This is a genomic window from Sorangium sp. So ce295, from assembly GCF_051527405.1.
GTDB classification, from domain to species: Bacteria; Myxococcota_A; Polyangia; order Polyangiales; family Polyangiaceae; genus Sorangium; species Sorangium cellulosum_B.
This window is the reverse complement of sequence record NZ_CP150324.1, coordinates 9,175,789-10,098,534: the sequence shown is the minus strand read 5'-3', so window position 1 is coordinate 10,098,534 and position 922,746 is coordinate 9,175,789. Positions and strand designations below refer to the sequence as shown.

The window sequence follows — 922,746 nt, the reverse complement described above, 5'->3', positions numbered from 1 at the left end:
ACCTCCGCCGTCGCGCTACCCTCGTAGCCGTAAGCGCCGGCGATGCCCGCCACGATGAGAACCCGCCCGTCCAGGAGCGACGTGGCTGTGTGGTTCTGGCGCGCGGCGCTCATGGGAGCCCGCGCCGTCCAGCGATCGGTCGCCGGATCATACGCCTCCGCGGCCGCGAGGTTGGCGTTGTCGGCCCCATAACCGCCTACGACGAGGACCTGGTCGTCATCGAGCAGCGTGGCCGTGTGGCTCTGGCGCGCGGCGCTCATCGGCTCCGTCGCCGACCAGGTGCCCGTGTCGGGGTCGAAGATCTCCGCGCTCGAGAGGTTGGTATAGTCGGCCCCATAACCGCCCGCGACGAGGACCCGCCCGTCGCTCAACCGCGTCGCCGTGTGACCCTGGCGCGCGGTGCTCATCGGCTCTGTCGTCGACCAGGTGCCCGTGTCGGGGTCGAAGATCTCCGCGCTCGAGAGGTTGGTATAGTCGGCCCCATAACCGCCCGTGACGAGGACCCGCCCGTCGCTCAGCAACGTCGCCGTGTGGATCTGGCGCGCCGTGAACATCGGCTCTACCGCTCTCCAGCCGCGCGTGTCGGGGTCGAAGATCTCCGCGCTCGAGAGGCTGACATAGTCGATCCCTTGGCCGCCCGCGACGAGGACCCGCCCATCGTTCAGCCGCGTCGCCGTGTGCGCGCTGCGCGAGCCGCTCATCGCCTCGGCCGCGGTCCAAGTTCCGTCCGCCGGGTCGAAGATCTCCGTGCCCGAGAGGCTGACATGGGCGGTTCCGTAGCCGCCCGCGACGAGGACCCGCCCGTCGCTCAGCAACGTCGCCGTGTGGTCGTAGCGCGCGTCGAGCATCGGTGCTGCTTCCGACCACGGGCTCGCGCCCGCCAGGTCGTAGATCTCTGCGCTCGCCTCGAAGCCCTGGTTGCCGCCCGTCACGAGCACATCGCCGCCCGGGAGAAGCGTCGCGGTATGAGCGCTGCGGCCCGCGGCCATCGCCGGCACGTTCGACCACGAGCCTGCCGCCGGGTCGTAGATCTCCGCGCCAGCCAGGGGCCCGGACTCGGACGACGCGGACCCGCCCGTGACGAGGACCCATCCGCCGTCCAGCAGCGTCGCGGTGTGGCGAATGCGCCCGACGCGCATCGGCGCCGTGAGCGCCCAGCTGTCGCTCGCCGGGTCGTAGAGCTCCGCGCTCGTGAGCTCTCCCTCTTCCTCCTCTTCGCCCTCGCCGTACCGGTCGTTCGCTGGGAGGCCCGTGACGAGGACGCGTCCGTCGTTCAGACGCGTCGCCGCGTGCTCCTGGCGCGCGATGCGCATCGGCGCCGCGGCGGTCCAGATGTTCTCGGCCGGGTCGTAGATCTCCGCGCTGGCCAGCGCGCCCTGCCACTCGTGTCCGCCTGTGACGAGGACCCGCCCGTCGCCGAGCGGCGTCGCCGTGTGCTGGTAACGGCGAACGCTCATCGGCGCCGCGGCGGTCCAGATGTTCTCGGCCGGGTCGTAGATCTCCGCGCTGGCCAGCGCGAGCTCACCGTCGAGGCCGCCCGTGACGAGGACCCGCCCGTCGCCGAGCGGCGTCGCCGTGTGCCCTTCGCGCGGGGCGCTCATCGGTCGTGTCGGCGTCCAGCGGTCCTCCGCCGGGTCGTACAGCTCTGCGCTCATCAACACGCCATCGCTGCCCCGGCCACCCACGACCAATACCTGCCCGCTGGCCAGCAGCAGGGCGGCGTGCTGGCCGCGCGCCTCGCTCATCGGCTGAGCCGGCGCCCAGCTGTCGTCCGCCGGGGCGTACAGCTCCGCGCTCGCGAGATAACCTTCGCCGCCATAGCCGCCCACGACGAGGATCCGCCCGTCGTCGCCGCCCAGCAGCGTGGCCGTATGCCCGGCGTCCCGCCGCGTGGCCATCGCTTCGACGGGGCGCCACAGCGGATCCACGAGCAGCAGCTCCGCCGACGCCTCGACCAGCAGCGCGATCTCCGCCCCGCGCGCCTCGAGGCGCGCCGCGATCGGCCGCCCGCCTTCCGCGAAGGCTCGCGGCGCGGTGACGCGCAGCCGCGGCGTCCCCGCCGCGTCCAGCACCTCGACGGCCTCGCCGCGCTGCCGCAGCGCCGCGCCGTCCACCTCCCAGACCGCCGCAGGCTCACCCGGCGGCACGGCGCCCGGCTCCACCGTGAGCCATTCCTCGATGCCCCCGGCGACCGCCCGCCAGAACGACGCGCCGCCCGCGCGGCCGTAGATCACCGCGCCGTCGACCACCGCCCCCGGGCCGAACGCGCCGGCCTCGCGCACCCGGACCTCGAAGCCGCCAGCGCCCGAGAGCCGCATCCAGCCGCCGCCGTCGCGCGGCAGCTCGGCCTGGAGCCGCGGCCCGCGCCCCGTCAGGCCAGGCGCGCCCAGCGCGAAGCCGTCGCCGGTCGCGCCGGTCGCCACAGGCGCGTCGGGAGCGCCGCTGCCCAGCACCTCGGCGGCCTGCGCCGGGAACCGGCGCTGCACGAGCGCCGCCGCCGCCGCGCCGTCGCCCCCGGCCGCGCAGCTGAGCGCGCCCATCCATCCCACAACGGCCAGCACCAGGACGGCCATGACCAGCACGCGAAGACCCGACCCAGCTCGCATGCCTGCGAATGTCTCACGCGGTCACGCCCGCAACAACAGCGCCGCGACCGCGGCTCACACGAGCGATGTGCAGATCCCGAACCGGGGAGGATAGACCCCGACTCGGCGCTTGCCGCTCCGCGTCTCACGACGAAATCGATGTCTCAGCTCACGCCTCGAGATCGCCCGGTGCGAGCCTCGCCCCGAGCTGTCGTCCCGGGCCGCCCACGGCCCGCGCGAGCGCCTGCTCGCGCAGGTGCCGTCGCTCCTCGGGCAGGCGGGCGTGCAGGCGCGCCTGCACCCCCGCGAGCTCGCTCTCCGGGTACGAGCGCTCAATCAGCGCCACGAGGGAGCGCCCGGCGACGGCGTGGCGCACCTCGTCGCGCAGCAACGACTCGAAGACCCGCCGGATCGACGGCTCCTCGGCCGTGCGGACGTGGGCGCGTAGCGTCCTCACCGACTCTTCCTCGACGAGCACGAGCTCGCGGGCGGCGATCTCGAGCGCCCTGGCGGCTGGAGGATCGTCCGTGCGGGGCATGCGCTGCCCCCCGAGGTCGAGGTGGAGCGACTCCCATCCTCCGAGCCACCCGACGACCTCCGCGCACAGTCGACTGTGGCGGAGCTCGTCCCCGATGATCCGGTGAACGGCGGCGAGCGCCGGGTACGGCGCCTCGGCCTCGACGAGGGCGGCGAGCAGCTCGGTGTAGATCACCACCCCGCGGTACTCGCCCAGGACACGGTGGCTCCAGGCCAGCTGGGCGTGCTCGATGTCCTCCGCGGAGAAGCGCTCGAGATCGGGCCTCACGCCGAGCCCGTCGTCGACGCCGAACGATCCCTGGGCGTCGAGATCGCGAGCGAAGCGGGCGAGGATCGGATCGTCCGTGTCGAGCTCGATCATCTCTTCTCGATCCGGCTGGACACGCTCAGCGTGAAGAACGCGCCCATGTACTTGAAGTGAGGTCTGAGCTGCACCCCGAGCCTGTACCAATCGCCCTCGTGCTCGGTGTCCAGGACGAGCACTTTCACCTTGCGCAGCGGTCTCCGGGCGCGCGACGCCGCGGCCACCACCTCCCGGTCCGCGACGTACTGAGACACCCAGTCGTTCAGCTCTTTCTCGGCTTCTTGCGGCGTCTCGAAGGCGTGCTGGTAAGAACGGTAGATGACCTTGAGATAATGAACGATGCGGGCGAGGACGAAGAGCCAGGGCAGCTGGGTCCCGAGCCTGTAATTCATCTCGGCGGCCCTGCCCTCGTCCGTGTCGCCGAAGGACCGCGGCGCCTGCAGGGAGTTCGCCGAGAAAAAGCATGCCTGCCCGGGAGCGACCGCGAGGAGCGGGATCAATCCGCGCTCCGCGATCTCGGCTTCCTGGGGAAAGGACAGCGCCACCTCGGTGGGTGTCTCGATCGTGCCATGTCCCTCGGGCCGCGGTAGCCCCTCGATCAGCCCGCCGCCGCCGGGACGGATGATGTTGGGGCACCACCGGTAACGCGCGAAGCTGTCGGTGAGCCGGGTCGCGAAGGCGAAGCTCGCGTTGCCCCAGCAGTAGCTCTCGTGATCTTCAATGCTCTCCTCGTAGGCGAAGCTCGCCTCGGCGCGCTCGCCGCGACCGAACGGCGCGCGCAGCAGAAAACGCGGCAGCGCCAGCCCGAGCGCGCGTGAGCACTCCTCCGCGCGCAGCTGCTGCAGCGCCTCGGAGCCCTGGGCTCGGTCCGCAGCCCCGAGCGCGTGGTAGCTCTCCACCCCGAGGAGGAGCGGCGAGGCGCCCGCCACGAAGGGCGCCTGGGCCAGGAGCGCCACCGTCGCGCATCGCTGGAGCAGGGCGACGTCCTCCGGCTCCGGGCCGAACTCGAGGTTCGCGAGGATGGCGCCGTACGGCTCGTGCCCGCGCCCGATCGCGCGCGCATAGACGATGGCGTGGAGCCCGCTCTTGTCGCTCGCACGTGCGGATGCGAAGTCGTCCCGCAGGTCGTCCTTCGAGCAATTGAGCAGCTCGAGCCGGATGTTCTCGTCGAAGCTCGTCCTCTCGACCACGAACCAGAGCCCACGCCAGGCCCGCTCGAGACGCTGAAAGAGCGGGTGGTGGAGGATCTCGTCCACCTGCGCGCCGATGCGTCGATCGATGCCCGCGATCAGCTCGTCGAGCCGCTCTGGGATCAGCTGGACGAGCCGCTCGTCGTCGACCGGTAGGCGAAGCGTCGTGGTCATGGTGAACGAGTAGAGGCGCAGCCGTCGCGAGCCGCAAGAGCGTCCGGCGCCCGGGGCGCGCTAACGCCGGTGTTGGAGAGCGCACGGGCGCGTGGCCCGGAAGGTCCGTGAGGGGCTGCGCGCCGCGCTTATCGCTCGCGCTTCGTGTCCTGGACAAGGCCCAAGTTCGTCCCTGAGTTCATCGCGGAGAGGCCGGAGGTCCTGCGGGCTACAACAGGGGCCCGCAGGACCTCCGGCCCAGGAGCGACGAACCATGCGGCGCGCCTCGGTTGACAGATTCCGGGCGGCGGGGCATCGAGAGCTCGGGGGCGGGCGCCAGGGCGCCCCGCCCCTCCGACGCAGGCACGGGCGGCGTGGCGGTGACCCGAGAACTCGTTCTTCAGCTCGGCGCGGCGGGTCAGGGGCCGCTCTTTCTGCAGATCGCGCGGGCCATCGTCGAGGACATCGAACGGGGCCGCCTGCGCCCCGGCGAGCGGCTGCCCTCCAGCCGCAAGCTCGCCCTCCAGCTCGGCGTCCACCGCAAGACCGTGATCGCCGCGTTCCTCGAGCTCGCGCGCCAAGGTTGGATAACGAGCGCGCCCGCCTCCGGCACCTACGTCTCGAGCGACCTGCCCGCCAAGCTGCCCCCCTTCCGCCGACGAGCCCTCGCCGACCGGGCCGGGTTCGACTTGCCCGGACGCCCCTTGCCGGCCCCGTCCTCGAGCCCGCGCGCCGGCCTGCTGCTGCTCGGCGGGGTGCCCGAGCTCGGCTTCGTGCCGAGGCTGGAGCTGTGCCGCGCCTACCGCCGCGCGCTGCTCGGCGCCGGGGCGCGCGCGCTGATGGACTACGGCGACCCCCGGGGCGAGCCGCGCCTGCGCCGGGCGGTGGTCGAGTCGCTGACCCGGGCGAGGGGGGTGCGGGCGAGCGTCGAGTCGGTCAACATCGTGCGCGGCAGCCAACAGGGCCTCTACCTCGCGGCGCGCGCGCTGCTGGAGCCGGGCGACTGCGTGGCGATCGAGGCGTACAGCCACCCCGCCGCCCGCGGCGCGCTCGAGCTCTCGGGCGTGGAGCTCGTGCCCGTGCCGCTCGACGGCGAGGGGCTCGACGTCGCCGCGCTCGAGGCCCTCTGCGCGGCCAGGCGGGTCAAGGCGGTCTACACGACGCCCCACCACCAGCTACCCACGACCGTCACCTTGACCGCGCCGAGGCGCGTGCGCCTGCTCGAGCTGGCGCGGCGCCGGCGCCTGCTCGTGCTCGAAGACGATTACGACCACGAGTTCCGCTACGAGGGGCGGCCGGTGCTGCCCCTCTCGTCCGCCGACCGCCACGGGGTGGTCGTCTACCTGGGCACCCTGTCGAAGATCCTGGCGCCGGGGCTGCGGCTCGGCTTCGTCGTCTCCACCCCCGACGTCGCCGAGCGGATCGCGGCCTACCGGGCCTTCGTCGACCACCAGGGCGACCACGCGATCGAGCGCGCCGTCGCCGAGCTGCTCGAAGACGGCGAGATCGATCGGCACACGCAGAGGGTCCGGCGCGCCTACCGCGCCCGCCGCGACGCGCTCTGCGAGGCGCTCGCGCGCCACCTGCCCGGGCTCGAGTTCGACCCCCCCAGCGGGGGCATGGCCCTCTGGGCGCGGGCCCCCGGCGTCGACATCGACGCATGGGCCCGGCGCGCGCACGCGGCGGGCGTCTCCTTCCAGCCCGCGAGTCACTTCGCGCTCGGTCGCTGGCCGCTCGACTTCGCCCGCTTCGGCTTCGCCGCGTGCGACGAGGCCCAGCTCGCGGACGCGGCGCGGCGGCTCGCGCAGACCTTGCCGAAGGCCCGGTCGAGGCCCGCGGGGGATCGCCCCTGACGCGCGCCTCGCTCCCCGCGGCGCGCGGGCGACTGGACTACTCGATATCGACGATCTGGCCCCAACGCAGGGTGCCTGCGCGGGCTAGGGTCTGACCGAACAGGAGACCCGAACATGGTCAAAGCTTTCTTCGCCAGCATGACATTCGGCGCGGCATTGCTCGGCTGCGCCCAGACCGAGGCGCCGGACCCGCCCCCCGCGGAGGGAGAATCGGAGAGCCAGGCATCGCTCACGACGTCCACGAAATGGCTGGTGCAGCCGGGAGCGCGTCTGGTCTTGCTCGGCGTCACCAGCGACAATCACGCTCTCTACCAGGAGGGAGAGCTCGTGTATGCGACCGCGCTCAAGCCGGGCGCGACGAGGCAGCGAGTCGCTCAGGTGCCCTCCGGGAACACGGCGTTCGTCTACATCGTCGGCAAGGTCGCGTTCTGCTGGACCAACCCCGACCGGACCTTGCCCGGCTTCGGGGTCAGCCCCCTTGTCGTGTGGAGCGCGGCATCCGGCCCGCACGAGGCGTCCGCCGCCTCGCCCATCGGGACCTTCGCGACCTCGGCGAGCGCCGACGGCCGCTCGGTGCTCTTCCCCACCCATGGCAACGCCGACGGCAGCGTCGGCGACGTCGAGCTCGCCTCGACCGACATGAGCGAGCGCACGACGCTGCTCGGCGCCGTGCCGATGGGCTTCCCCCGGGGGTATTGTCGGCCGTTCGCCGCGTTCGTGGGCCGTCACGGCCGCTCGCACCCGGTCGCGCTGCACTGCGAGGGCGCCACGAGCTCTGCCACCTTGTCGAGCTGGGAGCGGGGCGAGCGGGTCGACCTGCTCAGCGGCGTCGCGACGCCCCCCTTCTTCAGCGCCGACGCCGACGGCGGGTCGTTCTTCACGACGCTGGCGGGCTCGGGGCACCCCGTCGTCGTCTCCGACGACGGCGAGGTGAGCGCGCTCGACGAGGCGCGCTCGAGAATCGGCTTCTTCACCAAAGGCAGCTTCGTCGTGTACACCGCGCAAACGGAGGCCGGCCTCGAGCTGCGCCGCGCCACGCCGGGCGACTGTCCGTCGACCGAGACCCTCGCCGACGAGGTCGGGGGCATTCTCACCGTCCTGGCCGGGTCGAAGGTCATCACCGACGCATGGGCGTCGCCGGACGGCAGCAAGGTGCCCTTCTTCACCCAGCGCGACCCGGCGACCGGTCTGTCCGACGTGGCGCTCGCCGACGCGCGCGACGGTACCCCGCCCCTGTCGGTCGACCCGCAGGCGCGGAACGTGCTCGGCGGCCCGCCCTTCAGCGCCGACTCGAAGCACCTTCTGTTCGCCCGCATCGTCGACCTGACGGCCGGCACCGCCCCCCTCTTCGCCTCGGCCGAGGGCGGCGTGCGGCAATTCAGCGACGACGGGGGCTGGAGCTACCTGCCAGCCGTTCGCGGCCTCGTGTCGTTCAACGACAACACCCGCTTCGACGCGGAAGACTTCGCGAGATCGACGGCCGACCTGAAGGTCGTCGACCTGTCGCGCAAGCGCCTGAAGCCGCGGCTCATCGCGCCGGGAGCGAACCTGACCTATTTCAGCAGCCACGGCGGCCGCCGCCTCGCCTTCACGACGGACCTCCCCGGTACGACGGCTGGCCTCTATTCAGCCGGGGTCGGCGAGTAGGCGTGCAGAATCGGCGAGCCGGGCCCGGCCAGCGCGGGCGCTCGGCATGGCAAATTCGTCGCCCAAGGACGAATTTGCGGTGGCGAACCGGTGCGATCCGCCGTCATCGCCGGCATTTCGGCGGGGCATGGCGACGGATCGCAGCCCCTCGGAAGGTGTGGGCCCAACGCGGGCCCAATGAATAGGCGTTTGCGGGACTGCGCCTGAGCAGCAGCGGCGGCGAGGTCCCGGCGCAGTCCTGCAAACGTCGGGTTGGACCGGGCCGGTTCGCGGCCGGGCGAGGCGGTCGCGGGGTCTATGGGGATCCTGCCCGAGAAGGCAGCAGAGGGCGGGTGCGGCGGGGCTTGCACGCGTGGTGCATCCCGCCGCCACGACGTCGGGCGCAGACGTGCCGAGACAGAGCGCGATGCCGATGGAGGCCCAGCAGCACGCACGCTGCCGACATGGACGGCGCAGAAGGCGGATCGATGCCTGACCGCCACGCGACGGAGGTGGTGTTGTTGCTCCTGCCCAGGCCAGCGATGCTCATGACGTGTCCGGAGGAGCAGCGGAAGAGGCGACGACGCACGACGGCAGCGGGCGGCGAGCCATCGCAGCCTGGCCGCAGCGAGGGCAGATGGACAGGTCGATCCCCGTGAGCGCGGTGAGCAGCGTGCACCAGTCGACCTTGACGACGTGGCGCGCAGAGGGCTCGTGCTCGTGAGAGCTGCCTTCCCGGTGCTCATCTCCCCGGACAGCGCGCTGCCCTGCGTCTCGCGCCGCCAGGATCCTCGTGCGTGCCACCTCGAGCGTGGTGGTGGCGTGACACGCAGCCATCAGGCCGAAGTGTCGGATCTTCACGAAGCGATGAGGCAGCACGTGCAGCAGGAAGCGACGCAGAAACTCCTCTGCGGAGAGCGTCACGGTCTTGTCTCCGCGGGTCCGGAAGCACACGCCGCGCTCATCCATCCACCGCAGCCGGTGATTGGACAGCCCGACACGGTGGGTATAGCGACCGAGGTAAGCAAAGACCTGCTCGGGCCCAGCGAAGGGCGGCTTGGCGTACACCACCCAGGGCTTGCGGTAGAGCGCGCCGAGCAGCGCAGCGAAGGCAGCGGGGTTGGCCAGCGCGGCGGCCCCGCCGGTCAGGTCGAGCTCTCCTTGGTCATAGGCCTGCCGAAGCGCAGCGAGCAACTTGCCACGGAAGAGCTTGCCGAGGACCTGCACAGGGAAGAGGTAGCCGCGCCGCCCCTCGATCCAGCGCGAGCCGTCGAGCGAGAGCCCACCGCCGGTGACGATACAGTGCAGGTGTGGATGGAAGCTGAGGTTGCGGCTCCAGGTGTGCAGCACGGCGGTGACACCGAGGTCGGCGCCGAGCCGTTTGGGATCGCGGCCGAGCGTGAGCAGCGTCTGCGAGCCGCACTGGAAGAGCAGATCGAAGACCGTCTGCGGGTTGACGAGCGCCAGCGGGCGCAGCTCGGCCGGGAGCGTGAAGACGACGTGGAAGTAGTGCGTCGGCAGGATGCGCTGCTGCCGCTCGGCGATCCACCTGGCCTGGCTGAGGCTCTGGCACTTGGGACAGTGGCGGTTGCGGCAGGAGTTGTACGAGGGCTGCTCGTGGCCGCAGCTCGTGCACACGTCGACATGGCCGCCCAGCACCGCGGTCCTGCACGCCGCGATGTCGCGCAGGACCTTGCGCTGGGCGGCGGAGACGGCGTGGGCGCGCAGGTAGGCCTCGCCGTGGGCGCGGACGATATCCGCGACCTCGAGACGAGGCCTACCCGTCGCCGCGGGCCGCGGCGCCAGGCGATGCGTGAGCACGCGACCTCAGCCGAGCTTCTTCTTGGCCTCCTGGGTGCCGAGCACTTCGGCCGGGCTGCGGGTGCGACCGACGTGAGCCTGGCTGACGCGGACGTAGCGGACGGTGGTGCGGATGGAGCGGTGGCCGAGCAGGGCCTGGATGACGCGGATGTCGGTGCCGAGCTCGAGCAGGTGGGTGGCAAAGCTGTGCCGCAGCACGTGCGGGGTGACGCGCTTGTGCAGCTTGCAGCGCCTCGCCGCCTCGCGCAGCGCGTTGCGCACCGCCTCGTGCGAGATGACCGAGCCCTGCTTGCGACCCGGGAACAGCTCCGGTCCAGCCGGTCTCTCCGCCCGCCAGTAGATGCGCAGCGCGGTCAGCACGGGGGCGCTGAGCATCACGTACCGATCACGCCCGAGCTTGCCATTGCGGACGTGGATGAGGTTGCGCTTGCTGTCGACGTCCTCGACCCGCAGCGAGCAGACCTCATCGATCCGCAGACCGGCACCGTACGCCGTCAGTACGATCGTGCGCTGCTTGACCGAGCCGATCGCGTTGAGCAGCGCCTCGACCTCGGTGCCGCTGAGGACCGGCGGCAGCTTCTGGGGCACCTTCGGCCAGGGGATCGCGACGGCGACCTCCGGACGCCCGAGCGTGGTGGCGTAGAGGAACTTGATCGCCGCCACGTACTGGTGCTGCGTCGCCTCCGCGATCTTTCGCTGCTCGGCGAGGTAGAGCAAAAACGCGCGCACCTCGTCGAGACCCATCTGCTGCGGCGGCTTGCGGTGGTAGGCTACGAAGGCCCGTGCGCAGCGGAGGTAATTGTCGCATGTCGACGGCTTGTATCGCCGCAGCTTCAGGTCTTCGGCCATTCGATCGCGGAGCTGTCCCATCGCTGCCCTCCTGGTGGACGCGGCGCCCGGGCAGGGGCGTCGCGAACGGCAGGGTGGGCAGGGAATGCGGTGGCGGGCGGCCAGACCTGCGCTGCGCCGGGCGTTTTTTTTCGCAATGAACACCGGCAAAATCCACGCTGCGGCAGCAATGAGTGCCGTCACAACCGCAGCGAAGACAAGGAGCCGAGCCGCAGCAGGAAATCGCGGCTCGGTATCCGCAATGCTTAACGGAGCAGGGCCCGCAGCATCTTCTTGAGCCTCACGCCGAGCTCCTGCACCTCGTCAGCATCGAGCTCGCTCGCGGCCCCGAGCGCCGCCGCTCCCAGGGTCTCGTGGAGGCCTACGCGGGGCGCGAGGGCGGCGTTTTCATCGCGGTCGCGGTCGTCGTCGCGATCGACCTCAGCAGGGACAGGAGCTGCCGCGAAGCGGCTTGGTCCAACCGGCGAGCCCGGGGTCCGGGGAGCTCGCGCAGGTCGACCCATCGCCTCGCGCCGTCGTGCTCGCAGCGCTCGCCAACGCCCTCAGCTGCGCCCTCGCCCTCGGGGACCACGTTGCGGCTCGGGTCGTTCACGAGGCGATCGGTCGGCTGCTCGGCCTGGCGCCAGCTCCGGAGGAGCGAGCAAGGTCGCGCCAATGGTAGCAGGCGGCATTGACGAGGCGCCCGGATAGGACAGATGCGGAGCTCCGCAGAGGCCGAGCCACGTCAGCGCGGTCCGCTAACGACTTGCGGCTCTGCTGCGCCGCGAAGCGGCGCCGGCAGCAGCAGCAGCGGGTTAGCCAGATCCACGAAGTGCAGTCAACTTGGCGTCGGCCAGCGCTTGAAGGTCGCTCGGCCACGGAATCAGCTCAAAGAGAGAGGATCGCTGGCGCTCCCAGGCCTCCAGCCACCAGGGGCGCACCGCATAGCTCTGAATGCCGCACAACCACAGGTGGGCCAGAAGTCCCAAGAGACCGGTACCCTCGCTGGCATTGCCATCACCGAGCCGCATCACACGAAGCGGCGGAGTCTCTATGCGGCCATCGTGGTTGGGCATCAACAGGTACTTCCCACGCACATACACAAAATCGGGTAGTGGTGAGAGTCCGATCTCAGGCCGATCGCGGAGAACGCTCCAGAAGCATTCGGTAGCAGACTCGAGGCTGGGCCCTTCCCATGCATAGACCCCGACGGCGCGTCGAGAGCCGCCAGCCTCTTGCGACGAAAGCTGACGCACAATATCGGAGAGATGCGATTTCCCCTGAATGACCGTCTTCACCTCGATCGTCGCTGCAACGGCGTCGGCGTCTACCACGACGCAGTCTCCGATCGTCAGCAGCAGGGGTAAGCGCTGCCAGTCATAGACAATGATGTCCTGCTGCCGCGTCACGCTCTCGGGAGAGAGCACGAAGCCGGTCCCGATGCGGAGCTTTGCGGGCAAAAACCGGGATAACACTTGGCCGAGGAAAACTTCGTGGGTACGCCCAACCTCGCCAGCATGACTTACGAATAGGCTAAGCGTTCGGAACTGTGCCGAGAGTTCTGCCGCGTAACGATCCGCAAGGTGCTCAAGGCTGGTGACATCGGGGGGATCGCGAAACCGCATAGGTGCCCTTCTGGCTAACGGCTGGGGCCTCACGCGCGGGGCGTGGAGCCTCGCTTCGCGCGACACTGCACCCCGTCGGGTGCAGGCCGCTGTTCGGCGGCCCGGGTATAATCCATTCTATTGCGCAATTCGGTCGAAGTGTGCCGTCACGGCCGCCTCCTCTGCAAGCAACCGGCGACGGCGCCGGAGAAACTCATCGAAGGGCAGGGAACCCAAGAGAATCATGCTCAGGTCGTGGCCCGTGATTACGAAGAAGGTGGGCTGCTTGCCGACTCGGATCGCCGCCTCCGCCTCCTGCGTGATGCCATTCATGGCAACAAACATCCCGCGGGTAAAGGAAGACTTGCCCTCAATCTTGCCTCGAAATACAAGCAGTTCCTTCTCGCGCAATGGCTTCCGCTCCCACTTCGCTTCCAGCAGGTAAACCTCGTGGTCCAACTCGAAGGATCCATCGATCTGCTCACCGACAAGTTCGAAGGGGCTTCGCGGCGCCAGATTGAACAGGCTAAAAAGGCGATTGAGCAGTCTTTCTAGCTTCAGACCAGCTTCTTGGCGGTCCGGTTGTACAAAAAGCGCATCCAACTCGGCCTTGAGTTGGCTTAGCGCCAGCAAGTGCTGTTCCCGCGCGGAGGGGCGCACAAGAACTGGCTCCGAAGTGGTCGCGGAAGCCTGCCCGACGGCGCAGCCCGAAGCGAGTCTTTCAGCAATACGGCAGCAATCCTGGTACACGCGTTTGCTCTCCTCGTCGCGACTCGGATTGCTGAACTCGCGGTACTCCAGGAGGTCAGCGAGTAGCTTACCGACAACCCTATTGGGTTCGCGATCCCAGAACGCACGAATGCGATTCGCCTTCGAGCCAGAGGCGTAGTTGTAGACCTCGTCGTAGATGTTCTTCCGAACGCTCTGCAGAACGAACTCCTCAAGAGTCCTGTTCGAGAAGTCCAGCACGTAGCCGCCGCCCATCCCGAGCAACTTCTCAAGCTTCGTGTTCTCGATGAAAGTGAGGTCTGCCATTTGGAACCTTTCCCGCATCCGACATGGCGCGCTGCACGGCCAGCGCAGCTACCCGGCGCATTCGTCGGGGCCGCGTGCTGGTTCGACACGACGGCATTCTACGCCACTCACCCGCGACCTCCGCCCGCCGAACGGCTGGCGTTCTGCCGCGTGGACCCGAGCGTAGCGAGGGCCACGTCGGTCAGCAACGCTGAGCTAGGCACCGCCTCGGTCGTCTGCGGAGGGTGATTCCGCTTTTTTCGCAACACGCTCCTATACCTCAGTCATAATGAGCTTCCTCCGGCGAAAGAATTCTTGTAATGCTGCCGAATACTTCACATCGGGAGCTGGATCGAGAATTCCCAGCAGCTGCTTCCCTGAAGCCGAGAGCGCCACGCCATTCACGCGAAGTTGCTCCTCGCGGCTTCGCTCCTCCTCTGGGATCAATACCCACTGACGATCCTGAAAGGTAAATGGGAACCCCACGCCGCCAGCGATCGCTACGCTTGCGCGGTAGTCCATGTAGGAATTGTAATCGTGGATAATCAGGCCGAATTCATGCAGTACGTTCAGGTTGCCGAACGAAAGCCCGTAATCCTGAAGCGAGTTTTGTGCGGCATTCCCGGACAAGGAAACCACGCGCGCATCAATGACTTGACCTTGCATTCGTAGTGAGATGGTGAGCGAAGCCAAGCGCTGAAAGATCGATGCGGCACGCCTGTCAAGCTCACCCATCAACTTCACCGTTCTGATCGAGAACGAGGATGGTTTGCGAATTTCGCCAGCAAGGATTCGCCCGAACAGCTCCCGCATTTCCTTGGTGCTCTTTTGGCATGCTTCCTTCTCGAAAGCGTTTAGCCAGTCGTCATCAATCGGAGGGACTTCATCAGACCCCGCTGTTTTCTGGTCACCGGCGTCCAACTGCTTGAGCTCACGGGCAGCAACCGCAGCAACCTGATCGAGATTGACCTGCTCGCGAATGATCCTTTGCCCGTACTTTTTAACGGCAACGCGAGCGAACTCTGGATCAACTTTCATCTGGGCGGCGATCTGGTTTGCACCGGTCGAGATGATCTTGACGCGAGCCTGAGCCTCCGCCCGCTTTTCCGCCGCTGCGCCTTCAAGATACGCGATCGGTACATCTATCGCCGCGCTGCAGAGCTGCCCGAACGCCTGGAACAAATTCCTGCGAATGGGCGCCGGGATTGAAGCGCCGGTCACCAGGTCCGCAACGACGTCGCCGACTGTGGCTAGGGCACCGCCAGCTGACTCGTCCTCGTTCGCTGACTGTGGTTCGTTCTCATTCGTCATCGGCAAGTCCTCTGGCGCAGTAGCCGCGCGTGCCTAACGTTGCGGTAACCCGCGGCGCGAAGCGCCGTCGGGTTCAGTGCAAAGTCAGGCGTCAACATCGAATGCCTCAGAAATCCGCTTCATCATTGCGTCGAATTCATGCTGAAGATACATGGGTGCAAACCCTGCTGTCGGATGTCGCTTCACCAAGTGCATTTTCATGACGTAGCTCTTGCTGCCAGGATCTGAGTCAAGGTCACGTGTCTGAGTGATGAAGTTAGTTAGCGCCACACCATCATGATGCAGCGCCGACATGAGGTGGTCGAATTCGTCAATCGCCACAAAGTAAACATTCTCCGGTCGAAGCGCTGCCGTGGTCGGGTCATAGCCCTCCTGTGTAATACGCTGCGCCCCAATCGAACTAACGAAGTCGGCGCCAGTTCCGAAGTAGAGCTGCTTGTAGGTGACAACGAGAAGAAACAGCTCTCGCGAACCCAATTGTTTTAGCACTCGGCGGCCGCACTCTTCGCCTTGAATCAATGCTTTAATGATAGATGTCCGAGTCCGGTTGACCACGGTGGTGGCGCTCGGAGTGGTCATGCCTTGAAATCCGATGTCAACGCCTTTGGCATCTATCAGAAGTACGCTGCGATCACGGATCAGGGCGAAATCTGTAACCTTTCCAGAGCCGAAAGTGGACTGTAGCTGCTTCTCGTCGATGAAATCTTCGCACAGGAATTGCAATCCTCCCCGAACGTAAATTTCAAAACGGCGCCCGAAGTGTTTCATGAAGCGCTCGGTGTCGGCAGCGCGGAGGGTGTCGTATATGTGGTCCTCAATTGATTTGAGGAGTATTTGCGGCGAAAAGCAGAGCAAGTCATCCGCTCGACGGAGGAGCGGGAAGGCCAGCATGGGTGAACGCTCCCTGAACTCCTGTGGCTTGTGTAAGGTGACTCCTTGGAGGTATTGCCGGAGCTCTGGAAGCGTACGCGAGTACGAGCTGAGGAAAGCCGATGTCACTTCGGAACTGTGCCGCTTGCGAACACCGTCGAAGTACGAATCGCGAATAGTGGCTCGCGGAGAAGACAAAAATCCAGAAGCTAGCATGAATGAAAGCTCGATCCAATCATCAAGAGTGACGCCCTTCGCTGCGAGAAACATCGTCCCAAGTGGATGTGCAGAGGGGAGGTCTCGAAAGAGCAGTGCCTGGCGTGCAATTCTCGCGAGCGTTATCGGATCCTGAAAGAGAAACTGTTGATAGGCAATGGCACGCATGAAGAGACGAATATTATCGTGCTCCTTCGGTTGATTCGACGCATTGTCGACGCCGTGCATTAGATTCACGAGTTTGTCGACTTCCTGATCGGTGACGCGGCGGAGTATTATAGGACCAAAGGAACCATACAAGATGATCCACTTGAGAAGGAGGAGGAGCAGCCAAGGGGGCTGAGCTCGCCATTCGTCGACGTCTCGCTCTTTTTGCCGATGGATCCTTGAGACAACGTTCGCGAGCAGTTCGGTTCCTGAGTACAGTCGAATAGCGTCATGGACACGCTTTGCAACTTTTGCATAGCGCTTGTCTCGCAGTTGTTGACTCAGCAGCATAACGCTCTCGTGTGCCTAATTATCAGTCGATTGGTCAACCGAAGCCGCCGGACCAGGTCTGTCTAGATCGTCGCCTTCTGTGATCTCCCCCCACGAAAGTCTCACGGATCGGCTCTGCGCCGCAAGGCCCAAGCGCGGTCCAGCGCCATAGGGTAGATCCATCTACCACCGGCGGCAGTCGCCGCCTTTCCCGGGGGCCGGGGGCGCGGCGGACGCGCAGCCGGAGGCGTCGCGCATGGGTGACACGGCGCGAGCCGCCTCATCGAAAGGTTGCCGGACACATACCGGTCCGTTCACAACCTCGGTCCGAAGGGGGCCGTTGAGCGGGCTGCGGACGGCCAGGCCGCCGCGGTTCAGCACGTGCTTCATGGTCGAGAATCTACCCGCCTCTGGTTGCGAAAACTGGTCCACCCCCGGCGGCCGGATGTCGCGTCGCTCGCGCCGCCGGCGCGTTCGGCATCGAACCGGTGGTGAGCGCGCGGGCCGCGACGGGGGGGCGAGGTGCGACGCTCACGGGATGCGTCGCGCGCGGCCGTGCCGGGTCTGCCGTCCGTGGTTCCAGCCTGATCCTCGCGTTGGCGATCGGCAGCATCTGTGCTCGTCGCCATCGTGCCAGGTGGCGAGGCGGAAGAAAACGTAGGCGTCGTGGTCGGAGCGTAACCCTGACTACTTCGTAGCGCGGTGGCTGGAGCAGCGGACGGCGATGGCGTGGCCGCCGCCTGCGCCGCTGCGGGTGCCGCCGCCGCTTGACCGACTTCCCTGGGACATCGCGCAAGATGAGTGCGGGGTCCAAGGTGCGGATTTCATTTGGCTATTCGGCTGAGTCCTGATCGGCGCCGCGCAAGGCCAGGCGAAGGCGCAAGTGATGGATCCTTCATGAGAAACAGGCGGACGCCCCGGGGGACGCCGAAAAGACCCCGATCCGGGGTGTGCGAGGGTTGGCCTGCGCCCCGGAGCAGCGGGGCTCCGGGGCCCGATGGATCTGGAGTTCCACCAGCTCGATGTTGCGCTACGAAGAGCGTCGCAGCAGCAGCCCGGTGCGGGATCGGCGCCTGTTCTCGTCGCTCGCGGAGGTCGGACAGCAGGTGCCGATCGTCGTGGTGAGCCTGGCCTCGTCCGAGCAGCCCCTGGTGATCGACGGCTACAAGCGGGTGCGGCTGCTTCGTCGCTTGGGGCAGGACGCAGTGCGGGCAACGGCGTGGGCTCTGGGCCAGGCGGATGCGCTGTTGCTCAAGCGGATGCTGCGCGTGGGCGACGCGGACAACGCGCTCGAGCTGGGCTGGTTTCTGCGCGAGCTGGGGGAGCGATTCGGCCTCAGCGGGGAGGACCTGAGCAAGCGATTCGGCCGGACGCCGAGCTGGGTGAGCCGGCGTCTATCGCTGGTGGAGGAGCTGCCCGAGTCGGTGCAGGCGCGCGTGCGCGCGGGCACGCTCGGAGCGCACGCGGCCATGAAATGCCTGGTGCCCTTAGCGCGCGCCAACCGGGCTGACGGCGAGCGGCTCGCGGACGCGGTGGCGTCTCTGCTGCTGACGACGCGGCAGGTGGCGATCGTGCACGCCGCGTGGCTCGGCGCGAATGCCGAATTAAGACGGCCACGACCCGCGGGCGATCGCGCGAGCGCTCGGGATCTCGCGCGGCCCGGTCAAGGAGGTGCTCGCGGCGGGCACCGCGGACGTGCCCGAGATCGCGCGCGCCGAGAAGGCCGAGCCGTATCGCGAGCAGCGCCTGGAGCTCGTGCCGCGGTGCAAGCACAACCGCGTCCGCGTGCACGAGGAGCTCGTCGCCGCCGGCGCGAAGCTCTCGACGCGCGGGTGACCGTGCCCGAGCACCGCCCGCCGCGCAGCCAGAAGGTCTTCGCGCGCGACGCGCCGTCCCCCGAGGAGCGCGAGCTTTCGCGCGGCGGCGACGAGGTGATCGCGCTTGTCGCGCTGCTCAAGCGGCACGGCCGGTCGCTGCGCACCCTGCGCAGGCTGGCGATCAGGATGCGTGACTACCCGTGCGAGCTGCTGCTCGCCGCGGTGCGGATCGCGACGCACCACGGGCTCGACGACATAGATCGGCGCGAGAGCCTGGTGCTGCGCCGCGTCGCCCGCGACTTCTTTCCGCTGCCGCCCGAGGCCGAACGAGCTCGGCTCGGCGGCGCTCGAGCCGAGCTCGACGCCTATTCTTTACCCAGAAGCGCGAGGATCTTGTCGCGCAGCTCGCGCTTGACCCGCTGCCGGTTCAGGTCGTCTTCGTAACCGGCTGCGACAGGTGACACCTTGATGACCCCTTTAATCATCATGAGAGCGCCGATGGTTCGCTCGGCCTCATGGTCGTCCGAGTCGCGCCGGAAGTGCACAACCAGGCCTTTGATGCTCATTGCGACCCCGCTCTCCGGGCGAAGTTCTCGATGGTTACCCGAAGCCCCATGATGTCGCGCAGCGCACCGATGGCCTTTGTTCGTCGCTTGTAGAGCGTAGAGAGAGGTAGCCCCGCGTCTTCTGCCACCCGGGCCATCGGGATCCCATCCAGATCGTGTGCCACGAGAACAAAGCGCAGCTGCGGATCGAGCTCGTTCACCGCATCGATGACGTCCGATCTGACGCTGTCAGATTCCATCGCAGAAGCGGCATCTGGTGCTGGATCGGCCACATCGATGAAATCGACTAGCTCCTCCCTTCGGTGCTGCATACGCTCGCGATAGTGCGAGGCAATGTGTACGGTGATCGCGTTCAACCAGCGTTCCGGTCTTCCACGCTTCGGATCGAACGTGGGCCAGCTCTCCCAGGCGTTGAGCCAGACTTGGCCTGCGACGTCGGTACGATGGCACGGTGGGACCCCCAGCCTCCCCAGCCAGCGCAGCACGGCGCGGACCACCGCCGGGCAAAACAGGCGCGCGCACGCGGCGGCGCGCTCGTCTTCATTCGACGGACGATCCATGGCTTCACCGTCCCCCGCGAGCAATCGCCCGTAATCTGATGATGCCGCGTGTCCGCACACATGCGGCACCGGCTCGAGGACTTCCCCGTAGGCGTCCGCGACCAAAGGATGACGTCAGCCGTAGCTGCTCAGTTCCCGGAGCGGTGGCATGGTCGCCAGCAGGCTCCTGATGGCGTGTAGCTGCGAGGCGCGGCGGCGCTCATCCATGGCTCCCTGGTCCCGGAAGTGTCGTGTTCAGCGGAGATCGCTCTGCTTCCTCCCAATCGGCCCCGTTGGGGGAGCTCGCCCCCCCCCCTTCGTCGCGCTGTACCGGGAAGCTCGTCAGCGTGGCTGGTCCTCCCCCGCTTCCGCGGACGGGGAGCGGCGACCTAAGGCACGGCTGTGGAGGCGGTGGGAGCTTCGCGCGCGGGCTCCTGGCCGCAAGCTCGGGAGACGGCACCACAGGCGGAGGAACGTCGAGCGCGCGGGCAGGTATCGTGGGCGGAGTCGGCGGCGCCGAGCTCTCGCGCTTGGTCAAGGCCTCGCCGACCTGGATCACCACAGTCTCCTCGGCGTCCGTCGGGTGGTCGTCGTGCAGCCGCCAGAGGCGCTCCCAGTACCGAGCAGGCGTGCCGGTGAAGGCCTCCAACTGCCGAGCAAGACCGGGTGTCATAGGAAGCTCGCTCCTCAGCAGCCGCTCCACCTCCCGCGGCTCCAACCCGGTGCTCTCGGCCAGCTTTCTCCTCCACGAAGGCATCGTCGCGCAGAACGACTCGAGGACCCTTCCTGGCCACGGGACGGGGCGCGCGCGAGCGTCTGTCAGCCCTGCGAGCGCCGCATCGACGTGACAGTCCAGAAGTCGCCGGTATCGGTCACGCTCCCCCGCTGCCTGCTCCTTCGCATCGGTCAGGGCTGCCTCGTCGTCGTCATGCGCGTGCTCGCGCGCTTCGCGAAGCCCGCGCTCTCGTCCCAGCGCTTCGCGCGCGGTGACCGCGAAGCCGATCGCGACGCACGCGATCATCGCGAGCCCGAGCGGCGACACGAGCCACATCGCACCCAGCATGTCTTCCATGATCTTTCGCCTCCTGGACGTGAGCGTTCTTGTCCGACACAAGGCGGATCTCGGCCTTGCGCCGCGCGAAAGCAGCACCGTTGTCCCCGCCTGCCGAGTTGTTGATGGGTAGCCGACGATTCAGCGAAGCTGTCTGAACAGTTCTTCGCGCTCGGCGGCGAGCCGCCCTCGCGGGAACTGTCGCGCGTGGGCCTCGAGCAGCCGGCGAGCCTCGACGTCGGCCATGACGTCGTTGGCCTCGATGGCCCTCCGCGCCTGGTCGACCAGGCTCCTCTCGACCTCGCTGGCGGTCGCTCGAACGGCGCTCGCCGGAGGCGCGGCCCGGTGACTTGTCGCCTTCGCGTCCGAGGGCGCGGGCGCGCCGATCGCCATCGCTTCGTCGTGCGCGCTTCCGTGTTCCGTGCGCGACGAGATCTCGTGCGCGATCGCCGCGGCGGGCGCCGCTGCGTCCGGCGCCCCGTCTCCGCCGGCGGGACCCGCGGCGCTGTGGGCGCCACCTCGCGCGGGGGGCGCCACGGCGTCCCGCTCCGCGGGCGCGGTGGCAGGGGCGCGGACCGCCGCCGCCCCGGTCCACGATTCCAGGCCGGGCAAGGGCGGCACGGCGGAGACGAGCGCGCCCGTCAGCAGGACGAGCGCGGCCTGAACGAGGATCCTCATGCCGAAACGGCGCAGGGAGGCCACCCACGACGCGCGGCGGCCGAACCCCAACGCGACCGGCACGCACGCGCTGTCGTCCCATCCATGAGAGCGCTGCCGCGCCCGCCGCCGTCCGCCCTGCACCTCGAGTTCCTCGAGCGCCCGCCGGTGTCGCGTCTTCACGGTGTCGAGCGGGATCCCCTGCTCGGCGGCGATCTGGGCGAGCGGGATGTCCTCGAGGTCGTGCTTGATCACGAGATCCCGGTACTTGGGCTCGAGTTGGTCGATCAGCTCCCGGGCGAGCTTTTCCCGCTGCCGTCTCCGGAGCAACTCTTCCGGCGTGAGGCACTCATCTCGGATCTCGCACTGATCGAACGACGTCAGTATCTCGCCGCGGCCACGCGCGTCACGGACGTGATTGCGCGCATGGTTGACGGCGATCGTGACGCGGTACGGCCCCGGGTCGCCGCCAGGTTCGATCCGCTTGTCGGCGTCCAACCCCCGCAGCAGCGCTTCCTGGGCGACGTCCTCGGCGTCTCGCGCCGGGACACCGTGGCGCCTGGCCAGGCGCCGGAAGAGCTCGAAGCCGAGGGAGACGGTCGCTGGCTTGGCCACGGTAAGCAGCACACCTGAGGCGGCCCAAAGGGTTCAGAAAATTGAGTGGAGGAGCAACTTCGGTCGGATAGTGTGCCCATTTGTGGCTGCATGGACCACATCCGGCCGGGCCTGGCGGATGGATGAACGCATTCCGTCATCCGACCGCCAATTCTCGCCAAAACCGCCGAGACGTGGCGGTTTCCTGCCGGTTGACGCCGAGCAGCCGGCGTCAGTACCGTCGCTGGATGCGTTCCACTGCGCATTCGCTCTCGATTCTGCTCATGATTGGGGCTGCAACAGGCTTCCCGAACTCGTCCAGCGCGGACGATATCCATCCGAAGGCGGGACCGAGCGACGGGTCGACGGTGAAAGAGCATGTTCGCCGTGGTCGGAGAGCGCGCAAGGCCGGGCTGTGGACCGAGGCATATGCTGCCTATAAGGCGGCTTTCGAGGCCGCAGACGCGGCGACCAGCACCGAGGTGGAGCGCGCGGAGCTCGCGGGCGAGCTCGGCCTTTGCGAGCTTGCGCTGCACAAGTACCGTGATGCGGCCGAGCACCTGGCCAGGAGCCTCGAACAGCGCGAGGCGTTGCCAGAAGCGCTCCAGCAGCGATTCGAGGCAGGGCAGCGCAACGCAGCGCCGCACGTCGCGCGGCTCGTGCTCGGCGTCGATCCGCCCGACGCCGAGGTGCTCATCGACGGCAAGCGCATCGGCCGGACCGCGCGGACCTACACGCTGTTCTTCGAGCCAGGCCAACACATGGTGCGGGGCCGTGCACCGGGCTGCAAGGACGCGCTTCATTACTTTCGCGCCGTGGCAGGCGCGGAGCACGAGTTCACGATGCCGTTGCTGTGTGCGGCGGCGAGCGGCACCAAGGAGGCGAGCAGCGCCAAGGGGACCGCGACTGCGACGCCGACTCCCGTGCGCGCTTTGCCCGCTCCGCGCGGGCAGGCCCTCAGCCCGTGGGCTTCCTGGCCGGGGACGCTGCGTGTCGTGGGAATCACGCTCGCGACGGGCACCGTATCGACAGGCGCCATCCTCATGATCAGCGCCAGCAAGCTCGACCAGGATATGAGCGCTCGAAGGGACCAGCTCAAGAGCGACCCAAGCGCGAGCTCGTCCATGTGCTGGCAAGCGCCAGCGCGTTCGCCGTGCGGCGAGCTGCGGCGCCTGCGCGATGCGCGCAATCTGTCCGACCGAGTGGGCACGGCCCTCGTCATCACGGGCGGTGTGATCGGCGCGGCCACCGCCGCGTCCTTCTTCACCGACTTCTCCTTCCTGGGCCGCACGCCAGCTCAGGATCGGGTCAATGTATCGCCCGTCGTGACCGGGCACGAGACGGGCGTGAGCATCGAGGGGGTGTGGTGACCATGCCGGGTAGCGAGGGGATGCGGCCACAGGAAGGCCGAAGAGCGTTGGCCGCCGCCGCTGCTGTCGTGGTCTGTGCGTGGGGAGCGAGCAGCACGCTGCTAGCTTGCACTTCGTACCGCGACGATTGCTGGGAAGTGATGGAATGCGCCCCTGCGCCTGAGCCGACTCTCTGTGATGGCGACCCGTCGACGACAATGGCGTTGGACGAGTGCGGCGTATTCGTCAGCCCGTTGTCGGGTGACGACAGGAGCCCTGGCACGAAGGACGCACCGGTGAAGACCCTGCAACACGCGATCGGGATCGCCGCGAGCGGACGAGGCAACGGCGAGGCGGCGACCCGGCGCGTGTATGCGTGCGGCGGGCTGTTCGAGGAGGAGATCACGCTGCCTTCCGGGGTCGACCTCTGGGGCAGCCGCTTCTGTGACGACGACGGTGATTGGTCGTATGAGGGGTCGTTTGGCGGACCGGATCACCCGACAATCATCGCTCCGCCGGGGGGGATCCCGCTGCGGGTCCTCGGGGTGAAGGATGCGGAACTCGCGGGGGACGACGCGGAGTCTGTGATCTTCGGCGTGCGCGTCGAGGCGGCCGATGCGTCCGCGGACGATGGCAAGTCGTCGATCGCGATGATCCTGAGCTCCAGCGCCAGGGCGATCGTGCGGGACAGCAAGATCATCGCGGGCAACGGCAAGGACGGGGAGCCCGGAGAGGACGCGCGCAGCGAACCGGCCAACGGCGGCGTGCGGGGGAACGACGGCGCGGACGCCTGCACCGCGGACTTCGCGAAAGGTGCTCTCCCCGTCGTGACGGTGTGCGACGACGGCATCGAGTCGACGGGCGGACCTGGGGGCTACGGCGACATTGAATCGGGGGGCGATGGCGCGGCGGGGCAGCCGGTGCCCGCGGAGAATCCAGAAGGCAAGGGCCTTGGAGGCACTGGCGCGGGGAGCGAGGGTTGCCATGATGGCGAAGACGGGATGGACGGCCTTGATGGCGGTCGCGCAGCCGGCGCGTTGGGCATAGGCCAGCTCAGCATCGATGGCTGGATCGGCGTCCGGGGTGAGGACGGGAAGAAGGGCGGCGTCGGCCAGGGGGGCGGCGGCGGCGGCGGCAGCAAATCGCGAGGCGAGATGATGGCGTGCCCGGCGGGCCGACCTCAGGCCGGGGCGGCCGGCGGCTCGGGAGGAGGCGGGGGCTGCGGCGGCCAGGGAGGCAAGGGCGGCGGCTATGGCGGGGCGAGCATCGGCATCATGGCGTTGCAGGGCAGCGCGCTGACGCTCGAGCGCACGGAGGTGTTTGCGGGCAACGGCGGCGGCGGTGGGGTTGGCGGGACGGGCCAACCGGGGGGCGTTGGGCATGGGGGCGGTTGGGGTGGAGTCGGCTATAACAACATGTGGGACGGCTGCCGAGGTGGCGGGGGAGGCAATGGCGGCCGCGGAGGCGATGCCGGAGGTGGCCTCGGCGGCCCTTCGTATGGCGTCGCGTCCGTCGGCGCCTACGTGGCCTTCGGTCCGGACGCCCCTGCAACGGCCGGAAGAGGTGGGGATGGGGGTCTCGCCGGCAATGCAGCGCCTGATGACCATGTCGGGAAGGGCCTGCAAGGCGACTCCATGCCTTACCGTCAATTCGAAGTCCCCGATCCCCCACCGCCCCATTGAATGTCCCCCCATGCACGACACGACTTCGAGGGAGAACGATGCGAACCACAAGAGCGATCTATCTGTCCCCCGCGCTGCTCCTCGTCGCGGCCGGCTGCGGCACCGCACCGGGTCCCAACGAGCCGGGCGGAACGGGCTGCGACGGTACCTCGTCGTGTCAGGGTGACGCGCCGCCAGAGTCGTTCTGTCTCGAGCGCCTCGCCGTGGACGTGTGGGAGGATGGCTGCGGGGTGTTCGTGGCCGGCGTTTGGGGCGACGGCGACGACGCGAACCCGGGTACGAAGAAGCGGCCCGTGCGCACGTTGCAGCGCGCCGTGGAGCTCGCGCGTGCCGCACGAGGGCGCGTGTTCGCATGCGCCGACGGCTTCTTCGGGCCCCTCGATCTGCCTTCCGGCGTGGATCTCATCGGCGGCTTCAGCTGCATCGACTGGAAGCGGATGCCCCGCTTCGCGCCCTCGATCCTTCAGATTTCAGCTACCGACGGCATCGCTCTGACCGTCGTACCGGCGAGCGCCGGAGATACGGGAGCCGCGGACGGGGTATCGACGATCGTCGACATGCGGTTCCGGTCGGGCGGCCCGATCGGAGTGCTCGTGCAATCCGGCACGGTCGTGGAGCTCGTCCGGGGCGAGGTTCGCACGTCGTACGGATGGGCAGGTCACGATGGGGAGGAATGGGGCGGGCTCAATCGCGCAGCGGACGGACCGGATGGCCTGTACGGCGGCGATGCGTGCTCGGCAGACACCGTCCCCGGCGGCTCGGCGATGGTGAATCCGTGCGACGGTGGAACCCCGAGCGTTGGCGGCAAGGGAGGCGACGGGCTTCCCGACGGCGCGGAGGACGGGGATGACGGGGAGCCGATGCCAACTCCAGACGCCGCGCACGCTGGCCGGGGAGGAGGCGGGGACGTGCCAGGCGTCCATTGCAACGGTGGAAACAACGGGATTTCCGGCATGTACGGCGCCGTCGGCGCCGCGGGTCAGGGCATCGGGCGTATCACCGAGACAGGCTGGGAGGCCGAGTGGGCAGGCGACGGCGGCAGGGGGATGCCAGGTCAAGGCGGCGGAGGCGGCGGGGGCCGGCGAGGCGAACTCGCGGTGTGTGGCGTGACGACCAAGGGAGGCGCCGGCGGCGGCTCGGGAGGCGCCGGCGGCTGCGGCGGCAGGGGCGGGCGCGGGGGCGAAAACGGGCACCCGACCATCGGCATCGTCGCGCTCCATGCCAAGCTGACGCTGCGCGATAGCGTCGTCACGACCATCGACGCGGGCCCAGGCGGCGACGGCGGGGAGCCCGAAGACGGCGGCAAAGCGGGGCGAGGCGCGTTAGGCGGCGCGGTGGGGGACGGTACGTGGTCCTGTGAGGGTGGCAACGGCGGCCGAGGGGGCGACGGCGGCTACGGCGGCCCCGGGCGCGGCGGCGACTCGATCGGCATCGCCTACCTCGACGAGGACCAGCTCACGCTGGAGGGCGTCACCTACGAGCTCGGTCCGCCAGGCAAGGGCGGCATCAGCTGGGACTGGTCGGGCAAGACGATCACGGGGGAGGATGGCATCAAGGTCGAGACACTGCGCTTTTCTGAATAACTGCATTGAAGCTTACCGCAGCGAGCTATCGGGCTCGATAGAACCGGGCGCGAAGGTCGAAGGTCACGTCGGCGAGCTCGGCCCGCTGTGGAGGGTTCGAGCCCGGTCCGCTGCGCTTCATACTCTGCCAGACCGCTTGGGGTGTCGGTGAGTGTCGAGGTTGAGAGCATCACCGGCCTACCATGCGTCTGAAAAAAGGCAATCGTATAGCCTGGCCTCTCCCAAACGTCGTAGATTGGTCGCCACGTCCGGCACGACCACGTTGCCGATCTCCGGCGGCATGTGCTCGTATCCCCATGTCGCTTCAATCTCTTGGGCGATCCCTGCAGCGTACGGCTGCTCATCGGGTGATAGCTCAAAGGAGATGACCTGCCGCGTGGGTTTATCTTCCATCGAAGGTGGTTCAACAAGCTCGGGCTTGATCAGCTTGATCAGCTTGCCAACCCAGGCGGGTAGGATGTAGGCCGTATCATGGACGAAGATCGTGACGGCACGAGGTGGCGTCGCGCGGAGCGACTTCTGGCTCTCGATCCCCTCGAGATCATCAACGAGGCGCGAGCTGTAGACGGTGTAATAAGGGACCAGGAAGCTTACCCTGAATTCGATTGCATGTCGGTGTCCTCCGGTGACCTTCGGAAGATAGAGAGAACCGGAATAACAGCCGTCGTGGCTTCCCATCGCGAGATGAGCTGAAAAATTGTCGACCTCGTTCTCAGGGAACTGCTCACGCAGGCGCCGCAACATGCCAAGCCACCGTTCGCAATCGGCGCTGGCTCGGCGACGGGCGTCCACCAGCCGTCGATCCTCTTCTGTTTGCACGCGACCAAGATCCTCGTACGGAACTCGCCGAGGGTAGTAGCGATATACGACGTCGAACAACTCCTCGACCCCGTGCTTCATGGCTGTGTGACTCTGGACCCGGCCACGCGCTTGCGGAGGCTGATGTCCATCTCGTCCTTTAACATGGTACAGTAGATTCCTCGCGGAATAGTGGGGTTTGCCCTCATTATTTTACGCGAAGCTTTGGTCGCCACGTCGGCACTGATGCGCGCGGCCTCGCCCGCTGGAATCTGCCCCTGATCTTTGTTTCGCAGCGGCATCCCGAACGTCATCTGTGGACATTCCCAGAACTCCGGATATATCTCGACCCACCGCTTGACCTTCAGACTGACGGTGGCTTTTTGCCAGCCTCCCGATTCGCCTGTTCCGTCGTCGGGGATCGTTGTAACGAAACTGAAGATGGCTGGCGAGAAGCCGTTCACTCCGGCTGGCGGACACTTCGAACTGCAGATGTCGCTACAGAATACGTAAGTCTGGCCGTCTCCGACGGTGTCACCGGGGCCTGAGCATGTGCCATTTGTCGGACTCTCCGAGCTATCTCTCGGGCGCTCTTCTTCCTCTTCGTCTGAGCTATCCGTCTTGTTGCACTGGATCTCTTGCTCTCCGGCGCCTTGCCGTTCTCCCGATGGCGCATCACCGAAGTCACCGGCTGCGCTGGAGCTGAAGACCGGAACGGGTTCCGAACCTGGCCCCGCACCTGCGCCCGAGGTCCATTCCTCGCGAGGGTAGCAGTCTCCCACCGTCCAGTTGCATGCCGCCAACACCCAGATTGCGATAGAGACGATGAGAAACAGGCTCTTTCTTGAGCTCATCTGGAACTCCATCGCATCACGGGGCCGGCAACGACAACGACGGATGTGTAGCCTGGTAGAACAAGACTTCTTCCGTCGATCCAGTCCAGATTGGCGCTCGCCGATATTCCCAGCGGCCCCGCGATGTACGCGCTTGCTTGCGCATGTCCGCCTACCGCCATCCCGGCAACCTGTCCACACAAGGTGCTTCCGCACGCTGGCATGAAGTAGAGCGCAACCGATGGGCCCAAGCCAATGTCGCCATCCCTCCAGCTATATCCAAGGGCAACGGAGGTGTGATTGTAAACGCCGGGTCCGCCTATCTGGATTGGAGGCACGACGCTGCACAGATCATGAACCTTCAACAGGAGGTTCTTTTCAAGGTGCCACGATATCCCAACATGCGGGCCTACCGCGAAGCGCGGCGCAGTGCCAGCCTGGATCCAGCCGAGACTTACACCGGCGCTCAGCTCTGATGCCTCTGCCTGCGTCGAAGCGACACCGAGCACGAGAGCGAACATCGCCGCCGATGCGACCCGTCCGCGTTCCGTTCTCATCGGTTACTTCCCCCTTTGGTACCGCCCGGAGAACCTGGCGATGCAACCAATTCTTCTGATGGCAGGATTGGGCGTCAAATGCAACCTGGAGGAGGATATCCCAATGGACATGGGTCATACCGTCCAGAGCGTGGGCCACTGCGCAGCTGTCCGCGGCGCCAGCGTTCGTCAGGCTGCTGTCACTGGCGGTCTGTCCACGTGGCCGTGAGAGCGCACGGACGGCGTGCGCCTGGGCTGCACGACGTCGCCCGCATGCCAGCGCCACGAGCGAGCGCGACCCGCCGCGACGCCCTGGGCGGGCCGCCGCCGCCGTTGACGGCGCGCCTGTCGGTGATCATCGCGTCCCGCGTCGGGTCGGTGAAGATCGCGGCCACGAGATCGCCGGCGTTCACCGTTCACCTGCCACGTCGCAGGGTCATGGGGCCACCCCGTCGCAGGGTCATGGGGCCAGGGGGAGACACCGTGATCGGTCTCGACCATGCCCGAGACCGCGAAGCGTGTCGAGGTCCCCGGAGCCGGGCGCGCAGCGACCGGCGACGTCTCTCTTTTCGCAGGGTCATGGGGCCACCCAGGCCCCCGGTAGATCCCGGCAGGGTCCGCGACGCTCAGGAGCAGGCAGGTTCGCCCCGCCCCCAGCAACACCAGCGGTCCCATCGACGAGGGTGGGCGAGGCACGCCGCTCGGAGCGAGGGGTCAGAGGCGCGGCCCCAGGCTCGACGTCCTCGCCGGGGCCGCAGCGGTCATCGCCGCCTGCCGCGTGGGTGGGTGGGCGGCTTGCTGCGCGCGGGCACCAGCGCGGCCGTGGTGCTCTCGTCGAGCTTCGGCTTGAGCCGCGGTCTGTACGACTCCCCGTCGATGATGAAGTCGAACGCCGCGTTCTTGAACCGATCGACGGCGCTCTGCGCGAGCAGCACGTCGTCGAACATCGCGAGCCACTCAGCCGTGTCGCGATTGCTCGTGACGATCATCGAAGCGTTGCCTGTGCGTTCGAGGAAGAGCTGGTACACGTCGCGGCTCTCTTCCTTGTTCATCGCCTCGAGCGCGAAGTCGTCGAGGATGAGCAGGTCGACGGTCGTGAGCGCGACCATCTCGGCGTCGCGTGAGTTGTCGAGTCTGCTCTGGCGCAGCCTGCGCAGCATCGCGTCCGCGCGCAAGAAGCGCACGCTGTAGCCGTGCTGGCACGCGAGGTGTCCGAGCGCGTTCGCGAGGTAGGTCTTGCCCACGCCGACAGAGCCGAGGATGACGATGTGCTTGTGCTCTTCGAGGAAGCGTAGGCTCGTGAACCCGCCGAGCAGACGCTTGTCGAAGCTGACCTTCGCGGTCTTGTCCCAGAGCTCCAGGCGCATGGCCGGGTCGAGCCCGGCGTCGCGTACGCGGCTCTCCGTCGCGCTGGCCTCGCGGCGCGCGATCTCGTCGGTGAGCAGCATGAGCAACAGCTCCTCGTGTCCCATCGACTGCTTCTCGGCGACCAGGAGACGCTCGCGCAGCGTCGCCGCGATGCGGCCGAGACGAAGGCGCTTGAGCGCTGTGATGAGCGCAGGGTCGACATCGCTCGAGCTCATCACGAGTCCTCCTTGGTCGCGGCAGCCGCCGGCATGCGCGTCGCGAAGTGCTCCGTGCTGCGCGCGAACCGCGGCGCGGGCAGCGCAACGACCGTGCGCTGCCCCGTGGACGGTGACGCCGGCGTCTTCGCCGTCTCGAGCATGCGCGCCACGCGCTGCACGTCGATGACATCAAACGCGAGCGCGCTCTGGCAGATCGCCTCGACACGCCCATTACCGAACTTCTTGCACAGACGCAGCAGCGCGTAGACCAGCCGCATGCGCGTCCAGGGCAATGGCACCGCGAGCAGTCGCTCAGCGTAGACGCCGACGTGCACTCCGCACGTCTTCGCGCTCGCGATGAGCGAGGCGACGTCGCGCACCGCTGCGACGTCCTTGCCCATGGGGTAGTCGCTCGGATCGGTGGAACGCTTGCCCGGCGCGACGCGCGCGTGCACTTTCACGAGCTCCGTACCGGCGTAGATTCTCACCGACGCGCTGTCGGCGCGGACGCGCACCGTGCTGCCGACGTAGCGGGTGGGCACGCTGTAGAGCGACCGGAGCACCTGCACGTGATGATCGGGGTGCACCTTCGCGTCGGTCCAGTACGGCACGTCGAACGGTGCTGCCGGCGCCGGCTTCATGGCGCTCCTCTCGCGCGCCTCGAACACCTCGCGCGGTACCTCGCGCGTCGTGCCGTGGACGCGCGCGCCGGCAACGTCGCGGCACCACCGCTCAGCCGACACGCGCGCGTCGTCGAGGCTCGTGAACGATTCGCCGTCGAACCAGCTCTCCCGCACGTAGGCGACCTGATTCTCGACACGCGCCTTGTCTCTCGGCGACCGGACACGCGCGGCATCGACGAACAGCCCGCGCGTCTGCGCGTAGTCGAGGAAGGCTGGCACGAGCACGGGGGCAAGCTCGTCGGCGCGCAGCACGATGGCTTTCATGTTGTCCGGGATGATCACGCGCGCCATCGCGTCGAAGAACCGCCACGCGGCATCCAGGCCCGCGCACACCGCCACGGTGGTCTGCTCGAACGACGGCCACACGAACTGGTAGCGGCTGTACACGAGCGTCACCACGAGCACCCACAGATTGCGAGCTCGCTGCGTCGCAGGATCGAACAGCCTGCCCATGAGGCCGAAATCGACCTGCGCGACCTCGCCGGGCTCGGTATCAGCGACACGAACCGTCGGCGTCTTCTTGCGCCACGCGAGCTCCTCCTTGGCGAAGCGCCAGAGCGTGTCGTAGCTCGCCGTGACGCCGTGGTCGCGCTGGAGCAGCGTGTGGATTTTCCGCAGCTTCAGCGGGCGAGATTGAGCGAGCCAGGCCTCGATACGCACGCGATGCGCGTCGATCTGCTTCCTCTCGTCGCTCGCGTCGGGCACCGGGCGCGCCTGCACGCGCTGGGCGATCGCGTGAATCTCCTCGTCCGTCGGCTCGCGGTCGAGTGGCAGTGGCAGCGTCGCTGCGGCCTCGAAGTACCTGCCGACCGTCTTGCGATCGAACCCCGTCTCGCGCGCCACCTGACGCGCGCTTTGCCCCGCCGCACGACGGCGGAGCATTTCCTTGATGTCAACCATGATCAGCTCTCGGTAGGGCATCGGGCTCCTTCCGACGGCGACCCGCGCCGTCATCGGAAGGAGCCCGTCTCAGATCCCGACCGCGGCGTCCCGAGCTGGCCCCATGACCCTGCGAAAAACCTCGGAAGCTGGCCCCATGACCCTGCGAAAAACTGGGTCACGCCCCCGCGCGGGTGGCCCCATCCTCCTGCGATTGGGGTGGCCCCATGACCCTGCGAAAAACGCCGTCAGGTGGCCCCATGACCCTGCGAACTGGCAGTTCACCCACGGCACCTACGCCGATCTGGGCCGCGTTCGCCTCGCCGGCGTAGACGTTGCGCCCGCCGAAAAGTCGAAGGCCCGAGGGCTGACGCCCGAGACGCGGCACCTGATCGGATCCGCGATCCTGGCGCGAGCGCGCCGTGGCGGGGGGCTGGTCAACATGTCCAGACGCGAGGTCGTCGATCACGACGCCGTCCGGCGCTACCTCGACGAGGGGCTGCTCGACGGGTACGGCTCCGACGTGCTCGATCCGGCGCTGGACGGGGAGCTCCTCCAGAACCCGCGCGTCCTTTCGACGCCGCACATCGGCGGGCATGCCGCCGACGTCCAGGAGGAGATCGCTCACGCCGCGCTGGCCGCGATCGTCGTCTGGGCGGCGCGCCCCGCGTGGAGAAATTGTTTAGTCGGTGGATCCGGCGGCGACATCGACCGTCGCCGCGTCGAACTCTTCCCAGAACCGCTTGACGGATGGGTGTCGCTCCGCCGGATCCGGTCTGGTCGCCCGGAGGAGTATGTTTGCCAGCTCGGAAGAGCACCGGAACCCTTCGCGCCAGTCCTCGCCAGCGCGGTCGCTCAGCGCACAGATGGCATAACGCCCGAGTTGAAAGACGTTCGTCCGGCCGTCGATCCACGATCCCTGGATGAACTCTTCAGGGGCCATGAGCCGGGTGGAGCCGTAGTTGCGCTGGACCTTCAGCGTGAAGCCCTCGCCCCGCTCGAACAGCTCGAAATCGTGGATCTTGACCGTTCTGTGGGCGAAATCGTAGATCACATTGCCTTCGTAGAAGTCGACGACGACGTAGCCTGATCCGGCGATGGCGTCGATGGCGCCGAAGATGAGGCGCAGCGCGCGCATCTTCTCGGCCACCGGGAGCGCGTTGAACCGGCCGCGGCTCTGTCTCTCGATGAGCGGCGTCCCCTCTATCTTCTCGAAGACGAGCGCCGTCCCGTCCCGCGCTTCGAGCACATTGTACAGACGGACGATCGCCGGGTGAAGGCCGAGCGAGCAGATCTCCGCGTCTTTGCGGAGCGTCTCGTCGAAGATTTCGCGCTTCGCCCACTTCACGAAGAAAGATCGTCCCCCCAGGTCGACAAAACAGGCGCGTAGCTCGGGGTTGGACGTCTTCACATCGCTCCTCGCAGCGCCCCGGAGCCCGTGAAGGAAGTCCTCGACGTCGAGAGCGGTTCGCCTCGTGTCCACCAAGTCGTTCACGCCGTCCTCGACCCTCGCGCCTTCAATTCGGCCGGAGCCTAGCGCAGGCGCCGGTGTCATCGACGCGTCGGGTCGAAATCCTTTCGCTCCGCCCGGCAGAGCTCGTCGGCGCCTTGGAGGCGAAAGATCTCCTCCACCGAGGCGATCCGGCCCTCCACGGACATGAGATCGGCGCTGGCGCGCAGGGGGCGCAGGTTCTCTCTCACGGCGGAGACCACCGTCCGGATGGACTGATTGGCAAAGATGAAGTTCCAGATCCTTTCGGATATGAGATGATCCAGACGAATCGAAGGTTATGTGATCGGGGCCACGACGAGGGGCGTGTTCGAGTGCCACTGGCGGACGAACGCCAGCACCTCCGAGGCGTCGGGCTGCTTGCTGTGCACCAGGATCACGTCAGCGCCGCTCTCTTCGCGCGGCGAGCAGCGCGGCGAGCAGGAGCCAGGGCACGGACGAGCCGCCCGCGTCAGGACCGGCGCCGCGCGCCAGGGCGCAGCCGTTGCCGTGCGCGCGCGGCGGGGCGCTCCCCTCCGCTGCAGGCGCCGGAGGCGCGCCGCCGGCATCGCCGCCGGAGCCGCCGGCACCGCCGGCGCCGCCGGAGCCATTCGCGGCGGCGTCGCCGCCGTGACCCCCGCCGCCCTGGCCGCCGCCGCCCTGACCCTCGCCACCCGCGCCGCCTCCGGAGCCGCTGGCGGCCTCCGCGAGCAAGCAGCCCCCGGCGATGCACTCGCCGCCTGGACAGGGCGCCCCGTCGAGCTTGTAGCGCCTCTGGCAGGCGCCGGTGGCCGGCGCGCAGACGGCGCGCCGGCAGGTGGAGGTGTCGGGCTGCGGGCACACGAAGGGATCGCCGCCGACGCAGGCGCCGTTCTGGCAGGTATCGGTCTGCGTGCAGGCGTTGCCGTCGTCGCAGGGGCTGCCGTCGGGCTTGCGCGGGTTGTCGCAATCGCAGGCGTCGCCGACTCCATCGCGGTTGACGTCGGCCTGGTCGGGGTTCGCGACGAGGGGGCAGTTGTCCACCGTATCGCCGTCGCCGTCGGCGTCGTCGTCGTCATCGCAGGCGTCGCCGAGGAGATCGCCCGAAGGCAGGCCAGCATCGGTGTTGGCCTGGAGCGTGTTCGGGACCGCAGGGCAGTTGTCCTCGCTGTCGGGGATGCCGTCCTCGTCGGTGTCGAGCGCGCACTCTCCGGCCCTGCACTGCCCGCTGAGGCACTCCTTCGGGAGCGAGCACGGGGCGCCGACGGGCTTCTTCGGGAGGCAGTCGCCGCCGGTCTCCGCGCAGTAGGCCGAGTCGGCGCACTGGGTGTCGAAGGTGCAGCCCGTGAGGCAGGCGCCCGCGACGCAGCGGTACTCGGCGCAAGAACGGGTGTCGCCCTCGGCGCAGACCCCGCGGCCGTCGCAGAGGGGGGCCTCGACGAGCTCGGAGGCGTCCTTGCACGAGGCGGCGCCGCAGGGGGCGCCCTGCGCCTGCAGCTGGCAGGCGCCACGGCCGTCGCAGAGGCCGGTGGTGCCGCAGGAGAGGGCAGGCTCCGCGGCGCAGTCGTCGTCCGGATCGGCGCCGGCCTGGATGGGCCCGCATGCGCCGTCGGGGCCGGCGCCCTTCTTCGCGGCGGAGCACGCCATGCACGCGCCCGCGCAAGGGACGTCGCAGCAGACGCCGTCGACGCAGGAAACGCCGGCGCAGTCCGCGTCGGTGTCGCAAGGGGCGCCGGGGAACGCCGCGGTGTAGAGCTCGGCGCTGGAGATGTAGGTGCCGGGGCCCACGCCGCCTGTGACCAGGACCTTGCCACCGCGCAGCAGGGTCGCCACGTGATGAGATCGCTCGGAGTACATCGTCCCTGCCGGAGACCAGCTGTCCGCAGCCACGTCGTACACCTCGGCGCTCGCGCTGCCATGGCCATTGACAGAGGCATTGCCCGCGACCAGGACCCGCCCGTCCAGGAGCCGCGTCGCCGTGTGGTTCTGGCGCGCGGCGCTCATGGGCGTTCGCGTCGTCCAGCGATCGGTCGCCGGATCGTACACCTCCGCGCTCGCGAGCCCGCTGATCCCCTCCGAATCCGGGGAGCCGCCCGTGACCAGGACCCGCCCATCGTCCAGCAGCGTCGCCGCGTGCGCCCGGCGCATGGCGATCATCGGTGCTGCCGCTGTCCAGCCGCGCTCGCCGGGGCTCCAGAGCTCCGCGCTCGGGGCCTCACCGCGGGGCCCGTAGCCGCCTGTGACCAGGACCCGGCCGTCGGCCAGCAGCGTCGCCGTGTGCCCCTGGCGCGCGGCGATCAGCGCCCCCGCTGCGGTCCAGGTGCCCTCCCGCGGGTCGTAGATCTCCGCGCTCGCGAGGTTGACGTAGTCGGCCCCGACGCCGCCCGTGACCAGGACCCGGCCGTCGTCCAGCAGCGTGGCCGTGTGCCCCTGGCGCGCGACGATCATCGGCGCTGCCGCTGTCCAGCCGCTCGTCATGGGGTCGAAGATCTCCACGGTCGCGAGCGCGCCCTCCGCCCTGCTCGCGTACCCGCCCGCAACCAGGACCCGCCCGTGCGGCAGCAGCGTCGCCGTGTGCGTGTAGCGCGCGTCGCGCATCTCCTTCACCCCGGTCCATGTTCCGTCGGCCGGGTCGTAGATCTCAGCGGTATTGAGGTCGATGCCCTCGGCCCCGTAGCCGCCCGCGACAAGGACCCGCCCGTCGCCCAGCAGCGTCGTCGTGTGCGCGTAGCGCGAGTAGCGCATCGGCGCGGTCTCCGCCCACGGGCTCCTGCCCGGCGGGTCGTAGACCTCGGCGTTCGTCTCGACGCCTTGATTGCCGCCCGTCACGAGCACGCCGCCGTTCGGGAGCAGCGTCGCCGTATGAGAGCTGCGGCCGACGGCCATCGCCGGCGCGTTCGACCAGGAGCCCTCCGCCGGGTCGTAGATCTCCGCGTCCGCCAGGTGGAGGTTCGATGAGTGGATGCCGCCCGCGACGAGGACCCGCCCGCCGTCGAGCAGCGTCGCCGTGTGGCCAAAGCGCCCGAAGCTCATCGGCGCCAGCGGTGTCCAGCCGCCGTTCACCGGGTCGAACAGCTCCGCGCTCGCGAGGAACGTACCGTCGCTCGTCAAGCCGCCCGTGACCAGGACCTGCCCGCCGTCGAGCAGCGTCGCCGTGTGCCCTCGGCGCACGGTGCTCATCGATTGCGCCGGGGTCCAGGTGTTCCTCGCCGGATCGTACACCTCCACGGTCGGGACCTCGCCCGCCGCCCCGATACCTCCGGCGACCAGGACCCGCCCGTTGCCGAGCAGCGTCGCGGTGTGCGCATAACGCGCGGTGCTCATCGGCGCCGTCGCGGTCCAGATGCCCTCGCGCGGGTCGAACAGCTCCGCGCTCCGGAGGAACGTGCCGTTGCTCCAGCCGCCCGTGACGAGGACCCGCCCGTCGTCCAGCCGCGTCGCCGTGGGGCCCTGGCGCGCGCCGTTCATCGACCGCGCCGGCGTCCAGCGGTCCTCCGCCGGGTCGTACAGCTCCGCGCTCGCCACCGTCGTGCCCGAGCCGTCGGAGCCTCCCGCGACGAGGACTTGCCCGCTGTCCAGCAGCAGCGCGGCGTGCTCGAGGCGCGGTGCGCTCATCGGCTGTGCCGGCGCCCAGCTGTCGTCCGCCGGGTCGTACAGCTCAGCGCGCGCGACATAGCCGTCGCCGTCATAGCCGCCCACGACCAGGACCCGCCCGTCGTCGCCGCCCAGCAGCGTGGCCGTATGCCCGGCGTCCCGCCGCGTGGCCATCGCTCCGACGGGGCGCCATAGCGGATCCACGAGCAGCAGCTCCCCCGACGCCTCGACAAGCAGCGCGATCTCCGCCCCGCGCGCCTCGAGGCGCGCCGCGATCGGCCGCCCGCCTTCCGCGAAGGCTCGCGGCGCGGTGACGCGCAGCCGCGGCGTCCCCGCCGCGTCCAGCACCTCGACGGCCTCGCCGCGCTGCCGCAGCGCCGCGCCGTCGACCTCCCAGACGGCGGCGGGCTCACCCGCCGGCACGGCGCCCGGCTCCACCGTGAGCCACTCCTCGATGCCCCCGGCGACCGCCCGCCAGAACGACGCGCCGCCCGCGCGGCCATAGATCACCGCGCCGTCGACCACCGCCCCCGTGCCGGACGCGCCGGCCTCGCGCACCCGCACCTCGAAGCCGCCAGCGCCCGAGAGCCGCATCCAGCCGCCGCCGTCGCGCGGCAGCTCGGCCTGGAGCCGCGGCCCGCGCCCCGAGAGGCCAGGCGCGCCCAGCGCGAAGCCGCCGCCGGTCGCGCCGATCGCCGACGGCGCGCCGGGAGCGCCGCTGCCCAGCACCTCGGCGGCCTGCGCCGGGAACCGGCGCTGTACGAGCGCCGCCGCCGCCGCGCCGTCCTGCCCCGCCGCGCACCCGAGCGCGCCCATCCACCCCACGACGGCCAGCACCAGGACGGCCATGACCAGCACGCGAAGACCCGACGCAGCTCGCATGCCGGCGAATGTCTCACGCGGTCACGTCCGCAACAACAGCGCCGCGAGCGCGGCTCACACGAGCGATGTGCAGATCCCGAGCCGGGGATGATAGACCCCGACTCGGCGCTTGCCGCTCCGCGTCTCGGGCGTCACGAGGACCACCACGCTCTTGTCGAGCGGCGCGTTCGCGCGAATCCGCACGTGCTGGCCGGCGACGACGACGTGCCAGATATTCACCGTCCCGTACCTCGTCACGACGGCTCCCTCGTAGACGTGCGCCGCCGACGGCGCGCCGCGGAGCGCCAGGCGGCACGCGGCATAGCTGCCCAGCAGCTGATACAGGAGCACGACCGGCATGACGGCGTACGAGAAGGCGAGGATCATCGCGACGAAATCGATGTGCCGGAAGAACCAGCAGACACCGACCAGCCCCGCCCAGAAGAGCAGCGAGTACCCCACGCCAGCCAGCTGGTGCCGGACGTGCCGCAAGGCCGCCCAGGGGCGCGGGGGCGGCGCGCGGAGCTCCTCGGGCAACTGGCTCGCGTCGGGCGGCTGCATGTCGTACCGCTCCGACATACCCGGGGCGGCCGCGGAGCTCAATCGGACAGCGCGCGCGCCGCCGCGTCCTCCCGCGCTCTTCCAGGCGCCTGGCCGCTCCCGCTGCGCCTGCGCTCGCCGCCGCAGCCCGCTCCCGCCGGCCTGCCAGCGATCACGGCGCGAAGATCACCGCCCCGCCCGGCGGGACGCTCATCGAGAGCACGCCGGCCGCGGAGACGACCTCGCTCGTGCCGCCGAGCGCGTCCCTGAGCTCGGTGCCGGGCGGGAGGCCGAGCGCCTGAGCGACCTCGACCGAGATGTGCTGCGCCGTCCCCGCGCGCGTCAGCGCCACCACGGCGGACTCCCCCCGGCCGTGCCGACGGCCGAAGACCAGCGTGTCCTCCGTGGCGGTGAGGTTCACGTAGGCGCCGCGGCGGAGCGCGGGGATGCCCCGGCGCGCGGTCCCGAGCGCGCGCACGAAATCGAGCGTCTCCAGCTCGTCCGCCGTGAGATCCTCCTCCGGACGCCACACGCTGCGGTTGTTCGGGTCGGCGCCGCCCCACTCGCCGTACTCGTCGCCGTAATAGAGCAGCGGCGCGCCCGGGAGGCCCAGGAGCCACGCCATCGCGAGGCGCGCCCGCGCGTACACCTCGGGCGACTCGGGCGCTCCCGCGGTGTCCGACCACTGGCGGCCCGGGACCTCCCGGCCGCGAGGCCCCGCCTCGTCGCGGTAGTCGGCGAGCGTCGCGAACCGGGCCGTGTCGTGGCTGCCGATGTACGGCGTCATGATGGCGCCCTCCGGCCACCGCCGCTGCCCGTGCTCGACCCAGTACGCGGCGTGCAGCATGCCCTCCTCGCCCCAGCCGAACGTCCGGTACGAGACCCCGTGATAGAGGACGAAATCGAACTGGCCGTCGAGCCCATGAGGGCCGATGTACCTCGCGATCGTCCCGTAGTTCTCGTCGTTGCACGGGCCTTCGCAGTCGCTCCAGCCCATCGCCGTCTCGCCCATCAGGAAATAACGTGTACCGGCCGGCTCGAACGCCTCCCGCACCTCCGCGGCGAGGTTGCGCGTGGCGATCTCCTCCACGTGCTTCACGGCGTCCACGCGGAGCCCGTCGAGATCGAACGCGTCGAGCCAGTGGATCGCGTCCGCCACGAACGCGGCGTTGGCCTCGGGGACCGTGTGGTCCACGTCGGGGAGGTAGCTCGCGAACATGCAATCGAGCGCGTGCGACGTCCAGTCGCACCCGTCCGTCCCGCAGACGCACCCCGTCCTGAACCACTCCGGGTGAGACGAGACGTACTCGTGATCTTCGTGGACGTGGTTCACCACGAAGTCCTGGAGGACGCGGATCCCATGGCGGTGCGCCTCGGCCACCACCGCCCGGAGCGCCCCGGCGCCGCCGAGCCGCGGATCCACCTCGCGCGCCTTGATGGGCCAGTAACCGTGATATCCGGTGACCTGGTGGACTCCATCGCTCGCCAGGTAGGCGCCGGCGGGGTTCTCCTGGAACGGCGTGAGCCAGATGGCCCGAACGCCCAGCGCGTCGAGCGTGCCGTCCTCGATCGCCTGCCGCAGCCCCTCGAGATCCCCGCCGGCCCAGTCGCCCCGCGGATCGGCGCCCGGCGTGGCGGGCGGGTTCAAGGCGGGATCGCCGTCGCGGTAACGATCGGTGACGACCATGTAGATGAGCGCGTCCTCCCAGGAGAACGGCTCGGCCTCGACCCAGAACACCAGCCGGAGCGGCTCACCGGCGCGGCCGCTCCGGGTCGCCCCGCGGAGGGTGACGCGGTATTTGCCGTCGCCGAGGCCTCCGAGCTGGATCCGCACGTCGCCGCGCGCGCCGACCGAGAGCTCCTGATCCGTGAGCAGGCGCGCCTCGCCGTCCTGGTCCTGCAGGACCGCCTCGAACGCGGCCGCCTCGGGGCCTGCGCCCTCGATGCCGTCCCGGTAGACGAGCCGGGCCTCGAAGGCGCCCTGTCCGGCGGCAGGCCGCGTCGCCTGGCTGGACGCGACCGAGAACGACGGGAGGCGGCAGTCGGGGACCTTGACGGCCGAGTTCTCGACCCCGTCGACGTACTTGCGGCGCCCCTCCGCCGGGTCGAGCACCCACGAGATCTCGCCGCCGGACCGATAGGCGATCTTGTAGCCGTGAAGCCCCGGCGGCAGGTCGACGGTGGCCGTGAGCCGGCCCTGCGTACCGCCCTGCAGCCGCGGGGCAGCGCCGAGATCGAAGCCGTTCCACTCGCCAGGGACGCGGACATCCGTGGCCCCGGGAGGCGCGTTGAACGTGAACGAGGTCGGACAGAGCACGTTCCCGTACTGCGCGCCTCCGCCCGCCCCGCCGGCGCCAGCCCCGCCAGCGCTCGCGGCCTCGCCGCCTGCGCCGGCCGCCTGGCCGCCAGCAGCACCGGCGCCTGCCGTCCCGGCGCCGCTCGTACCCTTCCCCTGGCCCGCGTCGTGCTCGCGATCGCCCCCACAAGCGAGCGGGACGGCAGGGAGCATGATGGCGGAGACAGCGGCGATCATGACGGCAGAACGGCGGCGCGACATGGCCTCGAGCAGTATCCGATCGCGAGAGGCATGTCAGCGCGCGCGTCGCCCTGAATCACCGCAGCCGCTGTGGAGAACAGCGATGCTCCGCCCATGCTGTCGTGTCGCTAACAGGCGCGCGCAGGTTCCGTCGGGGCTCCGCCCCGCATACCCAGGCGTTCGCTTCGCGCGTCGTCGGGCCGAACCGCGTGAGCTCACGCGCTCGGAGCGGCCTGGTCTCGCGACCCGATCAAGGCGTGTACCGATAGAGCTCGATCCAATCGTACGTCGCGCTCGCCCTGCCCGTCTCGGCCGCCACGGCCCCGGCCCAGGCCGCGCTCGACGACGCCCAGATCGTCATGAGCACGTTCTGCGGCAGCACCATGAGGTCGATGCGCTCCGTCCACTCGTGTCGGAGCACGTCGTCGACGGAAAAGCGGGCGCCGGACGGTGTCCATTCGATCTGGTACGTGTGGAAGTCCTCGCTCGGATCGAAGCCGAGGTCCACCTTCTGCGGATACTGAGTCGGACTGACGGATTGCGTCACCGGGGGCCGTACCGGAGCGCCGGTGTACACCATGGCGTTGAACTGCACGTCATTCGGCTTGGCCCCCAGGCACTCGATGTCGAGCTCGTTCCAGTTGTCCGCTGGCCAGGGGGTGTAGATCGTGACCAGGGACGAGACGACCGCCGAGCCTCGGGCCAGCTTGACGCGAGCGCGCACGCGCCCGTACGTGAGCGCGTCGACGGAGCGAACCTCGGCACCCAGGAAGGTCTTGGCGGCTCCGGAGCTGTCGGCGGTGCCCTGGGGAGCCGGCGTGAGCCGGAGCACCAGCTGGCCACGTTCGATGGTCGCGGCGGATCGCGAGAACAGCGCCAGATTCTCGGTCCAGGAATGTGTCATCAGCTGCCAGCGAGTCGCGTCCAGCCGATCGAAATCGTCGCGGAAGAGCAGCGTGAAGGCCTCTTCGGCCGGGGAAGGGCCGCCCGCTGAGCCGCCGTTCCCCGTGGCGCCTGCCGCTGCTGTGCCACCCGCCGTTCCGCCTGCGCCGCCTGCGCCGCCAGCGCCGCCTGCGCCGCCAGCGCCGCCTGCGCCGATCGTGCCTGCTCCGGCGCTGGAAGCGCTATCCGCAGCCCCAGCACCCGCCACGGAGCTACCCGTTCCGGCGCTGGAACCACCACCAGCCCCCGGGCCGGTGCCGTCCCCGCCAGCCCCCGTCGTCGAGCCCGGGGGCTGGCTGGCGTCGTCACAGGCCAGCGCGGTGAATGCGGAGAACAGAAGCGAAGCGACCGTGCAGCGCGTCGAAGACATCATGAGCTTCACGTGGCGCGCCGGGGGCGAGAGCGCTTCGCATTTTTTGCTTTCTGTCCGCGTCCCCGCTGCCTCACACTGACCTGGTCTTGAGCGCTCGGCCCGCGTTGTTCCAGCCCTTTCCGATGCTCGCCGGCCGGCGCGCCCAGGTCTTCCGTCACCAGCCGCAGTACCGTCGGCCCCGACATTTCCACGAGGAGCCGGAGATCAACCTCGTCGCCCGCGGCACGGGCATCATGGGCGTCGGAAAGCGCGTGGTGCCGCTCGTGGCGGGCACGCTGCTCTATTTCGCGCCGGGGCAAGATCACGCGCTCCTCGAGGAGAGCAGCGATTTCGTTCTGTACGTCGCGGCGCTCCGCCCCGAGCTGGGGGCTCGCGTCGCGGGGGCCGCGTCGAAGGTCGCGCTCGACGCTGTGCAGCTCACGCCGGCCGTGCTCGCCGACGAGCTCGCGCTCCTCGGCGCGCTCGACCGAGCGCGCGACATCTCGGTCGTGGAGCATCGCCTCGCGGAGCTCTTCGAGCGGTCGCTGTCGAATGTGCCGCTCCCCCACGTGGTGAGCCGCCGCATCTTCGAGCTCTTGCGGCTCGACCCGAAGCTCCCCGGGGCAGCCCTCGCGGCGCGCCTGCGCACGGGCGAGAGCGGGATCAGCCGGCGTTTTCGCAAGGACGTGGGCGTGAACGTCGTCGAGTACCGTGCGCGGCTCAAGCTGATGCAGTTCATCGCCGAGGTGGATCGCGGCGCGAGCTTCGCGCGCGCGGCGTACGCCGTCGGGTTCGGGAGTTATGCGCAATGCCACCGCGTCTTCACGCGCGCCCTCGGCTGCGCGCCCCAGGGCTATTTCGGCGGCCAGCGCGCGGTGCTGACCGAAATGACCGTGTCGATGCGCGGTAGCGGCTCGCGGCCGAGCCGGCCTGGCGACGGCGCCTCGGGCCCGCGCGCGGCCGAGCCCGCCGGCTGACGCGAATCCGCGCCGGATCGCCCGCAACGCTGGCCATGATGCGGGGGCGGGGAATGGTATACCTTGTCCGGGAGGGGGCGCCTGCTGCCACTGCCGAGGCTGCCTTGCCCATCGCCTGCATGACGAGCCCGTCCCCTCCCTTCCCGTACACGATCTCCGAGACCATTCGCGAGGGCCGCGGTACCGCCGTGTACCGCGCTGTTCGAAACGCCGACGGCCATCCGGTGGTCCTCAAGGTGCTCGACCCGAGGAGCTGCCGGCCGAAGGACCTCGCCCGGCTCAAGAGGGAGTACGAGACGGGCAAGATGCTCGACGTGGCAGCCGTCGTCAGGCCCCTCGCCCTCGAGATGTACGACGGGGCGCTCGCCCTCGTCATGGAAGACTCGGGCGCTGAGCCGCTCGATCGGCTGCTCGGCGCGCCGATGGCGATTGGCAGGTTCCTCGATCTCGCCGTCCGCATCGCGGATGCCGTCTCCGACATCCATCAGCGAAACGTCGTTCACAGAGACCTCAAGCCCGCAAATATCCTCGTCATTCCCGCCACGGGCGAGGTGAAGATCGCCGATCTCGCGCTCGCCTCACGGCTCTCCCGCGAACAGCACGCCCTGGAGCCGGCCCGCGTCATCGAGGGGTCCCTCCCTTACATGTCGCCCGAGCAGACAGGGCGGATGAACCGTGGGGTCGACAGCCGCAGCGATCTGTACTCCCTGGGGGTCACGCTCTATCAGATGCTCACGGGGAAGCTCCCCTTCGACGCCCGCGACCCGCTCGAATGGATCCATTGTCACGTCGCCCGCGCGTTCGCGGCGCCGTCCAAGGTGGTCCCCGACGTGCCGGAGGCGGTCGAGCGCATCGTGATGAAGCTCCTCGCGAAGATGCCCGAGGAGCGCTACCAGACGGCCCGCGGCCTTGGCCATGATCTGAAGCGGTGCTTCGACTCATGGCGCTGCGACGGCAGCGTCGCGCCGTTCCCGCTGGGCGAGCAGGACGCGTCGGGCCGCCTGCGCATCCCGCAGAAGCTCTATGGGCGCGACGAGGCGATCGCGGCGCTGCTGCGCGCCTTCGAGCGCGTGGTCGACACCGGATCTCCACAGCTCGTGCTCCTCTCGGGCTACTCCGGCATCGGCAAATCGACGCTGGTCCACGAGCTGGACAGGGCCGTCGCGGGCGAGCGGGGGTTCTCCGCCTCGGGAAAATTCGATCAGCACAAGCGCGAGATCCCTTACTCCACCATCGTGCAGGCCGTTCAGGAGATCGTGCTCGAGCTCCTCGCCGACAGCGAGCGGATCGCGGCCTGGAAGCAGCGGTTGCTCGAGGTCCTCACGGTCAACGCGCAGCTCATCGTCGACTTGATCCCGCAGCTCGAGCTCGTCATCGGCCCGCAGCCGCCGGCTCCCGAGCTGCCGCCGGTCGAGGCGCAGAACCGGTTCCGCACCGTCTTCCGGCACTTCATCGGGGTGTTCGCCCGGAAGGAGCACCCCCTCGTCCTCTTCCTCGACGATCTCCAGTGGGCGGACTCGGCGAGCCTCGCGCTCTTGCAGGATCTGGTGACCCACCTCGACACGGGCCATCTCCTCGTCATCGGCGCGTACCGCGACAACGAGGTGACCCCCTCGCACCCGCTCATGACGGCGCTGCTCGAGGCGAGGAGGGGGGGCGCGCACGTCCAGGAGCTCGTGCTCGGCCCGCTCTCCCGCGAGCACCTGTCCCTGCTCGTCAGCGATATGCTTCAGTGCCGCCCCGAGGACGCCGCGCCGCTCTCGGCCCTGGTCCACGAGAAGACGGCCGGCAACCCCTTCTTTGCGATCCAGTTTCTCCTCGCCCTCCACGAAGAGCAGCTGATCGAGCTCGACCCGCAGGCGGGCGCCTTCCGGTGGGACATGGCGAAGATCCGCGCCAAAGGCTTCACCGACAACGTGGTCGATCTGATGGTCGACAAGCTCGCGCGGCTCCCCGCTGGCACCCAGGAGGCGCTGAAGCAGCTCGCCTGCCTCGGGAGCGCCGCGGAGGTCGGCGTCTTGACGATAGCGTGCGACCGCTCGGAGGAGGCGCTGCACGCGGAGGTCTGGCAGGCCATCCTCGCGGGGCTCGTCCTCTGCCACGAAGGCTCTTACAAGTTCCTCCACGACCGCGTCCAGGAGGCGGCCTATTCGCTCATCCCGGCGGCGCGGCGGGCCGCTGTGCACCTCGAGATCGGCCGGCGCCTCGTGTCCCGTCTGCCCGGCGGGGCGGTCGAGGAGCGGGCTTTCGACGTCGCGACCCAGCTCAATCACGGCGCCCACCTCATCACCGATCCACGCGAGAGGGAGGCGCTCTGCCGGCTCAACCTCCTCGCAGGGCTCAAGGCGAAGGCCTCGGTCGCCTATGCCTCCGCGCGCAGCTACCTGGCGCAGGCGACGTCCCTCTTGCCGCAGGACGCCTGGAGCGCGCGGTACGAGGACACGTTCAGGCTCCACCTGGAGCTCGCCGAATGCGAGTCCATCACCGGCAATTTCCAGCCGGCCGACGAGCTGTTCGACCTGATCCTCCAGAACGCCCGCTCCAGGCCCGACCGGGCCAGGGCCCACCGGTTGCGCATGCGGCTCTACCAGATCGCCGGGCGGCACCGCGACGCCATGGCGGTGATGATCGAGGCCCTGCGGCTCTACGGGGCGACGCTCCCGGAGGTCGACGAGGAGATCCACGCCGCCGTGGAGGCCGAGATCCGGCAGGTCCCGATCGCCTTGCGCGGCCGTCGCGTCGCCGATCTCGTCGATGCGCCCGTGGCGACCGACGAGGACGTGCGGGCGTTCATCAGCCTGGTCGCCGAGTCGGCGCCCCTCATGTTCTCCGTGCGACCGGCGCTCTGGCCGCTGCTCGCCGCCAAGGGGGTGAACGCGTCCCTGCAGCACGGACACGCCGAGGAGTCCTCTTTCGTTTATAGCATTTACGCCGCGGTCATGGTGTCCCTCCTCGGCGACGTCCCCTGCGCGTTCCAGTTCTCCGAGATGGCGATCAGGCTCAACGAGAAATTCAAGAGCATCACGGCCATGCTGAAGGGGAGGCTGCTCTTCCATCACGCGGGCGTCATCAGCATCTGGCACAGGCACTACGCGACGAGCATCCCGCTCATGGACAAGGCATTCTTCGATTGCCTCGACGTCGGAGACTTCATCTTCGCCGGCTACTTGACGTACAACATGGTGTGGATCGTCCTCGAGAACGGCGATCCGCTCGACCGCGTCATCGAGGTCGCGCGGAGATACACCGCCTTCGCCCGGCAGACCCACAACGACGTTGTCTACAACGTGGTCCGGTTCGAAGAGCAGCTCGCGGCGAGCCTGAAGGGAGCGACGCGGGGGCCCACGAGCTTCGACGGCGGCGACTTCGACGAGGCGAGCTCCCTCGCGATCCTCCAGAAGGCGGGCTTCGGCCTTGGGATCGCGATGTTTCATATCATGAAGCAGATCGCCGCGTTCACGCACGAGCGTCACGCCGAAGCGCTGGAGTCCGCGGCCACCGCCGCGCTGATGCAGGGGCAGGCGGCGTCTCTGGCCATGGAAGCGACGCACCACTTCTACCACGCGCTCACGGTGACTGCCCTCCACGCGGAGGCGCCGGCCGAGCAGCGGCAGCGATTCGCTCAGGCGCTCGAGAGCGCGCTCCAGAAGCTGAGGCGCTGGGCCGACAGCTGCCCCGAGAACTTCCGGAGCCGCTACGCCCTGGTGTCCGCCGAGGTCGCCCGCATCGAGGGCCGGGACCTCGACGCGATGCGCCTCTATGAAGAGGCCATCCGCGCGGCGCGCGAGAGCGGCTTCGTCCACATCGAAGCGCTCGCCTACGAGCTCGCGTCTCGGTTCTATCGAGCGCGGGGGTTCGAGCGCTTCTCCGATACGTACCTGCGCGAGGCCCGCTCGTGTTACGTGCGCTGGGGGGCCGACGGCAAGGTGAAGCAGCTCGAGCAGCGTTATTCGCAGCTCCTCGAGCGGCGGCCGATCGAGCCGACCGCCACCTTCGCGGCCCGCGCGGAGCAGCTCGACGTGCTCGCGGTCGTCAAGGCATCGCAGGCGATCTCGGGCGAGATCCTCCTCGAGAAGCTCCTGCGGACCTTGCTCGAGTTCGTCCTCGAGCAGGGAGGTGCGCAGAAGGGCTGCCTCATCCTGGTGCGGGACGGCGGCCTGACGATCGAGGCGGAGGCCGCGATCGAGGAGCGACAGGGGACCGTGACCAGGGTTCTCCAGTCGTTGCCGGTGTCGTCCTCTCCGCTCCTCCCTGCCTCGCTCCTCCACTACGTGCGGCTCACCAAGGAGCGCGTGCTCCTCGATGACGCCGCCGCGAAGGCGGGCAGGTTCTCGGGGGACGAGTACATCGTCCGGCACAACCCGAGGTCGGTCCTCTGCGTCCCCATCTTGCGGCAGGCCGAGGTGCTCGGTCTGCTGTACCTCGAGAACAACGTCACGACGCACGCGTTCACGCCCGAGCGGCTCCTCGCCCTCGAGCTGCTCGCCACGCAGGCGGCCATCTCGCTCGAGAACGCGCTCTTGCTCGCCAGGGAGCGCGAGGCGCGGGCGGCGGCGGAGGCCGCGGAGCGGCGCACGGCGTTCCTCGCCCACGAGCTGAAGACGCCGGTGACAGGCCTCCATCTGAAGCTCGACGCGCTCGCGCGATCGATCAAGCAGCAGGAGACGGTCTCCTCGTCCTGGCTGTCGTCGTCCCTCACGTCGTTCAAGCGCCAGCTCGGCCGGCTCAACCTGCTGATCGACAGCCTGCTCGACCTCTCGCGCGTCCAGAAGGGGCGGCTCGCCCTGACGCGTGAGCCGGTGGACCTGGCGGCCCTCGTGCGGGACGTCGTCGGGCGGCTGAGCGAGCAGGCCGAGCTGGCTGGGTGTGCGCTCCACGTGCAGGCGGAGCGCGCCGTCGTGGGCCAGTGGGATCGGCTGCGGCTCGAGCAGGTCGTGACGAACCTGCTCACGAACGCCATGAAGTACGGCGCCGGAAAGCCGGTCCGGATCGTCACCGACGGGGACGGGGCCGTCGCTCGCCTGTCGGTCTCCGATCAGGGCATCGGGATCTCCGAGGCCGACCAGCGGCGCGTGTTCGAGGCGTTCGAGCGCGCGACGGGGCTTCATCAAGCGCAGAGCCTCGGGCTCGGGCTGTACCTTGTCCGGGAGATCGTGCGAGCGCACGGAGGGCGCGTGGATCTGCGCAGTCAGCTGGGCTCCGGGACGACGTTCGTCGTCGAGCTGCCCGTCGAGCCGGAGCGGGAGCTCGGCCTCGCGCAGCCGTCGTGAGGAGAGGGGCGCGCGGGCCGCCTTTTGCCAGCTGGGCCTTGCGGCGCGGAGCCGAGGGGATGGAGGAGTACTTTGGCCGAAGGTGGGGTCTCTTGAACCGCCAGGACGCCATGAGACGCCATAGGTAGCTCAGCGCCTTGCGCAGGCGACTGCCCTCGGCCACGTGCGGATTGTCCAGCTGCTATACGGGGGGCAGGTCAGTACTTGCCGGTGACCGCGAGCGAGATCTGGGTGTCGTTGCGGTTGAAGACGTCGGCGTTCATGGCGCCGTCGCCGCGGATCATCGGGGCGTTGTGCTCCAGGCCGATCCTGGCCGATGCGTACTTGATGGGCGAGTAGGTCATCGCCATCGACCACGAATACGCGTTCGCGACGTACCGCTCGTCGCTCGCCTCGGACGCGTAGTCCTCGCGCGATGCGTAGCGGACCGCCCAGTAGCGGGCCAGGCTGAAGCGGACGTCGAGCTTGCCGTACGGCTTGTCCTTGAAGATCGCCTCCTCGAGGAACAGGCCGGGGGCGACGACGAACTTGGTGTTCATCGTCCCCTCGGGTCCGGCGCGCTCGGCGTAGCGGTGGTACCGCCACTGCCCGAGCAAGCTGATCCCTGCGACGAGGTTGTGCAGTGTCGTGTGGACCCGGCCGAGCGACAGGAGCTCCGGTGTGAGAATCATGTCGCGCGCCTGGCTCAACCGCGATGTCGGGAGGTACACCCCGAGCGAGTGCTCGAAGGAGAACCAGGGCTTCCCCTTCGGCAGCACCTCGAGCTTGTGCTCGTACGTGCCACCCAGGGACATGTCCTGGAAGAACAGCCCCGACTCGCCCTCTTCAGCGCTCCACGTCCTCTGCAAGACCTCCAGGGTCAGCCAGCCCGTCAGCCCCTTCACCCTGGGGATATCGACCGCGCCCATCAGGCTATAGACCATGAACCGGTCGTTGGCCGGATCGTCGTCGCTCACCACCGTCTGCCGGTACTGCACCTTCCCGGAGACGTGATACCAGCGCTCGTCCTTCGCCTGGCCCTCCCCGTCCGAGACCTCGTCCTTCTGGGGGTGAGCCGGCGCTAAGCCCATGGTGACCACGACGGGTGTGGTCGTGGCCGCGGTGGGTTTGGCCGCGGGGGGTGCGGCTGTGTCCGCGGCGGGCGCAGTCGTGGCCGCAGCGGATGCGGCCGTGTCCGCGGCGGGCGCGGTCGCGGGGGGGACGGCCGCGTCTGCGGCGGCCGCGCCAGCGGGAACCGGTGCAGCCGGCGGAACCGGTGCAGCCGGCGGAGCCGGTGCAGCCGGCGGAGCCGGTGCAGCCGGCGGAACCGGTGCAGCCGACGGAACCGGTGCAGCCGACGGAGCCGGTGCGGCTGACGGAGCCGGTGCCACCGAGGGCGTTGGGTTCAGCGTCTGGGCCGCCGCCGGAAGCGTCGCCATGAGCGACCCCCCCAGCAGCGCGAACAGGGTGCTTGCTGCTCGCTTCACGTCAGAACCCGGTGAAGTTGTTGTAGTACTCGTAGTAGGCAAGCAGGATCTTCAGGCCATAGTTGTCCAGATCGCCCGGGCGCCCCGCGTTGAGATCCTCGTTGTAGTCCTTCATGAACTGGAAGCTCACCGGGCTCCTGGAGCGGCTCGCCACGAGGTGCCAGCCCTGGTCGGGCAGGAACGCGTAGGAGAACTGCTCGCCGTCGTGAACGAAGAGCTGCGCCGGGTTGTCCGGGCTCGTCGCCTCGGCGAGCGCCTCGGCGCCGTAGACAAGCTCGAACTCCTCCTGGTTCTCGAAGCGCTGGATCGCGATGCGCTCCTTCAGCGACAGGTTGTCGACCAGGTTCGTGTTCGTCGCCGACGCGAAGAGGTTCACCGCGAGGAAGCGGAACCAGGGGAATGTGTCGTAGCTCGCGCCCAGCATGTTGTCGAGCACGCGCTGCGACAGCGCCGCGTTGCGCTCACCGAACGGCGCGTCGTACATCGAGACGTAGGTCGAGACGTTCGGGTTGTAGTTGTAGACGTCCTGGAGATCCATGAAGGCATAAGACGCGTACAGCTTGTCGACAACGATGCCGAGCCGGAGCACGTCGCCGAAGAAGGGATCGAACTCCGTCTGGTAATTGCGCTGGCTCGCCGGCTGGTTGATGATCGCGTCGTAGAACGCCATCGTGAGGTCGATCGCGGACGAGATGTCGTCGTAGAAATCGACCGAGATCGCGTCGTACTCCTCATCGGTCAGCACCTTCCGGCCAGGCGTCACCTGATCCAGGCTCTTCAGCGTCTGCTGCACGCCGCCGCCCGCCCAGTCGAAGATCCCGAGGTACCACATGCGCTGCAGCGAGAAGATGTCGTTGTAGACCGTGCCGGTGTACGCGCTCGTGTCCCAGAACGTGCGGTACGCGCGACGGTTCCTGATGTTGTAGAGCCAGTCGTAACGCTCGATGGAGTTGAGCACGATCTGCGAAGGGGTGATGCCGAGGTCGTGCGCCGTGCAGAGCGGCGAGCGGTAGCGGTGCTCGTCGGTGCAGTAGAGGTAGTCGTGCGCCATCACCTCGTCGCGCTTCTCCTCGGTGCCGTAGATCCACGTGAGCGCGGCGCGGTCGTAGCCGCCCCAGCCGTGCTGCGAGCCCGCCTCCTGGTACGCCTGCACGTAGTCCATGACGGAGGACGAGAGCTCGGTGCCCTCCATGTGCTTCGCGTCCACGCTCCCGTAGAAGTTGTGGCGCAGCCCGAGCGTGTGGCCGAACTCGTGGATCGCGACGTGGGCGACCACGTCCTCGATGACGCGCTCCGTGAACTCGGCGTCCGTCTCCCATGTACCGTCGTCCTTGCAGACGCGCGCGCCGTTCGCGACCGCGCTGATCGCGTCCTGCGCGTTGAAGACGTAGATGTTTTTCCGCGCGAGCAGGTCCTCGCGATCCGCCTCGAGCTCGTCGTGGTTGCGGCGGAACCGGCGCATCTCGTCCGCGAAGTCGTTCTGCGCCTCGATGCCGTCGCGGCCGTAGAGCCCCACGGGGCCGTACGGGTTCTCGTTCATGAGGATCGAGTGCATGGTCTCGTCGAACTGGCGCTCGACCGCCATGCGCTCCTGGAAGTTCGCGATCGGCGTCCGGCTCTGCATATAGACGTACTGGTTCCACTCGGGCCGCACGTAACGGTACTCGGGGAGCATCCGGTGGTAGTCCGCGAGGAACGCGTCACGCCCCCGCGCCGGCGTCGGCAGGAAGAGCTCCGCAGGCTCGTCGTCCGGCCCCGGATCGGGCAGGTCCATCACGCGGCGCATCTCGGTGAAGAGCGCGCTCCGCAGGCGCGCCGACGGCGCCGCTTTCGCGGCGCGCTCGCCCGGCTCGCAGGAGCTCTCGAGATCCGGCTGCTCCGCGCCGCTGTAGGTGAGGAACTCGTCGATGAGGTACCGGTAGTAGTCGAGGCCGACGTTGTAGAGGTTGACGTTCGCCGAGATCGTCTCGCCCGTGCGCGGCTGCGCCGTCGACGGGCCATAGCCGAGCAGACCCCGGGTGCTGTCGATGTCCTGGTGCCACGCCACGAACGAGTACCGGAGATCGCCGAACTCACGCTCGACGCCGCCGTCGTCGTGGTCGCGGAAGTCGACCCGCAGGCGCGCCCCGGACTCCGCGAGCACCTCGTTCGTCTCCTCCTCGATCTCGTCGAACATCGGCTTGAACTTCGGCGGGAAGCCCGGGTGGAAGTAGTAGACAACGGGCTCCTCACGGTTCGGATCGAAGCGCTTGAGCAGGCTCTTCGCGTCGAGCAGGCCCGTCACCGGGTCGCGGTAGAGGCTGAGCTGCTGGAACGCCCCGTACTTCTTGTTGACGGGGTCCTTCTCCGCCACGACCTCGGGTTTGTACTCCGACACCGGCGGCCGCCAGAACGACAGGCGGTACCGGATCGTGACCGTGCCCGTGCCCGTCGCGAGCGAGACGAGGTCGTAGCAGCCGCCCTCGGTGGTGACCGCGTAGTTCGCCTCGAGCACGAAGCTCAGGTAGTCGTCGTCGGGCTCCCACTGGTACGTGTCGTCGACCAGGTTCACGCTCGTCGGACGCGCGCACTCGGTGAGGTAGTCGCCGTAATACCAGGCCATCGCCGTGATCGGGTCCATCGACGCCGTCTCGAAGTCCACCTTGAATTTCTGGCGACGCTGCCAGCGCTCCTCGGTGTTCTCTTCGAGGTAGTTCGTCCGCTCGCCGTCGAGGTTCTCTCGCAGCTTCACGTCGACGTGCTCCCCCTCGAACTCCATCACCACGCGCTCGGCGCGCGTGGACGTGTCGTCGTTCGGGTCCTCCGGGTCGTCCGGCTGGAGCCTGCGCCCGTCGAGGACCTGCAGCTTGTCCTCCGTGAAGCGGAAGTTCACGGCGTAGAGATCGCTCTCCATGCCGGGGAAGGCGTAGTCGCCGAGGACGTTCGGCGAGCTCGCTTCCACCACGGTCACCTTGTAGAGCCACGCGTCGTCGCGGCCCTCGGCCGGCTCGGTGAGCGCCGCCTTCTCGACGTAGATGGACTCGTTGACGAGGCCGTTGCGGACGGGACGATGATCGACGCAGCCCGCCGCGTAGAACCCCGCGAGCATGAGCAAACAAGACTTCACCTTCATGACGCCACCGTTCTCCTTCACAGCCACGTCGCCGCGCTGACAGCGCGCTCGGCCACCACACCCACGGACACACGGTTCTTGAGGGACGCGACGCTGAGCAGGATGTTGCCGTCCTCCGAGTAGTTGAAGACGAGCTCGCAGCCCTGGTACTCCTCCGCGCTCACACCTTGATGCCACGCCTCGACCTTGCGGCGCACGTCGTCGCCGTATGCGACGTCGAGCCCGCTGCACAGCCGCGCCTTCCCCTTGTAGGTCGACTGCTCCACGCGGAGCAGCTGGAGGGCGCCCGACGCGTCCGGGGCCGCGTGGACGAGGAGCTGCGTCTCCTTGCCCGCGAGCCGGATCTCGTGCGCGGGCACGAACTCGGAGCGCTCGCCGCGGATCTGCCGGAGGAAGCCGGCGCGATCGTCCATGTGCTCGCCGGGGACGGTCATCTGCACGGGCTCCACCTCTCCCGCCGCGTTGACCGAAAGGAGAGTGACGTCCAGCGTGCGGAGCCCGCGATCGGCCTCTCCGACCTCGATGGCCCCGGACGACCCGAGCGCGTAGGGGTTCTGTTCGGCGAGCTGCGCCGAGGACATTTGGAAGTGGTAGTAGGGCTGACCGAAGACAGCGTCGCTGACGCTGTGCAACACCCGATCGATCTGGCTCTGACCGCGCTCGACCGTCACCGCGGTGACCGCGCCGAAGTTCAGGCTGTACTGGACGGTGAGCCGGTAGGGTACGTCGCCCTGGAGGAAGTGGCCGAAGCCGATCGACCAGCGCTCGTCGTCCGTGGTGCGAAAGACCTTGAACGCGTCCGGCGCGGCCGCGGCGCCGAAGCTGAACGCGTCGAGCACCGCGTCGACGAACGGCTCGATCAGGAACACGGGGTCCGCGACGCGCGGGTCTACCGCCGCGCGCTCCGCCGGGGACAGGCGGCCATAGATGTCGCGGACCTCCGCGACGACGTCGCCGACCCAGCTCTCGCCCCCCTCGTACGCGAGCGCGCCGATGCGCTGCGGCGTGGTCGAGAGCGACGCCGGGACGGTCACGGCGAAGCTCGAGATGGGGTGCGTGGCCGCGTGCTCCGGATCGACCGCGGCGATGAGCCGCGCCTCGAGGCGGGTCTTGTACTGGGCCGCGAGCGCCTCCGGCACGAACTGCGCCACGGGCGCCTGCAGCGAGCGCGTGAACGTCATCCCGAAGAGGACGTCGGAGTCGACCGGGGCCTCGCCGTTGTGGAAAACGTCGGACTTCGTCGTATCGCGGAGGAAGTCGTAGGTGATGCCGTTGAACTCGACCGAGACCGCGTCGCGCTGCGTATAGACGTCGAGGTTCGCGCGCGAGAGCTCGCGCTCGCTATCGATGCAGCGCGACCGGAACGACTGCCATGTGACGTCGCTGTTCAGGCCAACCACGCACTCGTCGCGCGACGTGCTCGTGTACGCCGGCGCCAGCGCCGCGTCGCCCATGGTGAGCCCGCCCGCGACCTCGAACTGGGCGATGCGCACCGGCTGGAGGTACACGAAGGTGACCTGCCCCTCCGGCGTGAACCGGAGCTGGACGCCCGAGTCCTGGAAGTCGAGGAACGTGTCCTGAGGCACCGACTCGTCCGCGGCGGTGTAGATGACGTCGCACAGCGCCGCCTCGACGCAGTTGAACCCCTCGGGGAGCGGATCCGAGCCGAAGAACTGCTGCCGGATCATCCCGTAAATCTTCGTGATGTTGGCGTCGTTGAGCCACGAGTTCGTGCGCTCGCCCTGCTGGTCTCGCCCCGTGTACTGGTCGAGCTCCTTGACGCCGATCTGGATCCGCTCGCGCGGCTTGACGACGACGTCCTCCGCCTTGTTCCCGATCTTGACCTGACCTTCCATCGAGCCGAGGTACGACTGATACGCCATCATGGCCTCGACGAGCCGCGTCTCCTCGTTGAAGAACACGATGATCTCGTCCGTCGGGCCCCACGTGAAGGCGTTGGAGTAGACGCTGGTCGGGTCGCAGAACTTGCCGTCCTCGGGCAGCCCGACGAGCTCGTCCGCGCGGAGCTGCTTGCCGTCGTCGCCCCAGAGGCGCATGCCGGCGATTCCCACGTCCGGGATGATCGGCTTGCTGACGAGGCCCTCGACGAGCGCCGATGTCTTGGCCTCGTCGCAGAAGCGAGCTCGGCCCTGGCTGTCGCCGCTCGTCTTCGATCCGAAATCCCGCGAGCCCGGCTGTGTCCACGGATCCCCCGACTTTGCGGGGGGATCGGTGTTTATCGGCCGAAACACCTGAGCCGGCCCATCCTCGCAACCCGCGGCCGCGAGCAGGGCAAGAAACATCGAGCACTTGAATGCGCGCATTCCAACCTCCGTGGGCTTACCCACGTCGAACAAACTCGTACCCCTGTATCACAGGCGTCACCCCATGTGGACACGGGAAGTTTGCTCTCCCATCGATTCGCACGGTTCTCGCCGTCGCATCGGTTTCCCCACGGTTTCACGAGGGAAATCGTCAAGTTTGGTAAAGCTGCCATGGTTTAGCAGGAGAGGAATTTTGGCTAGGGCGGACCAGATGCGTTAACATTCTGGCGGGTGGACTCAGGGGCGAGGAGCGGTGTTAATTCCCTGACGGTCCGCCCCGCAGGCTGTGGCGTGAAGGCGGCTCCTTGGATGGATGAGCGCGGCGTGTGCTTCCGGACCCGCGGAGACGAGACCGTGACGCTCTCCGCAGAGGAGTTTCTGCGTCGCTTCCTGCTGCACGTGCTGCCTCATCGCTTCGTGAAGATCCGACACTTCGGCTTGATGGCTGCGTGTCACGCCGCCGCCGCGATCGAGGTGGCACGCACGAAGATTGTGGCGGCGTGAGGCGCAGGGCAGCGAGCTGTCTGGGGAGATGAGCACCGGGACGGCGGCTCTCACAACCCGGGCCCAGCGGCCAAGCCCCGGGCCTGGGGACCTCGCCGTGATCGAGCCGTCGCGTCGGGCTGCGGTGGTCGCCTCGCTCGCCAGCACCCTGAGCCGCGCCGTCGCCCTCGGGGACGAGGTGGCGGCCCGGGTCGTTCTCGAGACGATCGGTCGGCTGCTCGGGCTGCCGGTGGCACCGGAGGGGTGAGCAAGCTCGGGCCGAACGTCGAGCCCGCCGCTCGCATCGGCTCACGATTCCGTGATCCCGGCGCCCGGCTCCGAACATAGCTGCAGCAGACCATGATCGGCGCGACCTCAAACCGCTCGAACCTCGGCGCCGCTACGGGCCTCACCGGGGCGGCCGCGTCTCCCGCGCCGGGCTCACGCTCAATCGGCGCACATGAGCTGATCGATGATCTTGAAGGTATCGATGATCGTGGCGTACGCGGCCTCGGGGTCGTCGGTCGACGTCGACAGCGACATCACGATGACGCGAGAACCGTCGTCGCTCGCGGCGTTCCGGGTCGAGTACCCGAGCGTGCCTCCGGCGTGGCTCCAGTACCCTCCACCGCAGCTGGTCGGGATCCACATGATGCCGAGGCCATAATCGGTGCCGGGCGCGATCGGGTCGAAGTCAGGCGCCGGGACCGTCTCGTGGAGCTCTGCCATCTGCTCCGGCTCGAGCAGCGCTCCTTCGGTCAGCGCCCGCCAGAACTTCGCGAGATCCGCGGTGGTCGTGACGAGGGAGCCGGCGGCGCCGGCCATGGTATGGTTCGCGACCGTGACGTCGATGAGCGGCCCGTCGACCTCGTACTGCTGGTATGCCACGGCGTGCGGGGCAGGCAGATCAGGCTCATCGCCGGGATCGAACGTGTGGTCGAGGCCGAGCGGATCGAGGATGCGCGCCTCGACCTCCTCGCTCCAGGGGTTTCCGGTGGCACGCTCGATGATCATGCCGGCGAGCACGTAGTTCGTGTTGGAGTAGGCCCACTGCATCCCCGGATCGAAGCTCGGCTTGTGGTCCATGGCGAGCGCCACGAGTTCTTCCGCGTCCATGTGGTCGAGCCGATGCTGCATGTACTCTTCGGCGGAGCGCAGCACGGCCAGGGCCGGCTGCGGATCCGGGCCGTCCGGCTCGGCCGGACCGATATAGTTGTAGATACCGCTCGTGTGCTGAAGTAGCTGGCGGATCGTGATCAGCGAGCCGTCATTGCCGTTGCCCGACACGACGCCGGGCAGCCACTGCTCGACCGTGTCGTCCAGCGACAGCGCTCCCTCACCGGCGAGCTGCAGCACGACGACGGCGACGAACGTCTTGGTGTTGCTGCCCATCCGGAAGTAGCTGTCGAAGTCGACCGGCGTCTCGCTGTTGAGCTGCGCCACGCCGCTGCGGGCGCGGAACCGTCGGTCGCCTTCGAGCATTTCCGCATGTGCGGCGACAATGCCGCCCGCTTGAATCCTGTCCACCCCCTCCTGGAGCAGCTCGTCGTACGTCGCGTCGCCCTCCTCGGAAGAGTTGCTCGGGCAACCCGCGACGAGAGATGCCACGCAGAAGAGCGGAATGGAGAGCTTGTTGAGTGCCATGTCCGTGTGTTCCCCATCGGCCTGGTTCCGTTTAACGGTTTTCACGATTTCCTCGATGTCGCCCCGTCGCGCAGGTGGTTGGCGCGCTGCGGGCCGCTACGCGATCCTGCGGGCGCCCGGAGCAGCGCAGCGAGGAGTGGAACCGGTACCTCGACACGTGGCTCGGTGGCGAGGATGGCTCCCTGTACACCTCTGCCACCACGGAAAGTGAGGCCGGCGTTGAACAGAAACAGGCCGAGCGGGAACACACAGGACGGCGCTCGACACCGGCACACTCGTCGACGCCGCCGGCGCCGTGGTCCTTGCCACCGCAGAACTCGCGCCGTTCAGCCTTTGGCCGTTCCGGCGATTGCGAGGTCAACGAAGATGATCACACAGACTGTCGTTCGGGTAGGGCTCCTCCCCGTGGTGCTCGGGCTCACGGCGTTCGCTGCGGGCTGCTCCGGCGGCGATGGCCAGGCCAGCCCTGGCACGAACGGCGATGGAGCCTCGGGCGGCAGCTCGGCGGTCGAATGGGGAAGCTGCCCAAGCGACTTCATCTCCGAGTGCGCCACGGTCGCCCTGCCGCTCGATCCATCGAAGCCTGACGGCGAGACGCTGCCCGTCTTCGTCTCGCGTCACCTCGCGCCGGGCGGCGCGGCGAAGGCGCAGGTCTGGCTCCTGCAAGGCGGCCCCGGCGACTCCGGCAACATGTTCACGGGCTTCATCGAGCAGCTATGGGAGCGCGTGATGCCTGACGTGGACTGGTACGTGCTCGAGCACCGCGGCGTCGGGCTCTCGAGCCGCCTCGAATGCCCGGTCCAGGAGGACCCGAGCTCGGAGGACGGGGCGGAGATCAGCGCGAGCGAGTGGCCCGCCTGCATCCAGGCGTTGAAGGCGCAGCGGGGCGACGATCTCGCGCACTTCACGACGTCAGCCGACGCCGACGATCTCGCGCGCCTCATCGAGCGGACGCGCGAGCACGGCAAGAAGGTGATCCTTTACGGCGCCTCGTACGGGACGGCGCGCGCGCTGCGTTTCTTGCAGAAATACCCCGAGGCGGTCGACGCCGTGATCCTCGACTCGATCGTATCGCCGGGCGCGCAGTACCTGTCCTTGTACGATACGCAGTTCGATCCCGTGATAAAGGACATGTCCGCGATCTGCGCCGCCGATCCGGTCTGCGGGGCGAAGCTCGGGCCCGATCCCTGGGCGAAGCTCGACGCGCTCTTCGGCAAGCTCACGAAGGGGCACTGCTCGGAGCTCGGCGCCGACGTCGCGCTGTTCGCGTCGATCGCCCCGGCCTTCGCGCAGATGCGCAGCCTGCGGACGCACCTCTTCCCGCTCGCTTACCGCATCGACCGCTGCGAGGCGGGCGACGTGCAGGTGGTCGGCCAGTACATGCAGGCGCTGCGCGGATCCTCCTCGCAGGCCGACGGCGGCGAGCCGCGGGAATCGGCCGTCCTGGCGACGCACGTGGCCCTCTCCGAGCTGTGGGAGGAACCGGCCCCGACCTCGGCCGAGCTCCAGGCGCGCTGCGATGCGCAGCACTTCTGCCCGGGGGCAGCGCTGGAGATCGGCCATCTCTACGATGCCTGGCCGCGATATCCGCACGACCAGTTCTGGAACGAATGGCCGCGCTCCTCCGCGCCCATCCTGGCGATGAACGGCCTGCTCGACCCGCAGACGCCCGTCGGCCCGGCGGCGCTGGTGGCCGACAGGCTGACCGCGCCCCACCAGACGTTCGTGGCGGTGCCCTGGAGCCCGCACGTGGTCACGATGGAGTCCCCCGTGAAGACCGCCGATGCGGCGCCCTGCGGCACGCAGATGATGGCGAAGTTCATCGCGGATCCGGAGGCCCCTGTCGACACGACCTGCCTCGACGACCTCGTGCCCGTCACGTGGGACGAGGATCCGGCGGTCGCCGAGATGCTCTTCGGCACGAAGGATATGTGGGAGAACACGGCTTCGCGCGCCCCCGCGCCGAGGAAGGTGGCGCCGGTCGACTGGGCGTCCCTCGCGCGCCTCGCGCGTGAAAGGAGCCTCCGCGTCGAGCGCTGACCCGTACATCCCATGAACGAAAAGAAGCGAGCGCCGGCAGGCGATTGCGCGGCCGGCCTCTTCAAGGCCGGATGGCGAGCCGCGCCGGCGTTTGGCCAGTCGCCGCGGCGGCCATCGCGTCCATCTGCGCGCGCGGCTCGCCGGGCCCGGCGGCGCCCGTCTCGCGGATCGCCTCGAGCCGGCTGAGCGTCCACAGGAGAGCGGCCGCCGCGATGCCGGGGCGGCGAGCGCAGGCGGCTCCTTCGGCGCCGCGCCGTCGCGTCAGACGCCGACCCCGACCGATGATGCCGCGGGCCGCTCGACAGCGGCCGACGCGGCGGCGGAGGGCGGCCCGTCAGGCCCGCGTTGGGCCACGTCGGAGCCGCCCTCGGCGGCGAAACCGACGAAATAGACCTGAATCGTTAAGCTTTGCAGCGCTCGCTCCTCTCCGACCGGGAATTCCTGGCGGGACGATTCCGCGGGGGCGAACCGTCGCAATCCGTCGCTTCCCCGGGGATTTTGGGAGGGCGTGACGACGGATCGCACACCCTCGGGAGGGATGGGCCCAACCCGGGCCCAAGGGCCAAGCCCCGGGCTTGGGGAGCTCGCCGTGACCGAGCCAGCAGGACGGCCTGGTGCAGCTCTCGCGCAAGCGCGCCTTCGCTGACGGGACTGTCGCGGTGGACATGGATCCGCTCTCGCTCCTGTGCCGCCTCGCGGCCAGCGTCCCGCCGCCGCGCTGTCCCACCGTCAAGTACGCGGGCGTGCTCGCCTCGGCGAGTCGCCCACGTTGGCGCGCAAGCGCATCGGACCGCGCCCTGCCATCACGATGCTCGCGGTCCCACCCTTTCGCTCTGCCGCGCTACGCTTCCTCGCGCTGCGATCCGGCTTGATTTGCCTACGCGCAAGCACCACCTGTCCGTCGACTGCGACAAGGTCATCCTGTATTGCAGCGCTGACTTCACCTCGCGGCGCGGCGTCGGCCCCGGCAGCATCTCCCACCACCCCGCGGGCGTTCCACACGGGCCGCACCCGGGCGCGTACGAGGCGAGCCTGGGGAGCCGCGGGACGAGCGAGCTCGCGGTCATGCTCGACACGATCCGCCCGCTCTCGGCCACCGCAGACGCCATCGAGGTGGAGGACCCGGGCTACCAGGACAGCTTCATCGCAAGTCCAGGATCGGGGCCCGGCAGCGCATGACCGCGCGGCGGGGTTCGAGCCGCCGGACGAAGGAGAGCTCACGAAGGGGGCGTACGTGCGGCTCCAGCCGCTGCGCGGCGCGGGCGAGATCGAGGTGGCGCCGCCCTCGTTGCTGCTCGACGTCGAGGGCGAGGAGCTGGCGACGAAGCTCGTCCAGCGCTTCGTGATCGAGCGGAACGGCTCGGTGAGGGAGCGGCTGTGGCGGCTCGCCTACAGCCCCGACGACCCGCTCGACGACGCCGAGGCGCCGGTCGAGCGCGACGTCTGCTGGCTGGGCCACATCCCCGAGACCATCTGGCAGCTCGTGCGCGACAACGTCCTGCGTTGCCTGTAGCCTCGATCCGCTCGCCCCTCCCGTGGCCAGCGCCGGGCTGCGTGGTCGCCGGCGCCTGCTCGCCGAGCGCGCGAGGCCGGAGCGAGGGGCGGCGGGACAGTCCGGGTTACGAAGACGATGGAACACGATGCACGGGAGAACGCGGAGGAGCTGCGGCGTCGCGTCGACGAGCTGACGCGGTCGCTCGCGGAGCACCAGCAGACCGTGGCGCGGCTGGCGGAGACCGAGCAGCGGCTGTCCCGCTTCGTGGACGCCTCGCCGGACGTCATCGCCATCAGCGAGCAGGGGATCCTCGTCGAGGTGAACGCTCGCGTCGAGGATCTCATGGGGTATCAGGCCCACGAGATGATCGGCCGGAGCGCCCTGGATTTCGCGGCGCCCGAGGACCGGCACATCGTGATCGATCACGTCCGCTCCGGGAGCGAGGTGACGTACGAGCACCACATCCTCCGGAAAGACGGCTCCCGGTTCTTCGCGGAGGTCCGCGGCCGGAAGGTCCCCTATCAGGGCCGGTCGGTGAGGGTCTCGATCATCCGGGACATCACCGACCGGAGGCGGGCGGAGGAGGCGACCCGCGTCGCGCTCGTGCAGCGGGAAGCGCTCCTCGCCCAGCAGGCGATGGTGGCGCAGCTCTCGACGCCGCTGCTGCCGATCACCGACGACACGCTGATCCTCCCGCTCATCGGCGCGGTGAGCCCGGAGCGGGCGAGCGCCGTGATCGAGGTCCTCTCGCGCGGCGTCGCCGAGAGGCGCGCGCGGGTCGCCATCCTGGACATCACGGGCGTGCCCGACGTGGACGAGCAGGTCGCCGACGCCTTGCTGCGCGCCACGCGGGCCGTCCGCCTCCTCGGGGCGCGGGCGATCCTCACCGGGATCCGCCCGGAGGTCGCCCAGCACATCGTCCGCGCCGGCATGGATCTGACCGGGATCACGACGTGCGGCACCCTGCAGCAGGGCGTCGCCGACGCCCTGCGTCGGCGCTGACCCGCGCTCAGGCGCCAGCTCCGTCGCAGGCCGAGCCCCCCAGCGCCTCGCATCGAGTCGATACCACCGGAGGTGCTGCTCAACGGCCTCGATCACTTCGAGCGTGTGGGTGTCGAGGCAAGAGGTGGCGTCGGAGCGCCATGGCTCCCGCGCCTGCCGCGGCAACATGGCTCGTTGGCAGTACGAGGACTCATGACGCGATCCTCGTGCTGCGTAATTCCCCTCTGAGCTCCCTCATGAGCTGGGAGGCGAGGTCGCGCTCGGCCGGAGTGAGCCCCAGATACATATACGCCAAGGAGATCTGATCGGGGGAGTAGCAGCGGATATGCGGATTGAAGATGGACGCGAGCTTCATCACCGCCCGCACGACGATGCTCTGAGTCACCACCGCGAGCGGCGGAGGGTTGGGATAGCCCTGACGTGCCACCACCTCCATGGCCTTACGCTGCCGCCCATCAGGGGATCCACCATCGGTCCACACCAAGACCCTCAGATTGGGAATGTTCACGTTCTCACGCACGTGATTGAGATAGATGTTCCACTCAAGATCCGTGGGCGCACACTCGTTGTGCACGACCACGGAGAGACGGTCCTGAGTCTTCCAGGTCAGGTTCTTCCCCATAGGGTCTATCTTCCCAGAAATTCGGGTACTTTGTCGAGCCAGTAGGGTACAGTCGTACGGTAACATGCCTTCCGCTTGGTGCGACGTCGCGGTAATCCCAGGTGTTTCAGGCGTGGAAGACCTGCCTGATCGCACAAGGCCCGTTCTGTCAATGATTTCGTACAGTCGGACTGCACGAGCCAGGAACGGCTCCGGGAATCTTGACGTTGCGGAACGCGTTCCTAAGAAGCTCCTGCCGCAACCTGTCCCTCGACGAGCGTCAGGCCCAGCGCATCCGCCCGTCGGCGGAGATTGGCGATCGATCGTTGCCGGTAGCGCTCTTCGTAGTCGTTCGCGCCCGGGTCGACGTAGGCCGAGCCGTGCCGCAGGGTGTTGTAGAAAAGTACGGCGATCTTGCGGGCCGTGGCCGTTATGGCCTTCGCTTTGCCGATACGCGCGGCGAGTCGCCGGAAGAACGCCCCGAGCCCTGTGCTCGTTCGACTCACCGAGACCGCTGCAAGGCGCAGCATGGCCGCTGCACGATTCGCCGATGGGCGCGTGCGGGAGCTGAGTACCTTGCCGCCCGAAATCTTGGTGCCCGGTGCGAGCGTCAACCACGACGTGAAGTGCTTTACGGTCGGCCAGCGCGTCATGTCGATACCGCACTCCGCCACGATCCGCAGCGCCGAAGACGGGCCGAGGCCGTTGATCTGTGTCAGGTCGACGCCGAGCATCGCATGCAGCAGGGCATGGACGTCGAAACGCGGTTCATTCCTCTGGACCTTGCGTGAGCGTGGACGAGGTGGTGGCGCGGCAGTCTCCTTCTGTGGCAACGCGCGAACGGTTCGCTCGATCTCGGCATCGCAGTCCTGCAATTTGGCTTGGTAGGCGTCGTAGAGCTCGACAGCCTGCCGAAGAGCGAAGACGTGCTCCGGCCGGTAATTGCCCGTCATCGCCTCGCAGATCGTCTCGACCGATGCTTTGCAGCGCACGTCACGGTGAGCCGCCAGCACTTCGGGATCACGCTCCCCACCAATAATCGCCCGCAAGATCTTCAGGCCGGTGACGCCCGTGATATCACTGACCACATGGTGCAACTGCAGGTTCATCTGCATCAGCGCCTTCTGCATGTGCTGCGCGTGCGACGCGGCGTACTCGATCAGCCGTTCACGATGCCGGAGGTAGGCACGAAGCGCGACGATCGCCGCGCCAGGACGGAAGCTCGCTCGCAGCAGGCCATAGCTGTGCAATTGCTGGATCCACTGCGCATCGTTCACGTCCGTCTTGCGACCCGGCACGTTCTTTGCGTCGCGCGCGTTGACGAGCACGACCTCGAGACCGCGCGCCTCCAGGATTTCAAATACCGGAACCCAATAAATTCCTGTCGATTCCATGGCAACGGTGGTGATGCCCAGGCTCACGAGCCAGTCGGCCAACTGGTTCAGGTCGGCGGTGAAGCTCCTGAACGACCGGACGGGCTCCGCGTCGAGGTCTGGTGGAACGGCCACCAGATGGAACCTCGATCCGATGTCGATGCCAGCGGCCCGACGATGGATCGGGGTCAGCGCTGCCGGCGTGCGAGTCCCCTTGGTTTTGTTGCTCGCCATGAGTGCCTCCACAAGTGGGTCGGAAGGTGGGAGTGCACGTCTGAACACTTTCCTAAACGGGATCGCGCGAAGCGTCACCACTGCCAAGTCCATAGCAGTCCCTGGACCATGTTTTTTTACGGGATTGAGGTCGCCAAAAAGTTACCGGCCGCTCCCTTCCGAGCCCGCCGACAGCCTTATGCGTACTTGAGCTTCTCGTCTACAGGTGGGGCGCCGCCCTAGATGGTTTTTTTGGAGATCGATGAGCTTCTCAGCGAGCGCGAGCTTCTCCTCGAGCCGCGCGGAGCGCTTCTCGAGCTCGGCGATGCGCCGGTCCTCGGCGTCCTGCTTCGGCTTGCGGCCGGGCTTGCGCCCCGCGAGAGCCTCGCTGCCGTGGAGGGCGAGCTGCTTGCGCCACGCCGTCAGGAGGGAGCTGTAGATGCCCTCGCGGCGCAGCAGCGCCTCGATGTCGCCGCGCTGGGTGCATGCGGCCGCCTCGCGAACGATGCGCAGCTTCTCCGCCGCCGAGAACTTCCGCCTCTTGCCCGGCTTCGGCACAGTCTCGACGGCGGCGCCACTCGGGCGTGGAGCAGCGCCCTGCGCCGCTGGGGCGGGGGTAGGATCGACGGATCGGAGATGGGAAGGCTTCGGCACGGGTCAGGTCCATTCTCCGCCCTCTCACCACAGATTTCCAGGGGGAGCCTGTCTCACCCGACGTTGGCACAGAGGGCCTCTGGGGAGGGCGTCGCTGTGACGGCGGGGATTGGTCGTACGAGGGCTCATTCGAAGGGCCGGATCACCCGACGATCATCGCGCCGCCGAGGGGGATCCCGCTGCGGATCCTCGGGGAGGAGGGGGCGGCGCTCGCGGGGAACGACGCGACGTCGGTGATCGCCGGCGTGCGCGTCGTGGCGGCGGACGCCTCGGCGCGCGATGGCAAGTCGTCGATCGGGATGGTTCTGAGCACGGGGGCCAGGGCGAGCGTGCGGGAGAGCGTCATTCTCGCGGGCGACGGCAAAGACGGGGAGCCGGGAGAGGACGCGGACACCGAGCGGGCGCCGGACGGCCTGGTGGGGAACGACGGCGTGGACGCCTGCACCACGGACGCCGCCGTGGGCGCCCTTCCGGTGGCCAACATGTGCGACGACGGCATCGAGTCGACGGGCGGATACGGCGGCGACGGCGGGCTTAACGGCGGTGGCGATGGCACGCGAGGACAGCCCGAGCCCGCGGAAAATCCCGAGGGCAAAGGCCTTGGAGGAACCGGGGCCAACAGCATGAGGTGCGAAGACGGGACAGACGGCGCGGAGGGCGCCGACCGTGGTCGCGGCGGCGGCGCGACGGGTGAAGGGTACCTCAACATCGATGGATGGATCGGCGTCCGAGGTGAAGACGGAAAGAAGGGCGGCGCCGGCCAAGGAGGGGGCGGCGGAGGTGGCAGCAAGTCGCGCGGGCCCATGTATTATGCATGTCCGACAAGCCGCCCTCAACGTGGTGCGGCCGGCGGCTCGGGGGGAAGCGGGGGCTGCGGCGGCGACGGCGGCAAGGGTGGCGGCTATGGCGGCGCGAGCATCGCCATCGTCGCACTGGAGGACACCAAGCTGGAACTCGCGGCGACGCTGGTTGTCGCGGGCAACGGCGGCAGGGGCGGGGTGGGCGGAACGGGCCAACTAGGCGGTATGGGTCAACCGGGAGGCCAAGGGGGCTTGGGTTATGGTACTACTGGCATGTGGAAAGCGTGTGACGGCGGCGACGGAGGGACCGGCGGCCGCGGCGGTGATGCCGGTGGTGGGCTCGGCGGCGCTTCCGTCGGCATCGCGTACGTGGTCCCCAATCTGGCCCTCCTGCCCGGCACGACCATCGAGATCGGGAACGCCGGAGAAGGTGGTCCCGCAGGAAACGCCAGCCTAGACGACGAGGTGGGCAAAGGCCGGTTCGGCCCGTTGGGTCCAATCTATCGTTTCGGTGCGGCAAACGAGCTGCCCCGTTGAGTCGCTCACGGTGGCGCGGCCGTCGAGGAGTGCCGATGATGTCAAGTTCCACGATCTTCCAGCTCCTTGTTCTCCCGCTCGTCGCTGCCGGTTGCGGCACCGCGCCAGCGGTGAACACGCCCAGCGAGCCGGTCCCAGAGCCGGTATGCATCGAGCAGCTTGCCGGGGGTCAGGTGATCGATGGCTGCGGTGTGTTCGTCAATGGCCCGTTTTTCGGCGGTGACGACGCGAACCCCGGCACGAAGGACAGGCCAGTTCGTTCGGTGCAGCGCGGGATCGAGCTCGCACGCACCGGGCGCGGTCGCGTGTTCGTAACCAACGACGGCTTTGACGAGTCCGTCACGCTGCCCTCCGGCGTGGATATCTATGGAGGCTTCCAAGTCCTCGGATGGGCACGCCGGCCGGACGACACGACCAAGATCGTTCCCCGCGACGGCAGGCGCATCGTGATGATCGTCGAGCCAGCGGGCGCGGGCGACACCGGGACCGCGGATGGAGTCTCGACGATCGACCACATGACCCTCCTCAGCGGAACCCATGTCGGGGTGCTCGTTCGGTCAGGCGCGGCAGTGGAGTTCGTCCGGAGCGAGCTTCGCGCTTCCCTTGGGTGGCGGGGCAGCGATGGGGAGGAGTGGGAGTACCCGAACCGAGCAGCGACTGGCCCCGACGGCCTATACGGTGGGGACGCGTGCTCTGCCGCCACTGTCGCCGGGGGGTCGATCCACGGCCGAGCAATGTCCTAGCACTTTGGTGGGGACGCTTGCTTCTGGAAAACGTGCGGGCGAGCGTGCGCGAGAGAGAAAAATCGCGGGGTGGAGGCAATGAGCATGGGCGAAAGATCCAGACCGGGGCGATGGAGGACGATCCTTGCGGTCGCTGTGGCCGCCCTGGCGCTCGGCGCGGCAGGGGCCGGGTGCTTGTGGAAGTTCGGGGACGACACATTCGGGAGCTTCTGCGCGGCGGCGGTGGGCGGCGAGGAGCACTGCGTGGGCGAGAATCAGGGGCCGGGCGCCGCATGGGCCCAGGCCGAGAAGGACGGCGCGCTGCCCATTGAGGTGTGGGCCACCTGGCCGAACAACAAGACGCCGGAGGAGATCGTCGCGAGCGAAACCTCGCTCGACATCTGGTTCGGCCACATCGACGAGGCGATCGCGTACGTGCGCGACGACGCGAGGAACGCCGAGTCCTTGCGGGCGACGCTCGCGGGCAAGCTCGCGCGGCTGCTCGACGAGGCGAGAGACCGCCAGAGGGTGCTGCTCGCGGAGGCGCCGGTCGACGCCCCGGGCAACTTCAAGAAAGCAATGATCGATAAGGCCAGCGCCGAGCGGGAGCCGCTCGCCGCCGCGCTCGCGGCCGACAGGCAGGCCATGGCGGCCGTGCAGGCGGTCTTCGACCAGGCCCGGAGCGACGTCGCGCCGCTGCGATCGAAATACGCGGGCGTCGCGGCGCGCTTCGCCGCGTACCGCGCGACCGAGGCGGCGGAGACGGCGACGTACGCAGCGCTCTCGGCGCAGGCGTCTCGGTCGGACATCGACGGCCTCGACGGCGTGGAGCAGGCCGTGCTCGCGACGGCGCGCGAGGCGAGCCGCTCGCCCGGCGAGCTCACCGCGGAGATCCTGGGGTGGTCGGCGACGCTCCACGTCTTCGCGGCCTCGTTCGACGAGGCAATGGCGCCGCACAGGGAGCTGCTCGCGACGCACGGCGCGGTGCTGCCGGACATGACCTCGGGCGCGCTGCGCTCGCTGAATGCGATGCTGGGTTATGTGAAGGGTCGCGTCGCCCGGAGCGACGCGACCGCGGCGGCGCTGCTCGGCGGCATCGCGCTGCGCCGGCAGGCGCTCCGCGTGCTGCAGATGGACGAGGGGGCGCGCGAGGCCGCCGCAGGGGCGCGGACGCGCAAGGCGTCGGACGCCTTCGAGCAGCGTGCGCGCGCGCAGGTCGCGGCGCTGTCGGCGGCGCCGCCGGTGAGCGAGAAGCTCGGGCTGCCGCTCTTGGCCGAGCGGTGCGGGGAGCTCCTGGCGCTGGCGCAGCTGCGACCGCTCTGCGAGGCGGCGGGGTCGTCCTGGCGCGAGGCCGGGTGCGCAGAGCTTCGAGGAAGGTTCAACGCCGCGGAGGCCGAGCTCAGGACGGAGGTGCCGCAGAAGATCGCGGCGGGTCTCGCGGCGCTGCGGGAGAAGGGCATGGCCGCGGCGGAGCTCGACGCGGCTCAGGCGAGGCTCGACGCGGGGGACGTGAAGGGCGCCGCGATCGCGTATGACGCCGCCGTGCGCGGCGCGGAGGGGACATGAGAGGCTGCAAGGACGTTGCGCTGCGCGGCCGGAGCGCCGCAGTGTTCCAGAGGCTCGTCGCGCTGGTCGCGGTGCTGGCGGTGGTGGCGCCCTCGTTCGCGTGGGCCGGCACGCCGTACAGGCTGGACTGGGTTAGCACGGAATCCAGCGCGTCGTGCGAGGCCCCTTTCCTCGCTCACAACGGAGGGACGTACTTCCATGTGAACGACTCGCCGCTCCCCACCTACGAGGTTCCGGACACGCTGGTGACCCATGATGACGGCTCGCAAAGCCACCAGGCGGAGGCGGAGTTCGACTCGGTGCTGCTCCGGTTCGGAGCGAACGACTTCCACTTCGGTGTGCGGAACGCTGGCGGTGACGACTGGTGCACCGACGCGCACGAGCTTGTGAGCCTCGTCTCGGAGCCGCTCGGCCTGAACAAGCCGCTCTTCCATGTGCGGCGCAGCGGGACGGCGTTCTCCGGCGCCACGACCCTCGACCTGAGCCTCGCGGAGGTCAACCCGGCGCTGGCGCGCGACATCGAGATCCTGCTGGCCGAGATCGCCAAGGAGCGCGCGGCGCTCGTGGCGAACGCACGGGCGGTGGGCCTGCTGGCGGAGAAGCTGGACCTGCTCCAGCAGCTCGACACCGAGCTGAAGGACCTGGTCAGCCGGCCGCTGGACGAGATCTCGCGGACCGACCTCGAGGCGATCCTGGACCGGTACGAGGACGCGGTCGCGCCGGAGACGCGCGCGGCGATGGAGCAGCTCGTCGACGACCTGAAGAAGAGCGTCAGCGATCTCGAGGACGAGGTCGCGCGGCTGATGGACGAGTTCGGCGCGCAGGCCGACGAGGTGGCGGACCTGGCGACGGAAGACGCGCGCGCCGAGGGGTGGGATCCGGACGACCCGCAAGCGTACGCGCTCGGGGAGAGCGAGGTGCCGTGGGTCGAGGTGCCGGACATCGCGGAGGTGGACGGCGCGTTCGACGAGGGGCGGGATCCCTATGCGGCGTACGCGGACGCGGTGCTCGCGGCGCTGGAGGCGGACGTGAGCGGCCGGGTGGTGGTCTTCCGGGCGGACTTCGTGGCGAACGTGAGGGCGTGGCGAGCCAACAGCGCGGCGCTCGAGATCGCGTTGCGCGACCGGATGGGCGTGTCGCTGGCGGAGACCAACGCGTTCCTGAAGGCGCAGAACCGGATCACCGGGTTCGTGCGGCAGTTCATGGATGCGTCGGACTGGTTCATCGAGACGCCGATCCCGCCGGATCTGCGGGTGCAGGTGGACACGGTGCTGAAGCCACGGTTCGACGCGCTCGCGGACCAGATGAAGGACAACCTGAACCTGTGGACGGGGGACGGGTTCGATCTGGAGCAGACGCAGCTCTACCAGACGATCAGCGCGTTCGCGGGCGCGATGTCGACGGTCGGCGAGGGCTTCGAGGCGTACGCGGAGGTGATGCAGACGCTGGTGCACGCGACGACGCGCATCGGGGTCGGGTTCGTGCCGGTGGTGGGGCCGGCGCTCGACCTGTGCGAGGCCGTGACGGGCAAGGCGTGGTGCCTGCCGTCGGGGCAGGAGCTGAGCGACGAGGAGCGGATCTTCTCGGGCCTGGGGTTCGGGGTCGCGGCGATCGGGCCGATGTGGCGGGTGATCAAGACCAGCAGCGGGCTGCGGCCGGCCGCGATCCGGGTCGCCGGGGAGATCGCCGAGATCGAGGAGTTCTTCGCCAAGATCGTGAAGACGAACCGCGTCCGGGGGTACAAGACGCTCACCGGGGCGGTCACCAAGCTCAAGGTGGACATCTTCGAGAAGAAGGCGGCCAAGTTCCTGGTGGACGACGGCCGGTCGCTCGTCGGGGTTGGCGATGACGGCGTGCGTCAAGTAGTCGGTATTCCGAAACGTTCAAGCCCCGGTGGCGACGAGGCGCTGGCGCCCGACTTCGTGTCAGTATCCAGGGGGGGCCAGCTCATCATCAGTGAGGCGAAGGGCGGCCAAATCGAGGTCGGAAGGGTCCGCACGCAGCTCTCGAACGCGATGAAGGCGCTGAAGGAGAAGGGGCTGGATGGAGAGGTGGCTCGGGTCGAGCTCATCATGGAGCAGGGGGCGAAGTTCGATGATCAGAATTTTACCGTTCGGGACGGTTACCTGTTCAACTTGATAACGGGCAAGCCAGCGACCCTGGAAGGCTTCAACAAATTCATCATGGTGATCCGGCTATGACCGCATCAGAACCTTGGTTCTATGCATGGTGTAACGAGACAGAACGGCTTGACGCATTCGCCGCGGCACTGTCGGCCCTCGTCATCCCGGGAGCTCGCATCAGCCTGATGATGAGCTCCGAGGAAGGGTGCAAGACGTCCTCTGTGGACGAAGTGCTGGCGATGACCCGCGGCCGCTTCGGAGGATCGAACAACGCTCACGTCCTCTCCGGCGTGATGCTGAGCGATTCCGAGCGCGTCATCGGCTTCGGTCTCAAGTGTTACACCGACGAATGTGAGCTTCGCCATCCTTGGGGCCCGCTCCGCTTGAGTGCGGGCGAACGCACGTGGGATTTTTTCCCCTTTGAGATCCTCGTGGGCAGCTATGGCCCGCGCTTCGTGGAGGCCGAGGCCGCGGTCGCCTACCACATGGTTCAGGGTGACATCGAGGAGCTGCTGCTTCGCCTCTGCGCACCCGATGCGAGCGGGCGTGTGCGGACCGGCGCCTGCACGATCAACCAGGAATGGCGCGCCCCGGTCGAGATGTGCGCGACCTACAATGCGAACGCCGCGGAACTCGCGCGCGACCTCGCCCTCTCCTGGGTGAGCATCCACGACAAGGAGAGCGTCTCGCGCATCGCGGGCATTTCGCTGGAGGCGCTGCACGCGCGGGTCGACGCCACGCCGCACTGCGCGCGCGTGCCCATGAAAGGCGGTAGCGAACTCACGCGTTCGATCTCGCGCGAGACCGTACTGAAGGCGCTCACAACGTCGCCGGCGACGCTGCTCGAAGCGCTCGAGGCGGCCGCGGTGCCTGACGACGCATGGCGTGCTGCCGAGCCCCAGGCGCAGGAGATTATGGATCTGCTCCGCCAGATCGACGAGGCCGCCGAGGGCGAGGGCCCGCCCGCCTGGCGAGCAGACATCACGACGCGCGGCCACGTCCGCTTCCTCGAAGAGCACGCCCCCTTCCACGTGCGTCGCCTGCCGAGCGGCGGCGTCGTTCTGGCCACCCACCCCTACCGCACGCTCTGGCCGCTCTGGGCCGATGCGCTCTTCGTGCTCGGCCTCATGTCCTGACGCAGGTCGTGCACGTTCTCCCTTCTCCGGACTTCGGCCCTTGCCAGACGGCGTACCCCTCCCTGAGCGCGCGGAGCGCGCGATTTGGGAGGGGCGGACCGCGCGCAGGCGCGGAGCGCCGAGCACGGGCCGGGGGTGGGCATCCGCGCTCTCGGAACAGTCCTCTACCCTCGCAAATCGGTCTTCATCGACGAACATCACCGAGGGGTGGGATCCGGACGATCCGCAGGCGTACGCGCTCGGGGAGAGCGAGGTGCCGTGGGTCGAGGTGCCCGACATCGCGGAGGTGGAGGGGGCGTTCGACGAGGGGCGGGATCCCTATGCGGCGTACGCGGACGCGGTGCTCGCGGCGCTGGAGGCGGACGTCAGCGGCCGGGTGGTGGTCCTCCGGGCGGACTTCGTGGCGAACGTGCGGGCGTGGCGGGCCAACAGCGCGGCGCTGGAGATCGCGCTGCGCGACCGGATGGGGGTGTCGCTGGCGGAGACCAACGCGTTCCTGAAGGCGCAGAACCGGATCACGGGGTTCGTGCGGCAGTTCATGGATGCGTCGGACTGGTTCGAGGACTCGCCCGTGCCTGCCGACCTGCGGGCGCAGGTGGACACGGTGCTCAAGCCGAGGTTCGATGCGCTCGCGGACCAGATGAAGGACAGCCTGAACCAGTGGACGGGGGACGGGCTCGACCTGGAGCAGACGCAGCTCTACCAGACGATCAGCGCGTTCGCGGGGGCGATGTCGACGGTCAGCGAGGGCTTCGAGGCGTACGCGGAGGTGATGCAGACGCTGGTGCACGCGACGACGCGCATCGGGGTCGGGTTCGTGCCGGTGGTGGGGCCGACGCTCGACCTGTGCGAGGCCGTAACGGGCAAGGAGTGGTGCCTGCCGGACGGGCGAGAGTTGAGCGATGAGGAGCGGATCTTCTCGGGGCTGGGCTTCGGGCTCGGGGCGGTCGGGCACATCTGGCACGGCGTTGCTGCCGCCGGCGCGCTACCGCCGCGTGGGATCCGGATCGCTGGGGAGATCGCGGCGGTCGATAAGGTCGTTGTCAAGGGATTCGAGGTATGGAGGCTCCGCGGGTTCAAGACGCTGAAAGGGCACGTCACGGAAGCCGGGTTCAACACCTTCGAGAAGGCGGCGATCAGCCACATGACCCGCGAAGGGCGGGCGCTCCTCGGCGTCGGCGACGAGGGCGTGCGCGAGATGCTCAAGATGCCAGCGAGCGTCAAGGCTCCGGACTTCGTGACGGTGTCCCGGGGGCAGAAGCTGATCGTGAGCGAGGTGAAGGGGGGAAATGAAATCAAGGTCAAGGAAATGATCCAGCAGTTGTCGAGCGGGATGGAGGGGCTGCGACAGAGGGGGGTCGTCGGAGATGTCGAACAGGTCGAGCTCATCATGGCGCGCGGTGGCAAGTTCAGCCCGGAAAATACCTACAGCATCAAGGACGGGTACCTCTTCAATGTGAAGAAGGGCAAGAGGGAGCCCCTGAACGGGTTCAACACACCCATCCGGGTGATCCAGCTATGAGCGACTCGGGACCGTGGTTCTTCGCCTGGTGTGATGGTCCACAGAGGCTCGACGCGTTGCTCGCCGCGCTGTCCGCCCTCGTATACCCAGGGACTCGTATCGGCGTGTCGCACGACGCTACTCTCATCCACACGATCTCCATGGATGAGGCCGTCGCGATGATCCGCGCCGAGTTCTCCGAAGGTCCTTCTGGTGGAGCAATCTTTGACGTGATGCTGAGCGGCTCCAAACGTCTCTTCGGTTGCAGCAGCGACTGCTACACGGAAGAGGCCGGCCGCGACATCTCGGCCGGCCCCATCGACATGGCCACGTGCGACCAGCGTAGGTTTCTCTGCTCCTACCTCGAGCTCGCCTGGGGCAGGGGCCCGCGCTCGATCGAGGCCGAGGCCGCGGTCGCGTGGCACCTGCTCCGGGACGACCTCGAGGACCTCCTGCTCCGCCTCTGCGCACCGGACGCGAGCGGTCGCATCCGGACCGGCGCATGCGCGAACGCAGGAGACTGGATCGCACCGGTGCGCATGTGCGCGACGTACAACGCGGACGCCCGAGACATCGCGCGCGATCTCGCCCTCTCGTGGCTACAGCGCCACGACAAGGAGATGGTATCGCGCAACGCGGGCCTGTCGCTGGAAGCGCTCCGCGCGCGGGTCGAAGCCGCGCCGGCCGGGGCGCGCGTCCCGCTCAAGGGCGGAAGCGAGCGCGCGCACGCGCTCTCCCGCGAGACCGTCCTCAAGGCGCTGGCAACGCCGCCCTCCGCCCTGCTGGAGGCGCTCGAGGCCGCGGCGGCGCCCGACGAGGCGTGGCGCGCCGCCGAGCCGCGCGCGCGAGAGATCCTGGCGCTGACGAGCGAGATCGCGGAGACGGGCGAAGGCCCGCCCACGTGGCAGGTGCACACGGACACGCGCGCCCACGTCCGCTTCCTTCGAAAGCACGCGCCTTTTCACGTGCGCCGCCTCGCGGGCGGCGGCGTGGTCCTGGCGACCCACCCGTTCCGCTCGCTCTGGCCACTCTGGGTCGACGCGCTCTTCTCGCTCGGCCTGATGCCCTGACCCAGCAACCTCATGTGGGTGAACCAAGGATGAAACCAGGGCCGTACTTCTTCGCCTGGTGTGACGAGGCAGAGCGGGTCGACGCGTTCGCGGCGGCGCTGCCGGCGCTCGTCATCCCAGGGATGTATATCAGCGTGACGATGGGCTCCGACGTGGATCGCACCGTGAACTTCGTGGACGAGGCGGTCGCGATGATCCGCGCCCACTTCGGACGCACCGATGCCGAAACCTACTTCGCCATGGAGCTCGACGACCAGCGCTCATTCTATGGCCACTATCGCTGCTTCACCGGCAAGAGCGAACGTCTCAAGCCGATGGGCCCCATCCACATGGTCCCTGCAGCAGTGGCGAACATTCTCCCGCTGGATTTGTACCTCGCCCTGGGCAGCGGACCGCGCTCCGTGGATGCGGAAGCCGAGCTCACGTGGCACATCGTTCTGGACGACCTCGAGAACCTGCTGCTCCGCCTCTGCGCGCCCGACGCGAGCAGGCGCATCTCGACCGGCGGCTGCACGAGCGCGTGGACCTGGCTCGCGCCGGTCTCGATGTGCGCGACGTACAACGCGGACGCCCGGAACATCGCGCGCGATCTGGCCCTGTCGTGGGTCAGCCTCCACGACAAAGAAAAGGTCTCGTTGATCGCGGGCATGTCGCTGGAGGCGCTGCATGCGCGTATCGACGCCGCGCCGGCCGGGGCGCGCGTGGTTCCGACGGACAAGAGCGGGCGCTCGATCCCGCTCTCCCGCGAGACCGTCCTCAAGGCGCTGGCCATGCCGGGCTCCGCCCTGATCGAGGCGCTCGTGGCCGCCGCCGATGTGCCCGACGAGGCGTGGCGCGCCGCAGAGCCACGCGCCGAGGAGATCCACAACCTGACGGTGCAGGCCAGGGCGCGCGGCGAGCAGTTCACCCGCGGCAGCGGGTCCCTCACCTGGGTGGAATTGACGGGCGAGCACGTGTACTTCCTGGTGGATCACGCCCGGTTCCACGTCCGGCGCCTCCCGAACGGTGGCATCTTGCTGGCGACCCACCCCTACCGCACGCTCTGGCCGCTCTGGTCGGATGCCCTCTTCGCGCTCGGCCTGATGCCCTAACGATCCCGCCTAGCCGCCGCGGCGTGCCCGCCTCGCTCGAGCGCATCGACCTGGTCGTCGAGATCGCCGGCCGGCGCTTCGCGGAGCGATTCGCCTGCCCCTGCGAGCCGACGCTCTCGTGGGACGGCAAGGACGCCTCCGGGCGCCCCCTCGAAGGCGCGCAGCCGGTGGCGGTGCGGGTCGGCTACGTCTACCGGGGTGGGGCTTCGGAGGCGACGGCGGACCGGCCGAACCCGCTCGCCCGGTGCGCGTGGGTTGCGTTCTGCGCGGTGTGCCTACCTTGGCCCCCCTCGGTGTCACCTCCGCGCGCGTCGCTGAGGGGGCGCGCAGAACTACCAAATCGCGCCCTTCGTTTTCCCCGATTTTCGGCCCCTCAGCGGCGCTTCCAAAAACACTTAACCCCGCGACATCGCTTGATGTTCTTTCCGGGCGCGTACCCCGGTAGTTCGCGGCGAACTACCGGGAGCGCAGAACTACCGTTTCGTGCCCCTTCCGGCGGCGTCGGTCACGGTTGCGAACGAACCCAACACGGATGGAGGTACATCATGACACGAGCGGCTCTCGCCCGTGTATCGGCACCCCTTGCTCTTCGTCAGGCGGACAACGGCACGCGCGTGGTCGAGAGGACATTCCCGGACGTGCCTGCCCGAGGATCGTGCCCCCCGAGGGGGCTTGCCCATTCCCTCACAGCAACGGCGACGCTCGCGATCCCGCTGGACGGCCTCACGCTCACAGCGCCGCAGCCGGAGATGCTCTCGCAGAAGAACGTCGAGTCGGTCACCGGGATCCCGGCACGCGTCTTCCTCGACACGATCCGCGGGCCGGGCTTCCCGCTGCCGGTCACGAGGCTTGGCAAGCTGCGCCTCGTCCAGCGCGAAGCGTTCGTCGCCTACCTCCAGGCGCTGGCCAGTGACCCTCCATCGCGCCGTGATGCAGAGGTGGATGAGCGCACTCGGATTGCCGCGGTGCTGGCCTCTGTCGGCCTTGAATCTGTCCCATGCCCGACCCCCGACCGGGCGAGCGTTCCTCCCGGAGGAACACGCCGTGCTAGGCTGCCGCCGAAGTAGAGCGGGCCCGCTCGGCGGTGGAACGCCGGACGGGCCCTTGATCGACCCCCGTAGCACCGGAGACCGATCCATGACCGACGTACCCCAGCGACGGGCGCGCGCCAAGCGCTCGGCTTCATTCCCCACCACATCCCCCCCCTGCACCGGCGTCGACCGATCGGCGTTCGCGTTCGAGCCGCTCTGGCGGGCGCCCCTCTCCGGCCGCGGAGGCAGCTGTGCCTGTCTCAGACTCGCCGAGTTCGGCGAGCACGACGGATCGCCCGAAGCTGACCGCCCGCGCCTCTGGCAGTGCAGCAGGAGAAAAGCGCGCCAACGGCTCCGGGTCCGTCCGGCTGCGCGGGAAGACGTGGACCGCGCGCCTTAGCGTCGGCGAAGCCGGTCGATCCACGTTCAGCTTGCCGACGTGCCGGACCGAGCAGGAAGCCAACGCGCGCTTGGAGGTGCTGGCCGACCTCGCCGGGCGCCTGCTCGCAGCCGGCCAGATCGTTCTCGGCTTGCCGCTGCTGGAGCGGGCTGCTGCGTGCGAGGGCAGCGCGCTCCGCGACGTCCGGCTTGCCATCGAGCAGCTCTGCAGGGGCGAAGCGCGTGCTCGCGCGTCCGGGGAAACAACCTTCGCTGAGTTCGCCGAGTTGGTTGTTTCTGGAAGGCTCTCCGAGCAATACCCACTGCATGTGAAAGCGCTTCGTCATCCGGAGCAATACCGGCATAAGCTCAATCATGTTCTCGGAGTGCTCGGCCCCGTTCCTCTCGCTCGTTTGACGCTCGATCATGCGGATCGAGCGATCTCCATGCTGCCAGGACATCTTGAGGACTCCTCGCGTCAAGGAGTCGCAAAGGTCATTCATCGGATACTCGCGCTCGCGACCTATCCGGCGCGCATCATCGCCAGCAATCCGCTGCCGCGTGGATGGATCCCCAAGGCGGAGGACAGCAAGGCCAAAGGCTCCCTCTATCCCGATGAGGATAGGCGCCTCATGGCGGCGGTGAATATTCCGCTGTCCTATCGGATCTATTATGGCTTCCTGATTCGCGAGGGAATGCGGGCAGACGAGGCCGGAAGGCTGGAGCCGTCCGACCTCGATCTCGAGCGCGGCGCCGTGGTGCTCGACGAGAACAAGACGGATGACCCTCGCGCCTGGGCACTCTCACCCGACGTCGTGCGCGCGCTTCGGACCTATTTGGCTATATGTCCCCCGAAAGAGCGTGTCTTCATTGGGCCGAGCGGGCCCCTGCCGGGGCGCAGCGGGGCACACAACTTTCGAAATCACCTGCGCCGTGCTGGCATCGATCGACCCGAGTTGTTCGAGACCACGCAGTCACGGCTGAATATACGCTTGCACGACACCCGTGCGATCTTCATCTCGATCAAGCTCGCGAACGGCCGCACGGAGACGTGGATCTCCGATCGGACCGGGCATAAGTCGAGCCGTCAGATCCACCACTACAAGCGCGCGGCGCGCAAGGTCGCAGAGCTCGGCTTGGGGGACTTCGCTCCTCTGGACGAGGCGATCCCCGAGCTGAACGGCAGGGGCGGCCGTTTAGGTGGAAGTGATCCCACGTCCGCGAGTCCGGAGGCGGGCTCGCCGTCGCCGAGCAACGGCGCGTCCCTTGTCCGCGCGCTGCACCACCGAGCGCCGGGCGCGGTCGTTGACCACGCCGGCCAGCCAGCAGCGGGCGCCCCGGTGGCTGCAGGCGGCCCGTTGGGCCCGCGTTGGGCCACACCGGCGAGCGACCCGACCGCGAATCCGACAGAATATATTGAATTATTGATATTTCGTCCGCCCCCGCCCCGTCCTCGCAGAAATCCTGGCGGGATTCCTGGCGCGCGGCCCTAGCGATCGCTCAGCGGCTCCTTGTCGCGCGCGTCCGCGGCGAGGTACTGGCGCAGGTGCCGGCGGAGGGAGACCCGCGTGATCCCGAGCGCGCTCGCCGTGCGGGTCACGTTGCCGTTCTGGGCCGCGTAGACCGCGAGGATGTGGCGGCGCACGGCCTCCCCGAGCGACGCGCTGCCGCGCGCGGGCGGCGACGACCGCGGCGCGCCCGGCGGGCCCGAGCGCGGCGGCGCCGGCGGACGCGCAGCCGCGCCGATCTCCGGCGGCAGGTGCTCCAGATCGAGCGGCGCGCCGTGGGCCCGGAGGAACGCGCGCTCGACGACGCCCCGGAGCTCGCGGACGTTCCCCGGCCAGGGGTACGCCTCGAGCTGCGCGAGCGCGCGCGGGGTGACGCCGGCGCTCGCGAGCCCCGTCGCGCCGCTCTGGCGCTGGAGGAAGTGCTCGACCAGCCTGCGCACGTCGCCGTCGCGCTCGCGCAGCGGGGGGAGCGAGAGCGCGAGCCCACCGACGCGCCGGTGGAGCGCCTCGTGGAACGAGCGCCCGAGGACGCGCGCCGCGAGATCCTGGCTCGTCGCGGCGATGACCCGCACGTCCGCGACCAGCGCCTCCCCGCCGCCGATGCGGCAGAGCGGCTCCCCGTCGAGCACGGCCAGGAGCCGCGGCTGGAGCTCGAGCGGGAGCGCGCCGATCTCGTCGAGGAACAGCGTGCCCCCCCGCGCCAGCTCGAGCAGCCCGGGGCGCGCCGCGGACCGCCCGTCCGCCCCGGCCGCCACGCCGAAGAGCTCCTCCCGGAGGCGCTCGGCCGGCAGCCGCGCCGCGCTCACCGCGACGAAGGGGCCGCCCGCGCGCGGGCTCGCCGCGTGAAGGCGCCGCGCGCAGAGCTCCTTGCCCGTGCCAGGCTCGCCCGTGATGAGCAGCGGCGCGCGCTCGTGCTCCGCCAGCCGGCGCAGCTGCTCCATCGCGCGCGCCCAGCGCTCCGAGGCGCCGATGAGCCGCACCTCGCTGTCGTCCTCGACCCAGACGACGCGCGTCATCCCGCGGCCGGACGAGCAGAGGTGTTCCGTGCGCCGGGAAGGGGCCGCGCTTTCTTCCACATCGCATCTCCTCGATTCGTGGGCAGACGGCGAGCGGCGCGCCTGCCGTTTTCTGGATTACCGAGCTGTCCTCAGCGCAGGCGGCGACCAGGGATGGGCCGCCGTGAGCGAAAACGGGAACGACGGTGGGAACAACGGTGGGAACGACAGATGGACGATGGCGGATGAACGTCGGCCGCGAGGCGGCGACGAACAACGAGGGATGATGGCTGACACATGCCGGGTGATCTCACCCGGTCAGCGACATCGACTCTACCGCGAATCACGGTCTCTTGGAAGGGAGATCCCGACCGGCGGCGGGGGGGGGCGCCGAGAAACTACGTGCTCAAAATTTGTGCGTACGCGCGGACCTGGGTTAGTCGACCCGTGTACCCGAAAGGAGAGACGACGAGATGAGCTCGAAGCGCAAGACCCCGGCCCGCACGAAGACCACCCGGGCCACGAGCCCGGTCGCCTCGGCGCAGCCCGAGAGCGCGGTCTCTGCCCCCGCCGCCGTCGAGACGCCCTCTGCGGCCGTGCAGCGCGCCGCCGAGCGCGCGAGCGCCGGCGCCCCGAAGGCCGCGCCTCCGCGCCCGCGGCTGTCGCGCGAGGAGCGCCACGGCCTGATCGCCAAGCTGGCCTATGGATATGCCGAGAGGGCCGGCTTCCGGAACAACCCCGTTGAAGACTGGCTGAACGCCGAGCGCGAGGTCGACGCGCGGCTCGAGCGCCTCGCCAGCTGAGGTCTCCGCCGCGGCGGCGCGGGCGGCGCGAGGCCGCGTGCCCCTGCGAGCGCGCCCCTGCGAGCCCGACAGGCGCGCTCGCGCGGGCGTGAGCGGCCCCGTCGGCCGGCGAGGGCGGGCCGCGGCCGCGCTCCCGCCGCTCCCGCCGGCCCGGCGGCTGCGCCCGCGGCCTTCGAGGCTCGTAGCCGCGCCGCGAGATGAGTATCCTCGCGCTCCGCGTGGGCGGTGGGCCCACGGTTCGCGATCCACGCGCGCCCCGGCCGCCTGGACCGCGGAGGCCTGCACACCGATACTTGCGCCATGCATTCAGGTCACGTCCTCGCCAACCGCTTCCAGCTGGAACGCCTCGCGGGCTCCGGCGGGATGGGCGCGGTGTGGCGGGCGCTCGACCGGCAGAGCGGCCAGGCGGTCGCGCTCAAGGTGATCTTCAACCAGGGCAGGGAGCACGTCGTGCGCTTCCAGCGCGAGGCGCGCCTGCTCGCCGAGCTCGAGCACCCCGTCGTCGCCCGCTACATCGACCACGGCGTCACGGCGGACGGCCTCTACTACCTCGCGATGGAGTGGCTCGAGGGCGAGGACCTCGGCGCGCGGCTGTCGCGCGGGCCGCTCGGGATCGAGCACAGCCTGCTGCTCGTCGGCCGCGTCGCCGAGGCGCTCGCCGCCGTCCACGCGCGCGGCATCGTGCACCGCGACCTCAAGCCGACCAACGTGTTCCTGCCCGGCGGCGACATCGGGAGCGCGAAGCTCATCGACTTCGGCATCGCGCGCCAGGCCGACGCGACGTACGAGCTCACCCTCACCGGATCGGCGATCGGCACGCCGGCCTACATGGCGCCGGAGCGCGTCCGCGGCGACGTCGACGTCGACGCGCGCGCCGACCTCTACTCGATCGGGTGCCTCCTGTTCGAGTGCCTCACCGGACGGTCGCCGTTCGTCGCCCAGCACCCGCTGTCCGTCCTCGCCAAGGTGCTCTTCGAGGCCGCGCCGCGCCCGAGCACCTTCTGCCCGAACATCCCGCCGTCGCTCGATCTGCTCGTGGCCCGGCTGCTCGCCAAGAACCCCGCGGAGCGCCCCGCGGACGCGGGCGAGGTCGCCGCCGAGCTCCGGATGCTGAGCGTCGTCGAGGGCAACATGTCCACGGGCAACGGCCTGCCGACGCCCGCGCTGACGAAGAGCGAGCGCCGGCTCGTCAGCGTCGTGCTCGCCGCCGAGATGAGCGCCGGCAGGCGCGGCCCGCCGTCGGCCCGCCCGCAGGCGATCGCGGGCCCCGAGCGGGCGAGCGACACGATGCTGTCGGGGCACCACGCGACCGTCGTCTCCGGCAGCAAGGACGCGCTGCCCGAGGGCCTGCTCGCGCCGGCGCCGCCGGCGAGGCCCCGGCCCGCCCCGCCGCCGACCACGCCGTTCCACGAGGTCCGGCAGGCCGCGCAGGCGCACGGCGCGGTCCTGGAGGTGCTCGCCGACGGCTCGGTCGCCGCGGTCGTCGCCGGCGCGGGCTCGCCCACCGATCTCGCCGGCAAGGCGGCCCGCTGCGCGCTCTCGATCCACGCGCTCCTGCCCGGGGCGTGGGTGGCGCTGGCGACGGGCTGGGACGTCATCGCCGGGACGCAGGCGGTGGGGCAGGTCATCGACCGCGCGGGCGCGCTGCTCGACGCGCGGGTCCGCCACGCCGCGGAGGATCCGTCCTCGGGCCGGCCGGTGCTCATCGATCAGATGACGGCCGCGCTGCTCGGCGATCGCTTCGAGATCGCGGCGGGCAGCCAGGGCCCCACGCTGCTCGGCGCGCGCGAGCCGCAGGACGGCGGGCGCAAGGTGCTCGGCAAGCTCACGACGTGCGTGGGACGCGAGCGGGAGCTCAGGGCGCTGGAGGACGTGCTCGACGAGTGCGCGACAGAGGGGGTGGCGCGCGTGGTGCTGGTCACGGCGGGGGCGGGCGTCGGCAAGTCGCGCCTCGCGCACGAGCTGCTCCGGCGGGTCGAGGCGCGCAGCGAGCCGGTCACGGTGTGGCGCGCGCACGGCGATCCGATGTGCGGCGCGGCGCCGCTCGGGCTGCTCGCGCAGACGGTGCGGCGCGCGGCGGGCCTGGTCGACGACGAGCCCGCGGAGGCGCGGCGGGAGAAGCTCGCGGCGCGGGTCGCGCGGCACGTCGGCGAGGCCTCGCGGGAGCGGGTGACGGAGCTGCTCGGCGAGCTGGTCGGGACGCCCTTCCCGGAGAGCCCGGCGCTGCGCGCGGCGCGGCAGGACCGCGCGGTGATGGAGGAGCAGGCGCGGCGCGCGTGGCTCGATTTCCTGCGGGCCGAGTGCGACGCGCGGCCCGTGCTGATCGTGCTGGACGACCTGCACTTCTGCGATCGCGCGACGGTGGAGACGCTCGACGCGGCGCTCCGGTTCCTGCGGCACCAGCCGCTCATGGTGCTGGCGCTGGCGCGCCCCGGGGTGCGCGAGGCGTTCCCGGGCCTGTGGGAGGATCGCGAGGCGACGGAGATGCGGCTCGGGGAGCTGTCGCGCCGCGCGTGCGAGCGGATCGTGCGGGAGGTCCTCGGCGACGCGCCGCCGGAGGCCGAGCTCGCGGCGCTCGTCGACCGGTCGGCGGGGAACGCGTTCTTCCTCGAGGAGCTCGTGCGCGCGACGGCGGACAGGCGGGCGGGGGAGGTGCCGGAGACGGTGCTCGCGATGATGCAGTCGCGGATCGCTGCGCTCGAGCCCGAGGCGCGCCGGGTGCTCCGGGCCGGGGCGGTGATGGGCGAGGTGTTCTGGCGGGGCGGTCTGGAGGCGATGCTCGGCGGGGGCGGGCAGGTGCCGCAGCTCGAGTCGTGGCTCTTGACGCTCGAGAAGCGCGAGCTCCTCGAGCCGCGGCCGGAGTCGATGTTCCGCGGGGAGCCGGAGTTCGCGTTTCGTCACGCGCTCGTGCGGGACGCGGCCTACGAGATGTTGACGGACGCGGATCGGGCGCTCGGCCACTGGCTCGCGGCCGAGTGGCTGGAGCGCGTGGGCGGGGACGATCCGGCGGTGCTCGCGCTCGTCGACTGCCACCTCGGCCGCGCCGTGGACGGGGCGCTCTCGCTCGGGAACGCGGACGGCGCGGCGGGGCACCTGGCGCGCGCGGCGGGGGTCCGCGTGCGCCGCGGCGAGTTCGACGCGGCGATCGCGGCGATGACGCGGGCGTTCGAGCTCTCGGACGTCGCGCGGCGCGACCCCGACGAGCTCGCCCGGTGGGTGGCGATCCTCTCGAAGGCGGTCGGCCACGCGCGCCGCGCGCCGTCGCTGCCGGCGGCGTCGGACCGCATCCTTGGGCGCGTCGATGCGGTCGGCTCGCTGGAGCTCCGGGTGAAGCTGCGCATCGAGCTCGCGCGCGCGCTCGGGGCGACCAACCTGTTCCGGCTGTCGCACGACCTGCTCGACGACGTTGTCGAGATGGCGGTAGGGCGCCGCGAGCTCCTGCAGGAGGCGCTGACGGTCGACGTGGAGGTCTCGTGCCTTCAGGGGCAGCTCGCGCGCGCGCGGCGGGCCGCGCTCGACCTCGCCGCGCTCGGGCCGACGGACGATCCGCGAGCGCTCCAGTCGATCGCGCTGGCGCGGGCGACCTCGGGCGACAGGGCCGGGGCGCTGGAGGCGCTGTCGCGCTGGGAGGCGGCCGCCCCGGGCGATCGGGTCGCGGAGGCGGTGCGGGCGAAGCTGCTCGTGGCGATCGAGCTCTACACGGGGGATTTCCGGGCCGCGGCGGGGGCGTGCGAGCGCGCGATCGCGCTGGACCGGGCGCACGGGCTGCGGTTCGACGGGATTGTGAACCTTCACAACCTGGGCTACGCGTGCGTGCGGCTGGGCGAGCACGAGCGGGCGCGGTCGCTCTTCGCGGAGTCGCTGGAGCGGGCGGACGAGGCGGGGTACGACCGGGTGGCCGCCTCGAACCGGATGTACCTCGCGTACCTGGACGGGGTGGCCGGGGCGGGGGACGCGCGGGAGCGGCTGCAGGCGCTCATCGCGCGGGCGGAGGAGCAGGGCTACTGGCACGACGTGCTGCAGGGCCGCTGGGCGGCGGCGATGCTGCTGAAGAACGCGCGCAATGACGCGCTGGCGCGGCGGGAGTTCGAGGATCTCTTGGAGCTGTCGGTGCGGCTCGGGGATCCGCTGCTGGAGAAGGACGCGCGCGCGTGGCTCGACCGCGTGGACCGGTGAGGGAAGGCGGGGGCGCGGCGGAGCGGTGAGGGGAGGCGTCCCATTGGGTCGCCTACGAGCGAGATCGCAAGGCGTGCGTGCGCGCCGCGAGACCAATCGGCCTCCTCGTGCGGTGCCTCAGCTGCGGTGCTCCGGTTCGCTCGGCTCGTGCGTCAGGGATGCCATTCCCATGTGTACTCCTCGTCGTTGCCGGTGAATCGCTGGAGCGGGTTCCCGGACGGTTTCCCCATGACGACCCACTCGTTGTTGGCATTGTCGAATGCCCAGACGTTCAACTGCTGCAAATTCCAGTTGTCGCCGTTGAAGCCGTTCCCGCCGTGTCTCCAGAATACGGTGACGCTCGCGATGTCATTGCTCTTCGTGCTTCCTGGAAGCTGAATGTACGTAAACGCTCCCCAAGACCAGTCTTTCCAGGTGGGATCTCCGGAGGCCTCCTCGGTCGAAGAGTTGCCGTTCTTGAGATTAACGCGAATCCAGACCCGGCTGTCGTCCCGCTTGTCGTCGCCGCCTGTCCGCATTTGCACGGCGACGACGCCAACCGGCGCATCCGCGGCGATGCCAGCGGCGGACGCCGAACGCGACGCGAGCGTGAGGCCAATGACGAACGCCAGGTTCAAACAGGTCGCCGACTTCATCGATGCTCCGCAGATGTGAGTTGTTTTTTTTTTTCTTTTTTCGAGGTCCGAAACGCGTGTCCGTTGGCGTCAGGACTCCTCGAGCAGGAGCACGCGTTGTGCCCGCCGCTCGCGCCGCCGGCCCGGCGCCGTATCACCGAGCGATGCGCGGGGCGCCGCCGGCTCGACGCGAGAGCCGCGCGCGCAGCCTGCGCGATCGAGCAAGCCATTGCGCGCAACCGTCTGCGAAAGGATCGCGGTCGTGGCGCCTCTCCGCGCCCGCGCTGCCTCAACTCCAAAGATGGACGGATCCCCGGACAGCGGGACCGCCGTCGCGAGGCCGAGGCGATGTGCGATCGGCTGTGGACGCTCCAGGTACGGCGCCGCGCGGACCTGCGGCGAGTGGCGATTGCTTCCACGGAGACGCGTTCGAGGACGTCACTCCGAAGCTCCACAACAAAGGGCGGCCGCCTCAGGCCGGCCGCAGCCTCCACGCCTGGACGAGCCCGGCCGTGAAGCGCGGGAAGCCAGACGTCCAGGTGAAAAGCAGCCAAAATAATTGCGCATGAGCACGCTGCACGCGCGATTTTCTTGTCATGATTCCCCTTAGGAAGGGGATGACCATGGATAGCATTGGCGAAATCCTCAGCAGGAAGGGCCGGAACGTCTACACCATCTCGCCGGATGCAACCGTCTTCGAGGCTGTGCAGTCGATGTGCGTGCGGCGCGTGGGCGCGCTGCTCGTGAGCATCGACGGGTCCCCGAGCGGGATCATCAGCGAGCGGGACGTGATGACGCGGGTGATCCTGGCCCGACGCGATCCGGCGGACACGCCCGTCGCGGAGGTGATGACGTGCGGCGTCGTCTGCGTCGAGCTGAGCACGTCGGCGCGGCAGGCCATGGCGGTCATGACCGAGCGACGCTGCCGTCACCTGCCCGTGGTCCAGGACGGGCGGGTGGTCGGGATGATCTCGATCGGCGACCTCGTCCACTGGGTGAGCCGCGAGCAAGAGGCCGAGATCAAGATGCTGACCGAGTACGTGCAGGGGGTCTACAGCTGAGCGCCCGGCGGGCGGCCACCTCTCCTCCGGGCTGCCTGTTCCATCGTCCCGCCGGATGGCCCCGGACGGAAAAAAAGATACGCTGTCCGCATGCGCCAGCTTGCTTCGTCCCTCGCCGCCCTCTCGCTCCTGCTCTCGTTCACCCCGCCAGCGCTCGCCGAGGAGACCGTCACGGATGCGCAGTGGGCCAAGTCCCACGGCTTCCGTCTCGGCGTGGAGGCGGACGTGCTCACCAGCACCATCGAGGCGAACCTCCCCGACTGGGAAACCGTGAGCAGCGACGGGACGAGCGGCGCGTGGGAGGGGAACTCCTTCGTGGCGTCCTTCGCGGCGGTCGCCCAGATCAGGCTGATCGGGGGGCTCCACCTCGACGCTGAGCTGCCGTTTGCGTACGGGAGCAGCCAGGCGAGCGAGCCAGGCGCGGGGGAGCACGACGCGACGACGGTCGCGCCGGAGCTCGAGGGGTTCTTCTTCGGCAATCCCTCGATAGGACTTCACTACGCCGGGAACATTTCGCCCATGATGATGCTCGTCGGCGGGCTCTCGGCCTCCATCCCCATCACGCAGGATCCGTCCGACGACACGAAGGCGGCCGCGGCGGCGGCGCTGGCCGTGCGGGGGTATTTCGACACGCAGCGGGCGCTCCTGGAGCACGTCCCGCTGCGGGCCCGCGGCGGCATCGAGCTGCGCCCGATCGAGGCGCTCTATGTACGGAGCGATCTCGTGGCGATGTTCGCCATCCCCACGGGCGGCGGAGACACGGAGTTCTTCATCGAGCAGAGCAACGAGGCGGAGCTGCGCAGCGTGGGTGGGTTCGGGGTCGGCGCGCGGCTCCAGGCCGCGTTCCCGCTCACTCAGGCCGACAAGATGCAGCTCGCGGCCGAGCCCTTCGTCGGGGTGGAGCCACCCGCGTCGGGCCTGTACTTCCGCGCCGGGCTGCTCGTGGCGCTGGACGAGCCGCTCGGGTTCGGCCTGGAGCAGGGCAAGCTCGCGACGCTCCGTCTCGCCGTGGGGGCCAGATTCTGAGCTGGCTGCGGCCGCGTGGCGCGAAGGGACAGGGCCTGCGGGAGGGACCTGTGCCGGCGCGGGGGGGTCTGCTAAATATCCCTGTGAATGAAGCGACGGACAGCAGAGCTCAGCGCCGATGATCTGCAAACGCTCGCGCGCTCCCCCGACGAAGGTCTGCGCGTGAAGGCGGCGCTGCACCCGCACACGCCGCTCGCGACGCTGCTCTCCCTCGCCGCCGACAAGGCCATTGGCGTTCGTCGCGCCCTCGCCCGCCGCATGGGCGCTCCTCGCGAGGTCCTCGCGCAGCTCGCGCGTGACCCCACGCGCCCCGTCCGGTGCGCTGTCGCCGCCCATCCAGGCTGTGACGAGCAGCTCCGCCGCCTGCTCTGGACCGACGGCGACGGCAACGTGCGCGCGGTCGCGAGACACGCCGCAGCGATTCCGCATCACTTTGCCAAAGACCTCGCGCGAATCGCACGCAACGAGTCGGTGCCCGCCCCAGTGCTCGCCGAGTTTGCCGAGCTTGGAAGCCAGGCACGCTGTGCCGTCGCCTCGCACCGCGAGTGTCCGCGCGACTGGCTCGAACGCTTCCGTCACGACGCCGACGCAGCCGTGCGGCTCGTCGCCGAGACGCGCATGGGTCTCTCGCTCGACACACTGCGTGCCTTCGCGCAACACCGACTGGCTTCTTATCGCGCCATCGCCGCCGCGTCGCTTCCGTGGGACGACGCGAGGATGCCCCAGCTGCTCGCTGATCGGAATGAACGCGTCTTGCTCACGCTCTTGCGGCGGCCGGACTTCCCCGCCGCGTTCTACACCCAGATCACGGACAATCCGCCGCCCGCCGTGCGTCTGCTGCTCGCAACCCACGAAGCGCTCGACGCCGCGCACCTGCAGGGCCTGCTGCGCGACCCGCTCGCGGATGTTCGCCGGCGTCTGGCGCGGCGCCGCGGGCTGAGCGCCGAGCATTTCGAAGTGCTTGCGAGCGACGACGACACCAGGGTGAAGCTCGAGCTCGTGAAGCGCCCCGAGTGTCCCGGAGCGTGGCTGCGCCAATGGAGCCGTGCCCCGAGCGAAACGTTGCGTCGCGCCGTGTTCGCGCATCCAGGCGTGACGCCGGACATCCTCGCCACAGCGAGCGCCCTGCGCGACAACCACTGCGAGATCGGAAAGCACCCGCTCACACCGCAGCGGATCCTCGTCCAGCTGGCCGACTCCGCCGACCTCTTCGTCCGTGGCGCCGTCGCGCAGAATCCGAGCACGACCGAGCGCATGCTGTCGCAGCTCGCGCGGGACGCCGACTCCTATGTGCGCTTGCTCGTTGGCAGAAACCAGACATGTCCACTGTCCCTGCTGCTCGACCTCGAACACGACCCGGACTTCGTCGTGCGCCGTCACATCGTGTGGCGCGTCGACTGTCCGCTCGATATCCTGGAGCGGCGCGCCACCGACGAGAACGCGCATGTCCGCTACGCCGTCGCGGACCACCCGCGAGCCACAGCCGCCGTGCTGTCGGTGCTGGCGCGTGACGGAGCGATGTTCGTGAGTTCGCGCGCCAAGGAGCGTCTCAGCGGCTCCTGACGACGCGGCTGGAGCGGGGGTGGACGATTCAGAGGGGGCGTCGTCGTGCGCGACGGGAACGTGATCACGGGCGGCGGCGTCACCGCCGGCATCGACTTCGCGCTCACCCTGGTGGCGGAGATCGCCGGCGAGGACGTCGCTCGTTCCATCCAGCTCAGCATCGAGTACGATCCTCAGCCCCCCTTCGACGCCGGCTCCCCCGAGACCGCGCCCGCCGAGGTGGTCACCCGCGTCCGCGATCGCGCCCTGCTCCAGGTTCCCGAGCGCCGCGCCGCGCTGCTGGCCGCGCGCGCCGCGCTCGCCCGACCGGTGTGACTGCGCTCCCGGGAGCCTCCTCCCTCTCCCTCCGAAAGAGGATCGGGGTGCGGCGCTGGTCGTGAGCCCCCGCGATCCCCTTGAGCCCCGCGGCGCTCGCCTCCACGCTCATGCCCACACCGCGCGGCCGCTGAGCGCAGCCGCTTTGCTAGGAGATGATCATGCCCGTCGAACGCCCTGCCCTGAACCCCAGCGATCTCGAGCCCCGCACCGGCTCGACGTACCCCGAGCCGTTTCCCGCGCGCGTCACGCCGCGCGAGAAGCGCGCGCTCGGCGACGCGCTCGGCCTGACGAAGATCGGCGTCAACCTCACCACGCTCTTCCCGGGCAAGGCGTCGGCGCTTCGGCACTACCACTCTCACGAGGACGAGCTCGTCTTCGTGCTGGAGGGCGAGGTGGTGCTGCGCACGGACGACGGCGAGCAGGTGCTCACGGCGGGTCAGTGCGCGGGTTTTCCGGCCGGCGCGCGCGACGGGCATCACCTCGTCAACCGCAGCGCCGCGCCCGCGCGTTACCTCGAGATCAGCAACCGCGATCCCGAAGACAGTGTCGAGTATCCCGACGAGGACCTCGCCTTCCGCAAGGTGGGCGGCGAGTACGCCTTCACGCACAAGGACGGAACACCTTACTGAGTGGATGAGTTGGTGAATGACCGCCGCGAGAGGTGGGCTCGGGTCCACGCGGCGCCGGGACGCAGCGCAGAGCAGAGCAGGTCCGCCGCGCGCCGGCGCGGGTTGTCTAGAACACCAATATCATGTTGAAACCCGGAGAGTTTTCACAGGGAGGCGAGGAGGCGGGGAGGAAGAAGAAAATGAATTTCTCCCTCTTGCCGTCTCTCGCTCCCCGCCTCCCCGTCTCCCTGTGAAATTCCTGCTTTTTCTCGGGGTTTCAAGCCGCTTGTCGCTCTAGATCTCCAGCTGCGGTCCGCCGTCCAGAACCAACAGGTCGAGATCGCGGAGCTGCTCGCGGTCGCCCACGACGTCGATCCGGGCGATCTTCCCCTGCGCGAGGGTGAAGCGGAGCACCCGGAAGAGCCTTCCTTTCGGCGCCACGACGATGCCCACCGTGCCGTCCACGAGGGCGGGGCGGGCGAATTTGGCGCCGCGCGCGGCGGGGATCGCCTGCTTGGCCCACGCGCGCGCCCCGCGGATCTCGCCCCCGGCCGGGGGCTCGACCGTGGCGTCGGAGTGGACCACGACGTCCGGATCGAGGATCGCCACGAGCGCGTCGAAGTCGCCGCCGCGCATGGCCGCGATGAAGGCGTCGACGACCTCGCGCTGGCGGCCGACGTCGGCGTCCGGGGACGGGGGTGCTCCTTGCACGCGGCGGCGGGCGCGGCTCGCGAGCTGCCTCGCCGCGGCCGGGGAGCGGCCCACGATGGCGGCGATCTCCTCGAAGGGCACCGCGAACAGATCGTGCAGCACGAAGGCGAGGCGCTCGGCGGGGGTCAGCGTGTCGAGCACCACGAGCAACGCGAGGCCGACCGAGTCGGCCAGCACCGCCTCGCGCTCGGGGTCGGTCCCGGCCTCGCGGTCCGCGGCGGGGTCGGGCGCGGCCATCGGGTCCTCGCGCCGCGCCTTGCGCGAGCGCAGCATGTCGAGGCACACCCGCGCCACGACCGTCGTCAGCCACCCGCCCAGGTTCTCGACGCCGCTCGTGTCGGCGCGGCTCAGGTGCAGCCAGGACTCCTGCACGGCGTCCTCCGCCTCGCTCAGGGAGCCGAGCATCCGGTACGCCACGGCCTGCAGATGGGCCCGGTGGGCCTCGAACCGCTCCGCCAGCCAACTATTTTCATCCATCGGTCACACTCCCTCGTCGTGCTTCGTCATGGCTGTGACGGACGAACCCTAGCCGATGTGACGACGCGAACGGACGTTCCGCGCGCCGTCACCGTTGGCGAGCACACCCGAACGCCTCGAGAGGAGCACGAACATGCTGAAAGCACGGATGAAGAACCCCGCGATGGTCATCCCCGACGTCATGCAGCCGATCTACGCCCTGGTCGGCGCGGTGAAGAAGAGCGGTGTGCCGGCGCGGACGCTCGAGCTCGTCCACCTGCGGGTGAGCCAGATCAACGGGTGCGGCTTCTGCGTCGACATCGGCGCGCGCGAGATGAAGAAGACGGGCGAGACCGACGAGCGCATGTTCGCCGTGGCGGCGTGGCGCGAGGCGCCCTATTTCACCGACGCGGAGCGCGCCGCGCTGGCGCTCGCCGAGGCCGCGACGAGGCTCAGCGACCGCGCGGATCCGGTGCCCGACGCCGTCTGGGAGGAGGCCGCGCGGCATTACGACGAGCCGGCGCTCGCGGCGCTGACCCTGCACATCGGGCTGGTCAACCTCTTCAATCGGTTCAACGTGACAACGAGGCAGATCGCCGGCTCGATGAAGCTGGATGCGCGCGCGGACAACCGCTGACGGGGAGAAGCCGTGGGATTAGCGTCCTAGGAGCGACCAGAAAGGGCGCTCATGTCCCGGCGCGCGGTGAGCCATGCGGTCCCGGCGGCGGCCAGGAGCGCGGCGGCGCCGAGGAGATAGAGCCGGCGCAGGGCGACCCCCGTCTTGTCGGGATCGAAATCGGGGAGCGAGCTCCGCGAGCCGCGCGGCAAGACCCAGGCGTCGCTCCCGCCGCCGATCGCGCGCATGGCGCGCCCGAGCGTCTTCTCGGGCGCCATCCGGCTCTGAACGTACATGATCCAGCGGCCCAGCGGGGTATGCCCCTTCGGCTTCTGCTCCATCGACGTGATGACGCGGCCGAGCTCGGCGGCCGTCTCGGCCGCGCTCCCCTCGCCCGGCAAACGGGCCCATTCCCCGTGACCCGGCAACACCCACGCGAACCTCAGCCACCCGGCCTCCGCCGCGGCGAGCAGATACCGCACCGAGCGGATCTGGCGCTCCCAGTCCTCCCAGCATTGCAATCGGTGCGCCACGAGCTGACCCAGGAAGCGCGAGTAGCTCAGGTGATCGCCGGTGAACAGGAAGCGGCCTCGATAGAGGAGGCATAACGAGCCCGGCGTGTGCCCGGGCTGCGGCAATAGCATGAACTCGGCCTCTCTGGCCGCCTCTCTCGAGAGCGGCTCCCCCTCGAGCGAGAGCGGGCCGAGCTCGTTCCCGGGCTTGATCTCCACGTCGCCGGTCGAGGGCATGTACGTGGTCTCACGGAGGTTCACGTCCGCGGCGCCGAGGATGCGGCGGCAACCCGGGAAGCGGCTGGCGAACTCGGCGTGGTGGTTCGTATGGTCCTGGTGCGTCAGAAAGAGCCATCGCACGCCGCCGTGCTCCGCGAGCCAGCGGAAGACCTCCTCGCTCGGCTTCGGGGGATCGATCAGCACCCCGCCTCCGTCGCGCTCGATGAAATAGGACAGGGCGCCGAAGTTCTTGACGGATGGCTGTCCGATGACCCAGACATGATCCTCGATGGGCCGCGGAAAGCCGCGCCAGGGTGACCCGAGATCGCCCCGGCGAACCGGCGCCGCGCCCGGCTTGAGCGTGATGGCGCCGAACGGGCACGCCGCGACCGCCGTCCGCGCCGCCATCAGCTCTTCCTTGCTCCGCGGCTGCCGCAGCACACCCGTGAAGGCGCCCTGCTCGTGGGAGTCCGGCAGCACCGAGAGGCGGCGGCCTCCCCGGAGGTCGCTGGCCGGCACCACCTCGCCGAGGAGCTCGGGCGCGAAGTTCCGGCACGTGCCGGCGCCGCAGCACTTGCGTGTAACGAATAGCTCTCCCCACTCCTCAACCTGCATTTCGTCTTGCATCGCGGTACCTCGTGGATGGCAATGGCCTGTAGCGCATCTCTCAGCCGAGCTCGGAGCTCTCCATTTCTTCGCTGCCAGCCGTGGCAACGTCAACGACGAGGGTAGGTTCTCCCGCTGCGCTTGACCAGGTAGCGGCGGGCGAATGGCCTGTTCGACCAGGCTGCACAATGTTCGATTTCGACGCGATGGCGACGTTCGTGGAGGTGGTGCAGCTCGGGAGCTTCAGCGCGGCGGCGAAGGCGCTGCGGCCGCCGCGTTCGACGCTCAGCCAGCGTGTGGCCCGCCTCGAGGCGTCGCTCGGCGTGCGACTCCTCGAGCGCACGATGGCTCGGTCCGGTTTGGTTCGGCGCTCATGGTGCCTGACGAGCTGACGGGTGCGGGGGGACAGCTCGCGAAGGAACCCGCTCGGTCGCCGATCAGCGCGGAGACGACCACTGCCTTGTCGCGCAGCAGAGGTCGCCCGAAAAAATCCCCACAGGGAGGATCGCTGGTCGCATTCCGTCCTGCTCGACACTACGATGAGGCCCCGACAGCAGCGCCCCTGAAGGATGTGAGGGGGGCAATGATGGAGCTGCGGGATTACACGCTGGAAAAGGTAATCTACGACGGCACCGAGACACGGGTATGGCGCGCGGTCCATGTCCCCTCGGGGGCGCGCGTGGCGATCAAGATCCCGGTGGCCGAGGTGGCCAGTCCGCGCGTGATGGGGCGGCTGATCCACGAGCACCAGGTGCTCATGCAGCTCGCAGAGGTGCCCGGGGTGGCGCGCGCACGGGCGCTGGAGCAGCGGGGCGGCTCTGCGGCCCTGGTGCTGGAGGATCCTGGCCTCGGGTCGCTCGATCGCCTGCTCGCCAGGCAGGGGCGCGTGCCGGTCGGGGCAGCGCTGCGGCTCGGCCGGCTCCTGTCACGGGTGCTCGAGGGCGTGCACGCCGCCGGCGTGATGCACAAGGACATCAAGCCGCAAAACGTGCTGGTGGACGAGGCGTGCGAGAGGGTCACGCTGCTCGACTTCGGCATCGCCTCGCTGCTGTCCCAGGAGGCGACCGAGGCGAGCATTCCCGAGGCGCTGGAGGGGACGCTCGTCTATATTTCCCCGGAGCAGACGGGGCGCACGGCGCGCGCGCTCGATACGCGCACGGACCTGTACTCGCTGGGGGTGACGCTCTTCGAGGTCATGTCGGGGCGGCTGCCGTTCACGGAGCGCGATCCGCTCTCGCTTGTGCACGCGCACCTGGCCAAGGACCCGCCTCCGCTCGACGCCGTCGCCCCGGAGGTGCCGAGCGCCGTGGCAGCCATCATTGCGAAGCTCCTGGCCAAGGATCCCGAGCGGCGCTACCAGACGGCCCGCGGCGCGGCGGAGGATCTGGAGGAGGCCCTCCGTCAATGGGACGAGCGGGGCGCGGTGGAGCCGTTCGGCCTGGGAAGAAAGGACTTCTCGCGCAAGCTCCGGTTGCCGCAGGTGCTGGTCGGGCGGGAGCGCGATGTCGAGCGGGTGGGCGAGTCCTTTGCGCGCGCCGCGCAGGGCACGACGGAGCTCCTGCTCGTCGGCGGCCCCTCGGGCATCGGCAAGACGGCGCTGGTGCGCACCGTCTACAGGGATATCGCGCAGGCAGGGCGCGGGCTGCTGATCGCGGGAAAGCACGATCAGCTGGCGCGGTCGACGCCTTATGCGGCGCTGGCGCAGGCGTTCGGGGCGCTGATGCGCCAATGGCTCTCCAGCTCGGAGGCGGTGCTCGAGGCCTGGCAGGAGCGGATCCGGCGCGAGGTCGGGGACAACGCGCGGCTCATCGCGGACGTGGTGCCGGAGCTCGACCTGGTCATGGGCAAGCTGCCGCCGGTGCCGCCGGTGGAGGGCGAGCAGGTGCTCAACCGGCAGAAGCTGACGTGGCTGAACTTCGTGCGAGCCGTCACGGCGCCGAACCCGCCCCTTGTGATGTTCCTGGACGACATGCAATGGGCCGACAGCGCCACGCTGATCATCCTGCAGACATTGCTGACGGACGTGGAGCGCAAATCGCTGCTGGTGATCGCGGCGTACCGCGACAACGAGGCGCCGCCCGAGCACCCGCTGTGGAAGCTCGTGGAGGCGGTGGAGAAGAGCGAGGCGAACGTCTCGCGGATGACGGTGGGCCCGCTGTCGGCAGAGCAGGTGCAAAAGTGGTGCTCGCGGACGCTGGAGAGCGAGCCCGCGCGGGTGGAGCCGCTGGCGCGCGTGCTCTCGCGCAAGACCCGCGGAAACCCCTTCTTCCTGGAGCAGCTGCTGCTCTCCCTGCACCGGCAGAAGCAGGTGGTGAGGGACCCGGAGACCGGGGCGTGGCGGTGGGAGCAATCGTCGCTGGAGAAGGCGGGCGTCACCGACAACGTGGTGGCGCTCCTGACCGGCAAGGTGCGTGAGATGCCCGAGCCGACGCAGCAGCTCCTGGGGCTCGCGGCCTGCGCAGGCCACACCTTCCACCTGCACGACCTGGAGCGGCTCAGCGGGTGGGAGCGCGCCCGCGTGACGGGGGCGTTATGGCCGGCGCTGGACGCCGAGCTCGTGGTGCCTGTCGACGGGGCCTACCGCCCCGCGCAGGCGCTCGGGGTCATCGGCGCGGCGGCGATGGACGCGGCGTACCGGTTCCTGCACGACCGCGTGCAGCAGGCGAGTTACGAGCGGATCTCGCCGGAGCAGCGGGTGCTCGCGCACCTCGAGATCGGCCGCCGGCTGGAGGCGCGCCATCGCGCCGAGGGGGGGACGGTCCAGCAATTCCTGGAGCTCGTGCGGCACCTGAACCTGGGCGCGGCGCGGCTCGAGTCCGTGGAGGAGCGCAAGGAGCTCGCGCGGCTGAACCTGGAGGCCGCGCGCGCCGCGAAGGCGGCGAGCTCGTACCGGTTGATGACCCACCTGCTGGACAGCGCCCAGGCGCTCCTCGGCGAGCGGGCCTGGGAGCAGGAGCGCGCGCTGTCGGTGGAGATCGGGCTCGAGCGCCTGGAGGCCGCCTACCTGCTGCGGGAGTTCGACGACGTCGAGGCGCGGGCGCTCGCCTTGCTGGACAGGCCTCTGCCGGAGGTCGCCTGGCTCTCGGCGCAGGAGATCCGCACGCGCTGCTGCGTCGCCACGGGCCAGTACACGCGGGGAATCGGGCTCGGGATGGCCGCCCTCGCGAAGCAGGGCATCACGTTCCCCGACACGGACGAGGCGTGCCAGATCGCGCTCCTGCGAGAGTCCACAGCGCTGGATCAATGGCTCGATCACGAGCCGGACGGGTTCGAGCGAATGCAGGTCGATCCGTCGCTGGAGCACCGGCTCATCGACGCCCTGATGACGCAGGCGCAGCTCTGCGCGATCTACGGTGGCCGGCCGATGCTGTATTCGCTCGTCATCGCCCGCATCGTGTCCGAGGCGATACGGCGGGACGCGCTCACGCCCGCCGCCACCTTCATGATCTGCAGCTTCGCCAACGCGTGGTCGGTGGCGACGGGCATGTATCGCCGCACCATGCGCTGGCTCACGCCCGGGGTGCGCGCCGCGGAGCGCGTGGGCTCCCCGATGCTCCCCGAGTGCCTCGCGCTCAAGGGGATCTACATGGGCCACTCGAGGCCCATCGATGAGGCGTCCCCCGTCTATGAGCAAGCCATCGCGGCCGGCCTGAAGATCGGGTCGTTTCAAGGCACGAGCTGGGGGCTCCTGTGCGACTTGCTCTATTACCGGCTATGGCGCGGCCTGCCGCTCGGCCAGGTCGATGCGCAGCACAAGGCGCGCTGGGAGCTGGTGCAGCGCGCAGGGGACGCCGTCGGACGACACCACTTCGAGCTGGTCGCGTCCTTCTGCGAGGTCTTGATGTCTCCTGACGGCGCCAGGCGCCTCCTGGAGGAGGAGCCGTTGCCGCGAGGTTCTCGCTCCCTCCTCGCCGACGGGGACAGGTACACCGGAGGGTTCGCTCGTACCCTGGAAGGGTATCTGTTCTGCGCCGTCGGCAAGTGGGAGCGGGCGCTGTCGAGGATGCGGGAGGCGGAGCAGTTCCAGGCGGATCTCCTCGGGATCCCGATGGTGACGGACATCGCGCTCTTTCTCGCGCTCGCAGCAGCGAAATGCTGGCCTGACGCCATGACGAGCGAGGAGCGGGCGCGGCTGCGGCAGCATATCGAGCACAGCCTCGCGCGATTGCGCTACTTCACCGAGGGCTGCGAGGCCAATTTCCTCCACAAGCTGCGCCTCGGCGAGGCGGAGTACGCCCGCGTCCTCGGCAAGCCCGAGGAGGCAGCGGCCAGATACGACGAGGCCATCGAGCTGGCCCGCGAGCACCGCTTCCTGCACATCGAGGCCCTGGCGGCCCAGCTCGCCGCCGAGTCTCGGCTGGAGGCGGGCAAGAGCCATGTCGGGGTGATGTACCTGCGCGAGGCGCGCGACGCCTACGCGCGCTGGGGTGCTGACGCGGTGGTCGCCCATCTGAACGCGAGGTACCCCGCCGTGCTCAAGGCGTCCATGCACGAGTCGGCCTCCGACCGAACGACCGTGACGGCGACCACCACGACAACGGGCGGGTCCACGGGCGCGCATTTCGACGTGAAGACCGCGGTGCGCGCGGCGCAGGCGCTCGCGGGTGAGCTCGACCCGGGGCGCGTGGTGGGCCGGCTGATGGAGCTCACGCTGGAGAACGCGGGGGCGCAGCGCGGCGCCCTGGTGCTCAGCGAAGGGGAGGCGCTCTCGGTCGTGGCTCGTTTATGGGTGGAGGGGACCCGCATCGAGGCGGGCCTGTCGGAGCCTCTCGGGCAGAGCCACGACGTGCCGGTGGCGGTGGTGCAATATGCGGCCCGCACGGGCGAGCCGGTGGTGACGGGCGACGCGAGGTCCGACGCGCGCTTCGCCGGCGACCCGTACCTCGCATTGCACGCGGTGCTCTCGCTGCTGGCGCTGCCCTTGACGCACCGGGGCCACGTGGTGGGCGTGCTCTACCTGGAGCACCGCGACGTGCCGTCGGCGTTCCCTCCGGCGCGCGTGGAGCTCCTGTCGGTGCTCGCCTCGCAGGCGGCGATCGCCGTCGAGAACGCCGTGCTCTACCGGGACCAGGAGGTCAAGATCCAGGAGCGGACGGCGGAGCTGCGGATCGCCAAGGAGGCGGCCGACCGCGCCAATCGCGCCAAGAGCGATTTCCTCTCCAGCATGAGCCATGAGCTGCGCACGCCCCTCAATGGCATCCTGGGGTACGCTCAGTTCCTCATGCGAGCGCCCGAGCTCTCGCCGAAGAGCCGCGAAGGGGTGCAGATCGTGAAGAGATCGGGCGAGCACCTGCTGGCGTTGCTCAACGACCTCCTGGACCTGGCGAAGATCGAGGCCGGCAAGATGGAGCTCGTCCCCCGGAGGTTCGACTTTCCCTCCTTCGTGCACAACGTTGTGGATCTCTGCGGCGTGCGCGCCGAACAGAGGGGCATCGCCTTCACCCACGAGGTGCGGGGTCCGGCGCTCGCCGCCGTGCACGCGGACGAGAAGCGCTTGACGCAGGTGCTCCTGAACCTGCTCGGCAACGCCATCAAGTTCACCGAGCGCGGCGCGGTCACCCTGCTCGTCGACGTTCTGACCGAGGGTCGAGATGGGCAGCGCGACGTGCGCTTCCGGATCGAGGACACGGGCGCCGGCATCGCCCCGCAGCACCTCGCGCGCATCTTCGAGCCCTTCGAGCAGGTGGGAGACCAGCGCGCGAAGAGCGAGGGCACCGGGCTCGGCCTCGCCATCAGCAAGAGGATCATCGAGCAGCTGGGCGGGACCATCCATGTCGAGAGCGAGCTCGGCAAAGGCAGCGCGTTTACCGTGACGCTCACGCTCGCCGAGGCGCTCTCTTCCGCGGCCGCCGACGAGGCCCCGGCGTGGGCCACGATCACCGGGTATCGCGGCGAGCGCCGCACGATCCTCGTCGTGGACGACAACCCCGGCAACCGCGCCCTGTTCTGCGATCTGCTGATCCCCATCGGCTTCGACCTCGTCGAGGCCGACGGCGGCGAATCCGCGCTGCGACTCGCCCTGGAGCACAGGCCGGCGCTGATCCTGATGGACCTGGCCATGCCGGGCCTGGACGGCTATGAGACCACGCGCCGCCTTCGGCGGATGCCCGAGCTCGACGGGGTGGTGATCCTGGCCTCGTCGGCGAACGTCACCGCCGCCGAACAGCCGAAGGGGGCCCACGCCGGCTGGGACGACTTCTTGCCGAAGCCGGTGCATGCCAGCCTGCTCTTCGAGAAGATCGCGCGTTTCCTGCGCGTGGAATGGACGCATGAGCCGGTGAACGCCGCCGCCTCCACGGCGGTGAAGGGGGATGACGCGCTGGTGCCGCCCTCGGCCGAACAGCTCTCGCTGCTGTCGCGGCTTGTGGCGTCGGGCCGTATCCGGAAGGTGCTCGCGGAGGCGGAGCGGATGCAGCAAGATGAGCCGCGACTCGGCCCCTGGCTCGATCAGCTCCAGACGCTGGCGCGGACGTACCAGATGCGGAAGCTGCAGGAGTTCGTCGAGGAGCATGCCTCGGTAGGCCAGGTGGTGGCCGACGGTCAGCGATCATGAGCAGAGCCTCCGCGCCCGGCGCTCGCGAGGCCACGATCCTCATCGTGGACGACATGCCCGCCAACCTGGCCCTGCTCGTGGATCACCTGGAATCCGCGGGTCACCAGGCGCTCGCCGCCGAGGACGCGGAGGCGGCCCTGAAGCGGGCCAGCCTCATGAAACCCGACCTGATCCTGCTGGACGTGGTGATGCCCGGGATCGACGGGTTCGAGACCTGCCGGCGACTGAAGGCGGCCGAGGGCACCCGAGACATCCCGGTCATCTTCATGACGTGCCTCGGAGAAGTGGCGGACAAGCTCGTGGGGTTCGAGGCGGGGGGCGTCGATTACATCACCAAGCCGTTCGAGATTGAAGAGGTGCTTGCGCGGATCAGGACACACCTGAGCTTGCGCGAGGCGCAGAAGGAGCTCGAAGCGAAGAACGCGCAGCTCCTGCGCGCCCACCAGGAGCTCGAACAACGGGTGCGGGAGCGCACGGCCGAGCTGGCGAGCTCGAACGCCGCCCTCGAGGCGGAGAACGCCGAGCGCCGGCGCGCGGAGGTTGCTTTGCGCGAGAGCCAGCACCTGCTTCAGGCCATCATCGACAACTCCACGGCGGTCATCTACGTCAAGGACCTCGAAGGACGCTTTTTGATGGTCAACCGCCGCTACGAAGAGCTGTTCCATGTGACCGCGCGATCGATCGCCGGCAAGACCGACTATGATTTGTTCCCCGCGGAGCGCGCCGACGCATTTCGCGCTTTCGACAAGCGGGTGGCGGCGGTCGGGGGGCCGCTGGAGATGGAAGAGATCGTGCCCCAGGACGATGGGCTCCACACGTACATCTCGATCAAGTGCCCGCTCTTCGATGAGTCGGGCCGGGCGTATGCGGTTTGCGGGATCTCCACGGACATCAGCGATCGAAAGCGGACCGAGGCGGAGCGGGAGATGCTCCTCTCTCGCGAGCAGGCGGCGCGGGCGGAGCTCGAGCGCACCGGGCGGCTGAAGGACGAGTTCCTGGCGCTCTTGAGCCACGAGCTGCGGACGCCGCTCACCGCGATCCTCGGCTGGTCGCAGCTGCTCCGCATGCGCGGCCCGTCGGACGAGATCCTGGGCCGGGCGCTCGGGACGATCGAGCGGAACGCGCGGGCGCAATCCAAGCTCGTCGACGATCTCCTGGACATGTCGCGCATCATCGGCGGGCGGCTGAGCCTCGACGTGGAGGTGGTCGATCTGGTCGAGATGCTCGAAACGCTGCTGGAATCCGCGGAGCCGGCGGCAAAGGCGAAGGGGATCCGCCTGGAGCTCAGCGTCGAGTCGGCCGGGGAACAGGTCATGGGCGACCCGAATCGCCTCCAGCAGATCGTGTGGAATCTGGTCAGCAACGCGATGAAGTTCACGCGGCAAGGCGGGCAGGTGAAGGTATCGCTGCGCCGCGAGGGGACGTACGCGCGCCTCGCGGTGAGCGACACGGGGATCGGCATCGCGCCGGAGTTCTTGCCGTACGTATTCGAGCAATTCCGGCAAGCGGACGCCTCGACCACGCGCGAGTACGGCGGGCTGGGTCTGGGTCTCTCGATCGTGCGGCACCTGGTGGAGCTGCACGGGGGGACGGTGAAGGCGACAAGCGCGGGGAAGGATCAGGGGGCGAGCTTCACGGTGAAGCTGCCGCTCTCGGCCAAGCAGGCCGAGGCGCTGGCCGGAGGAGAGCCGCCGCCGGCGCCGCAGCGCCGGCCGTCATGGCACCGCGCCGGGGAGCTCTTGAGCCTGAAGGGGGTGCGGGTGCTGGTGGTGGACGACGAGCCGGACACGCGAGAGCTGCTCCTCCGGATACTGGCGGAGTGCCAGGCGGAGGTGCGGACAGCGGGCTCGGTCGTGGAGGCGCTGGCGGAGCTGGAGCGGGACCAGCCGACGGTCCTGGTGAGCGACATCGGTATGCCGCACGAGGGCGGGTATGAGCTGATCCAGAAGGTGCGGCAGTTGCCGGAAGAGCGTGGGGGGAGCGTGCCGGCGCTGGCGTTGACCGCGTTTGCGCGCGCCGAGGATCGCGCGCGGGCGCTCACGGCCGGATACCAGATGCACCTGGCCAAGCCGGTGAAGCCACCGGATCTGGTGGCGCACGTGGCGACGTTGGCCGGGCGAATCCATGGCGGGGCGAGGTGAGGATCGACGCCTCCTGCTCGGATCCGTTCGCCGCGCACGCTGGGTCCGGCGCGCTCCGAGATCGACTTCATGCCCGCACATTGTGGACGGGCTGCACCCGGGTTGGAGAGCACGGCGGCGCCGCGGCGGATTTCCCTCGAATGGCCGTGCGGACCGCTTGATGCAGCGCACAGAAGCGCTCTACAAGTAGTCCATGATCGGTATCCCCGGGTACACCCTGACAGGCCTCATCCACGAATCCGCTGCGTCGACCGTATACCGAGGATACCGCAACGAGGACCGGACCCCTGTCGCGGTCAAGCGCCTCAGGAACGAGCGCCCGGCGCCGGCCGAGATCGCGAGGCTTCGCTACGAGTACGCCATCGCCAAGGAGCTCGCGCTGCCCGGCGTGGTTCACGTCCTGGGCATCGTGAAGATCGGGGCGAGCCTGGCGCTCATCATGGAAGACGCCGGGGGCTGCACGCTCCATGAGCTCATCACGGCGCGCTCCCTCACCCTCAAAGACGCGCTCCGGATCGCGATATCCATCGCGAGCACGCTCGAATCCATTCATCGGGGCGGCGCGGTTCACATGGACATCAAGCCGCAGAACATCATCGTCGAACCGTCCACGTGGAACGCCAAGATCATGGACTTCGGCAGCGCCACCCGCCTCTCCCAGGAGGCACAGCGGCCGAGGAGCCCCGCCGCCTTCGAGGGCACCCTGGCGTATATGTCCCCGGAGCAGACCGGGCGGATGAACCGCGTTATCGACCTGCGCACGGACCTCTACTCCCTGGGGGTCACCCTGTACGAGATGGTGACGGGCAAGCTCCCTTTCCCGACGAAGGACCTCCTGGAGCTCGTGCACTGCCACATCGCCAGGCTCCCGCCGCCGCCGGCGCGGGTCTCGCCCGACGTGCCGCGCTCCGTCTCTGACATCATCATGAAGCTCCTGGCGAAGAGCCCCGATGATCGGTACCAGGGCGCCTACGGGCTCCGGATGGATCTCGCCGAGTGCCTCACGCAGCTCGAGGCGGCGTCGGCGATCGAGCCGTTCGAGCTCGGGCGCCACGATTACGTGGACGCGCTCCGGATCCCGCAGAAGGCCTACGGCCGCGAGGCGGAGCTCGCGGTCCTCGAAGGCGCGTGGCGGCGCGTCAGCCAGGGCGCGAGCGAGCTGCTCCTCGTGTCCGGCCACGCCGGTATCGGCAAATCGCTCCTCGTCGGCGAGATCCAGAAATCCATCGCGCAGGGCAAGGGGTACATCGTCGCTGGCAAGTTCGACCAGATCAACCGGACCGTCCCCTATGCGGCCGTGGCGCATGTCTTCCGGGAGCTCGTCCGAGCCCTGTTGACCGAGCCCGCGGAGGCGCTCGCGCTGTGGAAGGAGCGAATCGCGAACGCCGTCGGGCAGAACGGCCAGCACCTCGTCGACCTCATCCCCGAGCTCGAGCTCCTCCTCGGCCCGCAGCCCGGCGTCGAGCCGCTCGGACCGACCGAGGCGCAGGCCCGCTTCCACCTCGCGTTCCGGAAGTTCTGCAGCGCCATCCCCGCCCAGGAGCACCCCCTCGTCGTCTTCCTCGATGACCTGCAATGGGCGGATCCGGCCTCGCTCAAGCTCCTCGAGCAGCTCCTGACCGAGCCGGAGATCAAGCATTTCCTTGTGATCGGCGCGTACCGCCACAACGAGGTCGACGAGAGCCACCTCTTTTCGATCACCCTGGGGGAGCTGCGCAAGGCCGGGGTCGCCGTCGGCGACATCGACCTCAAGCCGCTCGAGTTTCCCGTCGTGACGCGGCTCCTCGCCGACACGCTCTCGTGCGACCCCGAGCGGGTCGAGCCGCTCGCGCGTCATGTGATGAGCAAGACCCACGGCAACCCGTTCTTCATGAACCAGTTCATGAGGGCGCTGCACGCCGAGAAGCTCGTCTCCTTCGATCCGGCCCGGCGCGAATGGACCTGGGACCTGCCGCGCATCCAGCAGATGAAGGTCACCGACAACGTCGTCGACTTCATGGCAGGCAGGCTCCTGGAGCTCGATGGGCGCGCGCAGCGCACCCTCACGCTCGCCGCGTGCATCGGCTATCGCTTCGACCTGAAGACGCTGGCGAGGGTGGCCGGCAGGCCGCGCCGCGAGGTCGCAGGCGAGCTGTCGGCGGCGCTCCGCGAGGGGCTGATCCTCGCCGTCGGCGCGGACTCCAGGTTCTTCGACGCGGCGCTGAGCGGGGCGATGACCGGCGAGGCGGACGAGCCGGAGCTCGCGCTCGACGCCGCCTACCGGTTCTTGCACGACCGGGTCCAGCAAGCGGCCTACCGGCTCCTCGACGAGCCCCGCAAGCAGGAGATCCACCTCCAGATCGGGCGGCTCATGCTCGCGGACAGCGACCCCGGCGGCATGGAGGGTGAGGTCTTCGAGGTCGCGACCCACATGAACCTCGGCATGCCGCGGATCACCGATCCGGGAGAGCGCGTCGCGCTGGCGCGCCTGAACCTCGAGGCGGGCAGGAGGGCGAAGGCCGGCGCGGCGTACGAGGCGGCCGTGGGCTACTTCGAGGCCGGCACGAGCGCGCTCGGCCCGGAGCGCTGGGACGCGCAGCACGATCTCACCTTCGCGCTGACCACCGGGCTCGCGGAGTGCCTCTGCCTGACAGGCCAGTTCGACGCCGGCGAGCGGCTGTTCGACGCGCTCCTCGAGCACGCGAGATCCCCGCTGGACGGCGCGCAGGTCCGCAACCTGCGCATGTCGTTCCACCTGATGCGCGGCGACCTCTCCGAGGTCGTGCGGTGCGGCCTCGAGGCCCTCGCGCTGCTCGGGGTCGACATCCCCGCGGCGGCCGAGGAGCAGCGCGCGCTGCTCGGCCGGGAGCTCGAGGCGATGCAGGCCCACCTCGCGAGCCGCCCGATCTCCGCACTTTTGGGGCTGCCCACCGTCGCCGATCCAGAGAAGCAGACCATCCTCCGTCTCCTCGCCGACATGACGCAGCCCGCCTCCGCGCTCGGGCTGCCGGTGCTCGGTCCGCTCACGCTCATCATGCAGATCAACCTCGCGGTGGAGTGCGGCACCTCGAGCACCACGGCGTACGCGTGCGTGCTCTATGCGGCGCTCCTGATCGACGGCGTCTTCGAGCCGAGGACCACCGACGACCGGTACAAGGAAGCCTACCAGTTCGCCAGGGTCGGTATCGAGCTGAACGAGCGGATCCCCAACCAGCGCATCACGTGCATGCTCCTCCTGACCTTCGCGTGCATTCTCCATTTCTTCGAGCCGCTCCGGGACACGGTGAAGCTCCTGGCCCGCTCCCGGCAGGCCGGCCTCGAGTCGGGAGATCTGGCGTACGCGTCGTACTGCTGCATTCACATGATCTCGGCGAGCCTGAGCCTCGGCGACGATCTCGGCGGGGTGGCCGGCGAGATCGAGCAGGATCTCGCGCTCATGCGGAAGACGAACGAGAAGCTCACGACGCTCATCCTCACGTGCGCAAGGCAGGTCGTCGCGAACCTCACGGGCGGCACCGCCGGGGCGCACACCCTGAGCGACGGCACCTTCGACGAGGCCGCCTTCGCCAGCATGATCTCGGTCCCGGAGCTCACCTATGTGGCCGCCTGGTACCACACGCAAAAGGTCCAGCTGGCCTACCTCCACGGCGACCACGGCGCCGCGCGCGCGCTCATGGCCGCCGCGGAGAAGATGACCGCCGGCTGCGTGAACAACTTCTGGGCGACCGAGCTCGTCTTCTATTCGTGTCTGATCCTCGCCGCCTCGTGCGACGGCGCGCCGGCCTCCGAGAAGGAGCGGCTCGTGGCGGCGCTGTCGGCGCACCGGGAGAAGCTCGCCCGCTGGGCCGAGCTCTGCCCCCGGACCTACGCGCACAAGCATCTCCTCGCCGAGGCGGAGATCGCGCGCATTTCGGGCGGCGACCGGCACGCCGTGGCGCAGCTCTATGACAGGGCGATCGAGGGCGCCGAGGAGGCCGGGTTCACGCGCGACCAGGCGCTGGCGAGCGAGCTCGCCGGGAAGTTCCACCACGCGAACGGCCTCACCCGGAGCGCGCGCGCCCACATGACCGACGCCCACCACGGCTACATGCAGTGGGGAGCGACCGCCAAGGCGGACCGACTGGCGGCCGAGGTGCCGCAGCTCGTGCAGAAGATCGCGCTCACGTCGGCGCCGCCTGGCATGCTGGAGCACGCTCGGGCCGCGGTCCAGACCACCTCGACGACGAGGCTCAGCACCAGCGTGCTCGACGTCGAGGCGGTCATCCGGGCCGCTCAGGCCATCGCCGGCGAGGTCGTCCTCGAGAGCGTGGTCAGCCGGCTGCTCGACATCGCCATCCAGAACGCCGGCGCGAAGAAGGGGGTCCTCGTCCTGGAGCGCGATCATCAGCTGATGATCGAGGCGTCGATCACCGTGGATCCGAACGCTGTGAGGGTCGGCCTGCTGCTCCCCGTCGAGGGCAGCGCCGAGGTCCCGGCCTCGATCGTGCAGTACGTCGCGAGGACGATGCAGCCGGTGGTCCTCGCGGACGCGAGCCATGAGCCTCGCTTCGCCGCGGACGCGTACGTCGCCGCGAACAACCCGAGATCGATCCTCTGCCTGGCGATGGTGCACCAGGGGCGCGCGAACGGCGTTCTTTATCTGGAGAACAACACGGCGACCAACGTGTTCACGCCGGCCCGACTGGAGCTCTCGAAGCTCCTCCTGGCGCAGGCGGCGACCGCGGTGGAGAACGCCGTGCTCTACGCGAACCTGCACAGGCGCACGGAGTCGCTGCGCGTCGCCGAGGAGCAGCTCAGGGTCGAGTTCTCGGCGCGGGAGCGGAGCGAGCACGCCCGCGCCGAGCTCCAGGAGGAGATCATCCGCGTGCAGAGCGCCCGCCTGGCGGAGCTCTCCACGCCCATCATCCCGATCACCGACCGGATCATGGTCATGCCGCTCATCGGGATGATGGACCGGCAGCGGGCGGAGCAGGTGCTCTGCACGGCGCTTCAGGGGGTCGAATCGAGCGGCGCCGAGGTCGTGATCATCGATATCACCGGCGTGAGGACGGTCGACGGCGACGTCGCGAGCACCCTGATGAACGCCGCCGTCGCCCTCCGGCTGCTCGGGGCGCAGGCGGTGATCACGGGCATCCGCCCGGACGTCGCACAGACGCTCATTCGCCTGCAGATCGACCTCGGCGCGGTGGTCACGCAGGGGACGCTCCAGAGCGGCATCGCCTACGCCCTGCAGCGGGTGGGGAGCCGCGGCGCGCCCCTCGGAACGCGCGCGCGGTGAGGGGCGGCCGGGGCGGTCGGGGCGGCGCGTTGCCCCATCCAGGATCGATTTGGCGCCAAACCGGGGCGCTCGTGCAGACTCCCGGGGTTTGGGTGGGCGGGAGACAGAGAAAGAGAGAGTACACAGGGAGGCGGGGAGGCGGGGAGGCGAGAGAGAGTACAGACAAGGGCGGAGGCGAGAGATGGATAGCATCGTTCGAGCTCGCTCGGGGCCGGCTGCCTCCAAGTCGCTCGTTTTGTAGGGGGGCGGGGGACGTCAATTCTGCGCAACTGAGTCTGGCTCCGCGTCGACATGCGGGTATGAACACAGAGTCGGCGATAGGGAGATTGTGGGAGCTATCCGAGCGAGTCATCGGAGCGTGCATCGAGGTGCATCGCCACCTCGGTCCCGGGCTTCTGGAGTCCGCCTACGAACAATGCTTGTGCCATGAACTGTCGCTCACCGGTTTGAGCTTCGCGAGACAAAGGCCGCTGCCGGTGATCTATAAGGGAGTTATGCTCGACTGTGGCTATCGACTCGACGTTGTTGTCGAGGAGAAGCTCGTGCTAGAACTCAAGGCCGTCGATCACCTGCTGCCAGTCCATGAAGCTCAGGTGCTCACATACCTGAAGCTGACGGACCTGGACGTCGGACTACTCGTCAACTTCAACACGCCGGTGCTTCGCCGCGGGATCCGCCGCCTGGTACGCCGCGGCACGGAGGCTGTGCGGCTCGCCCGGTTGCGCATCGAAGACGACCACTCCGGCACCACGAGCCGCCCGGCATCGACCGAACCCGAAGCAGCCGGCGCTGAGACTGCTGATTCGAACGACTGATCTCGGCTCTCGCCTCCCCGCCTCCCCGCCTCCCTGTGAATCTCTCCCTCTCCGGGGGCCGGGGCGTGGCGGACGCACAGCCGGAGGCGGCGCGCGTGGGTGACACGGCGCGGCCGCCTCATCAGGAGGTTGCCGGACACAACCCGGGCCGGGGGCTCGGCAAGATCTCCTGCCGAGCCAGGGACGAACTCAGTCGCCGAGGACCCAGCTCAGTGTGACGGCGGCCCGCTCTCGGGCACGCTCTCCGCGCCGAGCGGCCTGGCCCTCGACCTCCGGAGCGACCGCCCCTCGAGCGGGTCGGCGAGCGGGGGCCTGACCGCGGCCGCGATGCGCTGCTGGATCGCGCGGGCGACGTGCGCGACGTGGGGCGGATCCATCATCGTGAAATGGTTGCCAGGCACCACCTGGAGCGCAAACTCCCCTCGCGCGAGGTCCATCCAGGCATGGACGGCGGCCGCGTCTTCCGGGCTGATCTGCTCCCGCGCGCGCAGGAACAGGACGCTGGCGTCCGTCGGCTGCGGCGCGTAGCTCGAGAGCGCCTGCCACGTGCTCGTGACCTCGGCGCGGAGCCGCGCGTCGTCCTCCATGGCCGCCATGAAGCCGCGGTATCTCTGCGACGCGATCGCCTGGATCTTCGCCATCTCGTGGCCCAGGGCGCTCGCCGGAGAGCGGTCGCTCGCTCCCTGTACGCTGCCCGTGTCCAGCAGCAGCAGCAAAGGCACCTTGCGCCCCTGCGCGAGCAGCTGCTGCGCCATCTCGTACGCGACCACGCCGCCGGCCGAATGCCCGCCCAGGAGGTACGGACCCTCGGGCCTGACGCTCAGGATCTCCTCCACGTACCGGGCCGCGATCGCGGGGACGGACATGGCGCTCATGAAGCTCGGCTCGTTCGGATCCGCCCCGGTGGGTTGAATCCCGTAGACGGGCAGCTCGCCGCCCAGGCGCTGCACCAGGGGCCGATAGAGGTGCACCGTGCCGCCGAGCGGCGGGATCAGGAACAGCGGCGTGGCGTCCGGCGCCCCCGCCTGCAGCGAGACGAGGAGCTGTCCGGCAGCGCGCCTGGCCGTGAGGACCGCGGCGCTCCCGCTCCGCTGCGTCATCGCGGGGCTCAGGGGCGCCGGCGAGCTCGGAGGCAGCGCTTCCCGGACGCGCTCGGTGAGCACCGCGACCGAGGGAGGCCCCGACGGCTCCGGCGGACTCCAGATCTTCGACGGCAGGGATCGCTCCGTGGCCGGGCCCACGGTGCAGGTGGTGTCGAGCATGTGAGCGGTGCGCTCGAACGGGTACGTGGGGAGCGGCACGCGCCTCCGGCGCTCGTCCCGGGAGAACGCGGCCCAGTCCACGTCGACGCCGGCGCACCAGAGCCGGCCCACCGCGACGAGCAACGCCTCGAGGTCGCCGGCGCCCTCGCCCGGGCCCGCCAGGGTGGTCGCGACCCGTCGCTCCGCGTCCGGGTGCCGCGACGCCACGGAGGCCAGGGTGGAGCCGGGCCCGACCTCGAGGAGGGCGCGATCGGCCGACGCGAGCAGCGCGGCGATGCGATGGTCGGGGCCAGCGGAGCTCGTGGCCTCCTCCTCCGCGCGCCCGCGCAGCGCGACCCGCACGACCGCGTCGTCGAGCGAGAGCGTGCCGGCGACGCACGCGGCGGCGACCTCGCCCACGCCATGCCCGAACAGCGTGGCCGGGCGGATCCCCCACGACATCAGGAGCTGCGCCAGGGCGACCTCGGTCGAGAAGAGGGCGGCCGCGGCCACGCTGAAGCGCGGAGAGCCGATCTCCGCGCCCCCGCGGGCGCGCTCCTGCGCCTCGGGGAAGAGCCAGTCGCGGAGATCGACCGACAGCTCGCGGCGGAAGAGCTCGGCGCATTCGTCCAAGCTCTCGCGGTAGGCGCGCTCCTGCAGGTAGAGCTCGCGCCCCATGCCGGCATGCTCCGCGCCCGCGCCGGGGAACAGGAAGACGACCTCCGGAGGCCGCCTGCCGGCGACCTGCGTGAAGACGCGGGCGGGGTCGCGCCGATCGAGGAAGGCCGCGCCCGAGGCCGGATCCGCGCACACCACCGCGCGGCGGTGCGCGAAAGGCACCCTGCCGCGCTGCAGCGTGAACGCGACGTCGGCGAGCGAGCTCTCTGACGCGCGCCGCAGGTGCTCGGCCAGCCGATCGGTGCTCCTCTCGAGCGCGGCGCTCGTCTTCGCCGAGACGACGAGCAGCTGGCAGCGCCTGGACGGGCCGGACGGCGCCGTCTCCGGCGCCTCCTCGAGCACGGCGTGCGCGTTCGTGCCGCCGATGCCGAAGGCGCTCACCGCGGCGCGGCGCGGGGCTCCGCCGCGCTTCCATGCGCGCGGCGCGGAGTTGACGAAGAACGGGCTGCTCGCGAGATCGAGCTCGGGGCTGGGCCGGCGGAAATGGAGCGTCCCGGGGATGAGCTCGTGCTCCAGCGAGAGCGTCGCCTTGATGAGGCCGGTCACCCCGTTCGCCGCGCGGAGGTGGCCGAGGTTGCTCTTCACCGAGCCGAGCGCGCAGAAGCCGACCTGATCGGTCGCCTTCCGGAACACCCGCGCCAGCGCGGCCACCTCGATCGAGTCGCCGAGCCGCGTGCCCGCGCCGTGCGTCTCCACGTACGTGATGCTCTCCGGGCTCACGCCGGCAGCGGCGTGGGCCCGCGCGAGGGTCTCGACCTGCCCCTCCAGGCTCGGCGCCGTGTAACCCACCTTGAGCGCGCCGTCGTTGGTGACGGCGGATCCGCGGATCACGGCGTGGATCGTGTCACCGTCGTCCAGCGCGTCCTTCAGCCGCTTGAGGACGACGAGGCCGACTCCGCTGCTCGCCACGATGCCGCTCGGCTCGGCGTCGAAGGGCCGGCAATGGCCGTCGGGCGAGGTGACCCGGCCTTCCTCGTAGAGGTAGCCGATCCTCTTCGGCGTGAGGATGCCGACGCCTCCCGCGAGGACCATGTCGCTCTCCCGGGTGAGGAGGCTCTGGCAGCCGAGGTGCACGGCGACGAGCGACGTCGAACAGGCCGTCATGACGCTCACCGCGGGCCCCCGGAGCCCCAGCTTGTAGGCCACGCGCGTGGTCAGGGAGTCGGTCACGTTCCCGGTATAGATCCGGTGGTGCTCCGAGTTCGGCGCGGCCGGGAGCGGCCCGACCTGCTCGATCCAGTAGCTCGGCGCGTCGCTCCCGGCGAATACGCCGATCGGCTTCGGGTAGGCGAGCGGGTTGTAGCCGGCGCTCTCCATCGCCTCCCAGGCGCATTCGAGGAAGACGCGCTGCTGCGGGTCCATGAGCACGGCGTCCTGCGCGCTGTAGCCGAAGAACGCCGCGTCGAAGCACATGACGTCCTCGATCACGCCGGCCGCAGGAATGAACCCGGGCGACCGGTAGAGCTCCGACTCCACCCCGAGCGCCTTCAGCTCCTCGATTGAAAGGAAGGAGATCCCCTCGCCCCCGCGCTCGAGCATCGACCACAGCGCGTCGACGCTGCGCGCCTTCGGGAAGCGACCCGCCATTCCGATGATGGCGATGGCGTTCTCGGGGAGCGCCTCCCGCGCGGGCGCTCCGGTCGCGGGGGCCGCGGCGCCGCGCTCGCGTCCGGAGGCCGCGCCCTCTCCCGGGGCGGCCGCCCGAGAGCCCCTCTTCAGACGTGCAGAGAGGCTGCGGATCGTCGGGTACTGGAACAGCTCCATGAGGGGCACGTCCTCGCCGAGCCGCGCCCGGATCCCCGCGCGAACCCGGGCGAGGAGCAGCGAGTGACCGCCGATCTCGAAGAATGGATCGTCGAGGCCGACCTCGTCGATGCCGAGCACCTGGCGCCAGATCTCGGAGACGATCACCTCGATGTTCGAGGCGGGCGCGGGGGGCTCCGCCCGCGGCTCGGGTCTCGCGCGATCGTCGGCCGGAAGGGCCCCGATATCGACCTTCCCGTTCGCGGTGAGCGGCAGCGCGTCGAGCTTCACGAAGGCGGCCGGAACCATGTAATCGGGGAGCTTCGCCGCGGCGAGCTCGCGCAGGCCTTGAGGCATGACGCGCGCCTTCTGCCTCCGGAGAGGGCTGTTCGCGAGCGACCGGGCCGGCGAGGTCTCCCCGGGCCGCGCCTGGACCCAGGCGCGCGGCCGCGGCGCGCCGCCCTTCGAGCGTTCGACCGCGCGTTCGACCGAGCGTTCGAAGAGCACGTCCATGCAGCCTGGGCCCGAGGTCCTCGACGCGGTGATCCGGACCGAGCAGCCGAGGCGCGCGCCGAGCGCCCACAGCGCCTCCGGCTCGACCGCGGCCGCCGCGCTCCGAGCAGCGAGCTCGGCGCGGTCCAGCTCGGCGCCGCCCCCTTCCCGCAGCCGGCTCGCGGCGACCACGTCGGCGTATACGCGCGCGTTCGGGATCCCCGGGACCAGAAGCGCGCCGGAGCCCCCCTCGCGCAGCGCTCGCTCGACGCCCGCGAGGCCCTCCGAGGCAGCCCAGTCCAGGGATCGGCCGATGGCGATGGGCTCGGGCGCCACGCCCACGTGCAGGACCACGTCGTAGCGGAAGCGCGTCATCTCGTCGGCGCCCGAACCCCGCTTGAGCCAGCACTCCACGTGCTCCACGCCCGGGACCTGGCCGGTCAGCGCGTGAAAGAACTCGGGCGCGAGGACGAGCTCTTCCTCGCCGAGGGCCGCCCGCCGCGCCCTGGCAAAGAGCTCGGCCGAGGTCACGCCCGCGGGCGCGCGGTGAAGCTGCACCGAGGTGTGAAACGCCTCGAGCAGGGGAAGGCTCCTGATGTCGCCAAGGAACACGACGCCTCCGGGCGCCGCCGCGCGCACGGCGCCCTCGATCACCGAGCGCAGGTAATCGGCGCTGGGGAAATACTGGACGATCGAGTTCAAGACGATCACGTCGAAGCTGCCCGGCTCGACGCCGCTGAAGTCGTTCGCCTCCCGGCGCTGCAGCGACACATGCGAGAGCGTGCCGCGCGCGAGCTCGGGGCGGAGCAGCGTTATCGCCTTCTCCGAGAAATCGGTCCCCAGGTAGGCGGCGCACTGCGGGGCCAGCTGCAGGAGCAGGAGCCCCGTCCCACAGCCGATCTCCCATGCCCGGCGCGGCTGGAACGAGAGGATCCGCTCGACCGTGTGATCCCGCCATGCGCGCATCGCTCCGGCGTCGATGGGCTCTCCGGTGTAGCTGCTGTTCCAGCCCGTGATGTTGAAGCCCGGATCCACGCCGTCGCCGGCCTTCCCGTAGGTGCCGTCGTACAGCGCCTGCCACGCCGAGACGTGCTCCGCTTGCAGGGCCGGGGCCTGATCCGCGGCGCCGCCGTCGTCGAGGCGAGGGATGACGTAGGCGACGAGCCGCTTGTTGCCCGGCGCGTCTTCCCGCGCCACCACGACGGCCTCTTCCACGGCGGGGTGCTCTCGCAGCACGGCCTCGATCTCGCCGAGCTCGATACGGTAGCCGCGGATCTTCACCTGGTTGTCGACCCGCCCCAGGAACTCGATGTTTCCGTCAGCGAGCCACCGGGCGCGATCGCCGGTGCGGTACATGCGCGCGTCCGGCTCGTCCGTGAACCGGTCGGGGAGGAACCTCGCTTCATTGAGCTCGGGCCGGTTCAGGTACCCGCGGGCGACGCCGGCGCCTCCCAGGTAAAGCTCGCCGGGGACGCCCACCGGGACGAGCTCACCGAGCGGATCGAGGAGGTAAACCCGCATGTTGTCGATGGGGCGGCCGATCGACGGGTCGGGGGTCGCAGCCCCGCTGCTCGGCCGCGCCCTCGACACGACACAGGAGGTCGCGACGACGGTCCCCTCGGTCGGACCGTAGTTGTTCACGACCTCGAAGGGGAGCCCTGCGCCTGGCCAGACGCGGAGCTTGTCTCCTCCGGTGAGCAGGTACCGGAGCGCGACGGAAGCAGGCCAGTCGAGGCGCAGGAGCTCCTCGGCCACCGGCGTCGGCAAGAACGAGACGGTGATCCCTCGCGCGAGGAGCCACGCCTTCAGCTCGTCCGGGGAGCGGCGGAGCGGCTCCCCCGGGATGAACAGGCACGCTCCCGCGCACAGGTACGGCCAGAGCTCCCATACCGACGCATCGAAACCAGGGCTCGCGACGAGGGTCGCGCGATCCGCGGAGGTGACGGCGAAGCGCCGCACGTGCCACGCGACCAGGTTCATGAGGCTCCGGTGCTCCACGAGCACGCCCTTCGGGCGGCCCGTCGAGCCCGACGTGTAGATGGCATAGGCCAGATCCCCGGGGCCCGCGCACGCCGGAGGGGGCGACCCGTCGCGCGCTGCCATCTCCGGCCAGTCGGCGTCGAGGCGGATCACCGCGCCCGCGAACGGCGGGAGGCGATCGGCGAGGCGCTCCTGCGTGAGGAGCACCGGCGCCCCGGAGTCCTCGAGGAGGAACGCCAGCCGCTCTCTCGCGATCTCCGCGTCCACAGGGAGATACGCCGCGCCCGCCTTGAGGACTCCGACGATCCCGACCACCATCTCCAGCGAGCGCTCCGCGCAGATCGCGACCAGGGACTCGGGCGCGACGCCCAGCTCGAGCAGGCGGCGCGCGAGCTGGTTCGCCCGGCGATCGAGCTCCCCGTACGTGAGCGAGCCGCGATCGGACACGACCGCGGCGGCGTGCGGCGCGCGCGCCGCCTGCTCCTCGAACAGATCCAGGACGCAAAGGTCGCGAGGGAAATCGGCGCCGGTGTCGTTCCAATCGACGAGCAGCCGGCGCCGCTCGCGCTCCGGGAGCAGCGGCATCGACGAGACGGAGCGCGCTGGGTCCGAGGTCGCGGCGGCGAGGAGCGTGAAGAGGTGACTCAACAACCGCTCCATCGTCGCCCGCTCGAAGAGGTCGGTGCTGTACTCCAGCATCCCGGCGACGCCGCCGGCGCTCTCCCAGGCATAGAGCGAGACGTCGAAGATCGTCTTCCTCGTGTCCGTGTCGATGGCGCGCGCCTCGATCCCGCCGAGGTGGAGCTCGCGCTCCGCGGGCGGCTGCGGCGCGAACACGATCTGCACGAGAGGGCTGTAGCTCGGGTCGCGCTCCGGCTGGAGCTCCTGGACGAGCCGCTCGAACGGGAGCCCGTCGTGCGCGTAGGCGTCCAGGCACACGTCCCTCACGCGGCGGAGCAGCTCCTCGAACGACGGCCCACCGGAGACGTCGATCCGGATGGGGACCACATTGACGAAGAAGCCGATCGCCGCCTCGAGATCGGCGCGATCCCGGCCCGCGCTCGGCAGGCCGACAAGGAGGTCGTCGCGTTGCGTTGTGCGGTGGAGCAGGACGGCGAACACGGCCAGGAGGACCATGTTCACGGTCACGTTGTTTCGCGCGCCGAGGTCCCGGACCGCCCTTCCGACCTCCGGATCGAGCTGGAACGGCAGGGTCGCGCCGCGGAAGGTCTGGACCGCCGGCCGGACGTGATCGCTCGGCAGCTCGAGCAAGGGCGGCACGTCGAGGAGCCTCTGCTTCCAGCCGGCGAGCAGCTCCGACAGGACCTCTTCGGTCATCTGCTCGCGCTGCCACGAGGCGAAATCGGCGTACTGGAGCGGCGCGTCCGGCAGCGCCGCCGGAGCCCCCCGGCAGAAGGCATCGTAGAGCGCCGCGATCTCACGGTAAGCGACCTCGAGCGACCAGCCGTCGACGGCGATGTGGTGGATGTGCAACCAGAGGACGTGATCCCGAGGCCCGAGCCGGAGCAGCCCTGCGCGGAAGACGGGGCCGCGCTTCAGATCGAAGATCCTCTGGGCTTCCGACGAGAGGTGCTGCTCCGCCTGGGCCTCGCGCTCCTCCCCGGAGAGGTGCTGGAGATCCGCGACCTCGAGCCGGAAGGCGGCGTCCTCGGCGACGATCTGGACGGGCTGGCCGTCGAGCTCCGTGTAGACCGTGCGCAGGATCTCGTGTCTGCGGACGAGCTCACGGAGGCTCCTGTCGAGCGCAGGGACGTGGATGTCTCCGGCGAGGCGGAAGGGACAGAAGCAATTGTAGGCCCTGCTCTCCGGCGCGAGCCGGTGGAGGAACCACATGCGCTCCTGCGCGAACGACAGGGGGATCGATCCCGCTCGGGCGCCTCTCGGAATGGCCTGATCGCCCCGAGCCGCGGCGCGCTCCTCTCCGCTGATCAGCGCCGCGAGCGCGGCGATGGTCGGGTGGGCGAAGAGCTGCTGGAAGGTGACGTCGATCCCGAAGGCGCCGCGCAAGCGGGAAAACAGCCGGAGCGCGTGCAGCGAGTCGCCGCCCAGCGCGAAGAAGCTGTCGTGCACGCCGGCGTGATCGACGCGCAGGAGCTCCTTCCAGAGGTGCGCCAGCTCCTCTTCCAGCTCGGAGCGCGGCCCGAGGAGCGCGCCCCGGAGCTCCGGACGAGCGCCGCTCGGCGCGGGAAGCGCCTTGCGGTCGAGCTTCCCGTTCGGCGTGGTGGGGAACGACGCGAGCAGCACGATCGCGGACGGGACCATGAAACTCGGCAAACGGCTCTCGAGAAAGGCGAGGAGCGCCGGAGCCAGCACGCGCTCGTCGCTCGCCGGGTCGCCCTGGCTCGTCCGGTGAGGGACGGCGTAGGCAACGAGCGTCTTTTCCCCGGGCGCGTCTTCGCGCGGCACAACGATGGCCTCGCGTACCTCGGGGTGCTGGGCCAGCACCGACGCGATCTCGCCCACCTCGACGCGGTGGCCGCGGATCTTCGCCTGGTCGTCGACCCGACCGAGGTACTCGAGGTCTCCCGACGGGAGATAGCTCGCGAGATCACCTGTCCTGTACAGGCGAGCGCCTGGGTCGTCGCTGAACGGGTGCTCGATGAACCGCTCCTGCGTGAGCTCGGGCCGGCGGAGGTAGCCGCGCGCGAGGCCCGCGCCGCCGACGTGAATCTCTCCGGGGACGCCGACCGGGACGAGCGCGCGGTTGCGATCGAGGAGGAGCACCTGCGTATCGGGGACCGCGCGGCCGATCCTGCTCGACCAGGGCCGCTCGAGATCGGACAGGCCGACAGGGCGGTAGGTGACGAACATGGTGGTCTCGGTGGGTCCGTAGAGGTTGAGGATCGCGGGCACCCTGTCGCCGTGGCGCTCCCACCACGGCTTCAGCGCGGTCACGTCGAGGGCCTCACCGCCGCAGATCACGAGCCGGAGCGCGAGTCGCTCTCTGGCCTCCGGCTCGATCGTCTCCTCGGCGTGGACGAGCAGGCGGAACGCCGACGGCGTCTGGGTGAGCACCGTCACCCCCTCCTCGCCGAGGAGCCTGTAGAACAGCTGCGGCGCGTGGATCACCGGCCGCGGCACGACGACGAGGCGACTGCCGTGGAGGAGCGCGCCCCAGATCTCGAAGACGGAAATGTCGAAGGCGAACGAGTGGAACGTCGTCCACACGTCCTGATCGCCGAAGCGGAACCATCCGGCGGTGGTGTCGAACAGGCGAAGGACGTTGGCGTGGCTGACCATCACGCCCTTGGGCTTCCCGGTCGATCCCGAGGTGTAAATGATGTACGCGAGGTTCTCCGGACCCTCGTTCGGCGAGGGCGCCACCTTGTTGTCGGGCTGCCGGTCGATCATGGCCCGATCCGCGTCGAGGCACACCACCCTCGCGCTCCCGCTCCGGAGCCGGGAGGCGAAGCGCTCCTCGGTGAGGATCACGGGGACGCCGGCATCTTCGAGCAGGAAGGCGAGCCGGTCCGCCGGATAAGAGGGATCGAGCGGGACATAGGCGCCCCCGGACTTGAGGACGCCGAGCAGCGCCACGATCATCTCGAGTGATCGTTCCAGGCAGACGCCGATCGGGACCTCGGGCCCCGCGCCGCTCTCCCGGAGGAGGTGGGCTATCTGGTTGCTCCTTCGATCCAGCTCGGCATAGGTGAGACGCTGTCGCTCGAACACCACCGCCACCGCGGACGGGGAGCGCCGGGCGTGCGCCTCGACCCGCTCGTGCATCCGATCGCGCGGCGGCTCGAACACCTCGCCGTGGTTCCACGCGAGCAGCGCGCGGCGCTCCTCCTCGGTCAGGATCGGCAGCTCCGAGACGCGCTGCTCCGGGTCGCCCGCCGCCCCGCGGAGCAGCACCGCCCAGTGCCCGAGGAGCCGCTCGACCGTCGCGCGCTCGAAGAGGTCTCGATTGTAATCGGCGCGCGCGAAGAGGCCTGCGTCCGTCTCCTCGACGCGGACGGCGAGCTCGAAGGCCACCTCGGTCGCCTCGAGCGCCACCTCGGTCAGCGTGAGCAGAGGGCCTCGCTTCGGCTCCAGCATGCTCGACCCGCTGGAGAAGATAACCTGGACGAGCGGCGCGCGGCTTGGATCCCGCGGCAGCGAGAGCTGCTCGACCAGAGAGGTGAAGGAGAGATCCCCGTTCTCGCTCCCCTCCTGCAGGGATCGGCCCACTTGACGCAGGAGCGCGCGGAAGCTCGGGTCCGCGCCCAGCCTGCCCCGTACGGCTACGAGATTACCGAATGCCCCGATGAGTCCTCGGGTCTCCTCGTCTCGTCCGGACAGCGGAACACCGATGAGGACGCCGTCCTGGCCGGTATGGCGGTGGAGCACGGCGTGCATTCCCGCGAGCAGGACGGCGTTCAGCGCCACGTCCTCCTCCCGGGCCAGCGCGCGGAGCTCTCGCACGAGCTCCCGATCGAGCGCGCGCTCCACCGAACCTCCGGCGAAGGTCCGCACCGCGGGCCGCGGCCGATCCGTCCGGATCTCCAGCGCTTCGGGTGCTCCCGAGAGCTCGCGGCGCCAGCGCGCGAGCTGCTGGTCGAGGAGCTCGGCGGTCCTGCGCTCCCGCTGCCGCCGTGCGTGGTCCTGGTAGCTTATCGGCGGCGCCGGCAGCTCGACGCCATGATAGCCGTCGAATAGCTCCGAAAAGAACAGCGCCACGCTCGGTTTGCCGTCCGAGACGAGGGGATGCATGGAGAGGGCGATGAGGTGGCGCCTCGAATGCACCCGGAGGAGGCTCACGCGCCAGAGGGGCCCGCGCTCCAGATCGAGGGGCAGAGCGATCTCCCGGCGGGCCATCGCGAGCGCGGCTCCATCCGAGGCGGGCTGCCCTTCGGCGCCGAGATCCACCTCGAGGAAGGCGATGTCTGCCCGCGGCGAGACGACCTGCACCGGCTGCCCCTCGTGCTCTGCGAAGGATGTCCTCAGGATCGCCTGACGCCCCGTGAGCTTCTCGATGGCATGGACCAGCCTGGGCACATCCAGCTCGCCGTCCAGCCACGCCGCGCCCCCTTCGTTCAAGCCCGGCGCGGCGCCTCGGCCCCGGCCGAGCAGCCAAGCACGTTCTTGCTCCAGAGAGAGCGGGTAATAGGAAATTTCGTTCATAGCAGATGACCTCCTTGTTGCTGATAGGGGTCGGTTGCATCGATGCGCGTGGAGCAACCGCGCGCCGCGTCGAGACGCTCGACGCGCGCACACCTGCGCGCACACCGTGCTTGCTGATCTGTCGTACGCTCCTCAGACATCAGGGCCGGCTGTCACCTGGGCAGGAGAAGCAGGCGCCAAGCTGGGCCAAAGCTTGTAAAAAATGCAGAAAAACGCTAAATCGATGTCGTCCGCGTCGCCAGGGGGCGCGACGCGGACGCTACGCAGTATGAAGTATGGACACCACGACGCCAGTGTGTATTTGGCGGAGGCGGGGGCTGGCGATTGATGGACGTTGTCTGAATTCGGGGATCTCGACCTCGTGCCTGCTCTTGTGGTCCGATAGACAAATCCGGCTTCCACCTCACCCTGAGTTGGTCTCCTTCCCCACCTTCCGAATAGCTTCCAGCGCATCACGTCAGAATCGTGCTCGCGGCAGCCGTCGACACCCTCGGTCCTCCGCTGCACCGTTGCCCTCAGGGAACCGGGGACGGACATGACTGAACGAGGCGCGGGCGACAGGCTGGGCGCAATCCAGTCGACGACGAGCCGCTCGCGCACGTGCGCGTACTACACGACGAATGATTCGCGGTGCGTCGCGTTCGAGCCGACGCTGTATTGCACGTAGAGCTCGCGCTGGTTCGGCGGAGGCTGCAGCCAGCACCATGCATTGCAATGGTACCGGATTCATGGCCGCTCTCGGGAATGGCTCGCCGGCTGCGTCCGCGCGCACGTGCAACTCCAGCCCTGGCAGCAGCTCGACGCGCGACCGACCGCTACCTTACCGTCGGGCTCTCCGGAGCGGTTCTCAGCGGGGGGAACCCCACACGGCGCTTGCTGGTCAGCTTGATGGCCTTACTTACGCGACGGTGAGGCACCGCAGCGAGGCACGGACGAGCGGTGGGTCGGCCAGATGCTTGAGAGCGGCGTTTCGAACCTCGATCGGCTCCTCGGCGGCGGCGTCCCCGAGGGCGACGTCGTCCTCATCATGGGGCCGCCCGGGTCGGGAAAGACGACGCTCTCGTTTCAGATCGCCTTCCGCGCCGCGTCCTGGAACAAGAACGTCGCGTACGTCTCCACGCTCTCGGAGCCTCCCGCCCGGCTCGTCCGGCACCTCCGGTCCTTCTCGTTCTTCGACGAGAGCAGGATCGGAAAGCAACTCTTCCTCTTGCACGTTTATCCGATCATCAAGGAAGGGCTCGACAGGACGCTCGACGCGCTCATCGCGGCGGTGAAGGACCATCGGACGAGCCTCCTCGTCATCGACGGCCTCGACACGATCCGCGACCTCCATGCCGGGACCGCGCAGATCCGGACGTTCATCTACGAGCTCGCCGTGGCGCTCGCGGGGCTCGAATGCACCACGATCATCACCAGCACCGGCAGCGGCCGGCTCGAGCCAGGCGCGGGGATGTCGCCCGAGCTCACGATGAGCGACTGCATCCTCCTCCTGGGCCAGATCAACGTCGGCACCCAGGCCGTGCGCACCGTCCAGGTCCAGAAGGCGCGAGGGCGCTCTCCCATGCTCGGCATCCACACGATGCGGCTCGGTCCCGACGGCGTGAGCATCTTTCCACGTATCGAGGCCCTCACGGCGCCTTCCGACAGCGGCCTCGACCAGGAGCGGCTGCCGCTCGGGCACGTCGAGCTCGACAGGATGCTGGCGGGAGGGCTGCCCCGCGGCAGCGTGACGCTCCTCGCGGGCGCCCCCGGGACGGGCAAGACGCTCGTGGGGTTGCAGTACATCCTCGCGGGGGCCCAGCGAGGTGAAAAGGGCCTCATCGTCGGCTATCGAGAGTCGCCGAGCCTCCTCATCGACAAGGTGCGCGCCTTCGGTATGGATCTGGCGACGCCCATCGAGCAGGGCCTCGTCCGCGTCCTCCATCGCGTCCCGATCGACACCGGCGCGGACGAGCTGCTCTGCGAGATGCTGCGGGAAGTCGATGACTTCGGCCCGAAGCGGCTCGCGCTGGACAGCATCGCCGAGATCGAGCACGCCGTGCCCGACGAGCGGCGCCGGCGCAGCGTCCTCGTCTGCTTCGCGGAGGTGATTCGAGCCCGTGACGTGACGGCGCTCGTCACGCGGGAGATCAGCCAGGTCACCGGCCCGGAGCTCGACTTCTCCGACTCTCCGCTGGCGAGCCTGGGCGAGAACTTGATCCTCCTCCGGTACGTGGAGTTCCGCAGTGAGCTCTACCGCATCCTCTCCATCCTCAAGATGCGCGACACCGCGCACGACCGCACGATCCGGCAGTACGAGATCTCGAACGACGGCCTCCGCGTGCTCGCCGCCATGGAGAGCGGCGAAGGGGTCCTCTCGGGGATCGCCCGCATGCCCTCGGAGCTCCGGGTGAAGCGCTCGGCGCCCTCTTCCATGGGAGGGCCCCTGTGATGAGCCCGAGCTCCGATGCGCTCGAGGTGGCGCGCAGGATCATGCAGCATGAGATCGGGGAGCGCGAGGCTCCCGAGGAGATCGCGCGGGGCGTCGAGGGCTGCTTTCAGCGCCTCCACGAAGCGCTGCGGAACCTCGTCGGCGTGGCGGGGGTCGAGGCGCTCGTCGGGCGCGCGATCCACCTGGCGCGGCCGGAGCACGGCTGGCTCGAGACCGCCGTCGTTCCGGGGAGGTCGAACGTGGTCTTCGAGGGTCTGGCCGGGCGCGTCGAGCGCGAGGGCGCGCCGGCCCTGATCGAGGGCATGACAGCCTTGCTGGCGCACCTCATCGGGCTGCTCTTCACGTTCATCGGCGAGGAGCTCACGCTGCGGATCGTCCAGCGGATCTGGACGGAGGTGCCGCGACTTGGAGAGAGCCGTGGATCCTCCACCACGGGGGGCAAGTAGATGAGCACGACCGGAGATACGCCGTTCACGCGTCTGTTGACCGGGGTCCCGGGCCTCGACGACGTGCTCGGCGGGGGGTTGCCCGAGTACTCGTTCAACCTGATCGCGGGCGAGCCGGGGTCGGGGAAGACGACGCTGGCACATCAGATCATGTTCAGCAGCGCGACGGCCGAGAGAAGAGCCCTCTACTTCACCGTCCTCGGCGAGCCGGCCCTCAAAATGCTGCGCTACCTGCGGCAGATGTCGTTCTTCGACGCCAACAAGGTGGGAGATCCCATTCGCTTCGTGGATCTGAGCCAGGAGGTGCTCCAGCAGGACCTCGGCAAGGTGATCGACAGGATCGTGCAGATCGTGAAGGAGACGGAGCCCGCCATCGTGGTGGTGGACTCCTTCCGCACCGTCGTTCGCGCGCGGGTGCTGCGCGAGGCGGGCGAGATGGAGCTGCAATCGTTCCTGCAGCGCCTCGCGCTTCATCTCACGAGCTGGCAGGCGACGACCTTCCTCGTCGGCGAGTACCTCGAGTCAGAGATGCAGGACAACCCGATCTTCACCGTCGCGGACAGCATCTTCTGGCTCAGCCAGAGCAGGGAGCGGAACTCCATCGTCCGCAAGCTCCAGGTCATGAAGCTCCGCGGCCAGGCGTCCATGCCTGGGCTCCACACCTTCCGGATCGACCGAGATGGCCTCCACGTCTTCCCGCGCGTCCTGAAGAGGATGGCGGAGGTCGAGAGGGTCGACCCGAGCCGCCGCGTCTCGAGCGGCGTCCCCGGGCTGGACGGGCCGATGGGCGGCGGGATCCCCCTCGGGGACACCGTGCTCGTCGCGGGGCCCTCGGGCAGCGGCAAGACGTGCTTCAGCACCCACTTCATCTCGGGCGCGACCCCGGAGGAGCCCGGTGTCCTCGTGGTCTTCGAGGAGCACCCCAAGGACTACCTCGCCCGCGCGGGGGCGATGGGCTTCGACCTCGACGGCCTGGTGAAGGGCGGCGCGCTCAGGATCATCTCGCTCCGGCCCCTCGACCTCTCGGTCGACGAGACGCTCCAGGAGGTGCAGCAGACGGTCATCGAGATGCACGCCAAGCGGCTCGTGATCGACTCGCTCACGGGGTTCGAGGTGGCCCTGGCGCCGGCCTTCCGCGAGGACTTCCGGGAGTCGCTCTATCGCATGATGGGGGCCTTGACGGGCGCGGGCGTGACCATCCTCATGACCGTCGAGGTGACCGAGTCGTTCCACGAGCTGCGCTTCAGCCCCCACGCCGTCTCGTTCTTGACCGAGAACATCTGCATCCTGCGCTACGCCGAGATCAACGGCGCGCTCAAGAAGGTGTTCTCGATCGTCAAGATGCGGAGGAGCTATCACTCGTCCGAGCTGTACGAGTTCGCGATCACGTCGAAGGGGATGGTGATCAAGGAGCCGCTCACGCAGTACCAAGGCATCTTGACCGGGGAGCCGAAGCTGCGCGCGCCGCGCGAGCGCGCGGCGTATCCCGGGCTCACCGAGGAGGAGGACACGCTGCTGAAGCTCCTCCTGGAGGCGAAGGAGGCCACGCAGGGGGAGATCGCCGCCGCGCTCGGCTGGAAGGGCGCGAAGCTCGGCAGTGCGCTCGATCGGCTGGTCAAGCTGAGCTACGCCATCACGGTCGTCGAGGAGGGCAAGACGATCTACCGGCCGCTGGCGCGCGCGCTCGGCCGATAGTAGAGGAGGGGCGAGGCTGGGGAGATGAATCCGCTGCGGAAGGCGAAGAGACCGTCCGAGCGGAGGGCCGTGCTGCCGGGCACCGAGGCCCTCCTGCGCCGCGCCGCGGAATCCTCGCCCCTGCCGACCGCGTTCACGGGGGGGCCGAAGCACGTCGTGCGCTACGCGAACCAGGCGCTCTGCCAGCTCATGCAGAGATCGCCTGAAGAGATGGAGGGCGAGCCGCTCGTCACGCTCCTCCAGGACGCCGGCGCGCTTGCCGAGATCGAGGACCGCGTCCATCGAAGCGGGATCACCGATCTCGCGAGCGATCTCGTCTATGCCGACGCGGGCGGGCGGACGGGCCATTGCCTCGCCGTCGTGTCCCCCGTCCTCGACGGGCGGGCGCGCTCACGGGGCCTCTGCGTGCGCCTCATCGACACGACGGCGCAGGTGACGGCGCGCATCGAGCTGGCCCAGCTGGCCGCCGAGGTGCGACAGGCCAACGAGGCGCTCGTCCTCGCCGGGCTCCGCGAGCAGCAGCTCGCCGAGCGCGCGACGCAGCTCTACCAGGAGGCTCAGACCGCCACGCGCGCCCGAGAGGACCTCCTCGCCACCGTCTCTCACGACCTCAAGGCCCCTCTGAGCGCGATGATCATGAGCATCGAGCTTCTGAGGAGCGCGCCGGAGCCGGACTCCAGTGGAAGGGCGCGCGAGCGACTCGACGTCATCCAGCGATCCGCCGAGGGGATGAGTTGTCTCATCCGGGACCTGCTCGATGCCGCGGCCATCGAGGCCGGACGTCTCTCGGTCGAGCGGCGCCCGGTTCCGCTCGCGCCGCTCGTGGGCGACGCGGTCGACGCCATCCGGCCGCTCGCGGCGGCCAAGCCCCTGCGCCTCACGAGCGAGCTCGCGGCCGACCTCCCCGCCGTCTCCGCCGATCCGGTGCGGCTCCAGCAAGTCCTCTCGAACCTCCTGGGGAACGCCGTCAAGTTCACGCCGGCGCACGGGGAGATCACCGTCCGGGCACGATCCCTCCGCGACGAGGTGATGCTCTCCGTGACGGACACCGGGCTCGGGATCGCACAAGAGGACATCCCGCGGATCTTCGATCGTTTCTGGCAGGCCCGCCCCACCGCCCGCGCGGGCACCGGGCTCGGGCTCTCCATTGCGAAGGAGATCGTCGAGGCTCACGACGGCCGGATCTGGGTCGAGTCCAGCGTCGGGCGGGGCAGCGCGTTCTTCGTCACGCTGCCGGTCGCGGAGATCCCCGCCAGCGGCGGCGGCTGATCCGCGCCCAGGTCCTCCTACGGCATGTGCTCCGCTTATGGCGCGCTGCGTCGCACCCGAATGCGCGCCAGAGCCCCCACGACCTCGCCATCTGACGCTCACGATGGCGCCCGCTCCGCTCGCCGCGCACACCGCATCGCGCAGCGAGCCGGCTTCTTTTACTTACGCGCTGCGCCGCGCTTCGGCGGCGGCTCTGCCACGGCCCGCCGCTCGTGCATCCGGCGGGCCAGGTCGGGGGCGCCTCGGCCCGGAGCCAGGGGCTTGCGCAAATTTCGGTGCCAGGCATTGTGCCGGTGCGACGGGCCCTTGGCACCGGGCGAAACCTTTCCAACAATCCCGACCCGTTCAACCCTCGAGAAAACAGTGGAAACGCAAAATTCTACCATCATCTACACGAAGACGGACGAGGCGCCGGCCTTGGCCACCTATTCGCTCCTCCCGATCGTCGAGGCGTTCACGAAGGCCGCCGGGGTCCGGGTCGAGACGCGTGACATCTCCCTGGCGGGCCGCATCCTCGCCAACTTCCCCGAGCGCCTGACGGACAGCCAGAAGCTAGGCGACCACCTGGCGGAGCTCGGCGAGCTGGCCAAGACGCCGAGCGCCAACATCATCAAGCTACCCAACATCAGCGCCTCCATTCCGCAGCTCGTGGCCGCCATCAAGGAGCTGCAGCAGCAGGGCTATGCCGTGCCGGACTATCCCTCCGATCCGAAGACGGAGGAGGAGAAGGCGGTCAAGGCGCGTTACGCCAAGGTGCTCGGCAGCGCCGTGAACCCCGTCCTGCGCGAGGGCAACAGCGATCGTCGCGCCTCGCCCGCCGTCAAGGACTACGCCAAGAAGCACCCGCACTCGATGGGCGCGTGGAGCCGCGACTCGAAGAGCCACGTCGCTCATATGTCGGGCGGTGACTTCTACGGCAGCGAGAAGTCCGTCGTCGTCGACAAGGCGCAGGAGCTGAAGATCGAGCTCGTGGCCGGCGGCAAGACGACCGTGCTCAAGGCGAGCGTCAAGGTGCAGGCGGGCGAGGTCGTGGACGCCAGCGTGATGAGCGCCAAGGCCCTGCGCGCGTTCTACGCCGAGCAGGTGGCGGACGCGAAGAAGCAGGGAGTGCTGTTCTCCCTGCACCTCAAGGCCACGATGATGAAGGTCAGCGACCCGATCCTCTTCGGGCACGCCGTCAGCGTGTTTTATGCCGAGGCGCTCGAGAAGCACGCGGCCACGCTGGCCAAGGTCGGCTTCGACCCGAACAACGGCATCGGCGACCTGTACACGAAGATCCAGGGCCTGCCGGCCGACGAGAAGGCGGCGATCGAGGCGGACATCAAGGCCGTCTACGAGCAACGCCCGACGCTGGCCATGGTCGACTCCGACCGCGGCGTCACCAACCTGCACGTGCCCTCCGACGTGATCATCGACGCCTCGATGCCGGCGGCCATCCGCTCCAGCGGCAAGATGTACGGCACGGATGGCAAGCTCTACGACGCCAAGTTCACGATCCCCGATCGCTCCTATGCCGGCATCTACCAGGCCACGATCGAGTTCCACAAGCAGCACGGGGCGTTCGACCCGCGCACGATGGGCACCTCGCCGAACGTGGGGCTCATGGCGCAGGCCGCGGAGGAGTACGGCTCACACGACAAGACCTTCAAGATCGCCGAGAGCGGCACGGTGCGCGTCGTCGACGCCTCCGGCAACGCCCTGCTGGAGCAGGAGGTCGAGGCCGGCGACGTCTTCCGCGCTTGCCAGACGAAGGACATCGCGATCAAGGATTGGGTCAAGCTGGCCGTCTCCCGCGCGCGCGCCACGGGCGCCCCGGCGGTGTTCTGGCTCGACGAGAACCGCGCCCACGACAAGAACCTGATCGCCAAGGTCAAGGCAACCCTGTCCGAGCACGACACCAAGGGCCTGGAGCTCCCGATCAAGAGCCCTGTGGAGGCGATCAAGTTCACGCTCGGCCGCATGAAGGAGGGCAAGGACACCATCAGCGTCACCGGCAACGTGCTGCGCGACTACCTGACGGACCTGTTCCCGATCCTGGAGCTGGGCACCAGCGCCAAGATGCTCTCCATCGTGCCGCTGCTGGCCGGCGGCGGCCTGTACGAGACCGGCGCCGGCGGCTCGGCGCCGAAGCACGTCCAGCAGCTGCAGAAAGAGAACTACCTGCGCTGGGACTCGCTCGGTGAGTTCCTGGCGCTGCAGGTCTCGATCGAGGACCTCGCCAACAAGACCAACAACGCCAAGGCCAAGGTGCTCGCCAAGGCGCTGGACACGGCGGTCGGCCTGTTCCTCGAGAACAACAAGAGCCCCGCGCGCAAGGTCGGCGAGATCGACAACCGCGGCAGCCACTTCTACCTCGCGCTCTACTGGGCGCAGTCCCTCGCCAGGCAGACCGAGGACAAGGAGCTGGCGGCCAAGTTCGGCAAGCTCGCCCAGACCCTGACGGACAACGAGTCCAAGATCGACGGCGAGCTGATCGGCGCGCAGGGCAAGCCCGTCGACCTCGGCGGGTACTACCATTTCGACGACAAGAAGACGTTCGCCGCGATGCGGCCGAGCGCCACGCTGAACGCGGCCATCGACGGCTTCTCCTGAGCCGCGCGGGGTCCCCGCCGAGCGCGCGTGTCCACAGGCGACGCGCTCGGCGGTCGCGGCCGTTCAACCACCGTACGACCGAGTCACGCTCCGGGTGAGCGCCTTGACGCCCACCACCCGACGATGACACCCTGTCTGAAATCGTTGGGTGGACTGGAGCAGGGAATGGCCGGACGGGGACGATCGAGCAGCGGAGACAAGCCCAGCGTGAAGGGCGCCCGCATCCCGCTCGAGGCGGCGATCCTCCTCGCGGCCTCGTTCGGTATGCACGTGCTCGGATTCACGGAGAAGGACGGCGGATGACGGCCCGAGTCTCGGTGCGCTGAGGCCTCGAAATACCTCTAGAGCGACAAACGGGTTGAAACCACGATAAAAAGCAAGAATTCACAGGGAGACGGGGAGGCGGGGAGCGAGAGACGGCAAGAGAAAGAACTTCATTCTTTCTTCCTCCCCGCCTCCCCGCCTCCCTGTGAAAATTCTCCGGGTTGCCTCATCGTCGGTGTTCTAGCCTTTATAGCTTCGCGGCGCTCCCCAGCTCAGCCGGCAGCGCCGCGTCGAGCCAGGCCTCGAAGGTGCTCGACAGCGCGCAGGTCGCCGCGCCGCCGCAGAGGTCCGCGCGCTTGGCCGTGAGCTCGCCCTCGAGCGCCTCCCGCGTGGCGCCCAGCGCGCGCGCGCAGACGAGGTTCTTGGCCGTCTGAGCGACGTTCACGCCGCTGCCGGCCGTCACGACGATCGCCGCGGGCTTCTTGCCGCACGCGCGGCCGAGCGCCCCGGTCGCGCTGGCGTCGGTCGCTGAAAACGAGCCGTCCTGCACCGAGTGAAAGTAGAACTTCGGCCCGGTCACCCGCGGCGGGCAGCTCTTCACGCCGCAGTCCGCGCCGAGCCACGCGACGAAGGGACCGTAGCTCCCGATGTCCGGCCGCATGTCGTGATCGAGGTGCTCGATGCCGAGGCCGCCGGAGACGCTCGGGGCCTTCGCATAGGCGGACACCGCTCCGTTCGAGAACGTCCAGATCGGGCTCGGCGCCGCCGGCTTCGCGCCCGCGACAACCGCGTTGAGCTCGTAGGGGACGATGAGCTCGTCGTTGCCGTCGTCGTCGAAGTCATAGACGTTCAACGCGGAGATCGCGAGTCCGCCGGGCGCGACCTCGATCGTTCCGAGCGGCGCCGCGAAGCGCTTGCCTTCGAGGTCGATCCGCACGACCTCGATGTCGAAGGCGAGCGCCCGCGAAGCGCCCTCGCCGGCGCCCGCGAAGCGCGTCAGCGACAGCGCCCAGGAGCCGAGCCCCGCCGGCTGGCAGGCCCCGAACTTCGGCAGGCGCGTCGCCTCGGCCGCCGAGACCTTCTCGGGCCCTTCGAGCTTCTGCGCGCCGGAGATGCGCGCCCGGTTCTGATCGAGGAGCTCCTGGCAGGCGCGCCGGTGCGACACCACGGAGCCGGCCCAGTCGAGCTTCGCGCTCGTCCCGTCGATCTGGAGCTCGTAGCGCGTGTCGGTCCACTCCAGCGTGACGGTCTGCTTGGCCTCGGCCCGGAACGGCGCGACGAGCCGGAGCTCGCCGCGCTCGTCGGCGAGGACCTCGTTCGACGGGCCCGCGTCGGGCGCCTCGCCGGCGTCGTCGGCCGCCACGGGCTCGCTCGGCTTCTCGGCCGCGGCCTCCGCGCCCGGATCGTGGATCACCGCGCGAACAGGGTGCCCGCCGGTCCCGTTCTTCTTCCGGCAAAGCAGCTCGAGCCAGCCGTCGAGGCTCTTCGCCTCGCAACCGAGGCCGACGGCCGCCGCGATCGACTCGCTCCGGCCGTCCTTGAAGGACGCCGGCGCACCAGGAGACGCCGGCGCGGTCGGCGACGGAGCCGGCTCGGCGGGCGCCGCGGTCGCGGCCGCGGGGGCCGACGAGGCCGCCTCCGCGGCGGCCGGCGACGCTGTCTCCGCGGCGGCCGCCGCGGGAGCGCTCGAGCCGGCGCTCGGCCCCGAGCTCGCCGCCGGCAGGCCGGCCTCCTCGGATTTCTGACAGCCAACGAGAATCCCCAGCAGAAAGCAAGCGCTCAAGGTCTTCATGGTCCGGTCCCCTGGATCTAAGCAGCCTGCGTACCAGGTCGGGGGCACGGGCGAAATGCCGCTGCCCGTCGCTGCCGGTCCAAGGAGCGGCCGCGGCGCGTGTCGGGGCCGCCACGGCGTCGTGTTCCGGGCGCGTCGGGCGGACCGAGCTCGATCCTCGCCGGTCAGATCGGATAGGCTGAACGTCCCATTCCATCGCGGCGTCAGGCGCCTGGAGAGAGCAGATGAGCGAGTCCAGCATTCACGGAAGTTGCCTTTGCGGGGCGGTGACATTCGAGGTCGATCCGCCGTTCAAGTTGATGGTCCATTGCCATTGCTCGCGGTGTCGCAAAGGCACGGGCACGGGCCACGCCACGAATCTGGCCGTCGATCCAAGCCAGCTCCGATGGCTGTCAGGGGAAGAGGCCATCACGCGTTATGAGCTGCCCACGGCGAAGCGCTTCGGGAAGTGGTTTTGCAGTCAATGCGGGTGTCCCGTCCCGCGCCTGAGGCGCGACGGCAACATCGTGGTCGTCCCGGCCGGTTCGCTGGATACAGCGCCGCCCATCTCTCCGACGGATCACATCTTCTGGGGATCGAGAGCGCCGTGGGGGTGCGCCAGCGGAGGGCTTCCCACCCACGACGAGCTTCCAGCGTCCTGGTAGGACGACCGGGCATGTCGTCCCCTTGAGCGTCGTGCAGGGTCAGCGGGTCACGCTGCTGTCCGGCCCGGCGCCCTTGGGGGGCTCGTAAGGCTCGGGGCTCTTGCCGACGGTCCTGAGGTTCACGAGCTTGTTGAGCAGGTCGAACCAGAACGGCGCGCCGAGGGAGGCGGCGGCCGCGGTGATGAGGATGCCGGGGGTCAGGAGCCTGTCGAGCACCCCGCGGATCCAGCCGACGATGCCCTGGCCGAGGACCGCAGCGATCGCGCTCCAGAGCTTCGGGACGCTCGTGTGCTCGGGGGCCTTCACGCCCCAGGTGATCTCGATGTCGAGCCCGGCGAGCCGGGAGCGAGCGCCGCTTCCCTCGGCGATCGCGGCCATGATGTCCTCGTTCTGGTTGGTGCCGCCGGCCTGGGGCGCGGCGCGGGGCGGCGACTTCGCGATCTCCTGCGCCGCCGCGATCAGCCGGGCGCGCACCACCGCGTCGCGCGAGAGGGCGCCCGCGAGGCGGATGCTGTCGGCGTTGAACCCGACGCAGAGGACGAGCGCCGTCGCGCTGATGATCAGCTGCGCGCGGCGCTTGTACCGGCCGGCGGCCCGGTCCATGGCGTCATTGAACCAGCGCTCCAGCCGGATGTTGGCCTCGCGCATGTCCTTGACCGTGGAGTCGACGATCGTGGCGAGCGCGCGCCGGAGATCGCTCTTCGGCGGCATGCTCCGGATGATCTGCTTGAGCTCGTCGAGCGGGTCCTCGTCGCGGCTCGGCGCCGCCGCGATCTCGCCCTGCGCCGGCGCGGCGGCGCTCGCCTGCGGCGGAGGGACGCCGTCGCTCGCCTGCTGCAGGGGCGCGGAAGCGGCGTCGCCCGCCAGCACCGGCGCGGCGCCGGTCTGCGAAGGCGTGGCGCCGGCCTGCGGGGGCGGCGCCGCGGCGCGGTCGGGCCAGGGGACGTGCCGCAGGGTGTCGATGAGCGCGGCCACGAACGCGTGCGACGGGATGTAGGACGGCCCTACCCAGCCGTACTTGAGATCCTTGATCAGCGGGTGCTCGCGGAGCTTCGCCGCGAGCGGGCTCGGGAGCGGCCCTGGCATCACCCGGGTGCGCACGAGCTCGACAGCGCGCCGCGCCGCGCGCTTCACGGCCTGCTCCAGCGGGGAGCTCTTGGGGGCGGCTGAGTCGGCGGCGCCGGGCGATTGCTTCACGTGCGCGTCGAGCTCGCTGTCGGCCAGCATGATCTCGATGCTCTGCGCCAGGTTGATCGCGCGCAGCCGGAGCACGCCGGCGAGCGCCTCGTGGATGGCCGAGCAGAGGACGCTGAGCAGGAAGAAGACGCTGACGAGGCCGATCGCGATGTCGAGGGTCGTTCCCATGGGCATCCGGAAGGGCAGGGCGCGCGGCGGCGCGAGGCGCAGGCCGGCGCGCGTCGCGCGCTCCCCCGGCCAGCAGGGACAGGGAGGAAGAGGCGGCCCTGCGAGCGCCCGTTCCCCGCCGCGGCCCGACCAGCAACTCCCCTCCGCGGCCCGATCAGCATACGCCACCCGGCGGCGCGGAGCGAGCGGGAGAGCGCGCTCGCTCCCGCGCGTCATCCCACGCGTCATCCAACGCGTCATCCCACGCTCGATGCCACGGGATCTTGGTCTACCATCACGCCCCCGTGACGAGCTCCACGCTACCCCCCGAGTCGCGGCGCAGCAGCGCGCCGCAGCCGCGCGCCTCCTGGGTCCAGGAGAAGGCCGACCCCGACCGGACGACGCTGCGGCCCAGGCGCGACCGGCTCGTGCACGAGCCGCCGCCGGCGTCGCCGCCCGGGACGCTCGTCATCGAGGAGACGCAGCGGCCGAAGATCTTCGTCATCGACTACGACGCCGAGGTCGTGTCCGAGAAGGAGATCCAGAGCGTCGACGGGTGCATCCCCTACCTCACGGACGACCGGCCCTCCATCACGTGGGTCGATGTCCGGGGGCTCGGGCACAAGGGGACCTTCGAGCGGCTGGGCGAGATCTTCCGTGTCCACCCGCTCGCGCTGGAGGACATGGTCAACGTGCCCCAGCGGCCGAAGGCGGACGTCTACGGCGGCGAGCACGTCCTCATCATCGCGCGGATGGCGCAGGTCAACGAGCGCTGCGTGCTGCGCACCGAGCAGCTGGCCATCCTGGTCGGCAAGAGCTTCGTCCTGACGGTGCAGGAAGAGGCCGACTGGGACGTCATGGAGGCCGTGCGGGAGCGAATCCGCACCGGCCGGGGCTCGATCCGGGAGCGGGGCGCCGATTACCTGGCGTACGCGCTGCTCGACGCGGTGGTCGACGGCTTCTTCCCGGTGCTCGAGCGGCTCGGCGAGCACATCGAGGACCTGGAGGTCGAGGTGATCGACGCGAAGCGCCGGATGTCGAAGCCGATCCACGATCTGAAGCGGGATCTGCTCACGCTGCGTCGCGCCATCTGGCCGCAGCGCGATCTCGTCAACGCGCTGCTCCGCGAGGACAACCCGCTCATCGCAAAGGACACGCGGCTCTACCTGCGCGACACGTACGATCACGCGGTGCAGCTGATGGACATGGTCGAGACCTACCGCGAGCTCAGCTCGGGCCTCATGGATCTCCACCTCTCCGGGATGTCGAACCGGATGAACGAGATCATGAAGGTGCTCACGATCATCTCGACGATCTTCCTCCCGGTCACCGCCATTGCGGGCATCTACGGGATGAACTTCCACCACGAGAGCTCGCCGTACAACATGCCGGAGCTCGACTGGTATTACGGCTATCCGTTCGTATGGTGCCTGATGCTGGCGAGCGTCGTCGGGCTGCTCATGTACTATCGCCGCAAGGGCTGGATCAGGAAGGACCACGACGGCGCCTGAGCGTCAACAAGCGGCGCGAGCGCGGCGCGTCAGCGCTCCTTCGCGGGCGCGTAGAACGCGAGGTTCCCGAGCAGGCGCGGATCGCCGGGGCGGCGCGCGAGGGCCTTGCGCAGCGCCGCCTCGCCGGCGGCGAGCTCCCCGACGTGGAACGCGCTGGTGGCGACGAGGTCGAGCAGCTTGTGCTCGTAGACCTCGGCGTCCACGAAGAGGGTGGCCTGGGCGGGGAAGGGGAGGGCGGCGCCGCGGGAGGCGAAGAGGTAGGTGAGCGGCCAGCACCGCTGTCCGTACCAGTGCCAGGCGACGGCGAAGAGCGGCTCGGCGCGGTGCGGGCTGTGGGCGTGGGCGTCGAGGTAGCGCTGCTGCACCTCGGGCCAGGGGCGCCCGAGCGCGGCGGCGGTGCGCGCCATGCGGAACAGCGATTCGTAGACCTCCTCCTGCCAGCCCCCGCGCGCGGCGCGCCGCCCGTAGGCCTCGAACGCCTCCGCGTGCCGGCCGAGGCACTCCAGCGTCTGCGCGAGGTAGAAGGCGGCGCGGCCGTCGCCGGGGGATCGGGCCAGCGCGGCGGAGAGCAGCTCCAGGTCGCGCTGCCACCTCCGGGTCTGGGCGGCGGCGTCGCGGCGAGAGAGGTCGTGGACGATGTGGGCGTCGGGGACGCGGATCGAGGGGGGCGGCTCGCCTTCCCTGGAGAGCACCTCGTGGGTGGCGCCGACGTAGCGCCACCCGGCCGAGGCGCGGGCGAGCCGGGCGGAGTCGTAGACGGAATCGCCGTAGCGCACGCGGACGTGGTAGGCGCCGTGCCCCGGGCCCGACGCGTCGCGGCGCTCCTCGCAGAAGCGACGGAGCGCGCCGCCGGCGACGAGGCGCTCGTCGCCGCTCAGCATGAGGGTGAACACGGCCGCGTCGCCCGCGAGGTCGAGGGCGCGGCTGCGGGTCGCGCCGAAGTCGACGAAGGGCTCCTCGACGAGATCGCCGGGGACGCCCGCCATGGCGGCGCGCGCGAGGGCCTGTGTGCCGTCGGTGGAGCCGGTGTCGAGGAGGGTGAACCGGTCGACGTGGGGCCTGGCCGAGGCGAGGGTCTCGCGGATGGAGGGGGCCTCGTCCTTGACGATCATGACGAGCGCGAGGAGGGGGAGCGTCACGGGAGCAGTATGCCGCCGGACGCCGGTGGACCGGGGTCATTAAAAATTGAAGAGGAGGCGGCGCGCGCATGCGTGCGCCACCTCGCGCGCGCCGGAGAGCGCGAGAGGTAACGCGCGGCGGCGGAGGCGCGGGCGCGCTCTCTGCGAATTGGCCGCGGCCCTGGCGTTCTGTATACTCTCCTTGTCATCTCAATGAGCATGCGCGGACGCTGGAGTGCTCTCCTGTTCATCGGCGCAGCGGCGCTCCTCGCGCTCGCCGGCAGGGCGGAGCGCGCCTCGCCCGATTCGGGCTCTGCTCCCGGAGGGCATGGACCGCCGGGCCGCCCGCGCTTCGAGAAGGCGCTCGACGTGGAGGTGTTCCAGCGCGGGAACATCCACACGCACACCTCCCTGAGCGATGGGGACAGCGAGCCGCGCGACGTCGTCCGCTGGTACCGCGAGAACGGGTATTCCTTCGTGGCGCTGACAGACCACAACCAGCGCGTCGATCCCGCGATGTTCCAGGACCCCTCATCGACGTCGAATTTCGCCGTGATCCCCGGCGAGGAGGTCACGATGTGGGCCGAGGGGAAGCCCGTGCACGTGAACGCGCTCTGCACGCGGGCGACGATCGGCGGGGGCGCCTTCCTGACCAAGGGGGAGGCGCTGAAGTGGGCGATCGGGCGTGTGCGGGCCGAGGGGGGCGTGGCGCTCATCAACCATCCGAATTTCGACTGGTCGTTGTCCGCCGGCGACCTCCTGGCGGCGCCTGCGGCGGAGCTCCTCGAGATCCACAGCGGGCACCCGTACGTGTACACGGACGGCGACGCCACGCGCCCGTCGCACGAGGCGCTATGGGATGCGGTGCTGACCATGCGCGGCGCCGCGGGAGGGGGGATCGTCGGCGTCGCGGTGGACGATCTGCACCAGCTCACGGCCGGCTCGGGCGCGCCCCCCGCGGGGCCCGGCCGCGGGTTCATCGAGGTGTTCTCGCGGGAGGCGTCGCGCGCCGCGATCTGCAGCGCGCTCGCCCGGGGACGGCTCTACGCGTCGTCCGGGGCGAGGCTGCGGAGGATCGCGCTCGCCGGGGACGCGTTCTCGGTCTGGCCGGTGGCGGCGGGCGCGGTCGTCGAGTTCGTCGGGCGGGGCGGGCGCGTGCTGGAGCGGCAGCAGCCCGCGGAGGGGCGGGCGACGTACCGGCTCCGCGGCGGGGAGCGGTACGTGCGGGCGCGGGTCACGCGGCCGGACGGCAAGCGGGCGTGGACGCCGGCGTACGCGACCGTGGAGTAGGAGTAGGGGCGGCGAGGGCGGGAGCGCGCAGGGCGGAGCCGACGGACGGCCCGGTGAGGCGAGGTGCACCCGCGTCCGTCAGCGGACGAGCTTGGGGACGGCGGCGGATCTGCCGGGGGTTCGGGCACGCGTGAACGGCGCGTGAGGTGGCGCGGCAGCGACGCCAGCAAGAACGCGTCGCTGCCGAGATTGAAAGTGCAATTGATTTGCGTTGTCCTGGGTCGGCAATGCTGGTAGCGGTGCGGCGTTCAGCGGGACGATGGTCGTGTTGGACGGGAGGACAGAATGGCTTGGCTCGGAAGCGGTCGGTCGCGGTGGAGCGCTGGGCTGATCTGCGTCGTTGCCTCAGCATCGGGGGCCAGCAGCTGCGCAACGGACACCAAGGAAACGGTGTCCGTTGCGCAGCAGCAGGCGGTGGTCAGCCTGAATTTGACCTTTCCCGCTGGCGTGAATCGGCTGGATGGCGTGCTCAATGCCTCGGGATCCGTGAGCGTCGGCGATCGAGCTCAGGTGCTCGACAATGCCTCGCAGCCGGGCCTGGTGAGCTGCTCGGGCAGCTCGACGTGTTCCGTAGGCGTAGAGGCGTCCGTCGGCTCGATCATCAGCGTCGGGCCCGTCCGGCTGAGGAGTCGAGCGGTGGCCGGTGACGCCATCTCGGCAACCAGCATCACCAAGGACAGCGATGCCACGATTCGCGGCATCGAGGCGTCTCACGCTACCCTCACCCCGGCGACGAGCTTCTCGTTCACCGTGGATTTCCCCGACTCGGTCGCGGCCCCCATCTCGGTAGAGCCGAACACCAGCGATACCCTCGATCCGGGTCACTACTCGACGGTTACCGTCAAGCGCGCCGCTACCCTGCGCTTGAGCAGCGGCGATTACACGTTCCGCACCCTCGACATTCAGGACGAGGGCATCGTCTACGTCGTGGACGGCGCGAAGCTGGCGGTGCGCGATGAGTTGCTTCTGAAGGGCAACGCGTGGAGCTCTTCAGGACCGCCGCCGGTTCTTCCGGGCATCCCGCCGGTGTGGAACATCGTCTACGCCGGGACGCTCGACGTGGGCATCAATTCGGCGTTTCAGGGATCGCTGATTGCTCCGCGCGCGAAGCTCGTCCTGGCCGCCAAAGATCACACCGGCTGGTTCTATGCGAGAGACATCGACGTGCAGGCGGGGGCGACGGTGCGCGCGCGGCCCGGCACGCAGATCTGCATTCCGTCGCACGGTTGTACCACCATCGAGCAGCCACCGGCCGGCGTGCGCCTCCCCTTGCCGGATCCCTTGCCGACGACCGCGCCGGCGCCTGTGGGCGCGGTGCCGTGGAGCTTCGGCGTGACACCGACCGGCATGGCGGCGTACACGGTCCCTATCGAAGTGCCGCTGGGCCCAGGCGGCATCGCGCCGGCCATCTCCCTGAACTACGCCAGCGTGCAGTCGGTGGGCATCGCCGGAACGGGGTGGTCTCTCTCCGGCTTGTCGGCGATCGCGCGCTGCCCGAAGAGCTCCGGCACGGATGGTTTTGCTGCAGGCATTTCGGACACTCAGAAGGACCGGCTCTGCCTCGACGGCCAGCCGCTGATCGCTCACGAGGGACGGTATCGAACCGAGCTCGAGAGCTTCCGTCGCATCACGCCCATCGGCAGCCCCCAGGCGCCCAGCGGGTTCTTGGTGGAGCAGCGAGACGGAAAGAAGCTCGAATACGGCGGCAGCGGCGCCACGGATTCGCACGATGGCGTCATCCGCGCCTGGATGCTGCGGCGCGTGATGGACCGTAGCGGCAACGCCATGACAATGCGGTATCGAAGAGGCTGTGCCGACGGCGCGTGTTCGGATGCACCTCTGATCCCGGAGCGGATCGACTTCGGCGAGCACGTGAATCCGGATGTGGCCGGAGATCGCAGCGTTCGCTTCAGCTACGAGGATCGCCCGGACGCGCGCCAAGCCTGGCAGCGCGGCGCGCTCCGCACCTTGACGGCGCGGCTGACCCGTATTGCCACCTACGTGGGCGATAGCGAGCAGCGCTCGCACGAGCTGAGCTACGGGCCCGATCCCACGATCAGCAGGCTCGATTCGCTGCGGCAATGCGCGCTCGGGTCGTGCATGCCGGCGACCTCGTTCAATTACGACAGCAGTGAGGGGTTCAACATCGCGCGGCCCGCGGACGAGGTGTCGCCGCCGGAGTGGTTCGGCAATGGTGTCACGAGCGGCGCGCGGGGCCGAACGCTGGTGCTCGACGTCGACGGGGACGGATTCGACGATCTGCTTTATCCGGATATCGACGGCGAGCATCCCGACGGCAATCCTTCGTTCTCCTACTTCGTAGCTCGCTCGGCCGGCGCCGTGGCGGACTTCGTGGGACCGCGCTTCGAAGCGCCGTTCAATACGCAGCTGTCGGCGGACGGGGTCGGCTTGGGGAGCGTGCCCGTCAACTGCCTGTCCGGCGGTAACGTGTTCGATTACAATGGCGACGGTCGAGACGACATCGTCGACGAGTGCCCGCACAGGTCTTTCGGCTTCCGAGTGCAAATCTCCAACGGCAACGGGTTCGACGCCGTGCCGTTGTCCTTGCCGAACGACGGTTACCCCGAAGACCGCGTCTACACCGCCGATCTGACAGGGGATGGCCACGTCGACCTCATTCACTGTGCGTACGAGGAAGGCAGCACGGCTGCCGATCCGCGCTTCCGCTACGATCTCTACCAAAGCCTCGGCCCGGGGCAGGGCTTCGATGCTCCGCGCGATCTCATTCGCTACGGTCCAGGGTGCGAGTACGCGCCGTTGTTCATCGACGTCGATGGCGACGGTGTGGTCAACGTCGTCCAGCGCTCGCGCGATCCGTATCACGACTATCGGCTCGGGCTGCCCGCCGACTGGAACGTCGAGTACCGCGCGCTCTTCATCGACCCCGACGGGCACGCCTGGCGCGACATCGGCCTCGAGGTGCCGGAGATCCCCGTCGATATCGACGGTACGCCGCTGGGCTTGAACGCGGAGGAAGACTATCGACTCGAGGAGTACCTTTCAGACGGTCACCTGGTGCTGTCGCAGTACGCGAACGGATGGCAGTTGAAGAGCCTCGATGTCAACGGCGACGGGCTGGTCGACCTCTTGAATTATCGCGGCGATCTTCCCACGGAACAGCGCATGACGTTGTTCGTCAACACCGGCGACGGCTTCCGCCGCGAAGGCACGATGCTGCCGAGCGACGCGCCCTACATCTCTCGCTTCGCCTTTTATCGCTCGGTCCCCGTCGACCACGATGGCGACGGACGGCACGATCTGCTGGTTCCGACGGGGCTGTCGCGTAACGGCACCAACCTCGTCTGGTATGTGCTGCGGGCCTCGGGGACATCGGCCGCGTTCGAAGTGCAGCCCGCAACCGGGCCAGTCAGCGAGTTCACCCTCTTCGACGGGTCGGCGCCTATCCTGGCGGACGTCGACGGAGATGGTGGCGCGGATCTCGTCATGATGGACGCGCGAGCGCCGCACGGCTTGCAGGTGGCGTACAATCTCTCGTCGCGAGCCAATCTGATGCTCACGGCGCGCGACGGCCTCGGCAAGGGTGTGCACATTCAGTACAGCCCAGAGTCGGCGGAGCAGATCGGCTTCCGGACGTACGGTCAGACGGGCTGCTCGGCGGCGACACGGCAAACGGTGCAGTGCGTGCGCCGGGTGGGCCCCGTCGTCAGCAGCTACTCAGAGACCATCCGCGATCTGCCGCCGGATGCGCCGGGCGGCGGCACGCGCGTCAACATGAGGCACACGTTCGAGTACGCCGGCGCGCGGCGGGGCTTCCATGGCCGCGGCTGGCTGGGCTTCGAGCTCCGGAAGCGAGTGACTTACGATGGCGGCGCGAGGGTCCAGGTCGACGTCTGGCACTACGATAACAGCACGTACTTCGAGGAAGTCCCCGGCTCGGTCGTGGGCCGCGTCTATCCCTTCTCCGGGTTGGAAACGTTACACATTCAGACCTTCCCTCGGCTTCGCGAGCGACAGGTCGCTCGACTGTCCGCGGATTGGCAGCTGGAACTCTCGGACGCCGGGTTGCCGTTCGCTCAGTTGGCGACATCGCGCACGACGGTCTCCGAGTCCCGACCGGTGCCGCTTCAGGGAAGGAGCGTGCTCTCCGAGCTGAACGAATCCTTCCAGACAGATAGCTACGGCAACCGGACGCGTCATCAGTGGACCGTAGACGCTGGGGAAGACCTGGCGGAGACGCGCACCATCGTTCGAACCTTCAACCCCACCGCCGCTCAGCGCGCGTCGTGGCTGATTTCGCTGGTCCGTCGGGTTGAGGCAACCAGCGAGACGGCGGAGTCCGGCGTCACCCGGATCTCGATGTTCGACTATGACGACGCGGGCCGGCTCAGGCAAACCACGCGCGAGCCGGATGACGCTTACTACCGGCTCGTGACGACCGTGGTGGCGCGGCATTCGCGCACAGGTCACGTGCAGGAGGTGCGCGAAACGGCCGCGCAGGGGCAACAACGCACCCGTCGCGTGGTCTACGACGCTCGCGGCCTGTACCCCGTCAGCCATTTCGACGCCGAGGGCTTCGAGAGCCGTGTCCTCCACGATCCCGCAACCGGCAAGCTGCGGCTCGCCGCCGATCCGAACAGCATCGTCACTCGCTGGGGCTACGATGGCTTCGGGCGAGAGGTGACCGCGGAGACACCCAGCGCCACCACCACGACCACCTACGCGAACCTCGGCTTCCTCGACCGTGAGCGCATCGGTGTGGTGCGCCACACAACCGGCGGCGCGCACGTCGAGACCTTCCTCGACGGTTTTTCGCGCCCTGTTCGGCGCATCACCAAGGGGCTCCGTGGCACCGACGTGATCGAGCGCATGACGTACGACTCCTTCGGTCGCCTGCGCCAGCACGATCGCCCGCACGTCAGCGGCGATGCGTCTCAGGGCAGCCTGCTCTACCAGTACGATGACCTAGGCCGTCTTACCTACGAGGAGCGCGGCAGCGGTGGGAAATACCGCTTCGAGTACCTGCCGTTCTCGGATTTGCCCAGCGTCGCGCTCGACGCGCGGGCGCGGCGCGAGGCGGCAGAGGTGGTGCGACTCACGGATCCGGCTCAGCGTGAGAGCTGGGAGGTCATGGGCGTTCGCGGAGCGCCCGCCGCGACGATCGATGCCGCAGGAACCCTGACCCAGTTCTTCTACGGACCCTTTAACGATCCTATCGGGACGCGCGACGGCAAGGGTAACACCACGATCATTCAGCCAGATCGCTATGGGCGAACGGCCATGCGTCGGGACCCGGACAGCGGCGACCACCGCTTCACGTACTTCGCGTTCGGTGAATTGCGCACGCACACGGACGCGAGCGGCGACACGCAGACCTTGAGTTACGACGCGCTCGGCAGGCGCACTCTGGTGGTCGACGGCGACGGCACCCTGAATCGCTGGACCTACGACACGGGCGTCAACGCGGCGCACCGCGTGGCGCGCACGGAGCGCGTGGGCGAGTCTTCCGTCGAGTTCGGTTATGAGCCCCTGTCACATACCAGGAACCGCGGTCTGTTGAGCTCCGTCACGCAGACGGTAGCAGGCGAGTCCCTCTCGTCTCGGGTCGAGTACGACGAGTTTGGGCGGAGCTCCAGGACTCGCTATCCAGCCTCTGCGGGCAGCGAGCTCGTCGTCGGTCATGATTACGACGACCGCGGCAACCTGGTCAGCGTCTTCGACGACGACACCGGCGAGCCGTTCTGGGAGCTGCAGGAGGCGGATCAGGGCTATCGGATCGGCAGCGAGCGCTTCGGGAACGGCGTCGTCACGACGACGCGCTACACCGACGGCCTCGGGCTCGTGCTCAGCATCGAGAGCGCGCGGGGCGGCGAGCCGCTGCAGCGCCTGGAGCACCGCTACACCACGAACGGCAGCCTTCAGGTCCGGCTCGACGGGCTGGATTCGTCTCGCAACGAGTACTACTCGTACGACCCTCTCGATCGGCTGACGCGCGTCTCGCGCGCGATCCCGAGCCCGCTCGATCCCATCGACTTTGCTCCGGGTACAACCCGCTCGGAAATCGACTACGACGAGCTGGGGAACATCACCGCGAAGACCGGAATCGGCGAGTACAGCTACGCCGGCCCGCGGCCGCACGCAGTGACCGGCGCGGGCGACAACCACTACGACTACGACGCGAATGGCCGGCAGGAGTACCGCGCGGGCCCGGACGTGCTCGGGGGCGTGCAGGAGCTGACCTACAATGCGTTCGGCCTGCCCAGCTCGGCGCGCGTCGGTCAGGGAAGCGGCCAGACGCTCGTGGAGTTCGACTACGACGTCACGGGCGCACGCGTCCGCGAGCTCAGTCCGACGCACATGCGAGTCCAGCTCGCGACCCTCTTTCAGCGGGTAACCAGCAACGACGGCGCGACCGAGCACCGGCACCGCATTTGGGGGCCACACCGAGAGGTGGCTGAGGTGGTGGTGCGCGAGGAAGGTGGTGAGGTGTCGCGGAGCACCGTGTACCTGCACGCCAACGCGCTCGGCACGCCCGAAGTGCTGACGGACGAGGGCGGCGAAGTGATCCACCGCCAGGCGACGGACGCCTTCGGAAAAGGTGAGGAGCCGGTGGGGGGCGGCAGCGGCGTTCTCACGAGCTTCACGGGGCATCAACACGACCTCGAGCTCGGCGTCGTCGATATGCGCGGCCGCCTCTACGACGCCAGCGTCGGTCGCTTCTTGACGCCCGACCCAATCATCCAGGCGCCCTTCTACAGCCAGGGCCTGAACGCCTACAGCTACGTATTCAACAGTCCCACGAACTTCATCGACCCGCTGGGCTTGCAGGCGCAGCCTGCGGGCTCTGGAGGTTGCTCGGCGGTGTGGGGCTCCGGCCTCGACGGCAGCGGCCGACCGTATACCGTGACCGCGGAGATCGACGGGTGCTCACCAGCGCCGCAATCTGCACCTGAGAGCGCGCCGACCAAGGCGGCCCCGGCGACCGGTACGGAGGCGGCTATCGCCGGTGCCGCGGGGCTCGGGGTCGGGTTGGGGCTCGGCGTCGGCGCCAGCTACGCGACGGGTGCGTTTGCTTCGCTCGCCTGCGGCCCCGGCGCCCCGCTGTGCGCCGGTGCCGTCACGATCGGTATCACGCTTTCGCTCGCCGGCGCCGCCATCTACAGTCTCTGGAACGGCGGCGCCGAGCAGATCGCGGACTCCGCGAGCCGCCTCGCGAGCGGCGAAGGCACCGTCGACGACTACTTTCTCGGTGGCTCGCTCGTGGGCGGCCTCGCCTCGGGCCCCCTCGCACCCAGATTCAACGCATCAGGCGCGAATCCCGGTCTTCGCCTCCGCCAGCTGTTCACCGGCAGCGCCGCAGTGCGAGGACCCGCGAGCGGCGCTCGCGTCATCTCGCCGCCAGGACCGGGGCAATTGCTCCTCGGCGGGGCCGACAATCCGATGGGCGCGATGGTGCTCGAAGGGCACGGCAGCACGGCGGCCGGATCGTTCACCGTTCCGCAGGGCACGTATCTTCAACTGCCGAACTCGCTGTTCGTGGCTGAGGAGGCGGCTCAGGCGGCGGCCATGCGAGGCACGTATCCAGCCGGGCAGAGTTTCTTCATCGGCCCCGGAGGCAGTGCGCCGAACCTCATTCTTCACCCGCCGACGCCGGGCATGTTCGTAAGGCCGTCTTCGACTATTGTGAAGCGGCCGACGCTACTGCGAGACATCCTGGAACCCAACATGGGCGTGTGCGTATGGGGCGCGTGCAGATGACTGATTCAACGAGGTAGTACACGTAACCGATTTAACGAGGGAGTACAAACGATGATTCATCGACGCGGGATCACGTGCCAGATCACGGCCTATGAGGTTCCGGACCCCCCGTCCGATCCTGATGCGCGGGGACGCAAGTGGCTCGCCATCGCCACGGCCCATGTATACGATCCGAACATTGAACTGCCGGGATTGAAACCGGGACAAGCGGCGCTCGTTGGCGAGACGATGCGTGTCTTCAATGGTCGAGCCGCGGCCGACACCGAAGCGCAGGCGATGGCGGCGGCACTCCAGGCGTTGTTGTTCGAGCTGACTGCGAAGGGCTTCTCGGCGAATCACGACGTGAAGCTCTGGTGAAAAGCTGAATCGAACCCAGGTTGCTGCTGTCCCTCATTTCGCGATCGGTTTCGAGACCAGAGAGGACGGAGAACTTGTAATGGTCGTACTAGGCAAGCAAATGGCACGCCATGGACTGACCCTCCACCCCGACAAGACCCGGCTGCTCGACTTCCACCGGCCGCCGAGCGAGCAGATGGGTGGAAAGGGATCATCGACCTTTGACTTCCTCGGGTTTACGATGTGCTATCGTCGTACGCGACGGGGAAGATGGGAGATGTGGTGCAAGACGAGGAGTGCGCACCTCAGGCAGTCCGTCAAGGCCGTCCACCACTGGTTCCGGCGCCACCGGCACTGGGCGGTGAAGGACCAGCACGCCTCGCTCGTCCGGCGCGTCGTCGTGCATTACAACTACTTCGGGGGTGAACGGCAACGGCCCTAGGCGTGCAGGAGCTGACCTACAATGCGTTCGGCCTGCCCAGTTCGGCGCGGGTCGGTCAGGGAAGCGGCCAGACGCTCGTGGAATTCGACTACGACATCACGGGCGCACGCGTCCGCGAGCTCAGTCCGACGCACATGCGACTCCAGCTCGCGACCCTCTTTCAGCGGGTAACCAGCAACGACGGCGCGACCGAGCACCGGCACCGCATTTGGGGGCCACACCGAGAGGTGGCTGAGGTGGTGGTGCGCGAGGAAGGTGGTGAGGTGTCGCGGAGCACCGTGTACCTGCACGCCAACGCGCTCGGCACGCCCGAAGTGCTGACGGACGAGGGCGGCGAGGTGATCCACCGCCAGGCGACGGACGCCTTCGGAAAAGGTGAGGAGCCGGTGGGGGGCGGCAGCGGCGTTCTCACGAGCTTCACGGGGCATCAACACGACCTCGAGCTCGGCGTCGTCGATATGCGCGGCCGCCTCTACGACGCCAGCGTCGGTCGCTTCTTGACGCCCGACCCAATCATCCAGGCGCCCTTCTACAGCCAGGGCCTGAACGCCTACAGCTACGTATTCAACAGTCCCACGAACTTCATCGACCCGCTGGGCTTGCAGGCGCAGCCTGCGGGCTCTGGAGGTTGCTCGGCGGTGTGGGGCTCCGGCCTCGACGGCAGCGGCCGACCGTATACCGTGACCGCGGAGATCGACGGGTGCTCACCAGCGCCGCAATCTGCACCTGAGAGCGCGCCGACCAAGGCGGCCCCGGCGACCGGTACGGAGGCGGCTATCGCCGGTGCCGCGGGGCTCGGGGTCGGGTTGGGGCTCGGCGTCGGCGCCAGCTACGCGACGGGTGCGTTTGCTTCGCTCGCCTGCGGCCCCGGCGCCCCGCTGTGCGCCGGTGCCGTCACGATCGGTATCACGCTTTCGCTCGCCGGCGCCGCCATCTACAGTCTCTGGAACGGCGGCGCCGAACAGATCGCGGACTCCGCGAGCCGCCTCGCGAGCGGCGAAGGCACCGTCGACGACTACTTTCTCGGTGGCTCGCTCGTGGGCGGCCTCGCCTCGGGCCCCCTCGCACCCAGATTCAACGCATCCGGCGCGAATCCCGGCCTTCGCCTCCGCCAGCTGTTCACCGGCAGCCCTGCAAGGGAGGGAGGCAAGGCGTTCAGCGGCATAGCCTACGAACTGAAGCACATTCCGAAGCATATCGAGGGGACCCCCGCAGCCGCTCGCCTGGTCGCGAAGGATGGCTCGGCACACGTGTTCCACGATATGAGCACCCTAGCCCGGGTAGAGAACGCGATCTTCTCGGAGGGACAGTTTACGGGCGTCGTTAGGGGCACTGAGCGATTTGGTCTAACATTTGAGAACCCCATTGGGACCAGGATCGGAGCGGACGGAAGTCGAATTCCTCTATTCTATGGAGAAGCGACAGTCCGCCCCGGTGGTCTCTATCACATCATGCCCAGAACGGGACCGGCAGCGCCATGAGCACAAATTGGTACGAAGTATGGGCGAATGAAGGGCTGGATGTTCCCTACGTCCTGATTCTAAGGCCAACGGATCGTGGCTTTGAGATTCTGGATCCAGCGCAAGGGAATCGCAGGGTGTTCTCGACAGAGAAATTTGACGAAGCGCGCTACTGGCTTGGCGAGGACGAGTTTGTCTTCGTGGCACGGAAAGAAATCGATGAGCCATGACGATTCCGGTGGCACCCCACCAAGGAGTGGGCGACGATTACGTTCTGTGGAACAACGCCCACTCCGCGACGCTCGCTGACTATGGCCTCGTCGTGATCGTCACTGGGCGCTTTGGTCTGATGTTCGAGACCCCGATCGGACAACGTGTCGCCGCCTATGGGAGCCGCATCCCCCTCTATTACGGCGAGGCGAAAGTCAGTACCGACGGCCTCTATAACGTGATGCCGCGGACAGGACCAGCAAGGACGAGTACGACGCGAATGGCCGGCAGGAGTACCGCGCGGGCCCGGACGTGCTCGGGGGCGTGCAGGATGCCGCCGGCCTCTATCACGTGATGCCGCGGACAGGACCAGCAAGGTGACTATGGAAGCATGGTACGAGGTGTGGGCTGACGAGGGGCACCCTGTTCCCTGTGTGCTTCTTCTTCGACCGACCGAGGGCGGGTACGAGATTCTCGACCCAGGCCAAGGTAATCGTCAGCTCTTCCGAAGCGAGAAATACGAGGATGCACGGTTCTGGCTGCTAGAGGACGAGTTCGTTCTGGTTGGGCGAAAGGAACTCGATGAGCCATAGCTGTGGCTATCGACAAGTGAGCAGACCACCAGGAACCAGCTCCCCGACCTCGAAGCCCTGGCGTGCCAAGGGCCGTCGACCCGCCCGGTGTTGTTGGTGTCGAGCCTCGCCATCGACCGCTGTCCATGCGAAGCGATCGCGAGCCTGTCGCCAAGGCTGTTTCGACCGATGCAATGCACGCAATGTGCGAGCGCCATGGCCGATGCGCTGAAGGCCAAGGGGATCCCCGGCCAGATCCTCAACATCACCACAAATCGCGGTCCAGCCGGCCAAGTCGCGGACCACATGGTGAGCGACCTGGTCGGCCGCGGTGGGACTGCCCTAACCCAGAACGGCTTTCATCAGGCTGTTCGAGTTGGCGACATGGTTTTTGACAACTTCCTGCGTCAGGGCGTTCCCTGTGCTCAGTACGTCGAAGCCCTTGGCGCTCGCTTCGGAGTCACCATCCAAGCGGTTCCGTTCTGATGGGAGAAACAGAAATGACATCCGCTCTTCTAGCTCGTCGATTGAGTGCCATAGCCAGTCACTCAAAGCGGCTCGAGTGTCCGTCGCCGATTCATCTAGGTGCGTTCTTCTACGGCTACCTGCTCATCGTTCCTGGGCTTGCTTGGCTGAACGATACGCTAGATCGGCTGTTCAATGGCCCTGAACAGGCTCGCGCATGGACGCGTTCCTACCTTGCCTTGGGTGACGAGCTCGGAATGGCACGCATTCTCGAAGCCGCTATTGGTTTGCTCAACGATCCGAGCGGTCCTCTCGTCACCGTTGCTCATGGTAAGCCGGATTGGTTCGTGGATGTGGTTCTCGAAGCGCTAGATGCGAGGCGTCCAGCCACTCTCCTCGGCGAGTGCACAATCGAGTGGATGTACAACTTCGGACTCGGTGCGCAGGATGCGACCGAGGATCACTTCCCGGAGGTTGCGCGAGAAAGAGCGGAGCAGCTTGCTCGCTTCGAGACGTGGTTACAGGACTACTACGATTCTCCCGGAGTTCCGTGGCAACGCATTCTTCGTGGCTTCGAGGGTCCGGCCGAAGCTGCGATCTACCGCTTTGGTGAGCTCTGGAATGAGCACCTCAGCGGGTAGAGGCCGCAAAAGTAGAGCTTCCGTCGCGCTCGACGCGAACACCGTGGTCGCGGCCGTTGGGCCGCGCGCTCATTGACCGCGAGCTCGGCGTCGTCGCTTGGGCTTCGAGCATCTCGGAGAACGCGTCGATCCGGCTCGCGCGCTGCACGTGCTGCAGGCCCTGGATGACCTGGAAGACCGTCACGGCCGTCAACGTGTAGCGCCCGTGCTGCGAGAGGTAGTCGCTCGCCCTGGCGAGGACCGTCGCGTTTTTCCCCTTGAAGATCTCGGACCAGATGTCGGTGTCAACGAGGGTTCTCATCGTCGAGCCCCCTCGCCCGACCCCGAGCGCGTGCATCCGCCGTGAGCTTCTCCAGCTGGTCGGCGAGCTCGGGATCGTCGGCGAGCCAGCCGAGAGGCGAGACCTTCGGGCGGGGCAGCGACGCCTCCCGCGGGTCCGCCGACGCGTTCGCGATCTCATGGATCCGCTCCACGAGCCGCAGGCGCTCCGCTACAGGGAAGCTCCGGACTTCTTCGACGAGCTCGTCCACCGTTCGCATGAGAGACCTCCAGGCGTCGGAGGGCAGTGTACCCGGTCGAGGTGAGCCGGGCAGCGAAACTCCGCAGCGGCTCACGCCCCCCCGCGCTTCCCGTCCAGCCGCGCCAGCACCGCCCGCGGCGACATCGTCGCACGGTAGACATAGATCTCCCCGGCCTCGTCGTCGCCCAGCACCTCCTCGCTCACGCGGAGCTGCTTGCCGACCGCGAGCAGGATCCTCGCCGGAAACCCCTTCCGGATCAGCTCGACGCGCCGCCACACCGCGTCTCGGCTCCAGAACCCGAACGCCTCGAGGTACACCTCCTCTCCGGTCTCCGCGTTCAGGAACACCAGGTCAGGGACGCACACCACCTCTCCGGGCAGCGCGAACAGCCGCTCGTTCGGCGACACGGTCCAGGGCGACCCGAGCTTCCTGAACCCCTCGCAGAACGCGTCCAGCTCGGGCGTCGTCTCCGCGAGCTCGCGCCCGTGGTACAGGAGGCCGTCCGCCGGGCCGATCTCGACGGCGAGCGGCTCCTTGTCGCGCCCCCAGCGCAGGTCGGCGCGCAGCCGGAACGAGGCGCACGCGAGCACCGACGGCAGGAACATCGCGAGCCGCAGGCCATACCGCTGCACCGCGTCGAACAGGCTGAACGGGCCGTCGAGCGCGATCGTGTAGCCGGAGACCGGATCGCCCTGGACCACGTGGATGAGCCCGTGAAAGCGCGCCGCCCGGAAGATCCGCCGGTAGCGCTGGGCGCTCTCCCCCTCGATGCGGATCGTCACCTGCGTCGCCCGGAGGAGGATCGACTGCGCCAGCGAAAGGTTGTACCGATCCAGCAAGATCTCGGGCGCGTCCGCGGCCGCGCGCCGGAGGATCTCGGCGCCGCGCAGGTCGGCGTAGAGGCCCGCCTCGATCGCGGCGGGCGTCGTGCCGAGCCGGGCGGCCACCTCGTCGAGCACGGCGGCCCGGTCGAAGCGGGCGCGGACGTCGAGGGCGCGGTGCGCCGCCGCCGCCGCGTGGAACAGCTCGCGCCGGAGCGCCTCGGGATCGACGCCCTCCTGCACCTCGTACTCGCAGCCGTCCTCGAGCACCTTCCTCAGGCCGAGCGAGGCCACGCGATCCCGCGCGGGCACCTCGATGGCGTCGAGCGCGGCCTCGACCTCGTCGCGGCGCTCGCCGACGCGCTGCGAGAGGATGTCGAGGTACGCCCGCGCGACCGGCAGCAGGCGCTCGGCGGCCGCCCCGCGGAGGTACTGCGGCACGACCAGCCCGCCCCGGCGGCGGACGCGGACGAGGTCACTGGTAAGCAATGTGCTCCCGGCGCTCGTCGCTCACCCGCTCGCTCGTCGCGAGCGCCACGATGACGTCGTCGTAGCCCCTGCCGTCGGCGTGCTCGGGGGTGGCGGTAAGCCCGAGGCGGAACCGCGCACCCCGGGCGCGCTCGATGCCCACGACGCGAAGCGTGCCGCCCTGGGAGCTCACGACGATCGGCGCTGTGGGAACCGGCTTGGTCATCGGCACGCTCATTTGCCGCAGGCAGGGCCGCGTGCCAACCGGAGAGTGAAGGGCACGACCGCCGCGCCGAGGTGCGCCATACTCCGGCCCCACGACGGAGAGCGGGCCCAAGACGCCCGACATGACAGACCTCGCGGCCGCCTGTGCGGCGGCCGAGGAAGCCTTTCGGCGGGGCGACCTCGACCGCGCGCGAGCCGCCGCCGACCGCGCTGAGGTCGACGTCGACGACTATGGCGAACGGGGAGTTCGGCTGTCATCGCTGCGGAGGCGGCGCGCCAGATCGAGAATTGCGGGCGTCCGCAGGGTCGGCCGGCGCGCGACGCCGGACCGACGCGTGCAGCGCGCATCGGGCAGGCTTGCGTGCTCGGCCGTGACGCAAGCTGGATGGACGGCCCGCCCGCTCGGCACCTCGCGATCCCGCGATTGGGAAGGCGGCCCACGCTTGCCGAGCACGGCAGCACGGCAGCACGGCAGCACGGCAGTACGCGAGGACGGGAGGACCGGAGGACGGGATGCGTGGGAGCAGAGTCTTCCGGGGTAGGCTTGCTCATACTACATTGCGCAGTCATGCTCAGGGTAAGCGACTCCATCGGTCCGCGCGGATTCCCACCATGAGCTCCTCCGTTTCGTACACGATCACGGAGTCTCTCGCCCACGGAAGCCGAGCCACCCTCTATCGCGCGATCCGGAGCGCCGATGGTCGCTCCGTGGTCCTCAAGGTGCTCGATCCGCAGCGCAGCCGACCGAAGGACCTCGAGCGTCTGCAGAACGAATTCGAGATCGGCAGGTTGCTCGACTCCACGGCTGTCGTCAAACCGCTCGCCCTCGAGACCTACCAGGGCATGCCCGCCCTCGTCCTCGAGGACTTCGACGGCCGGTCCTTGGGCGAGCTGCTCGGCGGGACGCCCATGCCGATGGATCGCTTTCTCCCGCTCGCCATGGCCATCGCGAGGGCGCTCTCGGAGATTCACCGAGCGGGCATCGTCCACAAGGACGTGAAGCCAGAGAACATCCTTGTGAACCCCGCCACCTTCGAGCTCAAGCTCGCCGACTTCGGGCTCGCGTCCCGCCTGCCCCGCGAGCAGCCTCCCCGGCTCATCGAGGGATCGTTGCCCTACCTGTCGCCCGAGCAAACGGGGCGGATGAACCGCGCGATCGACAACCGCTCCGATCTCTACGCGCTGGGCGTCACGTTCTTTCAAATGCTCACCGGAGAGCTCCCCTTCGAGGCGAAGGACCCCGTGGAATGGGTCCATTGCCACGTCGCCCGCGCTCCTCCTTCTCCTTCGGCGCTCGTTCTCGAGGTGCCCGAGCCCATCGCGCGCATCGTCTCGAAGCTGCTCGCCAAGATGCCCGAGGATCGCTACCAGAGCGCCGGCGGCCTCGTGGCCGATCTGGAGCGCTGCCTCACCCAATGGCAGGCCTGCGGACGGGTGGAGCCGTTCCCGCTCGGCCAAGACGATATTTGGGACCGCCTCCAGATCCCGCAGCAGCTGTATGGGCGGGAGCGCAAGACGGCCGCGCTGCTCTCTGCCTTCGACGCCGTGGCGACGACCGGCGCGCCCGCGCTGGTGATGGTGTCCGGTTATTCGGGCGTCGGCAAGAGTGCCCTCGTCAATGCCTTGCAAAAGCCGATCGTCGAAAAGCGGGGCCGCTTCATCGCCGGCAAGTTCGACCAGTACAAGCGCGACATTCCCTACGCCACCCCGGCCCAGGCCTTCCAGGGTCTGGTCCGCCAGATCCTGGGTGAGAGCGACACCAGGATCAGAGAGTGGAGGGACACGCTGCGCGAGGCGCTTGGCCCGACTGGCCAGCTGATGGTCGATCTCATCCCCGAGCTCGAGCTCGTCATCGGGCCCCAGCCGCCGGTGCCGGAGTTGCCGCCGCAGCAGGCGCGGAACCGCTTCCAGTTGGTGTTCCGGCAGCTCATCGGGGTCTTCGCCCAGGCCGCGCATCCACTGGTGCTCTTCCTCGACGACCTGCAATGGCTGGACGCGGGGACGCTGGCCTTGCTCGCCGATGTGGTCACTCACCCGGACGTGCATCACCTGCTTCTGGTCGGGGCCTACCGCGACAACGAGGTCGACTCGAGTCACCCGCTGATGCGCAGCCTGCAGGCAATCCGAAAGGAGGGCGGCATCGTTCACGACGTCGTCCTCACTCCCCTCTCGCAGAACGATGTCGGGAGATTCGTCGCCGACGCGCTTCATGATCAGCCTGAGAGGGTCAGGCCGCTTTCCGAGCTCGTCTTCGAGAAGACCCATGGTAATCCGTTCTTCACCATCCAGTTCCTGACGGCCCTGGCCGAGGAGAAGCTACTCGGCTTCGATCCCGGCACGCGGGCGTTTCGGTGGGATCTGCGGCGCATCCACGCCAAGGGTTATACCGATAACGTCGTGGACCTCCTGGCGGGCAGGATACACCGGCTGACCGCGGCTTGCCGGAAGACCCTGCAGGTCTTGGCGTGCCTGGGGATCCGCGCGGAGACCGAGGTCCTAATGCGCGCGCTGGGGGACACCGAGGAGCCCGCCATGGCCGGCGCCCCGGGCGGCCCGGACGAAGGGCTTCACGCCCCTCTCCGGGAGGCCGAAAGGGCCGGGCTTCTTCTCAGGCAGGGAAACAGCCACGCCTTCGTCCATGACCGCATCCGGGAAGCGGCCTATGCCACGATGGCTCCGCCGGAGCGCGCCGGAGAGCATCTCCGCCTCGGCCGCCTGCTGCTCGCGGGCCGGACCGCCGAGGGGGTCGGGGACGATGTCTTCGAGCTGGTGAACCAGTTCAATCGCGGGCTTAACCTCCTTGCGGACGCCGGGGAACGGGACTTGGTTCGCCGCCTCAATCTCCGGGCGGCGAGCAGGTCCAAGGCCGCCATCGCCTACGCGGCGGCGCGGGAATACCTGGCCCAGGCGAACGCGCTTTTGCCCACGGATCCCTGGACCGAAGACTATGCCGAGGCGTTCGCGATAAGACTGGAGTTGGCCGAATGCGCGTATCTGGTGGGCCGCTTCGAAGAGGCGGACGCGCGGTTCCGGGAAATCCTTGAGAAGGCCAGGACCGACATCGACCGGGCTAGGGTGCTCAGACTGCGGATCCCGCTATACGAGAGCTCAGGTCGGTATGGGGATGCGCTGGAGGCCGGGCTCGCCGCCTTGCGCCTGCTCGGCTTCGCCATTCCCGATGCGGAGGAAGACATCTGCGAGGCCGTGGAGGCGGAGCAGGCGGAGATTCCCGCCCTCTTGAGCGGCCGGCGCATCGCCGACCTGGCCCTGGCTCCGGATGTCTCCGATCCCCGGGTGCGGGCGAGCCTCGACCTGATTGCGGACACCGGGTCGCCGGCGTACCAGGTGAGGCCGGGATTATTCCCTTTGCTTATCTTCCATGGACTCACGCTCTCCCTCAGGCACGGCAACACCGCATCCGCCTGCGCCATCTATAGCGGCTATGCGATTCTGCTGGTGAGCCTCTACCGTGACGTTCCCTCCGCCCTGGCCTTCTCCGAGATGTCCCTGGCGCTGAATGCGCGCTTCCGCGATGCCACTCGGAAGGCGTCCCTGCTAAGCATCCACGGGGGGACGGTCCATTGCTGGGCCCGCCCCCTCGCGGCGTCCAAGAGAATCCTGGAACAGGGCGTCGAGGCGGCGCTCCAGACCGGCAACCATAACTACGCCTTCTTTTGCGCGATGCAGGCGTTCTGGTTCGACGTGGAATCGGCGGAATCCATCGGGGGGGCCCAACAAAACAGCGAGAGGTACCGCGCCCTCGAGGACCGGATCCATAGCGAAATCAACTCCCTGTTTTTTCGCATGTGCGAGCAGTTCCTCCTCTGCCTGCGGGGACTCACCTTCGGTCCGCCGAGCTTCGAGGACGGGACCTTCCAGGAGGAGGCCAGTCTCGCGGCTTTCCGTAAGGCCGACTTCAAGATTGGTCTTTACAGTTATCATGTTTTCAAGCTGGTCGCCGCCTTCACCTTCGGAAAGTTCGCGGAGGCGCTGGCGCATGCCGACAAGGCCGGGGAGCTGCAAGGAAAGCAGCCGCTCATCAACATTCTCAATGTCACCCATTGTTTTTACCACGCCCTCACCTTGACGGCGCTCCATCCGCAGGTCCCGCCCGAGCGGCAGGCCGAATTCGGCCAAAGGCTGGAGGGCCTGCTGGCCCAGCTGAAGTACTGGGCCGACAATTGCCCGGAAAACTTCCGGAATCGCCATGTCCTGGTCCTGGCGGAGAAGTGCCGCATCGAAGGCCGGGACCTCGAGGCCATGGCGTTCTACGAGCAGGCCATTCGCTCGGCCCACGACAACGGCTTCGTGCACCACGAGGCGCTGGCCTACGAGCAGGCCGGCCGGTTCTATGCGGGCCGCGGCCTCGACACGAACGGCGTTACCCATCTCCGCAACGCCCGTGCCTGTTATGCCCGCTGGGGGGCCGACGGCAAGGTCAAACAGCTCGACCAGCAGTATCCTCACCTCTCCGATTCGAGACTCTCCGCGACCACGGCCACTGTCACGATGTGGGCCGAGCAGCTCGACCTCTACGCGGTGACCAAAGCGTCCCAAACCATCTCGGGCGAGATCGTCCTCGACAAGCTCTTGCGGACGCTGCTCACGATCGTCCTCGAGCAGGGCGGGGCAGAGCGCGCTTGCCTCGTCCTACGTCAGGGCGAAACCTTCTCGGTGGAAGCGGAGGCGACCCTCGATGCCAAAGGGGTCGTCACGATCGATCTCGAGCCGGCGCCGTTGGAAGGCTCCCCGCGCATCCCGACGTCCGTCGTCCGCTACGCGCACCGAACCAAGGGGCGCGTCATCCTAGACGAAGGCGACGCGGGCGAGCTCGCCGGTGACGACTACTTCGCGGCGCACCGACCCAAGTCGGTGCTGTGCATGCCCATCCGCCGGCAAGCCGAGGTGGTTGGCCAGCTCTACCTCGAAAACGATCTCCTCGTTGGCGCCTTCACGCCCGATCGGCTCGCGGCCCTGGAGCTCCTCGCCACGCAGGCGGCGATCTCCTTGGAAAACGCCCTGCTGCTCGCCAAGGAGAAGGCCGCGCTCGCAGGGGCCGCGTTCCTCGCAGAAGCGGGAGCGGTGCTCTCCGAGTCGCTGGATTACGAAAAGACGTTTGCTCGTCTCGGGCGCCTCTGCGTGCAAGAACTCTCGGACTGGTGCGTCATCCACATCGTGGAGGACAAAGAAATCCGGCGCTTGGCCGTGGCGCACCGAGATCCCGCGAAGGAGCCCATGCTCCTCGAGGTGCAGCAGCGGTATCCTCCCCGCTGGGATTCGTCCCACCCCGCCATCGTGGCCCTCCGCACGGGCGAAGCTGTGCTCACGCCGGAGATAACCGACGACTTCGTTCGAGCGGTATGCCACGACGAGGAGCACCTGCGGCTCGTTCGCGCGCTCGGCGCGCGGACTGGGCTGTCGGTGCCGCTCGTCGCGCGCGGGCAGAAGCTCGGCGTGCTCAGCCTCGTCTCGGACGCGCCGGGGCGTCGCTACGGGCGCGCCGACCTCGATCTCGCAGTGGAGCTGGGGCGCCGCGCCGCGAACGCCATCGACAACGCCCGGCTCTACCGCGCTTCGCAGGAGGCCGTCCGCGCCCGCATCGAGTTCCTCACGATCGCAACCCACGAGCTCAACACGCCCCTCACCTCGCTCACGCTTGCGGTGCAGTCGCTTCGCAGGGCGGCACCTTTGGGGCGAGTCATCGATCCGCAGGTGCTGGATCGGCGGCTCGAGCTCCTCGAGCGACAGGGGACCCGGCTGACCCGGCTCATCCATGATCTGCTCGACGTCTCGCACCTCGACACGGGGACGCTCGTGCTCGAGCGCGCGGACGTCGACCTCGGCGCCCTCGTCCGCGAGGTGGCCGAGCGCTTCGAGGCCGACCTCGCGGGGGCCCGTTGCTCGGTGTCGATCCAGACCGGCGCGCCGGTGTTTGGCAGGTGGGATCGATCCTGTCTCGACCGGGTCGTGACCAACCTGCTCTCCAATGCCATCAAGTTCGGCACCGGCAAGCCCATCGAGATCGCCGTCGGCGCCGAGCGCGGCATGGCGCAGCTCGCCGTGCGCGATCACGGCATCGGCATCGCCCCCGAACAGCGCGATCGGATCTTCGGCCGCTTCGAGCGCGCGGTGTCGGAGAGGCATTACGGCGGACTGGGCCTGGGCCTGTACATCAGCCGCAGGATCGTCGAGGACCATGGGGGCTCGATCCGATGCGAGAGCCGGCCGGGCGCCGGGGCCACGTTCATCGTCGAGCTTCCTTGCGCCGAGCCAGCGTGATGCAGCGGCTACGAGGAGCTTGACTTTCGGATCGCGTTCGGGACGCCATCGTGCACCTCGTACGCGCAGCCGTCCTCGAGCACCTTGCGCAGGCCGAGCGCGGCCACGCGATCCCGCGCGGGCACCTCCACGGCGTCGAGCGCGGCCGCCACTTCGTCGCGGCGCTCGCCGACGCGCTGCGAGAGGATGTCGAGGTACGCCCGCGCGACCGGCAGCAGGCGCTCGGCGGCCGCCCCGCGGAGGTACTGCGGCACGACCAGCCCGCCCCGGCGGCGGACGCGGACGAGGTCACTGGTAAGCAATGTGCTCCCGGCGCTTGTCGCTCACCCGCTGCTCGCTCGTGCCGAGGGCCACGAGCTCGTAGAGGATCGCCGTCTTGTTCTCGCTCCGGCGCAGGATGCGGCCGAGCCGCTGGACGTGCTCCCGCACCGAGCCGCTGCCCGACAGGACGATCGCCACGTTGGCCTCGGGTACGTTGACCCCCTCGTTCAGCACCTTCGAGGTGACCACCGCCGACAGCGCGCCGCGGTTGAAGGCGTCGAGGATGGCGCTGCGCTCCTTCACCTTGGTCTGGTGGGTGATGGCCGGCAGCAGGAACTGCCGCGAGATCTGGTAGACCGTGGCGTTGTCCTCGGTGAAGACCAGGGTGCGATCGCCGCGGTGGGCGTGGAGCAGCCGGGCGAGGACGTCGATCTTGCCGGGCGCGCACAGCGCGAGGCTGCGCTGGCGGCGGTACGCCTCGAAGGCGCGGCGGCCGGCGTCGGACTGCGAGCTCAGCAGGATGAACTGGCCCCACCCCTCGGGCATGCGGATGCCGTTCGCGCGCAGAAAGCCGATGTACACGGCGCGCGCCGCCTCGTACGCGGCGCGCTCGTCGTCCGAGAGCGGCACCTCGAGCCGGACGACGTCGTAGGCCGCGAGGTACTGCCCGGAGAGCTCGGTGATCTCCCGGCGGAAGACGATCGGGCCGATGAGGTCGTCGTAGCCCCGGCCGTCGGCGCGCTCGGGCGTGGCGGTGAGGCCGAGGCGGAAGGGCGCGAGGCACATCTTCGCGGCGAGCGCGTACGACGGGCTCGGCAGGTGGTGGCACTCGTCGAAGATCACGAGGCCGAACCGGGCGCCGAGCCGGTCCATGTGGGCGTGCGCGGAGTCGTACGTGGTCACCGTCAGGTCGAGGACGTCGTGGTAACCGCCGCCGAGCAGGCCGATCGGGACGCCGAACGCGGCGGAGAGCCCGTCGTACCACTGGTTCAGGAGATCCAGCGTGGGGACGACCACGAGCGCGCTGCGCTGCCGCGCGGCGATCGCGAGCGTCGCGACGAACGTCTTGCCCGCGCCCGTCGGGAGCACGACGACGCCCCGGCTGCGCCGCCCGGCCCAGGCGTCGAGCGCCTCTCGCTGGTAGGGGAACGGGTCGTGCTTGGCGAGCGGCGCGAGCGGGAGCGCCTCGTACTTGCGGGCGGCGTCGGTGAACGGCACGCCGCGAGCGCGGAGCCTCAGGACGAGCTCGGCATAGTCGATCGCCGGCACGCGGTAGACGCGCTCCCGCGCGTCCCAGCGGCAGGACGCGGGCAGGCACGCGGGGTCGAGCGGCGCGCCGCCATCGAGCGCGGGATCGCCGGCGTTGCCGCCGTCGGGCTCGCCCGCGCGCTCGTCTGCGTTCGATGGCAGCGCGCTGCTGTCGAGCGCGGGCGAAGGCGCGAGCGCCGGGCGCGGGGCGAGGCCTTCGATGCGGAGAGTGCCGCCCTGGAAGCTCAGGACGATCGGCGCTGTGCGGACCGGCTCGGTCATCGGCGCGCTCTTTTGCCGCGGTCAGGGCCGCGTGCCAAGCGGAGACGCCCGGCGCTCAGGCCAGCTCGGTCGGCATGACCGAGGCGCCCCGGAGCGGCGCGCGGTAGCGCACCCAGACGAGGGGGGACTCGTTCAGCGTGATCGTGAGGGCGCTGCCGGCGCTCACCGGGAGCTTGCGGCCGAGCTCGCGGTGGATGTAGCGCGCGATGAGCTCGGGCGTCGAGCGCTTGCCCTCGAACGCAGGGTGCTCGTCGAGGTTCCGGTAGTCGATCTCGGCGAGCACGGCGCGCAGGCTATCCCGCAGCGCGCTCGTCTCGACCACCTGGCCGAGGGGCGAGAGCTCCTCGCGCTCCACCTCCACGCTGACCGTGTACGTCGCGCCGTGCAGGCGCTGCGCAGGGCCGAACTGCACGCCCTTGAGGCTGTGGGCCACCATGATGTGATCGCGGACGCCGACGGTGTACATGGCTCCACTATACCCGCCGCGCCGGCGCTGGAGGGAGATCCCAATCGCCTGTCACGGCACGCCGGAGTAAGGTGGGGGCGACCCCCCGTCCGGCCCCCGCCGCGGCGGACGGGTTCGTGCGGGACGCAGTGACCGGTTGACCGTTGCGAGGGAGGATCGCCGATGAACAGCGAAGCGAGCGTGCTGGCCCCAGGGTTCCTCATCGCGTCGCCGCCGCTCGGCGATCCCAACTTCGACCGGACGGTCGTGCTCCTCGCTGTGCACAGCGAGGGCGGGGCGCTGGGGTTCGTGGTGAACAGGCCGGCGCCGATGACGCTGGGGGAGCTCCTGTCGTTCGCGGGTTATGGCAACGACCTGAAGGACCCGGCGCCGGTTTACCTCGGCGGCCCGGTCCAGCCGAGCTCGGGGTGGATCCTGTGCCTCGATCCGGCGCTCGGGGCCGAGGAGACGGGCGTGATCCCGGTGGGCTCCCGGGTGCGGGTCACGTCGTCCCGGAGCGCGTTCGACACCCTCGCGGCCGACGCGGTGCGCGGCACGGCCGCCGCCGACCCGCGGCGCAGGACGGTGCTCCTCGGCTACAGCGGCTGGGGGCCCGGCCAGCTCGAGCGAGAGATCGCCGCGGGCGCGTGGCTGCCCGTGGCCCTCGACGAGGGGATCCTGTTCGACGTGGCGGCGGACCAGCGCTGGGAGCAGGCATATGCGCTGCTCGGCCTGCGCCCGATCGAAGTGATGTCGATGCGCAGCATCGGAGAAGCCTGAGAGCACACGACACGAGAGGAGTCCTATGGAGATCAATATCGGAATCGACGCCAAGAACCGCGAGCTGATCGGCGCGGGGCTGGGACGCGTCCTCGCTGACACGTACACGCTCTATCTGAAGACCCACAACTTCCACTGGAACGTCACGGGGCCCATGTTCCAGACGCTCCACCTCATGTTCGAGCAGCAGTACAACGAGCTGGCGCTCGCCGTGGACCTGGTCGCCGAGCGCATCCGGGCCCTCGGCCTCCCCGCGCCGGGGACCTACAAGCAGTTCGTCGCGCTCTCGACCATCAAGGAGGACGACGGCGTCCCCAAGGCCACGGACATGATCAAGCGCCTCGTCGAGGGCCACGAGACGGTCGCGCGCACCGCGCGTGAGCTCTTCCCCGTGGCCGAGAACGCCAACGATCAGCCCACCTGCGATCTGATCACCCAGCGCCTTCAGGTCCACGAGAAGACCGCCTGGATGCTGCGCAGCTTGCTCGAGTAGCGCCCGCGTCGCGACCGCCGGCCGAGCTGCGGTGAGGGGATCCCTCGACGCAGGCGGCCGGCCGGGAGCGGCTTGACAGCGGTGAACGAAGGGGGTGACGCTGTCGGGTCATGGGTGGAACCTGGGCGAAAGCTGGTTGGGTCGGCGGGGTGGGAGCGCTCGTCGCCGCCGGATGCTCGGACCTCATCGGCGCGGACTGGGAGCGGTACAAGCCCGGCGGCGGCGAGGGCGCGGCGTCCGGGAGCGGCGGCGGCGCGGCGTCCGGGAGCAGCGGTGAGGGTGCGGCGTCCGGGAGCGGCGGTGAGGGCGCGGCGTCCGGGAGCGGCGGTGAGGGTGCGGCGTCCGGGAGCGGCGGTGAGGCGGGGGGATGCGGGCTGAACGGCGACGGCGGTAGCGGCGCGGGCGCAGGGGGCGGCCCCATCTCGTCGATGGTCCCGAGCTGCCTGACCCTGGCGACGCGGTGCGGACCGGACGGGATCAGCTGCTGCGACAGCAGGCTGGTGGACGGCGGCGCGTACACGAGGAGCTATGAAGACGCGACGGGCTCCGCCGAGCAGAGGCGGGCGATCGTGAACGACTTCTGGCTGGATACCTACGAGATCACGGTCGGCCGGTTCCGCGAGTTCGTCGAGGCGGGGAAAGGAACGCGGGAGAGCCCTCCCGAGGCCGGCGCCGGGGAGCACCCGGCGCTTCCTGGCAGCGGGTGGAAGGACAGCTTCGTGCAGTTCCTCCAGCCGGACACGGCGACGCTGATGGCGGAGCTGAGGAAGTGCACCCCTCCCGATCGCGACACGTGCAGCGCTATCGGGGCGCGCTGCTCGACGTGGAGCGACACGGTTGAATCGGACGAGGACGAGCGCCGCCCCATGAACTGCATCACCTGGCATGAGGCGATGGCCTTCTGTGCGTGGGACGGCGGGCGATTGCCGACAGAGGTCGAGTGGAGCTACGCGGCGGCGGGCGGCGACGAGGAGCGAAGCTATCCGTGGGGCGATACGGCCGACGAGGACCGCGCGGTCTTCGGCTGCTACGGGTACACGGAAGAGTCGGGCCGCCCCTGCACGCTCGCCGATCTCCTGCAGGTCGGGTCCAGATCGAGCGGTGACGAGGCGACCTCCGGGGATGCAAAGTGGGGGCAGGCGGACCTGGCAGGGAGCCTGTGGGAGTGGACGCTGGACGGGTACAGCGACGAGTACCCGATCTCATCGCAGCGCTGCGAACTCTGCGACAACTGCGCGAACCTGACCGCCGGCTCCGAGCGCGTCATGCGCGGCGGGTGCTTCGACGACGATATCGAGAACCTCACGACATCCCGTCGCCTCCCTGGCAAACCCGCCGAGCGCTACTACGGCCTTGGCGCCAGGTGCGCGAGGGATCGGTAGTCGCCCGCGCGACGCTCCGGACGCGGCGTCCGCCGCGGGGCGCCGCGTATCGTTCCGCCCGTTCCGCCTCGTTCCGCCCCGTTCCGCCCCGTTCCGCCCCGTTCCGTCCGGCTCAGCGCGCGTTCTTGACGAGGAACCCCTCGCGGTCGATCGCCACCGCGCGCTCCTTCAGCAGGCGGCCGACGGCCCGCTTGAACGCCTTCTTGCTCAGGCCGAAGAGCGCCCGGATCTCCTCCGGGCTCGATCGATCGCCGATCCTCGGCGCGCCCGGGCGCGAGAGCCGCGCGAGGATCTCCTGCGCGTCGCTCTCGACCTCCTCGTGCGCGTGACCGCGGAGCGAGAGATCGATCCTCCCGTCGGGCAGCACGCTCGCCACGCGGAACCGCCCCGCCTGGCCGCGGGAGAGCGCGTGCGGCTCGTCGGCGGGGAGCAGGCCGACGAACCTGCGCTCGACGATGACGAAGAGGCCGATCCCCGGCTCGTTGCGCCACGCCTCACCCTCGACCCACTCGTCGAGATCGAACTCGCCCTGATCCCGCAGCATCTCGCTCACGCGCATCGTCCCCGCGAGGCGCCCGGTCCTGTCCACGAGCAGCCCCACCGGGTGCCGCTCGCCGACCCGCGGGTCGCGGGTCTGCTCCGCGCGGGGGACGAGCAGCTCCTTGGGCAGGCCCCAGTCGACGAAGGCGCCGAAGGGCGCGACGTCGGTGACCGCCAGAAAGGCGACCTCGCCGAGCGTGACCTTCGGCCGGCGCGTGGTGGCGATGGGGCGATCCTCCGAGTCGAGGTACACGAAGACCTCGAGCTCGTCCCCCTCCCTGGCGCCCTCGGGCACCTCGCTGCGCGGCAAGAGGAGCACCGGCGCGTCCGGGCGAAGGTCGTCTGGATCGGCCGAGAGGAAGGCGCCCGGCGGGCCGAACCGCCGCACCGGCAGGGTCACCACGCGCCCGAGGAGATGGTCGTACGGCATCGGCGCGCAGTCTTGCACAGGGCGGGGGCGCGCGGTCGGCCGGTCGCGTCTCTTTTGGCGCGATGACCTCCGATCCCACAAATCAGTTGAAGCTGCCTGAAAGACGACGAATGGTGAGCTGCCGAAGCGCCAGAACGCAAGGAGTTGGAACTCGATTTTGCGTTCGCGGCCGGCGGCCCGCGCTGAGCGAAGTCATCGACGGGTGATGGCGCCGCAGCCGCTCGCGCTGCTCTTTCTGCCCGCCCCCGGCCACGGCCGAGTCAGGCCGTTCGCTCCCCTCCACGCACGAGGCCGATGGCTTGACGAGCCGGTTCCATGACGTTACCGCGTTCCATGACGTTGCCGCTGGGAAGGCCCGCGAGCGGCGCGGGTCGCGCGTCGCGCAGCGGTGAGGCGCGGAGCCCGCCATGGACGACAGCTCCGGATACCGCATGTACGTGTTCCGCGGCGGCCGCCGCGACGTCCCGGGGCGGCGGCTCGTCGACGAGCTCGCGGGCGACCTCCGGGCGATCGCCGGCCCCGGAGGCGCGGAGCGCCCTCGCGACGTCGTGCTCAGCGCCTTAATCCGCGCTGGCGAGCTCGAGTCCCTCCTCGCCGACGCCGGCGCGGAGAGCGCCTCGGCGCTGGCGCAGCTCACCGACGATCTCGCCGCCGCGCTGATCCGCGGTGAGGGCGCGTGCGCGCTCGCGATCGAGGACGGCCAGACATCTGGCCATGGACAGCCAGACGTCTGGCGACGGACAGCCGGCCGTCTGGCCGCGCCCGAGGCCCTCACGGCCGTCGGGGTCCCGGCGATCGTCTCGACGTCGCCGCCCGAGGGGTTCTCGTTCTACGCGCTCCACCCGCTCGATTTCGCCCGGCTGGCCGAGCGGCTCGCGTCCCCGCCGGCGCCGGTCCGGGTCGTCGGTATCCGCAGCATCGGCACGACGCTGAGCGCGGTGACGGCCGCGGCGCTCCGCGGACAGGGGATCCGGGCCGGCCGCACGACCGTGCGCCCCTCAGGTCACCCCTACGACCGCCGCGTCGAGCTCGACGCCGGGCAGATCCGCTGGGTCGAGGACGGCATCGCCGAGGGAGCGCGGTTCTGGGTCGTCGACGAGGGGCCGGGCCTCAGCGGCTCCTCGTTCCTCGCCGCCGGAGACGCCCTGGTCCGCGCGGGCGTCCCGCGCGCCAGCATCGTTTTCCTCGGCTCCCGCGCGCCCGATCCCGACGCGCTCGTCGCGCCGGACGGCGCCCGCCGCTGGCGGTCCTTCCGCTCGGAGCGCGCCGAGGGCGGGGCGCAGCTCCCCGGCGACGCGGGCGAGCCCATCGGCGCCGGGGCGTGGCGCCGCCGCTGCTACGAGGACGAATCGCGCTGGCCGCCCTCCTGGACGTCCATGGAGCGCCTCAAATACCTTTCCCGGGACGAACGCCGGATCCTCAAGTTCGAGGGGATGGGCCGCTACGGGGCGGAGTGTCTGGAGCGGGCACACGGCGTCTTCCGGGCCGGCTTCGGGCCGGAGCCGCGCGACGAGGGCCAGGGATTCTGCTCGTATCCATGGCTCCCTGGCCGCCCGCTCCAGGCAGATGACCTGTCCGCCGCGGAGCTCGAGCGCCTCGCCGACTACTGCGCCTTTCGCGCCTCGGCCTTCCCTGCGCCGGGCCCTGCGGCCGACGAGCTCATTGCGATGGCACGCACCAATTTCTCGCTGGAGATGCGGAGGGAGCTCCCGGGTGAGCTCCACCTGGAGCTCGCGCGTCCGGTGATCGTCGATGGCAGGATGGATCCCCACGAGTGGCGCAGGTCCTCCTCGGGCGAGCTGGTCAAGGTGGACGCCTGCGGGCACGGCGACGATCACTTCCTCCCTGGCCCCACGGACATCGCCTGGGATCTCGCCGGCGCCATCGTCGAGTGGCGGATGCCGCGAGGCGCCCGGCGCGCCTTCCTGGAGCGGTACCGGCGCCGCTCCGGCGACGATCCCGAGCGGCGCCTGCCGGCGTATCTCCTCGCCTACACGCTCCTGCGCCTGGGTCACGCCGCCATGGCCGCGGCGTCGCTCGCGGACGAGGGCGAGGCGCTGCGCCTCTCCGCTGCGCGACACCGCTATCGCGCGGCCCTGATCGAGGACCTCCGCATCACCTCGTGTGGCCGCGGCTCGAGCCGGTGATCCTCGCCGGGCAGCGGTCGAGGTCGCCACGCGCCGAGGCGGGAGCCTGGAACGCGGCGGGCAGAGGAATTCAAGCCTGCCGCACCTGGCGCCGCGCCCAACGGGGCCGGCCTCTGGTACCCTCGGCCGCGCCGCCGACCGACCGGCGGAGACGAACGGAGAAAGAGACACCACCATGGCCATCGTTCTTTACCACCACCCGTTTTCGCGCGCCGCCAACACCGTGTGGATGCTCGAGGAAGTCGGCGTCGAGTACGAGCTCAAGTTCGTCGACATCATGGCCGGCGACCAGAAGAAGGAGGACGTCACGAAGCTCAATCCGATGGGCAAGCTGCCCTTGCTCGTCGACGGCGGCACCGTCGTCACCGAATCCGCGGCGATCGGCCTCTATCTCGCGGATCGTTATGCCCCGGGCCGCCTCGCGCCGAAGCTCGACGACGCGGCGCGCGGCACGTATTTTCGCTGGTCGCTCTTCGCCCCCTCGGTCATCGAGCCCGGCTCGATGGCCAGGGCCGGCAACTGGGAGTTCCGCGCCGGCTCCGCCGGTTGGGGCAACTACGACGACATGATCGCGACCATGGAATCGGCCATCTCTGGCCGTGACTTCGTCCTCGGCAAGGAGTTCTCGATGGCCGACGTCATCTTCGGCGGCACCATCGCGTACATGCTCGACTTCAAGATGCTCGAGCCGCGCCCGAGCTTCACCGGATATGCCGAGCGGGTCAAAGCCCGCCCGGCCTACGCGAAGAGCGAGGCGCGCAACAAGGCCGTGATGGACGAGCGCGGCCTCAAGATGCCTGGCGCTTAGAGCGCCCTGAACGATTGCCAGCCGCTTCCCCCCTGCCGCTGTCCTGCGATAAACTCGCGTATCCGTACACAGAACCCCAGGTTCGCTCACCCGACGAAGCCGCTTGAGAGGTAGCAGTTGTCTGGTGACGAAGAAGTGGGTCGGCTCGTCGCCGCGGGATCGCGAGTCGCTGGGAGAGACCCTGGCCTTGCACGGGTCTGGACGGTGATGCAGGAGTAAAGCGTCGATCTGGGCCTTGCGCTAGTTGAAGGTGATATATGCGTTTTCGGCGACATGGAACAGATGTTACGGATGTGATTATTCACATATCGAGCACCGAAGGGAACTCTTCGGCCAGCATCGAGCTCGCCGATGTTCCACGCTCGGATGGCCTGCCCAAGATAACGAGCAGTGATCCTGATGTGGTCAGCGTCGATGGCATACCTCGCGTACGCGCCGTTGGCAATTTTTCGTTTTACCTCAACGCGCTCGCCACGACATCAGGTGGTGGCGCTGTAACGGTGACCGCGGCGACACGGTCCGGAATCCAGGCGACGCTAAGGGTTGTGGTTGACGTTGCGATAGAGTTGCCGGACCCTGCTACTGAAGCTGGAGCTGTCGCCAGACTGTTGATGTCGGAGGCCCGCGGTCCTTCCCACGCAGACTACCTGGCAGCAGAGACATTGGATAGCATGGGGTGGATGCAACGGGTCCTGGAGAACCGATTGGCGAACGACCCTTCTCAGTTCGGGGCGCGCGGGGCGAGAAGTTTGATCGACATCATTCGCGCCGCCGAGCAGTTTGATGGGTTCTCCGATTATCCCAACTACGATCAGGCGGTTCGTCGTCGGCTGCAGCAGATGGTCAATGTCGCGAACAATGACAATGATCGAATGCAGTCGGATTTTCGGATTTTTATACAGAATGCTATCGATGTGGCTCGGTCGCGGGTCGCCATCCGGGACCCAAGCTCAACAGGCTTGTTCGGGTGGAGAGCCGCAGGGACTGGAAGTCCAGGGCCCAGGTTCGCGAGATTTCGTACGTTGGCCGGAAACACGTTCTTTACGTTGCGTCCATGATTGAAGCCTTGGCCTGATCTGAGCTTCTTGCCTGCGCGCATGGGCGCACTCCGGCTGTGGCCAGCACGGACGAGCAGCACCCTCTCCATGCCCGCGTGGTAGGCGAAGCGAGCGTGATCCTCGAAGGAGACACCGGCACGGTCGCGGATCTTCCAGGCACCCCTGGGCGTCGGGTCGAGGGCCAAGGTGAGCGAACCGACGTCGTCTCGTACGGTTTGCGGCCGCGTGGAGCAGCCGATGAGCGCGAGGACGGCGAACACAGGAGAAACACGCAGTCACGCAGGAAATCTTCAGCGCTGATGCGATCCCGAGCGGAACCGATACCGGGAGACTCGAGCGTCTCTCACCCTGTAAGACTGGAGCCCTCCTGCAACGTCGCCGCACCATCGGGCGCCTCGGAGCGCACGGACGGGCTGATCCGTGACAGGGCGAGCTCGCCCGCGCGGGCAACATGACACGCGGGCAGTACGATTGTGGTCGGGCAGTCCGGCGATGGCCGAGGTCCGGCGCCCACCCCTCTTAACGCGGTGCTCCGAAGGAGCCCTGCCAGCCATGTCCTCCCTCGGGCCCGAAGATGCCCGCGGGCCGGTCGATTGGAATTGACACCGGCAGTGTGAGCGTTCACATTCCAGTCGAGGACCCTCCTTTTGTTTCGGTTTGCTCGGGTCCTCCTGAGTACCGAGCTCTTCGTCGAATCTGAGCCATTCGGTCAATTTTTACACCGATCCTGTTCGCTCGGTCGTCGCGGAAGCGATCGCTGATCGACGGTGATCGGCGTTCTGCCAGGAGCGATCCAACAGAGGACGCGACAACCCTCGCTTGTTCGACGGCTATCGTGAAATTTTGCGTGCTGTCCCCCGGAGATGATTTCGTCGAGAATCCGGCGATGCTTGCGAAGCGACCGGATGGCAAGCTCGGGAACGAGGGAACCTATGGTGCGGCGGGCCGTGCCGAGACGCTCCTCGGGCGCACCGGCGTGATCACATCGGCCCCGTCCGGGAGCTCGTCTGAGCCGGGTGGGAGGCGCTTTGCCAGGGAGGCGGATCCCGTGAGGAACGCTCTGTCACCCGAGGTGAGTGTGGCGAGTCGCCCTTGATACGCTCGAATCGTTTTGTTTCCTTTTCACCTGATTCCGGTACGTAGGAGACCTGTGATGCAATATCAAACATTCAGCCGACTCGCCTTTGGTGTCACCCTTGCGAGTTGGGTCGCGATTTCGTGCGCCCCCGCCGAGTCCGACTCGAACAACGACGGAGGGGGCGGAGCGACGGCGGCCGCTTCCGTTGGTAGCACGAGCGGCAGCGGCGTTGCGACCTCGAGCGGCAGCACGAGCGGCAGCACGAGCAGCAGCAGCGGCGTTGCGACCTCCAGCGGCACCACCGCGGCTGGGACCGGCGGTGACGACAGCGGCGGGAGTGGCGGGGCTGAGCCGACCGGCAGCGGCGGTGCTGGCACGGGTGGCTGGCCCGAAGGAGCCATTCCCATGGGGAACGCACCTGTGAAGAGCGCGGGGTGCGGCAAGGCAACCACGCTGACGAGCAAGGAGTATACGATCTCGAGTTCGGGCCAAAATCGCGTGTACTACGTCGATATGCCCAAGAACTACGACATGAACAAGCCCTACCGGCTGTTCTACACCTCGCATTGGATCGGCAGCCGCTACCAAGACGTCAAGGACCAAAACTTCTACTTTCTCAAGCCGCAGCTGGAGGCCGACGGAGAGCAGGCCATCTTCGTGGCCCCCTCCTCGGACGGTGCAACGTGGCAAGAGAAGGATCACGCGCTGTTCGACGACATCATGGAGCTCATGAATGAAAGCGTCTGCTACGACACGACCCGCGTGTTCGCGACCGGCTTCAGCTTCGGAGGGATGATCACCTATTCGCTGTCGACGAACCATCAAGCGGAGATCCGCGCGGCCGTGGGCATCGCCCCGGCCAACTACAACATCTGGTTGCCTCAGAAGACGCGTAAGCCCATCGCCTGGATGCACACGACGGGCATGAGCGACGGGACGTGCCCCTGGGTGAACAACGAAGGTCAAAAGCGCGGGGCCAAGTTCATCGCCCTCGAAAAGGCCGAGGACAACGGCTGCACGATCCCGAACGACATCCCGACTTCGAACGGCAAGTACAGCTGCTTCGATTTCCAGGATTGCGATCCGGAGCATCCGACGCGGGTGTGCACCTTCGGCGGCGGGCACACGAACATCGACGGCAATCCGAACTGGATTCCCATCGAGTCGTGGAAGTTCTTCAAGCAGTTCTGACCGACGTCCTCGCCGCGGGCGGGACCCTCGCCCGCGCGTAGCGCCGCGCTCGGGGCCTGAGCGGCGCATGGCGCCCTTCCCCCCATGGGTTTCAGGGACTGAACGTCGCGACGAAGATGTCGGAGCCGCCGGCGTGGGGGATGGGGCCGGTCCCGAAGTCGACCGCCGCGCCCGCAGCCCCTGTGAGGGCGATCACGCCGCTCGGCGAGATCGTGATGCCATGTGCGCTGGCGCCGAAGCCGAGGGTCCAGAGCTCGGCGCCGCTCGGGTCGAGCTTGGCGAGCCCGTTTCCGGCGACGACGATGCTACCAGCGGAATCGAGCGCGAGCGCGTCGCCGAAGGGGATCGCGTCGCTGAACACGTGGGCACCCGCGGCGTCCAGCTTGAGGAGCACGGGGCCGGCGGGCAGCACGCCACCGCCGAGATCGACGGTCCCGTCCGTGGTGCCGGCCACGAAGACCTCGTCAGCCGCATTGACGGCCACCGACCAGCCCGCCTTCCACGCGCCGCCAGGGGGGATCGACGGATCCGGCGCGAACGGGCGGCTCCAGAGCGCGGCGCCGGTCGGGTCGAACTTGCTGACCGTGAGATACCCTGCGTCGGCCTGCGGTGCGGTCACGGTCAGCGCGTTGCCCGCGCTGTCGATCGCGAGATCGACGTGGTATTCCAGGGACCTGAAATAGTCCTCCGGGCCGGGAGGGGGCGTGATCCTGTGTTTCCAGAGGACATCGCCGCCAGGGCTCAGCTTTACCAGGTAGGCGCCGTTCGCCCAAAGGTCGGCGTAGACCAGGTAGGTGTTGCCGAGCGCATCGACGGCGATCCGCTCGGGAACGCTGTAGCTCTCGATCGCGTCCGACGTGTAGATGGGCGCTTGACTCCAGATGGCCTTGCCATCGCGGTCGAGCTTGGCCACGAAGGCCACGGTATTGTGGTCCGGCTGGAAGGGGGGGAGGCACTGGTTCAACACCCTGGCGCCGCCACCCGAGTATGTGCCGGCGAGCAGGAGGTCGCCGTTGCCATCGACGGCCACGACGAGCGGGTGGCCGCTCGTCAGGCGCTCGCTCCAGAGCGGCGCGCCCGATGGATCGAGCTTGAGCAGGAAGTGGCGTCCGGGCGGGGAGGTCAGAGGGCCCGCGCCGAAGTCGATGGTTCCTGTGAAGGTGCCGGTGACATAGGTGTTGCCTGCGGCGTCGCTCGCGATGTGCAGGCCCTCGTCGGCGCCGGTGCCGCCGAACCCGCGCGCCCACGACAGCATGGGGCAATGGGGGTCGCCGTCGCAGTTCTCGTCCTCCGGCGTGGAGCAGAGCTCCTCGGCAGGCGTCACCTCGCCCACGCAGGGGCCGAAGCCAAGGCCGCTGGGCCGGCAGGTTTGCGTCCCCGCAGCGCAGGGGCCGACGCCCCTGGTCCCGGCAGGGCCGGAGTAGCACGCGATGACCGAGCCCGGCACGCACGTCTCGGACGGGTCTCCGCCGCCTCCGCCGTCGCTGCCGCCGCTGCCTCCTCCCTCGCCGCTGTCGCCGCTCGCCGGCGGATTGAATGTGGCAACATAGATATCCCGGCCTTCTGTATACGCGATCGGGCCGGTCCCGAAGTCGACAGGGCCACTCACAACGCCGGTGACGGCGACCGCGCCGTTCGGGGAGATGGTCATGTCCGCTACAGAGGCCGCGAAGTCGCGCGTCCAGAGCTCGGCGCCGCTCGGGTCGAGCATCGTGAGCCCACCCCCGCCGAGGAAGATGTTGTCCGCAGGGTCGACCGCGATGTTGCCGGTGTGGCGGGCGGGCTGGGTGAACACTTCCTCGCCGTCCTGATCCAGCTTGATGAGAGCTCCCTCGACCAGCACGAGGATCTCGCCCGCCGAGTCGACCGCCACCTTGCCACGGAAGCCGTAGTCGTCCAATCTCCGGGACCAGAGCAAATCTCCATCCGGAGAGAGCTTTGAGACGTACGTGTAGAGGACAAGGTAGTTGCCATCGATACCTGCTTCATTCACTGTCACCACGTTGCCGGCGCTGTCGAGCGCGAGGTTCATGTGGAAGCTCGGGCTGCCCGGAGTGCTCCGCCTCCAGAGGACATTGCCCATGGCGTCCAGCTTCACCACCGCTGTCGCGTCCTCCAGCCCGATGGCGACGTACGCGTCGTCGAGAGCATCGATGGCCACCTTCGTCGCCCAGGTAGGATGCGAAGGGTAGAAGCGGAATCCATCGCTCCAGATGTGATTGCCGTCGGGGTCGAGCTTGGCCATGAATTGCCCGGAACGATCGGCCGGAGCCGGCAGGGCGCACCCGCCGAAGCCGAGGTCCAGGCCAATGCCAGAGAAGTCGTCCTCGTAGTTGCCGGCGATCAGGACGTTGCCGTTTCCGTCGATGGCCAGGGCATCTCCTGTCTCGCGCAAGGGGGTGCCGAAGCGCTTGCTCCAGAGCGGCGCGCCCGAGGGATCGAGCTTGAGAAGGAAGATGTCGCTGCCACCGGCGCTGGTCAGAGGGCCGGCGCCGAAGTCGACCGTTCCTTTGAAGGCGCCGAGGATGTAGTAATTCCCCATGGCGTCGACGGCCACGGTCGATGTGGGATAGGTGGGCTCGATGCCGAACCCGCGCGCCCAGGCGGCCGGTTGCGGGCAATGGGGGTCGCCGTCGCAGCTCTCGTCCTGCGGCGTGGCGCAGACCTCCGCAGCAGGGGTGATCTCACCCGTGCAGGGCCCGTAGCCGAAGCCGTCAGGACGACAGGTCTGCGTCCCGGCCGTACAGCGCCCGACGCCGTTGGTCCCCTCGGGGCCGGAGTAGCACGCGACGATGGATCCCGGCACGCATGCTGCCGGCGAGCCGCCGCTCCCGGTCGAGGTGCTCTCGTCGCCGCCGCCGTGGCCTGCGGAGCCGCCGCTGCCCGTGGCAGCGGAGCCGCCGCCGCCGTGGCCTGCGGAGCCGCCGCTGCCCGTGGCAGCGGAGCCGCCGCCGTCTCCTGTGGTTGCGGCGCTGTACCCGCCGCCGCCCGCGGCGCCGCCGCTGCTGCTGCTGCCGGGCGCGCTCGGACCGCATTCATTCGTGGGGCCGAAGGCGGCGAGGAGCAGGGCGGCGGAGGCACGCCGGTGAAGCCCGGAAGTCGAACCGATGGACTCGAACGGTCTTGCCATGCCGCCTCCGATGCTCGAGGCAGACGCCGCATTCATGCCGCGACCATCACGGCCGTGACCGGGAGCGCTCACCCCCGCGATGGCCCTCGAACAGCCTGCGCGATCGAGCATCAACCATCGTGAGCGTCAACAGACCATTGGGCCCGGGTTGGGCCCATGCCTCCCGAGGGGGTGCGAGCCATCGTCAATTCTACCACGACGTGCTAAGCGCTCGGAGATGGCTTCGGGAATGGGGTTATTGCGCTGCACACCGCTCGCCTTGGTCATCGCCTGCGCGGGCGAATCCTCGCGCGCGCCCGTCGACGCGGGCACCGACGCGCCGCCCGCGGGCACCGTCACCGCGCCCCCACCGCTCCCGCGTGAGGCCGCCCTCGACGCGCGCTTCGTGAAGATCACCCTGCACCGCGAGTTCTACTGCGAGGGGGCGAGCTTTGCGGACTTCAATCACGACGGGGTGACGGATGTCATCGCGGGCCCGGATTGGTACGAGGGTCCAGGGTATGGCACGAGCCATCCCGTGTGGCCGAGGGAAGCCTTCGATCCGCACGGCTACTCGGATTGCTTTTTCGAGTTCCCCTACGACTTCGACCACGACGGGTTCACCGACGTCCTCGTCGTCGGCTTTCCGGGTGCGCCCGCGGCTTGGTACCAGAACCCGCGCGGCGGCGACGCGCTCTGGGCTCGTCACGACACGCTGCCGTGGCCGATCGACAACGAGTCGCCCCTGTTCGCCGACATCACCGGCGACGGCGTGCCCGAGCTCGTGCACATGTCGGGGGGCGTGCTCGGAACGTCGTCGCCCGGCGTGGACCCGACCGAGCCGTGGGTCTTCCGGGCGCTCACCGAGAATCGGGGGTACGGCGCGTTCACGCACGGCCTCGGCGCAGGCGACGTCAACGGGGACGGCGCAAGCGACTTGGTCGAGGCGAGCGGCTACTTCACGCGGAGCGCAGGGTCGCCCGACGGCTTGCCGTTCACGCGCGTCGAGCAGCCGTTCGGTGCCGGGGGAGCGCAGATGCCGGTGGTCGACGTGGACGGCGACGGGGACGCGGACATAGCGACCACGCTCGCCGCTCACGGCTACGGGCTCTCCTGGTTCGAGCAGGTTCCGAACGCGGCCGGCGCCGCGTTCGTGGAGCACGTCGTCGTTCCGGGGACCCCACCCGATGCCGCGTCGAGCGTGTTCATGCACGAGCCGCACGCGCTCGCTCACGCCGACATCGACGGTGACCGGCTCCAGGACCTCGTGAGCGGCGAGCGCTTCTGGGGTCATGTGCCTGCCGGCATGCCGGACTTCGACGCGCCGGCCCGGCTCTACTGGTTCGAGCAGGCGCGAGCGGCGGAACGCATCGACTTCCAGCCCGCTCTCATCGACGACGATTCGGGGGTAGGCACCCAGCTCACGGTCGCGGACGGCAACGGAGACGGCCGGCCGGACATCGTCATCTCGAACAAGAAGGGCGCTTTCGTCTTCCTGCAACGCTAGAGCGGCGGTCACCCGCTTCGGATACGGGCCCATCTCGACGTTTTCGGTGCTCAGCGCGCTGGAGTGCGCTTCCGCGCCGAAAACGCCGATCTGGACCCGTCTCCTGTGCGGGTGACCGCCGCTCTGCGACGCTCGTACTGTGCGGAGCCTTCCTGCCTGGGATGCCAGCGCTCCTTTCTTGCTCTCGCCGGCGGCCGGTCCACGCCCTTGGCCCCGAGAACCGTGCTGGCATCGACCGTGAGGTCGCTCCTCAGCGGCGCGGCCGAGCACGAGGCGGAAGGCGCGCGCCGGTGGACAGGGAGAGCGGTGCGGCAGTAGGACAAGGTATGGCGAAGCGGAGGGGCGCGGCATGGCTGTGGGCGGGGTGGGCGCTCACGGCGGGCGGGTGCGGGTGGCTGACGGGGCTGGAGCCCAGCTACTACGTGGTGGCGGCGGGCAGCGGCGGGAGCGGAGGAGGCGCAGGCGGCGAGGGAGGCGGCCGGAGCGGGAGCGGTGGAGCTGCCGGGACCGGCGGCGAGGCGAGCGGCGGGAGCGGAGGAGCCACAGGCGCAGGCGGCGAGGCAGGCGGCGCGGGGCCTGGCGGGAGCGGCGGAGATGGCGGGAGCGGCGGAGACGGCGGGAGCGGCGGAGATGGCGGGAGCGGCGGAGACGGCGGGAGCGGCGGAGACGGCGGAGACGGCGGGAGCGGCGGAGACGGCGGGAGCGGCGGGAGCGGCGGAGACGGCGGGAGCGGCGGGAGCGGCGGAGACGTGGCGTGTACGCCCGGGGAGAACGAGTGCGTGGACCAGGCGTGCGTGGAGGGGAAGTGTCGTGGGGAGTGCAGACCGGAGCTGGTGCGGTGTAGGGCGACGGACAACCGGCCGCAGCACTGCGATGAGCGCGGGGAATGGGAGGATGCGGCGCCGTGTGGAGGGGCAGCGCCAGCGTGCGACCGAGGGAAGTGCGTGCCGCGGAGCTGTGTCGGGCTGACGGAGACGTGCGGTCCTGGGCGCAACGAGAGCTGCTGCGCGACGGGCGCGGCGATACCCGGGGGAACGTTCAACCGGAGCAACGGCGCGGCGTATCCGGCGACGGTGAGCGGCTTCTTGCTGGATAGGTACGAGGTGACCGTCGGACGGTTCCGGAAGTTCGTGGATGCATATCCAGGGAGCAAGCCCAGGGCACGAGCAGGAGAGCACCCGAAGATCCCGGGGAGCGGGTGGGACGTGGGGTGGGACAGCCTCCTGCCCGCCGGTGCGGCGGCATTGAAGACCGCTGTGAAGTGCGAGCCGACCTTCAATACATGGACGGATGGCCCCGGCGCGAACGAGCACCTTCCGATGAACTGCCTGGACTGGTACGTCGCGTTCGCGTTCTGCGCGTGGGACGGAGGCCGGCTGCCGACGGAGGCGGAGTGGAACTACGCGGCGGCGGGAGGCGGCGGAGCGGACGGGCAGCGGGTGTATCCGTGGTCGAAGCCGCCGAGCTCGACGACGATCGACAGCACGTACGCGGTGTATGGCTGCGGGCCCGACGGTTCGTGCGCGTTCAGCGATGTTCAGGCGGTCGGGTCGAAGTCGCCGAAGGGGGATGGAAAGTGGGGGCAGGCGGACCTGGGCGGGAGCCTGTGGGAGTGGGTCCTGGATTGGTACGAGAACCCGTACGACCCGTCGTGCGATGATTGTGCAAATTTAACCCCCTCCTCGGACCGGGTGATCCGGGGCGGGAGCTTCTACGTCGATGCGCCGGAGCTGGTCTCCTCCTTCCGCGACGACTTCGAGCCGGCGCGCCGCAGCCGCGGCATCACGGCCCGGTGCGCGAGGACACCGTAGATCCGCGAGCCGCGCGCCCCGGCGCTGCCGCTCGACGTCGCCCGGCGCGGGCGAGGTGCGGCGGGATGCCGCCTCGTTCCACGCCTCGAACGCGGCCGTTCCAGATCGCCGCCTGGCGCCGCTCCGGGTAGCGCAGCATACTCTCGACGTCATTCTTGAGCGTCGCGGGCGGATTTCGTACGCCCGCCTCCGGGCCTGCCGCTCCGGCTGTCCCTTTACCGGCTTCAGCCCGGTGCCCCCATGCGTCTGCTCGGAGACGCCGTCGCCGAGCCTGGCACGCCGCGATCACAGGCCCCGTCACGTTGATTGCTGACGAACGCTGGCGCCTGGCGGAGGCGGACTCCGCCGGCGCGAGCGATCGTCTGAACAGAATCATGATGTAGAGGCAGAATGAAGAAGAGAGAACTTGGTCATCAGCTTGGTCTCGCGGCGTGCGTGGGCGCCGCGCTCGGCCTCTTCGCGGGCTGCGCGATTGAAGGCGCGTCGGACGAGCCGATCGAGGCGCTCGGGTCGCATTCGTCCGCGATCGTCGGCGGCGAGCTCGCCGAGGCGAGCCCCTGGGCCGTCCAGGTCTTCGACGTGCGCGGGAGCACCGGCGACTTCTACCAGTGCACCGGCACCCTCGTCGCGGCGCGCTGGGTGCTCACCGCGCAGCACTGCATCGCGGACGAGGGCGAGACGTCGGCGGTGCGCGTCGGCAGCAACACGTACGGCGCCGGCCAGCGCATCGCGGTCGACGCCGTCGAGGTGCCCTCGGCCGCCGCCGACATCGCGCTGCTCCACCTGACCGCGGACGCCAGTGGACCGTTCGTCCAGCTGGCCGAGTCGACGTCGGTCGCGGTCGGCAGCGACGCGACGGCCTACGGCTGGGGGAGCGAGGGCACGCCGCTGGTGATGGCGCCGTCGCTCAAGAAGGCGACCGTCCACATCGACGGCTGGTACTCCGTCGAGGAGCTCCTGGCGACGGGCGTGACGGGCGCGGGCTGGAGCGGCGACTCCGGCGGCCCGTGGTTCGTCGATGGGCGTCAGGTCGCCGTGTTCTCGGCTTCGAACGGGCAGAACGGCACGAACCTGCACGCGAAGCAGCTCGGCGTCGACGTCGCGCGCCACCGCGCCTGGATCGACGCCACGATCGCCAGCGGCCCCACCGTCCACCCCAGCAACCAGGTGGTGCTCCACGATCTCTCGAACTTCTCCGGCGTCTCGCAGGGCTTCGGGATCGGCCGCTACGACCTCCCGAACCTGACGATCATCGGAGACAACCGCGCGAGCGCCATCAGGGTCCCCGCCGGGCTCCGGGTCACGGCCTTCATGCACGGCAGCTTCGGGGGCGAGGCGCGCGTCTTCACCTCGGACACGGATCTCGTGGCCGCGGGCTTCAACGACACGATCTCGGGCATCGTCGTCTCGAACGCCTCGGACCCGCAGCTCGACGTGGTCACCTTCTACGAGCACGCCAGCTACTCGGGCCAATCGGTCATCTACGGCGTCGGCTCCAGCTACTTTATAAGCACCCCATGGGACCAGAGGGTCAGCTCCGTCCGCGTCCCCTCCGGCTTCCAGCTGACGCTCTACAACGGGCTCTGGCGCTACTCGGCCGAGTGGCGCGTCCTCACGGCAGACGCGAACCTCGCCCCCCTCACCTTCGACAACCAGACCCGGAGCTTCCTTATCGAGCGCCTGTAGGAGCGAGCGAGCGCGCGGAGCGGCCAGCGCTCCTCGCGCCGCGTCGCGAGGCGAGCGCCGAGTCATCCCCACGCCGGCCGCGCGAGGCCAGGACAGCGCGCTCTCGCGAGCCTTGCTCAGGTGGCCCCTTCCAGGCATAGTGCAACGAATCGTTGCATGAGTGACGCCAACCCATGAATACGCCACTGCCGCTACCTGGAGCGGAGCGGACCGACGGATCAGCCGTCCAGATCGGCGCTCTCGTTCCGCTGACTCGGCCCGGCTGGGTCGAGGCAGGCCGGCACTTGCTCGCTGGACTCGCGCTGGCCGTTCGCGAGGTCAATGACGCCGGCGGGATCGTCGGAAGACCCCTCGAGCTGGTGGTCCGAGACACCGCGGCTGATCCACAGAGGGCCGCGGCGGCCGTCGATGATCTGGCTCGCCTGGGCGTGGCTGCCTTGGCGGGGGAGTATCACAGCGTCGTCGCTCGCGCCGCTGCCGGCAGGGCCGACGCCCTCGGCCTGCCGTTCCTCTGCTCGTCGGCGGTCCTCGACGCGCTCACCGAACAGCCAGCGGAATGGGTCGCGCGCCTCGCCCCGGCGCAGTCCCACGGCTGGCGGATCTACGCGGACTTCCTCCTCCGCGCGGGCCACAGGCGCATCGCCGTGGCGGCCGATTCGAGCGTCTACTGGGCGTCTGGGGCCCGCGTTCTGCGGGACTACCTCGCTCCACGCGGCGGCGCCGTCATCGAGCTCGACATGCGCGCGCTCGCCCCCGCGGCCGTGTGCGACGAGCTCGTCGACAATCGCGCGACAGCCCTCCTTCTTCTGGTCGGCTACCCGGAGCCGGCGGTGTCGATCGTCAAGTCTGTCCGCCGCGACAAGCGCCTCGCCGAGATCATGATGGGTGCTCCGGCCGGGCAGCCGGAGTTCGCCGGATGGGCGACGTTGCTGGGCGCCGACGGCGCCGCGATCCCGTTCTTGCGCTACCTGCCCGAGCGCCTCAGCCCGCTCGGCGCCCGGGTCGAGACGGCGCTGCGCGAGCGGCTGACCGAAGCGCCCTCCTTCGTCGCCTTCGAGGGCTACGACACGGTCGCCGTCCTCGCCGATGTGCTGCGCTCTCAGGGCGCGGACCGGGCGCGCACTGCCGGATCCTGGGCGCGCGTCGCCGTCGAAGGCACCCGCGGGCAGATCCGGTTTTCCCGCACGCCAGGCATCAGCGTCTGGCAGTGGGCCTGGCCGCCAGTCCAGGTCGTTGATCGAGATCCGGCGGCCCCCGATCGCTTTCGGATCCTTCACGCCGGCGGAGAGAGCACGTAGGTCCGCGAAGGGCATCCCGAGCCGAGTTACACGCTGGGCCGCCAGGTGCCGTGGAACCCGAATGGCACGCGGTGCGGCAAGCGGGCGACCGCGACGGGGCCAGCGGAAAGGCGCATGGCATCGAACACCAGCAAGTCGCTGCGCTTCGCCTGTTCACGCCAGGCCACGGCGAGCAGCCAGCCGTCGCCCTCGGCCGCGTCCTCCGCGCGCGGCACGAACACCGGCTCGGACACCACGTCGCCGTGCGGCAGCGTGTGAATGCTGCGTTCGCCGGTGTCGAAGTCGAATCGGGCAAGGCTGTTGTAAAGCACGCTCTCCGAGTCGCCTCGTGCGCGCGAGGTCGCATGGCAGGTGGTGAAGCCGTAGCGGTTGCGCCGCCCCGTGTAGCGCTCGTCGATCCGTGGAAACTCCGCCACGAGATCGTCGAGGTAGTCACGCCGGAAGCCGGCGCCTGCATCCGCCAGATCGAAGGTCCAGCGGCACAGGCGAGCGGCCATCGCCTCGGGGTCGCCGGGGCGGCCCTCGGCGTCGGGCAGGCCGGGCGCGGTCTCCGACTGCATGACGTAGGCCACGATGGTGTCGCCGTCGTCCCAGGCGTTCATCCCATGGAACATGTGGCAGGCGTCGGTCTGGAACCAGCGCAGCGTGTCGGCCGCGCTCCCGCGCTTCATCACGCCGACGTGGGTCCGCAAGCCTGCATCCCAGGCCAGCAGCGGCTTGCCGCGCATGGCGCGCTCCACGCTGAGCGTCAGCGGCGTGACGGGAAAGAGCACATGCCCGCGCGTCACCATGAAGTCGTGCACCATGCTGGCATACGGCGCTGTGAACGACTGCAGCTGCGTGACCTCGCAGCGCGTGTCCATCACGCCGTAGAGCATGCTCGGCGAGCAAGGGCCGTCGGGCGAGTACGCGAAGAAGTGCAGCTCGCCGCTCTCGGGGTCGATCTTGGGGTGCGCGGTGCAGCGCGAGGTCACGCGGCCGCCGAAGCTCTGGTGCCCCCTGGAAGCCAGCGTGCCGGGGTCGATCTCGAAGGGCTGATGCGACTCTTCGAGCGCGAACAGCCGATCGCCGTGCCAGAGCATGCTGGTGTTGGCCGTGCCGCCGTTGCGGCCCCGCGCCATCGGGTCGCTCGTGGCGGGGTTTCCGAAGGTGCCGAAGAGCGCGCGCCCTGCTTCGTGCTCGAGCTGCCACTTCGGCGTGCGCGCCCAGCGGTTGCGGTACGACACCTTGCCGGCGCCGATGTGGAACGCATGCACCATGCCGTCGCCGGAGAACCAGTGGTAGTCGTCGTCGCGCGGCGTGTACTGCGGGTTCGGGCCGACACGGTACAGGCTTCCTTCCAGCTCGGGCGGCAGGGTCCCCTCGATCTCGAGCGCCGCGATGTCGTGCTCCTCGCGGAGCGGCGCGTAGTTGCCGGTAAAGAAATGAGGATTCTTCTGCGTTCTTGCGTTCACGTGAGGCCTTCGGGATTCAATTCGTTCAGGAGGTCGATGTGGCGCCGAGCCGTGCGATGGCTCGCCCGACATAGTCGGCCAGCGCCGCGTCGATGCCCGAGCCTGCGCGCAGGGCCGGGTCGTGGCGGAATGCGGCTCGCAGCTTCGCGTCCAGCGCGGCGTCGCCGCCGGCCTTGGCCAGCGACAGCGCCTGCCAGCGCAGCGCGAGAGCGCGCACGGCTGCGCCGTCGGCGGGCGCGTCTGCCGCCATCTGTCGCCGAAGCTCGGCGATGAGCGGCGGCCATGCGTCGGTCTGCGCAACGTAGTGCTGGCGCAGCGTGGCCATGTCGCCGGCGCTGCAGTAGGGCGCGTAGAGCTGAAGACGCGCGAAGGCCATCGCATGCGAGATGTACCGGATGCCGGCGCGGTCCACGCCGGTCAGCGCGTGGAGCGCCGGCTCGTTCCAGTGCATGGAGTAGAGCTTCATCAGCAGGCCTTCGTCGCCGCCGGCTTCTTCGAGCAGCAGCTCGATCCAGCGTCGCGCAAGCGCCTGTGCCTGCGGGCTCTCGGGCGATGCGCCGGCCGCGACCAGCTCGTGCAGCCTCGCCGACAATCCGGCGCGCTCGGGCGCCACAGCGCTGGTGAGACCGTCGCGCTGCGCTTTGAGCGTGCGCTGCTCGTCCTCGCTGAAGTACTTCGAGCCCGCGACCATGCTTTCGAGCGCCACGAGCCAGTCGTCGATGCCGGGCTCTTCGTTGGCCTGCAGTTGACCCTGCACGGCGAGCAGGTGGGTGCGCAGCGCGGACGCTTGCAGGATCTCGCGGTCGAGCTGCGCCACCTGCCGGGCCACTACCTCCGAGAGCCCGCCGGCCGCGTTGTCGAGCAAGTCCTGTATGTCAGCCAGCGACAGATCGAGGCGCTGCAGCGCCTGGATGCGGTACAGCCGGGCGACATCGTTCCGGTCGTACAGGCGATAGCCACCCATGGACCTTCCGGACGGCACCAGCAGGCCAATCTCGTCGTAGTGCCGCAAGGCGCGAACGGTCAGCCCGGTGCGCCGGGCGAGCTCGCCAATCTTCAGCAACATGCCTTTCCTCTCAAGTTGAAGGGATCCTAGACCCTCCCGTTGCGAGAGGGTCAAGCGGGTTTCTCCGGGGTGGGCGCTCGTCGTTGTTCAGGCCACGACCAGACCGGCCAGCAGCGCTGCCTGCCGGCGAAGCGCGCAGCCTCGATGTCCCGGCCCCGGATCGGCGCCGAACGGAGGATGCTCGGGGTGAGGTGGCCCACTCGTCCCCGAACAATCTCTTCTGTGCGCGCTGGTTGACATAGAGAACCTTACATGACCGCCTCCGTCGGCGGGATCGCACCGGCCCAGCACGGACGGACGCGCGGCCGAGGCGCGGGCCATGGGCAGGTTGGCCACGTCGGGATCCAGCCCTGTGGAATCGACCGTTCTCGGGCCACCAAACGTTCCGGCGCGCCGCCGCACGGCGCCGTTGCGCTCCACGAACCCGCTCGGTACCCTCGGGGAAAAATGACGTCCACTGCGCCGCAGGGCTGCTGCGAGGGGAGCCATGTCGACCGTCCGGCTCCCCCTCTGACCAGAGCTTTGCCTCCTGCCGCCGCTCCCTCCGGCCCGATGAACAAACGGCGCGGCGCCCCGTCCCCCCTCCAAGGCATGTCGCACTCAGCGGCGCGCACCGACATGCGAATCAAGCACCACGCCAGGGCCGAACGCCGTGGCCTCGCAGACCGATGAAAGGAGTTGTGACGACATGAAGAGGTTCTTGGCTCTTTTGGCCGCCTTGGGCTGCTCCCTCGCCAGTTCGATCGCGCTCGCGGATCCTCTCCCTGTGACCGGTCAGTGGCGGACGATCGATGAGCAGGGGGTCGAGCAGTCGGTTGTCGAGATTTACGAGAGGGGCGGGAAGATCTTCGGCAAGATCGTGAGCCTGAAGCAGCCGCTCGACGAGAAGGGGAAGCCGAAGATCTGCACCGCCTGTGAGGGTGCCTACAAGAACAAGCCGATTCTGGGGCTCGTCATCATCTGGAACATGGTCCGCGACGACGACGAGTACGATGACGGTACGATCCTGGATCCGAACAACGGCGAGACCTATAGCTGCAAGCTCGAGGCGATCGAGGGCGGCAAGAAGCTCAAGGTGCGCGGCTTCTTGGGCATCTCCCTCCTCGGCAGGACCCAGACCTGGCTGAAGAAGTAAACCTTCTCATCCACCCGTCGTTGGTCGTGTGGGGGCCGCGTGGGGGCCGCGTGGGGGCCGCGCGCGGGCTGCGTGGGGGCGGCGGCCGCCGCGCGACGTGCTACAGCGCGGGCTCACGCCGGCCCTCCGGGGCGATCGCCCTCCGAGCATCGAGATGACGCAGCCCCAGCCCGACAATCCTCTTCACGGTGTCACGCTCCAGATGATCCTCGAGCACCTGGTCGCGCAGCATGGCTGGGAGCAGCTCGGACGCATGATCGACATTCGCTGCTTCAAGTACGATCCCAGCATCAAATCGAGCCTGCACTTCCTGCGACGGACCCCGTGGGCCCGGCAGCAGGTGGAGGCCCTCTACCTGCGGGACAAAGCCAAGCCCAGCCCGTGACCGCCCGCTCGATCGCACGCCGAGCGCCGGGCTCCGGGAGCGGTGCGGTGTCGTGATCACCGCGAGCCGGGCGGCGCGCCCCTGAGGTACCGCGCCTCCTCCAGCGCTGGGGTCAGGCGCCCGGGGCGCGCACGAACTGCTCGTAGACCACGAGCGTGACCGGCTTGTCGTTGGCGACCTTGACGAGGATGCTCTTGACGCGCAGCCATTCGAGGCCGGTCTTGCCGGCGCCCACGCGCGGCACGCCGATCCGCGCGATCCCCGCCCCGGCGGCGTGCGTCACCATCGCGGCGAGCGAGCGCTCGAGCGCGGCGAGCGAGGGCCTCTTCGTCGCGTTCTCCTGGATCGCGAGGCTGTACACGGTGTCGCTGCCCTCGCTCCAGACGAACGCCTCCCCGAGCTGGACCTTCCGCTCGGCGCTCCGCTGCTCGAACGCCGGGAGCAGGCCCGGCCAGCGCTTCTTGAACGTCACGGAGATCCCCGTGTCCATGTTGCCCGCGCAGCTCACGCCGTGCGCGTACGCGTGGAGATCCGGGGTGTTGAGGAGATCGCCCTTGGTGAAGATCGTCGGCACGCGGGCACCCTAGCACTGTCGCGGTCAGTTTCGTGAGATGCCGACGGGCCCGCGAAGGCGAGGTGAGGAGCCGCCTACGCCCCCGCCACCCTCTGTGCCAACGTCGGGTGAGACAGGCTGCCCCTGGAAATCTGTGGTGAGAGGGCGGAGAATGGACCTGACCCGTGCCGAAGCCTTCCCATCTCCGATCCGTCGATCCTACCCCCGCCCCAGCGGCGCAGGGCGCTGCTCCCCGCCCGAGTGGCGTCGCCGTCGAGGCCATGCCGAAGCCGGGCAAGAGGCGGAAGTTCTCGGCGGCGGAGAAGCTGCGCATCGTTCGCGAGGCAGCCGCGTGCACCCAGCGCGGGGACATCGAGGCACTGTTGCGTCGCGAGGGCATCTACAGCTCCCTCCTGACGGCGTGGCGCAAGCAGCTCGCACTCCATGGCAGCGAGGCTCTCGCGGGGCGAAAGCCCGGCCGCAAGCCGAAGCAGGACGCGAAGGATCGGCGCATCGCCGAGCTCGAGAAGCGCTCAGCGCGCCTCGAGGAGAAGCTCGCACTCGCTGAGAAGCTCATTGATCTCCAAAAAAAAGTTTCTGCCATTCTGGGCATCAACCTCACGAACGACGAAGAGCGCTGATGGACGTCATCGAGGAGCTCGATGACCCGCACGTCCCCATCGCCCAGGCGTGTGCGGCACTCGGCGTCAGCCGCGCCACGCTCTACCGGCAGACCCTGCCCGCGAAGCCGCCCGCGCTGACCAGGCCCGCTCCGAGCCCACGCGGGCTCAGCGACACCGAGCGGCAAGCCGTGCTCGACGTGCTGCACAGCGACGAGTTCGTCGACCAGCCACCACCGGAGGTCTACGCGACGCTGCTGTCGCGCGGCGTCTACCTCGCCTCCATCCGCACGATGTACCGCCTGCTCGCGGCGTCCGGCGAGAGCGGCGAGCGCCGCGCGCAGCGTGGGCCGATGAAGCATGCCAAGCCGACGCTCACCGCCACGGCCCCCAACCAGATCTGGACGTGGGATATAACGAAGCTGCGCGGGCCGCTGCCCGGGGTCTTCTACTGCCTGTACGTCGTCCTCGACCTGTTCAGTCGCATGACCGTCGGCTGGCTGCTCGCCGAGCGGGAGAGCGCAGAGCTCGCCGAGCACCTGTTCGCAGAGACCGTCACCCGCCACGGCGTCGAGCCCGGCTCGCTCACGGTGCACGCCGACCGCGGCTCCGCGATGAGGTCGGAGGGGCTTGCTCAGCTCCTCGGCTCGCTCGGCGTTGTTCGTAGCTTCAGCCGGCCTCACGTCAGCGATGACAACGCCTTCTCCGAGTCGCAGTTCAAGACGCTCAAATACCAGCCCGACTATCCGGAACGCTTTGCCTCGTTGGCTCATGCACGAGCGTGGTGCCAGGAGTTCTTCAGCTGGTATAACGACATTCATCAGCATTCTGGCCTTGCGCTCTTCACACCTGCTGATGTATTCTATGGCCGCGTCGAAGATATCGCGGCTCGGCGCCAGGTCGCCCTCGACACGGCCTACGCCGCGCATCCCGAACGCTTCCCGAACGGTCCGCCCGTCGTACGCAGGCCGCCCGCTTCGGTAGCCATCAATCCGCTGTCCGTCGACGCCGCCGCATGCGAGGACGCGGCGCCGCCGCACACGGGCACGACCAGCGCGGCGTCCGAGCCCGTCGCTGCACCCACCGCCGTGCCGCGGCCGCCCCGATCTCGACCGGTTGGGGCCCAGAGCCGGAACGCGCCCCTCAGCGCGATCCCCTCATAGGATTCTCGTCCGGACTGTCTCAAACCCGTTGGCATTCTCCGCCACCTCGAGCGCGCTGTTCCGGCCCACCCGGTACGTCCGCCTCGGCGCCCCCCGTAGGAGCCGGTCGCGCTCGCTCCAGCGCGCGGCCTCTTCCTCCAGCGCGATCCAGCCCGAGCAGTCGACCGATCGTCTCGTGAACGACCCAGGCGGCCTTCAGCGCTTCGCCGCGGAGGTCCTCGCCGCCCCGCATTTTTTGAAGCCCTCCAGGCGGTGCGGCGGGGAGATCTTCTGAAAGGTCTCCCCCGCTGCTGTCGGTCTAGCGGGATCGCGAGCGCCGGCGCCGCACCCCGAGCGCGGCCGCTGCGATCGTGAAGAGCGAAGCGTAAAACGCGCTCCGCGGCGACTCGTCGCCGGTCATGCGGCAGCCGCAACCGCCGTCATCCTCGCTTCCGGCCGCGCCGCCGGTACCGGTCGTGGCGGCCGTGGTCGCGGATGTCGTGTCGCCGCCGGTGCCCGTACCGCCGGTGCCATTGCCGCCAGTGCCATTGCCGCCGGTGCCGCCGGTGCCATCGCCGCCGGTGCCATCGCCGCCGGTGCCGCCGGTGCCACTGCCGCCGGTGCCACTGCCTCCGGTGCCATTGCCGCCGGTGCCACTGCCTCCGGTGCCACTGCCTCCGGTGCCATTGCCGCCGGTGCCATTGCCGCCGGTGCCACTGCCTCCGGTGCCGCCGGCGCCCATGCCGCCGCCGCCACCCATACCACCGCCCATGCCACCCTCGCCGCCCGCGCCCGACGCGTCGCAAGCGTCGCCGATGCCATTGCTATTGGAGTCCGCCTGGTTGGGGTTCGGCACCGTCGGGCAGTTGTCGCAGACGTCGCCGACGCCGTCGGCATCCGCGTCGGACTGCACCATGTTGGCCACGGTCGGGCAGTTGTCGCAGGCGTCGCCGACGCCGTCGGCGTCGGTGTCGGTCTGCGCGGTGTTGGACACCGTGAGGCAGTTATCCATGCTGTTGAGGACCGTGTCGAGGTCGATATCGGCGGCGCTCGGCACGGCGCACGCGGTCCAGGTCGTCGACCAGGGCTCGCTGGTCTCGTCGCGGCCGCTGACGCCATTGCTGCCCATCGTGACCTCGCCGGTCTCCGTGAGGTCCACGCGACACGTGTTGATCGTTGTCGTACTCATCGACAGGGGCGCGTGAAGCGCGGGATTGTCCGCCGTGTCCGGCAGGTACGTCGAGCCGTTGACCGTGACGCCCGTCTTGTTCACCGGGGCCTGGGGCCCCGCCGTTCCATAAAACACGTAATCGACGTCGGTCACGAGGTCCGCCATGCCATCCCAGTGAAACAGAATGACCGGCTCGCTCCCATTGGTGAACCCCCACGCGGTGCCGACCCCGTTCGTGACCGGTACGAGCATGTCAGGGACAGCGGGGCTCGTCGTGGTCGCGGCGCCCGTTGCGATCTCGTACGTGGGATAGATCCCGTATCCGGTGAACGGGCTCGTCACGCCGCAGGAGGTCCTGAAGCACTCGCCGCCGGCGATGGCCACGTACTGGGTCTCACCCGGCTGGATGACAGCGCCGGCGGGGAATCGCACGATGAAGTCGCTGGTGGCGGCGGGTCCCCCGGCGACGGCCACGTTGTAATAAGTGTTGTAATCGGCGAGGTAATAATCGGTCAGGACGATCGGCGTGTTTCCGGGGTTCCGGATCGCGACGGACTCGGCCTGTGTCGGGGAGACGACGACCTCCATCAGCAGGAGCTTCTCCGCCGCGGCGTGCGCCGCCGCTGGAAGCAAGACCATCGTGGAGAAGGAGAGAATCGAGGTGAGGCGCTTCATGTAGCGTACCCTAAATCAAACCCGGAGAGAGTGAAAGGCCCAGGGGGGCGTCAGCCTCGATCATCCCAACGCGTCTCCGAGGCCGGGCGCGCGCGTCACGCGCTCAGCAGCTCGTGGCCGTGTCGCCCCCGTCGGTGATGCACGTGTCGAATCCGAGATCGCCGTTTGCCGTATCGCCACCCTGACCATCCGCCACGTCGATCGTATCGTTGCCGAGGCCGCCGGACATGATGTCCGTACCCTCGTGATCGATCAGCGTGTCGTCTCCTTTCTGACCGTCGAGGTTGTCGTCGCCGGGCCCGCCGTAGATGGTGTCGTTGCCGTTGTCGAACAGGTACAGCAGGCTGCCCAGGAACGTTTCTCCATAGTTCGAGTCGTTCCCCGCTTCTCCATACAGCGTGTCCTGACCGTTGCCGCCGCCCAGCGTATCGTCGCCGTCCCCGCCGTGCAGTACGTCGTCACCGTTGCCGCCATCGAGCACGTCGTTGCCCGAGCCCCCGTACAGGGTGTCGTTGCCGTTGTTGCCTTTGATGGTGTCGTTGCCGCCCAGGCCGCAGATCACGTCATTCGAACTGGTGCCGTTGAGCGTGTCGTTGCCGCTGGTTCCGACGATGGTGCACCCATGCGCATTATTGATGGTCGTCGACTCGCTGTCGGAATCGTCCCCGGGATTCGGATCATTTTCGTTGGCGCTCACCGTGCTGCTCGCGGTGACGGTACCGGTGGCACCAGGCTCCACCGTGATGATGACCGTGGCCTGTCCCGAGGCAGAGAGCGTACCCAGCGCGCAGTCGATGGTGGCACCCGTCACCGTGCACGAGCCCTGGGATGCAACGGCAGCAGTCACGGTACCCGTCGCGCCGGAGAGCGTCGTGCTGGCATCGACGTTCGTCGCATCGGCCGTGCCGACGTTGTCGATGGTGAGCGTGTAGCTGTAGCTGTCCCCGAGCGAGGCGGGATCGGCCGAGTCCGTGAGCGCTGCAGTCAGGTCAGGCTCGGCGGTCGTGCAGGTCGAACCGCTGGGCGCGAGCGTTACGGACGTGGCCTGGGCCTGCACGACGTAGGGGGAACCCACCGACTCAACTCTATAGACTCCGGCAGCGAACACGTATCTTATGGTGGTGCCGGTCGCATAGAAGGAAGAGCCATTGGTGAAGGTACCGCTCTGACGCGACCATTGCGTGGGGGCCGTTCCGTTCCACTGGAACGCCTGGATCGGCTGGTTGCCCTCGTTGAGGGTTCCCGCAGCAAGGGATCTGCCGACGAAACCCGAATCAGTGGAATTCGTCACCGCCATGTCAAGGATCGTGTAAGTGGCCGGATCTGCCCCGCCGCTTCCGTTCAGGGTTCCCGTCGTGACAAACGTCCCCGCCTCGGTAGCGAAGGCCCAGTTCCAGCAGATGTCTGCCCTTGCGCTCGGTGACAATGCCAGAATCACCACGGCAAACATCAGACTGATCCACTTGCCAGCGCCAGCGCCAGCGCGTCTTGCGTTCATTGCGATTCCTCCGATGTTATGATTGCTTCGTGCGCTCTACCACGGAGCGCGCAGCGCGCTTTACCATGAATTGCATGGAGCGCAACGTGTCTGTGATGAAAGAGGCACATCTCGCCAGGCGACTGCTGCCCTCGAGCTTTCCCTGCACCACGATCGGCATCGGCCGAAGGTCGACTACGCGGAAGGGCATGCGCGCCCGTAGCACGGCGGGACGAGCGCGAAGGCAGGTCACTGGATCGTGATGAACACCGCGCTCGGAACACCCCAGTTGCCGGCGGTGTCCTGGCTCTCGACCATCACCAGGTGCTTGCCGCTCGTCCAGCCCGTGGTGTCGATCGTCGCCGTCACGCCCTCCTGCGCCGCGTTGAAGGTGCCGTCCGACGCGCTCAACGCCACGAGGGTCACGCCGCTCGCCCACGAGGGCGCATCGACCGAGTAGCGGGCGCCGGCGATGTTCTGGGTCGGCTCGGTCCCATACCCGTTGCTGTCGTAGCGGGTGTCGTCCGCGGTCGCCGTCAGCGTCACCATCGTGCCTGCGGCCGCGGCGCCCGAGGGAGAGACCGCCACGCTCAGGGAATCGGGCCCGAGCGGCGTCTGGTACGGCTGGCGCGCGGCCTTGAAGGCGTAGAGCAGCGCCGGGTTGTTCGCCGGAAGGACGGTGTTCTGGAAGGTCGTGCACGACTCGAAGAACGCGGTGCCCAGCTCGATCGTGTACGCCGCGATCCCGAGGGTGCCATACGCCCAGTCGTCGGTCGTGCCGCTTGCGTTGTAGAGGCAGTTGCCCGGCTGGCACACCGGGTACCCGTTGAAGTACCCGAACTTGCGCCCGAGCGTCCGGAGCTGGGCGAGGTTGGGCGCCGCGGCCGTGCTCCAGCCCCAGGGGTAGAGCACGAGGTCGGCATAGCTGTGGAGCGATATCATGATGCCCGTGGTGTCGCTCGGAGCCGGATCGGCGTCGAGCGGGCCGCGCTGGTCGGGGAAGATCGAGGCCATGTAGTTCTGGAGCACGGCGGTCTCGGGCTCGGAGACGGCGCTCGGGCCGCGATACACCTGGTCGCACTTGTTGGTGCTGGTCGAGGCGCCGCCGTAGTGCACCGAGCTGTTGCGGTTGAGATCCGTGCCGAACTGGTTCGAGCTCGTGGGCGGGTTCGCGCACCTGCCGCCGTTCGAGTTGTTCTTGTTCTTGCGCTGGTAATAGCCCTGCTCGGCCGTCTTGCGCCCGTCGGGGTTGGCGATGGGCATGACGTGCAGCTCGTAATTGTCGAGGAGCCAGGTGGCGTCGGGATCGGTGCCGTATCCGTTCGCCATCTGCTCGGCGAAGCGCATCACCGTCTCGGCGGTGGTGTACTCGCGCGCGTGGATCGCGCCCATGAGGAAGAATTTGGGCTTCGTCCCGGCGATCGCGCTGTTCGTTAGTTTGAGGACGAGCGTGTCGTATCCAGCGGCGCCGCCTGGCGTCACCTTGTCCCACGAGTCGCCGGCGTCGATCACCGTGGCCAGGGTGGGATACGCGGTGACGAGCGCGTTCATGGAGGCGTACGTCTCCTCGAGGGTCCGGTAGCACGGATAGCCGGGGATGCCGCCGGCGCGCCCGGCCTTCCGCGGCACGATCGTCTCACGGCGCACGACGTCGACGCGGTATCCTTCCGAGAGGAGGTCTTCAACCTGCTGCTCGTCCAGCAAGGCCTCGACCCAGCCGGCCTTGCGGTCGGCGTGCTCGAGGAGGTCGAGCCCCTCTTCGGCCAAGCGGTCGATGTCGGCGTCGTCCTTGTAGTAGACCCGTGCGAAGATCACCTCTTCCGGAGAAGCTGCAGGCGCCGCGGGACCGCTGGGCGAGGTGCCGCCGGGGCCTCCGCCGTCCGAGCCGTCGGAGCAGGAGGCGGCGCCGATGAATGCGAGGAGCGCAAGACCGCCGGCGCCGAGGAGCGCGCGACCGGCACGATGAGAGAGGGGCATGGTTGCATCTCCTTGGAGACTCGTTGGTGGAGCGATGGTGCGCTCCGGCCTCGGCCGGCTCGCGCGGGCACGCTAGGGGCAGCGCGAAGCCCGGGCCATTGGACCTTTGTACGGCTTGACATGTGCCAAGAGACGTGCCCTCGCGGGGCGCGAACGGTCGTGAGAAGGCTTCAGCGCCGGCGCCGCTTCCACAGCGCCACGGCCAGCGCCGCCGCCGGGAGCAGCCGCTGCGCGCCGCCGTCCGGCGACCCGGGCGTCGCGCAGGCGCACCCGCCGCCCTCATCGCGATCTGCCCCGGCGCCGCCGCTCCCTCCCGCCCCGCCGTCGCTCGGAGCGCTGGAGGTCGATCCTCGGCAGTCGACGTCGACGGGCACGCACGACGGATGACACACGCCGTTCGCGGCGCAGTCGTCGACTCCCGTGCAATCGGGATCGAACGGCGCCACGCAGGAGATCACGCACATCCCATCGGCGCTGCAGTGGCTCTCGGCGCAGTCGGGATCGACGAGCTCTGCGTCCATGTTGCAGCTCTCGTCGCAGATCCCATCGGCGCGGCACGGATCGTCACCTTCGAGATCGTCGATCGTCGGCTGGATCCACGCCGTCACGACCGGCCCGTCGGCGCGCGCGTTCACGCCGTCGACGAGGCATGTGTCATCTCCGAACGACGTCACCCCCGCGAGCCGCTCGACGCCTCCGCGCGGCACGAACGAAGGGCCGCCCGAGTCGCCGCTGCACGTGTTCTTGCCCGGCTTGCGGTAATAGAACATGGTCTCGTCGATCGGCCCCGTCTTCGTGTCGATCCCGACCTCCGCCGGCCCCACGGCCGCGATCGGGAACGTCGCCGCGCGCCGGACGTCGACGCCTCCCAGGGTGTCATCGCCGTACCCCACGAAGGTGAAGCTCGGCCCGATCCATTCGGGCGAGTTCGCCAGCGCTTCGCGGAGGATCGGCGCGGGCTGCGAGGGCGCGTCGGCCGCGAGCAGCACGAGCGCGAGGTCGAAGCGCAGCGTCTCGAAGCTCAGCTCCGGGTGCAGGACGGTCTTGACCGTGGGGACGGCGACGGAAGGCGGATCCGCGTCGGGGCGGGTGTCCGGCCCGAAGAACACCTCGGTGATCCCGCCCTGCGGCCCCTGGTTGTTCGCGTAGCAGTGCCCCGCGGTGAGCACGACGCGCTTCGAGATCAGGGTGCCGGTGCAGAACACGCCGAAGTCGTCACCGACGCCGACGACGTAGCTGCGGAGCGTGTCCGGGATCCCACCCACGATCCGCCCCGCGGCGCTCCCGATGAGTGCGGCGTCGGGCGCAGGTTCGGAGCAGGCGGCGAGCAGCGCGCAGCAAGGAAGCGCGAGGGCACACGGGCGCATGGCCGCGGAACATAGCCGGTCTCCGGCTTCACTTCGGCGCGCTCATGTCCACCCGTGAGCTCGGCGCCGAGGTGGGGCGCGAAGGAGGTGCGGAGGTAGTCGATGGGCGAGTGATCGGCGAGGGAGCGCTGGAATGGGCCCCGATGGACGAGCGTGCTCACGAGCGGGGCCTCGTGTAGCGCCTCGGAGAGGAAGGGGAGTTGGTCAACGAACCAGGCCCAAATGGAGATGGGAACGCTCCACAGCATCGTGTACGTCTGCTTCACCTGGCTCTGGCGCTCCTCCCAGCCATGGGGCAGGACCACTTAACAGTTGGACCAAGCCGCTTCGCGGCAGCTCCTGTCCCTGCTGAGGTCGATCGCGACGACGACCGCGACCGCGATGAAAACGCCGCCCTCGCGCCCCGCGTAGGCCTCCACGAGACCCTGGGAGCCATGGACCTGGCGGCGGCGCTCGGGGCCGCGAGCGAGCTCGATGCTGACGAGGTGCAGGAGCTCGGCGTGAGGCTCAAGAAGATGCTGCGGGCCCTGCTCCATTAAGCATTGCGGAGACCGAGCCGCGATTTCCTGCTGCGGCTCGGATCCTTGTCTTCGCTGCGGTTGTCACGGCACTCATTGCTGCCGCAGCGCGGCCTTTGCCAGTATTTATTGCGAAAAAAGAGCCCGGCGCCGCGCAGGACTGGCCGCCCGCCGCCTCATTCCCTGCCCACCCTGCCGGTCGCGACGCCCCTGCCCGGGCGCCGCGTCCACCAGGAGGGCAGCGATGGGACAGCTCCGCGATCGAATGGCCGAAGACCTGAAGCTGCGGCGATACAAGCCGTCGACATGCGACAATTACCTCCGCTGCGCACGGGCCTTCGTAGCCTACCACCGCAAGCCGCCGCAGCAGATGGGTCTCGACGAGGTGCGCGCGTTTTTGCTCTACCTCGCCGAGCAGCGAAAGATCGCGGAGGCGACGCAGCACCAGTACGTGGCGGCGATCAAGTTCCTCTACGCCACCACGCTCGGGCGTCCGGAGGTCGCCGTCGCGATCCCCTGGCCGAAGGTACCCCAGAAGCTGCCGCCGGTCCTCAGCGGCACCGAGGTCGAGGCGCTGCTCAACGCGATCGGCTCGGTCAAGCAGCGCACGATCGTCCTGACGGCGTACGGCGCCGGTCTGCGGATCGATGAGGTCTGCTCGCTGCGGGTCGAGGACGTCGACAGCAAGCGCAACCTCATCCACGTCCGCAATGGCAAGCTCGGGCGTGATCGGTACGTGATGCTCAGCGCCCCCGTGCTGACCGCGCTGCGCATCTACTGGCGGGCGGAGAGACCGGCTGGACCGGAGCTGTTCCCGGGTCGCAAGCCGGGCTCGGTCATCTCGCACGAGGCGGTGCGCAACGCGCTGCGCGAGGCGGCGAGGCGCTGCAAGCTGCACAAGCGCGTCACCCCGCACGTGCTCCGGCACAGCTTCGCCACCCACCTGCTCGAGCTCGGCACCGACATCCGCGTCATCCAGGCCCTGCTCGGCCACCGCTCCATCCGCACCACCGTCCGCTACGTCCGCGTCAGCCAGGCTCACGTCGGTCGCACCCGCAGCCCGGCCGAAGTGCTCGGCACCCAGGAGGCCAAGAAGAAGCTCGGCTGAGGTCGCGTGCACCCGCATCGCCTGGCGCCGCGGCCCGCGGCGACAGGTAGGCCTCGTCTCGAGGTCGCGGATATCGTCCGCGCCCACGGCGAGGCCTACCTGCGCGCCCACGCCGTCTCCACCGCCCAGCGCAAGGTCCTGCGCGACATCGCCGCGTGCAGGACCGCGGTGCTGGGCGGCCATGTCGACGTGTGCACGAGCTGCGGCCACGAGCAGCCCTCGTACAACTCCTGCCGCAACCGCCACTGTCCCAAGTGCCAGAGCCTCAGCCAGGCCAGGTGGATCGCCGAGCGGCAGCAGCGCATCCTGCCGACGCACTACTTCCACGTCGTCTTCACGCTCCCGGCCGAGCTGCGCCCGCTGGCGCTCGTCAACCCGCAGACGGTCTTCGATCTGCTCTTCCAGTGCGGCTCGCAGACCCTGCTCACGCTCGGCCGCGATCCCAGGCGGCTCGGCGCCGACATCGGTGTCACCGCCGTGCTGCACACCTGGAGCCGCAATCTGAGCTTCCATCCGCACCTGCACTGCATCGTCACCGGCGGCGGGCTCTCGCTCGACGGCTCGCGCTGGATCGAGGGGCGGCGCGGCTACCTCTTTCCTGTGCAGGTCCTCGGCAAGCTCTTCCGTGGCAAGTTGCTCGCCGCGCTTCGACAGGCCTATGACGCCGGAGAGCTCGACCTGACCGGCGGGGCCGCCGCGCTGGCCACCCCCGCTGCCTTCGCTGCGCTGCTCGACGCGCTCTACCGCAAGCCCTGGGTGGTCTACGCCAAGCCGCCCTTCGCTGGGCCCGAGCAGGTCTTTGCCTACCTCGGTCGCTATACCCACCGCGTCGGGCTGTCCAATCACCGACTGCGGTCGATGGATGAGCGCGGCGTGTGCTTCCGGACCCGCGGAGACAAGACCGTGACGCTCTCCGCAGAGGAGTTTCTCCGTCGCTTCCTGCTGCACGTGCTGCCTCATCGCTTCGTGAAGATCCGACACTTCGGCTTGATGGCAGCGTGTCACGCCACCACCACGCTCGAGGTGGCACGCACGAGGATCCTGGCGGCGCGAGACGCAGGGCAGCGCGCTGTCGGGGGAGATGAGCACCGGGAAGGCCGCTCGCACGAGCACGAGCCCTCTGCGCGCCACGTCGTCAAGGTCGACTGGTGCACGCTGCTCACCGCGCTCACGGGGATCGACCTGTCCATCTGTCCTCGCTGCGGCCAGGCTGCGATGGCTCGCCGCCCGCTGCCGTCGTGCGTCGTCGCCTCTTCCGCTGCTCCTCCGGACACGTCATGAGCATCGCTGGCCTGGGCAGGAGCAACAACACCACCTCCGTCGCGTGGCGGTCAGGCATCGATCCGCCTTTTGCGCCGTCCATGTCGGTGGCGTGCGTGCTGCTGGGCCTCCGTCGGCACCGCGCTCTGTCTCGGCACGTCTGCGCCCGACGTCGTGGCGGCGGGATGCACCACGCGTGCAAGCCCCGCCGCACCCGCCCTCTGCTGCCTTCTCGGGCAGGATCCCCATAGACCCCGCGACCGCCTCGCCCGGCCGCGAACCGGCCCGGTCCAACCCGACGTTTGCGGGACTGCGCCGGGACCTCGCCGCCGCTGCTGCTCAGGCGCAGTCCCGCAAACGCCTATTCATTGGGTCCGGGTTGGGTCCCTGGCTCCCGAGGGGGTGCGATCCGTCGTCACGCTCTCCCAAAATCCCGGAGGATCCGACAGATCGCAACGGTTCGGCCCCACGGAACAGTCCTGCCAGGGATTGGGGATGCTGGGGACGCGCCGAGCCAGGGCGGGCGCGAAGCCCCGGGATGCCGGTCATTGCCGCGGCGTCCCGGCATCGGATTGAGTGACACTACGTGTGCCGGGAGGTTTACAGGAGAGCATCCGAAATGACACTACGTGACCCTACGCGTTCACAGCGCGGGGTGTTGGCGAATCTGCGCGCCTGATCTGTGAGGTGCTGAGCCTTCCTGCCGAGGACGCCTGCGCTGCTTTCTCGCTTTCGGCGATGGCCGGTCCATGCCGAGGTTCACGGCCGAGCTCGGCTGCGGGTAGGGTCCGCAGGGCGTTGCCCGAGCTGCCGCTCGATGACGTGCTCGCTGGAGAAGGCGTTTCATGCGGACCTGCGGTGCGGCGGGGAGACTTTCTGAGATGCCTCCCCCTGCTGCTGTCGGTCTACCGGGATCGCGAGCGCCGGCGCCGCACCCCGAGCGCGGCCGCCGCGATCGTGAAGAGCGAAGCGTAGGACGCCCCCCGCGGCGAGCCGTCGCCGGTCATGCGGCAGCCGCAGCCGCCGTCATCCTCGCTGCCGCCCGCGCCGCCGGTGCCGGTCGTGGCGGCCGTGGTCGTGGATGTCGTGTCGCCGCCGGTGCCCATACCGCCGGTGCCATTGCCGCCGGCGCCGCCGGTGCCATCGCCGCCGGCGCCGCCGGTGCCATCGCCGCCGGCGCCGCCGACGCCCATGCCGCCGGTGCCATCGCCGCCGGCGCCGCTGACGCCCATGCCGCCGGTGCCATCGCCGCCGGCGCCGCCGGTGCCCATACCACCGCCCATGCCACCCCCGCCGCCCGCGCCGGACGCGGCGGTCGTGCAGGTCGAACCGCTGGGCGCGAGCGTTATGGACGTGGCCTGCACGACGACCACGGACTCCGACGACGAAACCTGATAGAATCCGGGATAGAACAAGTAGCGCCCCTCGGTGCCGGTCACAAAGATGTTCGAGCCATTGGTGTAGGCACCGTTACCACGCGACCATTGTGTGGGTGCCGTTCCGTTCCACTGGAACGCCTGGATCGGCTGATTCTGCTCGTTGAGGGTTCCCGCAGCAAGGGATCTGCCGATGTTGTCCGATAAAGTGGAATTCGTCACCGTCATGTCAAGGATCGTGTAGTTGGCCGGATCTGCCCCGCCGCTTCCGTTCAGGGTTCCCGTCGTGAGAAACGTCCCCGCCTCGGTATCGAAGGCCCAGTTCCAGCAGATGTCTGCCCTTGCGCTCGGTGACAATGCCAGAGTCACCACGGCAAACATCAGACTGATCCACTTGCAAGCGCCAGCGCGTCTTGCGTTCATTGTGATTCCTCCCAGGTTAGGACTGCTGTGTGCGCTCTACCGTGGAGCGCACAACTCGATTTGCTATGAATTGCATGGAGCGCGCAACGCGGCTGTGACGAAGAGGCACGCTCTGAAAGGCAAGCACTGAATTGATGTAAAATTGGCGCATTGCGGTGCCCCGCAGGCTGTGAAGTGAAGACACCCCGCAGCACCGTGGAGGTCGGCCCATCGGCCGCCGAGGGGGCGGGGCGGGGGTATCCGAACGCGATTCGAAAGTCAAGCCTGCGTAGTGGCCGTCCCACCATACATCCATGCTGCACGCGCTGGTCAGTACTACAGTTGCACATGCTCCGGGCCGGACGACTCGTCAATGCGGTTCCGCGCAAACCTGGTGCGAGCTGCAGAGCCCGGGTGCCCACCGTCTCGCCGAGCCCGACGTCGAGCATCCCGAGGCTTAGATGGTTGCGCCAGTTCGCCAGGCAGCAAACTGCAACTGTAGTACTAGCCCTGGTTTTTCCTTAATTCACCGTCATGCCGGAGCCGTCATGGGGCAACGGCGAGCCTCAGCAGACGCCGCCCTGGGCTGTCGCGCAGCTCAGGGGCAGCTGCCGGCGAAGCTCAGGAAGCTCTGTACGCAGGCGTCTGCCTGAGCTTGGCTGGTGAGCGGCATGGTCGTGAGGGTGTTGGCCACCGACACGTATCCGCACTGGTCGGGCTCCGGGCCGAACTGGCCGTTGACAGCGAACCCGACGAAGGGGCCCTCGTGGCCATTGTCCTCACTCTTCAGATAGTAGTAGATGCTGCCGGGGCCCATGGAACCCGAGTAGTTGATGCACTTGACGGGGGGGGCAGGGGGACCCCACCCGGACATGCCATCACACGGGCACGCTGGCGCCGCGGGCTGGCAGGTGCCGCTCTCGCAGGTGAAGCCCGACCCGCATGAGCCGCAGTCGAGCGCCCCGCCGCAGCCATCAGCGATCGAGCCGCAGGTCGCTCCCTGAGCGGCGCAGGTGATGGGGACGCAGACGGGCGTCTCGCAGTTCATCCCCGTCCAGCCGGGCGCGCACGAGCAGGTGTACCCGTTGACCTGATCGTTGCACGTGCCGTGGACGCAGGGGCTCGGCGCGCATTCGTCGATGTTGGTCTCGCAGTTCGTCCCCGTCCAGCCGGGCGCGCACGAGCAGGTGTAACCGCTCTCGGTCGCGGCGCAGGCGCCGCCGTTCTGGCAGGGGGCCGAGGCGCAGGGGTCGGTGCAGGTGCCGTTCTGGCACAGCAGGCCGTCGCAGCACGGGACGTTGGCGTCGCACGGCGCGTTCACGGGGAGGCAGCCCTGGCCGTTGCAGGTCGGGTCGTAGAGCGGCGAGCTCGGGTCGGTGCTGGTGATGTAGTCACCGTCGTGGGCGCTGTGCGCGTTGATGCACGCCTGGTCGCTGATACGAAGGATCGTGTACGGGTTCGTCGCGGAGCCGGTGTGGTGGCAGATCTGGACCTTGCCGCTGGGATTGAAATAGGTGCACTGCTCGGGGGTGAGCGCGTCATGCGCCTCGCCCACGGCCGCCCCGCTCTCATCGCCGTCGGCCGCGGAGGGGCCGGCGCTGGTACAGCCCGCGAGCAGCAGGGTGGAAAGAGCCGGGATCGTCAGAGAGTGGAGAAGTGAACCTGCAAGAGACCGCATGGGTGGTCATCCTTTTTTCAATGTTGTACTTGCGCAGCCTGGAGAAGGGTCGGGTCGGCCTGTGCAAGCTTGAGGCCAGTGTCGAACCGGCGCTTTCGGAGGTGATGTTGACGCAGGCCCCTGCATGGCATTCGGTGTGTGCGCGCCGCCGGTTCCCGTCGCCCACGTCCAGTCGCGTCGCCGCCTGCTGCTGCCTGAATGCCTCACCTGCGGAGATCACGACGCACCGCCGCGCAGCGCAGCGCCCGTGAGCGTGGTGAAGTGGGCGTCGAGCGCTCCGCGGTCGATCACGAGGGTCCGCCCGTGAAACTCCCCGCTGACATCGAGCGAGCAGGATCGCCCTGGTGAAAACAGCGCGGCGCGCCGGCCCGGCACGACGCGGAAGGGCTCGCCCGCGTGGTCGCCGGCGCTCTCCCCGCCGGCCGAGAGCGACAGGATGTATTGCTCCCCGACCGCCGGCACGAAGGCCCGCCCTCCGCCGGGCCAGTCGCCCGCCACGACACCGACTGTGCCGAAGGAGGCGACCACCATCGCACAGCCGAACGATGTGCCGCGCTAGGGCTCGAGGGTCGCCTCCGCGTAAACGCGGCGGAAGGCCTGCCGAGCCTCACCGAGGTCGCCGGTGCACACAAGCTGAGCCCGCGCAATCCCCGCCCCCGGCGCCTGCGCGGCGCGCGAGGGCCCTTCACCCTTAGAACCGCGTACCCTTTGGCCGGGTCAACGTGTCACTGGATCGCCTCGAGCGCGTGCAATCTGTGTTCGGGGCTCACCTTGGCGGGTTCGCCCGTCAGCTCGATCTCCGCCCAGTGCACCTTGCCGGGGAAGCGGTTGTTCCCGCTACCTGCGAAGTCGGGGCACAACGGGCCGCCCGTCTTCTTGCCGACCATCAGGAAGGCGTCCACGTTGAAGATAATGGGATTGGTCTTGAGGATATGGCCCGGCGGCAAATCCTTCGGTGTATGGTTGAGCGGATCCTCACCGACGGCCGGGAACGCGACCAGCGTGAGAGGCTTGAAGTCGTTCTCCCTGGGCCACTTCATGAGGAGCTCCACCCTGCCGCCCTCGCCCGTATCCGTGCCTGTGTAGGTAAACTTCATGCGGACCTCGTACGCTTCGGACAGAGGCAGCAGCAGAGATTCGGCTTGGGCGTAGTACCGTTCGAGCCCAAGGTAGTTGTAGACGTAAGTAAGCCTTCCGTTCTTGACATAGAGGCCAAAGCCGCCGAAATCGTTGCCCCGGGCGAGGATCGCGCCGTTCGGCGCTTCCCCGTGGGGGCCCTCGATCTTTGCCGTGATCATGAACGAGCGGTTGAAGTTGTTGATCACGCACGGGTCGGAGACGAAGCTGCCGTCGACGTACCTCTGCTTCGTGCCGACCGGGGGGGCCGCCTGTTCCAGGCGCTCTGTCTTTTCGTCGTTGAGGGGAAAGACGTTATATCGGGCCGCGGTGATCTCAAAAAGGTTCTTCAGCTGCGCCAGCCTCTCGGGCTCCCTCTGGGCGAGGTTGTTTGCCTGGGTCCAGTCCACCTTATGCGGCGACTTCTCGCCCCATGGGTACGTGTAGTAGAGCTCCCACGTGTCCTTTTCGTAGTCCGGATTGGATTCGAAGTCCCAGGGCTTCGAGTGGAGGGTGACGGCGGTCCAGCCGTTATGGTAGATGCCACGGTTGCCAAACATCTCGAAGTACTGGGTCGTGCGGAACTCGGGCGCATTCTGCTCTCTGAACGTCCGGAGGAAGCTCGTACCCTCGATGGGCATCTGCAGCACCCCGTCGACGCTCAACGGCTCCGGCAATCCGGCCGCCTCGAGGATCGTCGGAAGCACATCGATCACGTAAGTGAATTGGTGTCGCAGCCCCCTGTCGCCCCGGACGATGTGGTCTTTCCCGTCGCCGTCTTTCCCTGGCCAATGGACGATCATGCCGTTGCGCGTGCCGCCGAAGAAGCTGGCGACTTGCTTGGTCCACTTGTACGGCGTGCACATGGCCTGGGCCCAGCCGATGGCATAGTGATTGTACGCTTCCTTGGTACCGAACTTGTCTATGTTGTCCTTGATGATCGTCTTTTGCTCATCGAGCGATTTCTGGATGCCGTTGAAGCCGATCATCTCGTTGAAGGTGCCCATGAAGGTGCCTTCGGCGGAAGCGCCGTTGTCGCCGAGGATGTAAATGATCAGCGTGTTCTCCATGAGGTGGAGGTCCTCGAGCGTCTTGATCACCCTGCCGACCTCCTCGTCGGTCTGCTGGAGGAAGGAGGCGTAGAGCTCCATCTCGCGGCGCAGGGAGTCCCTTATGCCGTCGAACATTTCATCGTCCCACTTTGGGACGTCCTCGTTGACCGCCGCCTCCGCGTCCTCTGGAATGACGCCAAGCGATTTTTGTTTTCTGTAAATCGTTTCGCGCAGCTCGTCCCAGCCCTTGGCGAAGTCCGCGTTGTCCTTGTACTCGTCAAGCCAGGCGTCCGGGATCTGGTGGGGCGCATGGGTCGCGCCGGGAGCGAAATAGATGAAGAATGGCTTGTCCGGCGCCATGGCCTTCTGCTGCTCGATCCACTTGATGGTCTGGTTTGTCAGATCCGTGGTCAGGTGGTAGTCCCCGTCGTGAGGCGTCTCGATGTAGGTCGTTCCATCGTAGAGGGTAGGGTAGAACTGGTTGGTTTCGCCTGCCACGAAGCCATAGAACTTCTCGAAGCCCATGTAGGTGGGCCAGTGGTCGAAGGGCCCCGATGGGCCGGTTTCCCAGACGGGCACCTCGTGGCACTTGCCGAAGTGAGCCGTCGAGTAGCCGTTGTACCTGAGGATCTTGGCGATCGAGGCGGCGGTGTTGGGGATCATCGAGGTGTAGCCAGGCGCGCCGGTATACAGCTCGGTGATGCAGCCCATGCCGACGGAGTGGGGGTTGCGGCCAGTCATCAAGGCGGCGCGCGTCGGGCTGCACAGGGCTGTCGTGTGGAAACGGGTGAATCTGAGTCCGCCTTCGGCGAGCCGCTTGGCTGTCGGGGTACTAATGACCCCCCCGAAGGGCTCCGCGGCGCCGAAGCCCACATCGTCGAGCAGGATGAGGAGCACATTGGGGGCCTTCGAGGGCGGTTTGATCGGCTCGATGGGAGGGAAGTGGGAAGCTGGGTCCTGGGCATTGTACATCACCGGGCCGACATAGGGCCGGTCCGGAATCGGCAGGATTTCGCGCTTGAGAAGGTCTCGATCCAACGGCATGGGTGACTCCTTTCGATGGGAAGTTGCCAAGGAATATATAAGACGTGGAAAGAAGAGGAAATGTACCGGATGAAACTCCGGGAGCGCTCAGGAAAAATAGCCGCCGATTTCAGGAGCGCGATACGTCCGAGACGTCCACCAGAGGCGGCATGTCAGAGCCGGGACCGCGCGCCGCCCTGGCGATGACAGACCGGCCCGCAGTCCGAGTACCCGCCGCAGGTCATCCCACGATTGCGTCGTCAGGGCGCGCTTGCTTTTCTGACAGCGCTGACGTTTCATGCCGTCCGATCCGCGATCGATCCTGGAGGCGAACCCCCCATGCCCCGCGCGACTCACGAGGACGTGCCCCGCCGGTTCGAGATCCACACCCGCGACCACCACACCGCCGTATCCATATGGGAGGGGCTTTACGGGGAAGTTGACCCCGCGCTCCCGCGCGGCTTCGAGTGGCGCGCCCACGCCGTGGACTTCGGCCCCATCCTCTTCGTCCAGGACCATACCAGCGACGCGATCTACCTGGACGCCCAGGTGGACGCGCCGATGCTCGTCATTCCCGTCCGCGGCAGCGGACGCGCGGCGCTGGGACGCGACAGCGCGACCCTGGGACACGGCGGCGGCCCAGCCATCTTCTCGGCTCACGGCCGCTCGAAGGTGAACTACGACAGCGCGATGGAGGTCATCACGGTGCGCTTCGACCGTGGCTATCTCTGCTCCCAGCTCGAGTCGATCACCGGCGAGGTCGTCCGCGAGGACTTCCAGTTCCAGCTCTCGCTGGACTCCCGCGCCGGAAGCGGATCCTACGTCGAGCGACTCTGCCGCTTCATGGCCGCAGAGATCAACGCCGGCACGGACATCGATCACCCCCAGGTGTTCGCCGGGCTGACTGAGTCGCTCTCGCGCGCCCTGCTGATGGGGCAGCCTCACAACCTCGCTCACCTGTTGGAGCGGCCCACGCCGCCGTCGAGCCGGACGGTGCTCCGGCGGGTCGAAGAGTACGTGGACGCGCACGCCGCCGGGCCGATCAGCGCGATCGATGTCGCCGCCGTTGCCGGGACGAGCGCCCGCTCGGTCGAGGCGGCGTTCCGCGCGCACCGCGGGACCTCGCTCGGAACGTTCCTTCGCGATCGGCGCCTGGTCCGCGCGCAGCGGATGCTGCTCGCCGAGCCGCACCTCGCCGTGCTGCACGTCGCGCGCGCCGCCGGCTTCGCCGGGCGCGAGGTCTTCGAGTCGGTGTACGTGCGCGCGTTCGGAGAGCGCCCGGAAGAGACTCGCCGGCGCGGTCTCGTCGCCGCTGGGACGGCGCCCGGCGGGGCCGAGCCGAGCCGGTGCGCGGCGCCTTCCGCCGCCATCAAGCCTGACACCCTCGCGGCGCGGATGGCGCTCCTGTCCGCGCGGGAGCGCGAGGTCTGCGAGGGCGTCGCGCGGGGGCTGCTCAACAAGCAGATCGCGGGGGAGCTCGGGATCTCCGAGCGGACGGTCAAGGAGCACCGGGCGCGCGTGATGGCCAAGCTGGGGGCGAGGTCCGCGGTGGAGCTCGGGATCCTGCTGCAAAAGGCACGTGGATAGCTTCACACCTACGTCTCCTCGGCGCGACGACCCGTGACGCTGCCCAGAGGCTGAAGTCGCCACCGAGCCCGTTCAGCGCCTCGACGGCCGCCGCGCGCAGCTCGCCGAGCGCCTCGCGCGCCTGGCAGAAGACGGCGCTGCCCCCGGGAGCGCGATGCCGCCCTCGATGGCGGCGGGCGAGATGCAGTCGCCTGTCCTCAGTCGCAGGTCGCGCCCTTCTGCTGTGCCCAGCTCAGGATCTCCGCCTGGCAGGCCGAGTTCTCCGGCCGCTCCTCAGGTGGTCGTCCTCCGCCGGCGTGGGGGTACACCCGTTGAGCATGGTGACGGACTGCGCGCCCAGGAGCGTGAAGAGGGACACGAGGACGAGCGGTGTCTTGCGCTTCATCGGCGATACTCCTTTTCCGGTGACGCGCAAGCTAGCGATACGAGGTGGGATCGACCACCCGTACCTTGGTACGGCTTGTGGGACCCGGCGAGATGTGGTTCAATCGCGAAGGCGCGGACTTCGTCGTTTCGTCGCTCGCTGCCCGGGTGAACACCGCGCGGCGCTCATCGACGGGACATGTACACGTCGATCACCGTCCCCCGGCGCGCCGTCCCTGTGGCGTCCGTGAAGGCAAAAGCGCTCCGCTCGCCCTCGCAATTGCCGCGCGCGTCGCAGCGCATGTCGCGGAAGTCGCGGAGATCGATCGACGTCACGCCGAGCGCCTCGAGGGGCGTGATCTCGCTCGGCGCGCTGTTCCGGTCGAGGTTTTTATCCGACCAGACGACCACCCTGGCGAACGCCGGATCCTGCCTGTCGAGGACGCCGCTCTTGTCCGCGTCGAGCTCGCGCAGCGCCTCGAAGCCGTTCTTCGCGAACCCCCCGCTCCCCAGCCGCGTGGCCGAGCCGAACAGCTCGCCTCCATGCTGGATGGCGCCGTCGCCGTCGCGATCGAGCGCGAGCCAGGGCGTCGCCGAGGTGGGCCAATCGCTCGCGTGGCACGCGCCGGTGCCGGTCAGGTCGAAGGCGGCGCCCGCCTCGGCGGTGAACTCCACGGGGCGATTGTCGAAGGAGAGCACGAGAGGCGTGAAACAGTCACATTCAACCGATGTGCCGATGTGCCAGGCTGATTCATAATAGGGGCACTGGAAGTCGTTGGTCCTGAGCCCCCAGACCGCCTTGCCGTCGATGTTCACGCACTTTTCACGGCAAAACCCGGTCAGCGTATTGGGATCATCGTCCGTACATTCCCGCTCCTCGCCGATGGCGCATTCGCCGGGCGCCTCGGGGCCGAAGTCAGCCCAGCAGGAGGTCTCCTCTTCTTTCACTTCATCCTGCGCTTGATCGGTTCCGTCCACCACCTCGGCCATGCATCCCCCCACGAAGGCCGTACACGCCGCCAGCACCCCGACCCCAACCGCTCGCCTTGCCATCTCGATGTTCATGATGGCCAGGATGAGCATGCTTTGTGCCGTCCTGAATGTGATGAAATTCTGATATGTTACGAGCCTGCTGTGGCACTTTGTGCCAGGGGTTCGACCCGTGTGTGCCAGTTGGCCGAAGGCATGCGCCAGGACGACGCCGGCCGCCTGGCGGAGCACGACGGGAGCTCCGGCTCAGCGCTTCCTGGAGCGCGAGAGGCCCTGGGCGATGGAGCCCACGAGGGTGATGCCCGTCCCGTCAAAGCCCGATGCCACCAGGGAGCGGGCCAGCGCGGGCTGGATACCCGTGATCATGGCGGACGCGCCGAGCAGCCGGATGGTGCGTACCATGTCGATGAGGTGCCTGGCGCCGGCGTCGTCGAGCGCCGCGGCGCCGGTCATGTCGAGTATCACGCGGTCGACCCCGCTGCCGGCGATCGCAGGCAGGAGCCGCGCCGCGATCTCCGCGCTCCGCTCTCGGTTCAGCGCCCCGATGATCGGCAGCGCCAGCGCGCGCTCGCCCACGTCCAGGATGGGCGCGGAGAGGGCGAGGATCTCACCGCGCTGCCGCTCGACGAGCGCCAGCGTCGCGTTCAGCTCGTCCAGCAGGCGGCCGCGCTCCTCGGCGGAGCGCTCGGCGCCTATCCGCGCCGTCTCGTCCGTGTGGTGGAACAGGACCCCCAGGACGCCCGTCACGGGATCACGCACCGCTCGGCCCTCGATCGCGTGAAGGCGCTCCCCGTCCACGGTGCGGACGAGCGTCTCTCGCGTCACGATGTCGCCGTCCAGCGCCGCCCTGAGCATCGCGTCCGCCTCGCCGGGCTCACCCAGCCAGGCGCTCCACGTCCCGGTGCGGCCGAACGCCCGCAGCGCCGCCGGGTTCTGCATCAGGAGGTCTCCGCTCGGGTCGACGAACGCGATCATCACGGAGGTGTGGCGCAGCGCCTCGATGCCTCGGACGAGCTCCGGCTCAGGCGCTCCCTCCGTGGGAATCGCCTGGCTCAAGATCGCGAATCGCCCATCGTCGAGCGCGACGCTCGAGGAGTGGAGCGTCACCGTCACCGGCACCCCGCTCGGGTAGAAGGTCCAGCTCTCGCGCACGACGCCCCCCTCGCGCACCTGCGCGGCGAGGGCCAGCATGCGCGTCCGGATCGGCGCCGGCACCTTCGAGAAATCGCGCGCGAACAGCTCGTCGCGATCCTGCGCCCGCCACAGGTCCAGGCCGGCCTCGTTCACCCAGCAGACCCGCGAGCGGTCCACGTCGAGGACCCACACGGGGATGGCCGATAGCTCAAGCCCGGCCAGGCGCTGCGCAAGCTGCATCGGCACCACACTCGCTGATCGCGCTGCGGCGCGCAATAAAAGCCGGTGAGCCGCGTGATGCTCCTCGTAAATTCGGCGTACGTGTTCGTGCGCAAGAGGGGGGCAGACGGCAGTGAGCGGGAGATGCGGTATCAGCGGCGGTGGGCCACGCCCGGGCGACCCCAGGCGGCGCGCGCGCAGCCCAGGCGGACCAGGTACGGCCGTCGTGGCAGGGCGGCCGCGGAGCGGACGCCGGGGCTCGCGGCGGAGCGTCGAGGGCGATGGCCGCGGCTGGCGCCGCTACGGCGATCCCACGTCTCGCGCTCATTTCTTTCCCGACGTTGCTCTACGGAATTTCCGCGATGGTGCGGTGAGGACCGCGGCGATAGGTTCCCCACCTGCGATCCCGGTTCGTCCGCGGCAGCCGCGCGCGGCAGCTGTGTCGAGCTCCATCCCGGTGGCTGACCGGAGAGCGCACGCTCATGCTCAAGCGTCTCATCCTCATCGACGGCCCCTCTTCGAGCAGCGATGGACGCTCGATCCGCGGGACGCCGCTCCTCTCCCCGTCCGACAGGGCGGCGCTCTCCAGGGAGTTCCCTGGCGTGGAGGTGGAGAGCGGCGCGCCCGGCCCGTCCGGGGGGGCGCTCCACGCTGTCGTCGACGCCCGCGCGTGGCGCGCGTCGGCGGTCGACCTGTGGGCGCTCGACACCCACCTGCACGCGCTCGACGCCGGCGGCCTCTTCGACCTGCATATCGAGGGGATCGAGCGAGCGGGCGCCGCGCGCGCCGCCTACGAGGTTCTCACACGGTGCCAGCGCTTCATCCGCAGGAGGAACCTCGCCTCCGCGACGGCGGTCTTCGCCCGGGTCCTCGGGCGGCACCGGGAGCTCCACGATCTCGACAGGCCGCTCGTCCGCGCCGACCACGATCATGCGATCGACGTCTGGCAATGGATGCTCCGCCTCGAGCCGCGCGCCGGCGTCGCCGTCCAGGTGGCGGCGCTCTTCCACGACGTGGAGCGGCTCGTCTCCGAGGCGGACGTCCGGATGGAGCACCGCGCCCCGGACTACCAGGCGTTCAAGGACGAGCACGCGCGTCGCGGGGCCGCCCTGACGCGCGCCGCGCTCGCCGGTGTCGGGCTCGCGCCCGAGGTCCTCGACCGGATCGGCGCCCTTGTGGCGTCGCACGAGCGGCCGGGCGAAGACGCCGAGCTCGCCCTGCTCAACGACGCTGACGCGCTCTCGTTCTTCTCGCTGAACAGCGCCGGGTTCCTCGACTGCTACGGGCCCGAGCACACCCGCGCCAAGGTGGCGTACACGCTCCGCCGACTCCGGCCCGAGGCAAGGGCGCTCTTGCCGCGGATCCGCTGCCGCCCCGAGGTGGAAGCGATGATCCCCGGCGAGCCGGGCAGGCCGCCGGCGCCGGCGCCGGACACGCAGGCATCGAGGAGGTCCGCTCCGCCATGAGGCTCGTCATCTTCGGTCTGACGATCAGCTCGTCCTGGGGCAACGGCCACGCCACGCTGTGGCGCGGCGTCGTCTCCGCCCTCGGGCGGGCCGGGCACCGCGTCACCTTCTTCGAGCGCGACGTCCCGTATTACGCCGCGCACCGGGATCTGACGGCGCTCTCGCACGGCAACACGCTCCGGCTCTACACCTCGTTCGAGGACGTCCTCCCCGAGGCCAGGCGCGCCGTCCGTGAGGCCGACGCGGCGATGGTCACGTCATACTGCCCCGACGGCGGCCCCGCGACCGACGTTGTCCTCGAGTCCGGCGCGCTCAAGGTCTTCTACGATCTCGACACGCCGGTGACGCTGGATCGCATCCAGGCCGGACAGCCGGTCGGCTACATCGGCCCGCGAGGCCTCGTCGATTTCGACTGCGTGCTCAGCTACACGGGCGGAGCGGCGCTCGATCAGCTCCAGGCGAAGCTCGGCGCCCGGCGGGTGTTCCCGCTCTACGGCAGCGCGGACCCGGCTGTGCACCGCCCGGTCCCGCCGCGGGACGGCTTCCGCGGGGATCTCTCGTACCTCGGCACGTACGCCGCCGACCGGCAGGCGGCGCTCTCCCGCCTCTTCCTCGAGGCGGCGAGGAGGCTGCCCGAGAAGCGGTTCGTCATCGGGGGCTCGCTCTACCCCGAGGACTTCCCGTGGGCGCAGAACGTCTATTACCATCGTCACGTGGCCCCGCCGGATCACCCGGCGTTCTATTGCTCCTCGCGGCTGACGCTCAACGTGACGCGGGGGGCGATGGCGGCGATGGGCTACTGCCCTTCCGGGAGGCTCTTCGAGGCCGCCGCCTGCGGGACACCCATCCTGAGCGACGGGTGGGAGGGGCTCGACCGGTTCTTCACGCCGGGGAGCGAGATCCTCGTGGCGGCGACAACGGACGAGGCGGTCGCGGCGCTCTCGCTCCCGGAGGGCGAGCTCGCGGCCATCGCCCGCGCGGCGCGGGAGCGGGTGCTCGCGGAGCACAGCGCCGCGCGCCGCGCGGCGGAGCTCGTGGCCATTCTCGGGTCGGTCTCGGCTCATTGAACGGAGCCGAGGTCGGCTCATCGAACGGAGGGACGGCGCGATGTGGGGAGTGATTCCGGCGGCGGGTCTGGGCAGCAGGATCCAGCCGCTCGCGTTCTCGAAGGAGCTGCTCCCGGTGGGGACGCGCCTGGACGGCGACGTGGAGCGGCCGCGCGCGGTCAGCGAGTACCTCATCGACCGGATGGTGCTCGCCGGCGCGACCCGGCTGTGCATGGTGATCTCGCCGGGCAAGTCGGATATCGTCGAGTACTACGGCGCGAGCGTCGGCCCGGCGCACATCTGTTATGTGGTGCAGCCGGCCGCCGCCGGGCTCTGCGACGCCATCTTCCGGTCGCTCCCCTGGATCGGGCCGGAGGAGGACGTCCTCGTGGGGCTCCCCGACACGGTGTGGTTCCCGGAGCACGGGCTCTGCTCGCTCGGCGGCGGGGGGCTCTCGTTCCTGCTCTTTCCGGTCGAGCATCCAGAGCTCTTCGATGCGGTCGTCACCGACGAGGAGGGCCGGGTGCTCGAGATCCAGGTCAAGCAGCGCAACGCGCGCTCGCGGTGGGTCTGGGGCGCCTTCAGGCTCACGGGGGCGGTGATGCAGGAGCTCCATGACCTCTGGCGCGAGCGCGGGCGGGAGGACCCGTACATCGGGACCCTTGTGAACGAGTACCTCGCCCGCGGCGGCAGCGCGCGCGCCGTGCGGGCCGGAGAGGCCTATGTCGACGTGGGGACGCTGCACGGCTACCACGAGGCCATCCAGCTCCTCAGCCGCGCCGCCGCGTGAAGGGAGGAGCCATGGAGAGGTGCGTCGAGGGAGCGGCGAAGTGGACGCGGGAGCAGATCCAGGAGCGCGTCCGCGGGCTCGGGCCGTGGTTCCACAACCTCGATCTCCGCGGGGTGAAGACGGCGCCCGACCATTTCCTCGGCGATTACCCCGCGTTCAAATGGAGGGGCTTCGCCGACGCCGTCCCGGCGGATCTCACGGGCAAGACGGTCCTCGACATCGGCTGCAACGCCGGCTTCTACTCGCTCGAGATGAAGCGGCGCGGGGCGGCGCGCGTCCTCGGGATCGACAGCGACGACGACTACCTGGCGCAGGCGCGCTTCGCCGCGGAGGTCTCCGGGGCGGACATCGAGTTCCGGAACCTCTCCGTGTACGACGTCGGCAGCCTCGGAGAGCGCTTCGATCTCGTGCTCTTCCTGGGTGTCCTGTACCACCTCCGCCACCCGCTCCTGGCGCTCGATCTGCTCCACGAGCACGTGGTCGGACACACGCTGATCTTCCAGAGCATGCAGCGCGGCAGCGCGGAGGTGGCGCCGCTGGAGGAAGATTTCCCCTTCTCCGAGGAGGAGATCTTCGACGAGGCCGGTTATCCCAGGCTCCATTTCGTGGAGCACAGCTATGCGCACGACCCGACCAACTGGTGGGTGCCCAACCGGGCTTGCGCGGAGGCGATGCTGCGGAGCGCCGGCTTCGAGATCGTGAACCACCCCGAGCCCGAGGTCTACCTCTGCCGCCGGCGCGAGAGGGCCGCCGGTCGTCCGCCTGGCGCCGTCTACCCGGCGAGGCGAGCTTTCGTGAAGGGAGAGCAGGCGTGATCGAGGCGGTGATGCTCTGGAACGAGCCCAACAACAGGTCGCACTGGGATTTCGAGATCGATCCCGAGTGGACGACGTATGGAACCATGGTGAAGCTCGCCGCGGACGCGATCCGGAGCGAGCGCCACTGGCTGCTGCGCGTGCTGGGCGGCATCTCGCCGATCGATCCGGGGTTCATCGCCAACATGGGGCGGCAGGGCGTGCTCGAGCACGTCGACGTGGTCGCGGTGCACGGCTTCCCTCTCGACTGGAATCACTGGCAGATCCACGAGTGGCCCGCCAAGCTCGAGGAGATCCGCGTGGTGACCGACAGGCCGCTCTGGATCACCGAGATCGGCGTCTCCACGTTCGGCGCCGAGGAGGTGCAGGAGTTCGGTCTCCGGCGGAGCGCCGAGCTGCTCCGCGGCAAGGTCGAGCGGATCCACTGGTACAGCCTCTATGATCTGCCGCGCGCGTGGCCGGCGACGACCCGGCACCGGGAGGCCGAGGGCTCGTCGTATTACCGGCATTTCTACATGGGCCTGCTCCGCGAGGACGGGACGCCCAAGCGCGCGCTCCGGCTCTTCCCGGAGTACACCCCTGAATTCGGTCTGTGCCAGTGGTTCCACTTCGAGGACCACCGGCTCGACGACGCGGTGGCGTGGCTGAAGGAGCTCGGGGTGCGCCACCTCCGCACGGGCCTCAGCTGGGCCGACAGCTTCCGTCCCGGCGCGGAGGCCTGGTTCGACCGGCAGATGAAGGCGATCGAGCCGTTCGAGGTGACCCTGACCTACTGCTTCACCCCGGAGCACGCCGGCCTCCGGCCCCACCACACGAGCCCTCCGCAGCGGATCGAGGAGTTCGCCGACTTCTGCGCCCGGATGACGCGGCGCTACGCATGAAACGACGCCGTGCGTAACGTGCGTAACGTGCGTAACGCGCGCAAAGAGGCGAGGGGCGGGTACGCGTCTGCCCGTCAGTCCGCGCTTTGCGCGCCGTCTGGCGCGCCGCGTCGCCGTTTGGTAGTGTGGGGATCGCTGCGTTTTGCGCCAGGACGACCTGGCCGCATGCGCTCCAGGTGGCTCATGTCCCACGTCGCGAGCACGCCGAAGCGAAAGAAGAGACCCGAGGAGCACCGCGGCATCCCGGGGAGGCGACCGGAGCCGCGGGCCGAGCTGCGCCGCGGGCGCGTGGAGGTGCCGTCGTGAACCTCGCCGTGCTCCGCCGTCAGGGCCCCTCCGCCCAGGAGCTCGCGTGGCCGCCGTTCTCGTGGCTCTCGTCGGGCCGGGCGCCGCGCTGTCTCGTCGTGCTCGCCCATCCGGACGACGAGACCATCGGGCTCGGCGCGCGGATCGGCCGGCTCAGCCCGATCGAGGTGGTCCACGTGACCGACGGGGCGCCGCGCGACGAGCGCTTCGTGCCGGCGGGCCTCGCCGGCATCGGGCGCGAGCGCTACGCCGCGCTCCGGCGCGAGGAGGTGACCCGCGCCCTGTCGGCCGGCAACGTGCCCGCGGGGCGGCTCAGGTGCCTCGGCGCGGTCGACCAGGAGGCGATCGAGGAGGCGCCGAGCCTCGCCCGGCGGCTCGTCGAGCTGTTCGCCCGGACGCGGCCCGAGGTGGTGTTCACCCACCCCTACGAGGGCGGCCACCCCGATCACGACGCGGCGGCGCTCATCGTCCACGCGGCGGCGGTGCTCGCCCTCTGGAACGGCGTCACCGCGCCGCTGATCTTCGAGGCGGCGTCGTACCACGCCGCGCGCGGCCGCCTCCTCACCGGCGAGTTCATCGCGCACCCCGGCGTCCCCGAGATCGCGCTCCGGCTCTCGGACATCGAGGCGTCGCGGAAGCGCGCCATGCTGGCCTGCTTCGCCAGCCAGCGGGAGGTGCTCGCCCCGTTCGGCGCGGAGGTCGAGCGCTTCCGGCCGGCGCCCGCGTACGATTTCCGCAGGCCGCCGCACGATGGCCCGCTCCACTACGAGCGCCTCGGCTTCCCGATCGACGGCGCGCGCTGGCGGCGGCTCGCGGCGAAGACGCTCACGCTGCTCGGCCTCGAGCGCGAGCTGTGCCTCTGACGGTCCTGCTCGTCGGTTATCCGCTCGCGCCCGTGGGTCCGGACGCCGTCGGCGGCGCCGAGCAGGTCCTCTCGATGCTCGACGAGGCGCTCTCGCGCGGCGGCCACCGGTCGATCGTTGTCGCCCCGGAGGGCTCCGCGTGCGCGGGGACGCTGGTCGCCACGCCGGCGCCCCCGCCGGGCGCGGTCCTCGACGAGGCGGCCAGGGAGCGGGCCTGGAGCCACCACCGGAGCGCCGTCGCCCGGGCCCTGGACAGGTATCCGATCGACCTCGTCCACCTGCACGGCGTCGATTTCGATCGCTATCTGCCCGAGCCGGGCGTGCCGGTGCTCGCGACCCTCCATCTCCCGCCGAGCTTCTATTCGCCTGCGGTGTTCGGTCTCGAGCGGCCGAGGACGTTCCTCCACTGCGTCTCCGCCACGCAGCGGCGCGCCTGTCCGCCGGGGGCGCGGCTCCTGCCCGAGATCCCGAACGGCGTCCGGCTGGAGCACTACCGGCCGAGGCGGTACAAGCGCGGCTTCGCCCTTGCGCTGGGCCGGATCTGCCCGGAGAAGGGCTATCACGTCGCCGTGGAGGCCTCGGTCCGCGCCGGCGTGCCGCTGCTCCTCGCCGGCCAGGCGTTCGGGTACGAGGAGCACACGCGGTATCTCCAGGAGGTCCTGCTGCCGATGCTGCGCGGGCCCGGGCCTGTGCGGCGCCTCCTTGGCCCGGTGGGCCTCGCCCGGAAGCGCCGCCTGCTCGCGGCGGCGCGGTGCCTGCTCGTCCCCAGCCTCGTGCAGGAGACCAGCTCGCTCGTGGCCCTGGAGGCGCTGGCCTCGGGCACGCCGGTGATCGCGCTGCGCGGCGCCGGCGCGCTGCCGGAGATCGTCGAGCACGGCCGGACGGGGTTCCTTGTGGATGATGCCGCGGAGATGGCCGACGCGATGGCGAGGGTCGACAGGCTCGACCCGGCGGCGTCCCGTCGCGCGGCCGAGGAGCGCTTCTCGGCGGCGGCGACGGCGGCGGCGTACCTCGGGACGTACCGCCGGATCCTGCGCGAAGGGTGAAGCGCCGGGACGCCGTGCCGGAGCATGGGGGGCGGCGCTCTCGGCCCGCGGCCGCGCCGCGGGCATCGTGAAGGCCTCTCAGCGAGCGTTGCAGGCGAAGACGTGCTCGATGGCGTCCACGCACATCTGCTCCGCGACCTCCCGGGTGACCCGAGCCAGCACCCGGAACCGCGTGAGCTCGGTCAGGGTCTGGTAGACGTTGACCTCGGCGATGACCTCTCCGTCGCCCGCGGCCTCGGCGCTGTAGAAGAGGCGGATCAGGTTGTTCGCCTTCGCCGGCACGCCCCGGAGCAGGAGGTGAAACTCGATGCTGGGGGTCTTCTCGCCCACGTCCTGCTCGATCCGGTAAGCGTGGCCTGACGAGGCGAGCTCACGGCCGATGGCTTCAAACGTGGGAACGAAGATGTCGGCCAGGATCCGCCGGAATTCATCGATGAACAGCTGGCGCCGGTCCGGCGTGTGGGAGCCGTTCGTGCTCCGGGCCAGGCGATCGCCGTATTTCTTTTGGATGATCCCCAGGCGGATGCGGGTCGTTTCATCGATGGCCACGTGGGTGTCCCTCAGCGGTCAGAACAGGGCGGGATCGTGGGGCGCTCGCGCGGACGACCGAGTGGACGTCACTTGAGAACCAGAACCTTGATCTGGCTCGGGACAATGGTCGTCGAGTTCGTATTGATCTGGTTCCCAAAGCCGTTGGCGGAGAGCACCGTCGCCGGTTTTCCCTGCCACAACGTGTTGCGAGAGAATCGGAGACGCCTCGCGGGGCCCATGTTGCGGCCGGAGATCACGCCACCAAGAAGCCCAGGGTTGTCGCCGGAGGTGATCGGAATGGTGGTTGTCAGGGTATGAGCGGGCGCGCCCCCGATGCGCACTTTGTACGCCGGGGACGTCCCCATGGGCTTCGCCGCAAAGTTTGGGAATGGGACGGGGATGGTCGTCGGAAGACGGCAGACGTCCGGGATGCCAAAGTCCATTCCGCCGCGCGATGTGATTGCAAACATGTTCGGTCACCCTACCTGGATCTGATCGGCGTCGATCTTCACGACGTGGCACGCGGTGATCTTGGCGTTCTCGCTGTGGATGACGAGGTTGCCCTTGGCCGCGTAGTCGATGCGCTCGGCGCGCACATGGTCAGCCTCTTCCACGATGCGGTAGGAGCGCTTCACCCGCTGCGACAGCCGCTCGAGCGCCGAGTCGAGGCTCCGGCCGATCAGCTTGGCCCGGTCGACCTCCCCGCGGGCCATCTTGCTGAGGAGCGTGAACAGCTCCAGCGCGACGTGCCCCTCCTTGGCCTGGACACGGAAGGTCGACGCGGCCATCGAGAGGTCCTTGCCGGCGGCCACGTGTACACCGTCGGGCGCCGCGATGCCCAGCGAGCCGCGCCGCAGACGAATCTGGAGATCTCCTTCGGAGACGAGGTGTAAGGGTGCGCCTTCCTCGCGCTCCAGAACGGCGAGGATGTAATGCGTGCTGTTCACGGCCGTGAGGAGCACCATGTCGCCGGCGGCGGGCTCCAGCAGGCAGCTCGTCGCGCGCTTCGCGCGGACCTCGCCGCTCTCGGTCTCGACGATGTACGCGGAGCCATCGATGCGGAGCACGGCGCCGTGTTCGCCGTGGGCTTCCCGCTGGGTTTGTCTCGCTCTTGCTGCGCTCTGCATGGTTTCCTCATGAGTGAGGGGTGCGTTGACTGCCGGCAGGCCTCCCAAGGACGTTGGCCTGCCAGTCTTCTGCTTCCTTGAGCTCCTGGTCGTCTCCGTGCGCCAGCGCCTTGCCCGGCGGCCAGATCGTGCCCTTGTCCGTCACACGGTGCAGCCGCGCGCGCGACAGCGTCGCGTCGGAAAAGTCGGCGAACGACACGTCGGCGTGGGAGAAGTCTGCATGGTTCAGGTCTGCCCGGCAGAAGCGGGCACCCGGGCAGCTCGCCCGGTGCCAGACGCTCATCTCGAGCCGCGCGCCCGAGAGGTTCGCGGCGCCCGCGCGCGCGTCGACGAAGAGCGCCTGGCTCAGGTCGGCCTGGGTGAGGCTCGCGTTCATCAGGGTCGCTTCGACGAAGTCGGCCAGCTGGGCGACGGCGCCGTCCAGTCGAGCCCCGGTCAAGTCGGCGCCCTTGAAGCCGCATTGCGTCAGCGTGGCCCCTGAAAAGTCGCAACCCTGCAGGTCGGCGCTGGTAAATTGCGTTCTGCTGAGGTCCATCCGCCGGAAGTCCCTGGGCCCCATCCGCACCTCGATCAGGATCGCCTCCACGAGGGTAGTCCCCGTGAGAATGGCCTGGGACAGGTCCTGACGGAACAAGACAGCCCTGGTCAGGTTGGCCTGAGAGAAGTCCGTGCCCTCGAGCGTGACGCCGAACAGGGTGCCGTCGGTCAGGTTGGCACGGACCAGTCGGGCGTTCTTGAGCTGGGCATGATCGATGGTGGCCGACGAGAGGTCGGCTCCGGTCAGATCGGCCGATTCGAGGTCCACGGCCGAGACGCTCGCTCCAACCAGCGAGGCGTCGGTGAGCACCGCCCCCGCGAGCGTGCAGTCCATGGCCGTGCCAAGGTGAAAATCCAGCCCCTTCAGGTTGGCTCCCGCGAGGTCACAGCGATGAAAGATCGCCTCGCGCACCTTGACGCCGGTCAGATTGGCGTTGGTGAAGAGGACATCTTCGAAGATCCCGCCGGAGAGGTCGAGCCCCGACAGGTCGAAGCCCGACAGGTCCAGCTCCGAAACGACCTCTTCTTGCTCGATCAGCTTGCACAGCGCTTCCCTGTCCATGCTCCCTCTAGAACACCGATCACGTTGAAACCCGGAGAATTTTCACAGGGAGGCGGGGAGGCGGGGAGGAAGAAAAAATGAATTTCTTTCTCTTGCCGTCTCTCGCTCCCCGCCTCCCCGCCTCCCTGTGAAATTTCTGCTTTTTCTCGTGGTTTCAGCCCGCTTGTCGCTCTAGGCCGGTATTACCCTGAGTCGCTTGAGGTTGGCGCCGGCAAAGCTCGTGTCGTCATCTCCAACCATTCGATCGGCGCATGCGCTGAACAGGTTGGCTTTCTCGAAGTTGGCCCCCTGGACGCACGCATTGTTCATGATGCTCTGCCTCAGGTCAGCGGCGTAGAGCGACGCCCTGGTGAGGTTGGCGCGCGTCAGCATGGCTTCGGCGAGGTTCGCGCGATCGAGGTTCGCCTCTGTCAGGTCGGCCTCGTTGAGCAGCGCGCCGCGCAGGTCGGCGTCGGAGAGGTCGCTGCCGGCAAGGTTCGTCCCCATCAGGTTCGCGCCGGCGAGCGTCGCGCCGGAGAAGTCTGCGCCGGCGAAGGACGAGCCCATCACGCTCGTGAGGTCCTTTGCCATCACGTTCCGGAAGACGGCGCCGTCGCCCTGGGCGGCGATGAAGGTGGCGGAGCTCAGGTCGACGCCGGTGAAATCGACCTCGGTCACATTCACATCGTTGAAGGTGCACCCCGAGAGCCGCGCGCCCACGAGGCGCGCTCCTGTGAGATCCACCTGCTGGAACATCGCCTCTTCCGCGACGACGTTCTCCAGGTTGGTGTCGCAGAAATTGGCCTCGGAGAGGTCGGCGCGCGAGAGGTTGGCGCCGGACAGATCCGCTCCCCAGAGATCCGCCTTGACGAGCACGGCCTCGCCAAAATCGACGCCTCCAGTGGCCTTCACGTCCCGCAGGCACGCCGAACCAAAATTGGCTCCGTTGAGCTTGGCCTCCGAGAGATCCGCGGCCTCCAGGTTGGCTCGCGCCAGGACGGCCCCTGTGAGCTTCGCCTTTCGCAGGATGCTCCCGGTGAGAAAGGCCGACTCGAGCATGGCGCCCTCGAGGTCGATCCCCTCCAGGTCGAGGTGAGAGAGGTCGGCGCCCGTCAAGTCGCAGCCCGCGAAGCTCCGCCCCTCCTTGTGCCCGGCTTCCACTTCGCCGCGAAGTCGCAGGGACTCTTCGCTGTCGAGGGGCGCGGACGCCGCCAGGAGATGCGCGAGCCGCGGCCCGTCTTCGCCCAGCGCGGCGAACGACGAAGCCCTGTCGTCCAGATCCTCCGCAGACGCGAAGCCCTCGCCGTCTGCAGGCTCACTGCCCCAGGCCTCGTCCTCGGGCAGGGCCTGGGCAGCCTCGGGCGCCTCGTCGGGGAGGTTGAATGTGTCGTCGAGGTCCTCGTCAGCGGCGGCCTGGGTCGCGTCCTCGAAGGCTTGCCAATCCAGCGACGACACCAGCTCTTCGGTCTTCTCTGGCGTGAACCCCTCGCTCGTCAGCGACCGCCGCACGCGCTCGCGGACCTCCGACATCCTGATCTCGCTCGGACGCTCGGCGGCGTTCTGACGCGCCCTCGCCAACAAGGCACCGACGTCGACCCCGTGCGCCGTCAGCCCGCTGCCGAGCCTGCCCTCGACCAGGCGGACCATGGCCTCTTCGGATGCTTCCGGGTCATCGAGGGACGCGAGGTCGTCGGAGGGCTCTTCCTGGGCGAGGTGCGCCTCTGGATCGATGCCGTGGTCTCGCAGCTGCTTCTTGCCCCATTCCGTGAGCGCTTCCTGCGCGCGAAGCGCTTCGGCCTCCTCGGGGTCGTCTTCCAGGGCGGGCGTCGTCGCCGAGGCTGCAAACGCGAGCGCCTCCGGGTCCGCCTCGTGGTCCACCCCTGTGTCCGCCTGGGACCACGCGGGGCTCTCCTCTTCCTCCGTCTCCGTGCCCTCCGGGAAGTCCGTGGCTAGCTCCGCCTCGTTCTCGTCGGCCGTGGCGACGAGGTACTCGGAGTCGGTCCCCATTTCGGCGAGCTCGGCCTCGGTCGCCTCGACGTCCTGGTCCCCCTCGAGCTCGGCCTCGGCCGCCTCGACGTCGGGGTCCTCCGCTGCTCTCGCTCCGTGGACACCGGCGGTGACGACACCGGCGCCGGCCGCGACTGCAGCCGCGCGCTTGACGGATCGAGCCGGAGTGCCTCCCAGAAACCCCTCTCTCCTGAGCTTCGACGCGAGCCCGGAGAGCGTGTCATCGGGCAGCGGCGGCGCCTCCGGATCCTCGGGCTCGGGCATGAGCATGTCGTCCTGGTCATCCGGGAGATCGTTGCTCTGAAGGTCAAGCCGGGGGATCAGGTAGTCGTGGTAATACGCGGCAGGCCTGGGCGCTCCCATGGCTTCGCAGGCGACCAGCACCGCCATCACGTCGTCTGCGTCGTCCTCGGAGATCTCGATGCCGCCGCGGAAGAGGACGACCCCTCGCTCGCGGTGCGGGAACAGACGCACCGTGTCGAGCTTCATCGCGGGCTCGTGGATCTCCACACCGTCGCTCGTCTTGAGGACGACGAAGCATCGACTTGCAACCCCGGGGAGGGCGCCTTCGATCCGAGGCTTGTCGGGGTGCATGTTCTCGACCACGAAGGTCTCGTCGCCCCGGAAAACCCCGTCGATCTGCTGGTCTTCCGGGGCCATGTTGAACAGCGTCGGGTCCAGATCCCGCGCAAAACCAGGGAAACACTCGTCGCGCCACGTTGCGTCGTAGGTGCCGATCTTGGAGAACCGCTGGGGCCACGTCAGGTCGTAGCCGTCGAGGCCGGCGGGCATCGGGCAGTCGCTGCGCGCGTGGATGAGGTGCTTGGGCGACTCGATGTTGGGGAGCGCCGCGTTTTTGTCGCCGTGGCCTTTGCCCAGCGGGTTCCTGGCGAAATCCTTCCCTCCAAAGGCGTTTCGCCAGGTGACGGGCATCTCGGTGAAGGGCGCCGGATCCGACATGCCGAGCATCCCCCACGTCCGGTCGCCGATGACGTAGAGGCTCTTGTTGATGGGTCCGAGCTGGACGCGGACCGAGCTCGCGGGGCGGGCGACGCGCCCCGGCGGATAGCAGCGGCCCGTGACGAGGAGCTCACCCCGGGTCTTGGGGTTGAACTCGTCGAGCAGGCCGTCCTCGCCGAGCTCCTCCATGGCCATCTTCCAGACCGTGGGCTCATAGAGCAGCCGGGCCGGCCGGTCGTAAGAGAAGCCGACGAAGGTGGTGACCACGAGGTGCGGGGTGCGCTGGTGCATGAAGACCCTGGGCACCACCCCGAGGCGCATGGGCTTGACGATTTTCATCCGACGGACTCCAGGGTGGCGGGCTCGATGGGTCGTTCGGCTCGGCGCTCAGCGCGAGCCTGCTCCGCGAGCAGCAGGTGAATTACTGGATGAGGTGCAGCTGCCCCCTGTGGAAGCCGAGCTGGTATTGAATGCGATACAGCTCGACGCTGTGCTTGAGCCCCTTCGCGTTGACCTCGGCGAACGTCACTTTCTTTATCTCTTTGGGGGCATATTTGTATGCCAGCCCGTTGATCCTCTCGGTCTTGGTCCCCTTGATGATCTCGATGCGCGACCCGATGGTGGTTTTGTAGAGCCCGGTGATGGTGCTTTCGGCGGGGCCATTCACAGTGCTTTGCTTCGGCCCGTGAAGCGTGTGTTTGATTGGGCCAAAGACCTCGGCGGTGGTACCACCCCTGATCGTCTTCTTGACTCCCCCCGCGTGAACCGTCGTCGATCGCCCTGCGTAAAAGTTGCCGGTGGCATGACCGCGGATGTCGGCACGTCGCGTGCCGTTGATATCGACCTCGCTGGTGCCGTTGACCGTCGTCTGGCTCGACACGTGGATCGTCGTCTCTCGCCCGTTGAAGAAAGTGCTCTTGTCGCGGCCCTGGATATTGGTGCTACGCCTCCCGAAGACGCGCAAGCTGCTGTTGCCCCTGATGGTCGCGACGCGATCGCCCACGAGCATGAACGTGTCGTCGCCCCCGATCTTCGTGCTCCGATTCCTCGTGATGGTGGTCTTTCGGTTGCCGCGGAGGATCGTCTTCTCATTGCCGAGGATGGTCGTGTGGCGATAGCCCAGGATCACGTTCTGTGAGTATCCAGCGATGAAGCTCCCGGCGTATCCCCCGACGGCGCTCAGGCTGAAGCCCCCGATCACGCTCTCGGAGATGCCCACGGTGATGGCCGTTCGGTTGCCAGTCACGATGTTCTCGGAGCTGCCTCCGATCCACACATAAGCGTGGCCTTGCGACTTGACCTCGTACGACGCGCCGCCGTTGGGCGCCCCCATCCGGAGGTAGGTGTTGTCATAAGGCGTCGACAGCGTGACCCGCTCCTGCCCGGCCTGGTCTTCGAGCTCGAGCCGGTTCCGCCCGCCCGTCTGGATCACGTTCCGCGTGTTGTTCCCCGACGTGACCGGGCTCGGCGTGAGCGCGTTGGGCGCGACGCCGACGATGGCCGGCCGGTCGGGATCGCCCCCCTCGAAGGCGCACATGACCTCGACGCCGGCGCGCAGCGGGAAGTGGAAGCCCTCGATGCCGCCGCCATGGGGCTGGAGCATCCGGACCCAGGTCGACGCCTTCCCACCGCTCAGGTCGCTCTCGTCGAAGAGGAACTTGATCCGGTAGCGGCCATGGCTGTCGATCTGCGCGTACTCGCTGACCGCCGCGCCCTCGACGAGCGCGATCTCGGTGCCGTAGATGCGCGGCCACTCGGTGACCTGCGGCGCGCGGAACTGCGTCGTCACGGGGATGGCCTTGGCCTCCATGCGGTAGTTCTCGGTCCACGTCGTGAAGTCGCGGAGCTCGGGCATGTCCGGGGCCTGGTTGGACCAGTGCTCGACCTCGATGGCCAGGTACTTCGTGTTGAACGCGGCCCGCGGGTGGTCCTCGATCTCGAAGGTGAACCCAGGGACCACCGTCGCTGCCTTGCCCATCGCCTGGTACACGACGCCGGTCGCGGCGAGGCTCTCGGCCTTGATCCGCGCCAGCCGCGCCCCGTCGCCCGACGAGAAGAACCGCGCGCCGTACACGCTGACCTCGCCGACGCCCTTGGGGCTGACCGACGCCTGCCCGGTGACCGGCACGGCCGGCGTGGCGTAGTTGTAGTCCTTGAGGCGGACCGTGCCGGGCATGGCTTCATGCCGGCAGGTGAAGGCGTGGAAGGTGTCCTTCGCGGTGTTGGCGCCGCCCGGCTGCGGGAAATAACGAATGGGCTTGCCGCCGTGGGGCTGATGGGCCGACTTGTTATCGACCAGCACCAGCGTCTCGCCGCCCTCCCCGTGCTCGAAGTAATAATAGATGCCTTCGCGCTCCATCCACCGGGTGATGAAGGCGTAGTCGGTCTCGCGGTACTGACAGATATGCTCTTCGGCGGCGTAGGAGCCCTGGAGCTGGAGGGCGGAGTCCGTGACGCCGCCCTTTTGAAGGACGGCTTGAATGATCTCCGGGATGGCCTGCACCGTGAAGACACGGCTGTGAAACGACATGGCGAGCAAGGCGAGGCGCGGGACCATGGTGGCCCGGAAGACGGACCGGCCGACGAATTCGTTGATGAGCTCGATGCTGCCGAGGACGCCGCTTCGAAGGAAGGGCTCCCCGCCGTCGCTCCGCTCCAGGGAGATGCTCACCGGCTGCCCCACCGCCGCGGCCATATCAAAGCTCTGGCCGGCGTCGTTCGTCATCACCAGGTAGAGCTCGAAGCGATAGGGCTTCGAGATGCCCTCGATGCCATGAAAAGCTACGAGCTTGGTGGAAGAGGGCAGGGCGCTTGATTGGACGACGAAATTGTCGGGCATGGCGAGCCTCACGGGTGTGAAACGGCGGCAAGCAAAGACGCGCTGACGAGTGTAGACGGAATTTGTGTCGATTGTGTGGCGAGTTACCTGCTTGTCGTTGTCTTTCGATGGCGTTGGGGTGACGGACGCGTTGCACCTGATGTCATCCGCTGGACGACTTCCTGTTTGCGCCGATCATTCCTCGCCGTCGGTCGGCGGTGCTTTGCGCCTGCTCGCCCCCGGGAGCGCCGGACCGCCCGCTCTACGTTCGAATGAGCGGTCGCCCTGCGAGCGTCGTCAGCGAAGAGCGCCAGCGCGACGGCGTCGTAGCCGACGCGGAACGGGATGAGCCACCGCGCTGCCCGCTGTGTGCGCGACACCGACCCTGGCGCCTGCGCCGACAGGTAGTGCCCGAGCAGCGGGGTGGTTTGCACCGTGTGCATTTTTCCAGGCCGACGGCTCATAGAGCAGGCGGGCCGGTCGGTCATAGGAGAAGCTGACGCAGGTGGTGACCAGGAGGTGCGGACTGCGCTGGTTCATGAAGACCCTCGGCACCACCCCGAGGCGCATGGGCTTGACGATTTTCATCCGACGGACTCCAGGGTGGCGGGCTCGATGGGTCGTTCGACTCGGCGCCCAGCGCGAGCCTGCTCCACAAGCAGCAGGTGAATTACTGGATGAGGTGCAGCTGCCCCTTGTGGAAGCCGAGCTGGTATTGAATGCGACACAGCTCGGCCCTGTACTGGAGACCCTTCGCCTGGATCTCCGCCCGCGTCACCTTCTTTACCTCGTTAGGGGCATATTTGTATGCCAGCCCGTTGATCCTCTCCGTCTTGGTTCCCCTGATGATCTCGACTCGCGTCCCAATCGTGGTTTTGTAGAGTCCGTTGATGGTGCTTTCGGCAGTGCCATTGACAGTGCTTTGCTTCGGCCCGTGAAGCGTGAATTTGACTGGGCCAAAGACCTCGGCGGTGTTACCACCCCTGACCGTTTTCCTGCTTCCCCCCGCGTGAACGGTGGTCGTTCGCCCTGCGTAAAAGTTGCTGGTGGCGTGACCGCGGATGTCCGCACGTCGCGTGCCGTTGATATCGACCTCGCTGGTGCCGTTGACCGTCGTCTTGCTCGCCGTGTAGATCGTCGTCTCTCGCCCGTTGAAGAACGTGCTCGTGTCGCGGCCTTGGATACTGGTGTTGCGCCTCCCAAGGACGCGCAAGCCGCTGTTGCCGACGATGTGGGCGCTGCGATCGCCCACGAGCGTGAAGTCGTCGTCGCCCCCGATCTTCGTGCTCCGATTCCTCGTGATGGTGGTCTTTCGGTTGCCGTGGAGGGTCGTCGTCTCATTGCCGCGGATGGTCGTGCGGCGATAGCCGAGGATCACGTTCTGTGAGAATCCGGCGATGAAGTTTCCGGAGTATCCCCCGGTGACACTCAAACGGAAGAGCCCCACCACGTTCTCGGAGGCACCTAGGGTAATCGTCGTTCTGTTAACACCCACCATGCTCTCGGAGGAGCCTGCGACCCACGTGAACGCGTGACCGTCTGTCTTCGACTCCCACGACCAGCCGCCGTTGGGCGCCCCCATCCGGAGGTACGTGTTGTCATAAGGCGTCGACAGCGTGACCCGCTCTTGCCCGGCCTGGTCTTCGAGCTCGAGCCGGTTCCGCCCGCCCGTCTGGATCACGTTCCGCGTGTTGTTTCCCGACGTGACCGGGCTCGGCGTCAGCGCGTTGGGCGCGACGCCGACGATGGCCGGCCGGTCGGGATCGCCCCCCTCGAAGGCGCACATGACCTCGACGCCGGCGCGCAGCGGGAAGTGGAAGCCCTCGATGCCGCCGCCATGGGGCTGGAGCATCCGGACCCAGGTCGACGCCTTCCCCCCGCTCAGGTCGCTCTCGTCGAAGTGGAACTTGATCCGGTAGCGACCATGGCTGTCGATCTGCGCGTACTCGCTGGCCGCCGCGCCGTCGACGATCGCGATCTCGGTGCCGTAGATGCGCGGCCACTCGGTGACCTGCGGCGCGCGGAACTGCGTCGTCACGGGGATGGCCTTGGCCTCCATGCGATAGTTCCCGCTCCAGGGCGCAAGCTCGCGAAGCTCGGGCATGTCCGGGGCCTGGTTGGACCAGTGCTCGACCTCGGTGGCCAGATACTTCGTGTTGAACGAGGCCCGAGGATGGTCCTCGAGCTCGAAGGTAAACCCAGGAATCAGCGTCGTCGCATTGCCCATCACCTCGTAGACAACGCCGGCCGCAGAGAGGCTCTCGGCCTTGATCCGCGCCAGCCGCTCCCCTGCGCCCGACGAGAAGAACCGCGCGCCGTACAGGCTGACCTCACCAAAGCCATTGGGGCTAACCGACGCCTGCCCGGAGATCGGAACGGCCGGCGTGGCGTAGTTGTAGTCCTTGAGGCGGACTGTGCTGGGTATGGCGTCATGCTGGCAGGTGAAGGCGTAGACGGTGTCTTTCGCGGTGTTGGCACCGCCAGGTTGCGGGTAATAGCGAGCGGGCTTGTCGCCAAAGGGCTGATGGGCCGACCTGTCATCGACCAGCACCAGCGTCTCGCCGCTCTCCCCATGCTCGAAGTAATAATAGATGCCTTCGCGCTCCATCCACCGGGCGACGAAGGCATAGTCGCTCTCGCGGTACTGGCAGACATGCTCCTCAACGGCGTAGGAGCCCTGGAGCTGGAGGGCGCAGTCCGTGACGCCGCCCTTCTGAAGGACGGCTTGCATGATCTCCGGGATGGCCTTCGTGGTGAAGACACGGCTGTGAAACGACATGGCAAGCAATGCGAGGCGCGGGACCATGGTGGCCCGGAAGACGCACCGACCGGCGAAGTCGTTGATGAGCTTGATGCTGCCCAGGACGCCACTTCGAAGAAAGGGCTCGCCGCCGTCGCTCCGCTCCAGGGAGATGGTCACCGGCTGGCCCACGGCCGCGGCCAGATCAAAGCTATGGCCGACATCGTTCGTCATCACCAGGTAGAGATCGAAGCGATAGAGCTTCGAGATCCCCTCGGTGCCATGAAAAGCCACGAGCTTGGTGGAAGAGGGCAGGGCGCTTGATTGGATGACAAACATCTCGGACATGGAGCTCCTCACGGGTGAGAAACGACGGCAGGCGCAGACGGACTGAGGACTATATACGAAATTTGTGGGAATGCTGTAGCGCTGCGCCAGGTTGTTGCTGTCTTATGATGGCGGTGAAGTGGCGGGTTTGTTACAAGTAACGCCATCCGCTCGACGACTTCCAGCTCACGCCCATCGTCACGCGCCGCCGGTCGGCGGCCGGCGCCGGCTCGCCTCCGGGACAACGGGGCCGCCGTTCTCCTCGGCGCGCTAGATTCGAATGAGCGGTCGCCCTGCGAGCGCCGTCACGAAGAGCGCCAGCGCGACGGCGCCGTAGGCGACGCCGAACGCGATCACCCATCCCACGGCCCGCCGTGTGCGCGGCCCCGACCCCGACGCCCGCGCCGACAGCCAGTAGCCGACCAGCGGGACGGCTTGCAGCGCGTGCATCCCGAAGAAGTGCGCTATGCGCAGATCGCCTCCTCGCGTGCTCCAGTTGACCGCGGGGAGCCCGGGCCCGCCGTCGGCGACGCCGACGCTGTGCGCGTTGTGCGCGGACATGAAGCCGCCTTCCGCGCAGGCCAGCAGGAACAGGACGAGACCCAGCCGGATGCCCCAGAGGTACGGGGCCGGCAGCGGAGGTCGCGTCGCCCAGAACCTGGTCGCGAGGTACGCCGCGAGCGCCGTGTTCACGAGGATGGCGATGCCCATGAGCGCGAACACCGCCCCGTCGAACAGCGTCGATTGATTGAAATGCGACGCCACGCCCCGCGCCGCCTGCGCGGTGATCGCGACCATCTCGAAGCTCACCATCGCCACCGTGCCCCAGACGACGGCCCGGCGGCCTCTCGGCGGGAGCGCGACGTCGCCGACGAGCCAGTTGATCGTCAGGAGGTAGACGGCGATCGAGGCGGCGAACTTCGCCGGCTTGATCCACGGGTTCACCCCCATCACGAGGCGCGCGTCGAGCGGGGCGACGGCGAGCAGCACGACGAGCAGCGCGACGTGGGCGGCCGCCGCCATGAACAGGACGGGGCTGCGCCGGAGGAGCTCCTCGATCGAGCGAGGGAGCGAGAGCGAGGGGCTCAGCGAGCGCGCGCTCATGTCAGGCCTCCCCGGCGCGGCGCGGCGCCGCGGTCGTGACGACGGCGCGCGGCGATCGAGCGGCGATCGCGCGGACGGCGAGGTAGAGCGAGAACCCCATCGGCCCGAGCATCAGCGTCAGATAGAGCACCGGGGCCATCAGCCACGGCGAGATGTCGCGATCGCGGCTGTCGAGGTACACCCACCGGCCCACGAAGAGATCGAAGGCGAGGAAGTGAACCCAGGCGATCGTGGCGCCCGCGGGCGAGCCGAGCAGCGGGGCGACCGTGGCGAGGCTCGGCTGGTTGACGATCGGGAACACCTCGCGGAGGACCGGGAGGACGAGCGCCGCGTAGAGCAGCGCGGGCGCGACGACCACGAGCGGCGACTCCATGATCCGCCGCGTCCACCGAGAGCGGGGCAGAAAAACCATCAGGAACCAGAACGGCATCACGAGGAGCCCGCTCAGTCCAAAGACCCTATCCATCATACCCTCCACCGGCTGCTGTTTGTAACGATGAAACACTTCGTAACAGTGTTAACTTTGCGGGAAAAAAAGAGAGCGATCAGGGGCGCAGGCCTCGGACCATCATCTTCATGGCGATCTCCAGGGTCCGGTCGACGTCGTCGGCCGTGAAGCGGCCGCGATCGGCCAGGCCGAGGGCGGTGATCCCGTGGACCAGGGCCCAGACCACCTGGCTGTGGCGCTCCACGTCGCCGCGCTGCATCGCGCCGGCGTCCATCGCGGACGCGACCGCGTCTTGCAGCACGTTGAACGAATCGATCATCGGCTGTTGCCGCGCTTTCCGCTGGTCGAAGACGAAGTCGAAGCGCTGCATGAACATCAGCCGGTAGTGCACCGGGTTGTCCATGCCGAAGCGCACGTACGCGGCGCCGAGCGCCACGAGCCGCTCGATCGGGTCCGCCGTGCTCTCGGCGGCCGCGACGAGCGCCCGCTGGAACTCGCTGAAGCCCTCGTGGACGATGGCGAACAGGAGATCGTCCTTGTCCTCGTAATAGCGGTAGATCGTCGTCGCCGAGTAGCCGATGCGCTCGGCCACCTGGCGCATCGAGAACGCCTCGTAGCCCTGCTCCAGAAACAGCTCGCCCGCCGCCGCCAGGATCGCGCCCCGCAGGTTCTCCTTCTGCTGCTCACGGCGCTGCTGGCTCGACGCCTGCAGGCGCTCCGCCTGGGTCGTGCCGCTGGTCTTCGTGGTCTTCGGGCGCGCGCTCGCCATGTCCGTGTCGCCTGGCCTCCGGGCGGCGCAGCCGCCGCCCCCGTCGTCGTTCGTAACAGTGTTACTTTTGATAACGGCGACATGGTCTACCGTCAAGGATCTCTTCATCGAGCGCGTTGCGGTGGTCTCCCGGGCCTCTCGGGTCTGCCGTCACCCCCTGCCAGCCCTCTCGGCCCTCATGCCTCGCGCCTCGCCGGCGCGCGCGGATGTTTGCGCGCGCGCCTGGTCGGAGCAAGCGGCGGGCGGCCCTCGCGGTACACCCCTTGCGGCAGGCGTGATAGGCTCTGTTCATGGTCCAGGCTGCGGCTCGTTCACCCGCACCCGCGTCAGGCCGGCGGATGTCTCTCGTCGAGTGGGCGGCCCTGCCCGAGGATGAGCCGGGCGAGCTCGTGGACGGGTTGCTCGTGGAGGAAGAGGTGTCCGGCTACGTTCACGAGGTCGTGGTCGGCTGGTTGATCCACATGCTCCGCGCCTGGATCACCCCCCGCGGCGGGCTGGTGGGCGGCTCGGACGCGAAATTCGCGGTGAAGCCGCAGCGGGGCCGGAAGCCCGACGTGACCGTCTTTTTCCCCGGGAACCGGAGGCCACCGGCGCAGGGGCTCGTGCGTATCCCGCCCGATATCGCCGTCGAGGTCGTCTCTCCCACGCCGAGCGACGGGCGCCGCGATCGTGTCGAGAAGCTCCGCGAATATGCCGCCTTCGGGGTGCGCTGGTACTGGATCGTCGATCCGCAGCTCCGGAGCATCGAGGTCCTCGAGCTCGGGGCGGATGGGCGCTACGCGCACGCGCTCGACGCGACCGATGGAAGCACCGATGTGCCTGGATGCGAAGGGCTCCGGCTGGATCTCGATGCGTTGTGGGGGGAAGTCGAGCAGCTCGGCGGCGAGGAGGGCGAAGCGCCGGAGGAAGACCAGGAGAGCTCGCCGCGGTAGCCTGCCGGCGGCGCCTCACGGCGCCGCCCTTCGTCAACGCTTCGTCAGCGCGCCTCGCCCGGTGCGGTCAGTTGATGGGCACGAACTCCACACACGCCTCTTCGATCGCCGCGAGGGCGTTCGTGAGGCCGTCCTCGAGGTGCCCTTCGCACAGATCCCAGAAGAACCCACGGCCGTCGGCGGCGAACAGGCTCACGAGCTCCTGCATGTCCCGGGCCGCTTCCGCGTCCCCATAAGCGCCCTCGCACTGCCGCCTCCCGGCGATGCCGAGGAACACCACGTTCTTCGCGTCGCCCTTCGCGGCGACCAGCCGATCGTGGATCTGCTGCGGCGTCTGGCGCGGGACGGGCTGCTCGTCCTCGTCGCTGATCGTCACCACCACGAGCAGGGCGTCGTCGCGGAGGAACCCCGCGTTCTCGGCGGTCGAGAACGGCGGCTCCAGCGCGGCAGCGACGGAGGACGCGGGCTGCTCGTCGTCGCTGTCACCTGAGCACTCGACGTCGTCCCCGTAGAGATCTGCAGCGCACTGGAACTCGCTCGTGAGGGCGGTGCTCGTGCTCTCCATCCACGCCTTGCCGCTCTGGAACGAGCACTCGCCCCCGGCGCCGCGCGTGTGGAAGGTGGCGGGGAGGGGGCAGGCGTCCATCACGGCCGCGCGGAAGTCGCGGATGCTATCGATATCGAGCAACGCCTGCGCGAACGCCGGGAACACGACGTCGCGCATCGTCGCCTTCTCCTCATCCATGCTCGAGGAGTTGTCGAGCGCGAACACGACATCGACGTGCTCGCACCCCGAGGAGCCCGCGCCGTTGCCTCCTCCCCCGCTGGTCCCGCTGCCCTCGCCGATCCCGGAGCCGACCCCCTCGCCGAAGGAACCCCCCTGGCCGCTGGAACCACTCCCCTGTCCGCTGCCCGCGCCCGAGCCCGAGCCGCCCGGCGAACCGTTGGTACCACTCGTTCCCGAGTCCCCGCCGCAGCCCACGAGACCCACCGTCGCCGCGCAGAGCGCCGCGCACCATGCCCTGAGATCCATGCCGCTCTCCTTCGCTCTAAGTTAAGGGCGCAGTGCCCCTGCCCTTCGCCGCACGGCCCTGTGCGGCAATCGGGCGTCAGAGAGCTGACGGTATCATGGGCGCCGCACCGACTCTACGGTCGGCGCGTCGGCGCGGCTCAGCCGTTCGCCGCACGGGGCAACGGTGCGTCTTCGTCCGACACCGGGAGCCCAGGTGCGCGATGGCCCAGCCCGAGCGCGCTCCGGAAACCCTCGATCGTGCGGCGCAGTCCCGTGCGCAACGGCACCTTCGGCTCGAAGCCGAGCACCCGCCGCGCGCGGTCGATCACCGGCTGCCGCTGCCTCGGATCGTCCTCGGGCAGCGGACGGAACACCACCCGACCCCGGCTCCCGGTCAGGTGGAGCACCTCCTCGGCGAGCTCGAGCACCGTGAACTCCTCGGGATTGCCCAGGTTCACCGGGCCCGTCTCGGTCGGGTGCTCCATCAGCCGGACGATCCCGTCGATGAGGTCCTCCACGTAGCAGAAGCTCCGTGTCTGGGAGCCATCGCCGTACACTGTGAGGTCTTCACCCCGGAGCGCCTGCACGATGAAGTTCGACACCACCCGACCGTCATCGGGCGCCATCCGCGGACCGTACGTGTTGAAGATCCGCGCCAGGCGCACCTCGACGCCGCGGCGGTGGAAGTCCATGAGCAGCGACTCGGCGCACCGCTTCCCCTCGTCATAACAGGAGCGGATCCCGATCGGGTTCACCGCGCCCCGGTAGCCTTCCGGCTGCGGGTGGACCTCGGGATCGCCGTAGACCTCGCTGGTCGACGCCTGGAAGACCCGCGCCCCGCAGCCCTCGGCGAGCTTCAGCGCGTGGAGCGCGCCGAGCACGTTGACCAGCGTGGTCCGGACCGGATCGCGCTGGTAATGCGGCGGGCTCGCCGGCGAGGCGAGGTTGTAGATGCGGTCGACCTCCCGCTCGTACGGCTGCATCACGTCGTGCTCCACCAGCCGGAAGCGCCGGTGAGAGAGGAGATGGGCGACGTTGGCCCGGGAGCCCGTCGAGAGATCGTCGAGCGCGACGACCTCGTGGCCCTCCCGGATCAGCCGATCACACAGGTGGGAGCCGACGAATCCGGCGCCCCCGGTCACCAGGATGCGGAGCGCTGCGCTCATGTCTCTCTGACCTCCTCTCCAGGTCGACTGCCCACGTCGACGTCATCGTCCCCGGTCCCCCGGGCGCTCCGGCGCTCCGGCGCGTCCTGCCCGTCGAGCAGCTCCCGGGTGTATCTCTCCAGCGCCTCGGCGCGGTGCGCCGCTGTGTGGCGGGCGAGCACGCGCTCGCGCGCCCGCTGGCCGATCGCGATCCGCTCCCGCTCGGGGAGCTCGCGGATCAGGTGGAGCACCTCCTCCGGGGAGCGGGCGACCAGGATCTCCTTGCCCGGCTCGAACAGCTCGTCGAGGCCCGGCCAGTCGTCGCTGATCACCGGCACGCCGCAGGCCGCGGCCTCGAAGAGGCGCACGCTCGGCGAGTACCCCGCCTCGATCATGTCCCGGCGGGTGACGTTGAGCGTGAAGCGCTGCGCGCCGTAAAAGCCGCGGTGCTCGCCCGGCGGGACGTGATCCGTGCGCTCGACGTTGGTGGGCCAGCCGATGTCCGCCGGGTACTGCGGGCCGGCGACGACGAAGCGGCCTCGCCCCCAGCGGCGCGCCGGCGCGACGAGGAGCCGGTCCAGCGTGGGCTGGCGATCGGCGCTGTACGTGCCGAGGTAGCCGAGATCCCACCGGGGCGGCGCGCGCTCCGGGAAATACTCGTCCGGATCCACCGCGCAGTAGAGCGGCCGCGCCCGCTTCGCCCCGTGGCGGCGCTCGAGCCGCTCGAGCGTCGGGCCGCCGGTGAACGAGAGGTACAGGTCGTACCGCGGGATCAGCGCCGGAGACAGGTACCCGGCGCCGCCCCGCTCGATCTGCTTGAGCGTCACCGGCGTGTCGATGTCGTAGAACGCGGTCTTCCCGCGCGCCGTCTCCGTCACCCAGGCGCCGACCTCGGCGCCGTCGGGCACGTAGGACCCGACGACCACCAGGTCCGCGTCGCGCACCGCGCCCCCGAAGCGCGCGCGGAGATCGTCGAGCCCCCGGTAGAGCTCGGTCCGGCCGTAGGGCGGGCTCGGGAGGTCGCGGTTCTCGGCGTAGAACGAGAGGTCCCGCTCCAGGAACAGCACGCTGTGCCCCCGCTGGGCCAGCCGCTTGAGCAGCCCGCGGTACGTCGTCGCGTGGCCGTTGCCCCACGACGAGGTGATCGACAGGCCCAGGAAGACGAAGGAGATGGGCTTCACGGCGGCGCGATCGCGGTGAGGGTTGCGCCGTCGGGGCGGGTGAGCAGGGCCTCGACCTGCCTCGCGCGCTCGGCGTAGGTGTGCCCCGCGAGCACGCGCTGCTTCGCCGCCCTGCCGATGGCGCGGGCTCGCTCGGGCGTGATCGCCCGGAGGATCTCCGCGACGTCGTCGCCGCTCCTCGCGACAAGCACCTCGCGCCCGGGCTCGAGGAAGAGCTCGATGCCCTCCCACGCGTCCGTGACGAGGCACGCGGCCGCGCCCGCGGCCTCGAAGACGCGGGTCGCCGGGGAGAAGCCGACCGACGCCATGCTGTCGCGGGCCACGTTCAGCACCGCGCGGGCGCTGGCGTTGAAGGCGTTGTGATCCGCCGTGTAGACGTGCCCGACGTAGCGGACGTTCGGGGGCATGACCTTGTCCTGCCAGCCGCTGCCGCCAAGGAGGAACCGGAGCCCGGGGAGCGCGGCCGCGGGCCGCAGGAAGAACTCCTCCACGCGCCGCTCCCGGTCCGGCAGGCGGTTGGCGAGCAGCGCAAAATCGCAATGAAATCGAGGATCTGGCGCGACCTCGAAGTGGGTCTCGGGGTCGAGCGCGTTGTAGATCGGCGCGCAGCGCCGCGCGCCGAGCGCCTCGTAGCCGCGCATCACCGGGTCGCCGCCGCCGTAGGTGAAGACCAGGTTGAAGCGCGGGATCAGCGCGCGGAAGGGATCCGAGGGCGTGGCGCGGACCCGCTCCAGCGTGGCCGGGGCGTCGACGTCCCAGAAGATCGTGGTGAGCCCCGGCCGATCGAGCGCGGCGACCTCGGCCTCGAGCAGCTCGTCGAAGACGCCGACGCCGCTGGCCTTGACTACGACGTCGGCGCTCCGGGCCTGCTCGACGAGGCGCCTGGGCTCCGCGGGGTCGGCGCCGGAGTAGACGACCACGCGGGCCCACGGCGGGTCCTCGATGTCGCGGTGCTTCTGGCGATCGTAGGCGTCCGGCTCGTGGAAGGTGATGCGGTGCCCTCGCGCCGCGAGGGCGCGGAGGATGCCGCGGTAGTAGGTGGCGGCTCCGTTCCAGTAGGCGGAGACGAGGCTCGATCCGAAGAAGGCGATGTCGAGCGATCGGCTCGCGGTCGGGCGTGGGTTGCGTCGGTTCATGACGTGGCTCGCTGGGGTGGGGCGGCGGGCGCGGGGCGATCGACCTCGACGCCGAGCTCGGCGGCGATGGCGAGGAGCTCGTCGACCCGGTGGGCGCACGTGTGGCGCGCGAGGATCGTCGCGCGCCCCCGCTCCGCCAGCTCGGCGGCCAGGGCGGGCTCGGCGAGGAGGGCCGCGAGGCGCCGCTTCATCTCGTCGCCGTCCCGGGCGACGAGGTAGTCGCGGCCGGGCGAGAACAGCCCCTCCGCGTCGCTCCACGGCGAGCAGACGAGCGGGATGGCGCAGGCCATGGCCTCGAACGGCCGGATGGTCGGGATCCCCGGGAGCGAGGCGACGTAGGGCCTCCTCGGGACGTGGACGGTCACCCTGGCCCGCGCGAACGCCTCGGGAGCGCGGTAGTTGGGGAGCCAGCCCCGGTGCTCGATGCCGGCCGCGTCGAGCGCGGCGCGGGCGTGGTCGGGGTAACGCACCCCGTGCACGCGGGCGGAGAGGCCGAGATCGCGCGCCGGGCCGATCAGGAACGCGTCGAGCTCGCGGGTGCGCTCCTCGTCGCCCCAGTTGCCGATCCACACGAGATCGCGCTCGGGCCGGGCCCCGCGGCGCGGGCGGAACACGCGCACGTCCGCGGCCTCGTGCCAGACGAAGGCCCGGCGGGCCCAGCGGCGCTCGAGGTAGAGGTCGCGGATCACCCGGCCGAAGGCGAGGACGCCGTCGTAGTGGGCGAGGTCGTAGCGGGCCATCGCCCCGGGATCCGTGACCGACCGGTGGTGCGTGTCGTGGAAGAGCAGCCGGTACGGCGCGCGCGACGCGCGTGACGCGCGTGCTCGGTGCGCGCCGATGCGGGCGACCAGCCCGGGCTCGCTCCACTCGTGGACGAGGACGAGCGAGGCGCCCTCGAGCGCCTCGTCCAGGTCGAGCGAGGCAAGGTCGTACCGGATCGGATCGACGCGCGGGTAGACCTCCCTCACCTCGCGCAGCGGCGCCTCGCCGTGATCGGCGACGAGGTTCTGGAGGCTCCAGGCGTCCCTCGGCTCGAAGGCGCGGACCTCGTGCCCGCGCTCGGCGAGCTCGGTGACCACGCCGCGGAGGAAGTGCGCGTTCCCGTGGTTCCAGTCGGAGAGCAGGGAGTGGCAGAACAGGGCTATGCGCATGGCGCGTGCTCCCCTCTCCACGGCGAGCGCTCTTCTTCGCCAGGCCCGCGGCCGAGGAGCTCGCCGTAGAGGCGCAGGTAGCCCCGGGCCATCCGCCGCGGCGAGAAGCCGAGGGCGCGGGCGCGGGCGCGCGTGGCCATCTCGCGCCGCGCGCCGGGCGCGTCGATGAGCGTGCGGAGCGCGCGCCGGAGGGCCTCCGTGTCGCCGGGATCCACGTAGAGGGCCGCGTCCCCCCAGACCTCGCGCAGGCTGGGGATGTCGCCCAGGACGAGGGCGCACCCGGAGAGCGCCGCCTCCAGGACCGACAGGCCGAACGGCTCGTAGCGGGCCGGGTGAGCGTAGATCGACGCGCGGCCGAGCGCGGCGGCGACGGCGGAAGGCGAGAGCACGCCGAGGTGCTCGAGCGAGGGGAGGGGTGTCACGCCCGCGCCTCCGTCCGGGCGGACGTCGCTCCCGGCCACCTGGACCGGCCAGGGCAGGTGAGGGGCCACCTCGCCGAGCGCCTCGATGTTCTTGGCCTGGTCCCAGAGCCGCCCGACAGCGAGGACGAGCTCCTCCTTGGGGCGCGGGGCGAACCGCGCGGGGTCGGCGGCGTTGGGGATCACCTCCGCCCGCGCGCCTTCGGGGAGCGGGCCGTGGTGGCGCAGGAGGGCGTCGAGCATCGCCCGGGTCGGGGCCACCACCGCCGACGCGGCGGCGAGCCCCCGGGCCACCTCGCGCCGGTAGCGATCGTACCGCGGCGGCGCCTCCCCGCCGAGGACCGCGGCCCACCAGGAGAGGACGCACGAGTGGGCCACCACGAGCTTCGGGGCGCGGAAGCCGAGCGCGCCGTGCGCGTAGCCGTTCAGGTGGATCAGCGCCGGGCGGACGCGCTCCTCGAGCTCGAGGAGCCAGTCCCCGGCGCGCGCGACGTCGTCCCAGGGATCCTCCATCCACTCGAGCCGGAAGGAGCTCTCGAAGACGGCGAGCCCGGGCACGCGGCCCGCGGCCTCGCGCTGGGGCGCGGAGAGCGGCCCGCCCAGCGTGGCCAGCGACGTCCGGACCCCGCGCGCCGCGAGCGCGCGCGCGAGCTCGATCGCGTAGGAGAAGACGCCGCCCACCGTGTCGGCGGTCATCAGGACGGAGCCGGGGGCGCGCGCGGCGTCAGCCATGGCCGGGGGGCGCGATCTCCAGCGCGGAGAGCGGGAGAGGGCGGCTGTCCTGGAGGTCGCTGAAGCGCTCGAACCGATCGAGGTAGTGCGCGACCGAGCGCTCCCACGCCTCGTCGTCGGGGGCGCCCCAGCGCATCGTGTACTCGGGCGAGCCCGGGTAAGGGAACATCGGCACCGGCTCGTTCGCCCACACGCCGTGCTGCCGGAGCCGCTCCCGGAAGGCGGAGACGTCCGCGGGATCGTCGGTCGCCGACTGGATCAGGTTCGCCTGGACGAAGGGGACGCTCTTCTTGGCGTGGATCAGGAGGTCGCCGAGCTGCTCGGTCGAGAGCTTGCAGCGCTTGGCCAAGAGGCTCCTGCCCTCCCGGGTGATGCTCTCCACCCCTGCCTCGATCGAGACGCACCCCGCTCTCCCGAGCAGGTCGAGCATCTCCGGGCTCCAGTTGTCGACGCGCATCTGGACGCCGAACGACACCGGGCGATCGACGAGCGCCTCGAGCAGCGGGCGATCCGGCAGGAAGATCTCGTCGATGAAATAGACGTAACGAACCCCCTGGGCGACGAGCCCGTCGATCTCGTCGAGGAGCACCTCGAGCGGGCGCTTGCGGTAGCCGTCGCGGAAGTTGTCCTTCGCGCAGAAGGTGCAGTGGTACGGGCACCCTCGCGACGCCTCGACCTCGGCGCCGGGGCCGATCGGCGCGGTGTCGAAGCGGTGGTGGTGGTGGGCGTGGCGCGCCACCGTGGCCTCGTCCCAGCGGAGGGCCGGCAGCCGGGCCATGTCCGACGCGCGCGGGCCGCCCTGCACGCGCGCCTCGTCGCCGTCCAGCCAGGCGATCGCGTCGATCTCGCCCCAGCGCGATCGCGGGCGATCGGCGAGCTCCACCAGCACGTCCTCGCACTCGCCCATCACCACGGCGTCGACGCCGAGCTTGCGCAGGGTGGCGCGGGGGGTGGTGGAGGCGTGGGGGCCCACCGCGAGCCGGAGCCCCGGCAGCCCGTGGAGCGCGCGGAGCGCCTGCTGCGGGACGCGGAGCTCGGGCGGGGCGCAGCGCCAGAAGAGGTAGCTCGGCGCGGTGGTCACCACGATCGCGTCGGCGCGGAGCGCGGCCACCTCGTCGCGGAGGGCGCCGTCGGCGAGGCCCCGGGCCTGGGCGTCGACGACGGTCGCCTCGTGCCCCGCGGCCTCGAGCAGCGCCCTGGCGTAGCCGTATTCGAGGGGCAGGTGAGGCTCGCGGCAGCCGAAATAGATGCTCCCCTCGAAGCTCCAGGCCGGGTTGACGAGCGCGAACCTCACCGGACGCCCCCCGCGCACGGCTCCTTCGCGGGCTGGCCGGCGCCGGCGGCGGCCTTCGCGGCGCCGGTCGCCTCGGTCATCTCCCGCAGCCAGCCGTGCAGCCTGCGCACCCCGTCGCGGACCCGGACGCGCGGCCACCACCCCGTGGCCGCGGAGAGCCGGCGGCAGTCGGAGACGTAGTACCGCTGATCACCCGGCCGCCACCCCTCGAAGCCGATCAGGGGGCGCTTGCCGTCGAGCTCCTCGATGAGGTCGAGCAGCTCGAGCAGGCTGAGGGTGTTCTCCGGGCCCCCGCCGACGTTGAACGCCGACGCCGAGATCTGCCGGATGTCCCTGCGGGCGAGGAGGAGCGCGTCGACGAGGTCGTCGACGAAGAGCACGTCCCGGACCTGCATCCCGTCGCCGTAAAGCGTGATCGGCTCCCGCCGGAGCGCCTGGAGGAGGAAATGCGCGACCCACCCCTGGTCCTCGGTCCCGAACTGGCGAGGACCGTAGATACAGCTCATCCGGAACACCGCCGCGGGGAGCCCGAAGGTGCGGGCATAATCGATGACGTACTGGTCCGCCGCGCCCTTGGAGCAGCCGTAGGGGCTGTGAAAATCGAGCGGGCGGGCCTCGGAGACGCCGGAGGCCCGGAGCTCCGGATCCGCGGGCTCGTAGCGCCGGCCGCTGCACGAGAGCGGGACGTCGGGGAGGCCGCCGTACACCTTGTTGGTGGACGTGAGGAGGAGCGGCGGCGGGGCGCTCTCGGCGCGGAGCGCCTCGAGGACATTGAGCGTCCCGCGGGCGTTGATCTCGAAGTCTTCCACCGGCTGGACGAGGCTCGTCGTCACGGCCACCTGGGCGGCGAAGTGGAAGACGCTGGAGGCGCGCCGGACCGCGGCCGCGACCGCGCGGGCGTCCCTCACGTCGCCGGTGATCAGCGTGACGCGGTCGCCGTGGGTGCGCCTCAACCACTCGACGTTGCGCGCCACCGAGGGGCGGGAGAGGTTGTCGAAGAGGATCACCGTCTCTCCCATCTGGAGCAGGCGGTGGGCCAGGTTGGCCCCGATGAAGCCGGCGCCGCCGGTGATCAGCGCCGGGCGCCCCGGCGCTGCGGTCGCGCCGCCCGGGCCATCCGCCGCGGCGCTCATACCGTCAGCCCCCTGGATTCAAGCTCGGCGCGGGCCTGGGCGACAGCGTCCTTCGCCACCTGCCCCTCGAGCCAGTCGGCGAGATCGCGGAGCCCCTCCTCGAGCGAGACCCGGGGCGCATACCCGATCTTCTGCTGCGCCGCGCCGATGTCGGCGAAGCAGTGCCGGACGTCGCCCAGCCGGGATTTCCCGACGATCTCCGGCTCGATACCGCTCTTCCCCATCACGTCGCGCACGCGCTCGGCGACCTCGCGCACGGTGTACGACCGCCCGCTGCCGATGTTGAGCACCTGGCCCACCGCGCCGTCGGCGCCGAGGGCCCGGACGCAGGCGCGGGCGACGTCGGTGACGCTCACGAGATCGCGCCGCTGCAGCCCGTCCTCGAAGATCACGGGCGGACGGTCGTTGAGGAGCCTCGCGGCGAAGATGGCGAGGACGCCGGTGTACGGGTTGGAGAGGGCCTGACGGCGGCCGTAGACGTTGAAGAAGCGGAGGGCGACGGTCGGGATCTGGTACGCGCGCCCGATCATCAGGCAGAGCCGCTCCTGGTCGTACTTGGAGAGCGCATAGACCGACTCGAGCGACGGGGGTTTGGACTCGGGCGTCGGGATGGGCACGAGCGCCTCGCCGGCCTCGCTCCGGACCTCCCAGTCGCCGCGCTTGAGCTGCTCGAGCGGCCGGCTCGCGCCGGGGACCACCGCGCCGGAGGCCGCCCGGTAGAGCCCCTCGCCATACACGCTCATGCTGGAGGCGACGAGCAGCCTCGAGACCGGCTTCGCGGCGAGCTCCTCGAGGAGCACGGCGGTGCCGAGGTTGTTGATCGAGGTGTACTCCGCGATCTTGTACATGCTCTGTCCGACCCCGACCGCGGACGCGAAGTGGACGACCGCGTCCACGCCGCGGAGCGCCGATTTCACCGCGTCCCGGTCGCGGACATCACCCACGATGAGCTCGACCTCCGGGTCGAGGTACGACGGGCGGCTGCGGTCGGGGCCGTGCACCTGAGGGACCAGGCTGTCGAGCGCCCGGACGCGGACCCCCTGGCGCAGGAGCTCGTCGGCGACGTGAGAGCCGATGAACCCCGCTCCACCGGTGATGAGGACGTGACTCGTCATATCCCTCTGGTTCGAAACAGGGCATGATCGGTGCCCCGGACGCCATCCGAGTATCATGCGACTCACGATCACGCAACACGGTTTGTGAGGTATTCAACAAGGGCCCGCTCCGTGCGATTTTCCGTGCTCCGCTGGCGAATGCTCGAGTCTGGCGAGCCCATAGGGGCTTTCCCGTCTGTCTACCGGGCCAGTCTGTACCGTTCGAGTGCGCGAGATCCGCTGACGTCGGAGCGGTTAGGGTGCATCCGTAGCGATGCTTCTGATCGCTTGCGTGTCGCCAGCGGCATTGCGTTGAGCTCCGGGGGATTCCCAGGCATTCTGCCGGCGTGCGAGCGGCGCCAGCGCGGGAGCGCGCGGGCGGCGCCAGCGCCGCGCGGCCCCGGCCGGGCACAGGCGCTGCTAAGCTTGCCGCCGCCCGCAGGCCTCCCGTACGATCAAGAAGCAAGAAGCAAGAGCAAGAAGGAGAGGAGCGATGATCGTCGTCACCAACCGCATTCCCGTCGCCGAGGGCCACGAGGCCGATTTCGAGGATCGCTTCAAGAACAGGGTCCACCTGGTCGATCAGGCGCCCGGCTTCATCCGGAACGAGGTCCACAGGCCGAAGCCGATGAAGCTGGACCACGCGACCGGCGCGTGGAGCCCGGACCCGGACGCGCAGGGGTTCTACGAGGTGAAGACCTGGTGGCGGTCCATGGACGATTTCATCGCCTGGACGAGGAGCCCCGCGTTCGCGGAGGCGCACCGGAACCGCGCGCCGAAGGAGATGTTCGCGGGCCCGAGCAAGCTCGATATCCACGAGGTGTTCCTCAGCACGGATCTACCGGGGTAGCCTGTGGCCGCCGGTCCTCGCCGGCGGCCGCCTGGAACGACACGCGAACGCCCAGAACCAAGGAGACGCAGCGCATGCGGTTTCGTCCGGATCCCACCTTTTACCCGTCGCCGCGCCTGGCGATGGAGGCGCCGCCCGAGCGGCTGGCCTACGTGACCGCGCTCGACGCGGGCGCCGCGCTGAAGCGCCCGGGTGAGCTGCGCCATGACGCGCTCACGGTCGTCGATCTCGATCCGAGGTCGCCGGCGTATGGCACCCTGGTCTCGGTCAACGAGCTGCCGACCTACGGCGACGAGCTGCACCATTCCGGCTGGAACGCGTGCAGCGCCGCCCTGTGCCCCTACGCGCCGCACCCCCACGTCGAGCGCCGCTTTCTCCTGCTCCCGGCGCTCCGCTCGTCGAACATCTTCGTCTTCGACGTGAAGCCGGACCCGCGCCGCCCCGAGCTCGTCCACACGGTGCGCGCCGAGGAGATCGCGAAGCGGGCCGGCTACTCTCGCCCGCACACGCTGCACTGCGGCCCCGACGGCATCTACGTGAGCGCGCTCGGCGGCCCTGACGGCGACGGGCCCGGGGGCATCTTCGTGCTCGACTGCGAGAGCTTCGATGTGCTCGGTCGATGGGAGATCGATCGCGGGCCGCAGTTCCTCCACTACGACTTCTGGTGGCACCTCGGCCACGACACCCTCCTCACGAGCGAGTGGGGGACGCCGAAGATGATCGAGGACGGCGTGAATCCGGAGCTCCTGCTCGGCAAGAAGTACGGTCACCGCGTTCATGTGTGGGACCTGCGGAAGCGCAAGCACCTCCAGGCGCTGGATCTGGGCGATGAGCACCAGATGGCGCTGGAGCTCCGCCCCGCCCACGACCCGACCAAGGCCTATGGCTTCGTCGGCGTCGTCGTGAGCGTCAAGGACCTCTCCGCCTCGATCTGGCTCTGGCATCGCGACGGCGACCGGTGGGCGATCCGCAAGGTGATCGAGGTGCCGGCCGAGCCCGCGGATCCCGACCTCTTGCCGCCGCTGCTGAAGGGCTTCAAGGCGGTGCCGCCGCTGATCACCGACATCAACCTCTCCCTCGACGACCGGTTCCTCTACGTGTCGTGCTGGGGCACAGGCGAGCTCCGCCAGTACGATGTATCCGACCCGTTCCACCCGAAGCTGGTCGGCTCGGTGCACCTCGGCGGCATCGTGCGCCGGGCGGCGCATCCCCGCTCCGGGCCGCTGCGGGGCGCGCCGCAGATGGTCGAGGTGAGCCGCGACGGCCGGCGCGTCTACTTCACCAACTCGCTTTACGCATCGTGGGACGAGCAGTTCTATCCCGAGGGCGCCTCTGGCTGGATGGCCAAGGTCGATGTGGCGGCGGGCGGGGGCCTCACGGTCGATCCCGAGTTCTTCGTCGATTTCGGCCCGCTGCGCCCTCACCAGGTGCGGCTCGAGGGGGGCGACGCGTCGTCCGACTCGTTCTGCTACCCCTAGCCGGCCATGATGCCCTGGCTCACGCTGGCGCTCCTCGGCGCCTATCACGGCATCAACCCTGGCATGGGCTGGCTGTTCGCGGTCGCCCTGGGCCTGCAGGAGAAGAGCAGCGGCGCGGTGCGGCGGGCGCTCGTCCCGATCGCGCTCGGCCACGCGGCGTCGATCGGCCTCACGGTCGCGCTGCTCGGGATCGGGCTCGCGAGCGTCCCCGCCGCGGCGCTGCGGTGGCTCACGGCGGCCGCGCTCGTCGCGTTCGGCGTGCTCAAGCTGGTGAGGCCGCGCCACCCGAGGTGGGTCGGGATGCGCGTCGGCTTCCTCGACCTGACCTGGTGGTCCTTCCTGATGGCCACCGCGCACGGCGCGGGGCTCATGCTGCTCCCGGTCTTCCTGCTCGGCGCCGAGAGCCCCGCTCCGTGCCACGGCGGCGGGTGCCACAACGCGGCTGGCCTGTCGCTCGCGAGCCCGCTCGGCTACCTCGCCGCCGTCCTCGTCCACACGGCCGCCATGATGGCGGCGGCCGCCGCGGTCGCGCTCGTTGTCTATCACAAGCTCGGCGTCGCCATCCTTCGCACTGCGTGGTTCAACCTCGATCGGGCCTGGGCCGTCGCGCTCATCGGCGCCGGCGTCATCGCGGTGCTGCTCTGACGTCCAAACCGTCGTGACGGGCGGCGGGGCGACGGCCTGGCTCCCGAGCTCGCCCGCGCCCACCTCGACACCCCGAGGGGCGCCGGCGGCCCGCCTGCGCACCTCCGCGCCGCCGCCGCCGATCGGCCTGCCGCTTGAACGCGAGCCGCCTCGTGTACTACGAGGCCGGCCGGGCGTGCTCGTCGGGCCGCGGCCTTCAGCCGCGCTGCGCCGATGTCCCGCGGGATCGCCACCATGTCAGAACATCATCCAGCAGCGTGGGACACCGGCGTCGGGCCGTGGTGTCCCGCGGGCCCTGGGCAGGCGACGAGCGCGCGCCCCGAGCGCCCGCGCGGCGACGTGGCGCCGGAGCGGCCGCGGCCCGCGCCAAGGCGGGCCCTGTACCTCCTTCCCAACCTGATCACGCTGTCCTCGGTCTTCTGCGGCTTCGACGCGATACGGCTCTCGGCCTCCGCGCGGTCCGACGACGACCTCCGGCGCGCCGCGCTCCTCATCCTCGTCGCGATGCTCGCCGACACGCTCGATGGCCGCGTCGCGCGGATGACCCGGACCGAGAGCGCGTTCGGGGTCCAGCTCGACTCGCTGGCCGATCTCGTCTCCTTCGGCGTGGCCCCGGCGCTGCTCGTGTATCAGTGGTCGCTCCACCGCCTCGGCCTCGCCGGCGTGCTCGGCGGGTCCGTGTTCGCCGCGTGCGGCGCGATCCGGCTCGCCCGCTTCAACGTCCTCTCCATGGGCGAGGCGGGCGGCCCGCCGTCGCCCGCGAGGTACATCGTGGGCCTCCCTGTCACGGGCGCGGCGGGGATCCTGATAGCGATCGTCATGACCCGCCGCGGCGCGGGCGGGCAGCTCGGCGGCGCGCCGGCGGTCCTCGCGACGACGCTGCTCGTCTCGATGCTGATGGTGTCGACCCTCCGGTTCCGCTCGTTCAAGGATCTCCGGCCGGGCCCCCGCACGTTGCTGGCCATCGCGCTCGCGCTCGGATCGAGCGCGCTCCTCTCCGTCCGCTGGGGGCCCGCGCTCGTCCTCGCCTGGGGGCTCGGCGTCTATGTCCTGCTCGGCGTCGTCGAGTCGCTCTGGCGGCTCCCGGCGCTGCGGCGCGGCGCTCCGGCTGCGCTCGAGGCGCGCGGTGCGCGCGCCGCGCGCGCCGGGGGAGGCGAGGAGCGGCCGTAGCGCGGCCCGCCGATCACGGCCTCCCCGACTGCCAGTATCCGTTCCCCTGCTGCTTCCACCATTTCACCTCGGCGCTCGGGGACCCCGGCCACGCGCGATAGGTGTAGATCCCGTCGTCCAGGAGGCAGATCGGGTCCTGCTGCTCGTGGCTCAAGCAGACCTTCCCGGGCCCTCTGTCGTACTCGAGATAGTAATCCACCTTTTCGGGGTCCTGCAGCCCATCACTCCAGATATTTTTCGTTCGTGCCTCCCATCTGCCCATCGACACATAGGTGAACGTTCGATGGGTGGTCCCGGTGACCCCTCCGTCCCTGGTGGTCGGCCCGGAATACGCATAGATCATCATCTGCGCATAGGCGGCCGCCGACGTGAGCGACACGACGGCCAGGGTAGCGAGACCGCGGCGTAGCCTGCTCATGGATCACCCCTCCTGCCCTTGAGAGAACGATGCTTGTCTCGAACGATCGGCTGTACGTCAGGCCTCTGTCCGGCCTTGACGCGGTTCACCATCTAGAGCCCTGGCGCTGACCGTCAACCCTGTGTACCGGCCACCGGGCTACACCCCTCGCGCGGCCGCGAGCAGGCTCGTGCTGGCGGCGCACGCGGCGCTTCAGCGCTCGACCTCGATGGGCTGTCGCGGAGATCTGGGGCGAAGGAGCCGGTTGGCCGCTCTGCGGGACCAGCCCGATCGACTCCTCTGCAAATGCTGGTTCAGGGGCGGCCTCGGGTCATGGCGACCCGGGGCCAGCGGGGCAATCCACGCTCGTCCGGGCGGCGCCTCAGAACGCCGAGCCGTTCGCGCGACGGCCCGGAGAGGCGCTCGCGCCAAGGGCGCTGTGCAGGGCGAATTGCGCTCCCGGGGAGGCGTCGGGGCTGCGGTTCATCGAGACGCCGTCCTGCGCCGCGAGCCCGCTCGCGTAGGTGACGGTGTCCACGGTCGCGCTCGAGGCGTTTTTCAGCGTGACCTTGTCTCCGCTGTTGCCGAGGTTCAACGACCCCGTGGACGCGGCGACGGCCCCGCTGCCGCTCGGCACGGCGGAGGCGCCGCCAACCACCACGATGGCCGTCCAGGGCGCGAGCGATGCGCCGGTCGGGAAGGTGTGCCGCGTCGACGTGCCGTCGGAGAGCGTCCAGCCGGCGAGGGCCGCCGCGGCCGTGCCGACATTGACGATCTCCACGAACTCGCCGGCCGTGTTGCTGCCCGGCTCGTTCGCGAGGACCTCGTTGATGATCACGGCGGCGGTGCCCGTGCCCCCGCCGCTGCCGCCGGTCCCGCCGCTGCCGCCGGTCCCGCCGCTGCCGCCGGTCCCGCCGCTGCCGCCGGCTCCGCCGCTGCCGCCGGCTCCGCCGCTGCCGCCGGCTCCGCCGCCGCCGTCGGGGACCAGGAAGTCGCGCACGACGCCCATGTGCTGCATGTTCGGGGCGCCGCTGTCCGACGAGAGCGCGGGGCTGATCTCGGAGAGCGGCGAGTAGACACGCGTGTCTGCCACCAGGCCGTTCGCGAAGCTGCTCCCGCCGATCACGACGGCCGTCTCGTACGCCTCCAGGTCGCCGTCGACGAGCACCCAGTCATAGGGCTTCGTCCTGCCGGCGTTGGTGTTCGCGTTCCCGTTCCGGTCGGCGGGATAGGGCCCGGCCGTGACGACGACGTCCGAGAGGCTCGAGACGCACGCCTCGGTCCGGCTCGCCGTGTTGAAGTCGCCGCCGATGACCAGGTAATCGCCCTGGGCCACGTTCGCCTCGATGAACGAGACGAGGTTCCGCGCCTCCGTATCGCGCGCCCCCGCGCTGGACGTCAGGAGGTGGACGCTGATCGCGAACACGTGGCCGGGGCCGGGGATATCGATGCGCGCCCACGCGAAGTCCCGGTTGCTCACCGACGTGTCGTCCCACTCGCCGGACGCCACGATCGGCCACCGGCTCACGATCCCGTTCGGGATCTGCGCCCCGCTCTCGCGGTAGTAGCTGAACCCGGCCCCGAACGCCGCGTCCACGAAGGAGCGGAGCTCGGAGGTGGTGTTGCCGCCGTAGTTGAACTCTTGCAGCAGGGCGATATCTGGCTTGATTCCCCGCAGGATGCGCTCGCCGTGCCCGGGATCGTAGCTCTGGTAGTTGCCGCTCGTGATGTTGGCGGCCATGAGCCGGACGCGCGTCGACAGCGCGTCGCTGTGCTCGCCGAGGAGCTCCGCCTCCGCGCCCTCGTCCACGTCGAGCGGCAGATCGGCCGCGCACGCGGCCATGGCGAGCGCCGAGGCGAGCAGAGTCAGCCGAACCCATGAGCATCGCTTCAAGAGGGAAGTCGTCGATCGCATAGCGCTGCACCAGGCCTTTCTGGGGATCGTCTCCTGAAGCATCCCCTCGAATTTCCCGGGAAGATTCACAGGGAGTCGGGGAGGCGGGGAGTGAAATACCACCGATCTCCCCGTCTCCCCGCCTCCCTGTTGAATTCTCCTCTGAAAATGCGAGCAAGACGAGGGGGTTTGTCAGGAGCATCTCATTACAGCACGGAACGAGGGCGCGGCGGTGTCGCGTTCGTCCCTGTTCCATGCAGTGATGATGCCGTTCCGGTCACGGACGGACGACACCCGACGTCGGGCGCGCTGGTCGCCTCGGCGGCTCAGCGGCTCGCCATCGCGAACGCGATCCCGCTCTGGAGGGAGCTCTTCACCGCGCAGCGGCCCATGTCCGCGCCGCGCTCGGCGAGGCGCTGGGCGACCTCGGGGCGGATCCCCGTGAGGACCACCCGCGCGCCGAGGAGGCCCGCGACCCGCACCGCGTCGAGCAGCGCCTCCATCGCCGGCGGATCGATCTCGTCCACGCCGGTCAGGTCGATGATGGCGATCCGCGTGCGGCGGTCCGCGATGCCGCGCGACAGCGCCTCGATCATGCGGCGCGCCCGCCCGGCCTCGAGCGGGCCGATGAGCGGCACGACCACCACGTCGTCGCGGATGGGGATGAGGGGCACGGACAGCTTCGCCAGCGCGGCGTCCTGGGCCTTGATCACCTCCTCCTGCAGCCGCGCGCGCTCCTCCTCGGCGCGCTTGCGCTCCGTCAGATCGATGCCGGTCATGATGACGAACCGGACCCTCTCGTCCCTGCCGCGCAGGACGGCGCCCGACCACGCCGTCACCCGGCGGGCGCCGTCTGCAGCGGTCCACGGCACCTCCACCTGCCTCTTCGACTCGCCCGCGCCGAGCTGCTCGAAGAGGCCTTTGAGCTGCGCCGACGCGCGCGGATCGGGCGTGAGATCCCAGAGGAACCGGGCCTCCCGGAGCCCCCGCGCGCTCCCGAGCGCCTGCTCGGCGGCGCTGTTCATGCGGACGATGCGGCCGCGCGCGTCGAGCACCACGATGAGGCCGTCGACGAGATCCATGACGGCCGCCATGAAGTCCCGCTCCCTGCTCAGCATCTCCTGCCCGTGCTTGCGCTCGAAGATGCGGCCGAGCTGCCGCGCGATGCGGCCGATGGTCGCCGTGAACTTCCCGTCGTCCGCGTGCTCGGCGTCGGAGAAGAACTCCAGCACGGCCACGACGTCCGCGCCGACGACCACGGGGAACGCGAACCCCGCCTTCACGCCCAGGTTCCTCGCGAGCCGGGCGCGCGGGAAATTGGCGTCCACCGTGACGTTGCGCACCCACGCCGGCTGCTTCGAGGCGAGCACCCTCCCGGGAAGACCGAGCCCCGCGGTGAACTGTGTCGCTTCCGTGACAGCCTTGAACGTCGCGAACTTTGCTTCATCGTTCAGGTGCCAGAGCGCCGTGGGAAGGAGCAGAGACGGATCGTCCGCGGCCGGCACGTACGCATGCCCGACCGGCCAGCCGAGGTGATTGCAGATGTGCGTGATGGTGCGATGCAGCGCCTCTTCGACGCTCGCAGCCTCGTGGACGTCGACGGTGACCACCCGGAGCAGGTCCACGAGCGACCGCTCATCCGTCAGGACATTGTCGAGCCTCAATCGAGCTCGCGCCGCCAGTTCATCCGAGCGTTTGAGGGGGCAAGTCATGCATGAAGCCGTAACATGCGCCATGTATCGAATCCGTTTCGACGCGGCGTCGTCGTCGGTCCGCTCGTTTCGCTCGTTTGCCATGGACCGGCGCGGCGCGCGCGGTCGCCGGCCGGCGCCGCGGTGACCTCGCCGGGCGGGCGGCGGGCGCGCCGGGGATCCTGGGAGATCACGGCGCTCGCCATCCGAGTCGTCCGAGTCGTCGCTGGACGGTGGTGCGCTCTTCCCCTTAAGGTGTCGGCCGCCGCGGCGAGGCGGCGTGCGCGGGCGCGCGGGGCCGTGAAGAAGGCGACGGCCGCGGCGCCCTCTCCGGCTTCTGCTCCAGTTTCTGATCGCTTCTGACGGACAAGGATGATGATGCTCTCGAACTGTCTTCGCCGGTGTGCGTTCGTTGTGACGTTGCTGGCTGCCGTGCCGGCGCTCGGGGCGCCTCCGCCGGACGGCGCCTCGGCCGAGGCGCAGCAGGCCGCCCGGACCAAGGCGCACGAGGGGCTCAAGCTGTACGGCGCGGACCGCTGGCAGGAGGCGTTCGACGTCTTCCAGGAGGCGGATCGCCTCTTTCATGCGCCGACGCTGGTGCTCTACATGGCGCGGTGCCAGCGCAAGCTCGGCCGCCTGGAGGCCGCGCGCGACCTGTACGAGCAGGTCCTCGGCGAGCCGCTCCCGGAGGATCCGCCGACGGCGTTCCTCGAGGCGCGGAAGGACGCCGAGACCGAGCTCGCGGGTGTGCGCGCCGCGCTGGACGCGGCCGCGGTGAAGGCGCCCCCTCGCGCCGAGCCCGCGGCGCCGGCCGGGGCGGAGGGCGGCGGCTCGCTGGTCCCCGCCGGCGTCGCGTTCGGGCTCGGGGCGGTGGGCATCGGCGTCGGCGCCGTGACCGGCCTCATGTCGCTGTCGCAGGTCTCGGACATCAGGTCGCGCTGTGAGGGCCGGCGCTGCCCGGCCGAGCTGCAAGGCGACGCCGATTCAGCGGCCACGCTGGGCCATGTGTCCACCGTGAGCTTCGTCGTGGGCGCGGCGGCGGCCGCGGCGGGCGTCGTGCTGCTCGTGGTCCGGCCCGGCGGCGGCAGCGCGTCCGAGGCCGCTGGCGCGCCGCCGCGAGCGCCGCGCGGCGTGGTCTGGAGCGCCGGGGTGGGCCTCGGGCGGATCGAGCTCCAGGGGAAGTTCTGATGCGAGCGCTGGCGCCACGCGCGAGGAGGGCGTGGCTCGGGGGAGCGCTCGCGGCCCTGGCGCTCTCCGGCGGCAGCGCGTGCACGAGCCTCTCCGGGGTCGGCGATCTCGAGTTCGGCGCCGGCCAGGGCGGGGGAGGCGCAGGTCAGGGAGGCGTCGGCCAGGGAGGCGCAGGCGGGAGCGGCGCCGGCGGCGGCAGCACAGGCGGGAGCGGCGCAAGCGAGGGAGGCGCTGGCGCCGGTGAGGGGGGCGGTGGCGAGGGCGGCACAGGCGGGGGAGGGGACGGGGGCAGCGGCGGCGGCGCCGGCGAGGGGGGCGCCGGCGTGGGCGGAGCCGGCGGGGGTCAGGCGCCGGATCCTCCGACGGCGGCGGAGCTGCTCGCGCTCACGGCGTCGTGCCGCCCGGCCTCGTCGGGGCTCTTCAGGAACGCGTTTGACGGCAACGCGGAGCCCGGCATCCCTGTCTGCGGGCTGAACGGGGCGTTCTTCTGGCAAGCCGGGATGGGGATCGACTGCGACGGTCTATCCCATGAGTCCTCCGAGTGTCCCTCGTCGACTGCTCACACGGCGCTGGCCGACTCGCAGGGAAACGCGCTCGACTCGGTCCATCTCCCGTTCGTCGTCGCCCCCAACAGCTGGCCCGACGAATGCGACGCGGTGGCGTGGAATCACAAGGATGCCGGTGTCGAGCTGGGGGCCGTGGTGGCGGTCATCCGCGGCGACACGGTCGCTTATGGCATCCTCGGCGATACCGGGGAGTGCGATACGATCGGGATGGGATCGTACGCGATGGCGAAGGCCATAGGCATCGAGCGGCCGGGCGCCGGGGTGGAGAGCGGCGTCACTTACATCGCGTTCGCGGGGCCGCGTGCGGTCGTGGATCCTGTCGAGGACCACGCGAAGGCCGAGGAGCTGGGGATCCAGCTCGCGGCCCAGCTCCTGGCGGCTCCCTGAGCTGGCGGCACGGGAGCGGGAGGATCGCCCCCGGGAGCGAGAGGATCACCCCCGGGAGCGGGAGGATCACCCCCGGGAGCGGGAGGATCACCCCCGGGAGCGGGAGGATCACCCCCGGGAGCGGGAGGATCACCCCTGGGAGCGGGAGGATCACCGCGGGGTGGCGCAGGGCCGCCCCGCGGCGCCTGTCATCGCGACGTCAGTCGCACGTCGCGGTCTGGCAGGTCTCCATCTCCGCGGCGCACGCCTCGCCCACGCACGTGTTGCAGGCCTCGGCGTCCTCGCCGCTGCACGCCTCGATGCAGGCGCCGTTCCCTCCCGTCATCTGGCAGGCGAGCGCCGCCGAGAGCTGGGGCCCGACGCTCTCGCAGCTGTTCACCACGCAGCCGTAGACCGCGGCGTCATCCTGGGCGTTGCCGAGGCACTCGAACGCCTCGGCGCACGTGGTCTTCCCGTCGCCGTACCACGTCGCCGCGATCAGGCCCTCCGCGGTGTCGCAGTTCTCGTAGGCCGGGGAGCGCGGGAAGTACGGCCCGATCAGCATGCACATCTCGTCGCGGCTGGTCAGGCCCTGCGCGATGTTGCGATCCTCGACGTTGTTGAACTCGCAGCGGTAGTCCAGGGACTCTCCCGCCTTGACCTCGAGGAACGGCGAGAACTCCTCGGACGGGACCCCCTCCCACCTGTCGTGGGCATAGAGCTCCCTCATCGTGCCGTCGAGACCGACCTTGTGCGCGACGTAGCCGACGCCGCGGCGGTGCATGTGCGACTGGATCCTCACCACCGAGATGTCGTTCTCGGTGACGCAACGCATGCGCGCCGTGGACTTTCCGTGCGCTGGCACGCTGATGAAGGGGTTGTAATGGAAGAGCATGCCCGCCTCGACCTTCACCTCGTCGTCCGCGATCGTGTAGAGGTTGATGCGCGCGTCGGTCTCGATGGCCTCGGGCGACGCGTTCACGTAATGGGTGTTCATGAGGAGCACCGTGCCCGGCGCGACCTTGAGCGCCACGCCCTCCGGGAGCTCGCCCAGGAAGGAGTTGCCGTCGGGCGACTGGGAGCCGGCGACCACGCCCGTGGCGTCCCAGTCGGCCTGGGGGCCGTCGTTGCAGTCGTGGACCTGGCTCGCGTCCAGGGCGACGCCCCGGCGCGTCTCGGTCGGGATCGACGTGTAGGGCGTCGCGTACAGGAGCACATGGTGGCTCCCGCCGGAGTACCGCACCATCTCCCGGTTGACGTTGAGCCCCTCCGGCGGCGCGACGAAGAGCTGGCAGCGCTCGATCTCCTGCCCCGGCTGGAGCGTGGAGACCATCCGATACTGCACGCCGGCGCCCTCGGCCGGCGGCGCCAGAAGCTCGTCCTCGGAGGGTTGAGGGTTGGTGTCCGAGGAAGAACAGCCGAAGAGCGCGACTGCGCCGAGGAGAGCGATGAGTGAGGTCGTTGTTCGCATGCGTTGATCCCTGCCGTGTGTTGGTATCGCATCTCGCGCGCGCCGTTCGGGTCGCGCGCACATGGCTCCCGGGGGCCCGCGGAGGGGCGCGCACCCGGGGAAATCGATCGACGCCGGCTTGTCCGCGCCGGCATGTCCGCGGCCGACCTCATCCCATCGAGGGCGGAGTCGGACGCATCATGAAGTCATCTCCAGGATCGAGGGCGGCCGCGCTCGCTCGGCCGGTCCAGCGAGCCCCAGCTCGGAGAGCGGTCGAGCAGCGTGTCGATGGCGAGCCGCACCTCGAGGCGAGCCAGCGTCGCCCCGATGCAATAGGGATTGCCGCCGCCGAAAGCAATGTCCTTGTCGGCGCCCTGCCGCCGATCAAACGCGGATGCGCGGGGATCGGTGATCGTACCGCTCCTCATGTCGACACATACGCCCGGCGCCGCGCCAAGCTCCCCACTGTCCTCGCTGCCGCGCAGCAAGGAGTCGACGTCCTCTGCGCCGGAGGACGAGCCCCGCGCCCAGCGCTCGTCCGCGTGCCATGGACCATCGAACGCCTCGGCCGACAGTGCGTACATCCTTTCGCTTCGCTGTGAGTTGTGACCAGGGCGCGCTCGACCGCGGTTGAGTCCGGCGTCGAGCCTCGCTGGATGCCATGCGGACGAGCGCCTGTCGAGCCTCGATCCCGGCCCCGATGGGTCACCCGGAGCGGCGTTGGAGGGCTGTTTTGTAGCTGTTTTCGCGCTGGTGCCGGTCAGATCATGTGTTGAGTGAAGAACTGTAAAGACACTTTGATAAGCGTGATGTCGCGGGCAGGACGCGAGGTAGCGAGGTAGGGGCGCGCGCCGGCGCGCCCGCTCTTCCGGCGGGGCGAGGGCGCTCCGGGCGCCCTCCGCCGCTCGGTCGGCTGCGCCGCTCGGGCCGCTGCGAGCGCACCTCGGCCGCGCTCTCTGGTAGCGTGGGCCCGTGCAGCCTCGCGCCACCGCATGCCGCGTCCTTCCTGCGATCGTCCTCGGGGCGGCCGTCGCCCTCCTCGCCCCGGACTCGGCGCAGGCCGCGGATCCGGCGCCCGCCGTCGCGATCGACCTCGGGGGGGTGCAGCTCGAGCTCGTGCTGGTGAAGGGGGGGCGCTTCCGTCAGGGCTCGCCGCCCGCGGAGGCCGGGCGCGGCGACGACGAGGCGGTCCGGGACGTGACCCTTGGCCGCGACTTCTACCTGGGGAAGTTTCCGGTCACGGTCGGGCAGTTCGGGCGCTTCGCCGCGGAGACCGGCTACCGCACGGAGGCCGAGGTCGGCGCCTCCGGCGGGTTCGGGTTCGACGGCAAGGGCCTCTCGCAGCGCAAGGAGTTCACCTGGAGGACTCCCGGTTTCCCGCAGACCGATCTGCACCCGGTGACGCTGGTGACCTTCAAGGACGCGGACGAGTTCACCCGCTGGCTGACGCAGAAGACCGGCCGCGCCTTCGACCTGCCGACCGAGGCGCAATGGGAGTACGCCGACCGCGCGGGGACCCAGACGCGGTTCTATGCGGGCGACGCCGACAGCGCCGCGGCCGCCATCGGGTGGTTCAAGGGCAACGCGGGGAGCGGGACGAGGCCTGTCGGGCAGAAGCAGCCGAACGCCTTCGGCCTGCACGACATGAGCGGCAATGTCTACGAGTGGTGTCGCGACTGGTACGGGCCCTATGCGCCCGGACCGGCGGCCGATCCCGAGCAGGCGGCGCCCCCGGCCGGCGACAAGCCCCGGCGCGTGCTGCGCGGCGGGTCGTGGCTCAAGGACGCGAAGCACCTGCGCGCCGCGGCGCGGTACCGCAACGACCCCGGTAGCCGCAACGCGGACAACGGCTTCCGCGTGATCGCCGCGCTCTCGGCGAGCGCCCCTGCCGCGGCGCCTTCGCCGACCCCGCCGCCGGCGGCGACCGCGCAGGCGCCGCGCTCGAGCTCCTGGTCGACCGCGGCGACGGTGGGGTTCGTCGGCGGCGGCCTCGTCCTGGCCAGCGCCGTCATCGGCCTCATCGGCCTGCTCGTGCACCGCGCGGTCGGACGCAGGCCCATGGCCGGGGCGCCGCCCGGCGTGACGTTCCGGCCGCAGGGCGACGGCTTCTGGCTGCACGCGCCCCCGCACCTGCACGGGTCGATGCTCCACTACCGCTGCCTCGTGAAGGGCGCGATCCGGCGCGCGTCGGTCCCGATCGAGCCGGGGCCGCGCGGGCAGTTCGTCTACACGGGCGGCGTCCCGTCCGCCGTGGAGGTGGAGCAGATCGGCGCGGCCGCGTGGGCCGCTCCGCGCGCGGCCGGGTGGGCCGCGGCGCCGTCCGCCGCGCCGCGCGCGGCCGCCGCGGGGGCCGCGGGTCGACGCTCGAGGGACCGGATCTCGAGCGCGCCGGACGTGGCCGTCGCCGCGCCGTTCCGCGGCTATCCGTCGGCCTACTGAGCCGCGCCGCTCTCTCTCGCATGCTTCGCATGTTCCGCAGCTCCCGCGTGCGCCGCCCCCTCTGCGCCGTCTTCGCCGAAGCGCCCGCGCACCGCGCCCGCGCCGGCCGCACGCTGCGCGCGCTCCGGCTCGCCGGGCTCGCGCCGGTCGATCTCACGGCGGCGCCGCTCGCGGCCGCGGCGGAGGCGCTCGCGGCGGGGCCGGTGTGGCTCGTGCGCGGGGGCGCCTGGCCTGCGCCCTCCGCGGCGATCGAGCCGGACCCGTTCCCGCCGCCGAGCGACACCGGGCTGCCGCTCTGCGCGCTCGGCGCCGTCCTCGCGCCGATCGACCTCGCCGCGCCCTCCGTGCCCGAGCCGGACGTCACGGCGTGGGCCGAGCTGCTGCGCGCCACGGGCGGCGAGCTGAGCCGCGCCGCGCGCGCCCGCCGCGCTCCGGGGCTGCCCCGCGCGGCGAGCGTGTACCTCGACGGGGCGCTCGCCGCGGGCGTCGCGGCGCGGCTCGGCGCGGGCGAGCCGCTCGACGCCGCGCTCCAGGGCGAGCTCGGGGCGCGGCGGGCGCGCGTGGTGCGGCACGCGCCGCTCGACGTGTGCGACGACGCGGCGCCGCGGGTCGCGCAGGTGGTGACCAGCCTGCAGCAGGGGGGCGCCGAGCGGATCGCGATCGACCTCGCGAGGGAGCTGCCGCGGCGCGGCGTGCGCTCGCTCCTCTGCGCGGTGTACCGGCCGACCCGCGCCACGTTCGCCGCGCCGCCGGGGGCGCTCGATCTGTCCGATGCGCGCGGCGACAGGGAGGCGCGCTTCGACGCGCTCGCCAGGGGGCTCGCCGCGTGGGGCGCGGATCTCGCGCACGCGCACCTGTTCGACGCCGAGGATCTCGCGCGCCTGTCCGCGCGCGGGTACCGCCCGCTCGTCACGGTGCACAACGTGGCCGCAGGCTGGCCGGCAGGGCTCGATCGCCTCGCTCCGGAGGGCGCCACGCTGCTCGTTGCGTGCGCGCGCGCGGTCGAGGCGGAGCTCGCGGAGCGCGCGCTGCCGATCCCGGCGCGCACGGTCTGGAACGGCATCGACCTCGCGCCTGCGGAGGCGGCGCGCCGGGCCGAGGCGGCGGAGGCGCACCGGTCCGGGTCGGGGGAGGCGGTGCGCCGATCCCGGTCGGCGGAGGCTGCGGCCTGGCGGAGGCGCCTCGAGATCGCGCCGGGCGACCTCGTCCTGCTCGCCGTGGCGAACCCGCGGCCGCAGAAGCGGCTGCACCTGCTGCCTGGAATCCTCGAGGCCACGCGGGCCGCGCTGGCGGCGGCCGGCGATCCGCGGGCGGCTCGGCTCGTCATCGCCGGGAGCGCCTCGCCGGGCAGCGAGCAGGCGCTGGCCGCGGAGGCGGAGATCCGGCGCGAGGTCGACCGGCTCGGCCTGCGCGCCGAGGTGCGCTTCGCGGGCGCGGTCGGCGACGTCGCCGGGCTGCTCGCGGCGGCCGACGTCCTCGTGTCGCCGAGCGCCCACGAGGGGCTGAGCCTCGCGCACCTGGAGGCGCTCGCCGCGGGCCTCCCGGTCGTCGCGACCGGCGCCGGCGGCACCGCGGAGATCGCGGCCGAGACGCCGGCGATGGTCCACCTGCCGCTCGACGCCGCGCCCGAGCGGTTCGCCGGGGCGATCGTGGCGGCGGCGCGCGCCGGCGCCGCGGGCGACGCGGGCGACGGGTCGACGAGCGGCCGGGAGGTCGTGGCGCGGCACTTCAGCCTCGCGCGGATGGCCGAGGGGTATGCGCGGCTCTACCCGCGGGCGATCGCGCGGAACCGCGGCGTGCGGCGGGGCGACGGGCTGCTCCTCGTCACGAACAACTTCTCGATGGGCGGGGCCCAGTCGAGCGCGCGCCGGCTGCTGCTCGGCCTCGCGGCGGCCGGCGTGCGCGGCCGGGCGGCCGTGATCGAGGAGCAGCCGGAGTACCCGACGCCGGGGCGGCGCGCGCTCGAGGCCGCGGGCATCCCGGTGCTGGCGGTGCCGCCGCCGGCCGACATCGAGCCTGCAGAGGCGGTGGAGCGCCTGCTGCGCGCGATCGAGGAGGACCCGCCGGAGGCCGTGCTGATGTGGAACGTGATCGCCGAGCACAAGGTGCTCCTGGCCGACGGGCTGCTCGACGTCCCGCTCTTCGACATCAGCCCGGGCGAGATGTACTTCGCCTCGCTGCGCCGGTATTTCGCGTCGCCGCGCCGCGGGCTGCCGTACAGCGCGCCGCGCGACTATGGAGCTCGTCTTGCGGGGGTGATCGTCAAGTACGGGGCCGAGGCGGCGCTCGCCGCCGAGGTGCTCGGGGCGCCGGCGCATGTGGTGCCGAACGGCGTGGCGCTCGGCCCGCGCCCGGTTGCGGCGCCGCGCTCGACGCAGCCCGAGCCGCGCGGGTCCGGCGGCGAGCGCGGGTTGCTCGCGATCGGGACGGCGGCGCGGATCCACCCGCACAAGAAGCTCGACGAGCTCCTCGCCGCGCTGCGCCTCGCGGCGCCGCGCATGCCGCCGTACGTGCTGCGCATCGCGGGCGGCGTGGAGCGCGGCGCCGAGGCGCACGCCGAGGAGCTGCGGCGGATGGCGGCGGGGCTGTCGGTCGAGTGGGTCGGTGAGCTCGCCGACACGCGCGCGTTCCTGCGCGAGCTCGACGTGTTCGCGCTGATCGCCGAGCCCGCCGGGTGTCCGAACGCGTCGCTGGAGGCGATGGCCGAGGGGCTGCCGGTGGTGGCCACGGCGGTCGGCGGCATGTCCGAGCAGGTGGACGACGGCGTGACGGGCCGGCTGGTGGCGCCGGGCGACGCCGAGGCGCTCGCCGCGGCGCTCGTGGAGCTGGGCGCCGATCCGGCGCGGCGGGCGCGCATGGGCGCGGCGGGGTGGGAGCGCGCGCGGGAGCGGTTCTCGCTGGAGAGGATGGTCGCCGATTACGTGGGCGTCTGCCTGGGCGGGCGGGACGTGCGTAGAGACTAGCCAATCCAGCGTTGCCCAGGGACGAAATTGCCGTGGCGAACCGGCGCGATCCGGGCGCGACAGCCCCGCGGGCGTCAGGGGGTGTAGATCTCGACGCTCCCGTCGTAATTGCCCACGTTGAGCACCCTGCCGTCCGCGAGCAGGAGCATCATGCCGCGCAACGTATAGGGCTGGTCCATCGGCCCCGTCGTGGTCCACGTGTTCGATACCGGGCTGTAGACCTGGGTGCTCCGGAGCATGCCGCTGCCGTTTCGCCCCCCCGCGATGAGCACCCTGCCGTCGTTGAGCCGCGCCGCGTCGTGCATGGATCGGGCGATGATCGCAGGACCGGCTGACCAGGAGTTCGACGCCGGATGATAGATCTCGGTGGTCGACAGATAACTCGAGGCATCGCGCCCTCCGACGACCAGCACGTCACCGCTGGCGAGCAGCGTGGCGGTATGTTGTCCGCGAGCGGCGGTCATGTCGCTCGCAGCCGCCCACATGTCGTTCGTCGGATCGTAAATTTCGGCGGTCTTGGTATAGCTATCGTTGCTATTGCGCCGGCCTCCGGTGACCAGCACCTTGCCGTTCTGGAGCAGCGTCGCGGTGTGAGCCTGACGGGGAACGACCATGGGCCCGGCCGTCGACCAGATGTTGGTCGACGGGTTGAAGAGCGCGGTGGGCGTCTGATCGTTGTGATTATTGGGATCTCCCCCGGCGACCAGCACCTTGCCGGTCTGAAGCAACGTCGCGGTGTGGGAGGTCCGGGCGAAATCGAAGCCCGCGGGTCCCACCGACGACCACGTGTTGGTGGCGGGGGTGTAGAGCGCGGCGCTCTCCAGCGCAGAGACGTCCTCAAAGCCCCCCACGACCAGCACCTTGCCGTTCCCGAGCAGCGTCATCGTGTGCCATGTTCGGTCCACTGGCATGTCGGGCGCGGACGTCCAGGTGTTGGTCGTCGGGTTGTACAGCTCGGCAGTGTTCTCGGGGTCCTCGTCGTCATCGTCGTCGTATCCGCCCGTCACGAGCACCCTGCCGTCCTGGAGCCGCACCGCGGCACCGGCGGGGTGGGCCATGGCCATGGGCGCGACGAACTTCCATGTCTCGGCGTCGAGGTCGTAGAGCTCGGCGCTCGCCAGGTACCCGGTCGCGAGGCCGTCGTGCCTGAAGCCGCCCGTGATGAGCACCTTGCTCAAGCCCAGCGGCGTCGCGGTGTGCTGAGTGCGCTTGCTGCCCATTGGCTTGATGGCGATCCAGGTGTTGGTCGCCGGATCGTACATCTGCGCGCTGTCGGTCTCCGTGCTACTCGCGGTGGTTCCGCCCGTGACGAGCACCTTGCCGCTCAGGAATCGAGTCGCCGTGTGGGACATGCGGGGGGTGCTCATCGACGCGACCGGGGTCCAGGTGGGCGGCGTCCCCGGGGTGTAGATCTCGGCGCTCGAGAGCTCGTGAGAGTTCGAGTCGGCGCCGCCCACCATCAGCACCCTGCCGTCCGGAAGCAGCGTCGCCGTGTGCTTGTTGCGGGCAACGCCCATCGATCCCGCCGCCGACCATGTGTTGTTGCTCGGGTCGTAGAGCGCCGCGCTCGTCAGGTACGCGGCATTGCGCCCGCCCGCGACGAGCACCTTGCCGTCGAGGAGCCGCGTCGCCGTGTGTCCGCTGCGGCTCGTGGTCATGGGCGCGGCCGGCGACCAGCCATTGGACCCGGGCGTGTAGAGCTCGGTGCTCGCCAAGTAGGTGGAGCTGTCACTCTGGCCGCCGATCACGAGCACCTTGGCGTCCTCGACCGGCGTCGCGGTGTGCCCGGAGCGCGCCACGGTCAGGCTCCCGGCCGATGACCAGCTGTTCGTGTTCGGGTCATAGAGCTCCGCGCTCGCGAGCGGCACGTTGGAGGCGTTGCTGCCGCCCGCGATGAGCACCCGGCCGTTGCTCAGCCGCGTCGCCGTGTGGTAGCGGCGGGCGGTGGTCAGCGACCCGGCCGACGACCAGCTGTTCGTGTACCGGTCATAGAGCTCCGCGCTCGCAACGACAGCGCCGTTGTAGCCGCCCACGATGAGCACGTCGCCGCTCGCGAGCACCGTCGCGGTATGCCCGCTGCGCGCCGTGCTCATCGCGGGCGCCCACGTCCAGACCGGGTCGATCAGCGCCGGCTCTCCACCCGCGTCGGCCCACAGCTCGATCGTCGCCCCGCGCACCTCGAGGCGCACGGCGATCGGCCGCCCGCCGCGCGCGTACGCCGCCGGCGCCGTCACGCGCAGCCGCGCCGCGCCGGCCTCGTCGACCACCTCGACCGCGTCGCGCTGCTGCCGGAGCGTCGCGCCCTCGACCTGCCACACCGCCGCGGGCGCATCCGCGCGCGCCACGCCCGCGTCGAGCAGCAGCCACTCCTCGTAGCCCGCGTCGATCGCCGACCAGAACGACGTGCCGCCCTTGCGCGGATACGCCACCGCGCGCTCGGCGAGCTCGCCCTCGCCCTCGGCGTCGAGCTCGCGCACGCGCGCCTCGAACCCGCCGGGCAGATGAAACCGGATCTCGCCCTCGCCGCGGGCCGGCAGGGCGGCGTGCAGCCCGCCGCGGCGCAGCAACGCTGCCTCGATGTCGAGCTCGCGGCTCGGATCGCCGAGCGAGGCGAGCGAGAAACCGTCGTTGACCGCGACGAACGCCTCGCTGACCTCGAGGACCTGCGCTGCCTGATCGGGGAACTGCTGCCGCAGCTTGACGCCCGCGGGCGCTTCAACGCCGCAGCCGGCGCCGCAGGCCAGCAGCGCCCCACCGAACAGCCATGTCGACAAGATGAATAGCCACCGTTGAAATGGTGATTGAAAACGCATCGCGGATCTCCTCTTGAACCACCGGCGCCTGGAGACGGCAGGCCCCATGTGCGCGTACGCGCATGCAGAAGGCGTACCTGCCCATGCACGTGGAGAGGCGCGCCGCTCTCTCGCCACCCCGCTCTACGATGCTCGTCGGCGCGGTCGCCTGGCCCGTCGCAGGCTGCTGCCCGCTGCCGTCACGTGGCTGGCGCGCGCCCGCGCGCAGCGCCGCCCCCTCGGGCCGGCGCTGCCGCTCCAGGACGTCCACGTGACATGTCACGCCGCGATCGTGACATGTCACGTGACATGTCACGCTGCCCTGGCGGTCGGTGAAGCATCTCGCTCGCAGGCTGCCGGGTGAACACGGCCCCTTCGAGCCATGGACAAGTCGTTGCGCTCGTTCAGCTCCCGGCCGTGCGGGTGAGCCTGTTCTGGGTCGCGTAGAGCGACAAACGGGTTGAAGCCGCACGCAAACAGCGAGAATTTGAGACGCCAGAAGACGCCAAGAGGCGCCAGAAGACGCCAAGATTTATTCTCTTTTTGGCGTCTTCTGGCGTCTCTTGGCGTCTTGGGCGGCGGCCTCGCTCAGCTCGACCTCGATGACCGCTGTTGACCGGCGTGGCCGCGGGTCATGATCTGGTTCGTTGTGGACGCGGCGCGCAAGGAGCACGAGCCGCCCCGCCGGCGTCACTTCAGGCGCAGGTAGAACTCCGCCACGCCGAGGCGGTTCATCGAGCCGGCCGGACCGGCGGTGATCGCATGTTGACCGGCGACCAGCAGACCGGGCCCGGACAGCGCCTTCATGCCGCCGTCGACCTGCTTTTCCGTGGCCCCGGACGCGGACAGAAGATCGAGGCCGTCGAGTGAACCGCTCAGGTTGGTGTTCAGGCTGTGCTCGGAGAAGGAGGGACAGGGGTACGTCACGCACACGATCCCGCTGCTGTCGACCCGAGAGAAGTGGCCCTTCGGCGCATTGCCCGTCACCCCGAGCCAGATTTCGCTGGCGATGAGGACGTCAGCCGGCCGCGACTGCAGGTCGCCCAGCTGGACCTGCTTCAGGCCGCCGCGGACCAGCGCCTGCCCGGCGCCGAACGCCTCTCTGGCTTTGGCCTCGGTCGAGCGATCGAGCCCGAGCCCGGACAGATCCAGCTCGAACATGTGGCATTCTTCTTGCCAAGTTCCATCGGCGCAGCGGGTCACGCTGGTGTTGACGCGGGCGACGAAATGGCCGCCGCACATCGGCGCGGCACATCTGCGGTAATCAGGACGGGTCGCGATGAAATAGTCCGCCACGGCGACCTCGGCCGCGGCCAGCGCGCCGACATCGTCCTCGACGTCGAGCTCGGCCTGGGCGAGATCTCCGGCGACGCCGCCCTCGCGCGGGGCTTCGCAGGCGAGCGCTGGCGCGGCCAGCACGCCGAGCAGGGAGAGCAGCGAGAGGCGATGATGGGTGAGGTTGAACATGGGTGTTCTCCAGGAGCGGACACAGGTCGACGTGGATGCGAGCGCCTCGGCCGGTCCGCAGGCTCGAGGCGCCTTCATGGGCTTCCACGCGTCGAGGGGGCGAGCTGTCGCGAGCGCGGTACGCCCCTGCCGCCCTGCCACCTGCTCGCCGTGCTTCGCCCGGAGACGATCGCCTCCAACGAATGAATGTAGTGTGCTAGCAGACCTGCCGAGTGAAAAGCTGGTCGGAGCAAGAATTCGACGAGCAACGAAGCGTCGCGAAATCGACCTGAAGTGACGTAGATTGTAGGGGACTGTCCCCCAGGCTCATCGGTGCTTTACGGAGAGCTTGACGAACTATGCTGGTACGGGATCGCGCGGTTCCCGGCCACGGTTCCCGGCCGCGGTTCTGACTCGGATTTTGCCGTTATTGTTGCTCGCGCATCCCGTCCCCCGTGCGCCGTCACCGAGCGCCGCGCGCCGCGGGGAGCATCCGATCTGCGATCGGAATCAGGGTTGGCTGGTCGCATGAGGGTCGGTCGCAGCGAGCTGCGCGCTACCTCGGCTTCTTCGCCACGACGAACGCAACCATCCTCCCGCCACCAACCTCCCGCTCCTCGATCTCGACGAACCCTGCCTCGCGCATCTCGCGGAAGATCGTCTCGCGATCGTAGCTGTGGACGGCCGGCGCCTTCCCGAACCAGCGCATCACCGTGATGATCGCGCCGTAAGGCACCCAGGTGCCGCCGAGGCAGACGTTGGATGAGATGAACGAGCCGCCGGGCTTGAGGAGGTCGAAGATGGTCTTGAGGGTGCGCCGCCGATCGGGGACGAGGTGCAGGATGGAGTAAGCCCAGGCGCTGTCGAAGTGCTCTGGCTCGTACGGGGTAGGTCCGTCCAGCGTGCCCTGGCGAAAGGTGACGTTGGTCGCGCCCTGGGCCTGCTTCTTCTGGTTGGCGATGCGGATCATCTCGCCCGAGACGTCCATCGCGTGGATGTGGCCGGCGCTCGGCGACATCTCCAGGGCGAGCGAGCCGGTGCCGCAGCCGATCTCGAGGACCGTCGAGCCCGGGCGCAGGTGCTCGCGGGTGATGGCCTTCTTGCGCTCGAAGGCGGTGACGTTCGCCACCGGCTTGGCGGCGTACTTCTCGGCGAGGTCGTCCCAGAACTTGGCGTCGGCGGTCGTCATGGTCGACGAATCTACGCACGCGGCGCGCCTGCGCCCGGTGCAAGTTCGTGACGCAGGGGCGCAGTTTCGCGACACCCCTCGGCCTCGCCGCGAAACAGCGCCGCGCGCGCTGTCAGTGCCGCGGTGATGCCCTCGCGCGCGGCCCGCAGGCGCGCGTTGTCCCGGAGGTCGCGGTGGCTGAGGAGCCAGAAATCGGCGAGGTGGCGCAGGTCCGGCTTCGCGAGGCGCTGCAGCCCGGGCTCCGGATCGCCGGCGTACGTGGGTAACATCACGAAGCCGAGGCCCGCGTGGGCGGCCTCCATCATGATCGCCATCGACTCGAACGTGCCCCAGAGGGGAACCTCGGGATAACTCGACGACGCGACGAGCTCCTTGACCATCCTGTTCACGGTGGATCCGAGCCAGCGCGCGTGGGGCGCGCCGCGCTCAGGGTCGAGCCGGGCGGCGTGCGCGGTCGCGACGTAGTTGCAGAGGGTGATGGGGACGAGCCGCCGCCCGATCAGGTGCTCCGGCGGGGACGCGCCGGGCAAGAGCGCGCGCACGGCGACGTCGGCCTCGCGCTTCGACAGATCGAGGTTCTTGGCGTCGGCATCCAGCTCGAGCTCGATGCCGGGATGCTGCTCGCAGAGGCCGGCCAGGGCGCGGAGGAGGATCTTCGCGATGAACGGGTCGGTGCAGGTCACCCGCACGGGCCCCTCGAGCCGCGCGTCTTGCCCGGCGAGGCCGCGCTCCAGCGCGGCCATCTCCCGCTCGACGCGCTCCGCCCCCGAGACCATCTCGTTGCCCGCGTCCGTCAGCTGGTACCCGTCGCGGTGCCGGTCGAACAGCTTCACACAGAGCCGCGCCTCGAGGGCCTCGACCCGCCGCGCCACGGTCGAGTGGCTCACGCCGAGCATCGCGCCCGCCGCGCGGACGGAGCCCGTTCGAGCGAGCGCGAGAAAATGGCGCACGTCATCCCAGTCCACGACGACCGCCAGCATACCCCTCGCGGGCGGGCGCGACAGATGCAGATGCAGACACGAGCCGCCGTGACCGAGGGCGCCGGTGCGCCGCGGGTCGACCTGGCGGCCCAGGCGCGCGTCAGGAGGCCTGCGAGGAAGAGGACCGAACGACCGGGGGCTCGAAGGAGCGGGAGGCGAGCGCGCTCTTCGGCATGAGGAGGACCAGCATGAACGGCCGGTGGCCATCGCGCTCCTCCCCGGTGAAGCGCACAAGGGCGTCACCGCCGCGGGCCCGGAGGTTCGCGCGCACGATGTCGAGCCCGACACCTCGACCGGCTACTTGACCGATCGTCTCCGCGGTCGAGACGCCGGACAGGAAGATCTGGTCGGCCAGGGCTTCATCGGGCAGCCCATGAACGCCCTCCCGCCGACGCAGCTTCTCGAGTGAAAGTCCGCTGCCATCGTCGAAGATCTGCAGCTCGAGCGCGCGCGTTCCGCTCCGCACGCGAACATCGATGCGGCCCTGCGCCGGCTTGCCGGCGAGCTCTCGCACGTCAGGCATCTCGATGCCGTGATAGAGGGAGTTGCGAAAGCACTGAACCAGGATGTTTTTCACGAGTCCCGTCCAGTCGCTGGCCAGCTGCGCCTCGGCCTGCTCCGTGAGCACCGCGGGCGCGGGCTTCCCGAGCTCGGCGGCCAAGCCCGGCAGCATCTCGCGCGTCTCGTCGACCAAGCGCGCCACCGACGTAGGGTCGAGGCGCGCGAGGGCTCCACGCAGTTTGCGCACCAGCTCCTCGGCCGGGTCGGTGGGAGCGGCCGTCGCGACCAGGCCCCGGATGTCGTGAAGGACACCCTCGCTCCGTTCATCCAGCCTCTGGATCACGGCCGTCAGCCGTTGCTGGCAAACCGACTCGTACTCCGCGACCGTTCGCTCGACGGCATCCAGTTGCTGCAGCAGCTCGTGCCTGTCGATCGGCCGCTCTGGCTCCCGGCGCAACGCCTGGCAGGCGTGCTCCGCAGCGTGCAGGCAGTCCACGAGGTGCGTGAAGCCGTGCAGGCGGGCGTTCCCTTTCAGGGTGTGCAGGGTGCGCAAGGCGGCATCACAGAGCTGCTCGGAGCTCTCGACCTGCAGCCCGAGCGCCGCGCGATTCACGGCGAGCAGCTCGCGACAGTCGACGCAGAACGCTCGTGTGGTCTCGACGCCGCGATCGAGCGCCTGCACGATGATGTCGACCTCGCGCTCCTTGTTGCGCGCCGCTTGCCTCAAGCTACGCAGCAAGGTCACGTCGCGAACCGTGACCAGCAGGCGCTCCACCTGGCCCGCTTCCGACTCGATGAAGTTCCAGGAGATCTCCAAGAACTGAGGTTTGCCGCCGGGACCCGTGCGCTCCACGTCACGGATCAGGTGATGGGTGTTCAGCGCCGCCAGCCATTGCTCTTGACCGAAGGCGCAGCTGAGCGCTGCCTCTGCCGCGCTCCGCGCGTCCGGTCGCACGCTGGAGCCATCGAACAGCAGCGCGAGGCAGTCGCGACCGGCCAGCTCGGCGTGGCCGAGGATCTCCGCCAATCGTCGAGAGTATCCCGGTTCGACGCGCCGGTTCCGGTCGATGGTGAAGACGCCCTCGTCCAGATTGTCGAGCATCGAAGCGATCTGACCGTTCTTGAGCGCCAGCTCCTCGGTGCGCTGGGCCACGCGTCGCTCCAGGCTCTCGTAGAGCTGGGCGTTGTAAATCGAGATCGCCGCCTGGCTGGCGATCACCTGCAACGCGGCCAATCGATCGAGCGTGAAAGCATACGCGCTGACGTTGTTCTCCACGTACAGCGCGCCCAGGACGTCGCCCTTGCGCATGATGGGAGCGCACAACACCGAACGTACGCCCCGCCTTCGAACTTGCGGGTCCGCCTGGAAGGCGCCGGCCTTCGACGCGTCGTCCAGCGTGACGGCCTCTCCCGTGCGCAGCACGTAGCTGACGACGGTGGGGCACAAGAAATCGGCTTCCGAGTACTCCACGCGCTGCGAAAGGTTCGTGATCGGGCGCTCGACGTGGGCGCGCGCCTCCACGTAGTACGCGCGATCGGCGTCGTCTCGCAAGACGAGGCAGCCGTGCTCTGCCCCGGCGTTCTCGATCAACGTGGCCATCAATGCGGCGAACAGCCGCTCGGTCTCGACCTCGACGAAGATGCTCTGCGTCGCCTTGAGCAGGGACGCGCTGTCGAAACCCTGGCCGGCCACCATCGCGCCGCGCGGCGTCGCGATGTCTCCTCTGACGGCATCCGCGAGCAAAGCGGGGTGCTCACGCGCCAGCGATTCGAGCTTCGCCGTGGCGCCCCAGTCCGCGTAGAGCCGGTAAGCCGTCTCCAGGCATGCCCTGGCGTGAAGGGGCTCGTCCAGCGATAGCCACATCTGGGCCTGGTGCTCGTGGACGAGCGCCCGCAAGTGGATGAACCCGTCTCCGGCCGTCCTGATCGCGTCGCGGTAGCGGGCGAGCACGACCTCCAGCGGCTGCCCCGTCACGCGCGCGTGCTCGGCGGCCAGGAAGTGAGCCTTGTGAGCGAAGTTCTCCGAGCACAGACGGGACCAGGCCTCGAGCTGCTTCAGGTTCTCCTCGACGACAGCGAGCAGGGCCTCCCGCGCCTCCGGGCCTCCTTCGCGGCACGCCCTCGCCGCCAGCAGCCCTTCCAGGAGCTTGTAATCGGGGAGCGAGAACTGCCCCGACGCGATGATCAAGAACTCCCGGGTGAACTCCATCCACTGACGCGCCGAAGCGAAGTCGCCCAGGATGAAGCTCGTCATCATCTGGGCTTGCCCGTAGGCGTAGCTGTACTGGGTGCTCTTCTCGGCGACCACCACGGCGGTCGCTTCGTTGTCGGCCGCGGCGACGGCCTGCTTCTCCGATTCGCGCGCCGTCAATCGAGCGACGGCTCGCTCGACGACCAGCGCATCGACCAGCTGACCTGCCGCCGAAATGTGCGTCAGGTACCGCCGCAGCTCCGCGACCTGCTCGCGGCAGGCCCGCAGCCGCGCGCCAACCAGGAACGAGCGCTGGGCGCGATCGTTCTTGGCGTAGGCGACGTGCTGCAGGTCGCCGAGCATGAGCCCGCTCTTCTCCCCTCGGTCGTAGACCGCGAACAGATCCCGGTAAGGCGCCTTCCAGTGCGCGAGGAAGCCCACGAACACGAAGCACACGCCCGACTCGACCGGGGTCGGCGAGAAGCGCTTCAAGAGCTCGAAGGCAGCCAGGCCGATGCGATAGGCGGCATCGTAGTCGCCCAGCATCGCGAGGAGGATGATGCCGCAGTCAGCGAAGTTCTTGCACGAGACCGCGTTGACGCCGCGGCATAGCGCCAGGTCGAACATGATGAGCTCCGCCAGGAAGAACAAGGGCGGATAGGTCTGAAACGCGGGAGGGATCACCTGGGCCAGCAGCTCGAGGACCAGGCGCGACTCTGCGTCCTCTGCCGTCGGGAGAGCCGGCAGGCCCTCGATCGTCACGCGCGCCAGGTGCGCTTGCAGCTTGCCGATCCCCGCACCGATGCCCTGGTTGATCTCGTCGGGCGCCTCCGGCAAGCGCACGCCGAACTCGGCCAGCGCCGCGCGCACCTGGGCCACGGCGTCCAGCATTCGCCCGCCGTGCTCGAGGATCCGGGTCTTCAAGACATGAACTCGGCCGCGCGCCAGGCGGTCGGGGGCGACCCTGAACGCCTCCTCGCAGAGCGCTTCGACCTGCGGATCCGCCAGCACGAACGCCGTCTCGGCGCGCGCGAAGATCGCTCGAAAGGCCAGATCCGGCGAACACTCGCTCTCGCAGCTGGCCAGCAGCTCGACGGCGATCTCGGCGTGGGTCCCCGCGATGCTCCACGCGCCGCTCTGGAGCGCCTGGTGACTCGCGGTCAGGTTGAGCTCCACGAGGTCGAGGTGCTCTCCTCGGTCATGGATCACGCGGCGAGCGGCGTTCAGATGATGAAGGACCTCGAAGATTCGACTCGGCGCGCGATCGCCCCGCAGGCGCTCGCGCAGGATCCGTCCGATGCGACCATGAGCTGCCACACGCTCCGCGTCGCTGGCGCGTGAGAGCGCCGCCTGCTGCACGCGCGAGTGTTCGAAGGCGTACGATGCAGGCTCGTGGCTCGGGCCAGGCGCTGACGGATCCTCTCGCGCCTCGACGGAGACCTCGGACAGGAGATGATGGGCCAGCCCCTCCCGAACGAGCTCGAGACAGGCCGCGAGCGGTCTGTCCACGGCCTCCGACAGGGTCTGCAGATCGAAGCGCATGCCGAAGCACGCTGCGGTAGACAGCAGCCTCGCCGCATCGGGACCGAGGTCCTCGAGGCGATCCGCCATCAACGCGCCGACATTGTCGCAAGCGGGGTGCGCCTCCGCGCGCTGCACGTCGGCGGACCATCGGCCGCGCTCGACCTCCAGGCGCAGGATGCCCTGTCGATGCAAGGAGACGAGCAGCTGACCGATGAAGAACGGGTTACCGTCGGTCTTGCGCCTCACGAGCTCCGCGAGCCCGCGGGCCTCGGCGACAGGCGCGCGCAGCGAGCGAGCCACGATCTCCGCGACCGCCTCGGCGGACAGCGGCCCGAGCGGCAATGTCAGCACGACCTTCTTCGCCCGGTGCAACGCCCCCTGCAGGCTCAGGAGCGTCGGTACGTCACTGACGTCACCGCCGCGGAACGCGGCCAGCGCCATCACGTGACTCGAGTCGGGATTCGTCAGAATGGCAGCCAGCACCTCGGCGGAGGCGGCGTCGAGCCACTGAGCGTCGTCGAGCACGAAGGCGAGCGGACGCTCCGGCGTGGCGAAGATACGGATGAAGGAGAGGAAGACATGCTGCAACCGGCGCTGCGCCTCGATGGGGTTCAACGCGACGATGGCCGTGGAGGGACCGGTGACGCAGGAGAGCGCCGGCACCAGCTCGGTCAGCATGCTTGCGTTGTGCCCCAGCGCCGCGGTCACGCGCTGCCGCAGCTCCGTCAGCTCGGCTTGGGAGAGCGACAGCAGGTCCCCTGCCAGGCGTCGTAGCACCTGCGCCAATCCAGACAGCGGCACTGCCTGAGATTGCTCCTCGAACGCCGTCGACAGCAGGCGCGCCGGCGCTCCGGCGTGCTGTCGCAAAAACTCCGCGAGCACGGCGGACTTGCCGATGCCCGCGGCTCCTGGCATGAGCACGAGCAGCCTCTTGCCGGCGCACACGTCGTGGAGGGCGCCTCCCAGCGCCGACAGCTCGGCGTCGCGTCCCTGGAGGTCTCGACTGACCATGAATTGACTGGAAACGTCGTTCACCCCCAGGACGACGGCAGGGAGGGTCTGCGTTCGCCGGAAGCTCTCACAGAGCGTGGTCAGGTCGCTCAGCAGCCCGTGATCGCTCTGGTAGCGCTCGTCAGGGTTCTTCGCGAGCAGCTTGGACACGAGCTGTGCGAGGACTGGCGGCATGTCGGGCGACAGCTCCGTGACGAGCGGAGCGCGCTTGGACACGTGCGCATGAGCCCAGCCGATGGCGTCGCTCGCCGCGAACGGCAGCTGGCCCGTCAGCATCTGGAAGAGCGTGACGCCCAGAGAATAGTAGTCTGCTCGGTGATCAGGGCGACGGTTGAGGCGGCCCGTCCGCTCCGGCGCGACGTGGGCGAGCGAGGGCGCGGATTCGAAAGCGGCGCCGCTCGCCGCGTCCCCGGAGACCGCCAGGAGATCGGCAAACTCGACACGTCGAGTCTCGAGATTGACCAGGAAGCTGCCATGGCTCACGTCTTCATGAAGCAGCCCCTGCTCGTGCAAGCGATGCAGCAAGCGAGACATGCCGAGCGCGAGCTCCAGGCACGTTCCGACCTCCAGACCCTTCGCGGGAATCTCGAGCGGCGCGCCTCCGAAGTCCTCCATGATGAGCGAGAGCTCGCCGTCCACCTCGCGCACGCCGCCGTCGATCGCGAGCGCGCCGATTCGACGCCACATCTGCAGCTCGAGCTCCAGGACCCGGCGCGGCTGGGCGACTTCGTCCCGGAGCGAGTGCAAAAGGACGCTCGCGCCGGACGTCGCGCGGCGCGCGCGCCGCCAGATGCTGCGCGGCAGTACGGCCACGGTCTCCGTGATCTGATAGGCGTCCTCACCGTGGTGCGCTTGACTGTTTCGGTTCATTGATCTGCGTCCCGCTCGCTTTCGTCGACCGACGCTGGTTCTGCCGTGTGCTCGAGAGCGGCGCTCCCCCTGATGGCTGAAGGACACAGTGCTTCGTGACCCCCCTGCCGGGAGCCGCTCCCCCGCTGCGCCCCCGTCGCTTCCCCGCTCTCCTCCTGGCGCCTCCCGAGGGAGAAGGGTCGGCGGCGCGCTCCGGCCTGACGACGAGAACTCGACGAACCAACGCAGGGAGAAGGAAATCCAAAGCCTTCCGAAACGTCAAGCGCCAACTGCGGGACCTTGCCCCGGCCGGCGGCCCGTTCGTCGCTGCGATCTGGCGCACCCTCGTGAGAAAAAGCGACGCTATATCAACGACTTGACCCATGCATCGAAGGACGCCGCCGTCACGCCGCAGCCTGCGGGAGCTCGTGCCTGCCGTGCGCTCGGGCGCGGCGCACCCTGCGCGCTGCTCGCCGCCCGCCGCACCCTCTACCCCGCGCGAGCTCGGCAGCCTCGGCGACGGGCTCAACGCCAGGAGATACGTGCCACGGTGATCGTGAAAGGGGGCCCTCGGGAGCCCCACGAGCTCGCTTTAGAAGTCCCGATAGTCGACCTTCATCTGATCGTAGGGAGCGATCATGCTCTCGATGACATCGCCGTTCGGCGAGAAGATGCGCTCGTGCCACTCGGTCGGCTCCCAGATGAAGGTGCCGAGCCCGCGCTTGTCCGGAATATTGAACATCAGGTCGTTGGCCGCGCGCTTCTCCCACGAGTACTCCGCCACCACGAACTTCAGGTCGGGATAGCGCTTCACGAGATCATCGAAGTTCGCCTTCCACCCCGAGGGCGGCCCCTGGTACTCGGTGTAACAGGACTGGCCGAGCACATCGAACTCGACGCCCTGCCCGAGCACCCCGTCGACCCACCAGCGCGTCGCCGCGTTGTCGTCGCAGCGGTCGAGGTGCAGCATGACGGTGATGGTGTCGTCGGCGTCCTTGACGCCCTGGATCCCGGCCTTCAGGAGCGAGCCCAGCCCCTGGAACGCCTGCCCGGTGACGAAGCCGTCAGGCCACAGCAGCCCCTGCGGGATCTCGTTGCCGATCTGGACCATGTCCGGGCGCGCGCCGGCGGCGCTCAGCTGCTCGATCGCGTCCCGCGTGAACTCGCGCATGGCGCTCGCCAGCGCGTCGCCCTCGAGATCGGTCCAGGCGACGGGCTTGTGTTGATCGTCGGGGTCGGCCCATACGTCGCTGTAGTGAAAGTCGAGCAGGAACCCCATGTTCGCTCGCTTCACGCGCCGCGCCATCTCGATCGTGTGCTCGAGATCGCAGAAGCCCTCGCGCGAGTAGGGGTCGTCGTCGACGGCCGCGTCGGCGTACACCGCGGTGGGGTCGTTGAACAGGCGCAGGCGGATCCAGTTGAACCCGTGCGCCTTCAAGATCTCGAGGATGTCCTTCTGGACGAGCTCACCCGTCCGCGGATCGATGTCGCGGAACACCTTGCCTCCGGCCTCGCGCTCCTGCACCCAGGAGATGTCCGCGCCGAGGATGAAGCCCTGGGGCGCGCCAGGCGTCCCGTCGCCTCCGCTCCCGCCCGTGCCCGCGCCGCCGGCGCTCGCGGAGGTTCCACCCGCGCCGCCGGTGCTCGCGGAGGTTCCACCCGAGCCAGCTCCGCTGCCGCTCGTGCTGCCGCTCGCGCCGCCCGCTCCGCTCCCCGTGGACGCCTCGGCGCCCGTCGATGCGGCCTGACCGGCGCCGCCCCCGCCGGCCGCCCCGGCCCCCGAGCTCTCACCGCACGCGGCGAGCGCCGGAAGCAGCGTCACCACACCCATCCATCCCAGCGCCTGTCGCAGCATCCCTGACCCCGGCGAGGATCCTACCATCGGCCATTCGCGCGATCACGGCGCACGAAGAGGGCGCGTCCACGATCGCGGCGCCGCCGGTAGAAAGATCCGCTGTCGATAGGCGCCAGGGCGCAGAAATGACGAGAGCCCGCCGCGCAGCACGTGCGCGGCGGGCCCTCGGACTGCTCACAGACGATGGTTTACTGCTGCTCCGGCCCCTTGCCCATCCAGTAGCTCTCGGGCGGGCCCAGGAGGCTCTCCTTCACGCCACCGGCGTCCACCACGATCTTCTGGACGATCACGCCCGGATGGACCATCCACACCTTCAGCGTGTGGTCACCCGCCGCGGCGATCGTGTGCTTGGTGCGCATGATGTTGGCGTTGTCCGAGGTGTGCCGCTCCCAGATCTTGTTGCCGTTGCCGTTGAGCTCGACGGCGTGGCTCGTGTTGACCCTCTGGACCTGGCCGTCGTCGAACGACACGGCGTACTGCAGGCCTTCTTTCCAGTTCTGGAAGTTGTTCCTGGGCGACACGTAGACATACACGTTCACCGGGCCGCTGCTCGTCAGGTGCATGTCGTACTCGAGGCGAGGCGACGCGCCGCCGGGCTCCTGGGCCTCGGCCGTCACAGGGAACGGCGTCACGCCCGACCCGGTGCGCCCGATGTCCGGGAGCAGCTTCCACTCGACGTCATCCGTGTTGACCGCGCGGCTGAAGTGATCGGCTTCCATCGAGACATAGCCGTTCGCCTCGATGAAGCGGTTCGGCTTCCACGCGACCTGCCGCGGGTCCTCGACGCGGGCCGTGACCACCACCGAGCTCCCGTCCGAGCCCGTGACCGTGATCGGGACATCGACCGGGAACGTCTGGTTCGTGGGGATCATGACCCAGTCGACCCTCACCGTCGCGCGCACCTCCTTGTCGACGACACCGTGGCTCGGATAGACGTTCAGCCACGGCGGGCACGGCGTGTTCGCGGCCCAGCCGGTGGGGCACTCGACCGGGAGAGCGACGTCGATCGCGTACTCGAGGGGCTCGCTGCCGCGGTTGAACACCTCGATGTACTGCTCGGGCTGCGTCTGATACCGGCTGAACGCGGGCAGCACGGGGGTCACCGTGGTCCCGTCGCCCGCGCCTTCGCCCGTCCAGAAGTTGCTCGATCCGTCGATCGCCACGCCGAGCTCCGCCGCCGCGGGGACATCGATCGAGACGAGCTCAGGCCAGATGAACTCCTGGATGTTGTTGTACTGGTGCTCCGGCTGCTGCCAGGACGGGTTCCCCGGCGCGCCGTAGCCGATGTGCGGCTGCGTCTGGAAGCCTTGCCACTTCCCGTCGGCGAGATCGTGATTGTAGTAGTAGGAGAGCGCCAGATCGTCCTGGAGCCGCGCCTCGGCGACGGCCGCCATGTCGTTCGTGGCCGCGCGCCCCTGCGCCGCGTAGAGCTTGTTCTTGAACCCAGCCAGGCGCAGCGCGTACAGGTTGGCGGTCGCCTTCACCTGGTAGAGCACGAGCTGGAAGTAGGCGTCCTGCGCCTCCTCCGGCAGGAGCCTGGCCGCGAACTCCGCCTGCGACGCCAGCGCCTCCCACTCCTCCGTGACGCTCTCGAGCTCACGGTAGTTCGTGAGGCTGAACGGGCTCGCGCCGTCGTCGTACGTGATGGCGGCCGTGTCGGGATCCGGGACGTCGGTCGTGGGCGCGCTGACCATGAGATCGTAATCGACGGTGATCTTCCGGTTGGTCAGCTCCGGCTTGCGATCCGACTGCAGCAGCGCGTAGCTGTGCAGGATGTCGGCGATGATGTCCGCGTGCTCGGAGCCGAACTGCTGCTCGGTCCACCGCCGCTCCCAGTCGCCGATGCGCTCGACCGGCCAGCGGTCCGGGTTCCACGCGTAGTCGAGGAAGAACTGGAGCGGGAGCTCCTCGTTCTTGAAGTCTCCGACGTTGACGACCCAGAGCCGATCCACGCCGTAGTTGTAGGCGAGGTGGAGCTGCTCCCAGACGTTGGGCAGGAGGATCGTGTCGACCCACTTGTAGTTACGGCCGCCGCCGACGTAATCGAAGTGGTAGTAGAGGCCGAAGCCGCCGGCCCGCTCCTTGCCGAGCTCCGGCAGGCGCTTCATGTTGGACCAGTTGTCGTCGCAATAGACCACCGTGACGTCGTCCGGCACGTCGATGCCGGCGTCCCAGTAGCCCTGGATCTCCTTGTACAGCGTCCAGACCTGGGGGATGGTCGTCACGTCCTTCCCCGTCACGTCGGCGAGGATCTTCCGCTGGGACTCGACGATGTTCTTCATGAGCGGGATGCCGTCCGCCGGGGGCAGGCTGACGTCGCCGGGGCCGCGCATGCCGAGCGTGACGACGCCCTCGATCTTCTCGTCGACCATCCGCTGGATGCCCTTGGTCCAGTGCTTCTTCAGCGCCTCGGAGTTCACCGAGAAGCGCCACTCGCCGGTGCCGCCGTACGGATCGTTCCCTGGCTTGGTGATGGTGCCTGCCGCATCCCTCTGCGCCGCGACCACGTGGCGATTCCACTCCTCGATACCCTGCATCATCGGGGCTTCGTGCGAGGTCCCCATCACGACGCCGTACCGCGTGGCCGTCGCGTGGTTCTCCGGGTCGTCCTCGCCGAACGCGCGGCCCCAGACGGCCGGCCAGATGTAGTTCGCCTTCATGCGGAGCGCGACCTCGAAGATCTTCTCCCAGTAAAGGTGGTTGAGGCCTCCGGGGAAGCCCTCCGCCTTGCCCGGCCCGAACATCTTGGCCGCCCAGTTGCCCGTCGCGGGGTTCTCGTCGTTGATGAAGAACCCGCGGTATTTCACCTTCGGCTCGCCCTGGGTGTGCTGCCCGGGGAGCACGAAGAGCGCCTGCTTCTTCTGGGCCGGGACGTCGTCCCACCAGTACAGGGGCGACACGCCGATCTGCGAGGAGAGGTCGTACGCGCCGAAGATGGTGCCGCGCTGGTCGCTGCCGGCGATGACGAGCGCTCGGTCCACGCCCTCCACCGGCTGCTCGACGATCTGCGTGACGAACGTCTCCCACTTCCCCGTCAGGCCGGAGACGTCGAGCCGCTCGTCCGCCACCAGCTGATCGATGATCGGGCTATTGCCCACCGTCCCGACCAGGACCACTTCCTTCGCCGACGCCGGGATCTCGTTGTTGACGGCCGCGGCAGTGCCGGTCACCCGCTGGATGTCCGCCGCGAGGTCGTCCACGACGCGGTTCACGCCCGCATAATCGCCCTCGCTGACGACCAGCGGAGCGACCTTGCCGCCCACGGCGAGGGGGAAGCGACCCGCTCCACCTTCGGTTGAAACGTACTTCTCCAGGGAGCCCGTCACCGGGTCGACCGGCGACACGGGCGTCTCGCCGGGCGGGCCCTCGGGCCCCGGCTCGCCGGGCGCGCCGGGCGTGCCGGGCGCGCCCGGCTCTCCCGGATCGCCCTTCGCTCCATCCGACCCGCAGGCGGTCAACGAAGCGAGCGACATGGGGAGCAGCAAGCAGAGTAGCGAGGATCCGATTCGACCCTTCCTGATGACCATGCGTGCGTAACTCATAACGGTGTTTCCCTCGTTGATGCGGCTGACCGGCGTCGTCGACGCGCCCGCGCTGGACACGGGCCGTGACCTCCGGCGCTGAGGCCGGGCGCTCCTATGCAATCGTCCAAATCCCTGCGGCGAGCCGCGCGATCGTGATCGCGATCCCGGTGATCACGAGGCCCTTGACGCCCGGACACGGTCCGGCGCGGAAGGCCCCTCGCTGCACGCCGCGTCGCCTGCAGTCGGGCTGGGTTCCGTGGTCGATAGTTGTTGACAGATGAAGCTCGGAGGCAGAGTTCGCCTGCTCTGCACGAGTTGGCTGGGTGTCACCCAGGTTGCACCTCGCTGGTGTGGCCCGGGGGAATTCCCGCAGCACGCCGATCTGATCACGCAATCGCCTCGATTTTTCGGGTCGGCATCCGTTTTCGTGATCGTGGCGCACGGGGGACGCCGCCATGCGTCGAGGTGGCTGTGACCTGGTGCGCGCATTTCCTGGTTTACGGCAGCGGTGATGAGTGACGGTGTTTATGAAGCTCCGCTCGTCGATGGGGAAGAAGCCGTTGTTCTGGTAAACGATGTTTCCCTGAGCATCTGCAACCGTCGAGAGCGACGCCGTAACGACATTCAAAACGCCAAGATGCCGCGTCCGTCACGCTGCCTCGAAGTGGACAAGGATAAGTAAGACTCATTACAAATTAAACCAAGGGAGGGGCACAGGCAAGCTGGCCCGTTCCGCCGCGATACTGCTTCGAGAACAGCGCCATTGCAAGAGGAGGCTTTGGGGGCTCCAACAGGGCTTCGAGGCACGGAGCTGCGTCATTATGTGCCGGGTGGTGGCTCTGATGGCCCGTTTGTGCCATCGTGGGTCAGAGGCAAGCCCTGAAGGCGGCGCGTCAATTTCATGGCGCTTCGGGCGACGTCGTCCCGCCGCTGTCCGCGTGCGGGTGAGAGCTGGAGCCGCGGAGCGCAGCGGCGTCGCCGCGATGCGAGGACGGTGTGGCGCGCCGCTTGCCTTGCGCCATGCCTGGCACAACCTCCACAGGCTCGTTGGGAAAGGGCAATACCATGAGAGCACATCGCGTCATTCAAGGAGCGCTCCTGCTGGCAGCGGCGCAGCTTCCATTCGTCAGCGCTTGCGCTCGCGTCGTCGAGGGCTCGGACGGCGCCGAGGCCGAGGCGGAGCCGGACAGGGGCGACGACGCGGATCCCGGGCCGGACTCGTCCGACACCACGTCGGGCGGCGGCGTGGATGCGCCTGATCCGGCTCTCGATCTGTTCGCTTGCGACTTCGAGCCGAGCTGTCAGCCGGTCACGATGCACGCCTATCCGATCCCGCCAGAGGCGCTCCCGTGCGCGGCCAAGCTGGTGACCGGAGGCGGCAAGGGCGTCCTCCGCTCGATGCTCGCGCCTGGCCCGTACGTCGACGAGACCGAATCGCTGATCTTCGTGCTGGGCGACGGCACCGCGCTGGTGCAGACGCGCGAGAGGCACTGCGGGCGCGAAGGGATGGAGTGCGGGCCGACGGTGGTGTGGGAGGGGCCGTCGCCGCATCAGATCTGCGACCTCGTCGTCTCTCCGGACCTCGAAGCGGCGTGCGAGGAGGACACCGAGGGGTGCGGCTGGTGGCCGTGGGCTGACGTGGCGAACTGCCGGGCCGTCGAGGAGCACTCCTGCGAGGACGTCGCCGCCCTGCTCGCGGCCGGGTGAGCGCGGCGGGGCGCGCCGACTGCGGGCTGCCGCGCTCGCCGGCAGTGACCGGTAGATCGTGCTTCAGAACGGCCAGATCGTCTGTTCCAGCTCGGGCAGCGAGGAGACGCGGGACTCCCAGCCTTCGAGCCTGAGCTGGAACCTGAGGTTGCTGTACCGGTGCAGCAGCGCGAGGGCCATCAGCGTGCGGCTCAGCGCTGGGCCCAGGTCGGCAGGCGGGTATCCGCAGGCGCCCAGAAAGGCGCGCTGGAGGTCCGCGCTGCCGGCCGACAGGAAGAGGCACGGGCCCAGGAGATCGTACTCGGGGGCTCCGAGGCACGCGTCCGCGAAGTCGATCATGCCGGTGATGCTCCACCTCCCGCCCGCTCGGGTCACGAGGAGGTTCTCCGGCGTGTATTCGCCGGTCAGCAGGACCGGGACCACGGACGTCGGCAGGAGAGCGCGGGCAGACTCGAGGTAAGCCGGGATCTGCGAGACAAGGCGCTCGGGCAAGCCCATTCGCCGGTGCCGGCCCTCGCATCCGGCGATCTGGCGCTCCAGGAACGCATCCCAGCCGAGATCGATGCTCTCCAGTCCAGCGGTGGGCAGCGCGTGGGCGGCCCTCATGATCTCGCCGACGCGGGCGAGCGCCTCGGCGCGCTCCGCGCCGCTCATCGCGGGCCAGGCCTCTCCGAGCGTGCGCCCCGGGAGGCGCGAGATCACGAGATAGGGCCAGCCTTCGAGCTCCGCTTGCCAGAGGGGCTCCGGCGTGGCCACGGGGACGTTCCCGTGGAAGCGCCCCAGCGAGAGGCGCTCGGCCTCGAACTGGTGCCGGAGGAAGGGCGGGAACAGCTTGATGATCTGGCCTGCGTCGTTCGAGACGACCACGTTGGTCCCGTGCGCGAAGGCGGAGAGCCCGCCCGACGAGAGCGCGTGGCGCTCGCACACCGCGCGGATCGCCGGGAGAAAGGCCGGGAGGTCGGCGCGGATCCGGTCGAAGCCGCCGGGGCCGTCGAACGATGGGAACAGGGATCGATCGCCGGGGGGCGCGCTGGGGTCGGGCGGCATCGAGGCGGAGGGTACCGCAACCCGCGCGCGCCAGCGTGGCCATCGCGGAGCTGGGGCGCGCGTCGCGTTCTCCTGCCTCCGAACGTTTACGTTTACGTTTACGTGGTCGTGGTCGTGGTCGTCGACGATAGGCCGTGAACGACCACGACCACGACCACGTAAACGTTCACGTTGGTGACCGATGGTGGGTGGCGGAGGGCGGGCGGCCCGCTGACCAATGCCACCCGAGAAGGGAACCGGCGCCGGACGTCGCGCGTAACCCACGCGGAGGCGCGCTGCGCCGCCAAGCCGTGCGCGCCACAGGCGCGGCGCGTTGCATTTCACCGCGAGAAAGGCGTTCTTATGAATCGTCATGCGATGGTTTTCGCTGCGGGTTTCGTCGCGTCCGTGAGCCTTCTCGGCGCCCTGAGCGGGTGCTCGAGCGCGAGCGGCGATCTCGACGACCTCGACCTGGAGCCTGCGGCCTACGCCATGACCAGCGACGTGGCGCTGTGTGATGACAGCTCGGGATCCGCGTGCGTTCCGCGCGACGAGGCCCCAGCTCCCACCGACCTCGGCGGGGTAGTGGCGGAGCCGACCGGGATTTCGCCGGACGACTCCGCACCGTCGGCCGTTCCGCCCGGCGCCGCGTGCCCGCCGGCCCCCAACCTCGGTACGTGGGGCGGCACGCCGCTGGCGACCGCGATGGGCAACATCACGGTGCAGCAATGCACGTATACCCCTGGCTCGTACGTGTGCTCGAATTTCGCGAACGGCTTCTGGTGGCAAGCGCAGCAGAACGGGCTCAATGCAGCGATCTTCAGCTTCGGCTGCACGAACGTCGGACACGCGATCAACGCGATCCAGACCGACTGCACGGGCTGCGCCTCCGACATGCAGCGCTATTGCCTCGTCGAGCCGCAGACCGGCGCGGCCGTCGCGTGCTGGGTGCAGCGGGGCGGCGCGCCGGCCGTGCCGTCGTTCGTCTACGACACGCTCCAGGCTTGCTACCCCTGGTACCGGGCGTGCATCACCGCGGGGAACTCCCGCAATCCTCCGGGCGTGCTCTACGCGACCTCGAACGACTACCGCTACAGCCGCTATTCGCCGCTCGCGAAGCCGGAGTGAGGGCGCGGCAGGGATCGCAAGCGGGCAGGCTCAGCACGTAGGCCGCGTTCTCGGCGCTGGCGGCTCGATCGAGATCGGGGCCCGCGGCGCTGGCCGCTCGGCCGAGGTCAAGTATGCTCCCGGGCCGCCCGTGAGACCCTGGCCGCCGCCATGCCGCTGATCGTCGTCGAGGACCTCCGCAAGGCGTACCGGGTGGCCGAGCGCCGGCCAGGCGCCCTGGGCGCGCTCGCCGGGCTCGTGCGCCCGCGCTACCGCGCCGTCGACGCGCTCGCGGGCGTCTCGTTCTCGCTCGAGCGGGGCGAGCTCGTCGGATACATCGGGCCGAACGGCGCCGGCAAGTCGACGACGGTCAAGATCCTGGCGGGCATCCTCGTGCCGGACTCGGGCCGATGCGAGGTGGCCGGCCGCGTCCCGTGGCGCGAGCGCATCGCGCACGTGGGGCGCCTCGGCGTCGTGTTCGGCCAGCGCACCCAGCTCCTGTGGGATCTGCCGGTGATCGACTCGTTCGAGCTGCTCCGGGACATCTACCGCGTCGGCGCGGCCGAGCACGCCCGCGCGCGCGACGAGCTCGTCGCGATGCTCGATCTCGGGCCGCTGCTCGACACGCCGGTGCGGCAGCTCAGCCTCGGCCAGCGCATGCGGTGCGATCTCGCGGCCGCGCTGCTCCACGCGCCCGACCTGCTCTTCCTCGACGAGCCGACGATTGGCCTCGACGCCGTCTCGAAGCTCGCGGTGCGGCGCTTCGTGCAGCGGCTCAACCGCGAGCGCGGCGTCACGGTGATCCTGACGACGCACGACATGGATGACATCGAGGCCCTCTGCTCGCGGGTCATCCTCATCGCCGGGGGGCGGGTGCTCTCGGACGGCTCGCTCGAGGCGCTGCGCGCGCAGGTCACCGCGGAGCGCTGGCTCATCGTGGACCTGGCCGACCCGGCGGCCGAGATCGACGAGCCGCGCGCCGAGGTGATCCGCCGCGAGGGCGCCCGCGTGACGCTGCGCTTCGACCCCGCCGCGATCTCGACGGCGGAGCTGGTCGGGCGCGTCACGGCCCGCACCCCGGTGCGCGACCTCCTGGTGCAGAACCCGCCCATCGACGAGATCGTGGCGCGGCTCTACGGCGAGGGCGGCGAGGCGGGGGCGCCGCCGTGAGCGCGCCGTTCGAGCGCTTTGCGGCCAACTTCGCCGCCTGTGCCGCCGTGTTTCGGGCGCGCTGCCGCGCGCTCCTGCAGTACCGGGCCGCCGCCGCGGCCGGGTTCGGCACGCAGCTGTTCTGGGGGTTCATCAAGGTCATGGTGCTCGAGGCGTTCTACGGGAACGCCGTCTCGGGCGCGCCGCCGCCGATGGCGCTCGGACAGGCGATCACGTACACGTGGCTCGGACAGGCGTTCTTCCAGCTGCTGCCGTTCTCGACCAACCCCGACCCCGAGGTGCGTGAGCTGATCCGCACCGGCGCGGTGGGCTACGAGCTGGCGCGCCCGCTCGATCTTCACGCGCTCTGGCTCGCCCGCGCGCTCGCCGCGCGCGTCGCGCCGACGCTGCTGCGCGCGGTCCCGATGTTCGCGGTCGCGGTGCCGCTCCTCGGGATGGGGCTGCCGCCGTCGCTGGCCGCCGCGGGCGCGTGGGCGGCGGCGATGGTCGGCGCGACGGCGCTCGTGGGCGCGTTCGCGACGGCGGTGACGTCGACGATGCTGTGGACGACGTCCGGCGACGGCATCGCGCGGATCGTGCCGTCGCTCGTCCTCGTCGCCTCCGGCATGATCGTGCCGCTGCCGCTGTTTCCGGCGTGGATGCTGCCGTGGTTCGACGCGCTGCCGTTCCGGGGCATGGTCGACGCGCCGTTCCGGCTCTACCTCGGGCACCTGCCCGCGGGGGCGCTCCCCGGCGTGCTGCTGCACCAGGCGCTGTGGACCGCCGTGTTCGTGGCGCTCGGCAGGGCGATGGTCGCGCGCGGCCTGCGCCGGCTCGTGGTGCAGGGCGGTTGAGGGGCGAGGCGAGGGCGAGGGCGAGGAACAGACGAGATGTCGCTCGATGCAACGAGGCTTTACCTCCGGCTCGCCGCCGCGTCGCTGCGGGCGCAGATGCAGTATCGCGCGTCGTTCGTGATGTGGTCTGTCGGGCAGTTCATCACGGTGGGCATCGAGCTGCTCGGGGCGTGGGCGCTGTTCGACCGGTTCGGCGCGGTCCGAGGGTGGCGCTTCGCGGAGGTGGCGCTGCTGTTCGGACTCGTCAACGTCTCGTTCGCGCTCGCCGAGTCGTTCGGCCGCGGGTTCGACACCTTCTCCGGGATGGTGAGGTCGGGCGATTTCGATCGGCTCCTCCTGCGCCCGCGCTCCACGGCGTTCCAGGTCGCCACCGGGGAGTTCCAGTTCCTGCGCGCAGGGCGGCTCGCCGTCGGCCTCGTGATGCTCCTGTGGGCCGGTAGCGCGCTGAGCGTGGGGTGGACAGCGGCCAGGCTGGCGCTGCTCGCCGGCGCGATCGTCGGCGGGGCCTGCGTGTTCTACGGGCTCCTCGTGCTCCAGGCCACGCTGTGCTTCTGGACGGTCGAGTCGCTGGAGATCATGAACGCGTTGACCTATGGCGGCACGGAGGCGGCGCAGTACCCGCTGACCCTGTACCGCGACTGGTTCCGGCGCTTCTTCACGTTCGTCGTGCCGCTCGCGTTCGTGAGCTACATCCCCGCGGGCGCGCTGCTCGATCGCCCCACGGTCCCCGCGCTGCCCGAGGCCGCGCGCTGGGCGTCGCCGCTCGTGGGGGTGGCGTTCCTGCTCGTGTCGCTGCGCATCTGGCGGTTCGGGGAGCGGCGGTACCAGTCCACCGGGTCCTGAAGCAGCGGGCGGGAGGCCAGCGCAAAGGGCAAAGGCCGCCGCGCTGTCAGCAGGCGCTGTCAGGTGTCATCGATCGCTGACAGCTGTCGATGGTCGCTGACAGCCGGAGGCGGTACGCGGCGGCGCGCTCCCCAGGAATGCGGGCGCGGCGGGCTCGGCACGCTGGCTGCAAAGCGTTGACGTGTTGACGCGTTGACGTGTTGACGTGTTGACGTGTTGACGCGTTGACGCGTTGAAACGCCAGAGCGCCAAAGCGCCCCGGCGTCCAGACGGCAGCGAAGAACGGGCTTCGCGCGCTGGATATCAACGGAAACCGGCGAGGCGGCACGCGCCGCCGCGTCGACAAGGAGGATGTTCCATGCTCTCTCTCAACAAGACCTTCGGTCACCTCGGAATGGCTCTCTGCAACTCCACCCTCGCGCTCTCGCTCCTCGGCGCCGCCGCGCTGATGCCGGGCTGCGTCGCCGGCACGGACGAGCCGGGCGACGGCGCGGACGCGCTGGGCGACGGCCTGGACGACAGCTCGGGCGAGGCCGAGGACGTCGGTGAGGCCGAGTCGGCGCTGGGGGTGAACGACGTGGGCGTCATCCCGGCAGGCGCGTGCCCCTCCAATTTCGATCAGATCTCGATCTTCATGGACGACGAGGACACGAGCAACGGCAACGATCACGCCGGCTGGATCGGCGCGACGCAGAGCGGCAGCAACACCAGGTTCGTCTTCTGCCGCGTGCCGGGGAGCTTCTTCAAGCCGCTCGACAGCGGGGAGCCGTACGCCGTGCTCAGGCTCGGCAGCGCCTGCCCCGCCGGCTCCGAGGCGTTCTCGCGCACCTTCGACAACGAGGACACGTCGAACAGCAACTCGTCCACGGGGAACATCTTTCCCAACACCTCCACGCAGAGCCCCTCGAAGACCACGCTCGGGTTCTGCCTGTTCCGCGGCAGCGCCGGCGCGATGATCGGCTTCCCGAACCTCGGCTTCAGCTACGGGATCCTGGCGCGTGCACACCTCTCCGACAGCCAGCTGGACGGCTGGATCATGACGGACGACGAGGACACCTCGAACGCGAACGGCATGTCGTTCTCGTGGATGCCGTTCGACTGGGCCAAGACCAGCGACGCCCTCGACATCGTGAGCAACGAGGCCGACTCCAAGACAAGGCTGCGCACGGCCCGCGTGCAGTGAGATCCGCGCCGCGCGGGGAGGGCCGCGCGCGATAGCTTTCGCCGGGCGATCCACGTACTGTCCGGTGCATGAAGCCAGCCAGGGACGAGCCCGAGCCCTGCACGCTCACGAGCGTGGATCGCGATCGCTCGCTCCGCATGCCCTCCCTCCGTGTCCGCGTCACCTCGCCGCAAGGTCACGTGACGGAGACGCTCCTCGATATCAGCCCTGTCATCGTCGGGACCGGCCAGGACTGCACCTTGGTCGTCCCCGACGCCCGGGTCTCGCGCAGGCACTGCGAGCTGCGCCTCACGCCCGAGGGGGTCTCCCTCCGCGATCTGGGCAGCAAGAACGGCACGCTGCTCGGCCAGACGGCCATCCTGGAGGCGCGCCTCGCCCCCCGGGTGGCCGTGCTCATCGGCGACTCGGAGCTCGTCGTCCACCCGGCCGGCGAGCCCAGGCTCGTGCCGTTGTCGCCGACTGGCATGTTCGGCGGCGCCATCGGCCGGAGCTTCGCCATGCGCGCGCTCTTCGCCAAGCTGGAGCGCGCCGCCGCCACCGATCAGACCCTCCTCCTGCTCGGCGAGTCAGGGACCGGCAAGGAGGTGCTGGCCAGGGCCATCCACGAGCACAGCCCGCGCAGGAACGGGCCCTTCGTCGTCTTCGATTGCGGCGCGACGACGGCCAACCTGGTGGAGTCCGAGCTGTTCGGCCACACCCGCGGCGCCTTCACCGGCGCCCAGGCCGCGCACGCCGGCCTGCTCGAGGAGGCGAGCGGCGGCACGCTGTTCATCGACGAGATCGGCGAGCTGCCGCTCGAGCTCCAGCCCAAGCTGCTGCGGGCGCTGGAGGCGCGCCAGGTCCGGCGGCTCGGCGCCAGCGATTTCCGGCCGTTCGACGCGCGCATCGTCGCCGCCACGCACAGGAACCTGCGCGCCCGGGCGGCGGAGGGGCAGTTCCGCGAGGACCTCTATTACCGGCTCGCCGTGGTCGAGGTCCAGGTCCCGGCGCTGCGCGAGCGCAAGGACGACCTCCCCGCCCTGGTGGAGCGCTTCCTCGCCGCGCACAACCCACCTCGCTCCCTCGCCGATCTGCCGCCGAACGCCCTGTCGCTGCTCGCCGCCCACGACTGGCCGGGCAACGTGCGGGAGCTGCGCAACGTGGTGGCGCGCCTGCTCCTGTTCCCGGAGACGGTCGACGAGCTGCTCCGGCCTCTCAAGGAGGGCGCCGCGGCGGCGCCCCCACCTGTCCCCGCGCCCGGGCCCGCGGCCGCGGCGGCGCGCCTGGACCCGCTGCTCGAGATGCCGCTGCTCGAGGCCCGCGAGATGGTGATGGAGCAGTTCGAGCGGAGCTACCTGACCGCCTGGCTGGGCCGCCACAAGGGCAACATCTCGCGCGCGGCCGGCGCCATGGGCGTGTCGAGGCAGCTCGTGCACAAGCTCCTCGACAAGCACGGAATACGGCCGAAAGGGGAGCCCTGATGCCGGCCTCGCGGGCCGCCGCCCGCCGCGCGCCGTGGCTCGCGGCGGGCGTGGCGCTGCTGCTCGCGCTGCCGCCCGGCATGGCGGCCGCCCAGGGCCCGGCGGGGCTCAACGCCACGTTGAACGAGGCGGATGTCGCGCACCTCAGGGCGGAGAGGCTCTTCGAGGAGGAGCGCCTGGCCGAGGCCGTCGGTCTTGCCGAGCGCGACGTCGCCCTGCACGAGAAGGTCGTCGCCTTCTACAAGGGCCGGCTGCCGAAGCAGCACACCCCGGCCACGCCGTCGCCCGAGCTGTTCCTCGGCGCGGCGCTCGATCAGCTCGGGTGGGTCCTGATCGAGCTGGGCCAGCACCGGCGCGCCGAGGAGGTCTTCGCGCGCGCCCACGCCATCTACCGGCGCATCCTCGTCGCCGGCGACGAGGAGCTCGCGGGCCTCTCGATCGCCGGGCGCGCGCGCCTGGCGGCCCTCCGCGGCGACAGCGCCGCCGCCGAGGGGCTGCGGCGCGAGATCGTCGGGTTCGACGCGCTGCTGGGCAGCCCGTTCCCCTGCCTCGCCTACAGCGAGGTCGGCCGCCTGTTCGCGATGAGGGCAGACCACGACGTGGCCGAGGCCATGCTCAGGCTCGCCGCGGAGAGCTATGGGAGCGAGCCCACGGTGCAGGCCGAGCTGCTCCGCAACCTGGCCGATCTGGCCCTGGAGAGGGGCGAGCCCGAGGTCGCCGAGCCGCTGCTCGTCAAGGCGCTCGAGGCCGCCAGCGCCAGCGCGCGCGCCGCGGGCACGCCGAGCCCGCGCCTCGCCCGCGTCCTCGACAGCCTGGGCCGCCTCCACCTGGCGATCGGCAGGCCCGACCGCGCCGTGCAGGCGTTCACGCGGGCGCTTGCGCTCCAGGAGGAGGCGCTCGGCCCCGGGCACCTGGCGGCCGCCGAGTCGCTCGACGGCCTCGCGCTCGGACACATGCAGCGCGGCGAGCCGGCGCGGGCCGCGCCGCTGCTCGATCGCGCGCTCGCCATCCGCGAAGAGGTGCTCGGGCCGGGGCACCCGGCCACCGCCGCGCTGCGCCTGCACCTCGGCGACCTGCGGCGCGCGACCGGCGACGACGGCGCCGCCGCCGCGCTCTACCAGCGGGCACAGGCCGATCTCGAGGAGGCGTCGGGGCCGGATCACCCCGCCGTGGCCGAGGCGCTGCTGCGGCGCGCCGCCCTGGCCCGCGGCGGCGGTCGGCCCGATCCGGGGCTCTCGGAGGCGCTCTCGCAGCGGGCCCTCGCGATCGTCGAGAAGGTCTTCGGCCCCCTGCACCCCAGGGTGGCCGACGCGCTCGACGCGCTCGCCGAGGGCCACCTGCGCGCAGGGAGCACCCCGAGCGCGGCGCAGGCCCTCGCGCGGAGCACGGAGATCCGCGACCGCCGCGCGGCGGCGCTGCTCGCGGACAGCTCCGAGGAGCAGAAGCTCGCCGCCGTGGAGGTGCTGCGCGGGCAGACCGACCTCGTCCTGGCGCTGCCCGCGGCGGCCTCGCCGCAGGGCGGCGCGGCGGTGGACCTGGCGCTCACCACGATCCTGCGGCGCAAGGGCCGCGCCCTCGACGCGCTGGCGGCGGGCCGCGCCGCCCTGCGCGATCGGCGGAGGCCGGAGGACGCGCGGCTGCTCCGCGAGCTCGTGGCGATCCAGGGCGCGATCGTCGACGCCATCGTGCGCGGCCCGGGCGCCGTGCCGGCCGCGGAGCACGACGCCGCGCTCGCCGAGCTGGAGCGCCAGAAGGCCCGGCTCGAGGCGGAGCTGGGCAAGCGCGGCGCGACCCTCCTGCGCGACGACCGGCTGGTGACGCTCGCCGAGGTGAAGGCGGCGATCCCGGAGGACGCGGCGCTCGTCGAGATGATCGTGCGCCGCCCCGTGGGCGAGGCCGCGGAGGCCCCGCGCCTCGCGGCGTACGTGCTGCGCCGGCGCGGCGCCGCTCGCTACGTGGACCTCGGCGAGGCGCGCGCCGCCGCTGGCCTGGTGGACGAGCTGCGGCAGGCGCTGGCGAGCCCGCGCCGCGATCCGGCGCCGGCCGCCCGGGCCCTCGACGAGCGCGTGCTGCGGCCGCTCCGGCCGCTCCTTGGCGACGCGCGCCGGATCCTGATCAGCCCGGACGGCGAGCTCAACCTGGTCCCGTTCGGCGCCTTGCTCGACGAGGGCGGGCGCGCGCTGATCGAGCGCTTCACCTTCACCTACCTGTCGAGCGGGCGCGATCTCGTGCGCTTCCTCCACGATGAGACGCCGCCCGAGCCCGGGCCGGCCGCCGTGCTGATCGGCGCGCCGGACTTCGGCGATCCCGACCGGCAGCGCTCGCGCTACCGCCCGGGGGCAGGCCCCGATTCGGTCGAGCTCGGCGACATCCGCTTCCGCCCGCTGCCCGGCACGGCCGAGGAGATCGCGGCGATCGGCGCGGTGATCCCGGGAGCGAAGGCGCTCACCGGCGCCGCGGCGACCGAGGAAGCCGTGCAGGCCGTGGCGCACCCGCGCATCCTCCACATCGCCACGCACGGCTTCTTCCTGCCGCCCGTCGTCGCGTCGGCCGGGCGGGCCCTCGAGAGCCCGCTGCTGCGCGGCGGCCTGGCGCTGGCGACGGCCAACCAGCCCGTCACGGGGCGAGAGGACGGGATCTTGACCGCGCACGAGCTCGCCGGCCTGGATCTCTATGGGACGCGGCTCGTGGTGCTCTCGGCCTGCGAGACCGGGGTCGGCGCGGCCCGCAGCGGCGATGGAGTGTACGGCCTCCGGCGCGCGGTGCTGATGGCGGGAGCGCAGACCCTGGTGATGAGCCTGTGGAAGATCAGCGATCAGGAGACGCGCGATCTGATGGTGCAGTACCACCGCCGGCTCCAAGGCGGCGGCGGGCGCAGTGAGGCGCTGCGCGAGGCCGCGCTCGCGGTGCGCGCCGCGCCCGGCAACCAGCACCCCTTCTACTGGGCCGGCTTCATCAGCGCCGGAGACTGGTCGAGCCTCGATGGCAAGGACGTCCCGCAGCGGCCGGCGCCGCCCCTGCCAGTCGCGCCCGGCCCGCGCGGCTGCGGCTGCGCCGTCGGCCCGGGATCGGGCGGAAGCGCCGCAGCCCTGGCGCTCGCGGCGCTCCTGCTGGGGTGCGTTCGCCGGCGCAGCCGGCCCGAGGACAGGCGCGCTTGATCTCTTGCACATGAGGACAGAAAAGAAGGAAAACGGTGCGATGCGCAGCAACGTGAGTCGCTCAATTGTAATTTTGCTCACTGTCCTCCTCGCCGCGTGCGGGTCCACCCCGCCGCCCGACGCGCCGAAGTCGCCTGAGGGGGCTGCGGTGCCCGATGTCTCGGCCGCGCCCGACGGGGCGGCGGCGCCCGATGGCTCGGCGCCTGATCGCTCGGCCGCGCCCGCGGCGGGCGGCGTCGCCGAGGAGTGCGTGTGGCCGGCGGGCACCCCCGCCGAGCCGCCGCCGGCTTGCCCGCCCGGCTGCTTCTGGAGCGAGAAGGACAAGGCGTGCAAGCCGGATCGCGGGGTCATCGTGCCCCAGCGCCCGCCGCGCTGACCCGCTGCCCTCTCAGCCCGAGGCGGCAGGCGTCGGACGCTGCTCCAGCCACGCCCGCGCCTCTTCCATCAGCTTCAGCGTGAGCTCGCGCAGCGTCACGTCCGCGGCCTGCGCCTCGGCGAGCGCCCGCGCCACCTCCTCGGGCGGCGCGGCGCCGCGCCGGGCCAGGTGCAGCGCCTCCCAGAGATCGGCGCAGAGCACGCGGTCGCGCTCGCGGTGCTGCTCGGCCACGCGGCGCGCGGCCCGCGCGTCCGCCAGCGCCTCGGCGCTGCGGCCCATGCCGGCGAGCAGCTCGGCGCGCCGGAGCAAGGTCAGCGAGAGCATCGCGTCGCCGCGCTTCTCCTGCAGCCCGACCGCCTCGTCGGCGCAGCGCAGCGCCGCGCCCGCGTCGCCGCAGCGCCGCAGCGCCTCCGCCCTCAGTGACAGCGCCACGCCGCGCAGCGCCGGATCGCCGGCCTCGGTCGCCAGCGCCGCGGAGCGCCCCGCCACCTCCGCCGCCTCGGCCGCGCGGCCGGCGCGCAGCAGGAAGGCCGCCAGGTTCTGCAGGAGCAGCCGGCGCTGCGCCCGCATGCCGTAGCGCTCGGCCCGCGCCGCGAGCCCGTAGAGCCGCTCGATGGCCGCCGCGAGCTGCCCCAGCTCGGCCTCGACCACCGCGAGATCGCCGTCGATCTCGATCTGCCGCCACACCGAGGCGCTGGCCGCCGAGAGCTCGAGCGCGCGCTTCAGATCGGCGTCCGCCAGCTCGAGGTCGCAGCGATCCGCCTCGTAGTCGAGCTCGAACCGCAGCACGCGCGCCGGCAGCTCCAGGCCGGGGCCGCAGCGCACCGCCAGCTCGACCGCCTCCCCGGCGAGCGCCATGGCGCGAGGCCCGCGCGTCACCCCGGCGAGGGCCATCCGCGCCTCGCAGCGCAGCCGCTCGTCGCCGAGCGCGTCGGCGTCGGCCAGGAGCGAGCCGTCGCCGGCGCACGCCTCGTGCAGCCCGCGGGCCACCTCCAGCCGGTAGATGCGCCGCCGCAGGCCCGCGGCGCTCGCCGGAGCGAGGGCGCTCGCGCTCGCCCCCGGCCGCTCCAGCCGCTGCCTCGCGTCCTCGAAGGCGCGCCCTCGCAAGAGGACGCGCACGATGTCGAGCTCGATCGCGGCGCGCTCGCCGGGATCGCCGGCCAGCGCCGCCAGCCGATCGCCGAGCCCGGCGGCTTCCTCGAAGAGCCCGGCCGCGAAGGCCGCATCCATGGCCCGCCGCAGCCAGGCCCGCGCCGGCTCGACGGCGCCGAGCTTCTCGTAGCCGGCGGCCAGGAACGCCGCGTCCGCGGCGGCGCCCGGCCCCGCGGCGATGGCGTCGAGCAGCGCCCGGTGCAGGCGCGGGAACCAGGGGCGCTTGCGCGCCACGCCGAGCACCGCCTGCCGCACCATCTCCTGCCCGAAGCCGATCTCCGGCGGCTCCCCCGACACGGTGAGCATTCCCGCCTCGACCCAGGCGTGCACGGCGCTCTCGAGCAGCTCGTCGCTGGCCACCACGCGGTAGAGGACCTCGAAGCCGAGGCCGCCGCCGTACAGGGCGATCGCGGCCAGGGCGCGCAGCCCCGCGCGCTCGGCGTCGCTGCCCGGCTCGAAGTAGCTCGCGAGGCGGTCCTCGACCAGCTCCGCGACGCCGGGCACCTGCTCGTGGAGCGCCCGCCCGGAGGCCGCCTGCAGCACGCCGTCCTGCCACGTGATGGCGCCCGTCTCGCGCCAGGCCAGGAGCGCGTGCACCGCGAAGAAGGGCACGCCGCCGGAGCCCCGCGCCACCGTCTGCGCGAGCTCCGGGGAGAGCGGCGCGATGGCGTGCGCCAGCCGCTCGGAGTCGGCCTCGTCCAGCCGCTCCAGCGCGAGGTGCTTGATCCCGGGCCGTATCCTGGAGCGCACGGCCCCGAGCAAGGCCCGCAGCTTCGGGGACGGGCTCGGCTCGTTGCGGGCCGCCGTGAGCACGAGCAGCCGCGCGGGATCGCCGCCCGCGGCCTGCTCGGCGAGCAGCGAGAGCAGGCGCAGCGTCGTCGGGTCGGCCCACTGGAGGTCGTCGAGCGCGAGCAGCAGCGGCTCGGCGGCGGCGCGGAGCAGCGCCGCCTCGACCCCCTCGAGCGCGCTGTCCGCGTCGCCGGCGCTGGGCAGCGCGGCCGGCGCGAGCGCGCGATCCACGGCGTCGGAGAGCTGGGCGAGGGCCGCGCGGCCGCCGGGCGGCAGCGTGTCGATGGCGCGGCGCAGCGGCCGCAGCGGGCTCCGCCGCTCGGGCGAGCAGCTCCCGCGCAGCACGCGCTCGGCCGGCAGCCCGGCCGCCTCGATCCCGGCCTGGAGCACGCGCGTGCGGCCGATACCGAGCGGGCCGGTGATCACCACGAAGCGCGCCCCGCCGGCGATCCGATCCGCGGCGCCCGCCAGCGCCGCCAGCGCCGCTTGCCGGGCGATGAGCGGCGGGTGCACCTTGATCTCGGGGGTCTCGGCGCGGGAGACGGTGCGCGCCGGAGGGGCGTTTGCCCGGGAGACCGTCGGCGCTGCGCCTGTGGCGGAGCCGGAGGTTGCGTCGAGCGAGCGATCGGCGAGCGGCGGCGCGGCCAGCGCGCTCGCCATCTCGGGAAGCGCCGCCGCAGGCTCCCCCGAGGGCTGACCGCGCGGCGCGGGCGGCGCCGCCGGCGCTGGGCCGCCGCCGCCCCGCAGCGTGCGGGCGGCGCGCTCGGCGGCCTGCCCCTCGTGCGGCGCGAACGGCGCCAGCGCGGCGGCGAGCGCGGCCACGTCGGCGGGGCGCTCCGCCGGGTCCTGCCGGAGGCAATGCAGCACGGCGGCCTCCAGCGCCGGCGGGGTGCCGGGGCGGGCCGCGGCGAGCGGCGCCGGACCGCGCTGGATGGCCGCGCAGACGTCGAGCAGCGACTCCCCGGGGAAGGGCGGCGCCCCGCTGAGCAGCCGGTAGAGCACGGCGCCCAGCGCCCAGATGTCCGAGCGGGCGTCGGCGGCGCGCGCCGAGCGCATCTGCTCGGGGGCCATGTAGAGGGCGGTGCCCAGCACCGCGAACGTGCTCGTGAGCTGCTCCCCGGCGTCCGCGAGCGTGTGCTTCGCGATCCCGAAATCGATCACCTTCACGCGCTGCGAGCCGTCGGCCCGCCGCGCCAGGAACAGGTTCCCGGGCTTCAGGTCGCGGTGCACGATCCCGCGCGCGTGCGCCTCCGCCAGCCCCTCGCAGGCCTGCAGCACGTACCCCACGGCGACCTCGATCGGAGGCGGCCCCTGCGCCCGCAGCAGCGCGCCGAGATCGCAGCCCTCGAGCAGCTCGAAGACCAGGAATGGATCCCCGGCGTCGAGGAAGCCGAGATCGAAGATGCGGGCGACATGCTCGCCGCGCAGCGCCGCCGCCGCCCGTCCTTCGCGCAGGAAGCGCTCCCGCGCCGCGGCGTCGACCACCGCGTCCCGGCGCAGCAGCTTGAGCGCGACCTGGTTGCCGAGGTGCAGGTGGCGGGCGGCCACCACCACGCCCATCCCGCCCTGGCCGAGCAGGCGCTCGACGCGGTATCTGCCGGCGACGACGTCTCCGAGGCTCACCGGGGCGCTCATGGGCTTCGCGGCGCCCGAGTATAGCGGTGTTCGCTGCGCCGCGGACGCGATATACGCGCCAGACCCTCTCAACCGAAGGATCCCCGCGTGTCGGTCAAGGACCACCTCTCCATCTCGCCCGAGGTCAAGAAAGCGCTGGCTGGCGGCCGGCCGGTGGTCGCGCTGGAGTCGACCATCATCACGCACGGCATGCCGTATCCGCAGAACCTCGAGATGGTGCAGCGCGTGGAGGCGGTAGTCCGCCGGAACGGCGCCGTGCCGGCGACGATCGCCATCATGGACGGCAAGCTCAGGGTGGGGGTGAAGGGGGAAGAGCTCGAGCGGCTGGCCAGGGGGGGCGGCAAGGTGGCCAAGGCCTCGCGGCGCGACGTGGCGGCGCTCCTGGTCCTTGGCGGGCTGGCCGGAACGACCGTGGCGACCACGATGATGGCGGCGGCCTGGGCCGGTATCCAGGTGTTCGCCACGGGAGGCATCGGCGGCGTGCATCGCGGGGCGGAGACGACCTTCGACATCTCCGCCGACCTCGAGGAGCTGAGTCGGACGCAGGTGGCGGTGGTCTGCGCGGGGGCCAAATCGATCCTCGATATCCCCAAGACGCTGGAGACGCTGGAGACCCATGGCGTGCCGGTCCTCGGCTACAAGACAGAGGATTTCCCGGCCTTCTGGGCGCGGCAGAGCGGGCAGAAGGTGGACCACAGGATCGACAGCGCCAAGGAAGCGGCCAGGGTCATCGCTCTGCAGTTCGAGCTCGGCATGGGCGGGGTCCTGGTCGCCAACCCGATCCCCGAGAGCCATGCAATGGACGCCACGGCGATCGAGGCGCGGATCGAGGAGGCGATCCGGTGCGCCGAGGCAGAGGGGGTGAGCCGGAAGGACCTGACGCCGTTCCTCTTGAAGCGCATCTTCGAGCTCACCGAGGGCAAGAGCCTCATCGCGAACATCGCGCTGGTCGAGAACAACGCGGCGGTGGCGGCGGAGATCGCTGTGGCGATGAGCGAGCTCGGGGCCAAGCGCAAGTCGAAGCCGAGGTCGAAGGCCAAGGCATGAGCGCGGCCGGCCGCGTGCTCGTCGTGGGCGACGTGATGACGGACGTGATCGTCCGCCCCGAGGGGCCGCTGGTGCGCGGCTCGGACCGGCGCGCCAAGATCGAGAGCCGCCCCGGAGGCTCGGGGGCCAACCAGGCGGTGTGGCTCGGCTCGATGGGAGCGAAGGTGTCGTTCGTCGCCCGGGTCGGAGCCAGGGACAAGCAGCATTTTGAAGCCTATTTCAAGGGCTTCCATGTCGACCCGATCCTCGCGGCCGACCCGCAGTGTCCGTCGGGCGTGCTGGTCATCCTCGTCGACGCCGACGGGGAGCGGAGCTTCCTTACCGACCGTGGGGCGAACCTCGCGCTCGAGCCTTCGGACATGCCGGCGGGGCTCCTGGACGAGACGCGGCTGGTGCTCCTCTCGGGTTACTCGCTCTTTGCCGAAGGGCCTCGGGGGGCCGTGCTGCGGCTCGCCGAAGAGGCGCGGCGCCGCGGCGTCCCGATCGCCCTCGACGCCGCGTCCGTGGGCTTTCTGCGGGAGGTGGGGGTCGGGAGCTTCCTTGAGTGGACACGAGGGATGTCGACGCTGCTCGCCAACGCCGACGAGGCAGAGGCGCTCTCGGGCACGGGTGACCTCACAGCGCAGATGATCGCGCTGGGCGCCTATTTCGAGCGGGTGATCATCAAGCGTGGCGCGCGGGGCGCGGCGGTGGGCGGACGGCAGGGCGTGCGCCTCGACGAGCCGGCGCCTCGGGTCGAGGTGGTGGACACGACCGGGGCCGGCGATGCGTTCGCGGCCGGGTTCATCACCGCGGAGCTCCAGGGCGCGCGCGAGGCGGAGTGCCTGCGGCGCGGGATCGAGGCGGGATCGAGGGCGGTGAAGCAGCTGGGTGGGCAGCCGGAGTAGACGGCGTGCCGGGCGGCGATCAGCTCGCCCGCGCCTCCGCTGCGGCCGCGGCCTCGTGCGCCGCGGCGAGCTCTGCGTCCTTCGCCGCGATCCGCTCGAACGCCGGGCGGCTGCACACCCGCGCGACGTAGTCCTTCACCTCCGGCAGCTCGGGCACCAGCTTGAACTTCACCATCCAGTCCAGCGCCTTGCCCCAGAGGACGTCGGCCGCCGAGAATCGATCGCCGAGCAGGTACGGCCCCTTCCGGAGCGCCTCTGCCACCACGCCGAACATCGTATCGAAATCTCCGTACGGAGACATCGACGGCGGCGCCGGATCGCGCTTCATCGCCCGATCGACGACGGCCGGCTCGAAGCTCGACCCGTAGTACGCGATCCACCGGAGGTACGGCCCGCGCAGCGGATCCCTGATGGCCGGGGCCAGGCCGGCCTCCGGGAAGAGATCGGCGAGGTGGATGACGATCGCGACCTGCTCGGTGACGAGCGCGCCGTCGTGCAGGATCGCGGGCACCTTCGCGAGCGGGTTCACGGCGAGGTAAGGGGCCTTGCGCTGCTCCCCGGCCTTCATGTTCAGCACGCGGAGCTCGTGGGGCGCGCCCAGCTCCTCGAGCAGGATGCGCGTGGTCGTCGAGCGCGAGTTCGGTGAATGGAACAAGACGAGGTTGCCCCTCGGGGTCGTGGTCGAATCAGCCATGTTGCTGCCTCCGGGGCGGACGTTACTGCCCGGGCCAGGCCCGGTATTGTAAAAGAGCGCCAAGCGCGATCATGAGCCAGAGCATCACCCCCGAGGACCCCACCCGCGGCATCCTGAACCCGGCCGCCGGCCTCCAGCGCTTCGAGCTGCACCGGCACGCGCCCGCGCCGGACCTGGCCAGGCTCGTCGACTGGCACTGGATCGTCCGCTGGTCGCTCACCGCGCCGTTCGAGCAGGAGCTCTTGCCGCACCCCTGCGTCAACCTGGCCATCGAGGCGCCGGGCTCGGCGGTGCACGGCATCGGGACCCGGCGCGAGGTCGTCCGGATCGAGGGCACGGGGCGCGTCGTCGCGACGAAGTTCAAGCCGGGGGGCTTCTTCCCGTTCGCGCCCCTCCCCATGCGCCGGCTGGTCGACAGCGTCGTCCCCCTCGCCGAGATCTTCGGCGGCGCGGCCGGGCCGCTCGAGCGCGCCGCGCTCGACCAGCCGGACGACGCCGTCGCGATCCGCGCGGTGGAGGAGCTCCTGCGCGCGCGCAAGGGCCCGGAGGACGCCGGGCTCGACGAGGCGATGGCGCTCGCCGTCCGCGCGCAGAAAGACCGCGACATCCACCGCGCCGAGGATCTCGCCCGGATCGCGGGCGTCTCGGTGCGCACGCTGCACCGCGCGTTCGAGCGGTACATCGGCGTCGGGCCCAAGTGGATCATCCGGCGGTCACGCGTGCAGGAGGCCGCGGAGCGCGTGGCCACGGGCGCGTCCGTCGCGTGGGCGGCGCTCGCGCAAGAGCTCGGGTATCATGATCAAGCGCACCTGATCCGGGAATTCAAGGCCCAGGTCGGCTTCACACCGGCCGTCTATGCAGAGCGGTGCGCGGCAGCGAGGTCGAAAGGCGGCCCGCCCGGCGTGAAGGGGTGAGCTCCGGGTTTACGGCCATTCACAGCGCGAGAAGGCGCCATGATGCGCGAGGTCTTGGTTCAATTTTCGCGGACTGGAAGAACCCAAAGCGGCTTGCGCCCAAGTTCCTGTGCCGATAGCATCCGCGCGCCGATCGCGCGCCATCGTCGGCGACGTCAGCTTTAGAGGTAATCGAATATGCGTCGATTTCAGAATCGCGTTTTCGTGGTCGCGTCGTTCTCTCTGGGGCTGTTCGCGGCCATGCCGGTGTACGCGGCGTCGGTGCAGGCGGTGAGCCGGACGACGTGGGGAGCGAACGGCGTCCCGAGCTACGTCAACATGAACATCTACGTGCCCGACAAGCTGGCCGAGAATCCGCCCATCGTGGTGGGCTGCCACTCGTGCAGCACGCCGGTGAGCTCGTTCTTCAACAGCATCTCGGGTGTCAAAGCGGGCGCCGACAAGAACGGCTTCATCATCATCCTTCCGGAGGCCACCGGCCGGAACTGCTGGGACGTGGGCACGACGAAATCGCTGACCCACGACGGCGGCGGCGACACGCAGGCCGTCGCTCAGATGGTGAAGTACACGCTCGAGAAGTACAAAGGCGACCCGAAGCGCGTCTACGTGATGGGCGGCTCGTCCGGAGCGATGATGACGCAAGCCATGCTGGCGGTGTACCCGGACATCTTCCGGGCCGGCGCGGCGAGGGCGGGGGTGGCAGCCGGGTGCTGGGCGGACGGCTTCGACGGGGGCCAGCAATGGAGCAACAACTGCGCGGGGGGCAGGACGAGCAAATCGGCGCAGCAATGGGGAGACCAGGTCCGCGGGATGTTTCCTGGGTACACGGGGCATCGCCCGCGCCTCCAGATCTTCCACGGCACGGCGGACGCGACGATCAACTACAAGAACCAGGCCGAGGCGATCAAGGAATGGACGAACGTCCTCGAGCTGAGCGAGACCCCGACCTCGACCGACATGATCACGTCGGGCGGGACCACCTATGATCGCCAGTTCTGGAAGAACGAGTGTGGCCAGACGGTGTTCGAGGCCTGGTCAGGGAGAAACGGCGCGCACTCCATGCCGTACGAGGCCGACGCCATCCTCGCGTTCTTCGGGCTCGACAAGGCCGGTGGCGCCGATCCTGAGACCGACTGTTCCGAGGCTGCCGGAAGCGGCGGCACGGGTGGCGCGGGCGACGGCTCCGGGGGTGATCAGAACGTCGGCGGCGCCGGGCCTGCTGCGGGGAGCGGCGGCGCCTCGGGGGACGGCGGAAGCACCGGTGAGGGCGTGACCGTCGGCTCTGGCGGGCAGCCGGCTGGCGGCGGCGAGGTCACCACGACGGGCGGCAGCGACCCGAGCAGCACGAGCGGCGCGAGCGGCACGAGCGGCACGAGCGGCGCTGCGGACAGCGCCACCACCGGCGCGGGCTCAGATTCTGAAGATGAATCGGGTGAAACGGGCGGGTGCGCCGTCATCGCCGGCGATGCCAAGCCGAAGGGCTCGTACGCAGCGGTCGTCGCCATGGGCCTTGCGCTGTTGACGCTCCGTCGCCGGCAGCGAAACGCCCGGAGCTGACACGTGTGTTGTCGGTGAGCTGAAGCAACCCCTCGGTTTTTTCGAGAGGATTCACAGGGAGTCGGGGAGACGGGGAGCGAAATCCCATCACTCTCCCCGTCTCCCCGCCTCCCTGTTCAATTTTTCTTCTCCCTAAAAACGCCAACAAGGGGTCTCCGCGCTAGAAGGGCACCTCCGGAATGGGCGCGCGGTCGTGCCCCGGCGCGGTCGTCGGCGGGTTCGGCGGCCTCCTGGAAGGAGCGGGGACACCCGTGTGCGGTGTCCTGGGCGTGGCGCTCGACGGTGGCCGTGCTGCCGTGGCGGACGTCGAGGGCGCCGGTGGCGCCGCGGTCTCGCCGGCGGCGTCCGCAGCAGAGCCCGTCGCCTCTGCAAGGGGCGCCGCGGGCGTCACGCTCTCCAGCGGCTCCGAGGAGCGCTCGACCTCTGCCGACGCGCTGGCGGCGACCTCCTCCGACGCAGGCGCGCCGGCCGAGGCGACCTTCGCGCCCGCCTCGCCCCCGGCGCTCGATCCGCCCCGACGGAGCGCGATGGTGACGCTGGCGCCGACGAGCATCGCCATCGCGATGCCGATCGCCTGCCTCGCGCGCTGAGGCCTTTGAAGTCGGGCCTCCTGCGACGTCGATCCGGCGCTGGTCAGGGTGCCGGGGCTCGCCGAGCGGGGCGCGGCCGCTGGCTCGTCGAGCTTGGCGTCGAGCGCTATCGTCCCGCTGAGCCTCGGTCGAGCGGTGCTGGGCACGCCGGAGCAGGGGCATTGCAGATCCGGAATCGATGGCGACGCCATGCCCGCGACACGGCGGAGCTCGCCCATCATCTCTCCGACCGACTGGAAGCGCTCCGCCCGCTCGCGGGCCAGCGCCCGCGCGAAGAAGGCATCGATCTCCGGCGGCAGGTCGGGCGCGATCAGGGACGCGCTGGGCACCTGACCGACCAGGATGTTGGCGATCACCGCGCCGAGCTGGGCCCCCTGAAAGGGCAGCTCGCCGGTGACGCCATAGAAGAGGATGACCCCGAGCGACCAGAGATCGCTGCGCTGGTCGATGTCCTTTTCGCCCCGGACCTGCTCCGGGCTCATGTAGTGGGGCGAGCCGAGCAGCTCCCCGGTGCGGGTCACCTCTTCCGTCAGCGCTGCGCCGGTGTCCTTGACGATGCCGAAGTCGAGGATCTTGACGACCTCGTCCTGCTCTCCCTCCACGCGCACGAGGAACAGGTTGGCAGGCTTGAGATCGCGGTGGACGAGTCCGGCGTCATGCGCTCGACGGATGGCCTTGCCGGCCTGCACGAGGATCAGGGTGGCGTCCACGAGAGAGAGCCGGCCGACGCGCAAGAGGCGCGTGCCCAGGTCCTCGCCCTGAAGCAGCTCCATCACGAGGTACGGAGTGTCGTCGTCGACGCCAAAGTCCTGAACGTAGACGACGTGTGGGCTCTGAAGGCTCGCGGCAATCCTGGCTTCACGCTCGAAGCGGGCGAGGAACGTCGACGACGCAGCATAGGTCGGATCCATGAACTTGACCGCGACGAGAGAGCCCAAGTTGACGTGTCGTGCCACCCACACCGAGCCCATCCCGCCGTGCGAGAGAGGTCGTTCGAGACGATACTTCCCACCTACGACGGAATCCGGAGCGAACTGCATGGTGATGGCTTCCTCCTGATAGCCGAGGGAGGCGAGGGGAGCGTACAGGATAGGAAAGGCGCCGGCCACGACGAGGCGGGAGATGTCAGATGGATTATGCTTCTGTGCGCCACGTTCCGGGCGTCTCGGGCTCGACACGGCCACGAGATGGCTCCCCGGATCGCCGTGGCAGGTCCGGGTCCGACGCGGGCGTCGAGAGCGCCGCCGGTGCGTGACGTTCCTGACAACGGCGGTGTTCGGCGAGGGGGATGCGCTCGGGACGACGGTGAGCGCGGACGCTGCGCGCGCAACGTCGGCGCGCGTTCGTGAGCGGAGCGCCGGGGCCTTGCTTGCGCAGCGCAGCACGCGGGCCTCCGCGGCGGTCCGCCGGAGCCGGCGCCGGCGTCGGCGTCGGCGTCGCAAGAAACCACGACACCCCGACCTCCGAACCCCCGCGCGGCAGCACGAGACCGCCCGCGAGAGCTATTGCGATCCCCTTGCCTCCGTCTAGAATCCACACTGCAATGAACAAATTATTTCGCAATTCAACTATCATCGCAGCTGGTCTCTCCCTCGCTCTCGGCGCGCTGGCCTGTGGAGAAGACGACAGCCCGGCAGACCAGACTGGAACGGGCGGCGGGGCGACCAGCGGGTCGGGCGGCGGGGCGACCACGGCGGGGTCGGGCGGCGGGGCGACCAGCGGGTCGGGCGGCGGGGCGACCAGCGGGTCGGGCGGCGCGTCGACGTCGGCGTCGGCTTCGAGCGGCGGGGTGACGACGGCGTCCGGCGGCGATCCCAATCCCGATCCCGCGAACGCGCGGACCTTCGACCACCGCCACGCGAGCCTGGACGGTATCCCGGCGAGCTGCACCGAGGCGCTCAAGTCGGGGGACTTCGTCTTCCACTACGCCCACCGCTCGCACGGCTTCCAGATCATCGTCGGCGCCGAGAGCATCGAGGCGAAGACCCCTACCTACGCCTTCGAGACGGAGTATTGCGACGTCCCGCAGCAGGAAGGCGCCTTCCTGATGTGGGACGGGATGATCGACACCGACCTCATCCCGGGCGAGCAGTACTGGGCGACCGAGGACGGGATCGACGACGTGCGCACCATCCTCGGAGGGCACCCGGAGATCCGGTACTCGATGTGGGCGTGGTCCTCGGAGATCTCCGAGCAGACCGAGGAGGACGTGCAGCGGTACCTCGACGTGCTCGACGCGCTCGGGCAGGAGTTCCCGGAGGTGACCTTCATCTACATGACGGGGCCCGGTGACGAGGAGTACAACGGCGTGAACCGCGCGGAGCGCAACCAGCAGATCCGCGATTTCTGCCGGGAGCATGGGAAGATCCTCTATGACTTCGAGGACCTCGACGTCCACGCGGACGGCGAGCGGCACACCATCACGGTGGACGGCGTCCAGATCCCGATGCAGCACCCGCGTTACGACGTGGAGACGTCCGGCAACGCGGAATACGAGCACACCCACACGACCCAGGGCGCCTGCGAGAACAAGGCCATGGCGTTCTGGCGCATGATGGCCGAGCTCGAGGGGTGCGCGCAGTAGCCCCCGAGGTCGGCGGGCGCGCGGGCCGGCGCTCGGCCGCGGCGACGCCGCGAGCCGCTGTCTTTCCTGTCGGTTAAGTCCCGGTTTCCGGCGGAAAACTCCGCCGGATCGCGTCGCTCACGTCTTGCGGGCCGCCTTGCGCCCATGCTACTCGGCTGTCGCACGGGCATGCTCCCCCGCGCGCCTCGCGCGCAGGGGCGCCGCCTGGCAGCCGATCGGAGGCGGGCCATGGAAAGCGCGATACCGCTCGGGAAGAAGCAGATCATCGACGGCCAGCTGCGGGTCTACTACTACGGTTACTGGATCAAGGCCTACGAGGCGCCGGCCGACACGCTGCTCGCGAAGAAGCGCCTCATCGAGGCGCTGACGCGGCGCCTGTTCAACCACGTCGAGCACGGCATCAACGTCCCAGGGAAACGGCTGGACGAGGCGCGGCTCGCCTTCGAGTCGGAGACCGATCCGCAGCGGAAGCGCGTCAAGGGCGCCATGCTCGCGGGCGCGATCTTCAATCGAGCGACGGATATCTTCACCAAGCTCGTCGAGATCCAGGAGCTCGGGGTCACGATCGAGCCCGACAATGCCCTGATGCGCGAGTGCGGAGAGCACCTCCTCGAGGCGCTGACGCTCGGGAAGATGGTGCTCCACCGCAGCGGCGAGGAGGGGCTCGACGAGCTCTGGGGCGAGCCCTTCAAGGCGTTCTCGTTCCCGATCGAGGCGTTCTACAACAGCCGGTATGTCAAGATCGCCCAGAGCATGAGGGCGATCGACGGCATTCGCGACGCGATGATCGCCACCTTCGCGGGCTCGCCGATGTTCGGCGGGCTGGACCGCCTGGCCCGCGAGTTCGCGCACGCGGCCAAGATCAAGTGCGAGACGCTGCGCACCGACGACGACATCTTCGAGGTCTGGACGTCGTTCGTCGTGTCGGCGGAGAAGCTCGCCGGCTTCCAGCCGCTGCTCGGCGCCGACGCCTCGCCTCACGAGCGGGAGCAGGCGGCCCGGGGCGTCGAGCTGATCGTCCGTGGCAAGAACGTGATCTCGTACATCACGCGCGCGCGCGTGCCGATGCCCAAGACCACGGGCGAGCTCCTCGAGCGGTACGAGCGCTATCGCGCCACCTACGGCGCCGCGCCCGCGTCCGGGCCCGCGCGCAGCGTCGCCTGAGCGCCCGGGCCGGCCGGAGCGGTGTTGTAGGCGGGCGCCCGACATTTCGCCTGTCTGCTGTCACGGAATGTTTCCGTTGACGCTGGGGCGCGCGTCTCTGTATCACCAGGTGATGAAATACGCTTTGAGCCTTTCGGGAGCGCTCTTTATCGGCCTCTCGTCGCTCCCCGCGAGCGCGCTGGTCACGCAGCCGAACGGCAGCGTCATGCCGCAGGACTCGATGAACAACGAGGTCCAGCTCTACACCCTGTTCGCCAACCGGGAGGAGGCGCTCGATTACCAGGCCGATGGGAACACCGAGCCGTCCACGTTCTCGCCGCTCTGCGGCTTCACGGCGGAGCTGGTGCTCCGGCAGACAGGCTCTCGCCTCGGGGTCGGCTGGTACAACGTCGACCCCGCTGCCACGGCGCCGCCGGCGATCGACGACATCCACGAGATCGTCCCCGCCGGCTCCTCGGTCGGCACCGTCATCACCGCCGCGGATATCCGGAGCAATCCAGCCTATGCGGGCGGGCAGATCGGCTTCGCCCTCATCGGCGCGCAGACCCACTACTCCGAGCAGCGCTGGAATCAGGTGTGCACGGGCTGCTCCACGCCCGGGCCCTGGGTCACCGCCGTCATCTATGCCTCGACGGTGACGCCGAACGCGTTTTACGTCGCGTTCGAGGATGGCGATGTCGGCCCGAAGCCTGGCGACTTCAACAACGATGGCGACTACAACGATTATGTCTACTTCTTCAGCGGCCTCACCTGCACCGGCGGCGGCGAGCCGTGCGACACCGGGCTGCCCGGCGTGTGCGCGCCAGGGGTGACCCAGTGCGCGGCGGATGGGCTCACCTGCCAGGGGCTCGTGCCGTCGTCGCAGGAGACCTGCGACGGGCTCGACAACGATTGCAACGGCACCGCCGACGAAGGCGACCTCTGCCCGCCGGAGCACGTGTGCGACCGGGGCGTGTGCGTGCAGGCGTGCGGCAGGGGCGAGTTCGTGTGCTCCTCGGACAAGGCATGTAATGCCGCGGGGTTCTGTGTCGAGCCGGCCTGCGCCGAGGTCGCCTGCGACGCGGGCCAGGTGTGCGTCGGCGGGCGGTGCCGCGCGCCTTGTGATGGAGTGGAGTGCCCCTCGCCGACGGTGTGCCGGGTCGGGGTGTGCGTCGACCCGTGCAGCACCGTGACGTGCGAGGAGGGCACGGTCTGCGACGGCGGCGTGTGCAAGCCCGAGTGCCCGTGCACGCCGTGCCCGAGCGGGCTCGCGTGCGAGGAGGCGAGCGGGCTTTGCAGAGAGTCGGCCTGCGTTGGCGTCGAGTGCCCGTCTGGCCAGCGCTGCGACGCGGGCACGTGCGTGGACGCGTGCGCTGGGGCGGTGTGCCCGAGCGGGCAGGCCTGCGCCGGCGGCGCCTGCGTGGAGGACACGAGCACGACAGCGGCCAGCGGGACCGGCGGCTCGACGGGCGCGGGCCTGGACTCCGGCGCGGGCGGCGGCCTCACCGATCCGGTCGGCAGCGGCGCCACGGCTGGCAGCAGCAACGGTGCCGGCGGCGGCTCGGGCGGCGGCGGCTCGGGCGGGGCCGCCGCGGGCGGCTCCGGCGCGGACAGCGGGTGCGGCTGCACCGTGGCCGGCGCGCACGGCTCGCTCGGAGCGCCGCTCGCGGCGATCGCGCTGGCGCTGGCCGGCGCGCTCCGCCGGCGGCGGCGCGGGGGCGCCCCCGCGGAGGGCCAGGCGCCTCGGGGATAGGCGGGGCCATGACAGCGCCGTGGCCGCTCCTCTCCGGCGAGCGGTCATGGCATAGTCCGTTCATGAGACGTGAACTCCTTGGCTCCGTGCTGTGCGGACTGCTCCTCGCCGCCTGCGGCGATGATGAAAACGTGTCCCCGATCGGAGCGGGCGGCGCGGGCGGCAGCACGAGCAGCAGCGCTGGCGGCGGTGCGACCGGCGACGGCGGAGGCGGAAGCGGAGGCGCTGCGCCGGTCGCCTGCGGAGGGAGCGCGGGAGCGACCTGCGGCGAGACGGAGCACTGCGCGACGCCCGACACGACGTGCTCGGCAGAGGCGCAGGGCGAATGCACGTCGAGGCCGAGGGTCGGGGAATGTCCGGACGAATGTCAGGGGGTCTGCGGGTGCGATCAGCGCACCTATTGCAATGAGTGCATGGCACACGCGGCCGGGGTGAACGCGTCGAGGGATACGGTTTGCGCAAGCGCAGATTACGTGATCGCCGATCACGACCGTGTCTACGTGCACCACGCCGACCTGCGAGAAGATCGATGTCTGGCGATCTCGATCGCGGCGTTCGCCGACAGCGATCCGCTCTATGCCGGGGTCGAGCTGGAGGACTTCTGGGGCGTGCTGGACGTGGCGCTCACCGATCAGATGGGCGATTGCACCGGGCCGGGCATGCCGCCCGCCGACGAGCGCACGTATGCCGTGACCGGGGCCACCGGGACGATGTCGTGGGAGGCTGAGCCGAACACAGGCATCCCGTGCATCATCGACATGGATATCACCGTCACGCTCGACGGGGAGCCGGGGACCCTGCGCTTCCAGGAGACCGGCGTGGTCGTCGATAACACGTGCCTGTAGCCAGCTGCTTGCCGGCGACCGGATCCGGTCGCGAGGCTGCGCGAGCTGCCTGCCCGTGATCGGGTCCGGTTTCGCGAGGCTGCTCTTTCTCTCGCTGCTTCACCATGCCCCCGGTCGCGCGTGAGCCCGGGGCTTCGTTGTGCGCTCCTCCTCCGCAGCGAGGCGCCTCGCGAGCGCTTCCTGCGCGCCCCGGAGCGCTCGCGTGCGCCGCTTGTACGCCGTGCTGAGGGGCATCGCTCTCGCCTCGGCGATGTCTCTCATGGGGATCTCGTGGAGGTCGCGCTGGACCAGCACCGAACGCAGCTCGAACGGCAGCTCCCGGAGGAGTGATCTCATCAGGCGCTGCCGCTCCGCTGCGAGCAGGAGCTCGATGGCAGTCGCGCTCCCGCCGCCCTCGCTCAGCTCCATGGGATCCATGATGACCTCGTTCCGCCGAGGAGCCTTCGCGTGGTAACGCGCAGCCAGGTTCACCGCGAGGCCATTCAGCCACCGCGCGATCGGGCCGCGCGAGGGGTCATAGCTGCCGAAGCTCATGACCGCCGCCAGGAAGACGTCCTGGCTCAGGTCGTGCCGATCGCGCTCGGGCACACGGAGCCGCGCGAGCCACCGGCGAACGCGCCGAATCGTCTCTGCTTGAAAGAGGCATTGGAACGCATGAGCCCGAGACGGGCTCGCGGCAGGCTTCTCCTCGTTCTTCCGAGGTCCCGGCTGCGCCGTCGTCCGCTGCGCGGCGCGAGGCGCGCCGGATGCGCTCGAACGAGCCGTCCTGTCGTGTCGCGCCGGAGGAGCGGACTCCTCGGAGAAGACGTGTGTTCTGATGGAATGCGTCATCGCCCCTCGCGAGGGCGGCGCCAGAAGCTCCATGACTCGCCTCCAGGTGAAACGTGAATGCTCCGCGCGAACGCTCGTCGGCGCGAGGACACGATCGCTCCTCTGCCGGCGTCGCTCGGCGCGCGACGCCCTTTCAGGAGGCGCTCAATCCCCTGCGACGAAGGCCGCGAACCACGGTGGTCCAGCGCCGCCTCCGTGACGAAGGCGCACGTCGTGTGCGCAGCGATGCCTATGGCGCGGTCATCACCTGAGCCCGGCCAGCTGCGCCTCGCGTTCACCCGCCAGGCGACCGCGCGGGAATCGCCGCCCGTGCTCCTCCAGCAGGCGTCGCGCCTCGACGAGCGACACGGCATCACCGGCCGCCATGGCCGTCCGTGCGCGGGCGATCAGCTCCTGCTCGCGGGAGCTGGTCCTCGGGCGCTGCGCCGCTGGCCAGCCTGTCGGCATGGCGGGGACGGCAGGGGCCGTCACCGCCCCATCCAGCGCCGGAGGGGCCATCGCCGCCCCGCCCAGCGCGCCGCTCGCGCGCGCCGGCTCGGCGGGGTTACGCGCGGTCTTTTCGGTCGCCGGCCCGGTCGTCCTCCTGGAGAGCAGGGGGGCCATGCAGGGGCGGAGAAGCGCGACGGGCTCCGCCGGGCCCACGGCAAGCACACCGAGCGCCGCCGCGCAGGCGACGGCGAAGCCTCGCGCTATCCAGCGCGCGGGACGACCTCGCCGAAAGGAACACCGCTCCAGGAGCCAGGGCGGGAACAGCGCGGCGCGCAGCCGGCGAGCGCCGCGGCGTCGTTGCCTCGCTTCCCAGCGGGCCGCCGCCTCTTCGAACTCCTCCCAGGCCCGGCGCAGCCGACTTCGTGCCGTTTCCAGCGGGATCTCCTGCTCTCGAGCGACGTCGGCGATCGGCCGCTCCAGGAGCTCGCACGCGATGAACACCTCGCGGCGCAGCTCGCCGATCTCCTCGATGAACTGCCGCACCAGCTCCGCCTCCTGGCGAGCGATGGCGTGATCCTCGGGGCTCTCTCGCTCATCGCAGAGCGCCGCCTCGTCGAGGCCCGTGAGCGCCTCCTCGCGCCTGCGCGACGCTCGCCGGTGATCGCGGGCCGTGTTCAGGACGACGCTGTCGCACCACGCGCTCGGGTTCCTGGCCGATCGGGCCTGCTCCCGCCGCTCCCAGAGCCGCACCATCGCGTCTTGCGCGACGTCGTCGCGGTCCCTCTCGGGCACGCCAACGTAGCTGATGAGCGATCTCACGCGGGCGGGTACAGGGCAGGTCGGCGTTGGTCGGTCCACGGTCCAGCAGACGATCCGAGCCCGGCTCGACGGTCAAAAAATCGAAGAAATCGACCGAGTCCTCGCAAGAGGCGCTGCGAGTGGCTCTACGGTGGGCGGGCCCGAAGCGAGGACCAGCGGCTCGGTGAGATTTCCGCCTCCGCCGCCACACCTCCGCCGGCTGCGGATCTCAGCGGGTGTCCAGCAGCCGTCGTGGGTGCGGTGCTCGTTCCGTCCCCGAGGCCCTCCGAACGGAGCCACGCATTGCATCATCATTGCTGAAATTCTCGTGCATCCCGTGGTTGAGGACGATTTCTGACCATCGTGAGCTCACTGGATCACGAGGCGGATATACGAGGCGGCTCGGCGGTCACGGGACCCTGCGCGTTGACATGGGCTTGCATGCAGGAGTATCCAGCGTGGCGTGCGCCATGCGCTCCTCTCCGTCCTGCCGTGCGTCTTTCTCGGCGTCGTCGTGGCGCTGGAGGGCGTGGCGAGCGCGCAGGATCCCCATGGGCTTGCGGGGTCGCATGAGAGGTCGACCGCGGAGGATCTGCTGCGCCGTGCTCGGCAGGCGCGCGATGCCAGGCGATGGGCCGAGGCCGAGGCGGCGTACGAGGCGGCGCTGAAGGCGGCCGACGCGGCGTGGACGACCGACGCGGAGCGCGCCGAGATCGCCGCGGAGCTCGGCCTGTGCGAGCTCGCGCTGGGCAGCTATCGAGACGCGGCAGACCACCTGGCGCAGAGCTTGAGACACCGCGGCGCGCTCCGCAGCCCGCTGGCGGAGCGCGCGGAAGAAGGATTGTTGAAGGCCGAGAGCCGGGTGGTGACGCTCTACCTGGGTGTGAGTCCACCGGACGCCGAGGTCTTCCTGGACGGCAAAGCGCTGGGTCGCCGGGCGCCGACGTACGAGCTGTTCCTGGAGCCGGGGCAGCACACCGTGCGGGCGCGGCTGGATGGCCACAGCGAGGCGGTGGGCGCGTTCGACGGGCAGGCGGGCAAGGCCAGCTCGCTGACCCTGAAGCTGCCTCGCGCGCCGGAGCGCGCCGCGGCGGTGGCGGCCGGCGCCGGTCCGGCGCGGCCGGCAGCGCCGTCGCCACCTCCGGCGGCGCGGCAGGCGCTTCCCCTGACGGAGCTGCGGATCGGGGGCGCGGTGCTGGCGACGGCCGCGCTGGCGGCCGGCACGGTGTTCCTGCTGCGGGCCCATGTGATTGATGACGATGCCGCCGAGCGCGAGGTGGTGCTCCGCCGGCAAGGCTGGACGCCGACGACATGCTGGTGGCCGAACGCGCCCTCGGCGTGCGTGGAGATCCGCGACGACGTTGCGGAGCGGGATCTGTTCGCCACGCTCGGCAACGTGGCGCTGGCGACTGGGGCGGTGTTCGGGATCGCGACGGCGGGCTCCTTCCTTGCAGAGAAGTGGATTTTCGACGAGACGCCGGTCCGCGGGCGCGTGCAGGTGGTACCGAGCACGACGGGAACGCAGGCCGGGTTCGTCCTTCAGGGCATGTGGTGAGCTGCGGAGGGGCGATGGGGATGCGCGGGGGGCGAGGTCGAGGAAGGCTGCGTTCGATCGCGATGATCGCGCTCGGCGGCGCGAGCGCCGCGGGAGGCGCCGGGTGTTATTATGCCGAGGACTGCGCGAGGACGTTCACGTGCCATCCGCTTCCCGGCGAGATGCCGCCCGTCCTGCCGGCGTCGCCGTGTGACGGCGATCCCGCGACGAGCCCGGCGAAGGACGGGTGCGGGGTGTTCGTCGCGCGGCGCGGGGACGACGCGAGCGACGGGACGAGGGAAGCGCCCGTCAGGACGCTGCGGCGCGCGGTGGAGAAGGCGTCGGAGCCCGGGGGGACGCGGCGGGTGTACGCGTGCGCGGAGGACTTCGAGGAGGCGATCACGCTGCCGTCGGGCGTCGCGCTCTGGGGCGGCCGGGACTGCTCCGCGGCGGCGTGGTCCTGGGGCGGCAAGGACCGCTTGACCGAGATCGCGCCAGGGCCGGAGCGGGTGCCGCTCATCGTGGAGGCGCGCGAGGCGAGCACGACGTCGGCGGTGTTCGGCGTGCGGCTCGTGGCGGCGGACGCGACGCGGCCGAGCGGGTCGGCCATCGGGATGATCGTGCGGGAGGGCGCCGCGGTGGACGTGGTGTCGAGCGAGATCCTGGCGGGGAACGGCGCGGATGGGGCGGAGGGGGACGATGGCGCTCCCCCGGACGCACCGTGGCGGGCGCCGGACGGGGCGCCTGGCCATCCGGGCGCGCCCGGGTGCCTGGCGGACTGGACCGAGGGCGCTCCGCCGGCGAGGACCGTGTGCGAGGACGGGACGAGTTCGATCGGCGGCGCGGGCGGCGACGGCGACGTCGCCGCGGGCGGCGACGGTGAGCCAGGCGCACCGGCACCATGGGCTGGCGCGATGCACAACGGTAAGGGGGGAAAGGGCGGGCCAATGGGCTGTACACCCGGCGAGTGGGGCGACAATGGCGGGCCCGGCGCGAACGGGATCGGAGCCGGGAAGGGAGTGGAGGAGCCGCTCAAGTACGGAACCATCAGCGCGCGCGGCTGGCAGGGTTTCTCGGGACAAGACGGCCAGAACGGGAGGATCGGCCAGGGAGGTGGCGGCGGGGGCGGCGTCGGAACGAACGGACAGTGCCGCCCTGTGGATCCGCAAGGCGGACCGTCCGGTGGCTCGGGCGGGGGTGGAGGCTGCGGGGGGCGCGGTGGCCAAGGCGGCGGTTATGGAGGTGGTAGCTTCGGGATCATCGCCTTGCATGCTCACGTCATGGTGGACAAGACCGACATCATCACCGGCGATGGGGGTCGCGGCGGCAACGGAGGGAGGGGGCAAGACGGTGGCCGGGGCGGGGTAGAGGGCCCCCGTGGAGGTATCGTGTCCTCGGCCTACTATGCATGCGAGGGGGGGCCGGGTGGCACCGGAGGCAAAGGCGGCCATGGCGGCGGGGGGCTCGGAGGCGTTTCCGTCACCATCGCGCTCGTGGACAGCAGCGTTCACCTCACGGCGAGCGCCAACTGGACTTGGGGAGCCCCTGGTGCCGGGGGAGTTGGAGGCGATCCGAACGACGACAACGCCAAAGGGGAAAACGGCCAGACGGCCGTCCTCTGGAAGCTCCCCGAGCTGATTGTGCCGCCCCAATGAGGTCGTTTTCACGGGAATGATCAGGGAGAGAGGATCATGAAGATCACAGCCGCTGCATGGATCGTGCTGCTGTCCTCTCCAGCCGCCCTGGGGTGCGGGACGGAGCCGTTCACCCCACCGTGCGCGGAGCGGGGCGCCTGCGATCCGGAGCCTGCGGCCGCGCCCTCGGAGGAGGAGTGTATCGAGGGGCTCGCCGCGCTGCGCGTGCAGGCCGGGTGCGGGGTGTTCGCGAGCCGGTCGTTTGGAGACGACAGTAATCCCGGTACGATGGAGAAACCGGTGAAGACGCTCGCCCTTGCGGTCGCGCTCGCCCCGCGTGCTCGGGGGCGGGTGTTCGCCTGCACCGACTCTTACGCTGAGGGCCTCACGTTGCACTCCGGCATCGATCTGTGGGGCGGGTTCGCTTGCTGGTCGAGATGGAGACACTACACGGAAGGGCCGGCCAACCAGCCGGCGATCCTCTATTCAGGAGACGAGGGGGGGGCCCCGATCACCGTGGTGGCAGCGCAGGACGACGGCGAGGGGGTCACCGACGGCGTATCGACGATCGTGGACATGCAAGTGGACCACCAGCGCAGATTGCAGCCGGATCGCTCCTCCATCGCGATGAGGCTTGAGCCGGGCGCGGTCGTGGAGGTGCTTCGGAGCGTCATCAAGGCGGACAGGGGCGGGGGAGGAAAGCACGGCGAGGATGCGGTCTACGTCGATCCGCAGCCAGCATACGGGGAGATCGGAGCGATCGGCAGGGACGCTTGCTCGGCAGCGACTGTGGCCGGTGCGCCCGCCGTGACGACCGTGTGCGGCGACATGGTGTCGACGGGCGGCAAAGGGGGCGACGGGACCCCGGACCGCGGTGGTGATGCCGAGGATGGCAAGCCGCTGACGGCCTCGAACTCTAGCGACGTAGGCCTGGGCGGCGCGGGCGCAAAGAACGGCGCCCGGTGTGAGGACGGCCGCCGCGGGGCAGACGGCGCGCCGGGCGAGCCCGGCGCAGCCGGCCACGGTGGACGCCTCACCGAGGCCGGATGGGAAGGCGTGCCCGGCCGCCAGGGCGGCACGGGAGTGCCTGGCCAGGGGGGCGGAGGGGGCGGCGGCGCGCCGGGGGGCCGGAGCGCCTGCGGCAACGCGGCGCTGGGCGGCGCCTCGGGAGGCTCGGGCGGCGGCGGCGGTTGCGGCGGCAAGGGCGGCTACGGCGGCGCTGCGGGCGGCGCGAGCATCGCGATCCTCGCCCACGCGGGCAGCAAGCTGACCCTGCGGGAAACGCGCGTCATCACGGGTCCGGGCGGCGGCGGAGGTCGAGGGGGCCGAGGCCAGTTCGGCGGGCAGGGCGTGCAAGGAGGCCCGCCGGGGCTGGATCCGCCCATGGGCGGCGAACACGCCTGCCGAGGAGGCTACGGCGGCTGGGGCGGCATGGGCGGCTACGGCGGCGGGGGCTCCGGCGGGCCCTCGATTGGCATCGCGTATGCCGATGACGAGCAGCTCACCCTGGATCGCGTCACGTTCGAGATCGGCCCGGAGGGTTTGGGCGGCATCGCGGATGTGCTCGACGAGACGCGCGACAAGGCGAACCGAGGCAGCGACGGCTTCGCCGCCGAGATGATGCGCTTCTCGCGGTAGGTTCGGCGCGGGAGCGCCGCGACCGGTTCCCCTGACCGGTCGGGAACAGGGTAGGACGATCGCCTCGCCCCAGGACCAGCCGCTGTGTTGACGGCCGCTCCCATGTCGCCGTCTGCGCCGGGAACTTCCATCGCGCCTCGTCTGCTCTCGTCACGTGCAGCGCCGCCGGCGAGCAGGCCTTATGCGTTGTCGTTGCTTGGTCCTTCCAGCGGCCCCTCGGGCGCGTCCCACCCGCCGGGAGGCTCTTCAATTCCCAGTGCGGCGAGGAGCTCGCGGGCGGCCTTGGAGATGTCGGCGGGGATCTCGGGCCCCGGTTCCCAGGCCGAGAGCAGCCCGCGAAGTCTCCGAGCGGGCGCGGAGAATTTCTGTTGATCGAGCGCCGTTCCGAAGGCGGACAGCAGCTGGTCCGTATGCTCGACCAGATGCTCTCGCGATGGCCACGACGTCGCCTTGGCCCACAGCGAGGGCGAGGCGAGCAGCTCGGCGACGTTCACTGCGCCCGCGAGTGCCTGGGCCAGCTGGGCCGCCTTCTTCGACGCGTCGCCGTAACCCCGCGGCGCGCCCACGGCCTCCGCTTCGGGCGGCGGCGCCGCGTCGTCTGTGTCGCGATCCATCGCCCGGACCTGGTAGCCGTCGTCGTTCTCCCTGCCGCCGGCGGGCACCCTTATGCCGAGCGAGAGACAGAAACGCCGGGCCGCCTCGTACACTGCCTGCGGGACCTCCTCGCCCTCTCTCCAGGTAAGGACCGCCTCCCGGAGCGCTCGCGCTCGCTCGGGGGGCTCATCGAGCGGGAAATACGCGATGTAGTCGTCGGCCGCCAGGAGGACTTCCGCGCGCGTCGGTCGTCTCACGAGGGTCGACAGCCTGCGGGCCGAGGTCATCTCACGCAACAGGTCGAAGGCGTTGTTGAGGGCCTCGCCCTCCTTGTCGTCAGGGTCCGATCTTCGACGGATGGTGCGCGGCTCTCGCGGTTGGGTAGGCTTCACGGTATCGTCTCTCCTGCTCACGGATACGGCACACAGACGGGTCCGAAGTAGACGTTCCTGAGCGCCGAGATGGCGCCGGCACCGACGGCGACGACCTCGGGCGGCGAGGTCCCGGTCTTGACGCAAACAGAGGAGCACCACGCTCGTATCACGATGTTCTGCAGGAGCTCGTTCACGAAGTCCGGGCACGTGGGGCACTTCGCCTTCCCGCAGTCGTTGATGATGCAACGATGACTCACGGCGGGTATGTAGCCCTGCCGGCATCGTGGCAGAGATTCGCAGCCGTAGTCTCCCTCGCATTCGTACTTTGGTATCACCCTGGATGCGAGCATCGACGGGTCGGTGCCCGAGAGCCACACCCGCGAAAGGGGGACGGCGACGATTTGCTCGCACTGCCATTGGCGAAGACGGCGCGCCGGCGCCGACGGTCAGGGCGGACGCCTCACCGAGGCCGGGTGGGAAGGCGTGCCCGCCCGCCGCGTCACGGCGGAGGCTTTCGGCCGCCCGCCGATGGTGCAGGGGCCTCGGTCGCGGCAGCCACGCCGGCCGCGGCGGACACGCCGGCGACGATGCCGCCCCAGTGGCTGCCCTTCCACAGGACCTTGCCGCATCGATCGCACCGCCAGAACTCGTCGTGGCGATCCGCCACCACCGCCGGCACCGCATCTCTGACGCTGTCCTTCGGGGCGGCCGCGAGCGCGCCGCCGCACGCCATGCAGCGGGGGTCCCGCACGGGCAGCCCGAGCTCCCGCAGCACGAAGCCGGCCTGCTCCGTCGGCCGCAGCCCGCGCGGCACGTAGAGCCCGCGCACGGCCGCGGTGCGCAGGGAGCGCCGCTCGAACACGCCGGCGTCGGAGCTCAGCAGCACCCGGCCGGTCTGCTGCGCGAGGCGCACGAGATCGCCGTCGTCGATGCCATGCTCGAACATGGCGTCGTAGCCCGCGCCGCGCAGCCAGCGCGACAGGCCGCCCAGCATCGCATCGCACAGGAAGCTCGGCGCCGCTGCGCCGCCCTGCGCCGGGGCCGCGCTGTCCTGCGCCGCCGCGCCGCCCTGCGCCGGGGCCGCGCCGTCCTGCACCGAGGCCGCGCCGTCCTGCACCGAGGCCGCGCCGCCCTGCGCTGGATCGGCTCCGCCGCCCGCCTCACCCACGAGCATGCCCCATCACCTCAGGATGGCGGAAGGCCAGCGGGCGGCAAGGGGGCCGCCGGCGAAATCCCCACGCGCCCGCCGCGCGCTGCTACCGTCGGCGTAGGGTCAACCGATCGTGGAGGAGTCGATGTCGATGAAGCGTGCATGGTGCTCCTGCGTGGCGGCCGCCCTCGCCGTGCTGGCGAGCGCGCAGCAGGCGTCGGCCTACTGCCGCTCGAACACCTGCAAGAGGTCGGAGCTCTGCCTGCAGGACGACCAGCCGATCGGCGAATGCAAGCCGCTCCGCTGGGCGGGCGATTGCATCGGCTTCAGCATCCAGGAGGACGCGTCCCGCGAGATCTCCTACCAGGAGATCTCCGACGTGCTCGAGGCCGCGTTCGACACGTGGATGCAGGCGCCCTGCGACGGGGGAACGCCGGGGCTCCGCGTCCAGAACCTCGGGCCCGTCGCCTGCGGAGCGGTGGAGCTCAACGCGAGGGACGGCAAGACAAGGATCGTCGATGGCCTCGTGCCGGGCAACGCCAACGTGGTCGTCTTCCGCGATCTGGAGTGGCTCGCGAGCTCGGGGCACAACAGCGAGATGCTCGCGCTCACGACGGTGCAGTTCGACAGGAAGACCGGTAATCTCTGGGGGGCCGACATGGAGATCAACACCGATCTCTACGATTTCACCGTCGGGGACGACTCCGCCGCGCCGAGGGAAGATCTGCTCGCCATCGTCACGCACGAGGCAGGGCATTTCCTGGGCCTCGACCACAGCATGGCCGGCCCCGAGGCGACCATGCACTCGAGGTACGACAGGGCGGATCCGATGAACTTCCGGACGCTGCACGACGACGACATCGCGGGCATCTGCCAGATCTACCCCCCTCGGGATCTCTCCACGTCGACCTGCAACCCCATCCCTCCGCACGGGTTCTCGCCCGAGTGCGCCGACGACCAGATGGTCCGCTGCAGCGCGGCGCCGCCCGCCGCCGGCGGTCCGGGGTGGAGCGCCCCGCTGGCCGCCGTCGCGATCGGCGCGGCGGCCTGGCTCCGCGCCGTCGGGCGCTCCCGCGCCGGCGAGCGCAACCCAGATCGGCGGGGGGGCCGGCAGTGAAGGGTGAATACCGGCCATCACGAGACCGGCTTCCCCTACCGTGGCGTCTATGGCTTCCCGATCCCGAGGACGCTCGCCAGGCTAGGGTAGGCGGCTTCCTTCTTGTCGATGTTCAGATCCTTCCAGGGAATTACCTCCTGCAGGAGACCGTAGTCGAAGGCCCAGAGATACTCCGGGCTCCCGGGCTCGAGCAGGGTGCAGCAGTAGTCGGTCCATGTTCCAAACCCATCCACCACGAGCGCCTCGCTGCAATTGCATGCGATATCGTCCTCCACCACCCTCCAGGGGATGACCTCCTCGAGCCGAAGCCGGCGCGCCGCGGGCTCACCCGCGCGAACGAAGCGGATCCCACGGAGGGTATGCTCGTCGCTCATCGTGAGCTCCAGCTCCAACTCTGGCCACACGGGGAGAGCGTAAAACATCTTCATGGCGTTCGGCGCCTGGCTTCTCGGCGCCGGCTCGACGCGCTGCGGCGCTCCAAGGAACCGACGATACGAGTCGGCATGGCACTCGTCCGCGATGTCTGGGTCTTCATGATCCAGGCGTGCGCGCGCCAGCATCTCCTTGGCCGCATCGAACGCCGCCTCATCGACGCCTAAACGCCGCAGGCCTCCTGCGATACCCTCGTTGTTTCGCATGCGTGACATGAGATAAACCTGAAGCGCGCTGATATAATCCATGACTGCTCGCTCCGAGACTCCACGGCTCATTGGATGTATTCAAGGCGCCCAAGCGACGTGGCCGCTGGTGCGACAAAGAGCACGGGGATCCTCCCGCCGCTCGGTAGCAACACGGATGCCGTGCTCAGATACCCCTTGGAGTGAGCCTCGAATTGTTCCCACTCTCCAAAGTCGCCCAGGTCCAACCTGACGACAAGCGGTCGCCTCTCGTCTGTCATCACGCCCCTTCCTTCTTCGCGTTGATCTGGTCGAGTAGCTCCCGAAGTTTATCCACGGGCATCGGTTTCGCCGGTGCGATTTCAACGTGAGTCTGGTGCTCGCCACGCTGGATAATTCCAGCCCCGGAGGGAGATGCTCGGCCTGGTACGCGCCCCCGGATCTCTCAACCTCCGCCGCGGCTCCAGCACGACATCGAGCGGGCGATCTGATAAGTTCGACGAATGAACCTGCGTCGCGCGATCCCCTACCTCTGTCCGTTGGCCCTGCTCGCCGCGTGCACGGATGAACGGCGCTTTGACGCGGGCACCGGCGGAGGCGCCGGGACCTCCGAGAGCAACGGGAGCACGAGCGCAGCGACCGGGACCAGCGCGGGCAGCGGCGTCACGGGCGGCGGTGGCGGCAGTGGCAGCACTGGCGGCGACGGCAGCGGCGGCAGCGGCGACGAGCCGTCCCGGGAGCCCGAGGAGGTCCCGGTGCTGGAGGACATCACGTTCTACGACGGCTACGCCGAGACCGTCGACGAGCCGATCCCGGACGGCGTGATCCGCCACAACAACTCGCTGGTTGCGACCAGGTTGACCGACGAGCTGCTCGCCAAGATCCAGACCACCCTGAAGGTCCGCGTGGTCGTGGGAGCGCTGTGCGACAACTACGACCGACTCGGCTCGGTCAACCTGGCGCTGGTCCCCAAGGGCGCTCAGACCTACGTCCCCGGCGAGGTCGACCGGATCGAGATCGCACGGTTCATCACGCCGTTCATGGACATGAACAAGCAGCCGAAGACGGTCCCCTACGAATGGGAGGCCAGCAACCTCGTGCCGATCTTGAAGGACCCCGACCTCCTGGCCGAACACGATTTCTGGTTCGAACTGGGAATCTTCGGCGTGCCTTATGCCGCGAACGACGAGGTCCCCGGGTGCGCTGGTCGCAATGACACGCAGCTCGGATCGCTGCTGCTCTACACCGACAGCACGCGGGAGGCCCAGGACTTCAGCGTCCTGCTGCCGCTGGCGATCAGCGAAGAATTCAACAACTACGCCACGGGCGCCAGCGACAAGGTCGGCACGACCCGCAAGACCGTCAGCTTCGAGTTGCCGGCGGATACACAGAATGCACAGCTCGTGTTGATCACGTCGAATCACGGCGCCAACCAGGGCGGCGAGGAGTACATTCGCCGCGACCATTACGTGTACGTCGACGGCGAGCTGGCCTTGCAGTACAAGCCCGGGCGCGCGTCGTGCGAGCCGTTTCGCAAGTACAACACCCAGGGCAACGGCATCTACGGGGCGTCCCCGCGGTCGGACAAAGAGTGGCAGTCGTTCAGCAACTGGTGCCCTGGCGACGTGATCGACACCCGGATCGTCCCGTGGGGCGCCGCGAGCGCCGGCACGCACGAGTTCGTGATCGACGTCCCCGACGCGACCTTCGCCGGCGGGGAGGGCAATATCCCGTTCTCGCTCTACGTGCAGGCGCGTTAGGAGCTCCAAACGCCAGCACCCGACGCGGGAACAGCCCGGGCCGTCACCGCGCTCCCGGCGCCTGAGCGCGGCGGCGACCGTGCCGCCGCGCGCGCAGGAGCGCGCCGCCGGCCGCGGCGAGGCAGCTCAGGAGCGCCCCGGCGCGCCCCCCGCCCGACGCCCCGCAGGAGCAGCCGCCGCCGGCGCTCGGCTCGGCTGCGCCCGCGCCGGCCTCGCTCCCGCCGGCGCTCGCCTCGCTGCCGCCGCCCGCGGCGCCGCCCGGGCCGGCGCCGGCCTCGCACGAGGCCCCGGCGCCGACGAAGCGCGCTGTCGCCCGCCAGAGCCCGGGGCAGGTCCGGCCGGTCGAGCTGTCGCCCCCGCAGGCCTCCGGCGGGCCGCAGAGCCGGTCGAGCGTCATGAGCGGCGAGAACGTCCTGCCCCCGTCCGTGGAAATGCCGGCGGAGAAGCCGTCCACGGGCTCGTCGGCGCAGGCGAAGAGGCCCCGCGCCGTCCAGGTGAGGCAGCGGACGCCGAGCTGCCCGACCTGGGTGAACTCCAGGGTATCCGTCGGCGCGACCCACAGGCCGTCCAGATCGCTGCCGGCCGCGATCTCGGTCCCGTCGGGCGAGAGGGCGAGGCCGAGGAGGCTCGCCGCCTGGAACACCTCGCGCCACGTGGCGCCCCCGTCCCGCGAGACCAGCAGCGCGTCCGCGCCGTCGCCGTCGCGGCGCACGTACACCACGTCAGGGTCTTTCGGGTCCACGGCGCCGAGGTACGGCAGGTTGCGATCGTCGCTGCCAGGGACGTCGAACTCCTCCCAGGTCGCGCCCCGATCGTCCGAGCGCCGCACGATCCCCTCGAATGTGGGGCCGTTGCGCCGCCCGCTCACGTAGATGCGCCGCGGATCGCTGGGCGCGCTGTCCAGGGTCACGCCGAGGAACGTGCTCGGGAAATCGACCCCGGCCTGCGTCCAGGTCCGTCCGTCGTCCTTCGATTCCCAGACCTGCGTCAAGATCGCGTCGCTGGCCATGACGCTGGAGCCGAGCAGGAGGACGCTCGCGGGATCCGCGCGATCGATCGACAGATCGACGATGTTGCGCCCGGCGAGCGCGCCCTCGGCGATGCGCCAGTCGCAGCCGCGGTCGTGCGTCGCGCTGAGCCCGTCGAAGAGCCCGGCGAGGGTCGAGCCGTCGGCGGTGACGACGAGCATCGGGTCCTCGAAGCCGCTGTAGCCGATGGCCGCTTCACAGATCCACGACCAGCGCTCGCCGCCGTCGTGGGTGGTGAGGACGCCGTAGGTCGCGCGGACGACGATGTGCTCGGGATCGGCGGGATCGACGAGGATCTGGCCGGCGGTGGGGTATCGGCCGTTGGCGCGCGCGGGCGTGGCGGCGGAGAGGGCGAGGCCCGCGGCGGCGGCCGCGAGCCCGAGGGCGATACGGTTCATCGAAGCGAGGTGCGCTACTGCCGCCGGAACTGCTGGTTCGTCCCGTTGTTGCACGTGTACTGCGCGAGCCTGGCACCGTCGGCGGTGCTGGCCCCGTAGACGTCCACGCACTTCCCGCTGTTGACCGAGCGCAGCGAGACGACGCCGTTGCCGCGATCGATGAGGTCCCACTTCTGGCTGTTCTTGCTGCTGTTGCAGTCCGCCTGCGTGATGTTCGCCCCGTTGTTCCGGCTGGACCCTTGCACGTCGGCGCACTTTCCGCTGTTCACGTTCTTCACGGTCGCCGTGGTGCCGCTGATGATCTCGACTTGCCACTGCTGATCGCTCGCCCCGGTGCACGGCCGCTGGACGACGGTGGCGCCGCTGTTCAGGCTCGCCCCGTTGACGCTCATGCATTTGCCGGAATGGAGGGCCGCCAGGCTCTGGCCGGTGGTGCCGCCGGTGCCGCCGCCGGGGTCGGTCGTGCCGCCGCCGGGGTCGGTCGTGCCGCCGCCCAGGCCGGAGATCTGGACCTGCGCGCCCGTGGCCGACACGGAGAGGACCTTCAGCGTCGCGTTCGTCCCGAAGAGCTGATGAGAAGCGCCGACGAGGAGCGGCGCGTCCCTGAAGTTCCCGCCAGGGACCATGTCGAGCAGGTGCGCCCGGCCGCTCTCCCGCGACTGCGTGAAGAACGCATGGACGAGCACGCCCTTCGTGGAGAGGTTGCGCGAGTCGACGACGTTCGTCGCCGCCGGCTGGCGGAACTCGATCTGGTACATGATGTCGTTCGGGCCCTTGACGCGGAGGAGCTGGGTCCCGGTGCTCGCCTCGGTCAACGGGGCGAGCGTATACGTCCCGTCGGCGGTGACCGTCTGGGCCTGCGACGACGGGATCCACCCGAGGTTCACCTTGTAGTTGGCGTTATAGTGCTGCTTCATGCCGTCGCCCATCGGGTCGAAAATATCGCCGTACTCGTCGAAGGTGCAGTCGTTGCTCATCGTCACCGTCGCGCCGCCGTTGCGGCACGTCCGCGAGGAGGCGTGCCACAGGCCGAAGTTGTGGCCGAGCTCGTGCACGACGACCTCGGGCCAGAGGCCGGCCATCCAGGTGGCGTTGCCGGGCTGCGCGCCCATGCCGGCGTACCCGCAATCCATGTTCCCCACGATCATGTAGTGCTGGTACGCGCTCAGATTGAAGCCGGCGTTCTTCGCCGCGGTCCTGGCCTCGTTCTGCCATCGGTCGTAGTCGTCGCACTTGCCGAAGGTGATGTTGAACGGGCCGGCGACGTCGTACTCGAGCTGCATCTTGCCGAACGACGAGCCCGCCAGGTGGGTCGCCGCTCCGGCCATCATGTTGCGCACGTCCTGCTCCGTGCCCATCGTCTGGCCGCCGTTGAACTGCACGCGCAGCACCAGGACGCGCTTGGTCCCCGTCGTGACGAGCGCGTTCGTCAGCTCGCCGATGCCCTCCGCCGGCCGCATCGTGTCGACAACGATCATGCCGTCGTCGGCCACGGTGCCGAACACGTCCACCGGGGAGCCGCTCGCCGTGCGCCAGTCGATCGACGGCTCGGCGCCCGGCGCCGCGTCCGTCATCGAGCCCAGGTCGAGACGCACGAACACCCCATCTTCCCGCTCCAGCATGTACCGCGCCTCGCCATTGGCGACGGCGACGGTCAGCGTCCCCGAGGCGGTCGGGGTCGGCCCCGCTTCGTCACCGGCGTCGAGGCTCAGACAGCCGGGCGCGAACGCGCACGCTGCGGTGAGGGCAGCCGCGGTGAGGTGTGACTTGAAGCGCTTCATTGGATCTTCCTTTCCTGGCTCGGTCCGATGCGCCCATCTCCCCCGATGTCGGAGAGCGCCGCACCACCCCCCTCAGGAGCCAGGGCGCGGCGAGACGGAGCGCTGTCAAGGAGAGGCCGCAAGCGCCGCCAGCCTCTCCGCTGCTGATGTAACTTGACGGCCAATCCGCTCGCGGATCCGGGCGACGATCGCTCGCGATCGCCGCGCCGTGCCGCCGTCCACGCACCCTCGCGAGTGTCTTTGCCTTCAGAGCAAATCCGCGGCCACAGTCGTGCTATCGGCTTGACACGGGCAGCGCGCCTCTCTGAGTGAAACAATCACGTGAGGACGGCCCGTGATCCAATCCGATATGATGTTTGCGCGACTGGCGTGGATCGCGAGGGATCCTGAATGGACATGAAAACACCACCCCAGTGAGACCACGTGAGTTGGTGGATGAGCTCTTGTGCTCGACGGATCGAGCGAACTCGGCCGGCATTCTGCGCGATTTGCTGCGAGGGTGGCAATCCGTAGTCGCGGGTGAGCGCGTCAGTTCTCTCGTGAGGGCGCGGGCGGCGATGTGGGTAGATTGGCGTGCTCGCGGCGCGCCCGGCAGGCCGTCGCTCCGTCCGGAGCTCCGCGGGGCGCGGCCTGGTCGCGCGGCGCGGAGGGAGATCGAGGGGACCCGCGGCAGGGCCGGTCAGCGGGGTGGGGACAGGGCCGCTCCGCCCAGGTGGACGGCGGCCCCGCGGCGGATCGCGCCTTCGCGGCGCACGGTCGCGTAGACCCCGGCGACCGCCGGGAACACGACGCCGGGGGCGACGGTCGCGCTCGCGACCGCGTTGTGCCGGGCGAGCGCGCGCAAGAGGCCCGGATCGCGCGGGAGGTCGCCCTGGGCCAGCGTGGGGACGACGCAGCGGGGGCAAGGATCGATGACCTCGAGGCGGACCTCCTGGGCGATCTCCAGCGCGCGGCCTATCCAGCCGTTCTCGACGAAGCGGCGCTCGCCCGCGGCCGTCGCGACGACGAGGTTCGGGCGGAACCTCGGGGCCTCGATGCGCCCCGAGGGGTGGAGATCGCGCAGGTGGTCGAGCGTCGCCGTGGTCAGCACGTGCATGGCGGCCACGTCGAAGAACGTGCCGGCCGGCGCGGCGAGCGCCATCGGCTCCTCGACGATCGTGGCCTGCGCCGCGGAGCCGTCCGCGGGCGACCGATCCGCCTCGCGCGTCGCCGCGTCGGGCGGCCGGCTCACGAGCGCGACGTCGCGGCCGAGGGCGCGCGAGAGCGCCCGATCCACGTCCGGATGCGCGCTGCTGAGCACGGCGCCGTCCGGCAGCGTGATCCACACGGGCGGCAAGGGCGCCGAGGGGCGCGGCGGCGCCGCGAAGGCCGCGCGGCACGCGAGCAGCGCGCCCCATTTGCCGGGGTGCTTGGCGCTCGCGACGTGCCCCGTCTCCCGGTCCAGGACGGCGTAGGCGCGGTCGCCGATCGCGCCGCGGTCCGTGATCTCCGCCTCGTCGATCTCCTCGCCTTGCATCGATTTGACCGGATAGCGCCATATCGACACGACCGTTCCGGTGGGCTGTTCGTCCGGGTGCATGGCGTCTCTTTACTCGTTGCTCGATCTCCGGGCGAGCTCGGCGCCAGGAGAGATCGGCAACCATGCGCATCGGGCTTTACGCGGGGACGATCAGCTCGGCGAGCGGGAGCAAAGCGTAATCGGCAGCCGCGGTAACCCGCATCTCCCCGTCGATCAGGTAGAGGTCGGTCGCTCCGGGTCGATCGTCCAGGATCCCGAGGTCATACACGACGACATCACCGTCGACGCGCAGCGTGCGGATCCCTCCGATCTCCTTCTGGTGTGCTGCCGCCGTGAGCCAGTCCTGACCGAGCTCCGCCTTGCACTTCCTGTGGCCGGTGTGACCGACGACCTGTCGGAGGCCGCGCGGGAGCGAACGCGGCTCGAAGCGCCGCGGCCGCGCCGGATCGAGCTCCCATGCCGGATCGCCACCCGCGCGATCGACGTGTGCAGGTCGATGGTAGAGGAGGCCGCCACCTTCGTTGCCTGCGGCGCCCGCGACGTGGAGAGGCTCGAGCGAAAGCGGCGTGCGCGCGCCGCTCTCCCATTCCGTGCGCCGCGCGTCGACCGCGGCGCGCAGCTGTCGCTCGAGGGCCGCCGCCAGCCGATGCGGGTCGCGCTCGTCCGGCATGCCCAGCATCGCGAGCTCGCGCGTTGTCACGCCCGCGTGGGTCAGCAACACAGCGCGGCCGTCGGGCAGCACGCCTGAGAGCGCGAGATGAAAGCGGCCGCAGAGCAGCAGCTCGATGACGAGCTCGCGCTGGGACTCGCTGAACGACGCGTAATCGCGCGCCGCGAGCCCCGGGGTCGCCACATCGGGGAACTGCGCTGCAAACTCGTCGCGCTGGCGCCGGGCGGCGGCCTCGGCGCCTTCACGCCGCCTGGTCTCCTTGATCGAGCGCCCGAGCGCGCGCGCCGCAGCGAACCGCACGTCGTCGAGGCCGGCGAGCTCCATGACCCGCGCTGCGTCATGGTTGCCGAACAGGAGCCGCACCTGCGCGGGATCGTGGCTGGCCAGCCAGCGCAGCGTGCGGAGCCCCTCCTCGCCCGCGCCCACCGGATCATCGAGGTCATAGTCGAAGTGATCGCCGATCGACACGAGCACGACGTCGTCGGCCAGCCGGCCGTCCGCGCCGAGCAACGCGTGCGACGCGAGCACGGCCATCACCTTGGCCATCGGCGCCTGCGGGTCGCCCATCACGAAGATGCGCCGTGGTGTCACCATTGGCTGAGGCGCGGCCATGGCGCGTCTTATAGCATGTCCTCAGATTCGGGCAAACACTTGTCGATTGTCACGCTGTACGGCCGCCTTCCGCCGCTGATCTTGAGCATCCGGAGCTCGGCCGTCTCGGCCATGACCTGAGTGAGGAGCCGCGCGTGAAGTGCCCGGCGCTCGACCGTCGAGCGCGACGAGGCAGGGGATGAGCCCTCCGAGTCACCTTCTGGTGCCTCGGGGAAAGCAGTAAACTGGGTTCGATTCAGCTGTTGGCCACCGACGCCTCCGGCTTCGCGCGGGAGACCGGGACGTCAATCACAGTCGACCATCGGCTTCTTGTCCATGTTCAGGTTCTTCCAGGGACAAACCTCTTGCAGGAGACCGAAGTCGAAGGCCGAGAAATAGTCCGGGCTACCGGACTCGAGCAGCATGCAGCAGTAGTCAGTCCATGTTTCAAGCCCATTCACGACGATCGCCTCGCTGCAATTGGCTCGAATATCGTCCTCCACCACCCTCCAGGGGATGACCTCCTCGAGCCGGAGCCGGCGCCGTGGAGCTGAATGTGCGAGTCGGCACGGCACTCGCCTGCGGTGCCTTCTTCCATAGAGCGCGCTGACCGGCTTCTTCACCGACCCGACGCGGGACGCGATGAACACCGACAGATTCGGCGGAGCCAGACCTCTTGATCCATTTGCAGAACCTGACTACCCCTGGTCCGAATCATCCCGCAGAAGCTCAAAGAATTCCTTTGCCGAGGCCGGAGGAGGTATCTCCTGCTCAGCCAAGCAATCCTCTGTTCCGGCGAATTCCTTGAGTTGTCGACAGAGCGTTGCGACGACCTCATCGGAGTCATCTTCGCATGAAAGCCCAAGGATCATGGCCCCGTCAGCGGTGGGAGCGACGATAGCGTACCTTACCAGGCCGCCATCAGTGGAGACCCAATAGATGGCATGCCGCTGATCAAGGTTTGATTCAAGGTAGACCATTAGATCGTCTGCGGAGATAAAGCTTCCAGACGGATGCTCGGTCATGTACGGGATCTCATACACGGTCGCCAATTCCCTTCGCTTGGGAAGGAACCGTTCTAAGAACAACCGTGCCTGCGCAGCCGTGCGAACGTTGCTCAGGACATAACAATCGATCATTGGCCCCATGTCGAACCTCACCGAATTCTCCAGTTTTTTAACTGCTGCGAGGATGCCGCCACGCCTGTCTCGAGATCGCCCACGCCCATCTTCTTCCCCCGCGCTTCCTTCGCGATGAAGAGGACTACATCCCGACCGTTCATCTGGTCATAGAAGCCTTTGACCGCCTGCTTTCCCCGCGAGCTCACGCGGTCGAATGTTGCTATCGGGTTCTTCAGGAGCGAATGCGCTGCCTCTCGAAACGCTGCCCGTCCAGCTGTCGAACCGTAACTGAGTCCTGGGAAGACACCCTCTAATAGATGGCGAGATGTGTGATCCACTCTGCCCAGGTTCGACAACGCTATTTTGATGGCGTCGTCAGCAAGACCGATTTGCGGTGCGACATTGTCAATGCCATTCTTCGCGGCCGATGCGGCCATCGCATCCACAGCTTCTTTGCTGCCCTGCTGGAGCCCCTGCCCAGCGGCCTCAGCGATCGAATCGGTGCCGAACCGCGCGCTCAGCTTCTTGATCGCTCCCTTCGCCAGCGCCTTCACAGCGCTGGCCAGGCTGACCACGTCCAGGGCGGCCATGTTTAAGCTGAGTGTGGCGAAGACCGCCTGTTTGCCCTCATTCGACTCCGCATCCGGGTTGGCGCCCCCGTGAATGTCCCACTCGCTACCGCCCTGCGCTGGCTCGCTTCCCCCAAGCGAAAGCTTGTCATCCAGGCCAGCCATCACTTGAGAGGCCGTCTTCTCAGGCTTTTGCTCTCCGCCTCCGGGACCCTTTGTCGCGCCGTCGCCTGGCTTCAATATCGAGATTTCGCCCAAGAGCGCGTCTGTCGTGGCCTTCTTCAATCCAGGTGCGCTCGGATCGTAGACAAAGATCGGAACGCCCGCTTTTCCGGCGGCCGCGCGCAGCTCCGCTGCGCTTCGCGCCGTCGTCGGCCCTTTCTGCCCTGGGATCAGCGCCCACATACTCAGGTTCTCGCTCGGGCGCTCAAATCTCCGGATCTCCAGCAGCGCCTTCTGCGGGCCTCGTGGGTCTCGGTTCGATTCAGCTTTGGCGACCGCCGGTGCGGGCTCCCTTACCTTGGTGCCTCGGCCTAAGGAGAGCGAAGACAGCATTTGTGGGTTCGATTTCGCTTTGCGATTCAGCTTTTTGATGCCTCGGAGGACGAAGGCGGAACGCAGAGATCTATGCCCGTTTCAGCGTTCCCATCGTCGAGATTCTGCTGTTGGCGCGTCTGAGCCGCCGCACGCCCTTCCTCGACGAGGCGCTGGAACTCACCGTCCGCAGTGAGCCCCTTGAAGCGCTCGTCGAAGAGCACGGCGTCGGTCCAGCTGGGCGCGACAGTGAGCGCTTGCCTAAGATCGGCAATAGCCTCAGCGCGCTGGCCTAGCAGAGCGTACACTGCGGCGCGGTTATACCATGGGCTCGCGAAAAGGCATGCCAATATCGAGTGCTCTGGAGGCGCCTGCACGCTGCATCCGATGGCCGCGCTATAAGCGTTGATCGCGTCGTCGTGACGACTGAGGTAGATCAGCACAGTGCCCAGGATTTCCCATGATCGCGGTTCATCCGGGGCGGCGGCAACGAGGCGGTTAGCCGACGCCAGTGCTTCGTCGAGTCGACCCACATCGCGGAGCGCTACGGTGTGCTTGCAGAGAAGATCCACCAGCGTCCAGTCAGCCCTCAGATATCGGTGATCGAGGGCGCGGACGCAGTGATCCACCGTCAGCGTGTCCCTGACATCGAGGAGCGTGAGCGCGCGGTCGAAAGCCTCGACTATTTCACCCGCTGGATCGAGAAGGACGGTGGGAGTCTCCTCGAGCGTCGAGGCTTCGAGCAGAACTGTCCCGAGAAGGAACCACAAGGTGGGCGAGCGTGGCTCGATCGCGACCGAGCGTCGCAGCGCCTCGACGGTGCCCGCATAATCACCCGCGTCCCTGGCAAGCGCGGCGCGCTGGAAGAGAAGCGCTGCTTGCTGGCCCGAGCCTGGAGCGAGCAAGCCCTCGAGCACTTCCGCTGCTTCAACCCGCCAATAGTGGCGATAGAGCGTGGTGAAATTCTCGGTGATCACGAACGGTGCCTCTTCCCCAGCGAGCCCTCCACCCGGTGAGAGCGCAGTACAAAGGTCTTCTACGAGAGAGCGGACCTCCACGGCCTTGTCCTCGTCATGCTTCAGGCGGGTCAGCGTGGTGAGCGCGTTGGCGTACGCCATCCAGGGACCACCTCCCCATCGCCGCGCGAGCTGGCGAAGCGGGCGGAGGCTCTCGATCTCCGTTGTGGTGGACTCGAGAAGTGCGTTCACCGTCCGGTCGAGATCGGCGAGCCTCCTCTCTCTCAGCGCCGATCGCGAGAGGTGCGCGAGCATCAATGGATCGGTTATCCAGGCGTGCTCGCCGGTGTCGGTCTCGATAGACTCGATGTCGTGGAAGTTCACCGCCGCGCGGTACCCAGCTGGAAGCGTCAGGACCTTTCCCAACCAGGGGCGCACGCGGAAAATCTCTGAAACTGTCGTGATGACGACGTCCTCCTCCGGTCCGGCGGGATCGCGCAACGCACCAATGGTCCAGCCGGAATCCTGGGGATCGCTCGGGACCATTCGACGTAGACAGACGCGGAGTGACCTCAGACTACTCTGCTCCATCCTTACCAGGGCACGGAGCGGCGCGCTTGACCGCTTGGCACCGACACGCCTCACGACCGCCTCTTGCTCGTAGAGAATTCGCAGGGCTTGGTCCGCCCCAGGAACAGCATCGCGTGGTGGGCTGCCCTTGAAATCTGGCTCGTGCACGACAATCTCGCCACCCACGTGGCGAAGCGTGAAGGAAATGTCCTCGAGTTCTACGGTCGCTCCATCGTTCAGTTTATTGCCTCCCTCGTGGTACCTGGCCACGACATCGAGAAGCATCTCAGCTTGCAATTCGAGATCGGCGCCACAGCGGACGACCACCTGGGAAGCGCCGATCCTACGGCGGAACTCTCTGGATGCGTATTCTTGCTGGCTCATCTTTGGCTATCACGATCGTTTCGATCTCTGCGCCCACCGCGCTGGCGGGTTTCGGCGCGCCTCGGGATAGGAGGCCGCCCACGACTTCACCAGCCGCCTCATGATCGTTTGCGTTCCCTTTGCCATGCAACAATCTATCTGGCATCGGCGTCTTCACGAGGCGCATGGACATGGTTCGGATTCTTTGCTCGGCGTGGACAACGGACTCCTTCACGGCCGGCTCGCAGTATCACACGAGATGACCACGTCGGAATTGGCTCGGCGACTCCGGCCGATGCCGCCAACGCATGTTCATGATATGATCTGCGGTGCCATCCCAGTTCCGCTTGTAACCCGGATCGTCATGGTGAGGCAGCTTGAACGCTCGAGCGATCTCTGTCAATGCTTCCGCTTCATTCGTCATTCGATCGCCGCGAAGCGCGATGAAATGATACGCTAGGTCGCGCGCGATCTGCCGCAGTGCTGCCTCCACGTCCTCGAGCCGTGCGCCATCGCGGAATGTATGAATGTCCCGCTCAGCGGAACCTTGAAAATCGGTAAGATCCATGAGCGTCGAATTGTCTCTCTACTCTGATATTCATCAATCGCCTGGAAACATCGTTCACGGCAGCCTCGTCCATGCCAGCCACACGCACCCAGGCTGTCTCGCCGGTGATCTGACGGAAGGCGAGCGTCGCTGAAGAAGATTCCGCGCAGATCGTCACGGATTCAGAGAAATCGAGCTCGAGGAGCCCGGCCGAGCGCACCACCGCGCGAACATCCTCTGACAGGTTCGTTTGATCGGTGCTGTTGTACATGACCGCGTGCGGTAGCCAGCGCTGGCGATGCGCCATGTAGGCGTTTTGATAAAGGTGGTTCCTGAAGGATTTTGCCCAGAGCGAGAACTTCTCGCCCTCGCCCCCTTCGAAGACGCGGCCGAGCCCGTCATGCTCGAGATAGACCTGTTCAATGACGGCGCAGCCTACCGCGATGACGATGCAGTCCTCCGGTACTGAGTTCTCTCCAGTCGCCACGCTCTCTCGATAGAATGAGAGGAGACTCGGGACGTCCGTGCTGATGCCCTCCTGGCTGAAGAGGTGACCGTCGTCGTGGCCCATGACGGAAAGAAAATACCTGTAATCGGGAGGCAGCGGATGGCCGGCGGTCTCCTCAAGGGAATCGATCTCGTCTGGCGTTGCGCCACGGATGCGCCGAGCAAATCCGGGGTCGTGCTGCTCGATGTAGGAAATGAGCTTCTCCATCGGCGCGTCTCCTGTGTCCTCATTTCAGCGCGCGGTGCGGCGTGCGCTGGTGGAAAGCCGAGCGAGCTGCGTGACGGCCGTCCGGGGTCTCGTTCGAGCCTGCGGCGACCGGGGCGCCTCGTGCGGAACCGGCAACTTCGTTGCCGCCATGTGCAAGCCGCGGGCACCTACGAGATGCGCCGCCTCAGCTAGGCCGCCCTGGAGCGATCCACGCGGAGCTCGATCCAGGGAGAGGTCTGCTCGGCCAGGGTGCGGTAGGTGAGCGCCGCGGCGCCGACGAAGAAGAGCGCGAGCGCGGCCGGGCCGATGTCGATGCTCCCGCCCGACTCGACGGGGCCGAGCATGCTCGCGTGGAACGCGCGGAACAGGCCGAGGTGAAGCGCCGCGAGCGCCCCGCCGAGCGCGAGCGCCCAGGATCGGTGGAACCGCGCGCGCTGGGCGTGGTGGGCGACGACCGTCTCCGAAGCGACGCAGAGGCTGCCGTGCGCGGGCGCCCGGAGCACCCAGGCCCGCGCGGCGTCGCGGTACCCCTTGCCGGCGGCGCTCGCGTCGATCTCGCGGCGCACCGAGCCCGCGATGTAGATCGTGTCGCCGGGGCGAACCTCGGACACGTAGGCGGGCGCGCCGCCTCGTCTCGTCGGGACGAAGGTGGTGTCGAGGCTCAGCCTGCCGCTCGCCGGCTCGACCCGCACGGTGGCGCCCGAGGCGAGCCGGAGCGAGAACGCGCGCGCCCGCGTCTGCCACGCGCTCGGCGCGGCGCCGGCCTGGCCGCCGCACGGGATCTCGACCGCGATCACCGCGTCTCCCGGCGCGGCGTCCTCCGCGCTCACCTCGCCGCGCAGGAGCGCAAACCCCTCGCGTATCGCGCCGGGGGACGCCGAAGGGCTCCGCGCATACGCGGCGATCTGCGAGCGCCGACGGTGGTGGTGGCAGCGCCCGATCGCGATGGCGACCGCGACACCCAGCACCACCCCGGCGACCCCGTAGACGATGAAAAGGCTCGCGACAAAACCCATCGTGCCAGCGTAGACGTGCGCCGTCGGGGCGTCGAGACAGGGTGTTGGTCTCGGGAGCCCCGCGAGCGCAAGGCGCGCATCTCGCACCATCGCCGCGCTGTGACCCCGCGCCCCGCGCCCCGCGTCGACACTGACAGCGGCGCACAGCGGCGCAGGCATCAATCCGAGCGCCGCCGCACGTCAGGGAGCGCACTGCCACGGGTGAGGCGCGGCGGGCACAGCCGCGCGGCGCATTGCGGTCTGGACGGGCGGATTGCCGCGGCGGGAGGCGATTTCGATATGGAGCAAGCGCCGCTCCAGGGCGGGCGCGAGGCCGCGTCCTGCGTGTCGGGCGCGGGTAGCGCCTCGCGTCAGAAATGGGCGATAGAACTTCAACGCGACGCCGGAAGCGTGTTAAGGAGACGCCGTGTCCGACCAGCTCAGCTCGGATCTCGCCTCGCTGCGGATCCAGCGGGACGTCGATCCCGATCGGCGGAGCCCGCTCCGCACCGCCCTCGTCGCCGCGGTCGTGCTGGCGGCGGTCGCCGGCGCCGCCGCGTTCGCCCTTCCCAGGGCGCAGAGCGCGCTCTTCAAGACCGAGGTCACCACCACGGAGGTCGCGCTGGTCTCGCCGGCGCAGGCGTCGATCTCCGTGACGTCGACCGGGTACGTGGTCCCGCAGGTCGTGTCCAAGGTCGGGGCCAAGTTCCCCGGCCGCATCGCGCGGGTGCACGTCAAGGAAGGCGACGTGGTGAAGCAGGGCGACCTGCTCGTGGAGCTCGACGACGCCGACCAGAAGAGCCTCGTGGCCGCGGCCCAGGCCAAGGTCGCGGCGGCGCGGGCGCGCGCCTCGGCCTCCCGGGCGAGCATCGGCGAGGTCGAGCAGCAGCTCGCGCGGGAGCGGCTGCTCGTCGAGCGCCAGGTGACCGGCCGCGCCTCGATGGATGACCTCACCGCGCGCATGCACTCGCTCACCCAGTCGGCGGCGGCGGCCGACGCCGAGGTCAAGGCCGCTGCGGCCGACGTCGAGAGCCTCCGGGTCACGCTGGCCGACCGGAAGATCGTCGCGCCGATCAGCGGCACGATCATGTCGAAGCCGCCGGAGGTGGGCGAGGTCGTCGGCCTCGAGCTGCCGCACCTCGTCGAGATCGCCGACTTCACGTCGCTCGTCGTCGAGACCGATGTCCCGGAGACGCGCCTCTACCTCGTCGAGCCCGGCAAGCCGTGCGAGGTGGTCCTCGACGCGTATCCCTCGAAGCGGCACCGCTGCACGACGCTCGAGATCGGCAAGCGGGTGAACCGCGCCAAGGCGACCATCCCGGTGAAGGTGAAGTTCGTCGGAGAGCCGAAGGAGGCGCTGCCGGAGATGAGCGCGCGGGTGAGCTTCCTCGCCGAGGCGCTGTCCGAGGAGGCGATGAAGGAGCCGCCGAAGCGGGTCGTCCCGGAGGCCGCGGTGGTCGAGCGGGGCGGCGCCAAGGTGGTGTTCGTGGTCAACGAGGGCCAGGTGAAGATGGTGCCCATCAAGGTGGGCGGCCCCGCGCCCGGCGGGCTGGAGCTGCTCGACGGCCCGGCCCCGGGGGCGCGCCTCGTGGCGAGGCCGTCCGCCGAGCTCGCGGACGGTCAGAAGATCAAAGAGAAGGAAAAGGGGAGCGAATGACCGAGGGGTATCGCGACGGGAAGCCGAAGCCCATTGTCGAGCTGCAGGGGGTCGGCAAGAGCTATTTCCGCGACAAGGAGCCGATCGTGGTGCTCGACAACATCACGCTCGACGTCCCGGAGGGGTCGTACGAGGCGCTGATGGGGCCCTCGGGCTCGGGCAAATCGACGCTGCTGAACCTGATCGCCGGGCTCGATCGCCCGACGCGCGGCACGGCGCGCGTGGCGGGGCAGGACCTCACGCGGATGAGCGACGGCGAGCTGGCGCGCTTCCGCTCCAGGACGATGGGCTTCATCTTCCAGGCCTACAACCTGATGCCGGTGCTCACCGCGGTCGAGAACGTCGAGCTGCCGCTCCTGCTCACGAACCTGTCGTCGTCCGAGCGGCGGAAGCGCGCGCAGACGGCCCTGCGCGTCGTCGGGCTCGAGGAGCGGATGGGCCACTATCCCCGGCAGCTCTCCGGCGGCCAGGAGCAGCGGGTCGCGATCGCGCGGGCGATCGTGAACGACCCGACGATCATCGTGGCGGACGAGCCGACCGGCGATCTCGATCGCAAGAGCGCCGACGAGATCCTGGCCCTCCTGGAGAAGCTCAACAAGGAGTTCAAGAAGACCATCCTGATGGTCACGCACGATCCGCAGGCCGCCGAGCGCGCGACGGTGACGCGCCGGCTCGACAAGGGGAACCTGTCATGAACCTCGTCTCCGTCGCCGCCAGGAACGTCCTTCGCAACAAGTTCAGGACGCTGCTGACCGTGATCGGCGCGGTGGTGGCGGTGCTCGCGTTCGTGCTCCTCCGGACGGTGCTCTCGGCGTGGAACGTCGCCGCCGACCACGCCGCGAAGGACCGGATCGCGACGCGGCACAAGATCTCGTTCATCCTCCCCTTGCCGAAGCGCTACATGGACACGGTCCGCGAGGTCCCCGGCGTGACGGAGGGGTCCTTCATGAGCTGGTTCGGCGCCAAGGACCCGCGCGACGCCAACAATTTCTTCGCCTCGATGGCCGTCGAGTCGAAGACCTTCTTCAAGGTCTACGACGAGATGGTCGTCTCGCCCGAGGACATGGAGCGGTGGCAGGGCGACAGGAAGGGCGCCATCCTGGGCGACGTCCTCGCGACCCGGCTCAAGGTGAAGCCGGGCGACACGGTGACGCTGGAGGGGACGATCTACCCCGGAAACTGGCAGTTCAACGTCTCGGGGATCTACACGGCGACGCGCAAGTCGATCGACAGGTCGCAGTTCATCTTTCACTACGACTACCTGAACGAGTCGCTCCCCGAGCGGCAGCGCGACCAGATCGGCTGGATGGCCGCCCGGATCGACGACCCGTCGCGGAGCGCGGACATCAGCGCGGCGATCGACAAGATCTTCGACGAGAAGGACGTCCAGACGGCGACGATGAGCGAGCGGGCGATGAACCTGTCGTTCATGGCGATGATGTCGGCCGTGCTGACGGCCCTCAACGTCGTGTCCGTCATCATCCTTCTCATCATGATGATGATCCTCGGCAACACGATCGCCATGGGCGTCCGGGAGCGGACGCGGGAGTACGGCGTGCTGCGCGCGCTCGGGTTCGAGCCGAAGCACGTGAGGATCTTCATCATCGGGGAGGCGGCGACCATCGGGCTCCTGGCCGGGTTCCTCGGGCTCGTGGTCTCGTATCCGATCGTCGAGCTCGGGCTGGGCCGGTGGCTGGAGGAGGACATGGGCGCCTGGTTCCCTTATTTCCGGATCGAGCCTTCGACGATGGTCATGGCGGTGCTGCTCTCGATGGGGCTGTCGCTCGTCGCGTCGCTCATCCCGGCGTACAACGCCTCGAAACTCTCGGTCACCGACGCGCTCCGGCGCGTGGCGTGAGCGACCCACGCAGCCTGTCTTCGACACCCTGAAAGCGGGAGAGAGCGCTCATGATCCCCGTCGCTTACAACGTTCGAAATCTGGTGGTGCGCAAGACGACGACCCTCGCGACGGCGTCCGGTCTCGGCCTCGTGGTGTTCGTGTTCGCGTCGGTGCTGATGCTCGCGAACAGCGTGGAGCGCACCCTCGGGCGCACCGCGCGGGACGACGTCGCGATCGTGATGCGGAAGGGCTCCGACGCCGAGATGGTGAGCAGCATCGAGGAGCAGCAGATCGGCGTGATCCTCGCGAGCGCCGAGGTCGCGAAGCGGCAGGACGGCAAGCCGGACGGGGTGGGGGAGGTGATCGCGGTCATCCTCCTCGAGAAGCTCGGCACGGACGGCATCTCCAACGTGCAGGTGCGCGGGGTGCCCGACGACGTGCTCGCGTTCCGCTCGCAGGTGAAGATCATCGAGGGCCGGCCGGCGCAGCCGGGCACGGACGAGGTGATCGTGGGCAAGGCGATCAACGGCCGCTTCAAGGGCCTGTCGATCGGCGAGTCGTTCGAGCTGCGAAAGAACCGGCCGGTGAAGGTCGTGGGGGTGTTCGACGACGGCGGCTCCTCGTTGGAGTCCGAGGTCTGGGCCGACCTGCACACGACGCGCTCGGCGTTCGGCCGCGAGGGGGGCGTCTCCGCTGTGCGGGCGCGGCTCGCCTCGGCCAGCAAGTTCGACGCGTTCGAGGCGTCGATCGAGCAGAACCGGAACCTCGGGCTCGAGGTGATGCGCGAGAGCGTCTATTACGAGAAGCAGTCCGAGGGGACGAGCATGTTCATCAAGGTGATGGGCGTGCTCATCGCGGTGTTCTTCTCGATCGGCGCCATGATCGGCGCGATGATCACGATGCACTCGTCGATCGCCAACCGGCAGCGCGAGATAGGCACGCTGCGGGCGCTCGGCTTCTCGCGGTTCAGCATCCTCGTGTCGTTCCTCATCGAGTCGGTCCTCCTCGCGCTGGCGGGCGGGGCGCTCGGCGTGCTCGCCGCGCTCGGGATGAGGTTCGTGCGCTTCTCGACCGTCAATTTCGCGAGCTGGTCGGAGGTCGTGTTCACGTTCGAGCCGACGCCCGGGATCCTGCTGACGTCGGTGGCGATCGCGGCGGTGATGGGCCTGCTCGGCGGGTTTTTCCCGGCGCTCCGCGCTGCGCGGATCAGCCCGATCCAGGCGATGCGGGGGTGACCCGGGGCGCGGGGGGCTGCGCCTGAGGCATCCCCCGCAGACTCTTCGGAAAGTTCACAGGGAGACGGGGAGGTAATCTTCAAATACTCCCTGTCTCCCCGCCTCCCTGTTCAATTTCCCCAGCTGAAAAGGGCTGCGAAAGGTGCTCCGGCGCGCGCGGCGCTCCCTTGGCCAGGGACGTGCTCTCTCCTCGGCGGGGGGAACAGCATGCCCACGATCACCAAGGCGATTTACGTGAACTTCGCGGCGGGGAGGAACGTGGAGCGGTTGAATCGGCTCTCCTCCCTGGTCCAGCGGACAGAGCTGAACTCCCTGGTGATCGATATCCGGTCGGAGGGTGGCCCGCTCCTCTTCGAGCGGGACGAGGTGACAAGGGTCCAGCTGGGCGCCCTGCGCGAGGCCGGCATCTACCTCATCGCCCGGCTCGTCGCGTTCAAGGGCGGCCCGCGGGGCTGGTACGACCCGGCCTCGCAGCCGCGATGGCACGAGATCGCGGAGATCTCGCTCCGGGCGTACGACGCCGGCTTCGACGAGGTGAACTACGATTATGTGCGTTATGGCGCCGCGCGCGAGCCGCGGTCGCGGACGCCGATCGAGGAGAGGGCGCCGACGATCCGCGCTTTCTTCGAGTTCCTCCGCGTGGAGGTCGGCGATGCCGCGTCTCGCCCGATCTCCGCGGATGTCTTCGGGTTCACGCTGCTCGGGCCGCAGGACGGGATAGGCCAGCGGCTGGAGGACGCCGTGGAGCTCTTCGACTACGTGATGCCGATGCCGTACCCGTCGCACTGGGGCCCTGGCAGCTTCGGGTTCGCGAACCCTGCCCATCACCCCTACGAGACCCTGTACGCCTCGCTCTCGGCCGGCTGGCGCAGGGTGGCAGCGCTTCCCGGGCGCATCGGGCTGCTGCGCAGCTGGATCCAGGCGTTCGATCTGGACAGCTCGCGCCCCATGCAGCGGTACGAGTACACGCCGTGGCACATCCGGGAGCAGATCCGCGCGAACGACGACGCCGGCTGCGCGGGCTACGCGGCGTGGAACCCCCGCAGCCACTACGACGAGAGCGCGTTCGCCGGCGCGCCGCGGGACACGGCGTGAGAGCTCGGCCTCGACCGCGCGGGGCCCGTCGGATGCGGCGCTCCACCTCACCGTTGTCGATCTCGAACCGACCGTCAATGAAGCAGCGGTGGAAGACATTTTCTTGGTTGAGCGCATACTCCACAAGAGCGCCACCGACAATCGTGCTCTCGAGCTGCTTTTCAAACGTGCTATATCGCTCCTCGATCTCGCGCGTAGTCGCAGCGCCGATGGGCGAATCACGCACCTTTGTCTTCGATGGCCGAGCGAGCGGAGCCGTGCCGCCTCCGCCGGTGCTCGTGCCTCAGCATGACGACCCTCGTTTCGGGCAGCGCCAGCGGGGCCTCGGGGACCAAATGTGAACGTTCACAAATCTGATGTCAATTCGAAACGGCCGCCGGCGACCGCCTCCCGTCCCCAGGGCAGACAGGTCTCCTCCCGGAGCGCCGCGCAAAGAGGGGCGGGCATCGGACCGCGGTCACACTGGCGCTGCAGCACCGCCGCCACCGGCGCGCGGCGGCGCGACCTCGGGCTGGCGATGCGGGCACCACGCGCCGCGTCGCGCGCCAGCCGCCGATGCGCTGATCGGCTTCGAGCTCGTCGACCGGGCTGGCGATGATCGCGGCACGGCGCCCGCACCTCTTGCCACGGCGCTGCGGAGGAGCCCGCCACCCTCGTGATCCCTCGGGACCCAAATGTTTACGGACCTGTCGATTGGAATTGACGGCGGTCATGTGAACGTTCACATTCGCGTCGAGGGGTGTCCCTGTTGCTGCGCATTGCTCGGGTCGCCAGGCCTACCGAGGCCTTCGTCGTCTGATCGATTCTTGCACCAGCTCTGCTCGCTCGGTCGTCGCGGAAGCGATCGCTGAACGGTGGGGATGAACATCGGGCCGCGGGGGCTCCACCAGAGAACACGGCATACCGCGCTCGTTCGGCGGCTATCGTGAAAAATCGAGTGCTGTCACCGGCGACGACCGTTTGGCGCGGCGTGGTCTCGCTTTGAATTTCCTGCATACGATGCATTCGAGATCTGAAAGGAGCATCATGAGCAAGAGGATCCTGCAGGTACGGCGCTCGCTCTCGGGGGCCACCGCGTTGGCCGTATCTCTTCTGTTTGGCGTCCTCACTCCAGGGATGGCGTCCGCCGCGGACTCCGTCGAGAAGCTGCAGGAGTTCGAGCTGGACGAGGTGAGCGTCACCGACGCGTACTACCAGAACATCTCTTCGAAAGAGCTCGCGTACATCATGAGCCTCGACCCCAACCGACTTCTGGCGGGCTTCAAGGCGGTGTCGCAAGGAAAGGACCCTGGGAGCTCGTCGGGCCTCAATCTCTACGGCGGGTGGGAGGGTGGCTGGAGCCTCTTGCGCGGGCACACCATAGGACACTACATGTCCGCCATGGCGCGAGCGTACAAACAGCTCAAGAGCTCCGACGCGGAGCAGAGCGCCGCCATCGCGCAGAAGCTCGACTACACGATCGGTCAATTGAAGTCATTTCAAAACGCGAGTCCCAGAGGATACCTGTTCGCGTCGCCGGAGACGCATTTCGACGTCGTCGAGGGGAAGGCCAGCGGCTCCAGCTGGGCTCCGTGGTACACGATGCACAAGATCATCGCAGGCCTCATCGACGTCTACGAGTTCGAAGGAAATGCGACGGCCCTCGAAATCGCGAGCAAGCTGGGGGACTGGGCCTACAACCGCAGCTCGACCTGGAACGCGGACCTTCGAAGGAAGGTCCTGGGCGTCGAGTACGGCGGCATGAACGACTGCCTGTACGATCTGTACAGGCTGACGAACAACCCCAATCACCTCGCGGCAGCCCACATCTTCGACGAGGACTCGCTCTTCACGCCGATTTCTCAAGGCAACAACATCCTGCCAGGCAAGCATGCCAACACGCAAATCCCCAAGTTCATCGGCGCCCTGAACCGCTATCGAACGCTGGGCGAAAAGGAGAACTTTTACTACACCGCGGCAGAGCAGTTCTGGTCCATCGTGTTGAGGGATCATACCTATGTCACTGGTGGGAATAGCCAGCTCGAGCATTTTCACGAGCCCAGGCAGTTGGACGCGCAAAGAGACAATGTGAACAACGAGACGTGCAACGCGTACAACATGCTGAAGCTCTCGAGAGGGCTCTTCAAGGCCACGGGGGACGTCAAGTATGCCGACTACTACGAGCAGACCCATATCAACGAGATCATGTCTGCCGTCAATCCGACGAACGGAATGACGGCGTACTTCAAGCCGATGGGAACAGGGTTCTTCAAGGTGTTCGGCAAGCCGCAGGACACTTTCTGGTGCTGCAACGGAACCGGCATGGAGAACTATACCAAGCTCAATGACAGCTTGTACTTCCATGACGATACGGATCTGTACGTCAACATGTTCCTCGGCTCGACGTTGACCTGGTCCGCGCGGGGGCTGTCGTTGAAACAGACCTCCAATTTTCCTCTCTCCGACAAGGCGGTTTTCGAGATCACCGCTGCCCCGGCCGATGCGGTCACGATCAGATTCAGAAAGCCCTCCTGGGTCGCTCGTTGTCAGCCCGTGACGATCACGGTCAACGGTCAGGCATGCGACGCAACGGAGGCGGACGGCTACCTCACGGTAGGTCGCACCTGGAAGCCCGGAGACAAGGTGGAGCTCACGCTGCCGATGGAGGTGAAGGTCTCGAGGCTCCCCGATAACCCCAATGCGGTGGCGTTCGTCTACGGACCGGTCGTCTTGAGCGCCGGTCTCGGGACGGAGAGGATGCTGTCGGAGCCCCAGTGGGCATCCGAGAAGGCTACCATTCCCGCTGGTGTCGTCATCAAAGACACCATCGGCATCAACAACGGCATCACGATCAACGAGTGGATCGCCGACATCGAGAACAACTTGGTTCAAACCCCGGGTAAGGTGGAATTCACGCTCCGGAACACGGACTCCAACAACACGTTGACGTTCACTCCGCACTACCAGCGATACGCGGATAGGTACGGCATCTACTTCCGTCTCACCGGGACGGCGGGTGGAAACATCCCAGACGCCGGCGAATGCTCGCCCCCTCCTGGGACTGGCACGCTGTGCGATAGCGTCTCGCCTTCGGAGAGCGACGGCTCGGCCGGCAGCGGCTCGGCCGGCAGCGGCTCGGCCGGCAGCGGCTCGGCCGGCAGCGGCTCGGCCGGCAGCGGCTCGGCCGGCAGCGGCTCGGCCGGCAGCGGCTCGACTGGCGGCGGCTCGGCCGGCGGCGCGTCCGAGGGCGGCTCCGGTGGCTCGGGGGGCGCGGATCATGGCACCACGGACCAGGGCAGCTCGGGTTGTTCCTGCAGTCTCGGCCGTGATTCGTCGGAACGCTGGCAACTCGCCGCGCTGTTCGGTCTGGGCCTGGTCGCGTGGCGCCGGGGGAGACGTCGTGAGGCGCCGCAGGGGTCGCGGATCGTTGGTGCGCGATAAGCCTCCACATCTGCCAGCGCCCGAGTGATCTTCGCGTTGAAACCTCTCTCCGGATCCCTCGCAGGACTCCCGGTGGGTCGAACTAGACCCCGTAGACTTGCTCCACGATCGACGCGATCAGCGCCACGGAGAGCGTCACGCCGCGCTGCTGGCGCCACGCGACATGCCCGTCCGGCCGGATCAGGAGCGCGCCGTCCTGCTCGATCTGCGAGAGCGCGTGCACCGCGGCCTGGTGACAGGCAGGAATGTCGGCCGCGCCGAGCCTGAACAGCCGGACGCCGTGGCGCGCCTCGACAGCCTCCAGCGCCTCGATGTCCGCGGGCAGCGCCTCGACGGCCGCGCCGAGCAGCAGGATCGAAGCGCCGTAGTCGATCATGGAGCGGCTGCCGCGCTGTCTCCTGTTGCCATCCAGCCAGAAATGCGGGAATCGCGCGCCCGGCCGCGTCGACGGGAGGTACGACGATACCCGATCGTCGACCTCCGGCGGCCTCGTGCCGTCGCCGAGGAGCGCGCCCTCTTCGTACGTGTAGCCGAGGTCGAGCCCTATCCTGTCGAAATGCGACCTTTGCTGCGCGATGGCCGCGAGGACGCGCTCTCGCACCGAGGGATCGCGATGGTACCGCGAGAGGATGCTCTCGCCGTAGTGCTGGACCTGCCGCTCGGTCCAGGCGCGGAGCGGGGCAGGCAGCGCGCGCATCGTGGAGCTCGCCAGCTTCTCGTTGACCCATTGAGCCTCCTCGACCTCGATCCCGAAGGCCTCCGCGACCTCGCTCATCCTCTCGAAGTTGAGCCGGCTCTCGTCGCAGTTCGTCTCGATGACCGGGCGGCGCTCGGCCTCGTAGCTGTCGAGCAGGCCGGGCGCGGCCCGCCGCTCGATCACCATGGCGAGCTTCCAGGCCAGGTTGTGCGCGTCGCCGATGCCGGAGTTCATGCCGAGCCCGCCCGTGGGCGGGAAGCGATGGGCAGCGTCGCCGACAAGGAAGACGCGCCCGCTGCGGAAGCGCTCCGCCACCTGCGCTGTCATGCGCCAGTGGCTCATCGAGGTGATCTCGATATCGACGTCGTCCCGCCCGAGCGCCGCCTTGATCTTCCTCTGCATCACCTCGGGCGTGTACTCCTCGATCTTCTCGTGCGGCGTCGCCACCGGGAGGTGAAAGACCCAGCGCTTCTCGACGTGGTGGGCGATGAACACGCTGCCCGGCGCCTTCGGGGAGAAGATGAAGTAGAGCTTGCCCCGGGTGCGGACCACGCGGCGCAGATCCGCCTGAAAATAGGCGTTGACGACGTCGAGCAGCTTGTCCGGGCCCTTCATCTCGATCCCGAGGGCCTTGCGGCTCCGGCTCCCGGCGCCGTCGGAGCAGATGACGTACTGGCTCCGGACCGCGAAGGTCTCGCCCGTCGTCCGGTCCGTGATCCGGCTCGTGACGCCGTCCGCATCCTGCTCGAAGGACTCCCACTGATGGTGATGGAGCGCCTGGATCCGCGGCGACGCCGAGACGCGCTCGCGGAGGAGCTTCTCCAGCTCGACCTGCGAGAGGTTGAGGTAAGGCATGGGCGCCTCGAGGTGCTCTCGGTACTTGCGCCCGACGCCGTTGGCGCGCAGATCGATGCAGCCGAACTCCTCGCCGATCGTGCCGCAGAACAGGATCTTGGCTGCGTCCTCCTCCGGCGATGCCTCCGCGGACAGCTCGCCATGACCGAGCCCCAGCTCGTGGAGGATCTCGATCGAGCGCGCCGAGAGCTCGTGGGCCTTGGGGTGATTCTCCAGGCCCGGCCGGCGCTCGATGAGCACACAGTCGACGCCGCGCCTGGCGAGGCACAGCGCGCTCACCATCCCCGAGGGGCCAGCGCCGATGATGAGGACAGGAGCAGAGACGGCGCGATGGCTCATGTGGCAGCCCCTCTCTTGTGACACAGGGAGACGCCGGCGAAGAGCAGGGCTGCGGAGGTGCCCAGGTGCAGCATGTTCGGCGGGAGGAAGCCGAGCAGGACCCGGCCACCGGCGTCGAACTCGGCGCCGGCGGCGCTCGTGAAGACGGCCGCCAGGGTGAATCCGCCGAGTTGGAGGGCGCCCAGAAAGGCGCCTGTCCGGACACGCTCCACGGTGCGCGGCGTTGCCGTCCAGAAGAGGTAGATGGAAGCGAGCGCGCCGAGGGCGCCCGCGCTGATCTGCCAGAGCAGGTGGAACCTCGCGTGTCCGGGCCAGTCAGGGTTCCGGAGGTGATGCGGATCGAGGATGTCGATCAGCCCGGTCAACAGGCCGTAAGCGACGGCCGACAGGATGCAGAGGGCCTTGCCCACGGCCCACGCCGTGGAGGATGGCGCGCGTTCGGAGCTCATGGCAGAGGGATAAAGCACGGGAATCACGTGCACAATGGCCATGAGTGGCCACGGGGTGGCCGGAAATGGTCACGCGTTGCTGCCGCCCGCGCCACTCCCGGTGCTCGCCGATGTTCCGCTTGTTTGAGCTGTGCTCGCGGTGCTGCTGGTGGTGGTGGTGGCGCCCGTGGCGGCCTCATCGTCCGGAGCCGACGTGGACGAGGTGCAGGACCAGAGCAGGCAGCTGAGCAACCCAATCGAAATCAAATTCTTGCGCATCGGTGCGATCCCTCGGACACGGACCATACCCGAGGTGCGCCGGTCAGGGCGTTCCAGCACCGTTTGTTTGGCAAGGTTGCTTGCAAAGTGGTTCGGTGTAGGTGTTCTTTCTCCTTCCGCACGCGGGTGAACCCGGACGGGATCCAGCTTTCTCGTGAATGTCCTGTCGAGCTGGCGCAACATAGCGAGCCGGATGGAGGACGCATGTGCGCGAAGGATGAGTCGCGAGGGCGGTGGCGATCGGTCCGCGGGGCGCGAGGGCTGACAAGGACAGCTGTCCTGCTGGCCATCGCCGTGCCCGCGCTGGCCTGCGACGTCGGTGAGCAGGAGGGCTCCAGCAGCGGAGCGGGATCATCTCCGGCTACCAGCGAGGCGAGCGCAGGGGGAGTGGGCGGAAACGGCGGAGCCTGGGGCACGGGCGGCGGCGGAGCCGGGGGCACGGGCGGCACCGGAGGCACGGGCGGCGGCGGAGCCGGGGGTACGGGCGGCACCGGTGGAGTCGGGGGCACGGGCGGCGCCGGCGGTGCGGGCGGAACGGACGGTGTCGGGGGAACAGGCGGCACTGCCGGCACCGGCGGCGCTGGCGGAACGAACGGTGTCGGGGGCACCGGAGGCGCTGGCGGAACGGACGGTGTCGGGGGCACCGGAGGCGCTGGCGGAACAGGCGGTGTCGGGGGAACAGGCGGCGCCGGCGGCACCGGAGGCGCTGACGGAACAGGAGGCCATGTCTGGAGCAAGCGCTTCGGCGGCGCCCACGCGCAGGTCGCCACGGACGTCGCCATCGATCCGGACGGCGGCATGATCGTCACCGGCCACTTCGCGGGAGCCATGGATCGCAACGGCTGGCGCTCGATGTACAGCGCCGGCGGCGATGATGCCTTCGTGATGAAGCTCGTGCGCGACAGCGAAGATCCCGACTGGGCGTACATCCCCCTCTGGTCCCGGCGGCTCGGCGGCCCCGGCGGACAGCGGGCGCGCGCCGTCACCGTGGACGCCGCCGGGAACGTCGTCGTGGTCGGCGTGTTCCAGGGAACCGTGGATGTCGGCGGCGCCCCGCTCACGAGCGCCGGCGGCGACGATATCTTCGTCGTCAAGCTCGACGCCGGCGGACAGCACGTCTGGAGCCGGCGCTTCGGCGACGCCGCAGATCAGCGCGGCGAGGCGGTCGCGGCGGACAGCGAAGGAAATATCCTCATTACGGGCCGGTTCCAGGGGACTGTGGACCTCGGCAGCGGCCCCCTCGTGAGCGCCGGAGGCGACGACGCGTTCGTCGCCAAGCTCGATCCTGACGGCAATGCCGTCTGGAGCCAGCGGTTCGGCGACGCCGCGGACCAGCGCGGCGAGGCGATCGCGGTGGACAGCGCGGACGACGTCATCGTGGCCGGCGATCTCCAGGGACAGGCGGACCTCGGGGGCGGCCCGCTCGTGAGCGCGGGCGGCGATGACGTGTTCGTGGCCAGGTTCGATGCCCATGGCGAGCACCTCTGGAGCAAGCGCTTTGGCGATGCCCAGGACCAGCATGTCGGGGACCTCGACGCGCGCGAGACGGGCGAGGTGCTGTTGACAGGCGACCTGGAGGGACAGGCGGATTTCGGCGGGGGGCCGCTGGTGAGCGCGGGAGGCCGCGACGTCTTCGTGGCCTGGCTGAGCGTGACCGGGGACCACCTCCACAGCGCGCGCTTCGGAGACGAGGCCGATCAGCGCGGCAAGGCCATCGCTGCTGCGGAGGGGGACGTGACCCTGCTCGCGGGCGAGTTCCAGGGCCAGATCGATCTCGGCGCGGGGCCGCTCGCGAGCGCCGGCGGCGACGACCTCTTCTACGCCGCGCTCGACGGGAGCGGCGCGCCTCTCTGGAGCCGCCGCGCTGGCGACGCCCAGGACCAGCGCGCAGCGGGGCTCGCCTGGAAGGTCACCGGACAAGGTCCGCGGGGGATGCTCGCGGGCCGCTACGACGGCCAGTTCCAGCCAGGCGATCTCATCGAGTGCCGCGACTACAACTTCCCCGGCTGCGCCCCCGGCTGGGATGACGGCTTCGTGGTGGAGTTCGCGCCATCGACCGGCGGCGATGCGCGGCAGTGCCACCTCGGCGAAGGGAGGCAGGACGACGGCGTACAGCACTCCATCCTGGAGGTGGCAGCCGACGGCGATGGCAACGCGGTCTTCCTGGGCGCGCTCGGCGGCGCCGTGGATCTCGGCGGCGGAGAGCTCGCGCCGGGGGGGCCCGCGATCTTCCTGGGAAAGCTCTCTCCGGCCGGCGAGCATCTATGGAGCAGGGCCTTCGACGTGGGCCCGCCGGTCTCGCCAAACCCGATCCGGCGCATGGTCGTGGACAGCGCTGGCAACATCGTCGTCCTCGTGGGCGCCGAGGGAACGCTCGACATCGACCTCGGCGGCGGGCCGGTCGGCCGCGGCATCCCGACGGTCGCCATGGCGAAATACGACCCGTCCGGCGCCCACCTCTGGAGCAAGCGCTTGAGCACCGGCGGCGTCAGGTCGCTCGATGCGCTGGCGGTCGACGGCGCGGGGAACATCTTCCTGTCCGGCAGCTCCGACTCGGGCATCGATTTCGGCGGCGGCCGCGTCCCTCCTACGAACACGGTCGGCTACTATGCGTTCCTCGTGAAGCTCTCTCCGAGCGGCGAGCACCTCTGGAGCAGGGGCTTCGTGGGGACGGACTACATGCGTCCGTGGAGCGCGGCCGCTGACGGGGCCGGCAACGTGATCGTGGTGGGCGCGCTGCGGGGGACCGCCGATTTCGGCGGTGGGCCGCTGTCGAAGGCCACGCGGCGCTCGGACGACGTCTTGATCGCGAAGTACGACGCGCTCGGCAATCACCTGTGGAGCAAGAACTTCGGCGACGACGCGTGGCAGTCCGGCCGGGCCGTCGCGGTGGACGCGGACGACAACCTCTTCGTGATGGGCAAGTTCGGGTCGACCCTGGATCTCGGCGGCGGGCCGCTGTCGAGCTTGCCAGGGGCCAACGAGTCCTTCCTGGCGAAGCTCGATCCGCTCGGCAACCACCTCTGGAGCAAAGGTCTCGGGCTGCACGTGTGGGTATCGAGCATCGCGAGCGACGGGGCGAATTTGCTGCTCGGCGGCAGCTTCTATGGGTCGGGCGACTTCGCCGGGAGCCCCTTCTCCACCGGGAGCGAGAGCGACTACGATGCCTTCACGGCCACGTTGAGCGGCGCGGGCGACCTGCTGTCGGTCGCTCAGCTCCCTGGTCCCGACGTCCAGCGGGGCTTGTCGGTCGCCGCGGACGGCGCGGGTCACGTGTTCGTCGCTGGCAGCACGGTGGGGGAGGTCGACCTCGGCGGGGGAGCGCTCGCCGCGGACGGCACGGAAGACGCTTTCCTCGTGAAGCTGGCGCCGTAGGTCGAACGCACCATTGGCTGCTTCACTCCTCACGTGCACGATGACGAAGCGATGGATGCCCTGCGGGCGGCAATGACGTGCATCCAGCGCGAGACCTCCGGAACTCCCTGTCTCCCCGCCTCACTGTTCAATTTCTCGCAAAATGCCAATAACGTGAGGGATTCGTCAGCTGGCGACCTCATCTCCTGACCTTCTCCCGAGCTGCAGGTGCCTTCGCGGCTCCACCGCTCTTCGCCTTCTCCCGAGCTGCAGGTGCCTTCGCGGCTGCGCCGCTCTTCGTCTTCGCCCGCGCCGCAGGTACCTTTGTAGCTCCACCGCTCTTCGCCTTCACCCGCGCCGCAGGCGCCTTTGCGGAGCCACCTCCCTTCGCCCGCGCCGCCGGCGCCTTCGCGGATCCCGCCTTCCCGAAGCGCACCTCGAACGTGCCGGCGTCCTCCTCCATGAATCGAAGGAGCGCCTCCCCTTCCTCGGCGAGCTGCTCGCGCGCCGCCTTGCCAAGCGCCTCGAACGGCTCGAGCACGAGCGCGGCCGTGGCCTTCTTCCGCTCGATCGTCCATGTGCCGGCCACGAAGCCGTCCACGAGGAACGTCGGCAGGATGCGCAGGTTGGCGGACAGGACGATCCGCGGGCGATGCTCGTCCGCGATGACCCGCGTGCGGTCGTCGTGCGCGAGCAGGAGGTTGTCGTAATCGGGGAGAAACCGGGCCGGCGCGGCGGTGTCCGCGGGCGGCCGCGGCGCGTCGGGCAGGTCGAAGAGCTCCCGGCCTCGCTCGTCGCGGAACACGCAGAGCTGCTCTCGCAAGGCGTGGAGCACCTCCTTGACGCGGGTCAGGCCGGACCACGTCTGCACGTCGGCCGCTGTCGCCGGGCCGAACGACGCGAGGTAACGGAGCACGAGCGCCTGCGGCGCGCCGCCGTCGCGGAGCGGCTTGCCGAGCCAGGACGCCGCCGGGGCGAAGTCCGCTGTTCCCGGGTATCCCCACGGGGTCTCGCCGGGCACCTGGACGACGGGCAGATGCATGCGAACCGCGAGGGCCATGGCCCGCACGTCGCCGTCGGCGTAGAGCTCGGCCAGGTGATCGCGCAGCTCGTCCATGGTCCGCGGCTCCGCGTCGAAGTACGCGCGCGCCTCGGCGACCAGCCGAGCGACGTCGAGGGTGTCCGCGCGCTCGCGGAGGACCGACCGCATCCCGGCGTGGAGCACCGGCGCGATGACCGGGTGCAGATCCAGGTAGTCCCTTGCGCTCACGAGGTGCAGCGTGCCGCGCAGGAACGGCGCCCGGACGACCTCGCGGCGCACGACGAGCTGGACGAGCTGCTCGCGCCGGAACGCCGCGAGCCGGGACCACAGCCCGATGAACGGCGGCCGCGCCAGCTGGGCCTGGAGGGCGATCAGCCGCTCGATCCCGTGGACGGCCGTGGTCTCCTCCCGCGCGAGCAGCATCTGTCGCGCGAGCGTGGCCCGGTTGAGGTCTCTTCGTGTCAGCGTCGGGGCGGGCATGCAGCCCGCGAGCTTACTCGAAACGAGGCTCATCCTCCATGGATGGGCCGCCTGCTGCTCCTCGCCAGAGCCGCAGGCGGCGAGCCTCACGTCTGGATTCAGGCGGCGAGGACGAACGAGAGCAGCGCCGCCTCGTCGCCATTGGATCAGAATCGATAGAGCACGTTGTCCTTGTCGCCAGAGACATAGATCGTCCCTGACGGGCCCACGGCGACGCCGCTCAACGCATAGGTCGGCACCGTCCCTGTGACCGCCTCGAGACCCACCTTGAGGTGCTTTTTCACGACCCAGGTGTCCCCCGTCGACGGGTCGACGCGCAGCAGGCGGCGCTTCCCGACCTCCACGACGAGCAGGGTGCCGTCCAGATCGACGGCCATCCCTTCCGGCTGATCCAGGCCGTCGGCCACCACGAGCGGCGGAGAGAGCGTCACGCCCCCTGCCGCCACCTGGAGGATCTGGCCCGTCGCCCAGTCGGCGGCCCAGAGGTCGCCTCCCGACACCGCGAGGCCCGAGGGCACGGTCATCGGCGCGAGCGTCACGAGGCTGCCGCCGCCCGTCCGGCGGACGACGCGCGCCGCGCCCGGCCCCGCGCCGAGCTCGGCCACCACGATATCGCCCTGGAACCGGACCGCGTTGAGCGGCGAGACGAAGTTGCTGTACGTCTCGAGGACCGTCGCCGTCGCCGGGTCGTAGATCTGGACCACGCTGCTGAACCACGCGGTCAAGATCAAATTCGACCCGTCCGCCGACACCGTGGCAGGCCCATGAAAATCCGATTGGCCGAGGAACGCCCGCTCGACGCCCAGCGGAGCGCCCGTGTCCCCGTCGAACGTCCGCAGCGACGACAGATCGGCCACATAGACCGATTCGCCGCATCCTTCGGTCGTCACGGCCACACCGCCGGGCATGATCATGCCGCCCGGCATGATCGTGTGTGTCTGGCCGTTCGGCTTGATCCGGACGATGAAGCCGTCGCTGGCGCTCGACACGTAGAGATTGCCCTGCGGGTCGAAGGCAAGGTTGTCGAGCCCCGGCGTGAGCTCCGCGATGACCTCCTTCTCGCCCGTCTCGATGTCGATCCGCACCACCTCGCCGTTCTGATCGGCCACATGGAGCCGGCCGAGCGCGTCGAATTTTGCTGCCGCAGGGATGAAAAAGCCGTCCGCGACCGTCTGGAGATCGCACTCCACCTCCGGGTCGACCGCGCCGGTGCAGGAGTCCACATCGATGCTGATCACCCTGCCTTGCGTCCAGATCGGCCCGTACAACCTGCCGTCGGGCCCCCAGTCCATGCCGTTCAGGAAGCCGAGGTTGCTCGCGATGTGGCGCGGCGGAGCCGACAGCTCCGGATCGACCTCGTAGAGCCCGTCACCGAAGAAGTCGAGCGCCACGAAGAGCCGCCCCGTATCGGAGAACGTGATGGGGTTGACCCCCGGCGCGACGAACTGCTCGGTGATCTCGCCCGACGGCGCGTGCCTCACGACATTGCCAGGGATGAGCGAGGTCCAGTAGAGCGAGCCATCCGGGCCGAACGTGAGGTCGTCCGGGCCATCGATCCCGTCCGACGCGTCGAGCCGATCCACGATGGCTCCGCTCTTGCGGTTCACGATGGCGATCTCATTGCCAAGGAAGCTCGCGACGTACAACCGACCATCCGGCCCCACATTGATCCCGTTGGTGCCGTGCAGCGGTGACCCCTCGGCGAGGACCGGCCGCTTCGCATGCGCCGGCGACGAGGCTCCCAGAAGCACCGTGCCAGCGAGCACGAACGCAAAAAGCCTGTGCATAAGCTCTCCCCTTCAGCGCCGCACCTGGACCGGCACACCCAAGGATCACGATGACGTCAGGCGCGAAACCAGCGCGACGGCGCGAACCTCCGGCGGACTTTGTAGTCACGCGGGGTTGTTCTTACGCTAACATAGGCAGGAGCCTTACCCAAGCGTAAAATTCGTGCAATGGATGCGGGCACGCCGGCATCGTTGACATCGTCGGCATCGTCGGCATCGTCCGTTCCTGGGTGGCCATCCCGCGCGGCGCGCGCCGCGTGACACCCGAGCCGGCGTGGTGGTATGCGTCGGAGTCGATGGCTGCCAGCATCTGCCTGCCGGCGTACAACGAAGTCCGCACCATCGAGGCGACCCTCACCGAGCTGTCGCGGCTCGGCCCCGAGGTGGACGAGATCCTCGTCTGTCTCAACGGGTGCACGGACGGCACCGAGCGTGTCGTCGAGGCGTTCCGGGGGCGGGAGCCGCGGCTCGCCGTCATCGAGAGCGAGCTCGGAAAGAACAACGCATGGAACGCCCTCGTGGCCCGGGCGCGCAACCGTCGCCTCGTGTTCACGGACGCGGACGTGCGCCCCGCCGAGGGCTCCATCTCGGCCCTGCTGCGCGCCCTGGAGCGCTCTCCGCACGCCGCCGTCGCCGCGGCCTTCGAGCAGCCGCGCGGGACGCCGCCGCCGCCGCTCGGCACCGTCCTCCGCCTGCTGACGACCAGCCTCGGTCAGGACTACATCTCCGGTCGCCTCTATGCCATCGATCGCGATCGGCTGGGCGCGGTGATGGCCGATCGTGGGCTCCTGGCTGCCGGGGCGCTCCCTCGGCTGCCCGTCGACCTCGTGACCGAGGACTCGTGGCTCACGGCGCTCGTCGCCGGCGACGCGCTGGTCGTGGTCCCCGAGGCGCCCATCCACTTCGAGGTGGACAGCATGGCCGACGTGGTCCGCGCGCTGGCGCGCAATGCCGCCGCGAGAGAGCAGCTCCGCTCGAGCTACCCGGAGCTCTACCGGCGCGACGGCGCCCGCCTGCTCTCGGCCCAGTCGGCGCCAAGGATCCTCCTGGACCGGCTGAGATCGGCGCCGGGGCCTTTCGCGGTCACGCGCGGGCTCGGAGGGATGGCCCTCAGGGCTGCGATCCACCGCGTGCTCGGAGAGCGGATCCGGGCGCAGCGCGATCGCATCCTGGCGGACGTCAGCGCCGGCCGCGGCGGGCGCGTCATGGCCACCTCCGGCCGCCTCCCGTCGAAGGGCGGCTGAGCGCCCGTCCCGGCAGGGCGACTCTGCTCATCGCCGGCGGACAGATCCCCTCAATCCGTTGGCATTCAAGCGGAAAATTGAACAGGGAGACGGGGAGATTGATGGGATTTCAATCCCCTTCTCTTCTCCCCGCCTCCCCGCCTCCCTGTGAACTTTGCCCCCGGAAAATTCGAGGGGACGCGCCAGCACCGCCGGGCGTCAGACGCGCGGGCGGAACCAGTCGATCGTCCGATCGAGGCCCGAGTCGAGATCCACCAGAGGACGCCAGCCGAGCAGCTCGGTGGCCCGGGAGATGTCGGGCCTGCGCCGATGGGGATCGTCGATGAGGGCATCGGTCATCGTCAGCTTCGCGCGCCCGCCGGTCTTGCGGATGATGAGCTCGGCGAGGTCCTGCATCCTCGTCTCGGCCGGATTCCCGAGGTTGACCGGCCCGGTCAGGTCCTTGGCGTTCATCACGCGGACAAGCCCCTCGATGAGGTCGCTGACGAAGCAGAACGAGCGCGTGCGGTGGCCTCCGCCGTACAGCTCCAGCGCCTCGCCGCGCAGCGCCTTCACAACGAAGTTGGCGATGACCCGGCCGTCGTTCCGGTCCATGTTCGGGCCGTAGGTATTGAAAATGCGCACGATGACGGTATCGACGTTGCGGGTCTGGCGGTACTCCCAGAAGTACGTCTCCGCGACCCGCTTGCTCTCGTCGTAACAGGCCCGAGGCCCGATGGGGTTGACGTTCCCCCAGTAGTCCTCGTGCTGAGGGTGGACGAGCGCGTCGCCATAGACCTCGGAGGTGGAGGCCTGCAGGACCCGGGCCCCCAGCTCCTGCGCCAGGCGGAGGACGTTGATCGCGCCGAACACGTTCGTGTTGAGCGTGTGCACCGGATCAGCCCGGTACTTCACGGGCGACGCCGCGCAGGCCATGTTGTAGATCTGGTCGACCTCGAAGCGGAGCGGCTCGCTCACGTCGCAGCGGTGCAGCTCGAACCGCGGGTTCTTCAGCAGCGGCCCGAGGTTCTCGTCACGCCCCGTCACCATGCTGTCGACGCAGATCACGTGGTGCCCGTCGGCCAGGAGCCGCGCGCAGAGGTGCGATCCGAGGAAACCAGCCCCACCCGTGACCAGGATTCGCTTGCTCGCACTCATCGGAAAAATACCTCCTTGACGCGCTGTTCGGTAAAGCTCTGGGCCGTGGCGCCGTGATTGGTCGAAATCTCCTTACCATAGGAAATAGATATTACAAAGACCGGATGACATCTGGAGGCGAGTTCTTTATCATGCAGCGCGTGCACCGCTCACCTCGTTACCTGGGCTCGCTCGTCCGCGCAAAGCTCGCCCGCGAAGCGCGTCCAGTCTGGGTGGATGTGTGTGTTACCAATCGATGTCATCTGAGCTGCGAGTACTGCTACGGCGACTACCACCACCGGCACGACGACATCGGACAGCTCAAGGTCGAGCAGCTGTTCGCGATCGTGGACGAGGCGGCGGCGCTGGGGACGGCGGTCCTGACGCTCACGGGCGGCGAGCCGATGCTGCACAAATCCATCGGCCGCATCATCGAGCGGGCGGTGAGCCGAGGGATCTCGGTGGGAATGGTCACCAGCGGATTCCGGGTCAAGGAGCGTGTGGACGAGCTCGCCAGCCTGAGCTCGATCGTCGTGAGCGTCGACGGTCCGGAGCCGATTAACGATCTGAACCGCGGTCAGGGGACCTTCGCCGTGGCCATGACGGCGCTCGAGGCGTGCCAGGCGCGCGGCATTCCGCGCATCGTGAAGGCGGTGCTGAACCGCCGGAACAAGGACCAGGTGCCCTGGCTCCTCGAGCTGGCGGGCCGCTTCGGCGCGCGGCTCGAGGTCGTCATGACCTACGCCCCGCAGTCCGATCGGCAGCTGCGCATGCACGGCGACAACTCCCTCGACGCGGGCGAGCGGCAGGCCCTGGCGGACGCGCTGCTCGATCACAAGCGCCGGGGGGCGCCGATGGTCTTCCGCGAGCGCGTCTGGGAGAACATGGCGCGCTGGTGGAAACACCACGAGGGGGATCGCGTCACCCGGGAGGAGCGGCGGGAGCGCTTCGAGTACCTGCCGTGCAGCGCGGGCCGGTACTACGCCTTCATCGACGGCGACGGCCGCATGTACCCGTGCAACCAGCGGCTCGCGGACTTCCCCGCCAAGAGCGTGCTCGAGGTCGGCGTCCGGGCCGCGTGGGAGCACCTGCGCGATCACGGCTGCTTCGCCTGCGCGGCGCCGTGGCTCAACCAGCAGCACCTCGTGAGCAGCGAGCAGCTCCTCGCGCGCAGCCTGGGGCGCGAGCTGCTTGCGCGGGTCGCGCGTGCCTGAGCGGACGCTCGCCATCGTCGTGCTCGGCGGCTCGCGCGGGATCGGGCGGGCCATCGTCGCGCGCGCGCTCGCGGAGGGGCACCGGGTGTTCGCCGGCGCGCGGGACGAGCGCGCGCTCCTCGCGTTGCAGCAGGGCGCCGCGCCCGAAAACGCTGGCCGGCTCGGCACGAGCACGGTGGACGTCGGCGACGACGCCTCCCAGCGCGCCTTCTTCGGCGCGGCGCGTGCGTTCCTCGGCGGGCTCGACGTCGTCGTCAACAACGCCGCCCGGGAGGGCTACGGGCGCCTCGACGAGATGGCGCTCGAGGACGTCGAGGCGATCGTCCGCACCAACCTGCTCGGCGTCATCCTCGGATGCCGGCACGCGGCGCAGGCGATGGGGGACGGCGGAGGCCACATCATCAACGTCGGCTCCGAGGTCTCGTTCCGCGCCGTGCCCATGAAGAGCGTCTACTGCGCCACGAAGTTCGCCGTCCGCGGGCTGAGCGACGCGCTCGAGCTCGAGCTCGCGCCCCGCGGGATCCGGGTCTCCCAGGTGCACCCCGGCTGGGTGGACACGGGCCTGCACGAGGACGAGCGGCGGCGCCGGGGCTCGGTGTCCCGGCCGCACGACGGCGGCGTCCCGGTGGAGCGGGTCGCCGAGAGCGTGGCCGCGCTCTGGCGCGCGCCGCGGGCGCAGGGCGGCGCTCCGCTGCGGCTCCGCCTCCGCAGCGTGGTGGGAGAGCTCTTTCCGGCGTGGGCGCGGTGGCGGACGCGCCGGGCGTTCGGGGAGCAGCTGAGAGAGGGCTGAGGCGAGACGGCAGGGCGGGGGAACCGCCGCGACGCCGGACCGGAGACCACCAGGAGGTTTTCTTGACCTGTGCAACGACGTCCTTCCCTCAAGGTGCAACAGCGCCGCCTCCTCCGCTGGATCTGGGCGCCCCCGTCGTCGTCGAGGGCCTCGACGCGGTCGGGGAGGTGCTGCGGCAGGCGCGCGAGCGGGCGCAGGCCGTCGCGATCGCCTCGCGGGACCTCGAGTGGCTCGCGGCGCGCCTCGGCCTGTCCGAGCGGACCGCGGAGGGGCTCCCGGTGGTCCGGTTCGGCTCGGGCGAGCGGGGCGGCCTCGACGCCGCGGCCACCCGGGCCGTCGAGACGCTCGTGGCCCTGTCGGTGCTGCTCGGGGGCGCGCCGCTGTGGCTGACGATCGCGCTGCTGATCCACCTCGAGTCCCCGGGCGGGCCGTTCCACATCGCCCCGCGCGCGGGGCTGCGCGGGAAGCCGTTCCGGTTCTTCAAGTACCGGACGATGCGGACGCAGCGCCGGGACGGCGAGGACAGGGGCGACGCCGCGCGGCTCTCGGTCATCCGCGGCGAGATCCCCGGCTTCGTGCGCGACGACGGGGTCGTCATCCCCAAGGACCCGAGGGATCCGCGCGTCACGCGGCTGGGCGGCGTCCTGCGCTGGCTGTGCCTCGACGAGATCCCCCAGCTCCTCCACGTCCTCACGGGCGACATGGCCCTGGTGGGGCCGAGGCCCTACCCGATGGCGGAGTTCGACGCGCTCAAGCCGTGGCACCGCCTCCGGACCGAAGGCCGGCCCGGGATCACCGGCCTGTGGCAGGTCGTGGCGCGCAACCAGGTGACCTTCGACCAGAGCGTCATCCTCGACATCTACTACCTGACCAACGCCAGCTTCTGGGGCGACCTGAAGATCATGGCGGTCACGCCGCTGCGCATGCTCTTCGGCGTGGGGAGCTACTGACGCCGTGCGCCGGGCGATCGACGACGCCGTGAAAGGGCCGCTCCCCGGCCGCTCAGGAGGCCCCGAGGTGGTCCCTGACGCGAAAGAGGACGATCACCTCGCCGGCCACCAGGCCGAGCGTGACGACGAGCTTCACCGCGGCGGCGCCGGCGGCGCCGTGCGCGGGCACCGCCCACAGGTCGCCGGCCGCGATGAGGAGCACGGTGGCCGTCCAGAGCGCCGCGTACGGGCGCTGCTGGCCCGCGGCGAAGAGCATCGGGCCGATGGCGAGCTCCGGCACCATCCACACGAGCGCCGTGGTCAGGAGCTGCAGCGGCAGCACGGCGCTCGCGTAGTCGGGGCCGAACACGAGCCGGACGAGCGGCCCGCCCATCCACCACACGACGGCGCTCATGAGCGCGCCCGCGGCCATGAGCCCGACGAAGGTGAGCGTGGCGAGGCGCCTGCGGGCGCTCGCGGAGCGGCTGGCGACGAAGGCGGGGAAGACCGCCGCGCGCACGACGCCCGGCAGCATCATGGCGCCGCCGATCATGCGCTGGACCGCGCTCATGTCGCCGACCGCGTGGGGGGTGCTCATCCAGCCCAGCATCAGGAGATCGAGCTGGAAGTAGAGGGGGCTGGCGACCATCACCACCGCGAGCGGCCCGGCCTCACGGAGGAAGCCCTGCGGCAGCGCCGCGCCCTGGCTGGACCACTGCCGGCGCTCGAGGAGCTGGGCGGCGAGGGCCAGGGCCAGCGCGAGGGCGACCAGGTGGCCCGCGACGAGGCCCCACGCCAGGCCGAGCGCGCCGAGCCCCGAGAGCAGCGCGCCCGTCCCCAGCCCGAAGGACGTGACCGCCATGGTGACCGCCACCAGCACCTCGCGCTCCATCCGCTGGTGCCCGCGGAACACCTGGTTGAGCATCTCGACGAACGAGGCCATCAGCCACGCGGCCGTCAGCAGCCACACGAGCGTCCGGCGTGGCGAGGCCGCGCCCGCGACGAGGCCGACCACGAGGCCGACGGCGCCGGCGGCCAGGGTCACGGCGAGCTTGAGGCGCACGAGCGGGCCGATGGGAGCGCCGGGATCGCGGGCCACCTCGCGCGCGATGAACAGGTGCAGGCCGAGGTCCGCGAGCTCGCCGAGCAGGAAGCCCACGGCGAAGGCGTAGCTGTAGTCGCCGAAGCCCGCGGGCCCCAGGAGCCGCGCGGCGACGACGGCGAGGAGCATGCGGACGCCGCGCGAGACGAGATCGCTCGCGGTCTTCAGCGCCATGCTGCCCGAGACGCTTCGCCTCGCCGGCGGCGGGGCGTCCTCGCGGAGCGCCGACGACGTCATGGATGGAGGAGATCCTTCACCGGAGGTCGCCGCGCGCGCATGCCGCTCCCCTATCGCCCCGATCGCGGTGCGGTTCAACTTCCCGTCGGCGATCACGTGGAGCGGCGGGGCGCCGCGCCGCGCGTGAAGGATCCAAGTCAGGAGAGGACCACGTGAAGACCAGCACGGATGGCAACGTTTCGTTGGTGCAGCTCAGGCGAAAGGAGTCGCTGGTCTCGGCGGACATCGAGCCGCCGGAGATCCTGCTCGAGCGGGCCCTCGCCCTGGCGGTGCCGGCCGCGCGCCCGGCCGCCTCGCCGCGGCCCCACGGCCGGACCCGGGAGCTCACGCGCCGGGGCGTGCTGTGGCTCGGGCAGACGTGCAACCTGCGCTGCCACTTCTGCTACTTCCTCGATCGGATCGAGGACAAGGAGCACCCCGAGCACCCGTTCATGTCGCTGGAGAAGGCGCAGGAGATCTGCCGGACCCTCGTCGAGTTCTACGGGAACGACGCGATCGACATCCAGGGCGGCGAGCCGACCATCTGGCGCGACATCCACGCGCTGATCCGGTACTGCGCCGGGATCGGCCTCGCGCCGACGCTCATCACGAACGCGCTGGTGCTCGACAAGCGCGACAAGGCGCAGCAGTTCAAGGACTCCGGCGTCGCCGACTTCCTTGTCAGCGTCCAGGGGCTCGGGAAGGCGCACGACGTGGCCGTGGGCGTGAGCGGCGCGCACGTGCGCCAGATGCGCGCGCTGAACCACCTCATCGCGCTCGACGTGCCGTTCCGCGTGAACTGCGTGATGTCGAAGCTCGCGGTGCCGCAGCTCCCGGCGATCGCGAGGCTCTCGGTGGAGCTGGGGGCGCGCGCCGTCAATTTCCTCGCCTTCAACCCGTTCGCGGATCAGCGCAAGGAGGGCGCCCGCACCGCGGAGAACGTGCCTCGTTATGGCGACCTGCGGGGCCCGCTCGACGAGGCCCTGGACGTGCTCGCGCAGGCCGGCGTGGAGGCGAACGTCCGGTACCTGCCCCACTGCATCGTCCCCGAGCGCCACTGGCCGTCGGTGTACAACTACCAGCAGCTCTCGTACGACCCGCACGAGTGGGATTTCGCGAGCTGGACCTGGACCAACAAGGGCCCGCAGCGGATGCGGGCCGGCGCGGTGTCGCCGCCCGTCCCGCTCGGTGCGCGGCCCCGCCTCGGCCCGCTCCGGCAGCCGCTCCTCCGCCTGGCCGACGCGCTCGACCTCCGGGGCCGGATGCTCCGCGCCGACACGGACCCGCGGATCGGCCCCGTGATGAGGAAGCTGGAAGGGCTGTCCTACCGGCTCTTCCGCCGCCGCGGGGATCGCGACGCGGCCTACCGCCACGACGCCCTGAACCGCGTCGAGCACAACGGCTACCAGAAGGGCGCGGGGTGCCAGCGCTGCGCGCTCCGCGACATCTGCGACGGGTTCCACGGCGACTACGTCGCGATGTTCGGCACCGACGAGGCGCGGCCCGTCCTCGATCGCGCGCCGGTCAGCGATCCTCGCGCGTTCATCAGCGCGCAGGACAAGGTGGAGCCGGCGAGGGGAGAGGCATGACCGTCGCTCCGCCCTCGAGCGCGCCCCGGGTCGACGTCCTCGGCGTCCCCGTCACGCGGCTCTCCTTCGAGCAGCTGCTGCGCCGCCTGGACGAGGCCCTGCAGGCGGAGCGCGAAAGGCCCGACTACTACACCTACGTCAACGCGTACTGCGCCACGCTGGCGGCGCGCGAGTCGCCGTACCGCGCCTCCGTGTCCCGGGCCGACGTCGTGTACGCCGACGGCATCGGGGTGGTCTGGGCGGCGCGCCTGCTGGGCGGGCCGTGCCCGGAGCGCATCAACGTGGGCCCGGTCGAGCTGGGCCGGATCGTCGACCTCTGCGCCGAGCGCGGGGCCTCGGTCTTCCTGCTCGGCGGCGCGCCCGGGATCGCCGACGAGGTCGCGCGCCGCCTGGTCGCGGAGCGCCCGGGGCTCCGGATCGCCGGCGTTCACCACGGGTACTTCGCCCCCGAGGAGGAGGCGGCGGTGGTCCGGCAGATCAACGGGTCGGGCGCCGCGTTGCTCATCGTCGGCCTCGGCCCGCCCAAGCAGGAGCTCTGGGTGAGCGAGCACCTCGCGGCGCTCCAGGTGCGCGCCACCTGGTGTATGGGGGGGCTGCTGGATCAGGTGGCGGGCGCCGTCGCGTACCCGCCCGAGTGGGTGCGCCGGAGCCACGTCCAGTGGCTCTACCGCCTGGCGGTCGAGCCGCGGCGGCTCTGGCGGCGGTACCTGCTCGGCATCCCGGAGTTCATCGGCCGCGTCGTCCACCAGCGCCTTCGTCCGGAGAGACAAGCATGAGCGACCAGCGACCCTTCATCCCCATGGTCTCGCCGCAGGTGGACGAGCCGGACGCGATCGCGGCGCAGATCGCCGACGTCCTGCGCTCGGGGCGGCTCAGCAACGGCGGCCCGCTCACCGAGGGCTTCGAGCGGGCGATCGCGGCGTTCCTCGGCGTCGAGGAGGCCGTGGCCGTCTCGAACGGCGCCGTCGCGATCAGCCTCGCCATCGAGGCCGCGGCGGTGCGGCGGGGCAGGGCGATCCTCCCCGCCTTCACCTTCATCGCGACGCTCAACGCCGCGGTGCACGCGGGCTTCGAGCCGGTCTTCTGCGACATCGACCCGGAGACCTGGACGCTGGATCCGGGGCACCTGCGCCGCCTGCTCGCGGAGCGCGGCGCGACGCTGGTCCTCCCGGTCAACGTGTTCGGCGTCCCGCCCGATCTGGCCGCCATCGCGCGCGAGGCCCGCGGCGCGGGCGCGGCCGTGATCTACGACAACGCGCACGGCATGGGCACCGAGGCGGCGAGCCGGGAGGCCGAGGCGCTCCTCACCGCGACGACCTACTCGCTGCACGCCACCAAGGTCCTCGTGGCCGCGGAGGGCGGCGTCGTCGTCTCTCCGGACCGGGAGGTCAGCGCGGCGATGCGCCGGCTGCGCAACCACGGGCTCGCGCAGCCGCTCTCGGCGTCGGTCCCGGGGATGAACGCCAAGCTGGACGAGCTGCGCGCCGCCCTGGCGCTCTCGTCGCTCCGCCGGCTCCCGGAGGCGCTGGCCCGCAGGCGGACGTACCTCGAGCGGCTGCGCGCGGCCCTGTCCCGGCACCCGCAGGTGTACCGCACCCAGCGCATCCCGCCGGGCGTGAACCCCAACGGGCAGAACCTCGGGGTCGGGCTGATCGACGCCCCGATCGACGACGTCATCGCGGCCTTCGCGCGGCGCGGCGTCGAGGCGCGCCGGTACTTCTACCCGCCGCTGCACGCGCTGGACTGCTTGCCCGCGGGCCTCGCCCTCCCGAACACGGACCGGCTCTGCGCGGGCCAGGTCTGCCTGCCCCTGCACGGCCGGATGAGCGAGGAGACGCTCGAGCGCGTCGAGGCCGCCATCCACGGCGTCGCGGAGGAGCTGGAGGCGCGGCGGCTGTCCGCGCGCTCCTCGAGGCCCGCGCTCCTGGGCGCCACGTAGGGGCGGCTCCAGGGATCCGACGCATGCGCATGGAAGGAGCGTGGGACCGCCTGAGCACCGCGGCCGGCGTGATCGGGCTCGTGGCCTTCGCCGTCGCCGCGTTCACCCCGGTCGCGGCGCCGCTCGATCGCTGGATGGCGTCGGCGCCCGACGCAGGGCAGGCCGACGCGGTGGTCGCCCTCGGCGCGGACGTCGATCCGGACGGGCGGCTCCCGGAGGATTCCCTCCGGCGCGCCGTCGAGGCCGTCGCGCTGCACCGCGAGGGGCGAGCGCCGCTCGTGCTGATGCTCGGCAGCCGCAACGGGCCGGCCAGCGAGGCCGAGTCGCGCGCTCGCCTCGCGCAGGGCCTCGGCGTCCCCGCGTCGGCCCTGCTCACGGAGCCGCGCGGGCTGACGACCGCGGTGGAAGCCGAGCGCAGCGCGGAGCTCCTGCTGCCCAGGGGCGCAAGGAGGATCCTGCTCGTCACCGGCGCGCACCGCATCGCCCGCGCGCGCCGGCTCTTCGAGCGCGCGGGCTTCGAGGTCCTCGCCGCGCCCGTCCAGGAGGGGTCGCCGGCGTCGAGCTTGCCGGGGGAGCGCCTCTCGGCGATCGGCCGGCTGCTCCAGGAGCTCGCGGCGCGCGCTCTCTCGCGGCTCCGCGGGGAGGTGTAGCGGTGCCGGACGCGCTCTACATCCTGGGCGTCGTCGCCGCCACGTCCTGCGTGGTCTACGCGGCGGGGCGCCGCCGGGGGATGCGCGCCGGGCTCCTCCCGCCCGCGCTCCGGCGCGCGATCCGCTGCGTGGGCGTGTGCCTCCTGTTCTGGGGCGGCAACGTCGCCGTCGGGGCGGCGGTGGCCCTGCTCGTGCGCGGCCTGGGGCTCGGGTTCATCTGGCTCTACGTCAACACCGACGTCTCCGTCCTTGTCCTCTCCGCGCTCCAGGCCCTGGCCTTCGAGTCGTGGCGCATCGAGCACGAGCGGGAGCGCGCGGCCAGCGCCTCGCGCGCCGACGATCCCCCCGGATCCCCTGCCGCGCCGGGGCCGGCACATGAGTCCCCGCATCGGGTAAAAGGAGCGAAGCGATGAGCACTGCAGCCGTTGAGGAGCGTCCGGTCTCGAGCCGGTGGAGCGACAGGGCGCTGCGCCAGACGGCCGGTTACTACGGGCTCTTCATCTGCCTGGGCCTCATCACGGCGATCACCGGGCCGACCCTGCCCGACCTGGCGCGGCAGACGGGCTCCAGCGTCGGGGACATGGGCTCGCTGTTCCTCGGCGGGGGGGTTGGTTACACGCTCGGTACGCTCTGGGGAGGCAAGCTGTTCGATCGCGTGCACGGGCACAACCTGCTCGGAGGAGCGCACCTGATCGCCGCGGCGTGCCTCGCTGTCATCCCGGCCGTGCCGTGGTTATGGCTGCTCGTGATCGTGGCGTTCTGCCGGGGTCTCGCGGAGGGGCTTGTCAACACGGGCGCGAACGCGCTGCTCCTCTGGACGCACGGGGAGAAGGTCAGCCCTTACATGAACGGGCTTCACTTCTGCTTCGGGCTGGGCGCGTTCCTGTCGCCGCTCCTTGTCGCGCGCGTCCCGGGCGCCTGGGGCGGTTACCACGCGGCGTACTGGGCCGTGGCCTCCTTCTCGGCGCTCGTCGCCCTGGGCATGCTCTCGATGCGACACTGTCCCGAGCCCAAGGAAAAGGCCGGGAAGGACGCCGCGGCGAAGGGCGCGGATCGCGCGCTGCCCCTCCTTCCGGTGCTCGTCGCGGTGCTGTACCTGTTCGCCTATGTCGGCGGGGAGATCTCGTTCGGGAGCTGGATCTACACCTATGCCCTCACGCTGGGCGTCGTCTCGGCGACCGGGGCCGCGTACCTCACCTCGGGGTTCTGGCTCTCGTTCACGATCGGGAGGCTTCTCTCGATCCCTGTGGCGATCCGCTTCACGCCGCGCCAGGTCATCCCTGTGGGGCTGGGCGGCTGTCTCGTGCTGTCCGCGATGATGCTGGTCCTGCCGCCCACGAGCGCGCTCCTGTGGGGTGTCGCGCTCGGGCTCGGGCTCTTCATGGCGCCGCTCTGGCCCAGCGGCTTCACGCTCACCGGGCAGATCGTGCCCATGACGGCGTTCGTGACCGGGCTCGTGCTGGTCGGCGACAGCCTCGGCGGCATGGTCCTCCCGGCCCTCACAGGCAAGCTGATCGAGGGGGTGGGCCTGGAGCGGCTGGCCTACTCGCTGCCGATGCTCGTGTTCGGCAGCCTCGTTGTCTGTGCCCTTTCTTATCTCGTGCTGCTCGCCCTCGACAACAAGCGAGGAGGGGAGGCGGCGAGCGCCGCGCGCGACGGCGCTTTGCCGTGAGGCGGGGATGGATGTGCGGCTGTGGGGCACACCTGACAAAGAGAAATTGAACAGGGAGACGGGGAGGCGGGGAGATTCAAGGGATTTTAACTCCCCGTCTCCCCGCCTCCCTGTGAATTTCTCCGAAAAAATTCGAGAGGATGCTTGAGGGCGCGCCTCTCCTCATGTCGCCGTCACGGCACCTACGGTGGGCTCAGGGTGTCCGATACCCCTGCGCCGGGTCGCGCAGGGCGCCGCAGATGCCTCCGAGCGCGTCGCCGACCTCCGGGGACCAGCCCAGGCCGCGCAGCCTCGTCGCGTCGAGGGCGGCGTCCATGGCCAGGAAGCCGGCGAGGGGGCCGTGCGCTGCGACGGCTTCCGCGAGGCTCCACGAGCCCACGGGGACCCCGGCGGCGTCGCCTATCGCCGCGAAGAGCGCCGCCATGGGCTCGGGTGACGCCTCGGCGGCATGGAACACGCCCCTTGCGTCCGACTCCAGCAGCATCGCGTAGGCCACCGCCAGATCCCGCACGTGGACGGTGGACCAGCGGTTCTCGCCATCGTCGATGGTACGCGCCACCCCGGCGGCGCGCGCGCCGTGCACCAGGCCCGCCACCGGACCTCCGCCGTCGCCATAGACGATCGGCGGCCGCACGACCAGGCCGCGGACGGCCTTCGCGCCGAGCACGCGCGACTCGGCCGCGACGAGCCACTCGAGCGCTCCGCCGGGGTTGACGCTCTCCTCCTCCGGCACCGGCACCCGCGAGGAGCGCGCGCGCGGCGCCCCGGTCGTCGTGATGAAGACGCCGCCGCTCATGGCCGAGAGCATCGCCGTGACCGCCGCCTCGTCGGTCGCTGGGCGATCCTCTCCTGTCGTCGCCGCGGTGTGCACAACCCCGTCGCCGGCCGCCGCCGTGCGCGCGAGCACGTCGACCTGCGATAAACTGCCCCAGATCGGCTCCGCGCCGGCGGCCCGCACCTTCGCTGCCGACGCGTCGCTGCGCGCGAGCCCGCGCACCCGGTGGCCGCGCGCGACCAGGGCGCGGGCGACCGCAGATCCGATGAAGCCGCTCGCGCCGGTGATGAAAACGTCCATGGTTGCCTCCTCGTGACTCGGTGGCTGAACCATGGCGACGGACCGGGGGACCCTCCATGTGATAGCGTCCAGCGCTCTTTTGTGACCGTCCAATGCCCGATGTCCTGACAGCGCTTCTCCGCCACGTGCGCATCGAGACCAGCCTCTTCGGCCGCGTCGAGCTCGGCGCGCCGTGGGGGGCCCGTATCGGCCCCCGAGAGGTCGTCCTGCTCCACCACCTCCTCGAAGGCGAGATGTGGCTGGAGCTCGGCGGCCGAGAGATCCGCGCCGGCCAGGGCGATCTGCTGCTCTTGCCCCACGGCGTCCCCCACTGCCTGAGGCACCGGCCGGGGGCGGCCGTCGTCGACGAGGAGCGCTGGCTCTCGCCGCCTCGGCCGGGCGCGCAGACGGTGCGGCGCCGGCTGGGCGGCGACGGCGCAAGGACGGTGGTGCTCTGCGCTGCCATGCACGTCGCGGGGGCCGGGCGGTCGCTGCTGCTCCGCGCGCTGCCCTCCGTTGTGCTCCTCGACGGCGGGGCCGGTGAGCCGGTGCCCGGCCTCGGCCGGCTCCTGGACGGCATCCGCGACGAGGTGAGCGGCCGGCGGCCGGGCGCGCCGGTCATGGCCGCTCGCTTCGCGGAGCTGCTCCTCCTGCAGGCCATCCGCGCGGAGCTCGAGCGCCCCGCGCCTCCTGGCTCCTTCCGCGCGGCGCTCGCGGACGAGCGCGTCGCCCGCGCCCTGGACGCGCTCTACAAGGCCCCGGCCCGCGCGTGGACCGTGGCCTCGCTCGCGCGGGAGGCCGGCATGAGCCGCTCGGGCTTCGCCCTGGCCTTTCGCGAGCACGTGGGAGAGGGCCCCCTCCGCCACCTGACGCGCTGGCGCATGGAGCTCGCGAAGGAGACGCTGCGAGAGCGTCCCGGGCTCGCCCTCGCCGAGGTGGCGTCGTCCGTGGGCTACCACGACGAGGCGGCCTTCAACGTCGCGTTTCGCCGGGAGGTCGGGGTCCCGCCGGGGGCGTACCGATCCGGGGACCGCGAGCCGGGATACTGAGCTTCAGAGAGCGGTGCGTCTCTTGGGTCGACCGCGCTATCTGGTGAGACGATGTCCTTGGAGCCACGGCGTTATGGCTCGGCAGCCGTCGAGCGAGCGGATGGATCGGGACGCATACGCGATGAGCTGTGGAGAGACTGAGCAATTCCCTCACTTGCAGCCCTTTTCAGCGGGCAAATTGAAAAAGAAGGGCGGGGGCGATTTGCGGTCGGGCGCATTGTGGTGCTGTTCGCTGCGCAAAGATATTTGCAGGGATGTGGGAAGATCGTTGCACGTTGCAAACGTGTCCTCGCTTTACCGCCTTCCTGTTGAGCTGACAGCACGTCGGGCGCGTTCGTTTCCGATCTGGACAGGGGGGGCCGGTCGGGTAGTGTAGGCTGCCGTGCGTATCGCATCGAGAGCGGACCTGACGCAGGGCCTCGAGGCGACCCAACCCGCTGCGGGAAAAGACTCTCCGCCGGGTGAGGGCGACGAGCGCGGCGAAGGCGACGAGCGCGCACGGCCTACGTGGCGTCCAGGCGCCGTCGTCGCCGGCCGGTACCGGCTCGATCGGCTGCTCGGTGAAGGGGGCATGGGCGTGATCTGGGCCGCGTGCCACACGCTGACTGGCAAGCCGTTCGCGCTCAAGTTCGTGAAGGGCGGGGCCGTGCGCGGCGCGGTGGGCATGCGCCTGCGGCGCGAGGCGAAGCTCGCGAGCAGCGTCCGCCACCCCAACGTCGTCGAGGTTCACGACGTCGAGATCGAGAGCGGGGCGCCCGTGATGGTCATGGAGCTCCTGTCCGGCGAGTCGCTCGCAAGCAGGCTGCGTCGCGAGCCGAGGCTGCCCCTCGGCGAGGTAGCCTCCATCTTCCTGCAGGTCATCTCTGCCGTCGGGACGGCGCACGCGCTGGGCATCGTCCACCGCGACCTGAAGCCGGAGAACATCTTTCTTGTCGACGGATCGAGCGAGCGGGTCAAGGTCCTCGACTTCGGCATCGCGAAGCTGACGGCCACGAGCGGACAGGACGCCCAGACAACGGGCCTCACCGAGAGCGGGACGAGGCTTGGCACGCCCTGCTACATGTCGCCGGAGCAGACGTTCGGAGACCGACAGATCGATCACCGCACCGACAACTGGTCGCTCGGCATCATTCTTTACGAATGCCTCTCGGGCGTGCTCCCGACCCGGGCCGACAACGTCGGCCAGGTGTTCAAGATCATCGTGACAGGCGCGATTGCCCCGCTGGAGAAGGTCGCGCCCGACGTGCCCCGGGAGCTCGCCAGGGTGGTTGGCCGGTTGCTATCGACGGACCGCCAGGCTCGGCTCTCCGACCTGAGCGAGGTCGCTCGCGCGCTCGCGCCGTTCGCGCAGGGCGCGGCGCCGAGCTTCGGCGCGCCGGAGCCGCCCGCATTGAGCCTCTCCGAGCCGCCCAGGGCGCCGGGCGAGGCGGCGGATGGGGATGTGGTGGACCCCCTGGCCGCGACCGAGCGCCTCGGCGCCGCGGCGCGCCGCGATGAACTCCGCTCGACCGGAAGACGCCTCGGCCTGCGGGCGGCGGCCTGGAAGATCGGCCTCGCCATGGCGCTCGCGGCCGTCCTCGCTGGGGCGCTCGCGCTGCGCGGAGGGCCTCGTCCGGTCGCGGCGACCACCGTTCCCGGGCCGCGCTCCATCTCTACGGCGCTCGCCCTGTACAGCGCCGCGCTGAAGGCCGCTCGCGATGCCAACGAGGGCAAGGCGGTGGACGGCCTGCGGCAGGCGATCTCCGTCGATGACTCCTTTGCCGAGGCGCACCTTCGCCTCGCGATCTACGCGCCGGAGCCCGCCGAAGCTCGGGATCACTATCGGCGCGCAGAGGAGCTGAGCGCCGCGCTCGACCCCCGCGATCGAGCGCTCCTTGCGGCCATGGAGCCCGCGCTCGGCCGCGACCCCGCGGATACGGCGCGCTGCGCGGAGCGGCTGACCGCGCTCACGGCGCAGCACCCGTATGATCGCGACGCGGAGCTGTTGGCCCTCCTCGCGCGTTGCGCGCTGCGATCGGACGTCCATACCAGCGTCGCTGCGGCGAGGCGGGTCATCGGGATCGACCCCGAGTACGCGCAGGGATGGGCCACGCTGGCGCAGTCGTTGTGGCAGCTCGGGAGCTTCAACGACTCCGCTGCCGCCATCGACCGGTGCCTCGCGATTTCTCCCACGGCGGCCAGCTGTTACGAGATCCGGAGCGAGCATCACAGCGCGCTCGGACGCTGCGCGGACGTCGAGGAGGACCTGTGGCTCACGCGGCCCACGACCAGCGGAAGGGGCCGGCTGATCTTTCGCAGGCTTGCGTGGTCGAGCCATGCGCAAGGGCGCTCTCTCGACGCGGTCCGCGAGGCGATGCGGCAGAGCCGGGTCTCGCTGCCGCACAAGGAGCGGCGCTTTGCCGCGCTGCTCGACGAGTCGAACCTGAACGCGATCCTGGGCAATTTCTCGCAGGCCGAGGAACAGCTACGGCAGGCGCGCATGTACATCAGCGCGGAGTCCAGGGGGCACGCCGATGTCGTCCGCGCGCTCATCGATGTCTGCCTCGAGACCGATCGCAGGCGCGAGGCAGCGGACATCGCCAAGACGTGTCTTGACAATTATAGCGCCTGCGTCGGCGGCTCGCCGGACCTCTTGCGGGTCATGCTGCATGCCGGCCTCATCGCCAGGGCCGAGTTCCAGGAGAAGGTGGCCGAGCTCCTGTCGCGGCCCCGCGTGCAGGGGGCGGCCGACCCTGCGCGCTCCGCCGTGGTGCAGGCCTACGCGCGGTGGATCGAGCACCCCGAGGAGGCGGCGGAGGCCGTCCCCGTGCTGCCGTTGACCGCGCTGATGAGCAATCAAGTCGGGCAAGAGGTCCAGGCGGATGTCGGCGCGGTCTTTTACCTCGCGGGCATGCCTCTCCATGCGATCCCCACGCTTCGCAAGGCGGTCACGACGTGCGATATGCTGGGCTGGCCCGTAAGGTACGTCCGCTCGTTCTGGTTTCTCGGTCAGGCCCTCGAGCAGATGGGCGAGATCTCCGGCGCGTGCGAGGCTTACGCGAGCGTGATCGAGCGCTGGGGGAACGCCAGCCCGCGCTCGGTGACCGCCGAGCAGACGCGGGCGAGGATGAAGGCGATCGCCTGCGGACCGGTCGAGTGACCGGGCGCCATTGTTCTGAATTTCGGTTCAATGGTGTGCGGAAAATGCAGATTCTCTTCGCTGTGCTGCGCGCCTACACTCGTCCACATGGGCCGAGTGCTCGGCCCGCGCCGCGCCCTGCGGCAAACAGCCTGTTTTACTGGAGGAGAGCTTATGCGTGAGGAGACGAGACGGGCAGCATTGCGTGCAGCAGCGAGGGTCGCGCTGGGAGCGCTGGCCTGTGGCGCCCTGACGGGCTGCAGTGGACGTTACGTCTCTGGCGGGCAGTCGTCTCCGCTGGATCCCGACGAGGAGATCCCGGCAGGGGAGCCGGACGGCCCGGCTTCGGCCGGAGTCGGCCCGGCTTCGGCCGGAGTCGGCGCGACGAGCGGAGTCGGCGCGACGACCGGCGGCGGTGGGGAACCTTCGACGGGGAGTGGGGTCGTTCCGACGCCCGATGAGGGCGGCGCAGGCGGCGCGGGCGGCTCCGGAGGCGCCCCACCCACGCCGACCGGGCTCGCGTGCGCCGAGCAGGTGAGCCTCGACGACACGGAGGCTCGCCCCCGCGCGGAGCTCGACTGCTGCGTCGACTACGGCGTGCAGCGCCTGCCCGCCCCCGGGACGGGGATCTCCGAGGAGCAGCGGGCGGCCCTTGCCGGAGACGCCTCCTTCGTGAACTGCTGCACGGCGCTGATCGTGGGCGTGGACGCAGACGCGATCTCCTACAGAGAGGCCGAGCCCGTCCGGCAGGCCTGCTGTTTCGGCGACGTCGTCGCTCCCGAGGGGGAGCTCTATACGCGGACGTTCTGCACGCCCTGGGGCCCGCCGGTCCCGCCGGCGCTCGACGCCTATGATGCCCGGTCGGAGGTCGCATGAACGCCGCGACGCTCGATCTCCGCGGCGAGGCGCGCGCGCGTGCCTTCGACGTGAGCGGGTATCCCGCGGCGCTGTTCCCGTCGGCGATCGGCACCTGGCACGCGCGGATGGTGAACGAGCACGGGTCGTCGGCCGTGTTCGAGGCGCTCGCAGGCCAGCTCGCCGAGGCGGGCTTCCCGCCGGAGCTCGCCGAGGCGTGCCGGGGCTTCGCCGACGAGGAGCGCCGTCACGGGATCCTCTGCGGCGCCGTGGTGGAGGCCCTCGGCGGGACGGCGACCGCGAGCGTCCCGGAACGCCCGGAGTTCCCCCTGCACCGCGACGCGCCCCCCCGCGCGGCCGCGCTCCGCAACGTGATCCACATCTGCTGCATGAGCGAGACGGTGGCCGTGGCCCTCATCGGCGCGGAGCGGCTGGAGATGCCGCCCGGGCCGCTGCTCGACCTGCTGACGCGCATCTACGCCGACGAGGTCGGGCACGCCCGCTTCGGCTGGCGCCTCCTCGAGCAGGTCGCGCCGGAGCTCTCCTCGGCGGAGCGGCAAGCGGTCGAGCGCTACCTGCCCGTCGCGTTCCGGCACCTCGTGGAGCACGAGCACGCGCACTTGCCGGCCCACGACGCCCCGCCGGACGGGGAGCAGCTCGGGCTGTGCAGCGGCCTGAAAGCCCGGGTGTTGCTCGATGAGACCATCGAGGAGGTCATCCGCCCCGGGCTTCGCCGCTTCTTCGATTGCTGAGCGCAGCCGCAAGAGCATCCGGGGCCAGACCCATGCCCGGAGGGCGACGTGCGCCTACGCGGGCCGCCAGTCGTCCGCGTGGAGCTGAGGGAGGCGGGTGCCCGCGATCCCCGCGGATCACCCGCGCTTCGGCCGCTTGCCCTGGGGCGCGGGCGGAGCCGGCTCCGGGACCGCGACGGGCGCCAGCGTCTGCCGCGCCAGCTCGCGCGCGTAGGCGAGGCGGTCGGCCGGCGAGCCGAGCGCGCTCAGCCCCTCGTAAAGCCCCGCGAAGAACGTCGGAAAGAAGACCGCCGAGAGCGCCGCCACCACCCGGCGCGCCGCCGCCCGCTCCTCGAGCCCGGGCACCGCCGCCCGGACGAGATCGCGCAGGCGCTCCATCACCGGCGCGAAGAGCTTCGGGAAAGGACCGCTGTAGTCGTCCGCGTGAAACGCGTCGTGCAGGAGCGCCCTGCCCACGTTCGGGTACCGCATCCCGCCCTCGAGGTAGTAGCCGAGCAGCCCGCTCAGCGCCTCCAGGGGATCGCCCGGCATCCGGGTGAGGAAGTCCTCGGTGTCCGACAGCATGTTCCCGATCGACCCCTCGAGCGCCGCCGCGACGAGCGCCTCCTTCGACCGGAAATAGTAGTTCACCGCGGCGATGTTGACGCCGGCCGCCGCCGCGAGCTTCCGCACCGTCAGCTGCCCGATGCCGTGCTTCTCGATCTGATCGATCGCAGCGACCACGAGCCGCTGCCGTGGATCGAGATCGTCCGCAGGGGCGAGGGGGTCACGGTCGTTCATACGATTGTTTGAAACATACCTTGACGATGCGTCCGGCAGGCGTCAATTGTTAAAACATATGTTTGAATCACTTGTTTTGCCAGGCGCTGGAGGTGCACCGATGCTCGATCGGCGGAGGTTTCTCACCCGCACGGCGGTCGCGGGGGGCGCGGCGGCGCTCGGGTTCGCGGCGGGCCGCCGCGGGGTCGATCAGGAGGTCGCGTCCGCCCGGTTCCACGGCGACGACACGCTCGGGCGGGGCCAGGCGGCGCCCGTCTGGCACCGGTTCAAGTTCACCGGCCAGCCCGTCATGGATGCGCAGATCGTGTTCTGGCTCGGCCTCGCGTCGATGGGGCTGACCGACGTCGGCGAGGTGCTCGACACCGCGACCCGCATCCTCCCTGGCGACGAGCGCTCGTGGTTCGAGCAGTGGCTGGCCACCGCGAAGCGGGTGCGGGGCTACGGCGAGGAGGCGGAGGCCCGCGGCCACGCGCGCAGCGCCGCGTCGCACTTCCTGCGGGCGGGCGCGTACTACCGGGCCGGGCTGATGCGCTACGCGGATCGCTCCGACCCGCGCCTTGTCGAGGCGACGATCGCGGGGCTCGACCTGCATGACCGGGCGCTCCGCATGCGGGGCTACGACTCCCGGCAGGTCGAACTCCCCTACGAGAACGGCGTGCTCCACGGCCGCGTCCACTACGCGCCCGGGGCGGCGCGCGCGCCCACGATCGTGCTGCAGCAGGGCCTCCACGCGTGGCCCGAGGACACCATGTGGGTCGTCGACGGCGCGCTCGAGCGGGGCTACCACGTCCTCTCGTTCCACGGCCCGGGCCAGGGCGCCTCGCTGCGCCTCCACGGGCACCCCTTCCGGCCCGACTGGGAGGTCCCCGTGGGGCGCGTGCTCGACTTCGCCGAGCGCGACGAGCGGCTCGACGCCGGCAAGTTCGTCCTGATGGGCCTCTCGTTCGGCGGCTACCTCGCGCCGCGGGCCGCCTCGCGCGAGCGCCGCCTGCGCGCCCTCGTCGCCAACCCCGGCGTCGTCAGCTGGCGCGACGCGATGCTGCGCCACTTCGCGTCCATGCCCGGCCTGCTCGAGCTGCACGCGCGCGGCCCCGCGGCCTTCGACCGCGCCATCGACGCCGCCTCGGTTGTGCTGCCCGACGCGCGCTGGTACTTCGATGACGTGACCTGGAAGCACGGCGTCTCGACGCCGCACGAGGTGATCGACGAGCTCCGCAAGTACGACAACGCCGATGGCGTCGCGGGCATCCGCTGCGAGACGCTGATCATGGAGGGCAGCGCCGAGGACGCGTCTCCGGGCGAGTCGGAGCGCCTCTACGGCGCGCTCACGTGCCCGAAGCACATGATGGTGTTCGACGCGGGCACGGCGTCGCAGGTCCACTGCCAGGGCGGCAACCAGCTCCTCGCCCAGGCGCGGCTGTTCGACTGGCTCGACGAGCGGGTGGCGCGATGAGGCCCGCCGATCGCGCCGCCGCGCGCTCCACGGACGAGCGCCCCGGCGGGGGCCCCTCCCGCCGGAGCGCGCGCCCCCCGCGGCTCCTCGCCCTGGCGCCGCTGCTCGCGGTCCTCGCGCCGGGCGCGGCGTGGGCCCAGCTCCCCGATCTCGTGGACCTGAGCGCGCAGTACATGCCGGGCGCGGCGATCGAGGACCCGCGCCCCGTGCGGGCGCAGGTCTCGTCGTACGAGGTCAACGCCAACGCGCCGATCCCCCTCGGGGAGAGGACGTTCCTGATCCCGGGGGCGACGTACCACGTCGAGGCGATCTCGTACGCCGGCGCCCCGCCCGGCTTCGACGAGCTCCGGGCCTTCCACGCCGTCGACGTCCCGGTGCTGTTCGTCCAGCTGCTCCCCGACGACTGGTCGCTCTCGCTGCGCGTCGCGCCGGGGCTCGCGGGCGATTTCGAGGCCTTCGACGCCGGGCTCGTCCGCGTCAGCGCGCTCGGGCTCGTGACCCGCACGCTCTCGGAGAAGCTCGTCCTCGGCGGCGGCGCGCTCGCGTCGTACAGCTTCGGCTCGTTCCTCCCGCTGCCGGCGGCGTACGTCGACTGGACGCCGAGCCCCCTCTTCCGCGTCGAGGCCTTCCTGCCGGGCTTCGCGGCCGTGAAGCTCCTGTTCTCGGATCGCGTCGAGGTCGGCCTGCGCGCGGACCTGGCGGGGAACGCCTACGCCGTGCGCGACCCGCGCGTCACCGGGGCGTGGCCGTGCGCGGCCCAGCCGGCCGACGACCCGGCGACCGAGCAGGACGAGCGGGCGGCGCGGCCCGAGGAGTGCCTCGATCATGTCGCCTACTCGGTCGCGACCGCGGGCGTGACCCTCGGCGTACGCGCCTTCTCGTCGGTGTGGGTGACCGCCCAGGCGGGACACAGCCTGTTCCGTCGCTACGAGCCGATGAACGACGAGGACGAGGGTATCCCCGGAGGCGGGCAGAGCATCCCGAACGTGCTCTTCTTCCGCGCCGGCGTGACATGGCGCATCCCGAAGAGCTGAAGCGCGACTCACCGCCTGGCGCGCCGCGCGAGCGTATAGCCGCACACCGACGGGCGGGTCCCCGCCGGACCGTTGAAGACGGCTCGACGCCGGTGCATCCTCCGCCTTATGCGCCCGGGAGAGGTCATCGACAGCCGCTTCCAGCTCGAGCGCGTCGCGGCCTCCGGTGGGATGGGGACGGTCTACCGCGCCGTCGACCGGGCCACGGGGGCGCAGGTCGCGCTCAAGCTCCTCGGCCAGCCCGACCGGAGCGCCGCGCACCGCTTCGAGCACGAGGCGCGGATCCTCGCCGAGCTCGATCACCCGCGGATCGTCCGGCACGTGGCCCACGGCATCACCCCCGACGGGGTGCCCTACCTGGCCATGGAATGGCTCGAAGGGGAGAGCCTGGCGCAGCGCCTCGCCCGGCAGAAGCTCGATCTCGAGGAGAGCCTCGCCCTGCTCCGCGCGGCCGCCGAGGCGCTCGGGGCGGCGCACGCGCGGGGCATCGTCCACCGCGACGTCAAGCCGAGCAACCTGCTGCTCGTCGGCGGCGAGGTCGTCGGCCTCAAGGTGCTCGATTTCGGCATCGCCCGGATGAAGCGCACCATCGGCGCGCTCACGCAGACCGGCTCGGTGATGGGGACCCCGGGCTACATGGCCCCGGAGCAGGCCACCGGCGAGCGCGACCGCCTCGACGCGCGGGCCGACATCTTCTCGCTCGGCGCCGTGCTCTTCGAGTGCCTCACGGGCAGGCCCGCGTTCCAGGGCCAGCACGTGATGGCCCTCCTCGCGAAGCTCCTCATGGAAGACCCGCCGCGCGTGCGGAACCTCCGGCCCGAGGTGCCGCAGGAGCTCGACGAGTTCGTCGCCCGCATGCTCGCGAAGGACCCGGAGCAGCGGCCGCGCGACGGCTCGGCCGTCATCGACGCGCTCGACGCCCTCGAGCGCGATCCGACGAGCGGCCTGGCCGCGCCCCCCGTCCTGTACGAGGCGATCACGGCGTGCGAGCTCCGGCTGCTCTCGCTGGTGGCCGCGCGGGAGCCGCGCTTCTCGCCCTGCGACAGCGCGGCCAGCACGCTCGTCGCCGCGGCGCCGAGCGACCTCACGAGGAAGCTCTACACGAGCGCGCAGCCGTTCGGGGCCCGCGTGGACGCGCTCGCCGACGGGACGATCGTGCTCTCGATCGCCGGCGTGGGCGACGCCGCCCTGCAGGCCGCGCGCGCGGCGCGGTGCGCCCTGAAGCTCGTCGAGGTCGTGCCGGAGGCCTCCGTCGTGCTCACGACCGGCCGCGCCGAGCACACCGGCAGCCTCCCGGTCGGCCCGGTCATGGACCGCGCGGCCGCGCTCCTCGCGCTCGCGGAGCGCGACGCGCGCCCGGAGCGGAGGCCCGCGCCCGTGTGGATCGACGACGTGACGCGGGCGCTGCTCGACGCGCGGTTCGAGATCGAGCCGGCGCGGCCCGGCACGTTCTTCCTGCTGCATGAGCGCGAGGTCGGCCGGTCGGCGCGGACGCTCCTCGGCAAGCCGAGCCCCTACGTCGGCCGCGACAGGGAGCTCCGGAACCTGCGCGAGCTCCTCGAAGACAGCTTCGGCGGGCCCGAGCCCCGCGCCATCCTGATCACCGGGCCGCCCGGGATCGGCAAATCCCGCCTGCGGTACGAGCTCATCGAGATCCTGCGGGAGCGGCACCCCGAGCTCACCGTCGCGGTCGGCCGAGGCGACTCGCTGAGCGCGGGCTCGCCGTTCTCGCTCCTCGGCTCCGCGCTCCGGGGCGCGGCCGGGATCACCGGCGGCGAGCCCGCCCCGGCGCAGCGGGAGCGGCTCCTCTCGCTGGTCGCCCGCGCCAAGGCGCTGACGCCGGGCGAGAGGACGCGGATCGCCGCGTTCCTCGGCGAGATCGTCGGCACGCCGTTCCCGGGCGAGGCGGATCCGAGGTTCCTCGAGGCGCGGCAGAGCCCGGCCCTGATGGCCGACCAGATCCCGCTCGCTTACCTCGACTTCATGGAGGCGGCGTGCGCGGCGGGGCCGTACCTGCTCGTGCTCGAGGACATCCAGTGGGGCGACGCGGCGTCGCTCAAGCTCATCGCGCGGGCCCTCCGGGAGCTCCACGACCGGCCCTTCGCGGTGCTCTACCTGGCGCGGGTCGAGGTGCGGAAGGTCTTCCCCGTCCTCTGGGAGGGCAGCGAGGTCCACGAGATCACGCTCGGCGCGCTGCCGCGCCGCGCGGCCGAGGAGCTCGTGCGGCAGATGCTCGGCGACGGGCTCCCGCCCTCCGAGGTCGCGCGCCTCGTCGAGCGCGCGAGCGGCAACGCCTTCTACCTGGAGGAGCTCATCCGGGCGGTCGCGGAGGGGCGCGCGGACAGGCTGCCGGAGACGATCCTGGGCATGGTCGAGGCGCGGCTCGAGGCCATCCCCGCGGAGGCGCGGCGGCTGCTGCGGGCGGCGAGCGTCTTCGGCGAGGCGTTCTGGAAGACCGGGGCGCTCGCCCTGCTCGGCGATGCCGGCGGGTCGACGCTCGCGGTGGACTGGCTGCCGTGGATGCTCCAGCGCGAGCTGCTCGAGCGCCGCGAGCAGAGCCGCTTCTCGGACGAGGAGGAGTACGCGTTCCGGCACGCGCTCATCCGCGACGGCTGCTACGCGATGCTGCCGGACCACGATCGCGCGCTCGGGCACCGGCTCGCCGCCGAGTGGCTGCTGCAGGCGGGAGAGCACGACGCCAAGGTGCTGGCCGAGCACTTCGAGCGGGGCGGCGAGCCTCGGCTCGCGGTGGAGTTCTACCTGCACGCGGCGGAGCAGGCGCTCGCCGGGAGCGACCCGGCCGCCGCGCGCGCGCTCGCGGACCGGGGGCTCGCCCTGGGCGCGGAGAGGGACGTCGAGGCGGTGCTCCGCGGGATCCGGGAGGGGGCGTCCCGCGCGCTGGGCGAGGCGGACGAGCGCCCCGCGCGCTCGTGAGCGCTCAGGGAGGCCGCTTGATCTCGGGGGCAGCCCCCTCGAGCGCCGCGACGCGGAACGGATGGAACTCCATCGAGCTTGAGGCTTGACGCAGCTCGCGGACGGGCGCGCAGGGATCGAGCGCGCCGCGGCCGCCTCCCCGCCGGCCACCCGCCCTGGCTCCAGAGAGGCATTCTGCCACAGCCCGCGAACGAGCTTCCCGGGATCGAGGGAGGCGACCGCGCCGAACAACATCCACGGCCGCAGGCCACGGCACGTGCGCGAGGTTGAATGCGAGCAGACCTGCAAGCATCTCAGTCCCCGTAAGGACTTACGTTTCGGTGGGGCTCCTGTCCATGCAGGGAACGACGACGATGAAGGCGACTCACGCGCTGACATCGCCGGAATGACGTGCACGAACGGCGAAATCCTCGAGCGACCTCGATCTCCGGATCGCCGGCGCTCGAGCGTCGAGACCACACCACCCAAGAGAAGAACGCAGGAAGGTGATAGGATGAGAAGGGGACGAAGAGACTTCGCGCAAGGATCGACGGCCATCGCGCTCGCGCTCGCGTTGCCGGCGTGCGGCCAACAGGGGATCGACGGAGGTGACGATGCGGAGACCGGGGTTATCCGTGCCGCCCTCGCGATCCGGGGCGATCGGCACGACGTGACGGCGGTCCACTACAAGGTCGTCGGCGCCAGCAGCACCTGCAGGGACACGGCGATCGCGGAGGCGACCAGCGCCCTCGACATCGACGTGCCCCTCGCCGGCGACGTGCCCTACGACGACCACCTCGTCACGGGCTCCGGGACGCACGCGGCCGCGGAGGGCACGTTCGTGCTGCCTCGCGGCAATTACCGCGTCTGCGCGACGCCGATGCACGACGCTTCGCCGTCGGAAGAGTGCGCTCCTGCCGAGACGGTGGTGGATGTCCCTGGGCAGTGGACGAGGGAAGTCATGCTCGTGTCCCAGTGCCGCGGGGATACCGACGGCCTCCTCGACGCGGTGGTCACTCTGAACTCCCCGCCAAAGATCAAGAGCCTCGACATCGCGCCCAGCAAGTTCATCACCCTGTGCGAGACGGCCACGATCACCGTGGACGCAGACGATCCCGATGGCGACGCGATCTCGGTTACCTGGCAGATCGGCTCGAAGGTGAGCGGGTCCTCCCCGGTCCTCGGCCTTCCTGGGCCCGTCGGCACGTTCTCGACGGACACGCCGGGCGTCTACACCCTTCAGGTCAAGGCCACCGACGTGCACGGCGCGTCGACATGGCTGTACTTTTACATCCACGTATCGGCCGAGCGCTGCGACTGCACCTGCCCCGACGGCTCCATCCAGCTCCCCGACGGGGAATGCGCGACGAGCTACGACATCGATGCGGACCGCCTCATCAACCAGGAGGAGCGCTGCGATGACACGGAAACCCACCGCTACGGGTGCGGCGACTACGGGTTCCAGTGGCACGATCTCGGGCGCGGGCTCTCCTCCGTGCGCCGGGTCGACGTCGCGCTCGAGAGCGGCATCGACTGCTCCTTCGAGGCCGGCGTCCGCGCCGTGTCGCTCAATGGCGCCGCGATTGGCAACTTCGACCCTATCGGATCGTGCACCTGTGACTCGGAGCACGGGCTCGCCTCGTTCCCCGACGTGAACTTCAGCTCGTACGTGCTCGGCGGGGTGAACTCCGTGACTATTTCCGCGCCGAGCTGCGACGGGCTGAGCCGGAGCGCGGAGCTCGGCGGGGCGTTCGCGCGCGTCACGGTCGTCTACAGCTGCGAGCCGAGCCTCTGCGCCGGCGTGACCTGCGCGCCGCCGGACGCGTGCCACGTCGCGGGCGCGTGCGACCCCAGGACGGGGCTCTGCACGAACCCGAACGCGCCCGACGACACGGCGTGCGACGACGGCGACCCGGCCACCGCGGAGTCGATATGCGTCAGCGGCGCGTGCGTCCCCGAGTCCCCCTGCGGCAACGGCAGGGTCGGTCCGGGCGAGGAGTGCGACGATGGCGGCCATGTCAACGGCGACGGCTGCTCGGCGACCTGCCAGATCGAGGGCACGCGCCGGTTCCTCTACACCGTGCGCGAGGAGGACGACATGCTTCGCCGGTTCGACCTGCGGACGCGGAAATTCGAGGACGTCGGTCCGCTCGGCGTGAGCTTCGATATCGGCGAGCTCGCCTGGGAGGCGGCGACCGGCACCCTGTGGATGATCGACGGGCGCGCCAGCAATGGACTCTACACGGTCGATATCGCCACCGGGGCCGCCAGCCTGGTGGGCATCCACGGCGTCGACAAGATGTTCGGGCTCGGCCTCGATCCGAGGACTGGCAACCTGTATGGCAGCGCGCGTGGGAGCCAACCCGGGTTCTACCAGCTGGACAGGGCGACCGGAGCCGCGACCCTCCTCGGGACGCCCCCCAGAAACTACGACGGCATGGCCTACGACACCACCCGCGACCAGCTCGTCGGGTTCGTCGCCGGTTATGGAGCCCTCCTCGCCGTCGACGTCGCGAACGGCGCCGCGTCGTTGCTGGCATATCAGGAGCCCACCAACGCCGGCGGCTTCGCGTACGATCCGATCGCCGACCAGTTCTGGGAGATCGATCAGGACGGGTTCCTGTACACCTACGACCCGACGTATGACTATATGCAGACCATCATCACGTCGCAGCTCGGCGCGCACGATGGGCTGACCCTGGTCATGCCCGCGCCGTGACGTTCGAGCGTCCGAGGGAGACGCATGGGGCCTCCGGGGCCAGCACGCGGCTCTGATGCCGCCGCGGTTCGCCCCGTTCGACCGGCGGGCCCGCGACGCGGCGGAAGCGGCCGGGGTCAGGAGGCGGTCAGTGGAAGCACACCTCGAGCGAGGGGCGGTCGGTGAGAATGCCGTGCTCGCTCGAACGGTAGCTGGTGAGCGCCGTCAGGTCCTCCTCCAGGAGGAAACCGTGGTTCGGGTGCACGCCGTCGACCCACGCCTGGACGAGCGCGGTCAGGTCGACGGTCGCGACGCCGTACGACGCCCCGAGGAACGTCGCCTCGACGGCCGGCTCGAAGCTGTCGGCGAAGCTGCTCCAGGTCACCGTGGACTCCGCCCAGGAGGCGTTGATGCGGTGCACCCGGATCTCGCCCGTGCCGGAGCTGTAGAGCGCGGTGCTGAACGTGGCTGACGCGACGGTGGCCCCGTACGGGATGGAGTCGAGCTCGAAGCGGTACAGCGCGTTCTTCTCCGCGCCGTTGCTCAGGCCCGTGTGGACATAGGAAGAGCTGCCCTCGTTGTAGCTCGGGTACAGCGCCCAGATCGCCGTGTCCGCCACCTGGCCGAAGGTGCCCCGCTGGATCGTCACGCAGGGGTCGCACGCGTCGCCGGCGCCGTCACCGTCGCTGTCGGCCTGGCCGGGGTTCGGGGCGGCCGCGCAGTTGTCGCAGGCGTCTCCGACGCCATCACCGTCGCTGTCGGCCTGGCTGGGGTTCGGCGCGGCCGCGCAGTTGTCGCAGGCGTCGCCCGCACGGTCCCCGTCGCTGTCGGCCTGGCTGAGGTTCGGCGTGGTCGCGCAGTTGTCGCAGGCGTCGCCCCGGCCGTCGCCATCGGCGTCGGCCTGGTCGTAGTTCCGCGTGGCCACGCAGTTGTCCGCTCCGTCGCAAACCCCATCATAGTCGTAGTCGTACCACCCTGGGCCTCTGCATTCGTCGCAGAAATCGCCGTACCCGTCGCCGTCGCTGTCGTCCTGCGTGGGGTTGGGGAGGCCCGGGCAGTTGTCCACCGAGTCGCAGGCCCAGTCGGCGTCGAAGTCGGTGTCCCCGGACGCGTAGCAGAAGTCGCACGCGTCGCCGTGGCCGTTCCAGTCGCTGTCTTCCTGGCCGGGGTTCGACGTGTCCGCGCAGTTGTCGCAGGGGTCGCCCACGCCATCGCCGTCTGCGTCGTGCTGGTCCGGGTTGTAGTAGTAGTCGCAGTTGTCCGCACCTCCGCAGAGCCCGTCATAGTCGTAGTCGTCCCATCCTGAGCAGGGCGCGCAGGCGTCGCCGAGCCCGTCACCGTCGCTGTCTTCCTGGCGGGAGTTCGGCGTGCCCACGCAGTTGTCGCAGGCGTCGCCGAACCCGTCGCCGTCCGCGTCGCTCTGGTCCGGGTTGGCGGTCGCGATGCAGTTGTCCGCCCCATCGCAGACGCCATCACCGTCGCTGTCGGCGTCGCTTTGGCCCGGGTTGACGGTCGCGACGCAGCTGTCCGCCCCATCGCAGAGGCCATCACTGTCGCTGTCGTCCGACCCCGGGCCCACGCAGCGATCGCAGGCATCACCAACCCCGTCGCCGTCGGCGTCGCTCTGGTCCGGATTGTAGGCGTCAAAGCAGTTGTCGCACCCCGTGCCCGCACCCGCCATGACGCCGTCGCCATCTCTGGCCCCGCTCCCCATGAACTGGGCGGTGGACACGTAGCCGTCGCAAATATTCCGGTTGGCGCAGCGCACGCCGGTGCGGGTCGGGTTGGCGTCGAACAGACACGCTGACGCCGCTCCCTCGTCCGACGCGACGTCGACGCGCACGTAGCCCCACGAAACGTACTCATCACCGACCAACGCGACCTGGAAGTCGTTACAGCTCGCGGGGTTGTAGAGCGCGAGCAACGCCGGATCGGTGATGCTCACCCGGAGCGGCGAGGCGTTGCACTCGCAGTCGTTCGAGCTTGGCACGGTGTCGAGCAGCGTGCCGTTCATGTACAGCGCGAAGCCGCTGGCCGCGACGCAATCGGCGTGGGCGATGGTGTACGTGATCGCGGTGGTGGCCGCGTGCGCCGCATCGGGCAGCAGCGCGAAGCCGAACAACAAGCCAAGCGTACGGAACAGCAAAAAGCCAATACTGCATGGAAGGCGCATCGTTCCTCCTCGGTTTCGGGGCGCTCGCACCGGAGCGCACGCGGCAGCGAGCACATCCGCTCTGCCCGGAGACCCGCCGGGCCGCGCTGCGCCCGTCGAGCTGCACGGTCCAGAGCTCGTCGCTTCCCGCCCTAGATGCGACAGCGCTTGCCAAAATTCACCGTCCGGTGAGGATCGCCGCGGCGGGGTCGCTGGAGGCTCGAGCGCCACCGTCATGACGATGGCGGCCTCGACTCCTTCCGCAGCCGCGCGCGGACAGACGACGGTGTCGCCCCGGTCTCGCGCCGAAACGCCTGCACCGTGGCGAACCCGACGGCATGGACGATCTGCTGGTTCGACAGCGTCGTCTCGCGGAGCAGGCGGCGCGCGTGCTGGGTGCGCAGCGTCGCCCGGTACGTCGGTCGCCCACGCTGCTCACCGGCCTCACGCTGTGCTTCATCGGCGGCCGGCGGGCCTCGCCAGGCACAACGATCGAGCGCCGATGGGCCTGTGGTACGCTACGGTCAGGCCCTTGTGTCGAAGCGCAGCGTACAACCGGAGGCCCGCGGCACCCGTGTGATCGAGGTGGCAGGCGGTCCGCGGCTCGTCGTCCCCCGCGGCCGCCTCACGGCCGTGGACGGGCCGAGCGCGGGCCACACGATCGCCGTCGAGGCTGCTCCGGTGGTCGTCGGCGCGGGCGATGACGTCGATTTCACGCTCGCGGATCCTGCGGTGAGCGCGCGCCACCTCGAGATCGCTGCCACGCCCCTCGGCTTCCGCTTGCGCGATCTCGGGAGCACGAACGGGACGTTCGTCGACGGCCGGCGCACCGGCGAAGTCTGGATCGACGAGGCCACGGAGATCCGCGCCGGAGAGACGCGCCTTTCCTTCACCCTCGAGGAGGGGGCGCGGGAGCTCCCGCTCTCGCGTGCCATGAACTTCGGCGCTCTGCTCGGCCACAGCCCGCCGATGCGCGCCGCCTTCGCGATCCTCGAGGGCGCGGCCCGCAGCGACGCGACGGTGCTCGTGCTCGGCGATTCGGGCACGGGCAAGGAGCTCGCCGCGCGCGCCATCCACGAGCGTTCTCCGCGGCGCGATGGGCCGTTCGTGATCCTCGACTGCGGCGCGGCCAGCCCGACGCTGCTGGAGGCGCAGCTCTTCGGCCACGCGCGCGGGGCGTTCACCGGCGCCACCGAGGCCCGTGAGGGCCTCTTCGAGGCGGCGCACGGCGGCACGCTCGTCCTCGACGAGATCGGCGAGCTCCCGCTCGAGCTCCAGCCGAAGCTGCTCCGCGCGCTCGAGGGGCGCACCGTCTGCCGCCTCGGCGAGCCGAGGCCGCGGCACATCGACGTCCGGTACATCGCCTGCACGCACCGGCTCCTCGAGGCCGAGGTCCGCGCCGGGCGCTTCCGGCAAGATCTCTATTTCCGGCTCTCTGTCGTGACGGTCCGCCTCCCGCCGCTCCGAGAGCGAAAGGAAGAGATCCCGCGGCTCGTCAGCCACTTCCTCGGCAAGCTCGCGCCGGGCGCCCCGATCGATCTGCCCAGGTCCATGCTCGAGCTGCTCGCGAGCCACACATGGCCGGGCAACGTGCGCGAGCTGCGCAACGTCGTCGAGCGGTTCCTGACGCTCCCAGGGGTCCCGGCGGCGTCGTTGCTCGGCACCTCGAGCGGGGCTCCGGGCGGCGCCGAGCTCGGCGGCCTGCCGATCCCCGTCGGCGAGCCGTTCCACGAGGCGAAGCGGACATGGACCGAGCGCTTCGAGCAAGCTTACCTCGAGCACCTCCTCGCGCGGGCGCAGGGCAATGTCTCCGAGGCCGCGCGGCTCGCCGGGCTCTCCCGCCAGTCGTGCTATCGGCTGATGCAGAAGCATGGCCTCCGGGTCGAGTGAGCCGGCCGCCGAGGGCGACCTCCATGTCCCCGCCGCCCCCGGCTGGCTCGTCGTGCGCCGCATCGCCGTGGGCGGGATGGCCGAGGTGTTCCTCGTGCGCGGCGAGCGGGCCCCCCGCGCGGTGCTGAAGCGGATGCTGCCTCAGCACCGGGGCGATCCCGAGCTCGTCCGCGCCTTCGTGCACGAGGCAGAGCTCGGGCGCGCGCTCGCGACGCCGGTCCATCCGGCCCTCGTCCGTACGCTGGAGCACGGCGAGGACGCGATGGGCGGATGGATCGTCCTCGAGCACGTCGAAGGGGCAACGCTCGCCGAGATCCTCGCCGCCGCCCGCCGCGCCGGGGAGGCCGTGCCGCTCGGCGTCGCGCTGCATGTCACCGCGACGCTCCTCGACGTGCTCGCGTTCGTGCACGGCGCCACGGACGCCGCGGGCCGTCCGCTCGGGATCGTGCACCGCGACGTCACGCCGGAGAACCTCCTCGTCTCGCGCGATGGGGCCGTCAAGCTCGGCGACTTCGGCATCGCGCGCTCGCGCCTCCGGGACGCGCGCACGCGGACCGGTGTCATCAAGGGCAAGCTCGCGTATCTCGCGCCCGAGCAGGTGACCGGATCGAGCGTGGACGCGCGCGCGGATCTGTATGCCGCTGGGATCCTCCTCTGGGAGCTCGTGACCGGCCGGCCCTGGCTCGACGCAGCCGACGAGCTCTCGCTGCTGCGCGCAGCGGAGGATCCGCCGCGCCGGTCGCCCTCGTCGCTCGGCGGCGACCCGCGCCTCGACCCTGTGCTCGCCCGCGCGCTGGCGCGCTTCCCCGAGGAACGATTCCCAACCGCCGCCGCCTTCCGCGGCGCGCTCGCCCCGCTGCTCGAGACCGAGCTCCGGGGCGACGAGCGGGCCTGGCTGGCCCGCGGCGCGCAGGCCCTTGCCCTGCCCGGACCGGCGCCCTGCGCGCCCGACCCTGCCCCGGCGCCGCCGCCGGAGCCGCCGCGCGCCGCGCCCTCCTCCGAGACGGGGCAGCCCCGCGCCGGGAGCCCGCAGCCCGCCCGCGCGGCGTGGTCCGCCGTCGCCGCGCTCGCCGCGACGCTGCTCGCCGGCGCGCTGGCCGGAGAGCGCATGCTGCGCGCAGGCGGAGCGGCGTCGCGTGCGATCCCGATGCGGGCCGCGCCGGTCGCGACGGCGGCGAGCGGAGGCACGGCCGCCGAGGTTCCGTCCGCGCCCGCGGCTGGGACCGCTCCGGTCGCCACGGCGTCGAGCGGGGGCAGCGTTGCCGGCGTCCCGTCTGCGCCCGCGGCCGGGGAGGTCGCGGCGAAAGCGTCCTTTCCGAGCGCGTCATGGCCCCTCGGCGGCCTCCCGCCGGCCCGAGGGGCAGCCGCGGCAGCCGCCTCCGCGCCTTCCGGCGGCGCCTCCGCGCCGTCTGCCGCCGACGGTGGCTTGCCCGCCCGCGCTGAAGCCGGCGAAGCCCTCGCTGCGCCACCGGCCAGGCTGGAGGGCGCGCCGGTCGACGAGCGCGCGGCCGCGCTGCGCGCTCGGCTCGACGCCGCCCGCGCCTCGCTCGCGAAGCGCGGGATCGAGGCCGCGGACCTCCCGCCCGGCCTGCGCGCCGCCGCGGCGCGCGCCGAGGCTGCCCTCGCCGAGGGGGACGTCGCCGCGGCGGCCTCCGAGGTCGGCACGTTCGTCGCGACCACCGCCGGGCTGCGGCTCGACCAGGAGATCCTGCGCCGAAAGCTCGATCGGGTGGGGGCCCTGCTTCGCGCCGCGCGCGCGCGCGGCGCCGACACGCGCGCCGCCGAGGGCCGCGCCGCGGCGGCGCTGCAGTCGTTCCTCGACAGGCGCTACGAGGCGACGAACGCCGAGCTCGACGCCCTCCTCGCGGAGCTCGCGCGATGAGGGTGCGCCGTCAGCGGCAGAGCCCGCTCGTGGCGTCGCAGCGGTGCTCCGGAGCGCACGGCGAGAAGAGCGCGTCGGCGCGACAGTCGTCGACGCACAGGGCGCGCAGCCGATCGCACACGCGCCCTCCCGGGCACGGCGCGGGGCAGTCTCTGGGGAGGCAGACCCCGCTGACGCACGCGGCGCCCAGGGGACACGCGTAGTCCGGCGCGCACGGGGGCTCGGTCGGATCCGTCGGGGGCGGCTCGCAGGACAGGGAGAAGTCGCCGAGATACCCCTGCGCGCCCGCTTCTGCCGCGACCTGATCGAGCGGCTGCCCTGCCAGATCGCGTACCGCGCTGGCGATGGCGACGCGATACGCGAGCCCGCCGACCCCCACGAGCCTCGGCGTGGCGACGTTTGCGACGAGCCCTGACGGATCCATGGCCACCGAGATCGGCCCTGGATCTGGCGTGATCGCGACGGCGCCCGGCGCGCGCAGGCTCGCCTCGTCGATGGGGCGCGAGAAGGAGATGACGAGCGAAGGCACGGCACATCGGAGCGCGACGCCTCCATCGTCGGGCAAGACGCGCTCGACGCGAGGCGGCCTCACCTCCGGCCGCAGGTTGAAGGGCACCGTCATCCTCGGCGGCGGCGCCGCGAGGCGCGCCCCCATCAGCTCGCCGCGCGCGACGAAGCTGCCCGGCGCCGGGCTCGCCTGCAGGCCGAGCACCCGGATAGTGAGCGAGACGTCGGGTAGACCGCCCTGCTCGATGCGGATGATCGGGAGCCGCTCCCGCTCGATCGAGAGGGTGAATACGAGCTCGAGCGCCGCATCCACGTCGGCGTTCTTCACCTGCACGCCGCCCTGCGACCGCTCCTCGCCCGGGGCGTAGAGGCCCTCCTCGGCGTCGACGACGAGCACGGCCTGCTGGACGTGCGCGAGGAGCTGCTCGGTCGTGTTCACGTTCGGATCGGGCACGAGCATCAGGTCGAGCGCGGGCGGCTCCGCGCACCCTGCCGCGCCGAGCGCGAGCCCGGCGGCGCCGAGCGCGAGCGCGCGCCGGGGGGCGGGAGAGGCTCCCCTCGCGGCGTCCTGCCCAGGCTCGCGCGCCGGAGGATCGCGCCGGCGCCGGCTCATGGCGGGGTGAGCACCACGTCGGGGTCGCCCTCGCCGCTGCTCAGCGCGACGCCGATCCCGGCCGCGGCGCCGGCCGTCGCCGCGGCGGCTACGCCGACCCAGAGCCACGGCTCCTCGTACCAGGCGCGGCGCGGCCCCGGCGGGAGGGGCGCCCAGGGCTTCGCGAGCCGCTCGCCCAGCCGCTCGATCGCGGCGCGGACCCGCGCCGGATCCGCGTCGTGCACGACCTCCTGCATGAGCTGCTCCCTCATCTGTGTCTCCACGTCGACGATCGCGCCGCGCACGAGCACGGTCGCGCCGAGCCCCGCGAGCTCGGTCCGGGCGATCTTCGAGGCGCCGAGCGCGCGGGCCGCCTCCCGCACGCACGCGGCGTCGTCGGCGCAGCCGGGGCTGCGCGACAGCCGCGCCGAGAGCAGCGAGACCCGCGCGCCCCCGCGCCGCGCGAGCGCAGACGCCATCGCGCTGTCGCCGTCGACGCCCTCGACGCTCGCCTCGGTGGCCCATGCGGCGGGCATGAGCGCGACGTGGACGCCGGGCCGCGGCGTGCGGGGCGCCTCGCCGGTCGCCCCGGCGCACCCCGCGACGAGCGCTGGAGCGCCGGCGAGCAGCGCGATCAGCGCGAGCTCACGTCCGGAGGGCACGCCGGGAAAACCCAGCTGCAGGAGTCCCCGTCCGTCGGCGTGCATGCAGGGTAGATGCGGGTTCCGTCCGGGCATGTCCAGTATTCCGCGGGCGGCGGCTCACCACACCCGTCGACGCCGCAGACGCCGCTCACGTCCGGAGGGCACGCCGGGAAAACCCAGACCCAGCCGCAGGAGTCCCCGTCCGTCGGCGTGCATGCAGGGTAGATGCGGGTTCCGTCCGGGCATGTCCAGAATTCCACGGGCGGCGGCTCACCACACGTGTCGACGTCGCAGACGGGCTGCCGGCACTCCCGGACTTCCCAGCCGCAGGTGCCATCCGGGTGAGGGATGCACCGGCCCGTGTTCCCGCCGATCGAGCCGTCGGCGCACTCCCAGGACGGCGTCCCGAGCGCGGGCCCGCACGCGTCGACATCGCACGTGAGGGCGCCGTCCGCGCACCTGACGAACGTGGTGTCCGAGCCCGCGCCGTAGAGCGGAGCGCAGTCGTCGCGCAGGAGACAGGCGGCTTCGTCGAGCCCATCGCACGCGATCCACGATGGGGTTGGGCCTGTCGCGGAGCCGCCGTTGACAGAGGTGCAGTTCACCATCGCAGCGAGCGCGGTGAGCGAGAGGAATGCGGTGGCGAGTCCATTTCTCATGATCGTGTTCTCCTCGTCCTTTCAGGGTTGCCGGTCCCTGTACGCTGTGCGCTTTACGCTTTGCCTTGTAGCAATGGCCATTCCACCCCTTCCCACGCGCATTCCTCGGGCGATCGCGCCGCTGGATCCGGCGCCGATCGTCACGCGCCGTTGACACCTGTCCACCGCCCGTGACAGGGGCCCGGTGCGGCGTGCGCGAACAGGGGCTCCCGGACGGGCCATGTCCACTTCTCCACCATTGACGACAACTGCACTGGTGTCGGGATCGGGCTCGACCTCGGTCAAGTCACGGTCTCGGAGGCGACGCTCTCTCGTTCCAGCACGCTCTCCCAGCGTCCACGCGGCGAGGAGCGGCGTGACGAAGATCAGCGTGAGCAGCGCCCCGCCGGCCCTCCTGGACAAGCCCCGGCGCCCTCCTGCGCAGCGCCGCCGGCCGTCCTGCGCAGCCCATTGACCCTCCTGGACAAGCCCCGGCGCGCTCCTGCGCGGCCCCGGTGGGTCTCCTGCGCAGCCCCGCAGGCCCTCCTGCGCGGCTTGGGCGCTCTCCTGTGCACCCACGTTGGTGTCCTGCATTGCACTTGTCCTCGTCCTGAGCGGCCCTGGCGCCCCTCCTGCGCGCCCACGTTGGTGTCCTTCGTCACCATCGTCTGGCTCCTGCGCAGGCCCGATGGGTCTCCTGTGCAGCCCCGGCGTCGTCTCGCGCGCCACTTGTGGTTGCAGCGCGCTGTTTCCTTCGCTCACCTCTTCCGGGCCCGCTGCCCGCGGCGCCGGGGCTCCCCGCGCCGTAGGGCCGGCCCGCCGCCCCCTCGATTCGATGCGCGGCACACCGCCTCTCCCCGCCCTCCGCCCGAGCGCTTCTTCGCGGCGCGACCGACTCGCGCTCTCCTCTGGCCAATACCTTGTTCGCCGATACCCTCGTCGATCCTCCGGCCCCTCATTCCGAGGGGCGCTGGCCCCGACAAGGAGGCGTATCTTTGCCATGGCGAAGGCGTCCACCACCACGTCGTCCAGGACCTACGAGGCCGCAACGAGGCGCGCGTCGCGCGAGACACGGGGCGCGCCTCGCTCCTCGTCTTCGAGGACGACCCCCGCATCACCTTTCCGCCAGCCGCCCATGCGAGCTCGCATCTTCGCCGTGCGCGCGGCTCGCGACCCCGCACGTGCTCGCAGCTTGCCGCGCCGCCCCCCGCTGATAGCTCGCTGGGCGCAATCAGGAAGCGAGGGGACGTATGAGCGAATACCGAACAATCGCGGCGGCGCCGGTGCTGGTGGCGGCGTTCCGGGATCAGATCTTCGGCGTCGACCCGGCCACCGGGCGCGTGCTCTGGGAGTACAAGCAGGCCGGGGTCGGTTTCTCTTCCACAGCGCTCCTGATCACGCCTGCGGCGATCTACGCGGCGAGCTTCAGCCACGTCGCCTGTCTGCATTACCCGACGGGCGAGCTGCTCTGGGAGGTGAAGGCCGCCACGCAGGGCCGCGCCACGCTCCTCCTGGAGGGAGACCGGCTCTTCGTCGCCAAGCAGGGCGAGGTGGAGTGTTTCTCGCTCACCGGCAAGAGCCTCTGGCACAACCAGTTCAAGAGCAAGGGGATGGGCCCGGTCGCCCTGGGCGTGCCGGACAATGTGGCGCAGCCGGACGACAAGGACTGACGCCCCCCCGGCGCTACGCCGCCCGCGCCTCCCAGTCGATCCGGTACGCGTGCACGCGCGCCTGCGCCGCCGCGCCGAGCCGCAGGAACAGCGGCAGCGCCCGGTCGCGGAACCACTCGGCCACCGGACCGGCGAGCGCCTTGCGGCTGCCGTGCCGCCGCGCCTGGCGGACGATCGCCTCGACGCGCGGTCGGCGCCTGAGACACCGCGCGATCCCCGGCGTCCGTCGAACAACGGCATTGTCCGGGGGCATCGGCCGGGGCATCATCCGCCCCCGGACACCCTCCGGCCGCGTGGACGCCCCCTGCGCTCCATGCGAGCGCGGGGCCGTGCCCGGACGGGGATCTCCGGCCGATCCGCTCATGATCAGGCTCCTCTTCCGCCGCAGGATCGCCGAAGGCTACCGCAGGGAGCTCCTGCGCGTCTGGACCCCGTTCCTGCTCGTCGGCCTCACCGCCCTCGTCGCGACGTACCTGCTGTTCGTAGAGCCCCCGCCTCCCCGCCGGCTGACGATCGCCACCGGCCAGCCCACGGGCCGCTATCACGCCTTCGCCGAGCGGTACCGCGCGTACCTGGCCGGGTTCGACATCGCGCTCGAGATCCGCGAGACCGCGGGCTCGGCCGAGAACGTCGCGCTCCTGCTCGATCCGGCGAGCGGGGTCTCGGTCGCCTTCGTGCAGGGCGGCGCCATGCCGCCCGACGCGCGCGACCGCCTGAGCAGCCTCGCCAGCGTCTACCGCGAGCCGCTCTGGATCTTCCACCGCGGCGACCGGCCCTACGACCGCCTCACGGATCTGGCGGGCAAGCGGCTCTCGATCGGCCCCGAGGGGAGCGGCACGCGCGTGGTCGCGCAGCGGCTGCTCGCGGACAGCGGCGTCACCGCGGCCGGTCAGGCCGCGGCGGGCGCGCCCTTCGAGGGGCTGCCGGACCGGCAGGCGGCCGAGGCGCTCCAGGCCGGCCGCATCGACGCGGCCTTCTTCATCGTCGGCCCCGGCTCCGAGCAGGTGCAGCAGCTGATCCGCGCCGATGGCGTGCGCCTCATGACCCTGCGCCAGCACCAGAGCTACGCGCGCCGCTACCCCTATCTGACGAGCGTCGTGCTCAGCGAGGGGTTGCTCGACCTCGAGCGCAACATCCCGCCCGCGCCGAGCCCGTTGCTCGCCCCGCCGGCCGCGCTGGTCGCCAACGCGACGCTCCACCCCGCGCTGGTCCCGCTCCTGATCGAGGCGGCGCGCGCCGCGCACGAGCCGGGCAACCTCCTCGACGCGCCCGGCGAGTTCCCGTCCGCGCGGTTCGTGGAGGCGCCGCTCCGCCCCGAGGCGCGGCGTTACCTCGAGGAGGGGCCCTTGCTCCTGCAGCGCGTCCTGCCGTTCTGGCCTGCGTCGATGGTGAGCCGGCTGAAGCTCATGCTGCTGCCGCTGGCGACGGTGATCTTCTCCATCTTCAAGATCGCGCAGCCCCTGTACAACTGGCGGATCAGCGCGCGGATCTACCGCCATTACGAGATCTTGCGCCGCGCGCAGCGGGAGCTCGCCGGCCCGCCGGATCCGGCGCGGCGCGCGGAGATGATCGCGACGCTCCGTCAGCTGGAGGAGAAGCTCGCCACCGTATCGGTCCCGCTCGGGGCGATGGCGGCTCTCTACCAGCTTTACCTGCACCTCGGGTACGTGCGCCGGCGCCTCGAGGGCGAACAGCCCTCGCTACCGCCGCCGCCGCCGCCGCCCGTCGCGTGATGTGTGACGCGTCACGCCGGCGTTCCTGCGCGGTGATTCAGCCGTGCGCGGCGCGCGGCTTCGCGCGGACAGCCGACGGTGTCGCCCCGGTCTCTCGCCGAAACGCGCGCTGAAACGCCTGCACCGTGGCGAACCCGACCGCGTGGGCGATCTGCTGGTTCGACAGCGTCGTCTCGCGGAGCAGGCGGCGCGCGTGCTCGGTGCGCAGCGTCGCCCGGTACGCCATGGGCGGCGCGCCCGTGGCCTCGAGGAACCGCCGGGCGAGCGTGGCGCGCGAGACGCCCACCGTTCGCGCCAGGGTGTCGACGTCCCACGCGCGCGCCGGGTCGTGCACGAGCTCGGCGATCGCGCGGGCGACGACGGCGTCCTGCGTGGCGCCGAGCGCGGCGAGCTTCGCGGGCTCGCGGTCGGCGAGCAGCCGCACGAGCTCGATGAGGATGAGCTCGAGCCAGCGACGGCGAGCCAGCCCCGCTCCCGGGCGCGCCTCGCGCAGCTCGCTCCGGAGGCGCGCCAGCGCGCCGGCAAACGAGGGCCGCGCCTCGATGGCCCGCGCGCCGGCGTGGATCACCGTCGGCAGGACCTGCAGCAGGGGGGCGAGCGCGTCGTGCTCGAACCGGAACACGCCGCACAGCGCGCGCGCCGTGGCGGCGCCGCGGCCGAGCACGCGCTCGCCGTCCTCCTCTCGCGCGACCTCGAGCCACCGGTCGAGGAGCACGGGCTTCGCCCTCGCGTCGCCGTGGTCGACGCGGTGCCCCACGTTCGGTCGCACCAGCGCCACGTCGCCCTGGTAGAGCGAGACGGCCTCTCGCCCGGCGCGCAGCACGCAGCTCCCCTCGGTCACGTGGTGGAGCACCAGGATCGGACGCGCCGGAAGCTCGAGCGCCCAGGCCCCCCGTGCAGCGGTCCGGCAGACGAGCTCGGACGAGAGTTTTGCCAGGAAAAATCGGCTCGACAGCGGGTCATCCTGGTACATGGCGCGAGCCTAACGATGATCCATAGCGCTCGCAACGTGAGCGTTTGGGGCCATTCGTTGCGCGCGCCGGCCATCGCGCGCGCGTCCGCCGAGGGCTACATCCAGCCCATGAACGACGCCACCATCGCTCCCTCCGCCTCGTCCCTCCCGTCGCGCCGCCTCGGCGGCGCGGGCATCGCCACGCTGCTCACCGGCCTCACGCTCTGCTTCATCGGCGCGCGCTTCCTGGTCGTCCCCGGCGCCGCGGCTGCGGCCTTCGGCGTGCCGCTCGCTGGCCTCGCCGCGTACGCTGTCGCCAAGGGAGCGCGCGACCTCTCCGTCGGCGCGCTCCTCATCGCCTTCACGCTCCTTGGCGAGCGGCGCGCCGCCGCGCTCGCGCTGCTCCTCGGCTCGGTGATCCCCGTCGTCGACGGAGCCATCGTGCTCGCGTGGCGCGGCGCTCACCCGGGCTACCTCGCGATGCACTGGGGCACCGCCGTGCTCTGCGTCGCGCTCGGCGCGCTGCAGCTCCGCCGCCGTGCGTGACCCTATCAAGTGCTTGAAGGAGTCCTATCGGGGCGATGGTCGATCACAGGGAGCGAGCGCCGAAATGCGGAAGTCGTACAACGCAGCACACGTCTGCATGATCCTCGGAGTGGTCTCCGGGCTGTTCTACCGGGAGTTCACCAAGGTCAATCACTTCCCCGGCGAGACCCAATTGGCCCTCATGCACACCCACCTGCTCGCCCTGGGCACGCTGGGCTTCCTGATCGTCCTCGCCCTCGATAAGCAGTTTCAGCTGTCCGGGGCGACGCTGTTCACGTACTTCTTCTGGTTCTACAACGCGGGGGTCGCGATCACTGTGAGCACGATGGGCGTCCACGGCATCGCGACCGTGCTCGGCTACCACGTGCCGGAGGCCGTGCCGTGGACCGCGGGGGTGGGCCACATCCTGCTCACGGTCGGGCTCATCCTGCTGTTCGTCCTGCTCGGCAAGGGCCTCGCCGAGCCCGTGAAGCCGGGGACGGCGGAGTCGGAGCCCGCGAAAACCTCGGCCTGAACCGTCTCGGCGCGTAGGTAAAAGAAGCGTTCCGGCATGCGCTCATCCGCGATGGCTGCCACGTGACGCTCCCGGACCACGATCGCGCGCTCGGTCACCGGCTCGCCGCCGAGTGGCTCCTGCAGGCGGGAGAGCACGACGCCAAGGTGCTCGCCGAGCACTTCGAGCGGGGCGGCGAGCCGCGGCTCGCGGTGGAGTTCTACCTGCACGCGGCGGAGCAGGCGCTCGCCGGGAGCGACCCGGCCGCCGGTTCACGGGCGCCGGGCCTGCGCGGCGCGGTAGAGGGCGAGGACGCGGGCGCGGCGGCCCTTGTCCATGCGGAAGCCGAGACCGTGCCGCACGATCTCGGGGAGATAGAGCTCATCCTGCTCGACACGGATGACCACGCCGTGGGTCTCGAGAAAGGCGACGTCCGCGCGCGCGAGCTCGAAATCCTCCGCCTGAAAGGGGATTGTTCGCCGCTCCTCGGGCGCCTTGCGAAGACGTTCGAACAGAGGCAAGAGACCGGGGATCTCGACCTCGAGCTCCTTGATCTTCGCTGCCGAGCACTCGACGAGCGCATCGCGGAGCGATCGCGGCGTCAGCTTCGGCTCGTCGGGCACCTTCTCCGCCGCATATCGGACGAGCCGCACGAGATCGCGGGCCTGCAGGCGGCCCTGGAAATCGGACAGGGCGGCGACGACCCAGCGGTCGGTGTGGGCTTCGCGGGATCTCTCGGAGCCCAGGCGGTCGCCCCAGAAGGCCTTGAGTCCCTCGCGCAGCTCGTCGTAGGGCGCGAGCGGGATGCGCTCCGGATCGATGACGTGGAGCCCCGCGCGATCGAGGATCCAGGCGACGAGCCGCAGCGCTTCCGTCGACGTCCAGACGATGGAAAACTTGCCGTGGAGCGCCTCGAACTGGCCGAAATTCTGCGCGATCGCGGCCTGCGCGAGATCGCGGCGCACGAAGGTGACGACGCCGAGGTGGGGCGAGCGCAGGTCGCGCACCCGGAGCGTGAAGCGCTGGAGCAGATCTCGCAGGAGACGTTGCTGGCCTCCGCTGAGGGGGGATTGGGGGCCAGGCTGGAACGAGTCCTCGATCCCGTCGATCGCGAGGCACACGGCCACGCCGCGCTGGGCGAGCGCGGCGGCGACGGCCTCGACGCTCACCCCGGCGGTCTCTGGAAGACCGAGGCGCGCGGCGACGCGCCGGGTCCAGAACTCCGTGTCGTCCGTGTCCCGGGTGAGGGCTCGATCGAGGTCGGTGCGCATCGCGTCCTCGGTGAGCGGTGCCTCCGTGCCCGGAGGGCGCGGGCCGAGGGCTTCCCAGACGAGACGCTCGGCGTCCGCCACCTTCGCGGCGAGATCCGGCTGTTTGTTCACCGGGCTGAGGAGAGGAAAGACGAAGGCCTGATGTTGACCCGGGAGCGGAAGAGCGGGGGCGCTGCTGGAGACCAGCGCGGAGAACTCCCGCCAGTCGCCGGCCAGGACCATCTGACCCCAGGCGAAGGTCTTCCCGGCCCCCTTCGCGCCCAGCACCACGGCGGCGGGAGGCCCATGGGGAACTGGTCGACCAGTGCCGCGAGGGCCGGGGTCACCAGGAGGCTGAGCTTGGCGTTGCCCTCCGCGTACTCGAGCTTCCTGGCTTCCGCTGCGACCGCTTTCAGGCCGCGTGCCGTTGGAGCCGGTGAGGGCGTGTCCGCGGGCGTCGCCCGGGGCGCGAGCAGCGCCGCGAGTCGGGGCGCTGCGCGCTTCCCCAGGTCTGTCCCGGGGAGCAGATCGCGCAGCAGCTGCTCGACGGAATCGAACCGGATGAGCGCCTCCGCGAAGTGGGCCTCATGTACGTTGCCCTGCACCGCTTCCTCCGCGATGTCGTCTGCGGCGTGGGGAATGGAGTCCTGCAGATCACCGGAGAGGCGCGCGATGGCCTCGCTCGTGAAGGAGGGAGGGATCATCGAGAGGACCACCTCGGGGCGCCTTTCCTTCCGCACGCGGCTTCTCATGCGCTCCAGCACGAAGGTGGTACCCCGGATCGACTGCCCGCTGCACGACGTCACCAGGATCGTCTGGACCCGCGGATCCAGCAGGAGAGGGGAGGAGAGCTCGGTGACGCCCGCGCGGAGATCAACGAGGACAACATCGACGCCGAGCGCCTGACCCAGCGCCGCGAGCGCCTCCGCGATGACGTGCGCCCGCCCCGGTCCTCGCACGACCTGCTCGATCGTGACCGGCTGCGCGAAGAGCTGCTCCTTGTCGCGGTGGGACGGAAGGAAATAGAAGGTGGCGCGACCCCCGGAGAGCTCCAGCCCTTCGCTGTTCCGGCGGAGCCGCTCGGTGGCGAGCGGGAGCACGGCGCGCCAGTCGTCCGCGTCGTGCACGAGCGCGAGGAAGTCGAGCAGGCAGAATCGGTCGGGGGGGCCGGGGATCTCGAACGTCAGCCCCGGGGCCTCGAGATCCGCGTCGACCACGAGAACATGGCCCCCTCGCGGGGGCGGCTCGATCAGCGCTCCGAGGGTGGCCAGAAGCGTGGTCGTACGGCCGACGCCGCCCTTGTACGAATAGAACGCCGCGAGCCTCGGAGAGCCCTCGGGGAGCGGATGGATAGGGCCCGGGACTTCCTTGGCGTCGGTCCAGAGGGGGCGGACCACGTGAGGCGACGGCGTCGCGTCTTCGTCTGACTCGTGGATCTCGATGCGGAGCGATCGGGGCGCCTTGAGCGTCGACTCGAGCGCCAGCGTCACGCCGTCGACGGCGATCTTGGGTCCGAACACATCGGCGAGTCGCCTCGCCACGTCCGCGCGGCGTCCGGGCGCGCACGTGACGTTGAGCGCCTCGAGGTCCGCCGAGACTTCGAGCCAGGGCGGAGCCTCCTCGCCTCGCAGGGCGCGCTCCACGTCTCGCCATGTGTACAACGGGGTCATCGGATGTTCTCCTCGAGGTACTTCAGCACCGCTTTTGCCGAGATCAGGAGGCTTCTACGGGAATCCACGGACAGGCGCCGCCCGTAGCGCAGCGCCTCGTGGATCCGGTCCGGGCCCACGTCCTCGTCGGGCTCCACCAACCTGACCGCGTGAAAGCGCGGCGTCTGGCCGACCAGTCGGAGCAGCTCGTCGAGGTGGTGCGTCAGGTCGTCCTTGTCGAGCTTGAGCGTGGTCTTCTTGCCTCTCCTGTCGAGCAGGACCCGCTTGAGGCCGCACTCGATCGCATAGATGACGAGGAGCAGCGACGAGTCGCTCAGCTCGGCGCCGTTGAGTCCGGCGTCCTTGTGGCGCCGGAAGGCTCTCTTGAGCTGCTCGGAGCTGACGTGCGTCTTGGCGCCGCCGGGGTCGGCCCGCTGCATCATCCGGTCGGCGACGAGCGTGCTCGCGTACTCGAAGCACGCTCGCATCTCCTCGCGGGTGATGTTCACGTGATCGCCTGACGTCGTCGTCGACCTTCGCGAGCGCCGCGAGCACGTCCTCCACCGCGTCCCCCGTCCGCTTGAAGACGGGCCGGGTCCCGGCGTGCGGCGCTGGGATGATGTGGTCACTCCAGGGCACGGCCGGCACCGTAGTGCAAGCGCGCGGCGGTTGTCATCGGCGCCCGTGCCGCGGAGCGAGAGCTCGGTTCGCCAGGGTTCACGATGACGCCAGCTGCCCCGGGGAGACCGGATCCGATGGCCTGGAGGCAGCCAGCTGCCCCGGGGAGCTCGGATCCGATGGTCCGGAGGCAGCCAGCACACCCGCCATCCCGCGCGCGCACCCTCACGGCCCCTCGTCGCCGTCGGTCCCCCCGTCGAACCAGCGCTGTAGCGTCCGCCGGTCGACGCCCAGCAGCGCCGCCGCCCGCTGCTTCTTGCCGCCCACGCGCCGCAGGACGATCTGCGCATACTCGCGCTGGAGCTCGTCGAGCGTCATCAGCCGGTCCGCCGCCACCTCCAGGAAATCCGGCGCGCCGCGCCGGGCGCGCACGCCCTCGGGGCGGTCGTCCGGGGAGATCCGACCGCCGTCGCAGAGCGCCGCCACCCGCTCGATCGCGTTCTCCAGCTCGCGGACGTTGCCGGGCCAGTCGTGCGCGAGCAGGCGCTTCGCCGCCGCGCCCGAGAACCCCGCGATCGGCTTGCCCGCGTGCGCGGCCGCGCGGGCCAGGAAGTGCTCGGCCAGCGGCAGGATGTCGTCCGTCCGGTGCCTGAGCGGCGGGATCGCGATCTCGATCACCGCGAGCCGATAGAAGAGGTCCTCGCGAAAGGCGCGCTCGGCGACTCACCCCGAGCTCCCCGCGCGCCACCCGCTCCACGCCCGCCACGATCGCGCCGGCCGGCCGCCCCACCGTCGCCCGGCTCGCGAACGCGGCGATCAGCGCCGTCGCGGCGAGGAGCGCGGCGCCGGCGAGCGCCAGCCCGCGGTTCGAGCTGCGCGCGAACGCGTCCAGGTAGCGGAGCTCCCGGACGACCACGGCGACGACCGACAGCCCGCGCCGCGAGAACGTGACGCGGCCTGCGCGGATCAGGGGCAACGCGGGACCACGTGGTCCGGGCGCGAGTCCTCGAGGCGCACGGTGATGGCCGTGTCATCGATGCTCAGGACCTCGATCGTGCCCTCGGTGAGGGGCGACTCCCTTCCCCCACCGTTGCCCATAGCGTCAACCCACTCGGTGTGGAATGCGATCACGTCGGTCGACGAGAAGTCGTACTTGCCCACCTTCTGCAGCGATGGCGGCAGCCCTATCAGCGTCTGGTTCCGACTCGGGCCACCGAGGCCGCCTACGAACACGGGATCGCTGCATGTCCACGTTCCTTCGTAGACGACGGCGATGAGGAGCGTCTTCGGTTCGAGCACCTCGCCGGGCTCGAGCCAGTTCTGCTTCTGGGCGGGCGTGAGGGTCGTGATCTGCTCGTTGAAGAGCGCGAAGGCGGGTTCCGCCAGCGCGCCCGGGGCGCCGCCCGTGCCCGCCACCGTGGTGCTCTCCGGGGCGCCGCCGGTGCCCCCCACCGTGGTGCTCTCCGGGGCGCCGGAGGTGGTGCTCTCCGGGGCGCCGCCGGTGCTCGTCGCGGTGTCGGGACCACCGCCCTCGCCGGACTCGTCGCCGATCTGGAGATCCGTCGAGCAGCCGCCGACGACCAGCGAAGTCGCCGCAAGCGAAGCGAGAATGAGGAGATTCGCGGCGCGCAACGGACGCGAGGCGCGCGAAGAGAAGCGATTCGACATTGGAGTTCTCCATCGAAGGGACCGCATCGTGCGGTCACTGGGTACGTGGAGAGACCGGCCCATTTTTTTGAGATGGTTCCTCGAGGCCGAGCGACTCGAGCCTGCCGCGGTACGCCGAGCCGGGGAACCGCTCGAGCAGGCTTGCGGCGCGGGCGCGCGCCTCGGCCGCGCGGCCGAGGGCGAGCAGGGCGCGGATGGCAATGAGCTCGCGCTCCTGACCGAGCGCGCCGGCGGGGAAGCGCCGCGCATGGTCGCCCGTGAGCGCGAGGGCCGAGCCTGGGTCGGCGGCGAGCGCGTCCTGCGCGCGCTGGAGCAGGTGGACCTCGGTCTCCGCCTCCTCGGCGGCGCCGGCGGAAGGAGGGCTCGCGCTCGCGGGAGCCCCGCTGCTCGGCGCGCGCAGCGCGCGGATCTCCGCCTCCTCCGCGCGCGGCGCGGCGGCGGTCGCGCCCCGGGGGAGCTCGCCGCGGGGCGCACTCGCGCTCGAGGGCTCACCCGCCGCGCCGCGCGCGGCCTCCGGTCCAGCGTGCCCGGCGTTATCGAGGCCGGGATCCACGGGCGGCGAGCGGGCGGGGGTGGGCGCGGGGACGCTCGGCCCAGCGGCGCTCGCAATGACGCTGGGCGCGGGCTCGCTCGGCGCGGTGACGGCATGGCGCGGCGCGGTGACGGCGTCGCGCCACCACACGCCGCCCACGACGGCGAGCCCGAGGAGCGCGCCGAGGAGCGCGCTGGGGATCACGGAAGGCGCCGCGGCGGCCGCGGCGAGGTGCCCGGGCGTGAGCGGAGGCGAAGGGGTCGGCGGCGCAGCGGCCGGCGGCGCGGCGGTCGGCGGCGAGTTGCCCGGCGGCGAAGGGGCCGGCGGCGAGGCGCCGGAGGGCGGGAGCGGCCCCAGCGGGAGGCGCGCGGCGAGGCGGGCGAGGTCGGAGGGCCCCGGCAGCTCGCGCTGACCCGCGCGCAGGACGGCGCGCACGGCGTCGGTAGTGTCGGAGGAGGCGTCGACGAGGCGCGGCGGATCCTGGGGTTTGCTCAAGGCACTCTCCTCCCGGCCGTGGCGCGCCGCAGGGCGGCCTCGACCACCCGGCGCGCCGCGTAGAGCCGCGCGTACGCCGTCTGAAGCGGGCAGCCCACCGCCTCGGCGACCTCCGTCATCGGCAGCTCCTCCAGCTCGAAGAGCACGAACACCGCGCGCTTGTCGTCGTCGAGCGTCTGCACGCACGCGTCGAGGAGCGCGCGCGCCTCCCGGTCCTCGAGCGCCCCGTGCTGATCCTCGGGCGCTACCTGCTCGGGCAGATCGGCGCGCGTGGACTCGCGGCGCCGGTGGGCGCGCTTGCGGTAATCGGCCGCGACCCGGACGCAGATGCCGTACATCCAGGTCTGGACCGACGATCGGCCCTCGAAGCTCGCGAGGCGCCGGTGGACGATCATGAAGACCTCCTGACAGACGTCCTCCGCGTCGGCGTCGTGGACGCCGAGCCGCCGCAGCGCGCGCCAGACGAAGGGCGCGTGATCGACGAAGAGCTGCTCGAAGGACGGGACCAGACCTCCCGGCGCGGGGCTCGCGCGCGGTGGGCGTTCGAGCGCGTTGGCGAGCGGGGACATGCGCTGGGGTGAGTGGAGGGGCGGGCGAGGCGTTTTGAAGCGATCGACGCGGCCCGGTCACGGCAGCTCGAGGCCGAGGCCGAGGTCGAGGATCGCCGCCACTGGCGACGCCTGGAAGACGTTGTGCCGCGCGCCCGCCGCGTCGGTATAGAAATAGACGTCCCGCACGGTCGGCACCGCGATCCCGAGCCCGACGGCCCCGAACAGCGGGCCCACGAAGCGCTGCCGCACGCGCGTGTCGAGGTTCAGGTCGACGACGAGCCGCTCATGGCGGAACCTGCTCGGCAGCGCGGGCCCCTCGACGCGCAGCGACCCGAGCATCGCGCCGATGCAGCCCGAGAGCGCCGTCCCGCCGCGCGCGGTCTCGAGTGGGCACACGGACAGCGTCCCGTGTGCGAGCGAGAACGCCGGCGATCCGGGCACCTCGGAGACGACGGGGCTCGCCCACAGCGCGCCGCCCAGGGCGAACCCCGGCCCTCGCGGCGGCGCCACGTGCACGCGAACCCCGAGCCCGACGCTCGCGGGCCCGGGCACGAGCCCGAGCCCCCCCACCGCAGCCACCGCGCCCCCCACCCGCCAGGGCGCGCTCGAGGCCGCCGGAGCAGGCGGACACACCGCAAGCGCCGGAGCCCCGGTCACGCGCGGCGGGAGCTGTACGAGCCGCACCGGCGCGCCTGCGCCCGGCGCTCCCCCACCCGCGCTCGCTGCCGGGCCGCCAGGGGGCACGAGCGAGGCGTCGGGATCGATGAGCAACGCGATCACGAGCTCGAGCTGCTCGTCGATCGCCCGGCAATCGACCTGATCGGCCTCGAGCTCCCGCGATCCGATCGCCGCCCCGCCCGCGCCGAACAGGCGGATCGTCGCTCGCCAGACGCTGGCCTCCTGCGAGCGCTCGATCCGCCCCTCGATGGCCACCTCCGCGAGGGTGGGCGGCACGAACGCGACCCGCCCAAGCCGCCGCTCCACGGCCAGCGCGAGCGTCCGCGCGTCGACGCACGCCTCGGCCCCGGGCATGCGCACCCACGCGAGGGACGAGGTGCGCGGGGCCGCATCGGCGTGGCGATCGAAGGTGCCCAGCGCGGCCCCGGCGAGGAGCGCGAGCGCCGCGGATCTCATGCCGCCGCTTATCCATTCGCTCGGCGACGTCGTCAAGGCACGGCGCCGGGCGCGCGGCGGAACGAGTCGCCCGGCGCGACGCTCCTCTGGCGGCTGGAGGGCGACGACGACGGCCTCGACGCGCGCGGGCCGCGCCAGGCCTACGCGATGGGGCAGTTCGTCGTCGCCGCCTCCGACGGCCTGGGGCTCCTGGTCGTCGGCGCCGTCATCGAAGGCAACCACGACGGCGGAGACGTCGCGCTCTGGGACGTGGGCGCGTGCCGCTGGCGCGCCAGGCTCTACGACGGCCACAGGATGGGGCTCGCGAGCGCCGCGGCGTTCACGCGCGACGGGGCGCTCGTGGCGGTGGCCATCGCCGAGCTGCACTGACCGCGGCGGGTCGCATCTTCGTCGAGGAGCTCGCGCGCTGGCAGAAACAGAAGGCGACCGAGCGCGGCACGCCCGGCGGCGAGACCGGCTCGGTGACCTTCGTGCAACGGTTCGACTCTACGCTTGGGAGCATCGTGCACTTCCACGTCGTCGCGCTCGATGGCGTATTTACTCGACAGGACGGTCCCGAGGTCGTTTTCCACCAGGGCCCTGCGCCCTCGCGCGACGACATCGCCGCTGTCGCCGCGCGCGTCGAGAAGCGCATGATGCGGTGGCTGCGGCGGAGCAAGCTCGTGGACGACCGGCCGAGCGAGGAGCGCTCCAACGAGGTCCCCGAGCTCTCCCCGCTCGAAGCGTGCATGCAACTGTCGTTCTTCGGCGGCACCTTTGTGCGCCTCGATCAGGACGGCGTCCCCCTCGCAGAGGCGGACGACGAGGATCGCTTCCGCCCCCGGGGCAAGAGCCCGTGGGCCGGCGAGGTGGCAGGCTTCAACATCCATGCGGGCGTCACGCTCCGCGCGGGGGATCGCGCCGGCCTTGAACGGCTGTGCCTCTACGGCGCGCGCCCGCCCTTCAGCCTGGAGCGCATCTCGCTCCTGCCCGATGGCCGCGTCGCGTACCGTCTTCGCAAGCCCCGTCGCAACGGCGCGACTCACCTGGTGCTGGCGCCCGTGCATTTTCTGGCGCGCATCGCGGCTCTCGTGCCTCCACCCCGGTACCCGTTGCTGCGCCTTTCCGGCGTGCTCGCGTCGGGCTCGTCGTGGCGAGCCGCCGTGGTGGCTCACGGACCCGCGGCGACGGGCATCCCGGTGCCGGAAACGAAGACGAAGACGAGCGCGACGGCGCCACCGACGTGCGCCAACGACATCACGGCGCCACCTCCCGCGGCTACCTGGGACCCTCCGGCGAGCGCGCGCACGAGCCTCGGCGACGGCATCGTCCTGCCGGTCTACGCACGCATCGACTGGGCTTCGCTCATCCGCCGCGTCTATTGGGAGGATGCGCTCGCGTGTCCGTGCGGTGGGCGCTGGCGGCTCGTCGCCGACATCGGTCAACGTGCGCAGCGCGAAGCCATCGTGGCGCTCCTGACCCATCTCGGCATCCCCACCGAGCCGCCGCCCATCGCCAGGGCCAGAGACTTGTCGTGCCGCGCGGCACCGAAGACCTCGTCGCACGGGCGTGCGCTCGGCGCTCGCTGGAACAGCTCGGTGACGATGCCGACGAACGGCGGCATCACGATCCACGACCGCTGGGGTTGACAGAATGGCACGGAATAGCCAGTCACGCCCGGGCTTTTCATAGCCGATGACAGACAGCAAGGCGCGACTCCGGAGGAGGCTGAAGCATCTGGGCGTCGGGCTCGCGGCTACGGCCGCGCTTTTCGTGCTCTTCCGGGCCGGCGCATCGGCCTGGGGGCAATCCCGGCTCCGCGATTACGTGGATGCCACCGAGGCCGAGTGGGACGCAGAGCGCGCGCAGATCCGCGAGCGCGCGCGGGCCGCCCGCGCAGGCGCCGGAGGCGAGGACTGCGGGGCGAGCTATGCGAGAATACCGATGATCCCGCTGAGCCCCCTTTCCCAGATGTTGGAGCAAGCGATCGAGGCTGGGCCCAGCGCGCCGCTCTCCCCCGAGCTCCTCGCCGTTCTCGAGCGGCAGCGCCCGGCGCTGGACGCCTTCCGGCAGGCGGCGCGGTGCTCTCACGTCGAGCTGGCGAAAGACGAGCCGGTGGGCGATCTCGCGCTGGTGTGGCCGGCGCTGAGGGCGAGCCGACTGGCCTTGATCGAGGGGCACGCGCTCGCGGCCAGGGGAGACGCGCGCGGCGCCCTTGATCGCTATCTCACCGTGGCCAGGGTCAGCGCGGACATGTCCGCTGGGTCGCACACCGCTGTCGTGATCAGCGCGTTTGCCGCCACGCCCGCGTACCGCGGCGTCGCCGCGCTGGTCGCCGGCGCCCCGCGGCTCGCGCCCGCGGAGCTCGCCGAGCTGGACCAGGCGCTCGCGGAGCGAGGGCGCCACCTGCCTCTGCTCTCCGACGCTATCCGGAAGGAGCGCTTGGACCTCCGGAAGACGGCCGTGGGCCTGAGCGAGGGGGGCACTTCCGCCGAGGAGATCCCTCTTCGCGTGACGTCCACCAGCGTTCTCGCGCTCACCCTGGTGCTCCCGGCGGACGCCGTGTTCGGCGAGGGCATCCCCCAGCTCGACGCACGGCTGCGGCGCGCGGAGCAGATCGCGCTCGATGCGCAGCGCGATCCGTCTCAGATAGGACGATTCCGGGAGCTCGCGATCGACTCCCTCGCCGCCGAGGCCACCCCGTTCGGCACGTTCCGTGACCCTGAGTTTCTCCAGGACCTGGCGCGGCGGGATTGCGCCCTGCGAGCGTCGCATCTCCTCGCGCGCGCGGCCGTCGAGGCGGAGCGGGCGTATACGGACGGCGGCTACCCCGAGGCGCTCCCGGCCCTCGCGCAAGACCCTTGTGGGACAGGACCTCTCGTATACAGAAAGAGCCCGGACGGCGGTGGTTACAGCCTGTTCAGCGTCGGCAAGGATGGCAAGGCAGGCGGTCCGCGCGCCGAAAACGGCAGGATCAGCGACGGCGACGATCTCGTCGTCACCCGGCGAGGAGAGGGCATCCGGTAGCCCCCGCGGCGGCGCCCGACCCGGGTTGCCTGTAACCGGCTGTCCGAGAGGCCGCCGAGATCTCCTGGCGAGGAGACGGTCCTCCACGGGCTGGTTCGACACGATCTGACGTGCGGCCGGGAGCGCCGCCGAAGAGGCGATGAGCCGCTGAAGGAACTCGACGTGTTTCAGATGCAGCCGGGGTATACCGCGCCCACCATCGTGCGCGGCGAGACGAGGGGAGGCCGGATGCGGCTCGCCCCCGCCTCGCTCGACGCCGGTTGCGCGCTGGCGAGGCTCGCCGTCCAGGAGGACATCGACCCAGATTCCGTGCGTCACCGCGTTCGCCCACATCAGCGCTGGTCGGGGCCAATCCGGCTCGTGGAGACCGTCGGGCGTGGAGGGGGTGGAGCACTGGCCAGGCGGCAGCGATTTCGATAACCAGTTATCGAGCAGAGGCCGCTCCGCCGCACGGGCCAGCCGGACGACCTCGCGCCCGTCGCGAGGGAAATTGACACCCGTCGTGTGAGCGTTCACAGTGGGCCCGCGCTCGTCCTTTCGATCCGAAGACTGCACGGCCCGTCATGCGCACCCGTCAGCGATCCTTGTAGCCGGGATTGGCGGCCAGAACGACTCAGGACATGACGATGAGAAAACACAGCGCTTGCATCACGGCGATGATCCTGATCGGGTCCCTGCCCATGTCCTGCGGAGGGGACGAGCGGGTAGCGCCCGTGGAATATCCCCTGACCATCGAGGCGAAGGGGGACGGGACGACTGATCCTCCGCCTGGAACCTACCTGCACAGGGCCGGCGCAGTGGTGACCGTGACCGCCAGACCCGCGCCGAGCGCCGACTTCACGGGATGGAGCGGGGCCGCGAGCGAGGCGGACGACGTCGTGGAGGTCACGGTGGACGGGAACAAGACGCTGACCGCCGCCTTCGAGACAGCGAGCTGGCCGGGCGAGCCCCAGTCCACCTACCTCAACCCGATCCTGCCCGGCGATCACCCGGACATGAACATCTACATCGAGGGGGACGATTTCTACATCACCGGCTCCAGCTTCAACATCTCACCCAACGTCGAGATCCTGCGCTCGCGGGACCTCATCCGCTGGGAGCGCGTGTCGCGCGTCGTCGATCCGGCGTGGTCCGGCCTGGAGGCCTCGACCTCGGCGGGGGGCGGGACGTGGGGCGGCTTCATCGTCAAGGTCGCTTCCGGATACAGGGTCTACTTCGCCGTCAACTTCAATCAGTACTTCGCGGAGGCCGAGAGCCTGGCAGGGCCCTGGGGAGAGCCCGTTCACGTGGAGCCCGTGGGCCCCTACACGCCGCCCGGAGAGGACCCGGAGCTCGTCTCGTTCGACCGCGGGACCGGCTATGACGACTCGGTGTTCGTCGACGACGACGGGACCACGTACCTGGTCGTGAAGGCGGGGCAGTGCAAATGGAATGGAGCGACGGGCGGCGAGGAGAACAACTTCGGCGTCAACCTGCTCCAGAAGATCGATCCCGAGACCGGGCAGCTCAGCGGCGAGTCGATCGATCTCAGCTTCGTCAACTGGGACGTGGAGAACGGGGGGTGCGGTGATCCCGCGGCCAACCCCGACAGCGCGGTCGAGGAAAACTGGGCCGAGGGGCCCACCATGACGAAGCGAAACGGCTTCTACTACTACTTCGACTCGACCCACACGGGGTGCGGCGGCGAGCAGTACGGGTGGCGCTCGGCCACGCTGAGCAGCAACCCCGAGGACTGGACGCCGCTGGGCAGCGTCCTCAAGGGAGAGGCCCCGTTCAGCGGCGCGCAGCACAGCACCGCGCCGTTCCAGATCTCCGACGGCACGTGGTGGGTCTTCTCCCACTCGTACGAGTGCGACAACAACCGGCGTGGCCTGGGCCGGCAGGGGTTGCTCAGCCAGGTGACCTGGATCGACGACGCGAGCGGCGCCGGGGTCCCGGTCGTGAACGGTCGCCTGGGCGAGCCGGCGCCGGCGCCGGCGCTGCCGCCGAGCGACATCCCGTTCCTGCTGCCCGTCAACGACGAGTTCACCGGGGACAAGCTCTCACCGGCCTGGACTTTCTACGGCAACATGCCGTCCGATCGCTATTCGGTCACCGACCGCGCCGGGTGGCTCCGGCTCAAGCCGGCGGAGGACGAGACGCGGTGGGTGATCCAGAAGGACGCGCTGCACGCCAAGGCGATGGTCGTGAGGATGGACTTCGCCCCCGAAGCGGAGGGCGACGCGGCTGGCGTCCGCCTGGGCAACGCCGTCCCGGAGCCGGATCTCACGACGTTCCCGACGTGGATGCACCCGATCAGCCAGGAGGTGTCGGTGGCGCGCGTCCGGGCGGACGCAGAAGACCGGATCCGCTTCTCGTTCCGGTCGGTCGTCCCTGTCCTCAACGCCGATGAGAGCGCCTATGAAGCGGTGGACGCGACCGAGATCCGCTTCGATGCCCCGGCGCCGGCCGAGCGAACCCTCTGGCTGAAGCTGGTGCACGGCACGGACCACGAGGCCACCGGCTGGTTCAGCACGGACCGCCTGACCTGGACCCAGGTGGGCGAGCCGATCGACATCAGCGCGCTCGAGGACTACGATACGGTCAACAACGGCTGGGTCGGCAGCCAGGCCGGCGTCTTTGCCAGCAACGCGAGCGCTGACTTCGACCTGTTCACGTACCGCGACGGCTTCACCGCGATCGCGGCCGCGGAGCCGGACCAGGAGTCCGGCACCGAGGTTGTGTCGAGCCAGTCGGCAGGGCCGGTGCTGGGCGGCCTGGAGGACGGCGACTGGGCCATGTACGGCAGCGTCGATCTGGGCAGCGGCGGCGTGGCGTCGGTCGAGATCGAGCTGCAGGCCTCCAGCGCGAAGGGCGGCGCCGTCGAGGTATGGCTCGACCCGCTGGCGGGCGGCCGCCGCGTCGCGACCTGCGATGTCCCCGCCACCGGCGGCTGGGAGACCTGGACGACCGTGACATGCAAGGTGAGCGCCGTCGGCTCCCACGAGGTCTACCTGAGGGCAAAGGGCGGCTCTGGTGAGCTGCTGCGCCTCGCGTCCCTCCGCTTCGTGCCTGGGAAGAACGGATGAGCTCAGCGTAATGTAGACAAGCAAGCGGGCCAGTCGGCGGCGCCGTAGGGCCCTACCCGCGGCGCCGCCGGGCGCCACGTCCCTGGGCCTGCTGCGATGCGGCGCCCGCTCTCCGACAAATTGCACGATCTCCGTCACGTTTTCGTCGGGACCTCGTCGCGCTCGCGTACCGCATGCTCGGCGACATGGGGCGCGCCGAGGATACGGTGCAGGAGGCGTGGCTTCGCTGGGGGAGCCACGAGGTCGAGGCGAGCTCCCCGAAGGCGTATACGCAGGAAGGCCACTTTGAAGGTGATCAAGCGGCCAAGCCGAAGTCTTACCGCCTTGAGATACGACAGCAGATGCGCAACGTGGATCGGGGCAATGCCCTCGGTGGCCTTGAGCTCGACGACGAGCTGACCATCCACCACGAGATCCAAACGAGCCTGGCCCACCAGATTCCCCTTGTAGTCCACGCCGAGGCGGAGAGTGGTGAAGGAGTCGGCGAAGTGGCGCTCAGGCCGGCCACTGGATCACGAGCCACAGGACCTCTCTGTCCTTGGGCTCGGACCCATCGTCATGGGTCGGCTTCACTCTGCGAAAGCAGAAGCGGCTGGCGGCGCGGTGAGCGTCGGCGCCGGCGTCACGCAGCGGGAACCGCACGGGCGCGCGCCCCCGCGTGCCTCCTCCCGGGCCTGTTTGTAAAGAATCTTTAAAAATGGAGCTCTGGGCCGCGCCGCCACGCCCCTCCCGCCCACCGAAGAGCCCGTCACCCGTCGGGAATGACAGCGGCGCCCTCGTTCTTGGGCCTCTTCGTGCCCCGCGCATCCCCGATCGCCAGCCCGCGTTGGTGGCCCGCGCGGTCCTGCTTCTCGCGATCCGGCCGGCTCGTCCGAGGCTCCAGGCGATGGCCGCGCTGCCCATCGCCTTTCGCCCGATCATCGCGTCAGAAGACGTAGACGCTCTTGGGAACGAACGGCAGCGGGCTCAGGCCGCTCTCCCCGTAGACGGGGTAAGGGTAGCCGACGCAGTTCTCGTTCTGAAAGATCGCGGCGCCGACGCCGTTGGTGTTGTAGGCAGAGTGTGCCCTTCCCTCCCAGCCGTGCTCCGGAAGGTTGACGCACGTGCCCACCTGCGGGTTCAGCGCCCGGACGTTGAAGATTTCCCCGCCGTACCCCTCCTCCTCGAACAGGCAGAGGACGTTGTCGAACGGGCAGGGGATGGGGTCCTCCTGCGCCGAGGCCACCTCGGGGAGCAGCAGGCCTGCCCCCGCGAGGAGGCCGACGCCCACCAGGGCACGCAGGCCCAGGGAGCGGGACGGAGTGAAACGACGGAGCTTCTGAACGTGCTGGAGCAAGTGCATGTGGTCTCCTCCTCCTGCCCACCCATGGGCAGGTACTGCGGAGGGACGTAGCACCGGAGGCTATTCACGCATCCCCGTCTTCGACTGTTGTTAGCATGATTTAGCATAAGACCCACGCGGGCTCGCCTGTGCCTGGAATCTTTTATCCATCCCGGATGGCGGCTTCATCGACATGGAAGTTCTTGTGGCGCCTGCCTCGAGCTCGTTGCATGGGGGGCACGCGAGGCACACGTTCTCGTCGATCGAGGCCGCAGGGCGCGGAGAGTTCTGACTGCTCCGTCGCAAGCAGCGTGACATGTCACGGTCGCACCGTGACGAGCAAGCGTGACATGTCACGGCCGTCTGTGTGACGCGCGCGGCCCGCGGTGGCCTTCGCCGCTCGCGAAGGTCAGGGCTCCCGCGCCGTCGACGAGCGCCATTCTGCTGGAATCGCCACGTCCCCGCGGGGGACAGGGACTCGCTCCGGCGCGGAGACGGCGGCGGACAGCAGCGCGCTTCCTCCTGGTATGCGCGTTGCTCTACGGGGCTCCCGGACGGTGCGGGGCACCAGCGTCGCGCCGCCTCAGCCGGGATAACGGCGGGAGCGAACGCCTTTCCTTTCGCCGGTCCTGCGCGAGCTCGACGAGCTCATGGCCGCGCCGTGAGAAACCAACCTGAACAAGAGAGACCGGAGAGACCCATGAACACCACGGTTCGAACGTTGCTGCGCGGCGCGGTGGCCGCCTCCATGGCGCTCGGCGCGATGCTGTCGGCCAGCCCTGCCAGGGCGGCTTTGAGCTGCTTCGTCGGCTTCGACGATTTCGATGCGCTGAACGGCATGTGGGCCGACGCGAGGGCGACGTTCACGTATGAGACGGGGTACGCGGACGGCTACCTCGTTCCCTGCGAGGAAGCGGAGGGCTCGTGCTGGACGTATCGCCAGTATTGCGAGGGCATGCAGCAGGGCGCCAATTACATCAACGTGGAGGACGGATCGGGGTACGGTCACTACCACCTGTCCTTCACCAACCCGGGCTTCACGGGGTGTGGCTTCGTCGACCCCGGCGACGGCCAAGGGCCGGGGACCGCCAAGCTGATCGGCGGTGCTTGCGGAATACCGAACTGGCCGGCGGAGCCGCGCAAGCTCCAGTCCCACGTCGCGGACCAGTGGATCAAGGTCTGGAACGGGACCAACGAGAGATTTCCGCAGCCGTTCAGGATGTCGACCATCACCGTGGGGGACATGCCCATTCAGCTCTGGTACCGCAGGATCAGCGACGGGCAGTGGTTCGTCTATGAATCCCTGGCGGCAAACACGATCCACACGCTGTTCATGGATTACTCGAGCGCGGTGTTCTTCAAGGCTGCCAGCGAAGATGCCGTCGGTCCTTACACGATCTGGAACTTCGAGGTCAACGCCCCCTCTTGAGGCCAGCCGGGCCTCACGACCCCGGACGCTCGCGACGGTCCGCGGCGATACCCAGCAGCATTTTTCAGCCGCGCAGTCGATCTGCCAGGGCAACGACGGCGTGAACGACATCGCCGAGAAGGACGATGGCTTCGGTCAATGACCACCTGATCCCCCGCCATCGTGGCGGCGCTGCTGCCGCTTCATCTGCGGGGCCTCGTCGCAGCCGCCGCCGCCAGCCGCACGCAGGGTCTCCACGATGACCTTCCGCAGACAGGCGGCCGCCGGGTCCTTGTGCGTCCGCTCATGCCACGCGAGCGAGATCTCGTGCCCGAGGTCCTTCACGGGCAGCTCGACGATCCGGACGGGGAGGTGCGACCCGAGTGCCACGGCGACGCGGCGAGGCATGAACGCCACCAGGTCGCTGGCCGCTGCCGCCATCGTCGCGGCCGCGAAACGACGCTCACCACGCGGAGCCGCGCGAGCGGCATCTCCCGCGCGAGCGCCGCCGCGACGGGCGGCACGTCCGCGATCTGCGAGTTGTCGGCGCAGGCGAGCGTGAGCTCCCGGGTCGACGAGCGCGGGTCGAACACCCGCCGGTGCTCGATCATCGACCGCAGCTGGCCCATCGCCGCCGCGAGCTCCGGCAGCAGCTCGTCCGCCGCCGGCGTCGGCGCCATGCCGCGGCCATCGCGGACGAGCAGCGGATCGCCGAGCAGCTCGCGGGCCCTGGCGAGCGCGTTCGAGACCGCCGACTGCGTGACGCCCAGCCGGCGCGCGGCGCGCGTCGCGCTGCGCTCCTCGAGCGTGACCGCGAGGACGTGGAGCAGGTTGAGGTCGATGGTCGATAGATTCACCACGGTGATGTTATGTATCACGAACCATCACTGGAGATGGCACATGGCCTCTGTCTAGATACGGCCATGTCCACCCGCGAGAGGCGCCCGACCCGCGCTGGTTCCGCCCTGCTCTGGCTCGCCGCCGCGGGCTGCGACGACTTCCACGAGTGCGATCCGCCCGATGCAGAGCGCCAGGCCGAGCTGCCCTCGGCGCTGTCGGAGACCGGCCTCTACGCTGACATCGCCGCGCGCGCGGTGGCGAGCGACGTGGTGGCCTACGAGCCCGGGTTCGCGCTCTGGAGCGACGGCGCCGAGAAGCGGCGGTTCATCCGGCTGCCGCCCGGCGCGCAGATCGACACCGGCGATCAGGATGCATGGCAGTTCCCCGACGGGACCCGCCTGTGGAAGGAGTTCCGGAGGGATGGGGCGCTCGTCGAGACCCGCCTGCTCGCCAAGGTGGGCCCCGCCCCGGAGGACTGGGCCTCGGTCGCCTACGTCTGGAACGCCGACGGGACCGACGCGCTGGCGACGCCCGGCGGCGCCGCGGACGCGCGCGGGACGCCGCACGACGTGCCCGCGCAGCGCGGCGAAGCGCCTGGACACGAGCGAGCACGGTGCCACCGCCCGCAGGCGACGGCGGAGATGCGCCGACGTCACCGGTGGGACCGGTGCGGTCGGCACCTGCGAGGATCTGCGGGGACGAGGTCGCGGACGCCACGTTCCCAACATGCCTATCCTCTCGAGGCGCGGCACGCGGTCCTGCGGGAGATGTTGTAACGGAATCGTGTCGCGCGGATGAGGGAATTGCGTCCAACTGTGAAGACCCCTCGACGGACCAGCCCGCGGCCGCCAGGGCGAGCCCGCCCATCTCCGCGCCGTCCTGCCCGAAGTGCTTCACGAGCATCGGCATGCACGGCGCGTGCACCAGGTTTTGGACGGCGGCTCGCCACACGTCGGGCGGCTCGACATGTCCCGCGACTACGTTGACAAATTTATTGAACAGTCCACCAGGACAAGACGCGACGATCCAGTCAGAGCGCTGGGTGGGACCGAGCACCCTCCGGGGCGATCGTCCCTCAGGGCGCGCAACGTATCTGAGGGGGCAGGCTCTTGAGCAGCAAGCACTCCCGACCTCCGCACTCGATGGCGCAAGCCGCCTCCATCGTGGTGCACACCGTGCCCCCGCAGCGCTTGAGCTGCCAGCATTCGCTCCCCACGGGACAGATGCCATATTCACCACAGGGCGCGAGCGCATCACAGCGCGGCGCGGCCGCCTGTTGGACGCTGGCAGCCGGCGCGGCTGGGCTGTCCGCGGGCTGACGTTCGGTGCTCGGCGGCTGTGGATGGGGCTCTTGAGCCGGAGCGCCGGCGTCTGTAGCCGGAGCGCCGGCGTCGGTAGCCGGAGCGCCGGCGTCGGTAGCCGGAGCGCTGGCCTGCGAGGCAAGCGGTGAGCTGCGCGGTTCCTCGCGTTCGGTCACCGCCTCCCCGACGTGGCTCGAGCTGACGCACGCCGAGCCGGCGAGCATGAGCCCGAGGAGAAACGGCAAGGCGGCCTGCCAGCGCGGGCCGCGGCGGTGACCTGTTGCGGCGCGTGCGCCGCGGGGTGCCCGCGGCTTCGGTCCATGCATCGGCGTTCGCATTACCTGGATACCTGGGGTTACGAGGGCACCCGCACCTTTCGAAGCCAGCCTACCCGCGTCTCGGCGTGCTCGCCATGGCCTCGTTCACTGATCGACGAGCCCTATCGTCGCGACGCAAGGGGGGTCGACGGCGCAGCCGCCGCGGAGCTCGTACGAGCCCTCGTGGCCGACAGGAACCGTGTACGTCAGGCTCTAGCGCACCGATCACGTTGGAGTCCCGAGGAATCAACAGAAGGGAAGAGAAACCGCAAGGGGCGCAAGGGGAAGGAAAGATAGTATCTCGTCTCGGGTCCCCTGCGCCCCCCGCGCCCCTTGAGGTTGCTCTCTTTCCCGCATTCCTTGCCCTTGGTGCTTGCTTCCTGGCAGCTCGGCTGGGCCTCGCAACTCATTGAATCCAGGCGACTTTCAACGGCTGCTCGACCTCCGTCACGCTCTCGGTGGTCTCCGTGTCGTCGAGGGTGTCCGCGGCGCAGCCTGCCGCAGCGACGAGCGATGCCGCGCACAACCAACGTTGATCCCTCGCAAGGATCAGCTCAGGCCAGTGGGATCTCTTCATCCTACACTACCTCCTCGGAGCGAGCTTCGCGTCGCCGTCTTGGAGGACGAGGAACCGGCAAGGCCACGCCCCGTTCTCGCAGGGCGCGCTGCACGCGTTCCGAGAGCGGATGGTCGCGCATGAGATGGACCGAGCGCTGCTGGAGCGGACCGTGGCCCTCGTTCGGTCCGGCGCGATGACGGCGGGCGAGATGCGTGCGGCGACGAGATCGTGATGGTGGGGAAGTCGACGTCGGGGAACTGGCTGATGCCGATGCGCGACGCGGCGACGAGGCCGAACACGATGGTTGCCGCCATGAGCATCCAGGCGAAGACCGGCTCCCTCAGGCAAGCTTCGGTGAGGCTCACGGCACGCTCCGTGCAGAGCTCGCAGGCAGCGTCGTCGGCCGTGCGGCGCCGTCGTTGCCGCCGGCGCTCGCCGCCGGCGCACCGGGGTTGGCCGCTGGCGCACCGGGGGTTCCCCCCCGGAGCACCCGCCCTGGCTCCGGAGAGGCATTCTGCCACAGCCCGCGAACGAGCTTCCCGCGATCGGCGGAGGTGACCGCGCCGCCCCACATCCACGGCCGCAGGCCACGGCACGTGCGCGAGGTTGAATGCGAGCAAACCTGCAAGCATCTCAGTCCCCGTAAGGACTTACGTTTCGGCGGGGCTCATGTCCCTGCAGGGAACGACGACGATGAAGGCGACCCAGGCGCTGACATCGCCGGAATGACGTGCATGAACGGCGGAATCGCTCTGCAGAGCGATCTCGATTTCCGGATCGCCGACGCTCGAGCATCGAGACCACACCACCCATGAGAAGAACCCAGGAAGGTGATAGGATGAGAAGGGGACGAAGAGACTTCGTGCAAGGATCGACGGCCATCGCGCTCGCGCTCGCGTTGCCGGCGTGCGGCCAACAGGGGATCGACGGAGGTGACGCTGCGGAGACCGGGGTTATTCGTGCCGCCCTCGCGATCCGGGGCGATCGGCACGACGTGACGGCGGTTCACTACAAGGTCGTCGGCGCCAGCAGCACCTGCAGGGCCACGGCGATCGCGGAGGCGACCAGCGCCCTCGACATCGACGTGCCCCTCGCCGGCGACGTGCCCTACGACGACCACTCGGCTCGAAGGTGAGCGGGTCCTCCCCGGTCCTCGGCCTTCCTGGGCCCGTCGGCACGTTCTCGACGGACACGCCGGGCGTCTACACCATTCAAGTCAAGGCCACCGACGTGCACGGCGCGTCGACATGGCTGTACTTTTACATCCACGTATCGGCCGAGCGCTGCGACTGTACCTGCCCTGACGGCTCCATCCAGCTCCCCGACGGGAAATGCGCGACGAGCTACGACATCGATGCGGACCGCCTCATCAACCAGGAGGAGCGCTGCGATGACACGGACACCCACCGCTACGGGTGTGGCGACTACGGGTTCCAGTGGCACGATCTCGGGCGCGGGTTCTCCTCCGTTCGCCGGGTCGATGTCGAGCTCGAGAGCGGCATCGACTGCTCCTTCGAGGCCGGCGTCCGCGCCGTGTCGCTCAATGGCGCCGCGATTGGCAGCTTCGACCCTATCGGATCGTGCGCTTGTGCCTCGGATCACGAGCTCGCCTCGTTCACCGACGTGAATCCCAGCTCGTACGTGCTCGGCGGGGTGAACTCCGTGAATATTTCCGCGCCGAGCTGCGACGGGCTGAGCCGGAGCGAGGAGCTCGGCGGGGCATTCGCGCGCGTCACGGTCGTCTACAGCTGCGAGCAGAGCCTCTGCGCCGACGTGACCTGCGGGCCGCCGGACGCGTGCCACGTCGCGGGCGTGTGCGACCCAAGGACGGGGCTCTGCACGAACCCGAACGCGCCCGACGACACGGCGTGCGACGACGGCGACCCGACCACCGCGGAGTCGATATGCATCAGCGGCGCGTGCGTCGCCGAGTCCCCCTGCGGCAACGGCAGGGTCGGTCCGGGCGAGGAGTGCGACGATGGCGGCCATGTCAACGGCGACGGCTGCTCGGCGACCTGCCAAGTCGAGGGCACGCGCCGGTTCCTCTACACCGTGCGCGAGGAGGACGACATGCTTCGCCGGTTCGACCTGCGGACGCGGAAATTCGAGGACGTCGGTCCGCTCGGCGTGAGCTTCGACATCGGCGAGCTCGCCTGGGAGGAGGCGACCGGCACCCTATGGATGATCGACGGGCGCGCCAACAACGGACTCTACACGGTGGACATCGCCACCGGGGCCGCCAACCTGGTGGGCATCCACGGCGTCGACAAAATGTTCGGGCTCGGCCTCGATCCGAGGACTGGCAACCTGTACGGGAGCGCGCGCGGGAGCCAACCCGGGTTCTACCAGCTGGACAGGGTGACCGGAGCCGCGACCCTCCTCGGGACGCCCCCCAGAAACTACGACGGCATGGCCTACGACACCACCCGCGACCAGCTGGTCGGGTTCGTCGCCGGTGTTGGACCCCTCTTCGCCATCGACGTCGCGAACGGCGCCGGGTCGTTGCTGGCATACCAAGAGCCCACCAACGCCGGCGGCTTCGCGTACGATCCGATCGCCGACCAGTTCTGGGAGATCGATCAGGACGGGTTCCTGTACACCTACGACCCGACGTATGACTATATGCAGACCATCATCACGTCGCAGCTCGGCGCGCACGATGGGCTGACCCTGGTCATGCCCGCGCCGTGACGTTCCGTATCCGAGGGCGGCGAGATCCTTCTCCGATTCTACGTTCACAACGTGACCGTGAACCAGCAAGCCTTCATCGAGGTCTTCGGCGAGCGCGTCCTCCCGGCGCTCACCAGGTGACGCAGCGACAAGGCGAGCGCGGCAACAGCGGCGGACGCCGGCCGCCGCCGCCGGAGCGTCGCGCGGCGATCTGCCACACATGGTGCGTTCTGCCGACGGCGCGAGGGCTGGCGCCGCGCCACGGTCTGTGATTTCACTCGATACACGATGAGAGTGCAGACAGGCGATGTCCGGCTGTTCTTCGATGTGGAAGGGGCGAAGCTCGTCCCCGAGGGGCCCGCGATGCGGGAGCGACCTACCGTGATCCTGCTGCACGGCGGGCCGGGGGGCGATCATACCGAGTTCGTGCCGTTCGGCTCGGCGCTCGCCGAGGTGGCGCAGGTCGTCTATCTGGATCACCGCGGCTGCGGGCGCAGCGATCGCAGCGGGCCCGAGCGGTGGAACCTCGAGACGTGGGCGGATGACGTGCGGGCGTTCTGCGACGCGCTCGAGATCGAGCGGCCCGTCGTGCTCGGAAACTCGTTCGGAGGCATGGTGGCGCAGGCGTACGCGGCGCGATACCCCGATTACCCCGGGAAGCTGATCCTGACGAGCACGACCGCGAAGCTCCGCCTCGATCGCATGCTGGCCGTCTTCGAGCGGCTCGGGGGCCCGCAGGCGGCCGACATCGCGCGCCGGTTCTTCGCGGATCCGATGCCCAATTTCCACGACTACATCCGTGTCTGCCTCCCGCTCTACCGCCAGTCGCCGCCGGAGGAAGACGCGCTCCGCCGCGCGGTCCTCCACCTCGACGTGGGCGGCTATTTCGTGGCGGGTGAGATGCAGACCTACGACCTGCGCGCGGACCTCGCGCGCGTCCGGTGCCCCACCCTCGTGCTGTCCGGCGATCTCGACCCGTTCGCGACGACCGCGGATGCGCGCGATCTCGTCGCCGCCTTGCCTCGGGAGCTCGTCCAGGCGCGGAGCTTCCCCCACGCCGGGCACGCGGTGCTCGACGACGCGCGCGACGAGGCGCTCGCAACGATCCGGGAGTTCCTTGACGCGCCCTGAGCGAGGGACGCCCGAGAGCCGAGCGCGCGGGTCCGACCCGCATGGGGCGGAGCCGCCTGCGCCCCCTGCAAGGGCATAAAAAAAAAAGCGCCCATTCGACGGCGGGGGGGGAAGCCGTCACGGGCGCTCTGGTCTACGTACTTAGCAGGATGCGGGCCAGGGTCATCCTTCAGGCTTTCCCTGGGTTTCCCCTGAGGCAAACGCCCGATGCCTTTCATTCGTGAGATCGGGGCTTGCAGACATGGCAGCTCGGTCGCCCTGAAGGCAGGTCAGGGGTCACCCCTCGCGTCGTCGTCGCCGCCGGCGGCCTCGTCGGTCGCCGTGCGCCGCCCGAGCCAGCGGCGGAGCTGCGTCCGGTGCACGCCGAGCTCGCGGGCCGTGCGCGCCACGTTCCCCCCTTCGCGGCGCAGCACCGCCTCGATGACCTCGTCGGCGGGCAGCGACGCCGCCCGCCGCGTCTGCCGCTCGCCGGGCGGGGGCAGCGACGATGGCTGGCTCCTCCCCGCGGATTGCTCCGGCGCGCTCGCCTGTGGCGCGACGAAGGCTTGCCCCGCCGAGGGCGACAGGTGCCGCGCCTGGACCACGGGGCTCTCCTCGAGCTGCGCCGCATGCGCCGCTGCGCGGATCTCCGCCATCATCTCCCGCACGTTGCCGGGCCACGCCCGCACGAGGCACGCCTCGATGAGCGACGCGTGGGCCACCAGCGGCGCGCTCTCCTGGCCGCGCTCGACAGCAGCGACGGCGCTCCGCAGCGCCGCGTCGACGAGCCACGGCACCTCCTCGGGCCGCTCGTGGAGCCGCGGAATGCGGACCGTCGGCTGCGCGATGCGGAAGTAGAGATCCTCGCGGACCTTCCCTGCGGCCACCTGCGCGCGCAGGTCCTTGTGGCTCGCCGACACGAGCGCGAAGTCCACCTGCACGGGCCGCGCGGCCCCGAGCGGGATCACCTCCTTCGCCTCGAGCGCGCGGAGGAGCTTCGCCTGCACCCCGGGGTCGAGCTCGGCCACCTCGTCGAGGAAGAGGACCCCGGCGTGGGCGGCTTGCACGTACCCGTCGGCGTCGGCCACGGCGCCCGAATAGGCCCCCTTGCGCGCGCCGAAGAGCAGCCGCTCGGCGAGCCCGCTGGGGATGGCGGCGCAGTTCACGGCGACGAACGGCCCCCCGCGCCGCGGGCCGAGGGCGTGGAAGGCCCGCGCCGCGTGCTCCTTGCCGGTCCCGCTCTCGCCGGTGATGTGGAGCGTCGCTCCCAGGTGCGCGGCGCGATCGATCGCGTGCCACGCACGGGCGAGGGTCGCCCCGAGGATGGTGGCCCCGGCCGTGGAGATCCCCGCCCGGAACGGCGCCACGTCGGCCCGGATCACGAACACCGATGAGCCCGTGCGCAGGATGCGCAGCTCACCGCCCGCGCGCGCGCCGGTCAACGGAACGCCGTCGAGCGACGTTCCGTTTCGGCTATTGAGATCCTCGACCTCCCACTGGCCCTGGGTCCAGCGCACGCGCGCGTGTTTGCGCGACATCCGCAGGTCGTCCAGGGGGACGCCCCCGACCTCGCCGCGCCCGAGAGCGAGCTCGCCGTCCTCGAGCGGGAGGACATCGCAGCGAGGGCTGTCCACGGAGAAGACGAGCACCAGCCCCGGTGTAGGCTTCGTGGAACTCAAGGGGTCCGAGGCCGCTCCGAGCGCGTCATCCAGGGTCGTCGTGAAAGTCGTGGGCGCCACGTCGCCGACGAGTGTAACGTGGACCCGCAGCGGGAGCGACGCCGTTGCCTGTGCGCTCGCCGTCGACCCGCAGGCCCGCCGCGCTGCGAAGGCGAAGATCCACAGGCTCACGCCGCCGGGCGCGATCGAGCCGAGCGCCGTCAGTTCGGCAAGGGGAGCCAGAGCTGGCCGTCGTCGCCGTTTCCCCAGCAAGAGACGGTGCCGTCGGCCTTCACCCCGCAGTTATGGTTCCTGCCCACGCGGAGCTCCACGAAAGTCCCCGCGGGGTCGACCGCCTTGCCGCGGAAATCCGACCCCCAGCAGTGGATCGTGCCGTCCGTCTTCAACCCGCAGCTGTGGCCAGAGCCCGCGCCGACCTGGGTGTACGTCCCCTCGGGAGCGGTGGCCTGGCCGAAGTTGTTGTATCCCCAGCAGTGGAGGGTGCCATCGGTCCTCACCCCGCAGCTGTGCTTCAAGCCCGCGCTGACCTGCTGGTAAAGACCAGGAGGAGTGTCGGTCTGATGCTCATCGTTGTATCCCCAGCAGTGCACGATGCCGTTCTTTCTCACCGCACAGCTGTGACTTTCGCCTGCGCTGACGCTGAGGAAGTCGCCGGCCTGATCCTCGGCCCTGCCGTTGAGATTCCGGCCCCAGCAGTCCACATTGCCGAGCGTCGTCACCCCGCAGGTGTGGTAGGAGCCCGCATCGATCTGAACGAAGGGGACAGCGGGCTCGTCGGTCTGACCGTACGTGTTGTCTCCCCTGCAGTCCGCCGTGCCGTTCGCCTTCAGCCAGCAGGTGTGTTGGAAGCCCGCGCTCACCTGGGTGAAGGTGCCAGCGGGCGCCACGCCCCAGGAAGAAGTCGTGTTTCCCCAGCACTCCTCCGTGCCGTCCGCCCTGATGCCGCAGCTGTGATCGTCGCCCACGTCGACGTGGGAGAACGCCATCGTCGGCGGCGCGGTCCGCCCTGACCCGGGATATCCCCAGCAGCCCACACGGCCGGTCGCCGTCACGCCGCAGGTGTGGTCTTTCATCGCGTTGATCTGGATGAAGTCGACGTAGGGCGGCGAGGCCTGATGCTCGGTGTCCCTCCCCCAGCAGTAAACCTTGCCGGCCGTCAACAGGCCGCAGCTGAAGTCGCGGCCCAGGGTGACCTGGGTGAAGGTGCCGGCCGGATCCGTGGCCTCGCCGTAGGTGTTGCTCCCCCAGCAGTGGACCGCGCCGTTCGTCCGCACCCCACAGCTGTGGTGATCGCCCACGCTGACCTGGGTGTAAATGTTGGGGGAGTCCGCGCTCTGTCCCTGGGCGTTGAGACCCCAGCAGTGGACGCTGCCGTTCGTCCTCACCCCGCAGGTGTGGAAATCGCCCGCGGCGACCTGGGTGAAGGTACCCGACGGATCCGTCGCCTTGTCGTAGTCGTCGTTCCCCCAGCAGTGGACGGTGCCGTCCGTCCTGATCCCGCAGTTGTGGTCGTGGCCCGAGGCGACGTGGGTGTAGCTGCCCGGCGGATCCGCGCTCTGTCCATGGCTGTTGTCTCCCCAGCAGTTGACCGCGCCGGTCGCCGTCACCCCGCAGGAATGACGGGTGCCCGCGCTCAGCTGCCGGTAGGCGCCGGCCTGCGCCGTGGACTGGCCGTACGCGTTGTCCCCCCAGCAGGTCATCGTGCCGTTCGCCCGGAGCGCGCATGTGTGCAAGGTGCCCGCCGCGACCGTGACGTGCCCGAAGACGTCTCCGATCGGCGGATCCGCCTCGTCGGTGCCCCAGCAGTCGACCGTGCCGTCCAGCCTCAGCCCGCAGGTGAGCCCGCGTTGCGTGCTGATCTGGGAGAAGAAGCCCGGAGGATCGATCGCCCCGCCATGCGCGTTGTCTCCCCAGCAGTCGACGGTGCCGCCCGGCTTCAGCCCGCAGCTGTGATAGACGCCCACGCTGACCTGGACGAAGGTGTCCGGCGGGGCGTCGAGCTGACCTTCATTGCTGCGCCCCCAGCAGTAGACCGTCCCGTCGGTCCTCAGCGCGCAGCTATGAAACGAGCCCGCGCTGACCTGGGTGTACGCGCCCGTCTGGTCCGTGCCCTGACCATAGGTGTTGTTGCCCCAGCACCTGATCGTGCCGTTCCACCGCACCGCGCAGTTGTGAGAGTCGCCTGCGCTGACCTGCGTGTACTGCGACGGCATATCCAAGCCCTGGCCGTGGTTGTTGCGCCCCCAGCAGTCGATCGTGCCGTTCGTCCGCAGCGCGCAGGTGTGATCCCGGCCAGCGCTGACCTGGACGAAGGTGTAATTAGGATTCGGGGGCTCCAAGGGGTCCTCCGGGGGATCGGGATCCACGGGGGCAATGGCCTGACCATGGGTGTTGCGGCCCCAGCAGTGGACGCTGCCGTCTATGCCGACCGCGCAGCTATGGGCCTCGCCCGCGCTGACCTGGACGTATTGGCCCGCGGGATCGTCGGCCTGGTACTCGTCGTTGAGGCCCCAGCAATGGATCGTGCTGTCCGGCCTCAGCGCGCAGGCGTGGCCGCGGCCGGCGCTCACGATCGACTCGTCGAATGCGCCGCGGAGCGGCGTGTCGTCGTCGCGGAGGGCTTGCGGGACCGCGGCGAGCTCGTCGCCGACGTCGGCGCCGGGCGCGCCCGGCATCTCGCCGGCGCACCCGAGCACGGCGAGCGCCGAGGCGCCCAGCGCGAGCGAGAAGCCGAGCCTCCGGCCCCGCCTCGCGCGCGAGCTCACGGCAGCCGGTTTTCTGGACGTAGGGTGCAACATGGTTCCTCGAGGATGATAGTTAAGGTCAGGAGAGAAGAGCGGCAGGAGCCCTCGCCGACCCTTGTCGTGGGGGAGGCAGGAGGTCGCCCTCGGCGCAGGTTCGTGCGAAAGGGCTCATGGCAATCGGTGTGCCCGGAACGATCGCCGGGCGCGCCCCCGGGCCCCGAGCGGCGCGGCAGGCGGCGTGCGCTGCTCGAAGGGCAGGGCTCACGGCGCGGCGGTCCCTGCCCGAGAGCGAGCCGGCGGCGCCGGACGAATGGCACGTGGCACGTGGCACGTGCCACGTGGGCGCGCGTGCCACGAGCTAGCGGAGCTGGCGGCTCACGACAGGACACATGGCTCTTGGCGATGAGATCGGGGCAGTCCACGGTCGCGGAGCCCTGCGGATCGGACAGCGCGCAGGGATCGCCGTCCAGAACGAGGAAGAGATCGTGCGCGCCGAGCAGCCTCGGCTCCAGCGTGGTGTGGACACTGCACCACAGCCGAGTGAGCTCGTTGGACCTGTTGATTCTTGCAGGCGGATCGGTGGATCGTACGTTTGGACGTTATGTCGACTGCCGGTCGTTGGCGGGAAATTCTTGATGCTCGTCGCGAACCAGGGATCGAGCGACATCGTCGTGTTCCACGTGGACGAGGCGACCGGCGCCCTCCGGCCCACGGGCCGCGTCACCGAGGTCCCCGAGCCCACCTGCGTCGGGATCGCGGCCTCGCCGGGCCCGTGACCGCGCGCCGCGCAGCGCGCCTCGGGCTCGTCGCTGCGGCGCTCGCCGCGTCGGCGCTCGTCGCTGCGTCGCGCCCCGCGCGCGCGTCGTCCGGCGAGCAGACCGCGTCGCTGAGCTGGGTGCGGCTCGCCGGCGCCGAGGCGTGCGTCGGGGCGCGCGCGCTCGCGCAGGCGGTGGAGGCGCGCCTCGGGCGCGCGGCGCTCGTCTCGGCCGCCCGCGCCGAGCTCACCGTCGAAGGGCGCATCGAGCCGGGGGGCGCGGGCGGGTGGCGCGCGGTGATCGCGGTCGCCGACGCGGGCGGCGCGGTGCTCGGGACGCGCGAGATCGCGACGGCGTCGCCGCGCTGCAGCGCCATCGACGACGAGCTCGCCCTGGCCATCGCGCTCATGATCGACCCCAGCGCGAAGCTGTCCCCCGGCGCGCCGCCCCCGCTGGCAGCGCCGGCGCCGCCTCCGGCGCCGTCGCCCGCGCCCTCGCCGCCGGCGCCGCGGGTCATCGTGCAGCGCGTCCTGGTCCCGGTCCCGCCGCCGGCACCTCCGCCGCCGGCGCCGTGGCGCGTCGAGGTCGGCGCCGGCCCGCTCTTCGGGCTCGGCCTCCTGCCCTCGCCCGGCATCGCCGCCGCGCTCCGCGCGCGCCTCACGCCCCCGCGGTCGTGGTCGTTCGAGGTCGGGGGGGCGATCTGGCTCCCGAACGAGGCGACCACCGGCGCCTCGTCGACGCGCTTCTCCTGGGGCGAGGGGTTCGTGTCCGCGTGCCCCGTCTCGCTCGGGGGCGAGACGCGGCTCTCCGCGTGCGCGGGCGTCCGCCTCGGCGCGCTCCAGGTCGGCGGCCTCGGGTTCGGCGTCGACCGCGCCGACGAGCGCCTGACCGCGGGCGGCGCGCTCGACGTCCGCCTCACCCGGCAGCTCGCCGGCCCGCTCACCGTGGGGGGCGGGCTCGGGCTGATCGTCCCGATCGTGCGTGACACCTTCTACTACATCGACGCGCAGGGCCGGGACCGCGAGGTGTTCCGGATGGCGCCGCTCGCCGGGGCGGCGGACGTCCTTCTCGGCGTCGATTTCCCGTGATGTTCCCGTGACTTCCGCTGTTTTTGCTGATTCGAAGCCCGGCGTCGCTTTTCTTTCAGAAAACCGCGCGCTCGCGACCATCCAGGTCAGGGCCCGGCTTCCTTGCGCCCCGGCCTCTCGCGATGACCCTCGAGGAGATTTTCGAAGAGAACGCAGCGTACGTGTGGCGCGTGCTGCGGAGGCTCGGCGTCGGCGAGGCCGACGTCGAGGACGTCTGTCAGGAAGTCTTCCTCACGGTGCATCGGAAGCTCGACACCTTCGACGGCAGCTCGGCGCTGCGCACGTGGCTCTACGGCATCTGCCTGCGGCTCGCGTCGGAGTACCGGCGGCGGCCGCACCGGCGGCGCGAGGAGGTGGCCGCGGCCGTTCCCGAGCCGGTCATGGCGGCGCCGCAGGACGAGACGCTCGATCGCCGCCGCGCGCTCGACCGGCTCGACGCGGCGCTCGATCAGCTCGACGACGACAAGCGCGCGGTGTTCGTCCTGCACGAGATCGAGCAGGTGCCCATGGCGGAGATCGCGAAGGCGGCGGGGTGCCCGCTGCAGACGGCGTACTCGCGGCTGCGCGCGGCGCGGGCGCAGATCGAGGCGGCGATGCGCCGGTACGAGCTCGGCGCGTCGCGGGTCGGGGCCGCGCGGATCATCGAGGGGAGCAGCGTATGAGCGGCGATCCTCGCAAGCAGATGGGCTCGGAGGGCGGCTCGGACGTGCTCCGCCTGGCCCTCGAAGCGGCCCGGCGCGACGCGCCGGACAAGGCGCAGCTCGCGCGCCTCGCGGCGCGGCTGCCGCTCCACCCTCCGGGCGGACCGGGCGGCGGCAAGGACCCCGGCGGCCCCGCGGACGGCGGTGGACCGGCGACCGGCGGCGGCGCGGGCGCCCCGGCGACCGGCGGCGGCGCGAGCGCCCCCGCAACACACGCTCCGGCGGGGATCGCCGCGACGGGGGCTGTCGCACCGCCGTCGGTGCTCTCCGGCCTGGCGGTCGGCGCGGCGCTCGGCGTCGTCCTCGTCGGGGCGGTGTGGCTCATGCCGTCGCGCTCGCAGCCGCCGCCCGGCGCGCCGCTGGCGCCGCCCGGCGCGCCGCTGGCGCCGCCCGGCGCGGCGGTGGTCGCGGCCGCAGCCACGGCGGGGGCCGCGGCGGCGTCCATCGCGGGGGCGCCGGAGGTGCCCGCGGAGGCGCCCCCCGCTGCGGAACCGCCGCGCGCGCGTGCTCCGGAGCCGCCGCCCGCGCGCGCGTCCGCCGTGACGACCGGCGTGCCGCTGCCCGCGCGCGCGTCCGCAGCGACGACCGGCGCGCCGGCGGCGGGCGGCTCGGCGCAGGCGGCGCTGACCGACGCGGAGACGGAGCTCGGCCTGCTGCAGCGCGCCCAGGACGCGCTCGCGGCGCGCCCTGCGGAGGCGCTCGCGCTCGCCGACGCCCACCTCGCGCGCTTCCCGGGCGGCGCGCTCGCCCAGGAGCGCGAGGTGATCGCGGTCGGCGCCCTGAAGGCGCTCGGCCGCGGCGGCGAGGCGCTCGCGCGCGCGAACCGCTTCGTCGCGGCGCACCCGAGCTCCGCCTACCGCCGCAGGCTCGAGATCCTCGTTCCGGAGCTGAGAGGCGCGCAGCGGTGACAGCAGGCCGCGGGCTGCCGTCGCCCCGGCGAGGCCAGGGCGCTGATCGGCGGATTTCTCGAGGTCCCCCGCTCACGGCGTTGCCGCACCAGTGGCCGGTTGTAACGACTGCTCTGCTCGCGGCAAAGGCGGCTTCCTCCACGGCACCGGGATCCAGGGGGACCGCCTTGTTCAGGCCCACCGTCGTACCCGCACGAAGATCGATCAGGAGATCATAAAAACAGACGAACGGCGTCATTCACGGAGCGACAACGGGCCGCGCTGACAGGCCCGGGGAGATACGAATGCGACGCCTCGTGAACACATCCATTTCATTGTTCTTTGGGCTGATGATGCTCCAGACCTTGGGCGCCGGATGCACCGCCCTGGTGGAGGTCGGCGACGACAGCGACGACGGCGGCGGTCAAGCGGCCGGGCCCGATGATGACGCCCATGGGACCGGCAGCGGCGGCGTCGGCGGCAACTCCAGCACCGGGAGTAGCTCGTCGGTCGGGAATGGCGGCAACTCCAGCACCGGGGGCGCCTCGTCGGTCGGCGCCGGCGGTTCCGCCTCGACCGGGAGCGGCTCCGGGCCGACGGCCGGCGCGATCGCGCTCCTCAGGAGTGAGTTCCCCGAACCGTCGAACGAGTCCGGGAGCAGCTCCTCCGGCGGCGGGCCGGGGCCGGGCACTTCTCCGAACGATCTCTTCATCATCTTCGGCGTCCCGGTGAGCTCCTGCGCGGATCCAACCTCGTTCAACGGCTGCGACAACTGGGCGCTGGGCATCGCCATTCCCCCTGCGCTGCAGGTGCCCGGCATCCTTGATCTGAGCGCGCCGGAGGTGTTGTACTCGAACTACACTGTGAGCCGCAGTGACAGGGGCGACGACGGCTGCTGGTGGGGCGAAGGCTCCTTGAGGTCCGGCACGATGGAGATCGTGAGCATCGACGCCGCGGAGGTCGTGGTCCGGCTGAGCGGCACCGATACCCACGACATCGACGCCAACGGCGAATACACCGCAGCTCGATGCCCCTGACGTCCCTGGCTCCGTGACGGAGAAGAATCCTCTCGTCGAGGGTCTGGCGATCCCCGAGCGAACGAGACGTCCGCCTATTTCGATCTACATCACGAGCCGATCGACGTTCCTGTGCGGTGATTCAGCCGTGCGCGGCGCGCAGCTGCGCGCGGACAGCCGACGGCGTCGCCCCGGTCTCGCGCCGAAACGCGCGCTGAAACGCCTGCTCCGTGGCGAACCCGACCGCGTGGGCGATCTGCTGGTTCGACAGCGTCGTCTCGCGGAGCAGGCGGCGCGCGTGCTCGGTGCGCAGCGTCGCCCGGTACGCCATGGGCGGCGCGCCCGTGGCCTCGAGGAACCGCCGGGCGAGCGTGGCGCGCGAGACGCCCACCGTTCGCGCCAGGGTGTCGACGTCCCACGCGCGCGCCGGGTCGTGCACGAGCTCGGCGATCGCGCGGGCGACGACGACGTCCTGCGTGGCGCCGAGCGCGGCGAGCTTCGCGGGCTCGCGGTCGGCGAGCAGCCGCACGAGCTCGATGAGGATGAGCTCGAGCCAGCGACGGCGAGCCAGCCCCGCCCCCGGGCGCGTCTCGTGCAGCTCGCTCCGCAGGCGCGCCAGCGCGCCGGCAAACGAGGGCCGCGCCTCGATGGCCCGCGCGCCGGCGTGGATCACCGTCGGCAGGACCTGTAGCAGGGGGGCAAGCGCGTCGTGCTCGAACCGGAACACGCCGCACAGCGCGCGCGCCGTGGCGGCGCCGCGGCCGAGCACGCGCTCGCCGTCCTCCTCTCGCGAGACCTCGAGCCACCGGTCGAGGAGCACGGGCTTCGCCCTCGCGTCGCCGTGGTCGACGCGGTGCCCCACGTTCGGTCGCACCAGCGCCACGTCGCCCTGATAGAGCGAGACCGTCTCTCGCCCGGCGCGCAGCACGCAGCTCCCCTCGGTCACGTGGTGGAGCACCAGGATCGGACGCGCCGGAAGCTCGAGCGCCCAGGCCCCTCGCGCAGCGGTCCGGCAGACGAGCTCGGACGAGAGTTTCGCCAGGAAAAATCGGCTCGATAGCGGGTCATCCTGGTACATGGCGTGAGCCTAGCGATGATCCAGAGCGCTCGCAACGTGAGCGTCTGGGGCCATTCGTTGCGCGCGCCGGCCATCGCGGGCGCGTCCGCCGAGGGCTACATCCAGCCCATGAACGACGCCACCATCGCTCCCTCCGCCCCGTCCCTCCCGTCGCGCCGCCTCGGCGGCGCGGGCATCGCCACGCTGCTCACCGGCCTCACGCTGTGCTTCATCGGCGCGCGTTTCCTGGTCGTCCCCGGCACCGCGGCCGCGGCCTTCGGCGTGCCGCTCGCTGGCATCGCCGCGTACGCTGTCGCCAAGGGAGCGCGCGACCTCTCCGTCGGCGCCTTGCTCATCGCCTTCACGCTCCTTGGCGAGCGGCGCGCCGCGGCGCTCGCGCTGCTCCTCGGCTCGGTGATCCCCGTCGTCGACGGAGCCATCGTGCTCGCGTGGCGCGGCGCTCACCCGGGCTACCTCGCGATGCACTGGGGCACCGCCGTGTTCTGCATCGCGCTCGGCGTGCTGCAGCTCCGCCGCCGTGCGTGACCCTTCCAAGTGCTTGAAGGAGTCCCATCGGAGCGATGGTTGATCACAGGGAGTGAGCGCCGAAACGCGGAAGTCGTACGACGCAGCACACGTCTGCATGATCCTCGGAGTGGTCTCCGGGCTGTTCCAGGGCCTGTTTGTAAAGAATCTTTAAAAATGGAGATCTGGGCCGCGCCGAACGTTGAACATCGTTTTTGTTCAGCTACATCATCGCTCGCCTGAGGTCGCTCCTAGCACCGCCTGACGTCCCCAGGGCGGGGCCTTACGCGCCGGGCGGCGAGGGCTGCCTCCCCGGCGGTTTCCCCGCCGGGGCGTGGCGCACGAGGCCCACGCCGCACCGCCGGGCGGCTCGAATGGCTCCGCGACCACAGCTGAAGAGTGGATGAAACGCGCCGCTTTCCTGCTCGTGGCCGCTCGCCACGGCCGGGCGCTGCGCTTGCAACGGAGAAAGCTCGATGGAACGCTCGAAGATGGGGCTGCTGCTCGCGTGCGGCGTCGGAATGGCGCTGTTCGCCGGGGGGTGCTCGCAGGCAGAGGACGAGATTCCGGAGCCCCTCGATGAAGCTTCGCAATCGCTCGCCCTGGCGGATCGGCTCGCTGCGTGCGCGCAGGATCCGCGCGTGGTCGCCGGGCTCGTCTCGCAGGACATCTGCGCGGGCGCGGGTGTCTTCTTCCACGAGACGTTCGAAGGCAACGGCCGCACCTGCGGCACCTGCCACCCCGTGGCCAACAACACGACGCTCGACGTGCCGTTCATCCAGGCCCTCGATCAAACCAACCCCGATGACCCGCTCTTCGTGTTCCGGCAGGTGCCGGAGCTCGCCGAGCTCGAGACCTCGGATCTGCTGGACGACGCGGCCATCCTCGAGAACGTGGACGGCTTCGCCGATCCGACGCACCGGTTCGTCTCGCGCGGGGTGAACCACGTCCTCTCGCTCAGCACCAGCATCCGGGCGGATCCGGGGGACGGCACCACCAATCCCCCCACGGAGCGGACCGGCTGGGGCGGGGACGGCTCGAGCGACGGCACGCTGCGCGGCTTCCTCAAGGACGCGATCACCCAGCACTTTCCCAAGCGCCTCGCCCGCGAGCCGGGCGTCGATTTCCGGTTGCCGACACCGGAAGAAGAGGACGTGACCCTGGCCTTCCAGCTCAGCCTGGGCCGGCTGAACGAGCTCGATCTGGCGAGCGTTCGCCTGTTCGACGCGGAGGCGGAGGATGGCCGGCAAGCGTTCATGGACCCGAACCGCGGCCGCTGCAACTTGTGCCACCACAACGCCGGCGCGAACTTCCAGGACACTGGCAACAACCGCAACTTCGACACCGGCACGCGCACCAAGGGGTCGCCGCTCAACGGGGGCAGCTTCGGGGGCGAGTTCCTCGCGGACGGCGGCTTCGGCGGGCGAGACCTGCCGGCGCCCAACTTCGATGCCACGGGCATCGGCTTCCCCAACTCGTTCGGCAACGGCACCTTCAACCCGCCGCCCCTCATCGAGGCCGCGGACACGCCGCCCTTCTTCCACAACAACCTGCAGATCAACGACAAGGCGGCTCCGGGCCTCACCGACGCCGTCACGTTCTACGCCTCGACGCCCTTCCTCTTCTCTCCCGCCGCCCAGGAGCTCGAGCAGCGCTTCGGGACGCCGCTCAACCTGGTGCCGCTCGACGCGCTCGCCATCGCTCGCTTCCTGCGCGCGCTGAACGCCGTCTTCAACGCCGACATCGCGAAGCAACGGCTGGACGCCGCGCGGGTGCTCGTCGACCAGTTCGCGAACACGCGCGCCGACGTGCAGCAGAAGCTGATGGAGCTCGCCCGCGTGGAGATCGACGACGCCATCGAGGTGATGGCCCCGATGACGCTGTATCCCGCTGCGGCGCAGCAGCTCGACCTCGCGCGCGCCGAGATCGCCCAGGGCCTCGCGGCGAGCTCGGCGGTCGAGCGCCGCAACCGCATCGTGAACGCCACCGCGCGCGTGACGACCGCCCGGGCCCAGTTCGGTCAGAACATCACCTTCGTGCTCGGCCAGGGCAACCTGATGTACTGAGCGCGGCCGTGGCGCCGCGCCCCCGCGCCGCCACGCCCCTCCCGCCCACCGAAGAGCCCGCCACCCGTCGGGAATGACCCGGGCGTGACGTGATCCCACCCACCCTCCAGTGCGCTGGGATCAACCGGCACGGAGACGGGTATGCGGAGACCTACGTCGAAGGGCCCCTCAGTCGATCGCGAACGTCGACAGGCGGGCGGCTCCACGGAAGACGAGGTAGACGTCGTGTCGCCCGTAAGCGCCGTCGAGCTCGGCGGCCGCGGTGGCATAGGCGTACACGTCGCCCGTGCTCGGCACGACGGCGGTCCCAACCACCTTGCCGCGGACCGGATCGTCGAGCCGGATCTCGACGAGCGCGTCGCCCGCCTCGGCGCGGGCGAACCCGCCGCTGAAGTGGCTGGCACCGCTGCCCAGCTCCACATCGGAGAAGCGGAGCCAGTCGCCCGCGGTGGCGCCCACGGCATCGCCCCACTCCTTGCTCTCGTCGACCAGCTCGATGCCGGCGTAGTCGTCGAAGTCGAGCGCTCGCGTCTCGCGGGCAAGGTCGCGCGCCGGGATGCGCTCGCCGCGCACGCGCACGACCGCGCTCCGGCGGATGTCGGCCGAGGAGGAGCCGACCATCAGCTCGACGCCAGCCGCCTCGAGGACCCAGCGGCTCCGGGTCACGTCCCAGTGGGCGAGGTCGGAGGCGGCGAAAGCGAGCTCGACCGTCCGCTTCTCGCCCGGCGCGAGACGGATCCGCCGAAACGCCCGCAGCTGCTTGGCGGGCTGCGGATCGCGCGACGATGGCTGGCGGCTGTAGAGCTGAACGACCTCGTCGCCGGCCCGCAGGCTCGTGTTCGTGACGTCGACGCGCACCGAGATCGGGTCGCCGGCCTGGACCGACCGGGCGCTCAGCTGGAGGTTGTCGTACCCGAAGGTCGAATACGACAGCCCGTACCCGAACGGATAGAGCGGATCACCGTCGAAGTAGAGATAGGTCCGCCGGGCCTTGATGATGTCGTAATCGAGGACGTCCGGCAGGTCGTCCGCCGAGCGGTACCAGGTCTGGGTCAGTCGCCCGGCAGGGTTGTGGTCGCCGAAGAGGACGTCGGAGATGGCATGGCCGGTCTCCTGGCCCGCATGGGTGGTCCACAGGATGGCGGGGACGTGGAGCTTCTCCCACGGGATGGTCATCGGATAGCTGGTCTCCATCACGAGGATGGTGCGCGGATTGGCGGCGAGGACCGCCCGTACCAGGGCGGACTGCCGGTCGGCCAGGGCCATCGACGTGCGGTCGTGATCCTCCCGCCCGTTGATGAACGGCATACTGCCAACGACGACCACGGCGGCGTCGGCGCCTGTCGCCGCGCGCACGGCCTCGTCGACGCCGCTCCGGACCACGTCGACCGCGAAGTGAGCCGCGTTGGCCGCCTCGGTCGCGGTCAGGGCGAGCGCGCCGTCCTCGGCGATCGTCAGGTAGACCTCGGGGCCGGCCCAGTCGAATGCCTTCTCGTATCCGGCGTAGCGGATGACGTGCGTGCCGTCGCTCTGCGGCTCGAGGACGAACTGCTGCTGGACGAACCAGCCGTACGGCTGGGCGGCGCGGTTCGCGAAGTTGGGGCCGAAGTTGAAGCGGTCGACCACCTTGCCGTTGGCCGCGCTGCGCAACGTGACGATGCCCTGCCCCCAGTCGAACACGTCGAACTCCTCGGTGGGACCCGCGCTGGCCGCGCCGACGCGCAGGATGTCCCCGTCCTCGTCCGCGCCGGCGGTCACGTAGCGGCCGCTCGCGACGTCGCGCAGCACGATCCGGTCCACGCCCTCGCTGGAGAGGACAGTGGCGCCGCTGAGCCGCTCGCGGATGCCGTCCAGGGGCGTGACCCGGTACGGCAGCGCCCCGGAGTACCAGTCCGTGTAGAGCGTGTCCGAGAGAGGCCCGACGACCGCGATCCGCCGCGTGGCCGACGGGTCCAGCGGCAGGAGGCGACGCCTGTTCGCGAGCAGCACCATGGCCTCGTCGGCGGCCCGGCGGGCCAGCTGGCGGTGCTCCGGGCTGTCGATGACCTCGGGCCCGATGCCGGCGTAGGGACCCCCGTCCGGGTCGAAATCGCCGAGCCGGAGGCGGACGGAAAGGACGTGCTCGACGGAGGCGTCGATGTCCTCCTCGGTGAGGAGCCCTTGCGCGAGCGCCGAGCGGAGAATCTCGATGGTGCGCGCGCTGTTGGCGTCGTCGACGGTGAAGCTGTCCACTCCGGCCAGGAGCGTGGCCGCGAAGGCCTCCTCGCTCGTGGCGAAGTACTTCTGCGAGGCGCTCAAGTTGTTGGGGGCCCAGGCGTCGGACACGTTGTAGAGCGTCTTCTCCGTCCAGCTCCGCACGACCTCGCCGACATCCGGGTTGACGGTGCACGGCCTGCCGTTGACCAGGTTGTAAGATGTCATGACGCCGGTCACGGCGTCGGCGGCGATGGGTATCTTGAAGGCCAGCTCGTCATACTCGTGCTTCACGCGGGGGCGCAGATTCGACGACGTGGTGTCACGATGAATCTCGTTGTTGTTGGCGAGATAGTGCTTGATGACCGGCGCGGTCTTCAGGTAGAGCGGGTCGTCCCCTTCGAGGCCGCGCCCGTATGCGGTGGCGATCGCGCCGGAGAGGAGCGGGTCCTCGGAATAGCCCTCCTCGTTGCGCCCCCAGCGCGGGTCGCGCAGGAGGTTGACCACGGGCGCCCACACCTGCAAACCCCAGACGCGAGGGGCGAGCGCGTGATAGCCGCGAACTTCGGCTCCGACAGCCTCGCCGACCTGCCGGATGAGATCCGTGTTCCAGGTCGTCGCCAGGCCGATCGCCTGCGGGAACACCGTGCCGGTAGCCGTCACGACGGCGCCGCCGTTGTCGCGATCGGTGGACCAGGCCACTCCGTGCAGCCCCTCGGTGCCGGCCTTGAAGTCCGGAATGCCGAGCCGCGGAATGGCAGGCTGAAACTGATGCAGGAGCGAGATCTTCTCGTCGAGCGTGAGCCGGCCGAGGAGGTCGCGGACGCGGATCTCGATCCCCAGACCGGGATCCTGGAACGGCAGCATGTCACTCGCGCTCGAGTCCGAGGGGTGAAACGAAAGCGCGAGGACGAACGGAACGGAAGCAACGATTGAGCGAAATCTCTTCATCGGTCGTCTCCTTTGGGACCGGGCGCCGTGGTTGAGCCCTTCTCTTCCAGCGTGATGACCAGCTCGCCGCCGGTCGCCCTGACCAGCGCTCCCCGCGCGTGCTCCGCGCTCTCCCCGCCTTCAACGGCCGCGACGCGGCGGTTGACGAGGAGAACGTTCCAGGCACCTGGGGCTCCCGCGGCCTCCACCCGCACCACCGGGCCGTCCCGGGACGTGGTGAACGTCGTGACCGCGTCCCCGTCCGCGCCCGGGATCACGGTGGTGACGCGGGCGCCGTCCGCCGGCTCGACCACGCGCAGCGTTACACCATCCGCGTGGTCGTAATCGGGACGGTCCTCCACCGCGCCCTCGGGGATCACCGCCCCCGGCCGGACGAGCAGCGGCACGCTGTCGAACCCGTGGCGCTCGCGCACCCAGCGGCCGCCCTCGACGCGCTCCCCGGTGAGGTAGTGCGTCCAAACGCCGCGCGGCACATAGTAAGAGAGCTCCCCGTCGGCGGAGAAGACAGGCGCCACGAGCAGGTCGTCGCCCAGCATGTACTGCCGCTCGAGATGCGTGCAGGCCGGGTCGTCCGGGAACTCGACGACCATCGCGCGCATCATCGGCAGGCCCTCGCCGTACGCCTGCCGCGCGGCCCCGGCCAGGTAGGGCATCAGCCGCATCTTCAGCCGGCTGAAGCGCCGCAGGACCTCCACGGACTCCTCGTCGAACAGCCATGGCACCCGGTAGGAGCGGCTTCCGTGCAGCCGGCTGTGCGACGAGAGCAGCCCGAACGCGATCCATCGTTTGAACAGCGCCGGGTCGGGGGTGCCCTCGAATCCGCCGATGTCGTGGCTCCAGAAGCCGAATCCCGACATGCCCAGCGACAGGCCGCCCCGCAGGCTCTCCCCCATGCCCTCGAACGTCGACTCGCAGTCGCCGCCCCAGTGCACCGGGAACTGCTGCCCGCCCGCCGTGGCCGAGCGGGCGAACACGATCGCCTCGCCCTCGCCGCGCCGCTTGCGCAAGAGCTCGAACACCGTCTGGTTGTAGAGATAAGCGTAGTAGTTGTGCGCGCGGTCCGGGTCGGACCCGTCGTGGTAGACGACGTCGGTGGGGATGCGCTCGCCGAAGTCGGTCTTGAAGCAGTCCACGCCCATGTCGAGCAGCGCCTCGAGCTTGGCGGCGTACCACGCGCGGGCCTCGGGGTTGGTGAAGTCGACCACGGCCAGGCCCGGCTGCCACAGGTCCCACTGCCACACGTCGCCGCTCGGGCGCCGCAGCAGGTAGCCGCGCGCCCTGCCCTCCTCGAACAGCGGCGAGCGCTGCCCGATGTAGGGGTTGATCCAGACGCAGATGCGCAGGCCGCGCTCCCTGAGCCGGCGCAGCATCCCGGGCGGGTCGGGGAACACGCGCGGATCCCACTCGAAATCGCACCACCGGAACTCGCGCATCCAGAAGCAGTCGAAGTGGAACACGCTGAGCGGCAGGCCCCGCTCGGCCATCCCGTCGATGAACGAGGTGACGGTCGCCTCGTCGTAATCGGTGGTGAACGAGGTGGACAGCCACAGCCCGTACGACCAGCCCGGCACCCTCGCGGGCCGCCCGGTGAGCGCTGTGTACTTGCGCAGGATCTCCCTCGGCGTCGGCCCGTAGATGAGGAAGTAGCGCATCGACTGGCCCTCGACGCTGAACTGCGTCCGCGCCATCGCCTCGGAGGCCACCTCGAACGACACGCGCCCGGGATGGTCGACGAACACGCCGTAGCCCGCGTTGGTGAGGAAGAACGGCGCGTTCTTGTACGCCTGCTCGCTGGACGTGCCGCCGTCGGCGTTCCAGATGTCCACGACCTGGCCGTTCTTGACCAGCGGCCCGAACCGCTCGCCGAGCCCGTACACGAAGTGGTCCACGCCGAGGTCGAGCTGCTCCCGCACGTAGTGGCGGCCGTCGTCGGTGTCGATGATCGCCGTCGCCTTCTGCGCGCTGCCGGTGAGGCGGCGGCCCCGGGCCAGGAAGTCCAGCCTCCACCCCTCGCCGCGCCCGACCCGCACCGACAGCGCGCCGGAGGTCAGCGTGGCCGCCTCCTCGTCCAACGTCACCGCCCCGGTCGGGTCGGTGGCCAGCTCGAACGCCGGGCCGCGGGGCCGCTCGCCCGCGAAGTGCGTGATGGTGACACCGATGACGTCCGGCATCGGGGACGCGCAGGTGACGGTCACCACCGGTCCCTTGAGCAGGTCGCCGCGGTGCCGGATCCGCTGGACGGGCGCGTGCGCGACGAACGACGCCGGCCCGGCGTCGATGTCGAGGACCTCCATCGGGTAGACCGCGTGCACCCCCTTGCGCATCATCCAGTAACCGTCGCTGAACTTCATTCCTTGATCGCTCCTGCTGTGAGTCCGCGCGATAGCGTGCGCTGGAAGATGAGGAAGAAGACGATGGTCGGCAGCAGGCCGAGCAGCGCGGCGGCGCTGGACATGGTGGCGTCCATCAGCCGCTGCCCCTGCAGTACGCCGAGCGCGACCGAGACCGTCTGGTTGTCGTTGGAGATGAGGAAGACGAGGGGGATCAGGAACTCGTTCCAGGTCCAGATGAAGAAGAAGACGAGCATCACTGCCAGCGTGGGCCGCACGACCGGCACGATCACCCGCCACAGGATCTGCCACCGGCTGGCGCCGTCTATCCGCGCCGCGTCCAGCAGCGGCCGGGGGAACGCCGACATCACCGACGACAGCAGGTAGGTGCCGAACGCGCTCTGGACGACGGCGAACACGATGATCACGCTGATCCGGGTGTCGTAGAGCCCGACCTTGTTGGCCAGGTAGTACAGCGGGTAGACCAGCGACTCCTGCGGCAGCGTGTTGGCCATCAGCAGCAGGACCAGCACCCACATCCGTCCCTTGATCCGGCCGATGCCCAGCGCGTAGGCGTTCAGGACCGACAGCAGGACCGCCAGCACGGCCACCGAGCCGCTGATGAGCAGGCTGTTGAACAGCACGTGGCCGAAGCCGACGCGCTCCCAGAAGTCCTTGATCCCCTCGAGATAGAATCCCTCCGGCGGGGCGAGCGGGCCGTTGGCGGTGTACTCCTCCGGCGTCTTCAGCGCGTTGAAGACCACCACGGCGAAGGGGATCAGCATGATCCCGGCCAGCGCGGCCAGCGCCACCAGCACCGCGTAGGCCGACGGACCCCGGCGGCGCCGCCGCGGCCGGTTCCGCGCGGGTGCGCTCACCGGGCTCTCGGTCAGCGTCACGGTCACCGCTCCTCCCCCAGCTCACCGCCCTGCAGCCGCAGGAAGGCGATGGTGAGCGCGATGATGATCAGCGTCAGCACGGTGGCGATCGCGGAGCCGTAGCCGACGTCGGTCTTCTCGAAGAAATTGACGTAGGAGTAGTAGGACGGCACGCTGGTCGCGCCTCCCGGGCCGCCCCTGGTGAGCACGAAGATGTGCGGGAACGCCTTGAGCGCAGCGATCGTCGTCCACAGCAGCACCACGAAGATCTCGGGCCTGATCTGCGGGATGGTGACGTGCCAGAAGCGTTGCGCCCACGAGGCCCCGTCGAGCTCGGCCGCCTCGTACAGCGAGGGGTCCACGCGCTGCAGCCCGGACATGAAGATCACGAGGGGGAATCCGATCTGGATCCAGACCATGACCCCCATGACGCTCCACAGCGCGGTGGCGGGATCGCCGAGCCAGTCATGCGCGAGCGAGCCGAGCCCGATCGCGTCCAGCAGGACGTTCACCGCGCCGTTCTCTGGGGCGAGCAGCCAACTCCACACGATGCCCGCGATGACGATTGGCAGGACCTGCGGCAGGTAGATGCAGGCGCGCAGGGCGCTGGCGGTGCGCGGGCCGAAGTGCCGGTCGATCAGGTCGGTCAAGACGGCGGCCAGCACGAGGCCGATCATCGTCGGGAGGATCGCCATCCCGACGATGACCAGCGCGTTGTGCCGGAACGACGCCCAGAACTCGCCGTCCGTCGCCAGCTCCCGGTAGTTGTCCAGCCCTACCCACGTCGGGGTGCCGACGCCGGCCCACTCGGTGAAGCTGGTCCCGATGTTCATCAGGAACGGCGCCCCGATGACCCCGGCGAACAGCAGCAGCCCGGGGATCAGGTAGGGCAGGTAGGCGAGCCGGTCACGCCCCGTCAAGCTGCGTGTCGTCACTTGGGCAGGCCGCTGTCGTAGGATCTCTGGATTCCGCTGAGCACCGACTGCGGCGAATCGCCGTTCATGAGCTTCTGGGTATGCGAGACCCACTGATCGTAGAAGCCCGCGACCGGCCAGTCCGGGTAGTACGCCAGGCCGCTCGACTGGGCGAGGGTGTTGAAGTCGTCGTTGAGCTTCTTGGCCCTGGGCTCGGTGATGGCCGAGCTGTCGGCCGCCACCGGCACCGCGCCCGCGTTGCCGAGAATGTTCTGGATCTTCTTCTTCAACGTGATGTCGATGAAGTCGTAGGCGAGCTGCTTGTTCTTCGATCCTGCCGGTACGACCCACAGATTTCCGCCCGATCCGAGGGTCATCTTGGCGCCGGGCCACACGGAGGTACCCCAGTCGAACTTGGCCTCCTTGGACACGCGGCCGAACCACCAGCTCCCGGAGAACATCATCGGGAACTTGCCGCTCATGAACGCTACCCCGGCATCCTCGGCCTTGGCGCTGACCGAGTTCTTGGCGATGTAGCCCTTCGTCACCCAGTCGGCGAACGTGGTCGCCCCGTACGTCCATGCCGGGTCGGTGAAGTCGGCCTTGCCGGTGTAGCGCTGGAACGCGTTCACCCACGGCGGGTCGGCCTTCTCCAGCGCGAGCTGGTAGACGTACTGCTGCGCCATGTACTCGGCGCCGGCGTTCGCCAGCGGCGTGACGCCCTTGGCGACGAACGCGTCCATCGCCTTGGTGAACTCGTCGAACGTGGTCGGGACCTTGACGTCGTATTTCTTGAACAGGTCCTTGTTGTAGTAGACCTGCGTGTACTCGGCGTAGTTGGGGACCCCGTACCACTTGCCGCCGCCCATGATCCCCTTTTCGTCGTACCTGGCGACGGCCTGCACGTTCGGGCTGATCAGCTTGTCCCAGCCGCGCTTGGTGACCTCGGGCGTGAGGTCCTCGAGCAGGCCCTGCTTGGACAGCAGCCCGGCGGTCGCGTTACCCTTGTTGTACTCCATGACGTCGGGGGCGCTCTTGGAGTTCATGATCATGGGCGCGGTCTTCTGGATCTGCTCGAAGCCCTTCTCCTCGAGCTTGACCTTCACGCCCGGATGAGTGGCCTCGAACTCCTTGATGGCCTCGTTCCAGGCCACGCCCATGGCGCTCTCGGGAGCCTCGTAGTGCCAGATGCGCAGTTCCTTGCCGCCGGACTCGCCGTCGTCGCTGCGACCGCACGCGGCCAGCGTCAGGGTCCCTGCGGCGAGCAGCGCTGCGCCCGTGACTCGTGTGATCATAAATTTCCTCCGAGGTGAGAAACGGGCATCGGCCCTCCTTTTCGAAGCGCTTCGAGTGCCGAGATGATAAACGACATGTGAACGTTCACACAACAAGGAAACCCAACAAAGTGCTGGTCACGCGTTCACCTGGGAGAGTGTGGGCGACGTCGCCGCCAGGCGCACCTGGAGGCAGCGGCCATGAAGCTCGCGTCCATCATGCTCGACAGCGCATAGGGCCCCGCGCCTGGCCGCTTCACTCGGATCCCGATCCTGCTCTTGCCCAGGTATTCGCGGCAGGTTTTTCCGATACGAGGTTCCTGATCAACACCAGCTACCCCAGGAGGTCACTCCGCTGGCTGCGGAGCCCTCCGTGCCAATGTGCCTGAAACACCGACCCTCAATGCGCGTACTTTCGGAGGGCGAGTCCGGAGCGTTTGATGAAAGAAGAGCAGCCCTCTCAGCAGACGAGCCAGGCGCATTGTGCGCTCCGCGCGCGATTCTCCGTGCGATGCGCAGCCACGCCCGGATCCGGCGGCCGCGCGCACTGGCGCGCGGCGGAGGCAGGCGGCCTTCATGAAAGGGGGTTTGCCAGGCGGATCGGTTGTGCCGAAGATGGCATCACGCTGCGCCGTGGGGTGAGGCCCACGTCGCGTCACGACAGCTCTCTCTTGCGTTGGAGCAGGTGGATGAACGTACGACTCGTTGCAGGTCTTTTCGTGCTGGCGCTGTCGGCTGCCGCGGGCTGCGGAGACGATGACGGCCAGGTCGGCGCCGGCGGCAATGGCGGCTCCGGCGGCGCTGGCGGTGGCGGCGGCGTCGACGCCACGAGCACCGGAACTGGCACCGGCGGTGGCGGCGGCGCCGAGCCCACCGGCGGTGGCGGTGCTGGCGGCGCCGAGCCCACCGGCGGTGGCGGTGCTGGCGGCGCCGAGCCCACCGGCACCGGTGGCGGCGGAGGCGGCGGTGCCGAGCCAACCGGCACCGGTGGCGGCGGAGGCGGCGGTGCCGAGCCAACCGGCACCGGTGGCGGCGGCGGCGCCGAGCCCACCGGCGGAGGCGGTGCTGGCGGCGCCGAGCCCACCGGCGGAGGCGGTGCTGGCGGCGCCGAGCCCACCGGCGGAGGCGGTGCTGGCGGCGCCGAGCCAACCGGCACCGGTGGCGGCGGCGGCGCCGAGCCAACCGGCACCGGTGGCGGCGGCGGCGCCGAGCCAACCGGCACCGGTGGCGGCGGAGGCGGGCCGGCGGGCGCGCTGTACGAGGCCTGCGCGATGGACGATGAGTGCACCGGGGACATCTGCCTCTCCGAGGAGGAACTTGGATACCCGTCCGGGCTCTGCTCGGACCTGTGTGAGCCCGCGGCCGAGCCAACGCCGGGCGGAGAGTGCGACGGCGGGGTCTGTCTTGATATCTTCGATGGCGTGGGCGCGTGCCTGGCGCTCTGCAGCGCGTCGTCGGAGTGCCGCGACGGTTATGCCTGCGAGGACATCGGCGGTGGCATCCGGGCCTGCGTCCCGAGGTGCACCTCGAACGCGCAGTGCCCCTCGCTCGGCGTGTGCGACACCCTGAGCGGCGTCTGCACGCCAGGCGAGACGGACTGCGCGAACCACGAGGACGACGACGGGGACGGGTCCTACGACTGCGCGGACACCGACTGCGCCGCGACCTGCACCCCGATCGCCGAGGCCGCCTGCGCGAGCGCGACACCGATCGTCTCGACGACGATCCACGGCGACACGTCGGGGGGCACGAGCGGGCTGGGAGGGACCTGCTACCTCGGCAACACGGGGCACGGACCGGAGGAGATCCACCTGTTCACGCCGCCCGCCGGGCAGTCGGGCACGCTCGTGGTCGAGCTCGAGTCGCCGACCGAGCATAGCGTCTATGCCCGTAGCTCGTGCGCGGACATGCTCTCCGAGATCGACTGCTCCGACGAGAACTACCCCCACGATGGTTTGCCCGACGAAGAGCGGATCGAGATCCACGTGAGCGACGGCCAGACCGTGCCGATCGTCGTCGACTCCTATGAGCCGCGGGAGGCCGGTCCCTACACCCTGAACGTCAGCTTCACGCCGGTCGTCTGCGGCGACGGGGCCGTCGGCTCGGCCGAGCAATGCGACGACGGCAACACCACGAGCGGCGATGGCTGCTCCGCCACGTGCGCCTACGAGCCCGACGTGCTGTGCGAGAACGCGGTCGAGCTCGTGATCGGCGAGAACACGGGCAACACGGCGACCGGCCCCTCGGTGTTCGAGGGCAGCTGCCTCGGATGGGACGCGCCGGAGACGATCCACACGTTCACGCCGCCGAGCGACGGCACGCTCACGCTGACGCTGTCCGCCGAGACCGACCTGGGCATCTACCTGCGCGAGAGCTGCGCGGACTTCGGCTCCGAGCTCGCGTGCGTCGACGACGAAGGCCGCGGCCATGACGAGACGCTCGTGATCGATGTCACCGGCGGCGAGCCCCTGTTCGTCATCGTCGACACCTACACGTCGATCAACAGCGGCCCCTACACGCTCACCGTCGCCTTCACCCCCGCTCCCTGAGGTCGACGCTGCCGTCGCGGGCGCTCACCGTGGGACCCGATTGGCAGGAGTTCAGGCTGCCTTTCGACACTTTCCCTCTTGACCACCTGTCGGTCGCCAGCGTCGAGTTGATAGTGACGCTGTATCAGCGTAGCAACGCCGTCTCCCCGCGCGCGGCGTGACGGGGGGCGTCGACGCGGGCCCGCCGGAGCTCGAAGTGCCCCACGAGCGGCTGGTCGTCCGCCGGCCAGAGCAGGAGGGCGACCTCGAAGTGCACGCGCTCGGGCCGGAGGGGCAGCGGCTCCATGCGGCGCCCCTGCGCCCCGAGCATGGGTTTGGGCGCGTTCTGGAGGGCCAGCCAGACCCGGAAGAGCGGGTGCTGCGCGTGGTCGCGGAGCGCGACGTCGAGAAGGTGCTCCGCGGGATCCGGGAGGGTCCGCCGCGGTGGGAGATGAACGTCTCCACGAACACGCAGGGCTTCGTGGAGTGCAGCATCGAATCGGCCGAGATCCGGCGCCGGCGATCCTCTCGAGGACCGTCACGCGCTCGGCTTCGTTGGCCGCTCGCGCTCAGGCGGTCGCCTTCTTGCGCTTCCGCGCCCGGAGCGCACGGCCGCTGCGAGGAGTCTGATTCCTGAACGGCAGGGATGCGCCTTGCGAAAGTGGGGCCAGCGTTCGCCCGGCGAAGCGAGCTGCGGGCCAGGACGAGCTGCGCGGCTCCTCTTTACCGGGAGCACACGGTCGCGTTGTTGCCGGTGCTTCCTGCGCTGAGGATGCATCCGGACTCTCGCCTTTGGCCAGTCACCTGGAAGCCTGGGGCGCAAGTGCCAAACAGGCCGCATTGAACATAGCTGCCGCTCGACGGCAGCGATGTGCAGAGCTTCGCGTTGTTACCGGAGCTGCCGGCGCTGAGGATGCATCCGGACTCGCGTCGGTAGCCGGACGTGTAAAATCCCGCATCGCATGTGCTCGACGTGCTGCACTGAGTGTAGGTGCCTGTCGACGGCAGCGATGTGCAGAGCTTCGCGTTGTTGCCGGAGCTGCCGGCGCTGAGGACGCATCCGGACTCGCGTCGGTAGCCGGACGTGTAAAAGCCCGCGGCGCACGTGCTCAACGTGCTGCATTGAGTGAAGGTGCCTGTCGACGGCAGGGCGTTGCACACGGTCGCGTTGTTTCCGCTTCCACTGCAGCTGGACTGGCGCCGGTAGCCAGCGGCGTAGTGCCCTGCTGGGCAGGTGCCGAGACCACACACCACGAGCTCCAGCTGGCTCTCTGCCACGAGCTCTTCGCTCTCGATCTCGCTGCCCTCGGCGTCGACGCCGGCCTCGCAGCCTCCGGCCGCGAGTGACAGGAGACCAACCGACAGACCACGAAGCACCCTGCGTTGGAAGATATTCATTTGACCTCGAGATTGATTATCAGCTATACCGGAGCGCTGTCCCACGGCGCGGCCGTTCGACCGTCATCGTGACGGGCGGCGCCGCCATAGGAGAGCTGCCGCCGCTCAGTACGATAGCCGCACATAATCCGAAGTGCGGCTGTAAACATCAGAAGCGTCAAAAAATCGGTGTCCGTCCGCGCGTCTACGCCCGTACACCCGTACACCCGTAGATGGGCGCGTAAGTGCGGCTGTAGTATAAAGCACCGAACACGTTGATCAACCAATAAATGACCCGCCAAGCCGCGGGCGACGCCAAGATTTTGCTCTCTGCTTGGCGTACTCGGCGGCTTGGCGGTTCGTACTATCGCCTGGCCGACGTAGTCGCGAAGTTGCCGCACCCGCGTCGCGCCGCCGACCAGGATCACGCCATCGAGACCGCTCGCCTGCACGCCGGCGTCTCGCAGCGCGCGCCGACACGCGACCCACGTCCGCTCGGCGGGCGGCGCGATCAGCGCGTCGAGCTCGCTGCGGGTGAACAGGAGCCGCCTCGTCGCCTCGCTCTCCCGCACGGGCGGGGCGATCTCGAACTCTCCGTGTCGGTCAGCGCGTGCTTGAGCGCGCGCGCCGTATCGAGCGCCAGCCGGACGACCTCGGGGCTCCGCGCGGGCTGTTTTCGCTGGCATCCTCGACGAGATCGAAGCCCTGTTGCTCTCGCGCAGAGAGCGGGAGCTATCCTTCGATCTGGGCGTCTTCTGACCATGGCTTCTTCCGGTACTCCGAGGGGGCATAGCCTGTCCTTGGGACATCGGGGCGACTGCCCCCGTGCCATCACCCGGGCTGCTTCTGGCTCTCGATCGGGCGCGGAGAGGCGCTGAACGAGCAGGCGCACGCGCAGTGGCGGACGAACGCGCTCTCGCCGCGGCTCCTCGCGAGCCTGGTGATGCCCGAGCACGTCGACGCCGCCGCGTCCTTCGTGCGGCCCGAGGACGTGGCCGCGCAGGTGCGCGTCTCGGCCGACGTCGAGCGGCACGTGGCCTGGCTGCGCGAGGACGCCGAGCTCGGCTTCAGCAGCGACGAGGCGAGCGCGGCAACAGCGGCGGACGCCGGCCGCCGCCGCCGGAGCGTCGCGCGGCGATCGGCCGCACATGGTGCGTTCTGCCGGCGGCGCGAGGCCTGGCGCCGCGCCACGGACCGTGATTTCACTCGATCACGATGAGAGTGCAGACAGGCGATGTCCGGCTGTTCTTCGATGTGGAAGGGGCGAAGCTCGTCCCCGAGGGGCCCGCGATGCGGGAGCGACCTACCGTGATCCTGCTGCACGGCGGGCCGGGAGGCGATCATACCGAGTTCGTGCCGTTCGGCTCGGCGCTCGCCGAGGTGGCGCAGGTCGTCTATCTGGATCACCGCGGCTGCGGGCGCAGCGATCGCAGCGGGCCCGAGCGGTGGAACCTCGAGACGTGGGCGGACGACGTGCGGGCGTTCTGCGACGCGCTCGAGATCGAGCGGCCCGTCGTGCTCGGAAGCTCGTTCGGAGGCATGGTGGCGCAGGCGTACGCGGCGCGATACCCCGATCACCCCGGGAAGCTGATCCTGACGAGCACGACCGCGAAGCTCCGCCTCGATCGCATGCTGGCCGTCTTCGAGCGGCTCGGGGGCGCGCAGGCGGCCGACATCGCGCGCCGGTTCTTCGCGGATCCGATGCCCAATTTCGACGACTACATCCGTGTCTGCCTCCCGCTCTACCGCCAGTCGCCGCCGGAGGAGGACGCGCTCCGCCGCGCTGTCCTCCACCTCGACGTGGGCGGCTATTTCGTGGCGGGTGAGATGCAGACGTACGACCTGCGCGCGGACCTCGCGCGCGTCCGGTGCCCCACGCTCGTGCTGTCCGGCGATCTCGACCCGTTCGCGACGACCGCGGACGCGCGCGATCTCGTCGACGCCTTGCCCCGGGAGCTCGTCCAGGCGCGGAGCTTCCCCCGCGCCGGGCACGCGGTGCTCGACGACGCGCGCGACGAGGCGCTCGCAACGATCCGGGAGTTCCTTGGCGCGCCCTGAGCGACGGACGCCCGGGAGCCGAGCGCGCCGGTCCTACCCGCATGGGGCGGAGCCGCGTGCGCCTCCTACAAGGGCACAAAAAAAGAGCGCCCATTCGACGGCGGGGGGGAAGCCGTCACGGGCGCTCTGGTCTACGTCCTCAGCAGGATGCGGGCCAGGGTGATCCTTCAGGCTTTCCCTGGGTTTTCCCTGAGGCGAACGCCCGATGCCTTTCATTCGTGAGATCGTGGCTTGCAGACATGGCAGCATCCGGGCGTCCGCTTCGCCTACGTGATCAACGAGCGCGCCAGCTCGATCACGACGTTGCACCACGACGCGGCGCGCGGAACGCTCTTCTCCGTGGCCACCGTCTCGACGCTGCCGGACGGCGCGAACGCCGAGGAGAACACCTGCGTCGGGATCGCGGCCTCGCCGGGCCCGTGAACGCGCGCTGCGCAGCACGCCTCGGGCTCGTCGCTGCGGCGCTCGCCGCATCGACGAGCGCCTGACCGCGGGCGGCGCGCTCGACGTCCGCCTCACTCGGCAGCTCGCCGGCCCGCTCACCGTGGGGGGCGGGCTCGGGCTGATCGTGCCGATCGTGCGTGACTCCTTCTACTACATCGAGGCGCAGGGCCGGGACCGCGAGGTCTTCCGGATGGCGCCGCTCGCCGGGGCGGCGGACGTCGTTCTCGGCGTCGATTTCCCATGATGTTTCCGTGTCTTCCGCTGATTCTTCCGATTCGGAGCCCGGCGTCGCTTTTCTTCCATAAAACCGCGCGCTCGCGACCATCCAGGTCAGGGCCCGGCTTCCTTGCGCCCCGGCCTCTCGCGATGACCCTCGAGGAGATTTTCGAAGAGAACGCGGCGTACGTGTGGCGCGTGCTGCGGAGGCTCGGCGTCGGCGAGGCCGACGTCGAGGACGTCTGTCAGGAAGTCTTTCTCACGGTGCATCGGAAGCTCGACACCTTCGACGGCAGCTCGGCGCTGCGCACGTGGCTCTACGGCATCTGCCTGCGGCTCGCGTCGGAGTACCGGCAGCGGCGGCGCCGGCGGCAACTCCCGCACCGGGGGCGGCTGGTCGGTCGGGAATGGCGGCAACTCCGGCACCGGGGGCGGCTCGTCGGTCGGGAATGGCGGTTCCGCCTCGACCGGGAGCGGCTCCGGGCCGGCGACGGCCGGCGCGATCGCGCTCTTCAGGAATGAGTTCCCCGGAGAGCCCGAAAGCAGCTCCTCCGCCGGCGGGCCGGGGCCGGGCACTTCTCCGAACGATCTCTTCATCATCTTCGGCGCCCCGCTGCGCTCCTGCGCGGATCCATCCGGGACCATCGGCTGCGGCAAGTGGCAGTGGGGCATCAGCATTCCCCCTGCGCTGCAGGTGCCCGGCATCATTGATCCGAGCGCGCCGGAGGTGTTGTTCTCGTACTACACCGTGAGCCGCCCTGACACGGACGGCTGCTGGTCGGGCGACGGCTCCTTCAGGTCCGGCACGATGGAGATCGTGAGCATCGACGCCGCGGAGGTCGTGATCCGGCTGAGCGGCACCGATACCCACGACATCGACGCCAACGGCGAATACACCGCAGCTCGATGCCCCTGACGTCCCTGGCTCCGTGACGGAGAAGAATCCTCTCGTCGAGGGTCTGGCGATTCCCAAGCGAACGAGATGTCCGCTCATTTCGATCCACGTCACGCGCTGATCGACGTTCTGCGCGGTGATTCAGCCGTGCGCGGCGCGCAGCTGCGCGCGGACAACCGACGGCGTCGCCCCGGTCTCGCGCCGAAACGCGCGCTGAAACGCCTGCACCGTGGCGAACCCGACCGCGTGGGCGATCTGCTGGTTCGACAGCGTCGTCTCGCGGAGCAGGCGGCGCGCGTGCTCGGTGCGCAGCGTCGCCCGGTACGCCATGGGCGGCGCGCCCGTGGCCTCGAGGAACCGCAGGGCGAGCGTGGCGCGCGAGACGCCCACGGTTCGCGCCAGGGTGTCGTCGTCGCCCGCGCGCGCCGGGTCGTGCACGAGCTCGGCGATCGCGCGGGCGACGACGACGTCCTGCGTGGCGCCGAGCGCGGCGAGCTTCGCGGGCTCGCCGCTGGCCGGCCTCGCCGCGTACGCTGTCGCCAAGGGAGCGCGCGACCTCTCCGTCGGCGCCTCGCTCATCGCCTTCACGCTCCTTGGCGAGCGGCGCGCCGCGGCGCTCGCGCTGCTTCTCGGCTCCGTGATCCCCGTCGTCGACGGAGCCATCGTGCTCGCGTGGCGCGGCGCTCACCCGGGCTACCTCGCGATCCACTGGGGCACCGCCGTGTTCTGCGTCGCGCTCGGCGCGCTGCAGCTCCGCCGCCGTACGTGACCCTGCCAGGTGCTCGAAGCAGTCCCATCGGGGCGATGGTCGATCACAGGGAGCGAGCGCCGAGATCCGGAAGCCGCACAACGCAGCACACGTCTCCATGATCCTCGGAGTGGTCGCCGGGCTGTTCCGGCCGGAGGCGAGGGCCACGGGCCGAGGCGCTAGGATGGGCCTGGATTGACTCGAGGCTGCAGCCTCCAGCAACTGGAGGCTGTCTCCTCCAGGACGGCGCGCGGAGCCCGCCTTTCTCCCTGCTCGCCCCGCGAAAACCGGACCTGGATCGGCGCTTGCTCTCCGGCTCGCCAGCAACGAATCGCGCGGCGCGAACGCGAGACGCGCGCCGCGACTCGCCCGGAGAGCTCACCATGATCAGGCCGATATTCCCTCTGTCCCCCGCTACCATGTCAGCGCCTGCGCTGCCGGACGCCCGTGCCCTCACGGCCCTGCGGCGCGGCGCGGCGATGCTCCTCGTGACAGCAGGTGTGCTCGGATCGAGCGCGCCGGCGTGGGCGGCGGAGCCCGACTTCAACCACGATGGCTACGCCGATCTCGTCGTGTCCGTCGGATCCGAGGATACGATCCTCCCCGGAGCGCTCCTCAAGCAGGATACCGGCATGGTTCACGTGATCTACGGATCGAGCCAGGGAGTGTCGGCCACCGGCGCTGGCGGCACGGGGCGCCCCGATCAAACCTTCACGATGGACAGCCTCGGTATGAGGGGCGTCGGCTCCGAGGCAGGCGACCGCTTCGGGGCGTCCGTCGCGTGGGGTGACTTCAACAACGACGGCTGGACCGACCTCGCGGTCGGCGTCCCCGAGCGGGACCAGGCAGGAGCGGCCGCAGCCGGAGCCGTCGCCATCATCTATGGCCTGCCTGCGCAAGGACAGGTCCTCGCGGGGCTCCAGCCGGGCGGCCATGCTGGGAGCGCAAGAGCACAGCTCATCACCCAGGATTCCCCGGGAGTGGCCGGGGCCCCGGAGCACGGCGGCCGGTTCGGCACCTCGCTCGCGTCGGGCGACTTCAACGGTGACGGCATCGACGACCTGGCCGTGGGCGTGCCGGGGGACGACTATCCCACGGGCGGCGTCAGCATCATCTACGGCTCGGACACCGCAAAAGGGCTCGGCTACGGTAAGCTCGGCAGCACGCAGCGCTGCTTGTCGCTCGAGGGGAGCTGCGGAGACATCTACTGGGCAGGGACCGCGCTCGCGGCCGGCGATTTCGACGGTGATGGCTACGATGATCTGGCGATCGCCACCGATTGGTACGGCGAGGGCATGATCTCGCTCGTCTACGGCACATCGAGCGGCTTCACGGCCAGGGCGACGAGCACGCTCAGGCCCGGGTACGACGGCCTGCAAGGGAATGCCCCTGTCCACGGTATATTCGGCGAAGCCCTCGCAGCCGGAGACTTCGACGGCGACGGGTTCGCGGACCTGGCCGTCGGCGCGCCCGGGGACGGCGTGTCGCCCGACGGCACCCTCGTCAACAGTTGGCTTCAGGGCTCGGTGAGCGTGGTTTATGGCACGAGCGCAGGACTGTCGACCGCTGGCAACCAGCTCTTCTATCCGTGGCTGCTGGGAGGCGGCGAGGTCAAATGGGCACGGTTCGGCTGGGCGCTCGCGACCGGCAACCTCGACGGGCAACACGGCGACGATCTGATGATCGGCGCGCCCCATGACCGCGGAACGGGCGATAGCTCCACCGGCGCCGTGTACACCATGTACAGCCTGCCAGGCGGGCTATCCGCCGCGTCCAGCAAGCGCTGGAGCCAGGAGAGCCTCGTCGGGTACGGCTTGTCCTCCTATCCGATATGCAGCGAGTTTCATGGTGACGGGGACTCTTTCGGGCGCGTCCTTCAAGCGGGCGACTACAACAACGATAATCTGAGCGATCTGGCGGTCTCGGCGCCGGGAAAGAGCCACACGGCCAAAGATTGGCATGAAGGCACGGTCTTCGTGCTCACGACCAGACGCGCGACGGTCCGCGGCGACACCCAGCAGCATTTTTCAGCCGCGCAGTCGATCTACCAGGGCAACGACGACGTGAACGACATCGCCGAGAAGGACGATGGCTTCGGTCAATGATCGCCCGATCCCCCGCCATCCTCCGATGCCGCCCCTCGGGACCGAGATCGTGGACGAGGCCGGGCTGGCCGCGCTCCGCGCCTGGATCCGCCGCTCACGAGGACGAGCGTCGAGGTCGTGAAGCGCTCAGGGCGACCGCTTCCGCGGCCGCGGGATGCCGTACTCGTCGATCCGGTTGATCAGCGTGCGCAGCGAGACGCCGAGGAGCTTGGCGGCGCGCGTCTGGTTGCCCGCGGACCGCTCGAGGGCCTCCACGACGCGCTGCCGGTCGGCGGCCTTCATCGCGAGCCGGAGTCTCGCCACGGCGTCGCCGCTCGGCGGCGGTGCGTCGGCCGGCGGCAGCCCGGCGCCGCTGGGCGGGGGCGGCGGGAGCGCGGCGCGGCCCGACGGGGGGGCTTCGCCGCTCGACGGGGGCGCGGCGCCGCTCGGCGGCAGCGCCGCGCCGCTCGGCGGCAGCGCGGCGCCGCTCGGTGGCAATGGCGGCGGCGGGGGGATGGTGCCGCTGGGCCGCGACGCGCGGCTCGACGGGGGCGCGGCGCCGTTCATCAGGTGCGGCGGCAGATCGGCGGGCAGGACCGATTCCCCCGCGCACAGGACCGCCGCGCGCTCGACCACGTTGCGCAGCTCGCGCACGTTGCCGGGCCACGCGTACGCCTCGAGGGCGGCGAGCGCCTCCTGCGAGATGCGCGGCGCGCCCCGCTGGTCGAGCCGCCGGCACGCCTCCTCGAGGAACCTGCCGGCGAGCGGGCCGATCTCGGCGATCCGCTCGCGGAGCGGCGGGACGACGAGGGAGATGCCGTTCAGCCGGAAGTAGAGGTCCTGGCGGAAGGCGCCGCGCGCGATCTCCGCCTCGAGATCGCGGTTGGTCGCCGCCACGAAGCGGAGGTCGAGCCGGCGGGGGGTGCGGCCCCCGATGCGGAGCACCTTCCGGTCCTCGAGGACGCGGAGCAGCTTCGCCTGGAAGGCGAGGGGCAGCTCGCCGATCTCGTCGAGGAACAGCGTGCCGCCGTGGGCCGCCTCGAGCAGGCCGGGGCGCGCGTGGCTGGCGCCGGTGAAGGCGCTCTTCTCGTGGCCGAAGAGCTCGCCCTCGAGGAGCGACGGCGGCAGCGCGGCGCAGTTCAGCTCGACGTAAGGCCCGCTCGACCGCGGCGAGCGCGCGTGGAGGGTCCGGGCGAGCACCTCCTTGCCCACCCCCGTCTCGCCCAGGATGAGCACGCTGATGGGGCTCCGCGCGGCGCGGGCGGCCTGCTCGTAGAGCGCCAGCATCGACGGGGCCAGCAGCACGATGTCCGCGGGCGGCTTTCCGCGGTCGGGCTCCTCGGCCGCCCCGCCGGGCGTGCGGCCGACGACGACGGTGGTCGCGCCCAGGTTGAAGCGCTCGCCGACGCCGACCTCGGCGCTCTCCCGAGAGAGGCGCCTCAGGCGGTGGGTGCGCGCCGTCAGCGCGCGGGCCTGCGGCTCGCCGACGAAGGTGCCGTTGGCGCTCCCGAGGTCCTCGATCCGGAGCGGCGGGCCGACGTGGAGGGCCGCGTGCCGGCGCGACACCGAGCGATCGTCGATCCGCACGTCGCACCCCTCGTCGCGCCCGAGGACGACCCGGCCGTGGGGCGGCAGCGGGGCGAAGGTGATCGTGTTGCCGGCCACGATCGCGAGCCGGAGCACCGTCGCGCAGGAACCCCGCACATCGCTGCCGGGAAAGCCTTCGTCCACGAGCACATCCTACGCGGCGCCGCGCGCCGCCGTGCGCTGGTTTGGCGTTGAGTTGCACGAATCATGCAAAACCGTGCAGAGCGTCGGGAGCGCGCGGCCGATCGTGCAGGCGGATGCACGATCGGCGCACCGGTCCGCCGGCGCTGTCGCGCGGCGGCGCCGCGAATCGCTGGGTCCGCTGCCCGGCACGCCTCCTGCTGTCCAGGAATTCGGGCGCTCGCGAGCGTCGATGGCGACCTCGGCGACGGCGCGGGAAAGCGCGCCCGAGCGGGCTCTGCGGCGGCGCGACCCGGCCCCCCACGAATCACGGATCAGGAGCGAGCATGTGCACCGAGCATGGATTTTTCAATCGCAGGCGCCTTCTCCAGGGGCTGGGCCGTACGGCGGCGATGGCCGCGTTCGCGCCGGCGGTCCTGTCGGCCAAGGTGGCTGAGGCGCACATCCAGACGACGTACGAGCAGCTCGTCCCGGCGCTGCCCGAGCGCGTCGGCCTGTGCTCGGAGCGCATCGAGGACGTCTTTGCGCGCATCCAGCGCCGGGTGACCGACGGCCTGTTCCCGGGCGCGGTCGCCCTGGTGGCGCGGCGGGGCAAGATCGTCGGGCACCGGGCGTTCGGCTCCCGGGTCCGTGGCGCGGACGAGCCGATGACGCTCGACACGCTGTTCGATCTGCTCTCCATCACCAAGGTCCTCGCGACGTCGACGTCGGCGGTGATCCTCGTGGAGGACGGCGTGCTGCGGCTGAACGATCGGGTGGCCGACTTCATCCCGGAGTTCGCGGCCAACGGCAAGGAGGCCATCACCGTGCGCGACATGCTCCGGTACACGGCCGGCTTGCCGCTGGACAGCCAGTTCCTGGACGATCCGGACGCCGAGCGCGTCTGGCAGCGCATGGCGGAGGCGCCGCTCGAGTACGTCCCTGGCACGCAGGTGCTCTACAGCGATCTCACCTACCGCCTCCTCGGGCGGGTGATCGAGGTCGCCTCGGGCATGGATCTCGACGCCTTCGCGAAGGCGCGCATCTGGGGCCCGCTCGGCATGAGCGACACGACCTTCAACCCGTCGGCGGCGCTCATCTCGCGGACCGCGGCCACGGGCTACTCCGAGCTCCGGGGGAGGGTGCTGCGCGGCGAGGTGCAGGACGAGCAGGATCACGCGCTCGGCGGGATCGTCGGCTGTGACGGCGCCTTCTCGACGGCGCGGGACATCGCGGTGTTCTGCCAGATGATCCTGAACGGCGGCAGGTACGGCGGCGTCCGCGTCCTGAGCCGCCAGGCCGCCGCCGCGATGGTGAGCAACCAGACGCCCGAGGTGAGGGCGTCGGAGACCGACGTTTCGCCGATAACGAACCTCCTGCTGACGCCCAAGGGCTATGGCTGGGAGCTCGCGACCCGCCGATTCTCCAACGGCGGCTCGCGCCTATCGAGCGGCTCTTACGGCAAGGCGGGCGGCACCGGGTGCTTCCTGTGGATCGATCGCCGCCGCGAGCTGATCGGGGTCATCTTGACGAACCACGGCGTGCCGACGCCGTTCGATGAGATCGGCTGGAACCGGATGCTCGACGCGGTCGGGAACGGGGAGTTCTTCGACGGGATCGTCAACGCCGTCCTCGACGACTGAGCCCGGCGCCGGTCGGTACTACGGGGGGCGCCGTCACACGGTGATGACGATCTTCCCGCGCGCTCTGCCCTCGCCGAAGTAACGGAACGCGTCAGGGACCTCGCTGAGCGGAAAACAGCGATCGATGACGGGGCTCAGCTTGCCCGCCTGGAACAGCTCCCCCAGGGCAGCGAGGTCGTGGTTCGCCTTCGCTGGCATGAGGCGCATCTTCTTTTGCTCGCTCCTCGCTATCCAGGGCCCGACGAGCAAGACCTGCAAGATTCGACCGATGGAGCCCCCGAGCATCACGTAGGTCCCCCCTCGGTTCAGCGCGCGCGCGTAGTCGAACATCGAGCGGTGGGCCGCGACGTCGAGGATCAGATCGTAGGTCTTCCCGCCGGCCGTGAAGTCCTCTTGCGTGTAGTCGATGACCTCGGCCGCGCCGGCCCCGCGCATCGTCTCCAGCTTCTCCGTCCGGTCCACGCCGGTGACCTCGGCGCCGAGCGACGCGGCGATCTGGATGGCGAAGGTGCCGACGCCGCCGCCTGCGCCGTTGATCAAGACCTTCTGCGCGGGCCGGAGCCCTCCCTCGTCGCGGAGCCCCTGAAGGGCCATCGCGCCTGCCTGAGGGAGGGCCGCGGCTTGCTCGAACGTCATCCCGGCGGGCTTGGGCGTCAGCGCGCTCTCGCGGGCGCGCGCGTACTCGGCGAAGCCGCCCCAGCCACACTGGCAGAGATCCCCGAACACCTCGTCCCCGGGCCGGAACCGGGTCACGTTCTTGCCCACGGCCTCCACCCGACCCGCGATGTCCGCGCCCGGGACCCTGTGCTTGGGCCTGAGCAGCCCCCAGAAGCGAAACAGCACAGGCGTCCCGGTCACGAGATCCCAGTCCCACGAGTTCACGGAGGCCGCGTGGACCCTCACGAGGACGTCGTCGTCGCCGAGCTCGGGTTTCGCGATCTCCTCGAGCCGCAGGACGTCGGGTGAGCCGTATCGGTCGTAGACAATCGCCTTCATCTCGTCTCCGCGGCGTCCCCGCGGCCCCTCCGGCTCACCCGAGCGCCGCGCGGCGCGGCCTCACTTGCCGCAGCCGACGCGCTCGGAGTGGAGCGCGAGATCGTCGTACCACATCGTCTTGGCCCCGCCGTGGTACTTCTCGAACCCGAACTTGAAGAGCTTGTAGTCGTACGGGCCCCAGTCCGTGACGTGCATCGCGTTGACCTCGGTGCCGTCCACGAACACGCTCACCGAGCGGCCCGGCCCGTCGTAGTGGAACTCGAGGCAGTACCAGGTGTTCGCGACGAGCTTCACGCCGCCGCTGCACATGTACATTCCGCCGTTCGAGAGCATCTCTTTGTCGTCGCTCTTGCGGTTCAGCTCGAGCTGACACTGGTGCTCGCCGATGCGGATCTGCTCCCCGTTGTTGGGATCCCCGTTGCCCTCCGCGGCCGCGACATACGTGTTGTGGCCCATCTGGATGTCGGTGGCGCTCTTGAGGTAGATCCTGCCCCAGAAGTTGCTCGGCACGGCCACGCCGAGCATCTGGCTGAAGTCCGTGCCCGTGACCTTGACGGAGCGCGAGCCGCTGTGACCGGTGCTGTCCAGCGTCACGAACTCGCCCATCCTCGCGCGCAGGTACTCCGGGAAGAACTGGACCTCGGAAGGCAGCGAGCCGCCCTCGAAGTCGGAGCAGAAGATGCTGCACCCGCCGGGATCCGTGCCGCCGGTCGCCGCCGTGCTGGTCGTCGTGTCGCCGGCGCCGGTGCTCGTGGCGGTCGCGGTGACGTCGCCAGAGCCGCTGCTGGTGGCGCTGCCGCTCGTGGCGCCGCCCGAGCCGTTGCTCGTCGTGGCGCTGCCGCTGCCGCTCGTGGCGCCGCCGCCGCTCGTGGCGCCGCCGCTGGTCGCGCCGGGGCCCGCGGAGGTGCTCCCGGGGCCCGGGCCCGCGGCGTCGTCGCCCGACCCGCCGGCGCCGCCGGCCCCGGAGCTGGATTCGCCGCCGCACGCGGCCACGGACGCGAGCGTGTACATGGCAAAGAAGGCAAAGGAACGAGCCGAGAAGGACATACTGGGAGATCTCCTCAAAGAACGGGCGCAGAACGGCCCAAGCGATGCGCGCGATTCTATCAGTGAACCCCGCGCGTGTCAGGCAGAACCGGAGGAGTGCGCCGAGGCCAGCTCAGGCCTGCCGGAGCCCCATGGCGCGCGCGACTCCATCCCGGTACGCCAGCCAGGCCGCGTGCGCCGCGGCCACCGCCGACGCGACAGCCTCCGCCATCGGGCCCTCGTCCGGCACGTGCCCCAGCACCATCTCCCACGCGTCCCGCCGGTGCCCCCCTTCGACCGCCCGGTGCGCCCTCGCCAGGCGCATGCGCTCGGGCGGACACCCGTAGTGCCGCACCATCGGGTGCGCGCGCAGCGCCTCGTCGATCGGCGGCGCCTCGCGCTGCCCGAGCAGCTCCGCGCGCTCGTGCACGCTGCCCTCCACGAAGATCGTCAGCACCGCCGCGCCCACGACCCACGGCGGCGCCGCGCTCACATGGTCGAGCAGCGCCCGGTAGGCGTGGGCCTCGGGCTCGAGCGGGATCGACTCGTCCTCGATGGCCGCGCGCGGGATGCCCAGGCCGTCGATCATCTCCAGGAAGAGCGCCGGGTGCGACACGCCCAGCGAGAGCTTGCCCGTCTGCTCTTCGAAGAGGTTCTCGGCGAGGGCGCTGCGCACCGCAGCCGGCGGCGACTGGCCGAGCACGCGCGCGAGCAGCACCGGGAAGTCGCGCACATAGACCCGGTATTCGTGCCGGAAGTGGGCAGCGAGCTGGTCTCGCGTGAGGCCGGGGCCGGTGAGGTGCGCCCAGGCCCAGTGGTTCTTGCGGTCCATGATCGCGAGCAGGCGTTCCTGAAGACGACGCGTCATGCGGCAGCTCCTCGGCAAGGGTGAGCCTTGGTTGTACAGCACCGACGGCGTCTGCCCAGCGCCGTCGTCGCAGGTCGCGCGGAGGGCGGCGCGCCGCCAGGGCAGGGCGGGGAGGAGCTCGAGAGCGTGGGGCGCTCGTGCGCCGTCCTTGTCACAGATCGCCCGCTCCGGCCGATGACGCGCCATGAGCTCACGTTCCTGGGGATTCGTCGCCGCGGTCACCCTCGTGGCCTGTGGCTCGCAAGGGCCTGCTCCGCGCGAGAGCCGCCATGCGTCGGCCGCTGGGCTTGGACGCGCGGAGGCGCCCGCGCCGTTCCCCGGGCCTGCGCCTGCTCCGGCGCGTCCTGCCGAGCCCGCCATCGCGCCCGCGTCGGCCGATCCGATCGTCGCCCGCGCGCGCCTCGAGGTCGCCCGCGGCGTCACCTACGATCCCGCGTGGGTGGCCATCGGCTACCCCAACGGCGATCCCGCTCCCGAGCGCGGCGTCTGCACCGATGTCGTCGTCCGCGCCGTTCGCGCCGCGGGCGTCGATCTCCAGGAGAAGATCCACGAAGACATCCTCGCGCGCCGGGCGGTCTACACGACGGTCGAGCGTCCCGATCGCAACATCGATCATCGCCGTGTCGGGCCGATGCTTACCTACCTGCGCGCCCACGCCACGTCGCTCCCCAGGACGTTCGACGAGGCCGCGGCGAGCACCTGGGAGCCTGGCGATATCGTGGTCTGGGCGCTCAAGCCGTGCCCTTCGTGCACGCCGGATCACGTGGGCATCGTCAGCGATCGCAAGGGGCCGCGCGGCCTCCCGCTCGTCCTGCACAACATCGGGCCGACGCCGAGCGAGGACGATGTCCTCGACGCCTGGACCGTGCTCGGCCACTTCAGGATCCGCGGGGTGGGGACGCGGGAGGGGGTCACGTCTTATCGTGATATGACCGAGTCGGAGGACAACCAATTCGACGCTCACCGATCCGAGCGGTCGGCCGCTGCGCGATCCCTCGCGGACCAGCCAGCCCGGGTACGACGACAGTTGCCATATCAGCAAAAAAATACTCGCTAAGCTCTCGGGACGTCTGTGGACGCCGCCGCCTGCCGGCCGCGTGAACCATTGGGCTTCTGGCGACGGAGCTTGGGCCGAACGACGAATCCACCTTGACAGCTCGGAAGGCCGTCGCGTAGTATGGGTGCGTACTTGGGGGCGATCGGGGGAGCAGCTCGCTGGGGCCGTTCGTCGGAGAACGGCGAGCGGTGCTAGCCATTGTCTGGCCGCGCAGATCGGGGGGCATGTACCAAGAGGCTCGACCGTTGTTGCGGGCTTTGGCCTGCGAGTCCGCTTCGAGAGAGCGACGCGAGAATCACTCCGTGTCTCGCGGAGGCATACCGCCGAGCCAGCGCGCGCAGCAGCCTGATCGAGCGGATTCCGAGCCGGTCCGCGAAGGGGATTCACTCGTGCGCGCGGACAATGGCTCGAACTCAGCGACAGTCATGTCGGCCTGAGGCGTTGTTATATCATTGAGAAGGAGAGACACATGATCGAGCAGCAGAAGAAGCTGGATGGCGACGAGATCGTGATCCATGTCCCGAAGGGCACCGCCAAGCACGTCCGCGTGGAGGAGGCTGACAGCGAGCAGCCAAGCGAGATCACGGTGCGCGTGGCCAGGAATCGCAGGACGACGGGGGTTCCGGTCCTAGGCGTGATCGTCAAGTAGGGCACCCTCGCACCGAGCGAGCACCCGTAGCGGGATGGCGGAGCGAGAGCTCGCGCTCCGGTTCGCCATCCCGCTTTGTATTTCTGCATTCAAGCTGGAGACCGCACGTGAACCAGTTGGTCCGCAAGGAAATACAGAATACGATATCGAACGACGCTGCCTTGCCCATTTCGCTGGCATGGGGGGTCCGGTTCGAGGAGACGGCCGACGGCCTCCGACTGGAAGACTCCGAGATGACGATCACGTTGGCCAGCATCGAGCCAGCCCGGTGCCGCTCGTTCCTCGACCGCCTGGACGGCGAGCACTCGGTGTCGCAACTCGCCGGGGCGCTAGGGATCAACGCGGGGGGGTGCGCCGCGATAGTCGCGTGTCTCGTCGACAATCGGATGGCTAGGCGCATGGACGCCCGGGCGCCGAAGCCCCTGTCGGGCGCTCAGTTCGCCAAGATCTGCCGGGACCTGATCCCGGGATGGAAGAGCCGCTTGTTCGGGCATCCCATGTGGCGCGCGCTGAGCTCCGGAGATGCCTCGCGAGCGCTGTTCGAGGGCTGGCTCCTGGAGAACTTCCATTTCATCGAGGGGGTGACGCTGCGCCTGAGCGCCGCAGTCGCCCATTGCGGCGATCCGTCGCTTCGGAAGCATTTCATCAAGCATTTCGCGGAGGAATACGATCATTGCGAGTTCTTCCGCCGCGCGCTCGCCGCTTGCGGGATCTCCGACGAAGAGATCTCGGCGAGCCCACCCCTTGCCGCGACCCAGGCCGTGCTGAACTGGGCGCGCGACGCCGCGCGCAAGGATCCCCTTTGCTATGCCGCGTGCTCCGCGTTCCTGGAATCCACCGGCGCGGACCGAGAGAGCGCGAAGGAGTTCTTCGAGCGAATGGCCAGGAGTTACGAGCCCAGGGCGGTGAAGCTCATGGCGCAGCACGCTCAGTTGGACGAGAAATATGGGCACGCCGGCTTCCTCGAGAAGATCTGCGAGGAGCTGGGCGACATCGAGGCGGCGCGAGCGGAGCGCGCGATCCAGTGCCTCTGGGGCTTCGTCGAGACGCTGGAGCTCTGGTCGACGTGCATCCAGCGATATCATGCGAGCGCGACGGCGGTCCGCCCGGCCTTCCCGCGCCCCCAGAGCTCCCGCGCGGCGGCGGGGGGTGAGCCGTGATGCGCGCCGATTCCAAGCCGCTGCTCGCGCCGCACGCCCACACCAAGGCGGGGCCCGACCATTTTAGTGTCAAAGGCGTCGAGGTGAGCGTCGACTACGTCGGCAACGGGGCGCGTCACGTGGAGAGGATGATCTCCTCGCTGGACGGGCGCCGGAGCGCAGCGGAGATCGCGAGCCATCACGGGATCGGCCTAGAAGAACTCCGCGCTCTGCTGGCGCACCTCCACGACGAGGGCCTGCTCCTAGACACCGCGATCGCCGCTCACGAATACGACTCCGTCGCGAGCTTTCTGGAGGCGCTCCGCCTCGAGCGGCGCTTCTGGGGCCGCCACATCTTCGCGCAGAAATTCTGGATGGATCTGCGCTCGGGAGCAGCGCCGCTCTCGACCGTCCTCGGGTGGGGGGTCGAATTCTATCATTATGTCGCGCATGCCGACGAGTACATGGCAGCCGGCGTGGCCTATTGCTCCGACACATGGGTGACGCGGCAGTGGGTAGCGCAGCAGTTCGTCGAGGAGGCTGGCCACGGTGAGATCTTCCTCGAGGGACTCGTAGGCTGTGGGCTCTCGCGCTCGCGAATCCGGGAGGCGCCTCCATTGCCAGCCACCAGAGCGCTCATGAATGCGCTGACGGAGAGCGCGATCGAAGGGCCGCTGGAGTATACGGCCTGCTTCGCGCTGACCCAGCCGGAGAGCTCCGCTCCATCGCTGGCGGAGCAGGAACGCTTCTATGGGGAGCTCAGCCGCTACTACCCCGGTGCGGCGAGCCTGTTCAGGGCGTTCTTGCGCCACGCCCGGATCGACTCCGAGCTCCATCACGAACGAACCATCCTCGAGAAGATCCTTGAGGCTCGTGACGAGGTCGACCGGAGCAGCCGCGAGGCGATTATCCGATCTATTCGCCGTCTCGCCGAATATTTTGTCATGTTCTTCGAGCAGATCTCGGATTATTACGCGAACCCTCACCACCAGTTTCCTCGCCGGGCTCCGACGATGATGGAGCTGCTGCGCACATGACGACGTCGCACACATCGGGCGCGCTCGACGTGTTGAGGGCGAGCTACCGGGAGAGATTCTGCGCCAGCGCAAGGCTGTCAGAGGGCGCTGCGTCGCTCCTCGCAGGTGGAGTGACCCACGACAGCTGGGCGGTCTCGCCCTTCGCGCCCGTCTTCCACCGCGCGGAGGGGGCGAGGAAGTGGGATGCGGATCAGAGCCCGTTCGTGGATTTCTGGATGGGCCACGGATCTCTGATGCTGGGCCACGGGCATCCGGACGTGGTCGATGCGCTCCAGCGCCAGCTGACGCTGGGCTTCCACCTGGGTGGCTCGTCGGCGGTTTCGCACCGCTGGGCAGCCAAGATATGCGAGATGGTCCCGTCCGTGGAGACGGTGCGATTCACCTCCTCCGGCACGGAGGCCACCATGCTGGCGCTGCGCGTCGCCAGGGCGTTCACGGGGCGGCAGATCATCGTCCGCCTCGATGGTCACTTTCATGGATGGCACGACGAGGCGATGGCTCACCTCCTACAGCCGCGGAACGCCGGGACCAGCGCGGCTGTGGCAGATTGTGTTCGCATCGCTAGCCCGCTCGATCTCGACTCGGTGCGAGAGGCGCTCGAAGAGCGAGACGTCGCCGCGGTGATCCTTGAGCCGGGGGGCGGCTCCGGAGGCATCCTTCCGTTCGATGTCCCGTACCTCTCAGGGCTCCGACGTCTGACGCGAGAGACTGGAACGTTGCTGATCTTCGACGAGGTGATGAGCGGCTTTCGTTATGCGCCCGGCGGTGCTCAGGTCCTCGCGGGCGTCCGCCCTGACCTCACCGTGCTCGCGAAGATCCTTTGCGGCGGGCTCGCCGGCGCGGCCGTCGGCGGCAGCGCCGAAATCATGCGGGTTTTCGGGGCTGCCGAGCGTCCCCATGGGCTCGCTCGGGTCATGCACTCGGGGACGTTCAACGGCAACCCGCTCGCCGCCGCCGCGGGGCTCTCGACGCTCGCGCTCGTCGACGACGGTGAGGCGCAGCGGCGCGCCGCTGCCGCCGCCGATGCGCTGGCGGCCTCGATCAATGCTGCTGCTGTGAGGGAGGGAGTGGACGTGCGGTGCTTTGCGCAGCACTCGATTTTTCACTTGCTGATCGGCGCGGTCGCCGAGGGCATTCCGGTGGAGCCGTCCGCCGCGGCGCTGCTGGTCCAGAAGAAGCGCGCGGGCGCGCACGCCGCACTGCGCTTGGCGCTCCTCCTCGAGGGGATCGACTGTCACAACGCGCACGGGTGGTTGAGCATAGCCCACACGGACGAGGTGCTCGCGGCGGCCGCCGACGGGTTCGCGCGGGCGTTCCGGCGCGTGCGTTCTCTGGACGGGTTCGGAGGCGTGTGATGATCGACGTGCATCATTTCATCGGAGGAGAGTTCATACGCACCGCGGAGCCGAGGATCGAGGCGTCGAACCCGGCCACGGAGGAGGTGATCGGACGGCAGCCGGACGGCGGCTCGGCGTCGGTGAAGGCCGCCGTGCTCGCAGCCCGGCAGGCGTTTGAATCCGGCCCCTGGTGCGGGTGGCCTGCCTCCCGACGCGCGGACTGCCTCTTGGCGCTGGCCGATCTCCTCGAGGATCACGCCGACGAACTCGCGCGCATCGAAACATCGAGCAACGGCCTGCCCATCTCTCAGACGAGGGGAGGACACATCCCGCGCGCGATCGCTCACTTCCGTCATTTCGCCGGCGAGGCGCTGCGCATCTCTGGGGAGAGCTTTCCCCTCGACTCGGCGTACCTCAACTTGGTCCATCGCGAGCCACTCGGGGTCGTCGCCGCGATCTCTCCCTGGAACGGCCCCCTCGCGGTCTCCACCCTCAACCTGGCCGCGGCGCTCGCCGCCGGCAACACCTGCGTCTTGAAGCCCTCCGAGAAGGCACCTCTGTCCATCTGGGAGCTCTCGCTCTTGGCGGCGGAAGCGGGCTTTCCGCCGGGCGTCGTCAACATCGTGTACGGAGGTGGTGAATCGACCGGGTGGGAGCTGGCTCGACACCCGGACGTGAACGCGGTCTGCTTCGTCGGCGCGTCGGAGGTCGGCCGGCAGATCATGGCGGACGCGGCTTCCAGCCTGAAGAAGCTCACCCTGGAGCTCGGGGGCAAGTCGCCGACCATCGTTCTGGCGGACGCGGATCTCGAGCGCGCCGTGGACGGCGCCTTGCTCTCGGTGTTCTCGGGGAACGGTGAGGTCTGCACCGCGGGCTCGCGAATCCTGGTGGAGGCCCCGATCTTCGCCAGGTTCATGGAGATGTTCATCGAACGGACGCGGCGCATCCTGGTCGGAGATCCGGAGGATCCGGAGACGGAGATCGGGCCGCTCATCACCCGGGCTCACCGGGATCGCGTCCTCGCCATGATCCAAGACGCCGTACGCCAGGGCGCGAAGATCGCGTGTGGAGGAGCGGCGCCAGCCGGGCTGCCGAAGGGGTTCTACGTCGAGCCGACGGTGCTCCACGACGTGCGTCCGGACATGACGATCATGCAGGAGGAGATCTTCGGGCCCGTCGCGGCGCTCCTCTCCGTGGACGACGCCAACGAGGCGGTGCGGGTTGCCAACGCCACGCCCTTCGGACTATCGGCCTCGATCTGGAGCGGGGACGTATCCCGGGCGCTGACGCTCGCCCGGCGGGTTCACGCGGGCGGGGTCGGGATCAACTCGACGATCATCCGCGACATCCGGGTGCCGTTCGGCGGCGTCAAGCTGAGCGGGTTGGGTCGTCTGGGCGGCCGATGGAGCATCGAGCAGTTCACGACGATGAAGACTATTTCGCTCCCGATCGAGGGATACGCGCTGCCGAGGCTCGGGTTGCGCCAACGGGCTGCGGCGCATCCCGAGGATCTCTGACGCTCGAGGCCACACGGACGAGGGGGAGGCGAAGCGAGGTTCGTCATGGTACACGATGTTCACGATCTTCCGGAGGGCCTTCCCGTACCGCAGGACGACGGCGGCTCTGCACACCTACCGGGAATCGAGCTGCCGAGCATTCCTCTGATGAGCACGGAAGGCACGAACGTCGATCTCTCGCGGGTCGGCGGCAAATGTGTCGTTTTTGCGTACCCGCGCACCGGGGTACCGGGGCAGGCGCCCCTCGTGGACAGCTGGAATGACATCCCGGGCGCGCGCGGGTGTACGCCTCAGACCTGTGGGTTCCGGGATCGCTTCGCCGAGCTCCGCGAGCTCGGGGTGACGGTTTACGGGCTTAGCACGCAGAGTACGGAGTATCAGCGCGAGATGGCGGGCCGCCTCCGGCTGCCTTTCCCAGTGCTGAGCGACTTCGCGCTCCGCTTGACCGAGGCGCTGCGGCTCCCGACCTTCGAGGTGGCGGGCGTGACGTTGCTGAGGCGGCTCGCATGGTACGCGGAGGACGGGGCGATCAGGAAGGTCTTCTACCCCGTCTTCCCGCCCGATCAGAACGCCGAGATGGTGCTGGAGTGGCTGAGAGCGCGCTGACGGACGGGCATTCGGAGCTTTGGAGAGGTCGATCCATGTTCGAGGTCATCAACGGCGAGTTCAGGCTGCGCGACGTACACGTGAGCTCGTTTCGCAGGGATGGATTCGTCAAGCTCGCATCCTTCCTGTCGCTGGAGCTCGTCCAGTACATCAAGTCGAAGATCAAGGGCCGTATGACCCTGCTGAGCGAGGGCCAAAATGGCTTCAAGCGCGTCGGCTACGACATTTTCGAGGATGACGCCGTGGTGGAGGCGCTCCTCGGGCACGACGTCTTCGTCGAGACGTTGACCACGCTCGCCGCTCGGTCGCTGTTCTTCGCGCAGGGGCTCGGCTTCGAGCTGGAGAAGAACAAGCACCACGGCTTCCCGTGGCACATCGGCACGCAGAGCTTCGGCTACCAGCGGGCGAGCGACTATGGTTGCTCGATGTGGGTCCCGCTCGACCCGATCGACACCACCGGCCAGGGCGGGGGAATGTCGTATGTTCCGGAGCGCATCGTCTCCGGGCAGTTCATGTACGATCATGTCGATCCGGCCATCGATGCGACCCTCGAGGAGCTGGCCAAAGACGAACAGGAGCAGCTGACCTTGCAGGAGTTCATCGAGCTGCGGCACGGGATCTTGAACTCGCCGGCCATGACGAAGCTCCTCGATGCCAACCGACGCTCGGACGATTTCAATCTCGGCGATGTGCTCTTCTTCAACAAGCGGGTGATCCACTCCAGCGAGATGCTGACCGAAGGGCCGCTCGAAACCCGCTGCGCGTTCGTGATGCGGTTCATCGGGCTCGATGCGAGATACGACAAGCGGAGGGCCATGGGCCTGGAGTTTCCCAGGGGCTACTTCGGCCACAAGCCGCAGTCCAATTTCCATCTTGACGTGTGCCGCGAGGACGGGGAAATCATCTGTGAGAGCCCCTATTTCCGCAATGCCGAGCGGCGCCGGCTCGCGATTCGAGCCGAGTAGCCGCGCCGCCGGCGGCTCAGTGCGCGGGGACGATCTGCGCGAGGCAACGGATTCAACATCGTTGCCCGTCGACTGGATCGCATCCTCACCAGGGCTTTGGCAGAACGAGCGCGCAGCCGGAGCCCACGGGCTCAGGGCGGCGCGGTTCGATGTCGGGCGTTCCCCCCGGACCCGAGCCTCGGGCGGGCGCCGCGGCCCGGGTCGGGTCTCCGGGTCGCCCAACAAAATTCTTCACCCCCCGTATCCTCCGGGCCTCGCCGTTCGTCGGTGGGCCATGACGACGACACCCCCGACCGAACGACGCCTCTACGTCTCCATGATCACCTCCCTCGACGGCTACATCGAGGGCCCGGGCCGCGAGCTCGACTGGTTCCAGGACGGCAACCCGCAGTTCGAGCGGTACTGCGACGAGATGATCGACTCCGTCGGCCTCGCGGTCTACGGGCGCACCTCCTACGAGCTCATGCTCCAGTACTGGCCCGACGCCGAGGCCCAACCGCGCTCGCCGCAGGACCTCGCGTTCGCGCGCAAGATGAACGCCCTGCCCAAGGTGGTGCTGTCCCGGACCCTGACGCACGCCGCGTGGGCCAACACCCGCGTGGCCCACGACCCCGAGGAGATCGCCGCGCTCAAGCGGCAGCCCGGCAAGCCGATCGTCGCCTGGGCCGGCGCCGCGCTGGTGTCGACGCTGATCGAGCACCGCCTCGTCGACGAATTCCGCCTGATCGTGCACCCCGTGGTGCTCGGCGGCGGCACGCCGCTGTTCGCGCGCCGCGACCAGCGCCTCTCGCTGCGGCAGATCCGGACCCAGAACCTGGGCGGCGGGCTGTCGGTCCTGTGCTACGAGCCGGTCTGGTCATGAGCGACGAGCCGCGCGACCTCGGCGAGCTGAGCAATGACGTGAAGGCGTCATGGCAGCGGTTCCTCGACGTGTTCGAGCCGCTCCGGCCCGAGCTGTACCGTTACTGCCGCTACCTGACCCGGAGCCCGTGGGACGCCGAGGACCTGGTGCAGGACACGATGGCCCGCGGCTTCGTCACGCTCGGCACGCTGTTCCACGAGGTGCCCAACCCGCGCGCCTGGCTGTTCCGGGTGGCGTCGAACCTCTGGATCGACCGCGCCCGGCGGCAGCGGATCGAGCGCGACGCGATCGGCGAGCCCTCGGCAACACACCCGGCGCCAGGGCACGCGCCCGACGAGCGGGCGTCGCGCGAGGCCGCCGGCACCCTGGTCGCGCACCTGTCGCCCCAGGAGCGCGCGGCGGTCGTGCTCAAGGACGTGTTCGATTTCTCGCTCGAGGAGGTCGCCGCGTCGCTCTCGACCTCGGTCGGCGCGGTCAAGGCCGCGCTGCACCGCGGCCGCGGCAAGCTCGTGGCGCCCGAGGCCGACGAGCCCCGGGCGCCCGCGCCGGGCGTGCTCGACGCCTTCTGCGCCGCCTTCAACGCCCGCGACCTGCCGGCCCTGACCTCGCTGCTCCTCGACAGCTCGATCACCGAGATCGTGGGCGTTGTGACCGAGTACGGGCGCGAGCCCCCGGCCGATCCGCGCACCGGATCGTTCGTCGGCAGCCTCTCGCCGATCACGACCACCGACGCCGGCGGGGTCGATGCCCGTCACCTGGTGGGCTACCTCGGCGGCCCGCCGCGCTGCGAGGTGCGCGAGCACCGCGGCGAGCTCTTGCTGCTCTTCTGGTTCGATCACGACACCGGACCCGCGGTGCGCACCGTCTGGACCGTCGAGACCGACGGCGAGCACATCGCCCGCATCCGCAACTACTTCTTCACCCCCGATGTGATCGCCGAGATCTGCCGCGAGCTCGACGTGCCCTTCCGCACCAACGGCTACCGCTACTGGATCCACGGGTAGCGCCCGGTCGCTCAAGGACGAAGGACCACGGGGGGGGAGCGGCTGTCCACCGAGAGCACGTGGGGATACCCGGGAACGGCGATCTCGCCGCGGCGGCGTCCTCACATAGGCGGGTGAAGCCCGGGTCGGGTCGCCGGGGCCGCCGGGCGTCGCCCTATGAGCCAAGTCACGACATGTCGCCTGGAGGGGCTCACCTGTGACGTGGTACACATCCGCTGAGATGTCAGTCCGGGCTGATCTTGACAGGCCAGATGGAATGAGGTGTCCTGTCCCAGGGGCAGGCGTCGTCGAGGGCCGCCTTTCTGACCGGGGGTATCAGGGGGGATCCATGAGTGTCGTTATCAAGCAATCGACCGAGACACGAACCGGCATCTCCGTCGTGAAGACCGCGGGGGCCATCGATACGTTCAACATCCTCGGCCGCCGCATCCATACGATCGAGAGCACCCATCGCGATCAGCGCATCCTCATCCACCGGTGGTTCGGTGAGGTCTTCGATGAGGAGATCAAGGAGATTCTCGGAGGGCATTTCGTGGAAGCCTTCGTCGAGAGCAAGTGCACAAAGATCCTCGCTGACCTGAGCCAGTGGGCCGCGAGCTGGGACGGCGTCAACGATCACCTGCGAGACGACGTGATGCCGCGGCTCTTCGCGGCCGGCCTGCGGCACCTGGCCGTGTTCGTCAAGCGAGACGAGAGCGTGGAGGACGACGCCAATCGATTCGCGCTGGAGCGATTCGCGAACGAGATCGACAACGTGAACGCCTCGTTCTCCTCCGAGCAGGACGCCCTGCAATGGCTGAGGACGCGCGGTTGAGCCGCGCGATGAACGCTGAGCGAGGGGCGCCGGGATGCAGGAGCACCACGACATAGCACGCAGCGAGGCCGCTCCTGGGCACGGGCAGCCGGACCGCTCACCGGCGAGGCTGGGCGAGATATTCGATCAGCTTCGCGACGCCGTCATCGTCTATCGACTCGACGGCTCCGTCGCTGATTACAACGCCCGCCTGCTGGAGATGTTCGAGGTCGGGCACGAGGGCGTGCGCCTCTTCGATGTCGTCGAGGGCAGCGCCGGCGTTGCTCATCCGCTCGATCCGCTGCGCAAGCTCTGGCCCGAGCTGCTGAGCGACGTCCACAAGAGCTTCGAGTGCCGTCCCCGTACGCTCCAGGATGGCAGCCTGCTCCACGTGGAGTGCTACGCTCGCAAGGTGGATCTCGCGTCGGGCCAGGCGATCCTCGTCGATATCCACGACGCGGCGCGGAGGCGGCGAGCCGAGGAGGCTCTGCGGGAGAGCAAGCGACAGCTCGAGCAGCTGGTCCTGAGCCGCACGGCGGCGCTGCAGGAGAAGATCCGGCTGATCGAGGAGCAGCAGGAGGCGCTGTTCGCGCTGTCTACCCCGGTGATCCAGGTCTGGCAGGGCATCCTCGTCCTGCCGCTCGTCGGCACGGTCGACAGCAGGCGCTCGCAGCAGATCATGGAGAGCGTGCTGTCGAGCATCGTCAGGACCTCGGCGCGGGAGTTGATCATCGATATCACCGGCGTGCCCTCGGTGAGCGACGAGGTCTCCCGTTACCTGCTCCAGACCATCGGCGCAGCGAGGCTCCTCGGCGCGACCTGCTCGCTCACCGGGATATCGGCGGAGGTCGCGCGATCGCTCGTCGCTCTGGACGTCGACTGGTCGTCCCTGCGGATCAGCGGGACCCTCCAATCGGGTTTGCAGGCCGCGATCGCGCGGGTCTGAGCGGGATGCTGTGAGGCCCCCTCGCCCGCGTCCGATCGGGCTGCCCCCCTGGACGCAAGGGGAGCACGGCCCATGAGGCCAACGGACGAGCCGAGAAGTACGCGCTGGAGATCTCCCCGACAAAGGGCGCAGAATGGCCCGAGCGATGCGGGCGACCTCCGGACCTGCTTTCGAGCTCACGAGCTACCGGCTCGCGGCGCGCCACGAGGGCCTCGGCCGCATCTTCGCGGGCCTCGCGCTGCTCGCGATCGCGGGGCCTTTCCTTGCCAGCGTGCTCGCCATGATCCTCGCAACCGCGCTGGGCGAGCCGAGCCTCCGCGGGGTCGCGCTCAGCGCCCTCGCCCTGACCGTGCCCGGCGTGGTCGCCGCCCTGGGCCTCTCCCTCGCGAGCGCCCTGGCCATCACCACCGGCATTCGCCGGAAGGGGCCGGTCCGCGTGACCGCCGACGCGGCCGGGCTGCGCTTCGCCTTCGGCGCCGTGGAGCGCTCGATCCCGCGCGCCGAGATCCTCTCCGGCATGGTCCTGTCGGATCTGCGCGTCCGCGTCGAGCTCCGCCTGAGCCGCGGGCGGGTGATCGAGGTGCAGATCGCGCGGGAAGAGGAGGGCGCGCGCCTGCTCGCGGCCCTCGGGATGGGCCCGACGGAGCGGCGCGTCGCGGTCTCGCTCGGCAGCGTCCACCGCGAGCTCGCGGCCGGCTGCATCGGTCTGCCGCTCTTCATGATCCTCTGGCTCATCGTGATCGCAGCGATCGCCCTGCCGCTGCCGGCCTCTCGCAGCGCCGGGCCGGTCGTGGCGTGGTTTGCCCTCGCCCTGGGGTCGACGTGGCTCCTCCGTCGCGCCGCGCGCCGCACCCAGGTCGTGGTGGGCACCGACGGTGTGCGCATCGATCGGCCCTTCTCGTCCGTCTGGGTCCCTTATGCCGAGCTCAACTCGGTCGGGAGGCGCGGTGATCGGCTCGTTCTCTCTCGCCGAGGCGGCGGCATCCCTCTCGTGCTCCGGACGGGGGAAGCCCTGACCGAGGCGCTCGCGCAGCGCATCCGCGATGCGCACGAGGGGGCCGCCGCCGGCGCAGCGCCGCGCGGCGCCGAGGCGCTGGAGCGGGGCGGCCGCGACCTCGCGGCCTGGCGCGAGGACCTCCGCAAGCTGCTTGCCGCCGGCGACTACCGCGCCGCCGGCCTGACCCCCGAGGATGCGCTCCTCGCCCTCGACGACGTGAGCGCCCCGCGGGATCGCCGGGTGGGCGCCGCCCTGCTCCTGCGCGTCGCCGGCTACCCCGAGGCGCAGGAGCGCATCCGCGTCGCCGCCGGGGCCACCGCGGACGATGCGCTGCGCGCGGCGCTCGAGCACGCCGCCGAGGAGGAGGTCGACGAGGCGGCGCTCGCGCGGGCCTTGCGGTGAGCCGCGCGCCGCTGAGCCACTCTGGGCCACGCGCGACGGGTGCGTCGGGCGGCGCTGTAGAAGGCGAGATCTTCAGGGATATCCGGCGGTAGCGAGATGGCACGTGTCCTGCATGCTGCGTTGAGCGGAGGTGTTCATGTCACGCAACTTTCTTTCGGACGATGCAGCTTTGTTAGCGCCGCTGCCCACGCCGCCGCCTCGGACGGCGGCCCTGGTGCAGCGGGTGTCTCGAGCGGCCGCAGTGGCTGCGGCCGTCTTCGTGGTCGCCTGTGGTCCTCCGGGCGTCGACGAGGGACGGGACCCGGACGATCAAGGCGAGATCATCCCGCCGATGCCGCCGCCGCCTCCGGACGACGAGGTCATCCCGCCGATGCCGCCGCCGCCGGACTGTGAGGACGGCGAGATTGTCCCGCCGATGCCGCCGCCGGACGGGGAAGAGGGGGAGATCATCCCGCCGATGCCGCCGCCGCCGCCGGACGGGGAAGAGGGGGAGATCATCCCGCCGATGCCGCCGCCGCCGCCGGACGGGGAAGAGGGGGAGATCATCCCGCCGATGCCGCCGCCGCCGCCGGACGGGGAAGAGGGGGAGATCATCCCGCCGATGCCGCCGCCGCCGCCTCCGGACTGCGAAAGCGGCGAGATCATCCCGCCGATGCCGCCGCCGCCGCCGGACGGGGAAGAGGGGGAGATCATCCCGCCGATGCCGCCGCCGCCGGATGGGGAAGAGGGGGAGATCATCCCGCCGATGCCGCCGCCGCCTCCCCCGTGCAAGTGAGGCGTTCGATCGTCGCACCGTTGCGCTCCCCAACATCGTGAGGTCGAAGATGGGCGAACAGGAACGTGAGCTGGAAGTTGCGCCCGAGTGGTGGCGCTGGGCCACGGAGAACCTGCTGCGCGGCGTGCCCGAGGGCCAGATCTCCGAGCAGCTCCAGGCGGCCGGCGTCAGCAGCGCGCAGGCCGGAGAGCTGCTCTCGGCCATCGTCCGTTCGCCCATCTTCGTCGCCGCTCGGCCCTTCGCGAGGTCGGCGCGGCGGCACGAGATGCTGGCGCGGCTCCAGCAGAGGATGGCGTCAGTCGCCTGCGATCCGACGGGGATCCCGCGGCGCTCCGGCGTGTCCGGCGAGGAGCTCCGCGACGTCTATGTCGCCGGCAACATCCCGGTCATCCTGACCGACGTCGTGACCCGCTGGCCCGCCTTCGGCCGGTGGACCCCGGCCTACCTCTCCGAGCGGTTCGGCGATGTCGTGGTCGACGTCACGACAGGACGCCAGAGCGATCCCGACTACGACATGCACGCGGCGCGGCACACCGAGAGCACGCCGCTGCGCGACTTCGTCGCGCGCATCGCCGGCGCCGCGCGCGAGGAGACGAACGACTTTTACATGGTCGCCAACAACCGCGTCCTCGAGCGGACGAGGCTCGGCGCGCTGCTGGACGACGTGGTGCTCCCGGACGGGTACTGCGCCGCGCAGCGGCTGCTGGGCGCCTCGGCGCTCTGGCTCGGCCCTGCCGGGACCGTCACGCCGCTGCACTACGACACGTCCAACATCCTGTTCGGGCAGGTCTACGGCAGGAAGCGTTACCGCATGATCGCGCCGTTCGAGACGTCGCTGTTCGACGGCGCACGCGCGATGTACGCCGATCGGGACCCGGAGAAGGACCCGATGGCCCCGGCGCTCGTGAAGGACGTCGTGCTCGAGCCGGGCGATGCGCTCTTCATCCCGGTGGGCTGGTGGCACCATGTCCGCGCGCTCGACGCCAGCATCAGCCTGGGGATCAACAGCTTTCCGTTCCACAACAACTTCGACTGGTACCGGCCGAGCAACATCGGTTAGCGAATCGAGCGAGGCTGCGTCTCGACCATCAGGAACCTCGTGGTTCAGGGCGGTGATCGGCCCCGATGACCTCCCCGGGGGGCGGGCCGCGGCGTCACATCGAAAGGCGCGCGGCCTCCTGGACCTCCGCGATGCGCGGGTCGTCCGCGCGGCCGACCACGGCGAACCCGTAGCCATTGCGAAACCAGTACTTCGTCGCGAGCCCGCCGTCGCGGCGCGTGCCGGTGAGCTCGCCCGGGCGCGAGCTCGGGCGGATATAGAAGCTCACGCGCTGACCGCCTCGGTCCTCGTACATGAGAAGGACCGCAGGGCCGCTGGACGTGGGGAGCAGTCGGCCGCCGAGGAGGTCGAACCCATACGGCGCCAGATCGGGCAGCGCCACCGGGCGCCCCAGCCGGCCGGAGAGCCAGGCCTGAAGGTCGCCCCCGTCCCCCGCCGCCATCTCCACCGGCCGCACGCGATCCGTGGCGAAGGTGCGGTACGCCTCGACCGCGTCGTCCATCGGAGCTGGCGCTCCGGGGAGGCTCACGGAGCGCGCCGTCCAGCCGCCGAGCGCGCCGATCCCGAGCGCGACCGCGAGCGAGGCGCCGAGCATCGCGCGCCGCTGGGAGCGCTGGCGCAGATCGCGCCGGATCGCGAGCGGGTCGAGGCGCGGGTTCGGCGGCAGCAGGGCGGCCCCGGCGAGCAGGGCCCGTAGCTCCCCGGTGTTTCGCCGAAGGTCGTCGACGCGCGCGCGCTCGTCGGGGTGCGAGGCGAGGTACGCCTCGACGTCGCGCGCCCTGTCGCCGTCGAGCCGATCGTCGACGAAGGCCTGAAGCTCGTCCTCGGTCGGGGGCCCAGGGCTCATTTGACCCTCCGGATCCGGGCGGGGGCCGGCTCGGCTTCGGTCAGCGCCCGGTAGGCGTCGCGCGCGCGGGAGAGGCGCGACATCACCGTGCCGATCGGCACGTCGAGGGCCTGCGCCGCCTCCTGGTAGGAGAGCCCCTCGACCGAGACCAGCGAGAGAACCGCGCGATGATCCGCCGAGAGCTTGTCGAACGCGCCGAGCGAGGAGCGCGCGATGACGGCCTCCTCGCCGGGGCGCCCGTCCTCGGCGCGGACGCCGAACGCCTCCAGCAAGCGCCGGACGCGCCCCGCGCGTCTCCGTCCGTCGAGGAACTGGCGGACCATGATCGCGTACAGCCAGGCCTTCAGGCTCCCCTCCGGGCGCTTCGTGTGCCAGCGCGAGAGGGTCTTCTCGAGGCAGCTCTGTACCAGATCGTCGGCGGCGCTCGCGTCGCGCGTCAGCGAGGCCGCGAACCTCCGCATGCCCGGCAAGAGGGCGCGCAGCTCTTCGTCGTTCAGATCGCTCATCGCCGTTCCCGCCCGCTCCTCGGCTCCAATGCCTCCACGGCCGCGAGACGCCGCTCGCGCCACGGTTATTCCGTGGGGGGATCTTCTTTGTAGCCCGCGGAATAACGCGCCCCGGGCCGCGTCACGGCTGCGACCTACCACGCCGCCTCGATGGCGGAGGAGCTCGTGATGTTCGGAGTTGTGCGTTCCCACGGGGGCCTCCGGGGCCTCTTGCGCGCGAAGGCCGGCGAGATCGCCCGTGCCTCGCTGATCTTCGCGATCCTGGCCGCCCTGGCCGCGGCGTTCGCCTTCGTCGCGGGGGTCCTGGACCCCTCGCGGCTGACCCCGGCGAAGCTCGTCGACGCGCTCGAGGGGCGTGACGGCCTGCACCCGGGCTTTCGCCGCGCGCACGCGAAGGGCGTCTGCTTCACCGGGCGCTTCGAGGCGAGCGGCGCGGGCGCGCAGCTCTCCAGGGCGAGCGTGTTCGCGCAGGGCGAGGTCCCCGTGATCGGGCGCTTCTCGACGGGCGGCGGCGCGCCGTACGCGCCCGACGGGCGCGTCGCCCTGCGCAGCATGGCCCTCGGCTTCTCGCTGCCGGGCGGCGAGCAATGGCGCACCGCCATGAACCACATCCCTGTGTTTCCGGTCGCGACGCCCGCGGCGTTCCTCGATTTTCAGCGCGCCACCTCGCCCGTCGCGGCCACGGGGGAGCCGGACGCCGCGCGCGTGGAGGGCTTCCTCTCGGCCCACCCGGAGACGCGCGCCTTCATGGCCCGGCTGCGCGACAGCGATCTGCCGTCGAGCTTCGCGAACGGCACGTACCACAGCGTGAACGCGTTCCGCTTCACCGGCGGCGCCGGCCCGGCGCGCGACGTCCGCTGGTCGATGGTGCCCGAGGCTCCCCTGGAGGCGCTGGACAAGGGGACGCTCGCCTCGAGGCCCCAGAGCTTCCTCTTCGAGGAGGTCATCGCGCGCCTCGCGCGTGGCCCGCTGCGCTGGCGGATGCGGGTGACGCTCGCGGCCCCGGGCGATCCCACGGGCGACGCCACGCGCGAGTGGCCCCAGGATCGCGAGCAGGTCGAGGTCGGCACGCTCGTGGTGGAGCGCGCCGCGACGGAGGCGGCGGGGCCCTGCCGTGACATCACCTTCGATCCGCTGATCCTGCCGGCCGGGATCGAGCCCTCGGACGATCCGCTGCTGAGCGCGCGCTCATCGGCCTACGCGGTCTCGCTCACGCGTCGCGCGGGCGAGGGGCCGGCGCCGAGCGCGCTCTCCCGTGGCCCCGCCGAGGAGGGCGCGCGCCGATGAGCCCTCCGCACCAGTTCCACCCTGCTGCGCGCATCCTGCACTGGATCATGGCCGTCGCGATCGTCGCCATGCTGTTCATCGGGGTGGGCATGGCCTCGACCGCGAGCGGCGCCCGGACCTCGCTGCTGCCGGTGCACCGGTCGCTGGGCGTCGTGCTCCTCGCGCTCACGGCGGTCCGCCTCGGGGTGCGCCTCGCGCGCCGCGCGCCGCCGCTGCCGGCAGACATGCCGGCCTGGCAACGGCGCGCGGCGGGCGCATCGCAGGTCGTGCTCTACGTCTTGATGTTCGCGATTCCGATCGTCGGCTGGGCGATGCTCTCGGCGGGGGGCTATCCGGTGACGCTGCTCGGCGGGGTCAGCTTGCCCTCGATCGCGCCGCAGAGCCCGGCGCTCCACGCGGCGCTGCGCCGCGCTCACACCTACCTCGCCCTGCTGCTCTTCGGCGTCTTCCTCCAGCACCTCGCGGCGGCGCTCTTTCACCTCTTGATCCGAAACGACGACGTCTTCGCGAGCATGGCGCCGCGGTGGAGGCCGCGGCTGAGCCGGCGTGTCCACGCGGGAGATGGGAGGCCCCCGTCGGATGTAGGAGAACGCGGCGCGAAGCTTGGTTAACGCCTGTGAGGCACCCGTCTCCCGGTGGAAAGGCTTCCAGCCAAGGACGGGTCGTACCTATCCCCACGTCGGAGATGCCGACTCCGATCTCGCCATCTCGCCATCCGACCAGCATTGTCGACCCCGGCGTGAGCCGCCAGCCACACTTTCTGCATCCTTACCATGAAAGAATCCTCCAGGTTGAACGTAGCCAGGGCGTCGTGTTCGTCAGGAATGCGGCGCCCTCACGAGGATCAGATTACGCAGAGGGGGCCAAGCGAACCGTGTGTTATGCTCGTCGCATCTGTTTGGCTGCGGGAAACATGGGTTAGGGGTGTGTCGACGGCTGCGTTGATGGGTGCCTCTTCAGGGCCGCGCCTGCCTCGCCGGGGCCGCAGGTGATGACGGGAGGCTGCGGCCGCGGCGCATCACCCCGCGCATCTTCTCCGGGGGATCGAGGCGGTTTCGCGCAACCCCAGGGTTGAAGCCTCTGCGGCGTGCTGCGCGCGCCCCTGATCGCTCTCTTCTTCGAGGCATACCCCTTCCGCGGCGACCTCTACGTGGACGGCGGCGTGTCGTGGAATTACCCCATCGACCTCTTCGACGGCACGCGCCGCCGGCCTATCCTGGGCCTGCTCGGCAAGGCGGTCGGCATCAACCCCGGCACGCTCGGCTTCAGCCTGGGGACGAAGGCGCAGATCGACTCCGCAAAGGACGGCTGGCGCCCTCTGCCAGCTCGCATCGACGGCCTGGAGGGCTATGTAAAGGCCCTTACCTCGTTCGTCCTCGATACCTCGACCCTCCTGTCCCTCGACAGCGCGACCATCCAGAGGACCGTCTTCATCGACAACGCGAACATACCCACCACCGATTTCGAGATCACCCCCGCCCAGATGGACGCGCTGATCGAGAACGGCGCCGAGGCCACCCGGCGCTGGTTCGAGGCGCACCCGCTGGCCAGCTGGGCGGCGGCCAGCCGCTGAGACCCCGCGCGCGGGACGCGGTGCGGCGCCCCGGCGCTGGAAATTCCGCGAAATGCGGACGCCCCGACGCGGCGAGCGTCGCCGTGGCGCCGTGCCTCGAGTCGGCCGCGGGCATCTCGCCCGAGGACGAGCGGCGATATCGGACGATCAGGTTCGGCCAGTTCATGTGCGGGACCGTGGCGGCGACCCGGATGCCCCTCATCGCCCTCGATCTCCAGCGCTCGAGCCTGGAATGCGGGTCGGAGCTGAGAAAGGCGGGCGTGCAGGCCTATGCGGGATATCCGCTCATCTCGCACGACCGCCTGCTCGGGACCCTGGCCTTCGCCACCAGCGAGCGCTCGCACCTGAACGCCGACGAGCTCTCGCTCATGCAGACGCTGAGCGTGCAGGTGGCGGCCGTCCTCGAGCGCAATCGCCTCTGCCGGAGCTTGCGCGCGAGCGAGCAGGCCGCGCAGCGCCACCTCGCGCTCCTGCAGAACGTGTATTCGACGGCGCCCGTCGGCCTCTGCTTCCTCGACCCGGATCTCCGGTACGTGAGCGTCAACGAGACGCTCGCGCGCATCACCGGTCGCCCTGTCTCCGAGCACCTCGGCCGCACGCTTGGCGAGTTCATCCCCGAGGCCACGCCGTTCAAGGACCTCTGCGAGCGTGTCCTCGAGACGGAGCAGGAGGTGACGAACTGCGAGCTCCGGGTCGCGCGGCCCGAGGGGGACCACGACTGGCTGGTCAGCGTCCACCCCGTGCGCGACGAGGCGGGCACGATGCTCGGCATCGCCTACCTCATCGCTCAGACCGGGTACGGCCACGCGGAAGATCGCCGCCGCTCCCGGGAGGTGAGGTTCGATCTGCACATGACGAAGCCGATCGATCCCATCGAGCTCGAGCGGGTCCTGTGCTCCGTCGGCGCCCGCGCTTAGACAAAACGTCCGCAAGCCAATCGTGACGCCGGTGGAGACTGGCCATCACAACCGAGCTAGCCGTCCATCATCGAGCACCACCCATGGAGATGACGTCGAATACGCCTCGGTCCCGGCGATCGGCAGGCTTGGTGCATCCGCGAGCCGATCGAGTCCTTCTCGGAGCTTCATGCCACGATCGGTGAGCCGATAGACCAGCGATAGCATCGGGTAGCCATCAGCCGGCTTCGGTCCCGTCGCCCGCTCCACGACCGCACTCGAATCGTGATCTGCCCATTGCTCCAGCCGGCGTGGTAGGAACAGATCGCCCGTGCAGTCGAGGAGCTCCCACAGCTCGGCGCCCAGTCGCGATTTCTGGCCGCACATGGCCAACGGCGTCTGCCACTCCGTCGACAGAAGAGCCACTATGAGCTCGTCGAATCGACTGAGGCGTATGGCTCCTCTCGTGCTCCTTCTTGGAAAGAAGGAAGAGAGAAGCGCCCACAAGGGAGCGAGCTCTGGAAACCCTTTGACGCCACGCGTGCACCTTTCGACGAAAGGCAATGGATTCGTATCGACGTACCTCTCCCAGAGGCGGACGGCACGATCGTAGCGTTCCCGTGGCCAGGGGCGCGCCTTGTCGAGGCGCTCCAGAAGAACCTCGTCGGGATGATCAGACACCGATGCGGAGCAGTCGAACGGAGGCAGCGGTTCCTCGGGGATCCTTGAGCGGTGTACTGGATCAAGATCGACGATAAAGACATTGTGACGCGCGATCCCCAGGTGACGCAACCAGCTACAGGCCCTCCAGAGGTTGACTCGCTCGTGGAGACTCGATGACACCCACAGGACAACGGGCAGATCCCAGCGGACATCAGATGAATAGAGCCGGTCCCACACATCGGACGAACACCACCATGCCTCACGCGTCCGAGCATGCTCCATGGTGTCCATTCGACTCGGTCCGATAATAAGGCAGTCGGACGCGCGCACCGTATTGCCCGCGCCGAGTCGTGCCAGGCGCTCTGTCGTCGGCGTGTCGAAGGCAACATGCGTTGCGTCCCGCATGGACCTCTGGATCGTCGTGTTCATTCAAACCCACACCGGTAGCACTCGTCGTACGTGTATCGCTTTTTGAGCTGACAATCGCGCCGACAGATTGCGCAAAGAGATTTGCCGCCGTCGATGATGCGCGTGCATGGATGGCCTTTGTCCTCGCAGTCGACGTACATGTCTGTGCATGTCTTGTCGGGCGTGCACCCTGCCATCTGCTCAGCGGCGCCGCTTCCCACATCGTCACCGTTCCCGAACCGGTCCCCCGTAGCTGCTGACCCCGGTGGGAATGGTTCTCCGGCCCCTGTGCCTTCCGTCCCCCTAAGATAGCACTCGCCCAGGTCGTAGTTGCACGCCCACACCGTGAGACCGAGAGGAATGAGAACAGGGATCGCCTTCAATTTCAGCCTGTGGCGCATGCTCCTCCTCCAAGTTTTTTCCAGATGCGTGTGCGGAGGGGCGGCGTCAACTGTGATTCAGGGCATGGATTGCGTCCCTGCGGTTACGGCTTCTCAAGCTCGCCCCGGTCCGAAGCCGAGCTCGAGCTGAGCGCAGCGGGTTGCACATCGTCGCGGCCGAGCTCGGTGCGGACCATCGGAGGTCGAGGCGCACGTCGGCGCGGCCTTGAGCCTGCTCGGCGTTGTCAACATGCTCAGTATCGTTGCAGGGGCAGGTGTTGAGAATCAGGCTGGTTGATGTTCTTTCGCTCCGGTGAGCTGATGGCCTTCGCACCGGTAAGCGGGCCCCGGTGCCGGGCGTGGCACCAGGGAAGAAGCCCAAGGACGAATGACGCCGGCCGCGGCGCTGCCGTGGCACCCAGGTCGAGCGCGCATCGGCCGTGGGGCGAGCGGCACCACGGAGAGCCCGTCCGCAGGAGGGGCTCCTCGCCTCAGTCGTCGCCCGTCAGGCCCTCTCACCGCGTGAGCGGCGGCCAGTGTGCGGGAAGTAGGCAGCTTCGCAGCACGAGCCTCGAGCTAAAACGCCCAGAGGCCCAGAGAGGCGAGCGCGGCGACGGTCGTGGCGGCGGCGAGCGCGAGCGACGCGATGACCGAGAAACAGCTCGCCGCCCAGACGCGCCCCGGGAGAGCTGGGTCCCATTCGCCCCGCGCGTCCGGCCGCGGGGCGGAGGCGAAGTCGCAGTTCGCCAGGCCGTCGCCCGTCTCGGGATCGGCGAGCACGACGCCGTGGAACGATGGCCCCGTACGCACCGTGACTTGCGCGATGCGCCCGCGAGGGGTCTGCACCGTGAGCGTCGTCACCGAGCCGAGGCCCGAGTACAGGCGCAGCGCGATGTCCCAGCCGTTCGTCCAGAGCATGGGCCAGTTCCTGAGCCGCACGCCCGAGTACGCCTGGCTCTTCTGGAGCACGGTGCCGACCTCGCCGCGCGCGAGGAGCCGCAAGCGCTTCGTCGCGCCCGCCAGCGACACGCCCCAGAGCACGACGAGGAACGCAGCCATCGCCGCGGCGCCCTCGATCGGTCCAGCGAACCACGGGGCGAGCAGGGCCGGCGCGATCAGCATCGTGAAGGGAGGAAACAGGGCGATCCTGAAGAAGGACCATGCCCCGCGGGACAGCTCCGCGAAGACGTACGCGGCAGGCACGGCGCGCGGCCCCGGCCGGAGCGGCGCGACAGGGCGAGCGCGCTGGGCAAGCGCCGATTCCATCGCGCGGAGGGCCTCGCCGAGGCGAGCCGCTTCTCCGGCGTAGTACGCGCGCTGGCCCTGGAGGAGCTCCACCGAGGCCGGCACCCCCGCCGCGGCGGGCGGCGGCGTGTACGTGGCGAGCGGAATCGGGGCGACCCCGCCTTGCACGAGGCGCGCATTGAGGGCCGCGACACGCGCCACGACCTGCACGAGCGCGGCGTAGCTCTCGAGCACCTGCGCCTCGGCCGTTCGCACGAGGGCCGCATCGTCGGATGCACGATACATCGTCCAGCTTGCATATCGAGCGGGAGCGCCCGCCGCAAGAGCGCGGTGGCAGCATCGTCCCCGCCATCGGTGCTCGGCTCGCCGTGTCCGGTGCCGAGCGTGTCGCCGGGATTCCTGCGGTGACCAGCGGCTTGCGCCGATCGGGGCGCACGGCGCCCCTCGTGCCTTTCAGATCGCTGGCTACGTTCTTGAAGAGCTGGGTGACTGTCTCTTCTCGGGTGGCCGCCTCGGTCGGGGCGTCAGCGGCCAGCGGCGCGTCGGCCAGTGGGCCGAGCCCGCCCGCTTCAGGCTGCGGGGAAGCGAACGCGCAGCGAGCTCGGCCCGCGGTCCTGCAGGTTCGAGCCGGCGTAGCTCAATGTCGGTTCGGCGAGCTCCCAGCGCGGCAGTGAGAGCAGGGCGCGCACCGACTCCTGTTCGGCGAGCTCCCAGCGCGGCAGTGAGAGCAGGGCGCGCACCGACTCCTCCACTTCCATCCGGATGAGCGGGGCTCCGGGGCAGTAATGAGCGCCGCTCCCGAAGGTCAGGTGCCGGCTCTGCTGCCGGGTGATATCGAAGCGGTCCGGCTCGGAGAACAGCCCGGAATCGCGGTTCGCCGCGGCGATCATCGCGAAGACGAACTGCCCCTCGGCGACCCTGGTGCCCCGGATCTCCGTGTCCCTCGCGCACATACGGCTGAGGGAGAGCACGGACGGCTCGAAGCGCAGGCTCTCCTCGACCGCGCCGCGGACGAGGCCTGGCGCCTCCCGGAGCTTCGCGAGCTCGGCGGGGTGGTTGAGGAGCGCGAGCACGGTGTTCGCGATCTGGTTCACGGAGGTGACGAACCCCGCGGCGACCATCTGGAAGCATTGCATGGCCGCCTCGCCCGCGAGCTCGGTGTCTCCGCCTTCTGCCTCGATGAACCTGCTCGCGACGTCTTCGCCCGGCGCCTTCCGGCGCTCCTCGACGAGCCGCATCATGTAGTCGACCATGTCACAGCAGCTCTGCTTCACCGCCCGCTTCTGCTCGTCCGAGGTGACCCCGCCGCCGGCGAGCTTCAGGAGGTCCGTCGACCATCTCATGAACTGCGGCCGATCGGCCTCGGGTATCACGAACATCTCGGCGAGCGTGTTGAGCGCGACCGCCTCGGAGAACGCCGAGACGACATCCATCTCGCCGTCGCGCCGCGCCTTCTCGGCGGCGCGCTGCACGAGCCCCGCGACCCGCGGGCGCATCCACTCGACGGCCGACGGCGAGAACCCTTTCATGATGAGCTGTCGAAGCTTCGTGTGGCGCGGCGGGTCCTGAAAGAAGGCGAGCCGCGACAAGGAGTCGAACGTCTTTCTCGAGAGCTCGTCCTCGCCGAGCATGCCCAGGCTGCCGAGGATCGCCGTCGCCCGCCGCGCGGTGAAGCTCGGGTCCTTCACGAGCCCCTCGATATCGGCAGGAGCGGTGATGAGGAAGCACTGGAGCGGCTCGAAGAAGTAGACCGGCGCCTCGGTGCGGAGCCGATCGAGCGTCGGGAAGGGATCGGCGAAGAAGCGTTCGCTCGTGAGGTCGAAGCCAGAGGTGACGGCCATGGTCCTTCTTTCCTTGTGGCGCTCGTGGCGCGGCGGAGATCCGCGGCCAGGCTAGGGTATCGCCACGCCGCCGTGAAGCGGCCTGCCCGCGGGTCGATCGCCGCGCGGCGGCGGCCGAGGTGGGCGCGCGAGGCTCCGTGTAGGGCGGCCCGGCACCGCCTGACGCGTCAGCCAATGTGCGTGTGGAGGAACTCGACCGTGCGCTGCCACGCGAGCGCGGCGCTCTTCGGCTCGAACCTGGACGAATCGGTCGAGCGCATGAACGCGTGGCCGGCGTCGTAGACGTAGAGATCCATCGCGCCTCCACCGGAGCGCGCCGCCTTCTGGATCGCTTCGGCAACGGAAGGGTTCGCCCAGTCGTCCACCTTGGCGTAGTGCCCGCAGATGGGCGTCTTCACCTGGGCGAACTCCTCCGGTGCGATCCGCGGAAGACCGTAGAACGGGACCGCCGCCTCCAGCGCCGGCCGCACGTGACGTGCCGCAGCGAGGGTGAGCGCGCCACCCAAGCAGAAGCCCGCGACCGCGACCCTCCCGTTGCACCGCGGATGCGAGCGCAGGTAGCCGACCGCGTGGCCGAGCTCACCTACGGCCTTCTGGAAGTCGAAGGCGCCGATCAGCTTCGCCGCCTCCTCGTCGTTCTCGGCGAGCTTGCCGTGATAGAGGTCGGGGGCGAGCGCGAGGAAGCCCGCCTGCGCGAACTGCTGGCAGTGCGCTCGCATCACCTCGTTGAGGCCGTGCCACTCGTGGACCACGACGAGCCCTCCGACCTTGCCCGAGCCAGGCGGCTCGGAGAGGGCGCCCTTCATCTGCCCCGCGTTCCCCAACGAAAACGTCACCATCGTCGTCATGTCGTCCTGCTCCTTTCGTCACTCACTCTTCTTCACCAGGGCACGGGGCCGCGCGCGTCGAAGAACCCGCCGGTCGGGCCGGCGTCGTCGAGGAGCGCGAGCCTCACGGACGCGCGGGCGCCTTCCTCGACGGTCTGCGTGCCGCGGTGGCCATTCAGGTCGGTGGCGGTGTAACCGGGGTCCGCGGCGTTGACCTTGATGCCCGTCGGGGCGAGCTCCTTCGCATACTGCACGGTCACCATGTTGAGCGCCGCCTTGGAGGCGGGGTAAGCGATGGCGTTGAACGACGCGTACTCCCACGCTGGGTCGCCGTGGTTCGTGAGCCCGCCGAGCCCGCTCGACACCATGACGATGCGCGCCGCGGGCGACGCTCGTCGGAGCAGCGGGAGCATCGCATTCGTCACGGCGATGGCAGCGAAGACGTTGACCTCGAACACGTGGCGCACCTCGTCGAGCCGCGTCGCGCTCGGCGTGGAGCGGCCGAGGAGGATGCCCGCGTTGTTCACGAGGACATCCAGCCGCCCGAGGCCGCGCTCGATCGCGCGAGCCGCTTCGGCGACGCTCGCGGCGTCCGTCACGTCGAGCGCGATGAAGCGCGCGTCGATGCCTTCTCGGCGCAGCGCCGCAGCGGCTCGCGCGCCGCGCTCCTCGTCGCGTGCTCCGACGAGCACCGTCATGCCCACGCGGCCGAGCTGGCGGGCGGTCTCGAGGCCGATCCCCTTGTTCGCGCCCGTGACGAGCGCTGTTCGCTGGACGTTCATGCCCTCCATCTACGACCGAGCGCCCAGAGGAGATTGGGCGATCTTGGCTGACGCGCGTGCTTGGGGAGCAGGGAGCAGCCCGAGAACGCCGTAGCGCCCAGAAGGGCCGCGCGGTATCGTCCTCGGCATGGACCTCTCGGCGGCGCAGCGCGGGCGGAGCCGGATCACATTCTCACGCCCGGCTGCGCTCCCCGGCCTCACCGTCGGGCAGTTCCGGAGCGACGGGCCCCTGTTCACCTGCGTGACGGACCGCTACGCCACCGCGCTCCACTTCAGTGGCCGCTCCGAGTGGTCGCTTCGAGGCGCGCGCTGGTCGAGCGGCCCGGGCACGATCGACGTGAAGGTCCCCGGAGAGGTCTTCGCAGAGCACGCCCGCCAGGGCCAGCGGCGGTTTCAAGTCGTGATCTTCGACGCGCGCATGGTCGACGAGGCGCGCGCGACGCTGGACTCTCCCGCGTCGCCCCCGACGGAGAACGCGCTCTGCGCGCACGACCCGCGCGCTGCACCGCTGGCGGCGTTGCATCGCTCGCTGCTTCGCGGCGACGCGACGCCTCTCGAGCTCGCGGGTGTGTCGTCCGAGGCGCTCGCCGCCCTGTGCGAGCTCACCACCATGCGCCGAGATCGGCCCCGTCCGCGCAGCGCGTGGGCTCGCGCGGTGACGCGCGCGCGCGAGCTCCTCGATGCGCGGTTCACCGAATCGATCGCGCTCGACGAGCTCGCCGCCCACGCGCGACTCGACAAGTTCCGCCTCTGTCGTGCCTTCCGCGAGGAGGTCGGGCTTCCCCCGCACGCGTACGTGACCTACCGGCGCGTCGGCCTCGCAGGGGCGCTGCTCGCCCGGGGAGTCCCTCAGGCGGAGGTCGCTGCGCGCGTGGGGCTCTACGACCAGAGCCAGCTCCACCGGCATTTCAAGCGCATCGCCGGGGTGACGCCGGGGGCGTACGCCCGAGCCGCCCGCTGACTCTTTCTCCTCGACGCGCCTCGCCTACGCCTGCCGGATCAGCCTGTCGATCTCCGGCGGGATGCAGCCGTAGCCTTCGGCGGCGGCGAGCAAGGCGGCGTTGTGAGGCAGCCCGAGCAGGAAGCTCCGCGAATAAGGGGTGCCCTCGAGGCTCTTGAGGCGGCGGAGCAAGGGGGCGATCCCGCGGGCCATGGCGTCGCGGGCGCCGCGGAGATCGCCGATGTCGACGTACGCGCCGTGGAGGGCGAGGTAGATACTTGAATGTCGCCGGCTTAGCTGCAAGCTTGTCAGGTGAACGGCTTGGTGCCTAAGGCGATACTCTGTCTTTCGCGCGCGATGCCCAAGCACTCAGGTGGAAACAACATGCTCCAGCTACTATCTATTCGGACGCTCACATGGGGATCCGATATGTATCTGGAAGAACTGGGAGCATGTCGTGTCGCTCCTTCAGACCGTGGTCAGCCTAAGTTCGGGGGTTCCAACTATTCACGAGCTCGCGGAGCACGGGGAGCGCGCCATGGAGCTCGATGGCTCCATCGGTCGAGATGATCCAGCGTCGATGGCGGCGCGCTCGACCGGACGAGGTCGGCGCGGTCAATCGGAGTCGGATTCGACCCTGTAGCCGCGCAGCACGGCCGGTTCGTTGAAACAGCCATCCGAGTTCTTTCCACCCCCATTAATGAGCAAATAGCCGGCGCCTGAAGGGTAAGTGGTGTGCCACGAATCGAGCCAGCCGCCCATAAGCTCGATAGCATTCGCGCCGGCGACAGTCCTGGTCCACAAGCTGGCGCCAATGGTGCACACCGAGCCGTACGTGGCGCCGGTGTGGCTGGCGTATATGACACAGACCTTCGCAAACGGCTCGCCGCCGCAGCTGTACTGCGACGGCGGATGAGGCAGCGACATCTGAACGTACACCTTGTCGACGTCGGCAAGCCCGCCAGGAAACCAATTCAAGACTGGGCAGTGGTAAAGTTGCTGGATAGCTGGATCTGGCCCCCAGTCATAACCGTAGCACTCGAATCCCGAGTATCGATCAGCCTGGATGGCTGCGGCGCTGTTCGAGATGGCGGCGACGGCCACGAGGGCGACGCTGCTTGCGGCAAAATGATTCACACGCATTGACGCTGACCTTTCTTTTGACTTGAATGAATCAGAGCGATGACTACAGGCACTTGGAGAAGATGACCGACATGGAAGAACCCTTGTCCTCACCACCTCCCAGCCCACCCATGACTTCGATGGAACAGTTGACCGAGTACCACGCCTCGGCGATGCGCTGGTTGTTTCGCATGGCGTTTGCCGCGCTGTCCCAGCGGACGTTCGCAACGCACATCTTCGACTTGCAAGCGAGCGACTCGACCTCAAAACCTACTTTCTCGGACAGCGTGCCCAGCTCCGATTTCAGCGCGACCGTCGCACGTGGCGCCCAATCATGATCCTCGGGAGCCCCTTCGAACGCGCGGAGCTTGGCCTCGAATCGTGCCTCCGCGAGCGCGGTCGCCTCCTCGTCGTCCAGCGCCGAAGCCGTTCGCGCCAGCGACCTCGGCGAAGTGCGCTCAGGCCCCGGGGCCGACGCCGGCGAAGAGGGGGACGCGGCCGCTGTCTTGTGGAGGTCTCCGCCCCGCGGCGGTGGCGTGTGTTCTCGGGATCCCGACGAGCCGCGTCTCGGCCCCTGCGCCGCGGTTTTTTGCTCGGCAGACGCAGCTCTGGCTCTGCCGAGGCCGAGCATCAAGGCGGCACCGAGGATTGCAGCGGCGAAGGCCAACAGGCTCGCTTTCAACATAGACATGAACGTGTACTCCTTGAGCAGCGCCAGCAACATGGATGTCCCCGGGCGCCATCCTGAGCGCGTTCTTTGAGGGACGACCAACGAGGCCCCCCAGAAGACTTGGTCGAAGTCCTCCGAGGGGGCTCGCCTCCGAGTTGCCAGAAACGAAGGAGCCCATGTTCGACCAAGTCACGCTCAAGGGCGAGTTCTTCGCAACGTTGGAGGCCCTGGACCGATCGCGCGGCGGGTGGCGGCGAGCCGGTGCCCGGCGTGCGGGGGCCCGCTGCACGCGGGCAACTACCACCGCAAGCCTCGGGGCGCGCTCATCGCGTGTTGTTGAGCAGCGCCTCGACCTCGGTGCCGCTGAGGACCGGCGGCAGCTTCTGGGGCACCTTCGGCCAGGGGATCGCGACGGCGACCTCCGGACGCCCGAGCGTGGTGGCGTAGAGGAACTTGATCGCCGCCACGTACTGGTGCTGCGTCGCCTCCGCGATCTTTCGCTGCTCGGCGAGGTAGAGCAAAAACGCGCGCACCTCGTCGAGACCCATCTGCTGCGGCGGCTTGCGGTGGTAGGCTACGAAGGCCCGTGCGCAGCGGAGGTAATTGTCGCATGTCGACGGCTTGTATCGCCGCAGCTTCAGGTCTTCGGCCATTCGATCGCGGAGCTGTCCCATCGCTGCCCTCCTGGTGGACGCGGCGCCCGGGCAGGGGTGTCGCGAACGGCAGGATGGGCAGGGAATGCGGTGGCGGGCGGCCAGAACTGCGCTGCGCCGGGCGTTTTTTTTCGCAATGAACACCGGCAAAATCCACGCTGCGGCAGCAATGAGTGCCGTCACAACCGCAGCGAAGACAAGGAGCCGAGCCGCAGCAGGAAATCGCGGCTCGGTATCCGCAATGCTTAAAGGAGCAGGGCCCGCAGCATCTTCTTGAGCCTCACGCCGAGCTCCTGCACCTCGTCCGCATCGCGCTAGCTCGCGGCCCCGAGCGCCGCCGCCAGGTCCATGGCTTCCAGGGTCTCGTGGCGGCTACGCGGGGCGCGAGGGCGGCGTCTTCATCGCGGTCGCGGTCGTCGTCGCGATCGACCTCAGCAGGGACAGGAGCTGCCGCGAAGCGGCTTGGTCCAATGAATAGGCGTTTGCGGGACTGCGCCGGGACCTCGCCTCCGCTGCTGCTCAGGCGCAGTCCCGCAAACGCCTATTCATTCTGCGCTCTCGGTAGTTCGAGACGAACTACCGGGGTACGCGCTCGGAAAGAACATCGAGCCGTATCGCGGGGTTACGTGTTCTGGGAAGCGTCGCTGAGGGGCCGAAAAACGGGGAAAATGAAGGGCTCGATTTGGTAGTTCTGAGCGCCCCCTCGGCGCCGCTCGCGGAGGTGACACCGAGGGGTGCACCGGGACCGGCTGCGATCGCGGGTCCGGCCGTGCCGTGGCGGTGGGGGCCATCGGCGGCACCGGATCATCTCCATCGCACATCGGCGCACGCTGCCAACGGAACTGCGTCCATTCCGTGCGGTGTCGGCCGTGGGGCGCTCCTCGTCGGCAACGAGCTCGGGCGGCCTCCAAGCGCCCGGCGCGCTCGGCGAGCACCTCAGCGGCCGGTTGGCTTCGCCCTCGGTCCGGCACGCCGCGGTGGGGTTCAGCGTCGGTGATGCGAGGGCGCGGAGGGCGAGGCGAGCGCCGCCGCACGTTCGTCTGCCGGTCGGGCTCTGGTCCATGCTGGTGGCGAGCGCTGTGCTCGCGTGACCGTGTCAAGGCTCGGCGTGCCCGCGGCGCGCGTCGCGCTCGCGGGCGACGTCGTGCTGCCCAAGCCGCGCGGCGGCTAGCCCGCTCGCACGGCGACCTGCACCGGCAGCCGATGCCGGCAGGTTGACGAGCACTGGAGCCGCGCAGGCAGCGGCGCACTGGCGCACGCTCTGGACGGTACGACCCACGTCCATGGCGGTGTCCTTGTCTAGGTTCCGTTTGACGCCCAATCCTGTCCTCAGAAGAATGGCCCGCGTCGCCACGTTGCTCGTGTGTTTCGGAAGACGGGGGAGAGACGATGAGGACGACAGGCCGGCAGCTCTCCTCGTGGGCGGTGTTCGCGCTCCTGCTCAGTGTCGTTCCGACACAGGCAGACGCATTCGAGCTGAGCGCCGGAATAAGCCTCGGGTGGCTCCAAGCCGGTACCATTCCGCGCCTCGCGGTGGGGCCGCACGCCGGCATATCGTGGCCCATCCAACGAGATATCCTGTTCACGGTGCACGACCTGTGCACGATCCTACCCCCGACCCAGGAGGACGGGCCCGGGATCTACAACCAGACCTCGGTTGACATCGGGTACGCGTGGAAGGACGGCAACATCAGCGCGGGGCCATCGGTCGCGTTCTACGTCATGCCGGCGTGCGGCGTCACCTTGTGCGGCCACGTCGCTGGCTTAGCCGTAGGCGGCCACGCGCAGACCAACGCGTACGTTGCCGGACCTCTGGGCGTGTCGGTGAGCGTCAACGTGGATTGGGTCGGTCGGGGAAGTCTGGTGCTCCCGGGCTACGTGTCCGTCGTCGTTGTTGTTGGTCCTGTGCTTCGATGGAGTGCAAAATGAACGCGAGAAGAGTTCTGTTGTTGATCGTGATCATATCGGTTTGGGCGCTGGCGGCGTGCAACTGGACGTTCGGCGACTGCTATCCTGTCGAGGAAAGGACTTCGGGTGCAGGTGCTGGTCCAGGCTCGGAGCCCCGCCCCATCTACACCTCCGCCGCATCCGGTGACTTCGGGGCCGACCCGCAGGGTGGCGGCGAGCGCAAGATCGCGTGCAACGAGTCGGACCTGGAAGACGAAGACGACGACGACGACGAGCGCCCGAGCGACAGCTCGGAGAGGCCGACTGCTAGCCCGACGAGCCCGCCAGATCCCTGCCAGCAGAGCGGCGCTCCGGCCATGGGGTGCACAGGCAAAATACCGATCGACCCGCGAGCCTTCAATTTCGTTACGATCGTCGCCTACGATGGAACCGTGAGCGGTTGGCAGGAGGCAAAGGCAGATCTATACTTCGGTCACAATTTGGAGGGTGACGCAGCGTGTTCGGTCATCGTAGGAATGCCCATTCGAGGCGAGCGTTGGGGGTTGACATCACCAGAGACGGCGGCAATATATGCCGCCAATGTAGCGAACGCATGTGCGGATTTTCTGTATGAGAATGGAGGCCGAGATCTTCCGCAAGGTATATTCTGCGAGAGGCATAAGAGCTGCATGAGGGAGCGTTTCCCCAAGATGTATGAAGAGCTTGGTGCCAGGGTTAAGTGATTCCATGAAACATAGCATCGATGAGCTGCTCGGCATTGCCTATCGATACTATCCACGTGGGGTTGGGCTCACCAAGGATGGCGATATCGACGTCCAGCTCTGCGAGAAGACGGAGGAGCACGCTCGGCTCGTGGCCGCGCGCATCCAGGCATCAAAGGACGAGCGCTGGCACTCCATGCTGCGTCGCATCGCAGAACGATTCCCTGGCATGCTCATGAATCACTCGCTACACCTCCCCACCGGCGGCTGGGACGGCTGCTATTCATTTACGATTGATCTGCCAAGATCCACCGGTGAGCCGATCTGGTTTCATGTGAGCTTCCTGGCTCCTTATTATATTGTCCACAGTTTGCGCACGGTTGAGATCGTGAAACAAACGAAGGACTTGTTCGCGGTCGAATTTCGAGACGTGCGTTTCCTTGTTCATCGAAGCCCATTCGATCCAGGTTTCGTGTCGCGCCCGGACGATAGCCTCAGGTCTGCCGCTATCGGGAAGAGCTACGCTAGCTTCGAACTCTTGCCGGAACAGCAGCCGTGCGCGGAATGGATTTCCCGCGACATCGAAGCGACGTTCGGTTGCGAGCGCATGCCGCCGGAGATCGGGACCGTGCTCGTGCCCGATGTGACAGCGGGCCTGGGTCTTCCGGGTGAGATCAGGCTCTACGATTGCCTGTTTTCAGACCAGCATACATGGGTGAAGCCATCGCTGCATGAGACGCCGGCACCAGGCGTAAATATCGAAGCGAGCAACCTGTCAGACTCGCTCGTTGCGGTACTCACCGTGCTCGCGGCGACTTACCGAATCGCATGGACTCTGATGCCAGAGGTGCAGAGCGGTTCTTCCTACTGGGTGGCGACGACAGATGGGGTCCTGCACAAAGAGGAAGTTACAAAGGCGCTTGCGAAGATTCGCCTGCTCCTTGAGTCGCCCAAGACTCCTCGCGGCATCGCTGCCAAGCGCGAGCTCGAAGCCGCCGCGCGCGAGCTCGAAGCGCTGATCGCTTCGTGGGATGGCGAAGGCGAGCCGCCGGCCGCCATGGTCGCTTGGGCTTCCAGGTTCCTGGCGACTTGGCCCTTGGACTCGGTCGCCGATCTCCCGTGACGTGGCTGGGGCTACTCAGGAAAGCGAAGCGCCTCGTGCCTCTCGCCGCTCTGCCCCATCGTGGTCGTGCCATCGTGGTTCCAGCTCATGCCGCCATGGCCCGGCGGTCCGATCTCGAAGATGACGTCCTCGAGCGTGAGCCGGCCCTCGTCGAGGTAGGCGACGCCGATCGAGTCGCCGCCGCGCCCCGGGCCGCCGTAGCCGCCGTGGCCTCCTTCGCCGCCCGGGCCGCCGAAGCAGCCCTGAACGGCGTCCACGTCGGCGGCGCCCGGTGCGCCTCGACCCCCTCGGCCGCCTTTCTGGGGCGGCCCGCCGTCGCCGCCCTTGCCGCCGGAGATCGTCGTGATCTCGCTGTCGCGCACGGTCACCCGGGCGTGAGACGCGAGGACGCCGATGGTCGGATGTCCGTTCGCTCCCCCGCGGCCCCCCCGGCCTCCGCAGCCGCCGGCCCCGCCCGAGCCTCCTCCAAACCTGGGCGACGAGCCGCTACACATCCGGAGCTCCCGATGGGCTAGGGTAGCGATCCCCGGACCGAGGCGACGCCCCGCGCACCCCCGCCCAGCGCCGCGAAGGAGCCCCCGATGAGCCGTTACGCCGACCATGAACCCGCCTGCGTGGACTCGCCCGCGAACGCGATCGAGCTCGTCATCGACGCGCGCGCCCGCGATCTGGGCGGCTTCTCCGTGCGGCGCGTACTGCCGTCGGTCCGCCGCCGGCTCGTCGGACCGTTCGTCTTCTTCGACCACATGGGGCCTGCGCGCTTCGCCGTGGGACAGGGCATCTCGGTGCGCCCGCACCCGCACATCGGGCTCGCGACGCTGACGTACCTGTTCGAGGGGGAGATCCTCCACCGCGACAGCCTCGGCTCCACGCAGCCGATCCGGCCGGGCGACGTCAACTGGATGGTCGCCGGGCGCGGCATCGTCCACTCCGAGCGCGGCGACCTGGAGCACGAGACGCGCCTCCACGGCGTCCAGTGCTGGCTCGCGCTGCCGATGGCGCACGAGGAGGACGCGCCCCGCTTCGAGCACCACCCGGCGGCGACGATCCCCGTCGTCACCCGGGAAGGCGCCACGCTGCGCGTGATCGCGGGGGAGGCCTACGGCGCGCGCTCGCCGGTCGGCGTCCTGTCGCCGACGCTCTACGTCCACGCGGAGCTCGACCCGGGCGCGACGCTCCCGCTGCCGGAGGAGCACGCGGCGCGCGCGGCCTACGTGATCGACGGGTCGGTCGGCTGCGAGGGCCAGCGCTTCGGCGAGGGGACGATGCTCGTGTTCCGCGCCGGAGCGCAGCCGGAGCTCCGCGCGCTGTCGCAGAGCCGCGTGATGCTCCTCGGCGGCGCCGCGCTCGAGGGCGACCGCCACATCCTGTGGAACTTCGTCTCGAGCTCGCCGGAGCGCATCGAGCGCGCGAAGCAGGACTGGAAGGCAGGGCTCTTTCCCAAGGTGCCGGGCGACGACATCGAGTTCATCCCGTTCCCCGACGGGTGAGGGGGCGCGAGGGCCGGAGCGGCGCTCCCGGGCGCCGCGTTCGAGGGAGCCGGAGCGGCGCTCTCAGGCGCCGCGTTCAAGGGAGATGGACGGGCCATGTTGAACGGAGCTTGTTACTGCGGTGCCGTGCGCTTCGAGGTCGACGACGCGTTCGGCTACGCCTTCTACTGCCATTGCTCGAGGTGCCGGAGGCGCACCGGCGCCGCCTGCGCCGCCATCGGCGGGATCGAGATCGACAGGCTCCGCGTCGCCGCGGGGCGGGAGCACCTGCTCCGGGTCGGCGAGTCCGAGGACGGGTACCGCTGCGTCTGCAAACAATGCTTCTCGCCCGTGTACGACGTCGTCCGCGAGCAGCGGTTCGCGCACGTGCAGCTCGGCACGCTCGACGGCGCGCCGGCGAAGGGGCCCGATCACCACATCTACGTCGGCTCGAAGGCGCCCTGGCATCAGATCACCGACGCCTTCCCTCAGTTCGAGGAGCTGCCGACGTAGCCCGCGGCCCGGCCCGGGCCAGGGATCCCGCCGGCCGCCGCCCCGGAGCTCACGCGACTACATTTGTAGTTGACGGACGGCCGCCCATGAACGACACTTGTCGTCGTGGGAACCGAAGCGCTGACCGATCTGCAGCTCGCGGTGATGAAGGCCCTCTGGACCGTCGGGGAAGGCTCCGTCGGGGACGTCGTCTCGGCGATGGCGGAGGACGGGCGGGAGCTCGCTCCCACGACGGTGGCGACCTTGCTGCAGCGGCTCAGCCAGCAGGGGTGGGTGGAGCGCAAGCGGTCTGGCAGGCAGTTCGTGTACCGCGCGTCGGTCGACCAGAAGGAGGCGGCCAGGGGCGTGCTCCACCGCGTGCTGCGCTCGTTCTTCGGCGGCAGGGCCTCGGCCCTCACCGCGCAGCTCCTGGAGTCGGAGCAGCTCAGCCCTGAAGAGCTCGAGGAGATGCAGCGGCTGATCAAGGAGAAAGGAGCGTGATCCTGGCGCTCCACCTGCTCGCGGGGCCGGGCGCCTGGCCCGGCATGGCGGCCCTCTGGCTGGCGCTGCTGCTCACCTGTTCGGCCCACGCCGCGGTGTGGACCGGGGCGGCGGCGCTCCTGGCTCGCCGGCGATCCCTCTCGTCCTCCACGCGGCACCTGCTCTGGAAGATGGCGCTGTTCGGTCCGCTCGTGACACTGCTGCTCGCGGCGGCGATGTCATGGGGCTTCGAGCGCGCGCCCGGGGACACGGCATCTCCTGGAGAGGTCGCTGTCCTGTCGCTCGAGGACGCCCCCGCGCCGGCGGTCCTCGATGCCGAGCCGGCGGCCGGCGGCTCGACCAGGGAGAGCGCCGGCGCTGGATCACCGGCGTGGCGCGCCGGGGGAAGCCAGGGGTGGAACCTGCTCGCAGCCTGCACGGCCGGAGCGGCCGCGCTGGGGCTGCTGCGGTTCGTCTCGTCGATGCTGCTGCTGTGGTGTGGCCTCCGCGGGCGCAGGGCGGTGCAGGACGCGCGGTTGCTCCAGCGGCTTGAGCGGCTGCGCGTCCGGATCGGAATGGGCCCGGTCGCGCTGACGGAGAGCGCCGGCATCGGCAGTCCGCTCGTCATCGGAGCCTCCGAGATCTGCGTCCCGCTGGCGAGGCTCGCTGCCCTCACCGACGCAGAGGTCGACGCCGTGTTCGCGCACGAGCTGGCGCACATCGAGCGCCGCGACGGGCTGTGGTTTCCGGCCGCTGGCCTCGTGCAATCGGTCCTGTGGGTGCATCCTCTCGTCCACTGGGCGTTGTCCCGCTTCCGCCAGACAGCGGAGCTGGCCTGCGACGATCGCGCCGTCGAGCTCACGGGGGATCCCCTCGGTCTGGCGCGCGCGCTGGTCCAGGTCGCTTCGGGCGCGTCGCTCGCCCCGCGGCGCGCGCTGGTCCCGGCGATGGCGCGCTCGGCGGGCGCGCTCCTTCCGCGCGTCAGGCGCCTCCTGGATGCGGGGAGCCGGGCGCGAGCCACGCCGAGCCCTCGGGGCCGGCGGCGGGCCATCGCCAGCCTCGCCGCGGCCGGCATCGCGGCTGCAAGCCTGAGCGTCCAGGTGGCGCGCGCGCGGCCGCCGCTGCTCGTGGCAGGCGCGGGCAGCGCGCTCCCGCGGGATCGCGGCGCTGCCCTCGGCGTGACGGCATCGCCGCCCGACGCGGCCGCGGCGAGCGAGCAGATGGCCGAGCTCGCGCGCCGCGAGCAGGAGATCGAGGCGCGGCTCGAGGAAGCGCTGCTCCTCCCCGACGCGCAGCGCGAGGACACCCAGGCTGCCGTGCGGGTGCTCGAGCTGCGCCAGGAGCTGAGGCACGCGCGCGCCGCGAAGGCCTGGATCGAAGAGCGATTCGTCGACGAATCGACGACGTGGGAGAGGCGCCCGCGGGCGTCCGGCAGCGCGCCTCGATAGCGCGCTCCGCATATCGCACGGACCTGTCCAGAACAGGCCGAGCTATCCCCCTCATTTTGCCGCCGCTTTCAGCGGGGAAATTGAACAGGGAGGCGGGGAGACAGGGAGTATTTGAATATTTCCCTCTCGTCTCCCCGTCTCCCCGTCTCCCTGTGAATTTCCGAAGAGACTGAGGCGATGCCTCGGCAGAACAGGAGCTGACATGTCGATCATGAACAGGACGCCGAGCGCGCGGCGCACGGCTGCGCGCTCGGCGCGTGCGGGGTTGACCGCCGGGGCTCTGTGCGCGGTTGCGGCGATCGGGCTGACGGCCGCCGGCTGCGCGCGCGCGGAGGTCGTCACCCTGGAGCGAACGGGACAGCCCATCACCGTTCACAGGCCAGCGCTGTATCCGGAGACGATCGAATACGACGGCAGCCGAGGCAAATTCCTTGTGAGCTCGTTCAGGGAGGGCGCGATCTACGCGGTGGACGGCGATGGCGGCGTCTCCCGTGTCGTCGACGACCCACGCCTCTGCTCGGTGCTCGGCATCGCCGTGGACGCCGAGCGGGGGAGGCTCTGGGCGGTGAGCTCCGATCTCGGCGCGAGCGTCAAGCCATCTGCCGCGGGGCCGAAGAACCTGGCCGCCGTGGGCGTCTACGACCTCTCCACGGGCAAGGCCATCCACTACGTGGATCTCGCGCCGCTGTCCCCAGGCGCTCACCTCGTGAACGGCATCGCCCTGGACTCGGCAGGCAACGCCTACGTGACCGACAGCTTCTCACCGACCATCTACAAGGTCGATCCGCAGGGGAACGCGGCCGTCTTCCTGCAGGACGAGCAATTCACGGGCGAGGGGATCAACCTCAACGGGGTGGTCGTCCATCCCGACGGCTATTTGCTGGTCGTCAAGAAGAGCGATGGCACCTTGTTCAAGGTGCCCCTCGCGAACCCCTCGCGGTTCTCCAGGGTCGATGTCGCCGAGCGGTTCGTGGGCGGAGACGGGCTGACCCTGGTGGGGAAAAAAGATCTCGTGGTCGTCGCGAACCAGGCCGCCAGCGTCGCGTCGAACGCCGCGTTCTCGCTGTCGAGCGAGGACGGCTGGAGCACCGCGAGGTTGCGCGCGGTAGAGCGGCTCGGCGACGTCTATCCGACGACCGGCGTGCTCCGGGACGGAAAGCTCTATGTCATCCACAGCAAGCTGAACGAGCTCATCCAGTCGTCACCGGAGCAGCGAGAGCGGCTGCGGGTGGAGGCGACGATCCAGCAGATCGGGAGCGCGGCGCTGTAGCCGCGGCGCGCCTCGCGGCCGGCCGGAGGCAGACGGGGGCCTGCGGGGCGCGCCTTGCGGTGGCGTCAGGGCTGGTCTTCGCCCTGGCCCTGGCCTTCGCCGGTGTTGCCGAGATCGGGGCATTTCTGCGCGATGAGGTCACACGCCGCGACGGGGGCCTCGAGCGCGGTCGTCGCGGAATCGCAGCTGAGCGCCCGGACCTTCTCGGCGTTCGCCAGCATGCACGCCTCGTACTCGGCCACCGTCGCGGTGCAGCCGACGCGCGCGTCGGCCGGCGGCAGACAGCTCGGCGTGGCCGTCTCGTCCGCTCGCGCCGGCGGCTGCTGGCCCTCGGCCAGGCACTTGTCCCTCACGGCGGTGCACACCTGCCCGACCGTGGACCACAGGAGCCCGACGAACTCGCAGCTATCCTGCCTGGTGAGCACGAGGTTCGGCATGAGCGATTGACACGTCGTGTCTTCGTCCGCGGTCGTCAGGTCCTTGAGCTGCTTGCTGCTCAGCGCGGCGGGGATCGGAGCGGCCGCCACATCCTTGCCGCCCCAGAGGACGAGCGACAGGAAGGCCGAGAGTGCTCCGAGTCGAATCAGTCGATTCATTCGTTCTCTCCCTTGTACGAGCGGCCGGCTCCGGCCGCGGACGGGCTCGGAGCAACCGACGTACCCGCACCCGCGTTGTGCACGACGGGGCCGCGCGGGGCTCCGTCGCCGCCCGCGGCGCGACGATTGAAAACCAAGCGCTCATGGGTCTTCCAGGCTTCCCTCCTTCACGACCGCGCGCTCTGGCGAGATCCCATCCAATCCACCCTGGCCGCCTGTCCTTCTGTGTGTGTGCGCGCGCGCTCGCCGGCGCGGGCAGGATGGGTACAGGGCTGCTCGCCCTGCCATGGCGGCGGCGCGCTCACAGGGGACGGCGCTCTGGCGCTCGGACGAAGCGGATCGGACGACGTGAATAGGAGCCATCCGGCGCAAGGACGAAAGGGAGAGAAAATCCTGGCTCTCCTGGCGGCCTTGGCGTCCCGGTGAACCCCCGGCACGCGCTGCCGCGCCGGCCGCGGCGAGCGCCGCGCCGCGCCGGAGCGAAGGGCGGCCGGGGGCGGGGCCGTCAGAAGAGGTCCCGCTCTCCGCCCGGATACACGAAGGAGCTGCGGGGCGAGTACCACGAGGCGCTCGTCACCACCTGGACCGGGCTCCCGGGCCGCAGCGCGTACACCGGGTGATCCTTCGCGAGGAACTCGACGGCGAGGAGCTCGTACGGGTCGGCCATGTCCGCGATATAGGGGTAGTTGCCGGCGACGAGCCGCCCGTCGACCTTCGTCACGTAGGCGAGGTGGCCGCGCGCGACCACGCCGATCTTGTTGCCTACGAGCGCCCTGGTCCGGATGATGGGCACGCCGTCGACCGAGGTGGTCGCCACGAGCTCTCTGCCGTGCAGCTCGAGCGTCGTCACCCCGGGCGACGCCGGCACGCCGCGCTCGCGCACGTACCGGCGCACCGTCTCGGAGGAGTTGACGTAGTGCGTGAAGAACCGGGCCGGGCTCGCGCCGTCGGGCGTCGTGTGATCCGCGAGATCCAGCCCCAGGTAGGTGAGCGAATAGGCGCCGAAGCCGGAGGTCTGCTCCGGTTTGTCGACCACGTACTGGTTCATGTAAATGGCCTTGTTCTCCGCCGGCCTGATCCCGTCCGGCAAGAGCGCCGCGGCGGCGGCCGGATCCGCTGGGACCCAGCTCGAATAGAGCATACGGCTGTCGATGACCATCTGCGGCGCGGCGAGCTTCGACTCCGACATGGTGCTTTCCTTCTCCCCCCGGGGAGACGAGCAGTATCACAACTCGACGCCCGGTGACGCACGAGCCGCTGGGCCGACCCCATGGCGAGCGCCGGAGCGCCCGGGCAGCTACTGGACGAGCGAGCAGACGTAGAAGCGCTTGTTGTCGCAGTAGTCGCCGCTGCACTCCACCGCCGTGATGAACCGGTTCGTGCCGAAGTGTACGTACCACTCCTCCTCCGACAGCCAGCCCGACCAGGAGCAGCCCGTGAGGCGCCCGACCGCAGGTTTTGTGCACTCGAGCGAGATCTCGTCGCAGTAGCTGTCCGCGCAATCGATGCCCGTCACGATGCCCTTGTTCCCGCGGCCGCCGAAGCAGTAGTGCACGTTGTCGCCGAGCTCGAACGCCTCGCAGCTGCCGCCGCTCGGGCCGTCCGAGCACACGATCTCGCCGAGATCGCTGTCCCCCTCCTCGGAGAAGTAGCTCGTCCAGTACCTGGTGGAGATGTCCAGAGAGCTCCAGGAGGGCAATCCGTTGCAGTGCAGCGCGACCTCGTCGCAGTAATCCTCCCAGCACGCGAAGCCGGTGGCGGCCTCGGGGCCGGGACAGTAGGCGGGGGCGTCTTCTTCCGAGACGTAGCCTGTCCAGCCAGCCTGGGCGGGAGAGGCCGCCGCGATCGACGCGAGCGCAACACAGCCTCCGAACAGCAGGGCGATCTTGTTCATGACAGCAAGGCTCCTTTCTCTGTCGTGTCGGCAGGGCGCCGTCGGGCGGGCATCGGCCGGAGGATTCCGACCAGGGGTGCGTGGGTCGGGGACCTCCACGCTGCCTCGCCGTCTGCGTTCGAGCGCCTGCTGGCGACGTGGAATAGCAACCGATGCGCCACGCGCCGCGAGCGCGCTGGGCGCCGGCGTTCACGGGGGTGCAGGAGGAGATGCGTGCGGCGCGCGGCGAGCGGCTTGAGCCAGCTTCGCGCAACTCGAGCGTCGTCGGCCCGAGCTGGTTCGGTCGGATGGTGGAGGGGCGAGATTACAGTATAAATGTAAGATGAACAATCGACATCGACCTGTGCCCAAATCGGGACCCCTGCGGTCTTTTAGGTCGAAGGGGGCGGCAAAGGCGGGTCCCTCCGGGGCGCCGCGCTGCACCGAACGGCAGGCGCCCCGCCGTGCATCCAGGAGAGCTCCGTCGGCGGCGCGACCGCACCACGGTGGTGATGGCGCGCGCTGCGCGCGGCGTCCTCCTCTCGCGGATGGCTGGTTTGCTCGTTCGCCCTAACTCGTTGTCTTTTTTTCAAGGAGAGATGTCATGAAGCATCGTTCGATTGTCTCTTTTGCGCTCCCGCTCCTGCTCGCCGCGTGCGGCGACCCCCAGGTCGGCTCCGAGTACCCTGGCGAGTCCCTCCTGACGGTCGAGGGCACGATCGTCAATGAGCAAGGCGTCGCGCCGACCGGGCCGGTCGACGCCGTGCTGGTCTGGAACACCCAGGGCGATGTCGAAAGCTTCCCCGTCGAGACGCCGGTGACCGGAGGCTTTCCCGCGAGCTTCACGCTGTCGATCCATGCGCCCCCGCCGGAGAGCGCGCTCAACGATTTCAGCGAGTTCGGTGTCGTGGACACCCGGGTCGGCATCGCCACCGTCGAAGCGGCGCTCGACGAGGCCTCGGCCGGGGAGGGCACATCGCTCGGCGTCGACGAGGACCATGTGATCGTGTACGTCGAGAGCCAGATGGCGGAAGGCAGCTTCTGGTCGAATCTCTTCGGAGGACCGCTCTCTCCCGGATTCCATGTCATGGATGTGTTCAGCCGCGAAGGTGCCGTGGACGCAGAGCTGCAAGCGGCCTTCGACGCCTGCGACGCCGCGGCGACGACGGAGGCGGAGCACAACGCCTGCGCCGGCTTTGACGTGAAGATCAAGATCCGTCCCTCCGCCGGCGGGTCGAGCACGTCGCTCACCGTCCGGATCGCGCCCTCCGAGGATTTGACGTACCCCGACTGGCACTGATCGTGGTACACGCTCGGACGTGGAGGATCGCGAGGCGCTGGTGTCGCTGATCGAGGCGGCCTACCGGCAGCATGGGCACATCGTGCTGCGCCGGGCGCGGCGGCTCCTCGGGAACGAGCAGGAGGCGCGGGAGATCCTCCAGGATGTCTTCGCGTCCCTGCTCGGCGAGCCCGGGCAGCTCGAGGGCAAGGGCCCGATGGTGGGCTGGCTCTACGGCGCCACCACGCACGCGTGCCTGAACCGCATCCGCGATCACAAGAACCGGCTGCGGCTCCTCGACACCCACGTCGCTCCCCTGCAGCAAGAGAGCGCGGCGGCGTCCGCCGAGAACGCCCTCCTCACGCGGGAGCTCCTCGCGCAGCTCCCGGGCGACCTCGCGCAGGTCGCCGTCCACTATTACTCCGATGAGATGACCCACGAGGAGATCGCGCGCGTGATGGGCTGCTCCCGCCGGCACGTCGGCAATCTGCTGGAGCGGCTGAAGGCCACGCTCTCCGACCGGATGAGAGAAGGGAGTTCGAGTCCATGACGCCAGCGCGACCCGAAGGGTGCCTCTCGGAGCTGAAGCTCGACGAGCTCATGGCGGGCCAGCTCGACGCGGCCGCGGCGCAGGAGGCGAGCGCGCACGTGGCTGGCTGTTCGCGGTGCTCGGCGCGGCGCTCCGAGATGGAGGCGGCGCGCGCGTCGTTCGCGGCGTCGGCGCCGCCCCTGCGGCTCGCCCGCGGCGCCTCCATCTCGGAGCGCCGCGCCGCGGAGAAGGTCCGCCCGCCGCGCCGATGGCTGGCGCCCGCGGCGGCGAGCGCGCTCGCGGCGGCGGCGGCGGCGCTCTTCTTCTTCCGCTTCCAGGCCGGGCCAGAGGGACGAGACGCGGAGCTCCCTGGAGAGCGCATCAAGGGCGCGGAGCACATCGGCTTCTACGTCAAGCGCGGCGGGAGCGTCCTGCCCGGCGGGGCAGGCGAGAGGCTCCATCCAGGCGACGCGATCCAGTTCACGTACTCCAGCGCGGAGGCGCGATATCTCGTGATCCTGAGCGTCGACGGGGCCTCCCAGGCGAGCGTCTATTACCCGAGCGGTCCTGTCGCGGCGCGGATCGAGCCGGGCCGGGAGGTCCTCCTCCCCCAGAGCACGGTGCTCGACGACACGCTCGGCACCGAGCGGATCTTCGGGCTGTTCTGCTCGGAGGCGATCGCGGTCGAGCCGCTCCGGGCCGCGCTCGCGGCGCACCCCGGCGCGCCGCCCGCCCCGCCGGGCTGCGACGTCGACGCGCTCACGGCGGAGAAGGTCGCGGCGTCGCCGTGATCCGCCGTCGCAGAGCGGCGCTCGCCGCCGCCGCGTGCGGCCTGGCCGCAGCCGCCGTGGCGGCCCCGGCCGAGGCGCGCATCGAGCGCTTTGCGGTGCTCATCGGCAACAACGCCGGAGAGAAGGGCGAGGTCGAGCTCCGGTACGCGGAGGACGACGCGTCGAAGATGTACGACGTGCTCAAGGACCTCGGCGGCTTTCCCCCGGCGAACCTCGTGCTCCTGCGGAGCGAGGGCGCGGACACGGTCCGGCGCACGCTCATCACGATGAACGACCGTGTCCGCGCGGCCATCTCGAGCCCGGACACCGATGTCCTCTACCTCGTCTATTACTCCGGCCACGCCGACGCGAACGCGCTTCACCTCGGGCCGACGCCGCTCTCGCTGACGGAGTTCGAGCAGCTCGTCCGCGGCTCGGCGGCCTCGGCGCGGCTCTTGATCGTCGACTCGTGCCGCTCCGGGGCGCTGACGCGCGTCAAGGGCGGCACGAGCGCGCCCCCCTTCGTCATCAAGCTCGATCAGCGGCTCGCCGGGCAAGGGATGGTGACGCTCACGTCGAGCTCCGGAAACGAGGACGCTCAGGAGTCCGATGAGCTCAAAGGGTCGTTCTTCACCCACGCGCTCGTCTCGGGGCTGCTCGGGACGGCCGACGCGGATCGAGACGGCGCCGTCTCCCTCGAGGAGGCGTACCGCCATGCGTACGAGAGCACCCTTCGCGCCACGAGCCGCACGTGGGCCGGGGCGCAACACCCCACCTTCCGTTACGACCTCCGCGGCCAGGGCAAGCTCGTCCTGACCGAGCTGCCGGTCCATGCGTCGCTCCGGGGCGTGCTCCGGTTTCCGGCCGGCAGGGCCTACCTCGTGATGCGAGACGGGAGCGAGGGCGCGGTGGTGGCCGAGGTGGGGGCGAGCGACGCGACGCGGACCGTCAGCCTGCGCCCCGGCCGTTACTTCGTGCGGGGGCGAGGCCCCGACTTTCTCCTGGAGGGGAGCGTCGACGCCGGGGCCGGGCAGACGATGGATGTCGGCGACGAGCGTTTGAGCCGCGTCATGTTCGCCCGGCTCGTGCGCAAGGGCGGCGGCGTCCGCGAGGTCGCGCAAGGGCCGGTGGCGGGTTATCAGCTCAGGACGCCCCTTGTCCCGGGGGATTCGCTCTGTCACGGCGGCTTCGTCGGGTACGGGATCGAGCTCCAGCACCTCGGCGTCGCGTCCCGGCTCAGCGCGTGTCGCAGCGCGTTCCAGAACGAGCACGTCACGGCGAGCGATGATGAGCTCGGCCTGGACGTGCGCCTGTCCCGCTCCTGGGATCTGCCCGTGATCAGCCTCGGCGTCGGGCTGGACGTCGGCCTCGCCGTCCTGAGGCAGCGGTTCGAGACCGCCGGGCGCGCGCCCGACCGCCATGGCCTGGCAGGGGCGTTCGGCGTCGATGCAGGGGTGAACATCGATTTGCCGGAGGGCTTCTACCTCGGCGTCGAGGCGGCGGCGCAGACGTACGTCTTCAAGCAGCAACGCGCGGGCAGCGACGAGGGCGAGGTCGGCCCCGCGGTGGCCATGCGGCTCCGCGTGGGCATAGGCATGAGCCTTTGACGCGGGCTGCGCTCCTGCAAAATTGCCGCGTCGCGATTGCGCACTTTCGGCGTTGCCCCGGGGTCTTGACGCAGGATCGGAGTGAGCTCAACGTCGTGGGATGGGGAAGCCGTGGCGGATGGGCGTGCTTGCGCTGATGGCGCTCGCGCCGGCTTGTGATGGCCGGATTGTGCGTGACGTCGAAGAACCGCCGGCGGGCCGAGGCGAGGTCGGATCGACGGCAGGGGCTGGCGGTGCCGGCGCCGCGTCATCCGGCTCGGGCGACCCGGCGGTCGTCGCGAGCGCCAGTTCAGGCGGTCAATCCTCCGGAGGTGGGCCAAGCGAGCCGGACGCAGGCGCAGGCGGGGACGGGGGCGCAGGCGGGGACGGGGGCGCAGGCGCGGGTGGGGACGGGGGAGCGGGGGGCGCTGCGCAGGGGTGCGAGCCGGGCCGTTCACTCGGCGGCGTCGTGAATGCCAATCGCCAGGAGGATCTCGAGAAGCTGCGCGGTGTTTCCGTGCTCAATGGCAGGCTCACCATCGGCGGGGAAGTCTCCGATCTGTCCCCGCTCGCGTGCCTGACGACCATCACGGGCCGCCTCGATATCAACGACACATTTCAGCTGTCTACCCTGGACGGTCTCGACGCCCTTTCCTCCATCGGGATGCGGCTGGAGGTGATGCGGAACCTATCGCTGCTTAGCCTCAGCGGACTTTCGAGCCTGCGACAGGTCACGGGAACCATCGACATCCGTGAAAACCCGCTCCTCGAGAGCCTCACCGGCGTCGGGGTGAACGTAGGGGAGCTGCGCGTGATCGACAACGATTCGCTCGAATCCTTGGCAGGCCTCGAAACCATGGAGGAGGGGGAGCTCTGGATCGAGGGCAATGACCGGCTCGCGACGCTGGACGGGCTGGGGAACCTCCGCCGAGGGAGCCTCACCGTCTTCGACAGCGACGCGCTGACCAGCCTCGAGGGCCTCGGAGCCGTCGAGGAGCTCGATGAGCTCGCCATCTCCGAGAGCGACGGGCTCGTCAGCCTGGAAGGTATCGAGCGGCTCACGAGCGTCGAGCACCTCTTTTTGTGGGAGAATCGGCAGCTGAGCTCGCTGCGCGGCCTCGACGGCCTCGTCCAAGCGGGGTTCATCGAGATCGGGTTGAACGAGCGTCTCGTGGACCTGACCGGGCTCGCGGCGCTCGAGACCGTCAACTCTCTCGAGGTCAGCGGCAATCCCTCGATGGTCAGCCTCGACGGCATGCTATCGCTCCGCGGTATCCAGTATCTCGCTGTCAGTTGGAATCCCGAGCTCGTGAGCGCCGGCGCGCTCGCGCATGTTCCCTCGGGCGAGGACCTCATGCCGGGGCTTTACTTCTCGGGCAACCCCAAGCTCACGCGCATCGATCTCGGCGGTGTAACGCACCTGCAAATGTTCTCCGTCTCCGGCTGTGACTCCCTGTCGGATCTGTCCGATCTCGCCGGCGTCACCCAGCTGGCGGCTCTCGGCGTGAGCGATAACGCCGGACTCATGAGCCTCACGGGAGTCGAGCAGCTCTCGGAGCTCGATCAGCTGTCGATCAGCCACAATCCTCGGCTCACGGATCTCCGACCCCTGAGCGGCCTCCGCAACATATACGGGATCGGAATCACCGGTAATCCTGCGCTCACCACCCTCGACGGGCTCGGTTCGCTCAGCGAGGGCAACGGCGTGACCGACAGCGTGACGCTCGAGGACAACGATGCGCTCGTGGACATCGACGCTCTGCGTGGCCTGGTCCACGTGCGCCAGCTCACCATCCAGGACAATGACGCATTGCCTGCGCTGACCGGGCTCGAAGACCTGGCCGAGCTCTCCTGGCTCTTCGTCGAGGGGAACCGGTCGCTCGCGACGCTTCGCGGCCTGGGAGCTCGAACGATCGCTGCTTGGATGCGGATCGCGCACAACGACAGCTTGCCGAGCTGCGAAGTCGAGGCATTCATGGATGGCCTCTACTGGCTGCCCGAGAGCACGATCGAGGAGAACAACGGTACCGGGACCTGCTCGCCCTGAGCCGCGGGGAGGTCAACGCCGCTGTTGACGCTCGACACCGACGCGCACCCATCTCTGTGTCAGGATGTGCCCGCAAGGCGGCGGCATCGACGGTGGCCCCGTGTCGGCGAGCTCGGGTGGTGTCTACTACGACACCGTCGAAGGCACCCACTGCATCCCGCGGGAGGAGGTCAGCGGGCAGGGCGGTGCAGGGGGAGCTGGCGGCGTGGGGCGCAGCGGCGCGCCCGGACGTCGCGCAGCTGACGCCGGCAGACCGCGCCGCGCTGGCCGATGCGTGGCTCCGCGACGCCTTGCTCGAGCACGCATCCGTCGCCTCGTTCTCGCGCTTCGCCCTGGAGATGATGGCCGTCGGCGCCCCCGCCGCGATGCTCGCCGCCGCGCACGAGGCCGCCGGCGACGAGGTGCGCCATGCGGCGCTCTGCTTCGGGCTGGCGAGCGCGTACGCGGGCGCGGCGCTCGAGCCCGCGCCGTTCGAGTTCGGCGGCCTCGTCGAGGTCAGCTCGGATCTCCCCGAGATGGCGGCGCGCGCCGTCCGTGAAGGTTGCGTCGGCGAGACCCTCGCCGCCGTGCTGGCGAGCGAGCAGCTCGCGCACGCGAGCGACGACGCGGTCCGGGGCGTCCTTGCCACGATCGCCGAGGACGAGGCCAGGCACGCCGAGCTCGCGTGGCGCTTCGTGGCGTGGGCGCTCCAGGCGGGCGGCGATGCGGCGCGCCGGGCGGTCGCGGCGGCGTTCGATGCCGCCCTCGCCGCGCCCCCGCCGGCCGCCCCGGCACAGGCCGCTCCAGCCCTGGCCGCGCACGGGCGGCTCGAAGGCGCCGCCCTGGCCTCCACGTGGCGCCGCGCGATCGCGGACGTCATCACCCCGGCCATGCGCACGCTGCTTTCGGCCCAGCGCCGCGGGTGAGAAATCCTGCGAGAAAAGCCGATTGAGAATGAGCCGTCGCCGGAGATTCAGGCGCCACGGGCCGGGAGAGTCGCGCCGCTGGAGACGCTCAGCGTATTCCCGGCGGTCTGTCGAGCGGACGGCCCAGGGTCATTCGGCGGGCACGTGCAGGACGAATGGGTACGACGTGGTAAAGAACACGCCGGTGTACCCGGCGACGTACAGATCGCCGTCGGCGTCTGCGGCCGCAGCGAGCGCCGTTTCGCTGCGCGGCGTCCCGATCTCCTTGGTCCATTGCGCTGCGCCGCTCGCGTCGAGCTTGCGCACGTAGACGTCCTCTTCGCTGCCGCTCGTGGATCCCACGAGGTAGACGTCGTTCTTGCCGTCGATGGCCAGGGCAAAGCCGTAGTCGTAGGACGCATTGCCGGCGTGGTGGGTCCATGACGTCGCGCCGCCTGCGTCGAACTTGCGCACGAAGGCTTCCGGGGATCCTTCGCTCGGGCCGCCGACCTCGCCGGCGGTGCTCCCCGCGACATAGAGGTTCCCGCTGCCGTCCACGCGCGCTGCGAAGACGAAGTCGTTCTCCGTGGAGCCGAACTGCCGAGTCCATGACGTCGCGCCGCTCGAGTCGAGCTTGCGGACGAAGGCGTCCCGCTGTCCTCGGTCCGCGTCTGCGACGACGCCGCCGGAGGTGTATCCGCCGACGTAGGCGTTGCCGCTGCCGTCGACCGCCACGGCCAGGGCTTCGTCCTCGTCCGGCCCACCAAACAGCTGAGTCCACGCTGGCTCGCCGTTCGCGTCGATCTTGGTCACGAACGCCTCCCCCGTGCTCTGGTCGCCGCCGTAGCTGGTTCCGGCAACATAAGCATTCCCTTGGCCATCGACAGCCAAGGCGTTTGCCGACTCCGAACGCCACGTGGCAAGCTGCCGTGTCCACAGCGTCGCGCCGCTCGAGTCGAGCTTCCGCACGAACGCGTCGCCGAAGCCTCCGTTGGCACCCTCGAGCACGCCCCCCGTGATTCCAGCCACGTAGACGTTGCCGCTGCCGTCGACCGCCACGCCCTTGACGGTTTCGTCGCTCGATGTCCCAAACTTCTGAGTCCACACGACGGATCCATGCGCATCGAGCTTGCGGACGAAGACGTTCGATTCACCGCCGTCCGCGAGCGCGCCGTAGGCGTTTCCCGCGACGTAAACGTTGCCGCCGCCGTCGACCGCCACGGCAAAGGCCACGTACAAGCCCTCCGAACCGAATCTGTAATAAGGGTCGGCGCATACGGCATCGGCGGTTGCTGTTCCGGGGGTCGCCACACCGCCCTGTGGCCATGAGCTCGAAGCCGGCGCGCAATCCGTGAGGGGCGTGCACGCGCGCGCGTCTTGCATCGTCGAAAAGGTACCATCGCCGCAGATCACGCACTGGCGGTCGCTGGTGCCGGTGCCTTCCTTCGCGACGTACTGACCCGGGGGGCATCGCGACCACGCCTTGCAGGTGTTGCTGGGGTCGCCGTCATGATCGAACGAACCATCAGGACAGATCTTGGGTCTGTCGTCCGGCGCGCCACCTGCTCCTCCGTCGCCGGGCGTTCCGCCTTCGCCGGTTGCTCCGCCTGAGGCCCCTCCGCCTTCGCCGGTTGCTCCGCCCGACGCCCCTCCGCTGCCGCCCGAGTTGCCCGCGGCGGCGGTCGTGTTCCCAGCGTCGCTCCCGAGGCCGCCGCTCGCGCCCGTTCCTCCGCTCGATGTTCCGCCGCCTGTCGCTCCGGTGCCTTCCGCGTGACCCGTGCCTCCGGAAGAAGGCCGGGTGTCCTCTTCGTGGACCGTGCTTCCGCAGCCGAGAAGGACGATTCCGCCGATGAGGAAGCCGCTGACCTGGCGGTGCGCTGGCCGCTGGCGATCGTGGTTTGAATGCATGCTGACCCCACTGCCCCCGCGCAGCGCGGGTGCTGGAGTATCGTACGCCACTCTGCTGAGGAAGTCGGTTGGTTCCTCGAGCTGGCCCGCGCTTTCAGTGGGAATAATAGGTTGTGGTATCGCTGCTCGCGGCGATGTGCAGGCGCCGCGATGCGAGCGCCCCTGCCGCGTCCGTCTCGGCGCGGGCTGGTGCCTTCACTCCAGAGCCGTCACGGCTCCGAAGAGCTTGGCTATCGACATTGCCGGCTGCACCGCGTGAGGAGTCTCCGCATGCTGCGAATGAACGAAATTACCGGTTTGGTCTTCGGGCTTGGTTTGCTTGGCGCTGGATGCAGCTCGGGTGACGACGACGCCGGCGGAAACACCCCTGCCGCGTTCACGCTCTCGAGCCCTGCCTTCAAGGACGGGGAAACGCTCCCCGTCGAGTACACCTGCGACGGGAAGGACTTTCCTTTCAGCGGGATGCCGCCCGTGGACCACACCTCTCCCCAGTTGAGCTGGACGGCCGGCCCCGCAGGCACGCAGAGCTACGCCATCGTTCTCAAGGACGTCACGCTGGTCAAAGCCGGATATCACCGGCAGGGCGGCCGGCAGCGGCCGCCATCTGGCCGCGGCCGGCAGGCGCTCGCCTCGCCTCGCCTCCGAGGACGAGGCGCGCCGGACCGCAGCTCAGCACGCGCCTTCGGTGAAAAAGCCGATGCTGTCGAGCTCCTCGCCACTCCGGCCGAAGAACCCACCGACCTGGACGTTCGAGATGGTGAACGGCGTCCCACCGGAGCCGCCGTAAGGGCCGTGCACGCGGCCCTTGCTCGTTCTGAACTTGAGCTGGTCGACGCGAGAGCCGGCCCGCCCGTCGATCCTCGTGATGTACTCACCCGGCTCGAGCGTGAAGCTCTGCAGGGAGCCGCCGCCCGTTCCATGCGATTCACCGGTCACCCGACTGCCCGCAGGGGTCGTCCAGACACCCTGTATGGAATCGATCCGGCGCCCGCTCCGGATCTTCACCTGTACCAGCTGGCAGGTTTCGGTGAGATTGTCAGCGAACGCCTTTCCACCATTGCCCCCGTTCTCCTGAGTACGAACATAGCCGCTGCTCATGAATACGCTCCTTTCCGGCGATCGAGCAGTGAGCCGTTGCAGCGCTCTGCGCTGCTGCGCCACTCACCCCCCTGAGGCCCACGTTGCAGCAGGTGTGCCATTATGCCCCGGCGGAATGTCGGGCCGCAGCCTCGGCAGGCGCCGTTCAATGCAGCCCCTCGGTGACCCTGATTCTGCCCGGGTCGACCTCCGTCGCGTGGAGCTCAGCGCCGGAGGGCCGCCATGGCCGACGGCACCATCACGCGCACGTGGCGCAAGCGCCATCATCAGCGCTGGGTAAAGAGGGTACAGAGCGGGCGCGTGGGTTCCAAGACAGGCTGAGCGGCAAGATGCCGCGTCTGTGGCACCGGCGCTCACGTGACGCGCCATCATGAGGTGACGGCGGGCAGCCTTGGCGTCATGGCGGTTTTTCTGCCGCTGGTTCTGCTCTTTTCTGGCGGTTTCAACCCGTTTGTCGCTTCTAGGACCCCTCCTCGGCGCGACCACGCTTCGGAGCGGACCGATTCGCCGGATTTCTGAGCTTTCTCTCTGGAGTCAGGGCGACATCGAGTGGATATTCAAGATGGTCCTCTGAATGTCGGGGCGACGCCGCGCCGCTGGACGGCGCCCGCGGATACGGCTAGCTCGAGGCCATGAACCTCACCGACGTCCTGCGGGAGCTCGCCGCGCTGAGCAACGAGAAGATGCGCGAGGTCAACGCCCGCGCCGGAGACGCCCACGGCGTGAACCTCACCCAGCTCCGCGCGCTCGCGAAGCAGCTGAAGACGGACCACGCCCTGGCCGGCGAGCTGTGGCGCACCGGGGACCCCGACGCCCGCCTGCTGGCGACGCTGGTGTTCAAGCCAAAGACCTTCTCGGCGGACGAGCTGGACGCGATGGTCCGGGAGATCGGCTATCCCAAGCTCCTCGACTGGTTCATCGTCAACGTGGTCAAGGCGTCGCGGCACGTCGAGGAGCTGCGTGTCCGCTGGAAGGACTCCGCGAGCGCGCTGGTCGGGCGCGCCGGCTGGAGCCTGACGACGGATCGCGTCGTGAAGAGCCCAGCCGGCCTCGATCTCTCCGCGCTGCTCGACCAGATCGAGGCGGAGATGAAGGCGGCGCCGGGCCCGAAGCAGTGGTCGATGAACCACTGCCTCGCCGAGATCGGCATCCACAACCCCGGGTTGCGCGCCCGCGCGGTGGCCATCGGCGAGCGGCTCGAGGTGCTCAAGGACTACCCGGCGTCGCCGGGCTGCACGCCGCCGTTCGCGCCGGTCTGGATCGCGGAGATGGTGCGGCGGCAGAAGGCGGCGAAGACGCGGGGCAAGTGAGGGGGGCGGCGCGCCCCGCTCCCGATGGCGTGAAATCCGCATGCTCGCGCGCCTGCGCTCGGCCCGCCGCGAGGCGAGGCGCGACGGGGGACAGCAGAACAATCCAATTGCAACAGGAGCAGACTGCGCCGGGGGTAAGGTCAAGCGCGCACTCCCGTGCTGGATGATTCTATGATGGTCTGTCAGACCATCGCGCGCCGGCATCGGGTGCACCGAATTGGCGCGGACAGATCTTGCGCCTTGCGATGCAGCACACTAGACTCCAGCCAACGAGATGCAGTCACGGGGTAGGTGACTTGAAACGCCGTCTGTGACGGGCTGATCACGTGCTCATCGTGACTGGTGTGACGCTCGTGCTGGCGTTCGCGGCCGGACTCGACGCCGGAGGGAGCGGGCGAGGCAGGCCAATGGGCCAGTTCGACGCTTAGACACGGCAGCTCGACGTTTACACAGGGGAATCCATTTCTACACGCGAGGGGCCGAGCGAGTGCTCGCGCTGCAGCGGCCCATGGCGCGATCCGGCTTGGTGTCGAACGAGCGCGTCGCGGCGTGCCGTCGCAGGCGAGTCGGCATCTCTCGAACGGATTTCCCTCCCTTCTCTCTCGAAACGGACAAGCCGTATCCCTCGAAGCGGACGAGCCGCTGGAAGGCATCACACCCACAACCGCAAAAGGATGAAGAGCATGCGAACACGGTCATTGGTAACAGCGTTCCTCGCGTGCGTCGCCCTCGCCAATGCGAGCTGCGCGATGGACGCGTCGGACGGAGATGAGTGGGACAGCACCGAGGAGACCGGTGACGCGACGTTGGCCTCGACGGTGTCGGGCTGGACGGGGTGGTCGTCGGGGAGCTGCGGAATCGGTGGATGCACGCCCATCGTCTCGCCCACGTGCGCCAACGGGAGCTTCGCGAGCCGCTGGGAGAGCAATTCCTCTCGCTCCCAGTTCCGGATCTTCTGTACGCCCGGTCCATCGTCCACCACGAACCACGTCTGGACGAACGATTGCCCCAGCGGCAAGGTCGCGACGGGGGTCCAGTGCGTCACGACCAGCGCGGGGGGATTCTGCTCGACGGCGACGCTCCGGTGCAGTACGCCCGGGGGGGAGTGGGGTACCGGCTCCCAGTCCCAGAACCCGACCACGATAGGCACGAATCGATACCAGTGTCCCGACACAGATGTCACGGGGTATGGATACGTGGACCGCATCAACTACACGGGTGGGGTTTGCGGCACGCTGTGGGGGCCGCTCGACTTCCCGTGATGCCATCTACGGCCGTTCCCGTCGAGCAGGTCCCGGCCGCGTTCACGGCTGACCGGCGCGCCCGCCGGTAAACGCTGCTGGGGCGCAGCGCAACCAGCCCTCGACCTCCGGCAACGACGGCGGGCCTCTCCTGGCCGCGCCGAGGCGCCGCTCGACCCGGCTCATCCTGCTCGATACCGGCGCACGTCTCTGCCGCTCGGTGAGGGCGTCGCCGGCTGCTAGAGCGACAAACGGGTTGAAGCCGCACGCGAACAGCGAGAAGTTGGGACGCCAGAAGACGCCAAGATGCCAGAAGACGCCAGAATTTTATTGTTCTCTTGGCGTCTTTGGACGTCTTTTGGCGAGCCCAGGTGAGCGCCTCGCTCGTCAAGATGTTCATGGAACCATCGCACACCGGCTACGTCTTCCACGGCGATCTGAACGGGAGGTGATCTGGAATGAGTCGTGATATCAACCACCTGCACCACGTAGGCCATGTGGTGAGCGATATGGAGGAGGGGCTCGAGCTCTACCGGCGCCTGGGCTTTCATCTGTCGCCGCCCGCCTACCCCGCGCTGTCGCCCGTGGAGGGCGAGCCTCCCCGGCCGTTCGGCGCGGCGAACACCCACGCCGACTTCCCGCGCAGCTTTGTCGAGCTGATGACCTGCGTCAGGGACGACGGCTCCGCGCGGATCCCCGCCGGCGCGAGGATCATCCCCCTCCAGGCTCCCCCCGAGCACCTGCCGCGGATCATGCAGGCCATCCGCGCGACGGTCGCCAGGATCGCCGCGTGCCTCGCGCGCTTCCAGGGCCTGCACATCCTCGTGCTCGGCGCGCCCGACGCCGCCGCCCTCGCCGGCCGCCTCAGCGCGGAGGGCGTCCGTCACGGGGGCGTCAACACCGTGCAGCGGCCGGTGGAGACCGCGGAGGGGCTCCGGATGGCGCCGGTCCGCCTGCTCGAGCTCGACAGCGGCGATCTGGAGGAGGCCGGGTCAGGCCCCGTCCCCGAGGGGAGGATCGCGATGGTGGAGGACCTGCAGGCGGAGCTGCTGCAGACGCAGCTGCACATGGATCATCCGAACGGCGCGGTGGACCTCGTCGACGCCGTGCTCTGCGTGGCCGAAGCTGATCTGCCCGAGGTCGAGCGCCGCTACGAGAAGTACACTGGCCGCAGCGCCCGCGCCGACGGACCGACGCGCGTCTTGGATCTCGAAGGCTCCCGGATCACCCTCGTCGCCGACTCCGATCTGGAGGCGATCTTGCCGGGCGAGCGCGCCCCCGCGCTCCCGGCCTTCGTGGCCTACGCGGTCGCGGTGCGGGACGTCGGCGCCGCGCGGAAGCTGCTGGAGGAGAACGGTTTCCCGCTGAGGGAGTCGGCCTCCGGGGACATCTTCGTTCCAGCCAGCGCGGCGCTCGGGACCGCCGTCATCTTCCGGAGCGCGGGCTGAGCACGCCCGGCGAGCGAAGGTTGCCCGTCCGCGATCGCACAGAGCACGCCATCCAGCACCGGCAGGCTCCCCCGTGAGCGCCCGGGCGCCCATGCGGTCGCGACGTGCCAGCGCATCGTCCGAGGACCGAGGGTGAGCTGGTCCCTTACCGGCGGCCAGCCGGGCGCGGCACGTGCTAAAACAAACGTCCGCATGGAGGCGATGAGGATCGAGGGAAGCGAGCGCGATCTCGAGACGTTCGCCGCGGGGATCCTCCAGGGCGCCGCATCCATCGAGACGCCCACCCCGTTCGAGCGCCAGGTGCGCTGGGACCTGCAGGGCAACACGGGCCTCATCAGCGCCTCCACGCTGCGCTCCGGCATCTCCCTCTCCGCCAGCCGGTGCCGGTGGGCGTGGGCGTCGGGGATGGTCATCGACCACGCGCCGACGGGGCTGGAGTTCGTCCTGTCGCGGGGACCCGACATGCGGGTGAGGAGCAGCGAGGGAGACGGCTTTCTCCTCGGGGGCGGGACATTCCGCATCGGCCAGGTGAAGAGGCCGCTGAAGCTCGTGTGCGAATGGGACGAGTCGGCCCTCGGTCAGGATCAGGACAGCCTCTGCCTCACCATCGACGCATGGCGGCTCCGCGAGCTCCTGGGCTCACAGGTCCTGCCTGCGCCCCTCGAGCGGATCGTGGCCGACACCGGGGGTTACCCGCGCGCGACGCACGCCATGTCGCCGACCCTGTACCGGCTGCTCGACGAGATCCTGGGCTGCGACGCCAGGGGTCTCTCCCGGCAGCTCTACCTGGAGGCCAAGGGGCTCGAGCTGATGGCGGCCATGCTCGATCAGCTGGAGGAGAGCGAGAGCTCCGCGTCTCCGCTCCTCTCGCAGCACGACATCGCGCGGCTCGAGCGGGCGCGGCACGCCCTGCTGGCGCGCATGGTGGACCCGCCGACGCTCCCGGAGCTCGCCCGGCACGCCGGGCTGAACGAGGTGAAGCTCAAGGCGGGGTTCCGCGCGCTCTTCGGCGCGCCGGTCTTCGCGTACCTCCGGAGCCACCGGCTGGAAGAGGCCCATCGCCTGTTGCGCCAGCGGGCGTGCAACGTGACCGAGGTGGCGCAGCGGGTGGGGTACGAGAACCCGAGCAAGTTCGCGGCCGCGTTCCGCAAGCGGTTCGGCGTGCCCCCGTCGACGGTGGGCTGAGCGCCCTGGGGGCGACGCTCGCTGCCGCGGACGGCGAGGGGGCGCGCGGGGAGCATCGCCACGAGGGGTAGGCGCTGCCAGGGGCCCGCTCGAGGCACGGTCCTCCCGCTGGGAGCTGAAAGGCTCCTGCGTGGAGCGGCGGCGTGCGGCGTCCGGAACCACCATCGCAGCGGGCGGCGAAGGGGCTCGCCCCGGGAGAACGCGATGAAGGCGATTGTTCAGTACGAATACGGTTCGGCGGACAACCTGCGGCTCGAGGAGATCCCCATGCCCGCGCTCAGGGACGACGGTGTGCTCGTGCGGATCGAGGCCGCGTCGGTGAACGCGGCCGACTGGCACATGATGCGGGCGGATCCGTTCTTCCTTCGGTTTCTCGGCTTCGGGCTCTTCGCGCCGAAGCACCGGGTGCCCGGCGCCGACATCGCCGGTCGGGTGGAGGCGGTGGGGAAGAACGTGACCCGGTTCCGGGTGGGCGACGAGGTGTTCGGGGATCTGTCCGCTCACGGGTGGGGAGGCTTTGCGGAATACGTCTGCACGTCGGAGCAGGCGCTGGCCCCGAAGCCGTCGAACGTGAGCTTCGAGGAAGCTGCGGCCGTCCCCCTGGCGGCGTTGGCTGCGCTCCAGGCGCTCCGCGACTGCGGGCGGGCTCGGGCCGGGCAGCGGGTGCTCGTCAACGGCGCCTCCGGAGGGGTGGGGACGTTCGCTGTCCAGATCGCGAAGGCCCTGAACGCGGAGGTGACAGGGGTGTGCAGCACCAGGAACCTCGATCTGGTGCGGTCGCTGGGCGCCGATCACGTCGTCGACTACACGCGCTCGGACGTCACCCGGAGCGGGCACGAGTACGACCTGATCGTGGACACGGCGGCTTACCGACCCGTCTCGGACTACCGGCGCGTGCTCCGCGATGGCGGCACGTACGTGCTCGTCGGAGGAACCACCGGGGCGTTTCTGCGGGTCGCGCTCCTGGGTCGATGGTCCGGGTCGAAGGCGATGAAGGCGCACGCGTCGCGTCCGAGCGCCGCCGATCTCATCGCCCTGACGAAGCTGATCGAAGCGGGCACGGTCAGGCCGGTGCTCGATCGGCGTTATCCCTTGAGCGGGGTACCGGAGGCGGTCCGCTATCTGGAGAGCCGTCGCGCGCGGGGGAAGGTGGTGGTCACGCCCGCCACCGCCGTCGCCCCGCCGTCGTGACGCGGGGCCTCCCGCGTCACGTCTCCAGAACGCGCTTCAGCCGATCGAGGAGATCGACCGCGGCGGTGGCGTAGGGGCTGATCCACCGGTCGTGGATCCGCTCGATGGGGAGGCTGCGCGCTCATGCCGGCAGAAAGGCCTGCTTCGAGGAGAGGAGCGCGTCCATCAATGCCTCCCGCTCGGCCGGCGGCTGCGCCGCGACCCGCTCCCACGCGTCCCTGCGGAGGCTCGCCTTGGCGAGGCGGAACGCCGCGGCGGGGCGGCCGCACGCCGTGGCGAGGAAGCGGCGCGCGTCCTCGAGCGGCTCGGCGGAGAGCGCGTCGCCGACGCCCATGTCGAAGAGGCTCGCGGGGGAATGGAGCTCCGCGCCGAAGACGAGCCTCCGGAGCGCGCGGGCGGGAGAGGCGGTCCGGGCGATCTCGAAGGCGACGCGCGGGAAGGCGATGCCCACGGCGAGCTCCGGGAGACCGACCTTGTAGTCGCCGGCGCCCAGGGCCAGGAAGTCAGCGCACATCGCGAGCAGGAGTCCGCCCGCGATCGCGTGGCCGTGGACGGCGGCGGCGAGCGGCTTCGGAAAACGGAAAGCGGCGCCGAAGGCGGCGTCGAAGTCGTCAAGGAAGCTCCCGAGCCCCTCTCGATCGAGCGACGCGACCTCGCGGAGATCGAGACCCGCAGACAGGCAGTTGCCGGCGCCGCGGACGAGCACGCCGCGCGCGGCGTCGTCCTCCGCGAGCCGCTGGAAGACGTCGGCCAGCTGGCGGAGCATCGCCTGGTTCATGGCATTGACCTTCGGTCGGCTCAGCGTGACCTCGGCGATGCCGTCTCTGGTGAGCACCTCGACGAATTGCATGGCGGGACGATCGCGCAGAGACGAGCGCGGCGCAAGCTCGCGCGCCCTGGCGCCCTGGCGCCAGCGCCGCGGTGATCAGGCTGCGTGTGCGAGATCGCAAGCGACCCCTCCTGCCAACGCGGCGCTCTATCAACAGATGATCCATGCACCGAAGAACCGCTTTCACGCCACAGCCACCCTGAGCGGACCTGTCAGAGGTCCCAGACGAGCGAGACGGGCACGACGCGCTCCGCATCTCCTGCAAAATTTCCGTGCTGTAACCGCACAGTTCCAGCACCCGGTCGTTCTTGACGCGGGATCGCGGTGAGCCCAACGTCGCGGCATGCGGAACCCGTGGTCGGTGGGCGTTTTTGCGGTGATTGCGCTCGCGTCGGCCTGTGGGGCCCGGGACGCGCTCGACATCGAGGGACCGTCGGCGGAGGAAGGCGCGGTCGGATCGACGGCAGGGGCTGGCGGTGCCGGCGCCACGTCATCGAGCTCGGGCGACCCAGCGATCGGCGCGAGTGCCAGTTCAGGCGGTCCATCCTCGGGCGCTGGGCCGGGCGTCGGGGGCGCGGGGGTCGGGGGTGCGGGCGCCGGCGGCGCGGGAGCCGGCGGCGCGGGGGCCGCCGAGCCGGGGTGCGACCCGACCCGCGTGGAGAGCGGCACCTGGAATGTCAATCGCCAGGAGGCTCTCGAGAAGCTGCGCGGCGTCACCGTGCTCAATGGCAGGCTCAACATCGGCGGCGAGGTCTCCGACCTGTCCCCGCTCGCGTGTCTGACGACCATCTCGGGCCACCTCGTGATCAGCGACACCTGGCTGTTGTCGAGCCTCGACGGCCTCGACTCCCTCTCCGTCGTCGGGGCGCAGCTGGAGGTGGCGCGGAACGCGTCGCTGCTCCGCCTCGGCAAGCTTCCGAACCTGCAACAGGTCAACGGGCTCATCGAGATCCGTGAGAACCCGATCCTCGAGAGCGTCGCCGGCGTCGGGCTGAACGCCCATGAAGTGCACGTGATCGACAACAACGAACTCGATAGCTTGTCAGGCTTCGAAAGGTTCGAGGAAGGGGTGCTCTTGATCGAGGGCAATGACCACCTCGTGTCGCTCGACGGGCTGCAGGGCCTCCACCGGGGGACGCTCCGGCTGATCGACAACGATGCGCTCGTGTTCTTGCCAGGTATCGAGAATTTCGAGGAGGGGGAGCTCTGGATCGAGGGCAACAACGGGCTGCAGGCGCTGCACGGTGCGGTGAACCTGCGCCGCGGGCGGATCAGCGTGATCGACAACGACTCGCTGATCAGCCTCGACGGCCTCGAGACCGTCGAGGATCTCGAGGAGCTCGCCATCTCCGGGAACGACGGGCTCTACAAGCTGGGCGGCGTCGGGAACCTCACGACCGTCCAGAACCTCGTGCTGGCGGAGAACCCGCAGCTGACCTCGCTGTACGGCCTCGACCAGCTCCGTTATGCGGGATCCATCTCCATCGCGCGGAACGAGCGTCTCCGCGGCCTGGTCGGGCTCGGGGGGCTCGAGACCGTCGACGGCCTCAACATCAGCGGCAATCCGTCGATGACCACCCTCACGGGCTTGTTCTCGCTGCGTGGTGTCGTGTATGCCTATGTCGAATCGAATCCCGAGCTGGTGATCGCCGACGTCTTCGCGCACCTTCGCTCGGACTCGGGCGACGTGCAGTCGCTTTATTTTATTTCCAACCCCAAGCTCACCAGGATCGAGCTCGGCGGCCTGACGCGCCTGCAAGAGCTGTTCATCGTCGGTAGTGGCTCCCTGGCGGACCTGTCCGGCCTCGCCGGCGTGACCGAGCTGTCGGTGCTCTCCCTGGACCAGAACACCGGGCTCGTGAGCCTCACAGGCATGGAGCAGATCTCGGATCTCTCTCTGCTGTCGATCTCGAACCATCCCCGGCTCACGGATCTCCGGGCCCTGAGCGGCCTCCGCAACGTCCGAAACGGGATCGAGATCGTCGGCAACCGCGCGCTCACCAGCCTCGACGGGCTCGGTTCGCTCAGCGCGGGCGACGGCGTGACCGAGACCGTGTCGCTCCAGGGCAACGAATCGCTCGTCGATATCGACGCTCTGGGCGGCCTGGTCCGCGTGGGCCAGCTCGTCGTCCTGGACAACGACGCGCTGCTCGGGCTGGCGGGACTCGAGGGCCTGGCAGAGCTCGGTAGCCTCATCGTCGCGGCGAACCGCTCGCTCGCGACGCTCCGAGGCCTGGGCGCCCGGATGATCGGTTGGATGCAGATCATGGGCAACGAGAGCTTGCCGAGCTGCGAGGTCGAGGCGTTCGTGGAGCGCCTCGACTGGCCGCCCGAGAGCGTGCTCGCGGAGAACAACGGTACCGGGACCTGCTCGCCCTGAGCCCGCAGGGAGCCTCGCGCAGGGTGGCGTGCGTGCCGAGGGAGCGCAGATCGACGCCGAGAGAGGTCACGGTGCGCGCGTCCGCTCCTCCTGCGCGCGCTCGCGCTCGCGCGCGGCGTAGAGCTCGCGGAGCTCGGCGTGCGCCGCGCGGAGCTCGGCCGTGCGGGCCTCCACCTTCTCCTCGAGCTGGGCGAAGAGGCGGGCGTTCGCCAGCGAGACGGCGACCTGCGAGGAGAGCAGGCCGAGGAGCTCGACGCGATCGTGCGTGAAGACAGCGCTGGCGAGCGCGTTCTCGAGGTAGACGATCCCCAGGACGCGCCCCTGGTGGAAGATGGGCGTGGCGAGGAGCGATCGCGGCTGGACGGCCTTGATATAAGGGTCGGAGCCGAAGGACGGATGGCCCGGAGCGTCATCCATGACGACGCTCTCCTCGGTCCGCGCGACATACTGGACCACGCTGGTGGCCAGATCGGAGCGGGAATCCAGAGGAGTCGAGGCGACCCGCTCGATGCGGCCGCCGGCGACGTCGCCGGTGGCCTCGATGGTGAGGCGCCCCTCGTCCTTCAGGATCAAGAAACCGCGGCGCGCGCCGGCGCTCTCGAGCATGATGCGCATCAGCGCCTCGAGCAGCCGGGGCAGGACGAGCTCCCCGGCGAGGGCCTGAGAGGCCTTGAGCACGCTGCGCACGTCGAGGTCTTCCTTGAGGGCGGTCCTTGCGCCGGTAGGGGAGGGCAGCTGCACGAGATCGGGATGGTCGCGCTCGAGGCGGGCCATGGCGCTCGCGGCGCCCCAGCGCGCATACCGGGCGTGGGCCTCGGTCATGTAGGCGCGCGCGCTCGTGGTCCTGCCGAGCGCCAGGTAGCAGCGCGCGCAGAGCTCGTTGCCGAGGGCGCTGTCGTGGAGATAGCCGCCCTCGACAGCGGCGCGGATGCCCTCGTCGTAGAGATCCAGCGCCTCTCGCCTGTCGCCGCTCACGCGCGCGAGCTCGGCCGCGAGCAGGAGGTGGCGGTGCCTCATGTTGTCGGGCGCATGGCTCGCCCAGAAGGCGACCTTCTCGCCGAGGGCACGGGCCTTGTCGAGATACCGCTCCCGGGTCTCCGGATCCGCGCTGTCGGCCGCCTGGACGAGGGCAATGCCGCCGTAGAAGTGGAACGGCGGGTTGCCCTGCCAGCCGGCGATCCCGATGATGGTGGGGTTCGCCTCCATCGCCAGCGCGGCCGCCCCCGCGTGGTCGCCCTGGAACACGCGCAGGAAGAGGCGGTAGAAGATGGTGAAGAAGAGCGAGGCCTGGTTGTTGACCTGCACCGCGCCGTCGACGAGCTCCTGGATCTGGACCCACTCGCCGGCAAGCTCCGTCGGCCCAGGATCCGGGCTCATGAGGTTCTCGCAGATCTGGCCGACGCAGGAGACCATCCAGGTGATGAAATTCCACCTGTCGAACTTCCTGATGGGCAGCAGCGACTGCGATTCGGCCTTGATCTCGGCGAGCGGGCGGCCGAGCAGGAGGGTCGCCGTGTTCGCGTTGGTCATGCAGTAGAAGGTCCAGACGTACTGCCCTGTCTCCAGGCCGGCATGGATGCCGGAGAACAGGACCTCTCGCCCCTTCTCGTAGCTCGTCCGCCAGTGCATGACGAACGCGCCCCACATGCAGGCGAGGATCGGGTCGTTCCGCTTGTCCGGATAGCGCCGGAGGATCTCGCCCGCGGCCTCGCCGAAGGCGTAGCCGAGCGGGATCCGGCCGCTGACGCACAGGATCTGGCCGAAGACGACGTAGGCGAAGACCGAGCTTTGCGAGACGCCGTATTGCACGGTGTCTCGCAGGATCTTCATCACGCAGAAGCCGAAGTTGTTGCTCGCGAGGAAGTAGCAGGACGAGATCATCTCCTCCAGCACGCTGTGCAGGACGGCGACCTCGGGGTCGGCGAGCCGCGGCAGATCGCAGAGCGACTCCATCGATCGGCCTTCGAGGAACCTGAGCGTCGCCTCGACGTCGCCGGCGACCGCCTCGTCCGACGGGAAGGGCGGGAGATCGATCCCGAAGGCGCGCAGGGCCACGAGCCCCTCCTCGAGGGCGGCGTGCAGATCGGCCTTGAGGATGTGGACCCGCACCTTGAGCCCGTGGGCCCGCGTCCTGTCGAGCCGGCTCCTCGCGTGGACCACGGCCCCTTCCAGCGTGGGGAGGGCGTCGTCCGGGCGGCCGGAGAGCCCCTGCATGAGGCCCATCTTCGTGGTGAGCGCGAAGCTGAGCTCGTACTCCGTCGCCCACGGATCGCCGGGGAGCCTGGCGATGCCCTCGGCCAGGTACTTGAGCGCGGCGTCGAACGCCGCGCTCTCCTCGGCCCGCTCGGCGGCGGCGAGGTTCATCCGCGCGAGATCGACGCGGGCCGCGGGGTCCTGGATCAGGTCGCCGGCGAGGTTCAGGTGGTTCACGACGTCGAAGAGAGAGCGCGCGTCGGACCCGAGCTGCTGTCGCAGGAGCACCCCGATGCGGTGGTGGAGCCCCGGCCGCTCCTCGACGGGGATCATCGCGTAAGCGGCCTCCTGGATCTTGTCGTGGACGAAGCGATGACACGCGCCGTCGCCCGCGATGAGCTCTTCCCTGAGCGCCGGCTCGACGCGCCCGTAAAACTCGTCGATGGAGCACTCGCTGACGGTCGAGAGCGTGCCCAGATCGAAGCGGTTGCCGAGGGCCGCGGCGAGCCTGAGCGCGTCCTGCGCGGCGGGGGGCAGGCGGCGGATGTTGCTCCCCATGAGGTCGAGCACGTTGTCCGTGTACTCGAGGGCGCGTATCGCCTCGAGATCCCACGACCAGCGGCCGGCCTCATCGAAGGACAGCGCGCCGCTGTCGTGGATCGATTTGAGGAAGCGCTTGATGAAGAACGGGTTTCCGCCCGTCTTCTTCAGCACGAGGGCCGCGAGCGGCGCGCAGTCCGAGCGCCCGAGGCTGTCGCAGATGAGCGCCTTGACGTGCGGGAGCTCGAGCGGGGTGAGCACGATGGGCTCGATCTCGACGCCGCTCTTCCGGAGCTCCTCGACGGCGCGGATGAAGGGGTGCGTGGGGCTCACCTCGTTGTCGCGGTAGGCGCCGCAGAAGAAGAAGGCCCCGAACTCCTCGGCCTCGAGCAGCGCGTTGACGAGGCTCAGGCTCGCGGCGTCGATCCACTGAAGGTCGTCGAGGAAGAGGACGATGGGGCGCCCCTGCCCCGTGAAGACGGAGACGAAGCGCTGGAAGGTGAGGTTGAGGCGGTTCTGCGCCTCGACGGGGCCGAGGGAGGGCACCGGCGGCTGCTCGCCGACGAGGAACTCCAGCGCGGGGAGGACCTCGCAGATGACCTGCGCGTTGCTCCCCAGCCCCTCGATCATCGCCGCTCGCCAGCGCGCGATGCGCGCCTCGCTCTCGGACAGGATCTGCCGGAGCAGCGCGTCGAACGCCTGGAGCACCGGGCCGAGGGGCCGGTCCCGATTGAACTGGTCGTACTTGCCGGTGATGTAATAGCCCTTCTCGCGCGCGAGGGGCTTCAGGATCTCCTGCACCAGGGAGGACTTCCCGATGCCGGAGTAGCCCGAGACGAGGACGATCTTGCGCGTGCCGCCCAGGACCCCGAAGAACGCCTCGGTGAGGCGCTCGATGCTCTCTTCGCGACCATAGAGCTTCTGGTGGATCTGGAGCATGTACGCGGCGTCGCGCTGGCCCAGGTCGAAGCGATGGAGCTGGCCATGGTCGAGGCGCCGCCGACACTCGTGAAGGTCGGCGAGGAGACCGCTCGCGGATTGATAACGGTTCTCCGCGTTCTTGGAGAGCAGCTTCATGACCACATCGCCGAGCGCGGCGGGCACGGCGGCGTTTCGCGCCGCGGGGTGCTCGGGGATGTGGGCGATGTGGGCGTGGATGAGCTCGAGCGGGTCGCTCGCCTGGAAGGGGACGGCCCCGGTGAGCATGCGATAGTAGAGCACGCCGAGCGAGTACAGATCGGTGCGGTGGTCGACGCTGCGGTTCATCCGGCCGGTCTGCTCGGGCGAGATGTAAGGGAGCACGTCGGAGACGACAGCATCGCTGTAGAGCGACTCGCGCTCCCGCGTGACCGCGGCGTCAACCCCGTAGTTCAGGATCCGGGCCTGACCGTCGCCGGAGACGAGGAAGCTCTTCGGCCTGACGGCGCCGTGCACGATCCCGTGTCCGTGGAGCACGCGCACCGCCTCGGCCATGGAGATGGCGAGCTCGAGGCACCTGCTCACGTCGAGACCGCCGCGCGCCGCGAGGTAGCTCTCGAGCTCGTCGCCGGCGGTGTCCTTGAGGACGAGGACGAACTCCCCGTCGTGCTCCTCGAGGCCGTAGACCTTGACGACGCGCTCGGACTCGATTCGCGCGATGTGCTTGTACTCGTGCTTGACGCGGGCGCGGTCCACGGTGCGCGAGCCGCCCGCGCCGAGCACCTTGAGCACCACGGGGGCGCCGTCGTCCGCGCGGACGGCGCGGTATCGGGCGGAGTCGCCTCTCGGATCGAGACTGCTGACGGAGTGATAGCTGGGTAGAGTGAGCATCACCGAATCGCTCGACAGGGACCCTGAGCGTACTCGAGCGCAGGAGCTGCGCCGCTGAAAGAACGTCCTCTCCTGTCACGACCTCCGCGCCGGCGCGGCGTCTGTCCGGCTCGCCGGGCATGAAGGGGCGTCGCGGGCGAGCCGACCCAGGATTGCGCCGCCGTTTCCCGTGGCAAAGCGCGGTCCTTTTGCCAACATCGCACATCGGCCGGCGCCTCGGGGCCGCTCCGGCGCTCGACCCTTCCATCTATGTCCGATAGCCCACGTTACCGCGTGCTGGAGGTGCTGCACCGAGGTGCGGATACGATCCTCTATCGCGCGAGACGCGAGGAGGACGGCCTGCCGGTGGTGCTCAAGGCCCTGCGGCGCGACCACGCGAGCCCGCGCGCCCTGGGGCGCCTGCAGCACGAGCTCGAGATCGCCAGGGCGCTCGAGTCGCCGGTCGTCGTCAAGGCTCACGGGATCGAGACGTTCCGCGATCAGGTGACCCTGGTCCTGGAGGACTTCGGTGGTCGCTCGCTCGACCGAGGCCTCGGTGGCCCCATGCCGATCGAGCGCTTCCTGCCCCTGGCCATCGGCTTCGCCGGCGCGCTCGCCGAGCTGCACCGGCGGCACGTCATTCACAAGGACATCAAGCCCCAGAACCTGCTCCACAACCCCGACACCGGGGAGGTGAAGATCACCGATCTCGGCATTGCCTCCCTCTCGCCCCGCGAGGCCGAGGAGCTCGCCTACGACGGGCTCATCGAGGGCACGCTCGCGTACATGGCGCCCGAGCAGACGGGCCGCATGAACCGCTGGATCGACGAGCGCACGGACCTTTATTCCCTCGGCGTCACCTTCTACGAGATGCTGACCGGCACCTTGCCTTTCCATGCGAGCGACCCCGTCGCGTGGGTCCACTGCCACATCGCCCAGGCGCCGCGGCCGCCGCACGCGCTCGTGCCGTTGATTCCCCTGCAGCTGTCCGCGATCGTGCTCAAGCTGCTCGCCAAGGCCGCCGAGGCGCGCTACCAGAGCGCGCTCGGCCTGCGGTACGACCTCGACCGGTGCGTCGGCCGGCTGCGCGCGAGCGGCACCATCGAGGCCTTTCCGCTCGGCCAGCGCGACGTCCCCGCTCGGTTCCAGGTCCCGCAGCGGCTCTACGGCCGCGAGCGCGAGCTAGCGGCCTTGCTCGCCGCGTTCGGGCGCGTGGTCGCGAGCGGCCGGCCCGAGCTCGTGCTCGTGTCAGGCTACTCGGGCATCGGAAAATCGTCGCTCGTCGCCGAGCTGCGCAGGCCCATCGTGCGCGAGCGGGGCTTCTTCCTCTCCGGCAAGTTCGATCAGCTGAAGCGCGACATCCCCTTGCACGCCTTCATCCAGGCCTTCCGGGCGCTTTCGCGGGAGATCCTGTGCGCGAGCGAGGAGCAGGCCGAGCGCTGGCGGCAGCGCCTCCGCGAGGCGCTCGGCCAGAACGGCGGGTTGCTCGCCGACCTGCTCCCCGAGCTCGCGCTGCTCCTCGGCCCCCAGCCGCCCGTGCCCGAGCTCCCGCCCGCCGAGGCGCAGAGCCGGCTGCACGCGACGCTCCAGCGGTTCGTCGCGGCGTGCGCCCAGAAGGAGCACCCCGTCGCGCTGTTCCTCGACGATCTCCAGTGGGCCGACGCGGCCAGCCTCCAGCTGCTCGAGCAGCTCGCCACCCGCGCCGACGCCGCGCACCTGCTGCTGATAGGCGCCTACCGCGACAACGAGGTCGGCCCCGCGCACCCGCTCCGGCTCGCGCTGGCCGAGGCGCAGAAGCACGGCGTCCCTGTCGACGACATCGCTCTCGCGCCGCTCTCCCTCGCCCACGTCGGCGCCCTCGTCGCCGAGGCGGTCCACGCCCCGGCCGCGCCGCTCTCCCGGCTCGTCTACGAGAAGACCGGAGGCAACCCGTTCTTCGTGCTCCAGTTCCTCATCACCCTGCACGAAGAGGGGCTCATCACCTTCGACGCCGACGAGGGCGCTTGGCAGTGGGACCTCGCCGCCATCCGCGACAAGGGCTTCACCGACAACATCGTCGAGCTGATGGTGGGCAAGCTGAAGCGGCTCCCCGTTCCCACGCGCGACGCGCTCAAGCTCGCCGCGTGCCTCGGCAGCAGCGCGGATCTCGACGCCCTCGCGATCGTCGCGAGCCGCCCGGCAGAAGAGCTCCGCGAGGCGCTCGAGGACGCCGTGCGGGAAGGGCTGCTCGTCTGCCGGAGAGGGTCCTCCTACCGCTTCCTCCACGACCGGGTTCAGCAGGCCGCTTATTCGCTCATCCCGGCGGGACAGCTCGCCGAGGTGCACCTCCGGATCGGCCAGCTGCTCCTGAGGGCAAGGCGCCCGCAGGAGCGCGAGGACGCGCTCTTCGACATCGTGGACCACCTCAACCGCGGCGCCGTCCTCCTGCGTTCCCAGGCGGAGCGCGACGAGCTCGCCGCCCTCAACCTCCGCGCCGGCAGGAAGGCCAAGGCCGCCGCCGCCTACCAGTCCGCCGCGGCCCTCTTCGCCGCCGGCGTGGCCCTCCTCGCGAAAGACCCCCGCGAGCGCTGGGAGACCCGGCACGATCTGACCTACGACCTGAGCCTCGAGCGCGCGCGCGCCGCGTACGTCACCGGCGGTTTCGAGGAGACCGAGCGGCTCCTCGAGGAGCTCCTGGAGCACGCGAAGGCCAAGATCGAGCGCGCCGCCGTCGTGGAGCTCGCGGTCGCCTTCTACCAGACCCGTGGGCGGAGCGACCACGCCGTGGAGATCGGGCTCTCGTGGCTCCGCACCTGGGACATCGATCTTCCGCCCCATCCCACCGAGGACCAGGTCACGGAAGAGATCAAGAGCGTCTGGCAGGCCCTGCGCGACCGCGCGATCGAGGATCTGCTCCACCTGCCCCCCATGGAGCACCCGGCGAGCAAGCTCCTGATGGCCGTGCTGCACGGCGTGGCCGGCCCCGCGATCTTCGTGGACCAGGACCTGCACTGCCTCGCCGTCGTTCGCATGGTGAAGCTCAGTTTGCGCCACGGCAACGCCGAGAGCTCCGCCCATGCGTATGCGGCCTTCGCGCGGATGCTCGGCCCGCGGCTCGGGCGATACCGCGAAGCGTACCTGCTCGGAAAGGTCGGCCACGACCTGGCGGACAGGAGCGGCCTCCTCACCATGAAAGCGCTGGTGTTCACCCTCTTCGGACAGCACGTCGTCTTCTGGACACGCCACTACCGAGAGACAGCTCCGTACACGCGCGCCGGTTTCAGCGCCGCGGTCGAGTCGGGCGACCTGAACATGGCGTGTTTCAACTGTCTCTGGGCCCCGCTGTTCCAGCTGCTCTCCGGCGGGCCGCTGGAGGACGTGCTCCACGAAGTCGAGGAGCGCCTCGCCTTCGTGCGCAGGACGCATTACGCGTTCGCGCACGGACCCCTCCTCAGCGGCCACGCCATGATCCAGACGCTGCGAGGGAGGCCGGTCGGCGACGCGACGGTGGACGGCTCCGATCTGGCCCCGTCGGCCTTCGATGCGCGGCTCGACGAGGGCCAGCTGCGGGGCGCTCGCGGCCTCCATGACAGCATGAAGGCCCAGGCGCTCTTCGTGCTCGGCCCTCCCGGCGAGGCGCTCGCCGCGGCGACGCGCGTGATCGTCGACCACCCCCTCTGGACCGAGCCCTCGGCGCTCATCGCCGAGAACTGCTATTATTACGCGCTGGCGCTCGCGGCCGTCTCGTGCGACGCGCGCGCGCCGCATGAGCAACACGGGGCGCGGCCATCCCCGGCAGAGGGGCTCCCCTCGGGTCTAGTCGACTGCGAAGGGCAGCTCGGCGAGTGGGCCGCGAGCTGCCCCGACAACTTCTTCCACAAGCACGCCCTGATCCGCGCCGAGATCGCCCGGCTCCGCGGGCAGGAATCGGACGCGATACGGCTTTACGAGCAGGCCATCGCGTCGGCGCGGGAGGGCGGCTTCGTCCAGCACGAGGCCATCGCCTGCGAGCTCGCCGCTGGGTTCTACCGCGCGCGCGGCCTGCCCACGCCCGCCGTCGCCTACCTGCGAGACGCCCGCGCCGCCTACTTTCGCTGGGGCGCCCACGCCAAGGTCGAGCAACTCGACCAGCGCTATCCGCACCTCGCCCCGCGCAGGCCGATCGCCCCCACCGTCACCTTCGCCGTCCGGGCCGAGCAGTTCGACGTCCTGTCCGTCGTCAAGGCCTCTCAGAGCATCTCCGGCGAGCTCAAGCTCCCGCGCCTGCTCGAGATGCTCCTGCGCACGCTGATCGAGCACGCAGGTGCCGAGGAAGGCCATGTGCTCCTGATCCGGGAAGATCGCATGTCGGCCGCGGCGGCGATCGCCGCGTCCGGGGGCGAGGCGCGCCTGTTCGACGCGGGCGAGGCGCCGGGGGCGCTGCCGCAATCCATCCTCAACTACGTCCTTCGCAGCCACGATCGCGTGCTGCTCGACGACGCCACGGCCAAGCACACGTTCTCCGAGGACGAGTATTTCACGGAGAAGAGGCCGAGGTCGGTGCTGTGCCTCCCGATCCTGCGGCAGGCCCGGCTGCTCGGCGTGCTCTACCTGGAGAACGGGCTCGTGGCCGGCGCGTTCACCCCAGGGCGGCTCAGCGTGCTCGAGCTGCTCACCTCGCAGTCGGCCATCTCGCTCGAGAACGCCATGCTCTATGCCACGGTCGAGCAGGAGAACGCCGAGCGGCGGCGGGCGGAGCAGGCGCTGAAGGCCAACCAGGCGACGCTGCAGGCCATCGTCGACAACTCCGCCGCGGCCATCTACCTCAAGGATCGCGAGGGCCGGTATCTGCTCGCCAACCGCCAGGCGGCCAACATCCTCGGCCTGCCGAGCGATGAGCTCCTCGGAAAGACCGACGCCGAGCTCTTTCGCAATGCGAGCGTCGAGGTGCTCCAGACCAACGACCGGCGGGTGCTCGACGCGGGCGAGCCGCTGGAATTCGAGGAGGAGACGCTGGTAGAAGACGAGCCGCGCACCTTCCTGTCGGTCAAGTTCCCTCTGGGCGAGGAGATCATGCCCGGCGTCGTTTGCGGCATTTCCACCGACATCACCGAGCGCAAGCGGGCCGAGATCGCCGAGCGCTTCCTCGCCGAGGCGAGCTGCAAGCTGATGGCCCTCGGCTACGGCGCGACCCTCGAGAGCGTGGCGCACCTCGCGGTCCCCGAGCTGGCCGACCGGTGCGTCATCGACGTGGACCTCGCCCAGGGCACCGCTGGATCCACGGTCACCGCGGTCACCGCGGGCGTGCCGGCCGAGCTCGCCGGCGCGGTGATCGAGGCGCTGCGGCCCCTGGCAGCGACCGCGCCGGACCGGCTCGAGGTGGGCGACGTCCGCGTGGTGCCCCTCCTCGAGCGGCTCGGCGTTCACTCCTTCCTCCGCGTCCCGCTCCTCGCGCGCGACCGGCGCTTCGGGATCATGACCCTGCTGGCGACCGCGCCCCGGCGCCGCTATGGCCGCGCCGACCTGTGGCTTGCCGAGGAGCTGGGCAGCCGCGCCGCGCTCGCCCTCGACAACGCGCGCCTGTTCGCCGAGGCCCAGCAGGCGATCGAGCGCCGGGACGAGTTCCTCCTCGTCGCCTCGCACGAGCTCAAGACCCCGCTCACCTCGCTGAAGATGCAGGCCCACCTCCTCGCGCGGCTCTTGCCTCGCTATGGGCGCGGGGAGATCGCCCCGGAGCGCATCGACGCCGCGCTCCAGGTCCTCGATCGCCAGATCGCGCGCCTCGCCCACCTGGTCAACGAGCTGCTCGACGTCACGCGCCTGAACGCAGGCCGGCTGACCCTCGCGCGCGCGCCGGTCGACCTGGCGGCCCTGGCGCGCGAGGTCGTCGAGCGCATGCACCAGCAGCTCGACGACGCCCGCTGCCGCACCGAGCTCGAGCTGGACGAGCCCGTCATTGGAAGCTGGGATCCTTCTCGCATCGAGCAGGTCCTCATCAACCTCCTGTCCAACGCGATCAAGTACGGCGCGGGAGGCCCCATTCACGTCGCCGTGCGCGGCGAGGGCGATCGCGCGTCGCTCGTCGTCCGCGATCACGGCATGGGCATCGCCGAGGCCGATCAGGCCCGGATCTTCGAGCGCTTCGAGCGCGCCGTCTCTGTCCGCAACTTCGGCGGCCTCGGCCTCGGCCTCTACATCGTTCGCTTGATCATCGCGGCCCACGGCGGCACCATCCGCGTCGAGAGCGCGCCAGGCGCAGGCGCCACGTTCATCGTCGAGATCCAGTTGCTCCCGGCCGAGGCCGAATCGGACACGGCGATCGACGACCAAGGCGCCCTGCTCCCACCGGCGTAGAGCGCACGCTTCCCTGCGAGGCTGCTACGCATCTCCTGGTGCCCAGCGGAGGACCGTCAAGTTGCCCATGGCGCTGACCTTGAGTCAGCGAGCATCACGATTGAATTCATCGGGTTCGTCGACGCAGGCTCGGGTACTTCGCCATCCTGCGCGGAGCGGGCAGCTCGGGCTGGGGCTGAGCCGGCTGGCGGCCCGCCAGTGAGCCCGGTTTTCCCACCTCGCAAGCGTGGAACGGTTGTACGGTGGCGCTCGTGAAAATGCGCCTCGCTGCCGTCCTCCTCCCGTCCTGCGTCGCGGCTTCGCTCCTGGCCTGCGGTCCATCGGCTCCGCCCGCGGCCGCCCCGCCCGCGCAGGCGCCCTCTGGTGCGAGCGGCGTGGCGCCTGCTCCGGTCGTGAGCCCGGTGCCCGCCGAGCCCGCGCCGACCGCGGCCCCCGCCCCGGCGAAGACGTGCAGCGAAGCGCAGGACATCGAGACCTGCGAGACCGAGTGCGCGGCGGGCAAGGCGGCCGCGTGCGAGACGCTGGGCGACCTCCACGCGAAGACGGAAGACAAGGCGACCCCGGGGTTCTCGCTCGGGTCTGCACTGCGGGCGTTCGGCGAGGCGTGCACGCTCGGCGCGAAGAGCGCGTGTGACAAGCGCGAGGTACACCTGAAGGAGCTCCGCGCCGCGTGCCAGAAGAGCGCGAAGAGCTGCGCCGCGCTCGGCCGGGCGCTCTCGAGACAGGACGGCCACGACAAGGAGGTCGACGAGAGCTTCGACCGCGCCTGCAATGCGGGAGATGTCGCTGCTTGCGAGGACCGCGGCGAGCTGCACATGGACCTCGAGCCGGCGAAGATTCACGCGGCGATCGCCGAGAAGGCGCTGGATCGAGCGTGCGCGAGCGGCTCGGTGAGCGCGTGCTGTTCGCTCGTGAAGGTCTACACGGACACCGACCGCGAGAAGAAGGCCGATGCGGCGAAGGCGCGGGTCGAGGCCGCGAACGACAGGTCGCAGCAGGGCCGGATCGCGTGCGACGTCTTCCGCCTGGGAGGCAAGCCCAAGGTGCGGGTGATCGCGAAGGCAAACGCGGAGAGCGCGAAGGCCTTGAGCAAGCAGGAGATCGCTTTGCTCGAGGAGGTGCTGTCGCGCCGGGTGCCGTATTGCTACGGCGAGCCGCCGAAGAGCCCCGCCGAGCTCGACATCGAGCTCAGCCCGGATAGCGCTGCCAAGCTGGCCGGCTACACGGGGGTCGACAGCGAGCAGTGCGTGAGCCGCCTCGTGGAGAGGATCCACCTCGCCGGCACGGCACCGCGCCGCGCCCGCTTCGGGCTCAGCTTCGAAGCGGTGAAGTAACGCTCGTCGCTGGCGAGGAAGCGGCGTTTCACCGAGGACCTCGGGCTTGGCCCGCGGCGGCGCAAGATGTCGCGCGTTCTCGGGCCGCACCTCACCGACCTCGCGTGTCTGCAGAGGACCGAGCTGGTTCCGAACGAGCAGATCGCCTTCTTCGTGATAGGCGCCGTCGAGAAAGAGGGCGTGCAGGTGTGGGGTCAATCGGAGGCGAGGCGCTGTCAGTCGTCGAAGCCGAGGTTCACTGGCCGCGGCGGGAGCGTCTTGGCCAGCGACAGCTCCGTGGTGGGCACCGTCGTCGGCACCGGCGAGAGCTCGAGGTCGTCGATCCAGAGCGCTCCGGTCTCGGTGAGGAGCGTGCCGAACGAGATGGATTCGGCCGCTTTGTCCGCGTCCAGGACGACGTGGTACTGCGTCCAGTCGGTCGTCCCCTTGATGGCACGATCGCTCATGTTGTCGAAAGCGAGCGCGTGTTCGTGGCGACCGTCCACGCGCATCCACAGGCCGGCCCAGCCCTTGACGTTCTCGCTCTTCACCCAGCCCTGCAGCCGGACCCGCTTGCCGCGGAACTCAACGGCGCTGATGGTCTGCATCAAGGTGCCGAACCCATCGTCCGGGTCGCTCACCGACCTGAGGAACGCGGCTGCCTTTCCGCTGCGCTTGACCTTGCTGTCGACGCCGACGTTGTACGCCTTCGGCTTGCTTCCCGCGAGACTCCAGCCGGCCGGGCTGTCGACCGCGTTCTCCGTCGTGGCCATGGGCTCATTCGCTCGCGCGTCCAGGGGCCCGACCCCGACCAGCGCGGCTGCGAGGAGGCTGCCGAGCATCGCCTCTTCGATGCGCATTGAAGACTCCTTTTGTCTGCGCAGACCGCGTCTGCGCGCTCTGCGAGGTGCTCCCCGTCGACGAGCGGACGCTTCCCTGCGCGGATACCGAGCGTGTCCTGGTGCCCAGCGAAGGATCGGTCAAGTTGCCCAGCGCGTCGATCTCGAGTCGGTGAGCATCACGATTGAATTCATCGGTATCGTCGAAGCGGGCTCGGGTACTTCGAACGAGGGAGACGGGCGGGCGCCGCCAACCTGATCAGCAATGCTGGGCGGCGGGCGCGATCGAGCAAACCCCGGCGCCATCGTTCCCCTCGCTCGGGCCGTCCCGGTGCTCGAGGTGGCAAGTCGGCGGCGGTGCGCCTACCCGAGCGCCGATAGGCAGACAGCGCACCACCCCCCGTGCGCCTGCTGGCCGCGCGTTTGAGGCCGCCTCGACAGAAGAAGCGGTGCCCGCCGGCTGGGCAGGCGCGGTCGCCCTCACACACCTCACCGCGTCTCATGGCCTCTGTTCAGGCCATTCGCCCCGCCATCGCTGCTCTTCTCTCGCGCCGCCGCCCCCGGCGGTCGAGCCCGCCCCGCCAGCGCAGGGCCCCGATACCAGAGCCCATTTGGGAAACGCTCCTGTTACCTTGGGCAGCGCTCCGCAGCGCACTGCGGGCGCAGGTTCGACGGCAGCGCCGGCACGCCGGCCCCTTGCACCACCGCCAGCCGAGGTCCGGATCCACATGCAGCAGGACACGAAGAGCGCGCGCGTCTCGTTCCGTATCGACAACCTCGAAGCCGCGCTCGAGCAGGGGATCGACAACGAGGCGGCCGCGCTCGACGTGCTCGTGGCCGCGGCGGCCAAGGGGAGCCTGCACCCGGAGCTGTGGGCGAAGCTCCACGAGGCCTCCGCCCGCCACGACCGGTTCTCCGAGCTCGCGTTCGCCTACGAGCGCCTCGTCGGCGAGCGGCGGTTCGGGATGCTCCCGCAGGCCGCCCAGGCCGAGGTCCTCGTGCGCGCCGCCGAGTTCCTCGCCGACTCCTTCGGCGACCCCGGCGGCGCTCGCCCCTACCTCGAGCGGGCGCTCGCCGTGCTGCCCTCGCACCAGGAGGCGTTCTTCCGGCTCGAGCGCGTCCTCCAGGAGGCGAACGAGCCGGCGAAGCTCGCGGACCTCTACGCCCTCGCGGCGGGCCACCGCGCGGACCGCGCCGAGCAGCTGTCGCTGCTCCGCCGCGCGTTCGAGCTCGTCGACGTCAACGCAAACGGCGCGAGCGACGAGGAGCGCGCGATCAAGCTGCTCCAGCAGATCCTCAAGGTCGACCCCGGCGACGCCTCGGCGCGCTGGGAGCTCGAGGCGCGTTACGCGCGCGCCGGGCGGAACCAGGAGATCGCGAGGATGCTCGAGCAGGCGCTCACCGCGGAGGCGGCGCCGCCCGACGCGCTCGAGATCCGCGCGCGGCTCATCGACCTCTACAGCGGCCCGCTCAAGGAGCTCGAGCGGGCGCTGCCGCACGTCGAGGAGGTGCTCGCGCAGAGCCCGGACCACGAGGCCGCCCTCCGCGCCGGTGAGGCCCTGCTCGCGCGCAAGACCGTGCTCGTGCGCGCGGCCGCGGCGCTCGAGGCGGCCCACGCGCGCCGCGGGGACGCGGAGGAGGCGGCGCGGATGATGGCCCTCCAGATCGAGAACCTGCGCGGGCCGCGCCGCGTCGAGGTGCAGAAGCGGCTCGTCGAGCTGCAGTTCCAGCGGCTCGGCGATCTCGCGTCGGCGTTCTCGCTGTCGGAGCAGATCCTCGCGGTCGACCCGTCCGACGAGGCGGTGCGCGAGCGCTTCGTCGCCCTCGCGTCGGCGCTCGACCGCCAGGCCGACGCGGCGCGCGTGCTCGTGCGCGCGTCGGCCGGCGCCAAGGACAAGCCGCTCAAGGCCCGCATCGCCGCCGAGCTCGGCGAGCTGTACGAGGGCCTCGGGGACGGCAGGAAGGCGCGCGCGTCGTTCCAGCAGGCGCTCGACGGCGAGCCCGACGACGCGGCCGCGCGGCGCGCGGCCCGCGGGCTCGCGAAGCTCTGCGAGCGCGAGCGCGACGCGCGCGGGCTCGCGGGCGCGCTCGAGCGGCTCGCCGGGGCCGAGCCGGAGGCCGAGGCGCGCGAGGCCGCGGCGGAGCGGCTCGCGCGCCTCTACGAGGAGGAGCTCGGCGACGCCGCGGGCGCGATCGCGGCCTACCGCAGGCTCGCGGAGTCGGGCTCCTCGCGCGAGCCGGGCGCGCTCGCGGCGCTCGAGCGGCTGTACGAGGCCACCTCGGCGCACGAGGGCCTCGCGTGGGTCCTCGAGCGGCGCGCCGAGGCGGAGCCGGACCGCCGCGCGGCGCGGGAGCTCGCCTTCCGCGCGGCCGAGCTGCGCACCCGGCTCGCGGATCTGCCCGCCGCCGTCGCCGCCTGGCGCCGCTACCTCGCGGCGTTCGGGGCGTCGCGCGAGGCGCACGCGCGGCTCATCCCGCTGCTCGAGCAGGAGCGGCGCTGGGCCGAGCTCGAGGCGCTCCTCGAGGCCGAGGCCGAGCTCGCGGCCGGGCAGGACCGCGCCTCGGTGCTCGCCCGGATCGGCGCGGTCCGCATGGCGCGGCTCGACGATCCGGCCGGCGCGATCGCCGCGTACCGCGAGGCGCTCGCGCTCGATCCGACCGAGCGATCGAGCCGGCTCGCGGTCGAGAAGATGCTGGGCGCGCCCCCGGGCAACGGCGCCGCCGCGGAATCGTCGCGGCAGAGCTCCCACCTGCTGCTGACCGACGATCAGCGGCTCGCGGCCTGCGCGGTGCTGGAGCCGATCGCGCGCGCGGAGAAGGCGGCGCCGCTGCTCGTGCGCGTGCTCGAGACGAAGGCGGAGCTCGGGCCCGTCGTGTGGGCCCCCGGCGCGTCCGCGCCGGCGCCGGCCGACGTGTCGGGCAGGCTCGCGGCGCTCGAGGAGGCGGCCTCCGTGGCCGAGCGCGAGCTCAGGGACCCGAAGAAGGCGCTCGATCTCTCGGCGCGCGGGCTCTCGCTCGCGACCGCGCACGCGCCGGAGCGGCTCGCGCGGTGGGTCGCCGAGGTCGAGCGGCTGACGGAGCACGGCAGCGAGTCCGCGCGCCGTGCGCCGGCGCTCGCGGGGGCGCTCGGGGATCGCGCGGTGGACAGCCCGGCGCTGTCGCACCTCGCGCGGCGCGCGGGCGAGGCGCTGCTCGCGAGCGGCGACGTGACGCAGGCGCTCGCCCTCTACCGCCGCGCGCTCGCCTTCGAGCCCTCGTCGCTCGATCTCATCGCCCGCGTGGACGCGCTCCTGCGCGAGCAGGGCAGCCCCGAGGAGCGGCTCGCGCTCTACCGCGAGGCGCTCGCGCAGCCGTGCGCGCCCGCGCGGCGGCGCGAGCTCCTGCACGCGATCGGCACCATCCAGCGCCGCGACGTCGGCGACCTCGCCGGGGCGGCCGCGACGTACCGCGCGGCCATCGAGGACGACCCGGGCGACGACGCGGCGTACGAGGCGCTGCTCGAGACGTACGCGGCGGGCAACGCGTGGGGCGCGCTCTACGGCGCGCTGGCCGAGCGGCTCCCGGGCGTGGCGCCCGACGCGCGCGTCGCCCACGAGCTGCGCATGGCGGACGCGGCCGCGAGGGGCGGGGAGGTCCCGAGCGCGGTCGCGCACTACCGCGCGATCCTCTCGCGCGGCGCGGCGCTCGACGGCGCCGCCCTCTCCGCGATGGAGGCGCTCGCGCTGTCCGCGGGCGATCCGGCGCTGCTCCGCGAGGTGCTCGAGCGGCGCGTCGCCGCCGCGGGCGATCCCCAGGACGAGGCGCTCTGGCTGGAGCGCCTCGGCGAGCTCGCGGCGTTCGGCATTCGCGTCGCGGGCGCGCCCGACGCGCCCGACGCCGCGCGCGCGGCGGACGCCCCGGCGGCGCAGGCCGCTCCGGGCGACCTCGACGCCGCGGTGACGGCCTGGCAGCGCGCCGCCGGGCTCGCCGAGGGGCCGCTCGCGGATCCGGAGCGCGCGCAGAAGCTCTACGAGCGCGTGCTCTCCGTCGCGCCGAAGCACCGCGACGCCGCCGCCCGCCTCGCGGCGCTCTACCGCGGGCAGGGGGCCTGGGCCCGGCTCGCGGCCGTCTGCGAGGTCCTGATCGAGACGGCGACGTCCGACGACGAGGCGCTCGCGGCGCTCGCGGCGCTCGAGGACGCGGCGATCCGGGCGCGCGCGACGTCGCGCTTCGTCGATGCCGCGCTCGATCTGCGCGATCGCATGAGGGCCGAGGGGGAGGGGAGCGCGGCCGCCGGCAAGGCGGCGGCGCGCGCCCGGGCGATCGAGGCGGCGCTCGCGCGCGTGCTCGCCGCCGATCCCGAGCGGCAGGACGACGCCGCGTCCGTCTACCGGCGCCTGCTCTCGCCCCAGGACGACGGCGACGCCGCGCCGGGCGCGCTCGACGCCGCCGCGCTGGAGGCGTTCCGCGCGTTCCTGGCGCAGAGCCCCGACACGCTCGCGCGCCGCGTGGACCGGCGCTGGCTCTTCACGCTCCTCGTGGAGCGCGGGCACGAGGGCGAGCGCCCGAGGGCGCTCTCCGCGTGGGCCGCGTGGGAAGAGGAGATCGGCAACCGCGCGGCGGCCGCGGCGCTCTACGCCCGCCTGCTCGAGGCGGATCCCGAGAACGACGACGCGCTCGCGGCGCGGGGGCGCCTCCTCGCCGAGGTGGGCGATCACGAGGGCGCGGCGGAGGTGCTCGCGGCGCGCCGCGACCGGAGCCAGGGCAGCGCGCGCGTCGCGCTGGACGTCGAGCTCGCGGCGCTCCTCTTCGATCGGCTGGATCGGCCGGCGGACGCGCTCGACGCGGTCGCGCCCGCGATCGAGGCCGGGACGATCGAGCCCGCGGTGATCGAGATCGTGCAGCGCGCGCTCGGGCGCCCCGAGACGCAGGCGCGCGCGGCGCTCCTCCTCGAGCGCGCGTGCGACGCGCTCGACGATCCCGAGGCGCGCGTCGCGCTGCTGGAGGCGCTCCTCGCGAGCTCGCCGGCGGACGCCGCGCCGGGCGCCCTGCTCGACGCGGGCAGCCTCGCGGCCGCGCAGCGCGCCGCCGTCCGCCGCGGCTGGTTCGAGCGCCTGCTCGATCACCACGACCACGACGCGCCGCGCGGCCTCGACGTCGCCCTGCGCGCGGTCTCCGAGCTGCCGGGCGAGCTCGCCCTCTGGGATCGGATCGAGGAGCTCGGCCGCCGGGCGAAGCAGCCCGAGCGCGTCGCGGCCGCGCACGCCGCGGCGCTCGACGCGGGCGCGGCGCTCCCGCCCGACATCGTCGAGGAGATCGGCCGGCGGGCCGTCGAGCACCACGAGGAGTGGTTCGACGCGCCGGAGGCCGCCCTCGCGCTGCTCCGCCGGCTCGTCGAGCTCGTGCCCGGCTCGCTCTGGGGCTTCGAGCGGCTGAAGCTCGCCTACAACGCGGCCGAGCGCTGGGAGGACCTCTTCGCGCTCTACGACGGGATGCTCGAGCGCACCTCGGCGGCCGATGAGCGCGTCTTCCTGCTGGAGGACGCCGCGGCCGTCGCGCGCGACCTCGCCGGCGACGGCGAGCGCACGATGCGCTACCTCGAGCAGCTCCTGCCGCTCCAGGGCGACGCGCGCACCCGCGCCGCGCTCGAGCGGCTCTACGAGCGGCACGGCAGGCACCGCCCGCTCATCGATCTCCTGTCGGCCGAGCTGCCGAGGCTCTCCGGCGACGCCGCGGATCGGCTCCGCGAGCGCGTCGCGCTCCTCTGGATCGAGGGCGTCGGCGACGCCGCGTCGGCGCTCCCCGTGGTCGAGCGGCTCCTCGACGCGCCCCCGGCGCCGCGCGCCGCCCGCGCGGCGCCGCGCCCCGTCGACGCCTTCGCGCTGCTCGAGCGGATCCTCGGGGCGCTGCCGCCCGAGCAGGCGCCCGCCGGCGCGCTCGCCGCGCGGCAGCGGTCGGCCGCGCTGCTCGCGGAGCACTACCGCGAGGAGGCGCGGCCCACGGACCTCGTGCGCGTGCTCGAGATCCAGCTCGAGGGCGCCGACGCCGGCGACCGCCCGGCGCTGCTGCGCGAGATCGTGCGGCTCCGCCGCGACGCGCTCGGCGACGAGCCGGGCGCGTTCGCGCGGCTCGCCGAGCTCGTCGAGCTCAGGCCGTCGGAGGCCGGCGATCGCGCGGAGCTCGCCGAGCTCGCCGAGCGCCTCGGCCGGCACGACCGCCTCGCCGAGGTCCTCGCCGCGGCCGAGCCGCGCGCCGGCGACGCGCGGCAGGCGCTCTCGCTCGTGCGCGACGCCGCGCTCCTCCGCCGCGACCGGATCGGCGACGCCGACGGGGCGATCGCGCTCTTCCGCCGGCTCTTCTCGCTCGCCGAGGCGAGCGGCGACGCGGAGGCCGCGCGGGACGCCGCCCGCGCGCTCGATCGGCTCTTCGCGGAGGCCGACCGCGTCGCCGAGCGGTGCGACGTGCTCGACACGCTCGCCGCGATCGAGACGGACCCGGCGGCGCGGCGCGAGGCCCTCGGCGAGCTCGCGCGGCTCGCCTCCTCGCGGCTCGGCGACGAGGCGCGGGCGATCGCGGCGTACTCGGCGCGCCTCGTCGACGACCGCCAGGATCTCGCGGCGCTCGACGGCCTCGCGGCGCTCCTCGAGGAGGGCGGGCGGTACCGCGAGCTCACGGTCGTGCTGGAGCGCCGCGCGGCCGTGCGCGGCGGCGCGGGCGGCCGGCGCGATCTCGGGCGCGTCGCGCGGCTCTTCGAGCGCGAGCTCGGCGACGCCGACGAGGCCATCGCCACCTGGCGCCGCATCCGCGAGGAGCTCGCGCCCGACCCGGAGAGCGGGGACGCGCTGGCCGCGCTCTACACGCGCGCGGAGCGCTGGGGCGACCTCGTCGCGCTGCTCGAGGTCGAGGCGTCCGCGGCCGGCGCGCTCCCCGGCGGGGCGGGCGCCGCGCGCAGCGTGGAGCTCTTCCAGCGCCTCGGCGACACGCACCGCGATCGCACGCTCGCGTGGGAGCTCGCCGTGAAGGGCTACCGCCGCGCGCACGAGGCCGAGCGGGACGCGCGCCGCGCGGGGCTCGAGGGCTCTGGCGGGGAGGGCGAGTGGGGGGCGGCCGAAGGGGGCGAGCGCGCCGCGCGCTCGCACGCGCCGCGCGCGGGGCTCGAGGAGCTGCTCCGCCGCATCGACCCGGCGTCGACCGAGCACCGCGGCGCGCTGGTCGCCGCCGTCGGCGCGTTGCTCGAGATCTGCGCCGACGCGGACGACTGGCACGGCCAGATCGCGCTGCTCGAGCCGCGGCTCGCCGCGGCCGGGACGGACGCCGAGCGGGTCGCCATCCTGAAGGCCTCCGCGGCGCTGCTCGAGGAGCGGGGCGACGACCGGGAGGGCGCCTTCGAGCTCGCCTTCCGCGCGTTCCTCCTGTCGCCCGGCGCCGAGCCGCCCGAGGGCCTCCTGCGGCTCACGGACCTCGCGGGCCGCTGGCGCACGATCGCCGACGCGCTGCCCGAGCTCGAGCGCCGCGGTGACGTCCCTGCCGCCACGCTCCGCGACCTCACGGCCCGCGTGGGCCGCTGGCACCGCGACGCGCGCGCCGACGAGGACGCCGCCGAGCGCGCGTTCGAGCGCGCGCTCCTCCACGACCCGGGGAACCGCGCCATCCTGCTCGATCTCGCGGAGCTCCTGCGGCGGCGGCGCGGGCCCTCGCTCGTCCCGACGCTGCTCCGGCTCGCCGCGGCGACCGGGCACGACCTCGCCCTCTACCGCGAGGCGGTGGAGGCGGCGCGCGACGCGGGCGACGCGGCGCGGGCCCGCGAGATCGCGGCGGAGCTCCTCGAGATCGCCGTGCAGCGCCTCGCCGACGAGGAGGAGCAGCCCCCTGCGCCCGGCGCGTGGCCGGCCTCGCGCGCCGCCCTCTGGGCGATCGACGCGCTCGTCGGCATGCTCGAGGGCGCGGGCGACAGGCCGCAGATCGTCGCGCTGTGCCGGCGCGGCGCCGCGCTCCCGTTCGCGCCGAGCGAGCGGCGCCGGCTGCTGCGCGTCGCCGCCGAGGCGGCGGAGCCCGGCGAGGCGATCGCCCTCTACGGCGGGCTGTTCGCGGACGATCCGACGGACGAGCCGGTCGGCGAGAGCCTCGCCGCGCTGCTCCGGGCGGCCGGGCGGCGCGAGGAGCTCGTGCGCCTGCGCGAGCTGCAGATCGAGGTCTCTGGCGATCTCGATCGCCGCGTCGCGCTCCGCTACGACGCCGCGGAGCTCCTCGCGGACGCCACGCGCGCGTCCGAGGCGATCGCGCTGCTGCGCCGGAACCTCGCGGAGAGCCCGGGGCACGGCGCGTCGATCGACAGGCTCGCCTCGCTCCTCGAGGCGGGCGGGCTGCACCGGGAGCTCATGCTGCTCCGCGAGGAGCAGGCGGCCGCGCGCGGGTCGGCGGACGCCGGCGCGGCGGCCGCCGAGCTCTGGCTCCAGGCGGCGTCCCTCGCCGAGCACGAGCTCAACGAGCCCGAGCGCGCGATCGCCAGCTACCGCCGCGCCGCGGACATCGGGTCCGTCGAGGCGCTCGACGCCCTCGCCCGGCTGCTCGCGCGCCGCGGCGAGCACGCGGCCGCCGCCGAGGCGCTCGAGCGGCTCTGCGCCGGCGCGGCGCCCGACGAGCTTCACCAGGCGGCGCTCCGCCTCGCGGACGCCTACCTCGAGGCCGGTGAGGCCGATCGCGCCCGCGCCGCCCTCGAGCGAGCGCTGCCCCGCGCCGCGCAGCCCGCGCCGCTCCGCGAGCGGCTCGCGTACCTCTACCGCGCTTCGGGCGCGTGGAGCGCCCTGGCCGCGCTCATCGCGGGCGACGCCGCGCGCGCCGACGAGGCGCCCGCCCGGCTCTCGCTCCTCCGCGAGGCCGCGGACCTCTACCTCACGCGCGGCGGCTCGCCCGCCGCCGCGATCCCGCTGTTCGACGAGGCCATCGCGCTCGCGCCGGACGACCTCTCGCTGCGCCTCGCGCGGAGCCGCGCCCTCTCCGCCGCCGGCAGGACCGACGACGCGACCGCGGCCCTGCGCGGGATCATCGCCGACTTCGGCGCCCGCCGCCCCAAGGAGCGCGCGCTCGTCCACCACGAGCTCGCCCGCGTCGCGCTCGCGACGGGCGATCGCGCCCGCGCGATGGCGGAGTTCGACCTCGCGCTGCGCGTCGACCCCGCGCACCCCGACGCGCTCCACGGCCTCGCCGGCCTCGCCCTCGAGGACGGCCAGCTCGAGCGCGCGCACCGCGCCTACCGCGCGCTGCTGCTCGTCGCGCGCCGGCCCCGCGACGAGGGCGAGGGGCTCGTCGGCGTGCGCCGCAGCACGATGCCGCCGACGCGCTCCAGCGTGGGCCTCCCGTCTTCCACCTCGTTCAGCCGGGCCGAGGTCCTGCTCGCGCTCGGCGAGATCGCGCGCCGGCAGGGGGCGCCCGACCGCGAGGCGGAGTACGTCGAGTCCGCCTTCGAGGCGGCGCGCGAGAGCGACGCCGAGCACGAGAAGCTCCTCGCCGCGCTGCGCGCCCGCGGGCGCCACGACCTGCTCGCGCGCGCCCTCGAGGCGCGGCTCGCCGGCCCTGCCGAGGGGCCCGCCGAGGACGCCGCCGCGTCGCTCGGCGAGCTCGCGTCGCTCTACGAAGGCCCGCTCGATCGCCCGGAGCTCGCGCTCTCGGCCCGCCTGCGGGCCCTCGATCTCACGCCCGGCGCCGGCGCCGCGCACGACGCCGCCCTCGAGCTCGCGCGCCGCTCCGGCCAGACGCAGCGGTACCTCGACCTCGTCGAGCGGCTCGTCGCCCGGGCGGCCTCCGAGCCGTACGAGGTCGCGCTCCTGCTCCGCTTCGGCCGCGCCCTCGAGCTCTCGCCGGCCGACCAGGAGCGCGCCGCGGCCGTCTACCGCCGCGCCGAGGCGAAGATCGCGGCCGGCGCGCCCTCCCACGCCCGCGCGGGCCGCGACGCGGGCGCCGACATCGAGCAGCTGTGGAGCTCGCTCGAGGCCATCTACGCGCGCCTCGGCGATCGCGCCGCGCAGGCGGACGTCCTCCGCAAGCGCATCGACCTCGCCGACGCGCCGGCCGCCCCCGCGGGCGGCGCGGATCGCGCCGCGCCGCGGTACCGCCTGGCCGCGCTGCTCGCGGCGGACGCGGCGGAGGTCGATCCGGCGATCTCGCTCCTCGAAGAGGCGCTCGACCTCCACGCCGATCCGGACCGGGCCGAGGCGATCCTGCGCGACGCGCTCCGCGCCGATCCGAGGAACCCGCGCGCGATCCGCCTCTTCGAGCGCCTCGCACGGCAGAGCGGGCGGCCGCGCGCCCTCGTGGACGCGCTGCTGCTCCTCGCCGAGATCGAGGGCCCCGGGGTCCTCGAGGAGGCCGTCCGCACCGCCCGCGCGCTCGGCGATCGCGGGCTGGCCGAGTCGATCCTGCTGCGCATCGTCGGCTCGGGCGCGCGATCTACGTCCGAATCGTCCGAATCGTCCGAATCGTCCGAATCGTCCGATCCGTCCGGCTCCGCGTGGGCGCTCGTCGCGCTCGCCGAGCTCCGCGAGGAGGCCGGCGATCTCGCGGCCGCCGCGTCGCTCTGCGAGCGCGCCGCGCGCGCCTCGGCGCCCGAGGAGGAGCGCGCGCTGCTCCTGCACGCCGCGGAGCTCGCCGCCGGCCCGCTCGCCGACCTCTCCCGCGCGGCGCGCCTCTACGAGGAGCTCCGCGCCCGCGAGCCCGCCGAGCGCGAGATCTGGACGCCCCTCGCCGGCGTGTACCGGCGGAGCGGCGACGCCGCGCGGCTCGCCGCGCTGCTCGAGGAGACGGCGCCCCTCGTCGACGATCTCTCCGAGCGCTGCGCGCTGCGCCTCGAGCGCGCGCGCCTCCTCGCGCGGGAGTCGCCGGAGGAGGCGGCGGCCCTGCTCCGCGACATCCTCGACGAGGATCCGACCCAGGTGGAGGCCGCCATCCTCCTCGCCACCATGCTCGAGGAGGCCGGCCGCACCGACGAGCTCGGCGAGCTCTTCGCGCTGCAGCTCGACGCCGCCAAGGATCGCGCGGACGTCGCGTCGATCGCGTCGATCTCGATGCGCCTCGGCGCCCTCCTCGAGCAGCGCGGCGACGATCGCGGCGCGCGCGACGTCTACCTCGGGGCCGCGGACTGGGACGGCGCGAACCGCGACGTGCTCCGCGCGCTCGTGCGCCTCAGCCGGAAGCGCGACAGCGCGGACGACCTCATCGACGCGCTCGAGAAGCTCCTGCGCACCGAGCAGGGCGGCGAGGCGGCCCAGCTCGCCCTGGAGCTCTCCGAGCTGCACGGCGCGCGCGGCGACGACGCCGCGGCGGAGGCCGCCCTCAAGGCCGGGTACGCCGTCTACCCCGCGAACGACCGGCTCCGCGAGGAGCTCGCGTCGCGCTACGCGGCCCGCGAGGCCTGGCACGCCCTCGCCGAGCTCCACGTGCTCACGGCGCACGGCACCGACGGCGACGAGGCGCGCGTCGAGTCGCTCTGCCGCGCCGCCGAGATCCTCCGCGATCGCGCGGGCGACGCCGCGGCGGCCGCCGAGCTCCTCGAGCGCGCCCTCCGCGTCGCGCCCGGGGATCGCGACGTCTTGATCGCGCTCATCGACGCGTGCGGCGCGGTCTCCGACCACGCCCGCGCGGCCCGCGCGCTCACGGCGACGCTCGAAGCGAGCCCGGACGACCCGTGGCTCTACCGCGCGCGGGCCGAGGTCCACGGCGCGCTCGGCCAGGGCGACCGCGCCCTCGCCGATCTCGAGCGCGCCTACGCGCTCGGCGGCGCCGAGTACGGAAGCGAGCTCGTCGCCGAGCTCGAGCGGGCGCTCGCGCGCGCGGACCACGCGGGCGCGCGGTCCGCCGAGGCCGAGGCCGCGGGCGCGCCCAGCGAGGCCGCGGCGGAGGCGGCGGGCGCCGCCTCGCCGCGCGCGCTCCGGCTGCGCCTCGCCGAGATCCTCGCGCGCTCGGGCGACGTCGAGCGCGCGCGCGCCCACCTCGGCGATCTCCTGCACGCCGACTCCAAGGACCGCGCCGCGCTCAAGGCGCTCGCCGGCCTCGAGGAGTCCGCCGCGCGGTGGGACGCCGCGAGCGCCGTCTACCGCAGGCTCATCGCGCTCGAGGAGGGCGACGCCCTCGTCGCCACGGCGCTGCTCCTGGCCGGCGCGTGCGCGCGCGCGGGCCACCTGGGCGACGCCCGCGGCGGGCTCGAGCGCGCGCTCCGCGCCGCGCCCGGCAACACCGAGATCCGCGACCGCCTGCGCGCGCTCTACGCCGAGATCGGCGCGAACCGCGAGCTCGCCGCCATCACGCTCGAGGACGCCGCCGCGGCGTCCGACGTGGCCGGCCGCTTCACGCTCCTCGTCGCCGCCGGCCGCCTGCTGCTCGACGTCGGTGACGCCGCGCAAGCGGCCGCGGCGCTCCGGGAGGCGCGCTCCCTGCGCCCCGAAGATAACGATGTCGCCCTCCTGCTCGTGGACGCGCTGATCGCCGCGGGCGACTCGAGGGAGGCGCGCGCTGTCACCGCCGAGCTCATCGTGGCTGCCAAGGGGCGTCGCTCGCGGCACCTCGGCGCCGTCTATCACCGCGTCGCGCGGATCGAGGACGCCGAGGGCAATCTCCACGAGTCGCTCACGGCGCTCACGAGGGCGCTCGAGAACGATCCTCAGAACGGCGAGATCGCCATGGAGCTCGGCGAGAGCGCGCTCGGGCTGGGGGAGGAGGACATCGCCGCGCGCGCTTACCGCGCGGTCACCCTGATGAAGATTTCCCCCGAGCCCGGCGAGGGAGGCACGACGCCCGCCGCGCGGGCGCTCGCCTATTACCACCTCGGGGCGATGGCGCTCGCGGCCGGCGACCGCCGGAAAGCGCGCCTGATGCTCGACAAGTCCGTCTCGGAGGACGGCTCGCTCGAGGCGGCCCGGGCGCTGCTCGACGAGCTGCGCGCCGGCTGAGGGCCTGTCCCGCGCCTCTCCGCGGGTATGCCCAGGTCGCGGCGGCCGCCTCCGTGGCCGCCCCAGGCGGCGCGCGCAGGACCGTGGAGCGCGCAAAACCGCGCGATTCCAGGCGTTTTTTGACGCTCTCCGGCCCTCGACGGCGCCGCGCCGCCGCCCTTCCCGGCGGCGGGTTGCCCCTCTGGCGCACCGCTCCGGCGCGGTCTTTCAGGGGTCCGCGCGATGCCCCGTCTCAGAAATCGCTATTTCTCCCCGCAGTTTTGTCTTTTTTTGTCCTGTGTCGTGTGTAAGGTTCACTGAGGCTGTGCGCGGCGAGGTGTCGCGCGCGAGCTCATGTCCGAGGAGAGTGCCATGGCAAGTAAGAAGACGGCCGGGGGCGGCGCGAAGAAGACGTTGAGCAAGAGCGGCCTGATCCAGGCCATCACCGAAGCTGCCGGTGATGAGCTGAGCCGCAAGCAGGTGAAGAACGTTCTCGAGTCCCTCATCACGATCGGTCATCGCGAGCTGAAGAAGTCGGGCGTGTTCACGCTGCCCGGCTTCGCGAAGTTCCGGGTGGTCAAGCGCCCTGCGACGAAGGCGCGCCAGGGGATCAACCCGTTTACCAAGCAGCCGATGACCTTCGCCGCGAAGCCGGCGAGCAAGTCGGTCCGCGCTCGGCCGATCAAGGCCATCAAGGACGCGCTCCTGTAGTCTTACGGGATCTCCCAGCGGAGCGCAGGGCGGCCACGGCGACGTGGCCGTTCTTGCTCCATGGCCTCGGCGCGCCGTCGCCGGGGCGGCGGAAGGGCCCAGCGCGCGCGGCGGGGCGCCCTTCCGGCGCCCCGGCGACGCGCGCCGCCGCCGGGGGGCCGGGCGGCTCGATGCCGCCGCCGCCCCCGCGGCGAGGTCAGCTCACTTCTTGCGGCTGTAGGCCTGGGCCGCCACCGGTCCCGAGCCGGTACGCGCCTTGACAACCAGCTTGGCCGTCGCCGCGATGGGGAACGGCCATTGGTAGCAGCTCTGCTTGGCTCCGATGGCGGCAGTCGGCCCGGTGTCCGAGTCGACGGCGAGCACCGGTTTCAGGTTGAACGCAGCGAGCCCGGGCTGTCCTCCGGCGTTCAGGTCGAGCTCCAGCTGGACGTCCACCTCGGTGACGGTGGGGAGCGCCTGCGCCAGGAACGTGTAGCAATTGCCGGGCTGAAGCATGAAGGTCTGCCCCGAGGCCGTCTGTCCCTCGGGCACCACGTTGCAGACGGGCGCCCCTTCCGGCTGCATCTTCGGCGCTTCGCCGGCGGAGCGGCCCTGGAACATGGTCGTCATCGCGAGCGACTGGACTCCATCGCAGGGCGCCACCGTGGGCACCGCGACCGGGGCCAGGCCGGCGTCCGGGGGCGGCACGGACGCTGTCGGCTGCGGGGGCGGCGGCGTCCCGGCGTCCGGAGCGTCGTCCGCGAACTCCGACTCCTTGCTGCTGCCGCCGCAGCCCAGCGCTGCCACCGACAGCGCCAGGAGCACTGCTGAACCCAACGACCTACCCGTCACCGTCATCTGCGGCCTCCTCGCGCACAGCCCTGCCGCACGCCGCGGCCCCTCGATGGGACAACTGTGCTCGCGGCGCTCATACACCCGCCAGGGGGCGGGGGCTATGTGCGAGGCGTCTTGTGCGGCTGCGCCGGCGGCGCAAGCCTGCCGGCAAGCCGGCGCGGGCGTTCGACCTCTCGCGCCGTCGCGCCGCTCAGCCGCCGGACTCGCCCACGAACTCGCGCAGGATGCACATGCGCGCAATGAGCAGCGCCTCGGGTCGGATCGCCTGATCGAGGTACGCTGCAGAGTTCGCCTCCACCAGCGATTCGCGCAGCATTCCTTGCTCCAGGAACGTGACCGCGCGTCCGAGGTGCAGCCGCGCCCTGTCGGCCGCGAGCCCCATGCCGGCGCTCGCCAGCATTTCTCGTTCCAGGAACCACTGAGCAAACTCTCCGGGACGATCGAGCTTCGCTCGGGAGCCGTGGTCGGTCATGCCGTAGGCTACCTCACTTTTTGACCCGGGCCAGCCGCGCCTGGCCGCAATAACCCGGGAAATCATGGCAGAAGCAGCATCAATCCGTCGGATGGGCGCGATGAAAGCGAGGGCGTGCAACGTCCAAAGCGACATCCGGCGGACGGACCTGGAGCTCGGTTGAGCGGGCTTCGGGGGGCGCGTCGGGGAGCTCCCGCGAGCCACCCGTTGCGTCGCGAGCCCGTCAGTGAGATTGAACGCGGCGTTCTGCCGGAAATTCGAGGAGGTTCTTTTGCTCCGTAAGATTGGCGTCCTGCCCGCCCTGGTCCTCACCGCCGCCCTCGCTGCTGGTTGTCAACAGCGGGAGGCGTCCACGCCGCCGCCGAACTACGCGAACCAGCCCCCGCCCGGCTACTATCAGCAGCCTGGATATCAGCAGCCCGGGTACCAGCAGCCGGGGTATCAGCAGCCCGGATACCAGCAGCCGGGGTATCAGCAGCCCGGGTACCAGCAGCCGGGGTACCAGCCCGCCCCGACGCAGCCTGCCCCGACGCAGCCCGCCCCCACGCAGCCTGCTCCGACGACGACGCAGCCTGCCCCGACGGCGCAGCCTGGCGGCTTTCCCTGGCCGTTCCCGCTCCCTGGCCAGCAGACCGGCGGGCAGCAGCCGGCCCCGAGCGGCGGGAGCGGGAGCAGCTCCGGCAGCGCGTCGGCGATCGATCCGAACCTCGCCTCCGCCGCGACGATCCCGCTGAACAACCTCGCTGCGACCGAGGCGCCCGGCATGACGAAGGAGGGAGGGCCGATCGCGGGGCAGTTCAGCGCCGGACAGACCCTCGAGCAGCAGATCCAGCTGATGCCCGGCAAGTGCTACACGATCGTCGGTGTAGGCGCGGGGATCACCGAGCTCGACATCAGCCTGGTCGCGCTGACCCCGATCCCGATGGGCTCATCGGTGCTGGCGCAGGACAACTCGACCGGCGCGAACGCCGCGCTCGGCGGTCGGGGCAACTGCTACCGCTGGTCGCTCCCCGTCGGCATCAACGCCAAGTACATCGTGAAGGCCACGTCCGGCTCGGGCGTCGCCGCCGCGCAGCTCTACGTGAAGTGAAGCCGCCAGGACGCCGGGGACGCCAGGAGATCGCTCTCCCCGGCGTCCTCGGGTCTCGGCCACAAAAGCGCCGAGGACGCCAGGAGATCGCTCTCCGTGGCGTCCTCGGTCGCAGCGCCGTGGCTCGCCGCAGCGGTGGCTAGAGCCGGATGCCGGGCGCCGGGAAGCCGCGGCAGAGCTCCGCGACCTCGGCGGCGATGCGCGTGATGCGCGCCTCGTCGTTCACGTTCTGCGCCACCTCATCCATCCACGCCGCGAGGCGCTCCATCTCGGCGACGCCCATCCCGCGCGACGTCACCGCCGGCGTGCCGATGCGGAGCCCCGACGGGTCGAACGGCTTGCGCGGATCGAACGGGATCGAGTTGTAGTTCGCCACGATGCCCGCGCGATCGAGCGCCTGCGCGTACGGCTTGCCCGCGATCCCCTTCGGCGTCATGTCGATCAGCAAGAGGTGGTTGTCGGTCCCGCCGGTGATGAGCCGGAAGCCGCGCGACTCCAGCGCGCGCCCGAGCGCCTGCGCGTTCACCACGATCTGCTTCGCGTAGGCCCGGAACCCTTCCTCCGAGGCCTCCTTCGCCGCGACCGCGATGGCCGCGGTCGTGTGGTTGTGCGGACCGCCCTGGAGGCCGGGGAACACCGCCTTGTCGATCGCGCCCGCGTGCTCCTTCTTGCAGAGGATCATCGCGCCGCGCGGGCCCCGGAAGGTCTTGTGCGTCGTCGACGTCACCACGTCGGCGATGCCCACCGGCGACGGGTGCACCCCCGCGGCCACGAGCCCCGCGATGTGCGCGATGTCCGCCGCCAGGATCGCCCCCACCTCGTCGGCGATCGCCCGGAACGCGGCGAAGTCGAGCGTGCGCGGGTACGCCGTCGTCCCGCACCAGATGAGCTTCGGCCGGTGGGCGCGCGCCAGGTCGCGGACCTGATCCAGGTCGATGCGGTGATCGCTCTCGCGAACCCCGTACGGCACGCTCTTGAAGTACTTCCCGGTGATGCTCACCGACCAGCCGTGGGTCAGGTGCCCGCCCGCGGGCAGGCCGAGGCCCATGATCGTGTCGTTCGCCTGCGCGAACGCGAGGTAGACGGCGAGGTTGGCCGGGCTGCCGGAGTAGGGCTGCACGTTCACGTGGTCGGCCCCGAACAGCTTGGCCACCCGCGTCCGCGCGAGCTCCTCCACCACGTCGATCTGCTGCTGACCCTCGTAATACCGCTTGTGCGGGTACCCCTCGGAGTACTTGTTCGTCAGCACCGAGCCCGTCGCCTCGAGCACCGCCCGAGACACGTAGTTCTCGCTCGCGATGAGCCGGAGCGTGTCCGCTTCCCGCCGCTCTTCCAGGCGGATCAGCTCGGCGATCTCCGGATCGACCTCGTTGAGCGCCCGCAGGCCCTGCACTTCGCTTGTCGCGCTCATACCTCGAACTCCCCGCGTGTGAGGATGTCGGTGACGCGCCACAGGAACGAGTTCGCCAGCACCCCGTCGATGATGCGGTGGTCGTACGACAGCGCGAGGAACATGACCGGATGGATCGCGATCGAGTCCTCCTTGTCCTTCGTGACCACCACGACGCGCTTCTTGATCTCCCCCATCCGGAGGATGCCCACGTTCGGCTGCGAGATGATCGCGCCGCCGAAGAGGTTCCCCTTGAGGCCGGGGTTCGAGACCGTGAAGGTCGTGTTCGCGAGATCGTCGGCCGTGATCTTGCCGGATTTCGCGCGCCCGGCCAGCTCGTCGATGCTCTTCGCGACGCCCCGCAGCGACAGCTCGTCCGCGTGCTTGATGCTCGGGACGATGAGGCCGCCGGGCGTGTCCACCGCCACGCCGAGGTTGACGTCGCGCAGCACCACGTACGAGTTCTCGAGCACTCGAGCGTTGAACTCCGGGTGCTCGCGCAGCGCGCGGACGGCCGCGGCGCAGATGAAGGACAGGAACGTCAGCGACACGCCCGCCCGCTTGAACTCGTCCTTGTGGAGGTCGCGCAGCTTCGACGTCTCGTGCAGGTCGACCTCGGCGACCGTCACCACGTGCGGCGACGTCACCTTGGAATAGACCATGTGGTCGGCGGTGATGCGGCGGCGCCGGCTGAAGGGCACCACCTTGTCGCCGGGCTTCGGCGAGTACGGCGGCACCTTGTACGCGCCGTACCCGACGCCGGGCACCGGCGGCACGAACCCGCCGCTCGCCTGGATGAGCTGCGAGAGCTCCGCCGCCGCGCTCGCCGGCTGGGCCGCCGCGCTCGGCTGAGGCGCCGGCTCGGCCGGCGCGCCGTGCGCCGCGCGCATCACGTCGTCGCGGGTGATCCGGCCGTGATCGCCTGTCCCGTGCACGTCGCGCAGGTCGACGCCCGACTCGCGCGCGAGCTTCTTCGTCGACGGGCTCGTCAGGGGGCGGGCGCTCTCGTCGTGTCCGTTGCTGCCGGGCGCCGGCGCGGCGGGCCGCGCTTCGGACGGCGCCGACGCCGGCGGCGCGCTCGCGCGCTGGGCCGTCGCCTGGGCCTCGCCCTGCGCCGTCTCGTCGATCCGACAGAGCAGACCTTCCTTGGCGACGACGGTGCCCTCGGCCACCGCGATCTGCGCGACACGACCCGCGACGGGCGCCGGGATCTCCGTGTCGGCCTTGTCGGTCGCGACCTCGAGCAGCGGCTGCTCGCGCTTGACGAAATCGCCCTCGCGCACGAGCCACCTCGAGACGGTTCCCTCGACCACGCTCTCACCGAGCTGTGGCATGCGGACTTCGACCATCGCTTCTCGCGCCTCCAACGCGCGCCGCCGTGAGCGCCCGTTTCACCTCTCCGGGCAAGGCGGCAGGGTCGTATACGCCGCCCGCCCTTCGAGGGCAACGACACAGTGTTCGTCCGGTGTGTATCCTTTTTGGGCCCCAGCCGGTACAAGGGCCCCGTGCGTGACGCCGCGCCGGATGCGACCGCAGCCCCCGCCCCCCTGGCCCCCTCGAGCCAGAGCGGGCGCGAGCCCCTCGCCGCCGGGCCGCCGCGCGTCGTGGGGGCGCGGGCGATCCGGGCGGCCTCGCTCGTCGTCATCGCGTTCCTGCTGCTGCAGGTGCTGACCTACGGCTACGGCCGCGATCAGGGCATCTACGCCATGGTCGCGCGTACGGTGCTCGACGGCGGCATGCCTTACCGCGACGCGTTCGACTTCAAGCCGCCCGGCATCTTCCTCATCTACGCGCTCGCCCGTGCCCTCTTCGGCCCCGCGCAGTGGGGCATCCGCGTCCTCGAGGTCCTCGGCCTGGCCGGCATGTGCCTCGCGATGGCGTCGCTCGCCGCCCGCCTCTTCGGCGACCGGCGGATCGGGGTCGTCGCCGCGGCGCTCGCCGTGCTGGTGCACGCCCAGCTCGATTTCTGGCACACGGCGCAGCCCGAGTCGTTCGGCGGCATGCTCACCATCGCCGCGCTGCTCGTGGCCACGCCGCGCGGCCGCGACGGCGCGCCCCGCCCGGCGCCGCGCGGCGCCGCGCTGGTCGTGTCGGGCGCGCTCTTCGGCGCCGCCGGCCTCCTCAAGCCGCCCCTCGCCGGGGGCGGCATCGTGCTCGCCGTCGCGCTGGCCGCGCCCGCCCTCGCCGAGCTCGCGCGGCGCGGCGCGGAGCGGGCCGCCGTCCAGCGCCGGAGCGACGCCGGTCCGACCGCGCTCCACGGCGAGCCGGCGCGCCCTGCGCCGCCTGCGTCCGGGCCGGTCCGAACGACGGCGGCCGCGCTCCTCTGGGCGGCGCTCCGGCCCGCCTTGCTCATCGCGCTGGGCGGCGTGCTCCCCGTGCTCGCCTGCGCCGCCTGGTTCGCCCTGAGGGGCGCGCTCGGCGATCTGCGGGAGGTCCTCTTCGTCTTCACGCCGCACTACACCGCGCTCGGGTGGCGCGGCGCGAGCGTGCTCGGCATGGCGTGGTACGGCGCCTGCGAGTGGCTCGTCCACTACTCCGGCCCGCTCGCGTTCGGCCTCGCTTGCCTGGTCGCGCTGCACCCCGAACGCCACGAGCGGGCGGGCGTGGCGCTGCTCTCGGGCGTGATCGCCATGCACCTCGTCGGCGTCGTGATGCAGGCGAAGTTCTTCCCCTACCACTACGGCGCGACGTGGCCGCTCACCGCGATGCTCGCCGCGCTCGGCCTCTGGAAGGCGTGGCAGCGGTGCACGCGGTCCGGCGCGAAGGCGGCCGCGGCGGCGCTCCTCGCGGCGCTCGTCGCGACCGCCTTCGCCCGCTCCGCGACGAAGGACGTGGCCGACGACTACATCGAGCGCTGCGCCAAGCGGATCGCCGTGCTCGCCACCGGCGCGAGGGACCAGGCGCGCCTCGATCGCCTCGCGTCGGTCGCCGACGTCAACGCCGCGGCGAACCGGGAGGTCGCCGCGTGGCTGCGCGAGCGCGTCGCGCCGGGGCGCCCCGTGTTCGTGTGGGGCTTCGAGCCGGTGATCTACGATCTCGCCGATCGCCCGCCGGCGACGCGCTACCTCTACAACGTCCCGCAGCGCGCGGCGTGGGCCCGGCAGGAGGCGCGCGACGCGCTGATGCGCGACCTCGCCGCGAGCCCGCCGGCCGCGATCGTGGTCGAGCGCCACGACGTCTTCCCCTCGGTGACCGGCGACGTGATCGACTCGCGCGACACGCTGAACGGGTTCCCCGAGCTCGCGGGGCTCATCGAGCAGCGCTACGAGCTCGCCGTGAGCATCGAGGATTTCGACATCCACCTCGAGCGCTGAGCCCCGGAGCCCAGCGCCAGGCGGCGGCGGCGGCGCGGCGCGCTGCCAGCTGCGCCGCGCCTTCAGGGGCAGGGGAGGGTGTTGGGCCTGCGCGGGGTGGGCGCCGCCGCCCCGAAGCGGCGGCCGTCGCGGAGGCCATCGGCGCAGCGCTGGATCGACTGCGTCTGCGACAGCGCGGAGGTCGCGCCCTCGCTGACCTGGACGCGCCCAGGAGCGCTGGAGATCAGGGCGTTCAAGAGCTGCGCGTCCGGCTCGGCCGCCGGTCCGTAGACGAGCGCGTCGATGAGGCGCGCCGCCGTGGCCGGCGTGGACGTGGGGAACTCCGCGGGCAGCCCCTGGTACAAGGCGACGGCGTCCGGGCCGTTCTGCAGGATGTTGGTCGGGAAGACGAGGGCGGGCGTCGGTTCGACGCCGCTGTTGCCGACGAGCAGGAGCCCGCCCCCGTCCGTCGTGCCGTCGAGCGCGATCGCGCGGTAGGAGCCGTCGGTGGCCCCGTTGAAGAGCACGAGCGTGTAACCGGCGAGGCTCACGTACCGCCAGCCCGTGCTGATCTCGATGAACTCGAGCACGTCAGCGCTGTCCGCCGTGTCGGCGTCGACCTCGTTGATCTGGAGCTGGATCACCGTCACCGGGAACGACGTCCACCGCGCCCCCGGCCGGTTCACGACGATGTCCCCCGGGCCGATCGGCGTCGCGTCCGAGAGCGCGGGGATCGTGATCTGCGTGTCGGAGTCGATCGTGAAGGGCTGCGCCGCGAAGCCCACGGTCACCCCCGTCGCCCCGGTGAAGCCCGAGCCGGTGAGCACGAGCGCGCCGCCGACGGCGATGACCGGATAATCGACGGAGGTCACCCTGGCCGGCGCCCCGCACGCAGGGCAAGAGCTGCCGCCGCAGTCGATGCCGCCCTCGTCGCCGTTGTGCAGGCCGTCCTCGCACGAGGCGACCTGGCAGACGTAGTCGATGCAGACCTCGGTCGGGCAGTCCGAGTCGACGAGGCACTGCACGCAGACCCCGGCTGGGTTGCACAGCCCGCCGTCGGCCAGGGAGCACCAGGTGCCGGCCTCGACCGGGTCGTTGATCGGCGCGCCATCGCGGCAGGAGTCGACCGTGCACGAGCTGTGGTCGTCGCGCAGATCGTCGTCGTCGTCGACCTCCGTGACCGCGCCGTCACCGTCGCAGACGCGCTCGCGACAGTCGCCGGCCATCTGCTCCTTCACGGGCGTCCCCGAGGCCACGGGCACGGTCGTGCATCCACCGTCGATGCACCTCGCGATCGCGCACTCGCTGTCAGGCGCGGGGCAGTCGGCGTCGCCGGTGCACGGGACGCTGCCGCCGCCGCCGCCGCCGCCGGAGCCGTCGATGCCGCCCGCTCCGCCGTCCCCGCCGGCTCCAGCGTCGCCTCCGTTGCCGCCGTTGCCATCGACTCCGCCGGCGCCACCGTCGCTCCCGCCGTTGCCACCCCCGGAGCCACCATCGCCACCGCCGGAGCCACCATCGCCACCGCCGGAGCCACCGCCGCCGTCGCTGCTCCCGCCGCCGCCGTCATTGCCGCCGGAGCCACCGCCGCCGCCCGTTCCTCCCTGTCCGCCGCCCCCTCCCGTGTCCTCATTGATGAGGCCGCGATCGGGCATCGTGGCCATCTGGCAGCCCGCGGTGGCCACCAGCGAAATGCTCAACGCGAGCGCGGATCCGTAACGATTCGATCTCGAAGTCATTGACCACCTGTGTGCAGATTGGCAGGGGCGCTCGGGCTCTCGACGCTTCCCGCGCTGCCCCGCGCGCAGGAGCGAGCGGGAGGGCGCATCCTAGACGCACGGGAGGCCTGAAGAAAGCGCCGCACCGCCGCGCGCCGGTCCGGATCGCGCTGACTTGGCGGGCGCCGCGCTGCGTCTGCTGCGCAGCAGCTGTCCTCGCGCGCTCCCTCGGCCGGGCAGGTGGGGAGCAGCCCGCTGGCATGCTCGTTGATGGGTCTCGAGCGTGGGGTTGCGCTCCGCTGCGAGCGGGGGCGAGCATGGCGCCCCGGTCGCGGCGCGGCGACCGAGGAGCAAAGAGCATGCGGATCGCGATCGTTTCCACCCCGTTCATCCGGGTGCCTCCCTCCGGGTACGGCGGGACCGAGCTCTTCTGTCACGAGCTGGCCGAGGGGCTGTCGGCGCGTGGACACGAGGTCACGCTCTTCGCGACGGGAGATTCGGTGGTCACCTGCCGTCGCCGGTACCTCTACGGGAGCCCGAGCTGGCCTCCGGCGCCGGAGGACGAGGTCAACCACGTCGCCTGGGCCTTCTCGGAGATCGCGCGCGAGGACGGGTTCGACGTGATCCACGTGAACAGCCCGATCGCCGTCCCGTTCACCCGCTTCGTCTGCGTCCCGGTGGTGCACACCCTGCACCACGCGCCCTGCGGCGAGAGCTCGCGCATCTACGCGCGCCACCCGGAGGTCGCGTACGTGGCGATCAGCGCGCGGCAGCGCGCCCTGGAGATCCCGCTGCCGCGCTCGTGCGTCATCCATCACGGCGTCACGCCGGCGCGTTATCCGCCGAGCCTGAGCGACGAGGGCTACCTCGCCCACCTGGGTCGTTACGCCGAGGAGAAGGGGACCCACCTGGCGCTCGACATCGCGAGGGCCGCGGGCCTGCCGATCAAGCTCGCGGGCCGCGCGCACCCCAAGGACCAGATCTATTATCTCCAGGAGGTCGCCCCGCGCCTCCGGGAGAGCGGGAGTTCGGACCTCGGGGAGATGGGCCACGACCGCAAGGTCGCGCTCCTGCGCGGGGCCCGCGCCGTCCTCTGCCCGCTCCAGTGGGAGGAGCCGTTCGGGCTGATCGCCATCGAGGCCATGCTCTGCGGCACCCCGGTGCTCGGCTTTCGCCGCGGCTCCTTCCCCGAGATCGTCGACGAGGGCGTCACCGGCTACCTGGCGCCGCCGGGCGATCTGTCGCGCCTCGCCGCGCTCGCGGCGGGCCTGGCCCGCTTCGATCGCGCCGCCTGCGCGCGCCGCGCGCGCGAGCGCTTCAGCAGCGCCGTGATGTTGGGCAAATACGAGGAGCTCTACCGGACCGTGACCGGCCCGCGGCGCGCCGAGGGCTCCCGGGCGGCGTGATCGCCGCGCGGGAGGTCGAGGGGCTCAGTTGACCTGCGGTGGGATGGCCACCTGGCACTCGTTGGCTGGCGTCATCCATTTGATGGCGTTCAGCCAGAAGCGCTCGACCTGATACTCGGGATGATCGACCCACTCGCTGTTGTAGGTGATCCACTCGTCGCCCCAGACGAGGACCCGGCCCTCGCCGACCTCCAGCGCCTTCAGCACGTCGTAGCCGTCGCCGGTCGCCAGCGTGGCGCCCTCGCCGACCACCGGGTAGCCGGTGTCCACGCCGACAGCCTCGATCCCGTCGAGCACCGGATGCCCTCCGCTCCACTCCGTGATGGGGACCGTGGCGCCGCCTCGCCTCGGGAGGATCTGCTCTGCGTCGTAGCTGACGCCGAGCGGAGCGAGCAGCGTGTTGACGTTCTCGCGCTCCCGGGTCTGGCCGTACCCGATCAACGTCATGAGGCCGCCGCCCTTCGAGATCCAGTCGCGGAGCGCCTCGACCTCGGCGTCCGAGTACGTGCGCCCGATGTCGCTCACGTCCTGGATGACGATGACCTGGTGCTTCGCGAGCTCCTCCGCGGTGAGCTCGGCGCCGTTCAGGCCGAAGGCACCGTTGATGCTGCGCTCGTTCAACCAGGACTCGAAGACGTCGCCGTCGCCCCACTGGCCCGGCTCGCCCAGCGTGGCGATGCGGAGGCAGTCGCAGATGCCGTCGCCGGCGACGTCGACATCGTCGACGATGCCATTTCCGTCGTTGTCCAGGCCATCGCAGGCGTCCTCGCTGCTGGGCGCGCCGCTCCCCGAGCTGCTGTTGCCGCTGCCGGCGCCCGTGGTCAGGCTGCCGAAGTCGTCTCCGCCGCTGCTCGCGGCCACGCCGCCGAGGTCGTCTCCGCCGCTGCCCGTGCTGCCCGCGCTGCCCACGCTCCCCGAGCTCCCCGTCGTGCCATTGCTGTTCCCGGCGTTGCTGGGGTCGCCAACGCTGGAGCACGCGGCCGCTTGCAGCGCCGCAGCGATGCACGCGACCCGCAGCAGATGTCCGACCGGAACCCGACCGAAGGACGACAGGCGAGATCTCGAGTTCATGGCTCTCTCCAAGAAGTTAGGCGTTGATGGCGGCGGACCCTGGCGAGCCGCCGAAAGCACCGGAGCGAGGCGTCATGGTGTCTTCCGGGCGGGGTTTTGCGCAACGCGAAATAGCGGTTCTCATGACAAACAGTGGGGTCGACCGTGCGGGCCATGCCTCGTGGTGTGACGTCGCACCGTGAAGCGCTGTAAATTTCAAGCCCGACGCGGTCTTCCTCAGGGTTGCACGAGCTCGACGCCGCTGAACTCGATGGGAAAGGTGATGACGGTCGTCACCCCGCCTTGCGGCGAGGGGAACTGCATCTTCTCGAAGGTATCGGCCACGCAGCGATCGACCTGCTGATTCTTCGCCGTCGACCTCACCACGTCAGCCCTGTTCACCCTGCCGGTCGGACCGATGGTCGCCTTGACGGTCACCTTCCCCGTGAACTTCGGCGAGCTCTTGACGCCGATCTTGTAGCACTCGTCGAACAGCTCGCCGTGCTTCTCCACGACGTCGCGGACCTGCGATTCGGAGATGTTGCCCCCCAGCGTGCCGGTCGCGGTGGCCGCGCCGGGCCTCACGTTGCCGTCCGGTCTCGAGGTGGCCCGCGGCGGGGGCGCCTCGACCGGCGTCGCCGCCGCGGGGGCCTGCGCGTCCGGCGGGGGCGCCGCGGGCTTCGGCTCCGGGGGGGCCGAGGTCGTCGGCTCCGGGGACGCCGAGCCGGTCGGCCCCTCCGACGCGGGCTGCGCCGGCGACTGGGCGGCTGGCGGCGGGGCGCCGCAGCCCGCCGCGAGCGCGAGGATCAGAACCAACCCTGTTCGGCGAGAGCTCATGCCCGAAGGTAAAACCCGAACGCGGGGCCGTGTCCACGGGGATAGCGGCGCTCGCTCAGCGCAGCCGCAGGACCTCGACCTCCGACGCGCCGCCGCGATCCACGAGCTTCGGCGCGCGGCCGCGCTCGCGCGCCGTCATGGACGCCCAGAACACCTCCGTCCCTGGCCGCTTCCGGATCGGCACCGGATCGGCATAGAGGAAGCCCGTCCTCCAGCGCTGCGGCGAGATCGCGGTCGGCGGTCCGACCTCGCGGACGACCGGGTCCGCCATCGTCGTGGACAGCGGGGCGCGCTCGACGACCCGGGAGCGCACCGCGAGCACCACGTCGCTCGCCGCCGGGCCCCCCGCGCGCACGAAGATCGTGAGGAGCGAGCTGGCGCCCTCGTGGAACGTCGTCCCGAGCAGCTCCGTGCCGTCGTCGAACCGCGCCCCGATCGGCGCGAGCGCGGCGCGGATCTCCGCGAAGAGCGCCGCCGCGCGCGCGCCGTCGCCCGCGCCGAGCGCCATGTTGTGCGCGATCCGCTTCTGCTCCAGCGTCTCCGGCGGCGCGGCCGGCGGCTCCGCCGGCTGTCCGAAGTGCGCGCGGAGCTCCCACGTGAGGAACGGATCCGGCACGATCTCGCGCTCGGGCTCGGTGCCCGAGACGAGGTACCAGGCGAGGAGCCCCGGCTCTCGCTCGCGGAACGAGAACGCCTCGATGCCGCTCGCGCCGCTTGCCGAGAGCGTGCGCGCCCCGTCGCCCGCGCCGAGCGCCCAGAACGGGCCCACCGCCGTCACGTCGAAGCGCTGCGCGAGGCTCGCCTGATCCCGGTCGAGCATGAACCGCGTGTCCACGAGGTAGGCGCCGCGCGGCGGCGCTTCCTTCGGCGGGGGTCGGCTCGGCGTCACGACGCGCCCGCCGAGCGCCCAGACCTGGGCCCAGGTGGCCTTCATGCTCTCGTGCATCGCGACGGGCGCGTCGGTCGGCGTCCCCGGCAGCCTCGGCGCGAGCCACCGCAGGAACGCCGTCTTCGCCCCGTCGGAGTCGATGAGGTGCCCCCGCTCGTTGAAGCGCCCGCCTGTCTCGCGCGCGTAACGCAGCGCCGGGAGCCCGTCGCGCAGGATGGCGGCGAGCGGCACGAGCCACAGCGCGAGCGCCGCGAGCGCCGGCCCGCCCGACGGCGCGTCGAGCGCCGGCCCGCCCGACGGCGTCGCGACCCGGGCGGCCTGCCGCGCGCCTGCGGCGCGCTCCAGGAGCGCCGCGCCGGTGTCGACGAGGGCGGCGGCGGCGAGGGCGAAGTAGGCAGCGAAGTAGTGCGGCCAGAAGATGTGGATGTCGGCGCCTTGCCGGAAGACGACGTACTGCACCGCCGCGGTCGCGAGGTAGAGCAGCGGCAGCGCGTCGTGCTCGCGCCGGAGCAGGGCGAGCCGCGCCGCGCAGACGATCGCGGCGATCTTCCCGGCGGCGATGGCGATCGGCGTGAACGAGAGCTCGATCCAGTACCGCCGGCTCTCGAGCACCTTGCCGAGCGGCTCGGCGTTCCCCGAGGAGCGGAGCCCGTAGCTCGTCAGCAGGTCGCCGAGCTTGCCGGCATGCTGGAAGAGGGCCAGGTAGAGCGCGGCCGTCAGCGCGGCGATCGAGGCGGTGAGCACCCACCACGCGGCGTAGCGCCGCTCGGGGAGCGGGCCGAAGACGCGCCTCGGGAGCAGGTAGGCCCGGATCGCGCCGAACGCGAGCAGCCCGCCCGTCAGCACGAACGCGGGCCAGTCGGCGTGCATCCCGAGCGCGAGCCCGAGCGCGCTCACCGCGAGGTAGCGGCGCCTGGATGTCTGTAACAGGCGGACGTAGCCGAAGAGCCCGAGCAGCGTCCAGGCCATGACCGGGACCTCGAGCGCGTTGAAGTTCGCGAACGACAGCGTGATCGGCAGGACGACGAACGACGCCGCCGCGGCGGCCCCTGCGGCGGGGCGGTAGACGCTCCGGCCGAGGGCGTAGAGCAGGGGCGGCGTCGCGGCGCTCAGCAGGACGGCGGGCAGGCGGCAGATGACGTCGTGCCGCCCGAGGACCTTCATGAACGCGGCCGTCGTCCAGAAGATCCCCCACGGGTGGTGGCAGTAGTACATCCCGGGCGCTGGCCGGCTCGCCGTGTACTCCCACACGGGTCCGGGGATCTTCCAGCGGAGCATGTTCTCCGCGATGATCCCGACGCTCGCCGACGACGCGTAATGTCCGGCGAGGACGGGTCCGAACATCTCCCACGCCGCCGCGAGCGCGAACCACGCCGTGGCGAGCGCGGTGACCGCGAGCGCCGCGCGGGCCTCGCGGCGGGACGCGGCGGGGAGGCCGCGCAGGTCGGTCGGATGGGGGGCTAGGCGCGGGGGCAGCAACGTGGGCGCAGCCTATCTCGTCGGCGGCGCCGCGCGGGCAGGTGCAGCGCCGAGGAGCGGGCGCCGCGCGCCGCAGCGGCGCGGGTCGATGCGCGCGCCCCGGTCGGGTAGGATGGGGCATGTCGACCGAGGCGCACAGGCAGGTCCATCGGCGGGCGCACCGTGACGGCAAGGAGCGTGATCCGACGTTCTATCCCGTGGAGAAGAAGATGGGGGAGGACTCCCTTCAGACGTGGATCGTGGAGCTCCTCCGTCCTCTCATCGAGCGCTGGTACGAGGCGCTCGGCCGGCCGAGGTTCGTGGGGGCGGACCAGTTCATCTATTATCGGCAGTTCGACCCTTCCAAGGTCGTGGCCCCGGACGTCTACGTGCTCCCTGGCGTGCCGCCGGGCCGGCGCGTGCGGAGCTGGAAGGTGTGGGAGACGGGCATCGCCCCGAGCTTCGCGCTCGAGGTCGTCTCGTCCGACGAGCCTTACAAGGACTACGTGGACGCGCCCGAGCGCTACAGGGAGCTCGGGGTGAAGGAGCTCGTGATCTTCGATCCCGACTGGGAGCGCGGCCGCGATCGGGTCCGATGGCAGCGCTACCGGAGGCTGAAGACGCGCGGCTTCGTCCGGGTGGAGACGACGAACGTCGACCGGATCCACGCGCGCGTGCTCGGCTGCTGGCTGCGGGTGATCGGCGCGGGCGAGGGGGCGCGCCTCCGGCTGGCCACGGGGCCCGAGGGCGAGGAGCTCTTCCCGACCGCCGCGGAGGCAGAGCGCGCGGCGAAGGAGGCGGAGCGCGCGGCGAAGGAGGCGGAGCGCGCCGCGAAGGAGGCTGCGCTGGAGCGCGTGGCGGCGCTCGAGGCCCAGATCGCGAGCGCCGCGGGTGCGAGGGGCAAGGGACCCGGGGCGCCGTGAGCCTCGCGCGGCCCGCGGCCGTTCAGGCCCGGAGCAGCGTCACCCGCCGGCCCGCCGGCGTCCGGGCCTCCTCGATCCGCGTGCGCGCCTCGACGTCCCCCGCCGCGGCGCGGCGGTCGAACAGCACGAGCACGCCCTCGTCGAGGCCGAGCTGGGCGAGGTAGCCGTCGAGCTGCGCGAGCCCCTTCGGCGTGGGATCCTTCTCTCCCTCGCGCCAGACCTTGAGCGCCAGCGCAGCGCGCTGCACGGCGCGTGACCCGTCCGGCGCGCGGTGGGGCCACCGGATCAGGAGGTCGATCCTCCCCCGGCCGAGCCCGTACTCCCGCTCGATCAGCCCGCCGCCGTTCACCACCCGCTGCAGGAAGGCCATCAGCACGAGCTGCGGCGCGACCTCGTGGTAGCCGAGGTTGCCGGAGAGCGCCTCGCCGTGTTCCCTCCAGAAGGCGGCGAACTCCCGGAGCAGGCGCGCGACGTCGAGCTGGCCGTCGGGCAGCACGAAGCTCCTCGGCTCGGCCAGGATGACGGGCTCCACGTCGCCGGCGAGCACGCGGGCGATGACCTCGCGGTAGATCGGGTTCGCGATGCGCGCGGGGTTGTTCGGCGCGATGAGCCCGAGATCGCGGGCGTACTGGAGATCGTCCTGGTAGGCGTCGCCGACGATCGCGAGCGTGCCCGAGAGGATCGGCTCGATCACGCGCCGGACGCGCGGCTCGTGCAGGCGGGCGACGAGCGAGTCGAGGTGGGTGGCGCGCGCCAGGATGAGGCGCTCCTTGGCCGTCTCGACGTGCGCCGCGGTGATCGGCTCGCTCGCTGGCACCGCGAGCTTTTCCACGATCTCTCGGGCGAGCGCGTTGACCAGCCATGGCTGCCCGGCCGTGAGCACGATGGCCCGCTCGACCGCTTCTTCAGCAAAGACCTGGCCGGTGTCGGCCGTGTGTTGGGCGTAGAGCTCGCGCACCTCGTCAGGGTCGAAATCGCCGAGCTTGAGGGACTCGAGCTTGACGTTGAACGGGCTGGCCGTGCCGAGGCGGCCCGGGTCGCCGCCGCTCGCCGCCTTGTACTCGCGCACGTCGCGCAGCCCGCAGAGCACCACCGCGGCGGGAAAGTCGGCGGGGCGATCGGGAAAGCCGGCGCGCAGCTGGCGCAGCACGCTGAGGAGGCTCTGGCCTCGCAGGGCGTCGATCTCGTCGAAGAGCAGCGCCAGCGGCCGCGGGCAGGCGCGGGCCCAGGCGCGCAGCGCGATCTCGACGCGGTTGCCCTCCGGGGCGTCGGGGAAGGCAGGCGGATGCAGCGCGGGGGGAAGGGTGAGCTCGGCGCGTGCCCGGAGCGAGCTGAGCAGGATGCGCTCGGCCGCGCCATAGTCGTCGCCTGCCGCCTCGCCCGCCTCGCAGGAGAAGTGCAGCGCCGCCCAGCGGCCGGAGGCGGTGAGCTGATCGGCGAGCGCGCGGAGCGCCGTGGTCTTCCCCGTTTGCCGTGGCGCGTGGACCACGAAATAGGCGCCTTGCTCCACCAGGCCGGGCGCCTCGGGCAGGCGCCGTTCGGCCGGGATCATGTAGTGCAGATCGGGGCGGCAGGGGCCGGCCGTGTTGAAGCGGCGTGCCATGTGCGCAGCTTGCGTCCCGGAGCCGGGTGGCCGCAAGGGCCGCGCGGCGGCGCTGGCGTCGCCGAGGTGGAGCCGGCATCCCGCGACCTCGGCGCGCAGGCATCCGAGGCCCTCGGACCGGTTCCGGACCGACCGAACCCTCCTCGGGAGGGGGAGCCGGCACATCGCGACCGCTCCGGGTGGGCATCCGAGGTCTCGGCTCGGTTCCGAGATGGTAGCTTCCCGCCCACCTTGGGTACCCCGTCCCCTCCGGCGGAGCCTCTGGCGGCGCCCGCTCCCGAGCGCCGCGCGCCCTCCGGCCTGCTCCGCCGCGCCGCGGGCGCCGCGCGCCGCGCGCTCTCCGGCCTGCTCCGCCGCGGCGCGGGCGCCGCGCGCCGCGCGCCGCTCAGCGCGGCGCTCGCCCTCGTCGTCGTCGCCGCGTCCGTCTATGTGATCGCCGTCCCGCTCGCGGTCGTCCGCTATCCGCCGATGACCGATCTCCCGTTCCACGCGGCCGAGACGGCGGCGTTCAGGCACTACCTCGACCCGGCGTGGCACTTCCGCGAGCAGTTCACGCTCCAGCCGCTCGCCGTCCCGTACATGTCCATGTACGCGCTCGGCGCCCTGCTGATGCTCGTCCTCCCCCCCGTGGCCGCGGTGAAGGTCGCGGCGGCGGCGATGCTCGCGCTCCTGCCCGCGGGCCTCGCCGTCCTCTTTCACGGCCTGAAGCGGAGCCCGCTGCTCGGCGTCCTCGGCCTGCTCCTCGTCTGGTGCAACCTCACCCACTGGGGCTTCCTCAACCACATGGGCGCGCTCGGCCTCTTCGCGATGGTCGTCGGCCTGACGCTCCTGCTCCTCGATCGCCCCTCGCGCGGCCGGCAGATCGCGCTCGCGCTCGCGCTCGTCGCCCTGTTCTTCACGCACATCTTCCGCTTCCCGTTCGCGCTCGCCGCCGTCGTCGGCACGGCGATCGTCGTCTTCCCGGCGACGCGGCGGCTCCGCCCCATCGCGCTCCCCCTCGCGCCCTCGCTCGCCCTCTTCGCGGCGTGGCTCGCGGTCCGGACCGACACGCTGCACGCGGCGCCCATCGCGCCCGCGCTCCACTGGGAGCGGCTCGGCGAGGTCCCGTCGCTCCTCTTCACGAGCTTCACCGACCCCGCCGAGGCGGCGGCGGCCGGCCGGGCAGCGCGCTTCGTGCTCGCCGCGCTGCTCGTTTGCGCCGCCGGCGCCGCCGCACGGCTCGCCGGCGCCGGCGGCGATGCGGCGCGCTCACCCGAAGGCGCCAGCGCCAGCGCCGATGCTGCGTGCTCACCCGCCGGCGCCGGCGCGGCGCCCTCGCCCGCGGTGGACGCGCCGCAGCGGTCCTTCGCGCGCCTCGCCGCCCTCGTCCCTGTCGCCTGCGCGATCGTGTTCCTGGGCCTGTTCCTGAGCCTGCCGCTGCAGATCGGCCTCTGGTGGTACGTCTACCCGCGCGAGATCGTCGCCGCGCTGTTCCTGGGCCTCGGCGCCTTCCCGGACCTGCCGCGATCACCCTGGCTCAAGGTGCCGGCCGTGCTCGCGCTGTCGACCGCCGCGGTCTTCCTCGGCGCCGTGGTCCGCGACAACTACCGCCGATTCGACCAGAGCACGCGGGACTTCGACGCCATCATCGCCCGCATCCCGCAGGCGCCGCGGCTGCTCTACCTCGTCTTCGATCACGGCGGCTCGACCCGGACGACGACGCCGTTCATCCATCTCCCCGCCTGGGTGCAGGCCACGCGAGGCGGCTGGCTCAGCTTCCACTTCGCCGTCTGGGACGCCTCGCCCGTCGCCTACAGGCCCCGCGAGGAGCCGGGCGCCGTCGTCCCGCCGCCCACGCCGCTCCGTTGGGAGTGGACGCCTTCGATATTCGACGTGCGCCGCCACGGCGCCTTCTTCGACTGGTTCCTCGTCCGCCGGCGAGCGGGGGCGAATCACCTCTTCGCGAAGGACCCGAGCATCGTCGCCGTCGACCACGTCGGAGACTGGTGGCTCTACCGGCGCAGCGCTGCGCCCTAGCGGGCACGCCGGCTCCGACTCTGGGTTACGATGTCGCCCATGCGCACCTCGACTGCGTCTCCCCTCGTCGCCGCCGGCCTCGCCCTCCTCGCCGTGTGCGCCTGCGGCTCCGAGGACCCCGACCCCGTCGGCACTGGCGGCGGGGAGGGCGGCGGGCTCCCCGCCGGGCCCGTCTGCTCGGAGCCCACGCCGGTGCCCTGCGAGGACGAGGTCTTCCAGCAGATGAACCTCCAGGACACCGTGGCGCCCGGGCAGATCGTCAACGAGCAGGACGGCGCGGGCATCCGCTCCATCGTCGACGCCACCGCGGGCGGCCCCTTCGCGTCCGAGCCCGACGCCTACGTCTATGCCCGGTTCACGGACGCCGGCCTCGAGAAGGTCGAGATCTCCGACGAGGCGTCGCTCCAGTCCATGGACTGGGACATCGCGTTCCGGCGCTACATCCTGCGCATCAACAGCGGCCACTCCGGGCCGTCCTGCGTCACGGCGGCGCGCCTCCCGGGCACCCCGGACTACGAGGGGATCACCGAGGTGCCCGGCGAGCCGAGGCTCCGCAGCGACGAGTACTTCACCGAGAGCTGCGAGCTCATCCCTGACGGCTCCGGGCTCGACTCCCCGGCGACGGCGCTCTCCGGCTACTGGACCTACCCCGGGTGCGTGAAGATGACCGGCCTCGTCTACGTGCTCCAGCTCGCCGACGGCCGGAGCCTCAAGCTGACCGTCACGCACTTCTACAACGAGCAGACGCAGGCGCAGTGCCAGGAGACCGGGATGGTCCCGATGGAGGACACCGGCTCCGCCAACTTCCAGATCCGGTGGGCGTTCCTGCCGTGACGCGGACCACCGGGGTGCCCGCCTGGCGCGGCGGCCTGGCCCGCGCCGCGGCCCCGTGCCGCCGCCTGGGCCGCGCGGCGGCCTGGCTCGCGCCGACGCTCGCGGCCTCGCTCGCGCCGGCGCTCGCCGGCTGCGGCGCGGACGACACGGCCGCGGCGCCGCTCGACGGGCCTGCTGCGGCGCCGCTCGATCGGCCCGACTCGCGCGGCACGAGCCTCCAGTTCCGGTTCGATCCGGACGACGTCGTCGAGACCTTCGCGTCGGCGTCCGGGAGCTTCCTCGTCCATTTCGCGCGCGAGGGGCGCTGCGCGGTGCCCGCCGAGGACGGCGACGCGACGGGCGTCCCCGACTTCGTCGAGGAGGTCGCCGCCGTCTACGACGAGGTCATCACCCACTACCGAGACGTCCTCGGCTTCCGGCCGCCGAGGAGCGACGAGGACCTGCCCGACAACGGCGGCGACGGCCGCTTCGACGTCTACCTGGTCGACTTCGCCGGCGTCGGCGACGGGGCGTTCCGGGTCGACGCCTGCGCCGAGGACGCCGCGGACCGCTGCGCCGGCTTCATGACCCAGGAGAACGACTACAGCGGCTATGGTTATCCGTCGACGCTGACGGCGAACCGGATCCTCGGGAGCCACGAGCTCTTCCACGCGGTGCAGGCGGGCTACGACCACGGCCAGGACACGCTGATCACGGAGGGGACCGCGGTGTGGGCGACCGAGTCGTTCGACCCCTCGCTGAAGGACTTCGAGGGCTTCGTCGACGGCTACCTCGCGAACACGGATCGGTCGCTCGACGTGCCGTTCACCGGCCCTGTGGACCCCTTCAGCTACGGGAGCGCGCTCTTCTTCCAGTTCCTCGAGGAGCGCTTCGGAGACGGCACGGTCCGCGCGCTCTGGGAGCGCCTCGAGGACGGCGCGTTCGGCGAGGCGGATCCGGTGTGGTTCGAGCAGCTCGACCCCTTGCTCTCGTCGCAGGCGCAGACGACGTTCGCCGAGGCGTTCGTGGAGTTCGCCGCCTGGAACCTGCTCACCGGATCCGCCGCGGATCCCGAGCGCTCCTACGCCGCCGGGTCCGGCTACCGCGGGCTCGACCCGGAGGAGGTCGCCGCGCCCTACGCGGACGGGCTGCGCGTCTTCCACGCGTCGGCGCAGTACTTCAGCGTCTCCCCCGCCGGGCGCGCGACCATGACGGCCGCGCTCGCGGCGCCCGCGGGCGATCCGGCGCAGCTCTCCGGCCTCGCGCTGCTGCTCGCGGCGCGGCGCGGCCGCGTGTACGGCGAGGTCGTGCGCGCCGGCGACGTCGCCTCCGGCGCGGCGCTTGTCGACACGGCGGGCGCCGATGACCTCGCCGTCATCGTGGTGAACGGCCTGCAAGAAGGCGAGTCGCGCAAGCCGACGCTGTGCATCGGCGCGCCGGACGAGGTCGCCGCGTGCCGGGCCGCCGCGGAGGGCACCGGCGGCGATGGCGGCGGCGGCGCCGGCGGCGAGGCGCCCGCCGAGGGCGCAGCGGGCGGCGTCGACGACGGCGGGTGCGGCTGCCGCGTCGTGGCGCCGACCGCCGCGGCCCCGAGCTCCGCCGCGTCCTTCGGCTGCGCGCTGGGCGCCTCGCTGCTCGCGCTGGCCGCGCGCCGGCGCAGGCGCTGAGCGGGGGCTCACGCGCCGGCGACGCGCTCGACGGCGGCGCGGAGCGGCGCTCGGTGAGGCGCGTCACCCGGCGAGCGCTCTCCCGCGCCGGCCCCGCGAGCGCTCGTCGTGCCGTGAGCCGGATGCGCTAGCCTGCAGGAGATGAGCGAGCCCCGTTCCGAGGACGCATGCCCTTTCCTCCGGGAGGACGCCGACGGCATTCTTTGCTTCGCCATCGAGGGCGATATCTCGGACGAGATCGCGCGCTCTATCTGCGCCGTGTTCCGGCGCGTCTCGGAGAGCGGTCGCGAGGTCTTCGTGCTCTCCGACGCCCGCCGCGTCGGGACCCTGACGGCGGCGGCGCGCAGCGCGCTGGCGGAAGAGCTGCGCGGCGTGCGCTTCAGCGGGGTCGCGGTCTTCGGGGCGAGCTTCTCCCTGCGCGTCGTGACCACGCTCGCCTCGAGGAGCGTGCAATTCTTCACGGGCGAGGTCTATCCGCTGGCGTTCTTCGACACGGAGGACGAGGCGCGCGCGTGGCTGCTCGCCCAGCGAGACGCGCTCCGGGCCACGCAGCGGCAGGGCGCATGACGCCCGCCGCCCTCCGAGGCGCGCGCCGTCGCGCAGCGCCGGCGCGCAGGACGCGCGTCGCGGGGATGGGCTACCCTGCCTGGCATGAGCGATCCCCGTCCGGAGGGCGCGCGCTTCGAGCTCCGTGAGGAGCCCGATGGCCTCCTGGTCATCGCGACCGACGGCGATATCCTGGAGGACAACGCGCGCGCGCTCGTGGACGCCTTCCAGCGCCTGACGGACGGCGGCCGCGAGGTCCTGGTGCTCGCCGACGCGCGTCGCTGCGGGGCGGTCGCGCCGGCGGCGCGGAAGGTGTACCTGGATGGGCTGCGCTCGGCGCGCCTCGACGGGATCGCGGTCTTCGGCGCGGGCTTCCATATCCGCGTCATGGCGACGCTCATCGTGAAGAGCATCAACCTCCTCACGAAGCGGTTCCCCTTGCTCGTGTTCTTCGAGACGGAAGCCGAAGCGCGCGCGTGGCTCCTCAAGCAGCGGGGAGCGCTCCGGGCCGGGCGGCGGATGTAGGCGTGACGTCACCCTCCGCGGCGCGCGGGCGACCCGGCGCATGCGGGGCCCCGAGCCGCGACCCACGCGCTCGATCGGCCGCTTCGCCCCTCGTCGCGCGGGTGGCGTCCGTGATCGAGCGAACGTCGTACCGCCGCGCAAACGAGCTACCGTGCAACGCCATGAGCGACCCCCGCATCGACGACGCAAGCCGGGCCCTCCGCGAGGACGCCGAGGGGATCCTGTGCACCGCCATCGTGGGCGACATCTCGGACGACACGGCGCGCGCGATCGCCGCCGCGTGCAGGCGCCTGTCGGAGAGCGGCCGCGCGGTCCTCGTGCTCTCCGATGCGCGCCGCACCGGGACCATCTCGGCGTCGGCGCGCAAGGTGATGGCGGACGAGCTCCGCGGCGTGCGCTTCGACGCGATCGCGCTGTTCGGCGCGAGCTTCGCCGTGCGTGTCGTCTCCACGCTCGCCGCGAAGAGCGTGCAGCTCCTGACGAGGCAATCCTACCCAATCGAGTTCTTCGAGACGGAGGGCGAGGCGCGCGCATGGCTGCTCGCCCGGCGGGACGCGCTCCGGGCCGGGCGGCGGCCTGGAGCGTGACGTCCCCCTCAGCGGCGCGCGCGGGCCGCGCCGCGCCGGCGCGCCGCCGCGGCCAGGCCGAGGAGCGCCGCCGTCGCGAGGCCTCGCCGCTCGCCTGAGCCCGCGCCGGCCGAAGCGCACGCGCAGCCGGCGCGCTGGTCGCCGGCGCCCTCGCCGCCTCCCGAGAGCGGCGGCGGCTCGTCCCCGAGCACCTCCGTGAGCGCCGCGACAGGGTCGATGATCCCGTGCCCGAAGAGGGGATCGTGCCCGCTGTCGTCGGGGATCGCGTAGGGCGCCAGCCGCGCCGTCCGGATCATGACGTCGTACAGCTCGCCCGCCGTCCGCTCGGGCGCGGCGCTCACCAGCAGCCCCGCGACGCCGGCGGCGACAGGGCACGCCGACGAGGTGCCGCCGAACCGCGAGGTGTAGTCGCTCGCGTCGTCCCCCTCGCTCCCGGCGATATCGGTGCTCAGCGTCCCCGTGGGCGCGACGAGATCGATGGATCTCCCGCGGTTCGTGAACTGCGTCGCGTCTTCCAGGTGGTTGACGGCGCCCACGGTAAGGACGCCCCGCACGGCCTGGAGCTCGTCGTCGAGGATCTCCCGGTCGTCGTTGCCGGCGGCGAACAGGACGAGCGCCCCCTTCCCGTTGCGCCCGGCGTCGAACAGGCGGTTGATCGCGGCCTCGACCACCCTGGGGACGGGCATCGGGTCGGCGTACCCCCAGCTGTTCGACACGACGGCGGCGTTCACCTGCAGGGCGAACTCGAAGGCGTCGACCGAGGCGGAGATCGGCCGCGGCTCGTCGTCGATCAGCCGCACGCACCGCAGCCTGCAGGCGGGGCAGCCGCCCGCGATGCCCACGCCGTTGTTGGTGTCGGCGGCGATCAGGCCCGCGCAGGCCGTCCCGTGGTTCACGCTCTGCTCGCCCGGCTGGTAGGTGGGGTCGTCGTCGTCGTCGATGACGTCCAGCCCTGGATCCATCTTCGCGGCGAGGTCGGGGTGATCGAGGTCGCAGCCGGTGTCGATGACGACGATGGACGTGGCCGCGTCTCCCTGCGTGCGCCCCCAGGCCTCCTGCATCCGGAGGTCGTCGAAGTACCACTGATCGGGCAGCCGCGGGTCGTCCGGCGCGAACGGCGCGCCGTGCGCCTTGAGGCGCACGTGGAGGTCCGGGATCGCCTCCCGCACGGAGGCCGGCCGCGCCGCGCCCTGGAGGCGCTGGGCGAGGTCGAGGCCGTCGCCGCCGCCTGCGTCCCTGACGAGCCACAGCCCGATCGAGGGCATCAGCGGCCTCACCAGCTCCACGCCAGCGGCGCCGAGCGCGTCGAACGCGTCCAGCGCGCCGGGCTCGACCTCCACGATCGCGGTCGCGCCGACGCTCGCCTCGACCGTCCGGCCGCCTGGATAGCGGAGCCGCACCGGCGCGAGCGCGCGCGGCGTCGAGGACGCGCCCAGCGCGGCCGGACCGAGCCGCTCGACGGCGACGTGGCGCCCGCCGTCCATGAACCCTGCGTCGCTCGCTTCCTCCGCCTCCTCGCGCTCCTCGTGCACGGCCGCGCGCGGGCTGGCGAGGCCGTCGCTCGCCATGGCGGCAAGGAGGAGCGCCGCCGAGGAGAGCACCGCGGTCGGCTTGCGTCTCATGGCTCTCCTGGATCTACCGGACCGCGCGGCGCTCGGTCTACCGGAGAGCGCGCCGCGCTGGGGCTAGCCCTTCCCCGGGCCCCTGATCACCATCGCCACGAGCAGGTCCCTCATCTTCGAGAGCTCGTCCCGCACCGCTCCGTCGTCGGGGAGCGACGTGAGACGCAGCGTGACGCGCTCCAGGAACTGCTGCCGCGCCCTCTCGAAGCCCGGCACCTGCTGGTCGTGCAGCGCGCAGGTCACCAGCTCGTGATCGAGCAGCCGCCAGAAGAACTTGCCGTCGACGGTCGTGGCGCCGAGCCTCCCCGTGAAGCCGACAACCGCCCGCGCTCCCGCGTCGAGGAGCCTGTCGAACAGCGGGCCGTTCGCGGTCTCGCCGCAGCAGAAATACAGCACGCGATTGCGCGCCCAGAGCTCGATCTCCTGCGCCGGGCTCTCGTGCGACAGCAGGATGCCGTCGGGCGACTCGTCGTCCACAACGCAGCTCGTCTTGCCGTGGGACGACACGACGATCGCCCGGAATGGATTGCCGGTGCTTTCGGCGCGCGCGATCTGGCGGAGTATCCGCCTCCGCTCCGCGCTGGCGCGTCCGAACGGTACGATGGAGAACTGCTCTCCCATACGCCCGTAGAGCTGCGTGCGTCCAGCCGCGAACCACGCGCTGTCCGGGTCGAAGGATGTGTCAATCGAGAGTACAGGTCGAGCTGTCATCCTACCTCCGTCGAAGATCCCCCGGTGAGCGTTGGACATCGCTCGCGCGCCGGACAGCGCCCGCTGCGCCGAGCCGCTGGCGTACGGCATCAGGCCCTGTCCATCGGCTCCTTCGCAGCATGCTCTCTTCCCGCGGCCATTCCGGACCCCTGCCACGAGACTCGCAGCAGTCTAGAATAACGACCGTAGGGGAACTCCGACTAGAAAAATCGCATTCGCTCCGACGAATTTCTCAGGTTTCGCTGAGTTGTATGGTGGCGGTGGCGGTGGCGCGCGGGTGCAGCTCAGGTTTTTACGTCCCGCTTCAGCACGCGCGTGTTGCGTGAGGGTATCGTTTCTAACAGTTCTAACAGTTCTAACAGTCGTCTCTGGACTGCGTGTCCGGGCGCTCACGGCCCCGGGGAGAGGGGGCTGGAGAGGCAGCTCATGGTTCAGGGGAGGGGCGCTGCGGCGTCGGTCTGGCCCAGGACGAGCCTGCGGGGCTCCCCCTGCTGCAGCGCGCGCATCCTCGCGTCCATCTGCTGCCCGAGCGCTTCGCGCGCGCCGTCGTCAAGGAGCTTCCTGACCTTGGGGAACAGGTGCTCTTCCTCCTCCTTGTGGTGGTGCTCGAGCTGCTCTGCGAGCACATGGAGCTTGGCCCCGAACGTCTCGTCCGCGGCGTCGAGGGCCACGAGATCGGCCAGCACGCGCTTGATGGACAGGTGCTCCTCCAGCGACTCGAGGAGGATATCCTCGGTGCGGCGAGCCCGGACCGCCGGGTAGAAGTCCTGCTCTTCGATCGTGATGTGGGTGGCGAGGAGGTCGGCGGCAGCGGAGAACTGCGCCGCGGTGACGGAAGAGGCCTCCTTCAGCTCGGAGAATCGCTGCTCGAGCTCGCGGTGGTGGCGTACGAGGAGATCGATGGCGTCCATGAGATCTCTATGGAGCGTATACCGCCGGCGAGCAAGCGGGAGAGATACGCAAAGCCTGCCAGATCGAGATTCACGGATTCAGCTGCCTCGTGGCGTCGGATCCGCAGCGCGGCGGCGACATGGCGCGTCTGCGGCGGTCGAGCGAAGAGGGATGACGATCATGGCGGTATGTCGCGCCGCCGCCCGCAAGGTGCCTGTTTGCCCCAGGGAGCTCCCTTGCAGGCGGCAGGCGTCTCCTGACGCCGTGGATCATGGGCGCGATCTCCCGCTGTCTCTTCTGTCTCATCGCGCCGCCGGGGAGCGGGGCGCGCGAGAGCCGCCCCTCAGGCGAGGTCGAACAGCAGCACCTCGCCCCCGCCCTTCCCGACGAGGTGGAGCGACTGACCTGCTCCTCCCGCGCCGGGGGCTCCGATGGCCGCCGCGTCGCCGGCCTCGAGCAGCGTCCCGTTCAGCTCGACGCTCCCGCGCGCGACGTGGACCCAGGCGTTTCGGCCGGCCGGGAGCTCGTAGCGCGCCTCTTCGCCTTGCCCGAAGAGCCCCGCGAACAGGCTCACGTCCTGGTGGACCGTCACCGAGCCCTCGCGCCCGTCCTGCGAGGCGACGAGCCGCAGCTTGCCCTGGCGCTCTTCCTTCGAGAACGCCTTCTGCTCGTAGCTCGGCGTATACCCGCGCCGATCCGGCACGATCCAGATCTGCAGCAGGTGGGTCACGCCCGCCTTCGAGGTGTTGTGCTCGCTGTGGTACACGCCCGTCCCCGCCGACATGCGCTGGACATCGCCAGGGCGGATGGTCGACCCGTTCCCCATGCTGTCCTTGTGCGCGAGCTCCCCCTCCAGGACATAGGTGACGATCTCCATGTTCTGGTGCGGGTGCATCCCGAACCCCCGCGACGGGGCGACGCGGTCGTCGTTGATGACCCGCAGCGCACGGAAGCCCATGTGCTCCGGGTCCTGGTAGTCGGCGAACGAGAACGTGTGGAACGACTGCAGCCACCCGTGGTCGGCATAACCCCGCTCGCCAGAGCGCCGGATCACCATCGAAGAAGTGTTGTTGCTCATGGCCCCAGCATGCGCCCGCCGATCCATCTTGTGAATCGGCATTGTTCTCATGGGAACCATCTGCAATGTAGATGGATGACCCCGGGACACCGTTGCGTCAGACGACCTCGAGGTTGGTCGTCTCGGCGTCCAGCCAGGGCCCGCCCTTCGGCTGGATCACGAACGCGTCGAAGGTCGCGGCCGTCGCGCGCACGCCGGCCGGCCTGAGCTGGTCCTCGGGGACGATCGCCAGGTTCGGCGCGCTCACCGTCGGTGTGGTCGCCTTTCCGCCGAAGGCCTCCGACGCCCCGCGCATCACCGCCGCGAGCCGGTCGGCGGTCGGCTCCGGCAGGAAGAGCGCGCCCAGCGTCGCCACGCGGTCGATCCCCCGGGCGGTCGCGATCTCCGACAGGAACACCACTGCGGCGCCGACGGCCTGGCCCGCCTCCTCGACGAGCAACAGCCGGCGCGGCCGTGGATCGCGGAGGGCGTGCTCGAGGTGCGCCGCGTCGGGCGCCGACCACAACACGCGCTCGCCGCTGCACGTCGCCATCACGGCGAGCACGTCCTGCACGGCCGATGCAGGCGCGGCCACGGCCCGCGGCGGCGCGGCGCTCGCCCGGGGGAGATAGCCGTGGTTCCGGCACGCGGTGAGCTGCTTCAGCTCGAGACCCACCGCTGCCACCGCCTTGAAGAGCACGCGCTGCGCGGGCGCGGACCGCGTCTCCACGAACACCGCGATGGGCAGGGGGGTCCCCCGGAGGCCGGCGAGGAGCTCCGTGTACAGCCGGCTCGCCAGCCCTTGCCCCTGGAACTTTGGCCGAACGCTCACGAACGAGAGGACATATCCCTCCGACGTGGCGCCCCGGAACCGGAAGCGGCGCGGCGCGACGCCGATGAAGCCGGCCGGCTCGCGGCCCTTTCGCGCGAGCACGGCCTGCGGCGACGGGCCGGGGAAGCCGAACTGCCATCGCAGGTAGCCGGCCGTGTAATGGAGGGTCGGCGGAGACCACGCCTCGCGCAGGACGAAGCTGGCCTCGTCCGCCGCCGCGACCGGATCGACGCGCTCGAACTTCATGGACGCGAAGCCTCTCTGAACCCCCAGGAAACGGAACTGCGAGCAAGCGACGGAGCGGCGATGCGCCGCTCTACAGGGTTGCCATCTCGGGAGCGCGCCGCACGACATCGGGCCAGCCGGTCGGATCGTCGCCGTGCTGGGCCAGGAACGCGTAGACCCACCGCTCCAGGCCGAACGCGATGCACACGCTGTGCATCGGGCCCGCGCCCTCGACATCGCAGCTGAACGCGCGGCCGAAGAAGTCGGTATGGTAGTTCAGCGAGCCGGCCGCCACGCGCTCGTCCTCCGGGAGCATCAACGAGATCTCGTATTTCGTCTCGCTGCTGATCTGGAAGTACGTCTTGGCGGCCGCGTCCGGCGCGATGAAGAACGGGTCGCTCGCCGTCCGGATCTCGCCGGCGAGCCGGTGCTCGTCGAGGTAGCGCGCCACGATCTCGTTGCCCTGCTCGCGCAGCGCGAGGACGTTCTCCCGCGATCCGAGGAAGACGATCTCCCGCATCGTGAACTCCCAGAGCCGCCGCAGGTCGACCATCTTGCTCGATTCGTAGCGGAAGCAGCGGCCCGCGAGGGCGTAGCGCGCGCCGCCGGCCGGCAGCACCCGGCCCCGGTTCGCAGCGTACACGTGGTAACAAACCGCCGGCGAGAGGCACACCTCCGGCTGCGCCATGTCGCTCAGCGCGCGCTCGTCGAGCGTGTCCCGGTCCTGATGCCGCGCCCGGAAATCTTCGATGAGCGGCATGTCCTCCGGCAGGTGGCACGTGAACGTGACGATGTGCGGGAACGAGCGGAAGTAGTCGCACTTCGCCAGCGTCGCCGCCGGGATCAACGTCGGCACCAGGATCGGGCTCGGCGAGAACGGCGCGCCGAGCGCCTCCAGCGAGCGATCGAAGTAGCGGTAGAGCCGCAGCGGGATGCCCTCGAGGGCGACCTGGCCCTGGCCCATCTGCGTGATCCCGGCCGGGAGCGCGCCGCCCCGGAACTCCACCCGATCGCACGCCGGGCTGCGGTACACGAGCTTCCGCGTGAGCTGGCGCAGGCTGCGCTGCATGGTGCGCGCGATGCCCTCCGCCGCCTTCGCGAGGTCGGCCGCGCGCTCCTCGGGGGCCTCGAACTCCAGCGCGGCGCCCTCGCGGACGAAGCGGATGTTCGCGATCTCCTTCGAGAGGAAGGCGATCTGCTTGGGTATCTCCTCCTGCGCCATCTCGGTCGCAGGCGCCGCGAGCTCGACGGTGACGACCCTCCTCACGGCGCGAGCTCCTGGATGAGGGAGCTCAGCGCGCGCGGCGTGCGGGCGACGCTGAACCGGTCGTCGGGGAGCGCGACGTTGAACCGGTCCTCCAGCTCGGTGAGCAGCTGGAGCGCTCGAACCGAGGAGAACCCCGCGTCGTAGATGTCGTCATCGGGCTTGATCGCGGCGGGCAAGCGGCCGACCGTGACGATGACATCGATCACCTTCTCCACCTCGATCATCATGAAAGAACTCCAGGGTTAAGATGCGCTGTCGGAGCCCGAGCGACGCGCAGCGTCGTCCGCGCCGTGCCTCCTCGCATTCGCATCGGCGCGGTCTGCCGCGGGTGCGATGGGCGGCGGCGGCTCGGTCGTCCGGAGTGATGCCACCCGTCGGGCCGGATTGCCAGCGACGACGGTGTACGGAGGGACATCGGCCATCACGATGGAGCCCGCCGACACCACGCTGCCCTCGCCCACCGTGACCCCCGGGAAGATCGTGGACCGGGTCCCGAGCCAGACGTTGTCCTCGATGACGACCGGCCGCACCTCGGCGTCCGAGGGAGGCAGGCCCTGCCTCCGCGCCTCCGGATCGCTCGGGTGGCCGCTCGAGTCGAGGATGAAGACGCCCGCCGCGATCATGCAGTGCTTGCCGATGGTGACCGACTTGCCGACGACGATCCGGCAGCCGTGCCCGATCCCGGTGTTGTCGCCGATCCGCAGCGTTGGGCGGTCGCAGAACCGCGCGGCGAAGATGATGTCGGTCTTGCCGTCGAGCACCACGTTATCACCGAGGATGATGTCGCCCCGCCCAGTGATGAAGTGGATGAAGGTCCCCGTCCGGACACCCTTGCCGTACTGCGCGCAGTGCGACTTGAAATGCGGCTCGCAGACGAGCACACGCGCACCGAAATAGTACACCTCGCGCGCGGCCTCGAACGCCATGCGCATCGGGACCACGAGCGGCCGCGGCGCGGGCAGGGTGAAGCTGCGGACCTGCCGGCGCACGTGGCGCAGGGCGCGGGCGACGTCGTGATCCGAGGAGGCGAGGAAACGAGCCAGGTTCTTCATAGAGGGTCGCTCGGCGCGGACTGGTCCAGTCTGCGATGTTCAGCGGGTCGCACGCGGCCAGAAGGACGAAACGAACGCCAGGGGGCCGGAGACTATAACCCGAAACTCGCCACGCCGAACCTGCTCTTGGCCGACCTATCTCTCTTCGCCCTCTGCAGGGCCTCTTTGGTCCCTGCAGGGCCTCTTTGGCCTCTGCTGGGCCGCTCTCCGGCTCTATGCCGGCTCTATGGCAAACGATGCGCCAATCGAGGTTGGCGAGTAGCCTGGTTGAAAGATTTCGAAATACCGTGACGGCGAGCCGCGTTACGCTGCGTCGTGGCCGGACGGAGGAGCGTCGGCGGGGCGCTTCGCCTCCATATGGGGCAAAACGCCCCGGAGCAGAGCCAGGCCGAGCGCGGCCTCGACGAGGGTGAGCGCCACGGCCCACGTCGTCGTCGAGGCGGCGATGGCGGCCAGGCGTGCGTCGCGCGTCGCGCCGGCCGCGAAGCCCTCGAAGAGCGCGGCGGCGAGCACGTCGCGCGTGCCGAAGCCCTGCGGCGTGATGGGGAGCGTCACCGCCACCATCAGGATCGGGATGTACGTGAGGGCGGCTCCAAGGGGAATGCGCACGTCGAAGAACCAGAAGGGGAGCCAGGTGCCGGCGAACAGGACGAGGAGATGCGGGATGCGCGCGGCGAGGGCGACGAGGTGGCCGCGCACGCCCGCCTCGAAGAGCGGGGCGAGGAGCTTCGTGCGGGCGAGACGGGCGGGGCGCAGCGCGAGGATCGCGAGGTAGAGCGCGCCCGCCGCGAGGAGCAGGGCGGACCCGGCGAGCGGACCGCCGTTCGCGGGCACGGCGACGGCGCCGAGCAGGAGCAGGCAGCCGAGCCACGACGCGTACACGACGAGCGTCGCGCCGGCGACGCGCGCGAGCGGCACGGCGTGCACGCGCGCGAGGAAGACCGTGACGAAGGCTTGACCGACGTGGTGGTTGAGCAGCGACGGGAGGTAGGAGGCGCCGCGGAGCACGAGGAAATCGCGGAAGGCCACGGGCGCGATCAGGCGGCGGTAGACGAGGACGGTCGCGAACGTGTCGGCGCCGAGGAGCGCGAGGACGAAGAGGGCGGCGAAGGCGACGAAGAGCGGGGCGTCGACGCGCGACAGGGCGGCGCGGAAGGCGTCGAAGTCGAGCCGGCCGAGGACGAACGCGACGAGCGCGGCCGCCAGCGCGAAGGGCAGGGCGCGGCGCGCGCGTCCCGCGAGGCGCGGCGCGGGGCGCTCCTGCAGGTCGCCGTCGCGCGGGCGCGGTGGCGGAGCGTCGGCGAAGGTTCCCGTGTGGGTCGAGGAGCGCAACGGCGGGACCGTAGCAGAATCCCCGCGCCGGTGGCCGAGCCGAAGCCGGAGGGAGCGGAGCCCGTCGCGCGCGACCGCACGGCGCGCGGCGACCGCGCCCCACATGGGGCATAGTCGTCCGCCATGTCCAAGTACGATTACGATCTGTTCGTCATCGGCGCCGGCTCCGGCGGCGTGCGCGCAGCCCGCATGGCCGCTTCCTACGGCGCCCGGGTCGCCGTCGCCGAGTCGCGCCACCTCGGCGGCACCTGCGTCAACCTGGGGTGCATCCCGAAGAAGCTCCTCGTCTACGCCTCGCACTACGCCGAGGACTTCGAGGACGCCGCCGGCTACGGCTGGACGGTGCCCGGCCACGGCGCCGGCGGGAGCGGGCACGCCGGCCCGTCGTTCGACTGGCCGACGCTCCTCCGCAACAAGGACAAGGAGATCGAGCGCCTGAACGGCGTCTACGAGCGGCTCCTGAAGAACTCGGGCGCCGACGTTCGGCGGGGGCACGCCCGGGTCGTCGATCCCAACGCCGTCGAGATCGACGGCGCCAGGATCACCGCCGAGCGGATCCTCGTCGCGACCGGCAGCTACCCCTGGATCCCCGATCTCCCCGGGCGCGAGCTCGCCGTCACCTCCGACGACCTGTTCCACTTCCAGGCGATGCCGCGGCGGGCGGTCATCGTCGGGGGCGGCTACATCGCGGTCGAGCTCGCCGGCATCCTGCACGGCCTCGGGGCCAGGGTGTCGCTGGTCCACCGCGGCCTGCACCTCCTGCGCGGCTTCGACGACGACATCCGGGCGTTCCTGGCCGCCGAGATCCAGAAGAAGGGGCTCGACCTCCGCCTGGGCGCGAGCGTCGAGAGCATCGCGCGGCAGGGCGACGCGCTCGTCGCGACGCTCGCCGACGGCACCGAGCTCGCGGCCGACTGCGTGCTGTACGCGACGGGGCGCCTGCCGAAGACCAAGGGGCTCGGCCTCGAGGAGGTCGGGGTGAAGCTCGACGAGGAGGGCGCGGTCGTGGTGGACGACGCGTTCCAGACGTCGGTCCCGTCCATCTATGCGCTCGGCGACGTGATCTCGCGCGTGCAGCTCACGCCCGTGGCCATCGCCGAGGCGATGGCGCTGGTGAAGACGCTCTTCCGCGGCGAGCGCGCGCGCGTGGACTACGCCGGCATCCCGACCGCCGTCTTCAGCCAGCCGAACGTCGGCACCGTCGGCCTGTCCGAGGCGCAGGCGCGAGAGCATCACGACGTCGCCATCTATCTCTCGACCTTCCGCGCGCTCAAGCACACCCTCTCCGGGCGCGAGGAGAAGACGATGATGAAGCTCGTCGTCGACCGCGCGACCGACCGGGTGCTCGGCGTCCACATGGTCGGGCCCGACGCCGGCGAGATCATCCAGGGGTTCGCCGTCGCGCTGAAGTGCGGCGCGACCAAGGCGCAGTTCGACGCGACGATCGGCATCCACCCGACCGCGGCCGAGGAGTTCGTGACCATGCGCGAGCCGCTGCGGAACCTCGATCGCAGCCCCGCGATGGGGATCGCGCCGAGCTCCGCGTAGCCCGCGGTCGCTCGGGGCGGCTCCGTTCGCGCCCGTCCGCTTCGGTCGGCCTGCGAGCGCTGGCGTTCGTCTCCGTCAGCTCCCGTCGGCTCCCGTCCGCTTCCGTCCGCTTCCGTCCGCTGATCCGAGGTCGCCCGCTCGCGTTCGCGCTCGGCGCGCTCCTCTGGTATGGACCGCGCGATGTCGTCCCACGCCTCGAGCCACTTGAAGCCGGTCGGCCTGCTCGCCCGCACCAGCGACCGATCGTTCTACGCCTTCAATGCCGTGCTCTCCGCGGCCGCGCTGGCGTTCCTCGCCTACATCCTCATCATCCGGCGGGGCGCGGGCGGCGCGGATCTCCGCTTCATGCCGCCGCTGAACGCCGCCTTGAACGCGACGGCCGCCACGCTCCTCGTCGCGGGCTGGATCGCGATCAAGCGCCGCGCGATGGTCGTGCACAAGTACCTGATGGTCTCGGCGTTCGCGGCCTCGTCGCTGTTCCTCGTCGGCTACCTCGCCTATCACTTCGTCCACGGCGACACGAAGTACCAGGGCACCGGGCCGCTGCGCGCCGTCTACTTCGCCGTCCTCATCTCGCACATCGTGCTCTCGGCGGGCATCGTGCCGCTCGCGCTGACGTCGTTCTACTTCGCCTACAAGGCGAACTTTGCGAAGCACGCCAAGGTCGCGCGGGTGACGCTGCCCCTCTGGCTCTACGTCTCCGTCACCGGGGTGCTCATCTTTTTCATGCTCCGCGGGAGCACGCCGGCAGTGCCGTGAGCGTGAGCGGCGGTCACCCGCTTCGGATACGGGCCCATCTCGACGTTTTCGGTGCTCAGCGCACCGGAGTGCGCTTGCGCGCCGAAAACGCCGATCTGGGCCCGTCTCCTGTGCGGGTGACCGCCGCTCTGCGACGCTCGTACCAGGGGCGCTCTAGAAGTCCTTGATGCTGCCGCGGCGCCCCTGGAACCCTCCGAAGACGTACCGGTAGGCCGAGAGCACGGCGTACGAGAGCTCCTCGTACTGGTAGATCTCCTCCATCAGCGGGATCGGGTCCTGATAGAGCGTGTCGCTCGCCACGATCCTGGGCCACGGCAGGCGGTCCGGGTCGGCGCCAGGGACGCCGGCCTCCTTCATGACCTTGAGGAACTCGTGGGCGAGGAGGCCCTGGCCGATGACGCTCGGGTGAACGCCGTCGAGGCTGACGATGCCGCCGGCCTTGCGGCGCCCGGCGCGATCGACGTGGTAGAAGCGGGTGTCCATCGGCGGCGCGACGTTGGCCGCGAAGTACGCGGGGAACTCGTACGCCGGCTCGCCGCCGGTGCGCCGGTACGCGAGCCGGTCCAGGCCGCCGGAGACGTCGACGAGGTGATACCGGGGCGCGCGGTGGCGGGCGTTCTTCTCCTCGATGAGCCGGACGAGCTGCGCGTTGCAGGCGTCGACCGTCTCGTCGATGCGCCGCGCGTCCGCGGCGGTGAGGTGCGGCGCGCCCGCCTCGATCAGGCGGGTGCCCCGAGCGAGCGGGGGATAGGTGTAATAGGGGTAGTAGCGCGGCAGGCCGGGCAGCGGGTCGCCGACGCCCGTGGCGATCGGCACGATCGTCACGTGAGGCACGTTGGCCACGAACACCCGCCAGCCCGGGCTCTCGTTGCGCCGCATCAGGGTGTCGACCCGGTCGAGCAGCTCGCCGTACTCGGCGACGAAGTCGTCGGGCATCCAGAGGTTCCACTGCGCCCGGGTCCGCTCGTCGAAGCTGAGCGAGGCCGGCCGCCGCTCGGGCCTGTCCTCGGTCGCCGCGACGCTGAGGAGGATCGCCGAGCCGACCGCGTTGTTGGGGCCGAGCCAGAGGAGGAGGTTCTCGACGCCCTCGCCGCGCGCGTGGTGGCCGAGCCAGTCGAGCTGGCTGTACCCGTCGAGGCGCTCGTCCCGCGACGGGTTGAGGACGCGGAGCGCGGTCCGGTAGAACGCCGCGTTGGGCCCCTGGAAGAAGCCGTCCCTGGCGCCGGGCGCCGCCGCGATCCGCTCCCTGCAGAGCCTCGGGGTCACGAGCCACGCGTCGGCCACGTCGAAGCCGTACACCGAGACGTTGTGGAACCAGGAGACGCTCCCGCCGCGGTAGCGGCCGGCCCCCTCGCCGCGCTCGTAGTACTCCTCGGCCACGTCGAGCACCCGGTTGATCTCCAGGAGGACGGCGGCCCACTCGAGCCTGTCGATCGTGGCGCCGAAGGCGAGCTGGAGGCGGCGGAGCACCACCTCGAGATCGAGCAGCAGCCCGTGGGCGGGGTAGTCGGGCACGCGGTACGCCGGGCTCGACAGCGCGTCGCCGACGTCGACGCCGAGCGCATGCGCGATCCACGTGGAGTACGCGAGCTGGGTGCGCGCCGCGCCGAGCGACATGAAGCCTTGAGAGATGCTGTCCCCGATGGTGAAGAGCCTCATGACGCCGTCCTCACGCGTTCCACGTCGAAGCCCCATGGTACCTGAACGCGCGTCGCCGCGCGGCAGGTTCGCCGCGCGGCGACGGCGCGACGCTGGCGCTCAGCGCGGCGCCGCGCGTCTGTGCAGGACGGCGCTCACGATGCGCACGGCGAAGAGGAGCGCGAGCAGCGCCGCGTAGATCATCGGCTCTGTCGCGTCCTTCTTCACGCGCAGGAAGAAGTGCACGATCCCGAGGACGGCGGCGGCGTAGGCGAGGCGGTGCAGGCGCTTCCAGCGCGCGGCGCCGAGGCGCTTCAGCATGCGCGCGGTCGACGTCGCCGCGAGCGGGACGAGCACGAGGAGCGCGACGAAGCCGGCGAGGAGGAAGGGGCGCTCCGTGAGGTCCTCGACGATCGCGCGCACGTCGAGGCCCTGATCGACGATCGCATACGTCAGGAAGTGGGCGCACGCGTAGAAGAACGCGAGCAGCCCGAGCGCCTTGCGGATACGCAGCGGAAAGGTCCAGCCCGACACGAGCTTGAGCGGCGTCGCCGCCAGCGAGGCGATGAGCAGCACGAGCGCGAGCAGGCCGAGCTGGTTCAGCGCCTCGGCGACGGGGTCCGGGCCGAGCGCCCCGGCCCCGGCGCGCAGGCCGAGCACGACAAGCGGGATCAGCCCGCCGGCGACGACCGCGGGCGGGAGCCAGCCGAGCTTCCGGCCAGCCGGCACGCCGGCGGCGGCAGCGCGCGGCGGCGACATCGTCCTCGCTGGCGTGCGCATCGTCAGAAGCTCTCCCGCAGGTCCATCCCGCTGTAGAGGCCGGCGACCTCCTCCGCATAGCCGTTGAATGGCAGCGTGGGGCGGCGGCGCAGCTCACCGATCCTCCGCTCCGTCGCCTGGCTCCAGCGCGGGTGATCCACCGCGGGGTTCACGTTCGCATAGAACCCATACTCGTCCGGCGCGGCGCGGCTCCAGCTCGTCCCCGGCTGCCGCTCGGTGAGCTTGATGCTGACGATCGATTTGCACCCCTTGAAGCCGTACTTCCACGGCACCACCAGGCGAATGGGCGCTCCGTTCTGGCCGAGCAGCGATTTGCCGTAGAGGCCCACGGCCAGCATCGTGAGAGGGTGCATGGCCTCGTCGATCCGGAGCCCCTCGACGTAGGGCCACTCGAGCACGTCGCTCCGCTGGCCGGGCAGCTGCTCTCGATCGAGCAGCGTGGTGAACTGGACGTACCGGGCGCGAGAGGTCGGCTCGAGGCGCCTGAGCAGCGCGCCCAGCGGGAACCCGAGCCAGGGGATCACCATCGACCACGCCTCGACGCAGCGCATTCGATAGACGCGCTCCTCCAGGGGAAACCATCGGAGGAGGGTGTCGAGGTCGATGACCTCGGGCTTCTTCACCTCTCCCTCGCACGCGACGGACCAGGGGCGGAGCCTGAGCCGGCCGGCGTTCTGGGCCGGCTCCGATTTGCTCAGGCCGAGCTCGTAGAAATTGTTGTACGAAACGATGTCCTCGTAGGAGGTCCGCGCTTCGTCGGTGACGAACGGGTCTCTCGAGCTCGTCCCGGAGGACGACGCGCCGGCGGCCAGCGGCCCCGGCGGCGCTGCCGCGCTGCCGAGCGGCGCGGCGGCGCTGCCGAGCGGCGTGGCCTCGCCGCCGGGGGCGCCGGCCGCCGAGAGGCGCGCCGCGCCGCCCGTGAGCCAGACGAGGCCGCCGCCCATGGCCGACGCGGTGCCGGCGAAGAGCGCCGCGTTCTTGAGGAGCTCGCGCCGTCGCAGGTAGAGCGCTGGAGGGGTGATCTCGCCGGCGGGCGGTTCCTTGGGCAGCTTGCTCATGCCCCCATTCTACGATCGGGCGGGGCTCCGGTTGCGGTCGGTCGCGATCACGCGGCCCTTGACAGGAGGCGGAGCGCCGAATGCGGCGCCTGGTGGAGCGAGGGCAGCGCGAGCATCTGGGCGATGCGCGTGGAGCGCCGCTCGATCCCGCGGGAGAGCGCCGCCCGCTCGCTCCCGCTGCGCGCGGCGAGGAGCGCCAGGACGTCGTCCCAGACCCGCTCGCGCCACCGCGAGAGCATCTCCATCGACACCCAGACCGCGAGCTCCGGCGCGGTGTCCAGGAAGAACGCGCTGAGGGGGCAGCCATGCCGCGCGGTGAGGCGCGCGAGCGCCTCGATGACCGAGGCGCGGAGCAGCGTATTGATCTGATCGTGATCGTGCTTGAGCCGCGCGAGCATCGCCCGGTCGGCGTCGTGCCCGAACTCGACGATCGTCGCGTGGATCCCGAAGATCAGATCGTAGTTGATGTGGGCGCTGAAGCCGAGCAGCGCGTTCTGCACGGGGGGCGTGAACCGCGACGCCGTGCTCGCGTACGCGATGTGCCAGGCGCCGCAGTCCTGCGCCGCGCCTCGATCGCACCAGCCGAGCGTCTCGAGGTACCGCTCGCAGAACCGGCCCGCGAGCCGCGAGATCCACGCCGGCTCGAGGAACATGCCATCGCGTCGCTCGACCTGCGCCGCGACCGCGCGCGTGACGATACCGTAGACGTCGGTGAAGGCCGCTCGCCGATCCCCCGCGGCGAGGAGCCGATCCGTCACGGTGTCGAGAGCAACGGCAGCATCGTGGACGCTCGTCGGATGCAGATTAAGGCCGTCGATGCAGCACCTCATGAAGTTCCCCTCCTACTTCTTCGCTCGTCCAAGAGACCTGTCTGATGTTCGAACTCCCGCATCCGACCAGCCTCGCAGACCCCGGCGCGCGCCGAAGGCGCGCAGCGCGAACGGCGCAGCAGGGCGCCGTCAGGCGATCTGCCCGGCCCCCGTGGGTCTGATTTGCGGTCCCGGTGCGCGTCGTTCCCGTGTGGAAAGCGGATCTCCTGATCCGCCGGGAGAAAGGTCGCCGCGGCCGTTGCCTCTGGCTTCTCCTCCTGCCGGCCCTCCCCTCGAACCGGCTTCCGCAGAAGAGCGATACTCGATGCGATCCTCGACGCGCTCGCCGCGGGATGCCCCCCCTCGCTGCGGCGCTCTAAGTTCGACCTAGTCTACGACATGGTGTGGGGTGACCACAATTGTCTTATGACGACTGATCCCGTTCAGGACAATTTCGAGGTTATTCCAACTCGTGACCTCGAACAAGTGCCTGTTGACCCTGACACGTTTCATTGCGGCGCGGGAGAGCGCCACGGCATCTTCGCGGTTGCGCTGCTACTGGAGCGACGGCTCGTCACACCTGGAAAGCCCCCACTGGCATGGGCGCGAGTCGCGACGAGATGTTCTCGAAACATGCCGAGTGCTTATCCCACGTTGACTGTACGGTTGGAGCTCGGGATGTGAAGATTGTTTAGGAAGTACCTGAGTCGGTGATCAGGAAACTCCTGGCCTGTTTTCCACAGGTGGCCTGCAAAATCTTGTGCTTTTGGTGAAAAATTGTACGAAAACGGGAGATGACGGCGGTCTCGTGCCACACCTGCGGCGGCCGTCGGGATCGTGCTGGCGCACCCGCGGCACCAGGGCTCGCCTGTCATGCCGCGGGGCCCTGTTCGGGTGCGCCTCGCGCCGAGGCGCTGCAGCCTGCGCCTGCAGGCACCGGGGGCCGGCCGTACGGGCGGGGATGGGCCGAAGGGCCGGCCTGACCCCGCGGGCCACAGGCGCACGCTTGGCGCGGCGCGTCGGGCGGCGAGCCGGTGGTCAATCCAGGGCGCGCCCGCCCTGGCGGCGGGGTGACGGCGACGGAGCGCCGCCGTTCATGACGTGCGGGAGGAGGGCGTTCGCTGTCGAGGAGAGGGGAGGGAAGCGCCGCCGGCTTCGGGCGAGGCCGGCGGTGCGGCGCTTCAGCCGGTGCCGCCCTTGGCCTGCACGTCGCGGTGGACCAGCGTCGCGCGCAGGTAGTCGCGGTTCATCTGCGCGATCATGTCGAGGGGGATCTCCTTCGGGCAGACCGCCTCGCACTCGCCGACGTTCGTGCAGTGGCCGAAGCCCTCGACGCGCATCTGGGCGACCATGTTGAGGCTCCGCTGATCGCGCTCCGGCTGGCCCTGCGGCAGGAGGTTCAGGTGCGTGAGCTTCGCCGCGGTGAAGAGAGAGGCGGACGCGTTCGGACAAGATGCGACACAGGCGCCGCAGCCGATGCACGCCGCCGCGTCCATGGCGCGCTCGGCGACCACCTTCGGCACCGGGATCGCGTTCGCGTCCGGCGCGCTGCCCGTCGACACCGAGACGAAGCCGCCCGACGCGATGATCCGGTCGAACGCGCTGCGGTCCACCGCGAGGTCGCTTACCACCGGGAACGCCTGAGCCCGCCACGGCTCGAGCCACAGCACGTCGCCGTCCTTGTAGTGACGCATGTGCAGCTGACACACGGTCGTCCCACGGAGGGGGCCGTGCGCCTGGCCGTTGATCATGAAGCCGCACATGCCGCAGATGCCCTCGCGACAGTCATGATCGAACGCGATTGGCTCCTCACCCTTGAGGATGAGCCGCTGATTGAGCACATCGAGCATCTCGAGGAAGGACATGTGCTCGCTGACGTCGGGCACCTCGTACGTGACGAACCGGCCCGCTTCGTACTTGCCCTTCTGCCGCCAGACATGGAGGGTGAGGCGCATTATTTGTAACTCCGCTGCGTGGGGTGAACCTCGTTGAACTGGAGCGGCTCCTTGTGGAGCTCCTGGGCCTGACCTTCGCCTCGCCATGCCCAGGCGGCGGCATAGGAGAAGCGGTCGTCGTCGCGCTTCGCCTCGCCCTCGGGCGTCTGGTGCTCCTCGCGGAAGTGCCCGCCGCACGACTCCTCCCTGTCGAGCGCGTCACGACACATGAGCTCTGCCAGCTCGAAGAAGTCGGCGACACGCGCCGCCTTCTCGAGCTCCTGGTTCAGGCCGGTGCCGGTCCCCGAGACGCGGACGTCGCGGTGGAACTGCTCGCGGAGCTCCGGGATCCGCGTGAGCGCGCCCTTGAGCCCGGCCGCGTTGCGCGCCATCCCGCACGCCTCCCACATGATCTTGCCGACCTCGCGGTGGAACGAGTCGGCCGTGCGCGAGCCGTTCGCGCCGAGCAGCTTGTTCAGCCGCGCGCTCGCGTCGCGCTCGGCGTCCCTCACGGCGGGGTGGAGATCGTCGACCCGCTCGAGCTTCGTCGACGCGAGGTAATCGCCGATGGTGTAGGGGATGATGAAGTACCCATCCGCCAGGCCCTGCATCAGCGCGCTCGCCCCGAGCCGGTTCGCGCCGTGGTCGGAGAAGTTCGCCTCGCCGAGCACGTACAGGCCGGGGATCGTGCTCATCAGGTTGTAGTCGACCCAGAGCCCGCCCATCGTGTAGTGGATGGCCGGATAGATGCGCATCGGGACGCTGTACGGGTCGTCGCCCGTGATGCGCTCGTACATGTCGAAGAGGTTGCCATAACGCTCGGCGATGGCCGGCTTGCCGAGGCGCCGGATGGCGTCCGAGAAGTCGAGGTACACGCCGAGCCGCGTCGGCCCCACGCCGCGGCCCTCGTCGCATACCGCCTTCGCCGCGCGCGACGCGACGTCGCGCGGCACGAGGTTGCCGAAGCTCGGATAGCGGCGCTCGAGGTAATAGTCACGCTCGCCGTCGGGGATGAGCTCCGGCGGGCGCGTGTCGCCCGGGTTCGCGGGCACCCAGATGCGGCCGTCGTTGCGGAGCGACTCGCTCATGAGCGTCAGCTTCGACTGGTAGTCGCCCGAGACCGGGATGCACGTCGGGTGGATCTGCGTGAAGCAGGGGTTGGCGAAGAGCGCGCCGCGCTTGTGCGCCCGCCAGATGGCCGTTGTGTTCGACCCCTTCGCGTTCGTCGAGAGGAAGAAGACGTTGCCGTAGCCGCCCGACGCGAGGACGACCGCGTCGCCGAGGTGCGTCTCGAGCGCGCCGGTGATCAGGTCGCGGGTGATGAGGCCGCGCGCCTTGCCGTCGATGACGATGAGGTCGAGCATCTCGGTGCGCGGGTACATCTTCACCTTGCCGAGGCCGATCTGCCGCTCGAGGGCCTGGTAGGCGCCGAGGAGGAGCTGCTGGCCCGTCTGGCCTCGCGCATAGAACGTGCGCGACACCTGCGCCCCGCCGAAGGAGCGGTTCGCGAGCACGCCGCCGTACTCGCGCGCGAACGGCACGCCCTGCGCGGCGCACTGGTCGATGATGTTCACGCTGATCTGCGCGAGCCGGTACACGTTGGCCTCGCGCGCGCGGTAGTCGCCGCCCTTCACGGTGTCGTAGAAGAGGCGGTAGATGCTGTCGCCGTCGTTCTGGTAGTTCTTCGCGGCGTTGATGCCGCCCTGCGCGGCGATGCTGTGGGCGCGGCGCGGAGAGTCCTGGAAACAGAAGCTCTTCACGTTGTAGCCGAGCTCGGCCAGCGTCGCGCTCGCCGCGCCCCCGGCGAGGCCGGTGCCGACGACGAGGACCGTGTACTTCCGCTTGTTCGCCGGGTTGACGAGCTTCAGGTTGAAGCGGTGCTGGTCCCACTTCTTCTCGATGGGACCTTCGGGGATCTTCGCATTGAGCTGCATGATGACGGGGGCTCCGGGCTCAGCGGACGATGCCGAACAGGACGGCCAGCGGGACGGATGAGAAGCCGGCGAAGAGCAGGATCGACGACGCGGCCGCGAGCTTCTTGAGCGCCGGCGTGTAGCGCGGATGGCTGAAGCCCACCGACTGGAACATGCTCCACGCGCCGTGGTAGAGGTGCAGCGCGAGCAGGCCCATCGCCACGACGTAGGCAATCGCCGCGGGCGCCGAGCTGAAGCCCTTCACGACGTTGTCGTAGGCGTCGAGCGGCACGAAGTCGGGGTGCACGGTGCCCGTCGTCAGGTGGAGCAGGTGATAGACGATGAAGGCGGCGAGCACGCCGCCGCTCAGCAGCATCGTCCGCGCGGCGACGTTCGGGCGCCGCTGCCCCTTCACCTGGTAGGGGACCGGCCGGGCAGCGCGGCTGTGCTGCGCGAGCGTCACGCCCGTGTAGACGTGGACGATGAGGGCGGCGAGGAGGACGATCCGCGTCCCCCAGAGCAGGGAGGGCGTCCCGTGGAGGAAGGCGGCATAGTCGTTGATCTTCTCCCGGCCGAGGAAGACCTGCAGGTTGCCGGTCATGTGGCCGATCACGAAGCCGAAGAAGATGACGCCGCTCAGCGCCATCGCGATCTTCTTGCCGACGAGGTCCCGGTAGAAGGTCGCGGCGCGCTGGGCCCTGGCGGGGAGAGTCGATGGTGCAGCGGTGGGGCTCATCGCTCCCCTCCTTTAGTGGGGTGCGAACGCGTTCGCCAGAGGGAATCTTGAGCTCGATCGCCGAAGAATTTGCGGGCGCTCGCCGCAGATCTCGGCGCGGACGCGCGCGCCGCGCGCGGACGCGCGCTTCATCCATCCCCGATCATCCCGCGCGCGAGCTTCAGGCGGCGCAGGGGCCGAGCGAGCGCCGTACCTTGTGGCCGTAAAAGGCGAGCGCGAGCTCAATCGCGAAGATGCCGATGGCCTGCTCCTCCTGGCTGGTGAACGCAGGCAGGCGCTCGTCGCGGAGCACCACGAGGCCGCCAAACGAGCTCTCGCCCAGGCGGAGCGGCGCGACGATGGCGGCGCCGAAGCGATCGCCCTCTGCGGTACAGAGGAGATCGGGCGCGTCGTCCGCGGACAGGCGGACAGGCGCGAGCGCGCCCTCGATGCGCCCGGCGAGCCGCGCGATGAACGCCGCGGACACCTCGGCGCCGGAGGCCGCCTGGTACAGGGCGGCCCCTTGATCGAGCGCCAGCGAGAGCGCCGCGCTGGTCGTATAGACGACCTTCGCCGCGAGATCCACGGCGCGCTCGGGGAAGTCGTCCCGCGAGAGGGACGCGACGAGGGCGGCGCTCGCCTGGTGGACGGCCGCCACGGCGTCGAGGTGGGTGCGCAGCATCGCCGCCTCGAGCATCCGCTTCAGGTCGTCGATGTCGTAGGGCTTCGCCAGCATGTCGTACGCGCCGCGCTCGATGCACTCCACGGCGGCCTGCGCGCTCGAGCACGGGGCGCCGACGATGATCTCGAGGTCCGGGCTGAGCGCCTTGAGCGCGGCGATGGCCCCGGCGCTCTCCATGCCGAGCGTCCCCACATCGGCGACCACGAGGTCGAAGCGGCGCGCCTTGACGAGCTCGATCGCCGCGGGCCCGCTCTCGGCGCAGGTGACGTCGAAGCCGCCCTGGTTCAGCTCGAGCGCGAGCCTGTCGAGGACCCTCTTCTCGGCGTCCACCACCAGCACATGGGGTCGGGCCTGGCTCACTGATGCCTCCTCCTCTGGTCTACGACGGGTGCGCCGCGCCGCCTCGCCATCCGGCGCTGCCGTGATCGCGTGACGACCGCGGCGGTCGTGGTGGAAGCCGCTCCGCCCGGCGGAGCCCTCTCCGCCCTCTACCACCCGTCCGAAGTCCGCCTACGGTCCAATAGAACCGGTATTCCAGCGAAACGGAAGTCGAAGCGGCGTTGCCGCTGTCCTCCTTTAACAGGGGGCGACGCCGCGCGCCCGGCGCAGATGTGCTCCGGTATGCCGACTCCTGTGGAGCGTGAGCGCTTCTCGCAGCGGGAGGCGCGCGATAGAGGCCTATTTCGCGGGGGGCGCCGTGGTGGTCGCGCGGCGCATGGCGGAGAGGATGTGGTCAATGATCTCCGGAACTCCTTGGCTCCGGTTGCACTGCGCGAACAGGAACGGCCCTTCGCCGCGCATCCTCCGGGCGTCCCGCTCCATGACGCCGAGGTCGGCGCCGACGTGCGGCGCGAGATCGGTCTTGTTGATGACGAGCAGATCCGACTGCGTGATGCCCGGTCCGCCCTTGCGCGGCACCTTGTCGCCGCCGGCGACGTCGATCACGTAGATCGTGTAGTCGACGAGCTCCCGGCTGTACTGGGCGGCGAGGTTGTCGCCGCCGCTCTCGACGATGAGGAGCGCGGGCGCGACGTGATCCATGAGGTCGTCGAGCGCGACGAGGTTGTGGCTGATGTCCTCGCGGATCGCCGCGTGCGGGCAGCCCCCGGTCTCCACCGCGCGGATGCGCTCCGGCGGCAGCGCCTTGTTGCGGTGCAGGAACTCGGCGTCCTCCTGGGTGAAGATGTCGTTCGTGACGACGCCGAGCGGCATCCTGTCGCGCAGCGCGCGGCAGAGCGCGAGCACGAGCGCCGTCTTGCCGCTGCCGACGGGCCCCCCGATCCCCACCGTGAACGCGCGCGCCGAGAAATCCCGGTCCTTCGGCGCCTCCCGCTCGCTGAAGAGCCCCGGATTCGCCCAGTGCTCGTGCGTGTGCCCGTGCGTGTGCTCGTCTCCGTGCGCATGCGCGTGCCTGTGGCCACCCCCGCGAACGTGGTCGTGGTCGTGGTCGTGGTCGTGGTCGTGGTCGTGGTCGTGGTCGTGGTCGTGGCCGTTGTGCCCATGCCCGTGCTCGCCGGGGTCGTGCATGCTGTCACCTCACGATTGAAAGAGACGCGAGTAGAGCCGATCCTGCGTGGCCCCGAAGAGATCGAGGAGCGGCGCCGGCTGCGCGAGCTCGTCGACGCCGTGATCTCCACACTCATGGAGCACCGCGTCGAGGAGCGGCGCGCTCTCGAGTTGCAGTCGCTGTGCCTCCAGCGGCCCGATGAGCCCGAGGCGCACCGCCGCCGAGACGACGCCGCGGAGCGAGGCGTGCAGGTAGACGGCCTGCGCGTCCTCGCGCGGGACGCCGAGCGCCGCGAGGGTCGCGCCGAACGCCGGCGCGTGGTGGCCCAGCGCCTCCCGCGCCCGCACGGCGGCGTCGAGGCGGCGGATCTCGGCGGAGGGGAAGACGCGCGCGCTCGTCGCGAGGAACGCGCGGCCCTGCGTCCGGCTCGCCCGGTTCGCGACGTGGTTCACGAGGAAGGCGTCGCAGGCGTCGTCGACGGCCGCGATGTCGAGCGGCCGCTCGTGCGCAGCCCGCACGAGCGGCAGCGCGCCGAGGCCCACCTGCCAGAGCGCGCTCGCGACGAACGACGAGAGCGCGCCCCCGGGTCCGACCTCGCCGAGCTGCACCGCCGCCTCCAGGCCCGCGGAGTGCGCGAACCCTCCGACCGGAAACGCGGAGTCGGAGAGCTGGAGGAGGAGCCACCTGTTCATGCGCGCGGATGGAATCAGACAGAATCAGACAGGATCAGACAGAAGCAGAGGGGAGCGGACGGAGGCCAACGGAAGCAGACGGAGAGAGCGGTGAACCCGCAGGCGCGGAGCGGCCGAGGGCGGGCTCCACGCCTCAGAAGAGGCTGTACCTCTGCGCGAGGGGCAGGATCTTCGCGGGATCGCAGCGGAGGAGCTCGCCGCCGGCCCGCACCTCGTACGTCTCGGGATCGACCGTGATCGGCAGGAGCGTGCTGTTGAGGCGCATGTCGGCCTTGCCGATCTTGCGGCACCGGCGGACCGCCGACAGGCGCTTCTTCAGGTCGAGCCGGCGGATGCTCCCCTCGTCCATGGCGCGGCTCGACACGAACGCGATGCTCGTCTCGCCGACCGCCGCGCCGAGCGAGCCGAACATCGGGCGCATGTAGTACGGCTGAGGCGTCGGGATCGACGCGTTCGGATCGCCCATCTGCGCCCAGGCGATGAGGCCGCCCTTGATGACGAGCTCCGGGCGCACGCCGAACATCTGGGGCCGCCACAGCACGAGGTCCGCGAGCTTGCCCGGCTCGACCGACCCGATCTCGTGGGACATGCCGTGCGCGATGGCCGGGTTGATCGTGTACTTGGCCACGTAGCGGCGGATGCGGAAGTTGTCGTTGTCTCCCTGCTCCTCGGGCAGCCGGCCGCGCTGATCCCGCATCTTGTGCGCGGTCTGCCAGGTCCTCGTGATCACCTCGCCGACGCGGCCCATCGCCTGGCTGTCGCTCGAGATGATGCTGATCGCGCCGAGGTCGTGCAGGATGTCCTCGGCCGCGATGGTCTCGCCGCGGATGCGGCTCTCGGCGAACGCCACGTCCTCCGGGATGTTCCGGTCGAGGTGGTGGCAGACCATGAGCATGTCGAGGTGCTCGTCGAGCGTGTTGACCGTGTACGGGCGCGTCGGGTTCGTCGAGCTCGGGATGACGTTCGGCTCGCCGCAGATGCGCAGGATGTCGGGCGCGTGCCCGCCGCCCGCGCCCTCGGAGTGGTAGGAGTGGATCGTCCTGCCCTTGAACGCCGCGATGGAGTCGTCGACGTAGCCCGACTCGTTCAGCGTGTCGGTGTGGAGCGTGACCTGGATGTCCTCGTGCTCGGCGAAGCTGAGGCAGCAGTCGATGGCGGGCGGGGTCGTCCCCCAGTCCTCGTGGAGCTTCAGCCCGACGGCGCCGGCGCGCACCTGCTCGAGCAGCCCCTCGGGCGACGAGGTGTTGCCCTTGCCCGTGAGGCCGATGTTGAGCGGCAGGACGTCCGTCGCCTGCAGCATCAGGGAGATGTGGCGGGCGCCCGGGGTGCACGTCGTCGCGTTCGTGCCCGTCGCCGGGCCCGTGCCGCCGCCGACGAACGTCGTGACGCCCGCCGCGAGCGCCTCGTATCCCTGCTGCGGGCAGATGAAATGGATGTGCGCGTCGACGCCCCCGGCCGTGACGATGTGGCCCTCGCCGGCGATGACCTCCGTCGTCACGCCGACGACCATGCCCGGCGTGACGCCGGCCATCACCTTCGGGTTGCCGGCCTTGCCGATCGCCGCGATGCGGCCGCGCTTGATGCCGATGTCGGCCTTGTAGACGCCGGTCCAGTCGACGATGAGCGCGTTCGTGATGACGCAGTCGAGCGCCTCGTCGTTCGAGGCGCCGGGCATCTGCCCCATGCGATCGCGCAGCACCTTGCCGCCGCCGAACTTGCACTCATCGCCGTAGGACGTGTGATCCCGCTCGACCTCGGCGATGAGGCCGGTGTCGCCGAGCCGCACCCGGTCGCCGACCGTCGGCCCGTAGATATCGACATAGTGCCGCCGCTGCATCCTGTGGCTCATGCCTGCTGCTCCTCCCGCGCGGCGTGCGCCGCCCCGTGCGGGCCGACCTGCACCAGCGTGATCGTCTTCTCGTCGCCCGGCTCGAAGCGGACGGCGGTGCCCGCGGGGATGTCGAGCCGCATCCCCGCCGCCGCCGCCCGGTCGAACTCGAGCGCGCGGTTCGTCTCCGAGAACGGGTAGTGGCTGCCCACCTGGATCGGCCGGTCGCCCAGGTTCTTCACGGGGAGAGAGAGCCTCCGCCGGCCGGGGGAGAGCTCGATCTCGCCGGGCTTCACGAGCACCTCGCCGGGCGTCACGAGCACCTCGCCGGCCGTCACCTCTGCCTGGCCTGCGGGCTGGAAGAGCGACACGTCGGGCACGGGGAGGAAGCTGCCGTAGAGCGCCAGCGCGAGATCGCCGTGCTCGAGCGCGATCGGGTGGTGGACGGTGACGAGCTTCGTCCCGTCGGGGAAGGTCCCTTCCACCTGGACCTCGGCGACCATCTCGGGGACGCCGGCCATCACCTGCGCGCGCCCGAGCAGGCGGCGGCCGACGTCCATGAGCTCGGCGACGCTGCGGCCGTCGCGGATCAGCTCGAGGATCTGCGTCGCGATGAGCGCGACGGCCTCCGGGTAGTTGAGCCTGACCCCGCGCGCGAGGCGCTTCTGGGCGAGGAAGCCCGCGCCGTGCAGCACGAGCTTGTCGAGATCACGAGGCGCAAGGTGCATGTTCGCCCTCTCTCCGGCGCGGCGACGCCGCGGCTTTGCCGGCGCGGCGCGACGCTACCACTTTCGTGCGAACGGATCATCACCGAGCTCACCCGCGAGGAAGCCGAGCGCGCCGCGGAGGAAGCCGGCCACGCGCTCGACGCTCGTGCCCGCGACGCGCACGACGGCGCCGCCGCCCCGGAGCGGGCTGGCCGACGCGACGAGCTCGGCGCGCCGCTCGGGCGGCGGCCGCGCCGCGAGCAGCGCCTCCGCCGCGCTCGCGGCGCGCGGGCCGAGCGCGACGAGCGTCGCGAGCGCGTCGAAGCGCCCCATGCGCTCGGGCAGCGCGCCGTGCGCGGGATCGAGCCGCGTCGCGTCGAGCAGCACGGCCCGCCCGCCGCGGCTCACCCGGATGCGCGACGCGTACCGGTCGAACGCCCAGCGCTCGCCCCGCGCGCTCCGGCCCGAGGACAGCGCGTCGACGAGCACGAGCGACGCGTCGTCGGCGAGCGCGACGTCGACGTCCTGCTCGTACCGCGAGCCCGCGAAGCAGACGACCGGATCGGGGACCGAGACGAGGAGCCCGCCTGCTTGAACCTCGGCCTCGAGGCGCTGGCGGCTGCCGAGGGGCGAGCGGTAGACCTTGGTCGAGGCCTGGGTGCTGAGCAGCGCGGCGGCCCCGCGACCGACGCGCGCGTGGAGGTGGAGCTCGTCGCCGCCGACGAGGCCGCCGCCGAAGCTCGCGACGAACACCCACGCTGCCTGCCCGTGGTTCTTCGGAGCGAGCAGCTTGAGCGGGCTCCTGGCGAGCGCCTTCTCGAGCACGGTGCGCGCTCCGACTCGCGCGAACACGAGCTCACCGCTGCCGGCCTTGCCTGCGCGCCGCCCGGGCGGCGGAGGGTCTCGCGGGGCGGCGGGAGGATCGCTGGGCGTGGTCACGGGCCGGCGTGCGTACCACGGACCGCGCCCCGGCCGCGAGGGAGCACAGGCGCGTACCGGGCGCGAGGGAGCACAGGCGCGTACCGGGCGCGAGGGGCGCAGCGCACACAGGGGATGGGTAGGTCACGCGACGAGGAACACGACCAGGAAGGTAGGGAGAAATTCGAGTCATCTTCCCGATTTCCCTCCTTCGCCTGGAACATGAAACATCCCGGACATGTGAGCATGCTGTCAGGACTCTCCCGAACACCACTACGGTGTTATGAGCGAGCCAGCCACTGCGTTCCTCCTGTCCCTGACGACAGCGCGTGTCCGGGGTGTCATCCGGCCGCTGTGGGCGTTCCGTGACTCGCTGTGATGTCGTTTGCATGGATGACATGTTGCTTGACGGGAAAGCCCAGCTCGGGTCAGCTCGTCGGGCGGCCGGGGGGCCGCGGAGGGGGTCCGATGTTCATCGTCAGGAAGGGCGAAATGGCGCCGTGGTCTCGTCGGTTCAAGGAAGCGGCGTCGCGCCTGCTGGAGCGCCACGGCGAGACCCCGTTCGAGCTGCGCTTCTGGGGGGGCGAACGGCTGCGCTTCGGCGCGGGCGCGCCCGAGTTCGCCGTGACGTTCAGGACGCGTCGGTCGCTCTGCGAGACGGCGCTCCGGGGCACGCTCGGCCTCGGTGAGGCGTATGTCCGGCGCGAGGTCACGTTCGAGGGAGATCTCGAGGACTCGCTCGCGGGCCTCTTCCAGCTCGCTCGGTCCGTGGAGGCGCGCCTGCCGCGCCTCGTGCCCGCGTCGTCGTCGTTCGACCGCGGCCTCTCGGGCGTGCTCGACGCGCTCCGGCTCGGGCTGCTCTCCGGGGCGGCGAAGCGCGAGAGGCTCGCCGTCGAGCGTCACTATGGGCTAGGCAACGACTTTTACCCTCTTTACCTGGACAGGCGCCTCCAGACGTCGTGCGGCTACTTCAGCTCTCCGGGCGAGACGCTCGACGACGCCCAGGCCCACAAGATCTCCCTCGTCGCGCGGAAGCTCGCGCTCCGGCGCGGGCAACGGCTCGTGGATCTCGGCTGCGGATGGGGGCACCTCATGTTCCACGCCGCGGAGGCGTACGGGGTGCAGTGCCTCGGTATCACCCTCTGCGAGAACCAGGCGAGGTACATCCGCGAGCAGGCGGCGGCGCGGCGGCTCCCGGTCGAGGTCCGCGTGATGAGCTGCGACGAGCTCGAGGACGAGCCGCGGTGGGATCGGCTCGTCTCTCTGGGCTCGATGTGCCATGCCGGCGAGCGCCGTATCGAGGTGTTCTATGACAGGGTGAAGGCGCTGCTCGCCCCGGGCGGCGTGTGCCTGCTCGAGAGCGTCACGAGAGAGCAGGAGTCGTCGCGGACTGACCCCTTCCTGCAAAAGCACATCTTCCCGGGGTACTGGCCTCCTTCGCTCCAGGGGATGGCGACGCGCGCCTCGGCGCGCGGCCTCGACGTGCTCGACGCGGAGAACCTGCGGCGCCACTCCGCGCTCACGGCGCGCTGCTGGCGCCGTAACTTCCTGGAGAACAGGGAGAAGATCGAGCGGGTCACCGGCTTCGACGGCGCCTTCATGAGGACGTGGGAGTTCTATCTCGCGTGCGCGGCCGCCGCGTTCCGCAGCGGGCACCTCGGCGCCATCCAGATGGTGCTGGCGAACGGGGCTCCACGCGACTACCCCCTCGCACGCGAGCCCCTCTATGCCACGGAGGAGCCCTCGTTGCGGGAACGCGCCCCCATCGTCCCGGCCGTGCAGCTCAGTTCGTGGGGGGCGGCGCTGCCGTCCTGATCTGTCGGGCGCGCCCCGCGCGTGCCGGTGGGGCGCGCGTCGCGCGCGTCGATCGCGCGGAAGAGCTTGTTAAGCCCGCGCGGCCAGCTATCAGCTAAGGATGAGCGAAAGGCTTGCGGCCAGCGCCCGTCGCGGCGCCGCGCCCTCGTGGTCCGTGTCGCGCCCTCGCTCCGCGGCGCGCCTGGTCTGCGCCGCCGCGGGGCTCGTCGCGCTCTGTCTCCTGCTCGTATCGTGTACCCAGGTCCGCTACATCGCGCAGGCGGGCGTCGGCCAGCTCTCGATGGCCTGGCGCGCCGAGTCGCTCGAGGACGCCGCCTTCGACGCCCGCAAGCCGTGGCGGACGCGCGCGCTGCTGCGCGAGGTCCCGCACATCAAGCGCTTCGGGGAGCGCCACGGGCTGACCCCGACCGGCAATTACAGGACGTATGTCGAGCTCGATCGCCCAGCCGCGGTCTGGGTGGTGAGCGCGTGTGAGCCGCTGCGGTTCCGCTCGAAGACATGGAGTTTTCCTATCGTGGGTACGGTCCCCTACATGGGGTGGTTCCATCTCAAGGATGCCAAGGCGTTCGCGGCGCCGCTCAAGGCGGCCGGCTGGGACGTCGACGTGCGTCCGGCGGGCGCCTACTCGACGCTCGGATGGCTCGAGGATCCGGTCCTGTCCACGATGATCTCGGACGGGGACGAGGCGCTCGGCGACCTCGCCAACGTGGTGCTCCACGAGTCGCTGCACGCGACGCTGTACGTGAAGGGGCAGACGAGGTTGAACGAGAGCCTCGCGAGCTTCGTCGGGGACGAGCTCACCAAGCATTACCTGGACGAGCGGGTGGGCCCCTTCTCCGCGGAGAAGACGGCCTACATGAGGGAGATGGAGAGGAGCGAGGTGCGGACGCGCGCGCTGCACGCGGCCTACGTCCACCTCAATCGGCTGTATGCGTCCCCGGCGCCCGACGCCCAGAAGCGGGCGGAGAAGGACGCGGTGCTCGCCCGGCTCAAGGCCGACATCGGGGCGCGGCGTCCGATCAACAACGCGTCGCTCGTGCAGTTCCGTGTCTACAACTCGGGGACTCCGGAGCTCCGGGCGCTGCTCGCGACCTGCGGTGGCAGCTGGCCGAGGTTCCTGGGCGCGTTGCGGAGGCTCGAACGCCACAGGTTCTCCGAGCCCCAAGAGAACATCGCCCGGGTGGTCGAGCCGCTGATCGAGGCCGGCTGCAGGTAGTCCAGCGAGCTGCGCTGTGCGCCGCGAGCTGCGCTGTCGGCCGCGAGCTGCGCCCTGTGCGCCGCGAGCTGCGCCATGTGCCGCGCGCTGCGCCCATGTGCGGTGAGCTGCGCGCCGCGCTGCGTACTGCGGGCTGCGCCGCGTAGCGCGCTGCGCCTTTGGCGGGGAGCACGCCGTCGAGATACGACGCAAAGCGTCGATGGCAGTCGTCCTGCCCTGGTGCACTTCTTCGCTTCCACGGTGCAATGCGGGGCGTCCAGCGGATCGAGGATGAACATATTCATGTCCAGGTAAGCTTTGCGTTCTGGATCTGAACCCATCCCTGGATCGGACCAGTCCCTGCGGAAATGTATGACCGGTGCTGGCCTCCGAGGTCGCGCGCGCGCCTTGGAGGGAGGGTTTCAGCGGCAAATTTGGCTGCTGGGCGCCAGGACCGCGGCCCCTTCGCCGTTGGCCCGCCGGTTGCTCTATGTATCCACCAGATGTCGCCCCTGCTCGTCGTCCTGTTTCATGTGGACTCGAAGGGGGGACCCCTGGCATGACCTTCGCAATGCAGCCCCGGTCTTCGGGGGGGACGCCAAGCGAGGTGATCGGCGGCGCTAGCCGAGCGATCGCGACCCCGCCGTCACCCGAATGCCATGGCTCTTGCGGTACCGGGCTCCTTGATTGACTTGTCGCCGGGCGCCGGCGGACAGCTTCGGTTCACGTGACGACAGACGCCTTACGAGGCGATTAAGGAGGGATGGCCGAGGCACGCGCGATGCGCGTCGCCAATTGAGTTGGCTTAGCATGACCAGCTTGTCAGACCTCGGTCTGAGCTTTTCTTATCTGTTGTGCCGCTCTCGATGTTGACCCCGCTTCCCGCTTCGCTTCAGCTTCTCCCCTGCTTTGCTTGAGCTTGCTCGTTCGGTTCCGCTTCGCGCTTTTCACTTCGCTTCAGCTTCATCTTTCAGTTTGACTGGCTTCTCGGATTGTCTTAGTCTTCCGCCCGTCTTCGCTTTATCTTCGCTCTTTACTTGATTACGCTTCGTATCGCTTTCCTGGCTTCTCTCTTCTGACTTCTGATCTCTTCTGATCGCGGGCCTCTCCAGGACTCCGGTGGACTCCCCTCCACCGGCGCCCCTGTGCGGTCCCGGTGGGTCCGCGAAAGCGGGCCTCAGGCCGGCGGGTTCTTCCCGACCGGCCTTTCTTTTTGGTGCGCATGAGCGCTTCCCTGGCGTGCCCTCGACGCCGCGAAGCTCGCTGTTGGCTGCGTCTCGGGCTTGAGCGCGGTTGTCAGCGGCCGTCGTCGCCGGGGGTGTGCCTGGGGTGGACGGTGGCAGAGACGATCTTCCACTCGCCGTCGATCTTCTCGAGCCGCAGCACCACGGGCAGCTCGTCGCGCCGGACCTCATGCCCATGCCGGGCGCCGGTGACCGTCGCGGTGGCGGTCACCTCCGCCGTCATGCCGGCCGGATCGATCTGGATCTCCGTACCACCCAGGCTCACCTCCGCGGTCTGATAGACGACGGCTGCCTGGGTCGCCGCGTTCGCGAGCTCGTCGCGGCCGCGGAGGCTGTCGCCGATCTCGGCGATGCGGGCGCTCGCCTCCTTCGCGAAGATCTCGGCGAACTCACCGCGAATGCGGCCGTGGCGCACCAGCGGATTCCGCTCGCCGTCGTCGATGCGCACCGCGTTCTCGAGCTGGGTGAGCCGGTCGCGGATCCGTTCCTCCTCGGAGGGCGACAGCAGCAGCGCCGCCGCGCCGAGGACGGCGCCGGCGGCGATGAGCCCGAGCGGGATCCAGCGCTTCATGCTGCAAGTATAGGCGAAGGCGCCGCGCGCAGGGCGCGGAGCTCGACGTCGATGCCCTCGCCACGAGGTCGAGGCCGCTGCCGCTCCGGCCCGCCATCTCGACCGACGACGAGGTGAGCCCCGCGACGACGCCGCGCAGGAGCTGCGGCGTGCGCGGGTGCTCCGGCCGGCCGAAGCGGAGCGAGTCGAGGTTCGCGATGGGGCGGTCCCGCGCGGGTTCGCGCTAGGAATCCCGCTTCACGAGCAGCGCGGTGAGGTCGTCGATCTGCTTGGCCGAGCCGGCGAAGCGGCGCACCTCGGCGAGGAGCGCGCCGAGGATGTCGGACGTGGGGCGCGCGTGCAGGCGGTGGATGAGCTCGCCGACGCGCTCCTTGCCGAACACCTGCCCGGCGGCGTCCTGGTACTCGTAGAAGCCGTCGGTCAGCAGGACGAGGAGATCGCCCGGCGCCATCACGAGGGGCGGCGTCGGGGGCAGCTCGAGATCCTTGAACATGCCGAGCGGGACGGTCGACGGATCGCGCCACACGACCTGGCCCTCGGCCGCCCGGTAGTGGAGCAGCGGCCCCTGCCCGGCGGCGTGGAAGCGGAGCTGGTGCGTCGTCGGGTCGAGGATGCCGAGGAACGCCGTGATGAAGCGGTCGTTCGGCAGGTCCTCGAGGAGCTGCTGGTTCACGTGGTGCATGAGCGCGTCCATGTCGGCCGAGAGGCGCAGGCCGATGCGGAGCATCGCGCGGAACTGGGTCACGCTGAGGGCGGGGCCGATGCCGTGGCCGGCCGCGTCGGCGAGCAGCAGCAGCATCGGCGACATGTCCACGCGCTCGTCGAGGCGGATCACGTCGTAGATGTCGCCGCCCGTGTCGTCCGCCGGCTTGCTGAACGCCGACAGCGAATAGCCGGGGCAGCGCGGCAGCCGCCGCAGGAGGATGTTCTGCTGGATGTCGCGCGCGATGGTGAGATCGTGCTCGAGCTTCAGCTTGATCATGCGCTCCTCGAGCAGGAGCGTGCGCTGCACGGCGACGGCCGCCTGCGCCGCGAGCAGCTCCGCCACGTCGCGCTCGTCCGGGCCGAAGTGGTCCGCCTTCGAATTCAGCATCTGGAGCACGCCGACGAGCTTGTCGTCGAGCCCGATGAGCGGCACCGTGATGAGGGATTTGGTGTGATACCCCGTCCGGCGGTCGATCTCCTGATTGAACCGCGGGTCGGAATAGCAGTCGTCGACGAGGATGGTCTGGCGCTTGCGCGCGCACTCCCCGGCGATGCCCTTGTCGATGCTGACGCGGATCTGGGCCTCGCCCGTGGCGACACGGGAGTAAAGCTCCTTGGCCTCCTCGTCGTAGAGGAAGACGCTCCCGCGGTCGGCGCCTATCACCTCCCGCCCCGTCTTGATGATGAGCTCGAGCAGCTCGGTGAGATCGCACGGCGCCGCGAGCTTGCGCGAGACGTCGAGGATCAGGATGAGCGACGACGCATCGATCAGGGAGGGAGTGCCCACGCGCATGCGGCCGGAGAGTTTGGGCTACGTGGAAATAGGGGTCAAGACATGGTCTCGCCCGGGGTGCTCGTGACGATCTCGTCGCCCGCGCGTGCCCACGCCGCCGTTCCGCCGTTCCGGCAGGGTTCCGCCGCTCAGCCAGCCGTCGCGCCGTCGTTCCGCCGCCGTTCCGCCGCCGTGGGGACCTCCGGCGTCCCTTGGCGTGCTCCGGCGAGCGTCGGCGTCCCTGCCCTCGGCGCGGCCCCATTTTTCGAGCGACGGCGGCCGCGAGCGCCCCCGCGACGACGCGAGATCGCGGTCGATGCCGCCGGCGCAGGGACCGGGGCGGTGGAGGTCGGCGCTACCACCTCGGCCCTACCTGTCCTAGAACACGCGACGCACTCTCCTTGAAAGCGAGCTCTTCGATGAACCGCCTCCGCCTCGTCGCCCTCGTCCCGGCCGTTGCCCTGGTCGTGGCGGCCTGCGACGCGCCGCCCGCTCCCGCCGGCGCGGCGCCCGACGCCTCGCCCTCCGCCGCGCAGTCCCTGCCGGAGCCGGCCGACGCGCCGCCGCAGCCGGCCGACGCGCCGCCGCAGGCAAGCGCCCCCGCGGCGGCCCCCGGCGCGGGCGCTCCGGCGGCGACGGACGCGGCGGTGCCGGCCGACGCGGGCGCGCCGGCGGAGGACGCGGGCCGGAAGCGCGAGGACGCGGGCGCCGCGACGGCGGCGCGCGACGCGGGGACGCCCGTCGGCGACGCGGCGGCGCGCGACGCGGGCGGAGGGCGCGCCGAGGCGCCGGCGGCGACCTCCGCGCCCGCGCCCGGCACGGCGGCGCCGCCCGCGGTGCCGCCCGCCGCGGCGGGATCCGCGGACGCCGTCGCGGCCGAGGTCGACGCGATCTTCGTGGGCAAGAAGACGTACGTCGCCCGCTTCAAGCAGGAGCACACGCAGAAGGTCTCGGGGGCCGTCAAGAAGCAGAGCGGCGCGCTGTCGGTCCAGAAGCCGGACAGGATCTCGTTTCGCTACGATCCGCCGAACCAGAACCGCATCGTCTCCGACGGCGTGTCGCTCAAGGTCTACGTCGCCGAGGACCGGCAGATGTTCGTCACGCCGGTGCAGAACTCGGAGTATCCGGGCGCCCTCTCGTTCCTCATGGGCCACGGGCTCCGCCCGTCGTTCACGTTCACCTTCAACGAGAAGGCGAAGTTCGAGGGCGGCCCCGTGCTCGTCGGCAAGCCGCGCGCGCCGACTCCCCACTACGAAGTCGTGATGTTCTATATCGACAAGGCGCTCCTCGCGAAGAAGGACCCTGGCGTCGTGCGCCGCGTCCTCATCGTCGACGCGCAGGGCAACCGGAACCGGTTCGACTTCGAGAACGCGTCGCAGCCCGCGTCGATCGAGCCGGCGGAGTTCCAGTTCACGGCGCCGCCCGGCACCGACGTCAAGCAGAACTGATGACCCCGCGCCTCTCGCTCCCGGAGCTCTTTCCCGACATCCATCCGGCGTGGATCCTCGCCGAGGACGGCGATCTCATCGTCGTCGACAAGCCGGCTGGCCTGTCCACACACGCGCCGGAGGCGGAGCGGATCGACGACATGGTGACGCGCCTCCGCGCCTTCCTCCGCGGCCGGGGCGACGCGGAGGCGTACCTCGGCATCCACCAGCGGCTCGATCGCGACACGTCGGGCGTCCTCCTGTTCACGCGGCGGCGCGAGGCGAACGCCGCCGTCGCGCGGCAGTTCGAGGGGCGCACGGTGCAGAAGACGTACGTCGCCGCGGTCTCCGGCTTCGGCGATCGCCCGCCGCGCGGCACCCTGCGGCACCGCCTCGTCCCGGCGCCGGGAGGTGCGATGCGCGCGCTCGCCGAGACCGGCGGGGCTCGAGAGGATCGGGCCGCGAAGCGGGAGGATCGGTCCGCGAAGCGGGAGGATCGGTCCGCGAAGCGGGAGGATCGGTCCGCGAGGCGGGAGGATCGGGCCGCGAGCGGCGTGCTGGCGATCACCCGCTACCGCCTCCTCGAGCGCCGCGGCGACCGCGCCCTGCTCGAGCTCCGGCCCGAGACAGGCCGCACGCATCAGCTCCGGGTGCAACTCGCGGCGATCGGCCTCCCCATCGCCGGCGATCCGCTCTACGGCGGCCCCGAGGCCCCGCGCCTGCTCCTGCACGCCGCCGAGCTCCGCCTCGATCACCCGGCCACGGGCGCGGCCGCGACCTTCCGCTCGCAGCTGCCTGCAGTCTTCGAGGCGTGGCTCGCGGCCGCGCCGGCGGATCCGTACGCGGGCGGCGTCGCGGCCGTCGAGCGCGCCATGCGCGAGGCCGCCGAGCGGCGGTACGGGATCGCGCGCGCCGGCGACACGACGGCGCTCCGGCTCGTCCATGGCGCGGGTGACGGCCTCCCCTCCGTCTCCGTCGATCTGTACGGCGAGCACCTCGTCGTGTCGCTGTTCGGCGCGGGCGAGGGCGAGCCGGGCGCGCCGCCGCGGGACCTCGTGCTCGACGCGGCCCACCGGCTCGGGGCGAAGGGCGTCTACCTCAAGGCGCGCCCGAAGCACGCGAGCGTCATCGTCGACGCGCGGCGCGAGGAGTTCGCGCCGCGGCACGCCGTCCGGGGGGAGGACGCCCCGGAGGAGTTCACCGTCCTCGAGCACGGCTTGCCGTTCAAGGTGCGGCTCGGCGACGGGCTCTCGACCGGCATCTTCCTCGACCAGCGCGAGAACCGGCGGCGGGTGCGGGAGCTTTCCCGGGGGGCCCGGGTGCTGAACCTGTTCGCCTACACGGGGGCGTTCACCGTGGCGGCCGTGGCCGGCGGCGCGCGCGAGAGCGTGACGGTCGACGTGTCCCGGGGCGTCGTCGCCTGGGCGCGCGACAACCTCGCCGCGATCGGCGCGGACCCGGCGGCGCACGTCGTTGTCGAGGCCGACGTGTTCCCGTGGCTGAAGGCCGCCGCCCAGTCCGACCGGCGCTTCGACCTCGTCGTGCTCGATCCGCCGAGCTTCGCGACCACGAAGAAGAGCCGCTTCAGCGCTGCGAGCGATTTCGGCGCGCTCGCCGCGCTCGCCTTCCGCGTGCTCGCCCCGGGCGGCAGGCTGCTCGCCTGCACCAACCACCGCGGCATCGCGCGCGCCAGGTTCCGGCGTCATTTGCACGAGGCCGCGCGTGAAGCAGGATGCGACGTCGTGCAGATGAAAGATCTCCCCGATCCCGTCGATTTTCCCAGCGAGCCAGGCGCGGAGTCCCACCTGAAGAGCGTCCTCGCCAGCGTGGGCGCGCCGCCCGCGAGGGCAGGGAAGGCTGCGCGGCCAGCGAAGACCGCGCCGTTCGCGAAGGCAGGGAAGGCCGCGCCGTTCGCGAAGGCCGCGCCGCCCGCGAGGGCAGCGAAGGCCCCGGCTGCCCGGGGCGCGCGCCGAGGGCCCGCCGCTCCGGCCCGGACGACCCGCCGAGGTGCGCGATGAGCCAGCGGCGCCTGCTCATCACGATCAGCTCGTACAGCTACCTCGAAGCTGCCTTCCTGGCCGCGGGCGACTTCGAGCGCGGCCTCGTCGAGCGCAAGAGCTTCCCCGACGGCGAGCGCTACCTGCGCGTCGCGGTCGACTGCTGGGGGCGCGACGTGGTCCTGCTCGGCGGCGCCCCCCGGGACCTCGACTGGCTGGAGATCTACGACCTCGGCTGCGCCATCTCGCGCGCAGGCGCGCGGTCGCTCTCCATCGTGATGCCTTATTTCGGCTACGCGACCATGGAGAGGGCCGTGAAGCCGGGCGAGGTGGTGACCGCGAAGACGCGGGCGCGGCTCATCTCGGCGATCCCCTCGTGCGACGCGGGCACGCGCATCTTCCTCTTCGATCTGCACACCGATGGCATCGAGTTCTACTTCAGCGACTCGCACGTGACGCGCCACCTCTACGGCGCTCCGCTCATCACGCAGGCGGTCCGCGATCTGATGGGCGATCGCCCGTACGTGCTGGCGGCGACGGACGCCGGTCGGGCCAAATGGGTGCAGAGCCTCGCCCGCGGCCTCGGCGTCGAGCCGGCGTTCGTGTACAAGGAGCGGAGAGGCGACGGCGTCGGCGTGACCGGCATCAACGCCGATGTCTCGGGCCGCGAGGTCGTCATCTACGATGACATGGTCCGCACCGGCTCATCGCTCGTCCAGGCGGGGCGCGCCTACCTCGCCGCCGGCGCGTCCAAGGTCCACGCCGTCGCGAGCCACCTCGTCTTGCCGGGCGACTCGCTCGAGAAGATCAGGAAGGCCTCCGTGTTCACGACGCTGCTCGGGACCGACTCGCACCCTGGCAGCCAGCAGCTCGTCGACGCGCCCGGCGCCCTCCACTCGGTGGCGCCGCTGCTGGTGCGCGCGCTCGAGCGGGAGACCTAGAACACCTCCGGCGAGCTGCGATTCAGGCGGCGGACCTCGCCTTCAGCCAGGCATCGCGGCAAATGCCTACGTGAGGTTCGTGAGCGGCCCGGTGCAGTGCTCACGCGAGCCGAACGTGGTCCGGGTGTCGCCGAACAGGTTCAAGATCGAGACGAGCAGGTCGTTGTGCGGGAGGTTCGGGTACCGGACCCAGCGCCCGGTGCGCAGGCCCCCGCCGCCGCCGGCGAGCAGGAACGGCATGTCCTTCTTGGCGTGGGTCGGCGGATCCGCGATCTCGGAGCCGAAGAAGACGACGCTCTCGTCGAGCAGCGAGTGCCCGCCCATGTCGACCTTGTCCATCTCCTGCAAGAGATAGAGGTGCTGCGCCGAGTACCAGGTGTAGATGAGCTCGCACTCGACCGGCCTGAAGCCGCCCATTTCCTGGTAGAAATGGTGGTGCTCGGTCAGGTTCAGCCACGGCAACGTGTACTTCGCCTCGGTGTCGCTCCACTGCAGGGTGCCGACCGCGGTGATGTCGCAGGCGAGCGCCATCACCAGCATGTCCGTCATCAGCTTGCCCACCTTGGGGATCGCCGCGTCGGTCGCGCTGTCCACGATGACGCCGGGGTCGTCCGCGTCGAGCCCCGCGCTCGGGTCGTAGTCGGACGTGTCGACCCTCATCGGGGCCCGGCAAGCGCTCGTCGTGGCCGGCGTGCTGCCGAGGCCCTGCTCGATCTCGCGGATCTTCGTCAGGTGCTCTTCGAGCTTCTGCTTGTCGGCCGCGCCGAGCCGCGCGGAGAGGGTGGTGTAGCGCCGGTCGAGGTAGTCGAGGATCGATCGCTTCCGCGCGAGGCGGAGGGCGGCGTCGTTGCTGGCGCCGGGGTCCAGCGTGCCGAAGAGCTCCGTGAAGATTTCCACCGGATCGAGGCGCGGCTGGATGGGGCTGTGCGGCGCGGTGTCCTCGAAGTTGGCGATGTTCATCGGCGACATCCGGCCGTGGGACTTGCCCGTCCCCCAGCGCACCGCGAGCTGTACGCTCGCCTTCGCCTTCTGACCGGCGGAGATCCGGGAGGCGATCACCTGATCGATGGACGGCCCCCTCGCGTAGCCGGCCGAGGTGGTCATCTGATCCGTGCCCGTGAGCCAGGCGATGATCCCGCACTGGTGCTGCTCCCCGCGCGCGCTCTTCATGTCGAGGCCGTCGACGACGAGCAGCCGGTCCTGCACCGGCGCGAGCGGCGCCAGGATGGGGCCCAGGGTGAAGCTCGTCTCGGTGCCGGTCGGACGCCAGCGGTCGATCAAGGTCCCGCCGGGCGTGTAGACGGCGAGGAAGCGCCGGGCGGGGGCGGGCTGCGCGTGCGCCGGGCGCTCGGGTCCCATGATCTCCAGCCACGGGAGCGCGACGGCGATGGCGCCGGCGCCTCGCAGCACAGCACGCCGGCTCAAGCGGAATTTCGACATACCCTCGCTCCTTTCAAGTCAAGCAGCCATGTGGAGGAAACCGTCCGTCCGGGTGAGCTCGACGAGGAGCGCAGGTTCGTGACCGGAGGACCCGGACATCGTTCTCGCTCCTCGCCCGCACCGGCCACGCGGAGGCCCCATGATTCAACAACACCCTTTACGAATTGACCAGGGGGATTGTCGTGCGGGGCCCACCACGACGCGGCTCACCACGAGAGCACATGCCGCCGTGCGCTGGTGCGAGGGGCCACGTCGTCGAGCGCGGCGCGCGGCGCCGAATTCCCTTGCCGGCGCCGATCGGCGCGTGGATGCTCGCCCCGGATGCGCGGCTCGCGCAGAAAGGATGAGCGTCGAGGCCATGGACGAGCTGGTACGACAGGTCGCAGAGAAGGTTGGCATCTCGGAAGACAAGGCCCGCGTGGCCGTGGAGACGGTGGTCGGTTTCCTGAAAGAGAAGCTCCCCGCGCCGCTCGCCGCCCACGTCGAGACCGCGCTCGGCGCGGCGGCCCCCGCCATCGCCAACCTCGACGTCGGCGGCCTCGCAGGCTCGCTCGGCGGCCTTTTTGGCAAGAAGTAGCGGCATCTCCGCCGAGCGCGCCGCCGGAGCGCTCTCGACCGAAGTCCATCTCTCCTCTCCTGATCCTGACCTGGACGACGCCGCCTTTGCGCTTCGGGCGCTTCGGGTGGAGATGCGCTCATGTCCAGGACGTGCTCGCGCTTCGCTGCCTGGCGCGGCGTGAGCATGCGCCGATCGCGCCCCGGCACGTCACGGCTCCGTCCTGGTCCGGCGCGCGCTCGACCCAGCGCCGCGACCGCGGCCTCGATCTGGGTTGAGTCTTCGCATCCCCTCGGGCGCGGGCCCTGGAGCGGGCCGTCTCGGGCGCGGCGGCGGGCGACAAGCGTGGAGAACCGCAAGTTTCCTGGACGACGCGCGCGCAGCGATGGATAGCGGCTGCACAGGCGGGCTCCGGCACCGGGCTTGCGAGCATCGAAGGCCTGGAGAAGCACCCGCCCACCTCCCTCTTCACGCGGGCGGTCCGCTTCCGCGAGGAGAGGAGCGATATTCCATGGCGTCCGTGATCGGCGGCGAAGCCGCGTTCATCGGGTCCTTGACCGAACTGATCGAGCTCAACTGGTCCACGGTGGACGCGCTCGCAGCAGCGCTCTCGCGGATGAGCCGACCAGGCGACAAGAGCCGGCTCGCGAGCTTCCTTCACGATCACGAGCGTCACCTCGAGGTGCTCGCCGCCCTGGCCCACGAGCTCGGCGAGCCGCCGGTGGAGAGCGCCGTCCGACCCAAGCTGAAGAGCAAGGCGCTGACGAACGGGATGGTCGGAGATCGCGCGATCCTCGAGGCGATGAGGCATTACGAGGAGGACAGCTGCGCTGCTTACGAGCGGATGATATCGTTCCGCGAAGGCCTCTCCGAGCGCGCGCGCGACGTCCTCCGGCACTCGCTCGCGGTGGAGCGGCGCCACCGGGACTGGTTCTCCGAGCAGCTCGACTCGCGACAAGGGCTTTTGCTGTTGCCGCTGTAGCGCGCCAGCGCCCTTTGGAAGACGCGGCTTTCTTCCATCGTCTCGTGTATCATCGCGGCGATGATTCGCCCTCTCGTGCTTGCATCCCTTGGCGTCGCCCTTCTCCTCCTCGGCTGCGACGAGCCCCAGAAGCCCGTTGCGGCAGCGGCCTCGGCCGCGCCTTCTGCTGCGAAGCCCGCCGACGCGCCTCCTGCCGCGAGCCCCGCGGCCACGGCCAGCGCGCCGCCGAAGAAGCAAGAAGTGGAGTGCACCAAGAGCGACCCGGTGACCTTCTCTCATCCGGCGCTCGAGGCCAAGGTGCGGCAGCAGCTCCAGAAGCCCGAGGGGCCGATCAAGCGCGCCGAGCTCAAGAACATCAAGACCATGAACCTGTCGGACGCCCAGGGGCTCGACGAGCTCGATCCGTGCCTCTTCCCCGAGCTCACGGGCGTCAAAGGGCTCTACCTGCCGCCGGGCAAGATCGACGACCTCCGCCCGATCAAGGGCCTGCTCCGGCTGGAGTCGCTGCGCGTCTCGGCGACCCTGGTCAAGGACCTCTCGCCGCTCTCCGGCCTGGTCAAGCTCGACCGGCTCGACATCGGCCGGACGCCGGTCGCCGACCTCTCGCCGCTCGCCGGCCTCACCAGCCTCACCGAGCTCCAGCTCGACGAGACCGAGGTGACCGACGTGAGCCCGCTCGCCGGCCTGAAGAAGCTCGAGATGCTCCAGATGAAGCGGACGCGGGTGAGCGACGTGTCGCCGCTCCGCGAGCTCAAGAGCCTGAAGAACGTGTACCTCGAGGGCTCGCGGGTCGAGGACGCGAGCCCGCTCCGGTCGATCCCCGGGATCAAGATCCACGAAGGCTGAGGCGGCCGGCCTTCGCGCCGCCGCCTGCGCGTCGCGCCGAGCGCCGCCGCCTGCGGGCCGCGCCGAGCGCCGCCATCGCGAAGAGCCCGAGCTGCCAGCCTGCCCCAGGGGAGCCCTCGGCGCCCGCGCCGGCTGCGCCGCACTCGCAGCGCAGCTGCCCGTGAACGCCGATGTTCGCGCCGGGCGCGCCCTCCTCCACCTCTCCGGCGGCTGGAGCGCCCCCGGAGCCGGCCTCGCCGGCCCCGCCGGCCCCGCCGGCGCCCGCGCCGCCGCCTTCGCCCGGCAGCGGCGGCGCGTCGATGACGTGGAGCGCCGGCCCGGCGCCCTGCACCAGGAACGGGCGCGGCCGCAGCGCCGGCCCGAGCGGCAACGCGGCGAGCCTCGCTGCCGGCCACACGACGGCCTCGCCCGGATCGAGGTGCCACGCGGCAGCCGCCTCGGCATCCGGCACGGCCCGCCGCTCGGCGCCGTCGATCAGCCAGAGGGAGGCCACGCCGTCGTCGCCGCGCACGAGCAGCGGCGACGAGGGGAACGCGTCGCCCTCCGGCAGCGCCTGGAGCGCCGACTCCGGCACGACGGCGACGTCCCAGAACCGCGAGAACCCCCAGGCGTCCAGCGCGCCGTCGCCGCCGAGCGGTCGCCTCACGCCGGAGGGCAGATCGAGCGGGCACTCGAGGGACCTCGGGCTCCCCTCGAGCTCCACCTCCTCGCCGCTCAGCGCGTCGACGCCGTAGGCGTGGACCGCGTGGTCGCCCCCGAGCAGGCTGAGCGGCATCGGCGCCTCGAAGCCGTGCGCGCACGAGCCGAGCGGCTCGCAGAGGTCGTCGCGGCGCACGTCCGCGGGGAAGCTGTAGCCCTCGGCGCCCGCCTCGGTCGCGGGGACGTCGAAGTAGAGCCGCGCGTCGCCCGGCGCGCTCTCCGCGTCCGGGTCGCGGGTCCATCCGGCGATACCGCTGCAGCCGGCGGCCTCGAGGGCGCCCTCGGGGGGCTCGTTGAGCAGCGCCTCGTACGAGGCGACGAGCGATGTGTAGGGCGGCACGTAGACCACGCCGACGCCGCTCACGGACTGCCGCACGTTGAAGTGCAGGTGAATGGTCGTCGGCGTGCTCCCGTAGACGTTGGACACCCGCCCGATGCGCTCTCCCCGCGAGACGTCCTGGCCGGGCGAGACCTGGACATCCGACATGTGCAGGTAGTCGTAGCGAGTCCCGTCCTCGCCGGTCAGGTAGACAGAGTAGCCGCCGACGCTCGTGATGGTGCCATCGACCACCGCGACGACCCAGTGTCTTCCCGCCTCGCACGTCCCCGGCCGGATGTCCTGCCCCTGGTGCCCTGTGCCGGAGGGGCAGAGAGGCATCTCCCACGAGCGCGACTCACAGTAGTTGTCGTGCCACGGATAGGCGTAGTTGTCCGTATCGCACTGTCCACCGGCCGGGCCCGCGCTCCCGCCTTTGCCGTAGACCTGGGAGTTGGCGAACGCCGGGCCCTCCTCGAGCGGAAAGCGCATGGAGGGCGCATACACGACGTCGTCGGCGCGCCCCTCTCCCGAGCCTGGAAGGAGCTCGCCGGCCGGACGGTACGAGAACGGATCGGCGGCGGCGGCGCGCGGCGGGAGCGCGACCGCGAGCGCGAGCGTGGCTGTCGCGATCAGCGAGGCGAGCGCGGCGGGGCGGGGGCGCGGCGGGCGGAGCGGCGCGATCATCGCATGTCTCCCGCGGCCCTGGGCTCGTCGCCGCCCACATAGACGAGCTCCGAGGCGAGCTCGAGGACGAGCGCGTCCGAGGCGCAGGCCGGCGCCTCCGGGGAGGCGCACTCGACGTCGAGCGCGTACGAGACGCCGTTCTCGATCCACGACGCGCTCCAGATACCCTCGTTCGCCGTGACGAACGCCGGCCCCCCGCGCACGGCGCGGGGCCCCCGAAACGGTGGAATGCTTGGATATTTGTGCGCGAGGCGGGTCATCGTGAGCGAGACGGTGATCGCTTCCGTCTTTGCCCAGAACGAGGTCCAGTGCTCCCTCGCGACGAGGACCGGCGCCGCGAGGAGCTCGCGCCGCGACGGCACGAGCACCGGGACCCGCGAGGCCCTGGCGGCGTGGGCCGCCGTCTCCGGGAGCGCCGCGAGCGCGGTCCGGTCGACCGAGGCGGAAGGGGGCCAGGTGACGGCGGTGATCACCGGGGTCACCGCCGCGGACAGCGGCTGGACGGCCGCCGGATCGGGCGGCGACTCGGAGGGGGGCGCGGTCGGCTCGCACGCGGCGACCGCGACAGAGAGGAGGATGGATACAGCAAGAGGCACGCCGCGCATGGCTCCTCCCGAGCGGGGGATCATCGATTCTAGTCGAGAACCTGCATGCGTGGCCAGGGGATGGCGGCACGCGAACGCGACGTCGTTCGGGTGTGATCCGGACGACCAAACGCAGTGCGAGACGGTTTCATGCGCCAGCGTGTCAAGCGACGCCAGGGTCGATCTAGACTGCGGATGCCGCGCCGGGTGAGCCTTGGACGTACCCCCGGAACACGACCCGTTCTTCGGTGTCTGTGACGACCTCGTGCTGGCTCAGCGCTCGATGAGGCTGTATCGGTGAGCCCCCGCGATCCTGCTCAAACTTCGGATTCTTCCTGTGCTGGATGACGGGAGGATTCATGATACACGTAGGCACCCCTGCCCCGCCGGTCCTCGCGCCAGATGAACAACTGAGGCTTGAATGAGTCGCTCTGCCTCGATCGATATCCGCATTCCGGGACTCAGGTCGAAATTCCAGGACGTCGTGGCCGCGTTGCTCGAAGCTGGTTGGTCCTACGATGATCATGGGCATATAAGCTACTTGCCGGCCGGAGATCGAGGGGATTTCGACTGGCAGTGGGCGCGGCTCGATCGCTGGTCGGATGTCCTTGCCGTGATCAAGCACAAGGAGGACGTGGGCGAGCTCGTGGGGGTCTCCTTGGTACACAAGGAGGCTGGTTCCGGCGGAGGACTCCTCCTGGATCCCAGCGACGACTGGCTGCTGCTCAGCCTCACCATCAACGTGCGCGACGTGCACGGGGTCCCTGGTATCGTCGATTTTACCTGGTATCTCGAGCGTCTCGTCCCTGCGATCTCGCGTGCGGGGCTCTCCATCGAGCAGGTGGAGTGCAGCCAGTTCTGACGCTGCAGCTCCAGCAGACTGCGCACACCGGCGGGAGCGGGGTGATGCCGTGAGGCCCGGCAGAGAAGGACTCCGCCAGAGGAGGGGATGGCGGAGCACGGGATAGGGCCGCTTTCGGGCGGTCAGCGTGCGCAGGGCTGCGGCCCGGGCCGGCCACGCTCCTGACGAGCGCGGAGCCCCGCCGTGGCTGCGTCAGAGCGTCGTCCCGCCCGCCGCCCGCGCGAGCGCCTGGTCGATCGCCCCCGGGCTGAACCCCACGAGGATCTGCCCCCGCACGTCGATGATCGGGATGCTGCCCCCGCGCTGGTGGCTCTTCGCGAGCTTGTCCTGCATCTCCGCGGCCGCGCCCGCGTCCTCCTCGATGTCCTTCACCACCGCGGCGATCCCCTTCGAGCGCAGGTAGTCCGCGGCCTGGTGGCACGGCTTGCACCACGAGGCGCCGTAGATGATCACCGTGACCCCCGCGAGGTGGCTCGGCGCGCCCGGCGCGCCGGCGCCCGCAGAGCCGCCGGGGCCCGGCGCCGCGGGCGGCGGCGCCGTCTTCGCGATGTGCTCGGCGCGCCGCTTCTCCAGCAGCGACTCCCATTCTCTCCGCGGCATCGTCCGGACCGCGTACGTGCCGTCCGGCCGCTTCTGCGTCAGATCCGCGATGTAAAACGCGTCCCGCGTCCCCTCCGTCCGATCCGAGAGCATGGCGCGCACGAGCGCGCGGCCCTCGGCCGGCACGTCGGCCGGGCGCAGCTCGACGTGCGTATCGCCCTTCTCGTCGATCCACGTCAGCATCAGGTTCGCCGTGTCGTCGCGGAGCTCGAGCGGCGGCAGCTCGGCGACGGCCTGCGCGGGCGTGGTGCCGTCATCGCGCTTCTCCTTGCACGCCGGGCCGAGCGCCGCCGCCGTGGCGAGCGCGAGCAGCACCCCCGCGATCCGCGCCCCCCCGGCCCGCCGCTTCACGCCTCGCCTCCCGCCGTCGTCGCCGAGGCCCCGAGCTCCTCGCTGAGCGCCATCCACTCCGCCATCGCGGCGTCGACGCGCTTCGCGAGCGCCTGCTCCTCGCGCGCCGCCGCCGCGAGCTTCGCCCAGTCGCCGCCCGGGTCCTGCTTGAGCGCCTCGCGCATCTCCGCGAGCCGCGACTCGCCCGCCGCGATCTCCCCCTCCAGCTCCTTGACCCGCTTGCGCTTGCGCTCCGTCGCCCGCGCCGCCGCCTTGTCGCTCTCGAACGCCCGCCGCCGCGCCGCCGCGTCGCCCGCGCCCGCGTCGTCCGGCGGCGGCATCGTCGCGCCGCTCCGCCGCACCGCGCGGCCAGACGCCTTCGCGCCCCGGTCCGCCGCCTCCGCCTTCGGCTCCTCGCGCGGCGGCGGCGCGCTCGCCGTCTTCCGCGCTCCCCGCGCGCCCTTCGCCCTCTCGCCCTCCTCGCGCGCGCGCTCCGCCTCCTCCGCCTCGGCCGCGAGCTTCTCGAGGTTGTCGCGGTAGTCGCGGAAGCCGCCGGGGTAGATGTCCACGCGCCCCTCGCGCACCGCGACGATGCGCGTCGTCACCGCCTCCAGGAACCTGCGGTCGTGCGAGACGAGCAGCACCGTGCCCTCGAAGCCCGCGAGCGCCTCCTCGAGGATCTCGGCGGCGGGGATGTCGAGGTGGTTCGTCGGCTCGTCGAGGAAGAGCAGGTTGCGCGGCTCGAGGAGCAGCTTGCCGAGCGCGAGCCGGCTCCGCTCGCCGCCGGAGAAGCCCTGCACCTTCCGGAGCGCGTCGTCCCCGTAGAACCGGAAGCGCGACAGGTACTGGCGTGTCGCGTCGACGTTCATGTCGGCGCGCACGCTGCGGATCTCCTCGACCGCGGTCCTCGACGGGTCGAGCGAGCCGAGGTGCTGGTCGAAGTAGCCCTGGCAGAGGTTCGTCCCGCGCCGCACGTCGCCCGCGTCCTCGGGCGCTCCCGCGCCGGCGAGCAGCTTGAGCAGCGTCGACTTGCCCGTCCCGTTGGGCCCCACGATGCCGACGCGGTCGCCGCGCCGCAGGAGGAGGTCCACCCCGGAGAAGAGCGTGCGCCCGCCGCGCGAGGCGCCGAGCCCGCGCGCGTCGAGCACGATGTCCCCGCTGCGCGGCGCCGGCGCGAACCGGAACCGGACCTTCTCGGCGGTCGCCCACACGTCCTCGGGCCGGTCGATCGTCTCGAGCTTGTCGAGCATCTTGCGCCGGCTCTGCGCCTGCTTCGTCTTCTGGCCGGCGATGTTGCGCCGGATGAAGTCCTCGGTCTTGGCGACGAACGCCTCTTGCCGCTCGGCGAGCTCCCGCTCCCGGGCGAGGTCCTCCTCGCGGGCGACGGCGTAGTCGCTGTACCTGAGCGGGTAGGCGCGGAAGCTGCGCTGCCCGAGCTCGAACGTGTGCGGGCAGACGGCGTCGAGGAACGCGCGGTCGTGCGAGACGCAGAGGAGCGCGCCGCCGAGGCCCGCGAGGTGCTTCTCGAGCCAGGTGATGGTCTCGATGTCGAGGTGGTTCGTGGGCTCGTCGAGCAGCAAGAGATCGGGCTCGATGGCGAGCACCACGCCGAGCTGCAGGCGCCCGCGCTCGCCGCCCGACAGGCTCGAGACGGGGCGATCCATGTCGGCTGGCGAGAACCCGAGGTGGGCCGCGATGATCTCCACGCGGCGCTCGAGATCGTCGCCGCCGGCGATGTGGTAGCGGTCGGTGAGATCGCTGAGGCGGGCGAGATCGGCCTCGCTGCCGCTGGCGGCCGCGTGCTGCGCCGCGGTGAGGGCGTGGCGCAGCTCGAGCACCTCCGAGAACCCGGAGAGGAAGGCCTCGAGCACCGTGCCCTGGGCCGCGAGCTCGTGCGACTGCCGGAAGTACGCGAACCGGATCCCCTTGCGGATCACGACCGAGCCCGTGTCGGGGGTGAGCTCGCGGGCGACGAGGCGGAGCAGCGTCGATTTGCCCGCGCCGTTCGGGGCGACGAGCGCGGCGCGCTGGCCTTGCTCCAGGGAGAAGGTGATGCCCTGGAAGAGCCTGTCCGCGCCGTAACCGAAGCTGAGGTCGGCGACCTGGAGGACCGTCATTGCGGCCGAGTTCTAGCATGTGTCCGGCGCGCGCAAGGGCGCTCGGGGCGCGGGGCCCACATCGCGCGGCCCACATCGCGTGGACAGCGTGGATGACCGTGAGCGCTCGCCGCGCGGTCGATGAAGAAGAGGCGGGGCGCGCCTCGCCCGCCCGGGCGAGCGAGGCGCTCGGGCTCAGCCCTCGGCCATGACCGCCTTCACGGCCGGGCGCTCCATGATGCGGCCGAGCCATCCCTTCAAGCTCTTCAGCTCGGAGATGTCGATCTTGCCCGCCTGAAGGCCCCAGCCGAGCACGGACGCGAGGTCGAGATCCACCAGGGTACAGCGCTCGCCGGTGAGGTACTGGCGGCCGTCGAGGCGGCCGTCGAGGATGCGGAGCAGGCTGCGCGTCTCGGTCAGCGCCGCCTCGGCCTGCTTCGCGTCTTGCTGCTCCTTGGGGAACCAGTCGCTCGTGTTCTTGATGTAGCGGAACAGGGCGCTGGTCAGGTTGACCTGGCCCCAGACGAGCCACGTCAGGGCCGTCAGCTGCTCGGGCGAGCCGGGGGCCGGCCACAGGCCCTTCTCGACGCCGTAGCGCTCGCCGAGGGCGATCTGGATCGCCACCGACTCGAACATCGGGGTGCCGTCGATCACGAGGGTCGGCACCTGGCCATTGGGGTTGAGGGCGAGGAACTCCGGCTTCCTCTGGTCGCCGGCGCGCAGATCGACCCGGACGGCCTCGTGGGGGACACCGAGCTCGGCGAGCGTCAGACGGATGCGCCCAGCGCTCGATTGGGGGGAGTAATAGAACGTGATGGTCATGGTTCGCCTCCGGCGCCCCTTGTAGTGGATCCGATTCGCCGCCGTCACGCTCATCGTGCATGGGACCGCCAAGTTTCCTCGGGGCCCCGTCGAAACAGCGATGTTCCCACTTTGTCATGGGGAGCAAGAAATCGACAGAATCGCGCGGGGAGCGCGGGGACGCTCAGGCGTCGATGGGCGTGAAGCGTGAAGCGTGAAGAGGACAGTCGTCGGGACGACACGACCGATTCTCCTCTCCGGCGGTCGTCACGGTCTCACCACGCCCTCTCCGCGCAGCGCAAGCCTCGAATGATCCCACCTGATCCCGGCGCGGCGACATCGTGCCAGTCCTCCGCAGCAGCGCATCCTCGCGATGGTGCCGTATCCTGCTGTATCCGAGCGGATCTTTCCTGTTGTGGACGAAGAGGGGAGCGCGCCTCGCGCCCGCGGCACTGTCCTTGCCCGCAGCGGGGGCGCCGCGCTCCGCGCACCGGAGCCGCGCTCTGGAAGGGAAACACGATGCGCAAAATGCTTCTTCACTTTCACGTCGTTCCGATCCTCCTCGCCCTCGCCGGCGGCTGCTCCGGCGAGAGCAGCCAGCAGACCGACACCGGCGGCACGCAGACCGGCGGCACGCAGACCGGCGGCACGCAGACCGGCGGTACGCAGTCGGAGCAGCCGCCGGGGCCGCTCGGGCCCGAGCAGCAGGCGGAGCTCAGCGCGCTGCTCGACGAGCAGGAGTCCTCGGCGAACATGACCGCCGAGGACTTCGCCTCGAGGTACGCCGTCCCCTTCGCCACGGGCCTGCCCTACGCGCCTGCGGACGCCGAGGGCCTCTCGCTCGTCCAGGGCACCTCCCTCGCCCTCGACGAGGACGAGCTCGCGAAGCTCTCCGAGAGCGGCTTCGTCATCTCGGAGAAGAAGGCCTTTCCGACCTTCGTTTACGGCTACGCGAGCATCTATGCGCTCGATCTGCCGCTCTACGTGTCCGCCGACTCCATCCTGTACGCGGTCCACCGCTCGTACGACGCGATCCTGAAGGGCGTGGAGCTCGCCGCGCTCGCGCCGGAGCTCGGGGCGATGCTCGAGGAGATGCGCGCGCGGCTCGCCTCGGGCGCCGGCGGCGAGCTCGGCGCCGAGGCGCGCGCCGACGCGGACCTCTTCACCGCCGTGGCGCTCTCGCTGCTGAGCGACGCGCCCGTCGCGCCCGTGGCGGGCGCCGACGCCGCGAAGATCGACGAGCTCGTCGCGGGCGCCAAGGCGCACCAGGGCGCGGGCAAGGTGCGCCTCTTCGGCTCCGAGCGGATCATGGACTTCTCGCAGTTCGAGCCCCGCGGCCACTACACCGACTCGCCGGAGCTCCAGCGCTACTTCCGCAGCATGATGTGGCTCGGCCGCGTCGACTTCCGCTTCCTCGAGACCCAGCAGGACGGCACGCAGGTCCTGCAGCGGCGGCAGCTCGAGGGCGCCTATGTGCTGCGCGCCCTCGCCGACGAGGGCACCCTCGCCCGGTACACGCGCATCGACGACACGGTCCAGACCTTCGTCGGCGAGAGCGATTACATGACGCTGCCCGAGCTCGACGTCCTGCTCAAGGACCTCGGCCTCGCCGGCGCCGCCGGCCTCGCCGGGCTCCCGGACGAGCAGATCATCGACGTCGTGGTGAAGAAGGGCCACGGGACGCAGCGGATCTCGAGCCACATCATGATCAACGGCCTCGGCAAGGGCACGATGCCGCTCTCGTCGAGCTTCGCGCTGCTCGGCCAGCGGTACGTCGTCGACTCGCACGTCTTCTCGAACGTGGTCTACGACCGGGCGATGGGCGGCGCCGTCAAGCGCATGATGCCGAGCCCGCTCGACGTGGGCTTCGCCGCGCTCGGCAACGATCAGGCGGGTCAGCTGCTCGCGCCCGAGCTCGGGAAGTTCCCCTACGCGCCGGACCTGCACATGATGCGCGTGCTCGTCGACGCGCACCCCGGCGACTTCTGGAGCAAGAACCTCTACAACCACTGGCTCGGCGCGCTGCGGGAGCTGTCGCCGGCGAAGGCGCTCGCCGACACGACCGGGCTGCCCGGGGTGGCGAAGACCGAGGCGTGGGGCCGGCGCCTCCTGAACACCCAGCTCGCCTCGTGGGCCGAGCTCCGGCACGACACGCTGCTCTACGCCAAGCAGTCGTACACGAGCGGCGCCACGTGCGAGTTCCCGGACGCCTACGTCGACCCGTACCCGGCGTTCTTCGCGCGCATCGCCGAGCTGGCGGAGCAAGGCAGCCGCGCCGTCGAGGCGCTCGATCTGTCGGGCGCGCCGTCGCTGCTGGCGCAGCGGGTGCCGGCGTACTTCGCGAAGCTGCAGAGCGTCGCGCGGACGCTCGGCGAGATGGCCGAGAACGAGCGCGCCGGGGTGCCCCTCACCCAGGAGCACCTCGATTTCATCAACCAGGCCGTCCGGATCCAGACCGGCTGCGGCTCGGACGAGGGGGCGGTGGGCTGGTACGCCGAGCTCTTCTTCGACGTCTTCCAGACCGTGGCCGAGGATCCGACGATCGCCGACGTGCACACGCAGCCGACCGACGAGGGCGGGGCGCCGGTCGGGCGCGTGCTGCACGTGGGCACCGGCCGGCCGCGGCTCATGGTCGTCACCGCCGATCCGTGCGGCACGCCGCGCGCCTTCGTGGGGCTCGCCTCCTCGTACTTCGAGAAGATCACCGAGGACTTCGAGCGCATGACCGACGAGGAGTGGGCCGGCGAGCTCCACGAGGCGACGCCTGACGACGTCGCCTGGATGAAGGACCTCGTCTCCCGCTGAGCCAGCTCGGGGAAGCGCGCCGGAACGATTCCACTTCGGTGGAATTGTGTCGAGTTGTGCCGGCGCGTCAGGGTGATCATGGTTTGTCTGCCCGCTCGCTTCGTGGCGCGAACAGACCGTCGTGTACACATCTCCATTGCAATTTTGCACCAGGCCCTGCGATACCTGAACAAGGGGGATCGCTGCGTTGCCACCCGGTTCCAGGGGAGAGACCGGGCGAGCGAGCGTTGCGGGAACGCGCATGATCAGTCTGTCCGAGTACGCGCTCACGGACGTGGTTCACGAAGGCAGGAGCGTCGTCGTTCACCGTGGTTACCGGAAGCAGGACGGCGCGAAGGTCATCGTCAAGCGGCTGAAGGCCGAGCTCCCCGACCCTACAGAGCTGGCGACGCTGCGGCACGAGCACGCGATCCTCAGGGAGCTCGCGATCGCCGGTGTCCCGAGGGTCCACGGGCTCGCGACGTCCGAGCGCGGCGTGGCGCTCGTCATGGAGGATACCGGCGGGCGGGTGCTCTGCGACATCCTGCGTGAAACAGGCCTCGATCTCCGGACCACGCTGGAGGTCGCCATCGCCCTCGCGGCCATCCTCGAGTCCCTCCATCAAAGGCGCATCGTCCACAGGGACGTCAAGCCGCACAATGTCCTCCTCGATCTGGAGTCGAAGGCGATCAGGCTCATCGATTTCGGCATCTCGGCGCGCCTCGCCCAGGAGGTCCAGGCGATCGGCAGCCCTGAATCGCTCGAAGGTACGCTCGCGTACATCTCGCCCGAGCAGACCGGCCGCACGAGCCGGCTCGTCGATCACCGCTCCGACCTCTACTCCCTCGGCGTCACGCTGTACGAGATGCTCACGAGGTCTCTGCCTTTTCGAGCGGTCGACTCCGTGGAGCTCGTGCACAGCCACATCGCGAGGACACCGACCTCGCCATGCAAGGTGTCGCCCGACGTCCCAAGGGCGGTGTCGGACATCGTCATGAAGCTCCTGTCCAAGGCCCCCGAGGACCGGTACCAGAGCGCTCACGGCCTCCGCGTCGATCTCGAGGCCTGCCTGTCTCAGCTCGTGCGGGCCGGGCGGGTCGAGCCGTTCCGCCTCGGAGGGCACGATCTCTCCGCCGAGCTCTGCATCCCGCAGAAGCTCTATGGCCGGGAGGCGGAGACCGCCGCGCTCCTGTCCGCCTTCGAGCGCGCGGCGCAGGGGGCGACCGAGCTCGTGATGGTCAGGGGCCCTGCCGGCGTCGGCAAGTCCGTGCTGATCAAGGAGATACGGCACGCCGTCGCGCACCTGCGCGGAGGGTACTTCATCGCTGGCAAATCCGATCAGCTCGACCGGAATGTCCCGTATGCCCCTTTCCAGCAGGCGCTCCGGGAGCTGATCCGGCAGATCATGGTGGAGCCGGCGGAGGCGCTGAAGGGCTGGAGAGACCGGATCACGGCGGCGCTCGGGGAGAACGGGCAAGTCATGGTCGATCTCGTCCCCGAGCTCTCATGGCTGATCGGGCCGCAGCCGAGCGTACCGGAGCTCGGGCCGACCGAGGCGCAGGGCCGCTGCCACATGGTGTTTCAACGCTTCATGAGGGCGCTCGGGTCCTCCGAGCGCCCGTTCGCCTTGTTCCTCGACGACCTGCAGTGGGCCGATCCAGCTTCGCTGAACCTGCTCAAGATCATCCTGAGCAACACGGGCGGCGCTCATCTGCTCGTGATCGGCGCGGCCCGGGATCAGGAGGTCGACGAGGGACACCCGCTCTCGTTCGCCCTCAGCGAACTCCGGAGCGCGGGCGCGACCGTCTCCGAGCTGGCCCTCGGGCCTCTCGGCCTCGCCGACGTGAACCAGCTCCTGTCCGACACCCTGCACTGCGAGCGTGATCGCGCGGCGCCGCTCGCCTCGCTCCTGTTCGAGAAGGTGCACGGCAACCCGTTCTACCTGACGCAGCTGCTCCGGCGGCTCCACGAGCAGCAGCTCATCACGCTGGACCGGAGCGCTGAGGCATGGACCTGGGACCTCCGGCGTATCCAGGACACGCCCATCGCGGAGAACGTTGTCGAGTTCATGGTCGACAGCCTGCGAAGGCTCCCGGCCGAGACCCAGGAAGCTTTGAAGCTCGCCGCGTGCTTCGGGCACCAGTTCGATCTGGAGACGCTCGCGCTCGCTCGCGAGAGGCCCCTCGCGGAGACGGCCGCGCACCTGTGGGGGGCGATGGACGATGGGCTCGTCCTGCCCCTCGGCGCCGACTACCGGTTTTACCATGATGGCGTCGCGCGAGACGCGGACATCCCGGAGCAGCCGGCCTGCAACGTCTCCTATCAGTTCCTCCACGATCGCGTGCAGGAGGCCGCCTACGCCCTGATCGAGCCCGCGGGGAGGCCCGAAGTGCACCTCAGGCTCGGACGGCTCTTGCTCGCCCGCCGCGAGGGAGCGAGCGGCGACGGCGAGACGTTCGCGATCGTCGACCACATGAACCTGGGCGCCGGCCTGCTTGGCTCGGAGGACGAGCGGCGCGAGCTCGCCCGGATGAACCTCGCGGCCGGCCGGAGGGCCAGGTCCGCGGCGGCCTTCGAGGCGGCGTTCCGGTACCTGGACGCCGGGATCTCGCTCCTCGACGGGCTCGCGGACGGCTGGGAGCGGGGCGGCGAGCTGACCTTCGCGATGCAGATGGATCTGGCCGAGTGCGAGTTCCTCACCCGCCGCTTCGAGCGCGCGCTCGCGCGGTGCGACGTCCTGCTCGGCCGTGCGCGAGAGCGGATGGAGAAGGTGCGCATTCACGAGCTGCGCATCACGGTGTACATGGCGCAGGGGCGTTATGCGGACGCCATGGCCGCCGGGCTGGCGGGCCTCGCGCACTTCGGCATCGAGCTGCCGGAGAGCGGCGAGCAGATCGCGGCGGTCGTGCAGGCGGAGCTCGCGGACGTGCAGGCCGGCCTCGGCGGGCGCCGGGTCGCGGAGCTCATCGACGCGCCCCTCATGACGGACCCGGACAAGCGGGCCCTCATGAGGTTCCTCGTCGTCATGCTCAACGCCGCGTTTGCGTCGAAACACCCGCTCTTTGCTTTCCTCATCGCCAGGCAGGTCAATATCTCCCTCAGGTACGGTCACTCGGACGGGTCCGCGAGCGGCTATGTCACCTACGGGTTCTTTCTCTCGGTGGCCCGGGCGCGCTTCAAGGAGGGCCACGAGTTCGGGCAGCTCGCCATCGATCTCAACGACAAGCTCAACCACCGCGAGATGGTCTGCAAGTTGAACGTCCAGTTCGCGGGGTTCATCCATCGCTGCAGGCACCTCCGTAAGGCGCTGCCTTACTTCGAGCGGGCCTACGACGCCGGCGTGCAGTCCGGCGACTTCTTCCTGCCCTACGCCTGCTTCCAGATCGCCGAGACGCGGCTCGCCCTCGGCGAGGAGCTCGGGAACGTGGGCGAGGTGATCGAGAATCTCCTCGCGCTCTCGCGGCGGCTCAAGGACAGCCCGAGCGTGGCGGTGCTGCAGATCATGCGGCAGATGGTCGCGAACCTCACGGGACAGACCAAGAGCCGAGGCAGCCTGGGCGATGACGGGTTCGACGAGGCCGCCTTCGTCGCGACGCTGCCGGAGCTGCCGCTCGCCGCGTTCTGGTACCACGTGATCAAGGCACGGCTCGCGTTCCTCTACGAGGACCCGCAGGGGGCCCTGGCGATGGCGGAGCTCGCCGCGCCGATGGTGGCCATCGCCGGAGGCACGCCCACGGTGGACCAGCTTCCCTTCTACGCCGCGCTCTCGATCCTGGCGCTGCCAGACGCGGCAGAACGGGAGCGGCGCGGCGCAGCGCTCGCGCAGCATCAGACCCGCCTCTCGCTCCTCGCGGAGAGCTGCCCCGAGAACTACCGGCACCGCCATCAGCTCGTGCTCGCCGAGGTGGCGCGCGTGGCCGGGAGGGAGGTCGAGGCGATGGCGCGCTACGACGAGGCGATCTCCGGCGCGCGCCAGAGCGGCTTCATCCACGAGGAGGCGCTGGCGAACGAGCTGTGCGCGAGGTTCCTCGCGGCCGCGGGGAAGGTGAAGGCGGCGCGCGTCCACATGACCGAGGCGTACGACGCCTATCGGCGCTGGGGGGCGATCGCGAAGGCGTCGCACCTCGCGGAGCATCATGCCCATCTCCTCCAGGACTCCGCGCCGCCGTCAGGCGAACGGTTGACGTCGGTGTCGCTGCCCACCACCACCACGTCGAAGAGCGCGGCGCTCCTCGACGCGACGACGATCCTCCGGGCAGCGCAGACCATCTCCGGCGAGCTCGTGCTGGATCGCGTGCTCGAGCGCCTGATGGGGCTCGTCCTCGAGAGCGCCGGCGCGCAGCGGGGCGCGCTGCTGCTCGCGCGCGAAGGCCAGCTGCTCGTCGAGGCGACCGCCACGGTCGAGCCGAGCAGCGTGCTCGTGGGCCTCTCGCTCCCCCTCGAGCAGAGCGGCGACGTCGCCCAGGCGGTGGTGCGCTACGTGGCCAGGACCAAGGAGCCCGTCATCCTGAACGCCGCCGCGCAAGACAGCCGCTTCGCCGCCGATCCGTACGTCATCGCGCGCCGCCCGCGCTCCGTCCTGTGCGTCGCGCTCTCGCACCGGGGCCGCCTCACGGGCGTGCTCTATCTGGAGAACAACGCGGCGTTCGGCGCGTTCACCGCGTCGCGGCTGGAGGTGTGCGAGATGCTGTCGTCGCAGGCGGCGATCGCGGTGGAGAACGCGCTGCTCTACGCGAGGGTCGAGGCGGCGAGCGCCGAGCTGCGGCGCGCCAACGAGGGGCTGGAGGGCGAGGTCGGGCGCCGGACCGCCGAGCTGCGGGAAGCCAACGACAGGCTCGCGCGCGAGCTCGTGGAGCGCGAGCGCACGGAGACGATGCGCACGGCGCTCCAGGAGGAGATCCTGCGGGTCAAGGACGAGCGGCTCGCGGAGATGTCGACGCCGCTCATCCCGATCTCCGATCGGGTCGTGGTCATGCCGCTCGTCGGGACGGTGGACCCGCCGCGGGCGCTCCAGCTGATGGCGACGGCGCTCGAGGGCGTCCAGGGGAGGGGCGCCAGCGTCGTGATCATCGACATCACCGGCGTGAAGCTCGTCGACACCGAGGTCGCGAGCCTGCTGATCCGCACCGCGGACGCGCTGAGGCTGCTGGGCGCCCGCGCGGTGCTCACCGGGATCAGCCCCAGGGTGGCGCAGACGCTCGTGGCGATGGGCGTCGATCTCGGGCGCATGGTGACGAAGCAGACGCTCCAGAGCGGCATCGCCTACGCGATGGGGAGACCCGCCGCGGCGTAGCGCGCGCTCGCGCGACGCCGCCGCGGCGATCTCGCCCTCGGTCGAAGCACAGGTCTCCGGAGAAGGCGACGCGTCATGCCGCTGCGGCCGCCGCCAGGAACGCCTGCGAGAGCTCCGACGGCGCCGGCAGCGCCGCGCTCGCGAGCCCCCGCCGCGCCACCGCGAGCCAGCGCATCGGGTCGGCGACCGCGCCGCTCGCGATCGCCGCGAGCAGGCGGCGGCGCATCCAGTCCTTGCGGCGGTAGAAGCTCGTGCCGTGCTCGGCCGTCGGGCGCGGGACGTAGCTCGCCAGCGAGACGTGGGTCTTCTCGTGGAGCAGGAGATCCGCCAGCGCCGTGAAGGCGACCGCGTCGTCGCGCAGGAGCACCGCGGTGAGCAGCGCCCGCACCCGCGCCGACGCGAGGTTCACGCTGATCCCGCTCCCGTCGGTGTGCGCCATCTCGTCGGGGCCGTAGAGGTCCTGGTGCACCCAGATCGGCGACGCCGGGAGGTCCGCGGACTCGGAGATCGCCGCGTCGAGCCGCTCGATGATCGTCATGGCCGCGGCCACGGCGCGGACGCCGGGCACGTCGATCGCGGTCTTGAGGAGCGCCTCGCGCGAGGTGCGGGGCATCGGGCACGGCGCGGCGCCCGGCGCCCGCGGAGGCGCCCCGGCGGCGGCCTGGAGCGGCTGCGACGCCGCGCCCTCGCTCGCGAGGCGCCGCCAGAACGCCTGCGCGAGCGGCTCGTCGAGCGCGAGGTACACGAGGTCCCCGGACCGCACGCCGGCGGCCTCCGGCCCCGGACCGGAGGCGCCGAGCGGCCAGCGGACGGTGCTGCGGACCTGGCTCGACGACAGCGACGGCGCGGCCTCGAGGGGGCGGAGCGCGCCGGTCCGGTGCGCGTGGAGCAGCTCGCGCAGCGTCAGCGGCGCGCTCCGGTAGTGGACCTGGCCGAGCGGGGAGAGCGCCGCCCCCGAGGGCCGCTGGCCGGAGTCGACGACGACCGACCGGAAGAGGGGCGCGTCGAGCAGCCCGCTCGCGAAGCGGATGACCTGCTCGGGCGCCGCCACCGTGGGGGTGCGCGCGACCGGATCGAGCTCGTCCACCGCCTGCGCGGACGCGATCGTGATGCTCTCGCCGAGCAGCGCCGCGTGGAGGAGCCGGTCGAGGACCGAGGAGAGGCGGTGATCGACCGCGCGCAGGAGCTCGCGGTCGTACAGGGCGTCGCGCAGGACGAACCGCTCGAAGGCCGCGACGAGCGCCGCCTCGACCGCCGTGGACGCGGTCGCCGCGACCGCCGAGCGGCCCTTGTTGAGCGGCACGCCGAGCGGCAGCTCCGCGACCAGACCGAAGCCCGCCGCCGTGATCGCCCGCGCGAGCTCGCGGTGAAGCCCGAGCTCGGGGCCAGGGAAGGGATCGATCCGCGTCGTCACCGTGAGCCCCTTCTGGGTGATCGTGAGCTGCGGCTCGATGCCGTCGCCCCGGCCCACGAGCAGCTCGACCGCGCCGCAAAGCTCGCCCGACGGCGGGAGCCGGAGCGGCACCTCCGCGGCGCGGCGGAGGCGCCCGCGCGCCGTGTTGACGAGCGCGCCGTCCACGTAGATCCGCGCGACGGTCGCGTCGACGAGCCCCACCGCCGCGGTGACCTCCGCGGCGAGCGCGGGCCGCGAGATCGGCTGCGCGAGCGACAGCCTCACCGAGGTGCCCGTCGTCGGGCGGCGCGGCGGCTCGGAGGCGCGCTCGTCGACGCGGCGCGCAGGGGCGCCCGCGCGGCCGCCGTCCGCGTACGGCGCGGGCGGGGGGCGGGGGAGGGACAGGAGCGTCCACGAGAAGTCCTCGTAGGGCGGCCCCCCGCCGAGCGGCGCGACGAGCAGCCGGTGCCCGCCCGAGGGCGTCGCCGTGACCACCTCGATCCACGGCGCGATCTCGAGCACGGAGAAGAAGCCGATCCCGTGCTCGCCGATCGCGTCGGGCTCGCCCGCCTTGCCGCTCCGGAAGGGCACGAGCAGGTCGGCGAGGAGCTCGGTCCGGCTCATGCCGCGGCCCTGATCGGTGACCGAGATCTCGCGCCCGTCCTCGGACGAGCGGACGTCGATGCGGGCGCCCGGCGGCGACGCGTCGAGCGCGTTCTGGAGCAGCTCGCGGAGCGGGCCGATCCGCGACGACGCCTGCGCGTAGATGGTGCGGGAGAGGATGCGCTGCGCGAGGTCCGGCACCGTGGCCTCGCCGCGGCAGGCGGCGACGAGCGCGAGGCGCTCGGCGCTGCTCGCCTGCAGGTAGGCCTCGGCGCGCCCGTGGATCCGCACGAGCAAGAGCTCCGAGAAAAGCCCGTACGAGATCTGGGTCATGGCTCGCCTCCAGACGTCCTTTCGCCGGGCCGGGGCGCCGCGAAGGCCGTCCCGTCCACGGGTTCGCCGACGATGAGATCGCGCTCGAGATCGGCCTCGCGCACCCCGGAGGCCCGGTCGAAGGCGGCCCGCAGCGCGTACCAGTCGCTCCAGCCCGAGGGGCGCCGCACCGCCGCGCTGTCGTCGCGGATGAGCAGGAGCCGGCGCGTGCCGAGGCACGGCAGCGGCCCCGCCGGCCGCCGCCCCGGCGCGTCGGGGAGCGGCGGCGCGCCCGGCGCCCGGCGCGCCGCCGCGCCCGCGCCGCGGTCCGGCTGGAGCCGGCTCCGGCAGAGGGCGACCATCGTCGTGTGCGGGCTCGTCGCCCGCGCGACGAGCAGCGGCAGCCCAGAGAGGTCGCCGCGGCGCCGCGCCAGGGCCGAGAGCGTCTCCGGCGCGTCGATCTCGAGCTCGTCCTCGAGCAGCTCGCGCTCGCCGGGCAGGTGCGGCTGCCACTCGCGCTCCGCCCAGAAGCTCTCCGGCACGAACAGCCGCTCGGCCACGCTCGGCCCGAGGAAGCCGAGCAGCGCCTCGCGCCGCTCGGGGGTCACCATGCAGCGCCCGGGGCCGAGCAGGGCGCGCGCGAGATCGAGGGCGACCTCGTCCCAGCCCGCGGATTGCAGCATGAGCGCGCTGATCTGGGCGGCCATCTCGGCGAGCCTGTCGCGCGTGCGCCGGCCCTCGCCGCTCGCCGCGGCGAGCTCGATGAGGCGCCGGTAGAAGGCCGTCGCGACCGCGGTGAACTCGGGCCCGACCTTGAGCGCGTCCCGCCCCTCGGTCAGCTCCACGGCGGCCGGGAAATCGATGAGCGCGAGCTCGGCGAGGGCGAGGCAGGCGTCGACCTTGACCCCGGCATGGAAGGTGGCCGCCGAGATGCTCGGGAGCAGCCCTCGCCCGCCGACGTGGAAGCGCGCGAGGAGCGCGTCGCCGCGCTCCGCCTCGAAGTGGGTCCGCGCCTCCAGCGCGGCCGCGCCGGAGGGCTGCGGCGCGACCTCGACCCGCTCCTGGATGAGCTGCCCGCCGGAGATCAGCCGGCCGTCGTTCACGGCGGCGCCGTCGAGCAGCACGAGGGCGCGGCTCGCGGGGAAGAAGTGGAGCGCGTCGCGCAGGTACGCGCGGACCGTGGCCGTCTCGAGCAGCGCCGAGGTGACGCGCACGCGCGTCCCGAGCAGCGGCGCGATCCGGCGCACCGAGCACATCAGGGCGGCGGTGAGCTCGGACGACGCGCGGCCGCGGGCTTGCCCGGGCTCCTCCGAGGCGCTCGCAGGCGCGCTGCCCGCGTCGCCCGCGCTGGGCCAGGCCACCACGCGGATCGCCCATCCCTCGACGCCGTCGCCGGTGGTGACGTGCAGGCTGAAGCTCTCCGGATCCGAGAGCCCCAGCCCGAGCACGGAAAAGAACCCGACCCCGAACCGGCCGAGATCGATCCCTGGCCGCTTGTCCGTCGCGAACGGGATGAGCAGCCGTGAGAGGATTGCCCGGAGCCCCATGCCGGCGCCGGCGTCGCTGACCTCGACGCGCCCATCGGTGACGGCGACGTCGACGACGGGCTGCGGCGCGCGGGCCGCGTCGGCGGCGTTGAGCACGAGCTCGATGAGCGGCCGGAGCGGATGCCCGAACTGCCGGCAGATCTCCTCGTCGAGGATCTTGAGCAGGTAGGCGCGATCGATGGGCGGCTCCGCGAGGTCGCGCTGCCCCGCGCACAGCGCCTCGAGCGCGGGGCGGTGCAGGCCGACGGCGACGAGCTCGTGCAGCGCCCCCAGAAAGTACAGCCCGGCGTCGCCCGGCAAATGCGCGGCGCGTCGGTCGCCGCCCCCGTCACCCCCCGCTCCGTAGTGCGCGTGCACGCTCGACTGCTCCCCCTCACGCCCGCCCTCGACATGCCCCTGCGCGAAGTGCGCGCACCCACCGTGCGAATGCGCGCCGAGTGAGCGCCGAGTGGCGGACGAGCGACGGCGCTTTCACCGCCCGTGCCGAGCCGAACCGTCGGGCGTCGACCGTCCGTCCTTCAGCGCGCGGCCGCCGGGGGCGTCGGCCTCCCGCCGCCTCGACCTACCCGGCGGCTTGGTGCTCGCGCGGCGAGCTCGGTGCGCCGCGCGCTTCGTCCTCGTCCGCGCTGCCCGCGCCCTGGGCGTCGCCGAGCCGCGCCGCGGCCCCGCGGGGGAGCGCTGCGCCCTGGGGGAGGGTGGTGCTCAGGGGCAGCGGCGTGACGCTCAGGGGCAGCGGCGTGACGCTCTGGGACGGCGGCGTGACGCTCTGGGGCAGATCGGAGAGCTCGGGCAGATCGGAGAGCGCGAGCGCGCTCCACTTGCCGGGGGGCGGGATCGACGTCACCCCGGCGCGCTCCCGCTCCAGGCGCGCGTTCAGCTCGCCCCCGATGAGCAGCGCGAGCGCCAGGAGCCACAGCCAGAACAGGAAGATCGCGACGGTCGCGAGGCTCCCGTAGAACGTGGCGTAGCGGCCGAGCGTGGCGACGTAGAGCGAGAAGAGGGTCGACACGGCGGCCCAGAGCACCACCGTGAGCACCGCGCCCGGGAAGATCCGGCGTCGCTCGATGTTCGGGCGCTGGATCGAGATCCTGAAGAAGGCGGCGACCATGCAGATGACGAGGCCCCCGGGGAGGGCGAAGGCGACGATGCGGGCGCCGGTCGATCCGGAGAGCGTGCCGATCAGCACGCCCACGCCGGCGACCACGGGCACCACGGCCAGGCTGGCCATCACGCACGCCGCCGCGATCGCCCTGCGCACGTACCAGGGGCGCTCGCGCGTGTTGTAGATCGTGTCGAACACGCCCATGGCGGTCGAGAGCCCTGAGGACGTGATCCAGAGGAAGCCGGTGATGCTGATCGGCGCGACCGCCGACGACTGCGAGAGCCGGATGAGCTCCTCCGAGACGAGCTTCGCGACGTCCGGGGGAGCCGCCTGCAGGATCGGCCGCACCACCACATCCGACCACTGGTGGATCCGGCTGAGCACATAGCCGGCGAAGGCGGCGAGCGGGATCAGGCTGAGGAACGCGTCGAAGGCCATCGCGCTCGCGGCCCGCGGCCCGTTGTGGCGATCCAGGCTGACGATGACGCTCCACACCGCCTTCGCTGCGCGGTGGTGCGCGATCTGTTGCCGGATCGGAGCAGGCACGGAGGGCAGCGTCGCTCTCCCTCGTGCGGGGCGCAATACCATCCGCCCCGCCGACGCGCGCGGCTCATCTCGGGACAGCGGCGATGTCCGTGCAGCGGCGCTCCGGCGTCACGGCGCGCGCGCCTAGGCGTCGGTGTTCCTGTCGGCGGCGAGGAGGCTCTGTACGGCGTAGGGCACCGACTCGACGCCGGCGAGCTCGGCGAGGGCGTAGGCGATGTGCTCGCGGCTCGCGTGCGGCGGGATGCCGACGATCGCCCAGGAGCCGCCCTCGCCGCGATGCAGGTTGCTCCCGCGCTCGACGCGCATCGCGGCGAGCGCGGGGTAGACGGCCACCGTCAGCCGCTTCGGCCGGAGGCGGTCCAGCGTGCGCATGGCGAAGGCGATCCGGTCGAACTCGCTGGGGTCCCGGTACTCGACGTGCCGCGCCCGGTCGATCTCCACATGATGGGCATCACGCTCGCGCACGTCGTGAGCATAGCCCAAGCGGGCCGCCGCGCCGCTCCGGCCTGCGGCCCCGGACGGCGGCTCGAGCTGGCTCGAGCGAGCCGCGGGTGCCGGCGCCGGCCGGCCATGCTACGCGCCGAGGCGCCATGGACAGCCTCCCCCTGCTCGCCGATCACCCGTACGCCTCCTTCCTCGATCAGGTCGAGAAGCCCGCGCGCTACGCGGGCGGCGAGGTCGGCTCGGTCGTGAAGGACTGGGCGTCGGTCGAGGCGCGCGTCTGCCTGGCATTCCCGGATGTCTACGACATCGGGATGAGCCACCTCGGCTTCAAGATCCTCTACAAGCTGCTGAACGACGACCCGCGCACGCTGGCCGAGCGCTGTTATACGCCCTGGGTCGACATGGAGGCCCAGCTCGTGAAGCGCGGGCTGCCGCTCGTGTCCCTCGAGTCCGCGCGCCCGCTCAGGGACTTCGACGTCGTGGGCTTCTCCCTGCAGTTCGAGCTCACGTACTCCAACATCCTCACGATGCTGCACCTCGGCGGCGTCCCGCTGCGCGCGGCGGACCGCGGCGAGGACGACCCGATCGTGATCGCGGGCGGCCCGACGGCGACCCACCCCGAGCCGATCGCCCCCTTCCTCGACGCCATCGTCATCGGCGACGGCGAGGAGAAGGCGACCGAGGTCGCCCTCGCGTGGGCGCGGCTCAAGCGCGAGGGCGTGCCGCGGCGCGAGCGGCTCGTCGCGATCGCGCGCCTCGGCGCCGTCTACGTGCCCTCGCTCTACGCGACCCGGCTCGATCCCGACACCGGCTTCGAGGTCGTGGACCGCCCGCTCGCCTCCGGGATCCCGTTCCCGATCGAGCGCGCCCTCGTCGACCTGAACAAGTACCCGTTCCCCGACCAGAGCCCCACGGGCGGGCCCGAGGCCATCTTCGACCGCATGTCGATCGAGATCGCCCGCGGCTGCACCGAGGGGTGCCGCTTCTGCCAGGCCGGCATGATCTACCGGCCCGTCCGCGAGCGCGATCCCGAGCAGATCGTCGACACCGTGATGCGCGCGGTGCAGAGGTCCGGTCAGGACGAGGTCTCGCTCACGGCGCTGTCGACCGCCGACGTCTCGTGCATCTCGCCGCTCATCAAGAAGGTCACCGAGCGCCTCACCGCCGAGCGCATCTCCCTCGGCGTCTCGTCGCTGCGCGCCTACGGGCTCGAGCCCGACCTGCTCGACGAGCTCAAGCGCGTGCGCGCGACCGGCCTCACCTTCGCGCCGGAGGCGGGCTCCCAGCGGATGCGCGACGTCGTGAACAAGAACGTCACGGAGGAGCAGCTCCTCGAGACGGCCGAGCGCGTGTTCAGCCGGGGCTGGGGCAAGATGAAGCTCTACTTCATGATCGGCCTGCCGACCGAGACCGACGAGGACGTGCGCGGCATCGTCGAGACGGGCGCCCGCGCGGCCGGCGCCGGGAGGAAGGCGGCGGGCAAGGGCAAGCCGGTCGACGTGACGGTCAGCGTCTCGACCCACGTGCCGAAGCCTCACACGCCCTTCCAGTGGGCGGCGATGGACACGCTCGGCGAGGTCGGGCGCAAGCAACGGCTGCTCAAGGACACGGTGCGGCCGTACCGCGCCGTCACGCTGAAGACCCACGAGGCTCACGCCAGCGTCCTCGAGGGCATCTTCGCCCGCGGCGACCGCCCCCTCGCCGACGTCCTCGAGCGGGCCTGGCGGCACGGCGCCCGCTTCGATTCGTGGGAGGACAAGCTCGATCTCGCCGTGTGGGAGGAGGCGTTCACGCACGTCGGCGTCGACCGCGAGAAGTACCTCGGCACCCTCCCGGTGACGGCGCGGCTGCCCTGGGATCACATCGACGTCGGCCTCGAGGAGGGCTTCCTCGCGAAGGAGTACAGGAAGGCGCTCCAGAGCCGCCTCAGCCCGCCGTGCGGCAAGGTCGCCGGCATGTTCGTCCACCACACGAACCTCGACGACGCCAAGGCCGACGCGCGGCGGCTCGTCTGTTACGACTGCGGCGTCGCCTGCGACATGACGCAGATGCGCGAGGAGCGGCTCACCTTCCTCGATCGGCTCGGCGCCCACCGGCGCTCGCTGCCGGTGCTCACCGACGCAGGCGCCGCGCCGCCCGCGGCCGCCCCGGGTCCCTCTGGCGCGGCGGCGAGCGATGGAGGAGCGGAGCCGGCGAGCGACGGCGGCGCGGAGCGGGAGAGCGTCGCTGCCACGGAGCCGGAGAGCGGCGACGGCAGGGAGCCCTCGCGCGCCGAAGCGGAGGCGCCCCACCGCGCGCGGCGGATCGCGCCTGCGCCGAAGGGGCGCGGCGGCTTCCGCTACCGCTTCCGCTTCGAGAAGGCCGGGCCGATGGCGCTGCTCGGCCACCTCGACGTCGTGCGCGAGCTGCCCCGCGTGCTCCGGCGCGTCGGCGCGCCGATGACCTACACCGCGGGCTTCCACCCGAAGCCCGACATGACCTTCTCGCCGGCGCTCTCGCTCGGCGTGATCAGCCTCGACGAGTACGTCGACCTCCGCCTCGAGCGCGACCTCGATCCCGCCGCGCTCGACGCGCTCGTCGCCGCGATGTCGGCCGCGAGCCCGCGCGGGCTCGTGTTCAGCGGCGCCGTCAAGCTCGGCCCGGAGGACCCGGCCCTGAGCAAGCTCATCGCCGGCGCGCGCTACGCGCTCGCCTTCGCGCGCTCCGCGATCGGCGGCGACGCGGAGGCGCTCCTCGCCGCCCGCTGCAGCGCCGCCCTCTCGGCGGAGTCGCTCCCGATCCGCCGCGAGATCGACCGGCTCGCCAAGATGGTCGACGTGCGCCAGTACCTCGTGCGGGCCGAGGTCGGCGGGCCCGAGGTCCACGCGGCGCTCGCGCGCGCCGGGCTCGTCGGTGATCTCGTCGCCCTCGAGGTCGAGGTCGATATCCGCGGCTCGGGTGCGGTGAAGTCGTCCGAGGTCGCGGCGGTGATCACGGGAGAGCCGGGGGAGGCGCCGGGCGCGATCACGCCGCCGCCGCACCGCGCCGTGCGGCTTCAGCTGTTCGGCCGTACCTCGCCGGCGGGCTCCGTAGCGGGCGAGCGCTTCTCGCTCTTCGATCTCGAGCGGGCGCGCCGCGTCAAGTCGGCTCCGGAGCGAACACCGGCTCTCCCGCTCGCCGCGGACGCCGAGTGAGCCAGCCCAGGACGGTCGTGTCGTAAAGATCCTCCCGGCGGCGGCGGCAACGACGCACGGAGCGCGGGAGCGCGGAGCGCGGAGCGCGCGCGGGCGATCGCTCGGGGATCGGCTACGCTGCGCTTTGCTTTATGGAAAAGGAGGGTCACGAGGCGGCGTGCTGCGCGGCGCGCCTGGCCGCGGCGGGGGCGGTCGGCGCGAGCGTCGCCCACGAGCTGCGCAACGCTCTCGCGGTCGCGGAGTCGTCGCTTTACCTGGCGCAGCGCGACCTCGACGATCGGCCTCGCCTGCTGCGCCACCTCGACCGCGTGACGTGCGAGATCCGCAAGGCGCACGAGGTCATCGGCAGCGTCCTCGGGCTGGCGCGCGGCGAGCCGCTGCGGCGCGAGCCGGCGCACCTCGGCCGGCTCATCGAGAGCGCGCGGCACGCGCTGGTGCTGCCCACGGCGGTCCGGTTCGAGGTCGCCGTCGCGCCGGCCGACCTCACGCTCCTGTGCGATCCGATCCTGCTCGAGCGCGTCTTCTCGAACCTCTACCTCAACGCGATCGAGGCGTTCGAGGGGCCCGGCGGCGAGATCGTCACGCGGGCGTGGAGGGGCGACGAGCGCACGCACCTCGAGATCGAGGACAACGGCCCCGGCGTTCCTCCGTGCGTGGCCGCCCACCTCTTCGAGCCGCTCGTGACCGCCAAGGTGAAGGGGACCGGCCTCGGCCTCGCGCTGAGCCGGGTCATCGTCGAGGCGCACGGCGGCGAGATCACAGCGACGGCGGGCCGATGCGGGGGCGCGGCGTTCCGCATGTGGTTGCCGAACGCGTGACGGGCGCGGAGCGTGGCGCGCTCCCCGGGGCGCATCCCCGGCGTGCTATCGTCCTCTCATGCAGGTGAAGCGCCGGACGGCGGAGCGCGGCCCTTTCCGCGCGGAGCACCTCCGCGCGGGGGATCCGTACGAGCTGTCGAACGGCCACCCCGTCTACTGCGCCCCCACGGGGGGGCGTGCCTCGGGGCCGAACCACCTGGGCAGCTCGGTCGTGGGGTGGGACCCGGCGGTCAAGGAGGTGGGCGTGGACACGGGGTACTCCCCGGAACCGGGCACCCTCCGCGCGCCGGACGTCGCGGTGGGGAACGTCCCCGACAGGCCGGGCTGGGTGAAGGGCGTGCCGGAGCTCGCGATCGAGTACGCCGACGTGGGGCAGGACGAGGAGGCGCTCAAGGAGAAGATCGCCGACCTGCTCGCGGCTGGTACGAAGCTCTTGTGGGTGGTGCGCCTCACCGGTCCACGGCGGGTCGAGGTGCACGAGCCGCGCCGGAAGGTGCGCGTCGCGCTCCCCGGGGAGCTGCTGAGCGCGCCGGGCATCCTGAAGAACGCGGTCCGGGTCGAGGCGCTCTACGACCGGAGCGAGGCGGAGAAGAGCACGCTGACCAACCTCCTCCAGCGGCGCGGATACGAGGATCTCGACGCCGTGCTCGATGCAGGGCGCGAGCAGGGGCGCGAGGAAGGCCGCGAAGAGGGGCGTGAAGCGGGGCGCGAGGAAGGCCGCGAAGCGGGGCGCGAGGAAGGCCGCGAAGAGGGGATCCTCGAGGGCAAGCGCGACGCGCTGAGGCGTGTCCTCGCTCGGCGAGGATTGCGGCTCACGAAGGCGGCCGCCGCGAAGATCTCGTCGTGCAGGAGCGAGCGCGAGCTCGACCGCTGGCTCGACCGCGCCCTCGTCGCGTCGGCCACGGCGGAGGTGTTCGGCCGCGCGGGCCGTTGACCCGGGCCCGCGCGCCGCGCGGATCAGGCGCGGCCGCGGCCGCGGACGAGCTCGGCGATGGCCTCTCCCAGGCCCTCCAGCGTGAGCGCAAACATCGGGAAGATGCTCTTGATCGCGTCGACGGTCGGGTGGGGATAAGGGCCGATCCCGTCCGGGTTCAGCCACACGGCGCGGTCGAAATGGTCGCGGAGCATCATCAGCCAGGCGACGCCGGGCAGCCGCGCGTCGGGGTCGAACGAGGAGCCCGCGCCGCCGCCGGAGCCCGACGAGCCGAGCAGCTCGTAGGGCGCCATCGAGGCGTCTCCGACCATCACGAGCTTGTGGTGCTTGCCGCACTCGCGGAGGAGCTCGCGCACCGGGACGGGGTCGAGGAGCCCCTCGGTCCTGAAGACCCTCTCGTAGACGCAGTTGTGGAAGTAGTAGCTCCTCAGCTCCTTCCAGTGCGTCGCGCGCTTCGCCGCGCTGAAGAGCTGCGACACGAGCGCGGCGCTGGGATCCATCGAGCCGCCCACGTCCATCATCAGGATCACGCGCGTGTTCGGCCGGCGCGGGGGCCTCGTGACGATCTCAATCTCGCCCGCGTTCCTGGCCGTCGCGTCGATCGTCGCCTCGATGTCGAGCTCGCGATCGCCGCCCTCGCGCGCGAAGGCGCGCAGCTTGCGCAGCGCCACCTCGATCTGGCGCACGTCGAGCGTGAGATCGCTGCGGTAGGGGCGGTAGCGGCGGGCGTCGGCGTTCTGCACGGCGCCGCTGCGCCCGCCCGCGGGGCCGCCGACCTGGATGCCGCTCGGATGGAAGCCGCCGCGGCCGAACGGTGAGGTGCCGCCGGTCCCGATCCACCGGCTGCCCCCGTCGTGGCGCTCGCGCTGCTCGCGGAGGCGCTCCTCGAACCGCCGGAGCACCTCCTCCAGATCGAGCTCCTCGATCATCGCCCTCTCCTCGTCGGAGAGGGCGCGCATCTTGATGGGATCCCGGAGCCACGAGAGGAGCTCCTCCGTCACCGCCTTGGCCTCCACGTGCACGCCGCGGAAGTGCTGGGCGAACGCCAGATCGAAGTCGTCGAGGTGCGCCTCCGAGTGCACGAGCATCGCCCGCGCGACGTGGTAGAAGCCCTCGAGCGAGCTCTCGTGGAGGCCCGCGGCGAGCGCGCGCGCGAGGCCGACCGCCTCCTGTGCGCCGACCGGGACCTTGCGGGCCCGGAGCTCGTAGAGGAACGCGACGAACATCGCTACGACCGGAACCGCCTGCCGCCCGCCAGCTGATCGGCCAGCGCGACAATGTCCTGCTCCTTCTTGAGCAGCGCGCCGAGGAACGGCAGCGCCTTGTCGAGCTTCACCTCGCCCACGCCCGCCCTCCGCAGGACGGCGATCCAGTCGATGAGCTCGCTCGTCGAGGGGCGCTTCCGGATCCGGGTGTTCTTCCGGATCTCGTAGAACACCTGCATCGCCTGGTCGGCGAGCGTCCGATCGAGATCGGGGTGGTGGACGTGGAGGATCTCCCGCATGAGCTCGGGCTCCGGGAAATCGATGAAGTGGAAGACGCAGCGGCGCAGGAACGCGTCCGGCAGCTCCTTCTCGTTGTTGCTGGTGATGATGACGACGGGCCGCTCCCGCGCGACGATCTCGTCGCCGGTCTCGGCGACGCGGAAGCGCATCCGATCGAGCTCGTGGAGGAGGTCGTTCGGGAACTCGAGGTCCGCCTTGTCGACCTCGTCGATGAGGAGCACGACGCGCGCCGAGGCGTTGAACGCGTTACCGAGCGGGCCGAGCTTGATGTACCGGCGGATGTCGCGGACGTCGCCGTCGCCGAAGCGCGCATCGTAGAGCCGCTGCACGGTGTCATAGACGTAGAGCCCGTCCTGGGCCCGCGTGGTGCTCTTGACGTGCCAGGTGATGAGCTCGGCCGACAGGCTCCGCGCGATGGCCTCGGCGAGCAACGTCTTGCCGGTGCCGGGCTCTCCCTTGACGAGGAGCGGCCGCTCCAGGACCAGCGCGCAGTTGACGGCGGCCTCGAGCGCCTCGCTCGTGAGGTAGCGTTCGGTGCCGCGGAAGCGGCGGAAGTCGGACATGCCGGAACGGTAGCATCCCCCGCCGATCGCGGCGGACCGCGCGGGGATCAGAGCCAGTCGCGCGCGAGGTAGGCCGTCCACGAGGCGGCCCGCTCCCAGAGGGGGCGCTGGGCCCAGCCCGCGGCGGTGATCTCGCGGCAGTAAGAGAGGTCGTCGGCGAACATCCGCTCCATCGCGCCCGCGAACCCGCGGTGCGAGACGACGGCGTTCACCTCGAGGTTCATGCGGAGCGACTGGCTGTCGAGGTTGGTGGAGCCGACGGTGGACCAGAGGCCGTCGATGACCGCGGTCTTGGCGTGAAGGACGCGGCCTCGCCACTCGAACATGCGGGCGCCGGCGTCGAGGAGGTGGCCGTAGATCGCGCGCGACGCGAGCAGGACCGCGGGCACGTCGGTGGTGCCGGCGACCATGATCCTGACGTCGACGCCGCGGCGGGCCGCGGCGGCGAGCACGTGGATGATCCGGAGCGGCGGCAGGAAGTAAGCGTTGGTGATGTAGATCCTGCGCCGGGCGCGCTCGATGGCGTGCCGGTAGGCGTCGCGGATGCCGTGGCGGTGCCTGCGGCGGGGGAGGTCGTTGCTGATGATCTGGACGGCGGGGTCGGGCCTGCGCTCGGCGTAGCCGTAGCGCTCGTCGTCGATGGGGGCGCCGCCCGTGCGCTGCCACGTGCGCAAGAAGAAGTACTGGAGCTCGGCGGCGGCGGGGCCCTCGATGCGGAGATGGGTATCGCGCCAGTCGGCGCCGCCGTCCTCCGGCGCCGCGTAGTCGTCGGAGAGGTTGAGGCCGCCCGTGAAGGCGATCGCACCGTCGACGATGAGCGCCTTGCGGTGGTCGCGGCGGGCGACCTTCCCGAGCGGGGCGGAGAGGTCGAGGGGGCGGAAGGCGAGGGACCGGACGCCGGCGCGGTGGAGCCCGTCGAGGAAGGACGACGAGACGGAGGAGCCCCAGGCGTCGAAGAGGACGTTCACCTCGACGCCGGCCGCCGCCCGCTCCATGAGCGCCTCGGCGAAGCGCTGGCCGGTGCGATCGACCCGGAGGATGTACGTCTCGAGGCAGATCGTGCGCCGGGCGCGGGCGATCGCCTCGAGCATGGCCGGGTAGGTCTGCGCGCCGTCCTTGAGGAGCGCGAGGCGGTGCGCGCCGACGGTCATCTCGGCGAACGCGGGCGCGGGAGGGGGCTGGGACATGCGGCGGGGGCCAGGCTGCCCGGGACGAGGCGGCGCGATGATAGCGCGGACGGGCCCGCGACGCCCCGGCGTGATGCTTGGCCGGCGTCGGTCAGCGGGGTGATCCTGGCTGTCGAGCGCCCCGATCAGCCCGTCTTCTCGACGTACGTCATCACCAGGTACAGGATGACCTGCTGATCGGTCGGGTTCCTGTACTGATGGGGCACGTCGGCGTCGAACAGGATCGCGTCGCCGGTCGCGAGCACATGGCGCTCGGCGCCGACGACCATCTCCAGCGTCCCGGCGGTCACCACGAGGTTCTCCACGGTGCCCGGCGGGTGAGGATCCGCGTGTTCGGTGGCGAGGGGCGCGAGCGTGATCTCGTAGAACTCGACTGTCCTCGGCACGTCGAACGGGAACAGCGCGCGGGACGTGAACGAGCCGTCATGCGACGTCAACACCTTGGCGCGCGCGGCCAGGATGAGCGATGTGCCGCCGAGCGACTGGTCGCTGATCAGCGCCGAGAAGGGCACGCCGAGCGCCCGCGCGATCTTCCAGAGCACGTTGATCGTCGGCGTGCTCTGGCCGAGCTCGATCTGGCTGAGCATCGCCCGGCTCACGCCAGACGCCTTCGCCAGCCGCTCGAGGGAGAGCCCACGCTTGGTCCGGAGGCGGCGCAGGTTGGCCCCGACGATGCCGGTGAGCGCCGAGGAGGCGTCCTGCGGGGCCATCTCATAGGCCCAGGCGTCTCCAGACGCCTCGTCCACGTCCCGCTGCGGCGCTTCTCCGTTGGTTCCGTTGGCGCGGCTGGAGTACGAGCTCGCGGGGCCAGCGAAGCTCTCCGGCCTGCGGTGCGAGCGCGGTCCAGCAGGCGACGGAGGGCGCCCCGTCGATACGGCGGACGCTTGCACGCCGTTCTGATAACCCTCCACGGGCAACGACGCGCCGAGCCCATCGCCGGAGACCAGCCCCGGCGAGCTCCGTGGCGTGTTCTGACGGACGGATTTCATCGCACCTGCCAGACGGGCATCCACGTCCAGATCGGGAACCACCAGAGGGCGACAGGCATGGTCAAAGAGCTTCCCGACGACATCGGCCTGTTGCTCTCGGGAACATGCTTGTTCCGAGCTGCCCGCCGCTGTTGCCGGTATTCCTCGAGGTCGATCACTTGAGCACTCTGGGGGCGCATCCGCTTCACCTCCAACCCGTAGGCACATCATCCGTTATAACGGATTGTCTGTCAAGAGACAGCTCGGCCATGACGCACGAGGGGCGGCACGCTGTGCTGACCCGAGGACGGCACGACGCCCTCTCGTCCGTGGCGCGAGGCTGCCGCATCTTCGCTTATGCCCAGGAAATCGAGCTTCTCATCCGCCCTTTCCATGTTCAGGGCGGCCGTTGAGGAGACTGCTCGAGAATGACGCGTTGCGTTTTTTTTTGGGCTGGGCGGATCGAGGCGCCTCCGAAATAGTGGACGATGCGGAGCGTCGGCCGCCCGAGGGATCGCTCGTCGCGCTCTTCCTTGATCGGGATCGCCGGCGCGGCCCACGCGCGAGAGCGGTTCACCCGTGGCGGGGGGAGCGAACGTTGGTGCTTTCCAGGAACATCCGGCGCGCGCCGCGCTCTGTCCTCCTGTCGCAGCGCGGCCGCGGAGCTGGCGAGTGCGCGGCGGCAACAAGAACACACAAGGAGGCAGCCATGGCGGGCGTCGACGTGGGAGGTGGCGAGAGGCGGGCGCGAAACAGCGAGATCAACATGATTCCGTTCATCGATCTGCTGATGGTGACCATCGCCTTCCTGCTGATCACGGCGGTGTGGGTCACGAACTCGCGGCTCAAGACCAGCGCGGAGGTGCCTGCCGCCGCGGGGTGCGGGGAGGAGTGCCAGAAGGAGCCTCTCAGGACGATGCACGTCCATGTCGGCGAGGACCAGTTCAACCTCGTGTGGAAGCAGGGCGCGACCGTCCTGAGCGAGGTGAGCGTCCCCAAACGTCCTGTCGAGATCGGCGGGGCGGGAGCCACCGCGATCCGTTACAGAGAGCTCGGCGAGGCCATCCGGCGCGAGTGGGAGCGGAGCGGCGAGCACCGCGCCCCGAGCGACCGCCGGGCCGACCAGGCGGTGCTCCACAGCGACAACAAGACGCCGTTCCGTGAGCTCGTCGCCGTGCTCGACGCGATCAACGCCCCGCGCCGAACCGTCCTCCTGGACGACGGCCGCAGCGCCGAGATGCCAGCCTTCCTGGCCACCTTCTCCGCCCGCTGAGAGCGGTGAGGGGGAACGCGTTACGCGGTGAACTCGGTTGTCAGCGCTACCCAGTTCGAGGGCGGGCGGACGGCGTAGCTCAGCGCCAGGACCTCGATCAGCACCACCCGGTAGATCGCGTGGACGTCGTCGACGTCGACCTCGTGCGCGTTCGCCTCGAGCGCCGCGTCGAGGTGCTCCTGCACGAAGGCGAGGACGTCGGGCTGCTCCATCGCGATGACGTCGTCCGAGTCGACCGCCTCGGCAGGATCGTGGAGGCGGATCTGCTCGTCCAGGTTCAGCGACTCCTCGACGCCCGTGAGCGCCGTCTCGGTGACCTCGTCGAGGTCCTGACCGAACAGCTCGTCGAAGGCGAGCCAGATCGCCAGCGTCAGGAAATAGCCGAGGGCGAGCGCCGTCTCGTCGAGCGGGCCGGACAGCACCGAGGAGATCCGGTCTGCGAGCGCTGGCTGCGTCTGCTCGAAGCGCGTGAACGCGTCGTCGAGCTGCTTGCGCGAGTCGTCGTCATCCTCGGCGAGCTGATCCTCGATCTCGGACAGGACGCGCGCCGGCACCTGAGCGTACGAGGGGACGGGGCGAATGGCTGCGCGGCGTACCCACACGCGGACAACCTAGCACACGATGGCGCGGCTCATGGAGCGAGCAACCGGATGCTCGACGCCGGAACCCAGCCCTCGGTGGCGCCCCAGCGGACCTCCGCGAGCGCGCCCGATCTCCTGCCGACCTCGACCGAGGCACCCTCGGGGATCGCGCTCTGCTCCGCGCGGGGCAGCGCGCGCCCGTCCTCGTCGAGGAGCCGGACCTCGGGGACCACCACGACGCCAGCCCGGGTCGTGAGGCGGAGGTGCCGCGCCGCATAGGTGAGCGGCACCAGCGCGAGCAGCGCGACGAGCGCCGTCGGCGCAAGGACGCTGCCCGCGACGTGCGCGGGGCCGGCAGGGCGGCGCCGCAGGACCACGCCCAGGGCGAGGAGCAGCGACGCGAGGAGCGCGGCCGCTGCCCAGGTGCGCTCCGAGGCGAGGCCGACGATGACCCGGCCGAGCGTCGGGCGCACGTCGACCGCATCCGTGGCGCGGCGCGAGCGCCGGCGGGTGATCTCGGCGCGCACGAGATCCAGCGCCCGATCCGCGTCGGCGTCGCCTGGACGGAGCCGCAGCGCCTCCTCGAACGCGGCCGCCGCCCGGCCGAGGTCTCCCGGGCGATCCGCGCCCTCGCGGACGCGCGTGACGTAGGCGAGCCCGCGGTTGTAGCTCGCGTCCGGGTGCACGAAGCCGCGGTCGGCGAGCAGCTCGAACGTGTCGATCGCCGCGCCGTACTCGCCGCGGCCGAGCGCGGCCGTGCCCTCCTGGAACAGCACCTCCGGGGGCTCCGCCGGCTGCGCGCGCGCCTCGCTCGACGGCAGCGCCGACGCGAGGCTCCCGGCGAGGAGGAGCGCGCCGGCGAGGAGGCGCCTGCCGCGGCCGTTCACGCGGGCTTCCATCGCGCGAGCTCGGTCACGACGGAGCGGCTCTGCTCGACGAGCGCCGCGGCGGCGGCGCCGCCGCCCTCCTGCGCGGTCGGCTCGAACCGGATCGCCTCGCACGCGGCCAGCGCCTCGCAAGCGCGCGACGAGAGCGCCCCGGGGACGCCGCGCCGGTCGAGCTCGCCCGGGAGCTCCGCGAGCAGGACCCCGCGCGAGCGGAGGCCCGTCGCGGACTCGATCGCCCGGTGCACCGCGCGCTCGATCGCCGCGGCCGTCGCCCCGAGATCCCCTTGCGCGGCCGCCTCCTCCGCTTCGCGCAGGGCGATCGCCGCGAGCCGGGCGGGCGAGGTCGCGCCCGCCGCGCGGCGATCGCGCGCACGGCGCACGAGCCGATCGCCCGCGCCGAACAGCGTCACGACGAGCGGCGGCGCGGCCAGGAGCAGCCAGAACGGCGCGCCGTCGAGGGGCAGCGTCGCGGGCGGGGCGTGCGGGCCGAGCGACGTGCGGAGCCCCGGCATGCCGGCGAACGGCTCGCCCCGGCCAGCGCCGTCGCCCTCGGCGCGAGGCGCCCTGGACGGCGGTCCGGACGACGCCGGAGGAGCCACCGGGCTGACCTGGACGACGCCGAGCTCGGCGCGCTCGACCACGTAGCGCTTCTGCGCCGGATCCCAGTAGGGGAGCTCGATCTTCCCGAGATCGACCGCGCCGCTCTCCTGGATCCGGACGACGTAGCCGAACGATCGGGTGCCGCCGATCGCGCCGCCGCGCGGCTCGATCGCGTCGCGCTTCTCCGGGTCGAGCCACTCGAGCCCGGTCCGCTCCGGCACCCGGAGCGACTGGGGGAAGTTGCCGGTGCCCGCGATCTGCACGGTCACGGCCACCGAGCCGCCCTGCTCGATCTGGCGCGGCTGCACCGTCGCCTTGAGCGTGAACTGACCGACGTCGCCGACGGCATAGCCGGACGGGCGGCCGGCGAGGGGCGGCTCCGTGACCTTGACGACGATGTCGTTCGATTCGCGCAGCACGCGCGCGCCGATCCGGCGCCCGGAGATGCGCGTCTGCATGCTGCCCGTGTGCAGCTCGCCCGTCTTCAGCGGGAACAGCGCCAGCTTGTCGACGAGGCGGGCCGCGTAGCGGTGCCCGCCGACCCGCGTGTACACGGGGCGCTCGTTGCGGGGGTCCTCGAGGAGCGGGTGGCGAAGGAAGTCCGCGGCGGGCGCGGCGCGGGGCTCGGTCATCTCGGCGTTCTCGCGGAAGTACAGGTAGAACGAGACCGTGACCTGCTCGCCGACCACCGCGGTCGTCTTGTCGGGGATGGCGCGCAGGAACACCACCGGGTCCGGCTCGCGCGGCATCGCCAGCTCTGTCGCCTCGGCCTCGGGCTCGTCCTGGGTCCTCTCGTCGTCGAAGAGGCCGCCCGAGCCGCCGAACGGCCACGGGAAGCCCTGCAGCGGGCCGCCGGGCAAGAGGAACGGGTTGTTCGGCCGGCGAGGCCGCCCGCTCGCCGGCGCGACCTTGATCATGATCGGAGCCGCCGGCAGGCGCCTGCCGTTCCACGAGATCGTCGGCCCGGGGATGGTGTAGCGGCCGGGCTTGTTCGCGACGATCTGCCACGTCGCGCTGATGCCCAGCTGCGTGATCATGACGCCGCCCCCGAGCTGGGTCTTCATCTGCGTCCCGATGCTCGGGCCGGAGACGATGGAGAGGTCGGGCGGGACACGCAGCTCCGGATCGGAGGGCATGCCGGCGCCGCGCTCGACGAGCGCCTTCACCTCGACCGTGAACGGCTCGCCGACCTCGACGTCGGTGGAGCTCGCGCGCGCCGAGAGCTCCGGCTGCTGCTGGGCGCGCGCGCGGAGCGGGGCGATCAACGCGAGCAACGCCACGAGCAGCGCGGTCGCGAGCGGCGCGAGGCGCGGGAGGGCGAGCGCGAGCGGGGCAGGGGAGCGCGCGGCGAGCGCGAGCGGGCGCGTCACTTGTCCTCCATGCCGCGGCCGCGCCGCATACCGGCCTTGTTCTTCGCTTCCTGCTCCTGGTACGTCGGCGCCTCCTCGAGCTGGTCGAGGATGCGATCGTCCTGCCGACCGGTCTGCGGCGGCTCCTGGGGCTGCTCGCGCGGCGGCTCGGGTTGCTCGGGTGAACCGGCGTCGGGCGTCTGGTCCTGCGGGCCAGCGTCAGGGCTCTGATCCTGGTCGCCGCCGTCGTTGCCCGCGTCCTGGTCACCGCCGTCGTCGCCCGCGTCAGGCTCTCCGCCATCGTCGCCCGCGTCCTGGTCGCCGCCGTCATCGCCCGCGTCGGGCTCTGCGTCCGGCGGCGCATCGGGCTCTGCGTCCGGCGGCGCGTCGGGCTCTGCGTCCGGCGGCGCGGCGTCCTTCTGGTCCTCGATGCGCCGCAGGGCGATCGCCCGGTTCCAGGCCGCGTCCCGGCCGACGCCGTCGCCGCCGGCCTCCTCGAGGACCCCGGGGATGATGGCCAGCGCCTGATCGTAATACGTCACGGCGTCCTCGTACTTGCGCCGCAAGAACTCGAGGTTGCCCGAGAGGTAGCGGGCCCGTGCGCGCAGGTCGGCCGGCACGCTCGGATCGGCCCCGATCGCCTTCAGGAGGATCAGCGCGCAGTCGATCTCGATCCCGCGCAGCGCGTCGCTCTGCTCCTGCTCCGGCCCGCCGTCCGCGAGCTCCTCGTCGCCGAACCGATGACCGTAGCGCTCGGCCAGATGGAACAGCGTCAGCCCGAGATCGAATGAGCCGTTCGGCTTCTGGCGCACGGAGTCCGGCAGCCCGATGCCGGCGTCGCTGCACGGGCCCGTCCCCAGGTAGCTCGCGAGGGCCTGCTCGGCAGACTCGAGGTTGCCCGCGTCGAGATCGCGGATCGCCCGGTCGACCGCCGGCGCGTTCCGCTCGAACGGGGACGTCGGATCCCACCCGCTGCACCCGGTCGCCGCCGAGAACGCGGCCCCGGTGAGGCACGCGGCGGCGAGCCCGATCGCGATCCAGCGCCCGCGGCGCGCGAAGAAGCCGGCGAGATCCACGCGCTTGCGATCACGACGCGGCATGCGGCCCTCCCGCGTTGCGCTCAGGAGCCTGCCCCGCTCCCGCCGCGAGGTCCGCGCCGAGCGGGCGCCCCTTCAGCAACGCGGCGCGCTTCGGCGCGGCCTCGGGGCGCGTCGCCACGAAGCGACGGCGCGGAGCGTCCTTGAGGAACACCTCGGCGATGAGGAGCAGGATCGCGAGGCCGAGCGGGTAGAAGTAGACGTCCGCGTAGACCGTCTCGACCCGCTCCGAGAGCTCGCTCTTCATCTGCCGCCGGAGCTCCGCGGCGATCGTCTCGATGCCCGTGGTCCCCTTCTCCGCGCGGATGATCTGCCCGCCCGGGGTCGCCTGCGCGATCGACGCGAGCTGCTGCTCGCCCGACAGCGACAGCTCGGTCGTGAGCGGCTTGCCCTGGCGATCCGTCCGCCACCCGACGATGCGGCCGTCCTGGCCGATCTCGGGGATCGGCTCCGGCGTGCGCCCGCCGATCTGGACGACGTGGATCGTCGTGCCCTGGGCGCCGATCGCCTGGGCGACGCTCAGCGGGTAGCCCTCGAGGTCCTCGCCGTCCGTGACGAGCAGGATGATCCGCTTGTGCTCGGCGGACTTCGGATCGCGCCTCAGGAGCTCGCTCGCCTGGTCGAGCGCGCGCGCGATCGCCGTGCCGCCGATCGGCATGTCGTTCGGGTCGAGCTGGCGGAAGAACTGCGCGATCGCCGCGCCGTCGGCGGTCAGCGGGAAGCCCATCGGCTCGCCGGCGAACGCGACCGCGCCGAAGCGCGCGCCCTCGAGATCCTTGATGAGGCGGGCGACCTCGACCTTCGCCCGGAAGATGCGGGACGGCTCGACGTCGCGCGCGTACATGCTCTTCGAGTAGTCGAGCACGACCACCACGTCGACGTTGGTCGCCGGCACGAGCCGCGTGCCTTTGCCGTACTGGGGGCGCGCCGCGGCCACGAACGCGAGCGCCGTCGCGAGCACGAGCAGCACGCCCTTCCAGGCGCGGCGCTTCGCCGGATCGGCGGTCGTGAGCGCCTTCACGCGATCCTCGTCGCCGAAGCGCTTGATGGCGCGCGCCACGCCGAAGCCGCCCAGGATGAGCAGGAGGCCGATCAGCGCGGCGAACGCCGTCCCGAGCAGGAACCAGGGGGCCGCAAAGTTCACGGGAACCTCCGGAGCAGCCAGGCGCGCAGGAGCGCGTCGAGCCCGATCAGGAACACCCCGGGCAGCAGCAGGAACGGGAAGAGATCCTCGTACGCGGCGCTCGACGCCTCGAAGCGGGTCTTCTCCAGCCGGTCGAGCACGTCGTGCATGCTGTCCGCGAGCGCCTTCGCGTCGGTCGCCACGTACGACGCGCCGCCGGTCTTCTGGGCGATCTCCTGGAGCAGCGCGGGGTTCACCGGGAAGCGGTGGCGCACGTAGCGCGGCTGCCCGAAGAGATCGATGCCGTCCTCGACCTCGACCTCGTCGTCGGTGCCGATCTGGATCGTGTAGACCTTCGCGCCGAGCGAGGTCGCGAGGTGGGTCGCGTACTCGGGGGAGATGGCCCCGGCGTTCGAGTCGCCGTCGGTCAGGAGGATGACGACCTTCGACTGCGCGTCGCTCCTGCGCAGGCGGGCGACCGCGGTGCCGAGCGCGTCGCCGATCGCCGTCGCGCTGCCGTCGATCACGTTGAGCGTCATCTGCGAGACCATCTGCGTCAGCAGGTGGTAGTCGAGCGTCGGCGGCGACAGCACGTAGGCGGCCTTGCCGAAGACGACGACGCCGAGGCGATCCGTCCTCCTGCGGCTGATGAAGTCCTGGAGGACGAGCTTGGCCGTGTCGAGCCGGGTCAGCCGCTTGCCGCGCGGCAGCTTCGGCTGGCCGGGGAGGTCGCTCGCCCGCGCGTCGAGGATCGCGCGCATCGAGCCCGACAGGTCGAGCGCCACGACGATGTCGATGCCCTTGTCGTCCGAGCGCTGCTCGCGGAGCACGCTGACCGGCCGCCCCATCGCGAGGACGAGCAGCGCGAGCGCCACGGCGCGCAGCACGCCCGGCAGGTCGCGCAGGTGGCTGCGCAGGCCGCGCGGCCCGCGCGCGAGCGGCGCGACCGTGCCGAGCCGGAGCCGCGGCCTGCGCGCGTCCTCCGCGAAGATGCCCCAGTACCAGACGACGGGCACCGCGATGAGCGCGAGCAAGAACCACGGGTTCTGCCAGCTCGCCGAGGACCAGGCGTCGCGGCGCGCGAGGTAGGGGTACACGCAGGCGAGCGCGGCGACGACGAGCGTCGCGATGAGGGCGAGCGATGCGCGCTTCGTGCGGCTCAAGGCGCCTCCTCCGGCGCCCGGGACGGGCGAGCGGGCGGCTGCTGCCCGCCGGCGGGCGAGCTCCGGGGGCCGGCGCCGTCGCCGGGACGCGCCGCGGGCGGGGTCGTGCGGTGCACGATGTTCTCGCCGTCGTCGAGCGCCGTGAGGCAGTCGGCCTCGGTCGGCTGGAGGCGCGCGAACTTCACGAGGTCGCAGTCGGCGAGGAACCGCGCGATCTGCGGCAGCACCGGCACGGGCGGGCGCACCCGCGCGAGCAGGTCCCGCATCTCGTCGCTCGTCGTCTCGAGGCCGTCGAAGCCGTACCGCGCGCCGAGGTACTTGCGCACGCAGTCGCTCACGCGGTCGAAGTACTCACCGGTCCGCCCCTCGCCGAGCAGGTCGGAGCGCCGGAGCGCCTCGAGCTCCTCGAGCGCGGCGACCCACGGCAGCTTGGGCGGCGGCGCGGCCACCACGCGGGGCCGGCGCAGCCAGCGCCGGACCAGCCACGCAACGAGCAGCCCGAGCGCCGCGCCGATGAGGATGCCGACCGTGAGCTGCTTCGCGAGCACCCACTCCTCCCGCTGCGGCCGCGGCGGCGGGTTCGGCTTGACCTTGGGGTCCCGCTCGTTGGCGATCGGGTCCTGGATCACGATCTCGTGCGGCCGGGTGCAGACGGTGACGAGCTCCCCGCTCGCGCGGGACACGGCGATCGGCACCGGCGGCAGCAGGAGGGCGCTCCTCCCCGGCTCCTTGGGCAGCGGGACGAACGGGATGACGAGCCTGGTCGTGGCGCCGGCGTCGGTCGCCGTCGTCGTGCTGGTCGGCCCCGCGCCCGCGTCGGCCTCCGGCAGGACGAACCCCGCCTTCTGGATCGCGCGCGCGGCGTCGCTGTCGCCCTGGACCTTGAAGCCCTCCGGCAGCACCGTCTCGCCCTTGCCGTGCGTGACCGTGATCTCGAGGTGGGCCGCGTACCCGCTGAACCCGTTCCTCGGGAACGTCTCCTCGATCCGGGGGCGCGTCGCGCCGGGCGGCACGTGCTCCGCGCACGAGGCCCACACGCTCTCGCCGCGCTCCGTGGCTGCCGGGGCCGTGGCTGCCGGCGCCGGAGGCGGCGGCGGCGGGACGTCGTCCGCGGCGGGCCCTCCGGCGCCGCCGGCGTCCGGCTGCGATCGCGCTGGCGACGCGCACGCGAGCGCCGCCGCCAGCGCGGCCCACGCGAGCGGGCTCGCGCCGCGCGGGGCGTGGACCGCCGAGCGACGCGCCCTCATCGCCTGAGCCTCCGCGCCCGCTTGGCGAACAGGTCGCGCAGCGGGCTCACGAAGCTCTCGCCGGTCTTCACCACCACGGCGTCGAGCGCGAGCTTCTTGAACAGCTTGTCGCGGTCGCTCCTGAGCTTGCGCATGGCGGCGCGGTAGTGGTCGCGCACCGCCCGGTCGCCGGTGTCCACCACGACCTCTTCCCCGGTCTCCAGGTCCTCGAACGTCGCGAGCCCCACGTCGGGCAGCTCCTCGTCGCGCGGGTCGACGAGCATCACCGGGATCACGTCGTGCTTGGCGCTCGCGAGCGAGAGCGAGCGCTCGAAGCCGGAGGCGAAGAAATCGCTGATCACGAAGGCCACGCTCCTCCGCTCGGCGACCTTCACCAGCGTCTCGAGCGCGAGCTTCAGGTTCGTCCCCGTGTATTTCGGCTCGTGCCCGAGGATCTCCCGGATGACGCGCATCACGTGCTTGTCCCCCTTCTTCGGCGGGACGAGCTTCTCGATGGCCTCGGTCGCGAGCACGAGGCCCACGCGATCGTTGTTCTTGATGGCGCTGAAGGAGCAGAGCGCGGCGATCTCGGCGGCGACGCGCGCCTTCGACGCGCGCCGCGTGCCGAACTGCTCGCTCTGCGAGGCGTCGACGACCAGCATGACGGTCATCTCCCGCTCCTCGACGAACACCTTCACGAACGGCTCGCTCATGCGGGCCGAGACGTTCCAGTCGATCCAGCGCACGTCGTCGCCGGGCAGGTAGGCGCGCACCTCGCGGAACGAGAGCCCTTGCCCCTTGAAGACGGACGAGTACGTCCCGGAGAGCTGCTCGTTGGCGAGCCGTCGCGTCCGGATCTCGATGCGCCGGAGCTGCTTCAGGAGCTCCGGCGGCAGCGGGTTCTTCGAGCCGGAGGCCTTGATCACGGCACCTCGACCACCTCGAACACGCGCCGGACGATCTGCTCGGACGTGACCTCCTCGGCCTCCGCCTCGTAGGTCAGGACGACCCGGTGCCGGAGCACGTCGGGGCCGATCGCCTTCACGTCCTCCGGCGTGACGTAGCCCCGGTGGCGCAGGAAGGCGTGCGCGCGCGCCGCCAGCGCCAGCGCGATCGAGGCGCGCGGGCTCGCCCCGTACTCGATGAGGCTGCTCAGCTCCCGCATCCCCTTCTGCCCGGGCTCGCGCGTCGCGAAGACCACGTCCACGATGTAGTCCTTCACGCGATCATCCATGTACACGTCGCGCACGACCTTGCGCGCGGACACGAGCTCCTCGGGGGTCGTCACCTTCGCGGCCTTGCCCTCGATCACGGCCGTCGTGCGGTCGATGATCTGCCGCTCCTCGGCCCGCCCGGGGTACCCGACCTTGACCATGAGCATGAACCTGTCGACCTGCGCCTCCGGGAGGCGGTAGGTCCCCTCCTGCTCGATCGGGTTCTGGGTCGCCATGACCACGAACGGGCTCGGCAGCGGGTAGGTCGTGTCGCCGATCGTGACCTGCCGCTCCTGCATCGCCTCGAGGAGCGCGCTCTGCACCTTCGCCGGGGCGCGGTTGATCTCGTCGGCGAGCACGAGGTTCGCGAAGATCGGGCCCAGCTTGGAGGTGAAGTCGCCCTTCTGGTGGTTGTAGATGACGGTGCCGATGAGGTCGGCGGGCAGCAGATCCGGCGTGAACTGGATCCGCGAGAACTTCGCGTGGATGGCGTCGCAGAGCGTCCGCACCGTGAGCGTCTTGGCGAGGCCCGGGACGCCCTCGAGGAGCACGTGCCCCCCGGTGAGCAGCCCGATGAGGATGCGCTCGATCATGTACGTCTGGCCGACGATGACCTTGCCGACCTCGCTCAGCAGGGTGTCGATGAAGGCGCTCTCTTTGGCGACCAGCTCGTTCAGGGCGCGTACGTCGTGCATAACGGGTGGGAGCTCATAGCAAGCCCGGCCGCCCGAGGACAACCGGCGCCGATCGAATATTCCTCGGCGCGAGGCGGGGCCGCGGCGCGCGCTAGAAGCCGGGCTCGCGGAATTTGGCGCGCCCGGTCTCGGCAGGCGATCGGGAGCGAGGCGGGCTCGCGCTCGCGGCGGGGGTGGAGGACGGCGGCGCTGCGGGCGCGGTGGACGGGGCCGGCTCTGACACGCGCGCGGGCTCCGGGGCGCGCGGCTCGGTGGTGGCGACCCCCGGGCGCGGCTCCACCGTGACGGCCGGCGCCGCGGGCACCGCCACGGGCGGCGCGCCGGGGCCCTCCCCGAGGCCGATCCACAGGAGCGTCGCCGCCCCGAGCAGCGCGCCCGAGGCGACGAGCGCCGCCGCGGTGGCGATCGTCCGGGCGCGGCGGCGCGGGTCCAGGCGCGAGGGGGCGCGCCCCCGCGCCCTGCCGTCCGCGGCGCGCAACGCGTCCTTGATCAGCGCCGTGCGACGCGCGGTGCGCGCGGCGAGCGCGTTGCGGATGTACCCCGTGACCTCGCCAGGGCGGCTGCCGAGGGCGGCGTCCACCGCCTCGAGCGCGTCCGCGAGCTCGGCCATCGTCGCGAAGCGCTCGGCCGGATCCTTGGCGAGCGCGCGCATCACCGCCGCCTCGAGCGCGGGGGGGTATCCGGGGACGAGGGGGCCCGGCGGATCGACCGGCTCGGGCCGCGCGATGCGCGCCATCGTCGCGAGGTCGTGGCTGGCGGCGAACGGGTGCGTGCCCGTCGTCAGCTGATAGAGCACGATCCCGAGCGCGAAGACGTCGGACCGCCGGTCCAGCTGCTCGCTATAGACCTGCTCGGGCGCCATGAAGAGGATCTTGCCCTTCATGTGCCCGGTGTTGGTCGTCGGGTTGTCCACCTGCGCCATGGCCTTGGCCACGCCGAAATCGGCGATTTTGACCGAGCCGTCCCGCGTGATCAGGATGTTGTGCGGCGACACGTCCCGGTGAACGAGCCCGACCAGCGCGCCGCCGTCGTCCCGTAGCTCGTGGGCCGCATGTAGCCCACGCGCCGCCTCGATCGCGATCCTCACCGCGACGGGCAGGGGGAGCGGGCTGCCCTGCTTGCGGGTGCTGCCGCCGAGCAGCGCCACGAGCGCGTCGCCGTCGATCCACTCCATCACGAAGTAGAGCACCCCGCTCTGCTCACCTTGATCCAGGATCGCGCACACATTGGGGTGCTTGATCCGGGAGGCGATGCGCGACTCCGTGAGGAACATGCGCTTGCAGCGCGGATCGCTGGAGAGCGCCGGCAGCATCGTCTTGACTGCCACGATCTTGTCGCCCGCCGCCCCGCCGCGCTCTCGGGCCGCCCACACGGTCCCCATTCCGCCCTGCGCGATGGCGATCAGCAGCTCATAGCGGCCGAGAAGCTGGCCTGGCACAAGATCGACGGGCGCTATCACAGCTCGTACCTGCGACTCCTGTGTCGTCGTGAGTCCGACCATGCTGAAGCTCTCACCGACAGTGGGAGAGCGTTCCAGGAGGGTCGTGCAAGAGCGTTCCAGGATCGGACGCTAATCTCAAACAATTTTCCAGTTGTCGAGGATCGGTCGGCGTGAGTACGGTTAGACTGCCTCTATCGCTTGGTGATGGAAGGAGGCGTGGGTGAAGCATCGGATCACCATCGGCGGAGTGGTATTCTTCGCCCTGGTCGGCGTCGGTCCGGCTGCGTTCGCCGAGCCTTCCCCGGAGGACGCCGGCCGCGCGCCGCCGGCCGCGGTCGCGAGCGACACTGCGGCTGTCGCTGCGCCCCACAAGCCGAGCGCCGCGGACCTCGCGTCCGCGCGGCACCTCTTCGCGCTCGGCCTCGCCGCGGAGGACAGCGGCCGGTGGGCAGAGGCGCTGGAGACGTACGAACGCATCAGCAAGATCGTCGTGTCCCCGCCTCTCTGGTATCACCTCGGCGTCTGTCACGAGGCGCTCGGCCACGTCGTCGAGGCGCTCAACGCATTTGAGCTCGCTGCGTCCGGCGCGACCGCGCGGAACGAGATCGCGCTCGCCAGGGAGTCGCGGGCGCGACTAGAGAAGCTTCGCGTGAAGACGTCGCAGATCGTCCTGCAGCTGCCCGAGGACGCGACCGGCGTGCGCGTCGAGATCGATGGTGAGCCGATCCACGCCGCGCTCGTCGGCGCGGCCATCCTCGTGAGCCCCGGGGCGCGGCGGGTCGTCGTGGCGGCCGAGAACTATGCGGCGCGGTTCGAGGCGACGGTGCAGGCCGAGACGGGCGCGGTCGTCGAGCTGCGGGCCGAGCTCGGCCGCAAGCGCTCGCTCGCGGTCCTGCGGTCGAGCGCGCCCGCGCGCCCGGCGCTGCCCAGCGCGCCCGCGCCCGGCCCGCGCATCTCGCCGGTGATCGTCGTGGGGACGGCGGCCGCGCTCGCCGCCGGCGCCGTGGTCACGGGCGCCATGGCGTACGACGTGCGGCACAGCTTCCTGAAGAAGAACGAGAACCCTGCCCCGGGCTCGCTGGGCGAGCGGCAGGCGCTGCACGATCGCGGGCAAGCGCTCGCCGTCACGAGCACGGTGCTCACCGGGGCCGCCGTCATCGCGGGCGGCTTCGCCACCTACCTCTTCTGGCCCTCGTCCTCCTCGCCCGCGGCTCCTCCGGACGCCGCCGGGCGGCGGCCTGCGCCCGCGGCGCCGCGCGCCCCCCGCCCGACGGCGCTCTCGCCATGGGTCGGCGCGGACGGCGCCGGGGTCGCCGTGCGGGGAGTGCTGTGAGCGGCGCACCTCGCCCCGGAGCGGGCGCCGTCGCCGCGCTCGCCCTCGCCTGCGCCGGCCTCGGCGCGTGCGCCTTCATCGCGCCGTTCCCCGACGTCGCGGCGGATCCCGCGCCGGTGGGCGCGGGGGGAGGCGGCGGCGGGGTGGGCGGTGGCGGCGAGGTTCAGGAGATCTGCGTTCCCCTCACCGAGGCGGACTGCTACGCGGGGCCGCAGGGCACGCGGGGCGTCGGCCTCTGCGTCGGCGGCGTCGCCGCGTGCAATGACGACGGGACCGACGTCGGCGCCTGCGTCGGCCAGGTGCTGCCCGCGTTCGAGAGCTGCGCCACGCTCGAGGACGAGAACTGCGACGGGCGAGCGTGCACGGGCGACCCCGTGCACAGCGTCGCGCTCGGCGGGGCCGGCGCTCAGCAGGGCCTGGGCATCGCCGCCTCGGCCGACGCCGTCGTCGTGGTCGGCTCGGCGTCGGGCAGCACCGATCTCGGCGCGGGCCCGTCGGACGAGCTGGGCGCGCTCGGCGAGCCGGACGCTTTCCTCGTCTCGTTCTCCCGCGACGCCTCCAGGCGCGAGGGTCGGTTCCGGTTCGGCCGCCGCTTCGCGGACTGCGTCGCCCGGGCGGTCGCGCTCGCGCCGGGGGGCGACGTGGTGCTCGCGGGCAGCGCGGCCGGCGACGTCGATTTCGGCGGCGGCGTGCTCGAGGGCGCCGGCCGCCGCGCCGACGTCGTCGTGGCGCGGTTCGACGCGAACGGGGCGCACCAGTTCAGCCGGCGGTTCGGCGACGAGGCCACGCAACACGCGGCGGCGATCGCCGTGGACCAGGCGGGGAACGCCTTCATCACCGGCGAGTTCTCGGGCACGCTCGATTTCGGCGAGGGCCGCCGGGGCGAGCGGTTCACCCTGGAGAGCCACGGCAGGAGCGACGCCTTCCTGGTCAAGCTCGACGCCGCCGGCCACGTCGACTGGGCCAAGCGGCTCGGCGGCCAGGGAGATCAGGCCGGTACCGGCGTCGCCGTCGACGGCGACGGCGACATCGTCGTCGTCGGCTGGTTCAGCGGGGAGGTCGATCTCGGGGGCGAGAGGCCGCTCACCACCGACGCCAAGACCAACCTGTTCGTCGCGAAGCTCGACCCCTCGGGCGACCACGTCTGGAGCAAGGCGGCCGACGCGACCAACGCGGCCGAGGCGCTCGGCGTGGCCGTCGATGGAGCGGGCAACATCCTCGTGACCGGCTCGTTCCGGGGAGCGCTCTCCCTCGGCGAGTCGCTGCTCACGAGCAATGGAGACAAGGACGTCTTCCTCATCCGTCTGGACGACAACGGCGTCCTGCAGTGGTGCGAGGACTTCGGCGACGACGCCGACCAGGAGGGCGCCTCCGTCGCGGTCGATCTCGCGGGCAACATCCTCCTCACCGGCTCCTTCCTGGGGAACCTGGACATCGGCACGGAGGCGCACTCGGCCACGGGCGCCGCGGACGTGTTCGTGGCGAAGCTCGACCCTGCCAGCAACCCGATCTGGTTGCGCTCGTTCGGCGACTCGGGCGAGCAGCGCAGCGCGGCCGTCGCCGTCGATCTCCTCGGCGACGGCTGGGTGACCGGCCGCTTCGACGGCGTCCTCGATCGCGGGGCAGCCACGGCCGTGAGCCAGGGCGCCGGCGACGCGTTCCTCGTGCAGATCGGGCCGTGAGCGCCGCTCGCCGGCGGCTCACTCGCCGGCGAGCGGGTAGATCGGCCGGATGTCGATCGGGATCCCCGCGAGGCCGCCGAGCGCTTGCTGCATCGGCGCCGAGACCTCTCCGTACCTGGCGAGGAGCTCGCCGGCGGCCTGCCTGTCGCCGCGGTGCTGCACCATGCAGAGATCGCGGACGAGGCGGGTGATGGCGGCCTCGAGCTCCTCGGCGTCGACGGTGAAGCGCCGTGTCGCCGGGTCGAAGCGGGCGGCGCGCTCCTCGAGGAACCGGTTGATCTGGAGGGCGGCCCCCTTGCCGTGCGCCTCGGCCACGCCGAAGCGGGTGCTCCTGAAGAGCCCTGCGAAATAGGAGATGAGGAGCTTTTCCCTGAAATCCGCCGCGAAGTGGCCTCGCTGGATCATGAAGAGGACGTTGTAAGCGCCCATCACGTCGGCCTTGGCCTCCTCCAGCGCGGAGTACGTCGGGCCGAGCGCGATCCGCACCTCGACCCGCTCCCCGCTCGCGGTCGTGAACGCAGGGCCGAGGCTGTGCGAGAGCTCGTGGAAGAGCGTCTCGTTGAAGAACGCGTCGGAGGACAGGTGATCGAGCTGCGCCGGGTCGAGGATGCGCTCGGCGATAGGGCGCATGATCAGCTCGAACTTCGTCTCGATGACGTTGCGGAGCAGGACCTTCTTGGCCCCCTTCTCGGCGCGAACGCGCTCGTCGTTCGGCAGGTTGAACGCGATCGTCTGGACCGATTTGCGGGCGTCGCCGGCGCTGAACACGAGGTCGACGACCTGGATGGGGCTCTCGCCGCCCCGCGCGGTCTTCACGTCCTCGGGGACAGGCAGGTTGCGCTCCATCTCCGGGAGGAGCTCCTTGTACTTCGAGAGCTTGCGGGAAGCGTCGGGGTCGCTCACCGTGACGAACGACTCGAACGAGGCCTTGAGGCCGAGGAGCTCGTCCTCGTAGGTCTCGTAAGGGCCGATGGTCACCTCGACGCGGCTGTCGAGGTCCATCCAGTCCTTGTCGGATGCATAGTAGTCGTCGGAGCGGAACGCGGCGGCCCGGGACCTCAGGAACCGCCTTAGGCTCTCGCTCGCGGTGAGCGCCGCGGCCTCCTCGAGGAGCGCGCCGGCGGGGCCGAGCCACGCGGCGTAGGCCTGGCTGTACGGCACGGCGACGAGCCGGCCCTGGTCCCGGCGGATGAGCGTGAACAGGCTGTTGAAGGCCTCCTTGTCGCCCGGGTGCTGCTCGACCCACGCGTTGAGCTCGTCGGCCGAGAGATCTTCCGGGTAGAAGCCAGCGCCGGGAGGATGGGGCCTGTCGATGGCGAAGGGGCGGTGGTGATCCTGCCTGTCCCACGGGCCGCGCATGATGTCGAAATAGGCGAGCCTGTCCCGCCCCTCCGGGGTGCCGTCCGCCACCAGCTCCTCGCGGAGCTCCGGGTTCCCGGCGTAGGCCTGCCGATCGAACACGGGATCGAGCTGCCGCGAAGCCTCGATGAGCTTGCCGAGCGCTCTCCTCTCCGGCTCGGGTAGACCGTCGATGTCCGCGGTGAGCCTGGCCGGCGCGAACTGATTGACCTTCTCGGACAACATCGGGACCTCCTTATCTCATGAGATGAACTCCCCGGCTCAGGGGCGGCTCGCCGGGACCGGGTGGGCGTCGCGGTACTCGCGGATGGCCTCGGCTTCGTCGATGGCGTGCTTGAACCCGGTCGCGGCGCGGAACGCGGCCCCGTCCACGACGACGGGGTACTTGATGTGGGTCAGCGCCGCGCGAGGGAGCTTCGGCAGGCCGAAGCGGCCGAACGCGTTGCGCAGCACGAACTCGGGGAGGGGCAACGCCACACGGCCCGCCGCCCGGATGATGAGCGACAGGGGCACAGGCTGCGGGCCAGAGACGTTGTAGACGCCGCGGATGCGCTTCTCGAGGGCGAGGCAGATGGCGGTCACGACGTCCTGCTCGTGCATGAACTGGAACAGCGGGTCGAACCCGAGCACGTACGGGACGCGGGGGCCGCGGAGGAAGCTCGCCAGCGTGCCGTGGCCTGTCGGGCCGAGCGTGTAGCACATGCGGAGAACGGTCGTGCAGAGCTCGGGAGCGCGCCAGAGCGCCGTGCAGGCGTAGAGATCGGCCGCGACGAGGTCGGCGAGCTCGGGGAAGGTGGACACCGCCATCGGAGGATCCTCCTCCGTGTGGTAGAGCGGCGACTCGGGGCCGGCGCCGTAGTAGGTGTGTCGGCCGACGAAGATCACGTGTTCGACCCCGCAGGCGCGGCTGTTGTCGAAGACGACGCGCGTGCCGCCGAGGTTGATCCGATACCGCTCCTCCGTCTGCTCCACGAGGTGCGTCACGGTCGCCATGTGGATGACGGCCTGGGGCCGGGCCTTGCGGAACACGTCCTCCGCGGCGCGCTTCTGCAGATCCACGTTGTGCATCTCGACGCCGGCCGGGGCGGTCGGCCACGGCCGCCGGTCGATGCCGATCACCTCGTGCCCCTCCTCGAGGAGGCGCGTCGCGACCATGCGGCCCAGCTGGCCGGTGATCCCTGGGATGAGGACCCTCATGCGTGCTCCTTCGATGAGGTGGGCCTGGGCGGCGTGGCGCCGCGCCAGTCCACCGAAAGCTTCCCGCGGCGCCGCTTTCGACCGTCCTCGATGAGCTCGGCGATCCTCGCCTTCACCTGCTCGACGTGGCCCAGGATCACCTCGTCTTCCTCGGCGCCGGTCCCGGCGAACGTCATCGGCTCGCCGTACGTGATCTCCAGCTGGACCGGCAGCGGCGCCGGGATGAGGTACGGGGTGATCGGGATGTACGGCACGCCGAACAGCCGGCCGATCGTGTACGAGTTGGCGATGGTCGGCACCGCCTCGCCGCCGCCGACGAAGCCGAAGGGGATGACGGGCGTCCTCGTCTTCATCGCGAGCCGGACGAACCCCGACCCGAAGTGCACGAGCGAGTTGCGCTCGCTGTAGAGCTTGGCGGTGCCGCGCGCCCCCTCGGGGAACACCATGAGCAGCCGCTCGTCCTCGAGGAGGCGGCTCGCGTGCTCGGGGAGGCCGGTGAACTGCCCTGTGCGGCTCGACCAGAGCGAGGTGAAGGGGAGGCGATTGATGAACTTCTCCGCCATCCCCTCGGCCAGACGCGGAGGATCCATCGCGAAGAACATCGACGCGACCACCATCGCCCCGTCGATGGCGACTCCCCCGCAGTGATTGCCGACGAGCATCGCCCGCCCGCGCGCGGGGACGTTCTCCAGGCCCGTCACGCCCACCGAGAAGTAATGATGATAGAAGAAATCCAGGAGGGAGAAGAAGAGACCCAGGTGCTTCTGGGAGATGCCGTAAGGATCGACCCCGAAGCTGTTGAAAGGGATCTCCAGCCGCTGGACGCGCTGGGCAATCGAGTCGCTGACGAGCAGTGTCAAGGGTCACCCTCCGGGAGGCTTCGGCGCCCGGAGGGTATGCGCGATCGGGCGAGGAGCACAACCTCCGCCAACCGCCGCAAGAGGCAGCCGGCGCGGCTGGGCCATGGACCGCGCGCCGCGCGCCGGGCGCGCTCGTCGAGGATCGCTCCTCGAAACATAACGCGCTGCGGCAACGTCGTACGCGTCGCGCGTGTCGTCATTGAGCAGCCGTGCTGCCCGCGGTATGGGGTCGGCCATGTCGATCCGATGCCGCGCTTCCGCGCTCTCCGGCCGTACGGCCGGAGAACGTCCCTGCGACGCCCGCCGGGAGGTCGCCTCGTGACAGCGCTCGTGATCCGCCGGGCGGCGCCCACCGACGCCGCGCTGATCGCGGCGAACAACCGGGCGATGGCGCTCGAGACGGAGGGCAAGGTGCTGGATGCCGCCACCACCCTCCGCGGCGCCGCCGCGCTGATCGCGGATGCCGCCAAAGGGTTCTATCTGGTGGCCGAGCACGCGTCCGAGATGGCCGGGCAGCTGATGGTCACCTACGAATGGAGTGACTGGAGAAACGGTACTTTCTGGTGGATCCAGTCCGTCTATGTGACCCCCGCGCAGCGGCGCAGCGGGGTCTTCCGGGCGCTGTATCAGCGAGTCCACGAGATGGCGGCGGACGCGGGGGACGTGTGCGGTATCCGCCTGTACGTGGAGACCGAGAACGCGCGAGCGCAGTCGACGTATGTCGCGCTCGGAATGCGGCGTTCGCACTACGAGCTCTATGAGCTCGATTTGGCCTTCGGCTCGTCCTGAGGGGTCCGGCTCTCCTGGTTCGAACCAGGGGGGACGACCGCGGCCATCGACGGCCAGGAGCCCTTGACGAGGGCTCGCATCGCGGCCGTCTTCAGCGCCACCTCCCCGGGATCGAGGAAGACGCCGAGGGCCTGGCGGATGTGAGGGAGCGTGCGGATGAGATCGGCTGGCGTCATCGCTTCGGGCGGTGACACATCGCTCCGCTCGCAGGCATCCTGGATGATCTTTCTGGCGAACGCGGGTGCGAGGCCACAGCACTCGACGACCTGCTCAAAAAGCGAGCGCATGAGCTGGTTCCCCCCGGGGTAACGTCCGACGCGCGGCGCGTCTTTCACTTGGGCGAGCACATACCGCCCCACGACAAGAATAGTCTACCTCCCCTATCGCGCTCGTGAGGCGACCACTGACGTTCTGCTGTCGTTTGTGAGCATGTAGGCGACGCCGCAGCGCGTTCAATGTGCGATAGCGCGACCCGACGTCGCGCTATCGGCGCCGAGGTCGCGGGTGCTCGCGGTCGTCGGGGTGTTGGACGTGCCTCCATGGTCGGAGTGTTGGACGAGGCGGCGAAAAGGATCATGGCTCGGCCCGGGGGGCGCGCTGGATCCATGCGCACGTACCGTCTTGGGCTATCTCCGCGGTGACGTCGTGCGTCACAGCCCTGTGTGCGTCACAGGCCGGATGGCTTGAAGGGCGTCCGGGAGGTCGTCCGCGGAGCGCTCCGCTTCGGCTCTGGCGCCTTTGGCGCGGTCTTCGGCGCCGCGCTCCGAACGGTCGATGAGCGGGTGGCCGGCTTCGCCGTCGGGGCCGTGGATCCGCTGGTCGTGCGCGTGTCGGGTCGGCTCGTCCTGGGCTTGACGGCCGCGGGCGGGGTCGCTCTGGCGCTCGGCCGCGGGGCGGGGCTCTGGGCGGCTCTGCCGGGAATCACGCCCTGAGCGGAGCTGTCGGGAGCGGCGCCCTGAGCGGAGCCGCCGGGGACCGCGGACCCGGCCAGCTCGCCGGAATGCCCGGGCGCGGCCGCCTGGACTGGCCCGCTGGCCGCCGCGGCCGCGGGGAAGAAGGACGAGATCCGGGAGACAGAGGCGCTCTCCCCCGTGAAGGGCGCGGCTGGCTCTTTCTGGCCGGCGGCGAGAAAGGCGCCCGCCCCGACCGCGATCGCGACCGCGCAGGCGCTGGCGAGCACGCGGCGGCGCGCGATGTGGTGCCGGCCGCGGGAGACGGCCTCGGAGACGACGGCGCCCAGCCCCGGCGCGCTGCCCTCGGCGCCCGAGCTGTCCTGCGCCGCCTCGACGCTCCGCTGGGTCAAAGGAGCGCGCTGGCTGAGGGGCAGACGATCGCTCAACGGAGAGCGCGGGCTCAGCGGATCGCTCAACGGAGAGCGCTGGCTCAGCGGCGATCGCCCCGACTTGGGCGCCGAGGCGGGAACGCCCCGCGCGCTGACCGGCGCCGTGAGGCTCTCCGGCGGCCCGCGCAAACCGACCTCCTTGATGAGCGCCTCCACCGCCCGGGGCGACGACACAGCGAGGCCCGGCGTCTGCGTGGCTGCGTCTTCCAGCGCCTCGGCGAACGCCGCGGCGGTCGGGAAGCGATCGTCGGGGTCGGTGCGCAGCGCGCGCAGGCAGATCTCGTCGATCGCGGCCGGCACCGACGGGACCACCCCGCGCGGCCCCGTGGGCGCGCCCTGGAGGATCTGCGCGAGCAGCGCGCCGTCGTTGTCGGCCTTGAACAGGCGCTCCTCCGTGAGCATCTCCCAGAGCACCACGCCGGCCGAGTACACGTCGCTGCGACGGTCGACGTTCGCGCCCCGGATCTGCTCGGGCGCCATGTAGGCGAGCTTGCCCTTGAGCGCGTTGCCCCGCGTCGACATGAGCCTCGTCTCGGCGCGGGCCACCCCGAAGTCGGTGATGCGCCCGATGCCGTCGACGCCGACGAGCACGTTCTGCGGCGAGACGTCGCGGTGCACGAGGTTGAGCGGCTCGCCCTCGCCCCCCGTGAGCTCGTGCGCGGCGTGGAGACCCGCGAGCACGTCGAGGAAGATGCGGAGCACGATCCCGAGCGGGACGGGCCGCTTCGCCCGCGCGCACGTGCGGAGCAAGGTGTGCAGCGACGGCCCCTCGATGTACTCCATGACGAGGAATAGCGGGTCCTCGACGAGATCGAACGTCGCGACGACATTGGGGTGGCGGACCCGCGCCGCGAGCCGCGCCTCGTCGAGGAACATCGCGACGAACTCGGGCTCCGCCGCGATGTGCGGGTGCATCATCTTCAGGGCGACGAGGCGCTCGAACCCGCCGGCGCCCACGGCCCGCCCGAGATACACCGTCGCCATGCCGCCTGACGCGATGGCGCGCAAGCTCTCATAGCGGCCCGCGTGCAAGGTCACGTGACCAGACTACACCATGCGTGGTGCGTTCTCCACGACTCCCGCGCCGCTCACGCGAGCCTCCTCCCACACGGCCGCGAGGAGAAGCGGATTCTGTGTCGATGTGAGGTGCCCTGCGACTGATCGCCGAGCCCAGGGGCGCCGAGCCCGGCGGCTCACGTGACCTGTCTCTCGGCGATCGGGGGCCGCGCTGCGCTGCGCTGTCCTGCGCTGCGCTTCCTTGCCGCGCGCGGTGCGAGCGCGATCAGCTCACGATCGGCAGCCGCCTGGCCGCCCGCCGTGAGCGCGCGCCGCCCTGCTCGCGCTCGCGCAACGCAAGGTCGTGCTCGATGATCGTTAGGGGCTTGTCGTAGGTCGGTAAAGGAAGATCCTGATTCTTCGCATAGACAGGGTGCCTGCCGTGCTTCTTGTACCACTCGGCCACCGTGGCGTTGGCCTTCATCTTCTCGAGGATATTCCGCCATCCAGCCCCGGTGTTGTACGCACAGAAGCTGATCTCGCCGAGCTGCGTTCCGTACGGAATGATGCACATCTCGGTGCGGCGGAAGTCGTAATTGAACAGATCCTGGAACCACATGCCCGCGACGAAAAGGACCCGCCACTCGTACTCGCGGGCGTCGCCCTCGCCGGCGTGCGCGGCGCCCGTCTGGCTCATGAACTGCTTCACGAGCGTCGCGAGGTGGAAGCCGGGCGGCGCCTTGTCCGGCTGGTAATGGCGCAGCAGCGCGGCGACGACCTGCGCCTTCGTGAGGGCGCGGCCGCGCCCCGCGTCGAAGATCGCGCGCAGGTCGGAGAGCAGCCCTTCGACGTCGATGAAGTCGAGCAGCGGGACCATCTGCTTCGTCTTCTTGTGGACGAACAGCGCGGTCCCGATCCCGCAGTTCGGGTGGCAGCCGCAGTTGATCTGCCCCCAGTCCTTGTCGGGGCCGTCGAGGAGGTCGGTCACGTTGCCGAAGGGGCTGAGCGCCGACAGGGGGAACCAGTCGCGCAGCGGGTCGGTCACGCCCGTCTGCCGGGCGATGTCGTGCGCGAGGTGGCTCAGCGTATAGCGCTGCTTCTCGCGCAGCTCGTCGGAGATGTCCTCGTCGCGGCCGGTGAAGCTGACCGGCTGGAAGCTGACGACGGTGATCTTGTCGGCGTTCTGGACCGCAAAGTCGATGATGGGCCCCACCTGATCGTTGTTGACCCCGTTGACGATCGTCACGACCAGGATGACGTCGATCCCGGCGGCCGAGAGCTCCTCGATCGCCCGCAGCTTCACGTCGTAGAGGTTCCCGATCTTCCGGTGGCCGTTCGCGGCGTTCGTGACCCCGTCGAACTGCAGGTACGCCATCCGGAGGCCCGCTTCCTTGGCCTTCCTGGCGAAGCCCGGCTCGTCCGCGAAGCGGATCCCGTTCGTCGCGCACTGCACCGCGAAGTAGCCCTTCTCGCGCGCGTACCGGATCGCGTCGAGGAAGTGCGGGCTCAGCGTCGGCTCGCCGCCGGAGAACTGGATCGACATCTGGCGGCGCGGGCGCACCGCCGCCGCGTCGTCCAGGATCCTCGTGATCTCCTCCCAGGAGAGCTCATGCACGTAGCCGACCTGATTGGCATCCATGAAGCACGGGTCGCACATCATGTTGCAGCGGTTCGTCAGGTCGACCGTGAGCACCGCGCCGCGACCGTAACGGATGGTGCTCGATCCGTGGTCGTGGATCCTGTCCTTCGTCATCTCGACGTCGCGGCCGCCGAAGAGGCGCTCGATCCGGGCCAGGAACGCCGGGTCGATCGAGATCGTGTCCGAGAAGAAGCCGTGCTTCGGGCACGTCTTCTCCATGACCACGCGCCCTTCGCGCGCGACGATGCTGGCGCGGATCTCGCCGGGCTTGTCCGTGATGAGCTTGGTCCAATCCGCCCTGCCACTCAGGATCTCGTCGCGCGCCTCCTTGACGCAGCGCGGGCACAGGCTGTCCGTCTCGCGAGGCCAGCCGAGCGGGGGCTTCGTGCGCTCGCCGCCCCTCGGGATCGGCTTGTCGCTCCACTTCGGGTGAAACGGCCTGGGCTCGCCGCCGAGGCGGCTCAGTCGCTGCAAGACGGGCCATGCCTTGCCGGCGGAGACCGTGATGGCCTTTTCCAGTGTCCGTACCAGGTCGATCAAGCGTCACCTCTCTCACAGCCGCATTTCGCGGCTGCACGGTAGGTCGACCTAGCGCGTGCTTCCATCAAATTCCAGGCTGTCACGCGGCGCTGACACGGCTCGGCCTGGGGCGTGACAGCGGGCCGTCGATCGCGGGATAGTGCGGCGCAGCGAATGCGATTCCTCCCTGGAACCCCCCGCGCCCTGGGCCTCGCCGCGGCGCTCGCGGCCACCGCGATGGCGGGCCCGGCAGCGCCTCAGCCGGTCGCGCGGACCGCCCGGGCGCCGCAGGCCGCGGAGGAAGGCGGCAAGGCGCCCGCGGGGGCCCAGGCCGGCGCGACGCCGCTGCGCGGCAGCCTCGGCGTGGCGGTCGGCGAGCGGCTGCTCTCGTCGAGCGACCCGGCGGCGCGGCTCCGCGGCATCGAGCGCCTCGGGGCGATCGGCACCGAGGAGGCGGTGAGCGCGCTGCTCGCCGCGCTCGATCAGCACGGCGCCCCGGGGGCGCGCGATCCCAGGACGCGCCTCGCGGCGGTGCGGGCGCTGGCGGCCCACGCGAAGCGCGACAGCGTGCGCCAGCTGCTCGCGCGCGAGCTCTCGGAGAGCGGGCCCACGCGCGGCGCCGCGTCGCCGCTCGGCGAGGTGCTGCGCGGCACCGCCGCCCTCGCGCTCGCGCGCACGGGCGAGCGGCGCGCGCTCGGCGTGCTCGTGAACGCGATCGTGCAGGGCGGGGCCGCGGGCGAGGCCGCCGCGCGCGCGATCAAGGCGCACCCGCCCGCGTCGCTCCAGCTCCTGCTCGGCAGTCGCAAGCGGATCGATCCGGCGCTCGCGAGCTTCCTCGGCGATCTCGGCGATCTCCGGGCGATCGCGGCGCTCCGGCCGATGCTCGAGGGCGGCGACAGGGCGGCGCAGGTGGCCGCGGCGCGCGCCCTCGCGCGCCTCGGCGACGAGGCGGCGCTGGCGAAGGCCCGCGCGTGGCTCCGCAAGCCAGAGCCGGGGCTCTTCGAGCCGACGGCGGAGATCCTCGTGTACCTCGGGGCGCCGGAGGCGGCGGACGCCGTCGCCGCGCTGCTCGGATCGGAGCTCGGGCGGATGGAGGGGCTCAGGCTGGCCGAGCTCGTGCCGGCGGAGCGGCTCGTGCCGGCGCTCGCGCGCGCCCTCCCGCTGCTCCCCGACGACGCGCGGCCCCGCGCGGTCGCGGCGATCGGCCGCGCGGGCGGCGCGGAGGCGGCGCGGCAGCTGCGCCGAGTCCTGAGCGAGCGCCCCGAGCTGGCGACGGCGGCCGCGTTCGCGCTGGCGACGATGCCGGGAGCCGAGGCGCGGGCCGCGGTCGCGGAGTTCTTCGAGGGCCCGCGCGCCGCGAAGGACGCGGACCTCCGCAGGCTCGGCCTGCGCGCCGGGGTGGTCCGCGGGCTCGTGCTGCGCGACGCGCCCGAGGCGCTCGAGAAGCGGCTGCTCGCCGCGCTCGCCGCGCCGAGCGGGTCGAGCGATCGCGCCGTCGGGGTGTTCGGCGCCGTGGCGCTCGGCCTCCGCGACGCGGTCGATGTCGTCGGGGCCTGCTCCCCGTCCTCCTGCGATCGCGCGGCGGTCCACGCGGCGGCGCGCGGCGCGCTCGCTCGGGGCGAGCGCGCCCTCGCCGCCCTCGCGCCGCTCTTCGCGGCGCTCGCGGCGTCGGGCGCCGGGTCGCCGCCCGGCGCCGCCAGCGCCGCGAAGAGCGACGACGCGGCGCCCGACGCGGCGGCGATCTCCGCCGGCGTCGCGCTGCTCGCGGAGCCCGGGGGCGGGGCGATCGCCACCTCGCGGCTCGCCGCCCTCGCGGAGGCGGGCGGACCGCTGTCGCCGCTCGCCGCCCGCGCGCTCGCGGCCCGCGACGACGAGGTGGTCCGCGGCAGGATCGAGCGGCTGCTCGAGGGGAGCGATCCCGTCGTGCGCGCGCACGTCGCGCTCGGCCTCGGGAGCGACCCGATGCCCGACAGCGTCTCCCTTCTCGCCCGCGCGTACCGCTTCGAGGACGACCCCGCGGTGCGCCGCGCGATCGTCCGCGGCCTGTCCCGGCGCACCGAGGTGCAGCGCAGGCGCGTCCTCGTCGCGGCGCGGGATCTCGATCCTGACGAAGGGGTGCGCGCGCTCGCGCGGGCCGCCCTCTCCGGCGCCGACGCGCGGGCCCTCGATCGGCCGCGCTCCGCGCTGGCGACGGGCGTCGTGTGGGTGGCCATCGTCCCGAACGACCGGAGCGCGTCCGGGAGCGCTTCCTCGCGTCCGGCACGGCTCGTTCGGCCGGATGGGCTCGCGGTCCCTGTCGTGGCCGATCCCGACGGCGTGCTCCTCGTGCCGGCGGTGCCGCCCGGCGCGAGCGCCGTCCTGCTTGCGCCGGCCGCACCCCCGGGGGACGCTGGCTCATGACGACGATGAGCAACGCGACGGACGAGGGCGGCGCGGGCGTGGAATCACGCGCCGAGTCACGCGCCGGATCGAGCGCGGAGCCCGGCGCCGCCGGGGCGCCGGCGAAGGCCGAGGCAGACCGCGCTCCGCGGAGCGGCGACGCGGGCGCCGGCGCGATGTCGTTCGAGGAGTCGACGCGCCGCCTCGCGAAGATCGTCGCGGAGCTCGAGGGCGGCGATCTGCCGCTCGAGCGCGCGCTCTCGCTCTTCGAGGAGGGCATCCGCCTCTCGCGGTCGGCGCAGGAGCGCCTCGATCGCGCGGAGAAGCGCGTCGAGGAGCTGCTCGGGATGGACGCCGACGGGCGCCCGGTGACGCGCGAGTTCGAGAGCTGAGCGGAAGAAGGGTGACATGAGGACCGCAGCGGCGCTGATCATCGGCAACGAGCTGCTCAGCGGGAAGATCGCTGACGAGAACCTGGTCGTGCTGGCGGGCACCCTGCGGGCGCTCGGCGTCAAGCTGGAGCGGGCGGTCATGGTGCTCGACGAGATCGAGGTGATCGCCGCCGAGGTGCGGGCGCTCGCGGCGTCGCACGACTGGGTCTTCACGAGCGGCGGCGTGGGCCCGACGCACGACGATCTGACGATCGCGGGCGTCGCGCGCGCGTTCGGCGTGCCGGTGGTCAGCGCGCCCAACATCGAGGGCCTCCTGCGCGACTACTATGGCGATCGGCTCACCGAGGGGCACCTGCTCATGGCCCGCATCCCGGAGGGCGCGCGGCTCGTGACCGGCGGCAGCGCCGCGTGGCCCGGCGTGGTGATGCGCAACGTGTGGATGCTGCCCGGCGTGCCGCAGATCTTCCGGGCGAAGCAGGCGCTCATCCAGGCGGAGCTCTCCGGCGGGGCGCCGTTCGTCTCGCTCGCGGTGTTCACGACCCTCGACGAGGGGCAGCTCAAGCCCATGCTCGACCGCGTGGTCGAGGCCCACCGCGACGTCGACATCGGCTCTTATCCGAGGTGGTCCGGCGTCGAGTACCGCACGAAGCTCACGTTCGACGGCCTCGTCGAGGCGAGGGTGCGCGCGGCGCGCGACGCCTTCGCCGAGAGCCTCCCCGCGGAGACGATCGTCCGCGTCGAGTGACGCGCGCGCGTCTCCGTTCGCGCTCCGGGCGAGGGCGCGGCGGCGCGGGGCCTGGCGGCCGCCACCCTCCGCCGCCGCTCCGCCGCCTCGCCGTCGCGCGCGTCCCCGCGGCGCCCCGGGCGGGCAGGCGGGCCCGCCGCGTGCTTGTCGCTCGCGCATGAGCCCGTGGAAGCGCGCCCCCCTGCTGTCCGATCACCTGCCCGAGACGTGCACCGACGACCCCTCGGCGCTGGCCGCCTTCATCGGCCCGCGCGAGCGAGCGCTCGAGGAGGGGATCTGGTCGCTGGGCGACGCCGACCTGCTCGCGATCGTGCTCGGCACAGGGCTGGTCGGCACCCCCGTGACGCTCGTCTCCGCCGCGCTCCTCTCGCGCTTCGCCGGGCTGGAGGGGCTCGCGCGGCTCGGCCCGCACGCGCTCGCCGAGCACCCCGGCCTCGGTCTCGCGAAGGCGCTCCGGATCGCCGCGTCGCTCGAGCTCGGGCGGCGCGCCTTCGAGCGCGCGGTGCGCCCGCGGCCTCCGGTGCGCACCTCGGCCTCGATCGCGGCGTGGTGCGCGGCGCAGCTCGGCCCGCTCGATCACGAGCAGATGTGGGTGATCTCGCTCGACGGCCGCAACGGGATGAGGGGAGCGCGCAGGGTCGCGCAGGGCGGGCTCCACGGCTGCTCCGTCACGGCCAGGGACATCCTTCGCGCCGCGCTCTCCGACGCGGCCTCGGCGCTCGTGCTCGTGCACAACCACCCGAGCGGCGACTCGGCGCCGTCGCCCGAGGACGTGGCCATGACCAACGCGGTCGCCGCCGCCGGCGAGGTGATCGGCGTGCCGCTCGTCGACCATGTCATCCTCGCGCCGGACGGGCACTACTCCTCGCTGCTCGATCTCGGGATGATCGCGCCGGGCGACGCGCCGCGCGGCGCCGCCCCGCCGAGCCGAGGCTAGGCGCGCTGGCCGACCAGGAGGCCGTGCCGCTCTCCGCCGGGCGCTCCTCCGGTGCCTGGCACGCTCGCGAACCGCAGCGTCGCGCCGCCCCAGTCGACCGAGGGGCTCCCCTTCAGCAGCGAGGTATAGAGCGCGCTCGCCTGCGTCATCGGGCAGCCGATCGCCTCGCGCACGAGCGTGAGCGACGCGCCCGTCGCGTAGCTGACCGGCGCCTGCCGGCCGTCCTCGCCGATCACCGTGACCTTGAAGACGTCGTCCTCGGCGCGCGCGGCGCGGTCCGGATCGGTCAGCGCGAGGTGCAGCGCCTCGATCGCGCCGCTCCCGGGGCCATTGTTCGGGGAGTCGAGGGTCACGTGGAGCTCGAGGAGCGGCGCCGTGTAGCGGACGATCTGCCGCGCCGCCGAGCCCTCCGCCGTCGCGGGCGCCGCGCGCGCCTCGCGGCGCCTGAGCTGCGCCTCGATGACGAGCGCCGACCGCGCGAGCTCCCGCTCCGTCTTGCCGAGCAGCCGGCGCGCGCGCATCTCGGCGAGCGCGCGCTGCAGCACCTCGCGGTTCCTCGCCGCCTGCTCGTGGCTCCGCTCGCGCGCGAGCAGCGCCTCGAGCTCGCCCAGCGCTCGCGCGTGCTCCCCGATCGACGCGAGCGCGTCCGCGAGCGTGAGCCGGGCGTCGGCGAACGAGGGCGCGCGCCTCACCGCCTCGCGGTAGGCCACGATGGCCGGCGCGATCTCCCGCCGCGCCTCGTGCGTGAGCCCGAGCGCGAAGGCCGCCCGCGCGTCCTCCGGCGCGGCCTCGCACGCGCGCGCGAGCCAGCGCGCCGCCTCGTCGTAGAGCCGCAGATCGTACAGCACGACCCCGAGCTCGCGCAGCGCCCGCGGATCGGGCGGCTCGATCGCCGCGCCCCGCCGGAGCTCCTCGGCCGCCTCGTCGAGCCGGCCGAGGCGGACCAGGGCGCGGGCGTAGGCGAGGCGCGCCTCGATCAGCTCCTCCCCTCCGTCCTCCCTTCCGCCGAGCTCCACCCCACGCGCGAGCGCCCTCGCCGCGTCCGCCCAGCGCTCCTCCGCCGCGTACGCGGCCCCGAGCGCGAGCCACGCCCCCGCGTCGTCCGGCGCGCCCGCGACGTGCCCCTCGAGCCCGGCGATCCCGCCGGCCATGTCTCCGCGGCTCAGCAGATCGAGCGCGCGCGCTCGCTGCGCTCCGGACGACGTCATGGCGGCAGCGTACGCCGGCGCGGCGGCGCGGGTCGAGCGCCCGAGCGGGCGGGGCCTCACCCTCGGCGGGGCCTCACCTGCGACGGGGCGTCACCTGCGCCTTCGGCGTCAGTAGCCCTGCGGGAGATCGCCCGCCAGGCACGAGACGGTGTTCGGCGCCCCGCGCGACGACCACTTGGCGCCGGTCGGCACCTCGCCGTCGAAGCGCACGCCCTCGTGTGGATCCCACGACGGCGTCTCGCCCGGGCGCAGCGAGTGCGTCCCGCTCTGGTAGAACGCGATGATGTACGTATGCCCCGCGACGCGGCAGCCGAGCCGCCTCGCGAGCGCCTGCGCGAAGGACCGGCCGGTGTGGCCGAAGGCGCTGCAGCAGCGGAGCCACACGAGGGCGTCCGGCCCCGCGAGCTCGGCCCTCAGGGCGTCGAGCGCGTCATCAAGCGGCGAGCCGGGCCGGAGCGCGGCCTCGTCGAGCCGCGTCGCGCCCATGCGCATGTACCCCCAGCCGCCGTGCCCCCAGGCCTGCAGCGACGCGATCTTCCGGCCGCGCTCCCGCGCCGCGCGCGCCGCCCAGCCGAGCGCCTCGGCCCAGCTCGCGGCGGACTGCCACGCGTCGGCCGCGCCCGTCATGCGGTGCAGCAGCGCGCCGGCGCGCCAGATCGGCGTGAGCCCGATCGTCGCGCCCACGGCCTCGCCCAGGACCTCGAGGTCCCCGGTCTCGGCGGAACCGGCGGCGTCCGCCGCAGCTGGGTGCGCGCGCGCCGCCGCGTCATCGCGACGTCTCGCGCCGTTTGCCCGCCGCGCATTACCCCACCCGACGTCGGTGTTATCGAAGAGGACGAGCCGCATACAACCCCCCATTCTACGCGCTCCGAATGTACCGCCGCTCGCAACCTCGGCCACGCGGTCGATTCCCCACCCGCCCCCCGAACGCCTCCCGACGCCGCTCCTCCTCGCGCCGCGCCGCGCCGCACGCGCCTACGTCAGCGAGCACGCCCCGGGCGCGGCGAGGGCGCGATGGACGGGAGGAGGTCGTCCGTCGACGTCCTTCACCGTCTAGTTCGCGGTGGGCGCAATCGGTAGTGATTTCCTCCCGCGCCCTCGGTTAGCCTGCCCGAACCGATGGGCCTGTCCGAAAACATCAGGTTTTATGCGGCGACCGACGTCGGCCGCATGCGGGACCACAACGAGGACAACTACCTCGTCGACAAGAAGCTCGCGCTCTTCGTGGTGGCCGACGGGATGGGCGGGCACGCCGCAGGCGAGGTCGCGAGCGCGCTCGCCGTCCGCATCATCCACGAGGAGCTGAAGAAGGAGCGGGACCTCATCGAGAACCAGGCGCGCAGCAACGTGCGGCGCGCCGCGATGAAGGAGGTCCTCAGCCTGCTCGAGCACGCCGTCCAGCGCGCGTGCGCCCGGATCCACGAGGAAGCGAAGGCCGACACGACGAAGCGCGGCATGGGTACGACGCTCTCCGCGCTCCTCATCGCCGGCTCGCACGGCTACATCGCGCACGTCGGCGACAGCCGCATCTACCTCCTCCGCGAGGGCCGCATCCAGCAGGTCACCGAGGACCACACCGTCTACAACGAGCTCATCAAGCGCGGGAAGCTCACGCGCGATCAGATCGAGAAGGTCGCGCAGAAGAACGCGATCACGCGCGCCGTCGGCGTGTACGAGCGCGTCGAGGTCGACACGCTCACGATCGAGGTGCTCCCGGGCGACCAGTTCCTCCTCGCGTCGGACGGGCTCCACGGGTACATCGCGCACACCGCGGAGCTCGAGCCGTTCTTCGAGGAGGAGAACGGCGAGGTCGCGGCGAACGGCCTCATCGATCTCGCGAACAGGAAGGGCGGCAAGGACAACATCACCGCGATCCTCGTCCGGCTCGGCCAGGGCGACCACCGCGACAGCGTCCGCGCCCGGCTGCTCGCGCTGAAGCGCGACGTGCTCGCGAAGATGCCGCTCTTCGCGCGCCTGCAGGAGCGCGAGATGCTCCGGGTCATGCAGGTCGCCGAGGTGCTCTCGTTCGAGCCCGGCCAGATCGTGGTGCGCGAGGGCGATCGCGGCGACGAGCTCTTCATCGTGCTCTCGGGCCTCGTCCGGATCATCCGCGGCGAATCGGTGCTGAGCGAGGTCGGCCCGGGCGAGCACTTCGGCGAGATGGCCCTCATCCGCAGCATGCCGCGGTCGGCCACCGTCTCGGCCGTGGAGCAGAGCGAGCTCATCGCCGTCCGGCGCGCCGATTTCTTCGAGATCCTCCGCAAGGAGCACGAGCTCGCCGTGAAGCTGCTCTGGCAGTTCCTGGGGGTGCTCGCCGACCGGCTCGATCAGACGTCGCGCGACCTGAGCACCGCCCGCGAGGAGCTCGCCGCGGAGGACATCACGAGCGAGATCTTCCCCGACAGCGAGGAGGGGAAGAGCCCGTTCGCCCCCGAGGAGCGCTCCTTGGCGCGCTGAGCGGCGCCCCCGCGGCCACGGCCGCGCTGAACGGAGCGGAACGGGGCAGAACGAAGCGGATTGCTGCGGCGGGAGCGGCGGGGCGCGGCCGCGCGAGCCGGGCGAGCGATTCGCGGATTGACACCCTCCTGCCCCGGCCGGTAGCGTCCGTCCGACGGATAACCATGAGCATGCACGGCAGAAGGTACTGCGAAGGCCATCTCGCTCGCGTCGCCATCAACGTGGCTGGGGGCTCGGCGTTCGCGTCGCTCGCAGTCGCTGCGGCGGCTCTCCTCGCGGCGTCCCCCGCGGCCGCCGACGAGCCGCGGAGCGCCACCGAGCCGCGGCTCATGATGGAGACCGGCGAGATCACGAGCGTCGTCGACGCCTTCGACGACGGCGACACCTTTGATCTGAATTTCAGCTTCGGCTTCGAGTACGCGTCGAAGAGCGCGAAGATCCGGCGCGAGACGAGCATCGCCGGGCCGGGGCTGTCGTCGGGCGGCTACACGTCGAACCTGCTCAACGTGGCGACCTACAACGAGGCGACCTCGAAGCTCAACCTGCGCCTCGACGTCGGCCTCTACCGGGACCTGGCGCTCTACCTCAGGATGCCGCTCATCCTGAACCACGCGCGCGAGCTCACCGATCTCAACGGCAGCGCCGGGGCGGAGGCGCAGGCCGTCGCGCTCGCGGGGGCCCCCGGGGAGCAGCTGTTCCAGATGCCCTTCACGTCGCCGAACCGGAGCGGCATCGAGTACCTCGCCGTCGGCCTCGACGTGAACATCATGAACCAGGCGCGCGACCGGACGAAGCCGACCTGGCTGTTCGGGGTCGAGGGGCGCTTCCCCGTGAGCGAGCCGATGCACGCCTGCACCGAGTCGCCGAAGAGCGGCCAGGTGAAGTGCGCCGATCCGTCGGACGTCAACCGGAACAACAGCAGCGACAGCGAGTTCGAGGGGCAGAGGGTCGCCCAGCGCGACCCCGGCGTGTCGCGCGGCACCATCGGCCTCGAGGTCCACACGTACCTGTCGAAGCGGATCAAGTACGTCGAGCCGTACGGCGGGTTCAAGGCGCTGTTCGAGTTCCAGCAGGAGTCGAGCGACTACGGCCTCACCGACCTGAAGACGTCGCTGGTGAACCACCCGCCGCTCGTCGGCAGCGTGATGCTCGGCGTGATGATCGTCCCCTGGGAGAACCGCGAGAAGTTCACCGGGCTCACGCTCGATCTGCGCTTCACCGGCGAGTACCACTCCGAGGGGCGCGACTACTCGGAGCTGTTCGACGCCCTGGGCTCGAGCGACGCGAGCTCGCTGCGCCAGCCCCAGTGGGCGGCGTTCCGCGACAACGACGCGTACGATCCGGACCTGTGCAGGACGGGCGACGCGAGGGCCTGCTCGCCGTCGATCGTCGACGAGGGCTCGCAGCGGACGTACTTCACCGGGCTCAGCGACGTCCAGCCGTACGGCTCGTACCGCGCCTCGGCGAGCGTGACGTGGCGGGCGGCCGAGCTCGTGAAGTTCCAGATCGGCGCGGGCTTCCGCCACGACGGGGGGCACGGCATCGGCGGCGACCAGCCGTGCAACTCCCAGTTCAAGGACAGCCTCGGGGCGGCAGGGCCTTGCCGCCGCCAGGACGCGGACGGGCGCCTCACCGTCACCGGCAGCCCGAACCCCAACTACCGCCCGACCATCAACGCGGTCGGCCGCCGCTTCTACGTCAACGACAGCAACACGTTCGACCTCTTCGCGAGCGGCACGTTCATGTTCTGATCGACGCCCCGAGCGGCGTGGCCACGCGGCGAGCGCCGCCGTTGGCCGAAGCAGCAACCCCATGATCGACCCCTGGCACCTCCGCGGTGGCGCGGGCGCCCTGGCGCTCGCCGCGGCGCTCGCCGCGGCGCTGCCAGCGTCGGCTCAGCCTGAAGGCGCGGCGTTGCCCGCGCCGACTCAGCCTGTAGACGCGGCGTCACCCGCGCGCTCCAGAGGAGACGAGCGACCGTCGCCGTCGCCGCGACCCGATCGGCCGTCGCGATCGGCCGTGGTGCTCGCGACCGCCGTCGCGCCCGAGGCCGAGGAGCGCGCCGCGCTGCTCGCCAGCGCGCTCGACGCGCTCCTGTCGGACACGGCGCAGGACCTCGGCCTCTCGGTGGATCTCGCGGGCCGCGTCGCCTCGCGATCGCGCCCCGACGAGGCCGAGCTCATCGAGCGCGCGCGCTCCGGCGACAGACTCTTCATCGCGCCGAGCCTCGAGCTGCGCGGCGACGAGGTGGAGCTCAGGCTCGCCGTCGCGTCCGGCGGATCGAGGTCGCTGAGGGTGCGGGTCGAGCGCGTCGCGCGGGACGACCTCGCGGTGCGCGCCGCGGTGATGCTCCGCGATCTCCTGGCCGAGCTCGACGCCGGCGCCGCCGCTGACCCTGCGTCGTCCCGCGAGGCGCCGTGCCCCGAGCGGTGCCGCGGGCGCCTCGCCACGCCGGCGCGCAGCATGGGGAAGGCGACGCTCGCGGCCAACGCGACGCTCTACGGAGGCCTCGTGGGCTTCTCGATCCAGCGATCGAGCGGCTCGGACGATCCGCGCCTGCTCTACCCGCTCCTGGCGGTCGGCGCCGGCATCGGGCTCGGCGGCGCGATCATCATCGCGGAGGAGTGGGACGTCGGCGTGGCCGACGCGTGGTACCTCGGGTCCGGCACGTGGTGGCCGACGATCGCGGGGCACCTGATCTACCAGGGCCGCTTCGCGCAGCACGCGGCGGATCCGGCCCAGGAGCGCTGGGCGTCCGGGCTGATCGGCGGGACCGCCGGGATCACGCTGGCGGCGCTCGGGCTCTCGCTGGGCCGGATGTCCGAGGGCGGCGCGCTGATGGCGCAGTCGGGCGGCGGGCTGGGGCTCATGCTGGGCGGGCTCGTCGAGTGGGCGGGGCGGGGCGACGTGCAGCGGACGCCGATCGCTGGGATGGGCTACGGCGCGGCGCTCGGCTGGCTGGCGGCGGCCGCGGCGGCCACGCAGCTCGACGTCACGCCGTCGGAGATCCTGGCGATCGACGTGGGCGCGATGCTCGGCGGGCTGGGCGCCGCCGCGCTCGCCAGCCCGCTCGTGTTCGAGTCCCCGAGCGAGGCGCAGCAGCGGGCCTGGGTCGGCGCCACGGCGGCGGGCTTCCTGATCGGGGCGGGCGTCGCGTGGCGCGTGACCCGCCCTGCCGGCGCCGGAGCCCGCAGCGCGGGCCCCTCGTGGAACCGGTACGGCCTGCCCATGCTGGGAGTGATAGGAGAGAGCGTGGTCGGGAGCCGGCGAGCGCCCGCGCTCGGCCTCGGGTGGCAGGGGGCGATTCCGTAGGAGCTATGAAGATCACGATCACCGAGCTGGATGCAGGGACGCGCCTCGACAAGCTGCTCGTGCAGCTTCTCCCCGGGCTGGGGCGCGCGGGCGCGAAGCGGCTGTTCTCCGAGGGGCGCGTGCGCGTCCTCGGCGTGGGGAAGAGCGGCGCTGGCCGGCGCGCGTCGAAGGGCGACGTGGCGGCGGCCGGCGAGGTGCTGGAGGTCGACGTCGAGCCGACGGAGGCCTCCGGCGCGGCGACGCCGGATCCTTCCGCGCCGCTCGACGTGGTGCTCGAGCGCGACGACCTCGTGGTGGTGAACAAGCCCGCCGGGGTGCCGACGGCGCCGCTCCATCCGGGCGAGCGCGGGACGGTCGCGAACGCGCTCGTGGCGCGGTACCCCGAGATGGCGGGCATCGGCTTCTCTCCGCGGGAGCCCGGGCTGTGCCACCGGCTGGACACGGACACGAGCGGCCTCGTGCTCGCGGCGCGCACCGCCGCGGCGTTCGCGGCGCTCGGCGCCGGGCTGAAGGAGGGGCGGCTCGACAAGCGCTACCTGCTGATCTGCCAGATCGGCGATCTTCCCGAGATGGGCTCGATCGAGGTGCCGCTCGCGCCGCACCCGAAGGACAAGAAGCGGGTCTACCCGTGCATCCACCCGCGCGACGTGGCGCGGTACGCCCCGAGGCCGGCCGCGACGATGTACAAGCGCGTGCGGCAGGTGGGGCTCTGGGAGCTCGTCGAGGCGCGGGCCCCGCGGGCGCTGCGGCACCAGATCCGGGCGCACTTCGCGTCGGTGGGGCACCCGCTGGCCGGCGACGGGCTCTACGGCGGGCCCGCGGTGGAGGGGCTGAGCCGCCACGCGCTGCACGCGCACTACATCGGGTGGGGCGGCAGCGACGCGGTGCCTGCGTTCGTGGTGACGTCGTCGCTGCCCGCGGACATGGCGGCGCTGGTCGGCGAGGCCTGAGCCGCGCGCCGCGCCGCGCCGCGTCGCCTCAGGGCGCGCGCGCCTCGACGACATGGCCGTCGACGTCGCGCGCCCGCGCCGTGATCTGGAGATCGTCGGCCGTCGCCGTCCCGCCGAGATCGCTGAAGCGGAACCCGATCACGTACGCCGCGGACTGCGCGTTGAACTTCGCCGGCTCGATCCGGATGCCTCCGAGGCTCTGTTCGTCGATGGTCGTGGCGTCTCCCTCCCCTGTATATTTGCGGTTCCACTCCTCGTAGTTGAACACGCGCTCCTCGATGACCTCCCCGGTCGACCGGCTGGACGTCGCGACCGCGAGCTCGACGAGGCCCGGGGAGATGCCTGGCAGGGTGGCCTCGACCTCGACCGAGACGCTCGACGTGGAGTCCTCGTCGGTGCGGCGCAGGGAGAGCGCCGGGGGCAACCCGCCCGGCGTGGGGAGGAAGCGGAGCGGGTGCACGCAGTACGCCTTCTCGTGCCCTCCCTCGCGGATCTCGAAGTGCAGGTGGGGGAACAGGCTGCTGGCGGCGAGCCCGGTATAGCCGATGTGCTGACCGCGCCCGACCTGATCGCCGGTCTCGACGAGCGGCATCGTCAGGTGGATATAGTTGCTGTAGAGGCACGCGCCCGGCTGATCGCAGTGCTCGATCTGCACGACGACGTCCTCGAAATCCTCGTAGCGGCCTGCGCGTATCACCTTTCCGTCGGCGACCGCGTACACCGGGGTGCCCATCACGGTGGGGATATCGATGCCGCGGTGGAAGTCGTAGACGCCATCGCGCGAGGTCTGCAGGCGGGGACCGAAGCTCGACGACATCGGCTGGATCTCGTCCGTCCCCCCGATCGGCCACACGAGGTCTGGGCCTTCAGGCTCCGAGCCGCAGCCGGCAGCGAGCGCGGAGAGGGCCAGCACGGGCGCGAGAGACGATGGCTTCATGGTGGCAAATCCGTGGCGCGTGGGCTCCGCGCAGGTGGCGAGTCCACGGCGCAGCGCCCACACGCAGGCTATCGAAGCAGCGCGCGGAAGTCGAGGTCAGGGGTGCTGTGATGGATCCATGCGGCGCCGCCATCGACGCCGCTCGATTCCTCGCCTGCGGAGCAGCCTTTCGGCGCTGCACGCGTGTACGATGGTGCGATGTCGCCGCGCGCGCGCCGAGCGAGGTGTCCTCTCCAGGCCGCGCCGATCCTCGCGGCCTGCGCGGTCGCTCCGGCCGTGCTGGCGCCGCGCAGCGCTTCCGCTCGGGCGCGTCGGGTTCGTGGACGGCGCCCAGGTCGGCCTGTTCTCGTGGACGTCGGAGGATCTGCGCGGGCTCCAGCTCGGGGTCGCGAGCGTCGTCTCGGGGCGCGCCGAGGGGCTGCAGCTCGCGGGCGGCTTCGCCTTCGCGGACGCCCCGCTCGCGGGGGTGCAGCTCGCGGGGCTCTTCGGCTGGGCGAGCACGACGGTCACCGGCGCGCAGATCGCCGGCGTCGCCAACCAGACGTACGCCGACGTCGACGGCCTGCAGGCGGCCGGCGCCGTCAACGTCGCTCGCGGGCACGTGACGGGCGCGCAGGCGGCCGGCGTCAACATCGGTCGGGTCGATGGGCTCCAGATCGGCGCCATCAACGTCTCGCAGGAGCAGCGCGGGCTCCAGATCGGCTCTGCCTCGGCGTCGAGCTCGGCCTGCTCGACGCCGCTCGGCGTGTTCGCGCCCCCGCCGCCCCCGCCGCGCCCGCTGCCCTCGCGGGCCGCGGCGGCGCGCTCAGGGCGTCGCCGGGGCCAGCGCGTACGACCGGTGCGTCATCGTCACGCCGAGGCTCGTGAGCGCCGGATCCGTGGCGGTGCAGCGCACGAAGCTCCAGTCGTTCGGCGTGGCGAACGCGAACCCGAGGGAGCTGTCGGCGACGGTGCCCTCCCACTCGATGAGCGACACGTCGTCGAGGAACGAGGTGGCCTCGCCGCTCGCCGGCACACCCGCCCTGAAATAGAACCGGACCGAGCCCGCGTTCGACGGCGGGGTCAGGTCGACGGTGAACGGCTGCCAGCCGTAGGTGCCTGCCGCGCGCGTGAACACGACGCTGTTCGACACGCTGGTCCCGCCGCTCGTGTACCAGTAGACCTGCACACGCATCTGGCCGGCGTTGTTTCCCTTCATGTAGCCGGTCAGCGTCAGCTTGCGGCCGGGCTCGAACTTGACGCGGTTGTTCATATAGGTCGAGACCTCGGATGTGCTGCTCGACTTGCGCAGGAACACCATCGCGCCGGTCCCGCCGTGGACGACGCTGTTCTCGATGTAGCGGTATTCGCTCATCGACCACATCGAGCCTTCGTGGGAGGTGTCGTCGACGTCGCCGTCCTCGAAGTCGCCGTAGAGCATGATCTCCCGGCCGTAATCGCAGCTCGCGGCGGCCGTCGTCCGGACGGCGGCGAGCGAGTCCGCCGGGGTCGAGCGCAGGTGCGCGAGGGGGCCTGTACGGCGGCTCGTGAGCGGCACGGTCCGCGTCTCGACGGCATCGCTCGTCGTGTACTGCGAGGCGCTGCTCGCCGCGGCGGCCCGCGGGCCGCTCGCGAACACGACCGCCCCGGTCAGGCCGTCCGCCGCCTCGCCGGGCGCGGGCGCCGCCGGCAGCGTCGTGGAGAGGTGGCCGATGTGGCGGATCGCCCGGCCGAGCCAGGCGCCGCCCACGAGCTTCGGGACGTAGTCCTCGTTCTGGAACGGGATGAGCTGCACGCGGTGCACCGCGCGGTTGCCGCTCGCGTCCTCGTCGATGTCGATGGCGGCGAGGTACGACTGGTACGTCTCGAAGATGTCCTGATCGAAGACCATGTTGCCGAGCGACATGAAGATATAGCGGGGGCCGGCGCCGGCGTTGTACAGCCCGATGCCGTGGATCGTGTGCGGGTGGTGCGCCACGACCATGCCGGCGCCCTTCTGGACGAGCTGCGTGAACCGCCGCCGCATGCCGGACGACGGATAGTCGCTGTACTCGATGCCTCCGTGCAGCACCGGGATGGCGAAGCGCCCGACCGCGTCCTCCGCCATGAAGTCGCTGATCTCGGTGAGGCTGAGCTCGAGCGCGCCGGCCTTGGGAGGGGGCCCGTCGGAGGCGGTGAGCGTGTACTCCGGGAGCGTCGTCCCGTCGTTGACGAGCTGGTTGAACCCCTGGAAGGCCACGTCGACGCCGCCGAGCGTCCGGTAGAGCACGGTGCCCTTCGCCATCGTCTCGTCGAGCCCCGCGCCGAACCAGTCGAGGCCGGCGTTCGGGACGGCGGTGAGCGTGTCGGCGACGCCTGCCCCCAGGTAATCGAACATGTGGTTGTTGCCGAGGCTCACGGCGTCGACGCCGGAGAGCGCGAGCGCTCTGACCGTCTCGGGGTAGGAGAAGAACGTGAACGACTTGTAAGGGTGGGGCGTCTGCGGGTTGGCAGTGACGGGGCACTCCAGGTTGACCTGGGTGTAGTCGGCCGACGAGAGGACGTCGCGCAGGAACGAGAGGATCGCGCTCGCGTCGGCTTGCCGTGTCGCGGGGCGGATCAGATCGCCCACCTCTCCCTCGACGCCGTCCTCGTCGCTGTCGATGAAGCGCCGACCGAACATCGTGTCGCCTCCCACGAGGATCCGGGCGCGGCCCGCGCGCTGCTCCGTCAGCACGACGCGGCCGACCCCGGCGGCCGCCTCGGCGAGCGGCAGGTGCAGATCGGCAGGGACGATCTCGCTGTAGTACCCGTCGACCTCGACGCGCAGCAGGACCGAGCGCCGCGCGAGCGCCGCCAGCGTGAACGCGCCCGCGCCGTCGGTGAACGCGATCTCGCCGTGGTTGACCGCGCCGCTCCCCCAGCCGATGGCCGTCACCTCCGCCCCCGCGATCGGCGACCCCGCCTCGTCGACGACGACGCCGGTCACGTCGATGGGGGCCGCCGCGTAGGTCGCGTCGTACGCGGCTTCCGTGGCGTCGAACTGGTACGCCGCCAGCGCGTCGCCCGCGGCGAGCCAGGCGCAGGCCGCAGCACACACGGACAGCGGCCTGGAGGTGATGACGCGGACAACGGGTCTTTCTGCCATGTTCGCTCCCGATCGGTTGGGGCCTGTTCGAGGACAGATGATCTCGACAGGCGTGATGGGCGCCAGAGCTCCTTCAGGGCCGGCTCAACACGTGCATCCACACATGCAAATATGCCGTGTGACCAAACTCCGAGGTGACCAAGGCCGACGATGGGGTCGCGAGCGTCGACTGGCCGCTCAGCCCTTGCTGGAGAGGCCGCGAGAGCGCCGACCCATGCACGATTCGATCCGTTTCAGCGATGGCGCTGGAGACAAAGACGATTATCTCGAGACTATCATGTTTCGATCATCGCCCGCTATACGCTCGCGTGGAGCAGCCGGCGATTTGTCGTTTTGAAGATGTGTTCCTGCACGTGAAGGCGTGTGCATGGATGGTGCGCTGTGGCGATGCGCGCCTGTGTCGCATAGGGGCGTACTGCCCTGCGTGCGCTACCCGACCAGCGCCGAGCCCTTGGCGAGCTGCGCGCGGCTGATCACGGCCAGGAGATCGGTTTGGGTCACGATGCCGCGCAGGCGCATCCTGGCGTCGACGATCAGCGCTTCGTGCACGCGCCCGCGGGAGAGGAGCTGGAAGAGCTCGTTGATCGGCGTGTCCTCGCTGGCGGTCTCGAAGTAGATGGACGGCAGGTCGCGCACGGCGGCCTCGGGCATGGCCGACGCGATCGAGACGTCGATCGCGCCGTGCACGACGCCTCGCTCGTCGACCACCGGCAAGACGCGCAGGGCGCGCTCGCGGAGGCGGCGGAGCGCGAGCGCGCTCGGATCGTCGGGGTGAATCGTGACCAGATCGCGCGACATGATCTCGCCGCAGGTGACGCCTCCGCGCAGGCGCCGGTGCGCCTCCTCTTCGACGTGCCGGACGAGGGCGATCAGATCTTCGCGCTCGACGTCGAGCGGCGTACCGAGGCGCTCGAGGGCGGCGTCGATGTCGCTCGGCGAAAAGCCGACGCGGAGCTCGGGCGGGGCATCGGCGGTGCCGTGGGGTGAGGCCGGCAAGGTCACGACGTGCGGGTAGCTGCGGCGCACCAGGTTGTTGAACACGAGCCCCGCTGCCACGAGCAGCAGGGAGTTGATGGCGACCGGCACGAGCGCGAAGTGATAGCCCAGGCTCGTCACGGCCGGCCCGCCGATGACCGCCGTGAGCGCCACCGCGCCCGCGGGCGGGTGCAAGCACCGGAGCAGGCTCGTGACGGCGATGGTGACCGCGACCGCGACGGCGCCGGCGCACAGCGGATCGGGGATGGCGCGAGCCGCCGTGACGCCGATGACGGCCGCCAGCACGTTGCCGCCGAGCACGGACCAGGGCTGGGCGAGCGGGCTGGCGGGGACCCCGAACACGAGCACGGTCGAAGCGCCGATCGGCGCTATCAGGAGCGGAGCGTGCGCGGTGGGGCCAAGGCAAGCGTGCATCACGAACCCGGTGGCCAGCAGCCCGAGCAAGCCCCCGGCAGCAGCGTAGATCCGCTCGCTGACGAGCAACGGCGTGCGCATGGGCTGGAACCGCGTAAGAAAGCTCGAGCCCGCAACTCCGAAGCTCATCGCGCGGCCATATATCGAGATGTTCGCGCGCTGTCTACGGAGGCTTACGGAGGCTTACGAACGCTGACGGGGGGCTCGCGGAGCGCGAAGGCGTGTTGGGACGGGGGCTGACCCGGCGCTACGCCGCAGCGGAGACCGCCTTCTTGCGGGGACGCGGCGCGCGGGTCGCCCCGGCCGCGCCGGCGCCGGACGGCTTCGTCGGCGTGGCGCTCGCGGGCGGGGTGGACACGGCGCGGACCAGCGCGGCGGCGATGGCCGCCGTCATCCTCGCGGTCGGCAAGCGCGGCGTGAACGCGAGCACGCGCTCGCCGGGGCGCCGGCCGCGCGAGGACCGGCCGCTCTTCGCGAGCCCCTCGACGGCGCGCTCGCACGGCGAGCCGGGGGCGACGCGCAGCAGGACCTCGGGCAGCCCGATGGCGCCGCCGGCGCCGGGCGCGTAGACGACGCCGACCTCGATCCCGACGAAGCCGGGGAGCGCCGCGCGCGGCGAGAGGCCGAGCCGGAGCTCGTCGGCGTCGGGGCTGCCGTCCGGGATGCGGAGGCGGCCGACGACGCGGAGCTCCTGCGCCGCGGCCGCGGCGCCGGCGGGCGCCTTCCGCAGGCGCCGCACGCGCCGCGCGACGTCGCGCAGGAACGCGACAGGCCGCGCCGCCGGATCGGCGGGGAGCTCGGCGAGCCGGCCGGTGCAGAAGATCGCGAGCAGCGCCGTCGCGTCGAGCGCGAGCAGGTGGGCGTGGTACGGCGAGGCGGCCGCCACGGCGTGGACGCCTGCGCCGAGCCCGGCGAGCAGCGCGACGAGCAGCGCCTTTCCGGCGCGCGTCGAGACGTCGAGGTAGACGCCGCGCGCCCGCGGCGGCTCGCGGAACGCCTCGGCCTCCGCGATGGGGAGCCACTTGCCAGGGCGCCGCAAGGTCGCGGCGGTGCGCTCCGGGCGGGGCGTGCGGTGCGCGGCGAGCGCGGTCGCCGCGGCCACGAGCGCGGCGCCCGGCGTGCCGTCCCTGAGCAGGAGCTCCAGGGCGACGCCGGCGACGAGCGCGAGCCCCGCGAGCGCGGCGCGCGGCGCGAGCGGGATCGGGACGAGGGGCCGCGGCAGGGCGCCCGCGGCGCGCGCGAGGCGCTCGTGCTCGCGCGCCTTGAGCGCGACGAGGGCGCTGTAGAGCGCGAAGAGGACCACGCCCGCGGCAACGTAGAGGGTGCGGCTGCGATCGGGGCTGCCGGCCGCGGCGTCCGAGATGCGGCCGAGCGTGTCGGCCCCGGGCTTCGCCGCGGCGGGCTCGGGCTGGAAGGCGCGCGCGTCGGCGCGGATCGCCCACCGGATCGGCTCGGCCTTGGGGGCGTACGGGCGGAGCAGCTCCAGCTCGTCCTTGTCGAGCGCGCGGCGGAGCGTCGAGAGCGTCGTCGGCGCCGGGAGCGCGTCGGGGGACGCCGCCTCGCCCGCCTCGCCGGCGCGCGCCTCGTCGACGCGCGGCTCGTCGGGCGCGGCCGGGAGCGCGACGGTGAGCCGCGCCGAGTCGTAGCCGTCGTCCCAGACGGGGCCGCTCCAGGAGACGCGGGCGCTCGGGCCGTCCTGCCGGATGAGCCCGCGCTTCATGAGGTCCGTGCGGTAGCGGAAGAAGAGCACGAACACCCCGCGGCTCAGCCCCTTGCCGTCGAAGCGGGCCCGCATCGCCGCCGGGCGGCGCGTGCCGTCCTCGCGCGGCCGGGGGTCGGGGGGCAGGAGCTCGATCGCGACCGGCGTCGCGGACGCGAGCGAGCCCGCCTCCGCGGCTTTTGAGGGCACGGCGTAGCTGCCCTGATCGAGCTGGGCGTCCGGGTCGACGCCCTGGATGTCGAGCCCGCGGAGCGGCCCGCCCGAGATCTTCAGCGTGACCTTGTGCTCGACCGTCGCGGCGCCGGCCCGGTCGATCGACAGGCGCACGTCGTCTCCGGCGATGTGCACCTCGACCCACGCGCGCGCGGGGAGGGCGAACGCGATCGACAGGAGCGCCGCCAGGAACGGGAGCAGCAGCGCCGGCCCGGGGCGGCGGGCGATGCGAGAGGGCATGGTGCAGGAGTCCCACGTCGCCGCGCGCGGGGCCAAGTTCCCCGCGGTACTGGGGCCGCGCAAGCGAGGGCGTCGATCAGAAGACGACGCCGAGCGAGAGCGACCCCATGAGCTTGATCTTCCCCGCCTTCTCGTAGAAGGAATACTGGTAGGGGCCCGCGGTGATCGTCACGGGATCGGCGAGCGCCACGCCGATCCCGAAGCCTCCTGACATGGCGAATCCGCCGTCTCGGCTGAGCACGTTCGTGCTCCCCACCATGCCGCCGAGGACGACGCTGCTCACATCGCCGCGGCCCTCGAGCCGCCCGGGAGGGGTGATGACCGCCTCGAACGACTCGTAGCCGATGCGCCCTTTCACCCAGAAGCCTCGCAGCGCCTTGCCTTCGACGTAGACACCGACGTCCGCCGCGAGCGCGTAGCCGGTCGTGTCGAGCGACGCATCCTCCAGCGAGCCCCAGATCCACGACGGCGCGATCCCGATGGTGAGCGGCCCGATGATCGCGACCTCGCCTTCGAACGTCATCTTCCCGAACAGGAGATCCAGCGCGTTGTAGCGGACCGACCAGCGGCAGCAGGTGGACTCGGGGGGCTTCGGGGGCGGCGGGGGCCCGGCCGGCAAGGCGTAGCCCTGACCATAGCCGGGCGGCTGCTGGGGATAGCCTTGCTGGGGATAACCTTGCTGCGGGTATCCCTGCTGAGGGTAACCTTGCTGGGGGTATCCCTGCTGAGGGTATCCCTGCTGAGGGTATCCCTGCTGCTGAGGATATCCTTGTTGCTGCGGATACCCCTGCTGCTGAGGGTAGCCTTGCTGAGGATATCCCTGCTGCTGAGGGTATCCCTGCCGCTGCGGGTAGCCTTGCTGAGGATATCCCTGTTGCTGCGGGTAACCTTGCTGCTGCGGATACCCTTGTTGCTGCGGATACCCCTGCTGCTGAGGGTAACCTTGCTGAGGATACCCCTGCTGCTGGGGATACCCGGACGGCGCCTGGGCAGCTCCGCCGGGCTGCGCCTGGCCCTGCGGGAGCGGCTGAGCGTTCTGTTGCGCTGTCGCCGCTGGCGCGAGGAGGAGCGCGCCGAGGCCGAGAAGGAGGCCGCAAGCTGCCGGGCGGAGAGCTGCCCTGGAGGAGGGCGCGCGCGCGGGGCCCAGACCCGTGGTGAAAGCGCAATCCATGGCGGTGGACTGTACCGAATCCCGAGCACGCCGGCTACACGCGCGCCGCGAACCGTCGCCGTGCTCGCGCGCGCGATCTCCAGCCTGTAATCTCCGTCCCGATGCCAGTCCCCGAAGTCGCCGCCGTCACAGAACTCGCGCCTGGAAGCGCCGCATCGAGCGGCGCCGCGGCCGTGCCGGCGGTCGATCCGCGCGCCGCGAGCGGCGCCGAGACAGCCCCGGCCGAGCTCGATCGTGCGCTGTCCGAGCTGGGCGACGCCGCGCTCGGGTTCGCTCGCATGCCGCCCCTCGAGAAGGCCTCGCTGCTCCGCTCGTCGCTCCCGGGCCTGCTCGCCGCCGCGCGCGCCGAGGTCGAGGCGTCGTGCGCCGACCGGGGGCTCGATCCCGGGTCGGCGGCGAGCGGCGAGGCGTGGCTCGCGGGGCCTTGCGTCACGCTCTCGCAGGTGCGCCGCCTGGCCGAGGCGCTCGAGGACATCGCCGCGCGCGGGCGCCCCCGGCTCGGCCGCGGGGCGGTGCGCGCCCGCGCGGACGGCCGGATCGAGGTGGAGGTGTTCCCGACGCGCCTGAAGGACACCGCCCTGCACGGGCCCCTCCGCGCGCGCGTGCTGATGCAGCCCGGGGCGACGCGCGAGAGCGTCCGCGAAGAGCAGGCGCGCTTCTACCAGCAGCGCGACCCCGAAGGGGGCGTCGCGCTGGTGCTCGGCGCGGGCGACGTCGCCGGCGTTCCCCTCCGGGAAGCGCTGCACAAGCTCTTCGTCGAGGGGCGCGTCGTGGCGCTCGCGATGAGCCCGCGGAGCGCGCCCCTCGGCGCGCTGATGGAGCGCGCCCTCGCGCCGCTCGTCGCGCGCGGGCTCCTCCGCTTCGTCTACGGCGGCGCGGATTCGCGCGCCTACCTCGCGGCCCACCCCGCCGTCTCGGAGGTCCACGTCACCGGCCCGGCGGGCGCGCACGACGCGCTCGTCTGGGGGCCGCCGGGCCCGGCGCAGGCGCGCCGGCGGGCCTCGGGAGAGCGGCTGCTCGACAAGCCCATCTCCTCCACGCTCGGCGGCGCCAGCCCGGTCCTCGTGATGCCGTGGCTCTACGGCGGCGACGAGCTCTGGTTCCAGGCGAGGTGCCTCGCGAGCCAGATCGTGAGCGGCGCGTCGCACGGCGGCCACGCCGCGAGCGTCCTCGTCCTGCCCAGGGGTTTCACACAGCGGCCGCTGCTCTTCCGGATGCTGCGCCGCGCGCTCACCGCCGTGCCGCTGCGGCGCGCCGCCCACCCGGAGGCCGACGCGCGGTACGCCGCCCTCACGGCCGGGCGCGCGCCGATCGAGCCCGAGCGCCTCGAGGCCTCCGCCGACGTGCCGCTGCCGTGCGGGGTCGCGCGCATCGGCGCGCCAGGGCCGGGCGAGCTCCCCTGGACGCTGATCGCCGGGCTCGACGCCTCGGACGCCGCCGAGCCGCTGTTCTCGACCGAGCCGCTCGGCGGCGCGCTCTCCGTCGTCGAGGTCGGCTCGAGCGATCCGGTGGAGTTCCTGCAGGCGGCGACCCGCTTCTGCAATGACCGGCTCCGGGGCAGCCTTGGCGCGACGATCGTGATGCATCCGATGAGCGAGGAGGACCCCGCCGTCGGGGCCGCGCTCGACCGCGCGCTGCTCGATCTTCGGTACGGCGTGATCGCGGTGAACCAGGCGCCCGCCGCCGCGCACGCGGCCGTCGTCCCGCCCTGGGGGGGTCACCCGGGCTCGACGCTCGCCGACATCCGGAGCGGGCTCGGCTTCGTGCACAACACAACAATGCTCGCGCAGGTCGAGAAGACCCTCCTGCGCGCGCCGCTCACCGCCTTCCCGCGGCCGCCCGGCTTCTACGATCACCGGCGCTCCCACGTCGTCGGGGAGCGGCTCGCGGCCTGCGCGGCGGATCCAGGGTGGGGGAGCGTCGCGCGCGTCGTGGCGGCCGCGCTGCGGGGCTGACCCGGCGTCGCGCCCCCACCTCGTCTCGTCTCGATTCCGTCTCGATCCCGCCGCGGTGGCGCGGTGATCAGGAGGGGAGCGACGAGCGGAACTCCTTCACCTTCTCCACGATCTCGCGCAGCGCGTGCCGCGATGCCTCGGAGACGTCGTCGGCCAGCTTCTCGGCGTCGAGGAGCTTGGGCTCCAGCTTGTCCCAGGCGTCCTTCGCGTCCATGCCGGCAAGGTGGAGCCTGACGCGGATCTCGTCGCGCAGGGTCTGGAGCGACTCCAGGCTCTTGTTCAGATCGCTCTTCAGTTCCGATGTGATGTTGCCCATTCTTGTCCTCCCGATTCTACGAGTGTTGATCGCTCCTCCCCTGCTCGTGATGCATTGGCCGCGCCAGTTGGCGCGCTTCGACGCGGCGCGCGACGTTCACGCGTCCTGACCGGATCCGAGCCCATCCATACCGGGCGCAGCCGCCGCGCGCCCTCCTCTCCAGGTGTGGCAAAAGCGCCCAGAGACGTGCGTTTTGCCGCACCTCGGACGCGAGCGCGCGCGCGGGCTCTCAGGCAAGTTGCGCGTGCGCGCAAACGATGCCGTCATGATCGGCATAGACGAGCTCGCCAGGAACCCACGTGACCCCGGCGAACGTCACGGCGATGTCGCGGTCCCCCGCGCCCTTCTTGGCGCTCTTCCTCGGGTGCGTCGCGAGGGCCTTCACGCCGATCGGGATCTGGACGATCGCCTCCGCGTCGCGGATGCACCCATGAACGATCACACCGGCCCAGCCGTTCTGGTGGGCCATGGCGGCGATGTTGTCTCCGAGGAGCGCGCAGCGGAGCGAGCCGCCTCCGTCCACGACAAGCACCCGCCCCTGGCCGGGCTCTTCGAGCGCCTTGCGGACGAGCACGTTGTCCTCGTGGACCTTCACCGTGGTGATGCGCCCGTGAAACAGCCGGGCTCCGCCGTAATCCCGGAAGATCGGATCGGCGACGAGGACGTCCGGGTGCTCGTCGCATAGATCCGTGGTTCTGATCTCTGAGCTCATGAAGACTCCCCGCCGCCTTCCTAGGCTGTCGACCGCCGGATTCAACCGCTCATCCGCCCCCGGTCACGAGGGCTCGTGGCGCTCGCCGTCCTTGGCGGAGGGGAGGGAGGCGCCGCCCTTGCGCTTGCCCGCGACGGCGAAGGCCGACGAGTCGACGCCATGCCGGGCGAGCCACCGGCGCAGCTGGTTCCGGTGCATCCCGAGCGAGCGCGCCGCGCGCGTGACGTTCCCCTGCTCGCGCCGCAGCGCCGTCTCGATGGCGAGCCGCCGCATCTCCGGCGGCGGCGGCGTGCGCCTCGCGACCTCCGTGATGTCGAGGCCCGCGGACGGCGCGAGATCCGCCACCTCCACGGCGGTGCGCCCGGCCGCGAGCGCCGCGAGGCCCGCCTGCCGCACCTCGCAGAGCAGCTCCCGCACGTTGCCCGGCCACGCGCGCAGCGCGCAGCACTCAAGGAAGCTGGCCCCCGGCGCGAGCCGCGCGCCGGTGCGCCTGAGCTCCGCCGCCACCAGCCAGGGGATCTCCTCGAGCCGCTCCGTCAGCGACGGGATCCGCACCTCGGGCCGGCCGATCCGGTAATAGAGGTCGTCCCGGAACCGGCGCGCCGCGACCTCGGCCTGGAGATCCTTCAACGTGGCCGCGCACAGGCGGAACTCCACCTTGCGCGGGCGCGTGTCGCCGAGCGCGACGACCTCCCGGGTCTCGAGGACGCGGAGCAGCTTCGGCTGAACCGCCGGATCGAGCTCCGCGATCTCGTCGAGGAACAACGTGCCGCCGTGAGCCGCCTGGACATAGCCCTCGGCGTCGGCGGTCGCGTCCGAGTAGGCGCCGCGCCGCGCCCCGAAGAACAGCCGCTCCGCGAGGCCCTCCGGGATCGCGGCGCAGTTCACGGCGACGAAGGGGCCGCCCCGGCCCGTCGCCGCATGGTAGGCGCGCGCCCCGAGCTCCTTGCCCGAGCCGCTCGGCCCGGTGAGCAGCAAGGTATCCCCGCGCATCCCCGCGCGGTGGATCGCCTCGCGGACCTGCCTGAGCGTGGGGCCGACCAGCCCGTCCTCGTGCTCCAGGACCCCGCCCCGCTGGAACGGCTCGATGTCCGCGGTGAAGCGCAGCAGCGTGCTCCCGAGCCGGATCACGCGCGGGGGCGACGAGAAGACCTGATCCTCGATCTGCGCTCCATCGACGAAGGTGCCGTTCCTGCTGCCGAGATCGGTGATCCGGAGACCCCCGCCTGACAGCGCGATGCGGGCGTGCCGGCGCGACACCTGCTCGTCCTCGACCACCACCGTGTCGTCCGCCGCTGCGCGGCCCAGCACGACCGCGCCGCCCTCGAGCGGGATCGGCGCGCAGGCAGGCTGGCCGCGGGCGAAGATGACCACCAGGCCAGGCGTCGCCCCCTCCGGCGACGCCGACCGCGCGGTGTCGGACGCCCTGATCGTCGACTGATCGTCGGCACCCACACCTTACGCATACATGATCCCACGCCGGCCCTGAAGGCTCTCGGATATCGGCCGTTGTGGTTAAAAAAATCTATCGAGCCGCGATGCCCGCGCCTCTCCCGTCGTGGGTGTGCGGCTGCTCGTCGCGGGCGTGCCTCTGGCCGAGGCGCTCAGTACCGAGGCACCGAGGGGTCGACATCTTGCGACCACGCGTCGATTCCGCCCTGGAGGTTGTAAAGGTTCCTGTAGCCCTTCGCGAGGTAGTGCTCCGCGGCCGCCTGGCTGCGGCCGCCGTGGTGGCAGTGGAAGACGATCCGCGCGTCCTTCGCGAGCGTCTCCAGGTACCGCTGCCCTGCCTGATCGAGGTGACGGGCCCCCTCGATCCTGGCGATCGTGCGCTCCTGCTCGGTCCGGACGTCGAACAGCTCGATCGCCTCGCCGCCGTTCAGGAGGGCCTTGAGCGCGGTCGACGAGATCTGCTTGACCTTCGGCGGCTCGTTCGGGCTCTCCAGCTTGAAGCCGCCGCCGGAGGGGCCCTCGACGAAGTCGATCGACAGCCCCTCGGCGCGCCGCGCGCTCGCGCGGTCGAGCAGGAACACCGCCCCGTCCGCCTGGGCCTCGACGTCGCCTGCCTGCCGCGGGCCGAAGTAAAGGCCGTAGTTGTAGGACGGGTCGATCTCGATGTGGACGAAGTCGGCCTCGGACTCCCTCGCGGCCGCGAACGCCGCGAGCGCCGCCGCGGTCACGCGGAGCGTGGGCGGCGCTTGCGCCTCGCCCTGCGCGCGCCCGAGCGCCTTCACGAGCTCCCCGGTCGCGTGCAGCTCCTTCACGATGTCGCAGCCGCCGATGAACTCGCCGCGGACGTAGAGCTGCGGGATCGTGGGCCAGCTCGAGAACTCCTTGATGCCGTCGCGCAGCGCGGGATCCGAGAGCACGTCCACCGTCTGGTACTCGGGGAGGTGCTCGTCGAGGATGTTCACCACCGTGGCGGAGAACCCGCATTGCGGCACGGTGCGCGTGCCCTTCATGAACAGGACGACATCGCTCTCGCGGATGATGGTGGCGATCCTGGCCCGCATGGGCTCGCTGAGGCTCATGTGCTTGCTCTCCCTGCGCGGAGGTGGCGGTGCGGTCGGCTCCCGCGCGCGTCCGCGGGCCTCTCGCTAGCATGAGCAAAGCACGGCAGCGAGGCCCTCCAGCCGGCCTCGCCCGCGTCGACCGAGGGCGGAGCGCGCGGCCTCCCCGCGCGCTCAGCGGCCGAGCAGGAGCCCCAGGACCGCCGCGAGCGCGGCGAGGGTCGCGATGACGGCCGGCGCGCCGAGCTCGGCGCCCAGCACACGGAAGCGCCCGCCGTTCGCCGTCGGAGAGCGCGCGAGCGCGTCCGACGGGGGCGGCGTGACGCGGTGCACGCCCGGCGACGCCGCGCTGTCTTCGCGGAGCTCGACGAGGAGCTGATCGAGCGGGGCGCGCTCGCCGAAGGGGCGTACGAGGCGGAGCGTCACGCCGCCGCTGAGATCGGGGGGGAGCCGGAGCCGCAGCGTCCTCGCGGCGACCTCCGCCGGGGCGCGGTGGGCGCCGCTCCGGGCGCAGCTGTCGCAGCCGCCGCCGTCGCAGCGGGCGCAGGTGACGCGGGCGGGCACGGTGATCTCGATGTCGGCGCCGTCGCGCGCCCACGCCGCCGGGACGGCGATCGCGAGGCGGCCTCGCGAGCCGTCCGAGGCGTCGAGGCCATCGCGGTCGATCAGCTGCGCGAGCTCGGCTCTGCCCATGGACCTTGTGTGCCGCACCCGGGCCCCGGCGCCAAGCGCCGACGCGCCGCGGATCACGCCGCCCGACCGGCGCGCAGGATGCCCACCGCCGAGAGCAGGCACGCGATGGCGAGCAGCAACCCGCCGAGCGACCCGGGCCGCGTGCTCTCCTTCAGCCCCACGACGAGCACACGCGCGATCTCGCCGTCCGGCACCTTCGCCGGGTCGGACAGGTAGCTGAACACCGCGCCGAGGTCGATCCACGTCGCGTGGATCGTCGCGACCAGCGTCGTCAGCCCCATGGCCGCGATGAACCCGAGCTTCCCGGGCTCCGGCCGCCGGGCGAACTGCAGCCCCGCGCCGACCGTGACCATCCCGAAGACCAGGATAGGCCACATCCCCCAGCCGCCCTCGACGAAGAAATCGAACATCGGTGCCTCCCTCTCGTCTGCTCTTCTCTGCCTGCCGCGTGTCGCCGCCGCCGCCGTGTGCGCCGGCCTTCACGAGCCCCAACGCGGCGCCGCGGATCCCGTGACCGGAAAACTTCCTTGTCACGCCCGCGGCCCTCGCGCGTTATGCCGGCGTGGAGAGGGAGGGCGCAGCAGCTCCGTCCGACGCCGAGCTCGCGGCTCGCCTGAGGCGCCGCGATCCGCGCGCCTTCGACGCGCTCTACGCGCGCTACCACCCCCGGATCTTCGGCTTCCTCGTGCGCCTCTCCGGCCGGCGCGACGTCGCCGAGGACCTGTTCCAGGACACCTGGCTCGCCGTCGCGCGCCACGCCCGCCGGCTCGCCGAGGACACCGATCTCGCCGCGTGGCTGTTCACGATCGCCAGGAACCGCTACCGGAGCCACCGCCGCTCCGCCTTGCTCGACCTCGCCCGCGCCGCGCTGTTCTCCCGCGAGCCCGCGCCGGCCGCGCCCGAGCCCGAGGGCACGGCGGACGCCCGAGCCGACGTGGCGGCGCTGGAGGCGGCGCTCCGCGATCTCGCGGCGGTGCACCGCGAGGTGTTGCTCCTCGGGGCCGTCGAGGGGCTCGACACGGCGCAGGTCGCCCAGGTGCTCGGCATCCGCGAGGACGCCGCCCGCAAGCGCCTGTCGCGCGCCCGCGCCGAGCTTGCGGCCCGCCTCGAAAGGCGAAATGCTGAGCGGCCCCGGCGGGGATCGACGACCTCGATCTCCGCCGCGGACGCCGCGGACGCGCCGGATGGACAGACGCGGGGAGGTACTCGATGAAGCCGTTCTCAGGAGAGGATCCGCTGGCGAGGGGCCTCGCCGATCTGCCGCCGGTCGCCCCGCTCGACCCGGCCCGGGCCGACGCGGTCCGGCGCCTCGCCCGCGCCGCGCTGGTGGAGACGGAGCGCCCCGCGCCGAGCGCGCGGCTCTCGCTGGCCTGGTCGGCGGTGATCCTGCCGGGGCTCCTGCTGAGCTCGGGCTGCGTGTACGTGTGGGATTCGGTGCAGAAGATCGGGCGGATCTACGGGGGAGGGTAGCGGCCGCGCGGCGCCTTCGCCGCGCGGCCCGTGACGAGCCGCGCGGGGTGAAGCGGCGGCGCGCGGTTCAGTCGCCGAGGTCGACGACCTCGAGCCCGTGGTACCAGAGCGCGCAGAGCGCGTTGTCGCCGGAGATCGTCACCTGCGAGACGTACGACGAGAGCTCGCCCTTCATTTCGAGCGTCAGCTCGTCGAGGTCGGCCGCGTCGAGCACCGAGAGCCCGGGCGGGTTGTAGCCGGCGAGGAGGAGGCGCGTCCCGTCCACGGCGCGCGGCCAGCCGGCGTCGGGGCTCGAGAGCTCCTTCATCGCGACATCGATGCTGCCTCCCTCGAGCCCGCTGGCCACGAGGATCCCGGAGGTGTACGCGCCCCCGCCCACCGCGTCGCCCACGGCGTAGTACCCGGAGGTGTACATGAACACGCGGTCATCGCCCACGAACACCTGGTCCAGGCGGGTGTCGTCGTCGAGCGTGTGCTCGTCCCGGAGGCTCGCGCTCGCGCTGCCGACGTCGAGCAGCTTGAGGGTGTGGCGCGTCCCGCGGCAGACTCCGGGGCCATCGTAGTTCTGCTGGTTCGCCGGCACGAACTCGGCGTTGTAGCTGAACGCGCTGTAGCACTCCTTGTAGCCCGCGACCGGGACCTCGATCACCTGGTAATCGACCGTGAGCGCGCGGTCCGACGCGCCATCGAAGGTCAGCAGCGAGCCGGGCACGTTGACCGGCGTCCGCACGACCGCCGAGGAGGGATCGGCCACGTCGATGCGGTCGAGGTAGAAGCGCGCCCTGGAGGGGTCGTTCTGCAGCGGCACCCAGTGCGACGTCAGCACGGTGGTGCCGTCGAGCTGCAGGCCCGTGTAGCCGGCGCCGTCGGGCAGGGGCAGCGAGCGGTGCGTCGGGCTCGACGGGTTCCAGAGGTCGATGATCTCGAGCGACGGATCGCGGGGCTGCGGCGGCGGGGCGCCGCCGCCGTCCTCGTAGTAGTAGTACGGGTCCTCGACGTTGCGGAGCACGAGCGTGCTCCCTGCCTGGACGACGGCGGCGCCCGCGGGGACGATCCTGCCGTAGTACCCGTTATAGTAGAGCGCGTTGCTGGTGAACGGCAGATCGCGCTGGCTCGCGATCCGGGGGGCTTCGGGGTTCGTGAGATCGATGACGGCGAGGCTCGTCTTCGTCGAGTCCGTGTACGAGGGCCAGAGCAGGTAGGCATATTGCCCGTGCGCGAAGAGCTGCGCGCTGGAGAGGCCGGATCCATAGCAGTCGCTCTTCGATCCGGAGGCCAGCGTCGAGAGGTCGAGCTTGCCGATCGGCTCGGTGCGCCCCGGGTCCGCGGCGTACACGACCTCGAGCTCGGCGGCCTGTGTCCACCAGTCCGCGCCCATGCGGACCACGAGATCGCCGGTGGCGACCGTGTTGCTGACGACCGTCGCCAGGGCCAGGTCGGCGGCCTCGACCGGGGCGTCGCGATCATCGATGTTGAACGTCCCGACCTCCTGGTCGGAGACGGCGAAGAGCCGCGTGTCGTGGACGAAGGCGCGGCGCGCCTGGCCGCGCGCCGGCGCCGAGCCGCGCTTCGTGAGCGTGTCGGCCGTGAAGTCGACGAGCTGGACGCCGCTCTCGTACGAGCCGCAGCCCTCGGCCTCGTCGATGTCCCAGCCGCTGTACGGCACGAGGATGGTGCCGAGATCGTCGAGGATGGTGAAGGCCTTGTGGATCCGGTCCTGGCCCTCGGCGAAGCTCGCCCAGTCGCCGCCGAAATGGACGCGCTCCAGCATCGTGGGCTTCGCGAGGTCGGAGACGTCGAAGAGCGAGACGTGGAGCGCGCCGTCGGTGGCGGCGTTGTCGAAGCCGAGGGCGAGCAGCCGGTCGCCGCGCGGCTCCATGTGGTAGACCCAGCCGGGCATCTCGAGCTCCCCGAGCTGGGCGGGGTGCTCCGGATCGCTGAGATCGATGGTGAAGAGCGGGTCGGTCTGCTCCGCCGTGATCGCGTAGGCGCGGTCGCCGTCGAAGCGCACGGAGCGCAGCGTCTCGGGCCTGGGCAGGGTGAGCTCGGTGAAGCCGAGGGGCGTCAGCTCTTGCGAGGACGCGACGGCGAAGGTCTGGACGCCGGGCAGCGCGTCGGTCCGCCAGAGGCCGGGCTGGCTGACGACGCGGAGGACGCCCTCGTGCTCGTCCATCTGCCAGCGGCTCTGGATCTGGCCGACGGCCTCGACGCTCGCGCCCTCGACGAGCGCGCCGCCGGGATCGGAGATGTCGACGACCTGGATGGTGGAGTGCCCCTCGTCGGTGCCGTCCCACTCGATGCCCGCGATGTACATGCGGTCCTGGGTGACGCTCACGCTGCGCTGCCACCCGTAGTCGTTGGGGTCGTCGTCGTAGCTCAGCTGATCGACCACGGCGATCTCGGCGGGGTCGCTGACGGCCAGGGAGGTGACCGTGGTGTTCCGCGACTCCTTGCACCCCCAGCAACCGCCGTCCTCGAACGTGACGGTATAGAGCACGTCGCCGACGATGCGCGAGTCGGAGATGGCGCCCGGCAGGTCGAACGAGCCGATCTGCTGGATAGCCGCCGGGTTGGAGACGTCGAGCGCCTCGATGTGGCTCGATTGCTCATACGAGTACTCGCCGGTGGCGGCGTCGTAGATGTACTGGGTCCACGACGAGAACATCGCGTAGACGACCCCGTCGCGAAGGTACATCTCGAAGGGGATCCCGCTCGCCCGGTAGCGCCCGAGGAGGCTCAGCCGGTCGCGCCGGGAGATGTCGATGATGCTGAGCCCCGAGTACTGCGAGAGCGCGTAGAGCTTGCCGTCCTTGACCTGGATGATGTCGGCCTCGGTGATCGCGCGCTCGGCGTCGCCATCGGCCGGGGGCGCGGTCGGGGCGCCGTCGCCTCCGGTGCCCGCTGAGCCCTCGCCGCCATCGGCGGCCGTATCTCTTCCACCGCCTGCCCTCGGATTGTCAGAGATGAAATCGGTCGAGCCGGGTTCGGAAGGCCCCGTCGAGCCTTTCCCGCAGCCGGTGAGTCCGGCCGAGGCCGCCGCCGTCGCGAGGACGAGCCAGCTGGCGTAAGTTCTAGACAGGAAGGTCATAGTTCACCTCGTTGAGGACGAGACACAGGGCGTCATGTCTGCGCCGGTGCGCGTGCACCGTTCAGGTCCCATGCCCGGCGCACTTAGCAAGTAACGGGCCATGCGGAACCCCACGGAAGATCCAAGGAATTTGCGGGTATTTCCGTGGCTTGTGCCAGAGTGTGCGGCCGGCGGGCTGCCGGCGGTCATGGGCCTGCCCGCAAGGCGTGCGCCGTGGCGATGTTCGATGCCCTGATCCCGGGGTGAGCTCTCATGACCTGGAGGCGGCTCACGCGGCTTGTGGGCAGCTGCTCGTCACCGCGGGAGCATCGCGTCTGCGCGTGGGGATGCGCCGGTGCCGTGCTTGGCACGAGGTGTGAATCCTGGCGCCTGCGGCTGCCGAATGGCAGGTTCGTCACTATTTGATAGGAGGCTTGACGATGGATCTTTTCAGCAAACGTCACCGACTCGTCGTTGCGATGCTCGTGCTCTTCGTACCTTTGCTCACCGGCGCCAAGGGCAAAGGCTGTCAGGGCCCGATCGAGGGCGGGGGGGAAGGCCCTGGGGGAGGTGGGGTGGCGGGCGGCGAGCCGGTCTCGTGCCAGGTGACCGGCTGCAGCGGCCAGGTCTGCGCGGACGAGGACGTGGTCACGGACTGCGAGTACCGGGAGGAGTATGCCTGTTACAAGGAGCACGGCGTGTGCGAGCGGGGCGCGTCGGGCGAGTGCGGCTGGCGGGCGACGCCGGAGCTCGAGGCGTGCCTTGGCGGCGGCGAGCCTGCGCCGTGCGTGGTGACCGGCTGCAGCGGTCAGGTCTGCGCCGATGCCGATGAGGAGGTGGCCACGACCTGCGAGTGGCGCGATGAGTACGCGTGTTACAAGGAGCACGGCGTGTGCGAGCGGGGCGCGTCGGGCGAGTGCGGCTGGCGGGCGACGCCGGAGCTCGAGGCGTGCATTGGCGGCGGCAAGCCTGCGCCGTGCGTGGTGACCGGCTGCAGCGGTCAGGTCTGCGCCGATGAGGAGGTGGCCACGACCTGCGAGTACCGTGAGGAGTATGCGTGCTACAAGGAGCACGGCGTGTGCGAGCGGGGCGCGTCGGGCGAGTGCGGCTGGCGGGCGACGCCGGAGCTCGAAGCGTGCATCGGCGGCGGCGAGGCTGCGCCGTGCGTGGCGACGGGCTGCAGCGGGCAGATCTGCGCGGACAAGGGTGCGGAGATCGTCACCACGTGCGAGTGGCTCGAGGAGTACGGGTGTTACAAGGAGCACAGCGTGTGCGAGCGGGGCGCGTCGGGCGAGTGCGGCTGGCGGGCGACGCCGGAGCTCGATGCGTGCATCGAGGCGGCTTCCGGCGAGTAGAGCGGGTGCAGTTCAGCGGCCGACTTCGCCGCTGACCGCTCCTACTCGCTCACAAGCCGCAGCCCCACCGGCAGCCCCTCGCCAAAGAACGCCGCGCGCTCGGACTCCTCGACGGCCACCACCTCGCGCACCGCCTTGAGCCACGCCTCGGGGGCGCCCACCTTGACGAGCCGCCGCTCCACCTCGCCGCGGACCCGGTCCGAGACGTCGCGCGCCCGGTCCCCGGTCCTGCGCGCGAGCTGCACCGCGGCCGGCGCCGCGGACGGCAGCTCCTGCCACTTCTCGCGCAGCAGGTGGTCTATCCACCGCTCGGCCGCCGCCGGCGACACCACATGGTGGACGCTCGCGTAGGCCGGCACGCGCGCGCCGAGGCGGCCGATCGCCGCCCAGAGCCGCGCGTCGCGGTCGGTCCATGTGCGCTCCAGGATCCACGCGCCGAGCTCGCTCCTCCGGCCGGCGGGCACGCGCTCCAGCGACGCGCAGAGCTCGAGCAGATCGTCGAGCGCCTCCGGCTTCACCCCCTTCGGCTTCTTCAGCCGCTGCTCGGCCGGGGCCAGGAACGGATCCGCCAGATCCCGGATCGCGACCTGCAGCGGCTCGTCGAGGCCGCCCGCGATGCGGCGCCAGGCGATCCAGAACTGCTGCCAGGAGCGCGCCTCCTGCGGGAACGCCAGCCGCTCGGCGAAGAGCGGCGCGAGCGCGGCGACGCGCGCCGGGTCGCCCGCGTCGCCGAAGCCGGGGCGGAGGCAATAGCCGGCGAGCGACCAGAACACGCGCTCGTGATCGGCCGAGCGCCGCCGCGAGCGCGCGCTCGAGACGAGGGTGTCGAGCAGCGCCCGCGCGGTCTCCGTCGTCCAGGTGGCGCGCTCCCCGAGGACGCGCTCGAGCTCGCGCACGAGGTTCTTCGCCTCCCGCGGCGCCACGTCGGGCCGCCCCTTGCCGAACACCCGCTCGATGGCCTCCCGGGCCTCGTCGAGGCGCTTGCCGCCCGGCGCCGCCGCGGCGTGAGGCCTCGCCTGCGCCCGCTCCGCCGGGGCGCCTCCCTCGGCCTCGGTCGCGCGCGCGCCGCGGCCGTCCTCGCGCAGCTGGAACGCCAGCCGGAAGCGGCGCGGCGCCGCGGCGTCCACCTCGACGCAGGCGAGATCCAGGGTGCCGATCGCGGTGAGCTCTCCCTCGATCTGCACCCGCACCTCCGCCTGCTTGCCGGTCGCGGCGCGCGCCGCGTCCCCCGCGTCGAACGCCACCGCGATCGGCGGCAGCGCCTCGAACCGGTCGTCTTCGAGGGGGACGAGGTCGCCCGCGCGATCGGCGCGCGCGTCGTCCGACGCGAACAGGTCGAACCGCACCGGGCGCCCCACGACGAGCGCGAACGTTCGCCCGGCCGCCGCGTGGACGCTGCCCTCCTTCGCGCCGCGCGGCACGACACAGACCGCCGGCCGCGGCCCCCCGCCGGCGGGCGGCTCGAGGCCGACGTAGTAGCCGCGCGCCGCGCCCCCCTCGATGCGCACGCCGCGGCCCGCGAGGGCGAGGCCATACGCGACCGCGCCCCGCGCCACCGCGAGGTCGGGATCGGCGTGCGGGAGCAGATCGAGCGGCGGGCCGCCCCAGCGCTCGACGACCTGCGCGAGGCGCTCCGCGACGCGGCGGGCGCGGAAGACGCCGCCGTTCAGGAGCAGCGCGGTCGGCCCTCGCGCCTCCGGGGCGTGGCGCGCGAAGAACCAGGCCACGTGCCGGGTGATCGCGACGTCCCGCTCGTAGGGCAGGCCGAACGCGACGAGCCCGCTCCGCCCGCGCTGCGGCCGGGCGTCCCGCGGCGCCTCGGGGAAGAAGCCGTCCAGCACGACGCCTTCGACCTCCTCGCGGCCGAGGCGCGTCGTCAGCGCGCCGCCCACGAGGCGCGCGCCGTGCGAGAGCACCGTGACCGGCGCGTCGTCCGGCGGCGAAGGCGCGGCGCTGCCGGCGCCGCCGGACGAGGCCCCGCCGGCGAGCAGGCGCTCCTTGGCGGCGCGGCAGGCCAGCACGAGCTGGCCGAAGCGCGCCGGGTCGAGCTTCTCCCCTGCGCCCACGAGGCGCGGCTCGCAGAGATGGGCGAGCGCCAGGTCCATGTTGTCGCCGCCGAGCAAGAGGTGGTGGCCGACCGCGACGCGGGAGACCTCGGGGTGGCCCTTGGCCGCGCCGGCGCCCCGGGCGACCCGGATGAGCGAGAGATCCGTCGTGCCGCCGCCGACGTCGCAGACGAGGACCATCGCCTCGCCGTCCGAGCGGGCGAGCAGGGCATCGAGGCCGTCCGCGCCGGCGAGGCGCATGAAGTCGTAGAACGCGGCCTGAGGCTCCTCGAGGAGCCGCGCCGAGAGGCCGGCGCGGCGGGCGGCCTCGACCGTCAGCTCGCGCGCGACCTCGTCGAACGAGGCCGGCACGGTGAGCACGACCTCCTGGGCCGCGAGCGGGCGCTCCGGGAACGCGTCGTCCCAGGTGCGCCGCACGTGGGCGAGGATCCGGGCGCTCGCGTCGAGCGGTGAGACGCGCGGCAGGGAGGCCGCCTCCTCGGCCGCGCCCCAGGGCAGGATGGGCGCCGTGCGGTCGACGGCGGGGTGGCAGAGCCAGCTCTTCGCCGAGGCGACGAGCCGCCCGGGGATCTCGCCGCCGCGCCGGCGCGCGTGCTCGCCGATCGCGAAGGGCGCGTCGCCGAAAGGATCGGCCTGCGCCTCGCCGGGGAGGGGCGCGTAGAGCAGGGACGGCAGCAGCGGGCGCGCCTCGATCTCGGTGGCGGTCACGAGCTGCGGGATCGAGAAGACGCGGATCGCGCCGGGATCGGCGTCGCGCTCGGCCCACGCCACGACGGCGTGCGTGGTGCCGAGGTCGATTCCGACGATCAGGCTCGGGCTCTTCGCGGGGGCGGACATGCGTGCGCGCAGCAACGATACTGGATCGCCGCGGCGCATTCCGCAGGTCCGGCGCGCCGCCGCGCCGGCTCGCGCGGGGGGCCGTCGCAGGGGGCACCGCCGCCGCACCCGTCCTCCGGTCGCGTGCGCCCGCGCGGGAGCTGTAGGCGGGGTCGGCGTACTTGTTCCGGTTCTTCCGGGCGATTCCCCGTGCTAGAGCCGCGAAATGCGAGCGAACCGAGCGATCTGGCTTGTGGTCCTGGGCGCCCTTGCGGCGGGGTGCGGGTCGGCGAAGACCGAGATGTCGGTGGCGGCGAGCGCGGCGCCGCCGCCGCCTCCTCCTCCCGTGGCCGTCCAGCCGGCGGCGCCTGCCGAGGCGGTCATCGAGGGGGATCGCATCAAGATCGCCCGGCCGATCTTCTACGACCTCGACAAGGACGAGATCCGGCCGGAGTCGTTCTCGGTCCTCGACGCGGTGGCGAACATCCTGCGGACGCACCCGGAGATCACCGCGCTCACGGTCGAGGGGCACACGGACAACCAGGGCAGCGTGGAGCACAACATCAAGCTGTCCGAGCGCCGCGCGAACGCCGTCGTCCGCTACCTCGTCCAGCGCGGCGTCGCGACGCCGATGACGGCGCCGGGGTATGGCGCCGGCGCGCCGCTCTGCTTCACGAACGACGAGGGCTGCCGCGCCATGAACCGGCGCGTGGAGTTCCGCATCAAGTCGAAGTGACCTGCTGGCGGCCGATCGAGGCCGCCCGCTCGTCGCTCCAGGTCCGACACGCTCCTCCCCACGCCTGCTCCCCCGGCCATCCGGGCATCGGAACAACAGGCCAGGTTAACACAGACCCTCATTCGAAATCGACTGATTTCGTCGGCGTCGGCGCGTGCCGAGGCGCGCGAGCGCGGGCGCGAGGATGCCTGTCCGTCTGTGCGTCTGTGCGTCTGTCCGTCTGTGCGCCTGTGGGACAAGCGACTCCCAAAGATGGTTGTGTTGCAAATTTGTATTGAACGGCGCCTCTCGATCGTACTTAATACATCACGGGAATCCGCGCGCTGAGTGCGACGCGCCAGTTCGAGCAACTCACTGCATTGCAAGGTGGATCATGGCGAGCGTTCGTCGTCGTATGCTGAAGATCGCTTGTCTCGTCCTTCCGGGGCTCGCGTGGCTTTCGCCGCGCACCGCCGATGCGCATCACGCCGACCATCTCAGGTGGGCGGAGAGCCTCGTGGACAACATCAGCCCTGAGAACAACGAATACAACTCGAGCCCCAGCTTCATCAGCTGGGCTGGTGTGGCCGGCGCGCGGCGCTACGCGAACCGGACGCAGTGCGCCACCTTCCTGACGGAGCTGCTCAAGCGGGGCTACGGCTTCACCGAAGCGTCGCTCAAAGACTGGCTGGGCAGCCGGAGCCCGAGCGCGGCCGCCTACTACGACGCCATCGTCGAGGAGAACGGATTCGAGAGGATCCACGACCCCAAGGACGCGCGCGCCGCCGACATCATCGCCATCCGCTACCCCGCAGGCGCGTCGTCGACCGGGCACGTCGCGATCCTCCGCCGGACGCCGAGGGCGAAGCTCCCCGTCACACCCCTCGTCGCGGGCACACTCCAGTTCGAGGTGAGCATCGTCGACTCGACGAGCACGCACCACGGCTCGTCCGACTCCAGGTACGCCTCGAGCGGCCGGGGGGCCTCCGGCGCCGGCTACGGGACGATGCGGCTCTACACGAACACCTCGAAAACCATCGTCGGGCACACCTGGAGCACGGCCGCCGTCACGGCCTATTACGCCACGACGGTGCGCCAGGTGGTGATTGGCAGGCTGGTGTTCGAGGACGACGATCGGTCGGACGACGACGACCCCGACGACCGGTGGTAGCGAGTGACTGGCGGCCACTTCCGCGTGCCCAAGGCTCGTCCATGAGGTCGTGGGCGGTCGAATCGGTGGCCCGCTGAGCTCGGCTCTGCCGAGGCCTGAAGCCGTGCCCGGCGCGAGGCCGGCCATCGCGCGTACCACCAGGTGCCGGACCCTCGCCGCGCGCGGCGTCGGCGCCGTTCTCGCCGAAGATCCAGGCCTCGGTTTACGTTCGACCTGTCGGTTGGTAGAGTCCTCTCCAAGGAGGGCCGTATGCGCGAGCCGAGCGAGACGGGAAGTGCCGACGGTGGCCGTCGTGGCGTGCTGGGAGCGGTCGCCACGACCGCAGCGGCCGTGGCGGTCGGGGCAGCCGGCTGCCCGTCGCCTGCGGCCGGCGAGGCGCCGGCGCGCACGCTCGGGCGGACGGGCGCGCAGGTGGAGCCGGTGTCGCTCGGGGGCGAGGGGATCCTCCGGACGACCGGCCGTCACCGCGAGGCGGTGCCCGTGATCCTGGAGGCCCTGCGCCTCGGGGTCAGGTATTGCGACACCGCGCCTGCATACCAGCAGAGCCAGGACTACTACGGTGAAGCCTTCCGCGCCGCCGGCCCGAAGGCGCGCGAGCAGGTCTTCCTCGCCTCCAAGACCCACGCGCGCGATCGCGACGGCGCGCTGCGGCTGCTCGACGACAGCCTGCGTCGGCTCGGGACAGACCACCTCGATTCATGGCAGCTGCACGATCTGCGGGAGCTCGAGGAGCTCGACGCCATCTTCGGCAAGCGGGGCGCCATCGAGGCCGTGGAGCAGGCCAGGGCGGACGGCCGCGTGCGCCACGTCGGGATCACCGGCCACCACGACCCGCGGATCCTCCTGGAGGCGATGCGGCGTTATCCTGTGGATACCGTGCTCTGCGCGGTCAACCCGGCAGATCCGGCGCGGCTCCCGTTCCTGACGACCGTGGTCGAGGAGGCGCGGCGGCGCGGCGTCGGCGTCATCGGCATGAAGATCATGGCCGCGGGCCGCCTGCTCCAGGATCGCGCCGCGAGCGCGACCGAGCTCATCCGCTACGCGGCCAGCCACGCCGACACGGTGATCATCGGCTGCTCGTCGATCGCCGAGGTGCGCGAGAACCTGGGCGCGCGGTCCCTCTCCTTCCCGATGCCGCCCGCCGAGCGCGCCGCGCTGGAGGCGCGCGTCGCGCCGCGCGCCGGCCGTTACGACACGTTCAAAGCAGGTTGAAGCGGCGGATACGCGGCTCTGCGAGCGAGGCGTGCCCCCAGGCCCCGTTGACAAGCGGAGGTGCCGGGGTCTAGAGTGGCGGCCCTCTGAGCTCGCTCGGAGGCCCCAGGCCTGACAATCATCGGCTTATCCGACCCGGGGCAGCGCAGCCTCCGGGTTTTTTTCTGTCGCTATCCACGGAGACCGCGCGTCCATGAGCAATCAGTACGGCCACTTCGACGACGAGAGCCGCGAGTACGTCATCACACGGCCCGACACGCCGCTGCCCTGGCTCAACTACCTGGGCTCGGACGAGATGTTCGGCCTCTGCACCAACACGGCGGGCGGCTACACGTTCTGGAAGGACGCCAAGCTGCGCCGGCTCACGCGCTACCGGTACAACAACGTGCCGATGGACCTCGGCGGGCGCTACCTGTACGTGAACGACGGCGGGGTCGTGTGGAACCCCATGTGGAAGCCCCTCAAGACGGCCCTCGATCGCTACGAGTGCCGCCACGGCCTGGGCTACACGAAGATCACGGGCGAGAAGAACGGCGTCGAGGTGGAGGTGCTCTACTTCATCGTTCCCGGCGAGAACGTGGAGATCTGGCGCACCCGGGTCACCAACAAGAGCGGCGCGAAGAAGGACATCCAGCTCTTCTCCTATCAGGAGTTCTGCTTCTTCGAGGCCCTCAACGACATGACGAACTACCAGCGCACCTACTCCATCGGTGAGGTGGAGATCGAGGGGAGCGCCATCTACCACAAGACCGAGTTCCGCGAGCGCCGCTCCCATTACACGCTCTTCGCCTGCACGCGCGCCATCGACGGGTTCGACACGAGCCGTGACGCCTTCTGCGGCAGCGTCCACCACGGCCTCCACGAGGCCCAGGTGCCGGCCAGGGGGAAGGCCACGAACTCCAAGGCGTTCGGCTGGAACCCGATCGGCAGCCACCAGGTGAGCCTCTCGCTCGAGCCCGGCGCGAGCGAGACGATGAGCTTCGTGCTCTCGTACGTGGACCACGGGGACCTGCCCAAGTTCAAGGCGCCCTTCGTCCTGAACAAGCAGAAGGGCAAGGAGATCCTGGCCAAGTACTCGGCGCCCGGCGTCGTGGACGGCGCGTTCGCCCAGCTGAAGGCGGACTGGGCCGGGATCCTCTCGAACTTCCAGGCCGACTGCCCGGACGAGCACGCGAGTCGCATGCTCAACACCTGGAATCAGTACCAGTGCATGGCGACCTTCAACCTCTCTCGGTCGGCCAGCATGTACGAGACCGGCATCGGCCGAGGCATGGGCTTCCGCGACTCGAACCAGGATCTCCTGGGCTTCGTGCACCTCGTCCCCGAGCGCGCCCGCCAGCGCATCCTCGACATCGCCGCCACCCAGCTCAGCGACGGCACCTGCTACCACCAGTACCAGCCGCTGACGAAGAAGGGGAACGCCGACATCGGCGGCGACTTCTACGACGATCACCTGTGGCTGATCCTCTCCACGTGCGCGTACATCAAGGAGACCGGCGACAAGGGCATCCTCAAGGAGGCGGTGGGCTACGCCGACAAGCCGGGCTCCAAGGAGGACCTCCTTCACCACCTGGAGACGTCCATCGCCTACACGATGAAGAAGCGGGGCCCGCACGGCCTGCCGCTGATCGGCCACGCGGACTGGAACGACTGCCTCAACCTGAACTGTTTCAGCACCGAGCCCAACGAGAGCTTCCAGACCGCGGGCGACGTGAAGGACTCGAAGGCCGAGTCCGTGATGATCGCCGGCCTCTTCCTCTATGCCAGCCGCGAGATGGCCGCCCTGTACGACTGGATGGGCCAGAAGTCCGACGCGGCGCGCATGCGCGAGCAGTACGCCGAGATGCTGGCCGTGGTCGAGAAGGAGGCCTGGGACGGCGAGTGGTACCGCCGCGCCTACGACGCCGAGAGCCGGCCGGTCGGGAGCAAGGAGAACGAGGAGGGGAAGATCTTCATCGAGAGCCAGGGCTGGTGCGTCCTGGGCGGCGCCGGCGCGGACAACGGCCGCGCCAAGCAGGCGATGGAGAGCGTGCACAAGCACCTCTACACGAAGAACGGCATCGTCCTGCAGCAGCCCGCGTACTCGACCTATCACCTCGAGCTCGGCGAGGTCACCTCGTATCCGCCGGGCGTGAAGGAGAACGCGGGCATCTTCTGCCACAACAACACCTGGATCCACCTCGGCTGGTGTCTCCTGGGCGAAGGGGAGCGCGCGCTGGAGTACTATCTCTCCATCTGCCCCTCGGCCAAGGAGAGCCAGATCGAGACCTATCGCGCCGAGCCCTACGTCTATGCGCAGATGATCGCCGGCAAGGACGCCCCGGTCTTCGGTGAAGCCAAGAATGCCTGGCTCACCGGCACCGCGGCCTGGACGTTCGTGTCCGTCAGCCAGGGGATCCTCGGCGTGCAGCCCCAGTACGACGGCCTGAAGCTGGATCCCTGCGTGCCCAAGGCGTGGAAGAGCTTCTCCATCTCCCGCCGCTTCCGCGGCGCCACCTACGAGATCAGCGTCAAGAACTCGGGGGTGTGCAAGGGCGTGAAGAAGCTGACCGTGGACGGCAAGACCGTCGCGGGGAACGTGATTCCCCTGTCGCCGGCCGGCTCGACGGTGCGCGTCGAGATCGAGATGGGCTGAAGGCCCTCTGTCGGAGCGCGCCGCGCGATGGCGGCGGCGCGCTCCGCGTGCGCTCGCCCTGTCCGCGCAGCTCCACGTAACGCGCGCGCCGAGCCCGCGGCGGCCGCGCGCGGCTCACTCGGCATGAGCTGGGCCGACCCACCTCCCGTTCAGCATCACCCGCTTCACGCGCCGCATCGCCCGGATGTCCGCGAGCGGGTCGCCCTCGATCAGGACGAGGTCGGCGAGCTTGCCCGGCTCGACGCTGCCGAGCCGGTCGTCGGCGCGGAAGTACCTGGCGTTCTCCAGCGTGCCAGCGACGAGGACCTCCATGGGCGAGAGGCCGCTCTCGACGAGCAGCTCCATCTCGTGCTGGTAGGCCCACCCTCGCTCGGCGCCCGGCGCCTTGCCGTGGGAGCCGACGACCACCCGCACCCCGGCGCGGCGCGCCGCGAGGGTGAGCTTCATCATGTTCTCGAAGCCGCGCACCTGGGTCTCCGTCGCGCCCGCGTCGCCGGCGCGGCGCTCGAAGATGGCGAGCGTCGGGGTGAGGAAGGTGCCCCGCGCCGCGAGCAGCCCGAGCAGCGCTCGGGTCCGCGGCGCGCCGAGGGAGATGCCGCGAAAGACCTCGAAGCGCCCCGGAAAGCGCGCGTCGTTGTCGGCGATCACCGACTGGCGGTAGCGCTCCGCCTCGCGCGGCGGCACGAGGGCCGTGCCGAGCGACGTGATGTGCTCGATGCCGTCGAGCCCGGCGCGGACCGCGGCCGCGGCGTCGACGGTCTCGAGGTGCGCGACGGCGATCACCCCGCGCGCGTGCGCGGCCTTGGCGACCTCCTCGACGAGCCCGAGGGGCAGGCGGAAATAGACCTTGATCGCCGACGCCCCGCGCTCGACCAGCTGATCGACGGCCCAGCGCGCCTCGGCCGCGTCGCGCACCAGCATCGCGCTCTCCGGATAGGCCGGATACGGCGCGTCGAGCAGCGGCCCCGCCAGGAAGAGCCGCGGCGTCGGGCCGAGCTTGCGCGCGGCGTCGTACGCCTCGATCCAGTTCCCCGGCTCGCGCAGCGAGGTGACGCCGCGCTGCAGGACGACGCCGGGCAGCCCGTCATCGGCGTCGAGGTGGAAGTGCGCGTCGATGAGGCCGGGCAGCACCCAGAGCCCCGCGCCGGGGACGACCTCCGCGCCGGCCGGGACGTCGGTGGCGCCGCGCGCGCCCGCGGCGACGATGCGGTCGCCGCGGACCACGACGACGGCGTCGCGCACGGGCGGCCCTCCCCGGCCGTCGATGAGCGTGGCCCCGACAATCGCCGTGCAGCGCGCGGCGTCCGGCCGCGCGACGGCGTTGATCTCCCGTGGGGGCGGGAGCTTCGGCTGCCCTTCCGGCGAGGGCCATTGCACAGACGTGCTCGCGCAGGCGCACAGGCCCGCGAGCGTCACCGCCAGACACACGCGCAACACGCGCAACACGCGCAGACGAATGCTCATCGTGCCCTCCCCCCGTGACGCGCGACGGGCCCCGCGCGTCGCTGCGCGGCGCGCGTGGGGCCGTATCGCCGGCGCCCGTCGCTCGCGATCGCAGCGCGAGGCCGGGCTCTGCGATCGCGCGCGACGCAGGCGCCGCGCCACTGATCATAGCAGATCCGAGCTCCAGGGCCGCTGTCACGAGCGCTTTCCAACTTCCACCTTCAAGTCGTCAAAGGCGCGCGCTCCCGGCGGCGTCCGCCGCCATCTCCAGATTCGCGCGAGGCATCGAGATCGCGCAGCGCTGCCGGCAGCGCGCGGCGCGGGCGACGGCGTTCCCGGCGACGGCGCGGCGTTCCGTGGAGCACAAGGAGGCTCGGAACTCGCGACTTGCGGCATTCGCTGCGACGCTCGCCGCGAGCGTGAGCCGCGAGCCCCCGGCCACGGCGATGCGCGCGGTTCGCGACGCGCGATTTCGGTGTGGTTTCGCCCGGGCGTCGGAGTCGGGCGATCCCCGAGCCGTGGGCGCTGCTAGGCTCGTCCCCAGCGCGCATGCCATGGTGTTTTGGGTCGCGCGACCGGGTGAGGCGCCGACAGCTGTTTTCGCGCGTCGCATGGAAGATAGTTGAGCGTCACAGCCTGGGTGGAGTAGTGTGCCGCCGCCGGCACGCGGGGGTTGTCGCGACCGGCGAGTCCCCTTGGGACTGACAGACGAAGCGACGATCGACGACGGGCGCTCGTTCGAGCGCGCCGGAGGACAACATGCGTAATATTAATCTTGTCAGCATTGGCTCGATGGCTCTCATCCTTGGCGCGACCGCCTTCTCCGCGGGTTGCGGGGACGACACCGAGACGGGCACGGGCGGCGGGACCACCGCGAGCAGCTCGGCCGGCGAGGGTGGCGGCGGCGGCACGGGCGGCACGGGCGGCGAGGGCGGCAGCGGCGAGGGCGGTGGCGGCGGCACGGGCGGCAGCGACGCGTGTGTGACCTGCTCGGCGCCCCTCGTGGCTGACGCCGATCCGGCGGACCTCTGCGAGTCCTCGATCCCGAAATACCAGGCAGTTACGGAGTGTATCTGCGAGACGTGTGGCGCGGCGGACGGCGACCCCTGCTATGTCGCGTGCACAACGGACGAGGCGGCGGACGAGGCGTGCAACGCGTGCGGCACCGAGGCGGCCACCACCGCTGAGGGCGCGTGTATCGAGCAGGGCACCGCCTGTCTCCAGGACGGCCAGTGATCGCGACGCGCCGAGGTCTCGCGGATCCGTCCGAGCGACCTTCGGCGCTTCGCGCTGCGGCCGCAGGGAGGGGCGGGAAGCCTGCCTCGCCCGCGGCCGCGGTTTCGCGCTCTCCGCTGTCGCTGTGGGCTCGGCGCGACAGGCGCCTGTCGGTGGGCGGGCGATCCCGCGGAGAGACCTAGTCGACCTCGCTCACCGTCACATCGACGTTCATTGTCTCGGCGGCGGCCGTGTAGAGCGTCCCCGCTGTCGGCGTTACGTCCATGTAGTTGCGGCCGTAACCGACCCGCACGTGGTCGAGGCTGGCCAGCACGCCGTTCGTGGGGTCGAACCCCTTCCAGCCGATGTTCGGGATGTAGAGTTGCACCCACGCGTGGGTCGCGTCGGAGCCCGCGCGGCTCGCGCCGACGTTGCCGGTATAGAGATATCCGCACACGTAGCGCGCCGGAATGCCGAGCAGCCGCGCCATGCAGATGAACAGGTTCGCGAAATCCTGGCAGACCCCGCGCCGGTTCACGAAGACGTCATACGGGGTGGTCGCGAGGTTCGTCGAGCCCGGCACGTACTGGTATTCGCGGAAGAGGGTCAAGTTGATCGCGAAGAGCGTCTCCATCAGGTCCGCGTCGTTCTTCTCGACGAACGACATGGCGTAATCGAAGAGCGCCTGGAGCTGGGTGTCGGGGAGCTCCGCCGGGCGCACGTACGGCGCGATGATCGCCTGCTCCCACGGCATCCAGACGAGGGGGAACGCGGGCCGCATCTTCTTCTTCGCGAACGCGAACGGATCGGCGTCGCAGAGCTCCACGGTCGAGTCGGCCGAGATCGTCAGCGCGGTATACGGGGCGGTGATCTCGAAGCGTGTGGCCCGGTTCCCGAAGACGTCCTCGAACTCCATGGTGGTCACGCCGGGATCGATCGTGAGCGTGTGCGAGAGCACCCGTTGATCCCAGTCGTGCACCGGGCAGAGGTGCAGCTTGTGCACGCTGCGCTCCACCGGGCGATCGTAGGTGTATCTCGTCGAATGGACGACGCGGAGCCTGCGAATCGTCGGTGCCATGTCGGGCACCCCGCGCTCACGCCTCGGCGCGCACCGACAGCTCGATCCGCCAGCGCTCGTTCGGCTTCTGCGCCTCCCGGGGGATCGCCTCCAGGAGCAGCGTCCCCACCTCGGTGACCGACGCGCGCAGCTGCACCGGCACCATGTCGCCCTCCCGGCGGCCCTCCGCGGGCAAGGTGACCTCGATCGGCGAGAGCTCCTCGAGCTCTCCGGGCTTCCAGCTCTCGAGCTCGGTCCCGGCCTGGTCATCCCGGCGCACCGACGAGCTGAAGAAGCGGAAGCGCACCGGCTCGCCGACCACGACGCCGAACTCCTGCGGCGGCAGCGTCGCCTCGGTGCCTTCCTCCATGCCGAACGGCGCGAGGCAGAGCGCCGTGATCGGCGGCTCCAGGCCGGGCACCGCGGGGACGGCCCCCTCGATGCCCACGTAGTAGGCCCGCGCTGTCCCGCCGCGGATCCGGAGCCCGCGGCCGCGCCGCGCGAGGCCGTAGGCGGCGGCGCCGCGCGCGACAGCGAGATCCAGGTCGTCGCTCGGGAGCACCCGCGGCCGGGGCGCGCCGTCCTGCTCGAGCCAGGCGCCGAGCGTCGCGACCAGCCGCTCGCGCAGCGCCGCGCTCTTCATGACGCCCCCGTTGAAGAGCACCGCCGTCGGGTGCAGGAGGAGCGGCGCTCGGCCGGGCTCGGCGTTCGCCCCTCCCTGCGGGGCGAAGCCCGGAAGCTTCGACGTCGCGCCTGCCTGCCGTCCCAGGAACGCGGCCAGGTGGCGGGTGATCGCCGGGTCCTGCGCGTACGGGAGGCCGAGCTGCGTCAGGCCGGCGCGCGCGCGGGTCGCGGGGCGCGCGGACGAGGGGACCTCGGGGAAGAACCCGTCCACGAGCGTCCGGGTGATCTCGTCCCGCGTGAGCTCGGTCCGGATCGCCGCCCCGAGCAGCTTCGAGCCGCGGCCGGCGATCGCGATCGGCGCCTCGCTGATCGACGGATCGCCGAGCAGCCGCTCCTTCGCGACGCGCGCGGCGTGGGTGAGCGACGTCATCTGCCAGCGATCGAGCTCCTTGCCCTCGGCGGCGAGCTTCGCCTTCACGACGTGCGCGAGCGCGAGGTCCATGTTGTCGCCGCCGAGCAGGATGTGGTCGCCGACCGCCACGCGGACGAGATCGAGCGAGCCGTCGCGCGGGACCGCGGCGATCGCGGAGAAGTCGGTGGTCCCGCCGCCGACGTCGATCACGAGCAGCACGTCGCCCGGCTGGAGGTGCTTGCGCCACGCCTCACCGGCCGCGTCGATCCAGGCGTACACGGCGGCCTGCGGCTCCTCGAGCAGGGTGAGGTCCTCGAACCCCGCGGCGCTCGCGGCCTCGACGGTGAGATCGCGCGCGGCGGCGTCGAACGACGCGGGCACCGTGATCACGATCTCCTGCTTCGCGAGGGCGAGCGCCGGATCGTCCTTCGCGAACAGGTGATCCCACGCCTCGGTGAGGTGCTCGAGGTACCGCCACGACGCCTCGACGGGCGAGATCTTCTCGATGTCCTCGGGCGCGCCGAGCGGGAGCGTCGATCCGCGCCGGTCGATGCCAGCGTGGCTGAGCCAGCTCTTCGCGCTCGAGATGAGGCGCGCCGGCGCGTCGACGCCGCGCGCCCGGGCGTGCTCGCCGACGGCGAAGCGCCGCTCGGCGTCCCAGGGCAGCGCCTGGGAGCCCTCGCTCTCGTGAGGGATGTACATGAAGGAGGGCAGGAGCGGGCGCGCCTCGAGCGTCCCCTGCGCCACGAGCTGCGGGGCCGCCATCACCTCGGGCGACGGCGTGAGCCGCGCGTCGGCTCCGTCCTCGGGCAGGGGCGCGTAGGCGAGCGCGCAGTGGGTGGTGCCGAGATCGATGCCGATGATGTAGCGCGCGCTCATAGCTCGACCTCCGCGGGGGCGATGATGCTGGCGTCGTGGCCGGCGACCGGCGTCGGCAGCGAGACATCGTCGGCGCGCCAGCCCCGGTGGCGCAGCACCCCTCTGTAGGGCGCGATCCCGGACACGTTGCCGATGAGCTTGATCTCGGAGGGGTTGTAGCCGGCCTCGAGCGTCACCTTCTCCCCCTCGTCCTCGCGCCGCACGGGCGCGAGCTTCGCGTGGCTGCGCAGCGCCTTGCGGCAGCCCTCGTGGACCATCCTCGCCGCCACGCCGACGTCCGCGTCGCCGAACGAGGCGATGTCCTGCTCGAGGAAGTCGACGAGCCGCCCCTCGCGCTGGAGCAGCGAGAGCAGCTGGAGCGCCGAGCTCACCGCGGGCGCGGCGTGCGGCGCGGGGGCGGCGACCGGCGCGGGGGCGGGCTCGCTCGCTGCAGCCGCGGCGGCCTCGGGGGCGGCGGGCGCGCCGCCTGCGCGATCTCGCTCGAGCTGTCGCGGCTCAGCGCGCTCGGCCGGCGGCAGGGCGGCGGCCGCCGCGCGCGCCTGCCAGGCCCGCGCGGCGAACTGGGAATCGAACAGCACGCGGAAGAAGCAGGCGAAGGCGAACCAGAGCCGCGTGGACCAGGGGAGCGGAGGATCGTGGAGGTCGGCCACGGCGAGAGCCTAACGCCGAGCGTAGGGATCGGCACAGAGACCGGCGCGCGGGGCAGGGGGGCGCCTGCCCCGCGCCGCCGCCCGGGGCGACCCCGGGCCCCTCAGAAGGTCGCCCGGAGGACGGGGACGCGGACCTCGTGCCCCTGCGCCACGCCGAACTTGAACATCTCGTCCTGCGAGTAGAGCGGCTTGAACGAGAGCGCGGGCACGCCGAGCGCGACCCGGCGCGGCGTGATGTCGACGAGGCCGAGCCGGGGCTCTTCCCGGCGGGCCCGCCGGAGGATCTGCGCGGCGTCCGTCGTGAGCTGGACGTTGACCCCCGGCTGCGGGGGCTCGGCGGCCGGCTCGTTGCGGATCGGCTCGCTCTGGTCGGAGTCGGGGGGCTTGTACGCGGTGGCGTTCAGGGTGACGACGAGGGTCGGGATGACCAGCGCCATGCCGCCGGCGAGCATGTAGAGCGGCACCTCCGCGGGCGGATCCGCCGCCTCGACGAAGTAGCCGGCGACGCCGCCGCCCACCGCGCCGAGCCCGCCGAACACGAGGTACGGCCAGGCGCGCTCGACCCCGATGGCCCCCATGGTCAGCATCACGACCTCGCCGCCGAGCAGCGCGCCGCCGACGATCCCCTTGCCGTCGACGCTCACCGTGTCGCCCTCGCTCGCCTCCTGAGCGCTCGCGCGCCCGGCGGCGCCGGCGAGCACCGCCGCTGCCACCGACGCTCCTGCCAGACAATGCGCTGCCTTTCGATTCAAGCGGTTCATCGGCATCGTGTTTTCCCCGTGTCGACTGTCGCGAAGCCTGCGAGGGCTCAAGCCATGGATCACCGCCGGCCTCATCCGAGGCCGGCGTCCGGGCCGTCCGGCCGGCGATCCCGTGTGGGTCGTCGAGCCGGTCTTGATTTGTGAACCGCTGGCGGAGTGAGCGGGTGCATACGCGCCTCGTCTCTCCTCCAGCGAAGCCGGTGCGCGAGCCTAGCACGGGTCCCAGCGCTTCGAACCGCTGCATTGCCGGTGCGGAGGATGGGTGGTATGGGTCGACGCAAACCGGGCCGTGGCCCGCCGACCTGCCGCCGAGCGCGCGGCAGCCTTCAAGGGATCAACGCTATGGGCCGCATCGGACCGCTCGAAATCGCTCTCCTCATCGGCCTCGCCTTGCTCCTCTTCGGCGCGGGGAGGATCGCTGACATCGGGAAGGGGATCGGCGAGGGGATCCGGAATTTCAAGAAGGGGATCCGCGACGACGAGGACGAGGATCCCGCCAAGCAGCTGCCGGCGAAGCCCGAAGAGAAGCAAGAAGACACGCAGAAGCCCGTGTAGCGCCCGCGCTGGAACGCGGCGTTCGGGGGCGATCGAGGCGATCGCGCGCCGACGTCGGTCGACGCTCGCTGGGGTGCGTCTATACTCGATCGCCGTATGCCTCACCGACCTCTGGAGCGCGTCGCCAAGGCGCTCGTCGTCTCCGCCGCGTTCCCGCTGGCAGCGTACTTCGTCCTTCAGTTCGGCCCTGGCGGGCTCTGGCGCGGGTTCGAGCCGGCGCTCGCGGTCACCGGGCAGGTGGCCAAGGCGCCGTACGACCTCACGCGCCTCGAGGCCGTCAACGAGACGCTGAAGATGATCCGGGACAAGTACGTCGAGCCGGATCGCGTCAAGCCGAAGGAGATGCTGCTGTCGGCGCTCAACGCCGTCCAGCGCGACGTCGCGCAGGTGATCGTCCTCAACGAGGATCCCAACGAGGTCACCGTCCGCGTCGAGACCAGCGAGAAGAAGTTCCGGATCGACAACATCCAGGGCCCCTGGGACGTCTCCGCGCGCCTCCGTGAGGTCTTCACCTTCCTCCAGAAGAACCTCCGCGGCACGGAGGTCGATCTGCGGGACGTCGAGTACGCCGCGTGCAACGGCATGCTGCACACGCTCGACCCGCACTCGTCGTTCCTGAGCCCCGAGGCGTACAAGGAGATGAACCTCTCCACGTCGGGCGCGTTCGGCGGGCTCGGCGTCGTGATCTCGATCCGCGACCAGATGCTCACCGTCCTGAACCCGATGCCCGACACGCCCGCGGGCAGGGCGGGCCTCAAGCGGCTCGATCGGATCGTGAAGATCAACAACGAGTCGACGCTCAACATGCCGCTCGACGACGCTGTGCGGAGGCTCCGCGGCGATCCCGGCACCCCGGTCACCGTGTGGGTGACCCGCGAGGGCGACGGCGGGTGGCAGGGGCCGAAGGCCTTCGAGCTGACCCGCGAGGTGATCAAGGTGAGGTCCGTCGAGTCGCGCGCCCTCGAGGGCGGCGTCGGCTACGTCCGGCTCAAGACGTTCCAGGCGACCTCGACCGCGGAGCTCGACGCCGCGCTCGACGGGCTGCGCAGCAAGGGGCAGCTGAAGGGGCTCGTGCTCGATCTGCGCGGCAACCCGGGCGGCCTGCTCGATCAGGCCGCGCGCATCGCCGACAAGTTCCTCGCCGACGGCGTCATCGTGTCCACGGTCGGCGCCTCCGAGGGGCGCGAGGAGAAGCGCGCCAAGGGGCCGGGCACCGAGCCGCTGTACCCGATCGTGGTGCTCGTGAGCGGCAACAGCGCGAGCGCGAGCGAGATCGTGGCCGGCGCGCTGAAGAACAACGATCGCGCCGTCATCGTGGGCTCGCAGACGTTCGGCAAGGGCAGCGTGCAGCTCGTCTTCCCCGACGTCACGGCCGAGAAGGCGGCCCTCAAGCTCACGATCGCGCAGTACCTGACCCCGGGCGACATCTCCATCCAGGGCGTCGGCGTCACGCCGGACATCGAGCTCGATCCCATGACGGTCGACGAGCTCGAGATGGATCTCACGGTCCAGAAGGATGGGCTCCGGGAGCGCGATCTCTCGGCGCACCTCTCGAACGCGCGCGCGGCGGCCGCGGGCAAGCCGTCCGAGGTCGTCCGCTACCAGCTCACGAGCGCCGACCGCGAGCAGATGCGGGAGCGCGGGGGCGACATCGACGAGGACTTCTCCGTCGACTTCCCCATCCGCTTCGCGCGGGAGCTCGCCGCGCGGATGCCGCCCTCCACGCCGAGGCTCCAGCAGCTCCGGGCGATGCACGACTACATCGATCAGGTCGGCAAGGAGGAGCTCGGCAAGGTCGCGGCCGAGCTGACGAAGCTCGGCGTCGACTGGTCCGACGCGCCCGAGGGGGTCACGCCGGCGGCGAAGTCCGAGCTCGACGTGAAGGTCGAGACCGACCGTCCGAGCGCCGAGGTGACCGCGGGGCAGCCGATGGAGCTCCGGGTCACGGTCAAGAACAACGGAAAGCAGCCGGTCTACCGGCTCCGTGGGACGACGGAGAGCGACAACCCGTACTTCGACAGCAAGGAGCTCATCTTCGGCAAGATCGGCCCCGGCCAGACGAAGAGCGCGAAGGCGCCGCTCGGCTGGTGCGAGGTCGAGGGGCGGAAGGTCGGCTCGACGAAGCCGAGGAAGGCGAACGAGAAGCGCGTCTGCACGATCCCGATGGACGCCCTCTCGCGGAGCGACGGCCTCAGGGTGAAGTTCGAGGTCGCCGCCGCGCCGGAGCCGCCGGCGGTCGAGATCCGGCCCACGGTGCGCGCGCTCGACCGGCCGCTCTTCCAGTACGCCTATCAGCTCGCGGACGACCGCGAGGGCAACGGCGACGGGCTCATCCAGAAGGGCGAGCGGGTCAGCATGTACCTGACCGTCAAGAACGTCGGCAAGGGGCCGTCGTACGAGACGCAGGCGAACATCGCGAACCTCTCGGGCGACGGGCTCATGCTGCACGCGGGGCGCTTCGACATCTCGAACATCAAGCCGGGCGACGTGCGCAAGGTCGTCTTCAGCTTCGACGTGGAGCAGCAGCTGTCGGAGCCCGAGGCGACCCTCACGCTCTCGGTCGGCGATCGCGATCTCCGCGAGTTCGCCAGCGAGAAGGTGAAGATCCCGATCTCGCCGCGCATCCAGCTGAGCGGCGGCGGCTCCACCATGAAGGCCGGGGCGGAGGGGGCGACCCTGCTCCCGTCGCCCGAGGCGAGCGCGCGCGGGTTCGGCCGGCTCCCGGCGGGCGCCGTGGTCAAGGTGCTCGGCGAGGCGCCAGGCGGGTTCCTCAAGATCGACCTCGGCGCGGGGCGCTTCGCGTTCGTCGCGGCGCGCGAGGTGACCCCTGGCGGCGGGCCGGCCCCGGCGGCGGTCGCGTTCGAGGACCTCTACTCGCACGCGCCGCCGACGCTGGACATCGCCGCGGCGGCGCTGGCGACGACCGCCGGCACCGTGAAGATCACGGGGACGGCGTCGGACAGCGAGCGGCTGCTCGACACCTTCATCTTCGTCGGGTCGCGGAAGCTCTACTACAAGTCGAACCGCGACGGCGCCGACCCGAAGAAGGCCGAGTTCGCGTTCGAGGCGCCGCTCCGGCCGGGGGTCAACGTGATCACCGTGGTCGCGCGCGAGACGCCCGACACCACGACGCGGCGCACGCTCGTGGTGCGCAAGGACGGGCCTGACGGCTCGATCCTGAAGACCCCGAAGTCCGACAACCCCGTGGACGATTGGATTGCGGACCGCGGCGGCGAGGAGTAGGGCGCTGGGAAATGGACGAAGACGGCAACATGGACGACCGCGGTGACGGGCGTAACGGGTACAGAGGGCGGGGCTCCGCCGGGCTGCCCTGCCCGGCGAGGATCTGGTAGCCTCATCACGTGGGACTCCTCGCCTGGCTCGGCCTGAAGCAGGGGGGCTCGTTCCCGAACCTCGACGCCCTCCTGACGGAGCTCCGCGCGGCGCTCCCGGACGACGAGGCGGTCGTCCTCCGCTACATCGCCACCGTCATCGTCCTGCTCGGCAAGGTCGCCTGCGTCGACGGCCGCTTCTCCGACAAGGAAGACGAGCTGCTCCGCGAGCTGCTCACGCACGTCGACGGGCTCGCGCCGAGCGGCGTCGAGGCGGTGTTCAACGCCCTCCAGGGCAAGCTGCCCGCGCTCCAGGAGGGCGAGGTCGACCGCTGTTACCGCGAGCTCAAGGCGCTCTGCAACGCGAGCGAGCGGGTGGAGGTCGTGCGCCTCTTGATCCGGCTCGCGGCGGCGGACGGCGCGCCCACGCCGGCCGAGCGGGCCGAGATCGAGCGCATCGCCGAGGAGCTCGGCGTCTCGCTCGCTGACATCGAGCCCGACCTCTCCATCGAGGCCGGCCATCCGGCGGGCTCCCCGGCGCCGCCGGACGACCGGAGCGATCCCGGCGGCGAGCCCCCGGCGTGAGCCGGGCGCGAGCGCCGCTCGGCTGATCGGTCGCGTAGGTCGCGCTGCTGCCGGGCACCAGTGGCGCTCGGCTGATCCATCGCGCGCGTCGCGCTGCTGCCGGGCGCCGGTGGCGCTCGGCCGATCAGTCGCGCGCGTCGCGCTGCTCGGCGCTGCCTTCGGGGCTCGGAGCGCGGCTCGCGAGGCCGAGCGCCCGTCGCTGCTTCAGCGCCGTGAGCGCCACGAACAGGACGAACAGGACGGCCCCGAGCACCGCCACGAGCACGCCGAAGTTGAAGAGGTAGTGCGCGCCCTGCGCGCCCCCCACCCCCATCAAGAAGATGCCGAGCAGCGCGATGCCCGCGCCGATGACGGGATCAGGGCCGACGTCGTTCTCCGACGCCGCACGCGAGAGCCCGCTCCCCTGGACCCCGGATGCCTCGTTGCTCATCGGATGGCTCACACGGAGGAGCTTAGCAAACTGGTCCACCGCCCGAAACCCGCCAGCGCCGGACCCGGGCTATGCTGCGCGGGTGAGCACGCCCACCCACCCACGAAACGACCGTCCTTCTCCGCCCGCGCCGTCCGACTTCGCCGGGCGCAGCGTCATCTGCTTCGAGAGCCGCCGCGCCTCCGAGATGGCCTCGCTGATCCAGCGGTATGGCGGCGTGCCCGTCACGGCGCCCACGCTCCGCGAGGTGCCCATCGAGAGGAACGAGCGCGCCCTCGATTTCGCGCGGCGCCTCGCGGGCGCCGAGTTCGACCTCGTGATCCTGATGACCGGCGTCGGGACCCGGGCGCTCGTGGCGGAGGCGGCGCCTGCGCTCGAGCCGAACCAGGGCGGCGGCGGGGCGTCCGATAGCGACGGTGGCGCGGACGCCCAGGGCGTATCTCTCCTGGCGGCGGCGCTCTCGTCCGTGCAGATCGTCGTGCGCGGCCCCAAGCCGGCCACGGCGCTGCGTGAGCTGGGCCTGACCGGGTTCATCACCGTCCGCGAGCCGAACACCTGGCGAGAGATCGTCGAGGCCGTCAGCGCGCTCGGCGACCTGCGCGGAAAGCGCGTCGCCGTCCAGGAGCACGGCGCGCCGAGCCACGAGCTCTACGCGAGCCTCTCGGCGGCCGGCGCGCAGGTCACGCCGGTGCCGGTGTACCGCTGGGCGCTCCCGGAGGACACGGCGCCGCTGCGGCAGGCGCTCCGCCTCATGGCGGACGGCGGCGCGGCGATCACGCTCTTCACGAGCCGTGCGCAGGTCGAGCACGCGCTCCTCGTGGCGGCCGAGGAGGGGCTCGTCGAGCGGCTGCGCGCCGCGCTCGCGCGGGGCGTGGTGGCGTCCATCGGGCCGGTCTGCACGGAGGCGCTGCGCGCCGAGGGGATCGAGCCGGATTTCGAGCCCGAGCACCCGAAGATGGGCCACCTCGTCAAAGCGGCGGCCGCGCGCTCGATCGAGATCCTCGTCGCGAAGGGAAATCGGGGCGACGCGCCCCTGCCGGCTCAGTCTTCGTAGTCGTCGTACGCCTCGTCCTCGCCGGCGGAGCGCGCCACGGTCGCCGGCCGGGGCGCGGGGCCGGGCTCTGCGCCGGCGGCCGCGCGCTCGTCCGTGTCCGCGTGGCCCCTGTCGATCAGCTCGGCGCGGTAGAGCACGCGCCCGTCCTCCGCCGTGATCTCACCGCCCACGTCGCCCCAGGCGAAGTCGTCGCTCTGGAGCGTGCGCATCGTCGCCTTCGTCTTGCCGATGCGCACGCGGAAGCTCGTCCGCTGGCACGGGATGGAGGAGCCGCCGACCTCGACGTTCACCGCCTCGCTGCCGAGCACGTCCTCGTTCTCGTCGGCGGCGAGCGCGGTCTTGGCCATCATCGCGTCGTAGGCCGAGAGGGTCGCCGGTCGCTCCGCGCCGTCGTCGATCCACGCCGCGCCGAGGATCTCACCGCGCCTGCTGGGCTCGTCGCTCATGCGGACCCGCAGCGCCTCGGTCTTCTTGCCGTCCTCGAGGGTCACGTCGACCACGAGGACGTCCCCCTCGCGCGCGACCACACGCTGCGTGAGGAGCAGCGGCGTCTTCCTGAAGCTGCCCGAGAACCGGTAGGCCACATAATCGCCGGGCTTGCGCGCGCCGGGCGCCTCCTCGGCGATCGGGCCGCGCTCGTCCGAGCCCTTCGCGCGTTGCGGGACCTCGCGCCGCGCTTGCGCCGCCACCTTGGCGGAGGCGTCCTGCGGGCGACCGGAGCGAGCGTTCGTCTCGATCCCGGCGCCGCAGCCAGCAGCCAGGACCGAGGTGAGGGCGGCGAGGAGGAGCGGTCGGTTCATGCTCGTCCGGTACCGGAGAGCGCCCGCCGTGGCCCAATTTCTGGCGGTTCCAGGGCGCGCCCGCGCGACCGCACGCGAGCGGTGGTCAGGGCAGCTTGCCGCTCGGGAGCATGTCGTCGAAGGCGGCGTCGAACTCGTCCGCGATCATCTCGGCGCCGACGGCGCGCGCGGCTGGCTTCGGGACGTCGATGCGGCGCAGCCGCTCCGCCACGCTGCCGCGCGGGTCGCCGTAGCTCGGGCTCATCCGGGCGACGCGCTGGAAGTAGTAGAGCGCCTGCTCGGGGACGCCGCGCATCTCGTAGGCGTTCGCGATCTCGTAGGTCAGCGCGAGCTCCTGCTCGACCGTCTTGTGCGAGGCGTGCAGCCCGCGGATGAGCGCGTCGATGCCCGCCTCGATGTTGCCCATCTGGAGGTGGGTGACGCCGATCATCGATTGGCAGACGCACTCTCGCCCGGGGTCGCGGGCGGCGAGCTCGAACTCGCCGATGGCGTCGGCGTAGAGGCCCATCTCCTTGTAGGCGACGCCGAGATCGTAGTGCGTCGACGCGTCGGACTCGGAGATCTGCGCCGCGACGCCCGCCTTGAACTGCTCGAAGACGCTCTCGACGCTGATCTGCCGAGGATCGTCCTGGACGCCCGTCACCGAGCCCGGCACGACCTCGAGCTCGTCGATCATCTTGAGCGACTCGGCGATGTCGAACGCGCGATCCTCGTCCGGCCGCTCGCTGCCGCGCGGGACGGCCCGGGTGCCGCTCTCGTTGTCGGTCGCCGCCCGCACCACCCCCCGCGCGTCCGAGGCCAGCTCCGTGACCTCACGCAGCCGTTCCATCAGCAGCGGGTGGTTCGGCAGCCGCGCCAGCTGCTCCTCGAGGATGTTCCGCGCCTCGTCGAACATCCCGTGCTGCGCGAAGAACTCGACCTCCTCGAGCGCGTCCTCGTCGAGCGCGTCCGCGCGCCGCAAGGAGCCCGGCGGCACGGAGCGGCCCGACACCGGCCGGACCGACGCCGGTCGGCCCGACACCGGGCTGTACAGGGCCGGCGGCGGCGCGGCGAGCACGGGCGGGGGAGGTATCGAGGACGCCGGCGGCGGAGCCTGGGACGCAGCGACGGCGAGGGGGTGCTCAGGCACGCGGCTCGGGTTGACCGACGCCGTCTCCTCCTCCTCGTCGTCGATGGCCTCGAGCTCCTCGACGTCCTCGACCTCTTCGACGTCCTCGATCGGGAAGCTCGGCAGCGGCGGCTCGTTCGCGAACGGATCGTCGAGGTGCGTGACGAGCTCGGGCCGCCGGGGGAGCGCCTCGACGACGCCGTCTTCATCGAGGGTGTACGCGGGCAGCGGCGCGTCGGGGTCGTAGAGGTCCTGGCTCGGCACCTCGGACGCATACGCGTCGTTCTCGCCAGCCGTCGGCGAGGCTCCCGGCCCGGCGGCGTCTTCCTCCGCGAGCTCTTCCTCCTGCGGCACGGCGTAGCCGAGCAGGTTGAGCATCTCCGTGGCCTGGGCGTTGCCGGGATCGAGGAGCAGCACCTCGTCGAGGAGCCTCGCCGCGTCGTCGACGGCGTCCTCGCTGGCCAGCTGCTGCGCGAACGCGAGCATCTGCTCGACGGCGGCGTCCTGGTCGCCCGCCTCGATCAGGACATCGCAGAGCTTCTCGCGCAGCTCTCGAGCGGCCGGCAGCCGGGCGACGCCGCCCTTGAGGAGGGCGACCGCCTTGTCGTACTGCCGGTCGCGCCGGAGGCTCTCGGCGTGCGCGACGAGCTGCCTCGGGCTCGCGATCGGCGACGTCGAGGGCTGCGACGCGCGGAGCGGGATGGGCACCGCGGACGCGGGCTCGTCGTCCTCGACGTCGAGCTCCTCCGCCTCCTCGTCCTCCGCCTCCTCGTCCTCCTCCTCGAGCTCGACGTCGATCGACGCGCGCGTGTTCCTCGACGAGGGCGCGATCTGGGCGGCGAGCTGGCGCACGCCCTCGTCGTTCGGGGCGCGCGTGATCAGGGCCGAGATGAGCGCGGTGAACTGGTCGACCCGCCCGGCCTCCTTGGCGATGCGCGCCGACTCCTTCTGCACCTCGATCGCCTTGGCCGGCTGCCCGAGCAGGTCGAAGGCGCGGGCGAGGAGCGCGAGCGTCTCGAGGTCCTTCGGGTTCTCCTTGAACGCGATCTGGAGCTTTGTCAGGGCCGACATCCCGTCGCTCGGGTCGCCGCGGTCGAGGTAGATCTCGGCGGCCATGCGCGCGAATCGGGCGTCGGGGCGGTGCTGCAGCAGGCGCTCGACCACCTTCAGCGCGTCGTCGCGCCGCCCGAGCTTGAGCAGGAGCTCGGCCGCCGTCCCGAAGCGCTGGATCGCGGCGTCGTAGTCGCGGACCCGGATCAGCGCCTCCGCGAGGCGGAGATAGGCGAGGGGGTTGTTCGGGTCGAGATCGACGACCCGCTTGAAGATGTCGATCGCGTCGCGGTCGCGCCCCGCGCGGAGCAGGCGCGTCGCGACCTCGTCGTAGGCGGCGAGCGCGTCGCTCGTGAGCCCGAGCTGCGTGTAGATCTCCGCGAGGCGCGGGACGATGTGGCCGAAGCGATCCTCGTACTGCGGGACGTGCTTGTGGATGATCTCGCGGATCTGCTTGTAAACAGCGATCGCTTTGAGCGCGAAGCCCTGGAGGGAGTAGAACTGGCCGACGCGCTCGTAGGTGGTGATCGCCTCGACGTACTCCTCCGTCTTCAGGTAGAGGTCGCCGATCTTGAGCAGCGTGCGGACGTCCTTCGGATCGTCTGCGACCAGCTTCTGGTACTCGGCGATCGCCTTGTCGAAGCGCTTCCGCTCGACAAGCTTCTGCGCGGTCTGGAGTACCTTGTCGCGATCGACCGCCACGGCGATGGGAATCTCCTGCTGAGGGCAGCAAGGCGTTGCTCGGGCGCCTCGTCGGCATCCCTCACCTCGCCTAAAAAACACCTAGCCAATCCCGCCACCACGTACAAGCGCGCGGCACCGGAAGTTCCGGAAGCTACCGCGAAGGTGCTTGTTTGCAGTGTGCGGCCCCCCGGGGGCCCTGTCTGGCGACGCGGCGACCACATGGCGCGGTGGCCGCGAGCCCCCGCCCCGGTCGGACGCTGGGCGGTCCGGTCGAGGCGCGTCGAAGAGCGCGCCCTACCTGTAGGAACGCGCTGAACGGCCGGGGATTCGCGAAGATCGCGGGGAAGGTGGCGAGCGCCGCCATTCCCGCGAAGACAGCGTTAAGCCTAGCAGTCGAGCGGCCTTGTTGCACATTTCGTGCGATCTTCCGCGACCCGCGGCCGCCCCGCAGGAGGTCGCGCGACCCCGCGATCCCCGGGGGCGCGGGCGCGCCCGGGGCACCCATCGCGCGCGGGCGATGGGTGCGCGCCGCGCCGGATGAAGGGCAGAGGGGGTAGGTCGCGCGCTCGGCCGCCGCCGGGGCCGAGCGCGGGCGCCGGCGGGAGGGCGCACCGGAGCGCCGCCGTTTCTCGACCGTCCCGGCGAATGGACCTAGAGTTGGGCACCATGTCGCGCAGCCAGGCCTACCGTGCCCCGTTCGCTCCTGGAGAGGAAAATGCCGTCGACGCCGCGCTTTGCGAGCGGCTCCTCTCGGTCGCCCTGTCCAAGGGTGGTGATTACGCTGACCTCTTCTTCGAGTACCGCGCCGGAGGCGGGTTCACCTTCGACGAAGGGATCCTCAAGGCGGCCTCGCGTGGGGTGTCGATGGGGGTCGGCGTCCGCGTCCAGCGAGGGGACGCGACCGGGTACGCGTACACGGAGGACCTCACCTGGGAGGCGATGCGGCGCGCGGCCGAGACGGCGGCGCAGATCGCGACGGGCTCGGGCGGCAAGGAGAAGATCGAGCTCAGGCGCCGCGAGCTGCCGACCCGCTACGAGCTGCCCAGCATCTCGCTCGACGCCCCCGGGCTCGCGAAGCGCGCGCTGCTCGAGCGCGCGAGCGCCGCGGCGCTCGCCTACGACCCCAGCATCGTCAAGGCGGAGGCGAGCTTCGTCGAGGAGGTGCGCGAGGTCCTCGTGGCCACGAGCGACGGGCGGATGGCGCACGACGTCCAGCCGCTCATCCGCTTCGGCGTGCGGGCGCTCGCCGAGCGCAGCGGAAAGCGTCAGGAAGGCTCGAGCGGCGGCGGCGGGCGCATGACGACGGCCTACTTCGAGGGCAAGTCGCCGGAGTGGCACGCCGAGGAGGCCGCGCGGCAGGCGGTCGCGATGCTCGACGCCCGCGACGCGCCCGCCGGCGAGATGAACGTCGTGCTCGCCCCGGGCGACAGCGGCATCCTGCTCCACGAGGCGGTGGGGCACGGGCTCGAGGCGGACTTCAACCGCAAGGGGACCAGCAACTACGCGGGACAGATCGGCAAGGACGTCGCGAGCCCGCTCTGCACGGTGGTGGACGACGCGACGCTCCTCCAGTCGCGCGGCACGATCAACGTGGACGACGAGGGGCACGAGCCCGAGCGCAGCACCCTCATCGAGAACGGCAAGCTCGTCGGGTACATGCACGACCGGCTGTCGGCCCGGCACTTCGGGCTCACGCCGACCGGCAACGGGCGGCGCGAGAGCTTCGCCGCCGCGCCGATGCCCAGGATGACGAACACCATCCTGCTCGCGGGCCCGCATGATCCCGAGGAGATCGTGAGGTCCGTGAAGCGAGGCGTCTTCGCGAAGAAGTTCGGCGGCGGCCAGGTCGACATCTCGAACGGCGATTTCGTGTTCTCTCTGACCGAGAGCTACCTCATCGAGGACGGCAAGCTGACCGCGCCCCTCAAGGGCGTGAACCTCATCGGCAACGGCCCCGAGGTGCTCCGGCGCGTCACCATGCTCGGCCACGACGTCGCCGTCTCCGACGGCATCTGGACGTGCGGCAAGGACGGACAGAGCGTCCCCGTGGGTGTTGGCTGCCCCACAATCAAGATCGATCTCATCACGGTCGGTGGAACGCGGATCGGCTGATTTTCAAGGCTGGAACGCCAGGCGGAAGGTAAGGCCCGCAGCGGTATTGGTGGGTTTAGCGCGGTGCGTCTTGCCGGCCCGTCGTGACACCCGTATACGGGGCGTTCATGGCGCGTCGCTCGTTCATAGCCATCGTTGGACACGGACCGGATCTGGAGCGCGACGAGGGTGCCGCATCGGTCTTGCGCTCGCTGGGCGCTGACGTGCGGACCCTGGATCTCTGGGATGATCCACCGCGGCTCTTCCACGACGACGAGAGCAAGGCGCGGGCGATCGTCGTCGAGGCGCTCGACAGGCCGGACCTGGCCGCCGCGGCGCTGCGCGCGCTGCGCCGCGAGCCGCGCCTCGAGGAGGTCGGCGCGCTTGTCGCCGTGAGCGTCGCGCAGATCGCGCGGATCGAGCCGTCCAGCGGCTTCGACGACTTCCTGCTCGTGCCGTATGTGCCCGCCGAGCTCTACGCGCGCGTGCGCCTCGTCGAGTGGCGCCGCAGCGAGTTCGCGACCGAGGAGCGGGTGAAGGTGGGCGCGATCGTCATCGATCGTGCGGCCCACGACGTCTCGGTCGGCGGCATGCACGTGCCGCTCACCGCGAAGGAGTTCGCGCTGCTCTCGTACGTGTGCGAGCGCCGCGGAAAAGTTGTGTCGCGGACGGAGCTTCTTCGCCGTGTCTGGGGCAGCCAGTACGAGGGCGGCGCGCGGACCGTCGACATCCACGTGAGGCGTCTCCGGGCGAAGCTCGGCGCGGCGCTGCCGCTCGTCACGCTGCGCGGCGCCGGGTACCGCCTCGAGTCGCCGATCCCCGGCGCCGGTGGTCCCGAGGGCGGCGACGCGAGCAGGGCGCTCCAGCGGAGCGGGGCCGGCGAGGAGGCCCAGGGCGACGAGCGCGGGGAGCTGCGCGACGAGGACGAGGACGAGGGCGACGAGGACGAGGGCGACGAGGACGAGGGCGACGAGGACGAGGCCGCGCAGGGTAAGCGGCCAGCGGCGCCGTCGGCGAACGACGCCACGCCGTCCGGGCGCGAGCGGCGCATCACCCGATGACGTCGCCGGTTCGCCGCGGCGGCGCGCGAGCGACCGCCGCCGGTGCGGCGCGCAGCGGTGGTCGCTCGCGCCCCGCCGGGCCGCCGATCGTCGCGATCAGCGTCGGGTGCCCCAGCGGGGTGGGCCCCGAGGTGGCCGTGGCCGGCGCGGCGTCCGTCGAGGGCGCGCGCTGCGTGCTCGTCGGCGATGAGGCGATCATCCGGCGGGCAGCGAAGCTCGTCCGGGTCGCCGCCCGCCGGCTCGTCGTCGTCGATGGGCGCGCCGCCATCGAGGAGCTCGCGCCCGGCACGATCGGGCTCTGGGCGGGCAGCGCGCGGCTCTCGCGGCCGAGCGCGTTCGGTCGGCCCGAGGCCGAGGACGGCGCGGCGCAGCTCGCGTGGATCGACGCGGCGACGGATCTGGTCCGCGAAGGCGTCGCGGCGGCGCTGGTCACGGGGCCCGCGTCGAAGCACGCGATCGCCACGAGCGGCGCGCCGGGGTCCGCCGATTTCCTCGGGCACACCGAGCACCTGGGCCGGCGGCTCCGCGCGCGCGAGGTCACGATGGCCTTCGCCTCGGGCAAGCTCGTGACCGCCCTCGTGACGACCCACGTGCCGCTGCGCGAGGTGCCGGACGCGGTGAGCCCGCGCGAGGTGGCGCGCGCCGCGGTGTGGCTCGCGCGGCTGCTCGGCGATCTCGGCCGCGAGAGGCCGCGCGTGGCCGTCGCCGCGCTCAACCCGCACGCAGGCGAAGGCGGGCTCCTCGGCGACGAAGAGCAGGTGCGGATCACGCCGGGGATCCGCCTCGCGGCGCGGCGGCTTTCGCGCTCGGGCCCGGCGGCGGAGCTGACCGGGCCCGTCGGCGCGGAGACGGCGTTCCGGCTCGCGGCGCGCGGCGCGCTCGACGGGGTCGTCGCCATGTACCACGACCAGGCGACGATCCCGAGCAAGCTCCTGGGCTTCGGCGAGGCCGTGAACGTCACGCTCGGCCTGCCGATCGTGCGCACGAGCGTCGACCATGGCACCGCGTACGATCTCGCGGGAACGGGGCGCGCCGACCCGCGCGGCATGCGCGAGGCGATCGTGCTCGCGGCGCAGCTCGCGGCCGCGCGCGCGCGCTGACGCAGCGACACGCCGGCGCCGCGGCACGCCGGCGCGCGCAGGAGGCCGCGGCTCAGCGCGCCCGTGGACGGCCGCCGAGGTGCGCGAGCAGCCGCTCGAGCGCCGGCATGCTCACGCCGCGCTCCCGGCCCATCTCGAGGACGGTGGCGCCCATCGCGAGGTGCTGCGCGTGGAGCTTGGGGCCGAAATGCACGTCGAGGAACCGCAAGAACTCCGGGGCCAGCAGGCGCACGAGCGCGACGCCCGGCTTCAACGTGAGCGGCCCGATGAACCGGAGGAGGAGCTTCGTCCACGGGGCCACCTTGCCCAGCCGGTCCGCGAGCGCCACGGACTCCCTTGTGGCCTCGATCACGGTGCGGAGCACGCCGTCGTTCTCGAGCAGTGCGCTCACCCCGCCGCCCGCGTCGATGGCAACGATCAGCGGGAAGAACGCGGTCGTGGTGGCCACGTTCTGCGCGCCCACGTCGGGCTCGAGCCGCGCCGGGACACCGGCGCTCGTGAGGCGGCGCGCGAGCTCCTCGAGCGGCGGTCGCTCCGCGGGGGCGCCTCCCTCTTCGTCGATGAGCGTGGGCGCGAGCTCGGTGATCCAGGCGCGGACCACGCCGCGCTCGTCGAGGTAGCCCGAGACGCCCGGCATCGCGGGGGTGATGCGGCGCTGGGCGGCCTCCTCGAGGTCGGCGCGCTGCCTGGGCAGGAGCGGCGTGAGCACCACGGCGGGCGCGGCCGGGCCGCCGCGGAGCAGCTCCGCCACCGAGCTGCCGCCCGCCGCGCGCTGCGCGGCGCCGCCGAGGTCAGCGCGCGGGACGAGCTGATCGAAGCGCACGGTGATCAGGACGACGTCCGCGTCGGCCGGGATCTCGGCCGCGAGGCGCGGGCGATCGAGCGTGTCGCGTCGATCGGCGCCGTTCACCTGCTCGACCACGAACGGCCGTACGTCGCCGGCGCGCTCGGGCCGGACCACGAACGTGACGTCGTCTCCCTGGGTGGCGAGGCGCACGCCGTAGATCCGCCCGAGCGCCCCCGCGCCCACGATGGTGACCCGCATGGCTCCCCCGTAGCCTGCGCGGCGCTCGGGGAAAAGGGGGTGGCCGTCGCCGCCGCTCGCGGCAGAGCCGTCAGAACGTCCGCTTCGAATCGATGAGGATGGTGACCGGGCCGTCGTTCTCGACGAACACGCGCATGTCGGCGCGGAAGCGGCCCGTGGCCACCGTGAGGCCGCGGGCCCGCAAGGCGGCGACGAAGCGATCGTACAGCGCCTCGGCGCGCACGGGCTCCATGGCGCCGTCGAAGCTCGGCCTCAGGCCGCGCCGGACGTCCCCGAAGAGCGTGAACTGGCTGATCGCGAGCACGCCGCCGCCGCGCACGTCCGCGAGCGCCCGCGACATCTTGCCGGCGTCGTCGCTGAACACGCGGAGGCCCGCGATCTTGCTCGCGACGTGGTCGGCGTCGGCGTCGTCATCGTCCTTCGCGGCGCCGACGAAGGCCACGAGGCCGCGCTCGATCGCGCCGACCACCTGGCCTCCGACCTCGACGCGCGCGCCGAGCGCGCGTTGAACGACCGCGCGCATCGCTAGCGCTGCGCGGCCGCGCTTCGGCTCGGCGCGGCGGCGGGCTCCGCCCCGGTGCCCGCGCTCAGCCCGAGCTCGCGCATCAGCTTGGCCGTGAGCTTGAAGTAGGTGCCGCGATCGTACGGCTGGTTGAGGATGTGGAAGTCCTTCCGCACGAGGCCCACGCAGCCGAAGCAGTAGGTGCAGCCGGTGCAGTCGACCGAGCGCACGAGGTACGACGACTGCGTGCACCGCTCGGACGCGACGCAGTGGCTGCACGCGATGAGATCGCGGCAGCCGCGGCAGTGCGTGCTGTCCGAGGAGCGCTGGGTGTCGACGCAGTAGTGGCACCGCTGCAGCGCCTTCGAGTTGCGGCAGAACGTGCAGTCGACGCAGCGCTCGCACGAGACGCACGCGACGCACCGCTCGTTGCCGGTGCCCGTCTCGAACGCCTGGATCAGCTTGCGGAGCTCGGCCTCGAATTCCGCGCGCGTCATTCCGCCTCGCCGCTCGCTTCGGAGACGTCCCCTCCCGCGCTGCGCCGGGCCGCGCCGTCCGCGGCCGGGGCCTCGGGCCTGCCGCTCACTTGGCGGCGCAGCCGCTCGGCGGCCTCGCGCGTCGCGGGCTCCTCCGCGAACTCCTCGATGCGGCGGAGCCGCGACTCGAGCACGGCGCGCCGCTTCGGCAGCTCGCCGACGAGGATGCCCGCGAGCTCGTCGATCGCCTCCTGGATGCGCTGCTCGTCGCTGTGCTCGAGCAGCTGCAGGTACACGTCCTGCTCCGCGGGGAAGGCGTGGCCGGCGCGGAGGAACTCGTTCGCGGCCTTGGAGATGTTGGGCCGGCCCGACGCGCAGAGCAGCTTCGACAGGAGCCGCTGGCGCTCGACGGCCTTCGGGTCGCTCTGCGGAGGCGGCGCGAGGACGATGCGCCCCGGCGCCTTGGACGCGGCGTCGCGTCCGGACTTGACGCGCCCGCCCTTGCTGTCCTCTGCCTCCGGCTCCTTGCGCGGAGAGAACAGCGCCTCGAGCGCGGCGCGGTGTTGCTTGGCTGCCCGCCGGTCCTCGCCGGTCTGCGTCGGACGCGGCAGCCCCGCGCTGTTCGGCTGACCACGGCCATAGGCCGTGTGGAGCTCGGGATTGTGCCAGACCTTGGTTGCGTCTCTACGAATTCGGCGCATGTCGTGCCCCTGGTGACCTCGGAGCGATCATGGACGCGCCACCGGGTTCGGCTTCCGCATCCCGCGTGTGGCGCCCCGCTTGCATCGATGTTGTGGTGAATGAGGCTGGTGCGTGTTGGGCCGGGCGCTTCCCCCGCGATCCGCGATGGCCCGGACGATGTTGCGCAAGGGACGCGACGCCTATCTCCGCGCTGATCACGCTGGCTGCGTTGATCGTGAGGGTAGGGCCACGCCGCAGTGCGTGGTGCGCCGGGCGATACCCGGCCGCGGACCGCGTGACGAGGGGCTCTGCCCCCATGCACCCCGGAGCCGCGCTCACGACCCGACCGCAGTCGCGAGGCAGCTGGGTTCCTACCACAGCCTTTGGTCAGCGCCGCAGAAAATTGGGCTGCCCTCCGCACTTCATGCCATTCCTGCCCTCAGGTTCGGTCCCTTCCGAGGTTGCCTTCCGAGTCTCCCTTCCGAGTCTCCCTTCCGAGCTTGCGAGCTTCCGCGAGGGGCGTCTCGGAGACGCTGTTTCGAGGTTGCCGGTCTCGTCCCAGGTCGATTCAAGAAGCGGACCGCTGACTGCCCTTCCCAATCCCACATCCTGCGGACGGGCGGCGACGCCGTGTCTGGGAGATCCGCTCCTTGGCGGATGGCACTCGCACCCGAACCGACTGGAGCTTTCCATGATGAGCCTTCGATCCGTGAGCAGTGAAGGCGCGGCGCCGCGGGACGCAGGGGGAGCTGTGCGCAGGGGGGAGCCGCGTGCGCGCCTGAAGCGTGCTCGCGCGGCCGCGCTCTCGGTGCTGGTGAGCATCGCGGTGCCGGCGATCCTGGCGGGGCCCGTCTGCGCGGAGCCGCTGCCCGGGGCGCACGCCGCTGCCGAGAGGTCCGGGGAATCGAGGGAAGAGGAGCGCGAGCAGACCCGTCGGGGCCGTGCGCCGGCGAGCCCCGCAGGCGCGGAGCAAACTCCGCGAACGAAGACGCGGGAGAGCTCGCCCGATCGCCGCGTGAAGAGCGCCTCGGCGGCGAGCGGTGACGAGAAGACGAACGGGGCGGGGGACCGGAGGGGGAGGGCCCGTAGTACCCGCAGCAAGGCGCCGCACGCGGCTGCAGACGCGGAGGAAAACGCGGGCGGCTCGGCGAAGGCGGGCGGCGGGAAAAACGCGGTCGCCAAGAAGAAGGCGGGCGGCGAGAGGAAGAAGGAGAAGAGGCGGGCGGCGCGCACGGCCGAGAGCAAGCGGCGCGGGGCGAAGAAAGGGATGGAGCGGGAGGCGCCTCCGAAGCCGTGCCACGGACCGGTGCTCTCGATGGATCGCAGCGGGCTGGAGCCCGAGCGCCTCGAGCTGGTCGACTGCAAAGGGAAGCCGCGCGAGGAGGCCCGGCGCGCTCTCTCCTTGCTTGCGCGCCCCTGGGGCACGCCGCGGCCGATCCTGTCCGACGAGGGGGCGCCCGCGCGGAGGCCGGAAGCGGCGAGCCGCAAGGGGCGGCGCGCCGGCGATGCGCCGCGAGCCGCCGGGAGCAGGGCGAGCTGGGTGCAGGGAGGGGAGATCGCGCCCGGCGTACGGCTGCTCGATCCCGGGCTGCTCTCCCGCATCGACGCGCTGGCGCGGCGGTACCCGGGCCGGCTCGTGTCGCTCGTGAGCGGGTATCGGCCGCAGAGCCAGGGTAGCCTGCACCAGACGGGGCGGGCGCTCGACCTGCGCATCGCCGGGGTGCGGAACGACGAGCTCGCAGCCGCCTGCCGCGCGCTCGCCGACACGGGCTGCGGGTACTATCCGAACAGCTCGTTCGTGCACGTCGATGTGCGCGCGCCAGGGACGGGGAGCGTCTCGTGGATCGATGCGTCCGGACCCGGCGAGGCACCCCGCTATGTGACCGCGTGGCCGCCACCACAGGACGAAGGGCGAGGGGCGACCGAGCGGATGCCCGGCGAGGACGCGGAGGAGGTGCTCCGGCGGGAGCGCCGCGACAGGACTGCGAGCACGGCGCCGGAGAAGACGGCTGGCCCTGTGCCGAACAAGGCGAGCGCGGCGCCGGAGACGGCGAGCACGACGCAGGAGAAGGCGGGACCGCCGGAGACGGCGAGCACGACGCAGGAGAAGGCGGGACCGCCCGAGAAGGCGACCACCACGCTGGAGAAGGCGGGACCGCCCGAGAAGGCGACCACCACGCTGGAGAAGGTGGGAGCGGTGACGGAGAAGACAGGAGCGGTGCCGGAGAAGGCGGCGAGAGGCACGCCGTAGTAGTGAGGCGGGATGGGTATCACGATTCCTCGCCGGCACGCCTCGGCGCTCGCCGGTACGTTCGGTCCGCTCGCGATCCATCGCCATGAAGTCATGGCTGCGGGCGCGTCTTATCCTGCCTTCACGCTGGAGCTCGCCGACTGGATCTCGGTGGCCGCGATCACGGATGAAGGTCAGTTCGTCCTGGTGCGGCAGTACCGGCACGGGGTCGACGCGGTGACCATCGAGACGGCTGGCGGCCTCGTCGATCCAGGGGAAGAGCCGGCGGCCGCTGCGCCGCGCGAGCTCCTGGAGGAGACGGGGTATGCCGTGGAGTCGCTCGAGACGCTCGGGTGGGTGCACCCGAATCCTGCGCTCCAGGCGAACCGCTGCTTCCTCTACCTGGCGCGCGGCGCGCGGCGGGTCGGCGAGCCCGAGGGCGACGAGCACGAGAGCACGGAAGCGGTCGTGATGAGCGCAGATGACGTGAGGGCGGCGATGCAGGACGGCCGGATCAGCCACTCGATCGCCGTGATCACCTTGCTGCGGGCGCTCGCCGTTGCGTGATTCGTGGGAACGGCCTGTCTGCCGACTCACGCGATAAGCTGCGTTATCGACGTCCTGCGTGGGCGAGAGCACCCGCATCTTTGCGGGCCGGTTGACACGGTCGGACCCGTCGCGTCTTGATGCCTGTCGTTCGCGGGGCCGCCCCTGGAGCTCAGGAGCGGCGCGGCGGAGCGCAGCAATGGACCTCACGGGGAAGCCATGGAGACCCGATTGATGAGCCGTGTTCTTCGGCCGACCGCTTTCTTCTCTTCTTATATTGGCGTTGTCCTCCTCGCGGGGTGCACGAGCTCCTCGCCCGCTCCGCTCGACATGGTGGCCGCCACGGACGACGAGGGCCGTGAGAGCGTCGGAGTCGAGAGCGCCGCCGCTGGACCTGGCGGTCCAGACCCTGCGCCGGGCGCCGGCTGCGACGAGCTCTCGGTCGAGCTCCAGAGCGCGCTCGACGCGGCCGTGGATGCGCAGCGGCTCCCCGGAGCGGCCGCCGCCGTGCACCTCGGCGGGTGCAGCTGGCTCGGCGCGGCGGGGGTCGCGGACACCGAGGCCGACGTGGCCATCCAGCCCGGCGATCTCTTCCGCGCAGGGAGCATCACGAAGACCTTCGTCTCCACGCTGGCGCTGATGCTCCGCGCAGAAGGCCGGCTGTCGCTCGACGACGCCGTCTCTGCGTACGTCGGCGGTGTCCCCCGCGGAGAGCAGATCTCTGTGCGACAGATCCTGAACCACACGAGCGGCGTCTTCGATTACACGGCGCTCGACGAGTTCTGGACCGCGGCCTTCGACGATCCGACGCGCGCGTGGACACCCGCGGAGCTCATCGAGCTCGCGGCGTCGAAGCCGCCGTATTTCGAGCCAGGGCGCGGCTTCGCCTACTCCAACACGAACTACATCATCGCCGGCCTGATCGTCGAAGCAGCCTCGGGAGAGCCCATCGGCGAGCTGCTCCGCGCCCGCGTCCTCGAGCCGGCGGGGCTCGCGCACACCTACCTCGACGGCGCCGAGGAGGCCCTGCCCGGCCTCGTGCACGGTTACGGGCGGAGCCGGGGGGAGCTCGTCGAGATGACCTCCGCGATCGACGCGTCCGCGGCCGGCGCGGCGGGCGCGCTGGTCTCGACAACGGGCGACCTCACGCGCTTCTACCGCAAGGTGCTCGACGGCACGCTGCTCGGCCCCGCCGAGATCGAAGAGATGACCGCGTGGGTCGACGCGCCCCTCGGCGAGGTCACCGGGTACGGCCTCGGGCTGTCGCGCCGGGAGTCTCCGCTCGGCGTCCAGGTCGGTCACGACGGCGGTATCTGGGGCTTCACGTCGTCGTCTTATTACGCGGTCGACAAGGATGCTTCTATCACCGTGCTCGTCAATCTCGACGGCGGCGATGTCGGCAGGATCGTCGATGAACTGTCGAATGTCCTGATCACGCCCTGAGCCGGGAAGGGGCCGCCGCGTCGATATCGACGCGCACGCGCGCAGGCTGGTACCGGTCGCTGTCCGCCGCGCGCACACGAGGCGCCCCGCGGCGTGCGAGGCGCGCGCGGCGCCGAGCCGCGGTGTCAGGAATCCGCGCCGTCGCGGCGTGGCACGAGCGGTCCGCCTCGAACGGGCCTCACGCTTGCATCGCCATGGACGCAGCCCGCGCGGGATGACGCCCGGCAAGACGCTCGCATCGCGAAAGGATTCCGTGATGAAGCTGGTGAAAGCGCTCGGGGGCCTGGCGCTGTCCGGAATGGCGCTCGGCACCGCGCAGATGGCTGCTGCGGGGAGCACGACGCCCATTCAAGATCTCGTGCTCGTCGAGGAGACGACGAGCTCGGACTTCCCCGACGCCAGGATTCCCCCGGATGACGTCCCAACTCATGGGCATTTCCGGCCGTTCAGGCCCTTCGGGCCGCACAGGCCATATGGGCATTTCCGGCCGTTCAGACCCTTCAGGCCGTATGGGCACTTCCGGCCGTTCAGACCCTTCAGGCCGTACGGCGGCTTCCATCCCTACGGGCAGCCCCATGACCCCGGGCGATCAGAGGCAACGCCGGCAGAGGACCGCCCCGGGCCGATCCTGCGCCTCGGAGAGCCTCGCTGACCTCCAGGAGCGGCGCCGGGGGCGGGTGGGTCCCCGTTCCTCGCGTCGCGCGGAGTGGAAACCGTAGGGCGGGGGCGTCGCCAGCGGCGCGCCCTCGCCTGCGCGCCTGACGAGCCGCTCGGGGGGCCGGCGGAGCCCCGCTCCCCCTCGCCGCAGCCCGGGCTGCCACGCGCGGGAGGCGGCCCGAGCTCCGCGCGCGCGGCCTCCCGCGCCGCGACGGGGCGCGCGGCGCGCCCGGCCCGATGGCGTATGCTGCGCCCGATGCGCTCTCACGACGCGGGCCGCCCAGGCGCCCCGCCCGCCGCCCACTCGCCCGCCGAGCTCTTCCGCCGCATCTTCGCGCTGCTCGCCGACATGGAGGGAGCGCAGAGGGCCAAGGTCATCGACCTCGCGAGGCGCCTCATCCCCACGCTCACGGCCGAGGACATCCGCAACCCCCACGACTTCCCCGGCCTCGACGACCCCGACTGGCACTTCGAGGACGGGCAGCTCGCCGGCATCGAAGCCGTCCGGTTTGCACTCCGTGGCCTCGCGAGCGATGTTCTGGGGGATGGCGAAGGGCGCGAAGCGCGAGAGAGACACGAGAACGACGGCCAGCCCGGAGCGAGCCGCGAAGGCGGCGGCGCGCAAGGTAAATGAGGCGTTCTATCAGCCGTTCTCCACGCTCCGGCAGCTGAACAAGGCCAAGCCGGCGCCCGAGGCGAAGCCCAAGGCGACGGCGGCCTCGCCCAAGGCGACGGCGGCCTCGACCGAGGTGAAGCCCAAGGCGACGGCGGCCTCGGCCGAGGCGAAGCCCAAGGCGAGATCGCCCGCGCCGCCGGGCGCAGGCGCGGCGGCGCGGGCAAGCGCCGAGCAGGCGCCGCGGCCCGTCGACCCCGAGACCTTCGCCATCTACATGGCCGGCGTCCGCGTGCTCGAGGATCGCGCGACCCGGATCCCGGTCACCGCCAGCCGCGTCGAGCGGGCCGCGCTCCCGACGATCACGTTCGATCCGGACGAGGACGCGCGCTCGCGCATGCGCTCGCTCGTCATCGAGGGGATCAAGTTCGAGACCACGGACGACAGCGAGCGCATCGAGGGCCGGCGCCTCGACGTCGATCCGCGCGAGCTCAGGCGGCTCCGCCGCGCCCGCTACGCCGTCGACGGCACCCTCGATCTGCACGGCCTGAGGCTCGAGGCGGCGCGCGAGGCCGTCGAGGCGTTCGTCTGCAAGCGCCAGCGTGACGGCGACCGCGTCGTCGCCATCGTCCACGGCAAGGGCAACCACTCGCCCGGCGGCCACGCCGTGCTCCGCGGCGAGATCGCCGCCTGGCTGAGCAACGGCCGCGTCGCCCGCCACGTCGCCGCCTTCGCGACGGCCCCGGACGCGGAGGGCGGCGCAGGCGCATTGCTCGTCCTGCTCACGCGATGAGGCCGGAGCCGCGCGCCCAGCCCGCCGGAGCGCCGGGGCACGGGCCGCAGCCGAAGGCGCGCGCGCCGCGCCGCGCCCTCGCGCCGGCCGCCGCGCTGCTCGCCCTGGTACCCGCGTGCGCGCCGGCCCCGGCCGCGCCGCCCGGGCCGCCGAGGCCCGCGCCGCCCGCGCAGGCGGCGTCGACGCTCGGCGACGGCGAGCTCGGCGAATACCGCTCGGATCGCTTCGATCTCCGGCTCCCCCTGCCCGACGCGCGCGGCTTCCGCGTCGAGGACGGCGAGGGCCCCTGGCTCGTCGCGACCCACGCCGCGTCGTCGACGTCGCTGCTCGTGCGCACCTGGCGCGAGGACGGCCGCGCGAGCCGCGCGGCGTGCGAGGCGCGCGCGCGGCTCTGGCGCGACCTGCCGCGCCCCGGCGAGGGCCTCACCGCCGCCGAGCGCCGGATCGACGTGCCGGAGGGGTTCGACACGGTCGTGGCGATCGGCGTCGCCGACACGCACTCATCGCCGCGAGCGCCGATCGACGGCTTCGCGGTCGCCTTCGGCGGCTCCGGCCGGCGCTGCTTCGCCTTCGTCGCGGAGACGCGCGCCGCGGGGCCCTCGGCGGAGCAGCTCGTGGCGGAGCGGCTCGCCGCGGTGGTCGAGATCTCGCTCGGCGGCCTCCGCCTGCTGCGCGAGATCGCGCCCGCCGTGCCGCGCGAGCCGCCGCCGTGAGCCGCGCGAGCCGCCGCCGCGCGCCGCCGGCTCAGCGGTAGACGCCGCTCCGCGCGCGGGACTCGAGCGCCGCGGCGAGCTCCTCCTCGCCGATCGACCAGGCCTCGGCCGACAGCGCGCGCGCCTCGACGGGCTGGAGCGCCTCCAGCGCGTGCGGCGCGAAGCGCAGCCGCGACAGCGACAGGAGGCGCTCGAGCGCCTCGGAGGCCACGCCGCCCTGGAGCTCCTGCCGCCACGCGCGATCGATCGCCTCGAGCCGCGCGGGGCTCTTCCACGCGTCGGCGATCACCACGCGGCCGAGCCGCGCGTCGATGGCGTCGATCCCCGTGGGCAGCGCGACGATCGCCTGCTGCGCCGCGCGCGCCGGGTCACCGAGGCCCAGCGAGAGCAGCGCGCGGGCCGCTTCGAGCAGCCGCGCCTCGTCGGGCCGGAGCGCGGCCCGATCGACCGACGGGAGCCGCTCCAGCGCGGCCGCGTAGCGCTCGCGGCGCGCAGCGTCGATCACGGCGGCCAGCGCGCGCAGGACCCTCGCCGTAGGGGGCGAGAACCACGGATCCGCGCCGGCGCGCGGGCGCTGCGCTGGGTCCTCGAGGTCGAGCGCGGCGGCGCGCCACAGCGACGCGCGCGCGTCGAGGACGGCGCGCGTCGCCTTCACCGCGAGCGCGAAGAACAGGGCGGCCGGGAGCAGGCCCTTCACGCCCCAGATCTCGCTGAGGAAGTAGCTCGCCGCGACGAGCGACGAGAGCGCGAGCAAGAGCAGCAGCCGCCGCCGGCGCCTCGCGTCGTCGCCCGCGGCGCCGGCAGCCCCGTCCGTCGCGCCGACGAGCTCGGCGCACCACTCGAGCAGCCACGTGAAGGCGGATCCCACGTCTGCGGGATCAGGATGCCCTCCGCTAGGCCTCCGCGCGAGGCCTTTCGATCTCCGCGCAGAGCGCCCGGGTGAAGTCGCTCGTGCTCGCGGCGCCGCCGAGGTCGCGCGTGCGCACCTGGCCAGCCCGGTAGAGCGTCGTCAGCGCCCGCTCGATCCGATCGCCCGCGTCGTGCTCGCCGAGGTGCCGCAGCATCATCACGGCGCTCTGCACGAGCGCCGTCGGGTTCGCGTAGCCCTTGCCCGCGATGTCCGGCGCCGACCCGTGCACCGCCTCGAAGACCGCCGCGTCGTCGCCGATGTTCGCGCCGGGCACGATCCCGAGCCCGCCGACCAGGCCGGCCCCGAGGTCGGAGAGGATGTCGCCGTAGAGGTTCTCCGTCACGATCACGCCGAGCCGGTTCGGATCGCGGACCATCGTCATGGCCGCCGCGTCGACGATCATCTCGCCGAGCTGGATCTCGGGGTGCCCCACGGCCACCCGCCGCGCGCAGTCGAGCGCGAGGCCGTCGGAGATCTTCATGATGTTCGCCTTGTGGACGATCGTCACCTTGCTCCGGCCGTGCTTCTTCGCGTACCGGAACGCGAACTCCGCGATGCGCGTCGAGCCCCGCTCGGTCGTGAGCTTGATGCTCTGGGCCACGCCGGGCAGGATCATGAGCTCGAGCCCGGCGTAGAGCCCCTCGGTGTTCTCGCGCACGATGACCATGTCGACGTCGAACCGCGGCTCGACGCCCGGCAGGCTGCGGATCGGCCGCACGTTCGCGTAGAGGTCGAGCGTCTGCCGGAGCGTGACGTTGACGGAGCGGAACCCGCCCCCGATCGGCGTCGTCACCGGGCCCTTCAGGGCGATCCGGTTCTTCCGCACGGCGTCGATCACGGGGAGGGGGAGCGGCGAGCCCGTCAGCTTCGCGACCTCGATGCCCGCGTGATGGATCTCCCAGTCGACGGCGACGCCGGCGGCGGAGACCACATCCTGAGTCGCCGTCACCACCTCCGGGCCGATGCCGTCGCCCGGGATCAGCGTGATGCGATAGGCCATGGGCCGTCCCATTAGCAGGTGCGCAGGCGGGAACAATGGACAAGCGCGCCTGTGTTGCGATGGCGCATACACGCGCCGCGTCAGCGCGCCGCGCCTGGCGGACGCGGTGACGGGGCGCGGCGACGGAGAGAGGCGCGCGAGGCGGGGGGTCGGGCGGCTCGATACGGCCTTTTACAATCGCGCGCGACCTCGGTAGGGTACGCGTCCGCACGGCCTGACAGGCCGCTGTCACCTGGAACCGGGCGCGGGCCGAGCCATCGGCCCCAGCCCATGTTCACCAACTAGAGTGAAGGAGCGTGCTCATGCACCCTCGTGTCTTGAAAGGTCGCAGAACCGCCTTCGCGGCCTTCCTGCCTGCCGTGATCGCGTCGTCCTCGCTTGGGTGCGGCTACTCCGAGGAGGAGTGGAAGGCCCAGCTCGACAAGTACAACCGCCTTCAGAGCCAGCACCAGACCACGGAGGGCCGCCTCGCCGAGACGCAGAAGGAGCTCGAGGCGACCCAGGCGAAGGTCGCGGAGCTGACGAAGCAGCTCGAGGCGGCCGGGGTCGACATCGGCAAGCTGAACGAGAACCTCCAGGCGACGAGCACGCAGGTGTCGCAGCTGAGCTCGACGCTGGAGGAGCGCGAGAAGGCGCTCGCCGAGTTCAAGGCCCGCGCCCGCCAGCTGGAGGCGATCAAGGCGCGGTTCGAGACGCTCAAGAAGAAGCTGGACGAGCTCACGAAGCTCGGCCTGGCGGTGAACATCCGGAACAACCGGATGGTCATCTCGCTGCCGGGCGACGTCCTCTTCGACTCCGGGCGCGAGACGCTGAAGAAGGAGGGCAAGGAGATCCTCCTCAAGGTGGCGACGGTCGTGAAGAACGACAAGTCGCTGCTCCAGCGCGACTACCAGGTCGCCGGCCACACGGACAACAAGCCGCTCGCGGGCGGCCAGTTCCGCGACAACTGGGGCCTGTCGCTGATGCGCGCCCGCGAGGTGCTCGTGTTCCTCGTCAGCCCGGCCGACGTCAAGGGCGGCGGGGGCGCGCTCCCCGTCGCGAACTGGAGCGCGGCGGGCTTCGCGGACACCGATCCGGTCGCGACCAACGACACCGACGAGGGCCGGCAGAAGAACCGCCGCTGCGACCTCATCGTGGTCCCGAGCGTCGAAGAGATGCTCGACCTGCGGGCGATCACGCAGTAACCCGCGACCTCGCGGCGCGCGCCGCCGTCCGCGGCGCGCTCTTCGAGGGGCGCGTCCGCGCCGTCAGGTCGGCTCAGGTCAGCTCTTGTGTCCACCGCCCGGCGATGGCCGGGCGGCCTTGCGAAACTCGCTCGGCGTCTGGCCGGTGACGGCGCGGAACGCGGCGGCGAACGCGCCGAGGCTCTGAAAGCCGACGTCCAGCGCGACCTGCGTGACGCTGGCGCTCGGGCTGGAGAGCAGGTCGATCGCCCGGAGCACGCGCGCGCGCGTGACGAAGCCGCGCCACGTGACGCCGGTCTCCTCGCGGAACCGCCGCCGCAGCGTGCGCTCGGTCGCCCCGGCGAACGCCGCCGCCCGCGGGAGATCGGCGCTGGAGACGTCGCGCAGCGCGCACTCGATCGCGCGCTGCACCGGCCGCGTCTTGCCGCGGGGCAGCCGGTACGTGGCGCCGCGATCGAGGAGCGGGCCGATGAGGTCCGCCATCGCCGCGAAGAACGTGTTGGCCGCGGCGTCGTCCGGGCGCCGCGCGACCGGCCAGCGGCGCGCGTAGATCACCATCTCGCGCAGGAGCGCGGGGATCTCGAAGATCCTCACCGCCGCGAGGGGGGAGGGGAACGCGGCGGGCTCGAAATAGATCGAGACGATGGACGCGTCGCCGCAGGTGGTGGCGTGCCGCTCGCCCGCGGGGATGAGCGCGGCGAGCTGCGGGGGGAGCAGGAAGGACGCGTCCTCGACCTCGAGGCGCGCCGTGCCGGCCAGAGGACAGAGCAGCTGGTGCCGCGCGTGGGTGTGCCATCCGTACGCGGCTCCCGGCAGCTCGTCTTCGTAGGAGAACGCGCGCGCGCCGGCATGATCGAGCCCGAGGCGCGCGAGGTGCTCGGTGGTCTCCGTCGGGGTCAGGACGCGGGCTTGCAAGGCGTGGCCTCTCGGCGGTGATCTTTGTCCGTTCGCGGGCAGCCGTAAAGCCGGAGCGCGTCCACCCTCGAGCGCCATGAAGCAAGCCACTCCCGCGGCGCACGATGCGTTGATACAGGAACAGTTCACCCGCCAGGCCAGGCCGTTCGCCGAGGTCCGGGCCCACTCGGCGGAATCCGCCATGGGGCTGCTGCTCGACGCGCTCGCCCCGGCGCCGGGCGACGCGGCCCTCGACGTGGCCTGCGGGCCGGGGATCGTCGCCTGCGCGCTGGCCCAGCGCGTGGCGAGCGTGCGGGGGCTCGACATCGTCCCGGCGATGCTGGACGAGGCGCGGAAGAGGCAGGCGAGCCTCGGTCTTTCCAACGTCACCTGGGAGCTCGGCGACGCGAGCCGGCTGCCCTATCCGGACGAGAGCTATCACCTGGTCACGACGCGCTACAGCTTCCATCACCTGCTGGAGCCGCTCGTCACGCTGCGCGAGATGGCCCGCGTGTGCCAGAGGAGCGGGCGAGTCGCCGTGATCGACGTGGCGCCGGCCGAGGACAAGCGGGCGGCGTACGACGCCGCAGAGAAGATCCGCGATCCGTCGCACGCGAGCGCGCTCACCGAGCGCGAGCTCGGCGCCCTGTTCGACGCGGCGGGGCTGGAGATCGAGACGACGACGCGGTACCGGATCGAGGTGGAGCTCGAGGCCGCGCTCCGGGCCTCCTTCCCGGAGCCCGGCGGAGCGGACCGGCTCCGGGCCCTCTACCGCGCCGACGTCGGCGTCGACGCGCTCGGCGTGGGCGCAGAGCTCCGCGGGGACGAGGTCCACTTCGCCTATCCGATCGTCATCCTGGTGGGCCGGAAGCGCGGCGCGTAGAGCGCCATGGCCGCCCGGGGGGCGCCTTGATCAGCCGTCGCACCCCTCGATGCCGGCCGTGCAGTACGCGCTCCACCACGGGTTGCACTTGTCCGCGTCCTCCGCGTCGTTGCTCATGTCGAGCAGCGCAGCGAAACCGCTGTCGGCGCCCCCGTAGCGCAGGTGCATGTGCTTGACGTCGCCGTCCCCGTGCGGCGGTCGCATGACCACGAAATGAAACGCCTCGCAAGCAGCGTCGCCGGATGCGAGCTCGAATTGCAGCCATACGGACTCCGGGTACTCCGGAAAGTAATGGGGATCCGGGGCGAAGCCCCCATACGAGTACGTGCACCCCTCGGCGAGCGGCGTTTGCCCTTCGCGATCGCTGTAGAAGGAGAAATCCGTCATCTGCTTGAAGACGATCCGCCCCGGATTGCGCGGGTCCTCAGGGCAGGCAGCGGCGAGCGGGTCGGACGTGAACTCGCCGTCCACGCCGCGGTAAGGAACATCCTTGTTCGGCTCCTGGGCAACCACCTGTTCATCGCCCGAGCCTTCGTCAGCGCAGCCGAACAAGAACATCGCAACGAACCCGGCGCACAAGGCGCGCGGAAGTGGACACGTCATCTCATGAGCTCCTTCGAGGTAAGGGCCGGTCGAGAGCGAAGGGGGAGCCGCTCGAGCCGGCGGCCGCCCGAATACCACAATCGAGGACCTCAGTAGCACGATTTATTAAAATCGTGCTACCGCGCCGGCGTCAGAGGCGTCGGCCGGTTTGATTCTTTCTGAGTTGAAAATATATGTCGTGGATGAGCGGCGTCAGGCCGCGCGACCCCGGTGCGCATGGTTGCCTGTGGCGCTCGTGGTAAGGGCGCTCCTTAGCTCAGGGGAGCGGCGCGGCCGGGCAGGAGGGGTCGGTCGTCGCCTCGACGTCGTCCACGTGCAAGGCCTCGTCGTCGAGCGGCGCGTCGCAGGTCCCGCTGGCTCTTATCTTGAACGAAAGCTGCTGGGGCCTGCCCGCCGTGCGCGGATCCAGGCAGATCGTCTGTTGCGTCCAGCGCTCGCTGGCAGCCAGGGCGCCTCCTGGCGTCGAGGTGGCGGTCGCCGCGAGGAGGTGGCTCGTGCGGTACCAGAACTTCAGCGCCGGACCGGCCGTCTCCTGAGGCTCGGGGACGGTGAACACGGTGGAGGCCGAGGGCTCGCGGCACGGCTTCCGCACGGACAGCGAGAGCGAGACGTCGCCGGCGTGCGCGGCCGCCGCGTCGACCGCGAGCCTGGCGCTGCCGCGCGCCGGGTCCTCCGCGTTGAGGACCCACGTCGGCGAGAGGCCCGCGTCGGCGCCGTCGTTCTCGAAGCCGGGGTCGAAGAGCGGCGCGTCCCCGGGGCAGCGGTCGTCCGAGACGATGGCGAGGTCATCCACCGTGAAATCCCGCTTGTTCTCGTCCATGCACGGCTGGCTGTGCCGGTTGCGGAAGCCGAACGCGAGGCGGTGCGCCATGCCGAGGGCCCACCGGGGCAAGCAAACATGCGAGACCTGCGCCTCGCCCGTGCCCGTCAGGGCCGTCAACCGGTGCGTGCTCAGCATCACGTCGACGATCGCCCCCGGGTTGCCACGGCTCCAGATGCGGAGCGCCGGGCTCGGCAGCGCGGCGGATGGCAAGGGCACCGAGAGCGTGCCCTCGAGCGAGGGGACCTGGCAGAACAGCGTGGTGGCGAGGTGTCCGCCCTTGCCGCCGCCCTGGCCCAGGCCGCGCTCGATCTCGGAGACGCCGCCTTCGGCGGACGCCTTCCAGCCGGCGGCGCCTGCTTCGAAGTCGCCGTTCAGCACCTGGCCAGGCAGCGGGCACTCGTTCATTTCATCAGGCTGAAGGGCGACGTCATCGAACGTCAGCGTGAAGTCCTGTCCGGTGTCCTCATCGCACAGGGGAGAACGCCGGGCGGGCCCGAGGAGCAGCTCGATCGGCCTGCCGTAGGCGCGCTCTCCCAGGCACAGGCGTTGCGGGGCAAAGGACGAAGAGGGCATGAGATCGAGGTCGGTGATGCCTCCGTCGATCCGGACCCCGACCCCCGGCGGGCCGAGGCAGTCCATCGCGAGCTCGCAGCCGATGCGCGCGGCGAACGTGAGGAGGAGCGGCCCGGCGCACGCGAGGTCCGGCATCGAGAGGCGCTGATAGAAGCCGGCCATCTGGCACACCGCGTCTCTCCCGATGATGCCGGCCCCGGGGTTGCCGTTGCCCTCGACCTCGGGGGAGACGAGCGCTGCCCCCGTGGTTCCCCACGTGTCCGAGCGCTGGAACGAGGGGTCCTCCGGGCCTCCCCGCCAGTCGCAGTCGCCGTCGACCATCGGGTCATCATCGGCGCTGGCACACTCCGAAGTACATGCGCTGTCCGCGCAGCAGAGCCCGTCGTCGCACTGGCTCAGAGGCCGACACGGACAGCCTTCCTCACCAGGAGGGCAGTCGGCGCCCCCGCCCGCGCTCTCAGCGCTGCCTGTGCTCTCGACGCTGCCGTCGCCTCCCGCCCCGCCTGCGTCCGCCGCGCCTGCCGCTGCGCCGGCAGAGCCCTGCTCCGTCCCGGAGCAAGCGCTCGCGAATGCGCCAAGCACGGCAGCGACATAGCAGGTCAGTGGGCGTGACCATCCCATCATCAATTCAAGCTAGCGGGGGAATCACGGGATCGCAAGGTAGACAGGATGTTTCCCTCTTCCTGGAGAGACATCGAAATAAGGAGAACTCTCAGGTCGTATCGGGCGAAGCCGGAGACGCGGACGTCCGCACGCTGAACTCGAGCTCATCGGCTCATCGGCTCATCGGCTCATCGGTTCATCGGTTCATCGGTTCATCGGTTCATCGTAGCGCGGGCAAACATCGGTCGAGGAAGCGCAGCGAGCGCGAGCGTCCGAGCGGCGGGCGCGCGTCCGGCGGCTCGTCGTGGAGCGCAGGAGTGAGAGCGCCGCGGCGCCAGCCGGGCGACGACGCACCGCGTGCCTGGCCCCGCGCCGAGCGCGTCAGCCGCCGGAGGCGGCGCCGAGCGCCGCGGAGGGCACGAGGCTCGAGACGGGGCTCCCCCCGGCATCCGCGCCAAGGAAGGCCCGCAGCTCGGCGAGCAGCGGACCTGACTCGCCGACGAAGGGGAGGTGATCGTCGCCCGGCAGCTCGACGTGGCGCGCGCCGCGGATGCGGCCGGCGAGGTCGCGCCCGGCCGCCGCCGGGACGGCCCGATCGCCGGCCCGGTGCAGCACGAGCGTCGGGGCGCTCACCCGGCCAAGCGCGGACCGGACGTCGGCCGCCGCGTGTGCCCGGAGCATGCGCGCCGCCCCGCCAGGGCTCGCGCCGTGGCGCAGGTACGCGGCCCAGAAGCGCCGGAATGCGTGGTCATCCGCCGCGGACGGGGCCAGGCGATCGAGGAAGAGCGGCTCGCCCCAGCCGCTCCGCAGCGCGCGCTCGGCCTCTTCGGCGTCCTCGCCGGCGAGCCCGAAGAGGCACCCCGGCCAGGCAGACATCTGCGCCGCGCTCCCGAGCGCGATCAGGGCGCGCGCCCGCGCCGGGTGCGCCGCCGCGAGCAGCGCGCACGGCGCGAACCCGGCGCCGACGCCGAGGAGCGCGGCGCGCGCCACGCCGGCCGCGTCCAGCACCGCCAGCAGATCCTCCGCCTGCTGCTCGGCCGGAGCGCCCGCGCCCTCGCGCTCGCTCATCCCGGTGCCGCGCTGGTCGAGCACGATGAGCCGCGCCCACGCGCCGAGCTCGGCGAAGAACCGGGAGATGAGCGCGCCCTCCCACGCGGCCTCCACGTGCGTCACCCACCCCTGGACCAGCACCAGATCGATCGGCCCGGCGCCCGCGATCCTGTAGGCCAGGCTCGCGTCGGCGCTCGTGGCGAGGCGGGTCTCCGCGGCGTGCAGCCGCGCGGGCGCCCGCGTGGAGGAGACCACCCCCTCCCGCGCGGCCTCGAGCCCGCGCCGCATCGCCTCGGCGACCTGCGCGTACGCGCCCGCCCACGCCCGCGCGGTCACGGGCGACCACGCGTCCCCTTCGAGCTCCTCGAGCGCCTCGAGCAGCGCGCGGCCCACGGCGTCGAAATGCTCGGGCAACGCGGCGTACGCGGCGTGGCGGCGGCCGAGCGCCTCGAGCATCTCGACCAGCTTGTCCGGCGCGCGCAGGTTGTCGACGACGAGCTGCAGCGCCGCGGCGAGCTTGAGCCGCTGCTCGCGCATGTCCGGCGGGAACAGCGCCCGGAGCGCCGGCTCGCGGGCGAAGAGCCGCTCGTAGAAGCGCGTCACGAGCGCCTCGGCGCGCGGGGCGAGGCGCTCGAACGAGGCGCGCACGACGTCCGCGCCCGCGTCCTGCGCGCTGGCGGGGGGCGACGCGGGGCGGACGATCTGGAACGCCCGGCAGAGCGCCTCGGTCTCCTCGAGCGCGGCCTGCACCTCCTCGGCCGACGCGAAGCGCGCCTCCGGCTCGCGCAGCACGCAGCGATCGATGACGGCCGCGAGCATCTCCGGGACGTCGGGGCAGATCGAGCGCAGCGGCGGGAGCGCGCGCGCCGTCACCCAGCTGGCGATCGCGTGCACGTCGAGCCCCGCGTGAGGCAGCCGGCCCGCGCACAGCTCGTAGAGGACCAGCCCGAGCGCGTAGACGTCGGAGCGGGGCGTGCCGGCGGTGCCCGCCCAGAGCTCGGGCGCGAGGTAGAGCGGCGTGCCCATCATCATGCCGCCGTCGGTCAGGCTGGCGGTCCCGAGCGCGGAGGCCGCGTCGAGCGCCACCGGGATCGCGGTCGTCAAGGCGGACATGTCCGCGAGCGCCCACGGCGCGGGCGTGACGGCGGAGCTCGGCGCGGCGCGAGGGCCCGCGTCGAGGGCGGGGGCGCCGGGCCGGTCGGCGAGCTTGGCGAGGCCGAAGTCGAGCAGCTTCACCTCGCCGCTCGCGTCGAGCATCACGTTCGCCGGCTTGATGTCGCGGTGGAGGACGCCCCGCCGGTGCGCCGCGGCGAGCCCGCGGGCGAGGCCGAGCGCGAGGCGCAGCGCCGCGGGCCACGGGATCGGCTTCGGGAGCAGCTCGAGCGGCTCGCCCTCGACGAACTCGTAGGCGATGTACGGCCGCCCGCGCACCTCGCCGATCCGGTAGACGGCGACGACGTTGGGGTGCTGGAGGCGCGCGATCGCGCGGGCCTCGACGCGCAGCCGCTCGATGGTCCTGGGATCCGGGCTGTCCGCCGCGACGAACTTGAGCGCGACGGGCCGATCGAGGACCTCGTCGTGGGCGAGGTACACCTGCCCCATGCCCCCGCGGCCGAGCGGCCGCACCACGCGGTAGTCGTCGAAGGCCGAGGGCGGCGCCCAGGAGAGCGGGGGCGACGGCGGCCGCTCGCTCGCGCCGAAGCGCTGGTGCATCGTGTTGAGGAAGAGCGGCGCCCCGAGGTCGCTCTCGCTCGGGCGCGTCGAGAGCCGCGCGCGGCAGCCGTCGCAGCCGGCCACGTGCCCGCGGATGCTCGCCGCGTCGTCGTGCGGGAAGTTGCCCGCGAGCCAGGTGGCCAGGGCGTCGTCGGACGGGCACGGGATCATGCGCTGCTGTTCTCCGGAGCGGCATTCTCCGTGCGCGCTGTGGGCAGCGCAATGCCCGCGCGGTCTGTGCCGCGCTGCGCTGCTCCGCCGTCGTGAGAGGCAGCACCTGTGCGCCTGTCGTGGCCGTGCGGCGCTGGAGCGCGGCGCGAGCGCGCCCGCGAGCCGCGGGCCGCGAACGATCGGCGCTGGACCGGCGCCGCCGCGGTGTCACGCTCGCGGAGAGCGATGAGCGACCCGAAGCCACCGCCGAGCCCAGCGCCCCGGTCGGAGACGGTGCGGCAGGCGCTCCTGGAGGAGCTCCGCAGGGGAGCGGCGACCGCGTGGGAGCTCTCCACCCGCCTCGGGATGCGGGAGCGCGACGTGGCGCCGCACCTCGAGCACCTCGCGCGCTCGTTGCGGGCGCGCGGCGAGCGGCTCTCGGTCGCGCCGGCGCGCTGCCTGCGCTGCGGCTACGCGTTCGACGAGCGGCGGTCGCTCGCGAAGCCGAGCCGCTGCCCGGCGTGCCGGGGGGAGCGCATCGAGGCGCCGCGGTTCCGGATCGACGCGGGCGAAGGGTGAGGCTCCCAGGCGGCGGCGGCGCTACTCACAGGGCCGGTCGATAGGGCGGCTCCGGGCGCCCGCGCCGCGCCGCGCGGGCCTCCACCTCGCCGAGCAGCCGCGGGCCCGCGCGCTCGCCCGCGCCCGCGAAGAACGCGCGGGCCTGGGCGAGGTCGCCGTGCGCCGCGTAGAGCTCGACGAGCTCTCGCTCCGCGGCCTCGTCGATCGTCGCCTCCAGCGAGCCGGCGCGCGCGGGGCCGAGCTGCACGATGGCGCGCAGCGCCCTCATGGCCCCGTCGGTGGCGCCTCGGCCGCCGAGGCCCCGCAGGCTCCACGACTTCACGTAGAGCGCGCGCTTGCGGAGCGGCGCCCCCGCGGCGGCGCGGAGCGCGCCGTCGCAGGCGCTCACCGCCTCGTCGAGGCGCCCCGCGGCGAACGCCAGGTCGGCCAGCGCGAGGTAGGCCTCGGCCGCCTCGCCGGACGCGGGGTGCTCGAGGGCGAGCTGGCGCAGCCGCGCCTCGGCGCCGCGCGCATCCCCGCCGTCCTGGAGCGCCCGCGCGAGCGCGAGGAGCGATCGAGGCCGCTGCTCCGCTGCGCGCAGCGCCGGCGCGTCGACGAGCGCGGCGTAGGCCGCCGCGACGCCCGCCCGCAGCCGCGTGGCCTCTGCTTCGAGCGCCGCCCGCCGCGCCGCGCCGCGCGCGCCGGCCGCGCCCGCCTCCGCGGCCTGGTCGAGCACGAAGAGCTGCACGCCGATCACGCGGTAGCGCCCCGCGAGCGACTCCGCCTCACGGAAGATCGGCTCTGCCGCCGCTCTCGCGCCGGCGTCTGCGCCGTCCGCGCCGCCGCGCGCGGCGGGCGCCGGCGCTCCCGCGCTCGCGCCGGGGTCCGTGCCGCCGCGCGCGGCGAGCGCCGGCGCTCCCTGCGCGGCGCACCCCGCCGAGGCGAGGGTGAGCGCCATGAACGCGGCGACCCGCCGCGCCGCGGCTCTGCGCCGCTCCGTGAGATTGCTGGCGGTCTTCGCTGCGCGCTCCACAACCCGTGACACGTCTTCTCCTCGTGATTCGCCGCCGGCAGAGAGGCCGAAACGCGGCGCGCTTCGTGCCGAACGGCGCGGGAAGATAACCGCGCGCGCCCAAGGGACCAGGGCAATCCACCGCGGACGCGCCGATTCTCTCTATGAACGACGCGGAGAACAGCGCCTTTCGAGCGCCTTGCGCGGCGGCGCACACGCGGCGCGCGGGGCGGAGCGAGGCGCCGCAGAGCTCGCACCTCCAGCGCGCTCCGCCTCGGCCCATGCATTGCGTCTCGGCCTTCATCGCTCCGCGCCCGGACCGGCGCTTCACACCGGGCGGGGGCGTATCCGGATGGAGAGTCACGACATGGCGACAAAAGTGAACTGCCTTCCGTTCACGATCCCCACGATGCCGCGCCTCGGGCTCGCCGACCTGGAGGCGCGCTTCCGACGTCTCTCGCTGCTCATGTACGACACGAAGGTTCCGATCGTGACGCTCGAGAAGGAGGTCTATCCTTACCTTGCCCGTGGCATCGAGTTCGTCAATCCATGGCGGCGCGTGCGCGGGATCGAGACGTACCAGGTCGGCCTCTCTGGATCTCGCGTCGGCGGCCGTTTCGACCTCGACGTCTCTCAGCTGAGCGTCCGGCTCTCCGAGCCGCGTGACGCGGGCCGCGCCCTGGTCGACAGCACCTTGTACCTGCGGCTGTTCCCGCGCTGCGCGTATCCCGTGCGGGTGATCCTGACCTACGATTTCTGCATGATCGACGGCGGCGAGAGCTTCGAGATCACGCGCCACGAGGAGATGTGGCGCATCGGGGACATTCTTCGGAGCGCTCCGCTGCTGGGCCGCTCCTACGATGTTTTCCGTTCCTGGTCGGGTTACCTCTTTACCGGCGCGCTGCTCCTGTCCCGCGCGGTCGCTGTCCGTCCGCCTGGCGCCGAGGCCGCGCGGGGCGAGCCAGAGCCGTCGCGCTGACGCCGTGCGCGGCCGCGCAGCCGTGGGGTCGCCACGAGGCCGAGCGCCGCTCGCCTGAGCGCGGGCCGGCGATCTCTCGGAATCGACGAAACCGACGGGACCGAGGGAACCGAAAGCCGGTCCGCGTGTCGGAATGTCCCCGGCGCCCTGGTCTTCTCCGGCCGGGGACATCCCGACAACCCTCGTTCACTTACGGAGCAGCTCGATGGGAAATCTGCCGCCCGGGCCGAAGTCGCTCAGCCTTCTGGATACCATTCGCGCAGGATTCATCTCCTCCGAGCCCGTCTTCAGGCGTTACGCCGCCGAGTACGGCCCCACGTTTCGTCTGAGGTCGCCGAACGGGATACTGACCATCACGGGCGATCCGGAGGCGATCCGCGCGGTCTACACGGCCGACCCCGACGAGTTCGATGTCTGGGGTGTCCAGCTGACGGAGCCGGTCTTCGGGACCTCGTCGGTGGTCGTGACGGCGGGCGCGCGCCACCGGCGCGATCGGCGGCTGATCGCCCCGCCGTTCAGCGCCGGCGCGATGCGGGGTTATGGCGGCGCGATCGCGGAGATCAGCCTGGACGTGGCGTCGCGGTGGCGGCCGGGCCGCTCGTTCTCGATGCTCGCGGCGACCCAGGCGATCGCGCTCGACGTGATCGTCCGCGTGGTCTTCGGCGTGCGGGGCGAGGCGCGCGTCGGCAGGACCCGCGAGGCCGTGCTCGGGCTCATCGAGTCGCTGAGCCCGAGCTTCATGATCATCCCTGCGCTCCGCCGCGACTTCGCCGGCTTCGGCCCCTACGCGCGCCACAAGCGCGCGGCCAGGGCGCTCGACGCGCTGCTCTTCGAGGAGATCCGGGCAAGGCGCGCGGAGGGCGACGCGTCGCAGGACATCCTGGGCCTGATGATGAGCGCCCGCCACGACGACGGCGCGGGCATGAGCGACGTCGAGATCGCGGACCAGCTCCGGGCGCTCCTGTTCGCTGGCCACGAGACGACGGCCATGTCGCTCGGGTGGGCGATGTACTGGCTGCACCGCGAGCCGGCCGTGCTCGCGCGCCTCCTCGACGAGCTCGACGCGCTCGGTCCCGCGCCCGAGGCGGACGCGCTCGCGTCGCTGCCGTACCTGGAGGCGGTGTGCCTGGAGGCGCTCCGCCTCCACCCGCCGGTGGTGGACGTGGCCCGCGTCGTGAAAAGGCCGTTCCAGCTCAAGGGCTATACCATCCCGGCCGGCGAGGCGATCGCCGCCTCGCCGCTGCTCCTGCACGGCCGCGAGGATCTCTACCCGTCGCCGGAGCGATTCCGCCCTTCGCGGTTCCTCGATCGGAAATTCACACCCTTCGAGTTCATCGCGTTTGGCGGCGGCGCCCGCCGGTGCCTGGGCGCGGCGTTCGCGATGTACGAGATGAAGGTCGCCCTCGGCACGATCCTCGGGAGATACCGGCTCCGGCTCGAGAGCCAGGCGCCCATTCACCACGTGCGCCGCGGGCTCACCATGGGGCCGAGCGGGGATGTGGCGATGATCCTGGAAGGGAAGCGCGAGCGAGCGAGGGCGGAAGGTCGCCCGGCTGCGGTCCAGGGCAGCCCGGCGGCGGAGCCGGCGCTCCGGCCCGCCGCGCCGCAGCCGGCAGGGCGGTGCCCCATGGGCTTCTCCTGAGCGTTGCTCACCGGGTCTCCTTGCGCGCGGCCGGCCGGCGGCGCGCTCTGGCCTTCATCCCGTCAGCTCGTGCTCGCGGGGACGCCGATCCGGCCTCCGGCGGCGCTCCACGACGAGCGGCAGCCCATCCCGCGGCACGAGGGCCCGCCGGCCGCCTGCGCCCGCTTCGTACCCTGCGGGCAGGTCGAACCGGAACTCCCGCACCAGCGCCGCCAGCATGAGCTTCATCTGCAGCACGGCGGTCCGCTCGCCGATGCACTTGCGCATGCCGAGCCCGAAGGGAAGGAACGCCGAAGGCGGGCGCTCCTCGTGCCATGGCGAGCCCGGCTCGAAACGCTCCGGGAGGAACGCCTCCGGGCGCTTCCAGTACTGCGGAAGCCGCTGCATGACATACGGGCTCACGAGGACCTCGTCTCCCGCGCTCACCGCGTGCGGCCCATGGCGGAACTCCCTCCGCGCCTCGCGCGCCAGCACCCATACGGGCGGGTGCAGTCGCAAGGTCTCCTGCACCACCGCCGACAGGATCGATGCGCGCTCCACCTCCGCTCCCTGCGCGCCCATCCCCTGCGCGCCGATCCCGTCGAGCTCCTCCTCGAGGCTCCTTCGCACGTCCGGGCGCCGCGCGAGCTCGTAGAGCGCCCATGCCGACGCCGCGGCCGTCGGCACATGCGTCACCAGCATCATCACGACCTCGTCGATCAACGCTTGTTCGTCGATCTGGCCGGCGTCCACCGCGCGTACGAGCGGATCCAGCAGGTCGGTCGTCCCGCGGTTCCCGGCCGCCCTGCGGTGCTCTGCCGCCGCCAGGATGGACGCCGCGAGCGCTTCCCTCGCCTGGCCATAGGCTATCTCGTCGTCTGCGGCGTGCCCGAGCCACGCTTCCACCCGGGGCAGCTCGGTCGCGATGCGCTCCACGACCTGCTCTCCCGACTCCCCGAGCAGCAGCATCGACGCGCTCCGCAGGGCGACGTCCTCGAGCACCGGCAGCACCGCGCGCGCCTCGCCTGTGCGCAGCCGCGCGAGCGCCTCGCGCACCACGCGCGCGGCGCCCTCGGCGCGCGCGAGGAGCGCCTCCCGATGAAACGCCGGTGCGAGCGCCCTCCGGCGTTCCAGGTGCTCACCCCCCTCGAGGCGGGCGACGCTCCGCGGATAGGCGTCCTGCATCCGGTGCGGCGGCGTCTTGTCCGTGAAGCCCTCCCGATCCACGAATATCCTGTGGATCGCGGCCGGATCCGCGACGGCAAAGCACTTCTTCAGCCCCAGCCGGAACTGGAAGAAATCGCCGTGCGCCAGCGTGCCGTCCAGCAGGAAGGCGAGGGGATCCGCACGGAACTCCGGCCAGGAGCCGTGCAGAGGGTGCCCTTTCGGACCGGGGGATCGGATCATGGCCAGTTCTCCTTGGAGCGCAGAGCCGTCGTTTGCAGTTGAGGTCGCGACGATGAGGACGGCGCCCCGTCCGCGTCTGCCGCGAACGCCGCCGTCGGGATCGCGCACCCTTGCGAGAGCGGACGCCGGCGGCCCGACCCGACACCTGGCGTGAGCGTCGGGAGGGGCGCCGGCGTTCCGCGATCGGGGGCGCGCGGGCGTCGTTCAGGAAGACAGCTGGGCGCCGGAGCTCGAAGGAGCGCGGAGGCTCAGGTACACCGCCGCGTGGCTCAGGTCCGAAGGAGCACGGAGGCTGAGATAGACCACCGGATACCCGAAGTCATAGGCCGACGCGCCGGGCTGCGCGCGCACGTGCTCCTCGTACGCCCTCGCGAGCTCCTGCACGGTGCACGGGCAGCCCGCCTCGGCGGCGATCGTGAGGATGCGCGTCATATCCCCATCGGCCTCGGCCATCTTCTCCGCGAGGCGCTCGTCCGCCTCGACCCGCGCCAGAAACGCGCGCGCGTCGCTCCTCGTTGCGCCTCCTGCCATCGTCCCCTGGTTCGTCCTCGAAACACCGATCGTGGTGAGTTGTCCAGTCATGTGCGCAGACCTCCTTCGGGTCCCTTGAGGCCGCGGAACCGCGGCAGCGGCGTGCCGCGCGGTCCGTCGTCTGTCGTCTCCCTCCCCCAGAGCAGGTCCCGCGCCAGCGCTGCGGGCACGCGAAATGGCCGGCGATGGCGGTCCTCGAGAGGTCCGTTGTGCGCGTCCTCGCGCGAGTTGCGCGAGCGCTCGCGCAACTCGCGCGAGGGCGCCTCTCTCACCGCCCCAGGGGCCCGCCGACCTGCTGGCGCTCGCGCACCCGGAACCGGAACCGGAACCGGAAGTAGAGGCGATGTCGAGGACCGGGCGCCGCCCCCTCGCCGCACGCACCGGCCCGGCGAGGGGGCTCTCCCGGCCCTACGATCCCACTTGACAATATTAGTTAGCCTTACTAACTATTGGGTGACCGACACGCTGACCGTCTTCACCACGCTGCTGCTCGCGCGGATCGCTCGCGTGGATCGCACCGCCTTGCAGCTGATTCAGGAGCGCCTCGCCGAGCGGGGGGTAACGCTCGCGGAGTTCCGCCTGATCGGCGCGCTGCTCGGAGAGCGCGTGGGGCTCACCCAGCGCGAGCTCGCCGAGCGCCTGCAGATCACAGCCGCGTCGCTGTCGGCCCTCGTCGGCCGCCTCGAAAAGAAGGGGCTCGTCGAGAGGAACCCCGACGAGAGCGACGCGCGCGCCTTCCGCGTGCGCTGCTCGCCTCAGATCGCGGAGCACGACTGGGTACAGGACGTGGTGGTCGAGGTGGAGCGCCGCGCGACGCGGGGCATTCCGGCCGCAGAACTGGAGACCACGAGGCGTGTCCTCGCCGCCATGATCGGCAATCTCGAGATCGACGACACGCCCGTTCCATCAACAAGGAGGAGAGAGAAATGAAGCTCGCACGCGCCCTCGTGGTGTCCTTCTCGACGGCAGCAGCAAGCGGCTGCGGGGGTCTGCCGCCGTCGTCCCTGCCCCCGATGACCACGGCCGTGGCCGAGCCTGAGGTGACGCTCGTCTGGGTCGGCCGGGGGGAGAGCGAGCGCTTCGCGGAGGGGCAGTGGGTCCGGACGCCCGAGTCCGACTACGATTTCTCCGTGGTTCAGCGGCGTTACAGGGGGCGCTGGGACTCCATCAAGCAGATGCACCGGCGGCACCCCGGCTACGACGGATCGGCCGGACCTCGAGATCAGGTGCTTCATTTCGCGCTCGAGGTCGGAGCGATGCGGGGCTCGGACGTGCCGGTGATCATCCGCTCGACCCTGGGAGACGGCGAGGGGCGGGCGGATCCGGAGTTCCGGCGCAGCCAGCTGGAGATGCGCGCGCGCGACGTCAGCTCCTTTGCTCCGTTCAATGCCTACCGCATCACGCAGCAGTACCAGTATGGAGAGGGCAAGCTCGTCGAGACGGTCGAGCTGATCGAGCGTGACGGCGAAGGGCGCGAGAGTCCGTTCGTGCGAATCCGCGAGCGGGCGGCGCTCTTCGCGCCCACGTCCTTCGAGCAGCCCCCGACCCACGCGGAGGCGGTCAGCTCGCTCCGACCCTGATCTGCCGGTGGATTGATCCGTCCTCGCGCCAGAGAGCCGGCGGCCCGCTCGGCTTTCGCGCCTGCCGCGGCGGCTCATGATCTGCCCCCTCTGCGCGCGATGTCCGCCTCGCGATCGAGCAGCGCGCCGAGCGCGTCGAGCTTCTTCGCCCAGAATCGCTCGTAGTGAGCGGCCCAGTCGTGGACCGCGCGCAGCGGCGCGGCCTCCACGTGGTAGAGCCGCGAGCGCCCCTCCCGGCGGGGCGCGACGAGCCCGGCGTCCCGCAGCACCCTGAGGTGCTGCGAGATCGCCGACTGGGTCACGTCGAACATCGCGCACAGCTCGGTGACCGAGCGCTCCCCGCCGGCCAGCGCGTCGAGGATCGCGCGCCGCGTGGGGTCCGCGATCGCGCGGAACGTCTCGTCCGGGGAGCGCGTGTTCGTCACCTCACGTCACCTCGCGCCACGTCACGTCGCCGCGGGGAACTGCTTCTTGGCGCCGGCGTCCAGCTCCTCCTGCGTGGCCGGCTTCTTCCGCGTCGCGAGCGACCAGCGGTGGCCGAACGGGTCGGTCACGATGCCGTATCGGTCGCCCCAGAACATATCCGCGAGCGGCATCTCGACGCTGGCGCCCGCCTCGACCGCGCTCTTCCACGTCGCGTCGACGTCGGGCAGATCGAGGTGGAGCGTCACCGCGGTGCCGCCGAACGCCTTCGGCGTGCGGCTCACCCCGCCGCACTGCTCCGGGAAATCGTCGCTGAGCATCACGAGGCCGCCGTTCACCAGGAGGGCCGCGTGGATGAGCTTCTTGCCGTCCGGCGTCGGCTGTTCGGCCACCACCGTCGCGCCGAACGCGCGCTGGTAGAAGGCGATGGCCGCGCGGGCGTCGTCGACCGTCAGGTAGGGCGAAACAGGGGGAGGAGCGGGGGGTTCATGGCTCGCGGTCATGCGCCGCATCATATTAGTGAGCTCTAATATGTCAAGCGACCGGCGTGGCGGCGAGCTCGCCCGCTCAGGGACGGATCACGACCGTCCTTGGTGACGGGATCGCGCGCGGCGCCGCGAGCGCGCTCGATCCGTCCGAGCATCGCGGTTGCGACGGCGAAGCGCCGCGCGGAATCGCGGGCGCGCTGCACGGAATCGCGGGCGCGGCGCGCGGGAGCGGGCGAGCGGCGCCGGGGAATTCGCGTGCGAGGAGGTCTGATCACCCTCTACGCTGAGCGCCTCCTCGAACCGCGAAGGTTGCCATGAGCGATGACATCGTCGAGCTGACCACGAAGCACACGTACGGCACCTGGCGCGCCCAGCGCGGCTGGAAGCCGATCCATGTCACCCGCGCGGAGGGCTGCGCGTTCTGGGACGCGTCCGGGAAGCGCTACCTGGACCTATCCTCGCAGCTCATCTGCTCGAACCTCGGCCACCAGAACGAGGCCGTGATCGAGGCCATCTGCGCGCAGGCGAGGCAGCTCGCCTACATCAGCCCGGCGCACACGTGCGAGGTGCGGGCCAGGGTGGCGCAGAAGCTCCTGGAGGTGATGCCGAAGGGGCTCGACAAGTTCTTCTTCGCGACGTCGGGCACGGAGGCGAACGAGGCGGCGTTCAAGATGGCCCGGCTCTACACCGGCAAGCACAAGATCATCGCGCGCTACACGTCGTACCACGGGTCCACCGCGGGCTCGGTCGCGGCGACCGGCGACTTTCGCCGCTGGTTCATCGAGCCGGCCGGCAAGATCCCGGGCGTGGTGTTCGGCCCGGAGGTGAACTGCTACCGCTGCCCGCTCGGCCGGAGCCACCCCGAGTGCGGCGTCGCGTGCGCCGACTACCTGGCTTACATGATCGATCACGAAGAGAACGTCGCGGCGGTGATCGTCGAGCCGGTCGTGGGCACGAACGGCGTCCTCATCCCGCCGGCCGACTACCTGCCGAAGATCGCCGAGGTCGCGCGGAAACGCGGCGTGCTCCTCATCGCCGACGAGGTGATGAGCGGCTGGGGCAGGACCGGAAAGTGGTTTGCGGTCGATCACTGGGGCGTGGTGCCGGATATCCTGACGACCGCGAAGGGCGTCACGAACGCGGCCGCGCCGCTCGGAGTCGTCGCGACCTCCCGCGCGATCGCGGACTACTTCGACGACAACATGTTCGCGCACGGCCACACCTACGAGGCCCACCCCCTCACGCTGGCCCCGGTGATCGCCGCGATTGACGAGTATCGCCGGCTGGACCTCCTCGACCGCGCGACGAGGATGGGAGACGTCGTGGGCGCGAAGCTCCGCGCCCTGAAGGAGAAGCACCCCTCGATCGGCGACGTGCGCGGGATCGGCCTGTTCTGGGCGGTGGAGCTCGTGAAGGACCGCGCGACCAAGGAGCCGTTCAACGTGCCGCAGGACAAGGCAGCTCGGCGGCCCCTGGTGGTCGACGCGGTGGTCGCCGAGGCGGCGAAGCGCGGAGTGTCCCTCATGGGGTGGGTGAGCCACCTGCTCGTGGCGCCGCCGCTCATCATCAGCGAGGCCGAGATCGACGAGGGGATCGCGGCGCTCGACGCGGCGCTCGACGTCGCGGATCAACGGCTCTCGGGCTGAGGACCTCGAGCGCGAGGCGGCGGCCCCAGCGTTATCCTCGCGACGGCGGCGCCGAGGAGCCGCCCGCGCACGCGGCGGCGCGCGCGAGGAGCAGGTCGCGCTCACGCGCGTTGCGCGTGAGCGACGCCGCGCGCTCGAGCTCCGCGCGCGCCTCGTCGAGGCGGCCGAGCTTCGCGAGGAGGTCGCCGCGCACGCTCGGCAAGAGGTGGTAGCTCTCGAGGGAGCGCTCCGAGGTCAGCGCGTCGACGACGGCGAGGCCCGCCGCCGGGCCGAACGCCATCGAGAGCGCGACGGCGCGGTTCAGCTCGACGACGGGCGACGGCGTGACCTGGGCGAGCGACGCATAGAGCGCCGCGATGCGCGCCCAGTCCGTCTCCTCCGCGGCGCGCGCGCGCGCGTGGCAGGCGGCGATCGCGGCCTGGAGCGCGTAGGGACCGCGCGCGCCGCCGAGCGCCTCGGCGCGCTCGAGCGCCGCGAGGCCGCGGCGGATCAGCAGGTGATCCCAGCGCGCGCGGTTCTGAGCCAGGAGCAGGATGGGCTCTCCCGACGGTCCGACCCGCGCCCTGGAGCGCGAGGCCTGGATCTCCATCAGCGCGACGAGGCCGTGGACCTCCGGCTCCTTCGGCGCGAGCTCGGCCAGGATGCGGCCGAGGCGGAGCGCGTCCTCGCAGAGGGCAGGCCGCATCCAGTCGCCGCCGGCCGTCGCCGAGTAGCCCTCGTTGAAGACCAGGTAGATGACCTGGAGCACCGACGAGAGGCGGGGCGCGAGCTCGGCCCCGCGGGGGACCTCGAAGGGGACGCGCGCCTCGGCGAGGGTCCGCTTGGCGCGGACGATCCGCTGGGCGACGGTCGGCTCCGGGACGAGGAACGCGCGCGCGATCTCCTCGGTCGTCAGCCCTCCGAGCAGGCGGAGCGTGAGCGCGACCTGCGCCTCGGTCGAGAGGACCGGATGGCAGGCCGTGAACACGAGGCGCAGGAGGTCGTCGCCGACGTCATCGTCGAGCGCGGCGTCCAGATCCGGCGCGGCCAGCGCGTGCTGGGCCTCGATCTCGTGGCCGAGCTCCTCGTGCTTGCGCTCGAGCCGCTTGCTCCGGCGGAGCTCGTCGATCGCGCGGCGCTTCGCGGTGGCCATGAGCCAGGCGCCCGGCTTCTCCGGGACCCCCGACTCCGGCCACCGCTCGAGCGCGGTGACGAGCGCGTCCTGCGCGAGCTCCTCGGCGAGGCCGACGTCGCGCACCATCCGCGCGAGACCGGCGATGAGCCTGGCCGACTCGATGCGGAAGACCGCGTGGATGGCGCGATGCACCTCGGGGGCCGTCACGGCGCCCGATCAGAACACCTTCCGCCGCCGGCGCAAGCCCCCCGCGCCGGCGCATGCCCCCGAGGCGCGCCGAGGCTACTTCTTCTGGGCCCCCTGCGCGCGCAGGCGCTCCTCCTGCTCCCTGAGCTCGGGCGTGAGCGCAGGACCGAAGTCGTCCGGCGTGAGCACCTGGCGAATCTCGATCTCGGACTCCTCGAGCATGGGGTTGGGACAGCGCTTCACCCACTCGATCGCCTCTTCCTTCGACTTCACGTCCCAGATCCAGAAGCCCGCGATCAGCTCCTTCGTCTCGGTGAAGGGCCCGTCGATGACGGTCCTCTTGTCGCCCGAGAACCGGATGCGCGCGCCCTTCGCGCTCGGGTGGAGCCCCTCGCCCGCGACCATCACGCCGGCCTTGACGAGCTCTTCATTGAACTTCCCCATCTCGGTGAGGAGCTGCTCGCTCGGCATGACGCCCGCCTCGCTGTCCTTGGTGGCCTTGATCAGGATGATGAATCGCATGGTCGTGTCTCCTTGCTTCCTTGGTGGAGCTGGGCTCCGGAGGGTCTCTTGCCCGGGGCGAACCGTGGCTTCATCGTCACGACGAACGGCGGTACGCGGGATCGACACGCCGGGCGATCTTTTTTTACGATGCCGTCAAGTATAAGGAACTATTGAGGATTGGAGCACCTGGCCGGCCCGCCGGGGCGCTCCGGGCCCTCAGAAGCGGCTGCGCAGCAGCGCGCCGCCGCCGCCGGGCAGGATCGCGGGCGCGAGGGAGACCGAGCTGCGCTGCTCCGGCGACGTCAGGAGGAGCACCAGGCCAGCGCCGATGCCGACGAGGCCGACCGCGCCGAGCACGGTGCTCGTGGTGGTGAGCGTCTGGCCCCGCGAGCTGAGGGACATGCCGTCGTCGCTGCACCGCGAGGGATCCGGGCATTCCTTCTCGAGATCGCCCTTCGTGCCGAGCGCGAGCCCGCCCGTGATGAGGCTCCCGCCCACGGCCGCGGCACCGACGCCGCCGATGACGAAGCCGAGCGTGCGCTTGAAGCTCGAGGGAGCGGCGGGGGTGGGGGGCGGCACCGAGGAGATCGCGGGGTCCTGCGGCGCGTCGGGTACGGGGACCGGAGGCGGCGCGGCGGCCTGCGGCGGATCGAGGCGCACGACGTTGCGCGCGCCCTCCGCGAGGGTCACGGGCGCGTCGGTCTGCCGGCCGCCGGGCCATCGCGCGACGACGGCATGGTTCCCGGGGTCGAGCGGGAGCTCGCTGCCGATGCTGGCCTGCGGCAGCGGCGCTTGATCGAGGAGCAGCTCCGTCGGCGCCGGTGCGCCCGCCGGGAGCTCGATGACCAGCCTGGGCACGCGCGGCTCGAGCTCCCTGATGCGCTGCTGGGTGATGGCCAACCGGGGATCGCCGGGCGTCAGCTGGGTGAGCAGCTCCTTGAAGTGCTGCCACGCGCTCGCCACGCGCCCGAGGTCCGCTTCACACTGGGCCAGGTTGAGCAGCGTGCCGCGCGACGGATAGGTCGCCTGGCTGCGGCGGAAGAGCGGAATCGCGTGCGCGCAGCCTCGCGCTTCGACCGCTGCGCGGCCCTGCTCGAAGAGCTCCTGGGCCTGGGCCTTCGGATCGTTGGGCTGCGCGGAAGCCGAGCGGCTCATCGCGCAGAGGGCGGCGCACAGGGCGGCGCAGCGCATCGCGCGAGTACCTCTTGTTCGTCTCAGTCCCATTTGTTCCAAGGATCCTCGGTCTTGATCTGCGTCTTGACCTGTGAGGACGACGGCGGTCTGGCCGTGCTCACAGCGTTCGCGCTCGGCTTCACCGGCGGTGTCGCCGCTGTCGACGATGCCGCTGCCTTCACGCTGGCGTCCGGGAGGGCGCTCGCGACCGGCGCTGCGGTGGCCTCGATCGCAGCGCTCGCGGTCTCCATCGCGGCAACGGTGGGGGTCGCCGTCACCCCGCCGGCCGCGCCGGGGGCGCTGGCCGCGCCGGGGGACGCCGGCCCGCTCTCGGGCGCTGCGCTCGATGAGGCCACGGGCGAGTCGCTGTCCGGGGACCCGCTCGGCGTCAGCCGCCACGCAAGGAAGATCCCGGTCAGGACGAGCGCGCCGGCGGCGCCTGCCAGCAGCGCCACGCGGCTGCGCGGCGCCCGGGTCCGCGTCGTGTTGCCCCAGGAAGCGTGCGGCAGCGTCGCGTGCGCCGTGCCCGCCGCCTCGCCCCCGGACGACGACGGCGTGTCCGGACGGTCCGGCATGGGCGCCGTCGCGGCCTCGGCCGCTCCGGGCGCTCCACGCCACGCGGGCGAGGACGCGCCGAGCGCGCCGGGCGCCGCGGGGGGAGCGCCCACCGGCGGGTACCCGGCGCGGGAAGCACGCTCCGGCAGGATCCTGTCGATGCTCTCGAACGAGAGCCGCCCGCGCTGCGTCCCGAAAGGCGCGAGCACGCGGCCGATCTCGGCGACGCTCTGGACGCGGGCGCCCGGGTCCTTCGCAAGGCACCGGCCCACGAGCTCCCCGACGGCGGGCGGAAGGTCCGGCCGCAGGGCCAGGACGGCGGTGGGCGCATCCATGATGATGGCCGCCGTGACCGCGGTGATGCTGTCGCCCTCGAACGGGTGCCGCCCGGTGAGCATGCGATACAGGATCACGCCGAGAGCCCAGATGTCCGTGCGCACATCTGCGTATTTCAGGCTGCGAATCTGCTCCGGCGACATGTAATGGATGGAGCCCATGATGAGGCCCGTCGCGGTCAGGCTCGCCTCTTTGACAGAGTCGCCCGTGGCGGTGAACTTCGACAGGCCGAAGTCGAGGACCTTGAGGAGGGGAGTCCCGTCGGGGCGGCGGGTGAGGAAGAGGTTCTTCGGCTTGAGATCGCGGTGGATGATGCCGCGCGCGTGGGCCTCGGCGATCGCCTCGCAGGCCTGGAGCACGTAGTCGGCGGCGTCGGCGAGCGGGAGGATGCCGCGGGTCTGGAGCACCTGGCCGAGATCGTCGCCGGTCAGGTACTCCAGCACCATGTAGGCGGCGCCGGTGCCCAGCGTGCCCATGTCGAGGACACGCGCGATGTGCTGCCCGTCGAGGGCCGCGGCGGCGCGGGCCTCGCGGAGGAATCGAGCGCCGGCGTCGGGGAGCGCGGCGGCCTCGGGGAGGAGGAGCTTGACGGCGACGCGGCGCTCCAGGACGACGTCCCAGCCCGCGAAGACCACGCCCATGCCCCCCGCGCCGAGGACGCGCTCGATGCGGTACTTGCCCGCAAGGACGTCGCCGGGAACGGGGACGCCGGAGGGGACGGCGGGCTGCTGCGCCATGGTGGGAGGTGAGCGTAGCGGGGAGGTGGCGCGGAGTACAAGGGGCGGGCGGCCTCGGTGGCCGCTCGCGAGCGCCCGACCCGGGAGGCTTGCGCGATGACGTGCTCGACGCGATCCGCTCGCGACGTCCGCCGGAGAGCGCCTACGGCTCGGCCTCGATCCGCGCGGCGTCCTTCTTCTGCTGGAGCCTGTGCTTGATCGCCCCGAAGATCACCGGCGCCACGGAGACGAAGATGATCAGGTAGACGACCCGCTCGATCTGCTTGGCGTCGAAGACCTTGCCAAGGAAGTAGCCGAGGAAGGTCATCGAGAAGACCCAGAGCACGCCGCCCACCACGTTGAACATCGCGAAGCGCCGGTACTGCATCTGCCCCACGCCCGCCACGACCGGCGCGAACGTCCGGGCGAACGGCATGAAGCGCGCGAGGATGATCGTCTTGCCGCCGTGCTTCTCGTAGAACTTCTGCGTCGCGATCAGGTGATCCTTGCGGAACAGGAGCGACTGCTCGCGCGTGAAGATCTTCGGGCCGGCGCGCCGCCCGATCGAGAAGCCCACCGCGTCGCCGATGATCGCCATCGCCATCAACGTGACGTTCATCAGGAGCAGGTTCTGGAAGTTCGGTAACCCGAGCGGGTTGATGAGCCCCGCGTTGACCAGCACCCCGGCGGTGACGAGCAGCGAGTCCCCGGGCAGGAAGAACCCGATGAGCAGCCCCGTCTCGGCAAAGATGATGATCATCAGGACGGGGTAGCCGCCCCACTGGAGCAGCGACTCGAGCTCCCTCAGCCTGCTGAAAAATTCACGGAGGAGATCCACGGCCGCTCGATAGCTCACCTCGGCGGCCGCGTCGAACCCCGCGTGCGCCCCGGCCGCCAGCGCGCCGCCGGCGTCCAGCGCCGCCGTTCACACGGGCGCCGCCGGCGGTGAGTCACCCTGCATCGCCGGCTGCCCCGCCGGTCTACCCCCGCGGGCGAGCCCCCGGGCCGCGCCTCCCGGAACCCCGAGGGCGAGCTGCCCCGGGCGCGCCGTCCGCGCCGCCGGTGGCCGCGCGCGCTACGGCGTATAGCGCGCCAGATACTCCTTGAGGTGCAGCTTCCGGGCCGTGTTGTCGGACGACATGTAACGTATCGTGCCGAAGATCTCCCGCTCTGGACCCCAGGCCCGATCGTAGCGGCCGAGCACCCAGAAGATGCCCGAGATCGAGTTCGGGTCGCGGCCGTCGAGCGCATACCGGTCGTTGAGCTCGATCATGACCTCGAGCGCCTCGCGCGGCGTCCGCGACCACTCCAGGATCTTCTTGCCCCAGAGCATCCTGAGGTAATTGTGCATTCGCCCCTCGCGGAGCAGCTCGACCTGCGACGCGTTCCAGATCCGGTCGTAGGTCGCCCCCGCCGCGAGCGCCTCGATCGGGTAGACGCGCGGGCGCCTGTCGCGCGCGTGCTTCTCGAGCGTGGCGAGCGCCCAGTCCGGCAGCGACTCGTACTCGGTCGGATCGCGCTTCCACGAGGGGCGCGGCCCGTCTCCCTCGCTCGCCCCGAGCGCGAAGGCGTTGAACCCGAGCTCCCGCCAGGTGACGAGCTGCTCGAGGAACGCCTCGGCCGAGGCGCTCATCCCCCAGAACCCCTCGCGGCTGCCGCTCGGCCGCTTCACGCCGTCACCGGGGCGGCCGAGCTGCTCGACGCGGAAGGCTTCGCGCCGCGCGACGGCGGTGAAGACCTCGTGCGCCGCGAGGTGGCCGAAGTGCAGGTACGGCGACAGGCCGCTCGTCGCGCCGGCGTCGGGGTGATCGCGCTCTTCCAGGTAGCGCGGCAGCCGGTCCGCGACGAAGCGCGCGAGCGCCTTGCCAGCCGCCTCCGGGCCGCCCCGGCAGGGCGCCGGCGGGACGGTGTGATCGATCGGGAGTGCGGAGAGCGCCGCAGGGTCGCCCCCGAGGAGCGCCGGCGAGGCCGCCGGCCACCTGCGCGCGATCGCGCGGGGGAGGGGAGCCGCAGGCCGGAGCTTCGCCCGCTTCAGCGGATCGGCCGCCGGTTGCGCGCCGAGGTGCTCGCCGATCACCCGCTGCCAGAAGATGCGGAACGAGCGCGCGGTCGTGAACACCCGATCGGCCGCGCGCATCGGCAAGAGGCCGTTCGAGTCCACCTGCTCGAGGCGGACCGGCGCCTGCCGCGCCGCCGAGGCGACCATGCGCGGGAGGAAGAAGCAGGGGTAGTCGTCCGTGACCACCACGCACGCCCGCGCCGCGAGCGCGCCGAGCAGGCCCTTGCCGTCCCCCTCGGCCGGCTCGACGTAGGGGTGATGCGCGACGCCGGCCGCCGCGAGGCGGCGCGCGTTGTCGGCCATGCCGTCGATCACGAAGCGATGGATCCTGTCGCTCGCCCAGCGGTAGCCGCACCGCAGCGCCTCCAGCACGACGAGCGGTCGATCGAGCGCCATCGACCAGGCGATCGCGCGCTCCAGACCGAAATTGTACCGTGTCCGGCGACTCGCGATCATCCAGTAAAGGACGTAGTCGCCGCCCTCGCGGACAGGCATGGCGTTGCGGGTGCGGAGCCGGAGCTCGGGGACGCTGCTGGAGATCACGACACCTCCTCCACGACCGGCCCGCCAGCGCGCCGCCGCGGCCCCGGTGCTCTGCTCTCTCTTCAGTACGAGCCGTGCTCTAGCACAGCTCGGACACGGACGCGCACATGCGTCTGGCGGATTCATGTGGGAAAGGCCGGCGCGCGGACCCGGCCTCTCGGGAGTTGCCCACGCTTGCGCCGTGGTGACGGCGGCTTCAGGTACCGCCGCAGCGGTCGTTCATCGGCGCACGAGCACGACGCGCGAGGAGGGGCAACATGGCTCTTGATCTCCTGAGAGAGCGGGGGACACCGCTCGACCGCCAGTCGTTCAACTGGCGTGATCTCGTCCAGGTGCCGTTCAGCAAGCTCGACGACGACGCGTTCACCCGGGTGCGCGTCATCCTGATGAACGGCATCGAGCTCGAGAGCGTGCGGTTCCTGCACAGCTTCGCGCGCATGAACCGGGATCTGCGGCGCGTGCTCGCCCAGGTGCGCCGCGTCGATCACCACCAGGCCACGGTGGTGAACTGGCTCAACCCGCCGGATCAGTCGCCGCTCGAGACCACCATCGGATACGAGCAGGTCGCGATCGAGATCACCGCGCACGTGGCGCTCGCCGAGCCGGACCCGTACCTCGCGCAGGTCTATCGCTTCGGCATGCTCGAGGACTACGATCACCTGTATCGGTACTCGGCGCTCCTGGACCGCCTGGAAGGCAAGGACGCGAACAACATCCTGCAATCGTACACCGACGTGACGGCGGGGCGCCCGACCGCGGTGGAGCACCGCGCGCCCGAGGACGACGTGCGCGCGCCGTACGACCGGCGGACCGCGCACGGGATCACGAAGCTCAACGCGCTCACCATCATGGCGGCCGAGCAGCAGACGCACAACTACTACGTCAACGTCGGGCCGTTCTTCACGGATCCGGTGGCGCGGCTGCTCTACGCCGAGATCGCCTCGATCGAGGAGCAGCACGTCACGCAGTACGAGGCGATCATCGACCCCGAGGAGACCTGGCTCGAGAAGTGGGTCCTCCACGAGGCCAACGAGGTCTACAACTACTGGAGCTGCCTCCAGCAAGAGCAGAACACCCGCGTGAAGCGGATCTGGGAGCGGTTCCTCGACTACGAGCTCGGGCAGCTCCACGTGGCCATCGACCACCTCAACCGGATCGAGCGGCGCGACGCGGCCGAGATCCTCCCCGCGTCGCTCCCGGACCCGGTCTCCCACACGAGCCACCGCCAGTTCGTGCGCGACGTGCTGTCCACGGAGGTGCAGCTCCGCGCCGTCGGCGAGGACATCGTCGATCCGCGGGTCGTCCCGGAGAGCGCCGCGACGATCGCCTACCGGCAGCAGATGAACTCCGCCGGCTCCCCCTCCGAGATCGTGGCCGCGGGCTACCGGTACACGCCGGGCACCGAGCTCTCGCGGCGCGCCGAGAAGATCGACGGACAGAAGGAGGCGACGCCATGAAACAGATCAAGATGGGGACCAACACCACGGGCATCGCGACCTCTCCCATCGACAGCAAGGAGCTCATCGAGTTTGCTCAGGCGATCCCGCCGAGCTCCCCCGGGAGCGAGGCCGAGGCCGCGGCGGTCAGGAGCGAGTACGCGAGGGAGTCGGGCACGGTCGGGAGCGTGCCGCCGCCGGCGAGCCTCAAGGGGGTCGTCAAGGCGGCCGGGGAGCTCATCCAGGGCAGGCCCCCCGCGCTCCTCATCGACAAGCTCGGCGAGCGCCTCCAGTTCGAGCGCTCGGGCACGCGCCTCTACGAGGCGCTGATCGCCAAGCACGACGCGGAGGGGACCTTCGAGGGGGGCCCGACGCGCGCCGACCTCGAGGCGATCCGCGACGACGAGCTCCGGCACTTCGCGCTGCTGAAGCGCGCGATCGAGCGGCTCGGGGCCGATCCGACCGCGATGACGCCCGGCGCCGACGTCATCGGCCTGGCGTCGTCCGGCGTCCTCGCGGTCGCCGTCGAGCCGAGGATCAACCTCGGGCAGAGCCTGCAGGCATTGCTCGTCGCCGAGCTCACGGACAACGACAGCTGGCGGATGCTCATCGACCTGGCGATCGCCTACGGCCAGGACGAGATGGCCGCCGAGTTCCGCGTGGCCGAGCAGCACGAGGCGATCCATCTCGAGCGCGTGCGAGCGTGGCTGTCGAGCAAGCTCGCGCTCGACGCGCGCGGCGAGCCCACCAGCACCACACCGCAGCAAGCCGCCTGACGCCGAGCCGGCACACCCCCCGGATCGGGCGATCCGGGCTGGGCGGATCGGAGGCGCCTTCGGTGCGGCGCCGTAGACCGGCCTCCGGGATCTCGGTTATGACGCTCGGCGCGCGGGCCCGGCGCATGCGGGGTGCCGCCAGCGGCTCCGCGCCCCGGGTGAACCCATGGACTTGCCCCAGAAGCTCCGATCGCTGTTCCTGCTGCCCTTGATCGCGCCGCTCGCCTGCGGCGGCGCTCCGGCGTCCGCGCCGCCGCCCCCCCGACAGGCCGCCGCGCCGGCGCCGGCAGCCCCGGCGGCCGCGGCCCCGGCGGCCGCAGCCCCGGCCGCGCCGACGACGGCCGGGCCGCGCGCCGACGCGACGCTCATGCCGCGGCGCATGCTCTTCGGCAACCCGGATCGCATGTCCCCCCAGATCAGCCCGGACGGCAAGCGGCTCGGGTTCCTCGCCCCCTCCGACGGCGTGCTCAACGTGTGGGTCGGCCCGGCCCAGGCGCCGGCGTCGGCCAAGCCGGTCACGAAGGAGCAGAGCCGCGGGGTGCGCACCTTCCTGTTCCCCTACACGAACGACTATGTCCTCTATCGCCAGGACAAGGCCGGCGACGAGAACTGGCACATCTACGCCGTCGAGCTCAAGACTGGGCAGATCAAGGACCTCACCCCCTTCGAGGGCATCGCCGCGATGTTCGAGGGGATGAGCCCCAAGATCCCGAACGAGATCCTGATCGGCATGAACGATCGGGACAAGAAGGTCCACGATCTCTACCGCGTCGACGTGCGCACGGGCGAGCGCAAGCTCGTGCGGCAGAACGACGGATTCGTCGGGTTCGTCACCGACCATGACTTCAAGGCGCGGCTCGCGTCGCGGATGACGCGCGACGGAGGGCAGGAGTTCCTCGATCTCACCGGCAAGGAGCCGAAGCCCTTCGTCGCGTTCGGGCCCGAGGACGCCGTGACGAGCGAGGCGATCGGCTTCGACGCGGCCGGCAAGACGCTCTATTTCCGGGACAGCCGCGGCCGCGACACCTCCGCGCTCGTCACCCTCGATCTGCGCAAGGCGAAGCCCGCCGTGCTCGCCGAGGACGCGAAGGCCGATGTCAGCGACGTGATCGTCCACCCGAAGACGGGCAAGGTCCAGGCGGCGGCCTCCGAGCGCGAGCGCAAGCGCTGGCAGGTGCTCGACAAGAGCATCCAGCCGGATCTCGACGCCCTCCGCGCGGTCGCCGACGGCGAGCTCGACGTGCTGAGCCGGTCGCTCGACGACAAGCGGTGGACCGTCGGATACACCGTGTCGGACGGCCCCGTCCGATACTACCTCTACGACCGTGACGCGAAGAAGGCGACGTTCCTCTTCACGAACCGCGCCGCGCTCGAGTCGCAGCCGCTCGTGAAGATGCGGCCCGTGGTCATCAAGGCGCGCGACGGCCTCGAGCTCGTGAGCTACCTGTCGCTGCCGCGCGCCGCCGACCCCGACGGCGACGGCAAGCCGGACAGGCCGCTCTCGATGGTGCTCCTCGTCCACGGCGGCCCCTGGGCGCGCAGCTCCTTCCGCCTCGATCCGATGCACCAGTGGCTCGCGAACCGCGGCTACGCCGTGCTGAGCGTCAACTTCCGGGGCTCGACGGGCTTCGGAAAGCGGTTCGTCAACGCGGGCGACCTCGAGTGGGCGGGCAAGATGCACAACGACCTGCTCGACGCCGTGGAGTGGTCCGTCGCGCAGGGCATCGCCGACAGGGCGCGCGTGGCGATCATGGGCGGCAGCTACGGCGGCTACGCGACGCTCGTCGGGCTGACCTTCACGCCGGAGACCTTCGCCTGCGGCGTCGACATCGTCGGCCCGTCGAACCTCGTGACCCTGCTCCAGTCCATCCCGCCCTACTGGGCGCCGATGCTCGAGCTCTTCGCGAAGCGGGTCGGCGACCCCCGCACCGAGGACGGCCGCGATCTCCTGCGCACGCGCTCGCCGCTCTACCGCGCGGACCAGATCAAGCGGCCCCTCCTCATCGGCCAGGGCGCCAACGACCCGCGCGTGAAGCAGGCCGAGAGCGATCAGATCGTCAAGGCGATGACGAGCAAGGGGATCCCGGTCACGTACGTGCTGTACCCCGACGAGGGCCACGGCTTCGCCCGCCCGGAGAACTCCATGTCGTTCAACGCGATCGCGGAGACGTTCCTCGCGCAGTGCCTCGGCGGCTCCTACGAGCCGGTCGGCGGCGACTTCAAGAGGTCGAGCGTCACCGTCCCCGTGGGCGCCGAGGCCGTCCACGGGCTCTCCGCGGCGCTCCCCCGGCCCTGAGCGCGCCGCTCCGCCACGGCGGGCAGGCGCGCTCGCGCGGCGGCGCGCCGTTGCGGGGCGCCGCGCGCCGGCCCGCCGAGGTCCGGGCGCCCCCAGCTGCGGGCGTCCGGCGCCGCTACGTCCGCTGGGTCGACGCGGTCCGCGTGCGCCGCCGCGCCTCTGGCTCGCTCACCGGGGGCGCGCTCGTGAGGTCGTCGAGCGTCTCCAGCAGCTGCTCCAGGTCGAACGGCTTGTTGATGATCCGCGTCGCGTCCGGGTGGTTCGGATCGATGCAGAAGCCGGGATCGCTGAGCGCGGTCACGAGCACGACCGGCGCCGCTCTCCCCTCGGCCGCGAGCGTCTCGATGAGGCGCGGCCCGTCCAGGAACGGCATCACGCAGTCGATGACGATGGCGTCGGGCGGCGCCTGGGAGCGCAGCCGCTCCAGGGCTTCGAGGGGGTCGGTGTACCCCTCGACCTCATACCCTTCCGCCAGCAGCACCTCCGCCAGCGTCTCGACGATCGCGTCGTCGTCGTCGACGACCACGATGCGCCGCTGCCTTCCTCGCTCTGAGTCTCCTTGGTCGTCTCGCTCGTCGCTCACGCTCACCTCGGTGGAGAACCCCGGTGTCACTTCTGGGACCGGCCGCTCTCGCCGTCGACCCTCGTAGACCACCTCTGTGCGAATTGTTTACAGGCTCTCCCGGTGCTCGCTCCGAGCGCCCCGGCCTCCGCCGCCTCTCCGGCTCTTCCGCGGAGATCCCGGCGTGGGGCTCAGCTCCGTGGCGGAGCCTGCTCGTGCGCCGGCGAGAGGTCCGGAGAGCTCCCCATCCTCGTGTGCAGCTGGACGGGCCGCTGGCGCACCCGGAGGCGCATGTTGATGAGCTCGACGCCGAGCGAGAAGGCCATCGCGAAGTAGATATACCCCTTGCTGATGTGCTGGCCCATGCCGTCGGCCATGAGCACCACGCCGATGAGGAGCAGGAAGCTCAGCGCGAGGATCTTCATGCTCGGGTGGCGCTGGATGAACGCGCCGATGCTCCCGGCGAAGACGAGCATCACGCCCACCGCGATGAACATGGCCACCATCATGATCGAGATGTGCTGCGCCATGCCGACGGCGGTGATGACCGAGTCGAGCGAAAAGACGATGTCGAGCAGCACGATCTGCGCGATGACGGAGGGGAAGGACGCCTTCGCCTTCGGCTGATCTTCCTTGGGATCGTCGACCTCGAGTTTATCGAACATCTCGTGGGTCGCCTTGCCAATCAAGAACACACCGCCAGCCAGCAGGATCAGATCACGCCCGCTGAAGTCGTGTCCGAGCAGGCTGAACAGGGTAGCCTTGAGTCCCATCACCCATGAGATCGCGAGCAGGAGGAGCAGCCGCATCCCGAGGGCGAGCACGAGGCCGATGCGGCGGGCGATGGGCTGCTGCTCCAGCGGCAGCTTCGCCGTCATGATGGAGAGGAAGACGATGTTGTCGATTCCAAGCACGATCTCCAGCGCGCTGAGGGTCGCCAGCGTGATCCAGCCGTCGGCGTGCAGGAAGGGGCTCATGTCAGGCATCGGGGTGGCGCTTTGTAGCATGGACAGCCGTGACCGCCCGCCACGTCCGGACCATCGCCCCGCTCTGCGGTGGATCCTGGGCGATCTTGCTCCCGTGTTCAGGGCGCGGGGCGACGGCGATTACGACGGATGCGTGAACGCAAAGTACGTCAACGGTGTTGACGGTGTTGATGGCGTCGACGGAGGCGACACGTCGGCGCGCACGGCACGGCGGCGCTTGACGCGGGATGTTGACATCCGGTACAGAGGATCTGGAAGTACGCGCAAGTGGATCTGCCTCCTTCCCGGCTTCCAGGTGAGCTCCTGCGGGGTGTTGTCGAGCTCGCCGAACAGCGCCGTGATTCCTCGCCATGCTGGCGGAGCAGCCTCGTTGCCTGTTCCTCACGTGGAACGCGTGGCCTCGCGACAGAGGGGGCGACCGCGTGACCGTGGTTCCGAAGATCGGCTTCGGGCAGGACGCGCGCTGGGCCGCCGGCGGCAGCGCTGACGGGGGGCCTCTGGATCGGGCGCTCCTCGGGGGAGATCCGGCGGTCCGGGTGCCGGAGGCGTGCTGGCTGGACGGCGGCGCTGCCTGGCTGCGCATCGAGGGGCGCGACCTGAGCTACCCGATCGTCCTGCTCGGCTCGATGGGCGCCTGGATCGAGCCCGACTATCGGACCTCGTTCCCTTTCGGCAGCGTCGTCCGGGTGCGCCTGTACGCCGGCGACGTCGAGATCGGTCCGCTCTCCGCCGTGCTGGTGCTCCAGTCGATGGGCCTGCGGGGGCCGCTCATCGGGCTGTCGTTCGAGGACGGAACCCCCTCCCGCGCGGCGGGGCAGATCCGCGACGTGCTGCGCGCCCTCGTCGACGCGGGCACGGCCAAGGCGGCCGCGGCGAGCCTGTTCAGGCCATCGGCCACGGACGCGGGGCACGTGCGCGAAGTCATCGACGACCCCAGGAGGGTGCGCAACATCCTCGGCTTCCTGCTGCGGAGGAAGGGTGTCGTCCGCCGCGCCGCCGAGAGCGCGCCGCCCCTCTGCGTGATGCTCAGCGAGGTGGGGGCCGGGACGGTCACGTGGTTCGGCATCAAGGGCTGGAGCGAGGACGCCGCGGTCGAGATCGCCGGGCAGAACTCCGTCTTTCGCTTCAACGTCCGCGCGGACGAGGTGCGCCCGGGCGAGCTCGTCTCCGCGCTGCCGGCGCGCGTGGAGCGCCTCCGCAAGAGCCTGCTGCAGCGGGGCGTCGAGGCCGATCTCACCGCGCGCTTCCTGCACCCCGAGTGGCTTCACATCCCGCCGATCGAGGCCGAGGTGGTCGACGTGTCCTTCTCGGGCCTGCGGATGGCGCTGACGAGGGGACACCCGCCGCTGCTCCCCAGGCACAGGCTCTCGCTGGAGCTCCCCGACGGCGACGACGGCGTCGTCCACCTGCGGGGCGAGGTGCGGTCGGTGTCGGTCGTGGACGGCGCGGACACCCAGCTCTGCAGCGTGCACGTGACCGCCGCGCGGCGCGAGGACGAGCGGCGCTGGCTCAGGCTCGTGTCCCGCATCCTGCACGCGACGACCTACGGGGGGACCGCGTGGCAGGCGGAGCTCTGGGATCTCTTCGACTCGTCCGGCTATTTCAACCTCTCCGGGCGGCGGCCGGAGCACTTCGAGGCCATCAAGCCGAGCTTCCTGACCATGGCGCAGAAGGCCGCGGCGGTGCCGCACCTCCTGTACAACGTGGCGTGTCTGTCCGAGCACGGGATCGAGGGCAATTTCTCGATCATGAAGCCATACCACAGCACGTGGATGATTCATCAGCTCGCGAAGCGGCCAAAGTCCGCGTCGAACCTGAGCTCCCGGCAGGTGCTCCGCGACATGTTCACTCGCTGCTTCGAGCACGCGATGGCCGACCCGGAGTGCCGCTGGATCATCGCCTACGCGGAGGCGCACGTCGCGTGGAACGAGCGATCGCTGTTCGAGTTCGCCCGCGCGCGCCACGAGACGGGCCACGTCCTGTCGCTGCCGTTCCGCCTGATGGGGGTGGACGCGCGCGCCGCGCCGCGCGCGCCGCGCGAAGCCGGCGGGCCGATCGAGATCGGCGAGCCGACCCCCGGGGAGCAGGCGGCGCTGCTCGGCCTCCTGTGCGCGACGTCGCCGCGCATGTACGCGGAGGCGCTCGATCTCGTGCCCGGCAGGCTCGGGATGGGGCCCTGCGTCGAGCGCTGGCGCAGCGCGGGCCTGGAGCGGGAGCGCGTGCTCCTCGTGGCGCGCCAGCACGGCGAGCCGCTGGCGGTCGCGGTCCTCGAGCTCGGCGAGCTCGGAACGAACCTCTTCCGCCTCCTCGACTCGATCCGCATCTTCCCGATGCGCCCCGGCGGAGACGCCGCGCTCGGCCCGCTGCTCGACGCGGCGTGCGGCTGGTTCCGCAGCCACGACAGGAAGTCGTTCATCTACTTCGGTGAGCGCGGCAAGCTGACGTTCGACGGTCCTGCCGGCGTGCACGACCTCGGCGAAGGACGGCTGTGGATCGTCGCCAGGGAGCTCGTCCCGGAGTTCGTGGAGCATGTCTACCGGCTCACCGAGCCGAAGCCGCGATAACGGCCTGGATCAGCGGCGGCGCGACGCTATGGTCTCTCGGTCTCAGTCTCGCTCTCGGTTCTCCAGGTGAGGCGGCATGTACCAGCTCAAGATCGACCTCATCAACGCGCTCATCGAGGTCACGTTGCAAGGCGTCGTGCGCACGGAGGAGGCGCAGGCGTACGCCGCGGAGTACAAGAAGGCCCTCGGCTCGCTCTATGGCCGGAGGATCCGCGTCCTCGTGGACTTCCGTGGCTTTTCCATCGCCTCCGAGGAGGCGACGGAGCTCCTCCGCGACATCGCGGCGACCTCGACCGCGATGGGGGTGATCAGGGCCGCCGAGCTCGTGCAAAGCGATCTCGCGGCGCTTCAGGCGAGCCGGATCGCCCGTGAGGCGGGGACCGCGCAGCTCGTGCGGGTCTTCAAGGACGAGGCAGCCGCGCGCAGCTGGCTCTTCGGCGATCGCCCGACGCCGTGAGGGCCGGCGCTGCGCGGGCCGCCGCGGCGCGCCGTGCAGGCTGCCCGCCCGCGGCGCCGGGTCAGCGCACGACGAGCACGTCGTCGATGGGGCGGCGGAGGGAGCGCGCCGAGACGGGGCCCGCGAGCGACAGGCGGAAGAGCAGGACCTCCGCCGTCGCGTCGGTGACGTCGAACAGCCGGAGATAGCGCTCCCGGAGCCCGGCCGCGGCCTCCGCGGTCTCCGCGTCGAGCCCCTCGCCGCGGCCCCGGATCAGCCGCGCGAACAGGTAGGGCAACGTCGTCATCGGGTAGACCGCGATGCCCAGCTGCGTCGCGGTGAGCCACGCGCGCTCGACCGCCCGGCCGCCCTGGAAATAGTCGGTGAGCCGGGCGCGCGGCAGGGTGATCAGCCCGACGGCCGCCGCGCAGCGGATCGCCTTCTGCGCCATCCTCTCGAGCCCCCGGCCGCCGCCCCAGCGTCGCACGAGCTCCAGGGCGCGGTAATCCCGGCAGATCTTGAACCCCGCGAGATCGGTCGGCGAGAGCTCGAGCGTGCCGACGAACAGCCCGTCCCGGCGCGCCTCGGCCTCCGCCTCGGTCCAGCGGACCTCCCGCATCATGTCGGCGTGGGTCTGCCTGGCGAGCATCCGGAGCCGATCGCCGGCGCCGATGAGGGCGCCGATCTCGTCGAGCTCCGCCGGCGCCTCGAGCAGCCCGAGGCGCGCCCCGGGGATGGACTCGACAGCGGCGCGGAGGGCGGCGCGGTGCTCCTCCGCGAGCGGCGCCCGCTGGCCAGGGCGCCGGTTCGTGTGCCGGAGCCCGATGGCGTCCGCGAGGCCATCCATGGCGTGGTCCTCGGCGCCGGGGGTCGGCGCGCCGAAGAACGCGAACGTGGCGGCCAGGTCCTCGTCGCCCTCGCACGGGAACGGCGAGACGCGCACGCCGAGCCCCTCGCGGTGCGCGGCGAGGACGACGTTCTCGGCGGCCGCGCCGAGCGCGACCACGCCGCCCGCGCCCTGGAAGTCGGCGAGCGACTCGGAGCGCGCCCGGTCGTGGAACAGCCCGAGGCGACGGCCCTCGTGGACCCAGAGCCAGGGCTGGCAGTTGCCGCCCGAGGGCGCCGCGACGCCCGCCGCGACGAGCCGCCGCAGCCGCGCCGGGTCGAGCGCGACGGCGCCGGCCTCGGCGGCCGGGAGCGGGCCCGCCGCTGCGGCGAGGGCAGGGCCCGGCGCGCGCGGCGCGTCCGCGGCGGCGGGCTCCCCCTCGGGGCCGCTGATGAGCTCCTCGAGGTCGACATAATACCGGCCTGACCGCACCGGCTCCCCGAGGGCGATCCGGCGCGCCGTGTCCGCGGCCGCCGCCCCGCCGTGGACGACCGCCGACCCGAGCTGAGGCCATGTGCTCACCGACTGCTGCACCTCGACGAGCGACGCGCGGAGCCGGAGCGAGATCGCGTCTTGCCCGATGATCTGCATGACATAAGGCACCTTGTCCTCGGTCGACAGGCCGCGGACGCGCTCGGGCGTGAGATCGCCGACGAGCCCGTGGAGGATCGGCCGATCGCCCTCCCGATCGAAGCGCTCGACGTCGATGAGCCCCCGGTCGCTCGTCTCCATCACGACCGGTATGCGGTGGGCGCGCGCGGTCGTGCGGAGCAGGAGCTTGATATCGAGGCTGTCGCACTCGTCCACGAGGACATCGAGCTTGCCCCCGTCGAGCAGGAAGCGCTCGATATTGTCCGCCGTGACCCCCTCGGGGAAGCACGTCACGTGGAGGAACGGATCGAGCTCGGCGATCTCGCGCGCCGTGGCGACGACCTTCGGCAGGTCGAGGTTGTGCGCGCCGGTCCGGATCCGGTTCAGGTTCGAGAGATCGAGGTGGTCGAAGTCCGCGAGGCGCAGCTCGCCGGCGCCCCGCTCGAGCGCGATGGTCATCGCCACGGACTGCCCCACCGAGAGGCCGACGACGCCGATGCGCCGGCGGGCGAGCGCCGCCTGCTCCTCGCCGCTGATCTTGTGCTTGTTCCGGTCGGTCCGCAGCTCGACGAACTCGGCCTCATCGAGCAGGTGCACGAGGCGGTGCGACCACGGATAGTGGACCCAGACTCCATAGGCCTCGATGGGGGCGCCGTTCAGGTGCTCTCCCACGAGCCGCGCGACGTCCCGCTCACCGAGGCGCTCCCGGGGGTGGCGGGTCTTCACGAGATCGGCGAGCTGCCGGCCGATCGTGTCGAAGATCTCGATCCGGGCGTCGTCGTGGAGCAGGCGGCCGAGCTCCTCCGCGTCGTCCTCGCGCGCCGGGCGGAAGAAGCGGGGACGCCACGCGCCGTTCGGGGCCTCTCGCGCCGCTCGCGAGGAGATGAGCTGCTGCCAGCGGGTCGTGTTCATCGCGGTGGTCCGATCCCCCTCCTGCCACCCTCCTACCACCCCCGCGCCCCAGGCGTCGCCACGATCTCCCCGGCGGCCCCCGGGTCAGCGCGGCGCGCGGGACGGCCGGCCCTCGATCTCGAGTCTCATCTTCGTGACCTTGTGTTGCACCTCGGCGGCCTCAGGCCCGGTGATCTCCAGATAGCGCAGCGCGGCCACGACGTCGCTGCCCCGGAACGCCTTGACCCGCGGGTTGAACCAGCTGAGCGCAGTCCCGATCTGCCGGACGAGGAGCGCGTCCGTGCAGATCGCCACGGTGAGCGCGGTCTTGCTGACGTAGTCGTTGATGGATGCCCGCTGCTTCGCGTTGGGTCCCCCCCCGGCGGTCACCACGAGAGTCTTCGTGCAGGTGGGCGGGAGACTGCCCGCCGCCTGCATATACCCTTCCCATTCCTCGTCGGTCGGCGGTTCCCTGCCGTGGACGGCGATGAGCACGTGCTCCGTCGTGTCGAACAGCATGCTGGGTTTCGTCATCGTCTCACCGAGCGCGCACCGATCTTACGTCTGCGCACCGCCGAGCCGCCAGCGCGCACAGCCATCCCCTGGGATAGTCGTGCGCCTGGCCACCGGGCAAGGATCCGCGAGGTCCATGGGGTGCACCTAGGACGGTTCGATCGACGGAGCAACGACCGCGAGCGACTTTCGATGCGGTGCTCCGGTGGACGGGCCGCGCCGCGCTTCGGCGCGACTCCCATGCGGCGCGCGCGGCGGCGAGGGAGTCGCGCCGGGCCGGCTCGACGTGGGGCATCGCGGCGGATGGAGTCGCTCGAGCGGCAGGGTCCTCTCGTTCGCGTCGCTCGTGTCGTTCGCGTCGTTCGCGTCGTTCGCGCGGCCCAGCCAGGGCATACCCGAGTTATTTCCAAAGTATTTCATGACGTGCTGCTGGGCAGTTGCACGGTGGGCCGCCAGCTGCTCTGTGGTCTATACTACGGGATGTGCGCTGGGGATCTTCCGTAGGCGGGTGCGGCGCGTGCCGCGTCGCACCGAGGCTTGACGGATGGCCCCCACCGCATGTAGCGCTCGATCGGTGGGCTGTGGTGCCCAGCAGCCAGGGGCGGCGCCCGGCCTGTTGGTCGGGGCTGCCGAGTGACGACCTCGCCGGGGGGAAAGGTTTTTCACGATGCGTGTGCTGGAAAACTTCGTCGGCGGCGCCTGGTCTCGAGCCTCGGGGGCGACGCGCCTCGAGGTGAAGAACCCGGCGACCGGGGAATCTCTTGCGGAGGTGCCCCTCTCGACGGCGGCCGACGTCGACGCGGCGGTGAAGGCCGCGCAGGCGGCGTTCCCCGGCTGGAGCGCGACGCCGCCGGTGCAGCGGGCGCGCTACCTCTTCAAGCTGCGCGAGATCTTCGACGCCCATCGCGACGAGATCGCGGCGATCTGCACCTCCGAGCACGGCAAGACGCTGGCCGAGGCCCGGAACGATTTCGGTCGCGGCATCGAGAACGTCGAGCACGCGGCCGGCATCCCGGCCCTCCTGATGGGGCAGGCCCTCGAGGACGTCGCGTCCCGGATCGACTGCCACACGATCCGCCAGCCGCTCGGCGTCTTCGCCGCGATCACGCCGTTCAATTTCCCCCCGATGGTGCCGCTCTGGTTCTTGCCGTACGCCATCGCGACGGGGAACACGTTCGTGCTCAAGCCGTCGGAGCAGGTCCCGCTCTCGCAGCAGCGCATCTTCGAGCTGATCGAGCAGGCCGGGCTGCCGCCCGGGGTGGTGAACCTGGTCCATGGCGGCCGTGACGTCGTGAACGCCTTCTGCGCGCACAGGGACATCGCGGGCGTGTCGTTCGTCGGCTCGTCGGCGATCGCGCGCCACGTGTACAAGAGCGCCGCGGAGGCGGGCAAGCGGGTCCAGGCGCTCGGCGGGGCGAAGAACTTCCTCGTCGTGATGCCGGACGCCGAGCGGCAGATGACGGTCGCCAACGTGGCCGAGTCCATCTACGGCTGCTCCGGCCAGCGATGCCTGGCCGGCAGCGTCGTCGTGTGCGTCGGCGACACCTACGAGGCCGTGCGCGACGGGCTCGTGCGCCACGCGAAGGGGATCGTGCTGGGCGACGGATCGAAGCCGGGCGTGACCATGGGCCCGGTGATCTCGGCGGCGCACAGGGACCGGGTGCTCTCGTACATCAACCAGGGCGTGGCCGAGGGGGCGACGCTCCTCCTCGACGGCCGGGACGCCAGGGTCGAGGGGTATCCGGACGGCAACTGGGTTGGGCCCACGGTCTTCGACGACGTGCGGCCAGGGATGGTGATCGCGACCGAGGAGATCTTCGGGCCGGTCGCGTGCCTGATGCGCGCGAACGACCTCGACGAGGCGATCGCGATCGCGAACCGGAGCGAGTACGGCAATGCGGCGTCGATCTACACGTCGAGCGGCCGCGCGGCGCGCGAGTTCCAGCACCGCGTCGGGGCCGGGATGGTCGGCGTGAACATCGGCGTCGCGGCGCCCATGGCCTTCTTCCCCTTCGGCGGCCAGAAGGGCAGCTTCTTCGGCGATCTGAAGGCGCACGGCCCGACGGCCATCGACTTCTACACGGAGCGCAAGATCGTCATCACGAGGTGGTTCTGATGGCACGAAATGTACTTGGCGGGCTCATCCAGTGCTCCACCCCGATCGCCGACGACGGCGCCTCCGTCATGGCCATCCGGGACGCGATGTTCGAGAAGCACCTGTCGTTCATCGACGAGGCGGGGAAGAGGGGTGTGCAGATCCTCTGTTTGCAGGAGGTCTTCAACACACCTTACTTCTGTCCTTCGCAGGACGCGAAATGGTGCGATGTCGCCGAGCCCGTCCCCGGCCCGACGGTCGAGCGGCTCGCGGCGTACGCCAAGAAGTACAAGATGGTGATGATCATCCCGATCTACGAGCGGGAGATGGCGGGCGTCTACTACAACACGGCCGCCGTGGTCGACGCCGACGGCACGTACCTCGGCAAGTACCGGAAGACGCACATCCCGCACACGAACGGGTTCTGGGAGAAGTTCTTCTTCAAGCCGGGGAACCTCGGATATCCCACGTTCCAGACGCGGTATGCGCGGATCGGGGTCTACATCTGCTATGATCGCCACTTCCCGGAGGGGGCGCGGCTGCTCGGCCTGAACGGCGCCGAGATCGTGTGGAACCCCTCGGCGACGGTCGCCGGGCTCTCCCAGTACCTCTGGAAGCTCGAGCAGCCCGCGCACGCCGTGGCCAACGGCTACTTCATCGCCGCCTCGAACCGCGTCGGCACCGAGGCGCCGTGGAACATCGGCAAGTTCTACGGGACGAGCTACTTCTGCGACCCGCGGGGCAGCTTCCTCGCGACGGGGAGCGAGGACAAGGACGAGCTCGTCGTCGCCGAGATGAACCTCGACCTGATCGAGGAGGTGCGGAGGACGTGGCAGTTCTACCGCGATCGCCGGCCCGAGACGTACGGCGAGCTCACGGAACAGCTGCCCTGAGGGCCCGGGGCGGCGGGAGGGCGGCGCCGCCCCCGGCGGGGACCCGCCGCCCGGCGCTCACCCGCGGAGGAGCAACATGGGCATCCTGATCAAGAACGGCGAGATCATCACAGCGAGCGACCGGTTCGTCGGCGACGTCTACTGCGAGGACGGGAAGATCGCCGCGGTCGGCGTGGGGCTGTCGAAGGAGCGCGCGGGGGACACCGTGATCGACGCCTCGGGGCAGCTCGTCTTCCCCGGCGGGGTCGACGCCCACGTGCACATGGAGCTGCCGTTCATGGGGACGGAGAGCTCCGATGATTTCGAGACCGGCACGGCGGCGGGCGTCGCCGGGGGCACGACCTCGATCATCGATTTCGTGATCCCGGCCCGAGGGCAGGCGCTGCTCGACGGGCTCGCGATGTGGAACGAGAAGGCGAAGAAGGCGGTCTCCGATTACGCCTTCCACATGGCCGTCACCTGGTTCGGCGACGACACCCTCAAGGAGATGGCCGTCTGCACGCGCGAGCACGGCATCCCGTCGTTCAAGACCTTCATGGCCTACCGCGGGGCCATCGGCGTCGACGATCCGGAGCTCATCCAGGTGATGGAGGCCGCCAAGGGCCTCGGCGCGCTCGTGACCGTGCACGCCGAGCACGGCGACGCGGTCGTCGCGCTCCAGAAGAAGCTCCTGAAGGAGGGCAAGACCCACCCGCGGTACCACGCGCAGAGCCGCCCCGCGCCGATCGAGGGCGAGGCGACGGGGCGCGCGATCATGCTCGCCCGGATGATCGGCGAGCCGATCTACATCGTCCACCTCACCTGCAAGGAGGCGCTCGCCGCGGTCACCGAGGCGCGGAGCCGGGGCCAGGTGGTCATGGCCGAGACGTGCCCGCAGTACCTCCTGCTCGACGACTCGGTGTACGAGAAGCCCGGCTTCGAGGGGGCGGCCTACGTGATGAGCCCGCCGATCCGGCCGAAGGGCCACCAGGACGCGCTGTGGGCCGCGCTCTCGTCGGGGCTCATCCAGACCGTGGCGACCGACCACTGTCCCTTCAACCAGGTCGGCCAGAAGGACATGGGCAAGGACGATTTCTCGCGGATCCCGAACGGCGCCGCCGGCATCGAGAACCGCCTCGCCCTGCTCTGGACCTACGGGGTGCTCGCGGGGCGGATCGACGTCCACCGCTTCGTCGATCTCTTCTCGACGCAGCCGGCCAAGATCTTCGGGCTGTACCCGCGCAAAGGCTCGATCGTGCCGGGCGGCGACGCGGATCTCGTGGTCTTCGACCCGAAGGGGACGAGCACGATCTCCGCGAAGACCCACCACCACCGGTGCGACCGGAGCATCTTCGAGGGCTTCGAGGTGAAGGGGAAGCCGACGCACGTCATCGTGAACGGCCGGGTCCAGTGCACGGACGGCAAGCTCGACGTGCAGCGCGGCGCAGGGCGCTATCTACCCCGCCGGCTCGGCCCGACCCAGGGAGCCCAGGCCTTCTAGTCACCCCTCAGTACCCGAGAGGAGCCGCGCGAGCGCCAGCATGACCCGAGCCCCGATACGCCTCTCAGCCCTCCCGTCCGGCCGGATCGAAGAGCGATTCGAGGACAAGAGCCCGCGTTACACCGACGCCGAGGCGATCGCCGAGGCGAACCGGTGCCTCTATTGCGTCGACGCGCCCTGCGTCAAGGCGTGCCCGACGGCGATCGATATCCCGACCTTCATCCGGAAGATCGCGGCCGGCCAGGTGAAGGGCGCGGCCCGCACCATCCTCACGGCCAACCTGCTCGGCCAGTCGTGCGGGCAGGCCTGCCCCGTCGAGGTGCTCTGCGCGGGCGACTGCGTCTACAACGGGTGGGGTCGCGAGCCGATCGCGATCGGCCGCCTCCAGCGCTACGCTGTCGAGTCGGCCCTCGCGCGCGATCCGCGGATCTTCCGGGCGAAGCCGCCCACCGGCAAGAGCGTCGCGCTCGTGGGCGCGGGGCCCGCGTCGATCGCCGCGGCGGGCTACCTCGCCCTCGAGGGGCACCGCGCCGTGATCTTCGAGCGCAAGGCGATCCCCGGCGGCCTGAACACGCTCGGGATCGCGCCCTACAAGATGAAGGGGCACGAGGCGCTCCACGAGCTCGAGTGGGTCCTGTCGCTCGGGGACGTCGAGCTCCGCGCCGGCGTCTCGGTCGTGGCGCAGGCGGCCGGGCCGGGGGAGGTCTCCGCGCGCGACCTGCTCGCGGAGTACGACGCGGTCTTCCTGGGGCTCGGCCTGGGCGCCGACGCGCGCCTCGGCCTCCGCGGGGAGGACGGCGACGGCGTGGTGGGCGCGACAGCGTTCATCGAGCGGCTCAAGGCCGACCCGAGCCTCGACCTCGCGGGCGTGCGGCGCGCGGTCGTCATCGGCGGCGGCAACACGGCGCTCGACGTCGCCCACGAGCTTTCGCTGCTCGGGGTGGACGTGGCCGTCGTGTACCGCCGCTCCGAGGCCGAGATGTCGGGCTACGCGCACGAGCTCGAGGGCGCGCGGGTCGCCGGCGCGCGCCTCGTCGAGAACCGGGTGCCGGTCGAGGTGGTGCGCGAGGGCGGCAAGGTCGTCGCGCTGCGGATCGCGCCCGCCGACGCGCCCGCCGACGCGCCCGCCGACACCCGCGCGCGGGGCCCCGCGCCGGGGCCGGCCGAAGAGGAGGTCCTGCCCGCCGACCTCGTCGCGGTCGCGATCGGGCAGAGCCGGGCGACGCAGGTGGCGCTCGCGTTCGAGGGGGTGGTGCTCGACCCGAGGGGGCGCGTGGTGGTCGACCCGGCGACGCACCGCACGGGCAACCCGAAGGTGTACAGCGGCGGCGACTGCGTGAACGGCGGCAAGGAGGTCGTCAACGCGGTCGCCGAGGCGAAGATCGCCGCGCGCGCGATGCACGAAGCGATGACGACGCGGGCGGGCGGCGCGGCGCCCGGGCCCTCACCGCAAGGGAGCTGAGCGATGGCCGACCTCTCTATCGACTTCGCCGGGATCAAGAGCCCGAACCCGTTCTGGCTCGCCTCGGCGCCGCCGACCAACACCGGAGATCAGGTCCGGCGCGCCTTCGACGCCGGCTGGGGCGGCGCCGTCTGGAAGACGCTCGGGAACCCGATCGTCAACGTGTCGAGCCGGTTCGGCGGCATCGACTACGGCAACACGCGGCTCATGGGGCTCAACAACGTCGAGCTCATCACCGATCGCCCGCTCGACGTGAACCTCAAGGAGATGCGCGAGATCAAGCGGCGTTACCCGGGCCACGCGCTCATCGCATCGCTGATGGTCGAGACGAAGGACGAGTGGCGCGAGATCATCCGCAAGGCCGAGGACACGGGCGCGGACGGGCTGGAGCTCAACTTCGGCTGTCCGCACGGGATGTGCGAGCGCGGCATGGGCTCGGCCGTCGGCAACGAGCCGGCGGTCCTCCAGGAGATCGCGCGCTGGGCCGTCGAGTTCGCGACGACGCCGGTCATCGTGAAGCTCACGCCCAACGTCGGCGACATCCTGGAGCCGGGCGAGGCCGTGCTCCGCTCCGGGGCGCACGGCGTCTCGCTGATCAACACGGTGAAGTCGCTCATGGGCGTCGATCTGGAGCGGATGGTCCCGCTCCCCCGGGTCGGCGGCGCGTCGACGAACGGCGGGTATTGCGGGCCCGCGGTCAAGCCGATCGCGCTCCACATGCTGAGCCAGCTGGCGCGCCACCCCGGCGTCGGGCGGCTGCCCATCTCCGGCATCGGCGGCATCTCGAACTCCCGCGACGCCGCCGAGTTCATCGCGCTCGGCGCGACGAGCGTCCAGGTCTGCACCGCGGTGATGCATTACGGCTACCGCATCGTCGAGGAGATGATCGAGGGGCTCAGCGACTGGCTCGACGATCACGGGATGCGCTCGGTGAACGAGCTGCGCGGCAGGGCGATCCCGCAGGTCCAGGAGTGGGGCGAGCTCGACCTCTCGTACCGCGTGGTCGCGGACATCAGCGCCGACAAGTGCATCGGGTGCCAGCTCTGTTACGTGGCCTGCATGGACGGGGCGCACCAGTGCATCCACCTGCCGGGGAGGACGGAGGCGGAGGCGCGCGCGGCGGGCCACACCCACCTCCCGAAGGTCCTCCCGGATCGCGCGGTGACGGCGGATCCGAGCGGGGACGCGGCGCCGTCGCGGGTCCCGTTCGTCGACGAGGAGGAGTGCATCGGCTGCAATCTGTGCGCGCTCGTGTGCCCGGTGCCGGGGTGCATCACGATGAGGGAGGCGCCTTCAGGCAAGCCCCCCGAGACGTGGAACGACCGTGTCCAGAAGGGGACGGACTTCGTGCCCGGCGGGCTGGAGTCGACGGCGCGCGCGCGGAGCTCGTGATCCCGGGCACCTGGCCACGCGGCCAGGTGCCCGTGACGACCGCGAGCGCGCCGGGGCGCTGGCCGGGCTACGGGGCGAGCTTCACGACGATCGCGTCCTCGTGGTCGTACGTGCCCACGCCGATCACGTTGCCGGCGCTGTCCACGGCCAGGTCGAAGATCTGGCCGCGGTCCGCGCTGCCCATCGGGTCGACCGACCACAGCACGGCGCCCGACGGCGAGAGCTTCGCGATCGCGCCGCGGGGGTTGACGAACACATTGCCGGCGCTGTCCACGGCGACAGAGCTGATGTTCCAGTAGCTGGAGAGCGTGCCGAGGCCGCTCGTATCGACGCTCCACAGCGGAGCGCCCGAGCCGGTGAACCTGGTCACGGTCGTTCCCAGGGCGACGACCAGGTCCCCGGACCAGGTCGCGGCGACCTCGCCGTCGCCCGGCGCCCCGGAGACGACCTGGCTGAAGACGTGATTCCCGGCCGCGTCGAACTTCGCCAGGTACGTGCCCTGAGCCGCGGGCGAGCTCGCCAGCGGTCCGCCGCCGAGGTCGAGGGCGCCGGAGAAGCTGCCGAGGACGATGACATTGCCCGCGCCGTCGAGGGCGACGCTCGTCGGGTCGCTGTCGTACGGGTCCGCCGCGAAGGTCCTGGTCCAGATCGGCGCGCCCGCCGCGCCGAGCTTCGCGACGAGGAGCTCGCTGCCCGGCGCGCCGCCGAGGGGGCCGGCGCCGAGATCGACCGTGTCCCAGAGGACGCTGGCGAGCGCGGCGTTCGAGCCGGCCTGGGCGACCTCGACCTGGGTGAGGCCCTCGACCTCCGCGAGGAGCTCGCCCCATGCGCTGTACCGCTGCAGGCCGGAGTCCGAGCCCACGAGCAGCTCGCCGGCCCCCGAGGCGGCGACGCTCAGGACGGTGTTGCCCTGGAGCGGGCGCGTGTTCCAGCTCCCGTACCCCGCGGGGTCGAGCTTCGCGAGGAACGCGGTATTCCACAGCTCCATGGGGGCCGGCGCGCCGCTGTCGGCGAAGTCGATCGGGCCATAGGCGTAGCCGCCGAAGATCACGTTGTCCGCGCCGTCGACCGAGACGGCGCGCGCGCGCATCGACTCGTACCAGCCGTTGATGAAGCGCCTGCTCCAGAGGACGCTGCCGGGGGCGCACGGCGCGCAGCTCGGGCCCCCGCAGTCCACGCCGGTCTCGGCGCCGTTCTGGATCCCGTCCTCGCAGGTGTCGTGGTAGCAGACCGTGAGCGCCGGCCGCTCCGTGGTGCTCGCGCTCTCGCTGCTCCGCAGCGAGCTCCGGGTCACCGCGTCCTCCTCGATCAGCACGCCGTGGTTGGCGAGCTCGCCGCTCACCCAGGCCTGCGCGAGCGCTGTCACGTCGACGTTCCGGAAGCCGGTGGTGCCGGAAGGACCGCCGGTGACGAAGGAGGCCGCGATCGCAGGATCGAAATGGCCGCCGCTGCCGAAGTTGCCCCACGTGACGCCCGACTCCGTCCACGCGGCGGTGGCCCGGTGGACGCGCACGGTGCTGCTCTCGATCTTGTACGTCTGGTACAGCGACAGCGTCGCCGAGGCGATCTCCGCGCTCGACGGGACGCCGGCGAGGTTGAACCGGAGGAGGCTCCGCCGGACGCCGCCCGTGCCGGTGCCCGTCGAGAGCGTGGTGCTGGCGCCGTCGTTCCACGCGGGCGATACCTGCCAGAGCGTCGCGTCGGCCACGTCGCCGCCAAGGCCGCGCCGGAAGGTCACGCACCGCGGGTCGCACGCGTCGCCATGCCCGTCGGCGTCGCTGTCCACCTGCGACGGGTTCGCGGCGTCTGGGCAGTTGTCGTCGGGGTCGATCACGCCGTCGGCGTCGCCGTCCTGCGCGAGCTCGAACGCGTACGCGGGAGAGCCCACGATGACCGAGCTCCCCGACATCGCGACGGTCTTGCCGAACGCGCCGCCGGTCGGTCCGCTGCCGGCGAGCTTGGCCTGCGGGCCCTCGACCCACTCGCCGCCCGTCGGCACGAACACGTACGCAGCGCCCACGTCCGGTTGATCGAGGCGATCGGCCAAGAGCGCGCCGACGACCGCGGCGCTGCCGGAGACCGCGACGGCGCCTCCCAGGCCGTCCCCGGTCCTGCCGTCGCCCGCGATCAACCTGGCCTCCCGGATCCAGCCGCTCGCCCCGCGGTCGAACGCGTAGGCCATTCCCCGCCCGAGGCGGTACCACGGCATCGGCGGGCTGTCGGTGCCCGGCGCGCCCACGACGATGCGCCCGCCCGAGATCGCGACCGAGCTGCCGAAGCGATCGTACGTCTCCGGCGGGTGCGCCGCGAGCCTGTGCGCGTCGCCCCAGTCGCTCGCCTCGAACACGTACGCGGCGCCCACGCCGTCGTCCTCCTGCCACCACCTGTCCCCCGGTGAGCCCACGACCACCGTGCCGCCCTCGATCGCGACGGGCGGCGCGCTCCAGGCGTTGGCGCCGGCCGGGGCGACGAGCTCGACCTCCTCGCTCCAGGCGCCGCCGCTGCGGGAGAACACGTAGGCCGATGTCTCGGCGGAGAGGACGGCCCGGTCCCCGTCGACCGCCACCGCCCCGCCCGCCGGGTTCGACGACCCGCCGCTCGCGACGAGCTTGGCCTGCTCGGACCACACGCCACCGCTCCGCACGAACACGTAGGCGGCGCCCGCGCCCCCGGCGCCCCAGGGCGCCCCGACCACGGCCGTGTCCGCCGAGATCGCGACCGAGGCGCCGAAGCCGTCGCCCGCGGCCCCGTCGCCCGGGACGAGCCTGGCCTGCTGCGTCCAGGCGCCGCCGCTCTTCACGAACACGTACGCCGCGCTCCCGGGCGCCCCGACGATCGCGGTGTCGCCCGACATCGCGATCGCGTCGCCGTTCAGGTGGATCGGGGTCGAGCCATCGATCGCGATGAGCGCGGTCCGCTCCGAGGCGGCGAGCGGATCCACCGTCACCGGGTACGCGGCCCCGGCGGTGTCCACGCGCAGCGACAGCGTGCGCTCGTCGACGCCGAGCTCCATCCACGCGGGCAGCGTCCGCCCCGCGGCGTCGGTGGCGTGGAGATCCGTGTACCGCATCGCCACCGCGCCGGACGCCTCGCGCAGCGCGACCCCCTCGCCGCCGGCGAGCGGCGTGGCGCGGAGATCGCCGCCCAGGGCGAGCTCGATGACGAGGTCCTGGTCCCCGGGGGCGAGGCAGGGCGGGGCCCCGGGCACCGTGAAGCCCTGCTCCAGCCCGAGCGGCCCGTTCACGTACCACTCCACGAGCCCCTCGCCCGGCGACGCGCCCTGCCGGCGGAGCTCCACGCGGTTCTTCGTGGCGGTCGGGGACGCGGGCGCGACCTCGCGCAGATCGCCCGCGCATCCGTACCGGGCGGCGGCCATCGAGAAGCTCCACCGCGCCTCGCCCTCCTCCGGCGCGATCCGCACGCCCGACGCGCTGAAATCGGCCGCGAGCCGGTGCGCCGGGTTCGGAGCGCGCAGGCTGGCCTCGTTCCCGCCCGGGGACGCCTCGATCACCCGGTAGCTCTCGGGCGCCGACGCCTGCACGGCCGCGATGTACGCCGCCCGCAGGCGCGCGGGGCCCAGCGCCGTGTCGGGCGCCGCGGGCGCCGCCGCCGCGCCGTCCACCGGCGGCGCGGGGTCTCGCGGCGCCTCGGTGGAGGCGCAGCCCCCCACCATGGCGGCTGCGGCCATCACCTGTCCAATCCTCCCCATTCGACCTCGCATAGGCTGGATCTCCCTCTGGCTGGCGCTCCTCCGCGCAGGCGCACCGGGCGCCGGAGCGCTCCGCGCCGGAGGACAGCGAGCTTGCGGCGCCTCATCGCAAGGTCCGCGCCCTCGCCGCGGACGGGGGCCGCGCCCTCGCGATGGACGAGGGGCGCAGCCGTCGCCGCGCGGCCGGCGTTTGCGAGCGACGCGCGGCCGCGTCCGATTTCGTGACACGCGCGGCGCGGTGACCGGAACAAACAACACGGAGGGCAGGAGCCCTCGCTGGAGGAACATGGTCCCGAAAGACGCAGCGACGATCACCCCGCGGAATCGCGGTCTCACGCCGAACGCCCACGCGAAGCAGGGGCGGACGGGCATGTCCGATCACGATGAGCGGGCCGAGCTGCTCGCCGAACACCGCCCGGAGCTCGCGCGCCTGCTGCAGAGCCTTCCGGCCCGCGGCAGCGCCCCCGCGCCGCTGACGGGTTATCTCCTCTCCTTGCGAGAACCGACGGGCTACCTCATCGCGATCGGCCTGCAGCAGCGCGACCCGGCGCTCGAACCCGAGCGCATGCTCCGCGCCGCCCTGGCCGCGGGCGAGCGCGCGCCGATGCTGGTCGGCGTGATGGCGCGCTCGGCGATGGCCGAGAGCATCGCGCCGCTCGCGCCGGTCACGCGCGCGGTCGCCGCGCGCCTGAAGCGACCGGCCCCCTCCGGCACGCTGCGGGTCGTCGTCGCCGCGGCCGGCGGGGCGGAGCTCTTCACCGTGAAGCTCTCGGAGCTCACGTCCCCCCCGTCCGGCTCCGGCTGAGCGAGCCGCCCGCTCCGGCGCTCACTCGTTCGCGTAGACGCGCCGCTCGCTCGAGTCGAGCCCCAGGTACACCACCCGACCGTCGAGGCTCGCGCCCCCGCGCTCGGCGCCCTCGGGCGCCGGCCGGCGGTCGGCGGCCTCGTCGCCTTGGCGCAGCGCCTCGTACTCCGCGACGGAGGCGCGACGGCACCCGGCGAGCGGGGCGTCGATCTCGAGGGCGGCCACGAGCGCCCCGGCCTCCGGCCCGATCCTGCCCGCGAAGAACTCGGCGCAGCAGCCCGAGCCGTAGCTGAACAGCCCGACGCGCTGCCCCTCGAGCGCGCGGGCCTCCGTGTTGAGCAGGGACGCGAGCGCCAGGTAGAGCGAGCCCGTGTAGATGTTGCCGATGCGCGACGGCAGATCGAGCGACGGCTCCACCTCGACGGCGAAGCTCTCGTCGGCGGCCTGCTCGGTCAGGCCGTCCAGCGCCAGCCGGTGGCGGTGGGCCTTGCGGGCCATCTTGCCGTAGGGGACGTGATAGCAGGTGCGCGCGAGGGGATCGCCGTCGCCCGCCACGCGGCGCCAGTCGCCGTAGGCCCCGGCGAGGGCGTCGAGGTAGCACTGCACCGAGTAGTGGCCGTCGACGAGCGCCTCCTTGTGGTGGAGCGGCCGCCAGAAATCGTAGACGTCGCGCGCGTACGTGCCGGTCTGGCCGACCTCGATCTCGACGAGGCGCGGCCGCTCGCGCACGAGCAGCGCCACGGCGCCGGCGCCCTGGGTGGGCTCGCCCGCGGAGCCGAGCGCGTAGCGCGCCACGTCCGAGCAGACGACGAGCGCGGCGCGGCCGCGGGCCGAGCCCGAGGCGATCCAGTCCACCGCGTTGAGGAGGCCCGCGGTGCCCCCGAAGCAGGCGTGCTTGGCCTCGAAGACCCGGCACGCGCTCGGCAGCCCGAGCAGGCCGTGGAGGAAGGAGGCCGCCGGCTTCGCGTGGTCCACGGCGGTCTCGGTGCCCACGACGCAGAGCCCGATGTCCGCGGGGCTCGCGCCCGACCGCTGGAACAGCCGGCGGGCCGCGTTGGCGCCGAGGGTGATCGGATCCTCGTCGGGCGCGGCGATCGCCATCCGGCGGGTCCCTAGGCCGGTCAGGTACTTGGAGGGCGCGATGCCCCGCGCCTCGGCGAGCTCGGCGAGCTCGACGAAGCGGCGGGGGACGGCGAGCGCGATCGCATCGATGCCGATGCGAGGAAAGTCATGACGTAGGCTCATACCTGCATCCTAGGGGCGCATTGTGCAGAGACCATCCAGCCCACGCGGAGCGTCCGAGGAGCCGAGGCGCCCGACGCGCCGCGGCGCCGCGTTCCAGCTGGCGCACGCGCTTCGCGCTTCGCGCTTCGCGCTTCGCGCGGAGCGTGGGGCGTGGCGCGTGGCCCGGGACCGTGCCCGCGCCTCCATCCACCGCGCCTCGCCGTGCGCACCACGTGGAATCACAAAGACGCTTCCATGACACATGTCATGGAACAGCCTCCGAGAAAAATCGCGGTCAGGTCAAAATCGTCACCACATCTCGTTGCAATTGTGCAATCTGAAATAGCGCGTTCATGCGCCCTAGCGGTCGAGGTTCATGTGAAGCTCTCCCGGTCTACCATGTTGGTTCCGCTTCTTGGGTTGGGTGTTCTGGTGATGACCGGCGCCGCAGGGTGCTCCTGCAGCTCCGGGGCGGAGGGCGACGCGAGCGCGACGGCTGGAGCGAACGTCGGTGGAGCCGGCGGCGCGGGTGGGGGCGGCGAGGGCGGCGCGGGCGGGGGCGGCGAGGGCGGCGACGACGGGGGGATGATCGGCAACGGCACCAGCGGCTCCAACACGGGTGGCAGCGGCCCCGTGACGCCCGATACGGCCTGTGTCGCCACGGTCGCCGAGGCCACGCTCACGAAGCGGCCGGTCGACATCGTGTTCGTCATCGACAACTCGCCCAGCATGGCGAACGAGATCATCAGCGTACAGAACAACATCAATGAGAGCTTCGCCTCGATCATCGGCGAGAGCGGCATCGATTACCGCGTCATCATGATCTCCGCGCACGGCGCTGCGGAGGTCGACGATTCGATCTGCGTCGGCGCCCCGCTCAGCACCGCGAGCTGCGCCCCGGTGCCGGAGGCGCCGGGGAACAACCCGCCCGTCTTCTACCATTACAGCCACGAGATCAGGAGCAACGACGCGCTCTGCGTGCTCCTCGGGAGCTACAACGGCGGCCTGCCCGACCAGCACGGGGTGGCGCCGTCCGGGTGGTCGGAGTGGGTGCGCGAGGACTCGCTCAAGGTGATCACCGTGATCACCGACGATCACGTGGGCTGCCAGTCGACGCATCTCCCCCGCAACATCTATATCGACGACACGCGGCAGGAGTGGGAAGACGTCGCCACGGACTTCGAGGAGCTGCTGTTCGGCCTGGACCCGGCGGTCTTCGGCGACGCGACCGCGCCCAACTACGTCTTTCACAGCATCGTCGGGCTCCACGAGAACACGACCGCCACGGACGCCTACGCGCCCGACGCGGACGTTGTCGAGGAGACGTGCGGCACCGCCGTGGCGCCGGGCACGGGCTACCAGACGCTCAGCAAGCGGACGGGCGGCCTCAGGTTCCCGCTCTGCCAGACGGACTCTTATGACGTGGTGTTCCAGGCGATCGCGGAGGGCGTCATCACGGGCGCGGTGGTCGCGTGCGAGTTCGAGGTGCCGGACTCGCCGCCGGGGGAGATCATCGACCTCTCGACCGTGGTCGTCCAGTACACGCCCGGCGACGGGAGCGAGCCGCAATCGTTCGGCCAGGTGGCGAGCGCGGCGGCGTGCGCCCCGGGCTCCTTCTACATCGCGAACGACATGATCACGCTCTGCCCCGACGCGTGCCGGCTGGTCCAGGACGACGCCATGGCGGCGGTCGACGTCCTCTACGGCTGCGATCCCGAACCGGCGCAGTGAGCTCGTCGGCCGGGCGGCGGCGCCGGTGAGCGCTGCCGCCCGCTGGTGACCCGCGCGGGGCGCGTCGAGCGCCCTGCGCGCCCGCCCCAAGCGCGGCGGCCGGGCGGCCGCCTGGCGCGTATCCGGCGCGAACGCTCAGAGACAGCAGCGGAAGCCGATGTCCGCAGACGGGGTGAGGCGATCCTGGTCCAGGAGCGCATCGCACCTGGCCGCCTTGAGCGTGCCGCGCGCGACGTCATCCGCGTCCTGCCGCGAGGCCCGCGAGCCGCCGCGGACGAGGCAGTTGCCCTGCGCGTCGCAGGAGTTCTCCCACTCCGCCGCGTTGCCGCTCATGTGAAAGAGGCCCGTGATTCCGCCTTCGCAGGCCGAGATCTGCGGGATCGGGTTGGGGGGCACGGGCTTCTTGAGGAACTCGCCGCTCGGGTCGTCCACCGTGCAGGTCGCCTTGCTATAGAGATCGCTGTACGGGTATTCGTTCACGCCCTGGCCGGAGCACGCGTTGAACCACTCGCTCCGCGTCGGGCTCGCGAAGTCGGCAGGCGAGTTCGCGCCTCCGCCGATCCTGCCGCAGAGGTGTTTGCCCATGTAGGAGCAGTACGCGTAGGCATCGCACCAGTCGACGTGGGTGACGGGCACTCGCCCCTCCGTGTAGGGCCACCCGCTCGCGGGACGGTAGATGTTCCCCGCGCACTCCGCCGGCATGCCGGCGAGCACCGGGTTCGCCTGGAGGAAGACATCGTACTCCTGCTTCGTCACCTCGTATTGATCGATGCAGTAGCTCCCGCCGCCGCTCACGGGCGAGATCACCATCCACGCCGGGCACGCGCAGACGCGGTTCGTGGTGTTGCAGATCGAGGTCGCGCAATCGGTGTTGGTGTTGCAACGCTGCCCCGCCGGGCACCGGGTGCTGCACCCCTCCGTCCCGCCGCAGTCGATGTCGGTCTCCTTGCCGTTCTTCACGCCGTCGCTGCAGGTCGCGGCCTGGCAGACCTGCTCGTGGCAGACGAGCTCGATACAGTCGGTCGATTTGGAGCACGCGTCGCCAGGCGGGCAGCCGGGGCAGATCCCGCCGCAATCGACGTCGGTCTCCTGGCCGTTCTTCACGCCGTCGCTGCAGGCCGGCTCCAGACACTGGCCGTTCACGCAGCTCGACGACTCGCAATCCGAGCCCGCCGCGCAGCCCTTGCTGGCCTTGCACGGCGGGCACGCCGGGTTGCCGCCGCGCGGCGCGGCGCCGCCGCCGCAGTCGGTGTCCGTCTCGCCGCCGTCCTTCACCCCGTTGTCGCACCGCGCCGCGACGCACGCGCGCCCGGCGCCGCCGCTGCCCCCGCCGCCCTCCTCGCACCGCCCTGAGAAGCAGTCCGCGGCCTCCGCGCACGCTTGATCGACCCGGCACGGCGTCGCGCAGGCGCCGCCGCAGTCGACGTCCGCCTCGTTGCTGTCCTTCACGCCGTTGGAACAGCTCGGCATGTCGGCGCCGCCCTGTCCGCCGGCGCCGCCCTGTCCGCCGGCGCCGCCCTGCCCGCCGGCGCCGCCCTGTCCGCCGGCGCCGCCCTGCCCGCCGGTGCCGCCGCCCTGCCCGCCGGTGCCGCCGCCCTGTCCGCCGCTGGTCGTGACGCCGCCCGAGGGCAGGTCCCCCGTCGTGGGAGGCCGGTATCTGTCTTCGCTGCTGCACGAGACAGACACGGCGAGGGCCACGAGGGGAATCAGAACGACGGACGACCTGAGCATGGAGCTGCCTCCCTGTGTTCGAACACAAGGTCAGAGGGTGAGCCTCAGCTTACTTGCGACGTCTCCTGTCCCGGGCGACAAAAAACGAGGTCCCCGCGCGACGGCGGGAATCACCGCCCTGTGGGCTCCCCCGGACGCCGTGATGGCCTCTCGCTCTCGCCCCAGCGCGGCTGGCGCGTCAGGGCGCGTGTCCGTCGAGCCAGCCTTGCGCGAGCTCCAGGATCCGCGCGTTGTCGGGGACGTCGCGCAAGAAGCGCTCGCGCCAGACAGGATCGCCGATCCTCCCGGCCCGCACGAGCAGGCCGTTGCGGGCCAGGGCGATCGCGCCCTTGGCCTCGGCCATCTGGCCCGTCGCGGCCAGCGCCTCGGCGTGGACCAGGCGCACCAGCGGGCCCTCCTCGTCGCGGCTGCCCGACTCGAGAAGGGACAGGGCCTGCGTCGTGGCGGCGAGCGCCTCGCCGGCGCGCCCCAGATCGAGCAGCGCGCGCGCGCGCGCCGCGATGGCCGCGGGGAGCCGCTCCGGCACCCCCCGCGCGAGCGCCTCGGCCGCCTGCGCCTCCGCCTCGGCGAGCGCGGGCTCGCCCGCGAGGAGCAGGACGCGCGCGAGCTGGAGCCGGCTCTCGCACTCCCGCCGCCGGTCGCCGCGGCGCTCGAGCGCCTCGATCGAGCTCCGCAGGGCCGCCCTCGCCGCGTCGACCTCGCCCGCGTGGGCCAGCGCGAGGCCGAGGTTCTGCAGCGCGTTCGGGACCCGGTCGTCGAGCGCCATCCGCTCCGCCTCCTCGAGCCCGGCCCGCAGCACCCCCGCGGCCGCCTCGAAGTACCCGAACTGGACGTAGCAGAGGCCCATGTTGAGCCGCGCCCGGCACGCCTCGCGGCGATCGCCGATGTCCTCGAACGCGGCGAGCGCCGCGCTCATGCTCGCGATGCAGGCGCTCGGATCGCCGTTGTGCTGCCGCAGGAGCCCGTGCAGGTAGAGGAGCTTCGCCTCGATCATGAGATCCGCGGCCGACGCGTCCTCCGTCGCGCGCTCGACCGCGTCGATCAGCGCGTCGACGCACGCGTAGCGGCCGCCGAGCAGGAGCACGATCGCCCCCTCGAGCAGGCAGGCGTTCCTCGCGATGCGCGCGCCGTCGAGCGGCTCCGTGCCGAGGACGACCATCATCCAGCGCTCGACGCGCTCGTAGTGGCCCTGCTTGTGCCCCGCCCCCGCGAGCTGCGTGAACGCCGAGAACCACGCCACGGAGCCCGGGACGAGGTGCCGCGTCGCCTCGATCCCGCGCTGCTCCGCGAGGGCCGGCTCGCCGCGCCAGAGCAGCGCCTCGGCCTCGACGAGGCGGAGCGCGCCCACCGCGGCCGGATCCGGCCTGCAGGCGATGCCGCGCTCGGCGCAGGCGATCGCCTCGGCGAGGTCGTTGCCGCGGAGCGCTTTGTCGGCGGCGCGCAGGTACCACTCGGCGGCCTTCTCGGGCTCCTCGCCGCGCTCGAAGTGCTCGGCGAGCGCCCTCGGATCGCCCTCGCCGGCCGCCTCGAGGAAGCTGCCCGCGAGCGCGTGGCCGATGCGGAGGTCGCGCGCCGTCAGCATGCCGTAGGCGGCCTCGCGGACGAGCGCGTGGCGGAAGCAGTACTCCGCGTCGTCCCGCGGCCGCCCCTCGCCCCGCCGCACGATCACCTCGCGCCGGAGCAGCTCCGCGAGCACCTGCGCGATGTCGGCGCTCCCGAGGAGCGCGGCGACCGCGCTCGACCTGAACGTCTCGCCGAAGATGCTCGCCGCCCTGAGGAGCCGCCGCGCCTCGGCGTCGAGCGTCTCCAGCCGCGCCTGCACCATGGCCACCACCGTCTCCGGCTGGCCCTCGCTGTTGCCCTCGGCGGCCGCGCGGATCTGCTCCTCGAGGAAGAACGCGTTGCCGTCGGCGCGCTCGACGAGCCTCCCCACGAGGTCGTGCCGCGCGTGCGCGCCCAGCGCCTCGCGCACGAGCCGCTCGCTCGCGCGGCGCGGGAGCGGCGTGAGGTGGAGCTCGTGGGCCAGCCGGCCCTCCCAGAGCTTCGGGAAGAGCCGGCGCACGTCGGGCCGCCCCAGCGCCAGCACGAGCAGCGGCATGTCCTTGAGCTGGCGCAGCGCCTCGTCGACCATCGTGACGGTGGGGAGGTCGCCCCACTGGAGATCCTCGAGCACGAGGAGCACGGGCCCCGCGCGGCACGCCGCCCGGAGGAAGCCCTCCCAGGCGTGGCGGAGCTGGTCGCCCATCAGCACGGCGTCGCGCCGCGCGAGCCGGAGCTGCACGTCGTGCTCGTCGGGGAACGGCGCGCCGACGAGCTCGCCGAGGAAGGCCGCGACGCGGGGCGCGTCGGTGCCCCCGTACTGCTCCACGCGGCTCCGGACCTTGCGCTGCCGCGCCTCCAGGGGCTCGCCGTCGGCGACGCCGAGGGCGTCCCGGAGCGCGCTCGCGAGCAGGCCGAAGGCCGCGCCGGCGCCCATGGGGTCGCCCTGGCCGATCCAGACCTCGATCCTGTCTCCCCGCTCGCGGAGCTTGCGGATGAGCTCCTTTCGCAGGCGCGACTTGCCCATCCCGGCCTCGGCCGTCACGAGCACCGCGCCCGCGGCGCCCTCGTCGATGCAGCGATCGACCTCGGCCACGAGCATGGCGAGCTCGCGCTCGCGGCCCACGTAGGTGGTGGGCTTGCCGAGCAGCTGCGCGGTCCGCTCGTCGCGCGCCCCGTGCAGGACGCGGCCCGCGGCGTCCTCGGTGACGTCGAACCGCATGCCGATGAGGCCCGCTGTCACCTCGTCGATGCGGACGCCCGCGGGGAGGGCGCGGTCGTCGTGGGCGGCGAGCATCTGGAAGGCGCGGTCGATGAGCTCGCCGACGGGCACGCGCGCCGAGAGCTCCGCCCGGCCGGTCGCGAGCGCGACGGGCGCGCCGCCGAGCAGCTCCTGCAGCGCGAGCGCGCACCGGGCGGCCCGCGCCGCGAGATCGGTCGGCGCGCCCGCGCCGGACAGCACGATGAGCGGCGAGCGGCCCTCGAGGAGCTCGAGCTCGCCGCGGTACTGCTCGGCCACGTCGTGCAGCTGCCAGAGCTCTGCCTGGCGCGGCTCCGCCGCGGCGCTCCCGTTGCCCAGGCGCGGCTCCGCCGCGGCGCTCCCGTTAATAGCGCGCTCGCGGGTGACCACGAGGCAGGTCACGCGTCGCTCGCCGGTCGTGAGCTCCACAGCGCGCGGCGGGAACGATCGGGGCCCGCCGACGCTGCTCTCGGGCGCGCCGATCGTGGCGAGCTCGGCCGCCACGGCGCCGCCGTCGGCCGGCCGATCCAGCGGGGATTTTGCCAGCATGCGGGCGACGAGATCGTCGAGCGCGGCGGGGGTGCCGGGCCGGAGGTCGCGCGCGCGGGGCGGCTCCTCGAGGAGGACCTTCATCAGCACGGCGAGCCCGGCGTTGCCCTGGAAGGCGGCGCGGCCGGTGAGGCAGCGGTAGAGGATGCAGCCGAGGGCGAACACGTCGGCGCGGGTGTCGACGCTGATCTCGCCGCGCGCCTGCTCGGGGGCCATGTACCCGGGCGTGCCCAGGACGAGGCCGGCGGCCGTGAGCGGCTCGTCGGTCACGGCGCGGGCGAGGCCGAAATCGATGAGGTGCACGCGCTCGAGCGAGCCGCCCTCGAGCAGCAGGTTGCTCGGCTTCAGGTCGCGGTGGACGAGGCCGAGCCTGTGGATGGCGCCGAGCGCCCTCGCGACGTGGAGGCCAAGCTCGAGGGTCTCCTCGAGGGTGAGGCCCTGGCGGGTGAGCCGGTCGGAGAGCGTCTCGCCGTCGAGCCACTGCATGGCGAGGAACGGCTGTCCCCACGAGGTGGCGCCGTGCGCGACGTAGCGCACGACGCCGGGCACCCGGGCCGCCGCGAGCATGTGGGCCTCGCGCGCGAAGCGGACGAGGTGCTGGGCGCTCTCGGTGGTCAGGAGCTTGATCGCGACCGCCTCGCCGGTCTCCTGATCGCGGGCCCGGTAGACGGCCCCCATCCCGCCCGAGGCCGCGAGGTGCTCGATGCAGAACCGGCCGTCGATGATGTCACCTGCCTGCATCGCTCACCGAGGACCCGGACGAGGCGCCTCGCCGGCGGGCAGCCTGCCAGCGGGGTGAGCGCTGCGTCCAGCGCTCATTGGTGCGGGCGCGTCACGGCAAGCGGGCGTACGCCGCTATCCCAGCAGCCGCTTCCACTGCTCCGTGAGCCGCTGCGGCGAGACCGGGACCGCCGCCTTCAGCTCGGGCGCGAAGAGCGACACCCTGAGCTCCTCGATCAGCCAGCGGAACGACTCCAGCTCTTCCGCGGGCACCCCCTTGTCGCGCAGCCCCTGCTGGTGCTTGAGGTAGTCCTGCCAGAACGGCAGCACCTGCGCGGCCTTGCTCTGGTCCTTCTGCGGCCCGTTGGGCAGCCGCTCGAGCCGGATCTGCGCGGCGCGCAGGTACCGGGGCAGGTGCGCGAGCCGGTCGACCGGGGCGCGCGAGAAGAGCCCGACCGGCAGCAGGAAGTCGACCTGCGTGCGCACGTCGTCGAGCGCCGGCCTCGACGCGCCCGGCTTGCCCGTCATCGACCGGAGCATCGCCTGCACGCGGTCGAGCTCGACGCCGATCTCCCGCGCCAGCCCCGCGAGCTTCCCGAGCACGCCCTGCAGCGACGCGCGGCCCTTGTCGAGGCGCGCCTGGAACGCGGCCTTCGTCCTCGGAAAGGCGCCGGGATCGCCGAGCTGGAACGCCTCGTCGAGCGCGCGCAGCGCGATCTGCCGGGCGAGGCCTGGCTCGCCCGGGGCCACCTTGGCGCCGAGGCCGCTCACGGCCACGGCGCTCCGCAGCGGCTGCTCGAGCTGGCTCATCTTGCCCCCGAGCTGCAGCAAGAGGAGCCGCCGCAGCCCGGCGCGCGTCGCCTCGGCCGCCGCGGCCCTCGAGGCGAGCACGCGCACGGACACGGACGTCTCGCCGTCGACGAGCGCCGGGTAGCCGAACACCTTGTGGCGCCCGGCGTCGACCTGGACGCGCTCGGGCAGCGCGTCGACGCTGAACGACGTGAGCCCGTCCCGCTCCAGGCCCGCCTTGCCGACCCTCGCCCAGGCCTCGCGCGCCCGGCCGGACAGCCGCTCCTTGAGCTCCCGGAGCTCGCGTCCCTCGCCGATCACCCGGCCGTCCTCGTCGAGCACGCGGAAATAGAAGCGCAGGTACGGCGGCAGATCCTGGGGCCGGAACGCGTCGGCGGGCACGCGCTCGGCGGTGCGGTCCTCGACCGCGCGCGCGAGGACGGCCCGCAGCGGGCCCTGGAACGGCCGTAGCTCCGCGGCGATCTCCCGGGCGACCTCGCGGAGGGGGGCGAGCGGGACGAGCGCCTTGCGGAGCGATTTCGGCAGCGACTCGAGCAGCTGCGCGATCTTCTCGGCGTACCACCCGGGGATCATCCACTCGAGCTCGTCGGGATCGGCCTGCGGCAGGAGCACGAGCGGCAGCGAGAGGGAGATGCCGTCGTCGTCCTCGCCCGGATCGAATCGGTACGAGAGCGGCACCGCGGCGCCGTAGAGGTCGAGCGAATCGGGGAAGCGCTCGGGCGTGAGCTCCGCGGCCTCGTCGAGCAGGACGTCGGCGAGCGACAGGTGGAGCGCCCGCGGGTCCTCCGCCTCGGCCTCCTTCCGCCACGCCTCGAACGTCTTGCCGTTGTAGACGCCCTCGGGCACGCGCCGGTCGAAGAAGAGCTCGAGCGCGTGCTCGTCGGCCAGCATCTCGCTCCTCCTTGCCTTGTCGCGCAGCCGGCTGACCTCCTCGAAGAGCCGCCGGTTCGCCTCCATGAACGGCGCGCGCGTCGCGTACTCCTGCCGGACCAGCGCGTGGACGAGGAAGATCTGGCGCGCGGACTTCGGGTCGATCGCCCCGAAGTCGACCCGTCGATCCCGCGCGATCGGCAGCCCGTACAGCGTCACCTGCTCCCGGGCCATCACGGCCGCCGGCTTCGCGGCCCAGTGCGGGTCGCTGTGGCTGCGCTTGCAGAGCGGCCCGGCCGCGGCCTCGATCCACGCGGGATCGAGGGCCGCCGCCATCCGGGCGAAGAGCTGCGACGTCTCGACCAGCTCGGCGGCCATGATCCACGCGGGCGGCTTCTTCGCGAGGCCCGACGACGGGTGGAGCTGGAAGCGCGTCTGCCGGGCGCCCAGGTACACCTTGTTCTCCTGGTTCCACATGCCGATGCGGCTGAGCAGGCCGGGCAGGAGCGCGCGGTGGATGGCGTCGCCCTTCGCGGGCGCGTCGTTCGGCGAGAACCCCATCTCCTTCGTGATCCGGCTGATCTGCCGGTGCACGTCGGCCCACTCGCGCATGCGGAGGTACGAGACGAAATGGTCGCGGCAGGCCTTCCTGAGCTGGTTCTGGGTCAGCCGGCCCTGCGCGTCCTGGTAGAAGCTCCACAGCTTCAGGAGCCCCACGAAATCGGAGGCCTCGTCCTTGAACTTCCGGTGCGCGTCGTCGGCCTGCTTCTGGGCGGCGAGCGGCCGCTCCCGCGGATCTTGCACGCCGAGCGCCGCGGCGATGATCAGCACCTCGGCGAGCGCCCCCTCACTCTCGCCGCCCAGGACCATCCGGCCGAGCCGCGGGTCGAGCGGCAGCCGCGCGAGCTTCCTGCCGGTGTCCGTGAGCTCGCTCGCGTCGTCGAGCGCGCCGAGCTCCTCGAGGACCCGGTAGCCCTCGTCCACGGCGCGCTTCGACGGCGCGTCGAGGAAGGGGAAATCCTCGATGGCGCCGAGCCCGAGCGCCTTCATCTGGAGGATGACGCCCGAGAGGCCGACGCGCAGGATCTCCGGATCGGTGTACGCGGGCCGCCCCCTGTCGTCCTGCTCGTCGTAGAGCCGGAAGCACACGCCGCTCTGCACGCGGCCCGCGCGCCCCTTGCGCTGATCGGCGCTCGCGCGCGATATGGCCTCGATCTGGAGCTGGGTGACGCCCGTGCGCGGGCTGTAGCGGTTGACGCGGGCGAGCCCGGAGTCGATGACATACACGATGCCCGGGATGGTGAGCGACGTCTCCGCGACGTTGGTCGCGAGCACGATCCGCCGCCCCGGCAAGGACTGGAACACGCGCTGCTGGTCGCCCTGAGGGAGCCGCCCGTAGAGCGGCAGCAGCGTTGTGTGCGGCAGGCCGTGGCGCGTGAGCTCGGCCATGGTGTCGTGGATCTCCCGCTCTCCCGGGAGGAAGACGAGGATGTCCCCGCGCGGATCGATCGAGGTGATCTCCTCGACCGTGGCGGCGACGGCGTCGGCGACCTCGGCCTCTCCGCTCTCCGGGCGGCGGTGGATGACCTCCACCGGGTACGTGCGGCCGGAGACCTCGATGACCGGAGCGCCGTCGAAGTAGGCCGCGAACCGGTCGGTCTCGAGCGTCGCGGAGCTGACGATGACGCGGAGATCCGGGCGCCTCGGCAGCAGGCGCTTGAGGTAGCCGAGCAGGAAGTCGATGTTGAGGCTGCGCTCGTGGGCCTCGTCGATGATGAGCGTGTCGTAGCCCGAGAGCCGCGGATCGCCCTGGATCTCGGCGAGGACGATGCCGTCGGTCATGTACTTGACGTAGGTGGCCGGGCTCGTCCTGTCCGAGAAGCGGATCTTGTAGCCGACCTCCTTGCCGAGCTCGACGTTGAGCTCCTTGGCGACGCGGGCCGCGACGCTGGTGGCGGCGATGCGGCGCGGCTGCGTGACGCCGATCCGGGCGGAGAGGCCGCGGCCCATGGCCAGGCAGATCTTGGGGAGCTGCGTGGTCTTGCCCGAGCCGGTCTCGCCCGCGACGATCACGACCTGGTGCGCCTCGATGGCCCGGGCGATGTCGCGCACCCGCGCCGAGATGGGCAGCTCCTCGGGAAAGCGCACCGGGCTCCTCCCGGACGGGGGCGGGGACGAGGTCCGGCCGCCGGGGGCGGGCGGCGCGGGGGGCTGCTCTTGCGGGACGCGGGAGCTCACGGTGCGCGAGGGGGTAGCACCTCCCGCCGCGGGGCGCCGTCCGAAGCCGCTCGCTCGTCACTCCGCGCACCCGGGAAAGCCGCGGCCGAGCTCGCGCACCACCTCGCTCACCAGCTCGCGCAGCCAGCGGTGACGCGCGTCCTGGTTGAAGCGCCGGGCCCAGACCACGCACATGGGCAGCTCGGGCGTGCTCACGGGACAGGCCTGACGGTGCAGACCGGGAGCGAGCACCCGCACGATGTCGTCGGGCAGCGTGGCGACCAGATCCAGCTCACGCACGAGCGTGATGGCTGCCTGAAAGCTCGGCACCGTCACCGCCACGCGCCGGCGCTTGCCCATGGCGCGCAGCGCGTCGTCCACGTAGCCGCCCTCTTCGCCGCCTGGCGACACCAGCGCGTGCTCGGCCGCGAGGAACGCTTCGAGCGTGAGCTTCTTGCGCTTGCGTGTGACCGTGACGAAGCGGCGCGTGTACTGCGCGCTCATCACGAGCTCGTCGAGCATGGGAATGTGAACCTGCCCCCGCAGGTCGGGCAGCACCGCCAGATCGACCACGCCGCGCACGGCCTCGTGCGCGGTCTCGAGCACCAGCGGACGCACGCGGATGTCGAGCCCGGGCGCCGCCGCGCGCATGCGTTCGAGCAGATGGCTCGCCAGGACGGCCTGCATGTCGTCGCCGAGCGCGAACGTGACCACGCCCTGGGCCGTGCGCGGAACGAACGCGCTGGGTGGACCGAGCACGCGCTGGGCGCCCGAAAGGAGCGAACGCACCTCGGGCAAGATCTCGCTGGCCCGCCGGGTGCGCACGAGCTTTCTGCCCGTGCGCACGAGCAGCTCGTCGCCTGTGGCCTGGCGCAGCTTCTCGAGCGTGCGACTCATGGCGGGCTGGCCCACGCGCATGCGGCGAGCGGCCAGCGTGACGCTCTCGGTCTCGAGCAGGGCGAGCAGGGCGGGCAAGAGGTCGACGGGGGCATTCATGCTTTGTAAGCATACATGATAGGCCGATAATCGATTTTCGGCATGGTCGAGAGCAGGGCATGTTGAGGACCGAGGAGAGGTTCCCATGTCGAAGCGCAGCGAAACGGAAAGCCCCAAGCACATCGTGGTCGTCGGCGCTGGCCAGATCGGCACGCCCCTGGTGGAGCAACTGGCCGCAGACGGCCACCGGGTCACGTGGTGCAGCCGCACGAAGCCCGCTTCCATGCCCATGGGCGTGGAGCACCGTTCGGTCGACGCTCGCGATGGCGAGGCGCTCGCGGAGATCGCGCGTGGTGCGCGCGCCATGATCGCCGCGGTCAATCCCGCCACCTACGACGCCGACGTCTGGGCCGAGACCTTGCCTCCGCTCCATCGTGGCCTGATCGAGGGTGCGAGCCGCGCCGGTGTGCGCCTGGTGCTGCTCGACGCGCTCTACCTGTACACCTTGCGCGAGGGCCCGCTCTCGCCCGACACGCGCCATGCGGCCGAGACCGAGAAAGGTAAGATCCGCATGCAGATAGCCGACATGTACACGGCAGCGCAGCGCGCGGGCACCTTGCGCGCGGTGATCTTCCGCGCCAGCGACTTCTGGGGGCCCGATCTCACGAGCGCCCTGCTCACGCGCGATGGCCTGCGCGGGCTCAAGAACGGGAAGCGCCCGATGCTGATCGGCGACCCCGACGCGCCGCACGCCTTCACGCATCGCGACGACGTGGTGAACGGCCTTATCAAGCTGGCGTTTGCGGGCGACGACGTGGAGGGCAGGGTGTTTCATGCGCCGGTCATCCACGTGAGCCAGCGCGAGCTCGTGCAAGCGGTGGCCCATGCCATGCGCGTGGCGGTGCGCCCGATCGTGGCCAGACGCTGGCTCTTGCGCGTGGCAGGCCTGTTCTCCAGGTCGGCGGGTGGCATCGTGGAGATGCTGCCACAATGGGAACAACCTTACCTCGTGGACGACTCGAGTTACACCGGACGCTTCGGCGCGCGGGCGATCACGCTCCAGGAGGGCGTTGCACAGCTGGCCAAGCTCACCCCGGCCCTGAGCTGACCCACGCGATCCCAGCCGAGGTGGCTGGACTCAGCTAACGCTGATACGAAGGCGACGTCGCCCTCTGCAACTCGGCCTGACCGACCGCTCGGTGCTACGTCGCGGTAATCGCGAGCGTTTGACGAGTGGAAGGCCTGCCTGATCGCAGAAGGCCCGTTCTGTCGATGATCTCGTACCGTCGGACTGTACGAGTCAGGAACGGCTCCGAGAATCTTGCCTTTGTGGAACGCGTTTGCTTGTGCTATCCGCTAGAGAAATCGGCGTCACGTTCTACTTGAATGCTCCTTGCAATGGTTCAATCTGCCTCGATGCCATCCGTTGATGAGAAGAAGAGAAGGCGAGGGCAGGGGCGGTTAATTTTCGCCCCTTTCCTTTTCTTGGGGTTCACACTCCTGGGCTGTGACAACTCGTTGGAGGCGAGTTCACCGAAAACCTGCGGGGAGAATTGCAGTACCGATCAGGATCCGACCTCACCCGAGAGCCCTGACGGCACCGAGAGCGACGGCACCGAGAACGACGGCACCGAGAACGACGGCACCGAGAACTGCTCCCCCTCCGATCCTGCTCTCTTCCAAATGGCGCGGTGGCCGATGCCCGGTTCGACCGGGGAAGACCACTCCGTTCAATATCGGGTGGACGAGGAGGTCACCCACGACGAGATCACCGGACTCGACTGGCAGCGGCAACTAGCGCCGGTTTCACTCACAGATGAGCATGCTGCGGAATATTGCGCTGAGCTCATCCTGGGCGGGCACTGTGATTGGCGACTGCCCACCCGTGTTGAAGGGGTCAGTTTGCTCGATCTACAGAGAAAGCCTCCTTCCTTCGACCCAGGGGCCTTTCCGGATATAGACGGTGAACTTGTACTTTGGTCGGGAAACCCTGAGCGGCTCTTTCGCCTTGGCAGCGATGGAAGCCTTCGTGTGCGATCGCCCACCATCGCGGGCCCGGACAGGGTGCGGTGCGTTCGCGGGGGAGGGGTCCCCGACAGCGACGGCAGTCGCTACGAGCTCACACCTGACTTGGCGAGGGACTTGGGCACCGGCCTCACTTGGACGCGAGCAACGAGCAAGCAAACTTACGCGGATGCCGCTTCGATGTGTGCAGGGTTGCAATTGGATGAGGGTGGTTTTCGAGTTCCCAGTTTGAAGGAGCTGCATACTCTCATCTTCGACTCAAAGCCAAATGGTCCATGGATCGACCAAAGCGCCTTTCCCAGCTTTCCAGCAGCGGTATCCGGGCATATCCTTTTCTGGACCTCGTCGCTCGAGGCCACCGACCCGAATTCGGCTTGGATGCTCGACTTTGCCACCGGTACCGCCGAGGCGACCGCGGCCACGGCAAATTTTACCCTGGAGAGCACGCTGCACGTCCTCTGCGTCCGCTCGCGGCCGTAGCGCATAACGCAGGCGGCGACCCCGTGGTTGGGGCAACCCGACCCTGGTTCGCCTGTGGAAGGTAGATGAAACGACGGACCCGCTCGCGCGTGAGCTAAAGCCCGTCTCAGATCCTGACCGCGGCGTCCCGAGCTGGCCCCATGAGGCTGCAAAAAACCTCGGAAGCTGGCCCCATGACCCTGCAAAAAACTGGGTCACGCCCCCGCGCGGGTCGCCCCATCCTCGTGCGTTTGGGGTGGTCCCATGACCCTGCAAAAAACGTCGTCAGGTGGCCCCATGAGGCTGCAAACTGGCACTCGGCGAGGCGGCCCGCCTGCACCAGCGCCTGCGCCAGACAACGGCAGCGTGGACGTAACATGGGGGCGACCGGGGGAGTTCCGGCCGGCTCCCCTCAGCGAGTCGGCTCGCGGCGCCTCCGGCCGCGGCGTGGGCGTGCCGTGGGGGCTCGGCAGTTCGCCCTCGGCCGCGCCATGTAGCGCGACACAGGCGTGCTCCCGAGCTCGTCGGCGGGCATGCCCATGTGCGCCCGGGACGGTCGAACGGCCTTCTGTCGACTAGCCAGAGATTCTCAACTTTTCTTTGACGCCCGAACCGCACCCAGAAAAAATGTTCGCGCCCCCCACACGGCGCCTGTCGGGGCTCGGCCAGGGGACCTCCACCATGTCGATGCGCTCACACGGCAATGTCTGCCTGCTCTGCGTATGTGCGCTCGTCCTTGTTCCGGCGTCGGCGCAGGCACTCGAATTCAGCGGTGGTGTGAGCGTGGGCCGGATCCAGGTCGGGACCGAACCCAAGCTGGCCGTGAGCCCCTTCGCCGGCTGGCTCTGGCGAAAAGCGAGGGACTTCCGGATCGAAGTTCACAACATGCTCAGCGTCATTCCGGGGACACGCGTAGGGGTCTATGATCGAGCGGCGGTTACCGTTGGGTACGTCACAAAAACGGGCAACGTCAGCCTTGGTCCATCCCTGTCGCTCTACTCGATGCCTGTATGCGGTGCCGTGATCTGTGACCGCGTGATGGGGCTTGCGCCAGGCGGGCGCGCACAGTCCGACTGGTACTTCGCTGGGCGTCTGGGGGCATCTACGAGCCTCAACGTGGACTGGGCTGGCGGGAGCAGTCGTGTTCTTCCTGCAGCGTGGTCGTGATGGTAGCTGCTGGGCCTATCTGGAGATTCGGGGGGGATTCTAAATGAACAAGCTGTTGGCTGTTCTATGCTTCGGTCTAGCTGGGTGCAACTTTGATGTCGGTGATTGCTACCTCAGGAGTGAGGGAGAAAGCGGCGCCGGCGGCATCATCATCACCGCAACAGGGGTCGGCGGTTACGGGTTCGGCACGACAGGGTCGGGAGGCTTCGGGCCTGTATTGGAGCCGCAGGGCATCGTACCAGGATTGTGTCGATAATGGGCCGACGTCGTGCCGAAGGAAGAGCGCCGGCAAGACGGTGTGTCAGCGTTGTTGGGAACGGTGTAACGCCGGAGATTCTCCATCGGATGTATGCCGCGGTTGCAAATTCTGAGGTTCCGAAGATGATTCATATTGCTACATCTGCGGAAATTGGGAAAGCGGTCCGGCGCGGGCTTCGCGTCCCTGTGGCGTTCGTGCCCGATAACTTGCTGGTAGGGCCATGCGCCTCGGATCCCGAGGTCCACTGTCAGCACCGCCATGATTTCTGGGGATTTCGTGGGCGGGAAGGAACGCGATTTCGTGCATCGTTTCGTGAGATGCTCGGGGCGGTCCAGTCGCGCGAGCGGGTAGTCGCTTGGACGTCGCGGTTGTGGAGCGACGCGGTGGCGCTGTGGGGGCTCTGCGCGTGGAGACTTCACCAACGGCCCGAGCAACCGGATATGGAGATCGTCATCCTGGGCGACGCGACGGAGGCCGGGTTTGGGTGTGGAAGCATCCGCGTGACGCCGGCCGACGCGCGCCGATGTCAGGACGACGCGCGCGCTCTCTCTCTGACGCGCGTCCAGGAGATGGCGCGCTGTTGGCGAAAGGTGTCCGGTCGATCTCCTGTTCTGTCGGCTGTGGGGGGGCGCGCCGATCGATGGAGTAAGGACCTCGTGGAGCTGAGCACCTATCAGGCGGGATTCTTTCCTCGGATGGACGGGCGCGCACTGGCTCTATCTCGGTTCGATGAGCTGCTCTTCTCGTGTCTCGACAAACAGTGGTCGACGCCCGTGAACGTGTTTGTTCGACGTTCATCGGCTGGAGACGAGTTGCGTAAGTGGTTGACCCACACCGGCGATGTCTTCCTTGCCATGCGGCTGCGCCAGTGGGCCGGGCACCATGGGGACAAGGCCGCCCTGGAGAGCGAACCCTGTCAGCCTGAAAACTTCATGAAAGAGGCCCGCTACAGATTGTCGGACGCCGGCGACGAAATCCAGCGAGCTGGTCTTTCAGAAATTGGCCAAGGAGCACCGCTGCCGGTTTGGGGTGTCACGGCGTACGATCCGCTGGCTCCCTGGGTCGCGGTGGACGACGACACAGATCACCAGCGCGTACAGCTACTTGAAGAGCGCGCTACGCAAGGCGTGGAGTGATGCGCTGAGGCGTACGTCGGCCCGGCGCTGGGTGAGCCACAGGTTCTCGCGCAGCGTTCGCCCTTCGTACTCACGCCGGAACAGGCCCCGGCGCTGGAGCTCGGTGGCGACTCGACCCAGGTTGGCCGACCAGCGGCGGCCCGGCGGCCTGACCCAGGTTGCGGCCGGCGACCCGACCCAGGTTGGATTGCGCGCAGTCAGATGTTTATGACAGGGGTGGAAATCCACTGCCACCAGCCTTATTCGCTCGTGCTGAACTCCTACTCGCCCCGACGCCTCGCGAACCGACGGCTGTCCGAACGATGCGCAACCGTACGATCGCTGCGCAAGATCGCGTGATCGCTCCAGCCATCGAATCGCGCCATCGAGGTGATCGCCTCGTCGTTCCCCCACGATGAGCGTCATGGCCGCCTGCTTGCAATGTCCTCGCGTCGAAGCGCCTGGTGCACGCGTCGTGTACGCGACTCCAGCGTCATGAGCCAAACAACGAGGACCACGACCCATGAACCGATCGCGCAAGAACCGGATGACTCCCACGATGCGTCGGTACGCTCCGCCCGGCGCCCTGCTGCTCGCCGTCGGCCTCTTTCCCGCGTGCGCGACGCAAGGCGGACCCGATGAGTCCGACCCCGACACGCTCGGCGCCGGGCTCGCCTCGAGCGCGACGATGACCTGCTCGAAGCTGACCGTCCTCAAGGGGTCCACCGGAGGCCAGGGCGCTCAGGCCCTGGCGACGAAAGATCTGAGCGGCACGGCCGATACGTGGAGCAAGTATGTCGAGTTCAACCCCGGCAGCCAGGCTCAGTGCGAGTACGCATTGCCGGCCGGCGCCTCGGACGCCGACGTCTCGGCGCTCAGCCTGTCGGTGAACTACCGTGGACCCGCGAAGGCCGATATGCTCTGGACCTTCGACGCCTGGGACTACAGCACCGGCACCTGGGTCAAGATCGGCGACAACGCGTTCGCTTCGTCCTGGGCCTGGAGCGCCGCCACCCTCGCGCTCCCGTCCCCGCACGCTCGGTTCGTGTCGGGCGGCAAGCTCAAGATCCGCTATGGAACCACGAGCACCGCCGACGCGTCCGACATCGACCTGCTGGTCCTCAACGCCACCCTCACCAGCGGGCCGCCGCCCGAGTGTGTCCCCGAGACCGACGCGCAGCTCTGCTCGCGGCTCGCCACGAGCTGCGGCCCGCTCTCCGCCAATGACAGCTGCGGCGACCCCCGCACCGTGGCGAGCTGTGGAACGTGCTCTGGCGCCCAGACGTGCGGCGGTGGCGGGACGCCTTCCGTGTGCGGCGACGCCGGCTCCACCTCCGACCCCGACCCCACCCCCAGCCCGGTGGCCGGGGCGTGCGGCGATCGCTCGAGCGGCAGGACCATCACCGTCGCGCCATCGGGCGGCGACCACAGGACGATCCAGGCCGGCCTCAACGCGGCGGCCGCAGGCGACACCGTCGTCGTCAAGGCGGGCACCTACAACGAGAAGGTCTCCTTCACGAGGAGCGGCACCGCTGCAGCCGGCTGCATCACCCTCGAGGGCGAGGCCGGCGCGATCCTCGACGGGACCGGCAAGAGCGGCGTCGGCATCGACATCTCCAGCAAGAACTACATCAAGGTCACCGGCATGACGGTGCAGAACTTCAAGGGCAGCGGCGACACGCCGATGGGCATCAGCGTGAGCGGCAGCTCGAGCTTCCTCGAGATCCGCAACAACCTCGTGCACCACATCGAGAGCTCCCAGGACGCCCACGGCATCGCCTTCTACGGCACGTCCGCGACGCCGATGACCGACCTCCTCATCGACGGGAACGAGATCCGGGACTGCAAGCTCGGCTCGAGCGAGGCGATGGTCCTCAACGGCAACGTCACCAGGTTCGTCGTCTCGCGCAACACGGTCCACGACAACGACAACATCGGCATCGACTTCATCGGCTTCGAGGGCACCGGCCCCTCGGGCTCGGACCAGGCGAGAGACGGCGTGTGCGTGGACAATATCGTCTACAACATCTCCTCGGCCGGAAACCCCGCGTACGACGGCGAGCGGTCGGCTGACGGCATCTACGTCGACGGCGGCAAGGACATCGTCATCGAGCGAAACAAGGTGGACTCGAGCGACATCGGCATCGAGATCGCCAGCGAGCACGCGGGCAAGACCACCAGCAACATCACCGTGCGGAACAACTTCGTGTCGCGGAGCTACCAGGGCAACATCATGATCGGCGGCTACGACACGAGCAGGGGCAACGCGGCGGACATCGCGGTGCTGAACAACACGCTCTACCAGGGCGCCGGCGGCGAGATCATCCTCCAGAACAACGCGAACGGCGTGCTCATCCAGAACAACATCCTCCGCGCCACGTCGGGCAACGACTACGTGAGCAGCGGCAGCAACAACAGGAACGTGACCGTCGACAACAACCTCTTCTTCGGCGCGAGCCGCAGCTCGGCGGGCGCCTTCTCCGACCCGCACGCGAGGTTCGTCGACCCGCTCCTCGTCGGGCCCCCGTCGGACCTCCACCTGGCGAGCGGCTCGCCGGCCGTCGACGCCGGCATCGATCTGGGCAGCCGGAGCGGCGCCACCGACATCGACGGCGGCGCGCGGACGAGCGGCGCGCGCATCGACATCGGCGCCGACGAGCGCTGAAGCCGCGCAAACTCCGCGAGGCGCGGGGTCACGCAGGCCGGATCGGGCGCGCTCGCCAGCAGGGCACAGCGATATCCTGCCTTGCAGGCCGGGCACTCGAGGGCATCGAGCGCCCTACCGCATGTCCACTTGTGCACCCAAAAGCTTCTCCGTCGGGGCCGCTGCGGACATGGGGCCTCCCGGCGCTCGGCGAGGGTGTGAGCGTCCTGCCCTGAGCTACCCCCTTCCGTGCCCGCTTCAAGGCGCCGGCGCTGCGTCCGCGAGGCCGTCGGCGGCCCGCCCGATCCGCTCCAGGATCTCGCCCACTTCCTCGTCGGAGGTGTCGTGCTCGACCCCGACGTACTCGCGCAGCTCCGCGGTGTACCCGGCGCGCCGCAGCTCGGCGATCGAGTCGCGCGCGCCTCGGGTCGGCACCGCCAGGTCGGAGGCGCCGTGGAAGGCCGTGACCGGCGGAAGCGTCGCCGGGCGCGGCCCCGAGCTCAGCGCCGCCGACGGGTAGAGCGACGGCGGGAGCAGACCGCTGATGGGGAAGGCGGCCGCCAGCGCCTCGGGGTGGGTGACCGCCAGGGCGAAGGTCATGATGCCGCCCTGCGAGAAGCCGGTGACGAGGGGATTGCCGACAGTGGGGCGGGCGGCTACCAGGGCGGCGAGCGCGGCGGCGATCCGATCGGCTTCCCGCGTGACCAGCGGGGCGGCGACGTCGTCGGCGACGGAGTCGTACCAGATGTACATCCCGCCGCTCGGGTGGCCGTACGGCAGGATGAGCCGGGCGCGGCGGCGGTAGCGCCGGAGCAGCTGCAGGAAGTCCGCGGGGTCCCCGCCCATGGGGTGCAGCGCGACGATCATCGGCACCCGCTCGTCGGGTCGCGCCCCGCCCGTCATGTGCTCGAGGTAGCGCACGCCCGCGATCTCGCCCCGGGTGGTGCTCCCCGGCGCTCCCGCCGGCGGCGGAGGCGCGACCGGCCCCGCTGACGGCGTCTCCGACGACGGACGCGCGGCCGAAGGCCCCGCTGGGGGCGCCGGCGCCGGCTCGCGGCTGCACCCAGGCCCCGCCAGGAGGACCACGCCGATGGAGAGGAGCAGGCGCAAGCGAAGGGGATCGGCCGGCGGGTGGCGCATCAGTACAACAGTACTCCGATCGCGGGAGCGACGCCGCGCGCGGATCGACGCGCGGCCTCTTGCGTTCGTCCGCAGTGCTGCAGTCCCGATCGCCGTGGTCGCACCCCATCACGGTGTCGCGGCGAGGGCAACGGCTTGCCAGCCGATGGACGCGAAGGAACGGCGGTTACGGCCCAGCCCGGGCGCATCGGCGTAATGGGCGTTGCTGCAGGCCGCATCCAGGTTCGTCACGCATTTCAGCAGGCCGACCTTGGGCACTTTCCGGACGAAAGCGCTGCGGGCCAGGTGGTAGGCCGGGGCCTCACCCCAGAGATTCCGGCGCATCTCCGCCAGCTCCTCTTCCCGGTAAGCCGCCAGCGGTTTCCGCCGCTCGTCGGCGGCCCGTTCGGCCCGCTTGCCCTCCAGCCACGCGTGATGATGGCCGCTGCTGGCCAGCTGCTCGGCGATGCGGCCGATCTGCTCGCGGAACTGGGAGAAATGGCTGCCGCCCAGGTCGTCCTGCACGATGATGTCATCCACCAGGCCGATCGCCTTGGCCTCGCGGATGCCGAGCGGCAGGCAGCGCTCGGTGAGCTCCACGGCCCTGGCCAAGCCCACCCGCTTCGGCAGGGAATAGGTCCAGTATTCGGAGCCGTAGAGCCCCCCCATGCCCTTGTAATGCGGGTTGAGGACGATGCCGTCGCGGGCGAGCACCCGGTCGGCGGCCAGGGCCATCATCACCCCGCCGGCCCCGGCGCTGCCGTACATGGCGGCGATCACGATCTGGTCGGATGCGGTCAGGATGGCCTCGCAGAGGTCATCCATGGCATTGATGTTGTTCCAGGACTCCTGGGCCGGGTCGGCGGCGGCCTCGATCAGGTTGAGGTGGATGCCGTTGGACCAGAAATCCCGCCCGCCCTGCAGGACGATGACGCGGGTGGGGCGGCGGCGGGCGAACAGTACAGCCTGCTCCAGGCGCCGGCAGTGGTCGGTGCCCATGGCGCCGTTGTAGAAACGGAAATTCACGTAGCCGACGCTGTTCTTCTCCTCGTACCAGATGTCGCGGAAAGTCTTGCCCCGGGTGAGGGCATCGATGAAGAGCGGCAGCTCCGGCACCTCCCGCATCGCATCGGGACCCAGCACCATGGCCGCAGGCAGCTTGAACCGCCGCTCCTCCGGACCGTCCTTCGGCCTCAGGTGGGAAATCCACACGGCCCCGTCCACCGCTGCCCGACAGATGGCGCCATGGCGCTGGGCGATGATGTCCCCCGGCTTGCCCACCAGCGCGCTCTCCTCGTGGGCACCGAAGAGATAGACCTCCTGGCCGGCGATCTCGTCCAGCACCCCCGGTGCGCCGTCCCCGGTCCGCACCTTGCGGAGGATGTCCGCCACCCGGTCCGACTCCCAGTCGACGCGGCGCTGGGCCTGCTTCAGCACAGGCCGGAAATGGCCCAGGGGCTCGGCCCGCGCGTAGTCCAGGGGCGCCGGCACGAACATCCGGCTCTCGAAGCGCTGCACCGCCACCTCCATGGCCTTCACCGCGCAGCGGGTGATCTCGTCCCGATACAGGCTGCTCTTGCTGCCCTCGCGCATGGCGCAGCGGTAGGTGGCCCAGATGGGCCCGGAATCCATGTGCTCGACCGCCTCCACGACGGTCACGCCCCACGCGGTTTCCCCGTTGTAAATGGCCCAGTCCAGGGAACTGGGACCACGGTCGCCGACGATGCCCGGGTGGACGATCAGGCAGAGCGTTCGGCTCCAGATGTCACGCGGAATGACATGGGCCAGCATGGGGCAGAGGATCAGATCGGGCCTGAACTGCGCGACCACATCGCGCATCGCTCCCGCGGTCGTCGCCGCGGCGACACCCACCTGATGGCGATCCTTGAAGAGCACGTACGCCTGCTGGGTCAGGCTGTTGAAGCTGCTGGATAGCAATAGTAGTCGCATGGCTGCTCCGGACGGTTGATGGGCTTCAACAGGATCTATTGCCGTGGAAAGTACCGTCGGAATGGCGGGAGTCCAACCGTTGCCGCACGACCGGATGATCGGATCACAGAACACCCGCCCTTCTGAAACGCGACCGGTAGACCAGGGGGCTCACCTTGAAGTTCCTCTGAAAACAGCGACGCATCGCTTCTGCGCCACCAAATCCGCACTTCTCCGCGATCATCTCCACCGGCGACAGACTATTTTCAAGCCATGCCCTGGCCTTCTCCAGGCGGCTCTGCTCGACGAACCTGGCGGGGGTCAGCCTCACTTCGCGCTCGAACAGGCGAGCGAAATTGCGGGGGCTCATGTGCATGCGCCGCGCCAGGGCGTCGACGCTCAGGTTGGCCTCGGGATGGGCGTCGATCCATGTCTGCAGCTCCCGGAAATCGCGCCGGGCGCCGGAGCTGTTGTGCAGGGCCACGTTGAACTGGGACTGCCCACCGGGTCGGTTGGGGAAGACCAGCATCCAGCGCCCCACCATGGCGGTCGCCTCCGGCCCGAAATCCTCCTCGATCATGCAGAGGGCGAGGTCCATGCCCGCCGTGACGCCACCCGAGCTGTAGCGGGAGCCGTCACGGATGGCGAGACGATCAGGTTCCACCCGGATGTCCGGGTATTCCTCTGCCAGTTGCTGGCACCAGTGCCAGTGGGTGGTGGCGCGGCAGCCGTTCAGCAGCCCGGCCTCGGCCAGCAGAAAGGCGCCGGTGCAGACCGAGCCGATCCGCCGCACCCGCTGGTCCATGCTCCGGACCCAATCCACCAGGACCGGATTGTTGCGGGCCCGGTCGACCCCGAGGCCGCCCGTCACCAGCAAGGTGTCGATGTCGTCCCCCACATCGGCAAGGTCATGGTCCGTAATGATCTGGAGCCCTGACATGGTCCTGATGGGTCCCGCCCGCTCGGCGATCACCGAAAATCGGTACGCCGTCCAATCGGGATTGCAGGTGAGGTGGAGCCAGGAGTTGACGAAGGAGAACACTTCCAGTGGACCGCACACGTCCAGGATCTGGCAGTCGGGGAAAGCCAGCATGGCAATGTGGCGGGTTCTCGGTGAGGTCGTCGGGGTGATGTCGGTCACGGCCACCTCCTCGGACTTTGATTCCGCGCCGATTGGGGCCTGGGCTGGATGTGCGGCGGCTCGAGCCTGTCGGCAATGTCAAAGATCCCTCCTTATCTGCCAGCGACCAGCCTCGGCGCCGGGATTCGTATCGCACGCTCTTGTCCTGCCTGACCGGCGCGGGCGGTAGCCGCACCTGAGAGAGGCCGTGCGCCGGGCGATCCCTGGGTGTCAGGCCAGTTGTCGCTCTCCTGGATCCAGCAAGGGTAGAAGGACCTGGATAGGGCGGAGTTGGAGCCCGCGTGCGACGACCGTATTCAGCAGCGCGCGTCCGGGATCTACGCCGCGGCGATGCTGGGTTCGCTGGCGACCCCGATCCTGCTGAGGCGGCGCGGGTCCGCGCCCCGCGCCGCCCAGGCGTCTCAGGATCGCGTCAGAGGGTCGTGATCGTCACGTCGTCGAAGCGCACGTCGCTCATCGCCCATGAGAACAGGGCGACCGAACCCCACGCGTACGTCGCCTCGCTCGCCACCGCCAGCACCACCTGATCATTGACCTTGATCCGGTGCGTCGTCCCTTCGCGCTCGACCCGCACCGTCATCCATGCGTTCTGCGGAGGCACGTAGCTCGTGTTGACCGCGAGCTCGGTGAAGACGCCGTTGTCCACCCGGACCAGGCGCGCGACGCTCAAGCTCGCGTCGAACATCACCCGGTAGTAGCTCGAGCCGGTGTCGTTGATGGCGTACATGAGGCCGAAGCCGTCGGGGTCGCCCGCGTAGATCTTCGCCGAGAGCGCTCCCTGCCCGAAGGCCGTGCGGGGCGCGACGAGGTAGGTCCCGCGCATGTCGACAGCCCCGTCGGCCGCGGTCTGGGGGTAATCGAACGCGCTGCCCGTCTCGGTCGCCGCTCCGCCTGCCCCCCGCCAGTTCGACGAGCTGTCGGTGATGCCCTCGTTGATCGCGGTCCAGACGCCCGGCGCGACGCCTTGATCGAACGTCTCTCTGAAGGGGATGGTGCCCAGCTTGGCCACGTTGACCGAGCTCAGGTCCACGGTGACGACGGAGCCGGCCGCCTTCCCGCATGAGGTGGTCTTGATCTCCTCCCAGAGGACGTAATCGTGGGAGACCCAGGTGTGCCGCACCGACTGCAGGTTGACGTTCTCCACCGGGTAAAGCGACTGATCCTGGAGGCCCGCCACGTAGATGCCCTCGTATTCGTCCGTGAGCGTGCTCTTGGCGAGGTTGGGCAGGCCGTAGAGGCCGCCCCACGTGTCGTTGTGGAGGTCCTCCCATTTCTTGTAAGGATGCCCGCTCACCGAGGCCAGCTTGTATTGCCAGCCGAAGATCGAACCCGAGGAGAAATCGATCACGTCGAAGTCGTTCAAGGACCGAGAGGCCTGCTGGCTCGCATCCAAGCTGAAGCTCGTGGACGGCCCCTCGACGCCCACGCCCGCGCCGACCGAGAACCCGTTCGACGTCGTGAACGTCGAGGACTCGTTGGCCGAGTGGGGCCTGTGGGCGTAGGGCGAGAGCCCCCCCGACAGGGGGCGAATCGAGTGCTGGAGGGTCTCCTGGAAGTAGCCGCGGTTGTTCCCCGAGTTCCACTTGAGCCCGCCGGGGTTGTACTGGGTGCCATTGCCCGCGAAGACGACGTATTTGCCCTCCGGCGCGTTGGAGGCGAGGAGCGTCACCGTGAAGTTGCGGTCGATGACGGAGCGCTGGCCGTCGCCGCCGCACTCCCAGGTGATGGAGGGGGACGTCACGTTGTACGAGCGGTAGGTGCCCTCGGGCAGAGGCTCGGTCACGAGCTGGGCGGGCGCGTGGGCCTTGTGGTCCGCGAGCAGGCCCTTGATCTCGGCGAGGAGCTCGCCGCGGGCAGGCAGCGCCGCCTGCGCGACCTCGGACATCGAGGCGATCCGGGGCTTTGCGTCGATGGTGATGGGCTCGGCCTCGGGCGCCGCGTCGAACAGCGCGTCGAGCTCGGCCTCGCTCCTTTCGAGCCTCTTTCCTAGCTCGGCCCGCTCGTCCGCGGTCATCCGGGCGTACCTCGCCTTCGCGGAGGCCGGCAAGCGCACCGAGCTGTGCTCCTCGGTCTCCTCGCCGGTGACGTCGCCAAAGACGCGCACGTCGAAGTGCTGGCCGCCTGGGCTGGGCGCCGCGTAGACGACTTGCGCGGACATCCCGATGCCCAGCGCCAGCGCGACCTTCTCGGCGTCGCGCGCGTTCTCGAGGATCACAGGCACCCCCGCGAGGCGCGCTGCCCGGAGCACGGACGCGTAGGAGCGGAGGTCGTCGGCGCTCGCGGCTTCGGCGTCGATGAGCACGGCGGACGCCTCTGCCAGGCGGCTCGCGGGGCTCGGATCCGCGATGAGGTCCGCCCGGAACCTCGAAGGGGCGCCGTCCATGAGCTCCGCGAGCAGAGGGGCCTTTTCGCGTTGAATGGACGTGAGAGCGACGACAGGCCCCGTCGTGGCAGCGGTGGGCTTCGCGGCCGGGTCGCTGGGCTCCTCGGCGCCCGGCTCGTGGTCAATGAAAGGATCCGCCTGGGTCTCCGGGGCAATGCCCCCGCAGCCCGCGGCGGTCAAGAGGGTGAGGGCCAGGGGAGAGAGGCGAGCCAGAAAGGTGAATTGTCGCATGGGGGTCCTCCCAGAACATTCGTTGCAGGGTGAGGTCGGACGCGCGGGCGGTGGGGGCGCCGATGCCCCTCGCTCCACGCGCCTCAAACCCTTTTCCGTAAACGGAGAGGAAGACCCGACACGGGCTCGGTCGATTTCTGGATCGACCGAGCCCGCGCTCTCCGAGCCCCGCGGCGCGCCACGGAGGCTCGAGCGCGATGGCATCCTGGGGGATGACCTCCCGGACGCCGGCGTCCTGGTGGTGCCAGTTACAGGCTGTACACCCACCAGACGCGCATCACGCCGTCCCAGGGGTCGAGCGTGGTGAGGACGCGATACCGCCCGACGCGCAATCTCATGACACCGGCATGGTCAGCGGGGACGCGGCGGACGTCGCCCTCGCCGGTCGTGGCGAAGCGCTGCACGGCCGCGTCGATGCGTTCACCGTCACGCCACTGGATCCGCTGAAGCGAGATGATGCCCGACGGCATCCACTCGACCTGCCAGCTCATCGACGCAGGCGCGCGCGCATCAGCTCGTCGAACTCCGCCCCAGCGCCTTCGGCTTCTGCCCGCCGCCGGAGCTCAGCCGTGACCACCTCGTGCGGGATCCCCTGGCCGTCCGCCCCAGCCTCCATCGCCGCGCGCTCCTCCTCCGTCAGCGGCTCGTCATCGATCGGCGCGCGCAGAACGGCCTGCCACACCGGGTCGTTCTCGGGGATGACCGGCTGCCGAGCAGGCGCGGCGCTGTCTCGTCGGGGGCTCATGCCTGAGATGCTACTACGGGCCCCTCGTCAGATCGACGGCGTAGGATGTGGACATTGTAGACCTCTGACGGCAACGCCCGGCGTCAGCGGAGCCGATCCCGCTCCCAGCGCTCCTGCTCGGCGATGGACGCGTTGGCCGCGCGGACGCCCATGACCCATGACGAAGCGCTCCGCGTCCGCTGTGTCGTCGAGGTCCAGGCCGGCGCGGAGGGCATCACATCTCGGACGGCAGTTCGCGCGCGGCCTCCGCTCCTCGCCGCCCAGGACGACCAGCTCCGCGCCCGGCGCCGGTCGCCAGCAGCTTCCGAGCCTCCCGCGCCGAAGTCGCAGTCGGGGCGCCCCCGGGGCACCGCCAGGCCGCCGCGACGGCCGAGGCGGGGCGGGCGGTCGACGGGGTGCGGGCGGTCGACGCGGGGCCGTCGGCCCCGCCGGGGGCGACGGATGCGGGCCCCTGGGACGCGACCCGACCACGGCGGCGGTCACTGCTGCTCGCGAAAGAACTCGATGCTTTGCCTCATCGCCTCCGGGACGGAGGTGAAATGATCCCCTGCGACCGGCACCACCTTGACGTCGAGCCCGCCGCGCTGCGCCAGAAGGGCGAGCCGCTGGCTCGCGGGGCCGAAGAAGCGCTCCCCGCCGGACAGCCCGTGGTACAGCCGCACCGGGCACCGAAAGCTCGTCGCATAGGCAACCGGCGAGCGGATCTGGAACTCCCGTATGTCGTACGGGCTGAAAGGGATGAGCCTGGTTTGACCCGAGGACCAGTCGATCTGGTTGGGCGACCCGGAGAACGACGCGGCGGCGCGAAATCGGTCCGATCCCATCGCTGCGAGGAGGGTGAGTGTCCCTCCCACGCTATGGCCTGCGACATGGAGGCGATCGGGTTGCACATAGGGCAGCTTGGCCAGGGCGTCGGCGGCGGCGAGCACGTCGTCGACCTCGTGGAAGAACATCGAGAACCCGCCGGGGAGGCCGTTCTCTCCTCGGAGCATGGGCATGAGGACGACGAAGCCCGCGTCGCGATAGGGCGCTGCCATCTCCCAGTCATCGAGGGCGAAGGCGAACCCACCATGCAGGAACAGGACCGCGGGCAGGCGGCGTCCGTCGGCCGGGGGCTCACTGACCCATGCCTTGAGCTTGAGGCCGCCGGAGAGATACGATATCTCGCGCGCGCCCGGGGGCGGCGGGACGTTCTGGTAGCTCTGAGGTGCCGGATCCGTGGAGATGAGCTTGGTCTTGAACTTCGCGCGCGCCTCTGCATAAGGCTCGTCCTGCAGCTCGAGCCCTGGGGAGACCGGGGGCAGCGGCGCGGGCTCCGGCGCCGGCTCGGCGGTCTCCGCCGCGATCGGCGCGGCCGGCGCCGGCTCGATGCCAGCTGGCGCGGTGGGCCCGCGAGCTCCTGGGGCAGCGCGCGGCACCTCCTGACAGGCGAGCGCCGTGAGCGCCGTGAGCGGCGCGAGCGCGATGATGGGTCGAAGCCGAGGGCGCGTGATGAGGGGCATGTCCAAGCCATGATCTATATCAACCCTGGTAGTTCGTGAAAGCCCCTCGGATGAGGCGCCATGTGGACGCACCTGTGCCCACACGCGCGGCGCCGTCCCGGGCGCTCGAAGGCCTCGTGATGCCGAGTGGAAGACGAAAGAGGGAAGGTGAAAGTCGTCCCTCCCCGGTTTGAGCGAGGATAGCGCGTAGGTAAAAGGAGCCGGATCGCTGCGCGAAGACGTGTGGCGCGGCGAACCGAAGTGGCGGGACCGCGCGCGTCGCGGCACCTCGTTCATGGAACCACGAGGATAGTGTAACAGGAAGGCGCCAGGCGGACGAGCGGAGCGGGCTTTCATCAAAGCCTTTCCTTGTCATCCAGATGCTGGCGAGTCTGAACATCGAAGAGGGCTGGCCCCGAGGTGCGCGGCTTGCCCTCCGGTATCCGTCCTGTACGAGGACGGGCTGCATCCGCACCGGCCGAATGGCGTGGAGCGCCGGAGACGCCATTGCGTCGTCCCAGACCGAACGCATCGACGATGCGCCCGTCCCCGCCGGCCCTGGCCGGCCAGCGCGATCAAATTGCCGAGGAGGGAAGGAGAATTCAATCCTGTTTGTGGTAGGTTCATGCATTGCGCGCCTGCCCGATCGACGATGCAGCTCCGCTCGCATCCTTCGGCGGAGCCGTCCTCGATCGTCGCGTGGACACGCAGGTGAACATTCTCGTTGATGGGGGCCCGATGATACGGATGAAGCTTCTTGGATTGTTGATGGCCGGCCTCTCGCTCTCGCTCGTGGCATGCAGCGATGGCGAGGGGAGCAATGGGGGCAAAGCCGACGACAACACTGGCGGCGGGACCGATACCGGCGGCGGGACCGATACCGGCGGCGGGACCGATACCGGCGGCGGGACCGACACCGGCGGCGGAATCGACACCGGTGGCGGAATCGACACCGGCGGCGAGACCGGCACCGGCGGCGGGACCGATACCGGCGGCGGGACCGGCACCGGCGGCGGGACCGGCACCGGCGGCGGGACCGGCACCGGCACCGGCGGCGGGACCGACACCGGCGGCGGGACCGACACCGGCGGCGGAAGCGACACCGGCGGCGGGGATGCTCTCGACGGCGAGCAGCTCGGCGAGCTGACGGCCGCAGAGGCCCAGCAGGTGTGCGACGACGTCACCGGGGCACTCGAGCTCTCGAAGGAGGACCTGTGCGACCTCACCGGGGTGCTCGCCAACGTCGTGGATGGAACGGACTGCGAGACCGCCAGGGCGGATTGCATCCGCGCTCCGGAGGCGCCCGAGCAGGCCGGCTCGTGCGAGACGGCCGGCTTCGTGGGGTGCACCGCCACGGTCGCGGAGCTCAAGGCCTGCATGATCGCCACGGGCGACGCCTTCGAGGCGATCACGTGTGCGTCGTCCATCGATGACTTCTCGCCGCAACCCGCGGCGTGCGCGGCCGTCCAACTGAAATGCCCGGGGCTCCTCGCAGGCGCCTGAGCGCTCGTGAGATCGCCCCCAACGGGGACGGCGGTCCTTCGACGTGCCCATGAACGAGCTGACCGGTCGCGTGATCTCGGCGCGCGATCTGCTCGCCAGGGAGCACGCCCGGCTGGCAGAGCGCCTCGAGGAGAGCTCGCCCAGCGGTTCGGCGACCACGACCAGGCGCGCCTCGCGCGGGACGTGGCGTTCAGGTAAAAGAAGCCGGATCGCTGCGCGAAGAAGTGTGGCGCGGCGATCGTCGCTGATCGGCGTTGTAAGGGCAGGCCTTGGCGCAGGGTCTACGGAAGCTCGCGCACCTTGACCGCGCGTGTCGTGCCCGGGTAGGCGTCGTTGTAGTGCTCCACCCCATAAAGCAGGATCTCCCCGTCGGGATCCACATAGATCCCGGCCCCTGCATCGAAGGCGCAGTAGCGCTTGTTGCCCGTAGCCGCGCTGCTGCAGGACATGTGTCGGCTAGCCACCTCCGTGAAGCCAGGCACGAAGGTCGCGCTGAGGTCCACACGCCACAGGTCGACCCAGTCCTCGTCAAACCATTTGTTCCTGTGCGTGCCAGCGACGAAGAGCTGCCCGTCGCACTGGGTCACGAGCTGCAAGCCCTGGTATTCCGCGCCGCCAAAGGGCGTTGAGACGCTCGCCTGAGATATCCAGGTGGAGCTCGAGCTGCCGAAATAGGGCATTGTCGCCTCCGAGGACACGAACACCTCGACGTCGTCCGAGTTGTGGCCAAAGACGAGCGCGAGGTAGCGGCCAGAGGAGAGCAGCGTGAGGCTCACCGGTCCCGCATTGACCGTCTGACCTCGCGTTCGCAAGACCAGCGGGCTCCACTGGGGGTTCAAGGGATTCGACAGCCTGGCGATGCGAAAGCCCGCCGTCGCCTGATCGTCGTTCTTTTCGAAAGGAACGATCACGTACTCGCCGTTCACCTGGAGGCCGCCCGAGTGATCGTACGGCATCCCTGAGTCGTCGGACTGGTAGTGCACGATCGCGTCGCTGCAGGACGGGAGCCGGGAGGGAGAGGCATTCCGACCCAGCAGCCAGACCGTCAGCGCGCCGTCATTCCGCCGTCGACGCGGTAGTTCCCGCCGGTCAGCCACCTCCCGCGATCCGACGCGAGGAGCGCGACGACCTCCACGACGTCGTCGGTGGTGCCGAGGCGTCCGAGCGGCACCTGCTGGACAAACGCGTCGGCCGGAATGCCCATCCCGTCGGTGAACGTCTTCCGCAGCTCGTCGGCGCTCGGTGTCGCCACCGGCCCCGGCGTCACGACGTTCACGCGGACGCCGCTCGACGCGAGCTCCACGGCGAGGGTGCGCGAGTAGGTGTCGAGCGCCGCCTTCGCGGCGCAGTAATGCGCGAACGGGCCGTACGGAATCGTCGCTGCCGTCGACGAGATGTTCACGACCGCGGCGGCCTTCGAGGCGCGGAGCGCCGGCAGGACCGCGTTCGTGAGGCGAACCGCGGCGAGGAGGTTGAGCGCGAGGGTGTCTTGCCACTCCTCGTCGGGGATCGTCGGGGAGCCTCCCAGAAAACCGCGCGACCCGCCCGCGTTGTTCACGAGGATGTCGAGGCCGCCGAGGGCCGCGAGCGCCTCTGCGGCGATCGCCTTCACCCCTTCGCCCGTGCGGACGTCGCCTGAGATGAACGTCGCCGCCGCGGGGGTGACGTCGCTGCGCGAGCGCGCGGCGACCACGACCTTGGCGCCGGCATCGAGGAGGCGCCGCGCGATCGCCGCGCCGATGCCGCGCGAGCCTCCGGTGACGAGGGCACGGCGACCGATGAACTCGTTCGAGAGATCGAGCTTGCTGGACATGATGTTCCTTTCGTCGAGAACGACGCGTCCTTCATATGGCTCGCGATCCGGACGAACCATGCGAAGTCGTCTGGGAAACTTTCGAGATCGTCCGCACGGCTTGGACACCGCGGCCCGCGCCCATTACGCTGTCGAGCGATGGATGCCTTGAGCGCGGTGCTTGCCCCGGTTCGACTGCGGCGGACACGCTGGGTCTCCACCGTCGGGCGCGCGCCGTGGGGCGTCGCCCTGCCGGCGGTCAAGAGCTGCATCCGGTTCCACTACCTGGTGCGCGGCAGCGCCTGGCTCAGCGTCGACAAGACGGACGAGCCGCGCGTCGCGCTCTCCGGCGGCGATCTCGCGGTACTTCCGCTCGGCCACGCCCATGCGCTGCGCGACCATCCGCGGAGTTCCCCCCGGAGCTTCGCCGAGCTCGTGCGATGCGCCCCCGACCCGACCCATGACGTCATCCACATCGACCTCGGCACGAAAGGCCCGGAGACGACCTTCATCACGGGCGGCTTCGTACTCGACGATCCGCTCGCGACACCGATCCTCGCGACCCTGCCACCGCTCATCCGGATGACTCCCGACGCGGAGCAGGCGGTGCCGTCGTTCCTCGAGAACATCCAGTTCATCACGCGCGAGATCGAGACGAACCGGCCCGGGTCCGAGATCGTCCTCCTCCGGATGGCGGACGTCATGTTCATCCAGATCCTCCGCGCGTACCTCGCGCGTTTGCCCGAGGACGGCGGCGGCTTCCTCGGCGCGCTCCGCGATCCGAGCACCGCCGCGGCGCTCGGCGCGATGCACCGGCGCGCCGAGGAGCCGTGGACGGTGGCCTCGCTCGCGAAGGAAGTGGGCCTCTCGCGCTCGGTCTTCGCGGCGCGCTTCACCGCGCTCGTCGGCGAGCCGCCGCTCGGCTACCTCACGCGGCTCCGCATGCAGAAGGCTGCGGTTCTCCTCCGCGAGGGCGCGCCGCTCGCGAAGGTCTCGCGCCTCACCGGCTACTCGTCCGAGGCCTCGTTCAGTCACGCGTTCCGGCAGTGGGCCGGCATGGCCCCCGGCGCGTGGCGGCGGCGCCTCGAGCCAAGCGATCCGAGCGCGGCTTCGGACGGAGGGCGTCGAGCCCTCCGTGCTTGAAGGCGCAGTACCAGCGCTCGAGCGCGTGAGTGAAGGAAGCCCTCTTGCTGGGCAAGTGAAAGAAGCCCTATCGCTGGGCGGAGCGGTGTGCGCGCGTAAGGGGTTGTATGTCAGCCAGCGCGTGAGCATGGCTTGCGAATGAAGCGTCGCGGCTGGTTGAACGCTCGAAGCGCGCCCCCTTGACCTGGCGTGCGCCGCCGCGTAACCATCGCCTTCGGTGGCTCCAGCGTGGAGCGTGGGTTCTCCAGGAGAAGATGGTCATGCAGGTGTATTACTTGATCCCGCTCGTGTTCATGGCGGCCGCTTTCGCGTACTCGATGTACGTCCGCAAGAAGGCCATGGCCGAGGCCGCCAACATGAGCCCGGAGGAGATCGAGCAAAAATTCAGCGACTTCTACGCCCAGTATTACGAGCTCCAGCCCGACGAGCGCATCATCGGCAACTGGAGCGGAGTCGAGTACCAGGCGCCCGCCGGCACGGCCCGCCGCATCGCCGGCGGAGTCCTCAACGCCGCATCTGCCGCCGTGATCGGCGTCTCCACCTACGTTCCCAACGTTCACGTCGGCCTCACCAACCGCGGCCGCGTCCTCGTCTCTCGCGAGTACAGCGACTTCGGCAAACGCGGCAACTACAAGCACCTCGCCGCCCTCGATCAGGGCACCCGCGCCTTCAACCAAGACGCGGCGTATCCCGGCCAGGACATCGGCCCCCGCCCCGGCAACCCCTTCAACCCTCTCGTGAGCCTCGAGTTCATCCAGCTCCGTTCGCCGAGCGGCGACACCTACGAAGCGTGGCTGTCCCCGCAGGGCAGCCGCCACGGCCAGCACGGATTCAGCTCGATCCTGCAGTCGCTCGGTTGAGCGCGGCGAGCGGGGCGACGCCGACCAAACCGCTCATCCCTGCCAGTTTGCAGCCTCATGGGGCCACCCCCCCTCGGCGGATTGGTCTGCGCGTCCTTGGCCAAGCGCTGAGAGCGCCTCGCGCGCGAGCGCGCGCGCGAGCTGCACTGCGACGGCTGGTGAGGGAAGCCCGAGAACATCGGCGAAGAGAGCCTCCCCGCGTCCCTGCGCACTCTGTATCAAAAGCTCCCGGAAGGCCCGGCGCATGGCGCGCCTTACCCGACGGAGCTCGTCCTTCGTGAGCTGCGACGCGCACCAGGCGTGGATGTCCCAAGCCAACTGCCCGTGATGCGCCTCGTCGCGCGCAACTTCGTGCATGACGTGGCGCACGTCCTCGTCGCTCGCGTGCACGGCTTGGTGGGCGGCGACGAGCGCCGCGAACGCTTCGAATACGCATCCCTCCGTCGCATTCTCGATAGCGAATTCGAGGAGCGAGCGGCCTCGTGCTCGAGCCTCGATGGGGATGTCCACCGGACTGCCGCCGCGGCGGTGCGCCAAGGTCCGCATCATTCGGGCATGGCGCACCTCATCGGCAGCCGCGTCGAGGGCCCGCTCGGAGAGCTGGCTCGGCGCCCCGAAGGCTTCGAGCTCCTCGCGGAGCGCGAGGAAGCTGTGCACGCTGCCCTGCTCCGCGGAAGCGGCACGGGCGAGCCACGCACCGAGCGCGTCTCGCCCGCCCCCGCGCGCACCGTGGGTCCAATTCGCGTGACGCCTTCCTTCACACGGGTACACGATGGTCATGTCGCAGCGGATGGTCACGCTCTCTTCGGCCGCGGAGCCCGCGCCGGCCGCGCCCGCTTGCGGGAGCGGGTCGACGACGGCGCAGTCATGCACGCCCTTCACGATGAAATTCTCGGAACGAAAGGCCTCGGTGCAGAGCCGCTCGCACTCGGAAGGCTCGAGCGTGCCGTCTTCGCCGAGGGAAGCGCGCAGCTCCCCCAGGGGGACGTCCTTTTCGCTCTCACCACGCGCAGGCCGGTTGTCGCAGTCGCCCGTGTCGAGGCACCCGGGAACGAGCGCTGCGATCAGGGCGACGAGGGAAAAGCGGGCGTGATTGGACATGGTTCACCTCAAGAAAGCTCGCAGGTCGCGGCCATGACGTCCGGATGGTCGAGGCAAGTGCCCTTGGCGCATTGCGTCTCCCTGTGGCGATCGCCGTAGTTGCAGCTGACGATCTTGTCGTGCGGAGAGGAAACCGCAGAACCTTCGCCCGTGTCAAGCCCCGCGGGGACGGCGCCTGGTGAGCCACCCGCAGAGCGCCAGACGGCACAGCTGGCTGCCTGTCGGAATGGCGGGTCGGCATACTCGCGCTGGAGGCGACCCGGAGCTGCAGCATCAGCCCCCCCCGGATGCGTCAGCCGGAAGGCGAGCGGGGGAGAGTCGGGCTGCCCGAGAGCTCGCGCGCGATCCGGCGCGTCGTCTCACGAACGAAGGCGCTCGCGTCCTCTTGACCGACGGCGAGCCAGTCCCGGCTCTCGTGTCGGGCGAGCGACTCGACGGCGACTGCCCGCGACACCTCCGTTCCGGAGCGCGCGGCGGCCGCGACCAGCGGCAAGCACCTGCCGCCGAGCACCGCCCCGAGCTTCAACAGCAGCTCCGATCCGTCGCTGTTGAGGCGCGCCTTGATGCGTTCGGCGCCGGCGTCGAACTGATATTGACGAGGCCTCGCGCCCCAAGCGGCCGTGTTCTGTAGGATATTGACGGAGATGCTGAAGGCCTCGGGAGGGAGCTGAATGTGGACGTCAGCGCTGCGACGGAACATCATCACCTTGCCCGGCGACAGCACCGTATCCTCGAGGAAGCGGAGCTCGACCGGCTCTTCGGGCAGACCGATGATCGCATCATGGTCGTACTCGTAGACGCGTGTACGATAGCCTGGACCCAAGTAGCCCACCGTGAAGAAGCTGAAGTCGTGGTCGTGGGCGAACTCGTAGGCAAAGAGCTCCTCACCGACGCGGCCGCGCGCCGGCTCCCAGACCACCGCGCGCAAGGAGTAGTACGTAGAACGATGCAGCATGAATGCTTGAGAGCTGTACTGGTTCGACCCCCCGAACGACTCGTTCGCGTGCATCACCGCTCGTACGTGCTCGGCGAGGAACGACCGGTTGTTGCTGAGGCGGCGGAGCATCGCCGCGGTGGCGTCCAGGTCGACGGCGAACACGCCGGGTCCCTTTTCGTCCAGGTGCGCGATGAGCGCGGCGAGCTCGATCGCCTCATTCGTCTCGATGTTCCACGTGATCGCCATCGCGATTACTCCATGCGCCCAGCGCGGGTCAGGTTTTCGAGAGTGCGCAGCGCGGCGCTCCGCACGTGCGGATGCGGATCGTCCGTCGTGGCTCGGAGCACCGGGAGCGCTTCGACCAGATCCACCTCGATGAGGTGCTTGAGCGCGGTCCAGCGGACGAAATGCGACGGCGAGCGCACAGCCAGCCATCGCAGATCGGGCGCCGCGCCGGCGCCGCACAGCCGGCGCAGGATCGCCGCACAGAACTGCTGCCGCGTCGCGTGCACATCGGACGACGAAACGTTGCAGGCGAGCATCGTCGTCCTGTCGAAATGCCATACCAACGGGTCCTGGGCGCGCAGCGCGAACTCCACGAGCACGACGCCGGTCGTTACCTCGCGCACGTCGAGCACGTCCTGCGTCGGTCGCTGCTCGAAGTAGCTTCCCGAGGCAAAGACGCGCGCGCCGCGCCGCTCGAGCCGCGCGGACCGGTCGAGGACATCCTTTCGCTCCAGTTGACGGACCTCGTAGAGGTCGATCAGCATTGCCCCCCCGAGCACGCCGACCAGGAGGTGCGTCGGCGTCGACATCAGATAGGGAAACTCGGGCTGTCCGGAGCTCTCGATCGCCGCTTGCGCGGGGAGATACCGGAAACCCATGTTGATCCAGTCATCCTTGTACAGGATGATCTGCGAACCGCTGGCGATGGTCCCCGGGTCGAAGTTCTCCGCTTCACCCGCCAGGGCGCGGGTCAGCCACCTCGCCACGAGCTGTTCGAGCTCATCCGACGCGAGCAGGCGCTCGAAAGGATGCCGGTAGTCGTCGATGTTGTGAGAGCGGATGGATTTCAGCTTGCCTAGGTGCATGGCCCACCGGACGTGCGCGGCTTCTATTCGCCGCGCGGCCGAGGCGCGAGGCGAAGGTTAGGTTGGCGTTCGTGCCTCGGCCCGTGGCGGGAATTTCTCAGCTATGCGCGTAGAGCCAAGCGAGGGCAAAGATGAGCCCGCAGGGCGGACCGCCCACGTGCGTCCCCTGGACGGGCAACCCCACCTCTTCCTCGAGGTCCTCGACGAGGAGCGCGATATCATCCCTAGCAGGCGTGTCGTTGTCGATCATGTTCACCTCCATCATGTGATCCTCGCGGTTCTGTATTGCAGCGCCCGTGCCAGGCGCGCAGCGCCGGTGCCGGGCGGCGGACCTCGCAGATCGCCGGCGCTGCCGTCCTCCTCGCGGCGGCGCTTTCCGCGCGGCGCGCGCCTGCCCCTGTAGGCGCGCGCCCACAGGTGTAGGCGCGCGCCTACGCCTCGCGCGCCGCCAGGCCGTGCCGGCGGAGCAGCTCGTGGAGGTGGGTCCGGTCCCTTCGCACCACGCGCATCAGCAGAAGAACTGGGGTAGTTATCCAGGCACCTGGCATTCATTGCTCAATCTCACGGAGGGTCCTGGGTTGTCGTCTCGAGCCGCCGGCCACTTGGTCGATCCGCTCTTCAAGAGCCCTTGAGATCGGGTCCTTGGGGTCCTGCCTGCGGGCATCAGCGATCACCCCACGCGCTCGCTGGACCTGCCCCCGGGCGTCACTCGACGGATCCACCGCGCCCTGTGCATGGACGGGCAGAGCGTGGAGGAGGCCCAGTGTCGCAGTCGACACGAGCGCCGTTCGCGTGATGCGCGTCGATCGAGTCATTGGATGTTCCCTCGTTGCCTTGAAGGACCTATGCGCGCAGGTAAAAGAAGCCGGATGATGGCCGGATTTTCATCCGGCTGGATAATGGCTATCCCGACGTCCGGCGCCATGCCCGGACGCCGCCGTCCACACGGCTGTAGGGCTTCTCGGTACAAGGCCTGTCGTGCGTTGACATGGCCCATCATCGAATGAATTGTTGCGGCGCGCGGCCGAGCTGTAGGACGATGGTTCCGTGAATACGCTCGGCTCACGTCTCCACGGGTTCGCGCTGTTCTCCCTGATGCTCGCCCTCGCTGCCGGATGCGGCAGCTCGTCCGACGACGGCGATGCCCCGGCGAGCGGCCAGGGCGACGACGAGCCGCCCCGGATGGTCGGGATGACGGCGGCCCACAACGCGGCGCGCGCCGCGGTCGACCCGCCCGCCGAGCAGCCGCTGCCCCCGCTCTCGTGGTCGTCCGAGCTCGCCGCGGTGGCTCAGGCCCATGCCGATAAGTGTGTGTTCCGCCACAGCGCGAACGGCTACGGAGAGAACCTCTTCGCGACGTCGAGCGGCGCCTCACCCGCCCCCGAGGATGTCGTCGGCTCGTGGATCAACGAGGCGGTCAGCTACGACCTCGCGAGCAATGCCTGCAGCGCCGCCACGTGCGGCCATTACACCCAGGTGGTCTGGGCCGACTCCCTGCGGCTCGGCTGCGGGATCGCCAGCTGTGCGGACGGCTCACCGTTCGAAGGGGGCAGCGCCTGGCAGTTCTGGGTGTGCACTTACGATCCTCCCGGCAACTTCGTCGGCCAGCGCCCCTACTGAGTCGACACCATCGTCGAGGCCGCAGCTCGCCCACGCCGAGCCCCCGACGCTGGAGCAACGGCGCGCGCTGAGCGCGGCGAGCCGGGCGGTCTTCGAGCGCACGCGGCAGCTCCTGTCGCGCCACAGCGCGGAGATCGCGCAGCCGGATCTCGATCTCGCCACGTACGTGGTCCTGCGCATGTTCGAGGAGCTCGTCTACGCGGCGGCCCTCGATCCGCCTCCCGGCGTCGAGGACGGCGGCCTCCGGCGGGCGATCACGAACGGGCTCCTCGGCTACCTCACCGTCGCCGCCGGAGGCGGGGCCCGGGCGGACGGCCCCTAAGATCCGTCGTAGGCGCGGCGTGTGCCATCGCGGCGCGGTCGCGATGCGCGGCGGGCTCGCGCCAGACACCGGTCGGAGACGGAGCGCGCCATGCGATGACACCTCCAACGGAATCCCGAGAAGGTCGACACAATGGCGCTCGTCGGCGCGGACCGCGATGGGGTGATAGCTGGCCCCGTCCACGCGCGAGGATCGGCCCGGGCAAGGCCCGTCGCACCCGCCGCTCGCGAGGGCGAATCCGCACAGCGCTCGCGCCGCCGCGAGCCGTTTCGATGACACGCTGCCAGACGGGCACGCAGGCTGCACAGGGTCATGCTCCGTGAAAACCACGGTATCTCGGCGAGCTGAGGCCTCGGTTCTCTCGCGATCGCCCAGGTACACGGCTTGACATCCTTGCCAGGGGTACGATAAAATATCACACATGGGGAAGGCCAGCGCGGCAACAAAGCTTCCATCCGACGACGAGCCGGTGCGGCAGCACCTACTAAGGCTGATCGCCGAGCATCGCAAGCGTAGGTACGAGCCGCTTCACCTGGCCATTCACTTCGTGCATCCCAAGCACAAGAAAGACGTCTGTCTCTTCGAAGTACTGGGGGGATTCGGGGACGGCAGGATCGATCCGAAGCGTTCGATATTCGAGGTCGAATTCTCCTCGAACCCCAATTTTCCCATGCCGGACGAGCGCGATCTGCGCTTGTTCTTGACCAGCCCCGAAGAGCTGCGCGAGGCAGCCCGCGCGCGCTGGGCGTCCCTGAAGCAACTGCGAGATGCCATTCAGACAGAGCAGGCAGACGTCTTGTACAGCGACAGGGTAGGGAACGACCTCTTGAGGCTGCTGCGGTGAGACAAAGCACTGCGTGGCTCGTACAGGCGAGATCGGACATGAAGGCGGCGCTCAAGCTGGCCGGGGACAGGACGCAACCCGAGGCCTACTGTCAGGTCGCGGCGAAGGCGCAGCAGACTGTTGAAAAATCGATCAAGGCGCTGCAATCCGCACTTCACGATGCGCGGCTTTACGGCAGCTCCGTCGGCTCAGCTCACCCGGTTTCCAGCGTAGCATCTGCCATAAGGATTGCCGCGCCCAACTGGCCGAAGAAGCTCAAGGGGAATCGAAAGAAGGTTTTCAGCATCCTGTCGGACACTCGACTGAAGGCAATCAAACTCCTCGATGATATCGTCCCTCAGTATCCGGCAACGGGACAGCTGCCACGACGCAACACAGAGTATCCGTTTCAGGACACCCCTGGGCGCGACACCTGGCGGGCTCCTGCCGAGAGAGGAGTGTTCACGAAGAGCGAAATAGATAGATTCCTTCAGTGCGCGCAGGACATTCAGGACATGACCAGCAAGCTCGTGACGGCCCTGGAGCTAGCCTATCCGTAGCTCAGCTCCCCGCAGCCGGCCGAGAGCCCCCCGCAGAGCGCGCGCCGCCCGGGGAGCGCGCGCACCTCGGGCGACCGCAGCGGCGCGAGGAACTCCTCGACGAGGTCGCGCGCGATCGCCACGAGCCGCCGCAGGACCCGCGACCGCGCCCCCGCGCCGAGGTCGTCGAGCGCCGCGAGCCGTACGTCGGGCAGGAGCAGCGCCGGGCGGCGCGCGAGCTGCCCGTAGATCTCGGCGAGGAGCGCGACGTGCGACTCGAACGAGCGCTCGCGGAAGTCCTTGCGCGCCAACGTGGGCGGCTAGCAGACGCGAGCACTCCCGCGTACTTGACCGTGTGAAACCGCGGCGGCGGGACGCTGGCCGCGAGGCGGCGCAGGAGCGAGAGCGGGTCCATGTCGACCGCGACGGTCCCGTCGGCAAAGGCGCGCTTGAGCGACAGCCGCACCAGGCCGTCCTGTTGCAGCTCGACGCGCTCCTGTGCGATCGGGGGTCTCAGGACGTAGCGCAAGAGCGCCTCCCTCAACGCCCCCTCGCCGTCCACGCGCTCCTCTCGGGCCAGCGGGGCGCGCTCGACGGCGACGCGGGGCGCCGGACGGCCGAGCTCCGGCAGCGCATCGCCGCGGTCGCGGGCGACCTCGACCGCCGCGGCTTCACCCCGAAGCAGCTCGCGCGGCAGCGCCGGAGCCTCGGCGCGTCGCTCGCGCTCCTCGACGAGACGAGGGCGGCCGGCGGCGTAGCGCCCGAGGCGCTGACCGCCTTCACGCGCGCGCAGACCGACGCCGTCCTGCGCAACGCCGAGGACGCGGTGCGCGACCCGATCGAGACGATGCACGCCACGGTCGAGGCGTGGCGGCGGCAGGTGACCACCGCCCGCAGCCGGTGGCGACGTAGGCCCGCGCGGGGCGCCGACGGCGCGCCGCCGGCTCACGCCGATGCCACGCCCCCCGTCGGGCCCGAGGCGCCCCGCGGCTCGCCCTCTCCCTCGAGCGCCACGCGCGCCCGCGGCAGGTACCGCCCGCCCTCCAGCGACGTCAGCCGCTTGATGAGCCCCTCGCGCACCGCGCAGCGCAGGTCCCAGAGCTTGCCCGCCTCGGCCGCCGAGACCAGCGCCCGGAGCGCTAGGGTCTGCGCCGTCGCGTCGACCACGACGAGGCCCGCGACCTTCCCGTCCCAGTTCGCGTCGGCCGCGCACAGCCGCGCGACCTCCGCGCGTATCTCGTCGATCGGGACCGTGTAGTCGGCGTGGACGAAGACCGTGCCGAGCAGATCCGGCGATTCCTTCGTCCAGTTCTGGAACGGCTTCTCGAGGAAGTAGGTGATCGGCACGACGAGCCGGCGCAGATCCCAGACCTTCACGACCACGAACGTCAGCGTGATCTCCTCGATCCAGCCCCACTCCCCCTCGACGATCACGGTGTCGCCGATGCGGATCGGCTGCGAGAAGGAGAGCTGCAGGCCGGCGAGCAGCGTGGCGATCGACTTCTGCGCCGCGAAGCCGACGACCACGCCGGCGATGCCGGCGGAGGCGAGCAGCGAGACCCCGACCTTCCGGACCACGTCGAACTGGAGGAGCACGAGCGCGACGGCCACCACGCCCACGAGGGCGTTGGCGATGCGCCGCACCATGGCGACGCGGGTCTTGCTGCCCCGCGCGAGCGCCATGTCCGTGACGCTCGCGGTCACGCGCTCGGTCACCGTGTCGCCGGCGAAGCGCACGAGGCACGTCGTGAGCCACGCCGCGGCGGTGATGAGGAGGGTCTGAAGGAGCGTGTCGACGACCTCCTGCGCGGGGGCGGCCAGGCGCAGCGGCCTGACAAGGCCGCTCGCGAGCGCCAGCGTCAAGAGCGCGCGCAGCGGCGTCCGGATCCCGTCGAGGAGCCGGTCGTCCCATCGCACCTCCGTCTGCCGCACGAGCCTGCCGGCGCCGACGGAGACGAGGCGGCCGAGCAGCAGGCCGCCGAGCGACGACGCGGCGATCGCCGCCACGAGGCCGAGCCACTGCCAGGCGGCGAGCCCCAGGAAGCGCATCCGGGAGAGCACCGCCGGCAGCCGCTCGGCGATCGGCCCCGGACCGAACGCCTCGTGCAGCTCGGGCACGGCCGCGATCGTCGACCGCGAGACGAGCCAGATCGGCGCGCCGCCCGGGCCGGCCGCGCGGCTCAGGACGATCGGGATCGCGGTGTCCCCGAGCGGGATGCGCCCGACCTCGTCGCGGCCGGGCCCGTCGGCCGGGTCGCCCTCGGGCTCGTCCGAGAGCTCCTCCCACGCGTTCCAGAGCCGCTGGTCGAGCACGAACGTGAGCTGCGCGGCGAGCTCGGGCCCGCGCTCCGCCTGCGCGGCGCGCGGGATGGCGGACAGGTCGAGCGCGTACGCCGCGACATCGTGGCGCCCCTCGCGCGAGGCGTCGATGAGCAGCCGCAGGGCGCGCCGGGGCGTCGAGCGGTCCGCGTCCGCAGGCGGCAGGCCGTCCTGCGGCCCCGCGACCGCGCGCGTCGAGAACATGAGCATCGCGGTCAGCAGCGTGAGCAGCGCCGCCGCCGCGATCCCCGATTGGGTTCGCTTCACTTCATCAATCTCCGGGATCTGGTACCGAGCACACGGCGGCGGGACACGTGCTCGTCCCGGGCCCAACCGGCCGGGATGCTTCGCGCAAATTGCTTTGAAGTCAAACAAACTCGAGCGCGGCGCGCGCCCTGGGGCTGTGCGGCCCCAGGGCGCGCGACGGCGGCCGCGCCCCTCGCGCCGGCGGGCGTCATGGGGCTCGGGGTGCTCTTCGTGCTCGTCTTTCGCGACGGCAGATGGGCTCCTCTTGGGGGGCGCGCGCCACGGCGGTCGTCCCGGCCGGCGCGGCGCGCAGGTCTGCGCAGGGCGCAATCAAGGACGGTGCCCGCCGCCGAACGCCCGGACACACGCGGTCCGGCGACGCGCGAGGAGCGGTGGCTGCGCAATGCATTGCCGCAAGCCGCAGCGTGATTGCGCAAAGACGCGCGGACGGGCGGGATCACCACCGGCCGGGGGTCGACCATCCCACTATCCAGGGTCGACCATCCAACTATCCATGGTCGACCATCAGCCCGTCCATGGTCGACCATTCACATATCCAGGGTCGATCATCACATCTCCGTGGATTGACCATCAAGCCATCCAGGGTCGACCATCCACTCTCCGTGGATTGGCCATTCACGGCCTGGCGCCGACCGTCCCGCTGTCGAGGACCGACGCGCCTCGGCCGATATCTGACCGTCACCATCCGATCGGCGGAACGTCACCCAGCCGAAATCGAACCGCTTGCGCCGAGCGCTGCTCGGCGTGCGCGCCAACGTGGGCGGCGAGCTAGCAGACGCGAGCGTGGTAAGCCCCGTCGAGAAAGACAACGTCCAGATGTGGATTGAGCCGCAGGTCGCCGGACGTGCGTTGCACGACGGTCACCGCGCCGCTCTTGGCCGCGCCGAGCGCGCCTCGGCGCACGGCGCGCTGTTCGTACAACCGCTCCACGCTCTCGACGAAGAGGCGCGTCAGCGCGCCGAAGAGCGCGCCATCCTGGGCTAGCTTGCGCCGCCACAGGAGTCCGCGATTTCCATCCGCGAGCCTCGGGTCGGCGAGACGGCCGGCGGGGTGGCGATGCGCTGACGCGCATGCTTTACCCGGTCGCGCGGCGTCACGTACGCTCGGAAGCGGGGGCGCGATCGATGACTCGCGCGGCGGCCGGGCGCGACGATCGACGGGTCACGAGGCACAATCATGGCACAACAGGGCGCGTACACGTTCACCGCGAAGCTGCACGAGGGCGCGGGCGTGGTGATCCATCGGGCCGTCCGCGCCCGCGACGGCGCCCGCGTGGTCGTCAAGATCGGCAAGGGCGGGCCGCTCGCGCCGGCGATCCACGGCGCGCTTCGGCGGGAGTTCGCGGTGCTGCGATCGCTCGACCTGCCGGGCGTGATCAAGGCGCACGCGCTCGAGACGATCGGCGACGAGCTCGCGCTGGTGCTCGAGGACTGCGGCGGTCGCTCGCTCGACGTGCTGTTCCACGCCGGCGCCCTCGACCTCGCGGCGGTGCTGGCGATCGGCGTCGAGGTGGCGGGCACGCTCGACCTGCTGCACCGCTATCCGCTGCTGCACCGCGACGTCAAGCCGCACAACATCGTCTACAACCCGGCGACCGGGCAGGTGAAGCTGATCGACTTCAGCCTGGCGATCGCCGGCGGCGAGGACGAGGCGTCGCGCGTCGATGCGGGCGCGGGGATGGCAGGCACCCTGGCGTACATGTCGCCCGAGCAGACCGGGCGGATGAACCGGCCGGTCGACGCGCGCTCGGACCTGTACTCGCTCGGCGTGACGCTCTACGAGCTCGTGACCGGGGTGCTGCCGTTCGAGGCCGGCGACGCGATGGCGCTGGTCCACAGCCAGCTCGCGCGCGTGCCGGTCGCCCCGGCGGTGCTGATGCCGAAGGTGCCGCCGGTGCTGTCGGACATCATCATGAAGCTGCTCGCCAAGGCGGCCGAGGATCGCTACCAGAGCGCGGCCGGGCTGCGGGCCGACCTGCAGCGCTGCGCGGCCGCGTGGGCGGCGACGGGGACGATCGAGCCGTTCGCGCTCGGCAGCGCCGACCGGCCGTCGACCCCGCGGATCCCGCCGCGCCTGTACGGACGGCAGCAGGAGATCGACGTCCTGCTCGCGACCTCCGCCGGCGTCGCCGACGGCGCGCGCGCGCTGCTGCTCGTGCGCGGGACCGGCGGCTCCGGCAAGTCGGCGCTGGTCCAGACGCTGGCGGCGCCGGTCGCCCGCGGCGGCGGGTTCTTCGTCGCCGCCAAGTGCGATCAGTACGACCGCGGCGCGCCGTACGCCCCGATCGCCACGGCGCTGCGCGAGCTGTGCCGCGCCCTGCTGACGGCCGCGCCCGAGGTCCTCGAGGCGTGGCGGCGCGCCCTCGCGTCCGCCCTCGGCAGCAGCGGCAAGCTCCTCACCGATCTGATCCCCGAGCTCGAGCTCATCGTCGGCCCGCAGCCCGAGGTCCCGCGGCTCGGCCCGGCCGAGTCGCAGAACCGCTTCAACCTGATCTTCACCGCCCTGCTGCGGGTCTTCGCCGCCGCCGACCACCCGCTCGTGCTCGTGTTCGACGATCTGCAGTGGGTCGACCCGGCGTCGCTGCGCCTCTTGCAAGAGATGCTGCTCGACGCCGAATGCAGGTACCTGCTGGTGCTCGGCACCTACCGCGACGACGACGTCGGCCCCGGGCACCCGCTGCCGGCCGCGCTCGCCGAGCTGCGCGCGGCGGGGGTCGAGGTCGGCGACGTGCCGCTCGGTCCGCTGGCGCTCGCCGACGTCGAGGAGCTGCTGGCGGACACGCTGGTGATGGCGCGGTCGCAGGTCGCCGCGCTGGCGCGGATCGTCGGCCAGAAGACCCACTGCAACCCGTTCTTCATCGGCCAGTTCCTGCTGCTGCTCGTCGAGGACGGCCTCCTGCGCTGGGACCCCGCCGCGTGCCGGTGGGTGTGGGACGACGCGCAGGTGCAGGCGCGCGACGTCACCGACAACGTCGTCGCCCTCGTCACCAGCAAGATCCGCCGCCTGACCCCCGCGGCCCAGCGGCTGCTGCAGCGGGCCGCGTGCGTCGGCCATCGCTTCTCGTGGCGCGTGCTCGCGGCCGTCGGCAGCGAAGACGGCGACGACGCGACCGCGGCGCTCGGCGAGCTGGTCCGCGAGGGCCTGGTCGTGCCGCTCGCCGGCGGCGAGGGCGACGATCTCCACCGCTTCCTCCACGACCGCGTGCAGCAGGCCGCCGGCGCGCTGCTGGCGAGCGAGGCGCGGGAGGAGACGCACCTGCGCGTCGGCCGGCTGCTGCGCGACGCGTACCCGGCGGGCGTGCCCGACGAGGCGCTGTTCGAGGTCGTCGGCCACCTCGACGTGGCGCTGGCGCGGATCGACGGCGACGAGCGGCTCGATCTGGCGCGACTCAACCTCCGCGCGGGCCGGCGGGCGCGCGCGGCGACGGCCTACCACGCGGCGCGGCAGTACTTCCAGGCCGGCTGCGAGTGCCTCGGCGCCGACCCGTGGGCGCGCTGGTTCGATCTGGCGTTCGCGCTGCGCGTCGAGCTGGCCGAGTGCGCGTACCTGTGCGGGGCGTTCGCCGAGGCCGACGCGCTGTTCGAGGAGGCGCTCGCGCGGGCGCGCTCGCGCGAGGAGCGGGCGCAGGTCTACGACCTCCGCGTCCTCCTCCATGCGGCGATGGGCGACTTCGCGGCGGTGGTCGCGGCCGGGCGCGCGGCGCTGGCGTTGTACGGCTTCGGCCTGCCCGATGAGGGCCCGGCGCTGCAGGAGGCCGTCGCGGCCGCGTTCGCGGCAGCCCACGAGCACCTCGGCGAGCGGCGGATCGGCGCCTTGCTCGACGCCCCGCCGGCGCGCGACCCGGACGTCGAGGTCGTGATGCGGCTCCTGGCGTCGATGTCGGGGCCGGTGTTCGTCGGCAGGCCGGCGCTGTTCCCCCTGATCGTGCTGCACATGGTCAACCTGTCGCTGCGCCACGGCAACGCCGACGGGTCGGACTACAGCTACGCCGTGTACAGCATCCTGCTCGCCGGCGTCTCCGGCGAGCTCGGCAAGGCCTACGAGTTCGGCGAGCTCGGGGTCAAGCTCAACGAGCGCACCGGCAACCTGCGCACGCGCTGCATGGTGCACTTCTTGTTCGGCACGTCGGTCGTGTTCTACCGCCAGCCGTATTCGGCCGGCGAGGAGTACCGCGATTCGGCGCGTCGCGTCGCGCTCGAGGTCGGCAACTTCGCCTACGTGTCGTTCTACTGCCTGCAATCGGCCGCGCTGGCGCTGATCGCCGACGCCGACATCCGCGGCGCCGAGGCCCGCATCGACGACGTCACGGCGCTCCTGCGGAAGACCCGCGACGTCGCGTCGACGGCGGTGGTCGCGTTCATGCGCCGCGTGGTCGTCAACTTGACGGGCGAGTCGGCGACGAGCGCCCTCGACGGTGACGGCTTCGATGAGGGCGCGTTCGTCGCCCACATGCCGCCCGGGGGGCTCGTGCCGTGGCTCTACGCGGTCAGCAAGCTGCGCCTCGCCTACCTGTACGGCGAGTACGAGCGCGGGCTCGAGCTCGCCGTCCGCGCCCGCGAGCTGCACGAGGGCGGCGCCGGGGCCGGGCACATGTACTCGCCCGAGCAGTACGCCTATTCGGGCCTGGTCGCCGCGGCCCGCTGGGACGAGGCCAGCGAGGCGGAGCGCGAGGCGCTGGCGCAACGGCTCGAGCGCGAGCGCGCGGCCCTGCGGCCGTGGTCGACGAGCAACCCGTCGCAGTTCGTGGCGCTCCAGCACCTGCTCGACGCCGAGGCGGCGTGCCTGGCCGGCCGCGACGCCGAGGCGATCGCGGGCTACGAGCAGGCGATCGCCGAGGCGCAGGCGCGCGGGTTCGTGCTCCACGCGGCGCTGGCGAGCGAGTGCGCGGCGCGGCTGCACCTGCGCCGCAACCGCCGCGCGCTGGCCGGCGCCTACCTGCAGGACGCCCACGTCGGCTTCGCCCGCTGGGGCGCGGCCGCCAAGGCGAGCCAGCTGCTGCTCACCCGCGCCGACCTGCTCGCCCCGCCCGCGCCCGCCCGCGCCGGGCACAGCACGAGCCGCTCGACGACCACCACCCGCAGGCTCGGCGGCGGCTCGCTCGACCTCGAGGGCCTGATGCACGCCGCCCAGGCGGTCGCCGGCGAGCTGGTGCTCGACCGGCTGCTCGACCGCCTGATGCGGATCGTCATGCTCCGCGCCGGCGCCCAGCGCGGCTTCCTGCTCGTGCCGCAGGGCGAGGACCTGTCGATCGCCGCCGAGATGCGCACCGCGCCCGACGAGGTCCGCGTCGGCCTCGACCAGCCGATGCGCGACGCCGCCGCCCTGGCGACCTCGGTGGTCCGCTTCGTCGCCCGCAGCCGCGAGGGCGTGCTGCTCGGCGACGCCGGCGCCGAGCCCCGCTTCGCCCGCGACCCCTACGTCGCCAGCCAGCGCCCGCGCTCGGTGCTGTGCCTGCCGCTGCTCCACCAGGGCCGGCTGTCGGGGATCCTCTACGTCGAGAACAACGCGACCCGCGATGCCTTCGCGCCCGAGCGCGTCGAGCTGCTGCAGCTGCTGTCGGCGCAGGCGGCGGTGGCGATCGAGAACGCCCGGCTGTACGCCAGCGTGCAGCAGGCCCGCGAGCAGCTCGAGCAGCAGGTCGAGGCGCGCACACACGAGCTGCAGACCGCGCTCGGGCAGCTCCAGGCGGTCAACGCCGACCTGGTGCGCCAGGGCGAGGCGCTGCGCGAGGCCCACGCGCAGACGCGCCGCGAGATCGGCGAGCGCGAGCGGGCCGAGCGCGAGCGGTCGGCGGCGCAGGCGGAGATCTTGCGCGTCCAGGAGGAGCGCCTGGCGGACATGGCGGCGCCGCTGCTGCCGATCACGGAGAGCATCGTGGTGATGCCGCTGATCGGGGTGCTCGACGACGCCCGCGCGTCGCAGGTGCTGGCGACGGCCCTCGAGGGCTCGGTCCGCACGCGCGCGCGGGTGGTGATCCTCGACATCACCGGCGTGCGCCAGCTCGATGCCGCCCCGGCGGCGATCCTCGTCCGGGCCGCGAGCGCGCTGCGCCTGGTCGGCGCCCAGGCGATCCTCACCGGGGTGCGGCCCGCGGCGGCCCAGCTGCTCGTCCGCGACGCCGCCGGGCTCGACGGCCTGCTGACGCTCGGCACGCTGCAGAGCGGCATGGCCTACGCGCTCGCCCATACCCGCGGCCGCGGCTGAGGCGCCGGCGCCAGGGGCCGTTCGCCGCCGGACGCACGGCCTGTCGTCCCGAGAAGATCCCGACTAGTCAGGGAACCGAAGCGTCTCGGCGGCAATGCCCTCCTCCCCTGTGACCTCGTCGCCGGACCAGATATCCCAGCTCACGCCGCCCTTGCCGGGCAGTCCGAGCTCATAGGAAACGCCCTCCAGCGTGAGCTGGTCCTCGTCGAGGTAGGCGATGCCGATCGAGTCGCCGCCACGCCCGGGGCCGCCGTAGCCGCCGGGACCCCCGTCGCCCCCGTTGGCACCCTGACAGGACCACAGGCCGCCCCCCAAGGCGCCTCCCGGAGCGCCGCGACCGCCTCGGCCGCCTTCCTCGGGGGGCCCGCCGTCGCCGCCCTGCCCGGCCTCGGATGTCTCGATCTCGCTATCGCGCACGGTCAGCTTGGCATGAAGCGCGATGATGCCGATCGACGGATAGCCGTTCTCGCCACCTCGGCCACCTCGACCGCCGCAGCCGCCGGCGCCGCCGGAGCCGCCGCCGGCTCCTCCCTTCGACCCCGCACCGCACACGGCGAGCCCTCCCCGATGGCCGCCACCCCCGCCGCCGCCCTGGCCTGGCATGCCCCTGCCCCCGTCGCCGGCTTTGTCGGATTCCCACCCTGCCTCGGTGATGCGCCCCATGCCCTTGCCGGCGGCACCGGTCACACCTTGCGCGCCGCTGCGCCCGACAGATCCCTCGTCGCACTCGACGCCTGTCACCTCCCCGTTTCCCCCCCGCCCGGACGTCGGGCTGTACGCAACGAACGGCTGCCCGTCCTCACCGTCGCCGGCGCCGTCAGGAAGCCCGTCCCCTCCCTTCCCACCGACGCTCGGAATCCCTCCGTCGCACGGGTTCACCGCCGCAGCGCCGCCAGGGACGACGGCGGCCGAGCACGCATTGCCACCGTACTGCCCATCGGGCCCCTCCGCTGCCCGATTCGGATAGGGCCATTTCTCGGCATCGCGGCCCCCCCATGCGAAAGAGGCGCGAACCCGGCTCCGGATGAGCTCCACGGCCGTGCCGGACTGGATGAGCATCCCGATGGAGCCGTGCGAAGAGAACCGCATGTCGACGATCGTCGATATTGCGTCCGCGGCTCCCGTGTCTCCGGGGCCCGCGGGCACGACCGTCAGGATGGCCTCGAAGGTATCGACGATCTGAAGGGTCGGGCGCCCGCCGGGCTCGTGCGCAAAGCTCAAGCAGTGGTATCCGCCGATGAGATCCACGCCGGACGGCAGCGCCAGGGGGCCGTAGAACCCGTCGTTGCACGCGAAGACGCGCCCTCGTCCGATGCGCGCGAGCTCGACGCCGCGCTGCAGCGTGCGCACCGGCTTGTCCTTCGTGCCGGGGTTCGCGTCGTCGCCGTTCCCGAACATCCCCGCGACGAACACCCCGCAGCCATCCTCCAGCACCTTGGCGGCGAGGCGCTCGAGACAGACCGACTCCGGCGGCGCGTCGCCTGGACACCACGACGCGCCGTCGCACGCCGCTCCGCCGGCGTCGCTCGGGCCTGGTGCGGTGCCGCAGCCTGCCGCAACGAGCAGCACTGCGGGGAACAGGGTGATCGCTCCTGTGATTCGCATGGTTATCCCTCGATGTGACGCGGCGTGCTCCCTGCCCTTCAGCGGGGCGGCTCAGGATCGGGCGCACCGAACTGAACGTAGGGCAACGAGTGGCCCGCCTCTCCCTCGCCCACAGGGTCATCGGGCGCCGCGTTGCCGCCGGACCCGCCCTTGCCGGCGCCTCCAGGCTGGAGCTGGGCGTCCAGGCCGATGCCCACGAAGGCGCCGAAGGATGCGACGCCGTAGGACGGGCCCCCGAGGCCGCCGCCGGCATCGCCCCCGCGACCGCCGTTGCCTCCCCAGCCGCCTTCGCAGGCGGGCCACAGATCGGCAAACGGATGCTTCCCACCGTGGCCGCCTGCAGCGCCTCGACCTCCCCATTGGCCGGTTCCGCCTACACCACCCATGCCGCCGTTGCCCGCGGTCACGGTGGTCGCCTCGAGCGTCACCGAGCTCCCCTGCAGCGCGACAACGCCGATGCTCGCCCCGCCATAGTCGCCGCCCTTGCCTCCGAGGCCACCGCAGCCGCCGCTCCCGCCCGAGCCGCCGGCCGCGCCGCCCTGAGGCCTGCCTGCTCGGCAGGCCACCATATCGCCTCGCCCCTTGCTGCCGCCCCCGCCGCCGCCCCCGTGGCCGACGCCGCCCCTCTCCCCGTCCTGACCGCGAATGCCAACCCATCCGTCTTCGGTGAGGTAGCCCATGCCCACCGCGCCGCCAGCGCGACCGGCGTCGGCGCCGTCGGGGCCATCTTTTCCTTCGTCACATCTCGTGAGGGCACCCGCTCCGGTGCCTCCAAGACCCGTCTTCTCTTCGTCGTGGTTCGCCGCCGGCCTCGGTTCCCCCGGCGCGCCATCGCCCCCCGCGTCGAGCCCGCCGTCGCCCCCGTAGCCTCCGGTGGACTCGGCGCCGTCGTCGCACGCCGTCACGACCGGGAGAGCGCCCGTCGGGGAGTCCTCCGTGCAGGCGAGCGCGCCGTCGTTCCCCGGCACGCCGTCCGCTGCCCGCTCGCTGTCCGCGTCCTTCCCCGGCTCCCCGTCCTCGCCGTCGCCCGCGACGATCGTGCTCGATCGCACGATCGCCCCGGCCCCCGCGCTCAAGATCATGGCGATCGACGACCTGCCATCGCTCGCGGAGGCGTCCGCTGCCACGACGCGCACGCCGTAGATCACCGACGTCGCGCCCTCGTCCCCCACGACCCGCAGCGGGATCCCCGAAGGCGGGGCGATGATCGTCGGATGGTTGGCGCCATCGAACGACCACCCGCCGTCATCGCAGCCACGGCCGCCCCAGAGGTGGATCCCCGAGACCAGCGTGACCTCTTCCTCGAACGTCTCGCCGCACGCATAGACGTGGCGCAAGCCCCGCGCTTGCGCCTCCACGATCGCGGCTTGCAGCGAGCCGAGCGGCTCGACCCGCGTGCCCGCGCGCGCGCCCTCCGCTGGAGCGCTGGCGCTGACGAACACCCCGCACTCGTCCATTACGGGCCCCATGCCCGGCTCGTTCACCTCGCACGGCGACGGCGGGGGGGCGAGGCACATCCGCTCCTCACCGCAGTCCTCTGCGTACGTGCAGCCGGAGAGCCCTCCCGCGCCGCTCGTCGAGAAGGCGGCGACGGCGCAGAGCCGCCGCACGTGTCGTCCCTGGAGAAAGTGCATGTCCCTGGCTCCTCGGATCACCACACCCCGTGCGCCACGAGGCCGATCTGCCCCGGCGTTGCGGCTGGCGAGAACGCGACGCGGGCTCCCGTGGGCTCGGACTGCAGAAAGGAGAAATCCGTGAAGAACGAGGCGACCGTCATGGCGCCGACCACGCCGCTCGCCACCACCATCGCCGTGCCGAGGGCGGCGAACTGATCTCGCTCTCGCCGGAGGACCGCCAGCTCGTTGCACGCTGAAGGCGGCGACGGTTCGCGGCACGCCCACGGCGTGAACCCGAGCGCGTCCAGCGTGCTGTTGCGCTCCTTGAGATCGCCGTTGGATGCGCTCGCGCGGACCATGAACAGGGCGCCGAGGGAGGCCGTCGCCGTGGTCAGACCGATGCCGGCGATACGCGCCGGCCCGAGCCACGATGCCGCCGGCCCAGGGGCCTGCGGCTTGACCGGTTCGCTCTTCTTCGCGCCCGGAGCCGGCGCGCGCGCGGACGCGTCGGCCGCGCGCACGAGCTGCAGCGCCGCGCTGACCGTCTTCCCCGCATCGACCTCGACCCGCTGCGAGCCCTCCCCGTGCCCCGACAGCCGGGCCCGGAGCGTGTACGTGCCCGGCGCGACGAACAGCTCGTGGACCGTGGCGCCCGTGCCGACGGGCTCCCCGTCCAGGAGGATCTCGGCGTCGGGCGGGGAGGCAGCCACATAGATCCTGCCGACGTGCTCGATCGCCGTGTCGAACGCCCGCGTGAACCTGTCGAGGAGCGCGCGACTCAGCGCGGCGTCCTGCTCGAGGCTCTGCCCCAGGTGCGCGGCGGCCTCCCGGTGCTTGCCCTGCTCCAGCTCGCAAAGCCCGAGATAGCCGAGCACCTCGGCCCGCTGCACCGCGGTCATTCCGGCGGCGTCGGGCGCCGCCAGGACGGCTTCGAAGCTCGCTTCCGCCTCGGTCCACTTCCGTGCGCCGAAGGCAATCCGGGCCTTCTGGCGCGCCTTCATGGCTGCCGCGCTCTCGGTCGCCCGGGGCCCCGGCAGCGCAGGTGCTGCGCGCGCGAGCCCGATGCCGCTGCCCAGCACGCCGAGAAGGCAAATCCCGGACAGGGCCGAGCGCAAGAGCGTCATGCGGCCCACTTTATCAACGAGGCTGTCGGCCCAGCAAGCGCGTGTGGATATCGAGCGCTGCGCTTTTGCATGATAAATCCGACGTCGCCTGCGCAATGATTCCACGGAGCCGTGGCCTTCTCGTTATCCCCCTGCGGACGCACCTTCGCGCACCGTTCTTCGAGTTCGTCGTTGCACCGGTCGATTGGGTCACCTCTTTTCGCGCCTGAAGCATCTGGACGTGCATGGATGTGAACACCTCGGCGAGCCAGGCCGTCGCAGCCCCTGGTACGCTTGGTTCCGATCGCTTCCGCCGGCTCGCGCGCGCCATGCGCGTGCCGGCTCAGGACGTCGACGACGTACTCCAGGACGCGTGGCTTCGCATCCTGGAGAACCGCGCGCGCATCGGCCTGGCGAGGGACGCCGCGGCGTATGTAGACCAGCTCGTCAGAAACGTGGTGCGCCACAGCCGGCGGCGATCGCGCCGCCGGCACGAGGTGATCGCACCCCTCCAGGACGAGGATCCTACGGACGAGCGGCCGGGCCCGGAAGCCTCCTTGATCGCCCGCCAGCGGGCTTCCGTCCTCTGGTGCTTCATCGACAAGCTCGACGACGCACGTCGCATGGTCTTCATCGAGCACGAGCTCCTGGGCCGGACGCTCGCCGAGATCGCCGAGGCGCACGCGCTCCCCGAGAACACCGTCAAGTCACGGCTCGCTGCCGCCTGGGACAAGATCGAGCAGGAGGCAGGGCGCTGGCAGGCGGCGCAGCGCCGGCGCAGGCAGCCCGCGGTGCCGTGCTTCGTGCCCTTCTTCTCCGGTGCGTGGCTTCACGACGCCTTGCGCGGGCTTCGCCGGTTCAGGTTGCACGGGACGGCGGCGGCGGGGCTCGTGCTCGGGGCGGGCGCTGCCTGGCCCGGCCCAGCGGCTGGCTTTGCCGAAGCGCCCGTGCTCGCGGCCTCGGGGCGCGCGCAGCCCGTGCTCGCGATGCCGGCGGCGCCTGCTGACCAGCGCGGCGTGGGGCCGGGCCGACCCGACAGCGCGATCCGGCGAGAGGCCGTCACGGCCTCCACCGTGTCCGCCCATCAGGGCAGCACCACGGCGGCTTACGCGGTCTCGGCCGCGGGCAAGGTGTCGCCCCGGGCGCACCCCGGCGCGGCGCATGCTCGGATCGATCCGATGCTCGAGCGCGCGCGAGCGATGCTCGAGCTCGGGACCACCGAGGGACAGCTCTCGGCGTGCCGTCTCCTGCACGAGCACCGCGAGCGTCGTGGTCGCGGAGAGCACGCCGCGGAGCGCGACGCGCTCCTCCGGCAGGTTCGCTGCGAGCGCCACGGGTCGATCGGGGCGCAGAGGTGATCGCGTCGCGCGTGGGGTGGCGGGATGATGGGCCAGAGAGGGCGACTCTCGCGCGCCACGTCTCCCTGGTCGTGCCCGCGCCGCGCGGACGTGCGCGGGGCAGGCGCGCCACGGGGGCACGCCAGGCGGGCGCGGCGAGCAGCAGGAGCGCGTGCGCTCCGCAGGCGACGCCGATCAGCGTGCGCGGCTGGCGGAGCTCTGATTCTATTGAGGCCTCCGAGCTCGACGGGGCAGCCGATACCGCAGGAGCGCGGCGATGGGATTCAATGCATCTCTCATCGACCAACTTGCATCATCATCATACGCTGTTGCGCACCGGCCCCGTGCCCAGGGAGAGTCTGCGCGAACTCCGTCGGGCTCCGGCTGGCGAGCCCGGCCTCGCGAGGACCGCGGTCGCGATGATGGAGAGCCGTGCGCCGCACGAAAAGAGCGGGTTGTTCTTACGGCGATGAACAAACGCCGGGGGTATGGCACCTTAGCGGGTCATGCGAACGACTTCACGCATCGTCTCGTGTGTCCTCGTGATGGTCGGTTGCTCTGATCCCGGGCCGGGCGGCAGCTCCTCGGGAGAGGCAGGAGGCGGCGGCGCCCCTGGCGTGACGTCTGCCGGCGCGACCGGCGGCTCCGGCAGCGGCGGCGACCCCAGCGGCACCGGCGGCTCCGGCAGCGGCGGCGACCCCAGCGGCACCGGCGGCTCCGGCAGCGGCGGCGACCCCAGCGGCACCGGCGGCTCCGGCAGCGGCGGCGACCCCAGCGGCACCGGCGGCTCCGGCAGCGGTGGCGACCCCAGCGGCACCGGCGGCAGCGGCGGCAGCGGCGGCACCGGCGGCACCGGCGGCACCGCATCCCTTTCCCCCTGCGGTACGCCCACGACCTGGCGCAGTTCGCCCGAGGCGTTCCTCGATCTGGGACACACCCAGATTCTCCGCCGGCTCTTCGTCTCCGGGGATCGCGTCCTCGGCTGGGACCACGACCGCTGGATCCTGTGGGATACGGCGACCCGCGCCGCGATCGCCGACGGTAATGCGCCCGGCGGCTTCCGGGAGCTTCCATTTCCCCTTCCGGACGGCTCGTTTCCAGAGCTTCCGGGAGGCGTCGAGCTCCGAGCCGATCTCCTGGTCATCCAGACGGACCCGCAGCACGCGTTCGAGCTGCGCAATGCCGCCGACGGCTCCCTGCTGGCGGCCATCTCGGCCGAGTACGACGACGTGGGGCTAGCGACCGACGGGAGCTACGTCTGGGCCGCCCGCTCCCGCAACATCACCGTCTGGAGCCGCACCGGGGACGAGGTGCTGTCGGCCACGCTGGAGGTCTACGGCGAGTTCCATGCGGCCCCGGACGCGGTGCGCGTCGCGTCGAAATACCATCCGGATACGTCGGTCCAGGTCGTGCCGATCGACGGCTCGCCGCCGCACCTCACGCCCGCGTTCGCGGGCACCTTCCACGCATGGTCCAGGGACGGCGCGCGCTTCCTCACGACGGCCGGCAACACGGTGCGGGTGTACTCGAGGACCGGCGTCCACGAGAGCATCGTCAACCTGCCGCACATCGACAACCTCGCGGCAACGGGAGGCTATCTCTGGACTTACAATCCCCATATCTTGGGCAACCCGCTCACGATCTACCGGATCGGCGGAGGGAACGTCCCCGTGGCACAGTACGAATACCGCAGCGGCATGACCGTGGTGCCCTCCGAGCGCGCGATCGGCGTCTTCGGTACGGCTCCGACGAAGCTCGAGGTCTTCGATCTCGGCGGCTCCGAGATCACGCGAGCGGAGCACGAGGTGACGGTCTACCCGCCCACCGTGGCGCACATCGACGGAGGGCTTCGCTGGGCCATCGGTAGCTCCGGAGGCGTCATCTTGCAGAAGGGCACGGTGGCCGACCCTGACGCGACGGGGAAGCTCGGCTGCGGAGCGTCGAAGCTGGGCGGAGCGGCCTCCGGGCAGGTCGCCATCGCCACGCCCGCGGGGGCGATCTTCCTCTACGACACCGCCGACCTCGGCGCCGGTCCCACGGCGTCCGTTCCGTTGCTCAGCGCTGGCGTGCGGCTCTCGGCCGACGGGCGCGTGCTCGCCGCGCGCGCCACCGAGCGCGACTCGCACATCGAGAGCAGAGACCTCCGCATCTTCTCGCTGCCCGACGGCGCCGAGGTCGCCTCGTTCGACTCGGATGTCGCCCTCCTCGATTTCTCGCTGTCCGCGAGCGGGACGACGCTGGGCCGCACGTATCACCGCTCCAACGTTCTCGATGGCGATCGCCGCATCGTCAGCGACGTGAGCGGAGCGACGGTGATCTACGAGGACACCGGATCTCAACCGGTTCCGGTCATCTCCCCCGACGGCCGTCATTACCTCGTGACGGACGAGGCGACGGGAGACGGCTGCGGGTTCACCCAGTTCTACGAGGACGGGGTGCTCGTCAACGCGGTGCCCGGCTGCGCGGTCGGATGGCTCGACGATACCCGCGCGCTCGTCCAGACGTATACCCGCAATTTCTTGACCAACCGGTGGGAGCTTCAGGCGTCCACCCTCTACGACGAGCTGGGCAACGTGATCGCCACGCCGCCGCTGCCGCGCATCACCCTGGCCCCCAAGGACTACACGGTCGACTATGGCAAGCCGGCGTACGGCATGGTCCCCGTCTCGCCGACGGCCATCCACGCGCGGTACGAGCGCGCCATCTACGATATCAAGACCGGGGCGACCCTGGCGACCCTCCCCGAGGCCAGCGTCATCGCCGGCAGCTCCGTCGTGTACCCCTGCGGCAACGCGATCTGCGCCGCGCCTTACTGACAGCCTCCCTGCTCCCGACGCCCGGCGACGGATCACTTCTTCCGGTACGCGCCGGGCGTCGTCCCCGTGCGGCGCTTGAACGCCGTCGTGAGGTGCCCCTGATTGGAGAGCCCGCACGCCAGCGCGATCTCCGCGATGGACAGCCGCTCGTCCCGGAGCATGGCCATCGCCTTCTCGATGCGGCGTGACAGCACGTACTGATAGGGGGTCTGGTGATAGGCGTGCTTGAACAGGCGCGAGAAATGGTCCGGCGAGTAGCCCACCAGCCGTGCCAGGTCCACGAGCCCGAAGTTCGACGAGAGCTCGGCGGGACGCTGGCCGCGAGCCGGCACAGGAGCGAGAGCGGGGCCATATCGATCGCGACGGTCCCGTCGGCAAAGGTGCGCTTGAGCGACAGCCGCACCATGCCGTCCTGTTGCAGCTCGACGCGCGGGATCGAGCTAGTCGCCGGCCGCGCACGCCGGGGGAGGGCAGCGGCCTTCCAGGATGTCGCGGCACACCTTCTCGCGCGCCTTCTTGTCGACCGCGCCGAGCGCGGCGTAGATCTGCTGCGTGCTGCACCCGAGCGAGCCCTCGGCCATGAGCGGGCCGCACGCGTTGAACACCTCCGGCGCTGGCAAGGCCGCGCAGCGGGCCTCGCAGGCCGCGATGTCCGCGAGCTCTAGCGGGCATGTGGCCGCGTAGAGCGTGCACATCGCCTCGCACCGCCCGACGCACTCGGCGTCGCCCTCCGGGCCGAGCGGCCCGGCCGCGGTGCAGCCGGCGGGATCGCCGGTCTCCGCCGCGCGGCACCCGGCATACCCCTCGGGCGACGGCATCGCCTCGCAGACGGTGCAGCACGCCTCGACCGACGGGTACTGCGGCGTGAGCTCGCAGAGATCCATCGACCGGGCGCAGTGCGTCGAGCACGCGGCGATCTCACACGGGCCGGCCTCCTGCGTGGGCGGAACCCAGCTCTCCGGGCTCCCGTCGCCGGCGTCGCCCGCGGCGGCGCCGCTGTCGATACCGTCGCCCTCGGCCGAGGTGTCGCCGTCCTCGGCGTCGGGCAGCGGGGCGACGACCTGACACCCGGCGAGCCACGCGGCGAACGCGCAGGCGGCAGCGCGGCGGGCCCTCACAGCGTCCCCCGCATGCTGATGTAGCCCGGACCGACCGCCCAGGTGACGCTCGAGGCCGGGGCCTTCGAGCGCTCCAGGCCGAGGCTGATGCCGCCCACGGCCGCGCCGGCGATGGCAAGGCCGAACCCCACGTTCGAGACCCAACCCAGGGCGTTGGCGTCGCCTCGCGCATCTTCGGAGCAACCCGGGGCGCCCTGCCGGCAGGCCTCGGCGAGGTCGCTCCTCGCGCTCAGGTAGGCCGCGCCCACGCCGAGCCCCACCGCCAGCCCGGCGCCCGAGGCCACGAACCCGCCGATGGCCCACGGCGAGACGCCGTCCGGGCGGGGCTCGGGGGTGAGGGCGACGTCGAGCGCCGTGATCTCCCGCTCCGGGACGTAGACCCGCTGCCGGGCGCCGACGTAGCCGTCGGCCTCGACCTCGACCCAGTGGTTGCCGGGATCGATCAGGGCCCCCTCCGAGGAAGCCTTCACCTCCTGGCCGTCGATCCGGAGCTTGGCCCCGGCGGGGCTCGGCACGAGCCGCACCTTCAGCCGGGGGATGCGGTCGTCGAGCTCGTCGCGCAGGGCGTCGGCGCGGCGCCGCGCCTGCATGAACGGCCAGGGCTCCCCCGGGAGCGCGCGCGACGAGGCGATCGTGGCCGCGAGCTCGCGCGCCTCGCTGAGCCGGCCGATCGCGGCGAGCGCCTTCGCCACCTCGATGGAGGTCGAGGGCACGCGGACGAGCTGCTCGGCGCGCTGGTAGGCGCGGAGCGCTTCGGCGTACCTCCTCAGGATGAAGAGCTCGTCGCCCTGGTACACGAGCTCCCGGGCGTCGCGCCGCGCCTTCTCGTCGGCGGCGCCGGCGGCGGTGTCCGCCGCGTCGCCGGCGAGCGCCGGCGGCGCCGCGAGGATCAGGCTGGTGATCACCATCAGCGTGCTGGGCCGGGGGCGCATGGGTCTCCTCTCCTGTCAGAAGCCGAGATCGCGGCGCCAGCGCGTGCGCGTCGCGACCGTCTTGACCGGCGTCGCGGACGGCGCGGCGAGCGCCGCCGGCAGGGCGCTCGGGGCGCCAGACACGGCCGTCACCCTGGCGTCGGCGGTCGCCCGGGTCGCAGGCTGCGCCGTGGCTGCAGGCTGCGCCGTGGCCGCAGGCTGCGTCGTGGCCGCAGCCCGTGCCTCGGCCTGGTGCGGCCTGGCGTCGTCCTGCGCCGTGGCCGCCGCTCGCGCCTCGACCTGCGGCGCCGTGGCCGCGGCCCGCGCCTCGGGCAGCGGGCCCCTCGTCTCGCACTGGGCCGCGGGCTCGACGGCGGCGGGGGCGGCGCGCCCGGGCGCTCCGCTGGCAACCATCGCGAGCGACGCGGTCTGCGCTGCCGGCGCGGTCCGGGTGACGCCGGAGGCGACACCGGATGCCCCCGCCCACGCCAGGGTGCTGAGGCCCATCACGGCACCCGCCGCCAGGGCCCAGGTGCGCGTCCGCGCCCGCTGCCGAGGCGAGCTTCCGCCCACGCCCAGCGTGCCGAACGGCAGGAGCGTCGTCACGAGGGACGAGAAGCCTTCGCCCGAGCCGAGGGACTCGCGCGCGGGCATGAGCTCGGTCTGGGCGGGCCGCGCGGCGCGCGGGGCGGCGACGGCGGCGTCCAGCGCCTCGAGGACGGCGCGGGCGCTCCGGGCGCGGCGCGCCGGGTCGGGCTCGAGCAGCGAGAGGACCCAGGCGTCGATCGCGGGCGGCACCTCCGGGGCGAGCCGGGACGGCGGCGGGGGCGGCCCGCGGTCGATCGCCACGGCCACCGCGGCGACGGTGGCGCCGCCGAAGGGGATCTGCCCGGTCAAGCAGAAGTAGGCCACGACGCCGAGGGCCCAGAGATCGCTGTGCGGTCCGACCCGCGCGCCGCCCGCCATCTGCTCGGGCGACATGAAGTGCGGCGTCCCCAGGATGGCGCCCGTGACGGTGAGCCGCTCGGCCTCGTCGAGGGTGTTCTTGGCGATGCCGAAGTCGAGCACCTTCACGAAGGGCTCCCCCTCGCCCTCCACGAGGAAGATGTTCTCGGGCTTGATGTCGCGGTGAACGATCCCCGCCTCGTGCGCCCTGGCCAGCGCGGCGCAGAGCTGGCGGAGGATGGAGACGGTCTCCTCGAGCGAGAGCCGCCGGCGGCGCTCGACCAGATCTTGCAGCGTCTGCCCCTCCAGGTGCTCCATCACGATGTAGGGGACCCCCTGGTCGGTGAAGCTCACATCGAACACGCGCACCACGTGCGGGCTCTGGATGCGGGCCGCGGCCTCGGCCTCCCGGTGGAGGCGCACGACGGCCAGCGGGTGGTCCATGTACATGTCGCGAAGGAACTTCACCGCGACATGGGTCCTGAGCGCGACGTGCTCGGCGAGCCAGACGCTCCCCATCCCTCCCTGGCCGAGCGCGCGGATGAGCCGGAGCTGGGAGCCCACCTGCATTCCGGGCATCGGCCCGCGCTCCGAGCTCGACGCGGTGTGGCAGCCTGCCTCAGCTGGGGCGATCAGGCAGGGCGATGGCTGGGTGGCCTCGCCTATTCCTAGCGTCTTGCTCATGCCGGAGCTGGCTTGCACGCCGCGAGCCATCGCTCCGGCGGAGGGGTTACCAGGACATGCGCCAGCGTCGGGGTGTCGCGTCGTGGCGTGGAGCCGCGCTGCGTGGCGCCCTCGTGACAGTTCGCTACAGGCGCGGCAGCGGCTGCGCTGTGCGCGCTGTCGACACCGGCTCACGGACGTTTCACGGCCGCCGTCATCGCGCGCTCCACGCGCCGCCCTGTCGCCGGAAACCGTGACGTAACGCGGGCTTCGCTGTCGGGGGACGCGACGGGGGACGCCCCGAGGGCGCAGGTCGAATCGGGGCTTGTCGTCCGTGCGCCGAGTCACCAGGGTAGGCCGGGCGATGCAGCCTCTCCTCCTCTGGTCCCTGCTGGCTGGCGTCGGCCTCCTCGCCGCGGCGTGCGACTCGCGTCCCGCGGAGGCGCCCAGGCCGGTCGTTCTTCCGCCCGTCGCTCCGGGCGAGCTCCGCAGTCCGGAGGCGTTCGTGGCGATCCGGGACGACGACGCGCGCGCTGCCTCGCTCTTCCTGGAGGCGAGCAAGGTGCTGCTCCACCCGCGCTGCGTGAACTGCCACCCTCACGATGGCGTCCCGCGCCAGGGCGACGCCGGCGAGCGCCACAGCCCGCCGGCCGAGCGCGGTCCGAGCGATCGCGGGGTGGCGGCGATGGAGTGCACGTCGTGCCATCAGGCGCAGAACCTCGAGCTCGCTCGTGTCCCCGGGGCGCCGGGCTGGCACCTCGCGCCGGCGGAGATGGCGTGGCTCGGGCGGTCGCCGGCGGCGATCTGCGCGCAGATCAAGGATCCGGCGCGCAACGGCAAGAAGACGCTCGCGCAGATCGTCGAGCACTCCAACCGCGACGAGCTCGTGGCGTGGGGGTGGGCGCCCGGCCACGGCCGCACGAAGGCGCCCGGCTCGCAGGCGGCCTTCGGCGCGCTCGTCGACGCGTGGGTGAAGGCGGGCGCGGCGTGCCCGCCCGAGGAGTCCCGACCATGATCATCCTGAAGGTGAACGGCGCGGAGCAGAAGCTCGACGTGGACCCGGACATGCCGCTCCTCTGGGTGCTGCGCGACGTGCTCGGCCTCACGGGGACGAAGTACGGCTGCGGCCAGGCGCTCTGCGGGGCGTGCGTCGTGCACCTCGACGGCGAGACGGTGCGCGCCTGCGTGACGCCTGTGAAGCGCGCCGCGGGCGGCTCGGTGACGACGATCGAGGGGCTCAGCCCCACCGGCGATCACCCGCTCCAGCGCGCGTGGGTGGAGCTCGGCGTCCCGCAGTGCGGCTTCTGCCAGGCGGGGCAGATCATGAGCGCGGCCGCGCTCCTGCGGAAGAACCCGCGGCCCTCGAACGACGATATCGACCGATCGCTCGCCGGCAACATCTGCCGGTGCGGCACGTACACGCGCATCCGCGCGGCGGTCCGCAAGGCTGCCGGCCTTCCCACGGAGTGAAGATGGAACAGCAACGCGTCGTCCTCCTCCGCCGCTCCTTCCTCGCGGGGCTCGGGCTCGCGGTGGGCGGGCTCGCGCTCGGGGTCGCCGAGGCCGCGCCGCCCGCGCAGCCTACGCCCAGCGTCCCCAAGGCGGAGCCCGGGCTCCGGACCGGGGTGTTCCTCCACATCGCGCCCGACGGGACGGTGTCGATCGTCTCCCACCGGTCCGAGATGGGGCAGGGGATCCGCAGCTCGCTGCCGGTCCTCGTCGCCGACGAGCTCGGCGCGGACATGGCGCGGGTCAAGATCGTGCAAGCCGACGGTGACAAGGTCTACGGCGATCAGAACACCGACGGCTCGCGCAGCGTGCGCGGCGGCTACGAGCCGATGCGGCGCGTCGGCGCGACAGCGCGCGCGATGCTCGTCGCGGCCGCCGCCAGGAAGTGGCGCGTCCCCGCCGCGGAGTGCGTCGCCCAGCAGCACGCGGTCCACCACGCGAAGTCGGAGCGCTCGCTGGACTTCCGCGAGCTCGTGGCCGACGCGGCGAAGCTCCCGGTGCCCGACGCGGAGACGGTCGCGCTCCGCCCCGCCTCGGAGCTCAAGCGCGTCGGCGGCCTGCTCCCGCTGCTCGAAGGCCCGGCCATCGTCACGGGCGCGGCCCAGTTCGGCGCGGACGTGCGCCTGCCCGGCATGCTCACCGCGGTCATCGCGCACCCGCCGGTCGTTGGGGGCAGGGTCGTGCGGTACGACGGGGCGCGCGCGCTGGCGGTCCCGGGCGTGAAGAAGCTCGTGGAGCTGCCGGCGCCGAAGGGCGTCGGGGTGGGGTTCCAGCCGCTCGGGGGCGTGGCGGTCGTGGCGGACACGACGTGGGCCGCGATGCGCGGCCGCGCGGCGCTGCAGATCACATGGGATCACGGCGAGAACGCGTCGTACGACTCGGCGAGCTACCGCGAGGCGCTCTCGCGCGCGGTGCGCGCGCCGGGCAAGGTCGTGCGGAAGGTCGGCGATGTCGACGCGGCGCTCAAGGCCGCGGCGCGCACGGTCGAGGCCGAGTACTACGTGCCTCACCTCGCGCATGTGGCCATGGAGCCGCCCTCGGCGGTGGCGAAGGTCGACGCGGGCGGCTGCGAGGTGTGGGCGCCGACGCAGAACCCGCAGGCGGCGCGGACCGAGGTGGCGCGGGCGCTCGGCGTCGACGAGGCCAAGGTCACCGTGCACGTGACGTTCCTCGGCGGCGGCTTCGGCCGGAAGTCCAAGCCCGACTACGTGGCCGAGGCGGCGCTGCTAGCGCGCGAGCTGGGCGCGCCGGTGCGCGTGCAGTGGACCCGCGAGGACGACGTGCAGAGCGGCTACTTCCACAGCGTCAGCGCGCAGCACCTCACGGCGGGGCTCGACGCGGGCGGCAAGGTGACGGCGTGGCTGCACCGGACGGCGTTCCCGCCGATCCCGTCGACGTTCGACGCGAAGGTGAAGACCCCGAGCGAGAACGAGCTCGGCCTCGGCGTGCTCGATCTCGCGCTCGCGGCCCCGAACGTCCGCGCCGAGGCGTGCGACGCGCCGGCGCACGTCCGGATCGGGTGGCTCCGGTCGGTCTGCAACATCTTCCACGCCTTCGCGGTGCAGAGCTTCATCGACGAGATCGCGCACGCGCGGCAGGCGGATCCGCGCGAGGTGCTTCTCGAGGTGCTCGGCCCTGCCCGGAAGGCGACGCCCGCCGAGCTGGGGGTCGACAAGGTCCCGAACTACGGGGCCTCGATAGAGCAGCACCCGGTCGACGTCGGCCGCCTCCGGCACGTCATCGAGCGGGTGACGGAGATCTCGGGGTGGGACGCCGCGCGCAAGGCGGGCCGCGCGCTGGGCCTCGCCGCGCACCGGAGCTTCCTCACGTACGTGGCGGTCGTCGCCGCGGTCTCGAAGGACGCGCTCGGCAAGGTGAAGGTCGACGAGGTGTGGCTCGTCGCGGACCCCGGCACGGTCATCAACCTGGACCGCGTGCGCGCGCAGATGGAAGGCGCGGTGGTCTTCGGGATGAGCATCGCGCTCCACGGCGCCATCACGATGAAGGGCGGCGCGGTCGAACAGACGAACTTCCGCGACTACCCGGTGGTGCGGAGCCCGGAGGTGCCGGCGCGGATCCACGTGGAGATCGTGAAGAGCGACGCCCCGCCCGGCGGGGTCGGGGAGCCCGGAGTACCGCCGGTGGCGCCCGCGATCGCCAACGCGGTGTTCGCCTTGACGAAGACGCGCGCCCGGGAGCTCCCGCTGCGGCGCCTGGGGCTGTGACTCACGTCCACGTGCTCGCCCTCCGCGACGTTCACGGTCGTCAAGAAGTGTAGTCTCTCTCCGGCGTCGAGCTCCAGATCGGAACAATCATCGAGGCCGCAGTTCAGCTTTACCTGACCGTTCTCTCCACGTTCAGCGGAGAGGGCAATGCCCCGCGTCAGGGTCGTGGGGTTACTGGACCGAACGTGGGGTCATTGGAGAGTGGCTCCTCCGGCGCGCTGCCGGTCGAGCTGGCGCCTCAGCTCTTCGACCGCGTCGATGCAGACCCTCGGATTCAGGGGCGCGCCGGGGGCCGTCAAGTGCTTCGACAAGAACTCGACTGAATCGGCCACGCTGCTGCAGGGGCGGAATGGGATGCGCGTGTTGGCCATCAGCATGAGGCCGGTCGCCAGGCTGTGTATGGCAGACGCGAAGAAGCCTTGCCCTTCGAACGCGACCGATACGGCGCTCACCGCCGTGGGGTGCTCCTTGAAGGCGCGGACGAGGCTCATTCGGATCTCAGGCGGCGGGAGCGGGGTGTGCGGCTCGATGACGGCGAGATGAGCGACGCCCGATCCGAAGCGCGAGATGCCTGCCTTCATTTCTCGATAGAACACGTCGGTCGCGTGGGCATTGCTCCCGCGCCAGACGGCGATCTGGAGACGATCCAGCCAGCCGAGCGCACAGACCTCGCTGACGACACAAACTTCGAAGGTCATGGCAGATCGACGATAACCGGCCTGCTCTCCTGGGAGCAAGACCCGGTTGCGCCAGGGTGGCCGGTGTGGATGGATTCGCCGCCCGCGTGCGACGTTGCCCGCGAACAAAGGGGGAAGAAGCATGCTCACGTTCCTCGGGGTCGCGGTCGTGGTCGTCGGCTTCGTGGCCCGGATCCATCCGCTCCTGGTCGTCGCGGCGGCCGCCATCGTGACCAGCCTCTCCGCTGGGATGGGTCTCGTCGAAGGGATCTCCGTCCTGGGCAAGGCGTTCAACGAGAACCGTTATGTGAGCCTTGTCTGGCTCGTCCTGCCGGTCATCGGCCTCCTCGAGCGCTCGGGCCTCCAGGAGCGGGCGCGCGCGCTGATCTCGCGGGTGAAGACGGCCACGACCGGGCGCATCCTGCTCGTGTACTTCGCGGTGCGACAGCTCAGCGCGGCGCTCGGCCTGACCTCGCTCGGCGGCCACGCGCAGATGGTCCGCCCGCTGATCGCGCCCATGGCCGAGGCGGTGGCGGAGAACCGGTATGGACCGCTGCCGGACAGGACGCGCTGGCTGATCCGCGCCTCGGCGGCGGCGGCCGACAACGTGGCGCTGTTCTTCGGAGAGGACATCTTCCTCGCCATCGCGTCCATCCTGCTGATCAAGGCGTTCCTCGAGCAGAACGGCATCTTCGTGGAGCCGCTCCAGCTGTCGGTCTGGGCCATCCCCACGGCGGTCCTGGCGCTCCTGATCCATGGGACTCGGCTCCTCCTGCTCGACCGGCGGCTGCACCGCGACCTCACCCGCGCGGACGCGGGGAAGGCGGCCGAATGATCACGCTCGATGTCGTCTACGTCGTGGGAGGGCTGTTCTTCGCGGCGTCGGCCGTCCTGAGCGCGGTCGACCGCGAGAACTCGAGGCGATGGAAGAACACCCTGTTCTGGGGTCTCCTCGCGATGAGCTTCCTCTTCGGCTCGCGCCTCGGGGATCTCGGCAACGGGGTGCTCGTGATATCGCTCGTGCTCCTCGCGGGCGTCAGGGGCCTGGGCCAGGGGCGCCCCGCCACCACGACACCCGAGGAGCGGCGCGCCAGCGCCGAGCGGCGCGGCGACCTCCTCTTCGTCCCGGCGCTGATCATCCCGGCGACCGCCCTCCTGGGCGCGCTGGTCCTCAAGCGGATCGAGATCCGCGGCGCGCACTTGCTCGACCCGAAGCAGGCGACGCTGATCTCGCTCGCCCTCGGCGTGGTGCTGGCGCTCGGGGTCTCCGTGGCGTGGTTGCGCCCGCCCCTGCTCGCGCCCTTGCAGGAAGGCCGGCGCCTGCTCGACATCGTGGGCTGGGCGGCGATCTTGCCCCAGCTGCTGGCCGCGCTCGGGGTCGTGTTCGCGGTCGCGGGCGTGGGGGACGTGGTCGGCGAGCTGGCCGGGAGCGCGCTCCCGAGCGGCGGCCGCCTCGCCGCGGTGGCCGCCTATACCGTGGGCATGGCGATGTTCACGGTGATCATGGGGAACGCCTTCGCGGCGTTTCCCGTCATGACGGCGGCCGTGGGGCTCCCCCTGATCGTGCGCCGGCTCGGCGGCGACCCGGCGATCATGAGCGCCATCGGCATGCTGTCCGGCTTCTGCGGGACGCTGATGACCCCCATGGCCGCGAACTTCAACATCGTTCCAGCGGCCCTGCTCGGATTGCCCGATCGCGACGGCGTGATCAAGGTCCAGCTCCCCACCGCGCTGCTCCTGCTGATCGGGAACACGCTCCTCATGTACCTGCTCGCCTTCCGGCGCTGAGGTCGCCATCGCATGACGCACGCCCTGACACCGGACATCGCCTCGCATTTCGCCGCCATCGCGCTCGGGCACGTGACGCGGGAGTATCCGAACAAGCTCGATCACGTCATGGCCGGCCCCGAGGACGTGAAGGGCCCGCGCCACCTTCACCCCATCTTCCACGGCAGCTTCGACTGGCACTCATGCGTTCATGGCCACTGGCTCCTCGCGCGGATCCACCGCCTCTTCCCCGGCGTGCCCGGCGCCGCGCCGGTCCGCGGGCTGCTCGACGCGCAGCTCACGGGCGAGAAGGTCGCCGGCGAGCTGGCCTATCTGCAGCGGCCGTCGAGCCGCGGCTTCGAGAGGCCTTATGGGTGGGCGTGGCTGCTGATGCTGGCGGCCGAGCTCTCGCGGTACGAGACCGAGGAGGGGCGGCGCTGGTCGGCCGCGCTGGCCCCGCTCGGCGACGCGTTCGCCGGCCGGCTCCTCGAGTACCTGCCCAGGGCCACGTATCCGGTCCGCGCCGGCGCGCACACGAACAGCGCCTTCGCGCTGGCGCTCGCGCAGGAGTACGCCGCCGTGAAGCGCGACGAGCGGCTGTCGCTGCGCTGCGCCGAGGCCGCGCGCGCCTGGTACGGCCGCGACGCGGACTGCCAGGCGTGGGAGCCCTCGCAGGACGATTTCCTCTCGCCCGCCCTCGTGGAGGCCGAGTGCATGCGCCGGGCCCTGCCCGGACCGGAGTTCCGCGGCTGGTTCGCGCGGTTCCTCCCGCGGGCGGCGCGCGGCGAGCCAGCGACCCTGTTCGAGCCCGCGACGGTCAGCGATCGCAGCGACGGCAAGATCGCCCACCTCGACGGGCTCAACCTGAGCCGCGCCTGGTGCTGGCGGTCGCTCGCCGCGGCGCTGCGAGAAGGGGACGCGGTCCGCGCCCGCGCCCTCGACGCGGCGGAGCGGCACCTCGACGCCAGCCTGCCGCACGTCGCCGGCGATTACATGGGCGAGCACTGGCTGGCGAGCTTCGCCCTCCTCGCGCTGGGCGAGGACTTTGAGTGACGCTCCACAAGCGCCGCGGAGCGGTGCTCAGCGGCGGCCGGTGTTGCAGCGTCTATGTCGTGGAGCGGGAGACGGGATTTGAACCCGCGACGTCAACCTTGGCAAGGTTGCACTCTACCACTGAGTTACTCCCGCAAACGGCGGTCCCCACGCTCAGGAAACCACTCTCGTGCGGCGCGATCAGCAACGAGGCTGAGCGCGCCGGGACCTCCGAGGAGGTCGTTTCCGTCGATGGGCGCGGAGGAGTACCAACCGACGTCGCCCTAGTCAAGCACCGATGTGCTGGTCGTGCAGCTTCTCAGGAACGGAGAGCTGGGCCCCATGGTTTTCCGGGTTCCGGCATCGGCGGGGCCCGGCCGTCGCCGACACATGGCACCTCTCTACCCTGCGCCGCGGGCGTACCTCCTGAGCTTCCGGTAGAGCGTCGACGCGCCGATCCCGAGCTCCGCGGCGGCGCGGGCCTGGTTGCCGCCGTGCCGCTCGAGCGCTGCGAGGATCGCTCGCCGCTCGACGCCCTCCAGCGTCCGCGCGGCCGGCTCCTCGACCCCGCCGCCGGCTGGCGCGGCGCCGCGGACGTCGTCCGGCAGGTCGTCCAGAGCGGCCACGCCCCCCCGCGCCAGGGCGACCGCGTGCTCCACGGCGTTCTCGAGCTCGCGCACGTTGCCGGGCCACCCGTGGCGCTCCAGCGCGCCTTCGGCCTCCGGCGTGAAGCCCGCGACGGGGCGATCGAGCCGTCGCGACGCCGCCGCGAGCAGCGCCCGAGCGAGCGGCAGGACGTCCTCCCGGCGCTCGCGGAGCGGCGGCAGGCGGATCTCGATGACCCGCAGCCGATAGTAGAGATCCCGCCGGAAGCGGCCCGCCGCGGCGTCGGCCGCGAGATCGCGGTTCGTCGCCGCGAGGATCCGGGCGTCGACGGGGCGGCTCGTGTTCTCGCCGACGCGGCGCACCTGCCGCTCCTGGAGCGCGCGGAGGAGCTTCGCCTGCACCCCGGGCGGGGCCTCGCCGACCTCGTCGAGCAGCAGCGTGCCCCCGCGCGCCGCCTCGAACAGCCCGGCGCGGTCGTGGGTCGCGCCGGTGAACGAGCCGCGCGCGTGCCCGAAGAGCTCGCTCTCCAGCAGCGTCTCGGTGATCGCCGCGCAGTTGACCGCGACGAACGGGCCCGCGGCGCGCGCCGACGCGCCGTGGATGAGCCGCGCCACCCGCTCTTTCCCGGCGCCGCTCTCGCCCGTGAGCAGGATCGTCGAGTCCACCGGCGCGACCCGCCGCGCGCGGTCGAGGGCCCGCTGCATCGCCGGGCTCTCCGCGACGAGCGGGGTCGCCGGCTCGCCCCATGGCGCGGCCAAGGGCAGGGCGCTCGACTTCGCGTGGAGCGCCCGCCCCATCGCCCTCCGAGGCGGCGCGGCCTCGCGGACCGACGGGTCGAGCACGCTCTCGCGGAAGAACGGCAGGTGCTCCTCGAGCGCGCCGCCCCACGCGGCGCGCGTCCGGCCCTGGAAGTGGCAGACGTCGTCGCCCCGGGCGATGCACCGATCCTCGATGACGTAGACCGCCTCGCCCGTCGCCCGGGTCATGTAGCCGCTCGCGATGCCGGCGAGCATCCAGCAGACCGGCTCGTCCGCGCGGCCGAGGTGCAGGAGGTGCTGTTCGGCCTCGTACGACGAGAGCAGCGTGGCGCCGCGCGAGGCGAGGGGCGTCGTGTCCCCGGGCGCGAGCCGGATGAAGCCCTGCAGCGTGTGGAGCAGGGCCCCCGCGCCGTGCAGCTCGGCCTCGCTGTCCCAGGGGAGCCGGGACACCATCGCCTCCGCCATCCGGGCCCCGTGCTCGACGCCGAAGCGCGTGAGCACGGCGCGCGCCCCCGCGAACCCCGCGAGCCGGACGAGCTCCTCGCGCAGCGTCCCGAGCGCCCCGGCGTCGAGGATGACCGCGCGCTCCCCGGCGAAGCGGACGACGCCGCCGCGCGCGTCGACGTCGAGCAGCTTCCGGATGTCGAGATCGGCTGCGCGCATGGGACGACCTTATCAAGGTGACAGGCGTGACCGGTCACCCTGACCGGCGGGCTCGCGAGGCGCCACGGACGCGCCGCGGATCTCCCGTGGAAACGGCCTCTCCCGCGCGGGCCCGGCGTGTGCTCGGGGCCATCGCGGGAGGTCTCTTCGCATGAGCGAGCGCGTGGACATCATGACACCCGCCTTCCGGGCGGATCCTTATACGCCGTACGCGGCGATGCGCCGCGAGGCGCCGGTCTGCCAGGTGGATCCTGGCGGCATGTGGGCGGTGAGCCGGTACGCCGATGTCGCGACGGTCCTCCGGAGCCCGGAGCGGTTCTCGTCCCAGGGGTTCCGGGCCGCATGGCAGCCGGCGTGGGTGGGGCACAACCCGCTCGCGAGCTCGATCCTGGCCATGGACGGCCCGGATCACGCGCGGCTCCGCGGCCTGGTGAGCCGGGCGTTCGGGGCGCCGGCGATCGCGCGCATCGAGCAGCGGGCCCGGGATCTGTGCGAGCGGCTCGCGGGCCGCCTCGACGGCGAGGTCGACTTCATCGCCGCGGCCGCGGCGCCGCTGCCGGCCTTCGTGATCAGCGAGCTGCTCGGCCTGGATCACGCGCTCGAGCCGCACTTCAAGCGGTGGATGGACGATCTCCTGTCCGTGACGCCCGAGCCGGCGAGCGCCGAGCACGCCGCCCGCGTCCGCGCCACGATCGCGGAGCTCGACCGGTACATGGCCGACGTCATTGCGGCCCGCAGGCGATCGCCGTCCGACGACCTCGTGAGCGAGCTCGCCCGCGCCGGCGAGCTCCTCGGCGACCGCGAGATCATCGATCTGCTCGTCAGCATCCTTGGCGGCGGCCTCGAGACAACGACCCACTTCCTCGGCAGCTCGATGCTCCTGCTCGCGGAGCGTCCCGCGGAGCTCGAGCGGCTGCGCGCCTCGCCGCAGCTCATCCCGAGGTTCATCGAGGAGATGATGCGTTATGACGGCCCGACCCAGTCCGTCCCCCGGCTCACGACGTCGGACGTCGCGCTGGCCGGCGTGACGATCCCCGCGGGCTCGCTCGTGCTGGCCCTTGTCGGCTCGGCGAACCGCGACGAGCAGCGCTTCACGGATCCCGATCGGTTCGATCTGCACCGCGGCCAGCCGAGCCTGACCTTCGGGCACGGCGCGCACTTCTGCCTTGGCGCGGCGCTGGCCCGGATGGAGGCGAAGGTCGCGCTCGAGGTGCTGCTCCCGAGGATCGGCGAGGTGACCCGCGCGCCGGGCGAGATCCCCTACAACCGCACGCTCACCGTGCGTGGCCCCGTGTCGCTCCCGCTCCGCTTCAGGCCGGCCTGAGATCCGAACAAATTGAGGGGATTTGTCACGTCCTGTTCTGCACAATCGCTGTCCATGCGATATCGAGCGTTCCTGGCGCTGGTCTTCGCTCTGCCGGCGTGCGGCCCTGCGGCCGCGCCCTCGCCTGTCGCGGGCGCTGCGCCCGCCGTGGCCAAGGCGGCGGCCTCCGCGGCGCCGTCTCCGTCGGCGCGCGCCGTGGGCGTCGCGCCAGCGCCTGCCGCGAGCGCCGCGCCGGCGCCGCAGAGCGCCTGTGCGCTGGAGCGCGGCTTCCACGGCACGATCGGGCCGAAGCTCGAGGTCTTTGCGCGGCTCGAGCGCGACGGAGGGACCGCGCGGGGCCGTTACTTCTATGCCCATGTCGGCGTCGACATCCCGCTGGCCGGGTCTGTCACCGACGCCGGCGAGCTCGCGCTTGTCGAGGGCAACCCGGCGCGCCCGACGGGCCAGTTCGCGGGCACCTGCCGGGCCGACGGCCACCTCATCGGGACGTGGACGAGCCCGCGGGGCGCCTCGCTGCCGTTCGACCTCGCCTCGGTCGGCGCGCGCGACGTGCTGCTCGTGGCCACGAAGAAGAGGGCGCGCCGCTTCCCGCCGCGGCCGAACCCCGGTGGCCCCTCCGACGGGATCGGGATCCCTTTCGAGCCTGGCGAGGCGTGCAGCGAGGAGCTCGCCTGGCCCGAGATCTTCGGCGCCGCGACGGCGACGAGCGAGGCGGCCCTCAACCGTGCGCTCGAGAGCGGCACGTGGGTGTTCGGGCCGGGAGACGAGGCGAGTTTGCGCGCGTGCAAGGCGGGCGAGCGAATGGCCGCATCGCGCACCTTCGAGATCTCCCTCAACGAGAAGGGGTTGCTCGCGGTCCGCTCCCACGATGCGATGCGGTACGAGGGCGGCACGCACCCCTGGGATCCAGGGCCCGAGCGCTGGCAGGTGCTCGACGTGCGCACGGGCGCGCCCGTGACCCAGCTGCTCGACCGGTCCGCCGCGTCGAAGAAGGCGCTGCGGCCCTTGCTGGAGCGCTGCCTCGCGCCGTTGGCCGGCGGCGACGCGACCGTGCTCGAGCTGCTGCGGGAGCGCGTGAGCCTCGACAACCCGGATCTGCTCCTCCTGCCGACGCCCGGCGGGCTGAAGCTCGCCGCGACCGGGTATCCGCCGCCGCTGCGCGTGCTCGAGGGCGATGGCCCCATCCTGACGTGGGCGGCGCTCGCCGCCGCGGGCGCGGTCGGCCCGAGGAGCCCGCTCGCTCGCCTCTGGGAGGGCCGCAGCGCGGCCGCGGCGGCGGACCCGTGCGCCAAGCAGGGGTCGCCCTGAGCCCGACCCGATCGGGCCTGTGAACCCGACCCGGGTTGAGGCAAAAGCCGACAACCCGACCCGGGTTGAGGCAAAAACCGACAACCCGACGCGGGTCGAGGCATCCTCGGCAATCCCATGGTGTGACGAACCCGGGAACCTGGCCGGATCTCACCGAGCTCGACAGCTGGATTCGCCGCGCCCTCTTGATCAGCGATGCAAGTGAGCTCCTCATCCAGCAGACGTCCGTCGGGTTGATGCCCGCCGCGACCGGAGATAGAACGCAGCGCGCCTCCTGTCGGCGTGGGCCATCATGTCATCAACGCGCGCCCGCGCCGCGCTCGTCGGACGCGACCCAGCCCACACCGCGGCCGTCTTTTCCGGGGAGGATGCTCGTCACGGAGCGCGCGGACCGAAAGAACATGGAACAGAAGACAACTCCGACGATCACCGAGCTCGAGCGTGAGATCGATGCGCTGCGCCGGCGCGTTGCCGAGCTGGAGATCCCCGCGCGCCGCTACAAGGCCCTGCTCGACGGGGGCATCGTGAGCATGATGATCTACGATGGCGAGAGCCGCGTGCTCGAGGTGAACCGTCGGTGGGAGCAGCTCTGGAGCTTGAGCCTCCGGGATGTCGCCGGGTGGCGCTTGCTGAAGGACGAGCAGGTGTCCGCCAATGGGTCGATGCCCCTCGTCGAGCAGGCGTTCTGGCGGGGCGAGGCCACGGCGTTGCCCACCATTCGCTACGATCCGGTCCAGGCAGACACGCTCCAGAAGGGAGTGGCCCGCTGGGTCGCCTCCTCGCTCCATCCCATCAACGACGCTGCAGGCAACGTCGCCGAAGTGCTGCAGATTCACGTGGACGTCGGCGAGCTCAAGCAATCCGAGGACGAGCTGCGGATCCAGACGGAGCAGCTCGAGGCCGCGATCGCCGAGCGGACCCAGCGGCTCGAGGAGCAGCTCCGCGTGAGCGAGGAGCAGCAGCGCGCCATTGCCGCGCTGTCCACGCCCGTGCTCAGGCTCTGGGACGGCATCCTCGCGCTGCCGCTCATCGGCCAGATCGACGCCGAGCGCGCCGCCCGTATCCTCGACGTGCTGCTGCAGGCGATCGTGGACACGCAGGCGGAGCATGTGATCATCGACGTCACCGGCGTGCCTTTCATGGACGCGGAAGGGGCTCGCCACCTCCGCGACACGGTGCGCGCTTCCTCGTTGCTCGGGGCGCGGTGCGCCATCGCGGGCATCTCGCCGGTCATGGCGAGATTGCTGATCGACTGCGATCTGGGCTTCGATGGTGTCCCCATCGTCACGAGTCTCCAGGACGGGCTTCGGCGCTTGTTGTCCAGCCGCAACGGCGATCGAACGATAGGCGCCGCTGGCGCCCAGAGGCGGGATCCCGCGCGCCGCGACGAGCCGCGAGAGCGCTGAAAGCTCAGCCGGCCTGGAGGAGCCACAGCGGATTCAGCGGAGGTCGAGGCGGCATCCGCGTCCATCCGCGCGGTGGGGGAGAAGGGGAGTTAAAGCCCCATGAATCTCCCTGTCTCCCCGCCTCCCTGTTCGATTCTTCTCTGAAGATGCCAATAAGAGTCACGCCATCTTGGCGAACCACTGATCGAGGATGGTTTGCGCCCGCGCGAGCTCCGAGAGCTCCGTCACCTCGTTCAGCGCGTGCATCGTCCGCTCCGCGCCCGGTCCGAAATTCGCCGCCGGGATCCCGAGCGTCGTGAAGCTTGCGACTTCCGACCAGGTTTGCCGGGCCTCGACGCCTTGAACGCCGCTTTGTTCGAGAGCCGCGATGAGCGCGTGGTTCCGGTTCGGCGGCGCCGGACGGGAGAGCTCCTCGAACCGGACGGCCCCCACGCGGTCCACGAGCGCCATCAGCCGCTCTTGCGAGGTATGGGAGCTGGTGCTCGGACCGTACGTGTGGTGCACGTTGACTTCCAGGTGGTCTGGCACGACGCTGCCGGAGCGGCCCCCGTGCGCCGAGGTGGCGTTCATCATCTCGTACCAGGTGAGGCCGTCGACGACGTCGGGTACGGGCTCGAACGCGGCCAGCTGAGAGAGCACGCGCGCGAACTTGTGAATCGCGTTCACGCCGGCCCCGGGCAGCCCGCTGTGCCCCGTGCGGCCTGCAAACGCCAGCGTCGCGTGCGTGGAGCCTCCCGAGCCGAGCTGAAGCTTGTTGTCCGTGGGCCTGAGCACCAGGGCGAAGTCGGCCTCCCGGAGCTCGGCGTCCTGCTTCATGACCACCCTGAGCTCGCTCGCGTCGAAGCCGCACGCTCCGCGCGCGTGAAACACGAGGGTGATATCGGCGTGTACCTGCGGCCGGCGCTCGGCCAGATCGAGCATCAGGCAGAGGCCGCTCTTCTCGGCGGCTCCAGCGCCGAGCACGCGCTTGTTCTCCGTCCGCGCTTCGCCTCGTTGCCCTGCGGTCGCCACGTCGAGCTGCCCGACGAGCAGAATCTTGGGGCCTCCCGACCCGCGCGTCAGCGGCGCCACGAGAGAGTCTCCGTAGCGGCGCGGCGGTGAAGCCGAGGGGAGCGCCGCGAGACGTTGAGCGAGCTCGTCGGCCAGGTTGCGCTCCTCACCGGTAGGCGAGGGGATCCTGCACAGCCACAGCAAATTCTCGAGTAGTTCCACGTCGACCTCCGATCAGACCCAACGATGCGCGCTGGCTCCCCCTCAGTCGTACCGGAATTTTCGGTACCAGGACACCAGCCAGAAGGCGAGTATCGCTCCCAGCACGGTCATTAATCCGGTGGAGCTTCGCAGGCGAGCAAATCCACGCCGTCGCCGCTCCGCCATGGCCATGCCGCCCACATAGGCACCCCGATGCCATCGTGCGGAGCCCGCGCGTGGATGGGTGGATGGGGGACGTCCTGCGAAGCAGGGGTAAATATCCTTGATGCGGATGCTTTGCTCGCCTCGCGGCCGGGGGCGCGTGGCGCGCCAGTCATGAGACGCCTGGCGCGCAATGCGGTCCGATCTTGTGTGACATGCCACGGGTCTCGGCGTGACATGCCATGGCTCTCGGCCTGACGTCTCACGGCGCTCGGCACATCCGTTGACCCCTCGCGCGCGCCGGGCCACCGTGGGCGCCATGGAGTCGACCTGGATCTCCGACGCTCGCGCCAAGCTCGTCGCCCTGCGCACGCTCACCCCCGAAGATCAGCGCGCCTCGTCGTGACCGGGGATCTGGCCGGCCAGGTGTGGAGCGACTTCACGGCGGCCGAGGGCGATGCAGAGATGGGGCCGACCGGGCTCTCGTTCCGCGGCTGGTACATGGGCTGGCTGGACATGTCGCTCGCGTCCGCGATTGTCAATCACGCGCGCCGGGCGCTCGCGGGGCAGGCCCTCGCAGACGCCGAGCGGGAGGCGCTCGTCGCGCACGAGCGGGTCGTCGCGCCGGGCGCGAAGGCGCACACGCTCGCGGCGCGCGGGCTGGTCGATGTGTTCGTGGGGCGGGACGAGGAGGCCGCGCGGCGGCTCGCCGAGGCCGAGGCCGTGGAGCGCCACCATCCCCTGGTCGATGAGCTCCGGCGTGTCGTGCATCGCCAGGCCTTCGCGGACGCCGCGAGCGCGCGGCGCGAGGACCTGGAGCGCGCGGCGCGCTACCCGGTCGCCGAGGTCCGCGAGCACGTGGCGCAGAACCCCGCGACCGCAGGCGAGGTGCTGGCCGCGCTCGCCGACGATCCCGCCGATGCCGTGCGCCGCGCCGTGGCCCGACACCCGTCCTCGTCCACGGAGACGTTGAGCCGGCTGCTCGGCCGCGCTGCGCGCTCGCTGCACAGCGCGGAGGGGCTCGAGCGCGCTCTCCTCGAAGCGGAGGCCATCGCCCTTCATCCGCGCGCCGCTCCGGGGGCCCTCGCGTCCCTCGCCACCCTGGATCGCGAGGTCGACGCGCCGCTCGCCTTCTGGCTGGTCCGCGCGGCGGCCCGTCACCCGGCGCTCGATCCCGATCTGCGCCGCTCTCTCGCCGCGCACCGATCGCCGGTGGTGCGTCACGCGGTGGCCCTCGCCCCCGCGCTCGATCCCGCGGACGTCGCTGCCCTCGCGCGCGACGCCGACGCGGCGGTGCGGATGGCGGTGGCGGCGCGGCCCGATCTCCAGGCCTCGCTGCTGGAGCACCTCGCCGGCGATCCGAAGAAAGACGTGCGCGTGATGGTCGCGGAGCACCCGAACGCGCCGCCCGGCCTGCTCGCGCGGCTCACCGCCGATCCCTCGTCGTCGGTCATCTACGCCCTGTGCTACGCGGCGGCGCTACCCCCCGAGGATCGGGCCATTCTCGAGCTGCACCCTCATTACCAGGCGCCGGAGGGCAAGCACGAGGCGTTCGGGCGCTGGCGCTACACGGGCCGTGTCTCCGGGCCTCCGTTGCCGCTCGACGCCTCCATCGACGAGGCGCAACGATACGGGGTCTACTCCCACCCTTCGTTCCCGACGCCGCTCCTCGCCCCGCACATCGAGGAGCAGTATCGGCTCGGAGGGTACGAGATGGCGCTCCACCCCTGGCTCCCCGGCGATCTGCTCGAGGTCCTCAGCCGCGACGATTACGGCTACACGCGAAGCCGGATCGCCGGCCTCGCCGCCACGCCGCTCGACATCATCGAGCGGCTCTCGCGCGACGCGCTGGGGATGGTGCGCGCCGCGGCGGCCGAGCGCGCCGAGCTGTCGGCCGAGAGCTGGGAGCGCCTCTCCCGCGACGAGGACGACGACGTCCGCGCCGGCGCCGCGGCCAACCCGCGCTCGCCCGCGGAGGGCCTGCGACGGCTCGCGCGCGATCCCGAGCGCTGGGTCCGCCGCGCGGTGCTGTGGAACGCGGCCGCGCCGCCGGAGCTGCTCGACGAGCTGGCGCGCGATCCCGAGCCCGACGTGCGCCGCGCCGCGCCGCTCAACGCTGCGGTGCCCGCGGAGGCCATTGCCCGACTGGCGGCGGACCCGCTGCCGGAGGTGCGCGCCTGGGCGGAGTGGCGCATGCGGCTCTCGGCGCGGTCCGCCGGATGAGAACCACCGCGCTCCCGGCCGGCGCGCTCGGGGCGCCGGCCGGGAACACAGGCGCGCTCAGCGAGATTGGCGAGACGCGGTAGCCTTCGGCTGGTTTCCGACGAACGCCGCCAGGTGCTCGCCGGTCAGCGTCGACTTCGCGGCCACCAGGTCGGCCGGGGTGCCTTCGAACACGATCCGCCCGCCGTCGTGGCCCGCGCCTGGCCCGAGGTCGATGATCCAGTCGGCGTGCGCCATCACCGCCTGGTGGTGCTCGATCACGATGACCGACTTGCCGGAGTCGACGAGCCGGTCCAGCAGCCCGAGCAGCTGCTCGAGGTCGGCCAGGTGCAGCCCGGTTGTCGGCTCGTCGAGCACATAGACGCCGCCGTCGGCGCCCATATGCGTCGCGAGCTTGAGCCGCTGCCGCTCGCCGCCCGACAGCGTGGTGAGCGGCTGGCCGAGCCGCAGGTAGCCGAGCCCCACGTCGGCCATGCGCTGCAGGATCGCGTGCGCGGCCGGCGTATGCGCCTTGCCAGCGCCGAAGAAGCCGACCGCCTCTGCGACCGACAGATCGAGCACCTCGGCGATGTTGAGCTTGCCGAGGCGGTACTCCAGGACAGACGCCTGGAACCGCCGGCCCTCGCAGTCCTCGCACACCGTGGTGACGCCGGCCATCATCGCGAGATCGGTGTAGATCACCCCGGCGCCGTTGCAGGTCGGACAGGCCCCCTCGGAATTGGCGCTGAACAGCGCTGGCTTCACGCCATTGGCCTTCGCGAACGCCTTGCGGATCGGCTCCAGCAGATCGGTGTACGTCGCCGGGTTGCTCCGCCGCGAGCCACGGATCGGGGTCTGGTCGACCGACACCACCCCCTCACGGCCGGACACCGAGCCGTGGATCAGCGAGCTCTTGCCCGACCCCGCCACGCCGGTCACCACAACCAGCACGCCGAGCGGGATGTCGACGTCGACGTTCTTCAGGTTGTGCGCGCGCGCGCCGCGCACCTTCATCACTCCCGACGGCTTCCGCACCGACCGCTTCAAAGAGACCCGGTCGCTCAGGTGACGCCCGGTGAGCGTGCCGCTCGCCCGCAGCCCGTCGACGGTGCCCGTGAAGACCACCTCGCCGCCGGCGGTGCCGGCGCCGGGGCCCAGGTCGACGACATGGTCGGCGATCGCGATCGTCTCCGGCTTGTGCTCGACCACGAGGACGGTATTGCCCTTGTCGCGCAGCCGCAGCAGCAGCTCGTTCATCCGCTGGATGTCGTGGGGGTGCAGCCCCACCGTCGGCTCGTCGAAGACGTAGGTGACGTCGGTGAGCGACGACCCGAGGTGGCCAATCATCTTGGTGCGCTGCGCCTCGCCGCCCGACAGCGTGCCCGACGGCCGGTCGAGGCTGAGGTAGCCCAGCCCGATCTCGACGAACGAGTCGAGCGTGTGCCGCAGCGTCGCCAGCAGCGGCTTGACGGACGGCTCGTTCAGATCGCGCACCCACCTGGCCAGGTCGTTGATCTGCATCGCGCAGGCGTCGGCGATGTTGATCCCCTTGATCTTCGAGGACCGGGCAGCCTCGCTGAGCCGCGTGCCGCCGCACTCGGGACAGGTCGAGAACTTGATCGCGCGCTCCACGAACGCCCGGATGTGGGGCTGCATCGCGTCGACGTCCTTGGACAGCATCGACTTCTGGATCTTCGGGATCAGCCCTTCGTAGGTCAGGTTGATGCCTTCGACCTTGATCTTGGTCGGCTCCTTGTGGAGCAGGTCGTGGAGCTCCTTCTTCGTGAACTTGCGGATCGGCTTGTTCGCGTCGAAGAAGCCGCACCCGTTGAAGATGCGCCCGTACCATCCATCCATCGAGTAACCGGGGATGTTGAGCGCGCCCTCGTTGAGCGACTTGCTGTCATCGTAGAGCTGGGACAGGTCGAAGTCGGAGACGGATCCCATGCCCTCGCATTTCGGGCACATGCCTCCGTTGACCACGAACTCGCGCTTCTCGGTCTTCTTCCCGCCCGCCTTCTCGATCGAGATCGCCCCGACCCCGCGGACCGACGGGACGTTGAAGGAGAACGCGTTGGACGAGCCGATGTGCGGCTTGCCGAGGCGGCTCCACAGCACCCGCAGCATCGCGTTGGCGTCGGTCGCGGTGCCGACCGTCGAGCGGGAGTTGGCGCCCATCCGCTCCTGGTCGACGATGATCGCGGTCGTCAGCCCTTCCAGCACGTCGACCTCGGGCCGGGCCAGCGTCGGCATGAACCCCTGCACGAACGCGCTGTAGGTCTCGTTGATCAGCCGCTGCGACTCCGCTGCGATGGTGCCGAACACCAGCGACGACTTGCCCGATCCCGAGACGCCGGTGAACACCGTGAGTCGCCGCTTGGGGATCTCGACGCTGACGTCCTTGAGGTTGTTCTCCCGGGCGCCCTGGACGCGGATCAGATCGTGGCTGTCGGCGGCGTGCTGTCTGTCTGCGGCGTGCTGCTTGGAGGAGGCCATGTTCGCGATCATGTCATCAACACCGACGGTCTGTGAAGGGGTTCCGGCATTTTGCGCGAGTCCGGTCGCAGCGCCCACGACGTCACCGCGAGCGCGAGGACCACGAGCGGCGCGATGATGTGGCCAGCGTTGCTCGTGGAGTCGCTGGCGCCGACGGCGGCCCAGGCGAAGGCGGCGCCGGTGAGGTCGAACACGAGGCCCGCATACGCCCACTCCTTCAAGCGCGGGAGTTTCGGCGCCAGCAGCGCGAGCGCGCCGAGGAGCTTCCAGATGCCGAGGAGCGTGACGAAGTGCAGCGGATAGCCGAGGCGCACGAAGCCGTCGACGCTCGCTGGCGCGTGGAGGACGTGGGCCACGCCGCCCGAGACCATGGACGACACGACCAGGCCTGTGGTCACCCAGTAGGCCACGAGCCTCGCCCGGCTCACGAGACCCTCTCGAGCAGGTCGACGAGCTTCCCGCCCATCATCTTCCAGCCGTAGCGCGCGCCGCCGAAGTTCTGCTTCTGGTCCGGCTTGAAGCCCGATTGCACGAGGGACAGGCGCGTACCCGACGCCGTCGGCGTGAGCGTGAAGGTCACGACGGTCTCCAGGAAGGGGACGCTCCACGTGTAGCTGAGCTTCCGATGCGCTTCGATCTCGACGAACCGGCAGTTCACGGTGCCGTCCCAGCCGGGGTACGGGTCCGTCTTGAGCGTGAACGCCGCCCCCGGCTCGAGCTGGAGGCCGATCGTGGGCAGGAGCCACTCCGCGAGCAGCGCCGGTTCGGTGAGCGCGCGCCACACCTTCTCCGGCGCATGCTTCAGATCGAACTCGAACGAAATGGATTCGGTCTGCGATTGTGCGGTCGTGTCGGTGGGGTTCATTCGTCCATTTTCTCCAGCAGTTGTTCGAGGCGATCGACGCGCTCCATCCAGAAGGCGCGGTAGTGCGTGATCCAGTCGACGAGCGGCTTCAGTCCGCGCGGCTCCACCCGGTAGTAGACACAGCGCCCCTCGCGCCGGCCGCTCACGAGGCCGGCGTCCTTCAACGTGGCGAGGTGCTGCGAGATCGCCGGCTGCGAGATGTCGAAGCGCGACGTGAGGTCCTTCACGGCCGCCTCGCCACGCGTGAGCGACTCGAAGATCGCCCGGCGGCTGGGGTCCGCCAGCGCCTGGAAGATCTTGTCTTCGACCACGGCCGCGCTCTGCATCCACGACTTATAAGCCGCGGCTTATTGATTGTCAAGCGCGCGGATCGGGCCGTCGGGGCGCGCCGGAGCAGCGAGGCATGGCTCTGCGAAGCAGCCAGCCCTCTTGGCACGTGACGGGGCGCACGAACGCGGGGAGTGTCTTCTCCTCCGCCGAGATCCGTGCGGCTTACTGCCCGGTCTTCGGATCCATCCACACCACCTCCCAGTGGTGCCCGTCGAGGTCCTCGAAGCTCCGGGTGTACATGAACCCGTGGTCCTCCGGCGGCCCCGCCTCCTTGCCGCCGCCGGCGAGCGCGTTCGCCACCATCGCGTCCACCTCGGCACGGCTCTCGCACGAGAGCCCGAAGGCCCCCTCCACGTGCGTCGCGGTGTCGCAGATCTCCTTCTTGGTGAACGTCTTGAAGAACGGCTCGACGAGCAGCATCGCGTAGGCGTGCTCGCCGATGAGCATGCAGGCGGCCTGCCCGCCCGTGACCTTCGGGTTGAACGTGAAGCCGAGGGCCTTGAAGAACGCCACGGTGCGATCGAGGTTCTTGATGGGCAGGCTGACGAAGAGCTTGTGGGACATGAAATTGTCCTCCTTCTGCTCCATGGACCCCCCGCCCGCGGAGAACTCATCGGTCGCTCGAAAAAAATCTTCGCGCCCTGCTCCGGCAGTTCCAGGGGCGCGGCCTGGCGCCGCTCGCCGAGCGAGGTCGTCAGCCGTCGTCGGCCGGCGCCAGGGCCTGGAACCGGGTGATGGCTTCGTAGACTCCCAGGCCGATGCCCCTGCTGAGCTGGTCCCGCTCGACCATGTTATGTGCCAGAAAGATCAGCACCGAGTCGTCATCGGCGTCCGCGCGCCACCAGCCTCCGAAGCCGCCTGGCCAGCCGACTGCGCCCTTGCGGCCCCCACACACCGTGGGCTCGGCCTTCTTCGGATCGAGCACCACGGCGACGCCCATCCCGAACCCGTGACCGCCCCGGAAGAGCGGCATGCCTCCCACCTCAGCCGTGGCGCGCTGCTGCTCCGTGAGGCGGTTGGAGGTCATCAAGGCGAGCGTTTCGGGCCGCAAGATACGCACCCCATCCACGGCGCCTGCTCCCAGGAAGATGCGCGCGAACGCGAGATAGTCGTCCAGCGTCGACCACAGCCCCTGGCCGCCGGAGACATAGTCCATGTCATCAGGCCGTTCAGGAACCGTCGAGTCACCTGGGCAGGTGAGGCGCGCGGCGAGGCGGCCCGAACCATCGAATCCATAGTTCTTGACTCGCCGGTCCCGCTTCTCACGTGGCACGATGAAGCCGGTGTCGGCCATGCCGAGCGGATCGAAGATCCGGCGCTTGAGCACGTCGCCGAGCGGCGCGTCCTCGATGCGCGCAATGAGCAACCCGAGGAGATCGGTCGAGTGACCATAGTGAAGGGTGGCCCCCGGCTGGTCGATCAACGGCAAAGCAGCCAGGCGCGTGATCCAGTCGTCGGGCGCCACGTGGCTGTCGATATCGCCTCCCAGCGCCTCCCCGTAGGCCTTCGCGATGGGTCCACGATGCAAGGCCCCGTAGGTCAGCCCCGAGCGGTGCGTCAGCAGATCCTCGAAGGTGATCCGTCGTTCTGCCGGGTCGGTCTCGTCGAGCGGGCCCGTGGGAGAGCGCAGGACGCGCATGTCTCTGAACTCCGGTGCCCAGCGAGCGATCGGATCGGCCAGCGCGAAGCGCCCCTCCTCGAACAGCATGAGCGCCGCCGTCGAGGTGATCGGCTTCGTCATCGACGCGATGCGGAACAGACTGTCATGCTCGAGGGGCAGCCTGGCCTCCATGTCTCGCCACCCGACCGACGCGCGCTGAACCACCTTGCCGTCGCGCCAGACCATCGTCGCTGCGCTGGCGAGCGCGCCAGAGTCCACGATCGCTCCGACGGCCCTCGCGATCTGGTCGCCTCCGTTCATTCGTCCCCTCGATTCATTCCATGTCCGGTCAACGTCGCGATCCGCTGCGTCGCGGGGCCTGGCGGCGGGTTATAGCATGTTGACGGCGGGGCACCGCGGCCAACCTCCGTATTCCCGCGACTGCGATCGCGACGCTCCGCGGCCTTCAGGGAGGAGCACCCGGAGCGTGTGCGTGGTACCTTGGCCCGCATGAAGGAGGCCGGCCCCTCGGGGCTCAGGGAACGCAAGAAGGAGCGCACGCGCGCGCAGATCATCGAGACCGCCATCGAGCTCTTCCTGAAGAACGGCTACGAGCAGACGACCCTCGATGACGTGCTCGGGGTGGTCGAGGTCTCGCGGAGGACGTTCTTCCGCTACTTCGAGTCGAAGGAAGACCTCGTGATCGCGTGGATGGACCAGCTCATCGAGGCGGCGCGCGAGGCGGTGCGGGCGCGCCCGCCGAGCGAGCCGCCCGTCGTGGCGCTGCGGAACGCCGTCAAGACGATCGTGAAGTTCCACGAGGGGGATCTGCCCCGCTTCGCCCTGATCCAGCAGTTCGTCGCGCGGACGCCGGCGATCCGCGCGAGGCAGCGCGAGCGGCTGGGGCACTGCGGGGAGGAGATCTGCGAGCCGCTGGCCGAGCGCATGGGCCTGGACGCGCGGCACGATCTCGCGCCGCGCGTGCTGGCGAGCTGCGCGATGGCGGTCGTGCAATCCGCGATGGACGCGTGGATCGCGCGCGGGGCCACCGAGGACCTGCCAGAGCTCGTGGACGAGGCCTTCCGGACGCTCGCGCGCGAGTTCGGCCGCGGTGGGAGCGGCACCGCGCCGCAATGAGCGCCGGCTCGGTCGCTTCCTCCTGAGGCGCGCCGCCGGTTCGTCGGCCGGCGAGGAGCGCGCGCGAGAAAAGTGCGCCTTCTTGACAAATGCCACTTAGGGGCTATTGTCTCTGGGTGGCTGCTCCCGCCGCGTTCCGGTGATCCTGCGATCCGAAAGGGGCTCAGCGCGCCTCTACAGCTTCCGTTGGGATCGACCTTGCCAAACAGCTTGGCCAAGGCGGCCACGTCTGACGTGGCGGCGGGCGCTCACCATTGCGCGACGCTGGCGCGTGAGAGCCTCTGAGGTACCTGGGCGCGCGGCGGCGCGGGCTTGCTTCTGATTCGGCTTCGAGGGGAGTCAGACCGTCGGCGGCTGGCTGGACAATGCCGGTCACGACAAGAAAGGAATCCCATGGCAAGGGTATTGATTACCGGGTGCAGCAGCGGGTTCGGCTTCGAGGCCGCCAAGACGTTCCGGGCTCGTGGGGACGAGGTGTTCGCCGGCGTGCGTGACTTGAGCGAAAGAACCGTTGGCGAGTTGAGGGAGCTAGGTGTGACGCCGGTCGTGATCGATGTCACCGACGACGTGGCTGTCGAGCGCGGAGTCACCCAGGTGCTGGCGGCAGGCCCGCTCGACGCGCTGGTCAACAACGCGGCGATCTTCCTGCACGCTACGATCGAGGAGACGTCGGACGCCCAGGCATACCGCATGTTCGAGACGAACTTCTTCGGTCCGCTGCGGATGAGCAGGGCGGTGCTGCCCTCGATGCGGGCCCGGAGACAGGGGGTGATCGTCAACGTGTCTTCCGTCGCCGGTTTCCTCGCATTGCCGGGGGACGGCATCTACGCCGCGACCAAATTCGCGCTCGTGGGGATGTCCGAGGCCCTCTACCATGAAACCAAGCCGTTCGGCGTCCGCGTGCGGGTCGTGGAGCCCGGCGCCTTCCCAACGACGGAGATCTTGCGCAAGGCTCTGGGATCGGCGCGTCAGTTCGGATCTCCTTACCAGGCCCACCTGGACGCCTTCGCGTCGGCGATGAGCTCATTCCAGAAGGCCGCGCCGGTCCCGGACGCCAACCTCGTGGTCGAGGCCATCTGGCGCGCGGTGCATGAACCGGAGACGCCGTTCCAGCAACCCGTCGGCGCCGACGCGCAGGCCGTGGCGGCCGCTCGCCGCGCGCAGCCGTTCGAGGCCATCGAAGCGATGATCCAGCGGACGCTCGGGATCCGGTCCGCGTCGTAGGTCGCGCGAAATGCATCGCCCCCGAGACGCGCTGCCGCCGTCCTCGGCGGCCTTCTCCTCCTCGCCGCGGCCGCGTATGCCGCTCGGCGATCCGGGGCTCGACGTGGAACCTGCGTGATCGGTTTCCCTGAGCTCGTCGTGCGCCTTCACAGCCAACAGCGCGCACGGCCCTTGACCTCCTCGAATTGGTTTGCTTTTCCTTCCCCTTCGATGCGCCTGGTGAAGATCAACCCGCCCGACGTCCACCAAACTCCCGGTTATCACCACGTCACGATCGTCGAGGCCGGCCGGCTGGCTTTCCTCGCCGGCCAGTGCCCACTCGACCTCGACGGCAACGTGGTCGGCGCGGGCGACTACCTCGCGCAGACCGACCAGATGGCAGCGAACGCGCTGGCCGTCCTGAATGCGGTCGGGGCGCAGCCCGCCGACGTGGTGCGCTCGGTGATTTACGTGGTCAGCGACGACGACCAGGTGCTGGGCGCGGTGTGGCAGCGACTGAACGACTCGGCGCTCGGCGCGGCCTTCGGTACGGCCAGCACCCTGCTCGGGGTCGCTTCGCTCGGCTTCCCCGGTCAGCTGGTCGAGCTGGATTTGACCGCCGCGCTCCCCGGTTGATCCAGCGGCGTCCGAGGCCGCGCGGTGCGCCCTCGAGCGCATCCCGGTGCACGTGCGCGCGCTCCGACGTCACGCTCCCTGACCGAGGACCCTCGTTCAGTGGAAGGCGAAGCGGTCGACCGTGATCGTGTAGCTGAGCTGTTCGCCGCGCTCGATGCGGCCACCGAGCGATAGGTTGTGCTCCTCGCCGCTCGTCGTCACGTACTTCGCGTCGGCCGCCACGAACGTGCACGCACCCTCGATCGGCTGCGGGCGCTCGGAGAGGCAGCTGTAGCCGTCCTCGGCGACGGGGCGACAGATGCGGGTGTCGATCTTCAGCGCCTCGACCTCCTCGCTCGAAAACAGGCGCTCCTCGTAGGTGATCTTCATGGGCTTCTCGCAGCGAACGTAGATGGGCAGGTACTGGTGCTGCGCGTCCCGGTACACGACGCCGTCTTCGATCTCCTCGCGCGTGCCCTCGGCCACGTCCAGGTAGCCCTTCAGGCGGACCGGCGCCTCGACCGCGGCGGGGAGACCCTCGGCGGGCATCGCCTCGGCGTGCGGGTGATCGCCGGCGTAGACGAGGACGTTGAGGAAGCGGTGCCGCGCGTTGTCCCCGGCGGGGTTGAAGATCTCGCTGACCGCGTCGCATCGTGCGGCCTGCTCGGCGGAGTGGCTCTCCATGTTATCCCCGGTCGACTCGAACCCGAGCTCGTAGACGCCCACGCTCGCTCCCCAGCCATCGTCGTTCCTGGACGCGGCCAGGCCGGCGGCGTCGTTCTCTGGGGCGATCCAGAGGTTGTTGGTGGTGAGCGCGGGGACGTGCGTCAGCGAGCGAACGAGGGAGCCGTCGTCGCCGCAGCCGCGCCCGATCTGTTCATAGGTGGTGTCTACCTCCGCCGGAGTCGACGGGGTTGCCGGCGCCTCGGTGGGCTCGGCGAACGTGTCGCCGTCCGATCCGCCGCAGCCCGCGACGAAGATGAAAGGAGCCCCCACGAGAACCAGCGAACGAAAGCAGTGCCTCATGACGGCGGTAAGAGCAAAGCTCGTACCTTCCCGATCCATGCGGATTTTCCGTCCAAATCGCAGCGCGAGGCGCGATGCGTGAACGGGGCGCCACACCTCCGCCACTCACGACGCGGCCGGCGTCATCAACCTCGCTGCCGAGCGCACCCGGCGCGGCCGGTAGCCCCGGCTGGGCTCGCGCTCGCGGCGGGCGACTCGGCGCCGACGCGCAGGCCGCGGCCGCCGCTCGCCGCGCGCAGCCATCGTCAAAAGGCCCGATGCCGTGGCGTCAGCCATGGGGCGCGGTCCCCGCGTCGCCCTCGATCTCGCGCTTCAACGTCCGATCCAGCGCGAAGGTCCCGCCCGGTACGAGCGACGCGAGGAGCGCCATGAGCGAACGGCGACGCGGCCAGTCACGCTCGGTGGCCGCGCGAAACAGCGCCGAGACGAAGAGGAGAAAGAAGAGCCCGTGGGCGCTGCCGGCGATCCGGACCGCGATCGGCAGGCCGAAGATGTATTTGAGCGGCATCGCGACGGTGAGGAGGACCAGGAACGACAGCCCTTCCAGGAAGCCGACGACGCGCAGGGTGCGAAGCGCGCTCATGATCGGACGTCAGACCAGGTGGGCCGAAAGACCATCATCAGCAGCACCACGAAGAGAGGGGCAAAGGTCGAGACGAACGCGCCGAGCGTGCGCCGGTCGCGCGCGACGCTGCGAACGAGGGCGAGCTGCGAGACCAGCGACAGGACGAGCCCTGCGATGACCCAGAGCTCCATCAAAGGAATCTGCAGCTGCGTGGTCATCAGGTATCCCGCGATCCACGTGACGACCAGCCCTGGGGAGGCCACGGCGTGGACGGCGCGCTTGCGATCGGCGTGCACCGTGGCGACGAAGCTGCCAATGAGGCCGCCCGCGTACAGGATGACGCCCAAGAACTTGATCAACCGTAGAATCTGGTAGGCGGGCATGAGGGGGGCTCCATGGCGCGGCGCGAGGCGCTCTTCACGGTTCGCCTTCTCGGGATGACCACGACGGCTCCGAGACGTGAGACGGTCGGAGGGGCTCGCAAACGAGGGGATGCCCCGGATGCCAGCGGCATCGAGCCGTCATCGCTCGGCAGCTGGCACGGCCGGGATATGGCACCGCCGGGATGGTCCCGCGAGGGGCGTTCGCGCCAATCTTCGACGACTTCTGGCCAGCCCGACGTCCCGGACCCGCGCCGGATCATGAAACCGTTGGCATGAAGTGGATCATCAAGCATCTTTCAGCCATGCATGTCGTGGCTGTGGTCGCGATGGAGGGGGTCGTCCCCTTCGACCTGTCGACGCCCTGCGAGGTGTTCGGGCGTGTCCGGCTGCCCGGGGGGCGGGCCGGGTATCAAGTCCGTGTTTGCGGGGTGACGCGCGAGGTGAGCGCCGGAGCGTTCGATCTCCGGGTGCGCTGCGGCCTCGAGGAGCTGACGCGAGCGGACACCATCATCCTTCCGGGCGTCGCCGAGGCGAGCGCCGTGGTCCCGGAGGCGCTCTTGCGCGCGGTCCGCGCCGCGGCGGCCTCGGGCGCCCGCGTCGCCTCCATCTGCACCGGGGCGTTCCTCCTCGCCGCGACCGGGCTGCTCGACGGGCGCCGCGCCACGACCCACTGGCTCGCGACGGACGAGCTCGCGCGCCGCCACCCGGCCATTCGCGTCGACCCGAAGGTGCTCTACGTGGATGAGGGGCAGTTTCTGACGTCGGCGGGCGCCGCGGCGGCGCTCGACCTCTGCCTCCACATGGTGCGGCTCGACTACGGCTCGGCCGTGGCCGCGGACACGGCGCGGCTCTCGGTGATGCCGCTCGAGCGCGACGGGGGGCAGTCGCAGTTCATCCTCCACGAGCCGCCCGCGCCGGACGGCTCGTCGCTCGAGCCGCTGCTGCGGTGGATCGAGGAGAGCCTCGACAAGCCGCTCACGCTCGAGGACATCGCGCGGCGCGCGGCCCTCAGCGTGCGCACGCTGAGCCGCCGCTTCCGCGAGCAGACCGGCACCACGCCGCTCCAGTGGCTGCTCAGGGCCCGCGTGCGCCGCGCGCAGCAGCTGCTCGAAACCACGGGGCACTCGGTGGAGTCGATCGCGGCGAGGGTCGGGTTCGGCTCGCCGACGGCCTTTCGCGAGCACTTCCAGCGGCTCGTGACCACGAGCCCGCAGGCGTACCGCCGCGCCTTCCGCGCCGCGCCGATCAAGGCGAACGGCGCGATCCGCCCTCAGTCTTCGGCCCTGACGATGAACCCGTCCCCAGACGATCCCGGTCGTTTGTTGATGGCCAGGTAGACGCCGCTCGTGTCGGCCGCGATGTGGGAGATGGAATCGTCGGTCTTGACGAGCCGGGTGGGATTCTTCCCGTCCACGCCGACGCGCCACAGCGCTCCGGACGAGGCCCAGTAGAGCGTCTGTGCGTGTGCGACGAAGAAGGTGCCCTCCACGTCGGGGGACGAGAGCACCTCGGTCGGATCGCCGCCGGACACGGGCATGCGCCAGATCGCGCCGGGGCTCATGTAATAAAGGAACTCGCCGCTGATCGCGAAGCCCAGGAGGGTGCCACCGTCCACGGTCACGATCACCTGCGGCTCGCCGCCGGTCCGGGGGGAGCGCCGGATCTCGTCCTTGTCGAAGGACTCATCGAATTTCCAGTAGACGAACCCGGAATCCAGGGCCAGCGTCGTGCCGAAGTAGTCGCCGGCTGGACCATGCACGACCTCGTCCGCGGCGTCGACCCCGACGCTCCTGACCTCGATCGGCCCCGAGCGCACTTGCTGGGTGAAGAACACGCGCTCGCCATCGGTCACGACATCCTTGATGCTGCCAAAGTCGTCGACGAACGTCACCAGATCGAACACGGCACCGCCCGATTTCGGCGTCGCGCGGACCCAGTGCGTGACCGAGTTTTCGGCCCAATACACGTTCTTCTCGTCCACCGCGACGGACAGGGGGACATAGGGTGAATCGTAGATCTCCTCGCGCCCTCCCCCCGCCTTCGCCACGCGCGCGACGGCGGTGCGTGTGAGCTGCTCGACCCAGTACACGTGCGACGCGTCGACCGCGATGCCGTGATCGATGGACACGTGCCTCCCGGCGTGCGCGAGCACCGTGCAGCCGCCGGCCGACACGCCCACGGGGAGGCACGCGCCATTGCAGGACACCTGCGCTTCTGGGCAGTCGGCGGGCCCCTGTCCGCCCCCGCCGGTCTCGCTGCCCGCGCTCCCGCCGGCCCCGCTGCCCGTGCTCCCGCCGGCCCCGCCCTCGCCCCCTTGCATCTGCCCCCCAGCCCCTTGCGCTTGCCCCCCAGCGCCCTTGTCGTCGCCTCCACAACCAACGATCGTCGACATCACCACGACGGTGCTCCCGAACCAATTCAGCCGCATACAACTCTCCTGTTCCGATCTGCCGACCTGTACGCGCCCCCCGGCGCACGTTTTCGTCGCCGGGGGCCGCGCTGGCGCGGCGTTCGACGGTCGCGCGATCGATCTATTCGACGCCGTGCGTCGCGCTCGCTCCCGGGCGATCGAGGCACCCGAGAAGGCCGCTCCCGACGCCGCCCCGCGGGGTGATCGCCGGCGATACCCGTGACGTATGCCTATCCTCCGCCACGGCTTCCTTGCGTGTCGTAAACGTGCTCGTTCTCCTGTCCCGGTGCAGGGCGGATCTCGGGCTGGCGTCGCTCAAGGACGCCGCCGTCTCCTCCGCTGGCTATCTGTCGCCAGGGCCGCCGCCGATTCAGCGAAGTTGCAGCAGCAGCGCCTCGCGCTCCCGGGCCAGCTGACCCCGAGGGAACTCCATGGCATGCATGTCGAGCAGGCGTCGCGCCTCGACGTCAGCCCTGGCGTTGTAGGCTTCGATGGCCTTGCGCGCCTGGAGGATCAGGTCCATCTCGCGCTCGCTTGCCCCCCGCTCAATGCGCCTGGTTAAGATCAACCCGCCCGGTCAGCAGGTCGAGCTGGACCTGACCGCCGCACTCCCCGATTGATCCAGCGGCGGGTCGCGTCCGGAGCGGCCGAGCCAGGCGCGTGTCCTTTCCGCGCCGGCGCCGAGGCGCGTCGGTGAGCAGCGCCAAGAAGATGGAGGCCCCCGGGCGCCATACTGAGCGCGTTCTTTGAGGGGCGGCAAACAAGCCCAGCCGACGCCAGTAACGGGACGGAGAGCCGTCGAGCAATCCGCCTCAGACGTAGTGAACGGGCGGGTGAACGGGACGGTACCGAACTCGCTGACGCACACCTTGACCATCCACGTTGCCGATGGCGCTCTGACCCTCGTCAGCAAGGACCGCTTGGACGTAAGGTGGCCTAAGTCACCTGTTGACGCCGCCTTCCGTCAGGAGAAGCATCCGGGATCGGGGGAGGGCATGGGGCACGGGCTGAAGGCAAAGGCGCGTGTGCTCGTGCTGTGCGGCTGTGCCTGCGCGCTCGCCAGTAGTGTTCCGGTGCCGGCACACGCACTCGAGTTCAGCGGCGGCGTCAGCGTGGGCGGGATCCAGATCGGGATCGAGCCCAGGCTGGCCGTGAGCCCCTTCGCCGGGTGGCTCTGGCGCAGCGAGGGGGACTTCAGGCTCGAAGCCCATAACATGCTCAGCATCGTTCCAGGCTATGGTGTCGGGTTCTACGACCGAACGGCCGTCACTCTTGGGTACGCCACGAAGACAACGACCGTCAGCCTCGGGCCGTCCCTGGCGATCTACTCGATGCCGGTATGCAATATCGTGATCTGTAACCGCGTGGTGGGGGTTGCACCAGGCGGCCGCGCCCAGTCCGAGTGGTATTTCGCCGGGCCCTTGGGCGTGTCCACCAGCGTCCATGTGGACTGGACGGGCGGCAGTAGTCGCGTTCTTCATGGAAGTCTGGTTGTGGTGGTGACCACTGGACCAATTTGGAGATTTAGAGCGAGGTCGAAATGAATAAGCTATTTGTTGTTCTGTGCTTCGGGCTCGCGGCGTGCAATTACGATGTGGGAGAGTGCTGGGTCCGCGGTGAGGGAAACGAAGGTGCCGGCGGCAGCATCATCAGCCCGACAGGAGGGGATGGGGCCTTCGGGTATGTGCCGGCAAGGCCGCAAAACGCACCGGTGGGAAGCGGAGCCTCTGAGGCGATGGCAGGGTGCACCCCCGACTGCCTAGAGGCGTGCAAGGAAAAATGTGACCGAGTGCTGGAGCTCTGCCGCGATAACTGTCCAAGGCGCGACACGAGCTGTCTGAAGAAGTGCATGGACGAGTACAGTCGATGCCTCGTAGACTGCGACAAGAGGTGTAAGTGATGATCGAGCTAACGTTTAGGGTGACCCCCGACGACGGCGAGCCGCGCGATATCCTGGTTCGGATCCACCAGCCGACCCGAAACCCTCCGGAGAAAGAGTGGCCTTGGGCTGTCACCGTAGACCTCGATGGTCGCCCATTCACCACATATGGAATGGATCCTCTCAATGCAGTCGAGCACGGAGCCCAGCACGCCGCCATCGTGTTGCGCGGGGTCCATGGCGACGCGCTCGATCCGCCCCTCGAGCCGCGGATGAAGGAGGGCCAATAATCGACTCACAGATGCGCCAAGCCTACCCATAGCCGGGACCGAGGCGTACTCGGCGTCGGCTCCCTGGGTGCTGCTCGAAGGCGGCAACCCGTCGGCGCCGACGCGCAGGCCGTGGCGGCCGCTCGCCGCGCGCAGCCATTCGAGGCCATCGAAGCGATGATCCTGCAGACGGTGGGGCTCGGGTCAGCGTCGTAGGTCGCGCGAAATGCGTCGCCTCCGAGACGCGCTGCTGCCGTCCTCGGTGGCCTTCTGAGCGCGGGGCGCTCCGGCCGCCGATTCAGCGGAGTTGCAGGAGCAACGCCTCGCGCTCCCGGGCCAGCTGACCCCGAGGGAACTCCATCGCGTGCATGTCGAGCAGGCGTCGCGCCTCGACGTCAGCCCTGGCGTTATAGGCTTCGATGGCCTTGCGCGCCTGGAGAATCACGTCCTTCTCGCGCTCGCTCGCGACCGTGCGTACGGCGCGGACGGGCGGCGAGGAACGCGCAGCTGTTGCGGCGGGTGAAGCAGGCTTGCCGTTCATTGCGGCCGGTGCATTCTCGCCGGGTGCTGGGATGCCGCTCTGCACCGGGGGCGAGGCCGCGGCGACCGTGCGGCGTGCGTCTGGCTGGTCGAGGGGCGGCGCGGTGTGCTGCTGCCGGGGCGTGGCCACACCGGCGTGGATCGCTGCCGGCCGTAACCACGGGGTCGTACTGGCCGAGCTTGACGAGCGTGGTGCTGTGGCGACGACGGCGCCTGTCAGCACGACGAGCGCCGCCTGCGCGAGGACCTTCGCCCCGACCTTCTGCAGGTGCCGCGCGGTCGTCCACCACGAGCGACGAAACAGACCGAACGCCACCGGAAAGCAGGGCACCTTGTCCCAGCCCCGGAATTCTTGCTGCGCCATCCAGCGCCGCTTCGCCTCGTCCAGCTGCTCGCGTGCCCTGCGGTGCTGGCTCCTCACGGTGTCCAGCTTGAGCCCCAGCTCGGCGGCGATCTCGGCGAGCGACTTTTCCTCGAGCTCGTGCTCGACCAAGAGGCCACGGTACTTGGGGTCGACCTGCTCGATCAGGTCGCGCATGACGGCTTCCCGCTCCTGCCTTCGGAGCAAGGCTTCCGGGCTCGGTTGGTCCCCGCGGAAGTCGTGCTCGTCGAACGGGGTCAGGACCTCACCCCGACGGCTCGCGTCCCGCAGGTGGCTGCGGGCGAGGTTCAGGGCGATGGTGACCGAGTACGGCGCTGAATCCACGCCTGGCTCGAGCCGCCCTCTCGCCTCCCAGTCCCGCAGGAGCGCTTCCTGCGCGAGGTCCTCGGCGTGCCGCGCGGGGACACCGACCCGCCTGATGAGGCGGCGGAAGCGCTCGAAGTGGGGGGGAGTTCGTGCTGGCTTGCCCACAGCTGGTAGCACCCCTGAGCTGGCCGGAAGGGTTCAAGAAAGAGCAGGGTCGGTCAACTTTGGTAGGATAATGTGCGCTATCGTGGAATGCGTACCTGGGCGGCTCCACTGCGCGGAGGGTCGACGAGCGCCTTTACGTCGTCGGGCCGATTTTTGCCTGGCAAAACGTTCATTCCCTGCGAATTCGTCGCCGTTGACGCCGCGCGCCGGGCGTAAGTACGTTCCGCGCATGCGTGACGTTGCGCCTTTGTTGTTGTTCTGCCTGATGCTTGGCGTCGTAGGTGTCTACACGAGCCCCGCCAGCGCCGAGGACATCTATTCGACGCTGGAGCGAAGCGGCGGCTCGACGGTGAAGGACCATGTTCGTCGTGCGCAGAGAGCCCGTGACGCAGGTCGGTGGACCGAGGCACACGTGGCCTACAACGCGGCGCTCCAGGCGACAGACCCGGCGTCGAACACGGAGAAGGAGCGCGCGGAGATCACCGGAGAGCTCGGCCTGTGTGAGATCGAGCTGCGCAAGTACCGTGATGCTGCCGAGCATCTCGCCTGGAGTCTCGAGCAGCGCAACGTCCTGCCTCTTGAACTACAGCTGCGGTTCGAGGCCGGGCAACGCAAGGCAGCGTCGCATGTCGCGACCCTCTACCTGTCTGTCGACCCGCCGGACGCGGAGGTGCTCATCGACGGCAAGCCCATCAGCGCGCCTGCACGGACCTACAGGCTATTCCTGGAACCCGGTCAGCACATGGTGCGGGCCCGGTTGGCGGGTCATGAGGAGGCGTTCGCGTCGTTCGACGCGCAGGCCGGGAAGCCGACGACCATCTCGCTGCAGGTACCGCGCGCCGCAGCGCCGGGCGCTCCTGCGAAGGGAACCTCAACCGAGAGCTCCGCGCGAGGAGCGCAGGCGTCGTCTTCCGTGGAGCCGTCCTCCACGGCGTCGACGCTCCGCATCGGTGGCGCGGTCGTGGCGGGGGCAACCATGGCAGCCGGCGGCGGGTTGCTGATCTGGAGTGCCTACACCGAGGATGAGCTCCGCGATCGCGCTACCGCGCTGCGTGGCGCAGACGAGGACGCGAGCCGATGTGCCCGCCCGAACGCACCGCGCGCGTGCTCGGAGCTGCGCGATCTTCAAGGGAAGCGGGATCTCCTGAAGAAAGCCGGCTGGGTGACCCTTGCGTCCGGCAGCGCGATCGGTGTGCTGACGCTCGCGTCTCTGCTCGTGGACCGAACCTCGCCGCCCAGCGATGGCGTGCGTGTCATTCCCACGGTGAGCGGACAGCACGCGGGGCTGATAATGATAGGTGCATGGTGACGAACGTGGAGCTCCAGGTCATGGATACCTCATCGAAAAGTCGGCGCGGGGTGGCTATCATGGTGCCCATCGCGCTCGCATACGGAATCGCTGCCTTCTTGTGCGGGTGTTCCTCCGGTCCGGATAGGGTACCCGTCTGCGACGATGACCCCTTGGTGAGAACGCCGGAAGACGGATGCGGTATTTTCGTCAGCTCAAGCCTGGGAGACGACGCGAACCCCGGCAGCCGCGCGGAGCCGGTGAAGACCTTCTCGAAAGCCCTCGAACTTGCAGACATGGGCAGCCACCGCGTCTACGCGTGCGCGGAAACTTTTGAAGAAACGCTTGGGTTCTACGGCATAAGCATCTGGGGCGGGTTCGACTGCGCGAACGGCTGGCGGCACCTCGGTGCCAGCGCGAGGACTGTCGTTGCTCCAGAGGGGCCCGTCCCGCAGGTGGTGCGGTTTGGAGGACAGGGACTTACGTTTGCCAACCTGCGGTTCCTGGCCCCCGACGGCAACGATGTGGACCACGTCCAAAAAGGATCCATCGGGATAGCAACCCTCAAAGGGGTCCAGCTCAAGCTCGTGGCGAGCGAGGTCATCACCGGGCGTGGTGGAAAACCGGGCGGAAGCTCGATTCCGATCTACCTCCGTGATGGCAGTGAGATCGAAGTGATCGACAGCCGCATCGTCGCTGGAGACGGAGCAGACGGCGAGCCTGGAGCCGCGGCTGAGGGCGCGGCAGCATCCGATGGAACGCCAGGACGCCCGGGGGCAGACGCGTGTACGGCGGACGCCATGGCAGGGACGCCGGCCGTTACGACCGAGTGCGACGACGGGCGATCGGTCAGCGGCGAGGGCGGCCTCGGGCTCGTGGATCGGGGCTCCGGAGCTGGCAACGGGGAGCCTCTCCCAGATCCCAACCCGACCGGCGCCGGTGCCGGAGGCGTGGGCCAGCTGGGAAGTACGGCGTGCAGCGATGGGCAGCGCGGCCTCGAGGGGGCCGTTGGTGCGCAGGGTCAAGGAGGGAGGCGCCCAGGCGCCGTCAGGTGGGGTGTTACTCTGGGCAAGGGACAGGACGGCAAAATCGGGCGCCCTGGCCAGGGGGGCGGTGGGGGTGGTGGCGCGAGGGGTGGTTCCATGGCCTGCGGTGCAGGCCCGATCGGGGGTGCATTCGGAGGTTCTGGCGGCTCTGGCGGTTGCGGCGGGAAGCCGGGGAAAGGTGGCTTTGCCGGGGGCGCGAGCATCGGTATCGCCACGAGGGGGTCCAAGGTCAAGATCCGCGGGACGACGATCGAGACGGGACGCGGCGGCCGGGGTGGGGCGGGCGGCGCGGGGCTGCCTGGGGGTAGCGGAGCCCCCGGCGGCGATGGCGGACGAGCGGTGCCCGACACACTTCCAGGGTGCCGCGGCGGCGATGGCGGCAACGGGGGGCCCGGAGGCGGCGGAGGCGGCGGGCTCGGCGGCCATTCGGTCGGCATCGCGTATCTGGGGGCCACCGAGGTGACGCGGGAGGAGGTCGAGGCGACGTTCGCGCTCGGAACCGCGGGCAAGGGTGGACCTGGTGGCGACCCAGACGCCACCGAGAGCGCGGGTGACGATGGCGTGGTAGCCGAGTTTCTTCCCTTCGTTACCGACGATCCGAACGACCCGAACCCCGCTGCGCCAGAGTAAGTGGCATTGATACGAGGAGAGAGGATGATGAGCTCACTGTCGAGGCGCAACCGGTGGCATGAAGCGTCCGAGGAATGGCCTCGGCTGCTTGTTGTCGCCATGTCTGCGGGGATCGGGACGCTCGGGTGCAGTGCTGATCCGGGAGCGTGGGAACCTTGCGAGGAAACGCTCACGTGCACACCGGTGGTAGAGTGCAATGCCGATCACGGTATTCCCAGCCGCCCGGTCGACTGCGAGGGTATCTATCTAACCGTGGATGGCCGCGACGATGATCCGGGCACGCGAGATCATCCCGTGGCCACCTTCGCGCGTGCGTTCGATCTCGCCCGCGACCATGGAATGCGCGTCTACGTGTGTGCCGATCTTTTCAACGTAGAAGTGCGCGTGCCAGCAGGTATGGAGGTATGGGGTGGGCTCGATTGTCGCGATCCCCGTAAACATTGGCCGCTGCATCCGCTCGGCGAGCTCACCACGATCGCCCCAGGACCGAACCGGATCCCGCTCACCGTTGCGGACGACGCGGCCGAGTCCGAACCCCGAAGCTCCGTCGCCACGACGCTCACCAGGATGCGGATGGTCGCGCACGACGCGACGGTTCCGGGCGGCTCTGCCATCGCCATGCGCGCCCTGCCGGGCGTGACGGTGGACGTGCGCCTGAGCGAGATCGTGGCCGGTGACGGCGCGGATGGGGCCGCTGGCGCTGACGGAAGCGCCGAATCAGCACGGGAGGGCGCACCAGGGAACCCGGGAGCCGTGGCGTGTTCTGCGGACGTCGTGACGGGAGGGGCGCGGGTCACCACCGCATGCGACGACGGCGTTTCCTCAGGCGGGATGGGCGGCGTCGGTACCAAGGGCGATGGTAGCGACGGCGAAAGTGGCGACCCTGTGCCAGTCACCAACCCGATGGAGTACGGCTTCGGTGGAACTGGGCAAGACGCCATGTCCTGCACAGATGGAACGCGCGGCCTGGTGGGGGATGACGGCGCGAACGGTAACGGTGCGTCAGGGCAGGGGAGGCTCACAGACACAGGGCTAGAAGGCAGCGCTGGCGAGGATGGCCGGACGGGGCAGCACGGCTACGGCGGCGGCGGTGGGGGCGGCTCGCGCGGCGGAGCCATGTTCTGCGGCACAGGAGCGGCACAGGGCGGCGCTTCGGGCGGTTCCGGCGGTGCTGGCGGCTGCGGCGGCGAGCCCGGCAAGGGCGGCGGTCCAGGCGGATCCAGCATCGGGATCCTGTCTTACCACGCCAGCGTCCACGTGAGTAAAACCAGCATCATCACGGGTCGGGGCGGCAACGGCGGGCGAGGCGGAAAGGGCCAGTACGGCGGCGTGGGTGGGTACGGCGGCACTGGCGGAGGCAACAGGGCTGGGTCGCAGCCAGGCTGCCGTGGTGGTGATGGCGGGAAAGGCGGCAACGGCGGCCGGGGCGGGGGAGGCCACGGAGGACACTCTCTTGCTGTGGCACATACCGCCGACCTGGGCCCCAACGTCGAGTCCGACTCTCCGATCAAGTTCGGCATCCCTGGTGACGGTGGAGGCGCCGGCGATCTGAACGCGAACCCGGGCAAACCCGGCGCCGCAGCCGTCTCGATGGGCTTCCAAGACTAGGGGCTTCCAAGACTGGGCCAATGGCATCCCCAGCATGTCGGCGGCGTTGACCTCCGCGCCGCGCCGAAAGGACCGTCGCCGATCACGATCCCGCCTGAGGCGATCCTCGCCGAGAGCGGGCTGATCTCCGAAACGTCCCTCCACGTGCGACTGCCCAACGCTCGGCTCACCCGCGAGCGACGGAGGGGCGCCTGCGGCGCCCCTCCGTCGCTCGCGGGTGAGCCGAGCGTTGGGCAGCTTCGTGTACGCTTTCGGAGCCATTACTTCTGCCGGGACTGCGGATGGGTGCCCATGCCGAGTTCTCCCCATAGCCACTCTAGGACATGGCCGGCCTCCAAGCTGGAGTTGCGAATCTCAGAGCCGCCACGGCTGCCGAGCTTAACTTCCCGGTACGCGTCGGATCTCTCCCACAGGTAGGCCTCGCAGCCGGCGCTGTCCATATCACGCGACACGTGCTTCTTCTCGATTTGACCGCCTCGAGCGATCTCCGCCTTCTTCCGCATGTCGGCCAGCTGCGCAGGAGGAACGCGGCGCGACTGGAGGACGGGATTTCTGAATCGCTCTCTCAGCCCGGTCTCCAGATAGAGTCCGTCCCCGGCGGGTTGGGGATCCCAGGGCCTTCCCAGGTCGTAGAACCAAATTCGGCCCTGATCATCAAGGACGTTCCCGTAAGCCTTACTGCCCCAAGCAAAACTCACGTAGTAGCAGGAAAAAAGCGGCTTGCCCATTCTCACTCCCTTCGAATTCGGGTCCGCCTCGAGGATCGGAGGGGAGCGAGGCGTAGGTTGAGGTAAGTCGTTCGTGGCTCGTGGCTGAAGCGTGGGCTCCGGGCTTGGTTCCACCTCGCTGGAGGACCTCTCTGGATCCTTGTTCGCGGACTTCGCTACAGAAGGCGCGTGCGACGGAGCAGCTGGTTCGCCACTTCCAGACTCCGACTGTTCCCGTCGCGCACAGGAAGCCGATACAAGACTCGATGCAAGAGCCGCTGCGATGTAACCGAGGAAAACCCTGGTGCGAGTCATGCGTCTCCCGAAGTAGATAGCTGTCCCGTTGCCTGCCCAACGGCTCGCCGGTGTGCTGCGCCGCGAAGCGGCGTCGGCACCAGCGGCTTGTTCGGCGGCCCTTCAGCCCTGCTTCGCGCAAAATTCATCGCGCGTCATATGGCAACGGACCAACTCCCTGAGCTGACGCTCGCTCAAATTGAGGCTGCTCGCGACGTGCCCGATCTCATGACCCCTCATCTCTCCATCGCCGTGAGAATCCAGGACATTTCCGACACGCTTGCCGTCGCACTCGACGAACCATAGGTCGTGCTTCTTGCCGCCTCGATGTTCCGCCTTGAGCTTGGTGCGGAGGGCTCGTCGGAGCTCAGGCCACCTCACTGATCTTCTCCCCATCGGGTCGGACCGCGGAGACGTCCACCATCGCAGTGAGCGCCACCCATTGCTTCGCGAGCGTTCCACCGAGTCGCCCCGCTTGTGCTTGGAATAGATTGACCTCCACGAACTCGGCGATGTTCTCGGCCAGCGCTTCCACGGCCGAAGCGTCGTCCCGACCTTCCCCGATGATGCGCGCCGCGGGGAAGCGGGCGACTCGTGCGCCGTACGACCATGTCTCGATAGTCACCAGGAGGGGGCCATGGAGCAGACGGAGCGGGGTCGGCAGCGCGGGGAGCTGCGCGGTCACCGTCGAGATGATCCGGTCCTCGTGGTAGCGGCGGAGGGTCGGCGTCTGGGCGAGAAACTCTTTGACATCGGGCTCCGTCGATGCCGGTGTGTGTACGTTGGGAGCGGGCTCGAGGAGCCAGCCGGTGATGGGAGCATCATCCGCCGCGCCATACGCGATCCGCAATCGGGATGCGAGTTCAGCGTCCTTCACTTCGGCGAGGTCGCACTGCCAGTGGAAGCGTGCGTCACCGGGGTCGCGCACGCGGAAGCTGCCGACCACGCGAACGCGACGCTCGGGGGCATGCTGCCGGTAGTAGATGTGGATCACGTCCCCCGCGTCGACCGCGCGAACGTTCGCGATCCATGCGCCCTCTTCGGTGCGCGCCGACCGGCAGAGGATCCCATCGCTCACCGCGAACGCTCGGGTCGCCTCGTAGTCCGGTCTCGGCTTGCCACTCGCCGCCCTATCCCGCGCTTTGTAGAGCCACTCGGCCATCGTAGTCTCCTGGTTCGCAGCGCTGCCGCGGGCGGAGCCTGCCATGGGGCCCGCACCCGGTCAATCTACGGGCGCGGGAAGCCGCGGGAAGCATGCAACAGCGAGGCGCGCTGCTCGCCGAGCGGCAATGCCACGAGCGTCCGCCCGGACGCCGACGCCCGCCCCCCACGCAGTACCCCGGTCGTCGCCGAGGCCCGGGGGCACCTGCCAGCTCCCGTCGCCGAGTACCGTTGCATCGCCTCCCGCTTGGCCCAACGGCCGTCTGCCGAACGACTTGGCGCTCACCCGCGGGGCGCCGTGCCGGGCGGAGCCCGGCACAGGTACACCGTCGGTGTGCAGCGCCTTGTTGGGCGGGCCACGTGGCTGTTGTCATCGCGTCTTGCGCAAACATCGGTCGCCTCACCGCGAGTCCTTGCGCCCACAGGTCGGGCAGGTGAGTGACCCCAAGATGAAGGTTCCGCAACGGCTGCACGTCCACCCCAGGGGGTTATACGGAAAAAACTCCTCCCAGCTTCGCACAAGGGTGTGAACTTCGCTAGAGCGTGCACAAGCGGAGCATTCGTAGATGTAGTTGCCGGTTGCGCCGCGATTCGTCTTCATGGGAGTCATGCACGACCCGCAGGACACGGGCGGAAGCTCGTCGATCTGCACTCCACGAGGCCGATGATCGGTACGCTTTCCCGTCGTCGCGAGAAGATTCCCGAGACAGTTTTGGGACACGACGCCGCTCGGTCGGCTCCGCACAATCAGGCTTGGAGCCCCGCACTGCGGGCAGTCGGAGCCGAACAAAACAAGGCGGTCATAGCCGGAAGCCGCCTCTTCAGCCTTCAGGGCATCGAGACGATACAGCTCGTATTCGATCTTGCCACACTTTAGAGCGGTGGGATGCGGCGCCGCGGCCAAAAGACCCTTGAGCACCTCGCACGCACGTTCCAGCTTTTCGCTCCGGGCCCCACGCGGTAGCGCGGCGGCCTCATCCTGCAGTCGGAGGGCCCTGCGAAACAGAGTGTCCTTGGTAGACTCAGACGGCGGTGGAGTACTCATCATGCACCTCGGGCTTTCGACGCGCGTCGGCAGAGTATGGCGGGTTCATGGAATCCTGCTCCGCCCAACGTCGCAATCAGTTGCGTCGCAGAGCCTAGTGGCGGGTTATAGCATGTAGGCGGCGATGCGCCGCGGCCAATCTCCGTATTTCCGCGAATAGGTCGCGGAGCTCCGCGGTATATCGGCGTATTCCCGTGAATAGGCAGCGACTTCCGCGACCTATCTGCGCATCTCCGAAGATAGGCCGCCGCTCCGCGTCCAGTATCGCCGACCCCGGCGCGCGCCGCGAGGGGCCACGCCTATGGCGACCGATGGGCGGTTACCCGGCGCGGCGGGTAGCCCAGGCTGGGGCGGCGCTCGCGGCTACGTGGAGGCGGCGCGCATCGCCCACGCGACCATCGGCGCCTGCTCGGCGCGCCAGGGGCCGACGCGGCCGGCGTCATCGACCTCGCCGCCGAGCGCACCCGGCGCGGCGGGTAGCGCCGGCTGGAGCGGCGCTCGCGGCGGGCGACGTGGAGGCGGCGCGCATCGCCCACGAGACCATCGGGCGGCTGCTCGGCGCGCCGGGGCTGATGCGGCCGGCGTCATCGACCTCGCCACCGAGCGCACCCGGCGCGGCGGGTAGCGCCGGCTGGGGTGGGGGGTGGCACTCGCGGCGGGCGACGTGGAGGCGGCGCGCATCGCCCACGAGACCATCGGGCGGCTGCTCGGCGCGCCAGGGGCCGACGCGGGCGGCGTCATCGACCTCGCAGCGGAGCGCAGCCGGCGCGGCGGGTAGCGCCGGACGGGGCGGCGCTCGCGGCGGGCGACGTGGAGGCGGCGCGCATCGCCCACGAGACGATCGGGTGCCTGTTCGGCGCGCCCGGCGGCGTCATCGAACTCGCCGCGGAAAGCTGTGGTTGGGACTGGGAGCTTTCGATGCTGTTTACTCCCTGCCGATGTTCCTGATGGCCTGCGAGCTATTTCGTCGAGTTACCGGGCGATCGCTCGGTGTCCCCGTGATGCTGTTCTCTCGTTGGGCCCAGAGTCGCCGCCTTTTGCTCGTGGAGCGACTGGTCTAAGGACTTGCCCGGATCCAATACTACACCCGTCTCATACACCTGTTCGGCCTGTGCAAGCTCATCATGCAACAGGGCCGGCCAAGGAATATCCCCCAGCATAATATCCTCTATTGCCCAGATGAGATGAACAGCCGCTAGTCCCAGCGCTCGAACGCTTCCAGTAAAGGCGATCTGCGTATCCTCGGTTACAAAAGGGCGTATTTGGCGACCGAGGTCCTTTTCGTTGTATACGCAAGGATTCATAATGACCGAACCTGCGGCAACGACATCAGGAAGTCGATCGATCGGTACGTCGCCGAAGGTCTCGAAGCGGGATGCTAAGGCTTCCGTTGGCTCGGCGCCCTTCCCGACGTTCAGGTTGAGTGCCCAGATGGCCGCATACCACGGGTTGCGAATCGAGGGGAAGCCCCGGCGTCGTTTGAACCACGCTGGCGGGGCGAGGAATTTCGGGGCAAATGCTTCCAATGGCATCGGCGCGCGCTTCAGCGCCTTGATCGCAGAAATTTGACTACACGCTTTAGCAAGAGATTGCCCCTCGTGTTTCTTGAGCACCTTCTCTTGTGCGTAAAGCGTATGCTTGGCTTCGATGTATGCTAGAACGGCCTCGGCTGGGACTTGCTCTTTTACTGCGAGATCTCGCCCGCAGGCACGTAGCGTTGGAAAGCGCGCGGCATCGTAAACGATAATATCGTCGCCCTGCATGTTGTTGTCCCTGTCGACGATGTATCCGCGGCATACGCCGGCGCGCTCTGGCAAAAGGGCTCTAAGCGCACGGCATAGAGCCTTCTCGAATTCTTCGCCTCGTTCGATATTGTGAACCGCGCGAATGGCCTTGAACTCTTGGTCCATTCGCTCAACAATATTGCCAAACCAATCGTTGTACCGCGCTGCGGCGACGGGAGCCTGAGCAGCGCCACCTCGTCGTTTTCTTTCCATTCGTCGTCCTGCTTCCTCGTTGTTGCTTGGCATTTAGCGGCTAGCAGAGGTGCGCAGGTGCAGGGTAACGATCTGCCCGGAGCCGTGATCCCGATGGGGCTGCACGCAGGCGATTGACAACGAGACGAGCATCTCGTTGACAGAAGACCAGGTGGCGCGACCCCACGCGCCGACGGGTGCGGTCCGCGCCGAGAGTGCGTCTCTCCGGTCCGCTTTGCGGCTCGATCCACCCCATGGCCAACTCCCTCTGCGAGGTCAGCGGAGATACCGTCCCGTGTCAAGAAGAGCCCGCTCGGCAGACTCGTCTCGGGTGGGTAGGGAGATCGGGGGTCGCCGCCGGTCCACCTGCATCCGGTCCTGCTCCACTGGTCCCGGTTTCCAGCAGGGCGGATCCGGGATCCGGTCGCGGGCCCCCAGTCGGCCATCCCGCCCCGTTCCGTTCCGCCCGTTCGGCTATGGCTACCCACTGCCGGTGCCCTGTCTCACACCGTCCAGCGCCGCCCAGACCCCTACCGAGATCTGTCAGGTCACACGCAGATCCCACAAAAGAAAAAAGACACGGTTCTCACCGTGTCTTTTTGGTGGAGGCGCCGGGAATCGAACCCGGGTCCGCAAGGCATCCAGTCTACCTTCGTTCACGTGCGTAGTCGCCATGCGCCGGCGACGGCGTTCGTAGATTCGGCTACGACCTATCCCTCACTGAATCTCGGCCGCGTTATCGAGGGCGTCCTCACGCGACCCAGCCCTGTGGTTGACACCCTTAGAGTACTAGGACGACCTTCTCCTCGGATGGCTTAGCGGTTATTAGGCCGCGACAGCGTATGCGTTGTCGTTCGCACTTGTAACGTCCCGCTTGATAGGCGGAGCAGGAGCCGCCAGCACGCAGACAGACCTTCGGTCCCCACGTCGAAGCCGATCGCCCCCTCGTGGTTCGTTCAGACGGACCGAATATTGCTAGAAACCGTGCCGCCGTCAACCCCTCGGCGCCAGATCGTTCCGTCGCTGACGCCGTCGCGGACGTCGCCGTGCGTCGCTCGGGGCCCGTTGGTCCGATCCTCCCGGCTTTCCTGCCTGCTGCTGCCTCCAGGCGCCTCCGTCGGCCTTGCCCTCCGCCCCCTGCCTCAACCTGCTGCCGCCGCTCGTCCGCCCGCTCCGGTCGGGCTCCGCTCTGGTCGGCCCCCCGCTGACCTCGCCGGCTCGCCTCCCGCTCTCGACGGCTCCTCGCGGCTCGGCTAAGAAGCCCGCGAAAAGGAAAAGGAGTCGGGCAACTTATGGCGAGGATGGTCCAGTGCGTGAAGCTCGGCCGTGAGGCGGAGGGGCTGGAGAAGCCGCCGCTGAAGGGCGAGCTGGGCAAGCGGATTTTCGACAACGTCTCGAAGGAGGCGTGGCGGATGTGGCTCGAGCACTCGAAGATGCTCATCAACGAGTACCGCCTCGACCTCATCTCCGAGGCCGGCCAGCGGATCTGGATGACCGAGCTCGACAAGTACTTCTTCACCGGCGGGAACGAGGCCGCGCAGCTCCCGCCCGACTACGTGGCGCCCAAGGACAAGCCGGAGTAGCCGACCGCGACCGCGGTCCCCGACCGCGACCGCGGTCCTCCGTCCCTCATCGGCTCGGCGGCGCTCCCACCCACCTCATCCGGGAGCGCCCCGCCCCACCCCCGCCCCTCAGGGCAGCGGACCCGGCGCCGGCAGCGCTCCGCCGTTGCGCACGTACTCGATCAGCGCCGCCGCCATCTGCTTGTCGACCTTCTCGCACTTCGCGGTGACCGCCCCCATCGTCGCGCCCTTGCACTCTCTCTTCCGCTCGATGATGAGCTTGCCCGTCTTCTCGTCGGCCAGGAATGCGTCGCGCGTCTTCTGGTCGAGGCTCTTCCACGGGATCGCCGCGAACTTCGGCTTCGGCGGCACGTGCTGCCGGACCTCCTCCGCCATCAGCGTGGCGCACGTCCCGTCCCATCGCAGGACCTCGTAGCCGCCGCCGGCGCCGCTCACGACCATGCCCCCGGTCTCCGGCTCCCGGTGATAGAGGATCAGCACCTCCTCATCGAAGACCAGCTTGTCGTTCGAGGACGACCCGCCAGAGGCGTTCACCGCCTCGGTGTCCCGCGTCAGGTACCCGCGCGTGAACGGCGACCCCTTCGCGAACAGGGTGAGCGCCACGTCCGGATGGAACCCGCTGCAGAGCCGCTTCACGAACGCCACCGGCGGCAAACACTCGTTGCCCCGCTGCTCGCACGTCGTCGGGATCTGCCGTGACGCTTCCCCCGCCGCGTCCTCCTCCTTCTTCCCACCTTCACCCTCCGCCGCCTCACCCTCCTTCGCGGCCGGCGCCGCAGCAGCCACCTCGGCCTCCGCACGATCCGGCTCCGACGGAGGAGGCGCCGCGCCACCGCAAGCGGCCAGGGTACCCACCAGGACAAGCGCAAACGAGCTGTGGACAGATCGCATGGCCCACGAACCTACCGGAGCCAGCACGCCCCTCCGCATGGAAAAACAACGTCGACCCGCGACGCAATGCGCCATCACGGCGTCAAAGCCCGTGACCCATTGCAGGAAGCCGACCGCTGCTCGCAACGCCGCCCGCGACGCAATGCACTGCAGACCACGAATGGTTCAAATTTCCGACAGCGCTTGACATCAGCATCCCATCAGCAGAGTCTGAGCTGATTCCGGCAGGAGGTGGTCGTGCTGGATCTTTCTTCATAAGCATCCTCGTCATCGCCTGTTGGTGGTTCGCGTAAGTGCAAGTCTCACACGGGGGCTCGTCAATGCGACAGTGGGTGATCGCTGGTCTCGTAGAGTGTGCGATGGTCGTCTCCTGTGCGCTCCTCGCGGGCTGCAGCGCGGCCGGGGAGCAGTTCGATCCGCCGGCGAGCACCGGCGAGGTGCTGACGGGCGCGGGCGGCGGCTCCGCCTCGGGCGGCTGGGCGAGCTCTTCGGGCTTGCCGGACGACCCGGGCGAAGTCGGCGGCGGCTGGCCGTCGGGGAAGCTCGGGCCGCCGTATCCCATCGTGCTCGCTCACGGCTTCTTCGGATTCGAGGACTTCGCGGGCGCGGGGTACGTCAGCTACTTCTACAACCTCAAAGAAACCCTCGCCGAGAGCGGCGAGACGATCTTCACGCCCTCCGTCGACCCGTTCAACAGCTCCGAGGTCCGCGGCGCGCAGCTGCTCGCACGGATCGAGCAGATCCTGGACGCGACAGGCCACGAGAAGGTGAACATCATCGCCCACTCGCAGGGGGGGCTCGACGCGCGCGTTGTCGCGCACGACAGGCCCGATCTCGTCGCCTCCATCGTCACCGTCGCCACACCCCACCTGGGCTCGAAGGTCGCCGACGTGGCGCTCGAGCTCGTCGCCCACGAGCGCCTGCAGGACATCCTGGACGATCTCATCAACGCGATCGGCGCGCCGCTCTACGATCAGATAGGCAACGAGACGAGCGTCTTCGCTGCGCTCGAGCAGTTCTCGACGCCAGGCATCGCGGAGTTCAACGCGAGGTTCACCGATGCTCCCGGGGTGTTCTATGCCTCCTTCGGCGGGCGGACGAACCGCGCGCGCGGCGGCAGGGACTGCACGACGCTCACCCCCGCGCCCTTCGTCGCGCAGTTCGACGACGGCCTCGACCCGGTCCACCCGCTGCTGTCGCTGACCGAGACCCTGCTCGACGGCGGCATCGGCGAGTCGTTCCCGAACGACGGCCTGGTGCGCGCGCGGGACGCGCGGTGGGGGGACTTCTGGGGCTGTATCCCGGCCGACCATTTCGACGAGATAGGCCAGCTCTTCGGACAGAGTCCGGGCGACGGGAACCCCTGGCTCTATATCGACTTCTACCGCTCCGTGATCGCGCGGCTCCGGCAAGAAGGCTTCTGACGAGCCCGCCAACGTCCGCGCTCGCCCGCGCGCACCCGCGCTCGCCCGCGCTCGATTCGCCGAAAACCGCCCCGAGCGGCCGCCCTCTCCACTACCATCCCCCGCCGATGCTCAAGGCGCCGCTCACCCGCGCTCTCCCGCTGCTCGCCCTGCTCAGCGCGGCGTGCAGCGGCGACGTGCGCCGGTTCCCCCTGCGCGATCCGGTCTGGCGCGACGCCGACCTGAGCCCCGTCTCGCTGCCCTGCCGGCCCGATCCCGAGGCGCCCAGCGACGATCCGCAGCACCGCCTCTGCTCGCCCGCGCCCTACGAGTCCTCGTTCGCGTGGGACGCCGCCGACAACCTCGTCTTCCGCCCGGTGTCGCGGTTCTTCGCCGTGGATCCAGGGGGCGAGGCGGCCAACGTGAACAGCGTCGACGAGGTGCCGGACTCGAGCTGGTTCACGAACCGGCTCGGCAAGCGGCCGCTCTCCGCCGAGGAGCTGGTGCGCGGGCCGTGCGGCGACAAGACGCTGGATCCCGAGGCGCCGGACGGGTCCTGGGTCATCGACATGGGCAAGCCGAACGGCGCGAACCCCGGCTTCCGGGTCAAGGTCGAGGGCGTCGGCAAGTTCATGCTCAAGGCCGACCCCTCGGACCAGCCCGAGCGGGCCACCGGCGCGACCGCCATCGCGGCGCGCCTCTACCACGCCGCCGGCTTCTGGGCGCCGTGCGACAGCGTTGTCTACCTGAAGCCGTCGATCCTGAAGCTGTCGCCCGGGCTCACCGTGACGGACAACAGCGGTGTCGCCAGGCCCTTCGATCAGGCGGCGCTCGACGGCGTGCTCGCCAAGGCCTCGAAGCGCGGCGACCGGGTCCGCATGGTCGCCTCGCGCTGGCTCCCGGGCCGCGCCATCGGCCCGTTCAGGTACGAGGGGACCCGGGAGGACGATCCGAACGACGTCATCCCGCACGAGGACCGGCGCGACCTGCGCGGGGGGCGCCTGCTCGCCGCCTGGCTCAACCACTTCGACTCGCGCGAGCAGAACTCGATGGATGTCTGGCTCGCCGAGGACCCGAAGGACAAGGACGCGTCGCCGGGCCACGTGCGCCACTACTACATCGATCTCGGCGACTGCTTCGGCAGCGAGTGGGAGTGGGAGGAGATCTCGAAGCGCCTCGGCCACGCCTTCTACTTCGACGTCGAGTACGCGCTCCTCGACTTCGTGACGCTCGGCATCCCCGAGCGGCCCTGGGACCGGGCGAGCCACGACCCGCAGGGCGACATCTTCGGCTTCTTCAGCGATCGCGATTTCCGGCCGGAGGCCTGGCGCGGCGGCTACCCCAACCCGGCCTTCGGGCGGATGACCGAGCTCGACGGCGCCTGGGCCGCCCGGACGCTCGCGCGCTTCACGCCGGAGCTCATCGAGGCCGCCGTGAAGACAGGCGACTTCACGGCGCCGCGACACACCGCGTTCCTGATCGGCAAGCTCCTCTCGCGACAGCGCGCGATCATGGCGCGGTACCTGACGCGCCTGTCGCCCATCGCCGACGTCGCTCTGGCCTCGCCGGCGGCGCTGTGCGGCGTCGATCTCGCGCGGCGCACCGGCGTCGTACGCCCGGAAGACCTCCGCTACGAGGCCGCGATGTACGCCGGCGAGTCGCTCGCCCTGCGCGCGCGGCCGGTCGTGCGCCCCTCGCCGGACGGCCGCGTGTGCCTCTCGCTCCCCCACATCGCCGCGGACGGCGGCGCGCCCGACGACGCGCCCTCGCGCTACGCCATCATCGATGTCCTGAACGGGCAGGCGCCCGGTCCGCTGCGCGCCCACCTCTACGACCTCGGCCCGCGCCGCGGCTACAAGCTCGTCGGCATCGAGCGCCCCGACGACGCCGAGCCGCCCAACTAGAGCGGCGGTCACCCGCTTCGGATACGGGCCCATCTCGACGTTTTCGGTGCTCAGCGCACAGGAGTGCGCTTCCGCGCCGAAAACGCCGATCTGGACCCGTCTCCTGTGCGGGTGACCGCCGCTCTGCGACGCTCGTACCAGGCTCAGCTGAAAACCGCTCTAAAGCTCCCGCCGAGCCAGGCCTCGCTCGGGACACGCCCTGCCGAGCGGGTGACCGCCGCTCGATCAGAAACCGTGGGTGGCGCCGACCATGAACCGCAGCTCCTGGAGGCCGGCACCTTGCTCGAAGGTCTCGGTCGCCGAGCCGATCAGGACGTCGATGGAGTGGTCTCGCTCGCCGCTCGTGCGCAGGCCGAGCACGAACGACATGCGGAGCAGGTCGAGATCGAAATCGCGGAGGTGCTCGCCGAACACGTTGCCCGCGGCGACCTGCGCCGTGCCGTCGACGAACGCCCAGACCGGATAGCGGTACTCGAGCGTCGCCGCGGCGGCGCTCCGCCCGCGGAGGCGCCCTTCGCGGAAGCCCCGCATCGGCGCGTCGCCGCCGAGCTCGGCGAGCTCGGTGAAGGGGACCTCCGCGGCGCCGAGCGGGTCGGCGAAGGCCGCCGAGAGGACGAGGCTCACGATGCGATCGTGCCCGGTGAGGTCGACGAACCCGCCCAGCGAACCGCCGTAGCGGAGCCACCGGCTCTCCAGCGGCCGCTCCAGGTCGACGGCGTGCTCTCCGGACAGCTCCAGCCGGACGCCGTTGCCCTGCGCCGGGCGCGGCCGTCGCGAGTCGAGGCCGGCGCGGCCCCCGATCCGGTAGGCCGTATATCCGGTGTCGTACGACGGGGGCATCGGATAACGGCCGCGCGCGACCCGGAAGCCGACCGTCGGCTTGCAGCAGGCGTCGCGGAAGTCGACGGTCTTCGCGCCGGTGGTCGCCTCGACGAAGCTGAACGCACCGAAATCGGCGTGCAGCGTCGCGGTCCCTTCGACGCTGCGGGCTCTGTAGCGGGCCCAGCTGCGCTCCAGCGAGCTGGGACCGATCCCAGAAAACAGCCAGTCAGGCCGGATGTCCGCCTCGCCACGGAGCTTCAGGTGAGCGCGCCCGCCGAGGGGGATCCGGTCGGCGACCGTGAGCCGCCACCAGTCGACCCCGCCGGTCGCGGCGTGGACGCGGAGCTCGTTGCCGGGGACGAACAGGTCGTCATAGAAGAAGTAAACGCCGACGCTCGCGCGAAAGCCGAAGTCGAGGAGCGCCGTCGGGACGATGCCGATGTTGTTGTTCGGCCCGAAGGTGAAGATGTCCTTGAGCTCCTTGATCCACTCGCCCTGCTCCGCCGCGACAGTGAGAACGCCGAGCGGCCGCCGGACCAGGTACTCGCTGGCGAGGTAAGCAGGGAAGAACACGACGCGCGGCACCCAGAGCAGCGCGTCGCCGGCGCTCGTCGCCTCGTCCGGGCGACCGTCGTAGTCCGGCAAAGGGCGCTTCGCGCCGGGCGAAAGCGGCGCCGTGGCGGGAGGCCGCGGCGGTCTAGCAGGCTCTGCCGGCGCGCGAGGCGCCGCCGGCGTAGCAGGCTCTGCCGGCGCGCGAGGCGCCGCCGGCGTAGCAGGCTCTGCCGGCGCGGCCTGTGCCTCGGCGCACAGCGACAGCGCCGCGCAGCTCGCGAGCGCGGCCGCGCGCCGCCGAAAGGCCATGCCGAGCGCGCGCGTCGGTCCCTTCTCGTTGGTGCCCAAACCGCCTCGCCTCTCGCACGGAAACACGTCGCGGCGCGGGAGCATAGCGGAGTTCCCGACCCGAGAGACGCCTGTCTGCGCGGCGCGCGCCTGTCGAACGTCCACGCGACGGCGCGGCGGGTGCGGCGGTTCACATGCGAGAGGGAGGTTGCCGGCCGGGACCAGGCTCGATAGCCTCCCGCGCTCGGCATCGGTCCTGTGCCGGTGCCGCCAGAACGGCGGTTTTCCGGGCATGGAGCGGCGGGTGGCGAGCACAGGCGAGAACGAGACACGGGCCCGGGGCGTGCTTCACAGGCTCCTTGCGATCTTCGCCGAGGTGAAGCCGCGCGAGGTCTTCAGCGTGCTCGTCCTCACGCTGAACGTGTTCCTCCTGCTCACGGGCTATTACCTCCTCAAGGTGGTCCGCGAGCCGCTGATCCTCGCGGGCGGCGGGCTCGAGATCGGCGGGCGGCGGCTCGACCTCGACGGCGCCGAGGTGAAGGCCTACGCGGCGGCGGGCCAGGCGCTCCTCCTCGTGGGCGTGGTCCGCGCCTATGGCGCCCTGGCCAGGCGCTTCGGGCGCATGCAGCTCACCACGGCGCTCACGCTCTTCTTCGCCGCGAACCTCGTCCTCTTCTTCCTCCTCGCGCGCCTCGGCGTCCCCCTCGGGGTGCCCTTCTATCTGTGGGTGGGCTGCTTCAACCTCACCGTGATCGCGCAGTTCTGGTCCTTCGCCAACGATGTTTACACGCCCGAGCAGGGCAAGCGGCTCTTCGCCATCGTCGGCATCGGGAGCTCGCTCGGCGCCATGTTCGGCGCGCAGATCGCGAAGCGCGTCTACGTGCCGATCGGCCCCTACAACATGATGCTCCTCGCGGCGGGCGTGCTGCTCGCCTGCCTGGGGCTCACCTACCTCGTCCACCGCGACGACCTCGCGGGCTCGAAGGGCGCCGCGGACAAGGCCGACGCGCCGCCCGGGGGCGCGGCGGGCGGCTTCAAGATCATCGCGGGCGACCGCTATCTGCTCCTCATCGCCGGCCTGACGCTCGTCCTCAACTGGGTGAACTCGACAGGCGAGTACATCCTCGATCGCACCCTGATCGAGTCCGCCACGAGCGCGCTCGACACGGGAAGCGAGCAGCGCGGCGCGCCGGACGCGGCCCACGCCGGCGCGGCCCCGGGCGCGCCGCTCGCGGCGGGCGCGCCTGTCTACCTCGTCGATCCGCAGGCGTCGCGCCTGCTCGAAGGGAAGATCGCCGCCGTCAAGGGCGGCGCGTTCGACGTCGAGGCAGGCGGCAAGATCGTCGAGGGCGCCGAGGCGGGGCTCGTCCACCCGCACACCGAGAAGGGGAAAAAGGCGGCGCTCGGCGCGATCATCGGGACCTTCAAGGGGGATTTCTTTTACTGGGTCAACACGTTCGGCGTCGTCCTGCAGCTCTTCTTCGTCTCCCGCATCTTCAAGTACCTCGGCGTGCGATTCGCCCTGTTCATCCTCCCGGCCATCGCCCTGCTCGGCTACGCGTCCCTCGCCGTCCTGCCGGCGCTCGCCGTCGTGCGCGTCGCGAAGATCGCGGAGAACAGCGCCGATTACTCCATCCAGAACACAGCGCGGCAGGCGCTCTTCCTGCCGGTCGGCCGCGACGCCAAGTACAGCGCCAAGGCGGCCATCGACACCTTCGTCGTCCGCGCGGGCGACGTGCTCGCCGCCGGCGGGGTGATCGCCGGCCAGGTGCTCGCGCTCTCCACACGCCACTTCGCGATGGTCAATATCGCCCTCGCGCTCGTGTGGCTCGGCGTCGTGGCCGGCATCGCCCGGGAGCACAGGCGGCGCGCCGCGGACGAGCCGGCCGCGCCGAAGTCCGATGACCTCGAGGCCGCGTAGCCTCAGGGCCGCGCGGCGTTCGCCTTCCAGCCCTCGTAGGCGTCCATCAAGGCCAGGTACAGCCAGCGGCCGATGACCTCGGCCCCCGCGCCCGACGGGTGCGCGAGATCGGCGCCGCCGAGCCCGCGCTGGACCCAGATCCCCATCGAGCCCGAGCCGCCCATCGCGCCGAAGGTGTCGAAGTAGCCGCAGCCGACCTGCCCGGCCACCCTGCGCTGGATCGCCGCGAGCTTCGGGATCACCGGGCGGCTCCGGTAGACCTCGCCCTTCTTGTCGGCGCGGTCCATCGGGCCCACGAGCAGGCACGACGACCCGGGCAGCGCCGCGGTCACCTGCTCGAGCACCGCCTTCATCGTCGACTCGTATTGATCGAGCGGGAACAGCTCGCCGTCCTCGCTCTCGTTCATGCCGTAGTGGAACACCGTCAAGGACGGGCTCCGCGCGCGCAGCTGCTCGGCGAAATGGGCGTCGTCGCTCTTGTCGAGGAAGCGGATGCGGCAGCCCTGGATGCCGATGGCGTCGAGCACCACCCCCGGCGTGTCCCGCTCCATCCAGACGCCGAACGCCCGCACCCCCGGGCCGTGCGCCCGCACGTCGATGGAGTGCGGCCCGTCCGGGACCTCGTAGGTCGCGATCGCCGAGCTGGCCGCGTCGGCCCGCGTGTCGATCATCTCGCGGCTCTCGCCGTCGATCTTGATCTCCATCCGCCCGCCCTCGGGGTGCTTCAGGTAATCGACGGCGAACCGCGAGACCGCGCGCCCGTAGGTCCCGGACTCCGCGGTGCCGAAGCGCGAGAACACCCCCGCGCCCTGCGAGCGGAACGACACGCCGCCGAGCCCGTAAAGCCCGTCCTTGGCGAACGGGCCCACCACGCGGCTCACCTGCCAGCCAGGGCCGGCGAAGCGCACAACGTCATTGTGGAAATATCCCGGCCAGGCGTTCGCCATCAGCATGAACCCGTGGCCGGCGTCCCCGAACCGCTTCTGCAGCTTGCGCCGCAGCGTCGCCGTCACGAAGTCGCTCGCCACGATGGAGTCGCCGAAGTAGGTGATGCGCGCGATCGACTGCGGCGCCTTGCGCTCCACCGCCGCGAGCGCGCGGAAGAACGGCGTCATCGCCTTGCCGCTCGGGTCCTCGATCGGCCGCGGCGGCTTGCCCTCGGAGGCGACCGCCGCCGGCATGAGCTCGGCGGCCGCGGCCGGCAGCGCGACCTCCTCGGGCTGGCGCAGCTCGGCCTGCTCGGTGGTCTCGGTGACGAGCGTCGTCTCGCCGACCGACGCCACCGGCGCCGGCGCCGGGACCACGACGAGCCCCTCCCCCTCGGGCAGCGGCGTGAGCACCCGCAGCCGCGACAGGCTCGGGTGCGCGTAGGGGACGAGCACGAGCAGGGCGAGCGTCGCCATCGCCCGGGCAGCCGGCGAGGCGAGCCCGTTCCGCGCCGGCGAGCTCACGGTCACGGAGCCTCCGTCGCGCCCGGCCGGACGCACATCACGCCCGCCCGGCGGGGGCGCCTCGTGGACGTGGGCCTCGCGGGCATCCGGCGCGTGGACGGCCGGCTCGTGAGCCCTGGTGCTGCTCCTGGAGGTCATCGACGCACGTGGGAAAGAAGGATGGAAGCGGCGGCTACGGGCCCTTCTTGTCCAGGGCCGCCGTCGCCTTGTCGCGGCAGAGCGCGTCGCCCTGGTGGATGCAGATCGCACGCAGCAGCTTGATCTCGCTGGCCGACGCCTTCCCGTTCCAGACCTTCGGCTCGAGCGCCCGCCGCTGCGCGGGGTACGAGCTCGAGTCGAGGCCAGAGCTCGCCGGCGCGGCGCCCGAGGCCGAGGGCGCCGGCGCCGAGGCCGAAGCGGAGGGCGTGGGCGCAGGCACGGGCGCGGGTTGCGGCAGCCAGGGCGCCGGCGAGCCGACGTGCTGCGGCACCGGCTCCGGCTCGGGCGGCGCCTCGGGGTCGACCTGCCGCCGCATCTCGGCCACCCGCGCGCGGAGCGCCGTCGGGACGCCCGTCGTCTTCGCGATCTCGTTGAGCAGCGCGAGCTTGTCCGCCTTGGTTCCGGCCTGCTCGACCTGCCGGAACATCCCCTCCGCCCAGCGCTCCTCGATCTCCTTGAAGCGCGGCGTCTCCCGGACCGGCGACGTCTCGGCGATCTCCTGCAGCTTCCGGTGCGCGGCGTCGATGTCCCCCGAGCGGAGGTGCTCCTGCGCCGCGTCGAGGATCTTCGCGTCGTCGCCCGCCTGCGCCGCCACCACGGGCCTCACGTCCGGCTCGGGCGTCGTGGACCCGTGCGACCGGGCGCGCGTGGCCACGATCACGGCGATGACGACGAGCAAGGCGACCGCGAGCAGGAGCCCCATCGCCTTGCTCGCCCCGCCGAGCGAGCGGGACGACTGCGCGGAGGGGGCCACGCTCCCGTAGGCGCCCGGCGCCACGCCAGGCCCGCCGTCCGGCCCCGCGCGAAAGATCTTGCCAGCAGCGACGAAGCGGAGGCGGACGTCGCCGAGCTCGAGCGCGTCGCCCGCCTCGAGCAGGCCCCGCTTGAGCTCGACGCCGTTGATGCGCACGCCGTTCGCGCTCTGCTTGTCGACGACCTCGTAGCGGCCGCTGCCGAGGCTGATGAGCTCGGCGTGCAGGCGGCTCACGGAGCTGTGGTTGATCGAGATGGTCGCGTCCTCGGAGCGCCCGATCGTGAAGCGCTCGCCGTCGAGCGGGAACTCCGCGCCAGGGGTCGGGCCGACGACCATGACGAGCCGGTTCGGGCGGGTGTGGAGCGGCAGGTGCGCCGTGCTGCGGCTGCCCGGCGGCGGCGTCGGGCTCGTCACGGCGGACGAGAGCGCCTCATCGACGATCTCGATGCGGTAGTCGCCGAGCTGCACGAGGTCGCCGTGGCGCAGGTGCTGCTCGCCGTTGACGCGCCCGCCGTTGACGTACGTGCCGTTGTAGCTGTCGAGATCCCGGATGACCCAGCCCTGGCCGTTCTTGGCCAGCGTGGCGTGGGTGCGCGAGACGTTGCGATCGGTCAGCCGGATCGAGTTCGACTCTCCGCGTCCGAGCGCGTACTCCTCATGGGCGAGGGGGAGCCCCGTCTGTTTCCCCTCGTCATCCTCGATCGTCAGCTTCCACATAGCGGGTTCGGGGTACTCAGGCGGGGCCAGGCTCGCCCCGCGAGCCCCTGTGGATCCGTGGCACCCACCGGTCGCCGTACGAGCCTCCTCAGCGAGGCGGGACTACTTTAGCGAGTCCGCCTCCGGGAAGGCAATGACGGCGCGCCGGCCCATGGCGGACGGCCGGGACCGCGCCGTCGCCAGCGCCGAAATCCACGAGCGCGTCTCGGATCGTCGCGCGCGCGGGGCAGGCACCGGGCGGGCCGGGCAGGCCGCCCGCCGGCGCGGCGATCCCGGAAGGCCAGGCCGGACCTCGGGCGGGCGGAGCTAGTGGCCGCCGCCCACGGGCCGGAACGGATGGAGGAACGCCGAGAGCGCTCCCGGGTTCCGGGTCTGCAGCCAGAGCCTCCCGTGCCCCTGGAACTCGCAGACGAGCCCCTCGCCGGACAGGAACAGGCCCTTCAGGCCCGACAGCTTGCGCACCTGGTACCTCAGGCCCTCGGTGAACGCGAGCAGATGGGTGTTGTCGCAGAGATAGCCCTCGTGCTGGCGACCGACGTCGATCGCGTGGATACCGCCGTAGCTCGAGAACCAGATCAGCCCCTCGCCATACGCCCGGAGCAGCGACAGGCCGCCGGCGAAGAAGCCCTTGGCCCCCTGCCACTTCGTGTCGAGCGTGATGCCGGGCGTGGAGGCGAGATAGGCGCCCGACTGGAGGAACACCTCCATGCCCGAGCGCAGCACGAGGCGCTCGATCGAGCCCTCGGGGGCCGGCGCGAGCCGCATCGACTGCATGGGCGCCGTCGCCGTGAAGGTGCTCTGGAAGAGGCTCTCTCCGGCCGTCATCCTGCGCTTGAGCGCGCTGGCGAGCCCGCCCTGCAGGCTGGTCTTCATGTCGATGGCCGCGTCGCGCGCGACCATCGCGCCGCTCTCCGCGACGATCTGCTCGCCGGCGTGCTCGAAGGTCACGTGGAGCACGCCGAACTCGGGGTTGCCTCGGATCTCGTCGCGCACGCCGTCCCCCGATCTCTAGGGCTGCCGCGGGGCGAGCCGCGCGCCGATCGCCGCGCCGTACCTGCCGGCGTTGCGCGACTGGACCCACAGGCTGCCGTTCCCCTCGACGTGGCAGACGAGGCCCTCGCCCGAGAGCCACGTGCCGAGCCACGTCGACGTGCTCTTGCCGATCCGGCAGGCGAGCGTCGACTCCCACGCTGCGATGTGCCCTGTGTCGACGACGACGTGGCCTCTCACCTCGAGCTCCTCGAGCGCGCCGAACGCGCCGATGATCATCTGCCCCTGGCCCGCCGTCTCCAGCGCGAAGAGCCCCGTCCCCGAGAAGAAGCCGCGCAGGCCGGACGAGCGCGTCCTCACCTCGACATCGGGGCTGGACGCGACATAGGCGCTGCTCTGGACGCACCATTGCCGGTCACCCACCTCCAGCACGGCCATGTCCCCGGACAGCGGTGTCGCGAACAGCACCTCTCCGCGCCCGCCCTCCGCGGCGAACGCGTTTCTGTAGAAGGACTCTCCGGCCAGCATCCGCTTCAAGCCCGACATGATGCCGCCCGACTGCGTCTCCACGCGCACGTTCGTCGACATGCCCACGAGCGCGCCGCTCTCGGCGAACACGCGCTCGCCCGGGTCGAGCCAGCACTGCGCGAGGGCCTGGGAGGGACGGTAGAGGAGATTCACCTGCATCGGACGTCTCCGCCGCTCCCTCAGGGCGGGAGCAGCGGCGCGAGCCACCCCACGAGCGCGCCGGCGCTGCGCGACTGGATCAGCACGCGGCCGCGGCCCGAGAGCTCGCACACAACGCCTTCGCCAGAGACCATGAAGCCCATGAGCCCGCCGCCAGGGCTCCTGATCTTGAGCGCGAGCGACGCGTCGAACCCGACGAGGTGCCCGCTGTCCACGACGAGCGAGCCGTCGCAGGCGAGCTCCTCGATCGCCCCGTAGCTCGTGATCCAGAGATCCCCGACGCCGGAGGCCTCGATGAAGAAGGCGCCCTCCCGCGCGAGGATGGCGCGCAGCCCACCCCAGCGCACCTTGACGTCGACGTCGCCCGCGCTCGCGAGGTACGAGCCCGCGCCGAAGAGCACCGCCTCTCCCTGGAGGCGGACGTGCTTGATGCCGCCGCTGAGCGGCGGGGCGAGCCACACCCACCCGCCCTCCGGCGCCTCGATCCGGTTCACGAAGAACGTCTCGCCCCCCGCGAGCTTGCGGAGCAGCGCGACGAAGAACGCCTTGAGCCGCCCGAGGAGCCCGGCCCCGCGGCCCGCGTTGAGCCGGACCTCCGTCCGCAGGCTCGGCGACCGCGCGACCATCGCGCCCGCCTCCGCGAGCAGCGCCTCGCCCGGATCGAGGCTCACCTCCAGCAGAGAGGACGACGGCTCATGCTTGGTGCGATGCTGCATTCGTCCACCCGCGGAGCGCGTACATATAACGGAGCGACGCCAGGAGCGGAAGCGGGAAGAAGGTATGTCGAGGTGAGCAGGACGCGGCGAATTTCATGTTTTCTGTCCGGTGGTTCGCTCGCGCTGACTTCTCCCCTTCAGCATGGGTAGACTGAACGCGTGAGCGACAGGCGACTGACGGCCTCCGAGCCGACGCCCCGCACCGAGCCGCGCAGCGAGCCGAGCCATGGGTCTGGCTTCGTCGCGGCGCCTCAGCGCATCGCCGGGCGCTACGAGATCCTCGGCCTGCTCGGCACCGGCGGCATGGGCAGCGTGTACCGCGTCCGCGACGTGGAGCTCGACGAGGTGGTCGCCCTCAAGATGCTCCGCCGTGATCTCGCTGACTCCGCCGGCATGCTCGAGCGCTTCCGGCAAGAGGTGAAGCTCGCGCGCCGCGTCACGCACAGGAACGTGGCGCGGACGTTCGACTTCGGCGACCACGACGGCGAGAAGTTCCTCACGATGGAGTGCGTCGAGGGCGAGTCGCTGCACAGCGTTCTCGCGCGGACGGGCCCGATGCCGTCGCAGCAGGCCATCGGCATTGGCTGCTCGCTCTGCGACGGGCTCGGCGCCGCGCACGCGGCGGGCATCGTGCACCGCGACCTCAAGCCCGAGAACGTCCTCGTCGACAGGAACGGGCGCGTCGTCATCACCGATTTCGGCATCGCGCGCACCTCGTCCGGGCCGAGCGCCGCGGAGTCGCAGGGCTTCGTGCTCGGCTCCCCCGCGTACATGTCGCCGGAGCAGCTGACCGGCGAGCCCGACCTCGACGCCCGCACCGACATCTACGCGCTCGGCATGATCCTCTTCGAGTGCCTCACCCACCGGCGCGCGTGGCCGGGCGCCGGCGCGATCGCGGCCGCCATGTCCAGGCTCAAGTCCCCGCCGCCCGACCCGCGCTCCGTCCGTCCGGACGTGCCGCTCGCCGTCGCGGACGTCGTCCTCCGGTGCATGGCGATCCGCCGTGAGGACCGCTACGCCAGCGCGGCCGAGGCGCACCGCGCGCTCCTGCTCGCGCGCTCGCGCCTGTCGATCGCCCCGCAGCCGGCGCAGTCGCTCGTGTCCGCCATCGCCGCGTCCTCCGCCACGGCCGCGCCGACGGCGCCGCAGCCGATCGAGCAGAACCCGACCCGGGTCGCCGCGTCGCCGGTCGAGGCGGTGACGGCGCCGCAGCGGCGGCTCAACTCGCCCACGCTGGCGGCGCCCGCGCCCGTGCTCACGCCCGCGCCGACGCCGACGTCGTCGCTGAAGACGGTCGCCGTGCTCCCGTTCCGCAACGTCGGCGCGCCGGACGACGAGTACCTCGCCGACGGCTTCACCGAGGACCTCACCGACACCCTGTCGATGACCGCCGGCCTCAAGGTCCGGCCGCGCGCAGCGGTCTCCCGGGTGCGGCTCGACGGCCGCGATCCCCGGGATGTCGGCCGCGAGCTCGGCGTGCAGGTCGTCGTCGAGGGGTCGATCCGCCGCACCGGCGGCGGCTACGGGCCGGATGGGCCGCGCTCGCAGCCCCCCGCGCCGTACTCGCGGCCGGCGTCGCGCATGCCGCCTGGCGGCGTGCGCGTCACCGTGCGGGTCATCGGCGTCGAGGACGGGTTCCAGCTCTGGGCGAAGCGGTTCGACAGCTCGCCCGAGGCGCTGCTCACGGTGAGCGACGACGCGGCGGGCGCGATCGCCGCGGCGCTCACCGTCGACGCCGCCAGCCGCGAGCGCGAGTCGCCGAGCGACCCGCGCGCGATCGACCTGTACCTGCGCGCGCGCCACCAGATGCGGCGCCTCTGGTACGGGGACGCCGCGCCGGCCGTGGCGCTGTTCGAGGAGGCGCTGTCGTTCTCCCCGAACGATCCGAGCATCCTGTCCGGCTACGCGATCGCCTTCGCGCGGCTGATGGGCGCGCGCGGCGAAGGCGCGGCGCAGTTCGTGAAGGCGCAGCAGGCCGCCGAGCGGGCGATCGCGCTGGCCCCCGCGCTCGGCGAGCCGTGGGTGGCCCTCGCCACGGTGCGCTTCAGCGCGGGCGATCCGGTCGGCGCCGTCCCGGCGCTGCGCAAGGCGCTCCAGTGCGCGCCGAGCCTGGCCAAGGCGCACGAGCTGCTCGGCCGCATCCTCCTCGAGGCGGGGCTCGTCGACGAGGCGATGTTCCGGCTCGACACGGCGCTGGCGCTCGATCCGAGCGAGCCGTTCCCGCGCTGGGAGCTGGCGCGCGGCCGCGCGCTGCTCGGCGACTGGCCGGCGGCCGGCGTGCTGCTCGACCTGCCGGCGGAGGACCCGTCGAGCCGCTTTCACAAGGCGGTGATGCGCGCCCGCTTCGGGCTGTGGCGCGGCGCCGCGTTCCCCATCGACGATCTGCCGCTCGCGATGGAGACCATCCCGATCCAGTACGCGCGCATCTACCGCGACGTGCTCGCGACGTCGCGGCTCTCGGACGAGCAGCGGGCGTTCCTGAGCGCGAAGGCGGACAGCTCCGAGCCGGGCAGCCGGCTGCGCCCGCTCTTCTTCCAGATGTACGCCGAGATCCTCGCCTTCCTCGGCGACGACGACGCGCTCTTCCGCGTGCTCGCCGGCGCGGTGGACGCGGGGCTCTTCGACGCCTTCTGGATGCAGCGCTGCACGGTGCTCGACCGCGCGCGCGCGGACGCCCGCTTCGCCCCGCTCCTCGCGCGCGTCGAGGAGCGGGCCGCGGCGATCATCGCCGCGTTCCGGGGCTGAGCTCAGCTCCTGCGCGCGTTCTTGGCCGCCTTGGAGACGGCGGGCATCAGCAGATCGCCCTCCACGTGGCCGGAGACGTCCAGGATGGTGCGCCCCTCCGCGTCGCGCCCGGGGCGCTCACGCGTGTAGCGATCGGCGGGCGCGGCGAGCACCACGCCGAGGTCGCGCGCGGCGCCGGTGAGCTCGGCCGAGAGCGCCTCCTCGACGAGGCGGGCCCGCTCGCCGCTCGACGAGCCGGCGGGGATGACGACGGCCACCGAGCCCGCGACGACCCCGTCCTTCGCGAGCAGCCCGTGCGGCGAGCCGGTCGTCTGCGCGAGCTTCAGCGCGACGCGCGCCGCCTCGCAGCGGTCGCGCGCGGCGGCGAGCGACGCGGCGCCGCGGCGGAGGATCTCGCGCGCGTCCTCCGCGGGAACGCCGCGGTACTTTTCGGCGAGCTCCGCGTTCGCCTCCCTGATCCGCGTCACCTCGGCCTCGGCGGCCGCGACGTCGGCCTCGTACTGGGACAGATCGATCGAGCTCATGGCGTGTCGTCACCCTCGGTTCGTGAGCAGGAGGCTCCCTGCGAGCAGCGCGCCGGCCGCAGCGGCGCCGTAGAGGCAATAGCGCGCGAGCGCCGCCTGGCCAGCCAGGTGCAGCTGGAGCCCCGCGAAGCCGGCGGCGATCGCGAGCGCCGCGTAGATGAGCTGGCGCACCCCCGTATAGACGAGCGACGCGGCCTGGGCGAGGCCGCGGATCTTCACCTCGGCCTCGCCGCGGTTGGCGCGCGTGAGGTACTTGCGCAGGTCGTCCGGGATCGTCAGCGCCTTGATCCCCATGTCCTTCGCCGCCTCGAGGGCGATCTGGGCCCAGTCGCGGCTGCCGAGCACGAAGTCCTGCAGGTAGGGGCGCACGACGTCCATCGGGTTCAGGTCCGGATCGAGCTGCGTGCAGACGCCGGTCAAGAGGAGGAGGGTGCGCTCGAGCAGCACGAAGTCGCGCGGCACGTGGAACGCGCCGGAGAGCTCCTTCAGCCCGATGTTCATGCGCCGGAGGTCGATCAGGCTCTCGATGCCCTTCTGCGGGTCGAGCTTGATGTCCTTCAGGTTGAACGACTCGAGCTTCACCTCGTCCTGGAAGCGCTGGTGGAAGAACTCGACGACCTTCTCGCTGACGTCGACGGCGTCCCGCCGCGAGAAGAAGCGCATCTTGCGCAGCGCCTTGATGATCCCCTCGGTGTCGCGGCGGATCACGGCCTCGAGGAACTCGGGGATGCCCTCGCGCATCTCCTGGGACAGCTCGGCGACCGCGCCGAAGTCGAGCAGGACGAGCTCCCCGTCCGGCCCGACCAGCATGTTCCCCGGGTGCGGATCCGCGTGGTAGACGCCGTCGATGAAGATCTGCTGGCAGAACACCTGCACGATCTGCCGGGCGAGCGCCTTGCGATCGACGCCGTGCGCGTCGAGCGCCGCGACGTCGCCCACCTTGATGCCCTCGACGAACGTCGTCGTCATCACCCGGCGCGTGCAGTAGGCCTCGATGGGCCGGGGGAACCGGACCTGCGGCTGCTTCGCGAAGTTGTCGGCGATGCGCACGATGTTCCTGGCCTCGCGCACGAAGTCGAGCTCCTCCAGGATCATCGAGCGGATCTGGTGGTAGTAGGCGTCGAGCCCCTGCACGGGGACGAACTGCGCGACGATCGCCATGATGCGGCGGATGGTGCGCAGGTCGAGGCGGACGATCTCGTCGATGTCGCGGTGCTGCACCTTCACGGCCACGCGCGTGCCGTCCATGAGCCACGCCTCGTGCACCTGGCCGAGCGACGCGCTCGCGAGCGGCCCCCTGTGGAAGCGGGCGAAGACCTCGCCGATGGGGCGCCCGAGCTCCTCGGCGATGCGCGCCTCGATCTCCTCGTAGGGGCGCGGCGGCACCTGGTCCTGCAGCCCCTCGAGCCCCGCGCGCAGGGTCGCGGGGAGGAAGTTCGCCATGATGCTGAGCATCTGGCCGACCTTGATGAAGAGCCCCTGGAGCTCGACGATCGTGCGCTCGATGCGGCGGGCGTTCTTCGCGTGGACCTCGTCCACGCGGTTGTTCGCCCACGTCTCCCCGAAGAGGCGGCGGAGGAAGAAGAACCAGAGGTAGCTCGCGATGACCGTGAACGTCGTCAGGTACGCGCGGACGAAGCGGCCGCTCTGCGTGGCGTTCTGGCGGAGCGAGCTGGGCCTCGCGGCGGGGGTGTGCGCGCGCCGCGGCGCCCTGGCGGATCCGGGCGGCGGGGCGTGGCCCGCGTCGGGAGGTCTCGGCGCGCCGTCCGCGCGCGGCGGCTCTGCGGGCGGGCGAACCAGCCCGGGGGACGGGCCCAGCTCTTCGGGGACGGCGCCGTGTGACACCGCGGCAGCCTAGCATCGCTCCGCGCCGGCCCGCGAAAACGCGGGAGCGATGCGGCGCGCCATCCGCCCTCGCCTCATCGCGCCTGCGCCATGGCCTCCACGATCGCGTCATAGACGGCGGGTCGCGCGCGACGGATCGCGTCGGAGGCGCGCGTCGGGTGGACGCGGTTCGTGAGCAGCACGCCGACGAGCTCCGCTTCCGGATCGATCCAGAGGCTCGTCCCGGTGAAGCCGAGGTGGCCGAAGGTCTGCGGTCCGAAGCGCGCGCCGGAGCTCGGCCTCTCGCCGCTCCTGCCGTCGAACCCGGCGCGCAGCGACCCGCCCGGGCGCGGCGCGATCAGCCGCTCTACCTCGTCGCGCGAGAGCCACTCCTGGCGCTCGCCCGCGAGCGCCTCGAGCAGCGCGACCCCGAGCCGCGCCACGGACATGGCGTCGCCGAAGAGGCCCGCGTGCCCGGCCATCCCGTCGCGCGCGATCGTCCAGGCGTTGTCGTCGTGCACCGCGCCGCGGAGCACGCCCCCGCGGAACGCGACGTCCTCGGTGGGGACGACGCGCTCGTCGAACCGCGGATCACGCCGCCGGAGCGCGCGGACGGGCGCGACCGCGAGCCCGAGCGGGCCCGTCACCTCCCGCGCGACGACCTCGTCGAGCTCAGCCTCGCCGCGCCGCGCGACCGCGGCGCCGAGCAGCAGGTACCCGAGGTCGCTGTACACCGGCGGGAACCCGCCGGCGGGCGGATCTCCCTCGCACTCCGCGCGGCGCCCGTTCGCGCACTCGAGCAGCGCGCCGAGGGGATCGATCGGCGCGTCGTCGCCGGGCGGATGGAGCGGGCGGTGCGCCTCGAGCCCGGCGCGGTGGGCGGCGAGGAGCTCGAGCGGCACGCGCGCCGATCGCGTGCCGGCGAGCTCCGGCAGCACCTGCCCGAGCGGCTCGTCGAACCTCAGCTTGCCGGCGCGGGCGAGCCGGGCGAACGCGAGCGCGGTGAACGGCTTCGTCACCGACGCCAGATCGAAGATCGCGTCGCCCGTCGCCGCGGCCGGCGTCGCGTTGCGGGCGCCGGCCGGCGGGCTGTCTTCCTGCCACAGCCGTCCAGCGGCGCCCGCTCCGTACCGGACGTTGTCTCGCGTGCGCATGGCTGCGGCGACGCAAGCGCAGGGCGCGGCGCGGTGCGCTTCGATCGCGAGCGCTGCGATCGGCGTGAGATCGACGGGGGTCATGGCCGAGGATGAGGAGGGCGGGGCGCCCGTGTCAAACGAGCTCTGGCGGCCGGACGGATGAGCCGGGCGACGCGTGGACAATCGCGACGCGTTCCCTGAAAGATCGAGCCGCACCGGCGGTCCTGCTTCAGGATCTCCCCGTGGCTTCTCCCGTGGGCACCGAAATACGCGCCGCCGTCGCGCCGCTCGCCGCGCTCGCGGCGAGGTACGACGATCGCCGGCCCGATCGCTGGGAGCCGGTCCCCGAGCGGCTCGACGCGGCCATCGCGTCCGACGTCGAGCTCGCCGAGGCCGGCCGCGTCGCGCGGGCGCCGCTCGTGGCCGAGCTCGCGCGCCGCTTCGAGTTCCTCGCCCACTACCTGGACGCGATCCTGCTCGTGCCGCGCGAGCGCTTCGTCCTGCCGGAGGATCTCGCCGCGTCGGCGGACGACACGCCGCTGCCGCTCGACCGCGCGGGTCACGCGACGGTGAGCGCGCCGCACGCGTACCTGCTCACGTACAGCCTGCTCGATCTCGGTCCGGGTGATCGCCTGCTCGAGCTCGGCACGGGCACCGGTTACGGGGCGGCGCTCGCGCGGCGCATCGTCGGCCCGACCGGGCACGTCGCCTCGATCGAGATCGACCCCGTGCTGCACGCGCGCGCGGCGCGGTTGCTCGGCGCGCGGCCGGATCGCCAGGAGGGCGACGAGGCGCTGGCCAGCGCCGCCGCGCCGTTCGACGAGGGCGCGGGCGTCACGCTGCTGTGCGGCGACGGGCGCTCGCTCGCCGAGCGCGTGCTCGCGGGCGAGCGGACATCGTCGTCGGAGCGGCCCTGGAAGGTCGCGGTGACGTACGCGCTGACCGAGCCTCCCACGGCGCTCGAGGCGCAGCTGAGCGACGGGGGCGTCCTCGTCGCGCCGGTCGGCGCGTGGGAGGGCCACCAGGAGCTCGTGCGTGTCGAGCGCCGGCAGGGCGCGCTCCTCCGCGAGGTGCACGGCGCGGTCCGCTACGTGGCGGAGCGCGGGCGCGGGTAGCTCTCGCAGCGGCCACGTACCGACGCCTTCGTCGTCCGGTGTTGACCCATCCGGATCAGACGCCCCGTCGGGCTGGGATCGAGGTGAGCGCCGGCGGGGGTCTCCGCGCGGCGGGGGCGGGTGGGCGCGGCGAGCACCGACCGAGGTACCATCCGGTGTCAGGGGGCGCGGCGTCTCAGGCGCGCCTTGTGTGGCGCGCGACGAAACGTTCCAGGTGGCATGGCCCGAAGGGAGACATGCCGGGCGGTGTTCTCAGCGCAAGCTCTCCCGCTCCGGTCTTGGCGGATGGCCGAGCGCCCGCCCGCCCCCGCCGCGCGGAGACCCCCGCCGGCGCGTGCTGCTCGGCGCGGCGCCCTCTCCCTCCCTCTCTTCCTTCCTCCCCCGTCCCATCGCACCGCCCCCCACCGCCCCCCCTGCCGGATCAGAGAACGCGCCACCGTCTTTGACCCTGGACCGCCTGGAACTTTATCCTGGCCTCCCCCGAGGCGGGGCCGCCCCTGCGCGTCGGCTAGGCCCGTCGTGGATCAGGGAGAAGACCGGGAGCACTATGGCGGAGTTCGTTTGGGAGGCGCGCGGCCGCACCGGAGAGATCCGGAAGGGCACCATGGAGGCCGAGAACGAGGCGGCGGTGCAGAACCGCCTCCGCGCTCAGCAGCTCAACCCCACCCGCGTCAAGAAGAAGGGGGCGCAGCTCAGCCTCAGCCTGAGCTTCGGCTCGGGCGTCGAGCCGAAGGACCTCGTCAAGTTCATCCGCCAGTTCGCGACGATGATCGACGCGGGCCTCCCGCTGGTCCAGTGCCTCGAGATCCTGTCGAACCAGGAGCCGAACAAGGTCTTCCAGGCGGCGCTGAAGGACATCAAGAACACGGTCGAGCAGGGCGCCACGTTCAGCGACGCGCTCCGGCGCCACCCGAAGATCTTCGACGACCTGTTCGTCAACCTCGTCCAGGCCGGCGAGGTGGGCGGCATCCTCGACAGCATCCTGAACCGGCTCGCGATCTACATCGAGAAGCGCGTGAAGCTCGCGCGCCAGGTGCGGGGCGCGCTCGCGTACCCGATCGCCGTCATCGTGATCATGGTCGTCGTCATGGTCGTGCTGATGTCGTTCGTCATCCCGTCCTTCGAGACGATGTTCGCGGAGTTCGGCGCGAAGGACGCGCTCCCGCAGCTCACGAAGATCGTCATCGCCGTCTCGAAGACGTTCGTCACCTACCTCCCGCTCATCGTGGTCGTGGCGGTGGGCGCGGTCGTCGGCGCGACCTACTTCTACCGCTCGCCGTCCGGCAAGCGGATGGTGCACCGCCTCATCCTCAGGCTCCCCATCATCGGCCCGGTCATGCAGAAGATCGCCGTCGCGCGGTTCTCGCGCACGCTCGGCACGCTGCTCGGCTCCGGCGTGCCGATCCTCGACGCGCTCGACATCGTCGCGAAGACGGCCGGCAACGTCGTCGTGGAGGAGGGCCTCATGTACTCCCGCCAGAAGATCTCCGAAGGGAAGAACATGGCCGAGCCGCTCGGCGAGATGCAGGTCTTCCCTGGCATGGTCGTGCAGATGGTCGCGGTCGGCGAGCAGACCGGCGCCCTCGACACGATGCTCAACAAGATCGCCGATTTCTATGAAGAGGAGGTCGACGTCGCCGTCGCCGCGCTGACGTCGCTGCTCGAGCCGCTCCTCATGGTCATCGTCGGCGGCATGGTGGGCGTCGTGCTCATCTCGATGTACCTGCCGATCTTCGATCTCGCCGGCAAGATCAAGGCGGAGTGATGTCGCCCGCGGCCTCCCCGGCGAGCCCGGGCGGCGAGGCCGGGGCGCCGCGAGATCACGCCGAGGCCGCGCCGTCGCGCGACGCCCGCGCCTCGGCGCCGGCGATGCTGCTCCCGTCCGGCGCTCCCGGCGGCGCCGAGGCGCCGCTCGCGAGCCGGCTCACCTGGCTCATCGCGCTGCGCCTCGCGGTGCTCACCGTCTTCCTCGTCGTGACCGCGGCGGTGTACCTCGGCGGCTTCACCCCAGGGAGCTTCTCCAGCAACGTCGCGCTGGTCACGGTCGCCGCCGCGTACGGCGTCTCCGGCATCTACGCCGTGTTCCTGCGCATGAACCGCGCCCTCCGGGCGATCGCGCGGGCGCAGCTCGTGACCGATCAGATCACCTGGACCGCGCTCGTGTACATCACCGGCGGGGCCTCGAGCGGCGCGACGTCGCTCTACGGCCTCACCTGCCTCACGGGGGCGATCCTCCTCGGGCTCCCCGGCGCCATCGTCGCCGCGGCGTCGGGGGCGGCGGCGTACCTCGTCCTGTGCGCGGCGCTCGGGCTGCACCTCCTCGGGGTGCCGCCGGATCAGCCCGTCGGGGCGTACGCGACGCAGTGGGGCGAGCTGCGGTACCCCATGTTCGTCAACCTGCTCGCGATCCTGGTGGTCACGCTGCTCGCGAGCTACCTGGCGGAGCGGCTGCGCGCGACGGGCGGCCGGCTCGTGCAGGCCACCGCGCGGGCGGAGCAGGCCGAGCGGCTCGCGGCGCTGGGCCGCCTCGCCGCGGGGCTGGCCCACGAGATCAGGAACCCGCTCGGCTCGATCGCGGGGTCCATCGAGCTCCTCCGCACGGGCGGGACGCTCTCCGACGAGGACCGCAAGCTCTGCGAGATCATCGAGCGCGAGACCGCGCGCCTGAACGACCTCGTGGGCGACATGCTCGATCTGTCGCGCCCGCGGGTGCCCACGCTCGAGGGCGTGGACCTCTCGGCGACGGCCCGCGACGTCGTCGTGCTCGCGGGGCGCTCGGGCCGCGGCAGCGACGTCGAGGTGCGCTTCGATGGGCCGCCGTCCGCGCCGGTGACCGCCGACGCGGCCCAGATGCGCCAGGTCGTCTGGAACCTCGTGCGGAACGCGATCCAGGCGAGCTCCGCGGGCGCCGTCGTGACCGTGCGCCTCTGGCGCGACCCGAGCGCCTGGCTCCTGGAGATCCGCGACCAGGGGCGAGGCATCCCCGCGGGCGCCCGCGATCGCCTCTTCGACGCGTTCTTCACGACCCGCACGCACGGCATGGGCATCGGCCTGGCCGTGGTGAAGCGGATCCTCGACGATCACGGCTTCGCGATCGAGGTGGACAGCCGCGAGGGCGAGGGCACCGCGTTCCGGGTGAGGGTCCCGGACCGGCCGCCGGAGTCCGGCGGCGCGGAGCGCCTCGCCGTCGCCGCGGAGCTCTCCCCGCGATCGCGCCCGGCGGGCTGACGCGGAGCCCGCGCGGCCGCGGTCGATGCATCGTCACATCGGACGCGTGGCGCTCCGTTCACGCCCCGCTGCGCCGCGCACGAGCTTCTCCGGGCGCCCAGCCGAGATTGCGGTCGAGCCCGCCGCCGCGCGTGAATAGGCCGCCGAGGCGGTCGTCTGCCCCTGGGAGCGGGCCAGTGCAGCCGGATTGCTGTCTCTTTTCGCGGTGTTCATGGAGAGCAGGGGCGGGACGTCGCCAGGCCGCCGGGCCCTGCGTCCGACCTGGCAGGCCGTTTGCGTAGGACCAAGGTGAGCAGTAGAAGCCTCCCGAGGCGCGCTCGCTGCCCGCAGCCATAGAAGGAGAACCATACGTGACACGCAGGATGAACCATCTCTTCGCGGCGGCGTTCTCGCTGCTCGCGCTCACGCTCGGCCCGGTGGGCCTCGCCAGCGCCGGGACGGCGACGGACGTCGTCAAGGCCAGGCAGACGGCCCTGTTCGACCTCCTGAAGAAGGGGGGGGGCGAGAACCAGAAGAAGGTGGGCGCGGTCTTCGACGAGATGCTCGATTACTCGGCGCTGGCGGAGGCCTCGCTGGGCAGCGAGTGGGCCGCGCGGACGGACGCCGAGAAGCAGCAGTTCAGCGAGCTCCTCAAGCAGCTCGTGCGCAAGGCCTACGAGCGCAACCTGAAGAAGACGCTCGACTTCAACGTCGAGTACCTCAGCGAGACTCCGAGCGGTGGCGCCATCATCGTCAAGACCAAGGCCGTCTCCAGGAAGGACGCGCGCGAGGAGCCGGTCGAGATCGCCTTCAAGCTCGCCGAGAAGGGCGGCGTCTGGCGCGTGCAGGACATCGTCACCGAGGGCGTCAGCCTGGTGGGGAGCTACCGCGCCCAGTTCACGAAGATCATCAAGAAGGATGGGTTCCCGGCGCTCCTCCAGAAAATGAAGGACAAGCTCGCCAAGGGCGACGTCTGACCCGCCCCGCCGCGCCTCGTCCGGCGCGATCGCCGTGAACTCGCCTGAAATGCCGCCGGGTTGATACCCTTGGCGGGTATGGCTGCTGGACAGAGGCGCGGCCGGCCGGCGCGCGCGCTGGGCCTTGCGCCGTCGATCCGCGCGCTCGCGCCCGGCGGCGGCGCGGCCCCGCGCCCGCCTGACGACCGTCCTGTCCTCCGGCTCGCCGTCAGCAAGGGCGCGCTCGCCATCGAGCTCGGGGAGCCGTTCGCGCTCGGTCCGCTCCGCGTCACCGAGCTCGTGGTGCGGCTCGCCGGGATCCGGTTCCCCGTCGACCTCTCCGGCGGCGTGGCGCGCTTCCGGCACCGGCGTGGCCAGCTCGTCCGGCTCTCCGTCGAGGCGCAGGGGACCGAGCTCGCCGTCTGGGCCGCGCCGCGGCTCCGCGGCCTCCTCGGCGACGGCGCGCCGCAGCTCATCATCGCGCCCATCGAGGACGGCGCGCTGGTCGCGCTGCGATCCGGCGAGACGGCGCTCGCGTTCGACGTCGCCGTGGCCCCGGGGGAGCGCGCGCTCAGGCTCCTGCCGGAGCGCGCCCGCGGCATCGGCCTCGCCGCCCCGCCGCACGCGCTCGCGCTGCAGGCGCTCTCGATGATGGCGGGTACGCACGGGCGCCTCGTCGAGGGCGCGATCGTTCTGGACGCCGCGGTCGAGCGGATCGTCCGCCTGCTCCTGCCCGCGGCGGGCGCGAGGGCGCCCGCCGTGGACGGGGTGCAGTGGGCCGTGGTCACCGCGGAGGCGGGCCGCTTCCGCGCCGAGGGCGCGCTCGGCGCGGCGCCGCCCGCGCTGGGCGACCGCGCGCTCAGGGCGCTCGAGGCGGCCGAGCTCGCGGGCGCCGCCGACGAGCTCGCGTTCGCGGGCGGGCTCGACGAGGCGCGGCGCGCCTACCTCGCCGCGCTGGAGCGCGCCCCGCGGCACCCCGAGATCTCCTCGCGCCTCGCCTGGCTCGACCTCGTGATCGGCGAGCGCGCCGAGGGGGCGCTCTCGACCGTCGTCGACGCCATGCCCGCCGTGGACGCCGGCCTCCTCGGCGGCGCGCTCCTCGAGGCGGTCGGCGATCATGACGGCGCTTTCTCCGCGCTCGCGCGCGCCGCGCACGCGGAGCCTTACGGCCCGCTCGCCGCGCTCGCGTGGCTGCGCGCGGCGGCGCTCGCGGACGCCGTCGACGTGCGCCTCGACGCGCTGAACCTCGGCGTGGCGCGCGCGCCCGGGATCGAGGCGCTGCGGTGGGCGCGATTCCACGCGCGGCTCGACGTCGCCGACGTGCGCGGCGCGCTCGCCGACGCCGAGCACCTCGAGGCCTCCGCGCGCGGCGCCGAGGCGCGCCACGCCGTGTCTCGCCGGGCCGCGGAGGCGTTCCTCGCGCGGGGCGACGTCGCCGACGCGCGGGTGCTCTTCGAGCGGGCGCTCCGCTACGCGCCGGAGAGCCCCGACGTGGTCGCGGGCCTGGCGCGCTCGCTGCGGGCGGCGGGGGAGGGGAGGCGCGCGCTCGACCTCCTCGCCCGGGCGCGCGCCCTCGCCGCGCGCAGCGGCGCGCCCGCGTGCGCGCTCGATCTCGAGCTCGGCCGCGGCCTCGCGGAGATCGCGGGGGATCTCCCGGCGGCGATCGCGCGCGTGCGGAGCGTCCCGCCCGGCGTGCCGGAGGCGCTGGAGGCGCGGCTGCTCGAGGGCCGCTGGTGCGCCGGGCTCGGCGATCTCGGGGGAGCGTCGGTCGCGCTCGGGCGGCTGCGCGACGCGGTGGAGCTCGCCCTCCAGGGCCGCGCGGACGACGCGGGCCCCGCTCGCGCGAGGGGAGCGCCGTTCGGCGACGGCGCCGCCGCCGTCGCGGCCCTGCTCGCCGAGGCCGCCGAGATCGAGGAGCGAACCCGGGGGGATCTCCTCGCGGCGCAGCGACAGCTAGGCCTTGCGCTGCGCCTCCGGCCGCGCGATCCGGGCATCACCGCCGCGTTCCGCCGCGTCTCGGGCGAGATCGCGCCGCCGGTCGCGCCTGCCCCGGCGGCGCCGCCCGGCCCGGTCCAGCGGCCCCGCGCCGAGCAGCGGATCGAGGTCCACGTCGCCGCCCCGCGCCGGCGCACGATCCCGCCCGAGCCGGTGGTGATCGCTCCGGCGCCGATCAAGCCTCCCCCTGTCCCCCGCGCGCCGGCCTCCCCGCCCAAGCCCGCGCCGATCGACCCCGGGACCATCGACGAGATGCCCACGCTCGATGGGTCCGACACGTCGACCGACCTCACGGCGCCCATCCCCAGCAGCGTCACGCTGGCGGAGGGGCAGGTGCCGCTGGCCCGCGTGTTCGGCGTCGACGACGAGCTCCTGGCCGAGCGGCTGGCCGATCGGCTCCGCGCCGATCCCGCCGACCAGGGGGTGGCGATGGCGCTCGCCGATGTGCTCGAGCGGCTCGGCCGCGATCTCGATCTCCTCGCCCTGCTCTCGGCGCGGATGGAGGAGGGGGACGACGCCGTCCGCCTGGAGGTCGCGCCGCGGCGGCGCGACGTGCTCGCGCGGCTCGCTGCTCGGGCGCGGGCCGAGGGGCGCGACTCCGAGGCGGAGCTCTACGAGATGCTGCTCCAGAGCGAGCTCGCCTGAGCGCTTCCTCGCGGCCGCGCCCTCGCGGCGGAGGCGCGCGCTTGGCCCACGCGCCGCGCCCGTGATAGCCCGAGCTCTTGCGCAGCGCGCGCAGCGCTTGGAGGTGCAGCATGGCCGAGCAGCCGTCGAACCGCGCCCAGCAGGAGGGCTCGCCGTGCGAGCCGGGCGCCTCGCCCGCGAAGGCGGGCCGTCCGATCATCGTGCAGAAGTATGGCGGCTCATCGGTCGCCGACGTCGACAGGATCGGCAAGGTCGCCGAGCGCGTCGTCGCCGCGAAGCGCGCCGGCAACGACGTCGTCGTCGTGGTCAGCGCGATGGGCAAGACCACCGATGGCCTGCTCGCGCTCGCCCGGCAGGCGGCGAGCGCGGCCGCGGATCCCCCCCGGCGCGAGCTCGACATGCTGCTCTCGACCGGCGAGCGCGTGTCGATGGCGCTCCTCTCGATCGCCATCCAGGCCCGGGGCTTCGAGGCGATCTCGTTCACGGGCTCCCAGTCCGGCATCCTCACGAACGATCGCCATTTCGACGCGCGCATCATCGAGGTCCGCCCGTTCCGCATCGAGGACGAGCTCGCGCGCGGCCGCATCGTGATCGTCGCCGGCTACCAGGGGATGAGCTACCGCCGCGAGATCACGACGCTCGGCCGCGGGGGCTCCGACACCACGGCCGTGGCGCTCGCGGCGGCGCTGGGCGCCGAGCGCTGCGAGATCTACAGCGACGTCGACGGCGTGTACTCGGCCGACCCGCGGGTCGTCCCGGACGCCCGTCACCTGCCCGAGCTCGACTGCGCGGTCCTCCAGGAGATGGCCGAGTGCGGCGCGAAGGTCGTCTGCGCCCAGGCGGTCGAGTGGGCGCGGCGCTCCGGCGTGGCCCTGGTCGCGCGGTCCACCTTCGACGCCGGCCCCGGCGCGCGGGAGACGGTGGTGCGCCGGTTCGCGCCGGGCTCGGCGCCTCCGGCGCTCGCGGCCCGCGCGATCGTCGCCGAGGGCAACGTCGTCCTCGCGCGGGCTGACGGCGGGCTCCGGCTCGACGAGGTCCTCCGCGCGGCGGGCGAGCTCGGGCTGGGCTTCCGCGATCTCTCCTTCGGTCACGGCGGCGGCGCGTTCGTGATCCCCCTCCTCAACGTGCCTGAGTGGCAGGGGGCCAGGCGAAAGCTCGCCGCGCTGCTGCCGTCGCTCGAGCTTGTCGAGGGGCTCGCGGCGGTCAGCGTCGTCGGCGACGGGCTCTCCGCGACGGCGGAGCCGCTCGCGCGCTTCGTGGAGGTCCTCGCGCGCGCCGGCATCGCGCCTCGGTTCACGATCGCGGGCCCCCTGCGCCTCGGCGCCCTCGTCGACGCCGCGGACGTCGCGGCCGCGCAGCGCCTGCTGCACGCGTCGTTCGTCGGCGGCTGAGCGCGCCGCTCGCGAGGCGGGCGATGTGCGAGCGCGGCGAGCCGGCGCTCGCGCGCCGCCCGCGAGGCGGAGGACGACCGTCAGTGCTTTCTCTGTCGCGTGAGCGCGACGAGCCCCGCCCAGCACGCGACCCACACGACCTCGCGCGACGCGTCCCAGGCGATCGCCGCCGGTCCGATCGACGTGGCCTCCTCCTCGGGGGCGCCGGGGGGCGTCGCGCCGAGCTCGGCGACGAGCGTCGGGGCGGCGTTCGACGGCACGTGGACCAGCTGCGCCCGGCGCTCGCCCTCGCGCGCGACGAGCGCGAGCAGCGGCGACGCCTTGTGGTCGCCGGCGAAGGCGAGGGCGACGACCACCGCGAGCCCTTCCAGCACGCGGAAGGTCTCGCCGCCGTTGCGCGACACGCAGAGGAGCCCGGCGCCGGAGATCGCGATCGAGCGCCCGCCGGCCGCCGCTGCGAGCCTGCAGTCGTCGGCCTCGGCCGCGCGCCGCGCCGCCCCCGACAGCGGCACGACCGGCGAGCCTTCGTCGTCGCCGCGGAGCCGCTCGAGCTGCGGTCCTTCGGCCGCGCTCGTGAGCGCGACGATCACCCCCTCGCTCGCGCTCATCCGGAGCACGCCGTCCCGCAGCGCGGGCCCGGGCGACAGGGAGAGCGCGCCCTTCGACGGCGTCGGCGCGCCGTCGCGGCGCGGCGAGCCCGCGGCCACGGCGGAGGCGGTCTCCGGCGGCGAGACGACCGCGCCGGCCGCGGGCGACCACAGCGTCTTGCCGGCCAGCACCCACAGGCGCCCCGGCGTCGTCGCGAGCGTCACCGGCGCGCCGCCCGAGCCCCACGCGCCGAGCGTGCTCGCGCTCTTCCCCCGGTCGTCGCTCAGCAGCAGGTTGCCGCGGCGCGTGGCGATGAGGATCGCGCTGTCCGACAGCGCGATCGAGGACGCCGACGTGTCGATGCCGGCGCGGCGCGCGGAGAGCGCCCCCGCGTCGACGACGAGCACGGCCCCGCGCTCGCCGCCCGCACGCTCCGCGCGGCGCGGGCGACCTCCCGATCGCGCGGCGGGCTCGCTCGTCAGCCCGGGCTCTGCGCCGGCGCTGCCCGCGACGACGTAGCCGCCGGCCACCGCGAGCGTGCCGCACGGGACGGCGGCGCCCGCGTCCTCGACGACGACCCAGGGCAGCGCATCCCAGACGGGGGCCTGGTCGTCGGGGAGATCGGGCAGCTCTGCGAGCAGATCTTCGCCCTCGTACGCGCCGTCCTGATCCGCGTCGAGCGCCGGCAGCTCCCCCTCGTCCACGTCGTCCGCCGGATCCTCTCCCGTCCCTTCCGCGCCGCCGTCGTCGCCGTGCGCCCCGCCGTGATCGTCGAGATCGTCCTGCTCGGCGTCGCTCTGCTCGACGGCCTCATCGGACAGCCACGTGCTCGCGTCGGCCTCCGCGATCCCCTCGTGGAGCGCCCCGACGTCGACGCCTTCTTCCGCGGGCTCGTCCTCCCCGGTCCCGCCGTCGTCCATGGCGAGCTCGACGCCGATCTCGAGGTCGCTCGCGTTCGCGTCGTCGAGCCCCTGCTCCGCGTCGTCGAGCGTCTGCAGGAGATCGTCGAAGCCCTCGTCGCCCCCTTCTTCCTCGTCGTGCCCGAGCGGCGGCAGGTCGATCAGCTTGCCGTCGTTCTCGTCGTGCTCGTCGTGCTCGCGCTCGTCGTCATCGACGGCGGTCTTCGGCTGCGGCGCCGGGCACGTCTCGCGGCGCTCCTCCATTCGCTCGCTGCAGGCTCGTGAGGCTGACATCGGCGGGAGTGTAGCGCCCCTCGCGGCGCTTTCGCCCCGCGCGGCGATCCCCGAGCGCTCCGTGGGCCCCAGAGCCCGCCTGCCCCGGCTCGCGGCGGTGGCTCTCGTCGGCTCCCGTCGGCTCTCGTCGGCTCTCGTCTGGCTCGGGCCCGCGGCCTGTCGCCTCCCGACGACGCCGCCGGCGAGCCGCCCGTGCGAATCAAGAGGGGTGAAGGTGAGCGGCCCGACGATCTCGCGCCGCTTTGGCGGGCGCGAGAACGCCGCGGGGCCCGCGGATCGAGGGAGGGACGCGGCCTCTTGACGCGGCGAGGGGGCTGGCCATCCCCGCCGGGTGTGCCCGCTGGATCCCTCCGGCGAGCGGTGCTTAGCTCCGCCGTCCATGGGCCGGAACGACAGCAATTCCAGGCGAGTCGCGTCCGCGTCTCCGGCCGGCGGACAGCCCTCGGGGGCCGCGGGGCAGCTCGGGCCTGCGCGCGGCCCCCTCTCGATCGCGGATGCGAGCGCCGGGATGCTGGTGCAACACGTCCTGGTCCATCCAGCGGACGTCGTGTTCGTGAAGAGCATCGTCGAGGCGAGCGACGGCGTCGCGCTGCTGTTCGCGGATCGCGGCGGAGAGATCACGCTCGCGGCGCCGCTCGGACGGGGCGACGAGTTCGCCGAGCTCGTGCGCGATCTGGAGCGCGACGTCGGGGCGCGTCGCCGCGACGCGCTGCGCTGAGGGTGGCATGACGGAGCGCCGCGACCCGAGCTCGGTCGATCTCACCCAGGAGCCCTCGCTGGACGCCGCCGCGCCCGACGGCGCGGCGCAGGGCCTGCCCGCGTCGTCGGGCGCGCTGCTCGACCCGCGCATCCTCGCCGCCTGGCGGGAGTGGCTCGCCGCGCTCGCGACCGACGCCGAGGCGGCCATCGCCGCGGCCCACGTGTACGGGGAGCTCGGCCCCGAGGCGCGCGAGGCGTGGCTCGACGTCCTCGCGGAAGACGCGCCCAAGCTGCAGGTGCCCGCGGTGGCGATCTATGCGCCGCTCCTGTCGGTCGAGAGCGACGCCGGGCGCCGCGAGCGGATCGAGGTCGCGATCGAGGGGGGGGAGCACGCACCGCGCCCGGCGGGCGGCTTCGCGCTGCGCGGCGTCGCCGCGGGGGGCGATCGCGTGGTGGCGCTGGTGACGCCGCTCTACCTGCGCTTCGTGCGGGTGCTCTGGTGTCGCTATCTCCCCGAGGATGGCATCGCCTGGGCGCGGCACGATCCCATCGTCCGCGCGGAGGACGCCCCGGGTCCGGGGATCCTGCTCGACGGCGCGCAGCTCGAGGCCACGCCGATCAAGCTGGTCATCGAGGAGCTGTGCCATGCCGTCCTGGCGCAGCGGCGCAAGGGCGCCGAGCTCCCACCCTCGCTGCAGCTCTGCGCTGATCTCTTCGACGCCCACCTGGAGGGTGATCCGCTGCCATGAAGCCGCTCGCGCCGGTCTGCACGCCGCTCTTGCTGCTCGCGATCGGCTGCGGTGGGGGCGGCGACGCCGTCCGGGAGCCGGCGGCGGGGCCGCCGGTCGCCGCGGCGGCGCCGGCGCCTGGCCCGGTGCGGAGCTTCTCGTACGAGACCCTCGACGGCCGCGAGCTCTCGACCGGGTCGCTCTCGGGCAGGTTCAGCGTGATCGGCTTCGTCGCGACCTACGATGTGGCGTCTCAGGCGGAGGCGCGGTTCCTCGCGGGGCTGTTCCGCGATCACACGCCGCGCGTCAACGCGGCGCTCCTGGTCCTCGAGGCGAGCGAGAACCGGCCGCTCGTCGAGGCCTTCGTCGCGGCGCTCAAGCTCCCGTACCCGGTGGCGCTCGCGGACGCCCCGACGATCGCCGGAGAGGGGCCCTTCGCCGGGCTGCACCACGTGCCGAGCGTCGTCGTCCTCGACGCAGGGGGCCGGGAGGTCTTCCGGCACGTGGGTCTCATCACCCAGGAAGCGCTCGAGGAGGTCCTCCGCGGCCTCGAGCGCGCGAGCGCGCGCCCCGCGCGGTAGGCAAGGCAGCGCCGACCGCCGAACACCGCGGCGCCGGCCAGAAGCCTGCGTGTGGACGGATGGTGCGTTTGACGCGCGAGCGGCCCTGGTGCGCAGTGCCGAGTTCCTGCTGAAGATGGCAATTCCGTGTCGCCCATAGGAATGCTGTGCACAGCCGCGCCTGGTGCGCCTCGCTGCGAGGAGAGGCGCAGTCCTTTTCTTCAGCTGGCGCGCGTCTGTCTGGGCGATGATGGCGAGCATGATGATCGACCACATCGGTTTTCCAGTCTCGGATTATGAGCGGAGCAAGGCCTTCTATCTGGCGGCCCTGGCCCCCCTTGGCTACGGGCTCGTGATGGAGATCACGCCCGAGATGACCGGGGAGGCGGGCACCCACGCCGGCCTGGGGCCTGAGGGGAAGCCGGACTTCTGGATCGGCACGGGAACCCCGCTTCAGGGCGGCTTGCACGTCGCCTTCGTCGCGAAGACGCGGGCCGACGTCGATGCGTTTTACCGGGCCGCGCTCGCTGCTGGAGGCGTCGACAACGGTCCGCCGGGGCTACGGCCGCAGTACCACCCGGGCTACTACGGCGCGTTCGTGCGTGATCCTGATGGGCACAACATCGAAGCGGTCTGTCACGGCGGGTGACGGCTGACGGAGCATGGCGAGCGCTCCTCTCCGGCGCTCGCCGCCCGCTCCTCCTCGCCCTCGGCGACCGTCCTTGCCTCGTGCTCAGAGCCTGCCGAGGAGCTCTGCCTTCTTCGCAGCGAACTCCTGCTCGGTGATGAACCCTTTTTGCCGCAGATCGGCGAGTCGCTCGATGGCGGCGAAGATATCCCCTTCCTGCGCCGGAGCAGGGCGGGGGAGGGCGGCGTCCGCCTGCGCCGGAGCGGCCGCTTGCGCCGGAGCGGGCGGGGCGATCGGCGCCTGCTTCGCGGCAAGGTCGCCGGAGATGATTGGCAAGCTCAGCACGCTCACCACGCCGTACTGGCTGGTGAACGTCACGGACGACCCCGACCCCTGCTGCTGCGACACACCGCCGATCTGGTGATCGAGCGTGTCATAGACGCTGACGCGCCCGTTGACCTCGACGGCCAGGCGCCGCGCGCCGGGGAAGTAGGCATATCGGACGTTGTTCTGCGATCCGCTGGAGCTCGGCACGCCGAGCTCCCCGGGCCACCAGCTGCCCGAGCCCCCTCCCGACCCCGGGACGAACAGGCTGACCGGCGATCCCCCAAAACCTCCACTGCCACCTTGCTGCTGCTGCTGACCGCCCTGCGATGGATAGCTCGCGGGCGCTGGAACGAACGGCTGGCTGGCCAGCAGGCTGGACAGCTCGGAGCACAGGCCGTCCACCTTGGCCTTGAGACCGTTGTTGAACATGTCCCCGACCATGGTCATGCCGCCCTGCATCCACTGACCGCCGCCGCCCAGCTCGGGGTGGTAGAACTGCGCCATCGTTCCATGGCCGTTCACGAGCGCCTGCAACAGCGTCATCACCGCGTCGGTGCTGACGAAATAGCGCTGTGACAGGTCGGAAATTCTCTGCTGACCTTCGAGGGTGAGTTGCTGCATGGTGAGGCGCTCCGGGAGGAAGCGCCCACCCTTGCACTGCGGTGCGTCGATCGCAATGCGGGCGAGCGACGATGACGGCGATCAGCCAGCGAGCTTGCGGACGCTCGCGAGCTGGACACAGACCGCGACGACGTCCATCGCGACGCGGATCTGATCCAGCGGCGGCATCGAGGGCGCGACCCGGATGTTGCGGTCGCGAGGATCGCGGCCGTACGGGTAGGTCGCGCCGGCGCCGGTCAGCTTCACGCCCGCCTTGTTGGCCAGGCGCACCACCTCCTTCGCACAGCCGTCGAGGGTGTCGAGGCTGACGAAGTAGCCGCCGCGCGGCGAGGTCCAGGTGGCGATGCCCTTGCCGCCGAGCTCGCGCTCGAACGTGGTCGTCACCGCCTCGAACTTGGGCCGCATGAGCTCGGCGTGCCGCTGCATGTGGCTCAGCAAGCCCTTGTAATCCTTGTAGAACCGCACGTGCCGCAGCTGGTTCACCTTGTCCGGACCGATGGTCTGGATGCCGAGGTGCTTCTTCGCGTCCGCCACGTTCGCGGGGCTCGACGCCATGGCGGCGACGCCGCTGCCGGCGAACGAGATCTTCGACGTGGAGGCGAAGACGATCGGCCGGTTCGGGTGGCCCGCGGACTGGCACGCCGGCACGATGTTCGCGAGCGGGTCGCCCTCGGCGTAGAGGTCGTGGACCGCGTAGGCGTTGTCCCAGAAGAGGCGGAAGTCCGGGGCCGCCGTCTTCATGGCCGCGAGCCGGCGCACGACCTCGGGGCTGTACGTGGTGCCCGTGGGGTTGGAGTACTTCGGCACGCTCCACATGCCCTTGATGGCCGCGTCCTCGGCGACGAGCTTCTCGACCTGATCCATGTCCGGCCCGTCGTCGCGCAGGTCGACCGTGATCATCTCGATGCCGTGGTGCTCGCAGATCGCGAAGTGACGATCGTAGCCAGGGCTCGGGCACAGGAACTTCACCTTGGGCTGCTTCAGCCAGGGGCCGCTGCCGTCGGGCACGCCGTGGACGAGCGCGCGGACCACCGCGTCGTGCATCATCGTCAGGCTGCTGTTCCCGCCGACGATGACCTGCTCCGAGGGGACCTCGAGCATCTCGGCGAAGATGGCCTTCATCTCGGGCAGGCCGTCGAGGCCGCCGTAGTTGCGGGTATCCGAGCCGTCCGAGGCGATGAGGTCGCCCGCGCCGGGCAGCGCGAGCATGCCGTTCGCGAGGTCGAGCTGCTCGGACGACGGCTTGCCGCGCGTCATGTCGAGCTTGAGGCCGCGGGCTTCAAAGGCAGCAAAACGCGCCTCGAGCTCACGGGTGAGCGAGGCAAGAGCATCGGGAGACAACGAGCGCAGTTCGGTCATGGCGCGCGATATCTAGCAGAATTTCGCGCGTGCGTCGCGGCCGGACGGCGCGCGGCGGGCGGGGCGGCGCGGCGCAGCGCGCCGATCGCGGAAAGGCCGAGGGGGCCGCCGGGCGAGCTGCGCCCGGCGGCGTCCGCCTCTCCGCGTTACTCGGCGGCGATGGGCTCCACGCTGTTCGCCCCGTGGCTCACGTGGCGCACCTCGGGGTTGTTCTCGAAGTACGCCTTGCCGGCGAGGCGCTTGACCAGCGGGCTGAACCGCTCCGCGGCCTTGCCGCCGACGATGTCGCGGATCAGCGCGACGTCCTCGCGGGCCCGGGCGAGCGTCTCCGGATCCGTGAGGAAATCCTTGGCCGCCTTCGCCTTGGCCGGGGCGGCCATCACGGCGTCGCGGAGCGCGCCCGCCGCCGCCTTGGCCTTGCCCACGGCGCGCTCGGCGGCCGTCTGCTTGATGAGCGGCGCCACCTCGTAGACCAGGTTGGCGGCCGAGCCGGCGACGCGGTGCGGCGGGTGGTGGAGCGGGCTCGCGTACTTCGGGTTCCTCGCGAGGAACGCGCGCACCTCGGCCTCGGTGACGCCCGCCTCCTCGTAGGCGCGGGTGAGCTCCTGCTCGGCCAGGATGCGCGCCTTGAACATGTACATCTGGATGCGCGAGTAGAAGTTGGTCGCGCCGTCGCCGCTCGTCTCCACCGCGCAGAAGATCGTCCCGGGGTAGCGCGACGTGATCAGCGACTGGACGCCGTCGGAGACGCCCGAGGAGGGCATGCAGCCGAACGGCTTCACGCTCACCGTCACGTGCGCCTTCGACTTCACGGCGTTCACGATGAGCTTGCCGACCTCCATGTGCCCCTCGCCGCCGCGGAGGTCGTTCGAGTAGTAGTCCTTCGCCACCTCCGCCACGAGCTCCATGTCCGGAAGGTGGTAGTCGAGCAGGCCGAGCGGCAGCGCGAACGCCTGGAAGCCGACGCGCAGCGCGCCCTCGGCGAGGCGCATCGTCGCGAGGCGCTTCGCCACGCCGAACTCGTCCAGGCTGGCGAGGCCGTAATTGCCCTCGTCGGCGCCGCGCAGGTCGCGCCGCTCGCGGGTGTCTCGGGCGCACTCCCAGATGTTGTAGAGCAGCCACGCCGTCGTGAGCTGGATGTCGTTCTCGCCGCCCTCGCTCTCGAGGAACTTCTGCAGGGCGTAGTTGCCGTCGCCCTCGGTCGTCATCGCCCAGAACTCGCCGATGATCGACGTCTTCGCCTTGGGCCGGAGCTTGTCCACCTGGACGCCCTCGAACTCCTTGCGCGCCTCGTAGAGCGCCTTGAACACGTTCGTCTGCTCGAAAAGCGCCTTGTAGAGGATGCGCTTCGCGTTCTCCATCGCGCGGTTCGTCGCGCCCGGCTCGACCTCGTAAGGCCGGATCCGGTAGCCGAGCGCGTTCAGCGTGTCGCCGCAGACGATGGCCTTGATGATCGCGATGAAGAAGGCGGGGTTCATCTCGAGCCCGACGTCGTCGCCCGTCGCCTGCGAGAGCCCGCCCGTCTGCTGGAAGAGCATGACCCGGAAGCCGTCGAAGCCGGCGTCGCGGAGCGCCTTCCTGTACTCGGTCACGTACATGCCGAACCGACAGGGCCCGCACGCGCCCGCCGTCAGGAACACGTAGTTCTTGATGATGTCCTCGGTCGACATCCCCTGCTTGTCGCGCAGGTCGATGAGGTACTTCACGAGGCCGCCGACCGTGAAGTACGTCGGGTTGCACTGGCCGCGGTTGCCGAACTCCTTGCCCGTCTGCAGGCCCGCGTTGTCGCTCATCCCGAAGTAGTGGACGTTGTAGCCGAGGCCCTTCAGCGCGCCCTCGCACAGGAAGTCCTGCGCGGCGGTGAGGCCGCTGATGAGGAGCGTCACGCTCTCGCGCTCCTTCTTGGTCATCTTCGGCTTGAGCATGTTGTCGACCCACTGGCGCCGCTCGGCCTTGAGCCCGAGCCGCTCCCGCTCGGCCTCCTCGAAGGCCCTGAGCTCCGCCTCGATGTCGACGTCGGTCTTGTTGGATCGCGCCTCGCCCACCAGAGGAAGGCGCGTCTTCTGCGTGGTCGTCGTGCTCGTATGTTGCATGGCGTGGCTTCCCTTCGCTTGGATGCTGGAAGGGGCGGCCCCGCCGTCCCCCCCTCGACCTTCGACGTGGTTCAGGCTTCCAGGGGGACGACGGTCCCGTCGGACTGCTTCTTCTTGAGCTGCACGAGGCCTGTCTTCGGCGCCTCGGGCGGCGAGACCGGCGCGACGTAGCTCCGGACCTTCTCGGCGAGCGCGGCGATCTCCCGCTCGAGCGCGGGATCCGTGATCTTGCGCGCCGCCTGCTGGTCGCGCTTCAGCTGGAGCAGCTCGAGCCGCTTCTCCTCGATGCGCTGGACCAGCTGCGCCTTCTTCTTCGCCGCGTCCTCGAGCGCCTCCTCGTGCAGCTTGAGGCTGTGCGCGTACGTCTTCACGCGGATCTTGATCGAGCCGCCCGGCTTGTTGGCGTCGATGTCGTGCAGCGCCGCGTACGGCGTCGCGCTCGAGCTCACGATGCTGTCGATGATCCCGTACGTCGGCGCGTCGTGGCCGCACTTGAAGCTCGAGAGATCGAGCAGGACGACGTTCGGGTGGCGGGCGGCGAACTTGGCCGCCCAGACCTTCTGCGCGCTGTTGGCCGAGTAGTTCTCCGGCCAGACGTCGTTGATGTCGAGCGGGTGCTGGCCCGTCGCGATCTCGTCCTTGAAGTACCGCGCGAGGTACTCCATGTCGCGCGGGATCGACCGCACCGAGAGGATCGGATAACCGAGCACCTGGAACTCCTCCGGGATGCCGTGGTTCAGGCCCGGGTCGGAGTGGTACGGCCGCCCGATCATCAGGATGGCCACCCGGTTCTCGGACTCGACCGTCTCGAGGATCGCCCGCCCCTTGTCCTGGAGGTCGCGCTCGAACTGCGAGAGCGCCCGCATCCCCTCGCGGTGCGCGTGATCGCTCTCGTCCTCGGTGATGCCGAGCCGCGGGCCCCAGGTCTCGAACATCCGGCGCGCCGTCAGCGTCATCTCGGAGAACGTGAGCGCGGGGTCGAGGTACTCGATCCCGCGCGTCTTGAAGAAGTCGACCTCCTTCGTGAAGGCCGCCTTCATGACGTCCGGCACGCCCGCGACGATGGGGCAGCTCGTCTTGTCCATCACCCCTTCGCCGAAGCTCGGCACATGGGTGAGGATGGGGAAGAAGATGTAATTGAGCTTCTTCTCGTCGCTGTGGTGGTGGAAGAGCAGGTTGTGGACGTGGGCCTGCGCGACCTTGGACGGGAAGCACGGATCGATGGATCCGTACTTGCCGCCCTCGACCCACATCTCCTCGCTCGTCGCGTCGCTGAAGACGACGTTCTGCTTGGGGATGCCGAGCGCCTCGAAGTAGGCGCGGTAATAGGGGCCGGTCGAGTAGATGTTGAGGACGCGCGGGATGCCGATGCGGACGCGGCGGAGGCGCTCCCGCACCTCGATGCCGCTCCGCCGGAACGGGCGCGTCGTCTCCACCCGGCGGATGCCGAGGAAGCCCTTCTTGACGACCGTGTCCTTCACCGGCGCGCCTTCCTCCGGGAGCGGCGCCGTGCCGTAGAAGTGCCGGAAGGCGAGCTTCGACTCGTAGTCGACGAGGTTCGGGAACTGCTTCGCGATCTTCTTCCGCTCGGCGACGAGCGCGAGCATCGCCTGCTCGCTCTCGACGGTGCCCTTCTCGCACGAGAAGCCCGAGATGTAGCGGCTCGTCGTCCCGTCAGGCCGCTTCGTGTCGATGAAGGTCCGCTTGCACTCGTTCGGGCAGAAGTGGCAGACCGTCTCCTCGTCGTTCTTCGTCGTGTATTCGAGGGCGATCGCCGCGTCGATCCCGATGAACGTCGACCGGCCCTTGCGCTTCACCACCCGGAGCGTCTCGAACGCGGCGCCGAGCGCGCCGGCCTCGCCCGTGTGCGGGTGGACGAACACCTCGGCGCCGGGGACGCGCTCCTTGATGTAATCGACCTGCGCCTTGACCGCCGCGAGGTTGTACTGCGTGCCGCCCTGCAGCACGTAGCGCGTGCCGAGGGCCGCGAGCCGCGGGATCTGCACGACGTACTGCCACACGTTCTTCGGCAGCACCTGGGCGAGGCCCGCGAGCAGCTCCTCCTTCGAGAAGCCCTCCTTCTGGAAGTTCACGCGGTCCGTGTCGAGGAAGACGGCGCAGCCGTAGCTGAACTTCGGCGCGAGCTCGGCGCCGAACGCCGTGTCGGCGTACTCGGTCACCTTCAGGCCGAACTGATCGGCCATCGCCTGGAGCAACATGCCGTTGCCCGCAGAGCACGAGTTGGAGAGGCGGAAGTTCGCGATATCGCCGTTCTTCATGAACAGGACCTTGATGTCCTGTCCGCCGATATCGCAGATGACGTCGACGTCGCCGAAGAACTTCACCGCGCTCATCATGTGGGCGACGGTCTCGACGATGTTGACGTCGGCGCGCATGCACTCCTGGAGCACGTCGGCCGCGTACCCGGTGCCGCCGAAGCCGAGCACCTCGAGCGTCGCGCCCTGATCGAGCACGTACTG

At 70.7% G+C, this 922,746-nt stretch carries 689 protein-coding genes, 1 tRNA gene, 1 other RNA gene and 10 pseudogenes (2 of these 701 cut by a window edge); 347 read left to right on the top strand and 354 right to left on the bottom strand.

The genetic code is table 11. The features are described from left to right. The 3 genes from WMF11_RS38270 to tssC all read right to left on the bottom strand — a co-directional run. A protein-coding gene (locus WMF11_RS38270; RefSeq protein WP_437974300.1) for a kelch repeat-containing protein crosses the window boundary here: on the bottom strand, positions 1 to 2,606 show its 5' portion. Its footprint begins 1,510 nt before the window's first position; only the first 2,606 of its 4,116 coding nucleotides appear in the window; it begins with the start codon at positions 2,604 to 2,606; its stop codon lies off the left edge, out of view. Positions 2,607 to 2,754: 148 nt separating this feature from the next. Beyond that, positions 2,755 to 3,483 (bottom strand): ferritin-like domain-containing protein, encoded by a 729-nt coding sequence (locus WMF11_RS38265; protein WP_437974299.1) that lies wholly within the window; start codon positions 3,481 to 3,483, stop codon positions 2,755 to 2,757. Next, positions 3,480 to 4,790, bottom strand: coding sequence for a type VI secretion system contractile sheath large subunit (gene tssC / locus WMF11_RS38260; protein ID WP_437974298.1), 1,311 nt, complete (start codon positions 4,788 to 4,790; stop codon positions 3,480 to 3,482). The genes WMF11_RS38265 and tssC overlap by 4 nt, the downstream gene beginning before the upstream one ends. Positions 4,791 to 5,149: 359 nt before the next feature. Between tssC and WMF11_RS38255 the strand changes: the two genes are divergently transcribed. Both WMF11_RS38255 and WMF11_RS38250 read left to right on the top strand, forming a co-directional pair. Next, positions 5,150 to 6,622 carry a PLP-dependent aminotransferase family protein gene (locus tag WMF11_RS38255; RefSeq protein ID WP_437974297.1) on the top strand — a complete coding sequence of 491 codons (1,473 nt, stop codon included), beginning with the start codon at positions 5,150 to 5,152 and terminating at the stop codon, positions 6,620 to 6,622. Between the two features lie 114 nt (positions 6,623 to 6,736). Then, positions 6,737 to 8,269: a hypothetical protein gene (locus WMF11_RS38250; RefSeq protein ID WP_437974296.1), complete on the top strand. Its 1,533-nt coding sequence runs from the start codon at positions 6,737 to 6,739 to the stop codon at positions 8,267 to 8,269. Positions 8,270 to 8,794: 525 nt separating this feature from the next. On the opposite strand, the gene WMF11_RS38245 is transcribed toward WMF11_RS38250, so the two are convergent. The 6 genes from WMF11_RS38245 to gapS1 all read right to left on the bottom strand — a co-directional run bounded on the left by WMF11_RS38245 (position 8,795) and on the right by gapS1 (position 16,410). After that, positions 8,795 to 10,069 carry an IS91 family transposase gene (locus WMF11_RS38245; RefSeq protein ID WP_437974295.1) on the bottom strand — a complete coding sequence of 425 codons (1,275 nt, stop codon included), beginning with the start codon at positions 10,067 to 10,069 and terminating at the stop codon, positions 8,795 to 8,797. Positions 10,070 to 10,075: 6 nt separating this feature from the next. Next, positions 10,076 to 10,939: a tyrosine-type recombinase/integrase gene (locus WMF11_RS38240; RefSeq protein WP_437974294.1), complete on the bottom strand. Its 864-nt coding sequence runs from the start codon at positions 10,937 to 10,939 to the stop codon at positions 10,076 to 10,078. Between the two features lie 773 nt (positions 10,940 to 11,712). Next, positions 11,713 to 12,522, bottom strand: a complete 810-nt coding sequence (locus WMF11_RS38235; protein WP_437974293.1) for a DUF6602 domain-containing protein — start codon at positions 12,520 to 12,522, stop codon at positions 11,713 to 11,715. Between the two features lie 117 nt (positions 12,523 to 12,639). Continuing rightward, positions 12,640 to 13,536 carry a hypothetical protein gene (locus tag WMF11_RS38230; protein ID WP_437974292.1) on the bottom strand — a complete coding sequence of 299 codons (897 nt, stop codon included), beginning with the start codon at positions 13,534 to 13,536 and terminating at the stop codon, positions 12,640 to 12,642. A gap of 252 nt (positions 13,537 to 13,788) precedes the next feature. Beyond that, complete coding sequence (locus tag WMF11_RS38225; protein WP_437974291.1) at positions 13,789 to 14,826, bottom strand: DUF2806 domain-containing protein; 1,038 nt, start codon at positions 14,824 to 14,826, stop codon at positions 13,789 to 13,791. A gap of 84 nt (positions 14,827 to 14,910) precedes the next feature. Then, positions 14,911 to 16,410: a GapS1 family protein gene (gene gapS1, locus WMF11_RS38220; RefSeq protein WP_437974290.1), complete on the bottom strand. Its 1,500-nt coding sequence runs from the start codon at positions 16,408 to 16,410 to the stop codon at positions 14,911 to 14,913. A gap of 1,001 nt (positions 16,411 to 17,411) precedes the next feature. On the opposite strand from gapS1, the gene WMF11_RS38215 reads away from it, so the two are divergent. After that, positions 17,412 to 18,650: a ParB/RepB/Spo0J family partition protein gene (locus WMF11_RS38215; protein WP_437974289.1), complete on the top strand. Its 1,239-nt coding sequence runs from the start codon at positions 17,412 to 17,414 to the stop codon at positions 18,648 to 18,650. A 118-nt stretch (positions 18,651 to 18,768) separates the two neighbouring features. Here WMF11_RS38215 and WMF11_RS38210 read toward each other — a convergent pair whose 3' ends face one another. The 3 genes from WMF11_RS38210 to WMF11_RS38200 all read right to left on the bottom strand — a co-directional run bounded on the left by WMF11_RS38210 (position 18,769) and on the right by WMF11_RS38200 (position 21,634). Then, a complete protein-coding gene (locus tag WMF11_RS38210; RefSeq protein WP_437974288.1) occupies positions 18,769 to 19,332 on the bottom strand; it encodes a sigma-70 family RNA polymerase sigma factor in 564 nt (187 codons plus the stop codon). Between the two features lie 199 nt (positions 19,333 to 19,531). Further along, a complete protein-coding gene (locus tag WMF11_RS38205; protein WP_437974287.1) occupies positions 19,532 to 20,383 on the bottom strand; it encodes a helix-turn-helix transcriptional regulator in 852 nt (283 codons plus the stop codon). Positions 20,384 to 20,503: 120 nt separating this feature from the next. After that, the gene (locus WMF11_RS38200; RefSeq protein ID WP_437974286.1) at positions 20,504 to 21,634 is read right to left on the bottom strand and encodes an RNA polymerase sigma factor; all 1,131 of its coding nucleotides are present in this window, start codon (positions 21,632 to 21,634) and stop codon (positions 20,504 to 20,506) included. Between the two features lie 122 nt (positions 21,635 to 21,756). On the opposite strand from WMF11_RS38200, the gene WMF11_RS38195 reads away from it, so the two are divergent. The 3 genes from WMF11_RS38195 to WMF11_RS38185 are packed head-to-tail and all read left to right on the top strand — an operon-like array spanning position 21,757 to position 26,227. After that, a complete protein-coding gene (locus WMF11_RS38195) occupies positions 21,757 to 22,983 on the top strand; it encodes a hypothetical protein (RefSeq protein WP_437974285.1) in 1,227 nt (408 codons plus the stop codon). A 20-nt stretch (positions 22,984 to 23,003) separates the two neighbouring features. Next, positions 23,004 to 24,644 (top strand): hypothetical protein, encoded by a 1,641-nt coding sequence (locus tag WMF11_RS38190; protein WP_437979376.1) that lies wholly within the window; start codon positions 23,004 to 23,006, stop codon positions 24,642 to 24,644. A gap of 38 nt (positions 24,645 to 24,682) precedes the next feature. Beyond that, positions 24,683 to 26,227, top strand: coding sequence for a hypothetical protein (locus tag WMF11_RS38185; protein ID WP_437974284.1), 1,545 nt, complete (start codon positions 24,683 to 24,685; stop codon positions 26,225 to 26,227). 177 nt (positions 26,228 to 26,404) lie between these two features. Here the strand turns inward: WMF11_RS38185 and WMF11_RS38180 are convergent, their stop codons facing one another. Beyond that, positions 26,405 to 27,127 carry a hypothetical protein gene (locus WMF11_RS38180; RefSeq protein ID WP_437974283.1) on the bottom strand — a complete coding sequence of 241 codons (723 nt, stop codon included), beginning with the start codon at positions 27,125 to 27,127 and terminating at the stop codon, positions 26,405 to 26,407. Beyond that, positions 27,124 to 27,879: a hypothetical protein gene (locus tag WMF11_RS38175; protein WP_437974282.1), complete on the bottom strand. Its 756-nt coding sequence runs from the start codon at positions 27,877 to 27,879 to the stop codon at positions 27,124 to 27,126. Before WMF11_RS38175 ends, WMF11_RS38180 begins: the two co-directional genes overlap by 4 nt. A gap of 143 nt (positions 27,880 to 28,022) precedes the next feature. Between WMF11_RS38175 and WMF11_RS38170 the strand changes: the two genes are divergently transcribed. Further along, positions 28,023 to 28,334, top strand: coding sequence for a hypothetical protein (locus WMF11_RS38170; protein ID WP_437974281.1), 312 nt, complete (start codon positions 28,023 to 28,025; stop codon positions 28,332 to 28,334). Between the two features lie 821 nt (positions 28,335 to 29,155). Here WMF11_RS38170 and WMF11_RS38165 read toward each other — a convergent pair. Then, complete coding sequence (locus tag WMF11_RS38165) at positions 29,156 to 29,977, bottom strand: ATP-binding protein (protein ID WP_437743789.1); 822 nt, start codon at positions 29,975 to 29,977, stop codon at positions 29,156 to 29,158. Continuing rightward, a complete protein-coding gene (gene istA, locus WMF11_RS38160) occupies positions 29,977 to 31,563 on the bottom strand; it encodes an IS21 family transposase (RefSeq protein WP_437974280.1) in 1,587 nt (528 codons plus the stop codon). The genes WMF11_RS38165 and istA overlap by 1 nt, the downstream gene beginning before the upstream one ends. An 82-nt stretch (positions 31,564 to 31,645) precedes the next feature. Here istA and WMF11_RS38155 point away from each other — a divergent pair. Next, positions 31,646 to 32,053, top strand: a pseudogene (locus WMF11_RS38155) (NAD(P)-dependent oxidoreductase); the annotation flags it as partial. Positions 32,054 to 32,203: 150 nt separating this feature from the next. On the opposite strand, the gene WMF11_RS38150 reads toward WMF11_RS38155, so the two are convergent. The 6 genes from WMF11_RS38150 to WMF11_RS38125 form a co-directional block, all read right to left on the bottom strand. Beyond that, entirely contained in the window at positions 32,204 to 33,016 is an 813-nt protein-coding gene (locus WMF11_RS38150) for a protein kinase domain-containing protein (RefSeq protein WP_437974279.1), read from the bottom strand. A gap of 56 nt (positions 33,017 to 33,072) precedes the next feature. Further along, entirely contained in the window at positions 33,073 to 33,222 is a 150-nt protein-coding gene (locus WMF11_RS38145; protein ID WP_437974278.1) for a hypothetical protein, read from the bottom strand. Between the two features lie 190 nt (positions 33,223 to 33,412). Beyond that, positions 33,413 to 37,465, bottom strand: a complete 4,053-nt coding sequence (locus WMF11_RS38140) for a kelch repeat-containing protein (RefSeq protein ID WP_437974277.1) — start codon at positions 37,463 to 37,465, stop codon at positions 33,413 to 33,415. Positions 37,466 to 37,519: 54 nt separating this feature from the next. Continuing rightward, positions 37,520 to 38,005 (bottom strand): hypothetical protein, encoded by a 486-nt coding sequence (locus WMF11_RS38135; RefSeq protein WP_437904066.1) that lies wholly within the window; start codon positions 38,003 to 38,005, stop codon positions 37,520 to 37,522. A 151-nt stretch (positions 38,006 to 38,156) separates the two neighbouring features. After that, complete coding sequence (locus WMF11_RS38130; protein WP_437974276.1) at positions 38,157 to 40,541, bottom strand: alpha-amylase family glycosyl hydrolase; 2,385 nt, start codon at positions 40,539 to 40,541, stop codon at positions 38,157 to 38,159. A 229-nt stretch (positions 40,542 to 40,770) separates the two neighbouring features. Then, positions 40,771 to 41,835, bottom strand: a complete 1,065-nt coding sequence (locus WMF11_RS38125; RefSeq protein WP_437974275.1) for a glycoside hydrolase family 16 protein — start codon at positions 41,833 to 41,835, stop codon at positions 40,771 to 40,773. A 104-nt stretch (positions 41,836 to 41,939) separates the two neighbouring features. Here WMF11_RS38125 and WMF11_RS38120 point away from each other — a divergent pair, with 104 nt between their 5' ends. Continuing rightward, a complete protein-coding gene (locus WMF11_RS38120; protein ID WP_437974274.1) occupies positions 41,940 to 42,791 on the top strand; it encodes a helix-turn-helix domain-containing protein in 852 nt (283 codons plus the stop codon). A 104-nt stretch (positions 42,792 to 42,895) separates the two neighbouring features. After that, positions 42,896 to 48,061: an AAA family ATPase gene (locus WMF11_RS38115; protein WP_437974273.1), complete on the top strand. Its 5,166-nt coding sequence runs from the start codon at positions 42,896 to 42,898 to the stop codon at positions 48,059 to 48,061. Between the two features lie 197 nt (positions 48,062 to 48,258). On the opposite strand, the gene WMF11_RS38110 is transcribed toward WMF11_RS38115, so the two are convergent. The 3 genes from WMF11_RS38110 to WMF11_RS38100 form a co-directional block, all read right to left on the bottom strand. Then, positions 48,259 to 49,131: a hypothetical protein gene (locus tag WMF11_RS38110; RefSeq protein ID WP_437544570.1), complete on the bottom strand. Its 873-nt coding sequence runs from the start codon at positions 49,129 to 49,131 to the stop codon at positions 48,259 to 48,261. A 397-nt stretch (positions 49,132 to 49,528) separates the two neighbouring features. Then, entirely contained in the window at positions 49,529 to 52,639 is a 3,111-nt protein-coding gene (locus tag WMF11_RS38105) for a zinc-dependent metalloprotease (RefSeq protein WP_437544568.1), read from the bottom strand. Between the two features lie 17 nt (positions 52,640 to 52,656). Next, positions 52,657 to 54,963, bottom strand: a complete 2,307-nt coding sequence (locus tag WMF11_RS38100; RefSeq protein ID WP_437974272.1) for a hypothetical protein — start codon at positions 54,961 to 54,963, stop codon at positions 52,657 to 52,659. A 309-nt stretch (positions 54,964 to 55,272) separates the two neighbouring features. On the opposite strand from WMF11_RS38100, the pseudogene WMF11_RS38095 reads away from it, so the two are divergent. Both WMF11_RS38095 and WMF11_RS38090 read left to right on the top strand, forming a co-directional pair. Further along, positions 55,273 to 55,416, top strand: a pseudogene (locus tag WMF11_RS38095) (transposase); the annotation flags it as partial. A 148-nt stretch (positions 55,417 to 55,564) separates the two neighbouring features. Further along, entirely contained in the window at positions 55,565 to 55,714 is a 150-nt protein-coding gene (locus WMF11_RS38090) for a hypothetical protein (RefSeq protein ID WP_437904059.1), read from the top strand. A gap of 179 nt (positions 55,715 to 55,893) precedes the next feature. Here the strand turns inward: WMF11_RS38090 and WMF11_RS38085 are convergent, their stop codons facing one another. Next, entirely contained in the window at positions 55,894 to 57,090 is a 1,197-nt protein-coding gene (locus WMF11_RS38085) for a serine hydrolase domain-containing protein (protein ID WP_437974271.1), read from the bottom strand. Between the two features lie 366 nt (positions 57,091 to 57,456). On the opposite strand from WMF11_RS38085, the gene WMF11_RS38080 reads away from it, so the two are divergent. The 4 genes and pseudogenes from WMF11_RS38080 to WMF11_RS38065 all read left to right on the top strand — a co-directional run bounded on the left by WMF11_RS38080 (position 57,457) and on the right by WMF11_RS38065 (position 61,627). Beyond that, positions 57,457 to 59,130 (top strand): alpha/beta fold hydrolase, encoded by a 1,674-nt coding sequence (locus WMF11_RS38080; protein WP_437974270.1) that lies wholly within the window; start codon positions 57,457 to 57,459, stop codon positions 59,128 to 59,130. An 891-nt stretch (positions 59,131 to 60,021) separates the two neighbouring features. Beyond that, positions 60,022 to 60,309: pseudogene (locus tag WMF11_RS38075) on the top strand (homogentisate 1,2-dioxygenase); the annotation flags it as partial. Positions 60,310 to 60,364: 55 nt separating this feature from the next. Further along, entirely contained in the window at positions 60,365 to 60,643 is a 279-nt protein-coding gene (locus tag WMF11_RS38070; protein WP_437328881.1) for a hypothetical protein, read from the top strand. A 117-nt stretch (positions 60,644 to 60,760) separates the two neighbouring features. Beyond that, a complete protein-coding gene (locus WMF11_RS38065; RefSeq protein WP_437717078.1) occupies positions 60,761 to 61,627 on the top strand; it encodes a PAS domain S-box protein in 867 nt (288 codons plus the stop codon). A 190-nt stretch (positions 61,628 to 61,817) separates the two neighbouring features. Here WMF11_RS38065 and WMF11_RS38060 read toward each other — a convergent pair whose 3' ends face one another. The 3 genes from WMF11_RS38060 to WMF11_RS38050 form a co-directional block, all read right to left on the bottom strand. Further along, entirely contained in the window at positions 61,818 to 62,249 is a 432-nt protein-coding gene (locus tag WMF11_RS38060; RefSeq protein WP_437328879.1) for a hypothetical protein, read from the bottom strand. A gap of 221 nt (positions 62,250 to 62,470) precedes the next feature. Beyond that, entirely contained in the window at positions 62,471 to 63,835 is a 1,365-nt protein-coding gene (locus WMF11_RS38055) for an IS110 family transposase (protein WP_437974269.1), read from the bottom strand. Between the two features lie 141 nt (positions 63,836 to 63,976). Then, positions 63,977 to 64,372 (bottom strand): transposase, encoded by a 396-nt coding sequence (locus WMF11_RS38050; RefSeq protein ID WP_437974268.1) that lies wholly within the window; start codon positions 64,370 to 64,372, stop codon positions 63,977 to 63,979. A 329-nt stretch (positions 64,373 to 64,701) separates the two neighbouring features. Between WMF11_RS38050 and WMF11_RS38045 the strand changes: the two genes are divergently transcribed. The 10 genes from WMF11_RS38045 (at position 64,702) to WMF11_RS38000 (ending at position 77,916) form a co-directional block, all read left to right on the top strand. Further along, the gene (locus tag WMF11_RS38045) at positions 64,702 to 65,805 is read left to right on the top strand and encodes a hypothetical protein (RefSeq protein WP_437974267.1); all 1,104 of its coding nucleotides are present in this window, start codon (positions 64,702 to 64,704) and stop codon (positions 65,803 to 65,805) included. A 35-nt stretch (positions 65,806 to 65,840) separates the two neighbouring features. Then, positions 65,841 to 66,548 carry a hypothetical protein gene (locus tag WMF11_RS38040; protein ID WP_437974266.1) on the top strand — a complete coding sequence of 236 codons (708 nt, stop codon included), beginning with the start codon at positions 65,841 to 65,843 and terminating at the stop codon, positions 66,546 to 66,548. 84 nt (positions 66,549 to 66,632) lie between these two features. Then, complete coding sequence (locus WMF11_RS38035; RefSeq protein WP_437974265.1) at positions 66,633 to 68,093, top strand: hypothetical protein; 1,461 nt, start codon at positions 66,633 to 66,635, stop codon at positions 68,091 to 68,093. Beyond that, positions 68,090 to 70,294 carry a hypothetical protein gene (locus tag WMF11_RS38030; protein ID WP_437974264.1) on the top strand — a complete coding sequence of 735 codons (2,205 nt, stop codon included), beginning with the start codon at positions 68,090 to 68,092 and terminating at the stop codon, positions 70,292 to 70,294. Before WMF11_RS38035 ends, WMF11_RS38030 begins: the two co-directional genes overlap by 4 nt. After that, positions 70,291 to 71,352: a hypothetical protein gene (locus WMF11_RS38025; protein ID WP_437974263.1), complete on the top strand. Its 1,062-nt coding sequence runs from the start codon at positions 70,291 to 70,293 to the stop codon at positions 71,350 to 71,352. The genes WMF11_RS38030 and WMF11_RS38025 overlap by 4 nt, the downstream gene beginning before the upstream one ends. A 253-nt stretch (positions 71,353 to 71,605) precedes the next feature. Beyond that, positions 71,606 to 72,874, top strand: coding sequence for a hypothetical protein (locus tag WMF11_RS38020; protein WP_437974262.1), 1,269 nt, complete (start codon positions 71,606 to 71,608; stop codon positions 72,872 to 72,874). Next, complete coding sequence (locus tag WMF11_RS38015; protein WP_437974261.1) at positions 72,871 to 73,923, top strand: hypothetical protein; 1,053 nt, start codon at positions 72,871 to 72,873, stop codon at positions 73,921 to 73,923. Before WMF11_RS38020 ends, WMF11_RS38015 begins: the two co-directional genes overlap by 4 nt. A 29-nt stretch (positions 73,924 to 73,952) precedes the next feature. Next, complete coding sequence (locus WMF11_RS38010) at positions 73,953 to 75,014, top strand: hypothetical protein (protein ID WP_437974260.1); 1,062 nt, start codon at positions 73,953 to 73,955, stop codon at positions 75,012 to 75,014. Between the two features lie 545 nt (positions 75,015 to 75,559). Next, complete coding sequence (locus WMF11_RS38005; RefSeq protein WP_437974259.1) at positions 75,560 to 76,081, top strand: hypothetical protein; 522 nt, start codon at positions 75,560 to 75,562, stop codon at positions 76,079 to 76,081. A gap of 440 nt (positions 76,082 to 76,521) precedes the next feature. Beyond that, complete coding sequence (locus tag WMF11_RS38000) at positions 76,522 to 77,916, top strand: tyrosine-type recombinase/integrase (RefSeq protein ID WP_437979375.1); 1,395 nt, start codon at positions 76,522 to 76,524, stop codon at positions 77,914 to 77,916. On the opposite strand, the gene WMF11_RS37995 is transcribed toward WMF11_RS38000, so the two are convergent. Further along, entirely contained in the window at positions 77,913 to 79,007 is a 1,095-nt protein-coding gene (locus tag WMF11_RS37995) for a sigma 54-interacting transcriptional regulator (RefSeq protein WP_437974258.1), read from the bottom strand. The two genes, WMF11_RS38000 and WMF11_RS37995, sit on opposite strands and share 4 nt — an antisense overlap. A 392-nt stretch (positions 79,008 to 79,399) precedes the next feature. Between WMF11_RS37995 and WMF11_RS37990 the strand changes: the two genes are divergently transcribed. Both WMF11_RS37990 and WMF11_RS37985 read left to right on the top strand, forming a co-directional pair. Beyond that, positions 79,400 to 79,729 (top strand): DUF2934 domain-containing protein, encoded by a 330-nt coding sequence (locus WMF11_RS37990; RefSeq protein ID WP_437904045.1) that lies wholly within the window; start codon positions 79,400 to 79,402, stop codon positions 79,727 to 79,729. 300 nt (positions 79,730 to 80,029) lie between these two features. Then, positions 80,030 to 83,905, top strand: coding sequence for a protein kinase domain-containing protein (locus WMF11_RS37985; RefSeq protein ID WP_437974257.1), 3,876 nt, complete (start codon positions 80,030 to 80,032; stop codon positions 83,903 to 83,905). Positions 83,906 to 84,057: 152 nt separating this feature from the next. On the opposite strand, the gene WMF11_RS37980 is transcribed toward WMF11_RS37985, so the two are convergent. Next, positions 84,058 to 84,540 carry a hypothetical protein gene (locus tag WMF11_RS37980; RefSeq protein ID WP_437974256.1) on the bottom strand — a complete coding sequence of 161 codons (483 nt, stop codon included), beginning with the start codon at positions 84,538 to 84,540 and terminating at the stop codon, positions 84,058 to 84,060. A 602-nt stretch (positions 84,541 to 85,142) separates the two neighbouring features. Here WMF11_RS37980 and WMF11_RS37975 point away from each other — a divergent pair. The 5 genes and pseudogenes from WMF11_RS37975 (at position 85,143) to WMF11_RS37955 (ending at position 89,116) form a co-directional block, all read left to right on the top strand. Further along, positions 85,143 to 85,580 carry a CBS domain-containing protein gene (locus WMF11_RS37975; protein WP_437904042.1) on the top strand — a complete coding sequence of 146 codons (438 nt, stop codon included), beginning with the start codon at positions 85,143 to 85,145 and terminating at the stop codon, positions 85,578 to 85,580. A 90-nt stretch (positions 85,581 to 85,670) separates the two neighbouring features. Beyond that, positions 85,671 to 86,606: a hypothetical protein gene (locus WMF11_RS37970; protein ID WP_437974255.1), complete on the top strand. Its 936-nt coding sequence runs from the start codon at positions 85,671 to 85,673 to the stop codon at positions 86,604 to 86,606. 87 nt (positions 86,607 to 86,693) lie between these two features. Then, a complete protein-coding gene (locus WMF11_RS37965; RefSeq protein ID WP_437974254.1) occupies positions 86,694 to 88,169 on the top strand; it encodes a hypothetical protein in 1,476 nt (491 codons plus the stop codon). Between the two features lie 42 nt (positions 88,170 to 88,211). Beyond that, positions 88,212 to 88,484: pseudogene (locus WMF11_RS37960) on the top strand (DJ-1/PfpI family protein); the annotation flags it as partial. A 161-nt stretch (positions 88,485 to 88,645) separates the two neighbouring features. Continuing rightward, positions 88,646 to 89,116, top strand: coding sequence for a cupin domain-containing protein (locus WMF11_RS37955; protein ID WP_437974253.1), 471 nt, complete (start codon positions 88,646 to 88,648; stop codon positions 89,114 to 89,116). 273 nt (positions 89,117 to 89,389) lie between these two features. On the opposite strand, the gene WMF11_RS37950 is transcribed toward WMF11_RS37955, so the two are convergent. Beyond that, entirely contained in the window at positions 89,390 to 90,283 is an 894-nt protein-coding gene (locus WMF11_RS37950; protein WP_437904038.1) for a sigma-70 family RNA polymerase sigma factor, read from the bottom strand. Between the two features lie 136 nt (positions 90,284 to 90,419). Here WMF11_RS37950 and WMF11_RS37945 point away from each other — a divergent pair, with 136 nt between their 5' ends. After that, positions 90,420 to 90,899: a carboxymuconolactone decarboxylase family protein gene (locus WMF11_RS37945; protein ID WP_437555562.1), complete on the top strand. Its 480-nt coding sequence runs from the start codon at positions 90,420 to 90,422 to the stop codon at positions 90,897 to 90,899. Between the two features lie 26 nt (positions 90,900 to 90,925). On the opposite strand, the gene WMF11_RS37940 is transcribed toward WMF11_RS37945, so the two are convergent. Continuing rightward, on the bottom strand, positions 90,926 to 92,236 hold the full coding sequence (locus WMF11_RS37940; protein WP_437974252.1) for an MBL fold metallo-hydrolase: 1,311 nt from the start codon (positions 92,234 to 92,236) through the stop codon (positions 90,926 to 90,928). Positions 92,237 to 92,403: 167 nt separating this feature from the next. Here WMF11_RS37940 and WMF11_RS37935 point away from each other — a divergent pair, with 167 nt between their 5' ends. The 5 genes from WMF11_RS37935 (at position 92,404) to WMF11_RS37915 (ending at position 106,981) form a co-directional block, all read left to right on the top strand. Then, positions 92,404 to 92,607 carry a helix-turn-helix domain-containing protein gene (locus tag WMF11_RS37935; protein ID WP_437904036.1) on the top strand — a complete coding sequence of 68 codons (204 nt, stop codon included), beginning with the start codon at positions 92,404 to 92,406 and terminating at the stop codon, positions 92,605 to 92,607. A 191-nt stretch (positions 92,608 to 92,798) separates the two neighbouring features. Next, on the top strand, positions 92,799 to 98,768 hold the full coding sequence (locus tag WMF11_RS37930; RefSeq protein WP_437974251.1) for an AAA family ATPase: 5,970 nt from the start codon (positions 92,799 to 92,801) through the stop codon (positions 98,766 to 98,768). After that, positions 98,765 to 100,909: a response regulator gene (locus WMF11_RS37925; protein ID WP_437974250.1), complete on the top strand. Its 2,145-nt coding sequence runs from the start codon at positions 98,765 to 98,767 to the stop codon at positions 100,907 to 100,909. The genes WMF11_RS37930 and WMF11_RS37925 overlap by 4 nt, the downstream gene beginning before the upstream one ends. A 193-nt stretch (positions 100,910 to 101,102) precedes the next feature. Beyond that, positions 101,103 to 106,166, top strand: a complete 5,064-nt coding sequence (locus tag WMF11_RS37920) for a protein kinase domain-containing protein (protein WP_437974249.1) — start codon at positions 101,103 to 101,105, stop codon at positions 106,164 to 106,166. 299 nt (positions 106,167 to 106,465) lie between these two features. After that, positions 106,466 to 106,981 (top strand): GxxExxY protein, encoded by a 516-nt coding sequence (locus WMF11_RS37915; protein ID WP_437974248.1) that lies wholly within the window; start codon positions 106,466 to 106,468, stop codon positions 106,979 to 106,981. A gap of 209 nt (positions 106,982 to 107,190) precedes the next feature. Here the strand turns inward: WMF11_RS37915 and WMF11_RS37910 are convergent, their stop codons facing one another. Beyond that, entirely contained in the window at positions 107,191 to 118,239 is an 11,049-nt protein-coding gene (locus WMF11_RS37910) for an amino acid adenylation domain-containing protein (RefSeq protein WP_437974247.1), read from the bottom strand. Between the two features lie 535 nt (positions 118,240 to 118,774). Here WMF11_RS37910 and WMF11_RS37905 point away from each other — a divergent pair. The 7 genes from WMF11_RS37905 (at position 118,775) to WMF11_RS37875 (ending at position 126,975) form a co-directional block, all read left to right on the top strand. Beyond that, entirely contained in the window at positions 118,775 to 118,906 is a 132-nt protein-coding gene (locus tag WMF11_RS37905; protein WP_437974246.1) for a hypothetical protein, read from the top strand. 285 nt (positions 118,907 to 119,191) lie between these two features. After that, a complete protein-coding gene (locus tag WMF11_RS37900) occupies positions 119,192 to 120,670 on the top strand; it encodes an ATPase domain-containing protein (protein WP_437974245.1) in 1,479 nt (492 codons plus the stop codon). Further along, positions 120,670 to 121,116, top strand: coding sequence for a hypothetical protein (locus WMF11_RS37895; RefSeq protein WP_437974244.1), 447 nt, complete (start codon positions 120,670 to 120,672; stop codon positions 121,114 to 121,116). Before WMF11_RS37900 ends, WMF11_RS37895 begins: the two co-directional genes overlap by 1 nt. After that, the gene (locus tag WMF11_RS37890) at positions 121,117 to 122,811 is read left to right on the top strand and encodes an RAD55 family ATPase (protein WP_437974243.1); all 1,695 of its coding nucleotides are present in this window, start codon (positions 121,117 to 121,119) and stop codon (positions 122,809 to 122,811) included. It begins immediately after the preceding gene. Between the two features lie 24 nt (positions 122,812 to 122,835). Continuing rightward, positions 122,836 to 124,080, top strand: a complete 1,245-nt coding sequence (locus WMF11_RS37885) for an ATP-binding protein (RefSeq protein ID WP_437974242.1) — start codon at positions 122,836 to 122,838, stop codon at positions 124,078 to 124,080. A 363-nt stretch (positions 124,081 to 124,443) separates the two neighbouring features. Further along, positions 124,444 to 126,672 carry an NADP-dependent isocitrate dehydrogenase gene (locus WMF11_RS37880; RefSeq protein WP_437974241.1) on the top strand — a complete coding sequence of 743 codons (2,229 nt, stop codon included), beginning with the start codon at positions 124,444 to 124,446 and terminating at the stop codon, positions 126,670 to 126,672. Positions 126,673 to 126,837: 165 nt separating this feature from the next. Continuing rightward, positions 126,838 to 126,975 (top strand): hypothetical protein, encoded by a 138-nt coding sequence (locus tag WMF11_RS37875; RefSeq protein WP_437974240.1) that lies wholly within the window; start codon positions 126,838 to 126,840, stop codon positions 126,973 to 126,975. 208 nt (positions 126,976 to 127,183) lie between these two features. On the opposite strand, the gene WMF11_RS37870 is transcribed toward WMF11_RS37875, so the two are convergent. After that, a complete protein-coding gene (locus WMF11_RS37870) occupies positions 127,184 to 128,728 on the bottom strand; it encodes a hypothetical protein (RefSeq protein WP_437974239.1) in 1,545 nt (514 codons plus the stop codon). Between the two features lie 224 nt (positions 128,729 to 128,952). On the opposite strand from WMF11_RS37870, the gene WMF11_RS37865 reads away from it, so the two are divergent. Beyond that, positions 128,953 to 129,372, top strand: coding sequence for a GFA family protein (locus WMF11_RS37865; protein WP_437904022.1), 420 nt, complete (start codon positions 128,953 to 128,955; stop codon positions 129,370 to 129,372). 39 nt (positions 129,373 to 129,411) lie between these two features. Here WMF11_RS37865 and WMF11_RS37860 read toward each other — a convergent pair whose 3' ends face one another. After that, complete coding sequence (locus WMF11_RS37860) at positions 129,412 to 130,737, bottom strand: hypothetical protein (RefSeq protein WP_437974238.1); 1,326 nt, start codon at positions 130,735 to 130,737, stop codon at positions 129,412 to 129,414. Positions 130,738 to 131,021: 284 nt separating this feature from the next. Here WMF11_RS37860 and corA point away from each other — a divergent pair, with 284 nt between their 5' ends. Next, positions 131,022 to 132,227: a magnesium/cobalt transporter CorA gene (gene corA, locus WMF11_RS37855; protein WP_437974237.1), complete on the top strand. Its 1,206-nt coding sequence runs from the start codon at positions 131,022 to 131,024 to the stop codon at positions 132,225 to 132,227. Positions 132,228 to 132,256: 29 nt separating this feature from the next. Here the strand turns inward: corA and WMF11_RS37850 are convergent, their stop codons facing one another. Further along, positions 132,257 to 133,366: a glycosyl transferase gene (locus WMF11_RS37850; protein WP_437974236.1), complete on the bottom strand. Its 1,110-nt coding sequence runs from the start codon at positions 133,364 to 133,366 to the stop codon at positions 132,257 to 132,259. A gap of 192 nt (positions 133,367 to 133,558) precedes the next feature. Here WMF11_RS37850 and WMF11_RS37845 point away from each other — a divergent pair, with 192 nt between their 5' ends. From WMF11_RS37845 to WMF11_RS37805, 9 genes are all read left to right on the top strand, one after another. Continuing rightward, positions 133,559 to 134,635 carry a PHP domain-containing protein gene (locus WMF11_RS37845; protein WP_437974235.1) on the top strand — a complete coding sequence of 359 codons (1,077 nt, stop codon included), beginning with the start codon at positions 133,559 to 133,561 and terminating at the stop codon, positions 134,633 to 134,635. A gap of 390 nt (positions 134,636 to 135,025) precedes the next feature. Beyond that, a complete protein-coding gene (locus WMF11_RS37840; protein ID WP_437974234.1) occupies positions 135,026 to 142,372 on the top strand; it encodes an RHS repeat-associated core domain-containing protein in 7,347 nt (2,448 codons plus the stop codon). Positions 142,373 to 142,423: 51 nt separating this feature from the next. Beyond that, complete coding sequence (locus tag WMF11_RS37835; protein WP_437904016.1) at positions 142,424 to 142,729, top strand: hypothetical protein; 306 nt, start codon at positions 142,424 to 142,426, stop codon at positions 142,727 to 142,729. Between the two features lie 100 nt (positions 142,730 to 142,829). Next, complete coding sequence (locus WMF11_RS37830) at positions 142,830 to 143,150, top strand: hypothetical protein (protein ID WP_437904015.1); 321 nt, start codon at positions 142,830 to 142,832, stop codon at positions 143,148 to 143,150. Positions 143,151 to 143,152: 2 nt separating this feature from the next. Next, positions 143,153 to 144,631, top strand: coding sequence for an RHS repeat domain-containing protein (locus WMF11_RS37825; RefSeq protein ID WP_437974233.1), 1,479 nt, complete (start codon positions 143,153 to 143,155; stop codon positions 144,629 to 144,631). After that, a complete protein-coding gene (locus tag WMF11_RS37820) occupies positions 144,628 to 144,840 on the top strand; it encodes a hypothetical protein (RefSeq protein WP_437904013.1) in 213 nt (70 codons plus the stop codon). Before WMF11_RS37825 ends, WMF11_RS37820 begins: the two co-directional genes overlap by 4 nt. Continuing rightward, positions 144,837 to 145,175 (top strand): DUF6972 family protein, encoded by a 339-nt coding sequence (locus tag WMF11_RS37815; RefSeq protein ID WP_437974232.1) that lies wholly within the window; start codon positions 144,837 to 144,839, stop codon positions 145,173 to 145,175. The genes WMF11_RS37820 and WMF11_RS37815 overlap by 4 nt, the downstream gene beginning before the upstream one ends. Before the next feature lie 325 nt (positions 145,176 to 145,500). Beyond that, complete coding sequence (locus WMF11_RS37810; RefSeq protein WP_437974231.1) at positions 145,501 to 145,878, top strand: papain fold toxin domain-containing protein; 378 nt, start codon at positions 145,501 to 145,503, stop codon at positions 145,876 to 145,878. Continuing rightward, a complete protein-coding gene (locus WMF11_RS37805; RefSeq protein WP_437974230.1) occupies positions 145,878 to 146,498 on the top strand; it encodes a hypothetical protein in 621 nt (206 codons plus the stop codon). Before WMF11_RS37810 ends, WMF11_RS37805 begins: the two co-directional genes overlap by 1 nt. Here the strand turns inward: WMF11_RS37805 and WMF11_RS37800 are convergent. The 4 genes from WMF11_RS37800 to WMF11_RS37785 form a co-directional block, all read right to left on the bottom strand. After that, entirely contained in the window at positions 146,488 to 146,799 is a 312-nt protein-coding gene (locus WMF11_RS37800) for a hypothetical protein (RefSeq protein ID WP_437974229.1), read from the bottom strand. The genes WMF11_RS37805 and WMF11_RS37800 overlap by 11 nt on opposite strands. Beyond that, positions 146,783 to 147,037: a hypothetical protein gene (locus tag WMF11_RS37795; RefSeq protein WP_437974228.1), complete on the bottom strand. Its 255-nt coding sequence runs from the start codon at positions 147,035 to 147,037 to the stop codon at positions 146,783 to 146,785. The genes WMF11_RS37800 and WMF11_RS37795 overlap by 17 nt, the downstream gene beginning before the upstream one ends. A gap of 71 nt (positions 147,038 to 147,108) precedes the next feature. Next, the gene (locus WMF11_RS37790; protein WP_437974227.1) at positions 147,109 to 148,329 is read right to left on the bottom strand and encodes a DUF790 family protein; all 1,221 of its coding nucleotides are present in this window, start codon (positions 148,327 to 148,329) and stop codon (positions 147,109 to 147,111) included. Then, on the bottom strand, positions 148,316 to 148,534 hold the full coding sequence (locus tag WMF11_RS37785; RefSeq protein WP_437974226.1) for a hypothetical protein: 219 nt from the start codon (positions 148,532 to 148,534) through the stop codon (positions 148,316 to 148,318). Before WMF11_RS37785 ends, WMF11_RS37790 begins: the two co-directional genes overlap by 14 nt. A 611-nt stretch (positions 148,535 to 149,145) precedes the next feature. On the opposite strand from WMF11_RS37785, the gene WMF11_RS37780 reads away from it, so the two are divergent. Then, on the top strand, positions 149,146 to 154,812 hold the full coding sequence (locus tag WMF11_RS37780) for a sensor histidine kinase (protein WP_437974225.1): 5,667 nt from the start codon (positions 149,146 to 149,148) through the stop codon (positions 154,810 to 154,812). Positions 154,813 to 154,820: 8 nt separating this feature from the next. Here the strand turns inward: WMF11_RS37780 and WMF11_RS37775 are convergent, their stop codons facing one another. From WMF11_RS37775 to WMF11_RS37765, 3 genes are read right to left on the bottom strand one after another with little or no spacing between them, the layout of a single operon-like run. Next, positions 154,821 to 155,114, bottom strand: coding sequence for a DUF790 family protein (locus WMF11_RS37775; protein ID WP_437974224.1), 294 nt, complete (start codon positions 155,112 to 155,114; stop codon positions 154,821 to 154,823). Beyond that, complete coding sequence (locus WMF11_RS37770) at positions 155,101 to 156,603, bottom strand: DEAD/DEAH box helicase (RefSeq protein WP_437974223.1); 1,503 nt, start codon at positions 156,601 to 156,603, stop codon at positions 155,101 to 155,103. Before WMF11_RS37770 ends, WMF11_RS37775 begins: the two co-directional genes overlap by 14 nt. A 55-nt stretch (positions 156,604 to 156,658) precedes the next feature. Beyond that, on the bottom strand, positions 156,659 to 157,069 hold the full coding sequence (locus tag WMF11_RS37765; RefSeq protein WP_012239418.1) for a 6-pyruvoyl trahydropterin synthase family protein: 411 nt from the start codon (positions 157,067 to 157,069) through the stop codon (positions 156,659 to 156,661). Positions 157,070 to 157,231: 162 nt separating this feature from the next. Here WMF11_RS37765 and WMF11_RS37760 point away from each other — a divergent pair, with 162 nt between their 5' ends. The 3 genes from WMF11_RS37760 to WMF11_RS37750 all read left to right on the top strand — a co-directional run bounded on the left by WMF11_RS37760 (position 157,232) and on the right by WMF11_RS37750 (position 159,703). Next, complete coding sequence (locus WMF11_RS37760) at positions 157,232 to 157,828, top strand: YqgE/AlgH family protein (RefSeq protein WP_437294584.1); 597 nt, start codon at positions 157,232 to 157,234, stop codon at positions 157,826 to 157,828. A 25-nt stretch (positions 157,829 to 157,853) separates the two neighbouring features. Beyond that, a complete protein-coding gene (locus tag WMF11_RS37755) occupies positions 157,854 to 158,321 on the top strand; it encodes a Dps family protein (RefSeq protein ID WP_157907930.1) in 468 nt (155 codons plus the stop codon). 149 nt (positions 158,322 to 158,470) lie between these two features. Then, complete coding sequence (locus tag WMF11_RS37750; protein WP_437974222.1) at positions 158,471 to 159,703, top strand: formylglycine-generating enzyme family protein; 1,233 nt, start codon at positions 158,471 to 158,473, stop codon at positions 159,701 to 159,703. 112 nt (positions 159,704 to 159,815) lie between these two features. Here WMF11_RS37750 and WMF11_RS37745 read toward each other — a convergent pair whose 3' ends face one another. Beyond that, a complete protein-coding gene (locus tag WMF11_RS37745) occupies positions 159,816 to 160,673 on the bottom strand; it encodes a CvfB family protein (RefSeq protein WP_437974221.1) in 858 nt (285 codons plus the stop codon). 407 nt (positions 160,674 to 161,080) lie between these two features. Here WMF11_RS37745 and WMF11_RS37740 point away from each other — a divergent pair, with 407 nt between their 5' ends. The 3 genes from WMF11_RS37740 (at position 161,081) to WMF11_RS37730 (ending at position 164,686) form a co-directional block, all read left to right on the top strand. Continuing rightward, entirely contained in the window at positions 161,081 to 162,820 is a 1,740-nt protein-coding gene (locus WMF11_RS37740) for a hypothetical protein (protein WP_437974220.1), read from the top strand. 175 nt (positions 162,821 to 162,995) lie between these two features. Continuing rightward, positions 162,996 to 163,628 (top strand): glutathione S-transferase family protein, encoded by a 633-nt coding sequence (locus WMF11_RS37735; RefSeq protein ID WP_437974219.1) that lies wholly within the window; start codon positions 162,996 to 162,998, stop codon positions 163,626 to 163,628. A gap of 257 nt (positions 163,629 to 163,885) precedes the next feature. Continuing rightward, positions 163,886 to 164,686: a hypothetical protein gene (locus WMF11_RS37730; RefSeq protein ID WP_437974218.1), complete on the top strand. Its 801-nt coding sequence runs from the start codon at positions 163,886 to 163,888 to the stop codon at positions 164,684 to 164,686. A 1,161-nt stretch (positions 164,687 to 165,847) separates the two neighbouring features. Here the strand turns inward: WMF11_RS37730 and WMF11_RS37725 are convergent. Beyond that, complete coding sequence (locus WMF11_RS37725; RefSeq protein WP_437974217.1) at positions 165,848 to 166,066, bottom strand: hypothetical protein; 219 nt, start codon at positions 166,064 to 166,066, stop codon at positions 165,848 to 165,850. Between the two features lie 103 nt (positions 166,067 to 166,169). Between WMF11_RS37725 and WMF11_RS37720 the strand changes: the two genes are divergently transcribed. Continuing rightward, the gene (locus tag WMF11_RS37720) at positions 166,170 to 166,955 is read left to right on the top strand and encodes an alpha/beta hydrolase family esterase (RefSeq protein WP_437904003.1); all 786 of its coding nucleotides are present in this window, start codon (positions 166,170 to 166,172) and stop codon (positions 166,953 to 166,955) included. 91 nt (positions 166,956 to 167,046) lie between these two features. On the opposite strand, the gene WMF11_RS37715 is transcribed toward WMF11_RS37720, so the two are convergent. Continuing rightward, entirely contained in the window at positions 167,047 to 170,085 is a 3,039-nt protein-coding gene (locus WMF11_RS37715) for an outer membrane protein assembly factor BamB family protein (RefSeq protein ID WP_437974216.1), read from the bottom strand. A gap of 229 nt (positions 170,086 to 170,314) precedes the next feature. On the opposite strand from WMF11_RS37715, the gene WMF11_RS37710 reads away from it, so the two are divergent. The 4 genes from WMF11_RS37710 (at position 170,315) to WMF11_RS37695 (ending at position 176,366) form a co-directional block, all read left to right on the top strand. Continuing rightward, positions 170,315 to 171,571 carry an FG-GAP repeat domain-containing protein gene (locus WMF11_RS37710; protein ID WP_437974215.1) on the top strand — a complete coding sequence of 419 codons (1,257 nt, stop codon included), beginning with the start codon at positions 170,315 to 170,317 and terminating at the stop codon, positions 171,569 to 171,571. A 326-nt stretch (positions 171,572 to 171,897) separates the two neighbouring features. Next, the gene (locus tag WMF11_RS37705) at positions 171,898 to 173,382 is read left to right on the top strand and encodes a formylglycine-generating enzyme family protein (protein ID WP_437974214.1); all 1,485 of its coding nucleotides are present in this window, start codon (positions 171,898 to 171,900) and stop codon (positions 173,380 to 173,382) included. Between the two features lie 390 nt (positions 173,383 to 173,772). Next, the gene (locus WMF11_RS37700) at positions 173,773 to 175,068 is read left to right on the top strand and encodes a S1 family peptidase (protein ID WP_437974213.1); all 1,296 of its coding nucleotides are present in this window, start codon (positions 173,773 to 173,775) and stop codon (positions 175,066 to 175,068) included. A 173-nt stretch (positions 175,069 to 175,241) separates the two neighbouring features. After that, entirely contained in the window at positions 175,242 to 176,366 is a 1,125-nt protein-coding gene (locus WMF11_RS37695) for an ABC transporter substrate-binding protein (protein ID WP_437974212.1), read from the top strand. Between the two features lie 26 nt (positions 176,367 to 176,392). Here WMF11_RS37695 and WMF11_RS37690 read toward each other — a convergent pair whose 3' ends face one another. Both WMF11_RS37690 and WMF11_RS37685 read right to left on the bottom strand, forming a co-directional pair. Further along, the gene (locus WMF11_RS37690) at positions 176,393 to 177,820 is read right to left on the bottom strand and encodes a carotenoid oxygenase family protein (RefSeq protein ID WP_437974211.1); all 1,428 of its coding nucleotides are present in this window, start codon (positions 177,818 to 177,820) and stop codon (positions 176,393 to 176,395) included. A 25-nt stretch (positions 177,821 to 177,845) separates the two neighbouring features. Further along, on the bottom strand, positions 177,846 to 178,886 hold the full coding sequence (locus WMF11_RS37685) for a MerR family transcriptional regulator (protein ID WP_437974210.1): 1,041 nt from the start codon (positions 178,884 to 178,886) through the stop codon (positions 177,846 to 177,848). A 688-nt stretch (positions 178,887 to 179,574) separates the two neighbouring features. Between WMF11_RS37685 and WMF11_RS37680 the strand changes: the two genes are divergently transcribed. Together WMF11_RS37680 and WMF11_RS37675 are read left to right on the top strand one after the other, a co-directional pair. Beyond that, positions 179,575 to 180,021, top strand: coding sequence for a DUF2147 domain-containing protein (locus WMF11_RS37680; protein WP_437974209.1), 447 nt, complete (start codon positions 179,575 to 179,577; stop codon positions 180,019 to 180,021). A 154-nt stretch (positions 180,022 to 180,175) separates the two neighbouring features. Next, positions 180,176 to 180,406, top strand: coding sequence for a VF530 family DNA-binding protein (locus WMF11_RS37675; protein ID WP_044966495.1), 231 nt, complete (start codon positions 180,176 to 180,178; stop codon positions 180,404 to 180,406). Between the two features lie 112 nt (positions 180,407 to 180,518). On the opposite strand, the gene WMF11_RS37670 is transcribed toward WMF11_RS37675, so the two are convergent. Then, the gene (locus tag WMF11_RS37670; protein ID WP_437974208.1) at positions 180,519 to 180,980 is read right to left on the bottom strand and encodes a macro domain-containing protein; all 462 of its coding nucleotides are present in this window, start codon (positions 180,978 to 180,980) and stop codon (positions 180,519 to 180,521) included. A gap of 254 nt (positions 180,981 to 181,234) precedes the next feature. On the opposite strand from WMF11_RS37670, the pseudogene WMF11_RS37665 reads away from it, so the two are divergent. Beyond that, positions 181,235 to 182,574, top strand: a pseudogene (locus WMF11_RS37665) (IS3 family transposase); the annotation flags it as partial. Positions 182,575 to 183,040: 466 nt separating this feature from the next. Here WMF11_RS37665 and WMF11_RS37660 read toward each other — a convergent pair. The 4 genes from WMF11_RS37660 to WMF11_RS37645 all read right to left on the bottom strand — a co-directional run bounded on the left by WMF11_RS37660 (position 183,041) and on the right by WMF11_RS37645 (position 189,388). After that, positions 183,041 to 184,567: a thrombospondin type 3 repeat-containing protein gene (locus WMF11_RS37660; RefSeq protein WP_437974207.1), complete on the bottom strand. Its 1,527-nt coding sequence runs from the start codon at positions 184,565 to 184,567 to the stop codon at positions 183,041 to 183,043. Positions 184,568 to 184,670: 103 nt separating this feature from the next. Further along, on the bottom strand, positions 184,671 to 186,065 hold the full coding sequence (locus tag WMF11_RS37655; RefSeq protein WP_437974206.1) for a calcium-binding protein: 1,395 nt from the start codon (positions 186,063 to 186,065) through the stop codon (positions 184,671 to 184,673). Between the two features lie 228 nt (positions 186,066 to 186,293). Continuing rightward, a complete protein-coding gene (locus WMF11_RS37650) occupies positions 186,294 to 188,021 on the bottom strand; it encodes a M14 family metallopeptidase (protein ID WP_437974205.1) in 1,728 nt (575 codons plus the stop codon). A 170-nt stretch (positions 188,022 to 188,191) separates the two neighbouring features. After that, a complete protein-coding gene (locus tag WMF11_RS37645; protein ID WP_437974204.1) occupies positions 188,192 to 189,388 on the bottom strand; it encodes a S1 family peptidase in 1,197 nt (398 codons plus the stop codon). Positions 189,389 to 190,150: 762 nt separating this feature from the next. Between WMF11_RS37645 and WMF11_RS37640 the strand changes: the two genes are divergently transcribed. Both WMF11_RS37640 and WMF11_RS37635 read left to right on the top strand, forming a co-directional pair. Next, positions 190,151 to 191,014: a tyrosine-type recombinase/integrase gene (locus WMF11_RS37640; protein WP_437974203.1), complete on the top strand. Its 864-nt coding sequence runs from the start codon at positions 190,151 to 190,153 to the stop codon at positions 191,012 to 191,014. Positions 191,015 to 191,020: 6 nt separating this feature from the next. Further along, entirely contained in the window at positions 191,021 to 192,295 is a 1,275-nt protein-coding gene (locus WMF11_RS37635) for an IS91 family transposase (protein WP_437974202.1), read from the top strand. Positions 192,296 to 193,179: 884 nt separating this feature from the next. Here WMF11_RS37635 and WMF11_RS37630 read toward each other — a convergent pair. The 4 genes from WMF11_RS37630 to WMF11_RS37615 all read right to left on the bottom strand — a co-directional run bounded on the left by WMF11_RS37630 (position 193,180) and on the right by WMF11_RS37615 (position 198,942). After that, positions 193,180 to 194,031, bottom strand: a complete 852-nt coding sequence (locus tag WMF11_RS37630) for an MYXO-CTERM sorting domain-containing protein (RefSeq protein ID WP_437974201.1) — start codon at positions 194,029 to 194,031, stop codon at positions 193,180 to 193,182. A gap of 619 nt (positions 194,032 to 194,650) precedes the next feature. Then, a complete protein-coding gene (locus WMF11_RS37625; protein WP_437974200.1) occupies positions 194,651 to 195,730 on the bottom strand; it encodes a calcium-binding EGF-like domain-containing protein in 1,080 nt (359 codons plus the stop codon). A gap of 216 nt (positions 195,731 to 195,946) precedes the next feature. Then, entirely contained in the window at positions 195,947 to 196,261 is a 315-nt protein-coding gene (locus WMF11_RS37620; RefSeq protein ID WP_437974199.1) for a hypothetical protein, read from the bottom strand. A gap of 194 nt (positions 196,262 to 196,455) precedes the next feature. Continuing rightward, complete coding sequence (locus tag WMF11_RS37615; RefSeq protein WP_437974198.1) at positions 196,456 to 198,942, bottom strand: arylsulfatase; 2,487 nt, start codon at positions 198,940 to 198,942, stop codon at positions 196,456 to 196,458. Between the two features lie 318 nt (positions 198,943 to 199,260). Here WMF11_RS37615 and WMF11_RS37610 point away from each other — a divergent pair, with 318 nt between their 5' ends. After that, complete coding sequence (locus WMF11_RS37610) at positions 199,261 to 200,508, top strand: LuxR C-terminal-related transcriptional regulator (protein ID WP_437974197.1); 1,248 nt, start codon at positions 199,261 to 199,263, stop codon at positions 200,506 to 200,508. Between the two features lie 232 nt (positions 200,509 to 200,740). Here the strand turns inward: WMF11_RS37610 and WMF11_RS37605 are convergent, their stop codons facing one another. The 3 genes from WMF11_RS37605 to WMF11_RS37595 all read right to left on the bottom strand — a co-directional run bounded on the left by WMF11_RS37605 (position 200,741) and on the right by WMF11_RS37595 (position 203,235). Beyond that, positions 200,741 to 200,893, bottom strand: coding sequence for a hypothetical protein (locus tag WMF11_RS37605; RefSeq protein WP_437974196.1), 153 nt, complete (start codon positions 200,891 to 200,893; stop codon positions 200,741 to 200,743). Positions 200,894 to 201,057: 164 nt separating this feature from the next. Next, the gene (locus tag WMF11_RS37600) at positions 201,058 to 202,092 is read right to left on the bottom strand and encodes a calcium-binding protein (RefSeq protein ID WP_437974195.1); all 1,035 of its coding nucleotides are present in this window, start codon (positions 202,090 to 202,092) and stop codon (positions 201,058 to 201,060) included. Between the two features lie 15 nt (positions 202,093 to 202,107). Further along, complete coding sequence (locus WMF11_RS37595; protein WP_437974194.1) at positions 202,108 to 203,235, bottom strand: STAS domain-containing protein; 1,128 nt, start codon at positions 203,233 to 203,235, stop codon at positions 202,108 to 202,110. 461 nt (positions 203,236 to 203,696) lie between these two features. On the opposite strand from WMF11_RS37595, the gene WMF11_RS37590 reads away from it, so the two are divergent. The 8 genes from WMF11_RS37590 (at position 203,697) to WMF11_RS37555 (ending at position 210,427) form a co-directional block, all read left to right on the top strand. Then, complete coding sequence (locus WMF11_RS37590; RefSeq protein ID WP_437974193.1) at positions 203,697 to 204,680, top strand: DUF4202 family protein; 984 nt, start codon at positions 203,697 to 203,699, stop codon at positions 204,678 to 204,680. Further along, a complete protein-coding gene (locus WMF11_RS37585) occupies positions 204,677 to 205,747 on the top strand; it encodes a CgeB family protein (RefSeq protein ID WP_437974192.1) in 1,071 nt (356 codons plus the stop codon). The genes WMF11_RS37590 and WMF11_RS37585 overlap by 4 nt, the downstream gene beginning before the upstream one ends. A gap of 40 nt (positions 205,748 to 205,787) precedes the next feature. Beyond that, positions 205,788 to 206,516, top strand: coding sequence for a sugar phosphate nucleotidyltransferase (locus WMF11_RS37580; RefSeq protein ID WP_437903987.1), 729 nt, complete (start codon positions 205,788 to 205,790; stop codon positions 206,514 to 206,516). Positions 206,517 to 206,527: 11 nt separating this feature from the next. Then, positions 206,528 to 207,331: a TIGR04290 family methyltransferase gene (locus WMF11_RS37575; protein ID WP_437974191.1), complete on the top strand. Its 804-nt coding sequence runs from the start codon at positions 206,528 to 206,530 to the stop codon at positions 207,329 to 207,331. Further along, positions 207,328 to 208,212: a beta-xylosidase gene (locus WMF11_RS37570; RefSeq protein ID WP_437974190.1), complete on the top strand. Its 885-nt coding sequence runs from the start codon at positions 207,328 to 207,330 to the stop codon at positions 208,210 to 208,212. Before WMF11_RS37575 ends, WMF11_RS37570 begins: the two co-directional genes overlap by 4 nt. A gap of 183 nt (positions 208,213 to 208,395) precedes the next feature. Then, a complete protein-coding gene (locus WMF11_RS37565) occupies positions 208,396 to 208,518 on the top strand; it encodes a hypothetical protein (protein ID WP_437974189.1) in 123 nt (40 codons plus the stop codon). Beyond that, positions 208,515 to 209,381, top strand: a complete 867-nt coding sequence (locus tag WMF11_RS37560; RefSeq protein WP_437974188.1) for a PIG-L deacetylase family protein — start codon at positions 208,515 to 208,517, stop codon at positions 209,379 to 209,381. The genes WMF11_RS37565 and WMF11_RS37560 overlap by 4 nt, the downstream gene beginning before the upstream one ends. Beyond that, positions 209,372 to 210,427, top strand: a complete 1,056-nt coding sequence (locus tag WMF11_RS37555) for a glycosyltransferase family 4 protein (protein ID WP_437974187.1) — start codon at positions 209,372 to 209,374, stop codon at positions 210,425 to 210,427. Before WMF11_RS37560 ends, WMF11_RS37555 begins: the two co-directional genes overlap by 10 nt. A gap of 78 nt (positions 210,428 to 210,505) precedes the next feature. Here the strand turns inward: WMF11_RS37555 and WMF11_RS37550 are convergent, their stop codons facing one another. From WMF11_RS37550 to WMF11_RS37505, 10 genes are all read right to left on the bottom strand, one after another. Further along, positions 210,506 to 210,976 (bottom strand): hypothetical protein, encoded by a 471-nt coding sequence (locus tag WMF11_RS37550; protein WP_437974186.1) that lies wholly within the window; start codon positions 210,974 to 210,976, stop codon positions 210,506 to 210,508. A 68-nt stretch (positions 210,977 to 211,044) separates the two neighbouring features. After that, on the bottom strand, positions 211,045 to 211,428 hold the full coding sequence (locus WMF11_RS37545; RefSeq protein ID WP_437974185.1) for a DUF4150 domain-containing protein: 384 nt from the start codon (positions 211,426 to 211,428) through the stop codon (positions 211,045 to 211,047). A gap of 6 nt (positions 211,429 to 211,434) precedes the next feature. After that, positions 211,435 to 212,025, bottom strand: coding sequence for a DUF3540 domain-containing protein (locus WMF11_RS37540; protein ID WP_437974184.1), 591 nt, complete (start codon positions 212,023 to 212,025; stop codon positions 211,435 to 211,437). Between the two features lie 67 nt (positions 212,026 to 212,092). Further along, positions 212,093 to 213,184, bottom strand: a complete 1,092-nt coding sequence (locus tag WMF11_RS37535; protein ID WP_437974183.1) for a pentapeptide repeat-containing protein — start codon at positions 213,182 to 213,184, stop codon at positions 212,093 to 212,095. Between the two features lie 171 nt (positions 213,185 to 213,355). Then, positions 213,356 to 216,469 carry a DUF2169 family type VI secretion system accessory protein gene (locus WMF11_RS37530; RefSeq protein WP_437974182.1) on the bottom strand — a complete coding sequence of 1,038 codons (3,114 nt, stop codon included), beginning with the start codon at positions 216,467 to 216,469 and terminating at the stop codon, positions 213,356 to 213,358. 82 nt (positions 216,470 to 216,551) lie between these two features. Further along, complete coding sequence (locus WMF11_RS37525; protein ID WP_437974181.1) at positions 216,552 to 218,969, bottom strand: type VI secretion system Vgr family protein; 2,418 nt, start codon at positions 218,967 to 218,969, stop codon at positions 216,552 to 216,554. A 649-nt stretch (positions 218,970 to 219,618) separates the two neighbouring features. Beyond that, positions 219,619 to 222,036, bottom strand: coding sequence for a type VI secretion system Vgr family protein (locus WMF11_RS37520; RefSeq protein ID WP_437974180.1), 2,418 nt, complete (start codon positions 222,034 to 222,036; stop codon positions 219,619 to 219,621). Positions 222,037 to 222,285: 249 nt separating this feature from the next. Further along, on the bottom strand, positions 222,286 to 223,119 hold the full coding sequence (locus tag WMF11_RS37515; protein ID WP_437974179.1) for a hypothetical protein: 834 nt from the start codon (positions 223,117 to 223,119) through the stop codon (positions 222,286 to 222,288). 1 nt (position 223,120) lies between these two features. Then, complete coding sequence (locus tag WMF11_RS37510; protein WP_437974178.1) at positions 223,121 to 223,588, bottom strand: ABA4-like family protein; 468 nt, start codon at positions 223,586 to 223,588, stop codon at positions 223,121 to 223,123. Positions 223,589 to 223,664: 76 nt separating this feature from the next. Then, positions 223,665 to 224,432, bottom strand: a complete 768-nt coding sequence (locus WMF11_RS37505; protein WP_437974177.1) for a TetR/AcrR family transcriptional regulator — start codon at positions 224,430 to 224,432, stop codon at positions 223,665 to 223,667. A gap of 242 nt (positions 224,433 to 224,674) precedes the next feature. Between WMF11_RS37505 and WMF11_RS37500 the strand changes: the two genes are divergently transcribed. Then, on the top strand, positions 224,675 to 225,268 hold the full coding sequence (locus tag WMF11_RS37500; RefSeq protein ID WP_437974176.1) for a Uma2 family endonuclease: 594 nt from the start codon (positions 224,675 to 224,677) through the stop codon (positions 225,266 to 225,268). A gap of 67 nt (positions 225,269 to 225,335) precedes the next feature. Here the strand turns inward: WMF11_RS37500 and WMF11_RS37495 are convergent, their stop codons facing one another. The 9 genes from WMF11_RS37495 to WMF11_RS37455 all read right to left on the bottom strand — a co-directional run bounded on the left by WMF11_RS37495 (position 225,336) and on the right by WMF11_RS37455 (position 235,586). Continuing rightward, positions 225,336 to 226,301: a hypothetical protein gene (locus tag WMF11_RS37495; protein WP_437974175.1), complete on the bottom strand. Its 966-nt coding sequence runs from the start codon at positions 226,299 to 226,301 to the stop codon at positions 225,336 to 225,338. A 137-nt stretch (positions 226,302 to 226,438) separates the two neighbouring features. After that, positions 226,439 to 227,446: a UDP-glucuronic acid decarboxylase family protein gene (locus WMF11_RS37490; RefSeq protein WP_437544405.1), complete on the bottom strand. Its 1,008-nt coding sequence runs from the start codon at positions 227,444 to 227,446 to the stop codon at positions 226,439 to 226,441. Continuing rightward, the gene (locus WMF11_RS37485) at positions 227,443 to 228,606 is read right to left on the bottom strand and encodes a CgeB family protein (protein WP_437974174.1); all 1,164 of its coding nucleotides are present in this window, start codon (positions 228,604 to 228,606) and stop codon (positions 227,443 to 227,445) included. Before WMF11_RS37485 ends, WMF11_RS37490 begins: the two co-directional genes overlap by 4 nt. Beyond that, on the bottom strand, positions 228,603 to 229,742 hold the full coding sequence (locus WMF11_RS37480) for a CgeB family protein (RefSeq protein WP_437974173.1): 1,140 nt from the start codon (positions 229,740 to 229,742) through the stop codon (positions 228,603 to 228,605). Before WMF11_RS37480 ends, WMF11_RS37485 begins: the two co-directional genes overlap by 4 nt. Further along, entirely contained in the window at positions 229,739 to 230,893 is a 1,155-nt protein-coding gene (locus WMF11_RS37475) for a CgeB family protein (RefSeq protein WP_437974172.1), read from the bottom strand. Before WMF11_RS37475 ends, WMF11_RS37480 begins: the two co-directional genes overlap by 4 nt. Beyond that, positions 230,884 to 232,044, bottom strand: a complete 1,161-nt coding sequence (locus WMF11_RS37470; RefSeq protein WP_437974171.1) for a glycosyltransferase family 4 protein — start codon at positions 232,042 to 232,044, stop codon at positions 230,884 to 230,886. Before WMF11_RS37470 ends, WMF11_RS37475 begins: the two co-directional genes overlap by 10 nt. Continuing rightward, on the bottom strand, positions 232,037 to 233,338 hold the full coding sequence (locus tag WMF11_RS37465) for a TIGR04295 family B12-binding domain-containing radical SAM protein (RefSeq protein ID WP_437974170.1): 1,302 nt from the start codon (positions 233,336 to 233,338) through the stop codon (positions 232,037 to 232,039). The genes WMF11_RS37470 and WMF11_RS37465 overlap by 8 nt, the downstream gene beginning before the upstream one ends. After that, a complete protein-coding gene (locus tag WMF11_RS37460) occupies positions 233,335 to 234,471 on the bottom strand; it encodes an SDR family NAD(P)-dependent oxidoreductase (protein ID WP_437974169.1) in 1,137 nt (378 codons plus the stop codon). The genes WMF11_RS37465 and WMF11_RS37460 overlap by 4 nt, the downstream gene beginning before the upstream one ends. Next, positions 234,468 to 235,586 (bottom strand): NAD-dependent epimerase/dehydratase family protein, encoded by a 1,119-nt coding sequence (locus tag WMF11_RS37455; RefSeq protein WP_437544393.1) that lies wholly within the window; start codon positions 235,584 to 235,586, stop codon positions 234,468 to 234,470. Before WMF11_RS37455 ends, WMF11_RS37460 begins: the two co-directional genes overlap by 4 nt. 472 nt (positions 235,587 to 236,058) lie before the next feature. Between WMF11_RS37455 and WMF11_RS37450 the strand changes: the two genes are divergently transcribed. From WMF11_RS37450 to pssA, 4 genes are all read left to right on the top strand, one after another. Further along, positions 236,059 to 236,415 carry an antibiotic biosynthesis monooxygenase family protein gene (locus tag WMF11_RS37450; protein WP_437710456.1) on the top strand — a complete coding sequence of 119 codons (357 nt, stop codon included), beginning with the start codon at positions 236,059 to 236,061 and terminating at the stop codon, positions 236,413 to 236,415. Positions 236,416 to 236,489: 74 nt separating this feature from the next. Beyond that, complete coding sequence (locus WMF11_RS37445; protein ID WP_437974168.1) at positions 236,490 to 237,893, top strand: selenium-binding protein SBP56-related protein; 1,404 nt, start codon at positions 236,490 to 236,492, stop codon at positions 237,891 to 237,893. Positions 237,894 to 237,899: 6 nt separating this feature from the next. Continuing rightward, positions 237,900 to 238,538: a hypothetical protein gene (locus tag WMF11_RS37440; protein ID WP_437710452.1), complete on the top strand. Its 639-nt coding sequence runs from the start codon at positions 237,900 to 237,902 to the stop codon at positions 238,536 to 238,538. A 234-nt stretch (positions 238,539 to 238,772) separates the two neighbouring features. Then, positions 238,773 to 239,708 carry a CDP-diacylglycerol--serine O-phosphatidyltransferase gene (gene pssA, locus WMF11_RS37435; protein WP_437974167.1) on the top strand — a complete coding sequence of 312 codons (936 nt, stop codon included), beginning with the start codon at positions 238,773 to 238,775 and terminating at the stop codon, positions 239,706 to 239,708. Positions 239,709 to 239,721: 13 nt separating this feature from the next. Here pssA and WMF11_RS37430 read toward each other — a convergent pair whose 3' ends face one another. The 3 genes from WMF11_RS37430 to WMF11_RS37420 all read right to left on the bottom strand — a co-directional run bounded on the left by WMF11_RS37430 (position 239,722) and on the right by WMF11_RS37420 (position 243,624). Then, positions 239,722 to 240,126, bottom strand: a complete 405-nt coding sequence (locus tag WMF11_RS37430) for a hypothetical protein (protein ID WP_437903965.1) — start codon at positions 240,124 to 240,126, stop codon at positions 239,722 to 239,724. A gap of 361 nt (positions 240,127 to 240,487) precedes the next feature. Then, entirely contained in the window at positions 240,488 to 241,999 is a 1,512-nt protein-coding gene (locus WMF11_RS37425; protein ID WP_437974166.1) for a lamin tail domain-containing protein, read from the bottom strand. Between the two features lie 326 nt (positions 242,000 to 242,325). Beyond that, on the bottom strand, positions 242,326 to 243,624 hold the full coding sequence (locus tag WMF11_RS37420) for an STAS domain-containing protein (RefSeq protein WP_437974165.1): 1,299 nt from the start codon (positions 243,622 to 243,624) through the stop codon (positions 242,326 to 242,328). A gap of 480 nt (positions 243,625 to 244,104) precedes the next feature. Here WMF11_RS37420 and WMF11_RS37415 point away from each other — a divergent pair, with 480 nt between their 5' ends. Next, positions 244,105 to 244,878 (top strand): tetratricopeptide repeat protein, encoded by a 774-nt coding sequence (locus tag WMF11_RS37415; RefSeq protein WP_437974164.1) that lies wholly within the window; start codon positions 244,105 to 244,107, stop codon positions 244,876 to 244,878. After that, positions 244,878 to 245,831, top strand: coding sequence for a glycoside hydrolase family 75 protein (locus WMF11_RS37410; RefSeq protein ID WP_437903961.1), 954 nt, complete (start codon positions 244,878 to 244,880; stop codon positions 245,829 to 245,831). Before WMF11_RS37415 ends, WMF11_RS37410 begins: the two co-directional genes overlap by 1 nt. A 199-nt stretch (positions 245,832 to 246,030) precedes the next feature. Here the strand turns inward: WMF11_RS37410 and WMF11_RS37405 are convergent, their stop codons facing one another. Next, on the bottom strand, positions 246,031 to 247,281 hold the full coding sequence (locus tag WMF11_RS37405) for a hypothetical protein (RefSeq protein WP_437974163.1): 1,251 nt from the start codon (positions 247,279 to 247,281) through the stop codon (positions 246,031 to 246,033). Between the two features lie 185 nt (positions 247,282 to 247,466). After that, complete coding sequence (locus tag WMF11_RS37400; protein WP_437974162.1) at positions 247,467 to 247,844, bottom strand: hypothetical protein; 378 nt, start codon at positions 247,842 to 247,844, stop codon at positions 247,467 to 247,469. 388 nt (positions 247,845 to 248,232) lie between these two features. Here WMF11_RS37400 and WMF11_RS37395 point away from each other — a divergent pair, with 388 nt between their 5' ends. After that, positions 248,233 to 249,699 (top strand): formylglycine-generating enzyme family protein, encoded by a 1,467-nt coding sequence (locus tag WMF11_RS37395; RefSeq protein WP_437974161.1) that lies wholly within the window; start codon positions 248,233 to 248,235, stop codon positions 249,697 to 249,699. 29 nt (positions 249,700 to 249,728) lie between these two features. Further along, a complete protein-coding gene (locus WMF11_RS37390) occupies positions 249,729 to 252,662 on the top strand; it encodes a glycosyltransferase (protein WP_437974160.1) in 2,934 nt (977 codons plus the stop codon). A 74-nt stretch (positions 252,663 to 252,736) separates the two neighbouring features. On the opposite strand, the gene WMF11_RS37385 is transcribed toward WMF11_RS37390, so the two are convergent. From WMF11_RS37385 to WMF11_RS37355, 7 genes are all read right to left on the bottom strand, one after another. Further along, entirely contained in the window at positions 252,737 to 255,436 is a 2,700-nt protein-coding gene (locus WMF11_RS37385; protein ID WP_437974159.1) for a kelch repeat-containing protein, read from the bottom strand. A gap of 708 nt (positions 255,437 to 256,144) precedes the next feature. Further along, positions 256,145 to 256,873: a DUF6748 domain-containing protein gene (locus tag WMF11_RS37380; protein ID WP_437974158.1), complete on the bottom strand. Its 729-nt coding sequence runs from the start codon at positions 256,871 to 256,873 to the stop codon at positions 256,145 to 256,147. A 583-nt stretch (positions 256,874 to 257,456) separates the two neighbouring features. Next, positions 257,457 to 258,089 carry a class I SAM-dependent methyltransferase gene (locus WMF11_RS37375; protein ID WP_437903954.1) on the bottom strand — a complete coding sequence of 211 codons (633 nt, stop codon included), beginning with the start codon at positions 258,087 to 258,089 and terminating at the stop codon, positions 257,457 to 257,459. Between the two features lie 11 nt (positions 258,090 to 258,100). After that, positions 258,101 to 259,069 (bottom strand): LysR family transcriptional regulator, encoded by a 969-nt coding sequence (locus WMF11_RS37370; RefSeq protein ID WP_437974157.1) that lies wholly within the window; start codon positions 259,067 to 259,069, stop codon positions 258,101 to 258,103. Between the two features lie 100 nt (positions 259,070 to 259,169). Further along, on the bottom strand, positions 259,170 to 265,166 hold the full coding sequence (locus WMF11_RS37365) for an AAA family ATPase (RefSeq protein WP_437974156.1): 5,997 nt from the start codon (positions 265,164 to 265,166) through the stop codon (positions 259,170 to 259,172). Between the two features lie 571 nt (positions 265,167 to 265,737). Then, positions 265,738 to 266,967 carry a glycosyl hydrolase 53 family protein gene (locus tag WMF11_RS37360; protein ID WP_437974155.1) on the bottom strand — a complete coding sequence of 410 codons (1,230 nt, stop codon included), beginning with the start codon at positions 266,965 to 266,967 and terminating at the stop codon, positions 265,738 to 265,740. A gap of 221 nt (positions 266,968 to 267,188) precedes the next feature. Beyond that, complete coding sequence (locus tag WMF11_RS37355) at positions 267,189 to 270,473, bottom strand: glycosyl hydrolase 115 family protein (protein WP_437974154.1); 3,285 nt, start codon at positions 270,471 to 270,473, stop codon at positions 267,189 to 267,191. A gap of 1,116 nt (positions 270,474 to 271,589) precedes the next feature. Here WMF11_RS37355 and WMF11_RS37350 point away from each other — a divergent pair. After that, on the top strand, positions 271,590 to 272,231 hold the full coding sequence (locus tag WMF11_RS37350; protein WP_437974153.1) for a hypothetical protein: 642 nt from the start codon (positions 271,590 to 271,592) through the stop codon (positions 272,229 to 272,231). A 63-nt stretch (positions 272,232 to 272,294) separates the two neighbouring features. On the opposite strand, the gene WMF11_RS37345 is transcribed toward WMF11_RS37350, so the two are convergent. Then, on the bottom strand, positions 272,295 to 273,278 hold the full coding sequence (locus WMF11_RS37345; RefSeq protein ID WP_437974152.1) for a phosphotransferase family protein: 984 nt from the start codon (positions 273,276 to 273,278) through the stop codon (positions 272,295 to 272,297). 387 nt (positions 273,279 to 273,665) lie between these two features. On the opposite strand from WMF11_RS37345, the gene WMF11_RS37340 reads away from it, so the two are divergent. The 8 genes from WMF11_RS37340 to WMF11_RS37305 all read left to right on the top strand — a co-directional run bounded on the left by WMF11_RS37340 (position 273,666) and on the right by WMF11_RS37305 (position 283,387). After that, complete coding sequence (locus WMF11_RS37340) at positions 273,666 to 274,385, top strand: hypothetical protein (RefSeq protein WP_437974151.1); 720 nt, start codon at positions 273,666 to 273,668, stop codon at positions 274,383 to 274,385. 150 nt (positions 274,386 to 274,535) lie between these two features. Further along, the gene (locus tag WMF11_RS37335; RefSeq protein ID WP_437974150.1) at positions 274,536 to 275,534 is read left to right on the top strand and encodes an ABC transporter ATP-binding protein; all 999 of its coding nucleotides are present in this window, start codon (positions 274,536 to 274,538) and stop codon (positions 275,532 to 275,534) included. After that, entirely contained in the window at positions 275,531 to 276,367 is an 837-nt protein-coding gene (locus WMF11_RS37330; protein ID WP_437974149.1) for an ABC transporter permease, read from the top strand. The genes WMF11_RS37335 and WMF11_RS37330 overlap by 4 nt, the downstream gene beginning before the upstream one ends. A 36-nt stretch (positions 276,368 to 276,403) precedes the next feature. Beyond that, positions 276,404 to 277,210, top strand: a complete 807-nt coding sequence (locus tag WMF11_RS37325; RefSeq protein WP_437544348.1) for an ABC transporter permease — start codon at positions 276,404 to 276,406, stop codon at positions 277,208 to 277,210. 358 nt (positions 277,211 to 277,568) lie between these two features. Then, entirely contained in the window at positions 277,569 to 278,393 is an 825-nt protein-coding gene (locus tag WMF11_RS37320) for a hypothetical protein (protein WP_437974148.1), read from the top strand. Between the two features lie 68 nt (positions 278,394 to 278,461). Next, positions 278,462 to 279,853 carry a sigma 54-interacting transcriptional regulator gene (locus tag WMF11_RS37315; protein WP_437974147.1) on the top strand — a complete coding sequence of 464 codons (1,392 nt, stop codon included), beginning with the start codon at positions 278,462 to 278,464 and terminating at the stop codon, positions 279,851 to 279,853. Next, on the top strand, positions 279,853 to 283,011 hold the full coding sequence (locus tag WMF11_RS37310) for a CHAT domain-containing protein (RefSeq protein ID WP_437974146.1): 3,159 nt from the start codon (positions 279,853 to 279,855) through the stop codon (positions 283,009 to 283,011). The genes WMF11_RS37315 and WMF11_RS37310 overlap by 1 nt, the downstream gene beginning before the upstream one ends. 40 nt (positions 283,012 to 283,051) lie before the next feature. Then, the gene (locus WMF11_RS37305; protein WP_437974145.1) at positions 283,052 to 283,387 is read left to right on the top strand and encodes a hypothetical protein; all 336 of its coding nucleotides are present in this window, start codon (positions 283,052 to 283,054) and stop codon (positions 283,385 to 283,387) included. Positions 283,388 to 283,399: 12 nt separating this feature from the next. Here the strand turns inward: WMF11_RS37305 and WMF11_RS37300 are convergent, their stop codons facing one another. Continuing rightward, positions 283,400 to 286,951, bottom strand: coding sequence for a protein kinase domain-containing protein (locus WMF11_RS37300; protein ID WP_437974144.1), 3,552 nt, complete (start codon positions 286,949 to 286,951; stop codon positions 283,400 to 283,402). 99 nt (positions 286,952 to 287,050) lie between these two features. Here WMF11_RS37300 and WMF11_RS37295 point away from each other — a divergent pair, with 99 nt between their 5' ends. Both WMF11_RS37295 and WMF11_RS37290 read left to right on the top strand, forming a co-directional pair. Beyond that, positions 287,051 to 288,010: a pseudouridine-5'-phosphate glycosidase gene (locus tag WMF11_RS37295; RefSeq protein ID WP_437974143.1), complete on the top strand. Its 960-nt coding sequence runs from the start codon at positions 287,051 to 287,053 to the stop codon at positions 288,008 to 288,010. Next, positions 288,007 to 288,897, top strand: a complete 891-nt coding sequence (locus WMF11_RS37290; protein WP_437974142.1) for a carbohydrate kinase family protein — start codon at positions 288,007 to 288,009, stop codon at positions 288,895 to 288,897. The genes WMF11_RS37295 and WMF11_RS37290 overlap by 4 nt, the downstream gene beginning before the upstream one ends. 19 nt (positions 288,898 to 288,916) lie before the next feature. Here WMF11_RS37290 and WMF11_RS37285 read toward each other — a convergent pair whose 3' ends face one another. Next, positions 288,917 to 289,591: a glutathione S-transferase family protein gene (locus WMF11_RS37285; RefSeq protein WP_437903936.1), complete on the bottom strand. Its 675-nt coding sequence runs from the start codon at positions 289,589 to 289,591 to the stop codon at positions 288,917 to 288,919. 71 nt (positions 289,592 to 289,662) lie between these two features. Between WMF11_RS37285 and WMF11_RS37280 the strand changes: the two genes are divergently transcribed. Next, the gene (locus WMF11_RS37280) at positions 289,663 to 290,505 is read left to right on the top strand and encodes a DUF6597 domain-containing transcriptional factor (RefSeq protein ID WP_437974141.1); all 843 of its coding nucleotides are present in this window, start codon (positions 289,663 to 289,665) and stop codon (positions 290,503 to 290,505) included. A 177-nt stretch (positions 290,506 to 290,682) separates the two neighbouring features. Then, positions 290,683 to 292,062, top strand: a complete 1,380-nt coding sequence (locus WMF11_RS37275) for an extracellular catalytic domain type 1 short-chain-length polyhydroxyalkanoate depolymerase (RefSeq protein WP_437974140.1) — start codon at positions 290,683 to 290,685, stop codon at positions 292,060 to 292,062. Between the two features lie 160 nt (positions 292,063 to 292,222). Here WMF11_RS37275 and WMF11_RS37270 read toward each other — a convergent pair whose 3' ends face one another. Then, positions 292,223 to 293,692 carry a protein kinase domain-containing protein gene (locus tag WMF11_RS37270; protein ID WP_437974139.1) on the bottom strand — a complete coding sequence of 490 codons (1,470 nt, stop codon included), beginning with the start codon at positions 293,690 to 293,692 and terminating at the stop codon, positions 292,223 to 292,225. Between the two features lie 749 nt (positions 293,693 to 294,441). On the opposite strand from WMF11_RS37270, the gene WMF11_RS37265 reads away from it, so the two are divergent. The 4 genes from WMF11_RS37265 (at position 294,442) to WMF11_RS37250 (ending at position 298,977) form a co-directional block, all read left to right on the top strand. After that, complete coding sequence (locus WMF11_RS37265) at positions 294,442 to 295,236, top strand: hypothetical protein (protein ID WP_437974138.1); 795 nt, start codon at positions 294,442 to 294,444, stop codon at positions 295,234 to 295,236. 228 nt (positions 295,237 to 295,464) lie between these two features. After that, positions 295,465 to 296,400 (top strand): hypothetical protein, encoded by a 936-nt coding sequence (locus tag WMF11_RS37260; protein ID WP_437974137.1) that lies wholly within the window; start codon positions 295,465 to 295,467, stop codon positions 296,398 to 296,400. A 67-nt stretch (positions 296,401 to 296,467) separates the two neighbouring features. Beyond that, positions 296,468 to 298,132: an MYXO-CTERM sorting domain-containing protein gene (locus WMF11_RS37255; RefSeq protein ID WP_437974136.1), complete on the top strand. Its 1,665-nt coding sequence runs from the start codon at positions 296,468 to 296,470 to the stop codon at positions 298,130 to 298,132. Positions 298,133 to 298,263: 131 nt separating this feature from the next. Continuing rightward, positions 298,264 to 298,977 carry a hypothetical protein gene (locus WMF11_RS37250; RefSeq protein ID WP_437974135.1) on the top strand — a complete coding sequence of 238 codons (714 nt, stop codon included), beginning with the start codon at positions 298,264 to 298,266 and terminating at the stop codon, positions 298,975 to 298,977. 99 nt (positions 298,978 to 299,076) lie between these two features. Here WMF11_RS37250 and WMF11_RS37245 read toward each other — a convergent pair whose 3' ends face one another. Both WMF11_RS37245 and WMF11_RS37240 read right to left on the bottom strand, forming a co-directional pair. Then, a complete protein-coding gene (locus tag WMF11_RS37245; protein ID WP_437974134.1) occupies positions 299,077 to 299,808 on the bottom strand; it encodes an RNA polymerase sigma factor in 732 nt (243 codons plus the stop codon). Positions 299,809 to 300,051: 243 nt separating this feature from the next. Continuing rightward, positions 300,052 to 301,056 (bottom strand): sigma-70 family RNA polymerase sigma factor, encoded by a 1,005-nt coding sequence (locus tag WMF11_RS37240; RefSeq protein ID WP_437974133.1) that lies wholly within the window; start codon positions 301,054 to 301,056, stop codon positions 300,052 to 300,054. 442 nt (positions 301,057 to 301,498) lie between these two features. Between WMF11_RS37240 and WMF11_RS37235 the strand changes: the two genes are divergently transcribed. The 3 genes from WMF11_RS37235 to WMF11_RS37225 all read left to right on the top strand — a co-directional run bounded on the left by WMF11_RS37235 (position 301,499) and on the right by WMF11_RS37225 (position 305,841). Further along, positions 301,499 to 302,590 carry a PEGA domain-containing protein gene (locus WMF11_RS37235; protein WP_437974132.1) on the top strand — a complete coding sequence of 364 codons (1,092 nt, stop codon included), beginning with the start codon at positions 301,499 to 301,501 and terminating at the stop codon, positions 302,588 to 302,590. 62 nt (positions 302,591 to 302,652) lie between these two features. Continuing rightward, positions 302,653 to 304,224 (top strand): hypothetical protein, encoded by a 1,572-nt coding sequence (locus WMF11_RS37230; protein ID WP_437974131.1) that lies wholly within the window; start codon positions 302,653 to 302,655, stop codon positions 304,222 to 304,224. A gap of 36 nt (positions 304,225 to 304,260) precedes the next feature. Further along, entirely contained in the window at positions 304,261 to 305,841 is a 1,581-nt protein-coding gene (locus WMF11_RS37225; RefSeq protein WP_437544319.1) for a hypothetical protein, read from the top strand. A gap of 179 nt (positions 305,842 to 306,020) precedes the next feature. Here the strand turns inward: WMF11_RS37225 and WMF11_RS37220 are convergent, their stop codons facing one another. The 3 genes from WMF11_RS37220 to WMF11_RS37210 form a co-directional block, all read right to left on the bottom strand. Continuing rightward, a complete protein-coding gene (locus tag WMF11_RS37220; RefSeq protein ID WP_437974130.1) occupies positions 306,021 to 306,827 on the bottom strand; it encodes a hypothetical protein in 807 nt (268 codons plus the stop codon). A 17-nt stretch (positions 306,828 to 306,844) separates the two neighbouring features. Further along, entirely contained in the window at positions 306,845 to 307,066 is a 222-nt protein-coding gene (locus tag WMF11_RS37215) for a hypothetical protein (protein WP_437903917.1), read from the bottom strand. Positions 307,067 to 307,308: 242 nt separating this feature from the next. Then, the gene (locus WMF11_RS37210; RefSeq protein ID WP_437974129.1) at positions 307,309 to 307,983 is read right to left on the bottom strand and encodes a Mut7-C RNAse domain-containing protein; all 675 of its coding nucleotides are present in this window, start codon (positions 307,981 to 307,983) and stop codon (positions 307,309 to 307,311) included. 121 nt (positions 307,984 to 308,104) lie between these two features. On the opposite strand from WMF11_RS37210, the gene WMF11_RS37205 reads away from it, so the two are divergent. Beyond that, complete coding sequence (locus WMF11_RS37205) at positions 308,105 to 309,076, top strand: matrixin family metalloprotease (protein ID WP_437974128.1); 972 nt, start codon at positions 308,105 to 308,107, stop codon at positions 309,074 to 309,076. 47 nt (positions 309,077 to 309,123) lie between these two features. Here WMF11_RS37205 and WMF11_RS37200 read toward each other — a convergent pair whose 3' ends face one another. Further along, entirely contained in the window at positions 309,124 to 309,756 is a 633-nt protein-coding gene (locus WMF11_RS37200) for a hypothetical protein (RefSeq protein ID WP_437974127.1), read from the bottom strand. A gap of 440 nt (positions 309,757 to 310,196) precedes the next feature. Here WMF11_RS37200 and WMF11_RS37195 point away from each other — a divergent pair, with 440 nt between their 5' ends. Further along, entirely contained in the window at positions 310,197 to 311,453 is a 1,257-nt protein-coding gene (locus WMF11_RS37195; RefSeq protein WP_437974126.1) for a peptide-N-glycosidase F-related protein, read from the top strand. 43 nt (positions 311,454 to 311,496) lie between these two features. Here WMF11_RS37195 and WMF11_RS37190 read toward each other — a convergent pair whose 3' ends face one another. From WMF11_RS37190 to WMF11_RS37140, 11 genes are all read right to left on the bottom strand, one after another. Next, complete coding sequence (locus tag WMF11_RS37190; protein WP_437974125.1) at positions 311,497 to 312,879, bottom strand: WD40/YVTN/BNR-like repeat-containing protein; 1,383 nt, start codon at positions 312,877 to 312,879, stop codon at positions 311,497 to 311,499. A gap of 14 nt (positions 312,880 to 312,893) precedes the next feature. Beyond that, positions 312,894 to 314,660: an RICIN domain-containing protein gene (locus WMF11_RS37185; protein ID WP_437974124.1), complete on the bottom strand. Its 1,767-nt coding sequence runs from the start codon at positions 314,658 to 314,660 to the stop codon at positions 312,894 to 312,896. 679 nt (positions 314,661 to 315,339) lie between these two features. Continuing rightward, positions 315,340 to 316,239 carry an MOSC domain-containing protein gene (locus tag WMF11_RS37180; protein WP_437974123.1) on the bottom strand — a complete coding sequence of 300 codons (900 nt, stop codon included), beginning with the start codon at positions 316,237 to 316,239 and terminating at the stop codon, positions 315,340 to 315,342. 76 nt (positions 316,240 to 316,315) lie between these two features. Beyond that, positions 316,316 to 317,461: a metallophosphoesterase gene (locus tag WMF11_RS37175; protein ID WP_437974122.1), complete on the bottom strand. Its 1,146-nt coding sequence runs from the start codon at positions 317,459 to 317,461 to the stop codon at positions 316,316 to 316,318. 284 nt (positions 317,462 to 317,745) lie between these two features. Continuing rightward, positions 317,746 to 318,015: a hypothetical protein gene (locus WMF11_RS37170; protein WP_437974121.1), complete on the bottom strand. Its 270-nt coding sequence runs from the start codon at positions 318,013 to 318,015 to the stop codon at positions 317,746 to 317,748. Positions 318,016 to 318,138: 123 nt separating this feature from the next. Beyond that, a complete protein-coding gene (locus tag WMF11_RS37165) occupies positions 318,139 to 318,600 on the bottom strand; it encodes a hypothetical protein (protein ID WP_437974120.1) in 462 nt (153 codons plus the stop codon). Next, a complete protein-coding gene (locus WMF11_RS37160; protein ID WP_437974119.1) occupies positions 318,597 to 319,685 on the bottom strand; it encodes a hypothetical protein in 1,089 nt (362 codons plus the stop codon). Before WMF11_RS37160 ends, WMF11_RS37165 begins: the two co-directional genes overlap by 4 nt. A gap of 26 nt (positions 319,686 to 319,711) precedes the next feature. Then, the gene (locus tag WMF11_RS37155; protein WP_437974118.1) at positions 319,712 to 321,574 is read right to left on the bottom strand and encodes a tetratricopeptide repeat protein; all 1,863 of its coding nucleotides are present in this window, start codon (positions 321,572 to 321,574) and stop codon (positions 319,712 to 319,714) included. A 229-nt stretch (positions 321,575 to 321,803) separates the two neighbouring features. After that, positions 321,804 to 322,121, bottom strand: coding sequence for a barstar family protein (locus WMF11_RS37150; RefSeq protein WP_437974117.1), 318 nt, complete (start codon positions 322,119 to 322,121; stop codon positions 321,804 to 321,806). After that, the gene (locus WMF11_RS37145; protein WP_437974116.1) at positions 322,090 to 322,815 is read right to left on the bottom strand and encodes an SMI1/KNR4 family protein; all 726 of its coding nucleotides are present in this window, start codon (positions 322,813 to 322,815) and stop codon (positions 322,090 to 322,092) included. The genes WMF11_RS37150 and WMF11_RS37145 overlap by 32 nt, the downstream gene beginning before the upstream one ends. Before the next feature lie 188 nt (positions 322,816 to 323,003). Beyond that, complete coding sequence (locus WMF11_RS37140) at positions 323,004 to 323,831, bottom strand: hypothetical protein (RefSeq protein ID WP_437903904.1); 828 nt, start codon at positions 323,829 to 323,831, stop codon at positions 323,004 to 323,006. Positions 323,832 to 324,237: 406 nt separating this feature from the next. Here WMF11_RS37140 and WMF11_RS37135 point away from each other — a divergent pair, with 406 nt between their 5' ends. The 5 genes from WMF11_RS37135 (at position 324,238) to WMF11_RS37115 (ending at position 329,637) form a co-directional block, all read left to right on the top strand. Then, positions 324,238 to 325,467, top strand: a complete 1,230-nt coding sequence (locus WMF11_RS37135) for an efflux RND transporter periplasmic adaptor subunit (protein WP_437974115.1) — start codon at positions 324,238 to 324,240, stop codon at positions 325,465 to 325,467. Beyond that, positions 325,464 to 326,162, top strand: coding sequence for an ABC transporter ATP-binding protein (locus tag WMF11_RS37130; protein WP_437903902.1), 699 nt, complete (start codon positions 325,464 to 325,466; stop codon positions 326,160 to 326,162). Before WMF11_RS37135 ends, WMF11_RS37130 begins: the two co-directional genes overlap by 4 nt. After that, on the top strand, positions 326,159 to 327,325 hold the full coding sequence (locus WMF11_RS37125) for an ABC transporter permease (RefSeq protein ID WP_437974114.1): 1,167 nt from the start codon (positions 326,159 to 326,161) through the stop codon (positions 327,323 to 327,325). Before WMF11_RS37130 ends, WMF11_RS37125 begins: the two co-directional genes overlap by 4 nt. A gap of 50 nt (positions 327,326 to 327,375) precedes the next feature. Further along, a complete protein-coding gene (locus WMF11_RS37120; protein ID WP_437544284.1) occupies positions 327,376 to 328,542 on the top strand; it encodes an ABC transporter permease in 1,167 nt (388 codons plus the stop codon). Between the two features lie 207 nt (positions 328,543 to 328,749). Next, complete coding sequence (locus tag WMF11_RS37115; RefSeq protein WP_437974113.1) at positions 328,750 to 329,637, top strand: putative glycoside hydrolase; 888 nt, start codon at positions 328,750 to 328,752, stop codon at positions 329,635 to 329,637. A gap of 10 nt (positions 329,638 to 329,647) precedes the next feature. Here WMF11_RS37115 and WMF11_RS37110 read toward each other — a convergent pair. Further along, positions 329,648 to 329,863 (bottom strand): annotated as a pseudogene (locus tag WMF11_RS37110) (IS66 family transposase); the annotation flags it as partial. Between the two features lie 800 nt (positions 329,864 to 330,663). Between WMF11_RS37110 and WMF11_RS37105 the strand changes: the two are divergent. Beyond that, positions 330,664 to 333,057: a beta-L-arabinofuranosidase domain-containing protein gene (locus tag WMF11_RS37105; RefSeq protein WP_437974112.1), complete on the top strand. Its 2,394-nt coding sequence runs from the start codon at positions 330,664 to 330,666 to the stop codon at positions 333,055 to 333,057. An 82-nt stretch (positions 333,058 to 333,139) separates the two neighbouring features. Here the strand turns inward: WMF11_RS37105 and WMF11_RS37100 are convergent, their stop codons facing one another. Next, on the bottom strand, positions 333,140 to 334,948 hold the full coding sequence (locus WMF11_RS37100) for an FAD-dependent monooxygenase (protein WP_437974111.1): 1,809 nt from the start codon (positions 334,946 to 334,948) through the stop codon (positions 333,140 to 333,142). After that, positions 334,945 to 335,397: a hypothetical protein gene (locus tag WMF11_RS37095; protein ID WP_437974110.1), complete on the bottom strand. Its 453-nt coding sequence runs from the start codon at positions 335,395 to 335,397 to the stop codon at positions 334,945 to 334,947. Before WMF11_RS37095 ends, WMF11_RS37100 begins: the two co-directional genes overlap by 4 nt. A gap of 462 nt (positions 335,398 to 335,859) precedes the next feature. Here WMF11_RS37095 and WMF11_RS37090 point away from each other — a divergent pair, with 462 nt between their 5' ends. After that, positions 335,860 to 339,030 carry a hypothetical protein gene (locus tag WMF11_RS37090; RefSeq protein ID WP_437974109.1) on the top strand — a complete coding sequence of 1,057 codons (3,171 nt, stop codon included), beginning with the start codon at positions 335,860 to 335,862 and terminating at the stop codon, positions 339,028 to 339,030. Between the two features lie 178 nt (positions 339,031 to 339,208). Here WMF11_RS37090 and WMF11_RS37085 read toward each other — a convergent pair whose 3' ends face one another. Together WMF11_RS37085 and WMF11_RS37080 are read right to left on the bottom strand one after the other, a co-directional pair. After that, the gene (locus WMF11_RS37085) at positions 339,209 to 340,564 is read right to left on the bottom strand and encodes a winged helix DNA-binding domain-containing protein (RefSeq protein WP_437974108.1); all 1,356 of its coding nucleotides are present in this window, start codon (positions 340,562 to 340,564) and stop codon (positions 339,209 to 339,211) included. Positions 340,565 to 340,677: 113 nt separating this feature from the next. Beyond that, positions 340,678 to 342,318: a hypothetical protein gene (locus WMF11_RS37080; RefSeq protein ID WP_437974107.1), complete on the bottom strand. Its 1,641-nt coding sequence runs from the start codon at positions 342,316 to 342,318 to the stop codon at positions 340,678 to 340,680. A gap of 296 nt (positions 342,319 to 342,614) precedes the next feature. Between WMF11_RS37080 and WMF11_RS37075 the strand changes: the two genes are divergently transcribed. Beyond that, positions 342,615 to 343,562, top strand: a complete 948-nt coding sequence (locus WMF11_RS37075) for a glycosyltransferase family 2 protein (RefSeq protein ID WP_437903893.1) — start codon at positions 342,615 to 342,617, stop codon at positions 343,560 to 343,562. A gap of 198 nt (positions 343,563 to 343,760) precedes the next feature. On the opposite strand, the gene WMF11_RS37070 is transcribed toward WMF11_RS37075, so the two are convergent. After that, complete coding sequence (locus WMF11_RS37070; protein WP_437544270.1) at positions 343,761 to 344,699, bottom strand: UDP-glucuronic acid decarboxylase family protein; 939 nt, start codon at positions 344,697 to 344,699, stop codon at positions 343,761 to 343,763. A 131-nt stretch (positions 344,700 to 344,830) separates the two neighbouring features. Between WMF11_RS37070 and WMF11_RS37065 the strand changes: the two genes are divergently transcribed. The 3 genes from WMF11_RS37065 (at position 344,831) to WMF11_RS37055 (ending at position 347,632) form a co-directional block, all read left to right on the top strand. Continuing rightward, the gene (locus tag WMF11_RS37065; RefSeq protein WP_437974106.1) at positions 344,831 to 345,892 is read left to right on the top strand and encodes a radical SAM protein; all 1,062 of its coding nucleotides are present in this window, start codon (positions 344,831 to 344,833) and stop codon (positions 345,890 to 345,892) included. Next, positions 345,885 to 346,682 (top strand): SDR family NAD(P)-dependent oxidoreductase, encoded by a 798-nt coding sequence (locus WMF11_RS37060; protein ID WP_437974105.1) that lies wholly within the window; start codon positions 345,885 to 345,887, stop codon positions 346,680 to 346,682. The genes WMF11_RS37065 and WMF11_RS37060 overlap by 8 nt, the downstream gene beginning before the upstream one ends. Before the next feature lie 62 nt (positions 346,683 to 346,744). After that, positions 346,745 to 347,632, top strand: a complete 888-nt coding sequence (locus tag WMF11_RS37055; RefSeq protein ID WP_437903890.1) for a sugar transferase — start codon at positions 346,745 to 346,747, stop codon at positions 347,630 to 347,632. Between the two features lie 52 nt (positions 347,633 to 347,684). On the opposite strand, the gene WMF11_RS37050 is transcribed toward WMF11_RS37055, so the two are convergent. Further along, entirely contained in the window at positions 347,685 to 348,950 is a 1,266-nt protein-coding gene (locus WMF11_RS37050) for an oligosaccharide flippase family protein (RefSeq protein ID WP_437974104.1), read from the bottom strand. A 152-nt stretch (positions 348,951 to 349,102) separates the two neighbouring features. On the opposite strand from WMF11_RS37050, the gene WMF11_RS37045 reads away from it, so the two are divergent. The 6 genes from WMF11_RS37045 to WMF11_RS37020 are packed head-to-tail and all read left to right on the top strand — an operon-like array spanning position 349,103 to position 354,779. After that, on the top strand, positions 349,103 to 350,518 hold the full coding sequence (locus WMF11_RS37045) for a radical SAM protein (protein ID WP_437974103.1): 1,416 nt from the start codon (positions 349,103 to 349,105) through the stop codon (positions 350,516 to 350,518). Continuing rightward, complete coding sequence (locus WMF11_RS37040; RefSeq protein ID WP_437974102.1) at positions 350,515 to 351,294, top strand: WecB/TagA/CpsF family glycosyltransferase; 780 nt, start codon at positions 350,515 to 350,517, stop codon at positions 351,292 to 351,294. The genes WMF11_RS37045 and WMF11_RS37040 overlap by 4 nt, the downstream gene beginning before the upstream one ends. Next, positions 351,291 to 352,457, top strand: coding sequence for a DegT/DnrJ/EryC1/StrS family aminotransferase (locus WMF11_RS37035; RefSeq protein ID WP_437974101.1), 1,167 nt, complete (start codon positions 351,291 to 351,293; stop codon positions 352,455 to 352,457). Before WMF11_RS37040 ends, WMF11_RS37035 begins: the two co-directional genes overlap by 4 nt. A gap of 23 nt (positions 352,458 to 352,480) precedes the next feature. Continuing rightward, complete coding sequence (locus WMF11_RS37030; protein ID WP_437903884.1) at positions 352,481 to 353,107, top strand: YdcF family protein; 627 nt, start codon at positions 352,481 to 352,483, stop codon at positions 353,105 to 353,107. A 2-nt stretch (positions 353,108 to 353,109) separates the two neighbouring features. After that, entirely contained in the window at positions 353,110 to 353,520 is a 411-nt protein-coding gene (locus WMF11_RS37025; RefSeq protein ID WP_437974100.1) for a hypothetical protein, read from the top strand. Continuing rightward, positions 353,517 to 354,779, top strand: a complete 1,263-nt coding sequence (locus WMF11_RS37020) for an MFS transporter (RefSeq protein ID WP_437974099.1) — start codon at positions 353,517 to 353,519, stop codon at positions 354,777 to 354,779. The genes WMF11_RS37025 and WMF11_RS37020 overlap by 4 nt, the downstream gene beginning before the upstream one ends. A gap of 193 nt (positions 354,780 to 354,972) precedes the next feature. Here the strand turns inward: WMF11_RS37020 and WMF11_RS37015 are convergent, their stop codons facing one another. Next, positions 354,973 to 355,854: an NAD-dependent epimerase/dehydratase family protein gene (locus WMF11_RS37015; protein WP_437974098.1), complete on the bottom strand. Its 882-nt coding sequence runs from the start codon at positions 355,852 to 355,854 to the stop codon at positions 354,973 to 354,975. A gap of 92 nt (positions 355,855 to 355,946) precedes the next feature. Here WMF11_RS37015 and WMF11_RS37010 point away from each other — a divergent pair, with 92 nt between their 5' ends. The 4 genes from WMF11_RS37010 to WMF11_RS36995 all read left to right on the top strand — a co-directional run bounded on the left by WMF11_RS37010 (position 355,947) and on the right by WMF11_RS36995 (position 361,607). Further along, on the top strand, positions 355,947 to 356,882 hold the full coding sequence (locus WMF11_RS37010) for an AraC family transcriptional regulator (protein WP_437974097.1): 936 nt from the start codon (positions 355,947 to 355,949) through the stop codon (positions 356,880 to 356,882). 382 nt (positions 356,883 to 357,264) lie between these two features. Next, positions 357,265 to 360,021 carry a protein kinase domain-containing protein gene (locus WMF11_RS37005; RefSeq protein WP_437974096.1) on the top strand — a complete coding sequence of 919 codons (2,757 nt, stop codon included), beginning with the start codon at positions 357,265 to 357,267 and terminating at the stop codon, positions 360,019 to 360,021. Between the two features lie 153 nt (positions 360,022 to 360,174). Further along, the gene (locus WMF11_RS37000; protein ID WP_437974095.1) at positions 360,175 to 360,876 is read left to right on the top strand and encodes a hypothetical protein; all 702 of its coding nucleotides are present in this window, start codon (positions 360,175 to 360,177) and stop codon (positions 360,874 to 360,876) included. Next, complete coding sequence (locus WMF11_RS36995) at positions 360,873 to 361,607, top strand: ferritin-like domain-containing protein (RefSeq protein WP_437544241.1); 735 nt, start codon at positions 360,873 to 360,875, stop codon at positions 361,605 to 361,607. Before WMF11_RS37000 ends, WMF11_RS36995 begins: the two co-directional genes overlap by 4 nt. 117 nt (positions 361,608 to 361,724) lie before the next feature. On the opposite strand, the gene WMF11_RS36990 is transcribed toward WMF11_RS36995, so the two are convergent. Further along, entirely contained in the window at positions 361,725 to 362,387 is a 663-nt protein-coding gene (locus WMF11_RS36990) for a TetR/AcrR family transcriptional regulator (protein WP_437974094.1), read from the bottom strand. Between the two features lie 100 nt (positions 362,388 to 362,487). On the opposite strand from WMF11_RS36990, the gene WMF11_RS36985 reads away from it, so the two are divergent. The 4 genes from WMF11_RS36985 to WMF11_RS36970 all read left to right on the top strand — a co-directional run bounded on the left by WMF11_RS36985 (position 362,488) and on the right by WMF11_RS36970 (position 370,506). Continuing rightward, positions 362,488 to 363,840: an alpha/beta hydrolase family protein gene (locus WMF11_RS36985; RefSeq protein WP_437974093.1), complete on the top strand. Its 1,353-nt coding sequence runs from the start codon at positions 362,488 to 362,490 to the stop codon at positions 363,838 to 363,840. Then, positions 363,837 to 364,874, top strand: a complete 1,038-nt coding sequence (locus WMF11_RS36980) for a DUF6268 family outer membrane beta-barrel protein (RefSeq protein ID WP_437974092.1) — start codon at positions 363,837 to 363,839, stop codon at positions 364,872 to 364,874. Before WMF11_RS36985 ends, WMF11_RS36980 begins: the two co-directional genes overlap by 4 nt. 108 nt (positions 364,875 to 364,982) lie before the next feature. After that, complete coding sequence (locus WMF11_RS36975; RefSeq protein WP_437974091.1) at positions 364,983 to 367,808, top strand: serine/threonine-protein kinase; 2,826 nt, start codon at positions 364,983 to 364,985, stop codon at positions 367,806 to 367,808. Positions 367,809 to 368,301: 493 nt separating this feature from the next. Then, the gene (locus WMF11_RS36970) at positions 368,302 to 370,506 is read left to right on the top strand and encodes a PKD domain-containing protein (RefSeq protein WP_437974090.1); all 2,205 of its coding nucleotides are present in this window, start codon (positions 368,302 to 368,304) and stop codon (positions 370,504 to 370,506) included. Positions 370,507 to 370,633: 127 nt separating this feature from the next. Here the strand turns inward: WMF11_RS36970 and WMF11_RS36965 are convergent, their stop codons facing one another. Together WMF11_RS36965 and WMF11_RS36960 are read right to left on the bottom strand one after the other, a co-directional pair. Next, on the bottom strand, positions 370,634 to 372,610 hold the full coding sequence (locus WMF11_RS36965) for a thrombospondin type 3 repeat-containing protein (protein ID WP_437974089.1): 1,977 nt from the start codon (positions 372,608 to 372,610) through the stop codon (positions 370,634 to 370,636). 260 nt (positions 372,611 to 372,870) lie between these two features. Continuing rightward, a pseudogene (locus WMF11_RS36960) lies at positions 372,871 to 373,044 on the bottom strand (helix-turn-helix domain-containing protein); the annotation flags it as partial. 127 nt (positions 373,045 to 373,171) lie between these two features. Between WMF11_RS36960 and WMF11_RS36955 the strand changes: the two are divergent. Both WMF11_RS36955 and WMF11_RS36950 read left to right on the top strand, forming a co-directional pair. After that, entirely contained in the window at positions 373,172 to 374,527 is a 1,356-nt protein-coding gene (locus WMF11_RS36955) for a sigma 54-interacting transcriptional regulator (protein ID WP_437974088.1), read from the top strand. Continuing rightward, positions 374,508 to 376,409 (top strand): serine/threonine-protein kinase, encoded by a 1,902-nt coding sequence (locus WMF11_RS36950; RefSeq protein WP_437974087.1) that lies wholly within the window; start codon positions 374,508 to 374,510, stop codon positions 376,407 to 376,409. The genes WMF11_RS36955 and WMF11_RS36950 overlap by 20 nt, the downstream gene beginning before the upstream one ends. 10 nt (positions 376,410 to 376,419) lie before the next feature. On the opposite strand, the gene WMF11_RS36945 is transcribed toward WMF11_RS36950, so the two are convergent. Genes WMF11_RS36945 through WMF11_RS36935 form a run of 3 tightly spaced genes read right to left on the bottom strand, consistent with a single transcriptional unit; the run spans position 376,420 to position 378,811 of the window. Next, entirely contained in the window at positions 376,420 to 377,529 is a 1,110-nt protein-coding gene (locus WMF11_RS36945; protein ID WP_437974086.1) for an Ig-like domain-containing protein, read from the bottom strand. Then, positions 377,526 to 378,170: a hypothetical protein gene (locus WMF11_RS36940; RefSeq protein ID WP_437974085.1), complete on the bottom strand. Its 645-nt coding sequence runs from the start codon at positions 378,168 to 378,170 to the stop codon at positions 377,526 to 377,528. The genes WMF11_RS36945 and WMF11_RS36940 overlap by 4 nt, the downstream gene beginning before the upstream one ends. Then, on the bottom strand, positions 378,143 to 378,811 hold the full coding sequence (locus WMF11_RS36935; RefSeq protein ID WP_437974084.1) for a hypothetical protein: 669 nt from the start codon (positions 378,809 to 378,811) through the stop codon (positions 378,143 to 378,145). The genes WMF11_RS36940 and WMF11_RS36935 overlap by 28 nt, the downstream gene beginning before the upstream one ends. Positions 378,812 to 380,040: 1,229 nt before the next feature. On the opposite strand from WMF11_RS36935, the gene WMF11_RS36930 reads away from it, so the two are divergent. Continuing rightward, positions 380,041 to 380,460 carry an outer membrane protein assembly factor BamB family protein gene (locus WMF11_RS36930; protein WP_437294447.1) on the top strand — a complete coding sequence of 140 codons (420 nt, stop codon included), beginning with the start codon at positions 380,041 to 380,043 and terminating at the stop codon, positions 380,458 to 380,460. Between the two features lie 13 nt (positions 380,461 to 380,473). On the opposite strand, the gene WMF11_RS36925 is transcribed toward WMF11_RS36930, so the two are convergent. Then, on the bottom strand, positions 380,474 to 380,713 hold the full coding sequence (locus WMF11_RS36925; protein ID WP_044966436.1) for a hypothetical protein: 240 nt from the start codon (positions 380,711 to 380,713) through the stop codon (positions 380,474 to 380,476). A 109-nt stretch (positions 380,714 to 380,822) separates the two neighbouring features. On the opposite strand from WMF11_RS36925, the gene WMF11_RS36920 reads away from it, so the two are divergent. Continuing rightward, on the top strand, positions 380,823 to 382,193 hold the full coding sequence (locus WMF11_RS36920) for a TAXI family TRAP transporter solute-binding subunit (protein ID WP_437974083.1): 1,371 nt from the start codon (positions 380,823 to 380,825) through the stop codon (positions 382,191 to 382,193). Positions 382,194 to 382,230: 37 nt separating this feature from the next. Here the strand turns inward: WMF11_RS36920 and WMF11_RS36915 are convergent, their stop codons facing one another. After that, entirely contained in the window at positions 382,231 to 383,166 is a 936-nt protein-coding gene (locus WMF11_RS36915) for a cupin domain-containing protein (RefSeq protein WP_437974082.1), read from the bottom strand. Between the two features lie 108 nt (positions 383,167 to 383,274). Here WMF11_RS36915 and WMF11_RS36910 point away from each other — a divergent pair, with 108 nt between their 5' ends. Next, on the top strand, positions 383,275 to 383,691 hold the full coding sequence (locus tag WMF11_RS36910) for a DUF4267 domain-containing protein (protein ID WP_437974081.1): 417 nt from the start codon (positions 383,275 to 383,277) through the stop codon (positions 383,689 to 383,691). A gap of 64 nt (positions 383,692 to 383,755) precedes the next feature. Then, positions 383,756 to 384,205: a DUF2871 domain-containing protein gene (locus WMF11_RS36905; protein ID WP_012239258.1), complete on the top strand. Its 450-nt coding sequence runs from the start codon at positions 383,756 to 383,758 to the stop codon at positions 384,203 to 384,205. Positions 384,206 to 384,456: 251 nt separating this feature from the next. Here the strand turns inward: WMF11_RS36905 and WMF11_RS36900 are convergent, their stop codons facing one another. The 8 genes from WMF11_RS36900 to WMF11_RS36865 form a co-directional block, all read right to left on the bottom strand. After that, positions 384,457 to 385,566: a hypothetical protein gene (locus WMF11_RS36900; RefSeq protein WP_437974080.1), complete on the bottom strand. Its 1,110-nt coding sequence runs from the start codon at positions 385,564 to 385,566 to the stop codon at positions 384,457 to 384,459. Further along, positions 385,563 to 387,104 (bottom strand): KGGVGR-motif variant AAA ATPase, encoded by a 1,542-nt coding sequence (locus WMF11_RS36895; protein ID WP_437974079.1) that lies wholly within the window; start codon positions 387,102 to 387,104, stop codon positions 385,563 to 385,565. The genes WMF11_RS36900 and WMF11_RS36895 overlap by 4 nt, the downstream gene beginning before the upstream one ends. Continuing rightward, complete coding sequence (locus WMF11_RS36890) at positions 387,101 to 387,592, bottom strand: hypothetical protein (protein ID WP_437974078.1); 492 nt, start codon at positions 387,590 to 387,592, stop codon at positions 387,101 to 387,103. Before WMF11_RS36890 ends, WMF11_RS36895 begins: the two co-directional genes overlap by 4 nt. A 334-nt stretch (positions 387,593 to 387,926) precedes the next feature. After that, the gene (locus tag WMF11_RS36885; protein ID WP_437974077.1) at positions 387,927 to 388,379 is read right to left on the bottom strand and encodes a helix-turn-helix domain-containing protein; all 453 of its coding nucleotides are present in this window, start codon (positions 388,377 to 388,379) and stop codon (positions 387,927 to 387,929) included. Between the two features lie 288 nt (positions 388,380 to 388,667). Continuing rightward, positions 388,668 to 389,369 carry a hypothetical protein gene (locus WMF11_RS36880; protein ID WP_437974076.1) on the bottom strand — a complete coding sequence of 234 codons (702 nt, stop codon included), beginning with the start codon at positions 389,367 to 389,369 and terminating at the stop codon, positions 388,668 to 388,670. 34 nt (positions 389,370 to 389,403) lie between these two features. Then, complete coding sequence (locus WMF11_RS36875) at positions 389,404 to 390,396, bottom strand: hypothetical protein (RefSeq protein WP_437974075.1); 993 nt, start codon at positions 390,394 to 390,396, stop codon at positions 389,404 to 389,406. Continuing rightward, the gene (locus WMF11_RS36870; RefSeq protein ID WP_437974074.1) at positions 390,393 to 390,965 is read right to left on the bottom strand and encodes an RNA polymerase sigma factor; all 573 of its coding nucleotides are present in this window, start codon (positions 390,963 to 390,965) and stop codon (positions 390,393 to 390,395) included. Before WMF11_RS36870 ends, WMF11_RS36875 begins: the two co-directional genes overlap by 4 nt. 57 nt (positions 390,966 to 391,022) lie before the next feature. Next, a complete protein-coding gene (locus WMF11_RS36865; protein ID WP_437974073.1) occupies positions 391,023 to 392,081 on the bottom strand; it encodes a hypothetical protein in 1,059 nt (352 codons plus the stop codon). A gap of 147 nt (positions 392,082 to 392,228) precedes the next feature. Here WMF11_RS36865 and WMF11_RS36860 point away from each other — a divergent pair, with 147 nt between their 5' ends. The 4 genes from WMF11_RS36860 (at position 392,229) to WMF11_RS36845 (ending at position 398,155) form a co-directional block, all read left to right on the top strand. Continuing rightward, positions 392,229 to 392,450 (top strand): hypothetical protein, encoded by a 222-nt coding sequence (locus WMF11_RS36860; RefSeq protein WP_437974072.1) that lies wholly within the window; start codon positions 392,229 to 392,231, stop codon positions 392,448 to 392,450. A gap of 92 nt (positions 392,451 to 392,542) precedes the next feature. Further along, on the top strand, positions 392,543 to 393,709 hold the full coding sequence (locus tag WMF11_RS36855; protein WP_437979374.1) for a transposase: 1,167 nt from the start codon (positions 392,543 to 392,545) through the stop codon (positions 393,707 to 393,709). Between the two features lie 46 nt (positions 393,710 to 393,755). Continuing rightward, positions 393,756 to 395,087: a hypothetical protein gene (locus tag WMF11_RS36850; protein ID WP_437974071.1), complete on the top strand. Its 1,332-nt coding sequence runs from the start codon at positions 393,756 to 393,758 to the stop codon at positions 395,085 to 395,087. Between the two features lie 620 nt (positions 395,088 to 395,707). Beyond that, a complete protein-coding gene (locus WMF11_RS36845; RefSeq protein ID WP_437974070.1) occupies positions 395,708 to 398,155 on the top strand; it encodes a family 43 glycosylhydrolase in 2,448 nt (815 codons plus the stop codon). A 278-nt stretch (positions 398,156 to 398,433) separates the two neighbouring features. Here WMF11_RS36845 and WMF11_RS36840 read toward each other — a convergent pair. Then, positions 398,434 to 398,610, bottom strand: a pseudogene (locus WMF11_RS36840) (GxxExxY protein); the annotation flags it as partial. Between the two features lie 470 nt (positions 398,611 to 399,080). Further along, entirely contained in the window at positions 399,081 to 399,497 is a 417-nt protein-coding gene (locus WMF11_RS36835; protein ID WP_437974069.1) for a peptidase inhibitor family I36 protein, read from the bottom strand. Between the two features lie 679 nt (positions 399,498 to 400,176). Here WMF11_RS36835 and WMF11_RS36830 point away from each other — a divergent pair. Beyond that, positions 400,177 to 400,905 (top strand): hypothetical protein, encoded by a 729-nt coding sequence (locus WMF11_RS36830; RefSeq protein ID WP_437903867.1) that lies wholly within the window; start codon positions 400,177 to 400,179, stop codon positions 400,903 to 400,905. Between the two features lie 135 nt (positions 400,906 to 401,040). Here the strand turns inward: WMF11_RS36830 and WMF11_RS36825 are convergent, their stop codons facing one another. After that, positions 401,041 to 401,229, bottom strand: coding sequence for a hypothetical protein (locus WMF11_RS36825; protein ID WP_437903866.1), 189 nt, complete (start codon positions 401,227 to 401,229; stop codon positions 401,041 to 401,043). Further along, positions 401,226 to 401,744, bottom strand: coding sequence for a LysR family transcriptional regulator (locus WMF11_RS36820; protein WP_437974068.1), 519 nt, complete (start codon positions 401,742 to 401,744; stop codon positions 401,226 to 401,228). The genes WMF11_RS36825 and WMF11_RS36820 overlap by 4 nt, the downstream gene beginning before the upstream one ends. 63 nt (positions 401,745 to 401,807) lie before the next feature. Between WMF11_RS36820 and WMF11_RS36815 the strand changes: the two genes are divergently transcribed. After that, positions 401,808 to 402,500 (top strand): hypothetical protein, encoded by a 693-nt coding sequence (locus WMF11_RS36815; protein WP_437974067.1) that lies wholly within the window; start codon positions 401,808 to 401,810, stop codon positions 402,498 to 402,500. A gap of 1,248 nt (positions 402,501 to 403,748) precedes the next feature. Here WMF11_RS36815 and WMF11_RS36810 read toward each other — a convergent pair. Beyond that, a complete protein-coding gene (locus WMF11_RS36810; protein WP_437974066.1) occupies positions 403,749 to 403,919 on the bottom strand; it encodes a hypothetical protein in 171 nt (56 codons plus the stop codon). An 844-nt stretch (positions 403,920 to 404,763) separates the two neighbouring features. Here WMF11_RS36810 and WMF11_RS36805 point away from each other — a divergent pair. The 3 genes from WMF11_RS36805 (at position 404,764) to WMF11_RS36795 (ending at position 407,702) form a co-directional block, all read left to right on the top strand. Next, positions 404,764 to 405,036 carry a hypothetical protein gene (locus tag WMF11_RS36805; protein WP_437974065.1) on the top strand — a complete coding sequence of 91 codons (273 nt, stop codon included), beginning with the start codon at positions 404,764 to 404,766 and terminating at the stop codon, positions 405,034 to 405,036. Then, positions 405,033 to 406,592 carry a hypothetical protein gene (locus WMF11_RS36800; RefSeq protein ID WP_437974064.1) on the top strand — a complete coding sequence of 520 codons (1,560 nt, stop codon included), beginning with the start codon at positions 405,033 to 405,035 and terminating at the stop codon, positions 406,590 to 406,592. The genes WMF11_RS36805 and WMF11_RS36800 overlap by 4 nt, the downstream gene beginning before the upstream one ends. 267 nt (positions 406,593 to 406,859) lie before the next feature. Then, positions 406,860 to 407,702 (top strand): alpha/beta fold hydrolase, encoded by an 843-nt coding sequence (locus WMF11_RS36795; RefSeq protein ID WP_437974063.1) that lies wholly within the window; start codon positions 406,860 to 406,862, stop codon positions 407,700 to 407,702. Positions 407,703 to 407,971: 269 nt separating this feature from the next. Here the strand turns inward: WMF11_RS36795 and WMF11_RS36790 are convergent, their stop codons facing one another. The 3 genes and pseudogenes from WMF11_RS36790 to WMF11_RS36780 all read right to left on the bottom strand — a co-directional run. Then, entirely contained in the window at positions 407,972 to 409,420 is a 1,449-nt protein-coding gene (locus WMF11_RS36790; protein ID WP_437974062.1) for a sigma 54-interacting transcriptional regulator, read from the bottom strand. 140 nt (positions 409,421 to 409,560) lie between these two features. Continuing rightward, a complete protein-coding gene (locus WMF11_RS36785; RefSeq protein WP_437979373.1) occupies positions 409,561 to 411,573 on the bottom strand; it encodes an RTX toxin in 2,013 nt (670 codons plus the stop codon). A 21-nt stretch (positions 411,574 to 411,594) separates the two neighbouring features. Beyond that, positions 411,595 to 411,900: pseudogene (locus tag WMF11_RS36780) on the bottom strand (RTX toxin); the annotation flags it as partial. Here WMF11_RS36780 and WMF11_RS36775 point away from each other — a divergent pair. From WMF11_RS36775 to WMF11_RS36750, 6 genes are all read left to right on the top strand, one after another. Then, positions 411,782 to 412,174 (top strand): hypothetical protein, encoded by a 393-nt coding sequence (locus WMF11_RS36775; RefSeq protein ID WP_437979428.1) that lies wholly within the window; start codon positions 411,782 to 411,784, stop codon positions 412,172 to 412,174. The pseudogene WMF11_RS36780 and the gene WMF11_RS36775 sit on opposite strands and share 119 nt — an antisense overlap. Before the next feature lie 565 nt (positions 412,175 to 412,739). Continuing rightward, positions 412,740 to 412,880: a beta-propeller fold lactonase family protein gene (locus tag WMF11_RS36770; RefSeq protein ID WP_437903860.1), complete on the top strand. Its 141-nt coding sequence runs from the start codon at positions 412,740 to 412,742 to the stop codon at positions 412,878 to 412,880. Beyond that, positions 412,877 to 413,947: a hypothetical protein gene (locus WMF11_RS36765; protein ID WP_437974061.1), complete on the top strand. Its 1,071-nt coding sequence runs from the start codon at positions 412,877 to 412,879 to the stop codon at positions 413,945 to 413,947. The genes WMF11_RS36770 and WMF11_RS36765 overlap by 4 nt, the downstream gene beginning before the upstream one ends. A gap of 122 nt (positions 413,948 to 414,069) precedes the next feature. Beyond that, positions 414,070 to 414,609, top strand: a complete 540-nt coding sequence (locus WMF11_RS36760; protein WP_437974060.1) for an RNA polymerase sigma factor — start codon at positions 414,070 to 414,072, stop codon at positions 414,607 to 414,609. After that, entirely contained in the window at positions 414,606 to 415,556 is a 951-nt protein-coding gene (locus WMF11_RS36755; RefSeq protein ID WP_437974059.1) for a hypothetical protein, read from the top strand. Before WMF11_RS36760 ends, WMF11_RS36755 begins: the two co-directional genes overlap by 4 nt. Positions 415,557 to 415,840: 284 nt before the next feature. After that, entirely contained in the window at positions 415,841 to 416,572 is a 732-nt protein-coding gene (locus WMF11_RS36750; protein ID WP_437974058.1) for a hypothetical protein, read from the top strand. A gap of 121 nt (positions 416,573 to 416,693) precedes the next feature. Here WMF11_RS36750 and WMF11_RS36745 read toward each other — a convergent pair whose 3' ends face one another. Next, positions 416,694 to 417,629, bottom strand: a complete 936-nt coding sequence (locus tag WMF11_RS36745) for a cupin domain-containing protein (RefSeq protein ID WP_437974057.1) — start codon at positions 417,627 to 417,629, stop codon at positions 416,694 to 416,696. A 15-nt stretch (positions 417,630 to 417,644) separates the two neighbouring features. On the opposite strand from WMF11_RS36745, the gene WMF11_RS36740 reads away from it, so the two are divergent. Together WMF11_RS36740 and WMF11_RS36735 are read left to right on the top strand one after the other, a co-directional pair. Beyond that, positions 417,645 to 418,154: a DUF4267 domain-containing protein gene (locus tag WMF11_RS36740; RefSeq protein WP_437903853.1), complete on the top strand. Its 510-nt coding sequence runs from the start codon at positions 417,645 to 417,647 to the stop codon at positions 418,152 to 418,154. A gap of 455 nt (positions 418,155 to 418,609) precedes the next feature. Beyond that, the gene (locus WMF11_RS36735) at positions 418,610 to 420,199 is read left to right on the top strand and encodes a hypothetical protein (protein WP_437974056.1); all 1,590 of its coding nucleotides are present in this window, start codon (positions 418,610 to 418,612) and stop codon (positions 420,197 to 420,199) included. Positions 420,200 to 420,367: 168 nt separating this feature from the next. On the opposite strand, the gene WMF11_RS36730 is transcribed toward WMF11_RS36735, so the two are convergent. From WMF11_RS36730 to WMF11_RS36710, 5 genes are all read right to left on the bottom strand, one after another. Beyond that, a complete protein-coding gene (locus tag WMF11_RS36730) occupies positions 420,368 to 423,343 on the bottom strand; it encodes a glycoside hydrolase family 3 C-terminal domain-containing protein (RefSeq protein WP_437974055.1) in 2,976 nt (991 codons plus the stop codon). Further along, positions 423,340 to 425,694 carry an alpha-xylosidase gene (gene yicI, locus WMF11_RS36725; protein WP_437903850.1) on the bottom strand — a complete coding sequence of 785 codons (2,355 nt, stop codon included), beginning with the start codon at positions 425,692 to 425,694 and terminating at the stop codon, positions 423,340 to 423,342. The genes WMF11_RS36730 and yicI overlap by 4 nt, the downstream gene beginning before the upstream one ends. Beyond that, complete coding sequence (locus WMF11_RS36720) at positions 425,691 to 426,458, bottom strand: carbohydrate ABC transporter permease (protein ID WP_437555552.1); 768 nt, start codon at positions 426,456 to 426,458, stop codon at positions 425,691 to 425,693. Before WMF11_RS36720 ends, yicI begins: the two co-directional genes overlap by 4 nt. A 116-nt stretch (positions 426,459 to 426,574) precedes the next feature. Next, entirely contained in the window at positions 426,575 to 427,471 is an 897-nt protein-coding gene (locus tag WMF11_RS36715; RefSeq protein ID WP_437974054.1) for a carbohydrate ABC transporter permease, read from the bottom strand. An 11-nt stretch (positions 427,472 to 427,482) separates the two neighbouring features. Then, a complete protein-coding gene (locus WMF11_RS36710) occupies positions 427,483 to 428,760 on the bottom strand; it encodes an ABC transporter substrate-binding protein (RefSeq protein WP_437544175.1) in 1,278 nt (425 codons plus the stop codon). A 668-nt stretch (positions 428,761 to 429,428) separates the two neighbouring features. Here WMF11_RS36710 and WMF11_RS36705 point away from each other — a divergent pair. Beyond that, positions 429,429 to 431,288, top strand: a complete 1,860-nt coding sequence (locus WMF11_RS36705) for a DUF4215 domain-containing protein (protein WP_437974053.1) — start codon at positions 429,429 to 429,431, stop codon at positions 431,286 to 431,288. Between the two features lie 124 nt (positions 431,289 to 431,412). Here the strand turns inward: WMF11_RS36705 and WMF11_RS36700 are convergent, their stop codons facing one another. From WMF11_RS36700 to WMF11_RS36690, 3 genes are all read right to left on the bottom strand, one after another. After that, positions 431,413 to 431,574, bottom strand: a complete 162-nt coding sequence (locus tag WMF11_RS36700; protein ID WP_437974052.1) for a hypothetical protein — start codon at positions 431,572 to 431,574, stop codon at positions 431,413 to 431,415. A 416-nt stretch (positions 431,575 to 431,990) separates the two neighbouring features. Then, positions 431,991 to 432,665 (bottom strand): hypothetical protein, encoded by a 675-nt coding sequence (locus WMF11_RS36695; protein ID WP_437974051.1) that lies wholly within the window; start codon positions 432,663 to 432,665, stop codon positions 431,991 to 431,993. Between the two features lie 23 nt (positions 432,666 to 432,688). Beyond that, complete coding sequence (locus WMF11_RS36690) at positions 432,689 to 433,216, bottom strand: Hsp70 family protein (protein ID WP_437974050.1); 528 nt, start codon at positions 433,214 to 433,216, stop codon at positions 432,689 to 432,691. Positions 433,217 to 433,587: 371 nt separating this feature from the next. Here WMF11_RS36690 and WMF11_RS36685 point away from each other — a divergent pair, with 371 nt between their 5' ends. The 6 genes from WMF11_RS36685 to WMF11_RS36660 all read left to right on the top strand — a co-directional run bounded on the left by WMF11_RS36685 (position 433,588) and on the right by WMF11_RS36660 (position 436,278). After that, on the top strand, positions 433,588 to 433,863 hold the full coding sequence (locus WMF11_RS36685; protein ID WP_437974049.1) for a hypothetical protein: 276 nt from the start codon (positions 433,588 to 433,590) through the stop codon (positions 433,861 to 433,863). After that, positions 433,860 to 434,702: an alpha/beta fold hydrolase gene (locus WMF11_RS36680; RefSeq protein WP_437974048.1), complete on the top strand. Its 843-nt coding sequence runs from the start codon at positions 433,860 to 433,862 to the stop codon at positions 434,700 to 434,702. Before WMF11_RS36685 ends, WMF11_RS36680 begins: the two co-directional genes overlap by 4 nt. Before the next feature lie 231 nt (positions 434,703 to 434,933). After that, entirely contained in the window at positions 434,934 to 435,125 is a 192-nt protein-coding gene (locus tag WMF11_RS36675; protein WP_437974047.1) for a beta-propeller fold lactonase family protein, read from the top strand. A 121-nt stretch (positions 435,126 to 435,246) separates the two neighbouring features. Beyond that, positions 435,247 to 435,390 (top strand): hypothetical protein, encoded by a 144-nt coding sequence (locus WMF11_RS36670; RefSeq protein WP_437974046.1) that lies wholly within the window; start codon positions 435,247 to 435,249, stop codon positions 435,388 to 435,390. A 122-nt stretch (positions 435,391 to 435,512) separates the two neighbouring features. Beyond that, positions 435,513 to 435,884 carry an RNA polymerase sigma factor gene (locus tag WMF11_RS36665; RefSeq protein WP_437974045.1) on the top strand — a complete coding sequence of 124 codons (372 nt, stop codon included), beginning with the start codon at positions 435,513 to 435,515 and terminating at the stop codon, positions 435,882 to 435,884. A gap of 172 nt (positions 435,885 to 436,056) precedes the next feature. Further along, on the top strand, positions 436,057 to 436,278 hold the full coding sequence (locus WMF11_RS36660) for a hypothetical protein (protein ID WP_437974044.1): 222 nt from the start codon (positions 436,057 to 436,059) through the stop codon (positions 436,276 to 436,278). A gap of 120 nt (positions 436,279 to 436,398) precedes the next feature. Here WMF11_RS36660 and WMF11_RS36655 read toward each other — a convergent pair whose 3' ends face one another. Then, positions 436,399 to 436,647 carry a helix-turn-helix domain-containing protein gene (locus WMF11_RS36655; protein ID WP_437974043.1) on the bottom strand — a complete coding sequence of 83 codons (249 nt, stop codon included), beginning with the start codon at positions 436,645 to 436,647 and terminating at the stop codon, positions 436,399 to 436,401. 13 nt (positions 436,648 to 436,660) lie between these two features. Here WMF11_RS36655 and WMF11_RS36650 point away from each other — a divergent pair, with 13 nt between their 5' ends. Both WMF11_RS36650 and WMF11_RS36645 read left to right on the top strand, forming a co-directional pair. Next, positions 436,661 to 437,026, top strand: coding sequence for a DUF4267 domain-containing protein (locus WMF11_RS36650; protein WP_437974042.1), 366 nt, complete (start codon positions 436,661 to 436,663; stop codon positions 437,024 to 437,026). A gap of 398 nt (positions 437,027 to 437,424) precedes the next feature. Beyond that, entirely contained in the window at positions 437,425 to 439,110 is a 1,686-nt protein-coding gene (locus WMF11_RS36645) for an FG-GAP repeat protein (protein ID WP_437974041.1), read from the top strand. A 126-nt stretch (positions 439,111 to 439,236) separates the two neighbouring features. Here the strand turns inward: WMF11_RS36645 and WMF11_RS36640 are convergent, their stop codons facing one another. Next, the gene (locus WMF11_RS36640) at positions 439,237 to 440,820 is read right to left on the bottom strand and encodes a sigma 54-interacting transcriptional regulator (protein WP_437974040.1); all 1,584 of its coding nucleotides are present in this window, start codon (positions 440,818 to 440,820) and stop codon (positions 439,237 to 439,239) included. A gap of 323 nt (positions 440,821 to 441,143) precedes the next feature. Here WMF11_RS36640 and WMF11_RS36635 point away from each other — a divergent pair, with 323 nt between their 5' ends. Further along, positions 441,144 to 442,439 carry a serine hydrolase domain-containing protein gene (locus WMF11_RS36635; protein ID WP_437974039.1) on the top strand — a complete coding sequence of 432 codons (1,296 nt, stop codon included), beginning with the start codon at positions 441,144 to 441,146 and terminating at the stop codon, positions 442,437 to 442,439. Positions 442,440 to 442,472: 33 nt separating this feature from the next. Here the strand turns inward: WMF11_RS36635 and WMF11_RS36630 are convergent, their stop codons facing one another. From WMF11_RS36630 to WMF11_RS36620, 3 genes are all read right to left on the bottom strand, one after another. Then, entirely contained in the window at positions 442,473 to 443,435 is a 963-nt protein-coding gene (locus WMF11_RS36630; protein WP_437974038.1) for an NAD(P)-dependent alcohol dehydrogenase, read from the bottom strand. Between the two features lie 60 nt (positions 443,436 to 443,495). Further along, positions 443,496 to 444,482 (bottom strand): hypothetical protein, encoded by a 987-nt coding sequence (locus tag WMF11_RS36625; protein WP_437974037.1) that lies wholly within the window; start codon positions 444,480 to 444,482, stop codon positions 443,496 to 443,498. 112 nt (positions 444,483 to 444,594) lie between these two features. After that, positions 444,595 to 445,329, bottom strand: coding sequence for an iron-containing redox enzyme family protein (locus tag WMF11_RS36620; protein ID WP_437974036.1), 735 nt, complete (start codon positions 445,327 to 445,329; stop codon positions 444,595 to 444,597). Positions 445,330 to 445,513: 184 nt separating this feature from the next. Here WMF11_RS36620 and WMF11_RS36615 point away from each other — a divergent pair, with 184 nt between their 5' ends. From WMF11_RS36615 to WMF11_RS36545, 15 genes are all read left to right on the top strand, one after another. Next, positions 445,514 to 446,386 (top strand): DUF1287 domain-containing protein, encoded by an 873-nt coding sequence (locus WMF11_RS36615; RefSeq protein WP_437974035.1) that lies wholly within the window; start codon positions 445,514 to 445,516, stop codon positions 446,384 to 446,386. A gap of 469 nt (positions 446,387 to 446,855) precedes the next feature. Continuing rightward, the gene (locus tag WMF11_RS36610; protein ID WP_437974034.1) at positions 446,856 to 447,035 is read left to right on the top strand and encodes a hypothetical protein; all 180 of its coding nucleotides are present in this window, start codon (positions 446,856 to 446,858) and stop codon (positions 447,033 to 447,035) included. A gap of 107 nt (positions 447,036 to 447,142) precedes the next feature. After that, complete coding sequence (locus WMF11_RS36605) at positions 447,143 to 448,195, top strand: iron-containing redox enzyme family protein (protein WP_437974033.1); 1,053 nt, start codon at positions 447,143 to 447,145, stop codon at positions 448,193 to 448,195. Continuing rightward, complete coding sequence (locus tag WMF11_RS36600) at positions 448,195 to 449,211, top strand: iron-containing redox enzyme family protein (protein WP_437979372.1); 1,017 nt, start codon at positions 448,195 to 448,197, stop codon at positions 449,209 to 449,211. Before WMF11_RS36605 ends, WMF11_RS36600 begins: the two co-directional genes overlap by 1 nt. After that, on the top strand, positions 449,208 to 450,566 hold the full coding sequence (locus WMF11_RS36595; RefSeq protein ID WP_437974032.1) for an aspartate aminotransferase family protein: 1,359 nt from the start codon (positions 449,208 to 449,210) through the stop codon (positions 450,564 to 450,566). The genes WMF11_RS36600 and WMF11_RS36595 overlap by 4 nt, the downstream gene beginning before the upstream one ends. Next, entirely contained in the window at positions 450,566 to 452,065 is a 1,500-nt protein-coding gene (locus tag WMF11_RS36590; protein WP_437974031.1) for an aldehyde dehydrogenase family protein, read from the top strand. Before WMF11_RS36595 ends, WMF11_RS36590 begins: the two co-directional genes overlap by 1 nt. 45 nt (positions 452,066 to 452,110) lie before the next feature. After that, on the top strand, positions 452,111 to 452,671 hold the full coding sequence (locus tag WMF11_RS36585; RefSeq protein ID WP_437974030.1) for a peroxiredoxin: 561 nt from the start codon (positions 452,111 to 452,113) through the stop codon (positions 452,669 to 452,671). 35 nt (positions 452,672 to 452,706) lie between these two features. Then, a complete protein-coding gene (locus WMF11_RS36580; RefSeq protein WP_437974029.1) occupies positions 452,707 to 453,636 on the top strand; it encodes a hypothetical protein in 930 nt (309 codons plus the stop codon). Between the two features lie 274 nt (positions 453,637 to 453,910). Continuing rightward, positions 453,911 to 454,498, top strand: a complete 588-nt coding sequence (locus tag WMF11_RS36575; protein ID WP_437544161.1) for a dihydrofolate reductase family protein — start codon at positions 453,911 to 453,913, stop codon at positions 454,496 to 454,498. Next, entirely contained in the window at positions 454,495 to 455,502 is a 1,008-nt protein-coding gene (locus WMF11_RS36570) for an RNA polymerase sigma factor (RefSeq protein ID WP_437974028.1), read from the top strand. Before WMF11_RS36575 ends, WMF11_RS36570 begins: the two co-directional genes overlap by 4 nt. A 328-nt stretch (positions 455,503 to 455,830) precedes the next feature. Next, entirely contained in the window at positions 455,831 to 456,316 is a 486-nt protein-coding gene (locus WMF11_RS36565) for a hypothetical protein (protein WP_437903839.1), read from the top strand. Between the two features lie 34 nt (positions 456,317 to 456,350). Next, positions 456,351 to 457,241 carry an STAS domain-containing protein gene (locus WMF11_RS36560; protein WP_437974027.1) on the top strand — a complete coding sequence of 297 codons (891 nt, stop codon included), beginning with the start codon at positions 456,351 to 456,353 and terminating at the stop codon, positions 457,239 to 457,241. A gap of 133 nt (positions 457,242 to 457,374) precedes the next feature. Further along, entirely contained in the window at positions 457,375 to 458,640 is a 1,266-nt protein-coding gene (locus WMF11_RS36555) for a hypothetical protein (protein ID WP_437974026.1), read from the top strand. Positions 458,641 to 458,881: 241 nt separating this feature from the next. Continuing rightward, positions 458,882 to 459,415 (top strand): hypothetical protein, encoded by a 534-nt coding sequence (locus WMF11_RS36550; RefSeq protein ID WP_437974025.1) that lies wholly within the window; start codon positions 458,882 to 458,884, stop codon positions 459,413 to 459,415. 49 nt (positions 459,416 to 459,464) lie between these two features. Further along, complete coding sequence (locus WMF11_RS36545; protein ID WP_437974024.1) at positions 459,465 to 460,475, top strand: cupin-like domain-containing protein; 1,011 nt, start codon at positions 459,465 to 459,467, stop codon at positions 460,473 to 460,475. Positions 460,476 to 460,569: 94 nt separating this feature from the next. On the opposite strand, the gene WMF11_RS36540 is transcribed toward WMF11_RS36545, so the two are convergent. Both WMF11_RS36540 and WMF11_RS36535 read right to left on the bottom strand, forming a co-directional pair. Continuing rightward, a complete protein-coding gene (locus WMF11_RS36540; protein ID WP_437903834.1) occupies positions 460,570 to 461,322 on the bottom strand; it encodes an anti-sigma factor family protein in 753 nt (250 codons plus the stop codon). Beyond that, a complete protein-coding gene (locus WMF11_RS36535) occupies positions 461,319 to 461,828 on the bottom strand; it encodes a sigma-70 family RNA polymerase sigma factor (protein WP_437903833.1) in 510 nt (169 codons plus the stop codon). Before WMF11_RS36535 ends, WMF11_RS36540 begins: the two co-directional genes overlap by 4 nt. Before the next feature lie 168 nt (positions 461,829 to 461,996). Here WMF11_RS36535 and WMF11_RS36530 point away from each other — a divergent pair, with 168 nt between their 5' ends. The 4 genes from WMF11_RS36530 to WMF11_RS36515 all read left to right on the top strand — a co-directional run bounded on the left by WMF11_RS36530 (position 461,997) and on the right by WMF11_RS36515 (position 465,605). Next, positions 461,997 to 463,115, top strand: coding sequence for a catalase family peroxidase (locus WMF11_RS36530; RefSeq protein ID WP_437903832.1), 1,119 nt, complete (start codon positions 461,997 to 461,999; stop codon positions 463,113 to 463,115). Then, entirely contained in the window at positions 463,112 to 463,726 is a 615-nt protein-coding gene (locus WMF11_RS36525; protein WP_437974023.1) for a cytochrome b, read from the top strand. Before WMF11_RS36530 ends, WMF11_RS36525 begins: the two co-directional genes overlap by 4 nt. 476 nt (positions 463,727 to 464,202) lie before the next feature. Continuing rightward, positions 464,203 to 464,688, top strand: a complete 486-nt coding sequence (locus tag WMF11_RS36520) for a hypothetical protein (RefSeq protein ID WP_437903830.1) — start codon at positions 464,203 to 464,205, stop codon at positions 464,686 to 464,688. Between the two features lie 83 nt (positions 464,689 to 464,771). Then, positions 464,772 to 465,605 carry a PAS domain-containing protein gene (locus WMF11_RS36515; RefSeq protein ID WP_437974022.1) on the top strand — a complete coding sequence of 278 codons (834 nt, stop codon included), beginning with the start codon at positions 464,772 to 464,774 and terminating at the stop codon, positions 465,603 to 465,605. Positions 465,606 to 465,650: 45 nt separating this feature from the next. Here WMF11_RS36515 and WMF11_RS36510 read toward each other — a convergent pair whose 3' ends face one another. The 5 genes from WMF11_RS36510 to WMF11_RS36490 all read right to left on the bottom strand — a co-directional run bounded on the left by WMF11_RS36510 (position 465,651) and on the right by WMF11_RS36490 (position 471,730). After that, positions 465,651 to 466,676: a hypothetical protein gene (locus WMF11_RS36510; RefSeq protein WP_437974021.1), complete on the bottom strand. Its 1,026-nt coding sequence runs from the start codon at positions 466,674 to 466,676 to the stop codon at positions 465,651 to 465,653. Positions 466,677 to 467,611: 935 nt separating this feature from the next. Next, positions 467,612 to 468,565 (bottom strand): hypothetical protein, encoded by a 954-nt coding sequence (locus WMF11_RS36505; RefSeq protein ID WP_437974020.1) that lies wholly within the window; start codon positions 468,563 to 468,565, stop codon positions 467,612 to 467,614. Positions 468,566 to 468,849: 284 nt separating this feature from the next. Further along, positions 468,850 to 470,121, bottom strand: coding sequence for a cytochrome P450 (locus tag WMF11_RS36500; protein ID WP_437974019.1), 1,272 nt, complete (start codon positions 470,119 to 470,121; stop codon positions 468,850 to 468,852). Between the two features lie 167 nt (positions 470,122 to 470,288). Then, positions 470,289 to 470,969 carry a dienelactone hydrolase family protein gene (locus WMF11_RS36495; RefSeq protein ID WP_437974018.1) on the bottom strand — a complete coding sequence of 227 codons (681 nt, stop codon included), beginning with the start codon at positions 470,967 to 470,969 and terminating at the stop codon, positions 470,289 to 470,291. 32 nt (positions 470,970 to 471,001) lie between these two features. After that, positions 471,002 to 471,730 carry an SDR family oxidoreductase gene (locus WMF11_RS36490; protein WP_437974017.1) on the bottom strand — a complete coding sequence of 243 codons (729 nt, stop codon included), beginning with the start codon at positions 471,728 to 471,730 and terminating at the stop codon, positions 471,002 to 471,004. 127 nt (positions 471,731 to 471,857) lie between these two features. Here WMF11_RS36490 and WMF11_RS36485 point away from each other — a divergent pair, with 127 nt between their 5' ends. Beyond that, positions 471,858 to 472,691, top strand: a complete 834-nt coding sequence (locus WMF11_RS36485) for a helix-turn-helix domain-containing protein (protein WP_437974016.1) — start codon at positions 471,858 to 471,860, stop codon at positions 472,689 to 472,691. 24 nt (positions 472,692 to 472,715) lie between these two features. Here the strand turns inward: WMF11_RS36485 and WMF11_RS36480 are convergent, their stop codons facing one another. The 4 genes from WMF11_RS36480 to WMF11_RS36465 form a co-directional block, all read right to left on the bottom strand. Further along, positions 472,716 to 472,973 (bottom strand): hypothetical protein, encoded by a 258-nt coding sequence (locus tag WMF11_RS36480; RefSeq protein ID WP_437903823.1) that lies wholly within the window; start codon positions 472,971 to 472,973, stop codon positions 472,716 to 472,718. A 312-nt stretch (positions 472,974 to 473,285) separates the two neighbouring features. Next, positions 473,286 to 473,813, bottom strand: coding sequence for a hypothetical protein (locus WMF11_RS36475; RefSeq protein WP_437974015.1), 528 nt, complete (start codon positions 473,811 to 473,813; stop codon positions 473,286 to 473,288). 43 nt (positions 473,814 to 473,856) lie between these two features. Beyond that, the gene (locus tag WMF11_RS36470; RefSeq protein ID WP_437974014.1) at positions 473,857 to 474,516 is read right to left on the bottom strand and encodes a hypothetical protein; all 660 of its coding nucleotides are present in this window, start codon (positions 474,514 to 474,516) and stop codon (positions 473,857 to 473,859) included. Positions 474,517 to 474,785: 269 nt separating this feature from the next. Then, complete coding sequence (locus WMF11_RS36465) at positions 474,786 to 475,136, bottom strand: site-specific integrase (RefSeq protein ID WP_437903820.1); 351 nt, start codon at positions 475,134 to 475,136, stop codon at positions 474,786 to 474,788. 1,368 nt (positions 475,137 to 476,504) lie between these two features. Between WMF11_RS36465 and WMF11_RS36460 the strand changes: the two genes are divergently transcribed. Genes WMF11_RS36460 through WMF11_RS36450 form a run of 3 tightly spaced genes read left to right on the top strand, consistent with a single transcriptional unit; the run spans position 476,505 to position 478,847 of the window. Next, complete coding sequence (locus WMF11_RS36460; RefSeq protein ID WP_437974013.1) at positions 476,505 to 477,044, top strand: hypothetical protein; 540 nt, start codon at positions 476,505 to 476,507, stop codon at positions 477,042 to 477,044. Then, positions 477,041 to 477,745 (top strand): hypothetical protein, encoded by a 705-nt coding sequence (locus WMF11_RS36455; protein WP_437974012.1) that lies wholly within the window; start codon positions 477,041 to 477,043, stop codon positions 477,743 to 477,745. The genes WMF11_RS36460 and WMF11_RS36455 overlap by 4 nt, the downstream gene beginning before the upstream one ends. A gap of 4 nt (positions 477,746 to 477,749) precedes the next feature. Continuing rightward, positions 477,750 to 478,847: a hypothetical protein gene (locus WMF11_RS36450; RefSeq protein ID WP_437974011.1), complete on the top strand. Its 1,098-nt coding sequence runs from the start codon at positions 477,750 to 477,752 to the stop codon at positions 478,845 to 478,847. A gap of 11 nt (positions 478,848 to 478,858) precedes the next feature. Here the strand turns inward: WMF11_RS36450 and WMF11_RS36445 are convergent, their stop codons facing one another. Then, a complete protein-coding gene (locus WMF11_RS36445; RefSeq protein WP_437974010.1) occupies positions 478,859 to 479,209 on the bottom strand; it encodes a hypothetical protein in 351 nt (116 codons plus the stop codon). A gap of 219 nt (positions 479,210 to 479,428) precedes the next feature. On the opposite strand from WMF11_RS36445, the gene WMF11_RS36440 reads away from it, so the two are divergent. The 5 genes from WMF11_RS36440 (at position 479,429) to WMF11_RS36420 (ending at position 484,006) form a co-directional block, all read left to right on the top strand. Continuing rightward, positions 479,429 to 480,337: a pirin family protein gene (locus WMF11_RS36440; RefSeq protein ID WP_437974009.1), complete on the top strand. Its 909-nt coding sequence runs from the start codon at positions 479,429 to 479,431 to the stop codon at positions 480,335 to 480,337. A 96-nt stretch (positions 480,338 to 480,433) separates the two neighbouring features. Further along, complete coding sequence (locus tag WMF11_RS36435; protein WP_437974008.1) at positions 480,434 to 480,829, top strand: GFA family protein; 396 nt, start codon at positions 480,434 to 480,436, stop codon at positions 480,827 to 480,829. Between the two features lie 105 nt (positions 480,830 to 480,934). Continuing rightward, a complete protein-coding gene (locus tag WMF11_RS36430; RefSeq protein ID WP_437544121.1) occupies positions 480,935 to 481,309 on the top strand; it encodes a BlaI/MecI/CopY family transcriptional regulator in 375 nt (124 codons plus the stop codon). Beyond that, a complete protein-coding gene (locus tag WMF11_RS36425) occupies positions 481,306 to 482,736 on the top strand; it encodes a M56 family metallopeptidase (RefSeq protein WP_437974007.1) in 1,431 nt (476 codons plus the stop codon). Before WMF11_RS36430 ends, WMF11_RS36425 begins: the two co-directional genes overlap by 4 nt. Before the next feature lie 202 nt (positions 482,737 to 482,938). Next, positions 482,939 to 484,006 carry a hypothetical protein gene (locus WMF11_RS36420; protein ID WP_437974006.1) on the top strand — a complete coding sequence of 356 codons (1,068 nt, stop codon included), beginning with the start codon at positions 482,939 to 482,941 and terminating at the stop codon, positions 484,004 to 484,006. 65 nt (positions 484,007 to 484,071) lie between these two features. On the opposite strand, the gene WMF11_RS36415 is transcribed toward WMF11_RS36420, so the two are convergent. The 3 genes from WMF11_RS36415 to WMF11_RS36405 form a co-directional block, all read right to left on the bottom strand. Then, positions 484,072 to 484,602, bottom strand: a complete 531-nt coding sequence (locus WMF11_RS36415) for a hypothetical protein (RefSeq protein WP_437974005.1) — start codon at positions 484,600 to 484,602, stop codon at positions 484,072 to 484,074. A 505-nt stretch (positions 484,603 to 485,107) separates the two neighbouring features. Beyond that, positions 485,108 to 485,791: a hypothetical protein gene (locus WMF11_RS36410; RefSeq protein ID WP_437903811.1), complete on the bottom strand. Its 684-nt coding sequence runs from the start codon at positions 485,789 to 485,791 to the stop codon at positions 485,108 to 485,110. A 108-nt stretch (positions 485,792 to 485,899) separates the two neighbouring features. After that, positions 485,900 to 486,496 (bottom strand): hypothetical protein, encoded by a 597-nt coding sequence (locus tag WMF11_RS36405; RefSeq protein ID WP_437974004.1) that lies wholly within the window; start codon positions 486,494 to 486,496, stop codon positions 485,900 to 485,902. Between the two features lie 583 nt (positions 486,497 to 487,079). Between WMF11_RS36405 and WMF11_RS36400 the strand changes: the two genes are divergently transcribed. The 6 genes from WMF11_RS36400 (at position 487,080) to WMF11_RS36375 (ending at position 493,591) form a co-directional block, all read left to right on the top strand. Further along, positions 487,080 to 487,775, top strand: coding sequence for a hypothetical protein (locus tag WMF11_RS36400; RefSeq protein ID WP_437974003.1), 696 nt, complete (start codon positions 487,080 to 487,082; stop codon positions 487,773 to 487,775). Positions 487,776 to 487,794: 19 nt separating this feature from the next. Next, on the top strand, positions 487,795 to 488,304 hold the full coding sequence (locus WMF11_RS36395) for an RNA polymerase sigma factor (protein ID WP_437974002.1): 510 nt from the start codon (positions 487,795 to 487,797) through the stop codon (positions 488,302 to 488,304). Continuing rightward, positions 488,301 to 489,074: a DUF4384 domain-containing protein gene (locus WMF11_RS36390; RefSeq protein ID WP_437974001.1), complete on the top strand. Its 774-nt coding sequence runs from the start codon at positions 488,301 to 488,303 to the stop codon at positions 489,072 to 489,074. The genes WMF11_RS36395 and WMF11_RS36390 overlap by 4 nt, the downstream gene beginning before the upstream one ends. After that, positions 489,071 to 490,660, top strand: coding sequence for a caspase family protein (locus WMF11_RS36385; protein ID WP_437974000.1), 1,590 nt, complete (start codon positions 489,071 to 489,073; stop codon positions 490,658 to 490,660). The genes WMF11_RS36390 and WMF11_RS36385 overlap by 4 nt, the downstream gene beginning before the upstream one ends. Positions 490,661 to 491,108: 448 nt before the next feature. Then, entirely contained in the window at positions 491,109 to 492,686 is a 1,578-nt protein-coding gene (locus tag WMF11_RS36380; protein WP_437973999.1) for a leucine-rich repeat domain-containing protein, read from the top strand. A gap of 185 nt (positions 492,687 to 492,871) precedes the next feature. After that, positions 492,872 to 493,591, top strand: coding sequence for a hypothetical protein (locus WMF11_RS36375; RefSeq protein ID WP_437973998.1), 720 nt, complete (start codon positions 492,872 to 492,874; stop codon positions 493,589 to 493,591). Positions 493,592 to 493,720: 129 nt separating this feature from the next. On the opposite strand, the gene WMF11_RS36370 is transcribed toward WMF11_RS36375, so the two are convergent. After that, the gene (locus WMF11_RS36370; RefSeq protein ID WP_437973997.1) at positions 493,721 to 494,803 is read right to left on the bottom strand and encodes an SBBP repeat-containing protein; all 1,083 of its coding nucleotides are present in this window, start codon (positions 494,801 to 494,803) and stop codon (positions 493,721 to 493,723) included. A 1,344-nt stretch (positions 494,804 to 496,147) separates the two neighbouring features. Then, positions 496,148 to 496,576 carry a jacalin-like lectin gene (locus WMF11_RS36365; protein ID WP_437973996.1) on the bottom strand — a complete coding sequence of 143 codons (429 nt, stop codon included), beginning with the start codon at positions 496,574 to 496,576 and terminating at the stop codon, positions 496,148 to 496,150. Positions 496,577 to 497,208: 632 nt separating this feature from the next. Here WMF11_RS36365 and WMF11_RS36360 point away from each other — a divergent pair. The 5 genes from WMF11_RS36360 to WMF11_RS36340 all read left to right on the top strand — a co-directional run bounded on the left by WMF11_RS36360 (position 497,209) and on the right by WMF11_RS36340 (position 502,951). After that, positions 497,209 to 497,886, top strand: a complete 678-nt coding sequence (locus WMF11_RS36360; protein WP_437973995.1) for a DNA alkylation repair protein — start codon at positions 497,209 to 497,211, stop codon at positions 497,884 to 497,886. A gap of 683 nt (positions 497,887 to 498,569) precedes the next feature. Continuing rightward, complete coding sequence (locus WMF11_RS36355; RefSeq protein ID WP_437973994.1) at positions 498,570 to 499,148, top strand: hypothetical protein; 579 nt, start codon at positions 498,570 to 498,572, stop codon at positions 499,146 to 499,148. Positions 499,149 to 499,585: 437 nt separating this feature from the next. Then, entirely contained in the window at positions 499,586 to 500,575 is a 990-nt protein-coding gene (locus WMF11_RS36350) for a VOC family protein (RefSeq protein ID WP_437903798.1), read from the top strand. Between the two features lie 201 nt (positions 500,576 to 500,776). Next, positions 500,777 to 501,760 (top strand): helix-turn-helix transcriptional regulator, encoded by a 984-nt coding sequence (locus tag WMF11_RS36345; protein WP_437973993.1) that lies wholly within the window; start codon positions 500,777 to 500,779, stop codon positions 501,758 to 501,760. Positions 501,761 to 501,964: 204 nt separating this feature from the next. Then, positions 501,965 to 502,951, top strand: a complete 987-nt coding sequence (locus WMF11_RS36340; protein WP_437973992.1) for an NAD(P)-dependent alcohol dehydrogenase — start codon at positions 501,965 to 501,967, stop codon at positions 502,949 to 502,951. 121 nt (positions 502,952 to 503,072) lie between these two features. Here WMF11_RS36340 and WMF11_RS36335 read toward each other — a convergent pair whose 3' ends face one another. Then, a complete protein-coding gene (locus WMF11_RS36335; protein ID WP_437903795.1) occupies positions 503,073 to 503,801 on the bottom strand; it encodes an enoyl-CoA hydratase/isomerase family protein in 729 nt (242 codons plus the stop codon). A 634-nt stretch (positions 503,802 to 504,435) separates the two neighbouring features. Here WMF11_RS36335 and WMF11_RS36330 point away from each other — a divergent pair. After that, entirely contained in the window at positions 504,436 to 506,160 is a 1,725-nt protein-coding gene (locus tag WMF11_RS36330) for a leucine-rich repeat domain-containing protein (protein WP_437973991.1), read from the top strand. Positions 506,161 to 506,226: 66 nt separating this feature from the next. Here the strand turns inward: WMF11_RS36330 and WMF11_RS36325 are convergent, their stop codons facing one another. Beyond that, positions 506,227 to 510,702 (bottom strand): ATP-binding protein, encoded by a 4,476-nt coding sequence (locus tag WMF11_RS36325; RefSeq protein ID WP_437973990.1) that lies wholly within the window; start codon positions 510,700 to 510,702, stop codon positions 506,227 to 506,229. 249 nt (positions 510,703 to 510,951) lie between these two features. On the opposite strand from WMF11_RS36325, the gene WMF11_RS36320 reads away from it, so the two are divergent. Beyond that, positions 510,952 to 516,993 (top strand): AAA family ATPase, encoded by a 6,042-nt coding sequence (locus WMF11_RS36320; protein WP_437973989.1) that lies wholly within the window; start codon positions 510,952 to 510,954, stop codon positions 516,991 to 516,993. Between the two features lie 251 nt (positions 516,994 to 517,244). Next, positions 517,245 to 518,327: a hypothetical protein gene (locus WMF11_RS36315; RefSeq protein WP_437973988.1), complete on the top strand. Its 1,083-nt coding sequence runs from the start codon at positions 517,245 to 517,247 to the stop codon at positions 518,325 to 518,327. Between the two features lie 215 nt (positions 518,328 to 518,542). Here WMF11_RS36315 and WMF11_RS36310 read toward each other — a convergent pair whose 3' ends face one another. Beyond that, positions 518,543 to 519,166 carry a hypothetical protein gene (locus WMF11_RS36310; protein WP_437973987.1) on the bottom strand — a complete coding sequence of 208 codons (624 nt, stop codon included), beginning with the start codon at positions 519,164 to 519,166 and terminating at the stop codon, positions 518,543 to 518,545. Positions 519,167 to 519,873: 707 nt separating this feature from the next. Here WMF11_RS36310 and WMF11_RS36305 point away from each other — a divergent pair. Both WMF11_RS36305 and WMF11_RS36300 read left to right on the top strand, forming a co-directional pair. Beyond that, positions 519,874 to 532,065 carry a tetratricopeptide repeat protein gene (locus WMF11_RS36305; protein ID WP_437973986.1) on the top strand — a complete coding sequence of 4,064 codons (12,192 nt, stop codon included), beginning with the start codon at positions 519,874 to 519,876 and terminating at the stop codon, positions 532,063 to 532,065. A 351-nt stretch (positions 532,066 to 532,416) separates the two neighbouring features. After that, positions 532,417 to 532,755, top strand: coding sequence for an HU family DNA-binding protein (locus WMF11_RS36300; RefSeq protein ID WP_012239209.1), 339 nt, complete (start codon positions 532,417 to 532,419; stop codon positions 532,753 to 532,755). A 201-nt stretch (positions 532,756 to 532,956) separates the two neighbouring features. Here the strand turns inward: WMF11_RS36300 and WMF11_RS36295 are convergent, their stop codons facing one another. Both WMF11_RS36295 and WMF11_RS36290 read right to left on the bottom strand, forming a co-directional pair. Continuing rightward, complete coding sequence (locus WMF11_RS36295) at positions 532,957 to 533,571, bottom strand: hypothetical protein (RefSeq protein WP_437973985.1); 615 nt, start codon at positions 533,569 to 533,571, stop codon at positions 532,957 to 532,959. A gap of 208 nt (positions 533,572 to 533,779) precedes the next feature. Further along, positions 533,780 to 534,196 carry a hypothetical protein gene (locus tag WMF11_RS36290; protein ID WP_437973984.1) on the bottom strand — a complete coding sequence of 139 codons (417 nt, stop codon included), beginning with the start codon at positions 534,194 to 534,196 and terminating at the stop codon, positions 533,780 to 533,782. A gap of 136 nt (positions 534,197 to 534,332) precedes the next feature. Between WMF11_RS36290 and WMF11_RS36285 the strand changes: the two genes are divergently transcribed. Continuing rightward, positions 534,333 to 535,151, top strand: coding sequence for a hypothetical protein (locus tag WMF11_RS36285; protein WP_437544069.1), 819 nt, complete (start codon positions 534,333 to 534,335; stop codon positions 535,149 to 535,151). Positions 535,152 to 535,290: 139 nt separating this feature from the next. Here the strand turns inward: WMF11_RS36285 and glyA are convergent, their stop codons facing one another. Together glyA and WMF11_RS36275 are read right to left on the bottom strand one after the other, a co-directional pair. Next, positions 535,291 to 536,562: a serine hydroxymethyltransferase gene (glyA, locus tag WMF11_RS36280; RefSeq protein WP_437903787.1), complete on the bottom strand. Its 1,272-nt coding sequence runs from the start codon at positions 536,560 to 536,562 to the stop codon at positions 535,291 to 535,293. Continuing rightward, a complete protein-coding gene (locus tag WMF11_RS36275; RefSeq protein ID WP_437973983.1) occupies positions 536,559 to 537,890 on the bottom strand; it encodes a dihydrolipoamide acetyltransferase family protein in 1,332 nt (443 codons plus the stop codon). The genes glyA and WMF11_RS36275 overlap by 4 nt, the downstream gene beginning before the upstream one ends. Before the next feature lie 156 nt (positions 537,891 to 538,046). Between WMF11_RS36275 and WMF11_RS36270 the strand changes: the two genes are divergently transcribed. Beyond that, positions 538,047 to 539,855, top strand: coding sequence for an ArnT family glycosyltransferase (locus tag WMF11_RS36270; protein ID WP_437973982.1), 1,809 nt, complete (start codon positions 538,047 to 538,049; stop codon positions 539,853 to 539,855). A gap of 62 nt (positions 539,856 to 539,917) precedes the next feature. Here the strand turns inward: WMF11_RS36270 and WMF11_RS36265 are convergent, their stop codons facing one another. Then, positions 539,918 to 541,531, bottom strand: a complete 1,614-nt coding sequence (locus WMF11_RS36265) for a hypothetical protein (RefSeq protein ID WP_437973981.1) — start codon at positions 541,529 to 541,531, stop codon at positions 539,918 to 539,920. Between the two features lie 377 nt (positions 541,532 to 541,908). On the opposite strand from WMF11_RS36265, the gene WMF11_RS36260 reads away from it, so the two are divergent. Beyond that, positions 541,909 to 542,955, top strand: coding sequence for a glycosyltransferase family 4 protein (locus WMF11_RS36260; RefSeq protein WP_437973980.1), 1,047 nt, complete (start codon positions 541,909 to 541,911; stop codon positions 542,953 to 542,955). A gap of 24 nt (positions 542,956 to 542,979) precedes the next feature. On the opposite strand, the gene WMF11_RS36255 is transcribed toward WMF11_RS36260, so the two are convergent. From WMF11_RS36255 to WMF11_RS36245, 3 genes are all read right to left on the bottom strand, one after another. Beyond that, the gene (locus tag WMF11_RS36255; protein ID WP_437973979.1) at positions 542,980 to 544,026 is read right to left on the bottom strand and encodes a hypothetical protein; all 1,047 of its coding nucleotides are present in this window, start codon (positions 544,024 to 544,026) and stop codon (positions 542,980 to 542,982) included. Between the two features lie 216 nt (positions 544,027 to 544,242). After that, a complete protein-coding gene (locus WMF11_RS36250) occupies positions 544,243 to 544,842 on the bottom strand; it encodes a TonB family protein (protein WP_437544055.1) in 600 nt (199 codons plus the stop codon). Between the two features lie 55 nt (positions 544,843 to 544,897). Continuing rightward, positions 544,898 to 547,210, bottom strand: coding sequence for an ArnT family glycosyltransferase (locus WMF11_RS36245; protein ID WP_437973978.1), 2,313 nt, complete (start codon positions 547,208 to 547,210; stop codon positions 544,898 to 544,900). Positions 547,211 to 547,329: 119 nt separating this feature from the next. Here WMF11_RS36245 and WMF11_RS36240 point away from each other — a divergent pair, with 119 nt between their 5' ends. Next, the gene (locus tag WMF11_RS36240) at positions 547,330 to 548,112 is read left to right on the top strand and encodes a Uma2 family endonuclease (RefSeq protein WP_437973977.1); all 783 of its coding nucleotides are present in this window, start codon (positions 547,330 to 547,332) and stop codon (positions 548,110 to 548,112) included. Between the two features lie 22 nt (positions 548,113 to 548,134). Here WMF11_RS36240 and WMF11_RS36235 read toward each other — a convergent pair whose 3' ends face one another. Beyond that, positions 548,135 to 549,715, bottom strand: a complete 1,581-nt coding sequence (locus WMF11_RS36235; RefSeq protein WP_437973976.1) for an ATP-binding protein — start codon at positions 549,713 to 549,715, stop codon at positions 548,135 to 548,137. Positions 549,716 to 549,946: 231 nt separating this feature from the next. On the opposite strand from WMF11_RS36235, the gene WMF11_RS36230 reads away from it, so the two are divergent. From WMF11_RS36230 to WMF11_RS36205, 6 genes are all read left to right on the top strand, one after another. Next, positions 549,947 to 551,731, top strand: coding sequence for a hypothetical protein (locus tag WMF11_RS36230; RefSeq protein ID WP_437973975.1), 1,785 nt, complete (start codon positions 549,947 to 549,949; stop codon positions 551,729 to 551,731). 39 nt (positions 551,732 to 551,770) lie between these two features. After that, positions 551,771 to 552,565, top strand: coding sequence for an HmuY family protein (locus WMF11_RS36225; RefSeq protein ID WP_437973974.1), 795 nt, complete (start codon positions 551,771 to 551,773; stop codon positions 552,563 to 552,565). After that, the gene (locus tag WMF11_RS36220) at positions 552,562 to 554,211 is read left to right on the top strand and encodes an MXAN_6640 family putative metalloprotease (RefSeq protein WP_437973973.1); all 1,650 of its coding nucleotides are present in this window, start codon (positions 552,562 to 552,564) and stop codon (positions 554,209 to 554,211) included. Before WMF11_RS36225 ends, WMF11_RS36220 begins: the two co-directional genes overlap by 4 nt. A gap of 141 nt (positions 554,212 to 554,352) precedes the next feature. Further along, a complete protein-coding gene (locus WMF11_RS36215; RefSeq protein WP_437973972.1) occupies positions 554,353 to 554,778 on the top strand; it encodes an STAS/SEC14 domain-containing protein in 426 nt (141 codons plus the stop codon). An 84-nt stretch (positions 554,779 to 554,862) separates the two neighbouring features. Beyond that, the gene (locus tag WMF11_RS36210; protein WP_437973971.1) at positions 554,863 to 555,282 is read left to right on the top strand and encodes an STAS/SEC14 domain-containing protein; all 420 of its coding nucleotides are present in this window, start codon (positions 554,863 to 554,865) and stop codon (positions 555,280 to 555,282) included. Positions 555,283 to 555,443: 161 nt separating this feature from the next. After that, positions 555,444 to 555,869 (top strand): STAS/SEC14 domain-containing protein, encoded by a 426-nt coding sequence (locus WMF11_RS36205; RefSeq protein ID WP_437903773.1) that lies wholly within the window; start codon positions 555,444 to 555,446, stop codon positions 555,867 to 555,869. Between the two features lie 8 nt (positions 555,870 to 555,877). Here WMF11_RS36205 and WMF11_RS36200 read toward each other — a convergent pair whose 3' ends face one another. The 9 genes from WMF11_RS36200 to WMF11_RS36160 all read right to left on the bottom strand — a co-directional run bounded on the left by WMF11_RS36200 (position 555,878) and on the right by WMF11_RS36160 (position 564,858). Next, positions 555,878 to 557,491 carry a S8 family peptidase gene (locus tag WMF11_RS36200; protein WP_437973970.1) on the bottom strand — a complete coding sequence of 538 codons (1,614 nt, stop codon included), beginning with the start codon at positions 557,489 to 557,491 and terminating at the stop codon, positions 555,878 to 555,880. Positions 557,492 to 557,554: 63 nt separating this feature from the next. Continuing rightward, on the bottom strand, positions 557,555 to 558,202 hold the full coding sequence (locus WMF11_RS36195) for a hypothetical protein (protein ID WP_437903771.1): 648 nt from the start codon (positions 558,200 to 558,202) through the stop codon (positions 557,555 to 557,557). Positions 558,203 to 558,633: 431 nt separating this feature from the next. Next, positions 558,634 to 559,113, bottom strand: a complete 480-nt coding sequence (locus WMF11_RS36190; RefSeq protein WP_437740826.1) for a hemerythrin domain-containing protein — start codon at positions 559,111 to 559,113, stop codon at positions 558,634 to 558,636. Positions 559,114 to 559,436: 323 nt separating this feature from the next. Beyond that, the gene (locus WMF11_RS36185) at positions 559,437 to 560,150 is read right to left on the bottom strand and encodes a pirin family protein (RefSeq protein WP_437979371.1); all 714 of its coding nucleotides are present in this window, start codon (positions 560,148 to 560,150) and stop codon (positions 559,437 to 559,439) included. Between the two features lie 118 nt (positions 560,151 to 560,268). Then, a complete protein-coding gene (locus tag WMF11_RS36180) occupies positions 560,269 to 561,228 on the bottom strand; it encodes a GNAT family N-acetyltransferase (RefSeq protein WP_437973969.1) in 960 nt (319 codons plus the stop codon). Between the two features lie 70 nt (positions 561,229 to 561,298). Then, positions 561,299 to 562,474: a hypothetical protein gene (locus WMF11_RS36175; protein WP_437973968.1), complete on the bottom strand. Its 1,176-nt coding sequence runs from the start codon at positions 562,472 to 562,474 to the stop codon at positions 561,299 to 561,301. Then, the gene (locus WMF11_RS36170; RefSeq protein WP_012239182.1) at positions 562,471 to 562,701 is read right to left on the bottom strand and encodes an acyl carrier protein; all 231 of its coding nucleotides are present in this window, start codon (positions 562,699 to 562,701) and stop codon (positions 562,471 to 562,473) included. Before WMF11_RS36170 ends, WMF11_RS36175 begins: the two co-directional genes overlap by 4 nt. Before the next feature lie 15 nt (positions 562,702 to 562,716). After that, positions 562,717 to 563,526, bottom strand: a complete 810-nt coding sequence (locus WMF11_RS36165; protein ID WP_437973967.1) for an acyltransferase — start codon at positions 563,524 to 563,526, stop codon at positions 562,717 to 562,719. A 303-nt stretch (positions 563,527 to 563,829) separates the two neighbouring features. Next, positions 563,830 to 564,858: a lysylphosphatidylglycerol synthase domain-containing protein gene (locus tag WMF11_RS36160; RefSeq protein ID WP_437973966.1), complete on the bottom strand. Its 1,029-nt coding sequence runs from the start codon at positions 564,856 to 564,858 to the stop codon at positions 563,830 to 563,832. A 123-nt stretch (positions 564,859 to 564,981) separates the two neighbouring features. Here WMF11_RS36160 and gor point away from each other — a divergent pair, with 123 nt between their 5' ends. Both gor and WMF11_RS36150 read left to right on the top strand, forming a co-directional pair. Next, a complete protein-coding gene (gene gor / locus WMF11_RS36155; RefSeq protein WP_437973965.1) occupies positions 564,982 to 566,406 on the top strand; it encodes a glutathione-disulfide reductase in 1,425 nt (474 codons plus the stop codon). Positions 566,407 to 566,574: 168 nt separating this feature from the next. Continuing rightward, positions 566,575 to 567,165, top strand: a complete 591-nt coding sequence (locus tag WMF11_RS36150) for a DUF420 domain-containing protein (protein ID WP_012239178.1) — start codon at positions 566,575 to 566,577, stop codon at positions 567,163 to 567,165. Between the two features lie 153 nt (positions 567,166 to 567,318). On the opposite strand, the gene WMF11_RS36145 is transcribed toward WMF11_RS36150, so the two are convergent. From WMF11_RS36145 to WMF11_RS36085, 13 genes are all read right to left on the bottom strand, one after another. Further along, positions 567,319 to 568,824 carry a hypothetical protein gene (locus WMF11_RS36145; RefSeq protein WP_437973964.1) on the bottom strand — a complete coding sequence of 502 codons (1,506 nt, stop codon included), beginning with the start codon at positions 568,822 to 568,824 and terminating at the stop codon, positions 567,319 to 567,321. A gap of 99 nt (positions 568,825 to 568,923) precedes the next feature. Further along, positions 568,924 to 569,583 carry a sulfite oxidase heme-binding subunit YedZ gene (locus tag WMF11_RS36140; RefSeq protein WP_437973963.1) on the bottom strand — a complete coding sequence of 220 codons (660 nt, stop codon included), beginning with the start codon at positions 569,581 to 569,583 and terminating at the stop codon, positions 568,924 to 568,926. 2 nt (positions 569,584 to 569,585) lie between these two features. After that, a complete protein-coding gene (gene msrP / locus WMF11_RS36135) occupies positions 569,586 to 570,641 on the bottom strand; it encodes a protein-methionine-sulfoxide reductase catalytic subunit MsrP (protein ID WP_437544016.1) in 1,056 nt (351 codons plus the stop codon). A 47-nt stretch (positions 570,642 to 570,688) separates the two neighbouring features. After that, positions 570,689 to 571,471: a DUF5995 family protein gene (locus tag WMF11_RS36130; protein ID WP_437973962.1), complete on the bottom strand. Its 783-nt coding sequence runs from the start codon at positions 571,469 to 571,471 to the stop codon at positions 570,689 to 570,691. A gap of 1,160 nt (positions 571,472 to 572,631) precedes the next feature. Then, positions 572,632 to 573,405, bottom strand: coding sequence for a succinate dehydrogenase/fumarate reductase iron-sulfur subunit (locus WMF11_RS36125; protein ID WP_437294365.1), 774 nt, complete (start codon positions 573,403 to 573,405; stop codon positions 572,632 to 572,634). Then, positions 573,405 to 575,318 carry a fumarate reductase/succinate dehydrogenase flavoprotein subunit gene (locus WMF11_RS36120; RefSeq protein ID WP_437544012.1) on the bottom strand — a complete coding sequence of 638 codons (1,914 nt, stop codon included), beginning with the start codon at positions 575,316 to 575,318 and terminating at the stop codon, positions 573,405 to 573,407. The genes WMF11_RS36125 and WMF11_RS36120 overlap by 1 nt, the downstream gene beginning before the upstream one ends. 19 nt (positions 575,319 to 575,337) lie before the next feature. Continuing rightward, positions 575,338 to 576,033, bottom strand: coding sequence for a succinate dehydrogenase cytochrome b subunit (locus WMF11_RS36115; RefSeq protein ID WP_437544010.1), 696 nt, complete (start codon positions 576,031 to 576,033; stop codon positions 575,338 to 575,340). A 160-nt stretch (positions 576,034 to 576,193) separates the two neighbouring features. Continuing rightward, on the bottom strand, positions 576,194 to 577,054 hold the full coding sequence (locus WMF11_RS36110; RefSeq protein ID WP_437973961.1) for a response regulator: 861 nt from the start codon (positions 577,052 to 577,054) through the stop codon (positions 576,194 to 576,196). 318 nt (positions 577,055 to 577,372) lie between these two features. After that, positions 577,373 to 578,221, bottom strand: coding sequence for an urease accessory protein UreG (ureG, locus tag WMF11_RS36105; protein WP_437973960.1), 849 nt, complete (start codon positions 578,219 to 578,221; stop codon positions 577,373 to 577,375). A 9-nt stretch (positions 578,222 to 578,230) separates the two neighbouring features. Then, positions 578,231 to 578,893, bottom strand: coding sequence for an urease accessory protein UreF (locus WMF11_RS36100; protein WP_437973959.1), 663 nt, complete (start codon positions 578,891 to 578,893; stop codon positions 578,231 to 578,233). A 133-nt stretch (positions 578,894 to 579,026) separates the two neighbouring features. Then, positions 579,027 to 580,742, bottom strand: coding sequence for an urease subunit alpha (gene ureC / locus WMF11_RS36095; RefSeq protein WP_437973958.1), 1,716 nt, complete (start codon positions 580,740 to 580,742; stop codon positions 579,027 to 579,029). Then, complete coding sequence (ureA, locus tag WMF11_RS36090) at positions 580,739 to 581,449, bottom strand: urease subunit gamma (protein ID WP_437973957.1); 711 nt, start codon at positions 581,447 to 581,449, stop codon at positions 580,739 to 580,741. Before ureA ends, ureC begins: the two co-directional genes overlap by 4 nt. Before the next feature lie 54 nt (positions 581,450 to 581,503). Beyond that, positions 581,504 to 582,367 carry an urease accessory protein UreD gene (locus WMF11_RS36085; RefSeq protein WP_437973956.1) on the bottom strand — a complete coding sequence of 288 codons (864 nt, stop codon included), beginning with the start codon at positions 582,365 to 582,367 and terminating at the stop codon, positions 581,504 to 581,506. Between the two features lie 447 nt (positions 582,368 to 582,814). Here WMF11_RS36085 and WMF11_RS36080 point away from each other — a divergent pair, with 447 nt between their 5' ends. Both WMF11_RS36080 and WMF11_RS36075 read left to right on the top strand, forming a co-directional pair. Continuing rightward, positions 582,815 to 584,161 (top strand): class I SAM-dependent methyltransferase, encoded by a 1,347-nt coding sequence (locus WMF11_RS36080; protein WP_437903756.1) that lies wholly within the window; start codon positions 582,815 to 582,817, stop codon positions 584,159 to 584,161. A 100-nt stretch (positions 584,162 to 584,261) separates the two neighbouring features. Next, the gene (locus WMF11_RS36075; protein ID WP_437973955.1) at positions 584,262 to 585,377 is read left to right on the top strand and encodes an aminopeptidase; all 1,116 of its coding nucleotides are present in this window, start codon (positions 584,262 to 584,264) and stop codon (positions 585,375 to 585,377) included. Positions 585,378 to 586,652: 1,275 nt separating this feature from the next. Here WMF11_RS36075 and WMF11_RS36070 read toward each other — a convergent pair. Continuing rightward, entirely contained in the window at positions 586,653 to 587,171 is a 519-nt protein-coding gene (locus WMF11_RS36070; protein ID WP_437543993.1) for a nuclear transport factor 2 family protein, read from the bottom strand. A 223-nt stretch (positions 587,172 to 587,394) separates the two neighbouring features. Then, complete coding sequence (locus WMF11_RS36065; protein WP_437973954.1) at positions 587,395 to 588,669, bottom strand: SpoIIE family protein phosphatase; 1,275 nt, start codon at positions 588,667 to 588,669, stop codon at positions 587,395 to 587,397. Between the two features lie 398 nt (positions 588,670 to 589,067). Between WMF11_RS36065 and WMF11_RS36060 the strand changes: the two genes are divergently transcribed. Genes WMF11_RS36060 through prs form a run of 3 tightly spaced genes read left to right on the top strand, consistent with a single transcriptional unit; the run spans position 589,068 to position 593,013 of the window. Continuing rightward, positions 589,068 to 590,096: a LolA family protein gene (locus tag WMF11_RS36060; protein ID WP_437973953.1), complete on the top strand. Its 1,029-nt coding sequence runs from the start codon at positions 589,068 to 589,070 to the stop codon at positions 590,094 to 590,096. Next, a complete protein-coding gene (locus WMF11_RS36055) occupies positions 590,096 to 592,093 on the top strand; it encodes a class I SAM-dependent methyltransferase (RefSeq protein WP_437973952.1) in 1,998 nt (665 codons plus the stop codon). The genes WMF11_RS36060 and WMF11_RS36055 overlap by 1 nt, the downstream gene beginning before the upstream one ends. Continuing rightward, positions 592,090 to 593,013 carry a ribose-phosphate diphosphokinase gene (gene prs / locus WMF11_RS36050; protein WP_437543986.1) on the top strand — a complete coding sequence of 308 codons (924 nt, stop codon included), beginning with the start codon at positions 592,090 to 592,092 and terminating at the stop codon, positions 593,011 to 593,013. The genes WMF11_RS36055 and prs overlap by 4 nt, the downstream gene beginning before the upstream one ends. A gap of 66 nt (positions 593,014 to 593,079) precedes the next feature. Here prs and WMF11_RS36045 read toward each other — a convergent pair whose 3' ends face one another. Next, entirely contained in the window at positions 593,080 to 594,453 is a 1,374-nt protein-coding gene (locus tag WMF11_RS36045; RefSeq protein WP_437973951.1) for a DUF1552 domain-containing protein, read from the bottom strand. 358 nt (positions 594,454 to 594,811) lie between these two features. On the opposite strand from WMF11_RS36045, the gene WMF11_RS36040 reads away from it, so the two are divergent. From WMF11_RS36040 to WMF11_RS36030, 3 genes are all read left to right on the top strand, one after another. Then, a complete protein-coding gene (locus tag WMF11_RS36040) occupies positions 594,812 to 595,030 on the top strand; it encodes a hypothetical protein (protein WP_437543984.1) in 219 nt (72 codons plus the stop codon). A 490-nt stretch (positions 595,031 to 595,520) separates the two neighbouring features. After that, positions 595,521 to 595,991: a ferritin-like domain-containing protein gene (locus tag WMF11_RS36035; protein ID WP_437324392.1), complete on the top strand. Its 471-nt coding sequence runs from the start codon at positions 595,521 to 595,523 to the stop codon at positions 595,989 to 595,991. A gap of 75 nt (positions 595,992 to 596,066) precedes the next feature. Further along, positions 596,067 to 596,837: a leucine-rich repeat domain-containing protein gene (locus tag WMF11_RS36030; RefSeq protein WP_437973950.1), complete on the top strand. Its 771-nt coding sequence runs from the start codon at positions 596,067 to 596,069 to the stop codon at positions 596,835 to 596,837. On the opposite strand, the gene WMF11_RS36025 is transcribed toward WMF11_RS36030, so the two are convergent. Together WMF11_RS36025 and WMF11_RS36020 are read right to left on the bottom strand one after the other, a co-directional pair. Next, entirely contained in the window at positions 596,818 to 598,539 is a 1,722-nt protein-coding gene (locus tag WMF11_RS36025; protein ID WP_437973949.1) for a M23 family metallopeptidase, read from the bottom strand. The genes WMF11_RS36030 and WMF11_RS36025 overlap by 20 nt on opposite strands. Then, entirely contained in the window at positions 598,536 to 599,144 is a 609-nt protein-coding gene (locus WMF11_RS36020) for a hypothetical protein (protein ID WP_437973948.1), read from the bottom strand. The genes WMF11_RS36025 and WMF11_RS36020 overlap by 4 nt, the downstream gene beginning before the upstream one ends. Positions 599,145 to 599,544: 400 nt before the next feature. On the opposite strand from WMF11_RS36020, the gene WMF11_RS36015 reads away from it, so the two are divergent. After that, entirely contained in the window at positions 599,545 to 599,985 is a 441-nt protein-coding gene (locus WMF11_RS36015) for a hypothetical protein (protein ID WP_437973947.1), read from the top strand. A 192-nt stretch (positions 599,986 to 600,177) separates the two neighbouring features. On the opposite strand, the gene WMF11_RS36010 is transcribed toward WMF11_RS36015, so the two are convergent. The 3 genes from WMF11_RS36010 to WMF11_RS36000 all read right to left on the bottom strand — a co-directional run bounded on the left by WMF11_RS36010 (position 600,178) and on the right by WMF11_RS36000 (position 603,833). Next, the gene (locus WMF11_RS36010) at positions 600,178 to 600,936 is read right to left on the bottom strand and encodes a glutaredoxin domain-containing protein (protein ID WP_437973946.1); all 759 of its coding nucleotides are present in this window, start codon (positions 600,934 to 600,936) and stop codon (positions 600,178 to 600,180) included. Further along, positions 600,933 to 603,032 carry an ABC-F family ATP-binding cassette domain-containing protein gene (locus WMF11_RS36005; protein WP_437973945.1) on the bottom strand — a complete coding sequence of 700 codons (2,100 nt, stop codon included), beginning with the start codon at positions 603,030 to 603,032 and terminating at the stop codon, positions 600,933 to 600,935. Before WMF11_RS36005 ends, WMF11_RS36010 begins: the two co-directional genes overlap by 4 nt. Positions 603,033 to 603,206: 174 nt before the next feature. Next, positions 603,207 to 603,833, bottom strand: coding sequence for a glutathione S-transferase family protein (locus WMF11_RS36000; protein ID WP_437973944.1), 627 nt, complete (start codon positions 603,831 to 603,833; stop codon positions 603,207 to 603,209). Positions 603,834 to 604,331: 498 nt separating this feature from the next. Here WMF11_RS36000 and WMF11_RS35995 point away from each other — a divergent pair, with 498 nt between their 5' ends. Both WMF11_RS35995 and WMF11_RS35990 read left to right on the top strand, forming a co-directional pair. Further along, positions 604,332 to 606,617 carry a DUF3160 domain-containing protein gene (locus WMF11_RS35995; protein ID WP_437973943.1) on the top strand — a complete coding sequence of 762 codons (2,286 nt, stop codon included), beginning with the start codon at positions 604,332 to 604,334 and terminating at the stop codon, positions 606,615 to 606,617. Between the two features lie 241 nt (positions 606,618 to 606,858). Next, positions 606,859 to 611,889: an AAA family ATPase gene (locus WMF11_RS35990; protein ID WP_437973942.1), complete on the top strand. Its 5,031-nt coding sequence runs from the start codon at positions 606,859 to 606,861 to the stop codon at positions 611,887 to 611,889. A 73-nt stretch (positions 611,890 to 611,962) separates the two neighbouring features. Here the strand turns inward: WMF11_RS35990 and WMF11_RS35985 are convergent, their stop codons facing one another. From WMF11_RS35985 to WMF11_RS35970, 4 genes are all read right to left on the bottom strand, one after another. Further along, positions 611,963 to 614,218: an ATP-binding protein gene (locus tag WMF11_RS35985; RefSeq protein WP_437973941.1), complete on the bottom strand. Its 2,256-nt coding sequence runs from the start codon at positions 614,216 to 614,218 to the stop codon at positions 611,963 to 611,965. Then, positions 614,215 to 616,101, bottom strand: a complete 1,887-nt coding sequence (locus WMF11_RS35980) for an ATP-binding protein (RefSeq protein ID WP_437973940.1) — start codon at positions 616,099 to 616,101, stop codon at positions 614,215 to 614,217. Before WMF11_RS35980 ends, WMF11_RS35985 begins: the two co-directional genes overlap by 4 nt. Positions 616,102 to 616,306: 205 nt before the next feature. Beyond that, entirely contained in the window at positions 616,307 to 617,392 is a 1,086-nt protein-coding gene (locus WMF11_RS35975; protein WP_437973939.1) for a YihY/virulence factor BrkB family protein, read from the bottom strand. A 123-nt stretch (positions 617,393 to 617,515) separates the two neighbouring features. Then, complete coding sequence (locus WMF11_RS35970; protein ID WP_437543960.1) at positions 617,516 to 617,857, bottom strand: hypothetical protein; 342 nt, start codon at positions 617,855 to 617,857, stop codon at positions 617,516 to 617,518. Positions 617,858 to 617,982: 125 nt separating this feature from the next. Between WMF11_RS35970 and WMF11_RS35965 the strand changes: the two genes are divergently transcribed. The 3 genes from WMF11_RS35965 to WMF11_RS35955 all read left to right on the top strand — a co-directional run bounded on the left by WMF11_RS35965 (position 617,983) and on the right by WMF11_RS35955 (position 622,761). Then, the gene (locus WMF11_RS35965) at positions 617,983 to 621,009 is read left to right on the top strand and encodes a TIGR03960 family B12-binding radical SAM protein (RefSeq protein ID WP_437973938.1); all 3,027 of its coding nucleotides are present in this window, start codon (positions 617,983 to 617,985) and stop codon (positions 621,007 to 621,009) included. Positions 621,010 to 621,140: 131 nt separating this feature from the next. Next, entirely contained in the window at positions 621,141 to 621,827 is a 687-nt protein-coding gene (locus WMF11_RS35960) for a sensor histidine kinase (protein WP_437543956.1), read from the top strand. A gap of 58 nt (positions 621,828 to 621,885) precedes the next feature. Further along, the gene (locus WMF11_RS35955) at positions 621,886 to 622,761 is read left to right on the top strand and encodes a Uma2 family endonuclease (protein ID WP_437973937.1); all 876 of its coding nucleotides are present in this window, start codon (positions 621,886 to 621,888) and stop codon (positions 622,759 to 622,761) included. A gap of 23 nt (positions 622,762 to 622,784) precedes the next feature. Here WMF11_RS35955 and WMF11_RS35950 read toward each other — a convergent pair whose 3' ends face one another. The 4 genes from WMF11_RS35950 to WMF11_RS35935 all read right to left on the bottom strand — a co-directional run bounded on the left by WMF11_RS35950 (position 622,785) and on the right by WMF11_RS35935 (position 627,005). Beyond that, positions 622,785 to 623,987 (bottom strand): vWA domain-containing protein, encoded by a 1,203-nt coding sequence (locus tag WMF11_RS35950; protein WP_437543952.1) that lies wholly within the window; start codon positions 623,985 to 623,987, stop codon positions 622,785 to 622,787. Positions 623,988 to 623,989: 2 nt separating this feature from the next. Then, complete coding sequence (locus WMF11_RS35945) at positions 623,990 to 624,829, bottom strand: AAA family ATPase (RefSeq protein WP_437973936.1); 840 nt, start codon at positions 624,827 to 624,829, stop codon at positions 623,990 to 623,992. 47 nt (positions 624,830 to 624,876) lie between these two features. Further along, positions 624,877 to 626,016 (bottom strand): phospholipase D-like domain-containing protein, encoded by a 1,140-nt coding sequence (locus WMF11_RS35940; RefSeq protein WP_437973935.1) that lies wholly within the window; start codon positions 626,014 to 626,016, stop codon positions 624,877 to 624,879. Positions 626,017 to 626,141: 125 nt separating this feature from the next. Then, a complete protein-coding gene (locus WMF11_RS35935; RefSeq protein ID WP_437543946.1) occupies positions 626,142 to 627,005 on the bottom strand; it encodes a helix-turn-helix domain-containing protein in 864 nt (287 codons plus the stop codon). A gap of 688 nt (positions 627,006 to 627,693) precedes the next feature. Here WMF11_RS35935 and WMF11_RS35930 point away from each other — a divergent pair. Then, on the top strand, positions 627,694 to 628,257 hold the full coding sequence (locus WMF11_RS35930; protein ID WP_437543942.1) for an ExbD/TolR family protein: 564 nt from the start codon (positions 627,694 to 627,696) through the stop codon (positions 628,255 to 628,257). Between the two features lie 20 nt (positions 628,258 to 628,277). On the opposite strand, the gene WMF11_RS35925 is transcribed toward WMF11_RS35930, so the two are convergent. The 10 genes from WMF11_RS35925 to WMF11_RS35880 form a co-directional block, all read right to left on the bottom strand. Then, complete coding sequence (locus WMF11_RS35925; RefSeq protein ID WP_012239127.1) at positions 628,278 to 628,859, bottom strand: hypothetical protein; 582 nt, start codon at positions 628,857 to 628,859, stop codon at positions 628,278 to 628,280. 29 nt (positions 628,860 to 628,888) lie between these two features. After that, positions 628,889 to 629,737, bottom strand: a complete 849-nt coding sequence (locus WMF11_RS35920; RefSeq protein ID WP_437903735.1) for a hypothetical protein — start codon at positions 629,735 to 629,737, stop codon at positions 628,889 to 628,891. Beyond that, the gene (locus WMF11_RS35915) at positions 629,722 to 631,695 is read right to left on the bottom strand and encodes a BatD family protein (protein WP_437973934.1); all 1,974 of its coding nucleotides are present in this window, start codon (positions 631,693 to 631,695) and stop codon (positions 629,722 to 629,724) included. Before WMF11_RS35915 ends, WMF11_RS35920 begins: the two co-directional genes overlap by 16 nt. Next, positions 631,692 to 632,774 (bottom strand): tetratricopeptide repeat protein, encoded by a 1,083-nt coding sequence (locus WMF11_RS35910; protein ID WP_437903733.1) that lies wholly within the window; start codon positions 632,772 to 632,774, stop codon positions 631,692 to 631,694. Before WMF11_RS35910 ends, WMF11_RS35915 begins: the two co-directional genes overlap by 4 nt. Then, positions 632,761 to 633,915 (bottom strand): vWA domain-containing protein, encoded by a 1,155-nt coding sequence (locus WMF11_RS35905; RefSeq protein WP_437973933.1) that lies wholly within the window; start codon positions 633,913 to 633,915, stop codon positions 632,761 to 632,763. Before WMF11_RS35905 ends, WMF11_RS35910 begins: the two co-directional genes overlap by 14 nt. Continuing rightward, a complete protein-coding gene (locus WMF11_RS35900; RefSeq protein ID WP_437852007.1) occupies positions 633,912 to 635,057 on the bottom strand; it encodes a VWA domain-containing protein in 1,146 nt (381 codons plus the stop codon). Before WMF11_RS35900 ends, WMF11_RS35905 begins: the two co-directional genes overlap by 4 nt. Beyond that, positions 635,054 to 636,304, bottom strand: coding sequence for a hypothetical protein (locus tag WMF11_RS35895; RefSeq protein WP_437973932.1), 1,251 nt, complete (start codon positions 636,302 to 636,304; stop codon positions 635,054 to 635,056). Before WMF11_RS35895 ends, WMF11_RS35900 begins: the two co-directional genes overlap by 4 nt. After that, complete coding sequence (locus WMF11_RS35890; RefSeq protein WP_437543930.1) at positions 636,301 to 637,209, bottom strand: DUF58 domain-containing protein; 909 nt, start codon at positions 637,207 to 637,209, stop codon at positions 636,301 to 636,303. The genes WMF11_RS35895 and WMF11_RS35890 overlap by 4 nt, the downstream gene beginning before the upstream one ends. Beyond that, entirely contained in the window at positions 637,206 to 638,192 is a 987-nt protein-coding gene (locus tag WMF11_RS35885) for an AAA family ATPase (protein WP_437543928.1), read from the bottom strand. The genes WMF11_RS35890 and WMF11_RS35885 overlap by 4 nt, the downstream gene beginning before the upstream one ends. A 91-nt stretch (positions 638,193 to 638,283) precedes the next feature. Next, entirely contained in the window at positions 638,284 to 639,630 is a 1,347-nt protein-coding gene (locus WMF11_RS35880; RefSeq protein WP_437973931.1) for a serine/threonine-protein kinase, read from the bottom strand. Positions 639,631 to 639,853: 223 nt separating this feature from the next. Between WMF11_RS35880 and WMF11_RS35875 the strand changes: the two genes are divergently transcribed. Together WMF11_RS35875 and WMF11_RS35870 are read left to right on the top strand one after the other, a co-directional pair. Further along, a complete protein-coding gene (locus tag WMF11_RS35875) occupies positions 639,854 to 640,966 on the top strand; it encodes a hypothetical protein (RefSeq protein ID WP_437973930.1) in 1,113 nt (370 codons plus the stop codon). Continuing rightward, positions 640,963 to 642,648, top strand: a complete 1,686-nt coding sequence (locus WMF11_RS35870) for a hypothetical protein (RefSeq protein WP_437973929.1) — start codon at positions 640,963 to 640,965, stop codon at positions 642,646 to 642,648. Before WMF11_RS35875 ends, WMF11_RS35870 begins: the two co-directional genes overlap by 4 nt. An 18-nt stretch (positions 642,649 to 642,666) precedes the next feature. On the opposite strand, the gene WMF11_RS35865 is transcribed toward WMF11_RS35870, so the two are convergent. From WMF11_RS35865 to WMF11_RS35855, 3 genes are read right to left on the bottom strand one after another with little or no spacing between them, the layout of a single operon-like run. Next, on the bottom strand, positions 642,667 to 644,232 hold the full coding sequence (locus WMF11_RS35865) for a dipeptidyl-peptidase 3 family protein (RefSeq protein ID WP_437903726.1): 1,566 nt from the start codon (positions 644,230 to 644,232) through the stop codon (positions 642,667 to 642,669). Between the two features lie 36 nt (positions 644,233 to 644,268). Beyond that, a complete protein-coding gene (locus WMF11_RS35860; protein ID WP_437543918.1) occupies positions 644,269 to 645,204 on the bottom strand; it encodes an SDR family oxidoreductase in 936 nt (311 codons plus the stop codon). Beyond that, positions 645,201 to 646,064, bottom strand: a complete 864-nt coding sequence (locus WMF11_RS35855) for a lysophospholipid acyltransferase family protein (RefSeq protein WP_437903725.1) — start codon at positions 646,062 to 646,064, stop codon at positions 645,201 to 645,203. The genes WMF11_RS35860 and WMF11_RS35855 overlap by 4 nt, the downstream gene beginning before the upstream one ends. 318 nt (positions 646,065 to 646,382) lie before the next feature. Here WMF11_RS35855 and WMF11_RS35850 point away from each other — a divergent pair, with 318 nt between their 5' ends. Then, positions 646,383 to 646,853, top strand: coding sequence for a GNAT family N-acetyltransferase (locus WMF11_RS35850; RefSeq protein WP_437903724.1), 471 nt, complete (start codon positions 646,383 to 646,385; stop codon positions 646,851 to 646,853). On the opposite strand, the gene WMF11_RS35845 is transcribed toward WMF11_RS35850, so the two are convergent. The 3 genes from WMF11_RS35845 to WMF11_RS35835 all read right to left on the bottom strand — a co-directional run bounded on the left by WMF11_RS35845 (position 646,820) and on the right by WMF11_RS35835 (position 651,370). Then, positions 646,820 to 647,140: a hypothetical protein gene (locus tag WMF11_RS35845; RefSeq protein ID WP_437543914.1), complete on the bottom strand. Its 321-nt coding sequence runs from the start codon at positions 647,138 to 647,140 to the stop codon at positions 646,820 to 646,822. The genes WMF11_RS35850 and WMF11_RS35845 overlap by 34 nt on opposite strands. Positions 647,141 to 647,520: 380 nt before the next feature. Beyond that, positions 647,521 to 649,233 (bottom strand): protein kinase domain-containing protein, encoded by a 1,713-nt coding sequence (locus WMF11_RS35840; protein ID WP_437903723.1) that lies wholly within the window; start codon positions 649,231 to 649,233, stop codon positions 647,521 to 647,523. 244 nt (positions 649,234 to 649,477) lie between these two features. Further along, positions 649,478 to 651,370 (bottom strand): radical SAM protein, encoded by a 1,893-nt coding sequence (locus WMF11_RS35835; RefSeq protein ID WP_437903722.1) that lies wholly within the window; start codon positions 651,368 to 651,370, stop codon positions 649,478 to 649,480. A 153-nt stretch (positions 651,371 to 651,523) separates the two neighbouring features. Here WMF11_RS35835 and WMF11_RS35830 point away from each other — a divergent pair, with 153 nt between their 5' ends. The 4 genes from WMF11_RS35830 (at position 651,524) to radC (ending at position 655,802) form a co-directional block, all read left to right on the top strand. Then, positions 651,524 to 653,749 carry a HEAT repeat domain-containing protein gene (locus tag WMF11_RS35830; RefSeq protein WP_437973928.1) on the top strand — a complete coding sequence of 742 codons (2,226 nt, stop codon included), beginning with the start codon at positions 651,524 to 651,526 and terminating at the stop codon, positions 653,747 to 653,749. 5 nt (positions 653,750 to 653,754) lie between these two features. Beyond that, positions 653,755 to 654,120, top strand: coding sequence for an exodeoxyribonuclease VII small subunit (gene xseB / locus WMF11_RS35825; RefSeq protein WP_437973927.1), 366 nt, complete (start codon positions 653,755 to 653,757; stop codon positions 654,118 to 654,120). A 16-nt stretch (positions 654,121 to 654,136) separates the two neighbouring features. Continuing rightward, positions 654,137 to 654,865, top strand: a complete 729-nt coding sequence (locus tag WMF11_RS35820; RefSeq protein ID WP_437903719.1) for a competence/damage-inducible protein A — start codon at positions 654,137 to 654,139, stop codon at positions 654,863 to 654,865. Between the two features lie 157 nt (positions 654,866 to 655,022). Continuing rightward, complete coding sequence (gene radC / locus WMF11_RS35815) at positions 655,023 to 655,802, top strand: RadC family protein (protein WP_437543903.1); 780 nt, start codon at positions 655,023 to 655,025, stop codon at positions 655,800 to 655,802. Here radC and WMF11_RS35810 read toward each other — a convergent pair. Together WMF11_RS35810 and WMF11_RS35805 are read right to left on the bottom strand one after the other, a co-directional pair. Further along, the gene (locus tag WMF11_RS35810; protein ID WP_437903718.1) at positions 655,799 to 657,010 is read right to left on the bottom strand and encodes a tetratricopeptide repeat protein; all 1,212 of its coding nucleotides are present in this window, start codon (positions 657,008 to 657,010) and stop codon (positions 655,799 to 655,801) included. The genes radC and WMF11_RS35810 overlap by 4 nt on opposite strands. Before the next feature lie 108 nt (positions 657,011 to 657,118). Further along, positions 657,119 to 657,856, bottom strand: a complete 738-nt coding sequence (locus WMF11_RS35805) for a hypothetical protein (RefSeq protein ID WP_437903717.1) — start codon at positions 657,854 to 657,856, stop codon at positions 657,119 to 657,121. 273 nt (positions 657,857 to 658,129) lie between these two features. On the opposite strand from WMF11_RS35805, the gene WMF11_RS35800 reads away from it, so the two are divergent. From WMF11_RS35800 to WMF11_RS35785, 4 genes are all read left to right on the top strand, one after another. After that, the gene (locus WMF11_RS35800) at positions 658,130 to 659,467 is read left to right on the top strand and encodes a Stp1/IreP family PP2C-type Ser/Thr phosphatase (protein ID WP_437903716.1); all 1,338 of its coding nucleotides are present in this window, start codon (positions 658,130 to 658,132) and stop codon (positions 659,465 to 659,467) included. Positions 659,468 to 659,637: 170 nt separating this feature from the next. Continuing rightward, positions 659,638 to 661,218: a hypothetical protein gene (locus WMF11_RS35795; protein WP_437973926.1), complete on the top strand. Its 1,581-nt coding sequence runs from the start codon at positions 659,638 to 659,640 to the stop codon at positions 661,216 to 661,218. 61 nt (positions 661,219 to 661,279) lie between these two features. Next, entirely contained in the window at positions 661,280 to 662,779 is a 1,500-nt protein-coding gene (locus WMF11_RS35790) for a hypothetical protein (RefSeq protein WP_437973925.1), read from the top strand. Positions 662,780 to 662,784: 5 nt separating this feature from the next. Further along, entirely contained in the window at positions 662,785 to 663,729 is a 945-nt protein-coding gene (locus tag WMF11_RS35785) for an RluA family pseudouridine synthase (RefSeq protein WP_437973924.1), read from the top strand. Between the two features lie 28 nt (positions 663,730 to 663,757). Here the strand turns inward: WMF11_RS35785 and WMF11_RS35780 are convergent, their stop codons facing one another. From WMF11_RS35780 to WMF11_RS35760, 5 genes are all read right to left on the bottom strand, one after another. After that, positions 663,758 to 664,666, bottom strand: a complete 909-nt coding sequence (locus tag WMF11_RS35780; protein WP_437973923.1) for a M23 family metallopeptidase — start codon at positions 664,664 to 664,666, stop codon at positions 663,758 to 663,760. Positions 664,667 to 665,471: 805 nt separating this feature from the next. Then, positions 665,472 to 667,772, bottom strand: a complete 2,301-nt coding sequence (locus tag WMF11_RS35775; RefSeq protein ID WP_437973922.1) for a CapA family protein — start codon at positions 667,770 to 667,772, stop codon at positions 665,472 to 665,474. 429 nt (positions 667,773 to 668,201) lie between these two features. Further along, on the bottom strand, positions 668,202 to 669,311 hold the full coding sequence (locus WMF11_RS35770) for an HPP family protein (protein ID WP_437973921.1): 1,110 nt from the start codon (positions 669,309 to 669,311) through the stop codon (positions 668,202 to 668,204). Positions 669,312 to 669,429: 118 nt separating this feature from the next. Next, positions 669,430 to 671,355, bottom strand: coding sequence for a hypothetical protein (locus tag WMF11_RS35765; protein WP_437973920.1), 1,926 nt, complete (start codon positions 671,353 to 671,355; stop codon positions 669,430 to 669,432). A gap of 76 nt (positions 671,356 to 671,431) precedes the next feature. Next, positions 671,432 to 671,974: a hypothetical protein gene (locus WMF11_RS35760; RefSeq protein ID WP_437973919.1), complete on the bottom strand. Its 543-nt coding sequence runs from the start codon at positions 671,972 to 671,974 to the stop codon at positions 671,432 to 671,434. Positions 671,975 to 672,016: 42 nt separating this feature from the next. On the opposite strand from WMF11_RS35760, the gene WMF11_RS35755 reads away from it, so the two are divergent. After that, positions 672,017 to 672,616 carry a hypothetical protein gene (locus WMF11_RS35755; protein WP_437973918.1) on the top strand — a complete coding sequence of 200 codons (600 nt, stop codon included), beginning with the start codon at positions 672,017 to 672,019 and terminating at the stop codon, positions 672,614 to 672,616. 11 nt (positions 672,617 to 672,627) lie between these two features. After that, entirely contained in the window at positions 672,628 to 674,481 is a 1,854-nt protein-coding gene (locus WMF11_RS35750; protein WP_437973917.1) for a hypothetical protein, read from the top strand. 67 nt (positions 674,482 to 674,548) lie between these two features. Here WMF11_RS35750 and WMF11_RS35745 read toward each other — a convergent pair whose 3' ends face one another. From WMF11_RS35745 to WMF11_RS35720, 6 genes are all read right to left on the bottom strand, one after another. After that, entirely contained in the window at positions 674,549 to 674,797 is a 249-nt protein-coding gene (locus WMF11_RS35745) for a hypothetical protein (RefSeq protein WP_437543878.1), read from the bottom strand. Between the two features lie 229 nt (positions 674,798 to 675,026). Beyond that, on the bottom strand, positions 675,027 to 675,509 hold the full coding sequence (gene rraA / locus WMF11_RS35740) for a ribonuclease E activity regulator RraA (RefSeq protein WP_437973916.1): 483 nt from the start codon (positions 675,507 to 675,509) through the stop codon (positions 675,027 to 675,029). Positions 675,510 to 675,572: 63 nt separating this feature from the next. Next, a complete protein-coding gene (locus WMF11_RS35735) occupies positions 675,573 to 676,964 on the bottom strand; it encodes a sigma 54-interacting transcriptional regulator (protein ID WP_437973915.1) in 1,392 nt (463 codons plus the stop codon). Between the two features lie 149 nt (positions 676,965 to 677,113). Continuing rightward, entirely contained in the window at positions 677,114 to 678,040 is a 927-nt protein-coding gene (gene grxD, locus WMF11_RS35730) for a Grx4 family monothiol glutaredoxin (RefSeq protein ID WP_437973914.1), read from the bottom strand. Positions 678,041 to 678,193: 153 nt separating this feature from the next. Beyond that, complete coding sequence (locus WMF11_RS35725; RefSeq protein ID WP_437973913.1) at positions 678,194 to 678,712, bottom strand: hypothetical protein; 519 nt, start codon at positions 678,710 to 678,712, stop codon at positions 678,194 to 678,196. Between the two features lie 53 nt (positions 678,713 to 678,765). Then, entirely contained in the window at positions 678,766 to 679,122 is a 357-nt protein-coding gene (locus tag WMF11_RS35720) for a hypothetical protein (RefSeq protein WP_437543868.1), read from the bottom strand. Between the two features lie 152 nt (positions 679,123 to 679,274). On the opposite strand from WMF11_RS35720, the gene WMF11_RS35715 reads away from it, so the two are divergent. Both WMF11_RS35715 and WMF11_RS35710 read left to right on the top strand, forming a co-directional pair. After that, positions 679,275 to 679,925, top strand: coding sequence for an RNA polymerase sigma factor (locus tag WMF11_RS35715; RefSeq protein ID WP_437973912.1), 651 nt, complete (start codon positions 679,275 to 679,277; stop codon positions 679,923 to 679,925). Continuing rightward, the gene (locus tag WMF11_RS35710; RefSeq protein ID WP_437973911.1) at positions 679,922 to 680,182 is read left to right on the top strand and encodes a hypothetical protein; all 261 of its coding nucleotides are present in this window, start codon (positions 679,922 to 679,924) and stop codon (positions 680,180 to 680,182) included. The genes WMF11_RS35715 and WMF11_RS35710 overlap by 4 nt, the downstream gene beginning before the upstream one ends. Positions 680,183 to 680,249: 67 nt before the next feature. On the opposite strand, the gene WMF11_RS35705 is transcribed toward WMF11_RS35710, so the two are convergent. Continuing rightward, a complete protein-coding gene (locus tag WMF11_RS35705) occupies positions 680,250 to 683,270 on the bottom strand; it encodes a beta-propeller domain-containing protein (RefSeq protein ID WP_437973910.1) in 3,021 nt (1,006 codons plus the stop codon). Between the two features lie 419 nt (positions 683,271 to 683,689). Between WMF11_RS35705 and WMF11_RS35700 the strand changes: the two genes are divergently transcribed. Continuing rightward, positions 683,690 to 684,604 (top strand): hypothetical protein, encoded by a 915-nt coding sequence (locus tag WMF11_RS35700; RefSeq protein ID WP_437973909.1) that lies wholly within the window; start codon positions 683,690 to 683,692, stop codon positions 684,602 to 684,604. 41 nt (positions 684,605 to 684,645) lie between these two features. Here WMF11_RS35700 and WMF11_RS35695 read toward each other — a convergent pair whose 3' ends face one another. Next, a complete protein-coding gene (locus WMF11_RS35695; protein ID WP_437973908.1) occupies positions 684,646 to 687,507 on the bottom strand; it encodes an Hsp70 family protein in 2,862 nt (953 codons plus the stop codon). 205 nt (positions 687,508 to 687,712) lie between these two features. On the opposite strand from WMF11_RS35695, the gene WMF11_RS35690 reads away from it, so the two are divergent. The 4 genes from WMF11_RS35690 (at position 687,713) to WMF11_RS35675 (ending at position 693,219) form a co-directional block, all read left to right on the top strand. After that, a complete protein-coding gene (locus tag WMF11_RS35690) occupies positions 687,713 to 688,222 on the top strand; it encodes an OmpA family protein (RefSeq protein ID WP_080599074.1) in 510 nt (169 codons plus the stop codon). Between the two features lie 496 nt (positions 688,223 to 688,718). Beyond that, a complete protein-coding gene (locus WMF11_RS35685) occupies positions 688,719 to 689,372 on the top strand; it encodes a hypothetical protein (protein WP_437973907.1) in 654 nt (217 codons plus the stop codon). A 249-nt stretch (positions 689,373 to 689,621) separates the two neighbouring features. Beyond that, positions 689,622 to 690,584, top strand: a complete 963-nt coding sequence (locus WMF11_RS35680; protein WP_437973906.1) for an aldo/keto reductase — start codon at positions 689,622 to 689,624, stop codon at positions 690,582 to 690,584. Positions 690,585 to 690,777: 193 nt separating this feature from the next. Next, positions 690,778 to 693,219: a GH36-type glycosyl hydrolase domain-containing protein gene (locus WMF11_RS35675; protein ID WP_437973905.1), complete on the top strand. Its 2,442-nt coding sequence runs from the start codon at positions 690,778 to 690,780 to the stop codon at positions 693,217 to 693,219. Between the two features lie 114 nt (positions 693,220 to 693,333). Here WMF11_RS35675 and WMF11_RS35670 read toward each other — a convergent pair whose 3' ends face one another. Continuing rightward, positions 693,334 to 694,683, bottom strand: coding sequence for an amidohydrolase family protein (locus WMF11_RS35670; protein ID WP_437973904.1), 1,350 nt, complete (start codon positions 694,681 to 694,683; stop codon positions 693,334 to 693,336). A 771-nt stretch (positions 694,684 to 695,454) separates the two neighbouring features. On the opposite strand from WMF11_RS35670, the gene WMF11_RS35665 reads away from it, so the two are divergent. Then, entirely contained in the window at positions 695,455 to 695,898 is a 444-nt protein-coding gene (locus WMF11_RS35665; RefSeq protein WP_437973903.1) for a hypothetical protein, read from the top strand. Between the two features lie 178 nt (positions 695,899 to 696,076). Here WMF11_RS35665 and WMF11_RS35660 read toward each other — a convergent pair whose 3' ends face one another. The 4 genes from WMF11_RS35660 to WMF11_RS35645 form a co-directional block, all read right to left on the bottom strand. Beyond that, positions 696,077 to 696,955, bottom strand: coding sequence for a transglutaminase family protein (locus WMF11_RS35660; RefSeq protein WP_437973902.1), 879 nt, complete (start codon positions 696,953 to 696,955; stop codon positions 696,077 to 696,079). Positions 696,956 to 696,971: 16 nt separating this feature from the next. Further along, the gene (locus tag WMF11_RS35655; RefSeq protein WP_437973901.1) at positions 696,972 to 698,849 is read right to left on the bottom strand and encodes an Hsp70 family protein; all 1,878 of its coding nucleotides are present in this window, start codon (positions 698,847 to 698,849) and stop codon (positions 696,972 to 696,974) included. Then, entirely contained in the window at positions 698,846 to 699,499 is a 654-nt protein-coding gene (locus tag WMF11_RS35650) for a DUF2760 domain-containing protein (protein ID WP_437973900.1), read from the bottom strand. The genes WMF11_RS35655 and WMF11_RS35650 overlap by 4 nt, the downstream gene beginning before the upstream one ends. Positions 699,500 to 699,600: 101 nt before the next feature. Next, positions 699,601 to 700,212: a hypothetical protein gene (locus tag WMF11_RS35645; protein WP_437973899.1), complete on the bottom strand. Its 612-nt coding sequence runs from the start codon at positions 700,210 to 700,212 to the stop codon at positions 699,601 to 699,603. Positions 700,213 to 700,602: 390 nt separating this feature from the next. Between WMF11_RS35645 and WMF11_RS35640 the strand changes: the two genes are divergently transcribed. The 3 genes from WMF11_RS35640 (at position 700,603) to WMF11_RS35630 (ending at position 704,732) form a co-directional block, all read left to right on the top strand. Beyond that, positions 700,603 to 700,815 (top strand): twin-arginine translocase TatA/TatE family subunit, encoded by a 213-nt coding sequence (locus tag WMF11_RS35640; protein ID WP_437543838.1) that lies wholly within the window; start codon positions 700,603 to 700,605, stop codon positions 700,813 to 700,815. A 96-nt stretch (positions 700,816 to 700,911) separates the two neighbouring features. Beyond that, positions 700,912 to 704,058 carry an MXAN_5808 family serine peptidase gene (locus WMF11_RS35635; RefSeq protein ID WP_437973898.1) on the top strand — a complete coding sequence of 1,049 codons (3,147 nt, stop codon included), beginning with the start codon at positions 700,912 to 700,914 and terminating at the stop codon, positions 704,056 to 704,058. Positions 704,059 to 704,177: 119 nt separating this feature from the next. Beyond that, positions 704,178 to 704,732 carry a TerB family tellurite resistance protein gene (locus WMF11_RS35630; protein ID WP_437903690.1) on the top strand — a complete coding sequence of 185 codons (555 nt, stop codon included), beginning with the start codon at positions 704,178 to 704,180 and terminating at the stop codon, positions 704,730 to 704,732. Positions 704,733 to 704,856: 124 nt separating this feature from the next. Here WMF11_RS35630 and WMF11_RS35625 read toward each other — a convergent pair whose 3' ends face one another. Then, positions 704,857 to 705,174 (bottom strand): hypothetical protein, encoded by a 318-nt coding sequence (locus WMF11_RS35625; RefSeq protein ID WP_437543832.1) that lies wholly within the window; start codon positions 705,172 to 705,174, stop codon positions 704,857 to 704,859. Between the two features lie 70 nt (positions 705,175 to 705,244). Between WMF11_RS35625 and WMF11_RS35620 the strand changes: the two genes are divergently transcribed. Next, positions 705,245 to 706,216, top strand: a complete 972-nt coding sequence (locus tag WMF11_RS35620) for a uroporphyrinogen-III synthase (RefSeq protein WP_437973897.1) — start codon at positions 705,245 to 705,247, stop codon at positions 706,214 to 706,216. On the opposite strand, the gene WMF11_RS35615 is transcribed toward WMF11_RS35620, so the two are convergent. Next, positions 706,204 to 707,016 (bottom strand): hypothetical protein, encoded by an 813-nt coding sequence (locus WMF11_RS35615; RefSeq protein WP_437973896.1) that lies wholly within the window; start codon positions 707,014 to 707,016, stop codon positions 706,204 to 706,206. The two genes, WMF11_RS35620 and WMF11_RS35615, sit on opposite strands and share 13 nt — an antisense overlap. Positions 707,017 to 707,101: 85 nt before the next feature. Further along, on the bottom strand, positions 707,102 to 709,876 hold the full coding sequence (locus WMF11_RS35610; RefSeq protein WP_437973895.1) for a tetratricopeptide repeat protein: 2,775 nt from the start codon (positions 709,874 to 709,876) through the stop codon (positions 707,102 to 707,104). 648 nt (positions 709,877 to 710,524) lie between these two features. On the opposite strand from WMF11_RS35610, the gene WMF11_RS35605 reads away from it, so the two are divergent. The 3 genes from WMF11_RS35605 (at position 710,525) to pdxA (ending at position 714,110) form a co-directional block, all read left to right on the top strand. After that, positions 710,525 to 711,970 carry a TldD/PmbA family protein gene (locus tag WMF11_RS35605; RefSeq protein WP_437294273.1) on the top strand — a complete coding sequence of 482 codons (1,446 nt, stop codon included), beginning with the start codon at positions 710,525 to 710,527 and terminating at the stop codon, positions 711,968 to 711,970. Between the two features lie 203 nt (positions 711,971 to 712,173). Further along, positions 712,174 to 713,010 carry a winged helix-turn-helix domain-containing protein gene (locus WMF11_RS35600; RefSeq protein WP_437973894.1) on the top strand — a complete coding sequence of 279 codons (837 nt, stop codon included), beginning with the start codon at positions 712,174 to 712,176 and terminating at the stop codon, positions 713,008 to 713,010. Then, positions 713,007 to 714,110 (top strand): 4-hydroxythreonine-4-phosphate dehydrogenase PdxA, encoded by a 1,104-nt coding sequence (pdxA, locus tag WMF11_RS35595; protein WP_437973893.1) that lies wholly within the window; start codon positions 713,007 to 713,009, stop codon positions 714,108 to 714,110. Before WMF11_RS35600 ends, pdxA begins: the two co-directional genes overlap by 4 nt. A 52-nt stretch (positions 714,111 to 714,162) precedes the next feature. Here the strand turns inward: pdxA and WMF11_RS35590 are convergent, their stop codons facing one another. The 4 genes from WMF11_RS35590 to WMF11_RS35575 form a co-directional block, all read right to left on the bottom strand. Further along, on the bottom strand, positions 714,163 to 715,155 hold the full coding sequence (locus WMF11_RS35590) for a ketopantoate reductase family protein (RefSeq protein ID WP_437973892.1): 993 nt from the start codon (positions 715,153 to 715,155) through the stop codon (positions 714,163 to 714,165). 70 nt (positions 715,156 to 715,225) lie between these two features. Then, positions 715,226 to 715,678, bottom strand: a complete 453-nt coding sequence (gene dtd / locus WMF11_RS35585) for a D-aminoacyl-tRNA deacylase (RefSeq protein WP_012239060.1) — start codon at positions 715,676 to 715,678, stop codon at positions 715,226 to 715,228. Between the two features lie 2 nt (positions 715,679 to 715,680). Then, a complete protein-coding gene (locus tag WMF11_RS35580) occupies positions 715,681 to 716,154 on the bottom strand; it encodes a hypothetical protein (RefSeq protein ID WP_437903683.1) in 474 nt (157 codons plus the stop codon). Further along, positions 716,151 to 716,834, bottom strand: a complete 684-nt coding sequence (locus tag WMF11_RS35575; RefSeq protein WP_437543816.1) for a hypothetical protein — start codon at positions 716,832 to 716,834, stop codon at positions 716,151 to 716,153. Before WMF11_RS35575 ends, WMF11_RS35580 begins: the two co-directional genes overlap by 4 nt. A gap of 671 nt (positions 716,835 to 717,505) precedes the next feature. Here WMF11_RS35575 and WMF11_RS35570 point away from each other — a divergent pair. The 6 genes from WMF11_RS35570 to WMF11_RS35545 all read left to right on the top strand — a co-directional run bounded on the left by WMF11_RS35570 (position 717,506) and on the right by WMF11_RS35545 (position 723,809). After that, on the top strand, positions 717,506 to 719,065 hold the full coding sequence (locus WMF11_RS35570; protein ID WP_437973891.1) for a DUF882 domain-containing protein: 1,560 nt from the start codon (positions 717,506 to 717,508) through the stop codon (positions 719,063 to 719,065). 12 nt (positions 719,066 to 719,077) lie between these two features. Further along, a complete protein-coding gene (locus WMF11_RS35565; protein WP_437903681.1) occupies positions 719,078 to 719,611 on the top strand; it encodes an NUDIX hydrolase in 534 nt (177 codons plus the stop codon). Positions 719,612 to 719,824: 213 nt separating this feature from the next. Further along, positions 719,825 to 721,033 carry a serine hydrolase domain-containing protein gene (locus WMF11_RS35560; RefSeq protein ID WP_437973890.1) on the top strand — a complete coding sequence of 403 codons (1,209 nt, stop codon included), beginning with the start codon at positions 719,825 to 719,827 and terminating at the stop codon, positions 721,031 to 721,033. A 913-nt stretch (positions 721,034 to 721,946) separates the two neighbouring features. After that, positions 721,947 to 722,324, top strand: a complete 378-nt coding sequence (locus WMF11_RS35555; protein ID WP_437973889.1) for a hypothetical protein — start codon at positions 721,947 to 721,949, stop codon at positions 722,322 to 722,324. Then, a complete protein-coding gene (locus WMF11_RS35550; RefSeq protein WP_437973888.1) occupies positions 722,236 to 723,096 on the top strand; it encodes a Smr/MutS family protein in 861 nt (286 codons plus the stop codon). The genes WMF11_RS35555 and WMF11_RS35550 overlap by 89 nt, the downstream gene beginning before the upstream one ends. Beyond that, positions 723,093 to 723,809, top strand: coding sequence for a hypothetical protein (locus WMF11_RS35545; RefSeq protein WP_437903677.1), 717 nt, complete (start codon positions 723,093 to 723,095; stop codon positions 723,807 to 723,809). Before WMF11_RS35550 ends, WMF11_RS35545 begins: the two co-directional genes overlap by 4 nt. Positions 723,810 to 723,840: 31 nt before the next feature. Here the strand turns inward: WMF11_RS35545 and WMF11_RS35540 are convergent, their stop codons facing one another. After that, positions 723,841 to 724,677 (bottom strand): hypothetical protein, encoded by an 837-nt coding sequence (locus tag WMF11_RS35540; RefSeq protein ID WP_437903676.1) that lies wholly within the window; start codon positions 724,675 to 724,677, stop codon positions 723,841 to 723,843. 25 nt (positions 724,678 to 724,702) lie between these two features. Next, positions 724,703 to 725,719, bottom strand: coding sequence for an isocitrate/isopropylmalate dehydrogenase family protein (locus WMF11_RS35535; RefSeq protein ID WP_437543801.1), 1,017 nt, complete (start codon positions 725,717 to 725,719; stop codon positions 724,703 to 724,705). 302 nt (positions 725,720 to 726,021) lie between these two features. Here WMF11_RS35535 and WMF11_RS35530 point away from each other — a divergent pair, with 302 nt between their 5' ends. Then, positions 726,022 to 726,903, top strand: coding sequence for an OmpA family protein (locus WMF11_RS35530; protein WP_437543799.1), 882 nt, complete (start codon positions 726,022 to 726,024; stop codon positions 726,901 to 726,903). 78 nt (positions 726,904 to 726,981) lie between these two features. On the opposite strand, the gene WMF11_RS35525 is transcribed toward WMF11_RS35530, so the two are convergent. Further along, positions 726,982 to 727,818: an AraC family transcriptional regulator gene (locus WMF11_RS35525; RefSeq protein WP_437973887.1), complete on the bottom strand. Its 837-nt coding sequence runs from the start codon at positions 727,816 to 727,818 to the stop codon at positions 726,982 to 726,984. A gap of 76 nt (positions 727,819 to 727,894) precedes the next feature. On the opposite strand from WMF11_RS35525, the gene WMF11_RS35520 reads away from it, so the two are divergent. Next, positions 727,895 to 728,680, top strand: a complete 786-nt coding sequence (locus WMF11_RS35520; protein ID WP_437973886.1) for a class I SAM-dependent methyltransferase — start codon at positions 727,895 to 727,897, stop codon at positions 728,678 to 728,680. Between the two features lie 30 nt (positions 728,681 to 728,710). Here the strand turns inward: WMF11_RS35520 and WMF11_RS35515 are convergent, their stop codons facing one another. From WMF11_RS35515 to WMF11_RS35505, 3 genes are all read right to left on the bottom strand, one after another. Then, complete coding sequence (locus tag WMF11_RS35515) at positions 728,711 to 729,283, bottom strand: hypothetical protein (RefSeq protein ID WP_437973885.1); 573 nt, start codon at positions 729,281 to 729,283, stop codon at positions 728,711 to 728,713. A 256-nt stretch (positions 729,284 to 729,539) separates the two neighbouring features. Next, positions 729,540 to 731,000 (bottom strand): hypothetical protein, encoded by a 1,461-nt coding sequence (locus tag WMF11_RS35510; protein ID WP_437973884.1) that lies wholly within the window; start codon positions 730,998 to 731,000, stop codon positions 729,540 to 729,542. A 663-nt stretch (positions 731,001 to 731,663) separates the two neighbouring features. Then, positions 731,664 to 734,216 carry an alpha/beta fold hydrolase gene (locus WMF11_RS35505; protein ID WP_437973883.1) on the bottom strand — a complete coding sequence of 851 codons (2,553 nt, stop codon included), beginning with the start codon at positions 734,214 to 734,216 and terminating at the stop codon, positions 731,664 to 731,666. A gap of 225 nt (positions 734,217 to 734,441) precedes the next feature. Between WMF11_RS35505 and WMF11_RS35500 the strand changes: the two genes are divergently transcribed. Beyond that, positions 734,442 to 734,774 (top strand): transcriptional regulator, encoded by a 333-nt coding sequence (locus WMF11_RS35500; protein ID WP_437324296.1) that lies wholly within the window; start codon positions 734,442 to 734,444, stop codon positions 734,772 to 734,774. A gap of 25 nt (positions 734,775 to 734,799) precedes the next feature. On the opposite strand, the gene WMF11_RS35495 is transcribed toward WMF11_RS35500, so the two are convergent. Then, a complete protein-coding gene (locus WMF11_RS35495; RefSeq protein ID WP_437973882.1) occupies positions 734,800 to 735,798 on the bottom strand; it encodes a hypothetical protein in 999 nt (332 codons plus the stop codon). A gap of 334 nt (positions 735,799 to 736,132) precedes the next feature. Between WMF11_RS35495 and WMF11_RS35490 the strand changes: the two genes are divergently transcribed. Both WMF11_RS35490 and WMF11_RS35485 read left to right on the top strand, forming a co-directional pair. Next, on the top strand, positions 736,133 to 736,744 hold the full coding sequence (locus WMF11_RS35490) for a hypothetical protein (protein ID WP_437973881.1): 612 nt from the start codon (positions 736,133 to 736,135) through the stop codon (positions 736,742 to 736,744). 205 nt (positions 736,745 to 736,949) lie between these two features. Continuing rightward, positions 736,950 to 738,386: a cytochrome P450 gene (locus WMF11_RS35485; protein WP_437973880.1), complete on the top strand. Its 1,437-nt coding sequence runs from the start codon at positions 736,950 to 736,952 to the stop codon at positions 738,384 to 738,386. 54 nt (positions 738,387 to 738,440) lie between these two features. On the opposite strand, the gene WMF11_RS35480 is transcribed toward WMF11_RS35485, so the two are convergent. Beyond that, positions 738,441 to 739,772, bottom strand: coding sequence for a cytochrome P450 (locus tag WMF11_RS35480; protein ID WP_437973879.1), 1,332 nt, complete (start codon positions 739,770 to 739,772; stop codon positions 738,441 to 738,443). 204 nt (positions 739,773 to 739,976) lie between these two features. Next, entirely contained in the window at positions 739,977 to 740,354 is a 378-nt protein-coding gene (locus WMF11_RS35475) for a Nif11-like leader peptide family RiPP precursor (RefSeq protein WP_437973878.1), read from the bottom strand. A 369-nt stretch (positions 740,355 to 740,723) separates the two neighbouring features. Here WMF11_RS35475 and WMF11_RS35470 point away from each other — a divergent pair, with 369 nt between their 5' ends. Together WMF11_RS35470 and WMF11_RS35465 are read left to right on the top strand one after the other, a co-directional pair. Continuing rightward, the gene (locus WMF11_RS35470) at positions 740,724 to 741,233 is read left to right on the top strand and encodes a MarR family winged helix-turn-helix transcriptional regulator (RefSeq protein WP_437973877.1); all 510 of its coding nucleotides are present in this window, start codon (positions 740,724 to 740,726) and stop codon (positions 741,231 to 741,233) included. Continuing rightward, entirely contained in the window at positions 741,230 to 741,883 is a 654-nt protein-coding gene (locus tag WMF11_RS35465) for a hypothetical protein (protein ID WP_437543778.1), read from the top strand. The genes WMF11_RS35470 and WMF11_RS35465 overlap by 4 nt, the downstream gene beginning before the upstream one ends. Positions 741,884 to 741,957: 74 nt before the next feature. Here WMF11_RS35465 and WMF11_RS35460 read toward each other — a convergent pair whose 3' ends face one another. Next, positions 741,958 to 742,308: an ArsR/SmtB family transcription factor gene (locus tag WMF11_RS35460; RefSeq protein ID WP_437973876.1), complete on the bottom strand. Its 351-nt coding sequence runs from the start codon at positions 742,306 to 742,308 to the stop codon at positions 741,958 to 741,960. 21 nt (positions 742,309 to 742,329) lie between these two features. After that, positions 742,330 to 742,809 (bottom strand): VOC family protein, encoded by a 480-nt coding sequence (locus WMF11_RS35455; protein WP_437973875.1) that lies wholly within the window; start codon positions 742,807 to 742,809, stop codon positions 742,330 to 742,332. Positions 742,810 to 743,108: 299 nt separating this feature from the next. Here WMF11_RS35455 and WMF11_RS35450 point away from each other — a divergent pair, with 299 nt between their 5' ends. Beyond that, positions 743,109 to 744,440: an aminotransferase family protein gene (locus WMF11_RS35450; protein WP_437973874.1), complete on the top strand. Its 1,332-nt coding sequence runs from the start codon at positions 743,109 to 743,111 to the stop codon at positions 744,438 to 744,440. A gap of 31 nt (positions 744,441 to 744,471) precedes the next feature. Here the strand turns inward: WMF11_RS35450 and WMF11_RS35445 are convergent, their stop codons facing one another. The 6 genes from WMF11_RS35445 to WMF11_RS35420 all read right to left on the bottom strand — a co-directional run bounded on the left by WMF11_RS35445 (position 744,472) and on the right by WMF11_RS35420 (position 751,626). Next, positions 744,472 to 745,761, bottom strand: a complete 1,290-nt coding sequence (locus tag WMF11_RS35445; protein WP_437973873.1) for an RNA polymerase sigma factor — start codon at positions 745,759 to 745,761, stop codon at positions 744,472 to 744,474. Between the two features lie 75 nt (positions 745,762 to 745,836). Beyond that, positions 745,837 to 746,262 carry a YciI family protein gene (locus WMF11_RS35440; RefSeq protein ID WP_437973872.1) on the bottom strand — a complete coding sequence of 142 codons (426 nt, stop codon included), beginning with the start codon at positions 746,260 to 746,262 and terminating at the stop codon, positions 745,837 to 745,839. Between the two features lie 198 nt (positions 746,263 to 746,460). Beyond that, positions 746,461 to 747,435, bottom strand: coding sequence for a tetratricopeptide repeat protein (locus WMF11_RS35435; protein ID WP_437973871.1), 975 nt, complete (start codon positions 747,433 to 747,435; stop codon positions 746,461 to 746,463). 23 nt (positions 747,436 to 747,458) lie between these two features. Next, positions 747,459 to 749,045: a serine/threonine-protein kinase gene (locus WMF11_RS35430; protein ID WP_437973870.1), complete on the bottom strand. Its 1,587-nt coding sequence runs from the start codon at positions 749,043 to 749,045 to the stop codon at positions 747,459 to 747,461. A gap of 142 nt (positions 749,046 to 749,187) precedes the next feature. Next, positions 749,188 to 749,880, bottom strand: coding sequence for a VTT domain-containing protein (locus WMF11_RS35425; protein WP_437911057.1), 693 nt, complete (start codon positions 749,878 to 749,880; stop codon positions 749,188 to 749,190). A gap of 219 nt (positions 749,881 to 750,099) precedes the next feature. Then, entirely contained in the window at positions 750,100 to 751,626 is a 1,527-nt protein-coding gene (locus WMF11_RS35420) for a deoxyribodipyrimidine photolyase (RefSeq protein WP_437973869.1), read from the bottom strand. 257 nt (positions 751,627 to 751,883) lie between these two features. On the opposite strand from WMF11_RS35420, the gene WMF11_RS35415 reads away from it, so the two are divergent. The 3 genes from WMF11_RS35415 (at position 751,884) to WMF11_RS35405 (ending at position 756,134) form a co-directional block, all read left to right on the top strand. Beyond that, on the top strand, positions 751,884 to 753,083 hold the full coding sequence (locus WMF11_RS35415) for a hypothetical protein (protein ID WP_437973868.1): 1,200 nt from the start codon (positions 751,884 to 751,886) through the stop codon (positions 753,081 to 753,083). Further along, complete coding sequence (locus WMF11_RS35410; protein WP_437973867.1) at positions 753,080 to 753,838, top strand: ferritin-like domain-containing protein; 759 nt, start codon at positions 753,080 to 753,082, stop codon at positions 753,836 to 753,838. The genes WMF11_RS35415 and WMF11_RS35410 overlap by 4 nt, the downstream gene beginning before the upstream one ends. 166 nt (positions 753,839 to 754,004) lie before the next feature. After that, a complete protein-coding gene (locus tag WMF11_RS35405) occupies positions 754,005 to 756,134 on the top strand; it encodes a S9 family peptidase (RefSeq protein WP_437973866.1) in 2,130 nt (709 codons plus the stop codon). Between the two features lie 115 nt (positions 756,135 to 756,249). Here WMF11_RS35405 and WMF11_RS35400 read toward each other — a convergent pair whose 3' ends face one another. Both WMF11_RS35400 and WMF11_RS35395 read right to left on the bottom strand, forming a co-directional pair. After that, entirely contained in the window at positions 756,250 to 756,717 is a 468-nt protein-coding gene (locus WMF11_RS35400) for a response regulator (RefSeq protein ID WP_231864366.1), read from the bottom strand. A gap of 170 nt (positions 756,718 to 756,887) precedes the next feature. Further along, positions 756,888 to 757,682 carry a TerC family protein gene (locus WMF11_RS35395; protein ID WP_437903656.1) on the bottom strand — a complete coding sequence of 265 codons (795 nt, stop codon included), beginning with the start codon at positions 757,680 to 757,682 and terminating at the stop codon, positions 756,888 to 756,890. A gap of 422 nt (positions 757,683 to 758,104) precedes the next feature. Between WMF11_RS35395 and WMF11_RS35390 the strand changes: the two genes are divergently transcribed. Next, the gene (locus WMF11_RS35390; RefSeq protein WP_437973865.1) at positions 758,105 to 760,246 is read left to right on the top strand and encodes a hypothetical protein; all 2,142 of its coding nucleotides are present in this window, start codon (positions 758,105 to 758,107) and stop codon (positions 760,244 to 760,246) included. Positions 760,247 to 760,322: 76 nt separating this feature from the next. Beyond that, the gene (locus WMF11_RS35385) at positions 760,323 to 760,703 is read left to right on the top strand and encodes an STAS/SEC14 domain-containing protein (RefSeq protein ID WP_437903654.1); all 381 of its coding nucleotides are present in this window, start codon (positions 760,323 to 760,325) and stop codon (positions 760,701 to 760,703) included. A 61-nt stretch (positions 760,704 to 760,764) separates the two neighbouring features. Here WMF11_RS35385 and WMF11_RS35380 read toward each other — a convergent pair whose 3' ends face one another. Together WMF11_RS35380 and WMF11_RS35375 are read right to left on the bottom strand one after the other, a co-directional pair. Next, positions 760,765 to 763,071: an Rv1355c family protein gene (locus WMF11_RS35380; RefSeq protein WP_437973864.1), complete on the bottom strand. Its 2,307-nt coding sequence runs from the start codon at positions 763,069 to 763,071 to the stop codon at positions 760,765 to 760,767. An 84-nt stretch (positions 763,072 to 763,155) separates the two neighbouring features. Continuing rightward, positions 763,156 to 763,584: a hypothetical protein gene (locus WMF11_RS35375; RefSeq protein ID WP_437543745.1), complete on the bottom strand. Its 429-nt coding sequence runs from the start codon at positions 763,582 to 763,584 to the stop codon at positions 763,156 to 763,158. A gap of 646 nt (positions 763,585 to 764,230) precedes the next feature. Between WMF11_RS35375 and WMF11_RS35370 the strand changes: the two genes are divergently transcribed. The 5 genes from WMF11_RS35370 (at position 764,231) to preA (ending at position 770,885) form a co-directional block, all read left to right on the top strand. Next, positions 764,231 to 765,679 carry a CoA-acylating methylmalonate-semialdehyde dehydrogenase gene (locus WMF11_RS35370; RefSeq protein WP_437903652.1) on the top strand — a complete coding sequence of 483 codons (1,449 nt, stop codon included), beginning with the start codon at positions 764,231 to 764,233 and terminating at the stop codon, positions 765,677 to 765,679. Beyond that, positions 765,679 to 766,551: a nitrilase-related carbon-nitrogen hydrolase gene (locus WMF11_RS35365; protein ID WP_437709781.1), complete on the top strand. Its 873-nt coding sequence runs from the start codon at positions 765,679 to 765,681 to the stop codon at positions 766,549 to 766,551. Before WMF11_RS35370 ends, WMF11_RS35365 begins: the two co-directional genes overlap by 1 nt. 76 nt (positions 766,552 to 766,627) lie before the next feature. Further along, a complete protein-coding gene (hydA, locus tag WMF11_RS35360) occupies positions 766,628 to 768,031 on the top strand; it encodes a dihydropyrimidinase (protein ID WP_437973863.1) in 1,404 nt (467 codons plus the stop codon). Between the two features lie 40 nt (positions 768,032 to 768,071). Next, the gene (locus WMF11_RS35355; protein WP_437973862.1) at positions 768,072 to 769,493 is read left to right on the top strand and encodes an FAD-dependent oxidoreductase; all 1,422 of its coding nucleotides are present in this window, start codon (positions 768,072 to 768,074) and stop codon (positions 769,491 to 769,493) included. Between the two features lie 3 nt (positions 769,494 to 769,496). Continuing rightward, the gene (preA, locus tag WMF11_RS35350; protein WP_437543736.1) at positions 769,497 to 770,885 is read left to right on the top strand and encodes an NAD-dependent dihydropyrimidine dehydrogenase subunit PreA; all 1,389 of its coding nucleotides are present in this window, start codon (positions 769,497 to 769,499) and stop codon (positions 770,883 to 770,885) included. A 67-nt stretch (positions 770,886 to 770,952) separates the two neighbouring features. On the opposite strand, the gene WMF11_RS35345 is transcribed toward preA, so the two are convergent. Next, positions 770,953 to 774,573: a DNRLRE domain-containing protein gene (locus WMF11_RS35345; RefSeq protein ID WP_437979370.1), complete on the bottom strand. Its 3,621-nt coding sequence runs from the start codon at positions 774,571 to 774,573 to the stop codon at positions 770,953 to 770,955. Between the two features lie 391 nt (positions 774,574 to 774,964). Between WMF11_RS35345 and WMF11_RS35340 the strand changes: the two genes are divergently transcribed. Continuing rightward, positions 774,965 to 775,399 (top strand): hypothetical protein, encoded by a 435-nt coding sequence (locus WMF11_RS35340; RefSeq protein ID WP_437903649.1) that lies wholly within the window; start codon positions 774,965 to 774,967, stop codon positions 775,397 to 775,399. Between the two features lie 21 nt (positions 775,400 to 775,420). Here WMF11_RS35340 and WMF11_RS35335 read toward each other — a convergent pair whose 3' ends face one another. After that, positions 775,421 to 776,644: a hydroxymethylglutaryl-CoA synthase family protein gene (locus tag WMF11_RS35335; protein ID WP_437973861.1), complete on the bottom strand. Its 1,224-nt coding sequence runs from the start codon at positions 776,642 to 776,644 to the stop codon at positions 775,421 to 775,423. Positions 776,645 to 777,058: 414 nt separating this feature from the next. On the opposite strand from WMF11_RS35335, the gene WMF11_RS35330 reads away from it, so the two are divergent. Further along, positions 777,059 to 778,354, top strand: a complete 1,296-nt coding sequence (locus WMF11_RS35330; RefSeq protein WP_437973860.1) for a hypothetical protein — start codon at positions 777,059 to 777,061, stop codon at positions 778,352 to 778,354. Between the two features lie 135 nt (positions 778,355 to 778,489). Here the strand turns inward: WMF11_RS35330 and WMF11_RS35325 are convergent, their stop codons facing one another. From WMF11_RS35325 to WMF11_RS35310, 4 genes are all read right to left on the bottom strand, one after another. Next, positions 778,490 to 780,085 (bottom strand): formylglycine-generating enzyme family protein, encoded by a 1,596-nt coding sequence (locus tag WMF11_RS35325; protein ID WP_437973859.1) that lies wholly within the window; start codon positions 780,083 to 780,085, stop codon positions 778,490 to 778,492. Positions 780,086 to 780,263: 178 nt separating this feature from the next. Continuing rightward, positions 780,264 to 784,154: a serine/threonine-protein kinase gene (locus WMF11_RS35320; RefSeq protein ID WP_437973858.1), complete on the bottom strand. Its 3,891-nt coding sequence runs from the start codon at positions 784,152 to 784,154 to the stop codon at positions 780,264 to 780,266. Between the two features lie 114 nt (positions 784,155 to 784,268). Then, positions 784,269 to 788,051 carry an ATP-dependent RNA helicase HrpA gene (hrpA, locus tag WMF11_RS35315; protein WP_437973857.1) on the bottom strand — a complete coding sequence of 1,261 codons (3,783 nt, stop codon included), beginning with the start codon at positions 788,049 to 788,051 and terminating at the stop codon, positions 784,269 to 784,271. A gap of 57 nt (positions 788,052 to 788,108) precedes the next feature. Beyond that, complete coding sequence (locus tag WMF11_RS35310) at positions 788,109 to 789,143, bottom strand: LysR family transcriptional regulator (RefSeq protein WP_437973856.1); 1,035 nt, start codon at positions 789,141 to 789,143, stop codon at positions 788,109 to 788,111. Between WMF11_RS35310 and WMF11_RS35305 the strand changes: the two genes are divergently transcribed. The 4 genes from WMF11_RS35305 to WMF11_RS35290 all read left to right on the top strand — a co-directional run bounded on the left by WMF11_RS35305 (position 789,112) and on the right by WMF11_RS35290 (position 796,656). After that, a complete protein-coding gene (locus WMF11_RS35305) occupies positions 789,112 to 790,074 on the top strand; it encodes an NAD(P)H-binding protein (RefSeq protein ID WP_437973855.1) in 963 nt (320 codons plus the stop codon). The two genes, WMF11_RS35310 and WMF11_RS35305, sit on opposite strands and share 32 nt — an antisense overlap. A 278-nt stretch (positions 790,075 to 790,352) precedes the next feature. Continuing rightward, complete coding sequence (locus WMF11_RS35300) at positions 790,353 to 791,471, top strand: DUF1566 domain-containing protein (RefSeq protein WP_437973854.1); 1,119 nt, start codon at positions 790,353 to 790,355, stop codon at positions 791,469 to 791,471. A gap of 1,845 nt (positions 791,472 to 793,316) precedes the next feature. Continuing rightward, positions 793,317 to 794,012: a hypothetical protein gene (locus tag WMF11_RS35295; RefSeq protein WP_437973853.1), complete on the top strand. Its 696-nt coding sequence runs from the start codon at positions 793,317 to 793,319 to the stop codon at positions 794,010 to 794,012. A gap of 538 nt (positions 794,013 to 794,550) precedes the next feature. After that, a complete protein-coding gene (locus WMF11_RS35290; RefSeq protein ID WP_437973852.1) occupies positions 794,551 to 796,656 on the top strand; it encodes a choice-of-anchor Q domain-containing protein in 2,106 nt (701 codons plus the stop codon). A 237-nt stretch (positions 796,657 to 796,893) separates the two neighbouring features. Here the strand turns inward: WMF11_RS35290 and WMF11_RS35285 are convergent, their stop codons facing one another. The 7 genes from WMF11_RS35285 to WMF11_RS35255 form a co-directional block, all read right to left on the bottom strand. Beyond that, entirely contained in the window at positions 796,894 to 797,775 is an 882-nt protein-coding gene (locus tag WMF11_RS35285) for an alpha/beta hydrolase (RefSeq protein ID WP_437973851.1), read from the bottom strand. Between the two features lie 108 nt (positions 797,776 to 797,883). Next, on the bottom strand, positions 797,884 to 799,704 hold the full coding sequence (locus WMF11_RS35280) for an enoyl-CoA hydratase-related protein (protein ID WP_437973850.1): 1,821 nt from the start codon (positions 799,702 to 799,704) through the stop codon (positions 797,884 to 797,886). A gap of 103 nt (positions 799,705 to 799,807) precedes the next feature. Beyond that, entirely contained in the window at positions 799,808 to 800,824 is a 1,017-nt protein-coding gene (locus tag WMF11_RS35275) for a GlxA family transcriptional regulator (RefSeq protein WP_437973849.1), read from the bottom strand. Positions 800,825 to 801,236: 412 nt separating this feature from the next. Next, complete coding sequence (locus WMF11_RS35270; RefSeq protein ID WP_437973848.1) at positions 801,237 to 803,438, bottom strand: hypothetical protein; 2,202 nt, start codon at positions 803,436 to 803,438, stop codon at positions 801,237 to 801,239. Between the two features lie 248 nt (positions 803,439 to 803,686). Next, positions 803,687 to 803,929 (bottom strand): type II toxin-antitoxin system RelE family toxin, encoded by a 243-nt coding sequence (locus tag WMF11_RS35265; RefSeq protein ID WP_437973847.1) that lies wholly within the window; start codon positions 803,927 to 803,929, stop codon positions 803,687 to 803,689. After that, positions 803,926 to 804,183: a hypothetical protein gene (locus tag WMF11_RS35260; RefSeq protein WP_437903633.1), complete on the bottom strand. Its 258-nt coding sequence runs from the start codon at positions 804,181 to 804,183 to the stop codon at positions 803,926 to 803,928. The genes WMF11_RS35265 and WMF11_RS35260 overlap by 4 nt, the downstream gene beginning before the upstream one ends. A 479-nt stretch (positions 804,184 to 804,662) precedes the next feature. Beyond that, positions 804,663 to 805,685: an alpha/beta hydrolase family protein gene (locus WMF11_RS35255; protein WP_437973846.1), complete on the bottom strand. Its 1,023-nt coding sequence runs from the start codon at positions 805,683 to 805,685 to the stop codon at positions 804,663 to 804,665. Between the two features lie 726 nt (positions 805,686 to 806,411). Between WMF11_RS35255 and WMF11_RS35250 the strand changes: the two genes are divergently transcribed. Then, positions 806,412 to 807,167, top strand: a complete 756-nt coding sequence (locus WMF11_RS35250; protein WP_437973845.1) for a hypothetical protein — start codon at positions 806,412 to 806,414, stop codon at positions 807,165 to 807,167. A 281-nt stretch (positions 807,168 to 807,448) separates the two neighbouring features. Here WMF11_RS35250 and WMF11_RS35245 read toward each other — a convergent pair whose 3' ends face one another. Continuing rightward, the gene (locus tag WMF11_RS35245) at positions 807,449 to 808,150 is read right to left on the bottom strand and encodes a hypothetical protein (RefSeq protein ID WP_437973844.1); all 702 of its coding nucleotides are present in this window, start codon (positions 808,148 to 808,150) and stop codon (positions 807,449 to 807,451) included. Between the two features lie 62 nt (positions 808,151 to 808,212). Beyond that, complete coding sequence (locus WMF11_RS35240; RefSeq protein ID WP_437903629.1) at positions 808,213 to 808,980, bottom strand: SDR family oxidoreductase; 768 nt, start codon at positions 808,978 to 808,980, stop codon at positions 808,213 to 808,215. 138 nt (positions 808,981 to 809,118) lie between these two features. Between WMF11_RS35240 and WMF11_RS35235 the strand changes: the two genes are divergently transcribed. Together WMF11_RS35235 and WMF11_RS35230 are read left to right on the top strand one after the other, a co-directional pair. Then, the gene (locus tag WMF11_RS35235; RefSeq protein WP_437973843.1) at positions 809,119 to 810,102 is read left to right on the top strand and encodes an AraC family transcriptional regulator; all 984 of its coding nucleotides are present in this window, start codon (positions 809,119 to 809,121) and stop codon (positions 810,100 to 810,102) included. A 260-nt stretch (positions 810,103 to 810,362) separates the two neighbouring features. After that, a complete protein-coding gene (locus tag WMF11_RS35230) occupies positions 810,363 to 810,962 on the top strand; it encodes a hypothetical protein (RefSeq protein ID WP_437903627.1) in 600 nt (199 codons plus the stop codon). A gap of 33 nt (positions 810,963 to 810,995) precedes the next feature. Here the strand turns inward: WMF11_RS35230 and WMF11_RS35225 are convergent, their stop codons facing one another. The 4 genes from WMF11_RS35225 to WMF11_RS35210 form a co-directional block, all read right to left on the bottom strand. Further along, positions 810,996 to 812,063, bottom strand: coding sequence for a ferritin-like domain-containing protein (locus WMF11_RS35225; protein ID WP_437973842.1), 1,068 nt, complete (start codon positions 812,061 to 812,063; stop codon positions 810,996 to 810,998). 292 nt (positions 812,064 to 812,355) lie between these two features. Continuing rightward, positions 812,356 to 813,246, bottom strand: coding sequence for a transposase (locus WMF11_RS35220; protein ID WP_437973841.1), 891 nt, complete (start codon positions 813,244 to 813,246; stop codon positions 812,356 to 812,358). Between the two features lie 5 nt (positions 813,247 to 813,251). After that, a complete protein-coding gene (locus WMF11_RS35215) occupies positions 813,252 to 814,091 on the bottom strand; it encodes a HEAT repeat domain-containing protein (protein ID WP_437973840.1) in 840 nt (279 codons plus the stop codon). A 97-nt stretch (positions 814,092 to 814,188) separates the two neighbouring features. Beyond that, a complete protein-coding gene (locus tag WMF11_RS35210; RefSeq protein ID WP_437973839.1) occupies positions 814,189 to 814,341 on the bottom strand; it encodes a hypothetical protein in 153 nt (50 codons plus the stop codon). Between the two features lie 797 nt (positions 814,342 to 815,138). On the opposite strand from WMF11_RS35210, the gene WMF11_RS35205 reads away from it, so the two are divergent. The 4 genes from WMF11_RS35205 to WMF11_RS35190 all read left to right on the top strand — a co-directional run bounded on the left by WMF11_RS35205 (position 815,139) and on the right by WMF11_RS35190 (position 817,416). Then, on the top strand, positions 815,139 to 815,711 hold the full coding sequence (locus WMF11_RS35205) for a CAP domain-containing protein (RefSeq protein ID WP_437973838.1): 573 nt from the start codon (positions 815,139 to 815,141) through the stop codon (positions 815,709 to 815,711). Then, positions 815,614 to 816,033: a hypothetical protein gene (locus tag WMF11_RS35200; RefSeq protein ID WP_437973837.1), complete on the top strand. Its 420-nt coding sequence runs from the start codon at positions 815,614 to 815,616 to the stop codon at positions 816,031 to 816,033. The genes WMF11_RS35205 and WMF11_RS35200 overlap by 98 nt, the downstream gene beginning before the upstream one ends. 421 nt (positions 816,034 to 816,454) lie before the next feature. Continuing rightward, a complete protein-coding gene (locus WMF11_RS35195; RefSeq protein WP_437973836.1) occupies positions 816,455 to 816,877 on the top strand; it encodes a hypothetical protein in 423 nt (140 codons plus the stop codon). A 38-nt stretch (positions 816,878 to 816,915) separates the two neighbouring features. Continuing rightward, positions 816,916 to 817,416 carry a hypothetical protein gene (locus tag WMF11_RS35190; protein ID WP_437973835.1) on the top strand — a complete coding sequence of 167 codons (501 nt, stop codon included), beginning with the start codon at positions 816,916 to 816,918 and terminating at the stop codon, positions 817,414 to 817,416. Here the strand turns inward: WMF11_RS35190 and WMF11_RS35185 are convergent. The 3 genes and pseudogenes from WMF11_RS35185 to WMF11_RS35175 all read right to left on the bottom strand — a co-directional run bounded on the left by WMF11_RS35185 (position 817,407) and on the right by WMF11_RS35175 (position 819,981). Next, positions 817,407 to 817,706, bottom strand: a complete 300-nt coding sequence (locus WMF11_RS35185) for a hypothetical protein (protein ID WP_437979427.1) — start codon at positions 817,704 to 817,706, stop codon at positions 817,407 to 817,409. The two genes, WMF11_RS35190 and WMF11_RS35185, sit on opposite strands and share 10 nt — an antisense overlap. A gap of 71 nt (positions 817,707 to 817,777) precedes the next feature. Beyond that, a pseudogene (locus tag WMF11_RS35180) lies at positions 817,778 to 817,957 on the bottom strand (transposase); the annotation flags it as partial. Positions 817,958 to 818,340: 383 nt separating this feature from the next. Continuing rightward, on the bottom strand, positions 818,341 to 819,981 hold the full coding sequence (locus tag WMF11_RS35175) for a mechanosensitive ion channel family protein (RefSeq protein ID WP_437973834.1): 1,641 nt from the start codon (positions 819,979 to 819,981) through the stop codon (positions 818,341 to 818,343). Positions 819,982 to 820,704: 723 nt separating this feature from the next. Here WMF11_RS35175 and WMF11_RS35170 point away from each other — a divergent pair. Together WMF11_RS35170 and WMF11_RS35165 are read left to right on the top strand one after the other, a co-directional pair. Then, positions 820,705 to 820,965, top strand: coding sequence for a hypothetical protein (locus WMF11_RS35170; RefSeq protein WP_437973833.1), 261 nt, complete (start codon positions 820,705 to 820,707; stop codon positions 820,963 to 820,965). A 192-nt stretch (positions 820,966 to 821,157) separates the two neighbouring features. Beyond that, the gene (locus WMF11_RS35165; protein ID WP_437973832.1) at positions 821,158 to 826,185 is read left to right on the top strand and encodes an AAA family ATPase; all 5,028 of its coding nucleotides are present in this window, start codon (positions 821,158 to 821,160) and stop codon (positions 826,183 to 826,185) included. Positions 826,186 to 826,248: 63 nt separating this feature from the next. On the opposite strand, the gene WMF11_RS35160 is transcribed toward WMF11_RS35165, so the two are convergent. From WMF11_RS35160 to WMF11_RS35150, 3 genes are read right to left on the bottom strand one after another with little or no spacing between them, the layout of a single operon-like run. Beyond that, the gene (locus WMF11_RS35160) at positions 826,249 to 827,790 is read right to left on the bottom strand and encodes a hypothetical protein (RefSeq protein WP_437973831.1); all 1,542 of its coding nucleotides are present in this window, start codon (positions 827,788 to 827,790) and stop codon (positions 826,249 to 826,251) included. A gap of 38 nt (positions 827,791 to 827,828) precedes the next feature. Next, positions 827,829 to 829,424 carry a hypothetical protein gene (locus tag WMF11_RS35155; protein ID WP_437973830.1) on the bottom strand — a complete coding sequence of 532 codons (1,596 nt, stop codon included), beginning with the start codon at positions 829,422 to 829,424 and terminating at the stop codon, positions 827,829 to 827,831. 17 nt (positions 829,425 to 829,441) lie between these two features. Beyond that, entirely contained in the window at positions 829,442 to 830,530 is a 1,089-nt protein-coding gene (locus WMF11_RS35150) for a PEGA domain-containing protein (RefSeq protein WP_437973829.1), read from the bottom strand. 224 nt (positions 830,531 to 830,754) lie between these two features. Here WMF11_RS35150 and WMF11_RS35145 point away from each other — a divergent pair, with 224 nt between their 5' ends. Both WMF11_RS35145 and WMF11_RS35140 read left to right on the top strand, forming a co-directional pair. Next, the gene (locus WMF11_RS35145) at positions 830,755 to 831,867 is read left to right on the top strand and encodes an RNA polymerase sigma factor (RefSeq protein ID WP_437973828.1); all 1,113 of its coding nucleotides are present in this window, start codon (positions 830,755 to 830,757) and stop codon (positions 831,865 to 831,867) included. A gap of 485 nt (positions 831,868 to 832,352) precedes the next feature. Continuing rightward, positions 832,353 to 834,662, top strand: coding sequence for a hypothetical protein (locus tag WMF11_RS35140; protein ID WP_437973827.1), 2,310 nt, complete (start codon positions 832,353 to 832,355; stop codon positions 834,660 to 834,662). Positions 834,663 to 834,694: 32 nt separating this feature from the next. Here the strand turns inward: WMF11_RS35140 and WMF11_RS35135 are convergent, their stop codons facing one another. From WMF11_RS35135 to WMF11_RS35120, 4 genes are all read right to left on the bottom strand, one after another. Continuing rightward, on the bottom strand, positions 834,695 to 834,994 hold the full coding sequence (locus WMF11_RS35135; RefSeq protein WP_437903616.1) for a helix-turn-helix transcriptional regulator: 300 nt from the start codon (positions 834,992 to 834,994) through the stop codon (positions 834,695 to 834,697). A gap of 108 nt (positions 834,995 to 835,102) precedes the next feature. Beyond that, on the bottom strand, positions 835,103 to 835,780 hold the full coding sequence (locus tag WMF11_RS35130) for a hypothetical protein (protein ID WP_437973826.1): 678 nt from the start codon (positions 835,778 to 835,780) through the stop codon (positions 835,103 to 835,105). Continuing rightward, complete coding sequence (locus WMF11_RS35125; protein WP_437973825.1) at positions 835,777 to 836,712, bottom strand: PEGA domain-containing protein; 936 nt, start codon at positions 836,710 to 836,712, stop codon at positions 835,777 to 835,779. The genes WMF11_RS35130 and WMF11_RS35125 overlap by 4 nt, the downstream gene beginning before the upstream one ends. 15 nt (positions 836,713 to 836,727) lie before the next feature. Continuing rightward, positions 836,728 to 838,215: a serine/threonine-protein kinase gene (locus WMF11_RS35120; RefSeq protein WP_437973824.1), complete on the bottom strand. Its 1,488-nt coding sequence runs from the start codon at positions 838,213 to 838,215 to the stop codon at positions 836,728 to 836,730. A 448-nt stretch (positions 838,216 to 838,663) separates the two neighbouring features. Here WMF11_RS35120 and WMF11_RS35115 point away from each other — a divergent pair, with 448 nt between their 5' ends. The 3 genes from WMF11_RS35115 to WMF11_RS35105 are packed head-to-tail and all read left to right on the top strand — an operon-like array spanning position 838,664 to position 842,033. Continuing rightward, entirely contained in the window at positions 838,664 to 839,314 is a 651-nt protein-coding gene (locus WMF11_RS35115) for an Isoquinoline 1-oxidoreductase subunit (protein WP_437903612.1), read from the top strand. After that, a complete protein-coding gene (locus WMF11_RS35110; RefSeq protein ID WP_437294175.1) occupies positions 839,311 to 839,769 on the top strand; it encodes a (2Fe-2S)-binding protein in 459 nt (152 codons plus the stop codon). The genes WMF11_RS35115 and WMF11_RS35110 overlap by 4 nt, the downstream gene beginning before the upstream one ends. Before the next feature lie 2 nt (positions 839,770 to 839,771). Beyond that, positions 839,772 to 842,033, top strand: coding sequence for a molybdopterin cofactor-binding domain-containing protein (locus WMF11_RS35105; protein ID WP_437973823.1), 2,262 nt, complete (start codon positions 839,772 to 839,774; stop codon positions 842,031 to 842,033). A 191-nt stretch (positions 842,034 to 842,224) separates the two neighbouring features. Here the strand turns inward: WMF11_RS35105 and WMF11_RS35100 are convergent, their stop codons facing one another. Next, entirely contained in the window at positions 842,225 to 842,854 is a 630-nt protein-coding gene (locus WMF11_RS35100) for a hypothetical protein (protein WP_437973822.1), read from the bottom strand. Between WMF11_RS35100 and WMF11_RS35095 the strand changes: the two genes are divergently transcribed. Genes WMF11_RS35095 through WMF11_RS35085 form a run of 3 tightly spaced genes read left to right on the top strand, consistent with a single transcriptional unit; the run spans position 842,853 to position 845,530 of the window. Continuing rightward, a complete protein-coding gene (locus WMF11_RS35095; RefSeq protein ID WP_437973821.1) occupies positions 842,853 to 843,545 on the top strand; it encodes a DUF969 domain-containing protein in 693 nt (230 codons plus the stop codon). The genes WMF11_RS35100 and WMF11_RS35095 overlap by 2 nt on opposite strands. Next, entirely contained in the window at positions 843,542 to 844,498 is a 957-nt protein-coding gene (locus tag WMF11_RS35090) for a DUF979 domain-containing protein (RefSeq protein ID WP_437973820.1), read from the top strand. The genes WMF11_RS35095 and WMF11_RS35090 overlap by 4 nt, the downstream gene beginning before the upstream one ends. Before the next feature lie 12 nt (positions 844,499 to 844,510). Further along, positions 844,511 to 845,530, top strand: coding sequence for a DUF2891 domain-containing protein (locus WMF11_RS35085; protein ID WP_437973819.1), 1,020 nt, complete (start codon positions 844,511 to 844,513; stop codon positions 845,528 to 845,530). A gap of 60 nt (positions 845,531 to 845,590) precedes the next feature. Here WMF11_RS35085 and WMF11_RS35080 read toward each other — a convergent pair. Beyond that, positions 845,591 to 845,665 (bottom strand) — tRNA-Gly (locus tag WMF11_RS35080). A gap of 245 nt (positions 845,666 to 845,910) precedes the next feature. Then, positions 845,911 to 847,536: a sigma 54-interacting transcriptional regulator gene (locus tag WMF11_RS35075; protein ID WP_437973818.1), complete on the bottom strand. Its 1,626-nt coding sequence runs from the start codon at positions 847,534 to 847,536 to the stop codon at positions 845,911 to 845,913. 151 nt (positions 847,537 to 847,687) lie between these two features. Between WMF11_RS35075 and WMF11_RS35070 the strand changes: the two genes are divergently transcribed. From WMF11_RS35070 to WMF11_RS35060, 3 genes are all read left to right on the top strand, one after another. Next, positions 847,688 to 848,860 carry a cytochrome P450 gene (locus WMF11_RS35070; RefSeq protein WP_437973817.1) on the top strand — a complete coding sequence of 391 codons (1,173 nt, stop codon included), beginning with the start codon at positions 847,688 to 847,690 and terminating at the stop codon, positions 848,858 to 848,860. A gap of 54 nt (positions 848,861 to 848,914) precedes the next feature. Continuing rightward, the gene (locus WMF11_RS35065) at positions 848,915 to 850,168 is read left to right on the top strand and encodes a hypothetical protein (RefSeq protein WP_437973816.1); all 1,254 of its coding nucleotides are present in this window, start codon (positions 848,915 to 848,917) and stop codon (positions 850,166 to 850,168) included. Between the two features lie 122 nt (positions 850,169 to 850,290). After that, positions 850,291 to 851,574, top strand: a complete 1,284-nt coding sequence (locus tag WMF11_RS35060) for an STAS domain-containing protein (RefSeq protein ID WP_437973815.1) — start codon at positions 850,291 to 850,293, stop codon at positions 851,572 to 851,574. A gap of 159 nt (positions 851,575 to 851,733) precedes the next feature. Here the strand turns inward: WMF11_RS35060 and WMF11_RS35055 are convergent, their stop codons facing one another. Next, positions 851,734 to 852,786: a peptidase dimerization domain-containing protein gene (locus WMF11_RS35055; RefSeq protein ID WP_437973814.1), complete on the bottom strand. Its 1,053-nt coding sequence runs from the start codon at positions 852,784 to 852,786 to the stop codon at positions 851,734 to 851,736. Between the two features lie 543 nt (positions 852,787 to 853,329). Here WMF11_RS35055 and WMF11_RS35050 point away from each other — a divergent pair. After that, positions 853,330 to 855,150, top strand: coding sequence for a HEAT repeat domain-containing protein (locus WMF11_RS35050; protein ID WP_437973813.1), 1,821 nt, complete (start codon positions 853,330 to 853,332; stop codon positions 855,148 to 855,150). 57 nt (positions 855,151 to 855,207) lie between these two features. Here WMF11_RS35050 and WMF11_RS35045 read toward each other — a convergent pair whose 3' ends face one another. From WMF11_RS35045 to WMF11_RS35020, 6 genes are all read right to left on the bottom strand, one after another. Beyond that, on the bottom strand, positions 855,208 to 857,625 hold the full coding sequence (locus WMF11_RS35045) for an ATP-binding cassette domain-containing protein (RefSeq protein WP_437973812.1): 2,418 nt from the start codon (positions 857,623 to 857,625) through the stop codon (positions 855,208 to 855,210). An 8-nt stretch (positions 857,626 to 857,633) separates the two neighbouring features. Further along, positions 857,634 to 858,053, bottom strand: coding sequence for a DoxX family protein (locus tag WMF11_RS35040; RefSeq protein WP_437973811.1), 420 nt, complete (start codon positions 858,051 to 858,053; stop codon positions 857,634 to 857,636). After that, the gene (locus WMF11_RS35035) at positions 858,050 to 858,490 is read right to left on the bottom strand and encodes an SRPBCC family protein (protein WP_437973810.1); all 441 of its coding nucleotides are present in this window, start codon (positions 858,488 to 858,490) and stop codon (positions 858,050 to 858,052) included. The genes WMF11_RS35040 and WMF11_RS35035 overlap by 4 nt, the downstream gene beginning before the upstream one ends. Beyond that, the gene (locus WMF11_RS35030) at positions 858,487 to 858,816 is read right to left on the bottom strand and encodes an ArsR/SmtB family transcription factor (protein ID WP_437903596.1); all 330 of its coding nucleotides are present in this window, start codon (positions 858,814 to 858,816) and stop codon (positions 858,487 to 858,489) included. Before WMF11_RS35030 ends, WMF11_RS35035 begins: the two co-directional genes overlap by 4 nt. Positions 858,817 to 858,982: 166 nt before the next feature. Next, positions 858,983 to 859,384, bottom strand: coding sequence for a VOC family protein (locus WMF11_RS35025; protein WP_437973809.1), 402 nt, complete (start codon positions 859,382 to 859,384; stop codon positions 858,983 to 858,985). 130 nt (positions 859,385 to 859,514) lie between these two features. After that, positions 859,515 to 860,699 carry a serine hydrolase domain-containing protein gene (locus tag WMF11_RS35020; RefSeq protein ID WP_437973808.1) on the bottom strand — a complete coding sequence of 395 codons (1,185 nt, stop codon included), beginning with the start codon at positions 860,697 to 860,699 and terminating at the stop codon, positions 859,515 to 859,517. A gap of 231 nt (positions 860,700 to 860,930) precedes the next feature. Between WMF11_RS35020 and WMF11_RS35015 the strand changes: the two genes are divergently transcribed. The 3 genes from WMF11_RS35015 to WMF11_RS35005 all read left to right on the top strand — a co-directional run bounded on the left by WMF11_RS35015 (position 860,931) and on the right by WMF11_RS35005 (position 863,396). Then, a complete protein-coding gene (locus WMF11_RS35015) occupies positions 860,931 to 861,557 on the top strand; it encodes an acyl-CoA-like ligand-binding transcription factor (RefSeq protein ID WP_437973807.1) in 627 nt (208 codons plus the stop codon). Positions 861,558 to 861,950: 393 nt separating this feature from the next. After that, positions 861,951 to 862,781 (top strand): SDR family oxidoreductase, encoded by an 831-nt coding sequence (locus WMF11_RS35010; protein WP_437979369.1) that lies wholly within the window; start codon positions 861,951 to 861,953, stop codon positions 862,779 to 862,781. A gap of 210 nt (positions 862,782 to 862,991) precedes the next feature. Continuing rightward, positions 862,992 to 863,396: a RidA family protein gene (locus WMF11_RS35005; protein WP_437973806.1), complete on the top strand. Its 405-nt coding sequence runs from the start codon at positions 862,992 to 862,994 to the stop codon at positions 863,394 to 863,396. Between the two features lie 96 nt (positions 863,397 to 863,492). On the opposite strand, the gene WMF11_RS35000 is transcribed toward WMF11_RS35005, so the two are convergent. The 3 genes from WMF11_RS35000 to WMF11_RS34990 form a co-directional block, all read right to left on the bottom strand. Beyond that, positions 863,493 to 864,371 (bottom strand): hypothetical protein, encoded by an 879-nt coding sequence (locus WMF11_RS35000; protein ID WP_437973805.1) that lies wholly within the window; start codon positions 864,369 to 864,371, stop codon positions 863,493 to 863,495. Between the two features lie 298 nt (positions 864,372 to 864,669). Continuing rightward, positions 864,670 to 864,984, bottom strand: coding sequence for a DUF3817 domain-containing protein (locus WMF11_RS34995; protein ID WP_437543555.1), 315 nt, complete (start codon positions 864,982 to 864,984; stop codon positions 864,670 to 864,672). Beyond that, complete coding sequence (locus WMF11_RS34990; protein ID WP_272095241.1) at positions 864,981 to 865,349, bottom strand: hypothetical protein; 369 nt, start codon at positions 865,347 to 865,349, stop codon at positions 864,981 to 864,983. Before WMF11_RS34990 ends, WMF11_RS34995 begins: the two co-directional genes overlap by 4 nt. 302 nt (positions 865,350 to 865,651) lie before the next feature. On the opposite strand from WMF11_RS34990, the gene WMF11_RS34985 reads away from it, so the two are divergent. Beyond that, the gene (locus WMF11_RS34985; RefSeq protein ID WP_437973804.1) at positions 865,652 to 866,686 is read left to right on the top strand and encodes a GlxA family transcriptional regulator; all 1,035 of its coding nucleotides are present in this window, start codon (positions 865,652 to 865,654) and stop codon (positions 866,684 to 866,686) included. Here WMF11_RS34985 and WMF11_RS34980 read toward each other — a convergent pair. Together WMF11_RS34980 and WMF11_RS34975 are read right to left on the bottom strand one after the other, a co-directional pair. After that, positions 866,620 to 867,777: a hypothetical protein gene (locus tag WMF11_RS34980; RefSeq protein WP_437973803.1), complete on the bottom strand. Its 1,158-nt coding sequence runs from the start codon at positions 867,775 to 867,777 to the stop codon at positions 866,620 to 866,622. The two genes, WMF11_RS34985 and WMF11_RS34980, sit on opposite strands and share 67 nt — an antisense overlap. 352 nt (positions 867,778 to 868,129) lie before the next feature. Next, a complete protein-coding gene (locus tag WMF11_RS34975; protein WP_437740593.1) occupies positions 868,130 to 868,282 on the bottom strand; it encodes a hypothetical protein in 153 nt (50 codons plus the stop codon). A 346-nt stretch (positions 868,283 to 868,628) separates the two neighbouring features. On the opposite strand from WMF11_RS34975, the gene WMF11_RS34970 reads away from it, so the two are divergent. Both WMF11_RS34970 and WMF11_RS34965 read left to right on the top strand, forming a co-directional pair. Further along, on the top strand, positions 868,629 to 869,303 hold the full coding sequence (locus WMF11_RS34970) for a hypothetical protein (protein ID WP_437973802.1): 675 nt from the start codon (positions 868,629 to 868,631) through the stop codon (positions 869,301 to 869,303). A gap of 355 nt (positions 869,304 to 869,658) precedes the next feature. Then, positions 869,659 to 869,928, top strand: a complete 270-nt coding sequence (locus tag WMF11_RS34965) for a hypothetical protein (RefSeq protein ID WP_437973801.1) — start codon at positions 869,659 to 869,661, stop codon at positions 869,926 to 869,928. 277 nt (positions 869,929 to 870,205) lie between these two features. On the opposite strand, the gene WMF11_RS34960 is transcribed toward WMF11_RS34965, so the two are convergent. Further along, on the bottom strand, positions 870,206 to 871,300 hold the full coding sequence (locus WMF11_RS34960; RefSeq protein WP_437973800.1) for a sigma-70 family RNA polymerase sigma factor: 1,095 nt from the start codon (positions 871,298 to 871,300) through the stop codon (positions 870,206 to 870,208). Between the two features lie 229 nt (positions 871,301 to 871,529). Here WMF11_RS34960 and WMF11_RS34955 point away from each other — a divergent pair, with 229 nt between their 5' ends. From WMF11_RS34955 to WMF11_RS34945, 3 genes are read left to right on the top strand one after another with little or no spacing between them, the layout of a single operon-like run. Continuing rightward, positions 871,530 to 872,609 carry a hypothetical protein gene (locus WMF11_RS34955; RefSeq protein ID WP_437973799.1) on the top strand — a complete coding sequence of 360 codons (1,080 nt, stop codon included), beginning with the start codon at positions 871,530 to 871,532 and terminating at the stop codon, positions 872,607 to 872,609. Then, complete coding sequence (locus WMF11_RS34950) at positions 872,603 to 874,264, top strand: hypothetical protein (protein WP_437973798.1); 1,662 nt, start codon at positions 872,603 to 872,605, stop codon at positions 874,262 to 874,264. The genes WMF11_RS34955 and WMF11_RS34950 overlap by 7 nt, the downstream gene beginning before the upstream one ends. A gap of 24 nt (positions 874,265 to 874,288) precedes the next feature. After that, positions 874,289 to 875,872: a hypothetical protein gene (locus tag WMF11_RS34945; RefSeq protein ID WP_437973797.1), complete on the top strand. Its 1,584-nt coding sequence runs from the start codon at positions 874,289 to 874,291 to the stop codon at positions 875,870 to 875,872. A 260-nt stretch (positions 875,873 to 876,132) separates the two neighbouring features. Here WMF11_RS34945 and WMF11_RS34940 read toward each other — a convergent pair whose 3' ends face one another. Further along, a complete protein-coding gene (locus WMF11_RS34940; protein WP_437973796.1) occupies positions 876,133 to 876,600 on the bottom strand; it encodes a hypothetical protein in 468 nt (155 codons plus the stop codon). Positions 876,601 to 877,240: 640 nt separating this feature from the next. Continuing rightward, positions 877,241 to 878,035, bottom strand: coding sequence for a hypothetical protein (locus tag WMF11_RS34935; protein WP_437973795.1), 795 nt, complete (start codon positions 878,033 to 878,035; stop codon positions 877,241 to 877,243). A 1,687-nt stretch (positions 878,036 to 879,722) separates the two neighbouring features. Between WMF11_RS34935 and WMF11_RS34930 the strand changes: the two genes are divergently transcribed. Further along, a complete protein-coding gene (locus tag WMF11_RS34930; protein WP_437973794.1) occupies positions 879,723 to 879,857 on the top strand; it encodes a hypothetical protein in 135 nt (44 codons plus the stop codon). 181 nt (positions 879,858 to 880,038) lie between these two features. On the opposite strand, the gene WMF11_RS34925 is transcribed toward WMF11_RS34930, so the two are convergent. Continuing rightward, positions 880,039 to 881,076, bottom strand: coding sequence for a DUF6602 domain-containing protein (locus tag WMF11_RS34925; protein WP_437973793.1), 1,038 nt, complete (start codon positions 881,074 to 881,076; stop codon positions 880,039 to 880,041). Positions 881,077 to 881,655: 579 nt separating this feature from the next. Further along, positions 881,656 to 882,000: a transfer-messenger RNA gene (ssrA, locus tag WMF11_RS34920) on the bottom strand. A 347-nt stretch (positions 882,001 to 882,347) separates the two neighbouring features. Between ssrA and WMF11_RS34915 the strand changes: the two genes are divergently transcribed. Next, complete coding sequence (locus WMF11_RS34915) at positions 882,348 to 882,638, top strand: oxidative damage protection protein (RefSeq protein ID WP_272095228.1); 291 nt, start codon at positions 882,348 to 882,350, stop codon at positions 882,636 to 882,638. A gap of 108 nt (positions 882,639 to 882,746) precedes the next feature. Here WMF11_RS34915 and WMF11_RS34910 read toward each other — a convergent pair whose 3' ends face one another. Continuing rightward, positions 882,747 to 883,529: a hypothetical protein gene (locus WMF11_RS34910; RefSeq protein WP_437543530.1), complete on the bottom strand. Its 783-nt coding sequence runs from the start codon at positions 883,527 to 883,529 to the stop codon at positions 882,747 to 882,749. A 359-nt stretch (positions 883,530 to 883,888) separates the two neighbouring features. On the opposite strand from WMF11_RS34910, the gene WMF11_RS34905 reads away from it, so the two are divergent. Both WMF11_RS34905 and WMF11_RS34900 read left to right on the top strand, forming a co-directional pair. Next, positions 883,889 to 884,953 carry an esterase/lipase family protein gene (locus WMF11_RS34905; protein WP_437973792.1) on the top strand — a complete coding sequence of 355 codons (1,065 nt, stop codon included), beginning with the start codon at positions 883,889 to 883,891 and terminating at the stop codon, positions 884,951 to 884,953. Between the two features lie 107 nt (positions 884,954 to 885,060). Next, positions 885,061 to 886,836, top strand: a complete 1,776-nt coding sequence (locus WMF11_RS34900) for a hypothetical protein (RefSeq protein ID WP_437973791.1) — start codon at positions 885,061 to 885,063, stop codon at positions 886,834 to 886,836. Positions 886,837 to 887,061: 225 nt separating this feature from the next. Here WMF11_RS34900 and WMF11_RS34895 read toward each other — a convergent pair whose 3' ends face one another. Further along, on the bottom strand, positions 887,062 to 888,303 hold the full coding sequence (locus tag WMF11_RS34895) for a BamA/TamA family outer membrane protein (RefSeq protein WP_437973790.1): 1,242 nt from the start codon (positions 888,301 to 888,303) through the stop codon (positions 887,062 to 887,064). Positions 888,304 to 888,802: 499 nt separating this feature from the next. Here WMF11_RS34895 and WMF11_RS34890 point away from each other — a divergent pair, with 499 nt between their 5' ends. Next, entirely contained in the window at positions 888,803 to 890,419 is a 1,617-nt protein-coding gene (locus tag WMF11_RS34890; protein WP_437973789.1) for an NTP/NDP exchange transporter, read from the top strand. A gap of 2 nt (positions 890,420 to 890,421) precedes the next feature. Here WMF11_RS34890 and WMF11_RS34885 read toward each other — a convergent pair whose 3' ends face one another. The 5 genes from WMF11_RS34885 to WMF11_RS34865 form a co-directional block, all read right to left on the bottom strand. After that, entirely contained in the window at positions 890,422 to 892,008 is a 1,587-nt protein-coding gene (locus WMF11_RS34885) for a GDSL-type esterase/lipase family protein (protein ID WP_437973788.1), read from the bottom strand. A 34-nt stretch (positions 892,009 to 892,042) separates the two neighbouring features. Further along, entirely contained in the window at positions 892,043 to 893,539 is a 1,497-nt protein-coding gene (locus WMF11_RS34880) for an FHA domain-containing protein (RefSeq protein WP_437973787.1), read from the bottom strand. Positions 893,540 to 893,845: 306 nt separating this feature from the next. Continuing rightward, entirely contained in the window at positions 893,846 to 894,532 is a 687-nt protein-coding gene (locus tag WMF11_RS34875) for a TIGR00266 family protein (protein ID WP_437543515.1), read from the bottom strand. Between the two features lie 15 nt (positions 894,533 to 894,547). Beyond that, complete coding sequence (locus WMF11_RS34870) at positions 894,548 to 895,216, bottom strand: TIGR00266 family protein (protein ID WP_437973786.1); 669 nt, start codon at positions 895,214 to 895,216, stop codon at positions 894,548 to 894,550. Positions 895,217 to 895,236: 20 nt separating this feature from the next. Further along, positions 895,237 to 895,932, bottom strand: a complete 696-nt coding sequence (locus tag WMF11_RS34865; RefSeq protein WP_437973785.1) for a TIGR00266 family protein — start codon at positions 895,930 to 895,932, stop codon at positions 895,237 to 895,239. 159 nt (positions 895,933 to 896,091) lie between these two features. On the opposite strand from WMF11_RS34865, the gene WMF11_RS34860 reads away from it, so the two are divergent. Next, the gene (locus WMF11_RS34860; RefSeq protein ID WP_437973784.1) at positions 896,092 to 898,677 is read left to right on the top strand and encodes a protein kinase domain-containing protein; all 2,586 of its coding nucleotides are present in this window, start codon (positions 896,092 to 896,094) and stop codon (positions 898,675 to 898,677) included. A gap of 2 nt (positions 898,678 to 898,679) precedes the next feature. Here WMF11_RS34860 and WMF11_RS34855 read toward each other — a convergent pair whose 3' ends face one another. The 3 genes from WMF11_RS34855 to WMF11_RS34845 all read right to left on the bottom strand — a co-directional run bounded on the left by WMF11_RS34855 (position 898,680) and on the right by WMF11_RS34845 (position 902,263). Beyond that, entirely contained in the window at positions 898,680 to 899,201 is a 522-nt protein-coding gene (locus WMF11_RS34855; protein ID WP_437543507.1) for a hypothetical protein, read from the bottom strand. A gap of 9 nt (positions 899,202 to 899,210) precedes the next feature. Beyond that, complete coding sequence (locus WMF11_RS34850; protein ID WP_437973783.1) at positions 899,211 to 901,046, bottom strand: AarF/UbiB family protein; 1,836 nt, start codon at positions 901,044 to 901,046, stop codon at positions 899,211 to 899,213. A 74-nt stretch (positions 901,047 to 901,120) separates the two neighbouring features. After that, positions 901,121 to 902,263, bottom strand: a complete 1,143-nt coding sequence (locus tag WMF11_RS34845; protein WP_437973782.1) for a serine hydrolase domain-containing protein — start codon at positions 902,261 to 902,263, stop codon at positions 901,121 to 901,123. Positions 902,264 to 902,403: 140 nt separating this feature from the next. Between WMF11_RS34845 and WMF11_RS34840 the strand changes: the two genes are divergently transcribed. The 6 genes from WMF11_RS34840 to WMF11_RS34815 all read left to right on the top strand — a co-directional run bounded on the left by WMF11_RS34840 (position 902,404) and on the right by WMF11_RS34815 (position 911,470). Further along, on the top strand, positions 902,404 to 903,276 hold the full coding sequence (locus WMF11_RS34840; protein WP_437973781.1) for a protein-L-isoaspartate O-methyltransferase family protein: 873 nt from the start codon (positions 902,404 to 902,406) through the stop codon (positions 903,274 to 903,276). A 547-nt stretch (positions 903,277 to 903,823) separates the two neighbouring features. Next, positions 903,824 to 905,041 (top strand): type II secretion system F family protein, encoded by a 1,218-nt coding sequence (locus tag WMF11_RS34835; protein WP_437903555.1) that lies wholly within the window; start codon positions 903,824 to 903,826, stop codon positions 905,039 to 905,041. Then, entirely contained in the window at positions 905,041 to 906,504 is a 1,464-nt protein-coding gene (locus tag WMF11_RS34830; RefSeq protein WP_437973780.1) for a sensor histidine kinase, read from the top strand. The genes WMF11_RS34835 and WMF11_RS34830 overlap by 1 nt, the downstream gene beginning before the upstream one ends. A gap of 362 nt (positions 906,505 to 906,866) precedes the next feature. Further along, entirely contained in the window at positions 906,867 to 907,460 is a 594-nt protein-coding gene (locus WMF11_RS34825) for an MlaC/ttg2D family ABC transporter substrate-binding protein (protein ID WP_437973779.1), read from the top strand. A gap of 78 nt (positions 907,461 to 907,538) precedes the next feature. Continuing rightward, positions 907,539 to 910,079 carry a tetratricopeptide repeat protein gene (locus WMF11_RS34820; protein ID WP_437973778.1) on the top strand — a complete coding sequence of 847 codons (2,541 nt, stop codon included), beginning with the start codon at positions 907,539 to 907,541 and terminating at the stop codon, positions 910,077 to 910,079. A gap of 110 nt (positions 910,080 to 910,189) precedes the next feature. Beyond that, positions 910,190 to 911,470: an aspartate kinase gene (locus tag WMF11_RS34815; RefSeq protein WP_437973777.1), complete on the top strand. Its 1,281-nt coding sequence runs from the start codon at positions 910,190 to 910,192 to the stop codon at positions 911,468 to 911,470. Between the two features lie 80 nt (positions 911,471 to 911,550). Here the strand turns inward: WMF11_RS34815 and WMF11_RS34810 are convergent, their stop codons facing one another. Beyond that, entirely contained in the window at positions 911,551 to 913,251 is a 1,701-nt protein-coding gene (locus WMF11_RS34810) for a hypothetical protein (protein WP_437973776.1), read from the bottom strand. 508 nt (positions 913,252 to 913,759) lie between these two features. Here WMF11_RS34810 and WMF11_RS34805 point away from each other — a divergent pair. The 4 genes from WMF11_RS34805 to WMF11_RS34790 all read left to right on the top strand — a co-directional run bounded on the left by WMF11_RS34805 (position 913,760) and on the right by WMF11_RS34790 (position 915,887). Beyond that, a complete protein-coding gene (locus tag WMF11_RS34805; protein ID WP_044969590.1) occupies positions 913,760 to 913,969 on the top strand; it encodes a DUF4911 domain-containing protein in 210 nt (69 codons plus the stop codon). 7 nt (positions 913,970 to 913,976) lie between these two features. After that, complete coding sequence (locus tag WMF11_RS34800; RefSeq protein ID WP_437543483.1) at positions 913,977 to 914,699, top strand: hypothetical protein; 723 nt, start codon at positions 913,977 to 913,979, stop codon at positions 914,697 to 914,699. Beyond that, positions 914,696 to 915,259, top strand: a complete 564-nt coding sequence (locus tag WMF11_RS34795; protein ID WP_437903549.1) for a TlpA family protein disulfide reductase — start codon at positions 914,696 to 914,698, stop codon at positions 915,257 to 915,259. The genes WMF11_RS34800 and WMF11_RS34795 overlap by 4 nt, the downstream gene beginning before the upstream one ends. 241 nt (positions 915,260 to 915,500) lie before the next feature. Then, on the top strand, positions 915,501 to 915,887 hold the full coding sequence (locus WMF11_RS34790) for a VOC family protein (RefSeq protein ID WP_437301647.1): 387 nt from the start codon (positions 915,501 to 915,503) through the stop codon (positions 915,885 to 915,887). A gap of 84 nt (positions 915,888 to 915,971) precedes the next feature. Here WMF11_RS34790 and WMF11_RS34785 read toward each other — a convergent pair whose 3' ends face one another. From WMF11_RS34785 to WMF11_RS34770, 4 genes are all read right to left on the bottom strand, one after another. Then, positions 915,972 to 916,814 (bottom strand): SHOCT domain-containing protein, encoded by an 843-nt coding sequence (locus WMF11_RS34785; RefSeq protein ID WP_437903548.1) that lies wholly within the window; start codon positions 916,812 to 916,814, stop codon positions 915,972 to 915,974. 81 nt (positions 916,815 to 916,895) lie between these two features. Next, complete coding sequence (locus WMF11_RS34780; protein ID WP_437973775.1) at positions 916,896 to 918,173, bottom strand: aminotransferase class I/II-fold pyridoxal phosphate-dependent enzyme; 1,278 nt, start codon at positions 918,171 to 918,173, stop codon at positions 916,896 to 916,898. Between the two features lie 146 nt (positions 918,174 to 918,319). Then, a complete protein-coding gene (locus WMF11_RS34775; protein WP_437903546.1) occupies positions 918,320 to 920,266 on the bottom strand; it encodes a 2-hydroxyglutaryl-CoA dehydratase in 1,947 nt (648 codons plus the stop codon). 71 nt (positions 920,267 to 920,337) lie between these two features. After that, a protein-coding gene (locus WMF11_RS34770) for a BadF/BadG/BcrA/BcrD ATPase family protein (protein ID WP_437903545.1) crosses the window boundary here: on the bottom strand, positions 920,338 to 922,746 show its 3' portion. Its footprint extends 1,200 nt past the window's final position; 2,409 of the gene's 3,609 nt are visible here — the last part of the coding sequence; the start codon falls outside the window, past its right edge; the stop codon is at positions 920,338 to 920,340.

Coding starts and splice junctions, on each gene's coding strand:
- WMF11_RS38265 (WP_437974299.1), bottom strand. CDS start 3,483: ATGATCGAGCTCGACACGGACGATCCGATCCTCGCCCGCTTCGCTCGC.
- tssC (WP_437974298.1), bottom strand. CDS start 4,790: ATGACCACGACGCTTCGCCTACCGGTCGACGACGAGCGGCTCGTCCAG.
- WMF11_RS38250 (WP_437974296.1), top strand. CDS start 6,737: ATGGTCAAAGCTTTCTTCGCCAGCATGACATTCGGCGCGGCATTGCTC.
- WMF11_RS38240 (WP_437974294.1), bottom strand. CDS start 10,939: ATGGGACAGCTCCGCGATCGAATGGCCGAAGACCTGAAGCTGCGGCGA.
- WMF11_RS38235 (WP_437974293.1), bottom strand. CDS start 12,522: ATGCGGTTTCGCGATCCCCCCGATGTCACCAGCCTTGAGCACCTTGCG.
- WMF11_RS38230 (WP_437974292.1), bottom strand. CDS start 13,536: ATGGCAGACCTCACTTTCATCGAGAACACGAAGCTTGAGAAGTTGCTC.
- WMF11_RS38225 (WP_437974291.1), bottom strand. CDS start 14,826: ATGACGAATGAGAACGAACCACAGTCAGCGAACGAGGACGAGTCAGCT.
- gapS1 (WP_437974290.1), bottom strand. CDS start 16,410: ATGCTGCTGAGTCAACAACTGCGAGACAAGCGCTATGCAAAAGTTGCA.
- WMF11_RS38215 (WP_437974289.1), top strand. CDS start 17,412: ATGTTGCGCTACGAAGAGCGTCGCAGCAGCAGCCCGGTGCGGGATCGG.
- WMF11_RS38210 (WP_437974288.1), bottom strand. CDS start 19,332: ATGGATCGTCCGTCGAATGAAGACGAGCGCGCCGCCGCGTGCGCGCGC.
- WMF11_RS38205 (WP_437974287.1), bottom strand. CDS start 20,383: ATGGAAGACATGCTGGGTGCGATGTGGCTCGTGTCGCCGCTCGGGCTC.
- WMF11_RS38195 (WP_437974285.1), top strand. CDS start 21,757: ATGAACGCATTCCGTCATCCGACCGCCAATTCTCGCCAAAACCGCCGA.
- WMF11_RS38190 (WP_437979376.1), top strand. CDS start 23,004: ATGCGGCCACAGGAAGGCCGAAGAGCGTTGGCCGCCGCCGCTGCTGTC.
- WMF11_RS38185 (WP_437974284.1), top strand. CDS start 24,683: ATGCGAACCACAAGAGCGATCTATCTGTCCCCCGCGCTGCTCCTCGTC.
- WMF11_RS38180 (WP_437974283.1), bottom strand. CDS start 27,127: ATGAAGCACGGGGTCGAGGAGTTGTTCGACGTCGTATATCGCTACTAC.
- WMF11_RS38175 (WP_437974282.1), bottom strand. CDS start 27,879: ATGAGCTCAAGAAAGAGCCTGTTTCTCATCGTCTCTATCGCAATCTGG.
- WMF11_RS38170 (WP_437974281.1), top strand. CDS start 28,023: ATGTCCGCCTACCGCCATCCCGGCAACCTGTCCACACAAGGTGCTTCC.
- WMF11_RS38165 (WP_437743789.1), bottom strand. CDS start 29,977: ATGAGCTCGAGCGATGTCGACCCTGCGCTCATCACAGCGCTCAAGCGC.
- istA (WP_437974280.1), bottom strand. CDS start 31,563: ATGCCCTACCGAGAGCTGATCATGGTTGACATCAAGGAAATGCTCCGC.
- WMF11_RS38140 (WP_437974277.1), bottom strand. CDS start 37,465: ATGCGAGCTGCGTCGGGTCTTCGCGTGCTGGTCATGGCCGTCCTGGTG.
- WMF11_RS38135 (WP_437904066.1), bottom strand. CDS start 38,005: ATGCAGCCGCCCGACGCGAGCCAGTTGCCCGAGGAGCTCCGCGCGCCG.
- WMF11_RS38130 (WP_437974276.1), bottom strand. CDS start 40,541: ATGTCGCGCCGCCGTTCTGCCGTCATGATCGCCGCTGTCTCCGCCATC.
- WMF11_RS38125 (WP_437974275.1), bottom strand. CDS start 41,835: ATGATGTCTTCGACGCGCTGCACGGTCGCTTCGCTTCTGTTCTCCGCA.
- WMF11_RS38110 (WP_437544570.1), bottom strand. CDS start 49,131: ATGGGCTTAGCGCCGGCTCACCCCCAGAAGGACGAGGTCTCGGACGGG.
- WMF11_RS38105 (WP_437544568.1), bottom strand. CDS start 52,639: ATGAAGGTGAAGTCTTGTTTGCTCATGCTCGCGGGGTTCTACGCGGCG.
- WMF11_RS38100 (WP_437974272.1), bottom strand. CDS start 54,963: ATGCGCGCATTCAAGTGCTCGATGTTTCTTGCCCTGCTCGCGGCCGCG.
- WMF11_RS38085 (WP_437974271.1), bottom strand. CDS start 57,090: ATGGCACTCAACAAGCTCTCCATTCCGCTCTTCTGCGTGGCATCTCTC.
- WMF11_RS38080 (WP_437974270.1), top strand. CDS start 57,457: ATGATCACACAGACTGTCGTTCGGGTAGGGCTCCTCCCCGTGGTGCTC.
- WMF11_RS38065 (WP_437717078.1), top strand. CDS start 60,761: ATGGAACACGATGCACGGGAGAACGCGGAGGAGCTGCGGCGTCGCGTC.
- WMF11_RS38060 (WP_437328879.1), bottom strand. CDS start 62,249: ATGGGGAAGAACCTGACCTGGAAGACTCAGGACCGTCTCTCCGTGGTC.
- WMF11_RS38055 (WP_437974269.1), bottom strand. CDS start 63,835: ATGGCGAGCAACAAAACCAAGGGGACTCGCACGCCGGCAGCGCTGACC.
- WMF11_RS38040 (WP_437974266.1), top strand. CDS start 65,841: ATGATGTCAAGTTCCACGATCTTCCAGCTCCTTGTTCTCCCGCTCGTC.
- WMF11_RS38035 (WP_437974265.1), top strand. CDS start 66,633: ATGGGCGAAAGATCCAGACCGGGGCGATGGAGGACGATCCTTGCGGTC.
- WMF11_RS38030 (WP_437974264.1), top strand. CDS start 68,090: ATGAGAGGCTGCAAGGACGTTGCGCTGCGCGGCCGGAGCGCCGCAGTG.
- WMF11_RS38025 (WP_437974263.1), top strand. CDS start 70,291: ATGACCGCATCAGAACCTTGGTTCTATGCATGGTGTAACGAGACAGAA.
- WMF11_RS38015 (WP_437974261.1), top strand. CDS start 72,871: ATGAGCGACTCGGGACCGTGGTTCTTCGCCTGGTGTGATGGTCCACAG.
- WMF11_RS38010 (WP_437974260.1), top strand. CDS start 73,953: ATGAAACCAGGGCCGTACTTCTTCGCCTGGTGTGACGAGGCAGAGCGG.
- WMF11_RS38005 (WP_437974259.1), top strand. CDS start 75,560: ATGACACGAGCGGCTCTCGCCCGTGTATCGGCACCCCTTGCTCTTCGT.
- WMF11_RS37990 (WP_437904045.1), top strand. CDS start 79,400: ATGAGCTCGAAGCGCAAGACCCCGGCCCGCACGAAGACCACCCGGGCC.
- WMF11_RS37985 (WP_437974257.1), top strand. CDS start 80,030: ATGCATTCAGGTCACGTCCTCGCCAACCGCTTCCAGCTGGAACGCCTC.
- WMF11_RS37980 (WP_437974256.1), bottom strand. CDS start 84,540: ATGAAGTCGGCGACCTGTTTGAACCTGGCGTTCGTCATTGGCCTCACG.
- WMF11_RS37975 (WP_437904042.1), top strand. CDS start 85,143: ATGGATAGCATTGGCGAAATCCTCAGCAGGAAGGGCCGGAACGTCTAC.
- WMF11_RS37970 (WP_437974255.1), top strand. CDS start 85,671: ATGCGCCAGCTTGCTTCGTCCCTCGCCGCCCTCTCGCTCCTGCTCTCG.
- WMF11_RS37965 (WP_437974254.1), top strand. CDS start 86,694: ATGAAGCGACGGACAGCAGAGCTCAGCGCCGATGATCTGCAAACGCTC.
- WMF11_RS37955 (WP_437974253.1), top strand. CDS start 88,646: ATGCCCGTCGAACGCCCTGCCCTGAACCCCAGCGATCTCGAGCCCCGC.
- WMF11_RS37950 (WP_437904038.1), bottom strand. CDS start 90,283: ATGGATGAAAATAGTTGGCTGGCGGAGCGGTTCGAGGCCCACCGGGCC.
- WMF11_RS37940 (WP_437974252.1), bottom strand. CDS start 92,236: ATGCAAGACGAAATGCAGGTTGAGGAGTGGGGAGAGCTATTCGTTACA.
- WMF11_RS37935 (WP_437904036.1), top strand. CDS start 92,404: ATGTTCGATTTCGACGCGATGGCGACGTTCGTGGAGGTGGTGCAGCTC.
- WMF11_RS37930 (WP_437974251.1), top strand. CDS start 92,799: ATGATGGAGCTGCGGGATTACACGCTGGAAAAGGTAATCTACGACGGC.
- WMF11_RS37925 (WP_437974250.1), top strand. CDS start 98,765: ATGAGCAGAGCCTCCGCGCCCGGCGCTCGCGAGGCCACGATCCTCATC.
- WMF11_RS37920 (WP_437974249.1), top strand. CDS start 101,103: ATGATCGGTATCCCCGGGTACACCCTGACAGGCCTCATCCACGAATCC.
- WMF11_RS37915 (WP_437974248.1), top strand. CDS start 106,466: ATGAACACAGAGTCGGCGATAGGGAGATTGTGGGAGCTATCCGAGCGA.
- WMF11_RS37910 (WP_437974247.1), bottom strand. CDS start 118,239: ATGAACGAAATTTCCTATTACCCGCTCTCTCTGGAGCAAGAACGTGCT.
- WMF11_RS37905 (WP_437974246.1), top strand. CDS start 118,775: ATGACTGAACGAGGCGCGGGCGACAGGCTGGGCGCAATCCAGTCGACG.
- WMF11_RS37900 (WP_437974245.1), top strand. CDS start 119,192: ATGCTTGAGAGCGGCGTTTCGAACCTCGATCGGCTCCTCGGCGGCGGC.
- WMF11_RS37895 (WP_437974244.1), top strand. CDS start 120,670: ATGAGCCCGAGCTCCGATGCGCTCGAGGTGGCGCGCAGGATCATGCAG.
- WMF11_RS37890 (WP_437974243.1), top strand. CDS start 121,117: ATGAGCACGACCGGAGATACGCCGTTCACGCGTCTGTTGACCGGGGTC.
- WMF11_RS37885 (WP_437974242.1), top strand. CDS start 122,836: ATGAATCCGCTGCGGAAGGCGAAGAGACCGTCCGAGCGGAGGGCCGTG.
- WMF11_RS37875 (WP_437974240.1), top strand. CDS start 126,838: ATGGCCGGACGGGGACGATCGAGCAGCGGAGACAAGCCCAGCGTGAAG.
- WMF11_RS37870 (WP_437974239.1), bottom strand. CDS start 128,728: ATGAAGACCTTGAGCGCTTGCTTTCTGCTGGGGATTCTCGTTGGCTGT.
- WMF11_RS37865 (WP_437904022.1), top strand. CDS start 128,953: ATGAGCGAGTCCAGCATTCACGGAAGTTGCCTTTGCGGGGCGGTGACA.
- WMF11_RS37860 (WP_437974238.1), bottom strand. CDS start 130,737: ATGGGAACGACCCTCGACATCGCGATCGGCCTCGTCAGCGTCTTCTTC.
- WMF11_RS37845 (WP_437974235.1), top strand. CDS start 133,559: ATGAGCATGCGCGGACGCTGGAGTGCTCTCCTGTTCATCGGCGCAGCG.
- WMF11_RS37835 (WP_437904016.1), top strand. CDS start 142,424: ATGATTCATCGACGCGGGATCACGTGCCAGATCACGGCCTATGAGGTT.
- WMF11_RS37830 (WP_437904015.1), top strand. CDS start 142,830: ATGGCACGCCATGGACTGACCCTCCACCCCGACAAGACCCGGCTGCTC.
- WMF11_RS37820 (WP_437904013.1), top strand. CDS start 144,628: ATGAGCACAAATTGGTACGAAGTATGGGCGAATGAAGGGCTGGATGTT.
- WMF11_RS37815 (WP_437974232.1), top strand. CDS start 144,837: ATGACGATTCCGGTGGCACCCCACCAAGGAGTGGGCGACGATTACGTT.
- WMF11_RS37805 (WP_437974230.1), top strand. CDS start 145,878: ATGGGAGAAACAGAAATGACATCCGCTCTTCTAGCTCGTCGATTGAGT.
- WMF11_RS37800 (WP_437974229.1), bottom strand. CDS start 146,799: ATGAGAACCCTCGTTGACACCGACATCTGGTCCGAGATCTTCAAGGGG.
- WMF11_RS37795 (WP_437974228.1), bottom strand. CDS start 147,037: ATGCGAACGGTGGACGAGCTCGTCGAAGAAGTCCGGAGCTTCCCTGTA.
- WMF11_RS37785 (WP_437974226.1), bottom strand. CDS start 148,534: ATGACCAAGCCGGTTCCCACAGCGCCGATCGTCGTGAGCTCCCAGGGC.
- WMF11_RS37780 (WP_437974225.1), top strand. CDS start 149,146: ATGAGCTCCTCCGTTTCGTACACGATCACGGAGTCTCTCGCCCACGGA.
- WMF11_RS37770 (WP_437974223.1), bottom strand. CDS start 156,603: ATGACCGAGCCGGTCCGCACAGCGCCGATCGTCCTGAGCTTCCAGGGC.
- WMF11_RS37765 (WP_012239418.1), bottom strand. CDS start 157,069: ATGTACACCGTCGGCGTCCGCGATCACATCATGGTGGCCCACAGCCTC.
- WMF11_RS37760 (WP_437294584.1), top strand. CDS start 157,232: ATGAACAGCGAAGCGAGCGTGCTGGCCCCAGGGTTCCTCATCGCGTCG.
- WMF11_RS37755 (WP_157907930.1), top strand. CDS start 157,854: ATGGAGATCAATATCGGAATCGACGCCAAGAACCGCGAGCTGATCGGC.
- WMF11_RS37745 (WP_437974221.1), bottom strand. CDS start 160,673: ATGCCGTACGACCATCTCCTCGGGCGCGTGGTGACCCTGCCGGTGCGG.
- WMF11_RS37740 (WP_437974220.1), top strand. CDS start 161,081: ATGGACGACAGCTCCGGATACCGCATGTACGTGTTCCGCGGCGGCCGC.
- WMF11_RS37735 (WP_437974219.1), top strand. CDS start 162,996: ATGGCCATCGTTCTTTACCACCACCCGTTTTCGCGCGCCGCCAACACC.
- WMF11_RS37730 (WP_437974218.1), top strand. CDS start 163,886: ATGCGTTTTCGGCGACATGGAACAGATGTTACGGATGTGATTATTCAC.
- WMF11_RS37720 (WP_437904003.1), top strand. CDS start 166,170: ATGGGGAACGCACCTGTGAAGAGCGCGGGGTGCGGCAAGGCAACCACG.
- WMF11_RS37715 (WP_437974216.1), bottom strand. CDS start 170,085: ATGGCAAGACCGTTCGAGTCCATCGGTTCGACTTCCGGGCTTCACCGG.
- WMF11_RS37710 (WP_437974215.1), top strand. CDS start 170,315: ATGGGGTTATTGCGCTGCACACCGCTCGCCTTGGTCATCGCCTGCGCG.
- WMF11_RS37705 (WP_437974214.1), top strand. CDS start 171,898: ATGGCGAAGCGGAGGGGCGCGGCATGGCTGTGGGCGGGGTGGGCGCTC.
- WMF11_RS37700 (WP_437974213.1), top strand. CDS start 173,773: ATGAAGAAGAGAGAACTTGGTCATCAGCTTGGTCTCGCGGCGTGCGTG.
- WMF11_RS37695 (WP_437974212.1), top strand. CDS start 175,242: ATGAATACGCCACTGCCGCTACCTGGAGCGGAGCGGACCGACGGATCA.
- WMF11_RS37685 (WP_437974210.1), bottom strand. CDS start 178,886: ATGTTGCTGAAGATTGGCGAGCTCGCCCGGCGCACCGGGCTGACCGTT.
- WMF11_RS37680 (WP_437974209.1), top strand. CDS start 179,575: ATGAAGAGGTTCTTGGCTCTTTTGGCCGCCTTGGGCTGCTCCCTCGCC.
- WMF11_RS37675 (WP_044966495.1), top strand. CDS start 180,176: ATGACGCAGCCCCAGCCCGACAATCCTCTTCACGGTGTCACGCTCCAG.
- WMF11_RS37660 (WP_437974207.1), bottom strand. CDS start 184,567: ATGAAGCGCCTCACCTCGATTCTCTCCTTCTCCACGATGGTCTTGCTT.
- WMF11_RS37655 (WP_437974206.1), bottom strand. CDS start 186,065: ATGAACGCAAGACGCGCTGGCGCTGGCGCTGGCAAGTGGATCAGTCTG.
- WMF11_RS37650 (WP_437974205.1), bottom strand. CDS start 188,021: ATGCCCCTCTCTCATCGTGCCGGTCGCGCGCTCCTCGGCGCCGGCGGT.
- WMF11_RS37645 (WP_437974204.1), bottom strand. CDS start 189,388: ATGCGCCCGTGTGCCCTCGCGCTTCCTTGCTGCGCGCTGCTCGCCGCC.
- WMF11_RS37640 (WP_437974203.1), top strand. CDS start 190,151: ATGGGACAGCTCCGCGATCGAATGGCCGAAGACCTGAAGCTGCGGCGA.
- WMF11_RS37630 (WP_437974201.1), bottom strand. CDS start 194,031: ATGTTTGCCGTGGTGACTCTGGCATTGTCACCGAGCGCAAGGGCAGAC.
- WMF11_RS37625 (WP_437974200.1), bottom strand. CDS start 195,730: ATGCGGTCTCTTGCAGGTTCACTTCTCCACTCTCTGACGATCCCGGCT.
- WMF11_RS37620 (WP_437974199.1), bottom strand. CDS start 196,261: ATGGTGGTCGCCTCCTTCGGCACAGTCGGTGTCGTGGCGGGCGACTGG.
- WMF11_RS37615 (WP_437974198.1), bottom strand. CDS start 198,942: ATGCCGTTGGATCGAGACCTTCTCAAGCGCGAAATCCTGCCGATTCCG.
- WMF11_RS37610 (WP_437974197.1), top strand. CDS start 199,261: ATGCCCCGCGCGACTCACGAGGACGTGCCCCGCCGGTTCGAGATCCAC.
- WMF11_RS37605 (WP_437974196.1), bottom strand. CDS start 200,893: ATGAAGCGCAAGACACCGCTCGTCCTCGTGTCCCTCTTCACGCTCCTG.
- WMF11_RS37595 (WP_437974194.1), bottom strand. CDS start 203,235: ATGCAGCTTGCGCAGCGCCTGGCCGGGCTTGAGCTATCGGCCATCCCC.
- WMF11_RS37590 (WP_437974193.1), top strand. CDS start 203,697: ATGCTCAAGCGTCTCATCCTCATCGACGGCCCCTCTTCGAGCAGCGAT.
- WMF11_RS37585 (WP_437974192.1), top strand. CDS start 204,677: ATGAGGCTCGTCATCTTCGGTCTGACGATCAGCTCGTCCTGGGGCAAC.
- WMF11_RS37580 (WP_437903987.1), top strand. CDS start 205,788: ATGTGGGGAGTGATTCCGGCGGCGGGTCTGGGCAGCAGGATCCAGCCG.
- WMF11_RS37575 (WP_437974191.1), top strand. CDS start 206,528: ATGGAGAGGTGCGTCGAGGGAGCGGCGAAGTGGACGCGGGAGCAGATC.
- WMF11_RS37565 (WP_437974189.1), top strand. CDS start 208,396: ATGTCCCACGTCGCGAGCACGCCGAAGCGAAAGAAGAGACCCGAGGAG.
- WMF11_RS37545 (WP_437974185.1), bottom strand. CDS start 211,428: ATGTTTGCAATCACATCGCGCGGCGGAATGGACTTTGGCATCCCGGAC.
- WMF11_RS37535 (WP_437974183.1), bottom strand. CDS start 213,184: ATGGACAGGGAAGCGCTGTGCAAGCTGATCGAGCAAGAAGAGGTCGTT.
- WMF11_RS37530 (WP_437974182.1), bottom strand. CDS start 216,469: ATGAAAATCGTCAAGCCCATGCGCCTCGGGGTGGTGCCCAGGGTCTTC.
- WMF11_RS37525 (WP_437974181.1), bottom strand. CDS start 218,969: ATGCCCGACAATTTCGTCGTCCAATCAAGCGCCCTGCCCTCTTCCACC.
- WMF11_RS37520 (WP_437974180.1), bottom strand. CDS start 222,036: ATGTCCGAGATGTTTGTCATCCAATCAAGCGCCCTGCCCTCTTCCACC.
- WMF11_RS37515 (WP_437974179.1), bottom strand. CDS start 223,119: ATGAGCGCGCGCTCGCTGAGCCCCTCGCTCTCGCTCCCTCGCTCGATC.
- WMF11_RS37510 (WP_437974178.1), bottom strand. CDS start 223,588: ATGATGGATAGGGTCTTTGGACTGAGCGGGCTCCTCGTGATGCCGTTC.
- WMF11_RS37500 (WP_437974176.1), top strand. CDS start 224,675: ATGTCTCTCGTCGAGTGGGCGGCCCTGCCCGAGGATGAGCCGGGCGAG.
- WMF11_RS37495 (WP_437974175.1), bottom strand. CDS start 226,301: ATGGATCTCAGGGCATGGTGCGCGGCGCTCTGCGCGGCGACGGTGGGT.
- WMF11_RS37490 (WP_437544405.1), bottom strand. CDS start 227,446: ATGAGCGCAGCGCTCCGCATCCTGGTGACCGGGGGCGCCGGATTCGTC.
- WMF11_RS37480 (WP_437974173.1), bottom strand. CDS start 229,742: ATGAACCGACGCAACCCACGCCCGACCGCGAGCCGATCGCTCGACATC.
- WMF11_RS37475 (WP_437974172.1), bottom strand. CDS start 230,893: ATGCGCATAGCCCTGTTCTGCCACTCCCTGCTCTCCGACTGGAACCAC.
- WMF11_RS37470 (WP_437974171.1), bottom strand. CDS start 232,044: ATGGCTGACGCCGCGCGCGCCCCCGGCTCCGTCCTGATGACCGCCGAC.
- WMF11_RS37460 (WP_437974169.1), bottom strand. CDS start 234,471: ATGAGCGCCGCGGCGGATGGCCCGGGCGGCGCGACCGCAGCGCCGGGG.
- WMF11_RS37455 (WP_437544393.1), bottom strand. CDS start 235,586: ATGACGAGTCACGTCCTCATCACCGGTGGAGCGGGGTTCATCGGCTCT.
- WMF11_RS37450 (WP_437710456.1), top strand. CDS start 236,059: ATGATCGTCGTCACCAACCGCATTCCCGTCGCCGAGGGCCACGAGGCC.
- WMF11_RS37445 (WP_437974168.1), top strand. CDS start 236,490: ATGCGGTTTCGTCCGGATCCCACCTTTTACCCGTCGCCGCGCCTGGCG.
- WMF11_RS37440 (WP_437710452.1), top strand. CDS start 237,900: ATGATGCCCTGGCTCACGCTGGCGCTCCTCGGCGCCTATCACGGCATC.
- pssA (WP_437974167.1), top strand. CDS start 238,773: ATGTCAGAACATCATCCAGCAGCGTGGGACACCGGCGTCGGGCCGTGG.
- WMF11_RS37430 (WP_437903965.1), bottom strand. CDS start 240,126: ATGAGCAGGCTACGCCGCGGTCTCGCTACCCTGGCCGTCGTGTCGCTC.
- WMF11_RS37410 (WP_437903961.1), top strand. CDS start 244,878: ATGCGAGCGCTGGCGCCACGCGCGAGGAGGGCGTGGCTCGGGGGAGCG.
- WMF11_RS37405 (WP_437974163.1), bottom strand. CDS start 247,281: ATGCGAACAACGACCTCACTCATCGCTCTCCTCGGCGCAGTCGCGCTC.
- WMF11_RS37400 (WP_437974162.1), bottom strand. CDS start 247,844: ATGTACGCACTGTCGGCCGAGGCGTTCGATGGTCCATGGCACGCGGAC.
- WMF11_RS37390 (WP_437974160.1), top strand. CDS start 249,729: ATGTTCCGCAGCTCCCGCGTGCGCCGCCCCCTCTGCGCCGTCTTCGCC.
- WMF11_RS37375 (WP_437903954.1), bottom strand. CDS start 258,089: ATGACGACCGCCGACGCCAAGTTCTGGGACGACCTCGCCGAGAAGTAC.
- WMF11_RS37370 (WP_437974157.1), bottom strand. CDS start 259,069: ATGCTGGCGGTCGTCGTGGACTGGGATGACGTGCGCCATTTTCTCGCG.
- WMF11_RS37365 (WP_437974156.1), bottom strand. CDS start 265,166: ATGAACCGAAACAGTCAAGCGCACCACGGTGAGGACGCCTATCAGATC.
- WMF11_RS37355 (WP_437974154.1), bottom strand. CDS start 270,473: ATGTCGCTCGCTTCGTTGACCGCCTGCGGGTCGGATGGAGCGAAGGGC.
- WMF11_RS37350 (WP_437974153.1), top strand. CDS start 271,590: ATGAGAGCACATCGCGTCATTCAAGGAGCGCTCCTGCTGGCAGCGGCG.
- WMF11_RS37345 (WP_437974152.1), bottom strand. CDS start 273,278: ATGCCGCCCGACCCCAGCGCGCCCCCCGGCGATCGATCCCTGTTCCCA.
- WMF11_RS37335 (WP_437974150.1), top strand. CDS start 274,536: ATGCCGCTGATCGTCGTCGAGGACCTCCGCAAGGCGTACCGGGTGGCC.
- WMF11_RS37325 (WP_437544348.1), top strand. CDS start 276,404: ATGTCGCTCGATGCAACGAGGCTTTACCTCCGGCTCGCCGCCGCGTCG.
- WMF11_RS37320 (WP_437974148.1), top strand. CDS start 277,569: ATGCTCTCTCTCAACAAGACCTTCGGTCACCTCGGAATGGCTCTCTGC.
- WMF11_RS37315 (WP_437974147.1), top strand. CDS start 278,462: ATGAAGCCAGCCAGGGACGAGCCCGAGCCCTGCACGCTCACGAGCGTG.
- WMF11_RS37310 (WP_437974146.1), top strand. CDS start 279,853: ATGCCGGCCTCGCGGGCCGCCGCCCGCCGCGCGCCGTGGCTCGCGGCG.
- WMF11_RS37305 (WP_437974145.1), top strand. CDS start 283,052: ATGCGCAGCAACGTGAGTCGCTCAATTGTAATTTTGCTCACTGTCCTC.
- WMF11_RS37290 (WP_437974142.1), top strand. CDS start 288,007: ATGAGCGCGGCCGGCCGCGTGCTCGTCGTGGGCGACGTGATGACGGAC.
- WMF11_RS37285 (WP_437903936.1), bottom strand. CDS start 289,591: ATGGCTGATTCGACCACGACCCCGAGGGGCAACCTCGTCTTGTTCCAT.
- WMF11_RS37280 (WP_437974141.1), top strand. CDS start 289,663: ATGAGCCAGAGCATCACCCCCGAGGACCCCACCCGCGGCATCCTGAAC.
- WMF11_RS37275 (WP_437974140.1), top strand. CDS start 290,683: ATGCGTCGATTTCAGAATCGCGTTTTCGTGGTCGCGTCGTTCTCTCTG.
- WMF11_RS37270 (WP_437974139.1), bottom strand. CDS start 293,692: ATGCAGTTCGCTCCGGATTCCGTCGTAGGTGGGAAGTATCGTCTCGAA.
- WMF11_RS37260 (WP_437974137.1), top strand. CDS start 295,465: ATGGAAAGCGCGATACCGCTCGGGAAGAAGCAGATCATCGACGGCCAG.
- WMF11_RS37255 (WP_437974136.1), top strand. CDS start 296,468: ATGTTTCCGTTGACGCTGGGGCGCGCGTCTCTGTATCACCAGGTGATG.
- WMF11_RS37245 (WP_437974134.1), bottom strand. CDS start 299,808: ATGACGCATTCCATCAGAACACACGTCTTCTCCGAGGAGTCCGCTCCT.
- WMF11_RS37230 (WP_437974131.1), top strand. CDS start 302,653: ATGATCGCGCTCGGCGGCGCGAGCGCCGCGGGAGGCGCCGGGTGTTAT.
- WMF11_RS37225 (WP_437544319.1), top strand. CDS start 304,261: ATGAAGATCACAGCCGCTGCATGGATCGTGCTGCTGTCCTCTCCAGCC.
- WMF11_RS37210 (WP_437974129.1), bottom strand. CDS start 307,983: ATGCTCGTGGGTGAGGCGGGCGGCGGAGCCGATCCAGCGCAGGGCGGC.
- WMF11_RS37205 (WP_437974128.1), top strand. CDS start 308,105: ATGTCGATGAAGCGTGCATGGTGCTCCTGCGTGGCGGCCGCCCTCGCC.
- WMF11_RS37200 (WP_437974127.1), bottom strand. CDS start 309,756: ATGGATTATATCAGCGCGCTTCAGGTTTATCTCATGTCACGCATGCGA.
- WMF11_RS37195 (WP_437974126.1), top strand. CDS start 310,197: ATGAACCTGCGTCGCGCGATCCCCTACCTCTGTCCGTTGGCCCTGCTC.
- WMF11_RS37190 (WP_437974125.1), bottom strand. CDS start 312,879: ATGAACCGTATCGCCCTCGGGCTCGCGGCCGCCGCCGCGGGCCTCGCC.
- WMF11_RS37185 (WP_437974124.1), bottom strand. CDS start 314,660: ATGAAGCGCTTCAAGTCACACCTCACCGCGGCTGCCCTCACCGCAGCG.
- WMF11_RS37180 (WP_437974123.1), bottom strand. CDS start 316,239: ATGCACCCGGACGAACAGCCCACCGGAACGGTCGTGTCGATATGGCGC.
- WMF11_RS37175 (WP_437974122.1), bottom strand. CDS start 317,461: ATGGCCGCGCCTCAGCCAATGGTGACACCACGGCGCATCTTCGTGATG.
- WMF11_RS37160 (WP_437974119.1), bottom strand. CDS start 319,685: ATGCTGTCTTCGCTCTCCTTAGGCCGAGGCACCAAGGTAAGGGAGCCC.
- WMF11_RS37155 (WP_437974118.1), bottom strand. CDS start 321,574: ATGAGCCAGCAAGAATACGCATCCAGAGAGTTCCGCCGTAGGATCGGC.
- WMF11_RS37150 (WP_437974117.1), bottom strand. CDS start 322,121: ATGGATCTTACCGATTTTCAAGGTTCCGCTGAGCGGGACATTCATACA.
- WMF11_RS37145 (WP_437974116.1), bottom strand. CDS start 322,815: ATGGAGAAGCTCATTTCCTACATCGAGCAGCACGACCCCGGATTTGCT.
- WMF11_RS37140 (WP_437903904.1), bottom strand. CDS start 323,831: ATGGGTTTTGTCGCGAGCCTTTTCATCGTCTACGGGGTCGCCGGGGTG.
- WMF11_RS37130 (WP_437903902.1), top strand. CDS start 325,464: ATGACCGAGGGGTATCGCGACGGGAAGCCGAAGCCCATTGTCGAGCTG.
- WMF11_RS37125 (WP_437974114.1), top strand. CDS start 326,159: ATGAACCTCGTCTCCGTCGCCGCCAGGAACGTCCTTCGCAACAAGTTC.
- WMF11_RS37120 (WP_437544284.1), top strand. CDS start 327,376: ATGATCCCCGTCGCTTACAACGTTCGAAATCTGGTGGTGCGCAAGACG.
- WMF11_RS37115 (WP_437974113.1), top strand. CDS start 328,750: ATGCCCACGATCACCAAGGCGATTTACGTGAACTTCGCGGCGGGGAGG.
- WMF11_RS37105 (WP_437974112.1), top strand. CDS start 330,664: ATGAGCAAGAGGATCCTGCAGGTACGGCGCTCGCTCTCGGGGGCCACC.
- WMF11_RS37100 (WP_437974111.1), bottom strand. CDS start 334,948: ATGAGCCATCGCGCCGTCTCTGCTCCTGTCCTCATCATCGGCGCTGGC.
- WMF11_RS37095 (WP_437974110.1), bottom strand. CDS start 335,397: ATGAGCTCCGAACGCGCGCCATCCTCCACGGCGTGGGCCGTGGGCAAG.
- WMF11_RS37090 (WP_437974109.1), top strand. CDS start 335,860: ATGTGCGCGAAGGATGAGTCGCGAGGGCGGTGGCGATCGGTCCGCGGG.
- WMF11_RS37085 (WP_437974108.1), bottom strand. CDS start 340,564: ATGAGCCTCGTTTCGAGTAAGCTCGCGGGCTGCATGCCCGCCCCGACG.
- WMF11_RS37080 (WP_437974107.1), bottom strand. CDS start 342,318: ATGCACAGGCTTTTTGCGTTCGTGCTCGCTGGCACGGTGCTTCTGGGA.
- WMF11_RS37075 (WP_437903893.1), top strand. CDS start 342,615: ATGGCTGCCAGCATCTGCCTGCCGGCGTACAACGAAGTCCGCACCATC.
- WMF11_RS37070 (WP_437544270.1), bottom strand. CDS start 344,699: ATGAGTGCGAGCAAGCGAATCCTGGTCACGGGTGGGGCTGGTTTCCTC.
- WMF11_RS37065 (WP_437974106.1), top strand. CDS start 344,831: ATGCAGCGCGTGCACCGCTCACCTCGTTACCTGGGCTCGCTCGTCCGC.
- WMF11_RS37050 (WP_437974104.1), bottom strand. CDS start 348,950: ATGACGTCGTCGGCGCTCCGCGAGGACGCCCCGCCGCCGGCGAGGCGA.
- WMF11_RS37040 (WP_437974102.1), top strand. CDS start 350,515: ATGACCGTCGCTCCGCCCTCGAGCGCGCCCCGGGTCGACGTCCTCGGC.
- WMF11_RS37035 (WP_437974101.1), top strand. CDS start 351,291: ATGAGCGACCAGCGACCCTTCATCCCCATGGTCTCGCCGCAGGTGGAC.
- WMF11_RS37030 (WP_437903884.1), top strand. CDS start 352,481: ATGCGCATGGAAGGAGCGTGGGACCGCCTGAGCACCGCGGCCGGCGTG.
- WMF11_RS37020 (WP_437974099.1), top strand. CDS start 353,517: ATGAGCACTGCAGCCGTTGAGGAGCGTCCGGTCTCGAGCCGGTGGAGC.
- WMF11_RS37015 (WP_437974098.1), bottom strand. CDS start 355,854: ATGGACGTTTTCATCACCGGCGCGAGCGGCTTCATCGGATCTGCGGTC.
- WMF11_RS37010 (WP_437974097.1), top strand. CDS start 355,947: ATGCCCGATGTCCTGACAGCGCTTCTCCGCCACGTGCGCATCGAGACC.
- WMF11_RS37000 (WP_437974095.1), top strand. CDS start 360,175: ATGCGTGAGGAGACGAGACGGGCAGCATTGCGTGCAGCAGCGAGGGTC.
- WMF11_RS36995 (WP_437544241.1), top strand. CDS start 360,873: ATGAACGCCGCGACGCTCGATCTCCGCGGCGAGGCGCGCGCGCGTGCC.
- WMF11_RS36990 (WP_437974094.1), bottom strand. CDS start 362,387: ATGAACGACCGTGACCCCCTCGCCCCTGCGGACGATCTCGATCCACGG.
- WMF11_RS36985 (WP_437974093.1), top strand. CDS start 362,488: ATGCTCGATCGGCGGAGGTTTCTCACCCGCACGGCGGTCGCGGGGGGC.
- WMF11_RS36980 (WP_437974092.1), top strand. CDS start 363,837: ATGAGGCCCGCCGATCGCGCCGCCGCGCGCTCCACGGACGAGCGCCCC.
- WMF11_RS36975 (WP_437974091.1), top strand. CDS start 364,983: ATGCGCCCGGGAGAGGTCATCGACAGCCGCTTCCAGCTCGAGCGCGTC.
- WMF11_RS36970 (WP_437974090.1), top strand. CDS start 368,302: ATGAGAAGGGGACGAAGAGACTTCGCGCAAGGATCGACGGCCATCGCG.
- WMF11_RS36950 (WP_437974087.1), top strand. CDS start 374,508: ATGGCCTCCGGGTCGAGTGAGCCGGCCGCCGAGGGCGACCTCCATGTC.
- WMF11_RS36945 (WP_437974086.1), bottom strand. CDS start 377,529: ATGAGCCGGCGCCGGCGCGATCCTCCGGCGCGCGAGCCTGGGCAGGAC.
- WMF11_RS36935 (WP_437974084.1), bottom strand. CDS start 378,811: ATGAGAAATGGACTCGCCACCGCATTCCTCTCGCTCACCGCGCTCGCT.
- WMF11_RS36930 (WP_437294447.1), top strand. CDS start 380,041: ATGAGCGAATACCGAACAATCGCGGCGGCGCCGGTGCTGGTGGCGGCG.
- WMF11_RS36925 (WP_044966436.1), bottom strand. CDS start 380,713: ATGCCCCCGGACAATGCCGTTGTTCGACGGACGCCGGGGATCGCGCGG.
- WMF11_RS36920 (WP_437974083.1), top strand. CDS start 380,823: ATGATCAGGCTCCTCTTCCGCCGCAGGATCGCCGAAGGCTACCGCAGG.
- WMF11_RS36915 (WP_437974082.1), bottom strand. CDS start 383,166: ATGTACCAGGATGACCCGCTGTCGAGCCGATTTTTCCTGGCAAAACTC.
- WMF11_RS36910 (WP_437974081.1), top strand. CDS start 383,275: ATGAACGACGCCACCATCGCTCCCTCCGCCTCGTCCCTCCCGTCGCGC.
- WMF11_RS36905 (WP_012239258.1), top strand. CDS start 383,756: ATGCGGAAGTCGTACAACGCAGCACACGTCTGCATGATCCTCGGAGTG.
- WMF11_RS36895 (WP_437974079.1), bottom strand. CDS start 387,104: ATGACCCCGTTGTACACATGGCGAGACGTGGAGCGCGCCCTGCGAGGC.
- WMF11_RS36880 (WP_437974076.1), bottom strand. CDS start 389,369: ATGTCGAATCGCTTCTCTTCGCGCGCCTCGCGTCCGTTGCGCGCCGCG.
- WMF11_RS36870 (WP_437974074.1), bottom strand. CDS start 390,965: ATGTCCCCGCTCGCCAACGCGCTCGAACGCCCACCGCGCGCGAGCCCC.
- WMF11_RS36865 (WP_437974073.1), bottom strand. CDS start 392,081: ATGAGATCCGCGGCGCTCGCGCTCCTCGCCGGGGCCGCGCTGGGCACC.
- WMF11_RS36860 (WP_437974072.1), top strand. CDS start 392,229: ATGGGGCAGTTCGTCGTCGCCGCCTCCGACGGCCTGGGGCTCCTGGTC.
- WMF11_RS36850 (WP_437974071.1), top strand. CDS start 393,756: ATGACAGACAGCAAGGCGCGACTCCGGAGGAGGCTGAAGCATCTGGGC.
- WMF11_RS36845 (WP_437974070.1), top strand. CDS start 395,708: ATGACGATGAGAAAACACAGCGCTTGCATCACGGCGATGATCCTGATC.
- WMF11_RS36835 (WP_437974069.1), bottom strand. CDS start 399,497: ATGCACTTGCTCCAGCACGTTCAGAAGCTCCGTCGTTTCACTCCGTCC.
- WMF11_RS36830 (WP_437903867.1), top strand. CDS start 400,177: ATGAACACCACGGTTCGAACGTTGCTGCGCGGCGCGGTGGCCGCCTCC.
- WMF11_RS36815 (WP_437974067.1), top strand. CDS start 401,808: ATGTCCACCCGCGAGAGGCGCCCGACCCGCGCTGGTTCCGCCCTGCTC.
- WMF11_RS36810 (WP_437974066.1), bottom strand. CDS start 403,919: ATGAAGAGATCCCACTGGCCTGAGCTGATCCTTGCGAGGGATCAACGT.
- WMF11_RS36795 (WP_437974063.1), top strand. CDS start 406,860: ATGAGAGTGCAGACAGGCGATGTCCGGCTGTTCTTCGATGTGGAAGGG.
- WMF11_RS36785 (WP_437979373.1), bottom strand. CDS start 411,573: ATGCCGTCGCAGTACACGCAGGTCAGCGCAGGCGACTCTCACAACTGC.
- WMF11_RS36775 (WP_437979428.1), top strand. CDS start 411,782: ATGCCGACCGCGCAGCTATGGGCCTCGCCCGCGCTGACCTGGACGTAT.
- WMF11_RS36770 (WP_437903860.1), top strand. CDS start 412,740: ATGCTCGTCGCGAACCAGGGATCGAGCGACATCGTCGTGTTCCACGTG.
- WMF11_RS36760 (WP_437974060.1), top strand. CDS start 414,070: ATGACCCTCGAGGAGATTTTCGAAGAGAACGCAGCGTACGTGTGGCGC.
- WMF11_RS36755 (WP_437974059.1), top strand. CDS start 414,606: ATGAGCGGCGATCCTCGCAAGCAGATGGGCTCGGAGGGCGGCTCGGAC.
- WMF11_RS36750 (WP_437974058.1), top strand. CDS start 415,841: ATGCGACGCCTCGTGAACACATCCATTTCATTGTTCTTTGGGCTGATG.
- WMF11_RS36745 (WP_437974057.1), bottom strand. CDS start 417,629: ATGTACCAGGATGACCCGCTATCGAGCCGATTTTTCCTGGCGAAACTC.
- WMF11_RS36740 (WP_437903853.1), top strand. CDS start 417,645: ATGATCCAGAGCGCTCGCAACGTGAGCGTCTGGGGCCATTCGTTGCGC.
- WMF11_RS36735 (WP_437974056.1), top strand. CDS start 418,610: ATGGAACGCTCGAAGATGGGGCTGCTGCTCGCGTGCGGCGTCGGAATG.
- WMF11_RS36730 (WP_437974055.1), bottom strand. CDS start 423,343: ATGAAGAGATTTCGCTCAATCGTTGCTTCCGTTCCGTTCGTCCTCGCG.
- yicI (WP_437903850.1), bottom strand. CDS start 425,694: ATGAAGTTCAGCGACGGTTACTGGATGATGCGCAAGGGGGTGCACGCG.
- WMF11_RS36720 (WP_437555552.1), bottom strand. CDS start 426,458: ATGCTGATCCCCTTCGCCGTGGTGGTCTTCAACGCGCTGAAGACGCCG.
- WMF11_RS36710 (WP_437544175.1), bottom strand. CDS start 428,760: ATGATCACACGAGTCACGGGCGCAGCGCTGCTCGCCGCAGGGACCCTG.
- WMF11_RS36705 (WP_437974053.1), top strand. CDS start 429,429: ATGAACGTACGACTCGTTGCAGGTCTTTTCGTGCTGGCGCTGTCGGCT.
- WMF11_RS36700 (WP_437974052.1), bottom strand. CDS start 431,574: ATGGAGCCGCTGCCCCTCCGGCCCGAGCGCGTGCACTTCGAGGTCGCC.
- WMF11_RS36695 (WP_437974051.1), bottom strand. CDS start 432,665: ATGAATATCTTCCAACGCAGGGTGCTTCGTGGTCTGTCGGTTGGTCTC.
- WMF11_RS36685 (WP_437974049.1), top strand. CDS start 433,588: ATGCCCGAGCACGTCGACGCCGCCGCGTCCTTCGTGCGGCCCGAGGAC.
- WMF11_RS36680 (WP_437974048.1), top strand. CDS start 433,860: ATGAGAGTGCAGACAGGCGATGTCCGGCTGTTCTTCGATGTGGAAGGG.
- WMF11_RS36665 (WP_437974045.1), top strand. CDS start 435,513: ATGACCCTCGAGGAGATTTTCGAAGAGAACGCGGCGTACGTGTGGCGC.
- WMF11_RS36645 (WP_437974041.1), top strand. CDS start 437,425: ATGTCAGCGCCTGCGCTGCCGGACGCCCGTGCCCTCACGGCCCTGCGG.
- WMF11_RS36635 (WP_437974039.1), top strand. CDS start 441,144: ATGTGCACCGAGCATGGATTTTTCAATCGCAGGCGCCTTCTCCAGGGG.
- WMF11_RS36630 (WP_437974038.1), bottom strand. CDS start 443,435: ATGAAGGCGATTGTCTACGACCGATACGGCTCACCCGACGTCCTGCGG.
- WMF11_RS36625 (WP_437974037.1), bottom strand. CDS start 444,482: ATGTCCTTCTCGGCTCGTTCCTTTGCCTTCTTTGCCATGTACACGCTC.
- WMF11_RS36620 (WP_437974036.1), bottom strand. CDS start 445,329: ATGACGCGTCGTCTTCAGGAACGCCTGCTCGCGATCATGGACCGCAAG.
- WMF11_RS36615 (WP_437974035.1), top strand. CDS start 445,514: ATGAGCTCACGTTCCTGGGGATTCGTCGCCGCGGTCACCCTCGTGGCC.
- WMF11_RS36610 (WP_437974034.1), top strand. CDS start 446,856: ATGATCGAGCAGCAGAAGAAGCTGGATGGCGACGAGATCGTGATCCAT.
- WMF11_RS36600 (WP_437979372.1), top strand. CDS start 448,195: ATGCGCGCCGATTCCAAGCCGCTGCTCGCGCCGCACGCCCACACCAAG.
- WMF11_RS36595 (WP_437974032.1), top strand. CDS start 449,208: ATGACGACGTCGCACACATCGGGCGCGCTCGACGTGTTGAGGGCGAGC.
- WMF11_RS36590 (WP_437974031.1), top strand. CDS start 450,566: ATGATCGACGTGCATCATTTCATCGGAGGAGAGTTCATACGCACCGCG.
- WMF11_RS36585 (WP_437974030.1), top strand. CDS start 452,111: ATGGTACACGATGTTCACGATCTTCCGGAGGGCCTTCCCGTACCGCAG.
- WMF11_RS36580 (WP_437974029.1), top strand. CDS start 452,707: ATGTTCGAGGTCATCAACGGCGAGTTCAGGCTGCGCGACGTACACGTG.
- WMF11_RS36575 (WP_437544161.1), top strand. CDS start 453,911: ATGACGACGACACCCCCGACCGAACGACGCCTCTACGTCTCCATGATC.
- WMF11_RS36570 (WP_437974028.1), top strand. CDS start 454,495: ATGAGCGACGAGCCGCGCGACCTCGGCGAGCTGAGCAATGACGTGAAG.
- WMF11_RS36565 (WP_437903839.1), top strand. CDS start 455,831: ATGAGTGTCGTTATCAAGCAATCGACCGAGACACGAACCGGCATCTCC.
- WMF11_RS36560 (WP_437974027.1), top strand. CDS start 456,351: ATGCAGGAGCACCACGACATAGCACGCAGCGAGGCCGCTCCTGGGCAC.
- WMF11_RS36555 (WP_437974026.1), top strand. CDS start 457,375: ATGGCCCGAGCGATGCGGGCGACCTCCGGACCTGCTTTCGAGCTCACG.
- WMF11_RS36545 (WP_437974024.1), top strand. CDS start 459,465: ATGGGCGAACAGGAACGTGAGCTGGAAGTTGCGCCCGAGTGGTGGCGC.
- WMF11_RS36540 (WP_437903834.1), bottom strand. CDS start 461,322: ATGAGCCCTGGGCCCCCGACCGAGGACGAGCTTCAGGCCTTCGTCGAC.
- WMF11_RS36535 (WP_437903833.1), bottom strand. CDS start 461,828: ATGAGCGATCTGAACGACGAAGAGCTGCGCGCCCTCTTGCCGGGCATG.
- WMF11_RS36530 (WP_437903832.1), top strand. CDS start 461,997: ATGTTCGGAGTTGTGCGTTCCCACGGGGGCCTCCGGGGCCTCTTGCGC.
- WMF11_RS36525 (WP_437974023.1), top strand. CDS start 463,112: ATGAGCCCTCCGCACCAGTTCCACCCTGCTGCGCGCATCCTGCACTGG.
- WMF11_RS36510 (WP_437974021.1), bottom strand. CDS start 466,676: ATGAACACGACGATCCAGAGGTCCATGCGGGACGCAACGCATGTTGCC.
- WMF11_RS36505 (WP_437974020.1), bottom strand. CDS start 468,565: ATGTATCGTGCATCCGACGATGCGGCCCTCGTGCGAACGGCCGAGGCG.
- WMF11_RS36500 (WP_437974019.1), bottom strand. CDS start 470,121: ATGGCCGTCACCTCTGGCTTCGACCTCACGAGCGAACGCTTCTTCGCC.
- WMF11_RS36495 (WP_437974018.1), bottom strand. CDS start 470,969: ATGACGACGATGGTGACGTTTTCGTTGGGGAACGCGGGGCAGATGAAG.
- WMF11_RS36490 (WP_437974017.1), bottom strand. CDS start 471,730: ATGAACGTCCAGCGAACAGCGCTCGTCACGGGCGCGAACAAGGGGATC.
- WMF11_RS36485 (WP_437974016.1), top strand. CDS start 471,858: ATGGACCTCTCGGCGGCGCAGCGCGGGCGGAGCCGGATCACATTCTCA.
- WMF11_RS36475 (WP_437974015.1), bottom strand. CDS start 473,813: ATGCGTGTGAATCATTTTGCCGCAAGCAGCGTCGCCCTCGTGGCCGTC.
- WMF11_RS36470 (WP_437974014.1), bottom strand. CDS start 474,516: ATGTTGCTGGCGCTGCTCAAGGAGTACACGTTCATGTCTATGTTGAAA.
- WMF11_RS36465 (WP_437903820.1), bottom strand. CDS start 475,136: ATGGGACAGCTCCGCGATCGAATGGCCGAAGACCTGAAGCTGCGGCGA.
- WMF11_RS36460 (WP_437974013.1), top strand. CDS start 476,505: ATGAGGACGACAGGCCGGCAGCTCTCCTCGTGGGCGGTGTTCGCGCTC.
- WMF11_RS36455 (WP_437974012.1), top strand. CDS start 477,041: ATGAACGCGAGAAGAGTTCTGTTGTTGATCGTGATCATATCGGTTTGG.
- WMF11_RS36450 (WP_437974011.1), top strand. CDS start 477,750: ATGAAACATAGCATCGATGAGCTGCTCGGCATTGCCTATCGATACTAT.
- WMF11_RS36440 (WP_437974009.1), top strand. CDS start 479,429: ATGAGCCGTTACGCCGACCATGAACCCGCCTGCGTGGACTCGCCCGCG.
- WMF11_RS36435 (WP_437974008.1), top strand. CDS start 480,434: ATGTTGAACGGAGCTTGTTACTGCGGTGCCGTGCGCTTCGAGGTCGAC.
- WMF11_RS36420 (WP_437974006.1), top strand. CDS start 482,939: ATGTCGATCATGAACAGGACGCCGAGCGCGCGGCGCACGGCTGCGCGC.
- WMF11_RS36415 (WP_437974005.1), bottom strand. CDS start 484,602: ATGAATCGACTGATTCGACTCGGAGCACTCTCGGCCTTCCTGTCGCTC.
- WMF11_RS36410 (WP_437903811.1), bottom strand. CDS start 485,791: ATGTCGGAGTCGAAGCTCGCCGCGCCGCAGATGGTCATCGACAGCCGT.
- WMF11_RS36405 (WP_437974004.1), bottom strand. CDS start 486,496: ATGAACAAGATCGCCCTGCTGTTCGGAGGCTGTGTTGCGCTCGCGTCG.
- WMF11_RS36400 (WP_437974003.1), top strand. CDS start 487,080: ATGAAGCATCGTTCGATTGTCTCTTTTGCGCTCCCGCTCCTGCTCGCC.
- WMF11_RS36390 (WP_437974001.1), top strand. CDS start 488,301: ATGACGCCAGCGCGACCCGAAGGGTGCCTCTCGGAGCTGAAGCTCGAC.
- WMF11_RS36365 (WP_437973996.1), bottom strand. CDS start 496,576: ATGAGCAGCGGCTATGTTCGTACTCAGGAGAACGGGGGCAATGGTGGA.
- WMF11_RS36360 (WP_437973995.1), top strand. CDS start 497,209: ATGAACCTCACCGACGTCCTGCGGGAGCTCGCCGCGCTGAGCAACGAG.
- WMF11_RS36355 (WP_437973994.1), top strand. CDS start 498,570: ATGCGAACACGGTCATTGGTAACAGCGTTCCTCGCGTGCGTCGCCCTC.
- WMF11_RS36350 (WP_437903798.1), top strand. CDS start 499,586: ATGAGTCGTGATATCAACCACCTGCACCACGTAGGCCATGTGGTGAGC.
- WMF11_RS36345 (WP_437973993.1), top strand. CDS start 500,777: ATGAGGATCGAGGGAAGCGAGCGCGATCTCGAGACGTTCGCCGCGGGG.
- WMF11_RS36340 (WP_437973992.1), top strand. CDS start 501,965: ATGAAGGCGATTGTTCAGTACGAATACGGTTCGGCGGACAACCTGCGG.
- WMF11_RS36335 (WP_437903795.1), bottom strand. CDS start 503,801: ATGCAATTCGTCGAGGTGCTCACCAGAGACGGCATCGCCGAGGTCACG.
- WMF11_RS36325 (WP_437973990.1), bottom strand. CDS start 510,702: ATGCTCACTCTACCCAGCTATCACTCCGTCAGCAGTCTCGATCCGAGA.
- WMF11_RS36320 (WP_437973989.1), top strand. CDS start 510,952: ATGTCCGATAGCCCACGTTACCGCGTGCTGGAGGTGCTGCACCGAGGT.
- WMF11_RS36310 (WP_437973987.1), bottom strand. CDS start 519,166: ATGCGCATCGAAGAGGCGATGCTCGGCAGCCTCCTCGCAGCCGCGCTG.
- WMF11_RS36305 (WP_437973986.1), top strand. CDS start 519,874: ATGCAGCAGGACACGAAGAGCGCGCGCGTCTCGTTCCGTATCGACAAC.
- WMF11_RS36300 (WP_012239209.1), top strand. CDS start 532,417: ATGGCAAGTAAGAAGACGGCCGGGGGCGGCGCGAAGAAGACGTTGAGC.
- WMF11_RS36290 (WP_437973984.1), bottom strand. CDS start 534,196: ATGTCGCTTTGGACGTTGCACGCCCTCGCTTTCATCGCGCCCATCCGA.
- glyA (WP_437903787.1), bottom strand. CDS start 536,562: ATGAGCGCGACAAGCGAAGTGCAGGGCCTGCGGGCGCTCAACGAGGTC.
- WMF11_RS36275 (WP_437973983.1), bottom strand. CDS start 537,890: ATGGTCGAAGTCCGCATGCCACAGCTCGGTGAGAGCGTGGTCGAGGGA.
- WMF11_RS36260 (WP_437973980.1), top strand. CDS start 541,909: ATGCGGATCGCGATCGTTTCCACCCCGTTCATCCGGGTGCCTCCCTCC.
- WMF11_RS36255 (WP_437973979.1), bottom strand. CDS start 544,026: ATGAACTCGAGATCTCGCCTGTCGTCCTTCGGTCGGGTTCCGGTCGGA.
- WMF11_RS36250 (WP_437544055.1), bottom strand. CDS start 544,842: ATGAGCTCTCGCCGAACAGGGTTGGTTCTGATCCTCGCGCTCGCGGCG.
- WMF11_RS36240 (WP_437973977.1), top strand. CDS start 547,330: ATGTCGACCGAGGCGCACAGGCAGGTCCATCGGCGGGCGCACCGTGAC.
- WMF11_RS36235 (WP_437973976.1), bottom strand. CDS start 549,715: ATGGCACGCCGCTTCAACACGGCCGGCCCCTGCCGCCCCGATCTGCAC.
- WMF11_RS36225 (WP_437973974.1), top strand. CDS start 551,771: ATGCGCACCTCGACTGCGTCTCCCCTCGTCGCCGCCGGCCTCGCCCTC.
- WMF11_RS36215 (WP_437973972.1), top strand. CDS start 554,353: ATGAGCGAGCCCCGTTCCGAGGACGCATGCCCTTTCCTCCGGGAGGAC.
- WMF11_RS36210 (WP_437973971.1), top strand. CDS start 554,863: ATGAGCGATCCCCGTCCGGAGGGCGCGCGCTTCGAGCTCCGTGAGGAG.
- WMF11_RS36205 (WP_437903773.1), top strand. CDS start 555,444: ATGAGCGACCCCCGCATCGACGACGCAAGCCGGGCCCTCCGCGAGGAC.
- WMF11_RS36200 (WP_437973970.1), bottom strand. CDS start 557,491: ATGAGACGCAAGCCGACCGCGGTGCTCTCCTCGGCGGCGCTCCTCCTT.
- WMF11_RS36195 (WP_437903771.1), bottom strand. CDS start 558,202: ATGACAGCTCGACCTGTACTCTCGATTGACACATCCTTCGACCCGGAC.
- WMF11_RS36190 (WP_437740826.1), bottom strand. CDS start 559,113: ATGGACGCCATCGATCTCCTCGTACGCCACCACCGCGAGCTCGAGCAG.
- WMF11_RS36185 (WP_437979371.1), bottom strand. CDS start 560,150: ATGGTGATCCGGCGCTCTGGCGAGCGGGGTTATGCCGACCACGGGTGG.
- WMF11_RS36180 (WP_437973969.1), bottom strand. CDS start 561,228: ATGAAGTTCGAGCGCGTCGATCCGGTCGCGGCGGCGGACGAGGCCAGC.
- WMF11_RS36170 (WP_012239182.1), bottom strand. CDS start 562,701: ATGATGATCGAGGTGGAGAAGGTGATCGATGTCATCGTCACGGTCGGC.
- WMF11_RS36165 (WP_437973967.1), bottom strand. CDS start 563,526: ATGAAGAACCTGGCTCGTTTCCTCGCCTCCTCGGATCACGACGTCGCC.
- gor (WP_437973965.1), top strand. CDS start 564,982: ATGTCCAAGTACGATTACGATCTGTTCGTCATCGGCGCCGGCTCCGGC.
- WMF11_RS36150 (WP_012239178.1), top strand. CDS start 566,575: ATGGACCGCGCGATGTCGTCCCACGCCTCGAGCCACTTGAAGCCGGTC.
- WMF11_RS36145 (WP_437973964.1), bottom strand. CDS start 568,824: ATGAGGCTCTTCACCATCGGGGACAGCATCTCTCAAGGCTTCATGTCG.
- WMF11_RS36140 (WP_437973963.1), bottom strand. CDS start 569,583: ATGCGCACGCCAGCGAGGACGATGTCGCCGCCGCGCGCTGCCGCCGCC.
- msrP (WP_437544016.1), bottom strand. CDS start 570,641: ATGAGCAAGCTGCCCAAGGAACCGCCCGCCGGCGAGATCACCCCTCCA.
- WMF11_RS36130 (WP_437973962.1), bottom strand. CDS start 571,471: ATGAGGTGCTGCATCGACGGCCTTAATCTGCATCCGACGAGCGTCCAC.
- WMF11_RS36125 (WP_437294365.1), bottom strand. CDS start 573,405: ATGCGCCTCACCCTCCATGTCTGGCGGCAGAAGGGCAAGTACGAAGCG.
- WMF11_RS36120 (WP_437544012.1), bottom strand. CDS start 575,318: ATGCAGCTCAATGCGAAGATCCCCGAAGGTCCCATCGAGAAGAAGTGG.
- WMF11_RS36115 (WP_437544010.1), bottom strand. CDS start 576,033: ATGAGCCCCACCGCTGCACCATCGACTCTCCCCGCCAGGGCCCAGCGC.
- ureG (WP_437973960.1), bottom strand. CDS start 578,221: ATGCACGACCCCGGCGAGCACGGGCATGGGCACAACGGCCACGACCAC.
- WMF11_RS36100 (WP_437973959.1), bottom strand. CDS start 578,893: ATGAACAGGTGGCTCCTCCTCCAGCTCTCCGACTCCGCGTTTCCGGTC.
- ureC (WP_437973958.1), bottom strand. CDS start 580,742: ATGAGCCACAGGATGCAGCGGCGGCACTATGTCGATATCTACGGGCCG.
- ureA (WP_437973957.1), bottom strand. CDS start 581,449: ATGCACCTTGCGCCTCGTGATCTCGACAAGCTCGTGCTGCACGGCGCG.
- WMF11_RS36080 (WP_437903756.1), top strand. CDS start 582,815: ATGTTCATCGTCAGGAAGGGCGAAATGGCGCCGTGGTCTCGTCGGTTC.
- WMF11_RS36075 (WP_437973955.1), top strand. CDS start 584,262: ATGAGCGAAAGGCTTGCGGCCAGCGCCCGTCGCGGCGCCGCGCCCTCG.
- WMF11_RS36070 (WP_437543993.1), bottom strand. CDS start 587,171: ATGAAGCGCTGGATCCCGCTCGGGCTCATCGCCGCCGGCGCCGTCCTC.
- WMF11_RS36065 (WP_437973954.1), bottom strand. CDS start 588,669: ATGCGCGTGGGCACTCCCTCCCTGATCGATGCGTCGTCGCTCATCCTG.
- WMF11_RS36060 (WP_437973953.1), top strand. CDS start 589,068: ATGAACCGCCTCCGCCTCGTCGCCCTCGTCCCGGCCGTTGCCCTGGTC.
- WMF11_RS36055 (WP_437973952.1), top strand. CDS start 590,096: ATGACCCCGCGCCTCTCGCTCCCGGAGCTCTTTCCCGACATCCATCCG.
- prs (WP_437543986.1), top strand. CDS start 592,090: ATGAGCCAGCGGCGCCTGCTCATCACGATCAGCTCGTACAGCTACCTC.
- WMF11_RS36045 (WP_437973951.1), bottom strand. CDS start 594,453: ATGTCGAAATTCCGCTTGAGCCGGCGTGCTGTGCTGCGAGGCGCCGGC.
- WMF11_RS36040 (WP_437543984.1), top strand. CDS start 594,812: ATGGACGAGCTGGTACGACAGGTCGCAGAGAAGGTTGGCATCTCGGAA.
- WMF11_RS36035 (WP_437324392.1), top strand. CDS start 595,521: ATGGCGTCCGTGATCGGCGGCGAAGCCGCGTTCATCGGGTCCTTGACC.
- WMF11_RS36025 (WP_437973949.1), bottom strand. CDS start 598,539: ATGATCGCGCCGCTCCGCCCGCCGCGCCCCCGCCCCGCCGCGCTCGCC.
- WMF11_RS36020 (WP_437973948.1), bottom strand. CDS start 599,144: ATGCGCGGCGTGCCTCTTGCTGTATCCATCCTCCTCTCTGTCGCGGTC.
- WMF11_RS36015 (WP_437973947.1), top strand. CDS start 599,545: ATGAGTCGCTCTGCCTCGATCGATATCCGCATTCCGGGACTCAGGTCG.
- WMF11_RS36005 (WP_437973945.1), bottom strand. CDS start 603,032: ATGACGGTCCTCCAGGTCGCCGACCTCAGCTTCGGTTACGGCGCGGAC.
- WMF11_RS36000 (WP_437973944.1), bottom strand. CDS start 603,833: ATGACCATCACGTTCTATTACTCCCCCCAATCGAGCGCTGGGCGCATC.
- WMF11_RS35995 (WP_437973943.1), top strand. CDS start 604,332: ATGCGCAAAATGCTTCTTCACTTTCACGTCGTTCCGATCCTCCTCGCC.
- WMF11_RS35990 (WP_437973942.1), top strand. CDS start 606,859: ATGATCAGTCTGTCCGAGTACGCGCTCACGGACGTGGTTCACGAAGGC.
- WMF11_RS35985 (WP_437973941.1), bottom strand. CDS start 614,218: ATGACCCAGATCTCGTACGGGCTTTTCTCGGAGCTCTTGCTCGTGCGG.
- WMF11_RS35965 (WP_437973938.1), top strand. CDS start 617,983: ATGGACAGCCTCCCCCTGCTCGCCGATCACCCGTACGCCTCCTTCCTC.
- WMF11_RS35960 (WP_437543956.1), top strand. CDS start 621,141: ATGGAAAAGGAGGGTCACGAGGCGGCGTGCTGCGCGGCGCGCCTGGCC.
- WMF11_RS35955 (WP_437973937.1), top strand. CDS start 621,886: ATGCAGGTGAAGCGCCGGACGGCGGAGCGCGGCCCTTTCCGCGCGGAG.
- WMF11_RS35950 (WP_437543952.1), bottom strand. CDS start 623,987: ATGTTCGTCGCGTTCCTCTACGAGCTCCGGGCCCGCAAGGTCCCGGTC.
- WMF11_RS35945 (WP_437973936.1), bottom strand. CDS start 624,829: ATGTCCGACTTCCGCCGCTTCCGCGGCACCGAACGCTACCTCACGAGC.
- WMF11_RS35940 (WP_437973935.1), bottom strand. CDS start 626,016: ATGTCCCAGCCCCCTCCCGCGCCCGCGTTCGCCGAGATGACCGTCGGC.
- WMF11_RS35935 (WP_437543946.1), bottom strand. CDS start 627,005: ATGAAATCCGTCCGTCAGAACACGCCACGGAGCTCGCCGGGGCTGGTC.
- WMF11_RS35930 (WP_437543942.1), top strand. CDS start 627,694: ATGGCGGGCGTCGACGTGGGAGGTGGCGAGAGGCGGGCGCGAAACAGC.
- WMF11_RS35920 (WP_437903735.1), bottom strand. CDS start 629,737: ATGGAAGCCCGCGTGAACGGCCGCGGCAGGCGCCTCCTCGCCGGCGCG.
- WMF11_RS35910 (WP_437903733.1), bottom strand. CDS start 632,774: ATGCCGCGTCGTGATCGCAAGCGCGTGGATCTCGCCGGCTTCTTCGCG.
- WMF11_RS35895 (WP_437973932.1), bottom strand. CDS start 636,304: ATGAGGGCGCGTCGCTCGGCGGTCCACGCCCCGCGCGGCGCGAGCCCG.
- WMF11_RS35885 (WP_437543928.1), bottom strand. CDS start 638,192: ATGCACGACGTACGCGCCCTGAACGAGCTGGTCGCCAAAGAGAGCGCC.
- WMF11_RS35865 (WP_437903726.1), bottom strand. CDS start 644,232: ATGTTGTCCGAGAAGGTCAATCAGTTCGCGCCGGCCAGGCTCACCGCG.
- WMF11_RS35860 (WP_437543918.1), bottom strand. CDS start 645,204: ATGAGGGTCCTCATCCCAGGGATCACCGGCCAGCTGGGCCGCATGGTC.
- WMF11_RS35845 (WP_437543914.1), bottom strand. CDS start 647,140: ATGCGCTCGCTTTTTGAGCAGGTCGTCGAGTGCTGTGGCCTCGCACCC.
- WMF11_RS35830 (WP_437973928.1), top strand. CDS start 651,524: ATGCGATTCCTCCCTGGAACCCCCCGCGCCCTGGGCCTCGCCGCGGCG.
- xseB (WP_437973927.1), top strand. CDS start 653,755: ATGAGCAACGCGACGGACGAGGGCGGCGCGGGCGTGGAATCACGCGCC.
- WMF11_RS35820 (WP_437903719.1), top strand. CDS start 654,137: ATGAGGACCGCAGCGGCGCTGATCATCGGCAACGAGCTGCTCAGCGGG.
- radC (WP_437543903.1), top strand. CDS start 655,023: ATGAGCCCGTGGAAGCGCGCCCCCCTGCTGTCCGATCACCTGCCCGAG.
- WMF11_RS35810 (WP_437903718.1), bottom strand. CDS start 657,010: ATGACGTCGTCCGGAGCGCAGCGAGCGCGCGCGCTCGATCTGCTGAGC.
- WMF11_RS35805 (WP_437903717.1), bottom strand. CDS start 657,856: ATGCGGCTCGTCCTCTTCGATAACACCGACGTCGGGTGGGGTAATGCG.
- WMF11_RS35800 (WP_437903716.1), top strand. CDS start 658,130: ATGGGCCTGTCCGAAAACATCAGGTTTTATGCGGCGACCGACGTCGGC.
- WMF11_RS35795 (WP_437973926.1), top strand. CDS start 659,638: ATGCACGGCAGAAGGTACTGCGAAGGCCATCTCGCTCGCGTCGCCATC.
- WMF11_RS35790 (WP_437973925.1), top strand. CDS start 661,280: ATGATCGACCCCTGGCACCTCCGCGGTGGCGCGGGCGCCCTGGCGCTC.
- WMF11_RS35785 (WP_437973924.1), top strand. CDS start 662,785: ATGAAGATCACGATCACCGAGCTGGATGCAGGGACGCGCCTCGACAAG.
- WMF11_RS35780 (WP_437973923.1), bottom strand. CDS start 664,666: ATGAAGCCATCGTCTCTCGCGCCCGTGCTGGCCCTCTCCGCGCTCGCT.
- WMF11_RS35775 (WP_437973922.1), bottom strand. CDS start 667,772: ATGGCAGAAAGACCCGTTGTCCGCGTCATCACCTCCAGGCCGCTGTCC.
- WMF11_RS35770 (WP_437973921.1), bottom strand. CDS start 669,311: ATGAGCTTCGGAGTTGCGGGCTCGAGCTTTCTTACGCGGTTCCAGCCC.
- WMF11_RS35765 (WP_437973920.1), bottom strand. CDS start 671,355: ATGCCCTCTCGCATCGCCCGCCGCCCCGGGCCGGCGCTGCTGCTCCCG.
- WMF11_RS35750 (WP_437973917.1), top strand. CDS start 672,628: ATGCCAGTCCCCGAAGTCGCCGCCGTCACAGAACTCGCGCCTGGAAGC.
- WMF11_RS35745 (WP_437543878.1), bottom strand. CDS start 674,797: ATGGGCAACATCACATCGGAACTGAAGAGCGATCTGAACAAGAGCCTG.
- rraA (WP_437973916.1), bottom strand. CDS start 675,509: ATGAGCTCAGAGATCAGAACCACGGATCTATGCGACGAGCACCCGGAC.
- grxD (WP_437973914.1), bottom strand. CDS start 678,040: ATGAGCCTCAGCGAGCCCATGCGGGCCAGGATCGCCACCATCATCCGC.
- WMF11_RS35725 (WP_437973913.1), bottom strand. CDS start 678,712: ATGGGCAGAGCCGAGCTCGCGCAGCTGATCGACCGCGATGGCCTCGAC.
- WMF11_RS35720 (WP_437543868.1), bottom strand. CDS start 679,122: ATGTTCGATTTCTTCGTCGAGGGCGGCTGGGGGATGTGGCCTATCCTG.
- WMF11_RS35710 (WP_437973911.1), top strand. CDS start 679,922: ATGAAGCCGTTCTCAGGAGAGGATCCGCTGGCGAGGGGCCTCGCCGAT.
- WMF11_RS35705 (WP_437973910.1), bottom strand. CDS start 683,270: ATGACCTTCCTGTCTAGAACTTACGCCAGCTGGCTCGTCCTCGCGACG.
- WMF11_RS35700 (WP_437973909.1), top strand. CDS start 683,690: ATGGATCTTTTCAGCAAACGTCACCGACTCGTCGTTGCGATGCTCGTG.
- WMF11_RS35695 (WP_437973908.1), bottom strand. CDS start 687,507: ATGTCCGCCCCCGCGAAGAGCCCGAGCCTGATCGTCGGAATCGACCTC.
- WMF11_RS35690 (WP_080599074.1), top strand. CDS start 687,713: ATGCGAGCGAACCGAGCGATCTGGCTTGTGGTCCTGGGCGCCCTTGCG.
- WMF11_RS35680 (WP_437973906.1), top strand. CDS start 689,622: ATGCGCGAGCCGAGCGAGACGGGAAGTGCCGACGGTGGCCGTCGTGGC.
- WMF11_RS35675 (WP_437973905.1), top strand. CDS start 690,778: ATGAGCAATCAGTACGGCCACTTCGACGACGAGAGCCGCGAGTACGTC.
- WMF11_RS35670 (WP_437973904.1), bottom strand. CDS start 694,683: ATGAGCATTCGTCTGCGCGTGTTGCGCGTGTTGCGCGTGTGTCTGGCG.
- WMF11_RS35665 (WP_437973903.1), top strand. CDS start 695,455: ATGGCTCTCATCCTTGGCGCGACCGCCTTCTCCGCGGGTTGCGGGGAC.
- WMF11_RS35660 (WP_437973902.1), bottom strand. CDS start 696,955: ATGGCACCGACGATTCGCAGGCTCCGCGTCGTCCATTCGACGAGATAC.
- WMF11_RS35655 (WP_437973901.1), bottom strand. CDS start 698,849: ATGAGCGCGCGCTACATCATCGGCATCGATCTCGGCACCACCCACTGC.
- WMF11_RS35640 (WP_437543838.1), top strand. CDS start 700,603: ATGGGCCGCATCGGACCGCTCGAAATCGCTCTCCTCATCGGCCTCGCC.
- WMF11_RS35635 (WP_437973898.1), top strand. CDS start 700,912: ATGCCTCACCGACCTCTGGAGCGCGTCGCCAAGGCGCTCGTCGTCTCC.
- WMF11_RS35615 (WP_437973896.1), bottom strand. CDS start 707,016: ATGAACCGACCGCTCCTCCTCGCCGCCCTCACCTCGGTCCTGGCTGCT.
- WMF11_RS35605 (WP_437294273.1), top strand. CDS start 710,525: ATGTCGCGCAGCCAGGCCTACCGTGCCCCGTTCGCTCCTGGAGAGGAA.
- pdxA (WP_437973893.1), top strand. CDS start 713,007: ATGACGTCGCCGGTTCGCCGCGGCGGCGCGCGAGCGACCGCCGCCGGT.
- WMF11_RS35590 (WP_437973892.1), bottom strand. CDS start 715,155: ATGCGGGTCACCATCGTGGGCGCGGGGGCGCTCGGGCGGATCTACGGC.
- dtd (WP_012239060.1), bottom strand. CDS start 715,678: ATGCGCGCGGTCGTTCAACGCGCGCTCGGCGCGCGCGTCGAGGTCGGA.
- WMF11_RS35580 (WP_437903683.1), bottom strand. CDS start 716,154: ATGACGCGCGCGGAATTCGAGGCCGAGCTCCGCAAGCTGATCCAGGCG.
- WMF11_RS35575 (WP_437543816.1), bottom strand. CDS start 716,834: ATGCGCCGAATTCGTAGAGACGCAACCAAGGTCTGGCACAATCCCGAG.
- WMF11_RS35570 (WP_437973891.1), top strand. CDS start 717,506: ATGATGAGCCTTCGATCCGTGAGCAGTGAAGGCGCGGCGCCGCGGGAC.
- WMF11_RS35565 (WP_437903681.1), top strand. CDS start 719,078: ATGGGTATCACGATTCCTCGCCGGCACGCCTCGGCGCTCGCCGGTACG.
- WMF11_RS35560 (WP_437973890.1), top strand. CDS start 719,825: ATGAGCCGTGTTCTTCGGCCGACCGCTTTCTTCTCTTCTTATATTGGC.
- WMF11_RS35555 (WP_437973889.1), top strand. CDS start 721,947: ATGCGCTCTCACGACGCGGGCCGCCCAGGCGCCCCGCCCGCCGCCCAC.
- WMF11_RS35550 (WP_437973888.1), top strand. CDS start 722,236: ATGGCGAAGGGCGCGAAGCGCGAGAGAGACACGAGAACGACGGCCAGC.
- WMF11_RS35545 (WP_437903677.1), top strand. CDS start 723,093: ATGAGGCCGGAGCCGCGCGCCCAGCCCGCCGGAGCGCCGGGGCACGGG.
- WMF11_RS35535 (WP_437543801.1), bottom strand. CDS start 725,719: ATGGCCTATCGCATCACGCTGATCCCGGGCGACGGCATCGGCCCGGAG.
- WMF11_RS35530 (WP_437543799.1), top strand. CDS start 726,022: ATGCACCCTCGTGTCTTGAAAGGTCGCAGAACCGCCTTCGCGGCCTTC.
- WMF11_RS35520 (WP_437973886.1), top strand. CDS start 727,895: ATGAAGCAAGCCACTCCCGCGGCGCACGATGCGTTGATACAGGAACAG.
- WMF11_RS35515 (WP_437973885.1), bottom strand. CDS start 729,283: ATGACGTGTCCACTTCCGCGCGCCTTGTGCGCCGGGTTCGTTGCGATG.
- WMF11_RS35510 (WP_437973884.1), bottom strand. CDS start 731,000: ATGGTCGACGGCGACTGCGACTGGCGGGGAGGCCCGGAGGACCCCTCG.
- WMF11_RS35505 (WP_437973883.1), bottom strand. CDS start 734,216: ATGATCCCGTGCCCGTCCGACGACGCCCTGGCCACCTGGCTCGCGGGC.
- WMF11_RS35500 (WP_437324296.1), top strand. CDS start 734,442: ATGAGCGACCCGAAGCCACCGCCGAGCCCAGCGCCCCGGTCGGAGACG.
- WMF11_RS35490 (WP_437973881.1), top strand. CDS start 736,133: ATGGCGACAAAAGTGAACTGCCTTCCGTTCACGATCCCCACGATGCCG.
- WMF11_RS35485 (WP_437973880.1), top strand. CDS start 736,950: ATGGGAAATCTGCCGCCCGGGCCGAAGTCGCTCAGCCTTCTGGATACC.
- WMF11_RS35480 (WP_437973879.1), bottom strand. CDS start 739,772: ATGATCCGATCCCCCGGTCCGAAAGGGCACCCTCTGCACGGCTCCTGG.
- WMF11_RS35475 (WP_437973878.1), bottom strand. CDS start 740,354: ATGACTGGACAACTCACCACGATCGGTGTTTCGAGGACGAACCAGGGG.
- WMF11_RS35465 (WP_437543778.1), top strand. CDS start 741,230: ATGAAGCTCGCACGCGCCCTCGTGGTGTCCTTCTCGACGGCAGCAGCA.
- WMF11_RS35455 (WP_437973875.1), bottom strand. CDS start 742,809: ATGACCGCGAGCCATGAACCCCCCGCTCCTCCCCCTGTTTCGCCCTAC.
- WMF11_RS35450 (WP_437973874.1), top strand. CDS start 743,109: ATGAGCGATGACATCGTCGAGCTGACCACGAAGCACACGTACGGCACC.
- WMF11_RS35440 (WP_437973872.1), bottom strand. CDS start 746,262: ATGCGATTCATCATCCTGATCAAGGCCACCAAGGACAGCGAGGCGGGC.
- WMF11_RS35435 (WP_437973871.1), bottom strand. CDS start 747,435: ATGCGCTGCGCCGCCCTGTGCGCCGCCCTCTGCGCGATGAGCCGCTCG.
- WMF11_RS35430 (WP_437973870.1), bottom strand. CDS start 749,045: ATGGCGCAGCAGCCCGCCGTCCCCTCCGGCGTCCCCGTTCCCGGCGAC.
- WMF11_RS35415 (WP_437973868.1), top strand. CDS start 751,884: ATGGCTCTTGATCTCCTGAGAGAGCGGGGGACACCGCTCGACCGCCAG.
- WMF11_RS35410 (WP_437973867.1), top strand. CDS start 753,080: ATGAAACAGATCAAGATGGGGACCAACACCACGGGCATCGCGACCTCT.
- WMF11_RS35405 (WP_437973866.1), top strand. CDS start 754,005: ATGGACTTGCCCCAGAAGCTCCGATCGCTGTTCCTGCTGCCCTTGATC.
- WMF11_RS35395 (WP_437903656.1), bottom strand. CDS start 757,682: ATGCCTGACATGAGCCCCTTCCTGCACGCCGACGGCTGGATCACGCTG.
- WMF11_RS35385 (WP_437903654.1), top strand. CDS start 760,323: ATGTACCAGCTCAAGATCGACCTCATCAACGCGCTCATCGAGGTCACG.
- WMF11_RS35380 (WP_437973864.1), bottom strand. CDS start 763,071: ATGAACACGACCCGCTGGCAGCAGCTCATCTCCTCGCGAGCGGCGCGA.
- WMF11_RS35375 (WP_437543745.1), bottom strand. CDS start 763,584: ATGACGAAACCCAGCATGCTGTTCGACACGACGGAGCACGTGCTCATC.
- WMF11_RS35370 (WP_437903652.1), top strand. CDS start 764,231: ATGCGTGTGCTGGAAAACTTCGTCGGCGGCGCCTGGTCTCGAGCCTCG.
- WMF11_RS35365 (WP_437709781.1), top strand. CDS start 765,679: ATGGCACGAAATGTACTTGGCGGGCTCATCCAGTGCTCCACCCCGATC.
- hydA (WP_437973863.1), top strand. CDS start 766,628: ATGGGCATCCTGATCAAGAACGGCGAGATCATCACAGCGAGCGACCGG.
- WMF11_RS35355 (WP_437973862.1), top strand. CDS start 768,072: ATGACCCGAGCCCCGATACGCCTCTCAGCCCTCCCGTCCGGCCGGATC.
- preA (WP_437543736.1), top strand. CDS start 769,497: ATGGCCGACCTCTCTATCGACTTCGCCGGGATCAAGAGCCCGAACCCG.
- WMF11_RS35345 (WP_437979370.1), bottom strand. CDS start 774,573: ATGGCCGCAGCCGCCATGGTGGGGGGCTGCGCCTCCACCGAGGCGCCG.
- WMF11_RS35340 (WP_437903649.1), top strand. CDS start 774,965: ATGTCCGATCACGATGAGCGGGCCGAGCTGCTCGCCGAACACCGCCCG.
- WMF11_RS35335 (WP_437973861.1), bottom strand. CDS start 776,644: ATGAGCCTACGTCATGACTTTCCTCGCATCGGCATCGATGCGATCGCG.
- WMF11_RS35330 (WP_437973860.1), top strand. CDS start 777,059: ATGACCGGCGCCGCAGGGTGCTCCTGCAGCTCCGGGGCGGAGGGCGAC.
- WMF11_RS35325 (WP_437973859.1), bottom strand. CDS start 780,085: ATGCTCAGGTCGTCCGTCGTTCTGATTCCCCTCGTGGCCCTCGCCGTG.
- WMF11_RS35320 (WP_437973858.1), bottom strand. CDS start 784,154: ATGCAGGCAGGTGACATCATCGACGGCCGGTTCTGCATCGAGCACCTC.
- WMF11_RS35305 (WP_437973855.1), top strand. CDS start 789,112: ATGTCGAAGCGCAGCGAAACGGAAAGCCCCAAGCACATCGTGGTCGTC.
- WMF11_RS35300 (WP_437973854.1), top strand. CDS start 790,353: ATGCTCCTTGCAATGGTTCAATCTGCCTCGATGCCATCCGTTGATGAG.
- WMF11_RS35295 (WP_437973853.1), top strand. CDS start 793,317: ATGGAGATCGTCATCCTGGGCGACGCGACGGAGGCCGGGTTTGGGTGT.
- WMF11_RS35290 (WP_437973852.1), top strand. CDS start 794,551: ATGCGTCGGTACGCTCCGCCCGGCGCCCTGCTGCTCGCCGTCGGCCTC.
- WMF11_RS35285 (WP_437973851.1), bottom strand. CDS start 797,775: ATGCGCCACCCGCCGGCCGATCCCCTTCGCTTGCGCCTGCTCCTCTCC.
- WMF11_RS35280 (WP_437973850.1), bottom strand. CDS start 799,704: ATGCGACTACTATTGCTATCCAGCAGCTTCAACAGCCTGACCCAGCAG.
- WMF11_RS35270 (WP_437973848.1), bottom strand. CDS start 803,438: ATGCGACAATTCACCTTTCTGGCTCGCCTCTCTCCCCTGGCCCTCACC.
- WMF11_RS35265 (WP_437973847.1), bottom strand. CDS start 803,929: ATGAGCTGGCAGGTCGAGTGGATGCCGTCGGGCATCATCTCGCTTCAG.
- WMF11_RS35260 (WP_437903633.1), bottom strand. CDS start 804,183: ATGAGCCCCCGACGAGACAGCGCCGCGCCTGCTCGGCAGCCGGTCATC.
- WMF11_RS35255 (WP_437973846.1), bottom strand. CDS start 805,685: ATGCCCCTCATCACGCGCCCTCGGCTTCGACCCATCATCGCGCTCGCG.
- WMF11_RS35250 (WP_437973845.1), top strand. CDS start 806,412: ATGAAGCTTCTTGGATTGTTGATGGCCGGCCTCTCGCTCTCGCTCGTG.
- WMF11_RS35240 (WP_437903629.1), bottom strand. CDS start 808,980: ATGTCCAGCAAGCTCGATCTCTCGAACGAGTTCATCGGTCGCCGTGCC.
- WMF11_RS35235 (WP_437973843.1), top strand. CDS start 809,119: ATGGATGCCTTGAGCGCGGTGCTTGCCCCGGTTCGACTGCGGCGGACA.
- WMF11_RS35230 (WP_437903627.1), top strand. CDS start 810,363: ATGCAGGTGTATTACTTGATCCCGCTCGTGTTCATGGCGGCCGCTTTC.
- WMF11_RS35225 (WP_437973842.1), bottom strand. CDS start 812,063: ATGTCCAATCACGCCCGCTTTTCCCTCGTCGCCCTGATCGCAGCGCTC.
- WMF11_RS35220 (WP_437973841.1), bottom strand. CDS start 813,246: ATGGCGATCACGTGGAACATCGAGACGAATGAGGCGATCGAGCTCGCC.
- WMF11_RS35215 (WP_437973840.1), bottom strand. CDS start 814,091: ATGCACCTAGGCAAGCTGAAATCCATCCGCTCTCACAACATCGACGAC.
- WMF11_RS35210 (WP_437973839.1), bottom strand. CDS start 814,341: ATGATCGACAACGACACGCCTGCTAGGGATGATATCGCGCTCCTCGTC.
- WMF11_RS35195 (WP_437973836.1), top strand. CDS start 816,455: ATGGGGAAGGCCAGCGCGGCAACAAAGCTTCCATCCGACGACGAGCCG.
- WMF11_RS35190 (WP_437973835.1), top strand. CDS start 816,916: ATGAAGGCGGCGCTCAAGCTGGCCGGGGACAGGACGCAACCCGAGGCC.
- WMF11_RS35165 (WP_437973832.1), top strand. CDS start 821,158: ATGGCACAACAGGGCGCGTACACGTTCACCGCGAAGCTGCACGAGGGC.
- WMF11_RS35160 (WP_437973831.1), bottom strand. CDS start 827,790: ATGCGAATCACAGGAGCGATCACCCTGTTCCCCGCAGTGCTGCTCGTT.
- WMF11_RS35155 (WP_437973830.1), bottom strand. CDS start 829,424: ATGCACTTTCTCCAGGGACGACACGTGCGGCGGCTCTGCGCCGTCGCC.
- WMF11_RS35150 (WP_437973829.1), bottom strand. CDS start 830,530: ATGACGCTCTTGCGCTCGGCCCTGTCCGGGATTTGCCTTCTCGGCGTG.
- WMF11_RS35145 (WP_437973828.1), top strand. CDS start 830,755: ATGGATGTGAACACCTCGGCGAGCCAGGCCGTCGCAGCCCCTGGTACG.
- WMF11_RS35140 (WP_437973827.1), top strand. CDS start 832,353: ATGCGAACGACTTCACGCATCGTCTCGTGTGTCCTCGTGATGGTCGGT.
- WMF11_RS35125 (WP_437973825.1), bottom strand. CDS start 836,712: ATGCGCCCCCGGCCCAGCACGCTGATGGTGATCACCAGCCTGATCCTC.
- WMF11_RS35120 (WP_437973824.1), bottom strand. CDS start 838,215: ATGCCCGGAATGCAGGTGGGCTCCCAGCTCCGGCTCATCCGCGCGCTC.
- WMF11_RS35115 (WP_437903612.1), top strand. CDS start 838,664: ATGCAGCCTCTCCTCCTCTGGTCCCTGCTGGCTGGCGTCGGCCTCCTC.
- WMF11_RS35110 (WP_437294175.1), top strand. CDS start 839,311: ATGATCATCCTGAAGGTGAACGGCGCGGAGCAGAAGCTCGACGTGGAC.
- WMF11_RS35105 (WP_437973823.1), top strand. CDS start 839,772: ATGGAACAGCAACGCGTCGTCCTCCTCCGCCGCTCCTTCCTCGCGGGG.
- WMF11_RS35095 (WP_437973821.1), top strand. CDS start 842,853: ATGCTCACGTTCCTCGGGGTCGCGGTCGTGGTCGTCGGCTTCGTGGCC.
- WMF11_RS35100 (WP_437973822.1), bottom strand. CDS start 842,854: ATGCTTCTTCCCCCTTTGTTCGCGGGCAACGTCGCACGCGGGCGGCGA.
- WMF11_RS35090 (WP_437973820.1), top strand. CDS start 843,542: ATGATCACGCTCGATGTCGTCTACGTCGTGGGAGGGCTGTTCTTCGCG.
- WMF11_RS35085 (WP_437973819.1), top strand. CDS start 844,511: ATGACGCACGCCCTGACACCGGACATCGCCTCGCATTTCGCCGCCATC.
- WMF11_RS35075 (WP_437973818.1), bottom strand. CDS start 847,536: ATGCGCGCAGCCGATCTCGACATCCGGAAGCTGCTCGACGTCGACGCG.
- WMF11_RS35070 (WP_437973817.1), top strand. CDS start 847,688: ATGAGCGAGCGCGTGGACATCATGACACCCGCCTTCCGGGCGGATCCT.
- WMF11_RS35065 (WP_437973816.1), top strand. CDS start 848,915: ATGCGATATCGAGCGTTCCTGGCGCTGGTCTTCGCTCTGCCGGCGTGC.
- WMF11_RS35045 (WP_437973812.1), bottom strand. CDS start 857,625: ATGGCCTCCTCCAAGCAGCACGCCGCAGACAGACAGCACGCCGCCGAC.
- WMF11_RS35035 (WP_437973810.1), bottom strand. CDS start 858,490: ATGAACCCCACCGACACGACCGCACAATCGCAGACCGAATCCATTTCG.
- WMF11_RS35030 (WP_437903596.1), bottom strand. CDS start 858,816: ATGCAGAGCGCGGCCGTGGTCGAAGACAAGATCTTCCAGGCGCTGGCG.
- WMF11_RS35025 (WP_437973809.1), bottom strand. CDS start 859,384: ATGTCCCACAAGCTCTTCGTCAGCCTGCCCATCAAGAACCTCGATCGC.
- WMF11_RS35015 (WP_437973807.1), top strand. CDS start 860,931: ATGAAGGAGGCCGGCCCCTCGGGGCTCAGGGAACGCAAGAAGGAGCGC.
- WMF11_RS35010 (WP_437979369.1), top strand. CDS start 861,951: ATGGCAAGGGTATTGATTACCGGGTGCAGCAGCGGGTTCGGCTTCGAG.
- WMF11_RS35005 (WP_437973806.1), top strand. CDS start 862,992: ATGCGCCTGGTGAAGATCAACCCGCCCGACGTCCACCAAACTCCCGGT.
- WMF11_RS34995 (WP_437543555.1), bottom strand. CDS start 864,984: ATGAGCGCGCTTCGCACCCTGCGCGTCGTCGGCTTCCTGGAAGGGCTG.
- WMF11_RS34990 (WP_272095241.1), bottom strand. CDS start 865,349: ATGCCCGCCTACCAGATTCTACGGTTGATCAAGTTCTTGGGCGTCATC.
- WMF11_RS34985 (WP_437973804.1), top strand. CDS start 865,652: ATGCATGTCGTGGCTGTGGTCGCGATGGAGGGGGTCGTCCCCTTCGAC.
- WMF11_RS34980 (WP_437973803.1), bottom strand. CDS start 867,777: ATGCGGCTGAATTGGTTCGGGAGCACCGTCGTGGTGATGTCGACGATC.
- WMF11_RS34975 (WP_437740593.1), bottom strand. CDS start 868,282: ATGGACCTGATCCTCCAGGCGCGCAAGGCCATCGAAGCCTACAACGCC.
- WMF11_RS34965 (WP_437973801.1), top strand. CDS start 869,659: ATGATCGAGCTAACGTTTAGGGTGACCCCCGACGACGGCGAGCCGCGC.
- WMF11_RS34955 (WP_437973799.1), top strand. CDS start 871,530: ATGCGTGACGTTGCGCCTTTGTTGTTGTTCTGCCTGATGCTTGGCGTC.
- WMF11_RS34950 (WP_437973798.1), top strand. CDS start 872,603: ATGGTGACGAACGTGGAGCTCCAGGTCATGGATACCTCATCGAAAAGT.
- WMF11_RS34945 (WP_437973797.1), top strand. CDS start 874,289: ATGATGAGCTCACTGTCGAGGCGCAACCGGTGGCATGAAGCGTCCGAG.
- WMF11_RS34940 (WP_437973796.1), bottom strand. CDS start 876,600: ATGGGCAAGCCGCTTTTTTCCTGCTACTACGTGAGTTTTGCTTGGGGC.
- WMF11_RS34935 (WP_437973795.1), bottom strand. CDS start 878,035: ATGGCCGAGTGGCTCTACAAAGCGCGGGATAGGGCGGCGAGTGGCAAG.
- WMF11_RS34925 (WP_437973793.1), bottom strand. CDS start 881,076: ATGGAAAGAAAACGACGAGGTGGCGCTGCTCAGGCTCCCGTCGCCGCA.
- WMF11_RS34915 (WP_272095228.1), top strand. CDS start 882,348: ATGGCGAGGATGGTCCAGTGCGTGAAGCTCGGCCGTGAGGCGGAGGGG.
- WMF11_RS34910 (WP_437543530.1), bottom strand. CDS start 883,529: ATGCGATCTGTCCACAGCTCGTTTGCGCTTGTCCTGGTGGGTACCCTG.
- WMF11_RS34905 (WP_437973792.1), top strand. CDS start 883,889: ATGGTCGTCTCCTGTGCGCTCCTCGCGGGCTGCAGCGCGGCCGGGGAG.
- WMF11_RS34900 (WP_437973791.1), top strand. CDS start 885,061: ATGCTCAAGGCGCCGCTCACCCGCGCTCTCCCGCTGCTCGCCCTGCTC.
- WMF11_RS34885 (WP_437973788.1), bottom strand. CDS start 892,008: ATGACCTCCAGGAGCAGCACCAGGGCTCACGAGCCGGCCGTCCACGCG.
- WMF11_RS34880 (WP_437973787.1), bottom strand. CDS start 893,539: ATGTGGAAGCTGACGATCGAGGATGACGAGGGGAAACAGACGGGGCTC.
- WMF11_RS34870 (WP_437973786.1), bottom strand. CDS start 895,216: ATGCAGGTGAATCTCCTCTACCGTCCCTCCCAGGCCCTCGCGCAGTGC.
- WMF11_RS34865 (WP_437973785.1), bottom strand. CDS start 895,932: ATGCAGCATCGCACCAAGCATGAGCCGTCGTCCTCTCTGCTGGAGGTG.
- WMF11_RS34855 (WP_437543507.1), bottom strand. CDS start 899,201: ATGAGCTCGATCGATCTGTCCCAGTACGAGGCCGACGTCGCGGCCGCC.
- WMF11_RS34845 (WP_437973782.1), bottom strand. CDS start 902,263: ATGACCCCCGTCGATCTCACGCCGATCGCAGCGCTCGCGATCGAAGCG.
- WMF11_RS34835 (WP_437903555.1), top strand. CDS start 903,824: ATGGCGGAGTTCGTTTGGGAGGCGCGCGGCCGCACCGGAGAGATCCGG.
- WMF11_RS34830 (WP_437973780.1), top strand. CDS start 905,041: ATGTCGCCCGCGGCCTCCCCGGCGAGCCCGGGCGGCGAGGCCGGGGCG.
- WMF11_RS34825 (WP_437973779.1), top strand. CDS start 906,867: ATGAACCATCTCTTCGCGGCGGCGTTCTCGCTGCTCGCGCTCACGCTC.
- WMF11_RS34820 (WP_437973778.1), top strand. CDS start 907,539: ATGGCTGCTGGACAGAGGCGCGGCCGGCCGGCGCGCGCGCTGGGCCTT.
- WMF11_RS34815 (WP_437973777.1), top strand. CDS start 910,190: ATGGCCGAGCAGCCGTCGAACCGCGCCCAGCAGGAGGGCTCGCCGTGC.
- WMF11_RS34810 (WP_437973776.1), bottom strand. CDS start 913,251: ATGTCAGCCTCACGAGCCTGCAGCGAGCGAATGGAGGAGCGCCGCGAG.
- WMF11_RS34805 (WP_044969590.1), top strand. CDS start 913,760: ATGCTGGTGCAACACGTCCTGGTCCATCCAGCGGACGTCGTGTTCGTG.
- WMF11_RS34800 (WP_437543483.1), top strand. CDS start 913,977: ATGACGGAGCGCCGCGACCCGAGCTCGGTCGATCTCACCCAGGAGCCC.
- WMF11_RS34795 (WP_437903549.1), top strand. CDS start 914,696: ATGAAGCCGCTCGCGCCGGTCTGCACGCCGCTCTTGCTGCTCGCGATC.
- WMF11_RS34790 (WP_437301647.1), top strand. CDS start 915,501: ATGATCGACCACATCGGTTTTCCAGTCTCGGATTATGAGCGGAGCAAG.
- WMF11_RS34785 (WP_437903548.1), bottom strand. CDS start 916,814: ATGCAGCAACTCACCCTCGAAGGTCAGCAGAGAATTTCCGACCTGTCA.
- WMF11_RS34780 (WP_437973775.1), bottom strand. CDS start 918,173: ATGACCGAACTGCGCTCGTTGTCTCCCGATGCTCTTGCCTCGCTCACC.
- WMF11_RS34775 (WP_437903546.1), bottom strand. CDS start 920,266: ATGCAACATACGAGCACGACGACCACGCAGAAGACGCGCCTTCCTCTG.